Raw genomic sequence first — 922,746 nt, forward strand, 5'->3', positions numbered from 1 at the left:
CTTTTGCGGCTTGCAGGGTTTTGGAACGCCGACGTGTATTGTGCTTGATAATGCCGTTGCCAAGTCCAACGATAGCTGGGCCTGAGCGGTAATTAATATCGAGCGTAATAACCCTTGCTCCCGGATAGAGCTTCTCGAACTCTAGAATGAACTCACTGCGCGCTCCGTTGAAGGAATAAATCGTTTGGTCATCATCACCAACCACCATTAGATTATGCTGTGGGTGAGCGACCATTTTGACAAGTTCGTACTGCAAGGCGTTTGTATCCTGGAACTCATCCACCATCACGTACAGATATCTCATCTGCAACTCTTGCAAAAGCTCCGGACGCTCCTTCAGCATCCGATAAGCAATTAAGAGGACATCGTCGAAATCGATTTTGAAATTGTCTAGCTTCCATTGTTCGTATATTTCCAGAATGGACTTCATTTCTTTTTCGGCGGTGGTGCCTTCTGGTAGATCTTCCACGGTGCCCATGTTCATTTTGCAGGAAGAGAGCAGAGAGAGTACGGTTTCCGGTGGATAAGCATCCTTCGGCAGTCCGAGCTCACGCATGATCTGCTTCAATAGGATGTGCTGGCGCCGTGTCTCACTGAAAATTTCCTGTTGCAATCCTTGTCTGCGCAAGAAAAATAAGAAAAAAGAATGGAACGTACGGGCCTGAAGTCTTGCAACGTCCGCTGTGCTAACTCCCGGGAGCAGGGCGATTCGTTCGCGCATTTCTGCCGCGGCTTTACTCGAAAAAGTCAGCAATAGCAGCTGACTCGGCGAGACGCCGCGCACGGACAACAAATAACCGGTTCTGCAGATCAGAACCGAGGTTTTGCCGGAGCCTGCACCGGCCAGTGTCAGCAGCGGCCCTTTATGATGCCGCACCGCAGCAATCTGCGGGCGGTTGAGCAGGATGCCGCCTTCCTCGAGCCTGCGGAAATAAGCGGAGTCCCCCTCCTCCCGCTTCACTAGCTCTGTGCTGGTCTGTGCTGAAGCTACTGCCGCTTGCGGGATGCGTTCGCCGGTTGCTCCCAGCGGGATATTATGAAATAAGAGCTTATTCAATAGATTCACCTTCATATATTTCTGTATAGAGTGAGCTCAACAAAACTAGTTGGAGAATGGTTGAGTTCATCTTAAAATGTGCCGATTAAAATACGCCGAAAATTTAGCCAATCTACAATATACCATCCCAGCCTTTTTACTGCACAGAAAAAAATGCTGGATATAGTATGGGGGAGTGTGGAGCTTGGTTGTGTGAATGGGGATTGGTGGGCAAGATGTACGGTATAAATCCGTAGAAAAGCGGGAATCGGGCTCGAGTGGCGGGATGTAGGGTATAAATCCCGTAGAAATATGGGAAATGGGCTCGGTGAGTGAAATGTACGGTATAAATCCCGTAGAAAAGCTGGAATTGGGCTCAAGTGGCGGGATGTACGGTATAAATCTCGTAGAAAGGCTGGAATCGGTCTCCGCGGGCGAATAGAACGGTATAAATACCGTAGAAAAGCTGGAATTGGGCTCTGGGGGTGAAATGTGCGGTATAAATCCCGTATAAATGCGGGAATTTGGCTCCGGCGGCGAAAAGAGGGGTATAAATACCCCAGAAGTGAGCGGAATTGGCTTTGTGGGCGAAAAGAAGGGTATAAATCCCCCAGAAGTGAGCGGATTGGGCTCTATGGGCGAAAAGAAGGGTATAAATCCCCCAGAAGTGAGCGAATTTGGCCCTGCGGGCGAAAAGAGGGGTATAAATACCCCAGAAGTGAGCGGATTTGGCTCTGTGAGCGAAAAGAAGGGTATAAATGCCCTAAAAGTGAGCGAATTGGGCTCTATGGGCGAAAAGAAGGGTATAAATCCCCCAGAAAGGAGCGAATTGGGCTTTATGGGCGAAAAGAAGGGTATAAATCCCCCCCTTGTCCTCTCTTAAGTTTACAGTAAAGCCCATTCCCTTTCCTTATTATCCTCATATCCTAAAGCAAAATCATGATATGGAGATGACCGTATGCCCTCGCCTAAAAAGGTCCGCATAAGACATGCCGTTACCATAGATGTACTGATTCCGGCTATCGAGAAAGATTTGGCTACACTCCCCTATGTTATTGACGCTGTCCGAACACATGTTAAGCATCCGATAGGTCGTATATTGATTGTTGCTCCAAAAAAGACACGTATACTGGATTTCTGCCGAAAAAAAGGCTGTACCTTTGTCGATGAGAATACAGTCCTCCCGATTACAAAAAAAGATATCCATTACCGTTCACGGAAATGGGAGAGATCCGGTTGGTTGTTCCAGCAATTGTTGAAGCTGAATGGTGACAAGCTATGTACGGCTGACTATTTTTTAGTCATCGATGCAGATACGGTCTTAATCGCTCCTCATCGATTCCGTGAGAAGGGAAAGACGATTTTTTACAGTCGTAATTGGAGTCAGCCTCAGTACTTTACAACCTATAGGAAGCTAATGGGTAAGAAGGCGGCATCTGCTTCTTCTTTTGTGACGCATTATATGCTGTTTGAACGCAGCCAATTGACTCAGATGAAAAGAGAGATTGAAGCAAAGCATCAGAAGCCTTGGTATTCGGCGATTATACACAGTATGAACCGAACTAAGCAATTTGCTTTTTCTGAATTCGAAACTTATGGGAATTACCTGTATTCGAAGGATCGTGGGGGCATGAAGATCCAAAAAGCACGCAATAAAGGCCTCCATATGAATGCAGGTCAGCTGTCCAAGCAGAAGCTGAATGAGCTGGCGGAAAAGTATAGATCATTGTCTTTTCATAAACGGAAGGGGTATGTGAGAACACCGAGTAGTAAGTCCAGCGCAGGGGGGCGATAGCGTTGCAGATCGTGCTCCTTTCAGGGGGATCGGGGAAGAGGCTGTGGCCGCTGTCGAATGAGATCAGGTCAAAGGCATTTTTAAGACTTCTCCCAACAGAAAATGGCGGCATGGAGTCGATGATCGAGCGAGTATGCAGAGGGCTGGATGAGGCAGGATTGTTAGATTCAAGCTGCATTGTAACCCATCGCAGTCAGGTGGAAATTACCCGCAAATCTGTTGGCAATCAGGTTGCTTTACTGGCGGAGCCACAGAAGCGGGGAACTTTTACTGCAGTTGCATTGGCGGCGAGCTATTTGCATTCCGTGAAGAAAATAGACTTAGAAGAGATCGTTGTGGTCATTCCGGTGGATTCTTATGTGGAGGCTTCTTTTTTCAGTCAGCTTCGGCAGTTTCCCAGCGTGCTGTCCGAATCACAAGCGGATATTGCCCTGATCGGTGTTACGCCTGAATTCCCATCCACACAGTTCGGGTATATATTGCCGAGTGAAGGTTCAGAAGGGACGTCTTTTCTAAATGTGAAGCAATTTGCAGAGAAACCAGACGAACTAGCGGCGGCCGAGTTCATTTCCTGTGGAGGACTATGGAACTGTGGGGTGTTCTCCTGCACATTAGGATACTTGCTCTCAACTATGGTGGAACGGAATCTTTCAGCAGATTACATGGAGCTAGTGGAGCGTTATGACGAATTGCCAGAACGAAGTTTTGACTATGAAGTGCTTGAGCATACGCAGCGAGCGGTAGTTATTCCTTACACCGGAGTTTGGGCGGATATTGGTAGTTGGGATGCGCTTACCCCTCATTTGCAGGAAAAGGTAATTGGCAGGGGGAGCATTTCTGAGGATTCAAAAGGAACCTATTTAGTGAACGAACTCTCTTGTCCCGTACATGTCATCGGTGCCCCAGGCTTGATTGTGGCGGCGGGTGCGGATGGTATTTTAGTTGCTGGGATCGAGCAGGCGAAACGGATTAAGCAGAAGCTGGAGGGTCATGCCGCGAAGCCGATGATTGAAGAAAAGCGGTGGGGGAGCTCACGCATTCTGGATTTCTCACGAACAGCAGCAGGAGTTGAGGTTACGACTTCCAAAATCACGATGTTGGCAGGGAAGCACACCAGCTATCATTTTCACAGGCATACCAAAGAAATATGGTCTTTTCTTTCGGGCAATGGAGAGTACCGTATGAACGGCGTTCTTCATGCAGTTGCAGCCGGAGACACAGTTATAGTACCTGCCGGTGCGAGACATGGTTTGCGGGCGATTACGCCACTCGAATTGATCATTATTGAACTGGTGACATCTTCTGATGTGGGGGATTATGTACGTGTTTCTGCTGAATGGGTGGGGGAGGAAAGCGCTCCTGATCATTTGTAATTCAATAGATTGAAAAAAATCAACCGGGTTTAATCCAGCGTACATGTCCCGGTTGAATTTAATTTTAGAGTGTAACTAGTTAACATCACTGCATTTAAAAGAGTTATAGATTTGAGCCACCTTCGTATCTTTTGGATGGAAATCGAAATGTGACCTCCGTTCCCAGTCCTAGAATACTGGTAATGGACAAGCCGTACTCTGGTCCGTACATTAGCATAGCCCGGTCATTTACATTTTTGAGCCCATAGCCTATAGACTGGGATTTAAGCAGAAGATTGAGTCGTTCTTGTGGGATGCCAACGCCATTATCCTTTACTTTGAAGATGATACACTCCTCCACCATTTCTCCGGATAGAATAATTTTGCTTCCTTCTTCTTCTCTATTCTCAATACCATGAATAATAGCATTCTCAATTAGAGGCTGAAGCATCAGGTTAGGCATGTAATAAGAGAGAATAGCCTCGTCGATCTGATATTCTATCTCAAAGCTATTGCTATGCATGTTAAGCTGAATCTGTATATAAGATTGTACATTCAATAGTTCATCTGAAACCGAAATAATATTATTCCCTTTATTCAGCGTAGTCCGATAGAACGTGGATAGAAGCTGCGCCATTTCACTTATATCTGTTGCATGGATTCGGATGGCTCTCCAATTGATGAGCGAAAGAGCATTATATAGAAAATGAGGATTAATCTGAGCCTGTAGGGCTTTCATTTCATATTCTTTTCGTGAAATTTCCTCAATGTAGACTTTATCGATTAACACTTTTGTTTTGTCAACCATATTGCCAAAGCCTCTAATTAGATCCCCAATTTCATCTTTGGATGTGCTGGTGACGGTGACTTCCAGGGATCCCTCTTCTACGGTGCGCATATTATTGCGCAGACGCTTAATTTGTGAATTGAACTTTCGAGAAAATAGATTGGCGGTTATAGCAACGGCAGCAATACAGGCAACAATAACAAGCCCAACTGTCGAAAGGATTTTCCAAGCAGAATTCGTAATCATCTTCGTAGGTTTGCATAACATCACTGTCCATCCTGATATAGGAACTTCAGATTGCAATACAGTGTACTTTGTATTTTTCCATTGCAGCGTATCTAAGTTGTTTGTGCTATTGGAAGGAATATATCCTTCTATACCAGGCGAGGCATAGATCGACTTTCCATAAGCATCTTTGACGAGAATCTCTGAACCTTGAGAGAGTAGGGAGTCAAAAGGTGTGAATAACGAATCGTAATTCACACGTGCATACAGCACATTTTCTTTTGGATCTTTCTGTTTCGTATTAATAATGCGTCGAACAGCAAAAATCTCCTTATTATCCGTAAACCACAGGACATCGACTGACTTCATCAACGTCGGGTACCAATGTTTCTGTTTAATATCATTTAGGGCTCGGACAGTATTGCCATGTGCCAAAAGATTGGTTCCTGTATACAGAGTGATTTGTTCTACACCTGTATTTAGATACCGTGCCGTATTGAAATTTTGGTCAATCACATGGGTTAACTGATCATACATTTCATACATACTTGTGTAGGTATGATTAGCTGAATTAATAATTTCCTGATTAAAACTCAAGAAATTCATGAGTTTATTGTAGACATCCAGATGACTATTTAAAGCTAAAGCCCCTTGATTTAAGGCTGCTTTCAAATCAGATTTGGATTGCTTAATGAGGGATGATTTGGCTTCTTGATAGCAGAAGCTGCCCAATATAATCACAGGAATCATACTGATTAACATAAATGAAAGCATGATCTTGGTTTGAAACTTCAAGTCGCGAATATTTTGCTTAAGTGTCCGCCAAAGTTGCATGATGCTCCTCCCGATATACAGAGGACTTCTGATTATACTGTCTATATTTTTCTGGTGTGTACCCATAGAAATCCCTGAAATTTTGGCAGAAGTATGAAATATTGCGATAGCCCACTGCGGTGCAAATATTTGATATTTTTTGATGCGTATTTGTTAACAACTCTTTTGCGTTTTGCATGCGGACATTCTTAATATATTTATTAAGCCCACAGCCTGTCTGCTTCTTGAATATGGAGCTAAGATAATGTGGAGACAAATACACTTTAGCAGCAAGCATTTCCAGACTGAGATCATCTGCATAATATTGTTCAATATATTGTTTGACGGCATCGACATCACGGTTCTGAGTAGGCTCATGGTTAGTAGAGTTCTGATCAATCCGAGCGATACCTTCAAATATGATATCTTTGATATCCCGCAAATCTTCAGATCCATATATGATCTCGACGGCAGTCTGCAGCTCCATTTCTGATATAGGTGCAGCTTGTGTCATGATCTCTTGATAGATTGTGGAGAACATATACTTTACATATAAATGTGAATACTGTACTTGATGTACGTATTTTTGATATAAAATCTCAGTATTTGCTCGTAAGCTAAAAATATCTTGATCCTTCAGATTATTTCGAATCTGATCTAGTAGATGGCTATCTGTAAGGTCTGGATACAAGCCCTCAGAGAAATGTAAGTCATTTTGTGTATTAAACACAAAGGTATCTGGGAGAAAAAAACGATATTCCATCAATTCTTCTAATGAAGTCAAAAGTGAACCTAAATCTAGTATTGAGGTTACTTCCTCTTTCATAGCGAGATAACAATTTACTTTATATTTATCAAAGATGCAATTATGCAGGTGCATCGCTGAATTATTATCAAACTGGGAAGAAGGGGACTCTTGCTCGGGAAACAGTAGTAGACTCTGACATCCGTTTAGATTTAAGTAATCAGCAGATGTGTCTACTAAACCAAGAACAAACTCTTCGAACTCCGAATCCACAGATTCAAAAAATGGCTTATCGAATTCTAACAAAAGCATTTTATTGTAATGGCTGGGTAATTCAATAGACAGCTCTTGAAGAGGCGGCGGGCTTCCGATGCCATTGACTAGAGAGAAGAGTAGATGTTTTCTCACATAGCTTAGCTTTCTTTGTGACGCTTCTTCTTTTTGTTGCTGGTTCTTTAATTCCTGAATAACTTTTTCTAAAGTAGTTTGGAATGCTTCAATGTTAACCGGTTTCAAAAGATACTCGGATACGCCCAGGGAAAGGGCTGTTTTGGCATACTCAAATTCAGCGAATCCACTGAACAAAATCACCTTTAATTTGGGGTGCAACTTTAATGCTTCCTTTGTTAGCTGTAATCCATCCATTATAGGCATCCGCACATCGGTAAATAGAATATCGACAGAGTGTGCGCTTACATATTCAAGTGCTTTACGACCGTTTTCTGCAACATGCAATTGGAGGGGGAAGCCAAGCTCCTTAATGAGGAAAGCAATCCCCTCTCGCTCCTCCTTATGATCATCTACCACCAATATGGATAACATTATTTACCACCTTTCGACATGTAGTGACATTGATATTGTAGTATAACATCTTCGACCGTAGCAATTATTCCTCGATATTATCGTTAATGATGAGTATTTATTTGTGTAAAACATAATTTTTTTGCGTTTACGATGGATAGCAATAATCTATAAACTTAAGGAAGTAACAATATAAATTTTTTTGAAGCTGGCCGGCGCTTTGAAATCGTTTTCTAATACGAGTTTTTTTATAGAAAAAGGGAGGCTCTTATAATGAAACATAAATTGAGAAAATCAAGCTCCATAGTATTAGCATCACTATTAGCTGTTGCTATGGTAGGTTGTTCAAGTTCTAATAATTCTTCAGCATCTACCCCAAAGACAGATGCGAGTGATCCTGCATGGAAAGAAGCACAGACGACTCCATTTGGCGCCTATCCTGAAACAGTTACTTATTCTGTTGGACAAGTGGCAACGAGCTATTCAGCACTTGCAGGAACGCCTTATGAGAAAGATAATGCCACAAACAATGTGTGGACAAGATATTTCAAGGATAAGCTGAACATTCAAAATACGACCTCGTTTGAGTCCAATGATGGTACAGACTATAGTCAGAAAGTTTCGATGGCGATTGTAAGCGGTGAAATCCCTGATCTAATGGTGGTTCCTGACTACGCGACATTGCAACAGCTTTATGAGAACGATCTGATTGCAGATCTGACCGAGGTTTATGAAAATACTGCCAGCGATCGAATTAAGGAAATTTATGATTCCTACGGTGGTCGTGTTCTGGATAGCGCAAAGTTCGATGGCAAGCTGATGGCCATACCAACTACTGAAATCTCACATGGTCCTGGTATCCTCTGGCTTCGCAAAGACTGGATGGACAAATTGGGACTTGCTGAGCCGAAATCAATGGCTGATGTCGAGAACATTATTAAGCAATTTGTAGAAAAAGATCCAGGTGGTAACGGAGCGGGTAAAACGCTAGGTCTTGTTGTCGATAATGAAAACGTTGCCGGTGTCTCTGGTGGACAATTCTCATTTAATAATATCTTTTCACTATATGGTGCGTATCCAAAACAGTGGATTGATGATGGAAGTGGAAAGGCTGTATACGGATCTGTTCAACCAGAGATGAAGCCAGCACTGACCAAGTTGTCTGAAATGTACAAGAATAACTTGATAGATCGTCAGTTTGCAGTACGTACTGGTGATGACCGCAAGGCGCTACTTACAAGCGGAAAAAGTGGGTCGTTCATGGATAACTGGTGGGGAAGCTGGACTGTGGCTGACACGCTTAAGCTGAATCCAGAAGCGGAATGGGTATCTTATGTTGCCCCACAATCAGAGGATGGCTCGCTTACAATGTTCACTGGAAATCCTTCCAGCAGTTATTTGGTTGTTCGCAAAGGCTTTGAACATCCTGAACTTGCAGCCAAGCTTGTGAGTGTTCAATATGACTATCAGCGTTACCAAGAAAAAGATGAAAAAGCTTTGAAAGAATTTGAAGATTATAAGAGTATGAATGTTGGCGGATCTCCGCTCGCTATTAATATCGATTATTATGACGCTTTCTATCGTAACGTTGACATCATGAAAGAAGCATTAGAAACAGGCGATACAAGTAAATTAACTAGCAATGAGGATTTAACGGCTTATAACTCCTATAAGAAATTTCTTGATAGTAAGAAGAATGGAGAAACACCAGACTCCAATGCATGGGCTGGATATACTTCCAGTATTACGACAGCTAGTTTGGTGAAAGCCTCTAATATTAAAGAAGTGAATCCATTATTCTTTGGAAGTACATCATCCATGACGTTGAAATGGCCGACACTTACTAAAATGGAACTTGAAATGTACTTGAAGATCATTACAGGTGAGCAAACACCTGACGCATTTGATAAGTTTGTAGAAAGCTGGAATAAAACTGGCGGCGAAGTAATTACTAAGGAAGTTAACGAAGCGATAGCAACCAAATGATGTTGAAAGAGATGATCCGTAAATGAAAAATAAAAAAGATCAGACAGCATTCCATCTCATGATGGCGCCAGGAATGATTTTCCTAATTATCTTTTCGTTTATTCCAATGTTCGGTATTATAATGGCTTTTCAAAATTATGTTCCGGCTAAGGGAATGAGTGGTTCATCCTGGGTAGGTCTTGATAATTTCAAATTTATGCTCCAAATTCCTGACAGCAAACAGATTTTCAGTAATACGATCGTTATCGCGTTATGGAAAATTATCGTGGGTACTTTTACATCCATCGTGTTTGCCCTGTTATTAAATGAAATTCGGGTAAAGTTTGCTAAGCGATTCATACAGACGGTTGTTTATCTGCCGAACTTCTTGTCATGGGCGATCTTAGCTACTGTAGTCATGAATATCTTCTCTTATGAAGGTCCTGTTAATGCCATGTTAAGTTGGTTTGGGATTGACCCGGTCTTGTTTATGGCCAGCAATACTTGGTTTAGACCGATGCTAGTATTAACAGATGTCTGGAAGGGTTTTGGGTACGGTTCAATCATCTACCTAGCTTCCCTGACATCCATTGATCCCGGACTTTATGAGGCGGGCTCCATTGATGGAGCCAACCGGTTTAAGAAACTGTGGCACATCACGTTGCCAGGCTTAATGCCAACTATTTTGCTGGTTACAACCTTGAACTTGCCGAATGTATTGAATGCTGGTTTTGATCAGATCTTCAATCTGTATAATCCTTTGGTGTATGAATCTTCGGATATTATTGATACCTACGTTTATCGGGTGGGTCTGGTAGAAAGACAATACAGCTTAGGTACAGCAGTTGGCCTATTACGGTCGGTCGTTGGTATCGTACTGATTCTTTCTGCGAATAAATTGGCCCAAAAACTTACGGATTATCGTATTTTCTAAAGAAAGGGGGGTTCTCCCATTTACGCATCTAACATCAAGGGTCGTATTGCAGATGTTATTATCTGGGTATTTGTTCTAGCGTTCGCCTTGTCCTGTCTCATACCGTTAGTCAATTTAGTAGCCATCTCTTTCAGTGATAATGCGGCGGCTTCCGCAAATCTAGTAAGTATATTCCCGGTTAATCCGACGTTTAGCTCCTATGAAAAATTATTGTCTGACAGCCAGTTTTGGCGTTCATTCATGATCTCTGTAGAACGGGTAGTGTTAGGTCTGCTTGTGAATATGGTATTGATGATTCTTACAGCCTATCCATTGTCTAAAAGTTCACGAGTATTCACGGGTCAGAAGGTTTATATGAATCTCGTTATCTTCGCGATGTTATTCTCAGGTGGATTGATTCCAACCTTTATGGTAGTCAAAGAGCTTAATCTTTTAGACTCCATCTGGTCATTGATCTTGCCGGGTGCAGTACCGATAGGGAATGTTATCTTGCTGATGAATGCATTCCGGGCTGTACCGAAATCTCTAGAGGAAGCTGCAAATATAGATGGAGCTTCACAGTGGAGAATATTAGGAACAATCTATCTTCCGATAGTATTGCCTACACTTGCCACCGTTACGCTCTTTACTATTGTGGGCCATTGGAATGATTACTTTGGTGCCCTGGTATATATTAATAAAACGGCGAATTATCCATTGCAAACCTATATCCAACAGCTTAGCGTTGAGGTTCAGAACATTACAGATCCTGAAAAATTATTGGAATTAGCAAAAGTTTCGAATAAGACTTTGAACGCTGCTAAAATCGTAGTTTCTACGCTACCATTGTTGTTGATTTATCCGTTTATGCAAAAGTATTTCGTATCAGGGATTGTCGTTGGTTCGGTTAAAGAATAAATATTAGTAGACAGCCGCTATGAAGCTTCATAGCGGCCTACTATTTTCAAGTAGGAGGCTTACAATGAATAGTAATCAAGTTCATACATCAATTCTGGATGACATGAAGACATTTGTCTCTCAAGAAGCCAATCGGAGTATTTCATTTACGAATAAAGAGGCAGCATTTTATTTTACGCAATCCCATCATACGGATCATGTGGAACATGCATTTTTTGAGGGACTTAATATTGCTAAGAATAGAATTTTCGGTGGATACACCTTATTCGTAGGTGAACAGAAGCTAGACAATCGACAATCTGAAGTTTGGGCCTATCCTTATAGAATGGTGCGTAAGCACGCCGATCTTACAGAAGAGCTGTGGTTGTTGGATTATCATAATCTATTGGAAATTAGTCTCGTTAATGCTAAGGAAGACATAGGCATCGTTTTAAGGGGAGAGAATGTTAGCTATATAAACCAACAGGATCATATCGCGTTCTTTAGCGCTATCGAGGGAGATTGGGTGATTGCAGTTAGTGCTATCAACCTTTCACCTTTGCATATGGATAATGAAGTTCTAATTGCCGGTGCAAACGCTGGGGGTTATTATATCGCTGCAGGTAAGACATCCGAAGAAGCAGCAAGCTTAATCCTTAAAGCTAGACAAGATATTAGCACTTTGAAAGATGAACGTGTTAAGCGGATGGAAGATTTCTTACACCATAATGCCCATCTAACCAGCAGTGATGATACATTTACTTTAGCCATGAATTGGTTGAACATCACAATGGATCAGTTGGTTACTAGACAGCAGGGTGATGGTATCTATGCAGGACTGCCATGGTTTAACGAATATTGGGGACGGGATCAATTCATAGCTCTTCCAGGCGCTGTGCTCGTTACAGGGCAATTCGAAACGGCTAGAAATATCTTGCTATCATTCGCAGAGTTTCAGAATACGGACGAAGATTCTAAATACTTTGGTAGAATTCCAAATATCTTGTCTCCTGGAAAAGTGGATTACCATACAACAGATGGTACGCCGCGATTCATTATCCAGTTGCAGGATTACGTTAAGTATTCAGGAGATACAGCGATCATTAAAGAGCTGTATCACAATGTACAATATAGTATTGAAGGTTCCATAAAATATTGGGTAGATGATAAAGGGTACTTAAAGCACGCAGATAATGAAACTTGGATGGATGCCCGGGATGGCAATTTGGAGTCATATTCTCCTCGGGATACCCGTGCCAATGATATTCAAGCACTCTGGTATAACCAATTGCTTGCTGGTGTTTACTTTGCTGAATATATGAATGACAAGGTGAATGCTGATAAATGGAAGGGCATTGCTGAAACCTTGAAGCGCCATTTTGAGGTTGATTTCATTGATCAAGCGCATCCTTATTTAGCAGACAGACTGGATGCAGAAGACAAGCCGGAATTCTCCCTGCGCCCAAACCAGTTATTTGCTTTTGAAATGTTTGATGATAACGATTTTAAGGCTAGAGCGATTCGTACCGCGTGGGAAGAGTTGGTCTATCCATGGGGTGTTGCTTCGCTAGATAGACATCACCCATTGTTTCGTCCGTTTCATTTAACATCTCATTATCCGAAAGACGAGGCTTACCATAACGGTGCGGTTTGGATTTGGCTTAATGGTATTGCGATGCAGCGTATGATTGAAGCAGGGCAGGAAGAAACGGCCTATCAGCTATTCAAGAATATGAACTGGCAGGCCTTGAATTTAGGTGTTGTTGGTGGACTTTGTGAGAATATGGATGCTTATCCTGAGGAAGATGAGAAATGGGCGAAGTTGACGGGTGCATACCTGCAAGCTTGGTCCAATGCTGAGCACCTGCGTGTGTGGTACCAATATTTCTTAGGTATCCGTCCAGACCTGATTAACAATACACTGACAATTGCTCCAAGAATTCCGCAAGAGCTTGAATCCTTGGCTTATAATGTGAACATAGGAAAGGGACAGATCGAAGCCACGTATAACCGTGGACTTGAAATCACTTACGCCTATACATTCAAGAATGTGGGACTGGAAGTTATCATCGATATGTCTCCTTTCGAAACGGTATCGCTTGAAGTTAAGCCCAATATGGAGCTGGTTGTAAGACAAGATGATCATACACTGGCAGTTACCTTATATGACGAGAATCGTCAAATGCTCAAGGAGATTCAGTCAGGGCTATCCGAATCACGTGTTATGCACAATAAGCGGAATAACGAGTTATTAAAAGACGTTGAGTTTGCCAAGCCATTGAGCTTGGACAATCATCCTTGTATAAAGCTGTAGCTATAACTAGTTAAGACAATCTTAAAAAAACCTCTAACCCATCCTCAGGATGATGTTAGAGGTTTTTTTGGCAGTTTATGATTTAAGCCAGGCATGTTGGTTCAGAATTTAGCCATAAGATGCTCAAGTCCTGTCGCCACTCCATCTTCGGCATTACTGACTGTAACAAATTCAGCCATTTCCTTTAGAATCGGTGCTGCGTTAGCCATGGCAATCCGGTAGCCTGCCACCTCGAACATCGGTTGATCATTATAGCTGTCACCCATTACGGCTACATCTGTTAGCGGGATGCCATAGTGGGCGGCGAGCATAGCTACACCGGAGCCTTTGTTGGCGTCCTCATGGTTAATTTCGATATTATTGACATGGGAGGCTGTAATAATAAGGCCAGGGATCGCGGCGAAGCGGGTGGAGGCTTCTTTGAGCAGTTCCCGGTCTAGAGAAAAGGCTAATGTTTTATAAATGACGTTTTCTTCTTTACTCCAGATCTCTTCCATACTTTCGACGTAAGTTACAGCCGCTTGTTGAAACTGCTGATCGATCATTGCTTTTAGCAGCCAGCTGACTTCCTCAGGTACTTCTTCTTCACTTAGTGCAGATAGTTTCTCTAATCTTACCCGTTTATTGAGCTCCACATATACGTTGTCCTCTGTGTATACCTCGTAATACAAATCCGGAATTTCGTTCATCCAGCGTAATGCAGGAATGATGTCTTCCTTCTTCAGCGGTTTACTTGCTGCCAGTGTGTGGTCAGACAATGTAACCACTGCGCCATTCAGACTGACTACAGGGCATTCCAGATCTGCCAGCCGCAGTTGTCGTTCCGCATCCATAAAAGAGCGTCCCGTAGCAATAATTACGATATGACCTAAATTTTGAGCCTTTATAATCGCCTCGCGGTTCTTTGGGCTAATTTGTCCTTCTTCGTTCAGCAATGTTCCATCCATATCTAAAGCAATCAGCATATTGTAAGATCTCCTTATCCAGTCATAGTTGTCCCCTTCGCGGGCTAGTGAGAACGTTAATTGTATCTTATCATTAATATTCTGAAAACCAAAAACACCTTTTCATTCCTAGTCTAATCGTATATTTTTAGAATATAGTTCAGTCGTGGTACAATAGTTGTTAAACTAATCGACTAGCCGAGTCTATCGTCAGTTCATGTTCGTGGGACGTGATCCGTCGGTATTTTTCCTGCGTAAGGACATCGGCAGATGTGTATGTAAGGGGGACTAATCGTGAGATCCAAAAACTTGGCCACCATGTCACTAGCTTTTATGGCATGTGGGTTTCTGATTACACTATTTCTACCTGAAAATCTCGCTGTAATTCTACTAAGAGGTGGCTTTGAGGCTGGGCTGGTTGGGGGGATTGCCGACTGGTTCGCGGTAACCGCGTTATTCCGCCATCCGCTCGGGCTGCGTATTCCACATACCTCACTGCTGCTCAAGAATCGGGATAAGATTATTCAGTCGTTAATTACCGCTATGGAGACTGAGCTGCTGAACAAAGAGAGTATTGAGAACAAGCTGCGCAAGTTTGGCATTATGTCTATGAGTTCCAAGCTGCTGACGAAGTTCTTTAGCAAGAAGAAGGCGAGAGCCCAGATCCTAGAGCAACTTAGCGAATTCGTGTCACGTCTTCCGGTAGAGAAAGCTGTACCTTTTCTTCAAAGGGCAGCCTCTGACTATATTCGTGAAGCGGAGCTTGGAGTTGCGGCTGATAAGATTGTCACTAAATTAATGAACGACGGAAAAGATGTAGCGGCTCTGGATTATGCGCTGGAAGGGGTATCTAACTGGAGCGGTCGTCCTGAAACGAAAGCTATGCTGGGTAAGATCGCCAGCGAGAAACTGGCTGAAGTAAAGCTCGGTGGACTGAAAGGGATGGCTTTTCAGGCTTTCGTTGGATTCATGGATGCGGATATGCTTGGTGAAATGCTGCAAGGCATGCTGCAGTCCGGTATTCGCGATTTTCGTGAAGAGGATAGCCCTTATCGTGAAGAGATCATCCGGGAAATCCGGGTGGCGTTGTTCCAGATTGTTAATGATGAGGCTAGAATGACTTCTGTGAAAGAATGGGCACTACAAGAGCTTGAGGGAGAAGCAGTAACTGCTTTTCTGCATACTCAATTGGAGAACGTACGTAGTAAGGCACTCTCCTTATTAGAAGAGGACCGGGCAGCTGGCGGAAGAAAACTATTTGCACTATACACCCTTCTTATGCGCCGTATTAGTAAGGAACAAGAGTGGATCGGTAGCTGGGAGGAGCGGATTCGCGCTTCATTGATTGCATTTGTAGAGGCTAACCACTTCCGAATCGGTCTTTTGGTGAAGGAGAATCTGGATAGCATGGACGATGCTAGTCTAGTGAATATGCTGGAGGATAAAGTAGGTAAAGATCTTCAGTGGATTCGTGTGAACGGTGCCTTATGCGGTTTTGTTGTAGGGCTTGTACTTACAGTTGTTCAATTTATTTAAATCAAAGTAGTCCGTCTCCAGTGAATGGAGGCGGACTACTTTTTTATGTTTATAGGATCTATTGCTGTACTAAGGCAGCTTGATAAAGCCGTTCCAAATCAGTTGCTGTACGTTGCCAATTGAAGGCTTCAAGCGCATCCGATCGTCCTTGTTTCCCAATGGTTGCTGCTACCTCCGGATTCCGGCCTAGTCGCAGCAAATCTCTAGCAAAGGGCAAGGCCTCGCGATATCGTTCCACCAGATATCCGTTATGGCCGGAGTCGATAATCTCACGGATACCGCCATTGCTAGAAGCGATGACCGGTAGTCCCGAGGCCATGGCCTCTACATTAACAAGCCCAAAGGATTCATGATTCTGAGAAGGACATACGAAGCAGTCGGCTGCTTGATAAATGGTATGGATATCCTCATGAGCTACATTTCCAAGGAAGGAAACGGATACGCCTAGTCGCTGTGCAAGCAGCTTCAGCTGTCGCAAATATGACGGTTTCCCTTTGCCTGCAATTACAAGATGAGCAGGAAGGTGCTTATTTAAATGGTACATAGCACGTATCAATACGGGCACCCCTTTGCGGGGAATGACTCGACCGACGAATAAGACGGTAAAGACCCTCGGGAGTCTGTAAAGTTTGCGAAGATGGTATTTTTCCTGTAGCGCTACAGGAGTGAATCGATCAAGATCTGCTCCGAGTAGGACAATACGGATTTCATTGTTTAATTGAGGGAAGCGACGGGTTAGTCTTCGCTGTAGAGAGTGGCTGTTCGCAATAATCAGATCTGCTCTAGCCAAGGCTCTAGCAGTCTTAACTGTGTCCGGTGTGAATGTAAGAGAATGCAGAAATAGAAATACCGGAAGATGAGGGAGCCGTTTCTTTACAGCAGACATAAGATGGGGGCGATTATCGACCTGAACTATATCAAATGACTCATTCTGAATGTAGTCTAATACCGAAGTACGATAATGAACGGGAGTACTCGCGGGCAACCGAATGATTCTGACCCGCTCCAATATGGAAGCATCGGGCAGTCCCAGCACTTTGCGGCTCACAATGGTAACCTTATGTTTCTCAGCCAGCTTTCTGGCAATGGCCCAAATGCAGATTTCTACTGACCCGTCTCCCGGAACCGGGAGACGTTCCGGCGCAATAATACAAATATGCATGGTTCATGCCTCCTCTGATCCGCTAATGGTTATCCTCTTCCCACCATATGCAGCTTGAGTATCTGGAGATACATCTGAGAGCGGAGAGGGCGTTCAACCCATTCCATTCATATAGTCGGAGCATAAAATACTAAGGTTAAGCAAGGCTGTGATCATTATTTGAGTGACAGGGGAGAGGGCAATTGGGAACAAAGTTAAAGTCTGCGTTGACCAGCAAATGGATTAAAACCAAGGTGCTCATGCAAAGTTCCGAGATTTCACCGCTCATTCCAGAAACAGTGAAGTTTAGTAAAGCAAACTTAAGAACGATGCTCTTGAAATATGGGATGATTTACGTTAAGCCGGAACATGGCACCTATGGTAACGGTGTAATGAAGGTTGAACAGAGTAAGGATTCTCATGGAACAGAATACAAATACCAAAGTGGAACAAAGATAAAAACCTTTGGAGCCTATGACACCTTTTATTCATCCCTTAAGAAAGCAACACGCGGACGCAGTTACTTGATTCAGAGAGGGATTGTTTTACTAAAGCACGGAAAGCATCGTTTTGATATCCGTGTGATGGTCCAGCTCAGTCCGCGTGGCAAATGGGAAACTACCGGATTGATTGGCCGAGTAGCTGAGAAGGGCAAGATTGTTACCAATTATCATAACGGTGGTACGCTAATGTCTATGGAGAAGCTGCTGTCGCCTTATTTGAACGATGCTCAGCAAGCTCAGATGCTTAAGATATTGCGAAAGCTAGGTGAGGATACCGGACGTTTCTACCATAAGAAATATCCTGGCTTTAAACAGATTGGTGTAGATGTAGGATTAGATAAGCACATGACGCCTTGGATTATTGAAGTGAATACGAGTCCAGATCCATATATTTTCAAACATCTTTCTAATAAAAGCATGTACCGCAAAGTGATGGCTTACCGCAGAGCAAATGAGAAGAAGAAGTCCGCTAACTGATTTGCTTCTTCGTATTAACAATAACAAGGGAAACCTTTTGTTCGAGCTCAATTATTTTTTGCTTATGGGTTGCGATCTGACGGTAACCGGAGACCAGTGCAGCTAAGGACTGGTTGGTTAGGGTAAGGTTTTGTTTGCGAATCGCTGCTTTAAAGTCAGTCCAATCTGCTGAGACACGTTTGTTTAACGAGGTGATCACGCTCCTGTTAGATTTGATCGTGATTTGAGGACTTTCAATGCCAGACAAGGTTTTACGCGCTTCGGCTATCTTTTGGGAACGTTTCTTTTTCGCGGCGTTCAGCTGATTCTGCTTGTCACTGATCTCTTGGCGTGCCAACTGAACCAAGATCTTCATAGCATCACCTTGGGCACGCAGTACGGTATTCAAGGTCTTGTCCTTAAGTGACTTGGCGATACTAATTCGCTTGTTAAGTGCACTATACTGGTCAAATAAGGGCTGATAGCGCTGCTTGCTACTCTTAACGGAGGCTTCCAATCGGGTCACTGTTTCAAGATCAATTCCTTTAATTTGTTGACGAACCACAACTAGCGATTGCTCATTATTGTAGTGAAGGATTCGGATTTGCTCCTCGCGCTGATCATACTGCAGCTTTAAGGTGGATAAATCATTGTAAAGAGAAGTCAGCTTAACCCTGGCAGGACCTTCTGCCGTTGCGGCCGTCAGATCAAAAGCTGCTTTTATAGAAGGGGTTAATTCTGTTGTAGATGCAGCAATAGCTCCTGATGATGTGCTTAGCAGTAGCAGGATCGTAAGCAGTAGTAAGGGCACTGGCTTAAATATTTTCATTTATTCTCCTCCTAATTATCGAAACCTAATGGCAACAAAAAAAAGCACCCGTAGCAAAGGCAAAAGCCTTTATTACGGGTGCTTCCAGCGTAATAGGTCACGAACGATATTATTATGTTTAATAATAGTTTGCCCCAGGCCATCCAGTCAATATTTAAAATTAAGCTATTCACAATTCAAAATGATACGGAGGGCATTTCTATACTCACTTCTCTTATCGTATACTGAACTTAGGATGGAATAAAGGATGCAACGTTCGCAACAAAGGAGGTCTGGCGTAGATGGATAACGCGGTAGAATATAGCACAATGTTGGAACATGCATTTATGTGGTCCCCAGAGGGAATAGCCGTACTGTCTTTAAACGATGGTAAGGGCAACTGGCTGAAGGTCAATCCGGCTTTTTGCAATTTACTTGGCTTTACGGAAGCTGAGTTTCTTGCTGGGGCTATTTTTGCAGAAATGGAAAATAGACAGACGTCTTCGAAAGAGCTTTCCTATAGATTGGTGATGGACGAGCTTCAGAATTCTCCAGCAGGGAGCTGGAAGAAGGAAGAATGCTTTCACAAAGGGGATCAACCGGTATGGCTTTCCCTGACATTCTCAGGATTTGGAACAGCAGGACAAGCCCCTTCGTGTATTATTGTGTACGCCGAAGATATTACAGACCGAAAGATTGCAGACCAACAAATGGCAGATCAACGAGATCTAGAGGAACAGATTTATCAAAGTGAACGTAATTATAGATTGATTTCCGAGAATTCGCTGGATTTAATCTCGCGTCATGCAGTTGAAGAGCGCAAACAGTTCGAATTCAAGCTTCAGGAGAATGAACAGCGCTATAAATCCTTATTTGAATATAATCCCTCTGCTGTGTACTCAATGAATTTGCAAGGCGATTATTTAACAGCCAATGCGAATCTGGAGAAGCTGACCGGGTATTCGCTGGAAGAACTGATCGGAATGTACTTTGGTCCCGTTGTGCATGAGAAGGATATGGAGAAGACGCTGTATCATTTTAACTTAGCTGCTAAGGGCTATCCCCAAAGCTATGATCTGACGCTTATTCATAAAGAAGGCCATCTTGTAGAGATTAATACCACTAATATTCCGATCATTGTAGACGATCAAGTGGTTGGTGTATATGGTATTTCCCGTGACATTACGGAACGTATAAGATATACAGAACAAATTGAGAAGCTAAGCAATGAGTACACTCTTATATTAAATGCAGTATCTGAGGGTATTTTTGGACTCGATATGGAGGAGAAGGTGACCTTCATCAACCCTGCAGGTTTGCATATGCTCGGCTATGAACATGATGAGATCATGGGTCATACCTATCTAGATCATATTCAGCAGACAGCGCTTGACGGGATCCATTATCGGCCAGAGGAGTCGCCACTTATCAAAGCCATTAGGTCAGGGGGATCTTACCAGAGCAAGGATGCAGTTTTATGGCGTAAAGATGGTACAAGTTTTCTTGCGGAGTACCAAGTAACCCCTCTTTTTGATAAAGGTGAACCTAAGGGTGTTGTAGTCGTGTTCAGGGATATTACAGATGAGAAGGAGATCATTCGGGCGAAGGAATCTGCGGAAAAAGCGGACCAGGCTAAATCAGAGTTTCTAGCCATTATGAGCCATGAAATACGCACGCCTATGAACGGCATTGTAGGGATGACTGATCTGCTTGCCGAGACGGAACTAGATGAAGAACAACGTGAGTACACAAATATTATTAAGGAGAGCAGTAGCTCTCTTCTATATATTCTGAATGAAATTCTCGATTACAGTAAAATTGAGGCCGGAAAAATGATGATCGTACATGAGCCCGTACATCTTCGAGAGGTACTGGACAGTGTAACGGATCTGTTTATGGCTAAGGCTTTGGAAAAAAATCTTGAGCTGTCTTACAGCATGGCACCAGGAGTTCCTACGTTCATTATGGGAGATGCAGGACGATTACGTCAGGTATTGGTTAATCTGGTCAGCAATGCGATTAAATTTACTGACCGAGGTAAAGTCTGTATTTATGTGGAGCAAAAATTGTCCGTGGTTTCAAAGAAATCTACTTTGAAGTTTAATGTCAGAGACACGGGGATAGGTATTCCTTTAGAAAAGCAGCATCAGCTGTTTCAATCATTCTACCAGCTGCACTCCTCGTTTAATCGTAAGTATGCCGGGACGGGGTTAGGACTAGCCATTTGCAAGAAGCTTGTCGAGCTGATGGGCGGAGCCATTGCGGTGGAGAGTAGCGAAGGAAACGGCTCTAATTTCTATTTCACACTACAGATTAATCCTGAAAACAAATATGAGGGCGAAGAGGAAGATATTGCTCAGGCAGAGCAGAAGCCTGCACAGGAAATGGAATCACGATCTAATTCAGAGGGATCTATGGATGTTGGTGAAAATGTGATTTTACTTCCGGAAGGCCCTGCCCTTTCAGCTTCTAAGCCGAACTCTTCAAAGGGAGAACCATCCTGATGAGACATAGAAACTCCAGTCTTAGTAACAAACTATCGGTAGATCCATACACACAGTGGGAGGCTGGGGTTTCATCCCCGTCTTCTGCATGTGGACCAGCTACGCTGGCAGCTTTAACCGAGTATTGGAATACCCAGCTAGGAATGGACTTTATTCGTGGCAAAGGTCATTTTCACTCTAAAGCAGCTCATATTAATTACATATACAGTCATCACGGAGGTACCCCTTTGGGGATGAGTACACGTAGTTTTGTAAAGGGAATCACAGCTTATATCCACTCTTCAATCTCGCCAAAAGGGGGACATAAGCTTTCTGTCTCTACTTTTAACGATTTTGATGTGTATAAAGTGGAGATTGATGCAGGTCGGCCAGTAGCTGTTAAATTTGATAAATGGTTTAATTTTCGGTGGAGAGGGAATTTTGCTTACGATTACCATTGGGTATTAGGAATAGGATATGAAGTACCTGATAACGGGGATCTTCCAATCCTCATCGTTCAGGATAATGGTGTGAGGTATAAGGATGGAAGGATTGCTCTTTGTAAAGAACGCCGCATCCCATATTATGCAAATAAAGACATCATTACAATGGTGGGAATGAATATCATAGAAACGCCTAGTTAATCGTGATTTAGCTATGCAATTACCCTGGAAAAATGATCTGGTTATTTTGAGTCCAAACGTTTGCACAAATTCGAGGATCATACTATAATCCAGTTAATAACTGGAAAAGGGGATAGGTGCTTTGTCCGTACAAAAGGAAATGAAGGAACCGATTTATTATGGTGATCCTGCGACTACTAGAGGGATTTCCGTATTCGCTCAGGAGTTTGATCAGTTGTTTAGTTATGACGGGGATGATCTCGGACTTACATATTCATCGGCCTGTTCATCATTTTGCTTGTGGGCCCCTACGGCTCAGGAGGCAGAGCTAGTAATTTATGATTCATGGCAGGGAGCTGCGGGGTCTAAATATGCTATGATTCGCGATATTCGGGGAACGTGGAGAGCTACGGTTGACGGTGATCTAGATGGCAAGTTCTATACCTACCGAGTACATCTAGGTGAACAGTGGAATGAAGCAGCAGATCCTTACGCGCGTGCTGTCGGCGTGAATGGGGACAGAGGTGCTATTCTAGATTTGCGCAAGACGGACCCTGAGCGGTGGACGGAAGATAAGCCGTCGTTTGAGGATCCTGTAGACGCTATTATTTATGAGCTTCATTTGCGTGACTTATCCATTCATCCAGCCAGCGGTATGGCTCATAAGGGTCAATATCTCGCTTTGGCGGAAGAAGGAACCCGCGGACCAGAGGGCATTCTCACCGGACTCGATCATATCGCAGATCTCGGTGTAACCCACGTGCAGCTATTGCCTATTTATGATTATTCTACAGAGAGTGTAGATGAGACGAAGCTGGATGAGCCTCATTTTAACTGGGGTTATGATCCAAAGAACTACAATGCTCCTGAAGGCTCCTATGCTACGGATCCTTATGTGCCCGGACTACGTATTCAAGAACTAAAAACAATGATTCAAGCGCTTCATGATCGTGGACTCCGCGTCATTATGGATGTTGTTTACAACCATGTGTACGACGGATATCGCGTGAATTTCACTAAACTGGTTCCTGGCTATTATTTGCGTTATAAACAAGACGGAAGCCTGTCGAATGGCTCGGGCTGTGGGAATGACGTGGCTACAGAACGCTTGATGATGTCCCGCTTCATTGTGGAGTCCGTGGTCTATTGGGCTAAAGAATACCATATCGACGGCTTCCGCTTTGATTTGATGGGCTTGATGGATGTCGATACGATGCGGGAAACCCGGCGGCGTCTGGATGGAATAGATCCGTCTATCATGACTATCGGTGAAGGCTGGATGATGGGGACTGAGCTACCGATGGAACGGCTCGCTCATCAGAAGAATGCCTCCCTTATGCCGGGAATCGGACATTTTAATGATGATTTCAGGGATGCTATTAAAGGAAATATCTTTTTGTACGATCAGCCGGGCTTCATCAGTGGAATGATGGGTCTGGAGCCTGCGATCAAGGCGGGGATTGCGGGAGGGATTGACTTCAGCCCAGGAATTAAGCAATTTGCCGAGGAGCCTCAGCAAAACGTTAATTATGTGGAGTGTCATGATAATCATACCTTATGGGATAAAATCGTATTGTCCACCGAGGGTGAGACGGTTACTCAGCGCCGTTCCATGCACAGACTAGCTTCTGCGATAGTGTTCATGAGTCAGGGGATTCCTTTTATCCATGCAGGACAGGAGTTTATGCGTACGAAGGACGGGGTGGAGAACAGCTATAAATCTTCGGTCGAGATCAATCGTATGGACTGGGAATTGTGCGCCGCGCATCAGGAAGATGTGGCGTATATGAAACAGTTAATCGAACTGCGTAAAGCTCACCCGGCCTTCCGTATGCGAACAGCAGCGGACATTCGGAACCATTTGGTTTTTGAAAAAGCACCGGCAAGTGCAGTAGCTTACACGCTACGTGGCCATGCTGGAGGAGATGCAGCGAAGCATATTTATGTTCTTTTTAATGCGAATGCTGAACAGACCACTGTGGTTCTGCCGCAGCTTGGAGCATGGAAGACCATCTTCGGGGCTGATCTTACGCAGGAGCTGACTGGAAATAAGCTGACTGTAAATGGGATTGGGACAGTAGTCCTGACGGCGAAATAAATAGTCTTTTACAAGATCATTATTTAAAAGCATGCGGAGTAACGTACTTTAATCAGGTACAGTACACTGTGTGCTTTTTTTGTTTTCCATTTTCTTAATTTGATTGTTTCATTTTACATAAAAAGGTGACATTACTCATTTTCGATGATGATATTGGATGTTAATATGAAGGCATTTACTTTGGCGCTTTAGAGTGGCATAGGCTTGGCAGCAGACAAACATAGCGCGTACTTTTCTTTTTTAACGGTTTAGGAAGTATATATCTGTGGGGATATTTAGAGAGGATGAGAGAGATGGGGAAAGCAACCGGATTTTTGGAATTTGAACGGCAGACGCCTTCGGAGTGTGAGGCGCTTGAGCGGATTAAGAATTGGGATGAATTCTCGATTCCTATGGATGAAGAGAATCTGCGCGAGCAAGGCGCGCGTTGTATGGACTGTGGTACGCCATTTTGTCATGTAGGACGTCTGTTGTCTGGTATGGCTTCCGGCTGCCCTCTACACAACTTGATTCCTGAATGGAATGATATGGTTTATCGTGGGAACTGGGAGGTTGCACTGAAACGTCTGCATAAGACCAATAACTTCCCTGAATTTACTGGACGTGTGTGTCCGGCACCTTGTGAAGGTTCTTGTACAGTAGGGATGAACGGCAAGCCCGTAACGATAAAGTCGATTGAAAAGTCGATTGTAGATAGAGGTTTTGAAGAAGGTTGGATTGTTCCTGAGCCCCCGCTTACTCGCACAGGTAAAAAGGTAGCTGTAGTGGGCTCGGGTCCAGCAGGTCTTGCCTGTGCAGCTCAGCTTAACAAGGCAGGGCATTCGGTGACCGTGTATGAACGGGCAGATCGGATTGGTGGTTTGTTGACGTATGGTATTCCGAACATGAAGCTGGATAAGAAGACGGTTCAGCGCCGAGTAGACCTGCTGACGGCTGAAGGCATTACATTCGTAACTCGTACAGAGATTGGGAGAAATATCTCGGCGTCACAACTCAAGGCGGAGCACGATGCTGTTGTCTTGTGTGGCGGGTCTACGCAGGCACGAGAGCTTCCTATAGAGGGTCGTGAGCTGCGGGGCATTCATCAGGCGATGGAGTTTCTGACACTGAATACTAAGAGCTTACTGGACTCAGAGCTTGCTGATGGTGAATACTTGTCTGCGGCAGATAAGGATGTAGTTGTAGTCGGTGGCGGGGATACTGGCACAGACTGTGTAGCTACGTCGATCCGCCACGGCTGTCGTAGTGTAATCCAGCTTGAGATTATGCCACAGGCTCCGCTGACCCGTCAGCCTAGCAATCCGTGGCCAGAATGGCCAAAGGTTCTTAAGGTGGACTATGGCCAAAAAGAAGCGGCTTCACTGTATAAGGAAGATCCACGTCGTTATCTTGTTTCGACGAAACGTTTTGTTGGTGACGATGGTGGACATGTGCAGGAGCTGCATACTGTGCGCATTGAGTGGACTCGCAATGAACAGGGACGGATAGTTCCGGTTGAAGTACCAGGCAGTGAAGAAGTTCTAAAGGCACAGCTGGTACTACTCGCATTAGGATTCACAGGGCCCGAAGAGTCTGTGCTAGGTGAGCTTGGGGTGGAACGTGATGAGCGGGGAAATGCCAAGGCAGAGTTCGGAGCACAAGCGACCAATGTAGAGGCGGTATTCACAGCAGGTGATATGCGCCGCGGACAAAGCCTTGTAGTTTGGGCCATTGATGAGGGGCGTCAGACCGCCCGCGAAGTGGACCGATTCTTGATGGGATCATCGAATTTGCCGTGAGAATAGAGGCATATAGGGCAGGGCGTTCCTTTTGGAGGAACGTCCGCTTTTGCGTTGTTTGCCTATTCAAGGTTAAAATTGAAACCTAAGCACAAGATCTATTTAAGTCGAAAAGGAGAATACATGATGAAGCTAATGTTTATTTCCGATATTCACGGTTCTTTATTCTGGTTAGAACGGGCTTTGGAAAAGGTAGAGGAAGAACAGCCAGACAGTCTTGTAATCGTAGGAGACTTTTTATATCACGGTCCCAGAAATCCACTGCCGAAGGGTTATGACCCGCAGGGAGTTGCTAATAAACTGAATGAATATAACAAAAAGAAGCCTATAACGGCAGTACGTGGTAACTGCGATGCTGAGGTAGACCAGATGCTGCTGCAGTTTCCGATGATGGGCGATTATGTGATGCTCCTGCATGAAGGCAGACGAATCTATGTTACACACGGTCATGGCTTTAGTATTGAGAATTTACCGGCACTATCTGAGAAGGATATCTTTATTCAGGGGCATACCCATCTTCCGGTTGCGGATGTAAAAGAGGGCGTATACGTGCTGAATCCCGGTTCGATATCGCTGCCTAAAGAGAATAACCCGAATTCCTATGGTATCCTTGAGGGTGGAGAATTCATCGTTAAGGATTTTGAGGGCGATGTGGTAAAAAGGATTACACTATAAGCTCAGTCAGATCACATGTGACCCGAATTCCTTCCAACATTATTAGTGTTCTAGGGAATTGAGCACTAGAACATATTATTGTATGATGAGGTAGGAGTTTTAGGGCAGGGCTGGCTCCAAATATAATAGTAAAGGTAGTTAACACATGAATCCTAAAGATTTGAACTATACAATGCCACCGGAATGGGGCAAGCATGAACGTACTTTTATCTCCTGGCCGGTGCAGGAATCTATGTGTTTCCCGGACAACCACGAGTCGGTATGCCAAGGTTATGCTGACATTATTACAGCTATTGCCGAGTTTGAACCGATTACGGTCATCGTTAACCCGGAGGACGTGGAAAAGGTAGAACGTCTGGTCAGCGGACCGAATGTAACGCTACTACCTATAAAGCATAGCGATGCTTGGTTGCGTGATAACGGGCCTACCTTTGTTGTTAATAAAGACGGCGTTCTAGCAGGTGTGAACTGGAAGTTTAATGCCTGGGGCGGTAAATATTCACCTTGGGATCTGGATGATGAGGTAGCTCCACAGATTCTCGAACACACACAAGTGACACGCTTTGATGCGCCGCTTGTGATGGAAGGCGGCTCGATCCATACGGATGGAGAAGGCACCTTGATTACTACAGAAGAATGTCTGCTCAATACGAACCGCAACCCGGATTTGAAGCGCGAGAATATTGAAGAGTACGTGCGCAATTATACAGGTACAGAAACTATTATCTGGCTTAAGCGTGGTCTAAGTGGTGATGAAACCGATGGTCATGTGGATAATATCGCTTGCTTCGCTGCTCCAGGTAAAGTCATTATTCAGGTCTGTGAGGATCCGCAGGACGAGAATTTTGAGATTACACAGGAGAATCTTCGTATTTTGGAGAATGCCATAGATGCCAAAGGGCGTAAGCTGGAGATCATCAAGATTCAGCAACCACCACGGGTGGATCATGACGGCAGCCGTCTGACGCTCAGTTATTTGAACTTCTATTTCGTAAATGGTGGAATTATTTTACCTGTGTTTGGCGGTACAGCGGTGGAAACAGATAAACTTGCCGAGGAAGTACTGGCTGGTTTGTTCCCGGAACGTAAGATTCGTACAGTTAACGGTATGGCGGTCATCACCGAGGGCGGGAACGTTCACTGCACTACGCAGCAAATGCCTGCTCAGCAATAATTGAAGGAAACTAAACGTCCAAAGGGACATTTATATATAAGGAGGACAGATTCTTGAGAAATGTAAAAGTAGCTGCGACGCAAATGAGCTGTTCCAGCAATATTGATGAGAATATCAGTAAAGCCGAAACATTGGTCAGAGAAGCGGCGGCACAGGGAGCACAAATTATTTTGCTGCAGGAGCTGTTCGAGACTCCGTATTTCTGCCAGAAAGAGAAAGCTGATTATTACGCATATGCAACAGAGCTTGAGCATAACAAAGCGATTAATCATTTCACAGCAATAGCCAAGGAACTGCAAGTGGTGCTGCCAATCAGTTTTTATGAGAAAAAGAACTACGCACGTTACAACTCACTAGCTGTAATCGATGCCGATGGAACGATACTGGGCAAATACCGCAAGAGCCATATTCCAGATGGCCCAGGGTATGAAGAGAAATTCTACTTCAATCCGGGAGATACTGGCTTTAAAGTATGGAACACTCGCTATGCCAAGATTGGTGTAGGGATTTGCTGGGATCAGTGGTACCCGGAAGCGGCTAGAGTGATGAGCCTGATGGGAGCAGAAATTCTGTTCTATCCAACCGCTATCGGATCAGAACCACAGGATGGATCGATCGACTCTAAGGATCATTGGCAGACTTGTATGCTTGGGCATGCAGCGGCTAACCTTATTCCAGTCGTTGCCTCCAACCGTATTGGTGAAGAGATTGATGAAGATTCTAGCATTAATTTCTACGGCTCTTCGTTCATTGCGGGACCGCAAGGCAATAAAATTGTTGAAGCAGGCCGAGACGAGCAAGCTGTAATAGTGAGCGAATTTGATCTGGATGCTTTGGAAGTCGGACGGATCGAGTGGGGCGTCTTCCGTGATCGCCGGCCGGAGCTGTACAAAATGATTGGTTCTTATGATGGGGACATCATTCTTTAAAAGAATTCACAGTTAAATGTGCTAAAGGCATTGCTAGAGAGGATAGAATCTCTGGCAGTGCCTTTTTTGGTGTTTCAACGAGAAATACGGGGGTTCTTTGAACAGAGGAGCAATTGTTCGGAAATCCTGTGCAAGATCGGACACAATCTTTTCTATCAAAAGTGCTGTAAAAGTCTGGAAAAGTAGAATATTGATATTTTATCAGGTATATTAGAAGAGTAAACCGTGATTCAGGGATCTACTATGAAAATTCTGTCGGATACGTGGAGAGGAGGCTCTGGGATATCTTTTGTTATCATAATCTTGCAGTGATAGAAGGAGAAAACGATGAGCACATTTAAAAACTGGTTGAACACAACCAAAAACGGACTAACAGAACAAGTAAAGAAATTCAAAAATAAAGATTTCATGAATGCGGTAGTTGCGGGCTGCGCCTTGGTTGCTGCTGCCGACGGTAAAATAGAAGAAGCTGAAAAGAATAAAATGGCTGGTTACATGAATATGAGTAATGAGCTTAAGGTGTTTGACATGAGAGATGTAATTACCCAGTTCAACTTTTATGTAAGTAACTTTGAGTTCTCACCAGAAATCGGTAAGCAGGAAGCACTGAAAGCAATCGGTAAGTTTACCGGTAAACCAGATGTGGGACGTGTAATTGTGGGTGTGTGCTCAGCTATTGGATCAGCTGATGGTGATTTTGATGACAATGAAAAAGCAGTTGTGCGGCATATTTGCGGTGTCTTGGGATTAAACCCTGGTGAATTCAGTTTATAAATGATGTAATACCATATACATGAGTTCGGATGAAACGTATTTAGTTCTTTAGCGTATCACTCATATAACATCCAAAAGCTAGACTAATAGATGGTGATTCTTTTTAGGGAATGGAGGTACGTAAAGTTGGCTGGAATTAATCTGGTAAAAGGTCAGAAGATTGATCTCACAAAAGGTAATGCAGGCTTATCTAACGTAATTGTAGGTTTAGGTTGGGATCCGGCTGAGCCAGCTCGAGGATTCTTCGGTGTGAAGAAACAGGCCAACGTGGACTGTGACGCTTCAGCACTGATGCTGAACGAGAATGGTAAGCTAGTTAAGAAGGGTAACCTGGTGTGCTTCCATAACAAGCAAAGTCCTTGTAACTCTGTCATTCACTCCGGAGACAATCTCACGGGTGATGGTGACGGAGACGATGAGCAAATCATGGTTAACCTGAATGCCATTCCTTCCGATGTACACAAGGTTCTGGTAGTTGTGAATATTTATGATGCCACGAACCGTAAACAGGATTTCGGATTGATTAAGTCAGCTTATATCCGTGTGATAAACGCTGTAGGCAACAATGAGCTAATCCGTTTCAACCTATCTGATAATTACAATGGCTATACGGCGCTTATTTGTGGGGAACTTTACCGTCAAGGTGGAGAGTGGAAGTTCGCCGCAATTGGTGAGGGTAGTCACGCGGCACATATCAATCAACTGGCAGAACGCTACGTATAATCCAAATAAAAGAAAAGAGGAATGTTATCATGGCAATTAATCTATCCAAAGGTCAAAAGATCGATTTAACAAAAACAAATCCAGGTCTATCCAAAATCACAGTAGGTCTTGGTTGGGACACTAATAAATATGACGGCGGTAAAGATTTCGACTTGGACGTTTCCGTATTCTTGACTAATGCGAACAGCAAAGTTGAAAAAGAAACCAACTTCATTTACTTCAATAATAAACAGAACGAGAACGCTTCTGTTGTTCATACAGGTGATAACCGTACGGGTGACGGCGATGGTGATGATGAGCAGATTCAAGTGGATCTTCTGAGTATCCCAGCGGATGTAGAAAAGGTAGCTTTTACTATTACAATTTATGAAGCTGAAACAAGAAGCCAAAACTTCGGTCAAGTTTCTCGTTCTTATGTACGTATCGTAAATGATTTGAACAATGAAGAACTAATCCGTTTTGATTTGGGTGAAGACTTCTCTATTGAAACTGGCGTTGTTGTCGGTGAATTGTACCGTCATGGTGCAGAGTGGAAGTTCAATGCAATCGGTAGCGGCTACAAAGACGGCTTGAGCGGTTTGACTCGCGATTACGGCTTGCAATAAATCTTGAAGTATAAATCTTGTAGTATAAATCTTGTAGTACACAGTGAATTGAATCCACTCACGAAAGAAGGTTATGTCAGTGACGATCAGTCTTTCCAAAGGACAGCGGATTGATCTTACCAAGACTAATCCAGGTCTGACAAAGGTAGTAGTTGGATTGGGCTGGGACACTAATAAGTATAGTGGAGGTCAAGATTTTGACCTCGATGCTTCAGCGTTTCTGCTTCATGAAGACGGCAAAGCTAAAGGTGCAGATGATTTTGTATTCTATAACAACCCAAATGGTGGCGCAGGCTCTGTAGTCTACACGGGAGATAACCGTACGGGAGAAGGCGACGGAGATGACGAGCAAATTATCGTTGATTTCAGCAAAGTCCCTACCCATATTCAGCGTATCGGTATAACCGTAACGATTTATGATTACGAAACTCGTGCACAGAACTTTGGACAAGTCTCCAATGCTTTCGTACGTGTGGTTGATGCTTCCACAGATCGCGAAGTACTCCGTTTCGACCTGGGTGAAGATTTCTCAACAGAGACGGCAGTTGTATTCTGCGAATTCTACCGCAATGGTGCGGATTGGAAATTCCAGGCAATCGGTAGTGGTTTTGGCGGCGGCCTTAGCGCATTGTGTAAAAATTATGGGCTGGACGCGCAATAGCATCTTCCGGGCGGGGTCATCACCGATCCTGCCCTTTTTTTAATTCTTTATGGATTGCCTCACAAAGGAAATGGAATGGGTCTCGAAGTATAAACTCCACTTTGTGGGGTTATTTGAAAATACAAGAAAGCAAAAGTTTCACACGATACTATATGAATTATATTTCTCGCTTAAACGCTTGCCGTCCTTATAAGGACACCGAAGGCGTTATGATTGCTCCATTTATAAAGGTGGTGTAAGAATGGGTATTACAGTTGTCAAAGGACAAAAGGTTGATTTAACTAAAGGGAATCCTGGACTTGATTCTCTTATCGTAGAGATTGGCTGGCAATCGCCATCTTCACTTGAGATTGATACTTCTGCTTTTCTGCTTGGAGCGCAAGGTAAAGTAAGCAAAGATGAGGATTTGATATTTTATAATAATCCGTCTACACCTTATATCAGATATAAGGAAATGCCTACATCAAACAGCCTCAAGCAATTTGACGTGGAACTAAACAAAGTTCCTTCTGATGTGATGAAACTCGCGTTTACACTTACCATTTATGATGGCGAGAAGCGGGGTCAAAGCTTTAGGCAGGTAAATCAGGCCTATTTTCGGATTCTGAATCAAGTAACAGGTGCGGAGCTTCTCCGATGTGATCTTGAAAATCATTTCTCCGTGGAAACGGCTGTTGTGGTAGGAGAATTATATAGATATAACGGTGAATGGAAATTCAGCGCCATAGCCGCGGGTTTTGCTGGTGGTCTACAGGAACTGTGTAGGAACTTTGGGATAGAAGCGAACGATGAACCGGCACCGACACCGACACCAATACCAGTGCCTAAGCCTGCTGCTCCGCCGCAGCCAGAGCTTAAACGTCAATCAGCGCCGGTAGCGGAGCCTAAGATTCAGATTCCACCTCCTCCTGCAGCTGCGCCTTCACCTGTAACACCCCCTCCGGTCAATCTCAACCTGAAGAAGATCGAACTGAAGAAAAAAGGTGATTCGATCAACCTGAAGAAATCAGCTGGTGGTTTGGGCGAATTGCTAATTAACCTCAACTGGAATCAGAAGCAGGGTGGAGGGCTATTTAATCGTAAAAATGGTGTGGATTTAGATCTTGCTTGTCTATATGAGTTGAAGAATGGTAGTAAGGGAGTAGTTCAGGCGCTGGGCAATGCTTTTGGCTCATTGAACCAACCTCCTTATGTCTTGCTTGATGGAGATGACCGGACAGGCTCTGTAACAACCGGTGAGAATCTGCGGATTAATGGCAGCAAAATTGCTGATATTGAACGGATTCTAATTTTTTCTTTTATTTATAAGGGTGTTACCAATTGGTCAGAAGCTGACGGTGTTGTCACGATTACCCAGAGTGGTGGCCCCGATATTATTGTCAATTTGGACGAGCATAACAACCGCAAAGGCATGTGTGCCATCGCGTTATTTCGGAATGTGAATAACGAGACATTCAGTGTTGAACGGCTGGTCCAATATTACAGTGGTCATCGGGAGATTGATGAGGCATATGGTTGGGGACTGCGCTGGGTTGCTGGCAGTAAATAGACGATTTTTTCGGAGGCGCAAGTGTAATGGATTGGTTCGCTGATTTTTTCAGGAATATTAGTGAGAACTACGGTCATTTTTTCTCATGGAGCGATGTGGTAGGTACGCTCTCAGACCCGGTTAGCTGGGGCATTATTGGTAGCTTAGTGCTACTAGAAGGGCTGCTCTCTGCAGATAATGCGCTTGTTCTCGCCGTCATGGTTAAGCATTTACCTAAAGAACAACAGAAGAAGGCGCTCTTTTACGGTATTATAGGAGCTTATGTATTCAGATTTTTGGCTATCGGTCTAGGGACATTTCTTATTAAATTCATGTTGGTTAAGGTTCTTGGTGCAGCCTATCTCTTTTATATCGCTTATGGCGGGTTATTTAAGGGCGGTGGCGATGAGAAGATCGAGAACAAGGGGTTCTCTTTTTGGAAGACGGTTCTCCTTGTTGAATTAATGGATATTGCTTTTAGTATTGATAGTGTTATTGCTGCATTTGGTGTTAGTAACCAGGTTTGGGTGCTCTTTATGGGCGGAATCATAGGCGTTCTGATGATGCGGGGAGTAGCGCAATTATTCTTGAAGCTTATTGATAAAATTCCGGAACTCGAGCGTGCCGCTTTTGCGCTTATTGCCATTATTGCTGGTAAAATGCTCGCGGGCGCTTTTGGGTACGAAATGCCACATGTATTATTCTTTTCAATCATTATTCTTGTATTCGGTGGTACGATCCTTTACAGCGTACTGCGTAAGAAAAAAGAAGCCCATAGAAATGCTTGATTTCAAAGCTAGTTGAACACTGCTGCTTTCAGGTAATCGTATATGTTTATAGCGTAGGCCTTCACTTATATATGAGAGAACCGGATAGGGTATAGCTGGTTCTGCCACTCTCTATAGGAGAGGCCTGCGCTTGTTTTGCTTGGCTTCGCAAAACTATAAGGGGGAACCATCTTGAGATACTTCGATTACCTGACGAAAGAACAAGAAATAGCCTTATTTTATAATCCGCCGATTTCATTTAACCATAATACTACGAGTAAAGATTTGCTGGCTCATGCTGTTGGAGCTGCCCTTTATATGCCAGCAACTCGTGCTAGTGTTCCCGAAGACATTTTGAAGCTTAAAAGTGCAGGACTTGTAACCGTTATTATTGATCTGGAGGATGCGATCGGAGATAACGAGGTTGACCATGCAGAGGAGTCTCTCATTCAGCATCTTATTTTTCTTGCCGCATATGAGGAGAACGAGCCAAGCGGGAGTGATAGTCTTCCGCTTCTCTTCATCCGAGTTCGTAACCCGGAGCAGCTGCGGCAGCTGATTTTTCGGTTAGGATCTTTGGTTACGATGTTAACAGGGTTTGTTTTCCCTAAGTTTTCGGTCGACAACGGAATCCAATATTTCGAGGCGATAGCCGATTACAATAGAACGCGCAGTTACTCAGATCCAGTGCTTTATGGCATGCCAATCCTGGAAAGTGCGCCTATTATTTACCGGGAGAGCCGGGTAGATAGTCTTTTATCTATTCGTAATTTGCTAGGCAACTACCGCGAATATGTGTTGAACGTTAGAATTGGAGCAACAGATTTCTCAAGTTTATTCGGACTGCGCCGTAGTCCTGATATTAGCATTTATGATCTTACCCCTATTCGAGACTGCATATCGGATATTATTAATATTTTTGGCAGAGTGGAAGAAGGGTATGTAATTTCCGGACCAGTCTGGGAATATTTTGCGAATAAAGGGCACCGGGTGCTCAGACCACAGCTACGGCAGACTCCGTTTGAGGACACCTATGGTAAAAACGGCCGCGACATGCGAAATAGTTACATTTCTAGCAGCATGGATGGGCTTATTCGTGAAGTGATTTTAGATAAAGAAAATGGGATCTTGGGCAAGACGATTATACATCCCTCACACCTCAGACCTGTTCAGGCCATGTACACGGTAATGCACGAGGAATATGTTGACGCCTGCAGTATCGTAGAGAGTAACGATGGCAGCCTAGGAGTCTTCAAGAGTCAATATTCTAATAAGATGAACGAGATTAAGCCGCATTTGAACTGGGCAAAACGGATTTTACTACGATCACAAATATACGGGGTGTTACATGAACAACAGCATTTTGTCGGATTATTACCCGAAAACGAATTTACACACGTATAACATAGTCGAGAACCTGCAGGTTACGGTTACCGAAACATCTAATCCCTTTCATTTGCCTGTGGATACTTTATTCTCCATGGCAGCCCGGATTAATAAGAAACGCTCCTTTTTGTTCGTCAGCAAGGTACTTGGTAAACATATCCCTGTTAATCCGTACACCTCTCTGCTAAGTGGTGCTGCATTAGCGCTGCTGTTATATCAGGAGATGAACGGTAATTCTGCGGATAATGATAGGATGGAAGATTTATTAGATAAAGCTGTACACGGACTGATGCACCCTGAGTCTGCCAAGGAAGCCTATGAGCATTTATTAGCGGCAAGATTAGTTCTTCCTAGGTCTGTTGTCTTTATTGGTTTTGCTGAGACTGCAACTGCGCTGGGTCACAGTGTGTACAACATGTTTGCCGATGCAGCATCATATATTCATACTACCCGTGAACATATCATCGATTTGGAGTCCATTGTTAGCTTTGAAGAAGAGCATTCACATGCGGTTGACCATCTATGTTACGCCTTGAATACTAAGCTATTATCAGGGACTGAGCCGATTATTTTGGTGGATGATGAGATTACAACAGGGAATACAGCAATTAATACGATCCGTGATATTCAGTCCAAATTCCCTCGGGAGGAATACGTAGTCGTTTCTATTTTGGATTGGAGGAGCGGTAACAATCTTCATACCTATAGCGAATTAGAACAGGAACTGGGGATTCGGATTAAGTCCTTGTGTTTGCTTCAAGGAAGTATTGAAGTAAAAGGCACGCCTTTGCTAAATGCTAGGAATGACAAAGATTTGTTACCGTCTTCAGTGGAATCCGAAGTAGTGACCACTTATGTAGTGGACGGTTTAGAACGTCTGCAGGCAACATCCGTAGATTCATATGGTGACACCAACTTGTCTCCTTATGTGAAATACAGTGGACGTTTCGGACTGGAGTCGCTGAATAATGATGATCTTGATGTAGGAGTAACCCGGATAGCCGCACAGCTAAGAGAACTACGAGGGGGAGATTCTAAGACTCTAGTGATGGGTGTAGGGGAATTTATGTACCTTCCTATGCGGATAGCGGCTGAGATGGGGGAAGGCATTTCATATCAGTCCTCTACTCGCAGTCCAATCCACCCTGAACGTCGACCAGATTACGGAGTGCATAGTGCTGCCGCATATCCTTCAGCTAGCGATCCGGAAATTACAAACTTTATTTATAATGTGGATTCTGATCAGTATGATGATATATTCGTGCTGATTGAGCGTGATGTACCGCATGAACGAATGAAACCCATGCTTGATATACTGAAGACACTTGCCCGCCATAAAGTGCATCTTATTGTACTGACTCCTGAAGGAAGAAGTGGAGGCCTCCAGTATGAAGGGAACAAGTAATCATAAAGTCATGGACAAAAAAATAGCAGAACCGGTTCCGCTAGGTAGCTATCCACCGTCAGATGTTACGTTTCTGCTCAAGGATCTTAGTGACGTTTCGCTTGAGCTGGCGACAGAGGAAAGGGAGGAAGCTATTCAATCGGGTGTCCATTATTCTGAGATGTTGCCTGTTGAATATCAGCCTACCGAGCAGTATATCGACTTGTTTCATGAGACGCTGCAGCAATCGGCCAAGAAGGTAGCTTTAGCTGTTGCCATTGTTTCTGAGATGATTGTCTCAAGAAGAGGACTAAGTACGGTGCTTGTCTCTTTAGCTAGAGCAGGAACACCCATTGGTATACTGATTAAGCGTTATATAGCTGAGAGATACAAGGTAGACTTGCCGCATTATAGTATTTCTATTATTCGAGGAAAAGGTATAGATGAGAATGCGATACTCTACATTCTGCAGAAGCATGGACTTGATGCTGATTTGCAGTTTGTGGATGGGTGGACAGGAAAAGGGGCTATCCGTGGGGTGCTGATTGATTCTTGCAACACCCTCTATGAGAAGTATGGTATTCGTTTAAATGATGATCTTGCCGTATTGGCTGACCCGGGAAACTGCGCAGGCATGTTTGGGACTAGAGAAGACTATCTCATTCCTAGCGCCTGCTTAAACTCTACCGTTTCAGGGCTGATGAGCCGAACGGTGTTACACGCTGATCTCATTGGTCCTGAGGAATTTCATGGTTCAAAGTTTTATAAGGAGTGGCTGGATGCGGACGAGTCCAATGTATTTATTGATACGATTTGCCCGTATTTTCCATCCGTAGTAGCAGAAGCGAAGAATATTGCTGGACAGATGCTGGAGCATCCGCCAGAAATCACTTGGCAGGGTCTTCGTGATATTCAGAGTATTCAGGAGACTTTCGGTATAGATAACATTAATCTGATAAAGCCGGGAGTCGGCGAAACAACCCGCGTATTACTGCGCAGAGTACCTTGGAAAATTCTTGTCGATACTATGGATAATCCGAATCTAAAGCATATTCTTCTCTTAGCGAAGGACCGGGGCGTTCCTGTTGAGATCTTTCCTGGGATGACGTACTCCTGCTGCGGAATAATTAAACCGCTGAAGGGGGAGACAGAATGATATATGCTAGTGATCTAGATCGTACTTTGATCTATTCTTTAGGTGCCATAGGTGTGCCGGAGAATACTCCAGGTTTAATTCCGGCGGAAATAATAGAGGGAAAGACGAGATCCTATATTTCGCAGCAAGCATTAAATCAGCTGATGGATCTGAACACGCGGATTATTTTCATCCCGGTTACTACGCGTACGATACAACAATATAAGCGCATTAATCTGTTTCAAGAAACGGTCATACCTGACTATGCGGTTACAAGCAATGGGGGAAATATCCTAATCGGTGGAGTTGTCGATAAGGAATGGAGAGAATCAATCGGTAGATTGGTAGCTCGTCACTCTGCTGGGGCTGAAGAGGTTAGATCATATATCAAAGCGGTTGTACGTGAGGATTGGATCATTAGTGAGAATTATTGTGATGATCTATTCTATTCCTTCATGGTTTATCGGGATCAGTTGCCTTTAGATGAAATCACTAATTTATCAGATCGGCTCTATAATCTCGGCTGGAGAGTTTCTTTACAAGGCCGCAAGCTGTACGCTGTGCCGGCTGCCGTGAACAAAAGCGATGCTATACTCCATTTGCGGCGCACCGTTCGCTCTGAACCAATGGTGGCCTCCGGGGACTCACTGCTAGATAAGAGTCTGCTTGAGAGTGCAGACTATGCTATTGCCCCTTGCCATGGTGAAATATTTGCAGAGCAACAGAGTGGTCTTGTAAAATCAAGATATCCATTTACGAAAGAATCAGGTGTATTTGCTGGAGATGAGATTTTGCAGTATGTAAATATGATCTATAATAATCTAACTGCATTGGGAGTGGGGCCACTATGAAAAAGGTAAATATTTATTTCAATCGTTGGTTTTCCGTGGCTTACCATTATATGAATCTCCTCCGCAATAACGAGGATGGTATACCGGTTCAAATCTTTGCGACACACCCGGATATCCGCCATATGTCGCTACAAGGTGCTGACTTTGCTGAAACCGAGCCGGCGCTGAAGGGAATAGAATATGTTCAGTTTTGCGTTGATTTCTGTCGGCGTAATGAGATCGATGTTTTTATTCCACGGTTGCATATGCTTGATATTGCTCTCCATGCGGCAATGTTTGATGCGATTGGTACAAAGGTTCTGGTATGTAGAGATCTTGATTTGCTGGAGTCCATTATGGACAAAGGTAAATTTTACGAGAATGTTAGTGAGCAAGGCATTATGAGTATCCCAGATTATCATGTGGTTAGTACAGCGGAACAGTTTAAAGAGGCTTACGAGGACCTTGTTGCCAAGGGACATCGTGTTTGCTTTAAGCCTACTGAAACAGAAGGCGGGTTAGGATTCCGTATTATCGACAATACCCGCGATCCTCTTCAAGAGCTTTTTGGGTATGTAACTCCATTGATTACGTTTGATGATGCCTATCGTATTCTTGCAAGCAAAGAGACCTTCCCTGATTTGATGGTGATGGAATTACTGGAGGGTTACGAGTATAGTATAGATTGTCTGGCAGATGAGAACGGTAAGCTGTTAGTAGCTGTGCCACGTCGAAAAGTGGGCGGTCGTCTGCGATTGATGGAGCATATCCCTGAACTGGAGGAGATTGCAGCTAGAGTTGCAGAAGTTTATAAGATCCCCTTCAATTTCAATATTCAAATGAAATACAATGGAGATATTCCAAAGCTGTTGGAAATTAACCCACGAATGTCCGGTGGACTGCATATGTCATGTCTGTCAGGGATTAATTTTCCTTATTTAGCCGTCAAAAGCGCACTCGGTGGCGAGGTTCAGCCTATGAATTTTGAAGGTGATGTATTGGCTAGCCATCTGGAGCAACCGATGATTATGAAAATAAACGGCCAATCTGTCATTCCGGATGCCGCGAATTGAGCGTTCATAAAGTCGCTCACAAGAGGTGAGAACAATTCAGTTTAAATCGAAAGTATTGCTTTACGCCGGTATCGGCTACGTTGTTGCTGTATTAACGAGTTCTTTTCTTCCCGAATTCATTTCTCTGCTGTTGCCTTTAGCGGGTGCGGGGATAGGTGCTCTGGTAACGAGAAGTCCAAGAACCAATCTCCCAGCGGAGGTGTTGCCAGCAGGCCCTGTGACGACACCTATTGCTAAGGCACCCGCTGCGAGTGCTCCTCAATTAAGCAACACGACAAATGATACTACATCAGGTAATCACAGCTATGACGGTAGGACTGAGAGCGCGGTGAAGATTGGACCGGAGTTCGCTCCGGTTGTGGAGTATCTTAGCATTCTGGAAGATATGATTATCTCAGAAGGGCAGAAGGATACGCTGGACAATGAAATTGTCGAGAAATCATTGGCGCTCTTCGCGAGGCTTCAACGTGTAATTCCACTGCTGCAGGAGCTGAATAACGGCGAGATTAATCATACGGTCCGCAGATTGATTCTGAAGGATTTGAATGGTGTAATCAACCCGTTCTTACGCCTAGGCGGTGAAGCAAAGACGAAGAATCGGAGAATGCTGCTGAACGGTCTAAGAGATGTCGATTCCAAAATATCGGATATTGCGTCCACGATCGAACATAAAGACCTGATGGAACTTCAGACGAAGGCGGAACTGATTCATCAGCGGTACAGCAGTTCCGAACTATAGGAGGGAATCCCATGTCCACGCAGTTGATCCAATTAAAAAAAGAAGATGAACAAAAGGTAGTCGAGGAAGCGGCACAATTAATTGAGAAGGTATCCCAAACGGATACTGTTACACTGGATTCCTTGATGGATGATATCGGTAAGCTTGGGGTTAAGACGCAGGAAAAAGCAGGACAAACCTTGAAGCTGCTGGATCGCCCGGTGAATGACCTGATGTCTGGTAAACGCGTTGAAGTGCCTAATATGATTATGAAGCTGCGGAATGAGTGTGAGAATCTGCAGCAAAGTAAGAATGTGAGCTTCTTTGGCAAGATGCTACGCAAGAGTCCGATGAAGAACTATGTGTACAAATATCAGTCGGTCCGCACGAACATTGATGCCATTGTTACAGGGCTTCGCGATGGTAGAGATACCCTCGAAGAGAGCATTGTAAATATGCGTCAGCTGAAACGTACTTCCATGGAAGAGATCTATAACCTACAGACCAAAATTGCTTTCGGCACTAAGTTGAAAGAGTTGTTCGAGGTAGAGATCGCGAAGCCTGAGAATGAGTACCGTAAAGCTTATCTGGAGCGCGGTTTGCGTAAAGTGATGGTTCGAATTCAGTCGATGACAGAAATGATTCTGCTGTACAATCAAGCAATTGCTGCTACAGATATTATTAATGACAATAATGACAAGCTGATTGATTCCGTGAATAACGCTATTGATAAGACCTCTAATCTGATCACGGTGTCGGCAATGATTGCGATGTCTTTAGCGGATCAGGAGAACGTCATCAATGCTGTAGAAGCGACGAATAAGACGATTGAAGATCAATTTAAAGAAAATGCACGTCTGCTGCGTACCACTACAGAGAAAACCACCGAGTTGCTGTCTAAGCCTTCTATGTCTATGGAAGCTGTGAATCAAGCGATCGGTGATCTGCTTAGCGCATTAGACACTTCAGAACAGTCCAACCGTCGCATTATTGAGAGCTGCCAGGATTATACGTCTAAAATGACAGCAATCAATACTCAACTGGGCAATCGTTTAGGACTAAATGAGGCGGACAAGCCTCAGGCGCTGAAGCAAGGAGAGGCTGAGAGTCAACTGAGCAGTTTCTTGAACTAAATTGTTTCTGACAATAATAAAAATACAGAGAATAGATTGAGAAGCCTGTTGAATTCATTCAACAGGCTTTTTTAAACGCCAATACTCAATCATAAAGCCCTATCTTCACACATAAGTTGTCACAAGACTACATGTGGAGGAAGTGAGGATAGGCATATGATCTTAGGGTGCTTGATACTCGTGCTTATCATCGTAGCCAGTAGTGAAAGAGCAGAAGCGATTGCAAAAATGAATGAGGACACTTAGGATTTTTACCATGATTTGGTTCAAGTAATTTCCAGCTGGTTATTGGGTATAATAACGCAAGATTGCACGATTAGCCCATAACTAGCTGGAAAACCCAAATTCCTAAGGAGGTCACATGGAGAACGAGGCGCTGCTACAGGTTGAACAATTAGCACTTAAGAAACAAAAGATCTATCGGCAAAGTATATTGCGCTATATTGCCAGAGCCATGCTGGCCAGTATGTTTATCGGGTTCGGCGTAATTGTAGCATTCAAGACAGGCAACTACTTCTATATGGAGCATTCACCATTTGCGTATCCAATGGCTGCGATTACTTTTGGAGCAGCGATCATCCTAATCTCATACGGGGGAGGGGACTTATTTACCGGAGATACTTTCTACTACACGTACACTGCTTTGAGACGCAAAATGAAATGGTCCGAGGTTGTACGCATGTGGATCATGAGTTATATAGGTAACATTCTTGGTGCTGCTGCATTTGCACTGTTGATTTTTTTAACAGGCCTGTTTTACAGTTCTGATGTAAATGGTTTTTTACTATATGTGGTTGAGCATAAAATGGAGGCTCCGGCAGGTCAGCTTTTTTTTCGTGCTATCCTCTGTAACTGGCTCGTTTGTATGGCTTTTTTCATCCCGATGAATATAAAGGGCGATGGGGCCAAAATGTTCGCAATGGTCTTATTCGTATTCTGTTTTTTCATCTCTGGTTATGAGCATAGTATTGCCAATATGTGTACCTTTGCAATTGCATTAGTCCTTGACCATCCCGGAACGGTTTCGTGGGGCGGTGTGGTACATAATCTTGTGCCCGTTACAATCGGAAATCTAATTGGTGGTGGAGTTCTGATGGGGGTTATGTATTATTATGTGAACAAACCTTTTCTGGATGATCCGAAACATTAAGAAGAAATAATGTGAATCCGCAACTTCGCTCTTTAAAAGGGCGGAGTTTTTTTTGTGCTGCAAGAAATTTATTCGCATTGGGATATTTTGATTTTTTAGGGTTCAAAAGGATTAGGGGGAAAGAAGTAGAATACATATTAGTATTACAAAATTGAAGATTCATACAGAATGGGGTAAGGCTTTGGAAAAGACAACAGGGGTACTGACGGATGAGACTATCATTAAGGCTTCCAATCAGCATTGCATTGATCAAGGAATAGACCCTGAGCAGCCTCCTATTTTTCCAAAATGTTATGCTGCAGATGAACTGGGGTCGCAACTCCGTGTATATAGTGAAGTGATTGAGGTTATTGATTTTTTCGTAAACAAGTTTCTTTCTTCAGTAAAAGGCAATCCGATCCTTGTTACCATATCGGATGATGAAGGTTATCTATTGGCGTTCAAAGGGGATCCGACGATTATTGATCTCGTAGGGCAGGTTGGCATCAAAGAAGGTGTGCAACTAAATAAAGAAGTGGGTACAAATTCAATTGCATTGTGTCTCGAACACCATCGGCCTTTTCAGTTGAAGGGACAAGACCATTATCATCAAATTCTTCATCGTTTAGTGTGCTGCACGGCTCCTTTTTATAAAGAGGATGGGCTTGAAATATTGGGGACGATATCATTTATGGCGGATATAGATGTGGCGCATCCCCACTTATTGCCATTGCTCTGTACCATGGCTGACTCCATCGAACGCGAGATTTTGCTGCGTAGAGGGAATGCTGAGCTTCAGCTTTTAAATCGAATCCTATTGGATACCAATTATTTGGGTGTTATTATAACGGATGAACTCGGAACGATCGTCAATATAAATGAGAACTGCTTAAACATGCTTCATTTGGATGGTGAACATCAAGAATCTGTTATCGGTGCCAGTGTCTTCGAAATTCGAAATGTGGGCTCTTATTTTCAGCATGTCATTCTTCAGCAAGAGGCATGTGCTGGGCTGGAAGTGATTCAGGAGAGCAACGGTTTGTTTGAACATTATATGCTGGATGTGCTTCCGGTTTATGATTCGAATGCATGTTTAGCTCGTGTGATTGGGAGTCTTCGTAATATCACAGAGATGAAAAAAACGGAAGAAGTGCTGCGCAATACAGAGAAGCTAGTGGTTGCTGGACAACTAGCCATGAGTATTGCACATGAGATTCGCAATCCGCTAACTACAGTCAAAGGAATGCTTCAACTGGCCAATAAAGATTCGCAACTGCTACATTATGATCTTATTATGTCAGAAGTAGAAAGAATGAACCTCATTGTGAGTGAGTTCCTCATACTAGGTAAACCGCAGGCCGCGCATTATAGGGTAGAACAATGTAGCACGATTCTGCAGGAAGTGCTCAGCATCTTTGCGATTCAAGTGGAGATGAATAATATATCATTGAACACGCAACTCCATTTTGATGCGAATATCTTGTGTGATCGCAATCATATCAAGCAGGTCTTCCTAAACATCCTAAGAAACTCAATGGAAGCCTTGCCCTTTGGCGGAAGCATCACAGTTGCCCTAGATGTGGAGAATGGCTTCCAGAAGATTACCTTCACAGACAACGGAGAGGGTATGAACCAGGAAGTACTGGAGAAATTAGGCCAGCCTTTTCACACGACCAGAGGTGATGGTAATGGACTGGGAATCATGATTGTTAAAAAGATAGTATCTGCACATAGAGGGCGAGTGGCCATAGCGAGTGAAGTGGGCGTAGGTACGGCCGTTACGATTTATCTGCCAATAAAATAAAGGGCTTGTCTTGGTTATTTCTTCGTCATGCAAGCAGTAATTCATAATAAAAGACTCTTCCGCCCAAGCAGGCTGGAAGAGTCTTTTGTTTGGAGATAGTCTACCACTTGGATCCGCCTGATGAATTTCGGCCGGACTTCCCTCCGCCGCCCCAAGAAGATCCGCCGGAGGATCTGCCACCGCTGCCACCGCCACCCCAGGAGGAGCCACCGGAGGAGCGTCCTCCACCGAATCCACCTGATGAAGGTGGGCCAGAGGACATTCGCTTGCGAGCCTGCGCGCGACGTTGCTGTTCTCTCATCATAGCTAATTGAGCTGATCGTTCTTCTTCTTCCTTCTGACGAACGAGTCGGTTCGCTTCATTCACAAAGGAAGTGATCTGTGAATCATAAGAACGGCCAAGGGACTCCAGTTCCTCAAGATTATAAGGCCGGGATGCCAGGCGATGATCCAGTGCACTGTATTCCGGCAGTAAGGATAGCTCGAAGTGAATTCTAGAAGATAACCCTCTGCTATGCAGCATTCGTTGGGTCGTTTCCACCCGGCTTTGCCCTTCGGAAAAGAGGCGAGTGACCTTATCCAGTCTTTCATGAAGTGCATTTAGACTTTCTGAGACACCATCGAACTGCCTTGCAGCTTCATCTAGGAGGGATAGCAACTGTTCTAGCGCATTGTGGGCCTTATCATATTCGCCGCGCTCATCACTGGTCCAATTCTCAATCTGCGCTACTTCACTAGCACCTTCCCGAAGGCGTGTGCTCCACTCTGTAAGGATGTTCTCCACAGTTGATACATGTTGTTCTTCAAAATACATACGTGCTTCGGTAATCCGGCTTTGCAGTCCGTCTCGCCGCTGTTTTAATTGGCTCCATTCGGTGCGAAATGTCTCTAAATCTCTGCGGTTGTTCTGCCGAAGGAGTGCTTGTTGTTCTGTCATAGCAACAGCCTCATCCAGGAGAAGGTCAAGAGTGGCGCCAATCTTGCGCACCTCATCCATATCTCCAACACGCAGCGGCGCTTCAAGCGTCAGCGATTCTGTGCGGGCCTGCTCCAGACGGTCAAATGGTTTTACCTTCATGTTGTGAAGTGAATTCTGCTCGATGATGTTTGTGATTTTGGTACGGGCTGCAGCTAATACCGTAGGGAACTGGTTTAGCTTATCATCGTAGAGATCGACATCCTTCAGGTCTTGTTCAATCTTTTCTTGGCGATCTTGTGCATCCTCGGTAATTTCTTGTGCGGCGATAGGGTCAAAAAGCTCCAATTGATCTGCCTTTGAGGTCTCCTCGGCAAGCTCCTTGAGCTCTTCTACAATTTCTTGAAGTGCATAGCCGGTTTCTTTAACCGCACCTTGTAGCTGCTCTTCAAGCTCTGGTGCATCCTCTTTCAGCTCTGTAATTCGCTGTTTAACATTGCGATCAGCTTCACTGATGACAGCAATGTTCTTCTCTTCCTCCTCAAGCGCTGCGCGGAAGGAGTCCTCTGTCTGCTGTAATTGTTCCACGGCTGCCTTAAGGGCAGTCAAATGATAAAAGGGTGGCTGTACACCTTGCCCATCATTTTGCAGTGAAGAGATTTCAACGAGCTTTGCAGAGAGTCGTTTTGAAATGCCTTCTACAAGTACCTCGGTTTTTCCCTGAACGATCCCTTGAAATGGCTTTAATGACTCCAATGCTCGATTCGCCCGTACTAGCAAATCGGATAACTGCTCTTGTTGTGCGTTTAGCTGTTTGCGTCGACGTAGACCTGTGATCACTATAAATAGCACAAGTAGTATCAGTACGATTCCAATTAGAATGGCGGCAATCATAAACATGGAGCTACTGGAGCTGCTTCCTGTACTGACCGAATTCCCAGGTTTACCGGAGGTTCCGTTCCCTGAACCGCTATTCGTACTGCCAACTGCGCTACCGCTTCCTGCACTTCCTCCAGCATTTCCGGTACTCTCCCCGATGGAATGGACCGCTTTAATTAAAGCCTTTGTCCCTCCAGCGAAGTCTCCTTCTCTGGCATAAGGGATGAAATAAGTATCAAGCAGCGCTGTAATGGCAGCACTTCCTGATTTCCCTCCCTGATTTTGGGACCAGGCATTTAACGAGGTTTGAAAGCCAGGATTGTTAAAATTAAGTTCAATGGACTGATCGCCAGCAGAGATCAGCAAGAGAATATCGCGAGTGGACAGTCCCCATGAGGCGTAAGTATCCTCGGCGTATCTATCGGCCGGAGTACCGTTTAAGGAATCTACGGTGAGTACATGCATAGTAACGAGATCTCCAGTGGCAGCAGCAGAAATGGACGTCGCTTCTGCGGAACTAAACATTCCAGCTTTATCGGTTACTAATCCCTGTTGAGCAGGGATTTCGGCGGCGTATGCAACGGGTATCCATAACACGCTGATCAATAAGAATAAAGCTAAATACTTTTTCAAGCTGACACGCTCCAATCTGAAGGACTTTGTATTCAATATATTATGCTGATAATTATACTATATCATTAACCCTCACGTGACGCGGGGATACTCCTATTCTTACATGGCTGCCAATCATACAAGCAAAAAAAGCCGCATTCCCTAAAGGAATGCGGCGAATATTCAGAAAGATTATCTTGTCGGCAGACAAAGAATGTATTGCAATCTGGATTTAATTTCTTTTTGCCATTTTAAATCTCCAACTTTAACGGCAAGATTGAGCAGATCCAGATAATCGTCAACCTGTAGTGTTGTTCGGGTAGAGGTAACGTTCATGGGTGATCAGTCTCCTTTTAACTTAAATATTGTAAAGTGAAATCAATAACTTATTTAATAATGATAATCATTATCAACTTGTATCATTATTGCTATTATCCACATTTTCCATCTAAAAAGCAATATAAAAATGTAGCATCCGTAATTTTATATAATTTACAAAGGGAAGGGTTCATTGCTGGGATTTGCGTATATTATGTGACGAGGAAAGAAAAAGCAGGGGTATTGCCATATTTTGTCGAATAACATTTAGGATATTACTGTAAATTCAGTAAAAAGGGGGGATGAGCGATGAAGCAGTGCAGACTGTTGCTTCTGATTAGCATTCTATTTATGCTCTTACCTCCTACTGCCATTCACGCCGAAAGAAAGGAGATCGAATATCAAGTAGAGCTGGAATATCCACCTTATAAATATATAAAAGATGGGTACATGACTGGTTTTGATATTGAATTGAGTAATATGATCTTTGAGAAGCAGGATTACGATGTCCACTACAGTACAGGGAGGTGGCCTGATGTATATAATCGGCTCGTTCAGGGAGATATCGAAACAGCGGGTCTAATGGCAGTAACGGAAGGACGAAAACAAGAGTTGTTATTTTCGGAACCTGTTTTCAAAAGCTATATTTCAATCTACGCAAGGCGAGGGCTTAAGGGTGAGATCGATTTAAATAAGCTTGGAGGTTATAAGATAGGTCTAGGAAACGGGCAGTATTCTGAAACAGTACTGAACGGGAAACTGGGAATTAATGATTACGTAGAATTTGCTACGATTCCTGAAGCCTTGGAGGCTTTAGAAAAAGGGGAGATTGACCTTCTATTTGAGAATCAGGAGGTGGTCGATTATCTGCTCGTTGAACAGGGGAAGACGGACAGTATTATTAAGAAAATGAATGATCTTTATCCAAGGGATGTGGCTTTTGCAATCAATAGGTCTACACCGGAGTTAGTTTCTTATGTTAACGAGAGATTGGTGGAATTACAGCATTCGGGTGCTTTTGAAGAATTGTACCAGAACTATTTCTTCGTTCATTCTGATTATTATAAAGGCATGATCCACAAAAGATGGGTTTACGGAGCAATCCTTCTATTCTGTCTTCTTATGCTGGGTGGAGTCCTGCTTAAAATGAATATTAATCGTTTACGGCGTGCTGTTTATTCAGAGCATCAATTTTTTGAGGATGTTATAGAGCATAGTGGTATGGTAGTTTGGGCGGTGCAGGCAGATAAAAAGGTAGTGCGGTTTAACAAGTTTGCTGAGCGGATGACGGGTTTAAGCGAAAAAGAGGTGCTGGGAGTAAATATTGAGGATATCGATGGTCTAAAAGGTAGTACGGCTGCAATCCGTGATCTTTTGATGCGGGCAATACGGAATGAATATGTTAACAACGTAGAAATTAAGCTCCCAGACCAGTCATCTGAAGCGCGATATTTCTCATTCCGGACAGCCTTATTAAAAGGACTTGATAAGCAAGCAGCCGATATCTTTGTACTTGTAGGTGTGGATATCGATAATCGTAAACAAAATGAGCTGAGGCTACAGCTAAGTTATAAGGAATTGGAAGCTACATACGAAGAGCTCTCAGCGACAGAGGTCGATCTACAGGAACAATTTAATAGGCTTCAAATCAGTGAACGACGTTTCCGGCTCACCACAGAAGGTTCTGGTGCATATATGTGGGAGTTGGATTTGGAGGCGAGACGATTTCATTTATCAGACCGATGGTATGACCTCATAGGTTACACGAAGGATGAAATCAACTCGTTTGAAGAGGGAGCTTTTAGTATTGTTCATCCCGATGACATAGCTTCAACCCGTAAGCTTAAACATGATCACCTGGAGGGTGTTACACCTATTTTCGAAACGGAGTTCCGCATGATTACCAAAGACAATCAAATCGTGTGGTTTGAAGTTAGGGGTAAGGCTACCGTTAATCCAAAGGATGAAGTTCTATTATTTATGGGCTCCTTGATTGATATCAGCGAGCGGAAGCAAGCGGAGCTTAATTTGAGCAACAGCTACCAAGAACTTGGGGCGACCTATGAGCAGCTCACGACCACTCAACAGGAGCTTCTGGTACAATATAATATGCTTCTAGACAATCAGAAACATATGCATCGTCTGGCTTATGTGGATGCGCTTAGTAACTTACCTAACCGTTTATGTCTGCTGGAGACCATGGAGAAGTATCTAAAGCATCCGGGAGGGAAATTTGCACTACTGTTTTTAGATTCAGATAATTTCAAATACATCAACGATACCTTAGGTCATAAATCCGGGGATGTACTCATCCGGAAGGCAAGTGAGAGATTGCAGTCACTGATGCGGGAAGGAGATATGCTCTCACGGCTAGGTGGAGATGAATTTGTTATTTTTATTAAGGATACAGAGGACCGTGAGGCTGTATTGAATCTGGCAGAGCGTATAATGAGAGCGTTCAGGCAGTCCTTTTTAATAGGAGAGAGTAATCTATACGTCTCGCTAAGCATCGGGATTTCCTTTTATCCAGAGGATGGAGAGACGGCCGAGCAAATTTTGAGTAATGCGGATGTGGCGATGTACCGTGCTAAAGAGGATGGCAAGGGAACTTATGTAGTCTATAACAAATCGATGCATACAGCGTTTAATGAACGAATGAATATAGAGAAACATTTGCGCAGTGCAATGAACAATAATGAATTTGAACTGAACTATCAGCCCCAGATGGATATCGAATCCGGATTCATCTCAGGCTTTGAAGCATTAATTCGTTGGAACAGCCCATCGCTTGGTTCTGTATCTCCACTTTCGTTTATAAAAATTGCTGAGGATTCCAGACTGATCATCGATATTGGTGAATGGGTGCTTCGTGAATCTTGCATCTTTATGAAAGGTATTCAAGATCGTACAGGTGTTCCTTATAAAATATCGGTCAACATTTCGATTATTCAGCTATTCCAGAACGATTTTATTGAGATGGTACAGGATAGTCTGGCTGTAAGTGGCCTAAATCCAAGCTGTCTTGAGCTGGAAATCACGGAGTCTATTTTTATGAAATCATTTGAGAGTATCCTGGGTAAGCTGCAGTTTCTTAAATCTAAGGGCATTAGCATCGCCTTGGATGATTTCGGAACGGGTTACTCATCACTTAGCTATTTGCAGCAATTGCCGATTTCAACGCTCAAGATGGATAAAACCTTTATTGATTCACTCTCAGAAAAAGCTAACAGCCAGTCTTTTGTGCAGTCCATTATACAGTTGGGGCATAATATGGGACTGAAAGTTGTAGCAGAGGGTGTAGAAGAGGTTATTCAAATGGATTTGCTCAAGCAATTAGGCTGCGACAAGGTTCAAGGCTACCTGATTAGCAGACCTGTGCCAAAGCAGGCAGTCGTAGAGCTTTTGGAAACACAGAGGCGCTATGGGATTTAGCAGTCAGATTCAAGCAGATGAACACAAACAAGCCCGTGAAAAGATCCGTGGGCTTATTTGTTCAAATATAAGAATTTATAAGTCTCACGCTATATATTATCCTTATATTTCTCGCATAAACGCTTACCGTCCATTAGGGGCGTCGAAGGCGTTTTTGCTTGTGTTCGGTCTTTAGCCGATTACGATTTTGTTCTTCCCGGTATTCTTAGCCTCGTAAAGTGCATCGTCTGCTTTCTGAAATGTAGAATTTTTGGAATCTGTACCTATAAAATCGTGCATACCGATACTGACGGTTACGCTTTTGCCGTTCATTTCCGCAAAAGGGGTATCGGAGATGGACGTTAGAATATGCTTCATAATCTCATGAGAATGATCAAGGGTTTTAGAAGTCAGGATGACGACAAATTCTTCCCCGCCAAAGCGAGCCGCGAAATCATCAGGACCGACATGCTCGAGGAGGATCGCTGCAACCTTTTGTAATACGATATCTCCAACGGAATGCCCATAGGAATCATTTACTTTTTTGAAGTTGTCGATGTCCATAACGGCTAGCTGCATGGGAAATGGATTACTCTGCTGATGATCGATCAGCCATCCTAAGTATTCATGAAACGTCTTATGATTATAAAGGTCCGTCAGAGGATCGATCTTGGATAGCCGATCCATGATTATATTCTGAATGCGTAATTCCTGTTCTGACTTTACGGAGTTCTCCAGCGATCGCATCAAATCACGCCCACGACCGATGACTGCAAAGCCTGCTAAAGCAGTAGCAGCAAAAATAAGAAGAATAATGATAGTTTGGGTGATGGGGACATATCCATGATTAGATGCCTTGATGAATAAAATGATCGTGTACAGTAGACAAACAGCAGAAGAGGCTATCATATAACTAGACTTCATATAGATCATGGATACAAGCAGCGGCAGCAGCATAATTAATGACATTACATACAGTTCATCATTGAGATTGATGATAATCAGAAGCGCAAATAAATGGCTCGCTACTGTAATAGCTAGCTCGGACCATAAGGGTTTCCATCTATAGATAAATTCCAGAATAATGATCAAAGTCAATATGATGGAATCAGGAATCAGCGACTGAGTAATAAACTCTCCCATGGTTAGGGTATCCGAATGTTGGCCCCATAGGCATTGAGAAACAAACATATGAATACTTAAATCCACAATCAGGATGATCCAGAATGCATTAAGCAGCACGCGATTCCAATGGGTCTGACGAGGAGTTTGAGATGTAGTATGCATAATGTGTTCCTCTTTTCCAGTGGCAATTTGCTTATATATTCGACAATAATTACGGATTCCCTCTCGACCAATTATCTACAAATATATTCGTATATTACGGTAACGTTGGTGTAGGTCCTCCAGGGATATGGATTTGCGTGTGAAAAGACTGATCGAAAAGGAATAGTATAGAAAGTATTTCCTTTAATTAACTCTGCTGATATAATGTTAGAATACATAACATCAATCGAGTGGAGTGGGAATAATGATGCAGATTCGCCCTAGCCAGATTTTTGTAGTCGTCCTGTTGCTCCTTGTCAGTGTTTACAGTTTGTTGATAGACATGTTCTGGATTCATAAGCTGGTAATCATCCTGCTTATGGCTTCTCTAGGCTGGGTCCTGCTAAATTTGTCCCGCTACGGTTATCGTAAAGAAATGCTGCTGAAAGAAGCTAATAGTAAAGTGGAGCTGCTTGGCAATGAGATTGTAGTTACTTCGGACCGACTGCATGGTGCACTCGAAGAAATCAGTCGTCATACAGAAGAGCTGCAGCAGACAGCAGATTATTCACATGAATACGAGATGGATTTGCGGATTCGCAGTAACGAAGCTAAAGCTAATATTGAAGGTGCTTATCAGACAATGGGCGGAGTAGCATCCGTTACCGCACATATCGAAGAGTTGACGGAGAGACTGGGGTCAAATATGAAATATGCTCGTCAAGGAATGACAACTATGGTTGATTCCTTGAGCATCGCAGATGCTGTGATGAAGGATTTACAGATGCAGAGCGGGGACATGTTAGCTAAGTTTACTATCTTGAGTAATCATATTGCGATGGTAGAAGAGATCAATACGCTTATTAACGGAATTGTGGATGAGACCTCACTGCTAGCGCTTAATGCTTCCATAGAAGCGGCCCGGGCGGGGGAACAGGGCCGTGGATTTGCGGTGGTGGCCAGCCGGATTCGGCAGCTGGCTGATCAAAGCAAGAGCTCGGTAGACCGTTCCTCTGGCATCTTGCTCGACATTAATAACGGAGTACAGCAGGTGCTGGAATCCGTGACGAAAGAGCAAGCTTCAGTGGAACGTGGGGTGAACGAGGTCGGCACTGTGAAGCTTCGACTCGATGATATCGCGTCGAGAGTCGATGAGGTAGGCAGCGCCGTAACAGAAACCATCGATGCTGCCGCGAAGCAGAGCAAGCTGATTGTTGAAGTGACGACGGAGCTGAGTGGGGCAGTGGCTATCGTGAATGAGACGATTGCCAATGTCGATCTTACGCTGGAACAAGTGACACGGCAGCGGAGCCAGATCGGGCAGCTGAACGAAGTCAGCGCTAATCTGTTAGCGGAGTCGCAATCGTTGCAGCAATCGGTTACCAGCATAGCAGCCCGAGAAGAAATCGAGATGAGCCAATATGCAGCCCGGCTTCAAGAAATGCAGAGTCTCTTGGAGACAATTTCAGCTAAGGAAGAACTGTACGACCCGGATACTGAAGTTCATCAAGGTGTTTTGACCTCTTACATTAAAAAAATTCCGGATGTACAAGCCATTTGGTCCAATCGGACGGATGGGACCTTTATCTATTCCGAGCCAGCGGCTGGCCTCTTGAATGCCAAGCGACGTGATTGGTGGAATGGGGCCATAAATGAAGGTCAATATGTCTCGAAGCCATATGTATCAGCGATTACGAAGCGTTCTTGTGTTACATTATCCAGAGCGATTAAGAATCGTCAGGGAGATGTCGTTGGTGTAGTAGGTATCGATTTGGCGGTGTAAAAAAACCAGAAAAGCAAGCCCTGCTATATTGGGGGCTTGCTTTTTGTTATTTTAGGTAGTGCTGATCTGCAACTGTTTCCACGTCGCCTGCCAGTTCTTTTTAATAACGCGTTGTTCATAAATAGGGAGTAAGCTTGGGTTTTCAGTAAAATGTGGGGTAGGTCGTAATACTACATGAATAACATCGGAAATTCCGTGTGGAGCGACTAGGATGATTTTACCTGTTGGATCTAAGGAGAGTCCAAGTGCTGTGGCGGTTTCCGGAAACTTGGATATCGCATCAACAGCTGATGTATAAGGTGGAAGTTGATTGACGGTATGCATTCTTGCTTCATTTTTAACAGACCAGGGAACATTGGGGTTTAAATCTCTTAGCTTCGCCTCCCAATCCTTCTCCACTTCCTCTTGAAGATTGCTGTCGTCATAATAAATAACATCAACATCTGGCAAAGGTGTCCGTTCTTCGAAGCCATGAAGGGTGTCCCAAATTTTTGCACGCACAAAGCCAGCGCAAACCCACCAGTCAGGTAACTGCAGCGATCTAGCATTTTCTAATATATCCATCATCCAGGGATCATTTTGTACAAGCTGTATGATATCTGCCTCGTGTTCTAATTTTTGCAAACCGCCCACCTCCGTATATGTATGCTTTTATTCTGTTCATATCATACAACAAGAGTTTCAATAGAGGTATTAAAGGATAGGCTGAATGGACAGAGGCATGAACTATCTTTATAATAAGTCGACATCTAGTCCTTTGGAGGCGGAGACCGTGCAATATACGTTTACGATTTTACTGCAATTATTCGAAAGAGCTGCACTACTGCTGATGTGTCTGTTCGTGCTGACTCGTCTGCCGCGGTTTAAAGAGATTTTTCAAAAAGGAACATACGCCCCGCAGGAGCTTGCCATAGCGACGACGATATTCAGTTTATTTGCCATCTTCGGTACCTATAGTGGCATTAATGTGGAAGGCTCGCTTGTGAATGTGCGAATTATCGCCATCGTGTCTGGTGGGATTTTGTTCGGGCCATGGGTAGGACTCATAACAGGCATCATCTCAGGGGTTCACCGTTTTTTAATTGATATCGGAGGGGTAACCTCTCTTCCTTGTCTGATTACGAGTATTACCGCAGGGATTGTGTCAGGGGTAATATACCGCCGCACTTCTGGTGAACGTCGCTGGATGGCCGGTATTTTGGCCGGGATGGCCTGTGAAGCCCTGACGATGCTGCTTATTCTAGTGATGGCCGAACCGTCGTCACTGGGTGTGGATATCGTGTCCAAAATTGCTTTTCCGATGATTATGAGCCAGATTAGTGTCGGTCTGATTGTCATGCTAGTGCAGAGTGTGGAAGGTGAAAAGGAACGGATTGCGGCGAAGCAGTCCAAGCTGGCACTGGATATTGCCAATAAGACCTTGCCTTATTTTCGCAATATTAATCCCGAGTCGCTTCGTACCATCTGCCAAATTATCAAAGAAGATATCGGTGCAGACGCTGTAGCTATTTCGGATACAAGACTCATTCTCGCTTACGTTGGTGTGGGAGAAGAGGATTATACTACGACCAATGAAATTATAAGTGAAGAAACTAAGGTGACGTTGTCCAGTGGTGAAATTACGATCCGTAACGACGATAGCGATTATGTGAATCCGGAGATTAAATCGCTGATTATTATTCCATTGAAGGAAAAAGGCGAAGTGACGGGAGCGCTCAAAATCTATTACACCAGAGCCCACAAGATCACTTATTCTCTACAAGCTATGGCTGTAGGTTTGTCGCAAATGATCTCTACGCTAATGGAAGTATCGCGGGTTGAGGGCATTAAAGAAATGGCGAACAAAGCGGAGCTAAAGGCGCTGCAGACAAGCATTAACCCACACTTTCTGTTCAATGCGCTGAACGCGATTGCGTCCTCGATTCGGATTAACCCGGATAAGGCGCGCGAGCTGATCGTGAATCTGTCCGGTTATATGAGATACAATCTGGAGCTGACGGATGAATTCATTGATATTAAGCGCGAGCTGCAACAGGTTCAACAATACGTAGAGATTGAAAAAGCGCGCTTCGGAAGCCGGCTTAATGTCCTCTATGATATTGATGAGGTTCAGGTTCGGATTCCGAGTCTAATCATTCAGCCGCTTGTAGAGAATGCGATCATACATGGCATACTGAAGGTACGAGGGACGGGAACCGTAACGATTTCTGTAAAAGATCAAGGCGATAATGTGCGAGTTGGCATTCGGGATACCGGAGCTGGCATCAGCGAAGAAACCATAGAGAAGGTCTATGCTGGCGATATGCCGGAGAATAAGATCGGTCTGTTCAATGTACATCAACGGGTCAAGCTCATCTATGGAACTGGTCTTACGATTCAGAGGCTCGATAAAGGGACGAACATTTATTTTGATGTCAAAAAGGAGGGCCTATGAGAGCAATTATCGTGGAGGATGAAGAGCTAGCGAGACAGGAACTGGCTTATTTAATAGAGACTCACAGCGGAATCGACATTGCCGCACAATTTGAAGATGGGCTGGATGCACTAAAATTTTTACAGGTTGAGACGGTAGATGTGATTTTTCTGGACATTAACATTCCCTCGATCGACGGAGTACTGCTGGCTCAGAATATTAGCAGATTCTCGGTAAAACCTTATATAGTGTTTATTACTGCGTATAAGGAACATGCCGCCGAGGCGTTTGAGATTGAAGCGTTTGACTATATTCTTAAACCCTACAGCGAGGTTCGCATTAAGGCTATGCTGCACAAGCTAGAGGGGGCGTTCGCTGCTCGCGGAAGACAGGGGGAAGAGGAACGTAATCCAGTAAGTGATAAGGTGAATCTGTGGAAAAATGAGAAGATTATCGTAGTGAATGCTGATGATATTTATTACGCCTCCGCACAAGAGAAAAGTACGAGTGTAATAACTAAAGGTGAGGAATATAGTATGGCGCTAAGCATCAGCGATTTTTATAATCGACTGCCGGAGGATCGTTTTTTTCGCTGCCATCGTTCCTATATAGTTAACCTGTCCAAAATCAAGGAAATCATCCCTTGGTTCAACAATACATACTTGCTGCGCCTGCATGATTTGGAGTTTGAGGTGCCGGTAAGTCGAAGCAAGGTAAAGGAATTCAGGCAGATCATGCGCCTATAAATGCAGTTCATTCTTCATTTTCGTCATCTCATGCCAGATTTCTCTCAACAACCGCTGGTTTAGCTACAATAAAGAGGCAATAGAAGCTCTTGTAGCAGATCACGAGAGGGAAAGAAGGAATAGACCATGACTTCGACGATGGACAACAAAAACGCCAAACGGTGGCTTATCGTATTAGGAACAGTAATTATGCAGATGGGTCTAGGTACCATTTATACATGGAGCTTGTTCAATGCACATCTGGTAACAAAATTCGGCTGGGAGCTTAATTCTGTTTCGATTACGTTTTCGATCACGAGCTTTGCACTCGCTTTTGCGACTTTGTTCGCAGGGAAATTGCAGGATCGTTTTGGTCTTCGCCGGTTAACTGCCGCCGCAGGGATTGTGCTTGGTCTAGGATTGATTCTTAGCTCTCAGGCGAATTCGCTTCTAATGTTCTATGTATTGGCTGGTGTAATCGTTGGTTTTGCAGACGGAACAGCTTATATCACTTCATTATCTAACTTAATTAAATGGTTTCCGAATAATAAAGGCTTAATCTCCGGTGTGTCCGTGGGTGCTTACGGAACGGGGAGCTTGATTTTTAAATATATCAATGGTAGTTTGATCGACTCGGTGGGTGTGTCTAATACGTTTATGTATTGGGGCATGATTGTTATGGTGATGATTGTAATCGGTTCCTTACTCGTCAGAGAAGCTCCAGTACAAGCGGCATCATTGGGTGCAGCAGCAACATCGACTATCGCTAAACCAAAAGACTACACGGTAAAAGAAATGCTACGCACGAAAGAAGCTTATCTGTTGTTCATTATTTTCTTTACCGCTTGTATGTGTGGTCTGTATTTGATCGGTATTGTAAAAGACATCGGTGTGCAGCTGGCTGGACTTGATGTACAGACGGCAGCTAATGCGGTAGCGATGATCGCAATTTTTAATACAGCAGGACGTTTGATCTTGGGTGCCTTGTCTGACAAAATGAGCCGTTTGAAGCTGGTAGGCGCTTCGCTTGCAGTAACGGCAGCCGCTATGTTGACCCTTAGCTATGCGACGCTGAATTTCGGACTGTTCTTCACTTGTGTAGCTGCCATTGCATTCTGCTTCGGGGGTAACATTACAGTGTTCCCGGCAATTGTCAGTGACTTCTTTGGTCTTAAGAATCACAGTAAGAACTATGGAATCGTATATCAAGGTTTCGGTATTGGAGCCCTTTCCGGTTCGTTCATCGCCGTCTTCCTGGGCGGGTTTAAACCTACCTTCGTGATCTTTGGTCTCTTGTGTCTTCTGGCCTGCATCATCGCGATTTCGCTAAAACCGCCGGTGGAGAAAGCAAAAGAGAAGAAAGCGCTTCGGCTCAAAGCTACAGAACGGACGGCTTAACCTTATCAAGTGCACCTCTTAGAATAGACATTGGAACAGCCTCCGGGTAAATCTAATGTCATTCTAAGGGGTGCATTTTTTGAGCTGACTAATAAGATTATCTGAAGTATCTTCCTGTAATAATTTGCTCCACTAGCATTGAAATTTCTGTAGGACTGTCAGAGGCGTTATTTTTGATATAGCGAGCAATCACTTCAACTAGTGCACCTGATATAAAGGCCATAGCATATTCTTGATCTTCGCGCTGTGGTGCATTTATGATGTTTCCAAATTGAATCAGATACTGCTCAAATTTATGGATCATAATATAGTTCAGATTATTTCTTACAAGTAAACTAATAAAATTCTTTTTACTAATAAGATAGGAAATAGCTGAATTACATACTTCGCTGACAGTGCTTTCTTTTGTTTCTTCGAATGGTTGTACATAGTCAGCAAACAGCTTGTCAAAATATAATTCAATAACCTGTTCCTTCGATTTAAACAATGAATAAAAGGTTTGTCTTGAAACAAGTGCCTTATCGCATAGTTCTTTAATATTTATTTTGGAAAATTCTTTATTCTCCATGAGTAAGAGGAGCGCGTCCGTAATCATTTTTTGGGACTGTAAGGCAATCGGATTGTTTCTTGTATACATTGACAAATTCTCCTTTATGTCTAACTTATTCGAATAACATTGACAGGTGTAAAGGCTATCTCTATTATAAATTAACGTTGACACCTGTCAATGCTAATTAGATAAAGGAGGAAGGAATTCTGATGGAATTATTCTTAACGTTATTAAGTGGGATAGGATGGATTATCGTATACGAAGAATGTATACGACTTGGCTTTAAGCATAAATCATATGCTATGCCACTTTTTGCCTTAGGGCTTAACTTTTCATGGGAAGCCATTTATGGATACTCGGATCTATTTTTAGAGGCACATGGCCCTAATCCCGGGATTCAAGCATACGTTAATGCATCATGGGCTTTTCTAGATATTATTATTCTCGTTACCTTTTACAAGTATGGAAAGAAAGAATGGCCACAAGCACTAAGCAAAAAGTTATTTGCACCATGGCTGCTATTAGTTTTAGTGTGTTGCTTTGCGTTACAGTTGGTGTTCATAGAACAATTTGGATTCGTAATGGGAGCTCAGTATTCCGCATTTTTACAAAATCTTTTGATGTCCATTATGTTTATCGGGATGTTCGTTAAACGAGGTAGTATGGAAGGACAGTCATTACTGCTAGCATACGCAAAATGGATTGGTACTCTTGCTCCTACAATTTTAATGGGAGTTATAAACTATAATCCCTTGGTTCTTGTATGTGGTATTTTCTGTACCATATTCGATGTTATATATATTGTATTACTTACACGTACCAGGAAAAATATAGGAGGTTATTACCCTATGCGAGCATCGCGATGAAAAAGTTGTAGCTGAAATCGTAGCATTTCATAGATATACTGAAAAGGCATCTGATCATTATCAGATGCCTTTTCTTTTTTGTATCGCAACGCTAAAAAACTTTGAGCAGGCACTTTTTTCGCTGCCCAAGTGTTATAGAAGATATAAAGGTTAAGGAGGTGCTTACATCGCCACAGGATTCGCTAGACCCAAAGGAGCTGGAAGAGTTAATCATTAGTATTCAAAAGGGGAATATCGAACGGTATGCTTTTATCGTTAGAGCTTTCCAAACGCCAATCTACCGCTATTGCTATCGTTTGTTAGAAAACAAGCAGGATGCGGAGGACGCAGTTCAGGATATTTTGGTAAAAGGCTATCAATCTATCCATCAATACAAGCCGCAGATGCATTTCTCGGCATGGCTCTATCGAATCGCGTATCATCATTGCTTAAACCTGCTGCGCAGACGGCGTTTGCAAAAGCGAGTCATGAGTATCTTCAAGCCTGATTTTATGTCTGCAAGTCCTGAACAAGAGCTGGATGATCGGTTGTTTAATCCCTCATTGTCAGCCGCTTTAGCACAGTTGTCGCTGGAAGAGAGGAATATGCTTATTCTGCGGGTGTTCGAGGAAAAAACTTATGCGGAGATAAGCGAAATTCTTGGGGTCAGTCCCAATGCACTGACGAAGAGAATGAACCGGATCAAGCGGAAGGTGCAGGAAGCTATGAAATTGGAGGAGGAGATCAGATGGAACGAACCACAATCAGCGATGAATACCAAAATATAATTTATGCCTCAGCCGGGAATGAACTTCTGGGTGAGATCGATGTAGAAGAGAAGGTTATGGGACATATCCGTGGCATATCAGATCGAAAGCGATCGTTCTCGCTCTCGCTGAAGACGATGAATAAAACAACGGCAGTTGCCAGTATGTTAGCTTTGTTCCTGATGATCTCAGTGACAGCGTATGCTGCATCGGAATATATACAGATCCGCAATAGTGAAGGCGTAGTAAAGGTTCAGCATGTTGCGCCGAATGAATCTGCAGGAGTAGCTTCCTATGATAAGTATGCACAGAAAGTAGATGCTTTCGCTAAACCGGGAGAATTGATCGCCTATCTTGTGAACAATAATGCAGGCGTAGCAGAATTGTCTTTTAAGTATAAAGAGCAGCGGATAGGCGCATATTCTGATTTCTTGAAGGAAATCAAACGGACAGGGGCGCCGATGCTTCCTGCATTGGCAGCAGGGTATGCTTTTGAATATGGGGTTATAAACCCTAATCATCCGACTACGGATGCGGAGAAGAACAGTTCTCTATATCAGGAGACGTTACAAGATCTTACTGCCCAAGCAAACAAAGATAAGGAAAGTAGTAATTTATTTATGAAGGCTATACCTTGGTCGGAACCAGGCTGGATCAGTGCAATTTATTCGAAGAATAATGCTTTTATAGGTATCTCTGCCACGATCATGCATGGTGGCAAAATGTTTGTGGAGCAAGAACCGGAGAATCAAGCGGATAAGATTATAGTGGCTGGCACAGAAGTGATCTATAACAAAGTAGTGAAGGAAGAGGTCAGCTACGATTATCTGAATTGGTATAACGAGAAGCAGGATGCGTATTATACACTCAGCAGCTACGGAGATAAGATTTTGAGTAAGGAGCAATTTTTACAGTTGGCTGGGGAGCTGTTGAAGTAGATTCTTATAGTCTTGTAGTTGCATGCGCTAAGTTAGTTGTACTATATACAATTAAAGTTAACTAATACCTTTATATAAGCCCTGTAGTTGTATTTAATACAGCTATTACTGGTTAGATTAGTGGAAATAAACGTTTTTACGGATTTTAGTTGTAGAGAATGCAATTAAGGAAGAGGATATGGGAGATCAGAAATAAATAAGTGTATAAAATACAGTTAGATCATATGCAAGGTAGGAAGCATCCCCGACAACGCCGGACTTTCTAACCTAGGGATTCATGATTCACCTTGTACTTATGAAATACTTCATCTCAAAAGTTGATTCAGATATAAAAGAAGGTATCCCTAATGCGAAGCTTTAGGGATACCTTCTTTATATTCTTAAGTCGAAAGATCGATCAGGGTTAGCCTTCCAGCAGCAGGGCTTCTGGATCTTCCAGCAATTCCTTCACTTTGACGAGGAAGCTAACCGCTTCAGAGCCGTCAACGATCCGGTGATCGTAGGAAAGGGCGATATACATCATTGGACGGTTAACGGTTCTTTCTTCGTCCAGCGCAATTGGACGCAATTGAATCTTATGCATCCCTAGAATACCTACTTGAGGGGTATTCAGAATCGGGGTAGATAATAGGGAACCGAATACACCGCCGTTGGTGATAGTGAACGTACCGCCTTGAAGCTCGGAGAGACTAAGTGTATTAGCGCGTGCCTTGGAAGCGAGTTCGCCAATCTGACGTTCGATTTCCGGGAAGCTGAGGCGATCTGCGTCACGGACAACCGGAACCACCAGACCTTCCTTAGCTGCAACGGCAATACCGATATCGTAGAATTTCTTAACGATCAGATCTTCACCGTCAATCTCTGCGTTCAGCAGAGGGTAGGTCTTCAGCGCACCGATCACGGCTTTGGTGAAGAAGGACATGAAGCCTAGTCCTACTTCATGCTTCTCTTTAAAAGCATCCTTGCGACGCTTGCGGATGTCGAGGATCGCTGTCATGTCCACCTCGTTGAAGGTGGTCAGCATGGCCGCGGTCTGCTGCGCTTCTACCAAGCGGCTGGCAATCGTGAGCCGTCTGCGCGACATGCGCTTGCGCTCCACGTTCTTGCCATCCTCCGGCGCGGCTTTGCTCGCTGCCGGCTTCGCTGGCTCCGGCTTGGCTTGTGCCGCCGGAGCTACCGGTGCAGCGGCCTGTGGCGCTGCTGCACCATGACCCGACACATCGGCCTGACCAATCCGGCCGATAGGATCACGGGCGCTAACATCGCCGAGGTCGATGCCGCGCTCCCGTGCCAGCTTGCGTGCGCCCGGCGATGCCAGTGCAGCGGGGCTTTCGCCACCCGCTACAGCGACTTCGGGCGCTGCTACAGGTGCGGCTGCTGCGCTGCCGCTTGCCGGTGCCGCTTCAGGCGCTTTGCTCTCAGCGGCCTGCGGCGTACTGCCGCTAGCGGCTCCAATGATGCCGATGGCTTCGCCAACGGCTACGTTCTCGCCCGCTTGACGTAGGATGGAGGAGATGACACCCTCCACCTCCGCACTAATTTCTAAATTGACTTTATCCGTCTCTAACTCAGCAAGCACATCACCTTGACCTACCGTGTCGCCTTCTTTAACCAGCCATTTGTAGATGGTTCCTTCGGATATAGATTCTCCCAGATCGGGTACTAAGATTTCTGACACAGGCCGTTACCTCCCCAAACATAATGGTTTACGCTATTGTGATACCGTCCTCTTAAGAGGACGGTACAGCTGTTTGTACTTGTGAATTTGCTTTTAGGGCCTCTGAAACAATTCTACGCTGTTCAAAGCTATGAACATCTGCATAACCACTCGCAGGGCTGGAACGTTCAGGACGTCCGATATATCTCACGCTAGTGTTTTGCGGTGCGATGGCCCGTAACCGTGGTTCGGTATAACTCCACCCGCCCATATTCTTCGGCTCTTCTTGCACCCAGACAATTTCCTGAAGGGATGTGAAGGAGCTTAAGTGAGCACTCAGTTCATGTTCTGGGAACGGATAGAGTTGCTCAAGGCGCAGTACATGTAGCCATGACCAATCTTTGTCTGAAGCAGCTTCTAGCTCTGTTTGGATGTCGATAGCTACTTTACCGCTGCAGACTACTAGACGCTTGACCTCACCTGGCTTCTGGCCTAGCAGGGGCTCTGCTAACACAGGCTGGAATTGTCCGGAGGCGAGCTCAGTTCCGGCAGATGTGCTGCGCGGATTACGAATGAGACTCTTCGGTGTCATAATCACCAGTGGTTTAGCGTCTTCCTGTCCACATAAAGCAGCTTGGCGTCGCAAGACATGGAAATATTGAGAAGCAGTGGTCAAGTTAGCAACGGTCCAGTTCTCTTCCGCGGATAACTGTAGGAAGCGTTCCAATCTACCACTGGAATGCTCGGGTCCCTGTCCCTCGTAGCCATGCGGTAACATGACGACGAGATTGCTGCGCTGCGTCCATTTCGCACGTCCAGCGGCAATGAACTGATCAAATATAACCTGACCTGCATTGGCGAAGTCGCCATATTGTGCTTCCCAGATGACGAAGGTTTCTGGTGCGAACACATTATAACCATACTCAAAGCCTAGCACAGAAGCTTCAGATAGCGGACTGTTATATACGCCAAAGGAAGCGCGAGAATTACTTAGCTGATGAAGCGGAGAGAATAATTCTCCTGTCTTGCTGTCGTGCAGCACCAGATGGCGGTGTGCGAAGGTGCCGCGCTGTGCATCCTGACCGCTAAGTCGAATTGGCGTTCCATCCTTCAGGATGGTTGCGAAGGCGAGGGACTCAGCGAGTGCCCAGTCGACCTTTTCACCCTCATTCAGCGCGTCCTTGCGACGCTGCAGAATTCGCTCCAGTTTCGGATAGACTTGGAATCCATCAGGTACGCTCAGTAGCTCACGATTAATCTCTTGCAGACTGGAGATCGGTACGGCTGTAGTGCCTGCCGCTGAGCGATCTGTATGAAGAGGAATGAAGGCTTTTGGTTCTTTTTTCTTGTGATTGCCTTCCTTCATACTATCGTACGCACGTTGCAATACGCCTTCTGTTTCAACGTGCATCTTTTGTACATCTTCAGCTGTAAGAATTTTTTCACGCTGTAGCCGCTCCGCATACACCTTGTAAACGGTTGGATGATTGCGTACCTTACCGTACACGATAGGTTGTGTAGTTTCAGGATCATCCATTTCGTTATGTCCATGACGACGATAGCCGATGAGATCAATAACGAAATCCTTTTTGAATTGATTGCGATATGCACTAGCTAAACGAACGGCTGATATACAGGCCTCAGGATCATCAGCATTGACATGGATAATTGGAATTTCATATCCTTTGGCGATGTCACTCGCATAATGCGTTGAACGGGAGTCTTCACTTTCTGTCGTAAAGCCGATCCGATTATTAACAATGATATGGATCGTCCCGCCATTCTGATAACCTTGAAGTTTGCCAATATTAAGTGTTTCTGCAACAATCCCTTCACCTGGAAAAGCAGCATCGCCATGCATCAGTACCGCCATAGCTTTACTGGTATCAATCTTCGGCAATCCGGCTGTGCTCCGATCTTCTTGAGCAGCACGAGTGAAGCCTTCCACGACAGGATTGACGAATTCCAAGTGACTTGGGTTATTCGCTAGTGTTATTCTTGTGCGTACGGTTTCTCCTTCACGGACAGCGCGATCTGCACCCAGATGGTATTTCACATCACCCGTCCAGCCATAGTTAATGCCTGTAGAGCCTTCGGAAGGGAAAAGCTCCTTGTTCGGAGAATGATGAAACTCTGAAAATATAATGTCATAAGGTTTGCCCAAAATATGTGCAAGAACGTTGAGGCGACCACGATGCGCCATGCCCATCAGAATATGCTCTGCGCCGTCATGCGCAGCAGCGCGTACGATTTCATCCAGCATCGGTACGAGTGCGTCATTGCCTTCCAAGCTGAAACGCTTCTGACCCACAAAGGTTTTGTGAAGGAAGGTTTCAAATTGCTCTACTTGGATCAGGCGGTTTAGCAGCTCTTTACGTTCTGCATTATTTAAAGGCGCTGGTGAGCTTGTGGATTCTGCCTGTCTGTTCAACCATTTCAGTTCTTGTTCTTCATGCACATGCCCGAATTCATAGGCGATTGTCTTGGTGTAAGCCTGACGCATACGCTGAACTGCATCCCATCCGGTATGCACATCATTCGGCGCATTCTCCCAAATGAGCGTGGCAGGTAGTGCGAGCAGATCCTCACGAGTCAGCTCATAGGTTTCGAGTTCAAGATATTTAGCCATGGGATTGTGATCGCGCTCAAGCGGATCAATATCAGCGGCCATATGGCCATATATACGAATATTAGCGATTAGCTTGGAAGCTCTTACTGCCTTTCTAAGCCATTCGGTGTCTCCCGAAATGCGAGGCTGTGGAGCCGGTTCGCTATCCGGTGTTAGGGGTGGGGGACCCGAATTTGTAAAAAGCTCGCGATAATTATTCTCTACGGTGGAAGGATCTTTCACAAACTGTTCATATCTTTCTTGAATGTAGCCTAAATTGGGTCCGTAATACTTACTCCAAATGGATTCGTTATAGGGCTCTTTGGCTGCCATGAATACATCCTCCTTAACGGATGAACTCCATACGTGACATTTTGTGTCAACGCTTACTGGAGCTGTGATGATTGCGGTTTCATTTCTCATCTTATTGTGCTACTTTCCACACGTGTAATCAATTCATTCTTTCGTCCAATACGTTCGCAAAATGGTATGGGTTAGCTTGTTCTAATGAAAAGAACGCTGTTTCTTCTCATTACCCATTCCTAAGGCCCACTAAAATGATTCTAATATCCTTATTTTTAACTAATAGGGAAGGAAGTATCATTATATTGGCTTAATTAATTTTATGAATGGGACGAGTATCGTGTTAATAGGACAAGATATCGCACAAAAGCGCTTCTATTTTTTGTTTTTTAATGGAAAAACTAATCAGAAATCGACACACTTTTCCACTTTAGTATAGTATAATGTTATTGCAGTTAGCGATTTTCATATATTTCAAAGTAGATCCTTTCGTGTAAAGGGTCCAGTAAAAGGTAAACCTGCCGAAAGACAGGGGCACAAAGTCGCGGGTCTAAGGTAGAAATACTATGACAGCCGGATTGCCTGGGGACGTAAAATCTTAGGAGGAGATTTTTTGGACAAGTCCAACCAGGGAAGCAACAGAGAACAGCAGGTCATTGATCTAGACGTTGAGTGGGTACATTTATTATTAGCAGCTAAGAAGGCTGGCATAAAGGCAGATGAAATTCGTCGATTCTTTCATGAGAAGACTGTGCAAGCCGTGCAGTAATACATTTAGTGCGTTATATTTTGAAAAAGGGCCCAGCGATAACTCGCTGGGCCCTTTTTCGGTATATAAGAAAGTATATAAGATAAATAGTCCTTATATTTTACTAGAATATAAAACGCCTTCGCGGTCCATGTTAGGAGGGCGAAGGCGCTTATGTTTAATAGTATGAGTAGAAGAGGATCTTATCAGGTCAGGTGGAATATTAATCCTTCTGATCAAGGCGCCATTTCTGGTAGTCCAGAAACTCCTTGAATTCGCGTTTGCTTATGCCTGAGGCCATAGCTTCCTGCACCAATCGGAACCATTCCGAATCTAAAGGTGACTCCTCAGCATCATTAGGTTCTCCATAGAGCAAAGCGTGGATGGATACCTGAAGCGCATCGGCGATCTTTTCGATAAACTGGATTGAAGGATTGGATTGGATGTTTCTCTCCACATTGCTAAGATACGACTTAGCAACATCCGCTCTGTCCGCAAGCTCAGATAGGGACAATCCCTTTTCTAGGCGGAGATGCTGGATACGTTGGCCCATATTTTGTGACACTATGCTGACGCCCCTCCGTAATTTTTGTTATTAGTATAGCAAATATCATTAAATTCGACAAAGTTTATTGTAAAGAGAAGAGCAGCATCTACTTATCCGCTTTCCGGAATCAGGATCTGCTGCTCTTCGAGTATTATATTAAATTATTCTATTAATCTTAGTAATCTTTTTTAGCACCTTGTTTAGCTACGAAATCCCATGTCAGGGTTATGCTATCGCCTTGGAAAATATTTTGATCTTGGTTATTTTCCACAAATTCGAATTGGACGGAGAAGCTGTCATTGGTGCCGGCTTTAATACCAGATGCTTCGGTGAAGAGTTGATCCCAACCAGTATTTTTTACGAGATCCGGATGTTGAGATTTTAAATCAGCAAGCGTAGTTTGATAGACTACATCTTCTGGAGAAACTACGGTTCCTTTATCGTTATTTCTAAGGAATTTGACCTTAATGAATTGGGCTAAATCCAGGTAGTTGTCACCTTTAGCATCCGTAATTTGAGTGGAAGTGTTCAGAATAATAGATCCGATATCGAGCGAACCATCGTTTTTCAATTTGAAGGATTTGGTTACAGTATCACCTGGTTTTAGGTTTGGAATATTTACGATAACTGAAGGGTCGGAGTTCAAATCGAGTGTACCTGCAGCAAATGTAGCAGTGCTTTGTGCAGTGTCACTAAAGTAAGCGAAGGTTCCTCCACCAATCAATGATAAACCCAGTGCTGCTGATGCTACGCCAAGACCCAATGTTTTTTTGATACCCATAATTAAAATTCCTCCTCGGTTTTTGTGGTTTTTTTTATAAAAGTTATATATTGTAACTTCCGGTTCGTAAGCGGAAGCGGACAATCAACGAATTACTGTATTTCAGTTGGGGGTGGAGAGGCGGGCAGTATAGCAGCATTTTTCTTTTCGAGTGCAGCTACAGCCTTCCATGACGAATACAGAGCATAGAGCAGGAGCATCAAGCCTGGTACGATCATGAGCATGACACTTCCAGCTTTGGAAACTGCGAAATTCATAGCGTAACCTACGTAAGGTACGGTGACCCCGGTATACTCAGCTACAACATTCGTGGAACTGGTAGGGTTCATATCAGGCGCATCATTGTTATCGCCTTTCGTGCGATACATGGATTCACCAGTAGCGTTGTTCATTGTTGCTTCTACAACACGGTGAGTAATGAGCAGGTTTTCTTCATTTCTAAAGGTGATCACATCGCCTTTTTTGAAGCGATTCATATCTCCTCCGGGTTTTAAAGCGACAATCGATCCGGTTTGAATCCCTGGTTCCATCGAACCTGAGAGTACCGATTTGATCTGGTATCCGAAGAAGGCAGGTTCACCGCCGGAGGCCTTTGATAAAACTACGGCTACCACCAGCAGAATGAATATCACAAGCATGATGCTCGATAATGTATTGTTGATCATTTTTTTAATCCGCATATTATTCGCCACCTTTAACTTGTTGAGGGTCCGAAGGGGCTGGTGTTGCTACCGGTGGGGAAGTGGTTGTATCTTCCGCTTTTGGCGCCTCCTGAGGAACCGCTTGCTGTGGTACATCTTTTGGAATCGTTAGCTCTTCACCAATTTCCGGAACGACCGGGTTAGTGGCTGGGGCTTCAGGCTGTTCATTATTTATATTCTCTGGAGTAGCTTCACCTTTCGGTGGAGTCACTTCCGTTTTTGCTTTCTCCTCAGCTTCAGCTTTCGCTTTGTCCTCAGCTTCTTGCTTTTCTTTTTTCTCCAGTGCCAAACGTTCTTCTTCTTTCTTCGTTTGTTCCAGCGCCTCTAGTCGGGCTTTCTCAAGCGCTTCCAACTGTTGTTCACGGGTTTGACTGATCAATTGGAGCTGACTCTGAAGATTGCTGATTCCTGAAGTAGCCGATTCTTTAAGATCATTCATTTCAGTATTGAGATTTTCATAAGTGGAGGTTAGTTCGCTAGAGATATTGCCGGCCGGCTGACTAAAAGGAATCAGGAAAGGTAACGGCTGCTGAAACGCCTCGTTGCGTAACTCGGGTTGTCCATATACATCACTGGTCACTACCGAAGCAAATGGAAGCCCGATGTCGTGTATGGAGTTTAGATATTGGATGACTCCCTTTAAGGAAGCATTCAGGGATTCAGAGATTACACCGCTTTGATTCAGGCTGCTTTGCAGCTCTCTGAAGAATTGTTCATCCTTGATTTCTAGACAGTTTGAATCTAGAGAGGTCATATATCCTCCAATCTGGAATAGGACGGCTGCTGCTGCATTCAGCTCACCATTGATTTCGTTCCAAATTTGGCTGTTGGTGGCCAGTTGCTCATTCACGCCATCGATTTGAGATTGAAGCGCGGAGATTTGTGTGGAAATCTCTTGCGCTGCGACATCAAGCTCATCCAGCGTCATGCCTTCTATTCCCGAAACGTCTGAGAGACTGCCTGAAGGGGTATAGCTTTGCAGCGATCCTTTTAAAGCAGTAGCTCTTTCGATATGATCTTTGAGTTCTGTTAGAAGCCCCTTGATCGAGTTTGGAAATACTTCGCAAAAGCTAATTGTGCTAGTGGTTTGCGTAGTAGCTCCAAAACCACCATAGGTACTACCCACTTGCTGTGAGGTAGTCAGAAACAAGACGGAGACAGCCATTCCTGATTGCAGAACACGTAATCCGATTTGTTTCTTTCGTTTAGGTCTTCTTTTTGCTGATCTGGGTCTCAGAGGAATACCTCCCCTCAATGTCTTGAGTTTCTTTGGTTCGTTATTATCGTTCTTTATTGAGAACAACTTCTGTAATGAATAATACATGGAATAAAATGAAAAGAAAACTGTCAATAAGTCTCGTTTGTGCTCTATAAAGAACAAAAATGTTAATTTATCTCTATTTATCTCAGTTTATCGCTTGATATCTATTTTTATTCGCAATAGAGAACGATGCGTAGGAGGGGGAAGTATTAAAAATAGCCTAATCATGCGAGAGGCACGATTAGGCTATTAAGAATTCTTGCGAGTTTAATTGTGGGCTTAGTTAGGGAAGACGAGTACCACGTGAACTAACATATAGGTCATACCATTCTTTACGAGTAAGCTCCAGCTTGTCCGCATCGGCGCAGGCAGCGATGCGCTGCGGATTCACAGTCCCAATCACAGGCTGAATAGCTGCCGGATGTGTCATTAGCCAGGATAGCACTATGGCTTCGGGTGTTGTTCCTTTTTCATCTGCAAGTTGTTTAACCATGGCAGCTGTCTGGACGATATTCTCTGGTTGATCCTCTAATGAACGTCCGCTAAATAAGCCTTGTGCGAGTGGGCCCCAAGCTTGAAGCTGAATGTTCTCCATTCGACAATGTTCAAGGGTTCCTTCGGGAAAGGTAATATCCTTCCAAGGTTCACGGTTTACACTGATTCCAGCATCGACCCAGCTGAGCTTGGCTAGGCTCATGTGTAGCTGGTTTACGATAAAAGGTTCATCGCAATAGGCTTGCAGCATTTTGATCTGCGCTGCGCTCATATTGGAGACGCCGAAATGACGAACTTTACCTGTTGCCTTTAATTGATGCAAAGCAGAAGCTACTTCCTCTGGATCCATTAGGGGGTCAGGCCGATGGAGCAGCAGAATATCAATATACTCCGTTCCTAGTCGCGACAATATTCCTTCTACACTGCTTAGAATATGCTGGCTTGAGAAGTCAAAGACATTAGAGCTGTCTCCAGGCTCCATTAGCTTAATACCGCACTTCGATTGAATAATGATTTCTTCGCGGAGTCCTGGGCGTTCTTTAAAGATTTGACCGAATACCTTCTCTGCTTTACCACGGGTATAAATATCTGCGTGATCAAACATATTGATACCAATAGATAGTGCTGCGTCGACGGCTGCATGTCCTTGCTTAACATTCTCGGCGGTAATCGGTTCATGATCCCAGCCCCCACCAAATCCCATACAACCTAGAGCAATACGGCTGGCTGGTATACCGCGCTTGTTTAAAGGCAGTGTTCTCAACAATGTGATTCCTCCTAGGAAAATATGATTGCGTACACGTACATATTGTACACGCTTAGATTCTAGTATGGTATTTATTGTCTCTGCAAAAGCGAAAAAAAGAGTAGAGGTCCTAAGGACTCTACTCTGTATTAAGTGGTGTTCCAATGTCATTCAACTTGCGTGCTACAACATCATCATAGAGACGTTGTAGCCATTTTAGTTCAATAAGGGTGTGTTCATAGGTGCCGTACATGAGATGAAGGGCGGAACGAGGAACAATAGGAATATGTTCTTCATATACCTGATAAGCCAGATTCACCTGATGTTCGGTTTCACGAATACGTTCTTCGAGCAGCTTCTCCACCTTGTTTTGATCAACATGACGGGACATGGCTAGAGCCATATACATCGGATGATAGAAGGGCTCGTTCTTTTTAATTTGCTGTAGAATTAACTGCTCGAATAAATTTTTACCTTGCTCAGTAATACCGTAAATGGTTTTGTCTGGGCGATCACTGCTGCTTATCACTTCTAAAGCTTCGATATAACCATCTTGTGCAAGTTTATCGACAGCATAGTAGAGAGACCCAAGCTGGAGCTTTGTAATCCGGTCCATGGAGCGCTCTTTCATGACTAGTGTAATTTCATAGGGGTGCATATTTCGTTCAAGCAATAGTCCGAGAATAGCCAATTTCATCGACATAATCGTTACCTTTTACCCTCGGACGCCTGAGCAGTTTTACTCGGAATGGTGAGGCGGTCTTTTGGCATAAGCAGCACAAAGACTAAACCAAGGACGGCAGGAATCATGGCCCACATAAAGGTATGTGCGATTGAAGAGGACAGTGCACTAGATATTTTCTCTAAAATTTCAGGTGGAATCTTGGCTCTTGCTTCAGGTGTCAGGGCTGCCCGTGGATCGCCGAAGGCTGCTGACTGCTCACTTCCGCCAAAAGCTTCGCTAATGCTGCTAGTGAAGTTGTTACGCTGAATAATACCGAAGATCGTAATCCCCAGCGTCATCCCAAGCGAGCGCATAAAGGTACTTGTTGAAGTTGCCGAACCGCGTTGGCGCATATCGAAATTATGGATAGCTGCCATGCTTAGCACGGAGAAGGAGAAGCCCACGCCGAATCCAGTTAAGGCCATGAATACATTAAGCATGAGACGGGAGGTATCTGGTGATAAAGTGCTTAGACTGTAAACGCCTGCTACAAAACAGACTGCGGATAGGATCATAATGTTGCGGAAACTGGTTTTGGTTGTAAGTAGCCCACCGGTCTGACTGCCCACGACCGTACCGATCATCATCGGCATGAGGATCAGTCCAGAGTTCGTAGCGGAGCCGCCAAATACGCCCTGTACAAAGATAGGAATGTAGATGGTGGCTACGATAAAGGCAGAGCCATAGAACAAGGCTGTCACACTACTTGTTGCAAACAACCGTTTACTGAACATCGCGAACGAGATAACAGGTTCAGCCGCCACTCTCTCAATGAGGATGAATGCCAGCAAGAGTACAGCGAAGCCGGCGAATAAGCCGAGAATGACACTGGAATCCCAAGCGTATTGATTGCCTCCCAGTTCTAGCGCAAACATTAGGCAGATAATGGCGCCGACGAGAGTGAAGGCTCCGCCCCAGTCGATGCGCTGTTTAGCGTGAGAGATCGATTCTTTGTAAGAAGTTGCAATCAGAAAAAGTGCAATAATTCCGAGCGGCAGGTTAATGTAGAATACCCATTGCCAGCCTACATAGTCGGTAATATATGCACCCAATAATGGTCCGAGTACACTGGAGATTCCGAAGACCGCACCGAAAAGGCCGGTCAGCTTTCCTCTTTTTTCAGGAGGGAAAATGTCGAAAACGATGGTGAAGGCGATAGGCATTAGTGCACCGCCGCCGATTCCTTGAATTGCCCGGTAAATACTTAGTTGTGTAATACTGGTTGCAGTACCGCACAGTGCTGAGCCAATCAGGAATACAATCAGTCCGAACATGAAGAAACGTTTACGTCCATACATATCCGAGAGCTTGCCGAAGATAGGGGTTCCAGCCATTACCATGACCATATAGGCCGAAGTGACCCATACGATTTTGTCCAGACCGCCAAGGTCGGAAACAATGGTTCCCATAGCTGAAGCTACAATGGTATTGTCCATCGCGGACATCAGAATACCGAGCAGCAGGCCGATAACTACGAGTTTAAGATTACTTTCTTTAGTATGCATGCTTCGCAGGCTCCTTTTTCTAATAGTGATAAATCCGTTCAATAAATGTTCATAGGTTAGAAGCAAAATTTATTATATTCAAATTTGAATAGGGTAGCAATAGTTTTTTTCAAATATAAGAAGTATAAGTTTCACACAATACTATGTGTCTTATATTTCTCGCTTAAACGCTTACCGTCCTTAAGGACACCGAAGGCGTCTATGCTTGAAAAAATGGGATTTGGGGGATAGGAAATAAAGAACGCCTCTTGACATACCCTACGGGGGTATATTATATTATTGGCAAGGAGGCTGATTCTTATGTCTACTAGTAAGCAAGAACAAACTGAGAAATCCTGTGAAGCTGACTGTCATTCTTCAGCATCTGGAGAACGAATGAGTCATCATTCGACAGATTTCAAAAATGGTTTGAATACTCGCCTCAACCGGATTGAAGGCCAGATCCGCGGGATAAAGGGTATGATAGAGCGGGATACTTATTGTGACGATGTGCTCAACCAGCTCGCAGCGGTTCAAGCGGCACTAAACGGTGTTGGTAAGATGCTGCTGGAAGGGCATATGAAGAGTTGTATTATTGAACGAATCGAAGCCGGTGAACATGAGGTTATCGATGAGCTGCTAATTACGGTTAACAAATTAATGAAATAATAAGCTAATGCTCCTTGAGCATGGCTTCATAACATTTACTGGAGGTAATTATAATGTCGAACGCTACATTAAACGTTGAAGGAATGTCTTGTGGTCACTGTGTCAACTCTGTAGAGAAGGCTGTAGGTAATCTTGGAGCTACTGCTAAAGTTGATCTTGCTGCTAAAAAAGTTTCCGTTGAGTATGATGAGAACAAGGTGAGCCTTGGAGCTATTAAAGAAGCTATTGAAGAGCAAGGGTATGATGTAGTTTAATTTGAAGCAAAGTAATAAGGCTTGGAGCTGTATGGGAATGCCATAAGCTCCAATGCCTTTTCTTTTTATAGAAATTATCATACTCTATAGGGGTATGAGGAGGCTTTGGAATCATGGATAAGTTAAAAATAACAGCTTCACCCAATGAACAGCAAGCGACCGTACAGATTACAGGCATGACCTGTTCTGCTTGTGCAGCTCGAATTGAGAAAGGTTTGTCCCGGATGGAGGGTGTTTCTCGCGCAAATGTAAATTTAGCCTTGGAACAAGCCACTGTCGGATTCGATCCTTCTGTATCAGGGTTACCACAAATTGAAGATAAAATCCGCGCTCTTGGTTATGATACCGTCAAAGAGACCGCGGATTTTGATATATCAGGCATGACCTGCGCTGCATGCTCGGCGCGGATCGAAAAAGTGTTGAGTCGTACGCCGGGGATCGCAGCAGTGAATGTGAATTTAGCGCTGGAAACGGCACATGTAGAATATACTCCCGGTAATATTAGTCCAAGAGAGATCATGGAGAAGGTAAGCAATATCGGATATAAAGCTACTCTTAAAGAAGACCGCAAGGATCATGTGGATCGTCGTGTACAGGAAATTCAGCATAAGAAGTGGAAGTGGATCATTTCTGCTATTCTTTCTTTCCCATTGTTATGGGCGATGGCAGGTCATTTCTCATTCACAAGCTGGATTCCAACACCGGAGTTATTTATGAATCCTTGGTTTCAGCTTGTTCTGGCGACCCCCGTACAGTTTATCATCGGTTGGCAGTTCTACGTAGGCGCGTATAAAGCACTTCGTAACGGAAGTGCCAATATGGATGTGTTGGTCGTACTGGGGACATCAGCAGCGTATTTCTACAGTCTTTATCTGACGATTGATTCATTAAGTATGAAGGGAATGAATCATACCGCCCCAATGTATTATGAGACGAGTGCTGTACTCATCACGCTCATCCTCGTCGGTAAATGGTTCGAGGCGCTAGCCAAAGGACGTTCCTCTGACGCTATTAAGAGCTTAATGGGGCTTCAGGCAAAGACGGCTCTCGTGATCCGCGATGGCAAAGAAATGAATATTTCGACAGATGAAGTGATTCCCGGTGATATTGTATTGGTGAAGCCTGGAACAAAGGTGCCGGTGGATGGCGAGGTAGTAGAGGGTTCCTCTTCTGTGGACGAGTCTATGTTGACCGGAGAAAGTATTCCTGTAGAGAAAAAACCTGGAGATACCGTTATCGGTGCTACATTAAATAAGAATGGGATTTTAAGAATTAAAGCCAACAAAGTAGGAAGAGACACTGCTCTCGCTCAAATCATTAGAGTAGTGGAGGAGGCCCAAGGCTCCAAAGCGCCGATCCAGCGGATCGCGGATGTCATCTCAGGTATTTTTGTACCGATTGTTGTAGGCATTGCGATGATCACTTTCTTGGTCTGGTACTTCTGGGCAGCACCTGGTCAATTTGCCGATGCCCTTGAAAAAGCTATTGCGGTGCTCGTAATCGCTTGTCCATGTGCGTTAGGTCTTGCAACGCCGACCTCCATTATGGCGGGATCGGGCCGCGCTGCGGAGCTTGGTATTCTGTTCAAGGGTGGTGAGCATTTAGAAGGCGCACAAGGGATTAAGATCGTTGTTTTGGATAAGACAGGTACGGTTACAAATGGTAAGCCCGTGCTGACTGATATCGTGACTACCACTGGAATTGCCGCTTATGGTAAAGAAAGTGCAGAGAATCGTCTATTAGCTTTAACTGCGGCAGCCGAGAAATTATCAGAACATCCGCTTGCGGAAGCAATCGTAGCAGGAGCCGCTGACAGAGGTTTGATCTTACCCACCGCTGAACAGTTTGATAATGTACCTGGACGGGGAATTATGGCTGTTGTCTCCGATCAACAAGTTAGGGTGGGTACACGGCGTATGATGGAAGATCATCAATTGGACATCACAGAGTGGACCCCAGTCATGAAGAGACTGGAAGAGGCAGGAAAGACAGCTATGCTTGTAGCGGTGGACGATGATATTGCCGGGATTGTCGCTGTGGCGGATACGATTAAGCCAACCTCTAAAGCAGCTGTAGCTGCGCTTCATGCGATGGGCATAGAGGTCATTATGATTACAGGTGACAATAAAATCACCGCAGAAGCTATTGCGAAGCAAGCAGGTATTCGAAAAGTGTTAGCAGAGGTTCTACCCGAAGGCAAAGCGGAGGAAGTTCGTAAGCTGCAGCGGAATGGGACAAAGGTAGCTATGGTTGGGGATGGCATCAATGATGCTCCTGCACTGGCTACTGCAGATACGGGCATGGCGATTGGTACAGGGACGGATGTAGCAATGGAGGCTGCAGATATTACACTGATGCGGGGAGATCTGAAGAGCATACCCGATGCCATTATGATGAGCCGTAAAACGATGAGTAATATTAAGCAGAATTTGTTCTGGGCACTTGCATACAATACAATAGGTATACCGATTGCTGCACTCGGATTTCTGGCTCCATGGCTAGCTGGAGCTGCGATGGCATTCAGTTCTGTGTCCGTCGTCTTGAATGCACTTCGTTTGCAGCGGGTAAAGCTTTAAGAGAAACCTAACTATGTAAGGAGTGGCCGCTGTGCAAGAAAACAACGAGACAATATCTCTATTAATGAACCATGCATCTGTCCGTAAGTATCAGGATAAGCCAGTAAGTGAAGAGCAGCTTGCAGCTATTATTGAAGCAGGTCAAATGGCTTCGACTTCCAGCAGTGTACAAGCCTATAGTGTTATTGCAGTGACTGACCCGGCTCTAAAAGCAGAGCTTGCCGGATTAGCGGGTAATCAGGCTTATATCGAACAATGCCCAGTCTTTTTGGTCTGGTGCGCGGATTTATATCGACTGCGTGAGGTCACAAAACCTCATTTGCAGGGAGAGACATCGTATGAAGATTCTACGGAGAACCTTATTGTAGCTACCGTTGATGTTGCGCTTGCTGCTCAGAATGCTGCTGTGGCTGCGGAATCACTCGGGCTCGGGATTGTTTATATCGGCGGAATCCGTAACCGGATTGCGGAGGTTTCTGAGCTGCTTGGACTGCCCGAATTGGTTTATCCGATATTTGGAATGTGTGTGGGCTATCCTGATGGAGCCACAAGCCTGCGTCCGCGTCTGCCATTAGAGGCTGTTCTACATCGCAATCGCTACAATGCCGAAACGACAGTGGAGCAGGTCAAGACTTACGATAAAGTCTCTTCAGACTATATGCGTGAGCGGACGCATGGTGCCAAGGATACACCTTGGTCTGTGATTATGGCAGAACGGTTGGCACAGCCAGCGCGAATGCATATGAAGGAATTCCTGCTCGGAAAAGGATTCTTTAAGAGGTAATCAAGTATTTTCGATTAAAGAGGTTGCCCTATTCGTAGTTAAAACTACGGGTAGGGCAACCTCTTTTTCGTACCCTGAGGCATGAAGGTGACAGTTGTCATCTTAAAGAAATGACAGTCCATACTAATGTCAGGTCTCCTTTTTCCATATGATTGAAATAGATCAAACGCATTCGGAATCGGAGGGGTTACGAAATGGACAGTGTTATTGAGATGAATGGAGTTAGCAAATTATATAAGGATAAGAAAGCAGTAGATAATATCAGCTTCAACATTGCCAAAGGTTCGATTACAGCTATTCTTGGACCAAACGGAGCAGGCAAAACAACGGCATTGGGAATGTTATTGGGGCTATTAGAACCCACTGAAGGTACAGTGAAAATATTTGGACAACATCCAAAAGATAAAATGGTACGTGAAAAGACCGGTGCGATGCTGCAAGAGGTAAGTGTGATGGATCGGCTGAAGGTTCGGGAGATCATTGCTCTGATCCGTAGCTATTATCCACAGCCGATGGATATGGAGTTTCTAATTAAAGCTACAGGGCTTGCGCCAGCGGATCTGAATAGATACGCCGAGAAGCTCTCGGGCGGTCAAAAGCGTAGTCTAGGCTTCGCGCTGGCCCTGGCTGGTGATCCAGAGTTGATCTTTTTCGATGAACCTACGGTTGGACTTGATATTACTTCCCGGCGGCGGTTCTGGGATACGGTTCGTGGACTTGCGGAGCAGGGCAAGACGATTGTGTTCACGACACATTACTTACAGGAAGCTGAAGATATTGCGGATCGTATTCTATTGTTTAGCAAAGGCCATTTAGTTGCAGACGGAAGTCCAGATGAGATTAAATCGCGGATTGTGAAGCGTTCGCTGTCCTTTTTGCCAATAGGTGATCGATCAAAATTACGCAGGAGCCTGCTGGAACTAACCGCTATTGAGGGTTGTTATGAAAAAGAGGGCCGAATTCATGTGACGACAGACGATACGGATGAAGCGCTGCGAGCGATTTTTGTTACTGGACTTCCCGTGAAGGATGTTCGTATAGATCAGGGACGTTTGGATGACGCTTTTGAACAATTGACCATGAACCAAGAGGAGGCTATCTAAAGATGAGATTAATTACTGTACAGTGTAAAGCCGAGATGCTGAGGATCATCCGTAATCCTTATTACGTATTCTGGTCATTGCTCATGCCCATTATGTTCTACTTCATCTTCACCCGCGTGGTTAATACAGGTAATGATGACCCGACTTGGCGCGCTCACTACTTAATGTCGATGGCAACCTTTAGTGTAATGGGCTCTGCGATCATGACGCTAGGCATCCGTTTAGTGCAAGAACGAACACAAGGCTGGACTACCTTTATTCGGATTACCCCGCTACCGGGTTCCGTCTATTTCTTCGGAAAAATGTTCGGGCAAACGATGATGCATCTGTTTTCGGTCATTTGTATTTTTGCCGCAGGATATTTAATCAACGGTGTCTCCTTATCTGCGGGTCAATGGGTGCTTAGTGGGCTATGGATTCTGATCGGTTCCCTTCCATTTTTGGCGATTGGTACGCTTGTGGGTGCTATGAAACGGGTGGATACGGCTAGTGGAGTCAGTAACGTGATTTATATGGCGCTTGCTGTAGCGGGGGGCATGTGGATGCCAATTGAGATTTTACCACGTTTAATGCAGAAGATTGGTCATTGGTTACCTTCTTATAACTATGGAAATGGGGCGTGGGAGATTGTACGTGGTTCAGCCCCGCATTGGAGTAATGTCTTGATTTTGCTCGGATATTTGGTAGTTTTTATGTTACTATCGGTTTATATTCGAAAAAAACAGGAAGCGGTGTAAAGTAATGACTGAGCGTGGAAAGTTCCAGTTATTTCCGAGAAGTCAGGGGTTTTTCCCTTATGTATGGGCTGTATATCTGATTTTGCCCATCCTGAATTTGCGCGGGGAGACTGGAGTGAAGCTCATTCTAGGTGGGATTATGATAGCGGTGTTTGCCATCAGCTATCGCCAGCTGTATTGGGTTCGGGGTGGCGTGTTTAATGTTTGGTTAACGACTCAAATGGTGATCATCGTGGTGCTTAGCTTGTTCTATACGCCCTTTAATCTGTATATGGGCTTTTTCACCGTGAATTTTATAGCTTATTATACGGAGAATAAAGGGTTTAAAATTGCATTTACTTCTTTTGTGGTCATGGTACTTTCGGTGCTGGTCTTAGTAGGCCGTGAGTTGGAATGGGTTAGTATTATGTTCTTAGTCCCGTTTATCGTTATTATGCTGATTATGCCATTCGGCGTAAGATCCATGCATCAACATCAGAAGCTGGAGAAAGAGCTAGATCAAGCTAATGAGGTGATTAAAGAGTTGGTGAAGCGTGAGGAACGCATGAGAATCGCTCGTGATTTGCATGATACCCTCGGGCATACGCTGTCCTTAATTACATTAAAAAGCCAACTCGTAGAGAAGCTGGTGACCAAAAATACGGAGCGAGCCCAAGAGGAAGCGCGGGAAATTCAGCGTACTTCGCGGGCTGCGCTCCGACAGGTACGTGAGCTAGTGTCGGAAATGCGTGCGATCTCAGTAGCAGAAGAACTGGCAGAAACCGGGGAGATGCTGCGCACGGCGGAGATTGCCTTGGAAGTGGAAGGGGACATCTCGCTAGAGGGAGTATCCGATCTGACGCAAAATATTCTCAGCCTCTGTATCAAAGAAGCAGTGACTAACATTGTGAAGCATAGTAGAGCGGATAAATGCTTCATCGGGGTGGCAAAGACCGCCGGAGAAGTTCGAGTTACCGTTAAAGATAACGGAATTGGTCTCCAGAACGGTGAGAGATGTAATGGTGGGCTTAGTGATGGAAATGGTATGAAGGGGATGGCGGAACGTCTATCCCTGATTGATGGCTCTCTGTCGTTAAGCTCAGAAGAAGGTCAGGGAACTACGCTGATCGTTATGATCCCTCTAATCGTTAAGGAAGCAACAGGAGGTGAGAGTGCATGATAACCATCGTTATAGCGGAGGATCAACGTCTGCTTCGGGGAGCGATGGCATCCCTGCTGGATCTTGAGGATGATATCGAAGTCGTCGGAGAGGCTTGTGATGGAGCTGAGGCGTTAGCTTTAATCGACAGGCTTCAGCCGGATGTATGTCTCATGGACATTGAAATGCCGTTCAAGAGCGGGCTGGAGGTTGCAGAAATATTGCGGAGTAAAGGTTGTCCGACTCGAATTATCATCTTGACTACCTTTGCCCGTCCGGGCTATTTCGAGCGTGGAGTGAAGGCTGGTATACAAGGATATTTGTTGAAGGACGAGCCTGTAGATAAGCTGGCTGAATCTATTCGCCGTGTCATGGCTGGACATCGGGAGGTATCCCCCGAGTTAGTTTTTGGTAGCCTGCGGGAAGAGAATCCACTAACAGCACGGGAACGAGAGATTTTAAAGCTGGCTGGTGAAGGGCAAACGGCGGCGGAGATCGCTTTTTCGCTACATCTTTCTTATGGAACTGTTCGCAATTATATTTCAGAAATACTCAATAAGCTGGAAGTGAAAAGTCGAATTGAGGCGGTACGACTGGCAGAGGAAAAAGGCTGGATTTGAGGGGAGCAGGGCATTATTATGCAAATATTTCTGATTCGTCATGGTGATCCGGACTATTCCATAGATGGTCTAACAGAATTCGGGCATCAGGAAGCAGCAGCACTAGGAAAACGCATGGCATCTATCGGTCTGGATGAACTATATGCTTCACCACTGGGTAGAGCGCAGACAACAGCCAGTTATGTGGCCAAAGAGACGGGACTTGTAATTCAGACAGAACCTTGGACTTGTGAACTGGATTGGACAGAGATTATGTTAGATGGACAATTGTCGTCTATTTGGGATAGCCCCGGAGAACATATTAGCGAACTATCGAGTGGAAAGAGAGTATGGTCTGATGAAACAGATCATTGGTTGAAGCAAGAGGAATACAGATTGCGGTTCAGCGAATTACAAGCGGCGTCAGATCAATTCTTACTTCGACACCATTATAAAAGAGAAGATGGCCTGTATCGGATCCTTGAGCCTTCTACCAAGAAGATTGGAGTAGTATGCCATGGTGGCTTTGGCCTCGCATGGCTAGCTCATTTATTACAGATTCCTTTAGCTTTGGCTTGGTCCGTATTTTGGTTAGCGCCAAGCTCGGTAACGACGATCTTGTTTGAAGAGCGCAGCGAGAACTTTGCGGTTCCTAGATGTATTGGACTAGGAGATGTTTCCCACCTTTATGCTGGCGGCATGAACTATCGCCCGAGGGGATTAATGGGCAATCATGTTTAAAGTGAATGCTTAAGAGTGAGTAAGAACATTGCCTATGAAGTGAAAGGCCATCCCACAGAGGATGGCCTTTTTACTAGCTCTATATGATCGGAGCGAATAGGCCACTCTTCAACGTGGATTTAATTTCACCTGTGAACCTTTGCCGCCTGTCTGGATGCCAGTGTCCTTCGTTCCAACTTCCTTCAAGTCAGTCACTAGTCGCTCTAATACGGCCTTGGAGGCAGCCGCTTCTTTGGCGCCGGATGCCTTCACGACTAATTGCACCGGCTTGCCGGAGCGGAGATGCTTCTCAGCCTGCCGGAGCTTCGTATCGTAGTCATGCTCTTCAATATGAGCCGTGAAGCGGAGCTCTTTGACCTTCTCCTTGCTGCCGCCCTTTGCTGCTGAGCCACCACTAGCCTTGCGTGCTGAGGCTGCTTCTTTCTGCGCGGCCGCTTTTGCTTTGCCCTTTGCAGTTAGGCTGCAGGGCGGTGGGCTGCTCATTAGTGAGGTGCATACCAGATCAGCACCTGCTGAACGAGCCATGGCCAGCGCCTCTTCTCTGGACACAATCCCCAGCTTCTCACCTCTAAGTCCAGTAAGTACTACTTCGGATGCTCTAATTTGTTCGTTAATTAATACAGCCACTTGGGTGAATCCTCCCTGAGAACAATGATATAGCTATCATATATGGAACTAGCTTGAGGTTCAAATATGGAGCGTAGGATTAGCGTTACTAATCCTCTCAATTTCCTCTTTTATGATTTGTATGAATAGTTTTTTTGATGATGTTGCTAGATATTCTCGGTTGCGCCGCTGCAATATACCAACTTGAATGAACGGCTCGCTTAGTTCAACATCGATTTTTACGATATCTGTCATTAAAGCTGTCGAATCAAGCACTACCCCCACCCCAGGGTTCTTTCTTATAAAATGAGGAATAGCAGAAATTTGACTTATGGTGGATAGAGTGGGCTTTGATTCGAATCTCGAAAATTGCTTAGCTAACCGAAGATAATATAAGCAAGTGTGTCCTCCAGCTATAATTTGATATTCAAGAATTTCTCGAAATGAAATATTGTCTCGTCCGCTTAAAGGATGATTGTGATCTACTATAAAAGCGATTTTCTCGTGATAGAGCGGTTGGAAACAAAAGAAAGACAGGTCGGACGGCTCACCGCAGATGGCGAAATCCAGTTCACTTTGTAGAACAAGTTGTGAGAGCGAATCAGAGTTACCCTGAATGAAGTTACATTCCATTTTGGGTTTTTGCTCATGAAACTTTCCCAAGGCGTTCGGTAGAACGGATTCCATCATGGATTCAATGCCTCCGATATGGAGTGTGCCAATTTCGTCATGCTGTAAAGCCTTGGTGAGTTCTGATACATAGTTCCAATGTTGAATAAGGTTATCGATTTCCGCTGCAAAAACTTGCCCAGCACTTGTCAGTTCTACTTCCCAGCCTCTGTGAAAGAGTTGTATGCCCAGTTCTTTTTCAAGTCGTTGAATTTGGTTGGTAATGGTAGACTGCGCATAATTCAACTTTTCGGCAGCACGTGAGAAAGTGCCTTCTTGAAGGATGGTCTTAAAAGCCATCAGTTCTTTTAGATCCATCGATTGTCACCTCTATCGGTATAATTGATTAAGATTATTATCTTATTCAATTATATAAATCAAAATACTGAGAGTACAATAAAAGAATTCCAAAGAAGGAGTGAATTAAAAAATGCCATTCATTAGAGTCAGTTATTTGGAGCAACAATACGACATTCATCAGCTAGAAGGAATATGCAGAGCGATTATGAGTGCATTAATTCAGCATTTCCATGTACCGGAGGATGATCTGTTTCAGGTTTTTCATGCGCATAAAGCGGGGGAGTTTTTTTATAGTAAAGATTATTTAAATATTGAACGAAGCGACGGACTGATATATATCCAAGTTACGCTAAAATCCGGAAGATCGACGGAGCAGAAAACAAGCTTTTACGCGATGTTAGCCGAGGAATTATCGATGATGCTAAGCATCAGAAAAGAAGATATATTCATTGTGCTCGTCGATACGGAATTCGAAGATTGGTCGTTTGGTAACGGTGTTGCTCAAATGCTACAACCTCCGGTTAGGGAGGTGTAATATGGCACATCGGAAAATCGTCACAAATGTACGGAAATCGTTAGGGGAGTTCGCTCCAGCATTCGTCGACTACTCGGAAAATGTGTTATTTGGGGACTTATGGAGACGGGAGCAATTATCACTTCGGGATCGTAGCATGATTACGATTTCTGCTTTGGTGATGGGGGGCATGACGGAACAACTCCCCTATCATTTGCGCTTGGCTTTAGAAAACGGATTACAACTTGAAGAAATCGTGGAGGCCATTACCCACCTTGCTTATTATGTAGGCTGGCCGCGAGCCTCTTCAGCTTTAGAGATTGCAAAGGATGTAATCGAAAAAAATAAATAACGTCTGACTTTTTTAATCTCATCCGTAACCTTTGGGGACTTCATTGGCACTTGTATATAATACGGAAGAAGGGAGCGGGGGAGAAAATGCTTCAGTATATCGAAGAGGCTAAACAAGGAGATCGACAAGCTTTTGAACAGATTGTTAGGCACTTTACACCGATGGCAAATGCAGTTGCGTTCGAAAAGCTCCACGATTACCAATTAGCGGAAGATGCTGTGCAGGAAGCTTTCACAGAAGCCTTTTTGCATTTGAATAAATTACGAGCAGTAGAGGCATTCCCGGGCTGGTTTAAAGCTATTGTGGTGCGGCAATGTTATCGTATCTTGCGAAGAAAGCAGCATCCTGCATTACCCTACGATGAAGCTGCGCAAGCGACAGAATCTTCATTTAGTGTGGCGGACATTATTGAGAAAAAAGAAGCGCGGCGACTGCTTCACGAGTCTATAGCTGCTCTAACGTCCAATATGCGGATCGCCGTTCAATTATATTATTTTCAGGGATATTCCCTTCAAGAGATTGCTGACTTTCTGGGGACCTCAGTCCCGGTATTGAAGAAACGCCTCTTTGATGCCCGCCGCAAACTGAAAGGTGCATTGCCTGTGGCAGATGTTCTTTCCGTATTCAACCATTTGTACGAAGGGGGAAAAGATGTGCTTCACATTGTAAATGGAGATGTAGTGGGAGAGAAGCTGCGGCAAGGAATCGTGAAAGGTGATGTACTAGTGTGGAGAGAGGTATATTCGCATGGGCCGGTCTTTTTAGAGCCTGCGGAACAGAATAACCGCTTAGTAAGAGCGCATTATTTAGAACAAACGATGGGGATTCCGCAGAAGGAATTTATACAGAGTAGTAAGGAACAGGAAAAGATCTTAGCTGATTTTCATAAATATGATGAAGTTGTATTATGGTTCGAGCATGATCTATTCGATCAGACGATGCTGTGCTATTTGCTCCATTGGTTCTCGAAGCAGAAGAAGGGATCCACGAAGCTAAGTTTATTGTGCATTGGAGAATATCCCGGCATTGAGCTGTTTCGAGGACTTGGACAACTATCTGTAGAGCAAATGGAGACTTTATCAGGAACGTGGAAGTTAATCGGCGACAAGGAGCTAAAGGTAGGCCAAGAACTCTGGGAAGCCTATGTATCACCGAATCCAGAATCATTACAACAGCTACTAACTAAGGATACGTCCGCATTGCCATTTGCATATGACGCCTTCATAGCGCATTTATCTCGGTTCCCATCGACCTCTAATGGACTTGGTATTGTTGAACAGATGACTCTGGAGATGATTCATACTGGAATTAACTCCCCTTACGGGTTGTTCAAAAATGTGGGAGATAAACTTCATATCTTAGGCATGGGTGATCTGCAATATTGGCATATTCTAAGACAGATGGCACAAGATCCATATCCGTTACTGCAAACCTATGGGTTCAATGATTTTCCTGGTTATAACGATCCAGTAATGCCATTCAAAGACTGCGAGCTTGCATTAACCGAGCTAGGCAAAAGTGTATTGGCTGGAAATGAAGACTGGGTTCAGAAAAAAGGAATCGATGAGTGGTATGGCGGGGTTCATCTGCAAGGATCAACTCCGCGCTGGCGATGGAATTCTTCTTCGCAAACGATTCAATAATATAGAGAATGTAATTTAGAGAAGGGGCTGTCTCAAGAGTAGTGAATGCTACTTAGAGGCAGCTTCTTTTCTTCAATCATTATTCATAAACGTCTTATGATAGGCGTTACGATATTGGGTAGGTGTCATGTTTTCGTATTTTCGGAAGAGGCGCATGAAATATTTATCGTCGGTGAACCCCGTCTCTGTCGCGATTTCCCTCACGCTGAGGGCGGTTCTGGTTAGCAGCTCCTTCGCTTTAGTCACACGTACGGAATGAATATACTCCAAAGGCCCCATCGAGGTATGTTGTTTAAATAGCCGGGCTAAATAATCCTTGTTGTAGTTGAATTTCTCCGCGATGATTGCCACCGTAAGAGGTTCGCTTGCATGTATTCTTGTCCACTCGGCTATTTTTACAAAGGTGACATCTTGCTGCGCACGGATTAGCTTACTGGCGAACGGCTGAAGTGCATGCTCAGATAGCTCAATTAAGAGTGAGGTCAACAAATAATTAACACTGGAATAGGTCAAATATCCTGAGTTAGCCACATGGAGGATTTGATTCGCCAGAATATGAATCCGGTCACTGTGCTCGATCTTTATGAACTGTGATAGATATAGATCATGTACGGACCATAAGCGCTGTGTGCGCGAAAAGATTTCTTCCGCCTCAGGCTTCATTTCCTCCTCACTCAGCAATACCCCCTCGCTTTTCAGCTCAAAATGAAACCAATAAAACTTAACCCCGGGTCGTGATTCTCTATAGCCGACGTGCGTGCGATTAGGCATAAGTAAAAGGGCTTCGTCAGGGCCTACTTCGAAGCTTTTGGTCTCCTCATTTAAATAAACCGTTTCATTCACGCCTATGATTAGCTCATAATTGCCCATAGTACGTTCTACATGTTTCCATGGCGTTTCTGAGATGAATTCACCTGCCGCAGTAAAATGAACAGGTATATCTGCATTTATTTTCAAATAGGTCATGCGGTCCTCCTAGCAATTAATAAGTCGGATTTGTCCACCATTTGTATGGCTGATCTACCGACAAATCAACGTTCCGATGTTATCTTATGGATACAAATATACACTTGTCATATCACCCTGACAAGATTGCGAGGGAGCGATTTCATTGAAGACGCAAGCTTTTGATTTGCAGAATGTACGCATTGATTCAGGTCCACTTCTCCATGCGATGGAGTTAAATACGGATTATTTACTCAAGCTTGAGGCAGATCGGCTTCTGTCGCGTTTTCGCCAATATGCTGGCTTAGAGCCTAAGGCTGCTCATTATGAAGGCTGGGAATCTCAAGGCATTAGCGGCCATACGCTAGGCCATTATATCTCTGGATGTGCGTTAATGTATGCCTCTACAGGGAATGAAGAGCTGCTCACCCGCGTGAATTATGTAGTAGACGAATTGGAGCATTGTCAGGATGCGCATGGTAATGGCTTCATTTCCGGTATTCCTCGTGGCAAAGAGCTGTTTGAGGAAGTGAAGGTAGGCGACATTCGCTCACAGGGCTTTGACCTTAACGGTGGCTGGGTACCGCTGTACACGATGCATAAGCTGTTTGCGGGTCTTCGTGATGCTTATCGATTGGCCGGAAATCAGAAGGCGCTCGTTATTGAAACGAAGCTTGGAATGTGGCTTGAAGATATTTTTGCAGGGCTGAATAAAGATCAGATCCAAGAGGTGCTGCGTTGCGAATTCGGCGGTATGAATGAAGTCCTCACAGATTTGGCAGAGGATTCTGGCGATGACCGTTTCCTCACGTTAGCGGAAAGCTTTTATCATGGGGAAGTGCTAAATGATCTTGCTATAGAAAAAGATACCTTAGCTGGAAGACATGCTAATACACAGATTCCAAAAATCATTGGAGCTGCTAGACAATATGAGGTAACAGGGCAGGAGCATTATGCAGGTATTTCCCGCTTCTTCTGGGATCGGGTCGTGAATCATCATTCATACGTGATTGGCGGCAACAGCTATAATGAGCATTTCGGCGAACCGGATAAGCTGAACGACCGATTGGGAGAGGGGTCATGTGAGACGTGTAATACCTACAACATGCTGAAGCTGACCAAGCATATGTTCCAGTGGGATGCTTATGCCGCATATGCGGATTACTACGAACGTGCAATGTATAACCATATCCTAGCTTCTCAGGAGCCGGTTGATGGACGTGTGTGTTATTTTTTATCCCTCGAAATGGGTGGACATAAGTCGTTCAACTCCCAGTTTGAGAGCTTTACATGCTGTGTAGGCTCAGGAATGGAAAGCCATTCTATGTATGGCTCGGCGATTTACTTCCATAGTGAAGATGAGCTGTATGTGAATCAGTACGCACCTTCAACAGTGACTTGGAAAGAGCAAGGCATTAGTTTGAAGCAAGAGACCAAGTTCCCTGAAGAGGGACTAGGCACCCTGCGTATCAGCACGGAGAAACCAACTAAATTCACATTGAAGCTAAGATACCCCTACTGGGCTGAGCAAGGCATGAGCGTTAAAGTAAATGGTGAAGACATTCAAGTGAATGTGGGCAAATCCAGCTACCTAGCTTTGGATAGAGTATGGCAGGATGGGGACGTTGTCGAATATGATATTCCGATGTCGGTAAGAATCGAGTCCATGCCGGATAATCCAAACCGAATTGCATTCCTCTATGGACCGCTTGTGCTTGCAGGTGATTTTGGACCTATAAATGCTGAGCTAGGCAGTGATCGTGCCCTTACTTCTGTATTAATTGGAGATCGCGAGACGCTAACGGATAGCCTGATTCAGTCTAACGTTAGCAAAAATGTGTTCCGGATGAAAGGTTTAGGATATGCAGGAGACCATGAGCTTCGTCCGTTCTACCCTATGCATGATCATCGTTATTCGGTGTATTGGGATTTGTTCACGCCAGAGGAATGGAAGCTGGTAGAGGTTGAATATCGCGAGGCCGTAGAGAAGAATTTGCTGCTTGAGCAGCTAACCGTCGATTCGATACAACCTGCTGAAATGCAGCCCGAACGCGACCATAATTTCGAAGGAGAGTATGTAGGCTTAGGAAAAATCTACAACCGTAAGTATCGCGACAGCTGGATCAATGGCTGGTTCTCCTTCACGATGGAAGTCTTGCCAGAGGAGCAAGTAGATCTGGTAGTAACGTATTTGAAGTCCAACGATACTTCGGTGGCCTTCGATATTACGGCAGATGGGGAGCAACTTGGGCTAGGCGTCCTTGAGTCTGAAGAGATGAACAAGCTGGAGACCATTCGTTACGAGCTTCCGCAGACGATCACGAGGAGCAAATCAGCGGTTACGATCAAGTTCGCTTCGCATGAAGGATATAAGGTGGGCCAAGTGGCAGGACTACGTATCGTCAAACGTAATTCTTGAAATATATGGATTAGAGAATTATAATAGGAACAATTCTTTTAATTGGGGTGAAATGGATGTCTTTCCGTATCGTTCGAAGTAACTAGTTATCGGGCTGGGTCAAACGCGTACCAGCTATCAAGGGGGGAGTCTACCCTTTTGATTACATTAACTAGAGCTTTGAACGGTGCCATAGGCAGCTTTTTGTATAGAGCCAGGCACTTAACCTATTTAACTTTGAGAACCGTTTAATTGTGGATGGTTTTTTACAGTTGGATGGTGGGGTTGCCTGGCTTTTTTGCATTCAATTAAAAGATAGGGGATTAACGATATGTTGAAAAAGAGTCTAGCTCACCTGAAATGGTGGATATGCGGTTATATTTTATTGGGTTTTACTATTCAACTGCTGAGTAGTTTAGGCATTGTAGTGTTTCAAAAAATATTAGACAAGGTCACGGTGATCAACAGCTTTGGTGAGCTATTTAATTTAATCTTGGTGTACGGCCTTTTGCTGGCTGGGGTGGTGATCCTAAATTATGTGGATGAATACCCTAGTGTGTATTTATCGAACAGTATAACGGAGAGGTTAAAGATACTTGCACTATCTAAAATATCCAAAATCGACTATCAAGCCTATCAGGATATGGGCACAGGTCAGATGATTAAAGTGATCGAGAATGGAGCAGCGGCTGGAAACAGCATGATTTTCTCCTTTTTCCTCAAAACATTACATGAGTTATTGCCCACTCTTCTGTTCAGTCTTATCTTTATCAGTTTCTATGATTTAAGGATCATGGTAGTGATTGCTGCTGGCTATGTGGTCGTCTTTTTGATAACGAATCTGCTGTTGAAATTTCTGTATGCGAGGAAGGCGGCCATTCTACAGGAACAAGAAAAGATGTCCAGATTCTCTATCCGTGGATTTATGGAATTAGTCGTCTTCCGAACGAACAAAAGATATGAGAAAGAGATCGATAAATTAAGCCAGACTGCACGCACTATCATTCAAAAAAATGCTCAGTTACAAATGATCCATGAAGCTTTTTTCGCGATATTCGAGTTGTTTGTCACGATTATTAAAGTCGTTGTTTTAATTTACGGTGTGAAAAGCATTGTCGCAGGTGAGACGTCACTTGGTGTTGTGGTCGCTTTGTTTATGTTTATTGATAAGATTTATTCGCCGATTGCTATCTTCAATGTCCTCTTTGTAGATTACAGACTGAATAGAGTGACCTACAAGAGATTTGAAGAGTTTATTCATGCCCCAGAAGATAAGAATCTAGAACGAGGAGAAGTTATCACTGAGATCCACGGTAATATTGAATTTAGGGATGTATCTTTTGATTATGGGCAAGTGAAGATCTTGAATAATCTATTCTTTTCGATTGCACGAGGAACGTCGGTTGCTATTGTCGGATTAAGTGGGGGCGGGAAATCAACTCTGATTAAGTTAATCGTAGGCTTATTAAAAAAGGACAAAGGTGAACTCTTATTGGACGGTAAGGATATCGATCAGATCCATCTGGATAGCTACTATGATCATATCTCTTACTTATCACAAGACACGCCGATTTTTGACGCTACGATTAGGGACAATATTATATTTGATGAGCATTCCTTGTCCGATGAAGAGTTGTATGAGATTTTGGAAAAGGTTCATCTGCAGGAAAAGGTAAGCCAATTACCGGATCGTTTAGATACTTTGGTAGGTGAAAAAGGGGTTAAATTATCAGGCGGGGAGAGACAGCGATTAGCTTTTGCCAGAATCATTGCTCAGAAAAGAAACATTCTAATTCTAGATGAACCTGTTTCTGCACTTGATAATATCACGGAGCAAAGTCTAATGGAGACGATTTTACAGGAATTTAAGGACAAAACCATCATTATTGTTGCCCACCGACTAAATTTTATAAAAGACGTTGATAAGATACTGGTAGTGGACCAAGGCTCGGTCGTGGGTGAAGGAAAGTTTGATGATTTAATAGAGCATTGCGAAGCTTTTAAAGCGTTATGGAATAGAAAAATATCGTTTACAAATGCTGATTAAATTGTTAACCTCTTCTAAAAAGAGGTGCAGTCTATGGCTTGGCCAACACATATTGTAGCTGCAGGTGGATTCGCAGAAAATGAACAAGGAGATGTCCTTTTAGTAAAGACGCATGATGGTGGATGGGTATTTCCTGGTGGACAAGTAGAGGTCGGAGAGAACCTGGTGGATGCATTAATTCGAGAGATTAAAGAGGAAAGTGGAATAGATGTCACGGTATCTCAATTGATTGGTGTGTATTCCAATACAGGCATTCATAAATGGTATGACGGTGTAACCGATGTTCCTACCAAGGTCATGTTTGATTTTATCTGCAAGCCCGTGGGTGGGGAATTATGTACCTCGGAGGAAACCTCTGAAGTGATGTGGGTGGCAAAAGAGAAAGTGCTTGATTGGATTACACAACCGGCTATTCGTACCCGTTATCAAGCTTATTTGGATTATGATGGGAATACGAGGTATATGGATTATGTAACTGGAGACACGTTTGAAGTTAATTTGGATCGAACGGTGTAAATATAAGTGATAGGCCATCCTGCAAAGGATGGCTTTTTAAAATATAAGAAAGTATAAGTTTCGCCAAAGACGTTTATTCTTGTTATGCTTTGATGCCCTCAAAGGCAGAGGTGATCAAATATTTCACAAAAGCTTCGTCTAGCTCATCCCCTGTGATCAGAAGCCGATAAAATATTGGTCCATACAGCAGATCAATCGTGATCCCAATATCCAGATCCGCTTTTAATTGGCCCCGGGTCACCCCACGCTCCAACAACTGTCGTGCCTCTTGGCGACGGGGAGCGAAAAACCTCGCACGATAGGCCTCAGCAAGGCCGGCATCAAATTGACCTTCGCCGATCAACTCGGTAATGATCTTTCCTTCTCGGCTGCGAAGAAAATTAGCCAGGTTTGTGGCATGCATCATAATATCGTCCATGACCGAACCGGTGTCCGGCACTGGCAATCTTGCGGATGCTGCAGAGAGGTAGCCGTCCATGACCACAGCTGCTTTGTTGGGCCACCATTTATAAATGGTCGCTTTGCTTACCTTAGCCCGTTCGGCAATTTTCTCTACGGTCACCGCCCCAAATCCGGTCTCCAGCAATAGATCATACGATGCTGCCAGAATAGAAGCCTCGGCTTCGCTATTGCGCGGCCGTCCTCTTTTTTTATCCATCAGAGATCCCTCCCGATTAATCTATCCTTTATTTAACTTGCGATCTAAAAAGAAACTATACGTTCATTATACAAAAGGTTATGTGAAGTAGCCAATCGCCTATTTACAAAACTGAACGTTCAGTATATATTTAAATTAATTAATGAACGGTACGTTCAGTATTTATAATCGAAGGGTGGAGATCTTATGAATCAAGGAAGACGAATGAATCCTGTAAGTTCAGGAAGTTCAGTGAATTCAGCGATGGAGCATGCGGAAGGAAAGACGATCCCTGGATGGATTACATTTCTTTTAGCGGCCTCCTGCGGACTAATTGTGGCCAATCTGTATTACGCCCAAACCCTGATCGGACAGATCGCCCAAGCTACGCAGCTTTCTTCTGGGGCAGCGGGTCTGATTGTAACTTTGACCCAGGTAGGATACGTTCTTGGACTTTTGTTCGTAGTACCGCTTAGCGATATTATTGAAAATCGCCGTCTGACAGTAGCGTCACTGGCTGTGGTGGTGGTGTCACTGGTAGCAGCCACACTAGCTCCGAATGCAGCGATCTTTCTGGGAGCGTCTCTGTTCATTGGCCTTGGTTCCGTAGCTGCCCAGATTCTTGTGCCGTATGCGTCTTTTCTGGCTGCTGAAGAGCAGCGCGGCCGGGTGGTCGGTAATGTAATGAGTGGGCTGCTGCTCGGTATTATGTTCGCCCGACCTGTAGCTAGCTTTGTCTCTGGATTGTGGGGCTGGCATGCGATTTATGCCATATCGGCAGTAGTGATTGCCTCATTAACACTTCTATTGTCCCGTGTGCTGCCGCAGCGCCAGCCTGTGCCTACAATGAATTATGGCGGATTGATACGTTCTCTAGGTACTTTACTGAAGAATACGCCGGTGCTGCGCCGCCGGGCGATTTATCAGGCTTGCCTGTTTGGAGCTTTCAGCCTGTTCTGGACGACGGTCTCTTTGCATCTGGCCGATACGTATCATTTAAGTCAGCAAGGCATTGCCTTGTTTGCGCTGGCCGGTGTGGCTGGGGCTATCGCTTCTCCCATCGCTGGGAGATTGGCTGACCGGGGCTGGACCCGCCCTTTGACCGGACTTGCGTTTGTGCTGGCAGCTGTGGCTTTTCTTCTTGCTTACTTGTTTCAGAATGATTCAAGAGTGACGCTCGGATTGCTGGTTGCAGCAGCTATTATGCTGGATATGGGGGTATCGGGTAATCTGGTGCTTGGACAAAGGGCAATTTATTCCCTTGGCAACGAGGCGAGAGGACGTTTAAACGGATTATTTATGGCGATATTTTTTGTAGGCGGAGCCGTTGGCTCTTCACTAGGCGGCTGGGCATATGCGTACGGAGGCTGGAGTCTGACCAGCTTGATTGGTCTGGCGCTGCCGATCTTGGCTTTCCTATACTATTTAACGGAGAAGAAGCAAGCGTAAGGCGTTCCAATAAAGCCGGTACTTACAAGGACTGCTCTCCGGGCTGGATATAGTCAGCCTAAAGAGCAGTCTTTTTTAAAAAATGCTACAACGTATAAGGATTTTGGCGAATCATTTGAATAAGGTTTGCCGCCGAGGCGGATAACGGTTCATTTTTTCGCGTACAGATCGCAATGCTGTTCTTCAGATGTATGCCTTCAACATAAACTCGGCATAACTCTCCACGTTCAACATATTCGCGAACAACGAGTGAAGAGACGAAGTTGGCGCCATACCCGGCAATAACGGCTTGAATCGCTTCATGAAGTCCGTTAAATTGCAAAGAGATCGTGGGAGCTGGCGTATTATATGTACGGCATAACGATAATAATCTCTCTCTCGTCGAACTCCCTTCCTCACGCATGACAAAGGGCTCCTTCATCATTTCGGATAAAGAAATTCGCTGATTCGCATAGGGGTGATGGGGTGCGACCACAAACCATAACTCGTCCTGAAATAACTCCTCTGTCTGGATCGTATCTGGATATGCCTCAGTGATTCCCCCGTAAATTGCTATATCCACGTCTACATTTAACAGCTGCTTCAGGGCATCGCTTGAATTGGTGGTGGTAATCACCATTTCCACTTGCTCATATTGTTGCTTGAACTTTGCGATCCAAGTAGGGATGAGATAATGAGCAGGCAAATATGTCGCGGCTAGGCGGATACTTCCATTCGTGCCGTTAACATAATCCTGAGTGAATTGTTCGATCTGCTGTTCAACGGCAAAGAGTCTTTTGGCGAGCAGAGCAAGCTCTTCACCCGCATCCGTTAAAGCAATTCCTCTGCCTTGAGGCTTAAATAGGGCGAAGGATAGTTCCTTTTCGAATTTCTTGATCTGAGCCGTAATCGCAGGCTGACTGATATTTAAAGTTTCTGAGGCGCGTGTCACGCTACCCGTTGATGCGATCACATGGAATAAGCGTAATGCGTGTAGATTCATGGTTAAGCTCCTATCTGCTATCGTTTGATTCATATATTTAATATATAGTTTAGTTTTAAAGATATATTATATTTATGATTATAACTGATTTACAATACAGGTATGAAGTTGAAGTTGAAGTTGAACTTGAATCTTTAGTTAGGGAAAAGGAGTACCGAAGAGGAGGTTTGGAACTGTAGGAGCGTCAGCGACCGCCTTTGTCTACGGATTTCAACCACGAATAGTGGTTTTAATCGAAGAAATCTGGAGACAACAGCGGCCGGAAGTCCAAACACTCCTCGTAGTTACGACCGATCCCTAATTGTGGAAATGAAAATTTTATTTCAAAGGAGAAGTGATAAATATGAATCAACCGACTACATGGGATAAAGTCGATCAGTACATTACAGAGCGTTTAATTACGAAGGACTCCGTGCTGGAGGAAGCGTTGTCCGCGAATCAACAGGCAGGGCTGCCGCCCTTTGATGTCTCACCTAGTCAGGGTAAATTCCTTAACCTATTGGTTCAAATGAAAGGTGCACGCCGGATTCTGGAGATTGGCACTTTGGGTGGATACAGTACAATTTGGATGGCAAGGGCGCTCCCGTCTGACGGACATATCGTTACCTTGGAGCTAGATCCATCGCATGCTCAGGTGGCTGGGGCCAATTTCGCGCTTGCTCAAGTAGATGATCTGATAGAACTTCGTATAGGCGATGCTTTGGGGCAATTGTCTCAGATGAAACAAGAGGGTGTGGAACCCTTTGACTTTATATTCATTGATGCCGATAAACCCAACAACCCTAACTATTTACAGTGGGCGCTTCAATTTTCCCGGCCCGGTACAGTGATTATAGGCGATAATGTGATTCGTGAAGGCGAGATCATTAACAAGAATAGCAAAGATCCTCGTGTAGTAGGCGTACGGGAATTTTATGATCTGTTGGCTGAAGAGCCTAAGATTTCGGCTACTGCCATTCAGACAGTGGGAAGTAAAGGGTATGATGGTTTCGTATTGGGGATTGTGAATAGCTGATATATGTATTGCAATATCCAACAATTGTAATATAATCTATTGAAAATCCAATAGTGAGAGGTACTTTCTATGCAACCTACATTTGAAACACAAAGGTTAATACTAAGACCGTTTCAATCCACAGATGCAAGTAAAGTTCAAGAGCTTGCTGCGGATATAGAAGTAGCTAGAACAACGCTGTCTATTCCTCATCCATACCCTGATGGAGCGGCTGAATCTTGGATTGGTGCCTGTAGGAAAAGCGCAGACGAAGGGGAAGGATTTCCTTTTGCTTTAATTAGTAAAGAGAGTAATACCTTAATAGGCTGTATGAGTCTAAATATAGACAAATCGCATCAAAGAGGTGAGCTTGCTTATTGGGTAGGAAGATCTTTTTGGGGAGATGGCTATGCGACTGAAGCAGCTAAGCGATTAATTGATTTTGGATTTGAAGACCTCGCATTAAATAAAATATGGGCAGCGGCAATGACTAGAAATCCTGCCTCCTCTAACGTTATGAAAAAAGCTGGAATGAGATTTGAAGGGGAATTTAAACGGCATATTTTAAAATGGGATAAATTCGAGGATATAGTCTTCTACGGGTTAACTAGAATTGAATATGAAGATAGGAGATAGAGGTATGATAACAACAAGGGGTTCCTAAGCCATGCTGGCTTGTGGAACCCCTCTTTTTTTAAAGTGACTCTTTAATTACCTTTTTATAATAGAACACGGATAGCACTGCAAAAATCGAATACAAAGCGGTGTATAGCAGCATCACCAGAATCATCGGTGTCATGAGCTCTGTACCGAAGAAGAACCATCCTGATTTTACGGCGAAGTAACTGTGAAGCAATCCAATGACTAATGGAATCCCAAAATTAAATAATTGTTTCGCCTGAATCCCTCTAAGCAGATCCCCTTGCGTGAAACCAAGCTTTCTGAGGATCGTGTAGTTGGGCTTTTCATTCTCACTTTCATCCATTTGTTTAAAGTAAAGAATGCATCCAGAGGTAATCAGGAAGGTTAGCCCCAGAAAGGCCACGATAAACATGATAAGTCCCATAGTTTGCTTTTGATTGTTCTTCGTCTCCAGTTGAGAGTCGGTTATGTGGCCTTTTGCAAATTTCATGTTCTGAAAAAGCTCATTAGCCTGCTCAACGCTTGCCCGTTCTTTCATATCGATGCCGATATTAAGAGAGGACTTTCTTTGAAGGGCTGGATCTAGATCCTTCTTTAAGCGTTCAAAGGTCGTGTCGTCTACAATAGCAAGGGGTAAGCCACCACCTGTGAAATTGTATAAAACGGGGGCTTCCATATCAATTCTTTTATAAAACTGCGGAATGACTTCATGTTGTCCCTTGAATTCAATGCCACCCTGGTCCTTCATAGAAATCAGATTCTCCATTGCACTACTTGTCTTCGTAAAATAGGCCTCATCAGGGGATAGATCAATGCCCTCCAGCGAATTTTCACTGATGACGGGAAGAGTCATATTATTCGACATCATACCGAGCGCCTTGGAATTTTCTGCCAGAAGCTTCTCTATATTTACATCCACTTGAATGACTTCGGTTATTTTTTCCGTAAACAGCAAATTTTCAGTCGTTAATGCCTCTTTAAATTGTTTAGCATCCTGGATATCCGTAAGAATAAAATCTGACGGAACATAGAGCTTCGCACTTTTCTCAGCAGAGTAGAACGAAATATAACTCAAGGATAATAAACCCAGCGCCAGAGCTGATACCGTTGTAATGATGGTTAACAGTACGGCATTTGATTTCATTCGGAACATAATGGAGGAGAGAGACAACACCTCTTTAATATTCAGATACCCGTTTTTCTTTTTACGAATGAGATGAAAGATAAAGCTTACCGAGCCTTTATAAAAAAGATAAGTCCCGATGATAACTGAAGCCAGAATAGTGATCATGGATATAGATAGCTCAGTCATTGATGTTAAGTCTCCACTAAATAATCGAGATGAAATCGAATAGCCAAGCAGAATCAATCCAATCCCAACGATCCCAATAATCATTTCAAAGACGGACAGCTTTTTCACGTTGCCTTCTGTGGTTGAGGTCACCCGGAATAAGGATAGAATGCTTTGTCTTTTAATAAATCCATAATTCATCAGCATGATCAAAAGATAGATTACAAAGAATACGATCAGCGTTTGAACCAGGGCAGGGGTAGAAAAACGAAGGGATGCTATCGCATCGATCCCCATTATTTTAAAAAGAATCATGAGAATTAACTTTGAAACAGAAAAGCCTACGGCGATCCCTAAAACTAAAGAGCCGAAATATAAAATGAAGTTCTCTGCTGAAAGAATTCGAAATATTTTACCTTTGGTCATCCCGATTAACTGGAACAGGCCAATTTCTTTTCCCCGGCGTTTGATGAAGATAGTGTTTGCATATAACAGGAAAATGGATACAATCGCGACCAGTAAGACCGAGGCAGCCTTGATTGCTGCGCCACCTTTGATCGAGCCTTCTACCGCATCCATCGAGGGATCGTATTGCAACGTAACAAAGGCGAAATATAAGGCCACGCTAAAAACGAGAGCAAATACATACAGATAGTAATTTCTGATGTTTTTTCGCAGATTTCGAAGCATCAGTACATTAATGCTCATTCTGCACACCACCTAATACACCTTGTGTTTTTATGATGTCGTTGAAGAAGACTTGTCTTGATTGTTCTCCTTTATTTAATTGCGTATAGATCGTACCATCCTTTATAAAAATAACTCTACTGCAATAGCTAGCTGCCACTGGATCATGTGTAACCATAACGATCGTTGCTTTTCGTCTTTGATTTAGTTCACTTAGCTTATTTAACAAATCAGAAGCAGATTTAGAGTCCAAGGCTCCTGTAGGTTCGTCAGCAAAAATAATGCTTGGATCATGAATGAAGGCCCGAGCTGCAGAGGTGCGTTGTTTTTGACCCCCAGAGATTTCATTCGGGTACTTATTTCTCAACTCTAAAATCCCCAGCTCCCTCGCGACGTTTTCGAATTTCTCATTGGCAATTTTCTTAGGGGTGTTGGTAATGGATAGAGGTAACAGGATGTTTTCCTTCACCGTCAGCGTATCTAAGAGATTGTATTCTTGAAAAATAAATCCTAAATGATTTTTCCGAAATTCAGCTAATTGCTTTTCTTTCATATTAGAAATTTCAGTACCCTCAATGGTAATCGATCCGTTGCTGATCTGATCAATTGACGAGAGAACGTTAAGCAGGGTGGTCTTTCCTGAACCGGAAGAGCCCATAATCCCAACAAATTCGCCTTCTTCTATAGAAATATCCAATCCACTCAACACGGATTGTTTGTTTAATTTATTTCCGTAGCTTTTATGAATTTTAGTGGCTTCAAGAATTGCCATAATGATTCACTCCCTTTTTATACTCGTTCTTTTTGTATAGCTTTATTATAAAAGGCTTTGCCGTTCTTATCCTTCGATTGCCCGAACAAAATAAAAAAGCATGTGACATTGTTGTCACACGCTTGAGAGCTTCACAAATTCATTTTTAAGCGGAAAGGTTAAAGTGAACGTCGTTCCTGATCCGAGCCTCGACTCAACTCCGATGACGATCAACAAGGATTGCGCCGCTTTTTTGGCTAAATATAATCCCATACCTGTGGCGGCATTGTCGCGATGCACGGTGGTGGAAGTAAATCCTCTATCAAATATCCGAGGCAGATCCTTGGGATCTATCCCGCGCCCGCCATCCTTCACCTTAAGAACGATATGCTCAGCTTGCTGATAGCTACTCACTGCAATATCTGAAGCCTCACTATATTTTACGGCGTTGGTTAGTAGTTGTCGGATAATAAAAGCCAGCCATTTGGCATCACTAAGCACTTCAGCTACTTCCAAGTTCAGCTCAAAGCCGATCCCCTTCTGAATACACCAGGATTGCAACGTCTTAATCTCCCCGAATATAAGCGTTTCTAAATCGATATGTTCTATATACAGATCATTTTCGATAAAGGGAATTCGCCTTTGATGTAGCTGTTGATCCAGCAGAAGATGTATGCGCAGCCATTCATAGGTCAGATGTTTCCTCATTACATCATCTTCGATTCGCTCAATCATTAAATGCATCGCTGTCAGAGGGGTCTTCACTTCATGAATCCACGATAATAGTTCATCTTTTTCCTGTTCTAACGTCATTTGATTGTTCGAAGCAGCCTGTTTTAACCATTTAGCTTGATTCATAATGCTCTCTTCAATAATATGCTCAAACGGGCTTTCGGGGGTGGCGATACTCGTTACATCCAGATCATCATCTCGCTCAACCAAGCTTTTATAGAACCTGGTTTCTCTGGGATAGCGAAGGATTAAGAACATCACAAAAAAAAGCATCGACAAGGAGACCAGATAGAGAACTGAAGAGAATGGGATTGATGAATCCATATAGGTGACAAAAAGTATAAAAAGATTGGTAAAGAGGACTAGTAGGATCCAGCTACTTCTTTCCAAGAGATACTTTTTAATCATAGTGCTTCCTCTTCGATGGCCATATACCCTTGTCCTACTTTCGTTTCAATGAAACTACCTAAGCCTATCTCATCCAGCTTTTTTCGCAGCCGGTTTACGTTGACGGTAAGGGTGTTGTCACTTATAAAACGTTTATCATCCCACAAGCTATTGATTAATTCCTCGCGGGTGACGATTTTATTTTTTTTCTCAATAAGCAATTTCAATATAAAGATCTCGTTTTTCGTAAGCTCAATCGATCCCATATCATGCGTCAATACATTTCTCTCATAATCCACGGTTGCTCCACACCATGTCTTGAGCTCAAGGTTATCCGTGTTGTAATTGTAGACGCGCCGAAGAATCGCTTGTACCTTGGCAATGAGTACATCGAAATGGAAGGGCTTTTGAATATAGTCATCGGCTCCAAGCTGCATCGACATTACCATATCCGTAGGATGATCCCGGGATGATAAGAAGATAATCGGAAGGTTAGAGTGGGAACGAATCATTCGGCACCAATGAAACCCATCAAATTTAGGTAATTGGATGTCGATGATGACTAAATCAGGTTTGATCTCTATAAATTCCTGCGTGACATTGCTGAAATCTTGAATGCCATACACATCATAAGACCACTGGGTAAGTCGCTCCTTGATCTCATTAAACAGCGTTGAATCGTCTTCGATTAATAATAGCTTGAACAAATGCTTCACCACACTTTTAGTTAGCTTTACAGCATTTTAGATAATACATCCTGATAATGCTTAAACTCTTTGGCTTCATTTAGATTAGGACATGTTCTTAAGGATAGCAGAGCACTTTCGATTAAGAACTGTCTCGGTTCCTTGTTGTTCATGATTTCTTCCTGGATAAAGTATAACAGCTTTAGATAATTAGTGAGGTTCGCATCACCAGTTGTAAATGATCTCTCTATTACTTTTTTTAAGCTGATGGTCGCAAAGGATAAATCATTATTGAAAAAATCACTGTATTCCGCTGCGGGTAATAATTTGCCCACATGCTCTGGTGAGATGAGTTGAATGCCCATTTGACTTACTTCTTCAACAATGGCTTGGATAAGCGTAGTGCAATAATCAATGATCTGCTTAGAGGTGATGACTTCATTCATAGCACTGTTGATTTGTAGCATATTTTGTAGAATTCCTGTAAAAATGATGGCTCCGTCCAGTAAATAGGGTTTCTTATCCTCAGGGAAAATATGAAGGAAACGTTCATGTACCCAGGTAAGGAGGTTGAACTTTGTTTTTTTGATAAATGTTATTAAGTCTGGGTCATTGGAGACCAAAGCATCTTCTACGAGCTGTAACAATTTATTTTTCTTATTGATTTTCATGACCAGCTGAATCTGCTCGGCAAATATCTTAATGTCAGAAGGATCTTGACCTATGAGCAGGGAATTTCGCCCTTCTTCAAGTCGATCGTGAATGGACGTAAATACAGCCTTAAAGAGATCCCCTTTTGAAGGGAAATAGTTATAAAAAGATCCTTTCGAGATCCGGCTATGATTCAAAATATCCTGAATGGATGTGGCGTGGTAGCCTTTTTCAATAAATAATTCATGCGCTTTATGAACCACTTGCTCTTTTCGTTTATTTATCATCTGAGGTGCCCCTTTAAGCTGAACTCTTTGTTCCAATATAGACTAGCGTATATTTCCACTTAATACAATTTCAATTTTAAGTGATTTTTGTCTTGCCAAGCGAGAAATAAGGGAGTAATATATTCTACACCGGATTATAACACGAGTTCAATTTTGAACCGTTAGTATGATTATAGAATGGAGGATTCCAAAATGAAAGCAAAAGAAAGTAAAGCATCTTACGGGATATTGGCAATCCTCATGATTGGTGCATTTGTTGCTTTACTGAGTAATACCCTACTCAATATAGCTTTACCATCGATTATGAAGGATTTTAATGTCAGTGCCTCAACGGTACAGTGGCTATCAACGGGCTATATGCTGGTGAACGGGATCATGATTCCTTCAACAGCTTTTTTGATTCAAAAGTATACCGCGAGACGGTTGTTCTTAATCGCAATTGGATTATTTGCGATAGGAACCTTTATCGGCGGATTAGCACCAAGCTTCCCTGTGCTGCTGATCGCCAGAATGGTTCAGGCTTCAGGGGCTGCGATCATGATGCCACTATTAATGAATGTATTGTTCACTACCTTTCCACCTGAAAAACGTGGTTCAGCTATGGGGATGTTCGGGTTGGTTATGATTTTTGCACCAGCTATCGGACCTACATTATCTGGATGGATTATTCAGCACTATGAATGGCCTGTACTATTCTTTATGATTGCCCCAATCGCCGTATTGGTGTTCATTCTAGCCTTCTTCAAATTGCATGATCCTAAAAAAGATGTGGCTATTAAGATTGACTTCTTATCTGTAGTTCTATCAGCGATTGGTTTCGGGGGTCTCCTATATGGCTTCAGTTCTGCTGGGAACAAAGGATGGGATGATCCAATGGTCTACTCCGCGCTTATTATCGGAGCGATTGGATTAGTGATCTTCATTATGCGCCAAATGAAGATGAAGGAGCCAATGCTTAACTTCAGAGTGTACAAATATCCGATGTTCGCTTTATCCTCAGCGATTTCGATTACACTGAATATGGCAATGTTCTCAGCGATGATGCTAATGCCGATTTACCTGCAAAATATTAGAGGGATTTCACCACTGGATTCGGGACTTCTAATGTTGCCTGGTGCTTTAATTATGGGTGTTATGTCTCCAATCACAGGTAAATTGTTCGATAAATTCGGCGGTAAGGTATTAGCGCTAATCGGTCTAGCGATTGTAGTGATTAGTACGTATTTCTTTAGTGATCTGACTGAAACGACTAAATATTCGACACTCATGATTCTATATTCTGTGAGAATGTTCGGGATCTCTATGGTGATGATGCCAGTTATGACCAATGGTTTGAATTCTATCCCAGCCAAATATACGCCGCATGGTACAGCCATGAACAGTACGATTCAGCAAGTATCAGGGGCGATTGGTGGGGCACTACTCGTAACCATTATGTCTAACAGTACCACTTCACATGTGAAAGATATGGTCGCTGATGCTGTAAGTAAATTAACGACTAAACCTTCGGCAGACCAATTGCTTGGTATACAAAATCAAGTCATTGCGAAAGCTACTATTGAAGGAATTAACGATGCATTCTTGGTATCTGTAGGCGTAGCGATTATTGCATTTATTCTAGCCTTCTTTATTAAAAGAGGTGTACAGCCTAAGGAAACGGCAGAAGAGAAAGTGACTGCAAAGAAAGTAGCTGCTAAGCAGGTTACAACGCATTAGTCTATATTCAAAAAGGCGCTCACCTTATAGGTGAAGCGCCTTTTTTTGCAAATATAAGAAAGTAAAGATTACTTATAATGATGTGTTAATCTTGGACCATCCTGAATGACTGTGATGGAATTGTCGTTCGCGACATATAACCTGTTCGTTAGTGGATTAAGTGCGATGTTTACGCCTGTTACGGAGGGGAATACCGCGATTTTTTTAAACGTACTGGCGTTATACACGGACATTCTGTTCTTATTGAAATTACTGACAAATAAATGATTTGTAATCGGGTTGATGAATGTGCTGGAGGAGGAAGATAACACTCTAGTTGCAATCACTTTATTGGTATTTCCATTAAGCACAAAAAGCTTCCCTTGTTTAACCTGTTGAGCACTGGACACGTAAACACGGTTTGTAAGCGGATTAAGGATGACCTCGCTTTGTAACCGTCCAAGCTGTACATTCTTGAGGAGCTTGTTGGTGCGGCCATTGATCACGGAAAGAAAGCGGCTTAAGTTGTTCGCTACATAAATACGGTTCGTAATCGGATTTAGCGCAGGTGTGATTACTGGGTTGTTGCCAACCTTGATGGTTGCTATTACAGTTTGTGTACTACCGTTAATGACAGATACGGAATTGTTTATCGTATTCGTTACATAAATGCGATTGGTACGTTTATTAATGACGATAGCGGAAGGGCGGCCGCCGATCTGGATAGTAGTCCGAATGCAGTTCGATCTGCCATCGATGACGGTTACGATGCCAGAGGCACTCGACACATAAATCAGGTTCGTTCGAACATTAACGTTAACACTATCAGGGTTCCTGCCCACTTGGAGGGTCTTGATTACACGGTTTGTCCGTCCGCTAATTACAGATACCGTTCCATCGCGGAAGTTGGTGACGTACACACGGTTTGTTCTTGGGTTGATGGCAAGCTTGAGCGGAAATCTACCTACTTGTATGGTTGCAATGATCCGATTGGTCAGGGTGCTTAATACACCAACAGTTCCGGCTGTAGTGTTAGGGTTTACGAAGTATACCCGATTGGTGATGGGATTTACCTCAATATCTCCGACAGGTACGGATGTAGGAACTGTGGTTATGATGGTGGGTAACGCCATGATATAACCCCCTCTTCAAATGACTAGATGATTCATTATATTTGGGCAAGGGCAAAAGGGTACTACATATATCGTTGCAAGATGTATCTCCAGAGTATAGAATGATATTCCCAAATCCACATTTTAGATTAAATGTAAGCGCTATATTTACAAGGGGATTGAGATTGATTGGAGGCTGATGGATACGATGATGAAATCAGTATTGTCGGATATTTTACTAACACCTGATAAGTTGCTACTTCATCGCGAATTACTAGAGGAGATTGGAAAGTTCATTACGCAAGAGATCCTAAATCATCCGTTATTGCAAGAAGATCGTCAGAGGGTAAGCATTATCCTAGATGGATCGACCGCACTCGGGGTGGTAGATGGGCAGTCGGATGTAGATATAATCATTATTTGTGAGGATGAGTCTTACAACAGTATTAATCATCGGTTCGAGGAAGCGGGGCTAATTCCGGAGCACAGTAGTTTTTTTATGGATTTAAGGCTTCCGAGTGGGAAGACAGGGCATTATACACTCCATAAAATATCTGATATCAAAGAAGCTTTAATGAGCGGGGATATGGAATGGCTGTGGAATGCATCGGTGTCCTATATTTACTACGATCAGCTGGATCTGAAGTCAATTTTTCATTCTTATGTTCCACTCCAACCTGAAGTGCTAATGAAATTTCGTAAGAATTCATACATACAGCTAAGAAGCTATGCCAGAAGTCTAGATAATCCTGTAGTTCGTGGCGACGCCTTTCCCATCTTGTTCTTAGCGGTTTCCCTTTATAAAGAGGCTTTACGCTGTGCAATCACTATTGAAGGTTATCCGTATCCCTATGACAAATGGCTTGTTCCCGTAGCGCAGCAAACCGTCGTAGGTCGAAAGATTTTGGAGTGTGCAGGCGATTTTTGGAGTTATCTTAGAGAGGATGAATCCTTTGCTCCCATGTACCAGGAGGACAATAATTTTGTCAAAATGGAAAAACAATTTCGAAAGATACTTTTGGAGGAATTCCGCCTGCGGGGGATCGATGAACCTTGGTTAATAGAGTGGTGGAAGTTTTTGGAGGAATAAACGGAGTAATGACGCTGACTATCCTTCCTGATTACGGTAAGGTATACTGGAATGAACTTTTCAGTAAGAGGTGATTAAATGGCTGGGACAGTCTCTATATTAGGCGTTCCTTTTTCAAAACTAACACTAAACGAGACAACACTTCATCTAACAAAACATATTCAATCCGGAGAACCGAAGCTATTTCATTTGATTACGGCGAACCCGGAAATTACGATAACAAGCCAATCGGATGAGCTGCTTCGAACCATACTCCATGAGTCAGATTTGATTACTCCTGATGGGATTGGCATTGTGCTGGCATCGAGAAGAAAAGGTGACCCTATAGCTGAACGAGTTACGGGGTATGAACTACTTCTTGAGCTGCTCGCACAAGGGAATAAGCTGGGCTGGAGCTTTTATTTCTTAGGCACGGATGAGCATACCAGCTGTAAAGCGGTCGAAAAGATTACAGAGCTATATCCGAATGTGAAAATTGCCGGAAGACATAATGGTTTTCTTGCTAAAGAAGAGGAACCGGCCATTGTGGCAGAGATTCAGCACGCACAGCCAGATTTCCTGATTGTCGCGATGGGGGCTCCATACTCTGACAAGTGGGTTTATAAGCATAAACAGGCGCTTTCTCAGGTTAAGGTTGTGTTTGGCGTGGGGGGAAGCTTGGATGTTATAGCGGGAAAAGTGACTCCAGCCCCTGCGATATGGAAGAAACTCAATTTGGAGTGGCTGCATCGACTCTTATTCGCACCTGTGGCCAAAGGACAAAAGTCGCGCTGGCGCAGGCAAGCAGTTCTTCCTAAATTCGTGTATCAAGCTATGATTAGGAAATAAGATACAGCAGTAAATATCGTCTTTCACTATTTCTGCAATTTGTAGAAATAGTGAAAGACTTTTTTTGTTATCGCTTTACAGGAAATATGCCCTAAGTATTTAAGAGAGAATATTGGCTGGAACAATTCCAATATATTACTGATTGCTTTTTTAAGAATGTTGTAATAAAATCTTATCAAGATAATAAATTATTATCAAAATAGAAAAGACGTAAAACGAAAGGAGTGAGATACTCACATGTTAGAAGATCGCAGCTGCCTGGAGTCCTATTTTCCAATCGCTTCTTTTATTGCTTCAATTATAGGTTCAAAATGTGAGGTTGTTATTCATGATATAAGCAATCCAGAGCGTTCAATTATTTTTATTGAGAACGGATACATTAGTGGGCGTAAAGTAGGCGATAGTTCAACAGATCTCGTGCTTAAGCTGTTGAAAGATGAGTCCTACCGTGAGCAACCGTTTATTGCTAACTATAAAGCGCGTGGTTCGCAAGGTCAGGTATTTCGCTCCGCTACTTATTATATTAAAAACAGCAGCAGCGAATTGGTCGGTATGATGTGTATTAACATTGATGTCACGCATATGGAGGTTGCAGCTGAGTGGATACAAAACATTTTGCAAGGAGGATCAACACTTCCACCAGTACCGTTAATACCACAACAAGAGGTTGTAGAGAAGCAGACGGAAGAGTATTTACAAGGAAACGTAGATGACCTGCTCCAGCACATGATTGATTCGGTGCTCGGTAAAATTAATGTCCCGGCAGAGCGATTGTCCTCGAAAGAGAAGATTGAACTTGTGAAAGTACTTAACGAGCAGGGCGTGTTTCTACTTAAAGGTGGAGTTTCTCAAGTCGCTAAGACCTTGATGATATCTGAGCCAACAGTTTATCGTTATTTGCAAAAAATCAAGTGAGAATAAACAGAACTCTCAAGAGAGGAAGTGGGCTAGATGACAATTGACTTTGATAAGGTTGTTAGCCGATATGGGACCAATTGCGCTAAATGGGATGGTATGGCGCAAGTTTTGGGCAGAGAAATGATAGCGCTTTCCGTCGCGGATATGGATCTTCAAGCCCCTCCACAGGTGATTGAGCGAGTAACGGAGATGGCGAAGCATGGCATATATGGATATACCGATCTTTTTCCACCTTATTATGAGGCAGTTCAGGGATGGATTAAAAAAGCTTATGATTGGGAGGTTCCGCAAGAATGGATCGTGTTTTGTCCTCGTATTGTGCAAGCGGTTTCTCTGATCATTCAGAACTTCACTCAACCAGGTGATCAAGTGTTAATCCATACGCCAGCCTATCAGCCGGTTGCCAAATCGGTAGAGCTAAATAACCGCGTATTAGTGGAAAGTCCACTTCGTGAAGTGAACGGGCGTTATGAGATCGATTTTGCTGATATGGAGTTGCGCATGCAAGCAGGGGTTAAAATTGTACTGCTCATCTCACCGCATAATCCGGTTGGACGAGTATGGACACGAGCTGAACTAGAACGAATCGTTAGCTTGTGTACGAAGTATGATGTTTATATTGTATCGGATGATATTCATGCCGATTTTATCCATGAAGGCCATGAGCATACGATAATCGGGAAGATATCGACTGAGGCAGAGCAGCGATCCTTTATCTGTACTTCCCCAGGGAAGACCTTCAATCTTGCAAGCCTTGAAATTGCTAACATCGTGATTCCGAATGATCAGCTGCGGGAGAAATTCAGACATTGCTTACAGCAGGCAGGCTGTCATAACCCAACCTTTTTTGCAGTACCTGCATTAGAAGTGGCTTATACGGAATGTGATGAATGGCTGGAACAATTACGAGAGTATATCACAGCCAATATTGCTTGGGTGAAAGCTTATATAGCTGAATATATGCCAGAACTTCGCGTGATCGAGTCAGAAGGAACCTATCTGTTATGGGTGGATTGTAGGGCAATCAGTGCCAACGAAGCAGAGCTAAAGCAGTGGATAGAGTCGGATGCAAAGGTTAGCGTGAGCTTTGGAACAGGTTTTGGGGCATCAGGAGAAGGCTTTATTCGCTTAAATATTGCAACGCCACTGCCCATGTTACAAGAAGCTTTTCACCGGCTGTACCGAGCCTATCCATTAAAAAGTTCATAATAAAAAACTCTTTATTAATGACCTTGAAAGACCTCGTTAGTAGCCTTTCTCAGATCCGTATCAAGGGGGATAATAATCATGTCCAAATCAGAAACACCAAGAGTCAAGAAACAGCCGACGATGTTCTTAGCGCTATTACCGATTATTACGATGATTGTACTACTTAGTTTAGGGTATGTGTTGTTTGAATTACCACCAGAACCACTTATTATTACCTCTGCTGTTGTTGCTGGTATTATCGCGATTATTCTTGGTTATAGCTACAACGACATACTAGAATCTATCGCTGGTAAGATCGCGAAGACGATGCCTGCCATTCTTATTCTGATCATGGTTGGTTTTATGATTGGGGCTTGGATGGTTGGTGGAACGATCCCGATGATGATTTATTATGGATTGAAAATCATTAGTCCACAATTTCTGCTTATAACCGCATTTATTGCGACAGCTGCCGTTTCGCTTTGTACGGGTACATCTTGGGGGTCAGCGGGAACGATCGGGGTTGCCTTTATGGGCGTTGGCGCGGGTATGGATGCAAACCTAGCAGCAGTAGCTGGTGCTGTTGTTGCAGGTGCTTATTTTGGCGATAAATTGTCACCGCTTTCAGATACAACGAATATTGCCGCGTTAGCAACTGGTGTCAATCTATATGAACATATTGGACATTTATTGTATACCACACTTCCTTCTTTTATCGTTGCAAGCGTTGTCTTTATTATCACAGGCCTAAACACAGATGCTGCAGGTGCTGTTGTTCCAGAGAAGGTTGGAACGATTATGGGATCATTGGATACCATTTACGACTTTAATCTGCTGCTTATCGTACCTGTATTAATCATCTTGTATGGTTCAATTACTAAGAAACCGACAATACCGGTCATGCTGATCTCTTCTATGTTCGCTATGGCTAACGCACTTCTATTCCAGGGCTTTACGCTGAATGATGTCGTTTCTTCTGTTGTTAATGGATTCAATATTTCTATGGTTCACGTAGCTGGATTTGATTCTGCCAACATTATTGAAGATGTACCCCGTCTCCTAAATCGTGGCGGAATGAACTCCATGATGGGGACACTTCTCATTTGCTTCTGTGCAATCACGTTCGCTGGAACCATCTCTCTGACGAAGTCCTTGGAACTGATTGTTAATAAGCTTTTGAAGTTTGTCCATTCCACAGGTTCAATGATCGTAGCAACCATTGTTACAGGTCTTACGATGATCGGAGTTACAAGTAATGGTCAGGTGTCCATCTTAATGCCAGGCGAAATGCTGCGTGAAGCATATATCCGTCGGGGCTTGCATCCGAAGAACCTGGGACGTACCATCGAGGATTCAGCAGCCATTACCGAGCCTATTCTGCCTTGGACAGCTGCAGGTGCTTATATGGCGGGAACGCTGGGTGTTGCAACGTTAGACTATTTACCTTGGGCTGTTCTATGTTGGACAGGAATAATCTTTGCGACAATATGGGGCTTTACGGGATTCGGTATCGCGAAGTTAACGCCAGAGCAACAGGCAGAAATGCTAAAGGAATATGACGGTAACACTAATAAACAAGTTGGATAAAGGAGTTTTTTAGAATGACAAATAATCATAAAGAAATCGTAATAACAACGGATGCACCAGGTGCAATTGGACCTTACTCTCAGGCTGTAAAGCTTGGAAACGTCCTATATACTTCAGGACAACTCGGACTAGACCCGGTTAGTGGGGCTTTTCCTGCTACGGTTGAGGAACAGACGGAACGGTCGTTGCTGAATGTCAAAGCTATACTGGAAGCGGCGGGTACAAGCATGGACCAGGTAATTAAGACGACCGTTTTCCTAAAGGATATGAATGATTTTCTTAAGGTGAATGAGATTTATGGAAGGTTTTTTGCTCAGCCATACCCTGCTCGCAGCGCTGTTGAAGTAGCACGTCTGCCTAAGGATGGGCTCGTAGAAATTGAAGTTATAGCTTATATACCATAAGAGAGCAGACAGTAGATACTACCCAAATTTGTGTTTCAAAACGTTGATTAGAAAATAAGTCAGAGAGCCGCCCTGGATAGGGTGGCTTTCTTAATTGTGAGCAGATTCGTAATTGAAATTGAAAATTTTTATGAAAATTTAAAGTGAAAATATTCATGAAAATGTAACAGTAACCATAACTAATTACATAAAAAACTTCCCAAAACAGTATCTTTGCGTTATCATAAATGTGAAAACATTCACAAAAGGGGCGTTATAAAGATGAAGAAGACATCAAGTGCTGCTCTTATTCTCATTCTCTCTGTCATGCTCGTGATCGCAGGCTGCGGTAACAGTAATAGCAACACTACAGCTAGTAGTAATGGCAACGAGAACAAGAGTAAGGTCAATGAGACGGCTAACAATGATAAAGCTGAAGCCGTATCAGGCGCATCAGAGGCTAGCTACACACCAATGGATCAACTAAAAGATAATTATGATATCGTTATTGTTGGTGCTGGTGGTGCGGGTATGTCTGCTGCACTGGAAGCTAAGGCTAAAGGCTTGAACCCGGTTATTTTAGAAAAAATGCCAGTTGCAGGTGGGAATACAAGTAAATCCTCCTCAGGAATGAACGCTTCCCAAACGAAATTTCAAAAAGAGCAAAGCATTGAAGATAGCAATGATAAGTTTTATGAAGAGACCTTAAAGGGCGGGCATGACACGAACGATAAAGAGATGCTTCGCTTCTTCGTGGACAATTCTGCAAGTGCTATCGATTGGTTGGATTCGATCGGAATCAGACTGAACAATATCACAATTACAGGCGGTATGAACGAAAAACGTACCCATCGTCCAGAAGACGGCTCTGCGGTAGGCCAATATCTTGTCAAAGGTTTGGTTAAGAACGTACAAGAAAAAGAAATTCCATTGTTTGTGAATGCAGATGTGAAGGAAATTACCCAAAAAGACGGTAAGGTTGACGGAGTAAAAGTACTCTTTAACCAGGCCGATGAAAAAACCATTACAGCGAAGGCAGTTGTTGTAACAACTGGCGGTTTCGGTGCCGATATGGATATGATCTCTAAAGTCAGACCTGATCTGGAAGGATACGTTACGACTAACCAGATCGGCAGCACCGGAGACGGCATCAAGATGATCGAGGCACTAGGCGGAACAACCGTTGATATGGATCAAATCCAGGTTCACCCGACAGTTCAACAAGAAAAATCTTATCTGATCGGGGAAGCTGTACGCGGCGAAGGTTCTATCCTCGTAAATAGCGAAGGCACACGGTTCGTAAACGAATTGACTACACGTGATAAAGTTACCGAAGCGATCAATGCACTTCCTGAAAAAGCGGCAACGCTTGTCTTTGATTCCGGCGTCAAATCACGCGTGAAAGCAATTGAACAATATGACAAAATGGGCTTCGTAATCCAAGCGGATACCATCGAAGCATTGGCGAAAGAAATCGGTGTTCCAGCCGATAAGCTAAAAGCGACACTTGATACTTGGAACAGCGCGGTAAAGAACAAGAACGATGCTGAATTCGGCAGAACAACAGGGATGGACAACGATTTGTCCGCGGGTCCTTACTACGCTATTAAGATCGCCCCAGGGATTCATTACACCATGGGCGGCGTGAAGATCAATACGAACACAGAAGTATTAAATAAAGACGGCGCTGCTATTCCTGGCCTGTATGCGGCTGGTGAAGTTACAGGTGGATTGCACGGTCAAAACCGGATCGGCGGTAACTCTGTAGCAGAAATCATTATTTTCGGCCGTCAAGCAGGGGTTAAATCTGCTGAGTTTGTACAAGCACAATAAGATTTAACTGTTATTCTGGTTAAAACAAAAGAACCGCTTGGGCTAATTGAAGCCCGGGCGGTTCTTTGTTTAATCTCTCGTTTAAAGTGAGTGGAGTGACCTCTATTCAAAAAGCTACTTCTCGCTTTTAGCTTGTTCTTCTCGCATCCACTGTGACAGCTGGCGTTTGAGTTTAAGGAATTCCGGGGAATCCGTAATCTCATCGCGGCGTGGCCGTGGAAATGGCACATCAACAGTATGTAGAATGGAGCCGGGGCGACCCGAGAATACATAAATACGATTCGAGAGCAGCAACGCTTCTTCGATGTTATGGGTAATGAATAGCACGGAGCGGCGATTCTCCTCCCACAGCTCCAGCAGCCAGCGCTGCATTTCACTGCGAGTTAGTGCATCCAATGCGCTGAAAGGTTCATCGAGCAGCATCAACTCCTGCGGAGCCAGCAATGCTCTGAGAAAAGCAGCACGCTGCTGCATCCCACCAGACAGCATATGCGGATAAGCCTGTTCGAATCCATTCAAGCCAACCTTGGCGAGCCACTGGCGCGCTTCTTCACGAGCTCCATCCTGCAGAGCGCCTTTAATTTCCCCGGCTAGAAGTACATTATCTTCAATCGTTCGCCAAGGAAAAAGCGCAGGCTGCTGCGGCATATAACTGATTTCACCACGTTGACCCGTAACGGCTCTGCCGTTCATGCGGATCGTTCCTGCATCGGGCTTCACTAGTCCGCCGATCATATGGAATAAGGTGCTTTTTCCGCAGCCGGAAGGACCGACGATCGAAACGAACTCTTGCTGCTCTACCTTAATAGAGACGTTGTTAAGCACGTTCGTCTCGCGGCGACGATGGGTGAAGGACTTGGAGATGCCGCTTACTTCAAGAGCAGGTGGTGCAGTATGAGCTTCAGGAGAGCTTGTGTTTTCAGTTGTTCTTTGCTCTATTTGCGTCGCTTGAGACATACAGGCATCTTCCTTTCTATGAGTTACGGCGCGGTTTCCAGCGAACTAACCATTTTTCGAGCAAGGCGATAATCGCAAAAAGCACAAGACTAAGGAGCACAATAATAACAATAGCGACAAACATCCGATCCGTACGGTAAGCCGATTTTTGCAGCAGCATATAATAGCCAATCCCTTTATCCGCGCCAATCCACTCAGCGACCACGGCTCCCATAACCGCATAAGTAGCAGATATTTTCACGCCGGAAAATAGTGCCGGGATAGAAGACGGAAGCTCCAGCTTGGTGAAGACTTGCCACTTGCTTGCGCCAGCCATTTTCATATAATTCATCATGACCTGATCACTTTGAGACAAGCCGCCCATTGCAGCGACAGCTACCGGGAAGAAGCATACCAGTGTAATCAGCACGATTTTGGGCAAAAGACCGAAGCCAAACCAGATGATAAGCAGTGGTCCGAGTGCGATAGAGGGAACATTTTGACTCAGAATAATGAGTGGATAAAAAGCCCGTCTAGCCCAAGGTAAAAGATGCAAAAGTAGCGCGACGATCAAGCCTACACCTGTACCAATAGGAAAACCGATTAATGTGAGTCGGAGCGTAGCCATCGTATGAGCCCAGAGACCTGAGGCATTACTGGTGGATTCGCGAGCAATATCAGCAGGACTCGGCAGAATCCAGGATTCGATATGGAATAGAGAAACAGATAACTGCCATACGGTTAAAAAGAAGACGACCGCCACAAGGGGCGGCCATATTAGCTTCCAGGTCGATCTCACGGCCGATATTTCTCCGTCAATTTATCCATGCTGATTCCGTTAGGGTTATGAGCGATTTTGATTTGGGAGATCACGCTTGGACTACCTGCTTCGATCAGTGCCTCCTGCATTTGACGTACAACCTCCAGGAGCTCGCTCAGTTCACCTTCCATAGTAGTTTCCAGTGGATTCACCTGATGTTTAACGCCGGATTTTTGAATAACTTCAATCGCTTTATCTACGTATGGGATGGAGTCCTCATTGTTTGGAGTCTTAGGAATTACTTGAATGCTTAATAGTGTGTTAGCCACAATAATCAATCCTCTCAATTTATAAGGTAAGTTCAAAAAGCCAACTTTGATAACGAAGTGTTTTCAGGAAGCAGATTCGGCGTCGAATCTTGAACGAACTTGGGAAGTCCGGTACTCACGTAGCAAATCACTACGCTCCGTTCCTCCTTCCTCAAGTAACGTCCAACCTTCTTGGTTCTGAAAGCTGACTTTTTGAACTCTCATTGAAATAGGTAAATTCAAAAAGCCAACTTTGATAACGAAGTGTTTTCAGGAAGCAGATTCGACGTCGAGTCTTGAACGAACTTGGGAAGTCCGGTCTACTCCGCCGGTAAAAAATCATTCGTGAATGCACTAGCTGCATCCAGCGGTTTGTCCAGCAGCTTCAAATCATACATCCAGTCACCGTAATTCTGCCAGACCTCGGTTTTTTGCTCTCCCCAGCGTGGGGCGTCGTCCTTATATTTCGGGCTAAGCCATTTTTGGCTAGCTAGGACAAGCTCGGCATCAAGGTCAGGCACAGCCTTGGATAATGTAGCGGCAGCCTCTTCTGGATGATCAATCGCATATTGATAACCCTTCGATGTGGCTTTCAGGAAAGCCTTCACCAAATCTGGATTCTCAGAAATCTGCTTCTCACTCGTGGTCAGCACAGGGGTGTAATAATCGAGCTGAGGCGCATAATCCTTCAAGTAGAGCATATCCAGAGGCTCACCACGCAGTTCGGCTTCAATGCCGGTCCAAGCGTAGAAGATCCAAGCGAAATCAATGTCACGTTTGACTGCAGTAAAATAGTCAGCTTCACCAATACTGATTAGCTTCACCTTTTTCACATCGCCACCAACAGGGTCCATGATCGCCTTCATGGCTGCTTCCTCAGCGGGAGAGCCCCAACCTCCGTAAGTTGTACCCTCAAAATCTTTTGGCGATTTAATATTGCGATCCACTGGAGCGGCGAATCCCGAAGTATTATGCTGAATAATGGCTGCAATCGAGACAAGGGGAACGCCTTGTAGACGAGCTAGAGTCAATCCTTCCTGAGCGCTGATTCCAAAAGCAGCTTCGCCAGAGGTAACCATCGTATCAGAACCCGCTGCGCCAGGTTGAACGATTTCTACATCCAGACCTTCTTCCGCGTAATAACCAAGATCCTTGGCTACGTATAGACCGGTGTGGTTCGTATTCGGTGTCCAATCCAGTGCAACCTTAACTTTGGTAAGCTCTTTTGGAGCATTTGATCCGGTCGCTGCATTCGATTCCGCAGCATTTCCTTTGTTTCCGGCTGTATTCCCATTGTTGCTGCCGCATCCGGCAATCGCAAGAATGAGCATACAGGTGAGGCTAAGCATAAGTACTTTTTTGACTTGCATGTCTTCTTCTCTCCTTTAAGGTTGCCAGATCCCGTCATCCAACATGAACCATAAAGTGTAGTATGTACATTTCTTCTACATCTTTTGTGATCTACACAAAAAAGCGCCCCGAGTGATCGGGACGCTGGCTTGGCGCAAGGTTAGTAAAGGTCACAGGGACCAAAACCAATTGGCGATTCCTACGCTGGCATTATCCAGATCAGGTATAAGGGTCAGTATCTTGTGGGATACAATCTCAGCCGGCCAATTCCAGCACCCCTGGTTCTATGAAGTTAACGGGTATTTCTCGCTTAAACGCTAATCGTCTTTATAAGGACGCTGAAGGCGTTTATGCTTGCATACGGTGTATTATAGACGGCTGTTCTCGGAATGTCTAGTAGCACGCTCCTAAATTTTTCAAATCTCTCCGTCCGTTTTCATTAATCCAGATCTTTATGTTTCTTGCGATGACGCCGCTTAAGCTCAGTAACCAGAGCACCTAGCGTAAGGACAACACTGATCATTATCCCGCTCATAATCACGAAAAGAGCAAGAAACTCAAAGGGGGAATAGCTAACCATCTTACTCCATTGAATCTTTCCATCCAGATCGTCAATGACTTGATTCATGCCATAAATCCCACTTACCACCGTAAATACAGTGAGGATCATCAGCAGATTATCACGGCGCTTCGATTGGAACTTATCTTGATACTGAAACAGGTCAGTCAAGGTTTCTTTTACTTCCTCGAACAGAGCGTCGTTCCCGTATACTTTACGCAGCTGAAGAAAAATCTCCCGTCCTTGCGACTGTGAAATCAGCTCTAAGAAATAGAACTTTGCCGAGAATTTATTAATCGAGTAGATTAAATTATCGATCTCATCATAATCGTGGTTTATGCGTAGTCGGGAATGCATATTTGCCAGCTTTAGCAGAACGATTTTGTGGAAAATATTGAGTAGAAATCCGTAATAATATTGCCCGTACATCTGGTTGGCCAGGCTAACGGCGATCTTTGGTTCAGCTCGGGTCAGACAGCAAAAGGTCTGCTCATTCATCATATAATACGAGTCTGGGCCCCATCGATTATAGGAATGCTCATGACAGTAGTTCGCAATATACGCTGGATCGCTGGCACTGGCATAGGGCTTCCCGTTCAGATCAATTCCATCAAGCTGAGAGGCGCGATAGCGTATATTTATACTAATTTCATCAGAATCCCCTTCACTCTGAAAGCCATAAAAGGCTTGCACCTGCATTCTTTCATCTACGAAAAAGGGAAGGGTCTCGAAATAAGCCCCATTAATATCCGAGTGATCCAGAAAAGGCTCCAGTCCATCCACCAGATTTCGGAAGACAAAATCCTCTACCATCTCATAGGTCTGTTCTCCGCAATGGATATAGGTGTAGTCATCCTGTACGAAGGTATTCTCAAGCGTCCGGAAGCGGTCCGCGAATTCCAGTGCAATACTAAAGGGAATCGAATCTCCCTCAAGCTGGACACGTATCGTCACAAATCCAAGCTGAAAAGGACATATGAATATATCTGTTGAGAGAATTTTAAAAAATATAGACTGCTGAGGAATCTCTAGAATACAGTCCAGATTATTGACTCTGGAAAAGCGGCGGAAAGAGTCTACATCCTTCTTGCGTGGAAAAAGAATGTGTGCAGCAAACGGTAAATAGGTGCGCTCCATCCGTTCATGGGAAACACAGTGATCTTCTCCGTAATAGGCATTTTCTAACTCTTTATTATCCAGAAAAAAACGTGTGAAGCCATCATCCTGCAATTGTTGGATAAGCTTCTTAGAATCGCCCTTTTTTATTGAAAAGGGAAAAATAAACTGCATAAGCGCAGTATGTAATAAAGGCTCAGTTGAAAGCTTATCCATTCATCGTCCATCCTTGTGCTCAGAATATGCTTATAGATGACATTACCCTAAAAGGATTAGGTTGATACCATTCTAACATTCTAAATACTGGAACTCTTTCTTTGGACTGCTTGCCTGGATTGGAACCTCCATGCGGCAATGCTCAGCAAGAACAAGAAGGCGGCAAAACCGGCAAGTAATCCAGCAGTTTGTGCCACCTTTAGATGGTCCATAGACCAGCCCATGAATAGGGGCAGCAGAGCTCCACCGACACCTCCAGCAGCGATCATTATGCTGGGTGTTGATTCTTCGGCTCCTGGCAGCATCTTGCTGGAGAAGACTAGAGCTATGGAGAAAATACCGGACATAAATAGCCCAAGTAGCATAATTACGATGAATGCAGCTAATCGATTATCTGTGAACGGAAAAAGAGCCAGCAGTAACAGGGTTAGTAAACAGCTACTTAAAATGTATACACGGTAAGAAATTTTCTCTGCAATCACTCCAGCAAACAATCTTCCCGTAGACATAGCTAGCCAAAAGAAAGTGACTGTCAGCGCCGCCGCAGATTCTGTCATCCCTAGCTTGGCGATAAAGATGGCGGGCATAAAGTTGACCAGACTCATCTCCGTACCTACATAAAGAAAGAAGAAAAGAATGAAGATGCCCAGCAGAATCCATTGTTTCCCTTTATACGGAAGCTGTGTGCTGGACTGCGAGGAATGTGCGGATGCTGAGACTTTGCGAGGTGCTCGCTCGTCTAGTATACGCTGCAGATTCCCAAAATGGCCTCTTCCCCAGAGGATGAGAGAAAGTAAAGAGAAGCCAGCGACAATTAGGAATGCTAATCTCCATGCTCCGGTAGCAATGAGCGGACTGGCGATAAGAGGCATTACAAGTGCTCCTATCCCAAATAGGACTTCAAGTCGGCTCATCGCGATCGCGGTTCCTTCTGTCACAGCTCCGATAATGATGGTGCCGATGACGGCTTCGATCATACCGAAACCAAAGCCAGCCGCAACAGCAATGACATACATCCACTCCCAAGGGGGTAGAAAAGCATACGCAATCTCAGCAGTCAGGAGAAGGGCGGTGGCGATAATGATGCCTCCTCGTTTCCCAAAACGGCGATTGAGTAGGGGAGAGACAAGCACACCAGCCAGAAAACCAGCGAATTGACTAAAGATTAATTGCCCGCCGGCACTATAATTTTGGTCATAATGCTGTAGCAGAACGGGAAGAATAGATCCCAGCACTACATGAGCAAGGCCAATGACAAAGTAGGAAAGACAGCCGATCCAGATCAGTTTTTTCACGAAGTAAGCTCCTTATATTGAAAGTAGTTTATGGAGTAAGGTCGGATTCAATGTGAACCGGAAGGGTACATTATAATAAGCACCATTGTTATGATAAATCCAAACGGTGAGCTTGGATATATAAACTTTTGTTTACATGCTTGAAGGGAGAGATTTACGTAATGGATAACAAACAACTGGAGCAACTCATTATTAGAGCATTGGATGACAACAAGTTTGGTTCCTTTGGTACGATCGAAGAAGGAAATAAACCGAAAGTACGTTACATGGCCATTTTCCATGAGGGTTTGAAGATTTATTTAGCTACGAATCGCAAAACTCATAAGGTGGAGGAATTATCGAATAATCCGAATGCTTTTTTGCTGCTTGGATATGAGTCAGGCGGAAGCAAAGATGTGCTGGAGATTGAAGCCACCGCTACGGTTTCTAAGGATGAAGGGCTGCGCACAAAGGTGTGGAACAAAGAGCTGGAGCCATGGTTTACAGGGCCTGATGACCCTAATTATGTGATTCTTGAACTTACTCCAACGCGTATTGAGTATGTTGGCAGTAATAAAGAGCATGGCGTGTGGACTCCCTAAACCAATTTAAATCGATTCCGAAAGCCTTCCTATCCCCCACGGGTTTAGGAGGGCTTTTTTAAAAGATAAGTCCCTGAGTGTCCTGTTAAAACATGTTATAATGACTTCAACTTTTTACGTAGTTTCTCAGGGGAGGACTTAAAATATATGAGCGTTACTCTGTTATATATTGAAGATGATCATGAAATCGGCAGCGTCGTGTCTGCGGATTTAAGTGAGCGTGGTTATAGTGTGCGTTGGCTGCGGAGCGGGGAGGGAGCGACGGAGGAAGCGGCGCCTTGTCAATTAGCTATTCTGGATGTAATGCTTCCGGGTCTGGATGGCTTTACTGTCGGACAACGATTGAAGCGGGCGTACCCTAAGCTTCCGATCTTGATGCTCTCTGCGCGAACCTCTATTGATGATAAACTGCAGGGGCTTGAATTCGCGGATGATTATTTGACGAAGCCATTTCATCCGGATGAATTGGCAGCCAGAATTGAAGTGCTGCTCAGGCGGAATGGGGCATCTGTTCAGGATTCGCTCACGCTTAAACACCTAGTCGTATATGAAGGGGATAACCGAGTAATAAATGCTCAGACACAGGAAGAAGTCATGCTTACGGGTAAGCAATTTCAGATTTTTTCTTATTTGCTGCGTCATCTCGGCCAGATTATGACGAAGGAGCAGATTTATGAAGCCGTCTGGGGAGAAGCCTATCTCGAAGGGGATAAAACTTTGATGGTACATATACGATATTTGCGCGAAAAGTTAGAACTTGATCCAGGCAATCCGGAAATTATAGAAACTGTCCGGGGGATCGGATATCGGGTAAGAGCATGAGGGGGTTAGGGCGTATTCGCAAGCAGCGTAGCTCTTCTTTGCTATCGGGATATTTGCTTATTATCGTTTCTGCACTGCTTTTTATCCCTGTGGTCCTGCCGTTATCTTTTGTTCTCTACAATATGGTTAATGAAGTGACTAAAGGGGCTCCACCTGTAGACACCTCTCTGTATTCGAGTGTTGCAGCGCTGGAGACCATGTGGCATAAAGAGGCGCTTCAAATGGAAAATGCTTCTTCGGAAGGCATAAATGAGCGGCTATATGAACTGAGCGGGAAATACACTGAGGCTACTATGTTTTGGGTAGATGGGCAGGGAATGACCCAGTTGATTCTCACACCTGATGAAGGCAATCCGGATCATGGCAGCGGAGTTCCGGAGCAGTGGACTGCGGCTGAGGCTATTTTTTTTATGAAAGAAAGTACAAAGCGTGATCCTTTAGCCATCGTCGCCTTTATGGGAGATCGAGTGGATGCGGGTAAAGGGTTTATGGTAATGCAAATTCCAAACAAGCTGCTCAACAAAGGGGCTTATGGGGGAGTCGGGGCTTGGGCTTTGTATTACTTTGTGCTCTTTGTACTTTTTGGAGGGTTCGCACTGGTTTCTTTGCTGTTCTTTAGAAAAATACGCAAACGGCTACTACAGCTGCAAACCGCGATGACGATTACGGGGCCGGATAGAATGCCTAAGTCTATTATGACGGGCAAGCTGGATGAGATTGGCAGACTGGAGGAAGCTTTTAACACGATGGTGGCGAAGCTTGACGAAAGTCGAAAGAGGGAAATCGAAGAGGAAGAGCTTCGAAAGCGTCTAGTATCTAACCTATCTCATGATTTGCGTACACCACTAACGGTTATTCGCAGCCACATCCATGTAATGACTAAAGAGAGCTTAACCCCGCAAGGACAACAGTCCTTAGAGCTAATGGATAAGCGAATAGCAGATCTTAGCGTCTTGATCGAGAATCTTTTATCCTACAATCTCCTCAACAGCGGACGGATCACTTTGAAGAAGGAGCGTAAAGATGTCTTGCGCTTGTTGCGGGAAAGTGCTGCTGCTTGGTACCCCGTATGGGAAAAAGAGAACTTCGAGATCGATATTGACCTGGAGGCTGATCCGCTGTTCTGGATGGTGGATGAGGTCTGGTTCCGCCGTATTCTTGATAATCTGTTTCAGAATATTGTACGTCATGCCAGCAGTGGTCTTTATGTAGGGATTTCTACGGAGTCCCGTAATGGGCAACGTGTTATTTTGATTACGGATCACGGCAGAGGTATCCAGAGTCCATCCGATTACAAAGGGGCAGGATTAGGGCTGTCCATCGTGGATCTGTTAATGAAGCATATGGAGTTAGAGTGGGATATGGAGAGTACAGGAGATGGCACCTCTATTGTAATCTTCAATCCACGGGATGAAATTTAAACAAAACTTAAACTTCGTGCCGCCTTGTTCTTAACCTTGGGACGTTATGCTAATTACCGAGGTGAGGAACATGAAAGAAACAGTGATTGAAACGAAAGATTTATTAAAAAAATACCGTGGCCGGGCTGCGGTGGAAAATTTAAATTTGAACATCCGCAAGGGAGAGATCTATGGCTTTCTTGGCCCGAACGGGGCAGGGAAAACAACAACAATTCGTATGCTGCTTGGACTGATCACTCCAACATCAGGAAGGATTGAAGTCTTCGGCCAGGATCTTCGCAAGCATAAACTGCAAATTTTGCGGAAGGTAGGGTCGCTTGTCGAGTCTCCATCCTATTACGGGCACTTAAGCGCTGTGGATAATCTTGAAGCCATCCGGCGTATCCTTGGTGCTCCGAAGTCACGGATTGCTGAGGTGCTAGATATTGTTTCCTTAACAGGGGAAGAGAAGCGTCCAGTTAAAGGGTTCTCCCTTGGGATGAAGCAGAGACTAGGTATTGCTGCTGCCTTGCTCGGGGAACCGGAGCTGCTTATTCTGGATGAGCCGACGAACGGACTTGACCCGTCAGGGATTCAGGAAATTCGCGGACTGATTAAACGATTGCCGCAGGAGCAAGGGATTACTGTCGTAGTATCCAGTCACTTGCTTAGTGAAATTGAGCAAATGGCGGATACCGTAGGGATTATTCGTCAAGGGCAAATGGTGTACCAAGATAGTATAACGAATCTGCAGCGGCAAGCCGGGGGAGAAATGCGGTTAGCAGTCTCGGACCCGGAGGCCGCGCTGCGTCTTGCTGAAGAACGGGGGTACACAGGGATACTTCAAGACCAAAAGCTAGTCTTCTCCCGGATGATCGATGCAAGAGTTGCCTTGCTAGTCAAAGCCTTGGTAGAGAATGGGCATGCTATTTATCGTGTAGAGGAGCGGAGACAATCACTTGAGGACTTCTTCCTGCAGGTTGTAGGAGGAGAGGAATCATGATGTGGCGGGCACTGTCGGCGGATTGGCTCAAAATCCGTGGCAAGGGACTCTGGTTTCTAGTGTTTCTTGGACCGCTTGGACTTGTAGCCATGCAAGGCTTGAATTTCGGCCTTCGTTATGATTATCTTCGCGAGCAGTATAGTGCGGATTTATGGGGTGGGCTTCTGAACAATGTGGCTGCATTTGTGCCCATTGCTCTCTTTCTTGGAGGGACCTTAGTATGCTCGTTGATTGCAAATGTAGAACATCAGATGAGCTCGTGGAAGCAGCTCTTGGCACTACCTATCTCACGTACTTCAGTATTTATGGCTAAGCTGGTGTTATGTTTGGTGCTAGTGGCGGTTTCTTGTTTGTTGCTCTCGGTGGGTACAGTTGGTTTAGGGCTTGTTTTGGGCTTCAAGGTCGAACTGATTCCGTATTTGGATGTGTTACGAATTGGCTTTATGTCCTATATTGCAGCGTTGCCGGTTATCGCTTTGCAGCTGTGGCTTTCTCTGGCTAACCGTAATCAGACATTGCCAGTTGCTCTTGGAATAACCTTATCTCTGGTGTCTATCTTCTCCATGTTACTTTCGGAGTGGGTTCCTTTAACATGGCCATATATGGCTTGGGAATCTTCGCATCGTCTCTTATTTAGCAGCGCAGGGTTGCTACTGGGGCTGCTGATTCTTTTGCCGGGTGCACTGCACTTCGCACGAAAGGATGTGGATTAACGATGAATTCATTTTGGAGAGTGTTGTCGGCAGAACGATTAAAAATGTCTAAATCATATGTCTGGCTTTTAGTTATAGGCAGTCCGATTTTAGCATTACTTCCCGGGGCATTGGCGGATAATCAAGGGGAGAAGATGAGTTGGGAACTGTTGTTAAATGTGATGTCCATGATGCATGCCTTGCTGTTTCTACCTGTGCTTTCGGGTATTTTCGCAGCGCTGATCTGTCGTTATGAGCACCATGACGGGGGCTGGAAGATGTTGCTGTCTCTGCCTGTGACTCGTTTATCAGTGTACCTCTCAAAATATGTGATGATTATCGGATTGCTGGCTGCGGTTCAACTAACGTTCCTGGTGATGGTGCTGGGAATGGGTTTATTCCGAAATATTCCGGATTCAATCCCTTGGTCGCTGCTGCTAAGCTCGGTATTTGGCGGCTTTGTTGCCTGTCTGCCACTCGCTGCACTGCAGCTGGCTATCTCTCAAGGCTGGAGCAGTTTTGGCGCACCGCTGGCGCTGAATGTGAGTCTGACCATTCCCAATATGCTGATCGCCAATTCTTCAACCTATGGCCCCTATTATCCTTGGGTACAACCGATGTTGGCTATGATGCCGTATGGTGATGACACGTTTGGGGCTTTTAATTTACCGTTCGAAACGCTGATGATGGTAGTGGGCGGTAGTTTTATTGTGTTTTTTGCGGCAGGACTACTCTCCTTTTATCGTAAAGCGGTCTGATTTACAGCGATTCTTATAAACGCCTTCTCCATGGACATCCAGAGCTGGTTTTCATATAATTGAGGAAAACAATCAGCAAAGCTGACTAGCTGGTGGAGGAGGCGATAGCATGGAGCCAACGGCATTAGAAGATTGCGATAACACATGCAAGGGTTCGGAGCTTGAACCGGAATCCATTGCATTGATTCTGCCTGACCGAGAAATAACGGATAAAATGGCAGAGATGTTCAAAGCGTTGGGTGATCCCACACGAGTGCGGCTCATTTACGCTTTGTCCCAGAAAGAATTATGTGTACACGATTTGTCCGTGATCCTTGATATGGGACAATCTGCGATATCCCATCAGCTCCGTTATTTACGGAATTTACGAATTGTGAAGCGTCGTAAAGAAGGAAAGACGGTATTCTATTCGCTCAACGATGCGCATGTAGAGCAGATCTTTCTGCAGACGCATGAACATGTCCGTCATGAATAGCTGTATTTTTCAAAAAAGAGCGGTTCTCCGATTGTTGGAGAACCGCTCTTTTGCGTTAACTAGATTGATTTAGGTTGCTCGATAGGGTTGGTTTTCTAAAGGATAGAGCCAGCCAGAGACAATGCACAGCGAGTACGAGAAGGATGAATAGATCGATCCCCATATATTCGCTTGTATTATCATTTCCAACAAACTGAATCAGATTATGTACAAAATGAAACAATATCAGCGGTAGAATATTATTATTTTTCAGCATCAATAAAGAAAGCACAAAACCGATCAGAAGAGAATATACGAGCTGTAGGATGATTTGCGTCGTGTCTGTACCGGATAAAGCATTAAGCAAGTGGGTAATAGAGAAGAGTATGCTTGAAGTAATCACAGCCGTTTTAGTGCCCTTAGTGAGTAAAGTCTTGAAAATCAATCCGCGGTAAATACTTTCTTCCACAAAGGCTACAAGCAGGGTGAAGAAGATAAAGAACAACACCTCAGACGTACTGATCTCACGAAAACCTTTAAAGGATATGGTGATCAGGACGACAGCTAGAGGTGCGTAATAGATCCACTTCCCAGAGGAAATGGTATTCAGAGGACGGAAGCCAAGATCACTCCATTTGTTCTTAACCGTGAAGTAGATGATCAGTACAAGCGCGATTGGAATAAAGGAGATCAGTACAGGGGCGGTATACGAAAGCTCTTTAATTGTAGCGTAAGTCCCGGCGGCAGATACAGCTAGAAGTAACAGCACCTCAATAATAACAACGGTCCAAATAGGGTGTTTCTGTGAAAAAGAAGACGTCTTGGCTAGCTTTGACATGGTCTACATTCATCCTTCCTTCTGTGTAATTTAGTTGCCAATTCATCTCGGGTGCGATCATACATGATTTACCATATTTTCACGAAAAGATCAATTTATTTAATTTTTATGAGAGCGGAGAAAAATGGTGTATATGACGTATTGACCTTCAAAAATAAAGGGAATATAATAGCAATAAGAAAACATATGAACAAGTGCTCATATATGGTTTTTATTTGAGGAGATGTGCCGTATGGATACGATGCAAGGAAAAGTAAAACGTCAGTGGGAACTAGAAGGCTTAGATTGCGCCAATTGCGCAAGGAAAATCGAAGATAAAGTGAAAAAAATTGAGGGCGTATCGTCTTGTTCCGTTAATTTTGTTACGAAGACAATGACGATGGAAACCGCCGCAGGTTATGAGGAATCGGCGATTGTAGAAGCAAAGAAAACGGTGAAGGCACTTGAGCCCCATGTAAATGTAAGAGAGAAGACTCAGGGCAGTCGCAAGCTGCAGAATAACAGTAGTCATACGCATGGAGAGGATCACAAACATGGCCATGAACACGATCATCAGTCTACAGACGGACATAAGCATGATGATGCGGATGGTCACAGCCATGGCCACAGCCACGAGCATGGGGAAGGCGATACGCGTAAGATTCTACTGCGGTTAGGTGGCGGTGGGATACTCGCGCTTGCCGGAATATTCTTACCGGTGGAGGGTGTAGTAGAACTGCTGATTTTCTTAGCAGCCTATCTCATTGTGGGTAGTGAAGTTGTCTGGCAGGCGATTAAGAACATTATCAGGGGTCAGGTATTTGATGAGAATTTCTTGATGGCTCTGGCAACCATCGGTGCTTTTGCGATTGGTGAGTATCCAGAGGGCGTAGCGGTTATGCTCTTTTACCAAATCGGAGAGTTGTTCCAAGGTCTAGCAGTAAACCGTTCACGTCGATCTATCACGGCACTTATGGATATCCGTCCCGAATTTGCTTACCTTAAGCTTGGAAATGATCTAAAACGAGTCTCTCCTGAGGAAGTAGTGATCGGTGATGTGATTGTTGTGAAACCGGGTGAGAAGGTACCTCTGGACGGAACGATCCTTGAGGGAAGCGCCATGATGGATACATCAGCACTTACCGGGGAGTCTGTACCGCGTTCGGCTGGACCGGGAAGCACAGTATTAAGTGGATTTATTAATCGAAACGGCGTTATTACGATGCAAGTCACACAGACCTTTGGTGAATCAGCCGTATCCAAAATTCTGGAGTTGGTACAGAATGCTTCAAGCAACAAAGCCAAAACAGAGAACTTTATTACTAAGTTTGCACGGGCTTACACACCTATAGTAGTGATCACAGCTGTGCTGCTAGCTGTCGTTCCTCCGCTAGTGATTAGCGGGGCAACCTTCTCAGATTGGATTTACCGGGCGCTTGTATTCCTCGTAATCTCCTGTCCATGTGCGCTTGTGGTCTCGATTCCACTTGGTTTCTTCGGAGGGATTGGAGCAGCTTCACGCAGTGGTATTCTGATTAAAGGAAGCAACTATCTTGAAGCGTTAAATGATGTGAAAGTAGTTGTCTTTGATAAGACCGGAACGTTGACTAAGGGGCAATTTAAGGTTACAGGAATTTATCCGTCAGGTGGCAAGTCTAAGGATGAATTGCTGCAGACAGCTGCTTATGCGGAGAGCCATTCGAACCATCCGATTGCCGAATCGATTAGGGCGGCTTATGGAGAACAGATTTCTAAGGAAGCGATCTCGAATTACAACGAAATCTCCGGTCATGGAATCGAGGTTTCGATTGAAGGCAAGACCGTACTTGCAGGTAACGCGCGTCTGATGGAGCGAGAGGGCATAGCTTATGAGGTGCCAGCGCAAAGCGGTACAGTTGTTCACATCGCGGTGGATCATCAGTATGGGGGTTATCTGGTGATTGCTGATGAAGTGAAGGAGGACTCGCAGCAGGCTATTCAGAGCCTCAAGAAGCTTGGCATCCGTAAAACGGTGATGTTAACTGGCGATGCTTCTTCTGTAGCTGAAGATGTTGGGAAGCAGTTAGGTGTAGATGAGGTTCACGCGGAGCTTTTGCCGCAGCATAAGGTAGAGGCCATCGAGAAGCTGGATCGTGAAAAGTCACATCGCGAGAAAATTATTTTTGTCGGTGATGGAATTAACGATACCCCAGTACTAGCTAGAGCAGATGTTGGGATCGCAATGGGCGGACTGGGCTCCGATGCTGCGATTGAAGCGGCAGATATTGTAATTATGACCGATGAGCCTTCGAAGATTCCTGTTGCTATCGGAATTGCCAAGCGTACACGGATGATCGTATGGCAAAATATTATTTTTGCTCTAGGCGTTAAAGCTATATTTCTTATTCTCGGCGCATTTGGGATTGCCACGATGTGGGAGGCTGTATTCTCAGATGTTGGGGTAACCGTGCTGGCTGTACTGAACAGTATCCGAGCATTAAAAGTTAAAGATCAAGGATAAAAAAATCGCTCTTTAGGGTATTGGTGTTATTCACCGATCCCCAAAGAGCGATTTTTTCTGTTTGCAGGAGATTAAATGCTGTCTTCCAAGTGTAAGCTCTCAATGCCTGAGCGAACAATGCTGCAGGAGGCGTTGAATTTCTCCGCTTCTTCGGTGTTTAGGTTAAGCTCCAGTAGCTCTTGAATTCCAGTGTTGCCAATAATGGCAGGTACGCCGGTACATATACCACTTTGCCCGTACTCTCCATCCAGAATTGCGGATACGGCAATGATCTTATGCTCATCATTCAGAATGGAACGAGTAATGTAAGCCAGTGCGCTGCCAATACCGAAATGTGTGGAGCCTTTTTTGGTAAATATCTCCCAGCCCGCATCTTTGGTCTTGCGGGAGATATCCTCCAGATCTAGATGCTGGAACCGCTCACGATGCTGATCCATAATTTGCAGGATGGGCTTACCGCCAATCGTCACATGTGACCAAGCTACAAACTGGGATTCACCATGTTCTCCAAGTGCGTAGCCGTTTACGCTGCGTGGATCGATGGAGAAAACATCAGATAGTAGTGTCTTTAGGCGCGAGGAGTCAATGGAGGTTCCTGTACCAATAATTCTGTGGCGAGGCAGCCCTGATATTTTCCATACCATATAAGTGACAATATCGACTGGATTAGCGGCGACTACGAATATTCCATCGAATCCCCCAGCCATAATGTTGGTAATAATTTCTCTAGTAATGACTGCAGAAGCTTCCAGGACGTCAAGTCTTGTCTGCCCTGCCTTTGGATTAGCGCCGGCTGTTAAGATAACTACATCCATTCCTGCGCAGTCGCTATGGGTTCCGGCATACACCTTGGTGCGTGTGCTTGTGAAATCCATGCAGTGTGAGAGATCAAGTGCTTGTGCCATAGCGCGGTCATAGGTGCGGTCGATCATCATGATCTCGTCGCAAATTGCCTGATTGACCATGGAGTAGGCGCAGCTGGAACCGACCATCCCGGCACCGACGATGGCAACTTTTCTTGATTTACTTTTCAATTGCCTTGACCTCGCTTTCTATTGTTAGGTATGCATATATTTTAACGTATCCCTCCACAAGTTACCTAACATCGGACACAGAAAAATGTTTTTTCCTACAAGGTATTCATCCACGTAAGAAGCCATCTCAATCGTATGAATTGAAATGGCTTCTTAGAATAACAATATATACTTATGACTGTAAGGACTGTGCCTCCGAGGAGGTCATAGCTTTATAACGTTTGTACATAAAGAATCTCCAATGAAGAATCATTCCGAAGGCTAAGATGAAGAATAACCCACCGGACTGAGGGATACTAACATAACTATTAATAAATTCATGAAGTAAGGTGCGAACTAAAAGGAGTCCGAGCAGAATGAAAGCAAAGCTCTTAGAACGCTGAGCATAAATTTGTCCATCCCGTTGTTCGAAGTTTGTGCTGCGTATTAGAGGATACGCGAAGATGAACCAGCCAATCAAAAAGGCGAGTGCTGCCCACCATAAAGGAAACCTAACTTCAGGTACAACGAACATGGCAAAGCCAGTCGACATTCCGAGAGGTGGAATCCATATTTTTCGAATGGTAACCGGACGTGCGCTAGCTTTTAGACGAATAAAAATAACCATTAGCGCCATGAGCAAGGTCCCTATAGTGGAGCCGATATGTAGGAGTGAGGGGTTAATGCTACCCATGATTCACGACCTCTCTATGATTTGAGTCACTTGTATCTTCATTATAACAGAAAAACGATGGCGGAACATTGAAGTGTAGCCGCTGTATGGAGGTAGTAGCTCCGTGAAAAGCACTGCATACTACATTAAGTAGAAAGAGGCCGAAAACACCAAATAGCAGGTCAAGGTAGTTAACCTTGACCTGCTATTTTTTTAATAATATAAGTAGTCCAATAATTATTGGTTCAGCCTAAGCTTATGAACGGCTACGTCCATTTGTTGAGCGAAGAATAAGGCTGACGATAAAGATCAGAACAACGGCCCCGATCAAAGAAGGGAAGAAATAGAAATCACTTACTTTAGGTCCCCAACTTCCCAGAAGCACGCCACCGAGCCATGAACCGATAATACCTGCGATAATGTTACCAATTACCCCGCCTGGAATATCTCTGCCCATAATCAGACCCGCTAACCAACCAATGATCCCACCAACAATTAACATCCATAAAAAACTCATGTTACTTCAACTCCTTCGTTTTGTTGTTTTCGATGTCTACTATTAACCTTGCCAATCATGTTTAAACCACTTGTAAAAACTTACTACTGCCGGAAGAGTTAGGAAATGGCTTCAAAATTGAACTCGATAATGTATTACAACTATAAACATGCTATAGTGAAAAAATATTATAAAATACTGAGTAAGTTGCTATCAGTAAAGGGTAATTAAGAAGTAAATACAATTTATACAAACAAAGGAGTCGCTACTATGGAACGGCCTAATGAGGTATTGTTTTATGTGGGAACGTACAACCCTGAAGGTGAGGAAGCTATTCTACTCTGCTCACTTAGTCCTTCATCAGGGGAAATGAAGATTCTTGAGGGTACTAAGGGCATTGAGAATCCATCGTTTTTAGCAGTAAACAGCACAGGCAGCGTGCTCTATGCGGTTAGTGAGAAGGATGAGGGCGAGGTCTATGCTTTTGCTATTGATCCTGTTACTAAAGCGTTGAGTCCACTTGGAAGTCGTCCTACGGAAGGTGGCGCTCCTTGTTATGTCTCGATCAGTCCTAAGCAAGATTACATATTCGTCTCTAATTATTCCGGTGGCAATGCCAACGTATTTCCTGTAAATGAGGATGGTTCGCTTCAGGTCATGTCTGATCAAGTGAAACATGTAGGTTCAGGAATTCGTGAAGACCGTCAGGAAGCTCCGCATCCACACTCCGTCATTCCGGATGGAAGCGGCAAGCATATACTGGTTTGCGACTTGGGACTGGATCAAATCCTGATTTATCGCCTTGAAGAAGGTAAGCTGTCTAAGCATCGGGAGATTAATCTCCCACCAGGTTCAGGTCCACGCCATCTGGCGGTACACCCTTCAGGACAATGGATTTATCTGGCGAATGAACTAAACTGTACCGTAACGGTATTTGCTAATGATGAGCAGAATGGAAACCTCAGCATTTTACAGCATGTCAGCACGCTTCCAGAGCAATATAATGCGGGTAGTGATGATACAGCTTCCGATATTCATGTATCGCCATGTGGTAAATTCTTGTATGTCTCAAACCGGGGACAAGATAGTATCGCCTTGTTCCATATTGAGGGTTCAACAGGTCATCTTGAAGCGGTAGATTGGCAGGTTACAGGCGGACGTACTCCGCGTAATTTCGCCATTATTGGTGGCAAGCTGCTCGCTGCGAATCAAAATAGTGATATTATTACTTCGTTCTCCATCGATAGTGACAGTGGCAGATTAATTCCTACAGGGAACGAGCTGAAGATAAAGACACCGGTCTGTATTCAAGCCGTGTAGGCTGGGAATAGGTTATTGTATGTTTCAATATTAGGGGCTATTCCCCGAAATTTATCAAAATAAAAGGCCTTCCAATCAGCTGTACATGTGCTGAGGGGAAGGCCTTAAATGGTATAATGGCAAGTTACCTTAAAACATATTTCGAATTCCTAGATCGTAAAAGCCGATGTCATCTAGCATGATTTTATCTCCCTCGTCTTCAAGGTAGAAGGTGATTTCCGTCAGGTTCTCAGGCTCTAGCTCAGGTTCTTCCTCCTGAAACTGTTCGAACGGCATCTCATAGGTCTGAAATACAGCTTCGGACAGATCACCGTACTTCCCATCATTAATCCGTTCTTCAAGCCATGGGAATAACGTGAACTGAGTTTGCGGAAGTGGAAGAATATCCATTACCTCACTTAACGGCAAGCGTGCCGAGGTATCATTTTTGTCGGTTAACTCAACCTCTACATTGGGAGGTAGCGGAATACTTAGTTCATCTTTGATATCACCATTGAGGTTTGCTAAGGAAAATGTAAGGCCATCTGCGTCTGAAAGGGCCATTTCAGTAACAACACTGTCTTTAAGCTTAATGTTGTAATAAGCTTCCTCGTCTTTTTTGGCTGTGCGTTCAAGAACGACACCATATGTGGCTTTGCTCTTCGATTCACGATCCTTCGCGAGCTCTTCCGACCAGGATAATCCGGATGCTTCTGCTGTTCCGAGATTAACGGTATTCTTGTTGCGGTCCTCGTCAAATGTGGCTACTGGCCGATATCCCCCATCCTGGAATCGATTGTAGTAAGTGGTCTCCGGTAGCCATTTCAGTCCGCTGCGGTAATCCCGGAACAAGCTCTGGTATTCGTCTTTTCCATGCAAAGTGGTCTCTAGAAAAGCTGATACATACACTTTAGCGATTTGCCGCTGCTTGTCTGCATCCATAGTTTGCGCTCGATTTAAAAAGAGGCCAGCAGGTAATGTCTGATCATACGCGCCCCAATCACTGTTGAATTGACTGTGATTGGCGTCTGCAATATACAGCGAGCTTTTGAAAGCAGAGGACCCTTGGGAATAGGATGCACGTATATACTGGCGGTCACCATAGAAATCATGTACATCCCCATCACGAGCCCCTTGCAGAGTCAAATAGTTGACATCCTTGAGACGGGCTTGCTGATCGTCTATCGTTTTGTCCGTAGGGGCAAGGGCGACCACAGAGGCTATATTAAAACGATCTACTGCCTTCATAACGGGATCATTTTTAAACCAACGCTCGGCGTCTGCTGCCATAGCAACAGCTTGTCCTCCACGGCTATGGCCGAGCAGGGCGGTTTTTGTGAAATCTATTTTTTGATAAAAAGGATTGTCTGGTTCATCCGAGAAAGCTGCTAGCTGTTCCAGGTGTTTCAGAATGATCCAGGTCCGTACTTTGAAATCATTGTCCGGAATACCGGACCAAGCAGAATAGTTCAGGAAATTCTCATCCAGGGAAATTGCGATAAACCCCCGGCTGGCCAAGAGTTCACCGAGATAAGCGTACCCTCCGTCAGAGTAATCTTCCATCATATGATTTCCGTGCACCATCAGAACTACCGGATAGGGACCATCGCCCTCAGGCATCCATACTCGGCCGTTCAGTGGAAGTGCATTATAATCGAAACCCCAGAATAAAGTGCGGAGCTTTGACCAATCCTTAATATAAGCAGAAGCATCTACTGTAGAAGAGATCACATTGGTATCCTTGCCGTATTCGGTCCGATGCAGATCCTTACCGCTGGCATAAGTGAAGGTCTGATAGGCTTGATTGCCAGGTTGTGACGGACTTGCGGCTGTCAATGGAATCACATCAGAATCACTGATATCAATGGGTTCCAAAGTAGGTATTTCCTGCACTCCGTTTGCCAGAGCAAGTTGGGAAAAAGTTACCGTAATGGTAAGCAGAAGTCCCATGGTTATTCTTTTGCTGCGCAGCAGTCCGATGGCTAATCCACCCAATGCACCTAATACGGATAGTAGAACAGCAATGAGAGCCGCAGCTTCAATCTCAAAATCTGCGTAATATAAGATTAGTAGAATCGCTCCAACATCGCTCAATACACAACCTGCGAATAGTCGTGGGATGCGCAGTCCGGTCAAGGCGATCAGTACAGCAATGATATTGCTGGCAATGGCCAGCAGAATGGTACTCGTACCTGCAGCGAGTGCAATATCTGTTGGCACCCCTAATCCAGTGGGTATACCTAATACGGCAGTGGTGAAGGCTAAAAAGCAAACGATCCAAAGACCAGCGATTGCTGTCCTCCAGACCGTTGTATCATAACGGTAAGTTCCCCTAATCCTTCGACTAATTTCTTGAGTCATTCTCCTATGAAGCCGTGGTCTTATCGGCGCAGGGACGTACTCTAAATCCATACCCATGATTCTCACTCCCGACATTAAGCGGTAATTTCTCTAGACCATAAGCTGTAGCAATAATATTACTTTATAGCATCAATAACAAGTGGATCTTACAGGAACCCACACTATTGCCTGAATAGCGTGGGATTTGAAAGATTCCTTTGTCATTGGCTGGAAAAAAAGGTTTGACACGGTTAAAGGGTTTCAGTATTATATCCATATAAACCAACTAAGTAGATAGGAATAATTGAAGAAAGTTCTTACCGTACAGACGGAGGAACGCCTGCATTAGGCTCGCAGACACGTGTCATAGGACCGGTTTGACCTGCCATACGTGGGCTTTCCTCCGTTCTTTTTGTTATCCACAGGAAAGAAATGAAGGCAAGAAAAACATGGGGGAGTGGAAAAGATGAAGAAAAAGATGAATAAAGGGCTTCTTGTAGGGTTTAGCTTGTTGCTGACGGCAGGGCTTACTGCTGCTTGCGGCAGCAATAACAACAACGGCAATAGTGCTAGTTCGGCAACAGACGCACCAGCAACAACCAATTCAGCGGAGGCCACAAATGCGGCTGAAGCAACAAAAACTCCATCTAAAGATCCAGTAGAGCTACTGAACGTATCTTATGACCCTACTCGCGAATTGTACGAGAATTATAATAAAGCTTTTGCTGCCTATTGGGAGAAAGAAACAGGACAGAAGGTCACCATTAAACAATCCCACGGTGGATCGGGGAAACAAAGCCGTGCTGTACTTGATGGTCTGGAAGCGGATGTTGTGACCTTAGCACTTGGTTATGATATTGATGCCTTGCAGGAAAAGGGACTTATTAATGAAGGCTGGCAAAGTAAATTTGATCATAACAGTTCACCGTACACCTCGACGATCGTATTCTTAGTACGCAAAGGAAATCCAAAAGGAATCAAAGATTGGCCGGATTTGCTTAAGGAAGGCGTAGAAGTGATTACACCAAATCCGAAAACATCAGGTGGCGCACGTTGGAACTACTTGGCGGCGTGGGGTTACGCGCTAGACCACAACAATAACGACGAAGCTAAGGCTGAGGAATTTGTAAAAGAATTGTTCAAACATGTTCCGGTGCTAGATACGGGTGCGCGCGGTTCTACGACCACTTTTGTAGAACGTGGAATTGGCGATGTGCTGATTGCATGGGAGAATGAAGCTTACCTTTCTGTAGAAGAGCTTGGTCCAGATAAATTCGATATCGTAAATCCATCTGAGAGCATTCTGGCTGAACCGCCGGTAGCAATAGTAGATAAGGTTGTGGATAAAAGAAATACGCGTGAAGTGTCCGAGGCTTACTTGAAGTATCTCTATACGGAAGAAGGACAAAAAATCGCGGCTGAGAACTACTACCGTCCAACGCTAGAAAGCGTGAAAGAACAATATAAAGATAAGTTCCCGGAAATAAAGCTCTTCACATTGGCTGATAAATTCGGAACCTGGAAAGAAACGCAAGAGAAGCATTTTAACGATGGCGGGATCTTTGACAAGATCTATGTGCCGGGTGCTAAATAATAGATTAAAAAATGAAAATTATATTTTTCTTTAAGAGATTTGTCCCTAGTAAGGGGCTGATCGGCTAACCTGCCGAAGGCGAGAAAGGATGAATAGGGGATGAATGTCACCGCAACGACTACAGCTGTATCGGCGACAACGCGGCGAAGGATACTACCCGGTTTTGGGATAACGATGGGGTACAGCGTACTTTACCTGAGTCTCGTGGTACTCTTGCCACTTTCAGCATTGTTGTTCAATTCTACTGGGCTGAGCTGGGCGAAATTCTGGGATGTAGCTACCGATCCGCGTGTATTGGCTTCGTATCGTGTCAGCCTGTCTACGGCAGCGGCTGCTGCTTTTGTGGATGCTATTCTAGGTCTCTTGCTGGCGTGGGTACTAGTGCGTTACGAATTTCCAGGCAAAAGAATATTTGATGCGCTGATCGATCTTCCGTTTGCTTTACCGACAGCTGTAGCTGGTGTCTCCTTGACGGCTCTTTATGCCACAAATGGCTGGATCGGGGCGTGGCTTGAGCCACTAGGATTAAAGGTGGCATTTACTCCGCTTGGCATTACCCTTGCCTTAATGTTCATTGGGATACCGTTCGTCGTGCGAACGGTACAGCCGGTGCTGGAGGATTTGGACCGAGATATGGAGGAAGCCTCGGCAACCCTCGGTGCAGGCCGCTGGAGAACCTTTCGTTCAGTAGTACTGCCTGAGCTGTTTCCGCCGTTGTTAACAGGCTTTGCTTTGGCATTTGCCCGTGGTATTGGTGAATTCGGCTCTGTCGTGTTCATCTCCGGTAATATGCCGATGAGAACGGAGATTGCTCCTTTGCTTATTATGTCCAAACTGGAGCAGTATGATTACGCTGGTGCTACTGCCGTTGCGTTGCTCCTGCTTCTCATTTCCTTCTTAATGCTGTTAGTCATTAATACGCTCCAGCGTTGGGTGCGTAAGACTTCTCGGTAAGTCTTTCGGTGTTACTCTCTATATTGCAAGTATTTAATTTGGAAGTTTTGTTTTGCTGAGCGATTCTTAGCGAAGCTATACCCTAACAGGTAAATGACGACTTTATTTTACGAAGCATACTTGCTTCCGTAAAATGTAGAATCTTTAGGCGAATTGAGGAGTCGCAGAGTGAATTTGCTTTTAGAGGAGCGATAGCGATCTCGAAGTTTTGAACTCAGATAACTGGTAAGAAAGGAACGGAGAGGAATATTGGAACTGTAGAAGCGTTAGCGTTCGCCTTTATCCTCGGATTTCTACCGCGGACAGCGGTTCAAATCAGGAAATCTGAGGATAACAGCGATCGGAAGTCCAATATTCCTTGGAGTGACCCATTACCAGTTATCTTGTTTGAACGATTCCAGCCGCCCGATAACTCCCAAATTCACTCGAAGACATTTCATATTTCCCGTTGTTCGGCATTTTTCAGAAGCTAATCATGCTTTCGTAAAACCCTTTAAAGGTAGGAGGAATAACTTGTGGCAGGCACCATCCCACTCCAAGCCCCCCGGCTACAGAAGAATACGTCCTCGCCAGCGACAACGGAAACCAAGGCTGTAAAATGGGTGTTGATCGGAGCTGCTGGACTAGTCCTTTTTTGGCTGATTGCCTTGCCTTTGATTGTCGTGCTGACAGAGGCACTCAAAAAGGGCTGGGACGTATATATAGCTGCTCTGACCGATCCAGATGCCCGTTCCGCTTTGCGGCTGACGTTGCTTGTTGCAGCGATCACTGTACCACTGAATACCTTTTTTGGTGTAGCGGCTGCATGGGCAGTAACCAAGTTTCGTTTTCGCGGTAAAGGGTTTCTCATTACCTTGATAGATCTCCCCTTTGCAGTATCGCCTGTCATCGGCGGTCTGATCTTTGTGCTCGTCTTCGGCGCCAACGGTTGGTTTGGCCCTTGGCTGAGCGCTCATGATATCAAGATCGTATTTGCGCTTCCAGGCATCGTGTTGGCCACGCTGTTTGTGACCTTTCCCTTTGTGGCGCGTGAGTTAATCCCGCTGATGGAGGATCAAGGGACACAGGAGGAAGAGGCAGCGATTACCCTCGGAGCACATGGGTGGCAAATCTTTTTCAGAGTCACGCTTCCTAATATTAAATGGGGTTTATTGTACGGTATTATTTTGTGTAATGCGCGGGCCATGGGCGAGTTCGGCGCAGTTTCTGTGGTGTCCGGGCATATACGTGGGGAGACGAATACACTGCCGCTGCATGTTGAGATTTTGTACAATGAATATCAATTTTCAGCCTCTTTTGCAGTAGCTTCACTGCTCCTGTTGTTGGCTTTGGTGACGATGATTATTAAAAGCTGGTTATCACGAAAAAATGCCCATTGACAGTACTTTTGGTTCCGTGCTAAGTTAATTCATAGTATACGGGTTGGTAATAACGGAATTATGGAATTTAGGCGGATATAATCCTTTGGATGGGGAAAGGGAGGCTAGAGAATGGCTAAACCGCTGAAAGTGGATGATTTATGGCTTACGCGGATTGCAGGGCTTCTGGATGATATGGAATTTGGCTCCTTGCACATCGTAGTGCATGAAGGTCAGATTGTTCAGATGGAGCGTACGGAACGCAAACGTTTTGAGAATGGCAATGGCAACGCAAACGGGCGTTACATTAATGAGAGTGGAACCCGGCGGGCCGATTCCCAATCGGCAGGACGTTGATACAATCTCGGGCAATCATAAAGGTATATATCATATTTAAGAATAAACGCTAATAACCCACTCCTGAATAGGGGCGGGTTATTTTTCTGACGATTTAGGTGCTCTTATTAAGAACGATTTGCCTGACGTGAAGAGGAAATCCCTTCAACGAGCAGTACGAGCGCAGTGATGCCATGCATGATCCAACCTAAGAGTGGAATAAACGCTAAAATCGAGGTGATAATGCCTAGAACATTCCCTACGATGGGTTTCCGCTCTCTTTGCAGGATTACAATGGCTACAGCGTGGAGTAAAAAGGCAACGGCAAGTGGGACCCAACCATTCGCTATAATAAAGAGACCGCCGAGGACAGGCAGAGCCAGAAAAGCCTCATACACACACGTTCCCCATTTAAACAGCTTTGCTACAGGAGACATTATGCCACCAACCTTTTTAGAATATTGTTATAAATACTATTCCACACAGTGAGCAATAGGATTCAAGAATATAATACTTACCACTTTGGCGGATGTGTATGAATTTTGGGAATGGACGGCATTTTCATATTCATATATAGTGTGAGTTAGATATTTCCAAAAGAGTGTAAAGATATATGATCACCCAATAAGGATACGAATTTTACCATTGGGTGATTTTCAATTTATAAAGGAATCATCAAGGGGAGATCACATTGCTTAGAAAATCCTTTTTCACAAAACTACTTATCGCTTATCTGGTTATTATATTCGCTTACACTATGATTGCTGTCTGCCTTTCTTTTTTTAAGGACAGCCAAAACGTGCGATCGGAATTAAGCCAGAAGCAGCAGAATTTTCTCATGCAATCGCGCGACAAAATTGACACGAAACTCGGTGTTTCTTTCAATTTAATTACACAATTGAGATTAGATGATCATGTTGTTAAATTCGCTGAAAAAGATCGCGATTATTATGAGATCACGCAAGCCTCTTATGCACTGAAAAATCATATAGATGCATTCTCTGAATTCGGCTATAGCATCGATTTAATGAAGACTAACGACGATTTGGTTATTACGCCGCAAATTTCGTCGGATAGAAGACGCTATATGGAAGATATGGGAATCACTAATGAGGATTTGGCACAATTAGGTACAGACAGCACGAGTCCAAACATAACGATATCGAGCAGCCAAAATACAACGTCGACGAACAATGAAAGCGCATCCATAAGAATCGTTAATCCGGAACGGGTAGGAATAGGGAACTCATTATTTTTTGTTGTCTCATTCTTTGAACAATTGCTGCTGCCACCCCTATCACCTGATGCGCAAGAAGCTTTTGCCATTATCGAAAATGGCCGATACGTAACGCTTAAATCAAGCTTTGACGATAAACGGGAAAAGCAATTGCTTGCCTATCCACTGGCACAACTGGATGAACAGGCAACCGTGGATTATAAGAAGCTATCCAATGATGAATTCGATTTCCATTTAATCCGCTCGAATACAATGCCGCAATGGTCGTATATGTATGTTACACAGAACTACTCTTTGGTGGACTCCTTTTCCCCCAATTTAAAAGGGACTGTACTTTTATTAGCCATTCTTATCTTTGTGGGACTTGCGTTCGCCTATACAGTTTCCAGGCGCATGTACCGGCCTGTGGGTCATCTCGTCGGATTGTTCAAGAGCTACGGTGAGCCTTCGGGAGCAGACGAATTCGCTTTCTTGAACGAGACAGCGACGAGTATAAGTGAAGCCAATGAACAGATGAAATCCGCGCTACATGAGCACAAGCTTTCGATGAGAGACAAGTTCCTGCGGGATTTGCTCCATGGACTCGTTCCACCTGACAAGGTGGATGACCTGCTAAATGCACATCAACTGCAAAGCCTTTCTAACAACTTGAGCGTTTGTGTGATTTCATTCTCGAACGCTAAGGAATTGGAGGAGCAATATTCGAAAGATGCGATTCTTACGATAAAATCAAAGACTTCCTTGATTATTCATGAGCAGTTGAAGGTTCATTTCCCTTGTGAACTGCTTGATCATGATTTCACCAAATTTGTCTTCATAATCAGTGAATCCGATACGGAATCCATTCAGAAGAAGCTCATGAAAGCGATGGCTCAAATCGAGGACGCGCATGCATACGGATTGACTGCAGCTGTAGGCCAGCCTGTAATTTATGCTGGGGAAATTGACCGCTCCTTTATCCAGGCACTTGATATTCTGAAGAGAAGATCGGCTGTGGACAAGACTTCCGTCATTACTTATAAACAACTCAGTCAAGTTCAGATGGTCAGCTATTATTATCCTATCGATACGGAACGCGAGCTGATCAGCTATGTGATTCGCGGCAAGCGGGAGAATGCTTTAAATACGCTAAACCGTCTGCTATCGGAAAATCTGGAGCAAAGGCAGTTAACCAGGCAGCAGCTCGACCAGTTCAGCCTGCTTGTGTTGGCTACGCTGAGCCGAATTATCCAGCAGTTGAATATGCCTTTTGAAGAGTTCGTTCAAGCTCATAAGGAATCTCTGGACATCGTACAGCACGGCGAATCGAAGGAGCTTATGGTTTCCGCCATTACTTCCTTGTTCGGCGCCATGATGGATACGATTGATCAGCAGAATGAAATGATGGATAACAGTACGGTAAAGCGGATGATTGAATATATTCATGACAACTACAATAGGGATTTATCGCTTAGCATGATAGCGGAGGAGTTTAACTTCTCTCCTGGTTATGTCAGTATCGCTTTCAAAAATCATTCCGGAGAAAATTTTAAAGATTACTTGAATTTTTATCGTGTGCAGCAAGCTAAAGAGATTATGCGTCAGCAGAAAGATATCAAAATTGGAGATTTAGCACTAATGGTCGGGTGCAATAATGCAAACACGTTTATTCGCATGTTCCGCAAGTATGAAGGGTTAGCTCCTGGCCAATACGCAAAGAAGCTTAACGAGAAGGAATGAGGCTTCAAGTAATGAGAACTGTTGATTCAAAACAAAGCCGCCTAGCTTAATTGCCAGGCGGCTATTGTATGTTCGACGGGCGTTTCTCTATATAACGAGAAATTGTTGATACATAAAATAATGCACATTATGAACCCAGACATAAAGAGATGCCGCTAGATGAAATAATGGCGATAGACAGCGCTTACATTCATTCCTATAGTTTAAATTGCAACGCTGACCTTTCAATTGGGAGCGCTCCTGAGGGGATCAGCTAAACATCGTTGCGAGAGGAGAAGAGAGTGCTGCTTAACTTTAAAGAAATAAAAACCAACCTGATCAGGGACCGTTATCTTTATCTACTCCTGATACCGTTTCTGGCTTGGTATATCATCTTTGCGTATAAGCCGATGTACGGCCTGCAAATCGCCTTTAAGGATTTCAGTGTATATAAAGGAATTGAAGCGAGTCCCTGGGTTGGATTTGAACACTTCGAGACCTTTTTTAAAAGTCCATATTTCTGGCGGCTATTAAAAAACACAGTATTGCTCAGTTTGTATCAATTGCTGTTCGCGTTCCCTGTGCCGATTATCCTCGCTTTGTTATTTAACGAATTGAAGAATGGGGTATTCAAAGCAACGGTGCAGACCTTCACGTATTTGCCCCATTTTATTTCGGTCGTTGTCGTAGCTGGGATTGTTACTAACTTTTTGGCTCCTAGCAACGGCATTATCAATATCCTGATCGAAATGATGGGTGGAGAAAAGCAATACTTTCTGACCAATCCCGATTATTTCCGTACGATTTTTATCGGGTCCATGGATATTTGGAAGGAAGCGGGATTTGGTACCATCATCTATATAGCTGCATTGTCCGGTGTCAATCCGGCTTTGTATGAAGCAGCGGTTATCGATGGAGCTAATAAATGGAAGCAAATGTGGCATATCACGCTTCCCGCCATCATTCCGACGATCGCAATCATGCTTGTCATGAAGGTGGGCTCCATGTTGGAAGTAGGCTATGAGGCGATCATTCTTCTGTATCAGCCAGCCACCTATGAGACGGCCGACGTTATTAACACCTACGTGTACCGGTCTGGTTTACAGGATGCACGTTACGACCTGGCGACAGCGGTGGGACTGTTCAATGCCGTCGTTGGATTTATTCTAGTCGTATTTGCCAACAAGATGAGCAAGAAGTTAACAGAGACTGGATTATGGTAGGTGATGGAAGATGAAAAAAACCAGAGGCGAAAAGCTGTTCTATATCTTTAACTGTGTATTTCTTGGAGTAATCGCTTTGCTTGCATTATATCCGTTTGTCTATGTCTTATCCGCATCCATCAGCTCCTCTGATGCGGTCGTTACCGGCAAGGTGATCTTGCTGCCGCGCGATATTAACTTTGACTCCTATGCAAAGGTATTATCGGAAAAGGGGATTTGGATTGCCTATTTTAACACGTTTTATTACACGATATTCGGCGTAATCGTCAATTTAATTCTCACCATTTGCGGCGCCTATGCCCTGTCCAAGAAACGGGTTATGGGGCGTACGGCCATCAGCTTCTTTATCGCGCTGACAATGTGGTTCCAACCGGGCATGATTCCGATGTATCTCAATTTCAGAGATTTGAACATGCTTGACAACAGGTTTACGATCATTATCGGTTTCGCGATTACGACCTTCTATGTCTTCCTCATGAGAACGTTCTTCCAGAGTATTCCGGAGGAACTCGAGGAAGCGGCAAAGGTTGACGGAGCAAATGATCTGACGATTTTATGGAAGGTGTATCTGCCGCTGTCCAAAGCCTCTCTTGTAACGATCGGATTATTTTATGCGGTGCACCGCTGGAACGGCTATTTCTGGACGATGATCCTACTGAGCGACGAGAGTAAGGTACCGCTACAAGTCTTGCTAAAGAAACTCATCGTAGAAATGAACGTGAGCGACGAAATGGGGAATATGGCGGTATATTCTAAGGAAACGATCATTTATGCAACTATTATCGTCTCCATTATACCGATTGTTGCAGCTTATCCCTTCATTCAGAAATATTTCGTCAAAGGCGCCATGATCGGTTCCGTCAAAGGCTAATGGCTACTTCAATCCTTTTACTATGAAATCAAGAAACCAATATTGGGAGGTCATGAATATGGGTAACAAAAAATGGATGAAATCATCTGCAATAATCATGATGTCAGTCGGTATGCTGCTGGCAGGCTGTAGTAACAATAACGCTCCGCAAAATAGTGGAAGTTCAGCGAATGATTCAAAAGGGTCGGATACAGAACAACTATCCGGGAACTTGATCTCTAAAGAGCCGGTTGAACTGACGCTCCATATGCACTACTCAGATAAGTTTATATTCGACGATAACTGGCCTGTCTTCAAAGAAGCGGAAGCCATGACCAATATTAAGCTAAAGGGTACTGCATCTAAGGCCTCGACGAATAGTAAAGAACTGTTCAATACAATGATGGCTTCCGGAAAAATTCCGGATCTGGTCCATCATCAAATTAAGGAGCAGTACGACAGCCTTGGGATTGAAGGGGCCTTTCTTGAGCTAGATGACCTGATTGAAAAATATGCCCCGAACATTAAAAAGTTCTTTTCCGAACATCCAGATGCAGCTAAATATATGAAAGCCTATAACGGCAAAACGTATTTCCTTAACTTTACGCCAGATGGACCGGCTGCAAGGGGCTGGTTTGTACGTCAGGATTGGCTGGATAAATTGGGACTAGAGCAGCCGAAAACTGTAGATGAGCTGTATGCGCTCTTGAAAGCCTTCAAAGAAAAAGATCCGAACGGTAATGGAGTAAACGATGAAATCCCATACTTCAGCCGGTCCAAGCTGGATGGAATTTACGATCTACTGATTCAGTGGGGCGTGCAGGGCGGGGCCGATGCGGCCAAACGCGGATTTTACGCGGATAACGGTGTCGTCAAGTACGGCATGTATGAGCCGGGTTATAAGACTGCCATCGAAAATATTGCGAAGTGGTATAAGGAAGGCTTAATCGATAAAGAAATTTTCACCCGCGGAGAGAAGGCGCGTAACATTTTGCTCGGAGACAATGTCGGCGGCATGACGCACGACTGGTTCGCCAGCACAGCTAACTTCAATGACATTCTTGCGACTGAGATTCCAGGCTTCTCTTTTGTTCCGATGACGCCTCCAGCGAACACTGAAGGCAAAGTAATCGAAGAAAGTTCCCGCAAGGGGACGCATGCAAGCGGATGGGGAATCTCGGCGACTACCAAGCATCCCGTAGAAGCGATCAAATATATGGATTTCTGGTTTTCCGAAGAGGGCCGGAGACTGATGAACTTTGGCATCGAAGGTAAGGACTACGACCTCGTGGACGGCAAACCGAAGTTTAAAGATTCATTATTGAAAAATAAAGAAAAGACAGTCATTCAACAGCTTCAGGAAGAGGGAGCCCAGATCGAGCTCGCCTTCCATCAAGACTACGCTTACGAAGAACAATGGACAAACGCAACTGCGTTGAAAGGCATCAAGGAATACATTGACAATGGCTATATTATGAAGGCTTATCCGCCGATTTCTTATACAGATGATGAACGGAGCAAATTTGAGGAGTTAAATGCGGGCGTACTGACTTATGTGGAAGAAAAGCTGCAGCGTTGGGTGCTCGGCGTGGAACCAGTAAACGATGAGACATTTAGCAAGTATATTAAAGAGCTGGAAAGCTTGGGCATCAAGGATTTGCTTGCTCTGGAGCAAGGTGCATACGACCGTTACATGAAATAGCTGGAATCGCTCCTTCCGGAGTCTTGATGATTTCGGAGGGGGCATTTCGAATTCAAAATAACATAATGGAGATGAATAAATGAATCTGAAATCATTGCTGAAAGAGCCGATGACTACGACGGAGCTGTTAGCTAACTTGCGCTCACGGCTTGAGCCGATGGACGAGAAAGCCGCCTATATCGCAGCACATATGCCTGATCACGTGCGCGAGACGATTGCGAATGCCGAATTCGTCTATCAAGGAATGATCATGCTTCCTGGTACAGGGGGAGTCAGAGAGTTTGTCGGGAATCCGCCTAGCTGGCTAGAGCGCAGACATAATGACAATGAATATTTATGGCAGCTGAATCGCATGACGCATTGGCAGGATTTACTGGAAGCCTACTCGCTCACCAAGGACGCGAAATACGGACTCAAGGTCATCGATGAAATGCTGGACTGGATCGAAACGGTCACTATTCCTGAGGACTTACTGGCTAAGCCGATTGGCTATTTTACGGAATGCCATCCGCTGAGGGTTTTGGAGATTGGTATCCGGGGCTACAAAATTTGGCCGCTTGTTCTGGAGCATCTAGGCCCTTCGGAGTTGTTCACGGAAGAAATTTTGGAGAAGTATTTAACAGTCATTTACAAGCAAGTAAAAGCTTTGCGTAACGTGTCGCCTCAGTTGTGGCCTAAAGCGGATCATAACCATTATTTAATGGAATGTTTGGGCCTTCTGACGACTGCTCTTTACTTTCCCGAGCTGAATGAAGCTGAGGAATGGAAGGCTTTTGCGATCGAGGGCATCGAAAAGTGCAGCATGGCGCAACTGACAGAGGATGGCGGTCAAATTGAAGGCTGTCCATCGTATCATAATGGCTGCATGTTCTGGTTCGGGCTGGCTGTCGTTCTGGCTAAACGTTTCGATTTTGATTTCTCTGCGGAGTACATGGAACGGTTCAGAAAGAATTTGGATTACTCGATCTACTCGTTAAGACCAACCGGGAAATGTGTACCTGTCGGAGACTCTTTTGCAAATCCGCTTGCGGTAATGTCTGGCGTTTATGGGTATTATGCCTTGAATGATAGCTCCTGGCTAGGTCTTGCAACGAATTTGATTGATGTACACGAAGTTGTAAGGGAAGCTAGTAAGCATGTATGGAGAGCGCTCGATGTCCGCCAATTTGTGGAGGAGCTGTATTCCTTGCAGGATAGAGAGTTTGTATTGGATAAGCCCACGACATTCTGGAATCGTACGCTGGATCAAGCGATTATCCGCAGTGGCTGGGATTCGAAGGCTCTTAGTTTTTTGTTTACATGTAAAAGCCCGATTCAGAATGCCCATGCCCATATCGATCTGATGAGCTTTGATTTTACGGCACTCGGAAAAGACATGATTTGCGATCCCGGATTTTTTTGTTATCGGAATGATGAGGACCGTAAGCAGTTTAAGAGCTCGAATTATCACTCTACGCTGCTGATCGATGAGCGAGATCATTTCGAGTATATTAATTCCTTTACATTTGGGCCACAAAAGCCTGGTGGAATCTACAATGTAGAGGATAGAGGCTTCTATCAGCTCGCCAGCGCCAGCCATACAAACTATGATCCGGTTGTCCATCATCGGCATATTTCACTAGTCGATAATCGGTTCATTGTTATTGCAGATCGGGTAGAAGGACTAAATGATCGTAGCGTTCAGCGTTATTTCCATCTGGATTTTGTCGAGGTGAAAGAGAGCCTAGGCGGCGTGATTGGGACTAGCGATATTGCAAATCTGGCGATTGCGACAAGCCATACGGGGAAATTGGATCTTCTGGAGGGAAGGCTGTCCGATGAGACCGATATCTCAAGGCCTTCGACAAGGGTCCGCTTTCAGGATAGCTACAGCGGTACTATGACTTTCTTGACCGTGCTTATTCCTTTTCAAGGGGGGCAACAGCCTGCCGTTCAGATTATTGAAGAAGAGGAAGGTGTATTTAGCTTCGAGCTTGGAGATCAGTACTTGGTTTCGATAAACGAAAGAGATATGCACATAAGCAAACGGGCTTGAAAAGGGGTGACCCTTAGAAAGTTAAAAAATAGGAGTGAGCAGATTGTTGAACCTTCAGGCTGATGATCAAATTTGGGTAGATAATGTCATAGCTAAACTAACGGACAAAATGGACGTCGTATGTGAACGATCAAGAAACAAAATTCCATACACGACAAGAAATGGCACGCACGACAATCAGATCGAAAAAGATATCAACTGGTGGACGAATGGATTTTGGGGCGGTATGATGTGGCTCATGTACCATGAAACCGGCGCTCAGAAGTACAAGGAAATCGCCAATTTTACGGAGGATGCTTTGGATGCCTGCTTCCATCAATTCTACGGTCTGCATCATGATGTCGGATTTATGTGGTTGCCTACGAGCTTGGCCAATTATAAAGTTACCGGAAATCCGGAATCTCGTAAGAGGGCAATACACGCCGCCAACTTACTTGCTGGACGATTTAATCTGGCAGGCGGATTTATCCGCGCTTGGAACGATGATACGGCCAGCGAAGATACAAGAGGGTGGGCGATCGTGGACTGCATGATGAATCTACCGCTTCTCTATTGGGCGAGCGAAGAGACTAAAGATCCGCGATATGCGCAAATCGCAATGAGGCATGCGGACACCGCTCTAGAAGCTTTTATCAGGCCAGACGGTTCCGTGAATCATATCGTGGAGTTCGATCCGTTCCATGGAGGCGTGGTCCGAACTTACGGCGGCCAAGGCTACGAGGATGGCTCGTCCTGGACACGTGGGCAGACCTGGGCTTTATACGGCTTTATGATCAGTTATACGCATACGGGAAAGCCGGAGTATTTGCAGGCAGCCAAACGGGTGGCGCATTATTTTATGGCTAATATTCCGGATAACGGGGTTATTCCAATCGATTTCCGGCAACCGAAGGAGCCCGCTTACGAAGACTCCACGGCAGCGGTGATCGCAGCTTGCGGACTGATCGAGATCGCCCAAGTTGTTGGCGAGCACGAAAAGGAGGTCTACCTGAACGCCTCGCTGAAGCTCGTGAAAACAGTGGACGCTACTCGCTGCGACTGGACGACCGATTCCGATCATCTTTTAATGGGCGGTTCAGCAGCGTATCATCATAAAGACATTCATGTTTCAATCATTTATGGCGATTATTATTTTATGGAAGCTATTTTTAAGTTAAAGGGGAACGACTTGTTCTTGTGGTAGTAAAACGATATACCAGATCAGTTAACCAGATTATTGGGAGTAATCGCCTATTTAATAAGAAGATAATACTTCATAATAATGAAAATCGTTGATAAAAAAAAGCCGCCTAGCCTATGTGCCAGGCGGCTATTGTATATTCGACGGAGGCAAGTCTTGCCTGTGCACCATTGAGTCGTATATAGTTGGAACAGCAATGCTGAACGGCGCTAATTCTATTTTATTGTAGGATGCTAGGAGGAGAAAGGTATGGGGACAACAGGAAAGCTGGATATACGTCATGAATGTCCTTCAGTGGAACAGTATTTAGCACTGAGAAAAGAGGCTGGACTGAGTGCAATGAGCGCAGAAGGGGCTGCGATAGGGCTGCCTCGTTCTATTTTTGCAGTAACCTTGTATGAGGAAGATACCTTGGTCGGGATGGGCAGGGTGATTGGCGATGGGGGATGTTTTTTTCAGGTTACGGATATCGCAGTGAAGCCTTCTTATCAGGGTCGTGGTTTAGGAAAATTGATCATGGGGGAAATCAGGGATTTTCTTCATACTGTACCGGACAAGGCTTATGTCAGTCTAATCGCGGATGGGGAAGCCTCTAAATTGTATGCACAATATGGCTTTGAATCGGTCATGCCACGTTCTCAGGGAATGTTTTTACGTCCTTAATGTGAGGACATGCTACTTAGTAGAGAGTGCCCCTTGTATTGGTGAAGGGGTTTTTCGTTTGGAAGTTAACGGATGCGATTTGATTTCAAATGGACCGCACGGGATAAATAATGATTAAAGGTTGTAAGGGAAAGGCTATTGAGACGAGTATTGAAAAATATAAATAAGCAGGAAGGCCGCACGCTGGCCTTACCCGGAAAAAGTGAGGAAAAAACAGATGGATGTTGTAGTATTGGGTGCATCAGGAACGATTGGAAAGGCGATAGTACAGGAGGCTTTAAAAAGAAAACATGAGGTAACAGCTGCGGTACGGACTCCAGAATCAGTAACCCTTGAACATGAACGGCTGCACATCACGACTGTAGATGTTCTAGACCCTGCTTCAGTCGCAGCTGCAGTCCGTGGTCATGAAGAGGTAATCAGTGCATACGGTCCAGTACTCGGACAAGAGAAGGATTTGCTAACAGCGGCTAAGGCGATTGTTGAGGGGATGCAAGAAGCTGGGCTCAATCGACTGCTAGTTGTGGGTGGTGCAGGGAGTTTGAAGACTGAATCAGGAGAGCTGTTGATGGATACGGCAGATTTCCCTGCTCAGATTAGACCACTGGCAGAGGCACATGCGGAAGCTTATGAAATTTACAAAAACACAGAACTGGATTATACGTATGCCAGTCCTGCTGCGGTAGTTCATTCCGGTCGACGTACAGGTCAATTTCGCATTGGACTCGACCGTCTTGTTTTTGATGAGAATGGCGAAAGTATAATCAGTGTAGAAGATTTTGCTGTAGCTATGGTGGACGAGCTGGAGGAAGGGAATTTTAGCCGGACGAGATTTACTGTAGCTTATTGATATCAAGCTAGTTGTGGATTGAAGTGTAGCGGAAAGGGGCCAAACCATGTATCTGGTAACTGCTGAGCAAATGCGGAGGCTGGACGGAGAAACAATCCAGCGGCTGGGGATTCCAGCTATTGCGCTGATGGAGAATGCGGGAAGAGTGATCGCAGAGGAGATCGTTGCGCTGTGCCGGCGGAGAGGTGGAGAGGGCTGCAGAAATGCAGCCGGATGGGAAGACGCCGGGAAGGATGCATTTCAGGTCAGCGCAGATCATGCGCTGACCTTGGACAATGCCGCCGCCGAGCGATGGTTTATCCTCGTCGGCAAAGGCAACAACGGCGGCGATGGCCTCGCCGCCGCACGGTATCTTCGCGAGACCGGCATCGCCGTCACGCTCGTTTATGCGGTGCCGCCGGAGTCGCTCTCCGGCGAGGCCGCCCTGCAGCGCGATGCGGCTGCAGCCATGGGCCTTCCTGCCGTGGTATACGGCAGGGATCGGCTGGACCTTGCCGAGTGCAGCGGCATCTTGGATGCGCTGCTCGGCACCGGCGCCGCGGGAGCCCCTCGCGGCGCCTATGCGGAGCTGATTGCCGCAGCGAATAGCAGCGGCAAAGTGATCGTGTCCGCGGACATCCCGAGTGGTCTGAACGCGGACACCGGTGAGACGCATGAGCCTTGCATTCATGCGTCGGTGACGGTTTGCCTCGCGTTTCTCAAGCGAGGTCTCCTGCAATACCCCGGTGCAGGCGCAGCGGGGCATGTGAAGGTCCGGGCCATCGGAATTCCGTCTTCTTTGGCCCCTGAAAGCGGTGTGCAGGTTCACCTGCTGACACCGGAAGTGCTGCATGCCCATCTGGGCGTAGATCTGGCCCGCCGGCGTTCGCCTGAAGGCCATAAGGGTACTTATGGGCATGTCCTTCTTGCAGCCGGCACCTTAAGAATGAGCGGCGCCGGACTGCTCTCTGCCCGTGCTGCGCTCCGGGCAGGCTGCGGATTAGTGACATGGGCGCTTCCTCAGAAGCTGCTGCCCTGTATCATCGGTTCTGCCCCTGAGCTCATGTTAGCCGATGTTGGGGGCAATGAAGATGGAACCTGGCAAGCAGGGAGCGTTTCAGAGCTGCTGAGGCTAAGTAAAGAGCGAGATGTTCTTGCCATTGGTCCCGGTCTTGGTCGGTTCGAGGCTGATACAGAATGGCTTCGCAATCTCTGGGAAGAGACGGATTGTCCTCTGGTGATCGATGCGGATGCTTTAAATATATTAGCTGAAGCTGATTACAAGAGCTGGGCAAGTAGACGCCATCCGGTGATTCTGACGCCTCATCCAGGTGAGATGGCCCGTCTTGCTAGTATAACAACAGCTGAGGTGCAACGGGACCGCATCAGTCTGGCTATGGGATATGCGAAAGAGCATGGGGTTACCCTTGTATTAAAAGGAGCGCATACGGTTATAGCAACGCCTGAAGGGCAAGCTTATGTAAACACCACAGGCCATCCCGGCATGGGTACTGGTGGAGCCGGTGATGTGCTAACGGGCATCATTTCCAGCCTGCTGGCTCAGGGACTGAATGAGGCGCAGGCAGCAGCTTTTGGTGTATATCTACACGGATTAGCAGGGGAGAGAGCCGCCCGTCAGCGGAATAATCCAGCGGCTATTATTGCCGGTGATATCATAGAAGCACTCTGAGTGCAGCTTATAACAGCAGCAAGCAGAGCAGCGGTAGAAATAGTGCAAACACAGGCAGTAGTAGAGGGGAACGCTCTACACCCAGTTGCGTCACTCGTAGCAGCAGCAGTCCCAAAATTCCAGCCAGGCCCCATAGCAGTAGCTCTGAACCTTGTTCTGCTGCCAGCCATAGACCTGCACCGAAACCTGCGGCTACGTATACAACAAGGGAAACGATGTGGGATGTGGTACGCAGGAGGCGCAGCAGAACATCGGCTACTAGTGCGGCTGGCAGTCCATAAGCGTAAATCGCATAGGGGATCGAAAGTGGCCAACCCTCTGGTATGCCGTTATGTTGTGGAAACCCAAGCATAAGTAAGGAGATAAGGACGTATGTTAGCCCTGCGCAGGCTAATTTTGTTAAGGCATACATGCCACTTGTTAAACGGACAGAAGGAATATCATAATCGGGCATCTTATTCATAGGTATACATTCCTCTCGTGGTGAGTTGTGTATCAGCTGGTGACCATATCTCCACCGTTGACATGTATACATGTCCCGGTAACATATGAAGAATCAGGGCCCGCTAAAAAGAGATATGCTCCTGCTAGCTCATAAGGCTGTGCAGCACGTTTAAAGGGTGTATCTGTACCAAAGATACTAACTTCCTCTGCAGAGTAGCTTGAGGGAATCAGTGGGGTCCATACCGGACCGGGAGCTACACTGTTGACACGGACGCCAGTGTCTACGAGAGATAAGGCTAAAGAGCGGGTAAAAGAGACCACCGCCCCTTTGGTGGAGGAATAATCTATGAGCTCCTTATTTCCTTGATAGGCAGTAATGGAAGCGGTATTAATGATGGATGCACCTTTTTTAAGATGTGGAAGTGCAGCCTGAGCGAGGTAAAAGAATGGAAAGATATTCGTCTGGAACGTCTGGTACAATTGCTCTTCTGTGATATTCAAAATACTTCTTTGTGGATATTGGACCCCGTGATTATTGACCAGAATGTCCAGCTTGCCGAAGGTGCGAATCGTATGCTCCACAGCCCTGAAGCAATTCTCCTTATGGCGTAAATCAACTTCAATCCTTAGACAGCGTTGCCCTAATTCTTCGATCCGCTTTTGAGTGACTTCCGCATCTGAGGCTTCGTATAAATAAGCTATAGCAATGTCTGCACCTTCTTTTGCAAAAGCAATGGCTGCGGCTTTACCAATTCCGCTGTCGCCTCCGGTGATGAGTGCAACCTTTCCCTTCAGTTTTCCACTGCCGAAAATTTCCGGGTTTTCACTGATGGGACGAGGATTCATCAGACTCTCCAGGCCCGGCTGACGATCTTGATGCTGTGGAGGAAAAGCAATAGGCTGCTCTTTACATACTGTCCGCTCCCCATAATAGGGGTAGATGGGATTCATTTTTTTGAAATAACCTCCTTGCGTTCTACCTTCCGTATATTTCTATGCATGCGCCCAGAAAAGCGTGCGCTGTCATCAATACATACATATGCGTTTATAAACCCGAGTTGGAGGAGGCACTTGTCCAAAATGAATGATTGGCGAAATGTCGATTATTTGATTCATGGAACCGTGGTTCAGAAAGAGGTCTATAACCTTCTTACAGAGCTGGAGATTATGAATTTGCTAACAGACTACACCCCTTTGTTGGTTGGGACAATACCGCTTGGAATTCAAGTGGAGGGCAGCGATTTGGATATCATTTGTGAGGTTTATGATCCTATGAAGTTTAAGGCGCTAGTTGTTCGATATTTTGGAGCCATGGAGGGGTTTGTTAGCGAATCACGAGTGGTTCAAGGGATTCCTCGAACGAAAATTAACTTTATGGTAAAGGGCTGGCCTATCGAACTGTTTGGGCAGCCGAGGCGAACGGAGCTCCAGAATGGTTATTTGCATATGATCGTTGAAGCTGAAATTTTAGCTCAGATGGATGATGATTTTCGCGAACGGATCATTCTTTTAAAATCAAGTGGATGGAAGACAGAGCCTGCCTTTGCGAAAGCTATGGGATTAGAGGGCGATCCTTACGAAGCGCTGCTGGAGCTGGAAAAGCTTCCTCGGAGCGCTCTTCATGCTTTATGCCATTCTGTTCAAGCGAGGGAACAAGTATGATCTTGTCTTGAGAATCTCCGCGCAGCCGGTATTGCCAAGTGCCACCTGATGGTTATTGAAACCAATGAACATGGAAGAGGGTTCTGGGAAGGGATGGGCTGGCAGTATAGAGTTGGAATTATGCTGTGCTCCCAGGATATCTTGTGATACTCAGGACATGAAATAGAAATACTAGCCTTTGAATACGCAAAGTCAGGCATTTGGATATCACAGCAAATGTCACGGTGAACTCCGACTGCTAGTGCAGTATACTATATAGGAGTACGATAATTGCCTATTCTTGCAGGCAGGAGGTCTTTTATGCGTTTTAAGGATGTATTTTCAATTATTGGTCCGGCGATGGTCGGTCCTTCAAGCTCACATACCGCTGGGGCGGCACGGATCGGGAGGGCTGCAAGGCAGGTGTTGGGTGAAGTACCGCGTGTGGCTGAAGTAACGTTTTTCGGTTCTTTTGCAGCAACTTATCAGGGACATGGCACAGATCGGGCGATTGTTGGAGGGTTACTTGATTTCACTACCGACGATCATCGGCTTCCAGATTCCCTAGAACTGGCGGTCGAAGCCGGGATGGAAGTTTCTTTTAAGCAAGGAACAGGTCTGTTCCCACATCCGAACACCGTTAAGCTGCATCTCATCGGACAAGAAACAGGAAGCGAACTGACACTAACAGGGACATCTATTGGTGGCGGAAACATCGAGATTGTTGATATCGACGGTTTTGGAGTGAAGCTTACGGGGATCTATCCGACGGTTCTGATTAATCATATGGATTATTTAGGTGTTCTGGCAAGTGTTACGGAAGTGATGCGTAACGGACAGTTTAATATAGGGCATATGTCTCTCGATCGTAAGAATCGTAGTGGTGCAGCCTTAACGGTGCTGGAGCTGGATGAAGCGGCTACACCGGAGCTTCTTGAAGCGCTTAAAGCGCTCACTGCTGTGAAATCCGTGAAGCTGGTTAATTTAAACGAAGGTAAGCAAGATGAGAAGGGGAAGGAAAGTTTAACATGAATTTTCAAACACTTAGCGAGCTGGCTGTATTGTGTGAGGAACGTGGTCTCACGATTGGAGCACTTATGCTCGAAGAGCAAAGCGCGGAATCTGGACGTTCCAGTGATCATGAATTTTCCACGATGCGTGAATATTATGGCGTGATGAAAGAGGCTGTTCATCGCGGGATGCATGAAGATACAACTTCGCGCAGCGGCCTTACAGGCATGGATGCCCAGCGTGTAGGAGCATACAACGCAGCTGATGAGCCATGCCTAGGTGGACCTGCAGGTCAAGCTATGGCTTACGCGCTGGCTGTATCCGAAGTGAATGCTTCTATGGGCCGGATCATTGCGACGCCTACTGCTGGTTCATGCGGGATTATTCCGGGTGTATTTCTCAGCTGTCAGGAACGGTTTGGCTGGGATGATGACTACATGGTATCCGGATTGTTCGCAGCCGGGGCCATCGGTTATGTCATCGCCAATAACTCCTTTGTATCGGGTGCGGAAGGCGGCTGTCAAGCTGAGGTAGGTTCTGCCATTGGGATGGCAGCAGGCGCGTTAACCGAGCTACGCGGCGGAACGCCTGCACAAGCAGTGCATGCTGTCGGGTTAGCACTTAAGAACACTTTAGGCCTGATTTGTGATCCGGTTGGCGGACTTGTTGAGATTCCTTGTATTGTTAGAAACGGATTCGGTGCAGTTACTGCACTTGCCGCCGCAGATATGGCACTGGCTGGTGTTCGTAGTGTGATTCCTTCTGATGAAGTTATCAAGGTCATGCTCGAGGTAGGCTCAGCTATGCCAGAGAAACACCGCGAGACTGCAGGGGGCGGTTTAGCACAGACACCTACCGGCCGTAAAATCATGCAGGATTTACGCAAAAAGAAGTAATTAATACGTCTCAAATCACAATTTGTATTTAGAGCAGTTTGAAACGTTCCAGCTGATCCCATTGACCTTCTTGTCGAAGGATTTCTGCCTGCCTAGGTCCAATGAGGTCAAAGTGGGGAAACGATGAACGATTATGAATATATTGGGCAGGCAATCCGTTCTCCTCGCACCAGTGTTTCAGTGTGGTAAGATCACTACAGCCCACCTTGGTGACAGTAGTGATGCCGGGAAAGCGTGGATCCAGCCAATAATGAGTCAAGAAGGCGATCTCTCCTGCGGAGACCGCTTTTTTCCACCGGGATAATTCTTCTCTATTGATGCCGAAGGCCATAACGTCTCATCCTTATCTATTGTAGTTGACAACATTATAACCCATGAAAGGGGATTACATCATGAACGGACAAGTAAGAGCGGATATTCGTCCTGGGCTTGAAGTGGATATTGTACTTAAACAGGATCAGCCTACAGGCAAGCTAACACACGGTACGGTGAAAGATATTCTCACGAACTCGCCTCGGCATCCGCATGGCATTAAGGTCAGATTGACTAGCGGACAGGTAGGACGAGTTAAGAATATTACAGGCAACTAAATAAACTACACTTCTCCACATTAAAAAGCGACCCTAATCTCGTAGGTTATTCTGTTCACGGAAACAGAACAACCTACGAGATTAGGGCTTTTTGATTTAAGTTGTTATATTCGGCCCATAAAATCCTCAACAGATTTATCAGCTTTAGTCTGATTACATAACGTGCAAGCGCAGACGCAATTATTTGGGGTTGTATGACCCCCTTTAGCACGAGGTAGTAAATGATCAATGGTGTCCCCATAAGCGCCGCAGAAGTAGCAGGTGTAATTGTCTCTGGCTAGTATATAAGCGCGAAAATCCTTATTACTATACAATCGTCGAATCGTTCGACGGTTTACAACGATAGCGGCATGTTCCCTGACCAGGGTAATTGCAAGCGCTAGATCAATCTCCTGATGCCAACGCCGTCCCTTGTCGCTATGACCGCGCATTAGAATCATCCCTTTGGTAGAAGGAATCAATTGGGTTGGATCTTCGGGATTTAGCTTTGTGCCTTGAGCATGCGGCCTTTTTCTTCGCTGTTCCAAACCTCGTACGCATCGGTTCGGATTAGATTGTCCTGAAGAAGCAGCAGCGGAAGACGGCTTTCCCTCTTTGGGACGCTCCAATAGAGTGTGCTGATGGGTTTGAATCGTATCAAGCTTCACCAGTAAGGGGTTTGCTGTGAGTTTTATATTTAGTGTTTCCCGTTGTTTGCGACATTCACGGCAGGCACCACGGCGTGACTGCCCCTTGGAACGTTTGCCTGTACGTCTGCGAAATTCCGTGAGCGGCTTTAGCTTGTGGCAATAAGCACACTGCTTGGTAGATAGAAGGTCGGTATCGTTCATAGGTATGTTAGGTGCAGCGCATGTGTACGCATGTCCTGTCTCCTTGTTTTTGAAATATAAACTATAAGTTCCACACCATACTTTATGTCTTGGGTTTCTCGCTTATAAGGACGTAGAAATTGTTTATGCTTTGGATTCAATGATGTTCATTTATGAGTTCCGTTAATTGAAATGTTAGCTTCTAAACTTAGTATAACGTAAAGCGCTGCTGTTCACATCGTACGTAAAAAAACCATAAACACAGCCAAATTTGTGATATGCATCTCGGTGATAAACAGGGAAAACTTGTAAAATAGAAAAAAGGGCAGATTCGTTATCTAGATAGGGTTGCTCTAATTCTTATTTGGAAATGGGGAAGTGAAATGGAATTAACGAAGGGAAGGCCGGGTACAGTAACATGGCTGTATATTCTTCTTATTTTTTTGGGGGTTGGAGCGTTAGGAGGGGGCGGTGCTCTTGTAATAGATCCAAGCGGGGATCTAATGAAAATGCCGACTTCTATGCTGGAAAGATCGCCATTCTCTGATTTTTTATTCCCGGGTATTCTGCTATTTATCGTATTTGGATTACTGCCCCTCCTCGTTGTTTATGGTCTGATCAAGAGACCTCAGTGGCACTTGGTGGAACGATTAAATCCGTTCAAGAAATTATATAGCTTCTGGGCTTTGTCTCTGTATATCGGGTTTGGGCAAATCATTTGGATAACGGTGCAGACGTACATGCTGAATAGTGTTGCAATTATACATCTGATCTATATGAGTCTGGGGCTGTTGATTCAGACCGTTACACTACTCCCCTCTGTACAAAGTTACTTTTCGCTGGACGGCGGTACGGAAAGACGTTAAAATTGCAGTGAACAAAAGGCATTTCATTTGTCAGGGCAAGGAGCGAGCCGATTTGACAACGATATACGATATTGCCAAAAGAACCGGTTACTCTCCAACAACGGTTTCTAAGGCGTTTAATAATTATTCCGATGTACGTGAGAAAACTCGTCAGGAAATATTCCGGGTTGCCCAAGAAATGGGGTATTTGCCAAATTCACATGCCCGTACATTGACCACTAAGAAATCGTGGACCATCGGCGTGCTGTTCGTAGAGAATACGGGATTTGGTATTCGCCATCCTTTTTTCAGCGCTGTGATCGAAAGCTTTAAGAAGGTTGCTGTTGAAAAGGGTTATGCCCTCATGTTTATCTCCAAAGATGTCGGTGGTAAGCAAAGCGGTTATTTAGAGAATTGCAGGATTCGTGGCGTAGACGGCGTTGTTGTCTTCTTGTCCGATTATGAGGATCCGTATTTCCGTGAACTGCTTGAGAGTGATATTCCTACCGTTATTATGGATTTCGAGACTTCTGAGACGCATACGGTATGCTCAGATAATACTTCTGGAGCCCAGCTGGCAGTGGAGTATCTAGCCTCTTTGGGGCATCGCAAGATTGCCCATATATCCGGCGGCATGAACACATTTCCAGGTAAAATGCGGGAGTTGGGTTACAAGACCGCTATGAAGCAGCGAGGGTTTAAAGTACCTAAGTCCTATGTGGTAAACGGAGCCTTTTATTCTCGGGAAAGCGGATATAACGCGATGCTGGAGCTTCTTAAGCTCCCTGAACGTCCAACCGCCGTCTTTGCTTCCGGTGACTTACTAGCCTTAGGGGCTATTATGGCCGCTAAAGATAGTGGACTTTCCGTACCGATGGATATTTCAGTTATGGGTTACGATGACATCGATCTTGCCGAGTACGTTACACCTGCATTGACAACGGTGCGTCAGGATACGGAGCTTCTTGGAAGCCAAGCGGCGGACATTCTTTTAACCTCAATTGAAGGTAAAGTATTAGATAAGGAAGCGATTTTAGTTCCGGTGGAAGTGGTTGAACGGGAATCCTGTGCACCTCCGATTAGCGGAAAGTAGTCTGATAAATCTTGACGAACTGAAAAGAGTCCTGCTAAAGTAAAAGACAGTATAGCTTTCAATTGTTCTTATGAGATGAGATAGTGGTATTTGGCACATCTTATGTAGTGAGATGGAGCTATAATAGACCCTTTGTTATAAATGCTCTTTCAATTGATTTGGAAGATCATTTTTTTTCGAAACAAACGAAACCGGTTTCGATTGTTTCGATTTGATGGCTCATTGCTCCGAATCTATAACATCGGAAGATGATCCAGTAAAGACTAGTGCTTTGGTAAGAAAACAATTCAAAGGAGCTGGATGAAATGGCAAAAGTTCAAACTGTGGTAACTGCAAAAGATACAGGGGAACGCTTAACTCCAAAAGATGCAATTGTTTTTAGCGCAAGAGTAGGATCTGGGTCTGCCGATGTGGAGATTAAGCCAGAGCAGGAGTTTCAAAAGATGATTGGATTTGGTGGCGCTTTCACTGAAGCTGCTGCTTATACGTTGTCACGTCTGAGCTCCGAGAAACGAGCAGAGGTTATTCATCGGTACTTCCATCCAGTAGAGGGATTAGGCTATAGCATGGGGCGTGTTCATATACACAGCTGTGATTTTGCCCTCGGTAATTATACTTATGTTGCTGATCATGACACAGAGCTAGCTACTTTTGATATCTCACATGACCATAAGTGGGTACTTCCGCTGATAAAAGATGCCATGGAAGTAAGAGGCGGTGCATTCACGATGCTGGCTTCTCCTTGGAGCCCTCCGGCATGGATGAAAACAAATGGAGAAATGAATAACGGTGGATCACTGAAGCCGGAATACGCAGAAGTTTGGGCGCGCTACTATACGAAATACATTGAAGCTTATGGAAAAGAGGGAGTACCGATTTGGGCAGTTTCCGTGCAAAATGAGCCGGCTGCCGTTCAGGTCTGGGATTCATGTATTTATAGTGCGGAAGAGGAACGGGATTTTGTTAAAAATTATCTTGGACCGGTGATGCATCAGACCGGCCATTCAGATGTGAACATTGTAATCTGGGATCATAACCGCGATATTATGGTCGAGCGTGCTTCGGCAGTATTATCTGATCCTGAAGCTGCAAAGTATGTGTGGGGTACAGGTATTCACTGGTACGGAGGCGAGGAGTTCGACAAAGTAGAAAAGGTACATGATTTATTTCCTGACAAGCATTTGTTGTTCACAGAGGGCTGCCAAGAGGGCGGCGTTAAGCTGGGAGAATGGTTTACAGGCGAACGTTACGGCAGAAACATGATTGGAGATCTCAATGCGTGGACAGAAGGATACCTGGATTGGAACCTGGTACTGGATGAGACTGGAGGTCCTAACCATGTAGGCAATCTCTGCGATGCGCCGATTATTGCAGATACTACAACGGATGAAGTGCACTATAACAGCTCCTATTATTACATTGGGCATTTCAGTAAATTCATTGCGCCAGGTGCAGTACGGATCGGATTTACATCTGAAGCGGAAGGTATCTTAACCACAGCATTCCGTAATCCTGACGGTAGTATAGCTGTCGTACTGATGAATGAAAGTGAAGAAGAGCACAATGTAACGCTAGGTCTAGGCGAAGAGATTGCAAGCTGCGAGCTATCGCCTCATTCCATCGTAACGCATTTGATTTCATAAATAATCTACAACTTAGGAGGACATAAATATGAGCAACTATTATTTCGAATCAGGTACATTTGTAATGGAGCAATTTGATGAAGGAAAGCCTTTTTCCAGTTTCTTACCGGGTCTTGCCGGACTGAAGGGAATTCCGATGTGGACTTTTTATGTGAATCGGGGTCAGGCCATTTGCAGCTTCGGGGTACGCGATAAGAATTCGCCGATCATGGAATTCTCTCCTGCAAATATCTCTTATAAGAACGTAGGGACGACCGGTTTCAGAACCTTTATCAAAATTAAAGGTGAGCAAGAGATTTATGAACCGTTTCAATCTGCACGTCCAGATCCTGCTGCAAAGCGCCTCATGACCATTTTGCCTAATGGGCTTACTATTGAAGAAAGCCATGCCGGACATGGTCTGAAGACGACCGTACACTATTTTAATTTGCCTAATGACGATTATGCAGCATTGGTACGTCGGGTAGAGATTGAGAACATCGGCGGTAAAGAGATCGAGCTGGAGCTGATGGATGGTTTGCCTGAAATCTTGCCTTACGGCGTAGAAAACAGTGGATACAAGGAAATAGGGAATCTGCTGCGCAGCTGGATGGACGTATACAACTTAGAGAATGGTATTCCGTTCTATAAGCTGCGTTCCAGTACCAATGATGATGCACAGGTTAGCGAAATTACCAATGGCCATTTCTACCTGTCGTTCACTGGAGAAGGAGAAAAAGTCTCGCCAATCGTCGATTTCGAGCTAGTCTTTGGTGGCAATACCTCGCTTACGTACCCGGACCGCTTTGCGGGATTAACCCTTGCCGAACTGGGCGAGCTTCCACAATACCCCGTCAACAAGGTTCCGTGCGGTTTTAGCGGAGTGGCAAGACGTTTAGCACCAGGTAGCAATCTGATCCTGAATACACTGGTTGGACATGTAAATGACATCGACAAAATCAATAAGAAGGCGGAGCAGTTATGCCGCGATGAATATATCCTGTCTAAATCTCAAGAGGCCGCAGGTCTGACGGAGGAATTAACGGAAGATATTGCTACTCACACTTCATCGGCTGTGTTTGATGCGTATTGCCGTCAATCCTATCTCGATAACTTCCTGCGTGGAGGCTATCCTTTTGTCTTTGACAATGGTGGTGATGGCTTTGTAGTTCACTTATACTCGCGTAAGCACGGTGACTTGGAGCGTGACTACAATTTCTTCTCACTCGCCCCAGAATATTATTCACAGGGGAACGGAAACTTCCGTGATATGAATCAGAATCGTCGGAATGATGTGTTTTTTAATCCGAAGGTGGGTAGCTTTAACATCAAAATGTTCTATAGCTTGATTCAGGCGGATGGTTACAATCCACTGAGCGTGCAAGGAACAACCTTTGAAGTGAAACCGGATAGTAAGGCACAAGCTGCGGAGTGGATTGGAAAAGCTGCGGCAGATCATCAAGCTGAGCTTGTAAAGCTGTGTAGCACTCGGTTCACACCAGGTAGCTTAGTGAACTATATTGCGGATCATAACGTTGCCTTGAAGGTAAGCGAACAACAATTTTTGTCGGGATTACTTGCCCTGTCACAGCAAAACATTGAGGCAGCCTTTGGCGAAGGCTTCTGGTCGGATCACTGGACATATAATATGGATCTGGTAGTAGGTTACTTGGATATCTTCCCTGACAAAAAGCAGGAGCTTCTATTTGGGGATAACACCTATGCGTTCTATGACAGCCCAGCGTATGTGCTGCCACGTAGTGAGAAATATGTAATCAGTGACGGAAAGGCCCGGCAATATGGTGCACTCCTTGAGGATGAGGAGAAGCTGCACAAGCTGAAATGGAAAGCTGGAGATACCCATTGGCTGCGTACTGAAGGCGGTCACGGCGCCATTTACCACACCAATCTGTTCGTGAAGATGTTGTCTCTTGCCTTGAATAAATTTGCTACGCTTGATCCTTATGGTATGGGTGTAGAAATGGAAGGCAATAAGCCGGGCTGGAACGATGCTATGAATGGACTGCCTGGATTGTTCGGCTCCGGAATGAGTGAGACTTTTGAGCTGAAACGTACCGTAGTCTTTTTGTTAGATGCTCTGAACAGCAAAGAAAGCGTCCAAGGAGCTGTAGACCTGCCAGAAGAAATTGCCCAGTTGCTTGAAGAGGTATATCATGCGGTCACGGCGGTTCTGTCGGGAGATTTGGAACAATTTAATTATTGGGATACTGTAGCTTCGGCGCGTGAGGCTTATAGAGCACGTATCCGTTTCGGTATTACTGGAACTGAGTCTGAAGTAACCTTAGAATACATTCGTGAGGCCCTCTCCAAGTTCTTGGTCAAAATCGACGAGGGAATCAACAAGGCAGTAGAACTTGGTAACGGACTTACCCCAACCTATTTCCGCTTTGAGGCGAAGAAATTCCAGCAGGTAACAGATGCTGAAGGTCAACCAGTACTTAGCGGATACGGCCTGCCAAAAGCTGTGGTAGAGGAGTTTGAGGTCTATGCATTGCCATACTTCCTTGAGGGGCCTACTCGCCTGTTGAAGACGCTGAAAGATCCGGTGCAAGCCAAAGAAATCTATAATTTGATTAAGCAAACAGAGTTATATGATCCGACTACGTCTATGTATCAAACTTCGGTTAGTCTAGAGGGTGAGTCTCATGAGATCGGACGAATGAGAGCCTTTACGCCAGGCTGGTTAGAGCGGGAGTCCAACTTCCTGCATATGTCCTATAAATATTTACTTGAGCTGTTGAAGGGCGGGCTTTATGAGGAGTTCTACGGAGAACTGAAGACCTCGCTAGTTCCGTTCCTAGATCCGGCTGTCTATGGACGCAGCACGCTTGAAAATTCATCCTTTATCGCTACCGGAGGTAATCCTGATCCGAACAATCATGGTAGAGGGTTCGTTGCAAGATTAAGTGGGTCGACTGCTGAATTCTTGAGTATGTGGAGAACGATGATGGCCGGAAGCCATGTTTTCAGAGTAGAAGATGGACAGCTTACATTATCTTTGGATCCGGTTCTACCAGGCTGGCTATTTGATGAACAAGGCAATCTCTCTTTCACATTTCTAGGTGGCACGGAAGTAACTTATTCGAACCCACAATGTGAGAATACATTTGGTGAGAAGAAGGTTGTTATTCAGAGCATGACGCTCGTCTATCACGATGGAACAGTGACCGAAATTTCAGGAGCACTCGTTCGTGGCGATGAGGCAGAGGCTCTGCGGCGTGGAGAGATCAAGCAAATTCGAGCAATAATGGCATAGAAAATAAGGGAGGGCCTAGGCCCTCCCTTTATTTTTTTCTCCAAATATAAGGATAAACGCTTACCGTCCTTAAAGGATGGCGAAAGCGTTTTAGCTTGAACCCGAAAAATGGAACCTATAATCCGAAATTCAATACCTTATGGAGACAGGCAAAAGCAAATACAATGAATACATAGATATTGTAAACGCTTTATACAAGAGCGGATATAGAGATTCTGGAGGTCCATATGATGGAGAAAAAAACAAATGGGGAATTAAGCCCAGCGATGAAGCCTCAATTTTCGGGCAATTTCGAAACCGGTAAAGTAAATCGTACCCCGCTTTGGAAGAAGTTCATTACCCAACGACATTTGCAGACAATGGCACTGCTCGGTGTAGTATGGATGATTATTTTTAACTACATTCCGATGTATGGCATTATTATCGCCTTCAAGGAGTACAACATCGTCAAGCCAATCTCAGAAGCCCCTTGGGTCGGTCTCGCGAATTTCAAAGAGTTCCTGGCGGACGATAATTTTGTGTATGTAATGAAGAATACGCTGGGCATCAGCTTAATCAAACTGTTGATCTTTCCGTTGCCGATCATATTCGCTCTCTTTCTGAATGAAATCCGATCCGTTCGCTTTAAGAAGAGTATTCAGACGATATCGTATCTGCCCCACTTCCTGTCTTGGGTCGTCCTTGGCGGGATTCTTGCCACTTGGCTGGCAGATATAGGAATCATCAACAATATTCTGATGGCGCTGCATGTGATCGACCAGCCAATTTCGTTCCTGGCTGAACCAAAATATTTTTGGACTATTATTATTACCTCGGATTTATGGAAGGAGTTGGGCTGGTCAGCGATCATCTATCTGGCTGCCATTACCAGCATATCTCCCGAAATGTATGAAGCGGCCACCATCGATGGTGCCGGAAGATTCCAGAAAATGTGGTATGTTACCGTACCGACCATTAAAGGAACGATCAGCATCTTGTTTATTCTGGCGGTTAGCGGTGTACTGAACTCCAATTTTGATCAGATTCTGGTACTGCGCAATTCGCTGAATGACAGCGCGAGCAATGTGATTGACTATTATGTTTACTATACCGGTCTGCTTTCGGCCCGCTTCTCGTATTCAACTGCAATTGGGATGTTCAAATCGGTTATCTCGCTCATTCTGCTGCTAATTGCCAACCAAGTATCCAAAAAACTCAACGACACCTCGTTGTTTTAGGCCAAGGAGGGCCTGTACATGATTACACTGAATCGCAGAACCAAGGGCGAAGTCGTCTTTGATATAGTCAACAATATTGGAATGCTTTGTATTTGCTTCGTTACGCTGTATCCGATCTGGTACGTGCTGGTTAATGCTTTTAATGACGGGAAAGATGCTATGCTGGGTGGGATTTACTGGTTTCCGCGCAAGTTTTCATTGGAGAACTTTAGTGCCGTATTCGCTAGCCCGGGTATTATGAGGGCGATGTGGCTTACCGTAGCCAAAACACTTCTTGGCGTAGGTCTGCATGTGTTCTTTACGGCGATGGTTGCTTATGCGTTTTCCCGCAGGGAACTGATTGGGGGCAAATTCTACATCCTGTTAGGCACGATAACCATGATCTTCGCAGGCGGACTTATTCCGACGTACCTACTCATCAGAGATCTTCATCTGCTAGAAAATTTCCTGGTCTATATTATTCCGGTCATGTTCAGCTTCTTCGATCTAATCATCTTCATGACCTTCTTCCGGGATATTCCTGATGGTCTCGAGGAAGCGGCGCGTATTGACGGAGCTAATGACTGGTCCATCTTCCTGCGGGTTGTCCTACCGGTATCCTTGCCCGTACTGGCTACCATTGCGCTGTTCCATGGCGTTTATCAATGGAATGATTATTTTACCGGAATGATTTATATGAACAATGAAAACATGCAACCGATTCAAACCTTCCTGTACCGGGTTGTTGCCCAGTCCAGCTCGAATCTGATGATGACTGCCGTCCAGGGAAGCGCCGTGACTAGGACGGTGACCTCGCAGTCCATCAAGCTGGCTACCATGGTTGTTACAACACTTCCGATCGTCTTTGCTTACCCTTTCCTGCAACGTTATTTCGTCAAAGGGATGATGATTGGCTCCATCAAGGGCTAAGTGCCGGTCGCACTTCACCCGAACTAGTGGTGTCTCCTCCAGACTGCTCCCGCAGTCTTGGAGTTGCAAATTATAATTATTAATCAATCTAAGAAAAGGGGTAAACAAGCATGGACATGAAAAGAAAGCCAAAGAAAATAATGCTGCTGCTTATGGCAACAATCATGGTTCTGTCCGTAGCGGGCTGTTCCGGCAACAATGGCAACGCCGCAAACAAAGGTAATACCGCAAACAAGACTGAAGGCAACACAGCAGAGGCAACAGCTACAACAGCGCCAGAAGCTACAGCACTATCCGCTGATGAGCCGGGTTGGAAATCCGACACATCACCAATTACGTTTGACTGGTACCTGAACTTTGCCTGGTTCCCTAATAAATGGGGTGTGGATCCAACTTCCCAATATATCACTAAAAAAACCGGTGTTGACATTAACTTTATCGTTCCAGCCGGTAATGAAAATGAAAAGCTGAACACACTGATTGCTTCCGGTAAACTGCCGGACTTCATTACACTGGGATGGTATGAAGATGCAGTTAAGAAAATGATTGAAGGTAATCTCGTGCTTCCTCTTAACAAACTGGCAGAAGAATATGATCCTTACTTCTTCAAAGTATCCGACCCTGACAAACTGGGATGGTACACACAAGCTGATGGCAATGTATACGGTTATCCGAATGCTTCTTCCTCACCTAAAGATTACGAGAAATATGGCGACACTTATGTATCCAACCAAACCTTCGTAGTCCGCAAAGATATTTATGAAGCGATTGGCAGTCCTGATATGCGCACACCGGAAGGATTCGTGGCAGCGCTGAAGGCCGCTAAAGAGAAATTCCCTGCAATCGATGGTCAACCGATAATTCCGCTCGGTCTGCACGAATTTACCGCAACTGGTAACGATTCTCTGGAACAATACATTCAGAACTTCTTAGCTATTCCAAGAGAAAAAGACGGCAAGTTATACAATCGTGAGACTGACCCTGAATATATCCGCTGGATGAAAACTTTGCGTCAAGCGAACCAAGACGGCTTGCTTTCTAAAGATATCTTTATTGACAAACGTCCTCAAATGGAAGAAAAAATCGCTCAAGGCCGTTACTTCGCGATGCTGTACCAACGCACTGACTTTGCAGCCCAATTGGGAACTCTGTACCAGCAAGACCCGAACAAAATTTATATCGCTGTTGACGGACCGGCTAATACCAACCTAGATGCACCTACTCTGAACGGCCCTGCCATTTCCGGATGGACAGTAACGCTGATCTCCAAAGATGTTAAAGACAAAGCACGCGCTATTAAATTCCTTAGTTACCTGAACAGTGAAGAAGGTAATAAAGATCTCTATCTTGGAGAAAAAGGCGTCAGCTATGATACCATTGACGGCAAAGACCAATTTAAACCAGAAGTCTTTGATCTGATGAATAAAGACCGTTCGGCATTCGACAAGCAATATGGTTCTTCCTTTACGTTCTGGATGCTGATGAATACCAATATTACAGCGCAATGGACACCTACAGCTGTAGAGCCTTTCAAACAGCTTGAAGACTGGACTCGCGGAAAAACAAAAAGTATCTCCGAGTTTGATCAAATCGATCCGTTGGCAAGCTCCCCTGAGGGCGTCATCTTATCTAAAATTAAAGATTTGCGCAGCAAAACGTTACCGAAGCTTTTGATGGCTCCATCCGATGCTGAATTTGATTCCATCTGGACAGATTACATCAAGAAGCAAGAGGATCTGGGTCTGGCTAAAGTGCAAGCCTTCCAGCAAACAAAATATGAAGAGAATAAGCAAAAACTCGCAAAAAAATAAAATAAACAGGACCCAATCGCCCGCTAATGCGGGCGATTGGGTTATTTTCAATCTATAAATATGGTATAGATATTAAATAGGTTAAGTATTCACTATTTTAGCGAGGTGGACAGAACAGAAGTGTATAGTGTGAACAGGCGTGAGCGAGCTAGAGCATTATGGCATTCTTTTAGTTATTGGTGGGGGAGAAGATCTCTCCAGAGTCGTTTAATTGCAGCCTATGTTTTTATTATTTTAGGCCCGTGCTTGCTGGTATCCGTCTACTTCTATGAGTCTATCAATAATACCTATCTCAGAGATGCCGTCGAGAAAAATGATTATTTGCTGCAAATGGAAAAATTACATATCTATAATCAAATTGAGGCGATGGAACGTGCGGCGCAGATGGCTTATTCTGATACCGATGTAGAAGAATTCCTTGCGAATGAAACTGAACCCCAGCTAGTAGATTTGATTAATTTCAATACAAATGCCTATGTGAATATGACTCGTATTCAATTTAATAATCCGAATATTGAGCATTTGAGGCTGTATTCGAGAAGCGATAAAGTGCATGAAATTTGGCCGATTATCTTTCGGGAAGAGCGGGTTTCTTCCAAGCCATGGTTTCAGAAAGCGCTTCAATTGAAGGGACAGGAATACTGGTCTTTTCAGAAAAGTGATCCTGATCTGATGCAGAGATACTTGGAAGCACCGGCGGAGAGTCTGCCAAAGGTTTCGTTGTTGCGTGAGAAGAGTCGTCCAGCAGACAATCATATCGGTATGGTGCAGGTGGATATGCTGCTGAGTCGTTTTACACCCAAGACGTATACAGACGTCCGGGATAATCAGACCCAGATGTTCCTTGTGGATAGTGAGCTACAGGTTTTCACCAGACCGGATCATTCTTTTTTGCAGGATAATCTGAAGATGGCCGATATGATTGCAGAACGGTATAAGCATTTTCGGGAAACTGGAGAATGGGATAGTGATTACTCGGAGAATGGTCGATCTTTTTTGTTGATTAACACTCCGCTAGAACGTATTGATGCTTATTTGTTAAATGTAGTGTCCATGGAGGGAGTTATGAAGGATATCTCCCGAACGCGCAACTTAATCATTGGAGCCAATGTCGGGTTCATTACCCTGCTAACGCTGATTGCTTATGTGACAAATGCCTTTATTCTAAAAAATCTACGTAGATTGACCGAAACAATGAAAAAAGTGCGCAGAGGTGAAGCCTACAGTGGAATTATGATTCGTGGTGGAGGGGAAGTCGGTGAGCTTGCCCATCATTTCTCCAAACTGATGAACACGATCAATACATTGGTGGCTCAAGCAGTGAGCAAGCAAGCATTGTCAAAAGAGGCTGAGCTACGTACGCTGCATAACCAGATTGACGCACATTTTTTGTATAATACGCTGGAAAATATTAAAATGCTGGCTGAAATTGAGAACCAACGAACGATCTCGGATGCATTAACCTCACTGGGGGGGATGATGCGTTATAATTTCAAATGGTCCGGAGAGTATGTGAAGCTGCGAGATGAAATTCGCCATATTGAGAACTACATTGAAGTGATGAATATTCGTTTTGAATATCCGGTTAAGCTGGTGCTTCATATTGAGCCTCGATATATGGAGCTGGAGGTGCTTAAAATGTCACTGCAGCCTATTGTGGAGAACAGTGTTAAGCATGCTTGGTGTGGGGAGAAAGAAAATTTACAGGACCCGAGCATTAATATTCATATTTCGGAAACGGAAGGTGATATTTCCATAGAGCTTCGTGATAATGGTATCGGTCTTACCCCAGAACGTCTAGTTGCTTTAAACGAGGCGATATATGCTAAGGATGAATGTTGTGATTGTGATAGCTCCTGTGAACAGCGGGAAGTAAGCCAGAGAGCAGGGGGCATAGGACTGCGAAATGTACACCAGCGTCTGCAAATCTTTTATGGCGAAGAATACGGGCTTGTAGTACAGAGCGAGGCAGGGAGTTGGACGATGGTACGTCTAAGCTTGCCGAAAGTTCTTTTGACGGGAGAAAAACAACCATGAAGAAATTACTGATCGTTGATGATGAGAAAAATATTCGTGTAGGTCTGAAGATCATGATTGAAAGGGAATTTCCATCCGCATATTCGATCATAATGGCGAGCAATGGTGCAGAGGCGCTCGAGGTCTTTAAGACAGATGGTGCAGATATTATTATTACGGATATTCGTATGCCGGTAATGGATGGAATTACGTTGTTGGAGCGGTTGTCTTCGGCGACAGGGGGCGAGAAAAGTCCGGCAGTGCTAATTTTAAGTGGGTATGACGATTTCGAATATGCCAAAAGCGCGATCCGTTATCGCGTGAAGGATTATTTACTTAAACCGATTCGTAGAGATGAATTATTCGAAATCTTGAAGTGTATAGACAAGGAGGAGGAGGAGCAGAATCTCAGCGCAAGGCAGCAGGAACAGGAAGCAGAACGTTTTCGCCGAGAGCTGCGTTCTAGCCGTTTACGCGAGCTGCTTATGCAGCAGGAAGTTCAGTTGGAGCGAGAGCAGCAGGAGAGCCTAGATGACTTGGAGGTTCCTTTTACAGTAGGTGTGTTGAATTACTATTGTAATGACGGAACAAGAATGAAGCCTGGGGATGTTCAGGGGCTGGTTGAACGATTGATGGGACCACTTGAAAAATATTTCTCGGAAATCACAACGGACTGGGACGGTAAGCTAGTATTGCTCGGAACCAGAAAACAGGACTTTATTGAGCTGTCCAGACAAGCTGAAGCCAAAGAAATAATGGGATTGTCGATTGGGATAAGTAGCGAAGGAGGAAGTCTTGCAGACCTTCGTTCCTGTTATAAGGAAGCTTGTCGGGCATTACAGTATACTTTTGTATATCCACAAGTGAACTTGTTGAATTACGAGGATGTGAGTCAAGAACGGTCTAATTCCCCCTTACCAAAGGAGGAAATTCGCAAGCTGCTCAATATGCTTGGAACAGAACGCGAGAAGGAGATGAAGCATCTTCTGGCTGTGATTTTTCAGACTGAGCATTTGAAGGCGCTTGACCTGTCTTATTTGGAGTCGGTGGGACAGAATATCAATGAATTGGTGCTGGATGAAGTATTTCGGGTGCATGGCGAGGCCTCGGTAGAGGTGTTGAAGCTGTATCGCACAGTGGGCAATATGTACAATTATCGTCATTTTCATGATTATTATCGTGCGCTTGAGAATTTGCTCCTGAGTGTGAGTAATTACATTGTAGGGGTACGCTCTGCTCATACGGAGCATGCTGACATGGAGGAAGCGCTGCACTATATTGAAGCCAACTATGCTCGTCCACTAAATATGGCTATGGTTAGTAACCATGTTTCTTTGAATTATTCTTATTTTAGCGAAGCCTTCAAAGCATATACTGGTGAGAATTTTGTCATTTATTTAAAAAAGGTACGCATCCGTCATGCTAAAGAACTGCTAGCGAAAGACTGTGGCAAGCTTGCTGAGGTTTCGGAGAAAGTAGGTTTTGAGAACAGTAAGCAATTTGCCCGTGTATTCAAAGAGTTGGAAGGGATCTCTCCAGGGGATTATAGAGCCAAAATGCTGTCTGAAGATCTGTCGTAAAAGGCAGGATAAGTAGCTTTAGTATAAATATCATTGCTGAACTGTACCTTGATGGGCGTTAAGGGTGTCGTTAGAAGTGATCCTCCTATATAATGGCAGTGAGAAGCTTTGCTAGGATTAGCAGCAAGAGAGTTTGGAGGAATGAAGGGTGGAAGAAATTCAAGGCAATTTGATTACAGTTCAGACGTTGGCAGAGGACTTTCGGCGACTGGGTGTACAGGCGGGGATGACGATTATACTGCATTCGTCCTTCAAATCACTAGGCCAATGGGTGGCAGGTGGCCCGGTTGCCGTTATTTTGGCGCTTGAGGAGGTTCTTGGAGAGTCAGGTACACTTGTGATGCCCACGCATTCTAGTGATCTGACGGACCCTGCTGGCTGGAGTAACCCACCGGTACCCGAATCTTGGTGGCAGAGTATCCGTGAGCAGATGCCGGCTTATGATCCAGACCTGACCCCACTGAGAGGAATGGGGGTTATTCCGGATTGCTTCCGTAGACAAAAAGAGGTAAAGCGCAGCGATCACCCCATTCATTCATTTGCGGCTTGGGGCAAGCATAGGGATGAGATTATATATGGTCACTCCCTCGAATACGGTTTGGGGGATGACTCTCCATTAGCTCGTATTTATGATCTGGGGGGAAGTGTGCTGCTGCTAGGCGTTGGTAATCTGAATAATACTTCATTACATCTTGCTGAATGCCGGGCCTTCTATGAAGGAAAGAAGGAAGCCATTGGCGGAGCACCTATACTAGTGGATGGTCATAGACAGTGGGTGGAATTCAAGGAGCTAGATTGGAACTCTGACGATTTCGTTGATCTTGCTGAGCAATTCGGGCAAGAGACAGGGCTCATTACAAATGGTCATATCGCCTCAGCTGCAGCTCAATTGATTCCACAGCGTGAAATTGTAGACTATGCGGTGAACTGGATGGAGCAAAACAGGAAGTAGACTATCTCTGAATTTGGGATTAGGAGGAGAAGCAACGGATGAGTACTACAACGATATATCTAACGCGTCATGGACAGACAGAATGGAATGTGCAGAATCGTATGCAAGGTCATATGGATTCTGCGCTGACGACGCTTGGCGTACAACAGGCGGAATGGTTGAGCCAGGGAATGCAGGCTACAAATCTGGATGTCATTTATGCAAGCTCTAGCCCAAGGGCGCTGCGTACAGCTGAAATTATACGCGGAGAGCGGGATGTTCCGCTGAAGATTTCCGATGCATTTAAAGAAATTGGCATGGGCGTATGGGAAGGTAGAGATTCTGCTGAACTGGCAGCTCAGTATTCAGACCAGCATCGTTATTTCTGGAAGGAACCCGACCGGTTTAAAGTGGAGGGCAGCGAGACCTTCGCAGAGGTGCAGACAAGAGCACTGGAGAAGCTTCAGGAAATTCTCACTGCCCATCAGGGTGAGACGATTCTTATCGTAACGCATACGGTAGTGATCAAGCTCTTGATGGCTTATTTTGAGGGCAGAGAGTTGCCTAAGCTATGGGATCTGCCTTACATATATCCAACCTGCTTATCCAGGATTGATTTTACGGATGGCGTGCCGGAGATCCTGCTGCACGGGGATACAAGTCATTATGAAGAGAATGAGGCTGGGATGGAATCCTAGAGGTTATATGAAAAAGAGGCGGTTCCTCGAGTGCATTATGCACCCTAGGAACCGCCTTTTTGTCCTCAGAGCTGTGGGCCTTTATTAATTGATGAACTGAAGAGATTTCAAGGTCTTCTCCAGCATCGTAACGGCTTCAGCACGAGTTGCCAGCTTTTGTGGAGCAAAGGAACCGTCTTTCGCTCCTTGAATGATGCCCTCAGCAGCGATTTCTGCTACTGCTGCTTGGGACCAAGCAGGAATGCTTGCTGCGTCACTGAATTTAGCTAGTGCTGCAGGATCGGCATTTAAGGTTTTGCCCGTGTACTTGATGGCTTTAGCTAATACAGAGGCCATTTCTTGCCGAGTGATCGGGCTACCTGGCTTAAAGCTGCCATCGGTATAACCAGAAATCAATTCGGCTTCTGCAGCAGTGCGAATAGCATCAGCATACCATGCGTTTGGATTTACATCCTTAAAAGTTGTCTCGCCACCCGTTGTCACAAGTCCAAGAGAACGCGTAATTAATGCTGCGAACTCAGCCCGTGTGATCGACTGTGAAGGAGAGAATGTATCGCTATTGGTTCCACTAACGATCAGTTTGGAAGCTAACAGATCAATGGACGCTTTAGCCCAGTGTCCGCTAATATCTCCGAACGTTTTGGAAGATTTAACAACGGTGTAATAGCTGTTGCTGTTCCGTTTAATCGTAACATCTGTTGTTCCATTAGCCTTAGGGGCAAATATCGCAGGCACGAAGGAAATCTTGCCTGTAGCAGGCACGAAGACGACTGCCGTTGCGTTATTTGAATTTAAGGAAGTAGGTACATTGATCGTCCGATTAACATAAGTACTGCCGAAGTTGTTCAGCGGTACACGCTTAGATCCGGCTACTGCTGAAACACTAAATTCGATTACTGGAGCAGCTAAAGTAGCATTACCTAGCTGTGAAGCGATAGCTTGGTTTGTGCTGCTTAGCGTTTTCGAATCCGCTAATAGAATGGATACTGTAATTGTAAAGTCGCTGGTGCCTAATTGAGCGGCAAGCGATACACTGTTTATAACACTGAGCGGCAAGGAATACGAAGCGCCATCAGTAGTAAGGGTAAGAATGGTGTTAGGCTGTGCAGCAGCTTGTTTTACAAGCACACTGCCTGGGAGTTCTACTTGAGCGCCGCCAGTAGTCGCTTTAACCGGAATAACCAGTTCATGTTTACCAGTTGGCAGTTCAGCAAGTTGTTTGGTCAGATCAGCAGCATCAATTGTTGTTACTTGCGGTGCAGCCGTTGGTGCTGTTGTTGCAGTAGGTGTTGGTGCTACTGTTGCTGTTGATGTTGGAACTGTTGGTGATGTTGGCACTGGTGTCGGCACTGGTGTCGGAGTTGGGGTTATCTCCGGCAATGGTGCACCCTTCAGATCCACAATCCGGCCCTCAACAGCGGAAGTGTTCGCAGTGACATTTCCAATCTTCTGAAGATACTTCGTAAATACATCAAAGTCCGGCAGGTACAGTAGATTCACGCGACCTTCTTTATAGGCCTTTTCAAGTGAAGTATAGAAATCTCCACCTTTAGCTGTGAAAGCATTAGTAGCTACTTCATAAGATGCTTTTAGATCTAGAGGAACGTATTTGTCTCCGTTCTTCACTTCGATACGTAATACACGTTCGTTCACAGGCTTCGTAGAGTCATAGTAGAATTTCAACCCTGCAACGTGTGGGAAACGTCCGTCTGCTGCTGGAGTTTTGGAAACCCCATTCTCCATTGCATCCTTAATTTCTTGTCCGGTCAAAGTGATCGTAACCAGATCGTTGTTGAAAGGAAGTACTCCGAGTACTTCACCTTGTGTAATGGGTCCTTCATTAATGGATTCGCGAATACCGCCACCATTTTGCAGGGCGATTACCGCATTAGTGCCAGCTTTCTTGGCTGCAAAAAGCATACCATCGGCAATCAGGTTACCGAGGTTGGTTTCCTTTGTGCGAACATTATCACGAACGCCGTTTAGAACAACCTCTGAGTTACCTACTACCTCATTGCTCAGTTCTAAAATACCTGGCTTATAGTCGGTATCCAGGATCTTTTTAGCTTCAGGATCTTCTGCGATAACGTAGTTAGCGCCGTTCTTAGCGTCGATGGAGATTAATTGGTCTTTCCAATTTGTCAGTATGCCATCTTTGTTAAATTTAACTTCAAGCTGACCAAGGAAGAGTCCTTTTTCACCAGTTTGTACGATAAGCTTCGGTGCATTAGGATCGCTGTTATCTACAACCGCTTGATCTAATTGCGTGTGGCTGTGACCACCGACAATAATATCAATGCCATTAACCGCTTTGGCTAACTTGAGATCCTCTTCGTAGCCAAGGTGTGAGAGAACAATAATCTTGTTAATCTTTTCTTTTTGCAGCATAGCGACAGTTTCTTTTGCCTTCACCACAGCATTCTCAAAAGTCACTTTACCTGGTGAAGCAATGTTCGCTGTATCTTCTGTCGTCAGACCAATGATACCAACCTGTTCGCCGTCTACTTCTTTAATCAGAGCAGGGTAGATGGTTGCCGCATTACCCGAACGACCGATTTCATTGGTAAACATTTTGCTTAGCGTATCATCTGCAGAGAAATTCACATTGGATGAGACAAAAGGGAACTTAGCGTTGCCGATGAATTTGGAAAGCACTTCAGAACTTTCACCATTTTTATCAAATTCATGGTTCCCGAAAGTCATAGCATCATATTGAACCAGATTCATAAAGGTTAGATCTGCTTGACCCAGATACTTGTTGAAGTAAAGTGTTCCGGAGAACACATCACCCGCATCGAGAAGAATAGGGTTTTCTGTAGTCGCCTTAGCATTTTTGATTGCCGTTACACGGCGTAGAATGTTATTTGGTGAGCTTACAGTATCTAGTCCTGCATGCGTATCGTTGGTGTGTAGAACTGTTAATGGGAAGTCTTCAGTTGTCTCCGGCAGTGGTGCACCTTTCAGATCCACAATCCGGCCCTCAACAGCGGAAGTGTTCGCAGTGACAGTTCCAACTTCTTTAAGATACTTCGTAAATACATCAAAGTCCGGCAGATACAGCAGATTCACACGGCCTTCTTTATAGGCCTTCTCAAGGGAAGTATAGAAATCTCCACCTTTAGCTGTGAAAGCATTAGTAGCTACTTCATAAGATGCTTTTAGATCTAGAGGAACGTATTTGTCTCCGTTCTTCACTTCGATACGTAATACACGTTCGTTCACAGGCTTCGTGGAGTCATAATAGAATTTCAACCCTGCAACATGCGGGAAACGTCCGTCTGCTGCTGGAGTTTTGGAAACCCCATTCTCCATTGCATCCTTAATTTCTTGTCCGGTCAAAGTGATCGTAACCAGATCGTTGTTGAAAGGAAGTACTCCGAGTACTTCACCTTGTGTAATCGGTCCTTCATTGATAGATTCGCGAATACCGCCACCATTTTGCAGGGCAATTACCGCATTAGTGCCAGCTTTCTTAGCTGCAAAAAGCATTCCATCGGCAATCAGGTTACCGAGGTTGGTTTCCTTTGTGCGAACATTATCACGAACGCCGTTTAGAACAACCTCTGAGTTACCTACTACCTCATTGGTTAGCTCTTGAATACCTGGCTTATATTCGGTATCCAGGATCTTTTTAGCTTCAGGATCTTCTGCGATTACGTAGTTAGCGCCGTTCTTAGCGTCGATGGAGATTAATTGGTCTTTCCAATTTGTCAGTATGCCATCTTTGTTAAATTTAACTTCAAGCTGACCAAGGAAAAGTCCTTTTTCACCAGTTTGTACGATAAGCTTCGGTGCATTAGGATCGCTGTTATCTACAACCGCTTGATCTAATTGCGTGTGGCTGTGACCACCGACAATAATATCAATGCCATTAACCGCTTTGGCTAACTTGAGATCCTCTTCGTAGCCAAGGTGTGAGAGAACAATAATCTTGTTAATCTTTTCTTTTTGCAGCATAGCGACAGTTTCTTTTGCCTTCACTACAGCATTCTCAAAAGTCACTTTACCTGGTGAAGCAATGTTCGCTGTATCTTCTGTCGTCAGACCAATGATACCAACCTGTTCGCCGTCTACTTCTTTAATCAGAGCAGGGTAGATGGTTGCCGCATTACCCGATCGACCAATTTCGTTGGTGAACATTTTGCTTAGAATATCATCTGCAGAGAAATTCACATTAGATGAGACAAAAGGGAACTTAGCGTTGCCGATAAATTTGGAAAGCGTATCAGAATCTTTATCAAATTCATGATTACCGAAAGTCATAGCGTCATATTTGACCAGATTCATAAAGGCCAGATCTGCTTGACCCAGATACTTGTTGAAGTAGAGTGTTCCGGAGAACACATCACCCGCATCGAGAAGAATAGGGTTTTCTGTAGTCGCCTTAGCAGTTTTGATTGCTGTTACACGGCGCAAGATGTTGTTTGGTGAGCTTACAGTATCTAATCCTGCATGCGTATCGTTGGTGTGTAGAACTGTTAATGGAAAATCTTCAGCAGTACTAAAATCAATCTGTGCTACAACCGCATCATGATCGGATACCCGACCTTTCGATGGAGAGAAGTCGGCATTTAGATGGACGACATCTACTTTGGAAGAAGCCGTTAGATTTTTACTGACAAGAATATGATCCAGTACTTGAGAGTTTCCGTCATAGGTGTACGTATACTGCTCATTTAAAGGCAATGTGTCGATCAAATTGTCCAGCTCTGTACCTTTTAAAATAGTTGCAGTTTTAGTGAATTGGAAATCATTCAAATCGCCAAGAGCTACGACGTTGGCTTCAGGATTAGCAGTCAGAACCTCTTTGACAAATCCGTTTACGACCGCCGCAATTTTATGACGTTGTGTTTCACTGGACAATACCGGTGGCTGAACGTTCCCGAAAGGACCATTATCGCCGCCTTTTGAATTGAAATGGTTTGCGATCACGATCACTTTTTCGCCGCCGAAAATAAATTGTGCAGCAAGTGGTTTACGTGAACTAGCAAATGCAGCATTCGTTGGATCAATTCGTCCTGGATTGTAAGTCAGCTTGTCTGTCGCTGCATTATAAGCAACGGATTGCGTAGATGTACCTTTTTGACCGTTTACACTATCCGCAAGCTGTACTCTTGCTGGATTGTACAAGAAGCCTACGCGAATGTTTCCGCCTGGAGCTCCGCCATCCTGATTGTTGACTGGAGCGATGTCTGTGTATTTATATACAGGACCGCCTGCAGTTTCAATAGCCTTAATTAGTTCGTCAGCACTTGCTTCAGTGATTCCATTATTGGTTTCACCATTGCTATCCTGCATTTCGACCACGCCGATAATGTCAGGCTTTTTCATATTATTCGTGATGGAGTCGGCAAGTTTCTGGATTTTTGTTGCTCCGACGCCTGGGTAGAAGTTCTCAATGTTGTATGAAGCGATTAATAGCTTGTCCTCATTAACCTCAAGAGTAGTTGTTTCTTGTTTAAAAGTACTTGGGGTAATGGTTGGCAGCTTACCGTTCTCCGGAATTACTTTGAAATTGCCATTGTTGTATCCGATGACTCCTGTAACATCTCCAGCGAACTTATCTCCGGTGATTACTTCTTGACCCGGATTTCCATAAGCAATGATAAGACGCTGAGGATTGAATTGGTTATATTCTTTTAGAACTAGTCCACCAGCTGGTGTGATGACATCAGGAGTATCATTTTCTACTCTTGTAGGGATGTTATAAAGCATGGAATTTCCGCTACCACTTGTCCAGTAAGGACTAATAATCGTAGGGGTAGGGAGTTTTACAAGCATACCTTCTAACGATTCATAAAAATCTATGGCATCTTCACTAGGTTCAAAATCAGCCATGCTGTCATTATCAATGATGGAAGAAGGAATAGCTCTTCCACCTTTGCCAAGTACGATAGGTTCAGGCACAGTATAACTAGAAGAGGAATCTACTGTTAGTGATGTCATATTAATTTGAGTGGAGGTTAGATTGCTCGCACTTCCTTCGTTATACTCGGAAACGGCTCCATTAACGCGCACTAAATCTCCAACTTTAGGTTTAAGGGATGCATTTGTGCTGTAAACGAAAATACCTTCCGATGTGTTCACATTATTGTCCGGCTGAGGGTCCTGCATAAAGAAACCTCTATAAGCGCCAGTTGCGAATGTGTATCCGTATTGGGTAACGATACCTTCTACGTCAGTAACGTTCTGACCTACATACTCAGAGGCATGAGATTCTCCTTGAATATCATGTATACGAGGGAGATCAGAAGCTTTATAAGCAAAGGTATACACCTTACTTGTCTTGCCATCTGCTACGACAATTGAATTAATGGTAAGATCTTTACTAACTGTAATTGGATCTGAATAAAGCTTGCTTGCTGCTGTCGGTTCAGTTCCATCGGTCGTGTAATGAATTTGTGCTCCAAGGGTAGGGCTGGATAGGGTCACAGCACTTCCTTTAATGATGCGACCTGCACCAGGGCTCGCCATTACGGAAAAGGTTTCTTCCACCAAAGCGTTTTCGTTAAGTGGAATGAATTGATAAGTTGTATTATATTGCTCGATAACCCCAGTGATACTATCAAAGGTTGCACCCTTTACTAGTTTAGGCAGGGTTGAGAAAATTGTGAATTGTTGTCCGCCTTGACTTGCAGTCACTGTATTTCCATTTACATTATCTATAGTGACATTATTCATAGTTACCAGCTGAGCTTCATGGTTTTCTCCGTTGGCTGCAGACAAGTCGGTTGCTGTAATCAATTTAGGTGCGGGTACACCTACATCACTCGCAACGACAGAGTATTGAAGTCCGCTTTGGAGTTTGAGCTCTTGCAGGTTGCTGTAGATATCCATCTCGCCACTAACTGCAACACGATCTCCAACGTTTGCGAACTCTGGGAATCCATAAAGTACGATCCCACCGGTTCCATCCTGAATATACATTTTTGCTGCGTTAATGTGAGTTACGATACCTTCTGTTGAAATATTCTGACCTTTATTACCAAGGCGTGCTGTTGCGACGTCTGTTTTGGTCAGAATCGTGTAGTCAAAAGTTGTTATTGCGCTGTTTGGCATATTCGGTTCTGAAGCATACGCCTTAATCGTAGTGTCCTCAGTTAAGGTGATAGGCCCTGTGTAAGGTTGGAAATCAGTTGAACCACCTGATCCATAAACAGCTGAATAGACGGATGCTCCAACTGTCGGAGAGTTCAGAGAAATTTCAGTGCCTACCGGCCAGGCATTAGCGGCTGGTGAAGCTACTACGGAGCTAGCTGTCTCTGGTGCTTTACCATAACTACTATTGCGTGGACTTGCTGCTTGAACAACAAAATCCGCAACGTTGTTATCCGTATCTAGACCACGGCTATCAGCTGGTGCACCAGCTGCGGCTTTACGAATAGCGGCTGTCGCGTTGGTGAGAGCAGGGGTTGGAGTTCCCTCAACACCTGTAGCTGTACCATAGCCAACTAAATCTATCGTATTATTCGATGGGTCAACCAAGTCGACTTTACCGTTTGTCCCACTCATAGCTAGGATACCTGCGGCATCAGGAGTAGGTAGTGCAGCAGTTCCTCCTGTTCCTGCAGCCTCTTGGACGAGGTAGTATCCATTTGCAGGAATAGTTCCTGTTAATTCTGTTCCGCTGCTAAAGGTTCCAGTTGCGGAAGTATACCGAACTTTCCATCCAGTCAAAACTACTGGTTTGTTGGTAGGATTGTATAATTCAATAAAATCATTCTTAAACTCTGCTCCGCTGTTTCCACCACCGCCATAGACTTGTGAGATAACAACATTGCTATTATCCGGTGCTGCCTCGGCAGTCTGAATAGCTGGTAGCACACTGCCGACAAGCATTAACATTGCCAGTCCACTAGCCCACCATTTCCTTACTCTTGAAGAAATAATCATTTGGATAAGTATTCTCCCCTCAAATCTTTTATTAGAAACCTACTAAATCTTATCATTCAAATGTAAAATGAAAGGTTGGTTTGCATTAATATAAATTAAAGGTTCTATAAATTAAAATAAAAAAATAAAAAGTTATTGTTTTCGCATAAGAATAGGGGCTGAAAATAGTGCATAAATACAACAATCCTTAAAATCTAGTGTTTATTGGATGATGAATAGTCCCATATATGAATCAATTTTTATAGTTGAATTATCAAAGGATTACAACAAATGTATTCTATACTTCTGTTAAATTTTACATTTGAATAACAATAGAGAAGGAGCTATTAGACTCGACTATTTGGGAGGTCTTAGAACAGAAAAATGCCCATTCAGCTTCTTGTTGAGAAGTGAATAGGCATTATTTATTTTAAATTTACTTGGATAAAACAGACTACTGTTGTGGGAGCTCTAGCCGCTCTAATCCGTCCATATATTTGCGCAGCGCCTGAGGGATGTAGATAGAACCATCCTCTTGCTGGTGATTCTCCAGCAGCGGGATCAGAATTCTTGGCGTAGCCACTGCGGTGTTATTTAAGGTATGGCAGTATTGTAAGCGACCGTCCGCATCCCGATAACGGATGCCCGAACGGCGAGCTTGGAAATCGAGTAGATTAGAAGCCGAATGGGTCTCACCGTATGCGCTTCTGCTAGGCATCCATGTCTCGATGTCATACTGCTTATGCGTCTTCAGGGACATATCCCCTGTGCAGACAGCCATAACTCGATAGGGGAGCTCTAAGAGCTGGAGAATGTGCTCGGCATTCGCGAGGATCTCGTGAAGCATATGGTCCGAGACCCCCTCGTCATTTCGGCATAAGACGACTTGCTCGATCTTCGAGAACTGATGTACGCGGTACAGCCCGCGCACATCTCGCCCCGCTGATCCAACTTCACGGCGGAAGCAAGTCGACATTCCGGCTAATCGCATGGGTGTGTCGAGCTCTACAATCTCGTCGCTGTAGAGTGAAACTAGCGACACTTCAGATGTGCCTACCAGCCAGCGATTATCTCCGCTGAGCTCGTACGTCTGATCCATCCCACCCGGGAAGAATCCGGTTCGCTCCAACGCTTCAGGGCGGACAATCACAGGAACATCCATCACGGTGAATCCGCGTGCAGTGAGCACATCTAGGGCAAGTCTTTGTACAGCGAGATGTAACATCAGGCCGGCTCCTTTGAGCACATAGCTGCGAGGACCGCCTGCTTTGACGCCACGGGGAATATCAATAATATCGTGGAGTTCACCTAGCTCCACATGATCACGAGGCGCAAAGCCGAATTCCGGCACCGCTCCGTTCAACCGCAGTTCTACATTATCGTTATCATCGTTGCCGATGGGTGTATCCTGCGACACCGGATTCGGTGCGAGCAGCATGAGCTCTCTACAGCGGCGTTCAGCCTCGTTCAGATCAGCTTCCAGCAGGTTCAGCCGATGATTGAGTTCTCGTACCTGTACCTTGACGATCTCTCCAGCAGGGCGGTCACCCTGCCGTAATAATCGTTCAACCTCTTTGGTTAGCCCATTACGTTCGGCTCTCATTTGTTCGGTTTCTTGTCGCAGGCTTCGGCGCTTTTCATCCCATTCCAGCAATTCATCCAGTGGGAAGTCGACTCTTTTCCATGTGGCAGTGTTTCTTACAAGTTCTTGATTATCCTTGATCCAGTTCATTTCCAGCATATCGCTCGCTCCTTTTTGTTTAAAAGATAAGAAAGTGTAAGTTTCACACTTCACTTTATCCCTCTAGTTCTCGCACAAACACTTACCGTCCTTAAAAGGACGCCGAAGGTATTTATGCTTGAAAAAACGCAAAAAACGCCCTCATCCATGGGACGAGGAGCGTCAGCTCGCGGTGCCACCCAGGTTGATCGAATCTCCTTAACAGCAGGAAAGAATTCGACCCTCTTTGGTCTTCGCGGTAACGGGCGAAACCCGGTGAACTTAGGGAGTCATTATAGGCTCCGGTCGCAGACGCCTCACGGTTGGATGCCGGTCATTGGCCTGTTTCTTGGATTTAATATTGTTGCTTAGTATATCGCAAGAGTGGGATGAGCGCAAGCGTTTATGGTTTGACAATAATATCTGATCTGCGATAGGATTAATATTAATTTGAAGTATTCCTGTCGGGATAAATACTTGCAGTGTGAGCTGCTTAATGGGATGAAAGAGGTGGAGAAGTGGCTAAAATTGTTGTGATTAACGGAACACCTTCCTTGGTATCGCGCATCAATGCAGTTATAGAGTATGCGGAGGCAAGCTTAACGGATCAGGGCTTTGAGGTTGAGCGTATTAACGTTGCAGAGCTGCCAGCGGAAGATTTGATTCATACCAAGTTTGAGAGTGATTCTATCGTCAAAGCGAACGGCCTTGTAGCCGAAGCGGATGCGGTAATCGTGGTTAGCCCGGTTTATAAAGCCTCTTATACAGGCGTGCTGAAGACCTTCTTGGATCTAGTTCCACAAAAGGGATTGGCCGGCAAAATCGTACTCCCGCTCTTCATGGGTGGCAGTCTTGCACATCTACTTACGATTGATTATGCTTTGAAACCTGTGTTGTCTGTACTCGGTGCACGTTACATTCTTGGTGGAGTGTATGCCGTGGATTCTCAGGTGGTTCGTAATGATCACGGAGTGGTAGAGCTTGCTGAGGAGCTGAAGCTGCGTCTGAATGATGCGTTAGCTGAGCTTGCAGAAGAAACTACACATCGTGTGGAACGCAAGGCTTAAGACTAAGTAGCAAGCATTCTGTTTCGAATGGATTCATACCAACTATATAAGCGTCTCATTCATACCTGATCCAAGGGGTGAAGAGACGCTTTTTGCTATAGTAAAAAGGCCATCTCACTGTGAAAGTAGAGAATGGCCTTTTTTTTATATAGGGTTCGTTATAATCCGGTCTTACAAATCGTCGAATCCGTTATCGTCGCCAACCTTACCGTAGTTACGGGATTTAGCTTCGAAGAAGTCGGTTTTGGTGGCATTAAGCGCATCATCGGAGAAAGGTTTGATCCAAGGCATACAGTTAACATCAACGCCTTGGTAGGCTTTTTCCATACCCATCAAGGTTAAGCGCTTGTTCGCTGTATATTTGATGTAGTCACTAAGCTCGTTAAGATCAATACCGCGGACATTAGTAAGGGTGTAGTAAGCCCAGTTGGTTTCAAGCTCTACCGCGCGGTCGATCGTACGATACACGTAATCCATGTTCTCTTTAGTGTTCAACTCAGGGAAATCTACAAGCAGCTGCTTAAATACTTCTGCGAAGAAATAGCAGTGCTGATTCTCGTCACGTTGGATATAAGAGATCATTTGGCTGGTCGCCATCATCTTCTGGTCACGGGCCAGATTGTAGAAGAAGGCGAAGGTGCTGTAGAAGAAAATTCCTTCCAAGATGAGATCGGCTACCAGCGCATGGAAAAAGGTTTGTCTCGTAGGGTTATCACGGAACTCTTGATAAATATCAGAGATAAACTGATTGCGTTCCAGCAGGACAGGGTCTTTTTTCCAATATTCAAAAATTTCTTTCTGCTCACTTTCCGACACGATAGAGGAAAGAACATAGGAATAGGATTGGTTATGCACCACTTCTTGTTGTCCGATAATGGCAGAGATAGCTTCTAGAGAAGAGTCAGTAAAATAACGCTTCACGTCGCTTACGAACATCGTCTGCATCGAGTCTAACACGGCGAGCAGGGAGATGTTGATCTTAAATACGCGTTGCTCCTCAGCATCGAGCATAGGGAATTGTTGCGCATCTTTGGACATTGGGATTTCATCCGCGATCCAGTGATTCAGCAGCAGCACCTTGTACAGCTTGTACATATGCGGCATGCGAATATCGTTCCAGTTCAGAATACCTGAGCACTCACCGTCGATGATGCGTGTGGATTGGTTGGGTGCTTCAGTGTTAAAAATCTTTTGTAGTTGCATTTAATTTCCCTCCATTTTTTTGCGCTGGTAATTCGTCTTGTCTGATCTTTAATTAAATTAGGTTGATGAAGTAACGGAGAGAAAGTTTGGAGCTGTAGGAGCGATAGCGTTCGCCCGAAAGCTTTCCGTAGGAAAGCTCGCATCGAAAGCATATGCTATCCTCGGATTTCTACCGCGAAGACGGTATAGATCAAGAAATCTGAGGATAACAGCGACCGGAAGCCCAAACATTTCTCGCAGTTACGATTAAATCACCAAATTTTTTAAAGCAGTAAGACTCTTAGCTAGCGCAAGAATCACACTCTTCTATTGTCAAAGCACGGCTACGCACATAATAAGTTGATTTCAATCCGCCCTTCCAGGCGTTCAGATGCAGCTCAAGGAACTCGGTAGCCTTGATGTCAGGACGAACATACAGGTTAAAGCTTTGGCCTTGATCGACGTGACGCTGACGAGCAGAAGCCATGCGGATCGACCAGTTTTGGTCAATTGTAAACGCAGTTTTATAGTACCAAATCGTCTTGTCGGACAGATCCGGTGCTGGGTTAGCGATCTTGTAAGTTGTTTTCTCTTCATAGGAAAGCAATTCATACAAAGGATCAATGCTGGCTGTGGAGCCGGCAATAATCGATGTGGAGCCGTTCGGTGCAATCGCGAACATCCATGCGTTACGAACACCGTCTTTAGCCACTTCTTCTTGCAGCTCGCGCCATTGTTCAGTGGTTACATATTTACCTTCTTGTTCACCGCTAACGTAGCCACGTGAAGTAAAGTATGCACCTGTCTCCCAATCGGAACCGGCGAACTTCGGATAACGGCCTTTTTCACGGGCAAGCTCCATGCTCGAACGTACCAACAGGTAGTTGATGTGTTCATACAAATGGTTGTTATATTCTACGGCTTCATCAGATTCCCAACGAATGCCCTTGAGTGCCAATAGGTGATGCAAGCCGAATGTGCCGAGACCGACTGCGCGGTATTGGCTGTTCGTGTATTGTGCTTGCAGAACTTCAATATTATTAATGTCGATTACGTTGTCCAGCATACGTACTTGGATAGGTACAAGTCTTTCCAGCACACCAGCTGGAATCGCACGTGCCAAGTGAATCGAATTCAGGTTGCAGACTACGAAATCGCCAGGGATTTTGGAGATAACAATCCGGGTCTTGCCATCTTTGGTTACTAATTCTTCCTGTTCAATAACGGTAGCGGATTGATTCTGCATAATTTCTGTGCACAGGTTGGAAGAGAAGACCATACCTTGGTGACGGTTCGGGTTCGTCCGGTTAACCGTATCACGGTAGAACATATATGGAGTACCTGTTTCAAGCTGTGATTTCATAATCCGTTTCATGATGTCGATCGCAGGAACGGTAATACGGGACAATTCCAAATTGGCTGTAGCTTCAGCATATTTTTCACGGAAAGTGCCTTTACCAAGCTCTTCATCGTAGAAGTCTTCCAGACCAAGCGGACGACCGTTCTCATCCGTCCAGCCCATAACCTTCTTCACTTCATGTGGGCAGAAGAGGTTCCAGTGGCTGCGTGATTCAACGGCTTCCATGAACAAGTCCGGCAGGGTTACACCGTGGAATACGTCATGTGCACGCATACGCTCGTCACCATTATTTAGTTTAAGATCGAGGAAAGCGAGAATATCTTTATGGAATACATCAAGGTAGACAGCGACAGCACCTTTACGTGTTCCAAGTTGATCTACACTGACTGCTGTATTGTTCAATTGGCGAATCCAAGGAATTACGCCGGAGCTAGTGTTCTTATGGCCACGGATATCCGAACCCCGTGCCCGTACTTTACCAAGGTAGACGCCGATACCGCCACCCATTTTGCTAAGGCGCGCTACGTCTGTATTGGAATCAAAGATACCCTCTAGGGAATCGTCTACCGTATCAATGAAGCAGCTGGATAGCTGTCCAGCGACCTTTTTGCCGGCATTGGACATTGTAGGGGTAGCAGCTGTCATGTAGATGTTGCTCATAGCCCAGTAAGCTTCTTTTACAAGCTCAAGACGTTTCTCAGCTGGTTCACGGTGCATCAGGTACATAGCAATAATCATATAACGTTCTTGTGGAAGCTCCATTACACGGCCGTCAAAATCATGCGCCAAATAACGGTCGGATAGCGTAAGCAGACCGATATAGTCAAACAAAAGATCGCGTGTATAATCGATACACCCACCTAGTTCGATAATTTGTTCTTTGGTGTAATGACTTAGAAGCTCTTCACGATAGATTCCTTTTTTTACGAGATCCGTAATTAGCGGGTACAGCTCACCGTAAGGCTCTTCTGGATAAGCTTTATAGCGGCGATGAACGGCTGCTTTTTTATAAAGGGTAGTCAGAAGGGCACGGGCAGCTGCAAACTTCCAAGTAGGCTCTTCTTTCGTTACAAGCTCTAGAGCACTCATGGTGAAGGCATTGCTAATTTCTTCTCCGCTTACGGAGTCACGACGCAGTTTGGAAATTACTCCCCGCAGCAATGTTTCTTTATTTAGTTGATCAAGACCTTCTAAGATACGGTCGGCGTATACGGAAAGGCGCTTCTCATCAAAAGCCAGTTGGCGATTATCTGGTTTTACTACGAATTGTGGCATGGTTATTTCATCCCTTCTTATTTTGGATTAATTTTGAATATCAAAAATTGATATATTATAGCGCAGTAGGCTGCCACAGAAAGACCTCCGAGCCGTTCGTACTGGCCGGAATGTCGATTATGCGTTGGTTAGAGCTTCCTCGGTAAGGAAGTGTAGTATCTTTCAATTCTTCTATAAAACGTCCATCTATTAATACCTGACACTGTGTAAGTAGATTCCACTCCGGCGAACCGGGAAGGGCGGTTAGTTCCTCATACGTATAACCACTGTAAATCCAGATGGGGAAGCCAGGGAGCACGGCGCGAAGCTCATGAATGAACCCAAGTACCTCTTCTGCCGAGAAAAAAGGATCGCCGCCTGCCAGTGTTAGACCATCCAGCAAAGGGTTAGCGGCGATTTCTGCAATGATTTCATGTTGACGTTCTAAGGTGAAGGCTTCTCCATATTTAAAGTTCCATGTCTCGGGATTAAAGCATCCCGGGCAACGATGACGGCAGCCGCTGATGAAGAGGACGGCCCGCATGCCCTCTCCCTCGTTAATCGACTCCGGATAGTATCCGCAAATATTCATAGATGCTTAACGCGATCCCGTACTTCGGCTTGTTTGGCGGCATTGAAGCGGGTCTGATAGTCGCCAGTTAAATAACCTGTAACTCTGCGCAAACGACGGATGTGCACGTCATTCTCATGTGCGTTGCAGGAAGGACAGTTTGTCCCAATTACGCCTTCGTATCCGCAGCTGGAGCAGCGGTCAATCGGATGGTTAATGCTGAAGTAGCTGACCTGTTGTTCTAGTGCATATTTAATGATTTTGATAAAAGCAGATGGATTGCTGCGGGCATTGCCATTTAATTCGACATAAGAAATAGCCCCGGCATTGCAGTATTCATGGAAAGGAGCTTCCAAGCTGATCTTCTGAGCAGCACCTAGATCGTAGTATACAGGGATGTGGAAAGAGTTCGTATAATACTCACGGTCAGTTACGCCCGGAATAGAACCCAGTACCTTGCGATCAATCTTGGTGAATTTGCCGGACAGGCCCTCTGCTGGTGTTGCGAACAAGGTAATGTTGAGATTAAGTTCCTCACTTTTAAGGTCGCAATACTCCCGCATGTGACGCACGATAGCCACAGCCTTGGCATGGACTTCCATATGCTCGCCATGGTGTTTGCCGTACATGGCTTTCATGCATTCCGCCATACCGATGAAGCCAAGCGACAGACTACCATGCTTCAGCAGTTCGCCTACAGAGTCTTCAGGAGCGAGATTTTCGCCGCCTTCCCAGACGCCTTCTCGCATCATGAAATCGGATGCTTTAGCTTTTTGCGCGCTTTGGATGTGGAACCGATGAAGAAGTCCTTCCAGCGCAATATCCATATAGTGGTTTAGATCCTCATAGAAGCCAGCTTCATCTGCGACGGTACGTCGGCCTGTTACTGTGCCGTGTGCCAGACCGAGCCGAACCAGATTCAGTGTATTAAAGGAAAGGTTGCCCTTCCCGGAGCAATGATTACGCCCAAAACGGTCACCGAGCACTCGGGTGCGGCAGCCCATTGTAGCAAATTCCGTATCAGGATCACTTGGATCATAATACTGCAAGTTGAGCGGAGCGTCCAGATTAGCGAAGTTCGGATATAGTCTGCGTGCAGAACATTCCGCCGCTTTTAGGAACAATTCATAGTTAGGATCACCTTGCTGTTGATTGACTCCTTGCTTGCATTTGAAGATTTGAATCGGGAACACAGGTGTTTCTCCGCTGCCAAGTCCGTTCATCGTTGCTGTTAGCAGGGAGCTGATCACAAGCTGACCTTCTGGTGAAGTACAAGTACCATAATTGATGCTGGTAAACGGAATTTGCCCACCGGATCGGCTGGACATGGTGTTGAGATTATGTACCATACTTTCAGCCGCTTGCAGGGTTTCGATTTCGGTTTCCTTTAGTGCAAAACGAAACGCTTTTGGATATAACTCCGCCAGATCGATCCGGCTCATTGTAATCTCGCCCAAAGAATCATTAGCTTGTCCCTCATCAAAATAATCCAGACCCTTGCGGAACAGCTTAGCGAAGGATTTGGTTACATAAGGTGCTAGATCATAGTCGAGTTTATTGGCGGATACGCCGCCATATTGAGCATTTTGCTGGGATTGAAAAATAATTGCTACCAGTGACATAGCTGTCATTATGGAGTTCGGAGGACGAACACTGCCGTTGCCGGTGTTGAAGCCTTCGCGGAGAAGCTTATCGAACGGGATAAAAATGCAGTTAGTCGTTCCGATTGCGTATTGATCCAGATCATGCACATAGACGACATTGTCATCAATGGCTTGCACTAGCTGCGGCGGCATCGTAAAGTTGCGGGCGTACCATTTTGAATATTCACTGCCGAACTTGCTCATTTTACCGGAGAAACTCTCTCCGTTCAAATTGGCATTCTCGCGCAGCAGGTCCAAATCCCGGCTGTCGATAATATCGCGTCCTAAATCAATGAGCTCTTCTAAAAGAACTTCTCGTGCATTTGTTGTACCGTTAAATTGTCTCTCCAACAACGTCATTGTATAGCTCTCCTCTCAGTCTATCGTCCTATCATTAAGAAGTGGGGCCGCATAAGCGGCCGTATATTCATTGTGATCTCATAAAAAAAGCATCCTCTAGCGAGGATGGCAGAAAATGCCCGATGCGTTATGTAAATATCCACACAGATATTTGCAGTGGTCTCTAAGAAGATGACCGCATGCGGACACCGTTCCTGTTCCTCGCAGGCACTCATAGTTGGTGTCGTCGAAACAGGCAGGTCTCCTGGCTTCCGTAGGACCTCTCAGCGCCTTCCCAAGGGGGCTCTTACCCCTCAGTGGCTTCTGCCAGGAGATCTGCCCATCTTAAGCTTAAAAAAGCTTGTAAGGGGCATCCGGTTACAGTGGCGGGACCGCAGCGGATTTTCACCGTACTTCCCTATTAAGCTCTAATTCCGATAAAGGATCAAAGCGCCTGTCTCCACTATATTTTGTTGTCGTTAGATAAAAATAACCCAAGATGTTGTGTTTGTAAATAGTTTTTTAGAAAACCCGCGTGGGGAGCGGGTTCTTCAAAAGTACTCCACAAATGATCCACAGGCTGTCCATAAGTAATCCACAATTGATCCACAGGCATATGAAAAATGATTCATAAATTGTCCGAAAAGATGCCACAAAGAGTCCATAAATGTAGTGCAGATGACCCTAGAATTCATGTTAGAAAAAATACTTGTGGCGAAAGTCATATTTCGGAGAATTTTGGGGAAAGAAGAAGGGGCATAATAAAGCTGAGATCATTTGTGGGAGAGCGGTGGAGTTGTTACAATAGAAGGAGACACATACTTTAAAATTCCGAGGAGGTATTCCCATGCCTATTGCTGAAGTAACCGTTATTCCGATTGGAACAGGTAGTACGAGCCTTAGCAGCTATGTTGCGGATATGCAGCGAGTGCTGAAGACGGTAGAAGGGATTACTTATGAGCTTACATCCATGGGTACAATCATCGAAGGGCCTCTTCAGCGTATTTTTGCTGCAGTCGAAGCGCTGCACGAGTCTCCTTTTTCCGCAGGTGCAGAGCGTGTCTCTACCTCACTTAAAATAGACGACCGCCGCGATAAACCCTCCACTAGCCGTGGAAAGCTGGAGTCTGTGGAGCGTAAACTACAGGTGGAATAGCAGTTCGGGAGAGTAGGGAAATAGGGAGAAATAGGCTTGCGTTTCTGGCTGAAAGTTGTATAATATTTTTTGTTTGACAGAAAAATCGGCTTAAGCTGGTGTAGCTCAGGGGTAGAGCAACGCACTCGTAATGCGTAGGCCGGGGGTTCAATTCCCTTCACCAGCATCCCAAAAAACCATATTTGGCGCGGATTCTTGAAGTTTGGGGAGTCGCGCTTTTTTGTTTCTTCTACCATTCTTCTACCGAAAGAGTGTCTTTTCCGCTTGTAATGGAGTCCCCAACGACCGGGGCCAAAAGGCAAAAAAACTGCATGTGGTGCGTGAGAGCAACATACCTGCAGTACTCACGGAGAATTTATTTTTGGATGTGGCAACCGACGCTGCCAAACTCAAAAAAGATGTGGTTATCCAAGCAATCATTGATAGCCATGTGATCGGGATTGCAAAGTACCTAGGGCTGAAAAAGAAGGAAACAGCGAATCAGGGCAACAATGACAATAAAGTGGTAGTACTCGTAAACGGCAAGAAAGAGCAAGTAAGACAGTTAACCTTACAAAGTGAACTGGAAAGTTAATTTGTCGAGCCGGAAGTTTTGGGCGCTGCTGGCCGTTACCGGCGTAACCTCTCATCATAAAATAAAGTAATACGAGCGAGGGGGAGTTTCCTGATGGATGCTTATTGCAGCTGCTTGCGCTACATGAATAGAAGAGTGCGGATTCTGACTAAAGATGGTAGACAGCACGTAGGCGTAATTACAAATGTGGACAGAAATAATGTTTACTTAAGAACGGAACATAACGGATCTGTGCACACTTCAGCTTTTTTTGGTAATCCTTTTGCTACAAATGACATCTTAACCTTGAGTTTGTTCACTCTGCTGGCTATAGCCCTTATTTAAAAAATCATAAAACCGGGAAAAACCGCCCACTGGCTTCGGCTGGTGGGTATTTTTTTGTTTTTTACGAAATGTCGGATCCCGCAACAGGCCTACTATTTTCGTTTCTTTTTTACCCAAGCACCGATACAAATCCCGCATATCTTAGTTTTGTATCCAATTAAAAAGGAGGAATTGACAAATGGGCGAAGTACGTGGAGAACGTTGTTGCGGCGTTGGTGAACGTGAACGTGAACGTGAACCTGAACGTTTTGTTGGTGGAGCCTTTACATCCACAGGGGCAATCTTAGTGCTCTTTATCCTGCTGGTCATCATTACAAAAGCTTGTATATTTTAAATTGTATTCAATTACAAAGGAGGAGTTAAAATGGGCGAATTCGCAGGAGGATATGGTGGCTTTACTTCTACCGCCGCAATTCTGGTTCTGTTTATCTTGTTGGTAATCATCTCTAAGACTTTGTTTATTTAAGTTTCAAACCTCCCAATATAGCTGCACCTTATTAAATCCGCCAGTACTCATGCTGGTGGATTTTTTTCATACATAATCAAAAACGCACCCTGTCAACCTTAAGTGGTAGGCGAGTATCCCAAATGGATTATGTTGAAATTATGCGGAAGTACCGTACCCTTCCAGTAATGGTGGGGTATTTCTTTGCGTTCAGGCAAATTTTTTTATCAGTGATATAGAGTTCATACACATAACGTTACATCCGTCTAACCTTTACTCAAGTAAAATGGCGGAATGACCCAGTCTCTCTTGTGTGATATTTGGGTGTACACCGAAGACGAGATTCGCCCCGAAGACTATACATCAATCACGTGCAGGCAGGTTGCAGTGCTTACCTTTAGGTAAGTACGTGAACTAAAAGTGCATACTTACGCGATGTCATGGTGGGAGGTATACTCAAGTCCTAAATCTGATTCAAACATGGAGGATACACCAATGAAAACACTTATTGTCGTCACGCACCCAAACATCGAAACATCCGTCGTTAATAAACGCTGGATCGAAGAACTCCGTAAATATCCAGACAAATATACGGTGCACGAGCTGTACAAAGCCTATCCCGATGAAAAAATCAACGTGGAAAAGGAACAACAGCTGATTGAAGCGCATGATAAGCTCGTCTTACAATTCCCTGTCTACTGGTTTAGTAGTCCACCTCTGCTTAAAAAGTGGCTGGACGAAGTATTTACTTACGGATGGGCATATGGCTCGAAGAGTGATAAATTAAGAAATCGAAAAATCGCATTAGCTGTAACTGCCGGAGGAAGTGCAAAAGACTTTAGTGAAGAAGGTAAACTCGGCTACGGGCTTGACCGTATTTTATCTCCCTTTGACACGACTTTTTTGTATTGCAACGCTGATTATCGTTCCTTCTATGCCATTTATGGCACGGAATCTGAGACGGTAGGAAGTACGGATTACTTAAATAAATTGGATATCAGTTCGCAAGGCTATGTTGAATTTATCGAAAATATGTAATTAGATTTGAAGCAAAAAGCAGCATTTTCATTAATGGAAATGCTGCTTTTGTCATAAGTTGTCGTTAAATCGTAAAAGGTATGGTTATCTCTTGCGCGGCTGGAACGAAGTTTTTCTCTCCCCAAGTGCACATCATATCCAGCACCGGAATAAGCGATTGGCCCTTCTCGGTCAAGGAATACTCAACTTTAGGGGGAATCTGGGGGAATTCCTCGCGCCTGACGAGACAGTCGGCTTCCAGTTCTTTCAACATAACGCTTAATGTCTTAAAAGGTATTGTACCGATACCCCGTTGCAGTTCATTGAACCGCACGATCTTGTTTTCAGAGAGATAGTAGAGAATAGTCATTTTATATTTACCACTAATAATAGACAAGGTGTAGCCAAAGCTAGTGTCCTTCTGTTGAATGCCAGGCGGTATACAGATTTCATCACTCATGGGCTATTACCCTCCTTCAGAAAATATTCAACGAAAAGGCAAACGCCTGTTGTCGCTCCGTACTGAGGTCCCGACTTTATTATGTTTTACAACCTGCTATCAAGTCATCCTGTGAGAACGAATTCACTATATCATTTTGAAACAATTTGTTCAAAGCACTCGTGGCTAACTATCAATCGGTCGATTTTCTCTGTCGGCGAAGCGGGCCTCTTTGGTTGGAAATCAAAAGTGCCAAGCGGATAGCCTAAGCGACGAATTGAAGTTTTTAATGTAATTTTCATGTGAGCATCATCTTATTTTCAGGTTCAAGGTATATATTGAAGACACCAAACACCCCCCAGTGTTTTGTGGTATAAATCTCTCAGGTCTTGCCAACTCCCATGGTAAGGCCTATTTTTTTGTTCGCTAATTAAATGAGGGAGGGGGGGCAGCTTCTTCGCTACTTCACTTAATCTGATACTGCTCTTCATAGCTCTTAAAAGATGAAATATCCAGACCGAGATATCTGCGCATATGAATGGCAGCTTGGGCAGCGACGATGTCGTTTAACAGCAGCATTCGTTCATGGTATCCACGACATATAAATTTGGCTTCTATCCCCGTGTTAAGTCTGTTCTGCTCATAAACCTTGATTCCCCGTTTTCTCATCTCTGAACGAACATCTCTTAGATCTGTTGTAGCAACTGCTGCGGCTGTTTCAAGAACCTCCAGATAGGGGGTAGGTGTTCGTAAATGTGCAGATAGAATGGCGGAGTCCCGTTCGAAAGCTGATAAAATCATCGGAAGCAATAAATAAGATTTGACCAGCATGTTGTCCCTGCTTTCAGCTCTATTCATGAATCTCATCACCTCTAATGGGAACGTATATTCGTATTCTACCCCGATATTCCAAAAATAATCAATGGTATTTCTAAACAGCTAGTCCAATGTGATTGAATTCACAACTAAATTAGAAAGAATAAAATATATTAAAATTGTAATAATAAAAAATAATGCTTCAGACTTATATAAAGGGAGAATTAGGATGAAAGAGGAAGGAAGTCTCCACCGTGGAATGGTATTTGGTTTGATTCTAAGTATTTCATTATGGATATCGATATTAGGTTGGATAAAGTTACTTTAAAATTGAAGGAAAACCTTTGTGTGAAGCGCCTTTAGGCGCTTTTTTTGTGCTTGCTTACGCGTATGAATATCAAAAGGAATTGATTGACAATTGTGGGGATGGAGCGCTAAACTATTATTAGTTCAAAAGTATTAAAAGTCATAGACGATTATTTAATAGGATGCTTAAAATGCTAGTTCTAATCCGCAAGTCAATACATATATTATCATGATAATAGCAAACCGCCTGAAAGGGTGGGACGCAAAGTCCAGGAGTCTAAAGTGTCTTAAATGCGCTATGACCGTCCGACTGCCATGAGAAGGGAATTCCACTTCTTTTTTGGCGGTCTTTTTTGTTGTTAGGTCCTTTAGAGTTTCTGGTAATTATTCTGATTAAATATAAATCATAGTTTTAGGAGGTGTGCTTTTTGAAAAGAAGAATGAAACCGCTGCTTGCACTAGTATTAGCGGGGATTTTGACAGTAGGTAGTGGTCTTTCTGGAGGTCATTTGGTAAATGCGGCTGGGGAGGTGCTTCCCTATACTCCTACACCTGTGTTAGGTATTGCAGGGAATTTTAATACTTTTATTTTTGGGGATTTCAAACAATCTAATGATCAGGTTCATGGGCGCCTTGCGGCCAAAGGTAATATTACTTTGCAGAATTACGGCGTATCCAAGGATAATCCAGGTGGAGATGTTCTTATCGCTGGTAATGACATCAGTTTTACTAATGGGACTGTTCATGGAGCATCCGTTTATGGTGGTGTTTTTTCCAGCAACGGTGTAGATCTTAAAGAACCAGCGAGAAAAGGGACTCCTATTGATTTTGATGCTGAAGAGCAATTTCTTATTGGACGTTCTAATGAATTCTCTTCGCTTGCTACAATAGGAACTTTCAAAAAGGAATATGGGAAAATAACGATTGATGCTTCGGAACCATTTAACGTTCTTAATCTTAGTGCTGCCGATTTCGCTGGTGCTAATGGCTTACAGTTTAATATTGCAAATAGCGCCACAGTTATCATTAACGTTAGCGGAAGTTCAGTTAACATTCCAAGCTTTCAAATCTGGGGAGGTAGCCCTAACAAGGTATTATTTAATTTTTATGAAGCTAGCACTGTTGACATTGGAAGTTTAACAATAGAAGGAACTATCCTAGCTCCGCTTGCAAAAGTAACTTATAATTCCGGTGAACTGCATGGGACGCTGATTGCAAAGGGATTTGCTGGTGGAGTGCAGATGCATTGGTATCCATATGGAGGGGAAGAACCACCTCCGACACCAACGCCGACCGTGACGCCAACACCAACGCCGACCGTGACGCCAACACCGACGCCGACCGTGACGCCAACACCAACGCCAACCGTGACACCAACACCGACGCCGACCGTGACACCAACACCAACGCCAACGCCGACCGTGACGCCTACGCCGTGCGTGACACCGACACCGAAGCCAACACCAACGCCGAAGCCAACACACACACCAAAGCCAACACCGACACCGAAGCCGACACACACACCAAAGCCAACACACACACCAAAACCAACACCAACGCCGACCGTGACGCCAACACCAACGCCGACCGTGACGCCAACACCAACGCCGACCGTGACGCCAACACCAACGCCGACCGTGACGCCAACACCAACGCCGACCGTGACACCAACACCAACGCCGACCGTGACGCCAACACCAACGCCGACCGTGACGCCAACACCAACGCCGACCGTGACACCAACACCAACGCCGACCGTGACGCCAACACCAACGCCGACCGTGACGCCAACACCAACGCCGACCGTGACGCCAACACCAACGCCGACCGTGACGCCAACACCAACGCCGACCGTGACGCCAACACCAACGCCGACCGTGACGCCAACACCAACGCCGACCGTGACACCAACACCAACGCCGACCGTGACACCAACACCAACGCCGATCGTGACGCCAACACCAACGCCGACCGTGACGCCAACACCAACGCCGACCGTGACGCCAACACCAACGCCGACCGTGACGCCAACACCAACGCCGACCGTGACACCAACGCCAACACCGTCGCCGGAAGTAACGCCAACACCGACACCGTCGTCGGAAGTGACGCCAACACCGACACCGTCGTCGGAAGTGACGCCAACACCGACATCGTCGTCGGAAGTAACACCAACACCGACACCGTCGTCAGAAGTAACGCCAACACCGACGCCGTCGTCAGAAGTAACGCCAACACCGACGCCAACGCCGGAGCCTCCGGTGTTCCCGACACCAACACCATCATTTGTAATTGGCACTATCATTGTTAATGATGATCCTGTGCCGCTGGGCCCTGTAGCTTCGTCGACTCCAGCACTTGTACCAACACCAACACCGTCGAGCAACACAGAGGTACTTGTTGATGATGAGGAGATTCCATTAGGACCAGTATTGACAGTAACACCAACGCCGTCACCAGAGGATATTGCTGTAGTGGATGATACAATCCCGCTAGGTAATCCACCTGTGGATGAACTTCCAAAAACGGGAGAATCAAGTTCAGTCCCTTATTATGTAACTGGTCTAGGTTTTGCACTTATTGGATTGCTAATGAGAAATAGATTCTCGAGCAAGAAATAATAAACGGTGATTGTAGCTTGAATACAAGTTATGCCGTGAAGAATAGTAAAGCCGCTTTCGGGACATATTCCGAGGGCGGTTTTCTTTTGTTATGATTGTTATATTTTGGCGCATTCTAAGTAGATGTTATACTGATTTACAACGGATATGAGGAAAGGACGGGGAAGATGAATTGGTATGGTTCTTCATTAGCGCTGTCATCGCCATAGGAGCTCTGATCTATGCGGGCTTTTTCTTTTATGGAATTGCTATTAAACGAGCACCGAAGGAATTCCTGAGTAATAATCGTGATTTGAAGGTTGATCCCCCGGTTGCCGGGGCTTCTTGGGGTGAGGGGAAGGATTGGATCTCCAGTCAGAGCTTTGAGAATGTGGAGATTACATCTGAGGACGGGCTACAACTAAGAGGGTACTTGCTCCTTTCGGATCGTGCTGAAGGTCGTACGGCGATTCTAGCTCACGGTTATTCTGGAAAAGGGAAGGATATGGGGGCGTACGCCAAAATTTATTACGAGAGACTGGGCTTTAATATCCTGATTCCCGATGCCAGGGGACATGGGGAAAGCGCTGGGAATTATATTGGTTTTGGATGGCATGAGCGCAAGGATTATTTGCAGTGGATTGATTATATAATTGAAAAGACTGGGCCCAGTGCTCAAGTTGTACTACATGGGGTCTCTATGGGTGGTGCTACAGTGCTAATGACCTCAGGCGAAAATCTCCCGCCGCAGGTCAAAGCTATTGTCTCGGACTGTGCTTACAGCTCAGTTAAAGCACAATTAGCCTACCAACTACGGCGTATGTATCGCTTGCCAAGTTTCCCTTTTATTCAAAGTGCGAGTCTAATTACTCGTTTGAAAGCAGGGTATGGTTTTAGTGAAGCGTCTGCCTTGAAACAGGTGAGGAAGGCGAAGGTGCCGATTCTTTTTATTCATGGGGATGCCGATAATTTTGTACCATATAGTATGATGAATGAATTGTATGAGGCATGTCAGAGTCCCAAAGAGAAATTCGTAGTGCCTCAAGCAGGGCATGGGTTAGCTTATGATATGGATAAGACGGGGTATATAAACGTAGTAACAGTTTTTGTGAATCAGTATGTAAATTAGATGCCCTGAACGTAGACAGCGCCCGATATCCGCTAGGTAGCGGTTATCGGGCGCCTATATTTTTCCACACATGGCATGTGTCCTTATGTAAGGTTCGTACAGCCATGCTTTTTCGTTATATTCATCCCCCGCCGTTCGTGAGTAACGGGTGTCTTAATTCCTTGTTATTTCCAGCAGCCGTGTGGCGAGAATAATCCTTCCAATACGACAAAAGCCCTACCTCTCTTTTGCCCTTGCGGCTCCATTGACCGCGCCAGTGTGAATCGGAATGCTATATTTCGAATTTAGTCTCATAAAAAGGAAAGTTTCTGCAAGAAAACATGAAGCCTCTGTGTCCAAATTGCCGAAGTGTAAAATAGTCGGCCTGACATCTTCTTGATGGGGATATTCAATATATCGAAAAACAAATACGATATAAATATAACACAGTATTGTTTAAAAGGCAAATATAATAATGAATTCCAAGATAAGGGTTGTTTGATTTAGAAGGGGAACAAGCAGAGCAAGAGAAAGCGTTTGATTTGAATATATCGTATGCTGGATTATTTGTGGATTAATTCGGAAAAGCTAGAAAGCCAGAGTAAATGGGGCTGTGGGGGTTATTTTGCGTGCCTATTTTGTGAACTGGTCTCTAAAACTTACATTAAACCCCAACATTGATTGAAGGATTGAGGGTAGACCGTTATAATTAATAAGTCTGGATTTTAATTAAAAAATAAGGGAGATTTTTATGAAACGCGCAGATGTGTGGTTGATTTCCATCGTGTTGATTGCTGCGCTCGCTTTTCTCGCACCGAGATGGTTTTCGGACAATGATGATAAAGGTGGGGCCGGTAAAAATCTCGTAGCCAATGTAACGGTGGACGGCGAGTTATTTAAAACGGTAAAGCTTACAAAAGAAGAACAAACCATTGAGGTTCGTACCGAACGTGGCTATAACCTCTTGAAGGTGCATGATTACGGGATTGAAATGTACGATGCCGACTGCCCGGATCAAGTATGCCTAGGTTTTGGTTTTATTACCCTGCCCAAACAGACGATTGTCTGTCTACCGCATAGAGTATTAGTGGAAATCACAAGTGCGTCGGGGGAGGATGATATAGATGCCTATGTCCAGTAGTGAATCTGCAACAGCTTTAAAAAGAACGGTAATTATTGCGATTTTCGCCGCAGTGGCAGTAGTGCTTAGTCTAATAGAAGCACAGATTCCGTTGTCAGGAATGGGACTGGTGCCGGGCGCTAAACTAGGATTAGCTAACATCATGATTTTGACTTGTATTTACTTTTTACGTGGACGGGACGCATTCCTGCTTGTCATCCTCAAAACGTTGCTTACTGCATTTTTGCTAGGTACTTTTTCAAGCTTACTATTCAGTTTATTCGGTTCGCTGTTTAGCTTTGTTGTAATGTTCGTGTTAATGCTGATTAGTGGCAAAGGCAAGAGTATAAGCTTAATTGGCATTAGTATAGCTGGTGGGATTGCACATAATATCGGTCAGCTGCTGGCAGCTTCTATGGTATTCTCATCCCTTAGTATTTTTTATTATCTTCCCATGCTGCTAATCACTGGAGTAGTAACAGGAATTGCCGTGGGTTATGCAGTCCGTTATTTGGTGGCTTCATTGTCAAAAATATCGTTGTTTGAAGAGTTTTTGGACTGATTAGTCACATCAGCGGAAGGATGACTAACATGAATGAATCATATGAAGGTCAAGAATTAGAGGGAGAAGGACAAGCTATCATCTCTCTGGATGGGGTATCGTTTGGTTATGATCCTGAGCATCCGATTCTTCAAAATATAACGTTATCTATTTCTCAGGGACAATGGGTTAGCTTGGTTGGTCCTAATGGCTGCGGAAAGTCTACGCTAGTTAAGCTACTAAATGCTTTGCTGCCTAAGAGTGCTGGCGAGATTGTGGTTAGTGGTATGCAACTGAGTGAAGAAACGATCGGAAGCATTCGGCAATGCATTGGTATGGTGTTCCAAAATCCAGATAATCAGTTTATTGGAGCCACTGTAGAGGAAGATATCTTATTCGGCCTGGAAGGGCTTTGTTTGTCGTACGAAGAGATGGCCGAACGATTACACTCTTATACGACGAGGCTGGGAATAAATCATCTGCTGTCCAAACACCCAGGTGAGCTGTCTGGAGGCCAAAAGCAGCGTGTCGCTATCGCCTCCATTCTTGCTATGGAACCAGGCATCGTCATTTTTGACGAGGCCTCTTCTATGTTGGATGAAGGAAGCAGAAATGATCTTCTTGGTATTTTGCAAGATATGCGAGCGGAAGGAAAGTATACGATCCTTATGATTACGCATGATGCAGATGAAATTTTGGCATCGGATCGGGTGCTTGCGCTGCATGGAGGTGGTTTAGCTGCTGATGTTACACCGGCGGAGCTGTTCCGGAACGAGGAGCTTCTGCAAAAATGCCATCTGTGTGAGCCGTATCCTTGGCGTCTTGCACGCGAGCTGCAGAATCAGGGCATCCATGTGGATGTTCCCGCCAGTGAAAAGGAGCTTATAGACACGTTATGGCCATAGAATTACAGCAAGTAAGTTATTCCTATGCTGACCGAAGCCTATGGAAGCTGACGGCGCTCCGCGACATTAACCTCAGTGTTCCAACAGGCTCTATGGTTGGTATTGCTGGGGCGACAGGCTCTGGTAAATCGACACTGCTGCAGTTGTTTAACGGGATACTGAAACCAACGGAGGGTACGGTAAAAGTACTCGATGTAACCATCCAGGCGGGGGAGAAATCACCTAAGCTGATGCCGCTGCGCCGTAGAGTCGGATTGGTATTTCAATTTCCAGAGCAGCAAATGTTTGAAGATACGGTCGAAAAGGATCTTATCTTCGGTCCTCTTAACTTCGGCATGAGCCTCGAAGAGGCAAAGGCACGCGCAAGACAGGCCATGCTAGATATGGGGTTGGATCTGGCGCTGCTAGAGCGGAATCCTTTTAAATTGAGCGGTGGGCAAATGCGTAAGGCAGCTATTGCCTCCGTACTAGCTATGGATCCTGAAGTCATCGTTCTGGATGAACCGACGGCTACGCTTGATCCCATCAGCCGTGCAGAACTAATCCACTTGCTGGAGCGTTTATGCCGTGAGCAGGGGAGAACGATCATCGTCGTCACGCATCGGATGGATGAGTTATTACCTTACGCGGACAACTGGCTTGTCCTTAAAGAGGGCAGTACGGCATTTCAAGGCAGCGTAAAAGCGCTGGCAGATGACCCTTCGATTCTGGAACAGTGTGGCTTGACGGTTCCGCAGTCCCTTCGTTACTGGCGTGCAGTAGCTGATCGCTTTGGTCTTACGGATGAAGCTCCTCGCTTAACGGCTGAGAGCTTAGCAGAGCTAATCGCTTCGCTGCCATCTGGATCAGGCAACTCTAGCGAGCAGCACGAAGGAAAGAGGGATGGCCATGAATGAGAAGTTAATCATAGGGCGCAGTATTGAGACCGGTTCATGGGTGCATAAGCTAGATGCTCGTGCCAAAATCACCGGAATGCTATTATACGTAGCTGTTATCCTGCTCTCCCGTTCGTGGATGGCTATGGCGCTGCTGGCTATTTTCTCAATAGCGGTTATGGCTTCCACTCGGATTCCGCTTAAATACTTCCTGAAAGCAGCTAAGCCTTTACGGTATTTAATGCTATTTATCTTTATCGTACAGCTGCTGTCTGTGAAGACGGGTGAGGCGGTGCTGACGCTTGGTTCGTGGTCCATTTATGAGGGAGGGCTAAGATTAGGCGCATTTTCGGTCATCCGCATGTTCTTTCTGATCACTTTCACGGCGTTACTTACATTCACCACAACGCCGGGTAAGCTGAATCAAGGGCTGGAGGGGATTTTGGCTCCATTCAAAAAGTTTGGCTTGAAGCCCGACCGTATCACACTGATGATCAGCATTTCCCTTCGTTTCATACCTACGATTCTAGATGAGTCGCAGATTATCATGAAAGCGCAGGCCTCACGGGGTGCTGATCTGAAGGAGCTACCTTTAAAGGAAAAGGGACGAATGTTAGTGTCCTTGCTGGTTCCGATTATCGCTAGTGCGTTTAGGCGTGCGCAGGATCTGGTATATTCCATGGAAGCTCGTGGCTTTCGTATGGATGCTCCGCGTAGCCAGTATCACCGCCTAAGGTGGGGCATATTCGATACTATTTTTATTACTATGTTTATTGTAATGGGGATTGCAGTAGCTTTGGTGTAAAGTACAACTTGTATGGAGAGTATCAACTTGGGAGGGAACTTGAATGGCACGTTATTTTAATGGTAGAGAGATTGAATTATTAGCACCCGCAGGAACGTTTGAGATTTTCAAGGAAGTGATCCAGGCACGATGTGATGCAGTTTATTTTGGTGGACCTGTATTGAATATGAGAATGATGCGTAAAGGATATAATCTGTCTCATGAGGAGATCGTAGAGGCACTAGATATCGCTCACCGTCTAGACAAAAAAGTGTATATCACAGTGAATAACCTATTTAGTGAAGAAGATGTGGAAGAGGCTAAAGAATATTTGCGTTTCCTTGATGGTGCTCGTCCCGATGCCTTGATTGTTCAGGATATGGCAGTGCTGGAGCTAATTCGCGAGATGGAGCTTAATCTTCCTATTCACTCTTCGGTCATGATGAATGTTCACAATCTGGAAATGATCTACGCATTGCGTGATCTGGGTGTAAGTCGTGTGGTTACTTCGCGGGAAATGGATTTGCAGACAGCTAAGCTGCTAGGTCAGCGGAGTGGGATGGAACTGGAGTATTTTATTCACGGGGATATGTGCTCCGTTCACGGTGCGAATTGTTATTTCAGCTCCCATGTATTCGGTATGAGCAGTAACCGTGGGAAATGTATGAAGCCTTGCCGCTGGGATTATCGGGTTAAAAAAGACGGGTATGTATATCCGGCCGAATACCCCCTAGCTGTAAAAGATATGTTTATGTATGAGCATCTTCCGGAATTGATTGAATCAGGGATCACCTCCTTTAAAATAGAGGGCCGCATGCGGGATAAGGAGTTTATGGTGATGCTGGCGAATAGCTACGGCGAAGCCATTGACCGGTATATCGATGATCCGATTGGCTTTGATCGTACGGTAGATACGAAAGAGCTTCATAACAACCGTAAACGTGACTTTTCGACGGCGTATGCCTTCGGCAAACCAGGACTGACTAACATTAACCGCCGTTATGAAGGAACTGGTAAATTCTATAGCACTGGAAAAGTATTCAGTACACCAACTGCAGAGCGTGAGCTGTCTGAGAAACGAGTTGAGCAGTTGCGGGAAAGATTGGCTGAGGTCGAGCAACCGCAAAAGACAAAAGCCAAGTTAGCTGTACGTGTGAATAATATGGAACAGGCACGGATGGTCTTAGAGCTTGGTGTAGATAGCCTGTACTTGCCAGGGGATGTATTTGAACCAGATAAACCTTTTACAAAGCGTGACATCAAGGAACTGGGTGAGCTAAAGGGCGATAGCAAAATCTACTTGGGTTTACCACGGATGATGACCGAGCTGCATTTTGATCAATATGATCAATTGCTTGGCGGAGAACGCTTGCCGATTGACGGTATTATCGTTACAAATTTAGGAGCTATTCGTCGTTATAACAATACAGGTTATCCGCTAATTGGGGACAGTAACTTAAATGTATACAATCATCTTTCAGCGCAATTATATGCTAACTTAGGTTTAACTCAGCTTTCGGTATCGCCAGAAATGACGCTAGAGCATTTTGCTACCTTTGCCTCTCGTTGCAAAACGCCTTTGGAAGTTGTTGTTCATGGTACACCTGCACTAATGTATATGGAACATGATCTTTATGAGAATACGGAGTTAATGGAGCCTATTGCTGAAGAGGATAATCAATATGTACACAATAATGTATTGGTACTAAAGACAGACCAAGGCGAGAATCCGGTATATCGTGATCAGCACGGCCGTTGCCATCTTTTATTCGCAAAAGAGCTTTGCTATTTACCTTTGTTGAGTGAGATGAGTGGACTAGGGATATCAAGCTTCCGTATTGAAGGAGCAACCTATAGCGTCGAACAGCTACGTGAAATTATTGTTTCTTATCAACAGGCAATCAACGGATCTGATAGCGGGGATGACATGCTGGGCGGCCTTAAGCCGGTCTATGCTGGTTATACTTTGGGCTCGCTACAGTTCAACTAATTGTATTTTAATGGGAACTAAATATCGCCTAGTGATAGGGCGGTGCACAGGACTCTATGAATAAGTTACTATTTTCACAAAAAGGAGAGAACCCTTCATGGAACAACAAGACTTCATCGGAAGAGAAGCAGTAGCAGCCAAACGTAAGCAATATTTCTATCCTTGTACACAGCATTTTTACCGTGATGCACCTCAGCTTGTTCGTGGTTCAATGCAGTTTGTTTATGATGAAAAAGGAAAGTCCTATACGGATTTCTTCGCTGGCGTATCCGTAGTCGCATGTGGTCACTGTAATCCGGCCATAACAGTACGCACGATTGAACAACTGCAGCAGCTGCAGCATACGACAACCATCTATCTAACTCAACCGAGTGTAGATTTGGCAGAGCGTTTGGAAGAGGTTATGCCGGGTGGGCTACGACGGACCTTCTTTGTTAACAGTGGCTCTGAAGCTAATGAGGGAGCTCTGCTGCTCGCTCGGATGTATACGGGACGTAAAGGGTTTATAGCGCTGGAGAGTGGCCTGCATGGCCGTACCAATCTAACTATGAGTGTGACAGGCCTGCCTATGTGGCGTACCGATAAATACTTGGATCATGACGTTGAGTTTATTCCTCGCCCTTATCATCCGGATTTATCGCTGGAGGAAGCGGCATCGTTATCCCTGGAATCGCTAGAGCGGGTGCTTGAAGAGAAGGGGAATACTATCGCTGCCATGATCGTAGAGCCAATCCAAGGCAACGGCGGAATGATTATGCCAACCCGAACCTACTTCCGTGATGTAAAAGCATTGTTAGAGAGATACGGTGTACTCCTAATCGCTGATGAAATCCAAACTGGATTTGGACGTACTGGTAAAATGTTTGCTATGGAGCATTTTGACGTTGTACCCGATATTATAAGTATGGCCAAAGCACTCGGTAACGGAATTCCAGTTGCAGCCTTCGCTACAACCGATGAGATTGCCCTTGCCCTAAACCGTCCTTCAGCTTCCACATTTGGGGGGAATCCGGTATCTGCTGCAACGGCGCTGGCTGTGCTTGATTATATTCGAGATGAACGGCTTCCTGAACGCTCGGTACAGCTCGGAGAACGATTGAAGGCAGGTCTGAAGGCTTTGCAAGCTCGTTATCCTTCGATGATAGTTGATGTGCGGGGAACTGGACTAATGCTGGGTGCGGAGCTAACGGGTGTAGATGCTGAGGGTGCAGCGGCACTTACAGATCAAGTGCTGGAGGCGATGAAGGACCGAGGTTATCTAATCGGTAAAAATGGCATAGGACGCAATGTACTAGCCTTCCAGCCACCGATGATTATTACAGAAGAAGATATCGACGGGATGCTTGACGTCCTGAACGAAGTTCTTGCGGAGCTTAATGACTAATACAATGAATTTCAAGTAGCGAAGAAAGAGGAAAACGAATGGCTATTCTAAACATTTTTAAAACTGCAGGCCTAAAGCTTAAAATGTTCAGCGAACTGGTGATGTTCTCTCATACACTTTTTTCGCTGCCATTTGCCATTATCTCGATGGTGTGGGCCGCTGGGGGCTGGCCATCAGGACATGTGATGATCTGGGGATTGATTGCATTGATAGGCGCCCGTAATGGCGCCAATGCATTCAATCGGCTGGCGGACCGTACGTTCGATGAACAGAATCCTCGTACGGCACATCGACATCTGCCTCAACGCTTACTGGCGGAAAAAGAAGTTGTTGTCTTTGTTATTGTCAACTATGCCATTTTCATTGTGGCTTCAGGCATGCTTAATTTGCTCTGCATGATCTTGTCACCGGTGGCTATCGTATTGATATCAACCTATTCCTACACGAAGCGGTTTACCTTTCTAAGTCATTTATATTTAGGATTTGTTATTGCTTCTGCACCGATTGGCGCATGGTTCGCTGTAACCGGAAATATCGCATTTACACCGTTTGTTATCGGTACTGTTGTTATGCTGTGGATTGCCGGATTTGATATTATTTACGGCACTCAGGATATTGAATTTGATCGGCGGCATGGTCTATGGTCTATTCCTAGCTTTTTCGGTCTAGAGAACGCGCTGCGCATTGCAAAAGGACTACATTTCATCATGATTATGCTGCTATTGTTCTTATATCTATGGCGTGATCTCGGCTGGATGTATCTGGTGGGAATTGGGATTGCGACGCTGCTCCTGATGACCGAGCATAAGATTATAAAACCATCGAATCGTAAGCTGATGAAGGTGGCCTCTTATAATCTGAATCAGGTGATCAGCATAGTGATTTTATTGTGTACGCTGATTGATTTTTTTTATGTTAGCTAGGAGCGTTGAGCGTTGAGTGTGGTTAGGAAGCTGCACTGCGTGGAATGTTGGACTTTCGATCGCTGTTATTCTCGGATTTCTTTGATTTGAACCGGCTGTCTGCGGTAGAAATCCGAGAATAAAGGCGAGCGCTACGCTTCTACAGTTCCAAAATTCCACTCCGTTCCGTCCTAACCAATGGCGCATTGCCTCCAAGCTAACAACAAAAGACAACAGCCTACCCAAAAGAGGGTAGGCAATGGGATCGGAAAGCTGGCTACGCGGCTTTCCTTTTTTGTTTTTGTGGACATCTGCGAGGGGGGCTAGAGCCGTGTGAGAGGGCTGAACTAATCCAAGGTAGACTTATAGGGAAAAACTCCCTATATTTCCGAGCTTAAGTGACTTTCGATCTTGTTATAGGGAAAGTCTCCCTCTAAATTGGCTGATTGGTCTATAAACCATGCGAATTTAGGTTTTTAGAGGGAGGAATTCCCTATAATCGTGGAATTCAAGTGATTATTAGCTAATTAGAGGGAGGAATTCCCTATATAGTAACGTCAAATCCTAAGAGACTATTCTCCAAGAGCTAAACACGCTCACGGGCGCTGCGCTACGTTCGGCTTGTTTAGCAAGCACACAAAAAAACGGATACCAACCCAATTAAATGGGTGGTATCCGTTTTTGATTGTCCTTAGCGATCACGGTCGGCAAAATATTGCAGCAGTGTATCCAGATCGGCATGCGCCGGATAGGAGGAGAGCTGCTGCACAATCGCTCCAGCCTTATCTAGGTAGTTCTGGCTGAACTGTTCTGCGCGAGCTAAGGCATCGCTTCTCTTAATAAGGGCAAGCACATGTGCCACCTCAGCATCGGAAGAATCAGGGCCGATTGAACGAATCACAGGCGAAAGCTTTGGATCCTGTAATGCATAAAGCACTGGCAGGGTAACCTGACCATGACGCAGATCGCTGCCGGCGGGCTTACCCAGCACAGCCTCAGACTGCGTGAAATCCAGCAGGTCATCTTGTATTTGAAAAGACATGCCTAAGGCTTCGCCAAAGGTATACAGAAGGTCGGCCACTTCCTCTGAGCTTTCGGTGGATAATGCACCCACACGTAAGCAGGTGGCCATAAGAAGAGCTGTTTTGTTTAAGGACTTCTCAAGATATTGTTCCATTGTAATCTCATAATCAAAAGCATGTTCCATTTGCTGATACTCACCTAGACAGAGCTGAGCAGTAGCTACAGAAGATAAGTCATGAACATATTTGTTTTTGTCTCCGGTATATTTGCTTAACAGTTCGATAACCCGAGCGGACATATAATTGCCAATATGCACAGCTGATAGTGTGCCCGTCTTAGTATGTAGGGCGGGTTTGCCCCGCCGTAACTCAGAATCGTCAATGATATCATCATGAATTAATGAGGCAACATGAATAAATTCAGCGGCAGCAGCTAATTGAAGCGCTCTTCGACCCGTATCCTTTCGGCCAAAACGGCTGCCAACAATGACCATAAGAGGACGGAGGCGTTTACCTCCAGAATTTATAAGCTCAAGAACACTCTGCCCGAGTTGTGATTTCTTAGGAACATCCTTATCTCGTGCCACAAGATTTACGATTTCACGATTAATTTCATCTATGTCTATGTTTAAGGCCTCATGCAGCTTCATCTTATAGATCCCACCTGTCAAATGGCTTTGCTTGTGCGACTGCGCTGTCTGCACTCTTGAATCAAGAACTGTTCGATTCCAGCCGCCGGATCATGTTCCGCGAAGTCTCCATTTGACCGTCTAATTTGCATTTTTTTGATCGAAGGAGCTAGATAAGCAACTAGGTCGAGCTCACGGCATTTCACCGCAAACTGAAGGTAAAAGCTGTACAAATAATCTCCATCCAAAATGTTGCGTGTAAGGTCGGGATGATGTGGGATACATTCCATATGGCGCTCAGCTGCCAAAGTGAGAATAGTGTAAATACCCAGCAAATTGACTTTGCGGTTGTATTCCAGATCATGGCGTTCTAGTACCGAAATTAGCTGCTCACATGCAGCCGGAGAGGGGTTAAGCTCAATTCCGGCAATAGGTGACATTTCAGTATGCAACAACCGGAGGGTATCTTCTATGAGTTGTTTGTTCACAAGATTCTCTCCTTCTTGTCGGTTTTGCCGGAAGAAACCATACCCCTGATCATCCCTACAAAACCATTCATTAAAGAATAAATTGACCATTTCCTGATATTAGGAAGATTATTTTCTTCTTGTAAATAAGGAGAGTAATGTGTCCTAGGGACACATTACTCTGAAGTACATCCATATTTAGCTTACTGACATGCAATCTACATATTTTCTTTAAAATAAATTACACGAATTCAGGGCTTTATAATCAGTCGGTGTATAGATACCATCGTCTGACGATCGGAACTCTCTTCCAATGTTTCTTAAGCCAAGGAAGTACATAGTAATCTAGGCCAAATGTGCTGCCCGATCCGCCGATGCAGGCGATACCCGCACCAACATACCATAACATTTCTGTAGAAGCCATTTTGGTCGACCAGATCATGACGGACATGGCTATCGTCGCTATAGAAGCAATAGCTGTGAACAGACCAACGATGAGCATAATACCGAACACGATTTCTGCACATACCATACCGATTTGGAACCATTTTGCGAGGAATGTATAACTTCCGTCGTTGTTGTAGAACATCAAATCCATGAACCAGTTTGTAATATTATAAACGAAGCCAGGAACTGGCAATGCTTCAACCGCTTCTTTTGCAGTGGATACTGCTGAAGCTGCAGATTGTGCATCTACTGTTGTTTTAACTGCATCCACCGCTACGCTGGCTGCTGATGAAGCATCCGTTGCAAAAGGAGCGGCTGGAATTAGGAATATCTTATTTGGATCTACCCAAATTTTCCGTAGCTTATCTATACCTTCATATAACCACATTCCACCAAGCAGCATGCGAAGCGGAACGAGCCAGAAGTTAGGTGAACGCTTGGAGAAGTGTCCGCCCAAGAAGCTCTTACGGTTCTCAACATGGAAGAACTCATGCATCATGTAAGTCCAAACTTTATTGAAGCCTACAACCTGAGACAGGTAGAACATATTGATAAAGTGTTTGGATAACATTGCCATAAAACCAGTAAGCATAAAGAACTTGCCTGGCAAACCAACGTTTGCTACACCGTAGCGGCTACCGATGGATACCATAGTACCGTGGAAACCTGGTTTGTATGCTTTTTTAGCAGTGTTCTGAATGTCAGCTGCAATGTTACCAGCAACGATCGGAGCTGCTTGTTCAGCATTCTCAACCATTTGTGGTACAGGACGAGTTTCACCTTCAGGAATGAAGAAAATGTTGTCCCCTACTACATATACGTTCTTATGATCTACACTTTCAAGGTTCTCATTCGTAACAATACGTTTGCGTCCTTGTTGTTGTACTTCAAGTCCACCCACGATTTCAGAACCTTCAACACCTGCAGTCCAAACAATGGTTTGTGAAGCGACAACATTTTTCTCACCAAGGGCAACACTACCTTCGCCTACTTCAGTGATCTTGGCGCCTGTTACAATTTCCACGTTCAGCTTGCGAAGGTGAGCTTCGGCTTTTTGAATCAGCTTATCTGGAAGGATAGGCAGAATCTTCGGAGCCATATCAGCCACAATCAATCTTACTTCGGATGGGTCGATATAGAACTCCTTGCACAATTCCTCGCGTTGCTCAGCCATTTCCCCAACAAGCTCGACACCTGTAAAGCCGGCACCAATGATAACGAAAGTTAACATTGCACGGCGTACAGTTGGATTTTTCTCCATAGCGGCTTTGGTATACATGTCGCGGATTTGACGTTTCAATGCTACCGCATCATCGTAAGACCAGAAGGAGAAGGTATTCTCTTCTGCACCTGGAATGCCGAAGAAGGTTGGTTTGCTACCTGTACCGATTACAAGGTAATCGTACGCATAGGTAGTTTTATTGGATTTGAGTTTCTTACCCTTGAAATCAATATTGCTGATTTCGTCAAGAACAACATTCACTTTAAGTCCAGCAAAGATTTTCTTTAGATCGATCTTGATTGAATCCTCTGGAGCACGGTTCGCGGCAACCTCATGCAGCTCAGTCAATAGAGTGTGATATGGATTCCGGTCGATCAGTGTGATTTCAACATCTTTGTTTTTCTTAAATTTCTTTGCCAGTTTCTTAGCCGTGAGTACGCCGCCGTAGCCGCCGCCCAAAATGACTATTTTTTTCAAAAGAAATTCACCTCATTCGTCTGATTAACTGCAGAAGGTTATGCGAAATTATTTCGCGCCTTCGAGTGCTTTTTCAGCAAGTGTAAAATATTCACCAACATGAATACTCACGCCGGAAATTGCATCAGTTTTACCTTCAGCTGTAAGTTCTGGAGCAGTACCTTTTTCAAGATAGTATTGCTCAACTTTTGCGATCTCTTCATGCCATTCAGCAGAAGCGCCGCCAGCTTTCATACCGTATTTACCATCGACGGAGAATTGTTTCTTGTCGTCGCCAGCAGCATTTACGCCACTGAATTTAACAGCAACAACATTACCGTTAGCAACAGTCAAGTCAACAGTGGATTTCCAACCGGAGTCTTTATCCATTTCGCCTTCAGCATGGTAACCTCCGTCTTTGTATTGACCAGCTTCAACAGGTCCAGCAGCCAGAGCAGCTTGAGCAGCTTTTACAAAGTCAGATACGTGTACAGATACACCGGAGATAGCATCAGTTTTCCCCTCAGCGTCTAAAGTTATAGCTGCTGGATCTTGTTTTTCAATCAAGAAAGCTTCAGCTTTTGCTGCTTGCTCGTGCCATTCAGAAGAAGCACCACCAGCTTTCATGCCATATTTACCATCTTCGGAAACTTTTTTCTTCAGATCGCCAGCAGTGTTTACGTTAAAAGCATCCCAGTCAGCCTTAGTGATCTTTCCACCTTCTACAGTTAGGAGTGCGAAATATTGCCAGCCAGTTTTAGCGTCCACATCAGCAGTAGCGTAATAAGTTCCGTCTTTGTACGTAGCCGCTTCAGTTCCAGTGTTAGTGGAATTAGTTGCTGTACTGTTTTCTGTTGGAGCATTAGTAGCCGCCGGTGTGTTGTCTGTGTTGTTACCGCAACCTGCAAGCAAACTACCTAAGATAAGGGCAGTCGACAAGATTACTGTTGTTTTTTTCATTTGTTATGACCTCCAAAAATATAGTTTAAAATATATATATTAAAATGTAAAACATTTTAATAGTAATGCGAAGTGATAAAAATCACTTTATAAATGATATTTGTCACTTTAATCTTGGGGTGAAGAGCCAAACTCTAACAGTATCATGACATATATCGGCATACGATAGAAAAAAATTTAATGATGTTGTTTCATCTCCGAGGGCATTCTAGCACATAGAGCAAATAACTCATGTGAAAAAAATCACTTAAAAAATTAAATGTTTAATTTATACATTGATTGTATCAAATTTTAAAGGATTTGAATACCTTTTTTTAAACTATTATTTGACAAATTGTGACTTTCTATAGATTAGGTAAGATTCATGGCGAATAGGACAGGGTAATGTAACGATAACACAGGATAGTATTCTACCCTACTTAATTCAGCTAAGGAGATGAGCATATAATGGACAACAATGTGTTTAAAGGAAAATGGAAACAGCTCAAAGGCGAGGCCAAAAAGCAATGGGGCAAGCTTACAGATGACGATCTTGATGTGATTGATGGTGAAAAGGATAAGTTGGTAGGTAAACTACAAGAGCGTTATGGCCATTCGAAAGAAGACGCGGAAAAAGAGTATCAAAGCTGGGGACGTTCCTACCGAGATTAATTCAAAATAGCTTTTACTCTAAGTACCCAAATATAAAATGCATAGGAAGAGCGCAAATCGTATACGATTTGCGCTCTTCCTATGCAACAATTAGGTGTGCGAAGGTTAAGCTATGGTATTATTGTGAGATGAAATCTGTAATTTATCTTGTGCAGGCAGGAGCAAAACTATGGGGTATCTTAAAATATTTTTCGGGAATACCGCAATTCTTATAGCCGTGGCCTATTTGGCTAATCTGATCTATAAACATACCATTTCAAATGCAAGTGTAGGAATAAAAAAGGCGAGCTGGGTGATCCTGGCGATCTTTGCTGGTTGGATCAGTACTCTTTTTGGTTATAATTTGGACGACCATGTGATCTTTGATTTGCGGTTTGTACCCTTAATCATCTCGACGCTGGCGTATCCTAGACCCATCACACTTATTTTGATCGGTATAGGGACGGGGCTTACAAGGTTAACTTTCGGAGTGACAGAGGCAGCAGTTGCAGGAATGCTAAATCTTTTTATTTTGGGAGTTATTTGCGCGGCGCTTAGCTACTGGGTCAGACGCTCAACCCTCAGTATTGTGAATCAAGGTCTGATCGTTATTCTAATCGTTAATCTTATGAATGCCATAAACATTATGGCGTTAGGCGTTATCCCTGTGGAAGAGTACATAAGAGAGATTATGCCAATTACGTTCCCTGCGGGGCTAATTTTAAGTATTTTGTTCTCATTAATTATCCGTGATTTTCAACTCGGTCTTCTAAGGAATGAGCAGATCCAGCATGCTAACGAACAGTTGTCTGCTCAGACTGAAGAATTACATAAGAACAAGCTTGATCTTGAAGAGCGTGCTAATCAGTTAATGATGGCATCTCAATTCAAATCGGAATTTCTCGCCAATATGTCACATGAGCTTAGAACTCCATTGAATAGCATCATTAATCTATCGCAATTAATTGAAGAAAATGATGATTTGCTTACGGAAGCAGAAATAAGAGAGTATGCAGCCATTATCCATCGTTCGGGTGATGAATTATTGATGATCATCAGCGACATTCTGGATTTATCCAAGGTGGAGGCAGGTCGATTAGATATTATAAATGAAGAATTAAATGTTAGCGAGATCCCAGATTTGCTGGCAATGCAGTTCGCTGTGACGGCCAAACAAAAAGGACTGGCTTTTAATATCTCCATGGATGAGAATGTCCCTCCAATGATTCATTCCGATCCACATCGCGTACAGCAGATTTTGCGTAATTTGCTCTCAAATGCTTTTAAATTTACAAAGACAGGTTTCGTATCGCTGCATATCCACGAGCAGGAAGGTGGGGAAGGGGATGCCGTGCAACATTGGCTTGTATTTGATGTGGAGGATAGTGGCATAGGAATCGCACCGGAGAAGCATGCCATGATCTTTGAAGCCTTTCAACAGGCAGACAGAACGACTAGCCGGAAATATGGTGGAACAGGACTAGGACTTTCTATTAGTAATGACTTGGCCAGATTGCTCGGCGGGTTCATTTCTCTGGAGAGTAAGGAAGAGAAGGGGAGTCGATTTTCGCTTTATTTGCCCCTTGAAGTGGATAGTGAGTAAAGCTCCAATATTATTTGGTGATTTGGCGTATTGACAGTAGATTGATGCGGAGTAGAATGAAGCCAATGCCGCATCAAAGGAGTGTTACCGCCTCTATGGACAACATGGAAAATAAGCATAAGGTTACGGTTTCAAAACGTGTTCGTAAACCTTCAGTGCATCGCAGAAATTTGCGTATAGCTACGCTGGAAGGTGTGCCGTCAACTATTTTTCAGGTACTGCTGCAAGGGCAGTTCCTAACAGGATTTCTACTATATTTAGGAGCCTCCTCTAGTCAAATTGGATTTGTGCTAGCGCTTACTACATTAGTTAATGTGGCACAGATTGGGGTAGCTTTTCTGATTCAGAAGCTGCCAAGTCGCAAATGGGCTATGGTTACTTTTATCGGTCTGCATAGGATACTTTGGGGTTCTACGGGACTAATCCCGTTTATTTTTCCTAAAGAATATTGGGTCATCGCATTTATTGCTTTATATACTACTGCTTTTATTGCCAATACTGCTGGTGGTGTGTTGTGGAGCTCTGTGATTAGTGATCTGGTTCCCGCACGGGTACGTGGACGTTATTTTGGGATTCGTAACACGGTCCTGAATGCACTTGGAAGTTTGGTTATGTATGGCGGAGGTATTATTCTGGACCGTTATCCCGGGGGTCATGGTTTTCTGATTCTATATATTGTTGTGTGGATCTTCTCGATATCGAATGTCGTAGTATTCTTTTTTTATCCGGATGTACCGTTCGAGAAATCAGAAGAGCATAAATTTTTGCCCATGTTTAAGAAACCGCTTAAAGATACATTATTTATGAAGTCAACCTTGTTTCTGGCTGCTTGGCTGTTGTTGCAGAACCTAACGGTTCCGCTATACTCTTATGTCATGTTGCAGTTACTTCATATTAATTATGAAACGTTGTCATTGCTTAATGTGTCCCAGACCGTGTTTATGATGGCTAGCTTCTACGTTTGGGGCAATCTAAATGCGAAATACAGCAATAAGCGACTGTTATTCTTTACTTTGCCGATTATTGCACTGTCCTCATTGATGTGGGGACTCTTGTCTGTGATGCCGATGCTGGTGGTCTTATTTGCGGCCCATATCGTTTTTGGTGTTGGTGTAGGCGGTTTCAACCAGCTGGCCTTTAACTTTATTATTGGAGACACGCCGAAAAAAGAACGGCCGATGTATATGGCCACATATGCGGCGCTTACCGGGTTATCATCCTTTTTTGGTCCGCTTATTGGCGGTCAGCTCTATGAAAAAATTGCGCACTGGCCGCAATGGACTCAGGTATACGGTATGCAGCTAGTGGTAGGGACGCTTATGATTGCACTTGCGTTTCTGCTAGGTCGTCGTATTCTAAAGGACGAATAGAAGTAAAAGGGGGTTATTCCTTGTTAAGAATAGCGATGGTATTAGGTGCCACCGGATTGGTAGGCAAAGCGGTTACGGAGGAATTGTTAAATCGTGATAACTGGGAAGAAGTAAGGGTGCTTGTACGGACACCGTTAGCCATGGAACATCCTAAGCTTAAACAAATCGTTGTAGATTGGGAGAACCTAAGAAACTATACAGAGTCGTTCGAAGGGGTACATTCCATCTTCTGTTGTTTAGGAACTACGATAAAAAAGGCGGGTTCACAAGAAAAGTTTGAACGAGTCGATCTACACTATCCGCTTGATGCTGCAGCCATAGCGAGAGAACAGGGTGTTAAACAGTTTTTGGCCGTCTCTTCAATAGGGGCAAATGCGAAGTCGCGTAATTTCTACAGTCGGACTAAGGGAAGAGCGGAAGAAGGTTTAACCGCTATTGGATTTCAAGGTATGCATATATTTCGCCCCTCCTTGCTACTGGGCCAACGTGAAGAATTCAGATTAGGGGAGAGAGTCGGAGCCAGTTTGATGAAAGCGCTGGATTTTGTAATGGTGGGTAAGGCGGCTAAATATCGTGCAATACCTGGTACGACAGTCGCAAGAGCTATGGTTAACATTGCGTCTGCGGATACCCATGGATTACATATTTATACGAATGAAGTGATACATGTGATTGGGAAACGCTAAGCTTTCTGGGTCTCTAATAAATTTGCATTAAGATGAGAACAGGACTTACAATGGACAATAAATGATCAGCGCATAATGGAGAGGGGTAGTAAGATGAGCAAAAAACAAGTAGCTACAACAAAAGCACCCGGAGCAATCGGTCCTTATAGTCAAGCTATAACCACGGGTAGCTGGGTATACACTTCAGGACAACTTGGTCTGAATCCGGAAACGGGTAATTTGGTTGAGGGTGTACAAGAACAAGCGCGTCAAGCGCTTAACAATGTACAAGCGATTCTTGAGGAAGCTGGTGCAACACTAGACCATGTAGTAAAGACAACTGTATTCTTAAAGGATATGAATGATTTCGCGGCCGTTAATGAGGTTTATAGCACCTTCTTTAAAGAACCTTATCCTGCCCGCAGTGCTATTGAGGTTGCGCGTCTGCCTAAAGACGGACTTGTTGAGATTGAAGCGGTAGCTCGTAAGAAATAAGGAGTTATCCTTTGCACTTTTATTATTTTACCAAAAAGGCAGGCTAAGGTGGATAACCCTAGCCTGCCTTTTTTTATATTAGAATTAGTAACTTCTGTATCTCCGATACCTGCTACGGCGGGGTTTGAACAATAACCAGATGCTGTAAAGAAGCAGGAGGCCTGCTGTAATCATTCCGGTTAAATAGACATCGCTGGTCTCTTTGTGTTCCAAGGCAATCGCAATGAAGGCCCACACGAATACGAGTGGATAAATGCTATCTCGGTAAGGATAGCTGACCACAATTGCAAGTAGAGTTCCTACGCAGAGCATGATAACGCCCCAGGTGCTACCGCTAAGACCCCAACCTCCCCAATGATTCTTTTCTAGAACAACGCTGATGTTCACGATAGTAGCCACAGAGATCCAGCCAAGGTATATACTAAAGGGTAGCTTCATCAGCCATTTCTCGCCTGAGGTAGGATTAGCGATCAAACGTGTTTTTCGGTAAATGACAATCAGTGTGATTAACATCAGCACCATAGCAACCAGAGAGAGCTCAATGTATAAGTATTGCCAAAGGAAGAGCCAACTCATATTAAAAATACAGCTCAGAACAAACCAGAACTGAACCGCCCGCACAGAATCTCTAGAGGCTGTATAGGAGCGGAATTGATAAATAATGAAGCCGGCTAACAGTAGATAAATCAATGACCAGATGGAAAACGCGTAACCGGCAGGTGTGATGTAGGTCTGATATTTATCAGAGATTTCTCCAGTGCTGTGCCCGCCTAATGGTAAGGTGACCGAGAGCACATTCACGATAATCACACCTAAAAAGAACAGAAGATTCCACCATTTATAAGGATTATAACGTCTCAAAGAATTCACTCCCTAGCTTTTTAATAGGGTGATGCTTACTTAGAATATACCCGCTTTCGGTACAATTAAGACTATAAACAAGAAAAGAAGTGACTAGCGAGTCATAATGTTCATGGATAGTATGGTAGTGGTGAAGGGTATTTTACGATAGTGGCTAGAACATTTATTAAAAATATGCTGAAATGAATCAAATTCATGAGTGTTTCTACGTACTTCAACTTTATTTGTATAAAAATCTACAGAAAATATGCAGAAACGTTTTTAAATCAGCGCTTTTTCGTATAAGATGAAGAGATGAAGATTCAAGAGCAGATAAGTTTTATCCTAGTTCTTTATCCTTATATTTCTTACAGGAGTGTATCTCATCTCTAAAAGGATGGAGAAACTACTTCTACTTGTATAGCTTCAAAATTTATTTCTCGCGAAAAAGGTTGCAGTTACCACCTGATGGTGGCGGACTGGTTCTTTTTTTGCTTGCTTAAAAGACAGGAGATCACCGATGACTAAGCATCTTTATGCAATATGGTTGGGGGATGTGTTATTTTGCTTCTCTGGCGAAACTTCGGAGCCGAAGGTTGACGCTTGGACCCGAGTGGTGAAGCGGCTGGAGCTGCAGGGAGGAGTTCGCCCTTTTGCGAGTGCTGCTCTGCGACTCGCAGAAGTGAAATATCCGGCTCCTCCTGTAGAGGGGAAGCCAGCACGCCGTGGATTGCCCGGAAGAACATTCGAAGGGCTCGCCTTAGTCCCTAGCGATGCATTTGAACTGCTTCTGGCATGGGATGAGACGTTATGCCGAGATCAGGGAGTAGAGCCTGGAGGCGAATTGCGCTATTGGGCGGCAGCAGCCCGCTTTGCGCTGGAATTGATGGGTACTGGCGGCGTTACGCCAGGAGCCTTGCCCCCACGTCCGGTAGGTTCACGCCGTCGTGGTGGTGAACAAGCAGCAACGGTCTGCTGGTCTCCAGCTTTTCGAAAGCAGGAGGATAAGGAGATCTTTCTGCAGCTGGCGTCGTCCATGCCGGTATTGGCCTTAGGGACGCATATAGCTGAAGCGGGGGATTTATCTTCGAGGGAAGAGGCAGGCGCCTATGTGCTTTACTCCTTTATGCAGGCGGTAATGACTGCAGAGATAAAGAAAGTGATTGCGGGTATTGAAAGTGAACTTACCCCTTACAAAGCCAATTATCGCCGGGGTTACTCCCCTTTAACTGAGCTGTGGTGGAATAGTCTTCTTACAGGCAGCCGGGATATACCCGTGCAGGGAACGCAAGCAGAGGTGACAGATCTTCTGGCTACTGTGAATGAGACAGCTGGTAGCGATGTGCCGCAATCGGAACCTGAAGAAGCGCGGAGTGGACAGCTGGGTCTTGGGCTACGTCTTGAGCCCCCTGGAGATAATGAAGAAATCTGGCGGTTAACCTTCTGGGCGGAGAACAAGGAAGAAGGGGAATTCTGGATTCCGGCAAAATCGATTTGGAGCAGTAAGGAACGAGAGTTTACGTTATGGGGGAAACGCTATCGAAATATACAGCAGCAGCTTCTTATAGCGCTGGGCCGAGCGGCAAGAATCTCTCCAGACATAGAGCGCGCTCTTTCTATGCCTGCACCTACGGGAGCAGATTTGGAACCAGAGCGTCTTTATTTCTTTTTGAAGGAGACGGTGCAGCAGCTGCGTGAGCGTGGAATAACCGTGCAGATGCCATCGCGCTGGAGCCGTGAGGGACGCCGCCGGATTGGCATGAAGATGAAAATGCAGCCGGTAGTGAGTGGGATTGATAGTCCTGCTCCAGTGGCTCTTGGGATGGAAGAGCTGATTTCATTTCGCATTGAAGCCTCACTTGGGGAGAGTACAATCAGTGAAGAAGAACTAAACGCACTAGTGGAGGCAGGCGTACCCTTTGTACGTTTCCGCGGAGAATGGATTGAGGTAGATCCTAAAGAAATTCGCCAGGTTCTTAGATATATGAAACGCCATGAAAATGGGGAAATGACCGCAGCCGATTGGATGCGCCTAGAGGCTGAGGATGGTGAAGAGCGGCTCTGGAAAGGGATGTCGGTCACGGGGATGGAAACATCCGGACTATTGTCATCGCTGATGCGGGGCGACATATTGCGTAATCTTCCAGTGCGTGCCGTACCTGAAGGTCTGCACGGCACCCTGAGACCTTATCAGGAGCGCGGCTATCAATGGCTCTCCATTCTCAGTGGTCTGGGATTTGGGGTGTGTCTGGCCGATGACATGGGTCTCGGTAAGACGGTGCAGGTCATTACCTGCCTACTGGACCGCGCTTTAAGTGCTCCATCTGAAGAGAAGCAGGAGCCTGTGCTGATTCTATGCCCAACCTCACTTTTGGGGAACTGGCAGCGGGAATTGCAGCGCTTTGCGCCTTCGCTTAAAGTTCACATTCATCATGGTGGACGCCGAGTGCGGGGAGATAGCTTTTTAGAACTGGCTGCCAGTCATGATATTGTATTGACGACCTATCATTTAGCAGGTCGTGACAGCGAGGATTTAGCGAATGTTCAGTGGTCCACTGTGGTGCTGGATGAAGCTCAGTATATTAAGAATCATCGGACGAAACAGGCGCAAAGTGTGATGAAGCTATCAGCGCCGCATCGCATAGCTATGACGGGGACACCAGTAGAGAACAGACTAGGTGAGTTATGGTCTATTTTTCACTTTTTAAACCCGGGTTATCTAGGAACCTACCATTCCTTCCGGCAGCGTTATGTATCTGGAGAGGGTGGAGAACGACTAAGGGAATTGCATCGCTTGGTATCTCCATTCTTGTTGCGCCGCTTGAAAAGTGATCCGGATATCTCTAAAGATTTACCGGAGAAGCTGGAGCTGAAGTCTTATTGTCCGCTGACGGAAACACAGGCAGTCCTATATCAGGGTGTCGTGGATGAAATGCTTGGCGTGATTGGAGAGAGTAGCGGGATGGCTCGCAGAGGACTCGTGCTGTCTTCTCTAACGAAATTGAAGCAGATTTGTAATCATCCTCAGCTATTCCGCAAAGAAGAAGGCAGGGGTCCGCGAAGTGAGCATTCCGGTAAAATGGAAGTCATGTTCGAGATTCTGGATAGCATTGCGGAGGTCGGAGAATCTGTGTTGATCTTTACTCAATATGTAGCGATGGGTGAGCTCTTGGTTAGCAAGCTGACTAAGCGTTATGGAACAGCGCCGCTGTTCTTGCACGGCGGAATTCCAAAACGCGAGCGCGACGAGATGGTTCATGATTTTCAAGAGGGAAAAGGCCCATCCTTCTTCGTACTTTCTTTAAAAGCGGGTGGTGTAGGGTTGAACCTTACAAGAGCTAATCATGTCATCCATTATGACCGTTGGTGGAATCCGGCAGTTGAGAATCAGGCGACAGACCGGGCATTCCGAATTGGTCAGGATAAAAATGTTCAAGTGCATAAGTTGATTTGCCAAGGAACGTTGGAAGAACGTATTGATGAATTGATTGAGCGTAAGAAAAATCTTTCCGAGCAGGTTGTTGGCTCTGGCGAAACATGGTTGACTGAGATGTCCAATCATGAGCTGAAGGAACTTATTGAACTGCAGGATCAGGACTGGATGTAAGACAGATATGAGTGTTACGGAGGGATCGAACAATGAGTGAACGGTTAGAGATGCGGCTGGAAGTTGTGCCTGGATTAGTAAAAGCAGCATGGACGGTGCTACCTGGGAAAGTGACGGGAGGGTCTCGGTCGAAGGGTGAATTGAACGCCAGTGCGCCTGCTCAGGAACAACAAGCGGATCGACCTCTCTCTCTGAAGGTTCCGGTATGGCATGCTTCCCGAAGAAAAGAAATATTACGAAGTCTGGCACTAAGTCCCGGGGAAGTATTTTCCCTGCTGCAAGGACGTTTGACGGGTGAACTGGCAGAACTTGAGCTTCTACCTACGGATAGTGAACTGGAGCAAGCCCTTTTTGAGGGTGAGGGTTTGGAGCATAAGGCGGAAACTTTGAAGCTTATTAAAGAACGTCTTGCTGAAGAGCCACTGCTGGCACTTTCGCTGAGAGGATTTACTAAAGGAGAGCTCTTGGACGGAATTTTTGCCCTTTGGGCTGAAGGGGATATTTCTAGCGACGAAGCTGAAACAGAGGAAGAAGAGGTCTCGGTTAGTGAACTTTCTACAGAATTGGCTCGGCTTGAACGCAAGGGTCCGGCCATTTCCTCTGGCGAATGGTTGGCAGAAGCGGCTGCTGAAGGTTCGCTACATCAGCCTGGGCCACAGTTCCATGAGATTGCGGCTAGACCGTTTCCTTCGCCGGTAGTAGTAGCTGAAGTTACAGAAGACTGGGGAACGTTGCTACCGCAGACACCTAAAGCCATTGAGGGATTAACTTTGATTATGCAGCGGGTTGCAGAAGCGTCTGCACGTCGGGCGAATAAGGGTCTGATTAAGCGGTAAGTGAAAATACGAAAGAGGCTGTCTCAAAAGTAGTGAATGCTACTCTTGAAACAGCCTCTTGTTTTGCCTAATTATCTAACAGAGTATCTGGTTAGTTATTCTAATGCTGACCAGCAGGAGGCAATTCTCCTTCTGAAAGCTCTAGAATTTCGCGGCGAAGACGAAGCATTTTTTGATCTAGTTCATCAGCGGCGCGCGCGGCTTCTTTCAGTTCCTCAGCGACATGCGAAGGCAACTGCTTATCGAATTTATAATACAGAATATGTTCCATGCTTGCCCAAAAGTCCATAGCTAGGGTGCGCAGCTGGATCTCAGCCTTGACCCAGCGTGTTCCTTCCAGCAGGACGAGTGGGATACCGACTATAAGATGAAGGCTTTGATATCCGTTTGGTTTAGGATGAGCTATATAATCTTTAATCTCAAGCACGCGGATGTCTTCGCGTGTACTAAGATGATCTACTAAACGGTATATATCTTTAACGAAGGCACATACAATCCGCATTCCGGCAATATCGTGAATGTATTGCTCCATATTTTCCAAGCTGAAGCCGTAGCCTTTGCGCTCCATCTTTTGAAGAATGCTCTTTGGTTCTTTGATCCGGCATTTGACATGTTCGATGGGACTGAAGCCGTCGCGGGATTGCCATTCCGTCTTGATCACATCAATTTTATTCTGAAGATCATTTAACGCGTGGCGATAGAGTGCCGGTAAGGCTTCGAACTCGTTAACCAGTTTGGCGAAATCCTCGTTGCTGTTACCTTGCCACTGTTGCAGATCCTTTACGTGTACCTGTAGCTGACTAAGCGTAAGCTGTGTGCTCTCATGTTCTTCCACTGAAACTCTCCCGATTTCGTTATTTGTGATAATTCTATTTTAACCGATGTAGAACCCCTGACGCAAAATTACATTCAAAATTAGGAAATATAACCCATAAGTGTAAGAGGGAAGTGGCTTAAATCAATTAGTATGGATTTTATAGGAACATTCTCCTCTAAATCGCGTATTAAAGCACATTAATGAATCTACTCGATACATTTGGTATGATAGAAACACGTATCGCTGGAGAGGGAGGAACTGTAATGAGTTTTATCAAAAAAATTAAAGATAGCGCGAGCCGGGTTACCGAAAAAGCCCAAAACTCAGTAGAGATCGGCAAGCTGAACGGACTTATTTCCGACGTTGAACAAGAGATGGAAGTTGAATTTACGAAAATGGGCAGACTTTTTTATGAAGGATATCGTTCAAAGGATATGTCGGTAGCTGAAGGTAAAATGGTGGAGCTGTCCCGTAACTGTTCCAAACTTCAGGAAAAAATCGAAGTCCTGCGGACACGAATTGCTGAGCTGAAAAATGAGCGGTTATGTTCATGTGGTCATATTGTGGCGCTTGATGCAAACTTTTGTCCGAAATGCGGAAGTAAGCTGGAGCCATTGTCCGCTTCGAGAAGGGTGCCTTCTACACCGGTATTTGTTCAATCTGTGAATGAAGATGACGAAGATCAATATTATGGTGCAGATGAGCTTACGGATGAAGAGAAGGAAATTGCAATGAAGCTGCACCCGCAGAGTGTCGTATATGCTGAAGTTCAGCATCCGGATGATGAGCTGCCACTTGAAGAATATAAGGTGAGCGAGCAAGATATTGAGCGGGAACGTAAACAAGCCGAGCAGCTGGAACGGGAAAGAAAAAGACAGCTTGAACTAGACCGTCGCTTCGGCGAATGGCACAAGAATGAGCACCAGGAGGAATCTACGGTCACTGAGGACCATGGTGTACGAGATATGATCCAGTGCCAAATCTGTCGGAACGAATTACCTAAGGGCTCCTTATGGTGCCCGCGATGTGGGTCAGAGCAAATATAGAACGGATTTCAGTCAGCTTAGGGGGACAACAAGATGGAACAGCTGCTGCTGCATCTGCGCAATCTGGGCTTCACAGAGATGGAGTCCAAAATTATGGTAGAGCTTGCGACAAAAGGTCAGGCTTCTGGCTATGAGGTTGCCAAACAGCTCGGAGTTTCAAGATCGAATGTGTATGCGGCGTTACAACGCCTTACGCAGCAGGGATATGTACGATGTGGTGAAGGAGAACCTGCGCGGTACAGTGTTCTCAATCCAGAGGAGCTTGCGACCATGATCTCGGGACGGGTTCAAGCTTCACTGGCTTATATGGAAAGTGAGATGCCTCGCGGTGGACCTGTTAGCCCTTCGTTTTATAATGTGGAAGGTGACCGCAATGTATTGGGCGCTCTTATTCGCCAACTTAATATGGCTGAGCAAGAGATCGTAGTGGATATGTGGCGTGAGGAAGCGTCACTTCTACGGAGTGAACTTGAACAGGCGGAGTTGCGTGGCGTTAGACTCTTGTGGGCGTTTGATGGTGGCAATGCTGCTCCTGCCGCCTATCCGGTATGGCCGCCTCTCGGAAGAGATTCTCAGCGAACAGATGGACGGAAGTTCTCATTCGTAATCGATCGGAGCTGGTGTATGCTCGGGATGCGCTATGAAGATGGATCGGCGCAAGCGGTTGTAACCGAGCACCCGGTGTTAGTAGATCTGCTATTGAATCATTTTGCACAGGAAATGGTGCTGTTCGAGCTGGAGCAGGATATGGGCGCAGAATTAGAAGAACGTTATGGTGAGCGTTACAGCAAAATTCACAGCAAATATGTGATGCATGATCCAGGCGATGATGGGGAAGAACAGGCGCAGTAGCTATTACAGGGAGGTGAAAAGCATGGAATGTATCGTACATTTTGAAGTGGTGCATGAGGATGGTCCTAAAAAATTGCGTGGACTGCTGTTTCTGGATAAAGGAGCAAGTCCCGGAGAAGCAGAGCTAGTTGAAATGTTCAAGGACATGAAATTTAACGTGAGACTGGAAGACCGCGAGAAATTGATCTTTAAACCGGTAAATCCGGGCGATTTCGTGGAGATCCGAATTACGGGTTATGATAATGGGCAAGAAAAGAGCAAGGATGACCATAATTTAAAATCTATCGTTGGAAATTTATTGCCACAAAAACCGACAGGTCTATAAAGTGGGGAGAAAGGATTCATTGATGGGAGAAGGAGGAGCACAATGGAGCTGTTGAGACAAAAGGTGTTAAAAGAAGGTATTGTACTCGGGCAAGGCGTGCTCAAGGTAGATTCTTTTCTGAATCATCAGATGGACCCCTTTCTAATGCGTGAGGTTGGCCGTGAGTTTACCCGCCGTTTTTCCGGCGAAGAGATTACGAAGGTACTGACGATTGAATCTTCGGGAATTGCTCCGGGGATTATGACGGCATTAGAGCTGGAGGTTCCGCTGATTTTTGCCCGTAAGCAGAAATCGTTGACGCTGACAGAGGATATTTATGTAGAAAAGGTTTACTCCTTCACGAAGAAAGAAACGAATGAAATTACCGTTTCCAAGAAGTTCATTGCTCCGGGTGAGCGAGTTCTGATTGTCGATGATTTCTTGGCGAATGGCGAAGCCGCCTTCGGACTTGCTCGTATTGTTGAGCAGGCAGGAGGAAGTGTGGTTGGGATTGGTATCGTGATCGAAAAAGCGTTCCAGCCAGGAAATCGGTTACTGCAGGAAGCTGGTTACCGGGTAGAATCACTCGTGCGAATCGCTTCACTGGAGGACGGAAGAATCTCTTTCGTGGAAGAAGAGGAAGGGCTACTTAGCTAAGACTCTTTGGTGTAGATTCGGATGAAGTTAACACAAAACAGCAAGAGACAGGTTTATAAGCCTGTCTCTTGCTGTTTTTTTTGTGATGCACGGGTATGGATTACCCGTTGCTACCGCATGCCGCTGCAGGATCGGCGTGGCGCTGCGCGCTAACCGCCGCCAGCGGCGAGAGCACCCGCAGCGCCCCTGACTCGCAGCGCACGGCAAGCGGCCCTTTGCCGAAGCTCTCGCCATCGCCGATCGCCGGCCGGGCCTCTGCGAAGTTGACGGCTACGCTACGTCCACGCAGCATCGACACGAAGGGCAACGCTACATGCTTGCCCTTCAGTACTGTTGGGAACAGCCGCAGCAGCTGCCCGCGGCTGCACCCGTGCACGACGCAGACGTCGAGCTGGCCGTCATCGGCCTTCGCCTGCGGGCAGATCAAGAGCCCGCCGCCGTAGCTGGGCAGGTTGCAGACCGAGACCAGCCATGCCTTCTCAAAGACGTGCTCCGTCCCGTCGCACGCAACACTCACCCGGCATGGCTTAAACGTCATCAGCGTATGCAATATGCCGATGATATAAGCCAGTTGGCCTGCGCCAATGGCATTGCACAGCCGTTTGTAACGGCTGGCATTCACATTCTCGGCCACCTGAGCATCAAAGCCGTTGGCAACGGCTGTTAAAGTCAGTCCGTTTGCGCCTGAGATCAGATCGGCTTCGATATACCGTTCGCTAAGTGCAGCTTCCAGCGCGGCTTCAGTCGAAAGCGGAATGCCGAAGCCGCGTGCGGAGTCGTTACCGGAGCCGGCAGGGATGATTGCCATAGGAATATCTTTGCCACGAAGGGCGCCCAAAATGCTGTGCAGCGTGCCATCGCCGCCGATTACAATCGCGGCTTTCCAGTCCTCACGGTGTTTAAGTGTATTTAGAACGAGAGCTTCTGTACCCTCTGCGCTATGCGTAAACAAGGTCATATATGGCAGCATCCGCTCTTTCATGAGCGCCTCTACAGTATGCCAGGTCCGCCCGCCTGCGCCCCCGCCGGAACGCGGGTTTATGATGAATAGATACATTTAAATTCCTCCAGCCTGTAGAATTCCGTTGATGCCCGTCTTTCCATTGTAAGGAGTGGATGGGCAAAAGGGAATACTTTTCAGCGATAAGAGGTGTTAGTTCAGCGGTGTTTATAGATGCCGAATCTGACTTTCTGCGATATCCCCAACCCAAGGGAGCTTATACCATCTGCTGCTTAAAGCTTGATAGATCATAAGCAGCCATATAGCAAAGCTGCAAAGAGAGAGGATTGCACTCAACAGGGAACCTAGAAAAGGGATAAATCCGGTTAGGACATGGAGAATCATCAGCACGCCGAACGTAAGCAGTGATTGCAACGCGTGGAACAGCACGAAGCGGTTGCGTTTCTCCAGAGCGAGAAAGAAAACACCGCCGATAAAAGGGAAAAAATAGCACAGCGCGCCCGCAATATTATCGGGCAATCCGGTGGATGATTTGAAAGGGGACAAAGGGCTCACTCTCCTTCTACTTGGAGAAGAAGGGGGTTAGTTCGCTACTCCTTCTTCCTTAAAAGCCTATGACTTGTCAGGAAAAAGTATGTTTAGCTCATTGTGGGTATAATATACTTTTCCAACAGCTTGCGGGGGTTCTTCCAATTGTTTGTCTTACTCTCTGCTGTAAAGACCACTACCGTATCTAACTTGGGTAGGAGAAGGATTTGCTGTCCGCCATGACCGTGGGCAAGCTTGTAGGGTTGGCCGCTCATCGTACCTACCCAGAACTGATATCCGTAATCTCCAAAAGCCGGGTATCCCGTAGTCTGTGCAGTTAGTGCTTCTTGCAGCCAATGCTTCGGAATGATCTGCTGTTTTGCAAATACGCCGTTATTAAGCAGACATATACCAAATTTAGCCATATCTCTTGAGTTTAAGTACAGACCAATATGTCCCATACTATGTCCTTCGGGACTCGGTAACCAAGCCGTGTGAGTCATTCGGAGAGGGCTAAATAAATGCTCAGCAGCATAGGTGAATGCATCAAGACCTGTGGATTCACTAAGGATCATCGAAATCAGATGGGTGTCGATACTACGGTATTGAAATTGACCGATATGTTCCGGAATTATGTTCATACTAAGAGCAAAGGAACCCCAGCGGCGACTACGATGGAGATTCCGGACGAAAGGCTCCCCCAGCTTCTTGCCCGTGATCCAGCTAAATCCGGAAGTCATGGTAAGCAGATGACGGAGAGTGATTTTTGATAAATGAGGGGAGTGCAGGTATGGAACATGCTTACGAAGTACCTTGGAAACCAAGACATCGATATCAGGGATATCTCCCCGATCGATAGCGATTCCGGTAATTGCGCTGATAAAGCTTTTAGTCGCAGATCGAAGATCATTTAATGCCCCGGCATGATGGTTGCCGTAATAACGTTCAAAGATGAGCTTGCCATGGCGAGCGATAAGCATACTATGCATCTTTGGATATTCTTTCTGAATAGCATAATCAGCTTGTTCAAGACCCTCACGGCGCGTTGCAGTTTCCTCGGGTAGCGCGGTAGTCATCGCGGGAACTACGTTATAAGATGAAGTCAGTAATGGTGTAGGTTGGCCCATAATGATCTCCTTTTCTTGCTGTGGTATGTGCTAGGTGTGGCCTGCTATAGAGCATATTGTATTTTAACCCGACACGAGCAATATGACTTACGAAGAACATTGTAAAAAAATAAAAATTTTCCAATTAGCACATTTTACAAGGAAAGGTGGAAGTTGGACCGGAATATGATACAATATAACGATAAGGCCCGAAAGGGGTGATTCAGTAAGTGGCTCTTCGGGTAATAAAAGTGTCAAGGAGCTTTCGTTCAACAGGCGTCCTTACTCTCAGCCCAAATCACGACGAACCTGCTTCACCGGCGAACCAGTATCTCAAGGCTTTGAAGCTTTGAATTTTACGTTTTGGCGGATAATGCAAGCCACGTATGTGTAATGGTTGCTTCACTTGCATTCGAGGTTACGGCGTACTTTTCATCATGCATTCTCTACAACGGAGCATTCATTTTCAATGTTTTGGGAGGGAACTGATCATGGCAAGTAAAGGTCATAACGAAGTCAAGGAAAGTTTACGGGAAATGACACGTATTTTCCGGCCCAAAGATCCCAAGAAATTCGTAAAGGAGTACGTCCGAAAATATCGGATTACCGGAGGCTATGAAGAAGAACTGACCATGGTCGTGGAGCATGAGCTGGTAAAGATGAATTCATCCGTCTCCTAGCTAACAGATACGAGTGTCACTTACTTTTGACATCATTTTGAGTAATAACATCCACGAGGATTCTTATAAACCGTGCCCGAGCAGCGTTTGTTGCAGGAATCGGTTTTTTTTGTATGTACATTTATGAATAAGAAATATTGTCTCTCATAAAATAGTCAAATGAATTAATAGACACATTTCACAATGAATGCGCTTTAACGATCATTTTTTATTTGATTGCGTTTTCAAAAAATGCGCATAAATGCAGGTGGGACAAGGAATTATTATGTCGAAAATTACAATGTGAACTAGTTGTGAACGATTGACAAAACTTTCCCTTAAACTTATATTAATAGTGATTGTTATAATTGACAGAAAAAAACAGGAACCTACGAAATCGGGAAAAGCGGGGTAGATCAATGATGAAAACGTGGCAGGCTGTAAAGCGACTCCTTCCCATGACCGCTATGTTTGGTCTCTTTCTTGCCGGGTGCGGCCGTGAGGACTTGTCAGTGCTCAGACCACAGGGGCCTCAGGCGGAAATGTCTTATGGATTAATGGAGCTGTCGATCAGTATTATGATCGTCGTGTTGCTGATTGTCTTTACGATTGCAGCTTATGTACTGATCCGTTTCCGTCGAAAGCCGGGTCAGAATGAAATCCCTGAGCAGGTTGAGGGTAGCATCAAGCTTGAGATTCTCTGGACGGTCATTCCGCTTATCCTCGTAGTGGTACTGGCAGTTCCAACGGTGAAAGCAGTGTTCGCCGCAGGAGATGATCATGCCAATGACAAGGATGCGATTAAGGTTAAAGTAACCGGCCACCAATATTGGTGGGAGTTTGAGTATACCGATTACAAGGTGACTACAGCGCAGGATCTGATTATTCCAGTGGGCAAAGATATTGCTTTTGAACTGGAGACTAAAGATGTGCTGCACTCCTTCTGGGTCCCTTCCCTTTCCGGTAAAATCGACACCAACCCAGCCGGGACGATTAACCGCTTCAGCTTCAGTGCACCTAATGAAGGCGTTTACCGTGGCAAATGTGCGGAACTATGCGGGCCGTCTCATGGATTCATGGAATTTAAGGTGAAATCGGTTAGTGAACAAGATTTTCAGAAGTGGATAGATTCGATGAAAGCACCCGTAGCTGTGCTGCCAGAGGATCCTGCTTTAGCTGAGAAGTTCAAAGCGGCGTGTCTGACTTGCCACGCTGTAGGTGATCAAGGGATTAATAATGCGCCGAACTTGACCGGAATTGGTTCGCGGGAGTCGATTGCAGGGATCCTGCTCAACGACGACACGAGGGAGGATGGTGCACCAATTGAGGAGAATCTCAAAACATGGCTGCATGATCCACAATCCGTAAAACCGGGCAATCTGATGCCTAACCCCAAAGATCTAGGCCTAAGTGATGCGGAGATTGATGGCATTGCTGAGTATCTGGCCAACTATAAGCTGGACTAATGCCTTAGCCTAAAGGCGGGCGGAACTTTCGAAAAAGGGGGTACGAACTTTGGCTCAAGCAGCGCATACCTTGAATTCATCCAAGCCTCTGGGGCATGGCCACAATGTGAAGCGCCATACAGGACTTATGGATTGGCTAACAACCGTCGATCATAAAAAAATCGCAATTTTGTACCTATGGGCCGGAGGATTATTTTTTGGTATCGGCGGAATTGAAGCACTTCTGATTCGCTGGCAACTCATCAAACCAATGAATAATTTTTTGGATGCCCAAACGTTTAATGAACTTATTACCATGCATGGTACGACGATGATATTCCTCGGCGTCATGCCAATCATCTTCGCCTTAATGAATGCCGTCATACCGCTACAAATCGGTGCACGTGACGTAGCCTTTCCTTTTCTAAATGCACTTGGCTTCTGGACCTTCCTGTTCGGCGGAATTCTACTGAATCTCAGCTGGATAATGGGTGGCGCTCCTGATGCCGGATGGACCTCCTACACCCCACTATCTACGAGTACATACAGCACTACACACGGTGTAGACTTTTATACGATTGGTCTTCAAATTGCCGGATTAGGTACCCTCATCGGGGGGATTAACTTTCTAGCCACGATCATTACGATGCGCGCGCCGGGAATGACCTACATGCGGATGCCGATGTTTGCTTGGACTACATTTATTACTTCCGCAATTATTCTGTTTGCATTTCCAGCAGTTACAGTAGGTTTAGTACTGCTGACATTCGACCGGATACTTGGAGCCAATTTCTTCGAGGTTGGGGCTGGGGGTAATCCGGTGCTCTGGCAACATATCTTCTGGATATTTGGTCATCCAGAAGTATATATCCTCATTCTGCCTGCCTTCGGAATTATATCGGAGGTTATCCCGACTTTTTCACGGAAGCGATTGTTCGGGTATAGCTCAATGGTGTTCGCTACCATCCTGATTGCCTTCCTGGGCTTCATGGTTTGGGCTCACCATATGTTCACTACCGGACTTGGGCCGGTAGCTAATGCGTTGTTCTCTGTATCGACGATGTTGATTGCGGTTCCGACAGGAATCAAGATTTTTAACTGGTTGTTCACGATGTGGGGCGGGCAAGTACGTTTCACGACACCAAACCTGTTCGCGGCAGGATTCATTCCTACCTTTACGATGGGTGGCGTCACTGGCGTCATGCTGGCTTCTGCGCCTGCTGACTTTCAGTTCCATGATACGTATTTTGTTGTAGCACATTTTCACTACGTTATTGTGGGCGGCTTGGTGCTTGGCCTGTTTGCAGGTCTGCATTACTGGTGGCCGAAGATGTTTGGTCGGATGCTAAGTGAGAAGCTGGGCAAATGGACCTTCTGGACGTTTATCATCGGATTCCATCTGACATTCTTTGTACAGCATTTCCTTGGACTCATGGGGATGCAACGTCGGGTATTCACGTATTTGCCGAATCAGCAATTCGATTTGCTGAATTTAGTCAGTACAATCGGTGCTGGATTGATGAGTGTGGGCATGATTATATTCTTGGTTAACATCTATCTAACTTCAAGAAGACCGGCGGATGCAGCTAATGATCCTTGGGAGGATGGACGTACACTAGAATGGACGATTCCTTCACCACCACCAGAATATAACTTCAAGCAAACCCCACTTATCCGTGGTATTGATGCATTCTGGAAAGAAAAGATGGCAGGAAATAAAGGCATGACTCCGGCAGAACCGGTCGGCTCGATCCATATGCCGTCTGCAACTATATTGCCGTTTACTATGTCTGTTGGAATTTTCATCGCTGGACTTGGCTTCATGTTCAGTCGGGATGACTTCGGCAACGCCTTTATGAGCTTTATGTTTAATAATTATATCGTTACAGCCATCGGTCTTATCATCACGTTTGGATCTATGCTGTTGCGTTCGCTGTATGATGATCATGGATGGCATATTGAACCTGAAGAGCTGGAAGGAAGTGAGCGGACATGACAACGGCACATGCAGAAGCTTCTAAGGAAGAATTTCCTCACGAGCCGGAAAAAGCTACGCTCGAAGGACGAAACAAGGTTCTTGCCTTTTGGTTGTTTCTAGGTGGGGAAGCGGTATTGTTCGGTACGTTGTTCGCTACGTTCCTCGCATTGCGTAATCAGACGAATGAGGGGCCATCGGCGAATGAATTGTTTCACTTGCCGCTTGTAGCTGCTGCAACATTCATTCTTTTGGTAAGCAGTCTGACGAGTGTATTCGCTATCCAAGCGATGCATAGGAACCGTCCGGCTGTGCTTCGTAACTGGCTTTTGGTAACTGTAGCCTTAGGGCTTGGCTTCCTGATTCTGGAGATCTATGAGTTTACTCAATATGTGAGACACGAAGACTTCGGAATGACTACAAGTGCATTTAGTTCGGCATTCTATACATTAGTAGGATTCCACGGTGCGCACGTAGCTTTCGGGATTGCATGGATCGCCATCCTGATTGGGCAACTCATGCGTAAAGGATTAACCGTAGTTACTGCACCAAAAGTGTATGTGTCAGCCATGTACTGGCATTTTATTGATGTGGTATGGGTCTTCATCTTTACGGTTGTATACCTACTTGGAAAGGTGGGCTAGACACTATGACGACAGATCAGCATGTGCCAGAGAATGACGGGTATAAGCATCGTCATCGGCATGAAGGGCCACAGAGGCATATTGTTGTCTTTATACTGTCCATTGTCTTGACCTTAATTGCTTTCGCCGCTGTTGCGGCTGGAGGGGTGAATGCCACCTTTGCGGTTATTCTACTCCTGGTGATGGCAGTCATTCAGGTCATTGTGCAGATGGGCTTCTGGATGCACCTGAAAGATAAAGGACATCTAATACCGATTATCTTCATGCTGGGTGGTTTTTTTACCGCCGGTACCTGTATTATTATGTCGCTGTATTGGGTTTGGTGGAATTAACGGACTATAAAGAAAGAGGCGGGCTGAGATGCCCCCTCTTTTTGGTGTTTAACTAGATCCTGCGCTAGGAGGGGTTAGGGTTATGCTCGGATTACAATATTTTAGCTTTGCAGAACTATGGAGCCCGCTTTTTCTGGCGGTCATGCTGCTGCTGACGGCGGGTTATTTCGTTTGGATTGGTCCGATTGATGGACTTCATGCCGATTCAGTTCCGGTTCCATTCTGGCGAAGAGCACTATTTGTGTGCGGAATGCTTGCGCTTTATCTTGCACAAGGCGGTCCTGTTAGTCTATTAGGACATATGATGTTTTCCTTCCACATGGTTAGTATGGCCTTGTCATACCTAGTGGCGGTGCCGCTGATTATGCTGGGGATTCCAGATTTTATCTGGCGCAGCATATTGAGAGTAAATCCATTTCGCCGGTTGTCTTTTTTAGCTCGACCGGTGGTAGCTGCTCTACTGTTTAATGGACTATTTTCCTTGTACCATATTCCTGTTATCCATGATTATGTGATGCTGCATTTTACCGTTCACCGAATCTACTATATTGTTTTATTCCTAACAGCTGCCTTAATGTGGTGGACATTGATCAATCCGTTACCGGAGCGTCGAATGGCGAGTGGACTGGGCAAGATTGGGTTTATTTTTCTAAACATGGTATTGCTGACACCAGCTTGCGGACTGATTATTTTTGCAGATCAACCGCTCTATGCTACTTACAGTGATCCGGAGACTTGGGCACTTGCCATGGGCTATTGTATATCGGGTGATCCTTCTGCCTTACTTCAGAATTTTGGGGGTCCTGCGTTCTTTTCATTGTTGTCACCAAAAGTGGATCAGCAGGTGGGAGGTATCGCGATGAAGTTCATTCAGGAATTTATTTTTGCCTCTATGCTTGCTTATGTGTTCTATCATTGGTATAAAAAAGAGAACGGACAAGAGGGCGATGAATTATCGACGCCTTCCTCAGCACTCGAGGAGAGCACCTTGACCCGTGCATAACTGGTAGACTGCCAAGGAGGAGAATCATGGATATTTTTACGGTGTTTCCAACTATTAGCACATCGTTCATCGTGCTTAGTGCGGTGCTCGTAGCTATTGGCTGGTGGCTCATCATTAAGGGCAAACGCGAGGCGCACAAGAAGACGATGATTGCTGCCGCAATCGCCGCGCTCCTGTTTTTTATTGTTTACGTATCTAGAACGTTGTTTGTGGGAAACACCTCATGGGGTGGTCCTGATGAACTTCAGACGATTTATCAAGTGTTTCTGATCTTCCATATCGTGCTGGCAACGGTAGCTGCGGTATTCGGACTTACTACGTTAACTCTTGGATTTAAGGCGAAGTACTCCAAGCACCGTAAGTGGGGCAGAGTAACATCTATAATCTGGTTCATTACTGCGATTACTGGCGTTATGGTGTATGTGCTGCTTTATGTTCTGTATCCAGGTGGACACACCAAGCCAGTGTGGGAAGTTATTTTGGGCGCGTAAGATAGTTGCGTGAAAAGAGCTTGTGATTGGCATGTGAAAAGAGCATGTGAATATGCGTGCGAATCGTACGTGAATTTGTGTGAATAGTAATGAAATAAGCCTATGCATCTGCTCGTTCCTAAATAGGGATGATGGATAACGGGCTTATTTTAGTTTATGGAGTTGGGGGAGTGCTGAAGTTGTAAAATTGAACTGTGAAATCACTTGTGATATGAACAGTGGCGTGATGTGAAGCATTCTATTTACTTATTTTTAGGGAAAACCTCCCTGAAAGAGATAAGTTTTGAGCTCGAAAAACGATAATTAGGGAATTTCTCCCTGTATTTTAACCGTTTAAGCTCTAAAACGTAGAAATGGCTGAATTTATAGGGAGGAATTCCCTAAAAACGTTGATTTCAGGCTAAATCCAAGTAATTAGAGGGAGATTTTCCCTAATTGTTAATTCTACTAGCAGTTACACCCACCGAGTGATTCACATCCACTCAGTGGTAGCGCACGCCGAGGAGTCGCATCCATTAGTGGTCACACCCACAGAGGAGTCGCTCCCGCCCTTCAATCACCCCACCGAGCCGCAACAACTGGCCCTACACCTACAACCCATTGGCGAAGCAACAATGAGGCTGTCCTCACTCCGCGTCCTTCGCTCATATTCAACCTCTCCATAAGTTATGTTTAATCCTCTGATTAGTTAATCCTGATAATGATCAGTTTCCCATACGTGCAAAGCCTTCTCCAAAGGGGGGAGCGCATACCTCCTAATCAACTTGAATGTTTTCCATTTACAGGATTGACAATGGTAAATTAAGGACATATACTGTGTATATAGATATATACAGTAAGCACAGGGATATGAACACCTGCTTCTGCTAGACGCTGAAGACATTGTAAAGCGAGGTTAGTTTTAATGAGAACATTAAAAGATTCATGGTTTATGTTGCGCTCTGATTTTCGCGGAGACAAATTAAAGATATTAGGGACCCTCGTAATAACAGTTATTTTTATGTGTTATCTTGGTGGAATGACTAGCCTGGTAGCAAATGACGTACTAGGTGAGCAGGATCGGACGATGATAACGGATTTCTTATTTCTTTCCTTTATACCCTTATTGGGATTAACATTCTCTCGCCGTTCCATGAAATATTGGAGTGAAGACTCTTACACAAAAATGTTGGTTTACTTAAGAACCTTACCAATTCCAGCTGCAGTAATATTATCGCGGAGAAAACTTCAGGGAGTTTGCTCCTTTATTCTAAATGGTACGTTATTCTTCGGTATTGTTTACTTGTTAGGGGAAAATTTCCGGACAGAGCTGGCGGTTCCCTCGTATATAGCTTTTGCCATTACATGGCTCGGCTTCGGATTCATGGTCTCAGGTCTATATATTTTTATTGAGTATCTTTTTAGCGGCAAAGCTTATCTATGGCTAACATTGCTTATCGTAGTGTTATCGTGGGGAATATCATTCCTAGTTACACTTGGGGGAGGTAATTTGTTTTTATACAGTATCTCCTATTCCAAGGAGTGGGGGCTGTTATCTCCGATCATGTGGGGATCACTTCTGCTGGGGACAATATCTGTGCAGTTATTCTCTAAATGGACTATACATCGACTGAAGAGTCGCAATCTCGTATAAAAAATCGGAATGGCAAGGACTGCGCTCTAGCACGCTAGAGTGGAAGGCGAGGTGTAAATAATGTGGATACCGGTACAAATCAACGAAAATAGTGCAGAGCCCCTCTATCATCAGATAGAGACTCAGCTTAGATCATTAATCATTAGCGGAGTCATTACAGAAGGTACGCTACTGCCCTCGATTCGTGAGTTTGCAGGAGATCTGAAATGCAGTGTAATTACAGTGCGGCGCGTATATCAGGATCTGGAGAACGAAGGTTTGCTGCGAACGAGACAAGGAACAGGTACCTTTGTATCCCACATAGGCGACGGAGCAATGGAAGAATACAAACGAGACACGGTAGGCAAAGCACTTGAAAGTGCTGTGGATATCGGCCGATCGGTACATTGCAGCAAGGATGAACTTGAGCAGATTTTTATGGAGATTGTAGAACGCAAGTATAGAGCAAAGGAATGAAAGGGGGGCGCATATTCATATGGTACAGATGGCTATAGAATTGCGGAATGTACTTAAACAGCGGCGAAACAAGACGATAGGACCGCTGACCATGAATCTGCCAAGAGGATATATTACAGCCCTGGTAGGTCAGAATGGATCTGGCAAAAGCACGCTACTGAATCTACTGATGCAGCTGACCAATCCAGAGGAAGGCGAGATATATTGGTTTGAGAACAGGTATGATAGCGGGTTGCCTCTGGAGCTGCGGCAGACCATTGCCTATGTTCCTGAGACGTCGATTACTGAGGAGAACCACTGGAATGCAGAAGAGGCCGCTCAATTTCGACAGCATTGGTATCCGAACTGGGATGAGTCGTATTTTCAGGATCTAATGGATCGCTTTGAGGTTCCATATCATATGAGGCTTTCTAAGATGTCTAAGGGTGAGCGTCGGAAATTCGAAATTGCCGCAGCACTTGCGTCACGCCCAAGTCTGCTGCTACTGGATGAACCTTCATCAGGTCTTGATCCCTTTGCCTGGAAGATTATGATCGAGACGCTGCTTAAATATATGGATGAGAACAACGCTACGATCATCATCTCTACACACATTGTGGAAGAGGTGCGGCGGTTGGCAGATTATATCATGCTTATGCATAGAGGTGAACTGCTGGGTATGGCCGAGAAAGACAGTTTATTCGGTACTTGGACCGAGGTATGGGTACAGGTTGCAGGTGAAGAGGAGCTTGCTGAGTTATCAGCGGAATTACCGGGAGGTATAAACTTTACCATGGATACACCGGGTGTAGCTTCTTTTATCATAGAACAATTTTCTAAGAACGAGAAACGCATTCAGGACTTGGGCGTAAAGGTTATCAAGAGTCGCAGTTTAGAATTGGACGAAATATTGGGTTTATGGACACAGGGACACCGTCCTATCCTGATTGATCACAAGAGAGGGGACTAGAGAAATGGAAGCCTTAAAGCTGGAAAGTGTAATGAAGCAATATGGAGAAAAAACCGCTGTAAACGGAATTAACCTAACGGTAGGCAAGGGGGAAATTTACGGATTACTGGGGGCAAATGGTGCAGGGAAAACAACCACAATGCGCATGGTGCTTGGCCTAATTTACCCTGATGGCGGGAATATTTTGTATAATGGAAAGTCGTATAACAGCGAACTTCAGCAAATCATGGGCTATCTGCCCGAAGAAAGAGGATTATATCCAAAGGTAAAGGTAAGCGATCAAATCGTCTACTTGGCACGTCTGCGCGGGATGTCGGCTAGTGATGCAGATAAGAGCCTTCGCTACTGGCTCGATCGGTTTGAGGTTCCGGATTACTACAATAAGAAGATTGAAGAGCTCTCCAAAGGGAATCAGCAGAAAATGGGCTTTATCGCCGCAGTCGTTCATAAGCCGCAAATTCTCATCCTTGATGAAGCCTTCAGTGGCTTGGACCCTGTTAACGTGGAACTACTGAAAGATACGGTAAAAGAATTGCGTGATCAAGGAACGAGTATCTTATTCTCTACTCACCGGATGGAGCATGTTGAAGAGCTTTGCCGTAATATTACGATTTTGGATCGTTCCAATACTGTCGTGCAGGGCGATATTCGTACGATTAAGAGTGGATATCCTCGTGAACAAGTATTGTTGCGTACGGATAACGAAGTGACCGGTCTAGAATCAATTGCAGGTGTAACAGCAGTACAGCGACAGGAGCGAGGTTATCTGTTGTCAATCAGTGAGATCGGCGCAGCACAACGTATCCTACAGCAGGCGATGGCGCAGGGTGAAGTGGAGCATTTTGAAATTAAGGAACCAACGTTAAATCAAATCTTTATCAGAGCGGTGGGTGAATCTCATGAATAAGATGGGGACAATTATTGGCTTTACCTTTAAAAATAAAGTAAGAACGAAATCATTCATGATTACTACGTTAATTCTAGTGTTGCTGCTCAGCATTGGGATGAATCTTCCGTACATCATCGATCAGTTTAAGGGAGATTCTACAACAAACGCAGAGACTCAAATTGCTGTGATCGCGGAAGATGGAAATCAGGCTGCAGAGTTGTTGAAGGCTTATACTTCACCTGAAGGAATGCCGCAGGCAAAAGTTGTGCAATATACTTCTGCCGACGATGCGGAGCTAAAGAAAGCTTTAGATGAAGGGACTGTAGAAGGGTATGTTACTTTTGCAGAACCGACTGGTGAAGGACTTCCACCCGTTACTTATCATAGTGAGAATGGTGAATTGAAGGGCGATGTACAAATCTATCTCCAAAATGCCCTTCAGCAGGTAAACACCCAGTTCGTCGTTGGCGACAAGCTGACGCAGGAGCAGATTGCTGCTATGTCAACACCGGTACAGATAGCTACTCAGCAGCTCAACCCTGATGGGACTGCGGGAGATAAGGATGCGTCGCAGGAATCCGCTCCACCTATTAATTACGTCATTGTATACGCCATGCTTATGCTGTTCTTCATGTCTATCATGATGACCGGTAATATGATCGCAGCTGAGATTACTTCAGAGAAGAGCTCACGGATCATGGAGATTCTGATTACAAGTGCCTCACCTTTAGCGCAAATGTTCGGTAAAGTTATCGGTGTCTTCTTAGTAGGGTTATTACAAATTGGCGTCATTATTGCAGCGGTAGTTGTCAATCTCAAGCTTCCGCATAATGCAACGATCTTGAAAGATTTAGACCTGGATTTAGGTCAGCTTAATATTAACTTGTTGCTTTATGGGATTGTTCTTTATGTACTAGGTTATTTCCTCTATGCCTTGATGTATGCAGCTGTAGGTTCGATTGTCAGCCGTACAGAGGATCTTGGCCAAGCGGTTATGCCGATTATGATGTTAGGCTTCGTAGCATTCTATGTTCCACTATTCAGTATCTCTAATGCGGATACTCTGCTGGTTAAGGTAGCGAGTTATGTACCGTTCACCTCTCCATTGACCATGCTGCTCCGGATTGGTGTTGGTGAAGTAGCGATCTGGCAAGTTATTGTATCATTAGCCATCCTGCTTGTTACCACATTCATCTTTGGATGGTTGGCTGCCAAGATCTATCGCACAGGCGTATTGATGTACGGCAAACGTCCAAGTATTAAAGAGATCAGAAAAGCGATGAAGGCTTACAAGATCTAAGTGGCTTCTTATAAACTTTTAAGGAGTGGTAATCATGACTAAAAGTGAACAATACAATATGATGCTTTTAATGAGTTCGGTATCTCTGGCTACGGTTAGTAGAATGCTCTCGACCAATGGGTCCACTTTAATGGATTTCACTCAGGGTGTATTGACTGGGATTGCCATGGTGGGGATGATTGCGGGATTGTGGATGTACGGAAAGGCTCGTAAGAGTAAAGCGTAATAGTAGGGAAATAGGGAAAGGAAGCCGCGGCAGATGCCGTGGCTTTTTTATTTTTGTGTATGTATCGTAAAAGTTATTTGGAAGATAGTTGAGGGAGTTAGACAACGGATAGATTACCACTAGGCAGCAAATCCTCTTGAGCAGTCAGTTGCTCCCGCACACGCCTAAGCTGTGCTTTTAGGACAGGAACACTCTTTTGCAGAATGATGCTTATTTGAGGTAAAGATAGCTTTAGGCCATACCACATCGTTTTTATAAGCTGTTCCTCCCAAGGCAATGTCTTGGCAGACAGAAGAGACCGGCGTGCGTAATAATCGGCGCATTGTCGGATACAAGAGCGGTAAGCCTCGATAGAGAATAGCTGGCTGTCGAAGCTTTTTTGACGGAATATTTTATGAAGCTCTTTAAAAGTACGGATAGTAACCTTCTCGGCTTCTACTGATTGTTGTAACAACATGGAACTGAGCGTATAGATATCATTCGTACACTTTTGAACACACTCTGCAAATATAGTTCTACGGGGTGATTCGGAAGGTAAGGGGTCAGGCATGATAAACACGATCCTTTCAGAATGGGTTATGGGATGAACTTATAATAAAGAAAAGTAAGAAATGGATTTGTTGATAAGCTCGGCGGTATCAGGTTCTGGATAACTATGTTTTTGAAGCGCTACACTGGATGGTTTATAATATAGCCGCCCTCCTTTGGAATCTCTCCCACCAGCGACAGCTCTGTACAGACGACCTTGCTCAATGTGCCCTGCCAAGGATTTACCCTGCAGCTTGGCTTTTAAATCCTGTAAAGCACCTTGCACTAGCTCAAACTGAGTCTGATCCCACTCTGAACCATGGGTACGTACTTTATCTATCGCTTCCTCTAGCCGGCAATGGTATATCATTCTGAGAAAAGAACTCCATTTAATAAGGTCGAAGGTTTTGGTATTGGCAGAGATAAGACATGCCCCCCAGCTACTACCTCCTTTACAGGTAAGTTTCAGGATGCCATAACGGCTGTCTTGATCAGCCTCCATTCCATAGTGAATAGGCTCTGGTGAATCAAAGACGAATACTTCTATGCGAGATAGTCTTCGCTGGTCCATGACAGGTTTCTCCTCCTTAGGTTTCCAAAAGCTTAAGATTTACATGGTGAATGACGTTAGCCTTCTCTATACAGGCGAGCATTTCAGCTTCATTCTCACAGACTGCGGCATGCTCCAGCCATAGTCGGAATTTCTGTTTGCGTATAACGGATAAATGTAAGGGAAAGGTGTTGCGGGATCTCATTACGTACCAACCGACTGCAACTTCTTTCCACGGTTCCTTAAAAGCGGTGAGCCACGGAAAACGTTGGTGTGCTGACCAATCCTGCAGCTGTTGCTTTTCTCGGATATTTTTATATATTTCGTATATAATTGTTCGGTCCATACAGTATTCACAGGTAGATGGGCTGCTGAAATGGCGAAGTGATTCAATCTGCTTCTGACCAAAAGCATAGCCGACAATAGTTCTGTGATGATCCTCTTCGAACCACAACGCTCCAAAGCAAACATAATTTAGACTTATCGGCTCAAGTAGCCCTTGCTGAGTTCCCCAATAATAGTGTTTCATTCCTTTCACCCCGTCCAGCATGCTATCACCCTATAGATTCAGGTAACGCAAAAACCGCAGCAAGAGGAGGACCTCTGCTGCGGTTTTGGAATACAGGTATACACACACCTGTGCCAAAGCGTGGCGGATCAAGGGTCTCTCTCTTTACGCTTACGAGGTTAGCTGTCGGATTCGGACGGTGAGAGTCGCCCTACCTATGTGAGACTTGAACAGTCTCCTTCGGATTCACCCCAAGTAGGCCATGTGGCCTGATGGTTCCCCCGTTCCCTGCAAATGCAGGAACTCAGCGTTGAATGTATTTCGTGAAATAGATTCAACCCGAATCATACTCTTTTCAAGGTGTTTCTGTAAAAACAGAAAGTGTTCTTTTGAGCGCAATTTAAACCAAATCCTGCCTACTACGACGAAAAAGGGAACCAAATAGGTATTTATTGCGAGTTATCGGGCTTCTTCCTCGCTTAATCTCGCTTTCTTGTTTCCTTTCTTATATAGGCGATTTTTGGTGATTTCACTAATCGTGGTGAATAAAATCACATGGTATGACCGTTTTTCGCTAATGGATTGAAACTCGAGTAAACAAGAGATATAGAGAGATTGGATATCAAGTAAGCGCTATCCAATGCGAAAATAGTTTTTAATTTGCATTATTTTGGCATCAATCAGGTTTTACAATACTTCCTGCATAAGGGTATGATTACTCCTGTTTCAACAACAATCGAATATTTGATCCGCTTAATTTCCGATAAGGAAAGCGGGGGAACCAACAATCGGCAGACGATGTGAGAGTCGGAAGCCGGTTATGGGGTGAATCCTGTAGAAGATGCCAGTGAGCTCGCATCTATACAGGTAGGGCGACTCTCACCGCCCGAATCCGACAGCTAACCTCGTAAGCGTATGGAGAGAGGATGAGTGCAATGTGACCGCTAGCGAGCCACAGAGGAGAATCCTTTGTGGCTTTTTGCTGTGCTTTTTTAAGCAAAGCATTTATGGAAAACCTCACGAAGAGGTCGTTATATTCATCATTAGCGGTAGCTTTTCTTTCAAGATCAGGGTGATCAAGCTCTGATCTTACAAGCAAAGCATTTGAGGAGAATAAGAGATGACAGATCAGAATGAATATGTACTGGTATGTGCGCCAACGAAGGCAGGCGAACATTTTATTAAGCTTCTAAAATTCAGAGGCATTAAGATGGCCGGATTGACCAACAACTTGCCTGAGAAGGCCCTACTCGAAGAGATGGGGATTGAACAAGTCGTTCTAGTTGATACCCGCCATCAGAATACTTGGTTTCGCCCGCCGTTTCCGGTAGGCCGGGTATATCTGTTCGAGAGCAGCTTTACGTTATGCTGCCGTTACATTCAGATGTGCCGTACCTGGACGACACAGCCGATTTTTGTAATTACAAGCTCAATAAATCCTAGATTGGTCTATAAAAGACTTGGCGCGAGTTATGTAATCTATTCCCACAGCGGTGATGCTGATTTTCTGGTAGATAGATCACCTCATTAAGGATAAAAGAAGGAGTGCGGAAGATATGATGGATCTGTATATGGTGGCTTCGTTAGCTGTAATTTACGGGTTATTTTATGGATTTATGCGCTGGTGTGCAGGTGTAGTTGAGGATACGGGGAGGGATAAGCTGTGATTCTAGTAATCGCTGTTACCCTACTGCTGTTTATATATCTGGTTTATGCATTGATTCATCCGGAGAAATTTTAAGGAGGGGCATTCATGGGCATTTTGCAAATTGTTGCTGTAATCGTAATTCTCATCTTGCTGGTTAAGCCGATGGGCACGTATTTATATTATGTGTTTTCTAATGAACCGAACCGTACGGATCGATGGTTTGGAGGTATGGAAAAAGGAATTTTTAAGCTGATCGGCCTGAAAAAACGGGACGGTATGTCCTGGAAGAAGTATGCGCTCAGCTTTGTTTTAACGAATATCGTACTGGTTACTTTCAGCTATATCTTTCTTCGATTGCAGCGGGGTTTACCGCTAAATCCGAATGGAATTGCGGATATGGAACAGACGCTTTCGTTCAATACGGTGATTAGTTTTATGACTAATACAAACCTGCAGCATTACAGCGGGGAGACGGGACTTTCGTATTTTTCACAAATGGCTGTCATCACGATGATGATGTTCACGTCTGCAGCGAGCGGATTTTCTGTTGCGGTTGCCTTTGTCAGAGGGATCACAGGACGGAAATCAGTCGGGAACTTCTTCGAGGATTTCGTTAAAGCACATATTCGTGTATTCATTCCTCTAGCTCTGCTGGTTTCATTGGTACTGGTAGGACTACATGTGCCGCAAACACTCAAGCCATCGCTTGAAGTCACTACACTAGAGGGGCAAACGCAACAAATTGCTATCGGTCCAGTAGCTTCTCTGGAATCGATCAAGCATTTGGGCACCAATGGTGGCGGCTTCTTCGGAGCCAATTCATCGCATCCTTTTGAGAACCCTAATCCACTTACGAACGTGCTAGAGATTCTCTCTATGTGGATGCTGCCAGCTTCGCTCCCTTATATGTACGGATTGTTTGCCAAGAACAAACGTCAGGGCTGGGTAATTTTTACCGCAATGATGACCTTGTTTGTTCTGCTATTAAGCCTAAACTTCTATGCTGAATCGAAAGGCAATCCGGCGATCAATGCACTAGGAATAGAATCTTCACAAGGTAGTATGGAAGGTAAAGAGGTGCGCTTCGGCATACCGCAGTCTTCCTTGTTTACTTCAGTAACAACCGCAGCTACGACAGGTAGTGTTAACAATATGCATGATACGCTGACGCCGCTGGGAGGCATTACGCCTCTTGCACTGATGATGCTCAACAATGTCTTCGGTGGTAAAGGTGTCGGACTGATCAATATGCTGATGTATGCGATTCTGGGTGTCTTCCTGTGCGGTCTCATGGTCGGCAGGACACCGGAGTTCCTCGGACGGAAAATAGAGGCCAAGGAGATGAAGCTGATTGCCATAGCGATCCTTGTGCATCCGTTCATTATCCTTGTGCCAACCGCAGCTGCGTTCCTGACCGATTTGGGGCAAGGGGCGATTACGAACACTGGATTCCATGGACTCAGCCAAGTGTTATATGAATATGTCTCTTCTGCCGCGAACAATGGTTCAGGATTTGAAGGGCTTGCAGACAATACAACTTTTTGGAATGTCACAACCGGGATTGTCATGCTGCTAGGTCGTTATGTCTCTATCATTGCAATGCTGGCGGTAGCAGGTTCTCTGCTTAAGAAGAAGCCGGTTCCTGAGACGATTGGCACGTTCCGCACAGACAATGGACTGTTTACGGGAATTCTGATTGGTACAGTAGTGATTATCGGTGCGTTGACGTTCCTGCCGGTCATTGTACTCGGCCCCATTGCAGAATATCTAACCTTACGGTAGGAAGAGGGAGAATAAGATGAGTACTGTAAAAAGAAAAAAGCTGCTGACGGGACCCATACTCCTTAGCGCTGTAAAGGATAGTTTTATAAAGCTTAACCCAGTAACGCTAATCAAAAATCCCGTCATGTTCGTGGTAGAGGTCGGTACGATCATTGTCCTCCTCATGGTGCTGGCTCCTGGATATTTTAATGCAGAGCAATCGATAGGCTTCAATATCACAGTGTTGTTCATTCTGCTGTTTACAGTGCTGTTTGCGAACTTCGCTGAAGCACTGGCAGAAGGCCGGGGGAAAGCCCAAGCCGATTCGCTCAAGAAAACAAAACAAGATATCACAGCTAACAAACTGGTTGGAGGAGCGGTGAAGACAGTCTCTTCCTCCGAGCTGCGTAAAGGAGATATCGTCATTGTCAGTCAGGGAGAACTCATCCCTGGTGACGGTGAGGTGATTGAAGGGCTGGCTTCCGTAGATGAATCAGCGATTACAGGTGAATCTGCACCTGTAATCAAGGAGGCTGGTGGGGACTTTGGCTCCGTTACAGGCGGTACACGGGTCGTCAGTGATGAGATTAAAGTCAGAATTACAAGTGATCCTGGTGAGTCGTTTCTAGATCGAATGATCTCTCTTGTTGAAGGGGCGAAACGTCAGAAGACACCTAACGAAATTGCGCTAAATACGCTTTTGATCAGTCTGACGCTGATTTTCTTGATTGTAGTAGTGACCTTGCGGCCGATTGCAACTTATCTAGGTGTTGATCTTGATATTCCGGTTATGATCGCCTTGTTGGTCTGTCTGATCCCGACAACTATCGGGGGACTGCTATCCGCAATCGGAATAGCGGGTATGGACCGGGTGACCCAGTTTAATGTACTCGCGATGTCTGGTAAGGCCGTTGAGGCTGCTGGCGATATTAATACGATGATCCTAGATAAGACCGGTACGATTACCTTTGGGAACCGGATGGCGAGTGAATTTGTACCAGTCGGAAATGAATCCGAAGCGGAGCTTACGGCATGGGCGGCCATCAGTTCCCTAAAGGATGAGACGCCTGAGGGACGTTCTGTAATTGAGCTGGCCAAAAAGCTGGAACGCAGCTATGACAGCAAGCTTGCTGAAGGTGGCGAATTCGTAGAGTTTAAGGCCGAAACTCGGATGAGTGGTATTGACCTGCAAGATGGACGCTGCGTACGCAAAGGTGCGGTAGACTCCGTGAAGAAATGGGTACAGTCGAAAGGCGGTGTCATTCCCGCGAACCTCGACAGTAATTCTGATGCCATCGCCCGGATGGGGGGGACCCCGTTAGCGGTTGCGGTAGACAATCGGATCTATGGACTTATTTACTTGAAGGATACCGTTAAGCCAGGCATGAAAGAGCGGTTTGATGAGCTGCGGAAAATGGGGATCAAGACCATCATGTGTACGGGTGACAATCCGCTGACCGCAGCTACGATTGCCCGTGAAGCGGGGGTAGATGATTTCATCGCTGAAAGTACACCTGAGGATAAAATAGCAGTCATTCGCCGCGAACAGAACGAGGGTAAGCTGGTTGCGATGACCGGGGATGGTACAAATGATGCCCCTGCCCTTGCGCAAGCTGATGTGGGCTTAGCCATGAATAGCGGCACTACAGCTGCTAAGGAAGCAGCAAATATGGTCGATTTGGACTCCGACCCTTCGAAGATTATAGAGGTCGTAGCGATTGGTAAACAGCTGCTGATGACGCGGGGTGCGTTAACAACCTTTAGTATCGCGAATGATATCGCGAAGTATTTCGCTATTATTCCGGCGATGTTCATGCTCGCCATTCCTGAAATGGAAGCCCTGAATGTAATGGGACTAGGCTCGCCAAGCTCGGCTATAATATCCGCCTTAATATTTAATGCGATTATTATTCCGCTGCTCATCCCACTGGCTATGAAGGGTGTGTCGTATAAAGCTATGAGCTCTACGAAGCTGCTTGGACGTAATATATTTATCTATGGGCTAGGCGGAGTGGTTGTTCCATTTGCTGGCATCAAGCTCATTGATATGATCGTAAGTGTATGGATTTAACGACGTGTTGACTAATCATTGAAAGGGTGAGAGCATCGTGAATAACGGAAACGCCATGGAGGACACTGAAGAGCAGTTATCATCATCGAAAGGTGCTTATTTCTTTATTATTGTGCGACTAAGTTTAGTATTTATTGTTCTCTGCGGAGTGATCTATCCTCTGACAACTACAGCGCTTGCCCAGGTTCTAATGCCGTCGCAAGCGAACGGCAGCTTGCTTAAGAATGATGCTGGAGTAGTTGTAGGCTCGGAACTCATTGGGCAGAACTTTACGAACCCAGCACTATTTCATGGTCGTGTGTCTAGTATTGAGTATAAAGCAGAAGCCTCAGGGTCCAATAACTACGCTCCATCCAATCCGGATATGCTGCAGCGGACAAAGGATTTCATTACGCAGTGGAAGCTCGATAATCCGGATGTGCCCGTGAACAAATTGCCAGTTGATTTGGTCACCAACTCGGGTTCGGGGCTTGATCCGCATATCACACCAGCTTCAGCAATGGTGCAGATTCCTCGGATTAGCAATTTAACCGGTATTCCTGCATCGCAGCTGGAAGAGCTCGTAAATAAGCATACCGAGGGTCGTGACTTAGGGTTGTTTGGTGAAGAACGGGTCAATGTGTTGAAGCTGAACATGGATCTACTGAAACTATCGAACAAATAAATATAGTAAATGTCCCTGCCAGATCTCTAGAATCGGGCAGGGATATCTTGCTTTCTTATATTTCTACGAGAAACGGCTGTCATCTTTGAAGGACGACAATGTCGTTTCTTCTTGGAACAGAAGGGTACATGCATGATCGGGGTTAGTAAGGAGTGGTCTTGATGGGAACATACCGGAGGAAGACGCCGGAGGAGCTGCTGCTCTCTATCTATGAGCTGCATCGGGGACGTCTGAAGATCTATATCGGTCCGGTCAGTGGGTCGGGCAAAACGTATCAGATGCTGCGTGAGGGCCAGGCACTAAAAGCGCAGGGAATCGATGTTGTGATCTGTGCGGTTTCGACGAATCAGAGTCCAGAAACTAAGGATCAGCTGGGCGATTTGGAACGGATACCAAGTATTCATTGGTTTCAGAAAGATATAGAGAAGAAGGATCTTGATGTAGAAGCTATTGTGGCACGTAATCCCGAAGTTGTGCTAACCGATGGCTTGGCCCACCAGAATCGCGAGGGTGCGGAGAGATCTGGAAGACTGGACGATATCAAATACTTATTGAGCAATGGGATTAGTGTCATCACAACTGTAAACGTGTACGAACTAGAAGGTGCTGCGGATCTGGCACGGAAATGGACCGGGATTGAGGTAGAGCATTCTCTTCCCGCCGAGGTGCTTACCCTTGCCGATGATATCGTTCTAATTGATGTGACCCCTGAAAAAATACTTCAGCGCTTGTCCGATGGCCATTTAGGTAAACGCCAGCAGAGATCGCTTTTTAATAAGGGTAATTTAAGCAAGCTGCGGGAGCTGGCACTTCGGATGGTCGCTGAGGATGTTAATGACTCGCTGGAGAAACACCGGGAAGAACAAGGGCTGCAGGGAGCTTCGGGGATCGCAGAAAAAGTGTTGGTATCTGCGCAGTATTATTGGAATGGCTCGATCCACATCCGACGTGGACAGCAGATTGCCAAGCGGTTAAATGGGGATCTTTCAGTAGTGTCATTCTGGAAGCAGGGTCTCACCCTTTCTAAGGAAGCAGCTACATTTAAGCGTTCCCTCTGGAAGCTGACCGAGAAGATTGGTGCCTCTATGGAGGAGATCACCTTTCGCTCGAAGCGGGAGATCCCACATCTGTTGGTAAAATACGCGATAGAACATAATATTACCCGGATCGTTATGGGACATTCCAAGCAGACCGCTTGGCAGGAATTATGGAAAGGCTCAATCGCTAATTCGTTACTGAAGCAAATCCGAGGTGTGGATGTGTTCTTCGTAGCGGATCGCGCAGATCGCGAAGGAGAACGTGTACTTCCAACCCGGCAGAGTCGTAATGAACGGAAAGCGGATGCCTATCACAGGTTAAGCAGTCAGGAAGTAAAGGATAAAATCGATGCGATTCGCGGAGGAACCTTTAAGGTATATATTGGGGCTGCTCCCGGTGTGGGCAAGACTTACAAGATGCTGCGTGAAGGGAACGATCTCTTAAAGAGAGGGATCGATGTCGTGATAGGGCTCCTGGAGACACATGGCCGCAAAGAAACCCTTGAACAAATAGGCGATTTGGAGACCCTTCCGCGTCTACGTATGGAGTACCGCGGGACTATCCTTGAGGAGATGGATACGGCAGCAATTATTAAGCGTAATCCAGAAGTCGTGCTAGTGGACGAACTCGCTCATACCAATATGCCAGGCAGCAAACATAAGAAGCGGTATATGGATGTTATGGAGCTGCTGGATGCGGGAATATCTGTGATTTCTACCGTGAATGTGCAGCATTTAGAAAGTCTGAATGACGCTGTAGAGCAAATTACAGGAGTTAGAGTAAGGGAGACTTTTCCGGACAGCATTCTACAGCGGGCAAATGAGGTAGAGCTTATCGATGTATCACCCAAGACGCTTCAAGAGCGAATGAAGGACGGAAAAATATATGCCATGGCCAAGGTGGATCAGGCGCTGGGGGCTTTTTTCAAAATCGGGAATTTGATCGCCCTACGGGAGCTGGCGTTGCGGGAAATTGCTGATGATGTAGATGAAAGGCTAGAATCTTGGGAACGTGTTGGTTCGTTACGGGGACCTTGGCGGCGTCAGGAAGTAATATATGTGTGTATCACCTTGGGGGATCATGCGGAGCGTTTAATTCGGCGTGGTTTTCGGATTGCATATCGTCTAAAAGCTTGCTGGTATGTTACGTATGTGCAGGAATTTAAACAAAATGGACCCGTATATGATAAACGTATAAATGATTTAAAGGAATTGACGGAACGACTGGGTGGAACGTTCAAGATGATTCCTAACGTACTTCCTGCACGAGTGGCGTCCTTGCTGCTTGAAAGATCTCAAGCTTTGCAGAGTACTCAGATTATTATTGGTCAATCACAACGCTCATGGCTGCGAAAAAGTATTCGCGGCGATGTTACCAAGCAGATTCTGCGTTCTGCCAGAAACGTGGATGTGCTGGTCGTGGCAGATCTCATACGTGAGGAAGCATAGACTATGACTAACAAGTAAAAACGCCTTCGGCGTCCCTAAAGGACGGTAAGCGTTTATGCGAGAAATATAAGGATAATGTATAGCGTGAAAATTATAGATTCTTATATTTTGAAAAAGGGTACCTTCAAGCCGATTGGCTATGAGGATACCCTTTTTTGCAGCTATGAATTACATCATGTACTGAATAGTTTAATGGCTTAATTATTGGGCAGCTTCGATGAGTGCTTTGAGCGCAGGAAGATTAAATCCCTTGATCGCTTGATCCCCTGCTACAGTGACAGGAACACCCATGAATCCAAGCTTCTCAACTTCCTCTTGATAGACTGTGCTGGTCATAACATCTCTTACTTCAAAAGGGACACCCTGCTCCGTAAGATAATTTTTAACCAAATTACAGTCACTGCACCCTGCGGTTGAATAGACAATCACTGGCTCACTCATTGGTTCACAGCCTCTTTGATAGCATCTCTTGTAATTTTCCAGTGGGAAGTGTTCCAGCGAACCTCATTGTCCTCAAGCAGGAAGAGTTGTGGAGATTCATGTTTGATGCCAAAATCCTCAGCAATTTGATTGGAAACGGGACGATCCTCGATGACTAAGACCACTGCAGCGGCAGTATCCGCATCCTTCAGATAAGCCTGAAACTCTTCATTAGCTTTAGCACTAATCGGGCAGGTCGTGCTGTGTTTGAACAGCAGCTTCTTGCCAGGCTTAGCTACATATTGCTCAAGATCCTCCAGCGTATGGAGTTGTTGAATAGACATAGATATCACCCTCCTGGGATCGTTATTTTGCTAACAATTGTGTTGTTAACAACCTGTAATCATGATTGTAACATATATCAAAATTAAAACAAAAAGGATTCTGAAAGGCTTGCACAAGAGGCGATATACCTGAAACCAATCGCGTTGAAAAAAAGAGTACAGCATGCTAAGGTGAAAAGAAGCAACATGCCTAACCATATCGCTACGAGATAGGAGTGTTCAGAAGAATGAAGAGAGTTGCATGTGTAACTGGAGCTGATCGGGGGCTTGGACTGTCGCTTGTACGTTCGTTGCTGGCCAAACAGTTCTCAGTATTTGCAGGACAGTTTTTGAAAGAATCGGAAGATTTGAAAGCGCTTAAAGAGCAATATCCTGAACAGTTGGAGCTTATCCCCCTAGATATCAGCAATAAAGATAATGTAAAGCAGGCTGCAAGAGTAATAGCCAGTAAAACTGGATATGTCGATATGATTATTAATAATGCAGGTATTATTCGTTCTGCTGATAATGCTACTGTGCTGGTGGAGCTGGATGATGAAGGCATGGCAGAAATATATAATGTAAATACGCTTGGCGCGTTAAGAGTCAGCAATGCACTGATGGGACTATTACTACAAAGTGAGGATAAATTAATCGTCAATATTTCATCGGAGGCAGGCAGTATTGCCCGAAATAAGCGTATCAACATGTATGGCTATTGTATGTCGAAGGCAGCACTGAATATGCAGTCCTCCTTGATGCATAATCATCTGAAAACGCTTGGCGGTCAAGTAATGGTGTTCCATCCTGGCTGGCTGCAGACTTATATGAATGGTAAGAAGGATGAGCAAGCGGAAATGACTCCTGAACAGTCCGCGGAGCAGATTATCGACCTTGTTCTGGATTATAAAAAATATATGGGCGAGGAACCGGCCTATCTGGATACGGATGGCAGCTCATGGCCGTGGTAGAACGGATATTTCAAAATAGATAAGAAGAAAGGCGCTGATAACATGTCTACACTAAAAGCACTCGCACTCGGAAGCTACTCGGAGGTTAAATATCACCCCTTTGCTGGCGTGGACCGGGAGATCGAACAAATCCTTGCGAATGACTTACAGGTTTTCTCTTCAGAGGATTATGCACTTCTCAATAAAGAAACGTTGTCTGACTATAAGCTGGTAATCTCCTACACTGAATTTTCTGATGACAAAATCCCCGCGGATCAAAGTGGTGCTTTGCTATCTTATGTGGCTGGCGGGGGCGGACTACTAGTGGTACATAACGGAATTTCCTTACAGCGCAATCAGGAGCTTGGCGCTATGCTGGGCGCACATTTCACCCATCATCCAGAGTATACTTCGCTGCAGATGTCCATATCCGCACGAGAGCATCCCATTATGCAGGGAATTGAAGAATTTGTAATTGAGGATGAGCCGTATTATTTTGAGATGCATCCTTATTTCGAAACAACGGTGCTCGCTGAATATTCTCATGAGGGAGCTATGCGCCAAGCGGCTTGGTGTCACGAATTTGGCTTGGGTCGGGTTGTTTATTTAATGCCAGGGCATCATTTACCATCATTCTCAGTAGAACCATTCCGCGAAATGATTCGTAGAGGTGGGCTTTGGGCAGCAGGATTATTGTAGAATATAAGCGGCGGATATACTTGTTGTAAGATTATAAATGAGTCCAACTGTGGGATAACTACGGTTGGATTTTTTTATTGACTCTTACATTGATGTCAGGGTTTATACTGGTGTAGAACAATTCTCATGAACCCCGGGGAGATTGCTATGAAAATAGGTGAGCTTGCTAAAATGACGGGCGTAAGCGTCCGTTCAATTCGTTATTATGAGAGTCAGGGATTAATTTCGCCGATCCGTCAGGCCAACGGATATCGGGAGTACTCTCCGCTCGCTGTGGAGACGGTAGAAACGATAAAATTATATTTGAACCTGGGTCTGTCCACAGAGCAGATCGCGGGCTTTCTACATTGTGTCTTGAAGAACAAAGAAGCTTTCTGCGCAGAAGTGATGCCACTATACCGTAGCAAGCTTGAAGATATTGAACGTCAGCTTGTAGAACTGAATCAGATCAAACGCAATTTGGAAGAAAGAATGGCCTCTATCTTGCAAGAGCAGAACGAGAGTAGTTTAGAGGCATGTACACTGGAGAGTTTGGAGTAGGTACTGCTGGAGTTGAAAACTATGAGGAGGAATGACAAATGGCTATTACAAATGCAGATAGCGCTGATTGGGTACGAGCAGAGATTCGCGGTGGTGGAACGGTATTGGTAGATTACGGTGCGCCATGGTGTCCCCCTTGCAAGGTGCTGCTGCCTCTTTTGGAAGATCTTCATCAGGAATATGGAGACGATGTCTCTATTGTGAAGGTGAATTGTGACGAGTTGCCGGATCTGGCTGGTGAAGCTGGTGTTATGGGGATGCCTACAGTCATTGTATATAAAGATGGGCAGCCAATGGAAAAGTTAGTTGGCTTACGTCCGATAGCAGCCTACCAAGGGATATTGAACAAGGTTATTCTAGCATAGCGAATTGGAATTTAGTTGTATTTTGATGCTATATTAATTTCAAGCTGAGAAGGCATTAAGAAGCCTCATCCGGATATTTCCTGCGTGCACTCGATAGGCTAGACGTGAAGCCCTAGGAGAGCGTCTATATTGTTGATCATCCGCTGATCGATGTAGACGCCGCGGTGAGCCGTGATGGTATGAAAGGCACAGCTTTGGAAGGAGTCTAGCCCGTATGGATTTTCAGGTCGCATATACCAACTATCACTCTCTGCTGAAAGCAATCGCTTACCGTATGACCGGCTCTATAGCAGATGCAGCAGAGGACCTCGTTCAAGACGTATTCATCGAGTACAGCAAGCTACAAACAATAGATATCACCCATCCGAAAGCTTACTTAATCCGTATGACAACAAATCGTTGCATCAACTATATGCAATCCGCCCGTATAAGGAGAGAGCAATATGTCGGCACATGGCTGCCGGAGCCACTCGTCAGCTTTACGAATGGAGGCGGAGATAATCCTGCTGATCTCTTCGATCACGATGAAAATGTATCCTACGCCCTGCTCGTCATGCTGGAACATTTGTCGGCTGTCGAGAGAGCCGTCTTCATCTTGCGCCAATCCTTCGCTTTCGAATATAGCGAACTTGCCGATGTATTAGGAAAATCAGAAGCCAACTGTCGAAAAATATTTAGCCGCGCTAATGATAAGCTGCATCAACAATCGCCAGTTCTGCCAGGCAACACGGCTCAGGCAACACCTCTTGCGACAGCATTCCTCGCAGCTGCGCGAGGCGGCAACGTCGATGCGCTTGTCAGCCTGCTGACCGAGGATGCGCTGCTTACGTCGGACGGCGGCGGTAAAGTTCGCGCAGCGATCTTCACTATTACGGGCAGGGATCGTGTTCAAGCTTTCATTGGAGGCGTCATTACGAAGGGCTTCCTCGGAGATTCGCAAAGGATGGTGCTACTTAACGGCCAGCTGGGCATCGTCATCTATCGGGATGGCCGGCCGCTTAAGGCGATCAGCTTCCAGCTTGATGCGGCCGGGGAGCGGATCGAGCATATTTATATCGTACTCAATCCCGATAAATTACAACGAATGGGGTAACCTGTCACAAACGGAGCTTTTGCATTGTCTTATTAGTGAAACAATCAAAAGATAACCGGTCTACAGCCGGAGAGGAGCTATCCCCATGGAACAAAGAATGGATCTGGCCGGTGAAATTCCAGCCGCATACAAAGCGATGATGGGTCTTGAAGCGTTCGTACAATCGACAGGCGTGGAGAAGTCGTTATTGGAGTTAATCAAAATCAGAGCGTCACAAATTAATGGCTGCGCCTTCTGCATCGATATGCATACGAAGGATGCCCGCAAGGCAGGCGAGTCGGAACAGCGCATCTACATGCTGAACGCATGGCGTGAAGCGCCGTTCTACAGCGACGAGGAGCGTGCAGTGCTTGCGCTGACCGAGTCGGTTACACTCGTGACACAAGGACATGTACCGGACGATGTCTATTCGGAAGCGGAGCGCCATTTCGATACTAAGCGACTTGGCGAGATCATCATGGCAATTGTTACAATCAATGCATGGAATCGCATCGCGATCACCACTCGCATGATGCCGCAATAAACTTTAATTACGTCAGCCGAACGTCCAAGGCTAGCATCCGACACTTTACAGATACAATAGAGGTATAAGAACATATGAAGTTTAACTTAGGGAGACCCCATACTATGGGGTCTTTTTTGTATGCATGAATTATCCATCTTCGGTAAAAAATACGGTCACAGCTATAAAGGAGGTGTTAGGGGTGTGGAATGAGGTAATAGAATTAATTCCAAGTTGGGGTGTGGTTTTCCAAGGGATTATGATTTTCTGTGTCCCTTTCTTCCTGCTTCGTACAATAAGCTGGGCTAAAGCTAAAGAAGACAGGATAACGACTAGAGCGGAAAAAGCTACTGGCAGCAAAGGTGGAGGTGTTTCTTCCGTAGAAAACTCTGGAGAAACAGGCATTTTAGAAGGGCCGGTGAAGCAGTCCAGCTCGAATGTAGTAACTAAGGATAAGGGGAAGAGAATAACTTATAGTGGCCATTTTGAGGATGATTTGCAGAAATTCAGAGAGATCAGCGCCGATATGCATGATGTGAATGTAAGGGAGTTGCGAATCGGAAGCATTAAGACAAGGGCAGCACTTTTGTACGTAGACGGTCTAACGGACAAAGACAAAATGGATCAGAATATTTTAAAACCGTTAATGAATGCATATCAGCCGTTTATGAACATGAATAACAAAGCGGAAGCGAAAGATCTACAAGATATTCTCATCCACGAGATCCTGCTTATCTCGGAAGTTGAGCTTACGGATAATGCATACCTCTCCCTTCAGAAGGTGTTATTTGGATCTGCCGTGCTACTCGTGGAGGGGATATCAGAAGTTTTTGTGCTTAGTAGTCCAAAGGGGGCTACAAGAGGGATTCAAGAGCCAGAATCTGAAGCAGTCTTACGGGGCTCACGGAGCGGATTTAATGAGACTTTAAGCGACAACACGGCAATGCTGCGTAGACACGGGCAGAGTACGGAGCTAGCGATGATTTCTTTTACTCTAGGAAAGAGAATGCAGAAGGAACTCATCTTAACCTATATCAAGGATATTGCGAATGATGAGCTTGTAGAAGAGGTTAAACGAAGAATTAAAACGATAGATATAGATGATGTTCAAGAATCTGGTTATGTCGAACAATTGATTGAAGATAATAGTTATAGTCCCTTCCAGCAGATTCAGAATACAGAAAGACCGGACCGCGTAATGGCAGCACTCCTGGAAGGAAGAGTAGCTATCTTAATTGATGGTACTCCCTTCGCGTTGATTATGCCGGTTACCTTCGGGATGTTACTGCAATCTCCAGAGGATTATAACGATCGCTGGATGGTAGGGTCGCTGCTACGTCTGTTACGTTTTTTTGCGGCAACGATATCACTGTTTGCGCCGGCACTATATATCTCCTTTCTCTCGTTCCAACCCGGATTGATTCCAACGAAGCTGGCCATTTCCATTATTGCCTCCAGGCAAGGCGTTCCCTTCACTGTATTAATCGAAGCATTGATTATGGAAACCTCGATTGAAATTTTACGGGAGGCTGGACTTCGTTTGCCTAAACCTATCGGTCCGGCGATGGGGATTGTCGGCGGTTTGATCATCGGCCAGGCCGCGGTAGAAGCAGGAATCGTGAGTCCAATCCTAGTCATTGTAGTATCAATTACTGCTGTTTCTTCCTTCTCTATGCCAATGTATAGTGCTGGAATGACGCTTCGTATGCTCCGGTTTGCGGCTATGTTTTTTGCAGCAATCTTTGGATTATACGGAGTGGTACTTTTTTTTCTTTTGCTTAGTAGTCATTTAATTAAGCTGAAGAGTTTTGGTGTTCCCTATCTTGGTCTGGCAGTCCCGAATAGAACATTCAATTGGAAAGATTTTATATTCCGTATGCCTTTGCAATTTTTAACCGGGCGGCCTACATTGTTGAAACCCAAGGACCCTTTGCGTAAAGGGTGAAAAGTCTAGGTGAAGGAGGAAGAGAACATGAGCGCCGAGGTAAAGGATCGAATAACTGCTGTTCAAGCGACGATCATTCTAGCCAATTATACGATTGCGGCAGGGGTACTTACGCTTCCTCGGACCATTGTAGAGGCCAGTGGTAGTCCAGATGTATGGATAAGTATTTTTTTAGGGGGATTAATCTCCTTTCTGTTAGGCTTGATCATTGTGAAACTTAGTCAAAGGTTTCCAGGCCAAACTTTTTTTCAATATATCGGGAAGATCATCGGCAAACCACTCGGAGTGGTTCTCTCAATAGGAGTCATTGGGTATTTTCTCAGTATTGCCGGCTTTGAGATACGTTCGGTGCAGGAAGTGACCTCTTTTTTTCTACTGGAAGGAACACCTCCTTGGGCGATAGTGGCTGCTTTTATATGGATCGCCTTCTATTTATGCAGAGGAGGAATTAATGCGATCACTAGCATGTGCAGACTTATTGTTCCGATTACCTGGACAGTGTTTCTGGGGGTTTGTCTGCTAAGTTTCGAAGTTTTTGACCTCAATAATCTACTTCCAGTACTGGGAGAGGGAATGGAACCCGTATGGAAAGGGATCAGGCCAACCATTCTGACCTTTACAGCTGGTGAAGCGATGCTGTTCGTTGTTGCTTTTATGGACAAGCCCCAAAAAGCAGTAAAGGTAATTATAGCCGGAACCTGTATATCGACGATATTTTATGTCCTGGCAGTTGTAGCAACCATAGGTGCCTTTTCTATAGATGGAGTTCTCACAAGAACCTGGCCGTTTCTCGATCTTGTACGTAGCTTTGAGGTGAACTATCTCATCTTTGAAAGGTTTGAGTCGTTGTTGCTGGTGATCTGGATTATGCAGATCTTTTGTACCTTTTGTGTTGCGATTTATGCAGCGGCGTTAGGTTTGTCTCAAATCATTCATAGAAGCTTCAAAAGCTGTTTATTGGCATTACTTCCGGTTGTTTATATAGTTTCTAGGATTCCTCCTAATGTGAATGCTTTGTTTGCTTTAGGATCAGGCATTGGTGATTGTATGCTTATTTTATTCGGAGTGCTTCCTTTACCATTATTAATCATCACATACTTCCGGAGGGCTGCTTCATGAAAAAATGGAGGTTGTGGATCGTACTCACTGTACTATGTTCTCTGTTATCAGGCTGCTGGAGCAGCGTACCGATCGAGGAATTAAACATGCAGATTGGTGTTGCACTGGACAGTGCGGAGGAGTCAGGAGGCGAGGGAGTAGCTAATCCGGAAGGTGGGAGCCATAAGAAGCCTGAAAAAATAATAAGTACCTATCAATTTACGATTCCACAAGGATCGGGAGGCGCCGTCATGAAGTCTTCTGCCAGTTCCTCTTCCTCCTCCTTTAAGAATTACTATAATATGAGTGAAACTAGCGATTCTATCTTTGAAGCGATGCGGCAGCTTTCACTGCGTACTAGACGCACTCCGATTGGTCATCATTTAAAGGTTATTGTGATTAGTGAAAAACTCGCGCGTTCCAATAACCTTACTAAAATCATAGATTTCTTTACGCGGGATAATGATATTCGTCCGAGTGTTATGTTATTTGTCAGCAAGGGAATGGCCAAGGATGTATTGGAAAATGCGCTGCCGGGTCAGACTCCTGCCTTTGTACTTGAAGGGATATTCAATAACAGAGACCGGAATATGGGGATATGGGAGCCGGTATCTCTGGCTAAAGTAGTTGGCCCGTTGCAAGGAAAGAAAAGCTTCTTATTGCAAAATGTTATCCCTATTGATCAGGAGACAAAGCTATCGGGAGCAGGTGTAATCAACGGGGAAACGGGGAAGCTTGTTGGGTTTTTGGATGAGTCGGAGCTGGAAGGGATGGCTTGGTTGACCGGAAAGGGGCTAGGGGGAGTGCTTAAGACGTATAATCCGGATACCAATGACCTCTTAACCTATGAGGTTAAAACCATGCATAGCAAGATCAAAGCCAATGTGAATAATGGTCAGATCTCTTTTAACGTGAAAATAACATCTACAGGTAGATATGCTGAGGTCTTTGCCGAGAAATCGAAGAAATTACACGACGGAATTGTAAAGAAGGATAAAGCCTTGCTGCAGAAGCGTGTCCTAGAAATGGTGCAAACTACTGTTACAAAGATGCAGAAGGAACTGCATACCGAAGCTGCCGGTTTCGGCACCAGTCTACATAATCAGCATCCAGCCGTATGGCGGAGCGTCAAGGATAACTGGGACGAAACCTTCAGCAAAATTCCAATTACTTATGAAATAAACCTGAATATTGAGGAATACGGCGCATCAGATACAACGGCTGAATAGAAAGATTGTAAAAGATTCAGAGTTACTTCTTTTGATGTGTGAGCGGTATGACATCATTTTGGTGCAGCGCATCGAGTACTTCGGTTTTTAATTGTTCAGTAAAGGTATTCCATGTTTTTTTGCTCGTATTCAGCTCTTCCCGCCCAATAGCATTTAGTGTTTCCAGCCAAAGGCGTTTATCGTTTATCAGCCCGAGCTGATCTTGGATCTGCTTATATATTTCCTCATGGGCATGAAATTTTTGATTTAACGCAAAAGAGGCTGCACTAGCGGTATATCGCAGTTCCTTAGCAGCCATCCTCAGCTCATGCAGTGAGTCGAAGGCTGCTTCTGATTCGGCATCTTGTCCACGAAATATAGCCTTGCAAGCTTTTTTCTTCTGCTCGTAAGCTACCTCAAGTTCGCGAATGACAACGTTGGCATCTTTTTTCGCTACCAGGGCCTCAAGCTGTTCACTAAGGAAGGCTTTCCACTTCTCATCCAGATCTTCATTGATTAGCTTAGGCAGCTCATCGGCCAGCTTCTTACGATAAGTTTTGCGCTTGTCCTTTTGATGGTCGATCACTGCCTTCAACAACTCTGCGGTCTTTATATCGCCGTTTTCCTTGGCTTGTTTGCGTTTAGTCTTGAACGATTCAATCAGAACGTCTGCATCTCTGACCTTGCCTAATCTCTTTTGGGCTCTTTCAAATAGAGGGTATAGTCCTAGAGTATGACCAGGGTCGAGAATGGATAGCAGTGTTAACAGCTTGCGGCAGTTCACTCTTGCTTGGTGAATGTCCTCGTCATCGAATTTGCTAAGTGCATCATGGCAGTAATCCCAAAAATCAATATACAGCAGGTTAAGTGCCTGTTCCCATTGTCTTGTCTTGGTTAACTGTCGTTCCTTCATCACTTCCACTGTCATGCGGCATCACTCCTTAACGTTGTGTATAGCATGAACCTAAGGCTACCCCCTATTCGAGCTGGGGTATGTTCGTATACTATAAGGATAGCGTTATCATAACCTCATTTCAATTCTGATTTCGCACTAGCGAGGCAGATTGATTACAATATTACGGATAATACGGGAAAGAGGGGAATCGGTGGATACTCGGGAATACGATGCAATGATCAATGGATCTGTTGATAGAAGTAAAGAAGTCATCGGACTTCCTGCAGAAATGGGACTTTTCCAGCATCTAATCTTAAAGGATGACAGGATAGATGAGAAAGCAGGGGGCATCGGGGAGATGTTGATCCCGTTCGCCTTTGAAGAGACCCTTTGTAGGGATGTCGGAGCGGGACTTGTTCCTCCTAGTCTGCACCTATGGAGTCATTCCGGGGGTGTTGTGCTCGGCCTACGGGACAGCAAGCTTCCGTACGCGGCTCAAGCGATGGCTAAGTTGGAGCAGCGAGGAATTCGTACAGCGGTAAGACATTCCGGTGGTGCTGCGGTGCCTCTGGATGATGGAATTGTTAATGTTTCGCTAGTTCTCCCCAAAGGACGCGGAAAGCTGGACTTTCATGATGACTTTAGGCTTCTGGCTTCTCTGATCACTGAGGCAGTTGCTATGAGTCATCCACAGGCTGCAGCTCAAATTGAGGCTGGTGAAATTGTTGGTTCTTACTGCCCGGGAGACTTCGATTTGGCGATCGGTGGGCGGAAATTTTGCGGCATTGCTCAGCGCAGACAAAATAATGCCTATTTCGTACATGCATTTGTAGTGGTTTCAGGTTCGGGACAGGAACGTGGTGAACTCATTCATAAATTCTATGAGCAAGCCTCTGGAGGAGACTCAGCATTATCTTATCCGCGGGTTCGTCCAGAGACGATCGCTGGGCTTGGCGAACTAGGCGGACCGAATGCGACTGAAGTATTTGCCGAAGGTATTAGACAAGCATTAGCCCACCGTGGAGTGGTGCTTAAATCCTCTGACAGGCTACAGCAGGAGACCGGATATTTCCTAGACTATGAAGATCCGCGTGTTCTGGATGCTGCGCGAGTCCTGCATGAACGTTATGCCCAAGGATAAATGGATATTGCGCATCGTTAAGAAAGGACGAAACAGAAGTCTGGCGAGAGGCCAGCATCTGTTACGTCCTTTTTAATCATATAAGTCCGGACGTCTGTCTGAAAAAATCGGGATTTGTGCTCGAATTTCACGCACCATATGTAAATCGATATCCCCCGTTAGGATTTCTTCCCCTTCAGAAGCTTCACATAAAATATCTCCCCAAGGATCAATTATCATAGAATGCCCAGCAAAGGTATTGTTAGGATCGCTTCCTGCACGGTTACAGGCTACTACATAACATTGGTTCTCGATCGCTCGGCTGATCAGTAGTGCACGCCAATGTGACAGCCTGGATAATGGCCATTCTGCACTGATAAACAAGATTTCTGCACCTTGTGCGGTATGAGCACGAACCCACTCTGGAAATCGGATATCATAACAGATTAATCCGGCACATAACGTGCCCTCCAATGTGAAGAGGCCTTTGTCTTCTCCAGGCTGCAAATATAGATGTTCATCCATTAGCTGAAACAAATGTAGCTTACTGTATTCGCCAACGAGTTCTCCAGTTCGATTAAATACAAACATACGATTAGTTACACCGGAGGCGTTCCTGCTAGCGACTGAACCAGCGACGATATTGATGTTGTATTGTCTGGCTAATCTGGAGATGAATTCCTTGGTAATTTCCCCTTCTGGATCACCAATATCCTCTAGTCGGGTCAGATCATAGCCAGTGGTCCAAAGCTCAGGGAGAATAAGACAGTCGGGGACTGTGGCGGCAGCTACACTAATTTTATTTGCTACAGCAGCATAATTCATATCGGGTTTGCCAAATGCTATATCCAGCTGAATCAGGGAGATTCTCATAGGATTCCTCCTTTTTGTTCAAGACTATAGCACCATAAGAGGATAAGCAATGTTGATTTTTAAAAAATGATTTGATATATTAGTTGACGGGTCAATGATTATCAGTTAGTATTATTTTATACAAAACAATTGTGCACAATTAAATTTATGAAGGAGGTATATTTTGACGGAGCACTATCCTGAGGAAGACCGCATATTTGAACTGCTGCAGGCATTAAACAAGGGAATCTGTCCGAAATTCGAACGATGTGCTGGGATTAGTCCCACACGGCTTCGCCTCCTGCATGAACTATTCCAGGTGGATGAAGTCAGCCAAATTACGCTGCAAAAGGGCATGGATATAGATGCGGCCGCCGTCACTCGGCACTTGAAAGGGATGGAAGAGAGTGGTACGATCACTCGCCGCAACAACCCCGCAGATAACAGGGTTACATTGGTCTCATTAACGGATCAAGGGCGGGAAAGAATGATTCAATATGGCGAAGAGAAGAGACGATTTGTCGCTACTCTGCTTACTGGATTTAACGATCAGGAGCGAAAAGTGCTCATAGATATGCTTAATCGTCTGCAATCTAATATCAATCTGTTGTAACTACAAAAATCACACACTCAAAGGAGAAATACACATATGAACGCTACACAAACACAAACCAATGATTTTAAAGAAATTATTACGGGTCGCCGCTCTATCCGCAAATATGATCCATCCGTTAAGATCAGCAAAGAAGAGATGACTCAGATTCTTACGGAAGCGACTCTTGCACCTTCTTCTGTAAACATGCAGCCTTGGCGGTTTCTTGTCATTGAAAGTGACGAAGCAAAAGCTACTTTAGCTCCTCTTGCTCGCTTTAATGGCGTACAAGTTGAAACCTCTGCAGCTATGATTGCCATTTTCGGTGATTTGAACAATTTCGACTATGCAGAGGAGATTTATGGCACAGCTGTTGAACGTGGACTAATGCCTGCTGAAGTAAAAGAAAACCAATTAACTAGATTATCTGCTCACTTTGCTACCTTGCCACGTGAAGTTAACAAAGATACTGTGCTTATTGATGGTGCTCTTGTTGCAATGCAATTGATGCTGGTTGCCCGTGCACATGGATACGATACAAACCCAATTGGCGGTTATGAAAAAGATCAAATCGCAGAAGCGTTTGGCATGGAAAAAGATCGTTATGTTCCTGTAATGTTGCTTTCCATCGGTAAGGCTGTTGATGCAGGTTACCCATCTGTCCGTTTGCCTATCGATAAAATTGCTGAGTGGAAATAATACTTTATACCTTAGGAGGAAAACACAATGATCATTATCCATGCAGTACTTAAAGTGAATCCAGAACGTCGCGAGCAGTTTTTAGCGGAGTCCAAAACACTTCTCACAGCTACTCACGCTGAAGAAGGAAATCTCTCTTACGAGCTGTATGAGAATGCTGGAGAAGCAAACTCATTTATTATGGTGGAGACTTGGCGCGACGCTGAAGCCGTATCCAGCCACAATACGAGCGCTCATTTTACTGCGTTCTCAGCTAAAGCTGGTGAATTCTTGGCTGCGCCACTAGACGTAAAAGTATTTAGCGCAGAGCAAGTGAAATAAGTTATCTCGATTCTTAGTGAATCCTGGTTGATCTTAAACAGGGATGTTCCATAGCCATAATGGCTGCGGGGCATTCCTGTTTTTTATGTTCCCCGTTTATAAGGAGGAGTTCAAGGGTATCTATCCTTACCTTGATACATGTGCAATCACAATAAAGATAGGGGATCTTACATATGGAAACACAGAAAAATATGATCGATATGGTGAACTATTATTTATCAGGCGGTTCACTTGCCCGCATTATGGGCGAAGCAGGAGAAGAGGCGGAGCACAGGCTGATGGGGATCGACCTGGAGGCGGCTAGAGCATACCGACAGTCCATTGGCGGAGTCATTACGGAGGGTGAGCAGCTATTTCAGGTTCCTGGCTTTAGCCCAAGATTGCTGGGACAACTTACTGAAGTATTAGACAGATTAGATTCAGACAAGCTAAAAGCTCTGGCCCCACAAACCACATGGAATAACCAAGTAGATCCTTACGTGAATGGACCCGAGTGCCTAGGGATGATACTAGAAGAAATAAAGAAGGCACAGCATTATATTCACCTGTCCGTGATGCTCTTCTTTAATGACCGTTCAGGCAATCTGGTTGCAGATGAATTATTTCACGCCCTTAAACGGGGGGTGAAGGTACGGATCATGGTCAATTACGCGCTGACAGCTTTAGGGTATGAGAACAATCTGGCGTTTGGTCAATTTTCCAAGATTTCTGAAAGGCTCGAGAATGCAGGAGCTAAGCTGTTGAATACCTTCAATTCTTATTATACAGCCGTAGAATGGCGTGTGAAGCGGAAGGCGCTGAAGCAACAAGGCGTACCGGAAAGTATCCTGTTCTTACAGGATAAAGTACAAGAGGACGTTGAAATCACTGGGCTGAATGTCATTGATCATCGGAAGTTTATGGTCATTGATGGGGTAACCTCTATTATTGGCAGCCTGAATATTGGAGATCAATACACGTACGTGACGCCTGTTCAGGCATCTTCTTCGATCAGTATAGAAGGACATTTACAGGGGATTCCTAGTAAAAAAGAGGAGTGGCATGATGGCTGCTTCCGCATCCGTGGCGCGGCGGCGCAGCCTTTAAATGCTAAGTTTCATTCCCGTTGGTTACTTCTGGGAGGTGATCATTTTGACGTGGATGATGCCTTCTACCATCCGAATGTAAATTATCATTTTGGGGAGGAAGAATGTACACTGTTTGCAAGCTTTCCGGGTAATCCAGTTAACTTAATTCAGCAATACTATTTGAATTTAATTACCTATGCGAAAGAGGAGACGGTGATTGTAAATCCTTATTTGATTGATCAAGAGTTTTGGGATCGGCTGGGGGAGCTGGGGCCAGACTGTTCCTGTCATCTGAGCATCTGCAATCCGCTGAAGGTTAATGATCATCCTACCAATACTGCGGCGGTACGAGGCAATATGTATAAGCCGTTTCTCAATGGGGTTTCCTTTTATGATTACAGTTTCACAGGTCGTTTTTCACATTGGAAAATAACCTATGACCATAGATCACGGGTGGTATTTCATGGCTCCTACAACATCAATGAGAGAAGCGCCTGCCACGATTTCGAGCTGGGAATGCTGGTGAAAGGGGAGGCCTTCGCAGAGCGGATAAAGTCTATGATCGATTATGATCTGGGTGTCTCACGGAGAATTACGAAGAAAAGTGAGTTCTTTAAGTATCCTTGGCTGCATCCTAGTACGTATCTGAACAAGGTTACTCAGAATTACACTTGATAATATCGGTTCATTGTCATGTATAATGATCGTTATAAATTATCAAGGTGGAATCATAGCTATGAAAATCAAAATTACAAAGAATGGCATGAAAAAGGATGAGGTATTCTTTCGCACAGAGTTTGGCGAGGGTCGGGGGATCTGGTGCGGTGCTCCTGTGGAGCCAGATACGGAAACAGATGTGGAATTCGAGCTTTCGGAGCTGCTGATGAGATGGGTGGATATTCTGCCTGCACCTGCTAGTGAGTTCAATACTAGGTTAGAGGGAGATAAGATTGTTTTTACCGGTGTGCTGGAGAATATTGAAGAGGATGGAACAGGATTTTTGCGAATAGGTGAAAGTTTAGTGATGTTCGAGTGTCTCGGTGAGCCTATGGCGCTTGGTGTGTTTGTAGAAGTACAGGTTCGTAATGTGAGTATCTACCCTTTGAGTATTTGACGCTTATCAGGGACTAAGATAACATACAAAGATAGCATTAGATTTAGAAGTAAGTATGAGGAGTAGAAGTCTATGAACACCGAAATTCAGCAATTTAAGACCGAATTCTTCAAGGCGCTGGCTCATCCGATGCGAATTCGTATACTGGAACTGCTCAGCGAAGGTGAGAAGAATGTAAATGAGCTACAAGCCATTCTAGGATCAGAAGGCTCTGCTGTATCCCAGCAGCTAGCTGTTTTACGCGCCAAGAATGTAGTAGCCAGTGTAAAAGAAGGTACCACTGTGATCTATTCGTTACGTGATCCTCTAATTAAAGATCTTCTGGTCGTAGCCAAACAAATATTTGATAACCATCTGGTGAATACCATTTCATTGCTCGAAGGTATGCGCGGAGAATAAAGGAATAACATTATTTTGGCGTTGACAACAGTAGCGTCCTAGAGTAATGTTCTTCTTATATTCAAATAATCAGATATTTAAAGAAAAGAAGGTTTGATCATGACAGGGTGGGGCCGATATAAAGGCTACAACATGAATGCATTTCGCAAGGATTTGATTTCGGGAACAATCGTTGGTGTTATTGCCATTCCTTTGGGGATGGCATTTGCTATTGCATCTGGTGTAAAACCGGAGTATGGCATTTACACGACAATCGTTGCCGGAATATGTATTTCATTGTTCGGAGGATCAAAATTTCAAATTGGTGGGCCAACAGGTGCTTTTATTCCTATCTTGTTTGCCATTGCGATGGAGTATGGCTATGAGAACTTGCTTATCGCTGGGATGATGGCAGGCGTTATTCTAGTTCTCATGGGATTATTAAAGTTGGGTGTATTGATTAAGTTTATTCCGAGGCCAGTAACGATTGGTTTCACAGCAGGGATAGCGGTCATTATCTTCACCGGGCAGATTGCTAATTTCCTTGGACTAAGGAATATAGAACGGCATGAGAGCTTTGTAAATAATATGAAAGAAATAGGGCTTCATCTATCGACGATGAATGGATACAGTATTCTGACCGCCGTGATTTGTCTTGCCGTCGTTATCCTAGCGATTCGATTCGCTCCGAAGGTGCCTGGATCATTGGTAGGTCTTCTGTGCGCGACTGTGGTTGCTGCGTTATTCTTTAGTGGTAAAGTGACTACGATTGGCTCTGCGTACGGAGATATTCCTAATACCTTACCAAGCTTTCGATTTCCGGACATTACTTGGGAACGAATTACCCTGCTAATTCGTCCGGCATTTATCATTGCAATGCTAGGTGCTATAGAGTCATTGTTATCTGCTGTTGTAGCGGATGGAATGACAGGCAGCCGCCATAATAGTAACCGAGAGCTGATCGGTCAGGGAATCGCAAATATTGCTGCTCCATTGTTCGGGGGCATACCAGCGACAGGAGCAATTGCTAGAACAGCGACGAACATCAAGAGTGGCGCTGTTTCTCCCATCTCGGGGATCGTTCACGGTGTTGTGGTGTTTCTAATTCTCCTGTTGCTCGCACCCTATGCTTCCAGTATTCCTTTAGCTGCGATGGCACCGATCTTAATGGTAGTAGCTTGGAATATGAGTGAGCGCAAAGAGTTCCTTCATCTGCTTAAGATCAAGACCGGCGATTCCTTGGTGTTATTCATCACCTTCTTGTTAACGATATTTGCAGATTTAACGCTGGCTGTAGAGGTGGGATTAATTCTTGCGGTTATTCTGTTTGTGAAACGAATGGGAGAGGTTCATCTGGTAGCCAAAGTGCTGCCTGATCCGAAGTCCGTTAAGGTAGAGGCACATATGGTTACGGAGAGTCATGACTGTCCGCAAATTGGAATTTACACGGTGGAAGGTCCGCTGTTTTTTGGCGCTGCTTATCGATTCGATGACACTATGCCAAGCTATGGTTCAGATCAACCTAGAATTATATTAATGCGGATGGGGAAAGTACCCTTCATGGATACCACTGGAGAATCCAATTTAGCAGAGCTGGTGCGGCATTTACAAGCTGTTGGAGGGAAACTTATGATTTCAGGTATTCAGCCACAGCCGCTTGAGCTACTCAAGAGAACTGGACTGTATAGTACCATAGGTGAGGCTCAGTTTTATCCGCACACCGGGGAAGCCATTAATGACGCACTTAACAGCATCGATTACAACAAGTGTATTGGATGTAGCCATGCCGCTTTTAGGGAGTGTACAGCGTTCTCCTGTCTGGAAGAGGCGGGAAGTGTGCGCGGTCTGAAAGGGCGTAAGAAACCTGTAATTGCACCTGAACTAAATAGTGGTCTTTGAGTGAAATAGATAAGAGTCAGCCCGGACGTTTTTGCGTCCGGGTTTTTCTGTTCAAATATAAGAATTTAAGTTTCACATCATATATTATCCTTATATTTCTCGCTTAAACGCTTATCGTCCTAATAAGGACGACAAAGGCGTTTATGCTTGAGATTGGACTTGGGAATGCCAAATTTGTACAATTGGGTATAAGTTAAATGTAAACTATCTCGATAAGGAGAATATAAGCTCATGAAGGAATTGCGTTATCCGAAGGTGTTTATGCTCTTGGCAGGTCTGTCTGTGGCGACATTGGCCGTATATCGTGTAGTGTCACTACAGACGGATTCGTTTTATGCATTTTTACTCTGGAATTTATTCCTGGCTTGGATTCCGTTCCTGTTCTCTATGGCTGCTTATGAACTGGATAAAAGGAAGATAGGTGGATTGCTGCTTGTTCCGCTAGGCGTCGCTTGGCTGCTGTTCTTTCCGAACGCGCCTTATCTCATGACGGATCTGGTGCATCTGACGATAAGAAAAAGCAGATATATCGTGGATGGCACCATTCAGAATCGGTATTGGTATGATCTGGTTACCCTCTTATTGTTCACTTGGAGCGGATGGTTGACTGGTTTCTTCTCTTTATACCAGTTCCAGACGGTTGTTTATCGCAAGAGCAGCCTGCTGTTCTCTTGGATATTCGTATTCGCAGCATGTGTACTTGGGGGGTATGGTGTCCTGCTTGGCCGAGTCTACAGGCTGAATAGCTGGGATGTACTGACGGACCGGCATCAGTTGTACCAACTGGTTATGGACAGCTTGAATCGACAGTCGGTATTTTTCAGCTTGTTCATTGCGTTTGTATTGCTGGTTATCTACGCTACGATGTACTGTTTGCTGAATGGTCTTGGAACCAGTGAAAGAGGAAGGGGCGCTAAGCGCATACGTGGTTAATCCATAAATTCCGGATCAAATTGGTATTGCTTCAGATCTACCACACCTTTTTCATTAAAAATAATCCCTTCCTCCTGTAAATAAAGCTTCTGGAGGGAGTTGGATTCATCTTCAGTCAAGGCGATCATTCCTTTGGCGTTGATAACCCGATGCCAGGGAAGCTTATATTTTCTACTCATGGAGTGAAGGATACGAACTACCTGCCTTGCGCCTCTTGGGCTTCCTGCCGCACGAGCAACGCCTCCGTAAGTCATTACTTTTCCTTCAGGTATAGATTGTATGATACGAATCACTTGTTCTGTAAATGGTGTCATAGGGAGCTCCTATCTCTTATTTTCATCAAATTATACCAGATGATCACTACAATCATAAACATTCAACATGCCGCTGCTAAAGCGGCTTTTTTATTTTAACAGAAGGATTTTACTTTCCTTTGTGAAGAAGTTGATCCCTTTTAAGTATAATTTTGGCGGATAGTATTTAGTGAGATGGGGGATAATTTCTAGGAAACTATTGTGACAGGAGTGACTACTGTGGAGAAACAGACAGCAGATGGTAACCGCAAAGATTCCCTAAAAAATACGACGTCTGGACAGACTCCGAGTACGTCACTAGATGAAATGATGAAGCTGTTTCGACAAATCTTCAAGGATGATGGAACACTAAGAATAAGGGTGATAAATAATATCCATAGTGACGGCATCCGCTGCGGATTAGTCTATGTAGACGGAATGGTAGACAGGGAAATGATCCAGTACGGGGTGATAAAGCCTCTAATGGATTTTGATTTTACAGCAATGGATAGCGGGAATACAGCTGAAATGATGGAGAAAATTCGGACGCTGGTTATTAACATTAGCGATGTGGTTTGCTCTACGAGTTTGGATGAGATGGTTAGCGCGGTCGTAGCTGGAAAAACATTGTTTCTGATGGATGGCTTTGCGGGTGCGCTTAACATTAGTGCGCAGGGGTGGGAAACGAAGGCTATCGCGGAGCCTGTGACGGAAAAAAGCGTAAAGGGTCCGCGAGAAGGTTTTACAGAGTCGCTGCTTGTAAACTTGACGCTCATTCGCCGAAGAGTGCAAAGTCCGGACTTAAAGATTATTTATGGTCAAGTCGGGACTCGCTCCAAAACACAAACTTGTATTTGTTATATCGAAGGTTTGGCCTCACCGGATGTTGTTAAAGAGCTGCAAAACCGAATTCAACAGGTGGACATAGATGTTGTATTGGATACGTCTATTCTTTCGGAGCTTATTCGAGATGAACCCTTTTCACCCTTTGAAATGACGGGAAGCACAGAACGTCCTGATTCTGTAGTAAGCAAAATTATGGAGGGTAGAGTTGCCTTATTAATGGAAGGCAGTCCTTATGCAATGACAGTGCCCTATTTGTTTGTGGAGAATTTTCAGGCCAGTGCTGATTATTATATTAACTATTACTTTGGTTCGTTTAACCGAATGATAAGGGTACTTGGAGCCTTTTTGTCTATTAGTATTCCTGCTTTGTACGTAGCGTTGGTTACCTATAGTCAGGAAATGCTGCCTACCATGTTGTTACTTAGTATTTCAACGTCGAGAGTAGCCGTTCCTTTTCCAACTGTGGTGGAGGTCTTGTTCATGCTAACGATATTTGAAATTCTGCGAGAGGCAGGAGAACGAATACCGACCTACATTGGTCAGGCGATTAGCATCGTAGGTGCGCTTGTACTGGGTCAGGCGGCTGTGGAAGCGAGAATCGTTAGCGCTCCTATGATTATTGTAGTGGGTTTAACAGGAATTATGGCTTTGCTTAACCCAAGACTGACGGGTCCTCTAATCGTAGTAAGGTCGCTTTTGCTGTTCGTAACCTTTTTTCTGGGATTATATGGGTATTTTTTGGGTGTGATCGGTTTAGTGATTCATTTGATGAGTTTACGTTCCTTTGGGGTTCAGTACATGCTTGGAGTAGGTTCTATTCATCCGCAGGACATTAAGGATACAGCTATAAGGGCGCCATGGTGGCATATGTATTTACGTCCGGCGATGATTGGAGCGCGTAACCGAAAGAGAAAAGCGACCAATAAAGTAAGGAATCGGTCATGAAAAAAATCAAAAAAGGGTTGCTAGCTTGTATATCGCTATTACTTCTGGTAAGTACCTTGGGTTGTTGGGATTACGCCGAAATTGAAGATAGGGCAGTTGTAGCAGGCGTGGGCATCGATAAGGATTCTGACGGGAAGCTACTAGCAACGGTCGAAATTGTGGATACGAAAGAGGGGATGAAATCTAGTCAAGCGGGTTATAAGATGGTTAGTCTTTCAGGAAAAACGATGTTTGATATTGTAAGAAGCATGATTTCAATCACGGGAAAGAAACTATTTTGGAGTCATTCCAAGGCGATCATCCTCAGTGAGGAGATAGCGAAGGAAGGGGTTGTAAAAGTGATTGATTGGTACAACAGAGATACAGAAACTCGATCGGATGTATACGTGTTTGTTTCTAAAGAGAAGACGGCTCAGGAAGTAATTAATTTAAATAGCTCAACAGAAACTATTATGTCTTATGGTCTTGCTCAGCAGATGGCAATTGAACAAAATGTTAGTACGGCCCCGGTTGTGGAGATTTGGGACTTCATTGAAAAGCTGGAGACGCCCGGGGATTGTGCTATAGCTCCTCTTATTTATATCCACGAAAAAAATGGTCAGAAAAATCCGCGTGTTAGTGGAACTGCTATATTCAAAATGGACAAAATGATTGGCAAACTGAGTGGCGAAGAGACCAAGTACATGTTGTTTATTAAAGATGAGATAAAGGGTGGGGTGTTAACCGTGAATAACGAAAAGGGAGCCCCCGACTTCACACTTGAGATTTTTTCCAATAAAACAAAAGTAAAGCCTGTTTGGGTAAACGGTAAGCTTCAATTACAGATAAATATGGTCACACATACCGGGCTTGATGAGGTAATGACTACTGAAGGATTCACTAGTCTGAATAGTAAGAATGTTATAGAGAAGCGTGCCGCTAAGGAATTACAGAAGCATATTCTCTCTGTAATTAAAAAGTTGCAGCAGGAATATCATTCCGATATTTTTGGATTCGGAGAGATTATCTTTGAGAATATGCCTAAGACCTGGACCGAGCTAGATAAAGATTGGGAGCGGGAATTCTCTGATCTAGATGTGGTTGTAAATTCAACAGTAATTATTGAGAGCAGTGCTCAAAACTCAAGATCTATCCAGATCCATCAAGAATAGGTGATAAAATTGGCTGTTATCGTTGTTTTGATCTACTTTTTTGTTGTATTGATGGATCCTTACGGATTGTTAAAGCAAGGGATGAAACGGGATTTTTATGTGTGTTGTACACTATGTCTGTTTTCTTTCTGTATTGCTTTTGCATTGGCCATGAAATGGCAGCTTCCTAGTCCTTCACCTTTAATTGTAAGCTGGATCAGCAAGTTATTTTAGTTACAAGTCCAAGAGGAGATTTAAGCATGAAAAAAGAGATCATACCCACAGGGCATTCTATAAGTATTGTTGTTCTATTTATTATTGGGACTTCACTATTCATGGGTCTGCCGGGGAAATCGGGCAACAGTAGCTGGATTGCTCTACTTTTTGCCATATCTTTAACGGTTCCCCTGCTGTTTATATACGCTAGATTTCATGTGCTTTTTCCGGGTAAGAATCTATTTGATATATTGATCATCGTATTTGGATCTATCTTTGGGAGAGTAGTTTCTTGTATGTATATATGGTACGCGCTGCATATGGGGGCCCTCGTTCTACGGAATTTTGGGGAATTTAGTAAAACGGTTGCCTTGACAGAGACGCCTATGATTGCACCCATGTTATGCGTAGGTCTGTTATGTATTTGGGTGGTTAAGGCAGGAATTGAGGTGATTGGGAGATGTGCTAAGCTATTTCTGCTGCTTCTTTTAGCTGAGGTTCTGTTTATTGAAATTTTAGCCATTCCCAAGCTCAAGTATCACTATTTGAAGCCTTTTCTTGCCAGTGGATGGTCACCAATATTTGCAGATACATTTGGGTCATTTACTTTTCCTTTTGCTGAAATTGTTCTTTTTATGGGAGTGTTCAGTCATTTACCGGCAAAAGACTCAGCCAAAAAGATTCTGCTAAGCGGATTGCTGATTTCTGGTGGGGTGATTTTGCTCGTTTCTCTGCGGAATTTGCTGATTCTCAATCCTGATATTGTTCAAAGTTTATACTTCCCCTCTTATGTAGCGGTTAGTCGGATTAATATAGGGGATTTTTTGACCCGAATGGAGGCATCATCAGCACTTGGATTTGTCATCACGATATTCATAAAGACTAGCTTATGTTTATATGTGGCTAGTGTTGGAGTCGCTAAATTATTCAAACTGAAGAGCTACCGATCCGTTGTGCTTCAGCTGGGATTGATTATGGTTTATTTCTCTCGATTTATCTTCAAGGATATTATGGAGATGCAGCATTTTGCCTATACTATTTATCCAATATATGCGCTTCCTTTTCAGGTGATTATTCCGTTGATATTGTGGATTTGTGCTGAAATTAAGGTTAGTAAAAGTAAAAATAAGCAGGTGGCATCACAGCAATAGACCTACTTTCGAACATTCCTGATCTCTAGTAAAGATTAGGAATTCTTTGATTTTAAAACTAAACATAAGTTAGCTATAATGATAGATATATATAGAATGGTTGTTTTAGAAAAGAGGGAAACAGGTATGAACATCAGCAACATCATTATGTCCTCTTATTGGGGTAGAGAGGTTAGACATAAATATATTACTCAAGGATCTAAGGCATTGGCTGTTATTTTTCCAGGTAAAAATTACTCGGCTGAACGCCCCCTGCTAGATTATGCGGCCAAAGCAGCTCGGGAACATAATTGCGATGTCCTGCTGCTTGAATATGGCTACCAGAGTGCTAGAGTAGGTTTTAAGCGTGATGAAATGATTATTCTCATTCAGGAATGTAAGGCGGCCATTGCATCTCTTCCTGAATACAAAAAGATTCTATTCATTAGCAAAAGCGTGGGTTCGGTCATAGCAGGGAGAATTGCAGAAGAGCTAGAAATACAGAAAAAGACGTCTCATCTATATATAACACCATTACCTGAGGCGATCCCTTTGATACAGCAGAGTCGTGGGACTGTAATTTATGGGGGAAGCGACCCTTTATTTAGCGAACAGCTTTCTGGTGAAATTAGTGGGCTTCATCATTTAAAAGTGTATAGAATCGATGATGCTAATCATAGCCTTGAGGTAGAGCAGGTCAACGAGTCACTAGCCATTCTGCTTGTTATTATTAATTTTTATCATGAATTTTTCCGTGATGCTTTAAATACATAACCTTTGGAGGATGCTGATTATGATTTTGGAAGCTGCGATGCTGCAAGTGAAGCCTGGTTTAACTACTGAATTTGAAAAAAGCTTCAAGGAGGCATCAAGCTTAATTTCTTCGATCGAAGGCTACATAGGGCATGAATTGCAACATTGCTTGGAGGATGATCATAAGTATCTACTGCTTGTGAAGTGGAGAACGCTTGAAGATCATACCATAGGATTCAGAGAATCCAGCCAGTATCAGGAATGGAAGGCGCTACTTCACCATTACTACGACCCATTTCCGGTTGTTGAGCATTTTACCCGCATTAATCTGGACTAAATGGAGGCTGCCGAATGAAGGCGAAGCTTGTTGGGAAAGGCAGAACAGCGGAGATCTGGCAGCATGATGATCAGAGGATTCTTAAATTGTACCTAGAGGATGTTTCAGAACAGAATATTAGCCGAGAATATAAGATCAGCCAGTTTGTGCACTCGCAGGGCGTCCGGACACCACAGCCATTTGAACTCATTTCTGAACAATCAAGACAAGGTATTGTATTTCAACAAATTAAAGGTCCCTCCCTGCTAAAGGTGATGGGTGAGAAGCCTTGGAAAGTTAGTAAGTATGCCAGAATGATGGCTAGGCTTCACTACGATTTGCATAAACTTGAAATTACTGAGGAGATTGGACAGCAGAAGGATATGTTGAAGTGGAATATCATGGGGGCTCCAATGCTTAGTGAAGATGAGAAGTCAGCCATCCTGCGCTATCTGGAGAAGTTACCACAAGGAACCTATTTATGTCATGGAGATTTCCATCCTGACAATGTACTTATGGATGATCAGCTCTGGGTAATCGACTGGATGACAGGTGTGGTGGGAGAACCAGCGGCCGATGCTGCGCGATCTGTAGTAATGTTCAGTATGGGAGCCATGCCCCCTGGAGCCTCTGCCTTATCGAGAATGATGATAGGTTTTATTAGAAAGAAATTAACCAAGGGATATATTCAAGAGTATCTCAGATTATCAGGACATACTTATGAGGACGTAGACCGCTGGATTTTGCCGATCGCTGCCGCGCGTTTGGTGGAGGGGCTTTCGCCTCCAGAGAAGGAGCTGCTGGTAAAAGAAGTTCGTAAACGTCTACAAACCTTAGCCGCAGAGGTAAGCTGATCATGGCACAAAAACGGAGGCGTATTCTATGACTACCTATATTGCGCTGCTGCGTGGAATTAACGTCGGCGGGAACAAAATTATTAAAATGTTGGACCTGAAGGCGATGTTTCAGACTCTTGGATTTGAAAATGTACGAACGTATATTCAGAGCGGAAATGTTGTATTTGAGAGTGATGAAGGTTCGGAGAGTCTGCTTACTGGAGTCATTGAACGCCAGATTCATGAGGTGTTTGGTTTCGAGGTCTCTGTTATGATTCGTACACTGGCTGAGATGGAGAACGTGATCGCTAACGATCCCTTTCAGCTCTCCGAGCCAGAGGAATTCAAAAGATGGTATGTTACTTTTTTACCAGTCGAGCCTTCAGCAGAAGCATTGGATAAACTGCGCACTTATGAGGATGGACCAGATAAAGTGCGTTTTGTCGGCAGAGAGATGTACGTGTTATATGAGGTCAGTGTGAGCCAGTCGCCGCTTTTCAAGGTTCCTTTTGACAGAATATTGGGTATGACGCTTACAGCACGTAATTGGAATACGGTGAATAAGCTCGTTACTATGGGCAGAATGGAATAGTCTATTTTAAAATATTTGCTTGGGTTGGGATTTGAACAGAAAGCCTCCACAGTTGTGGGGCTTTTTTTGCGTTCTGGTGGCCTTGTATATTCAGCAAACATTCAGCTTGGACTCATTGAGAGTTAAGGTAAGGGTGAAATAATACACCTACAGAAAGTTTGAACCGGGGGCACAGAACTGCCGGAATTATAGACGATCAAAGGATAGGAGTGGATGGAGATGAGTAGGTTCAAAAAAATAAGCTCGGATCTTATACTTTGGCTCATTTTATTACTTGCCGCTTTTTTGTATGGTTATGGAGTTTGGAACGACCACTATGTGAATACATACTACACCACCGCGGTGGGAAGTATGCTGCAGAACTTTCATAATTTCTTCTTCGCTTCATTGGATTCCGCGGGTTCAGTAACGGTGGATAAACCACCAGTTACCTTTTGGATTCAGACACTTAGCGCACTTATCTTCGGGCTGCATGGTTGGAGTGTGATTTTGCCACAGGCACTCGGCGGCGTGGGCTCCGTGTTACTTGTATACCTGCTGGTGAAGCCTACCTTTGGCAGAGCGGCAGCACGTATAGCAGCTCTAGTCATGGCGACTACTCCGGTAGCAGCGGCAGTCAGCCGGACGAACAATATTGATGCACTGCTTGTATTCACCCTTCTGCTCGCGGCATGGTTTTTATTTAAAGGGACGAAGAGCAACAAGATGGGTAGCCTTCTTACCGCATTTGCGTTAATCGGTGTTGGGTTTAACGAGAAGATGCTGCAGGCGTACATGGTTCTGCCGGCTTTTTATTTCTTTTATGTCTTAGCTGCCAAAGTGAACTGGAAGCGGAAGACGGGAGTATTGGCAGCCTCCACAGCAATATTGCTTGTAGTCTCCTTATCCTGGGCAGTGATCGTGGATTCGATTCCCGCCAGCAAACGGCCTTATATCGGCAGCAGTGGTACCAATTCAGTGCTGAATCTTGCTTTTGGGTACAATGGCGTTGCCCGATTAACGGGGGATCGTGGGGCAGGTGGTGGTGGCGGTGGAATGCCAGGAATGAATGGCGGTGAGATGCCAAACATGAACGGTGAAATGCCCGCGATGAATGGTGAGATGCCAAACATGAACGGCGAGATGCCAGCTATGAATGGGTCAGGCAGTAATAGTGGCACTGATGGTGGACGTGCAGCATTTTCGGGCCGGCAAGGCACAAATTCGACCTCAAATAGCCAGACTGGTGACGATGATGGAGGTGCACCAGGTCAGCCTCCTAGTGGAACAGACAGTCAAGGCCGGCAATTTGGTGGCGACGACGGCGGGCGAGGAAATCGCGGCGGCATGAATGGCGGTGGAAGCGGAGGCGGAATGTTCAATACAGGAACAGCAGGCCCACTGCGCCTGTTCCAATCAGAACTGTCAGGTCAAGCTAGCTGGATGCTGCCTTTTGTATTGCTAGGCATCATTGGATTATTCGCCAATCTGCGGAGAAAGAACTTTACTCAGGCTCATAAAGAAGCTCTCTTCTGGTTAGCGTGGCTGGTGCCCGTTATGGGGTTCTTCAGTATCGCAGGGTTCTTCCATCAATATTATCTGGTGATGATGGCTCCGCCAGTTGCAGCGTTAGTCGGTGCAGGATGGTCAAAGCTGTGGACGCTATATCGCGAGCACTCTGGTTGGCTGTCTTGGTTATTGCCAGCCGCAACGCTGGTTACAGCAGGTTTCCAGTGGTACATTGTTCATCCTTATAACGATACGATCGGCAGTGGCTGGTCCATTGGGATTTTAGTTGCAGGCATTGTGGTTTCGCTGGTACTGGTAGTTCTTAAAGGCAAGAAGAAATCCTTTATATATACGACAGGCATTGCAGCCGTATTAGTATTGTTAATTGGGCCGCTTTACTGGGCAGCTACCCCCATTACTTATGGCTTGAACAGTCAAACCCCTGAGGCGGGCCCGACTAGTAGTGAGGGTAGAGGGGGAATGGGAGGCAGTCCAAGCAATTTTGGACGTAATAGCGCCGCAAGTGCGAATGAGAGTCTGTTGTCCTATTTGGAGGAGAACAATACTGGGGAGCCCTATCTTTTCGCTACATTGGATTATGGCACAGCAGCTCCTTATATCGTTGACAAGGGTACATCGGTAGTTATTTTGAACGGATTTTCTAACTCAGACACCGTGTATACCCCAGATACCCTAAAGGCGTTTGTAGAGAGTGGAAAGGTGAAGTACTTCCTGATCAATAGCGGTGGTATGGGTGGTGGACGCGGGGGAAGCTCCGAGTTAACGACTTGGATCACAGAGAATGGTACAGAAGTTCCAGCAGCCGATTGGGCAGGAAGCGATGGAGGAAACAGCGGGACATTATACAAAGTTACTGTAAACTAGGCGAATGTTAATCCTATGAGGCGTGTTATGAGATAGATCAGGCACGCTTCATTATTCAAATTTAAGGAGGAGCTGCTCATGAGTACCAACGTGCGCTATTCCATTATTATACCGATGTTTAACGAAGAGGCGGTCATTCAAGAGACGTATCGACGTATCAAAAAAGTAATGGGTTTAACTAATGAAGTGTATGAGCTGATCTTTGTGAATGACGGCAGCACAGATAATTGCGCCCAGATGATTGAGGAATATAGCTACTGGGATGAAAGTGTGAAGCTGATCGACTTGTCTCGTAACTTTGGACATCAGATCGCTATTACTGCCGGAATGGATTACGCCCTAGGGGATGCAGTTGTCATTATTGATGCCGATTTGCAAGATCCGCCAGAACTGATTCTGGACATGATTGCGGAATGGAAGCAGGGGTATGAAGTTGTATATGCCAAAAGGATAAAGCGAAACGGAGAATCCTTATTCAAAAAGTGGACGGCCAGTCTCTTTTATAGAGTACTTCGTTATTCAACCGATATATCTATCCCTGTCGATACAGGAGATTTTCGCCTCATCGATCGTAAAGTCTGTGAGGAGCTCAAACGCCTGCCGGAGAAAAATCGGTTCGTACGCGGGCTAGTCAGCTGGGTCGGTTTTCGGCAAAAAGCCATTGAATATGAACGCGATGAACGTCTGGCTGGAGAAACTAAATATCCGCTGAAACGGATGATCAAGCTCTCTCTGGATGGAATTACTTCCTTCTCTTATAAGCCGCTGAAGCTGGCAGGATACCTTGGCGCACTGCTGTCGGCCTCCGGCTTTCTATATCTGATGTATGTGCTATATCTGGTGATTTTTACGGATTCAGTCGTTAAGGGCTGGGCATCGATGATCGGAATCACACTGACCTTTAATGGCTTTGTGCTCATTATGTTAGGGATTCTGGGTGAGTATGTCGGTCGGATTTATGATGAGACCAAGGGACGTCCGCTCTATATTGTTCAAGAGTTCTATGAAGGTAAGAAACAGCAGGATGTTCGTGAGCAGCAAGTTCTACATCGTCAATAAATGTAAGGGGAGGGATTCGTTGTGAAGATTAGAAAAGCGGTTATTCCCGCCGCGGGTTTAGGCACTCGTTTCCTGCCTGCAACTAAGGCTCAGCCCAAGGAAATGCTGCCCATTGTGGATAAGCCGGCGATTCAATATATCGTAGAAGAAGCTGTTCGATCCGGCATTGAAAGCATCATTATCGTGACGGGTCGCAACAAGAAGTCGATTGAAGATCATTTCGATAAATCAGTGGAACTGGAACAGACGCTTTTGGAAAAAGGAAAAGAGGAGCTGCTTCGTGAAGTCCAAGCGATTAGCGAACTGGCCAGCATTCATTACATTAGGCAAAAAGAGCCGCTAGGACTAGGTCACGCCATCCTTTGTGCGGAACAATTCGTTGGCGATGAGCCCTTCGCTGTTCTGCTCGGTGACGATATCATGGTCTCGGAGGACCCGGCGCTGCTGCAAATGATGCGATTGTATGAACAAAAGGAGAAGACCATCGTCGGTGTTCAGCCGGTACCACGGCAGGAGGTTCATAAATACGGAATTATTTCATCAAGCGGTTCTCTACAAGGCGTCCATGAAGTTAAAGGTTTGGTGGAGAAGCCCTCCCCGGATACGGCACCTTCAGAGCATGCGATTATGGGGCGTTACATTTTGGAGTCTTCGATATTTTCAGTGCTGGCTAACCTTGAACGGGGAGCAGGTGGTGAATATCAACTGACTGATGCATTGCATGAGGTATGCCGTAATGAAGGTCTGCTTGCGCTAGATTTGATCGGCAAACGTTATGACATTGGTGATAAATTCGGCTACATTCAGGCTACGCTGGAGGTCGGATTGATGCGGGAGGAGTTGCGTCCATTACTGGTTCCATATTTGCAAAAGCTGGCTGCTAGTCAGAAGGAAAGTGAAGAAGTGGGGGCGTTACCTTGGGGTACACGCTAGTGATTGAAGGAGACTGTTTCAAACGATCCTAACATCGTCTTCGGCGGCGGTGGGATGATGTTTGGGGCAGTTTTTTTGCGCGTGGGGCGTTTACAGGGCAGTTGGGGATGAACAAATAAGTGTACTTTATACAATTAAAAAGCGCATCAGACTGCTATGTATCGACCTAGTTGCACTTGATACACTTATTTCTTCATAATCCAATGGAAATACTCTTTCCATCTATTTTTAGTTGCATCAACTACACTTAAAAGAGTCATAGAGGGGATGAAGTATGAAATAGCTGCACCAAGTGCAGTTATTTTTTGCGATATAAAAAATCCGGAGGACAGATTCCTAAGAATCGTCTCCGGATCTATATTTTCAGTCATTTATTAAGCCTTTAGTACATCATGATCCACGTAACGCGCACCATTTAACTCGCTAATCACATTAATGGCTACCTTCGCGCCATCGCCTGCCGTAATAATGGCATGTACACTTACTCCGGCAACGGTACCTGCAGCCCAAATGCCTTCAATATTTGTTTTGCCTTCTGGATTAACAGCGACAACTGTTTTGATTCTTGGCTCTGTACCATCCTTAGTTTCCACCCCTGCTTTGGCGGCTAGATCAGTAAGGGCGCCTGTTGCAAGAATAACATGTTTGGCTTCATAAATGATTCCGTCTTCGGTCTCAATGACAAATCCATTGCCGCTGGAAGTGAGGTTAATAGCTTGTTCTGCTACTAGCTCAGCGCCGAATTTGACGGCTTGCTTATGTCCGGTTTCTACGAGATCAGGACCGCCTACTTCGGAAATTCCATAAAAGTTCTCAAACCATCCTCTACGGGTCATGCCTTTATCATTGTCGATCAGCAGCGTTTTTTTGCCCGCCTTGGCGGCGAACAGGGCTGCGCTTGCACCGGCAGGACCGGCTCCAATTACGGCGATTTCGTACATTTTTTTGACCTCCTCAAAGTTTTGTGAAGCAAAACTCGCATCGAAAGCATAGGCTTAAGTTTTGTGAAGCAAAACTGGCATCATAGACATAGGCTTAAGTCTATCATCTATTATAACGGTTGTTACTCTCTCTTGGCTAATCCTTCCTCGCAAGGAAGGGTAACCCTAAACGTTGTTCCCTCACCGAGAGTGCTGCTTACACTAATCTTGCCGTGATGTGCCTCCACGATAGACTTGGTAATAGAAAGGCCGATTCCAGATCCACCATATTTTCGTGTGCGAGAGGAATCGCTGCGGTAGAAGCGATCAAAGATATGTGGGATATGCTCTGGAGAAATCCCGCAGCCGTTGTCTTGCACCGTTAAAATGGCCTCATTTCCTCTAGCATGTAAAGAGAGATGAATGGTGCCAGATTCTGTATCCGTATGCTGAACTGCATTGTGGAACAGATTCAGAATTACCTGTTTGATTTTATTGGGTTCATATTTACCATGGATGCCATACGAGATATCAAAAGTAACTTTGCGCTGATCCGCTAACAAGAGCAGATGCGGCTTCATTTCGGAAATGACCTCACCGAGCAACAGATCCGTCATCCGCAGTTGAGGGGCGCCGTCCATCCGAGCGAGCAGCAGCAAATCCTCCACCAGCTTATTGATCCGTTTCGATTCGCCATGCATGCTTCGCAATGAATTGTATAACTGTTCTTTGTTGTCCGCAGCGCCACGCAGTAAGACCTCCAAAAAACCGTGGATTGAGGTCAGCGGCGTTCGCAGCTCGTGAGAAGCATCGGCAGCGAAGCGGCGCATCTGTTCCTTGGCTTCCCGTTCATTATGAAAGGATATTTCGAGACGCTCGAGCATACCATTGAATGAATGGGCCAGCTTGTCGATCTCAGTCTGGCCTTGGTTAATTGGAAATCGGATATCCAGATTACCGGCATCAATGATCTCGGCGGACTCTCCCATATTTGAAAGAGGGACCAGCGTCTTTCGAAGGGCAGGCAAGTATAGGAAGAAGCCAGCCAATAAAGCAATCACTGACAAACCTGCGTAGATCATCAATTGCTGTAAGATTACATCCGTAAGAGGTCCGGTATTCACGCTCATTTGGAGAAGCAATCGAGTATTTCCAGGTCTATAGAGATTCACGAATATAGCCAGATGTTCAGTGCCGTCATCGGCCTCTATGAGCTTGTAATTTCCTGTTGCTCTATCCGTGGTATGAATGAGCAGATTATTGTATTGCTCATTCGTTAATCTAGGCGCGGCTGAATCAGATAAAGTCATTTGCTGTAAGTCCCTGAAGGTGCCATCTGAGCTATAAATAGCGAGGGTTGTATGGGCATCCAGCAGGAGTGGACGCCTATTCTCACCGGTTCTTTGACCATTTGGGATTTTATTCTCGCCGTTTCTTTCCCCCGGCAAATTGCCGTTATACTCGGTGTTTCCCTCATTCGGAGTTGTGGTGTCCTCGTCATAGGAATTGAAAAAGTTGAAAAACATCTCACGGGGAACTGAACGTATTTGCGCTTCCATAGACTCTGCTCTATTGCTATATATGAAATCCCGCATGAGTATATATTGTAATACTCCGATTAGAAGAAGCAATCCTGATAGAATGAGCAGCGAAATGGCTAGCAGCTGTTTGCGTAGAGAACGTGGTGCGGGCAGCTTACGAAACCATGTAGAGAAGCGCGTACTCATAGATCTACCCGGTAGCCTGCTCCCCGCAGGGTACGGATAATACGGTGCTCCTTATCCCCGAGCTTCTCGCGAAGCGAACGGATATAGACCTCAACGATATTTTCCTCACCACCAAAGTCATAGCCCCACACTTTATCAAGAATCATGGGTTTACTTAGTACAAGGCCCTGATTAATAACGAGATACTGTAATAACTCGTATTCCGTGGGTGAGAGTTCAAGGACTTCTTCCTTGAAGCGAATTTCTTTTCTACGGCTATCAATTCGGAATGGACCGCAGCGTACCTCGCCGAGCAGACCTGGAAACTGATTGCGTAGCCGCGCTTGAATTCGGGCAAGCAATTCGTCGAAGCTGAAGGGCTTGACCATATAATCGTCAGCACCAATAGTGAGACCCTTGACTCGATCGTCCACTTCATCCTTTGCAGTTAGCATAATAACGGCTAGTTCCGTCTCTTCCGAGCGAAGGTAATGACATAACTCGAATCCATCCATGCCAGGCATCATGACATCTAGGATGGCTACATGTGGCTTGAACTCAGCAGCGACCGAGATGGCTGTGATTCCGTCGGGTGCGGTTCTGACTTCAAATCCTTCGTTAAGGAGACCCAACTCTAGAAATTGTAGTATATGAGGCTCATCATCTACGAGCAGTAGTCGAACGCCTTGAGCTGCTTTCATCATAGGTACCTCCAAATCAGTGTTAGATAGCTACATTATGACATATTCGGTTGAATGTTTGCTGAAGATGAGTCCCTTTGCTTTACGATTAAAGGAGCCTTTTCTTATTTCATGATGATTCAAAGCGGTTAATTTAGTTATAAGTAATATTAATGTGTTTAATAACAAACAAGGTTAAAAAATTCGGATTTCCGAAAATGTGATAAAGGGTTTTGACGGCGGATATAGAACACTTTACAATAAGGATAATCTCCTGATTTTGGTGAAAGTTACCCATTTTAGGAAAGATCATTCGACCGTGTTACATTTCCTTCCACGTTTTTCTCATCTTTGTCCATCTTCCTATCAAGGCTCATTTCTTTCAAGTGTATTTCTTGTTCATTCATTTCTTTTTGGAACTTCTGTTCATTCAACCTGTGCTTGCTGAACTTCATATTACCCATAAGTCAAGGGAGGCTTTTCCATGAAGAAAAAGGAAATGGTAGCCATGCTATTGGCTGGAGGCCAAGGCAAAAGATTGAAAGGTTTAACCAAATCGCTTGCCAAGCCCGCTGTTTATTTTGGAGGGACCTATCGGATCATCGACTTCCCTTTAAGTAACTGCTCCAATTCAGGTATTGATACAGTTGGTGTGCTGACTCAATATGAGCCACTCATACTGCATTCTTACATCGGAGTAGGCAGTGATTGGGATTTGAACCGTAAGAACGGTGGGGTATTCGTGTTGCCACCGCATGAACGTGAGAATGGAAGCAGCTGGTATCGGGGAACAGCCGATGCGATTTATCGGAATCTTAAGTTTGTGGATCAGTTTGATCCAGAGCATGTTCTTATTCTGTCCGGTGATCACATTTATAAAATGGATTATCACGCTATGCTTCAATACCACAAGGAAAGAAACGCTGATTGCACAATTTCTGTCATTGACGTTCCGCTGGAGGAAGCAAGCCGATTTGGAATTTTGAATACGGAGGACGATCTAAAAATTTACGAATTTGAGGAAAAGCCCGCTCAGCCAAAAAGCACATTAGCTTCTATGGGTGTGTATATCTTCAAATGGGAGGTTCTCCGCAAGCATTTACTAGAGGATGGGGAGAATGTAGGATCATCCCACGATTTCGGCAAGGATATCATTCCTTTGATGCTGGAGGACGGAAACTCCTTATTTGCGTACCCTTTTGAAGGATACTGGAGAGATGTAGGTACAGTAACTAGCTTATGGGAAGCAAATATGGATTTGCTGAGCGATACTCCGCCACTTAATCTAAATGATCCCAGCTGGCGCATTTTTACACGTAATCCGAATCAACCTGCCCAATATGTTGCCCCTGGGGCGAAAGTGTCAGGCTGCATTATTAATGAAGGCTGCATAGTGCACGGAGAAGTGAATCATTCGGTTCTCTTTTATGGGGTAGAAGTGGGTGAAGGAAGTGTAATTACGGACTCCGTGATTATGCCTAAGGTCAAGATTGGCAAGAACGTACGCATTCATAAAGCGATTATTAGTGAGAATACGGTAATCGACGATTATATGGAAATAGGCATCGAACGGGAGAACGAGAACGAAATTCTGCTGATCGACAATAAAAGCAAGAAGCGAAAATCAGCTGTGGCCAAAACCATATAATCAAGCTAAAACGCCTTCGGCGTCCTTCTAGGGACGGTAAGCGTTTATGCGAGATTTATAAGGATAAAGTATATCGTGAAACTTATACTTTCTTATAAATTATAAGAGGACGGTGGATTCCGATGAAGCAACTCATGGGTGTAATTAATCTGGATCATGAACTCGACAAACTAAATGAACTCACTTATTTCCGCTGTGGTGCAGCCGTACCTTTTGCCAGTCGTTATCGGTTGATTGATTTCGTGCTTTCTAATATGATGCGTGCAGACCTGGAGAGCGTTGGCCTGTTCGTCCGCCGTAAATACCGTTCTCTAATGGACCATTTGGGTGACGGGAAATCGTGGGATATGAACCGCAAGCATGGGGGATTATTCATTTTGCCTCCAGACTGGAACGATCCAACGGATACTTCTCTCGGGGACTTACAGCATTATCATAACAATCTGGATCTTTTTAAACGGGGATCTGCTAAATATATCGTGTTTTCCGGCAGCCAGCATATCAATACGATCGATCTTCAGGATTTGTACAGTTATCATCTGGAGAAGGGTGCCGACGTTACAGTAGTGTATAAAAAGATTGAAGAACTGCAGCCAGAACATGATCTATGCCAGCGTATTGAAGTAGACGAAGAGAATAAGGTGACTAATATCCATCATGAGAAAGACCATCCTAATTTATATCTGGATATCTTCATTATGGAGAAAAAACTGTTCTTGGAGCAGGTGGAGCATTGCATTGCGCATGGAGAGAGTTATTTTTTCCGAGATGTAGTTCAGAAGAACCGACACAAATTTAATATCGCCGCATACGAATATCATGGCTATCATGCCGTAATTAATTCATTAGAGAGTTATTATAAGAACAGTTTGGAACTGCTCCAGCAGGAGAATTACTTCAGTTTGTTCAAAGAAAGCCCGGTACAGACGAAGATTAAATACGAGGCTCCAACCCGGTACTTGGAAAGTGCTAATGTCAGTAATTCGTTGGTGGCTAATGGCTGCATTATAGCTGGAACGGTAGAGAATAGCGTGATCTTTCGGGGGGTTCAGGTACGTAAGGGAGCGAAGATCATCAACTCAGTAATTATGCAAAAGTGCGTCATCGAAGAAAATGCGGTCATTGAGAATGTAATCATGGATAAAGACGTACATTTGAGTAAGAATCGAATTCTTGTTGGAGATAGCAAACGTCCATTCGTCATCGCCAAGAGCAGCAAGATCTAACGACTGGATTAGATGAACAAAGCAGTATTAACCTATCTGATCTAATGGCACAGTCTGCTGCACTTCTAATAAAAGCATTTGTCAGGAGGACCTACTGTTGTTTAACGATAAAGAATCTTTCAAACAGGTATTCCGTGAGACCCTCATTGGTAAATTAGGTAAACCGCTTGAGGAAGCCTCGAATGCCGATGTTTATAAAATACTGGGCAACATGATTCGTGAGAACGCCGGGAAAAATTGGGCGGAAACGAACCAGAAATATAAGCTCGATAAAGATAAGCAGGTTTACTATTTTTCAATGGAGTTCTTGATCGGTAGGCTTCTGGGGAACAATCTATTGAATATGGGTGTACTGGAAGTAGTACGTGAAGGTTTAGCGGACCTTGGCTTTTGTTTGCAGGATATAGAGGAGGAGGAATCGGACGCTGGGTTAGGGAATGGAGGTCTCGGTCGTTTGGCCGCCTGCTTCCTGGACTCACTCGCTTCCCTGCAATATGCGGGACATGGCTGTGGTATACGGTATAAATATGGCCTGTTCGAGCAGAAGATCGTTGATGGGTATCAAGTGGAACTTCCTGATTACTGGCTGCAGAATGATAATGTATGGGAAGTGCGCCGCGAAGACAAGCAGGTTGAAGTTAGGTTCTGGGGGACTATTGAGACCCGCGAAGAGAACGGACGGCTCATATTTGATCATACGCAATATGAGGCTGTTCGAGCAGTGCCTTACGATGTCCCTATCATTGGTGCTGATCGCCGGCATGTGAATACACTGCGTAACTGGAGTGCAGAATCCATCACCCAGCCCTCTAGAACCTTTGGTTCTTTTGCCGGGACGGACTATCATAAGTTTCTGGAGTATAAGCGTTCTGTAGAATCCATTTCGGAGTTCCTTTACCCAGATGACTCTCAATACGAAGGTAAGCTGCTTCGCCTGAAGCAACAGTATTTCCTCTGTAGCGCGGGGCTGCAAAGTATTCTGCGTACCTATGCCAAGCTTGGGATTCCTATAGAATCGCTGCCAGACAAGGTTGCTCTTCATATTAATGATACACATCCAACGTTGGTGATTCCTGAATTGATGAGGATTCTGATGGATGTACATGGTTTAGGATGGGATGAGGCATGGAGTATCACCACGCGTATGGTCTCTTACACTAATCACACTATTCTGAGCGAGGCGCTTGAGAAATGGCCTATTCAAATGGTTAGGGAGCTACTGCCACGTATTTTTCTTATCATTGAAGAGATCAATGCGCGTTTCTGTGGTGAGCTTATGAGTCGTTATCCTGGTGATCAGGACCGAATTGCGCAGATGGCGATTATTCATGATGATCAAGTTCGGATGGCTCATCTGGCGATTGTAGCGAGCCATAGTGTCAATGGAGTAGCGGCGCTGCATACAGAAATATTAATGAAGCGTGAGATGCGACTTTTTAATGAAATGTATCCACACCGTTTCAATAATAAGACGAACGGAATTACCCATCGGCGATGGTTACTGCATGCCAATCCAGATCTGGCTAATTTAATCAATCAATCGATAGGGACCCGTTGGGTGAGCCATCCTCAAGAAATGATTGGCTTGATTAAATATTGTGAGGATGCTTCCTTCCAGGAACAAGTAGCCAGTATTAAGCGCCAGAATAAGCTTCGTCTTGCAGAGTACATCTACAATAAGCATTCAGTACATGTCGATCCTGACTCTATCTTTGATGTACAGGTGAAACGTCTACATGCCTACAAGCGCCAGTTGCTTAATATTTTGCATATTCTGCATTTGTACAATCAAATCAAAGATAATCCTTCGATGGATATGGTTCCACGCACGTTTATATTCGGAGCAAAGGCAGCGCCAAGTTATCATCTGGCGAAGCGGATTATCAAACTGATTAATACAGTTGCGGAGGTAGTCAATAAAGATCCGGATGTTAAAGGGAAGATTCGTATCTTTTTCCTTGAAAATTATTCGGTATCCCTAGCAGAAAAGATCATTCCTGCAGCGGACATCAGTGAGCAGATTTCTACAGCCAGCAAAGAAGCATCCGGTACCGGGAATATGAAGTTTATGATGAACGGTGCATTGACGGTAGGGACGATGGATGGCGCAAATGTAGAAATGCATGAAATGGTGGGAGACAACAATATGTTCCTGTTCGGACTTCGTGCTGAGCAGGTCATGGATTACTACCAGCATGGTGGTTATCATGCGCGTGATATTTACAACGGGGATAGTCGTGTGAAAGAAGTGCTGGATCAGTTAATCAAACCAGGACCTATATGTTGTCACGCTACGGAGTTTGAGAGCATTTTCCACTCTCTTCTGGATAATAACGATGAGTTTTTTGTCCTGAAGGATTTCGCTAGTTACGTTGAGACGCACGTCGAAATTGATCGGGCATATCGCAACCGGCAAGAATGGCTGAAGAAGTCCATTATTAATATTGGTCATTCCGGTAAATTCTCCAGCGATAACACAATTAGTCGCTATGCAGCTGAGATTTGGAACATTAGTCCAGTTCGACTGTAGGATCAACATAAAAAGGCTGTCTTATAAGTAGGTAACCCCTACAAATAAGACAGCCTTTTTTCTTATGGGATATAAAACGAAGAAATTTTTAGATAGCTTCCGATACTAAAGCTGCGAACCGCTCCAGAAACCGGCGTTCTTCATCATCAAAGCGATCCTTGAGCGGACTGTCGATATCAAGTACGCCAAGCAAGCGATCATCCTTTATTAAAGGAACAACAATCTCGCTGTTGGAGGCTGCATCACAGGCGATATGACCTGGGAATGCATGCACATCACCTACTACAAGTGTGCGCCGCTCGGCGGCTGCCGTTCCGCACACCCCGCGAGATAGCGGAATTCGAATGCATGCAGGGAGGCCTTGAAAAGGTCCAAGTACTAGCTCCTTGCCGTCAAATAAATAAAAACCGGCCCAATTCGTATCCGGTAGAGCGTGTTTAAGTAGTGCCGAAGCATTAGCCAGATTGGCTGTAGCACTTGGTTCGTCCTTTATCAATGCTTCGAGTTGGATTAGAACGGCTTCAAACTGCTCGCTGCGCGTTCCATCATATGGCATAGCTTGAAACATGAAGCATCACCTTCCTGTACTTTAAATTCAATATGAAACCATAACTGTAACTAACAACATAGTACAGCTATGAGGGGTACGTCAAGACACAACATTGTTTTGTAATATTTTGGGATTGGCTATGATCCCTCTGTAGCACTGAACCCTTGTGATGATGTTTCCAATGAACTGTCATAGGGTAATGCAAGAGTAAATACCGAAGGCTTTGTTGCCAGAAGGAGTGGAATATGCGCGCTGATGTACAGAACTTGTTCATAGGAATTCACATGCTTTATTGTGCTCATGATAAAGATGTGACGATCTCGGAGATGCTGCTCGGACTGGAAGACATGGGGTATCGTGTAGGAGAACGCGAAGTGAAACAGGAATTGGAAAAGCTGACGCTGGACAACTTTCTGACTGCACATAGTGAAGGGTACAGTGTTACTGGCACGGGTATTGAAGAGTTCAAGGATATTCGAGCCAAACTTCAGGTGCTGTGTAGTGAAGTTATTCAGGGAGCAGAATGAAATCATTTAAAGCAAAGTTCCATAAAAGTGTCTGTATCAAGGGAGAATTACCCTTCTGATGCAGGCGCTTTTTACGTGAGAGGATACAATTTGTTCTTTTCAAAGTTAAAGAAATTAGAACTTTTAGCTTAAGGATATACTCTTGAATGATGTATAATTGATAAGTTGAAGGGGGAGCGGAGAATTGTATCTATGCAATGGAGTGACACCTACACTGATCGGTAGAAGATTAAAATTATGTGCTATGACTACTGAACATGCTTCAGCGTTATTTCAGGTTTGGTCACATCCGGAAGTTTCTCTCTGGCTGGGTGCACCGGCATTATCCTCTATAGAAGAGACGAAGCAGCTTATCGACCTTCTATCACAGATGGCTCAGGAAGAGGAGAGCTTACGTTGGAGTATTATTGGACCTGGGGAGGAAGTCATAGGTAGCTGTGGATATAACCATTGGCAGCTTCAGGGAGCTTACCGTGGTGAAATAGGCTGTGATCTGTCGCCTGCCTTTTGGGGGCTTGGATATATGAAAGAAGCGCTTGGGCTTGTACTCGATTTTGGTTTCAATATTATGGGCTTGAATCGGATTGAAGCGCTCTGTCATCCTGATAATATCCGTGCGGAGAGGCTGGTTCATACGCTTGGATTTCAGAAGGAAGGCGTATTGCGTCAATACAGGCAGATCGCTTCCGGCTTTCAGGATACTGCTCTCCATGCTCTACTGCGCGAGGAGTGGCAATCCACTTAATACATAAAGAGAGGGTTTGGAACATTGAAGTCAACAGGGGATTTAGAACGTAAACTAATACTAACAGGGGTACTGCTGGCCACGTTTCTGGCGGCTATTGAGGGAACTGTAACAGGACCAGCCGGACCGGCGATTGTAGGCGACTTTCAGGGAATGCAGTGGCTGAGCTGGATATTTACTTCATATTTACTGGCAATGGCTATTACTACACCTATTTTCGGCAAAATCAGTGATCTGTTCGGACGCAAGCCTGTATTCATGTGGGGAGCGGCTGTTTTTTTACTAGGCTCATTATTATGCGGCATATCTCAAAGTATGGAACAGCTGATCCTGTTTCGCGCGATACAGGGGATCGGTGCGGGTGCACTTATTCCAATGACCTTTACCATTATCGGTGATATTTACAGCATTGAAGAAAGAGCAAAGACACAAGGGTTGCTAAGCTCTGTATGGGGGATTTCCTCTTTGGTAGGGCCACTGCTTGGTGGCTATGTGGTAGATTACTTAAGCTGGCGCTGGGTATTTGTATTCAATCTGCCATTTGGCGTGTTGGCAATGGTATTTATTGCGCGCTACCTGAAGGAAGAAAAGGTGCGTCGGAAGACACAGATCGATGTGCCAGGCGTCCTTCTGTTCGCGGCAGGTATGGGTGCTCTACTCTTTGGACTCTCCACGGGAGGGCAGAACCTGGCATGGACCTCTCCTTTACTACTCGCAACACTGGGTGCAGCGGTTATCCTGTTAATCCTATTTTTGCTTGTGGAGCGCCGTGCACCAGAGCCTATGCTTCCGCTGAACCTATTCTCAAATCGTAATATCGCAGTATCAACGGGTGCCAACCTGCTTGTAAGCACATTAATTATTGGACTTTCTACGTATATCCCTTTATGGGTTCAGGGCGTTTCTGGAAAAAGCGCTGCGATCTCAGGCTTGCTGCTTGCGCCAATGTCTGTAGGCTGGATGTTTGGGTCAATCGCAGGCGGACGAATGATTCTGCGAGCGGGTTCTCGCCGAACGGCAATGCTTGGATTGATGATGATTGCTGCCGGAGCTATTGGTCTGGTTTTCTTGACTGGAGAGTCTTCACAGGTAATCCTCTTATGCTTGATGCTGGTCTGTGGGGTAGGCTTCGGATACTCCTCTACGGTCTTCACGATTATCGCTCAGTCGTCGGTTGCGTATGATCAACGCGGTGCGTCCACAGCACTTAATGCATTTACAAGGTCCCTAGGTCAGACCATTGGGGTGGCTATTTTCGGTTCCTGGCTGAACTTGAATATTGATCAGCTGTTGCGAAAACAACCGGATTCAAACGTTACAGGTGATGATATTAATAAGCTGCTAGGCTCGCATACAGGCACTAATCTCTCCGGCGAAGTATCAAACAGTTTACGTGGTGCACTAGAAGGGGGACTTCATTCACTATTTATTGTGATGGCAGTTTTCGCAGTCTTGTCACTAGTTATATCTTGGGGGTTGCGCAAGGGTGTACCTTCGGTAGAGGATGCTACGTCGTCTTTGAAAAAGGCATAACTCATTTTCTAAATCACATAAAGAAGCCCGACCGGGTATTTACCGGTCGGGCTTCTTCGTGCAATAACAGCTTGTCTAACACATATGAAGTAAAAAGCAGCCTAACCTCTAGCTCTACTTACGGGGAAGAGGGGAAAGCTTCTCAGCTTGCAGACCCATCTTCTTGAGCAGAGTGATCATTTGTTCCTTCTCTTCATCATTCAGTCCGCTGAAAGCAAGATGAAGACGCTCTGAGTATTTCGGATACATCTCATTCATGAGACGTTCGCCTTCCGCGGTCAACTCTGCGAAAATCACACGACGATCACTTGGACAAGGCTTGCGTTGCAAATAGCCGCGTTCTTCGAGCTTGTCGATAACGTAAGTCACGTTGCCGCTCTGTAGCAGTAGTTTGGCACCAATTTGTTGAATGGGCTGTGGTCCCTTATAGTACAACACTTCCATGACGGCAAAGGCAGTAGGGTTAAAACCTTCAATTTTGCTGCCGGTAACAGCATGCTCATTAATACTCTTGAATGATTTGGCAAATACCCGGTACAAATGTAGTGTTAATTGTGTATCACGTTCATAAGATTGTATCATGCTTCTCCACCCTCTATCGTTAATCATGTGAACTCGTCGCACGTCTGTAATCATATTAATTAGTGCACGGTTTACCTGTGCAACGAACTTTGAGATAACAATAGAATACGTGAAAGATCGAATGAAGAACATGTGATTTGTCACAATGAGCAACTTTTAATTATTAAAAATCAAACAATTTTTTGAAGACGCTGAAATTGAATGTTTTTTACTTCAGTCTCTGAAAGGATATCAATTTCATCCCCCGGTTCAGTGTTATTTACGCCTCCAGACGGATGAATGACAATCCCCAATATTTTACTATTATTTCATTGAGAAATAGTAACGGGGAGTGAAGGAAGGATGGAGGAACATCATATTGATGGTTTAAAAGAAAGTAAGCTAACCGCAAATAAACCATTCATGCTGCTTATTGCGGCACAGCTTGTATCGAATGTAGGAGACTGGTTGCATATACTAGCGCTACTGACAATGGTAGGGTTTAAATGGAATGCCACACCGTGGGAAATTACGGCTATATCTTTATGTATGGCAGTGCCTTTGCTCTTAGGAGGACCGTTTGCAGGTTACTTAAGTGATCGTTTTAACCGCAAGGTACTAATGATTGGTTCGGATATAGCCCGTGCAGCGGTTGTTATTTGCTTGGTATTTGCAGGCTCGCTGTGGCAGGTTTATGTGCTGCTGCTGGCTAAGGGATGTATGGATGTGCTGTTCTCTCCGGCCAAAAGCGGAAAGATTAAGGAACTTGTTCCTGCGGCTCAGATGGATAAAGCAATGGCGCTTAGCTCATCTATAGAGCAGATAACTAAAATTGTGGGTCCAGCGCTTGGTGGATTGCTAGTTGCAGCCTTCGGCATATCTGTTTGTTATATGATCGATTCTGCTACATTCGTTTTATCGGCGATTATTTTGCTTGGATTACCGCGTACAGCTGTGATAAAGAAGGAGGATACGGAAGCAAGCGGTGGGGATACGGAGGTGCGTAAATCCTTCCGCCAAGAAATGTCGGCAGGTCTGCATGTGATTGCAGGAATGCCTGTAGTGCTGTGTGGCATTGTTATGCTAGTACTGGTGCTGCTAATGCTACAGATCGGAGACTCTCAGATTGTAACGTTATTCCGGGAGATTCCAGGTGTGAACGGAGATCTGCTGGGGTGGTGTGTAGCAGCCAGTGGCTTTGGAACCTTGCTATCTGCGCTGCTTGTAAGCCGATTAGGCAGTGGTAAGCATCCGCTTATTTTTATGGGATTAGGGGCTGTAATCATGGGCGTTGTCTTCTCAAGTGCAGGGATCGTAACTGCTCATGGTCAAGCCGGAATCTGGATGAATATTGCTTTGTTTGGGTCCTTCATGTTTGCTGGTGTGGGTGCAGGACTAGCGTTTATCCCCTTCAATTCAATGCTCCAGCAGCGGACACCTGCGGAATACACGGGTCGTGTATTTGGAACCATAGGCAGCCTGACAAGCGCAGCTGTTATTCTAGGACCTGTAGCCGGTGGAGCCTTAGTGACAGCATCGGGGCCGGTATCTGCCTTTATTCTATCTGGTTTGCTTACAGGATTGCTAGGACTAGGGCTGTTAATGCTGCGTGGTAAAATCGAGCGCAGGGATGAAGCGGCGATCAAGAAGCAGGAAGGAATAGCTGCGACGAATAACATGGACCTTGTAGGACAGACCTCCCTTTGATGGGAGGTTTCTTTTATTCGCTATTGCGCAGGGCTTAAGTTATTATTGTGAAAAAAGCAGCTTGATTATTTTCAGGAAAAATATATAGTACGATTAGATAAGTTGCGATTGCCTCTGTTGATCATTTGAATATCATTCATATACGCAATAGGGAATGCAATTTATAATAGTATTTATTAGAAGTACTAGGAGATGGAGAGTATGGAAAAAGAAGAAACTACAGTGGATACCGAGAGCTATGACGACATTGTGCTCGATGTTGAGATCGATGAAGCTGGCTATGAAGCGGGAGATCCTTGCATATTCGATATTTCTTTTCAAGTGAAGCGAGGTCAACTGCTCGGACTGATCGGACCTAATGGTGCTGGGAAAAGTACAACCATTAAGACCCTGCTTGGTTTGTTGAAGAATACCAAGGCTAAAGTGTCTTTTAGTGGAGTTAATAAATCTTACGCTTATGTTCCGGAGCAACCTGTGTTTTATGAGGATTTGACATTGTGGGAGCACTTGGATTTAGCGGCCGCTGCCTATGGACTGAAGTACGAACAGTTCGAAGAAACTGCAGAAAGACTGTTGAAGCAGTTTGGTATGGGCCATGTGCGCAATGATCTTCCAGCTGGATTCTCTAAGGGCATGAAACAAAAAATGATGCTAATGCTTGGCTTCTTGGTACAACCGGATGTTTATATTGTGGACGAGCCATTTATTGGTTTAGACCCCCGCGCCACTAAAGATTTCCTGCGGTTGCTAGAAGCGGAGCGGAAGCGCGGAGCTGGTGTATTAATGTCTACGCATGTACTGGATACAGCAGAGAAGATATGCGATGATTTCGTATTGATCTCCGGGGGAAAGGTTGCCGCCTCAGGAACACTCGAAGATATACGTGATTATGCTGGACTGCCGGAGGCGTCGTTGTTTGATTGCTTCGACGAATTAACATGAGTAAGCAGGGACAGCGGGCGTTTGCTTTTTCTAACGCTAAACAACTATTCAGACGGCGGCTATTCTCTCATTGGCGTGAGCAATCCGCTATTATCCGTACGGCGGCTGATTGGACCGTTCTTTTATATATTCTTATTCCCGGGGGATTATTGGGAGGGCGTTTGTATTATGGGTTCTGGAATGAGGCGCTACCGGCTTGGAGTGTGAATTTGCCGTTTATGCTCATTCCTTCATTATTAGTGCTCTTGATCTGCAACGGGGGCTTGGTGCTATTATTGCAGGAAGGCGATCTATTATTTCTTAGACAACGGCAACGATGGATGAATACGATCCTATTTCGCGGGTTGCTCTACAGCCTGATTGTAACCTCGCTGAAGTTCTGTGTAGCTTTTGCACTGTTACTGCCTTTTCTGATTCGGGGATTTGAGATGACGTCATCGGAGGTATGGGCGCTGTTCGCGCTGACCTTGGCGTGCAGCTGGTGTGTGAAGCTACTGGGACATCTTGTAAAAGTACAGAAGCAAGGCTGGCGCCGCTGGTTATGGCTATTTCTGGCGATCTCCGTCCCGAACGCTATTTATTTCAGAGTAGCTAGCCTTTGGAATGATCGCCCGCTCATCATATTGCTGAGTGCGGTTGTATTCACAGTCGTTGCAATATTTGCTTTCCGGTGGCGCTTATTGATGCGTGGGACATTTATGAACGATGTGCGGGAGGACTACAAGCAGCGAATGAAGATAGCGGCCATACTGCTCCGCCATGTTCTGGATAAACCTCGCCCGACTCGCCATAAGCCATGGATTTTCCGGAAGTCGCAGCCTTTGCTTAAATCAAAGACTGCCGAGAGCCGTTTCTCTGCGGCAGCGATTAAGGCACTCATACGGAATCCGGCCCATTTGAAGCTTTACTTGGCTTTCACTGCCGTGTCCGCGGTAGCGATCCTTATCATTCCATCGGGATTTAAATGGCTAGGATTTGTAGTATTAACATCGCTTATGACTTTTTGGCTGTTTTCGTTCTGGTCTTTGTTTGTTGGGGATGATTACATTGGGATACTTCCATTTACGAAAGAACAAAAGGCTGAAGCGGGTATGCATGCGGTCCCTATTTTATTACTTCCCTTTACAATGATTACCTCCGCACTAATCTGTCTCTCTTTATATGGATGGTGGGGGATCATCTTGTTCGTACCGGTTGGATACATGGTTGGACTCTTTATTAGCAGAATATTTGGTACGTTCCGATTGGGCAAAGATTGATAGATAGATAAAAAAAACAGCGTGACTTGAGAAGCCTCTCAAGTCACGCTGTTTTTAGTTGCAACGCATTAACTAAGGCGAAGGTCAGCGGCATGTTTGCCTGCTGTATATCCAGTAGAGAACGCTGCTGTTATATTGTAGCCACCAGTGTAGCCATGGATATCGAGTACCTCTCCACAGAAGAATAACCCTTGCATAAGCTTAGATTCCATTCTTTTGGGATCGATCTCTTTCAGATTTACGCCGCCACCCGTAACAAAGGCTTCGGACAGGGAGCGGGTACCATGAACATTAACGGGCATCCTTTTCAAGATACCTGCTAGCGCATGCAATCCATTCTTGGATACATGATGACCCGTAATATCTCCATCCAGGTCAGCTTTAGCTAACAAGAGGGGAATGAGACGTTCTGGCAGCAGCCCCTTTAGTGAATTGCGGATCGCTTTCTTCGGCTCCTGGTCCAGCTTGTCCTGCAGCGATGATTCCACTTCTTGCAAGTTCAGATCAGGGAAGAGATCGATGGACATCTCAACCATGTCATTCCCTGATTTACGCTGGACCTGTCTCAGAAATTGGCTGCAGCGCAGCGCAATTGGCCCGGATAATCCAAAATGGGTGAAGATCATATCTCCGCGATGAAAAATGACCTTCTTTCCTTTTGGATTCCATACAGTAAGTGCCACATCGCGTAGCGACAATCCTTGCAGCTCACCGGATTTAATCCACTCTTCCCGTGAAATAATCGGTACCTCTGTCGGAAATAGCTCAGTAATGGTGTGGCCTGCGGCTTCAGCCCATGGGTACCCATCTCCAGTAGAGCCGGTCTGAGGAACGGACTTTCCTCCGGTGGCGATGATTACGGCAGCACTGGAAATCGTTTTGCCCGAGCCCAGCTGAACGCCCTTAACGGCCCCTTCTTCATATATTACATGTGAAACAGGACTATCCGTCATAATCTGCACACCTAGACCCCGTACTTTGTTAATTAAGGCGGAGACGACGCTGGAGGCCTTATCGGAGACGGGAAACATCCGTCCGTTGTCTTCTTCCTTTAATGCAATGCCTAAGCCTTCAAAAAAGGCAATGATATCTTGATTATTAAAATGGTCGAAGGCGCTATACAAAAACCGCCCGTTTCCCGGGATATGGGAGATTAACTCATCTCTCTCCTTGACGTTCGTTACATTGCAGCGTCCGCCACCAGATATCCCGAGCTTTCGTCCTAGCTTAGCTCCCTTATCGATCAGTAGTACGGATGCCCCGTGTTCTGCTGCGGCCACGCTTGCCATTAATCCCGAAGGGCCGCCACCTATGACGATCACATCGAAGTTGCTCATGAAATTTTACTCCTTTACATGTTAAGACACGGGTGTTACTTCGTGTTTTCCTAACGGAATCATACCATTCTGACTGTCATGTAACCAGTCTTGTCCGCTCACTTGGTTATAATCGTTGTCAGGAGAGTAATCCTGTGCTTTAATCTAGTCATGTAGGGCAATTTGTCCATTTTGGGGTGTGATTGTAATTATTGGCGCAATTAAGGATATATTATTGCAAATATCGGCAGCATGCTCCTTTCTTTTTCTGATTCAGTGGTGGGTGGACCGAGGGCTTGTGGCTCGAAAAAAAGGTAGTTTCCCGGATAATCAAACTTTTTTGGTTTTGGCGTGTGCGTTAAGTCTTATGCTATGCTCTCTTCTTTCGACGACTTTATTCGGTATTGCTTATTTGAATTTAGGAATGATTCCTGCTTATATCGGTATTTTATATGGAACTGTACGTTCAGGCATTCTGCTGTCCATCTTTTTGCTTGTCTGTAATATATTCATTGCAGAGCCAGCAGGAATAAGTAATATGATATTAAATTCAGGAATATTATTATATCCGTTGCTGTTTGGGCTGGCTAAGCCTTTTAAGAAAGGCACAGTGGTAGAGAAGATAGGTATGTTATGGATGGTTCTTTGTCCGAATATGTTGTTCATTGCACTTGTGCCTATTATAGGTGGAAAAAATATATATGAGGCTCATTCTGGTGAGTCACTTTTGATTACTTTGTATCTATTTTTCAGCATCGCACTAGGCGGTATTTTTGTTTATTTTGTTGAAATGGTCTGGAGTAGTTGGCGGGCTAAAATACATATGGAAAGTATAAGTGATAATTTCCAGTGGGAGTCTGAGAAGCTGCAGCAGATTACAAATGTAGTACCTCTGAGTATTATGTCCCTGGATGATCACGGAGTTGTGACCGACCTCAATGATTGTATGTTGGGAATGGCACGAATTCATTATCCCAATTTGAAAAGGGAAGATATTATTGGCAAGCCGGTTAGGGAATTTTTTAATGGTTCAGCGGATGTTGATGCATATATGAGGGTACGGGATAACATTCAGCATAAACGGCGTTCCCATGAGCGAATGATTCATGGAACGCGGATCTATCAAATTTATTCAGCACCACTAATGCATAAGAACTCAGGATTAACGAGTGGAGTGGTACTCATTGCACAGGATATTACGGATGAAGTGAAACTCCGCTCAGAGCTGGATCATGTGGAACGATTGAGCTTAGTAGGGCAGATGGCTGCCGGAATTACCCATGAGATTCGTAATCCTATGGCGGTAGTTCGCGGATTTTTACAGCTAATGAGAGAAAAGAGCTCGGATGATTTGGATTCTTATTATCAGATCGTATTGGAGGAGCTGGATCGGGCGAATAGCATTATTAATGATTTCCTATCGCTGGCGCAAAGCCGGATATCCGATAAGGAGAAAGTGCTATTACACCGAGTTATAGAAGAAGTCAGTCCGCTGCTGTGGGCGGATGCTAATCTTCGTGGTCAAAGTGTTGAGCTAAAGCTGAACGCATCCATCCATGAATTGGAGTTAAACGTTCGGGAAATCAAGCAGCTTATCCTTAATTTAGGCCGCAACGGCATGGAGGCTATGGGATCCAAGGGGATTCTGACACTGGAAACACATAGTACTCAGGAACAAGTGGAGCTAATTGTAAGGGATAGAGGAATCGGTATGTCGGACAGTCAACGAGAGAAGCTGTTTTCCCCTTTCTTCACAACAAAAAGGGAGGGAACGGGTCTAGGGTTATCCTTGTGTCTCAGTATTGTGGAACGGCATAACGGTAAAATAACTGTAGATTCTGTAGAAGGAGAGGGTACAGTATTTACCATCTCATTCCCTTTAGTAAAGGATGAATATAGTGAAGCCATGCTTGCGGATTAAATCAGGTTACTGTAGCATCTCTTGCTTTCACAGAGTATGAATGTATAATAAAGTTAGTAAGTACTGCTGTAATGTTATCTGACAAAACAGTAATCAGTGAAGGAGAGTGCAGAGAAATGTCCATGTCTTTTAATCAATATATGAGAGATTCGATTCAGCCTATGCGTGATGACCTTACAAGCATTGGGTTTCAGGAGCTTATGACTCCAGAAGAGGTGGAAGCCACTCTTCCTACCGCAAAAGGTACGGCGCTTGTAGTCGTGAATTCGGTCTGTGGTTGTGCCGCTGGACAATGCCGTCCTGGTGTAGCTCAGGCATTGCAAAATGAGATCGCTCCGGATCACTTGTTCACAGTGTTTGCAGGTCAAGAGAAAGAAGCTACTGCTAAAGCGCGTGAATATTTTGCTCCTTATCCGCCATCTTCCCCTTCCATCGCATTGATGAAGGATGGAGAGCTCGTTCATTTTATTGAACGCCATAGTGTTGAGAATCGTTCGGCTGCTGAAATTGCTGCTGAGTTGAAAGAAGTTTTTGATCGTTTTTGCAAGTAAAAAAGTTATTCCATATAATCTCGCATTAGTCGGTAATTCGGCTGTTGCGGGATTTTTCAAAATATAAGAGCGATAATGGGATAGAATATACTTAGAAGCATAGAGCTTCACTTGGTATGGATATTTTGATGGATATGGAACCATTTCTGATGGAACGGGGTGTGGTTTGTGAGTTTGCAGGAAGAAATTATTGCAGATCTTGGTGTGAAGCCAACGATTGATGTAGAAGCAGAGGTACGCAAACGGGTTGATTTCTTAAAGTCGTACGTGCTGAAGGCAGGTGCCAAAGGATTATTGATCGCCATTAGCGGCGGGGTGGACAGCGCGGTAGCTGCGGGTCTGTGTAAGCAGGCTACGGACGAGCTGTCGGCTCAAGAAGGCACAGAGTATATTACGCTTGGCGTATACCAGCCATATGGTGTTCAAGAGGATATCCAGCACAGCTATGATGTCGCAAAAGCTTTTAATCTGACCCATACCGTGGAGACAAACATTGAGGAAGCTGTAAATGAGATTGCGCTTGAAGTTGAGCATAGCCTGAAGTCCTTGGGCCAACATCGTCATATGACCCATCAAGGCAAGGGGAATGTTAAAGCGAGAACACGTATGGTTATGCAATATGCGCTCTCTTTTGAGAACAATCTGATTGTAGTAGGAACGGATCATGCTTCAGAAGCCATTACGGGTTTCTACACCAAGTGGGGGGATGGCGCTGTAGATATTACACCTCTATCCACACTTAACAAACGTCAGGTTCGTCAATTAGCTGCTCATATTGGTGTGCCTGCGGATATTGTTACTAAAGCACCTACGGCAGGCTTATGGCCGGGGCAGACGGATGAAACCGAGCTGGGCATTACTTATGATGATAATAGCGATTATTTGGAAGGCAAACAGGTTAACCCTGAGGTAGCGGAGAAACTCGAGAATTATTACCGGAGAACAGCGCATAAGCGCAATGTCATTCCTGGAATTTAGAATAGGTAGAAGTAGAAACCGCCACGGGTCTGCGTTGTAGCAGCTCTCGTGGCGGTTTTTTGTAAGATGGATAAGCTACAAGAATCTTAGTTAGCCAGCGTTTGATCGATAAAATTAGTGGTCGAAGCAATCGCAAGCTCCAATTGTGGGGTAGTGCCGGCAAAAGGATGCACAGTACCGAAGGTATGATTACCCTCAGGAATATGAACCCAGTTAATATCGGGTCGGAGCTCAGTGAGCTGCTCAGATCCTTGCCGGAGGTGCGCTCCATCCAGACTGCCTTGAATAAGAACAACTGGGAAGGACGCTGTCTTCATGCGTTCAAGGATATTATAACGTTCTTGTTGGTTCTCCATATCTTCTAAAATAACAGCATCCAGCGGCATTTGTTGGCCTGTGCGTGCATTAAGGACATGGGTTCGTCCTGTTTGCTTCATCTCCTGCTTTTGTTCTTCCGTCAACAAATCCAGCTTCGTAACCCCGTTCCAGGAGATGACCCCGCTAACTTCACTCGGATGATCAAGCGTGTAGACTAGACAAATGCCCCCTCCAAGACTATGTCCTAGAAGGAATAAGGGCAAGCTGCCGAATTTCGGGTGCTGGCTAAGGTAGGACAACAGTATTTCCATGTCCTTCAGCTCGCGACGAAAGGTGTTGCGGGCGAATTTTTCAAGCTCGGTAAAATGCAGCAGATCCTCTCCGATTCCAGCATGAGAGAAGTTGAAGGTGATCACTTCATGATCTTGGCTGAGAGTAGTGGCTATGTAAGGAAACATCCCCCAATCTTTGAAGCCCTTGTAGCCGTGTGCAATAACGATAAGGCTCTTAGGTGCTTCTTGGGCAGGAAAGTGTGAGCAGCGGAGAACAGCGTCTTCACCAGCGGGTATTTCGAAATTACGATGCTGCATAGGGTAATCCCCTCTCTCTATATATAAATGAAGTAAATCAGCTAGTCCATCACGAAAGCGGCTAGATAGACTTCCAAAGCATTTTCTTTTAAGATAGCAGAAAGAATCTTATAGGACTATAATTTAAAATTGAAATGAATGACCTGTATAATGATCATACCATTATTGAAGTAGTATAGGATACACGTCCATAAGGAGCGTGAAATTTTGATTTACGGAATCGGACATGATGTGTTAGAAATTGAGCGAATCTCAGAGGTAATACGCAGGGGACAGGGCAAGAAATTCAACCAGCGCATCCTAACGGAGCAAGAGTACCAGCTTGCTGAGCAACGAGGTGGAAGGTTGGCTGAGTTCGTAGCCGGGCGTTTTGCTGCCAAGGAAGCTGTTGTGAAGGCTTTAGGTTGTGGCATTGGTAATGTGGTTGGTTTTCAGGATATTGAGATATTACCTGGCCGCAAAGGTAAGCCGGAAGTAACCTTATCATGCGAAGCCTGGAGCAGACTAGATCTACCTGAAGGACAGAAGTATACCATTCATCTTACGATAACACATGGCCGTGATTTGGCTTCAGCTTTTGCGGTGGTGGAGGAGCTAGGTTCATGAATTGAACCGTGATTATAGAAGGGCAAGGAGAGTTACAATGAAACAACAAGAACGACAGGATTTGCAGGAACGAGAAGAAGGACGAGAGTTAAAAAAAGGACAAGATCTGCAAGATCAAGATGAACGACCAAAACAGCTGGATTTTAAAGAAGGACAAGATAAACAAGATCAGGAGCTGCGGGAGGTCAAGCAATATTTCAGTTATCATTTGCTGGAGTGGTATCAAGGGCAGAAACGGGATTTGCCATGGCGCAGGCATCGCAATCCTTATTATATTTGGATTTCTGAAATCATGCTGCAGCAGACAAGGGTAGATACGGTAATCCCTTATTTTAATCGTTTTATTGAACGCTTTCCGACGGTGGAGTCACTCGCTGACGCCCCTGAAGAAGACGTGCTTAAGTGTTGGGAAGGCTTAGGATATTATTCCCGCGCACGTAATATACAGCATGCAGCCAAGCAGGTAAAGGAGCTTTATGGTGGACAGGTGCCGAATGACCGTGATGCGGTGTTCAGCTTAAAGGGAGTGGGCCCTTACACAGCAGGGGCTATTCTCAGCATCGCGTTTAATCGGCCAGAGCCAGCGGTAGATGGTAATGTAATGCGGGTGTTGTCCCGATACTTCCTCATCGAGGATGATATCGCTAAGGGACCCACCCGCGTGAAAATGGAGCGCCTGGCGGCTGAGCTGATCCCGGAGGGGGAAGCTGCCTCATTTAATCAGGCGCTTATGGAGCTCGGGGCGCTCGTATGCACCCCGAAATCACCGAGCTGCTTAACCTGCCCGGTGATGGAGCATTGCGCTGCGCGCCTGGCGGGCTGCGAGACTTCGCTGCCCGTCAAGACCAAGGCCAAGCCGCCGCGCCCAGAGGAGCGGCTGGCGGCCTTAATCGAGGGCCGCGGTACCCACGCGGGCCAAGTGCTCATCCGGCAGCGGCCACAAAGCGGGCTGTTAGCCCGCATGTGGGAGCTGCCGCACTGGCAGGCGCCGCCAGCGGAAGGCGGCGCTAAGAACGCGCGGCTGCCGGAGGCCGCGGCGCTGGACCGGCTGCGCCGGTCACTGCGGCAGGCCGGGATCTCCGCCCGGCCTGAGGAGCACTGGATGGCTGCTGAGCATATTTTCAGCCATATTGTGTGGACCCTGCAGGTGTATCGCTGCAGGGAGGAGGATGCCCTTCCGCTGCCAATAGCGGCAGAAGGACGGGCAGCCTACACCGCGGATGCAGGCCTGTTCCCAGAGATGGACAGCAGCGTGCCCGTCGAGAAATTTGAGGACGGTAATGCTAGTCCAGAGGATGGCGGAGCCGTGCGCTGGATCAGTCGTGAGGACATGGCTAATTATGCGTTCCCTAATGTCTTCTTGAAGCTGCTGAACCTTTATTTCGATGAGCAGGAAGAGCTGGCGAAGTCGGGGAAGTAGCAGATTATCCGATGTAGCAGAAGAATGAGTTGTAAGAGAAGCAACTGATACATGAGAAGTGCCTGAAGTAAGTAAAGTACACTGAAGTCGATGAGTAAGAAACGCATCCAAAGTCTCTGGAGTAGGAAATATGTTAAATGCGTCGATTGCTAAGTGAGTTGATTGTCTTGATGCAGTTTGATGTGTTAAATGTGTTGAATATATAAGTTGTGTGTGAAGAGAGAGTGGCGTACGCATCTAAACATGATCACTTACCTCATCCCCGTGGTCAGTTTAAAGGGAATTCCTCCCTATAAACTGGCTGTGGGGATCTGTTTCTGATCTCTTTAGGGAAAAACTCCCTTTAATTTGGGTGAATATCTGAATTATGCTCCAATATGGATGATTTAGAGGGAGGATTTCCCTAATTACTCGTATTTAAGTGTTTATGAGCACAATTAGAGGAAGTTATTCCCTAATTAGAAGCAGAATGCCTCATTTAGGCGTCTTTCCAACAGCGGTACGATAAAGGGTAGTCTCGTTCCACACTCATTGATCTGCATTCAAGCGGGGTAAAAAAGCGATGTCCGAGGAGAAGATCTACCCTATTTGTTTCTAACGAACCCTGTTTCTAACGAACCTTTTTTTTAACAAACTGCTTCTAAACGAAATTAGTCTCAAACAAACTCTCTACACACCCACCCAAATAAACGACCCAAACACAAAAGAAGGTATCCCTTAGCCATAACGGCTCGGAGATACCTTCTTTGTTTATACTTAGTTAAACGGTAAATCCACAGCCTTGAAGGCTATGACTTTATCCGTAATTAATTCCTTATTTCGCGCTTTCGTAACGTTTGCCAACTTCTTCCCAGTTTACTACGTTCCAGAACGCTTTGATGTAATCAGGGCGTTTGTTTTGGTAGTTCAGGTAGTAAGCGTGCTCCCATACATCAAGTCCGAGGATTGGAGTAGCGCCTTCGCTGATTGGGTTGTCTTGGTTAGGTGTGCTTGTTACTGCCAGTTTGCCATCTTTAACAACTAGCCAAGCCCAGCCACTGCCGAAACGAGTAGTTGCTGCTGCTGCGAAATCTTCTTTGAATTTTTCGAATCCGCCCAGTTCGCTGTCAATAGCTGCTGCAAGTGCGCCAGTTGGTGCGCCGCCGCCGTTTGGTCCGATAACTTCCCAGAACAAGGTGTGGTTAGCGTGTCCGCCACCATTGTTACGAACAGCAGTGCGGATAGCTTCTGGTACAGCGTTCAGATCTGTAAGAAGTTCTTCGATGCTTTTGCTTTGCAATTCAGGTGCCTTTTCCAAAGCTGCGTTCAGATTAGTCACATATGTGTTATGGTGTCTATCATGGTGAATTTCCATCGTCAAAGCGTCGATGTGTGGTTCGAGTGCGTTGTTTGCATAAGGAAGTGCTGGTAATTGAAATGCCATGGAAAAATCCCTCCTGAGTATATTAGAATTTGTATAGATAAAGAACTTCGGCGGTTTATCGTCAAAATTCTTTATTGTTGATATGTACTATAGGGTATCTCCCAATAGGATACTTTAATTAAACAGTATCTGGATCAATAATGCAACACTAAACAAACATAAATGTTTATAAAGTATGATGGGAGTGTAAACAGAATCATCAATTGTATTTAAAATGTTAAAATAAAGAGCCGTCACCCCATAGACATAACTCTTTATAATTACCCTTATAATGAAACAATGAATCTTAGTCAAAATGTAAACGCTTGATATTAAGCGCTTTCAAAAGAAAAATGATGATATCACGAGAAAAGTGTGCTTTAATAGATTTAAAAGCAGGTATTCCTCGGTATTTGATGCTTTTTTTTATTTTCTCAATGTTAAGGGAACCCCTTCTTTTTGTTAAATTCATAAGCCATAGACAAGGGAGATTTTAAAGAATGCACGTTCGTTCCTTTCAATTAAGCGACGTTAGCCCTGTGACTGATTTGCTGCAAACCGCATTATCGGAAGAATGTTTCGAGAACACTATCGAGCCTTTCTCCAGGCAGCTTTCATGGGATTCAGATCTCATTGTAGTTGCGGAAGATGAAGAAGAAATTGTTGGAGCACTGATTGGTACGATTGAGAAAAACCACGGTTGTTATTTCCGGATTGCTGTACATCCTGATTATCGCCGCAGAGGAGTCGGTAGAAGTCTGGTATCGGCTATGGAATCCAGGTTTCAAGCTCGTAAGGTTAGTGGTATCTACGTAGCCGTCGATGAGCATAATTCTTTTGCATTGCCATTGTATGAAGCTATGGGATATAGCGAGAATCAAATTTTTAAATCTGTCCGGAAGCTGAGCATTGTTGGGTAATTTTGATCACTCAGATGCGTAAGCGGAAACATTTACTAAATAAAGAACTATAGTTGATGATATAGTCTGTTTCATTCATACTCAAGCGTATTTTCCAGAAGTCCATTACTAATGGCTGGGAGATATGCTTTTTTATTGTTATAATATCTGCAAGTATAGACATCAATAATTGAGAATAAGAGGTGACATATTGAGTCAGGAGTCCCAAGTAGAGTTCATGCGTAATCGGAAGCAAAGACATAGATCGTCCAGATCAAACAAAGGCTTTGGTGGTCGTTTGGCCGCGGAATTGAAGGATTGGTTGCTTACAGCGGTAGTTGTCTTTGCGGTAATGTCGGTTCTTAATATTTTTGTGTTCAATATATCAACGGTTAAAGGTCAGTCTATGCAGCCAACGCTTGTGGAAGGTGAGAGGCTCTTTATTAATAAGCTTTCATTGATGTTTGTAAACCCAAAACACGGGGATGTCGTCATTCTTCATGATCCTAGCACTGGACCAAGTCGGAAGGACTTTTTAGTAAAACGAGTCATTGGCATACCTGGAGATATCATAGAAGTGAAGGATCACCAGTTATATGTGAATGGAAAAATAGTGAATGAGCCGTATATAGATACCGAGATTGAAGACCCGGATTTCGCGGCGTTAACTGTGGAGAGCGGAAACTATTTTGTCATGGGAGATAACCGTCATGCTTCAGCAAGCAAAGATAGTCGTTATTTCGGCTCCATCCCACAGGACATGATTGTAGGCAGGGCGGATTATATCTGGTGGCCGCTGTCTAAACTGAAAGGGTTATAAGAATTTTATCGATAACATGAAAAGGAGAAGGCGGAAATGAACAATACATTTCAGTCACCGTATGCACCCCCGCCTTCCAAGTGGGCACAGCTTAAAGCGGAGATTCAGGAGGCTGCGACGTCACTCGGTATTGATGATATCGGGTTTACTACAGCAGAGCCTTTTTTATATCTGAAAAATATTCTGCAAGACCACCGAGACAAAGGATATGAATCTGGTTTCGAGGAACCGGATCTGGATAAAAGGACAATCCCTGCTCTGAGCTCTGGGGACAAGCCCTTATCTATTATTTCAATTGCTGTGGCCTATCCTTCCAAAATGGAGAATCCTCCGAAATCTGAGCCAGGCGCACGAAGAGGTATTCTCGCCCGAGCATCATGGGGCAGGGATTATCATCATGTGCTGAGGGAGGCCTTAAGTAAGCTAGAGGACTTTATTCATGAACGTGTACCGGAGGCTGTGCTGGAAAGTATGGTCGATACCGGTGTACTGGTAGATAGAGCGGTAGCGGAAAGAGCGGGGATAGGCTTCAGCGGCAAAAACTGTTCTATCATCTCACCCAAATGGGGATCCTGGATTTATCTAGGGGAGATGGTTACGAACATTCCTTTTGCTCCGGATGAGCCTGTTGAGGAAGGCTGCGGGGAGTGTACCAAGTGTATTGATGCTTGTCCAACCGGTGCACTGGTGGGGCCGGGTCAGCTTAACGCGCAGGCTTGTATTTCTTTTCTGACGCAGACTAAAGGATTTCTGAGTGATGAATACATGACCAAGATTGGCAACCGTCTATACGGCTGTGACACCTGCCAGATTGTATGTCCCAAGAATCGAGGGAAGAACTGGAATCATCGCCCTCAGATGCTACCTGATCCTGAGATCGTGAAGCCATTGTTAATGCCAATCCTGGATCTTAGCAACCGTGAATTCAAAGAGAGATTCGGAAATAGCTCTGCTGCCTGGAGAGGCAAAAAGCCGATTCAACGAAATGCGATCATCGCTCTCGGTAATTTCAAGGAAGTAGAAGCGGTGCCAAAGCTAACAGAAATTGTTCTGAAAGAGCCGCGGCCTGAGATGCGAGGCACTGCTGCTTGGGCACTGGGACGCATCGGTGGTGAGGAGGCTCTAGCTGCTGTTGAATCGGCTTTAGAGCGCGAAGAGCATGACACGGTAAAAGAAATGCTGAGCCGGGCACAGGATGTGCTCCTTACTGGGAAGCAAGCACGAGAGGACAACGATGTTTAATGAAGGAAAAAGATCATAGATAGGTTGCATATTCCCAATTGCTGTCCAGTTCTCGAAATGCTATGATAGATTCGCGCGCCATATGGCGATGCAGACAATAGAGTGTAGAGGTGGGCTTTAGATGAATATCGCATTACCTATTATTACATTGGTCGTAGGTCTCATCGGTGGATTTTTTATCGGTGTGTATTATCTGCGCAGACAAATGACAACTATGCAGAATGATCCTGAAATGCTGCAAAAGGTTGCGAAACAAATGGGTTATAACCTGAATGGGAAACAAATGCAACGTGCCCAACAGATGATGAAGAATCAGAACCAGACAGGCGCCCGACCAGGAGCAGCTAAAGGGAATAAACGTAGAAGTAAGTAACCGGGTCCGGATAGAAATTATACGGGTGCGGAAGGGGGAGACATCATGGGGAACATCAATGAATACGTGAACGGTAAAGTATCAGAGAACCGTGAGCAAATCGAGTATCACGTTGAGAAAATATTAGAATTAATCGGTGAAGATACCGGCCGCGAGGGACTGCTTGAAACACCAGCACGTGTTACGCGGATGTACGAGGAGATATTCGGCGGTTATTCGATAGATCCCCGCGAGGCGCTCGGTGTTACTTTTGATGAGTCTCATGAAGAGCTAGTGATCGTGAAGGATATCGTCTATTACAGCCAATGTGAGCATCACATGGCTCCTTTCTTCGGTAAAGTGCATATTGGATACATTCCGAGCGGACGGATTGCTGGACTCAGCAAATTAGCTCGCCTAGTTGAAGCAGTGAGTCGGCGTTTGCAGGTTCAAGAGCGCATTACGACGCAAATTGCGGATATTATGACGGAGGTACTAAGCCCTCACGGCGTTATGGTCGTTGTGGAAGGTGAACATCTTTGTATGTGCGCACGTGGAGTGAAGAAGCCAGGAAGTAAGACGGTAACCATGTCTACTAGAGGGGTCTTCCGGGAGGATGCCGCCGCTCGTGCGGAGTTTCTGAGCTTGATTAAAGAATAGTATATAGAGGTGTCTATACCTCGAAATTAGAAGGACCCATCATTCACTTTTTGTGAACGATGGGTCCTTTTGGGTCAATATAAGCGAATAGAAGTGATGTCTTCTACGAAGTGGTAAGAGATCAGTAAGGCTTCCATGCCAGTTTACTGGCAGCCGCATAACGCTCTGACACATATGGCCAGTTGACGACCTTCCACCAATCGTTAATATAATCCGCACGATTATTCTGATGTTTCAGATAGTAGGCATGTTCCCATACATCCAAGGCCAAGAGCGGAACAACGTCCCATTGCGATAAATTTTGATGTTTTTCCGCAGTGAGAATTTCTAGTCTATGGCTACGTGGACTCCAGACGAGAATGGCCCAGCCGCCACCTTCTACTTTATTCGCAGCTTCGGTGAACTGTTTCTTGAAGCTGTCATAGCTTCCAAAGCTTTGTTCTATAGCTTCTAGTAAAGCACCTGTTGGGCGGCCCCCACCTTGCGGAGACATCACGTTCCAAAAGATCGTGTGAAGATAGTGGCCTGCACCATTAAAGGCTAATTCTCTCTCCCAATGTTTAACGAGATCGAAGTCACCGTTCTTACGGGAATCTGCTAATTTAACTTCAGCCTTGTTTAATCCATCTACATAACTTTGATGGTGCTTATCGTGATGAATTCTCATCGTCTTTTCGTCAATATAAGGTTCTAGTGCATTATAGGCGTAAGGCAAGGGAGGTAGCGTATGGCCGCCAATGGGTACCGCGTCGTTTTTATCGCGGATATCAGGAACAGTGTCAGTAAAAGTAGAAAATCCATCATTCCGCATAGTATCGTCTGTATCGATGTTTACGACATAATCCTCTGTGTAATCACGCATGACTTGTGAAAGCTTTCCGGGCGAGCTGAGTGTCTGCAGTACGGCTAAGAAGTATTCTGATTCGCGAATAATATGCAGAATCACAGTAGTTGCAAGGGGGACGGCTTTGACCGCTGCGCTACTCTCCATGATGGCAAAGAGCTGCCGGACGAACTCTTGGGATTGATTGCAGGAGATATGTAGCAGTTTCTCCGTTTCCGCAGTGAGTTCTGCCTGTGGCGGAGGAGAAGCGGAAAGGGCAGCATTCAATAGCTGCTCTGCCGCCTGCTCAGTTGCACCAAAAACAACGGCCCATTCATCGAGGAGTTTCACATAAGGGTCCTCTAATTTAGGTACGATCGCTTTGATGACTTCGGTATGCTCTTTCTCTTGTGTTTTCCAAAATACGATTTCTTCCAGAATACGTACTGGCAGCATCGGCCCGTATACATATAGCATGCCAAGAAAACCTCCCGTGATATGTCTTTATCAGTCCATTATATGAACGGTCTTGGAAGGTTATGAAGAACATAAACTTAGAGTGCCTCTTTGGCTTCTTTCTTTCCTGGGGATGAAAACAGCCTCTTCCTAGGGCGCGTTCTTTCTGTCCCTGGAAGAGGCTGTTTGTATGGTTATTAACGCTTAGTTAATTACTAGCCATCGCTGGCTGATCGCCATTATTATTTTTGGCCAGATGGACATTCCCTAAAAAAGCGGAGACCCGCCGCAAATACTCACGGGGATGCTCGCGGAACAACAGCTCATGATGACTACCCTCGATGATCCAGGAATCAGAGAACGGATTGTTCTGATTTGCTGCTAGTTCTTCGGCAATAGGATAAGGGGCTTTATCGTCTTTGGTTCCATGCATGAAAAGGATAGGGAAAGGATAATCTTTGGATTTAACCTTTGCATAAGGAATCTGATCTAGTCCCGTACCGTTCAGTACCGGGAACAGCATTTCCATGATCGCCAGGGAAGGCTGGCGTGGCAGATCGATATTCTGCTTAATATTATGATACAGCGTGTCTGGTTCTAGCAAAAAGGTACTGTCCAGAATCATCGCGTCGATGTCCTCAGATACTAATCCTGCCTGCAGTGCTGTGCCAGCCCCCATGGAGAAGCCCCAAACAACGAGCTCTTTAGCCCCACGTTCCTTCGCGAAATCAATGGCGCCTAGAAGCTGCTGGGATTCTTTTTTGCCGCCGGTTGCAATATCCTTATTACCTTGGGCAGCAAATCCGTAATCAAACATTACGACATTGAAATTCAGACTGTGTGCATAGTGAGCGAGATCGTACATAGGTACCCAAGACTCTTCGCGGTTGGCACCATAGCCATGACTGAATACGATAGTCTTAGTGGCATCCTTGGCTGGAATATACCAGCCGTTCATCAGGCGACTGCCATCCTTAGCTGGGAAGGTTACATCCTCGTAGGCGAGGCCTTTGGCCATCATAGGATTGGAGTACAGTGGCGCGACGGTTGGATTGGATAGCACCCAAGCGATGTAGCCATGAAGCGAGACAAAACAAAATGCTAAAAAGAAAAATATAGATAATAGCAATGCAACGATAATATGCTTAACACGGATCATCCGCAGCGATAGTCGTGATGAACTGCCCTGTTTAGGTAGTTTAGGACGACGGGAGACTGACGTGCCGGCTCGGCTGGTTGTCAGATCCATAAGGTCCCCTCCTAAGTATGATGTGAGTACTAGTGCCTAGGATAATTTGTCGAAAATGATACTAAAGCATTAGTATATTTAATATGTTTATCGTAAGTTGAAGCACTTACAAAGTCAATGAATTGGACCGTTTTGTAATGTAACTGTAAAGTGCGGACCAGTCTTTTTCGGCTCAGTGAATATACTGGACTTTCCGTAGAGTTTTGCACTAAGATAGAGTTAGTTATAATGTAACCGCGTTTCATTTGATGAAACACGAAGGGGGATTACTGTGGAGGACCGAAAGCTTACGGTACGCGCGGTAGAACGTGCGCTTGATATATTACTTTGTTTTACGCAGGACAGAGATTTAGGGTTAACGGAGATCGCATCAAAGATTGACTTACATAAGAGTACAGTCCACAGATTGCTGGCAACACTAGAGGAAAAGGGCTTTCTTATTCGCAATCCGGCGACAGAAAAATACAGGCTGGGTATACGAATCTGGGAGTTGTCGACGCATCTGCCTGCTTTTGACGAGTCGGCAGCGGTATTGCTGCCATCTATGGAACGGCTGAGAGATCGACTCGGAGAGACGGTCAGCCTTTACTTACGGGATGGTATTGAACGCGTACGTATTCAGGCGGTACAGAGCCAGCAAGCGATTCGTAGAGTTGCACAGATCGGTGCGAGGCTGCCATTATCCGTAGGGGCGTCGAGTAAGGTGTTAGCAGCGTATGCACCACCTGAGGTGTTGAGAGAGCTGCTGGAGAGTTCGGAGTGGCCGGATTACGTTGAGAAGAGTGTATACAAAGATCAGCTTAATGAGATCATCCGGCTGGGGTATGCTACGAGTTTCGAAGAACGTGAGTCTGGTGCGGCCGCTGTGGCGGTACCAGTCACAGGCCGTAGTGGAAATGTGATTGCGGCGTTATCGCTGTCAGGGCCGGTCAGCCGCCTGTCTAGGGATACGTTAGTAGAGTATGCCGCCATCTTGAAGGAAGCAGCAAGTGAAATGGGCATGATGATTCCATAGCCCAACATGAGAAAAACGGCCAGTCTCCGGATGATCGGAGGCTGGCCGTTTAATATCCAAATATAATAAGACAAGGGAGTGTCTCTAGCCTTAATGGCCAGAGGGCACTCCCTTGTGCGTCTTGCGATAAACCTATTCTACCGATACAGCCGAAGAATCTGTGGCATCCGCCAGCATTTGGCGAAGTACAGTTTGTAGAATACCACCATTGCGATAGTAATCAATATCAACCGTACTGTCGAGGCGTGCTGTGACAGGGAAATCGAACTGAGTACCGTCTTCACGGGTAGCGGTAACAGTTAGATCTTGGCTTGGCGTCACCTCGTTATCGAGACCGGTAATGTTGAAGGTCTCGCGTCCGGTCAGTCCCAAGCTGCTCCAGCCGTGGCCTTCCTGGAATTGCAGAGGAAGCACACCCATACCAACCAGATTGCTGCGGTGAATCCGCTCAAAGCTCTCAGCGATAACAGCTTTAACACCCAACAGAAGCGTGCCCTTGGCAGCCCAGTCACGTGAGCTTCCTGTGCCGTATTCTTTACCGGCGATAACGATGAGATTCTGTCCAGCGTCCTGATACAGCATGGAAGCGTCATAGATGGACATGACTTCATCGCTTGGTAGGAAGGTTGTAACTCCGCCTTCTGTACCTGGAGCTACTGCGTTACGAATCCGAATATTAGCGAATGTACCACGCATCATGACTTCATGATTTCCGCGGCGTGAGCCGTAGGAGTTGAAGTCTGCACGTTCTACACCATGATCGCGTAAATATTCGCCGGCAGGACCAGAGGTAGAGATATTACCTGCAGGTGAGATATGGTCGGTCGTTACGGAATCAGCAAGCAACGCCAGAACGCGTGCATCCTTGATATCCTTGATGTCTCCCAGACCGTCTGCCAGATGCTCAAAGAACGGCGGATTCTGAATATACGTGGAGTTGTCATCCCACTCATACAGCTCGCCTTGTGGAACAGGGATAGAATTCCAACGTTCATTAGCAGTGAATACATTCTCGTATTTACGACGGAACATCTCCGGACTAAGGGAGAGACCGATTGCTTCACGAATTTCAGCAGTAGTTGGCCAAATATCCTTCAGGAATACTGGCTCACCTTGTGGATCAAATCCAAGCGGTTCAGTCTGTAAATCGATATTTACAGTGCCAGCCAGTGCGTAAGCAACTACGAGCGGCGGTGAAGCCAAGTAGTTTGCTTTGACCTGAGCATGTACGCGGCCTTCAAAGTTACGGTTACCGGAGATTACAGCAGCTACGGTCATATCGTTATCAGTGATGGCTTGGCTAACCTCTTCAGGCAATGGACCGGAGTTACCGATACAAGTAGCACAGCCATATCCCGCCAAGTAGAAGCCCAGTGCTTCAAGTGGCTTCAGCAAGTCTGCTTTTTCCAAATATTCAGTAACAACCAATGATCCTGGAGTCAAGCTGCTCTTAACGTATGCTGGTTTGGTCAGACCACGTTCCACAGCTTTTTTCGCCAAAAGACCTGCACCTAGCATAACGCTAGGGTTGGAAGTATTCGTACAGCTTGTAATCGCTGCGATCACGACCGCGCCTGTGCTTAGCTTGCTTTTGGTGCCATTTTTATGTTCTATTTCTACAGCTTGGGCGATTTTCTCATCGCTGAGACCGTAACCGCCTTTGTCTACAGGTGTACGGATAATACCTTCGAAATTTTCTTTCATATGCGTAAGTTCGATCCGGTCTTGCGGACGTTTTGGTCCAGCCAAGCTTGGAACGACAGAAGCTAGGTCAAGTTCAATTACATCGCTGAACTCAGGATCTGGCGTATTCGAAGTGCGGAACATGCCTTGTGCTTTGTAATAAGATTCAACGAGTTCTACCAGATCATCTGGACGACCTGTGCTGCGAAGATAAGCAAGTGTCTCTTCATCTACAGGGAAGAAACCGATCGTTGCTCCGTATTCTGGCGCCATGTTAGCAACCGTTGCCCGGTCAGCAAGACTGATGTTAGCAAGACCAGGACCGTAGAATTCGACGAATTTGCCGACTACGCCCTTTTTACGCAACATTTCAGTCACTGTCAGAGCCAAGTCTGTTGCTGTAGCCCCTTCGATAAGACTGCCTGTAAGCTTGAAGCCCACTACATCTGGTGTAACAAAATAGAGCGGTTGTCCGAGCATACCTGCTTCAGCTTCAATACCGCCTACACCCCAGCCCACAACACCAAGTCCATTGATCATCGTAGTGTGGGAGTCCGTTCCAACAAGGGAATCTGGATAAACGACAGTTTCACCATCGATAGTTTTAGTGGTGGCTACGGAAGCCAAATACTCCAAATTCACCTGATGCACGATACCGGTAGCTGGAGGAACTGCACGGAAGTTATTGAAAGCGGTCTGTGCCCAGCGAAGGAAACGGTAGCGTTCCTCGTTGCGCTCAAACTCCACGTTCATATTGTATTCCAAAGCGTCTGCCGTACCGAAAGCATCAACCATAACAGAGTGGTCAATTACAAGGTCAACGGGAACGAGAGGGTTAATCTGTTTAGGATCTCCGCCGGCTTTCTTTACGGTGTCACGCATAGCTGCCAGATCTACGACTACCGGAACACCGGTAAAGTCCTGAAGTACGATACGAGCAGGGATAAACGGAATTTCTTTATTGCGATCAATGTCGCCTGACCAATCAGCCAATTGTTTCACATGTTCTTCTGTAATCGCCCGTCCGTCAAATTGACGAACAGCCGCCTCAAGTAATACTTTGATCGAGAAAGGAAGGGAAGAGATAGAGCCCAATCCTTGTTCCTCAAGGGAGTTAAGATCATAATAGCGATAAGATTTGCCACCTGATTCCAGGGTGCGGGCCAACGAGAAATGATCCTTGCTTGGCATATGTGCGCCTCCTTGTTTCATCTATTGAAACTCAATTTCACATTGCATGTTATTTAATTATAACGGTTACAAAGAGGGGAGTAAAGTTTTTTTTCCTATATATAAAGCCCGAATATCGCATCTCAGAAACCATTTAGAGTTACCTCTAAAACGTAAGCTATAAGCAAAGCATATGCCCTACCATGTAAATTGAAGCGATCTGTATAGCGGCCTGTTTCCTTTCATATACATAGAGCAGCAGTTAAAAGGGAATGAAGGGGTGCGAGTATAATGGAACAACAGTGGAAGCAGAGTCTATATGTATATGTAGATCAAGTGAATAAGGCCAAGGTGGAACCTAAGTCCTCATCGCAAACAGTTTCCGTATCCGTTAAAGATCCACGTTTTCTGGTGGAGCAAGGGGAACGTTCACGCCGTATCGCTGAATGGTATACCGCTCGTGGGATCACTCCGCTGCGTGGGGAAACAGGTGTAAAGACTTTACGGACCGTCCGGCAGACTCCGACTGAGGTGGTAGCAGAGGTTACGCTGCATAGTGCACTCTATTATGAAAAAGGAGGCGTTAACCACCGCGAGGATAGAGTTGAGCTGGAGCGGCTGACCTTTGTGCGGGACGGAGGGGGTTGGGAAATCGCTGCTATAGAACGAACCATTCCCGAAAGGAATACAGTTCATAGAGCTGAGGTGGAGTTATCAGGCAGGTTGTCCAAATGGGGGGAAGCTTTGCCTGCTCCGCTGCCATCACAGCCCCTTCTAAACCGGAATATTCTTGGTGAGATCTCGGGCTCAAGAGAGGTTCGCTACAACCGTGAAGAAGCGGTGGCTTATGCCGATCGTTGGTGGAAAGACGGGAATCCGGAGTTCGAAACATTTGAGGTAGATTGTACGAATTATGTCTCCCAATGCCTCTTTGCAGGGGGCGCGCCTATCAACTATACTGGTAAAAGAGAAACGGGTTGGTGGTACAAAGGCTACCAAGGAAAACAAGAATGGTGGAGTTATAGCTGGGCTGTATCAGACAGTCTGCAGCGCTATTTGAGCGTTAGCCGGAGCAGTGGCTTGCGTGCGGAAGTCATGGAGCGGCCGGAGCAATTGATGCTGGGCGATATCATTCAATATGACTGGGATGGTAACGGGCAATATCAGCACAGCACGATCGTCACAGCCTTTGATGCTGGTGGCATGCCGCTTGTGAATGCACGTACAGTTAGCAGTCGTCATCGCTTCTGGGACTATCGTGATTCCTACGCATGGACGGATCAAACGAAATACCGTTTTTTTCATATTAACGACTATTTATAAGACAGAAAGAGGTTATAAAGGTATGGGGAACGCAAAACTAACCGTAGGGCTGGTGTACGGGGGCAAATCCGGAGAACATGAGGTATCTTTACAGACGGCTTTTGCCGTGATGAACTCATTTGATTACGATAAATATGAGATTATCCCGTTTTATATTTCAAAACAGGGCTTGTGGAAAGTCGGAGAGACGTTATCGGCACCTTATAGTGAGGTAGAGCAGCTCAAGCTTTCAGAGGCAACGGAAGATATGGGCACAGCCCTGAATGTAGTATTTAGTGGACTATCCGGTGCGGATAAAGCGGTGGACGTTATGTTCCCACTGCTGCACGGCACGTATGGCGAGGACGGAACAATTCAAGGGTTGTTCGAAATGGCGAATATTCCTTACATTGGGGCTGGTGTTCTTGCCTCTTCGGCAGGGATGGATAAGGTTGTTATGAAGAAGCTATTCGCTGATGCAGGTCTGGATCAGTGTGAATATTGTTATTTTAACATCAGCGCTTGGAAAAGAAAAAGCCATGAGTTGATTGTGGGTGTAGAGGATAAACTGGGATATCCAGTATTCGTAAAGCCTGCTAATCTGGGCTCAAGTGTAGGTATTTCTAAGGCTTCTGATAAGGAAAGTCTTGTAAAAGCTATAGATTTCGCCTTCCGTTATGACACCAAAGTCATTATTGAGGAATTCGTGGATGCTCGTGAGGTAGAGGTCGGTGTGCTCGGAAATGATGAGCCAGAGGCCTCTGTTCCGGGTGAAATCGTTTCTTCTGGAGAATATTATGACTACGCAGCTAAATATACGGACGGTAAATCGCAAATGATGATTCCTGCGCCAGTCGATTCTGAAGTTGCTGATCGTTTGCGAGAGTCCGCGATAACCGCTTTTAGAGCGATTGAGGGTAGCGGGATTACCCGGGCGGACTTCTTCCTGCGGAGATCGGATGGTAAAATTCTAATTAACGAAGTGAATACGATGCCTGGCTTCACTCCTTACAGCATGTATCCGCTATTGTGGCGTGAGACAGGTGTATCCTATAGAGCTCTGTTAGACCGTATGATTGAGTTAGCTTTAGAGCGCTATAATTTCAAACAAGGTCTTAAGTATGATAACGAGTAATTGAAGCTACTAGCGGGTTCATCCCGACTGGAAAGGGGCGACAAAATATGGGTTTTCAAACTGAATTCAATTCCGTCTGTAAGTTCAAGAATGAACAAGAGCTGTACGAGCTGCTGGAGTATGGGCGTACCAAAATGGTGAAGCAGGGCTTTCGCGTGTATCCGACGGGTCAGAAGGTGATTGCCTACACACCTGAGAATGTAGCTGTAGCGATCGTCAAAATCTCAGCCTCGATTGCAGAGATTAATTTTCAGGGGCATGAGGTTACAGCGGTCGAAATGGAACTCGTGCGTAAATTGAATGAAGAAGAATCAAAAGTGCAAACTGCACTAGCAGATGAAATGTTTTTTGGAGCGCAGGGATGATTGTCCGATTTGGATATGTAGCGATGTCCACCGTTATCAAAGACTGCTCACCATCCAAGACTATGACGATGGCCTCCTTCAAGAAGCTGGATGACCGTGAAGCGGCACTTCGGCGTTTGGAGAACCTCGCTCGGATGAATCTGCACAATACGCTGCGACTAATGAAGCATAATGTGGGTTCGGACATCTTCGTGTACCGTCTCACTTCCAAGTTGATTCCTTTGGCGACGCATCCTGATTTACAGGATTGGAATCCGTTTGCTGCGCTCGCTGAGGAATTCGCGGAAGTGGGGCAATATGTGAAAAAGCATGGGATGCGGGTGTCTTTTCATCCAGATCACTTTACAGTGCTTAGTACACCCCGTCCTGAGGTGCTAGTAAGTTCCATCCGGGATTTGCAGCACCACACGGACATGCTGAATGCCATGGGACTTCCTGCCATGGCGAAGAACAATATTCATATTGGCGGAGCCTATGGGGACAAGCCGGTGGCAGCCAAGCGGTTTGAGAAGCAGTTCCGCGAGCTACCAGCAGCGCTGCAGGCACGTATTACGCTGGAGAATGATGATAAGACCTTCACAGCCCCGGAGACACTGGCAGTCTGCCAGAACGTAGGCCTGCCGATGGTGCTGGATATTCACCATCAATGGGTGAATAATGAAGGAGAGCTCCCTTGGGAGCTGTGGCCTGATATTCAGCAGACATGGCGGAGCGAGCTTGCACAGAAGGATGTTCCATCTGGAGAGCTTTTCCCGCCTAAGATTCATGTATCTAGTCCGCGCAGTCCGTCTGATCCACGCAGCCATGCAGATGGTGTGGAGCCAGCGCCATTAGTAGCTTTTTTAAAGCGGATAGCTGCAGATACCCCTGCAGTCGATGTTATGATTGAGGCAAAACTAAAAGATGGTGCGTTATTTGGATTGATGGAAGCGATGAAGGAGCTGGCTGATGCCGGTAACGGAATTTCTGTATTAAATGGGGCAAGTGTGAATATCGAACCTTAAACAATGAAAATAAGGCGATAGGTCCCGAATACGGGCCCTATCATGACTTGATATGTAACTTGAAATAGGGTACGTTGAATGAAACTTTATTACGATTAACATTCAAGGGAATATGGAGATGGGTATCCCTTATGGCGGAACTTTGAGAACGTTTTGGCGTAGTGAACGGTATTGTGAATAGGATTGCTTTAAATTTCATGCCAATGGCGATTATGTTCAAGGAAGCGGAGTGAAGATATGAGTCCTTTAAAACCAGAGGGTAAGAAAGAACGTGAACCCTATGTAGTAACAAGCAAGGGACATACGGCGGTAGCCATTAATGCTGCTGCCAAAGCAGGAGAATGGATAAAAAGCAGACAGGGCCTGGTGAAGGAACTTAATACAAAGACATCGGCACAGGATCTGGTCACGGAAGTAGATAAAGGCGTTGAACAGATGATTCGCAGGTTGATCCTGACACATTATCCAGATCATGCGATCCTCGGTGAGGAAGGCGTTTCCCCGGGAGCAGCAGCAGCAACCGCTGCATTGGAAGAAGCTCGTGAGCATGAATATCTGTGGATTGTAGATCCTGTAGATGGTACGACTAATTTTGTACACGGATTTCCTTTTTACTGTGTCTCCATTGCTTTAGTGATTCGTGGAGAATTAACAGTGGGGGTAATTTACGATCCGATTCGTGATGAAATGTTCGTTGCTGAAAAAGGTAAGGGAGCCTACATGCATGGTGTTCCTACCGCAGTCTCTACGGAGGACGTTTTTGGAGACAGCTTGATTGCAATGGGCTTTCCGCCGGACCGTGAATTTGCGCAACCTGTAAATATGGCAGGACTGCAGAGCATTCTTCCGCAGATTCGTGGTATTCGCGCAGGAGGTTCAGCTGCTCTACACTTGGCTTATGTGGCAGCAGGTCGGGTAGATGGATACTGGGAAGTAGGCTTAAGCCCTTGGGATTGCGCAGCAGGAGTACTGCTAGTGCTTGAATCAGGGGGCAGAATTACGGATACGCTTGGGCGTCCATACGATATTGGCACTCGTCATATAGTAGCAAGTAATGGTCATATTCACGAATATTTGGTTTCGTCACTGAAGAATGCTGAAGCAACAGGATATAAGCTTTAGGGAGGACGATGCATCATGAGCGAGAAGGATGATCTGGAACGCAAGCTAAGTGAAATGTTGGTTGATGGTGAGATGGAACAGGGTGACCGTACAGCTAAAGAAATCCGTGAGATCTCTCCGAAGTATGAAATTCGTATCCAGACCACAATGGATCCTATTGTGGAGGAGACGCTGCGGTATCGTAAGATTGGACATGAACTAGACGATCGTTATGATAAATATCTGGAACGTGCCGGGAAACATTTAAATTCACAAGAGGATTCAAATAAAGAATAAGACATTCGTTTCTAGCTGTGATAATAATTGTCATGTTCAGAGCGGTTTCCCGAATATGGGAGGCCGCTCTTTTGCGTTGCTATCAGGGATGGTAGAATGAGAATTAGAACATTTTGGGAGGGATACGATGCTAAGCAAGTGGAGAAGAATTTTAGCAGCTAGCACAAGCAGTATGCTTTTGTTATCTGTGCTGATTGGCGTAGGTGCCGGATCGGCAAATGCAGCTGACACGTCTATAACACAAGATGCAAGTCAGGATGTCTTTCGCATCGTAGCTCTTGGCGATTCGATTACTGCCGGATACGAGCCGGGAATGACGGATGTGAATACCAAGCCTTACGGTTATGCGGAGCGACTACTGGAGCAGGGGTGGTATCATGGCCGGAGCGAGCTTACCAATTATGGTATTCTTGGATTGACCACTGCTGGATTACGTAATTACACTGGAGCCATCAAGGACGGCTCAGCGATTACCGCTGAAGGTATTCAGTCAGGTCTTCCAGATCCGCGGATTGACCAATTCGTAAAGTTAACCCCGCAGATCGCATCAGAGCTGAAGGAAGCCGATCTGATTACGATTACAATTGGCGGGAATGATGTAAGCCGTCTTTTCTTACAGGTGAAGGAGCTGACAGATACAGATTTTGAATCTCAGCTGGAGCAGAAGCTAGCGGATTACAATACGAATGTGAAGGCGAGTCTTGAGAATATTCGTGCGATAAATCCTCAAGCAACAATTATATTGGCTGACCAATACCAGCCTGCTCCTAAGATCGCTCTTGGTGCGATGTACACTAAATTGATGACCGCAGCAGCGAAATTTACGGATTCGGCAGATCGTGTGGCTGCAAGTATGAATCAAGAGGGAGCAAAGGTAGTAGTAGCTCATGTAGCGGCAAAGTTTGCCGGCTCAGAGGGATCACTCACGCATATTATCGGGGCAGGACAAGCGGATTTTCACCCTACGCAGCTTGGATACGAGACCATTGCAAAAGTATTTGCTGAATTACAATGGGGGGAATACCGCATTCCCACTGTAGCGGCGATGGCTACGGATACTGTACCGATGTCGATTGTTGTAAAGGGTGTAGAGTTAAATACGCCGAATAAGCCCATCCTTAAGAATGGTCAGAACTTCTTGGCGCTTAAAGATATTCTAAATGCCGTAGGCGCTAACGGAAAGTGGGATAATAAGACCTCCAGTGCGACTATTGAATACGGTGGACGGACTGTTGTAATCACGATCGGTAGCAAATTTATTAAGGTGAATGGACAGAATGTAGCCATTGATACCCCTGCTTTTCTGCAAAAGGTAGGCAAAGAAGATAAAACTTATCTTCCCCTTGCCGCATTGGCTACCGGACTTGGATTTGATGTTAATTATAGTAGCAAACTGCGAACGGCTTTCATAAATCCATAAATCTGCATAATATATCATAGGTACTTTAAATTAAGCCCGTAAGGCAAAGGTGGATGGAATATTGTCTAGTTCAAAATTTAGTGCTGAATATATCATCACTATGGATGATATTGTACGGGAAGGTCATCCCGTACTTCGTACCGTAGCTCAACCAGTGGAGCTTCCTCTACAGGAGGAGGATCGTGAGACTCTGCAATGTATGCTTCAGTTTCTGAAGAACAGCCAGGACCCGGAGATTTCCGAAGAATACAATTTACGCTCTGGCGTAGGTCTGTCGGCGAATCAAATCGGACTGTTGAAGCGTATGTTCGTGATGTATTCTACGGACGAGAGAGGGAGGATTGTAGAGCATGCTTGGGTTAACCCTAAGATCATCAGTCACTCACTAACCATGGTGTACTTACCGGAGAGCGAGGGGTGTCTGTCCGTTGATCGGCCGGTGCATGGTTTTGTACCTCGTTATGAATCTGTGAAGGTAAAGGGATATGATCTTGAGGGGAAGGAAGTGGTCCTTAAATTTAAGGGCTACCAAGCCATCATTATCCAGCATGAGATTGATCATCTCGATGGGATCATGTTCTACGACCGAATCAACAAGGAAAATCCATTCAAGCTTCCTCAGGGAGTGGAAATCCGTAACTTGTACGAGTAAAAGAAAATCTCTGAATCATAAAGCGTGTGGTCTTGCAGCATAAAGCTGAGGGGTACATGCTTTTTTTTTGCTATCTGCAAGATTGAAAGATTTCGAATATTTTACAAATTAATCCACAGGAGGTACCATATAGCTAATGGGTAGAAAGTAACTTTATTATAAGAAGGAGGTTATTAAATGGGTTGGGGTAGAATGCCAATAAGAGGCGTGGTCAACGAATATAATGATGAGGTTAAGAAGATTGATGAGCAGATTTTGACTCTGATTCAGGAACGTAAAGCTATAACAGGCAAAAAACGGTTCTCCCCCGAAAGTGAGCTCCTTGAGGAATGGTCAACTAGATTCGAGATGGACACTTCTCAGATTGTACAGTATATACACAGTCTGAATGAGGCTGTGCCCAGACGGAAATATTGGGAAGAGCCCGGTTTACTGCTCGGCGTACTTCCAATTGTGAAGCGGACAGTCCTCGAAGATTGCGAGTATACACTTACACATGCTATGCAGTATGAAACGCTCAGTATAGTTACTGTGGAGATTAAGTATTTAAAAGAAACAGTGGAGCAAGTTTATCTTAAACCGGCTCTAACATTGGAGATTTTGAGCGAGGCAGCCTATGAAATCCAGCAGCATGGAGGTCACGGAGGGGGAGCTCATACACAAATGCAGTTCTTGGTCTCGCCACCGCTGCCAGCGGATCTGGATACGGTTCAATTTGCCTTAATACCCGGAGGAGACCAAATGTTTCGACCTGCCATGACAGAGATTATATTGGACAAGCAAATTGATTTCGAATAGTGCCTATGCAAAAAACCTACCACCAGAAGCTTGGTGGTAGGTTTTAGTATGTTTAGTGGCTGTAAATAACGTCTTATTTCTCAGCCGCCATAGCGCGGAATGATTCTTCTGCTGCAATCAGCGTAGCGTCGATATCTGCATCGGTATGTGCTGTCGTTAGGAACCAAGCTTCATATTTCGAAGGGGCGAGGTTAATCCCTCGGTTCAACATGTGCCGGAAGAAGCTACCGAACAATTCGCCATCTGTATCCTGTGCCTCATCGTAATTCGTAACTGGATGCTTACAGAAATGAGTAGAGAATGAACCACGGATGCGGTTGATCGTCAGTGGAATGCCATGACGGTCAGCAGATTCCTGAAGACCGCCGACAAGGCGGATCGCAAGCCGTTCCATCTCATCGTATACGCCTTCTGCGCTCAGCACTTCCAGACAGGCGATCCCTGCGGAAATGGAAGCAGGATTTCCCGCCATTGTTCCCGCTTGGTATGCCGGTCCTAGTGGGGCTACTTGTTCCATCACATGCTTACGTCCGCCGTACGCGCCGATCGGTAGACCGCCACCGATGATTTTGCCGAGTGCTGTAAGGTCAGGAGTAATGTCTTCATGGTTATCCAGTCCTGCATATGTCTGTGTGGAACCATAGTGGAAGCGGAAGGCCGTAATGACTTCGTCATAAATAACGAGTGAGCCGTTAGCATGAGTCAGCTTGCAGAGCCCTTCGAGGAATCCGGGCTTCGGCATCACCATACCGAAATTACCGACGATCGGTTCAACCATTACAGCGGCGACATCTTCGCCCCATTTTTCTAGTGCCTCTTGCAGACTTTCCAGATCATTAAAAGGAACAGTGATTACTTCCTGTGCAATACTGCTAGGAACGCCGGCACTATCTGGAATGCCAAGCGTAGAAGGCCCGGATCCTGCTGCTACGAGCACTAGATCAGAGTGGCCGTGATAACAGCCAGCGAATTTTACGATTTTGCTGCGCTTTGTATAAGCACGAGCGACACGAATGGTAGTCATAACCGCTTCTGTGCCGGAATTGACAAACCGGACTTTATCCATAGACGGAATAGCTTCTTTAAGCATTTTAGCAAGCTTAATTTCGAGCTCTGTTGGGGTTCCGTAAAGAACACCATTCTCAGCTGCAGTGGTAATTGCCTTCGTTATATGTGGGTGAGCATGGCCGGTAATGATCGGTCCATAGGCTTGGAGATAGTCGATATATTCATTGCCATCTACATCCCAGAAGTGAGATCCGCTGGCACGTTTCATAAATACAGGTGCTCCGCCTCCAACGGCTTTAAAAGAGCGGGAAGGGCTATTTACACCTCCAACGATATGTTGAAGGGCTTCGTGATAAAGTTGCTCAGATGTGGAACGATTCATAATGTGATCATCCTTTCGATTGTTGGTGCTCATGGCAACGGGCGAACAACGGTGTTTCCGCTGTCCGCCCGTATTATACCATTGCCTGTAGTGTCTACTTGTGAACGTTGCTTGTCAGATCTTTATTGGGTTCCGCTAGTATTACTATTTGAAGTAGTCTCTGGTGAAGTTGAAGGTGTAGGCGTTGGCTCAGGGCCATTTAAGGTATCCTGAACAAATTCCTTTAATTTTTTCTCACTGCGAATGCCTATAACCTGCGATCCGTCACTTGTAGTTTCCTCTTTGAGCAGATCCATTGGCGGAATTTGCTCACTACCGCCCATGGTACTATCGTACCCAACGGTTGCAAGCTTCCACATATCATTTACTGTCAGATTAGTTTCGATATAAGGCGTAACTTGAGACAGGATATTCGGTAGCTTGATTATGGATGTGGTCTTGATCAGCTTGTCAGCCACAACCTTGAGAAAAGCACGCTGGCGCTCGGTCCGAGTGAAGTCGGAGGTAGCGTCATGTCGAAAACGTACATATTGCAGAGCTTTATTACCGTCGAGATGCTGATATCCTTTTTTAAGATCAATGTCATACTCGGGACCATCTGCAATGGTCTTGTACACCATATCTTTCTCGACTTCATAATCTACACCACCAACGGCATCTACTAGCTTGATGAATCCTTGGAAGTCCGTGTAGACATAATATTGAATCGGGATGCCGAGCAGATCGCTTACAGTCTGCATCGCCGTGTTAGGTCCATAAATGATAGCTGAATTAATACGTTTTTCGCCGTGATCTGGAATCGGAACGTAAGTGTCTCTAAGAATTGAGAATACGCTGATTTTCTTCTTCACGGGATCAAGTGAGGCTACGAGCATTGTATCAGAACGAGGAATTTCTCCCTTCTTGACACCGCGGGCATCTACGCCCATTAGCAGTATATTAACAGGCTCTGTACCTTCCCATTTTGGAGGTTCTGGCGTGTCGACATCAACAGTTTCAGCATTCTTAAATGGTGAATTCTCGGTGTTCGACATGCTGCCAAGCTCAGTGTAGATGGATGTAAAGTAGTAAATGGCTCCACCGATAATAAGGAGGAGTATAATGGCCAGTGTCCAAAGCAGCGGTTTCTTTTTTGACTTACCAGTCTTTGCGTGCCTTTTCTTTCTAGGTGGCATTTCTCGTTCTTCCTTTCGCATTCACATTCTCTACATTATAATTTCTTTTGGGGATACGCGCAATTCATGCTCGATCCTCCAATATCAAGAAGGAGTGGATATAACTTGAACGTAGTAGCTATTGGACAAAAAGTACCGAATTTCACTCTTCCGTCTTCCAACGGGCAAGAGGTTAGTTTAAGTGATTACCTGGGCCGAAAGGTCATTTTATATTTTTATCCTAAAAATATGACACCAGCCTGTACGCAGGAGGCCTGCGAATTCCGGGACGCCCATGATCAGATTACTACGCTTGGTGCGGTTGTTCTAGGCATCAGTCCAGATCCTTTGGCTTCGCATATGAGATTTACGGAGAAGAACAGTCTACCCTTTCCACTGTTGTCTGATGAGGATCATAAGGTCAGTGAAATGTTCGGTGTATGGCAGCTTAAGAAGCTCTATGGTAGAGAATTCATGGGCATTGTACGTTCTACTTTTCTGATCGATGAGCAGGGGATCTTAGTGGAAGAATGGCGGAAAGTACGAGTGAAGGGTCATGTAGCATCTGCCATAGCAGGGATTTCCAAATCATAAAGTTTGTTAATAACTTTTTGTAAAAGTCTGTTACATTTTTAACAGCTTTCATAAGGTGTTGTCATGATATAGTTTCCTCATAATTGCTTCAAATTTGGAGCAAGACGAGGTGGTGTAGTGATAATGCTGCGTATTGGCCTTGATATCGGATCAACTACTGCGAAAGTGGTTGTTATAGAGTGTAACACTATTGTTTATCAGGACTATGTAAGACATTATAGCGATATAAAAAAAGCAGCCCTCTCTCTTCTATCTGATGTACAGAGCAGATTTCCTGAGAGAGGCGCAGCCCTTACTGTAAGCGGTTCCTCGGGCTTATCTTTATCCAAACTGGGAGGCGTACCGTTCGTTCAGGAGGTGATCGCCTGTACAAAGGCGATAGGCGAGCTGATTCCAGAATGCGATACGGCGATTGAACTGGGGGGTGAGGACGCCAAGATCATCTATCTCCGAGGCGGCATTGAGCAGCGTATGAATACGGCTTGCGCGGGAGGAACGGGAGCATTTATTGATCAGATGGCATCACTGCTACAGACCGACCCAGCGGGCTTAAATGCATTGGCAGAGAAGCATGAGCGAATCTATCCTATCGCTTCACGCTGCGGTGTATTCGCCAAAAGCGATGTGCAGCCGCTATTAAACGAGGGGGCCCGCCGGGAGGACGTGGCGGCTTCAATCTTTCAGAGTATTGTTAATCAGACGATCAGCGGTCTCGCTTGCGGACGTCCGATTCGCGGACGGGTGGCTTTCCTTGGCGGACCGCTAACCTTCCTGCCAGCCCTGCGTCAGCGTTTTGCGGAGACGCTTGAACTTGCGGAGTCAGATATTCTTTTCCCCGAGCGGTCGCAGTATTTCGTAGCGATTGGATCAGCACTCTCTGAAGCGGATCCTACTATTTTGCCGCTTTCAGGCTGGATCGCGCGAATAGCGGCTGTGGATTTTACAGCGGATCGGGCAGCGGATGCTGAATTACCACCGCTGTTTGAGAACCCCGAAGAGCTTGCTGCGTTCCGTCAGCGCCATGGTAAAGCTTCTGCTGCCAGATCAGACCTGGCTGTGTATCGTGGCCCTTGTTATCTGGGGATCGATGCGGGGTCAACAACAACCAAACTCGTATTGACCGGCTCTGCTGACGAAATTCTACATACCTTTTATGGCAGCAACAAGGGGAATCCCTTGTATTCTGTCAGTGAGGCACTGAAGGAAATGTATCGGGTTCTACCGGAAGGCTGTTATATTGCAGGTTCTTATGTAACAGGTTATGGAGAGGGGTTAATCAAAGCCGCTTTATGGACGGACGGCGGTGAAGTGGAGACGGTTGCTCACTACAAGGCCGCATCTAAGTTCATGCCGGAGGTAGACTTTATTCTGGATATCGGCGGACAGGACATGAAATGCATCAAGATCCGCGGCGGTGCTATCGACAGTCTAATGCTCAATGAAGCCTGTTCGGCAGGCTGCGGCTCTTTTCTGGAGAGCTTTGCTTCTGCGCTCGGATTAGGTATCGAGGAGTTTGCGAAGTCAGCGCTGGAAGCAGTCAAACCTGTTAATTTGGGTTCCCGCTGTACGGTATTCATGAATTCTAAAGTGAAGCAGGTTCAGAAGGAAGGTGCGTCGCTGGCTGATCTTTCGGCAGGTCTTGCCTATTCCGTAATTAAGAATGCCCTGCAAAAAGTAATTAAAATTCGCAACCCTGAGGATTTAGGGCGGAATATTATTGTTCAGGGCGGCACCTTCTATAACGAAGCCGTATTGCGGGCCTATGAGCGCCTAACGGGGAGAACGGTAGTCAGACCGGATATTGCTGGCGTTATGGGAGCGTACGGTTGTGCACTGATTGCCCGTGAGCAAGCAGGGGCTGACGGAAAAAGTACACTGCTTGGACCGGAGGAAATAGCCAACTTTAAGTACGAGGTATCTTCAGGTCGCTGTGGCCGCTGTGGAAATAACTGTGCGTTAACGATCAGTCGGTTCCCGGACAAGAGCTTCTACGTTACAGGCAATCGCTGTGAACGTGGTGCAGGAGGCAGGAAAGAGAAGAATGTACTGCCAAATTTGATGCAGTATAAGTATGAACGCTTCTTTGACTATGAAGCATTACCTGAGGCAGGTGCAGCACGGGGCACTGTCGGTATTCCACGTACGATGAATATGTTCGAGAATTACCCGTTCTGGCACACTTTTTTCACCAAACTTGGCTACAGGGTAATTCTCTCTCCTAAATCAAGCAAGAAGCTCTATGAAAGTGGGATGGATACGATTCCTTCAGAATCGATCTGCTATCCTGCAAAGATGGCGCACGGACATGTGCAGAGCTTGATCGGTAAAGGCGTCGATTTTATTTTTTATCCTGCCGTAGTGTATGAGAAGAAGGAAGATGAAGCAGCGGATAATCATTTCAATTGTCCGGTGGTCGCCTCTTACCCTGAGGTCATTCGCAACAATATGGATGGCCTAAAGGATAATGGAATCACGCTGGTCAGTCCGTTTCTGACCTTCGACGATAGATCTGCGCTGACTAAGGGACTCGTGAAGACATTTACAGGGATTCCGAGAGAAGAGATTGCGAATGCTGTGCAGGCAGGACTTGCTGAAGCTGACCGCGCCAAAAGTGATGTGCGCACCAAAGGTGAAGAGACGCTTGCGTATCTTGCCAGCACTGGGAACAAGGGAATACTTCTCTGTGGTCACCCTTATCATGCGGATCCTGAAATTAATCACGGCATTGCAGATATGATTACCGGTATGGGACTCGCCGTGCTGACAGAAGATTCTGTCTGCCATCTGGACCGAAGTGAAGGGGATGTGGCGGTAGTTAATCAGTGGACCTATCATGCCCGAATGTACCGCGCAGCCCGTCTTGCCGCAGTCCGAACCGACCTGGAGCTTGTTCAATTGACTTCCTTCGGTTGTGGGATTGATGCGATCACCTGTGATGCCGTACAAGACATTATGGAAAGGCATAACAAGGTATATACGCTGATCAAAATCGATGAGATTAGTAACCTTGGCGCTGCGCGCATTCGGCTGCGTTCACTGCTGGCAGCGATGCGCGAACGGGAAAAAGGAAAGGTGCTGCCACAGAAGCCGCCTAAAATACAGGCTAATGTAGCATTCACGAAGGAAATGAAAGAAACGTACACGATCCTTGCGCCGCAGATGTCGCCCATTCATTTTGAATTGTTTGAACAGGTCTTCCGCGATGCGGGATACCGTCTCAAGATTCTTGAAACCACTGGGCCTGAAGAGACGGAAGAGGGCCTTAGATATGTTAACAATGATGCATGTTATCCCGCTATTGTAACGATAGGGCAGATTCTGTCGGCACTGAAGAGTGGGGACTATGATCCGAATCGTACCGCTGTAATCATGTCACAGACGGGCGGTGGCTGCCGGGCGACGAATTATATTTCTTTGCTCCGCAAAGCCCTAAAGGATTCAGACCTAGAACAGATTCCTGTGATTTCGCTGAATGCTTCTGGAATGGAGAACCAGCCAGGCTTCCGAATCAGTCTTAAGCTGGCAAATCGGCTGATCGCTGCGGCTTGCTATGGTGATCTAATGATGCGGTTGCTAAATCATTTTAGGCCGTATGAGGTCGTTCCAGAGAGTGCTGAGCGTTTATTCCGTAAGGGGATGGAGCGCTGTAAGGTCAGCCTAGTCAACTTCTCGTTCCGAGAATATAAACGTCTGATTCGTGAAATTGTAGCCGATTTTTGTAAGCTGCCCGTTACAGGTGCTACTAAACCAAGAGTAGGCATTGTTGGAGAGATCCTGATTAAATTTCATCCGGACGCCAACAACCGCATCATCGAGATGATTGAGGCGGAGGGTGGAGAAGCGGTAATGCCAGACTTCTTAGATTTCATCTTTTATTGCGTGTATAATCCGATCTACAAAGCCGAGCAATTCGGTAAAAGTAAACGGCTAGGATATATTAATCCGATGTTGATCTCCTATCTGGAGATTTATCGCAAGCCGATAAAGATAGCTCTTGAGGATGCCGGACTGGCTAAAGGACGGGAAAATATTTATGGTCTTGCTGAGAAGGCCAGCCGACTGGTATCCGTAGGAAATCAGATGGGTGAGGGGTGGTTCCTGACTGCAGAAATGATGGATCTGCTGGATAATGGTGTGAATAATATTGCTTGTATTCAACCGTTCGCCTGCTTGCCCAATCATATTACCGGGCGTGGGATGATTAAGGGCCTTAAGGAGTTGTATCCAGGTGCGAATATCGTCGCCATTGATTATGATGCTGGAGTTAGTGTAGTTAACCAAGCGAATCGAATCAAGCTGATGATGTCGATTGCTAGCAGTCATGAAGGGAATGCTGTGTCTGATTTAGAACCATCACTTAAACCGCTGCAGCAGCCCCTACTTGAAGGCTCCTACAGTTTGACCTGAGCTTAAAAAGGTAACATATAAACGAAGTGCCTATAAAAAGCGGACCAAGAATTCACTTGGTCCGCTTTTTTGTGCTGATTATTAGTTTGTTGAAGGAGAGCTGGCTACGCCTCTCCATCGTTTCAGATGAGGCAGCTGTTCGGCGAGTAATTTGCGGGCGACAGCCTCATCCATTCCTTCTTGAACCAAGTAGCCTGTACAAATGTCAGACATTTCTTGCAGCGTAATATCAGGCTGTTTAAATGCTCCATCTTCATAGCAGTATACACAATAATCTTCGATCTTTTGCCCTTCCTTGTTCGTTCCAAGTAAATCTTCCGTAGGCATAGGCATCCCACAGCTTTGACAAAATTTCGGTTCGCCTTGCATTTGCCCTACATGCTCTTGATTCATATACAGCACTCCTTTTAAAAGTATGCGAAGCTTATGAGCACTCGCTTTAAGTACATTATAGAACTATGAATCTGACGACATACCGTCAGGTTTAAAGCGAGGTTGCATATTTTTTGGCAACCCCAAGAGCCAACTCTCCAAGCTTCTGACGAATATGTTCCGGCTCTAGCACTTCTAAAGCCGTTCCGAAGCTGAGCAAGAAACCATAGAGCCATCCGTCCTCGGGATAATGGATGGACACATTATATCCACCATGTCCGTCCGGTTGAAGCTCAGTGGAGTCAAAGCGATCTTCCGCTAGATGTCTGCCTTCAGCTGTGAAGTGCAGAAGGATTGGCGACACTACTGAGGTTGAAGTCACTCGCTGATAATCAGTGCTCCAGGGCAGCTCATGCATGTCCCTATCTTCTCTAATGAACTCCCGTTTTTCTTTAACGAGTCCTTTCATACGATGCAGCTTGAATAATCTGAAATCCTGGCGTTGCAGACAGTAACCATACAAGTACCATGCTTGTCCTTTTAAGACTAAAGTATAGGGCTCGACAGAACGCTGACTGGACTGCCCCTCGGCATTGACATAATCAAAGGCCACAGTTCTGTTTTCTTCCAGCGCCTCTTTTAGAGTTGCAATCTTCTCTTCTAGGATAGGCTGAAGACCCCAAGGAGAGAAATCGATGATAAGCTGGGTCGTTTTGCTTCGGAAAGCGGCGGTCTGTGAGGGCGGGATTACGCTACTGATCTTCTCCATGAGCAGAGTGTGTTCAGTTCCTCCATAAGAGGAGACGCTTTGCAGAGCGGAAAAAATATCAGCCAGCTCGCGGTCGGTCAATACATTGCGGTCTAACCGGTAGCCTTCCATAAGGCCGATACCACCACCCGATCCCTGATAGGTGACGATAGGAATTCCAGCCCCATTAATACTTTCAATATCACGGTAAATGGTACGCACGGACACTTCGAACATGTCGGCGAGCTCCTTCGCCTGAATGAGACGCCGGTTCATTAATAGAATGACGATAGAGAGCAATCGATCAATTTTCAAAAATAGAGCCCTCCTTTTCGGATAATTTCGTTATGTAATGATGTACTACATCTTAGCAAATTCTTGAAAATAAAGCATGGATGGAGCCTCGGGCGCTGGGTTTTGCTGGGGGAGCAGGGTTTTCTGTAATTGCTATACTGTTGGCAGGGTATGCGTTGATACGTAGTAAAAAGAGCGGTGAATTCACCGCTCCTTGGAAGGTTTTTTAATCTGTGCCTGAATCCGAGTGGCAGCTTTGCCAGGGAAGAGGCGGGCACCAATGTTTTTGCGATAACGGTAAATGATCACAAGAGCTGCTATTATTGCACCACCAGAAATAATCCAAAGCGCATATGACTCGAACAAATGGAAGATGCCCATCCACTGTGGACCAAACACCTTTCCGATGCTAAGAAACAGTACTACCCAGAATACGGCTCCACTATAAGCATATAGGGCGAATTTACGGAAGGGAAGCGCGATAATACCAGCAAAATAACCTGTAAAGTGCCGTACCCCTGGAATGAAATAACCGATAAAAATTAGAAAGCTTCCGTATTTCTCAAACCATTTCTGTGTTTTTTCTAGCTTAGTAGGTGAGAATAGAAACCATTTTCCATATCGCTGGATAAAGGGCATACCGGCTTTTAATCCGACAAAATAGGTGAGGGTCATCCCAGCTGTGGTGCCTGCAAAAGCAACTACAATTAGCGTAAAGAAATCAAGTCTCCCAGTATAGGAAAGGAAACCGGCAAACGCCATAGTGGTCTCTCCGGGAAAGGGCAGGGCAACGAACTCGAGAAGTAATCCAAAGAATAATACGCTATATCCATATTTAGTGAATAATTCTTGTATAAAACTCAGCATTTCCATAAGATTGTCACTCTCCAAGAGGCAGTTGCCTTATTCTATTTTACAGCTTGTCTTCATACAATCTACCAGATGGCTTTTAAGCCAATAGAATGCTGGAGGTAGAGAAGATGAAGGGTAATAAAAGCGCACACAGCCGCCGAAAGTTGATAAGCGGATTGCTCGTTATGGTTGTAATATTCATCGTAATGCTCGGATGGAGTATAGGGAAAAACTTGAATTCATGGGAGCTCCGATCCTTGCAGCCCGCTAGCGCGGAGTCTGTATCTGTTAAGAATAAGCTTACCGCAGCGACGATGCAAGATTTGCCATCTGCAGTAGAACCCCTCGCTTCTGCATCTCCGGAAGTTCACTCCTCTTCAAGTGCGGCCCTTACTGTGAATCAACTCCCTCAAGCTAATGGGGTAGAGAAAATATCCAAGGTTTCGACAAAGAGTTCTGCAATCATAGCAGCCAAAAAATCTAAAAAAACAGTCTATATTACATTTGACGACGGACCTAGCGATAACACCTTCAATGTACTTGAAATTTTACATCAGGAAGGTGTGAAGGCAACCTTTTTTGTTCTTGGTAATCAAGCGAAAAGCCATCCTGAGCTCATCGACTCCATATGGGAACAGGGCCATGCGATTGGCAATCATACCTATAATCATAATTACCATGATTTATATAGTGGATTCACGGAATTTTGGAATCAAATTAAACAGACTGAAGAGGTTGTTCAGGGGATTACAGGGGTTCGGCCACAGCTTATCCGCGCCCCAGGTGGAACCTATGATCATTTTGATAATACCTATTTCAATTTATTGAAGCAAGCAGGTTATAAGGTGATGGATTGGACGGTGGATAGCGGCGATTCTAAACGGAAAGGCGTGCCAGCCTCAGAAATTTTGAAGGAATCCACAATGGATATGAAGTCTTCCCAGGTTATTTTGCTGCTACATGATGGTGGCGGTCATCAAGAGAGCGTCAAAGCGCTGCCGGACATTATTGCACGCTATAAGGCGGCTGGATATGACTTTGGCCTATTGGATGAAACGGTAGAACCTGTACAATTTAGAGTCTCTGCAAAAGCCACTAATTTGGGGCGGAAAAAGCCTTCAGAAGCTTGGGTCGCCTCAAATATCACACCGAATGCGGAGCTCTTTGCGCCTGGAAAGCCATTGATTCTGGAGGTAGGAAAGCTGGAGACGAAGCTGAATCCCGGGGAATATTCCGTGCGAAATGGACAGTATATGGTTCCGCTTCGTGCTGTAATTGAACGGCTTGGAGGGCGAGTTAGCTGGGATGTGAATAGCCGAAGTGGAGAAATAGATTGGAACGGGAAAGCGGTCATTGCCGATGTAATGAACAAACAATTGATTCTAAACCATCCTGATAAGGGTCAAAAGACAATCGATGCGAGGGTAGAAATGATTGGTGGATCGATCTGGGTATCGCTACGAGAACTGCTGGAGACAACAGGTCATCCTCCGCTTAATATAAGCGTTAATGAAGTAGAACGCCGGGTAAAAACATTCTGAAAGAAGAGCTGAGGCTGTCTAGTAAAAAGAAAAAACAAATGTCTGGGCACCCTTTTTCATGGGAAGAATAGATAGTAATAAGTTCCTGAGCTGGGAACAAGTCTATGACCAAAGGATGGGTGTCCCATTGTCCTCTTCATCACTAATTGATCAATTGAAGAAAGATGCCGGAAGTGTCAAAAGCTTCTCTTATCCGCGTAGCCGAAGTGCTCTGATGGAATGGTTAAGGATGCTAACTGTGGCTGGAATTATAGGTGCTTTATATGTTTGGCGAGGAGGTCCGTCTTTGCTATTTCTCCTGATCGTTGTTGGAGTTATTATGCTCGGTGGACTTATGCTTCAGCTCTCTGGTCCACGGACGATTAAGCTAGTTCGTACAATTACTCCTGCGAGACCGATGGCTGGTAATACACTTCATGTGAAGGTACAGCTGAGCTTCTCTTCTCGGTTGCCTCTCCCTTGGATGACCATTGCCGATTATTGGGGTGATAGCCATCATCAGAAGCTGCTATTTCCTGGATTCAAACGTTCTTTTTCATACACATACACGATTGAAAATTTATCTCGCGGCAATCATCATCTGCTTGGCTGTAGAGTAACTTGGGGAGATTTTCCGGGTTGGTTCACGGGAAGATCTGAACCGGATGGAGGACAGAGTTTTAAGGTGCTGCCAGCGCCTTTATACTTTGGTGGAACTGTACCAGATAGCGGATTTATGACGGGTGACACCTTGTATTCTAGAAGGGGAAGAAGCATCAGCGATGAGGCTTTGGAATCCAGGGATTATGAGCCAGGAGATCCACTTAGCCGAATTCATTGGAAGAATAGTGCAAGAACGGGAGCACTGCAGAGCAAAGTTCCAGAACGGGAAAAGGCAAGAATGACCTGTATCGTATTGGCTAATGACCCGTTCAGCTACGAGGTTCCTACAGATGCGCTTAAACCTCGTGGGAGCCGAGACGATTCGCCTCCAGCATTTGAGAAAGCGGTGTCGACAGCGATGGGGCTGATGCTCTCCGCTGAGCGTTCAGGTGCTTATGTTCAGTTGTTTAGCGGCGGTTGGCCAGAAGGTATGGCTAGACATGAAGGTCTGGGTAAAATCCCAGGGAGAGTGCTGGATATTCTGACTGAAATTTCTCTGGATGGCACTAGAAACCTGTCGCTGCTGCTTGATGATGCCTCCCGAGGCTGGATTCCGGGGATGACAGTAGCCATTATTACGGGACGACTAGAAGAGGAATCTGCCAAGGTGATTGCCAAGTTCTTGATGCAAGGTGTGAAGGTGGAGCTTTATTATGCTTGGGACCAATCAGCACCGAAGCCAGGGGAGGCTCGCCAGCCTGGAAGGGGAACTGTCGGAGATAGTTTGGCTCGTCTTGGAGCACGAATGTTTTGTCTGGATGATGCATTGCCAGCATTCAGATTCAGGGAGGTAGAGTTCCATGAATCATCCGGAAAACCAACACTACGGTAAGGGAAAATCGGGTGATACAGAACTGGCTATGAATGGCTTTCAGTTCAATTTGGGGCAAATAGAGAACAGACATGCCGGTAAGCAGAGAAAAGTGCCTCTGTACTATCGTTTGCTGTTCTCTTTGGCCATTATGGGGCTATTTATTGAATGGTTACTCCCTTTATATAGGTCTGCTTTATTAGAAGATACCTCCAAGATGCTACAAGTTCTAATGGTATTGGCGGCAGTGTTGCTGTTATGGGGGATATTTCAGATTCCGGGGTGGCTACTGCTAAGTATTCAATTTCTTATTACTGTTTCAGCATGGATTTACTTATGCAGTGGGGGCGAAGGCATAGGGTGGTTAGGGATTTATGCGGACGAAATTCCGAATGATCTTATTCTGCTTCTTTCTGGACATGTTTCTCAGTTAAGCGAGATCAGCAGGCTTTTGATATTGATTGTAGGTTGGGGGCTATTGGTATCCTCAGTACAGCAGCTTGCACTCTTCCGAGGGAGTACAGTGCTATTCACGGCAGTTACAATCATTTACTTGCTGATCTTGGATATGGGCTTTGACGTCAATACCACAATGGATATTGTGATATCCATGGGTCTTATTTTTTGGATGCACGCGATGAGTGGTCTCCTGCGTCTTCAAGAACGTGAGGGAGTTACTACACTGCCTTATGCGCGTTGGGGAGGGTTGACTTTGGCGACAGCCATTGTCGTGATGGCAACAGCATGGTTCGGTGGGCAGCTGCTCGGGGCAAGACCAACCAGCGAGCTTACGTTGCAATCGACATTTCAGAAGCTGCAGACTTGGGCTTCAGGCCATTTGCCAGATGATAAGGCGTCTAATGCTTCTGGAACAACAGGGTATAGTTCGAATGACGGTGAACTCGGTGCCCCGTTATCCCGCAATACTGAACCAGTCTTTACAGCTATAACTAGCGAGCGTACTTACTGGCGAGGTGAGAGCATTGCTTACTATGATGGCCGCCGATGGATCAGGGGGGGCGAAGAGTTTATGCCGCTTAATCTGTCCGGTATTCCACAGAATTCTTCATTGATGCTAAGCGGTGAAACTAGGAAACGAACGCTTCAACAGCGGATACAATTTGCCACCCCTTCTTCCGGGGGAATTCCTTTATTCAATGCGGGAATAATAACTGATGTTGAGTCGGTTGAACTCTTGGGCGGAAGTAAACTGGGATATGTGCTGTCTAACATAGACAGAGAGAGTTTTCGTCTGCCTGATTCAATAGGCTCTGCACGGATCACAGAATATTCAGTGGAGTCCTTACTTCCTGAGAGCGATCCAGTACTGCTTCGTGGTTTAAGCAGTAGCGATCCTCAGGACATTATGGGCAAGTATTTGCAATTGCCAGATTTGTTACCCGTACGAGTGAGAGATCTGGCGGAGATGCTTACAGCTTCTTCAGGTAACCGCTATGACTCTGTAACTGCCATTAAGGATTACTTACAACATGGATATTCCTATACGTTGAGCACAACGGTTCCACCATCCGGATCTGATTTTGTGGATCACTTTTTATTTGAGACAAAACAAGGCTACTGTGTTCATTTTGCAACAGCTATGACCGTACTGCTGCGCAGTGCAGGAATTCCTGCTCGTTATGTCCAAGGCTTTGGGCCTGGGACCTTGCAGGACGATACTATGCCGGCGAAGTATTTAGTCACCCAGGGCGATGCCCATGCTTGGGTGGAGGTCTATTTCGCCGGCGCCGGTTGGGTCCCATTCGACCCAACGCCTGGCCCCGCCCTTGCCGCCGGCTTCGCCGCACCGGCGCTGCCTGCGGCAGCCTCGCTCGCGCCGCAAGCTGCGCGAAGCGCGGGCCTGCCCGCCCTGCCGATGGCGGGCGGGACCTCTGCCGCGCCGCTCGCTGCCGCGGCGCTGTTTCCCGCCGCCGCTTGGCGCTGGCGGCGTAGCCTGGCTCTGCTGCTGGCCGCGCGCAGCGCCAGCAGCATGAGCCGCGAGAGGCAGCTGCGCGCTGCCTCTCTAGCTTGGCACGGGCTGGCGGAGCGGTATGGACCGCCGCCGCCCGGTGTCACTGGCAGGGAGTATGTGGACTCCCTGCAGATCTACGATGCCGGACTAAGCGAAGCCGTCCGGCAGTTCGTACGCCAGTGGGAGACCCTGGCGTACGCGCCCGCGACTTCAGACTTCGTCGCGGCCGATCGCGCGAACGAAATGCCTGCAACGTCTAGAATGTCAGCAAGGTCGATGATATCTGCAATCCCTGTAATGTCTGCGGCGCCAGCATCACCTGCAGAGATCAGCGAGCTTACTACTCATGATGCGTCCGCGTTTATACGCGAATGCCTGATCATCACCTTCCGGTTAACTTAATCGGTCAGAACAGCTGATGCTGCTATACAATTCCTTCCATGGAAAGGAATGTTCTTCATGAAGTTTAACTCTCTCCTATTATGAGAAGTGTGTTCTCCTTTCCTTGACGATGAGAATTAACCATGAGTATAATGAATCCAATAATCAAGGGAGGCTCGTAATGAATAAGCCAAATGAAATTATCGTCGTTCTCGATTTTGGGGGACAATACAACCAACTTATCGCGCGCAGAATTCGGGACTTGGGAGTATACAGCGAACTTTTGCCGTACAATACGCCAGTAGACAAGATCAAAGCACTTGCACCTAAAGGGATTGTCTTCTCTGGTGGCCCTAGCAGTGTATATGCTGAAGATGCTCCACATGTAGATCCAGCGATCTATGATTTAGGAGTACCGATCTTCGGTATTTGCTATGGTATGCAGCTAATGGCTCACCAACTTGACGGTAAAGTGGAACGCTCCGCTAAACGTGAATACGGTAAAGCCGATATTGATTTTGAAGAAGGTACTGCACTCGTTGCTGGGCTAGAGAGCCGTCAGACGGTATGGATGAGCCACGGTGACCATGTAGTTGAACTTCCAACAGGATTCAAGCTGGAGGCAGGAACTGAAAGTGCTCCAATCGCGGCAATGAGCAATGATGAGCGTAAATTGTTCGCGGTTCAATTCCACCCAGAAGTACGTCACTCTGTACATGGTAATGAGATGATCTCGAACTTCTTGTATCAAATTTGCGGTTGCGACGGCAAATGGACGATGGAATCGTTTATTGATGAAGCTATTCAAGATATTCGTAACCAAGTTGGAGACAAAAAAGTACTCTGCGCACTTAGCGGTGGCGTAGATTCTTCCGTAGTTGCAATGCTTATTCACCGTGCAATCGGTGACCAATTAACTTGTATGTTTATTGATCACGGTCTTTTGCGTAAAGGTGAAGCTGAAAGTGTTATGGAGACCTTCGTAGGTAAATTCGATATTCATGTCGTGAAAATCGATGCACGCGAGCGCTTCATGAGCAAGCTTGCAGGTGTTGAAGATCCTGAACAAAAACGTAAAATCATCGGTAACGAGTTTATCTACTGCTTCGACGAAGAGTCGGCTAAGCTCGGAGATTTCGCATTCCTTGCACAAGGTACACTGTATACGGATATCGTTGAGAGCGGAACAGCTACGGCACAAACGATTAAATCTCACCACAATGTGGGCGGTTTGCCGGAAGACATGAAATTCAGCTTGATCGAGCCACTAAATACCTTGTTTAAGGATGAGGTTCGTAAACTGGGTGAAGAGCTGGGAATGCCACGTGCTATCGTTTGGCGTCAACCTTTCCCTGGTCCAGGTCTTGCTATCCGTGTCTTGGGTGAAGTAACAGAGGACAAGCTTACTATCGTTCGCGACTCTGACTACATTCTGCAAGAGGAAATTGCTAAAGCGGGATTAGACCGTGAAATTTGGCAATACTTCACTGCCCTGCCTAACATGAAGAGTGTTGGTGTTATGGGGGATGCTCGTACTTATTCCTACACAGTAGGTGTGCGCGCAGTAACTTCCATCGACGGCATGACGGCTGACTGGGCGCGTATCCCATGGGATATCCTTGAGAAAATCTCCGTACGTATCGTTAACGAAGTTGAGAACGTAAACCGCGTAGTGTATGACATTACTTCGAAACCACCAGCAACAATCGAGTGGGAATAGGATCGGTGCAACTATAGATTTCAAAAAAACTCTCTTTTATTTGCGTTATTTAGCAAATAAAAGAGAGTTTTTTTATTTCTCAAGTAAAGGGTTGTGCTGGAGACGCCGTTTTCACAAATCTTTCATGAACACGTTTTGTTGAAAGGGCTTGCAACCCTCGAAAAGTTATGATAAATTGTACTTGTCTAAAAAATAGACAAGATAAACAAGTACATTTTCTACTAAAGGGGCCAATCAAAATGATGACTATTTCCAAAGAGACACCTCATATTAAACCGAACGGGGTAGAGATCGCTGAATCGATTCTGTTGCCTGGTGATCCTTTAAGAGCTAAGTTCATTGCGGAAACTTTTTTAGAAGATTACCAGTGCTTTAACGAGGTAAGAGGAATGTTAGGATATACCGGTACTTACAAAGGGAAGAAAATCTCTGTTATGGGTACGGGAATGGGTCCAGCGAGCATGGGAATTTATTCTTGGGAATTAATCAATGTATTTGGAGTTAAGAATTTAATCAGAATTGGTACCTGTGGTGCAATGCAAGAAAACATTGAGCTATACGATGTAATTTTTGGTATGGGAGCTGCAACGGATTCCAATTATGGTCATCAATATAATTTACCTGGACAATATCCACTAACGGCTTCTTTTGAGCTTTTGGAGAAAGCTAAGAAAATAGCAGATGATAAAGGACAAAAGGTTCATATTGGTAATATTTTATCCAGTGAAATATTTTATAATGCGGATCAGGCGGCTAATAAAAAGTGGCAGGATGTAGGGATTTTGGGCGTTGAAATGGAATCTGTAGCCCTCTATTGGAACGCTATCCAAGCACGTGTAAAAGCGCTGTGCATTCTAACAGTGAGTGATCATCTTATTACAGGAGCACAGACCACGTCGGAGGAACGCCAAACTGCATTTACTAAAATGATGGAGATCGCATTAGAGTTAGCATAAATGCTTTCCTTCTATGTGAAACTAATGTAAACGATATAAAGTTTATACAGCATGAGATATTGGAAGCCTATTATGTAAAGTCGTTCCGGTTATATTATTTTTAATTACTAGATAAGGGATGAGAGTAGAATGAAGAAATTTAAACGTGTACATTTAATCGTCATGGATTCAGTAGGCATTGGAGAAGGAAAAGACGCGGATCAATTTAACGATGTTGGCTCCCATACCCTATTACACATTGCAGAACATATGAATGGATTAAATCTGCCCAACCTAGCCAAATTGGGTCTATCTAATATTGAAAAAATTTTGGGTGTACCAAAAGCTGAGAAACCACTTGCTTATTATACTAAATTACAGGAAAAATCAGTCGGGAAAGATACAATGACAGGTCATTGGGAGATCATGGGTTTAAATATTGATCAACCTTTTAATGTGTATCCAAATGGATTCCCCGACGAATTAATTAAACAGATCGAGGACATAACTGGCCGAAAAGTAGTAGCGAATAAACCTGCAAGTGGAACGGCTATTCTTGATGAATATGGCGAGCATCAAATGAAAACAGGGGATCTGATCGTTTATACCTCTGCTGACCCGGTTCTGCAAATTGCAGCTCATGAAGAAATCATCCCATTAGAAGAGTTATATGATATTTGTGAAAAGGTTCGGGAAATCACCAAAGACCCTGCCTATTTAATTGGTCGTATTATTGCCAGACCTTATGTAGGCCAACCCGGGAAATTTACGAGAACCTCCAATCGTCATGACTATGCCTTGAAACCATTTCATAAAACGGTTATGAATAGCTTGCAAGACGGAGGTTATGATGTCATCGCCATTGGTAAAATCAATGATATTTTCGATGGTGAAGGCGTTACAGAATCCATTCGTACAAAAGACAATATGGATGGTATGGATAAACTGCTTGATGTAATTAAGAAAGATTTCACTGGAATGAGCTTTTTGAATTTAGTTGATTTTGATGCTTTATACGGTCATCGTCGTGATCCGGAAGGCTATGGAAGAGCATTAGAGGAATTCGATAAACGATTAGATGAGGTATTCGATTCCATCCGAGAAGATGATTTGTTAATCATTACGGCTGACCATGGAAATGACCCAACCTTCCCTGGTACAGACCATACTCGTGAGTTTATTCCTGTCCTAGTCTATTCCAAGCAATTAAAGGACAGTGGGGCATTACCTGAGCATGATACCTTTGCTGATATCGGTGCGACTATAGCAGATAACTTTGATGTTGATATGCCAGACAACGGTGAGTCTTTCCTGCCATTTCTTAAATAATTGATATCACATAAAAACCTCCAAAGTTTCTTTTTGGAGGTTTTTACGTTGCGATTGAAGCAGAGAATGACATTCCTTGTCGCTTGAAAAATGATGTGTCATAATGGGGAGAAAAGGACATCAGATGAATGAACACGCATAAACTAGATAAATTGAAACGGCCGCTTTATATCAATGTATATGATGAGCTTCTTCTTCAGATTAACAAAGGAGAATACCTCGTAGGTAGCCAGCTTCCTTCAGAACCGGATTTAGCCAAAAAACTAGGGGTTAGTCGCGCTACTTTACGGCAAGCTTTAGTTCTTTTGCAAGATGATGGATTAGTAAGAAATGTTCGTGGTAAGGGGAACTTTGTACTTGAATCTTCTTTTAAACAAGAGGATACTCAATTAGAGAAACTGAGCAACCCCATGCATAAATGTCATATAAGCGCATTTGACCAAGTAGATCTACATTATCGGCTGGACCCGCAAACGGAACATACCAAACAAGTATTAAGAAGAGATTCAGCTACAGTTGTAGCTTTGGAACGTTTGTATAGAGCAGGAGGAGAGCTACATGCTTACGCTTTTACTTTTATGTCTATGCAAACAGTAGAGAGGTTATCTTTGGATCTTGATAGTAAAGAGAGAATGCTGGATTTTCTAGAGAATCAGGCTTATGTAGATGCTAACCATGGGAATATTGAAATAAAATATACGCATACCGTTAACTTAGCAGATCGGAAAGATAAATTAATGGGGCAGAACGAGTGCTTTTTGCTACTAGAAACCCTTTACGACAAAACAGAGCCAGATTATCCGTTAATGTATAATAAATTTTATATTCCACAGCAGTTCTCAAATTTAAAATTAAATATGTCTAAAGGTTAACCAATAATAATGGATTAGAAAAACTCCCTTTTATCTGCGACATTTAGCAGACAGAAGGGAGTTTTTTTGACCCGAATCAAAGAGTTTTTCAAGGGGGGATTGCTTAATGCAAAATAAATCCTTCTTCTTCGGCCTCATTGTTTGGCAGGAAAGGCAGCTTCGGGTTCGTTTTCAATAAAGTATCCATCAATGCATGATCAAAATTATGCTTTACTACACAGTTGCGGTCAAAAATCATGGTAGACTCATCTCCCGGTTTACATGCCGGCCACTGGGGGAGGGAAGGGATGTTAGGATTGCCATAGCGTGCAAAGCTTACCCAGGCACCACAGATGCGTTCCTCCATCCGATCGGAAACTCCCGGAATGAGGCACACGGGAACACGTTCCGTATTATGGAACACGAAAGGGATCTCAGCACAGTGCCATGCTGTCTTGCCCCCCTCAAAAGGAAATTCATAAGTAAACAAGTAGGAGTAGGTAGGAGCTTCCTCGTGTCCGGATTTCTTCTCGATAAAGTCCTTGGTTGGAATACGGAAGAAGGTATCTAAGAATAGCAGGTCGGACAAGTGTTTATCCGGATACGCTTCCTTAAATTGTGTGACCAGCTTCTCCGTATGATTGCCATACTTTTGAGTCAGCGTCTCCATGGTGGCATCCTCAGACACGTCCTGCTTGTTAGGAACACCGGGACCAAAAGCGAACTCACCAAATACGCTACCAATCAATACCGGAATGGTCTTCGCATGCTCGGTAAAGCCCACCTCTCTAGGGTCGCCTACATAGAATTCATTAGGCATAGGATTGCCGCCAATGTATTCCCCTTGCATTGCGAGCGCCGGTGCAACTTTATTATAAGCTGCAGCTAACTGAGGATAAGGAACCGCTTCCAATTTTTCTACTTCGTCCGCGCCCATATTAAGCTCTGCTAACAGTGCCTTTACAATGGCGGTGCTATCAGTCTTGCTGGTGTCCAAAAAACCATCAATTAATCCGCTCTGGATAACGCCCTTATGGAACAGGCCGTCTGCTGCCGGAGTATTCATTAGTGTCCATACCTTCATACCGCCACCAGACTGTCCGAAGATGGTCACATTGTCCGGATCGCCGCCGAAAGCTGTAATGTTCTCCTGAATCCATTTTAAAGCTGCTACCATATCGGCATTTCCGGCATTAGCGGAATTGACGTATTTATCTCCAAAAGCAGACAGGTTCATGTATCCCAGAATATTCAATCGGTGATTTAAGGTTACTACGACCACATCACCGAACTCGCTAAGCTTGTCTCCTTCATAAGCTACCTGTTCAATAGAAGAGCCAGCTGCGAAACCGCCCCCGTGCAGCCATACCATAACAGGTTTTTTGGCCTGCGGTTCAAGGCTCTGAGTCCAGATATTCAGATACTGACAATTCTCATCCATAGGCCAGTAACGGTGAGGAACCAGCACTTCCATTTGAGGCTGATCCTGGGTTAACATGGGAGACACATAACCGTAAGCGAGTGCATCCTTAATTCCCTCCCAAGGCGCTACCTCTGTGGGCATCTGGAAGCGCTTGGCATCTGCGTACTTTATCCCGTGAAAGGTATAAGTGCCGTTGACCTGAAAGCCTCTCATTTTTCCAGCTTTGGTCTGTACAATGGGTTCTGCTGAGGAACATACGAAATTTTTTGCTGTCATCATGGAAATCCTCCTTACATCAGATAGCCCCATTATAATAAAAGTAGGTTAGTGAAAAATATAGGAAACTTATCTGCTTTATCCTTATTCTTTGCTTCTTTTCTGGAGGTCAGCAGGTCTGGTCTCAGGATAAGAAAATAATCATGATAAAAAAGTCAAGAATCCCTTATGCAGCAAAATTCATCACCACCCTCTAGCTGATTGCTAAGTACGAAAAAAATGTGGAATAATGTCCATATGAAAACTACCTATGAGGTCATCACAACCAATCGTTATACTCCGTTCCGGTTATTGCTTCATCGCCCGAATCATGTGCAGATGCATTGGCATGAAAATTTAGAGATTATTTTTGTCCTGAAGGGCACGATCGAGTTGTTTCGGCAACAAGAGCGGCATCTTCTGCACGAATCAGCCATTACCGTTATTAATTCGAAGGAGGTTCATTCGATCAGTGGCGATGAGAACAGCTTGATCTTAGCGCTGCAGGTGTCTCATTCTTATATAGAAGAGCAGTTTACAGTAATTAAAGAGCTGCAGTTCCATTGTGATTCTTATCTATACGACCATCAGCATCAGATCGAGTTCGATCCGATCCGGCAGATGTTGGCGTACATGATGCTGACGTATACGAAACAAGCACTGGGTTATGAACTGGAGCTGAAAGGTTTATTGTTCCGGCTCATGGCGTATCTTGTTAAATATTATTCCAAGCCTTTGCAGGGCAAAGATGCATCATCCGATGTGAAGTTCATGGATCGCCTCTTGGCCATTACCGAGTTCATTCAACATAATTATGCGAAGCCGATCTCTTTAACAGAGATTGCTGAGCAAGAATTTTTGTCGGTGCACTATTTGTCTCGATTTTTCCAAAAGTTTTTGGGTACGACCTTCTCTCAATACCTTAACGGTGTGCGTCTGGAGCATGCTTTAGATGAATTGAATTACAGTGATTTAACGATCACCCAAGTGGCGCTGAATAACGGATTTCCCAGTATCAAATCATTTAATAAGGTATTCAAAGAGTTTTACGGAGCAACACCGAGAGAGTATCGCGCGAAGCGCGCGGGAGATATGTCCGCTTATGCGAATGCCAGAGCATCGAAGACTCCTAATTATCTGGAAATGAATCAACAGGATGCCTTCAAGGAACTATTCAAATATTTGCCGAGCGAATCTCAGGAATCCAACTTTATTATGCAAGATAAAATGGTCGTAAAGACAGAGAGCATCCACCTCGATGTAAATAATTCAACGCCGCTTATGCATACTTGGCGAAAATTGACTTCGATTGGCAAAGCGAAAGAGGGTTTATTCGGAGAGGTGCAGCGGCAGCTCATCCAGCTTCAGAAGGATATCGGGTTCTCCTATATCCGGTTTCATGGCATCTTCGACGACGAGATGATGGTGTATCATGAGAACGGACGAGGCGAGCCGTATTATCTGTTTACTTATGTGGATCAGCTATTTGACTTTTTCCTGAGCATAGGCCTGAAGCCGTTCATCGAGCTTGGGTTTATGCCTTCGAAGCTGGCGTCTGGTGATGCGACAATTTTCGTGAAAAAGAGCAATGTCAGCTATCCCAATCAATTAACGCGCTGGATGGGGCTCGTCGAAGCACTGATGGACCACTGTATCGAGCGATACGGTGTTGAAGAGGTGACTACTTGGTATGTTGAAGTATGGAATGAACCTGATGTCATCTCCTTTTGGAGCGGGACTCAAGAGCAGTATTTCACCTTCTATCAGGCAACCCATGAAGTGATCCGGAAGTATCCCAAGCTTAGAATGGGGGGGCCAAGCTTGTTGTCTCCAACGATTCTTAATGATACTTGGTTACAGGATTTTCTGTACTTCTGCATGCAAAACCATTGTTTGCCCGACTTTATATCGTTCCATAGCTACCCGTTCGATCAGATTTTTTACGATGCCATGCAGCTCGATGGGGGGATGTCGGAGGAATTCGTTTGGACGGCAGAGGAAATGTCGAAATATTGGACACTGTCGGCGGCTGAAGATTATTTATCGCAAGTCATCGTCAAAGCGCGTGATATAGTTGTTGAATCCGGAGCAAATATCAAGGAAATTCACTTGACGGAGTGGAATTCGAGCGGCAACCAACGAGACTTGATTCATGATACATGCTATCAATCCGCTTATATCGTGAAGAACGTCATCGATACGATCGACCAAGTGGATAGTCTTTGTTATTGGACGAGTACAGATTTTCTGGAAGAGTTTCTTGTGCCGAATCAAGTGTTTCACGGCGGACTCGGGCTGATGACGAACAACGGGATTGAGAAAGCTGCTTATCACGCTTATCAAATGCTTGCCAAATTAGGTTCTGAGATGATCCAGCGCGGCGAGAACTATTGTATTACGAGACAAGGAAATGAGATTCAGGTGCTCTTATTCCATTATGTACATACAGATGCCTTGTATCGTCGTAATGACGTCTCTCATTTGAATGAATACGATCGCTATCGCATTTTCAAGCATAACGATCCGCTCGAGCTTACCTTGGAATTGTTGGGCCTTGCGCCAGGCAGCTATCAGATTCGCAAAACAGTGTTGAACCGCCAATGGGGCAGCTCCTACGATCATTGGGTGGACATGGGACACCCCGTACATCTTCATTCGGAGGATATTTCCTATCTAAGGAGTGTAAGTCTTCCGAAACGGGAAATTTTCGTTCAACTCATCGATCAGCAATTTAATCTCAAAGCAGAACTTTCACCGCATGAAGTCCAATTGTATGAAATGAAAAGAATCTAATCTATGATAAATCGACCCCTAGCAGGCATGTAGGGGTCTTTTTTGTCCTCTGACAGGTTCATATTTGACCTTACTACAATTCCACAAAGCTTAAGTAGGTTTCAAAGAGGTTAAATTTGCGATGGAACAGGGATAAATAGCGGGAAGTTATTGTTGTTAGCGCTTACTATAATGAAAGCATGATAATGAGCAGGAGGTAAACACATATGTCAACCAAACAAGTACCATGGTTTGAACGAATCAGCTATTCACTTACCGATACTGCATCCAATCTCGTCTTTCAAGTAGTAACAACCTATCTGTTGTTCTACTACACAGATTCGATCGGAATGAGTGCGGCTGCTGTAGGTACATTATTTTTAATCGCCCGGGTTATCGATGCTTTTGACAGCCCTTTCTTCGGGATCATGATCGATAAGACAAATACCAGATGGGGAAAATCGCGTCCATGGTTCCTATGGTTAGCCTTGCCATTTTCCGTTATCGCTGTGCTAACGTTCTCTGTACCGGATATTAGTCCGTCGGGACAAATTGTGTACGCTTACGTGACCTATATCCTGTTAGGGATTCTATATGCAGGTATCAATTTGCCGGTCACTTCTATTCTGCCCAGTCTATCGAGTGATCCGCAAGAGAGAACGGTTATTGGTACGATTCGTGTCCTGTTTGCCATGGTAGGGACGATTGCCGTAACGACCTTTACATTGCCGATTGTTCATAAATTAGGGCAAGGCAATGATGCCAAAGGCTTTACCTGGACGATGATCATTTTTGCATCAATTGCATTTGTGCTGTTCATCAATGCATTCTTCAATACGAAAGAGCGCGTAGTATCCGCTTCTTCTCAGAAATCTTTACCGGTCAAAGAGGGCATGAAGGCGATCAAAGGCAATTGGCCGTGGGCAATCATGTTGTTTATAAACTTTATTTTCTGGGTGGCGAACATCATGAAGACCCAGACGACAACCTATTATTTCACGTATAAAATTGAAAGACCTGACCTGATTCCAATGGTAATGGGCTTGAACCTAGTCATGATCTTGACCTTAGTCATCGTGCCGTCCTTAACCAAAAAATTAGGTAAACGGAATATCATGATATTCGGATTAATCGTTTCAATTATCGGTCAACTAATCATGTTCATGGGAGATCAAGCGAGCAGCATCACATTACTAATAACTGGAAGTGTCGTTGTTAGTCTTGGTGGCGGTTTTGCAGGCGGATTGTTGTTCATTATGATCGTGGATACCGTGGATTACGGCGAGTGGAAAACAGGGGTTCGTGCACAAGGCTTGCTGACAGCTTCCTCAAGCTTCGGTGTAAAGTTCGGTATGGGTATTGGCGGCGCGTTATCCGCCTGGATGCTTGGACTTAGCGGTTATAAAGCGGGAGCAGTGCAGACGGCTTCGGCATTGCGGGCCATCGAACTAAATTTTATTTGGATTCCTATTGTTTGTTACGTCTTAGCCATTATCGCACTATTGTTCTATACCTTAGATAAAGATGAGAGTCAAATGCTAGCAGATTTGAAAGCACGCAATAACATTGCATTATAAATTCAATGATATCGAGAGGAGAAAACAATATGCTACATCAAGTAGATTTGACGAAGAAACCATTTAACCTGAACGAACAAGATATTACATGGGTACAAGAAACATTAGAAGGCTTAACGTTAGAAGAAAAAGTCGGACAGCTCTTTTGCCCGGTAGGGATGGGTGACAACGCGGCTTTAATCGATATGGTGAAAAAATACCAGCCAGGCGGATTAATGTATCGTCCGGGTCCAGCGCAAGAGATCCGCTCAGCGCATAAAGCCATGCAGGAGAACAGTAAGATACCGATGCTTCTCGCAGCGAACTTGGAAAATGGGGGAGATGGGGTTGCAACGGAAGGCACTTACTTCGGGAAGCAGCTTCAAGTGGCGGCTACAAATGATCCGGATATGGCGTATAAGCTAGGGACTGTGGCTTGTAGTGAAGGAAGAGCTGTGGGATTGAACTGGTCCTTTGGACCAATTGTCGACATTAATATGAATTTCCGCAATCCGATTACGAATGTTCGTACCTTCGGCGATCGTCCAGAGACCGTGCTTGATATGGGACTTGCTTACATGAAGGCAGCCCACGAGAACGGTATGGCGGTATCGATTAAGCATTTTCCGGGTGACGGGGTCGATGATCGGGATCAGCACTTACTGACATCTATAAATTCACTCTCCACAGAAGAGTGGGATGCGACTTTTGGACATGTATATCAGACGTTAATTGATGAAGGTGCTAATACGGTCATGGTCGGACACATTATGCAGCCAGCCTATCAACGTCATTTTAATCCACAATTAAAGGATGAGGATTTGCTTCCAAGTTCGTTGTCGTCAGAAATTCTACAAAATTTGCTGCGCGAGAAGCTGAACTTTAACGGTGTTATCGTCAGTGATGCCACGTTAATGGCCGGATTTACAATAGCAGAACGTCGTGAGCTGGCTGTACCAAAAGCGATTGCTGCGGGATGCGATATCTTCCTCTTCAATCGGAACTTCGAGGAAGATCTAGAGTATATGCTAAGCGGCATTCGTAACGGCATTCTGACGGAAGAACGCTTGAACCAAGCTGTAACGCGTATTCTTGGCTTGAAGGCATCTTTAAGATTGCATGAGCAAGCTCGTACGAATACCTTGGTTCCTGATGAGTCAGCTTTAGCGGTCATTGGTTCTGAGCAACATCACCAATGGGCACAGGCTTGCGCCGACCAATCCGTAACATTAGTGAAAGATACGCAGCAATTACTACCGGTTACACCGGAAACGCATAAGAGAATGCTGCTCGTCGTGTTAGGTGATGAGGAAGGAAGCTTCTCCGCGGGAGGAACCCATAAGCCATTCGTAGAGAAGCTGCGGAATGCTGGATTTGAAGTTACCGTCCATGATCCGATGGACATGCAAGCCATGTTCATGTCGGTTCGGGATTATGTGAAACAATATGACTTCGCGCTTTACTTCGCGAACTACGCGACAGCGAGTAATAAGACAGATCTGCGTATTAACTATACACCGCCATATGGTGGGGATATTCCATGGTTTATTAAAGAATTGCCAACTATGTTCGTATCCGTGGCGAACCCTTTCCATTTGCAGGATGTGCCGCGTATTCCGACGTTCATCAATGCATACTCAGGAAATGAATATTCCTTGAATGCGATCGTTGACAAAATCCAAGGCAAATCTGAATTTAAAGGAACCAATCCGGTCGATCCGTTCTGCGGCTATTGGGAAGCCAGACTATGATGCGTGCCGTTATATTTGACCTTGACGGTGTACTGGTATCGACGGATCATTTTCATTATAAGGCTTGGAAGCAAATAGCAGATCGGCTGAACATTCCTTTCGATGAGGATGTCAATAACCGATTGCGCGGTGTGAGTCGCATGGAGAGTCTGGATATTATTTTATCCGGTGCTTCGGACAAACAATTTACAGATGAGCAGAAGCGATCGTTAGCAGAGGAGAAAAATACGATTTATCGTAAGTTTCTGGAGCAGCTTTCACCTGCTGACATCTTACCCGGTGTAACGGAGACCTTGGAAGGATTGAAGGTGAAGGGGGTCGCCGCCGCTGTAGGGTCCTCCAGTAAGAATGCGCGGTTCATTCTTGAACAAGTAGGCTTGTTAGATTGGTTCGCCGTCGTAGTCGACGGTAATCAAATCTTAAGAAGCAAGCCGGACCCGGAAGTATTTTTGCTCGCGGCAAGTCAGCTGGAATGTGATGCATCCGCATGCCTGGTTGTCGAAGATGCGGTAGCCGGAGTGCAAGCAGGCGTCCATGCAGGAATGGAAGTTGCGGCGGTAGGTGACGCGGTGAACAGCAAGGAAGCGACCTTTACGCTTCAACGAATAGATCAACTGCTCAAGCTGATCTAAATACAAAGTAATGATGAAGTGGGAATAGACTTAAAAAGTCGAAAAACCTTGTAGTTTAGGGTTTTCGACTTTTTTTATTATAAATTAAGTTCTACTAGATTATTATGTATTTCCAACTAGCTGGAAAGTCTTAAATACTGGACTTTTGCTAAAAATCTATTGTAAGATCTGTGACAATATAGACTCTAATGTTTTGGCTTGATAGGGCTCGCCAAATTCATATAATACATCGATTGCTGATTGAGCAAGCTTCGTTCCTTCTTCTTTACTGTTTCTTTTAATTTTAATTAGACCGTTATAATACTTATATACAATCTTAAAGAACAGCGTTTGATATTGAGGACTGCTAATATTATTTAAGTTCTCTAGTAAGATCTCTGCATAGCTTATTTGATTGATCATAATTAATTCGTAAATCATATTGGTTAGCATTACACATATGACATCTCGTCCGCGTTCGTGGGCTTCATATTTTTTCATAGACTTAATAAGCGTTTGAAAGAGTATATCTCTTTGATCGTAATCTATGTAATTTAAAGTATTTGTGAACAGCTGCATTTCTTGGAGGGTCCAGGATTGGAGATTGTTGAGATAGTTAGTGATCGTCTCGATATCTTCTGTCAAAATGACATTCTTCTCAAACTGACCCGTCAAGTTAAAGTGCTTCAATAATCTTATACGAGACCTGACTTCTGCCAGATGAATTTTTGAGGTCAGATCCTCCCTCTGATGTAGTTCTTGATAAATCTCAATTAATGCTTCGAGATCGTTATTGTTTCCGGCTTTGGAATATTTGTTGGTAAATGTATCGTGTTTAGATAGTTTATAACCTCTATAAATGTAAAAAAACTCATCAATCCCCATCATAAGTCGATTTAAAATTTGTTCTAACAGCCTTAATGTGATCTCATGGTTTCCTTTTTCAAATTCAATGGCATATGATTTCGAGATAATATCTAAATACACTTCTTTTTGACTTAATCCCTTATTAGTCCGTATATTTCGAACAACCTCACCGTAGGTATTCAATTCGTTCGCCACCCTTTTATTGAAATCGTGAGCTTTTATTATATTTCAGAGAGAATCTAATTTGATTACGAAATTTTGATATTTGAAAGTCTGCTCATTGTGGTTTTTTGAGCTGATTGGAAATATTAGTAAATAAATCGAATCTGTTGGAAATTTCTTCAATTTAAGGTCCTATTTATAAGACCTTTGTCGAAATGGGACATAAAAGCAATTATGATGTAAGTACGTTAGATGGATTAATGGAAGCATAAGTTCTATATTTCCTTGGAAGGATTTGATTTATTATGAATAATAAAAGTGATTTTTTCAGATTTGAGCGTAAAAATGATGATTTCCCGTTCTACAGTGAACTGTCATCGCCTAGTCTAAATTTGAAGAGCAGCCTCATTTTTCTCGTTTCTGTCGCGGTTGGTTTTGCTCTGTTTCTTATTATGTTTGGAGGTCCCAATGTACAGCCCTTTATGAATGTGATTTTTCCTTTAGCAGCAGTAATCTTTGTGGCACGAAGTCAATGGACATCATTATTCAGAAAATTAGTAGCTAAAGATATTCTTTTGATTCTTGGAACTTACGTTGCGAATTTGATTGTGACAGGTATTGTCGGTTTCCTTATTACGAAATTGTTTAGTACGAGCGCTAATCCCGCAACCGATAGTTTCAATGGTAATTTTGCTGATGCTATTCCGTTCTTCTTGAGAACGATCCCGATGCTGTTTGGTGAAGAATTAATCACGATACTTCCATTCTTGGTCGTGCTATCATTTGGAGTTAAGAAACTTAAGATGAGTAGAAAGTCTGCTATAATTTTAGCCTGCATAGTTTCAGCTATTTTATTTGGGGCATACCATTTACCAACGTATAATTGGAATATTGTCCAAGCTATTCTCGGTATTGGTATTGCACGGATCGTTCTGCTATATCCATATCTTAAGACTAAAAATATATGGACATCGTTTATAGTGCACGTGATGAATGACTGGACAATGTTTGCTTTGGCCTTTTGGGCATCCACTCGCTAATTTTTCTCAAAGGATTTTTTGCGATAGAGTCTTAACAAACACCTGCAACTCCTTATTGAAGAAGGGGCTGCAGGTTTTTTTTGTATTCAAAAAAATGTGATAGACGCTATATAGCTGCTCAATATGAATGTGATAAAATGGGAAAAATCTATCATAGGGAGAAATTAACATGGGATTTTCTCTTCTCGGCACACTAATGGCATTAATCCTTCTTGCCCCAAGTTTGCTAATGATTAAGTTTCCACCTGAAAATGTACCTTCGGGTTTGCGAGATGCAGAACCAATCTATACCCTCTTGGAGAGAGCAGGACAATTGGGTTGTATAGGTATTCTTGCGATGTCACAGGATAACTTTCAACAGGTAAAGTTTGGCGTAATTGCTGTCTTTATTGTCTTGTTGATTGCTATTTATTATGGTCTTTGGATTCGATATTTCGTTAAGGGGAGGCAATATAAATTGTTATGGGACCCTTTAGGAATTATTCCGATCCCGATGGCAGTCCTCCCAGTATGTGCATTCGGATTGGCAGCGATTTGGGGCAAATCCATTTGGCTGAGTATTGCAGTAGTTTGTTTAGCGATAGGGCATTTAGCCAACTCTTGGCATAATTATCAGTACACCAGAAATAAATAATTAGAAACATAGTAAAATATACCCATATAAAAAGTGGTTGGATAGTTAATAAGCTGCATTGATAGAACGAGTTTGAAGATAGATAAAAGCATGAAAATGCATGATTTACGAACAATGGAAAAAATAAAGTCGAAAATGTTCGTTTTTTATCATTGACAACTCACGTGCTATCCACCTAAAATGATAGAGCACAACAACATAATTCTTTCGTATATTTCCGGGAATTGGCCTGGAAGTTTCTACGAGGTCACCGTAATGACCTGGCTACGATTAAGAAGAGCAGAGCAACCCGCATTGTCCTGGATTTAGGGCTATGGTCCTGGGTGCTACTCTTTTTTTCGAGCCGGTGTCTAACAGATACCGGCTTTTTGTTGCTGTCAGACACAACATACCTTAGGGGGAGAACAATTTGAATCGGTTTTTCAAGTTGAAAGAGAACGGCACCACAGTTCGTACAGAAATCATGGCGGGCTTGACCACGTTCATGGCAATGGCTTACATCTTGTCGGTTAATCCGAGTACTTTAACAGCATTTGGCCGTATTGATATGGGCTGGTACTCTGTATTTCTAGCGACGGCGCTGGCAGCAGGTATTTTCACCATCGCAATGGGCGTGTTCATAAACTTTCCAGTGGCGTTGGCACCTGGTATGGGACTTAACGCATATTTTGCTTCCGTAATTCTATCTTCCGCCACATCAGAGCATCCATTCACTTGGCAAATGGGTCTGACAGCCGTATTTATTTCCGGTTTGATCTTTATCTTGCTGACTGTAACTCGAGTGCGACAGATCTTACTAACTGCAATTCCTGACAGCTTGAAACATGCGATTACAGTAGGTATCGGGATGTTCATTACGATCCTTGGTCTTAAGAACAGTGGACTCATGACGATTGGTGTTGAAGCCGGTAAAGACATTCCTGCTAACACTTTCACAGATGTCCTTTCCTTTGAAACTATCATTCACATGGGTAGCCTAGAGAATTCCAATGTCCAATTGGTAATTATCGGACTTCTTCTAATCTCTATCCTGATGGTATTGAACGTTAAAGGTGCGATTTTATTCGGTATCTTGGGAACAACTGTCGCTGGTATGTTGATGGGCGTAGTTGATTTCAGCGCATTGTCCAGTCCGGCAACGCCTTGGGTTCCTGATTTCACACAATTGAACTTCTTCCAATTTGACTGGGATGGTATCCTGCACACAGGTATTGTTTCAGCGATTGCAACCTTCACATTTGTAGAGTTGTTTGATACATTTGGTACACTTGTAGGTACGGCTCAACGCGCTGGTATTATGGATAACCCTGAAGAAGGTAATAGACGTGTAGGTAATGCAATGTTTGTCGATGCAGTTGCTGTAGCAGGTGGTGCGGCACTGGGTACTTCGACTACTACTGCTTTTGTAGAAAGCGCGGCAGGTGTTGCTGAAGGTGGACGTACAGGTCTTACAGCTGTAACAACTGGCGTATGTTTCTTGCTTGCATTGTTCCTTGCTCCAGTGGTTGCTCTTATTCCTGGATCTGCTACAGCCGCAGCATTGATCGTCGTAGGTGTGCTGATGGCACAATCGATCCGTCAAATCGATTTTCAAGATATGGTTGTTGCGATTCCAGCCTTCCTAACACTTGTAATCATGCCTTTCACTTATAATATTGCTAACGGTATCTCCTTTGGTATCGTAACTTATGTAATCCTTGCTTCTGTTGCTAACCTTGCAGGTAAGAAGAAATACGATATTCACTGGATGATGTGGGTACTTGCGATCCTGATCGTTCTCCGTTATGTATTCCTTGGTAGCGAGGGCTAACATATATACAGTATTTCTGAAATTCATCTTGGGCTCCTTCATTACTGAAGGGGCCGTTTTTTTTATTTTGGATTATGTATTCTCCTACTTAACTTGTTGGATGTTCTTCCTTTCCATCATCCAATATTTAGATTATATTGTTGAAGAGGTGATGAATGTTGTCCACAAGATTTAGCAATTGGTCTTCTTATTTTAAAAGTAATCCTTGGCCTCTCTTATTGTTTTTGCTGGGGGCTGTGATTCGCATTTTTTACTTTGGTTCGATTCCAGGTGGCTTGAATCAGGATGAGGCATCTATAGGTTATGATGCTTACGCTATTCTTCATTATGGAATAGACCGCAATGGTATTCATTTACCTATTCACCTCATTGCTTGGGGAAGCGGACAGAATGCACTTTATGCTTACTTATCAATGCCTTTCATATTATTGTTCGGACTTACTCCAATGTCTGTACGTGCGGTTAGCTTAATCATGGGTCTACTGGGTATGCTCGTATTCTATCTTCTTTCCAAAGAGCTATTTACTTCCAGAACTGCTGGTATTGTGGCGATGTTTTTTATCGCAATTAATCCTTGGCATATTATGATGTCAAGATGGGCACTGGAATCTAATTTATTCCCCACCCTGATTCTGCTCTCCGTTTATATGTTACTTAAATCATTTCAAATTCCGAAGTGGTCTTATGGCTTTACAATTATGCTTGCCCTTTCACTTTATGCCTATGGAACATCCTATTTTTTTGTGCCGATATTTGCTTTAGGTGCTGGAATTCTTCTATTCTATACAAGAGCACTAAAGCTTCGGACCATTCTATGGAACTGTGCTCTGTTTATATTAATGGCACTCCCAATCTTCCTATTTATTATGATCAATCGATTGTCGCTAGAGGGGATTTTGACCCCATTGTTCTCAATTCCGAGATTGACAACGCCGCGTGTGGAACAGGTAACTTCTATATTCGGAGGGCAACTATTACATACAGCATTAAGCAATTTCCGGGAATTTTTGAAGATATTAATTAGCGGATCTGATGGTTTGCCTTGGAATTCGATTTCACCTTATGGATACGCGTATCCTATTGCGTTACCCTTTGTACTTATAGGACTTATATTTATGTTAACGACAATACGGAACCGTGGTCGTGAGCGGACGGGACTGCTCGTTATTTTACTTTGGTTGTTTGTTTCCGTTTTGATGACCTTTGTTACGAACGTAAACATTAATCGGATGAATGTGATTTTCTATCCAATCATTTTGCTGATTGTTGCAGGGTTTATGTGGTTAAGCAAGAAAGTAAAAGTATTAGGAATTCTGTCGGCTGTAACCTTTAGCTTATTTTTTGTTCTATTCACTACAGTTTATTTCCGTGAATATCCTAAAGAGATAGGACCAGCTTTCTATGAATCTTTCGGTGAGGCTATACAATATGCTTCTGAAGAGAGTGCTGGGAACATCTACGTGACTGATAAAGTTAATATGCCTTATATTTATGTGCTTTTTTATGAGCAGATCAATCCCCATAATTTCTTAGCAAACGTTAATTATTCTAATCCTGGAGGTGCATTTCAGCAGGTGTCTTCCTTTGGGAGATATAGATTTGGACATTCAAGCATAGTTCCGGGAGAGACAGCGACATATATCTTGTGGAATGGTGATCCCATTCCTGCTGAAAGCGATAATTATTCGGTTAAACGGTTTGCCAACTATACTGTTGTGACCGCTAAGACTGGGGGAGTAGAGGGAATCTCGGAATTTACAAATGGAGGATTTGAAGAGGGGATATCAGGCTGGAGCTTCTCATCCGGTACGGGTGTGGCGACCAATAATCCTTATAATGGAAGTTATTTGGCTTATCTTGATCCGGGATTTGACAAAACGATTACACAATCTATCAGAATAGCAGAACCTGGAGAATATAAGCTTGGTATAATGGTTAGTGCTGGTGGAGAAGAAGGAAGGGTTGGCGTCCGAGTTAATGGCGTAGTGCGGGCGGAGGCTGAAATACCTGCTAGTGAGGTTTATCAAGAGCTTACACTTCCAATGGTATCTATCGGTCAGAATGAACAAACTGAAATTTTTATTAAAGGCGGTAAAGGCTGGATTAACATAGACGAGGTGAGGTTGGAACGATGATCAAGAGTACACGTACGGCCGCAGTGACTGTATTGATGCTGTTATTGTTTTTGCTTCCTGTAACAAGCATTTATGCAGATGGAAATCTATTGCAGAACCCTGGATTTGAGGAGGGAGGAGAGGACGCTCCTTCTAACTGGACTAAGGATATGTGGATTTCTGGAGACAACTCTGGCATACTTTCAATCCAATCGGACGAGGTTCACTCCGGTAGTAAAGCGGCAGTCATTGAGAATATCGAGCCCAATCATTTGAAATGGGTGCAGACGATTAAGGCAACGCCGGACAGCTATTATAAAATCTCTGGATGGATCAAAGTAGTAAGTACCGCAGGCGAGGGAATGGGCGCCAATATACTTGCCGTTGGAGTAGGCGGGGGTTATCCCAGCGTAACGGATACGGCAGGAGAGTGGCAGTATCTTGAATACATAGGCCAGACAGGACCTAAGCAGAAAGAATTCGGCATAGGTGCAAGTTTGGGGGGCTACTCCAGCTTGATTCAAGGTAAAGCTTATTTTGATGATTTGTCTGTAGAAAAATTAGACGCTGCTCCCGAAGGGGCCAACGTCATTTCGCTGGATAGTGCAGCAGTTAGTCAGGATGCTGGTGGCAAAAAAGCGGATACCCCACATAAGGTATCTCCAACCAAGATGCTGCTGATCTCAGCGCTTTTCAGTGTATTTTTTGCAGTGCTTTATACCAAGGCATTCCGCAGTGAGAAGCTTATAAAGCAACCTGAGAATGTCTATTCCAAATGGCTGAGCATTGCCATCGGGGTTGCTTTTATCCTAAGGGTCTGGATTGGTCTGACTGCTCAAGGCTATCAGAACGACATGAATACCTTTATAGCTTGGGGTCAGCGTATGGTTGATTTAGGTCCAGGCAAGTTTTATGAAGAAGGGTATTTTGCCGATTATCCTCCTGGTTATTTGTACATTTTGTACATTCTTAGTTTTATTCGCGGTGTATTTGGCTTTGCGCATGGTTCGGGTGGAGAGAATCTGCTATTCAAACTGCCAGCGATTATTTCTGATTTGGTATTGGGTTTCTTCATATATAAAATGTCCCGCAAAAAACTCGGCTCAGGGATCGCTTTTGGCTTAACGCTATTATTTCTGTTTAATCCGGCGGTGCTTGTTAATTCAGCGGCGTGGGGACAAGCGGATTCGTTCTTTCTGATTTTCCTGTTGCTCAGTATCCATGGCGCTGCGAACAAAAAGTTTGTTCAATCCGCGATTTTGTTTGCAATAGCAACTTTAATTAAACCACAAGCGTTAATATTCACACCGGTATTATTGTTTGCTTTCTATCATCACCGTGCTTGGAAGCAGCTTGGATTTGGAGCTTTGTACGGATTAGCGATATTCGGATTGCTCGCGGCACCATTTTTCTGGAATAACGGTGGTTTAGTTGGCCTTATTAATCTGTATAAGAGTACGTTATCTTCCTATCCCTATTCTTCTGTGAATGCATTTAATCTATATGCATTGACTGACCCGATGTGGTCATCTCTTGACCTAACTTGGTTAGGTATTACTTACCGTGTATGGGGCTTCATATTTATTTTAGTGGCAGTAGCCATAGCAACCTTTTATTCTTTCAAAAAAGATCGCTTGGATTTATCCAAATCCTACTTTATCGGTATGGCGCTCATTGTAGTAGTTTTTGTGCTTGGAACCAAAATGCATGAACGTTATATGTTCCCTGCTGTTATTCTATGTATGTTCACTTATATAGCGAGTCGGGATCGTAGGTTTTTATTCCTATTCCTTGGATTCAGCTTAACGCAGTATATCAATGTGGCTTATACGTTGACCCATCTAAATGCAGGTGTAAATCCAGGTACAGATGGAATCGTTTTGGTTACTTCTATTGCTAACCTGTCATTATTGCTATACATGCTCTACATCGGTTACGACGTGTATGTTCGTGGGGGAGTAAAGCCTCTTCCAGCACCACCAACACCTGAAGAAAAATATGAAGAAGACCTTAAAGTCGTCGAGCAAATAAGACCGCACCAGAAGGGAGGGAGACTTAAGCGATGAAGTTTAAGCGTATAGATTGGATATGTATTCTTGCCATTACTGCCGTTTACGCGGCAATTGCTTTATATAATTTAGGTTCTACTAAATCTCCAGAGACCTTGTGGGAGCCAGCTGCCAGCGGTGAAAGCTTCTATGTAGATCTAGGACAGAGCAAACAATTGGAACGAGTGAATATCTTCGGTGGCGTAGGTACCGGGAAGTTTAAGCTCGAATTCAGTGAATTCCCTGAGGTCTGGAGTAGTCCACTGGATGTAAGCGAGGATGTTGGGAATGTCTTCATCTGGAAAAGCCAACCTCTGAACGTTGCAGCAAGATACGTGAAGTTTACAGTTACATCTCCAGGGTTCACTTTAAATGAAATGGCCTTCTATGAGCAGGGAGGCGAAAGAGTACCTCTTTCTATAGCCGGTGTTACACCGGATGCTAATGCAGTCGCTAAAAGAGGAGAGCCTGCCAATCTTTTTGACGAGCAGTCGCTCATCCCTGAATATTCTAACTTTATGAATAGCACTTATTTTGACGAGATCTACCATGCACGGACAGCTTATGAATATACACACGGGATTGTGCCTTATGAGAACACGCATCCACCACTAGGCAAGCTATTGATCGCAGTAGGGATGGAACTGTTCGGAGTCAATCCTTTCGGCTGGCGTATTATCGGAACATTGTTCGGGATTGCCATGCTGCCTCTCATTTATGTAATGGCACTACGTCTCTTTAAAAAGAGTAAATACGCAGCACTTGCAACTGGATTGTTCGCACTGGATTTCATGCATTTCACACAAACAAGAATCTCTACGATCGATGTATACGGAGTATTCTTCATCATGTTAATGTTTTATTTCATGCAGCGATATTACACTATGAATTTCTTCAGGCAGCCCTTAAGAAAAACACTAATTCCGTTATTCTGGTCCGGTTTATTCTTCGGAATTGGTGTCGCCTCCAAGTGGATTGTACTGTACGGAGGAGCTGGGCTGGCCATTATGCTAGCTATCTCGCTCTTCGAGCGCTACAGAGAATATAAAGCATCGGGACGGTTGCTCGCGGAAGGGAAGATCAAAGACAAGGAACTGCTGGGTACCTGTCGCGAAGCCGTAAATTCGTTCTGGAAGAATACCATTATTACGCTAGCTAGTTGTGTTGCATTCTTCGTAATCATACCGGTCATTATTTATAGTTTATCTTTTGTTCCGGGTTTATCTGCATCCGCAGAGGGCTTTACTATAAAAGGCTTGATTGATTCCCAAAAGAACATGTACAACTATCACAGTCAGCTTGTAGCTACACATCCTTTTGCGTCCTCCTGGTGGCAATGGCCGTTTATGAAGAGACCAGTCTGGTTCTTCAGTGGCAGTGAGGGTTTGCCGCAAGGTCAGGTCAGCAGTATAGTGACTATGGGGAATCCGCTTATCTGGTGGACGGGTATTTTCGCAATGCTGGCAACGCTGTGGATTACACTGAAACGCAAAGATAAGACCCTTTATATGATCTGGATCGCCTTTTTCTCACAATATGTTCCGTGGATGCTTGTCCCAAGGGAAACCTTTATCTACCATTATTTTGCTATGGTGCCTTTTATGATTCTTGGTATTGTATATATAATGAAGTTGCTAGATAGTAAATATCCTGAGGCTCGTTATGTTAGTTATGTCTATGTGGCTGTTGCTTTACTGCTCTTTGTCGCGTTCTACCCTGTCCTGTCAGGGATGCAGGTAAGCGGAGATTATGTGAAGAATATGCTGCGTTGGTTCCCATCTTGGGTTTTCTAAGATTTTTTATAATATCTATAATAATAAGTTTATGCTTACAGCGTTATTATGAAGTACAGAAAGATGTAACGCTCCATAAAGCTTTTAGGAGGAATAAAGGTGAAAGCCAGATATAGTGTAATTGTACCCATGTTCAATGAGGAGCAAGTAATTAGCGTTACTTATGAACGTTTGAAAAAAGTAATGGACGAATGCGGCGATACTTATGAGCTAGTCTTCGTAAATGACGGAAGTCGTGATCGTTCGGCCCAGATGATTCGGGAGATCAGTGATCGGGATGAATGCGTCAAGCTAATTGACTTCTCGCGTAATTTCGGACATCAGGTAGCGATTACAGCTGGCATGGACTATGCCGAAGGTCAAGCGGTTGTTGTTATTGACGCTGACCTTCAAGATCCACCGGAGGTCATTTTGCAAATGATCGAGAAGTGGAAAGAGGGTTATGACGTTGTGTATGCGAAGCGGCTGAAGCGCCGTGGAGAAACGATGTTCAAAAAGGTAACGGCCAAGATCTTTTATCGATTGCTCAGCAGCATGACAAGTGTAGACATTCCCACGGACACAGGTGATTTTCGTCTTATTGATCGTAAGGTATGTGATGTCTTGCGAGGTCTCAAGGAAAAAAACCGGTATGTCAGAGGTTTAGTGAGCTGGGTCGGCTTCAAGCAGACGATGGTGGAATATGAGCGAGAAGAACGATTTGCAGGAGAAACTAAGTATCCTCTTAAGAAAATGATTCGTTTTGCGCTGGATGGGATCACTTCCTTTTCGCATAAGCCACTTAAGATTGCTACGTATGTCGGATTCTTTCTTTCCTTCTCGAGCTTTCTCTATTTATTCTTCGTATTGTTTCAAAGAATCTTTTTCACCTCATGGACGGTTCCAGGTTGGGCTTCCATTGTAGGGGTCAATTTGCTCTTTAACGGTATCGTTCTGATGCTGTTAGGTGTAATCGGTGAGTATATTGGACGGATTTATGACGAGTCTAAGGATAGACCGTTGTATATTGTCAGTGAGACCATAGGATATCGTAACGAAGAAGAAGTGGATCGCCGGAAGGATTACAAAGATGTCAGATAAGAACTTTCGGACTGCTTTCATACAGTTTCTCAAATTTAATGCTGTAGGTCTGGTAAATACCCTCATTGATTTCGTAATCTTTACATTACTGAACTCACTTGGGATGGTATATGCGTTGGCACAGGTGATTTCTTATAGTGCTGGGACAGCGAACAGCTTTATTTTGAATAAAAAAGTAACCTTCAAGGATCGTGACCGTGGCAATAAAGAGGGTTTTGATAAGACGCAGTTGCTGAAGTTTATCGTACTGAATCTGGTAGTACTCGGAATATCGCTGTTGCTAATGCATCTGTTGACTGACAAACTAGGCATTCAAGTGTTGATCTCTAAGGTATTAGTAACGTTTGTGACGGTGATTATTAACTTCTTCGGAAGTCGTAAATGGGTATTCTAAAGTTCAGTAGAACCAATCTACGGAGGTGAAAATCATGCGTAAATTCTCGTATGTGCTCATACTGGCGGGGATCCTTATCATGCTCTATCCAAAAGCTAACGAATGGTATAACGACTGGCAGCAGGATAAGCTATTAGAATCGGCTGAACTGAGCACCAGTGAAAGTACTCCACCACCTGATCTGAAGAGCAGATATGCCGAGGTCACTCAGCTACTAGCGGAGGAATCAGCTTTAGATGCACAAGCACAGCCGCAAGAAACAGAAAAGCCGGAACCGGAAATTGAAGTGGGTGGCAAAGTTATCGCATTAATTGAGATTGATAAGATCGATCTGAAGCTGCCTGTATTAGAAGGGGCTACTAAAGCGAATATGAAGCATGCCGCGGCCCATATGAAAGAAACAACTCCAATAGGAGAAATAGGGAACGCCGCAATAGCTGCACATAGAGCTAGAACTACGGGCAGATTGTTTAACAGATTGAATGAGGTTGTGATTGGGGATACGATTACGGTAAAGACTAGCGATCAGACTTATAATTACGAGGTTTATGATATTTCTGTTGTACTTCCTAGTGATGTGTCTGTTCTAGACGGGAATAACAAAGATAAAATTCTTACTCTAATTACGTGTGACCCACTAGTAGATCCTACACATCGTTTGATTGTTCATGCCAAACTTTCCTAATCGTTGACGAGAAATAACAAGAGAATTCAAATACAGAGAAATAACTATAAAATAATAGTAAATCTAGCAATTTTGTTCTTGTTTACGAGGATAAATATGGTAGTATAAGACTATAAAAGCTAAACACGATAAACGGCAAACCTATCGAAAGGTAGGGACGCAAAGCTAAAGGGCCTTCCCGTAAGGATGGCAGCCAGTTACCGAATGAAGAGGCTTTTTTTGTTTTTATAAAATATATAAGAATCTTAGATTCATATTTCTACTTGGACTGATTCTGTTAATTTGTCTAGTGAAATTAGAACAGATAGAGCTTATACGATAACGGCAAACCTATCGAAAGGTAGGGACGCAAAGCTAAAGGGCCTTCCCGAAAGGATGGCAGCCAGCTACCGAAAGGGGTTTTATCCGTGAAAAAGGTTTATTTTATGATGGTGGCGCTGTTCGTACTGATTACTGCGGTTCCGGTAAGCACAGCTCAAGCCGCAAGTGTAGATGCAAGCTGGTTGATTACATCGAAAGTGGCTCAAGGTGTTATTGGAATTAACTATGATATTCCGAAAGATAAAAGAATCAAACTCATGATCACTAAAGACAACAGCAGCTATACATATAACTTATATGCTTCTGGACAAGCTGAGGACTTCCCTTTACAACAAGGTAATGGTACTTATAAGGTTTCTGTTCTTGAGAACACAACCGGCAATAAATACAAAGCGTTATATTCCGAAGTAGTAGACGTAACCATGAGTGACTCGAATTCCGTATATTTGGGCTCCGTACAGAATGTGAAATGGAGTTCTTCTGATAAAGCGATCCTTAAGGCCAAAGAGCTTACAAAAGGCAAAACAACAGATGAAGAGAAAGTTAAGGCAATCTATAACTATGTAGTTGCTAATGTACAATACGATTATTCTCTTGCTAATAACGTAACAACAGATTACATTCCGAACATTAACAACACTTTGAATACTAAAAAAGGAATCTGCTATGACTATGCTTCTCTTTTTGCCGCAATGCTGCGTAGTGTAGATGTGCCTGCTAAATTGGTGATGGGGAATACTAGCTACGTTACGCAATACCATGCATGGAATGAAGTGTTGATGGATGGGAAATGGGTTACTATTGATACAACGGTAGATGCATCGTCAGCGAAGAGTAAGAAGAATACGGATTTTATTAAGGCTTCAAGTAAGTATACTGCAGCAAAATACTATTAATTTGCATCGCTAGATTCATAACTCTATTAAATAAACAACCAGCTTAATTATTAAGCTAGTTGTTTATTTTTCTATTAGGGGTTGCTTTTCTATGAATAGATAGGTTATTATAGTTAAGCGTTGTTAGACAGCGTACAGGCAATATTTGAGAGAGTTATATAAACGGCTTTCGAAAAATAAAGCTTGCATTACTGAGAACAACATGATATATTATAAGAGTTGCTGCTGAGACATTAAACGGCGCCAACGAGAACTTGATCTTTGAAAACTGAACAACGAGTGAGTAGGAAATCACGAAAGTGAAATCCAAAATTAGAGAATTAATTTTCTCGTCAGATGTTTCAAAATGAGCATATCGCTCTTTTCAATACTAATTGGAGAGTTTGATCCTGGCTCAGGACGAACGCTGGCGGCGTGCCTAATACATGCAAGTCGAGCGGAGTTATTTTGAAAGCTTGCTTTCAAAATAACTTAGCGGCGGACGGGTGAGTAACACGTAGGCAACCTGCCCCTTAGACTGGGATAACTACCGGAAACGGTAGCTAATACCGGATAATTTCTTTTTTCTCCTGAAGAAAGAATGAAAGACGGAGCAATCTGTCACTGAGGGATGGGCCTGCGGCGCATTAGCTAGTTGGTGGGGTAACGGCCCACCAAGGCGACGATGCGTAGCCGACCTGAGAGGGTGAACGGCCACACTGGGACTGAGACACGGCCCAGACTCCTACGGGAGGCAGCAGTAGGGAATCTTCCGCAATGGACGAAAGTCTGACGGAGCAACGCCGCGTGAGTGATGAAGGTTTTCGGATCGTAAAGCTCTGTTGCCAGGGAAGAACGTCCGGTAGAGTAACTGCTATCGGAGTGACGGTACCTGAGAAGAAAGCCCCGGCTAACTACGTGCCAGCAGCCGCGGTAATACGTAGGGGGCAAGCGTTGTCCGGAATTATTGGGCGTAAAGCGCGCGCAGGCGGTCATTTAAGTCTGGTGTTTAAACCTTGGGCTCAACCTGAGGTCGCACTGGAAACTGGGTGACTTGAGTACAGAAGAGGAAAGTGGAATTCCACGTGTAGCGGTGAAATGCGTAGATATGTGGAGGAACACCAGTGGCGAAGGCGACTTTCTGGGCTGTAACTGACGCTGAGGCGCGAAAGCGTGGGGAGCAAACAGGATTAGATACCCTGGTAGTCCACGCCGTAAACGATGAGTGCTAGGTGTTAGGGGTTTCGATACCCTTGGTGCCGAAGTTAACACAGTAAGCACTCCGCCTGGGGAGTACGGTCGCAAGACTGAAACTCAAAGGAATTGACGGGGACCCGCACAAGCAGTGGAGTATGTGGTTTAATTCGAAGCAACGCGAAGAACCTTACCAGGTCTTGACATCCCTCTGAATCCACTAGAGATAGTGGCGGCCTTCGGGACAGAGGAGACAGGTGGTGCATGGTTGTCGTCAGCTCGTGTCGTGAGATGTTGGGTTAAGTCCCGCAACGAGCGCAACCCTTAACTTTAGTTGCCAGCAAGTAATGTTGGGCACTCTAGAGTGACTGCCGGTGACAAACCGGAGGAAGGTGGGGATGACGTCAAATCATCATGCCCCTTATGACCTGGGCTACACACGTACTACAATGGCCGGTACAACGGGAAGCGAAACCGCGAGGTGAAGCCAATCCCATCAAAGCCGGTCTCAGTTCGGATTGCAGGCTGCAACTCGCCTGCATGAAGTCGGAATTGCTAGTAATCGCGGATCAGCATGCCGCGGTGAATACGTTCCCGGGTCTTGTACACACCGCCCGTCACACCACGAGAGTTTACAACACCCGAAGTCGGTGGGGTAACCCGCAAGGGAGCCAGCCGCCGAAGGTGGGGTAGATGATTGGGGTGAAGTCGTAACAAGGTAGCCGTATCGGAAGGTGCGGCTGGATCACCTCCTTTCTATGGAGAATCGTCTTCTGCAATGAAGACATTCAAATCGGAAGTTAAACTTCCACAACTCAGGTTTAGGCCTGTTACTCACTCGTTGCTCAGTTTTGAGAGTTTAAGCTCTCAAGTAAGACTTGATCCTTGAAAACTGGATACCGAAACGAATTTGCGTTTTAGAACATCTTTTAGCAACTTGTGCAAACAAGTAAATGTTATTAGTGAGATGATTCCAAAAGAGATGTCATTGTATGATATTTTCCTGCGGAAAAATCAAGGTTAAGCTAATAAGAGCACACGGAGGATGCCTAGGCGCCAGGAGCCGACGAAGGACGTGGCGAACAACGAAACTGCCTCGGGGAGCTGTAAGCAAGCTTTGATCCGGGGGTGTCCGAATGGGGAAACCCAGCTGTGGTAATTCGCAGTTACTCATCTCTGAACACATAGGAGATGTAGAGGCAGACCAGGGGAACTGAAACATCTAAGTACCCTGAGGAAGAGAAAACAATAGTGATTCCGTCAGTAGCGGCGAGCGAACGCGGAACAGCCTAAACCTAAGAGCTTGCTCTTAGGGGTTGTGGGACGTCTCACATGGAGTTACAAAGGAATATGGTAGGTGAAGAGGTCTGGAAAGGCCCGCGATAGAGGTAAAAGCCCTGTAGCCTAAACTGTGTTCTCTCCGAGACGGATCCCGAGTAGTGCGGGGCACGTGAAACCCCGTATGAATCCAGCAGGACCATCTGCTAAGGCTAAATACTACCTGGCGACCGATAGTGAAACAGTACCGTGAGGGAAAGGTGAAAAGCACCCCGGAAGGGGAGTGAAATAGAACCTGAAACCGTGTGCTTACAAAAAGTCAGAGCCCTATTAATGGGTGATGGCGTGCCTTTTGTAGAATGAACCGGCGAGTTACGTTTAACATGCAAGGTTAAGTCGAGAAGACGGAGCCGCAGCGAAAGCGAGTCTGAATAGGGCGATTTAGTATGTGGACGTAGACCCGAAACCGTGTGATCTACCCCTGTCCAGGGTGAAGGTGCGGTAACACGCACTGGAGGCCCGAACCCACGCATGTTGAAAAATGCGGGGATGAGGTGGGGGTAGCGGAGAAATTCCAATCGAACTCGGAGATAGCTGGTTCTCCCCGAAATAGCTTTAGGGCTAGCCTCGGTATAAGAGTAGTGGAGGTAGAGCACTGATTGGGTGCGGGGTCCGCAAGGATTACCAAGCTCAGTCAAACTCCGAATGCCATATACTTATTGCCGGGAGTCAGACAGTGAGTGCTAAGATCCATTGTCAAAAGGGAAACAGCCCAGACCATCAGCTAAGGTCCCCAAGTGTGTGTTAAGTGGGAAAGGATGTGGAGTTGCACAGACAACCAGGATGTTGGCTTAGAAGCAGCCACCATTGAAAGAGTGCGTAATAGCTCACTGGTCGAGTGACTCTGCGCCGAAAATGTAACGGGGCTAAACACACCACCGAAGCTATGGCTAGATACGTATGTATCTGGGGTAGGGGAGCGTTGTATGTGGGTTGAAGGTGTACCGTAAGGAGCGCTGGACAGCATACAAGTGAGAATGCCGGTATGAGTAACGAAAAGATCAGTGAGAATCTGATCCGCCGAAAGCCCAAGGTTTCCTGAGGAAGGCTCGTCCGCTCAGGGTAAGTCGGGACCTAAGGCGAGGCCGAAAGGCGTAGTCGAAGGACAACAGTTTGAAATTACTGTACCACCGTAATCCGCTATGAGCGATGGGGTGACGCAGGAGGGTAGTGACGCGGACTGATGGATATGTCCGTCTAAGCAGTGAGGCTGATGTGTAGGCAAATCCGCACATCGTTAAGGCTGGACTGTGATGGGGAGCGAAAATTGTAGTAGCGAAGGTCATGATCTCACACTGCCAAGAAAAGCCTCTAGCCAGGAGAAGGTGCCCGTACCGCAAACCGACACAGGTAGGCGAGAAGAGAATTCTAAGGCGCGCGGAAGAACTCTCGTTAAGGAACTCGGCAAAATGACCCCGTAACTTCGGGAGAAGGGGTGCCCCGGTAGTGTGAATAGCACGAGGGGGCCGCAGTGAAAAGGCCCAAGCGACTGTTTAGCAAAAACACAGGTCTGTGCGAAGCCGCAAGGCGAAGTATACGGGCTGACGCCTGCCCGGTGCTGGAAGGTTAAGGGGAGTGGTTAGGGGTAACCCGAAGCTATGAACCGAAGCCCCAGTAAACGGCGGCCGTAACTATAACGGTCCTAAGGTAGCGAAATTCCTTGTCAGGTAAATTCTGACCCGCACGAATGGCGTAACGACTTGGGCGCTGTCTCAACGAGAGATCCGGTGAAATTTTAATACCTGTGAAGATGCAGGTTACCCGCGACAAGACGGAAAGACCCCATGGAGCTTTACTGCAGCTTGATATTGAATTTGGGTACGATCTGTACAGGATAGGTGGGAGCCGTAGAAATCGGAGCGCAAGCTTCGGTGGAGGCGCCGTTGGGATACCACCCTGATCGTATCTAGGTTCTAACCTAGTACCCTAATCGGGTACGGGGACCGTGTCAGGCGGGCAGTTTGACTGGGGCGGTCGCCTCCTAAAGAGTAACGGAGGCGTTCCAAGGTTCCCTCAGAATGGTTGGAAATCATTCGAAGAGTGCAAAGGCATAAGGGAGCTTGACTGCGAGACCTACAAGTCGAGCAGGGACGAAAGTCGGACTTAGTGATCCGGTGGTACCGCATGGAAGGGCCATCGCTCAACGGATAAAAGCTACCCTGGGGATAACAGGCTTATCTCCCCCAAGAGTCCACATCGACGGGGAGGTTTGGCACCTCGATGTCGGCTCATCGCATCCTGGGGCTGAAGTAGGTCCCAAGGGTTGGGCTGTTCGCCCATTAAAGCGGTACGCGAGCTGGGTTCAGAACGTCGTGAGACAGTTCGGTCCCTATCTGTCGTGGGCGCAGGAAATTTGAGAGGAGCTGTCCTTAGTACGAGAGGACCGGGATGGACGTACCGCTGGTGCACCAGTTGTTTCGCCAGAAGCATGGCTGGGTAGCTACGTACGGACGGGATAAGCGCTGAAAGCATCTAAGCGTGAAGCCCCCCTCAAGATGAGATTTCCCAATTAGTAAGACCCCTTGAAGACGACGAGGTAGATAGGTTGGAGGTGGAAGTGCAGTAATGCATGGAGCTGACCAATACTAATCGGTCGAGGGCTTATCCTATACTTAAGACGCAAATTCAATTCGGATTCAGTTTTCAGGCGACTCAAGCCTGAGCATTTACGATGTAAATGCCCGTTTGGTGGCGATAGCGGAGGGGTTCCACGCGTACCCATCCCGAACACGACCGTTAAGCCCTCCAGCGCCGATGGTACTTGGACCGAAGGGTCCTGGGAGAGTAGGACGTTGCCAAGCACACGAAGCCATTGTTGATTTATCAACAATGGCTTTTTTGTTCCCTTTATCGCTTAATTTAAATAATGTGGATAAGTCATGGGGAAATAACGAAAAAATAAAAGTTACTAACATGTGGATGGAATAATAAAATATATTCAAAAATGAAAGTAGTCCCCAATTTATGTGGATAGAGCAGTGGTATATGTGGATACTTCAAGTAAATGCAAGGATATTTTGCATGGCAGGAGGATAAACAATGGACAACAGTAGTAATCTTGTGTGGATAGAAGATTTTTCTGTACATGCGAGCGACACGGATTATCGTTCGCAGGGTAAGTTATCCTTTATTTTGGATATCATGCAATGTGCGGCAGACTTCGCAGTGGGTAATTTGGGGATAAGTGTGGAAGAAATTCTGAATGCAGGAATGGGCTGGATGATGATTACGTTAGATCTTGATTTTAAGCGTATTCCTCGCCCAAATGATGTGCTTAGCGTACATACCTGGAGTAAAGGTACTAAAGGGGCTTTATGGCAAAGGGATTATCGTATTTTTGATGCAGATCATATAGAGATTGCCACAGCGCGTTCTATATGGGCTTTAGTAGATATTGAGAAGAGAAAGATACTCAGACCGAACGCTCTTCCAGTTCAGGTTAAGCACTATAATGGCGATTCAGTAGGGGATATGCCTGTTAAGGTAACGATCCCTACTGATATTATTATGGAAGAAGCTTATCGGTATCAGGTAAGATATAGTGGGCTGGATAGCAACGGACATCTGAATAATGCCCGATACGGAGATTTATGTTGTGATGCACTTAATTTAGCGGAATGGGATAATGCAGAGTTCACACGCTTCCGGATTACATATCTACAAGAAGCTAAGTTTGGGGATGAACTGACTATTTTACGCTCAGCTGTAACGGATGATGGTATATATGTCCGTGGCCAGAATAGTGATATTGTATTTTTTGAAGCATGTATTGAGTTGAAAAATATAAATAAGTAAAAAGTTTATAAATATGGAATATTATTATAAAAGCGATTTCTCCGAGCATCAATCGGGGCAGTCGCTTTTTTTATTGAAAAACAGATGATGTTTATAACATATTTGGAAAAAAATTTGAGCCTGTCACAATTAAAGGGATCACATTCGTTATATAGTTGTAGTCAATAACAAGGAGGTGATTCTTTGGAACGTCGCAGCCCCGGGGTCCAAGTGAATCAAACAATAATTGAAGAGGCTATTGATCAGGTTCTTGCGGGTAACCGCGAAGCCTATAGAACTATAATACAAGCCTATGAAAGAAAGATTTATACGTATTGCTATTATATTTTGAGAAGTCATGAAGAAGCAGAGGATGCTGTGCAAGATATATTTGTAAAAGTGTATCAGGAACTCAGACGTTATGAGAAACGAGTCTCTTTTAATTCATGGCTGTATAAAGTGGCCTATCATCATTGTTTGGATCAGGTTCGCAAACGCAAACGAAGAAACCGTCTGTTGTCGCTATATAAAGAGCAGCAGCCGAAAGCCTATTATAATCCTAACGATGAGGAGCCATTGCAGAAGTTATTTATGGATGATCTGACAGCTGAAGAGAGCAATCTTCTGATTCTTAAGGTAGTAGAGCAGTACAGTTTTGAAGAAATGGGTCAGATTATGGATTGTAATTCAGCTACTTTACGCAAGAAATTTGAACGTCTACGCAAAAAGTTAGTCCGGCAAAGAATGAATGAAGGAGGAAGCCCACATGGAGAAATGGCAAGATCCAACTGAAAGTCAGAAGATGGAGCACATTCGTCAAACATTCCAAAATCATGAAATGCCGGTAGACAGTTTCAGCGATTCAATTATGAAGCGAATAGGAGACGAGGGAATGGAAAAGCGAGCGTCAAGAAAAAGTGGGAATAAGTTTCTGAAAAAATCATTGGTGGCTGCCGCGGCAGCAGCAGTGTTGGGTGCGGGAATAATCGGTAGCGGATTTATATCCCCAGTCATGGCTGAAACGTTAAAGCAGATTCCTGTTGTAGGAAGTATTTTTAAGGGGATTGACGATAAAGGTCTAAATGCTGCTAAAGAAAAAGGATTATCTACTGCGCCTAACCAAAGCGTTACCCATGATGGAGTGACCTTGAAGGTTACCGATGCCTATTATGACGGCTCGCGGTTGGCTTTTGCGATTGAACGGGAAGGCATTGATAAGGATAAGATGATGGCAGAAATGATTATTGAACCGATTGAATTCGATCCAGCGGTAAAAGAACAGCAGTATGCGAAAGTGACAATGAACCAGTCCGAAAAAGGGTTGTTGGGTTCAGCAGAAGTGAAATTGCCGAATGGAAAGAATCTGGAGAGCCAAATGTCGTCTTTTGGCGATGTTGAGGGTAAAAAGAATGCTATTTTATACGATTATAGAAATCTAAATAATGTAGAGGCTTTGGGGAATGAATTTGAATTAAGCATCACTGTGCCGGTTACACAAATCGCAGAGCCTTTTGAAATCAAGGTGCCAGTGAAAAAAGTAACGGAAGGAATTATCAAGCTTGATCTGAACCAAACAAAAGAGGCAGAAGAATTCAGTTATACGATTACCAAGCTGGAATTAACTCCAGCCACAAGCAGATTACAGCTCAGCGAAGAAGGTAAAGCGCCAACTGTGAAAGAAAAGGATGGATACACAACCTCTGAAATGTTCTATGAAATTGTTGATGAACTAGGCAATGCATTTTCTTCGAGCGGGTCATTCAACTTGCCGGCTATAGTCTATCCTATGGTAGACAAAGATTTCAGTCCGTTCCCACAAACACCAAAAACAATTACGGTTAAGCCGTTTACTTATTCCATTGATGAGAGCCATAAAGCATTAAGAGATGAAGAAGGAAAACAAGTTAAACATTATTATCCGGAGCTTGAACAAACGATTCAGGTGAAGCAAGAGTAACTATTAATCCCATAAGCAAAAAAAGTCCGTGTCTGCATAGCAGATACGGGCTTTTTGTTAAAAGATAAGAATTTATAAGCTAAACAACTATAATATCTTTATATTTCTAAGAGAAACGGTTGTCATTTATAAAAGACGACAACGTAGTCTCTTCTTGTAAAAATTCTAACGGAATGTAGATTTCACTCACCGAGTTTTCGTTATCTGGTCCAAGGTACAATTCACCATAAAATTCCAACTCGAATGGAATGGACATCCTGTATTCAGTTTTCGGCAGCCAGATTCCGTAGATATATTTATATGTAGAAGGGATATCACAAGAGCGGCCTTTATGGATGAATTTAAGATAACGTATAGGTGGTAAGATCTGAAGGGGGAAGGTCTGATTGTGGTCTGCATTTATAGGATTAAGTTCGCAGGCACACATGATCGAAAAACCGTTACTCTTATAGTCGTCTGGCCAGAAGCCAAGCTGATAATATTTTTCAGGTTGTATCCTATCAGATATAGTATCTACCTTACTGAAAAGCAAAGGCCAAGTATCAGAAATGACGGAGAAATCATGGTCTATTTTAACTACGGGTCCTTGAAGTATAATTTTCCCGAAATCAACGAGGTGGGGGGAAAGATCGCTATAAGAAGGGACTTGAAGTAGATCCTGTTCATATAGTCTAGGCAACAAAGGGAGTTTCGTTTTATTAATTCTTTTTCGAACAAGAGAGGGAGTCGTGTGCAGCATTCTTTTGAAGGCACGAGTAAAGGTCTCATAGTTACTAAAGTCATAGTCTAATGAGATGTCCTGGAGTGAGCGTTCTGGCATTCGGTGAATGTCCAAGGCTGCTTCAGTGATTTTGCGTCTGGCTATATAGTCGCCGGGTGCTATCCCAGTGACTGCTTGAAATAGGCGGGTGAAATGATAAAGTGAGTATCCCATTTCTTTGGAAAGGACAGCTACAGGAAGAAGCGTGTTTAAGCGATCCTCAATGAGATCTAATGCTTGAATGATTAGTTGGCGATTGTTCAAGAGATGCCCTCCCATAACAGTTAGAAATGGTGTCCAACACGATGACTTCAATTATTTGTTGTCCAGTCTCCCCAATTAGCAGCCCAATCGGGAACGGTCACTTCCATTACGCGATCGGCACTAGGAAAATAAGCTTTGATGTCGAGAATTGGTGTACCAGGATAGGCATCAAGTCCAGCCACCTCTACGATGCCAGAAGCTTCATCGACAGACAGGGTTGCTGCTACACTAAGCCCAATTGGATTAGGTCGAATAGGGGAACGGGAAGCGAATACTCCAGTTAATGTTTCGTCATAAGGTGGTTGAATCTGTGTAGTCTGGCGGAATTGATCATCTGCAAACTCGTGCAGCCACCAAAGCACTTGGCAATGACTAAATTGAGATAAACCTTTAAGCGCCGGGCTAAATTCCGGTTTGATTTCCAGTCGTAAATTACGTGGCGTACCTGTAACCCAACCTATAGGTACTATATTATAGCTTTCTTGTTCATTCATTGACTATGACTCCTTTCGGGTATCAGATATTATTTAGTTTATAACGGAGTGACCCGGTAAGGCCTGACGATATTTGCTATCATTCATTTAATGCTATAATGAAATTTGATGTGGAAAGGGGAGCATTATGAAGACATTAGTATTGGCGGAGAAGCCGTCTGTTGCACGCGAGATCGCACGAGTCATGGGATGTAATAATAAACAGAAAAGCTATATTGAAGGACCAAAATATGTGGTTACCTGGGCACTGGGTCATTTAGTCGGCCTGGCAGAGCCTGAAGATTATAATAAAAAGTTTGCAACTTGGGCTTTGGAGGATCTGCCTATTTTGCCGGAGAAGGCAAAGCTGAAGGTGCTGCGTGAGACCAACCAGCAATATAAAGCTGTTCAGCACCTAATGAAGCGTCAGGATATTGAGGAGCTTGTGGTAGCAACGGATGCTGCTCGTGAAGGAGAGCTGTTGGCACGTTGGATTATGAATATGGCGGGGTGGAAAAAGCCATTCCGGCGGCTGTGGATATCCTCGCAGACTGATAAGGCGATTAAAGAGGGATTCGCAAAGCTCCGCCCAGGTCGCGATTTTGATCGTCTGTATGAATCTGCACGTTGCCGCGCAGAGGCGGATTGGATGATTGGACTGAATGTCACGAGAGCTTTGACATGTAAGTTCGGTTCGCCGCTCTCCGCAGGGCGGGTACAAACGCCGACATTAGGGATGATCATGGATCGTGAACAGGAGATTACGGGTTTCCGTTCCGTTGATTTTGAGACGCTGACTGCTGATTTTGGGGATTTCCAAGCGGCATGGCGGGCCAGTAACGGCGATGGTCGGATATTTGAAAAGGATAAGACGGCAAGTCTAAAGAATAAGCTTACTGGACGCAGCGGCCGTATTAATAAGGTACAAAAGAGTGAGAAGAGCGAACCTCATCCACTCGCTTATGATCTGACTGAATTGCAGCGCGATGCGAACCGGAAGTTCGGCTTCTCCGCGAAGCAGACCTCTAGTGTGCTTCAGCGGTTATATGAGCAGCACAAGCTTGTCACTTACCCGCGTACGGACAGTCGTTACTTAACATCAGATATGACGGGCACACTCAAGGAAAGATTAGACAGTGTAGCTGTCGGCCCATATGCAGCTTTGGCACGTCCACTGCTTCGCAAACCGCTGCCGATTACGAAGCGAATCGTGGATGATAGCAAAGTAAGCGATCACCATGCTATTATTCCGACAGAGCAGACCGTATTGTTAAATGGTTTGAGTACTGAAGAACGTAAGCTGTATGATTTGATCGTGCGGCGTTTTATCAGCTTGTTCTACCCACCAGCTCGCTATGATGCGGTAGCTGTCACCGTCAACGTGGAAGGCGAAAGCTTCCATGTCAAAGGGACGACGGTAAAAGATGCCGGTTGGCGTGAAGTGTACGGCGGAGATATGAGTAACGATGATGACGAGGAACCATCGGACGAGCCAGCAGCTGGGAGTGTGAAGCTACCTGAGCTGCGCGAAGGAGCAACTGTCACGATTGGCCGCTGCATGGTTCGTCCTGGACGAACACAGCCACCGAAGCGTTATAATGAAGCTTCGCTGTTGACGCAAATGGAGAAGCATGGCCTTGGAACCCCGGCAACCCGCGCGGATATTATCGAGAAGCTGGTTAGCTCCGACACCATTGAACGCCAAGGGAATCTGCTGCATCCGACTGGTAAAGGCAAGCAGCTTATTGAGTTGGTATCCACACAGCTCCGGACACCAGATCTAACCGCGCGCTGGGAAGCCGAGCTGGAGAAAATAGCGCGTGGTCAAGGCAAGCCGGAGCTCTTCTTGCAAGGCATCCGCAGTATGGCACAGGAGCTGGTAACTGGCGTCAAAACTAGTGGAGCAGAATATAAACCGCATAATGTCTCGAACAGTAACTGTCCGGAATGCGGTACAAGACTGCTGGAGAAAAAGAGCAAACGTGGCAAGCTGCTTGTATGCCCAGCAGATAACTGTGGTTATACCCGTGCCGGAGAGAAAAGACTATCGAATCGCCGCTGTCCACAGTGCCATAAGAAAATGGAGCTTAAAGAGGGTAAAGCAGGCATGTTCGTACAATGTTTGGGCTGTGGAATCACAGAAACCTTGGATAAGGATCATAAGCATGTGAATAAACGCGAACAGCAAAAGCTGGTACAGCAATACAGTAAGCAAGAAAGCATTGGTTCTAACCTTGGGGAACTGCTGAAAGCAGCGCTTGAAGGGCAAAAGAAGGATAAGTAAAAAGGTTCGCATGTATCGTAATAAAAAGGCTGCTGAGTGTACTCAGTAGCCTTTTTTTCTGTCCACGTAAGTTTTTGTGGTCTACAGATAGGCTTTGAATTAGAATGTTAAGCAAATACATAGAGCAGGTGATTAGGGTGGCAGCTGAACAACAAGTGGATCAACTAAAAGCAGCAGATAGCCCACAGGGGCTGGGTGGTAGCAGGTTTTTCTTTCTCGTTATTGTATTTATGTTCTGGTTCTCTTCTTATATTTATGTTCCGGTGCTTTCCCCTTATGTGGAGCATTTGGGAGCATCGTATTTTATGGTGGGCATGGTGCTTGGCGTATATGGGCTAATGCAGATTCTGTTCCGACTGCCGATTGGCATCGGTTCGGATTATTTGAATCGGCGGCGTCCGTTTATCTATCTGGGACTGATTGCGAGCGGAGCCAGCTGCTTTCTTTTTATGTGGGGAGCACAGCCTGGGTGGGCATTGGCAGCACGTGCAGTATCCGGTATAGCGGCTTCCGCATGGGTTGTGTACACTGTGATGTTCGCGGGATATTTCCCGAAAGAGGAAGCTGGAAAAGCGATGGGCATGCTGCAATTCACTACGGTAATCGCCCAATTGACCAGTATGATGATCAGTGGCTATATGGTGGAGCATTGGGGCTGGAATACCCCGTTTCTGATTGGTGGATTTGTAGCGATTGCGGCGCTGTTGCTTGCGCTGCGGCTGCCTGAACAAAAACAGGAGAAACGGCAAAGTGCGATCCAGATCAAGGACTTAGCGGGTGTTATGAAGGAGCCACTTCTTGTAAGAGTTTCTCTGCTGTCAGTGTTGGCACACTGTGTGCTATTCATCACGATGTTCGGATATACGCCAAACCAAGCTCTGAATATCGGAGCAAGTAAAGAAAGCTTGGGCTGGCTGACGCTCGCTTTTATGATTCCGCATGCTGTCGCGACTCTCTATGGCTCACGGACATTTGGTAGGCTGCTAGGAGACCGGGGTACGCTTCTCTTAGGCTTCGCGGGAAGTGCATTGTTTACACTTCTTATTCCTTCAATGCCGACGCTAGCGACGCTCTGTCTGACTCAGGTAGGAAACGGATTTATGCAGGGACTTATTTTTCCATTGTTGCTAGGCAAGTCGGTGTCAGAAGTAGATCCATATAAGCGTGCAACAGCTATGGGCTTCTATCAGGCGGTTTATGCAATAGGTATGTCGGCTGGGCCATTCGTGGCAGGCTGGATGAGCGCTCTTTATGGCTTGACCGGAGGGTTCTGGCTGGGTGGAATTGCGGCGGCGTTGGCTGCGGTGTTGTCATGGATATGGATGAAGGATGCGAAGCAGTGAAAAGAAAGAGGCAGGTAGCGAAGTTATCAGAGCGTGTAAGGATGATTGGTTTTTTGTGAAAAAGAGGAATATAATAGAGATAGATAGGAAGCAAGGAGGAGAGCCCGGGAGAATGGTCAAGGTTATAATGTTGTGGTTTGTGGTAATTAATATTATCGGATATGTAGTGATGTCCGAAGACAAGAACAAAGCCCGTAAACGGCGAGAACGTGTACCTGAGAAGACACTTTTTCTGCTGGCAGCTATGGGCGGGGCACTAGGCGTGCTGATTGCCATGTATCGTAAGCGCCACAAGACGCGACATATGTCCTTTAGGATCGGAATTCCGTTACTTCTGTTGCTGAATATCTTTTTGTACAGCTATTTTTTAAGGTGATAGTCTTAATGATTACAAACTAGAAAAAGAGGTGGCGTACATGTTATTCTCTAAAATTTTACTCGCCTATGATGGATCTAAGGCTTCTAATCAAGCATTGGAGCGCGCAATTGAACTCGCAAAAGTAACTCCGGGCTCTACGATGCATGTCGTACACGCATTTGAATTTCCAAGATTTTTTATCGGAGAAGCTCTGGCACCACTACCGGCTTCAGTAAATAAAGAATATTATGATTTAGCAGTGCAGACTACGGAAGAAGTCAAGGGACGCCTTGAGGCTGAAGGCTTGAATGCTGAGGTTGAGCTATTACAAGGATCACCCGCGGAAGTGATTTTGAAATATGCTAAAGAACATGCTATAGATGTAATTGTTATCGGCAGCCGCGGACTTGGCGGAATACGTGAGTTTGTTCTGGGCAGTGTGAGCCACAATGTAGTACAAAGCGCCCGCATTCCAGTGCTGGTTGTAAAATAATATAAAGTTAAAAGGGACGCTTATGGCGTTCCTTTTTTCAAATATAAGAAAGTATATGTTTCACACTATACTTTATCCTTATATTTCTCGCTTAAACGCTAACCGTCATACAGGGACGCCAAAGGCGTTTATACTTGATTATTAAGAAACGAAATGACTAAAATCATATCCAGCAAAGGAATTATATGTATTTCCATGAAGCCTATTCTACAGTTAATATAACATCTGTTGTTAGAGCTAATAGTGTACGGAAAGAAGTCTTTATCATCAAAATAAGTGGCTATCGAGAAATTAAATACGCCTAAAAGCGAACGATTATTAATCGGAATTTACCAATGTTCGTGTTTGAGTTGACATCCTGTGTAGGGGATTGTTAAACTGATGTCATGAGCAACTCGTATAAAACCGGGGATATGGCCCGGAAGTTTCTACCCGGGAACCGTAAATTACCGGACTACGAGGAAATAGGATGATAGAATGCGGCAATGCGGTCCGGGTAACGGAATGATGCATTATGCCATTTTCCGCGCTTAATAGAGCCTAATGATAGGCACGCGGATTATTTTTTCCTAATTTCTTTACTAGTCCGATCCTCCCGCAGCAAAATGCGTCTGGTCATCGGGCTTTTTTTATTCGAATTTACAAGATAAAGATATCCATACTAGTGACTGGAAGGTAGGTCGAATCATGTCTGTGCAGGTAGCTGTTATCATGGGCAGTAAATCGGATTGGGACACGATGGAGCACGCTTGTGCGGTGCTTGAAGAGCTGGGATTATCTTATGAGAAGAAGGTAGTATCTGCGCACCGGACGCCGGACTTGATGTTCAGCTATGCGGAGGAAGCCGCGGGCCGGGGTATTCGCGTCATTATTGCAGGAGCGGGTGGTGCAGCGCATTTGCCGGGTATGGTGGCAGCAAAGACGATCCTGCCTGTGATTGGAGTGCCAGTGCAGTCGAAGGCGCTTAATGGGCTGGATTCGCTTCTCTCCATCGTGCAGATGCCAGGAGGCATTCCAGTGGCAACGGTAGCCATTGGTAAGGCAGGAGCCATTAATGCAGGCCTCCTGGCCGCACAGATTATCGGAGCATTCGATCCAGAAGTGCAGCAGCGCGCGCAGCTGCGGCGGGATGCGATCCGCGACGAAGTCCTTGAAAGCAGCGACAGCTTATGAGACCGGAGGAGCTGAAGCTGCAGGAGGCTGGCGGCGTTACTTCGCCAGCCGCTATGGATGCGTCCGGCACGGACACCGTCCGGACGCTGCTGCCCGGCGCGACCGTCGGCGTGCTCGGCGGCGGGCAGCTCGGGCGCATGATGGCGCTAGCTGGCAGCGCCATGGGCTACCGCTTCGTGGCGCTGGACCCTGCGCCGGATGCGCCTAGCGGTCAAGTCACGCCGCAGATTACAGCGGCGTATAACGACCGGGACGCGGCTCGGGAGCTAGCCCGCCGCTCGGACGTCATCACGTACGAGTTCGAGAACGTCGACGCGGGCGTTGCCGCGCTGCTGACGGAGGAATCGTACGTGCCGCAGGGCAGCGCGCTGCTGTATACGACGCAGCATCGGCTGCGCGAAAAAGCCGCCATCGAGGCGGCAGGTGTACCCGTCGCCCCGTACCGGAAGGTGGATAGCCTTGCGGAGCTGAAAGTGGCGGCGGCAGAGCTTGGACTACCCTGTGTGCTGAAGACAGCCACAGGCGGTTATGACGGCAAGGGACAAGCCGTGATCCGTCAGGTAGAAGAGCTGGAAGAAGCCTTCCGGCAAGTAGCACCCGGAGCCGTTGTGCCGGAGCTGGTGCTTGAGAAGTTTGTAGCTTTTAAGTGTGAAATATCCGTTGTTGCAGCACGCAGTGCTTCTGGTGAGGTTAAGAGCTTCCCACCGTCGGAAAATATTCATGTGAATAATATTTTACATCTGTCCATTGTGCCTGCAAGAGTGGCAGAGGACATTCAGCGGAGAGCATGCGAATTGGCAGAGACATTAATCGCTGGACTTGATGCGGTTGGACTGCTGGCAGTAGAAATGTTCGTCACAGAGGACGGACAATTGTACGTCAATGAGTTAGCACCAAGGCCGCATAACTCCGGGCATTACACCATGGACGCTTGCGCGACTTCACAGTTCGAGCAGCATGTCCGGGCGATTTGTAATCTGCCGCTAGGCGATACAACGCTTTTGACACCTGTAGTTATGGTAAATGTACTAGGCCAGCATTTGGATGGCGCGATTAAAGCGACCTGTACACAGGACGAAAAAGATAATAAGCTGGGTGTTGTACCTAAGCTTCATATATATGGCAAGACTGAGAGTAAGACCGGCCGCAAGATGGGCCATATCAATCTGCTCTGCAAGGATACCGGAGACGGCTTGTCCTGGGTGGAGCAATCTAAACTTTGGAGGAACTAAAGAATATGATCGAACGTTACAGCAGACCTGAGATGCGAGCTATTTGGACGGAGGAAAATAAATTCAAGGCGTGGCTGGAAGTTGAAATTTGCGCTTGTGAAGCATGGGCTGAGCTCGGAGTCATCCCGCACGAAGACGCAGCTAAACTGCGTAAAGACGCTAAATTCGACATCGCACGCATTGATGAAATAGAACAAGAGACTCGCCATGACGTTATCGCCTTTACTCGTGCGGTTTCCGAGAGTCTTGGCGCAGAGCGCAAATGGGTTCACTACGGTCTTACTTCTACTGACGTGGTAGATACGGCGCTAGGTTACTTGCTGCGTCAAGCGAATGAAATTCTAGAGAAGGATATCATCAACTTTATTGAGATCCTTAAAGATAAAGCTATTGCTTACAAGGATACACCGATGATGGGCCGTACGCATGGTGTTCATGCCGAGCCAACTACCTTTGGTCTGAAAATGGCTCTATGGTACGAAGAAATGAAACGTAACCTGGAGCGTTTCCGCCATGCTGCGAACGGTGTACAGTTCGGAAAAATCTCCGGTGCCGTTGGTACGTACGCTAACATCGATCCTTTCGTAGAAGAATTCGTTTGCCGCAAGCTCGGCACAAGCCCAGCTCCAATCTCTACACAAACGTTACAGCGTGACCGTCATGCTGAATTCATGGCTGCTCTTGCTTTGGTAGCGACATCGTTAGACAAATTCGCTACTGAAATCCGCGCTCTGCAAAAGAGTGAGATTCGTGAAGTGGAAGAAGCCTTTGCCAAAGGTCAAAAGGGTTCATCCGCTATGCCTCACAAACGGAATCCGATCGGCTGCGAGAACATTTCCGGTCTGTCCCGCGTCATTCGCGGACATATGGTTACAGCTTATGAGAACGTGCCACTCTGGCATGAACGCGATATTTCGCACTCCTCTGTGGAACGTATCATCCTTCCGGATGCGACAATGCTGCTCAACTACATGCTGAACCGTTTCGGTAACATCGTGAAGAACCTGACTGTATTCCCAGAGAACATGAAGCGTAACATGAACCGTACGTTCGGTGTTCCTTTCTCCGGTCGGATCTTGACTAAACTGATCGATAAAGGCCTTAGCCGTGAGCAAGCGTACGATACCGTTCAACCGCGTGCTATGCAAGCTTGGGAAGAGCAAAAACAATTCCGCGATATCGTGGAAGCTACACCTGAGATCACTAACGTTCTTACCCCAGAAGAAATTGAAGATGCATTTAACCCTTCTTGGCACCTTAAGCATGTGGACACCATCTTCCGCAAGCTAGAGCTGCTCTAAAAAATAGGTGCGTTAATGGTTGGGTCGATAAGGAACGAATTCCTCGGAATGAGACCTTAGAGATCCTAAAAAGATAAGTTAGTGGTGAACTAAGGAACGCTGCAATAAATGCAAAGCTGGATGGGGGAGCACTGTAGAGGAAGTTTGGAACTGTAGAAGCGTAGCGTTCGCCTTTATCCTCGGATTTCTACCGCGAGAAGCGGTTCAAATCAAGAAATCTGAGGATAACAGCGATCGGAAGTCCGAACATTCCTCGGAAGAGCTTCCTCCTAGACCAGCCCAACTTAGGAAGATCATTAGTTCAAGGGAGGAAAGGTCATGACATCGTCGGCCGTATCCACAGCCGTGGAACTCATCAATGCGCCGCTGCTCTATAAAGGGAAGGTTCGTGAGCTATACGATTTAGGGGAGAATGTACTGATCGTCGTCACGGATCGGATATCTGCTTTTGACTATGTGCTGGACCCAGCGGTACCTGAAAAGGGCAATGTGCTTAACCGTCTGAGTGCGTTCTGGTTCGGAAAGACCAAAGAGCTAATGGAGAATCATGTCGTTCATATCGATGTGGATCTGCTCGGAGATATCGTTAAGGACAAGGAAGCTCTCAGAAACCGTGTTATGGTAGTACACAAAGCAGAGCGCATCGATATCGAATGTGTTGTGCGTGGGTGCATCACCGGTGGGGGCTGGAGACAGTATCAAGAAACTGGCAAAGTGAATGGTATTGAGCTTCCTAAGAACTTGCGCAAAAATGCGCTGCTGGCACAGCCAATCTTTACCCCTGCGGCTAAAAACGATGTAGGTCATGATGAGGATATTCCTTTTGAAAAGATGCAGGAGCTAATCGGTGCTGATCTGGCACTCGAGCTGCAGGAGAAGAGCTTGCAATTGTTCTCTTTTGCCAGAGAGTATTGTGCTGAGCGGGGAATCATTTTAGCAGATTGTAAATTTGAATTCGGCTTGCTGGATGGCAGGGTGATTCTGATTGATGAGATTTTTACGCCGGATGCTTCACGTTTCTGGGCCAAGGACAAATACGTTCTTGATATCGAAATTGATAGTATGGATAAAGAACCTGTTCGTACGTATCTATCTGCATCCTCCTGGGATAAAAATAGCAAACCTGATCCACTTCCACTAGAAGTAGTTGAAGAAACAACGCGCCGTTATCTGGACATTTATCATCGTCTTACTGGCAAGTCTTTATAGCTCAACATTGTGTGTTTACTCATGGGAATAAATGAAGTGTATGTTTTTAAAGCTAGAGTTACTTTTAGTAGAGTTTCAGCTTTCAGAAAGTATATACACATAAAAATTTAGGAGGAACTACAAGCATATGTTAAAAGCGACGGTATATGTCACCATTAAGAAGAGCGTTCTCGATCCACAAGGTGTAGCAGTGCAAGGAGCACTTCATTCGGTAGGTTTTCAAGAAGTTGAAAGTTTGCGTATTGGGAAATATATGGAGCTGACTTTGGACACGGATAACCGTGCTGAAGCAGAAGTGCGTCTCAAGGAAATGTGCGAAAAGCTACTTGCCAACACGGTGATCGAGGATTACCGCTACGAATTGGAGGACTAAACGACATGAAATTTGCTGTACTTGTCTTCCCAGGCTCTAACTGTGATATTGATTGCTACAAGGCGGTAGAGGACAGTCTCGGCGAACCAGTCGATTATGTGTGGCATACAGCGACAGATTTGTCGGCGTATGATTGCATTTTGGTTCCAGGCGGATTCTCATATGGTGATTACCTGCGCTGCGGCGCGATTTCAAGATTTGCTCCTGTAATGGCTGAAGTTGCTAAAGCAGCAGAGCAAGGAAAATTCGTGCTAGGCATTTGCAATGGGTTCCAAATTCTTACTGAGGCTGGTTTGTTGCCAGGCGCGCTGCGTCGTAACATGTCCATGAAGTTCCGTTGTCATGATACAGTGCTTAAGGTTGTTAATAACGAAACCCCATTTACTATTGATTATGCTAAGGATGAAGAAATCATCATCCCAATCGCTCACGGCGAAGGAAACTATTACTGTGATGAAGAGACTTTAGCAGAACTGAAAGCTAACAATCAGATTGTGTTCACATATAGCGATAATCCTAACGGCTCTGTAGCTGATATTGCGGGTGTTAGTAATGTGCAAGGGAATGTAGTCGGCATGATGCCTCACCCTGAGCGTGCAGCTAACAGCTTGCTCGGATCTGAAGATGGCAAACGAATGTTCACATCTATACTGAAGACTTGGAGGGATCGTCATGACGCAGCAAGTATCCGTTAAGGAACCGACCGCAGAACAGATCGCAGAGCAGAAAATTTACAGCCAATTCGGTGTGTCGGACAGCGAATATGAGCTCATCAAGTCTTTTATGGGACGTTTGCCGAACTATACTGAAATCGGCGTATTCAGCGTAATGTGGTCCGAACACTGTGCATACAAGAACTCTAAGCCATTGTTGAAACGTTTCCCAGTTACTGGACCACGTGTCCTGATGGGACCCGGCGAGGGCGCAGGGATTGTAGATATCGGAGACAACCAAGCGGTTGTATTCAAAATCGAAAGTCATAACCACCCCTCTGCGGTAGAACCTTTTCAAGGTGCGGCAACAGGCGTAGGTGGTATCATTCGTGATATTTTTTCCATGGGCTCAAGACCTATCGCACTGCTGAATTCCTTGCGTTTCGGCAAGCTGGAAAGCGATCGCGTGAAATATTTGTTCGAGCATGTCGTGTCTGGTATTGCTGGCTATGGTAACTGTATCGGGATTCCAACCGTGGGCGGCGAAATCATGTTCGATGATAGCTATGACGGTAACCCGCTTGTTAATGCAATGTGTGTCGGTCTGATTGATCATGATAAAATCCAGCGTGGTGTCGCTAAAGGTGTAGGAAACCCAGTCTTCTACGTAGGTCCTCCTACTGGACGTGATGGGATTCATGGGGCTACTTTTGCATCCGTTGAACTAAGTGAAGAGTCCGAAGCAAAACGTACAGCTGTACAAGTAGGCGATCCATTTATGGAGAAGCTCGTTATGGAATCTTGTCTAGAGTTAATCGACAGCGGCATTGTTATTGGGATTCAGGATATGGGTGCGGCTGGACTTACCTGCTCTAGTGCAGAGATGGCAAGTAAAGCTGGTAATGGTTTGGAGCTGTATCTTGATCAGGTGCCACAACGTGAAGACGGCATGACCCCTTATGAAATGATGCTTTCGGAATCGCAAGAACGGATGTTGTTTGTAGTAGAACCGAAGGATGAAGCTCAGGCGCAAGAGATCTTTGATCGCTGGGGTGTAATCTGCTGTAAGGTAGGTAAAGTAACGGATGATGGTCGCTTGAAGCTGTATCATCACGGTGAGGTTGTTGGCGACATGCCTGTAACAGCGCTCGTGGATGAGTGTCCAGTGTATAATAAACCATCTGAGGTTCCTGCTTATTATGTAGAAAATGAATCGGTAGACACGCTTCGTTACGCGGAAGTTACAGATCTGGGTAGCGCACTGCGTACAGTGCTTGGATCACCAACCGTAGCAAGCAAAGCTTGGGTATACAACCAATATGATTACATGGTTCGGACTAGTACGGCTGTTCGACCTGGATCTGATGCGGCTGTAGTTACCATTCATGGTACACGTAAAGGACTTGCGATGACCACGGATTGTAACGGGCGTTATGTTTATCTTGATCCTGAAGTGGGCGGACGGATTGCAGTCAGCGAAGCGGCTCGTAACATCGTTTGTTCGGGTGCTGAACCGCTTGCTATTACCGATAACCTAAACTTCGGAAACCCTGAGAAACCTGATGTGTTCTGGCAAATGGAGCGTGCGGTTGATGGTATGGCTGAAGCTTGTCGTGTGCTGGATACTCCGGTTATCGGCGGGAATGTCAGTCTTTATAACGAAAATACGACGGGATCCATTTACCCAACGCCGGTTGTCGGCATGGTTGGTTTAGTAACGGATACGGATCATATTACGACTCAAGGCTTCAAACAAGAAGGAGATTCCATTCTTCTGCTAGGCGTAACAAAAGCTGAGCTTGGTGGTAGTGAATTTCAATATGCTGTTCATGGTGTAACCGAAGGCCGCCCTCCAGCTTTGGATTTGGCTACTGAGAAAACACTGCTGAGCACAGTGCTTACCTCGATTCGCGGCGGTCTGGTGCGTTCAGCACATGACTTGTCCGAAGGCGGCCTTGCTGTAGCACTTGCAGAGAGCTGTATCAGTGGTGGTATTGGTGCGAACGTTGAACTTTCTGCTAATGGACTTAGATCCGATATAGCATTGTTCAGTGAGAGCCAATCACGTATCGTGCTGACGGCAGCACCTGAACGTGCGGAAGAGCTGAAAGCAGCGATTGCTGCCAGCGGCGTTCCAGTGGAAATCATCGGAACTGTAGGTGGAGACAGACTGCGCGTAAATCTGGACGGTGCATCCGTATTAGATGAAGCTGTAGCAGAATTGAAATTCGTTTGGGAGGATGCTATTCCATGTCTTATGAAATAAAGACCGGGAAAGAGCAGGAGACTCCTATCCTGTGGACTGGTGACTTTTACAATGAAGGAACGGGCTCGGGAGATATTTTTGACACATTAAAAGAAGAATGCGGCGTTTTCGGGGTCTTCGGACACCCGGAAGCGGCGTCCATGTCTTATTACGGCTTGCACGCCTTACAGCACCGTGGGGAAGAAAGTGCGGGCATCTGCGTAGCAGATGGTCGTGATTTCAACTATCACCGCGGGATGGGGTTAGTAAAAGAAGTATTCGACAAGGACAAAATTGCCTCACTGGTTGGAGACATGTCCATCGGGCATGTACGTTATTCCACCAGCGGAGACAGCCGCTTAACCAATGCACAGCCGCTCGTATTCAAATATCGTGACGGTGATTTGGCGATTGCTACGAACGGTAACATAGTAAATGAACCGTTGATTCGTAAACAGCTTGAGCAAAGCGGATCAATCTTCCAAACCACAAGTGATACAGAAGTGCTGGCGCATCTGATTGCGCGTTCGTCTAAGGATTTTGTTGAAGCGGCTAAGGATGCGCTAAAACAACTGGTTGGCGGATTTGCTTTTCTGCTTATGACGAATGACAAATTAATTGTCGCTTCGGATTCCCATGGTTTGCGTCCGCTTGTAATGGGACGGATCGGCGACGCCTATATTTTTGCTTCCGAATCTTGCGCCTTAGAAGTTATCGGAGCACAGTTAGTACGCGATATCGAACCTGGCGAACTGCTCGTGCTTGATAAAAATGGCCTGTTAGAGGACCGTTTTACCGAGCCAAAACGTAAAGCGCTATGCGCGATGGAGTATATTTACTTCTCTCGCCCAGACAGTGATATGAATGGCGCTAACCTGCACACCGCCCGTAAGCGGATGGGTAGCCGAATGGCATTAGAAGCTTTCGTAGATGCTGACCTCGTAACTGGTGTACCGGATTCAAGTATCTCGGCAGCGATTGGATTTGCGGAGCAGACGGGCATTCCTTATGAGCTTGGGCTCATCAAGAATAAGTATACAGGCCGGACCTTCATCCAGCCGAGCCAAGAGCTGCGTGAGCAAGGTGTGAAAATGAAGCTAAGCGCCGTGCGCAGTGTGGTCGATGGCAAACGTGTTGTCATGATCGATGATTCCATCGTGCGTGGAACAACTTCACGGCGGATCGTCAATCTGCTCCGTGAAGCGGGAGCCGCAGAGGTTCACGTGCGGATTACATCGCCGCCCTTCAAGAATCCTTGCTTCTACGGCATTGATACCCCAGACCGCCGCGATCTCATCGCGTCGTACAAGTCCATTGCGGAAATGTGCGAAGAGATTAATGCCGATTCCTTGGCATTCTTGTCACCGGAGGGTTTAATCACTTCCATTGGTGGTCACAACAAAGATGATTACAAAGGCGGGCTATGCCTTTCCTGCTTCGATAATGATTACCCGACGCAGGTTGATTTTGACGGGGCGGAAAAAGATGGCTGCTCATGTTGACATCCCCCTAAGTCCCCCTTGCAAAGGGGGATTCCGAAGGGCTCTGCCCTCCGGCCACCCGAAAGCTCGGCGGTAGGAGTTGGGTTATAACTTGCTAAGAAGACTTGGGTACGAGTGCTCGCTTTGTCCCTGTGTGCTACGCACGGACGGGACACGCTTTACGGCGCTCCGCCCCCCGGCTGCATACCGCCGCCGGGAATGGCTCGCCAAGCTGGTCGCTAGTCTCGCTAAGGTAGGCGCTCGGCTACGCCCAAAGCGCCAAGAGCAGCTCACCAAGCTCGTCCCTGTTTGCTGCGCAAATGCAGGACTCGCTTGTCTCGCTAAGGTAGGCGCTCGACTGCGCCCAAAGCGTCAAGAGCAGCTCGCCAAGCTCGTCCCTGTTTGCTGCGCAAATGCGGAACCCGCTAGTCTCGCTAAGGTAGGCGCTCGGCTGCGCCCAAAGCGCCAAGAGCAGCTCACCAAGCTCGTCCCTGTTTGCTGCGCAAATGCAGGACCCGCTTGTTTCGCTTAAGGAGGTGCATGGCGCAGCTCATGCACCGAGGTCTTGAGGTCCGTGTGCAAGGCGCGCACTGCGGCTTGCAGTAGGGTGAAAGCGGTGGTTGGAGGGAGTTATGGAGAGGAAGTTTGGAACTGTAGAAGCGTAGCGCTCGCCTTTATGTTTGGATTTCTACCGCGAAGAGCGGTTTAAATCAGGAAATCCAAACATAACAGCGATCGGAAGTCCAAACATTCCTTGTAATAGCTCCCCTATAACCACCAAAAAAATCCCGAATGCCCCACAAACGCGCTCTAAATTAAAATAAGATGAGGTGTCCCAAGTGTCGGAAGCTTATAAAAACGCCGGAGTGGATATTGCGGCTGGTAACGAAGCGGTAGAACGCATGAAAAAGCACGTAAAACGTACTTACCGTCCAGAAGTAATGACGGATCTTGGTGGGTTCGGAGCGCTGTTTGGCCTCAATAAAGATAAATATGAAGAGCCAGTGCTCGTATCGGGAACTGATGGTGTAGGCACGAAGCTTAAGATCGCGTTCGCTGCGGATCGCCATGACACGATTGGGATCGACGCTGTAGCTATGTGCGTGAACGACATTGTAGTGCAAGGTGCGGAGCCGCTATTTTTCCTAGATTATCTGGCTTGCGACAAAGTCGTACCGGAGAAAATCGAAGCGATCGTAGCAGGAATCGCAGAGGGCTGTCACCAAGCAGGTTGTGCGCTGATTGGCGGCGAAACGGCTGAAATGCCGGGCATGTATTCAGCGGGTGAGTATGATATCGCTGGATTCACAGTTGGCGTTGCTGACAAAGCGAAGCTGGTAACAGGCGCTAACATCGCTGCTGGAGACACAGTGATTGGTTTAGCTTCTAGCGGCGTGCACAGCAACGGCTTCTCACTTGTGCGTAAGCTTTTGCTTGAGGAAGATGGCTATGGCCTGAATGATGTGCTTCCGGAGCTTGGAGCTCCGCTTGTGGATGTACTTCTTGCACCAACTAAGATTTATGTGAAGCCTTTGCTGGCGCTGCTGGAGCAGCTTCCGGTGAAAGGGATGGCACATATTACGGGTGGCGGATTCATCGAGAATATCCCGCGCGTATTGCCTGACGGTGTAGATGTGGAGATTAATTACGGATCGTGGCCGATTCTGCCGATCTTCGGATTGATGCAGAACAAAGGAAACGTAAGCAACCGTGATATGTTTACTACTTTTAATATGGGAATTGGACTTGTTCTGGTAGTAAGTAGCGCTGATGGAGAACATGCTCTTGAACTGCTCAAAGCGAGCGGAGAAGAGGCTTTTATCATTGGTAAAGTGACAGAAGGGGAACGCAAAGTAACCTTTACTGGAGCTGAAGTGTGATGCAATGGAGTCGAATCGCTGTTTTGGCTTCTGGGCAAGGCAGTAATTTTGCTGCACTGATCGATGCACAGAGAGCAGGCTTGCTTGGTGAGGGCAATATTGAGTTGCTTGTATCCGACAAGCCAGAGGCACCTGTAGCTAAGCGAGCGGAGGATGCGGGCATTCCCACCCTCTTGCTGCGGCCAAAAGACTTCGCCAGCCGTGAACTCTACGAAGCAGAGATTGTAGCAGAGCTTCAGCGGCGGGAAATCGGGCTGGTTGTGCTGGCAGGATACATGCGTCTTATTACGCCAGTGCTTTTAACGCCGTATGCTGGACGAATTATTAACATTCATCCATCGCTGCTGCCTGCTTTTGCAGGAAAAGATGCAATCGGACAAGCGCTGGATTATGGCGTGAAGCTGACGGGTGTTACTGTGCATTTTGTCGATGGAGGTATGGATACCGGGCCTGTTATTGCTCAGCGCAGCGTAGCCCTGCAGGATAACGACACGGCGGATTCATTGGCAGAACGTATTCATAAGGTTGAGTATGAGCTGTATCCCGAAGTGGTTGGCGCTTTTGCCAGCGGGAAAGTGGAACTGAGTGGAAGAAAGACGATTATCCGCGAAAAGTAAGCTGCACCGCAGCCATTCGAAGTTTTGGATCGACATTTGGTGACAGACCGAGATGTTTCAGGGTATTTCTCGGGAAATATTGCATAAGCGGCGTTATGTGTCGCGTTGTGGGTTTTCTTCATATTAAATCGCACGTACAACCTGAAGGAGGACTATTCAAAGTGAGTATCAAAAGAGCGCTAGTCAGCGTATCGGATAAACAAGGTATCGTGGATTTTTGCCGCGAGTTGTCTGCATTAGGCGTAGAAATTATCTCTACAGGTGGAACAAGCACGCTTTTGGCTAAAGAAGGTGTTCCAGTTATCGGGATTTCCGATGTGACAGGATTCCCAGAAATCATGGACGGACGTGTCAAAACCTTGCACCCTGCTGTACACAGTGGATTGCTTGCGGTTCGTGATAACGAGGAACACACGCGTCAAATGAAGGAGCTTGGTCTGGACTACATCGATCTGGTTGTTGTGAATTTGTATCCGTTCGTGGAAACTATCGCAAAACCTGACGTATCCTACGAGGAAGCCATCGAGAATATCGATATCGGCGGACCTACGATGCTGCGTTCTGCGGCGAAGAACCATGCTTTTGTCAGTGTAGTGGTGGATGCTAATGACTACGCTACTGTACTTGAAGAGGTTCGCGCAGGTGGAGATACAACGCTAGAAACACGCAAACGTCTTGCGGCAAAAGTGTTCCGTCATACGGCGGCTTACGATGCCTTGATTTCCGATTATTTGGCTAACGTTACTGGCGAGCCTCTGCCAGAGCGCTACACCGTGACTTATGAGAAAATTCAGGATCTGCGTTATGGCGAGAATCCGCATCAAAAAGCAGCGTTCTATCGCAAGCCATTGGCGGCACTGGATACACTCACTGCGGCTGAACAATTGCACGGCAAAGAGTTGTCTTATAACAATATCAACGATGCTAACGCAGCACTGCAAATCGTGAAAGAATTTGAAGAGCCTGCTGTCGTAGCGGTTAAACATATGAACCCTTGTGGTGTAGGCGTGGGTGAAAGTGTATACGAAGCTTATCAAAAAGCTTACAACGCGGATCCAACTTCTATCTTTGGTGGGATTGTAGCAGCAAACCGCATTATTGATGCAGACACAGCGAACCTGCTGAAAGATATTTTCCTCGAAATCGTGTTGGCACCAGGCTTTACGGAAGAAGCACTGGAAATCCTTACGAAGAAAAAGAATCTCCGTTTGCTCAAAATCGGTAACCTTAGTACGGCTAGTGCGCGTAAGAGCAGCTTTGTAGTTACCTCTATTGATGGAGGAATGGTTGTACAGGAGAGCGATGTGCACTCTGTGAACCCAGATGATCTACAAGTCGTTACGGACCGTAAACCAACCGAGGAAGAATTGAAACAATTGTTGTTCGGATGGAAAGTAGTTAAGCATGTGAAATCTAATGCGATTGTGCTGGCTGCTGATGATATGACCGTTGGCGTAGGTGCAGGACAGATGAACCGCGTTGGTGCAGCTAAAATTGCAATCGAACAAGCTGGTGAAAAATCTAAGGGAGCCGTACTCGCTTCCGACGCGTTCTTCCCAATGGGCGATACGCTTGAAATGGCAGCAAAAGCAGGAATCACTGCAGTGATTCAGCCAGGCGGCTCCATTAAAGACGAAGAGTCAATTAAGGTCGCTAATGAGTATGGTATTGCTATGGTCTTCACAGGCGTCCGTCATTTCAAACACTAGAGCACTGGGAGGATCATATTCGGATGGATATTTTAGTGGTTGGCGGCGGCGGCCGGGAACATGCGATGATTTGGAGTCTATCCCAAAGCCCCAAGGCAGGTAAAATCTATTGCGCACCCGGCAACGCCGGGATTGCGCAGTTAGCCGAATGTGTGCCGATCGGAGTATTTGAGTTCGATCGTCTGACGGCTTTTGCGAAAGAGAAGGAAGTAGGTCTTGTTGTAATCGGCCCAGATGATCCGCTCGCTGCTGGGATTGTGGATGCTTTTGAAGCACAGGATATTCCTGTGTTTGGCCCACGCAAGAATGCGGCAGAGATCGAAGGCAGCAAAACCTTTATGAAGGATCTTTTGCATAAATATAATATTCCGACAGCAGCCTATGAGAAGTTCGACGACTATGAAGCTGCGCTAACTTATTTGCGGGAACAGCCGCTTCCGATCGTAATCAAGGCAGATGGTCTGGCTGCAGGAAAAGGCGTGACGGTTGCTTATTCGTTGGAAGAAGCAGAGCAAGCACTCGCTGATATTATGGTCACTAAGGTATTCGGTGAGGCAGGCGCTCAGGTTGTTATTGAGGAATTTCTAGCTGGACAGGAAATGTCGATTCTGGCTTTTGTCGATGGAGAGACGGTACGTCCTATGGCTGCTGCCCAGGATCATAAGCCCGTATTTGATGGGGATAAAGGTCCTAATACCGGCGGAATGGGTACCTATTCGCCTTTACCACATATTGATGAGGCTATTATCCAAGAAGCGATCGAGACCATCATTAAGCCGACAGCAAAAGCTATGGTGGATGAAGGTCGTCCCTTTAGCGGTGTACTATTTGCGGGACTGATGATTTCTCCAGAGGGTAAACCAAAGACGATTGAGTTTAATGCTCGTTTCGGTGATCCTGAGACTCAGGTCGTGTTGCCTAGACTCAAGAGCGACTTGCTAGAAATCTTTCTGGCGGTCACAGAGGGCAGACTTGCAGATATCGACATTGAATGGAGCGACGAAGCGGCTGTATGCGTAGTTCTCGCTTCGGGAGGATATCCAGGGCCTTATTCAAAGGGTGTACCGATTGAAGGTCTTGAAGACAGCCAAGGAGGGCTGATCTTCCATGCTGGTACGGCGCGTGGTGAAGACGGAAGCTGGGTGACGAATGGTGGTCGGGTGCTAGGCGTGGTAGGCCTAGGTGCTACGATTGCTGAAGCTCGTGTTGCAGCTTACGCTAGAGCCGAAGGAATTTCTTTTTCCGGAAAACAAAGCCGCAGCGACATCGCTATGAAAGCTTTGGTATAAGGATAAAGAACTGTATCTAGCATTTTTTGCGCTTAAAGTCCTAAAAAAGGACTGACAAGTGATAGAAGAAGTGCTATAATACTACACGTACGGGGGAAAATGTGCGGATATATACAGATAAGGGTCTTTCCGATCATGGGAAGGCCCTTTTAAATCGGAGTCCTTCAGACTTTGTGAAGTAACCTTATAAAGGATGCCTCGTGCCTGGAAATGATGATACTTATAGTGCATACTAGCGATACGCTTATGGCGAATGGCTACTCACAGATTTAAGGAGGAATTCGTTTTGAGTAAGATTGGAAGAAATGATATGTGTCCTTGCGGAAGCGGGAAAAAATATAAGAAATGCTGCCTTGGTAAAGAAACTTCTGCAGTAGAGTCCATCATGCAACTTGTAAACAAGGAAGAAGCGGCAGCTAGCGAGACTGTGGCTGAGAAACAGGAAGCCGTAGCACAACCTGAAGTGAAGCTAACTCTTGCTACACTCAGAAAAAAAGTGTCACGTGATCTGAATTGGGAGCATCCAGCACATGAACAATTGGCGCTGCACCTTATTGAGAGCATGAGAGAAAGCTATGATAGAGAGCTTATTTGGGAAGCTCTAGTTCTGTGGAATGGTTATTCCCGTAAGACTAAGCCTGCTGTGAAGAAAATGGGCTCTTTCTGCGCGGCGATCGAATTTATTTTGTCTGAGGAATATGGCTTCTCCCTAACACAAGCGGATCTTGCTACCAAACATGAGGTTACCACGCCTACCATTTCTAGAAAAGTCAAAGAGATGCTCAATTACATTGAGGAATACGGCATGGGTGGTGCGGAAGAAGAATTACTTTTGCTGAATATCTCAGGCAGTCCGAAGGATCAGGAGCAAGCACTATTACAAAAGGCTATGCAAACCAATTCATCCAACCGCCGGATACAGTTAGCTGAAGCCGCATTAGAGGTTTATCCGGACAGTCCGGATGCTTATCTCATTTTGGCTGAGGAAGCAGAGAATGAAGCAGATGCTCGTGCTTTTCTAAAAGCAGGGATGGATGCAGGTGAACGTGAGCTTGGGGAAGCCTTTTTCGCTGAGAACAAGGGACATTTCTGGGACCTCCACGAGACTCGTCCATACATTCGAATTTGCAAAAGCTACGCCGACTCTTGTTGGTTTAGCGGAAATGCAGAAGAAGCACAAAAAGTACTTGAGCACATTTTAGAGCTGAATCCTGAAGATAACACAGGTGCGCGTTACCTTTTAACGGCTGCGTATCTCTACACCAACAAGCTCAAGAAGACAGAAAAGGTGCTGGAAAAGTTCGGCAATGATGCAGCGGCGACAGTAGCTTACGACCGGATGGTCTTAGAATATAAGAAAAATGGGATTACTTCCCAACTGAAAATGTTGTACCGCGTAGCGCGGAATGTGAACAAGCATGTGCCGGATTATTTGTTAGGGATCAAAAGATTGCCGCATAACCTTCCGGATTTTGTGGGAATGGGCGACGCTAATGAAGCTATCGAATATGTTATTGTACACTCGCGTTTGTGGACAAGCCTACCTGATCTGCTGAAGTGGATGCTGAAGCAACAGGATTAGTAGAATTCAGATCTTGGACGGACATGAACTTAAAGAGGCTATGGGAGATTCCTGTAGTCTCTTTTTTAATATAAGAAAGTATAAGATTTGCATCAATAATTGTATTGCATACAGCGGACAATGCTTGAAAAAATGTCTTTGGGAGAGTATGTTTACAAGAAGTAGAATGAATAGATGATAGTGAGGCGAGAGGGTTATGAGAGAAGAGGAAGACCGAATCGTAGGAATGGAAGATATCGTACGGGCTCATCACGTACTGCGGGAGGTCATCATCCGGACTCCACTACAGCGTGACGCCGTACTATCGGCCAAGTATGATTGCGATGTATATTTGAAGCGCGAAGATTTGCAGATTGTCCGTTCTTTTAAAATCCGTGGAGCTTATAATATGATTCGTAGTCTATCCGCAGAAGATAGAGCCAAAGGTATTGTCTGCGCGAGTGCAGGAAATCACGCACAAGGTGTAGCCTATTCCTGTAAGGCACTTGGAATTAAGGGCAAGGTCTATATGCCAAGCACAACACCTAATCAGAAGGTCAAACAAGTACGGCGGTTCGGTGGCGAGTTTGTTGAGGTCATTCTGAAGGGCGATACCTTCGATGATGCTTATGATGAAGCGCTTCAAGCTTGTATAGACCATGGTATGACGTTGATCCACCCGTTTGATGAGCCGAGAATTATTGCAGGCAATGGAACGATAGCGATGGAAGTGATGGAGAACCTGGATCACCCTGCGGATTTTATGTTCGTAACGATTGGTGGGGGCGGTCTGGCAGCAGGAATAGCCACTTATGTGAAGACGGTGAGTCCATCTACTAAGTTGATTGGTGTGGAACCGCTTGGTGCTGCTTCAATGACTGAAGCGATCAAGCTTGGAGAAGTGGTAACGCTAAAAGAAATTAACAAGTTCGTGGACGGAGCGGCTGTAAAGCGCGTTGGCGGACTGACTTATGATATTTGTTCCCGGCATCTGGATGACATCGTGATGGTACCTGAAGGCAAGGCTTGTACCACCATTCTGGAGCTGTATAACGAGAATGCTATAGTGGTTGAGCCAGCGGGATCCTTACCTATCGCAGCACTTGATCAGTACCGTGATCAAATCCGCGGGAAGACGGTCGTCTGTATCATTAGTGGGGGTAACAACGATATTGACCGTATGCAGGAGATCAAAGAGCGGTCACTGATTTACGAAGGCTTAAAGCACTACTTCATGGTGAACTTCCCACAACGGGCAGGTGCCCTGCGTGAATTCTTGGACGAAATCCTCGGTCCAGAGGATGATATTACCCGTTTCGAGTACATCAAGAAGCATGATAAAGAGAATGGTCCCGCGCTTGTAGGCATAGAGCTATTGTCCATTGAAGCTTATGAACCACTTATCGAACGGATGCAGCAGAAGGGTGTAGATTATGTAGAAATCAATAAGGATTCCAATCTCTTTAACATCCTTATTTAATTTCTTTCATCACTTTAATCATTTCGTTAATGAACATAGAAAGGCCCGTCCCGGAATGAATGGGGACGGGCCTTTTGTATATCATACTAGAGAGGTAATTCAGTCTTACGGTATTGTTCGACTTCATCTGTTAATTTATAATCTTTGTCTTTCATCAATTTCATGAAGCCATCTAGTTTCTTCAGGAATGGGCTGTTGTCTTTATTCTTGGTGAGAATGCTAGAGTAGGCTTTCTGCGCCTCCAAGTCCATTTCAAGATTGTCATAATGGAAAAGGGGCGTGTTATTCTGGCCGTAAAACGTATTGTTAACATAGATAGAATATAAGGATTTCACAGCTGAAATTCGGTTCGATTTCGGATGATTTTGAATAAATTGCTCTTGAGATAGTGCTCGCGCAGCTACATCGGTCCAACCAATGACCAGCCCGTTATCCTTGGAGGAGGGCAGATCAGACTCCGTAGCCATAATGGATAGATACGCGCTGATATCGTCAGTGACATAAAGCTTATATTTGCGGTAAGCCTCATAGTCGATCACCGGGAAAAAAGTGCCTTCCGCGGTCTCCAGTTTATATCCATTTTCGCTGGCACTCTTCAGCAGTGTGCGCAGAGTGAGATCTTCTGTGGCATCAGCAAGGGTCTTCATACTTGCGCCAGCTTTATAGATGGCGGTGAGCTTCCGCTGGACATTGCTGGTACTGAATTTGCTCTCCCACGCCGGAAGCGCCGCCTTGTGCAAATTTTCAAGCTTCAGTGTCATTATCGTGGCACGATACGAACCTACCGCATACATATTGGCGTTCAAATATTTAATAGCTTCGGGTAACTTGTTAGAGGAAGACAACAGCGGCAATGCTGCTTTATAGATAGCCTCCGCATGATTATTGTTTGCTGTCAAAGGATTTGCCTTAGTGCCTCCCACAGGAGGGCTGGCAGCGCCTTCAGCTTGAATCGTTCCTATAGGTACCGCGCCTAGTCCCAATGTTACTGCTAGAACAGAATAGAGAATATATTGCTTCTTATTCATGGAAGTTCCCCCTGTCTATTGGATGAAATATGGGTGGAGCATGACTTTTATTTTCTAAAAAATATAAACTTTAGTCCAATTGCCCCAATTAGGGAAACAATTAAGCTTACCCACGGGGATAAAGTAATGACCGGAAACAATCGGTCGAGGTACAAGCCAATGAATACGGCAACTACGGCGATTCCGATATAGACGCCAAGGCCCTTGATATCAAAGGGCTTGGCTTTAGGTGCATCCCCCTCAGACAAGGAGGTTAACCATTTCATAATAAGTTCGATCAAGATAATGGAACCTGCCCCCACAGCGAAGAGGGTGAAGAGGCTAATCTCTCCGAACATCCCAGTTGATCCGTTAGTCCATTGTAAGAAGAGTCCACCTATAGCCAAGATCCCGAACAAACAGGTTAGAGCCGCGCAGGGAATCATCAAGTAATAGTTCCATTTGCTGCGCGCTGGGCGTGTGGGAACGCTGTCTATGATCTCTTTAAAATAATCATCCGGATTCTCGCCAAACACCTGTTTAGCGTTTTTACCTTTTTTTTGTTCTTTCAGAAGCAGCTTGGCTGCATCCAGTAAAAGTTCTTCAGCGCGGAGAGCTTCTACCCTACTGGCGCGCATCGTCAGGATCATATCTTCAAAATAGGATCGATTGAAAGGCGTCATCTGCTCACGCAGGGCGTTATTTTCCTTAATCATATCTTTCACTTTCATAATAGGGATGTAAACCTCCAGTAGTGTTAATCGGTATAGTCTTTAACCTAGAGTATACGTTTGCCTGACAGGTCAGCGCAAGGACAAGCATTTCTATTTTCCTATGCATAATCCTTTTATAAGAGTGAACACTGATAATGTTGTTGCTTGATCAATATAGCTTTGGGAAAGGTTGGGAGCTTTATGGAACATGAGAACAAGAAAGAACAGGACAGTGTCATGGGCAACGGTTTCGAGCCTACGCCCAATCATTCAATGGGGGATTGGGGCGGCTCTGATGGATTCAGCATGTGGAATTCCACAGAAGAACCAGCAACAGAGGGTGCGCTTAAGGATTGGGAAGGTAGTCAAGAAACCCATGAGATGTTTAACGACAGCTATGATTGATTGACGGCCCAGGAAGCTCATCATGCGATTGAAAAACAGCCAGTCTCCATTATATTGGAGACTGGCTGTTTGACGTTCCGGTTTATACTCCGAATTTGCTCTTGCAAATTACTAAGATCTGTCCCGTTTCTGTTGACAATATGAACGAAATCTTTATAATAAGAATATAATTCACACTAAGTTAATCGGAATTCTAATAAATTAAAATAATGATTAAATATAGGAGGTTACGGCAATGGAACGGAATATTGTAATTCGGCATAACGGCGAAGAATTGACAGCGAGCATCCATTATCCGAGTAAAGAGAAGGGAACTTCCACACGTTGCAAGGACAGATTGCCATTAGCTGTAATCTGCCATGGATTTGTGGGTAACCGGATTGGAGTCGATCGGATATTTGTCAAAGCAGCTCGTGAGCTGGCGCAAGACGGGTATATGGTCATTCGATTTGACTATGCGGGCTGCGGCGAGAGCAGCGGTAATTACGGCGAGGAGGATATGGAGTCGATGATCGCTCAGACTAGAGCGGTGCTCGATTACGGAATTAGCTCTGCCGATGTGGATCCACAGCGTGTGACGCTTATTGGCCATAGTCTGGGTGGGGCGGTTGCGCTTCTGACAAGTATTCGTGATCGCCGCGTGAAGAATCTCGTGCTGTGGGCCTCCGTGGGTTACCCCTTCAATGATATTGTGAAGATCGTAGGGCGGGAGGCGTATGACCGTTCGGTGAAGAATGGATCAGCGGATTACGTGGGCTACTCGTTCACACCGGTATATTTCAATTCTTTGGCGGCCTTCCAGCCTTTCCAAGAGGCTAGTAAATTCAGCGGTGATGTGCTCGTCATTCATGGTACGTCTGACGATGTCATCCCCGTGGATTATGCATTCCTTTACCAGAAATTATTCTGGACGCGTCCTGAGGGACGATGCGATAAAGAGATCATTTTTCAAGGTGATCATACCTTTTCTTCTGGGCCAGCACAGCAGCAGCTGCTAAAGCGGACAAGAGAGTGGATGAACGAACAGGAGCATGTGCAGACAGAGTGGCAAAATTGGATGATATAGGTGATGGACTTTACTCGCAATAACTTGAAATTAGCGGTAAAATAAAGATGCACACCATATACTGGGTTATGGAGGTTGGCATCCTATGAAATTACCGTCATTTTTTATCGCGCACGGTTCTCCGCTCCTCGCACTGGAGGATAACGAGTATACCCGTTTTCTGGAGCGGCTTGGTCAAGAACTAGAAGCACCACGGGGTATAGTAGTATTCTCAGCGCACTGGGATAGCCCAGAACAGCTACTCACCATGGATGAGAAGCACGAAACACAACACGACTTCTACGGATTTCCTGAAGAAATGTATACGCTGACCTATCCAGCCCCAGGCGATCCAGCTCTAACCAAGCGGATTTCCGAGCTCTTTAAGGGTAACAATCTTTCACATCAGCCCGTTCTGGGGCGAGGACTCGATCACGGAGTCTGGGTAATACTGAAAAAAATGTTTCCGAAAGCCGATATTCCGGTAGTCGCTTTATCCGTCGATTCACTACGTTCTCCCAAGGAACAGTATAATATCGGGCGGATGTTAGCCCCTCTGCGTGACGAAGGCATACTGCTGATAGGAAGCGGTGGACTTGTTCACAATTTGCGGATGCTTAATGAAAGTGATCAGCCTGAAGAGTGGGCGCTTGAATTCGATGCGTGGATTGCCAAAGGGTTAGAATCTTGGGATTTACCTTCACTGTTTGCTTATGAGAAAAAAGCTCCGCATGTTCGTGATGCGGTTCCATCTTACGGAAGAGAGCATTTCGCACCTCTCTTTTATGCGATGGGAACAGCGGATGGCAGCAGAAAGGCAGAGCGAATATTTCAAGCGTATCAATATGGGACATTAAGCCTCAATTGCTGGAAGCTAGACTAAATGGATAAGATACACGTAGGGTACAGCCGGAGATCGGCTGTGCCCTTTTTTAAAATATAAGAAAGTAAAAGTTTCACGCTATGCATTATCCTTATATTTCTTGCTTAAACGTATATCGTCCTAATAAGGACGCTGAAGTCGATTACACTTGATGCAAGCGGATCAAGACAAATGGGACTGGCTGTGATTAAATGGAAGAAACCAGTTAAGATACATAAAACGTTTAGGAGGAACTACAAGCTTATGAAAGTAAACTGCTCTTCTTCCCGTCTATTATCTGCCCTTGTACTAAGTACCCTATTGCTCTCCGCTTGCGGAACAGAGAGTGCAAATAATGTAATTGCCCCGACACAGCAACCTACAGCAGATCCCGCGCCTATTGAAACGATCCAGCCATCGCCTACTGCAGATCCATCTGCTGAACTCGTTTCCGGATTAACAGGTCTTCCCGTTTCTGAAAACAGTCTCCCGCGTCCCTTAGCTGTTATGATTAATAATGCTCCAGCGGCCCGGCCACAGTCGGGGGTGAGTGAAGCGGATATTTTATATGAGGTCCTTGCTGAAGGTGGCATTACGCGGTTGATTGGTATTTTTCAAAGTCATACCGGAGTGGTCAAAATCGGACCGATTCGCAGTATTCGCCCTTATCTGCTCGATATTGGCGAGAGCTATGGTGGTGTGACAGTGCATGCCGGGGGGAGCCCCGCGGCATATGCTATTTTGCAAAAAGAGAAAAAAGCAGATATGGACGAAATCGGTCGTGCCGGAGCCTATTTCTGGCGGGACAAAGCACGTAAAGCCCCTCATAATCTCTACAGTAATGCAGCGAAGCTGCGGGAAGGTGCCGAGAAGCTGGGTTATGACAAAAGTGTGAAGGTGCCAGGGTATCTTTTTAACAATCCAGATTACATACCGACAGGCGGAGAACAGGCCGCTGAGTTTAGCGTAAACTTCTTGCTTAAAAGTTATAAAATTGACTATAAATACGATACTCAGCTCCAGACCTATCAGCGTTACGTGAATGGTAAACCACATTTGGATCTGAATAACAATAAGCCAGTAGAAGCTGCAAATGTGATGGTGATGGGTTCCGATCATAAAGTACTTGATGATGTTGGAAGACTTCAGGTTGATGTGGAGCTTGGTGGAGAAGCGTTGCTCTTTCAGAGAGGACAGGTCACAAAGGGCAGATGGTCGCGTGAGCCAGGTGATGTGATTCGGTTTGTGAAGGATGGTAAAGAAGAGCTAATGTATCCAGGAATCACCCATATTTTGGTTGTCCCTAATTCACCTTCATTTAGCAGTCATGTGGTATACGGCGGAGCAGATAGTGCAACCTAAGAAAGTCGGAATATCCAGTGTTATACAGATTTGTGTTCGGAATTATGGGTAAGTGTTAATAGAGTGTAAAAAAGTTCATTTCTATAGCTTCTATACCTTCTACGGATATGTTAAGATAACAAGGGTTGTCATTCATTTTCATGCTTTTTACATATGGGTGACTCTGTACTCACGGTAATATTATGTAAAGGGGTTTAAAACAATGAAGTTGAGAAAAAAGGACATATTCTTTGAGACGCTGGAAAATATGGCGGATACCATTGTCCAAGCTGCAGATTATTTTGCTCAGAATATCACTGATCTCCAGAATAATGTCGATAGTTTCGCTGCAGAGATGAAGAAGTACGAATCCCAATGTGATACTTACACGCACACCGTAATTAAGGAACTGAACAAGACGTTCATTACGCCACTTGAGCGTGACGACATTATGGACTTGATTACAAGCATGGATGATGTCATTGATGGCTTGGAGGCATCTGCCTCACGTTTCTATATGTACAACCTTCTTGACCCGGATGAATACATTGTACAATTTGCCGAAATCCTTCGTCAGTGTGCTTATGAAATCCAAAAAGCGGTTCATTTGCTTTCCCAGAAGAAGCTGCTGGCCATTCGTGAATATACGATCCGTTTGAATGACCTTGAGAATCAAGGGGACGAAGTCCTTCGTATTTGTACCAAAGCTCTATTTGAAACCGTTAAGGACCCGATTGAGCTGATTAAGCGCAAGGAATTATATGAGCGACTCGAGACCACTACAGATAAATGTGAAGATGTAGCCAACATGTTGGAATCGATCATCATGCGCAACTCATAAGGGGTACTAGAATATGGAAACATCGATATGGATTCTTGGAATTGTTATATTTCTCGCGCTTGCGTTTGACTTTATTAATGGTTTCCATGATACGGCCAACGCGATTGCTACCTCTGTCTCTACACGTGCGTTAAAACCTCGAACAGCTATTATTATGGCGGCACTGATGAACTTTGTCGGAGCTTTGATGTTTACAGGTGTAGCTAAGAAAATTGGCGGAAGTATCACAGACCCCACGTTGCTGGAAAATGGTCTGGATATCATAATAGCCACGCTGATTGCTGCGATTATTTGGAATTTGATCACCTGGTGGCTCGGAATTCCGTCCTCCTCCTCTCATGCACTGATCGGCGCTTTGGCTGGTGCGGTATATGTGGGTGCAGGTTCGTCGCATATTAACTGGGGCGGATTTGTGGAAATTGTCGAGGGCTTGATCTTCTCGCCAATTATTGCATTTGTTATCGGTTATATCATCATGACAGTCCTGAAATGGATTTTTGCAAAGCGTAGTCCACATACGGTTAATAAGGGCTTCCGCTCCATGCAGGTTGTGACGGCGGCATTACAGTCGTTTACTCATGGTACGAATGATGCGCAGAAGGCGATGGGGATCATTACCTTTGCGCTCGTTACATCAGGACGCCAAGAGACTATGGATGTAATCCCTCTATGGGTTAAGGTTGCTGCGGCTACGGCTATGGCACTCGGTACCTCCATTGGTGGTTGGAAGATTATCAAGACCATGGGTACGAAGATTTTCAAAATCGAGCCGATCAACGGCTTCGCGGCTGATATTTCCGCGGCTTCCGTTATTTTCTCGGCAACACTGCTTCATTTGCCAGTCAGCTCCACACATGCTATCACTTCAGCGATCCTGGGTGTTGGCTCTGCGAAACGCTTCTCTGCCGTGAAATGGGGAGTAGCTGGACGTATTGTAGTTACCTGGTTTATTACGATTCCAATCAGTGCGGTATTAGCCGGTCTGATTTTCAAAATCATTTTTTAAATCCCTTTAATAAAAAGATGTCAGTTAGCCTTTGGCTGCGGACATCTTTTTTTGTTGTTTGGGTGGTGAGGGAGCGGTATAAGTCACGTAGAATTGACGGGATTCGGCGATTGGAGGGGAAAGAGCGGTATAAATCCCGTGGAAATGACGGGATTTGGCAATTGGAGGGGAAAGAGCGGTATAAATCCCGTAGAAATGGTGGAATTCGGTGATTGGAGGGGAAAGAACGGTATAAATCCCGTAGAAATGACGGAATTGGGCGATTGGAGGGGAAAGAGCGGTATAAATCCCGTAGAAATGACGGGATTCGGCGATTGGAGGAGGAAGAGCGGTATAAATCCCGTAGAATTAGCTAATTTACGTCGAAGAAGCATAAAGAGGGGTATAAATACCCCAGAATTGGAAAAATAGCGACGAAGAAGGGAAAAGAGGGACATTTATGCCCCTGAATTGGTGAAATAGCGTCGTATAAGCATGAAGAGGGGTATAAATGCCCCTGAATTGGCGAAATATCGTCGTATAAGCATAAAGAGGGGTATAAATGCCCCAGAATTGGTGAAATAGCGTCGTATAAGCATAAAGAGGGGTATAAATCCCCCAGAATTGGTGAAATAGCGTCGTATAAGCATGAAGAGGGGTATAAATGCCCCAGAATTGGTGAATGACGTCGAAGAAGCATAAAGAAGGGGATAAGTGCCCTAAATTTGCAGAGTCTAGCTCGTACAACCGAGAGTGGTTAAAGCTTGGATAAGGTGCGTATGAGCTTATGTCTGGACGTAGCTATTTGTGCATCTGTCGAATCTAGGCGGCGGTTAGAATTTAAACTAACTAATCCTTAAACAAATCACTTGATACGATTTGATTAAATACGGTGACAACCCAACCCAACCCAACCCAACCCAACCCAACCCAACCCAACCCAACCCAACCCAACCCAACCCAACCCAACCCAACCCAACCCAACCCAACCCAACCCAACCCAACCCAACCCAACCCAACCCAACCCAACCCAACCCAACCCAACCCAACCCAACCCAACCCAACCCAACCCAACCCTATCTACTCTATCCATTCTATCCCCGCCATCTGAGGAGCATCGTTATATACACTATGAGCCGAATGATCAGAGGGAGAAGGGGATGAATGATACTATCTAAAGAGTATTCCATCCTTTCCGGAATGGGACGCTATTGAATAATGGAGCCTCAGAGCTACGGCTTCTCGGCTGAGATTCTTTTTTGTTATTTTTGGAAGACTCCTCTTCTTGCGGTACAATAGATACGTGGAAGAAGATGAAGCGGAGGAACATTTATGATACGTACACTTGCGGTGACGCATACAGGTGAGGTGCTGACAGACATACCTCTGCAGGATATCCGGCGGGAGGATTATGCATGGATATGGGCAGATTTTGCTACACCTACGGCAGAGGAGACATTGCTGCTGGATCACTATTTTCATTTTCACCCTTTGGCGATTGAGGACTGTATGCATGTGCTACAGCGGCCGAAGCTGGATCATTATGAGGAAGTGCAGTTTTTTGTGCTGCATGCGCTGAATGAAGAGACGCTGGATGCTGAAGAGATTGACCTTTTTTTGAGTGCGAATTACCTTGTGTCCTATCATCATCAGGAAAAAACAGAGATGAATGAAGCTTGGGAGCAGGTGAAGCGTGAAATACATAGTCGTAAAGGCTGGTCGGGTGGTCCGATGGCGGCTGCATATACTGTAATGGACAAGCTGGTAGATAAGTATTTTCCATGCCTCTACAGTTTAGAGGACGAGCTTGCGGATCTGGAGAGCAATGGCGGCAGTGAGTCGGTGGAGGATTTGATGAGCCAAGTGTTTAATGTGCGCGGAAGGCTGCTCAAGATGCGGCGGACGATTGTGCCGATGCGCGATTTGATGTACCGGATCGTGAATTCGCAGCATGTCCAGAGCAACGGTGAGGAACGGATTTATTTTGGCGATATCTATGACCATTTGTTAAAACTGTCGGATATGATTGAGGCGGATCGAGAAATGACTGCGGATCTACGTGATAGCTACATTTCTCTTAACTCCAACCGGATGAATTCGATCATGAAAACATTAACAGTAATCACCACCGTATTCATGCCGCTGACGCTGATCGCCGGAATTTATGGGATGAACTTTGTGGTAATGCCTGAACTCGAATGGAAGTATGGGTATTTTGGTGTTCTGCTGTTTATGCTGGTGGTGGGTGTTAGCATGTTCAGATGGTTCCGGCGTAGTGGATGGTTTAAGTAAAAATAAAACGTCACCGCTATTTGCGGCGACGTTTTCCGGTAGAGGCAGTAGAGCGCCGGCGTGTGGTTGTAGTAGATTTACGACGCCCAGAGGTGGAGCGTCTTTTTTTGCGCCGACTCGGACTGAACATTGCGGCATCCTCTTCGGCTGCCAGTGCGCCTGCTGCTCCTTTTCCTTTGCCGAAGCTACCCATGAAGAGCTTAACCATCGGAGCCATCTGCTGGAAGCCGGACATCACCTTCTGCACTTTACCCATGGAGTTTACGATCCCGTCAATACCGCCCATTCGGTCGATGATACCTTTGATTTGCTCCATATTCCCACCGATTCCGCCCCCGCCGCCTAAACCGCCTAAGCCGCTAAGCAATCCGGCAAGCCCGCCGCTTGCCTTTGTTGTAGCTTCAGCAGCAGGAAGCGCTAGAGCTGTTTCAGTGGCAGCTTCTGCTCCTAAAGCGGGAAGGATTCCGCTCTCACCTGGGGGGGATGAAGGCGCATATGGACTGAGCCCGGGGTAAGCAGATGCATTATAAGTATCGGTCAGTGAACGCTGGTTCCGGCGGGAATGATTATAGTAATGATCAGGCATAATATCACATTCCTTTGTTAGTGGTTTGCTATACTGTATGTCATGGGCGAACATACGGTATAGACGAATGCCCGGGTTACCCGTGATAGGAGCGGAAAAGGGCGAATGCCTATAATCGTCTTTAAGAAGTGAAAAAAGCGTGTACATGCTTGATTTTCGGCGCTTATGTAGTACTATAGTGTAGGTGCTATTTCTTATGTAGGAAGAAACAAACGTAGTTTGATACATATTGAGTGTGCGCCACAGGTGGACGTTTGTCCATCGATTTCACTCTTTACAGCGTGAAATCGTTAATGCTTGAAAAATGCGCTCCAGTGCAATATAGTAAAGGCAGGATAGTCGCATGAGGTTTATGTTTCCGGAGCTAGTTTTGTACGGAGCTTAATTAGAGAAACTAATGCTGATAGAACTTTTAGGGGATGAAAAGCTGATGCAACTTAAGAAGTTGAATGATAAAAGTATCGACCAATTATTTGAAGCTATTTTAACGTTAAAAAATATGGAAGAATGTTACGTGTTCTTTGATGATTTGTGCACTGTGAACGAGATTCAATCGCTGTCGCAGCGATTGGAAGTAGCGCGTATGCTCGGCAAAGGCTCCACCTACAACCAGATCGAAGCAGAGACGGGCGCAAGCACAGCTACGATTTCCCGTGTAAAACGTTGCCTGAACTACGGCAATGACGGATATAAATTAACGCTGGAACGTTTGGGACGCTAATTTATGGTACCGGGCGTACTTATTATCAGTCATGGCTCTCGCGATAAGGCTTGGGTGTCAATCGTAGAGGAGGCCGTAAGCGGATTATCGCTAGGTGAAGAGATTCCTGTTGTGGTCTCTTTTTTAGAGCTGGTAGAGGGCCGTCTGATTCAAGATGGAATAAATGAGCTGGAACACGCAGGGATCACAGATATTATTGTGATCCCATTGTTCGTTTCCTCAGGAAGCACACATGTCGATGAGATAGAATATGCACTTGGCGCCAAACCTGAGCCTGAACGTGAGACGGATTTAGCGCTGTTCTCAGTGAACGCTAAAGTTCACTACGGTTATCCTATCGACGATGATCCGGACATCGCTGTAATGATCTGGGACAAGCTACGTGAGCTGTCTACGGAACCGAAGCGAGAGACGATTTTGCTTGTGGGTCATGGCAGTGTATATGATGGCTTCCGGCAGCGCTGGCAGAAAGGTATATCTTCGCTGGCGGGACGTGTACGTGAGGTAAGTGGCGTAGCGGCGGCCGACTATGGTCTGCTGAGTCCGGATAGTATAAGAAGCAAGGTAGAGTATTGGCAGGAGCAGGGTCACGAGGTTCTGGTGGCACCGCTTTTTTTGAGTGAAGGCTATTTTACTAAGCATGTGGTTCCTAACAGACTTAAAGGGTTAACCTATAAGTATTCTGGTCAAACGCTTCTGCCCCATCCCCTTCTTCCGCATTGGATTGAGAGACAGGTAGAGACACTCCTCGAACAGATTCGAATGAAACGATAAAGCACCTACCCTTGAGCACACTTAATCATAAAAAAAGTGCCCACATCTGTGGATAATACGGGATTTGTTGCATACACATATAAATAGTTGTTTTTCTCTAAACTCAGTGTCATTAATTGCTGTATAATGGAATATTTGCATGAAAGGGCCTTTAACATTGATTGTAGTGGTCCGAATTAGGTATAATCAATTAGGTTATTCTATTATAAAAACAGGTGGCGTTCCGGTAATGAAAACTGCGAGATTGATTTATAATCCCACTTCTGGACGGGAAGAAATGAAGAAGCGGCTCGCCGATATTTTGGACCGGCTGGATATTGGTGGCATTGAAGCTACCTGCCATGCAACAACCGGAGAAGGCGATGCTATGCTAGCTGCTGCAGATGCAGTAGAACGCGGTTATGATTTGATCATAGCAGCCGGTGGCGATGGCACTTTAAATGAGGTTATAAATGGTATGGCGGAGAAGCCTAATCTTCCCCCGCTCGGCGTTTTGCCGCTTGGTACTACTAATGATTTTGCACGTGCAATGGGGATCCCGAAGAACTGGGAAGATTCCTGTGATCTGATCATTCGCCAAGAGACACGTCCGATTGATATCGGTAAGGCAAATGACCGTTATTTTATTAATATAGCAGGCGGCGGTAGTCTAACCGAACTGACATATGAAGTTCCTAGTAAGCTGAAGACCATGATTGGGCAGCTTGCGTACTATTTAAAAGGTATTGAAAAAATGGTCAGCCTATCTCCTCAGGAACTAATCATTCGTGCCAATGGGCAGGAAGTTATTCATGATGAGTTTATGCTGTTCCTGATTGCAAATACGAATTCTGTTGGCGGCTTCGAAAAGCTTGCTCCCGGCGCTCGGATCGATGACGGTCTGTTAGACGTTATAGCGGTTAAAAAATGTAACCTGGCAGAGTTTGTCCGTTTGGTCAGATTGGCTCTTCGCGGCGAGCATTTGAATGATAAGAAGGTTATTTATTTCCGTACGGATGCGATGGATGTAATCTCTCCAGGACATGTCCAATTGAACTTGGACGGCGAACTGGGTGGAGAATTGCCAGGGCGATTCCGGATTTTGCCACAGCATTTGCGGATTTTTGCTGAAAATAACTAAGCTAAGAGCGATTGTAGATGATTGTGGGATATATAGTTATGATAATTGGGTTTATACAGCGATGATAATGAAAGAAGTGAACTATAAATAATGAGTAAACACCGCAGTGGACGCAGCACCAGCCGCCCAGTCGGCAAGGCGCCTGTCGCCGGACTGCCTGTGAATAAAAATGATGAGGTTATGCTCGATATTATCGGCATGACCCATGAAGGTGAAGGGGTAGGCCGCGTAGAAGGCTTTACCCTTTTTGTGCAGGGAGCTCTTCCCGGAGAGAAGGTCCGGGCAAAGGTGCTCAAGACCAAGAAGCAGTATGGCTACGCCAAGCTGCTGAATTTAGTAGAAGCGAGCAGCGCCCGCATCGCGGCGCCTTGCGAGATCTATGACCAATGCGGCGGCTGTCAGCTGCAGCATATGGACTATGCGGCACAGCTGGCGTGGAAACGGCAGCTGGTGGTGGACAACCTGGAGCGGATTGGGAAGCTCCGGGTGAGTGGTGGTGGCAGAGACGCTGGAACGGATCAGGCAGCGGGCATTCTCGTCCGCCCAACACTGGGCATGGACGAGCCTTGGCGTTATCGCAACAAGGCTCAGGTGCCGATTGGCGTAACAGAAGGCGGCCTTGTGGGCGGCTTTTACGCGAGAGGAAGCCACCGGATCATCGATATGGAAACATGCCTGATTCAGCATGAAGATAACGATGACGTTGTGCGGAAGGTGAAAGAAATCGGACGGAAGCGCGGCATTACTGCTTACGACGAAGAATCCGGCAAAGGCTTACTGCGTCATGTCGTAGTGAAGAAAGCCTTCCGTACTGGTGAGATGATGCTCGTACTCGTCACTAATGGCGAACGTATCCCACATCTGGACGAATGGATCACTGAGATTCGTCGTGAAATCCCAGCTGTTACAAGCATCTGCCAGAACGTGAATACTAAACAGACGAACGTAATCTTCGGTGATACAACGCGTACCCTTTGGGGGAACGATGTTATTTACGATTATATCGGCGATGTGAAATTCGCGATTTCTGCCCGTTCTTTTTATCAGGTTAACCCGGCTCAAACTGAAGTTCTTTACGGTAAGACGGTGGAATATGCAGGACTTACGGGAAACGAGACTGTTATAGATGCTTATTGCGGTATCGGGACGATTTCATTGTTCCTTGCGCAGCATGCTAAGCAGGTCTACGGTGTAGAAATCGTACGTGAAGCGATTGAGGATGCTCGGGCGAATGCCACTTTGAATGGTATGGATAATGTAGTGTTTGAGGTAGGTGCATCTGAGGATGTGATCCCTAACTGGAAAGAGCAGGGGATTACGGCGGATATTATCGTGGTCGATCCTCCGCGAAAGGGCTGCGATCCACGACTTTTGGAGACGATTCTGGCGATGAAGCCGGAACGTGTGGTGTATGTGTCTTGTAATCCGTCGACACTGGCAAGAGACTTGCGGGTGCTCGAAGATGGAGGGTATAAGACAGTGGAGGTGACTCCGGTGGACATGTTCCCGCATACGGTACATGTGGAAGCTGTTTGTTCCTTGATCTATAAGGGTTTTGAATAAGTACTCAGTGAGTTTGGGGACGAAGTGGGGACGTTCGTTTAGATCTGCATTTAGCAGAGTTGGTGGTCGTTATGAATAATAAAATTTTATCCAAAGGAGTCATTCACCTAGGTGAATGACTCCTTTGGATAATTACCGGGAATCTGTAATTTGGTAAAAACTATTTCGAATTGAACCTTCGTCAAAACTCCAGTCAATTCTATATTCTGAGGGGTCTAAAATACGAAAGTGTCCCGTATTTTTGTTTTGCTGTAGTTTGAATCCCTTTCTTTTATCAAGAGTGTTCCAGAAAATAAGCCCTCCCATTGTAGGTAACCTCCAGTTCGGTAAACTCATATTAATCTCTTCCTTTCTGAACAAGTATTTATATTTTAATTTTATTGACAAAAAATCGATTTTTATACCATTCGAATTAATAGTGGGAGAAATTTTCTGAAGTGCAAGTAGAGTACATATGATTCTATTTAAAAGGATAGCTAGGTTAGGGGAAATTGAAGAACGTGCTTTATGCACGCCCTCGATTTTTGTCTAAAATGGAATCAAATTTCTCAGCTGCGGCTTTGTCGGCTGAACTTAGCGCAAACCCATATGTGTTCATGGTGACTTGGATATTTCCATGGCCAAGTCGCTCAGAGATGATCTTTGCATGAACACCCTGATTGATTAGAAGTGTTGCGCTAGTGTGTCTCAGAGTATGAAACTTGATATACCTTAGTTTATTTTTCTTAAGAAAGGCACGAAACCATAAGTATGGTCGTTCTTGATGAAATGCTTTTCCGTCTGGATGGCAGAAAACAAAATTATACTCTCCACCATTCCAAAGATCACCGATTTTATCACGTTCACCTTGCTTGAATAAGTAGTATTCCTTTAATTCTTCTAACATTGAAGTTGGAAGGGCTACTTTACGTTTTGATGATTTTGTCTTAGGTTCTTTTACGTGGGCAATACCTGCAGGGGACATGGAAACGCTCTGTGTGACGCTAAGTACCCCTGATTCCCAATCGACGTGGTGCCATTCAAGCCCGAGTAGCTCGCCACGGCGAAGTCCAGTAGTTAGAGCAAGAGTTATCATAATTCGCCAATGAATAGGTTCATCTTGTAATAAATGAAGTAATTGCTGAACTTCCAGCTCGTCGTAGGGGATAACTTCCTTGTGATTAACCGTGGGCTTCTTCACACCTGAAACTGGATTCTGTTTGAGTAGTTTCCATTCGACCGCTCTTGAAAATATATTTTTTAATACCCGGTGATTAATTTCAATCGAACCTGTAGATAAATTTCCTTTTCTAAAACCTTTACGTGCACCATCTGCGGTTAATGAGTCTAGAAAACTTACAATGTGGATAGTTTTGATTTGATCTAATTTAAAATGTCCAAAAGTTGGTAATATTCTAGTTTTCAAGTTGGATTGATACATATATAAGGTTTTTTCAGCCAGATGCTTGCGAGCATATTTGGATTCCCATTCCTGAACAAATACTTCGAAGGTCATCTTTTCCGGCGCAATATATTCACCTGCTTCTACTTCGATCTTGAATTTTATTAATTCATCGTTCAAATAGTCCCTCAAGCGTTTTGTCGTCTTTAGTAATGCAGGGTCGTCAATCTTGATCGATTTATATCTCTTCAACCGTTTGCCAGCGGCATCATATCCTGCTTCCACAACTAATCTCCAGGAATTCACTCCGCGTTTCTCAATACTAGCCACAATTCTTAACCTCCAATTCCTTGAATTAAGTTGGTCCCTTGCAGTTTACACAAGAGACCGAGAAATGTTAATTTCATGTTAAGCCGGCTGAACAAGATCAAGATTTGAAGTTTGCTGTTTCTTGCTCACTAATCCAAGCCTCTAAAGTAGCGCGTCTAAAAAGTAGCTTGGAACCGATTTTCATGTGAGGGATGCGTCCAGCTCTGCATTCGGCATACAGCTTATCCTTTGAAATGGCACGTTCAAAAACTTCGTCCCATGCTTCTGCAAATGTCAAGGTGTTACGGTTAGTATGGGAAGCCATGTATTCTGGCGCTGTTGTTGTTTTTATTACTGTATCCATCCGTATATCAATCTCCTTTTAATTAGATTTTTCTGGAACAAAATGTATATTTTATTTTGGTGACTTATCGTGTAGCCTATAGTAGCTTTACTGTGGCTAACCGAATCTACAGTAAATCTTCTATAAACCCTTTAAAATCAGGGTTTAAAGCCGATGTAGCCAACGTAGCCATTAAAACTGACTATGCTTTAAGTAATTTTTGTTCAGTGCCAGTCATGAGCCGTATGCCGCGATACCCTTGTAATGGCGTTGATCCATTAATCCTCAATTTCCCTTGCTTTACATTCATTTTTAAGATCTCAACGAAAAATTCTTGCTTACTGAGTGCTTTGAATCCGTTATCACGACAGTATTGCTTATATGATGGATATATCACTTTGCGATGCACCTTGCATTCTTCATCGACTAGATCGACATAGCAACGATCTTTGACAAATTCTGAGACGTTATTCAACTCATTAATATAGCGTTGCTTAAAGGCATATGCTTCCTCACTCTCTGTGAAGATTAGATTGTCTTCCATCAGTTCGAGCAAGCCTTCTATAGCCCATTCAACGATATACGTTTTCTCATTAATCAGCTTATCCATTAATGACTTATCCCTTTTCTCCTCAGGGATGGTATTGTTGAACATCAAAAATAGGATTCGATCAGTAAAAGCTGAAGTTCCATCGATTTTATTCAGGAAAGGCATGTGGTTACCTGCTGCCACGAGTTTTGTTTTACCATAAAACTGAAAGGGGTCCTTTCCCTTCTTTTCTGCAGTGAGAAGGTCACCTCCGGTTATCGTCTTAATTACGTCAGTAGCCTTTATAGACCCGTTCTCATCCATCTCTGCGCTAATATTTAGTTTTGACTTAAACAACTCAGCTGTCATAAATCGGGTTTCTCCCAGCTGCTTTAGGGACATGGCAGTGGTGTGCTTTGGGCCAATTAATGAACGCCACAATGCTAACCAAACACTTTTTCCTGTATGGGGCAGACCAATAAGCACAAAGAATTTCTTAGCCCGCCATTCATTGCTGATGATATATCCGGTTAATTGTTGTAGCGACTTCTTCTTTAGCGGGTCGCCATCTGTGCAATCATCTAAAAACTTTTTGAAGTAATAACCCTGACTTGCTAATCCGCTATTCGAATACATACGATTGATCCGAATACGGGAAGGAGGTTCCCCGTATTCAGCATCGATATAGCTAGTAAATAAATATGAAGAACAGTGGTGAAGTGTAGTTTTAGTGTTTATGTTATACACGCCGTTCTTGAAATTGATTAAATTATTGTGATTGTCGAACTCGTCGTGATTCACTTGAAGATCAGGACTACTTATTATGCGATGGACAACATCTGAAATCTTGTGCTTGTTTAGTTTCAAATCCATCTCATGACTTAAACTGCCACGAATTGCGACATGAAGACTGGATTCGGTTTGTTCTTCATAGCAGCCAAACTCGTCTTTGTAGAGGAACACACTAGAACCACAGCAACGTACTGTTCTTTTTTCAAGAAAAGCCAATTTTACTTGAACGTCAAAGGGTATCCGTGACACGACGTTATTCTCTTCTGGTTCGATTTCGCTACCAGTCAGTACTAATGGGGTCTTGTTCAACTCAATGACAGAGTCATTAATCGACTCGTTGTGTTTCTCGTAGTATTCTTGATTTAACTGGCTCTGCGTGGGAGCAGGGGCGATATCAATTTCATCAATATTAATGGAATGTGATTCAATATATGATTTGCTGAAAATACCATTTTCAGATTGAGCATAGTCATTGTCGATTAATTCGGTATCCATTGATTCTAGGGTCGCTCTATCTAGTCTTCCAACATTAAGTGTATTGAGTGCTACTACATAAGCATCAACATCATCGGTAATATTTCTTTGTTGATTGACTTTTTTTTATTGGTCCTCATATACTTCACCTTCCAATTGGTGTAGGTACTGAGATAACCCTGGAAATTGCTGGTTCAATATACTGTGTGCAATTGTTTTTATTTTTTCACTCGCTTGACTTGAAGTAGTGAATAAATGACTGATCTTTTGGATTGGTAAACTCCCATCATATAATGAAAACTGAATAAAATCAGGGCAATGAAGAAGAACTATTAGTAATTTGTCGTCATGTTCCTCATTATCATTGGAAAGCTCGTAATACTGACCGCTGCTATTAATATGAAACTTAATGTCATCTTGCTCCCTGCAGTCGATCCATATTCTTGTTAAATCGGAAGAGTTACCTGAAGGGAATAAAAAGCACTTTTTACCATATTGACCTTTGCAAACTTTACCTTGATTACTTGCAAACCCAATAAATAGATTGAACGGGTCAAGTGTCGTATCATCGATGAAAACTCCAGATTCTATCCCATTACTGGCTAAAAGTTGGATATCTTTTTTCTTTTTGATCTGTTGATAAGCTAGCTTACTTTCCTTTTCAGTCATACTACTAAGTAATGTTTTTGTGATCATTCGTGTTTCTCCTTATGACGATTTATTGTGAAGCGCCTCTGTGAATGATCATACTTCAATAGACATCCTTGAAACTTCCGATAACCCAATTAGTTTTTCTAGGAATACGTCTAGTTTTTATTTTTGATTCGTGATAAAATTTATGGTTAAAAAATGGAGTTGTCTCTCATTGAGAGACAACTCCATTTAAAGAAATACTTATTGAAAATAGTTAACTTCAATTACATCCGAAATTGCATTGACTATCTGACAATCACTCAATAACATCAGATCATATTTATCATAGCCATTGTTTTTTAAGTATTGATATGGCTGCATAAAAATATTGCTTAAAGTTGTTTTATGCAGAGCAGAAGCTTTATTGAGAATTTTTAATATGTCGCGAATCTGCTCAAAGGGTAGTTCCGCAAGTTCCCACTCACCATGCATTCTTGCACCAAATATGTTTGAGCGTACACCAGGAATTACCAATGGTTTGACTGGGTCATCGATGAAATTATTACGCCCATACTCCTCCATAACCATTTTCATAGTGTGATCATTGAAAGAGAAAGTTCCCTGCTTCCAGAGGTAATGAAAATAGGCTTCCATCAAAGGAATAGTTATCAGTGCCATGCCTATAAGAGCAGAGCTTAATTTTTTGATTCTTATTAAATGTTCATCAGCGCTCGTTATCACTATATTATGGTTACTTTTAACACAGGGGTCAGGACTTCCAACTAGCATTGAGGTTAAATAATACAATCTACCATTAACGTTTGGAAGTAGCGCCACTTTGCTTAATAATTGATAATAATGATTTTTGGCTTCATTAGCGTAATGCATAGTCATCATTGCTATTTTATTCGCAAGCCCTAATTGATATTCTCGTTCAAATAAAATCCGGTTTAAGGTAGGATGATAACTTAACTGATTTCCCTCAAACAAGCGTTCAATCCTGTCGATGCTCGGGAATTGATCTAATAAATATTTGAAATTATCGTAAAAATGTAGGTGTAAGTTCCCCCCTATTTCCTTATTCTGCTTGAGGTAGTTCCAACTATGCAGACTACTCGTGTAGTTGTTGATGACCTTATGAGAATCTGTATGGACCGCTTGAAATGCAATCAATGGAGATACAAAGGCTGGGATAGCATGGGGGGAATCGTCCGAGAGTGGGAGCATCCAGTGATCAGCAAGTTTTTTGAAGTGCTCTTGTGCAACTCGAGGAATATTCTTATCTCCGAATAGGTTATTAACAGGTTTTTCGTTGGTTAAGGCAACATCAAAAAAATCAAATACCCGCGTAAATAAAGCTCCGTTTCGATTTATATTCCCTTCGGATTTAGTTAGTTGCACCATATATGTATTAACAATTATATGCAGGATTAGCTCTGATTTTAAAATAGAGTTTTCGTTACTGACATTAAAAAATTGTCTTATCTCATAAGGAATTAGATGCAAACAACATTCAAAGGCATATTTGGCTAATGTTGAAATCTCAGAAATTTCTTTAGGGACACGGGCTGGTAAATTATAAGTATCGAGTAATGATTCCATAGTGTCTTGTGAAGTGGCATTAATATATAACATTCTTTAGGATTCTCCTTTAAATCGGTTGCAACTGGTGCTCTTTCTAATAATATAATCCGTTACTGCACTCCGCTGAATTCGATGGACATTATGAACTCGAAACGACTCGATTTCTCCAGAGTTTATCAGCTTATATGCCGTGTTCATACCGATTTGCAAGAGCTCGGCTAATTGTCCGACAGTGATAATTTCATTATAGTCATCATACATTTAATGTCACCACCAATTAGTATCTATTTACATAATTGTTTCATTATTAAACATTATACTTCGTTATCTCACCTTATGTTGCATTACATAGCATCCATGGAGAATAAGGAATGATTCTAATATTCGCAAGAATTCGTAGATTTATGATCCTGAAGGCTATGTTCTGCCCTTCCGAAAACCACTATCTAGCATAGTGTCAGAAGTATAATATATATTTACAATTTTCGATCTTGCAGGTACCTCCTGAAAAAACCTCCCTCAGCCATATATAGGGTGGGGGAGGTTTTGATTTCTCATGCGATTGCAGTTCTGCATTTTTCTGATAGTCGATTCTGTAAGATTTGCAGCATATGTTGCTCGGAGATATTCTGCATTTGCGTTTTCTGGACCCTTTCATCAAAACCGTCTAAGCTTGAATCTTTTGGCTGCCTTAATTGTTTGAGTGTCGATTGTTCGGATGTATTTTTTGCTTCAGCTAGTTGGTTAGAGAAGCTTTTATAGTAGTTGAAGTAAATGTGGAATTGCTAGTAATGATTTCAGATAAAGCCGATTGATTATTGAGCCAGCCCATCTGTTGATAGTAAGAATATAGCTATCTGGGACGACGATCATTTGCTTTTGTTTATCCCATGTGAGCGTTCCTTTATACAGGTCGCTCCCAACACGGATTCGGCTAACACATTTCTTCATACTGTCCGTGATCACGCTTTTAGTAGCCCCTTCTTCGTTTATACCTGATTTAACTTGCTCATTGCCAACATCGATGAAAGTAATCCGAGTTTTGATATGCCACAGATGGCGACGAAGTTAGAACCGCCATCTTCGCTCCGACGATATGTGAGCCACTCATCAATGAGTTAGTTATTCCGTTTCAACAATAATATCTGCATGAAACTTCATTGCCGTTTCCATTGCCTTAATATACCTTCGAATATAAGAATGAGGACAAATGCGATTTACATTAATCCTCGTTCTTTTAAACTGACATATTTATGATGGCCGATGACAATATGATCCAGCACTTCGATTCCAATAATAGTTCCAGCATCTGTCAAACGTTTTGTGATTTCCCCATCCTCCGGGCTTGGATCTGGATTTCCGCTAGGATGGTTGTGAATACATATTATCGATGCACTATTGCGTTTAATAGCTGGACGAAACACTTCTCTTGGATGAACTATACAAGCGTTGAGGCATCCAATAGATATGAGTTCTTTTGCAATAACTCCGTTCTTTGAATCGAGCATTAATATGACAAAGTGCTCTACTTTTAAATATTGCATCTCAGGTTCGGCTAGTATGTAGACATCTTCAGGACTCAGGATCTTACGAATTGGCGGCGTAGATATCGACATCGTTTGTGCAAGCTTTAATGCAGCAATGATCTGACGCGCCTTGATTTTTCCAATTCCTTTAATTGAAATCAGCTCTTGTTCGGTGACATCGATCAATTCCGCTGTAGTAGGAAATTTGGTAAAAATTTCTTCAATAATGTAGCTGCGAGGGTTTTCACGAATAGAATTTGCTAACCAATATTTCAGCTCGTACTGGGTACCCTTCATAAAATTATCTGACTCCTTAATAAATTTTATTTGATAAATTATTGAGCTGCTTGCTGTTTCGGATTGTACACCCTTCACCAAGCGACTCATCTGCGAAGGCAGATGCTTATGGTTTTGGTGAATCTTATATTTGTCCGTAAAGACACCGAGCATCCGATCAACGGATGCTCGTCTATTTGCTATATAGCCTGGGATTTCTGCAAGATCTTTTTTTGGATAGATTTTTGAACGACCGTCCAATCGTTCAGCTGCTTGTAAATAATGCTTGATTAGAATTTAGTCACTCATCGACTCAAACGCCAAGTACGTGCCATGGTTCTTCTCTTACGTAAACATTGATTCGAAATTTGCTGTTATCATATCATCTCCTTGTAATATTTAGGTTCAAGTATAGGTAACAGCCAAACGATGATCTATCTTGGTTATCAAAGATATAATATAGATTTGATTGTTTATAAATTACTTATAGACGCTAGATTAAGGAATTATGATAGGATAAGGGATTGTAAATAGGTCTCTAGGAGGATTAGAGCAGAAGTTGAAGAATATTAAATAATAAACAATCTGTAAATCCTTGTTTATCTAATAGGAAAAACAGGATGAATTTTGCATTAGAGAGTCGGAATACACTTTCGATGACAGCTAATTATCAAAATATAGGGTTATAGTGGAATGAGCATTGTAGTAGGGCAGTTGTAGTATATGTTATAAGAAGGTGGGAAACCGATGAGTAATAAAGTTAAGCGATTACAGGCTGAGATCATGAGCGTACGTAATCAGAGACACAAACTACTCTTCATTAAGTTAGAAAAATCAAATCGAATGAACGATGTTTTAACTGATCTAAAAAGAGAAGACATCTCATCAATAAATATTAGCCGGTATCTCTCTGATCAATTAAGATTTATTTCTTCGGACAAGCGCCCGTTCCAGGTGGTAAAATGGCTGAGGAAGGTTATCGCTGAACAAAATAATGATGTTATCTTTCTACACAATATAGAATACTTATTTGATCACGAATTAAAACAAAATCCCGTCAAGCTAATGGAAGCGCTCAGCGGGAACACAGTACTTCTTATCTTATGGCCAGGTGAAGAAGAGCAAGGAGTGCTTAAGTATGCAACTCCTGAGCATTCAGAGTATTATCAAAATGACGAATATAGTAATAGGATATTTGTTTACTAATTAGAGGAGGCACTTTCCGATGAAGTATAGAGATTTAATTCAATTTGAACCAATAAAGTCCGTCGTTGTTTTGAAGGATACAGCTGAAGATCATTTAGCTCAAAGGCTTGTAGATACGTATGTTATCTCCGATCGGATGGCGGAAGTTATTGATGATGTAATTATAGAACAACTTCAATTTCAAAGACCGATAGATCATAAGGGAATTATGGTTGTAGGTAACTATGGTACCGGTAAATCTCACTTAATGAGCGTAATTGCAGCAATTGCAGAATTCGATGGAACGTCCAATTTCATACACAATGAAATTATTGCTGAAAAAGCGGCAAGAGAAATTGAAGGTAAGTTTAAAGTGTTGCGAGTAGAATTTGATGGAATACAGGTTTCCCTAAGTGAAGTTTTATATCAAGAGATGACAAATTATCTTCAAGAAATTGGCGTTGATTACACGATGCCGAATATATCTACATTAATCAGTAATAAAGATGAAATGAAACGAATGATGGCTGCCTTTCATGAGGTTTATCCTGATCATGGTTTTTTGCTTGTTATTGACGAGCTGCTTGACTATTTGCGTACACGTAAAGAGCAAGAGCTGATACTTGACTTAGGCTTCTTACGTGCAATGGGAGAAATATGCCAAACAACACGCTTCCGTTTTATGACTGGAGTGCAGGAGATGCTTTTCGATAATCCTAAATTCCAATTTGTCGCTGCGGAGCTCCGCCGAGTTAAAGAACGTACTGTTCAGGCGATCATAGTTCGAGAGGACATTGAATTCGTGGTTTCCCAGCGGCTGTTGAGGAAGGATGACCGTCAAAAGGCTCTCATTCGCGAGCATTTGCTTAAATTTGCACCGCTATATGATAAGCTCGGGGAGCAAATTGAAAAGCACGCTGCGTTGTTCCCTATACATCCCGCGTATTTATCGGCGTTTGAAAATGTTAGGGTAGTAGAAAAGCGTGTTGCGCTTACAACTATAAGCGAGGAAATTGAGAAGCTTCTTGATAATGATGTTCCGGACAATAACCCAGGAGTTATCTCTTATGATAACTACTGGCTTTATATTCAGGGGGATCGTACTTTACGTACTGATAGAGATGTGCGTGAAGTTTTAGAAAAGTCAGATGTGTTGATGGACCGTATCGAAAACGGTTTTCCTAAAGCGAAGGCCTCGTACAAGCCAATGGCAAAGCGGATTGTTCGGGCGCTCTCAGTATTTAGATTAACTACGGATGATATCAAGGTGAAAATTGGAGTAACTTCATCTGAGTTAAGGGACCAGTTGTTTTTGTACATCGATTTCCCAGATCTAGATTCTGATTTTTTGAATGCCACAATTGATACGGTATTGAACGAAATAATGAAATCTGTGAGTTATCAATTCATTTCATTAAACCGGGATAATGGGCAATATTATCTTGATCTTGAAAAAGTAACGGATGTAGATTCATTAATTGAGGAAAAAGCAGAATTGCTGGTTGGTAATCAGTTGGATCGGTATTATTTTGAGGTACTTGAGAAACTTACAGATGACGGGTCCCAAAGTTATGTTTCAGGATTTCGCATCTGGCAACATGAACTAAACTGGTATGCTCGAAAGGTTACGAGACCAGGGTATTTATTCTTTGGAGCGCCCAATCAACGTTCTACAGCGCAACCTGAACGAGACTTCTACATTTATATGTTGCAACCGTATGACCTGCCTAAATTTAAAGATGAAAATAAACCTGATGAAGTGTTTTTCAAGCTGGATACGAAGGATGATTTGTTCCATGTTACTTTACGGTTATATGCTGGTGCTCGGGAAATGTTCGCAACAGCTTCCAGCGCTACAAAAAAACTTTATGAGGATAAGGCAGCGGAATATTTGCGGAAGTTAATGAAGTGGCTGGTTGTGAATATGCCATCAGCATACAAAATGACTTATAAAGGTGTGACTAAGAAACTTGCTGATTGGAGTCTGTCAGCTCCTGCAATGCCGACGGTGCGGGAAATTATTGACACGGCAGCAGATGATTGTTTAACGACGTGGTTCGAGGAAAAATACAAAAATTACCCAACATTTCGTCTTAGCAGTGTTAGTATAACGAGAGAGGCTCTATTGAAGACATATATCCCTGAGACATTAAGTCAAATCTCTAACCCAAAGACCAAAACAGCAAAAACAATCTTGGATGGTCTTGTTCTACTGGATGGCGAAAAAATAAATGTAAATAAATCAGGTTATGCAAAATGGGTTATGGAGTTACTGAGTAGTAAAGGACATGGACAGGTTCTTAATGCTTCTGAGCTGCTAGAAGTTCTTCAATCACAGGGGGATTGGGAAGTTAAGAAAACCAAAGAGTTTCAATTAGAACCTGAACTCTTAAGTGTAATCTTAGCTGTGCTTGTCTACACTGGTGATGTAGTAGTTACAATTAATGGTGAGTCGTATGACTCTATGAAATTTTCTCAATTAATTGGACTGAAAGCGGAAGGAATTGCTGAGTTTAGTCATATTAAGAAGCCAAGCGATCTGCCGTTAGCTGAAATGAGAGCGTTGTTTGATTTATTCCATATGAGTCACGGCTTACTTCAACCTGATTCTCAGCCGGTTGGAGTCCAGACACTCCAGACTAAAGTGCAGGAGTTATTGGCTAAAGTTGTTAAGCTTCAACATGATCTCAAGGATAAAATACCCACATGGGAACTGCCATTGCTCTCAGACGAAGATTTGAAGAAACATCAAAATAGCTTGCAAACCATTAATCATTTCTTACAAGGTCTCCAGGTATTCGATACTCCCGCTAAATTGAAAAATTTCAAAAAAGGAATCGATGAAATTAGAAGTCAGCAAGAGTTAATAGAGTTAGTTGATAAACTTATTCAATTAAGGGAATATGCTTCTCAGATCACCAAAAAGGCCAATTATCTTGTGAGTGCAATGAATCATATTCCAATTACAGATGATTGGTATTCGAAAACGGAAGTGGCGCTTGAGGATCTACATCATGCACTCAAGGAAGATGGAGACTGTACAACTGAGCTTAAAGTTATAGAACAGTTGAAGGAACAGTATATCACTGCATATTACGCTCAACACTCTACATCTCGGCTGGGCGCGACTGAAGAAAATAAGTTAAATCAACTCAAGCGTGATGGGCGTATTGATGCTTTACAGACAATATCGTCAATTTCAATTTTGCCTGCACAACAGTTGCATGAATGGAAAACCAAATCAGATGAATTAAAAATATGCTGGAAATTGCAAAAGAGCGAGTTGGAGCATTCTCCTGTTTGTCCACATTGCAAATATCGTCCGAAAGATGAGAAATATGGACAACAAATTACGGCAAAAAAACTAGAAGACGAACTAGAGGAGTTACTTGAGGCGTGGACAAATACATTGTTAGTCAATCTTAATGATAGTGAACTGAAAGATAACATCCAATTGCTATCTTGGGATCAACAGCAAATTATAGAAGGTTTTATAATGGAGAAATCTTTTGGAATGCCTGTTGATTTACGCTTAGTCCAAACGATTAAGGAGGTTTTGGATGGTATTCAGAAAGTCGAACTGCCATTGGCTAGTCTATTAGAGATGGCAGGAGACGGGAATCCATTAACAGTTGAAGAGCTTCGCCTTCGATTCGAGCAATTATTGAAAGATCAGGTTGGTAGCCAAGCTTCGAGTCGGATTCGTATTATGTTGAAGAAGGAGTAGTATATCTATGAGCAATAATTTTATGCAAGGTAATCTTTTTGAGATGAAAAATAAAACCCAAACAGGTCCTGTGACCTGTTTGGGTTTAAACTTTGATAATGATGAGACACGTCGTAAATATTTCACAGAGGAACTACGCAAAAAACTGCCGGATCTGAAGAATATAGCAGGGTACCCTATGGGGGAAGACGAGGCGATTTTAGCGTTATCCGACCCACCTTACTACACTGCCTGTCCAAATCCCTGGATCAATGATTTTATTGTGGAATGGAATAAAGAAAAGCAAGAAAAATATGGAAAAGATAAGCAGGACTATCATCGAGAACCCTTTGCAGCTGATGTCAGTGAAGGCAAAAATGATCCGATCTATTTAGCTCATAGTTATCATACTAAAGTTCCTTTTAAGGCTGTAATGAGATATATTCTGCACTACACTGAACCTGGTGATATTGTATTTGATGGTTTTAGTGGATCAGGTATGACTGGAGTTGCCGGGAATTTATGTGGGGATGCATCGAAGGTAAACGAACTATTAGACAGTAATGGTGAAAATCATTATAAAGTTGGAAAGCGAAATGTTCTTTTGAATGATTTATCCCCTGTTGCGTCACACATCAGTTCCTCATTTAATCATATCACATGGGATGTAGAAGCAATTGAAGAATTAGAATTAGTAATAAATGAAGTAGAGAAGAAGCTTGGTTGGATGTATCAAACTAATCATAATAATTCTCAGGTTCATAAAGGCAAGATAAATTATGTAGTATTCAGTGAGGTTTTTGTTTGCTCTAATTGTAATCAAGAAGTTGTTTTTTGGAATGAAGCTGTTGATATTGAAAATGGTATTGTAAAGGATGCTTTTATTTGCAAGCATTGTGGAAGTGAAATTTCAAAAAGAGTATTAGAAAAGCTGCAGGTGAAAAAATATGACTCAAGATCAAATGAAGTATATTCCCAAAATAAAATGATCCCAGTTCTGATAAGCTATACTTATCAAAATAAACGATTTGAGAAAGAACCTGATGCCGATGATATTAGATTGTTGGATAAAATTGATGAGTATGATGTGGGTTTTAATTATCCTAATAATGATTTGATATATGGTGATGAAATTGGCAGACTAAAAGGCTCTTTTCACACAAAGGTGTCGCATTTACTCTCTAAGAGAAATAATATTGTTCTTTATGAGTTTTTAAAAAGTGTAGATAAATGTGATGGGAAAATTAAGAAAATAGGACGTTTCCTTTTGACAGCAGCACTTAGCAACTTATCGTGGATGTATAGGTGGCGGGCAAACAATAAGGGAGGAACTACTTCCGGGACATACTATATTTGCTCAACTCCCCAAGAGAACAACCCGTTCATTCAATTAGAACGAAAATTAAAAGATTTTAAAAAAATTACCTCAAATGGTACTTATAATAACGTTGTCAGTGTACAATCGTCCACTAAAGTTTGTATCAAGGATGCATCGATCGATTATATTTTTATAGATCCCCCTTTCGGAGCAAATCTAATGTATTCTGAACTTAACTTTTTATGGGAATCGTGGTTAAAAGTCTTTACCAACAACGAAGATGAAGCAATTATTAACAATAATCAGAGAAAACTAATTGACGACTATAAGTCTTTAATGCACGAGTGTTTCAAAGAAAATTATCGGATTCTAAAACCAGGTCGTTGGATAACAGTTGAGTTTAGCAATTCAAAAGCCAGTGTATGGAATGCGATCCGAGAAGCAATTGAAAAAGCGGGATTCGTAATAGCTAATGTTTCATCATTAGATAAAAAGCAAGGGAGCTTCAAGGCAGTAACAACCACCACTGCTGTCAAACAGGATTTAGTTATTTCCGCATATAAACCCCATAGTGCTATCATTGAGCAAATGAAAAATGAACAGAATACTGAGGAGTCTGCTTGGACTTTTATTAAACAACACTTGGAGCAATTACCCGTTTTTATTGGAAAAAAAGGAAACGCGGAAATAATTGTTGAACGAACGCCTAGAATTTTATTTGATAGAATGGTTGCTTATCATGTGCAAAATGGTTATTTGATACCAATTTCATCAGGGGATTTTCAATCAGGAATAGAGCATCGTTTCCCAATGCGCGATGGCATGGCCTTCTTAGAGACTCAGGTTGCAGAATACGATAAAAAGAGAATTGCAAAAGAGTTTACTCAGATGAGTTTATTTGTCGCTGATGAGAACAGTGCTATTGAGTGGTTACGCCAGCAACTTATGAAGAAGCCACAAACTCGACAAGAGCTTCACCCTAACTTTATGAAAGAAATCCAGCATATTGCTAAACATGAAGTGCTACCGGAATTAGATGCACTGCTCGAACAAAATTTCTTGATCTACGATGGCATAGAAGATGTTCCAAGTCAAATTCACACTTACTTAAGTTCGGATTATAAAGAACTAAGAAATCTTGCCAAAAATGATAATAGATTAAAGATAAAAGCTAAAGATCGTTGGTATGTACCTGACCCGAACAAACAATCCGACTTGGAAAAATTAAGGGAAAAATCATTATTGCGAGAATTTGAAGCATATCGTGAAGAGATTATTAACAACCGCAAAAAACTAAAGCAGTTCCGTACAGAAGCTATTCGGGTAGGTTTTAAAAAAGCTTGGGGCGAAAAAGATTACCATACAATAGTTTCTATTGGTGAACGCCTTCCCGAGAGTGTGCTGCAAGAAGATGACAAATTGCTTATGTACTTCGACAACTCTCAAATTAGACTCGGGTTGTAGTTAAGGAAGTGAAATTAATTTGAGTATGAATTGGCGTGAAAAGGTGCTTGGAAATTTTCAAGCACCTTTCTACCACATTACGCTGGTTAGTGATCCCGACTCATTGTTACAAGATGAAGTTATTATTAGTGAATTGCAGAAATTAGGGATAGAAATCGTGGAACTAGATGATCGTGCAATGTTTAGATATTGGTATGAAGCTGAGTATCGACACATGTCAATGAGCAGATATCTATTAATAAAAATAAAATCAAACACAATGTTAGACGTTCCATATGATATATGGATTCAGGGGCATCCAGTTTCATTAAGCAAAAGCGAGTTGTTTCCTAATTTATCTCCTTCACTTGTCAGAGAACTAGATTCGAGGGCATTGGATGCTTTGTCTTTAATTGAAGATACAACAAGCAGGAAATCAGATTCAGAAACTATTGATTTTATTCTGAAACGCATTTACAAATTACCATATGACTCGGTTGATAGTACAGCAGAATGTTTATCACTATGTGTTGCTCAGCACTTGCTTCATTATGCTGTGCCTGAAATGATAATAGACTATCTTGAGGCTGTATTAAGTACTAAAGATTATAATAATCCTCATTTGGATATATCAGAATTTTTGATCTCTTCAGAGTCCCTATTTGCTTTCATTCAGAAGGAATGGAGTTCCTATATTGAAAGTGGAGCTCCAGACAATCATGCATTTAGTGATCCCACTCTTCAAAATACACTTGCTGGGTTATTCCGTCTTGGAAAGTTAACACCTGTCTTTGTTAATAATCGTTATTTACCTGAAACTTTATTGTTTGGTGTGAAGTTAGATGAGAAACAATCGTTAAGTGATTCATTGTATGAGCACATAAATAGAATTGAAGAGTTATTAGAACTAGAAGTTGATCGCCGGGGTTGGGTTGAGCTTTGCCAATTATACGGATCAGCAAAGTCAATTTCGTTTCAAATTCAAATGTCGGATAGCATCATTGACAGATTAAGAAACCTTGAGCAAGTTATAGAAGAGAGATTTATGAAATGGCTAGATTCTCATTATAGTGCACTCATTTCACTGACAGATATGCATGCACCTGTCATGCTTCATAGGGTTGCAGAGTATGTACAACTTCAAGGATCTGTCAAGAAGGCTGTTATTGTGATGGACGGGATGAGCTTTGTACAATGGAGTCAGATTCGATCGGAGCTTCAGCAATTTTTCAACTTTAATGAAAAAGGAACTTATGCTTGGATTCCAACCCTGACTTCAGTATCAAGACAAGCCATTTTTTCAGGTCAAATACCAAGAACCTATTATGATTCAATACACACAACAGCGAATGAAGAAAAAGAGTGGAAAACTTGCTGGAATCGCCTTGGAGTATCCCCGCTTAATATCTCGTACGAGAAATCTCTAGGCCAAGGTGAATATAATAGAACGGAGATAAAGGCACTATCTAAACCGTCAATTAAAGTTGCAGGACTTGTGGTCGATATTATAGACAAGCTGACGCATAACACCATTCAAGGCCAAATAGGCATGCAAAGTCAGATTTCCATTTGGCTAAGAAAGGGTTATTTGCGCTCATTACTTCATGATTTATTAGAAGCTGGATTTGAAGTGTATATAACATCCGATCATGGGAACAAAGAAAGCGTTGGAATCGGGACTATTCGAGAAGGTGTTCTTGCAGATACTAAAGGGGAACGAGTTCGGATATACAATACAGAAGTATTAAGAGATCGAGCTGCTGAAAAATACTCGTCACAAAAGTGGAAAGGAAGTGGATTACCCGATGAATTTCATGTGCTACTGGCGAAATCCGGAGAGGCTTATGTCAAAGAAGGCGAAGTTGTAGTTAGTCATGGCGGCGCAAGCATTGAGGAAGTAATAGTACCTTTCGTACGAGTGAAGAAAAGAATGGAATGAAGGTGTCGATTATGAAGAAGGTTGTCGGGTTCGATCAAAAGTTACAACTACATCAATTGGATTTCATAGCTCGAGAATTAATAAGAGCCGAAAGCAGACAACAAATGTATGATCTGGTCGACCAGTACTTGATGTCAGACATAGCAGGCTCAAAGGCGAGGTTAAATGCACGAACGATCCTGTTTAAAATCTGGGTTTTAGTTAGTGAGGAAAACGAGGAATTAAGAGATCGTGCCATTCAAATGTTCGGAAATGCATCTAAAGATGAAAGGTTGCTCCTTCACTGGGGTTTAATGATACTTGCATACCCATTTCTAAAAGATGTGACTGAGCAAATTGGACGTTTATTTCAACTTCACGGCGAATTCTCGAGCATACAGTTAAGTAGAAAGATCTTTACTCTTTATGGTGAACGAAGACGAGTAAGTGTATCAATAGGAGCTGTACTAGGTACATTAAAACAACTTGAAGTCATTAGTGAAGATAAGAAAATGTATGTAAGCACTGAGAAGAAGCAGATTCAACAGTTGGATTTAAAACTGTGGCTAATTGAGGTTCTTCTGAAAGCTACTGGTAGATCAGCCATTGAATTAAAACAAATTTCAAATGAACCATGCATATTTCCGTTTTCGATAGAAATAGGGGAAAGTGAAATGAGAAATAGTCAGCTACAAGTTATGAGGCAAGGAATTGACATGACTATGGTTAGACTGAAGTGAGGCTATGACAAAATGATTAAAGTTGGTGAGATTGTTCAAGGAGCCCAGTTTCCGGAATCGGTTGAGATAAAAAAAGTAGAAGCCTTCGATGAAGGCTTTTACTCAATTGCAGCACTAGGGCGGGATTCCAATCGATATTATGAGTTAATGTTGGATGAGGTTGAGCTAGCAACCTTGCAAAGATTATTTGAGCGAAGTAATACCAGCCATCAAATGACTTCAAGCGATCTTCAACATTACTTGCGTTATCATGCATTATTAGTGAATGGGAAATATTCTGCTAAGCAGACCCTTGGCAATAAGAATTTAATCCCGTTGCCTCATCAGATTGAGGCAGTATATAGTCGGATGTTACAGATGCCCCAGGTGCGATTTTTACTCGCGGATGATCCAGGCGCTGGTAAAACAATAATGTCAGGAATGCTTATTAAAGAGCTTAAGGCACGTGGAAGTGTGGATAGGATTTTAATTCTGGTTCCGCCATTAGTTCTTAAACAATGGCAGGAAGAGCTTCAAGAGAAATTTAATGAGGATTTCTTCATCATCAATCGATCTGTAATGAAACACTACGGTTCTAAGAATCCATTCATAGAACATGATTTTTGTCTTACATCCATCTATTGGGCAGCTCGCGATGATGTGAAGAGCTTGGTAAATGAAGCGGATTTTGATCTTGTCATAGTGGATGAAGCCCACAAAATGGCAGCGTACACTCATGGTATAACGAAAAAGAAAACATCAAAAACGAGACTATATCATCTAGGTGAAGCAGTACTACGACAAGCCAAGCATTGTGTCTTGTTAACCGCAACTCCTCATAAAGGTGATATGGAAAATTTCAGGCATCTTATGCGTCTAGTAGATGATGATATTTTCTCTAACCTGTCGGCAACGGAGTCGCTTCGTGAAAAGGCGAATCCTTTTATCATTCGTAGGTTAAAGGAGAGCCTCAAAAACTTTGATGGTACACCACTATTCCCCAAGCGAACCACACGAACCATTCAATACACATTGTCAGAAGACGAGCTCGATCTTTACGAGGCTGTCACAGAATATGTTCGACTATACTTTAATCGCGCTATGAACACAGGTAGTAATAGCACAGCATTTGCAATGATGCTACTTCAAAGAAGGTTAAGTTCTTCTGTTAATGCCATTGATCTATCTCTCAAACGGCGCAGAGATCGGTTGATCAAATTATTAGAAGATACGATGGTAAGTAAGAAAAAACAGACAAAAGATAAAGAAGAATTCGATAGGGAAGAGTATGAGGACGAATCTTTAGAAACGCAAGAGTTATTAGAGGATGAACTTGAAAGTGCCACCGATAACCTCGATCCAGAGGAGTTGCGAATTGAGATAAATGAATTAGAGCGACTTGTAAGGAAAACATCATACTTAAAGGGAAATGCAGCAGAACGAAAGTATGACGAGTTGGAACAAACATTGTTTGGTTGGAATGGGTTACTGAATCAAGGAGAGAAGATCTTAATTTTTACAGAATCAGCAGATACGCTTGATTTTTTGGAGAAGCGATTAATAACTCGTGTGCCTCTGATATCTAAGATTGTTGGAAGACTTTCTATGGATGAACGTAGAAGACAGGTCGATCTGTTCCGTAATAATTGTCAGATTATGTTGGCCACAGATGCCGGTGGAGAGTCAATAAATCTTCAATTCTGTAATCAGATGATCAATTATGATATTCCTTGGAACCCCAACAAACTGGAACAAAGAATGGGGCGTATTCATCGGATTGGTCAAAAAAACGAAGTAGCAGTATTTAACCTAGTTGCCTCTAATACTCGAGAAGGCGATGTCATGATTCGTCTGCTTGAAAAAATGGAACGAATGAGAGAAGACTTAGGTGCGGATCTTGTTTATGATTTCATCGGGGAAATAGTTGATGGGGATTTCAATGATTTAGCTTCTTTAATGCAGGCTGCCGTTATTCATCGTGAGAAGTTAGATGATATAATCGCGTCCATGGAACGAAAACTATCGGAAGAACACAAAAAGCTGCTTGAAGAGGTTGAAAAGGAAAGGCTTTCTGATGATATATTTGATTTACCTAAGATGCGAAGAGAACAGCATGATATGACTGTCAAAAAATTACCGGCACGCAATTATGGCCCCTTTACAGAGCATATCCTGAAAAAATGTAATGTTCGTATTCATCAAACTCAGAATGAGAAGGTTAAACGAATTGAGCGATTGCCTAAATATATACGGGATATATCAAAGAACAACCGCCTTCCCTTATATCAATTAGAAGAGGCAATACGATTCACTTCTTTTCAGGACTATGTTAAGGAAGGAATAGATATTATATCTGAAGATCATCCTTTGTGTAAATTAGGGATGATTCTTACGCGTAGAGAAAACGAAAAAATGGCACTAGAACGTTTTATGGTTTATTATCCGGTAAATGAGCCATTATCAGTTGAAGTTTATCTAAACAGTATTACGGACGGTACAGGAAGTGAGTTGGCTGATGAACTAATCTTTCTTGCTAAGCGTCAAGATGAATCATTACTTAGGTTAGATCAATATTGGTTGTTTCAAGAAGGATTCGTCGGAGAACTTACTGCATTAAGTGAGTTAATAGATAGTTCTTTTCGTACCGCCGCGGTGAAAACAGCAATGGAATTAAGGGATGAGGTTCGTAGTAAGCGTGAAGCGCAATTAAATCGAGTAATGAGCTATTTAGACAAAACGTTTAAAAAACAAATTGACGATCTAATTGAGAAGCGTACAAAGTACGAGCAAGAAAACAAAGAAAATAAGAATGGTGCATTAATTAATCAAGTTGATGCCAATTTGATTGATGTTGAGATGCGTAAGGAACGAAGGTTAGCTTTAGTTCAAAGGCAAAAGAATATAGGAATGAAGCCACCCAAAAGGATCGCTCAACTTGAAATTGTCCCTAGGGGAAAACCGCAACGGGTGATCTCTGTTGATTACAGAGATATTATCGAAGAGTATGAACGAAAAAATGGCCGCGGCATCATCAGAGTGTTTCATCCGTTTTCACTTGTGGATTTTTACAGTGAACGATTCAACGGGGAGTCTAGATATATTATTGTTACTAATGATGAGAAGTATTGGCCGTCTGAAGACTACCATGAGGATCTTAAAGAAATTCAAGATAAAACGTACATATATGTAGTGAAATCTGGTAATTGCATAGAGGAAAAGAAGCTTGGATTAATATTTTTGGTATAAAATTATACTAAAGGAGAAGAAGAAATGGAACATGATAATTCAATTGACCCTAGTAAATTTACACCAAGAGATCATCAAAATGTTAAAGGGGAGCATACTGGCGAAAGGACTACTGAATATAGCTTGTGGCATAGAAGCCTCGGCTCAAAGTATCTCACACTCGATATAGACTTTGTCGAGTATAGAAAGGACAGGGGAATCGTCGCTATAGTGGCTGTAACTGGAAGGCTTAATAATGAAAAACATATTATAAATGCAAAAAAATATATCTGGAGAAGAACTTACGTTGAAAGGGAAATAATAATTAAATTAGCTGCAGGAGTAAATTGCCCAGCGTATTATGTTATTCATGACAATGATTTAACGGTATTTCATGTTCATGACCTATCACAGAACCTAGAAGACTATAGGTCCATGAATCAAGAAGAATACGCGACTTTTATAAAGGATTTTTAGAAGGATAGCAGGGCTAAGTCCCAAATACCCCAGAGCCACTTAATAAAATATCAATAGGATTTTCATCGGAAGAACTGGGCACCTGTTTGGTAACATATATCCATTTGGAATGTAATATAGATAGGTGTAAAAATATTTTATTAAAAGTGACTGACTTTCTATTATTGGATTCCATACTATTTTGTTAATTTATGTTATTGGTGTAATATGGTAAATTTAGGGGTGCTGAATTACATCCCAAAAAACCAGTGATGTATCATGTGCGGCATGATGTAAGACGAGCTTTGAAAATGTAGTTTTCCTACATTTTCTCCACGTAAGGTAAGGTGGTTAGAGGTTTCTCATGAGTTCAATGAACTTTTGGGAGGCTTCTTTTTTCATGGATTTAGTTAAAGCTGAAGTATTCGCGTGTTCATCAAATCTTAAGCTTATATTTGTTTAAACAATTGTGGGAAGTCACTCTGAGACAAAGCCATCACCTCCCATTGTTCGAGTGTATGTTAACTCTGATGAGAGGGGATAGCAAGTTGTTTATTTTCTTCGACAATTTCCATTGATATTGCACATTTCTTAGCAAAACACGACGAAAGTGTGGTATTATTTACCTGTTTACAGGGTGGAAAATACATATATTTTAACTTTACTTAAAAATTGGGGTGGCGAAATGAGTCAAAGTTTTTTTATAAGTCAACTGCAAGAATTGTATGTTAATAATAAATTAGTTCCGTTTATCGGTGCAGGTCTTTCAATCCCTTTTGGTCTTCCTAATTGGGGTGAATTAATTTCTGATTATGCAAAATTATTTGAAGTCAAAGGTTTTACGGGTTTTCAAGAAATGATTCAATTGGAATTATCAAAAGACGATTACTGGGAAGCAATAAGAGCAATAAAAAAGTATGCAAATAGGACAGATTCAGATATCCAGGAATATATTTGTAAATCAATTAAAGAAAAAATTAATCTTCAAATTGACGGAGAAAGCCATAATTACTCAGACTTAGCTCGGATGAATTTCGATATTTATTTAACTACAAATTATGATCACGCACTAAATAAATTTCTTACAAGTAGCTACATTCCAACCAATTTGAAAGATTTTAGCGGAAATACTCAAAATACTTTGTTAAATGATGGAGAGAAAAAAATATTCCATCTTCATGGGAATATTTCACAGCAAGAGAGTGTTGTAATTACTGAAGAAACATACAGTAAATTATATAATGATAAAAAATATGATCAATTATTCTCATTATTAACAGGAACAAAGACATTTATATTTCTTGGGTTTTCTTTTAATGATATCTTTATACAAAGGATACTTAAAGATATAAACCAATTTTTTAATACAAAGCATTTTATATTACTTGATAACCCTTCTAAGGAGCAAATCGAATGGTTGAAATGTACATATAATATAGAAACAATCCCTTATAATTCTAAATATTCTTCACATGCTGGAGAAATAAGAAGTATATTAAAAGATATAGCATCGGAAGCCAATCTTGTTGAAGGTGAAAAGGAAATACTTAATGATAAAATAAATATACAGAAACAGCATAATACAAAGCATGGGATTTTAAAGAAAATTGGAACTCTTAAGAAGAGTTTGAACTATGAAAATGATATTATTCAACATGAATCTAATAATCTATCAAAAGCCTTAAAATTGAATTCGTTGTCATATATGATAAGAAGACTTGAAAAAGTTGAGAAAATCTTAAGTGTTGATAAATATGATGTGGTTTTCATAGGCGAAATTGGATGCGGAAAAACAACAGCAATTTGTAATTTATTCAATCTTATAAAAGATATCGATATTGGTGAGAATATTCATGATTTGCCATTGCTTCCTACCTCATCTGGGCGAACAACACTTGGAGAAGTAAGGATACTCGGTAGCCAAAGTTCAAATGTAACAATACGAATTGAGCCTAAAGATTATAAAGATGTAAAACATGATATAGAACAATTTTGCGACTTCTATTGGAATAAGCATAAGAGTAAAAAAAACAATAAGTCTGATAACCAAGCAACTGTACAATTAGATGCAGAATTAGATAGAGTTATTAGGAATATGGCTGGATTCACTAGTGATGAAAAATTCGATGAATTTACTGAGAACTTTATAGGGGAGAAAGATGATTTTAATAAAACCATAGAAGCGAATATTAATTTAAAAGATAGAAATAAGATTGAGATTATATATAATGAGAAAACTACCAAACAGAGTTTAAAGGAATGGTTAAAGGATGTTACTAAGAAATTGAATGATGGTGAATTGGATAGGTTTTCGATACCCCAAAAAACATACATCTATATCGACAAAGAAATATTAGACCTCAATAAATTAAATAGAATCAATTCTATAATAGATACCAAAGGAATGGAAAGTGTGGATAGGGATGATCTTGAAAGCTTTATTAAATCTGATAATACCCTGTGCATATTTCTAGATAGATTCAATCCTGCACCTTCAAAGTTGATTTATGAATTTCTTGTAAATAGTTTTAAAACAACTAACTCAAATTCCTACTTGAGAAGTAAAGTATGCATGATGGTTTTACCTAGAAAACCTGAACAATTAAATATGTCCGGTGCAACAGGCAATGAAGAAAAAGGGACGAAAATAAGAAAAAAACAAATAGAAAACAAATTCATCGAAGGAAATATAAATTTTGATATTGAGAATTTATTGTTCTATGATGCTTATAAACACATTCGCAAAGACGATGAAGGATTGATTTCAACAATTGCTAAACCCAGTATAGAAGATGATAGAAATGAGATATTTGGTAATTTAGATTCAATTATTGAAAAAAGAGAAAATAATCTTATGAATCAAGTTATTTTGATTGAGAATCAACTAGAAGTATTAAAAAGAAATAATTATTTAAGTGATGGTGATAGTGAAAAGATTGAAAAAATACACAATGAAATAAAAATAAAAATGGATATATCTCCATATGAATTAGCGGAAAAAACCACAGAAAGATTTTTAGTGGAATATAAAGCTTTTTTGGAGTCACATTACGCCTCCACATTAAGAGCTATAAATAATAGATTTGGAATATATTACTACAGGGATATCAATATTTATTTAAGAGCAGCAAATCTTATAAGGGGGAACTTAGATTATTTGATTAGCAGCACTAAGAAAAGCATAATTGATACAATGGTCAAAATTGAAGATAACTCTAGTGGTTTGAAGGTTTATTTAGAACATTTTGAAGAGCAAATAAATATTTATTATACTGAGTTATTTGAGGGTATTACTAAAGAGATAACATCTTTTTTGACAAGTTCAGTGTTTGCCCCTCAAAGTTATGAAAGTGACTTTTGGAATTTTGTTATTAATAGATGGGGCAATTTAGAAAATGCGTATAAGTTTGTAAAATATACCGATGATATACTTTACATGTATGATGAAAATTTAAATAAATATAAAGTAAAAGAAGAATTTAATCGGATAATCTCAGAAAAGTGGGAAACCTTTATGAATAATGTACTAAAAGTTTCAGGGGTTGAGCAGGTAATAGAAGTACACTAAGCTGTTATATTCCTTTCTCCGTCTCCACACATGAATTTTATTGACTATTAAATTTCTTGACCTCCGCTCGACCACGAACACTGTGAACGTATCATTTGTAACTGGATTTATAGGAATGATATTTTTGAATAGTGGGACTTAAAACTCAAGAAAAGAGTCAAAAAGCACATAATGTTATGGATGGACTGATGTAAGAAACTTCACTGTACCTGAACGGTTGAACGCAAGAAACTGTCTTTCACGGGGACGAATTGGGGACGAAAGCTATCAATTCCAAGTGTACCGTATCCAAACAGAACTATACTATAATGAAGAAAACCCTTATAGATCAAGGTTGTAGACCACCATGGCGAATGAGAACCAAGTAGCCCATGTTCCCGCATACAGTACACGTAGAATCGGTAGCTTTGTTGGTGAGGAACCCTTGTCAAGTAGACACTAAATAATTGCTATAGTTCTAGTGATAGTACCAGGAAAGAAATGGACAATATTAATTCCACTAACGGAGAACGATAAAAGAGCCGCGAGTTAGACGAGCGTAGCCCCTAGCTCCACCATAAAAAACCGCCCTGTTCGCAATGTTGCTGACAGGGCGGTTTGCTATGTCATAGAGGGCAACTTGAAAGTTATCAGTCAACCTGCACTCTACAAACTATCTTGCACGTTTTTAAGACTAATTTATTAATAGAGCAGTTACATAAAAATAAGATTACTCTGCTACAACTTGTTTGCCTGCAATCCGGCCGAATGTGAAGATATCAGCGATGGCATTACCGCCAAGACGGTTTGCACCATGAATGACCCCTGTTACTTCACCTGCAGCGAACAGCCCAGGGATGACTTCGCCTTTTTCATTCAATACGCGAGTCTTCTCGTCGATCACCAAGCCGCCCATTGTATGGTGAACGGATGGTACAGCTTTTTCGATGTAGTAAGGGCCTTTTTCAAGAGATTTCAATCCACCGCGATGTTTGAAATCAAGGTCTTTACCTGTTTTCGCATAATCATTTACTTTATTAATCGTTTCTTTCAAAGTGTTCACGTCAATTTTGAAGAAATCAGCCGCCTCTTCAATCGTATCGGCTTTAAAGAGCAAGCCTTGTTTAACGAGTTGATCGTATTCGTCCTGATGAACTTCGATCGTTTTACCGATATCCTCAATGCCTTGATTCCATAATTGATACGTATATCCGCCCGTTTGAGCAAGAATTGCTTTAGAAATAACGTCACGACGTTCTAATTCCTCAACGAAGCGCTTGCCTTCTTGGTTAATCAGGATCGCACCATCGAAGCGGGAGTCTGCAACCAGGGAAATAACACCTGTCTCAGGATTACAGATTGGATACGTTTGAATACTCTCCATATTTGTCAGTTTGGCGCCAATCGTTTCTGCCATAACGATACCGTCACCTGTAGATCCTGGTGTATCGGTAGACATATATTTTTCATCCATTTTAGGGTTATACTTTTTACGCATCTCTACATTGGATCCAAAACCACCGGTAGCTATGATGACGCCTTTGTTCGCATGGAATGTGATCTTGTCGCCAGTACCCGAAGTCGCAGTTACACCGGTTACTTTGCCGCTTTCATCCTTCAGCAAGGTTTCGGCTTTCATATTCGTTTTGATCGTGATTTGATCAGCGTCTGTTTTGGCTTTTAACTTGGTAATCAATTCAACCCCTGTATGACCTACAGGAATCAACGCACGTTTTCTGGAATGGCCTCCAAATTGGAACAGATGATCAGGTAAGAACTCTACCTTGATCTCATCGCGCAGCCATTCGGCAGATGTTAGAGCATTGTCGGCAAGAATACGAACCATCTTTGGATCCCCGAGGTTGTCTCCGCCCTTCATCGTATCATTATAGAATAATTCAGCCGTGTCATCTGTGATGCCAAGAGCACGTTCAACCCAGTTGTCAGGCGCATTCATCTCACCACCGGAGATCAATGTGTTGCCGCCAACAGCTGGCATTTTCTCGAGCAGAACTACATTTGCTCCAGCGCTCTTCGCTTCGATAGCCGCACTAAAGCCAGCACCCCCGGCACCGATGACGACAACATCATAGGTTTGCTCGGCTTCTTCTTTGTCTTTGTTTCCACTGACTGCAGCGCCAGCGACAAGGGTAAGTCCAGACTTCGTAATTGCATCTTGAATGGCTTCAAGATATCCTTTGCTTGTAACCGTAGATCCGCTAATGGCATCAACTTTTGCGCTGTTAGTTGCCATGACATCTTGCTTGAGCTGCGTATAAACAGGTTCTGCAAGTACTTCATTTTCCTTATGCTCTGTTACTTTAATGTCAGTGATCTTGTTATCTAATAAGGAAACTTGTACTTTAATATCGCCATGTTTACCTTGCCCAACTCCTTCAAAGACTTGAACTCCGTTTGCATCTGCAGCGGGTGCTGCGTCTTTACCGCCGCAGGCAGCAAGCGTGAACATAAGACTGAGGACTAGTAGAATAGATAACAGCTTTTTCGTGTGAGTTCGCATAATATCTCCTTCATTCTGTTGTGAATTGGTTACATACATTAGGGAGAGGAAGATTTGCTAGGCAAATCCTTTATCTCTAGCCTAGACATGAATGTTATTTCATGTGAAAATATGCACAAGACCTATTATAGATTTAGTACTGCATTATGTATTTGCACAGATTAGCGTTTTTTTGTCTTTTTCGGGCATGTAAGAAACGGATATTGTGAAGGGCTATGATTACAATGAGATCAATTCACTTAAAAATTACGTTAATCGCAGGAAGCTGCTTCTTGCTGCTGTTCATTGCATTGCTTGTAACAATATATTTGGAGATGAACCATACGGTTGTCCCTTTGAATAAGAACTTAACGCAGCAAGTGGTTAATGCACGCAGCGACCAGATCGATTATTGGTTTAATCAGCGCATCGGTGAGATAGACATGCTTGCTTCTCTAGCTTCGGACCATCAGTGGACACGAGATGAATTGCTGCAAGAGATCGATAAGTTTGAGGCGAAGAAGCGAGTAGAGTACGAATCCATACGAGTGGTGGATATTCACGGAAATTCCTGGTCAGCAAAGGACAAGCCTTTTTCGATACTAAACCGACCCTACTATCGAAAACAACTGCTAAATTCAGATTCCAATTATGTGGTGAGTAATCCGATCGTATCCAAAGCGAATGCAGTTGAAATCGTCGTCATTCTCTACCGCGTGAATCCATCGGTGAATGATGAGGTAGCTTATATTGCCGCAGCCGTCTCCGTCAAGAAGATGAAGGAGATTGCTCAAGATGTAATGCTATATGACCAGTCAGGCCAGCTTATCATCGATTGCAGAGAGCTGGGTGAAGGAGATGGAGCGGAGGATGCAGCAGATAAGAAGAACATGAGTGTATTTGAGGCTCCAATTCAAAATGTGGAAGGCTGGAAGCTAGTACTCGAAGTACCGAATTCAAGTCTATCGCTAGCGGTGATCAAAACCCAGCGGACTGCATTGCTGGTAGGCGTTCTTATCGGTAGTGCGTTTATTGTCTTTCTGATGCTGCTTGCTTCTTCCATTATTCGTCCAATTCAGTCGCTTCGCCAGGTAATGGAAAATGTGCAGAACGGCAACCAAACCATACGAGCAGATGTTACGCGCTCGGATGAGATCGGCGATCTTGGGCGAAGCTTCAATGACATGCTTGTTGATTTATACGCTGTGGAGCAGGACCGAAAGGAGATGGAGCTCAGACTGATTCATGAGCAGATCAAGCCGCACTTTTTATATAACACATTGGATACGATCCAGTGGATGGCAATGGAACATGGAGCAGACAATGTGGTGGAGATGGTGGAAGCGCTTAGCGCGTATTTCCGATTAGGGCTTGGCACAGGCAGTCCCTACATTCTGCTTGATCAGGAGTTGTACCATGTCGAGAGTTATCTTCATATTCAAGGCGTGCGATATGAGGAGATTCTGGACTACGAGCTTCGATATGATGAAAAGCTTGCTCAGTGCCAAGTCGTTCGCTTCATGCTGCAGCCGTTGGTGGAAAATGCGATTTATCACGGGATTAAGCCACTTGGGGATCAAAAGTGCAAAATTTCGATTACAGCATATAAACAGGTCGATGATTTGGTCATTAAGGTTGAAAATAATGGGGTTATGATTCCTGAAGAGAAGCTTGAACAGATGAATCAAGCCCTTCTTGATGATAAATATGATCGTTCTGCCACAGGCTTTGGGCTATACAGTGTAAACCATCGCATTCGACTAGCTTACGGGGTGCCATATGGCCTTGCAGTGAAGAGCGAAGATGGCATTACCGTTATGGTCATTCGAATACCTTTGGACGGGGAGTGGAATGAAGATGTGGAAGATTGTCATCGTCGATGATGAAACGATCATTCGCAAAGGCTTGCGACAATACATTGAGGAGAGTTCGTATCTTTTTGAAGTTGCAGGAGAAGCGAAAAGTGCAAACGAAGCATTGAATATGGTGGAGGAAGCCCCACCACATGTATGTCTTGTGGACATCAACATGCCGAATATGAATGGGCTCGATCTTATAAATATATTGCGCGAACGCTGCCCGTCGGTTCTGGTTGTCATCATCAGCGGCTACGATAACTTTGAATATGCGCGTCAAGCCGTGCAACTGCAAGCATTCGATTATGTATTGAAACCTGTGCCGAAGAGTGATCTGAACAAGCTGCTTCATCGGATCGATGAGCATCTTCAGGCAAAATATCCTTTGCATTCACATGAAAGCAGGGTGGATAAGGAGCGGGAGCTTCCCGGGTATACAGGGGATGGAACAGTGCTTATCCAAAAAGTGACCGAGTATATTGACAGTCATTATCAGGATCCGGAGCTGTCTATTACTCGAGTAGCAGCGCTATTTCATATCAACCAAACCTATCTTAGCAAGCGTATGAAGCAAGAAATCGGTGCTTCATTCCTTGACTATGTCACCGAGCTTCGGATATCGAAGGCGAAGGAGATTCTGGATGACGTAATGCCGAATATCAAAATCGGGGATCTGGCCGTGAAGGTAGGGTATAAGAGCCAGTACTATTTTAGTCGTGTGTTCAAAAATAGAGTCGGCTCAAGCCCCTTAGAGTACAAAAAGCATCCGTTCGGTTATGGATAGGGCATCAATTTAGTAGAACGCCGCAGTAATTAGGCGCCACCATATATAAACACGACGCAGCCTCGAGGGGTTGCGTTTTTTATGTGGCGGATTGTTTAGAGGACATTGATAGAAAATAGGTAGGACCTTAGGAGGTAAGCGCTATCTTTATACCTATAAAAACGCGACGTGAAGGCCTTCATGTCAACAAGTGTATACCCGATGTCATTAATTATCTATTTGAAAGAAGGGCCACTTTTCATAATGTTACTATAAGGACATTGACATATGTTATAAGCTTCTATGGCGTGTCGGAATCTCGGAAGGGAGGAAAGAGCATCGAGGTAAGCTGAAATGGAAGCGCATACCATTTAGGAGATTGATGTTTCTTGACTCAAGAATCAGAAGGGAGTTCGTACGATATGAAGAGGAGTAGACAATGGGTAGCTCTCGTCATGGTTGCGATCATGATCGTAACGATGATGCCGATCGCGCAAGCGGAAGAGGCGCTGCCGCCTACACAGACAGAGGAACAGACACCAGCGAACCCGCCGGGCGAAGCCGATCCGGTCGAGGTGACGAATCCATCAGACCTACCGGGAGCGGGTACGGAGGGTGTTATTGCGTCAGTGTATGGGGCGGTATATCACAATCTTGCAGCGGGCTTATCTTATGAGTGGTCGCAAGAGCCGGAAGCTTCAAATCCGGATGAAGGCAACAAACTTACGGATGGTATATATGGGGCAAGCAATAGATCCGACGTAGCATGGGTTGGACATCATTTGGGTAAAACACGCGAAGTTGTGTTTGATTTGGGGGCGAAGAAATCACTCACGGGTATTAAAGCCAATTTCCTCGAAGATTGGCCAACGAACAATGTACTCGTGCCACTCACGGTATCGATGTACGTCTCCGATGACAAGGTGAACTGGGGACTGCTCAAAGACAATGCCACGCAGAAGCTGTGGAATGATGGTAAATACATGGAGACCTATGTGTGGGATGGCAGCAAGGACGGTATTAAAGCGATCGGCCCAGATGCGAAAATCGTGTATGCTCGGTACGTGAAAGTAACATTCACAATGCATACGCGTGCAATGACCTTCGTGGATGAGATTGAAATCCTCGGTGAAGAGGGCAAAGTTGCCGGAGCCGTAACTGTTCCAACGCATACGCCGAAATTCTTGGCGGCAGGCGAAGCAACAGCGGGTATAGAGCATCTTGGACTTTTGTATAACGGGCAATATGCGAATGACTTAGGCATCTGGACAAAAGAACGGATCATTCCGAACATTAGTTATGTCGATAAGGACGGCAAGATTAAGGATCGACTCTTCGACGGCGTCCTGTATCTTGGCATTAACTCTCCAAATCCAGGTCGTGATTTCGGCGGGCGGGCTTATCTGGAAGATTGGCAATGGTATCTGGATAAGACCTTTGCGGTAGGCGGTGATATGGATGCGTTAAACGCAGCGGCTAAGGAAGTATCCGATGCGCTGAACGAGTCTGGCGTGAAGGAAAAGGTTGTCCTCATGATTCCGGATCCAGGTGAATCGATCACTAATTTCGGAGCTATTGAACAAGGTGGAGAATCGCTGAACTTCAATGATTCCGTTGGCAAAGAGAAAGCCCTTGCGAACCGTGAAAAAGCAGTTCAATGGTGGCTGCAGCAAGTCAAATCGAGATGGGAAGCAAAAGGTTACGCTAACCTCGAGCTTGTAGGTATGTACTGGTTCGAAGAGCAAATCAGCACAAGCCAATCCGGACCGGATCTGATCCGTTCGGTGAGCAGGACCCTGCATGACATGCAAATTAGCGGCAAGGACATGAAGTTCTTCTGGATTCCGCACTTCTTCGCTTATAAAGCGTTCATGTGGAAGGATGTCGGCTTCGATGCGGTGACGATCCAACCGAACTACTTCTTCGAGCCGACGGATATCGAACGTTTGGAGGATTCTGCGAATCTGGCGAAGCAGTATGGCATGTCCAATGAACTCGAGTTCGATGATCGGATGCTGACGGACGGCGTGTTCCGCGAGCGGTATATCGATTACTTGAACAGCGGTGCGAAGACAGGGCTCATGAAGGATGGCTTCAAATCGTATTACCAAGGCAACAATGCAGTCTATAACACCGCGGTAAGTAAAGATCCAGCGACACGCGTTCTTTACGACTGGCTGTATCAATTTGTTAAAGGAACGTATCAGGTCAACGAGGCTCCGCCTTCCGAGGTAGACGTGCAGATGAACGACAAGCCGTTCCAGAGCGGGATGAGGCTGCCCGATTCAGAATCCGTAGCCTTTACATGGAAGCTTAGAACGGATGATGGTCTGACGAAAGTGACGGCGACGTATGACGGCAAGCCTTATACAGCAGGTACCGTTATTCCACTTGCAGGCAAGCTTGGCAAGCATGAGCTTAACATTACCGTTACGGCGGGGCGTATGGTGATAAAGTCATATGTTATCGAAGCAACGACGAATGCATCTGGTATGAAAGCGTTAGTCGAGCGCTTCGAACAAGCGAAGCAATTTACGAATTCTGCAACGGTGCGTTCTTTGAACAACTATTTGGAAATGATGAAGCGCTATGAAGGGAAAGATGCAGCGCAAGTCACCAAGTATCTCCAAGGCTTTAACGCAAAGCTGGATGAATTCAAGAAGGCGGGTACGATAAAAGATGAGGCGTACAATATGCTGAAGGAAAGCGTCTATTACCTAATAGGCAATTTGGCGCAGAATAAAACGGTAGAAGCTTCGTCGACCGAAGGCAATAATGTGAATTATGCACCGGCTAAAGCCGTCGATGGATTCCCTGCTTCAAGATGGGCGAGTGAATACGTGGACAATACTTGGTTCCTGGTCGATCTCGATGAAGTGAAGGAAATGGATACGGTTCGAATCGATTGGGAATATGCTCGTGCCGATAAATACAAACTTCTTGTGTCAAACGATAAGCAGAACTGGATCAATGTCATGCCAAATGACGGAATTATTACCGCGCATGATGGCAAAGAAACGATTCAGTTCAACCCGGTCAAGGCAAGATACATGAAGTTACAAGGCATAAAAAGAGCAACCGATTACGGATATTCCATCTACGAGTTTGGTGTCTATAACCTCTCGAGCGCTGTAGACGTGAAGGGCATTGAGGGCATACAAGTAAAGGTTGACGAGGAAGCGAAAAAAGTAACGATTGATGGATTGCTGATGAATGGCGTCCTTACAAATGTGAAGTTGAAGGTGCTTGATTCGAAAGGCAAGGTTCATCTCGAAGATGAGACGAAGAGTACAGTCGCGGGAAGCTTTCAATTCACATTCAAACTTACGGGTAATTTAAAAGGAACCAATGAGGCGTATCTATCGACTGGCTATATGAGCGAGCCTGTAAAAGTGACCTTTGAATACTCAAAAGAAAACCCGGGTAAAGGTCACGATAAGTAATGGAGAAATAATCCATCCAAGCAGTAATACGATCCGCGCTGAAACTTCCTGTACCGGTTATCGAATTATCTGTCCGAGTAAGACTAATAACTGAAGTAAGAACGTTTGAGGCGTAACATAACAAGCCGATTAGGTACCAGACCACGGGGTCTATACCTAATCGGCTTGTTTCTATGTAGACGTGACAAATAGAGGATTAGATTATATCAAGATATTATTCAGGTTTTAGTGGGATTGTATTATGTATTGTATAATAGAACGACTGCCTCAACAGGTATTTATAACATAAAACATAGGAGGATACATGTCCTGGAGCAAATTGAAGCAACAACTGGAGAGTTTTCTCTGTCCTGCGTTATACGGCAGGGTTGAATATCGCGCAAGTAGTTACCGTTATTTACCTGATAAATCAGGGAATTGTTATATTTCGGTAGATAAAAAGAACGTACTTAATATGAATGATAGAACTAGCTCAATTAGATGGTATCAGACGGAGCAGGAGATTAAGAATGATTCAGATCTTCAAATTCCTATCAACCATGAAGACATTGAAGCGGTTAGAAAAGATAGTAAGGGGATCATCCCGGAGGATCGGCTAATAGTCATTGCAAGAAGCAGAAAAATATCAGAAGTTGCAAAGGAGCTTTTGTCAGCACAGACATCATTAAGTAAATCGAACTTTATTGTTATAGCTACTAAGTATTTATCTATTTCCATAGAGGAGAGCTTAGAAAGCGACGATATCTTATTGAATATTCTAGCTTTAGTGGACAGACGAGTTGGGAAAAAGCGAATTTTAAACATGAGCGAGAAGATGAAGTTAAAGCATCCAATTGTGCAATATTTTTATGAACTAAGGCGTAGTACATTATAAAAATAAATAACTTCATTGAATATTCAAGAAACACTCTCTACAAAAATCCCTAATTCTACGCGACTTCTTCCCACCATAACAATAGCCATGATAATGAGAGGGATGTTCGCATATGGTGCATATGGAATCGGAGAGTGTCGCTCTACTGGTAAGGAAGGATACAGTGTTATGAAATCCTTATATTTATTGGACTTTACGGACAAGTATGAGGAAAAATCGTTATTGAAGAGATGGCATCATTGCCGTCTCTTTTTTGTTTCTTTGGTCACTTTTTTAGCATTGCTCTGACTCTGGTTCCCGCTATGGCATCCTACGATCACGAGCATGAAAGACTGCACGAAAATTAACGTTGATGCTTATGTTTAAGCCCTCTCTGCTCAGCTAGGTGACGGGAATCATAGACGTATTTGCGTGAGGTTGCTACGATGTTCCATGGAAATTAAGTGAAAGTGATCACAAGAAATTACAGAAGGAGTTATTTATCGTGAAAAGAATCGTAACACTGAGCACCCGCAAACTGATGGATACCGCAAAACACGGCGGATGCGGCGCATGCCAGACATCTTGCCAGTCCGCTTGTAAAACTTCCTGCGGCGTTGCAAACCAGAAGTGTGAAAATGCAATGAACAGATAGGATTCGGAATTTTACCGCCCATTGCTCTGCTGATGGGCGGCTATTTTTAAGAAATGGATACTATCCCTAAAGGATGGCCAAGCCGTTTCTACTTGTGTGCAAAAGGAGCTTGATTAGTAAGTATGATTCATCAATATAAACTAAACGGATACAATATCGTGCTCGATACCTACAGTGGCTCGGTGCATGTTGTTGATGACCTAGCATATGAAATTATAGCGGATTATGAGAAAGCTTCTGCCGAAAAAATCGTGACAATGCTGTTGGATAAATATAAAGATGATTCCAGCATTTCCGAGAGCGACATTCGAGAAACCATCGCGGATATCGAGGAACTTAAAAATGATGGACAGCTCTTTACAAAAGATGAGTATGAGAACCTCTCGCTCGATTTAAAAAAACGAAAAACTTATGTCAAGGCACTCTGCCTCAATGTTGCGCATACCTGTAATTTGTCATGCGACTATTGCTTCGCTAGCCAGGGGAAATACAACGGAGATAGGGCAATCATGAGCTATGAGGTTGGACAAAAAGCTATCGATTATCTGCTTGAAAATTCGGGTCATCATCGTAACCTGGACATCGACTTTTTTGGTGGAGAACCGCTCTTGGCTTGGAAAGTGGTTAAACAGATCGTAGCTTATGCAAGAAGCAAAGAACAAGAATACAAAAAAAAGTTCCGGTTCACCTTCACGACGAACGGAATGCTGCTGAACGATGAGGTCACTGAGTTTTTAAATCAGGAAATGTACAATGTCGTATTAAGCCTGGATGGAAGAAAAGAGGTTCATGACCGACTTCGCCAAACGGTTAACGGAAAAGGCAGCTACGATCATATTGTTCCGAAGTTCAAGGAATTCGTTCGTAAGCGCGGGGACCAAGAGTACTATGTTCGAGGAACCTACACTCGTAACAATGTCGATTTCACCAACGATATATTTCATATCGCAGACCTTGGTTTTGACAAGATCTCTATGGAACCAGTCATCTGTGATCCAAAGGAGCCCTATGCACTTACCGAGGAAGATCTCCCGGAGATATACAACCAGTACGAAATTCTTGCCAAGGAAATGATCGGTCGCGATGAACAAGGCAAGGGGTTTACCTTTTATCACTACATGCTTGACCTCTCGGAAGGACCTTGCATCCAGAAGAGAATTACTGGCTGTGGTTCAGGAACCGAATATCTTGCTGTCACCCCTTGGGGAGAGCTTTTTCCTTGTCACCAGTTCGTCGGGGATGAAGAATACAGCATGGGAAACCTCTGGGATGGCATCACAAAACCTGAGCTGCAATGTCAATTCCAAGAGAGCAACTGCTACTCGAAGCCGGAATGCAAGGACTGCTGGGCTAAACTCTACTGCAGCGGTGGTTGTCCTGCCAATGCACTGCACGCGACGGGTTCCCTCGTCGGAACCTATGACTTCAGCTGTGACGTCTTCCGCAAAAGAGTCGAATGTTCCATGATGGTAAAGGTTGATGAATCTATTAGAGCGATGGAAGGGCAATCTAGCTAGTTAACGTAACGGATGAAAAAACTCTAACCGAGAAATAGACACTTTTAAATAAAGTGCCTTTCTCGGTTTTTTTTGTATTAACTAGAACTATGATCATAGATCGTTTTTTCCATCGGCAATCAGGATGAGGAATTCAAAACGTGACGGCCTAATCTGTTTAATAGACAGAGAGGGCTTTTTTAATGTGCGAATCTATGATTTTTTCTTTGAACACAAATATATATGACTAAAGTCATATTAAATTCGTGATTTAGCGTATTTTTTGTCGAAAAATAAACTATTTTCTAAGAAATGTCGATATAATAGGATAGAAATCTGCTTTTCTGTATTAACTGCAATTACGGAAGCGTTAACAATTATATGAATAGTCATTCGACAAGGAGGAAAGCAATGTTAAAAAAGTTAGGCAAGATTGGATTGGCTTTTATATTAGTCATTGGACTGCTACCGATGATTTCACTCCGGGCATACGCTGCCATCCCCTCATTCACCAAAACGGTGGACTTTCCCATTCAGCCTCCAGTTACAAACGCCTCGGGTAAGAATGTTTCTGATGTTGATGTTCTTCCTGACGGAAGTACCGCAGTAGTGTTGAACACATTCGCTTATCAAGGCAATTCCTATGTTTATTCTTATTTTTTAAAGATTTTTGACCGCACGGGAGCACTTAGATCAGATGTTGATCTGAGTAGTCTAATGGATACCTATTACAAAATGATTGATGTGAATATGCTTGCGCTACGTGATGGAAGGATTCTGATTACTTACCATAAAAGCGACAGCGGCGATAACAATTTGCAATTGGGAACCGTTAGGGAGAGTACTCCCAATGCCTATTTCATGGTGCTAAACCAGTCAGGACAAAAGGTGGTCGGTCAGACACAGATTAATACATACTCTGCCGCCAGTACCCCGGCACTCACGCGCTTTGTCTCTATAACGGAATTGTCTGACGGCAATATAGCTTTTTCCTGGCAACGGAACGACAATATTAGCACGGCTACGCGTGTGTTCACTGTTGAGGGTAACCCAGTTTCGGGAGAAACACTTCTGGTTTCCCATAATGCGAGCATGTCTAATGTATCCGCTGGAGACGGTGTATATATGGTTGCTTACAATTCAGGAGTAGGACCCCAGACGGATACTGTTTATCTGAAAATATTCAGTAATAGTGGGACTCTGTTAAATACGATTAATAAAGGAATAAGAACGGATGAAAAACAGCTGTTTCTATCCACGTTGAACAACGGGAATTTCATGTTCAGCCAATATAACTATAGAAACGACTCATCAACGGTTTCTTTATATGATAAGAACGGTACGAGTAAGGGTGATTTTACAGTAAGTGGCTCTCTAGGCGAATCTTCGGCTGCTATTTATAGGGATGGTGCAAATCCGGGCTTTGTAACCGTAAGTACGGACCCCACTTCTACCAATGCCATCAATGATGCGTACAACAACTTTAAAGAATGGTCGGGAACGCAGTATGCTTACCTGAATTATTATGACAATGACGGTAACTTAGTCTTTACATCGGATCAGCCGGTGGATTCCGCTCCGGTGGCTATGCAGGGTTTCAATGAAGCCACTTGGATGTACGCTGTGGAATATTATCCAAGCTTCAAATTGTATCCCACCTTTGGTGACAAGCTTGTCTTGGTGACAACCGATAATACGGATGCTGATCATTATAGAATAACCGCTAAAATATTTGAGACGGGAGCTCCGGCACCAGCGGCTATCATTGACTATGCGGCTGAGCAACTGACCGGGCTGACGCCAAACAGCGCCTACTCGGTTAACAACGGTACAGCGGTAACGGTGACAGCGGATGGTAAGCTGGCTATAGACAGCAGCTGGTTGGGAACGTCAGTGAGCATCGTGAAGAAAGGCGATGGCTCGTCGACAACGGATAGCCCGGCACAAACGCTGACTATTCCATTCCGTCCAGGGGCACCGACTGGTGTAACGGCGACGAATGAAACGGCGATAAGTGCTAACGATGGTACATTGACTAACGTAACAACTGCGATGGAGTACAAGAAGGGTGTGGCGGGTACTTGGACGAATATTTCAGGTGCAACCGTAACGAGACTTGATCCGGACATGTACTATGTCCGGACAAAAGCGACGGTGACGGCGTTTGCGTCAGAAGCGAAGAGCGTGACGGTGGCTACGTTTGTGGCAACACCGGAAGTGACACCGGCAGCCATCATTGATTATACGGCAGAGCAGTTAACCGGTCTGGTGCCAAACGGCTCGTATACGGTGAACGGTACGGCAGTAACAGCGACAACAGATGGTAAGCTGGCCATTAACAGTGGTTGGTTGGATACGTCGCTGAGCATCGTGAAAAAAGGCAATGCCTCGACGACACTGGATAGCGCGGCGCAGACGCTAAGCATTCCGCCACGTGCAGAGGCGCCGACTGGTGTGATAGCGACGGATGAAACGGAGATTAGTGCTAACAATGGTACATTGACGAACGTAACAACCGAGATGGAATTCAAGAAAGGTACAGCAGGTGTATGGACGAGTGTAGCAGGTGTAACCGTAACGGGACTTTTTCCGGACACGTATTATGTGCGGACGAAAGCGACGACTACGGCATTTGCTTCAGAAGCGAAGATCGTGACGGTGGCTACGTTTGTGCCAACGCCGGAAGCGGCACCGGTAGCCACCATTGATTATGCGGCTGAGCAGTTAACAGGTTTAACGGCAAGCGGCTCGTACACGGTAAACGGGGCTTCGCTAACAGCGACAGCTGATGGCAAGCTAGCTATTGATAGCAGTTGGTTGGGAACGTCACTGAGCCTTGTGAAGAAGGGCAACAGTTCGACGACTACGGATAGCGCAGCACAGACGCTGAGCATTCCGATCCGTCCAGGGGCGCCGATAGGTATAACGGCGACGGACGAAACGGCAATAAATGCTAACAATGGTACACTGACGAACGTGACAACCGAAATGGAATACAAGAAGGGTGCGGCAGGTGCATGGAAGGAAGTGACGGGTGTAACCGTAACGGGACTAACTCCGGACACGTACCATGTGCGGACGAAAGCGACTGTGGCGGCATTTGCGTCAGCTTCAGTGCAAGTAGCCGTGGTTGCTTTTGTAGCAACACCGGAAGTGGCACCGACAGCTGTTATTGATTATTCGGCTGAACAATTGACAGGTCTCACGTCAAACAGCTCGTACACAGTAAACGGGGATTTGGTAACAGCGACAGCTAATGGACAATTAGCTATTGGTAACAGTTGGTTGGGAACGTCGCTAAGTATTGTGAAGAAAGGCAATGGCTCGACGACAACGGATAGTGCGGCGCAGACGTTAAGCATTCCGTCCCGTTCAGGGGTGCCGACTGGTGTAACGGCGACGGATGAAACGGCGATAAATGCCAACGATGGCAAATTGACGAACGTAACAACCGTGATGGAATACAAGAAGGGCACAGCAGGTGCATGGACGGATGTGTCAGGCACAACCGTGACAGGACTTATTCCGGACACATATTATGTGCGGACGAAAGCGACTTTGACAGCATTTGCGTCAGAAGCGAAGATCGTGACGGTGGCTACGTTCGTGCCAACGCTGGAATTAACACCGACAGCCATCATTGACTATGCGGCAGAGCAGTTGACAGGCTTGACGCCAAGTGGCTTGTACACGGTAAATGGTACATCGGTTACGGCGACAGCAGATGGTAAGCTGGACATTAATAGTAGTTGGATAGGAACATCGCTAAGCATCTTGAAGAAGGGCAACAGCTCGACGACAACGGATAGTGCGGCACAGACGCTAAGCATTCCGTCCCGTTTAGTAGCGCCGACTGGTGTGACAGCAACGGGTGAAACGGGAATGAACACAAACGATGGTACGCTCATCAATGTTACTACTGCAATGGAATACAAGAAAGGTACAGCAGGTGCATGGACAGATGTACCTGGTACAAGCGTGACGGGGCTTACTCCAGACACGTATTATGTGCGGACGAAAGCAACAGCGACAGCATTTACCTCGGCTTCGGTGCAAGTGACGGTATCGGCATTTACGAAAATACCAGAAGCGACGCCAGCGGCCATCATCGACTATGCTACTGAACAGTTGGCAGGCCTGACGCCAAGTGGCTCATACATGGTAAACGATACAGCGATTACGGTGCCAGTAGATGGCAAGCTGGAAATTGATAGCAGCTGGTTGGGAACGTCACTGAGCATCCTTAAGAAAGGTGACGGTTCAACAACTACGGATAGTGCGGTACAGACGTTAAGCATTCCATCTCGTGCAGCGGCTCCGGTAGGTGTGACTGTCACGGATGTGACGTACAATGGGGCTAATAATGGCACCATTCAGAATCTGACAGTCCAAATGGAATACAAAATAGGCAGCACTGGTCTTTGGACAGAAGTTACAGACACAATGATTACTGACCTTGCGCCGGACACGTATTATGTTCGGGAAAAGGCAACGGCAACAGCATTCGCTTCTATTGCTGCTCAGGTTATCGTTCATGACTCGAATGCGGTCATCCCGTCCGCGCCTGAAGTCACGGCTGATGATCAGAACAATACGATTGTTGGTCTGGACACAAGTATGGAATTTTCTGTGGACGATGGACCATATGTACGGTACGACGGAACCAACTTGCCGGATTTGAGTGGTGAGCACATCGTTAAGGTACGTGTGGTAGCTAGCGGGTCCGTTCCGGCGGGACCGGCAACTACGCTGACCTTTACAATTAATATGCTTAACCCTGCGGGTGGCTTGAACGTGATTGCCATCGATCCAAGTGGCTCGGCAAATAACGGCTATACGCAAATCACCGTTACGCCTGCACTGGCTGAAGGACATAAGCTCTTTTATAAGAACTTTGGCGCTGGTAGCATCGTCGTACCAAATGTGGGAGATGTCCTGACTGGATACATGCTTGTAGGCATTGAGGGATTGGTTCCTGCGGCCAATGGGGATACGATTGGGATTGCAGAGCTAGATGCTGACGGCAAAGTGGTGAAATACGGTAGTGCAACAGCAGCTGTGGCGGCTGATACCGTAACACCTGGTACTGATCCGGTCAGCCCAGGAACCGGAAGTAACTCGAATAGCGGAACAACCCCCGGTAATGCGAACACAGTTGTTACCGATGTGATCGTCCTTGTTAACGGTAAGGAAGAGAACGCAGGCAAAGCAACAACAACGGCCTTAGGGAACGTGGCAACAACTATTATCGTCGTCGACCCAGCTAAACTCCAAGCGAAGCTGAACGCGGAAGGGAATGGAGCAGTAGTTACCGTTCCGGTGACCCTGGATTCCAACATCATCGTCGCTGAGTTAAACGGTCAAATCATTAAGAACATGGAGAACGCATCGGCTACCCTTGTTTTTCAGACAAGCAAAGGTACTTATACTTTGCCAGCCGACGAAATCAACATTAGTGCGTTAGCTAAGAAACTTGGAAATGGCTTGAAGCTGGAAGATATCATACTGAAGATTACGATCAGTGAGACCTCACCATCTATGAACCAAGTAGTGACAGGTGCTGCAAGCAGTGGTGGATTCACACTTGTTGCACCGTCACTAGATTTCACTGTTACCGCTACTTACGGTACATCGACAGTGGAAGTGAGTCAGTTCAATGCTTACGTAGAGCGGATAGTGACACTTCCAGGTGGTATTGATCCGAATCGGATTACGACTGGAGTCGTTGTGGAGCCAGATGGCACAGTGCGCCATGTACCGACTAGATTCGTTCTGAAGGAGGGCAAATACTACGCAGTTATTAAAAGTGTGACGAATAGCTCGTATTCGGTGATCTGGCATCCACTGACTTTTGCGGATGTGGAGAATCATTGGGCGAAGGATGCTGTGAACGATATGGGATCTCGTCTAGTAATTAATGGGGTGAACAAAACGACGTTTAACCCGAATGCAGATATTACCCGGGCTGAGTTCGCAGCGATCATCGTGCGCGGTCTGGGACTGAAGCTTGGGGAAGGGAAGACAGCATTTGCGGATCTGCCAGCGAATAGCTGGTATGCAGGAGCGATTGAAACGGCATCCGAGTACGGTCTGATCACTGGTTTTGAGGACGGGACATTCCAGCCGGATGCTCCAATAACTCGCGAGCAAGCCATGAACATTATCGCCAAAGCGATGAAGTTAACTAGCCTTGCGGACCAGACTGGAACAGTGGATGCGACAAGCGTACTTGCTACCTTTACAGATGCAGGCAACATAGGTGTCTGGGCTAAGGATAGTTTGGCGCTTGCAGCCAAAGCTGGTTTGATCAGCGGCCGTGGCGATAATAAGCTGGAGGCAAAGGCGAATGTCACCCGCGCGGAAGTGGCAGTTCTGATTCAGCGGCTGTTGCAGAAGTCGGGGCTTATTGATTAGATCATGATGAAAAATGGAGAGGCGGATTCAGCTTAGGGCTGAATTCGCTTTTTTTGTTGTTTGGTTGATATAGTTTTCAATTTATTTTTTTGGGGTTTTATAACATTTTGTTTTATATTCAAAACAAAATGTTATGTTAACTTTACATTTTGTGTGCTTCGTATTACAATGAATTCGAAGGGGGTTCCTATATATGTATTATTTTGGAATAGTGAAAAACAAGGTATATTTACTACGAGCCGAGAAGAGGTGGTCACAGACCGAGTTAGCTAAAGAACTAGGTGTAACAAGACAAACTATTGCTGCGATTGAAAATAACAAATTCATTCCTTCGCTGGAGCTTGCATTTTCCATAGCATATATATTCCAAAAGGATCTTAATGACGTATTTAATTTTGAGCCTTATGAGGAAGATGAGGGGGGTAACAAAGATGAGTAGCTTGATAGCGGTGATTATTATGTTGGGCATGCTAATAAATCTCATATTTCTTATCAGAGAAGGAAAAGATGAGAGATGGAACATTATTACAAATAGACCGCTTAATTATGCTTTTTCTTTGCTTTTTATAGGCTACACTAGTATCACATTAATTGATACCAGGTATAAGTTTAGCGTATCTACTTTTAAAATGGTCTATGATTACCTTTTTGTTGGTGCACTTGTAGTCTACATTGTTCTTCTGATTATAGAGAGAAGACGGTTATCTTAGGTGAGGTGAATACGTCCCTCCAAAAATGAAATCGACTCATTATCTACTAGTTGATCTACTGGATCGCTCGAATCATTTGAGCCCACTTATTCTTATAAATCAAAGTCACTATTATCACTCATCAAGTATTAATGGTAACTCATCTTCAAGCTGTAACAGTAGTTACGATTCATAAAGTTATGCTAGTGGTTCTTCTTCGTATTGTCAGACACATAAGGAATTAGAAGGAAAGAATACGAAGGTGAACTCTGTGGAACAACCTATGTTTGAGATCGAAATACTTAAAGGTGAAATAGAAAGCTTTACAACACAATTTGATGATTTGGGAAAGTGCTTAAGAAGTTGGTTGCTTGATCGGTAATCCTATCTTTCTATGGTAAGATACCGGATATTTCAGAATGGGTTGTGTCCAAGGGATGACGAAACAAGAGATAACAGGGATTGGATTCGAGAGTTTTGGGATTGGGCAATTTTTTGAATTCCACATGTATTCGAATGGTAAACTTGAATTTGAGGGTGTACATATCAGTCGTGAATTGAATGGGAAATATGAAGGTTTTATTCATCCAAAGAAAGTACTGAAATTGCTTGCTCATATTGAAAGGCAACGGTTTGATGATCTTAATTATGATAGACCAATTTATGGCGTTGATTGTGAAATTGCAACTATTACCGTTCACAGGGGCACGTGGACAAAGAAGGCTAGAGTGGTTATTGGGGTTGAGCCACCTGAGCTGAGGGCTATTACTAGATTAATTTTGTGGCTGTTCGATCAAAGTAAATTGACTAAGGTTTAATGGAATTTATTGCCCGGTATATAGTTTCTCATCTTATCATCCGGAGCGTTCTTCATGAGAACATAAATCTATTGTGAAATATTTGTAAAAAAAGCATCCTCCAAAAAATGAGAGAATGCAATTTTTTTGCGGCTATACGTTTTAGAATTCATAATTATGAAATTGTTCAGTCATTTGGCGGAATTTATTGAACTAGCATACTCTAATTAAAACTCCGAGTTAAATACCCATACAATTTACTCTCCACCGAATGCTCCAATACCAAATCCATATGCACAACCGATATGGAAGTATCATTCTTGTCAACCATAGACGCCTGAACAGCACTTTCTTGATCAGGATGTGCTTTACCCAGATAATAAAACTCCGTTCCGTCCGCATCGTCTTTTTTCACAAATACATGAAGGTCGATGTTTCGTTGGTCTGCCTCAAGTATCGTTCTAACCTCATCGGATTCAAGGGTTCGTCTACTTCTTGTGGACCACTTCAGAATCTCTGGACTCACAAATTCCTCCTGATAGTTCGTACTTGCTTCGACCTCGTCATGCTTGTGATACGTTACAAAGATCGGGCAGGTCTGGTGCTTCGTCTTGTATCCGTACATGGTAGAGCTTTCGTCGCTATGCCAATTCAATAATTTGCAGGTATCTTTGCGGGAGTATTTTTGATACAGAGTCAGTGGCTCGCTGCATACATACTGCTCATTTTTGTGAATTGCGGTTTGAACAATATCTGTGATTATTTCTCTAAAATAAGCGTTGTTCTGTAAGGACTGTGCCATCTTCGGATGAAATGCAAAATTCTGATCTGCAATGAACTCTACGATAGCGGCATTACCATATTTCTTCCTCATCGCTTCAGTGAAAAAAGACAAGTCGAGAATACGTTTTGCTGAATCGATCGTTTCGGAATCTGTTGAGCAACCACTTTCTTGCAGGGCATTTATGTATTCTTCATATGTAACCTGATCATTTACTAATAGTAGCTTTAACAGTAGGATCTCATGTTTGCGTTTTCCATTAAGAATCTCGGCGGACATCATCATTATAATCATTTTCTCTTGTTCGGATAGATGTGGCACGGTTTCATTGATTCTCTGCAAAAAGTGATAATAGCTAAAGTGTTCCTCAGTAAAGATCAGTGGATCGATCGAATCGTTGTCAAGGAAATCGATTAATCGGGGGATTCGATTCAACCTATTTTTGAGTTGGAAATATTCTTCTCTAAGAATTTTAAGCGCTGTTAAATTGCTGTTGCTAATCGAGCGGTAAATTTGTTGCCTTGCAATCTCTTCGAAATTGATTGTTGAGACGCCTTTAATATAACTGGTGTCCTTCATATGACGACGGATATTGTCCTTGTTCTGCGACCTATCTCCGGAGAGGGCTACCGGAATCAAATAGTTGTTCTTGTAGTTACCTATAAAGTCGATGATAGTGACGAACTCTTTATCCGAGTGTTTACGAAGACCGCGTCCTAACTGCTGAACAAATACAATGCTAGATTGGGTTTGACGCAGCATTACGACCTGGTTAATACAAGGAATATCGATACCTTCGTTAAAAATGTCTACCGTTAGAATATAGTCGAGATTTCCCGCTTCAAGATCTGTTACACACTGCATACGGACTTCCTGAGAGTCATCTCCTGTTAATGCTTTTGTGCGATAACCCCTTGCATTTAACATGCGGGATAGCTCTAAGGTTTCTTCTTTACGACTACAAAAGATTAATCCTTTTACCGTTTCGCCGGAGTGTCCGTAATATTCCATTTTCTCGATTAGGTAAGAAACCCTTTCGTTCGTAACCAATTGAGAGAGCATCGTTGTATCGTCGATCATTCGGTCGTTGTATTCAAAGTCAGTGACGCCAAAATAGTGAAATGGACACAGCATATCTTCTTCCAAAGCTTCCTGCAGACGAATCTCGTAGGCAATATTATAGTCGAATAACTCGTAGATATTAAAGTCATCCGTTCGTTCTGGAGTTGCAGTCATGCCAAGCAGGAATTTTGGTTTAAAATGCTCAATAACTTTAAGATAAGAATTGGCTCCAGCTTTGTGGACTTCGTCAATCAATATGTAGTCAAATACCTTAGGATCAAAATTTGCTAAAGTTAATTCTTTAGAAATCGTCTGGATGGTGGCAAAAAGGTATTTCGCATTTGTATCTCTACTGTTACCGGATAAAATACCGTAGTCGCTATCTCTTCCCCCCATAATTCGTTGATAATCAGTCATAGCCTTGTGCAAAATTTGTTCTCGATGTGCAATAAATAGCATTCGACTTGGTGCGAAGTTCTTTGCGTCAAAAGCAGAGAGATAGGTTTTTCCTGTTCCTGTTGCCGAAATAACCAATCCTCGATGTGCTCCGGTGCTGCGAAGAGCTTGCAAATTCTTTAGTGCACTTAGCTGCATTTTATTGGGTGAAATTGTACTAAAGACAGTTTGCGGGATCGCTTCAGGAATCAAGGGTAGCGTCAATTGATGGTTATGGTTTGCTTTTTGAACCCCATCATAGAGAACTTGATAAGCTTCGATCCATCTATCCGTCAGTGGGACAGCAGTTTCCCATACTTTTTCGAATTCATTATGAAACTGCCCCAGTAGACCCCCGTGCTTAAAAGAGGTTAGCTTCACATTCCATTCATAGTTGGCTTTTAATGCAGCAGCGGTCAGGTTGGAGCTTCCCATAATGATAGTGGAATGATCTTCATGCTCAAAAACGTATCCTTTGGCATGAAATCCACTTAGATCCGTCAAGCGCACGCTAACATTTGTGATTTTTAGTAGCTCTTTATAGATTTTGGGTTGATTGAAGTTCAGATAATTTGAGGTTAGGATTTTGCCTGTTATCCCGCGCATTTTTAGATCAGCCAAATGCGACTTCAAGGTGGCTAGTCCACTCTCTGTAATAAAAGCAACGGAAAAAATAAAGGACTGGCAGCGATCCAGTTCTTCGAGCAAAGGAGTAAGAACAAAATCGCTGGTCTCTTTATTATTGACTAGAAGCCTAGGCTTGTATTGATCCAAAGAGTCCTGTTGATGGTCAATAAACGCCCAATTTAATGTGCTTTTTAAATGTTGAATAGGATTGTCCATGTTATATTGTCAGCTTCTTCTGAATATTGTGTACAGCAGGAATATCAGCAGGCGCCCAATCTAGTGACATCAGTTCATGCGCAGATAACCACTGGATTGCAACATGTTCAGTTAAGGTAGGCGTCCCGCTTAGTAGGTGGCAATAGAAAGTAGTCAGATGCACAAAGCCAAAATCATACTCATGCACGGTAGTCTCAATCTCTTCACCAATTTCAATCACGCAGTTCATTTCTTCGTTAATTTCGCGTTTAAGCGCAGCCTGTGGCGTTTCGCCTTCTTCGATTTTGCCACCAGGGAATTCCCACTTGTAAGCTAGTGCTTTAGTAGCCCCGCGCTGTGCACAGAGGATCTTATTATTCTCGATGATGACAGCTCCGACTACGTAGATATGTTTCTTCATAAGTTCCCTCCGGTTATGCAGTTTAGTATTTATGAAATCAATTATGCGTTATAACTCTATTCTATTATAGTTTTGGGGATTTGGGCTACTGAGGGATATTATGAAAGATTTCTGACAGACTATTCATCGAATGAATGATAGCATCTAGTGAATACGAAACCTATTTATCATGTATGGGAGAATCGATAATGAAAACTATGCTACGTCTTTATCATGAAGGAAATACGGATTACCATTCAACCTTTTTTGATTTGTTACATGGGGATACAGAGACGAAGCAGACAAAAGGACTCTCGTACCTATTTTCAAGATATCCTAACTTGATACAGTTATTTTTAAAAGAAGTTACTCGTCTGACTTCAAATAAGTACATGGAATTTAAGCAGGGATTTGATTTTGTTCAAGTAGACGCAGAAATGTTATCAGCTGGAGTAAAGAAAATAAGACGCGATATTACCTTATCTTTGTTTCAAGGGAACACTAAAAAACTAGTTATAATAATTGAAGCTAAGAGCGTAAGTGCTTCTGTACAACAAAAGGATATATCAAGACAACTTGAGTCGTATCTCGATCCAACAAATTTTCCACATGATGCTAATGTGCCTATGCTCGGTGTAACTTTAACAAAGTATAAAGTTCTTCATCCGCCTGAGAATGGATTTGTCAGCCTTACTTGGACAGACATTATAGAATTGATAAACGATGTGATTAGTCTAGAGAAAAGAAAAGGTGAGGATGTAAACATTGCAACAGAATTTATAGATTTTATTAAAGGGGTGAGAAAAGGGATGAAATACTACGAGGTTGAAGTTCTGTCGGTTGCTGCGGGTAAGACGTATGAGTTAACGAAAAATTACTTTGTTCATGCGTGCCCACATACTGCGAAGGGTTTTTCATATAAAACTCCAATATATATAACTTTCAGATCTAGTGGTGGTGGAGAAATGGAGTTTCTTTATAAAATTGATGAGATTGTTGTTCTCGATCCGTTATCACCTTCTCTCAACGTTTTATTAGAAGGTGTACAGATAGATTTTGCTACTAGAATTAAAGAATACATATCAAATCGTATAAACGGTGGGTATGGATTTAATCATCCGGGAGAAGAGTATCGTTTTTATAATCTTTGTAGTAAAGATGTAATTCATTTGAAGCATCTACCCAAACCACTGATTAATAACTCTGGTGCACGATACTATTCTATCGCTGAACTCATAAAGGGTGAGAAGGTAGTGTTTGTGGAGAGTCAAGATCGGTAAATACATCAGGTAAATAAGCTTCCAATGAGTCGCTATCTCGTAAGCGGAAATATATCAAACTTTGTTGGAGATTCATCGTATAAAGCTGTTCAAACCGGACATTCATCCCTTGTGGAGAGTGGCTGTGTTGGTGAGCAATGCTGTGAAAAATGTAGTAGTAGATCGGGTTGAGTCATAATACTGATGGTGCGGAAGAATAAAATACAGATAAAAAAGATTGGAGTAAATGATCAACTAACATCGCTCTTGTCATAAGCGGAGGCAACATTGATGGAGATGTATTAACATCTATATTGAGCAAATATTAATAGGTAATTCAAAAGAGTCATGTAGGCATAGATTGGTAACTACATGACTCTTATTTATCTCAGATTACGAAGATAGTTCTTCATCGGTTGGTATGATTCCATAACGCTCTAAAGCTTTTGACGATGATTCGAGCATCCGCTTTTTCAAATAATCGCCTTCGACCACCCAAACCCGCTTTCCCAGAAAACGTATCTTGGAAAGTAAATACTCGAGCTCATCCCCAAGCAGAGAAACTCTGACTCGATAGGTATCCTTCTCCGTATCATACTCAACATTTTTTTCAAAGCTGGAGAAGGCGTATAGAATACGGGATAGCTCTGCGTTATAAACGCGGACAATTTCAATGATGACTTCGGTTTTACGCGATTCAAGCGTTTCTCCGATCTTCCTTAGAATGTTCTCTGCAGCTGAGGGTTCGATTGGTTCTGATGTGACGGACTGGATCTTCTTTAGCCGGGTACTCATCAAGGAGTGATGCCGAGTGTGATACCAGAGCAAATACCATTCTCTTTTGACCATGGAGTATTCCAGCTTATACGGAAATCCCAAATGATCCTTATTAATACGTTCGCCCTTAATCGCGTAGGTGATAAGAATGCCCGTTTTATTCATGATATGCCGGCGCAAAGATCGCAGAAGAGGGTGGTAGACCTGCTTTTCTAGCGTACGGGCTTTTTCAATCAAATGATTGGAAATATCCATCCCCTGTTCCGACTCAAGGGCAGTACGTAGCTTGTCCATAGTATCCGCAGTGAAAGCATCAGCTGCCGAGGGATGCTCCAGCATCGTCTTCAGCCAGACCCGTTCGTGCGAAGTGATCATGAAAGTACCGGAGTCCTCCAATCGGGAAATGATCTGGTGATTGAATATTTTCTCAAACAGATTCATAGTAAGCTTGGATCTCCTTCCATTCTGCAATGATTTCCCGGCGAAACGAAGCGGGCTCCAGAATCTCGCAGCTGGAACCGAAGCTACGCAGCCATGGCTTAATTTCGGTTACCCCGTTTACGATGATTTCATAAATAAACGAATGTTCATCCTCAAATACAATTTCCCCCCATTGTCCCTGCAAGAGTACCCGTTCCTTGATGAAGTTCGGTTCCGAACCTCCCGGATTAAAAAACCGGACACGTACGGTCACCGGCCGGCCAGTATCTATCAACCAGCTGTACCTAATCTTCTCGGCAAGTTCTTTATTCTTTTCGTCGTACCAGATCTCATCCACAGGTTCAGCTTCTTCGATTTGCGTAATTCCTTCCATCCGGTATTTCCGAATACCCTGTCTATCATATGAGAGCAAATACCATCTTCCATATTGATGATCGTACACAATTTTAAGTGGAACCACCTTTTCAGCTTTGCCCTCTGGTTCACGTTCAAACAGGGGATTGGTGTTTTTGGATGCGTAGCTTTTCTCAGACTTCGGTGAGAAATACAGAAACCTGACTTTGCGGCGATGGCGCATGGCATGAAGAAGTGTAAACAGATGCGCCTCATCTAAAATCCTCGAGTAATAGTGATATTTATATAAAAATGGTTCAACGGCATGCCGCTCAACTTGATTGCGGAGAAGATGTTTTTTTAATCCATCACGCAGTAAATATCCTTGAACGGAAGGGACTTGAGTGTTCGCCATCACATCTACAAAATCATATAAATCCATAAGCTCTTCATCCAATAAGCTTCGAATCAAGTCGTCTTGGATTCGATAACGGTACGGGCGAGATCCCGGCTCTCTTGTAATGACTCCGACCTCCTCCAAGTATTTGAGATCCGAGCGAATGGTCTTTTCGTCAGGTAAAGGTAGATCAGAAGGCAGACTGCTGCAGCACATCTCCAATAAATCCTTCGCAGTCAAGGCTTGTCCATTCATTGCACCTAGAAGCAGCGAGACTCGCTGGCTTTCAGATTCCTTTACGGATTTGGCGCGGAATAGAAATAAGAGTAATGGATCGGTGGAGTCATAATATCTGAGGCGAAAGGTCTCGGAAAATTCCCTGCTCTGTTCATCTGCCAAGTGCTGGTGCGTGGAGCTAGCTACTTGTTTGAGTCGTCGGATCGTTTTATCAAAGGTGTGAACGGAAATCCCCAATCTGTCTGCGAACTGTTGTCTGCTGAATGCCCCGCTCGTAAGCACCAGCATTCGCAGAAACTGTATTTCTTTATCAAAGCTTTCCTTAGCCAAAGGTATCCTCCGTTCAAATGAAGCATCTTCTTCCATTGTAACAGGGGAGGGATTTGGGTGTAATGGAAAAGTTTATATGCAGTCGTAATACTTTCACCATGTTCGTTAAGGCTGAAATGAGCGATTATAGAACCTGTAAGACAGCATTTAGCAAGATGGTAAACGCCAAATGGCGTTTCATCATACATTGGTTCTTATTTGGACGGTCGTAACGAGGCGCGGATATCGATGTATCCCGCAGTGCCGTGCATGCTATGTTACGGTATCCTGTACGATCGGATCGATATGAATCCCTTATTTGGGGTTCAATTCCCCAATCGCCTTGGACGCGATTCTGGTAGAGCACTCGACTTCAAATCGAGCGAAAAATTGAAGAAAAGATCAAAGGCTAGAATCCCTTGCAGCTAGCTTTAGTGCACTGAAGTAAGGCTTTGCAATCCGTGGATACCGCTTGTGCGAAATTTCAGGAAGTTCTCTTAGATTAAAGTGTGAGAATATCCATGAGAACAACAGATAAATCGCTTAGCTAAAACGAGATTCCGCCAGAACTTCAGTGGGATTCTAAGACCAATGGTCGAACTAATTAGGGGGAAACATTATGTTGAACAAAGTAACGATTCAAGCTGACGAACGTGGTTTGCTATTTCATAAAGGAAGTTATGTGAAAAAACTGATGCCGGGGAGCTATCACTTTTCAATGTGGTCAAAATCCACCGTTGTGGTGTTGAATATCGCTAAACCGTTTAATGTGGAAGGAAAAGATATGAAGTTATTCCTTCATGATGAAGATCTCGTGCGTGAGCTCGATATCGTATGTGTACAAGATCACGAGTATGTTCTGTACTATGAGGACGGGCAATTTGTTCAATTACTTAAGCCTGGTGTCTACGCATTCTGGAATATACTTAAAGAACACACCTTTTTCCATGCAGATATCAGACAACCTGAATTGCCTGTCGAGGTAAACCGCGCAATTATAGCGAAGCTAACAGCTAATGTGCAGTCCTACGAAATTGCGAGCTACGAATCTGGATTTCTGTTTTATGATCATGTATTGCAACGAGAACTTCCTCCTGGCAAGTACCACTTCTGGAGAGGTCCAGTTTCGACTGTGGTAAAGACGATTGATTTAAGACAACAACAAATGGATCTCATCGGCCAAGAGATCATGACTGAAGACAAAGTTTCGCTGCGGCTTAACTTCGTTTGTCAGTACAAGATCGTAACGCCATTACGTGCTCTGGAAATGAAGTCATTTGACGAGCAAATCCATATCCAGCTTCAGCTTATGCTGCGGGAATATGTCGGAACGCTCAAATTGGATGATCTTCTGAAACGAAAAGAGGACGTTGCGTCGTTCGTCCTATCCCGTTTACGTGAGAAGGGTGAAGAGTTCGGAGTAGATTTCCTGAGTGCTGGGGTTAAGGATGTCATTTTGCCAGGGGAAATGAGAGATATAATTAACACCGTTCTGCTTGCGGAGAAAAGAGCACAGGCAAATCTAATTACTCGTCGTGAAGAAACGGCCTCGACCCGAAGCTTGCTTAACACCGCAAAGCTAATGGACGAGAATCAGACGCTGTTCCGACTGAAAGAGCTGGAATTCCTCGAGAGAATATGCGAGAAAATCGGATCCATATCTTTTACGGGTGGCGGGGATTTGTTGGAGCAACTAAACTCTTTACTTGGCGAACGAAAAGCGACAGGCAAATAAGGAATATCAAATGGAATAGATAAGTGCCACTCCTAATGGAGATTGGCATTTTTTTGGTTTTTTTTCTGAAAAGTTTCTGTATATTCATCCAGTTCACAATAGGTTCATATAAGTGGTTTAACTTATGGGTATCAAGAGTTTAGTACGATATTTGGAGGAAGAAAACCCATGAAAAAAAGCAAAAGAAAATTTAGATTACCCGTTTTACAATGAATTACCTGTACAAATTCCTGTTATGAAATGGCTCGTTGTAATGGTAGCGATTGTATTGGGATTTATCGCGTTGACCACTCGAATACCGTTTATCCCATTGAAAGTTAACGAATATTTAGCACCTATATTGTTCACGGGAATTCCGCTTGTTGCATTCATTTGGGCATCTAAGGGTCATGCGAATCACCTGTTTCGTAAAATTACAAAGAATGATGTTAAGTGGGGTGTGCTGTTCTTTATCTTTAATATAATTGCTACTCCGATTGTCGGTCTCATTCTAGTCTATGTAGTAAAAGTTAATACTGTAGCTGATGCGGTAGTTAATGTCTTTGCAGAACTTGATTCTCTTGGTAAAGTATTGATGTTTGTCAAAATGGGGATTCAACTTGTTGGTGAAGAATTGTTAACCATTTTACCATTCCTGTTTATATTGCAATTGTGTGTGGTGAATTTCAAGCTTTCTCGCAGAGCGGGAATCTGGATTGCATTTCTTGTTACAGCAGTGATCTTCGGAGCCATTCACCTACCAACCTATCATTGGAATCTCGTACAAGCACTTGTAGGTATTGGCCTTGTACGTCTTGTTCTTACAGGGGCTTATATGAAGACTAAGAATATTTGGGCATCTAGTATCGCGCATATTTTGAACGACTATGCAATTACATTGTTCAGCTTGCTTACAGCTTCGTCAGTAGCACCATTCATCATGCAGCATTTCATTCGTTGAATAAATCTGCCAATACTGGGTTTAATTAAGTAGAGTTGAATTTATTGTTGACAATCCCATCGGATTAAAATATAGTAATCCTATCAGATTAATACAAATTGCGAATATTTAAATTTAAGCGTTCAAATGTTTAAAACGGAATATGCTGACTGGTTCAACCAGAGGCTCAGGGGACAAACGCTAGTCGTTGTCATCTGAGCCTTTTTGGCGAACGATCACTTTCCCGTAATCATAACTAGTTGAGGTGAAGTCAATGGCTGCTGCTGAAAAAATCAGGTTTGACAGTGTCACGAAAACGTTCAGTGTTCGAGATTCCAAGCAAAAGGAGGGAACAGGGCAATTCACAGCGGTACAAGAGCTGGATTTTTCCGTAAGAGAAGGTGAATTTATAACGATAGTGGGTCCAAGTGGCTGCGGGAAATCAACTTTGCTTGATTTGATTAGTGGTTTATCGTCTCCCACACACGGTCGTATTTTAATAGATGGTCACCCCATAACAGGTCCAGGGCTTGATCGGGGTATTGTGTTTCAGCAGTATGCTTTATTTCCATGGAAGACCGCGCGTGGCAATATTGAATTTGGCTTAGAAGCAAAGGGAATCCCAAAGCACGAACGTAGAGAGCAGGTTAGGCATTTTCTTTCATTAGTTGGGCTTAGTGATTTCGGAGATCGTTATCCTCATGAGCTTTCCGGGGGGATGAAGCAGCGTGTAGCCATTGCCAGAAGTCTTGCCTTTAACCCAGACGTCTTGTTAATGGATGAGCCTTTTGCCGCACTGGATGCCCAAACAAGAGAATCACTGCAAAGTGAGCTTTTACGAATTTGGCAGAAGACCCAAAAAACCATCATTTTTATTACGCATGGTATTGATGAGGCCGTTTATCTTGGGGAGCGAGTAGTCGTCCTGACACCAGGACCCGGGACGGTGAGGAAGATTGTAAATATTCCGCTAAAATCACGATTGGAAGATGCGGATATTCGCTCACATCCTGATTTTGTGAAGGCTCGGCATGAAGTGTGGGGTTATTTGCATGAACCTGAATACAAAGGTGCGTATATTTAGTTGATAAAGGAGGGTATTCCCATCGAATCGGTAAAGACTGCTCATTCAACGTTACAGCTTAAGAAACGTAATCCTGTTTCTTTTTCCGGCGTGCTTAAGGTGTTTAAACAGTCTATTGTTTTAGTCTTATTGTTCTTACTATGGGAAATCGCACCACGGGCGGGCTTAGTTGACACAGCATTTTTCCCACCTATTTCTGAGGTAATCACCGCCTTATGGAATTTGATAGCTTCAGGTGAGCTATTCACTCATTTCTTAGCGAGTATCATTCGCTCGTTCAGTGGATTTGCGTTAGCGGTAATAATTGCGATCCCGTTAGGATTACTGATTGGCTGGTATCCATTAGCTAGGGAGTTGTTAAATCCAGTGTTGGAGTTGTTCCGAAATACGGCTGCGCTCGCTTTACTTCCGGTATTTATGCTGCTGCTAGGGATTGGTGAGACATCTAAGATTACTATCGTCCTATTTGCTTGCACATGGCCTATTCTTCTAAATACGATTGCTGCTGTAGGTAACGTTGATCCCTTGCTTATAAAAGCGGCCAAATCCATGAATATTAAGTCGTTTAAGTTATTTCTAAAGGTGATTTTGCCGGCATCTGTGCCAACTATTTTTACAGGTATTCGGATGGCAGGAACAGGAGCGATATTAGTATTGATTGCTGCAGAGATGGTAGGGGCAAAAGAAGGCTTAGGGTATTTAATCACTTATTCTCAATATAACTTTCAAATCCCTCAAATGTACGCCGGTATATTAACCATTGCCTTATTGGGCTTGCTAATCAACCAAGGCTTGACCTTGCTCGAGCGTAAATTTTCTAAATGGAAGCAACCGGTGAATGAATAGAAGGATGATCTTGAATGATATTTTTTTATTATTAATCCCAACTAAACCGCTTGAATTAATTTGTCATATAGAAATATACAATTCATTTGGAAAAGGAGAAGTGAGATGAACAAAACAGTAGCACTGCTTATACTTGTAGGCTTGGTTAGTGGTATTTTATCTGGCTGCTCAGAGGGGAAGTCCTCCGCCAAAAGTGGAGAAGATCAGATCCTCCAATATCAATCTGCACCTGGAAGTGTCTCTTTCCCAGAGCTGGCGGCGGATTTAGGTTACTTAGGAGATTTGAAGCTAGAGTCTATAGGTGACAGCGTGGGTGGTCCGGAAAGCATTCAATTAACCGCGACGAAACAAATTGACTTTGGTGCAGCATTCAATGGAGCCATTATTAAATCTTACGCCAAGAACGTAAAAATAAAGTCGGTCATTGGCTCCTATGGCAGTGATAAAAATACGTATGTAGGTGCATATGCCCTCGAGGGGGGAGCTATAAAGTCGGCTAAAGATTTTATTGGTAAAAAGGTAGGGGTGAATATTCTCGGTGCTCATTCGGAATTCGTCATTAAAGATTATTTACGCCAAGGCAACTTGACCGAAAAAGAAATTGAACAAGTAACCTTGGTTACAGTCCCAAGTTCTAGTGCAGAACAGATTCTGCGAAATCATCAGATCGATGTGGTTATGTTAAGCGGGATTGCCCGGGATCGGGCTTTAACAACAGGAGGGGTCGCAGAAATTTTCAAGGATATTGATGTGTTTGGGACAGAGTTTACTGCGGGTGATTACTTTTTCACAGATCAGTATATCAAGGATAATCCTAATACCGTCAGGCAATTTGTAGATGGAGTGGCTAAGGCGATTGAATGGGCCCGAACGACACCTAGGGAGGAAGTAATTAAACGATTCGAGGAAATTATTAATAAGCGTGAACGCAAGGAAACCACAGATAATCTTAAGTTTTGGAAGAGTACGGGCATCTCTGAAAAAGGCGGTGTGATCACACCATCGGAATACGATGTTTGGATTGATTGGCTTGTGGCAAATGGGGAGCTTAAAGAAGGCCAAGTGAAACCGGAAGAGTTATATACGAACGAATTTAATCCTTTTGCTAAATAATTTTCTATATAAGTTGAACCTAAAACAATCTAAAAAGGAAGAGTGGCGGAGGGGAAGTTTGGAACTGTAGGAGCGATAGCGCCCGCCTTTGTCACCGGATTTCAACTGTGAAACACGTAAATAATCAAGAAATCTGGGGACAACAGCGGCCGGAAGTCCAAACATTCCCCGCAGTCACGCACTTACCTTAATAGAGAAATCTTAAGCTCTACTCTCGGACAAAAATTAAACAATAGGAGTGATTAGCATGACAAAAAAACAAATGAAACTCGGGGCATTCATTAATCTACCTGGTCATCATGTAGCAAGCTGGCGTCATCCTTCTTCAGGGGCAAGTCGGGCATTTGATTTGGAGTATTTAACGGAGATTGCACAAACGGCTGAGCGTGGTAAGTTCGACATGGTGTTTTTTGCAGATGTATTGGGTCAAAAGCTTTCGGGAAATGCACAATCATCATTGAAGCTAGACCCCGTTATTATTATTTCGGCACTCGCAGCGGTAACTAAGAATATTGGGTTAACGGCCACTTTGACGACTACCTATAACGATCCATACCATGTAGCGCGTAAATTTGCAGCTATTGATCATTTATCCAAGGGGCGTGCCGCCTGGAATGTAGTAACATCAGCTAATGAGGGGGAAGCTCTCCTGTTTGGTAAGGATAAACATTTGCAGCATGCATCCCGCTATGAACGTGCAGAGGAATTTGTGGAGGTTGTCAAACAGCTCTGGTTATCCATTGAGTCTGAGGCGCTAGTCATCGATAAGGAACAAGGCCGGTATTTAAATGTAGACAAGGTACATCCTGTTGACCATGAAGGAGCCTGGTTTAAAGTGCAAGGTTCACTTGACTCATCCACAACACCACAAGGACATCCAGTGATAGTTCAAGCCGGGTCGTCTGAATCTGGAAAAGAACTGGCGGCGAAGACCGCGGAAGTTATTTTTACAGCATGGCAAACCCTTGAAGAAGCGCAAACCTTTTATCGGGATGTAAAGGGTCGGTTGGATAAATATGGACGTAAGCCGGAGGACTTGAAGATCATGCCGGGTGTGTTTATTACTGTAGCGAAAACTGAGGAAGAAGCTTTGTTGAAACAGCAGCAATTAAACAGCTACATTTTGCCTGAGGTAGGATTATCGTATTTGTCAGCTTTCACTAACATTGATCTGTCAGGGTATGATGTCGAAGAACCACTTCCGGAATTCAGTTCCATTGAAGATGAGACCAATCCGCGTATCCGCTACAACATTATTCGTGATATTGCCAAACGTGAAAATCTGCAATCCATACGTGCAATTTATGAACGGATCGCTGGAGCACGCGGACACCGGGAAATCGTTGGAACCCCTGAACAAATCGTAGATCAATTAGAAGAATGGTTCTTAAATGAAGGGGCAGATGGATTTAATGTGATGCCTCCCCATTTCCCAGAAGGTTTTAACGATATTGTTGAATTGGTAATTCCTGAACTACAGCGTAGGGGCTTATTCCGCACTGAATATGAGAGTAACACGCTTCGAGGAAATTTAGGACTATCTGTACCTGTTGTACCCACACTTGAAAAAGCACTAACCGTTGCGAGCACAGGAGGGAATGTGTAATGAGCAAAGCAGTCATTATTAATGGAGGAAATACTAGAAAGTCCCGGTTAACTGCTATCCATCAGCAGGTTGGAAGATTTTTAGAACAAGAGGGGATTGGGCATCATTCGATCTATGTCCATGAGCTACCTGCAATTGATTTGCTTACGGCCAATTTTGCCAGCGAGGAGATTCTTGGGGCCAATGCGCTAGTGGAAGAAGCAGATATTGTTGTCATATTAACGCCTATCTATAAAGCTTCCTATACGGGGATTTTAAAAACCTATTTAGATCTCCTTCCGCAAAAAGCGCTGGTTGATAAGCGAATTGTACCTATTGCTATTGGGGGTTCGTTAGGTCATCTTCTAGCTATTGAATATGCATTGAAACCTGTATTATCCGTGCTGGGTGCTACTGAGATTTTTAATACGGTTTATTTCTTAGATCGGCAAATAGAACGGTTAGAAGCAGATGGTTATCGTATTGATGAGGAAGCAGAGCAACGCCTAAATGTAGAATTACTAAAGCTTGCACCTGCAAAAATAATTAATTAAGCTAGGGGAGCAGTAAGTAAGGGATTAACATTAACGCAGCCTTTCGGGGTGGCGTTTTTTTGTGTTGTGATTATTAACCCCATGAACGATCGCTGAAAAAGGTCCTCCGTCTCCATTTGGTGAACTATAAGTTGTATGATGGTTTCTTAATCCCACAATTATCAAAACATTTGTTAATGGTTTGGGCTTTTCTACGTATTAACTTATGTAAGTTTCTTCACAACAAATTGCGCAATTTGTTTAGCTTTTCGATGAAGGTGAGGTGGAAGGAGGGTGAAGATGGAAGTTATCCAGGGTACTGCGGACCGTTACAAGAATATCGAAAGATCACGTGGTGCCATGATGTCAAAAGAGGAATTTACCCGGATGTACGATACGTACTACAAACGTGTTTACAAATATATTAGTTATCGTATTAATAACCACCACGTGTCGGAGGACATTTGTAGTCAGGTGTTTGAGACGGTGATGTGTAAGTATTACAGCTTTTCAGAAGAAAAATCGAATTTTGAGGTTTGGTTGTTTGCCATTGTAAGGAACGCTGTGACGGATTACTTCCGGGGGCAGAAGAAAAGAAGCTACACCTCACTAGATTCTTTGCTGGAGCTCATATTTCCCAAGCCGTCTCCGGAGGAACTGGCGATTCGTGAGGATAATAATCAAGCACTGTTTAAGGCGCTCTCCAAGCTGCGTGAGAAGGAACGTAATATCATTGCAATGAAATATGGGGCTGGGCTGAAAAATTCCGAAGTCGCACAGATCATGGGCGTCAGTGAGTCCAATATTGGTGTCGTATTGCATAGAAGTCTGAAGAAACTGCATATTTCCTTAAAAGCAGGAGGATTCAACCATGAATAAGAAAAATGATGATCTCACAAAATTCAGCAAAACCATAGAACTGCTTGAGAATGTTGAACAGGATAACACTGCCGCCAAAGAAAGAATTTATAACCGTTTAGTATACAAGTTGGACCATGGAGCTCTTGAACTCAAATCAGAGAAAAAGGACGGGATAACGATGAAAAAAAGTAGCTGGAGAAATGCAATAGTGATTGGTAGTGCAGTAATTTGTCTAGGTGGCGCATTCTCTGCAACCTCCTATGCACAGGATATGTTCCAATCGATCATGGCAAAGTTTGAAGTAGGAAATCTCGAAATCACGCAATACGATAAGGAAATCCCTTCGGCTGCACAGTCAATGACTCCATCTGAAGAGGGGAAAGGCGGGGAGAATGTTGCCATTGAATTGCCGGTTGCGGCCAAGTTGACCCTGGATGAAGCACGTGCGGAGCTTGGAATGAACTTCCCGGCACCAACCTGGATGGCAGACTATGAGTTTGTGAATGTTGTTCTTCAGGGGACCAGCATGGTTGAAGTGCAGTATAACTCCGGGGATAAAGCTGTTAATTTCCTAATCTCCAAGGGCGGCGACAATGGGATCAGTACTACGGAAGAAGTGAAGACAGAAGTAATTAACGGGACTAAGGTTTATTTTGCAAATGGAATTGTGATTTGGGAAAAAGATGGCTTTACCGTTGAACTGTATGCCCAAGAAGACTTTGACAAAGCCACACTTGGGAAGATCATCGACAGTTTTAGCATCGGTGCTCCTGTACAGTCCTTAGGGACTGAAGAAGTGAAAGAGAATTTGCAGAAGAATGAAGGGGTAGTTGCAGCTCCAGCTTCGGTTCCGGTTGTAGATTCAAAATAAGATGGTCTACTAAGGGTAGCGATGCCCATAGATACACATAAAGAAGACGCTAGGGGATTCCCCTGAGCGTCTTTTTTTTTACGAGGCTATATACTTCCAACCATTGCTAGCTTCCCAAAACAAAAGTATAATTGAGAATAATTATCAATCAGCGATTTCAATAAAATTCATCCAAGCAGTAAAGAGGTGACAGAATGCAAAAACAATCTCAAAAGACAGATTTAAGTGAGGTTAGAAAATACATAGAAAAGAATTTCACGAAGCCCTTATCTTTGGCTCATTTAGCAGATCTTACTGGTCTTAGTTCCAGTTATTTCTCCTCAGCGTTCAAACAGGAATATATACAAAGTCCAATGGAGTTTGTTACCCAGTTGCGGATTCAAAAGGCTAAACAATTATTGCAAAAGGAAGACGTTCGCTTGAAGTTTATAGCAGAGGCTGTTGGATATAGTGATGAGTTTTATTTTAGCCGAGTGTTCAAAAAGGTCGAAGGGATATCCCCAACCATGTATTCCAGCCAGCAAAAATCTAATATCGGTGTTGTAACTGGGAATATGATGGGGTATTTACATGCGGCAGGAATCATCCCATTTGCTGCACCCTTAAGTGCAAAATGGACACCGTACTACTATAATTTGTGGTCGCAAGAAATCGAGCATAAGGTAACCTTGACCCAGAATAAAAATTATTGCAGCCCAAATGAGCTATTGCATTTGCCAATCGATCTTCTTATTTCTCCAAAAGATTTGTCGTCAGAGCTGGTAAAACAGATAGAGGAGCATTTTCCAATCTATTGGCTGGATGATAAACAAGATTGCTTAATAGCATTAACTGAACTTGCTGCCCGATTAAATAAACAAGAAGAAGCGAAACAATGGATCACACAGTATAGGGCAAGATTGGAAGGCGTTCGTCGGGAGTTAGGCTGGACCACTACACCACCTAAAGTTCTAGTTATACGTATTTATCAGCAGCAAATCTTTGCTTATTGCAATACAGGCATCGAGCATCTTTTGTTTCAGGATTTGGGAGCGGTATCTAGTTATGAGCAGCCTGGTCTATATAATACCGAGATTACTCTTGATGAGCTAGGTAAGTTGGAAGTAGATAAGCTGTTTACGATTATATGCCCTGATGATGAGTCACGCGCAACATGGCATCATTTGCAGAGAGACGCTGGATTCAAACAGTTAGAGGCTATTAAACAGCAACAAATCTATGTTATTCATTCTGATCCTTGGTTCGAATATTCCCCAGTAGCTTTAAAGCGGATGCTAGAAGAAGTTGCAGTGATGATGATACCTTGAAAATGTACATGAGGAATCATAAGATGTTACATGGTCAATGAGCCCTATCTCTTATACACTCAATACTGAGAATGATTATTATTGAGAAAATAGGAAAGAGGGAAGGTCAATCATGAAGGGGTTTAATACAAAGATAATAAGTTATGTTGTAATGGTTGGTTTATTATCCATTCTACTAACAGCTTGCGGCAGTAATAATGCAGCGAATCAGCAAGCAAAAGATACTCCAGCAACAACTAGCGAAGCGAGCGCAACGGAGGAACCAGCTGTAAAAGAAACGGAAGTAGCGGCTAGAGAAGCGTTTGTAGTAACTGACCAAGTAGGCAATACAGTAAACATTCCCGGAACTGTACAAAAGGTGTATGCGCCTGGTCTAGAGGACTACTTAGTAACGCTTGGTGTAACCCCGGTAGCGCAATGGTCCACGGGTGAAAGACCGCAGCAATATCTACAGGATACTTTAAGTGGTGTAGAAGAAATCAGCTTCGCTAATGGTATTCCCTCTCCAGAATCTGTAGTGGATTTGGAGCCGGAATTAATTATATTCCCAACTGCTTTTTATGCACAAAATGGTGTTTATGAAAACTACTCGCAAATTGCTCCAACTTACGTGTTTAAGAATGCACTTGGTAACGTAGTGGAAGCAACAGAAACGATTGCGAAATTGCTAGGTTTAGAGGATAAGGCAACAGAAGCTATTGCTGCTTATAATACAAAGCTAGAAGAGACTAAAGCACAGTTAGCTAGTGTTTCTGCCGGTAAAAAAGCGATTTATATTAATGCGAATGCGCGTAAAATCTTTTTAGTGGGTAACTTCCATTACGGGGGATATGTGCTGAGTGAGCTAGGTTTTGCTCAAAGTACTCTTGTAGAAGGTGAGATGTCTGCGGATATTTCGCTGGAGATGCTGTCTGATTTAGACGCTGATTACATTTTTATTAACGATAATGATGGTCTCGGGGATGCCTTCCTGGCAGACATTAAAGCTAGTCCTTTATGGAAAGCGCTGCCTGCAGTCCAAGCGGGTAAAGTGTTCGAGGTGGATGGCGATCACTGGAGATCCAGCGGATTAATTGCTTATCAAAAGACGATGGACGATATCGTGAAGTTCCTAAAGCCATGATCATCAAACCGTATGTAAAGCCCAACTATGAAACGATGCTGATTACGAGTAAAGCTAATCATAAGGACTATGAAATCTTTATTGCCAAACCTTTAGATGAGCCTGCAAAAGATGGCTACGGCGTCATTTATGTGCTAGATGGTAATGGACTTTTTGAAACCGCTGCTGAAATCACCCGATTGCTGACGCGTAAGCCCAAAGGATATCCACCCGCGATTGTTGTCGGCATCGGCTATCCTGGGGGTGAAGCGTTTGATACAGTGCGTCGAACCTATGATTTAACCATGCCAGCCGAGCTTGCGAATTTACCGAAACGTCCTAACGGGGAGCCTTGGCCTGAATTTGGCGGGGCAGATGAGCTGCTTGCTTTTTTTGAAAAAGAGTTAATGCCAGCCATTGCCCAGCGGTTCGTTATAAATGAGCAGAAGCAAGCATTGTTTGGTCATTCCTTTGGCGGATTATTTGTTCTGCATGCCTTGTTTACACAACCTACCTTGTTTTCGCATTATATTGCAAGTAGTGCTTCCATCTGGTGGAATGATTATTCACTATTAAATGAGTATGAGAATTTTAAAGCTGATTTACACAGCAATACGTTAAGTCATTTACCTAAAACGCTTATGATTGCCGGTGGAGAAGAGCTGGATTATATGGTCAAGGATAGCTTGGATCTATGTAACAGCATGATGTCCTTACACATTCCAAGCTTCGAAGTAAGCTGGGCATTGCTTGCGCAAGAGGAGCATGTGAGCGTAATCTCGGGTGCGATTAGTCGGGCCGTCAAATTTTTGCTTACAACATCCTCTGACTTGCGTTAGAAATTATATTCGTTTGCATCTGAGCTGGCCCTTGGCTGGCTCTTTTTGTAAGTGAAGGGAAAGGGTTGGAAATATTGGTCACAAATGTTCAGAAATCATCTCTAACAGGAGAAAAAAAGCTTTCCTTTTTATTATTGCTAATCTTCATGCTCCTCCTATTAATAGGCGTATTAGTGCTTGCTATGGCCCTTGGCGCGAAAAAAATACCCTTTGCAGATGTATTCATGTCGATCATTGCTTTTGATGATAAGGCTTCTACCCATCAGGTGATCCAATCCATTCGCTTACCCCGGGTACTTGCCGCTATGGCAACGGGCGCTGGATTTGCAGTAAGTGGAGCGATTATTCAAGGGATTAGTCGCAATCCTTTAGCGGATTCGGGAATTCTTGGATTAAATGCTGGAGCAGGTGTCACGCTAGTTATTGCTATGGTTTTCCTGCCTACGCTTACATTTACAGGCACACTTTGGCTCTGTATTCTAGGTGCAGGATTGGGAGCGGGTTTAGTCTTTAGTGTTGGCTTATTAAGTAAACGAGGAATGACACCTATTCGACTTGTATTGGCGGGTGCTGCCATATCTGCTATGCTAACTGCCTTAAGTGAAGGCATAAGCATCTTTTTTTCAGTGGCACAGCAGGTGGCTTTTTGGTATGGAGGAGGTTTAAGTGGCATTAGTATGGCTCATTTACAGCAAATGTTGCCTTGGATGCTCCTTGCTCTATTACTTGCTATCGTAATTTCAAAGTCGATTACAATATTATCAGTAGGGGATGAGACAGCGGAAGGGCTAGGCGTTAATATTAAGCTTATCAAAAATCTCTCGCTTTTATCCGCCTTTATGTTAGCTGGGATTTCATGTGCTTTGGCCGGATCTGTAAGCTTTGTTGGCTTAATTGCTCCGCACTTGGTACGTTACATAGTGGGTGTAGATTATCGTTATATTATTCCATTATCGGCAGTTCTGGGGGCCATCCTTGTTGTGCTTGCTGATTTAGTGGCACGGATCGTAAATTCCCCTTATGAAATACCTGTAGGTGCTGTAATTGCAGTTATTGGAGTTCCGTTCTTTCTGTATTTGGCACGTAAAGAAAGGCGGGAACTATAGTGAAGCTAAAATGGAAATTTTTAATTATAGCTATCATTTTACTGCTAGGCTTTATATATAGTGTATCTACTGGTCAAAGCAGCTTAAGCTTACAAGAGTTATGGCAGACCCTATTAGGAAATGGAACACCGAGACAGGAGCTTGTACTTTTTCAGTTTCGTATTCCTCGTATGATATTGGGGTTTCTAGTGGGTGGCGCGTTGGCGATAGCAGGAATGCTGCTACAAGCCATAAGTCGAAATGCCTTAGCAGACCCAGGCATACTCGGGATAAATGCTGGAGCTGGATTATCCATGATGTTATTTTTGCTGTTACAAAATAGCTCTACTGGCCTACACACTTATGTTCAGCCATTCTATGCCCTATTGGGCGGTTTTATTGTTGTGGCCCTGTTATTTTTGCTTTCCTATGATCGCAATCAAGGCATTATCCCCATTCGATTAATTTATACAGGTATTGCTGTTGCGGCTGCGATTAGCGCATTTATGATTGTGTTAACCTTCGTACTAGATCCTTCGCAATATCAGATGATCAAAGTGTGGCTGGCAGGGAACATAGGGAATAGTAATTGGAGTCACGTGTATGCTATGCTGCCTTGGTTACTTATTATTGTGCCTTTATTAATTCGGAATCATCTTATATTGGATGTGCTAAGGCTTAACGATCCTGTAGTCATTAGTTTAGGGGTATCTTTAAATAAATATCGCGTTTGGTTTTTAGTGTGTAGTGTATTATTAGCGGCACCAGCGGTTGCCGTTAGTGGAAGTATTGGATTCGTAGGTTTAGTAGTTCCACATTTAGTTAGACGACTCTTTCGTGGTCATAAAATAATGATTCCCGCATGCCTATTAATAGGTGGAGGATTAGTTGTTATTGCAGATGCGCTTGGTAAAATGGTAGTAGCCAATACTGAAATACCAGCAGGAGTAATTGTGGCTTTAATCGGTGCCCCATACTTTTTATATTTATTGATTAAAAGTGAATAATTGAAAAAAGCTTTGCGATTGGTGCTGGATATAAAAAAGAATGCCTTGATTATGCTATAATCCAAGGCATTCTTTTTTATATCGTTTTCGTTTTCAGCTTTTCTAAAAGAACTTTCCACCAGTGTATAGATTGCTCAAGTTGAGAAACGTAGTAGCTTTCCATGAAATCTACGACTTCACGAGTGGAGCTAACTACATCTATTTGATGGTAAATTTGATTTAATTGATCTTTTCTTATCAGTGACTGTTCAATTTTCTTCTCGATAATCGGGATCACTTTATTAGTCTCTACAAAACGAAGATTCACAAGAGCGACAATCATCTCTGAAATAGATTCTGCATCTTCTATTACCTTATAAATTTTGAGCGGGAGCTGCTTGCGCCCTTTATCGGTAATGGAAAACACCTGTTTGTCTGGACGATGTTCTTCTTTGATAATCTCTACCTGTTCAACTAAGCCCTGTTTCGAAAGAGATTCAAAGTGATAATACAGTTTGCTTTCAGATAGATTGAGCAATTTATCAAAAGGAATAGGGGTGGATAGTTCTTTTTTTAATTTATAAGGATAATTATTTTCATCCATTAACTTACTTAAGATATAAATTTGAATTGACATCACAGAACCCACTCCTAATTGTTGGCTAAACTCTATCTTACCAAACCTAGGCGGTTATTTCAGCTGTATTTTTAACTTCAACGGGCAGTATAGCTTCTTTAGTCAGAGGTACAGGTTTATGAACAAACCGGACGATTACAATGTTAATCAACATAGCCCCGGCAAATACGCCTGCTAATCCCCATAAGAAGGGTGCTGGACTGATGGAACCAAACATTTGTGCCAAATAAGCTTGTACAGAATAATACATCGGTGTGATGCGGCCGAACCAATCGTATGGTGTATACATCATATCACGAGGCATGGTAGCACCATTGGCGATGGTTTGCATGAGCAGGATTGGAATATTTAAGACCATACCGCCTTCGCCAACTAGGAAGACCATAATCGCACATACGTTAAATGCAGCCATATACATTAGAATTTGCTGAGCAGCAACTGGTAACAGTAAGGATAGGTCTACATCTGCAATAGAGAATGCAATGGCTAAAGCAACGACTGTTGATAATACAGCGATTAATAAAGCTGTTAATTGAACGAACATAAACAGTTTTGTCTTGCTTGCTTTCCCGCGGTTCGCTTTAAAAGAAGCAACTAATTGCATGGAGGCAATCATTGCCCCAACATAACCAGCCATAGTTAAGAACATAGGTAGCATGTTGTTGTGCATGCCGTCCGGAACATCATTGATGACAACATAATTCCCGACATAACTATTCTCAATTTGTGTAGCCATTGCGGTGGCTTGTTCTTCTGGTACGTTAAAGTTCATTAACACACCTTTTGCGGTTTGCTCTGAGAAGTTCGCGCTTAATTGTTTGTTAATTTCTCCTACAACGGAAGACATGGCTGAAGATACCATGGTGGCAGAGGCTTCGTTGACTGTGAAATCAATACTTGCGGATACCTTACCGCTTTGAACGTTGGCGGAAAATTCTTCTGGAATATGGACAACTAGAGCTAACTTATTATGCTCTAATTCATCCATCGCCTTTTTATTCGATACATCGGTTTTTATCGTTTTGAATGGTAAGCTCTCCGAAAACTGACTCGAAATCTGAGCCCCATGTTTACCTGCATCATCGTTGACGATAGCAATTTTTAAATCATCCATGTTCCCTGGAAGTGCTGTATACCCTGGTAAGAAAATACCAAGCATCGCAATGGCATAGAACACACCCATAAAAATAGAACCAATGGCCCCTTTGGACTTCAAAAACTGTGAAAACTTCAACTGTATACCTTCTTTCTTCTGAATGACACTTTTATTTTAGTACTCTAATTAAAGTACTTTTAACTGAGTGAGGTTTATAGTACGATAATTCATTATAAATGTCAAATTTAAGATACAATGGATAAGTAGTGAATGATTAAAAAAATGAATAACTGAAGGGACTTCGGACATGAACAAGGTTATTGTAATTGGTGCAGGGATATTAGGGGCTTCAGCAGCTTATCAGCTAAGTAAGTTAGGTGCTGAGGTCATCATTATAGATCGTAAGGATGTTGGACAAGCAACGGATGCAGCAGCAGGGATTATTTGTCCATGGTTGTCTCAACGCAGAAACAAAGCATGGTATCGTCTTGCTAAAGCGGGAGCAAGCTTTTATCCGGCACTTATTCAAGAGCTTCAAGAGGCTGGAGAAACCGAGACTGGATACGCAAAAGTTGGAGCGATATGTATTCATGATGATCTGAGAAAGTTACTCGCGATGAAAGAAAGAGCGGAGCTTCGCAGAGAGGACGCCCCTGAAATAGGTGAGCTTACGATGCTGACGGATCTTGAAGCACAAGAGAAGTTTCCATTATTATCGGAAGGTTATCATGCGCTGCATGTATCGGGTGCAGCAAGAGTGGATGGACGTGAATTACGTGAATCTTTGCTAAGGGCGGCACAGCGTAACGGTGCGCAAATGATTGAGGGAGATGCTATTCTTGAGTATGATGATCATGAAATTAAAGGGGTTAGCGTAGGAGAACAGATATTCACAGCGGATGAAGTGATTGTGTGTGCAGGGGCCTGGTCTAACGCTTTGCTTCATCCGCTTGGGATCATGCTCCAGGTGCGTTATCAGAAGGCTCAAATTATGCACTTGAAGCTTGCTCAACAAGCGAGTACAGGGCAATGGCCTGTGGTAATGCCGCCTACAGATCAATATATACTCGCATTTGCGGATCAAAATATCGTGGTAGGTGCTACTCACGAAAATGATGTCGTAGGTTATAATACCTCTGTAACCGCAGGTGGAATGCAAGAAATTTTAAATAAAGGACTTCAAACGGCTTCTGGTCTTGCAGATTGTAGCCTAAATGAAATAAGAGTAGGGTTCCGTCCATTTACAGCAGATTTTCTGCCCGTGTTGGGCAGGGTTCAAGGATGGAATAAACTAATTGTTGCTAATGGACTAGGTTCATCGGGATTAACGATGGGACCCTTTCTTGGTGAGCAGCTAGCCAAGCTAGCCATGGATCAACAGGTAGATATTCCGCTTGAAGACTATGCATTGGAGCATGCGATTAATTGATTAGTACGAGCACGTATAAAACCCCTTCTAGCGAAGGTTTTTTTTATCCTTTATACTGAAAAGACCAATTTATCTTCCTAGGAGTTGTCTAACGAATCATGATAAAGAAAGAAGTCGCGCATATACGCAAGCAATTTAAGCTGGATCACGATTTAATGAATATTTACGATATTCTCAACGTGTATATTATGAAGGAAAGCAACGAGATCTATCATTGGGAGCGCCTGCCGTTTGGAATGGTGGACAGAGAGAAGCAGGAGCTGTATATGGGCAATTTCAAAAAGCTTTTGACCGGCGAACTGGATCAGAAATTGTTCGAGTTGAAGTTTCAGGCGGAAGCGGAGGAGCCAGCGCAGGTGATGCTTCACCAAGCTTTGGTGACAGGGGATCCAGATGAATGGCAGGACCTGATGCTGCTGTTGGTGGACAGAATGATGGCGGATACTCATTATGAACGGGATACGGTGATCACTTTTGTTCGCGGACAATATTACCGTCCGACTAAAGATAGAAACGATGAAGCCGAGGAAAGTGAGAAAAACGAACTATTCGCGCATCCGTTTATTCTATGCAGCGTGAATTCCACGGAGAAGCAACGGAAAGCTCTCTTATTTGATTATGTGGAAAGGGAATTTAAGTACAATGTCATTGTAGATCCGATCGTCAAGTTAAGTACGCCGGAGCAGGGCTTCTTTTACCCAAGCGTGACGGACAATTATTCCGATGTGAACCGCATTCTGTATTGTACGGGAAAATCGAATTTTCCAGATCCGCATTTCATCGAGCAGGTCTTGAACGCCGAAAGATCCGTGACGGCACTGGAAGAGAGAGCTATTTTCGAAGACATCGTGAAGGAAGTGGCGGGCGAACAACTTGACGCGACCACCATTGCTCAGCTGTACGAGGAAATCCACCAGGTCATTGAAACCAACCAAGATGAAGAAGAACCTCCTAAACTCGACTATAGAGATGTAGAACGTGTGCTGAAGGTAAGCGGTGTTGAAGACGTGACGATGGAAAAAGTGGAACGTGCGTTTGAAACCATCGTAGACAACAAGCACTATGAGATGAAGGCAAGTAGCGTGATGCCAAAATTCACTACAAAATCGATAAAGATCGAAACAAAGGTAGCTACGATTTCGGTCAGCCCACAGGATTTGAAATATGTGAAGCAAGTGAATTATCAAGGTAGACGCTGCATTTTGATTGAGGTTGACGAAGATGCTGTGATCGAAGGATTTACACTCACTACAGAAACGCTTTAGATTTTTTAATAGCGGGCTATCCTTAAAGTCTTTGATCAAGACTTGGGATAGCCCTTTTTGTATCAAATATGGTACTTAAAGATATAGTGGATATATTCTTTTGCACTAGTATTAATTTCTTCATCGCTCGCTTGAAAAGAAGCTCCAAAAACAGCAAAGTACGGTAGTGCTTCTGCACCTACATGTTTGGCACTGGCTTTAAAGGGTGCAATTACTTCGTCTACGGTAAAAGAAACAGAGCCATCTGGTTGATAATTTTCTTTTTTATCGCCGATGGATATAGCAAGCCCTAACTTTTTCCCGTTAAGCTTGTCACCGTTTGATCCATAAGCCCATCCGTAAGCGAGCACATCGTCAAACCATTTTTTCAGTAGAGGCGGATAACTATACCAATACAAAGGGAATTGAAAGATCACATGGTCATAGGCTTCCATTAGATTTTGCTCTCTAGGAATATCAATGTTCCAGTCAGGATACTCTTTATAAATCTCATGAATGGTAATATCGTTTGGATATTGCAGTAGCTCTTCTTTCCAGCGTTGATTGACCCTCGAATTCTCAAGGTTGGGATGTGCCACAATCACCAGTGTTTTCATAATGAATCTCCATTCCAGGCCTATATTAAGCGTATTTCTTCAAAATGCTGTGCCTTATTTTTATGAATATCATCATTATCTTGCAGGTTTTATTAAAAGAAAATACACACAATAAAGTAAGATGGTTACTTTGAAGTACGTACTAGACTCACGAAAAAATATATGCAAAAATGAAGTTTTGGGTAAGTTTAAATAGATCCGTATGAACGAGGTGTTTTCTATGAAACAATATAATCTAGGGATAGAGGCAACACTAGAAATCATCGGCGGAAAGTGGAAAGCTTTGATCATTTGCTTATTGATGTCCGGTGCCAAAAGAACAAGTGAATTACAGCGTAATATACAGGGCATTTCACAAAAGGTTCTGATTCAGCAGCTTCGTGAACTTGAGAGAGATGGACTTGTCAAAAGATTCGTTTACCAGCAGATGCCGCCAAAAGTCGAATATAGCCTCACGGAATATGGCGTTACAGCCAATAAGATCGTTGACGTTATGTGTTCTTGGGGAAAAGAAAATATTAGAATCAGACAAGAACAAGGAGAAGAGGTCGTCTTGTTGGAGGAGTTCCAAGCGTTGTAGCCTTTGAATAGGTTTGCGCGTCGTTTGAATCAAACTGATTTTACAGAATTGTTATCAAACTATTAAAAAAAAGTAGGGTTGTTCAAATCCCATGGTATAGCCAATGAAAGCGTTTCTATTGATTTTTCGACCGTTATCCCCCAAAGAAATTGGCATTATTTAGTGCTTGAAGTTCCTCTGATTTGGATATTTTATTTAGTTATTGTTTTATTTCAATAGGATAATGTTACCTTACCGTCACTCTGTCCTATGTTTCTAGGAATATAATGAGATTGTATTCGACACCAACCTTTATAAACCATCGGAGGAAACACAATGAAAATTAAGAAAACATTATCCGTTGCATTATGTCTAGCAGCAGTCGCATCTTTCTCATCTCAAGCAATGGCCAATCCTGTCGCAACAACAACCAGTTCAACCGTAGCACCATCCACTAATCAAGTAGGACAAAAGTTTACACTAGCTGGTGTTAAAACGAACGTCAATACAGTATTGATAGCAACAAGAACGGTTGATCTTGATTTGGATGGCGTGAAAGACACTTTATATCTCATTGGCGACAAAAATGAATCTCCTGATTTCGACAACATTAATCTCATCGTTGTAAACGGCAAAACAAACAAAGTGTTAAACGCAGGGATTAAAGACTTTGGTGGTTTGAACGCGAAAATCAGCTATGTAAGTGATTTCAATAATGACCATGCACTTGATGTGATGATTACTGCGTACTCCGGTGGCAACCAAGGTTCTACCAATGCTAGAATCGTAACTTTCAAGAATGATACCCCTTCTATTATTCTGGGCGGGGATTTGAAGGTGAAAGGCGAACGGGCATTATTCAGAACATTAGAAGCAGTCGATGTGGAAAATGATGGCGTGAACGAACTGCTTGGAATCAGAATCCTCCATGGTGAAGCTACTTCAGTGGTAACAGGCTATGAAAAAGTATGGTTTGCGTACAAAAACGGCGAATTCCAAGTTAGCAAAACAGAAACTACTAAAGAAGATCCATTTAAACAACCTGCACTTGGAGAACTGACTGTTGGCCAACCTTTCGCATTGCAAGGTGTTAACACAACAGATAAGACTGTTCTTATCAGAAAACAAGTTAACGATGTTAATAAAGACGGTGTCCAAGATAAAATCTATCTGATCGGTGACAAAGCAGATGAGCTTGGTTATGTAAGCAACATCAACCTGGTTGTTGTCGATGGCAAAACAAATACATTGAAAGATGCAAAAATCAGCGGTTTCGATGGCTTTAAACCAGAAATTCAATGGATTGGTGATTTCAACGGGGACAAAGCAAATGATGTAATGTTTACAGCATTCTCCGGTGGTAACAATGGTACGACAGATGCTTACATATTGTCTTTCACAGGTGATAAGGTACAACCACTTTTGAGTGTAAAGCCTGTTGTGGATGGTAAACCAGCATTTTTCAACACTTTAGAGCAAGTAGATCTTAATAAAGATGGTGTATATGATCTGGTTGGAACTAGAAAAATTCGCGGTGACGCTGAAGCTATAGTTCTAGGTGAGGAAAAAACAACGTTTACTTTTAAAGACGGTGCTTTCAAGGTTGTGGGTACAGAAACCATTAAATCTGATAGCAAGCCAGCGACTACTCCAACAACTACAACAAGTGATTTCACCGTTGGCAAACGTTTTGAGCTTAAGGGAATTCCAACAACAGCAAAAACAATTCTGCTTGCGAAACAACAAGTGGATGTAACTGGTAATGATGTTGCGGATAATGTCTTACTGATTGGTAACAAGGATGCCGCTAATGGTGATCTGGTTACAGATATCAATATCGTCGTTCTAGAAGGTAAGACTAAAAAAGTGATCAACAGTAATATCAAAGACTTCTCGGGTTACCAACCAAAGATCAACTTCGTTGGCGATTTCAATGGTGATAAATCTAAAGATGTCATGATTACTGTATACTCTGGCGGTAACAGCGGTAGCACCAATGCTTACGTAGTATCCTTCAAAGACAGTGGTGTTAAAGTTCTTCTAAACGAATACGTGAAAGTGAATGGCAAACGTTCGCTCTACAATACAATGAAGGCTTCTGATGTAGATAAAAACGGAGTCTATGAGATTGTTGCATCAAAAACGATTCGTGGTGAAGCTACTTCCGTAATTAAAGGCGTAGAAACCTCTGTTCTTGCTTACAAAAACGGAGCATTCCAAGTTCGTTCGACAACTATGAAGAATTCGAAATAACCTTATAGCAAAAACCTAATTGTGAGGGAGTCTCCCAGTAGCCATAAAAAAGTGGCTACCGGGGGACTCTCTTTTTTTTGGAGTTGGATTGACTTGTGCTCTTGGTGAGAACGCCTAAAATTAAACTCTCCCTTGCTCAACGAGCTATCCGGATTCATTATTAAATTACAAAATGACCCGTTGATCTAAAGGAGAGAAAACAATCTTATGGAACTAAAAAAAATAAATGAATCGATTTATTATTTAGAAAATGTTAGAGAAACAGACAGACCTGTTTTGGGATATGTTGTAGGTGAGAACTTTTCAATTATGATTGATTGTGGCAATTCAAAATCGCATTTTGATGCCTTTATAAAGGGTTTGGATGACCACAATCTATCTCGTCCCAAATATGCTTTGATTACGCACTGGCATTGGGATCATACCTTTGGTATGCATGCTTTTGAGGGGGAAACCATAGTATCTTCAGCAACGAATGAGGTACTAAAGCGATTGAAAGCGTGGAAATGGGATGAAGAGTCCGTTGTAAAACGTTTAGAGACAAAAGAAGAAATAGAATTCGCCTATAACTGTATGAACAAAGAATATGATACGTTCGATAAGATTTCGGTCAGCACAGGATCGATTATTTTCGAGGATTCTTTAACATTGGATTTAGGGGGCATCACTTGCCAAATCCTCAAGGTAGGAGGGCCGCATGAAGCAGACTCTTGTGTTGTATATGTTAAAGAAGCGGAGGTTTTATTTGCAGGTGATGCACATAGTGGAGATTATTATCATGGAGAAGGTAAAATTGATCCCATAAAAATGAAGGAATATGTTGAGTTTTTAAAAAAACTTTCATTCACTACGTATATTCCAGGGCACGACGCCCCTATGAGCAAGGAGCAAATCATTCATGTGTTAAGTAGATTTTGTGAAGTGAAGTAAACAGGGACTCCTTTCCCTATACCCACCCCGTAAACTCCAATATAGATGCTTTTGCAGATTGGGCTTCGGAATGTGCGGCTTTACGCCATTGTTTGGGAGATTCGCCCATAAGCTTGGAGAAACATCGGTTGAAGCTGGAAATGGACTGAAAACCGACTTGTTCAGAGATAGAGAGGATGGAAGCATCCGTGCTTTTCAACTGCTTGCAGGCCTCTTCAATACGGGTGCTGTTTAGGAAATCTAGAGGTGCGGTCCCCATGATCTCATGGAATTTTCTGCGAAAATGAGTGGTGCTTAGATGGCACAGATCAGCTAGGTCATTGATGGTAATAGGTATCATATAGTTTTTGGTGATGTATTCCAGAACCGGAGAAATGACAAAATCACCTTTCAGGTTATGCTCTGTTTCTTGCTCTGCTAAGGGTTCATACCGGGAATGTATTCTAAGCAGTTCTATATAAAGGGATAATAATAAGCCGTAGGCGCTTTCCTGATAGTAAGGATTTTTGTGCTTCAATTCCTCTACGACCGATGTCGCAAGGGTATAAACCTTGGGATGTTCCTCCTTGTTCAAAATACAATTCTTTCCCTTGATCGCCCACAAATTTGGCTCGAAGTCACTATAAGCGCTTTTGAATGATTGCTGAAAGAGCTCCTCTGGCGAGAAAAAGATATAAGACCAAAGACTGGCCTCATTTGGCGAACTATATGTTGTATGAGGCAGATACCTAGGGATGAAGGTCACATCTCCGGCTTTAAAGGGTACGGATTCACCTTTGATCTCCATGATGCCGCTATCCGAATGACAAATGCCAATCTCTAAATGGTTATGAAAATGGAGATGTTCACTTTTGATATCGGAAATCTTCCAACGCTCACCGCTTAACAGTAAAATAGGGAAGTTTATCGGCAAGCTGTAGTGGCGGTATTCAATGACGGGTTTCTTTTTTCTGGGCATATTCTCAATACTCCCATTCTTATTACGTAGGTTGAGTAGATTATAGGTTAAAGTGATTTCAAGTTCAACAATATAGATGTACTTTACAACTTGAGGAAAGGGAAAGAAGCGGTGGAGGGGAATTTTGGAACTGTAGGAGCGTTAGCGTCCGCCTTTGTCTGCAGATTTCCACCGCGAAGAGCGGTATAAAATCAAGAAATCTGCAGACAACAGCGGCCGGAAGTCCAAACATTCCCCGGAATTGCGACTGACCCTGTACTCTTAATGGTTGAAATTGCACAATTTAGTTATGAATATGCTTAGAATCAGACCATTTTACTCCTTACAATAGAGTTAGTAAAGCGTTTACATAGGACGGACAGCTCTCAGCGCCAATGGGGGTGTGTGAGAAAGAGAGGAGAATCAAGATGCTTCAATTAACTTATGACAGAGAAGAGATTCTAAGCGTCATCGACAAAGTAGTTAGAAAAACAATGACGATGGATTTAACATGGGACTGGCCTTGTGGTGTGGCTTATTATGGGGTATCCAGAGCTTATAAAACGACAGGTAATACAGAGTATTTGGATATGCTTGTCCAGTGGGCAGATGAATATATCGAGCTGGGCCTGCCGGACTGGACGGTAAACACCTGTGCTATGGGGCATATGCTGATTACCTTGTATGAAGAAACAGGCAATCAGAAATATTGGGATATTGTAATGAGCAAGGTGGATTATCTGCAGAACCATGCGCTCAGATTCGGAGATCATGTGTTGCAGCATACCGTTTCTATTTCGAATGATTTTCCAGAGCAGGCATGGGCAGATACATTGTTTATGGCGGCGTTTTTTCTGCTACGCGTAGGAAGTAAATTAAACGATCAGGAAATGATCCAGGATGCCCTGAATCAATATTACTGGCATATCAAATACCTGCAAGACCCTAGCAGCGGCCTCTGGTACCATGGCTACAATAATGTGAAGCAGGATCATATGTCCGGACTATATTGGGGCAGAGCAAATGCTTGGGGCGCATATACCATGTCGCAAGTCAAAAAGCTTTTGAAAGAATGGTATTTGTATCCGGAGTGTATGGACGTGGAGTGTTCGCTGCGCGATCAATTGGCGGCACTCAAGCTTGTGCAAACGGAGAACGGCCTGTGGCGGACAGTGCTTGATGACGAAGAATCTTATGAAGAAGTATCTGCCTCTTGCGGGATAGCGGCTGCAATGATCAATAACGGCAATCCGCTGCATACCAAATATGTACAAAAGGCCCTGAAGGGTGTACTAAGCAATATCAGCGAGGATGGACGAGTACTGGGAGTATCGGGCGGAACAGCGGTTATGAAGGACCGGGAAGGCTATCGCAATATTCCAAAAGACTGGATTCAAGGCTGGGGCCAAGGCTTAGCACTCTCTTTTCTGTCCGATATGCTTAAATAGGAGGGATCCAAGTTGTCCAAGCAAACAACGGGGGCCTTTACACTACCGGGCGAATCCGGTTATGAGGCACTGACCTTAGAGTTAGCTGAACGGTGGGGTGCCGATGTCATCCGTGACAGTGACGGTACACAGTTGTCCGATGAGATTATCAACGCAGGATACGGCATTTATTCTACAATCTGTATCATCAGAGATCATAATGAATGGGTATCCCAGAACCCTGATAAGCTACAGCAGAGCTTTTTAATTACTAATCCGAAGGTAGCGATCGAAGATTATTTATCCATCTATTTAATGGAAGACTTTTTCACTGAGCAATTCCGAGTAAATGATTCCAAAGAGGCGTTTAAGTACTGGCAGATTTTTGACCGAACGACTGGTGAAGAAGTTCCAAGAGAACAGTGGAATTATGAGCGGGAATCAGGAAATGTAGTCATTACTGGAATTGCGCCTTGGCACAAATATACGGTCAGCTTCATGGTCTACCGGATTTGGGAAGAGATCTCTATGTACAATCACACCACGAATCACTGGGAAAAAGAACATCTAATGCAGATTGATCCCATCTATGTTGAAACGCAAAAGTATTTGCTCCACTTCCTTGAAGATTGGTGCCGTAAGCATAAGGAAACAACGGTGGTTCGGTTTACGTCCCTATTTTATAATTTCGCCTGGATCTGGGGCAGCAATGAGCGCAATCGCCATTTGTTCTCGGACTGGGGTTCATATGATTTTACGGTAAGCGCTAGAGCGCTTGATCTGTTTGCTCAAAAATATGGGTATTCGCTCACGGCCGAGGATTTTGTGAATGGTGGAAAATATCGTGTCAGTCATATCCCGGCGCAGCAGCGCAAGCTGGACTGGATGGCATTTATCAATGATTTTGTCATCGAATTTAGTAAGAAATTAATTGATATTGTGCATGGGTACGACAAGCTGGCATATGTCTTCTATGATGATAGTTGGGTTGGCATGGAGCCTTACAATGATCGTTTCGAGGAGTTTGGCTTCGACGGGATGATTAAATGTGTGTTCTCAGGGTTCGAGGCAAGAATGTGTTCAGGTGTAAAAGTAGATACCCATGAGATTCGGCTGCATCCCTACTTGTTTCCGATTGGTCTAGGTGGACTGCCTACCTTTATGGAGGGAGGGAACCCTACACTAGATGCCAAAAAATATTGGATCAATATCCGGCGTGCTCTACTCAGAGAGCCTATAGATCGAATTGGATTGGGTGGATATTTGCATCTTGTAGAGCCTTATCCGGATTTTTGTGATTATATCGAAAAGATTGCGGGTGAATTCAGAGAAATTAAAGAGCTGCATCATAAAGGCAAACCCTATCATATTAAGACGAAGGTAGCCATTCTGCACGCTTGGGGCAAATGGAGATCGTGGACCTTGTCCGGGCATTTCCATGAAACGTATATGCATGATTTGATTCATATCAACGAGGCTTTATCCGGATTGCCGATTGAAGTACAGTTCATTGATTTTGAGAATATCCGTCAGGGGATTTTAAAAGATTGTGATGTAGTGATCAATGCCGGATCGGCTGGTTCAGCATGGAGTGGTGGAGAACGCTGGAGGGACAACAAGTGTGTGGACTTACTGACAAAGTGGGTGTTTGAAGGTGGTACTTTTATAGGCGTGAATCAGCCTTCAGCGCTTGAAGGGTATGACAGCTTTTTCAGAATGGCACATGTGCTCGGTGTAGATGAGGATACAGGCTCCAGAGTAGCGCATGGGAAATGGACATATGAAGTGAAGGATGGGCTTGGTTTAGTACCTATTGGGGCTAGCATAACACCCAAAAATAACATTTATCTTACTGATGGAGCAGCAGCGGTTGTGACTGAAACGGATGGTCTATTAACACTGTCCACCCATGCTTTCGGTAAAGGAAAGGGGATCTACCTTCCATCTTTCCAATTCAGCTTTGAGAATACAAGATTGCTGCTGAATTTGATTCGTTTTGCTGGCAATGAGTTCACGGAGACCAAGTATATTACGGATAACTTATATACAGAGTGTGCTTATTATCCGGAAAGTAAAATCCTCGTGGTCATTAACAATAGCGATCAGCTTCAAAAAACTACGATTCATACGGAATATGGACAACACACCCTGGAATTAGATCCGTATGACATGATTATTAGAACTATTGGGGATTAATATTTGACTTGAGTAGGGAGATTCCTAAGTATCCTTTACCAGAAGGGGTTCTGGTGAGGCCAACTGCACTGAACAATAGTGGAGCTCAGGAACAATATCGTCAAGCTGAACTCGCTTCCTTTGACGGTGTGGCGTGGAGTCTAAACCATTTGGGATGGATGCAGGGATCTCCCGAAATCGTTAATTTCTGTGCGTTTCATGACGATCAATTGATCGGTAACACCTCAACCTGGAGAACTACAGAGGAGAGAAGTGCAACGGAGAATGTATTCGTTATTCCTGAATGGCAGAAAAAAAGTGTCGCCCGTAACATCATCTGTACTATCTAAAGCAGCAGGGTAAAACAATCGCCACCTTAGGCACGCATGGAGATAATAAGAAAGCTATTCGATTATATACTCAGATTGGTTATGAATTATACGGTTCAAGATTTACAGTTGGCTATGAAATAGTTTAACAAGCATTTACTAGACGACTTTGGTCGTCTTTTTTTTATTGTGCAAGGACTTCTGACCTACTTTGTTGAATTAATACTAATAAGGTAATATTTACATAACTATAGGCATATATTGAAATTTCAAATTCTTTATTTTGTTCAACAGAGGGAGTTTAGAGGAATGATACGAATCTGTATTTGTGATGACGAGCAATTACATAGTTCCAAATTAGAGAAGATTATTATGGATAGTGCAGGCTTGTATCAAAACATAGAGTTCGATATTGACATTTATGAGTCCGGAAAATCATTATTGAAAGCTTTAAATGCCAGAAACGAAGAGTACCAAATATTATTCTTAGATATTGAAATGGGGATTTTAAATGGAATCGAGGTCGCTCGGGAAATTAGAAAAATAGACAAAAACATGATTATCATTTATGTTACCAGCTATGACAATTACACCATGGAAAGCTTTGAAGTTTCGCCTTTTCGATACATACTAAAACCTATTCAAGAAGAGCAAATAAGTAAAGTATTACTTCACGCCATTGATGAGGTTAGAAGGAATAATCAGTATTTATTCTTCAAAACTCAAAATCTTAACTATCAAATCAAAAGTGAGACGATTCTATCCATTTCATCTGAGAAAGGTAGGATTATACACGTTGTAACCGTTGATGATGAATTTTCATTCTATGGCACAATAAAAGAGATTGAAGAAATGCTTGATCCATTATCCTTTATAAAAGTAAATCAAGGCACCATTTTAAATTTAAATTACATACATATTGTTTCGGGAACCGATATTATTCTCACCAATAAAGAAAATTTCGCAATTAGTAGAGGGCAGAGGAAAATAGTTAAAGATGCCTATAACCATTTCATAAAAAGGAGGATCGGCTTTTGAGAAATATTGAGGTTATTAGCATTGCGGTTCTAGCGATTCTCTATACACTTGTGCAGGTAACATCGATTTCTATTTATTTCAATGGATTTCTTAACCTCAGAATTTCAAAGTATAAATTTTATTCCATAACCTTTGTCTCTATGGGAATCATAAAATTATTGTCTAGTGATACAAACTCTATGGTTAAGTTGTTTTTATTTGTTGTTCTTTTGAGTATCTGTATACTGTATTCGTTCTACGGATCAATGGCTCAAAGGATCTACCACATTATCTTTTTTACGCTGATCACTACACTTGCAGACTTGGCGTTGTCTATTATTACATATAATTATGATCAAAAATTTGAAGGCCAGTTATTCATTATGCTAGTCGTATATTTTAGTGCAAACTTTTTATCGTTGTTAATTGTGATGTTGTCGGCAAAGCTGTTACTCTATTTTAGATCTGATAATGAGATCGGATTAAGTAATAAGGAATGTTTGTTATTAAGTATTGTGCCTTGTCTATCTTTAATGAGTATATATTGGGTTTTTCAGTATAAAGATATCAATCAATTCGTTCCATGTGTTTTTTTGTTAATTGTGAATGTGTGCATTATGCTGATTTACAATAGTTTAGAAGGGAAAAATTTTCTTATACATAAGTACTCCATAATGGAGACACAAAATAAATATTACGAAGAGAGCTTAGAGAATCAAAGGGAAATGTCTAAGCTAAAACATGATCTGAAAAATATTTTATTAAATATAGCCTATGGATTGGAGAGGAAAAAAACAGACGAGGTAAAAGAGGAGCTACAGGAGTTATTGAAAACCAATGTATTCTCATATAGATTATTAACCGGGTGTATACCCATCGATGCCATTCTTAATAGTAAGCTAGAACAAACCAAAAAGTATAATATAGAATGCACTTTAGACCTCCAAGTTCCTCATGACTTATTTATAGAACATACCATTGACCTAGCGGCCATTTTAGGGAATCTTTTAGATAATGCCGTTGAAGCAGTACTTAGATTAACAGAAGAAATAAAAAAGGAAATTGAAATCAAAATAAAGTTTAGTGAGGGTAAATTATTCATAATCATTGTAAATTCGTCGAATCATGTGAATGTGGATTTCTCCTATGGGCGATTAATCTCTGAAAAAGGGAAAAATAGGTACGGCATTGGAATCAGCAGTATCAATGAACGAGTCAAAAAGTTAAAAGGATACTCAGACTTTTCGTACGATGAGGGCTATTTTAATTCAATCGTGGTCTTACCAATTCCATAAAATAAAAAAAGGCGACTTTCCATTCAAAAGAATGAGAAATCGCCTTTTTATTTTGCAGATTACAACGAGTATTTTGCGGATTACAACGAGCATCAAAAAACAAAAAAATATTGGTTTATGATTTCAATATAAGTAATGAAAAGTGAAATAGGAGGATGGAAAAATTGTATTTCACGGATAGAGTAATGGATTTCCAGCTTGATGATGAGAGTATCTTATTAATAAATACAATCTCTAGTGCATTTGACATTATTGATTCCGAAACTTATGGACGGATTGAGGAAATAAAGAAGGGATATTCCAATTTTGATGATAAAGATGAGCTGATGCAAACTTTAATTAAAAGGGGTTACGTGTTTGAACAAAAAGAGAAAGAACAAGAATTCATAAGAAAGTATGCTGATATACATCAAAAGTATATTGAGAAAAATTTAGTTCGCAGCTTTACAATTTGTCCCACGATGGGTTGCAATTTAAGATGTACCTACTGCTTTGAGGGAGACGAGAATCTAAGTAATAAAAAAGTAATGACTGAAGAACAATTAACTATAATCCTTAATTATATTGATACTTGCATTAATACACAAACAGAGACTGACACGCCAAAAACATCGATTTCCTTGTTTGGAGGAGAGCCCTTGTTACCTCAAAACATGCCAATTGTACAAAAGACACTTGATTTTGCAAAGGCAAGGGATATCGAAGTAAGAATTGTAACGAATGGAACAACAATAAAATACTACAGTAAACTCTTGAAAATGTATGATAACGTCATCATTCAGATTACTTTGGATGGTTCAAAGCCTATTCATGATGTCAGACGAATTGGAGTGAGTGGGAGAGGAACCTTTGATCTCATCGAATCAAGTGTTGATTTACTGACTGAAATGAAAATAAAAACGCATTTGCGAACAAATATAAATCAAGATAATATCGATTCTTTAAGCGAATTAATTCATTTTATCAAGAAAAAGAAATGGGTGGAATCGGGTTATGTTTATCCTTATGTAGCGCCCGTATTAGATTATTGCGATGGTTCGAATAATTCTATGAAAGAAAGTGAGTTGTACGCTAGAGTTCTTGAAATTGAACCATCTCTAGGATCTGAGGATTCAATTATTAAAATGGTCGTTTCTCCATGTGTGAATTACTTACAGTCTTTCTTTGATTCAAATAATCAAATGAAACCTTGGAAACTAAATTATTGTGAGGCTACTTCTGGTGGTAACTTAGTATTCTCTCCCGATGGGAATATTTCTACTTGCTTAATGTTAGCAGGTAAGGGGCATCATCAAATTGGTTCCTATGACGAGGAAAGTGTAAAGCTTGATCCAAAACTTGAGGGAATGTGGAAAGATCGAACCATACTACGAATTCCACAATGCAAAGAATGCAAATACGGTCTGATTTGTGGTGGTGGTTGCCCTATAGCAGCCATAGACATAAATCAGGATATTGATTGTCCTGTATGCAGTGATATAGAAAATACAATGAAAGCCTTTGTGAATACCAGAAAGCGTGAAATTCTGCAAAAGGTGTGATGAGCATGGAGGGGTTGTTACAAGTAAAGCAATATGAAACTAGACAAGAACTTGATGTAGACGGTAATAGCTTTTATATATTATCGTTTGATCAATCTAGCCATATCAAAGTATCACCTAGAGCAAAGGAAATCATTGATAAGTTAGATGGAACGAACACCAATGATGAGATTATTAATGATCTCAATGCAAAAGGCATTAGCATTACAGATAAGGAATTTGATTATTTTATTAAAAAATTTCTTGTTCCTAAAAATATGATGGCCAATTCCTCTAGTAAATCTGGTGAGAAAAAAAAAAGCTACCTTTGGTTACACCTTCCGATCATTGAGTCTTCGAAGTTTCGTGGACTATATTCAATACTGAAATATCTACTCTATAGTCGATGGGTTGTACTCCCATTGCTTATCATTGTGAGTATTTGTGGAGTATTTTCGGTGATACATCTTTCAAAATATCCAACGGACATTTTCAATACCCTGAACACTATTCTTGTAATTTTTTTAGTGTATCTCTCCATGTTTATTCATGAGCTGGGGCATGCAACAGCAGCTTATAAGTACGATGTTAGCGTTGGGAAAATAGGTATCGGAATTTATTTAACCTATTTTGTGTTCTTCATTGATATGACAAATACTTGGCGGTTAGATAAACACAAAAGAATTATCAATGATGTCAGTGGGATGTACTTTCAAGTCCTCACTACGATTCCAATATTTGTGTGTTATATGATATCACATAATATTTCTTTACTTATCGCCATTGTTCTTATTCTAATGACGTCGGCGATGAACCTTATACCATTTCTAAGAATGGACGGATACTGGTTGTTGTCGGATTATCTAAATGTTCAAAATATTCAGGTTAAGGCATTTAAATCAATCAAAGAGATGGCTGTAGAAATAATAAATGCAAAGAGAGCAAGAAAAATGGATGAACACTATTCGATCAGTAAATCTGTATATGTGTATGGTATTTACAGTAGTGTATATGTACTTACTACATGTTTGATTATCCTGTCACTTCTGTATTCTGTCATAGGGTTAATTCATAATCATGATTTGTTAATTAACAAATTTATATCCTTACAGCAAAATATAATACATGGAAATATATCTAATGTTTTAGTTGATCTAAATAACCTATTTATTCTGTTTATACCGGTGATTTTTGTTGTTAGCCTGTTAGCATCCTTCTTTAAAAGACTGTACCTCACTTTGAAAATTAAAGGAGGCTTGAAGGCATAATGATTGAGTGTGTAAATGTTAAAAAAGATTTTAGCACTGATAAAAATGTGCAGCACGTTCTAAAGGGAATAGATTTAACCATTGAGCAAGGCGACTTCATCACCATAATGGGGAAATCGGGAAGTGGAAAAACGAGTTTTTTAAATTGTATTTCACTGTTAACGGAGGTAACAGAGGGTCAAATAATCGTTGAGGGTAGACCTATTGATACCAAGAATAGAAAAGAGATTGAACAGATCAGACAAGATTACATTGGACTTGTATTTCAAAATTCAAATCTAATTCCCTGTTTGTCACCATTAGAAAATTTGATTATTGCTATTCATGAAAATTTATCATATGCAAACAAAAAGAGTCGTGCAATGGAAATGCTAGAAAGAGTGGGATTAACAAGCAAACATAGTCATAAGACACCAACACTTTCTGGTGGGGAAATGCAAAGAGTCGCCATTGCGAGGGCCTTAATTAATAATCCCAAGATGATTCTATGTGATGAACCAACAGGAGCTTTAGACGCTACCACTGGTAAGAGCATAATGGACTTCCTTCTAGAAATGAGTGCTTCTTATAACAGTGCATTAGTGATAGTTACTCATGATCATTCCATTGGAAGTCTGGGTAAACGACAATATTTAATGAATGAGGGGTTGTTAAATGAAATATAGAGAATTATTCAAACTCTATAATCTTAAAAACCTAAACCAAAATAAATGGTCAATGTTTTTTATAGCCCTTTCAATCGTAATTACAATGACCGTTTCACTTATTTTGCCTCAAATAAGAATGAGTAAGCAGGAATACATTAATCAGGCTATGCAAGAATCTAATCCTGCTGATCTTGTAGTCACACAATCTTTTCCTTCTAAGAGTTTTGATAAAGCTATTAGCGCATATAAACAGGAAGGTATTCAAACCTCCGTTGTTCATTCAGCACCTGTCTATCTTGAAAATGAAAATAACAAAATGATGCTTTATCTTCTATCAGGTTACGAAAATTTATCCGAGGATGAGGTTGTAATCTCTGAAGGATTGGTCAACAAGCAGCATTTAAATGTAGGAGATACAATCCAACTAATAGGAATTAAGGAACAAGACAAAGCTTTAAAGATCACAAGAATAGAATATCTTCCTATTGATGTTGTGGATGATGCCCAGGTTTCTGGTTATATAAAGACTAAAAATTTAGAGTCCTCCTATCATTCTGACGCTGGATTAGTATTTATTTCTGGTAAATCCGGAGAGTTATTGAAAAAAGAACTGCAAACCATGGAGTCTGGTTATAAATACAAAACAATTGAAGATAGAAGAAATGAATTATTCTCAGACTTAGATAAACAGATTATGGCTTTGAATTTGATTAGTACAGTGGGGTACTTATTAGCAATCGCCGTGTTGATTAGTGGGATTACGATGTTGATTGTGAGAAGCCAAAAAGATATTGCTACGTTAATGCTAATTCCTATCAAGATGAAGGACATTATTAAGGCAATGAAATTAGAGATCAATATTTTGATCTTTACCCCATTAATTTTGTCCGTTATTTTCAGTATTCCACTCGCTAAAATGATTTTAGCTGCGGAAGATATTAGTGTTAATTACACAGCCGCTTATATGATAAATATTCTTAAATTTGTAGTCTTTAATATTTTTGTATTCCTTTTGTACAGAAATGTTGCTCTAAAGTATATGGTCAATCTAGATCCTGTTCTTATTGTCAAAGGAGATCATGGTCTCCCTAAAAGGAATAGGCTAAGAAATTTTGGGATTATTCTATCTCTCCCAGTTGTCTTTTCCGTATATGCAGTTTTATTGGGTAGTGGTACATCCATGGCGAGTAACTTTATTTTATTAATTACGTTATGCGCTATTTTTATAGGGATATTACTGCTCATTGAGCTGATTACAAGACTTCCAGTATGGAAATATCATCGTAGTACCTTATATACATTTAAAGAAATCAAAAAAAATAAGCTCGTTTTTGTAATAGGGATTTTAAATTTAACCATGATGCTTTGGTTTATTTTAATAGGCTTTGGACTAGCAAATACCTTAAAGGAATCTGTTGATGTAGGATATGAACAATCCTTACCCTATAACTATTTAATGAAGACAAGTGATGAAGAGGCTCTAAATAAGGTGTTGGTCAACTCCAGTGATATAAAGACATTCACGATAATGCACTATATGGATGCAAAGATAGAAAATGATAAGGTCTCCAACAAACAAGTTCGTATCAATGAAATTGATCAAAAGAATTATACATCAAAGTTTAAAATTACCGAGGGGCAAGATGTCTTTGAAGGAAATCCAAGAGAAATACTCATTTCAAAAGCATATGCAGACGCCTATAAAATCAATATTGGAAATACCCTAGAAATTACGAACGAAAAGAAAACTGAGAATTATAGAGTAAAGGGAACATACGATTCTGCTGGTATCAATAATAATTGGATCTTGAAAGCTTCCGAAAATCAATATAGCGATACAATTTATTTGGTAAGAGCAATAGATGATGGATTCCTTAATGAAGTGAAGGATAGCTATATTGCTAACATGAATGTAGTAGGAGATTACCTGTTATCTAAAATGGATTCATTCTTAACTAGTTTTAAATATATCTGTTTTCTTTTCATCATGGCAGCAGTCATATTTAACGTTAATTTACTTAGTTTAATGAATGATCTCAATAGAAAAGAGTATGCAATCATCCGGTCTTTAGGCATAGGTAAGAAAATTCTTGTGAAGCAATATGTGATCAAAGCCATAATTAGCATAATATGTTCGCTTACGATGTCGTTGGTTCTATTTTCTGTAGTTATATCCGTTGCTGTTTCAGCCATGTCCAATGGGAATGTAGTTATTGATGGAAGTATGTATGTATTTATTATATTAATATCTGTTTTCTTTGTCCTTATAGGAAATATATTCCTTAACAGTAGGGAAAATAATGATTTAGAAGTGATTAGAGAATGAAATTAATTATTCATACGACAAATGCGACAACTATTGTTACTTTTCTATAGTAACCAAAATAAATATGAATGTTGTATGTGAAATCATTTATGCAAATGTTTCAATTGTTTCAGTTAATTCAAATTGAAAGGAGTGGAAGGTAAATGCAATCTTTAAACGCTACAGAATCCCTTTGGACTGATGAATCCGTAGAAAATTTAGAAACGAGAGAAGAGTATGGCTGTTTCTGCTTCTCCATTTGTTTCTCACTGTGCTTCTGCTTCTGTTTCTAATCTAGACTATATATTTCTAACTGGTTAGGTTTTCTTGGTAACAATAGTTGTGATATTCGTTCAAAGCAGTTAACCAGTTAGAAATATGAAAAAAACAGTATGTTAGTACTTTTAAGCAGGAGCAAGGGGAGTAAACTTGAACCTGCTTAATTATTTTTTTGTGAAAAGTAAGGAGGGAGAACGTTATGATTCCATTAGTTGTATTAGTTGTTGTATTTGCTTTATTGACTATAACGCTATCATGTCTATGGCTCTACAACGATTGTTTGTACCGAGGGATAAATCCTTGGATTTGGGTATTCTTAATGATTGCGACCACTCCCATATTGGGATTCATTTTATATTCTCTTATTGGAAAAAGAGGAATATCAATTACGGGTAAGTCTAGAAAGAATAAGTATATAGGATCTGCGGTTTTTATTACTATACTGTTGCTTATCTTTTCAAGTATCGGATTAGCATTTTATTCAGTGACATAGGTAGAAAAGTTAGATTCAAGCTGACAGTGCTCTGTAGAGTTTCTACAGAGCTTTTTATTATTGTTATAATTCATTTCAATATTTTACCGCCTATGCTACTATATCTACGATCATAAAAGGAATAATTTAGAAGAGTAGGTGGGTTTCATGGAAATCGGTGCTATAGAATGGGATGGTGGCATTGAGATCGTAGCTGGCATTCCACAAGAATAATTGGATATATACAATCACCCGAAAGGAAGAATTGCTCTTGAGAACCCCTATAACTAATGTAAACTGGCTTGAACACCATGAAATCATGGATGAGCTACTCTATCATGAAGCCAGCTTAACCACGCATCCGATGGATGATGGCTTTGAAGCTGAGGTTCTAAAGATCAATCTAGATCGGGAAAGCTATGTCTTGAAAACATGGAGTAAGAGCTCCAAACCAGATGTTCAGTTTCAATACCGTTTATTGGAGGTCCTGTCTGAACAAGGGGTAGCCGTCTCTAAACCAGTGGGTTGGGGAATCAATCCGGACGGGAATAAGGTGTTGTTAACAAGCTTTGACGGAACGCCAATTCATAAAGTGAATAATAAGACAATGAAGGAGCTCGCGAGCATTTTAGCCAGAATTCATCAAATAGATATCGCTGAGCTGGAACATATACAACTACCTAAGTACGATTTCATCGACTACTTTTTTCCTGAAGTGAGAGAGCATACAGACCATAATCAAGCTGTGATTTCTCTAGTGGAGCAAACGCCTATGAGACAAGATCGTATCATTCATGGAGATTTTCATTTAGGAAATATAGTAGAGGAACAACAGCGATTTACCGTCATCGATTGGACGAACGGCCAGTTGGGAGATCCTAGATATGATTTTGCATGGTCATTTATTCTGCTGAAAATCCACATCTCTGAGCGTTACGCTGATATGTTCCGTTCTGCTTATCTATTGGACAATTTTATGGAGCAGGAAGAGCTTGAGGTGTTCTAAGCATGGGCTTGTCTAAGATGGATCTTACTGAATAGACGAGGCAGTACACCTAAAGGACCTAATGTATCGAAGAGGGTAAAGAGCATACTAGGAAGTAATCGCTTCCTGAAAGATTTGGATTTCCAAGGGTTTAAATGAACTTCATCTTAAAAAGAATTACAATACAGACCGCAACCCTTTGCGAGGGAGGCGGTCTATTTACGTTTGTTCGCTGCTTTCATTCAATATTCAGTTTGGGTGTTTATAATGCTTTTTATGAATCGGGGGATGTGCTTGTATAGACTTCGACTGTGAAAAGGAGGTTTTCCATGGTAAGGGCAATTCAAAAAACATTGTATCTCATACTGGCATGCTTCATAGGACTGTTTATCGCTTCCTCCTTTTTTATCCGGGCGAAATATAATTATTTCGTATATGGGGACACGCCAGTTTTGGAGAAGCAACAGCTGGGCCTTTTTATTCTAGGGATTGTGGTGGTGCTGGCGTTAAGCGTTATTTTGTATAAAATATGCCTGAAGCTTAATCAGTACAGTTGGAAAATCGTAATTCCAGCCATATTGCTATGTTCCTTTTCCATTCAGATCGTGATCATTTTTCTATTTCCTCGCTTGCCGACGGATGATTCGCAGACGGTGCTTTCACTGGCACTCGATATGCTGTACAGAAATGATTATTCATCTTTTGACACGACAGGTTATCTGCATATGTTCCCGTTTAACTTCTCGATTGTTGTGTACTTAAAGACGTTGCTACAGTTATTTCCGGATAATTACTTGGTGATCAAAGTATTCAATATTCTTTTTACACTGTTAACCTCGTTAATGATTTACCTGCTGTACAAAGAGCTCAAGGGTAAGTCTAGGGATCATGATTATGGCATTCTCGTGTTTGCCGCTACCTATATCCCTTCTTTGTTTATGAGTAATTTAATTTATAACGATGTGATCGCGACTGCCTTTTTGACAAGTGCTTTATATTTTGCTGTAAAATTTATCAAAAGAAAGTCCTTAAAGGATATTGTCTTCGCAGCCATCTTCCTGGCAGTCGGCAACTATTTCCGAAGTATCGGTGTTATTTTTCTGATTGCTGTGGTAGTCAGTCTATTGTTCAACATGCGTGCGATCGGGGTAAAAAAAGCTCTAAGCGCGTTGTTTATTACGGCTTTATTGTTTGATGTTCCAAGCTGGACGCAAAATGCTGTGCTGCAGGCGACGAATGTCGTAGATGAACCGATTAACGAAAATTCCGCACCGGTCTATATGTGGCTGAATATGGGGATCAATCTGGAGACGTTTGGATTCTGGGATAACTGGCAGAGCTATACGATCTATCAGCAGGATGCCAATTATAATAAGGCAGAAAGTACGCAGCTATTTAAAGAGGAAATCAGTCATAAACTCTCCGAGGCGAGCCTAAGGGACGTAGTGAAAATGTATTATAAAAAAATCGTTTGGACCTGGACAGAAGGAACATACCAGATGGAACGATATGGACTTGGGAATGATGGATCATCCAGTAACGGTGGAAGAATAGGCTTTGTCATGGACCGTTATAGCTACACTAATGCTGCTACGGATCTATTTAAGGGGGATTCGAGCTACCGCAGCGGGCTGCTGTGGTTGTTGTATGTCCTGAATTTTCTGATGTATGTTTTTATACTCGTTCGCTTAATCGGTGGAATAAGAGCCAAAAGATTTGAAGAGACCTCTTTGATTCTTGTGGTGTTGGGCTTTATCGGATTTTATCTACTATGGGAGATTAAGTCTCGATATATTTACCCGGTATATCCGCTGCTGATCGTGTTATCCTATATGGGTTTTAAAGATGTATATGATTATATGTTAAAAAGATATTTTCCACGTTGACCATGTTTGCTCGGAAAGAGGGGGTTCAAAGATGCGGATCAAGCGATATCTCGCTTTGCTCATAGTAGTGCTTAGTTGTTCCATGGTGCTCGTCTCCTGTGACGCCATCACCGCTCAGAAGATATCAAGTACAGATTCTGGTTCAAGGGCGAACGGGGGACAGAGCTTTAACGGTGGCCGGGGTAAAGATGGAGGTAGCTCTCCCGGCATGAATGGCGGGACAAGAAGAAACGGCAGCCAAGGTACAGATGGAGGAATTAGCGGGCAAAGTGGGCGACAGTGAACAAATTTCATGAACTTGCCCCAAGCCTACGAAGATTAAGTGTGATAGGATAAGATTACATTTAAATTCCCCGCGGGGGTAAGAAAAGAGAAAAGGGAGCAACATGAGAATCATTATATCGCCTGCTAAGAAGATGAAGATGGATACGGATTTTATGGATTGCCGCCAGATGCCGCAATTCATAAGCGAGTCGCAGACTCTTCTGGCCTTATTACAAAAGTTGAATTATGAAGAAGCCAAATCGCTATGGAAATGCAATGATGCCATCGCCACGCTAAATGTGGAACGGATTCGGGATATGGATGTAACACGGAGTCTTACACCGGCTATCTTTTCTTATGAGGGTATCCAGTACCAGTACATGGCACCTGGGGTACTTCAAATGGAGGAGCTGGAATATCTTCAGCAGCATTTACGGATATTGTCTGGGTTCTATGGAATCGTCCGGCCGTTTGACGGCGTTGTTCCGTACAGGCTGGAGATGCAGGCTAAGCTTAGCGGACCAGGTTTCAAGTCTATCTATGAGTTCTGGAACAGGAAGCTTGCAGATCAGCTATTTTCGGAGACTGACATCATTCTGAATCTGGCCTCCAAGGAATACAGCAAGTGCATCTCCCCGTATGTTGGCGGAAACGTTCGAATGATTAGCTGTGTATTCGGGCAGGAAATCGGCGGTAAGATCGTTGAGAGAGCGACTTTGGTTAAGATGGCCAGAGGTGAAATGGTGCGTTTCATGGCTGAGCGGCAAATCACCTGTGTGGAGGATATCAAAGGCTTCGACGGGTTTGATTTCAGCTTTGCTGAGGAGCTGTCGAATGAGAGTACGTATGTGTTTATACAAAAAAAGAATGAATAGAGTTAGTAGTGCTACGGGTAATCTTGGAGGTGGTTGAACAACCAGCTTCAGGGTTACCTTTATTTTTGATTAGCGAAACTAAATGGGGAATTCTAGTTTTTTAAAGGGGATAGATTGCAGTATAGAGAATAAAGTTCGGATGGAATAAGAACAGGTGAAAGAGGAGGGCTTATGATTTTTAAAAGAGATCCATTGGACAAACAGAGCTTACTTAAAGAATTGGATTCACTAGGCTATTCCGACAGAGTCAAAAAAGTAGCGATATTAGGCCGTGATCATCTTGGATCTGTCCAGTACTCCCAATTACTAGCCTCCTTGCTGGAGGATGGCGTTTATGAAGCACGTCTTGCCTTAATCGGTGCCATTGCAACACATGATGCCCCTATTATTCTGTCAGCCCTGCGGCATCCCATGGCAAGTATCAGAAATACGGCTGCGGGTCTTTTGGCAAAGGTGGCTTCAGATACTGATATTGAACGTGAGCTCCCACATTTATCATATGATTGCCGCCGTAAGCTGCTGCACAGTATTTCACAGATTAACCGTCAGGAATTGGCGGAACGTTTATTGCCTATGGTGTACGCCCGGTGGGGAGCGGAGGAAGCCGCGATTATATTGCAGGCCTGTTATTCGGCAACGGTAAGTAAATGGCTTGCTGATATCGGATATGCCATAAAAGACTGGAAGAAATTATCCAGCCGACATCTTGACGTAGTAGCGGAATACTTTGCAACAACACTGGAAAGCACACCACTCAGGGAAAAAGGCTATGTCTGGTGGAGATTCTCATCAGCTATGGAGATCCTATGCAATCTAAAGGCGGATCTGGTACTTGCGTGTGCGATGAATCATGGACCCGAGGGTATCATACATCCTGCGTTAAAGGAACAACTTGGCACGCTTGTACGCCAAAATCCGAATATAGTGTATCAGCTGCTGACTCGAACGGAGTCGCGGAGCGATCTGATTTCTTATGGTGTGCCTGAAGGTGTTCTAAAAAGAAAAAAATATTTATCCATGGAGCAATGGATTGAGATAGCGAAATTACTCGCAGATCACCCGATGCATTTAGCGAAGTTGCTGCATAATATTGCACCTTCCAACCGCCAAGTGATTTTTGATGCCGTGTATGAAGAAGATAAACGCCAAGACCGTGTTTTTCCGGAAAGATTACTTTATATATTACCGCATGCCTTGCGTGACAAGGAAGCCACCCGGATGCTTGGCCTTCGTGAAATCAATGATGACCGGGAGAGAACAATCAGACTCACCGCTTGCCGTTCTATTCTTCATTCAAGAGCGGGGCTTGAACAAGCAACAAAGGTATCCAGTTCAGAAGAACGTTCCACGGCGCTTATGCAACTGATCAGAAGTACGGTTCTGTCGAGACAGGGTATGCATGAGACTTTGGTATTTTTGGGCCGGATTAGAAATGAGCAAGATCCTGTTCGAGGTTTTGTGTTTAAGGAGCTTTCAGAAAGTCCTGCATCTGTGTTCACCGATGCCCATGTACAAGAACTTACTATGCTTGTTGATAGTGTTATAGATGCCAGAGATACTTCATATGGTACGAAGTTTTCCGTTCAACAACTGGCATTTGCTATTCTCCGGCATAACGCATTAAATCCTCACAGTGAGTTGTTCAAGTTCTCTTTAAATACGATCCGGAAACTGGCCCAGCAGAACGGACAGCTTTCACTTCCATCGTTGGAGAAGAATTTACCCCAAGGAGTAGAAGAGGTCATCTTTGATGAAATCTATACATTAGCTGTACAGGGTAACAAAAGAGAAGACTACAATCTGGTGCTTAGCCTGGCTAGCTCATTTGGTAAAAGAGGTTACGGCATCATAAAACTTCAGAATCTGTTAAAGGAAGCAACGAGGGCAAAGGCAGATTCTACAGCCATACAAGCGGCCAGATACTGGCTTGCGCCTCGTACAACACGTGATGCCAGAGTTAAGGAATTATTAGCTTTAGATAAATCGTATATTACGATCCATGAAGTATTCCAGCATCTGCATCTGAAGCGTCAAGAATGGCTCGATCCTTTTATTTCAGGGGCTGTCATTAAGGGCGAGTTCCTATCAGGCAAAACTATCTATCTTGTGCCGGCCGCGGATGGATTCCACAGATGGCTGCCACGTCAGCAACAAGCATTAAGTGCCTTATTAGAAAAAATTGCATACGATGCCAAACGTAATCTTTGGGAGCGTGCAAGAGTTATTAAGATCATGGCAAGCATGCCTGATCTCGGTTCGGATAGGTTACTTGGGCTTATGCAGGATAAGGAAGTAACTGTAGTAGAAGCTGCACTTCATGCCTTTTCACTTATGGAAGAACCGGAGAAGGCACTTCCCATTCTGCTGGAGAATCTGGATGGGGACCGGGCACGTGTAGCCATGTACTCGATACCTAGATGCATCCGCAGGGTGAATCCGGTGTTACTGGTTACCATGCTGAAAGAGCTTCTGAATCGGGATAAGCTGAAGATCACTGTCAGAAAAGAGGGCATCCGCTTACTGGGTGCTTATAGAAGCGATGACAGCATTCCGCTATTGATGAACGAGTTCGAGAAACCAAATGCACACAAGGATGTAATCATTGCCATAGGGCATGCTGCAAAACAGCTTTTAGATGATGAGCGCGCTTGGGAGATTTTAAGTGCAATGGCTGCTTCATCAGAAAGTGATATCGCAAGAAGCTTGTTATCCCAACAGCCTAATGATCTTCCGCTAGACTATAGACTTCGCTATTTAAAATTAATCATTGAAATCGGAAATCATCCGGATGGGTTTGTCGGCAAGTATGCTTTCAGTTCTATGATGCGGTGGACCAATGGAAATGAAGACATTGTTGCAGCTGCCACCGCTCAGGCTATTATGGATTTGGAAGACAGCAACAGATGGGAATTTGCCATGAACACGCTAATACAAACCTGCCGCGATGGTAAGATCAATGAGGTTGTAATCGGCGTTTGTCAGAAATTAGCTAGTGCGGCGATAAGGGATGAATGGAATGCAACTACCAGTAGAGATTTGCCTCATCGGCAACGTCTCCTGAAACTTATCAACCAGCTGAACGCTTTGCCAACAATCACCCGGGTGCACCTTAAACCTTTGTATACGGGATTGATTGAGTGTCTAACATCGGATGAGACTTTACAGCAAGTTGTGATGAAGCTGTATATAGCAGTAATAGACTGGAATAATGTGCAGGAATCCGCCGCTTATCTGAATCAGATGGTTAACTGTATTTCAAATCAGCCGCAGCTGTTGAGCGACGCCTACAAGCAGGTTGCTTATAATTTAAAAGACAGCACAGGCTACTGGAGTCCGGAGACCTTATTGGAAATTGTAGATGTGCTAGGGTCTGAGGGGAGTTACGAATCTCAGTATATTGGACTTTCGTTGCTTGAGGTTGCCGGAAGTGCTCTACTCTGGAGTCCAGAGCCTGCAGAGCGTTTGAGGGTGTACAGAAATCACACGAATATTGCGGTTCGCTCACTTGCGCTAAATATTTGGACGGTGATAGATTAGTTTTCATAGTTTTAATAAAATATAAACACCAAAAAAGCTCAGGCTACAATTCGGCCTGAGCTTTTTTGGTGTTTATTCAATTAAGCTTCCATCTTCTGCGCCGTATAAAGGCGGTGGTAAAGCCCCTTTTGTGCGATAAGCTCATCATGTGAGCCGCTTTCTGCGATACCTTTGTTAGACACATACATAATGCGGTCGCAGTTTTTTACGGTGGACAGGCGGTGCGCGATAATGAATGAGGTACGTCCTTTAAGGAGCTCATTCAGACCTTTTTGCAGCAAACGCTCAGTCTTCGCATCGATCGATGAAGTGGCTTCATCTAATATGAGAATTCTCGGATCAGCCAAAAGCGTTCTCGCGAACGAGATGAGCTGCCGCTGTCCCTGAGACAGCTTGGAGCCACGCTCGTTGACCTCCGTCATGTAGCCTTGATCGAATTCACGGATGAATTCGTCGGCGCACACGGCTTTCGCCGCAGCAATCACTTCTTCCTCGGTGGCATCGAGTTTACCGTAACGAATATTGTCCAAGATCGTACCGGAGAAGATGAAGCTGTCTTGAAGCATAATCCCCATCTGGCTGCGCAGGGACTTCAGCGTAACCTGCGAGATATCCTGATCGTCGATAAGAATCTTACCGCTAGAAATATTATAGAAGCGCGAGATCAGATTGACGACTGTAGTTTTGCCTGCACCTGTTGGTCCCACTAGAGCGATGCTTTCTCCCGCTTTGATCTTAAAGGAGATATTCTCCAGAATATTGAGTCCTGGGTCATAGGCAAAGGTCACATCGTCGAAAGTGACATGGCCCTCTACAGGCCGCAGTGTCTTCGCATCCGGAATATCACTGACGGTAACGGGCTCATCCAGCGTCTCGAAGATACGCTCGAGATAGGCAACGGCGTTGATGAAGTTATTGTACAGGTTCGAAAGATTCAGAATCGGCTGCCAGAAGCGGGCAGCGTAGCTGCTCATCGCCAGAATGACGCCGAGGGTCATATCTTGTGGACTCAGTGTTAGTAGGCCTACAAGGAAAATCAATGATGTAACGATCGTAGACAAGTTGTCTACGGAGAACGGAATAAGTAAGTTGTAACGTTGAGCCTTCATCCATTCTGTACGGAAATTACCCGCGAGACGTGTGAAGATTCCTTCGTTGCGTTGTTCCCGGGAGAACATTTGCGTCACACCAATACCGCTGATACTTTCTTGCAAATAGGCGTTTAGGTTGGAGCTTTTATTGGATACTGCTTGCCAAGCCCGGCGTTGCCGAGTTTTGATCAGCATCATGATGACAAAGAATACTGGCAGCCCTGCAAGGATGACAAATGATAGACGTACGTCAACAGCGAACATGAAGGCTGCGATAAAGAGCAAATTCACGATTTCTAGAATAAAGTTGATAATACCGTTGGATAACACATCTGAAACGGCGTTAACGTAGTTTACGACCCGGATGAGAATCTTGCCTTGCGGACGGTCGTCATAATACTTGAAGGGCAACTCTTGCAGATGCTTAAACAAATCTGTACGGATGTCAAAAATAATATCCTGCCCAACACTCGTCATGATACGTGAACGTATGGTAGCGAGATAAACGCTGACCACAATGGTCAGAAGCATCAGTCCAGCCCAGCCCAGTAGCGCAAGCTTCGCTTTTGCCGGAATGGTCACGTCGATCACATGCTGCATGATCAGTGGAGCTGATAGTGAAATGGCCGCTGAAAGTGCACTGAGGATAAATGCAACAATCATTGGCGTTTTCTTTCGTTTGATGTATACCATCGCACGCCGGAAGTGTTTTATATTAAACGGCGATTCCAGATTCTCATCGACGTCGAATTTATTCCTTGCCACTTGCGGTCACCTGCCTTCCAATACCCTCGTTCTGCAGTTTAAACACATCGTAGTAGTAGCCCCGTTTCGCTAGCAGTTCGGCGTGGGTGCCTTCCTCAACCAGCTTCCCGTTATCCAGAATGAGAATACGGTCAGCCTGCGCGGTCGTAGATACACGCTGCGCGATAATAATCTTCGTGCAAGGATAATCCAGCTCGCGTAGACTTTTCTGAATATGCTCCTCTGTCTCAAGATCGACAGCAGAGGTCGTATCATCCAGAATGAGGATCGGACGGCGAACTGCCAAAGCACGTGCTAAAGCGATACGCTGTTTTTGACCTCCGGATAAGCCGACTCCTCGTTCTCCGACAACGGTATCATAACCTTCAGGCATTTTGGTAATGAAGTCGTGTGCGGCTGCGAGCTCGGCAAAGCTTATCGCATCTTCTTCCGGAAGATCAGGATCACCATAGGCGATGTTTCCATCGATAGTATCAGAGAACAAGAGCACATCTTGGGTCGCCATGCCGATATTATCACGCAGTTCATCGAGCTCCAGCTTTCGGACATCAACGCCGTCGACGAGTACACGTCCTTCGGCTACGTCATAGAAGCGAGGAATCAGGTTGATGATTGTTGTTTTGCCTGATCCGGTCGAGCCCATGATTGCTATGGTTTCACCAGGTTCTACGGTAAAGCTAACATCGTCAAGTACGATAGCGCTGTCATATTTGAAGCGGACATGATCGAACTCAATACGGCCTTCGTAACGGCGTTTGTCAGTAGACATATGCTCGTTTACGATATTAGGCTTTGCGTAATAGATATCAATGATTTTGGACAAGCTCGCAAAAAAGCGCTGAATGTCGTTGATAATAATACCAATGTTGCGCATAGGGTTGGATATAGCCCAGATCAGTGAAGAGAAAGCTGTAAATTCACCGAAGGTGATCCGGCCGTTCATCAGGAACAAACCACCTGCCAGCATTAGAATGACGTTGAAGCCCTGAGCGAAGGATTCCAGAAAAGGAAAGTAATCAAGCCATACAAGGGCGGCCTTTTTGTTCGCTGTAGAGTAATTGACATTCTTCTCCGTAAATTTTTGAACTTCGAACTCTTCGCGGGCAAAAGCCTTAACCACACGGTTGCCTGAAATATTCTCCTGAGTAGTCGTGTTAAGCTGGGACAGCCGCTCACGCAGGTCAATATACATAGGACGGACGCGTTTAGCGAATATGTAAGCCACGATAAAAATGGGCGGTGACAGGATTAGCATCCACAGCGTTAGCTGAGCATCTATAGTGAAAAAATAGATAACAGCAGCAATGAAGATCGTTAGCGATTCAATGATCGTTTTGAAAATCCATGCCATCGAGTGCCGAACCATGTCCAGATCCCCGGTCATCTTGGTCATGAGATCACCGGTACGGTTACGGTCGTAATATTCTCTGTCCTGTCCTTGGATCTTGTTGTACAAAAAAATACGGATATTGTACATCATGTTTTGCGAGGATCTTTCGTACTGCATAGTTGTAATATAAGCAAGTCCTGTGCGCAGTAGAGAAAATCCAATCATGCCCAGACAGAGCATAATCAATAATTGCCGTTCTTGTGTAAGATTCTGCAGCGCATTGTCACCTGCTATAAACGTATCGACAATGCGCTGACTGATGTAAGGGTTTACAATCGTAAGACTTGAACCCACTACTGAGAGGCAGAGCGCTAGAATGTATCGTGTCCGGTTGCCCTCTAAGTTCTGCCATAGCCATTTCAGTTCGAACATCTGATCACCTGTTTCTGATTGTTCTTGTTCTTTCACTCTTGCCTGAAAAGAGTGAATAAAACAAAGTGATTATAACATTATCAATTGACTAAGTATCGTTTACGGTAAAATTTCCTTGTTACATTATTGTTACAAAAAAATGAACTTATTAATGATGTGAATTTATCCTTGAGTAATGAGGGTTTGCCATTCGGGCTTGGGCGTTCTAATTATGATAAACTGAAACAATGTAAAGTGATTAGGCTTGGTTTGGATAGAGACAGGAGGATGGAGAATGAGCTTTGTTGCTGTCAAAAATGAGTACAAGCGTTACAAAATGGGTGAAAGTGTGATCGTTGCCAACGACGGAATTGATTTTGAGATAAATAAAGGTGAGTTTGCAGTGATTGTCGGCCCCAGCGGTGCGGGCAAATCGACGGTGCTTAATATTCTTGGCGGGATGGATTCTGCTGACGAAGGCCAGGTCATTGTGGACGGTACGGACATTGCCAAGTTCAGTGCCAAGGAGTTGACGGGCTACCGCCGCAATGACGTGGGTTTTGTGTTCCAGTTCTATAACTTAGTGCCGAATCTTACCACACTGGAGAATGTTGAGCTTGCTTCTCAGATTTCCCCGCGTGCACTAGATGCGCGTAAGGTGTTGGAGGATGTGGGATTAGGTGCACGGCTGGATAATTTTCCGGCTCAGCTGTCTGGTGGTGAGCAGCAACGTGTCGCTATCGCCAGAGCGCTAGCTAAACAGCCGAAGCTGCTCCTCTGCGATGAGCCAACTGGTGCGCTAGATTACAATACTGGTAAGCAAGTGCTTAAGCTGCTTCAGGATACCTGCCGTAACACAGGCACTACGGTCATCGTAATCACGCATAATTTGGCGATTGCGCCAATGGCAGACCGGGTTATTGAGATTAATAATGCTAAGGTACGGAAGATGGTAACCAATCCTTCACCAGTATCCGTTGAAGATATCGAATGGTAAGGAGAAGGCATCTATGAAAAAGCGCGCGTTATGGAAAGATATTTTTCGTGAAATTAGGCATACCAAAGCCCGATTTATTTCGATTTTTGCAATTATCATGCTGGGCGTTAGTTTCTTTTCTGGCATCAAGTCAGCCGGTCCAGATATGCTGGATACAGCCGGAACCTTTTATCAAGAGACGAGACTAATGGATCTGAAGGTGCAGACCAACTATGGTTTGACCAAAGATAACATAGATCTGCTGAGCGATGTACCGGGGATCGATGAAGTCCAGCCGGGTTACAGCGCAGATGTGTTCAGCGGCGATAATGCTTTGATACTCAAAGTCCATTCTTACAATTCAGATAAACCTCTTAACCAGTACAGTATGATTGAAGGACGTCTTCCAGAGGATTCCGGAGAAATCGTATTGGATGACAAGCTGGCTGGAAAGTATGCGCTGGGCGACAAAATAACGTTCAGCGGAGCTGGAACAGATGCGGAGTTGTCGAACAACTTTGAGACATTGAATTATACTGTTGTGGGCTTTGTGCGAAGTCCTCAATTTATTGAGAAGAGTACCCGGGGCACCAGCGGAATTGGTAAAGGGACGGCGGATGCATTCGCAGCGATCCCAGAGTCGGATTTTAAGCTCCCGGTCTATACGGAAGCCTATCTATCCTTCAAGGATACAACCGGAGTGAAGGCTTATTCACCAGAGTATGAGGGATTGATCGAACAGCATACCAAGTCAGTAGAGCAGGCGATGTCCAGTGTGCCGGAAGCTCGGCTTGCGGAGATGCGCGCGGAAGGCGAGAAAGAGCTGTCCAGTGGACGAGGCAAGGTGGCCGCCGCCGAGAAGCAGCTCGCCGATTTAAAGCGCCAGCCAGAAGTGGTGCAGCAGGGACAAGCTGCAAACATGAAAGCCATTGCTGATGGGCTGGTCTCTGCCAAGGCGGAACTGGCTGCAGGGGAGCAAAAACTTGCAGAACTAGGGCTCCCGAAGGTCTATGTCACAGACCGAAGTGCCAATCCGGGATATGCCGAATATAAAGACAACGCTGATCGATTGTCGGCAATTGCAAGTGCTTTCCCGGTATTCTTTTTCCTGATTGCTGCGCTGGTCAGCTTGACGACTATGACTCGAATGGTCGAGGAGCATCGTTTGCAGATCGGGACACTTAAAGCGCTTGGGTATGGCAACCGTGACATTATGGCCAAATTCTTGGTTTATGGTACACTTGCCAGCTTGACGGCTTCGGTTGCGGGACTTGCGCTCGGTTTTACCATGTTTCCAACCATTATCTATAATGCGTACAGTTCGCTTTATAATCTGCCGGATCTTATCAAAAGCTTCTATCCGTCGTATTCCATCATTTCCATTATAGTGGCGCTTATCTGCACTACATTGACGGCTTGGATTGCCGCACGTGTAGAGCTGCGTAGCAATTCTTCTGTGTTAATGCGTCCGAAGGCGCCAAAGAGCGGGCAGCGGATTCTACTGGAGAGAGTTACGTTTGTATGGAAACGGCTGAGCTTTGTTCAGAAAGTTACCGCACGGAATTTATTCCGCTACAAGCAGCGGATGTTCATGACTGTGTTCGGTGTGGCCGGCTGTACGGCGCTAATTCTGACCGGGTTTGGTCTTAAAGACTCGATCGGCAGCATTGCCCCTCAGCAGTTCGGCACGATTATGAAATATGATGCACTTGTAGCGCTGCATGAAGATGCGTCTGCTGATGTGCGGGATGCCTACGAGCAATTGATCACTGGCGAGTCCACTATAACTGGATCACTAAGTGTGGCACAGGAAACGATGAAAGCGCATGGCAGTGGTGTAAATGATCAGGATGTGCATATGTTCATCCCTGCATCTGTTGATGCGATATCCGATTATGTGGAGCTGCGGGATCGAGTGAGTGGAGAAAAACGCACGCTTTCGGACGAGGGCGCTATAATCTCGGAGAAGCTGGCTAAATTATACGGGCTTGAACCCGGCGACCAGTTGAATGTGGTGGACAAGGATAACGAGACATTCAAGATTAAGGTCATAGGGATTACAGAGAACTATGTAATGCACTATGTTTATATGACACCTGCGTATTATTCTTCCGTATTTGGACAAGAACCGGTGTTTAACACAGAGCTGCTGAATTATACCACGCACGATAAAGCATGGGAGGACAAGTTCGGCGAGAAGCTAACGGATAATGAGGGAGTGGCCGCGGTCAGCTTTTCCAGCAACGTAGGTACTGCCTTTGATGACACCATGAAGAGTATGGATGTTGTAACCTTGGTACTCATTGTATCGGCTGCTGCTTTAGCTTTTGTCGTCCTCTACAATTTGACCAATATTAATGTCTCTGAGCGGATCAGGGAACTATCAACCATCAAGGTATTGGGATTTTATGATAAGGAAGTAACGTTGTATATTTACCGCGAGAATATGCTGCTAAGCCTACTTGGCATTGTAGCCGGATCGGGTCTTGGCATTATATTGCACAGCTTCGTCTTGAATACAGCTGAGCTGGATGCGACGATGTTCGCGCCGATTATTAAGTGGCCAAGCTATGTGTATGCCGCGCTATTAACACTGCTGTTCTCAGGCATAGTCATGGCTTTCATGCATATTAAGCTCAAACGGATTCATATGATTGAGGCGTTGAAGTCGGTAGAATAAGCGGAGCTTCCACACCAAAAACAAAAGTTGATCCTACTTAAACACAAAGGACCGCTTCGAACAGCCATTGTTATGGCTACTCGAAGCGGTCTCTTTTGCTTTGAGAGGAGATGGAATCTTTTAACGTGAGCCGATCGATAACTTCATATGCAGGATAGGAAAAGGATTCCCCTGTTCATCCAGTGCAGAACGCTCAAAAACTTGAAAACCCATATGCTCATAGAAACCTAAGGCCTGCGGATTTTGTTCATTTACATCAACGTAGCGTACGTTCAGTGTCTGAATAGCATAAGCAACGAGCGATTTACCAATTCCTTTTCCCATTGCAGTAGGTTCTACGAATAGCATTTCAATCTTGTTATCCTGAATCCCTATGAATCCAAGCGATTGGTCATGGTCATCTATAAAAGCAAGCAGATGACTTATATGCTCCATCCCTTGTATAACCAGTGGCCGCAACGCATCAATGTCCTGTTCAGACAGGAATAGATGTGTATGCCGCACAGATAACTCCCAAATATTCAGTAGACGGTATAAACATTCTTCATTTCTAGCGGTGATTGGTTGTATCGAGTCCATGTCTTCCCTCACATTTCCACTTAATTCGAAGAAGATGAAGCTGCAGCCGCAGCCGACGCAGCCGCAGCCCCAGCAAGAGCAGCCTGCTGTGCGATCACAATATTAGTGATGCTGGTGGAAAGCATCGAGGTTACAATGCCGCTTTGCACATCCTCTACATATTTGAAGGCTACCAGCGCAGCTGACAGCAGTAGCAATTCCTGCTTTACAATGGACCAGCTGCCAAAGCCTTTTTTGGTACGCAGTAATTCGAAGGTCTCTGAGACTTCCGTAACCATGTCCTTATTGTTGGAGGAGAGCAAAGTTAGCACGCCCAGCGAAGAAAGGGTATATTCCTTATCTAACCGGATGCCATGTGCACGGAACGCATCTCGTAATGCCAGTACACGATCCGCTGCTTCTGAAGCTTCTTTTCCAAGAACCAGTACCTGTGTCAGAGCTTGCACACTGTTCCCCGACATAAATTCAGGCTTTAGTGTAGTGTAAAGCTGCTCCATCCGGTCGATGCCGCTGTCCACGTCGATATCGGAAAGGCCGAGCATGGCAGAGAAGATATAATCATCATGTCCGGTAAGGAAACGGTGCTTCGCTTTCATGCTATCGTAAAACATCTTTGCGCGTTCTACCGTACGCTGATACTGATCTGTTGTCGTATTAGCGGCGATTTGATAAGCGGCAACGACGAGATAATCAGAGGCTCTAAATTTGACATCCTTCAATAAGTCATACACGGTCAGCGTGTTAGCAAGCTGTTGTTCCTTGTCAGCAGAAAGAGAGAGCATAGTAGCAATACTGATTGCCGAGTTCCCCCTAAACGAAGAAAACATTCCGGTATTTTCTTTAATAAGCTCGTGGCTCGCACGAATCGCATCCTCATCTGCCCTTTTATTCTCTGCTGTGTACAGTAACCCCGCCAAACGGCTAACCATTGCATTATGCCAAGGAAAAGCCTTTTTGATCCTCTGCGCGTTCTCTGCGAACAATTCAACCCTTGCAGCATACTGCTCGTTCATTGGATACACCCCTCTGTTATCTATAATTCATAATATTACGAAAATTTTCTGAGTTGGATTCATTTGTTTGGGGTGTTTATTGTTTTTAGATCATAAACAGCTCTTTAGCATACCGTTTGCCTGACGAAAGAAGGCTGTCGCTCAGTTCAGGGTCATTTACAGTCCTTGCAAGAACTAGAGAGCCAACCATGGTGCTGAACAGTGCGCTACCTTTGGAGGGCTCAATTCCCGCCAGATCGGAGATAAAAGCAATCATCCGCTCTAGTTCCTGGGTGAATACTTGTCGAACTTCTTCGGAAGAATGAGATATTTCGGCAGAAAGGGCAGGGATAATACAGCCCATCTCCGTTTTGTCGCGGTGATACGGACTTAAATAATAGTCAATGACCGCATTGATTTTGGGGTTCTGCTCTTCCTGGTCCGCGACCTTCTGCAAAAGTGCGATGGTATCGCTGATGGCATACCGGCAGGCTTCGGCGACGAGTTGTTCTTTGTTGTCGAAATGTGAATAAAACCCCCCGTGAGTCAATCCGGCTCCCTTCATAATGAATGGAACACTTACATCATGAATGCCATGGGTGCGAAAAGCCTGGGCAGCACTTTCAACAATCGTATTCCGTACTTTTATTTTATGGCCTTTGGGATAGGGCATCATAATCACTCCATAGCTTCATAATTCTACTTTTAAAATATTATATGCATCATAATAAAGCCTGTCAATTTAACGATTCTGAGCACTGTCTGCTTATGAAAGGATAAACACGGTTGTTGACGGTTTTAAAATATGATGGTAATAATATATTACGATCATCATATTTTAAAATAGCAGGTACAGGAGGTATCAGGAGATGGGGAAACTTGAGTTCGTAGAAACGTTGGTCATTGGATCAGGTCCGGGTGGGTATGTGGCGGCGCTGCGATCTTCACAACTTGGAATGAGAACGGCGATTGTTGAACGTAATCAGCTAGGTGGGGTCTGCACTAATGTTGGGTGTATTCCCTCCAAAGCATTAATTGCTGAATCCCATCGTTACGAGTTGCTTAGACCGTTCAGCTCTGCGGATGCGGCAGTGTCATTTAAGAATGCTCAGGATTTCAAGCAAGGAATTGTGAATAAGCAGGCAGGTGGAGTTGGCTATTTATTAAAGACTGCAGGTGTGAGCATTTTGGAAGGGGAGGCCAGATTGGTCGATGAGCATACCGCTATTATCAGTCAGTCCGGACAAGAGCAAAGCATTTCTTTTAAAAATGCCATCTTAGCCACAGGATCACGTCCGATTGAGCTGCAAGCCTTTCCCGTTGGCGGACGTGTTTTGTCTTCGACAGAAGCTCTGTCGCTCCGTGAAGTTCCAACTAGCCTAGTAGTTATTGGCGGTGGATATATAGGCGTTGAGCTGGGGCAAATGTATGCCAAATTTGGAACAACGGTAACGATTCTGGAGGGAGGAGATCAAGTGCTGCCTGGATTTGAGGCGGAGCTTGTGAGCCCTGTTGGAAGGCAGTTGAAAGCTGATGGGATTAAGATGATTACCGGAGCGACAGCTGTGAACGTAGTGCAGAGTGCAGACGCCATTACACTGCATTATTTGAAAAATCAGGAGCAGCTGCATGTGACAGCGGAATATGTGTTAGTCACTGTCGGCAGAAAACCAAATACAGACGGTGATTTAGGGCTGGACCGTATAGGTTTGCCAGTGACGAGCAGGGGTTTCATTGAGACAGATGAACAGTGCAGAACGGCTATCCCGAATATTTTTGCAATTGGGGATATTACGTCGGGTCCAGCCCTTGCTCACAAGGCGTCCTATGAAGCTAAAATTGCGGCAGAAGCCATTGCCGGTCTTTCCTCCGAGGTTGATTATAGAGCCATTCCGCTTGTTGTTTTTTCTGATCCAGAGCTGGCCAGTGTTGGCTTAAGTGAAACAGAAGCAAAGGCAAAAGGCATCCCGCTGGTTATTGGCAAATCTTCTTTTGGGATTAACGGGAGAGCATTGGCCTTGAGGGAAACGGAAGGGTTCGTCAAAATTGTAGCGGACCCGATCTCGGGAATCGTTATGGGTGCCCAAATTGTTGGAGTAGAAGCATCTACACTGGTGTCGGAGCTTGCCCTTGCCATTGAGATGGGAGCAACTGTAGAGGACTTGGCGATGACCATTCACCCTCATCCCACATTGGGAGAAGTGATTATGGAGGCTGCCGAAAATGCGGCTAAAAAAATGGTAAGGGGAGAGAGTGGGAAATGAAGATAAAAGCAGGTTTATATATTGGAATTGCGATTGCGTTAATCGTTGGAGGTTCTCTACTTGCTATAAAAGGAAAGGATGCTGTCAGTCAAGCTGAGAGCAGGAAACAAGGGATTCTTGATGCAGAGCAAAAGACTATATTTTATCAGAACAGTCCAGGGTCAATTGTAGAGGTCCGTGTGGCTGTAGGTGATTCTATAAAACAGGGAGAGGTATTGTTCAAGGTTAAATCCGCTGAAGAAGGAGAAACAGATGTACTCGCGCCGGAGGACGGATCGGTCAACAGGATTGTTGTAAAGCCGGGAGATCAAATACAGCTAGGAATGCCAATGGCGGTTTTGCAAAAAAACAACTTTTATACAGACCTTTACATACAGGAGAGCGAAATCCAAAAGCTAAAGGTGAATCAAAGTATCGACGTTCATTTTCCGTATTTGGACCATAAAGCCGAGGTGACGGGTGTGGTTACTTCCATCGCAGCCGCCCCTCAATTTGCGAGCTTACGCATGTCACGTGAAAAAGGGCAAGCCGATTTAAGCATGTTTCTTGTCCGTATAGCTATGGATGCGAATGCTGATTTGCTTCCGGGGATGACAGCGGAGGTGAAGCTCGATGAAATCACTGATTGACGAGTGGAAGTACGTGGCGGGCAGTAAGTATTTACGCCTGATTTTTATTGGTCCACTTATCGCGGCTATATTTTTTGGCTTGATGTTCTCGAAGAATCAAATCAGCGAATCGCATGTTGTAGTCATTGATGAGGATCACAGCTCGTATTCACGACAGCTGATCTCTAAAATAAATGCTTCTCCATATATGAAGGTAACTAATGTGTATGCCAGCTCCTTAGATCCAGAAACATTATTGGCAAATGAGCAGGCTGTCGCGGTCATCACCCTTCCCAAAGCGTTAGGGCTGCATCAGCAGCAGGGGATATCAACGAATCTCGGCATCTTAATGGATAACACCATGCCATCAGGTCTAACCGGCATCCGAACTGCGATTCAGGAAGTCATCCAGACGGAAAATATGACTCTTTCTATGACCCGTCTCCTCCAAAAGGGGATGGATGCCGAAACCTCTAAAGGACTTGCTTCTCCGTTGTCCCTGCAGCAGCGGATGTTGTTTAATCCGACCACAAGTTATGTGAGCTTTATGGTCATTGGATTTGTGAATATTGTGGTGCTGATGATTACAACAAGCGCAGCAGGTTCAATTGCCCCTCGCTTACGGCAGGAGGGTAAACTTTTTGCAAACGGGAAGTCTCCTTGGCAGATTTGGGTTCGTAGTGTACCTTACGCTGTTTTATCAACGATCTCGCTGCTCCTGTGTTATGGCTTGTTAAAGCAGGTGGGGGAAATGCGCTTTGAAGCAGAGCCTTATCTTTTTATTATTCCGCTGTTTGTGTATGCCTTTGCTCTGTCACTTATGGGCCTGTTGATTGGTTATACTGCCAAAGACGTATCCAAAGTTAATTTACGAACTAATTTCGTATTGTATCCGTCGTTTCTTGCCACTGGAATCCAATTGAGCCCATTAGCGTTTCCGGAGTTTTTTCAAATTTCCGCTTGGGCATTGCCGATGAACTGGCTTAATCGCCTTATACGCGGAATGGCTTTTCGGGATGGGGCGTTAACAGCCTACAGTCAGGAGCTGGGAGCACTGCTGATCATTATTGGTGTTGTATCCTTATTCATCGGATTGCTGGTGCTCAGAGAGGCGAACAAACCCGAGGTTCAGCTCTCGAAATCAGTCCCAGCTTCAGTAATCTAATCTACTCTAGTCGTGCAAAACGTTGTTCTGTTTTATTAAGATGCTTCACCCGTTCTTCTAAGCTGCGATCTGACATCCCGGCATAATTATACCAACGGAGGTTCTTCCGTATTCCCATTTTGCGGAAGGTCCCTCTGAACAGAATTTTGGTGATGGGGTTGCCAAAAATCCAGCGATAAAAGAAGTCGGGCGTGTTCATTACGGTCAGCAGTGACACTCCTTTAAGATTCGTGAGCAAGCATTTGAAGGGCCGTCCAGGTTTAATTTCCTCGTAGACAATACCTTTTGCGAATACCTTATCAAGAAAGCCTTTGGTGAGAGCGGGCATGGCCTCCCACCAAATGGGGAATAGGAAGACGATATGATCTGCTGCCATAAGCCGTTGCTGATAATTGGCGACTAGGGGGTCGGTGGTTTTCTTTTGTCGCCAAGCAGCAAGTTCTTCGCGCGACATGACTGGATTAAATCCATCGGCATGCAGATCGATAAGATCAATCGTATGACCTTTGGTGGTAAGACCTCGCATTACGGAGGCTAATAAGGCTGCGGAATAGCTTCGCTGATGTGGGATATTCTCGGACGCTGATGCTCCGTATGGATGATCAAAAATAACTAAGACATTCATATAAATACCTTCTCTTCGTTTTATTGTTTCCTAGAAATTAAATATTAACTATGGAAACAATAATACGTTTTAAGTTTCCTTATTGTCAATATTATTTCTAGGAAACTTTATTTATGAGCTGTGTCTTGTTAAAATGAGCATAAGATGAATTTACGAGGAGACTTAACAGTGACGCATTCTTTCGAGAACTTACCTAATAAGGATATTATGATAAAAAAATTGATAGATATGATTCCCCAATTACAAAAGCGATTTCAATCGGAGGATGATGAAGAGAAGGCGTGGTTGATTCAGAACTGTAGTAATCCTCTTATCATTGATTTCCTCCAAGACTCCACAGTCATGATGCTGCATGTAATCGATGCAATTGGACAGCTTGAGCCGGTGAATGGCACTACCATTTCGAAGCATTTCGGAATTCCGAAAGGTAGCGTGTCCAAAATCACTAGAAAATTAGTTCTGCAGCAAATTATTCGCACGGAGTTTCTCCCCGATAATAAAAAAGAAGTGCTGTTTCTTACAACACCTCTTGGAAAAGAAATATTCGATTTGCATCAAGCACTACATAAGGAGATGAATAAAGGGATAAATCGGTTTCTACAGAGATATAACACAGATGAATTGTTATTTCTGAACCAAGCGTTCGAGGATACTTTAGAAGCATCATGGGTTCATCCGGAATCGGTTGCTGAAGAAGAACCATTAAATGCTGGAGAATCTTTTGAGGCAATGGAAATCGATGAAATGAGTCAAATCGTAGACATGCTTAACCAACTTGATACACGCAATCTTAAGAAAGCTAAGGCCATTCTTCAAGATGTGTTTTTTACCTCTTTTGAGTAGCTTTATAATTTCTGATAGTGAGTTAAGAGTTGCTCTAGCTTATCCTGAATCATTTGTTTCAAGCCTTCAGGCTTCACCGCTCTAACATATTGACCATAACGCATGAAATAATTAGCTAGAAATTCTTCTTCGCCTGGATTATAGAATCCTTTTATGACTGTTTTCGGGCCAGCTTCTATTTTCATAGAGGGGTAATGCTCTTTATAAAAAATATCTTTGGCTTGCTCCGCAATCTCAATTTCAAAGTGAATACTGTTCTCGGATTGATAAAATTCTAAGGAACGATTAAGAAGTTCTTCTATAGAATAGCGGGCTGAGCTTTCCTCTACTTCAATGAAGGTTATTCGATCACATCTAAAAACTCTATATGTATTCGTATTTAACTCTATTCCAGTAGCATACCATTGACCAAACTTCGCGGAAATTCTGAAGAATTGTACAGGGTAGCTTTTTGTCTGGTTATTTTTTGTGTATTCAATGTTACAGGCACATTCATTTAGAATACTTGCCAGGATTTTATCTAAAAAACGACTGACATGCTTATGCTGATACATTTCGAATTGTAGAACTTTTTTCATTTTATGAATCTGGTTGATTTGTGTACTCGATAGACAGTGCTCGAACTTTTCGTTTAGCTTATTAACACTTAAATGAAAAGGTGTAGATTGATAAGATTCTAGCGTCAGCATAGCAAAGTACAGTGCATAGACTTCATCTATCGTGAAAATAATAGGGGATAATAATCTATTTTTCAAAATACCATAACGTCCGTGTCTTCCATGTTCCGCAAAAATAGGCATACCCAATTGTTCTAATGAAGTAACATCACGTAGCGCTGTGCTTTTCGAAATATTGTATTTCACCATAAGGTCACTTAGATTGAAAAACTCTCGTCCGTTTAAGTATCTCATCATGTCATTTAAGCGTTCTGATTTCTTCATATAAAAAGCTCCTTATTAAGGTGTCATGTTTTGATACCTTTATATATGATAATAAGTTTAAGATCACATATCAAATATACGAAGGAGATTTACACTATGAGTACAACATTAGAAGTAGCTATTTTCTTATCGATGAAGGGAAGAGCCAAGGAAGCTATAGAATTTTACAAAAAGCATTTTAATGCAGAGGAATTGTTACGTGTTACCTATCAACAACTAGCAGAACGTGACAGCTCCATACAGCTTACGGATGAAAATAAGGATTATATTACTCACTCTGTCCTGTTAATCGGAAAAACAAAAATAATGATAGCAGAAGATACAATGAATACGAATGAGAAATATACAGTGGGTAATAACACTTCATTATGTATTCAAAGTGCTGACCTAGAGGAAATTGAACGCTTCTATAGTAGCTTAATCACGGATGAGCGCGTGAAAATTATTGCTCCTTTATCTAGTAATGTGTTTAGTAAAGCCTACGGTATCATTGAAGATGCCTTTGGTATTCAAATTCAACTCATGTTTGATGAAAGATTACATTAACAACTTTGCTTCTAAAGTAAACCCAGTTCACCGTTTAGCTGATCATAATTCAGGGATTATCCTGATGTTGGTCGGCTTTTTTGTATGTATTGATGGCTATTTTTTATGAAAAATATTGAATTATTATGCATAAAGATGTATAGTGTTTTTTAATTAACGTTAATTAAGTAAGTAAGGGATGTGGAATGTCTTGACCAAAAACAAGTTGAAAGAAGTAGCGATGCGACTATTCGGAGAGAAGGGTTACGAGGGTACGGCTCTCTCTGAAATTACGAAGGAAGTTGGCGTGAAGACTCCGGCGATCTATGCCTTTTTTGAGAATAAAGAGGATTTGTTTATGACGGTCTTTCGTGAGGCTATGCAGTCCTATAACACTTATATTCAAGAGCTGTCGGAAGAACAGAAAGTACTGAGTGCCCAGGAAAGTCTACGAGGCATATTGTCTAGACAGTATGAGTTCTATCAGAAGAGTCCTGAAGCAAGCAAAATTGTGCTGAGGTATGTGGTCTTCCCACCGGCATTCTTAAAGGAAACGATTGAGGAAGCATTCCTAGAGTCCGACGCGATGCTGACGAAGATCATTGAACAATTCATCTCAAAAGGGATGGAAGAGGGCGTAATTCGCGATCAATCCGTGCAGCTTCTCACAGATGCTTTTCTCAACTTGATGGATGGATTAAGCATGCAGTATTTCTATTACACTTCTAAAGGAATTTATGAGCGTAAGCTAAACCATGCGTTTGAAATGTATTGGAAGGGTGCGTCCTCATAGCGCTACAGAAGAAGATAACAACAAGGGGATGGGGAGAATGGCAGAAGTAAGTGAAGTAAAGGGGAACGAGCTTAGCTCGGGGGATTTTGAGAGAGAGCCGGTTCCAGCGCATTTGCGTAAAAAATGGCTATCTATGTCGCTCGTCTGGATCGCCATCGGGATTGACCTATCAGCGATGTTCTTGGGTGCTCAGCTTGGCAATGGAATGAATCTGACGGATTCACTCACAGCAACAATAATCGGTTCGTTAATCCTAGGGGTGATCGGAGCGTTATGTGCGTATGTAGGGGCGAAAACAGGGTTATCGACATCGATGATCTCTCGGTTTCTATTCGGAAATGTGGGTGCACGTGTCGTAGCGGTTATCCTCGGTATTTTCTCACTCGGTTGGTTTGGGGTGCAGGTCGGGTTCTTCGCTTCGAATATGCAGACTGCTTTTAGTCAATTATGGGATATTCATCTGTCCTTAGGGGTGCTTTCATTCATAGGTGGGCTTTTGATGATGTCGACAGCTATTTGGGGATATCAATCTATTGAACGACTAAGCACCTGGTCCGTACCATTGCTTATTTTGTTTATCGGAGTGGCTATTTATTCCGCGTTCCACACCAAAGGAGCTTCAGCCGTGTGGGAACCGATTAGCGGAGCAGCGATCCCGATGGGGACAGCGATCTCGCTTGTTATTGGTATCTTTATTGTCGGCACGGTGCTTTCACCGGATATCGCTCGTTGGGCGCGCACACCGAAGCATGCTATAACCGCGGCCTTTATCGGCTTTTTTGTGGGTAACAGCTTTATGACGATTGTAGCTATTTTCCTATCTCGAATTATGGACACAGATGATCTGACGAATATTTTCATTGCGCTAGGACTTGGTCTTCCAGCCATTATCGTCTTAACCCTTGCCCAATGGACGACAAACACGAACAATTTATATTCTGCTTCGCTAGGGTTCTCTGTCGTGTTCCAAAAGGTTCCGAAAAAGCTAATTACTATTGTGGCAGGTATCTTTGCTACGTTGCTTGCGGTATTTGGCATCTATGATAAGTTTTTATCTTTCCTAAATATTATTACGGTGTTTGTCTCTCCAATCGGGGGGATCTACACGTCTGAATTTTTACTTGTGGATCGAAAAAAATTCACTTTTGAGGGTCTGGATCGCAACAAAAACTGGGTGATTCGCTCCTTAGCGGTATGGGTTGCAGCTACGTTGTTCGCTTTTATGACAACCGCAGCGCCAGATGGATTTGGATGGTTCCAAATCACGAGCGTACCGGCATTAGATGCGTTTATGTTCGCCTTTATCGTGCAGTGGATTGTCGGCAAAATCATGACAAAGAAGGGATAACAACATGAGAAATCACAAACTAACAGAATTAAATGAACAAGCGGTGCAATACATTGCTGTTGGTGCAGCCGTTCTTGGAACAGGCGGGGGCGGTGACCCGCATATTGGTAAATTGATGGCGATGGAAGCCATTCGCAAATATGGTCCTGTTCGTTTATTAAGTCCTGAGGATCTGGAGGACGATGCATTGGTTGTTCCTATATCCATGATTGGCGCACCTACGGTTATGAATGAGAAGATTCCTTCGATTCAGCAAATGATCAAGCCTTTGGATATGATTGAGAAAGAGCTTGGACGCAAGGTGAGCGCCATTATGCCGATTGAGGTCGGTGGCGGTAACTCTCTGGTTCCCGTAATTACGGCTGCGGAACGCAATATTCCTATCGTAGATGCGGATGCCATGGGACGGGCTTTTCCAGAATCGCAAATGGTGACATTCTACTTGGACGGTATTGACTGCAGTCCGATTACGATGGCAGATGAACGCGGCAACGGTGTGCTTATGCATGCAATCGACGGTGTTTGGGAAGAGCGGATGGCGCGTGCGGTTACGATTCAAATGGGCGGATCAGCTTCGATTTGTGATTATCCGGTAACTGGAGCGCAGGTAAAGCAAAGTGCAATTCCACATACCTTGACGCTTGCGTATGAAATCGGAAAAACATTGTTCGAGTCCAAGGAATTGAAGCAGAATCCAATTGAAATGCTGCTGAAGCAGCTGAATGGATATGCGTTGTTCCAGGGGAAGGCAGTAGACATTCGCCGTCGTACAGAAGGCGGATTTACACGCGGTGAAGCGATCTTCGAAGGTACAGATGCTAAAAAGGGACGTACGATGACTTTGTTCTTCCAGAATGAGTTCCTTCTTGCCACAGAAGATGGACATTCAATTGCTATTACTCCTGACCTGATCTCTGTGCTTGACCAGGATACCGGTATGCCAATCACGACTGAGAATTTGAAATACGGTGCCCGGGTGAGTGTGGTTGGTTTCCCTTGTGATCCGAAATGGCGTTCACCAAAGGGCCTCGAGACGGTAGGTCCACAATATTTTGGCTATGATGCACCTTATGTTCTAATTGAACAATTGGCAGCAGAGAAAGGGGGAGCAGAGTAATGTCTCATACGAATGTAGACAACATGGAAGAAATATACCGCATTGGGATTGATGTCGGCGGGACAAATACAGATGCAGCCTTGCTCGACTCCAAGTTAAACACCATTCATACGATAAAAGTGCATACCACACGTGATGTGAATGAAGGCATTACTGAATCCATCCGTCGTTTGTTAGCAGAGAGTAGTGTGAATCCGGCGCAGATTCGTTATGCAATGCTCGGAACTACGCACTGTACGAATGCTATTGTAGAGCGCAAGCACTTGGGGAAAGTCGGCTTGATTCGAATCGGGGCACCGGCAACAACTGCGGTTCCTCCACTTGCGGATTGGGACGATACACTTAAGGCAACGGTTTGCCCACATGCTTATGTTGTTCATGGTGGATATGAGTATGATGGCCGCACGATTGTTGAAACGGATGAAGAAGAGATTCTAGACTGCTTTTTGAAAATGAAGGGTGAAGTCGAAGCGGTTGCGATCTGTGGTGTGTTCTCCCCAGTGAATACCTCGCAGGAGAAACGTGTCGAAGAACTAGCAAAGCAAGTACTTGGCGCAGATATGCCTGTGACGTTATCTCATGAGATTGGAAGTATTGGATTGCTCGAGCGTGAGAACGCGTCGTTGCTGAACGGCGCATTACTTAACGTCATTGCTGGAGTCGTAAAGGGCTTCGAAGAGGCGCTTCACACTTATGGAATTGACGCGAGCCTATACATCTGTCAGAACGATGGAACACTGATGTACAGTGAATATGCGCTTCGTTACCCGATTCTGACGATTGCTTGCGGTCCGACGAATTCCATTCGGGGTGCGGCACACTTGTCAGGTCTGAATGATGCACTTGTTGTTGATATCGGTGGCACCACGACAGATATCGGCGTCTTGATGCAAGGCTTCCCGCGTCAATCCTCCGCTGCGGTTGAGATTGGCGGCATTCGCACGAACTTCCGCATGCCGGATATCTTATCGATCGGGATCGGCGGCGGTACAATCGTTCGCTTAGATGAAACGCAGGATCAGGTAACAGTGGGTCCGGATAGCGTGGGGTACGAGCTATTGAAGCGCGGCCTCATCTTTGGTGGTGATACGCTCACAGCAACCGATGTGGCGGTGAAGCTTAATCGATACGAGTGGAAAGATGCGCAGACAGAGGTACTTGATGAATCGATCTGCAAGAGAGCGGATGAGATCATTACGCGGGATATCGAGGAAGCGATTGATAGGATGAAGACAAGCTCAGATCCTGTTGACGTCATTTTGGTCGGTGGCGGAAGTATTCTTGTGGCAGACAAGCTTGAAGGTGTATCACGGATTGTAAGACCGGATCACTATGATGCTGCGAATGCAATTGGCGCTGCGTTAGGTGAGGTGAGCGGGGAGACAGAGCGGATTTATTCCCTGGACGAAATGTCTTATGATGAAGCTAAGGAAGATGCCCGCAGCCATGCAATAGAGCAAGCTGTTCTAGCCGGTGCAGATCGCGATACCGTTCAGATCGTATTGTCTGAGGATATTCCGATTGCCTACTTGCCGGGCAATGCTTTGCTGGTAAAAGTAAAAGCGGCTGGACGTTTATAAGATGATTATGGATCTGCCTTGAGGAGTAAACTCTTCGAGGCGGATCTTTTTTCTTACACAATGGTATGACCAGAAGAAAGGGGATTTAGAATAGCTGTCGAAGTGGGTTATGTACATATTTTAACGATGGGAGAGAGGACAATGAAAGTGATTAGCACATTAGAAATCGTAGATGTACAGACTGGGGAACGTACTGCGCTCCGCTCATTTGATTATTTAATCGAGGCACCCAATTGGACTAGCGATGGTAAGCGTCTTATTTATAATAGTCGAGGTTGTCTCTATTCGTTCGACATCGCAACCTGTGAGCTTGTTCAAATTGACTCGGGGTTTGCTGCGGAATGTAATAACGATCATGTTCTGTCTTTTGACAACACTAAGATTGCAATTAGTCACCATACGAAAGAAGATGGTAAATCTCGTATATATATTCTTCCCATGGAGGGTGGCGAACCGGTTCTAGTTACACCGAATGCTCCAAGTTATTTACATGGTTGGTCTCCAAACGGTGCTGAGTTAGCTTACTGTGCAGAGCGCAAAGGTCAGTATGATATTTATACCATTCCAGTAGACGGGGGAGTAGAGGTACAACTGACGGATTCGCCTGGGCTGGATGATGGGCCTGAATATTCACCAGATGGTGGACATATATGGTTCAACTCGGTGCGTACAGGGCTGATGCAGATATGGCGAATGAATGCCGATGGCACTGAGCAAACACAGATGACTTTTGATGAGAGTAATAACTGGTTCCCGCATGTATCGCCAGATGGTCAGACGATAGCCTACCTGAGTTACCGTAAAGGAGATGTAGATCCTGGCGATCACCCTGCGAATAAGGATGTTGAGATTCGATTGATGGCAAGCACGGGAGGAGATCATCGCACACTAGTACAATTGTTTGGAGGACAAGGTACGATTAACGTGAATTCGTGGTCTCCGGATAGTAAGCGCTTGGCGTTTGTAAGTTATGTGGTGGAGGAATAGGAATAAAATACCGATAGAAATTATAGTATTTTTATTTATATATAAATGGGGGAAAAGTTGGATGAAGAGGATTTTTAGTGTTTTGCTAATTGTATTACTGGTTATACCAGCGCTCGGCACTACAACCTTTGCGAGCAGTACGGTGAAGGCTAAGGTAACCGAGAGCAGTACATATTTTGACGGAGAACAAAGGGATCTGAACGGATTCAATATCTCGAACAACAATTATTTCCGGCTGCGCGATGTAGCGGAGTATTTCTCGGGAACAGCCAGTCAATTTGATATCACTTGGAATAAAGCAAACAATGCGATAGAGATCATAACCGGGCAAGCCTATACTCCCGAAAAGAAAGCTAGCAGCAACTATTATAGTCGCAATAGAAATTATTCAGCTACGCTGTCGACCTCTAAAGTGCTAGTGAACGGACAGCTACAGTCGATTACGGCGTACAATATTGACGAGAATAACTATGTTCAGTTGCGAGATTTGGCGGTGAAAATTCCATTCGATATCGAATATGACGTTCAGTCTGATCGAATATCCTTGTTCTCAAAAGTTCCAGATCATGCTTACCGGGTAAAGACGGCGGTGAAAACCGAAAGTAACGCTGTATCTTCTTATTTTCCCAGATGGAAAAGTACGACCACTTCCTATCTCGTGAATAATAATGATGGGACTGTAAGTGTCCTTGAGGCGAATAAGGAAGTTACGATTGAATCATATAATGAGAAGTTTGAACTAACTGGAAATAAGAGTATCCCTTTTGAGCTTCCGATATTTGGTGGTTTCTATAGTGGGGAGAAGTATAACTATATTGCTTTTGGACAAGAGAATCGCGAGGAGAATGATAGCAAAGAAGTGATTCGTATTGTCCGTTATGATAAAAGCTTCAATAGAGTAGATAGTGTCTCCATTAAGGGTGGCGAGAGTTATACGGTTAGCCCTTTTGATTCTGGCTCTGGTAGTATGGCCGAGGCTGGTGATACGCTTGTATTCCACACTTCACGTACAAGGTACACGACAGAAGATAAACTAAATCATCAATCCCAGCTGACCATTATCGTGAATACCCAAACTATGACAGTGACGAATGATCTGGGAAGATTCCAGAAGAATCATGTCAGCCACTCTTTTGATCAATATGTATTGTTTGATGGTGCTACGCATGTTCTAGTGGATCATGGTGATGCCTATCCTCGTTCGATTGTGCTGAATAAAGGAAATGGAACCAGCTATAACGAGGTAGACCTGTTTAATATCCCCGGCAAAATTGGAGCGAACACCACAGGCGTTTCTATAGGCGGATTTGAGATGTCTTCGGCGAACTATATTGTCGCTATGAATACGATTGACCATTCGCTTGTCAAAGAATATACGTCTTATGAGATGGTGGGACTAGAGAAGGATCAGAGAGATATCGTTCTTAGTGTTCTACCAAAAGCCAACCTGTCTAGCACAGCAGTGAACCACATCACCTTGGCTAAATATGTTGGTACGAACCAGATCGCTTCCATTCCTAAATTGGTGAAAATAACAGACGACAAAATGATGGTGCTGTGGCAGGAGTTTGATAAAGAGAATCATCCGGGTGACCTGAAATATGTTCTTATAAATGGAGAGGGTGCAACCACTGGCGGTATCCAAACGATTAAGAACTTTGTACTATCAGAAAGCAGCCCTATTGTTAGCGGCGACAAAATTGTATGGTATACCAACAACAAAGGATCCCGACTGTTTTATTCGATCCCATTAAGTTAACAGATTCAATTAATAACAAAGTGGGTAAATTAGACTATAAGTTATAAATAGGACCTTCTAAATAGAAGGTCTATTTTTTCACGCAAAAATCACATCATCCCATGGAGGTCGCTATGCATCGCGTAAATCTAAACCAGGAACAATTCAACCAACAGGTGATTAATCACGCCTCCTTTGGAATCGCCCTTTTATCGCCAAATGGTTTGATTCTGACCATAAACCCAGCCTTTGAACAGATTTTTGGTTATTCCATTGAAGAGTTTGAGGATATGCGGTTAGAAGACCTTTCTCACCCCGAGGATTTCGGCAACCTTCATGATTTAAAAGCCCTCTTGGGTGAGGAAACAGAAGTGCAGATGGAAAAGCAGTTTATCACAAAAAATGGAGATTATATTTGGGGACAGCTTACTCTCCACTTATTCAGCGACGAGTCGAACCAGCCAGCATATTTCATTTGCCAGATCGTTAACATTACAAAGCAAAAGGAATCCGAGCAACGCCTTCAGGAGTCTGTTGAACGGTATACGTCGCTTAAAAAATACAACCATGACGCCGTCATTTCCTTTGACCTTGACGGTCGAATCATTAACACCAATAGTATGACGGAAAAGTTAACGGGCTACTCCATCGAGTCCGAGTTGATCGGGATGAAGCTTGCGAGTCTGATTGGAGAAGAGAATGTCCAGCGCATTCTGGAAAGAGCCCTTTACGATAATACGGTTGAGCAGTATATCAATAAGCTTGTCACTAAGGACAGCGAAGTAGTTGAAGTGCTCACCAGTATTGCACCCATTTATGTGAACAATCATAATATCGGATTTTACCTTATATGCAAGGATATTTCCGAGCAAAGGCAATTGTCGCTAGCTAAGGAAGCTGCAGAGTCCACGAATAGAGCTAAAAGTGAGTTCCTGGCTATGATGAGTCATGAAATTCGCACTCCCATGAACGGGGTGATCGGCATGACTGATATTCTGCTTGAAACAGAGCTCAATGAAGAACAACGTGAATATGTAGAAATCATTCGCAAAAGCGGAGGAATCCTGCTCAATATAATTAATGATATCCTTGATCTTTCAAAAATTGAGGCAGGCCGAAGCGAGCTACAAGAGGATACATTCGATCTGCGAACTTGCCTCAAGGACAGCTTTTCTGTTATCGCAATAAAAGCTGAACAAAAACATCTGGAGCTCACCAGCATCATAAATCATGACGTTCCTGAATTTATTTACGGTGACGAGGAACGCTTGAAGCAAGTGTTCTTGAACCTGCTAGGCAATGCTGTGAAATTCACACCGGCGGGCAGCATATCGGTAAAAGTGAGGCTTGTAAAGGAAGATCCCTCCCTGTTGGCCTTTACGGTAACTGATACTGGGATTGGAATTGACCCTGAGCGGCTTACCGACGTTTTTGAACCGTTTGAGCAGGTTGATAGCTTTATGATGCGTAGACACGAAGGCACTGGCCTTGGGCTTGCCATCAGCCGTAGAATTGTCGAAATGATGGGTGGCGAGATCTATGCGGAGAGTGACGGCAAGAACGGCACGTCGGTTACCTTCACCATCAGACCCAAGAAATCAGTCGTAAATCCCATTCAAGAAACTAGCAGTGACAAGCTTCATACCGCACGTGAGGCTAGCATTTTACTTGCTGAAGATAATTCTATCAATGCACTAGTGCTGACCAAAATACTCGAAAAAATGGGTCACAGCGTTACCACCGTCACAAATGGTAAAGACGCTGTTGAAATAGCACGGAAAGAATCATTTGATCTTATTTTATTAGATCTTCACATGCCGATTATGAACGGCATAGATGCTATGAGGATATTAAAAGATGAGCATAGGGAGAACTGTCCGCCTATCATCGCGGTTACGGCCAATGCCTTGAAGGGCGACCGTGAAAATTGTTTGGCTGCTGGGATGGACGAGTATATCAGTAAGCCTATAAGACGTGAAGTCATCGTAAAGATGTTAGATCAGTTTGTGAGCTAATATAAAACAGCATAATATCTCAATGATTTTATCCCCTTTAGGTGAACGTGAAAAGCGCTATTTCATTACTGTTACACTTGGAGGGGATTACTCTATCCATTGAATTACATAGCAATGAACGTTATACTTTGATGAGAAATACGGACCCGCTTATCCTTTAACAGATCCGTCCTTAATAGGGTAGGGATCTTATTTTTCGTAGGTATAATTTCATTCAGATATGGAGGCGTAACCTTGCAGCTAATTAATCAATCCGAAATACAAGAGAGGATCGACCTGCTTAAAGATCAGGATCTATATATCCATCTTGAGATGACGACGGGAGCATACGCTGCCCATTTCGATAGTTCTAAGCACCCAGCGGCTACTTTCATTACTAATGCTGTGATCCGATATTCTCATGGTTCGATTTCCGGTCATGGACCTTATCGCGTAGGCCTAAAAATGTCACAAGGCTGGGTGTACTCGGAAGGACTAACTCACTATGAAGAGAGTGAGACCGAAAGATTAATTCTGGCCGGTCATGACAGCCAAGGCAAACTGGTCGTATCCTTGCAACTAAGCCGGGAGCCGTTCTAATGGTAGAGGAGATGAGGAGTTCAGTGGAAAGACATATTCTAGTTATATTACCGCATCCGGATGACGAGGCCTTCGGTATATCCGGAACGCTTGCCAAGCATGTGCAAAACGGCACCCAAGTCACCTACGCTTGTCTGACACTTGGAGAGATGGGCCGGAATATGGGCGTGCCGCCATTTGCGAATCGGGTAACCCTCCCAGAGATCCGTAAAAAGGAGCTGGAAGAATCCTGCCGAGCGATTGGAATACAGGATTTGAGAATGCTTGGTTTCCACGATAAAACGATTGAATTTGAAGATCAAGCTCTGCTCGAGGGCCATATTGATGCGCTTCTGAAGGAGCTTAACCCCTCACTGGTCATTACATTCTATCCGGGGTACAGCGTTCATCCCGATCATGATGCTACCGGAGCTGCAGTGGTTCGAACGGTTGGAAGAATGCCCAAGGCAGAGAGACCTCCTGTTCACTGTATAGCTTTCGCGAATAATATTGAAGAGATTGGAAAGCCTCAGGTTATCATTGAAGTGAAAGATTTCCTGAAGCAAAAGATGGCATCCATTCAGGCGCATAAATCCCAATTCCAAGCCGCTGAACTGTTAGGTAGCAAAACGCTAGAGGATAAAGAAATCCAAGATCGTTTTGGAACAGAGCATTTCTGGATCTATCCATTTGAATGATATTTTCATGAACAGACCTTTTAAGCGGCGTTCAGTTGTCGGTGTCTTACTGATGACAGATCGTCGTTTCTCTATGGTAAATATTCAACTTTTCAGAGAGGCACGATGGGGATTGTAAGTGAGGTCTTAAGCAGTGGGTAATTTGACCTAAATAATTACTAATGAATATCCGATATAGAAGATATTATCAATTGAAAGGTGATTATATGCGGATAGGTCACAACACCACATCTTTAAATAGTTTGAACAGATTAAATAAAAATAATAAATCTATTACAAGTTCACTAGAGAGACTATCATCTGGACTTCGTATAAATATAGCAGCAGATGATGCTGCGGGATTAGCGATTTCGGAGAAAATGAGGGCACAGATTCGTGGGTTAGCTCAGGCGGAGAGGAATACACAGGATGGTATTTCACTGATTCAGACCATGGAGAGTGGACTAGGAACTATACAAGATCCTAATCTGCTAAGATTGCGGGAGCTTGTATTACAAGCTTCAAATGATACATTAACAAATTTTGATCGAACATTGATTCAAAAAGAAGTTGAGCAGATAAAGCTTGGGATAAATGATATTGCTAATAACACTCAATTTAATGGGATTTATTTATTGAATAATGACCTCGAAGTAAACACGAATATTACCCCAGTACAGGGCAATATAAGTACGAATTGGACAGCTAACATACCTGCCAGAGATTTATCTAAGACTTCGGATGGAGGTTACGTCGGTATAAGAATTCCCGGTAATAATCCTTTCAAATTAGATAGTATGGGTAATCTGATTTGGTCACAAGCAATTTCTAAGATCGATGTGTATAGTATCAAAGAATCTAGTGACGGTGGTTATATTTTATTAGGAAATGATTTCTCAGCAGGGGCACTTTCCGATCAAAAGATAAATATAATTAAATGGGATGGGAATTTGAATGAGCAGTGGAGAGCAGGAGTATCTGGCGTCTACTCCATTATGGGGAATGAAGTAATTGAGACTAGTGACGGTTCCTTTATTGTGGCAGGGACGGGTTCCGGTATTCAAAATTGGGATGGTCTTGTGGCTAAATTTAATAGTAGTGGTGTGCAACAATCCACCTCTATAGTTGGTTCTTCACAATCCAATCCTGTTGGCTATGGAAGCGAAGAATTTAACTCTATTATTGAAACTGCCGACGGCGGTTATTTGGCTATTGGTTCATCAAGTCTCAAACTAAATGGTTCTTATACCGATAAGTCAAGCTGGGTTGTGAAATATGATAGTAACTTAAACCCGTTATGGGACACACGTGTCGGGGCTGCTGGGGATGATGAAGGTTACCGCGCCATCGCAACCAGTGATGGAGGGGCCATAATTGTTGGTTCCTATAACGACTCTACTAAAACTAGTGGATTAATCTATAAACTAGACAGTAGTGGAAACGTATTGTGGGAGAAGAATATCTCAAATGAAACTTCCAACTCCAGTCAACTGACTAGCATTACAGAAATGAAAGATGGGAATTACATCGTTGGAGGAATAGTAGATAATAATTATCGTCTTTCCATTTTTGATCCACAGGGAAATGAATTGGCTAATGTTAATCTAAATGGTGGGGGCTCTACGGATAGATTAAATAACATTATTAGTAATGATGACGGAAGTTATACTTTTTCGACTACAACTGGGATAACAAATTTCAATGTATCTTACGGATCAAACCCTAGTACCACATATGATTACAAAACAGTAAAACTTCAGGTGGGAGCAAACTCTGGGGATAACTTCGCTGTTAAATTAACAGATGCTAGAACTACTGCTCTGGGAATTGCGGATATAGATCTTTCAACTAGACAAGGTGCCGAATTAGCGATTTCGAAAATAGACAAAGCTATAAATACCGTTTCATCCAAGCGTTCAATGTACGGCGCGTATCAAAATGCATTAGAACATATCCATAATAACCTAACCAATTACGAAGTAAACTTAACAGCAGCTGAATCACGAATAAGAGACGGGGATATGGCAAAAGAAATGATGAACCTTACCAAGTACAATATCTTATCTCAAGCATCTCAAGCCATGTTGGCTCAGGCCAATCAACAGCCTCAAGGCGTATTACAGTTGTTAAAGTAAAAATGTTTAATAGAGTCTATGCCATTTAGGGCATGGGCTTTTTTAAAATTTGTTGTTATTTGTTTATCAGTCCTATTAGATAACTCTAGAAAAGGAATAGAAATGATTTACAAAAAAATACACAAAGACTATTATATTTCTATAGGTAATTATATCCTTTTTTTCCTAAACAATTGTTCGGACTAAATAACTGGAGGATCAAATGAAAAAGCACGACAAAATCATTTCCTTCATCTTCATACTTGTTATGATGGTGACGGCTATTTACTGGGCCATTTCGACTCAGAGCTGGACCATGCTGGGCACCCTCGCTTCTGTGGTCTGTTTCGGGCTTTTTGCGCTATTGGGGCTCCGTACTATACCTGTATTGACGGATTTTGTTTTGACGAATCCAGCACCTGAAGTGACTTGGAAGAGTAAGGAGCAGGATAGAAGACAGGCTTGGCTTTATATTATTGGATGGATATTGGCGAGTCGTATCCTGCTTATGCTCATCGGGTATTCATTTTTGATCATACAGAATGGCTATTCAGGTGGTCTGCTTAGCAAAATGGCAGAGACTTGGCATATCTCTGGAATCGATGCTTCTAGTTATTTGGGCATTGCTGAGAATGGATACGTGACCGAGGGTGATGCGAGATTCCATATCGTGTTCTTTCCCTTTTTTCCAAATTTAATAAGAGTGGTTCAGGCATTCGTAGGGAATTATCTCGTTTCTGGATTCATCGTTTCAAATATCACTTCAATTGTCGCAGCCCTGGTCGCTTATGAGCTTGCTGCACTAGACATGCATCGAAAGAATGCCATGCGGGTCGTGAAATACATTTTCATATTCCCTGCCGCGTTCTTTTTCTTCATTCCGATGACCGAGGCTCTATTTCTGGCATTATCTTTGATGTGTTTATATTTTGTGAGAAAAAAGGAATGGCTGATCGGATGCTTATGCGGTGCACTTGCAGCTTATACACGTTCTCCCGGAGTGCTTCTGATTGTACCGGTTGCGATTGAATTTGGACGGGATCTGATGGGCAACTATAAGCTATTAAGTAAAAAAGTCTTTATACATAGAATCATCAGCGCTGTATGTTTTCTCGCTATCATATCAACGGGCTTGCTGGCCTATCTGTTTATTAATTATCACGTGACGGGAAATGCGTTTCAGTTCAGTATTTACCAGAGAGAGCATTGGTCTCAGCGGTTTTATCTCTTTTTTGATACGGTAAGATATCAGATGGAATACGCTGTGGGCACCTTTAAGAGTGGAGATAGCCGTTCTTTTCTCGGCTTATGGCTGCCTAACTTAATCGCTATATTCTCAGCACTAATTATCATGTTCATGGGTGCAAAAAAGATACGACCTTCATACACCGCCTATTTCATCGTGTATTTTGCGTTCGTAGTGGGAGCTACCTGGCTGCTGTCAGCCCCGCGGTATTTGCTTGTTGCATTTCCACTAGCTTTTGCTGCTGTCGCGATCACTGAAGAGAAATCAAAGGATGCTATCATTACTGTAGTTTCTGTTGCGGGGAGTCTTTTGTATTTAGCGATGTTTGTGGCAGGATATCCAGTGTATTGAGGACCCTTTCATTTTTTTATATTTTAAGCTAAAATGATTGAAACTGGTTTCAAAAACTGTCCCTATCTGGAGTGAGTGTAGAAATGGCAAATATTTTAGATGTGGCGCGTTTAGCAGGAGTGTCTAAGACGACCGTATCCCGAGTAATAAATAACTATCCTCATATTTCAGCAGATAAAAGAGAATTGGTATTAAAAGCAATGGAAGAGCTTGAATATACCCCGAATCTCTCGGCAAGAAGATTAAGAGGACAAGTGACAACAACGATAGCTGTCGTAGTTCCTAGAATTGTGAATCCTTTTTTCTCCTATTTAGTTGATTCCATAGAGAAGGTTGGTTACAAAAACGGCTACCAAACCTTGATCTGTCAGACTAATGAGGATAAGGAGAGAGAATTAACCTATTTAAATTTGTTGAAGACCAAACAAGCGGACGGCATCATCATGGCATCCATTGAGAATGATTGGAAAGTCATTGAACCGTATACTGAATTTGGGCCTATTGTGTTATGTAATGAATATGTGAGTAATGCAAAAATTCCGATGATTCGGCTGGATCAATTTAAAGGTACATACTTAGGAATCAAGCACCTCATTGAAAGAGGTCACCGTAAAATTGCTTACTGTACGGGAGGTCTGTTTACCGAGGCCGGGAAAGATAAAGACCGTAACCTAGGTTATCAAAAAGCATTGGAAGAGGCCGGGATTCAAGTGAATCCTAACTGGATTTTGGTCAACCAGCATACCATTGAAGATGGGAAAAAAGTAATGAAACTCTTGCTTGAAATGAAGGATCGTCCAACCGCTGTGTTTACAGGCAGTGATGAAATTGCTGGTGGTTTGATGATGGCTGCGAAAAAGGAAGGGTTAAGTATCCCACGAGATCTGGCGATCATTGGTTTCGATGACCAGCCCCTCGCTGAAATGTTGGATCCCGCATTAACGACTATACGGCAGCCTATAGAGCAGATGGGGCGTAAAGCAGGGGAAGTTCTTATGGAGATGCTGGATGATTTCAATGTAGAGCCAGTTACTTATGAGCTTCCGGTAGAACTGGTAGTTCGAGAATCTACTTAACACTGATAAGCGAATTTGCAATGCAGACTCGCTTTTTTATTTCTCTTTATTGGTATCGATACCACGTCTAAGGGGTAAATAATTAACTGGAATTACCTTGTTTATCAGTAGTTTTTCCGAATAATTTATAAACTTAGCTTTAAATTGTATTGAAACCGATACCAAGTGATGTTACAATACAGGCAAGAAAGCTTTCTAGTATATAAGCCAGTTGAATTTATGAAGAATTTTTTTAACTAATGAAAACGGTATCAATCTGATGTTCAGACTTTTATAGGGGTCTAGCATATAAAAAAGCACAAAATGGAGGGGTTTTGTTTGAAAAAGATATCTGTTTTATTATTTGTTCTTTTGCTTGCTGTTTCATTGACAGCTTGTGGTGGATCCAACGGAGCGGGGTCCAGTCCGGCAGCGAACTCGAAGGATGAGCAAGTCAGCATAATTATTACGAACGGTAAAGGTGAAATCGCTTCCCAATGGGAACAGGCGGCTAAAGATTTCATGGCAGCGAATCCAAATATCAAGGTTGAGGCTGTCTCAGGAGCTGTTGGTGATACCGTTAATTTGCTGGATAAACTTACGGCATCCGGTAAAACGGTAACTATGGCGATGATGTCCCCCGACTCCATTGTGAACAAATATAAAGATTTCGGTATAGATCTTTCAGGTGAGAAGTGGAATGAAGAAACGGTTTACGGCGTTAAAGACGCAGAGGGAAAAATTGCCGGTTTTCCATTTTCAATAGAAGGCTTCGGTCTCGTATACAACAAGAGTGTACTTGATAAGGCTGTTGGCGGTACCTTCGATCCGCACACTATCAATACTCGTGACAAACTAAAAGAATTATTAGATCAAATTAAAGCATCCGGGGTGAAATATCCGGTTGCCTATCAAACTGAAAACTGGTCCGTAGCGAACCATTACAGTACACAGTTTGTGAATCAGGCAGAAGATCCGAACACGATTGTAGAGCAACTAAAAGCCGGAACATTTGATTTAGCTAGTAATGATGTTTGGAATGGTTACTACGATACGATGGATCTGCTGGTATCCAAAGAATACAACAAATACGGTGAACGTCCACTGGGCAAGTACTATGACGATGCGCATGTAAGTGTGGGTAAAGGGGAGTCAGCTATCCTGTTTAACGGGAACTGGGCTTATGATTCATTGCAGGCGGTTAGTGGAGAATCCTTCGGATTTATACCTGTCCCAGTGGATAACAATCCAGACAATCCGCTGAACAATAAGATTGCTGCAGGTCCAACTAATATTCTGGTGATTAATAAAGCGGCAACCCCGGCTGAGCAAGAAGCAGCTAAGAAGTTCCTGAACTGGCTCGTTTATGATGAAAAAGGTCAAGATTTTCTGGTGAACCAGTCGCAAGTCGTCTCGGCCTTTAAGAACAACTCTTTGAAAGTGAACAATCCACTCGGATCAGCGATTGCGGATGCTGTGGTAGCCGGCAATACGATGCCGTTCAGCTCAAACTATGTGAAGGTCGAGGATTGGGGCAACATTCTTGCACCGGATATTCAGAAATATATCGCCCAAAAAGAATCCCGTGCTGATCTTGCCAAAGCTATTGAAACCTATTACAAAAGCCAAAAGTAATTAATCATTTGCTGAATTGCGGGAAACGGGTTGGGGTGACTCTCACCTGTTTCCTCCTTAAAGCAATTAGGGGTGTGCTAAACGTATGATATCAGAAAAACGTCTGATCAAACGAATGGGCAACCAGTTATTTTTCACCGGTCCCACGATCATTTTCTTTACGATTGCCGTGCTGATTCCTTTTGCATATGGATTATATCTGACCTTTACCAATATGACCTCTCCATTAAATCCAATAGAGTTCTCAGGTTTAGCTAACTATAAGACAGCATTTACGGACTCCAAGTTTTGGGATTCTCTTTTGTTGACCGTTAAGTTTGTCGTGACAACTGTTATTATCATCAATATTCTCGGTTTTATATTGGCTTATTTAGTGACTTCCGGAGTGAAGATGCAAAATTTCTTTCGAACCTCCCTGTTCACACCGAATTTGATTGGTGGCTTGATTCTAGGTTACATCTGGCAGTTTATATTCGTACAAACCATGCCTTCTATTGGTGAGAAGTTCGGGATAGAATGGCTGCGTTTAGGGTGGCTAGGGGATGAACATTTAGCTTTCTGGGCCATTGTTATTGTGTCGATCTGGCAATCAGCGGGCTATATGATGATCATTTTTGTCGCTGGCTTAGTCAATGTGCCAAAAGATGTAGTGGAAGCAGCCACGATTGATGGTGCCAATGGATGGCAACGGTTGAGAAAGGTTACTTTGCCGCTGATGGTTCCTTCCTTTGTAGTGACCATCTTTTTAACTCTGAAGAATGCCTTTATGGTTTACGACGTTAACTATTCTCTAACGGCAGGCGGACCATATGATAGTACAACCATGGTATCGATGCATGTGGTAAAAAAGGCCTTTGTCGAAAATAATTATGGCGTTGGCCAAGCGGAAGCCTTTGTATTGTTTGCTATCGTTGCAGTTGTTACCGGCCTGCAGGTTTATTTCAGTAAGAAATTGGAGGTTGCTGCATGATGAGTGCTAGACGAAAAACTTCCGTGATTCTGACGTATTTATTTTTAATTGTGTTTTTCATTATTTTTGTTTTTCCATTCTTCCTTATGATCGTCAATTCCTTCAAGAGTAATGGTCAAATTCTCGAAAGCCCTTTTTCACTGCCGAGCAGCTTAAACTTTGGGCATTTTGCTGAAGTCATTGATAAAATGAATTTTTTTGTCTCGTTTAGAAATACAGTCGTAGTCACCTTTTTCAGTGTCCTATTCATTGGTGTTTTTGCAGCAATGACCGCCTATTACATGGTGAGACATTCGACTAAATTCAATAATGGTTTCTTCGCACTAATGGTGGCTTCCATGATTATTCCGTTTCAGTCCATTATGATTCCTCTGATTTATATCTACGGGGCAAAACTTCACTGGATCGATGCAGCGCCTATTCCATTATTGATTATTCTTTACATCGGCTTCGGAAGTGCGTTATCGGTATTTATGTACCATGGTTTTGTGAAGTCGATTCCTTATGAATTGGAAGAGGCGTCACTGCTCGATGGATGTAATCGTAGACAGACTTTCTTTAAGATTGTACTGCCTATGTTGGCTCCAACATCAGTGACAATTGCGATTCTGAATGTGTTATGGATTTGGAATGATTATCTGCTACCTTCATTGGTGCTGACTCAGGATAACCATTTTACTATGCCTATTAAGATGAAGGTGTTTAACGGAACGTATATGAATAACTGGGAGCTGTTGATACCAGCACTTCTGTTAACGATCCTGCCGATTCTTATTGCTTATTTGTTTGGTCAACGTTACATCATCAGAGGCGTCAGCCAAGGCGCTATTAAATAAGATAAAGAAAGCCCTAAACTCGGGTGCTGGAGGAAGTGTGGAGTTATGGAGACTAGAAACAGCAACTGGTGGAAAGAAAGTGTGGTTTATCAGATTTATCCCCGGAGTTTTCAGGATTCAAATGGAGATGGAGTAGGGGATTTGCGTGGAATCATCAACCGACTCGGGTATTTAAGGGATTTGGGCATCAATGTTATTTGGTTGTGTCCGGTCTACGATTCACCTAATGATGACAATGGGTATGACATTCGGAATTTCTATAAAATTCAGGATGAGTTTGGAAGTATGGAAGATATGCTCGAATTGATCACACAAGCGGAAGCGTACGGAATTCGTATGATCATGGATCTGGTAGCGAATCACACCTCTGATGAACATGCTTGGTTTATGGAGTCCAGAAGTTCTAAGGACAATCCAAAGCGTGACTGGTATATATGGAAGCCTGGGAACGATGGCCAGGAACCAACCAACTGGGAATCGAATTTTGGAGGTTCAGCTTGGGAATATGACGAGACCTCACAGGAATATTATTTACATTGTTTCTCTAAGAAACAACCGGATCTTAATTGGGAGAATCCCGAAGTTCGCCAAAGCATCTTTTCCATGATGGATTGGTGGATTGACAGGGGAATAGCCGGATTTCGCATTGATGCGATCACATTTATTAAAAAAAATCAGCAATTTCCGCACCTTAAGTCTGAAGACGACCGCCGCTATGTGCCTCTGGCAGAAGCTTGTTTGAATCAACCCGGAATTTTGGATTTTCTTCACGAGATGAAACAGGAGGTTCTGGAACCTCGCAATGTGATGACGGTTGCGGAAGCCCCTGGAGTTCCGATAGAGCAAATTCATGAATATGTAGATGAGCAGAACGGCGTCTTTAATATGATATTTCAATTTGATCATGTAGATCTGGATGCCAAGCCAATGGCTAAAGGAATCTATCATCCTTGGAAGCTGACTGAATTTAAGCACGCGTTATCTAAATGGCAGATTGAGACAGCCAATAAGGGCTGGATGGCACTTTTTATGGAGAATCATGATCATGTGCGTTCGGTTTCAAAATTCGGTAACGACGGGATATACCATAAAGACTCAGCTAAAATGCTGGCTGCCTATTATTTCTTAATGCGAGGAACACCGTTTATTTATCAAGGACAAGAGATTGGAATGACCAATTATTTCATGGCTTCAATTGAAGAGTATAGAGATATTGAGAGCTTAAATTATCACCGTAATGAAACTGCACTGGGTAGGTCTGAGGCAGATATTCTGAACTATTTAGCGATCAGAAGCAGGGATCAGGGTCGCACACCGATGCAATGGAGTTCAGAACCTATGGCCGGATTTACGAATGGGCAACCATGGATTAATGTGAATCCGAATTATTCGTCGATTAATGTGGAGGAAGAGCTACAAGACGGTAATTCTATCCTTCATTTTTATCGGGAATTAATCAAGCTGAGACGGGACAATAAAGCGTTAATTTATGGTGATTATCATGAGATTTATGTGGACTCGAATGAGCTAGGTGGATATGTTCGAACTTATGAGAATGAATGTTGGACAGTAATCTGTAATTTTACGGATCAAACCATTCCCTTAACCGACCCTCTTGCAGGCTATGTTGTGCTGTCTAACATTAATAATCATGATAATGGTCTGTTGAGGCCTTATGAGGCTTTAATATGCAAAGGGGAAAAAAGCGCAGATGTAGCCGAAATCTAACGAGGGGGATTTATAATGCAAATTAAGAATGAAGCTATGTTGATTACCTATGCAGATAGCCTCGGGCGTAATTTAAAAGAATTAAACGAAGTATTAGATAAGCATCTGCGAGGCATCGTTGGAGGTGTTCATTTACTACCGTTTTATCCTTCTTCGGGTGACAGAGGATTTGCACCAATGGATTATACCAAAGTGGATCCTGCATTCGGAGATTGGTCGGACGTCGAAGCGATGAGTAAAGATTATTATATGATGTTTGATTTTATGATTAATCATATCTCCAGACAATCTCCTTATTTTCAGGACTTTCTTGAGAAAAAGGATGCATCAGAATATGCCGACTTGTTTATCCGTTACAAGGATTTTTGGCCGAACGGGGAGCCCACTCAGGAAGATGTGGATTTAATCTATAAGCGTAAACCACGCGCTCCATACGTAGAGGTTGCCTTTAAGGATGGTAGCTTGGAGAAAGTATGGTGTACCTTTGATGAACAACAGATTGATCTGGATGTGACCACAGCAACGACGCAGAAATTTATAACAGACAACCTTACTTTTTTGGCGGAAAAAGGTGCTTCAATTATTCGACTAGATGCTTTCGCATATGCCAACAAAAAAATCGGTACGAATTGTTTCTTTGTTGAGCCGGATATTTGGGAGATGCTGAATCAATCTGAGCAGGCCGTTGCCCCTTATGGTGTGACCGTGTTGCCGGAAATTCATGAGCATTATAGCATCCAGTTAAAAATCGCAGAACAGGATTACTATGTATATGATTTTGCGTTACCAATGTTGGTGCTGCATGCTTTATTTAGTGGGAAAGTAAACCGGTTGGTTCATTGGCTGGAGATTTGCCCGAGAAAGCAGTTTACAACACTAGACACGCATGATGGTATTGGTGTGGTGGATGTAAAGGATCTTTTGAGCGATGAAGAAGCAGAAATGACAAGAGAAAGTCTCTATAGCCAAGGAGCTAATGTCAAAAAAATATATAGCACTGAAGCATATAACAACCTTGATATTTACCAAATCAACTGTACCTATTATTCAGCACTTGGGAATGATGATCAGGCTTATTTGCTGGCGAGAGCCATCCAATGTTTTGCGCCAGGCATACCACAGATTTATTATGTGGGACTATTAGCTGGAGTGAATGATATAGAGCTTCTGGAAAAGACCAAAGAAGGACGGAATATTAATCGGCATTATTATACCCAAGATGAGGTTGATGCTGAGGTGAAGCGCCCGGTTGTGCAAAAGCTCTTTAACATTTTGAAATTCAGAAATAGTAATCCAGCCTTTGATGGAGACATTCAGATTGAACAGTTGGATGAGAATAATGTGGTGATAACTTGGAAAAATCTGCTGAACGAAGCGAAACTGGAAGCGAATCTGTTAACCAAGGCATTTACGATTTCGCAAAAAGAAAAGTTAGCGGATTGGGAAATGGTTGCATTGTAAGGGAGTATCCAGTGAGTTGATGAATCATGTTAAAATAGGGGGACGCTAAAATGCGTTCTTCTTTTTTTTTGCGAATAACCTTATAGAAACGATGGTGGGTATGAAGATTGAGTACGACAATCAGGTGATCGAGTTTAATGTTCAATATGGAAATGGCAAGAAAATCTCCATTCATATAGATTCTTCGGGCCGTATAACGCTCAAAGTTCCCAAGAAAACAAGTGAAGAGACGATCAAAAGCGTTGTAGAGCGTAATGGGAAATTAATAGTGGAGAAGCTAAAAAGTATTGAAGCGAACCGAGAAACACCAAAGCTCAAAGAGTATGAAGACGAGGGTAAGTTCCTGTATCTAGGCAAATATTATTCGCTTCAAGAGTTAATAGAGACAGGGGATTTAAATGAGGAAGAGCTTAAACTTAAGCTGAAGAAATTCTATTTCGCTAGCTGTAAGAAGGTTGTAGGTGAACGGATCAATAAATATCAGACACAGCTTAGAGTAAAGCCTAAGACGATTGACATTGTTGAGTCTAGAACCAAGTGGGGAAGCTGTAGCTCGGATAAAAAGCTAACCTTTAACTATCGCCTAGCGATGGCTCCAGTGGAGGTAATCGATTATGTGATTATCCATGAACTGTGTCATTTACTTCATATGAATCATGACCGCTCTTTTTGGCGAAAGGTTGGAAGCCTCATGCCGGATTATAAGGAGAAGGAAGAGTATTTAGCTAGATATGGGCGTGCTATGACGCTGTGATAAATTAGTATTGATTCACGATTTGAAACAACACAAGGATGTCCCTAATGAAGGGATATCCTTGTTTATTGTTAATGAGTTCCTCATGATGTTAAAGGGTACGAACGCTATCTCTTTTTATTAGCTCGCTAGGAAGCATGACATGATGAATAGCTTGTTGTTTCTCTAGTAGATCTATGAGGATCTGAGCAGCGTTGGTTCCTAACTCGTATTTATGTTGATTCACTGTAGTCAAAGCTGGTGTGCAATACGCTGTCAAATCAATATTATCGTAACCTATAATTGAAATATCCCCGGGCACCGCTTTTCCGGCTTCCTTCACACCCTGCATAGCTCCAAGCGCCATCAAATCACTTGCACAAAAAATAGCAGTGACCTCAGGATGGCTGGACATCATCTGCTGAGCAGCTTCTTTTCCTCCTTGTTCGGAAAATAATCCGTTAAAAACGAGGGATTCGTCAAAGGGAATACCGTAATTCTCAAGGGCGAGACGGTAACCTTCTAATCGAAGAAGTGCTACATCTGCTTGGGTATGTCCGTTAATCATAGCAATATGGCGATGTCCTGACTCTAGCAGATGAGTTACTGCGTGAAGCGCCCCTTTTGTATTATCAGAGGTGACATAACCGACATTTGGCCCTTCAAGTGTAATATCAATGAGCACGCAAGGAATATCAGAGGATACGATTTCCTTGAGATAGGGATCATCCAGTCGAATCCCCATAATAATGACACCATCTACACCTCTTTCTTGGCATAATGTCTTATAGGATTTCACTCTTTGCTTTTGCGGGGTTGTGCTGAAGAGTACAAGGTCATAATCCAGCTCTCCTGAACGATCATTGATCCCGCATAATACTTCAAAGGCTATATTGTCTTTGGAGCTATCTCTTGTTACGTTGGAGAGTAGGAGACCCAGCGTTTTTGTTTTTTTAGATATAAGCGATCTGGCAGCCATGTTAGGGCTATAGCCTAATTGGTCTGCAATAGTTCTAATCTTGAGCCGGGTACCTTCGTTAACATCGTCATAACCATTTAAGGCTCGGGAGACGGTTGTTACGGATACGCTGGCGGCTTTGGCAATATCTTTTATAGTAACCATAAGGATACCTCCTTCATATTTAGGGACAATAAGGCCATATGTAGTATTTAAATATTAAAAAAATAAAATATAAAATGCATCTTGTAAATGCTTTCATCATGATTTATAATTCGATTATACCTTATCCGAAACGTTTTGGTAAGTCTGTCGAGCATTCGATTATCTGAAGATATATATTTTTTTGTGCTTTTTCCGAAACGTTTCGGATACACAGCGAAGAAATGAGGGGAAGTTTTGAATTATCGAGTTATCAAAGAAAATGATCTGTTTCTAATGACGGACAAAAGTGGGGACATACCGGACAATGATCAATCGGGTCTAGGTCTCTATACCAGAGATACCCGTTTCTTAAGCCGAATGGAAATCCGAATTAATAATCAGCGACCGATATTGTTATCCTCCGCTGCCGATGAGAATTATATCTCTACCATTCGTCTTACCAATCCTCATATGGAGGAAGACGGTAAATTGATTTTGTGGCGTGAGTCTGTAGAGATTGAACGTACACGCTTTATTTATGAGGGTGCACTATATGAGACCTTCAAGTTAACAAGTTATTATCCAAAAGCAATCCAATTCGATTTCTCTGTGCTGTTAGATGCAGATTTTACAGATATGTTCGTGATTCGTGGGTTTCAGCATGGAAAGCTAGGAAGTAAGACGGGTGAACGAAGTGCTTCAGGTGAAAGAGTGATCAGTTATCTCGGGGCAGATGAGTTACTGAGAGAAACCAAGGTGAAATGGGATACTCAGGAAAGCCGAATAAGCGAGGCAGGTGAGGTACATTTCGATGTCGAGCTTAAGCATCAGGAGAGTGTTGAAATCGCTTTCTTTATTGCTCCGATGATAGATGGCAACGAGCCGCTGCAGCATGAACCTAAGGAAGCAATGAATAAACTCAGAGCATCTTACGCTAGTTGGAATGCTTCATCGACTTCCATCAGCAGTGATATGCCGTTATTTAACAAGCTGTACCATCGAGGTGTTCAAGATTTACGGGTGCTGCTAACAGACCTTGGTTATGGGCAGTTTCCGGTTGCAGGCTTGCCGTGGTACTCCGTTCCCTTTGGACGCGACAGCCTGATTGCAGCGCTGCAGATGTTATCTTTGAATCCTCAAATTGCTAAGGGAACCTTACTTACAATGGCTGCCTACCAAGGACAGAAGGAAGATGAGTGGCGCGACGAGCAGCCAGGCAAAGTGATGCACGAAATCCGGTATGGAGAGTTAGCGGCTACTAACCAGGTTCCGTTCACACCATATTACGGCACAATCGATGCAACACCTCTGTTCCTGCTGCTTACGGCAGAGTATTACCACTGGACAGGAGATCTTGACTTTGTTAGCTCTTTAATGCCGCATCTCAACGCTGCATTGAATTGGATTAAAGAATATGGCGATTATGATAAGGATTCCTTTGTGGAGTATTATCAGAAGTCATCCAAGGGAATTGCCAATCAAGGTTGGAAGGATTCTGCGGATTCCGTCATTCATAGTAATGGTGATTATGCGGAGGCCCCGATCGCGCTAGTAGAGGTTCAAGGTTATGTGTATCAGGCGCTGACTCGACTTGCTCCTATCTTCAAGAGCTTAGGTCACGAAGAACAGGCAGAGGTTATGGAAAAAGATGCAGCTCAGCTGCGAACCCGTTTCGAGGAAGACTTCTGGATGGATGATGAGCAATTTTATGCAATCGCCTTGGATAAGGATAAGAAACGGGTAGACTCCGTTACTTCGAATGCAGGACATATTCTAATGTCAGGAATCGCCTCGCCAGAGCGGGCAAAAGCAGTTGCGGAAAGACTAGTAGCCCCTGATCTCTTCGGAGGATACGGTATTCGGACTATGAGTACTGCGGCTACAGGTTACAATCCGATGAGTTACCATGACGGAAGTGTATGGCCGCATGATAACTCACTCTGTTTGCTTGGCCTAAGTCAGTCCGGGTTCACAGAGGAAGCAATCACTGTTATGCAAGGATTACTGAACGCAGCTGACCAATTTGAATATTACAGATTGCCTGAATTGTATTGTGGTTACAGTGACCAGCTCGGTGCTCCTGTTCCTTATCCGGTAGCCTGTTCTCCACAAGCATGGGCGGCTGGAACACCATTGACCTTCGTGCAAGCGCTCCTTGGTCTTCAACCGAATGCTCTAACCCGGCAGATTACGATCAAGCCTGCACTTCTAAACGGTATGAATGACTTAAAGGTGGAGCAATTACAGATTGGCAATGGCACGCTCAGCCTGCGAGTTAGTCGTGTGGATAACGAGCCAAAGCTGGAGATTTTATCTAACCAAACAGGTTATGAACTGGTGATTCTATAGGCAATACGTAATTTTTTTATATAAAAAGCCTGACAATACTAAGGAGGTTGTATTGAAAATGAGAAAATCGGGGTTAATAATTCTATCTTTGATGCTGGTTGCTGGACTAATGTTGACCGCATGTGGTGGCAACAAAACAAACAGTAACGCAGGAACGGCAGCAACAAACAATAGCACAGATAAAGAAACAGCAGCACCGACAACGGATGAGCCGGTTACGATTACTCTTGCAGGCTGGGGAGCGAGTCCTGAAGAGCAGGATCTGTTAAATCAGACGCTGAAGGAGTTCGAAGCTAAATATCCGAATGTGAAAGTGAATTACGAAGTTATTGCCGATCAATACATGGATGTTATCAAGACTAGACTCATAGGTGGAGAAGGTCCGGACGTCTTCTATCTGGATGCATTTGAGGCGCCTGGTCTCATTGAAGCTAATGTGCTGGAGCCGTTGGACAGTTATGTGACACCTGAGTTTGATGTTGCAGACTTTGAACAGCCAATGGTTGATGCTTTTAAGAAGGATGATGTATCTTACGGATTCCCTAAGGATTTCTCTACACTTGCTATGTTCTACAATAAAAAGGATTTTGCCGAAGCGGGAATTACGACTCCTCCAACAACTTGGGATGAACTGAAAGCAGATGCGATCAAGCTGACTAAAAAAGAAGGAGATAAAATCACTCGTTATGGTTTCGGCGTTGCTCCTGAGCTTGCACGTCAGATGTTCATGATCCAAGCGTTCGGTGGAAAAGTTTCTGACGAAGAAGGCAAAGCAACCTTCGCATCTGCGGAAGCACTACCAGGTCTTCAGCTTGTTGTAGATATGCATAACGTTGACAAATCCTCCGGTGAGCCTAAGGAAGTAGGTGCTGGCTGGGGTGGAGAAATGTTCGGGCAAGGCAAGGCTTCTATCGTATTCGAAGGCAACTGGGCGATTCCATTCCTGGAATCCAACTATAAGGATCTGGATTATGCTACCGCTGAGCTTCCAACGGTGAACGGCACTAAAGGCACAATGGCCTTTACGGTAGCTTATGTAATGAACAAGCAATCGAAGAAGAAAGAAGCGGCTTGGCAGTTAATCTCTTTCTTGACAGGCAAAGACGGAATGAAGACCTGGACCAGCAAAGGGTTCGCACTTCCTACACGGAAATCGGTCGCACAGGAGCTGGGCTACGACAAGGATGAACTGCGTGGAGCAATTGTAGCGGGTGCCTCCTATGCAACGCCTTGGCAAGCCGCATCTACGTTGCCTACCATCACTAATAACTTCAATAACCAATTTGTAGATACATTTATGGGCAACTCTAAGCTTGAGGATGCAATGAAGAAAGCTGAAGATGTAGCGAATAAGGAAATTGAAGCAGCAAAATAAACGGATTGAAGGGGGAGGGTCTTCGGACCACCCCTTCCTTCTTTCATTCTGATACGAAAGGAAAAGTGAAGCATGACTCAAGTCTCAACATTTAGAAAGAAGCTAAGAAATAATGTGACGGCCTATCTGTTCCTGCTTCCTACTATTCTTGTACTGGGCACTTTTTTGTTCCTGCCAGTTTTTTATTCGCTCTATTTATCAGGACATAAGGTAAATTTACTTGGTGATGTCAGTTACAAGTGGGTTGGATTCAATAATTTTACACGTATGGCCGGTGACGAGAGAGCTTGGATTGCACTGAAAAACACGGCATCCTTTGCGCTGTTCGTTGTACCTTTGCAGACTGCATTTGCTATTTTATTAGCCGTTATTTTGAATGCTAAGCTTAGATTTAAAAATTTCTTCCGAATCGTATTTTTTATGCCGACGGTTACTTCCTCGGCGGTATTGTCACTTATTTTTATGTGGATTTACAATTCAAACGGTCTGCTGAACCGTGTGCTTGAGTTCGTAGGTTTGCATGGTTACAACTGGCTTGGAGATCCGGCGGTCGCTCTTAAGGCGATCATGCTTATGAATATATGGTCTACTGCTCCGTTTTTTATGGTAGTCTTCTTAGCTGCACTGCAAGATATCCCTGATGCATTGTACGAGTCGGCCATGCTGGATGGGGCAGGAGGATTTAGACGTTTTATTTCTATTACGCTTCCGATGATTAAGCCAGCGACCTTCTTCACGGTAGTTATGGGAGTCATTGGTACCTTTCAGCTATTCGATCAATCGTATATTTTTTCGGCAGGCTCCGGCGGCCCGAATAACTCTACCTTAACGGTGGCATTGCTTATCTATCAGTATGCGTTTAAAAATCTCGACTTCGGTTACGCTTCTGCGCTCGCTGTCATGCTGGCTGCGGTCATTATGATCGTAACGCTGATCCAGCGGAAGCTATTCTCCGAAGAGAAGCTGAACTAGGAGGACGATCAGGTGGTAATTAACTATTCCAAAGGGGTTAAGGTGGTTCTGTATTTCCTGTTATTCGCATATGGGTGCGTGACGGTCATACCTTTCCTATGGGCACTATCCTCATCGTTTAAACCGTTAAGCGAGATTGTGTCAGGGAGTATCAACTTTATTCCAAAACAGTTCACTTTCCAGAACTATTACGACATCTTCGTGAAGGAGCCGCTGTTCCTCAGATGGATGTTCAACAGTGCACTCATCGCTGTAGTTTCAACGCTATGCAATACCTTGTTCAACTCTATGGCGGGTTATGCGCTTGCACGTATTGATTTTACAGGCAGCAAGGTTGTGTTTTTTCTTATCTTGGCCGTACAGATGATTCCCGGCCAATTGACTATCGTGCCTGCATATCTGATCATGAAACAGCTTGATTTGTTGAATACTTATGCCGCACTGACGCTGCCGATGATGGTAAATGCGACGTTCATCTTTATGATGCGGCAATTCTTCCTGAGCTTTCCGAAAGAGCTGGAGGAGGCTGCCGAGATGGATGGTCTAAATAAGTTCGGCACATTTTTCCGCATTGCTCTGCCACTTGCTATCCCCGCATTGGCGGCTCAGACGATCTTTGTATTCATGGGTGCATGGAATGAATTTCTGAAGCCACTGATGTTCATGTCAGACAAGTCGATGTTCACACTTACACTTGGTCTCAATACTTTTAAGGGCCAGTATATTAGCCACTGGAATTATATTATGGCCGCATCAATGGTGTTTACCCTACCCGCACTACTTATTTATGCATTCTTCAACCGCTTCTTTATAAAAGGAATTACGTTTACCGGCAGTAAATAATTTAATTTACAAGGACCGCCACTGATCTTAAATCAGGGCGGTTTTTTGATATGTTCATGAATTGTTACCATTCTATTGATCTTATATGGGGAAGTTGGGGTATAAAAGGAAGGGAAGAGGTAAAACTATGTTCACAAAATAGAACTGGAAGAAATTTAAATGCGGAGGTAAATGATGACACAGAATAAAGGAAATTCACAACGTCAGATTCGAACTTCAATTCTTTGTTTGATCTGTGCCTGCACCGTCCTATTAAGTGGCTGCTCTAAAGCTGCCAATGAAACCACACAAGTAACTCCAACGCCTACAACAGAAGCCACTGCACCTGCAGCTACGAACAGTGCCACTGAACAACCCAATACCTCGTCCGGTACAAATACAGAGGGACTTCCGGCGGGTGTTAGTGTTAAGAGGGTGATTAAGGAAGTTGCTTTAAAGGATGGCTATCATAAAAAGATTGAGCTGCTGACAGACGGCGGCAAGCGGGTTACCATAACGGATGCGACTCAAAAGATTGTTTTGCAGCAGATTGAATATGATGGGAAGATTACTACGGCTAACGGTAAACAGGTTACCGTTAGAGTCGAAGGTGGGGGAGAGCAAAGCATAACCATTCCCGATCATGTAGTGATCGAAGATGAGGACATGCTTGGATTGATGCCAGGTGTTGATATCGAGTGGACAGTGAATGCCGAGGGGCAAATCGAAAGTGTTGAACTGGAGGATTAAAAGAGATACTGAGGTGGCTGGCTAAATGAAATTTCTAATCGTATTTGGCAGTATAGTGGTTCCCGTCGCCATGCTAATGATACAACGGAAATGGATAAAGTGGCGTATTGTTTTTAATGTAGCTTCTGTGTTGTCTACGCTTATTTTAGGTAATATTTCTGCCCTAGCTATATATGAAATATTAAGAGATAACACGGTATTTATGACCTCGATCCATGCAATTTTTTTGAATCCAATGTTCCTTTTAACGGGAGCTTATCTTGGAGTATATCTGGTCTATCGCTTGATGTTGATGACGTATGAAGAAGTATATGTATGATGTAGTTAAAAAAAGGAGTGTCCCCGTGAAGGGACACTTCTTTTTATGTTATACAGCGAAAGTTAAGAAGATTTTCCTACAACGTTTGTTCCACTCTTCGTGATCTTGTACGTAAGGATATCACCATTCCAGAAGTGGAATTTCAAGATGACCTCTCCATCTTTAACATCTTTAAAGAAGGCTGGAAGCAGCTTGATTTCTTTCGTGTTATAAGAGGGTGAGAACGTATTGCCGAACTCCTTGAATGGTGTCCAGTCTTGCGGGCCTGCATTGCCACCAGGGGTATAGACAGCCTCCATCGTGGCAAGCTGGTTACCATTAAAGGTAGTTGGAATCGCAAACGATTCAGTCGTACCTTTGGCATCACTTAATTTGGCAGTGTCATTCACGATGATCTTTAGTCTCCACGCAACACCTTTGTTGAATTTCAGCGTTAACACGGCATTTTCACCGTATTTTTGGGAAGCTGTGAGTTTTTTGAGTTGGCTGGCTTTGAGTGTGAGCTCCTCGCCATTCAAGGTGTAATCTTTTCCCTTTGTTAGATACTTCCCATTTGCACTAATCATGGTTAGCTTATTGCCGTTTAGGTTCAGCTTCACCTTGGTGTCTTTGATCGCTGCACCTTTTTTTAGATAGACCAGATCGCTTTCAGTGCTGGAGGAACGTTCCTTCAGACCAGACATTAATACACCCTGCAGCTCAGAATCGGACCACTTATACGTTTTGCGGTTGAAATGCTGCCCATTATCCCAGAGCATGGAGGTCATTTTCTTTTCTTTTAAATAATAGGTAAGGTACTCGAAGAATTTCAGCTTCTCGCCTTGTTCAATCACACCTGTATCTTTATCGAATCCTAGCAGTCCAAACTCACCAACGATAACAGGGATTCCTTTGGCTACGAATGTGTTGTAAACGTTATCAAAAGTTTGGATGATATCGTTTTTTGTATCTTTTTCAAACGTGGTGTAACCAGCGATATTCACACTGAACGGCCAGAAGCCATAGTAGTGAACGGTCGCAATTATGTTCGGATCGTTAAGAGCTGTAATCGTCTTGTAGAGCTGATCCATTCTAGGTTGGGTAGGAGAAGTCTCTAATGAAGGTAGCACTAGTGGACGGACATCATTTTTTCCACCTGAGTTTCGAACGATCTGATGGAAGGAATTGTTGAGCTCTGCAAGCATCTGTTCCATCTTCGCTTCATCCGTACTTCCGCCATCTGTGAAACGAGGTTCATTAATGCTTTCGAACATCAGCTTATCGGATTTATCCTTGAAGCGGTCAGCAATTTGAGTCCATGCTGCATTATAACGCGCCAGCGTTTCCTCATGCTTCTCTTCCATATGACTTACCCATAACCAGGAGTCGTGATGGACGTTAATCATTACATATAACTTGGCGTCCAGCGCCCAGCCTACAACTTCTTCGACACGGTCGAGGTAAGCTTTTTCAATAGTGTAGTTCGGTGCTTCGCCTATGTGTGAATCCCAAGTGATAGGAATACGGATACTTTTGTAGCCTTGTGCGGCGATTTTCTTAATCAGTTCTTGGGTCACACGCGGATTGCCCCAGGAGGTTTCATCCTCACCTGTAGCATCTAGAGTATTGCCAAGGTTCCATCCGGGCTGCATATCGTCTACATAGGATTGGATCTTACTCTTTGGTGCTGCCTTAGCTTGTTGCTCGTCCTTAGTGGCAGCGGCGGCAATGGATGAGAACAAAGAGAGCAGAAGAGCGGTGACAAGGGTCAATGATAAGAATGATTTCTGGATTCGAGTAGTCATTGAATTCTCCTTTGTAAGATCATTTTTGAGGATGCTTAAACCTGACCTTCCTTGGTACTTTGGTACTTAGATGAACACGTACACCTCCATGAATTCGTTGTAAACGCTTACCAAATACCCTAACATAGAATAATTTCAACGAGTACCTTACTAATTTGTGGTAAATTCATATATGAATTAGTGATTTGCAGTGATTCCAAAGTTATGGAGGGCAATCCAGTGAGCAGATTTCATTACATAGGCTCGGCTACAGAACTTCCGTTAGGAGAAAGAGGCAGTGTACCGTCAGTAATGACATATAATGAAGTGAAAAATTCCCCGGAGTATAAGAAACAAAGAGAGGCTCTGCGCCTGCAAGGTATAATTCCTTTGGATGACATCGCAGATCTGTCTCATTTAAGAGATGAGGACTGTCTTGTATACGACTCGGAAGAAGATGCAGCGGGTATTTTTATAGAGGAACTTGGGTATTGGAACGATGAGATTCGCAAGCATTTTCGGAGTCCGTATGTGTACCGGATTTCACCGAATTGGGGCGGCTTCTCTGTATCCCCTAAGCTAAAAGATACTCTACCGGGATCGTATAACGCCTCACTCAAGTGTTGTCGGGAGTTATTTAGGCTTATGACAGATTATGGGGTATCTGGTACCGAGTTCGAGCTCTATACATGCTGGGCTGAGGAAGAAGGACTCCCACGTAATAAAAAGTATGATCGAATCTTTGATTTGGCCTCTTTGTCACTGAAGGATGGTTTTGAGCTGAGAGAAAAAGAGTATATTGTGGTTAAAATGATTTGATATTCAATAGGATTATCGCTAACTACTCGTTATACAAAAAACAAATATTGCATGACAAAAGCAACTATATTAGATATGATGAAGCATGGAAAAATTAATATTAGCAATAGGTGCCAATTATGAATGTTTCGGAAATACAATCATAGATTGGTTAAATGGAAAGCGGGTGTGAATCCCGCGCGGTCCCGCCGCTGTGAAAGAGGAGTCCTTGCAAGGTACCACTGGGAAACTGGGAAGGTAGCAAGGGTGATGATACTTGAGCCAGAATATCTGCCTGTTTCTGATACACCGTTAAACTCTACGAGCGATAGAGAGGTGTTTGATATAGTATATGCCTGCTATTGTTGCGGTTCACTATCTTAAACCTCTTGACGTATGTTGAGTGGTTTTTTTGTAGTGCTATGAAAGTTTATTCTGTTTTTTAACATAGGAAGAGAAGGGAAGGGTTATGGAAACATGAAGAAAAATAAGTTTTTAGCTTGGTTACTTATTGTAGCAGTATTTATCACGACGTTCTCTACAAGCGTAATCCCGGCTCATGCGAATGAAGCAATTGCCGATAGTGCAGTTGTAACAACAGAGGTTGATCAAGCTCTAGTAGAGCAGATTAATGCGCTAGTACAAGAGCCAGATACAGAGAAGCCTACGATTTCAATAGAAGGTATACAAGATAAACAGGAAGTATCCAGTAAAGATGTGAGCTTCAAAGTAGTGGTTACAGACAATGTCTATAAAGACATTATTCCAGTAGTAAAGCTGAACCAAGTCGTTCTGTCAGCTACTAATGGTGAGTACAAAGCATCTCTAAACCCAGGTAGTAACGTAATCGCAGTAACAGCTATAGATGGCGCAGGAAACAAAGCAGATAATGTAACCTATCAGGTTACTTATAAAATCACTGCTAAAGAACAGTTAGATAAAAGCTTGGCCTACATCGTTAACACCGTAAAGAATCCTTCATTTGGAACAGGTAGCGGAGAATGGTCGATTCTTTCTCTAGCACGTGCGAACTACAAAGTACCTAACGGTTATTACAATCTCTATTACAACAATGTAGCTACGCGAATAGCAACGATAATTAAGGATGGAAAACTCGACGCTAGTAAAAGCACAGAGAACTCCAGAGCCATTCTAGGACTTACCTCTATCGGAAAAGATATCACGAATGTTGCAGGTCATGATCTAAGAAATGCACTAGCTGATTATCAATATATTCAGAAGCAAGGGAACAACGGTCCCATATTTGCTCTGATTGCACTAGATAGTCATAACTATGAGATTCCAGTATTATTCCCTGATCCTGATGAGAAGGGAGTTATATATCAAAGCACAAGAGAAAACCTGGTTCAGTACATCTTAGATAGAGAAGTTAAAAAAGGTGCAGCAGATGCCGGGGGCTGGGCTTTAGGTGTAACCAAAGCCGACGTCGATATGACCGGGATGGCGATGCAAGCACTTGCGCCTTATTACGCAAAGGATCCTAATGTAAAAGCTGCCGTGGATCGGGCGATTGCATGGTTATCGAGTGTACAAAATGCTCAAGGCGGATTTACAAGCTGGGGAAGCACAAGCAGTGAGAGCATTGCACAGGTTGTTGTTGCCTTAACTGGCGTAGGCGTAGATCCGCACAGTGACCCTAGGTTTATTAAAGAAGGAAATTCACTTATAGATGCTTTACTTAGCTTCTCTGGGCCGGATGGTGGATTCAAGCATATTCTCACCGGTAAAGTAGACGCTATGGCTACGGATCAAGGTACATATGCGCTCGTATCCTATGATCGTCTGATCAATAATAGCAACCGTCTCTATGACATGAATGATGTTCCATTTGAACAACCTACTACTGTTGTAGCCAAACAACAATTAAATAAAAACCTTGCCTATATCCTAAACACTGTAAAAAATCCGTCTTTTGGAACAGGTAGCGGGGAATGGTCGATTCTTTCTCTAGCACGGGCCAACTTCGAGGTTCCAAGTGGCTATTACAATCTTTATTATAATAATGTAGCTGCTGAAGTAGCTAAGCTAATGAAGGATGGAAAACTCGACCCTTCTAAAAGCACAGAGCATTCCAGAGCGATTCTAGGACTTACCTCGATCGGAAAAGATATCACGAATGTTGCAGGGCATGATTTAAGAAATGCACTTGCAGATTTTCAATATGTTCAGAAGCAAGGGCTTAATGGTCCCATATTTGCGCTGATTGCCTTAGATAGTCATAACTATGATATTCCTGTAGTAGAAGGCGTTACAGATCAAACCACAAGAGAAAAACTAGTTCAGTATATTTTAGAAAAAGAAGCACCAACTGGTGGATGGGCGTTATTTGGTACTAAAGCCGATACCGATATCACTGGAATGACGATGCAAGCACTTGCGCCTTACTATGCAAAGGATCCTAATGTAAAAGCTGCTGTGGATCGCGCGATTGCATGGTTATCAAGCACACAGAATGATCAAGGTGGATTTACAAGCTGGGGAAGCACAAGCAGTGAGAGCATCGCGCAGGTCATTGTTGCTTTAACTGGCGTAGGCATAGATCCGCACAGTGACTTAAGGTTTGTTAAAAAGGGAAATTCACTGATTGATGCACTGCTTACCTTTGCTGATCCGGATGGTGGATTTAAGCATATTCTCACCGGAAGAGTAGATGGGATGGCTACGGACCAAGGTACGTATGCACTTGTGTCCTATGATCGTCTGATTAATCACAGTAACCGTCTCTTTGATATGAATGATGTGGTAATTGAACAACCACCTGTACAACCAGAGGGTCCGAAAGAATTTCCGTTACCTTCTGGTGATAAGCCGGAAGTTGTAATCAATGATGATGCTCATGATTATATCGTTCCGATCAGCACAGGAGATAGCAACAAGGAAATAACGGTAGTTATTCCTAAAAGTCAACAATCGAAGGTTAGTGTTAGTTTACCTAATAACAGCGATCTTCCTCAGATTGAGGCTACCAAAGGTGACGTATCTGTAGTCATTCCTAAGGGTGCAAAAGTTACAAGTGGAAATGCCGCAGCGATTGAACTAATGTCACCTTTAACAGGCACAGAAGCTGCACTAAAAGATAGTCTGAATCAGATTATTTCCCAGGATAAGAAGCTGGAGAGCATTATTCAAGCTTTTTCTATGGGTGGCAGCGCAAGAGTAGAATTCAGTCAATTTATCACATTAACCTTTAAGGACCTTAAAGGAAAAGATGTAGCTTATATTCAAAATGGTGCACCTCATGCGATTCAAAAATTTGCAAGTGACGCCTTAGGTTTGGCAAGCGGCAAGTCAGAGTATGCCTACGATAATGGAAATGATTTAATCGTAAAAACCAATCACTTCACTGATTACATTGCGTACACATCCAGTGTAGTTCAGACACCTGGTGGCGACGGTGGTAGTGGCAATGGTGGAGGAACCACTCCATCGAAACCATATGTAACCCTATCCGTGGATAAGCTTACGATTAAGAAGGGATATGTTCTTCCATCTGTACAGGTAGAGCTACAATCTGGTGACACAGTGTGGTCTGTACTAGAGAGAGTGCTAGATAGCCGCGATATCGACTATAGATATTCTTGGAACAGTACATTTGGAAGTGTATATGTTGAATCCATAGCTGGTGATGGAGAATTTGACCATGGTAGCGGTAGTGGATGGATGTATAATGTGAATGGAAAATATCCTAATTATGGTGCATCTTCATATAACCTAAGTGCCGGGGATAGAATTCAGTGGCGTTATACTACGAATTTGGGTGTGGATCTAAATGCACCGATGCCAACTTTGAGCCCAACTCCAACCCCATCTGCTACACCAAAACCAAGTGGTACGCCAGCTCCAGGTGATATCGCTAAACCGGGTGACCCGAATGCGAGTCCATCGCCAACAGCGACTCCTAACGATATCAAGCACGTGTATAAAGATGCCGATAAGATCTCATCCTGGGCGTTCTCAGCGATTGAAACAGCTACAGTAAAAGGGTACATCCAAGGTAACAATGGTCAGGTAAATCCGAAAGATCACATTACAAGAGCAGAATTTACTAAGATCCTAGTATCAGCATTGGAACTTGATATCAAGAGTGACAAAGGAATTACCTACAAGGATGTCGCTCTGGGAGATTGGTTCTATCCATATGTGAATGCTGCTCATAAAGCAGGGTTAATTACAGGCTTTAATAATGAATTTAAGCCAAATGATAAGATTACTCGCGAACAAATGGCAGCCATTATTGTCAGAGCATTATCAATCCCGGCTACGAAGCCTGGGACAGCTATTAAAGATATCAATACTGTGTCTGCGTGGGCAAAAGCAGATGTGGAAACCATTGTTGCCACCGGACTTATGTTAGGTGATAATAATCAGTTTAAGCCTAAAGAGCTTGTAACTAGAGAAATGGCAGCTGTTGTAGCTTCTAGAACCCATGATTATAAGAGTGGCGACAAAGCAGTTAGTCCATATATTCAGAACACAGCAGCCTTTTTGCAAAAAACAGTAACAAACCCGGTCATCTCCTCGGTTGGCGGGGATTGGACAGTGTTCGGGCTGGCACGTTCTGGTGTGAAGGTTCCAGATAGTTATTACGCTAAGTACTATGCGAATGTAGAAGCCACCCTTAAAGAAAAAGCTGGGAAGCTGCATAGCGTAAAATATACGGAATATGATAGAGTTATTTTGGCATTAACTTCAATCGGCAAAAATATTGATAAAGTGGCGGGTTATAACCTACTGGAACCGCTCGCGGATTTTGATACTGTAATCAAGCAAGGCATTAATGGACCTGTGTTTGCCCTGATCGCTCTGGATAGTAATCATTACGACATTCCAGTGGTTAAGGATGTAAAGACGCAGACAACTAGAGAGATGCTCATTGATTACATTTTAGGTAGAGAGATCAACGGCGGGGGATGGGCACTAGGCAGTAATGCTACTGAGGCCGATCCGGATATTACGGGAATGGTTATTCAAGGCTTGACCCCTTATTACAAAACGAATGCCAAAGTAACGGCTGCTGTGGATCGTGGAATTGCTTGGTTATCCAAAACGCAAACAGCAGACGGTGGTTTTGCAAGCTGGGAATCTACGAATTCCGAGAGCATTGCTCAGGTGATCGTAGCTTTAGCTGGACTTGGTATAGATCCACATAAGGATTCCAGATTCATTAAAAATGGCCGTTCAGCGGTAGATGCGTTGCTTGGCTTTGCTGCACCTGAAGGTGGTTTTTATCACGTGAAGCAGGGTGGCGTAGGCAACGGAGGCGCGAAACCCGGAGAAGTAGATCTTATGGCTACGGATCAAGCGATGTATGCACTGGTTGCTTATGATCGGTTCGTTAAGGGTCAGACGAGTCTTTATGACATGACAGACGTTAAATAGAACTTTATTTAAAGAGATAAGCAAGGGTAGCATGTATACCCTTGCTTATTATTTAAGGTGGGGAACTTAAGAAATGAATAAGAAAAAATGGCTAACAGCGATACTAATTATTGGTGTGTTGGCGATTGCCTTCTTTTGGGGCGGGAATTATCAGAAGAGCCCGAACAAGGTTGCGAGTAACAGTGTTGAGTCTCAAGTTGTAGAATCAGCCAATACGGCCTCCAATCAGAATGTTGATGTAGAGCCTACAACCTCAAGTGATGCCGAGACAACGGAGATAGCTCCTACAGCTACACCTGGTGAAACAGCTAAGCCTAAGCCCGTTGAAACGTTAAAACCAACTGAAGAGGTAACGCCAACCGAAACTGCGGTAACAGAGGTTGAAAAGCCGACTGCAACACCTAAATCGGATACACAGGCACAACCGACCGCAACACCGAAAGCGGCTAAAACGTCCGTGCCGGAAACGAAAGCGACGGCAAAACCAGTAATCAAACCGGATTCAAAAGTAGCGACAACAGAAACAAAGCAGGAACCGAAAAAGGATAAATTCCTTACCGATCCAGTGCCGAGCGGGAAACCTAAGCCCGTGGAATGGCAAGATGCAACGGTAGATAAGAAGAAGCAATTAACGGCTACTTTGTCCGTGTCGGCAGCAACGATTTTAGATAATATGGATATTTTCAATAAGGATAAGGTTGAAGTATTGCCGGCAGATGGTATCATTTATAAAGCGCAGAAGGTAACCTTTTATGAAGGTGAGTCTGTGTTTGATGTTTTGCTAAGAGAGATGAAGAAGAATAAAATCCATATGGAATTCAGTATGACTCCGATCTATAACAGTAATTATATTGAAGGCATAAATAATCTTTATGAATTTGATGCTGGAGAGCTTAGTGGATGGATGTACAAAGTAAATGGCTGGTTCCCTAACTACGGCAGTAGTCGTTATGTTCTCAAGGATGGCGATGTCGTTGAATGGGTATACACTTGTGATTTAGGTCGAGATGTAGGTGGTTATGTAGCCACAGGAGGAGCTCAGAAATAATGAAGGATAGCTTTTCTACCTTTCATCCGTTTGTGAATTTTCTATATTTTGTCGTTGTATTGCTGTTTAGCATGGTGTTCATGCATCCCATATTTCAGGTGATTGCCCTTATCAGTGCAGTAGTCTACTCCTTTATGTTAAAAGGAAAGAAAGCCGTTCGGTTTAATCTGCTGTACATGGTTCCTTTTCTACTATTTATGGCGATTATGAACCCTGTTTTTAATCACCAAGGGGTAACGATCTTGTTCTATTTGAACAATGGAAATCCCATTACGGAGGAATCCATTCTTTATGGCGTAGCAGCGGCGTGCATGTTTGTGACGGTAATCATATGGTTCTCCTGTTATAACGTCGTGATGACCTCGGATAAGTTTATTTATATATTCGGAAAAATACTGCCGGCACTGTCGTTGATTTTTTCGATGGTGCTTCGTTTTGTTCCTAGATATTTAGCGCAAATCAAGGTGATTTCGAATGCCCAAAAATGTATAGGCCGGGATGTCACGCAGGGAAATCTCCTCGCAAGGGCGCGGAATGGGATTACGATCCTATCGATAATGACCACCTGGGCTCTGGAAAATGCGATTGAAACGGCAGATTCCATGAAGTCAAGAGGATATGGATTGCCTGGACGTACAAGCTTTTCGATCTTCCGTTTAGATGCCCGGGACAAAGTAGCCCTCTTGATCATGACAGGCTTAATTGCGATGGTAGCTATCGGCGCAGCAATGGGTGAGAACACGATGAGATATTATCCGTCGATTAAAGCGAGCGCAATTACACCTTTTAGTATCCTTGTATATATCGCTTATTTTGCGCTATGTATGATCCCTGTGCTCATCAATATGGTGGAGGCAATGAAATGGAAATCTATCGAATCGAAGAACTAAGCTTTGCTTTTCCTGAACAAGAGCAGATGGCTCTTTCGAATATCAATCTTACGATTGCAAGCGGAGACTTTATTACTGTGTGTGGAAAGTCAGGCTGCGGAAAAAGTACCTTACTAAGACAACTGAAAACAATCCTAACCCCACATGGCAAACGCCAAGGGGCGATTTATTATAAGGGTCAACCTGTAGAAGAGATCGATCAACGGACACAGGCAGCGGAAATCGGTTATGTACTCCAAAGTCCGGACAATCAAATTGTGACAGACAAGGTGTGGCATGAACTGGCCTTTGGCCTTGAAAGCTTAGGTTATGACAATTCTACGATTCGTTTGCGCGTGGCTGAGATGGCGAGCTTTTTCGGAATTCAGACCTGGTTCCATAAAAGTGTGACTGAGCTATCGGGTGGCCAGAAGCAGCTACTCAATTTAGCAGCGATTATGGCTATGCATCCCTCGGTTCTAATCCTTGATGAGCCTACCTCTCAGCTAGATCCCATCGCCGCTTCCGATTTTTTGGAGACGGTCAAAAAGATTAATCGCGAGCTTGGAACAACCGTTATCATGAGCGAGCATCGTCTAGAGGATGTTCTTCCGCTTACAGATCGGCTGATTGTGTTGAATGAGGGCGTCGTGATTGCTGATGATACCCCGCAAAGGGTGGGAAAAGCTCTAAGCAAGCTGAATCATCCGATGTTTCTGTCCATGCCCTCACCGATGCAAATTTACGCAGGCGTAGAGAATGACTTAGCATGGCCTGTTACAGTGAAGGAAGGACGCCAATGGTTGGATGCTTTTCTAGAGGATAAGACACCTGCAGCGATCGCTGAATCTCAGCCAAGCTCGAAAGTGGACGGCCCTGTAGTCATAAAGTTTAAGGATGTATGGTTTAAATATGATAAAAACGGACCGGATATTATTAAAGATTTGTCTTTTGAAGTAAAGCAAGGGCAGTTCTATTGCATTGTTGGTGGGAATGGAACGGGGAAGACATCAACACTCTCCTTGATGAGCGGCATCCTTCAGCCCTATCGAGGGAAGGTTCTAATCAGTGGAAAGAATCCAGCAAAAATGAATGCCAAAGAACTGTTTACTAACAATCTGGGCATCCTCCCGCAAAATCCGCAAACCTTATTTGTGAAAAAAACAGTCGAGCTAGATTTATACGAAATGTTATCTCAGCTTCCTTTGACGAAGGAAGAAAAGGTGGCTAAAGTTGAGGCTGTGGTTAAGTTCGCAGAACTGGAACATCTTCTCTCGATGCATCCGTATGATCTTAGCGGGGGAGAACAGCAGCGTACTGCGCTGGCAAAAGTGCTTTTGTTAGAACCAAAGATTCTGCTGCTGGATGAACCGACGAAGGGACTGGATGGAGCTTTTAAAGAGAAATTAGCTTTATTCTTACAGAAGCTTAATGCTGAAGGTGTTACCATCGTAATGGTTTCGCATGATGTTGAATTCTGTGCCAAATACGCGGAGGTCTGCGCCATGTTCTTTGATGGAAGTATCATCACTACGAATGAAGCCCAGAGGTTTTTTGCTGGAAACAGCTTCTATACGACTGCCGCCAACCGTATGGCGCGTCATGTATGGAGCGAGGGAGTAACGATAGAGGGTGTGATTGATTTATGTCAACGAAGCAGGTGACGGGTCGTCGTTTGAGTCGTCGAACTTTATTAGCGGGACTGCTAATCTTTATAGTTATTCCAGCTACAATTTTGTTAGGTATCTTTGTCCTAGATGATCGCAAATATTACTTTATCAGCCTATTGATCGTCCTCTACACGATGATTCCGTTTGCGTTGGTGTTCGAGAATCGGAAGCCGCAGGCGAGGGAACTCATCGTCATAGCGGTGCTAGCAGCTATTGCCGTTGCTGGACGCGCAGCCTTTTTCATGTTGCCGCAGTTTAAGCCGGTTGTTGCCATTGTCATCATCGCAGGGGTGAGTTTGGGAGCTGAGGCAGGATTTCTGGTCGGTGCTGTTGCGGGCTTCGTCTCCAATTTCTTCTTTGGGCAGGGACCTTGGACGCCTTGGCAAATGTTTTGTTTTGGCATCATTGGCTTCCTGGCGGGCATTTTCTTCAAGAAGGGTCTGCTTAAAAAGACTAAGCTATCGCTGTGTATATTCGGAGGGCTAGCGACATTCTTGGTATATGGTGGCATTATCAATATAGGCTCGCTGATGATGTTCACTTCTGAGTTCTCATTATCGGCGTTGATGACGACTTATGTTTCCGCCTTTTGGTTTGATATGGTGCATGCCATCTCGACGGTGGTGTTCCTCTTTTTCATTGCTAACCCTATGATTGAAAAGTTGGATCGGATAAAAACGAAGTATGGGTTGATTGAGCCTTAGGTTTTGGAATTGGGTGTTTGGCGTTTTAAGTGCTGCGCATTGCGCTGGCGGACGCTCCGAGAACGGACTGTTGTTACAATCGCTGTTGTGTCCAGATTTTTTTGAATTTTTCCCCCTAGGGTAAAATCCGGACACAAAGGCGAACGCTCCGCTTTTCCACAATCAGTCCGTTCTCTCCGCTGCTATCAGCGCGAAACCTAAACTCTACATCGAAGAAAGACTCAAAGAATCCCCCTTCGGTTTTTAGCCGAAGGGGGGCGGTAGTACCTAGTGGCTGGAGGTTTGGCCACTATAAGATATTACAATCGGTATGGAATTCTAGTAGCGATGCTCCTAGATCTAACCTTAAAAAACAGGCGATGCTCCGGTCTACCGGTATCGCCTGTTTTTTGATTATTTTCTTACGATATCCATAGGTGCTGAGTTATCTTCAAAGGGCTTAAGGCTCTTTCGGCTGGGAGCAGACGGGAAAACGGGCAACCTAACGATAATGGTCGTTCCCTCTCCGATAGCACTGTCTACCTCTATCCTTCCCTGATGTAGAGAGACAATTTTTTTAACGATCGCAAGTCCGAGACCGTTGCCATTGTTGTTTCCGTTCCGCGACTTGTCTATTTTATAAAATCTTTGGAATACGGCATTGAACTCTTCCGGGGACATCCCGATTCCATTATCGCTGATGGTGACGGATACTTCTGCTGCACTACTATCTATACTGATGCGGATATTCCCGCCTACCGGTGTGAATTTGATGCTGTTGCTGAGCAAATTCATCCATACTTGCTTCAGCTGATCTTCATCACCCTTAATTTTGACCGCTTCCGGCAGCTCTAGATCGATAACGATGCCTTTGGCTGACCATTGGGGCTCACAGGTCACAACGATGGTTCTAATCTGCTCGTCAAGATTGAAGGGACTTGCGTTGAAGGGATGATGTTCAGAATCCAGGGAAGCGAGCTTCAGTAAATTATCACTTAGCCTCGACAGACGTTCACTCTCCGCAATGATGATATCAAGATATTCGCTGCGTTCCTCTTCCACGATTAAATCATGGTTCTGCAACGCCTTGGCAAAGCCAGAAATGGACGTAAGCGGTGTCTGGATTTCATGAGAAACGTTGGATACGAAATCCTGCCTCATTTGTTCCAACTGCTTCAGCTCCCCTGCCATCTCCACATAGCTTTGTGTCAATTCCCCGATTTCATCTATTCGGTTCACTTTAAGCTCCACCTCGAAATCACCCTTGGCCAGTCTTTTTGTCGCATTCGTCAGTGCTTTGATCGGCTCCACCAAATATCTGGCGGCAATAAGAATGCATACACTACCCAGCAAAAGCACGAGCAAAAGCACAAAGAGCACCATCCGATTGACGATATTTTCGTTCTCAGCAGAATACTGCAAAAACATCGCACGCCACTCCCCGTCCAACAGAAAGGGCATCCCGATAAAAATATCCTTATCTTCCGCGGAGGAACGGTAGAGCTTTCCTTGTAGTACTTGTTTGACAGCTTCGGGGGGGACAGTGACAGCCGGGCTACCCTTGAGCCCATAAAAGGTATGTTCTCCGGCATGATTGTACAAGTGGATAGGGTGTGCAGATACCTTAACCATACTATTCAGGAACTCGTCCGTATCTTTAGGTTTGGCGTCATCATAGCGGTGAATGATCTCTTTTCCCACTACGATCATTTCATTCTGTCCCTCGTAACTTATTTGTTTCTGAAAGACATACAAGCCAATGAAAAAGGAACAGACTAGACTAAAGATAATGATGCCCAGAAACGTGAGAATGACGCGTACATACAATGTCTTGATCATGGCGTAGGGATCAGCCGATATCCCAGGCCGCGGGCCGTTTCGATTTGAAATTGCTCGCCCTTGCCGCTGAATTTCTCCCTCAACCGACTTATATGCACATCTACAGTCCGGCCGTCTCCTTCATAATTTAATCCCCAGATTTGAAGGATCAACTGTTCTCTTGTGAAGATTTGCCCAGGATGGCTGGCCAGCAGAAACAGCAGCTCAAATTCCTTCAAAGGAATTGTGACCGGTTCTTCACCACGCGTGACCTGAAAAGTGCGCCGGTTGAGCGTCACATTGCCCAACTGCACAGACTGGGAAGAGACGACCAACGAGCGTTTAAGCAAAGCTTTTACTCGCATTACCAATTCAAGCGGATCAAATGGTTTCGTTAGATAGTCATCCGTACCAAGTTGAAAGCCTTTCACTTTGTGTGCGGATTCCGCTTTAGCCGTCACCATGAGGAGGGGGATGTTGGCATCCCAGCGCCTGATTTCTCTGCATAGATCCCAACCATCCAATCCTGGCATCATAATATCTAGAATGACGAGATCGACACGCGAGTTCTGTATAATGGACAGAGCTTTGGTACCATCCCTGGCTTCTTTGAGGTCAAAACCTTCTTTTCGCAAAAATAAAGACATTAGCTTTCGGATGTTATCATCATCATCAGCGATAAGTATAGTAGCCACGATTTTCCTCCTCTATTAAGCTTTCATTATATCTGATTTGTACTTGGCAAGTAATGGTGTTATCCGAACTGCCAACCCAACAGGTTCCAATAGTAGAAGAACAGAGTCATCGCCACAGCCGAAAGCGTCACTAACGTATAATGCACACGCTTGAAAGCTGTCCAGTATTTATTCTTCCAAACCAGTATAGCCGAGATTAGTAAAGCTAAAGTCAGACCAACCAAAATGATTGGCATAACTAAACTGAGAGAAAGCGAAAGACTGATCTCGCTGAACTTCTGCATCATGTCCATGGACATAACCACCATAAATATCGTGACGAAAGATAGCAGCGCCCAGCCAGCAGTTCCCGCAGATAGGCGGATGGCCCACTTTTCAGGTGGCGTCATCGCCTTGATCTTGCGTCTGGAGAAGATTAGTCCGAGCAATGAAGTGATGAAAATCAACCCTGAGAACCCTAGTATGATAAGCCAAAATTTATTCTGATCCAAAAGAGGCGTACGCTCCAGCGGCATATCAGGTGCCATCCCTAAGATCATATGTGTAACCTTACCGGACTCATTAGTGCGGAAGGCAATTTGTTCGGTACCTCCCTCGAGTTGGAACATATTCGGACTGACTTCACTATACAATTGTTGTTCACTACCACTTCCCAAGGATAGCTTATTATCCTCAACCGAGACATTCAGCTGAGCGAAAAAATTGAAAAACTTATCAATATCACTGATGTTTCTGCGGGTAAATTGATAGGCTCCTGCAAATTTCTGAATAGATTCATCAGAAGCGATGAATTCAGCCTGACTCGCATCAGGAGCAGGGTAGTAGCGGTTGAAAAAGGCTTGGATGAGGTCTGCTGCGGAATCACCGCCCTCACCGCCGTTGTAGGATACAAAGATGCCTACATGCTTGGCAGGCACAAGATACAATCCCGTATTAAACATGGGGTCAGAACCACCATGAGTGATCAGCGTGAGCCCATTGATTTGTTTCTCTGCGAACCCAAGATCCACCCCCGGCAGACGTTTATCAAATTGAAACGCCGTTGAATGCATTAGTTCTGCCGTCTCGGGTCTCAGAATCTGCTGGTCTCCATATTTCCCGTTCTGCAGATGGGCGATCATGAAATGCGCCATATCTACTGCTGATACTGTACCCGAGCCGGCAGGACGAAAGCCGCCCTCGAAGGTAGGTGTACCTGGAATAAAACTACCGTTCTCGCTGTTGTACCCCACAACTTTGTTGGGCATGAATGACTCCGGCAAAGGTTCTACTACAGTCGAATATTTCATGTCGAGCGGATCAAAAATATATTTCTTTATATAATCATTGTAAGGAATACCGCTAACTTCCTCTACAATTAGACCTGCGAGTGTAGCTCCGTAGTTCGAATAAGAACTTATCTGTCCGGGTGGTCTTACTCGTGCCAACATATGCTTATTGAGTGTTTCCGAGATTGACCCCGGCAATTTGGCAGGGTCTGTAGTGATTTGATAACCAACTCCACCTTCTTCGAACCCTGCTGTATGTGTCATCAAATGGCGCATAGTGATAGGTTCAGGATAAGTAGCAGGGATCTTCACTGATTTCAGGTAGGTGTTAATATCCGTGTCTAGATCAATTTTGCCTTGCTCGACCAGTTGCATCACCGCTGTCCAGGTGAACAGCTTTGTCGTTGAAGCAATTCGAAACATGCTGGTTATCGGGTCAACGGGTGCTGCCTTTTCCAGATTGGAACTTCCATAACCTTTGGCCAAAATAATCTTGTCGTCTTTTACGATGGAGATGACCGCTCCCGGAATTTGCAGCCGATTCATATCTTTTTCCATGATGCTATCAACGAAGGCAGTCAGACTCGCGGTATCATCGAGATTGGCGGGTACTTCAGTCTGAGTTATGGGTAGCACGGTTTGATCCGTTTTGGTCTCGGCCGATGCCTGGTACCCGGGCAACACCAGGCTTGCGCCTAATCCGGCACTAATCACAGCCAATAGGGTTAGACCAACGATTAGTCTTTTTTTAAAAGAAGTTAACATTATTATCCTCCGCATCATCATTTATTGGGTTTGGATGATCATCCACCTAACGCTTATAGACATTATCAGAGTAGTGTGAATGGAACGTTAACAAGACTATAAAAAAACAGACTGCCATCCGCCGCCTTCAACGACAGAGGGTAGTCTATTGTGAAAAAATTGAAATTCCAGTTTCCTTTTTTGCCTGATAAATTAAAATAAACAGCGGTAGTTTAGGACGGGATTTCCTTGTCCTAAACTACCGCTGTTTCTATTAGAATCAGTGAACTCTTCTACATATCCCCACTTATCGTTCAGTTACAACACCTTGTGACGGAACTTCCACAACGGGTCGCCTATGGGTAGCCTCAAGGGTGGAAAGGTCACCATCCAGCGCTTTTAGTCCGGGGAGCAGCAAGGCTGCGCTAGCACAGAGCATTGGAAGCAGTCCGGCGATTACAAAAAGTGCGGGCACCCCATAATGCTGGGCAATCGCGCCACCGGCAAAAGCACCAAAAGGCTGCAAGCCGCCACCGATCAGAAAGCGAATAGAATTGACTCTTCCTTGCAGATGGCTCGGAACTAGACGTCCATGGAGTGAAGAGCTTAAGGAACCGAAAAAGGGACCTAACGTCCCAGTAGCAAATACAGCGGCGAGAGCAAAAGAAAAACTAGGGAATAACCCCCATAAGGTAGTCACTAAACCTATGATCCCCAGACTGCTAAGCATGACAAGCCGTCTTTTTTTAATTTCCCCTATCATGGAAATCACACTTAGCCCGACTAAGGTTCCCAGTGCGAAAACTGTACTTAGCGTGCCCATCGTGGCCGCATCGCGGTGGAGCACTTCACGTACAAAAGGGACCATCATCGTCCAGACGGCAATTGAGCTTAAATTACTGATGGAGGCCATGATCATAATCGTAAGCATTGCAGGAAATTGTTTATAGAAGGTAAAACCCTCGGCTATCTCGCGAACGTAAACGGTGATGGAGAAACTACCTGGGGCTGGAGAAGGTTTCGGTAGCTTTTGTAAGCACAGCAAGGTAGTGATGGCGGCTGCGTAACATATCATGTTGATGCCAAGGGCGGGCAGTGCTCCACTAGCAGCGGTCAACGCACCTGCTAAGGCAGGCCCCAGCAGGACTGCTGCGCTTTTGCTGCCATCAATGATAGCAAAAGCTCGCACCAGCTTCCGGCTGTCGGCAACGCCAGGAATAACAGCCATCGCTGTTGGCATGAACAATGCGGCGCAAGATCCGCTGAGACCCGCGGCGACAAACAGATGCCACAGCTGCAATTGGCCAGCCAGGCCCATGCCGAGTGGCAGTGCTATAGCCAGCAAGCGAATGGCTGCCAAGCAGGCCATAAAACGGATCCGGTGCAGCCGATCGGACAACGGTGAACCGAGCAAGCGCAACAGCAGCTCAGGTATGCCGGAACTGAGCGCGAGTGCTCCCATCGCTAGCTTAGAACCGGTTAGCTCATAGACGAGCCATTCCATAGCCAGTAAGCCAAAAGCATCCCCAAAAGCGCTTAATGTAATGGTCGAGAGTAGACCATAATAGCTGCGTTTTATCATTGCTTGGTAGCTCCTTTCTTAAAATAAGAAAGTATAAGTTTTGCACCTATACTATTTTATATTTCTCGCAAATACGCTTAACTCTCCAGATACGCCCCAATCTGCTGAGGCAGCCCGTTTAACGCTTCTAATCGCAGGCTGTACGATGCGTTTCTAACATTGGTATGGACAATGACCAGCCCAGCTGCACGCAGTGCGATAAGATGGTAGTGGATTGTGCTTTTAGAAAGTCCTACCTCACGCACGATTTCTGTGAAATTGAGCTGCTTGCCTGTGAGCAAACGAAGGATATACAGCCGGGTCTCATCTGACAACGCACGGGTAAGGCGGAGTAATGCAGGCGCAGGCCGTCCAGCTTCCGGAGGGAGAACATCACAAGAGTAGCTGGTGAATACGAATTCATCATACATAGCGGTCGTAACCAGTGGACGAGCATGATATTGCGGATTGATAATGACCTGCTTCAGATGTTCGGTTGGATAAAGGCGCATTCCAGCAGTAGCTGCTTCAAAGACTTCCATATCATTGTTCCCGCTTAGCATCGCGCGTCTTGATTCGGCTTCCTGCTCAAGCCCTTTGATGATATTAGGATCGATTCCACTGAAGTATCCCGCGTTCCATTCGCGTAGGATGTCAGCGGCAGTGTCCCTAAGCTCTGCAAGATTGGAAGGGACCGATTGGCCGAAACGTCCGGATATTTCATACAGTTCGCCCGAAGATAAACCATCGAACCATTCCAAAAACCCCTCTACCGATCGCTCTCCCGGACAGCACCAAATATAGGGAGCCAAACTGAAATCATCAAGTTTCTTAACGACTTCCTGCATTTTACGTAGCAGCATTGGCGCGAATCTGGCTTGAACATCGCGTACCCAGAGCTTACCGGAATCCATGGCAGTATGGTTCTGCTTACTTAGAAAAGCAGTCATACTACTAACACATTCATACATGGGTGCAAAATCGACCTCTACTTTATAATCCAAGAGCTGCTCCATTCTTTCAGTGAAATACTGAACTTGTTATTAGTTCTATAAATATAGAACTGATCGTTGGTTTTATTCTAAACGAACTAATCGTTCTTTTCAATAGCCATTTCGCCGAAAAATCCGAACTCAAAATATTGTTCACATATAATCAATTGATTATATAAGTGTGTGGTTATATAATGGATTTGAAATTAGATGAAGAAGGTGTAATTAGACTTGAAGGACTTGAAGTACACAAACGATTTGACTCAGGGTCCTATTATGCCTACCTTAATGAAATTAACGCTTCCGATTATTGCGACGAATTTCATCTCTACTACTTATGGTCTAGTCGATATGATTTGGGTTGGAAGATTAGGAAGTGGTCCGGTTGCCGCGATTGGTACAGCGAGTTTTTTCATTAATCTAGCGATTGCTTTATCGACTATGGTTACGATCGGCACAGGGATTAAGGTGGCGCATTGTATGGGATCTGGTCAGTTAGAGAAGGCTAAATCTTATATAAAGAACGGATTTATGATGTCTATTTTATTAGGACTTCTCTATATGAGTTTAGTGCTACTAACCAAGAATCAGTTGATTGGTTTTTTTGATCTTGGAAGTGATGAAGTAGAGCGGATGGCTAGACAATTTCTAGTGATTTCGATATTTGGATCGGTATTTTCTATCGTGAATACGTTATTCGCAACTCTCTTAAACGCTATGGGAAATAGTAAACAACCGTTTCAGATCTTCTCCATTGGTCTTATGGTTAATATTGTCCTTGATCCATTTTTGATTTTTGGCTGGGGCAGTTTTGAAGGATGGGGAGTAGCGGGGGCAGCTATTGCAACATTAACGGCGAACATTTTGGTTACGGCTCTTTTTATCGTGAAGACAAGAAAGTCAGAACTCATTTCAAACACATCCGCGTGGGACAGTCGTCAAATGAAAGAAGTCATCCGCATGGGGCTACCGATAACGATCCAACGGGTCACCTTTACGATCATATCGATCATCATTGCCAAGATCATTGTACGATTTGGAGCGGATGCTATTGCGGTTCAAAAAGTAGGAATCCAAATTGAATCCATTTCCTATATGACCATTGGCGGACTACAGGGAGCTATTGCTGCCTTTTTTGGTCAAAATTATGGAGCACGTCGCTTCGATCGTATTAGGCAGGGGTATCGTCAGGCCTTAATTTTAACCTCCATTTTTGGCGTGATCGTGTCGCTTATATTTATTGCGTTCCCGCAGCAGCTATTTTCATTGTTTTTATCAGACCAGACAAGTTTGGAATTGGGCGCAGATTATATGCGGATCATCGGTTACTCACAATTATTCATGTGTATGGAATTGATGACAGTAGGTGCTTTTAACGGCATGGGTCAAACCCACATCCCACCGATCTTTAGTATTTCATTTACTGCACTCCGAATTCCACTAGCCTTACTCTTATCCGAACCTTTTGGTTTGAATGGGGTGTGGATGTCGATTGCGCTAAGCAGTGTGTTTAAGGGTGTTATTCTTGTGTTCTGGTTTAGAAGATCTTTGTTCATGATGAATAAACAGCAGGCAAACTACTAAGCAAAGGATGAGCGTAGGAATGGTTTTATTAAATCGTAAACTCATACAGCTTTTAAAGGATAACCATTTGAATAAGGAGATTTTTCACGGAGAATTTGGACTGGAAAAAGAAAATGTCAGAGTGGATCCAGAGGGAAGACTTGCGCTGACACCACATCCAAAAGCCTTTGGAAACAAGCTGGAGAACCCCTATATTCAAACAGATTTCTCAGAGAGTCAGGTTGAAATGGTGACACCCTCTTTTGATTCTATTGAAGAGACTTATAACTTTCTGGAGGCGCTGCAGGATATTGTGTCGCTAGAGCTTAATGAAGAATATCTGTGGCCGAGTAGTAATCCTCCCATGCTCCCGAATGATAAGGAAATTCCCATTGCCAAAATGGGTAATCCGGTAGAGGACGAGTATAGACATCAGTTAGCCGATAAGTATGGTCGTAAAAGACAATTGCTGAGTGGGATCCATTATAATTTCTCTTTTGATGAACAATTTCTAAAAAAGCTTCATGATATCGCTGATCCACAAGAGAGTTTTAAAGATTTCAAAGATGCTACCTATTTAAAAATAGCCCGCAACCTATTGCGATACCGCTGGCTTCTAATCTATTTAACAGGTGCTAGTCCTGTTTTTGATAAGACTTATATGGAGCAATGTGTGGCACGTGGTGAATCGGATGATGATAAAAGCTTCTATTATCTGAATATGAATTCACTGCGAAATAGCGAATGCGGGTATCGGAATGAAAAGCCTCTCTATGTATCTTTTGACTCGCTTACGGAATATGTACATGATTTACAAGCGTTGATTGAATCGGAAGAATTATTAAGTGTAAAAGAGTTCTATAGCCCGGTTAGAGTGAAGACGGCAAGAGGTAAACATCCGTTAGAGGAGCTGCTGCAGGATGGGATTGCCTATTTGGAGCTTCGTTTTATTGATCTCAATCCACTCTATAAAATAGGAATTAGCAAAGAATCAATGACTTTCATTCATCTGTTTATCCTGTATATGCTATTAAAAGAGGATGAACCGTTCGGAGTAGAGGATCAGAAGATGGCGAATCTTAATCATGATCAATTGATCATGGAGGGGATCAAAGGCTGTTTGCATGATTACGGAGATTCTTGCGGGACAATGGAACAGAAGGCTTTAATTTGTATGCAAGAAATGCAGGATATGATTCAGCTATTGAACCCAGAGGATAAACAGTTCTCGAACGTTCTGAACGGAGCTAAGGATAAGATTCTAAATCCAGATCAGAGCTTTGCAGGGATTGTGAAGTCGGAAGTTCAACAATCCTCTTTTATTAAATATCATCTGAATAAAGCCAAACAATATGCTAAGGAAAGTCTTGCAAATGGATATCGATTTGTAGGATATGAGGATTTGGAGCTATCTACACAGCTTCTACTGAAGGCAGCAGTTAAACGTGGGATTAAGTTACAATTGCTTGATCGGGAAGAGAACTTTGTTGTACTTACGAAAGGCGGTCATAAAGAATACGTTAAGCAGGCTACGAAGACATCCCTGGATTCTTACAGCACGGTACTAATTATGGAGAATAAAATTGTTACGAAGGAAGTTCTCAAACAACATGGCATTCGTGTTCCTTCAGGTGAGGCATTTGGAGATCTGGAAGCGGCAATGAATGCATATGGAACTTATCGTAATAAGCGAATAGTGATCAAACCCAAATCAACCAACTTTGGACTCGGCATTACTATTTTTACAGATGATTTATCCCAAGAAGATTATCAAAAAGCCTTCGAAATCGCCTTCGAGCATGATCGAACAGTGCTGCTTGAGGAATTTATGACGGGGAAAGAATATCGTTTTCTAGTCATGGGTGATGAAGTAGTCGGAGTATTGCACCGGGTTCCCGCGAATGTGGTCGGTGATGGTGTACATACGATTGAAGAGCTGGTCCACGAAAAGAATAAGGATCCTCTAAGAGGTCGTGGCTACAAAACTCCGCTTGAAAAGATTCGGATTGGCGAAGCAGAAGAGATGTTTTTGAAGAATCACACTATGACTTGGAGCGATATCCCTCCATTGAATGAGATCATCTACCTGCGGGAGAATTCGAATATTAGTACCGGTGGAGATAGCTTAGACTTTACTGATGAGATTCCGGACAGCTATAAAGATCTAGCCATTCAATCAGCTAAAGCTGCAGGAGCCACTATTTGTGGAGTAGACATGATGATTGATAATATTAGGGAAGAGGCTACCGATACCAATTACAGCATTATTGAGATCAATTTTAATCCAGCGATTCATATCCACTGTTATCCTTTTAAAGGCAAGAACCGCCAAGCGGATGAACGGATTTTGGATCTGTTGTTTGGAGAATGAACAGAAGCTCAACCAGTACTTTTGGTTGAGCTTCTGTTATTAAACGAATCATTTTCGGCTTGATTTCCACCCCTTGTGACACTCTTGTAACAGAGATTCGCTACGATAGGCTACGAGGTGAGAAAATGAAGAATTCTAAAGCTTTTATCGTGTTGATCTTATTGTTGGTTGTCGGATGCAGTTCGGTACCACCGCAAGCCAATCCAGAACTGAAGAAAGAAGAGAAGAAGGAAGAAACGAAAGAAAGGAATGAGAAGTTAGCCTTCTGGGAGGGCCAGAGAAAAGGAACCAATTTCATGAATTCAAAATCTTTACCGGAAAACTATGATGCTGCGAAAGAGCAGAATATTGAATTCATTCGTTTGGCACCAGATAAATGGGCAAAAGACAGTGACTTTTTATTTAATGACAAACCGGATGCGAACCCGGATAAAGATTTTCTAATAGGGAATGCAGATAAGTATGAAGGGATTGTTGAGGAGGATTTTGCCGAGTTAAAAGCGGACTTAGATGCAGCCGAGGCTCGGGGCCCCAAAGTGGTGCTGACCGTCCTCAGTCTCCCCGGAGATCGCTGGAGGCAGTTCAATAATTACAAAAATGATGATCGGATATGGAAAGATTTCAGTTATCATGAACAAGCGGCAGTGTTTTGGAGGGATCTAGCAAGCCGGTTGAAAGATCATCCTGCGGTAATCGGTTATAACCTGATAAATGAGCCGCATCCAGAGACCGCCACGGGATTTAATGACTTCTGGACACAGGATTACAGCGAATGGTATAGCTCAGTAGAGAACACCCCTGCGGATTTGAATCTTTTATATGAGACGATAGTGACCGCTATTCGTACCGTAGATACCAAGACGCCAATTATCGTAAATTCTGGGCTGTATGCTACACCTTGGGCCTTTAAATATTTAAAACCGATCGATGATGAAAATGTGTTGTATGCTTTTCATATGTACGAGCCTTACGAGCTAACCAGTCAAAATAAGAAAAAAGGGTTAACCTATGAATATCCTGGAACGATAAAAGTAGGAGAAGATAAAACGGAAAAAGTTTTTAACAAGGAAGCCTTAAAGGAATTTCTGGAACCTGTTGCACAGTGGGCAAAGGAAAATAACATCCCCGCAAACCGGATTGTTGCAGAAGAATTTGGAACGAATCGATTAGTAAAAGGTGCAGATCAATACATGGCTGATTTAATTTCGATTTTTGATGATTTCGGCTGGCACTGGGCGTTTTATGCTTTCCGCGAGGATACTTGGGACGGTATGGATTATGAATTGGGAAGTAAGCCCCCAACCTGGGAATATTGGCAAGCGATAGAGAATGGCGAACAGCCTCCTCGAAAAGTAGTCGATAGCCCAATATGGGAAGTATTGAAGAAAGGACTTGAAGGAAAGGAGTAAATGATGCTACTTGAACATTCTAATTGCCGATGATGAGAAACACATGACCACTATATTGAAGACTTATTTTGAAAAAGAGGGCTATAACGTTTGGGTAGCAGCGGATGGGGAGGAGGCGCTGGAGCTCTTTTTTTCGAATAAGATCGACCTTGTGGTACTGGATTGGATGATGCCTAAGCGAAGCGGGATTGAGGTATGCAATGAAATCAAGCAGGTTAGTTTAGCTAAGGTGGTCATGTTGACCGCTCGATCTTCCCACGACGATGAATTTAGCGCATTAGATATCGGTGCAGATGAATATATAAGAAAACCATTCGATCCACGGATCTTAATGCTGAGAATCAAAAAAATGCTGGGTACCGAAAAGGTAGCTGCTATACGGGATTTAGAAATTGATTTTGAGCGAAAAAAAGTGTTCAAGAATGGGGAGGAGCTGTCCCTATATAAAAAAGAGTTTGAACTGCTAACCTTCCTATATGAGAATAAAGGCCGGATTTTGTCCAGAGATTCTTTGTTATCTTCCGTTTGGGGGATGGATTATCTTGGTGAAGAGAGAACCGTGGATACTCATATCAAAAGATTACGCGATAAGATTGGGGCTGACCACGTAATCACACATAGGGGAATGGGGTACAGCTTCCATGATAAAAATCAATAAAATAAGCACGAAGTTATTGATTATGGTAAGTATTATTCTACTGATTGTGTTTGGGACGTCCTATTCATTGCACAATTTTTTCTCGTCCGATTATTACCTTTACAAAATGAAAACCAAAATTAACGACATATATGACGAAGTAAAGGATCTCAGTCTGGATCAGCTCATGGAGAAAGAAACAGCGATCGAGAACAATAACAATGTAACGATAGTTAGGGTTGAGAACAACGGAAGCGCAACAATAATCAACGAGAACATTCAATTTGCGTTGTACAAAGATAAAGTGGCACTTAATAAGTTCTGGATTACGGAAGAAGTTTTGCAAAAGGTAAATGAAGGAAAAACGGTGAATCTATTATTTAATCAGGGGAAATTGAAGTCCAGCCTGTTAACGAAAATATATGAGCAGGATGGTAGCTTAATCCTCATCGGCACAGTGGTTGTGCACAATACAGATGCTTTAAACATCGTAAACCAATTCAGCTTCTATTCCATTCTTTTGGGGATTATTATCAGTTTGCTGTTAGTGGCTTATTTTTCGAGGAAAATCATTACTCCGTTAGAGCAATTGCAGGATGTGGCGAAGGATATCTCCAATCTTGATTTTAAACAAGTGACGATTAAATCGGGGGATGAAATCGAAGAATTATCAAAGAGCATTAACCAGATGAGTCAGCGCCTGAAAAGTGCCCATGCAGAGCTGGAAAAGAAAAATCAAAGCTTAAACACACTGATCTCAAGCATTTCACACGAGGTAAAAACACCGTTATCCTTAATCCAAGCGTATACCATTGGTATTCAAGACGATCTGGATGATGGCACCTATACGGATATCATTTTGGAACAGGTGAAGTATACGTCTGATATGGTGGATTACTTAATTAAGCTGTCCAAGATCCAAAAGACCGTAGTGCATAAAGAAAAATTCGATCTTAAAGAGCTTCTGCTCAAAGTGATCTCACAATATAATATTACGTTCAAAAATAAAAACCTGATCTTACAGACCGACTTCCATTCGGTTGAAAGATCCATCGTTGAGGAGGATAGCAGCCAGATAGAAATTGTATTCAACAACTTAATTAGTAATGCCATTAAATATGGGGAAGAGAATGTCTTTAGCATCTCAGTAGAGAATGATATCCACGGCACTTTGAAATTCACCATTACTAATAAAACCACGCGCCTAAAAGAGAAGCATCTAGCGTATATCTGGGACCCGTTCTATGTCATCGAGGAGTCTCGGAATAAAGAAATCTCCGGTACTGGACTTGGCCTGTCTATTGTCGCGGAGATTCTAGCTAAGAATGATCTAAAATATGAAGCCACATTAGAGGACTCGTATATTAGTTTTAGTGTTTGGTTTGATGTAGAGGTTACAGAAAATAATTGTTAGTGGGAGGAAAATGTCCCTTAAGAAATCTTCAGTTACTGTGGCAACACTTTCACTCTTAATCAACCTCATAATGAATATATATCAGGCACTATCAATGATTAAATGTTTAGATTAGGGAAAACCTCCCTGATTATGTGAGATTAATCGTGCTCCAAGCGATAATTAGGGAAAATCTCCCCAATTATCAGGGTGTTTCATTCATAAAGAGGGTATTCTCGTATTTATTAGGGAGGATTTCCTTGAAAGTCACAAATTGAGCCGATAATTGACTAATTTTAGGGATGATTTCCCTAATCCGCAAAGTGGTGTGATGTGAAGCTTAATGCAATGCTAGTGGAATTGAATTGCAGCTCATAATAAATGAAGCACTCCTTCAAGGAGGATTCATTCGCTTTAAAGCTATCGGCAGAGACACGATTCTACACATAATCGTGAATGGTTTTCAGATTTAACCCATAAATATGGTGGAAAGTAACGGAGGGAATTTTGGAACTGTAGGAGCGGAGCGTTCGCCTTTGTCTCCGGATGTTATCCGCTGTTAGCGGTGAAATCAAAAACATCTGGAGACAACAGCGACCGAAAGTCCAAACTTCCCGCAGTTACGCCCCATCACCATATTCATCGCCCTACCATCAATTTAGCTTCAAGATCGAAGCATTATCAACAAAAGTTGCTGTATTAAACAGCATCAATACATCCTTGATATCATTCTGAGCCATATAATCACTGATACTCCCGTTATAATAACGGATGTCGATCACGTGGATCTCAGGCACATGCTGAGCCAGAAAAGGGATGACACTATGCGCATAGGAGTCCTTGATGACGAGCAGCTTCTCCTGTTTGACCACTTTAGGATCAAGCTGGCTTGTGATTTTCATGAGGGCATGAACGCCGCCTAGGAAATAAGAGTATTTATCTTTTTTCTCCAGATAGCTTGGATCGTACATACTTGTTAAAGTCTCACCCGTATCTACAATATGCATCTTGGTGGATACATCATGAACAGGCTTATACACTTGAATGGAATCTGGTGCCACTCCAATGAATTGACTCCGCGTATGGTAGCTTCCAAGGAACGAATCGCTTACCGTCTCAATCTCGAATTCGCTCTGGGATAGAGGCAGCCATCCCATACTTTTAGCATAAGTTACGTAAGCCAAATAAGCGCCGTAGGTTGTCCAGTGATGATCGGTCCGATAATAAATGTCCTCTGCGGCATGAGGAGCAAGAACATTAAATCCATTTATAAAAGTAAGGCTATTCCCTACATCCTCAGCAATCGTTTGATTCACCTCGGCTTGCGAATATACGGGTGCTAACCAGGGCAGACGCTCGTTGTACAAGCCTACCGATGTCGGCGCAAGCAGAAAGGTCGTTTTGGCTTCAGCATTTTTATCGGCAAAACGCTTCACAGCCGCTGTATATTGCTGAAACTTATTGTGATCAGGTGCCTCGAATTTTTCGAATAAGTAGCCGTCTTTCCCCTTATATATTCCGTTATTTTCTTGCTGCAACCTCATTTGCTCCATCGCCGATTTCACCCATACCCATTTGGCGCGAAAAGGGAAGTGATCGGTTACGAAGCTTTCCGCCTCTTCCGCATAGGTGTGGGATAATAAATTGTCCCATGTCAGATGGGGAGCGCTTTGTAAATATCGGTTCTCTAGCTCAGAGAAACGTTGAACAGGCAGTAAGAAAAAGGTTATACCCACCAGAAACAGCGTCGCGACAAATCCTACCACTAGTATTCGATCCGTTCTCTGCTTCATAAACAATCACCCCCTAGAATCGGAAATATAAGAATGGGTTAAAGGTAGCATCCACTAAGTAAGCGACAGATAGGAAGAATAGCACGCCATACCAAATTAGAGAAGGAATCGTTCTATCATCCATTCGCTTGGAAGCTTTTAAAGGTGCAGAGGCTAAAGTTAGTACGACGAGTAGAATCGCGTTTGTGTAAGTGAAGTATAAAGTAGTGGTATCCCACAATGGCTGACCGTTAAAGCCGAGCATCGCTTGCAAGTAACTAAGCACCAATGGAAGTTCTTCAAAGGCGAACAAGACCCATCCGATGAGAATAAGTACAATGGCATATAGATGCCTAACCCAGCGCGGTAGGCGGCTCAGTAGCTTTAATCCCCACCATTTTTCAAAGATAAGAATAACCCCAAAGTATAATCCCCAGAGTAGAAAATTCCAGCTTGCTCCGTGCCAGATTCCCGTCAACAGCCAGACGATGAGGATATTGCGCACTTGAATGCCTAAACCCCGGCGGTTGCCTCCAAGCGGGATATATACGTAGTCACGAAACCAACTGCTAAGGGAAATATGCCATCTCCGCCAGAAGTCGGTAATGCTCTGTGAAATATAAGGTTTGTTGAAGTTCTCGTTAAAGCGGAAGCCGAACATAAGTCCGAGGCCAATCGCCATATCCGAATATCCACTGAAATCAAAATAGATCTGAAAAGCAAATGCAATAATGCCAATCCAGGCGGTTAAAGCAGGCATGGAATCTAGATTGGAGCTGGAGATGGTGTGCCAGAGCAAACCGATGTTATTGGCAAGCAGCACTTTTTTGGCTAGTCCGATAATGAATCTTCGTACACCCTCTGCGAACATGGGGATATCCACCGAACGCGCTCGTAATTGCTCTGCAATGGTGTTGTATTGAACGATAGGACCGGCTACTAATTGCGGGAACAAGGCTACAAACGTACCGAAATCAATCCAATTTCGCTGTGCTTTAGCAGTTCCTCTGTATACGTCAATGATGTACGACATGGATTGAAAGGTATAGAACGAAATCCCAATAGGTAGTGGTAAATCAGTTAATGGGATATGAGTACCGAGGAGTTTATTTACATTTTGGATGAGAAAATCTGCATATTTGAAATACGACAATAAGCCCAGGTTAATAACCATAGAGCTAACCACAATCCACTTGCGCTGTACCTTAGTTAGCTTCGGTCTACTAAGAAGTAGACCAAAGCCGTAATCCGTAATGGTGGACAGCAACATAATTACAATGTAGACGGGTTCGCCCCAAGCATAAAACACCAGACTGCTTAAGAACAATATGAGGTTTTTGATTCGCCAAGGCGAAACATAGTAGAGTGCAAGGACAGCCGGCAGGAACAGGAATAGGAATAGTAGGCTGCTGAATACCATCGCTAATTATTTTTTAGTAAACAAGGTATCAAATTCAGTCACCAGCTGATCAGCACTCTCCGAAATCACGAATAAGATGTAATTGCCTTTTGTGACCAGCTTATAATTTTGGGCGTTCTCATACTGATCCGGAAGGTATTGTTCGAATTGCTTTTGAATATCAGTCGCACGCTCTTTGACGGCGGTTTCGACAGTAGAGATATCTTTTGCATCTTTAACTTTTAAAATGGCAATTTCGTTACTTTTCACATTCATCATTGGCATTCTAATGCTATAATCTTCAAGTAATGATGGAGCTAGATGGTACAGCTGAGCCACCATATCTTCTTCAACTTCCATTAATGAAGGCTGTTCCACTTTTGCGAGCATCTCGTCGATCATTTCTTTCGGCGTCAGATTGGTTTCGACAACGGCTTCATTGTTACTACTGGAACAGGCGCTAAGCATTACACTTAATACAATAGTTAACGCTAGAATGAAGGTATGTTTTTTCAATTAGGTCACTCTCCTTGGTGTGTTTGATCTACGTTTCTCTAGTTAACTAACGTAAAGAGTCTATAGAATGTTGCGGGACACTTTCTTTCGAATACTTTACCCCAATTTTGTGGAAATATGTTTGAAGGAAAAGGTCATGCAAAGATCTTCCTCTCTTAGCTTGCGCAATGGTTGGTTATACTGTTAATGTTAGATAGATAGTTTTGAATAGAAGGGGATTGAACGGAATGATCGAAGAACTGAACAATAATGGACTACCGGAGAATTACGAGGAATTAAAGAAAGCTGCCAACCGCTCTGCGGATTGGAGAGCCCGTCTAGAAGCTGTTGAAGAACTGGGACAGACTAACCACAAACAAATTATCGATATCCTGACGCGTTTAATGGAGAGCGATCCTGTATATACAGTTCAAGAAGCGGCTTACCTTAAACTGAAGGCATTCGGCGAAGATGTTAAAGCACCGTCCAAGAATAAACCAGAGCTAGTAAAAGGCGTATCCAAAATACTCCTGAGAATCAAGAAGAGCTTGCCAAGAGATCATTCGTACGAAGATTTCAAAGAGAAACTGAAGAAGATGAGAATCGACGTGTACGATATTTACGAAGGCGAAAAGGGCGCTGACTTTGATGCTTGGCTGATGAAGATGTGGAATTCCTCGAACAAGTAAAGGATGACAACATGCAAACTAACAAATTGACAGAACAATTTCAAGAATATCTTAAGCTTTCCGCTGACTTACGTCCTGACTACATTGCCAGCTTAGGTAAGGGTGATAATGAAGCGAAGATTACGGCGATTTTTCCGGAAGCCCCTGAACTGCTGAAGGCCATTTATAACACAGTTTCTGGTACAAGCAGTGAGGAAGAAGAACCAAGTCTGATCGAATTTATTCCAGGGTATCGTCTAATTCATATTAATGAATATGAAGCAGAGATGAAGATTTTAGCTGGAATATTGGAGGAAAAAGGCCATCAAGCGGATGGCGTTATCTTGCCGATCTTAACGAACTACGGTAGCGACTTCATTTGTTACTATAAATCTGCAGATGGTGTGGAACGTGTATGTGACCTGCTGCATGATTTTGGGGATCTGATTGTCATGTATGAATCACCTGAAAAGTTCCTGGAGACTTTATGTGAGTTCTACAAGCAGGAGGTTTATTTCCTGGATGAAGAGGGTTACCTCGATTGCGATTTAGTAAAAGAGGGCGAAGTAGGTGCGGCTCTAAACCCGGATGCGAAATATTGGTCCGAGTAACAAGCTGATACCCTATAAAGAAGAGCAGCAGTCCTATTACGGACTAGCTGCTCTTTGTTTATTAAATATCTTCTGTTATGTTACTCCTGCGTAGCACGTTTCTCCTGCTCGCGAAGCTCTACTCTCCGTATTTTTCCGGAGGTCGTCTTAGGAAGATCTTGAATGAACTCGATTTTGCGTGGATATTTATAAGGAGCGGTCCACTCTTTAACATGGGATTGCAGCTCCTTCACAAGCTCTGGAGAAGCGGCGGTCTCATCTTTTAGTACAATAAAAGCTTTAACGATATGTCCGCGGATTTCATCCGGACTTGCAACGACCGCGCATTCCTTAACCGCAGCATGTTTCATAAGGGCTTCTTCTACTTCGAAAGGACCTATGGTGTAGCCCGAACTAATGATAATGTCATCTCCACGGCCCTCGAACCAGAAATAACCCTCTTCATCTTTCCGTGCCCGGTCACCAGTTATGAAGAACTCGCCGTGAGTAGAGCTTTCTTTTCTGCCAGGGTCTTTGTAATAGGTATGGAATAACGCTGGCATGCTTAGGTGCACTGCGATATCTCCAACAACTCCAGCAGGTAACGGAATGCCGTCCTCATCTACCACTTCAATTAGACCTGGAGCAATAGACTTACCCATAGAACCTATTCGGATAGGTGTATCTTTGAGAGTACCGATAATTAGCGTACTTTCTGTTTGACCGTAACCATCACGAATCGTGATATTGAATTCACGCTGGAAGGTGTTGATAACCTCTTGATTCAAAGGCTCTCCAGCGGAAACCGCGCAGCGAAGGTGGGACAAGTCATACTGATTGAGATTTTCTAATTTGGCCATCAAGCGATATTCGGTTGGCGTACAGCATAATACCTCGATGTTGTGATCTTGTAACAGCTGCAAATATTTTTTGGGATGAAAAGATCCACTATATACAAAGCCGGTCGCCCCGTTGCCAAGGACGGTTAGGAATGGGCTCCAGATCCACTTCTGCCAGCCCGGTGCTGCTGTTGCCCAAACGGTGTCGGTTTCTTTGATATCGAGCCATTGAGGCGATGTGATACGTAAGTGAGCATAACCCCAGCCATGACTGTGAACGACTGCTTTAGGGTTGCCAGTTGTTCCAGAGGTATATGCCAAGATCGCCATATCGTCGCGGTGGCTTTCGACTGCTGTGAATTTATCTGGCTGATCAATCATTAGGCCTTCCAGATCTAGCCATCCATGACCGAGCTCGTCAGGGTCGCCGGATACGGAAAGACGGTAATCCAGAGCAGGCAGATCGTCTGAGATTTTATTAACTTCATCAGTGACCTCGGACCAGGCAATAACAGCTCTGGCTTCGGAATGCCGCAGACGATAAGATAAATCCTTTGCGCGAAGCATTTCTGATGAAGGGATAATGGCAAGTCCTAGCTTCAGACATGCTAAATAGATGACATAAGCGATGATTCGACGGGGAACCATTACAAGAACACGATCCCCTTGCTGAAGGCCGAGTGCTGCGAGCCCTCCGGCAAGCTGGTTAGCTTGCTTGCGAAGATCTCCGTAAGTGATCTCCTCGTAGTCTCCTTGTTCATTCAACCACTTAAGCGCAATCTTTTCCGGAGCATGACGTTCCATTTCCGAAGTGAGATTGTAGTACTCAGGTGCGATCCACTGCTGATTATCCAATATGAACCTCTCCTATATAAAACAAGATGTGTATAACTGTTATGCTTAGTATAGCACGTTATCCTAGTACCAGGTACTAGTACCTTGAGGCTTAAATTTGATATCATAGGGTTTAGAAGGTTAAGATAACTTGTGTAAATATAAATCCAGAAAGTGAGAACTATGTTATGAATCACACAACTTTTGATGAAATATTCGCCATTATGGAAGCCTCTTTTCCTAACTCCGAGATCAGAACCTATGAGGGACAACAGGAGTTATTGGATGTTTCACATTACCGATTGATTACCGAAGTGAATGCTGAGGGGAAAATCATTGCTTTTATAGCTTGCTGGGAGTTTCCAGGATTTCGATTTGTAGAACATATTGCCGTGGACCCAAGTATAAGAGGTGGGGGCATTGGTAAAAAGCTGATGGAAGAATATATCCGTCAGTCGGGCAAGCCTGTGCTTCTTGAAGTAGAGCCGCCACTGGGTGAAATGGAACAACGGAGAATTGGCTTTTATGAGCGACTGGGCTTCCATTTGAATCCTTATGCGTATGTGCAGCCCCCTCTGCGTGAGGGAAATGCGGATTTACCGCTTCAAATTATGACTTACCCTAACCCTGTCGATGTAGAAGAATTCAATCTTTATAGAGAAATTTTATATACAGAAGTGTATAAGGTTACAACGCCGTATCAAAGTTAATCTAACAGCAATCCGTACGATCCTTTTTAGGACAAGCGGGTTGCTGTTTTTATTTTTTTTGAATTAATGATATTTTGATTTTTTTAATTACAAAATGGGTACAAGTAAGAAACAACTTAGAGACATAATCTTATTTTGTTTGAGCTAAAGTAAGAACAAAGATTGAACTTTCGAGGAGGGCTTACTTATGAAAAACAAAAAAATAATTATAGCAACAATGGTGTTTGGGATGGTAGCCACAGGATCAGCCGGTGTGTACGCAGGAACTAAACTTCAGAAAATTACGGCATATCTCAATCACAGCATTGGATTTAAGGTGAATGGCACGGCTTATACGCCAGTTGATAATAAAGAAAATGCACTGGCACCAATTACGTATAACAATACAACCTATCTTCCTGTGCGTGCGATTGCTGATGTAATGAAGGTGCCTGTGACCTTTGATGCGGTGAACAATCAGGTTATTCTTGGCACAGGAGGCTCGGTGACTGACACTATTTCTCTGACTCCAGTACAATACAGCAACACTCAGAAAGAAGAGATTGTTAAAGCCTTCGCCAATTTCCAAGGTTTTGAAACAGCCTATGCACCTACTCAAATGGTGAGTGGAGACGCATTTCAAAAAGTAGTGGGTTCAGATGATGGTGTGAACTTTCTGTTTAAGCAGATGAAGGTGAACATTTCTCCTCGTGATTACGCTTACGAATATAAAGGTGAAACCGTAAAGCTCTCTAACGGAACCGAAGCTAAATGGTATAGTCCATCTACCGATTCGTTGTTCTTGACCTATAAACTGGATGATCGTTTTGTTACTATTAGTTCCCCGAATAAAACACTGAGTAAGACGCAATTAGAAAAAGTAGCAGTGAATGTAGTGAAATGGACGAAATAAGCCCTCATTAGCACTTATCTTTGTGCCTTAAAAAGTAAAGCAGCAAGTCTCCCATAGTTGGAGAGGCTTGCTGCTTCTTTGTCGTGTTTGGGAGCCAATGATTTAAACGCTTTTACTTACTGTGCTGTTTATTTGGCAGCTTTTGACTTGGTGTACTTTTACCGTGATTTTCTTTATTCTTTTCAGCTTTCTTTTGGGTATCGTGTACTTTTTCTACAAAAGCATGAGTATCGTCCATGTTTATCCTCCTTGATTGGCAACCTTGCCGTTACTGTAACCACTTTTGTAAGAATACATACACGATGTACTTTACAAACTTCTATGTTTATAAAGACATTGCGAAAATATTTAATAGTTACTATAAATGGATGCAAGCATTTCATAGAACAGTAAGGGAGACTGATTATGAACAGGTTATTTAAACAAGCTGTATCCATGACCTTAGCTTTCGTTATGGTACTGGGAATTACATTCACAGGAATACCAGCTTATGCTGAAGACAGCAATGGGGATGCTGGACTACTGCAATTACAATCGTTAGAGCCTGTTACATTATTGGCAGGGAATTCTACGTGGAAGTATCTAGATCACGGAACAGATCAAGGGACGGTATGGCGGTCCGTGTACGATGATTCAACATGGGCGTCTGGCCAAGCACCGCTTGGTTATAAAGATAGTGGATCCGGAGTCAGCAGTAAGCAATTTGGTGCTCTGAACACAAATATAAGCTACGGTTCTAATAAGAGTATGAAATATCGTACTTCTTACTTCCGTACAAACGTAACGGTGAATAAGGAAGAGATTGCGAAATCCGATAAAATCTTGGGTAACTTCGCATTTGATGACGGAGCTGTACTATATTTGAACGGTAAAGAAATTTACCGTGAGGCTATGCCAGCGGGCGAAATTAATTTTCAAACAAAAAGTTCAACTAACTTAAGTGATCCAAACGAATATACCAAGGTAGACCTTACCGAAGTAGTAAAGGCTAACTTGAAGGACGGAAGTAATGAGCTTTCAGCTGAGGTGCATCAGTCGAGTGATGGTAGCTCTGACCTCTATTGGGATATGAACCTGATTGCTTATCCGGTAGTAGAGCCTGTAGACCCTGGAGTTGGGAAGCCTGAGTCTATCGCACTTACTTTTAACGGAAACCCTCAGACTAGTATGGGATTCAACTGGTATGCACCTGAGAGTGTGACGGGTACCAAGCTTGAAGTAGTAGAAGCTTCTAAATTAGTGGATGGTCAGTTTCCGGTAGGTGCTCAAACTTACGAAGGAACATCGGTTACAACAAGCGTGTATATGACCAAAGCGGATAAGTCAGCCAAGAAACCAGTAGTACTGACTAGTCATAAGGTCATTGCTGATCACCTGCAGCCGGGAACGGAGTATGCTTACCGTGCTGGGGATGGACAAGCTGATAATTGGAGTGACATCGGAACGTTTACAACAGAAAGCTCCAGTAATCAGGCATTTAAGTTCTTATATACAACGGACTCTCAAGGAACAACTGAAGGTGATTTTGATATTTGGAATCATACCCTTCAAGAGGGATTGGCTAAATTCCCGACAAGTGAATTCATTCTGAATTCCGGTGATTTGGTAGACAACGGTGATATTGAGGAGCAATGGGGATGGTTCTTCAATAAACCAAAGGATATTCTAGCAAATATTCCATTGGTTCCACTGGTAGGTAATCATGAAAGTAAGAGTTATAGCAATTACACAACTCATTTTAATTTACCTAATGTCTCGAATACGGGCGCAAAACCAGATGGCTCTGTATATTCTTTTGACTACGGTTCAGCACACTTTATGGTTATTAATACAGAATATTATGGTGCTAGCTCGAGTCTTGAGAATAACGAAATTTACAAAAAACAAGTAGAGTGGCTGCGCAGTGAAGCCGCGAAAAGCGATCAGAAGTGGAAGGTTGTGCTTTTGCATAAATCACCTTATTCAGTTGCCAGTCACACAAATGATACAGATGTACTCTATTACAGAGCTAATTTGACAAAGGTATTTGATGAGCTTGGTATTGACATGGTTATCGGAGGACATGACCACACCTATACTAGAAGCTATCAAATGTACAACAATCAGCCGTTGACGGATATTAAGCCGGACAAAAACGGAGTGGTAACTGATCCTAAGGGTACGTTATACCTGATTACAAATGCAGCGGGCAATAAAAAATATAATGTAGCAGCAGGTCCATTTCCTTTTGCAGCTAAATACGAGCAGCCTGGTAAGGAAATGTTCACAGGAATGACTGTAACAAATAATGAATTTTCATACGAAGCCTATACCACGACAACTGGTGGATCTACTGACTTGTATGATAAATACAGCATTCATAAGTCTGATGTAGCTGTTAAACCTGTGCAAAATGCAAAAGCTACTGTAGCAGATGGCGGTAAAATCACGTTAACTTGGGATGCGCCTGCATCCGGTGCACCGGTATCAGGATATCGCATTTATGAGCAAAATGATCTGGTATCTGCAAACTGGACGGTCAGTGTTCCTAATACGGAAGGTCAAACTTCTTATAGTTACACTGTAGAAAATACTAATCCGAACCAAACCTATCAATTTGTTATCAAAGCTGTAAGTGACAGAACCAATTCAGAAGCTAAAATTGCTTCTAGCGATTCTATCAAAAAAGTTACCGTTACCTTTAACGGCGATCCAGTGAGTGCAAAAGGATTCACTTGGTACACAGCGTTGAAATCTGCAGGAAGCGACCTGCAGGTTGTAGAGAATACGGGCGTTACTCCAGACTTTACAAAAGCTGCTGAGTTTACAGGCCGTTCAGCTGTTTCCAGAAATTCAAAGGATGAATTAGTTCATAAAGCTGAAGCTTCTGGCCTTAAGGCTGATACGAAATACTACTTCCGTGTAGGTGATAAAGCACTGGGATTGTGGAGTGCAGTGGGAACTTTCGAAACAGCTGCTAAGACAGGTGCATTTACTTTCATCGATCTGGCGGACACACAAGCTAAGACCGAAGATGAGGCTATTCTTTCTGGAGAAACGATGGCAAAAGCACTTACGACATTCCCGAATGCTGAGTTTGTGGCGATTAACGGAGATATCGTAGATACTGGAACCAATGAATCACAATGGAATTGGTTGCTTGGCCATTCACAGGAAACCTTGCTCAATACCACTATTGTTCCAGTTGCGGGGAACCATGAGGATAAAGCGAATGCCTTCTATGAGCACTACAATATTAAGGAAGCCGCAGGCTCACCAACAGAAACAGGAGCATACTATTCCTATGATTACAGCAATGCGCACTTTGTAGTCTTGAACACGAATGAGAATTCGGATGAATATGCTAACTTCAGCAAGGCACAGTTGGATTGGATGAAGGCCGATGTAAAAGCAGCGAAGGCTGCTGGAGCGAAGTGGATTATCGTCGCTATGCATAAAGGACCATACACAACCTCTAACCACGCTACTGACAAAGATATTATGGGCGCTAATGGAGAAAGAGCGAAAGTCGCTCCAATGATGGCTGAACTGGGTATTGACCTGGTGCTTCAAGGTCACGATCATATCTATGCACGAACCAAGCCAATCAAGGCTGACGGAACTGCAGCAGACACAGTGAAAATCAAGGAAAGCTTCAATGGTCAAACGGTAGAGTACACAGTAAACCCAGATGGAACAATCTATCTGATTCCAGCTACGGCAGGAGCGAAGGTTTACTATAAGAACATGAAGAAAGAATTGGGAAATGCTTACTATAATCTCTTTGAAGTAGCCAATGAGAATACAGCAGCTAAATACGGAGCGGACCCAAGTGATGCTACGCGTCCAATGCGCGGTCAAGTTCAGACCTTTGTTGGTATCACTGTAGATGCAGGGAAGCTGACAGCTGTATCTTATGAGATTGATCAGAATGTTAATGAGGCTAAACCATATGTTCTTGAAGAGTTCGGTATTGTTAAGGGCGATGAGAATGGTGGAGTTACACCAACACCAACGCCAACACCAACGCCAACACCAACGCCAACAACAGAGCCGACAACAGCACCAACAACAGCGCCAACAACTGCACCAACAACTGCACCAACAACTGCACCAACAACTGCACCAACAACAAAACCGACAGCAACACCAACACCAACAGTAGCGCCAACAGCTACACCAGCACCGACAACGGCGCCTTCACCAACTGCGACGCCAGTTAGTAAGCCATCTTTAACGGATACTAGCAATCACTGGGCGGCTGCTGTTATCGAGAAAGCAGTAGCAGCTGGCTTCGTTAGTGGTTATCCGGATGATACTTTCCGTCCGAATCAGAAAGTAAATCGGGTTGAATTTATCACATTGCTGGCACGTGCATTACAATTACCGGAGAATGGTGACACTTCAAGCTTTAAGGATTCTGCGAAGATTCCAGCATGGGCTAAGTCTTTTGTGGCACAGGCTGTATCTCTGCAAATTATCAGTGGCTATGATGATGGAACATTCCGTCCTACACAGGAGCTAACACGTACAGAATTAGCAGTTATGGTTGTTCGCGCTCTTGGTATTACGGTAGATCCTAAAGCGACATTAACCTTCAATGATGCTAAGGATGTACCAGCATGGGCAGTGCCGTATATTGCAGCGGCAGCGAAATCAGGCCTTGTGAATGGTATAGGGCAGAATAAATTTGCACCTAACCAGAAGGCAACAAGAGCAGAGGCGGTTACCATAATCCTTGCATTATTAGAAAAAGGGCAGAAGTAATCTATTATCTGCGTGAAATGAACTCAAGCTTAGCTTGTATCGAACAAAGGGGTCTCAGCTTATCTGCTGGGGCTCTTTTGTGTTTAATGCTTTTTGTATAAGAGACCATCACTTTGCCGGAAAACATCACTAAGGAAGTGGACTATTATGATGAAGAAGTAAAAGAATGCAAAATAATATGAATTTTAAAATAATGCTTGCAATGAATCTCTATACATGATATATTCTATTTCTGGCCGAGAAACACACATGCCGAGCTCGAAAAAGAAGTAAAAAAAGAGCTTGACATTAAACGGCTGAACATGATATAGTATAAGAGTTGCTGCTGAGACATTAAACGGCGCCAACGAGAACTTGATCTTTGAAAACTGAACAACGAGTGAGTAGGAAATCACGAAAGTGATATCCAAAATTAGAGAATTAATTTTCTCGTCAGATGTTTCAAAATGAGCATATCGCTCTTTTCAATACTAATTGGAGAGTTTGATCCTGGCTCAGGACGAACGCTGGCGGCGTGCCTAATACATGCAAGTCGAGCGGAGTCATTTTGAAAGCTTGCTTTCAAAATGACTTAGCGGCGGACGGGTGAGTAACACGTAGGCAACCTGCCCCTTAGACTGGGATAACTACCGGAAACGGTAGCTAATACCGGATAATTTCTTTTTTCTCCTGAAGAAAGAATGAAAGACGGAGCAATCTGTCACTGAGGGATGGGCCTGCGGCGCATTAGCTAGTTGGTGGGGTAACGGCCCACCAAGGCGACGATGCGTAGCCGACCTGAGAGGGTGAACGGCCACACTGGGACTGAGACACGGCCCAGACTCCTACGGGAGGCAGCAGTAGGGAATCTTCCGCAATGGGCGAAAGCCTGACGGAGCAACGCCGCGTGAGTGATGAAGGTTTTCGGATCGTAAAGCTCTGTTGCCAGGGAAGAACGTCCGGTAGAGTAACTGCTATCGGAGTGACGGTACCTGAGAAGAAAGCCCCGGCTAACTACGTGCCAGCAGCCGCGGTAATACGTAGGGGGCAAGCGTTGTCCGGAATTATTGGGCGTAAAGCGCGCGCAGGCGGTCATTTAAGTCTGGTGTTTAAACCTTGGGCTCAACCTGAGGTCGCACTGGAAACTGGGTGACTTGAGTACAGAAGAGGAAAGTGGAATTCCACGTGTAGCGGTGAAATGCGTAGATATGTGGAGGAACACCAGTGGCGAAGGCGACTTTCTGGGCTGTAACTGACGCTGAGGCGCGAAAGCGTGGGGAGCAAACAGGATTAGATACCCTGGTAGTCCACGCCGTAAACGATGAGTGCTAGGTGTTAGGGGTTTCGATACCCTTGGTGCCGAAGTTAACACAGTAAGCACTCCGCCTGGGGAGTACGGTCGCAAGACTGAAACTCAAAGGAATTGACGGGGACCCGCACAAGCAGTGGAGTATGTGGTTTAATTCGAAGCAACGCGAAGAACCTTACCAGGTCTTGACATCCCTCTGAATCCACTAGAGATAGTGGCGGCCTTCGGGACAGAGGAGACAGGTGGTGCATGGTTGTCGTCAGCTCGTGTCGTGAGATGTTGGGTTAAGTCCCGCAACGAGCGCAACCCTTAACTTTAGTTGCCAGCAAGTAATGTTGGGCACTCTAGAGTGACTGCCGGTGACAAACCGGAGGAAGGTGGGGATGACGTCAAATCATCATGCCCCTTATGACCTGGGCTACACACGTACTACAATGGCCGGTACAACGGGAAGCGAAGCCGCGAGGTGAAGCCAATCCCATCAAAGCCGGTCTCAGTTCGGATTGCAGGCTGCAACTCGCCTGCATGAAGTCGGAATTGCTAGTAATCGCGGATCAGCATGCCGCGGTGAATACGTTCCCGGGTCTTGTACACACCGCCCGTCACACCACGAGAGTTTACAACACCCGAAGTCGGTGGGGTAACCCGCAAGGGAGCCAGCCGCCGAAGGTGGGGTAGATGATTGGGGTGAAGTCGTAACAAGGTAGCCGTATCGGAAGGTGCGGCTGGATCACCTCCTTTCTATGGAGAATCGTCTTCTGCGATGAAGACATTCAAATCGGAAGTTAAACTTCCAAATCTCAGGTTTAGGCCTGTTACTCACTCGTTGCTCAGTTTTGAGAGTTTAAGCTCTCATCTTTAAACTTGATCCTTGAAAACTGGATACCGAAACGAATTTGCGTTTTAGAACATCTTTTAGCAACTTGTGTAAACAAGTAAATGTTATTAGTGAGATGATTCCAAAGAGAATGTCATTGTATGATATTTTCCTGCGGAAAAATCAAGGTTAAGCTAATAAGAGCACACGGAGGATGCCTAGGCGCCAGGAGCCGACGAAGGACGTGGCGAACAACGAAACTGCCTCGGGGAGCTGTAAGCAAGCTTTGATCCGGGGGTGTCCGAATGGGGAAACCCAGCTGTGGTAATTCGCAGTTACTCATCTCTGAACACATAGGAGATGTAGAGGCAGACCAGGGGAACTGAAACATCTAAGTACCCTGAGGAAGAGAAAACAATAGTGATTCCGTCAGTAGCGGCGAGCGAACGCGGAACAGCCTAAACCTAAGAGCTTGCTCTTAGGGGTTGTGGGACGTCTCACATGGAGTTACAAAGGAATATGGTAGGCGAAGAGGTCTGGAAAGGCCCGCGATAGAGGTAAAAGCCCTGTAACCTAAACTGTGTTCTCTCCGAGACGGATCCCGAGTAGTGCGGGGCACGTGAAACCCCGTATGAATCCAGCAGGACCATCTGCTAAGGCTAAATACTACCTGGCGACCGATAGTGAAACAGTACCGTGAGGGAAAGGTGAAAAGCACCCCGGAAGGGGAGTGAAATAGAACCTGAAACCGTGTGCTTACAAAAAGTCAGAGCCCTATCTATGGGTGATGGCGTGCCTTTTGTAGAATGAACCGGCGAGTTACGTTTAACATGCAAGGTTAAGTCGAGAAGACGGAGCCGCAGCGAAAGCGAGTCTGAATAGGGCGATTGAGTATGTGGACGTAGACCCGAAACCGTGTGATCTACCCCTGTCCAGGGTGAAGGTGCGGTAACACGCACTGGAGGCCCGAACCCACGCATGTTGAAAAATGCGGGGATGAGGTGGGGGTAGCGGAGAAATTCCAATCGAACTCGGAGATAGCTGGTTCTCCCCGAAATAGCTTTAGGGCTAGCCTCGGTATAAGAGTAGTGGAGGTAGAGCACTGATTGGGTGCGGGGTCCGCAAGGATTACCAAGCTCAGTCAAACTCCGAATGCCATATACTTATTGCCGGGAGTCAGACAGTGAGTGCTAAGATCCATTGTCAAAAGGGAAACAGCCCAGACCATCAGCTAAGGTCCCCAAGTGTGTGTTAAGTGGGAAAGGATGTGGAGTTGCACAGACAACCAGGATGTTGGCTTAGAAGCAGCCACCATTGAAAGAGTGCGTAATAGCTCACTGGTCGAGTGACTCTGCGCCGAAAATGTAACGGGGCTAAACACACCACCGAAGCTATGGCTAGATACTATGTATCTGGGGTAGGGGAGCGTTGTATGTGGGTTGAAGGTGTACCGTAAGGAGCGCTGGACAGCATACAAGTGAGAATGCCGGTATGAGTAACGAAAAGATCAGTGAGAATCTGATCCGCCGAAAGCCCAAGGTTTCCTGAGGAAGGCTCGTCCGCTCAGGGTAAGTCGGGACCTAAGGCGAGGCCGAAAGGCGTAGTCGAAGGACAACAGTTTGAAATTACTGTACCACCGTAATCCGCTATGAGCGATGGGGTGACGCAGGAGGGTAGTGACGCGGACTGATGGATATGTCCGTCTAAGCAGTGAGGCTGATGTGTAGGCAAATCCGCACATCATTAAGGCTGGGCTGTGATGGGGAGCGAAAATTGTAGTAGCGAAGGTCATGATCTCACACTGCCAAGAAAAGCCTCTAGCCAGGAGAAGGTGCCCGTACCGCAAACCGACACAGGTAGGCGAGAAGAGAATTCTAAGGCGCGCGGAAGAACTCTCGTTAAGGAACTCGGCAAAATGACCCCGTAACTTCGGGAGAAGGGGTGCCCCGGTAGTGTGAATAGCACGAGGGGGCCGCAGTGAAAAGGCCCAAGCGACTGTTTAGCAAAAACACAGGTCTGTGCGAAGCCGCAAGGCGAAGTATACGGGCTGACGCCTGCCCGGTGCTGGAAGGTTAAGGGGAGTGGTTAGGGGTAACCCGAAGCTATGAACCGAAGCCCCAGTAAACGGCGGCCGTAACTATAACGGTCCTAAGGTAGCGAAATTCCTTGTCAGGTAAATTCTGACCCGCACGAATGGCGTAACGACTTGGGCGCTGTCTCAACGAGAGATCCGGTGAAATTTTAATACCTGTGAAGATGCAGGTTACCCGCGACAAGACGGAAAGACCCCATGGAGCTTTACTGCAGCTTGATATTGAATTTGGGTACGATCTGTACAGGATAGGTGGGAGCCGTAGAAATCGGAGCGCAAGCTTCGGTGGAGGCGCCGTTGGGATACCACCCTGATCGTATCTAGGTTCTAACCTAGTACCCTAATCGGGTACGGGGACCGTGTCAGGCGGGCAGTTTGACTGGGGCGGTCGCCTCCTAAAGAGTAACGGAGGCGTTCCAAGGTTCCCTCAGAATGGTTGGAAATCATTCGAAGAGTGCAAAGGCATAAGGGAGCTTGACTGCGAGACCTACAAGTCGAGCAGGGACGAAAGTCGGACTTAGTGATCCGGTGGTACCGCATGGAAGGGCCATCGCTCAACGGATAAAAGCTACCCTGGGGATAACAGGCTTATCTCCCCCAAGAGTCCACATCGACGGGGAGGTTTGGCACCTCGATGTCGGCTCATCGCATCCTGGGGCTGAAGTAGGTCCCAAGGGTTGGGCTGTTCGCCCATTAAAGCGGTACGCGAGCTGGGTTCAGAACGTCGTGAGACAGTTCGGTCCCTATCTGTCGTGGGCGCAGGAAATTTGAGAGGAGCTGTCCTTAGTACGAGAGGACCGGGATGGACGTACCGCTGGTGCACCAGTTGTTTCGCCAGAAGCATGGCTGGGTAGCTACGTACGGACGGGATAAGCGCTGAAAGCATCTAAGCGTGAAGCCCCCCTCAAGATGAGATTTCCCAATTAGTAAGACCCCTTGAAGACGACGAGGTAGATAGGTTGGAGGTGGAAGTGCAGTAATGCATGGAGCTGACCAATACTAATCGGTCGAGGGCTTATCCTATACTTAAGACGCAAATTCAATTCGGATTCAGTTTTCAGGCGACTCAAGCCTGAGCATTTACGATGTAAATGCCCGTTTGGTGGCGATAGCGGAGGGGTTCCACACGTACCCATCCCGAACACGACCGTTAAGCCCTCCAGCGCCGATGGTACTTGGACCGAAGGGTCCTGGGAGAGTAGGACGTCGCCAAGCGGACAACCACATTACCCGTGGTATTTTTTTTGCCCTTAATATTGATGTGTCTTAAAAAGGGCCTTTAGCTCAGCTGGTTAGAGCGCACCCCTGATAAGGGTGAGGTCGGTGGTTCGAGTCCACTAAGGCCCACCATATTCCCTGATAGCTCAGTTGGTAGAGCACTCGACTGTTAATCGAGTTGTCACAGGTTCGAGTCCTGTTCGGGGAGCCATTTATGGAGAGGTGTCCGAGTTTGGCCGAAGGAGCACGATTGGAAATCGTGTAGGCGCCACAAGCGTCTCGAGGGTTCGAATCCCTCTCTCTCCGCCATAAAGTTTATTAGCATGGCCCGTTGGTCAAGGGGTTAAGACACCTCCCTTTCACGGAGGTAACATGGGTTCGAATCCCATACGGGTCATAACATGGAGGCTTAGCTCAGCTGGGAGAGCATCTGCCTTACAAGCAGAGGGTCGGGGGTTCGATCCCCTCAGCCTCCACCATATTCATTTAAGAACGACGCGGGGTGGAGCAGCCCGGTAGCTCGTCGGGCTCATAACCCGAAGGCCGCAGGTTCAAATCCTGCCCCCGCAACCAAATTTTCCTTAAGCATGATGTTTTGGGACTAGCTGGCGTAGTGTAAATGAATAGTATATAATTATTAAATGACGCGGGGTGGAGCAGCCCGGTAGCTCGTCGGGCTCATAACCCGAAGGCCGCAGGTTCAAATCCTGCCCCCGCAACCAATTTACTCTTATGCATTATGTCTATGGAACCGTGGTGTAGTTGGCCTAACATGCCTGCCTGTCACGCAGGAGATCGCGAGTTCGAATCTCGTCGGTTCCGCCATTTAGTTAATTATTGTTGGGGATTAGCCAAGCGGTAAGGCAACGGACTTTGACTCCGTCATGCATAGGTTCAAATCCTATATCCCCAGCCATTTATGAGAGCCATTAGCTCAGTTGGTAGAGCACCTGACTTTTAATCAGGGTGTCGAAGGTTCGAGTCCTTCATGGCTCACCATTATTTTCAAAGTGTGCGCGTGTGGCGGAATGGCAGACGCACCAGACTTAGGATCTGGCGTTTCACGACGTGGGGGTTCAAGTCCCTTCACGCGCACCATATTTTGCGGAAGTGGCTCAGCGGTAGAGCATCGCCTTGCCAAGGCGAGGGTCGCGGGTTCGATTCCCGTCTTCCGCTCCATAATTTTTGCGCCCTTAGCTCAGCTGGATAGAGCGTTTGACTACGAATCAAAAGGCCGGGAGTTCGAATCTCTCAGGGCGCGCCATTTTTATTACTAAGTAATTACATATTTTGACGGGATGTAGCTCAGCTTGGTAGAGCACCTGGTTTGGGACCAGGGGGTCGCATGTTCAAATCGTGTCATCCCGATTTTATACCTTTGCGGGTGTAGTTCAATGGTAGAACTTCAGCCTTCCAAGCTGATAGCGTGGGTTCGATTCCCATCACCCGCTTATAATTAAGAAACATCTGTCTATTATAGGCAGGTGTTTTTTTTGTGTAGTTACATTCATATGGATACAATAGAACTTAGGGCTTTTAGTTGAGGAGGTAGCAATGTTTGAATTTGAAGCTAAATTAGTGCGACCTGATGCAAGTGGGAGCTGGACTTATCTTAACGTCCCTTTTGATGCCGAACAAATATTTGAAACAAAGTCCAGAATACAGGTAAAAGGAAGTGTAAATGGAATCCCCTATAGAGGAACGCTTATGCCCCATGGAAACGGAAAGCATTTTATGGTGGTAAAGAAAGAACTACGGGATCTAGCCAAAGCTCAACCTGGTGATATTGTGCATGTGACGATGGAGCAAGATCATCAATTACGGGAGGTAGAAGCCCCTAAGGATTTCCTTGATGCGTTGAGTAGCCATGAGCAGGCAGAAGCTTATTATAACGGTCTGGCTTATTCTTATCAGAAGGAATATGTATCTTGGATCGAAGCGGCGAAAAGACCTGAAACCAGAGCATCTCGTATCGAAAAATCAGTCAGTAAACTGGGTGAAGGCTTGAGGCTCAAATAAAAGTATGAAGAGTGCTTAGCAGGCTGAATAGATGAACAGCGTCCTCTTCCATAAGATTGGAAAGGGACGCTGTTAATGTTGGTGATATGTGCAAGTGGGCTTAAATAAGAACGGCCACCTCACCACAATTCACAAACTTAATACTTTCGATTTTTACTGATAACTCACCTGAAGGAATAGCTAGCTGACATGTACTGCCGATCTGAGCTAACAGCAGCTGCATGCCAATAGGCGAGAACATTGAAATCTTGTTATCATTGGGTTCTGCCTGGTTTGGAAATACGATGGTGTAGGTATCTGTAGTATTGTCGTCTAAGTAGCGGAGCTGAAGCTGACTTCCAATCAATACGAGTGAATTCAATTCTTCACCACTAAAACGGGAAAGTAATTGTTCCAGCTCGGAGCAATAACGGGACAACAGCGTTTCAGCATTACTTCTTTGTTTGCTTCGTTCCGGGAAATACTGATTTAGAAATGCGATTTTTTCCTCATCAAAATAAATAAGCTGCTGGACCAGTTGTGTCCTTGAGCCTTCATAAATTAGACTATGGTTCATAGTAGATTTCACCCCCTCTAAGTAGCACATTCTTTGCAAATTTGTTATGACGCGTTGCCATATTAAAATCCCTCCTATACAAATAGAGGTCCCCTAGAGGGAACCTTCTGATCAGTATAACAGCTTCTATATGTAAATCCAATCCATTTTGCAAAGGCATTAAATTCTTACTAAATATTGTATTTAAAACGTTTGACTATTGTATAGTTGGGTGCTATGATAGGCTGATGTTATAGGCATTTCGTAGAAAACTGCGGAATGCCTATACTATATTTCGAAGATAATTTTACATTAAATGTTACCAGGGGAGTGATACGCCATGTACATTTCGTTGAGTTCACCTATAGAATCTAGACATAAAAAGTAACTATAATTTATTAAAGGAGAGATCAGGATGATTCAAGTAAAAGAGTTTGTAGATGCTGATAATTCGTATGCTGAGAATAAGGCTAATGAGTTCTTGGCAGGGCTGCGTGAGGAACAGGTTGTGAATATCTGCTACGGTTCGGTAGTTAAATCTTCACGTGATGGGGCAGAGCATCAAAGAAGCAGTATACTGGTCGTGTATAAGACAAATGAAGGGCAATAACTGGAATACTTTTTTTTCGTGCTTATCTGTTGTCTCCACGCTATGCATCGTGATCGTTCTTATATATTATATGTTTTAGCTTTTCTTATGAACAAAGAGGACCTTTCCCATTTACGGGTAAAGGTCCTCTTTGATTGTATAAGTGCAATTACAGTCTTATATTCCGTCTGGGACGGATAATCCTAAACCGGATGCAACACGCTGTCCCAGTTCTGGATCAGCTTTATAGAAATGAACAATTTGACGAAGTTTAATATCGTTACTTTCAACTGGTGTCATAGCACCTACGATATTTTGAACAAGACGTGTACGTTCTTCTTCACTCATCAGGCGATACAAGTCACCAGGTTGTGTATAATAGTCATCACTATTATAGGAGACACTGTCGGCATTTCCAGATACTTCGAAAGGTGATGTTTTGTACTGTGGTGCTTCTTTAGGTCCGCCTAAGCTGTTAGGCTCATAATAGGCACCGGATCCGCCATTGTTGCCGAGTGCCATGCCACCGTCACGTTGATAGTTCTTCACTTCTACTTTTGGACGGTTGATAGGCAGGCTGTTATGGTTAGGACCTACCCGGTGACGATGAGCATCGCCGTAAGCAAACAGTCGACCCTGTAGCAATTTATCAGGAGAAGCTTCAATACCAGGGACGAAAGAGCCAGGAGAGAACGTAACTTGCTCTACTTCCGCGAAGTAATTCTCTGGATTGCGATCCAGTACCATGCGGCCAACCTCAATTAATGGATAATCTTTTTGCGACCATACTTTGGTTACATCGAATGGATCAAAGCGATAAGTGTTCGCATCTTCGATCGGCATAATCTGCACGTAGAGCTTCCACGCTGGGAATTCTCCTTTATCAATAGCATTGAACAAGTCTTCTGTATGATAATCTGGGTTCTCCCCAGCTATTTTGGCGGCAAGATCTGGAGCAAGGTTCTTAATGCCTTGTTCTGTTTTGAAATGATATTTCACCCAGACGGTATTGCCTTCGGCATTTACCCATTTGAAGGTGTGGCTTCCGAACCCGTGCATATGTCTCAACGTAGCTGGGATTCCGCGATCTGACATCAAAATCGTAACCTGATGTAGAGATTCCGGCGATAAAGACCAGAAGTCCCAAACCGCATTAGGGTTCTTTAAGTGTGTCTGTGGATCACGCTTCTGTGTATGAATAAAGTCGGGGAACTTGATTGCATCACGAACGAAGAATACAGGTGTATTGTTACCTACGAGATCATAGTTTCCTTCTTCGGTATAGAACTTCACAGCAAAACCACGTGGGTCTCTTACAGTATCAGCAGAACCTAGCTCCCCAGCTACCGTTGAGAAACGGATGAACATTGGGGTACGCTTGCCTACCTCAGATAAAAAATTAGCTTTTGTATATTGAGTTAAATCCTGAGTGACCTCAAAATACCCATGAGCGCCAGCACCCTTAGCATGAACGACACGTTCAGGAACACGTTCTCTGTTAAAGTGGGCTAATTTTTCAAGCAGATGGACATCTTGCAGCAAAGTAGGACCACGATCACCGGCTGTCATTGAATTTTGATTGTCGCCTACTGGAGCACCCCAGCTGGTCGTAAGATTATTATTATTGGAGCTCATTAATAGAATCACCTCGTAAGATTTGATTTTAGATTTAGTATAAGTTCTATATTAATGTTTTTTGGGGAAAATGCAACACTTTTTGAATAATTGACACATTACAGTATGTGGTAATCGTCGTCCCATTCAGATATATATGATAGATAGAGTGATTAATTACTAAGCAGAGTTAAAAAAGAAACAGCGCACCTCTACCATCACTGGAGGGTGCGCTGTTCTATTTTGATATAGGAATATCCGTTTTCTGTACTTAGTTTTTAATGTACATTCTGTTATAGTATTCATCCAGCATTCTTTTGGTGGCAAATTCGGTGCGAGTGGTTTTGATACTCTTCTTCATCATTTGTACCCACTGTTCACGATTCTCATAATAGGTTGGGAGTACTCGATTCAATAGGGTGTCGTATAGCGCATCACTATCATGCTTATCCAGAACCTCGAAGTCAGTAGTCTCGAAGCCGTCTCCGATCTGCCAGCCATTCTCGCCATCTATACAGGCTTCCGGCCACCAGCCATCTAGAATAGAGCAGTTCAATACGCCGTTCATGGCTGCCTTCATCCCGGAGGTACCACTTGCTTCCAGTGGTCTACGCGGATTGTTGAGCCAAATATCAGAACCGCGTGTCAGCTGTGCGCCGATAGTCATATCGTAATTCTCCAAGAAGACAACACTCTTCGGATATTTTTTCATCATCGCCACTAAATTGCTGACGATTTTTTTGCCGTTATCATCGAGTGGATGGGCTTTGCCAGAGAAGACGATTTGTATTTTGCCGGACTCCAGATAAGGCTCAATAATTTCCGGCTGCGAGAAGATCAGGTCACTGCGTTTATAAGGAGCAGCTCTGCGTGAGAAGCCAATGAGTAGATTGTCAGCATTTAGACTAATGCCGGACCGTTCTTTGATGAAATCAATCAGTTCACCCTTAATTTCTTTATGCACTGCCCATAAATCGCCATTTTGTTCATAGGCTTGTGTCATTCTTTCATCTACCCAGGTAGGGGTATGAATGGCATTAGTAATGCCAATGATGTCCGATCTTCCGGCAACCTCTTTCCACATCTTATTGGCTGTATCCGCATGAAGCTGAGCCACTGCATTAGAAATACGTGAGAGTCGTAGACCGGCAACCGTCATGTTGAACGGCTCGCCACCGATACGCTCCATCTGGTCGCGGGTTAAGCTATTGAATGCACTCATATACTCTAGGCGGTCGAGTGGATGGGTTTCGTTGCCTTCTTTTATCGGTGTATGTGTAGTGAACACAACCTCTTCCCGAGTAGCTTTCCAAGCTTCCTCAAAGGTGCTGCCTCCGGACATCTTCTCACGAATGAGCTCGATGGCTGCTAAGGCTGCATGGCCTTCATTGAAATGATAGACATCAATCGGAATGCCCAGAGCACGCATAGCTTTTACTCCGCCGATCCCGAGTACGATCTCTTGAGCGATCCGTTCCTCACCGAACCAGCCGTACAATTGTCCAGTAATCCATGCATCATTATTCTCGGGGATATCCGTATCCAGTAAATACAACGTGCTGTTGCCAAAATAATCAGTCTTCCATATTTTGCACACCACATCGGTCTTTCTGACTTTTACAGTTACCTTCACCCCTGTATCTTCAAGAAAATCATAAACATAATTGTGATAGGAGTCGTATGGATTACCGTTTGCATCAATTTTTTGATCCGTATAACCTTGTTTCCACTTCAGCCCGATAGGGATGATAGGAGCATTGATGTCTTTAGCTCCCTTAATGTAGTCACCGGCGAGAATTCCAAGCCCTCCGGCATACATTTTAAAATCGGAATGTAACCCGTACTCCATACTGAAATAAGCTACTGATGGTAATTTTTTTTCGTTCACTTGATAAGCCTCCTAATCGCGGATTAGATTGAATTGCAGTAAAGCTGCTGGCATTATCTACGATGCAAACGTTTGCTCAAAAAACAGTCAACAATCGTTGTGGAAGCGATTGCACCATCATTCTAGCACACTTTATCTACAAAAGCATAACGTCAATTTGGTGAAAATAGCCAATTAGGGGCAAAATCAACGGAAGTGATTGATAAAGTGAAGGGAAGACCCTAAGATAAAGAGATTGAAGAAATAATTATTGGTGGTGTATAAGTTGGGTATAGTTGTGATTGGAAGCTTAAATATGGATATGGTAGTACGTACGAACCGGGCACCGAATGCAGGAGAAACGCTTATGGGACAAGTATTTGCTCTATCTCCCGGTGGAAAAGGAGCGAATCAAGCCGTTGCCGCAGCACGTCTGGGTGCTGAGGTTAGTATGATCGGCAGCGTCGGAAAAGATACCTTTGGAAGCGAAATGCTGGAGATTATTAAGCAGGAAGGTATTCATATAGAACATATCTCAGTGAGTGAAACGGAGGCAACAGGTGTAGCTTCAATCGTTATTGAAGAAGATGGAGAGAATCGGATTATCGTTGTACCCGGAGCGAATATTGATCTCTTTGCAGAGGATATACAGGCGTTAGAGACTGTAATCAGCCAGGCTGAGATGATTGTGATGCAGCTTGAAATGGAACTGGCGATGAGTGAGCATGCTATTGCCATTGCACATCGTCATGGAATTCCGGTCATTCTGAATCCAGCACCAGCTAGAGTGCTTAAAGACGAGATGCTGGGTCAAGTATCATATCTGACACCTAATGAGACAGAAGCGGGAATTTTGACTGGAATGACTGTAGATAGTTTAGAGACTGCTGAGCAGGCAGCCCGTATTTTGCTGCAAAAAGGTGTTAAAAATGTGATCGTAACCTTGGGATCTAAAGGCGCGCTGATCGTTAATGCTGAAGGCGCTAAGTCAGTTCCTGGATTCCCGGTCAAGGCGATAGACACGGTTGCTGCCGGAGACTCATTCAATGGGGCATTAGCCCAGCAATTGGTCTTAGGCAAAACGTTGGAGGAGGCAGTGAGCTTCGCTAATGCTGTTGGAGCACTGGCTGTAGGGAAAGAAGGCGCGATCCCATCGCTGCCGCAGTTATCAGAGGTTGAACAGTTTCTAAAACATGTATCGGCATTAAAATAAACAATACAGAATCTATAGCAGACGACTGGATAAGGGGCTGAAATAATGAGCAGGACAGTAATCGTTAAAAATGTGATCATTGGCGAAGGAATCCCTAAAATATGTGTTCCGTTGATTGGAGCTACCTTGTCTGAACTGAAACAGGAAGCCGAATCATTAAAAGAGCTTGGTCCCGATTTAGTGGAGTGGCGGACGGATTTTTTTGACGAAGTTGAAGACGTAGAGGCGGTCAATTTAGCACTAAAAGAAATCCATTCTGTAATTCCTGAGTTACCGCTGATTTTTACTTTTCGGAGTGCCAAAGAAGGCGGCGAGAAGCAGGTTAGCACAGAATATTACATAGCACTGAATATAGCTGCAGCTGAAAGTGGTCTAGTAGATATAATTGATGTTGAATTATTCAATGAGGAACAGGATGTAAAGCTACTAGTCGAGACTGCTCATACTCATAACGTGTCTGTCATTATCTCGAATCATGATTTTCATGGAACACCTTCTCAAGAGGAGATCATCTCGCGATTACGCAAGGCACAGGAGCTTGGCGGGGACTTGCCTAAAATTGCGGTGATGCCTCAGGATGCGGGGGACGTACTGACTTTACTAGAAGCTACCTATATGATGAAAGAACAATATGCAGATCGCCCGATTATTACAATGTCCATGGCGGGAGCTGGGGTCATTAGCCGTCTAGCCGGTGAAATATTCGGTTCAGCGCTTACCTTTGGAGCGGCGCATAAGCCCTCTGCGCCTGGACAGGTAGCTGTGGTTGAGCTGCGAAATGTACTGTCACTGCTGCATCGCAGTCTATAGGAGCTATCAGTGAGGTTCAGATAATAGAAATAGAGCGGCGACCGGATTTCCGGTGCCGCTCTATTTCTATTTTATTATTTTGTTCCCGTGTATACGTGAACGGCATCTCTTAGGAACGCTGCAAGTCCAGGGCGATGCTTGTCGTAGTACTTGGTAAAACGTTCATCATCCACATACATTTGCGCGACACCGGCATGTGCCTCTTTGGAATAGGAATCCCAGTAGAAGGAGAGCCACTGGCGGTGTAGATCAGCACTTTTTTGCGCCAATACACTGGCAGGATCTCCATGCTCCATCGCTTGCAAGAGCGTCTCGAACATTTCCTCCTCAAGCTGCTGTATAGCCGCATATTGTTCTTCTGTCATACCTTTAAGCTTCTTGTTGGATTGTTCTACGGTGCTGTCCCCATATTTCTCCCGTATTTCTTGACCGTATTTCTTCTCGTTATCCTCTACCAGTTTTTGCTTGAATCCTTCGAATTTTTCAGCGTCACTCATAGTCATTCTCCCTTCTTGGTGAGCCAGCGTCTGTTCGACGTTAGCGATTAATAGATCTAATTGATGTCTCTTTTCAAGCAGCTTGTCATGATGCTCCCGTAGCGCTTTGGCTCCGTCGAATGACGGTTCAGTCATAATAGCTTTGATACGTTCCAGACTTAAGCCAAGCTCTCGATAAAATAAAATTTGCTGTAGTAGATCTACTTCGGTGCGGCCATAGATACGATACCCCGAGGAGTTGATTCTCGCCGGCTTAAGAATGCCAAACTCGTCGTAGTAGCGCAGGGTTCGCGTACTGATTCCAGCGAGCTCAGCGAGCTTCTGTACTGTGTATTCCGTAGTATCACCTCCCACAAATTCAATGTACACCTTTACGTAGCGTGAAGGTCAAATGTTTTTTTAGCGTATCCCAAACAGCGGCAGTTACCCGCTGAAGATCATTGGGAAGACTGCCGCTACTATGATTTGCTGATGTTTGAAGTTATTTTTGACCCATCTGCGCCGCAAAATAATTTTGTAATTCCTCTAATTTCCGAGGATCAGCTAGGGTTGTTTTGTCTGAGAAGTAATGTTCGAGAACAAGGTCCCAGGTAGGTACTATTTTTTGTGAGTTCATCGCTTTAATGGCGACTTTGACCGTCTTGCGTTCTTTGGCATTAGAAAAAGTATCTACGTAATGCTGTGAGCGCTCAAAATCCAGATCCTTAAACACAGCGCGGAAGATTTCCGAAGTCATCTTTGCATCATCCAACGCACGGTGAGCAGATCCAGACGGTTCAAGTTCAAACAAAGCCATCGCGCCTTCGACACTGATATCATTGCTTAGGCCGCGAGCCCGCAGCACACCCTTCAGTAAATCTAAATACGTTGCAGACATCCAGTAGGAGTCGTCCATCTTGTGCATACGTACATCCTGAATGATTCGCTTCATGTCTTCGCCACCCCAAGTAAGGAGCAACACTCCATCTGTACTTAGATCAAGCCACTCTCTAAAAGCAGTGATGACTTTCGGGAAGCGGGGTGCGATATCGATTTCCTCTTGGGGAATACCGGTTTTTTTCTTAATAAAAGAATTAAGGGTGGAGAAATATATGGGTTTGATCAAGGAAGAAAATTCATCCTTATACTGCAATGAAGAGTCTAACCGGACAGCTCCAATCTCAATGACCTCCATAGGGTGCTCGCTGGCAAACTTACGGCCGTTGAATTCGATGTCCAGAATAATATAATCCACAGGTACTTGCCTCCGTTCCATGACTGACGCTGTAGTACTTAATACGTCGACTACTCTATTTTAACAAAAAAAGCGATGTAATGGGGAGTATGGGAACAAGCTAATATTGGAACATAAAAAAGAACCAGCACTATGCGGGTTCTTTTTATAACTATTAATGAGCAAAAAGATTGCAGACAATAAAGTAAGACGATTAATGTTCTGAACCGGCAGCAGGTTCAGGCTGATGAATTGGCTGTTCCAGCAGGACAGATCCGTCTTCAAGACGAAGCCAGGTATCGAAGTCTTGGGTGCCTTGGGTCAGTCTGATGACGCGTGCGCCCCGCATAAAGCCTTCTTTTCCATAAGTATTGTAGCCGGTAGCACGGCCATAGGAAAGACGTATGCCATACAGGCTGCCCGTAAAATCATTGATATGGTCATGTCCGCAGAAGGTGCCAAGCACATCACCCATTTCAAGCAAAGCCGAGAATAATCCCGAGTTAACCTCAGGTGAGCATACACGCTCATACTTATACCCATGACAGACTTGTGTAGACCAGACCTCACGATATTCCGGAATCGGGATATGGAAGAAAGCCAATGCAGGCAGCCTGTTCTCAGCAGTTTTAGGATTCAACCGAGCGGATTCAGCAGTTAGCCAGTTGATCTGATTCCGGTTAATCCAATTGTAGCCTGGGATATGCTCCATCTCGGAGTAACTGCCCGAGTCAACAAAATAAAGGACAGCGGCTGCTTGGCCATCCTGATCTTTTATTTCAAGCGTGTAATTGCCTGAACCTTCAAGATCCTCTGGACCGGCTTCGGCCAGACAGTGGGGATGTTCTAATGCTATCTGCATCAATTCACTGCGGGAAATCAGGGTTTCTGTATCATGGTTACCAAATACGAAGGCCCAAGGGGTACCTGTTTTTTCTACAGCAGCGACAGCATCCCGAAATGCTTGGGCAGGGTCTTCACATGCCTTTTCGCCAGGAGAGACAGGGGCAGTGTAAATTAGATCTCCCGTGAAGACCACAAGATCAGGTTGTTCTGCTTCTAGAACACGTTCCATCAGTTCCCGGGTACGCTGATCTTCGGCTCTTCCATCCATCCAGTGAAGATCAGTGAACTGTACAATTTTCAAGGTTCCATCTTGCTGAAATGATAAGCTGTGTCTCATTGGGGTTATCTCCCTTACTGTCTAATATAGTTAGCCGATCCAGATCCGCTGGGTGAAATGGTCTCCGGAGCTTCTACCAATCATAATATCAAATTCCCCGGGTTCGAAGACCATTTGATCATCTTTTCCGTAGAACATCAGCATTTCTCTAGTGATCTCGAAAGAAACCACTTGTTTCTCATGCGCTGCGAGTGTAATTTGTCGGAAGGCTTTCAGTTCCTTGACCGGGCGTACGACACTTGCGCTAACATCATGGATATAGAGTTGAACGGTTTCCTTGCCGGTGATGTCTGAAGTATTCTCCACCTCAATGGAGGCAACAATCCGACCCTTAGCATCAACATTGAAGTTGCTGTAATCAAAACTGGAATAGCTCAGACCATAGCCAAAACAGAAAAGAGGGTCATTAGGGCAATCCAGATATCGGGTTACATAACGCACATTCGGATATAGGGGATCATAGGGACGTCCCGTCTGATAGGCATTGTAATAAACAGGAATTTGACCAACCGAGTAAGGGAAGCTCATAGATAAACGAGCGGACGGATTATAATCTCCGAACAGCACATCAGCTAATGAATTTCCGGATTCTGTTCCCAGAAACCAGGCTTGCAGTAGAGCATCGCTGGCCTCAAGAACAGGCTTTAGTTCCAGTGGTCGGCCGCTAAATACAATGGTAACAATCTTTTTGCCGGTATCTTTCAGACGCCAGATCAGCTTCTCCTGATTGGTCGACAAGCGCAGATTGGTTTTGCTTCCGCCTTCCCCGGTATCCTGCTGATTCTCACCGACAGCAGCGAGAATTACATCGCAATCTTTTAGGCGCTGAAAGGCTTCTTCGATTTCATCCTCCACATCAAAAACACCCTCTAGCATGCTTCCCAGCTCACCAGTCATGGCCGTAATAATATCCGCGGCAGATGTTTTTTGAGAAATGCCGTTGTAGAGTGATACGGCCGGGTCTTTTTCCGTTCCAGACCAGCCGCCCAGCACATGAATAGAGGTAGCGAAGGGACCAGCCAATCCAATCTTCATACCGTGTTTAAGGGGCAGAGCGTTATTGTCATTTTTCAGCAGCACCACTGAGCTTGCACCCAGCTCTCTCGCAGCTTGTAAATTCTCCGCGCTCGGCGTGGGCGCCTCATCTACTAGTGGATCTGCATCCTTGAATGGATTGTCAAACAAGCCGAGAGCGTCCTTGAGTTCTAGCACCCGGATAACGGCTTCATCAATCAAGGAGATATCAAGCTTGCCTTCCTCGACGAGAGCAGCGCCGTGGTTTAGATAATGGGTGGACATCATTTCAATATCTAGTCCGGCAGCCAGACTTTTCTCAGCTGCTTCACGACCATCTTCGGCAGCGCCATGAGGGATTAGTTCATTTACGGAATTGAAATCGGCGATGGTAACGCCATCGAAGCCCCATTCCTCACGCAGAATCCCGCGGAGAAGTTTGGAATTACCGCTTGCAGGTATACGATCAATCGTATTGAATGCGGCCATCACCATGGCTACACCAGCATCTACAGCAGCTTTATAGGCTGGTAGATAGAACTCACGTAATACGCCGAGGGACATATCCACCGTATTGTATTCTCGACCGCCTTCGGGAGCGCCATAACCGGCGAAGTGCTTCACACAGGCAGCGATACGACCTTTTTCTTTTAGGTCTTTGCCCTGATAGCCCCGTACCATGCTCTCAGTTACACGAGCATTCAGATAAGGGTCCTCACCGGATGTCTCCATCACTCGTCCCCAGCGCGGATCGCGTACAAGATCCGTCATAGGCGAGAAAGTGAGGTGAATACCGGCAGCTGCGCTCTCCTTGGCTGCAATTTCAGCGAACCTTTCACAGGCCTCCATGTCAAAGCTACAACCTATCGCAAGCGGGATCGGTAGGATCGTTCTGTAACCATGAATCACATCCGCCATGAAGAGTAAGGGGATTTTCTGACGGCTGGCTTGCAAATGCCGGGTCTGTAGATCAATCACATTCCTGGCTCCAATGCCGTTCAGAACGCTTCCGATGTTCTGCATTACCTGCGGCTTAATGTTCAGTTCCTTGAATGGACCGGTTAAATCTACGGTATCATCCAAACCCCAATAGTGAGGGCCTAGCTGGGTTAATTGGGCCAGTTTTTCTTCTAGAGTCATATCGTTCACAAGATCTTGGATAAACAGTTTAGTCATGGTTAACACCTTCCTCGTGAGCGCATTGAAAGTTATTGTGACAAATAGATGTGCTATACCAATAAGAAAGCGCTTGCTATTTGAGTTCGCCGCAGTGCACACGCAGATAAATATAATTGGATGAGACATGCAATAGATAAGAACGGGGAGTTCATTGTCAGACATCATATATAAGACTGACATGTCTATGAAAGAACAGATAGAAACGTTTCCATTAACGATACATATCGATCTTAGTCCGAAGACCATAAAAAGTCAATTATCTTCGCGAAATCGGCCGATTCATTATATTTAGGTTGTAAAATGTGATTTTTATTACTAGAAAAACAAAAATAAAATGAATTGACAGCGCATACATCTAGGGAGTATGATTTTCGTACAGGGAGTTTCAAAGAAATTATGGAAACGTTTCTATATCATCCGATACGCTTTATCATAAAGGATGAGCAATCAGTTTCAAGCTGGTTGCGGGACAAGAAAGGAAGCTAAGTTATGCATGTGATGAAATGCATCTTTCAAATTGGAGGTGGGCTCATTGGCAAGAATTAAGCTTGCGGGTGGAAATATTGTCCGGGAAGTCATTAAGAACAAAGTGCTTTTTCTAATGTTGCTGCCTGTAATCCTATACTTCATTATTTTTCACTATGCGGTAATGCCTGGCGCTTACGTCGCATTCGTAGATTACAAGCTCAATAAGGGTATTTTCGGAAGTAACTTTATCGGTCTGAAAAACTTCGAATTTCTGGTTCAGAATGGCGATCTGTGGAATATTACCAAGAATACACTGCTCTACAACATCGTCTTCCTAGCTCTGGGTAACATTATTCAAATTGTGTTTGCCATTATGCTTTCGGAGATCTCGGGCAAGTGGTTCAAGAAAGTGTCTCAATCCGTTATTCTCCTACCTTACTTTATCTCTATGGTTATCGTCGGTGTTTTTGCCTACAATATATTCAATTTCAATTCCGGGTTCATCAATACGATGCTAACCGGAATGGGGCTAGACCGTTACGAGTTTTATTCTGATCCAGGCATATGGAAATATATCATTGTAGCCTTCAAGATCTGGGCCGCTACCGGATATGGAATGATTGTCTATCTGGCAACGATCACAGGGATTAATCATGATCTGTACGAGGCTGCTTATATGGACGGAGCCACTACCTGGCAGCGGATCCGTTATATGACCTTACCGATTCTGAAGCCAACCTTTATTCTGCTTTTACTGTTTGGTATGGGTGGAATTCTCAAGGGCTCCTTTGACCTTTTCTATAATCTGATCGGTACGAACTCGGTGCTGTATCCGCAGACGGATATTATCGATACCTATGTCTTCCGTTCACTGGTGGGACAATTCAACTTCTCTATGGGCGCCGCTGTGGGCTTCTACCAATCCATGTTTGGCCTGATTCTGGTGCTAGTAGTTAACTTTATTGTACGCAAGGTCGAGCCAGACAGCGCATTGTTCTAAAACCAGACACGAAACAGGGGTGATGAATATGGAAACTCAAAAAATCAAACAGGATTCGGGAAGTATTATCATAAAAGTGATTAGCTATATCTGCATTAGTATCTTTGCACTGTTCTGTGTATTTCCCTTCGCACTAATGATCTCCTCATCGTTCATGAACGAGCAGGAAATTGTCCGTGAAGGCTACAAGCTGCTGCCTAAGGAATTTTCATTTAAGGCTTACGAATTGTTATTTAACAACTCTACGCAATTGGTAAATGCTTATAAGATCACTATTTTTATAACCGTAGTGGGTACGGTCCTTGGACTGTTCATGATGTCGATGGCTGGCTTCGTGCTTAACCGCAAGGATTTCAAGTATCGCAACTTCTTTTCCTTTCTAATTTACTTTACGACACTCTTCAGCGGTGGCTTGATTCCAACGTATATCCTGATGGTCAAGCACTTGCATATGAAAGATAACTTATTTGCCATGATTCTACCGGCTGTAGTTGGCGCTTGGTCGATCTTCCTGATGCGTAATTTCATGAAGGCGATTCCGGATTCCTTATATGAATCTGCTACCATTGACGGTGCTGGCGACTTCCATATCTATTGGCGGATATTTATTCCGCTGGCGGTTCCTTCCTTAGCTACCATCGGGCTTTTCTCGGCGATAGGCTTTTGGAATGAGTGGTACAACGGGATGTTATATATGGACTCCCCGACGAAATATCCACTCCAATACTTTTTGCAGCGAATGGTCAATCAGACGAATCTCGGTACACTAATCAATTCGGGGGCAGTTATCAATACGGCTGATCTTCCAACGCAATCCATCAAGATGGCTACAGCTGTGCTGGCCACCGGGCCAATTATTCTCCTCTATCCATTTGTACAGCGTTATTTCGTAACAGGCCTCACTGTTGGGGCTGTAAAGGGTTAATGGACGTCTCCTTTTCGAAGGCGCGTTTATTATAAATGCAATTCATAAATAGAAAAGAAAAGGGAGGCTTACCTAATGAAAGGTAAAAAAATTGCGTCTTCTTTAATTGCTGTACTCATGCTTACTGGGGCATTGACAGCCTGTTCATCGAAGAACAACGAGGCAAGTAATGATCCGGCAGCTACGAAGGCACCAGAAGCTTCAACGAATGCAGGAGGAGTAGATACTTCTAAAGAAGCTAAGTTGGTTTACTACCTGTGGGGCAGTGAAGGCGTTCAAAATAAGGCGATTCTTGCTGAGATTAACAAAAAGCTTAAGGCTGATCTTAACGCTACAATTGAAGTGAAGTATATTGACTGGCCGGATATCAATACCAAATATCCGTTGCTATTTGCTTCTGGTGAGCAGTTTGATATGTCTCATGCATCTCCTGGAGCACCAGTATCCTATTTCACATTGGCTAGTGAAGGCGCTCTAGTAGACCTTACCGATATGCTCGATAAAGTTGCTCCTAAGCTGAAGGCAGAAATTCCTGCTAGTGTATGGGAAAATACTAAATACAAAGGTAAAATCTATGGTGTTCCGAGTCTTTATAGCGAATATACACCGAATGGTTATGCCTATCGTGTAGACTTGCTGAAAAAATATGGCATGGAAAAAATCACCACACTCGACGATATGGTTAAATACATGGATAATGTTGTTGCCAATGAGTCCTTCCCACCAATTAACGGTAAGTCTGAAGATGCGGCCAATATGTTCAGAATGCTCGTTGATACTACAGGAATGTGGCTTAACGCACCTGGTATATCTTTGAATGAACTGAATCTTGTGACGAAAAGTCCAGAGGACTACAAGACCGTCTTCCATCCAGCATACACTCAAGAATTCGAAGATTGGGCTGTGAAGATGCGTGAATGGGCAGATAAAGGGTACTGGGGCAAAGATGTGCTGTCTGCAACTCTTGGAAGTAAAGATAACTTCAGAGCAGCAAACTCCGCAGGTTATTTGACTCATGCTCAGGACTGGATCGGCCAATACGGTGCAGATTTGAAGGCACAACCAGAGGCAGAAACTGCATTCTTTACTTTTGCGGAAGCCAACAAGAAGATCAAACGTAAGATGGGCGTTGACAACTCGACTGTAATCAGCACGAGCTCCGAGAATCCAGAGCGCTCTCTGATGGTAATCGAGAAGTTCATGACTGACGAAAGCTACTACAACCTTATCCAAAACGGTATTGAAGGCAAACAATATGTTATGGAAAATGGTGTTAAAAAGCAGCCTCCAGGCTTCAACGAAAAAACGGACGGCGGAGGTTTCGCTGCTTGGTCACTTCGTAACGACAAATTCGTAGTTCCTACGGATACAGAAAACCCAATTCGGAACTCCTTGTTTGCAGAGTGGGATAAAGTCGCTATCGATGATCCATACAATGGCTTTAGCTTTGATCCATCGAATGTAACTACAGAAATTGCTTCCATCTCCAACGTAAATTCCCAGCTTGGTATTCAATTGATGCTTGGTAAAACAAGCAAAGATCCTAAAGCTGCTGTAGCGGATTACCGTGAGCAACTGAAAAAAGCAGGAATTGACAAGGTTATTGCCGAAGTAGAAAAGCAATTGGCTGAATTTGTTCCAGTGAACTAAAGAACGTTAAAAGGTGTAAGGGAGCTATAGTAGCATATAGCTCCCTTACTTATAAGTGGGGGAGTATAGTGGACGTAAATATCAAGGATATCGCGCGGATTTCCGGTGTGGGCATCTCGACGGTTTCCAGGGTCATCAACAATAAGGGGCTGGTGAGCAAGGCTACACGGGAAAAGGTTCTGAATGTTGTTAAGGAATACAATTACATTCCCAATTCCAATGCGAGAAATCTAAAAACTACGGAGTCTAAGAACATTGCACTTATGGTTAAGGGGATTACGAATCCGTTCTTCTCTAATATGATCAAAGAAATCGAGCGGCAGGCTAATCTGCGAGGGTACCCTTTCCTCATTCATCAGGTAGAGGATGGAACGGATGAAATTAATGCGGCGATTCAGCTGACCAAAGAAAAGAATCTATGCGGGATCATCTTCATGGGCGGAACCTACAATCATTCCGAAGAGAAATTCAAGCAGCTGACGGTTCCTTTTGTACTGACGACGATCACCTCCACACAAGAGGTGGACCCTGATATTTTTTCCAGTGTCACCATTAATGAATTGAAGGAAGCTTATAAGGCCACCAATTACTTGATATCACTAGGGCATGAGAATATTGGTTTTCTAGCCAAGTCCCCATTACTGGATGAAACGACAGGCAACCGGCGTTATTTGGGCTACAAAAAAGCACTGGAAGAACATAATCTGCCTTATGATCCACAGCTGGTAGAGGATTGTGAATACAGTCCTAGCTCGGGATTTGATGCAGCACGAAGACTGCTTAAAAGGAATAAGGGAGTAACCGCAATATTTGCGGCTTCTGACACGATTGCTATCGGTGCTGCCAAAGCTGTACTTACCGCGGGGTTGTCTATCCCGGATGATATTTCAATCATTGGCTTTGACGGAATTGAGATGGCTGAATATTTTCATCCTTCACTCGATACGATTAGCCAACCGGGTACAGAAATGGCCTTATCTAGCGTGGGCGTCCTGTTTGATCTTATTTCTGGACGATCAGGCCATCAGCATATTGTCTACGATGCGGTATTGCTCAAACGAGGCTCTTGCAAGATGCTCAAAACACTTAAGGTATAATACTGACTATAAACGCTATCATTGGAGTGGTAACCCAAATGCAAGACACATTAAGAATAGGTACTCTAGTTCGTGGCGGGGAGGCCGTCGCCGTTATTCCGCAAATTGTTCAGCATGGGTTTGAGTCCTTTAACTTGAACTTTTGGCAGACCACCGGTGAAACCAATCTTGTAGAAACAGCTGCACGACTTAGGGAACTGGCTGCTGAACATGATTTTATCATCTCTTCTGTTGGGATTTATGGCAATCCACTTTCAGGAGATGGAGACAATGCTGACACACTCGCCAGTTGGGAGCGATTGATTGATCATGCCCATTTATTCGGCACAGATATTATCGGTGGATTCACCGGACGTCTTCCAGGTTCTTCGATTGACGAGTCGATTCCGAGATTTGCAGAGGTGTTTAGTGAATTGTCCAAAAGGGCAGCCGATCGTGGCTTAAGAATTGCTTTTGAAAATTGCTCTATGGGTGGAAACTGGCAGGCCGGAGAGTGGAATATCGCTCACAATCCTTCAGCCTGGGAGAAAATGTTCAATGCTGTACCAGCAGACAATCTGGGTCTGGAATGGGAACCGTGCCACCAGCTGATAGGTCTCATTGATCCGATTCCGCAGCTACGCAAATGGGTGAACAAGGTGTTCCATGTGCATGGTAAAGATGCCACTATTGCCTGGGATATCGTCAAGGAATACGGAATTCATGGACCTAAGCCTTATGTGTGGGACCGGACGCCTGGCTTCGGAGATACGAACTGGGTGGATATCATATCGATTCTGCGCCAAGCCGGCTATAAGGGAACTATTGATATTGAAGGCTGGCATGATCCTGTCTACCAGGGTGAACTAGAAATGACTGGACAAGTACATGCACTAAATTATTTGAAGTATTGCCGAGGTGGCAGTTTTGTCCCTAATCCGGTGTAAAGGATATCAGATAGTAACAACCCAAAAATGACCTCAAAACCCACAGTGAAGTGGAGGATGAGGTCATTTTTATATGCATAGCTTAATCCCGAATAAGATATCCTTGCCCAAGTTGGATTTCTTTAAAGCCTGCCATGTGGCGAGCTTGAAAGTGGATCGGCTTAAATCCACCTATAATAATGATGTTTTTGATATCCGCAGCCCCATCTGAAGGCAGTGAAAAGGATTTGATATAGGTGAATTCTTCCGCGAGCGTGGTGTGAATCGCGTTAATATGTGGGTCATTTTCACCTTTTCCCATTAGATTCATTAGGAGATACCCTTTGGCATTCAGTTTTGAATACACGATGCTGAAAAATTCACTGGAGATTAAGTGCCTCGGCGTGCCCGCGGCGGTGAAAGCATCCAAGATGATGTAATCATATTTCTGTGGTTCTTCACCTTCAAGGATCTGACGTCCGTCACCGATCACTACGTTATCTTGGATGTATCCAAAATAGCGGCGGCTTAATTCGACTACTTCACTGTCTAGCTCAGCTACTTTAAATCTTTTGTCTAGAAAATGCCCAGCAATCGTTCCAATCCCATGACCAATAAGAAAGGCATCCTCGAAAGAGGGAGCATTGCATTCCATCAAGTGAATGATGGCTCGCGGATATTCAAACACAACTCGTTCTGGGTGATTGAGATCCATCGCACCTTGAATGGCCTGATTGGAAAACTGCATGACGCGGAACGCACCTTGTTCACCGTATAGTTCTGTGGTGTCATAGACGGTGATTTCATGATTATCGCTGCTCGTGTGAATCTGTGATTGCAAGTGATCAAACTCCTTATACGATAGAAATTCGTTTATATTCATTGGGTGTAACGCCGACTACACGTTTAAAAAGCTTATTGAAATAGGCAGGATCGCCATATCCAACTTCTGCTCCAATCTCGTGAATCTTTAGGTCAGGGGCATTCTTGAGCAGATGCTTGGCTTTACGTAGCCGGATTTCCGTGATGTAGTCCGTTAATGTAAGTCCAGTCTCTTGTTTGAACAGCTTACTTAGATAGCTTGGTGTCAAAAAAACCATATTCGCTAAGGTGTTCAGATCCGCATGCTGATTATAGTTGGCTGATATCCAGCGCTTTATGGTTTCTACAGCTGTACCGGACATCTCTAGGCGATGGGCTCTGATCTCAAATAGAATGCTTGAGAAATGGTTGGTAAAACTACGCTCGATTTCACTGAAGCTCATACTGGACGCAATGCTTTCATCCAGCCCAAGATAGGGTGCACCTTTGTAGAGGGCCTCAAATTCTTGCAATTCTTTCTGCGCAGATTCAATAACCCATCGACAGACACGGAGAATTTGATCGGGCACAGCTTGTTGTGATTTCAGCACTGAGAATAAGTTATGCACGCGTTCTAAAGCACCCTCCATATTCAGGATCTGCAGATCATGGATTAATGGTTCCTTGATCGCATTAAAAGGCTCAAGGATATTTATCTCAGACTGCTGAATGTTCTGAATATTTGCATAGTGCAGTCGGTCAGGATTATAGATGCCGACGCTGCAGGCTAACTTAGCATCTAGATATGCTTGTCTAAGCTTGGCGGTATCATTATAGGAACTGCTAGTACCTACATGCAGTATCATACCATTGGCAGAGATACGGATTCTGTCGCCGATTTCATTCCTATCGCTGTCTGAGAGTTGCTTTGTAGAATACAGGATACAGACATGCAGTCCATTTTGAATCTCTAAGCTGTCGATACTAAATGCCATCACTTGCCGCAGACTGTCTACACAAAAACAGACGGGTTCTCTTGATCTTCCTTTGAACACAAAGACTGAGAAATAAGGCTGGGGCAAAGTAAGGCTCGACAAAAGCAAGGGTGAAGGGGGTTCGTCGCCTTGAAGAAGGGTCAGTAAGAGACCAGAACGGTGACGTACCTCCTTGTCACGAGAGAACTGCTGCTCTTCCTCTAATTGATAAAGCAGCTCGAATAATTGCTCCTTATCGATTGGCTTTAATAAATAGTCTACTGCAGAGCTGCGTATGGCTTCTCTGGCATAATTAAATTCAACAAATCCACTCATTAGAATGGAGCGGATTTGTGGGTGACTGGCTTTTAATTGTTTAATTAATTCCAAGCCGTTAATTTGCGGCATACGAATATCAGTAATCACAACATCAAGTTGAAGTGAAGGTAACTCGTCAAGTAGATGTTTCCCATCGGAGTAGGTGCCGATGACCAGAAATTCAGTGTTTTCTTTGCTGATCATTCGGGCCAGACCTTCGCGGATCAGGATTTCATCGTCAACAATTGCAATATGCAGCAATCAGAGCATCTCCTCTCCGTAATTCATATCATCTTCACTATGAGTAGTGAAGGTAATGTCCTCAATGCGCAGCGTAACACGAGTACCCACTCCGAGCTTACTCTCTACAAGGAGCCCGAATGAGCTGCCGTAATGCAGACGGATTCTCTCATTCACATTTCGTAGGCCAATACCAAACATTTCACTTTCAGTCCCATTTTGCAGACTATTATTTAAGGAACGAAGGGTAGCTGCATCCATACCGATGCCATCATCTTCTACACAGAATACGACATTTCCATGCTCACTCCATGCGGTGATGCTTAAGGTGCCGAGACCTACTTTTTGATCTAAGCCATGAAAAACTGCGTTCTCCACAATGGGTTGGAAGACAAGCTTGATTACAGGAAGATGTAGAAATTTCTCTGGCACATCAATGTGTAGATTGAACTTATCTGGAAACCGGATTTGAAGCAGATGATAATAATTTCGTACATGATCCAGCTCTTGTCTGATCGTAACGGCTTCTTCGCTTCGGACAATACTGTAACGCATCTGAAGTCCAAGCAAATAGGTGAGTTTCGCTACACGGGGGTCATCGTTGCTCTCTGCCAGCATACGGATAGACTCCAGCGTATTATAAATAAAATGGGGATTGATCTGATTCTGAAGTGCCCTCATATCAGCCTTCTGCTTTCGCTTCTCGGTGAGGGATACTTCCTGCAGCAGATCCTTGACCCTTATGATCATCCGATTAAAATGACTGCCAAGCATTCCAATCTCATCATTATATTTGGAGTGCTGCCAGACATCTAGATTACCGTGCTGTACCCGTTTCATTAGACGGACTAAAGATTTAAGGGGTTTGGTCAGCGCATGTGAGATGAACGTCGCAACACAAAGTGCAAACGCGATAATGATCAGTGTAGTTAATATAAGAGCATTGCGATTCTTCTGTACAGGTGACAGGATACGGGCCAAAGGAATCGTAACCATAGTCGTCCAACCTGTCTGTTTCGAGACAGTATACACTGCAAGATAAGACTGACCATTCATTTCTACTTGAAAATGATCCTGTTGCTGATTCACATGCTGCAGCAAAAGCTGCGTGTTCAGACTTTGCCCCTCGCCAGTTTGCATCGAGTCTGAGGCGTTTTCGCCGTCATAGATCAGTTCTCCGGTATTATCTACAATTAGTGTGTTGCCTTGTGTAACTGCGTTTACGGGATCAATGATCCCCTTAAACAAGTTGATGTCTACATCAAATACGAGAATTCCTATATTGTCTAGCGTGCTTACAGAATTAATGGTGCGAAGTACACTGAAAACCTCTCTATGGACATTGGAGTTTATACGAATCGTATGTCTGCCTTGAATGACAGGAGCGGCCCCAGCTTCTTCACTTAAGGTTCTCCATTCGGCTAGTCGTTCTTCAGGATACAGCTCGTGGATCCCGGGGACTCTATCATAAAAAACAGAACCGTACTGATCCACCATGTACACGGCGATGATCTCTTCCTTCGTATGCTTCAAGTAGCTCAGGAACATCGCCATGCCAGTACTTTTATCCCAGTCGGTATTTTGCTGAGTTAGGTAGAATTGTACATCGGTGTTATATAGCGGTAGCGCTGTGTATCTTTTTAGATCGGCGACATAACGGTCAATGGTATCAGAGGCATTCGATGTCATTTGGTTCGCGCCTTCCGTTGCATTAATAAGAACAGAATTGAACATGGAGCGGGAGGACAAATAACTAACATAAGTGATTGGAAGCGAGATCAGAAAGACAAATACGACGATCAGTTTTCGCTCCATCGGAAGATTGGCAAGGAACAACCACATTTTTCGTAAGGCTAGCCGGATGAATGATACCATTTGCGTTATCCTTTCATAAAGTGAACTGCCTTATTTAACTGCGCCGCTGGTTACGCCTTCAAAGATATAACGTTGTAGGAAGAAATATAGAATTATTGTGGGGAGCAGGATAAGCAGAATGGCCGCACAGATCAAATTCCATTCGCCCGAATTGACCCCTTGAAAACGCATCAGGATCGTCGTAACTACGCCCAGGCTTTGTTTTGGCATATATAGATAAGGGATATACATGTCATTATAGATACTAATCGTCTTCAAGATAATCAAAGTAGCCGTAGCCGGCGTCAATAATGGAAAAATAATTGAGCGATAGATTTTAAAAAGAGATGCACCTTCTACCATCGCGTTCTCATCTAGATCCACGGGAATGTTACGGATAAATTGCAAATAAAGAATAATTTGAATCACATCTGCTCCGATATATAGCACGATAGGGGCGCCGAGTGTATTATAAAGCCCCATGCTTTTGATGATACCAAAAGTGGCTACTTGCGTCGTGATGCTAGGAATGATAGTGGCTATTAGATAAGCACCAAAGACAACAGGTTTTAATTTAAAAGAGAAGCGTCCCAGTACAAATGCTACCATAGTTCCAAATAGAATGTTCAGAATTAAAGTAATAGCTATAATAATTAATACGTTACCAAATCCGTTAAGTAAACCTCCACGCTGGAACACCGCAATGAAATTATCGAAATTAAAAAAGCTTTTTGGCAGTGCCATGGAGCTACTACTGTTAAATTCATCAGTCGATTTGAAGGCATTTACGATAACTACATAAGGAGGGAAAAGCACGACAAATACGCCGATGATTAGCGAGAAGTATTTAATAACATCTGTAAAGCGGAATTTGGAGTTTGTCATGTCTATTTGTCTCCTCCCCGGCTAAGAACTAGTTGCTGTACTAATAGTACGATGACGACAAAGAAGAGCAAGATAATACTCATGGCAGAAGCGAGACCATAGTTGTTGTAAGCAAATGCAGTGTCTACAACTTTCTGTACATAAGTTTCGCTGGCGCCTGCAGGACCACCCTTGGTCAATACGAAAGGGAGATCAAAGACTTCCAGTGCTCCTGTGACGGTAAGAAATAAGTTAAGCTGAATGACTGGCTTCATATTCGGTAAAGTAATTCTCCAAAGGGTTTGGAAAGGTCCAGCACCATCAATCTTTGAAGCCTCATAGATATCGTTTGGTATGGCCTGCAAGGAGGCGATGTAGATGACCATGTTATAACCCATGAAACGCCAAAATCCTGTGGATGCCAGAGAATAGTTGACCAGTCCTTCTGTTCCAAGCCAGCTGGTCTGTCCTAGTCCGGTTAGACCGATGCTATTCAGGAACATATTCAGAGATCCGTTAGTAGTATCAAAGACATAACCAAACATAAAAGCAACAGCAACTCCGTTCATGATGTAAGGAAGGAAAAGTAAGATTCGGAATGCGTTTTTCCCTTTGAGCTTACTATTCAGAACAACCGCAAAATAAATGGCGACTATGTTCTGAACAATTCCCATAGCGAAGTAAGCAAAGTTATGTGTAAATACTTTGAAAATATCAGGATTAGAGAAGACCTCGCGGTAATTAGCAAGTCCGACCCATGGTTTCTCTGGGCTATAGCCATCCCAATTGGTGAAACTGTAATAGATCAGCTTAAGCGCTGGATAATACGTGAATGTCGCAAGGAGCAACAATGGGATCGTAAGGAATGATACAATGATTATCATTTTTTGTTTGTTATAGGAAAGTGTTCCGAACATCGCTAGCCCTTCTTTCATAAAAGCTTGGTATGGAAAGGCAAAATGGACTATCCGTAAGGGCGATAATCCATTTTGCACCGTGTTGTACTTCTGGTCAAAAGTTTGTATTAATAGCCGAGATCTTTCTTAGCTTTAGCCCAGGCTTTATTCCATTTGTCTAATACAGTTTGCGGATCTTTGGCAAGCACAAATTCCTGTACAACAGCAGGGAGATCTAATTGTGCCTTGTTGCCGATTTCTGTAACCTTCGCATCGTCAACAGTTCCTTCTACTAACTCTACTCCGGTAGCTTGGAATTCTTTTAGCTGAGCCAGATTAGATTCTTTTCCTTTTAGTGGGGAGATAAAGCCCGCGAAGTCCTCATAGCCGGAATCCTCAATCATCCATTTTACGAAAGCTTTGGCAGCTTCTAAATTTTTGCTGTTTTTAGCAACAGCATAGAAGAAGTCAGGGCTAAGAGTAGCGGATGGTTTACCTGAATTGTCATAAGGGAACGGGAAGAAGCCAACATTGTCTGAAGGAGCTCCTACTCCAATAACTTGGTTAATGACCCAGTTGCCGAGATAGTACATGGCGAACTTACCAGAAGCGATGTCTTTTTTCGATTGCTCCCAGTTGGTGGAGTTGATGTCTTTTTCCAGATACCCTTTTTCGTTGAGCTCCTTGAGCAGGCTAAAGGCTTTACCATAGCCGTTGTCCATGGTAAATGGTGTTTCAGAGTTCAGCTTCTCATTAGGGAAGTCGGGGTTGCCTGCAATTAGGCGCGGAGTATCATAAGCCCATGTACCCAGTGGCCATTTATCTTTGAAGTTAGAGGACAGTGGAATGACACCTTTTGCTTTCAGCTTTTCGCAGGCAGCCAGGAATTCATCCCAAGTCTTAGGGGTTTCTGTGATGCCAGCATCTGTAAATGCTTTTTTGTTATAAACAATCCCGGATGTAGAGTTCCCTGTGGTAATTCCGTACAGCTTGCCATCAAAGGATTTGAAGTCTTTAAAGGTGATTTGATCGTTCAGGCCGAGATCATCCAGTGAAGCGAAGTATTTCGGTAGGTCGGAGTTAGGAATGGTAGGAATGAACATAACGTCAGGAAGCTCGCCGCTGGCCATTCTGACTTTAGCCTGTTGATTATAGTCGGTCTGGGAAGCCTCGAATTCGACTTTAACGTTCGGGTATTTTTCATTAAAGCGCTTTAAATATTCATCGTATTCTTTGCCAATCATGTCTGTTCTGTTAGTCAGGAAGGTGATTTTGCCGCTAATGTCAGCTCCTGCTGCAGGTTCGGCTGTTGCGTTGCTTGTTGTGTCACCGCCGGTAGTCTCTGTGTTAGTCGCTGCGGGCTTATCGGTTGCAGAAGCCCCGTTATTGGTGCTGTTGCCATTGTTCGAGCCGCAGCCAGCCAGCGTTGATGATAAAATCATAACCATAACAAAAGATAACGAAAATAACTTATTTCTCATAACTTAATCCCCTTTTCATTATTTTGTTAGCGTTTACATGAACATTATAGCTTTAAATAAAGCGTTTAGAAATGTATTGTATTATTATTTATTGTCTTTATTTGTTTTGTTTGAACGATTATAATTAGTGTATACCTAACGAATGGATAACAAAATACCAAGAATAACAAGTGGATTCAATGAAATGCTAGAAGAGGTATGTTATTTTGAAAGATGAATAGGCTTACAAAACTTAAGCAGACGCTTTCGAAGTGAGTTTTGTACGAAGTCACTTGGAGAAGCATATGCTCTACAAAACTTTTAGCAATTAGGAGGATATTATGAAACATCTAGAGATGAATCTTGCGAAGTGGGAATTTAGAAGCTGTGGTGACGAGGAGTGGCTTCCGGCTACTGTGCCAGGCACGGTCCATACGGATTTACTGAAGAACGGAAAGATTGAAGATCCCTTCTATGGAACAAATGAACATAACCTACAATGGATTGATAAGAAGGATTGGGAATATCAAACCACTTTGCAGCTTGGTGAAGAGTGGTTGGAGCTTACTTGCACAGAACTGATTTTTGAAGGTCTTGATACATATGCTGACGTGTATGTGAATAATGTACATGTGCTCGCTGCAGACAATATGTTTTTGGCGTGGAGAGTGGATGTTAAAGATCAGTTGAAGATTGGTGAAAACCATATACTAGTGAGATTCCGCTCTGTAGTTAAAGAGGATCTACCTAAGCTAGAGAAGCTGGGGTATGCGTTACCTGCACCGAATGATCAATCCGAGCTTGGGGGACTAGAGGAACAGCGGATTAGTGTTTTTGCCCGCAAAGCACCTTATCATTACGGCTGGGATTGGGGTCCGCGTTTCTTGACTAGTGGAATATGGCGTAAAGCGGCCCTTAAGGGACGTGATTCAGTTCAAATCATAGATCTCTATATCCGCCAAAATGTGATCACAAAGGAAGAGGCTCAATTAACCGCAATTATTGAAGTAGATGCTCCTGCGGCATGGGAGGGAATGCTGCGAATGAGTGCTGATGCTTTAGAGTCGATGCAAGCGGTTTCCTTAAAGAGTGGCAAGCAACAAATAGAGATGGATATCGTGGTAGATCAGCCGCAGCTCTGGTGGTGTAGAGGGCTGGGCGAGCCACATTTATATACATTCCAAGCGGATTTGGTGAAAGGTAAGGAAGTTGAAGTTAGCAAAAGTGTAAGAACCGGTCTCCGCAGCATTCAATTGATTCGGGAGCGTGATGCGAAAGGGACTTCATTTTCTTTTGTACTGAATGGTGTGTCGGTCTTCGCCAAAGGTGCCAATCATATTCCGAATGATAGCTTCATCACAGAAGTAACTGAGGAACGGTATCGGCATGAAATTGCCACGGCCGCAGAATCAAACATGAATATGCTGCGAGTGTGGGGTGGCGGTTTTTATGAAGAGGAGATATTTTACAAGCTCTGTGATGAATACGGGCTGTTGGTCTGGCAGGACTTCATGTTCGCTTGCAGCATGTATCCGGGAGATGATGCGTTTCTTGCGAATGTGAAGAAAGAAGCTGAGTATAACGTCAAAAGATTGCGCAATCATCCCTGCATCGCCCTATGGTGTGGCAATAACGAGATTGATTCGGCCTGGTCACAGTTCGAGGAAAATATGGGCTGGGGCTGGAAAGAAAAACTCAGCGCGGAGCAAAGAGCTACAATGTGGGCTGATTATGAGGAAATATTCCACCGGATTCTACCGGAGGCTGTAGCCGCGTTCCATCCAGGTGTGGACTATTGGCCGTCTTCACCGATGCGGAATTTGACTGGAGATATGAATCAACACACGACGCGGATTGTGGGCGATGGGGATGTGCATTACTGGGGCGTGTGGCACGGGATTGAGCCTTTTGAGAATTATAATACCAAGGTTGGCCGCTTTATGAGTGAATACGGATTCCAGTCGTTCCCGGAACTAAAGACCGTAATGAGCTATGCTGAAGAGCAGGATTTGGAGCTTACCTCAGAGGTGATGCTGGCGCATCAGAAGAATGGACGCGGAAATCTGCTGATCAAGGAATACATGGATATGTATCTGCCGCAGCCGAAGGATTTTAAAGCATTTCTGTATATGAGTCAAATTCTGCAGGCCGAAGCGATTCGAATCGCGATTGAAAGTCACAGAAGAAATAAACCTTACTGTATGGGCACTTTATACTGGCAAATGAATGATTGCTGGCCGGTCGCCTCTTGGGCGGGGATGGATTACAACGGACGCTGGAAAGCATTGCAATATACCGTGCGCTCAAGCTTTCAAGATGTTCTGTTGTCTATTGACGGTACAGACCGTGAGCGGATTGACGTTCATGTCGTATCTGATTTAAGAACAGCAGTCACCGCTGATTTGGGGTTTAAATTGTATCAGTTTAACGGTTCGGTACTGCGAGAGTGGACACATCCCGTTGAGCTGGGAGCTGATTCTGCGGCTATCGTATTCTCGTCTCCAGTGACGGAACTGTTAGAAGGTCATGGATCGAACGATGTATTGCTTGAGATCAGCTTGCAGGCTAATGGCGAGATGATAGATCGTAAGGTGCACTATTTTATCCCGGAAAAAGAAATTCGGTTGCAGCGTTCAGTAATTAACATAATGGAAATTCCAGATAGCGGAGGTCTAAGCTTCACTGTGACAAGCGATGTATTAGCTAGAGGCGTATACCTGACCTCAGAAGATGAAGGAATATTCTCTGACAATTACTTTGATCTTCTCCCAGGCCAGCCCAAGACGATAACGTTCTCGGAACGCGGGAACGATGGAAGGGACTGGATTCCAGGCGCTCCTAAGGGATTGAAGGTTCAATCGATGGTTGATTTTGTGAGCGAAGATTTACTGTAAATCTTAAGAAGAGATAATTTATTTCTAAAGGAAACAAGCCATGAGCTCGGCTCTTGGCTTGTTTTTTGTGTGCTGGTATAAATGTTGTTTTTCCTATTCATACCCCGTTCATGTTAACGTCATGGGGAGTACATCTTCATTGGTTATTCTTACCTTAGTAGTCGGATAGGGCAGTCCAATACACAGAGGATGACAGGAGAAGATACGAGTGAAAATAAAAGAGGGAATAACAACAAAGGTGGGCACGAGAACAAGTAAAATACTAAACATACTACTTAAAGTAGTAGGAGCAATAATCATCGCAATCGTGCTTTTTCTCGCCATCGTATATACAGTTAATTTGATCAGCAATAAATCGGAACAAAATAAAATAGAACCCTATGGTCAGTTAGTACCCGTAGATGGGAAAAACATGAATGTTTATATTCAAGGAAAAGGTGAAGAAACAGTCGTGCTACTACCGGGTTATGGCACAGCAGCGCCAGCTCTTGATTTTAAAGCATTAATAGATGAACTGTCGCCGTTTTACAAAGTTGTCATGATTGAGCCTTTTGGGTATGGATTAAGTGATCTGACCAAAAAGGAGCGCAGCACGGAGAATATTGTAAGTGAAATTCATGAAGCTTTACAGGCTCTTAATATTGACCGTTATATTCTAATGGGCCACTCTATTTCAGGCATATATGGACTAGATTATGTTAACAAGTATGAAAATGAAGTGAGTGCATTTGTCGGGCTTGATAGTAGTGTTCCATCGATAAGCGAGAGGAAGATCGAAGCTTCGGAATTAAGAACTATAAATCTGCTCAAAAAATCAGGTTTAATCAGATTGCAAATGAAATTTAGTGCTGACCCAATTGCTGAACTACCATTTGATGATAAAACAAAAGAACAAATGAGACTGATCAATCGCAAAAACATATTTAATCCAACCCAATTAAATGAAGCCGGAAGTATGTATTCTAATTTTAAAACAGCTGAAAGTTTAACCTTCCCCAAAAATCTTCCTGTAATTTTCTTTGTGCAAGCGAATCAACCAGCAACGGATAGATGGATACCAGAGCATGAAAAGCAAGTAAAAGACTCTGTACATGGAAAAGTGCTGACATTTGAAGAAGGACATTATTTATATCGTACTAAAGCAAAAGAGATCGTAGAAAACTTCAGAGTATTTATGGAAGAAGCTAAGTAAATGACTGTTTGAGCCGAATGAACTTCAGGGTTTTCTCTGATTGTCGTTCGGTTTTTTCTCGTTTAAGGAATTATGATCCAAAAGCCTGACGGTACTTTACGGGAGACATCCCCTCGAACGATCTGAATACTTTAATGAAATAGCTGGACTGGGCAAAACCGGACTGAGTCGCAACCTGAGCAATGGAGAGTCCAGTAGAAACCAGTAGAAGCTTGGCTCTGGCCAGTCGACAATCCGTTAAATAACGGTTTGGTGTTTTGCCCATAACCATTCGGAACAGCCGTAGAAAATGATAGCTGCTATACCCGGTTAGTCTTGCCATCGACTCCAGTGACCAAGGTCGTGCACATTCGACATGAATGATATCTGCGGCACTGCGGATAGACTGCCTGACCTCGTGCGGTACTGAGCCGTGAAGCGGTTCGGAATTCTGTAGCAATTTCACTAGAAGCTCATACAGAAGCGCGGATAGCCTTGGCTCACTGCGTGTTACATAGGAAGCGCTCAGCAAGTACATTTCCTCGAACAGCTCGTCCAGCTTGGCCTCTAAGTCAAAAGTGAACAGGTATGCACGAGACTGGTCCACTTCTTCTAATAAGGGGAGTACAATTTCAGTGCTAAAATGAACCCAACGAACATCCCAAGGCTCCCCAGGGTCTGAGCCGTACTGCTGATAAGCCCCTTTAGGGTAAAGAAACCCTCGTCCTCTGCTCATCGGAATACGTTCGCCCTCATGGAATACATAACCCTCCCCACCGAAGATTAAATGCAGGTTATAGCTTCCCAGAAACCCTTCACTTCTTCTCTCAGTATGCTGTGGAAAGTGACTGTAATGTCCAAGAAATTCAGGATAACAGACATATTTTGAAAAAGCTGGTGTCGGCAAATACCATTGTTTCTTCATGTGATACGGCACCCATTTCTGTCGCGCAACAGAGCGCTAGTTGGATTAAGGTAATTAACGCAAGATAATTATATGATCGCAATATTTTATTATATAAGCCTTATTAACACTGATACTACAATAGAATTATAAAATACTGAAAGCATATTTTTAATACTTTGGAGGTAATCATGAAGAAACCTGTCGCAACAGAAAAATTCGAGCTTGGCGTCTGTTATTATCCGGAACACTGGCCGGAAAGCATGTGGGAGGACGATTATCGCCGGATGAGGGAACTAGGCTTTACAATCATTCGGATTGGGGAGTTTGCTTGGTCTATTTTTGAACCTACTGAGGGTGAGTTTCAGTTCGGGCTCTTTGATCGGGCGATTGATTTAGCTCATAAACATGGTCTTCAGGTTGTGCTCGGTACGCCGACGGCAACACCTCCAGCTTGGCTGACCCATAAGTATCCAGAAGTATTAAACGTGACGTATGAAGGTGTTACCCTACAGCATGGCATGCGCCGTCATTATAATTACAGTAGCCCCAAATACCGTGAGCTGTGTGCTCGGATTACGGAACAGATGGCTGAACATTATGGCAATCATCCAGGTGTGGTCGGTTGGCAAATTGATAATGAGCTCAACTGCGAGATCAGTGAATTTTATTCAGAGAGTGACCATAAGGCTTTCCGGGAATGGCTGCAGCAGAAATATGTCACGCTTGAGCGGCTAAACGAGGCTTGGGGGGCTGTTTTTTGGAATCAGAGTTATAGTGATTGGTCTCAGGTGTATCTTCCGCGTCCTACCCCGTCACCCAAGCAGCCCAATCCCCATCAGGCTTTGGATGAAAAGCGGTTTATATCGGACAATACGATTTCTTTTGCCAAAAACCAAGCGGACATCATCCGTAAACTTGCCCCTAAGCAGTGGGTAACAACGAACGGTCTGTTCGGGCATCTCGACAGCCATGAATTGACGGATGAATTACTGGATTTCTTCAGCTATGATTCCTATCCGCAGTTCTCGACTATTTTTTATGATCCGAATGAGCGGAATCCGCTGAATGACAGAGGCTGGGGACTTTCATTATCTGTTGTCCGTTCTATTTCCCCTAATTTCTGTATTATGGAGCAGCAGTCGGGACCGGGTGGCTGGGTGAACCGGATGGATATGCCATCTCCGAAGCCGGGACAGATGCGGTTATGGACCTATCAATCGATCGCTCATGGCGCAGATATGGTGCTGTATTTCCGCTGGCGGACAGCCACGATGGGCAATGAAATTTATTGGCATGGCATTAACGACTACCATAACCAGCCGAACCGAAGAGTACGGGAAGCGGGACAGATCGGTCAAGAGCTGGCGGGGGCAGGGCAAGCACTTATCGGCACCCGTAATCAGGCTAACGTTGCTATTGTTCGTGATTATGCTAATGAGTGGGATGGAGAGTATGATGTGTGGCATGGTCCATTTATGTGGAAGAGCAATAAGGAGTGGTACAAGGCACTCCAGCGGAAGCATATCCCGAATGACGTAATCTATTTACGCAAAAAAACAACGCTGGATGAGCTCGCACGGTATGACGTGCTTATCTATCCTCACCCGGCAATTATGACAGATGAGACAGCGTCGCTTCTGGATGAATACGTTCAGCAAGGTGGAAAACTGATCTTCGGATGCAGAACCGGCTATAAGGATGAACGCGGCCAATGTTATATGCGTCCTTTCCCAGGTGCTGCTAGAGATCTATGCGGGATCACAGTCGAAGAATTCACAATGGTTAAAGGTAGTCGTCAGCCAACGACGATTAGCTGGTCGGGTGCGGCAGAAGGGGTTACTGGGGCAGATGATTTTAATGATATTCTCCGGATTGAGGATGATTCGGTCGAAGTCATGGCGGTCTATGCCTCGGACTATTATGCGGGAAAACCGGCGGTTACAAGAAATCGTCGCGGCAAAGGCGAGGTTTGGTATTACGGAGCAGTCTTTAATGAACAAGCAGCGTCCATAATCATAGATCAAGTCAGCCTGAAGTCGCCAGTAGATTGGCTGGTGCTCCCTGAAGATGTAGAGCTGCAAGTTCGTAACGGGACTTCTTCCAGTTATACTTTTTTGCTTAATTATAGTGAAGCTCCTGTCGCGATCCATCTTCATGAGACCAAAATGGATTTACTGAGCGGGACAACGTTATCGGGTGAGGTTACTATGGAAGGCTTTGGTGTATTGATATTACATTAACGCTATGAATAAATAATGATATTAATGGAGTTGCGTATTAGAGAACTAATATGTAACTCTATTTTTTTATAGAAGATATTCAAAAGGATACTTTTTAAATATAGTTATTAATTCCAACAAAATACAACGAGCAACAGGTACAATATAAAGAATATTCTAGATTTGAAGGAGGGAAGTCTTATGATCATTGAAGCTGAGAAAGTATTGCTGCATTATTCGTTCATCGATCCCATCATTGAATTCATTAGACATAATGAGAATATTACATTTAAAGTGACCGACAAAACGGATAACAAGAATTATTTGTTACGTATACATAAACCAATATCTGAAGGGTTCTCAGGCTTACAACATACCCGAGATGGATTACAGGCAGAAATGTTTTTTCTGCGAGAAATCGATCAGAAGAACATACTAAAAGTTCAAAGACCTGTTCTAAATCAAAAAGGGGAACTGGTTACTGAATATAGTTCGGAGCAATTTGGTACTAGTTTGGCCACTCTTTTAGAATGGATCGAAGGCTCGACGCTAACCCAAGATGAAGATAACATTGAACAGATTGTTTATAGATTAGGTAGAAATCTTGCTAGTTTACATGAATTCTCACGAACGCTAATGCCCTTGGAGTTACATAGACCTGTATACAATGTCACAAAGATTGATGAAACTTTAATAGAACTTGGAGAGGGAACAGACAAAGGAGCCCTTAATCAGGAGGATTACGAAGTTATTAGTAGCGTTCTACTCGTAGTAAAAGAACAATTAGCAGAGCTAGACGCTAGGGACAACTCATGGGGATTCATTCATGCTGATTTTCAACTGGGCAATGTCGTTGTGTCAGAACAAAATCCTATCTTAATAGATTATTGTTTATTTGGTTATGGTTACTACCTGTTTGATTTGGGCTCTGCATCTTCCATGTTGAAAAGTGAGCTGCGCAAAACGCTTTTGGAGGGTTATGCTTCTAAATCAAGCTTTTCGCTTGATGAGATTCGGTACATTGAAGGACAAATATTTATGGATATTTTTATTAGTTACGTATTTTTTATTCATGACCCTGAGAGGAACGGTTGGATAAAATTGCACGCCTCCAAAATATGCAGTACGTTATGTCGGGATTTTCTTGAGGGGAAAGAGGTATATTATTCGTTTTAACGATGGTGTGATATTCTAATGGGGAATGAAAAATGAAGGGACTGAACTATGCGCAGAGATCATTATTTTTAAACCAACTATTAAAATTTAATGGAGGTAAAAATAATGTTAACTACAGAGTTACACACAGAACGATTACATTTAAGAAAAATGAAGGTATCGGATTCGCCAAGTTTGTTTAAAATTTGGTCTGATCCAGAGGTTACCAAGTTCATGAATATTGATAGTTTTACTGATGAAAATCAGGCAAAAGATATGATAAAACTTCTTGATGAATTTTCTCTAGATAACAAAGCTATTCGTTTCTCTATCATTGAAATGGAATCCAATGAAATCATAGGTTCTTGTGGTTTTAATTCCTTAGACTTTGAAAATGAGAAAGCGGAGATTGGATATGACATTGCTAGAGCATTTTGGGGAAGAGGCTATGCTTCAGAAGCTATAAGTGCTTTGTTAGATTACGCATTCTCAACTTTGAAGCTGAATCGAATCGAAGGAAAAGTGGAACCCGAAAACGTGAATTCAGTAAAAGTCTTGCAAAAGCTGAACTTTATGTTTGAGGGAACCTTAAGAAGGTATGAAAGAGTAAACGGAAAGTTTATAGATCTCAATATGTATTCAAAATTAATAACAGATTGATTATTTAATCCCAGAGGTTATATAGGTCTCCATAAGGAATAAAAACTTATTCACTATAAATATAGGAGTTGACCAGATGGAGACAATATTAACAGAGGAAATGATCTTGGATGACCTACTAAAAACATTTCATCGTTTATTCGGTTTGAATGTAATTGAAACTACTTCGATAAAACGAGGCTGGTTAAACTTAAAGTGGAAAGTTACGACGGATGCAGGGGAATTGTTACTTAAACAATACAACAAAGAAAGATATAAATTATATAAGTCAGAGGAGATATTGTTAGCACTCTCTCAACAGATTAGATTGTATGACCAAGATCTAGCGTGCCCCAAAGTGTTATCACAGAATGAAAGTATTTTGCTTGAATCTGATAATGGAGAACGCTTCCTGGTGATGGAGTATTGCCAGGGAAAACTAATTTCACCAGGTAAAATCAATGTCCATCAAATATATGATTTAGGTCGAGCAACAGGAAAAATGCATCGATTGTTAAATGACGGGACACTTGGCATTAAAAATAGTCCGCAATTTATTCCTCCAAGTCGTGAGGAGCGTTTAGCACATTGGAACTCCGTTTGGGAAAAGACTAAGGGACTTGGTAAACCTCAGCTGCTTGCTGATATAGAAACTCAACTTAAAGCAACTGAAGAAATGAATATAGAACTACTCGGATTACTTCAAACAGGATGGGCACATCGTGACCTTTGGGTAGATAATCTTTTATTTAATGATAACGGATTATCTGCAATTCTAGATTTTGATCGACTAAAATATGACTATCCGCAGCTTGATGTAGCTCGTGCTGTGATGTCATGTGCCTTAGATGATAATTTAGATGTCTCCCTGGCTTCGGCGTTTATGGAAGGGTACAGTGAGGAACGCGACGTGGTAGAGGGCTATTTAACACATTCATTACAGTTGTTGTGGTATATGGAAAGCACATGGTGGATTAATGCTAACATGGATCAACATAGTGTACCGCCAGCTCGCTTTGCGAAGGAAATGATTTGGCTTGCAGAAAATCAAAAAAATATGTCCGCTTTGTTAGGAAATCTTTAGACAGCGTAAAATTAACCACTATTCGTTAAGCTGACGGGTAACTATTGCTCAACTAAACAGCGACAGTCTAGGGCTTTGTCTCCACGTCCATGACTGCCGCTGTTTCTATTATTGAGGTAATTCGATAAGAACAAGACTTTTTTCCCCATAATCTACATTGACTTGGGTTTGTCTCACCCCTATGATGATTATTAATATAAAATAAATGGCACGAAGAGGAGCGAAACATCATGGCTTTGGAGATCGAACGCAAGTTTCTGCTGCCGGAATTTCCGGAGCAACTTATTCAAGAAGGCGAATTGAAGATTGTGACCCGGCATAATATCGATCAGACCTATCTGGCGATAGACGGCGGACAAGAGCTGCGTGTGCGTAAAATTACGGATCTGGACTCAGGTGAGGTAACGTATACACACACGTTTAAGGATGGCAAAGGGATCAAGCGCGAAGAGATCGAATATTTTATCTCAGAGGGTTTATATAATCAGATGATTGAGGCGGTTAATGTGGTAGCCTTGGTCAAAGAGCGGATTACGGCGGTGTGGAATGGCACAACGGTTGAGATCGACGTCTATTCTCAGTTGAAATTGTCCGTTCTGGAGGTTGAATTTGAATCTTTGGAGGAAGCGGAAAGCTTCAAGGCGCCGGAATGGTTCGGCAAGGATGTCAGCACGGAACGGCAGTACAGCAACAAAACCGTCTGGAAAGAGCTGCAAAATAAGACAAAGAATTAACGGACTTTAGCGCGTAAACGTGGTAGTATATAGGGAAAACAGGCAACGATTAAGTGAAACTTATATTTATATATAGTATATGAGGGGTTCAGGAGGATGAGCATGAAGTATATAAGCACAAGAGGCAATGTGGAACCTAAAGGCTTTATCGATACGGTGTTGATGGGACTTGCCGATGACGGCGGATTGATGGTTCCTTCCGAGATTCCTGTCGTTTCAGCAGCTACTTTAGAAGAGTGGAGAAGTCTTAGCTACCAGGAATTGTTCCTGAAGATTTTCGCCTATTACACTAATGATGAGATTCCTTTAGAAGATTTGCAGGAAATGGTCAATACTAGTTATGGCAATTTCCGCACGCCGGAAGTAACGCCTATTCACCAAGTGAATGATTCCCTGTATGTACTGGAATTGTTCCATGGCCCTACTTTTGCCTTCAAAGATGTAGCACTGCAGTTTATGGGTGAGCTGTACTCGTATATTTCCAAAAAGCAGAACAAGATCATCCACATCCTCGGAGCAACCTCGGGGGATACTGGGGCGGCTGCGATTCAGGGTGTCCGCGGTAAAGAAGGAATCAAGATCTGTATTCTTCATCCGCATGGTAAGGTTAGTAAAGTGCAGGAGCTGCAGATGACTACGGTTGATGACAGCAATGTACTGAACCTGTCTGTTCATGGTAACTTTGATGATTGCCAAAAGGTGATTAAGGATCTGTTCGCAGATCTCGACTTTAAGAGTCGCTATCATCTGCGTGCGATCAACTCCATTAACTTTGTACGTATTCTGGCGCAGACTGTCTATTATTTCTATGCGTATCTGCATGTCGATGGCAGCAGCGAGAAGAAGATTAACATCAGCGTGCCTTCCGGCAACTTCGGTAATATTTTCTCCGGATATTTGGCGAAGCAAATGGGATTACCAATTAACAAACTGATTATTGCTACGAATGAAAATAACATCTTGGAGCGTTTCGTGAACACGGGTGAATACAAACCGGGCAGCTTCACAAGCACATACAGTCCTTCGATGGATATCCAAGTGGCGAGCAATTTTGAGCGTTATCTATATTATTTGGTAGGCGAGGATTCCGAGAAACTATCCGCGTATATGTCCAAGCTGCAAACCGAGGGCAAGATTACGGTTGAAGGCGAGGCGCTTCAGCAGGTGCAGAAGGATTTTGCAGCGCTTGGCGTGAAGAATGATCAATGCTTGAATACGATTGCTAAGTATCAAAAAGAATATAGCTACCTACTTGATCCGCATACTGCATGTGGAATCGCAGCTTACGAAGCTTTTAATGGCTCGGATGAGATTGGGATTACCTTCGCGACCGCACATCCAGCTAAGTTTGATGAGGCGATTACTCTGATTGACATTAAGCAGGAATTCCCGGCACAAATTAAAGCGTTGTTTGAAATGCCACAACACCAAACCGTAGTGGATCATGACAAGGATGAAATTGTGCGTCAATTGCAGGCTTTTTATAAATAAGTTGTAAATCCATATGGCTCAGCAGGCTCCTGTTCTTAAGTTAAGAATGGGAGCCTCTTTACTGCATCTTTTGACAAATAATGTCGCTGTTTACTATGAATAGTTTGATATCGACAAAAGATGAAGGAGTGGTGCTTTTTTTCACAAAGTGGATCTATCGGAATTTGTCGGAAATTTGTCCTGAAAAGTAGACATGACTACCCTGAGAGTGAGAAAATAGCATATAGAGCTTTAGTAAGAACTAAAAAGGACGGGATTATCATGACAATTCGTTTCGGGGTCATTGGAACAAACTTTATTACAGACCGCTTCGTGCAAGCCGGCTTGGAGAATGAGGAGTTTATCCTGACAGCCGTGTACTCCCGCACAATGGAGAAAGGTCAGGCCTTTGCTGCAAAATATGCTGGAGCTACAATTTATACGAATTTGGAAGATATGGTTTCCAGTAAAGATGTCGATGCTATTTACATTGCAAGCCCGAACTCCATGCATGCTGAGCAGGCGATTATGTGCTTAAATCATGGCAAACATGTGCTCTGTGAGAAACCAGCTGCCTCAAACAGTGCTGAGCTTAGAGCAATGATTGAAGCCGCTCAGAACAATGATGTGTTGTTGGTAGAAGCAATGAAATCGACCTTCATGCCGAATTTCGGAGTGATCAGAGACAATTTGTATAAGATTGGTCAAGTACGTCGTTATTTTGCGAGCTATTGTCAATACTCATCGAGATATGACGCCTATAGACAGGGAACGGTATTAAATGCTTTTAACCCAGCCTTCTCTAATGGCTCGTTGATGGATCTTGGCGTTTACTGTCTGTATCCTATGGTAGTGTTGTTCGGGAAACCGAAGTCTGTAAAGGCCGTGGGTCTAATGCTCTCTTCTGGAGTGGATGGAGAAGGAAGTATTGTCATGCAATATGATGATATGGATGCAGTTGTGATGCATTCCAAGATCGCTGATTCCTATTTGCCAGCCGAGATTCAAGGGGAAAGTGGTACAATGGTGATCGATAAGATCAACCAACCTTACCAAGTGAAGATTCATTATCGCGACGGAACCGTTGAGGAACTTACGCAGCCTCAGGTATTCGAGTCTATGTATTATGAGGTTGAGGAATTTATCAACTTAATTAAGAATGGTGAACGGGAAAGCAGAGTTAATACACATGCGAATTCCTTGGCAGTAGCAGAAGTTATGGAGGAAGCCAGAGCACAGATCGGCCTCCGCTATGCCGCAGATCTTTAAATAGAATGGGGAGCAGCACTTGAAGACTTTTAAAAAGGTATACATTGAAATAACAAGCGTCTGCAACCTGGCCTGCAGCTTTTGTCCACCAACCGCCCGAACGAAGAACTTTATGAAGCTCGATACTTTTAATACGATATTAGATGAAATTAAGCCACATAGTAATCATATTTACCTTCACGTAAAAGGTGAGCCATTGCTGCATCCCAAGATTGGTGAGCTGCTGGATGCGGCACATGCCAAAGGGTTCAAGGTCAATATTACTACCAATGGTACGTTAATTCATAAGGCTGGCCCTAAGATTCTCGGCAAACCTGCACTACGACAGATGAACTTCTCTCTGCATAGCTTTGATGGGCATGAAGGATCTGAGAACCGCGAAGGGTATTTGTCGGAGATTATTTCTTTTGTAAGGGAAGCCTCCGCGCAAGGGGTGATTATTTCCTTCCGGCTGTGGAATTTGACGGAGGATAATCTGACCAATCTGGAGAAGAATCGGAACCGTGAGACCCTTGCTGTGCTGGAGGAAGCCTTTAACCTTGATTTCAAGATCGAAGAAAAGGTTGTACCTGGCAGCGGCGTCAAGGTTGCCCCACGGGTATATCTCAATCAGGACCATGAGTTCCGATGGCCTGCACTGAATGAGCCGGAAGATGATGGAAAAGGGTTCTGTCATGCACTACGCAGCCAAGCGGCAATCCTTGTGGATGGTACCGTTGTACCGTGCTGTCTGGATGGTGAAGGAGTCATTAACCTCGGAAACATTCATGAGACTCCTTTCTCAGAAATCGTAGAGGGTGAGCGAGCGAACAATCTGTTTTACGGGTTCTCTCGTAGAGAGGCAGTAGAAGAGCTGTGCCGCAAGTGCGGATATCGGCAACGGTTCGGAACTTGAGGATTGGAATATAAACAGAACCGGGACATGGCAATTTCATGAATCCTGGTTCTGTTTTTTAATTAACGGGAGTGTATATATAATAATAAGTCTTTATAGTCTCCACTTTGGAGCGAAGGAGGAGTAAATGCTGAAATCGTTGGAAGCCATCACCTTATACCGTGAAGGAATACAAGATCATTTGGAGGATAACCACTGGCTGAAGCTTATTGTCCAAGCCGAGGAGCAGATTGTAAATTTGGAGCGAGTGGAATCTCTGGAGGAGTTGGACCGCAGGAATCCCGTGCTGGATTATGTGGAACGCAGTTTGCAGCTGCTAGACCAGCTTCCCCGTTCGATTTGGATCAAAGAGCTTGTGGAAGAAACATTAATCTGGTCAGAAACAGCTAAGGGTGGCACATTGAAGGAGCGGTTACTTTGGCAGGAGGAAGGCATTAACTGTTTTGTACATAACATTGGCTCCGCACAGTTATACAGGAAACATTTGAGCGGTACGGTCTCTGACAAAAGTGCACTGGTTCATCGGCTTATTGAAACCCATGGACTGATAGGACAGCAAATCCGTGGGGAGGTGCCTCCGGAAGTAAATAAGCCGCTTCGTGATCTTGTGGAGGAACAATTACTGACTGCCGAGGAACTTGAACGCTTGCTAACCGTACTCAATCATTGCATCATCGGAGCTGTATCTCCCGAGCTATGGCTGAATGTAGAGCATGAAGTGAAACAGCTTATCACTCTGATTGCATCCGGTGAACTTGCTAGTCCAATGCCGATGAAAGAAAGACTGCGCAGAATGCGGCTAGGTCCGATCTCTAGAGGAGAGGATTTCACTACAGAATGGGCAAAGCTGACACAGGAAGGCTTCCATGCGGAACGGTTGGAGTCTTTAAGTAACACTATCTTCTGGTATGTGGAATCTGCAATGCAGACCTTCTCGTTGGAGCAATTTCTGAAGGTGATGTTGCTTGCAGCTCAAAGGGCTCAGAATGAACCCCTACGCCATATCAGCTTCGAGCAGGTTATGAACAGCATTTACTATGACTACAAGGGTGTTAAGAAGATCAATGTTTATAAGAAGCGGATTATAGAAAAATATTTATCGGAGCTTACATGGGAGGATATCGAAAAAGGGACTTTACCTGATGAGAATCCTCATCTAATGCTTCGTCCATACGCTAAGGAACATCTGCCAGACACGGTGTTTTTTCAGTTCCAATTCTCGGCAGCGGCAGAGAAGCTGATCGAATTCTGTATGGAAGCTGAAAAATCGCCCTTGTATGAACGTGCTGTGTTGCTGTTATTCGACTTGTTCGAGCTACGCAGAGACGCCTTCGACCGTTTTCATAATGAAGATACCTACTTAAGTCAAATGAATAATACCGCAGATTATAAGGCTGTGATTCTGGAGCATGTCATTGGGAAAAAAGTGCTGGATATCGGCCCGGGCGGCGGTGTGCTGCTGGATTTGCTGGAAGAGCGGATGCCAGAGGTTACCCCTATCGGCATTGATATATCGAGCAATGTAGTGGAAGCTCTGCGGCAGCGCAAGCAACGGGAAGGTCGTCAGTGGGAGGTCCTGCAGGGAGATGCGTTGAACCTTGAAGATTTCGTAGAGGCTGGAACGGTGGGTACGGTAATTTTTTCTTCGATTTTGCATGAGCTATATTCTTATGTGCCGCTTAATGGTAAAAAGTTCAATCATGACACCGTCTCGGCCGCCCTGCGAAGTGCTTTTGATGTATTGTCAGTGGGCGGGGTTATCATTATCCGCGATGGGATAATGACCGAACCCACAGCATTGCTGCGGAAAGTTCGTTTTCTGGAGGAGGACGGTATGGCGTGGCTGGAGCGTTATGCGAAGGATTTTGCCGGACGTCAGCTTCAGTATCAGAGATTAGGGGAAGAAGAAGTGCTCATGCCTGTTAATGATGCCATGGAGTTTTTATATACGTATACCTGGGGCGAAGAGGCTTACATTCATGAAGTACAGGAACAGTTTGGTTATTTTACCCCTACGGAGTTTGCCTCATTTATTGAACAGACTTTAGGAAAGCAGGCGAAGATTGAAGTCTTCCGGCATTATTTGCAAGAAGGTTATACCGAAGCGCTGCGCGATAGAGTAAGGTTCATGGATGAGAGCGGACAGGAAGTGGCCTTGCCAGACAGCACCTGCTTTATCGTGATTCGGAAGGAATAGTTGAAAGATAACATCATCTGCATATAAAAAAGCAATCGGCAACCCCTTTGATGTGGTAGAGGTCCGATTGCTTTTTCTATATAGAGAATTTTGTCTTTGTTAGATTAGTATTTCTAGCTGCGACTTATCAGGATCTTCGGCTAAACGCTGAATTTCTTGGTAGGTGGCTAATTTCTCAGTCCGTTCTTGATCTTTAATTTTATCTCCGGTGTCTTTTATGGTATCGCCTAACGTTTCATTCATTTCCGATATTCTATCTTCGATTTTGGATAACTGCTCACGTTTGGCTGTTGCAGAATGAGTAGAACGAGCTTCATCCGATTCGATTTCCTTGGTCAGAACTCTTGCCTCGCCATGCATCTTAGAATGGGTAGAAGAAACTACCTCCATTTGTGAAACATTTTGGCTTATAGCAACAATCGTATTCAATCTTTCGTTTTGTATCTCTTGCTCGGTTTTAGGTTCATCCGATAGATCTTCTTTTTGAGCTTTTTCTAAGTTCTTTTGTTGCTCTTCAAAGGTGTACTTCGCAATTTGTTGGTCAATCGTTTGGAGCTGTTTATCGAATTCCTTAAGTTGATCTTGAATAGAATCAAGGTTATGTGAGTTTTTGGTGGTTCTTTCAATTAGGCTGTTCTTGCTATCGATGATACTTTGTTTTTGTTTAAGCAGGGAGTCAACCATTCCACCCATCTTGGATTGACTTTGAAAAGCCGCCGTTGCGGATTTACTTATTGATAAGTTGTCTCCACTGCTACTTGTCTTGATGTTTGAATTTATGGTTTTATCGTTGGTTTGGTGACTAACAGCTACATTAAACCTCGTTCCCATAGCTGAGGTCATATTCGTTATATGCATGGCTCATTATCCTCCTACGACGATAAGATCTATCTATAATATATCGGTAGCTCAAGAGGAAGAATTAATAAAGAGAGCCGTAGCTTCAGAATGACCGATGAATAGAAGTCGAACAATAAGATGTCAACGGGACCCCTTCCTAAACTCCGAAGGCGAGCATTTCATCGCTCTGCGAAACACTTTAATAAAATAGCTCACATTATCAAATCCGACCTCGAATGCGATGTCGGATATTTTTCTGTTGCTTTGTTGCAGTAGATCGGCGGCTTGGCGAATTCGGTAAGAGTTAATGTAATCTACTGGAGTCTTACGGGTCATTTCTTTGAAAAAGCGGCAGAACTGTCCTTCACTCATGGGGATAAGGTCGGAGAGGTCCCGAGTTCGAATCGGCTCCTGATAGTTATCCTGAATATAGAGAATAATCTTCTTAAGTCGATTGATCTTAGTAGTATCAGCGTCATCCAGCTGGCTGCGGTTTACAAAACGATCCTCTGGAGCAATCAGCGAGAGCATGATGAGTAACGTGCCTTTAATAAAAGCTTCAAACCCGGGAGATTGCGCAGCGTAGGCGTCCATCATGCGTTCTAAGTGCCCGAGAAGTTCATGCTGCCATTTTACAGCCGGTGTTAGGTGGCGAGGAAAGCTTTGTCTTTTCTCCTGAAGGGGTAAGATGGTGTTCTGCTGGATCGTATCATATTGGGCACTAGCGAGAAGATCAGGAAGAAACACGAGCGCACAAAATTTGCAAGGCGTATCTTCGTTCAGTACATAGGCAGCGTGAATATCACCGGACTCGATAAATACAGCCTCACCGGCTTTAAGTGGGAAATATTCGGTATCCACCTGAAACAGAATTTCTCCTTCGAGCAGCATAAAAAACTCCGCTTCTTCATGCCAATGGGTATCGAGGACATGTGTTCCAGCTGGTAATTCTATCCAATAAGCTGCAAGCGGAAACATGCTATCGCCATGCACTCTGTCTTCTTTTAGCAAACTCTGGGTTGTACGGTCCATAAATGCCACTCCTTTCGGATAAAACATCAAAATAGTGTTATAAATGAGCTATATAGTATTAGTTTTGTTTATTTTTTATCGGTATAATGCAACTATAAACACCAAATTGAAAGGTGGCAAGTACACAATGAAATTTACTGATGGTCTCTGGCTGGTGCGTGATGGTATCACGATTAACGGTGCAGTTCAAAATTATGTTGTAGAAAAGACTCCAGATGGATTAACAGCAATTACTCAAACAACTCCAATCACAGGGCGTTCAGCGACGCTGAATTCAACCCTGCTTACTGTAAAATTTCATTCCCCGCTTCCAGGTGTGGTAGGGGTTAAGATTATTCATCATGATGGCGTACAAGAACGCGGTCCAGTCTTCGAACTCACGAAAGGTACTGGAGATCACGTTAAGATTGAAGAAAACGATTCCGAAACTGTGCTGATCAGCGGCGGACTTCGTGTAGTGATTCGCAAAGGCCAACAATGGGCTGTGGATTTCTATCGTGGAGACGAGAGAATTACAGGCAGCGGTTTCAAGTCCATGGCTTATATCACGGATCAAGACGGCAACACGTATATGCGTGAAGAGCTGGATCTCGGTGTAGGTGAATTCGTTTACGGTTTGGGCGAGCGTTTTACCGCTTTTGTAAAGAATGGACAGACCGTAGATCTTTGGAACAAAGACGGTGGTACTAGCTCCGAGCAAGCTTATAAGAATGTTCCTTTCTATGTAAGCAGCAAAGGCTATGGCGTATTTGTTAACCACCCTGAGTTGGTTTCTTATGAGATCGCTTCGGAAAAAGTGAAAAAAGCGCAATTCAGCGTAGCTGGAGAAAGCTTAGAATACTTCGTGATTGATGGTCCTACCATCAAAGAAGTTATCAGCAACTACACATCACTTACTGGCAAACCTGCACTTCCTCCAGCTTGGACATTCGGCCTGTGGCTGACGACCTCTTTCACTACCGACTACGATGAAGCAACCGTAAACTCCTTCGTAGATGGTATGGCAGAGCGCGATCTGCCGCTGAGCGTATTCCACTTCGATTGTTTCTGGATGCGTGAATATCAATGGACCGATTTCCAGTGGGATGAGCGCGTATTCCCTGACCCAGTAGGCATGCTGAAACGACTGAAAGATAAAGGGCTGAAGATCTGCGTATGGATCAACTCTTATATCGGGCAACGTTCCCGCTTGTTTGAAGAAGGCAAGAAAAATGGTTATCTGCTCAAAAAACCTAACGGTGACGTTTATCAATGTGATTTGTGGCAAGCAGGTATGGCACTGGTGGACTTCACCAACCCTGCGGCTTGTGAATGGTATGCCGGCTATCTGCGTGATTTGGTAGATATGGGCGTAGATAGCTTCAAGACAGACTTCGGCGAGCGTATTCCTACAGATGTAGTTTACTTCGATGGATCTGATCCGATGAAAATGCACAACTACTACACTCAATTGTACAACAAGGTTGTATTTGAAGTGCTAGAAGAGAAGCTTGGTAAAAATGAAGCGGCATTGTTCGCACGTTCTGCAACTGCCGGTGGCCAACAGTTCCCAGTTCACTGGGGCGGTGACTGCTACGCAGATTATGAATCCATGGCAGAGAGCCTTCGCGGTGGATTGTCTCTAGGATTGTCTGGTTTCGGTTTCTGGAGTCATGATATCGGTGGCTTTGAGAACACGGCTCCGGCACATGTATTTAAACGCTGGTTGGCGTTTGGACTATTGTCCAGTCACAGCCGTCTGCATGGTAGCACTTCGTACCGTGTGCCTTGGGCTTATGATGATGAAGCTTGTGATGTTACCCGTTTCTTCACCAAACTCAAATGTAGCTTGATGCCTTATCTGTATGATGTAGCAGGACAGGCTCATGAACATGGCTGGGCTTCTATGCGGGCTATGGTTATGGAATTCCCGGAAGATCCTACTTGCGAAGTGTTGGATCGTCAATACATGCTAGGTGAATCCTTGCTTGTAGCCCCAATCTTCCAAGAAAACGGCGAAGCGAAGTACTACTTGCCGGCTGGGCGCTGGACTCACTTGCTTACTGGTGAAACCGTACAAGGTGGATCATGGCGCAAAGAGAAATATGATTTCTTTAGCCTGCCACTATTCGTTCGCCAGAATTCCTTGCTGGCAATCGGCAGTGTGGATAACAAACCGGATTACGACTATGCGAATGGCGTTAAATTCGGCTTATATTCACTTGAAGATGGCACTACGACTTCTGCAACCGTTCGTGATCTCAAAGGTGCTCCTGAATTGACTGTGAAGGCTGACCGTAAAGGCAGTACGGTAACAGTTACTGCGGAAGGTAGCGGTAAAGAATTCTCGCTTTCACTTAAAGATCTGGGAGCTATCGCTTCTGTAGAAGGTGCAGAGCAAGTAGATGAAACTACAGTAAAAGTAAACGCAGGTGCAAAAACCGTATCGTTTACGATTACATTGAAATAAGATTGTTTCTTAAAGCATATTGATATAGCCATAACCTCTCTTGTAAACTGGGTGGACGATCTGTTCTCTTGGTTTATTAGAGAGGTTTTAGTGTTACAATCTTACTGAATAACGGGGGAACGTTATGGATACTAATTTAACAAAGGGAAGTGGAGTATTGAACCAGACGGAATATACCTCAGCAACGGTTCTTTCAACTGCAGCGAATTTTATAATGAATAGGCAAGAACCATTTACGCATACCTTCCGGACTTATATTCGTTTAAGGGAAAATGGTACGTTGAAGTTGAAGTTCTGGCATAGCAACGCGGTGGATTCTACATGGGATCAAGGGCAAGAAGCTGTAGGCAGTGAACCTGGAGGCGACTGGGTTATCGAGACAGCTTATATCGCTGACGGAGGAACAGAACCAGACGGAACAATAGCTGAGAATACACAGCATGCACTTACCTTTGAGGGCAAAGCCTCAAAAACCGTTGCGGCTGGCGAATGTTTCTGGAGTGATGAGACAAGCATTGTTCTGCCGGAGGGTCATTACTTGGCGTTTACGTGGACGATTAAGACACTCACTGCAGGTAAATCGATTCCTTTCAATGTTGAAGGGATGCTGGTTTCAGCTTATGACGCGTCCGGAAATCTTGCCGCACAACAATCAGCGGATGGTTTTACAGCGTCTGATAATCTTTTGGTACTGCCAAGCTTCATTGGGTATAAGAAATCTGTTACCAAGAAACTAGTATTCTTGGGGGATTCGATTACTCAAGGTGTGCGGACATTAAAGGATGAGTACGAATATTGGGTCGCGAGAATTGCGGATGGTCTTGGCACGGATATTGGTGTATGGAATCTCGGCTCTGGCTGGGCTAGAGCTTATGATGTCGCTGCAGATGGTCCATGGCTAAACAAAACTAAGCAAAGTGATGAAGTGATGATCGTACTCGGAGTAAATGATATTGATATTGGCTGCCGTTCGGCGGACGAGCTTCTTGGTGACTTGCAGACCATTATTTCTAAGATCAAGGGGGCAAATGCTGAAGCTAATATTATTCTAAGTACGGTGCCACCGTTCAATTTTCAGGGTGAAAGAGAAGAAACTTGGCGCAAGGTGAATCGTGAGATTTTGTCTAATCCGCCTATAGGTGTGAGCCGGGTGTTTGATATAGCAAGCCTATTGTCATTGCCTGCACCAGACGATCACCGGATCAGACCAGAGTTTATGAGTGGAACAGACGACCCGCATCCGAACGGCATAGCCGGTAAGACGGTCGCGGACGCCTTTTTAAAAATATAAGAAAATATAAGTTTCACGCTATACATTATCTTTATATTTCTGCGAGAAAACGGTTGTCTTCCATAAAGGAGACAACCGTTTTCTCGTAGCGTGGTATTAATTAAATTTTAAACTGGTTTCGATAGTCCTTGGGTGATACACCAACCTGTTTCTTGAATACCTTGCTAAAATACTTCACATCATGAAACCCCACCATTTCGGAAATTTGCGACAGCTTTAGACGAGGGTTCTGCATAAGCAATTTAGCTTTATCTATCCGGACGTTAACGATGAAATCGGAGAAATTAATGCCGTATTCCTGTTTGAATCGGCGTGAAATATATTCGCGGCTAACAAAGAACTTTCCGGCAATCTCCTGCAAGGATAGATCAGAGGCATAATTAAGTTCGATATATTTCACGATATCATGCATAGGATTGCTTTCTTTAGCTTGTTTAGCGGCTATCACTTCTGATATTCGCTCCATCAGATCAAATGACCAGTCACGCCAAGCAAATAAGGAGAACGAGTAACCATTCGTATAAGGAGCTGGGTGAAGCTGATCGGCCTGTTCTAACTCGACTAGTGCGCTATCGGCATCAGGGCCTAACGTTTCCCGTACCAACTGGGAACGAAATAAGAGTGCATCATTCTTCCACGAGTTTAGAATCTCTGGTGTAACAATTCCGCATCGGCTAAGCTCGTCCACCCAGTGCTGTGCTGCCGCGGACAATACATCAGTGCTTCCGCTGATGACCGCCATTTTCCAATCTTCCTTCACATGTGCGAAGATCGTCGGCGATGCATGTCCTTGAATTTCTGTCTTTGCGGTTTCATTGCGCTCTTTAAACTCTTCGGAGGAAGTAGAAAAATGGCAGTAATCCTCATGAATTAATAAATTTCTACGCTGTAAGGCCTCAGCCACCTCTGCACGCTGATAAGATAATTGCTTAGGTAGGTTACCGATGCAGCTAATTCCGAAATGCATTCGGACCTGCAAAGTAGAGTAGATCCCCTGATTAATTCTCCCTATAAGCTCGACAACAGACGTTTGGATATCCCATAGAATGATGGCAATCTCCGAAGGACCTCCCCAGTAACGAAAAGCCACACCCTTACGCTGACCTTGCAAAAATTCATTACAAATATTGACGATAGCGTAGTTCAGGAGACCGGTGTCTCCTCCAAAACGGTTAAGTAGGAGATTATTTCCTGTATCTGTCTGCACCAGTATTAGGCGCGAAGAGAGGACGTTTTCCGGGATAATGCCATCGCTTCGCAACCTTCGAAGAGATAATTCCGAGTTGATCGGATCATCGATTAGTGCGGACAGCAGCTTTTCTCCATAGATGGGCTTGAACTCATTAAGCTGGATGCTCTGCTTCTGGCGTTCGCTACGGTCAGCTTCCTCTGAACGCCAGGCAGCCACTGCCTTAGCGACTGCTACATTGATTGCCTCCGCTTCAATGGGCTTAAGGATATAGTCAATTCCACCATGACGTACAGTCTGGCGCACGAACTCGAAATCATTATGTCCGCTAACCACAATGAATTTGATGTTGCCGGCAAATTCGTTAACCCATGTCATTAATTCTACGCCATTACCGGATTCCATCATCATGTCCATAATGACCAAGGCTGGTTTCGCTTGCCGAATGATCTCAATAGCTTCATTTCCGTTTCCGGCTTCCAGAATTTCATTGATTTGATGTGCGTCCCAGTCGACAAGAAGTCTAACAGCTTTTCTGACTCTCGCCTCGTCATCAACAATTAACGCCTTCATATCGTCTCACGCTCCGCTATAATGTCTATTTCCAGTCTTACAACTACTCCACCTGCTCTGAGGTTGTCCACCGTCAAGATGGCGCTATCTCCGCATACGAGCTTGAGCCGAGCCAGAACGTTCGGCAGACCAATACCAGAGCCTGTAGCTTCCTTGTCTTGCTCTGTATTTCTTAATAAATCTATATCTGTTCTAGTGGAATGTTGAAGCTTCTGCCGCAAAAGATCCAGTTTCGCTGAAGGGATAGCATTTCCATTGTTTTGAATACAGATTTCCATTCGCTTGTCGCCCAATTTGGCCGCGGTGATCTCAACAAATCCGTCTGAGCGGGAATGGTTAAAACCGTGTTTGAAATAGTTTTCTACAATAGGCTGCAGAATCATCTTAGGCATAAATGTCTCTAAAAGAGCTTCCTCCATATCGTAACGGAAACTGAATTTATTTTCAAAACGTTCCTTCTGTAGTTCGACGTAAGCTTTGACATGATCCAGTTCCTCCTTAACCGTGACAATCTTCTCCTCATTGTACATGCTGTAGCGCATCATTTTCGCTAGCGCCGAAAGAAGAGAGTAGATTTGGGGTACTTTAAGCTCCAAGGCAAGCGTACCGATGATCTGCAAGGTGTTGTTAAGGAAATGCGGATTGATTTGCGCTTGCAAAGCCCGCAATTCATTCGTTTTATTAGTTAATTCCAGCTTGTATTCTCTTAGGATCAGATTGTTGATCGTATCCATCATACTGCGGAACCGTTCTGTAACGACACCGATCTCGTCTTTGCCCATGGGACGGATATCGATATCAAGCTTCCCGGTCTGGACCTGATTCATGTAGCGGGTCAATTGCTTGATCGGGGCAGTGATTCGAAAAGAGATTAGGATCGTTAGCGTTGTAATTGTAATCAGCAGCAGGACCATTAGTGCTATATTGATCGTTGCCGCCTCATTGGCTTCTCGAAAAAGATAAGATACGGGAATCTGCTTCACCAACGTCCAATTTAACCCTGGACCTTCGATATTCTGGTAAATAAACATAGCTTTGTCCTCTTCAAAGTATCCTTGTGAGCTTTGCTTGTCCCTGATATTCGTATCGTACCAAGCTGCATTCAGTTTCTTGCCGTATTCTTCACTATTGTCCCCATAGACAATGTTTCCGTTGCCATCCAGCAGCCAGATGTTCTCCTGCTTCTGATCATATAACTGACTGATGATGTCGGTTAGAGCCGTTAGCTTGACATCAATCGACAGGTAACCAAGCGCTTTTGTGGTAGGGACTCTTTCGATTCTTCTGTGTAAGGTAAACACTGGCTCCGGTATAAATTGCGGGATCGGTGCCGTTAGGCCGTAGCTATGACTTAAATGCGTACTCTGTAAGGATACCGCAGAATCGGTATTGATCTTGGAATCAGGATAAGGTGGAACACCCTGCCAACGTTTCGGTGTATTTTGGGTGAGCAGAGTGGCTTTGCTGTCCTTGACACCGTATAAATAGACCTGAGATATGTCAGGCATAGATGATGAAATGTAATTCAGAGAAGAATAAATTCGTGCATTTGCTAGCATATCCTCGTATCCAGCTTCGAGAGATCTGTAGAATTCTGAATCTGAATAGACGATAAGGGAGAGTCGATTGATTTCCTGAATCAAACTTTCAATGTTTCTAGTACCTTGAAAGAGAAGGTTCGTATTCTCATCTACTGCTCTTGTTCTTAAGGATTGAGTACTAAAGTGGTAGCTTATAAACATCGTGGCCATAATACAAATTAGTGTTGGAAGTAGGATGAAAACGATCATTTTTGTGCGAATCGTGTTCCATTTCATCGAAATTTGTCACATCCGATCAATATTTTACACCTGAAAGATCACTTCCGTAGGTGTGAGGTGCGCTCAAAAAAACAGATAATATGTGTATAAAGCATAAACAAGTAAGTGAGCAAAAGAAAGGGGGGGACAATAAATGCGCGGCACTAAGTTGTCCCAGTTAGGTCAACAGGTATTCTTCGTTGGTCCTGCAGTTTTGTTTTTTACCTTAATAACGATTATCCCATTTATCATGGGGATGTATTACTCCTTCACAGACTGGAACGGTGTATCCGGTAATGTAAGTTGGGTAGGATTTCAAAACTTCACCACTATATTTACGAATGACCCCGACTTCTGGTCTTCCTTTTGGTTTACCGTAAGATTTACTGTGTTAGGTGTAATTTTGACTAATGTGGTAGGGTTTTTCCTAGCTTATCTGTTAACGAAACCATTAAAGACACGTAACATGCTTCGGACGATCTTCTTTATGCCGAACGTTATTGGGGGATTGTTGCTCGGGTTCATCTGGCAATTTATCTTCATCAAAGGGTTCGCAACAATGGGAGAACTCACAGGCTGGTCGTTCTTTAATCTTCCTTGGCTGGGTGATGCAACAACCGGCTTCTGGGCGATTGTAATGGTTTTTGTTTGGCAGTCTTCCGGTTATCTAATGGTTATCTACATCGCTTCTCTCAGTAACGTATCGAAAGAAGTCCTGGAAGCGGCTGATATTGATGGTGCCTCCCGTTGGCAGGTACTACGCAGCATTGTAGTTCCGTTGATTATGCCGGCTGTAACCATTGGTTTGTTCTTGGCCATTTCTTGGTCCTTCAAAATGTTTGACCTTAACCTTTCCTTGACGAAAGGCGGACCGTTCAAATCTACAGAATCAGTTGCTATGAATATTTACAATGAAGCCTTCCTGAACAATCGTTACGGTCTGGGTACTGCTAAAGCGCTGCTGTTCTTCGTTATCGTGGCGATTATCACTCTGATTCAAGTCCGTATTACGAAGAGCAAGGAGGTAGAAGCTTAATGAACGCCAAGACAAAAAGCAGATGGAATATCGGCGTGGAAGTGTTGATGATTCTTCTGGCCCTGCTCTTCCTGTCTCCATTTTATTTCTTGCTAGCAAACTCAGTGAAATCGTTCGGTGAAATTCTGAGTGATGCTGCAAGCTGGCCACAGACATTTATGTGGTCGAACTATACAAGTGCTTGGAAATTGGCACGTTTCGGTGAAGCTTTCCGAAATTCGGTTATCATAACTGTTATCAGTGTTATTCTAATCTCTCTGTTTAGTGCGATGGCTTCTTATCGTATGGTTCGGGCGAATACGAAATTTAATCAGTTTTTGTTACTGTTGTTCGTAGCCGCAATGGTTGTTCCGTTTCAAACGATCATGATTCCAATCTTGAAAGTTGTAAATGTAATGGGAGTAAACAACTCCTTCCTGGGTTTGATTATCACGAATCTAGGGATCAGTGTTCCAATGGCAATCTTTCTATTCCACGGCTTTATCAAGTCCGTTCCGCTTGAAATTGAAGAGGCGGCTACAGTTGATGGATGTAATCCAATTACCGTATTCTTCCGCATAGTACTTCCTTTGCTGAAGCCAATGGTAATGACAACGATCGTGCTTAATGCACTTGGGATATGGAATGACTATCTGCTGCCTTCCTTGATTCTTCAGGCACCAGAACTTCGGACCATTCCGCTGGCGACCTTCTCCTTCTTTGGTCAATACACCAAACAATGGGATATGGCGCTTCCGGCTCTCGTAATCGGGATTGCTCCAATTATCATTTTCTATCTGTTCATGCAGCGTTACATTGTTGAGGGAATAGCGGCTGGCTCGGTGAAAGGTTAACACCGAGCCCTCCGTTCCAAATATTTCATAAGTAGTCCACTATCTTAAGGGGGAAAATATAATGAATAAGAAACGCTCGGCAGTTGCACTTTCGGCAGTAATGGCGATGAGTTTAGCATTAACAGCATGCGGTGGAGGCAATAACGCTTCTAGTAACTCACAAAATGGAAGCGCTGGCACAGATAAAGGTGAAGTAAAGACGGTTAAGATCTTTCAATTCAAAACTGAAATCGTTGAAGGTCTTAATGAGCTTAAGGTTGAATTTGAAAAAGAACACCCTAACATCAAGCTGGATATTCAAACCGTTGGTGGTGGTGCCGATTACGCTGCAGCACTGAAGACTAAGTTTGCTTCCGGCGACGCGCCTGACATTTTCTCAAATGGCGGATATGCTGAAATGGAGCTTTGGGGAGATAAGATGGAAGATCTGTCCGATCAACCTTGGGTGAAAGATCTGATTCCTATGGCAGCAGAGCCAATGACTAAAGACGGTAAAGTGTACGGTATGCCAATGAACCTTGAAGGAATTGGTTTTGTATATAACAAAGACCTGTTCGAAAAAGCAGGCATCACTGAAACTCCTAAAACATTGTCACAACTAGAAGATGCGGCTAAGAAATTGCAAGCGATTGGCGTAACTCCTTTTGGTAATGCGTATCAAGAATGGTGGCTCCTTGGTAACCAAGGGATCAGCGTAGCATTTGCTCAACAAGATGATGTAAATGGCTTCATTAAGAGCTTGAATGATGGTACGGGTACAATCGTAGGTAACAAAGTGTTTGAAGATTGGAGCAACTTGCTCAACTTGACTTTGAAATACGGACAAAAAAATCCGTTGACTACAGATGCTAACACTCACTTGGCTATGTTTGCTAAAGGTGAAACTGCAATGATGCAAGAAGGTAACTGGGCACAAACCCTTGTTGATAACATTACACCTGACATGAACATCGGTATGTTCCCTATGCCAATCAATGAAGATGCTGCAAAGAATGACAAAATGACTGTAGGTATTCCTGCAAACCTTGTTATCAACAAAGATTCCGGATCTAAAGAAGAAGCTAAAACATTCTTGAACTGGTTGGTAACTTCAGATATGGGTAAAGAGTACATCGTTAAAAAATGGAAATTCATCCCTGCGTTGTCCACCATCGAAGCAACTCCTGAAGATATCGGTAAGCTTGGATCTGACGTATGGAACTATGTAAAAGAAGACAAAGTGTATGGTTTGCAATCCTCTAAATTCCCTGACGGTGTAACTCAAGAATTTGCTAGTGTGATTCAACAGATGATCGCTGGCAAGGTTGATGTGAATGGCTGGATGACAGGCATGCAAGCAGCTTGGGACAAGCTTAAGAAATAAGTGAAGCTCGTTCATAAGATTAAAATGGACTAGTGGTTAACAAAGGCGTTCTCCGTATACCTCATCATTATGAGACGGGGAGCGCCTTTTATTTTGGTGATAACAAGATAGGGGGAGAGGACGCCGGTGAAACGATATGATCTTATTCAGATAGGTGTGGACTATTACCCGGAGCATTGGGAAGAATCCATGTGGGAACCAGATATCAAATTAATGAAGGAAACAGGTGTCAAGGTAGTTCGAGTCGCCGAGTTTGCATGGAGCCGGTTAGAGATAGCGGAGGGCAATTACCAGTTCGGTTGGCTGGACCGCGCGCTGGATCTTTTTCATAAGTATGGATTACAGGTTGTGATTGGTACGCCCACAGCTACACCTCCTAGATGGTTAACTACGAAATTTCCGGACGTTTTGCCGCTATTTGCGAAGGGAGAGACCTTTCATCCGGGGGTACGCGGACACCGCTGCTATAATAGTACATCTTTGCGCGAATACGGAAGTCGTATCACGCAGCGACTTGCGGAGCACTATAGTAAACACCCGGCCGTTATTGGTTGGCAGACTGATAATGAATTCGGGATGTTAGATTGTCATTGTGATGCTTGTAATATAGCGTTTCGCAATTGGGTGAAAGCCAAATATGGCAGCCTTGATCGGGTGAATGCAGAGTGGGGAACGGTTGTGTGGAGTGGAGAATATAGCGATTGGAATGAGCTTACTGTTCCACTGGGTGGATCACCACATCAGAATCCATCATTCCTGCTAGATTATCAGCGGTTTCAGTGGGATTCGGTGGTAGCATTCCAGAAGACCCAAATTGATATTTTGCGGTCTGTTTGTCCGCAGCATTTTATCACTCATAACTTTCATAGCTATCCGCAGCGTCTGGATATGTACGCAGTCGGTGCTGATCTGGATGTCGCTGCATTTGACTATTATCCGAATACTTCGCCAACCAAGCAAGCGACAACACCATATAGCGGAGCACTTTCACTAGATGTAACCCGTGGTATTAAACGTCAAAACTTCTGGATCATGGAGCAGCTAAGTGGTTCACCAGGTTGTTGGATGCCGATGTGGAGAACGCCGTATCCTGGGATGATTCGTGCTTATGCGTGGCAGACGATAGCCAGAGGTGCGGATACCGTCGTTCATTTCCGCTGGCGTAGTGCAGTCGCGGGAGCAGAGCAATTCTGGCACGGACTGATTGATCACAGCAATGTCCCAGGACGCAGGTTTGCGGAGTTCACTCAGCTATGCCATGAGGTTAATACACTCGGGGAGAAGCTGACTGGAACGACGCTAAAGAATGAAGTAGCTATACTCCATTCTCATGAAGAAAAAGCAGCGCTGGATATTCAGCCTCAGGCTGAAGGATTCGATTATTATGAGAATATTAAACAGATACACCGTGCGGTGACGAAGCTCGGTATGGGTTGCGATGTTATCGATTTTAGACAATCGCTGGATGGTTATAAAGTAGTGATTGCTCCGAATTTATATTTGCTGGATGAGGAGATTGTACGTAGTTTGGAGGATTTTGCACTAGCTGGCGGAACTTTGCTTATTACCAATCGAAGTGGCGTGAAAACTACAAATAACATCGCAGTCATGCAGCCACTACCGGGGCTACTGAGCTATTGCACAGGGGTTGAAGTGCTGGAGTATGATCCAATAGGTGCTGAAACCCATAAGGTCGTTGATGCTGAGGGGAACCAATATGAATGCACGCAGTGGTGCGACATCCTGAGACCTGTTGTGGCATGGCCGATTGCGTGGTATGGCGATGATTTCTATAGTGGAACTCCGGCTGTAACCGTCAATGCTTTTGGAAAAGGTCAGGTTTATTACTTTGGGACTCATATGGAAGAGAGATTCTGGTCAGTTTTATTGGAGCGCCTTTCCAAACAGCAGGGGCTGTTTAGATTTGAGGGTTTGCCGGATGGAGTACAGGCCTCTGTGCGCTCGGGAGATCAAGGAAGCTTCTTATTCTTGCTTAATTTGAACCGGGAGTCTGTGACGATCCCGTTGCCGCAGGAGTATAACAGTCTGCTGAACCACTCGATTTGTTCAGGAGAGCTGCAGCTTGAGCCATATGGTGTGGAAATTCTGGAAATGTAAAAGATTCTAAGTAATTGTTGATGGGGAGAGGGCTTTATCTCCTTGAGGGTTAACCCTTGTGATTGAGATTGAGATTGAGATTTGTGATTGTATAATGTGCAATTAAATGTACTCCTTGGGTCGGGAGAGCTGTCGAGACAAGCCAGTTAGTGGAGTGAAGAATGCTGCGTTTGTACGGTGCGGAATAGCTGCACTTTCTACACTTATTTTATGCTCTCGGCCTATGAAATGGATTTAGTTGTATTTAGTGCAGCTATAATGCGAAGTATCGCGGTTCACAGCCAAATGCTGAGAATATAACTGCACAGAATACACTTATATGGATATTTTCTGCTGAACAGGCTGATTTAAGTGTACAAAATGCAGTTACTCTGACACAGATGCCATACTAATGAGATCCACACAGCGATGAGCTCTGTCATAAGCAACCTTATGTAGCATTTCACTACGCAGGAGGCGATTAAGCTGTACACCTTAGAGTATTAGTGAAGTCGTCTAAACTGCTCCGGTGTAGTCCCTGACTGCTTGCGAAAGGTGGCAACATAATGGCTAACATCACGGAAGCCTACTCTCTGCGAGATGATTTTTACAGTAAGATCCGGCTGGCTTACGAGCATTTCTTTGCTTTTACGGATACGTAGCCGTACGAAATAGGCATAAGGAGATAGCCCAAAGGTTTGTATGAATAGATTGTTGAGATATCGCCCTGAGACGCCAAGCTGACCGGCTAGATCGTTAAGTCCGAGATCAGGATCACCATAATGGCTGTCCATCCATTTCAGTAGCGGCTGCAGCTTATCGACATTACGGGATATCGTTGTGTTGTTATGCAGTTGCCCATATTTGCTTAAAGTAAGCAGAAAGCGATAAGCATCAGTGGAGGCAGTCAGACCAAACATGTCCTGTGAGGCATCATACTGATCAAGTATTTCTCTTAGCAGCTTGGAGAGAGGCGCCTCTTTTTCCCAGCGGTAAAAAGAATTCATATTCATCCCCAGCGTCTCCAAAATAGACCCTGCAGAGCTGCCTCCGAACGTTAAATAAGAGGTGCTCCAGTTAGCAGCCGAAGCTTCATAGCGATGTGGAGTATAGGGGAGAAGTAATACACCACTGCCTGCGGGAAGGGAGAAGCTTTTATTCTCAAAATGAATCACCCCTTCACCAGACGCCGTTTGAAGCCAATGATAGGTTTCGTAGCCATCTAAGCGGGATACTTTTTCCTGTTGATGATTGTGACCGATACTGTCTAATGTGATAGGTAGATCCTGTCCACCCTCATGGGGGAACACTATTCTACGATGCACGATTCCCTTCAATGATTCCATCTCCTCTTAGTTCCATATTCTTATATGCTGGGAAGATTATTTTATATTTATAGCGTCAGGTTAACCGATTACAATATATATATAATTATACTATAAAGGATGTGCGAAGTGTGATTAACGATAAATTACCTAAGATTTGGTACGGTGGAGATTACAATCCAGAGCAATGGGATGCGCCTGTATGGGCAGAGGATGAGCGTATGTTTAAGCTGGCAGGAATTGATGTTGCCACAATTAATGTGTTTTCCTGGGCGCTGATCCAACCTTCCGAAGACACTTATGATTTCTCATCACTAGATGAATTAATGGATAGACTATATAAAAATGGTACTTACGTATGTCTGGCAACAGGTACAGGAGCGCACCCAGCTTGGATGGCTCATCGTTATCCTGAAGTTACTCGTGTTGATGTGAAGGGCAGAAAACGCAAGTTCGGTGGACGTCATAACTCGAATCCAAACAGTCCGGTTTACCGCAAGTTTGCAGCGAAGCTGGCAGGAAAACTGGCTGAACGTTATAAGGATCATCCGGGGCTTGTAGCTTGGCACGTTTCGAATGAGTTCAGTAACTATGATTATTCTGATTTATCTGAAGCGGCGTTCCGTGTCTGGTTGAAGGAACGTTATGGTTCTCTGGATGCATTAAACAAAGCGTGGAATACACGTTTTTGGGGACATACGTTTTATGATTGGGAAGAAATTGTACTGCCTAGTGAGCTGAGTGAAGAATGGGACGGCAACCGCACCAACTTCCAAGGCATTTCATTAGACTTCCGTAGATTTATGTCTCATAGCTTGCTTGAATGTTACAAAATTGAGAGCGATGCGATTAAGGAGCACAGTCCTAACGTACCTGTTACCACTAACTTGATGGGCTTTTATGATGAATTGGACTATTTTGAGTGGGCTAAACATATGGACGTCATTTCTTGGGACAACTATCCTTCACTCGATACTCCGGTCAGCTTCACAGCCATGGCGCATGATCTCATGCGTGGATTGAAGAATGGACAACCTTTCATGCTGATGGAGCAAACGCCAAGCCAGCAGAACTGGCAGCCATATAACTCTTTGAAACGTCCAGGGGTTATGCGCTTGTGGAGTTATCAGGCTGTTGCGCGTGGTGCAGACACTGTTCTGTTCTTCCAACTGCGTCGTTCAATTGGTGCATGTGAGAAGTATCATGGAGCTGTTATTGAGCATGTCGGACATGAGCATACGCGTGTATTCCGTGAATGCGCTGAGCTAGGTAAAGAGCTGGGACAGCTTGGAGATCAGCTATTGGATGCGCGTAGTGCAGCTAAAGTAGGGATTATTTATGACTGGGAAAACCGCTGGGCTATCAACCTTTCAAGCGGACCATCCATAGCTTTGGATTATGTGAATGAGATTCATAAATATTATGATGCACTCTACCAACAAAATATCGAAGCCGATATGATCGGTGTAGAAGAGAATCTGTTCAAATATGAGATTGTAATCGCACCTGTGATGTATATGGTTAAGCCGGGTTTTGCTGAGAAGGTTGAAGCTTTTGTAAAAGCAGGCGGTACATTCATTACGACTTATTTCAGCGGAATTGTTAATGAGAACGACCTAGTAACCGTAGGTGGCTACCCTGGGGAACTGCGCAACGTACTCGGGATTTGGGCAGAGGAAATTGATGCACTGCTGCCAGGGATGAGCAATGAGATTGTGATGGACAAAGCGTGGGGCAATTTGAGTGGTTCTTACAAATGTGATCTGCTCTGCGATCTGATTCATGCCGAAGGTGCTGAGGTTTTGGCAGAGTACGGATCTGATTTCTATAAAGGAATGCCAGCCTTGACGGTGAATAACTTTGGTGAAGGTAAAGCGTATTACGTGGCTACCAGCCCAGAAGCGGGATTCTTAAAAGGATTCTTAGCCAATCTGTGTGCCGACAAGAACATTCAGCCGCTAGTAACTGCACCGGAAGGTATCGAATCTGTGCAACGTGTGAAGGAAGGCGTATCCTACCTATTCTTGCTGAACCACACCACTGGTGATTTGAGTGCGGATATTGGTGCTACTGAGCGTACGGATCTTCTGACTGGTAATAAGGTTAGCGGTTCTTGTGTTGTGCCAGCCCGTGGAGTATTGATTTTGTCGGATAAGAACTAATTCGTAGTATATATAAAAAGATCTCCGGGGAACCAGCTTGTCCCCGGAGATCTTTTTTTGTGGTGCAGCATTTCATTAGCTGCTGCTGCTCGCGCTGTCATCTGGAGTAGCTCCACCCGGATTGCCATTACTTAATATAATGCTCTCCGCCACGGTGGAATCTGATTTAAGTGTGTATTGGATAATATCATCAGCCTTCAGTTCTGCTAAGGTGATCGCATTTTCTTGACGCGTGCCATTGTCGAAGGTAACCGCTACGATTTTAGTATCCGCATCAATCGTAATGTCTGTGGTTTCATCGGAGAAGCTTTGCTGCATTCTACCTCCCTGTGGCTCACCGCCTTGTCCTCCGCCACCTTCCGGCATTTCCCCTTGTGGCATCCCACCCTCGGGCGCAGCGCCATTTCCTGTACTTTGATCGCCATCAGGTCTTTCCGGCGGGGTACCGCCTTGACTGTTCTGCCCGTCACCTTCTCCAGCACCTTGTCGGGGCATAGACATGTCCGATTTATATATGGTAAGGGTAGTATCGCTTACACTCTTAATCTTACCGAAATTCATGGACATATTAGATCCGCCATTCTGTTGATCGCCGTTTGCTTGTGGTTGTTTGACTGCTGAACCCCTGTCTGCTTGGTTATTTGCAGCAGTTGTTCCTTCGGCCTCTGAATTCGCGCTGCAGCCAGCCAATAATAGAGAAGCGAGTAGGCCTCCAGATATTAGAATAGGAACGAACTTTCTCATTTTTTATTCCTCCTTAGTAGGTTAAAGATAGATTAGGAGAAATATAACAAACAGTTCTGAAAGTTTGCTTAATTTCCGCTGAGAGTTTGCCTAAAGAAATGAAATATGCAAATGTTATATAATGAACAAATATGTGGACTTAAAGAATAAGCCAACGTTCAGGAAAGAGGCAGCACATGAAGACTTTACTAGTAACGGGGTATCGTGCGCACGAGCTCGGTATTTTTGACAATAAGCATCTAGGGATTCCTTATATTAAAAAGGCACTAGCTAACCGATTAAAACCTTTGATTGAAGAAGGCGTGGAATGGGTGATTACGCCCGGCCAGTATGGTGTGGATCTGTGGGCATGCGAAGTGGTGAGCGAACTTAAGCTGCAATATCCGGACTTAAAGCTTGGGATCATTACAGCGCATACCGGACAAGAAGAGAAATGGAAAGAAGAAAAGCAGAACGAGTATCGGCGTATTATTGCGGGTGCGGATTTCTTCGGGGCGGTCAGTAATGCTCCTTATGACGGTAGCTGGCAGTTTCGGGCTAGAGACGATTTGTTGTTCCGCAAAAGTGACGGAATATTGCTCTTTTATGATGAGGATGCGGCGGAGGGGAGTCCGAAGTTTTTTAAAGAGCGGGCGCTGAAGCTGCATGCTGAAGGAGAGTATGAGTTGTTTCTAATTCACTCTGATGAAATTCAGAATATTGCCGATGAAGAGAATCAACGTGACTATGAGTAATTATATGTAGATTTTGGAAAAGTAAAGGCCCGTAAACAGTGAATGAGACCATCACCGTTTACGGGCTTTTTGATATAAGAAGTGATCAGATAAAACTCTTTAGTGATGGTGCTTTTCGCACCTTGTAGTTTTGTTCATAAGCATAGGCGAGCTTGATGAGTGTAGGCTCCTGATAAGCTTTCGCTGAGAACGTTACACCGAAGGGGGCGCCGGCTGATGTATAACCGGAAGGCACAACGATGGACGGATATCCTGCTCTGGAGGTAATTCTGGCGCCGAAATCGGCGGGGAACAGCAGGGCATCCAGATTGTGCTCCTTCATAGTGGCGTCGATGCCTTCTTCCTTACATAGTTTTAGGTCAGTCGCACGGTGCAGCAAATACTTTGGTTCGGTTTGTGTGCCGGAAGAGGTATATTCCGCATCTATTAACGTAGCTTGACCATATCTTAAAGTCTCCACAGGATGTGCATGGTTAAAATCTATAATATCCTTTAAGGTTCGCATCGGTGCCCCAGGGCCCAAGCGAGATAAATAAGCGTTCAAGGCTGTTTTGAATTCATTCAATACCACCGAAGAATAACTAATTTCCCGGGCGGTCTTAATATCCGCAGGATCAATAATAGTAGCTCCAAGCTCTCTCATTCTATCTACGGAAGCATTGAACAGTGCAAGTTGTTCTTCTGTCAGCTCCTCGAAATAATAATCACGCGGGATACCTATACGCGCGCCTTGCAAGCCATTCTCGTCTAGAAATACAGTGTAATCTTCGTGGATTCTACCTATATTCGTTCCCATTGCTGCATCTTGAGGATCATTGCCAAGCATTGCGTTTAGCAGCAGAACAGCATCACGAACGGTTCTGGCCATAGGGCCAGCAGTATCTTGTGTATTGGATAGCGGAAGGATTCCCGAACGGCTGAGCAGTCCAACGGTTGGCTTAATGCCAATAATGGAGCCTAAGTTACCGGGGTTAAGGATCGATCCCGAGGTTTCTGTGCCAACAGAGACTGTACAAAAGTTACAAGCGACAGCTACCGCAGAACCAGCACTGGAGCCACCTGTTGGTGTAGATATATTGTAGGGATTAAGGACTTGCCCGCCGCGGGAGCTGTAGCCGGAGGGCATGCCGGTTGTCATAAAATTGGCGAATTCGGTCATATTGGCTTTACCCATAATGATTGCTCCGGCTTCACGCAGTTTTGTAACTATAAACGCATCTTCTCCGGCAAAAGAATTCGCCAAAGCCAGCGAGCCTGCGCTAGTATGCATTTTATCCCCTGTATTGATGTTATCCTTCAATAACACAGGTATGCCGTGCAGGGGTCCCCGGGAGCCGTTGATCGTACGTTCAACATCTAGAGATTCTGCGATAAATAATGCATCAGGATTGATCTCCAGCACAGAGTTAATCGTCAGGCCATTTTTGTCATGATCAGCTATGCGTTCATAATACATGAGAACTAGTTGTTTTGACGTAAGTTCTCCGGCTTCTAATGCAGCTTGGATCTCCGGTATAGTGGCTTCTACGATTTCAAAACTCATGTGCGTTCACGCTTCTTTCCCTTTAGGATATAGCTTCCCCTTCATCTAACCATAATTTGGGTATTAGTGGTAGTATTCTTTTAATACTACAAATTATTGAATGATGGTCTCGGTAGTTAAAGGGGATATTAATGTTTTTTATTAGCGAAGTTTTGGGTAGAGCTTGCAAGCGCGCAACTGAAAAAAGGTGTCCAAATGGCCAAAATAAATGGCTGTTAGGACACCTCTTTTTATTTTTTTCTGATAGGAGTTATTATTACCCCTGCTTACTCCTGCGCTGTAAATCCCTCTTCCGCTAAATATTCTTTAGCTTCCTCAAGGGTCTCAAAGGCCATTTCTAGATTAAGGTCGGCATAGACATACCATAAATCATCCTCAAGCTTTAGTGTCAGTGTATGGCCCTCATCATTAGTCCAGAGTGAGTCGGCGGCTGCCGCAGCCTTTTTCTTTCTTTTGCTGGCTACAGGGGCGTCTGGAATGTAGATAGACAGTGAGGTGATGGAGGCATCCAGCAGACTCCGCAGCTCGGCTTCCGAGTAGTCGCGAATGTTCACAAAGCCCTTATCATCTGCCTCATAGCCCCGCAATAAGCCTGCGAACACATAACCATTCCCATTAGGATGCAGATGGTAAGCAACGGTTTTCTTATCATGCTGGCTTTCCTCGTAGTGATAGTTCACGCGCCCAAGGGATACGTTTTTACGTTCCAGTTGGGGGTAAGAGTCGAGAATCGCTAATTTTTGTTCAAAAGTAAGCATATACAGCCTCCGGTTTTCGGTGTGATTGTGCACATGATTATACCATGACGATGGCCCGCAGACTATTTTTTAGTGATCAAGCGGCAGAGACAGCACGAAGGTACAGCCTTCCTGGGAGTGCTTCTCAAGCACGAGGCTTCCGTTCATAGATTCGGCCAAAAGACGGCTGAAGGTGAGACCGAGTCCCAGACCACGTAGTGTGCTCTGTTTGTCGCTACCTCGGAAAAAAGCCTCGAAGACGTGTTCACTATGATTCGATGAGATGCCCAGCCCATTATCCTGAACACGAATCTCCGCCATGCCATGACCTTGCTGTTCAAGCAACTCTACTGTAAGCTGCACCATTCGGTCTGGGGCTTTGGCTTGTACACTGTTATTAAGTAAATTGACGATGATTTGTTGGATACGTAGCGGGTCCCCACACAAAAATAAGGGAGTTCTTGGCATATGGAGCATAGGCTCTGCAACTTCATCCGCTTGTGTCAGCTTCCATTGATACACGATTTCAGATAACAGTGGCACGGCATCCAGTCGATCGTGACGGACAGAGACGATTCCTGCAGTCAGAGCGTTGTAATCCAGAAGATCGGCAACCATCCGTTGCAATCGTCCAGCTTCCTGCAAAGCAATATCTAGAAATTCCACAGCTTCATCGTCTTCGACAACCCCTTCACGAACGGCATGGATTAGGCCTTTAATAGAGGTTACTGGTGTCTTTAGTTCATGGGATACACCTGCTAACATAACCGCACGGGACTGCTCAAATTGTTGTAACTTGCCTGCCATCTCTTCAAAAGACAACATCAGTTCATGGATTTCTCGTTCTTTGGCGTCCTTATCCAGAACGATATCATAACGGCCATGACTGATTTGAGCGGCTGCTTTGGCTACTTTCTGGATCGGTTTTGCCAGTTTACGGGACAAGAGGTAAATGGTTAGCCAACTTAATATGATTAGAAATAGCAACAGAATGGAGAAAAAAATGATCTCCTCCTGCGGAATATGCCGCAGCGATTTCTTGGATTGAAGGACAATCACCTGTCCCAGCGTTTCCCCATCCGATTTTATGGACGCTACTGCAGCTTTGAACTCCGGACTGCGAGAGTCGTTAAGACTATCATTAAGTTTATGCCTCATCTCATCTTCAGTTAGTGGTGGCATAGAGAACAGCATCTGATCTTGCTGATCCGTAATGATTACACACATTTCTACGGTTAACTTGAAGAATCGTTTTCGGTCTTCAATGAGCATTCCAAGATTCTGGCTGATCTCTATTGAACCTTCATGATTTACGCTCCGGTCGGCAATCTCCTGTGCTAATAATCCAGTAGTCTGCATCCGATTACTCATAGCTTCTTGTTGGATCCACCAGAACGTCGTTAGTGCAGTTAGCAGGAGGCCAACACTAATGATGAGCAGGTAACGAATCGTCCAATAGGAGAGAATCGAAGTACGTTTGGGGCTGCTTTTCTTTAGGTTGTCCATAATTGATATCCTGTTCCTCTCAGGGTACGGATTTCCCCCTCATCTACTGGCCAATGCGACAGCGCTTGGCGAAGTCTTTTGATAGACAAGTCCACGGCCCGGTCACTTCCTTCGTAATCCATCTCCCAGACATGTTCTATTAATTGCTCGCGAGTACATATTTGATTAGGTCTTTCAGCCAGAAATAACATGACCGACATATCGCGTGGACTAAGACTCAGCTCAACCCCGTTTAAAAAGACAGCTCGTGCAGTAAAGTCGATAAACAAACTGCCATAATGCCGTTTGCGGCTGCCATCGGACCACTGCGAAGGACGGCGTAATACAGCATTCACCCGTGCCACCACTTCCTCAGGAATAAAGGGCTTAGACATATAATCATCCGCACCGCCGTCGAGTCCGGCTAGTCGGTCATTGATCCCGTCCCTTGCGGTGAGCATGATTACGGGACAGCTGCTTTTTTCACGGATCAGCTTTAGCAGTTCAAAGCCGTCCATGTTTGGCAGCATGATGTCGAGTAATACTAATGAGGGAGGTGTTATAGCAAAAGACTCCAGCGCAGCACGTCCGTCGGCTACACGGGTGACATGGAAGCCTGCTTTTTTCAGATAGGCACTGAGGACCCTGGAGATAGCTTCCTCATCTTCAACAATTAGAATGGATCTCATCATGTGGTGGTCCTCCAATCTATAAAATTACGACAAGTTTAACACATCATAGCTCGCTCTGCTCTGACTTCTTCCCGACTTATTGCTTTGTTAGAATGAGGGACGAGCTTGAAAATATACAGAATATTTTGAATATTGGAGGGAACAGGATGAAGAGAAAAAGAATAGCCTTGATCGCTGCCGGAGTCATTATCGTAGGAGTAGTCACAGGTTATACATTGCTGGATAAATCGCTGGGCAATAATGTACAGATCGAGTCCGTGATTCCAGGGCAAGCCACAACAGCCGGTAATGGAGAAAGCACGACTAACACTGGAGCACCAGTAGGTATGGCGGTCACAGCCGATCAATTAAACGGTGATTGGACGGTTACGGATGCTTCTAAAGTATATTGGTCAGTAACCACCTCTAAAGAAACAGTAAACTTCGTGGATAACAAAGTTCAAGGTACCTGGAAAGTTAATATAGAAGATTCTACTTCGATGGTTGGAGAAGGGACAGTAGATATGAGCGCTCTGGACTCTGGCAATGGCCAAAGAGATGAACATGTAAAAGGGGAAGACTTCCTAGCCGTTACGGAATTTCCGCAATCTACGTTTGTAGTTAAATCATTCTCGGAGCTGCCAACGGAATGGACCGAAGGAGCCACTGTGCCGGTTGAAATGCAAGGAACGCTCACAGTGAAGGGTGTAGAAAAGGACGTTACCTTCCAGTCTCAAGCAGCGTACAGTGGTGGACAGCTGATGCTGTCGGGTACAACAACAGTGGCTTTTTCTGATTTTGGCTTAAGCAATCCGCACACCGTTGTGCTGGATACGGAGAACAATCTTGAGGTTCGATTAGAGCTTGTGCTGAAGAAATAGCAGCAGTCTTTCCTTAAGGAAGATGTTGCTGTGAATTTATAGAGAAACTGTACGGAAGAGACTTTCCCGGGCCTAATAGCTTTTGGGAGAGTCTCTTTGGTTTGGAATGAAATGTATGTTTTAATAGAAGTATCTGTCTAATAAATAGCAATAAAGGAGGTGTTCCTTGTGATCCAGGTGGCGGCAGCGATTATATATAATGAAGAAGGACAGATTCTTATTGCTCGGCGTAGGCAAGGTAAATCTCAGGCAGGTCTGTGGGAATTTCCTGGCGGCAAAATAGAGCAGGATGAAAGCATCGCAGATTGTCTGCAAAGAGAGCTTCAGGAGGAGATGGGGATAACAATCCTTCCCTATGAAAGCTTTGGCGTGAACGAGCACCACTATGGAAGTGTCGAGATCAGACTGTTTGCTTGGAAAGCCCGATATTTGGGAGGTGTAATTGAACTTGTCGATCACGATGAATATAGGTGGGTGTTTCCAACTACACTCGGTCAGTTCACTTTTGCTCCTGCAGATATTCCTTTTGTAGTACGGCTAATGGTGGGGTCAGATCAAGTCTGAAGGCAGTCCGAACATCAAGTAGAAGGGAAGAACTTAAGTGCCCATATATGAAAAGCTAGTGCGTGACGGAATTCCCAACCTGATAGCTTCTCAAGGTAAAGACTTTAAAACAAGAATATTAGAGTCCAAAGAATACATAACTGAACTACGTAAAAAATTGAAAGAAGAGTCGGAGGAGTATTTTCGGGCAGTGAGTAATGAAGAAGCTCTAGAGGAGCTTGCCGACATGCTGGAAGTAATTCAAGCGTTGGCGGAGACCCATGGAAGTAATAGCACAGAGCTGGAGGAGCTTCGTGCGGAGAAAGCTGAACGTCGTGGTGGATTTAAGGAGCGGATTTTTTTGATTGAAGTGGAAGGAGAATAACTAGAGATTATTGTTCTGTATAAGGAGGTTATTAATGTTGTCCAAAACCAAACTGATGATGATCTTAAGCGGCGTGGTAGCCTTGATTCCTGTAGCTATTTATTTATTCCTATATTCCAAAATGCCTGATAGGGTCCCGATCCATTACGATGGGAACATGGCTGATAGATTTGTAAGTAAGTCTAGTCTGGAGGTTATTTTGCAAAGCGGGCTTGGATGTTTGGGATTAATAATCATGAAATTCCTGCAGTTCCTTTTGCAAAAAGCGTTTATTCAGAGTTCTAACGAGCATTCAGCGGCTTTGAGCAGGATCTGGAATATTGCTATTTTGGTGGTGACGGTGGTGTTTGCTGGCATCAGTTCCTATACATTTATTAGAATGGTCTGATAGAATTAAAAGAGACTTAGCAGAAGGATTAGGAGGAACATGCATATGAAAATGGATAACGCTTACAAGGTAAGATGGGGAATTCTCAGTACAGGCTGGATTGCCCATCAGTTTGTTACTGATTTAGCTCACGCCAGCAATGGCGTGGCATATGCCGTGGGTTCGCGTTCACAGGAAAGTGCAGATAAATTCGCGAGGGATCATGAAGTACCACATGCTTATGCTACTTATGATGAATTGGTAAATGACCCGAATGTAGACGCGGTATATATTGGAACGCCACATCCTTTTCACAAAGAAAATGCATTATTGGCGCTGCGTGCAGGCAAAGCTGTCCTATGTGAGAAGCCTTTTACCGTGAATAGCGGAGAATTGGAAGAAGTGGTGGCCTACGCTAGAGATCATAAGCTGTTCCTGATGGAGGCCATGTGGAGTCGTTACATCCCGGCGATTGTGAAGGTTAGAGAATGGATCGCCGAGGGTAGAATCGGTGAAGTTCGCTTGGTGAAGGCAGACTTAGGATTTCGCACCGACTGGAATCCGGAAAGCAGATTGCTGAATCCGAAGCTGGGCGGAGGCGCGCTGCTGGATGTTGGGATTTATCCGGTTTCTTTTGCCTCGATGGTGTTTGGACCTCATCCTGAATCTATCTCCAGTACGGTGCATATTGGTGAGACTGGAGTGGACGAGCATTTCTCCATGCTGCTGAATTATGGCAATGGAAAAACCGCTTCGTTGAACGGCGGCATTCGTCTTAATATGCTGGAGGAAGCGCATGTGTTTGGAACAGAGGGTCGTATAATTGTTGAAGGGACGTTAGTGAACCCGAAATCTGCTTCGCTTTATATAGGGGATGAGAAGGTAGAGAGCTTTGTGGATGATCGAGCTTCTATTGGATATTGTTTTGAAGCAGAGGAAGTAGGCCGTTGTCTACAAGCAGGGCTAACAGAAAGCCCAGTCATGTCACTGGATGAATCGTTAGCGATTCTGAAACTGCTGGATCAAATACGTGCGCAGTGGGGTCTTAAGTATCCTGGAGAGTAAATAAAATAAACAACACCCCTCGGTTTACACGCTACAAGGTAGCTCCGAGGGGTGTTTGCTATATCGAACGATAGGTGGAAGTCTAGTTCTGACTATTGGCGTTTTTACTTTTGCCTGCTTGGACCCAGCCGGCGACTTCAACGGTGCGCTTCGCTTGATGAAAAACAGCATCACGGATCCGATCCTGCTCTTCGATCATTTTACCGTCTCCATCTACACTGACGCTTGTTCCGTACGGGTTGCCTCCCGCTCCAAATGTGACGGGATCTGTGTAACCTGGTGCTGCGACAATCGCTCCCCAGTGATACATCGATGTGTAGAGTGCCAAGATCGTTGCTTCCTGTCCGCCATGTGGATTCTGTGCTGAACTCATGGCGCTGACGACTTTGTTTACGGTGAGTCCTTTGCCCCAAATCCCTCCGGTTGTATCAATGAACTGCTTCATTTGAGAAGCAATGTTACCGTAACGGGTTGGAGAACTGAAAATAATCGCATCGGCCTCCACAATATCTTCAGGTGTTGCGACTGGGATATCTTTTGTCTTCTCAGCCAGGGCCTTCATCGCCGGATTGGCCGCGATTTTATCCTCGGGAACCAGCTCCTGCACCTTCAGCAGTTTTACCTCAGCTCCCGCTTTCTCGGCGCTTTCCGCGGCCCATTGTGCTAGCTGGTAGTTAGTTCCTGTGGCACTGTAGTAGATGACGGCTAATTTAATTTTTGACATGCTGGAGTCATTCCCTTCGAGTGTAGTTCCATACTATTAATTACCCCATTGATGCTTTTATAACCCAAATCGATAATTCTGCTCTAACTGGACAGACAGATGTCCACTTCCCTTGTGTATACTGAACTCAATTACAGGAAATGAGGGAGAATAATGAATACTTATTTTGTACAAAAACCGAAAATGACCTTGGCTGGGGTTAGCATACGTACGACAAATGAAGTGGAAATGGGTCCCGATGGCGGCTTATCGCGGCTGTGGGAAACGTATTTCCAAAGTAATATTGCGGGGCAGATGGATACGGTTAAGCCTGAGTATATCTATGCCTTGTATACAGATTATGAGAGTGATGCGTCAGGAGCTTATACCGTTGTGATTGGGCATGAAGTGGCTGGGGAGAGACATTTAGCGGATAGCGGTATTGTGAGTGCGGCTGTTCCGGAGAGCAAGTATATGGTTTTTACGACGAAAAAAGGTCCGGTATTTGAAGTAGTCTCGCAAGCATGGGGGGAGATTTGGGCTTATTTTAAGGCATCTACAGAGGTAAGAACTTATACGGGCGATTTTGAAATTTACGATTCGAGGAATTTTGATCCTGCTAACACGCAGGTTGAGATTTATATTGCGATTGAGTAGATCGGGTGAAAGATATTTTAGCTAAAAGAAATGTTTCGTGGGGATATGGGGGCTGCCGAGAGGCAGTTCCTTTTTTCGGTGATGAGTTTAATACCTTGGGTGAGGGTGAAGGGTTACTCAACGATTAAAACGAATATATATCAATAGAAGGAATGAGTAAATACGCTTCATATTTAATTGCGGATGTGTTGTTAACCAGAAAAAACGGTAAAAATTTCGTACCATTCGCTGTGTTAGGCCGAAGTGGTGCAACAGAACGGTAAAAATCTCCCACATTAGCTGCGTCTAGCTGAAGTAGCAATCTTCAAGGGCAGAAATGCCCTACATTTACCGCAAAGAGCCCAAAAAGCAAGAAAGAGGGGCAAAAGTACCCTACATTTACCGCAAAGAGCCCAAATAGCAAAAAAAGAGGGGCAAAAATACCCTACATTTACTGCAAAGAGCCCAAAAAGCAAGAAAGAGGGGTAAAAATACCCTACATTTGCCGCAAAGAGCCCAAAAAGCAAATAAGAGGGGTAAAAGTAATCTACATTTGCCTCAAAGAGCCCAAAAAGCAAGAAAGAGGGGCAAAAATACCCTACATTTACCCTAATGATGCTCCAAACCGTTTGGAAGTAGATGGAGCAAGTGGAGTGTAAATGAAATAACTTGTTGAGTGAAGTGGATGGATTTTGATGGAGTTGAACTAAGGAAGTGTAGCTGAAGTAGCTGGTTTAGTTTATATGTTCGATGGAGCATGACAGTCCCACCCAACAAATCACACACAAACCAAAACGAAACGGAGAACACCAAATGGGAAAACAATTCACGGCTATATTACCTGCACATCAGGAGTTTATTCTTCGGCAGCATCTTTTTTTCGTAGGGTCAGCGCCGCTATCTGAAGAGGGGCATGTTAATCTTTCACCTAAGGGTCATGATTGTTTGCGGATTTTGTCTCCTAATCAAGTGGCTTATCTCGATATGACCGGTAGTGGTAATGAGACGAGCGCACATCTGCTGGAAAATGGAAGAGTGACGGTTATGTTTTGTGCGTTTGAAGGACCGCCGAATATTCTGAGACTGTATGGAACAGGGACAGTAATCCTGCCTGGTTCATCAGAATGGGAAGCACTGTACCCTATTTTTACACCTCTGCCTGGAGCTAGACAGATCATTTTAATTGATGTTCATAAGGTACAGACTTCCTGCGGATTTTCGGTCCCATTCATGAGTTATGATGGTGAGCGAGAGACGTTACAACGTTGGTCTATCCAAAAGGGCGAAGCAGGTCTGAAAGAATATAGACAAGAGAAGAACACCACAAGTATAGACGGGCTACCGACACCCCTTGGACAAAAAAACTAAGCGGACATGGTGATCCTAGGTTCATGTATATAAAGTTTCACATTCGTCACGATGAGCGATCTCTCAATTCGACTAAGCAGTTATCTCATATATTCTACTGTCCAAAACTCATACTACCCACGGATTCTACCACAAACACAGGCACATATTGCTCTCCCATTTCCGTTCCAACAAGCTGATAACCGTTCTGATATTGACCACTAACTAACGCGTTACCTGTAACGGAACCCAAGTCTCCTTGAAGCAAAATATAAACCCCATTCGAGTAAGCCAGCATATTACCGAAGTTATCTGCGACGATTTCACAGTGAAAAGATACCTTTTCAAAAGGATGAAGCGCTACATCGGAAGCTGAAATTACCGCATACTCCTGAACAATCTCAGCAAATTGATAGCTGCCATCTACTTTACGATAACGTGCCGTCTGTCCAACGACACCGTCTCCGAGATCCGCGTTAGATACGAGTAAGGAATCATCGGACTGCAGTTCATAGCTATCTCCAGACACTGAAAACAACTGCGAAATACTATCCGATTTCATTTCATATGCTGTAAAAAGGGTACGTCCACCTTCGACCTCAGATTCAGCCAGAACCACGGGGGCACCAGAACCTGAAGAAGCAGCAAGCTGGTCATTAAAAGTTAGACTGCGCAGACTCTCGAATTTTGGTAAAATATTTCCAGTTAAAGTTATGACACTTTCGTCGCTATTCATTGCTGCATAATAGAGGACACCATTGCTATCCGTTCCAGCCACAATGACCTTCTTATCGTGTAGTCCCTTGCTGGAGATGACGTTCCCATATCTGCCTTGCTCTTCACCGCCCGGGAGAAGGCGCACAGGCTCGGCAATATTCCAAGCCAATCTTGTAGCGGCTATGATTGAAGAAGTATCCTCTAACGGAGCAAGATCACTGTATAGCTGAATAGCTTCAGCATATTGACCTTTACTGGTCATGCGCTTGGCATTTTTAAGTAGTTTAGCTTTACTAGTATCTACTAAGGTTAGTACTTTGGATGAAGTAATCCCTGCCGATCCTGCAAAATTACGATAAGCAACAGCATGCCCAGCAAAGGCGGTGATGTTATCGCTCTCTAGATCTTTGTTCAGGATGATCTTTCCGCTACTTTCTGCCTGCCCAAGTACCCATGGCGCTTCGTAACTATGCTGGCTGTAAGCATTCATCATGGAGAGGGTGCTCTCCAGCATGCCTGTAAAGTTTCCTGTGCCTGCTAAGGCTTTTAGTTTAGCTGTATCATGACTTTTGAACTTGGAGGCTAGCAACTCCTCCTTGGATGCAGCGCTTCCGTAATAGGCATCGGGAATCTGCAACAGATTCCATTTAAAAGTGTCTTCTTCACTCTTGTTTCCATCTTGGCTCTGAGCAAGTTCGGTAAGAAACTGCTCCTTAAATTCTCGGAAGTAGGTTGTGAACTGGTCAGAAATGCCTGAATCGGTCGATAACTGGCGATAATAGGATTCATAAGGACCACCGGGCTTCATATATGTAGCTTTTAAGCTGAGGAGAGTATCATAACTTTTCATAAATCCGGTGAAATCTTTAGTCGCAGCTTGTGCTTTAGCGGAAGATACCAAGGCCTTCAAACCTTGGCGGATGGCCGTGATTGGTGACAGCTCATCAAGTCGCTTCGCAACCTTTTCTTCCATATAAAGAATGGAATGGTTTGCCGCCGCTAGGCGATACTGATTCTCTGCACTTATCAGATCGCCAGCAGCATAGAGACGGTCGGCTTCCTTGGTTATTTGTATTTTGTCGGCGATGAGATAAACCTTCTGTCCAAGCATCACAAACATACTTATACACAAAATGATCATAAAGTTTCGCAGGGTTATTAATTGTTTGAACGTCATATAGAGTAGCCTCTTTTTTCAAAATATAAGAAAGCATAGTTTCACATCATTCTTTATTCTATTGAACTTCGGGGTCCCAGCGGTATTTGGCTTCACGAATGTCCGCTACTCTTTGGTCCAAGCCATTCCACGGTTCATGGGGATTAGCAGCAATGAGTTTGGATAACCGCATAAAGCGGTCTTTAGGTAGATCTTGCACGTATCGGCCGATCATACTGGAGTAGAGCAGGGCATAACGCTTCATTCTTACTGCAGCTCCGGCAACTCCCGTAAGGATGGTCATACCATTATTCATATGACGAATTTCTACTTCATAGTTCTTTACGTATCGTAGTGTACGATCTTTGATCAGATCAGGACGGACTTTAGCGATCTCGCCGATATATTCGGCTAGCAGCGGCTCGAAATCCTTAAGAAGAAGCTGCTCCAGTTCTAAATCCATATCCTTGCGAAGCAAAAATCCATGCAGCAAGGCGATACGCTGCCGTGCGATCCGGTCACCACGAAGCAGGATGGAGAGTTCGCGCAGCTTCTCGTAGGCAAGCACATCATCCTCACGGAGTACGGAGACAGCCTCCTGACGGTTGATCTCCAGTCCCTCTTTGATGATGCCAATCCCTCGGCCAAGCAGCTCGTTAAGAGAACGAAGATTCTCGTTCTGCCGTGCTTTTCGCTGCGTATAGTACAATAGTCCAGCGAGGAGAATCCCTCCGGCACCGCATAACATCATCTGCTCTATGCTATTCCCAAAATAGACGGAAGCTAGTGTAAGCAGTAAGATGAGTAGGAGGCGCGTATGCATTTTTCTTCCTGCAATGGATGCAGCTTGCTTCTCTACCGTAATAAGCGAGTCTTTACCGCATTTGGTGCATCGATCTTCACCGAGAGCAGTGTATTGTCCGCAGTGGCGACAAATACGAAGCTTGTCATAAGCGTAACGAGGAGCCTTGAAAGGGCGAAAGGTAACAGGTCTTTTCTTATTCACGGCCTTTATCGCCTCCGTTCAAAGCGGCCAGCAGGCGGTCGTTAATATCATCTCGAGTTAGTGGTTTACGTTGGCGTGCAGCATAGATGGAAATCTGAATTACGACAATTAGGAACGTAATCCCAAGAATGACGTATGAAATCATGGAACAGTCCTTTCTCATAGACGCCTCGCAGTCTGGATGGCTCATAGAATGATAACTCTATGCATCATTGCTACTTTGGTCCGGCGGTCCTAAAGTTGAAGTTTACAAGGTTTAATTATATCATAATGGCATACTATTTACAGATTTTAGCGACAGTGCTGAAGCTGTCATATGTGCCTAATATAACACAAGAGGAGCCCTATTTATGCTTCGTAAATATCAAAGTAACAGAACAACTAAGACACTTTTTCAACGTATCTTCCCGGCATTACTGCTGGCGCTATGTCTTGCTGCCTCACCTTTTGCAGCGGTTCAGGCCTATGCGGCAACGTCGGCGCAATCTCACATTGATGCGGTGCTTCTTATCGATGTCAGCAACTCCATGAAGACTAGTGACAAGAACAAAGTCGCGAACGAAGCGATGAAAATGTTCATAGATATGCTATCCACCCAAGGTGATAAAGTAGGTATTGTTGCCTATACCGACAAGGTACAGCGGGAGAAGGCCCTGCTGGAAATTAACTCAGAGACAGATAAACAGGATTTGAAGGATTTTATTGATGGACTGGACCGTGGAGCTTATACCGACATTGCTGTCGGTGTGGAAGAAGCTGTGAAGGTGCTCCAGAATGGTAGCGATCCGAAACATGAGCCAATCATCGTAATGCTAGCTGACGGCAATAACGATTTCAACAAATCAACAGGCCGGACGCAAAGCGAATCGGATAAAGAATTGAATGCAGCCGTGGAAATCGCTAAGAAGAATGGCTATCCCATTTATACGATTGGTCTTAACGCAGACGGCAAGCTGAATAAACAGAAACTCGCTGATCTGTCCACTGAGACAGGTGGTAAAGCATTTTCGACGGACTCCGCAGATGATCTTCCGCAAATACTTAGTGAAATTTTTGCTAGTCATCTGAAGTTAAAGGTAGTACCTGTGCAGTCGATCACTGCAAATGGGGATTATCAGGATGTGACTGTCAACGTGCCTAACGGCAGTGTTTTGGAAGCCAATATCTCAATTATGTCGTCACAGCCTGTGACCGCGAAGCTAACTGATCCTTCAGGAAATGCTGTCGCCATCCCGTCCAAGGATGTTGTGCTGTCGAAGTCTTCTACTTATAGCTTGATCAAGCTGTTGTCACCGCAAGAAGGAGATTGGAAGCTTCAGGTCAAAGGTGTGCCAAAGGATAAAATTGATATTAATCTAGTTTTTAACTATGATTTGGAGCTTAAGATCGATGCGTTGCCATCAGCAACCTATAAAAAAGGTGATAAAATTGATATTACCTCTCACCTGTTCAGCAATGGTACTCAGGTAACGCTCAGTAATTTGTATCAAGATATGAAGGCGGTACTGCTTGCTACAGATATCGATACAGGTGATGTACAGGAAATCGAACTGGATAACTCCGGGGATGTTTTTAAGGGCACCTTCGAGGTAAAAGAAAGCCATGACTATGAGCTGAAGGTTCGTGCAGAGGAAAGCAGTTTCTATCGTGAAAGTGCTCCTGTAAAAATCAGCGCGAAGGCAGGTGGCGCTGCAACTACCAGTCCTTCGACAGGAACGGGCAAAGAAGAACCTCTGAAAGAAGCTTCATCCAATACCTTGTATTACATTATTGGTGGTATTCTTCTGGTGTTGGCAGCCGCTGCCGCATGGTATGTGCTGAATAAGAAATCGGCACGTGGTTTTGTTGGACAGCTGGTAATTGAGGTTAAAGACGGCAATACGGGTGAAAAGACCTACCCACAATATAAGAAACTTGCTGGATTCAGAGGCAAGTTCACCCTTCATCAGCTGCTGCAATTAGCGCCTGAGCTCAAGGAAAGCGAGAGCATTATTTTCACACCAGCTAAGAATGACCGATTGCTGTTACGCAGTGGAGAAGGTATTACTGTAGAGAGATCCGGACGTGCTGCGGATGCCTCGCGTGGTCTTGAGCTGAAGAGTGGTGACCGCGTTTCAGTGTCCCTGCACACGGTAGATAAGACGATTTATCTCGAATATTTAGTATAGAAGTGGTTTTGCAAGAAATCTGAAGTACAGCTTCCGCAAAACTTTTAGGAGGATAAAGCATATGAAACCAGTAGTAAGAGAGCATATACAGCAATTGGATGTATCACTAGGCGGCGGGATTGTCAGCGATAAGATCAGGGTGGATACGATTGATAATCCGATCCTGATTATTGGACTAGGCGGCACGGGCATTGATGCCCTGCTGCGTCTTAAGTATCAGATTAACCGCCGCTTTAAGCTGCCAGAAGATCCGATATCCAAGAAGAAGCGGGACAAGCCGGATAATGTAGAGTTTCTAGCTTTTGAAACGAATGAACAGGATCGCGGAAAGAAATACAAAGGGATCGGACTCGATCCACAGAATGAATTTGTATTGCTGGCGAATGCTGAAATCGGCGGATTGCTGCAGAACCGCAGTATCCTTGATTCGTACATCACGGATTGGCTGTCACCCGAGCTGAGTATCACAGATGGTATGAACGGTGCCGCTGGTGTGCGGCAGGCTGGACGTCTGCTCTTGTTCACCAAGATTAATCAGGTTGTAGGAGCGATTGATAAGAAGATCAAGACCTTATCTGTAGGCACGAACAAAAAGCTGATGGTCTTCCTTTTGACAGGTCTGTCAGGGGGTACAGGTAGTGGAGCGTTCCTTGATATTGCCTATATCGTACGCGGTATTATTGAACGTGATTATGGATCAGCCGGTATTGACCGTGTGAACACACTGGGTTATCTCTTTACACCGGACGTGAACCTGTCTAATAAAAGTCTAAGTGAGCATACGCGTGAATATATTCGCAAGAACGGTTATGCGGCGCTAAAAGAGCTGGATTACTGGATGAATGTAGATAGTCGTGGGGAGCGATTCCAGCAGCAATACGGGAATATTTTGACGGTAAACTCTCCACTGCCTCCGTTTAATTTATGCCATTTGATCTCTGCAACGAATACCGAAGGTAAGCTGTTAGAGAATGCGTATGATTACTGTATGAACGTAACGGCTGAGAACATCACGAACTTTATGGCAAGTGAAGAAAAGCAGTCTGGTGAAGAATTCGCCATCCATGACTATATCAGTAATATCCGCACCAATATTGCGCAGATGAATAAGACTTATCCAGCTAACTATGAGTACAACATTATCGGCGCCTCGTCTGCCGTGCTTCCGATTGAGGAAATGACGACTTATCTGGCCTTCCGCTTGTTTGATAAAATGGAAAAAATGTTCCAGCAGGCGCCTGGTCAAGAGGATGTTGAGAAATTCGCACGTAAGCTTGGGATTGATCTCGACAGTATGATTAAAACCTTTGAATCCCGTGTGCCTGAGCCATTGCCAGGATACGAGAACAGCGAACGCTTGAGTCATGCCAATGTAGTCAAGAATCAAGTGGTAAGTATGGATACAGAGCTGGAGCAGAACTTCCTGGCTCGTGCCCGTGAGGAATATATTAAATCGAAAAAGCAGCTGCCTGGCGAAATTGTTGGACGTTTCAGTGAAGAGCTGGAGCGCATCTTCCTGCACCCAGAGCAAGGGCCGTTCTACGTTTCCCGCCTGCTGTACACAGAGAAGGGCTTCTGTATTTTGAAACTGATTCAGTCTTATATTGAGGCTTTACGTGAAAGCTTGCTGCGTCTGCCACGCGATATTGAGACGGCGCAGGACAGTGCGGATGAGAAGCTGAGCGATGCACGCAGTGCTTTTGTATCCAAAGAGAAGAAGAAAAATGCCTATATTGACGCTAAAATCAATGAGTATTGGCTGCATGCCGATGTAGAACGTACTGAGCAAATGATTCAATTTTATGAGGACTTATACGAGCTCTTAAACGATGAAAACAGCCGGATTTATGGTGTATTTACGGAGATTCTTAGTGCGCTTAGCTCGATTTTTGCCAAGAATGGGGACATCCTTATCAATGGTGAAGAGCAAGCGGATTATAAAGGAAACAAAACTTATTATTGGAACATTGTTAACGTGCCGGATATTTCGGCGACGATCTCCAAAATCATGGATCAGAAGGACGGCGACGACCTGATTCGCGACTTCACCCGTGAAATGCTGAAGCATTCCGGACGTTGGGTTAAGGAACAGGAGATTGATATCGTTCGCTCGATTTCAGAGTTCCTTAGTGATAAGTTCGGGGATCTGATCACCCGTTCGATGGAAGATTTCCTTGTGATGAAATTCGGCCATGAAGAGCCGCTGGATAAGTTCGTAGAGCGGATCATTGCCGGTAAATTGGACGAAGAGGCTGTGCCTACCTTCCACCTTAGCAACAGCTCGGGCAGCTTGCATTTCCCATCATGGGGCTTCGTTTCCGTACCTGTTAAAGCACCTGGCATCCTGAAAGGGATTCGTAATTATCAGAATAATGCGCTTGGCAAATCACAATTTACAATCAAAGAAAGCCAAGTCAAAAACCGTATTTTCTGGCTTAACACCCGCAACGGTGTGCCACTCTTCGTATACACGCCACTGCGGGTGTTTGAAGAGAACTATGAGCGGACCATTCTAGATAAGGAAGGGATCGGCCGCCATCTGGTGATGACGGATAAGAACAACTGGACGTATCTGCCTTCTCCGATTCCGGAAAAATCATGGGGTGACACCTACGTCAATTCTCGTGTACGTGATTATAACGCACGTGTACGTGCAGACTTTGCAAAGGCGTTGGCAAGCGGAGTGATCATCGAAAAAGGTGTAGACGAGAATACAAGCAACAGATACTCTGTTGTGTTCACGAAACCATTTGATATGGATGCTCTATTGAGTGGATTTGATATGCAGTTAAATTCTTCACGTCCGAATCTCGGAGAAGTGAAGAAGGCGGCTGATGAACTTAAGAATCTGCGCGAGAAGGGCTTGGAACGCGAAGGCATTAAAGATATTTTTGGCAGCATTAACAAAGAAATGGCACAGGAGAATTTAATTCGTTCACCGCAGCTGATTTCTCGTGTTCGTGTTGAGCTAGCTAAATATGCTGAGCTGACTGCAAAAGCAACGGAGCTTGAAGGGCTGCTCCATCAATATCTGGACGAAGACAAGTGGATGGACCAATTCATCGAGGCGTTGTACACGGACAGCATTATCAAGAAAGGCGCACTCTACGTTTATGATCGTGATGAAGAAGAGGACGCTTGGGAGCCGTTTGCCAACTTGATGAAAGAACGTAGCTACGTGGAATATGCCGTGTACCGTCATTTCCGGGAGCTGGATGAGAAGAGCCGCAGCGTTCTACTGCGTAAGGCAGCTCGTCGTGCGAGTGAAATGACTGCCGCTGAAGACGTAACCCCATTGCTCTATAAGCTGGAAGGGCTGTATGTATCCTTCCTTGAAGCACGCGACAGCTTGGAGTATGAACGGGTAGAGTATGAGAGCGGCGATGAGATGTATAGTTTCTACAAGAGTATGACTAGCAAACTCGGCAGCATCCGCAGAAAGTTGAAATAGGCCTATGATCAAAACACTGGCATTATCTTATGGTGAACAATATGCGGTACAGGAAGAGGCACAGCGCAGTAAAGGGGATGGACGCAGCAGCATCCATTACCCTGCCCTGTTTCTGTTCGTAGGCGACAAGGTTGCTCCGGCCATCGGTCCGGTGCTGGATAGCTGCGAACGAAAATGGGATAACGCCGGCGGTGTTATGGCATTACATGCTGTGTCAGGCACGAAGAGTGAGGACACAGACAGAAGTAAGAGGGGCTCTGATGCAGGAGGAAAAGACCGGGTGCTGGCCATGGCCTTGCCGGATATGGCAGGGTCAGATCCACGCACTGTGCGTCATGAACTTTACCGCAAGTTTCATGAGGATACACGTTATCTTGCTGAAATGAATAAAGTTATTCGGCGGCTGAGCAACAGTATAGCGGATTATGGACGGCTATATTCATCTTTTGACGTGATCCATCTCTCTATCATTACGCGGGTCGATGACCCGCTTAATGTATTGTTGCCAGAAATTACACTGCTGGCTCGAGCAATACTCAGCCAGTCCTTCAAGTCGGTACAGACGGATCTCTACGCTTTAATCAATGAGCGGGAGCAAGGGGATAATTTTGGATATTCCAGCTCAGTAGGGCTGGCTTTTCTGCGTGAATTGGACAGAATGCAAGCTACGGACTATACGTTTAATGCACCGCTACTTGTAACCGAGGATGGTCTGTCGATTCCAGTGAGTCATGGTCCTTCCGCTTTATTTGACCTTGTGTATCTGCTCTCCGATAAGAATGAGCGCGGCATGATGTCGGCTCACGGCATGGATGATAACTATGAGATCATCTCCCATATTAGTCTACTTAAGAACCGTGTCCGCCCGACCTCTGATCAGGCAACCGGACACGGTGGCTATAACAATATGACCTTCAAAAGCGGTATCAGAGGTAGCACAGGAAGACAGGGCTACGCCTCCGCAGGCTTTTCTGGCGTGAGAAGACCTAATGTCCAAATTGCCTTGGCCGTGCTGTATCACGCCTTCCGGCGCCTTGCAGCGGATATGCGTGAGGGTAGTCCATGGACTATGCGCGAGCGTCAATCTCTATTAGGGCTGGATCCTGATAGTTTGCGGGAGCATAGGGCGCAGCTAGTCCCGGAGAAAGACGGCCTTAGTGAAATGACGGGGCTAATGAGCCATGGACGTCCGTCCTACAATGAGCTGAAGCAGTTGTCACTTCGTGAAGCTGAACAGCAGCTGTTCGGTGATGGGGGCGAAGCTTATTTCCGTAATAATTTTGTCGCAGAGTCTAACCGGAGAGTAAAAGGTATTCATCCTCTTCGTGGATGGCGCACCCTATTGACGGCACAGGAAACAGCTACGCCAGCAGTAACATTCTATCAGCTTGCGGACTGGACAGCTGATCGTGATGAGGGTGGCAGTGTGCTGCATGCTTTGCGTCAGCATATGACAGGATTGCGTTCAGCACTTGTCTCCGCGCAGGATGAGCTTGAGGATCTTTATGCGGAAAGTGTGGAGCGCCAACCGTTCCAGCGTGTGCCGCTTTTTGACAAACGAACGGTACGCAACTTCATTCATTACTTATTCTCTGCGGTATATGGCAAAAAATATGAGCTATTATGCATGGAAAGTGAGCTTGCGCTGTGCAGTCGTTTGGAATCTGCGCTTGAGCAGCTTCACGTGGAATGTGTGGCCCGTGTGAAAGCTATGGAGACGCTCGAAGAAGAGTTACGTATTACTGTGATGGACAGCATTGGGCGAACGAACGAAACCACTGGCCAGAACGTGATGGAATACTATCGAGTTGTCACAGAAGAAGTAATGAAAGAGATCGAGACCCGGCGTGGGCCAGGAATATTCTTTAGTGACAAGTACATGGGTAGCGTTTCTAAGCTTTTAGAGCAAGGCAAAGAAGCAGTAGCGGAGCGTTTGATTGGCATTTGTCAGCGGGAAATATTAACGGCTGATCCGTTTGCTCTTTCTTTCGAAGAAGAATTGCTGCGGCGTGCAAATGTTGCGGCTGCTTATGAGAACCGTCAGGTTCTATCCAAGGAAGAGTTGTTCAAGCGTCTGTACCATAATCTGGAGGATAGCGCGACGATCAATGTTCGTCTGTTCGAATACACGCAAGAGCATCGTCATGAGGAAAAATATTTCTTCGGAGACAGCGCATCTGAATTCCTGCGCTATGCATTTGGTGTGGATGAGACGACCCGCATCTATCGCTTAGGCTTCGTGCATGAACAGCGCAGGAGCGGAGTGGAGAAGTTAAATCTGATGGGTGGTTTCCATTTAGAAGACCTGCTCTACTACCGTAATGGTAAGGTTTATTATGAAACCTATGCTCAGAATGGCTATCAGCTTCATGGGGTGAGTGAAGAGCAGCTTCCCGAGATGCGCTGATGGCGTAATAGATGGGTACCCTCACTTTGAGTCTCTTTATTGCATTTTGTGCAATAGATTCATCGGATATAACCTTTAATTAGAGTTCTGTTGTATTTGATACAATAGATTTAAGTAGATTTCTGGAATAGGGACATTTCTCCTTATTTCCAATGCACATTATGCAATAGAATAGAAATAGATGTTTCTTTTATTCCATTCTATTGCACAAAGTGCAATCTGGGGGATGATTACACATCCGGGCAGCCCGTTAATCGGGCTACATAACCCCCGAACAATGTTAAGGCCATAAGAGTACAATTCAGGTTTCTCCCGGAAAGGAAGTATAACGATGCAGAGAAAAATCAATCTGCTCCTGCTCTTCTTCAGTCTGATCGGCGGCGGGGTCGCCTTTCTTTTTGGCGAGTGGCTGCTAAGCTGGTACAACGATCTGCCTTCCATCTTGCTCGTTGGCATTTATTTTGCCATAGTAGCACTCGGTATCGGCATCGGTTGTCTGCTTGCAGAAATGATCTCGCCACGGCTGAACGGAGCCTCGTGGAAGCAGCGCTACCTAGGTTTATCCTGGAAGCTCCTGCCTCTGATGATTGTCCTTGCACTTGGAGTTGGAGCATTAACAGAATTTGTTTATGAGCTGAATTTTGGCGGTGCTAAACCGGTTAAAAATGTTGTAATGGCTATCGATGACTCTGGCAGTATGGCGCAGAGTGATCCTGATAACAGCCGTTATTCAGCCGCTAAGGCGTTAATTGCGAGAATGGACAATGACAATCAGGTAGCGGTGGTGACATTTAACCACGAAGCTGTAGTCGTCCAGCCGTTAACACCACTCTCGGATTCGCAGAATCGTGAGAAGGTGTTGACTGCCATTGATAACTTGAAACCAACTGAGGGTGGCACGAACATAAGTGGTGCGATCTCGGAAGCACTTAAGGAGATAGACAGTGACGGCAGAAAAAATCAAGGCGCTATGGTCATCTTGCTGTCGGACGGAGTCAGTAATTTCGACACCTCACGAGAATTACAGACCTATATAGATCGTGGCATTGCCGTAAATACCATTGGTCTGGGGATGCAGGATCCTGCCGGTACCCAGTTGCTGCAGGATATTGCGAAAATAACGGGCGGTCACTATTATGATGTGACAGATACGGCTCTTTTGGGTGATGTATTCCAGCAAATCTATGATCGTTTGGGAGATCGGACATTGCTTACGGTGCGTAGTGATGCTACGGCAGATAGTCCATACTATGCTGCAGTTCGTATTTTGTCGCTGATGCTAATCGGTGCTGCACTTGGACTCGGTCTTGGTATTATGTTTGATAACCGTCATTTAGCAAAAAGCTTCGGGATTGGCGGCGTTATCTCAGGGTTGTTCGCAGGGCTTATTCTGGAATTTGGACTTAGCGGGCACAATTTCACTGACGGCCTAATTCGCCTCCTTGCTGTTCTTATATTGGCTGCAATCATCTCATTATTTACAGGCGTCATTCCAGTAGGTGAAGGACGTATTTACCGTAATAGAAGAAATAATGCAGCTCCTAATCCACCGTCAGAAAGCTTTCCTGATCGACGGAGAAATCGGAATAGCAAAGGATTCTAGTAGTTGAAAGGGGTTTACAGTAATGAGGTACGCCGAGGATAATGCTTCCGCTCTGGTAATAACGGATGTGACATCTCAAGTGGATGAACGGTTCTGTACGCTGAGATGGCGCTGGCCGGACGGCGTGCAGGCGGTGTACATCCATAAGACCTCCGCAGAAGAGGCTTCTATTGGCACCGGGGATATTCCTCCGGTCGGAATGAAGCTCTACACTCGTGAGGAATACAAATCTAACAATGGATACCGTGATCGATTGGATGAGATCGGCCTAGTCTCCTATACCATATACGCTCGCCTTGCTGAGAACGGAGAGACACTGCTGGTGAGGCAAAGTGACGGTGCGAACCGTGTGGTGGTCAGTGCAGGCAAAGCCAGAATCTATTATTCCGTTCAACAAAAAAGAGGATTATTCGGAAAACAAAAGACCGTACATATGGCGATTACGGCAGAAGTTCCAGTGGCTCGAGATGTCCTCTGTTATGTTAAGAAACGGGGAGGACATCCGGCAGGGAAAGAGGATGGTATTCTCTTTCCCTTTGTACAGGATTTCGCCCCTGGACGCAATGTACTCCCGCCGATTGAGATCGGTAAGGATGATTTTGTACGCATCTTTTTCACCGACGGTCCTAAGTATGGGCTTTATTACGAGCTGGTGCCGGAGTAAGATCAGTCTATGCGTACAAGCGAGTGTTGGACAATGCCTGTCCATAGCAAGATACGCAGATACAACTTTTGGGAGGATGAGTAGATGTCTTTTTTTAGCCGTTTTATGAAAAAGAATCAGCCGGAGCCAAGGCCACTTTTTTACGATATTGTGTGTCCGTATTGCTTCACCAAGTTCTCTCCGGAGGATGTGGTCTTTCGGGCTATGCATAGCCGAGAGGACGATGAGAATTACGCGCTGGGCGAGGATGATGCCTTGAATAAATACCGTGAGCGCTTTGGGCTCGATACGGTGGATGACATAGAAGCAATCATTAATCCGGCGGATATTCCGGAAGAATACCATCATTATACCGATCATGTGTTAACAGGGCTTACGGATCGCTATGGAGTGCTTACACGCAGACGGCTATGTCCATCCTGCCATAACGAGCTGCCTGTGACTGCAGGTAAGGTTCCAAGTAACATTATCTCGATTATCGGAGCTTCCCAAGTCGGGAAGTCGGTATATATGACCGCGCTGATTCATACCTTGCAGCATACGACAGCAGGACATTTCGATGCCGCTTGTATGCCGCTCAACGCGGAGATTAGCCGTAAGTTCCGTACGCTCTATGAAGAACCGCTGTTTGAACGCGGGGATCTGCTAGCTTCCACACAGAAGGAGAAAATGCAGGAGCCGTTTATCTTTCAATTTGTTTTTAAGGATGAAGAAAAGCCGCCGCTGACACTTGTGTTCTTTGATGTAGCGGGTGAGGGCATGGTGGATCAGGATTATCTCGGACTACACGGTCAACATATTAAGAACTCTGCCGGTATTCTGTTTATGGTCGATCCGCTGCAAATCCGTTCGATCCGTGAGAAGATTCATATTAACATCGGTGATCGCCCGGGCGAATGGGTCTCGCAATATGACGAGCCGCGTGATGTTGTGCTGACGATGTTCGGTGATTTTATCGCTTATCAGGAAAAGAGCAAAACTGACATTCCAACAGCAGTCGTTCTTGCGAAAAGTGATATGCTGCATTCGCTGAAGGATGAGGATGGGGATTACATCAAGTCCAACAGTAATGTGTTCAATAACTATGTCCATCGCAAAACATTGAATATGGATGAATTCCATAACATCGACGGAGAAATCCGCAGATTTATTGGTAAGGTGGACAGACCTTTTAAAGATACGATGGATGTGTACTTCTCGAATACGGGCTATTTTGCGGTATCTGCGTTGGGCAGTAATCCTGTGAATCAGAAGATTGAGGGTGTAGTAAGCCCGATTCGCGTAGACGAGCCGTTTATTTGGCTGCTGCATAAGCTGAAGTATATTGAGGGGAGCGACGGCCCGTGAATGTTTTCTCAGGGTCTAAGATCGCCCAACAAATGTATACCCGCGAACGCCGCGGATTATTTCGTTCCACTGAAGGTTTTGATACAGTAGCGAAATCGGACAGTCTGGACAATAATTTTATCAAAAAAACACTGCATCCCTTCTGTCTCTACGATGCTCCAGCAGAGCTGGCCGCGCGTGGGGAGAAGGATGAGACTCTATATCCTAGTGCGCTGCACCTGTTCCATGCAGAGAATGGCGACACTGTTCTTGGGACGAGTCGTTATCAAGCGACGGATTTTACGGGCCAGCGGAGCGCCTTTTTTGCACATAACTTTGTAGTTCCAGCCTCACGTTCAGAGGAGATTATTCAGAGCTACGGGGACTTTCTGCATGCTGATTTCGCAAAAAGTTATGAAGGAGAGCTGGGCGGAACCTTGCCGGAGCTGTCTGCTATTCCAGTTATACGTACGGATCGCCGACCTGATCCTATAGCGGGATTACGCTTGCTAGGGATTGATGAAGGGATATTTAAGGCATTGCTGCAAGCGGTGATGCTCTCTGTGGCAGGTAAGAAAAAAATCTATATCGCTCTAAATGTACCTATCACGGAGCTGTCCGCACGTGCGGTGGAGCTTACAGAGATTTTATATAGCGTGCTGCCGTATGAATTCCGCCGTAGATTAGGCGTGATTACGTATGCGAATGAACCGCAAAGCCGTAAATATATTCATCTTAGCTTTGTGGAAAAAGGCTCGCTCCGTCCCGGTGATCGCAGCATCGAGAAGGACTTCACATTCGATTTGGTTTCGGGTCGGATGGGGAATGTAGATTTTGGCGAGTCCCGTCAGCCGTATGCTGATCTGGTTTGGAAGCTTTTACTTCTGAATCCAGGGGATCTCGACGATTTCGTAAGTTTTGCCGATCAGATCCTTCGCGGAGAAAGTCCTGAGCATAAACTATCGCTCGCTCTCTATAATGAGTTAGCCGTATTTTATGAGATTGAGCAGGGGAATGAGCACTTATATACAGAGAACAAGAGCGCAGTGCTGAGTGGTTTACTCTCTTATCTTAAAGCGGATGGGGCGATTCATTCCAGAATCCGACTGAATGATATTTTCTTGGAGCGGTTCGACCGAGAATTTGATTTAGTCCGGCAAAGGAATGTCCCGGATCCTGCAATTATGGAGTGCTTTAAGGATTATTTTGTGCTCAAGGATCATAATTACAAAGTCAGAATTGTTGATTATTTCATTAATGGTATGCTTCATAGCGTGGAAGCGGGACGCAAAGATGTTCTCAATGCAGCTTACGGTATCATTGAGAGAAATGATGAGCTAAGCGCTGCTTTTTTTCAACGGGTAATGTCTGAAGCGTATTTCCGCAAGCAGTTATTAGAACCTTATATGGAATCAAGACTAGTTGCTGCATCTAAATCTGTGGACATTCTGAATTTTGTACTCCATTGGGGCCGTTTTCTACCAGCTGCGTTAGAGCAACCTTTTGCTCAGGATGCAGTAAGGGATTATTTGCTAGAAAAGCTACAACTGGAGACTGATCCGGTTGCTGCGGTGGCGGAAATTCATGGCACTGTAGATAAAGCGGAGAAAGATCGACGTAGAGGGACAGGCGTATCTTCTAAAGTACTCTCACTCATGCAGGATCTGGCAGCATCTGCAGACAGATTCTTGCTGAACCGGCTATCCCTCACTGAAATGACGCAGGAGGACTTACTGGAGGTTGTTTTCTTACGTTATGGCAATGTCGTGGATTGGCAGCCGCCACTAGATAGAATTAGCAAGCAGAAAGAAAATGCACTCCGCGCTGCTTATCGCTGGTTTGGTGAAGAGAAGCCGAATGAAGAGATTTTTGCAGGCTTATCTCCAAAGGAGCTGGACGATGTACAACTGCTCGGTCGCCGTTTACTGAAGGAAGCCCGAGTGTTAGAGCCTTTTGAACGTCTGCCTCTAGCTTTCTACTACACCAGTCAGCGCGAGGGTGGTCCACTGGATTATGACGCACTCTTGGAATTAGTAAAGCATAAAGCCGGTACCGATAAGGATGTTATCTATCGATTCTTTGCATGGTCTCAAGGAAATTCTTTATTTACGATATCGAATAAAAAGCTTTATCCGGGTTACCGCCGGGCGATTCTGAAGTATTTCCAGAGCAGTGACCGCGAAGCCTTCAAGAATCGTGAGTTCCGTAAAAGCTATGTTGCTACAGCACGGCCTGCTCTTCAAAATGTGTACAATGAAGCTCGCTCCCAGCTCGCTTCCCCGCTGGCGCGCTGGATCAGCCGCAGTCGATTTCGACTCCTGATCTCCGGTTCCATCACGGGCATTCTGGTGATTATCGCAATTATCGTATTCAGTATGCTGCGTCCGGATGATCCAAAGACGGCTCTGCCGGGGACAAGCCCTGAGCCGACACCCGTTCAGAGTGCAGGCAATGAGCTGCCTCCGGCTTCAGTATACTTGAAGGATCAGAGCGTCGAAGGAGATAAGGGGAGCAGCATATTGGTGTTCACGTTTGCCAAAGCTGATGATTGTGTGCAATTTAATCCGCCGGAGATTAGTCTGATGACTTCATCCAATGTGGTGGATAAGAGCTTTAAAGTCGCTGCTAGCCATGGAACTTGTCCAGTTCCGTCAGCGGATGCCACAGGCACTACTTCTGAAACGGCTGAAGGTGCGGACGCTGCTAACGCAGGAGCCGATGCCACACCGTCTCCAACGCCTTCATCTGATGCGGAGAATAACACAGTTGATCCATCCGCGACAGCTGTCACAGAAGGGGTACAGCTATCCTATCAGGTGGAGGTTACCTTAGAACCGGGAGCGACCATTGTAGAGAAAAGTATGATCAAGGCGGGAAGATTTACATTGATTGTAGATCCCGCTCCAAAGGATACACTGGGTGTTAACTCAAGTGCTGAACCTTCTCCAACTGCAAGTCCGGAAGGAACAGCTGAATAAAGGAATTTCTGATCAGCAGGACGATGCCGAAAGGTTTGGTTCTGCTGTTCTTTTTTTGTTACTCATACAAAGCTTTTCTATAGACATGCTATGTATTAATAGATATGATTATGAAAATAAGGTTATACCGCCCTTTATAGGGGCGGTCTTTATGTTGTGCGCTCTTATTTTATGTAGTATCCATTCCTTTATAGAAAGAGGTTGAACAATGAAGAAAATAGTCACCTCCAAGTTTTTTGTACTTGGACTGGCCATATTCATGGTCATTTCAATTTTAGGAACATCCCTTGCTCCGGCAGGAACCATCTTCGCAGAGGCAGGTGTTAGCACCGGACTAGATGAATCTAGCGATGCAGCTGCTCAGGCGGAGCGAATTAATGTTGCGGATGCGACCTATACAGCTGCAGAATTTATTCTAAAGGGTGGCGTGCAGTCGGATTGGCAAGCGATTGGGCTGGCTCAAGCGGGATACAAACTGCCAGCAGGTTACCGTCTAGCTCTTGAGAAAAAGGTGAAGGATGCAGAGGGGAATTTCGCGAGCGTAACGGATTATGCGAGAATTGTACTCGCAGTAAGAGCGGTAGGTGCTGATCCTACCAACTTTGCTGGAAGCGGAACAACACCTGGCTATAACTTAATAGAGAAGATCTATAATCATGACAAAATCAGTGGACAGACACTTAATAATCCAGTATATGCTTTGCTCGCACTGGACTCTGGTAAATATAACATTCCATATAACGCGAAATGGACAGCGGATAAGCTCATTGCTGAGATTCTCTCCAAGCAAAATCAAGATGGCGGCTTTGCCTTAACGACAGGCGCTAGTGAGCCAGATATGACAGCGATAGCTTTGACCGCTCTAGCGGCACATAAGCGTAATCCAGAAGCTTACACAGCAGGACTACAAGCCGTATCTTGGCTCTCTAGTGCTCAGGATAGTCATGGAGGTTACGGAGATAGTGCTGAGAGCGCTGCACAAGCTATTCTAGGTCTCACATCCTTCGGTGTAGATCCAAGTGGATTAGAATATACCAAGAATAAAGTGAATCTGATCGGTAACCTGCTGAGCTACCGTCTAGCTGACGGAAGCTTCGCTCATAGCCGTGGCGGAAGCAGTAATATTCTAGCTACTGAGCAAGGCCTTCAGGCGCTTGTAGCCTACAATCTACTCTATAAAGGCAGTAACAGTAAGTTATACGATTTTTCTAAGTCATCTGTTCAGAATGCCTTAATCTATGCACCTGTTACTGTAGAGGGTCCTAAGAGTACTTTAGCACAGGGATATGGATATGCTAGCAACGTACTTGGTGCACTAGAGAAGCTGGCTCTTCAGACGAACTTGCCGATCACGAATCCTTCCGGTGCATATGTCACAGGAATTGGAAACATTCCCGCCGGAAGCTACGGCGGCTATGACGGATGGATGTATGCCGTATCCCGTAACGGTCAATGGATCAACCCTGATGTTGGAATGAGTGATTTTGCGCTTAAAGATTCAGATCAGGTCTTGGTATATTATGCTGGAGATGATACTAAACTTGTAGATTCGGTAACGGTGTCCAAAGCAAGCCTAAAAGAGGGCGATTCTTTTACTGTAGTAGTGACTAGTAAGACATGGAAATGGGATGCTGTAACGAATACATCCTCCCCGGTAGCTGCCAAAGCATCTGGCGTTCAGGTCCAAATTGGAAATCGCATCGTAACAACAAATGCTAAAGGCGAGGCGCTATTCTCAGGGAATGTTCCAGCAGGTGATTACAAGCTGACTGTAACAGGCTATCGTGAAGGAAAAGCGCCATCGATAGCTAAATATACTCAAGATCTAAAGGTAATTCCTAAGCATGTAACGGCTTCACTTACCGTTGAGGGTCCGCAAGGACTGATCGGTGAGGGGACTTTAAAGGCTTCCAATGCACTTGAAGCTTTGCAGCAATTGGGATTATCCAATGATTTTAAAGTAGATATCACGAAATCGTCGTATGGTAATTTTGTATCGGGCATTCATGGAGTTACTCAAGGCCTTTATGATGGCTGGTGGAGCTTCGTAGTATGGCGTAGCGGTGAATGGATCTATCCAAGTGTAGGTATGGACGCTTTTGAATTACAGGAATCCGACCGTGTTCTTGTATATTATGCCGGAGAAACCACACAGGTTGTTAATACTGCGGTTGTATCCTCTGCACAGCCGAAGCCGGGTGAAGCTTTCACAGTAACAGTTTCTCAGAAAAAATGGGTGTGGAATAAGGATACCTTTACTTCCGATCCAGTGACTTCTCCAGCCGCTGGCGTGCAGGTCTTGATCGGTGATCAGAAGGCGATCACAAATGCTAAGGGTGTAGCTGCATTTGACCAAGGTCTACCAGCGAATACCTATACGATCATTGTTACGGGATATGCTAAAGATAGTGTGCCTAGTGTGGCGCGTTATACTCAGTCACTAAACATTGCTTCAGATGTTATTGCTCCTGTTAAAGCTACGGCTACCCTTTCAGTCGTTGGGGATAACAAGAAGGGTACGATTCTGAACAGTACAACAGTATCGCTAAAAGAAGGTGAAACGGCTTATAGCTTATTGATTAGTCAATTGGGCGATAAGGTAGTATCATCCGGAAACGCTGGAAGTAAATACGTGAAATCTATAGATGGTTTGTCCGAATTTGATGGCGGACCTAGCAGTGGATGGAAGTATAAGACGAATAGAGATGCTGATCCAAGTATCAGCGCGGACAGCTACATTTTAGAGAACGGTGATATATTATATTGGTACTATTCATCGGGTGAATAAGTACGATTGATTATTGTTAGGCGGACACTACGATTCGGAGTATTAGCGGATCGAGTGTCCGTTTTTTTGTTTTCGTTCGTTGCATTATTTGACAACAGAAACTTTTTTTCGACATTTTATTCATGATTTTATTTAAAAATCATCACACTATTCGCCTTTCTTACCGATAAAAATAGATAGTTAGTAAGATCATGTGAAGGCGGAGTGCAGATGAAGAATATGAAAGTGAAATTCAAAATTGGGATTCTATTGGTATTTTCTGTAGTCATGTTGAACATTGTGGGGGTAACTGGCTTTATCACCATGGACAAAATGGCTCAAAAAACAACAGAGACGTATAATGAAAACTTGTTGCCTGTTTCTTACGTGGGACAAATGCGTACAAACAATCGGGCCATTGAAGCTTTTCTCTTGGAGCGCTTGATGAGCGTTGATGTAAACAAGAACAAACAACTGAAAGAGAGCATTACGGAGAAAGTTCAGGAAAATAATAATCTTTTGAACAAGTTGAAGACCGTCCAGTACAATGATAGTGCGGTAGTGAATAAAATAAAGGAATATGAGTCCTCCTTAACAGACTATCGTGCACAAAGAGATAATATTATTCAGGTTGCGGATAGCAAAGGTAGTCAAGAGGCCTTTCAAGTATTCACAGGTGAGTTTAGTAATTCTCGTGAGAAAATGATCAATATGCTTAAAGGAATAAGCGATTCGCTGCTAAAGGGAGCTGGAGATCATAATTCAGAGTCTACGGCTACCGCTAAGAGCATGAAGACTAAAAGTATAGTGTTGATATCGTTCTCTTGGATCATTTGTATCGTGCTTAGTGTTGCAATCATTCGACTGATTACGAAACCTCTTAAGGAACTGCAAGGTTTAATGAAGCGGGCGGAAAATGGGGATTTAACCGTCACAGCAACATATACCGCTAAGGATGAAATCGGCCAAATTAATAGCTCATTTAACAATATGCTGGAGAGCTTACGGAAGATGATGCAAGGCATTGCGGAGAGTGCAGAATTGTTATCAGCCTCATCGCAAGAGATGAGCGCTAGTGCTGAGCAGACCTCGTTGGCTTCGCAAATGATCGCCGAAGCTTCTGGAGAGATTGCAGCGGGGTTTGATGAACAGACGGAAAGCATTAATCGTACTTCTCAGTCTATACAAGCTATGACCAATAATATTTCGGCCGTAGAAAGTAGCAGTTTTGAAATGTCCGATCTTATGGGAGTCGCTTCTGGTTCAACAGATCAAGGGGTAATCGCCGTAGATAACATCATTGAACAGATGAAGGAAATCGACTCCGGCGTAACTCAGAGCCAAGAGATTATTAGTAACCTTGGGCAGCTGTCTCAGGATATAAATACAATTATTACTACGATTAACGGAATCGCAACACAGACGAACCTGCTGGCGCTTAATGCTTCTATCGAAGCAGCGAGGGCTGGAGAACATGGACGTGGCTTTGCTGTAGTTGCCGGAGAAATTCGGGGTCTTGCAGAAGCGACGCGAAACAGTTCACTGAAAGTAACGGATATTATTACGCATATTCAAAAGCAAACTGAAAGAGCAGTAGAATCAATGGCTTTCGGCTCCGAGCTAGTCTCTCACGGCGTAGCTCAAAGTCAGCTCGTATCTCAAGCGTTTCATGAGATTCAAAGTTCTATTAAAGAAGCTACGCTGCAGACGGAAGAGATTAGAGAGGCGGTTGCACATGTCTCCTTAGAGTCACAAGGTGTAGCGGCAGCAATGGAACAGGTCAATGCAATATCCAATAAAGGGGCAGTGGGTGTTCAGGACACCAGCGCAGCTAGTCAGCAGCAACTGTCTGCTATGGAGGAAATGTCCGCATCAGCTCAGTATTTAGCGGTGCTGGCGGAAGATCTGCAGAAGACTTTAGCGCGATTTAAATTATAACGCGAAATGAAAAAAAAGGACGTCCCAGAGCCATTTAGGCTTTGGAGACGTCCTTTTGTGTGTTATTGAATGGAGTTAAGCATACCAGCCCCATACGAAGATGAAGAGCGTACCAAAGATCGTAACTAAGCCAACGAATAAGGCATAGGCGATATTGATGTAGAGTTCTTTCTTGGTATCAGCTGATTCTCCAATATGCATGAACAGGAAGAGCTGCAGGGAAGCCTGAATGAGCGCTGTAATAAGCAGGATAGCCATGTTCGCACTATTAGATAGATCAAGGTAGATTACAGCAAGTGCAGCCACAGAAAGGACAAGAGAGGCTAAGAAACCCATCACATGGCGAATTGGAAACAGTTGCTTCATCATGCTACATCAGTCCTTTCAGATAGATGAAACTGAAAATAAAGATCCAGACAACGTCCAAGAAATGCCAGTACAGCGAGAAGATAAAGGATTTATTGGCCGTAGCCGGAGTAATACCTTGACGCTTCAACTGGATTAAGATAGCCGCACCCCACAGGAACCCGAACGATACGTGAGCTCCGTGTGTTCCCAGCAGTACAAAGAGACTGGATAGGAATCCGCTGGTTTGAAGTGTAGCCCCTTCGTGAACATAAGTGACAAACTCCATGATTTCAATACCAAGGAAGCCGAGACCCATTAGTAGGGTTAGTCCGAAAAAGACCATCATAGCTTTCTGGTAACCATGCCGCATAGCATGAACTGCAAGACCGATCGTAAATGAGCTTGTCAACAGCAGTAATGTTTCGATCATCACGGGACCAATTTCAAAAAGGTCCGGCCCGCTAGGGCCGCTGGCAAAACGGTCTACCATTACAAAGTAAACAGTGAACAACGTAGCGAACAGTGCAATCTCTGCTCCTAGAAAGACCCAGAAGCCAAAGATTTTATTACTATTCTCTTCTGTTGAGTATTCAAGCGGCTTAGACGCATCTATTTTCATATTGTCTCACCCCGCAATTTCTTTTCAGTAGCAATAACTTCTTCTGCAGGGATGTAGAATCCATGATCCCGATCGAAGGACATAGCAGCTAGAACGATGAGGATACCTACTCCAGAGAGAATGGCTGGAATCCAGAGACTGAATACCAGAGAGAATCCTGCAATGAAGAAGATAACACCCAGAATAAATGGTTTGCCTGAATTGCTAGGCATATGAATCTTAGTAATCTTATCTTCGTATAGAGGTACGTTGTCTTGTTTAGAGAACCAGTAGGCATCGCGTGTTTTTACGGTTGGAACCACTGCGAAGTTGTAAGCTGGAATCGGACTTTTCGTTGCCCACTCCAGTGTACGTGCATCCCATGGATCTCCATTTGTATCTCTTGGTTCATAACGTGTACTCCAGTAGATGTTATACACCAGAATTACAAATCCGACTGTAAGACCTATCGCCCCTATGAACGAGACCATACTGAGCGGACCAAATCCGGTATCCGCAGAATAAGTGTATTGTCGACGTGTCATTCCCTTAAGTCCGAGAAGGAACAGTGGGAAGAACGATACGTTAAAGGAAATAATAATCCACCAGAAGGCATGTTTACCAAGGCGTTCGTTCAAACGGAAGCCGAATACTTTAGGGAACCAGTAGTGGAAACCTGCGATAACGGCGAATACAGCACCTGGAATGAGAACGTAGTGGAAATGCGCTACCAGGAACATTGTATTATGGTACTGATAATCGGCGCTGGCCATGGCCAGCATGACACCTGTTACCCCACCAATCGTAAAGATCGGGATAAAGGCTAGCGAATATAGCATCGGCGTCGTAAATGATATTCGCCCTTTTCGTAAGGTGAATAGCCAGTTAAATATTTTCACACCTGTTGGAACAGCAATGGCCATGGTAGTAATCGAGAAGAAACTGTTAACCATAGCGCCTTGACCCATTGTATAGAAATGGTGAGCCCATACTAAGAAGGACAAGAGGGAGATGATCAACATACTAAAGACCATGGATGTATATCCATACAGGTTCTTTTTGGAGAAGGTGGCGATAATTTCACTATAAATACCGAAGGCGGGTAGTACAACGATATATACTTCTGGATGTCCCCATACCCAGAAAAGGTTGGCCCATAACATATCCATACCGCCGTTGGCCATCGTGAAGAATTGAGAGCCGAATAACCGGTCGAACATCATCAAAGCGAGCGCAACCGTAAGCACTGGGAAAGCGAATACGATAATTACGTTCGTGATTAGCACGGACCATGTAAACATTGGCATTTTCATCAGCTTCATACCAGGAGCACGCATCTTCAGAATCGTTACAATAAAGTTAACGCCTGTGAGGAGTGTACCGATACCTGAAATTTGTAGCGCGAGCGAGTAGTAGTTGTTACCCACCGTTGGGCTGAACTCTATACTTGCTAGTGGGAAGTATGCAGACCAACCAGCATCTGGTGATCCCCCGATAACAAACGAAATGTTAAGCAGCATTGCTCCGAAGAAGAAGAGCCAGAAGCTGACAGCGTTAAGACGTGGGAAGGCAACGTCTCTGGCACCGATTTGTAGCGGTACGATAACGTTCATCAGACCGATAATAAACGGCATGGCCATAAAGAGGATCATGATCAAGCCGTGTGTTGTAAATACCTCGTTGTAATGCTGTGCGTCAAGAAATTTCATATCTGGGGCTGCAGTTTGCAGCTTCATCATAATAGCGTCAACGCCGCCGCGGAAAAGCATTAGTAGCGCAGCAAGGATATACATAACCCCGATACGTTTGTGGTCAACGGTAGTTAACCATTCGCGCCATAAATATCCCCATTTTTTAAAATAGGTTAGGCCGACGATAATCCCGATTGTAGCTAAAACAATACTTGCCATAGCCCCGTAAATCAGGGGTTCGCCATGGACCTTAAATTTATCCCAATCCATTAGGAATCGCTCCTTTCAAGTTGCTCAATTAACATGGACTAATGTCCTTCATGTGTAGTGCTCTGTTCATCCAGTTCTGGATTAGGTTCACTGTTAAATTCTGTCTCGCTAGATGGTGCAGGAGACGGATGAATTTCTTTATTATCCTGATGTTCCATAGTTCCATTATCCATATCCATTTCTTTACCATTATTACTCATATGGTCGCCATGGTCTCCTGGAGGAGGGCTAAAGGATAAGTGAGTGTTGGTGTATGTTTTGCGTCCGACATATTCCATTTTCAAAAGATTTTTGAATTCGTCTTCGGTTAATGGAGCTGCTGTTTCTTTAACGTCTTTTACCCATTCTTGATAGTCCTTATCAGTCATCGCAAGGGCTTCGAACTCCATGTGGGCAAAACCCTTACCATTAAAGTTCGCATTTCTTCCGGTATAGGAACCTACAGTATCCGCTGAAAGATGCAGAGTGGTAAGCATGTCACTCATCGCATATTTCTGTCCTCCCAATTGAGGGATCCAGAGACTTGAGATCGTACCGAAAGAGTACAATCTGAACTCAACAGCGCGGTGAACTGGAATGTTCACGTAGTTTACGGTTTCAATACCTTCCTCAGGATAGCTGAAATGCCATTTCCAGTTGGAGGAGGAAGCGTAGATTACAAGCGGTTTCTGATCTTTATAATCCGCTGCAACGTTTTCTACATCTACTGTCGTTTTGACAGTGACCACGGAGAGGAATGCCACGATAATAATCGGGATTGTAATCCAGATGGCCTCCAACCATTTGTTTCCTTCCTCGTGAGGAGGAATATAATCTTCGTTACTTTTCTTAGCGCGGTACTTCAAAAGTACAAAGACATATAAGATGTAGACAACTGCTAGAACACCGAGCATCACAACAATGGAGAGGATGATCGTGTCAGACAGAGTTCTCGCAGCCGGCCCCTTCGGATTCAGAACAGCGATTGAACTGCATCCTGGCAAGAGTAAAATTAGGCTGAGAAATAAAGCGTATAACGGTCCCTTTTTGTTCATGCTTAAGCTCCTTCCTTCAATACTTCTATTAATTAACCCTCATCATTACCTTCATATATAGTAAGAACTAATGAGAAAGAAAGCAAAAGACTTATTTTTCCATCTAAGCCATAATAGACCTTAATAATGGCGATCAAGTTAAATATGTGTGATCAATTTGTTACAAGTTCCTAATGATATGATAAAGATCACTGTAGCCACGCTGTTTAATGGTTATTTATTTCTGTTCAAACTTTGTTCAATAATTTACTAAAGTTGCTAATTTGGACACATCTATTTTGTGCAAAAGGATTGGAATTTAACCATTTATTGTTGGTGTGACAGGATTTGGCCGAAATCCGTATTTGATGATTTTTGTCGAAATATCTGCAAGCCTTAAAAAGGGTAACAAATTATTCTGTATTAAGTTACAATCTCTCAAATTTCTATCTATTAATCTATGATAATGTTATAGGTAAATATACGAGATGGGAGATTTTTTGAGATGTTTAAAAAGAAAGTGTGGCTATTATTTATAGTATTATTCGTATGTACGGGCTTGGTACGAGAGATAGATACAGTGAATGCTGCGGGTGCAGGATCCCTGAAATTAGGGGTGAACGATAAATTAACTAAAATTGATGCAGTGTCGATAAAGGATACATATTATGTTTCGCTGCGTGACTTGTCACTAGCACTGAATCTGAATCTTACCCTTGAGGGTGTTGGTATTCATGTTCAAGGGAACAACGGTTCCATTGAACTGCTGAATGATCACGCAACAGCTCTTCTCCCTAATGGAAAGACTATCCCGCTGAAAACATTTGTGGAAAATGGTAGAACGATGGTTCCTGTGAAGATGACCTCTCATCTTGGATTTTCAATTTCGTTTAAGCCAGCTCAATCTTTATTAAGAGTGTATAATTCCGGGGCTAAATTAGACGATGCTGCATTCGTGAATCAACATAAAAAGGATTTGCAACAAAATGTAACTACAGGGACGACAGGCACAAAGGGGAAAGTTGTATATCTTAGCTTTGATGATGGCCCATCCGCTACAACCTCCCAACTACTTGATATCTTGGCGAAGTATGATGCGAAGGCAACCTTCTTCATGTTAGGAAATAACATGAACGCACACGCGTCTCAAGTGAAACGCTTAGTGAAAGATGGACATGCACCTGCTTTGCACGGCATGACACATGTGAAAGATAAATTTTATGCTTCTCCAGCTTCTGCGTTGAAAGAGATGAATGACGATAATGCAATTCTGAAGAAGATTACAGGTCAAAGTACAACGCTGATTCGTACACCTTATGGTAGTAAGCCTTATTTAACAAAAGCTTATAGAGATAAGATACTAACTCAAGGGTACCACCTGTGGGATTGGAACGTTGACTCTGAGGATTGGAGATATAAGAACGATAGTAATTCCATCTATAATACAGTTATGAGAGAAGTTCATAGTCTGAAGAAGAGCAGCCCAGTGATTCTAATGCATGATCAAAAGGCTACACTTAAAGTTCTTCCACGCATCCTAGAGGCGCTGAAGAAAGAAGGCTATGCGTTTCATATTATTACTTCAGATATGGAGCCTAACAATTTTTGGAACGATAAGCGCTAAATCTGATAGTGAAATTAAATCATTCATATTGTTGAGGCGGCAGATTTGATCTGTCGTCTTTTTTTTGTTGTCTGAAATCTTTGTAGATTTGACACATGTAGACTTCTCTAATCTATCGACGTAGTTAATTTGTCATGTTATCATGATACTCTGATAACGTATTAGCGAACTAAAGCACACAGCACTGTGTCAACGATGGGGGATAAAAGAGATGAAGAAAAATGCACTTTTAGTTTTATTTATGATCATGGTTATTGCAGCTTTATCAGGCTGTTCGTCTTCTGGGAGCAAGGATGGAAAGCTGGTGATTGGGATTGATGATAAGTTCGCTCCGATGGGCTTTAGAGATGAGAATAATGAAATTGTTGGGTTTGATATCGACTATGCAAGAGCTGCAGCTGAGAAAATGGGCAAAGAAATCACTTTTCAGCCTATTGACTGGTCAGCTAAGGAGTCGGAACTGAATAGTGGGCGCATTGATATGATTTGGAATGGTTATACCATCACAGATGAACGTAAGGAAAAGGTGTTATTCACTAAGCCTTATCTTGAGAATAGTCAGGTAGTAGTCGTATTAGCGGATTCCACTATTTCAAAGCTTGAGGATTTGGCGGGTAAAGAGGTAGGACTTCAAAGTCTATCCTCCGCTGCCGATGCTTTAAATGCTAATCCGATTAAAGACCAAATTGCTAATCTGTCGGAATTTCCTGATAATGTGCTAGCGCTCACAGATTTGAAGACTAAGCGCCTGGACGGTGTAGTCATTGATGAAGTGGTAGCCAGATATTATATGTCAAAAGAGCCTAATACCTTTAAGCTACTAGATGAATCGCTTGCTCCTGAGCAGTACGGTATTGGAATTAAGAAAGGCAATGAGGCACTACTGGAAGAACTTCAAAAGGCTTTGGATGAAATGAACAACGACGGAACGGCTGAGAAGATCTCCACGAAGTGGTTTGGTGAGAATAAGGTATTGAAATAGAAGGTCAATATACAGAGTTTATTGGAGAAATGAAAATGGATTATATAATACAAATTTCCGGGCCGATGTTAGAAGGCGCGCGTACAACTATTTTATTGTTTCTTATTGTTATTTTGGTGTCGATTCCGCTCGGGTTCCTAGTCACTTTGATGGCGAAGAGTGTGATCAAGCCCGTGGCTTGGATTGCACATACCTATATCTATGTCATGCGGGGAACACCACTTTTACTGCAATTGTTATTTTTTTGCTTTGGTTTACCACAGATTCCGGTGATCGGGGAATATCTGGTCATGGACCGCTTCGTTGCGGCGAGTCTTGGGTTTATTCTTAACTATGGGGCTTATTTCGCGGAGATCTTCCGTGGGGGTATGCTCTCCATTGATAAAGGGCAGCATGAAGCAGCCAAAGTACTCGGACTGAGTAAATGGCAAACGCTGCGCAAGGTAATTCTAGCTCAAATGTTTAGGGTAGCTTTGCCAGCCGTGGCAAACGAATCGATTTCCTTGGTCAAAGATACGGCTCTACTGTATGCCGTTGCTGTACCTGAGCTACTGAACTATGCCAAAACAGCAGTGAATCGAGACTTTACTGTAACCCCCTTTGTAGTGGCGGGAGTGATTTACTTACTGATGACGCTGGTGCTCACTTTATTCTTCAAAGCACTGGAGAAACGTTTTAAATTCGAGTAGAGGGACTGTCTGAATATGAGTAACATGATAGAAGTAAGTGATTTACAGAAATCCTTCGGCAAATTGGATGTGTTGAAGAAGGTTAGTTTCAATATCCAGGCGGGAGAAGCCGTCGCTATTATCGGGCCTTCAGGTTCAGGTAAGAGTACGATGCTGCGTAGTCTAGTACATCTAGAGGAAATTACGGGTGGAAGCATCTTCATCCAAGGTAAGCCGCTTGTGGAGAATGGAAAATACGCTAGTGGAGCAAGTATTCGTGAGATCACAGCGTCCATGGGAATGGTATTTCAACACTTTAACCTATTTCCACATTTAACGGTGCGAGGCAATCTAGAGCTAGCTCCAAGGATGTTGAAACGGGAGAGCGTGAAGGAGATTACGGCTAGAAGTGAGAACTTACTTTCTAAGGTAGGACTTGCTGAAAAAGCGGATGTGTATCCTGCAAAGCTGTCGGGTGGACAAAAGCAACGGGTTGCTATTGCGAGAGCATTAATGCTCAACCCTGATATTCTATTGTTCGATGAACCCACTTCCGCGCTTGATCCTGAACTCACGGGCGAGGTACTACGCGTCATCCGTCAACTTGCTGAGGAGAATATGACGATGATTGTTGTCACTCATGAGATGAACTTTGCTCGTGATGTGGCTGATCGTGTGATTTTCATGGACAACGGTGAGATTACGGAGTCTGGAACACCAGAGCAGATTTTTGATCATCCACAGCAGGAGCGCACTCGAATTTTTCTGAATCAAGAGACGAGAGTATGAATACCGCCTCAGGCTAATAAAGTGTCTATTTATGAGAAAAAGTCCCCACAGTTTTTTATAACTGTGGGGGTTTTTGCGTTGACATAAAGATTAAACTGTATTAATAATAGTAGTACAGTTAATACACATCATCATGAACTAAGGGAAGACAGTGAAAGGAGGATGGTTATGTTCGAATTGGACGTTCGCAGTCGCAAGCCGATTTATGAGCAGCTGACCGATAAGGTCAAGGAGATGATTTTACATGGCATTTTGCAGACTGATGAACAACTGCCTTCGGTAAGGACATTATCCCAGCAGCTAACCGTGAATCCTAATACGATTCAGAAGGCTTACCGTGAATTGGAACGTGAGGGGTATATCTATTCACTGCAGGGGAAAGGGAGTTTTATAGCCCCAATGAAAAAAGAACAGAATGAGATAAAAAAAGCCGAAGTACGTACTGAGTTGCTTAGACTGATGGCGGAAGCGGTATACCTTGGGTTCACCGCAGCTGAGATTAGTTCATTGTATGAGCAAGTGGAGAAGCAGAGAGAAGGAGGGGAAAGTGATGATTGAGATTCGAGGCGTCAGTAAGTTATTTCAAGGGGAGAAGGCAGTAGACGATATCTCTTTAACAGTACGTAAAGGGACGATTTATGGGCTGCTCGGCTCTAATGGCGCGGGTAAAACTACGCTGCTGAAGACCTTGGCAGGCATTTACTCTCCAGATAAGGGAACCGTGAAGGTGGAGGGTGAAGCGGTATTCGAACACCCGACGACTAAGCAACGGGTTATTTTTATGCCGGATTCTCCTTACTTTTTCCCGCAATCCACCATGCTGCAAATGGCAGCCTTCTATCGCTCGATCTATCCGAGTTGGAATCAGAAGCGTTTTGAAGATTTGGGGACCGTCTTTCAGCTCGATAAGAAGCGGAAGCTTAGTCGTTTCTCCAAAGGGATGCAGCGGCAAGCGTCATTCTGGTTATGTTTAAGCTGTATGCCAGATGTACTTATTATGGATGAGCCGATTGACGGGTTAGATCCGGTAATGCGACGCCAGATCAAAAACCTGCTATTTCAGGAGGTTGCTGAACGCGAGCTGACGGTAATCATTTCTTCACATAATCTTCGTGAGATCGAAGATCTGTGTGATCATGTTGGGATTATGCATGGTGGGAAGATGCTGATTGAGAAAGATCTGGATGATCTTAAGGCGGATACACATAAGATTCAAGTGGCCTTCCGAGATGAACGGCATGAAATTCCGTTAGCAGCGAAGCTGCAAATATTACATCAAGAACGCCGGGGGAGCGTGAACCTGTACATAGTAAAAGGGGATCGTGAGCGAATTAAAGCGGCTTTTCAAGTGTACGAGCCATACGTATTCGATTTGCTTCCATTAACGCTAGAAGAGATCTTTATTTATGAAATGGGGGATGTCGGATATGACGCGCAGCCGATACTACTTTAATAGCAGTATTATTCGCCAGAACTTCCGCCAGCATGGCTGGATAGGGATTATATATGCACTTGGCCTAATGTTCGCACTTCCATTGCAGCTGTTCATGAGTATCGATCCAAATGCAAAACCGCAGGAAATCGATCATTTATTCCGCATCTCTGGTAATGTGCAAGCATTGTTTATTATTACGATCCCTGTTGCTGCTGGACTCTTTTTATTCCGATACCTTCAGGCAAAATCTCCATCAGATCTATGGCATAGCCTGCCTTTACGCAGAGAGCATTTATTTACGGCTCATCTGACAAGTGGACTTACCTTACTGTTGGTGCCGGTTTGGTTAACTGCAGGGGTGGTTGCGGTTGTTAAGCGATGGAGTGGTAATTTTTATATTTTTCAGGGCGCAGATATTTGGCAATGGTGTATCACAGTTAGTATTCTGACTTTATTCCTCTTCTGCTTTAGTGTTTTTGTGGGAATATGCACGGGCCAATCTATTCTTCAGGGAATTATCATTTATATTTTGCTTATTCTTCCTGTTGTACTGATTTCATTAATCAATAGCCATTTAGTCATGTATCTTTATGGTTATGCAAATGCAAATGTAAACTTCCGAGATTCTAGTTTGCAGATGTGGTCTCCGTTTGTTCATATCGTGTATTATTTTACCGGCAAACCATTCACCAATACAGAATTATGGATTTATGGGGTATTGGCACTTCTATTTATTGGGTTGTCCTATCTATTATACCGTAAACGTAATACGGAAAAAGCGGGTCAGGCTATTGCTTTTGGATATTTCAACCCGCTGTTTAAAGCAGGGGTTATGTTATGTACTATGCTTATTTCCGGGAATTATTTTGCACAAATGAAGCAACAGCAAATGGGCTGGGTAATTAGTGGATATGCCATTGGAGCCATTATCGGCTATGTTGCTGCGGAAATGATTATTCGGAAAACATGGCAGATTATGACGCGTAAAGTGTTAGCAGAGTTTGCGGTTTATGCAGTAATGCTGGGGTTACTTCTGTATATCCCGATATCTAGTGTTACCGGGTATGAAGCTAGAGTACCTTCCGGTGATAAGATTAGTGGTGTGTATATGGGATCTAACTACCGTTGGTATACCCCCACGGATGATTTGTACACTACTACACCCTATATGGGGCAGGACCCTTTTTCCGATGATAAAGATTATATAGAAGCTGTCCGTAAACTTCATCAAGCGGTAATTGCGGTACGTCCAGAACATACCTCACAACAATACGCTTATGAATATTTTACCATCGCCTATCAATTGGAGAACGGTCACAAGCTAGTGAGGGAATACTGGATCCCTAATAAGGGGTTTGAATCAGAGCTCAAGGCGGTTAAGGATACCGAAGCTTACAAGTATGAAAAGTATAATTTAGCTCTCTTAGACAAAGACCTGGATTATATGTGGGTTACTAACAGGAATAAAAAAGTAGCCATCTCTGATCCTCAGGAAATTTCAGAGCTAAAAGAGATTATCAAACGCGAAATTTCGAATATGTCCTACGAAGTACAGATAGATAAGGACGGGAAACCTGATGTGGCTGGTATCCAAACAGAGGTAAAGGCAAAAGAGGACAGCAACCAAGTTTCTTCGAGTTATGGTTATTATTATCCGTGGAAGTCTTCTTTCCATGAGCTTGAAAAGTGGATGAACGAAAAAGGCTATGCCGATAAAATACGAACAACCGCTGAAGATATACAATCGGCAGAGATTGTAAAAGATGGTTTTATGGATAAGCAAACACCTAAGAATCCTACGAGTCCTGAACAAAGAGTAGTGCTTGCACGTGAAAAGAATCGTACAGTTGTTACGAAGGATAAGGCACTATTAACGGATATTTTAGATCATCGTTTCAATTATGGAGTCGAGAATGGCAACTACATTGTGAAGCTGCTGTATAAGGAGGGTTATAGTGATTTCGTTATGTTAAAAGCGTCCGATATGACGGCTGAATTGAAGGTATTGCTGAAATAAGCTAAGAATAAGGTAAGTAAAAGATTACAGAAAAAGACTACTGGTTGACAGAAACTGGATAGTTGGATTATGCTTTTGGAGATATGTTAAGGATGAAATGGTACTGAATAAAATATAATTTGACTTGGGGGTAAGGACAGATGAATAACAATATGAATAATCAGCCATCGTATAATTCTTATCCATATTTGCGTCCATCTGTTACCTTGGCTTACAGGTCAGCCTTAGAATCAGTGTATTCATTTCCGGTGAATCAACAACGCTATATTAACCGGTAAGGAGTTCTGTATTTAGGTGAAGCCCGGCCATGGACGATGGAGTCCATGGTCTTTTTTGCATATTTAGAAGGTTTAAGGGAGGGGTTAATATGTCGGAAATACATCAATCGATCATTCAGCAGCTTCGGACCATTGAATCTGAAGAACAAGTCCGCATTTTGTATGCGTGTGAATCGGGGAGCCGGGCTTGGGGATTTCCATCCAAAGATAGTGATTATGATGTTAGATTCCTATACATACGGAGACCTGAGGCGTATTTATCTATTTTTGAGCACAGGGATGTAATAGAACGGCCGATCAGTGACATGCTTGATATTAACGGTTGGGACTTGAAGAAGGGGCTTAATCTATTTCGGAAATCTAATCCGCCTCTGCTGGAATGGTTAGAATCACCGATTCGCTATGAAGAAAAATACGCTGTAGCCGAAAGTATCCGTGAACTCTCGCCACAAAGCTTTTCGCCAAAATCATGCATTTACCACTATTTGAACATGGCGCGAGGAAATTACCGGGATTATCTGCAAGGCAGTGAGGTTAAAATCAAGAAATATTTTTACGTATTAAGACCACTCTTAGCATGCGCTTGGATTGAAAAATACAACGAAGTGCCGCCGCTCGATTTTAATGTGCTTGTACAGGATTTGATTCCACAAGGTTCAGAATTACAGGAAGCTGTGCAGAACCTGTTATCTCGTAAAATGTCCGGTGATGAACTAAATCTGGAGCCGCGCTTGGATGTTATCAATATTTATTTGGAGGAGAGAATTGCTCATTACGAGGCGGTTGCTTCTGCTTTTGAACAGAGTGTTGGTGTTATGGATGAAGCGTTAGATGTCTTGTTCCGATCAGCACTGATAGAGGTCTGGGGAGAAACGGGGCAATGGAACTGGTAAGTTCACAATTCAATAATTGTTAATTAAGGAGAGATAAAGCTTATGCATTTGATTATCAAGGCGACGGGGTCAGGAGCAGGGATGTTGTCCCATCTGCTGGCTAAAAACCAGCCGGGAATCGGTGGAACGTTTTATTCGTAAAGAGCCGATAGAACGCGTACATGAATGTGTGCTTGCTGCGCTGTCTTTGGAGTCTGATCCTGTAGATCCACGGCTGTAGAGAATAGAATAGAAATGAGTTATGAATTGAGGTAGAAATATAATGTTAAGCAATGCTACAGAAGTGTCGTTAAGCAAATTTATGACTAAATTGCTCCGGCATACTCCAGAGCAGTATGGCCTTATTTTGGACCCTGAGGATGGTTCCTGTACGTTGGACGATTTGTTGTCCGTGCTTGTGAAAGCTCCTAGATGGTCTGAGGTGACTGTGGGAGATATTCAGCAAGTGGTTGCCAGCTGCGAGAAGCAACGATTTGAAATCAATGGAGATCGAATCAAAGCTCGGTACGGGCATAGTCATACCAAAATAACCTATGATCCGGGAACTCCGCCATCTACGCTTTATCACGGAACTCATACTGGCGTTCTTTCAGTTATTTTGGAAGAGGGACTCCAATCAATGGGACGCCAATATGTTCATTTATCCGAAGGGACACATTTTGCCAGTCTGGCCGGAAGCCGCAGAGGGAAATTGATTCTACTGACTGTTGATACGATTAGCGCTGGTCAAATGGGTGTAACTTTTTATTGTGCGGGTAATGAGGTATGGCTGGCGGACCCAATTCCGGCTTCCTGTCTTAATGTGTATACCCCATTATAGAATTAGAACAACGTTTGGTTAGGAGGCATACTCACATGGATGGAATTTCAGATCACCTAGATCACGGATTACAGATTGTATTTATTGGTTTTAACCCGAGTATTCGTTCAGGTGAAGTGGGGCACCATTACGCGAATCCACGAAATAATTTCTGGAGAATCTTGCACAATTCAGGACTTACTCCTCGGCTATACGACGCGTCTGAGGACGGGGAACTACTTAAGCTGGGTTATGGTTTTACGAATATTGTTTCCAGGCCTACACGCGGAATCGACGATATTACCCGTGAGGAATATAATGAGGGCCGCGAATTGCTTCGCTCCAAGCTGGAATTGTATCGCCCACAGGTCGCCTGTTTTGTAGGAAAAGGTGTATATACAGAGTTTAGTCGTAGGACTAAAGCAAACTGGGGATTTCAAGGGGATGTACCTCCGAAGGTAGACGGTGTACGTGAATTTGTAGCTCCCTCTTCCAGTGGATTAGTGAGGATGCCTATGGAGGAGATCATAGGGATTTACCGTAGGTTAGCCGAGTTTACGCAAGAAAGCGACAGATGAGATGATGTGTTTGGCTGCAGAGTTATGGGCTTGAAGAAGTATGAACTTCAAACAAGAAACGAGCAAGTTTCCAGATTGGAAACTTGCTCGTTTTTATTACTTCAATGGACTAGCTGATGCGATTGTTCCTGTACGATACTAATCCGCAAATAATACATCAAGTCTCGATCAACAACAGAATGATAGAGGATAAGGATAGACAAACGCTGATCAAGCATAACACGGCAACGACTTGTTTCTGGCTCAAACCTGCACGAAGCAGGCGGTAATGAGCCTGGGTAGCGTCGGCCTGATAAATGGACTTGCCTTGGATAAAGCGTTTGACGACGACAAAAATATTGTCGAAGATCGGAACGCCCAGCGCCAGAATCGGGATGAACAGCGACAGGGCCGTAGCTTGCTTAAACGCACCGTCGAGTGCGATTACCGCAAGGATGAAACCTAGAAAGGTAGCCCCGGCGTCGCCCATAAAGATTTTGGCAGGCGGTTTGTTATAGCGTAGATAAGCAATGGTGACACCGACGAGTGCAATCGCCATAATCGCAGAAGAGGATTGCCCCTTAGTTAATGCGACAATAAATAGTGTTATGGCCGAAATAGCAGTTAAGGCGCCAGCCAAACCATCCATACCATCCGAGAAATTAATGACAGTGGTTACGCCGAAGATCCAGATAATCGTCAATAGAAACTGTAATACAACGGGTAGAACGATATAATCCCCTGAGAAGGGGTTGTAGAAGCCTGTAAATGCGTTGCCGGAAAGATAAACAAGAACAGCCGCACTAACCTGCACAATCATTTTGGGCAGTGCCGGGAAATCCTTACCTTTTGTTTTGTACCAATCATCTATGGTGCCTATGGTCAGCAGCAGTACGCCCCCTGCAAACAGCGCGACGGTTTCCATGGAGAATTCACGGGCAAATACCAGATAGGTAATGAAGAATCCAATGAATATGGCGTAACTGGCCGTAAGCGGTATAGGCTCTCTATGAATTTTACGCTCAACGTCCTGACGAGGCTTGTCCACAAAATCGAGTCGGAAAGCTAGTCTGCCGAGCGGCGGAATTAGAAAGTAGACGATAGAAAAAGACATTAGAAACGATAAAACGTATAATATGACGCTCACCACCGTTTTCTTTTTAAAATAACACAATTCGCTTAAAACTACCTTAAAAAAGTAAATTTTTGTCGTCTGACTGATAAGTTGACTTGATTGTATCACTGTAGTACCTTTTTGAGAAAAGAGTTTTGGGGGATATTTATGAAATACGACGTTATTTTATTCGATGCTGACGATACACTGTTTGATTACGGAATGGCAGAAAGTCACGCGTTATCTAACGCATTTCTACATGTTGGGATGCCCACAGGTGCTGAGGATTATGCTGCCAGTTATCAGGAGATTAATCATGCGCTGTGGCGTGATTTGGAGCAGGGGAAGATTAGTTCTGCTGCATTACGCGTGGAACGGTTTAATCGGTTATTCGCTGCGAATGCGCTGGAGCTAGATCCTGAGGCGTTTAGTGAAGCGTATCTACGTTTCTTAGGCGAGGGAACCTTTCTGATCCAGGGAGCGATCGAGCTGTGCGAGGAGCTTGCCGGCTGTCGATTAGCAATTATTACGAACGGAATTAAAGAAGTGCAAACTTCCAGAATTCAAGGATCACCGCTTAGTGAAACATTTGAGCAGATCATTATTTCAGAGGAGGCTGGTTGTCAGAAGCCGGAGACAGGGATTTTTGATTATGCTTTTGCTAAATTGGGAATTTCGGATAAGGAAAAAGTACTGATTGTAGGGGACTCCTTAACCTCTGATATTCAAGGCGGAATCAATTATGGGATCGATACTTGCTGGTTTAACCCGCTCGGTAAAGAGAATACGTCGGGTGTTCAACCGAAATATGAAATTCGAGTTCTGTCGGAGCTCTTAGACATTGTAGGCAAGACAACGGATCTTCAATAAAAAATAAGGTGTGAGCGCATCAGCGACTCACACCTTTTATTAAGTGAGCTGAAGAATCTTATTGCCGAGTATCCAGCGGCTTCAGATAAGCTTCGATTTGCTGGCGTTTCGATTCCAGAAATGGTGGCAGTGCAAGAGATTCGCCCAAACTTTCCATTGGCTCATCTGTTGCAAAGCCTGGCCCGTCTGTAGCTAGCTCAAAAAGAATGCCGTTAGGCTCACGGAAGTAAAGGGAGCGGAAGTAGAAACGATCCACGAATCCGGAGTTAGGAAGCTGAGCTGTGCGTATATGCTCGACCCATTGCTTCAATTCCTCCTCGTTATCCACGCGGAATGCGACATGGTGCACACCACCTCGTCCCAAATGTTCCTGCTCTAGATCATTGCGTTCCTCTAGGTGAACCTCTGCACCTGATCCGCCTTCTCCAGTCTCAAATACAATCACATCTGGCTGGCCCGCAATGGTTGAAGGATAAGTGCCTTTGCGGCGGAAGCCAAGCAATTGCTCCAGTACAACCGCCGTATGCTCTGCACTTTCTACTGTAAGATGTGCGGGACCTAGACCAACAATCCCATTTTCAGCAGGTACCGGGCTTTTAGCCCAAGGGATGCCACCGGCAACACCATTATCATTTTCGTCGGATACTAGAATGAAACGTTGCCCTTCGTGATCACGGAAGGCTAAAGTCTGGCGGCCACCGATTGTTTGAATCGTTTCATGCTCTACGTTAAGCTCGGTGAAACGCTGCTCCCAATAGGTAAGTGAAGCATCATTTGGCACTCGAAGGGAGAGCGCGGAGATGCTGTTATTGCCTGCACGGTTGCGGCCCGCCATTGGGAGTTCGAAGAAAGTTAATTCGGTTCCGGGATTACCCTTCTCATCACCATAGAATAAATGATACACTGAAATATCATCCTGGTTTACTGTCTTTTTAATGAGACGCAGTCCAAGTACTTCGGTATAGAACCTAAAGTTTTCTTGCGCTTTACCTGTAATTGCGGATACGTGATGTAGTCCTTTTAATGTTAATGTCATGTGTAATTACCTCCGTGTAAATGCTAAATGTGAGTAAGTTATATTGTGATCTTTAAAAGATTTAGTGAGTATTATTAAGTTACTATAATTTTAATAGTAAAATGCGATTTTTGCAAGTAGATGTTTATGCATCATAAAATCCAGTTCATATATAAGGAGAGTGTACAATGCACACAACAACTAGCTTGATGAAACAATTGCAGGAGCTAAAGCTTGATCCACACGGGACTATTCTGGTCCATTCCTCTTTAAAAAGCATTGGGGAAGTAGATGGAGGCGCGAACACAGTACTGGATGTACTCAGTGAATATATGAAGGACGGACTGCTCGTATTGCCAACTCATACTTGGGCTTATATTAATGCAGACAATCCAAGGTTCTCTGTTCAAGATTCCCCATCTTGTGTAGGGATATTACCGGAGTTATTCCGTAAACGTCCAGGTGTTGTTCGCTCTTGGCACCCGACGCATTCTGTGGCGGCTTTAGGTGCAGATGCTGAGGAGTTCACTACGGGGGATGAACGCTGGGATACGCCGTGCGCCCGTGGTTCAGCATGGGGCAAGCTACTTGATCGAAAGGCGGAAATTGTACTGCTGGGAGTCGATCTTCGGCGGAATACGTTCATCCATGGCATTGAAGAGTGGGTCGATATTCCAGGCAGAATGACGGATACCCATGAGGAGCTATATACGGTGACGCCGGGTGGAGATGAAATCATGGTGCCTTCTCGCAGACATTGTGGCCTCTCTTGGTCGGAGCATTTTTGGAAGGTGGAGCGTGAGCTTGAAGAGGGCGGTGCCATGCGCAAGGGTAACTTTGGAGACGCGTTAGTCAGGGTATGTGGGACGGTAGAAACGACGGATATTCTAAGCCAGATGCTGACAGTGAATCCGGACCTTTTCTCGGATAATGAGCCACTGCATGGGGAGGACAAGCCGGTACCACTTCCAAAGACTAGGGCGTGAGCAACCTTAGAAGAGGCTAATTGAATGACGATAAAGCATTTTTCAAACCACACAATCTGGAAGCCGCTATCAATGTATGGTATATTAATCTCACTAAAACATAGTAAGGAGATTGGAAATGGAAAAAACTTTGGTTTTTGGACACAAAAATCCGGATACGGATACCATTTGTTCTGCAATTGCTTATGCTGCACTCAAAAAGGAATTGGGCTGGGATGCTGAGGCCGTTCGTCTGGGCGAGGTTAGTGGTGAAACGCAATTTGCGCTTGATCGTTTCGGAGTCGCTGCTCCTCGTCTGGTAGAGAACGTAGCTGGTGAAGCAAATCAGGTTATTCTTGTTGACCATAACGAACGCCAACAAAGTGCGAATGACATTGATCAAGTGCGCGTGGTTGAAGTTATCGACCATCACCGGATCGCAAACTTTGAGACTGCACATCCGTTATACTATCGTGCTGAGCCAGTAGGCTGTACAGCTACTATTCTTAACAAGTTGTATAAAGAAAACGGAGTTGCTATTCCTAAAGAAATCGCCGGATTGATGCTGTCTGCGATCATTTCTGATTCCTTGCTGTTTAAATCACCAACTTGCACTGCGGAAGATGTAGCTGCAGCACGTGAGCTTGCTGAAATCGCTGGTGTAGATGCTGAAAGCTACGGTCTCGACATGCTGAAAGCTGGAGCTGATCTTAGCGACAAGAGTATCGCTCAACTGATTTCCTTGGATGCAAAGGAATTCAAAATGGGTGAATACAAAGTTGAAATCGCTCAAGTGAACGCGGTAGATGTTAATGATGTTCTCTCCAAACAAGCTGAACTGGAAACTGCACTTACTTCCATTATTGCTGAAAAAGAATTGGATCTGTTTTTGTTTGTAGTTACAGATATCCTTAATAATGATTCCGTAGGTCTGGCTCTGGGTCGAGTTGCAGGTGCAGTAGAAACGGCGTACAATGTTAAGCTTGATGACAATAAAGCACTTCTCAGAGGTGTAGTATCCCGTAAATCGCAAATCGTTCCTGTTCTTACAGAAACAATTGCTAAGCTGTAACACATTTTGATAATTGCACTCTATTCGGTGCAGTAGCATTCATATAAGAGCCACGTCATCCATTGAAAGTTATAAGGGTGACGTGGTTCTTTTTGTTTTACGACACATTCTGCTACAATACTTTGAGAGGTAAGAGTAACAACCAACATCTGGAATATAACAAAGAGATAGGGGATATTAAGAATGGAATTGTTTGCAACACTCGAGCAGGACGATTACGAGGAACTGTTATTTTGTCAGGATAAAGCATCAGGATTAAAGGCAATCATCGCCATTCATGACACGACATTAGGGCCCGCACTGGGTGGAACACGGATGTGGACCTATGCTACAGAAGAGGAAGCGATTGTTGACGCACTTCGATTAGCGAAAGGGATGACGTACAAAAATGCAGTATCCGGCCTAAATTTAGGCGGTGGGAAAACGGTAATTATAGGGGATCCCAAGAAGGATAAGAATGAAGCGATGTTCCGTGCTTTTGGAAGATACATACAGGGCTTGAATGGACGTTACATAACAGCCGAGGATGTTGGCACTACAGAAGAAGATATGAACATTATTTATCAGGAGACAGATTATGTTACAGGTACATCTCCTACTTATGGTTCATCGGGCAATCCGTCACCAGCGACGGCTTACGGCGTATACCAAGGGATGAAGGCAGCGGCCAAAGCAGCGTTTGGCAGTGATTCGCTCGAAGGAAAGACTGTAGCCGTTCAAGGCGTTGGGAATGTGGCTTTTTCGCTGTGTAAGCATCTTCATGAAGAGGGCGCTCAGCTTATCGTAACCGATATTCATAAAGAAGCTGTGGGGCGTGCAGTAGAGGCTTACGGCGCCAAAGCAGTCGATCCCGCAGATATTATCAGTACAGACTGTGATATCTATGCTCCATGCGCACTCGGAGCAACGATCAATGATGAGTCCCTCCGGGTAATTAAGGCGAAGGTGATCGCAGGCGCAGCCAACAATCAGTTAAAAGAGGCCTATCATGGCGATACTCTGCACGAAATGGGCATTGTGTATGCTCCTGATTATGTGATTAATGCTGGTGGCGTTATTAATATTGCGGATGAACTGAATGGTTATAATAAGGAACGTGCATTTAAGCAGGTTTCAAAAATTTACGATAACATCACCCGCGTGCTGGAAATCTCACGTCTAAATGGAATTCCTACTTCTGTTGCGGCAAATCAGCTTGCAGAGGAGCGGATTTCCTTATTAAGAAATACTCGTAGTACTTTCTTGCGTAACGGTCAACATGCTCTTAGCAGAAGATCACTACGGGGATAAGGTGCATAGGTACTTAAATTAGTCTTTCACAAGCAAAAACGCCGTTGGTGTCCTTAAAGGACGTCAACGGCGTTTTTGCTTGTTATTGTACCTTTTGTGGTTCTGGGTAAGTGACACCCAGTGTGTCGACGGTTACTTTCTTCATCACTGGTGGCTCTTCTGGACGATCTGAACTGTCTGTTTTCAAGCCAACAATGGATTTAACCACGTCCATGCCTTCGGTAACTTTACCAAAAGCGGCATAGCTTCCATCTAGACTAGGATAAGCTGCATCCATAATAAAGAACTGGGAACCGGCAGAATCTGGAGCCTGCGATCTTGCCATGGACAGAACACCTTCCGTATGCAACAGGTTATTAGTAAACCCGTTTCCGGAGAATTCTCCAGCGATGCTATATCCTGGACCACCCATACCGGTACCATCAGGGTCACCGCCCTGAATCATGAAGTCAGGCATCACTCTATGGAATATGGTGCCGTCATAAAATCCTTTTTGAATCAGTGAGATGAAGTTGTTCACAGTGTTAGGGGCAACTTCAGGATAAAGCTCGGCTTTGATGATGCCTCCGTTATCCATCTCAATAGTCACAATGGGGTGGCTTGCTGTAGCTGAAGGGAGTCCTTCGTTAGCGCCAGCATTTGTCTCGCTGCTTGCGTTATTTCCTGCTGCCCCACTGCTGCTTCCATTATTACTGCTGGCATTGTTATTGGTAGGCTTATTACCGCAACCTGCTGCAATAACCATCACCAGGCATAACATGACCATTAGGATAGCAGATCTTGCTCGTGTAGACTTCACTAATCAATCTCTCCTTTTTCTTGAATAATCTCGTAGGTACTTCTCATAATAACCTCTTTGTCCCTTTACATGCAAAGGTCAGTTGTGACATGTGGGATTGGCACATTCTCAAAAGAGGTTTACAATAATAGGAATGTTTCCGCGAGAACATCAAGAAAGGATGTGTAGATCATGCGCTTTTCATGGAAACGGAACTTGATCGTGCTTTGGGTGGGTGTCTTTTTTTGTAGTACGGCGTATTCGATCTCTATTCCGTTCCTCTCTATTTTTTTGAGTGACGAGCTTGGGGTTACGAATCATTTGGAAATTTGGTCTGGGGTTAGTTTTGGGATAACCTTTCTAGCCAGCGCTTTAATTTCTCCCTACTGGGGTTCCCTCGCCGACAAATATGGTCGGAAGCCGATGCTTATTCGCTCGGGCTTCAGTTTGGCAGCCTTATATCTGATTAATTACTTCGTGCATGATCCTTACGTCTTTCTGATCGTGCGCGTACTACAAGGATTGCTTGCTGGATTTGTTCCGGCTGCGATAGCCATGGTGGCTACGAACACACCTGAGGATAAGACCGGTTATGCGCTGAGTATTATGTCTACAGCCGGAGCAACGGGCAGTATCATTGGTCCATTGATCGGCGGTGTAGTGAGCTTTTACACAAGCAATCGGGTTGCTTTTTTATTCTCAGCAGGTATTGTACTCGTTTCGGCACTTATTGCTACTTTTTTTGCTAAAGAAGAGAATTTTGACCGATCTGCTCCGAGGTCTCATGTAAGTGATGATATCAAGGAAGCGCGAAGCAATCGCGCATTTATGACTTTGCTATCGCTGGCGGGGATAAGCACCTTTTCTGTTATGATTCTGGAGCCGCTTATTCCGATACATCTGCTAGATATGGGAATCGCCAAAAGCAGCGCCTCGCTAAGCTCAGGAATTGTATTCTCCGCTGTGGGTATTGCTACTGTGCTAATGGCTCCGCAGTGGGGGAGAATCGGAAGCCGGAAGGGCTTCGGGATGATCTTGTTCATTGGATTAATCGGTGGAGGTATCGGTAATATTCTGCAATTCTTTGTTACAGGGTATGTGGAATTCGCCGTTCTTCGTTTTGCCTACGGCTTGTTCTATGCAGGTGTGCTTCCATCTGTAAATGCAATGATTGTACAAGTTATTGAGCCCGGGTTTCGCGGACGTGCTTTTGGTCTCAACCAAGCGGCATCTCAACTCGCGACAATGGCCGGGCCTATTATAGGCGGTTTACTTGGGGCTTTTATCCAGATCCGCTGGGTGTTTGTGATCAATGGGGTGATGCTGCTTGTAGCAGCGGTATTGGTTAAGACCCGTAAGCTGGATTCCCAAATTGCAGCAGCGCGTTCAGTAGAATAACCGGCAGCTCAAGAGTAACCCTTACTGAGGAAAGTACTCATATTGAAAAACAAATAAAGCCGCCGGATCCTAGCCCGGCGGCTTTATATAGTCTAATCTCCCTGTGATCCGTTTAAGACGTCCGTTCCAGGCATGCCATCAACTGGTGGTGAAGCAGGGTCGATGATGGATCCTGGATACACCTCATCTGCGTCAGGAATATCTTCCAATGGAGGATCCTCCTCTTCCATCTCTAGCAGCTCCTCGTCCTCAGCATTATCGCTGCTTGTTAGTCCTGCCGTTTCAGCAGCCAGGAATGCATCGGATTCCAGCAAGTCATTTCTTTCGAGTGTTTCCTCAGGTTGGTTTAAACCAATATCAGCCGCCAAATATTTATCGCCAACCAACACGGGGTCGGCATCTTCATTGACAACATCCTCTACATCAATATCAGCTTGAATATAACGCTCATATGCAAAATCGGCTTCAGTTTTATTAGGTGAATCTTCCATAGCCGTTCACTCCCTTGGTAGGTTAAGATTTGGACTTCTCATATGTATCTTTACCCGATTGCCTATGATCGAATCGTTTTATAAATAATCAGGGAATAACGCCGATAAATAACGTCTTTTTTCGAGAAAATTTACAAGAATAGGCAGGAATAGTGCGAAGGTTGTCGAAATTAAGAATCATATATGATCATTTAAACAACTAATGAATTACTGAGGTGCTACGATGAAGTTGCCAAAACCAAAGATAGCGGCTACTTTGCTATTATTTCTATTGCTAACAGCAATAGTGCCTTACGGTGCGGCGATAGTGAGTGCTGGATCATCAGACTCTGCGCTGCCAAGTTGGGAGATTAGATTTGGAAATACAGAAGCAGAGACTGTCGAAGAAGCTGTAGCAGCTTCAGATGATGAATGGATTCGCGTAACGCCTCATAATCACAAACCAGAGATGCCAAAAGGTACATCCTCAGCGTGGCTCCGGTTTTCTTTGCCGCAAATGAGCGAGAAATCCGCGTTGTTCATTAATAAGGTATATGGAAATAGCGTCAAAGCTTATGTGAATAACGCGTTAGTATATGATTCTGAGAATAAATACAATTTCAACGGCAGCAAAATTCTAATTCCTTTATCCACAGAAGATGGAGGGAAGGAACTATACATATGGACACACGGAGGAAGCAAAGATTTAGGAATAGAAGGCGAAATAAGAGTAGATCGCTACAGTGAGCTGTTGTCCATTTATGTGAAGCAGGGCTTAATGGATATCATCATTGGGATGACGTTTATCTTTATAGCTATTGTCCTGTTTATTTGTTCATTATTCTTGAGAAAAGGATTTTTTACGGCCGGATTTTTGTTGGTGTTAATTCTCTTATCCATTGGAGTCATAGTGGTTACGTATTCTTCGTTTTTGCCGATCATTCTCGGGGATTATGGGAAAATCGTGCTTGTATTCTTTGATTTAGCATTGTACACCTTGTTGCCATCAGTAACCTTTTATTTTGAGAAAATATTCGGTTCAGGGAAAAAACAAATCGTCACCCGATTCCGTAAGTTTCAATTGGTTTATTCTATATTCAGTCTTTCACTAATGGTTATTAATATCCTTCTGTCGTATCAGCTGGAAGACTTTTATAGATTCATGACTGCTGATATTCTAGGCATCATTATGATTGTGCAATTTATATTATTGGTAAGCTTAGCGTTTATTCATACTTATCGCGGCAATGGGGATGCAATTGTTTTTACTACAGGATTTACAATCTTTGCATTTATATCTCTTGTCGAATTGATCGTATACTACATATCCAGAGAATCCTATCAATTATATTGGTGGAAGTGGGGGATGATGGTTTTCGTATTATCCTTAATCGTCATTCTGGGGAGAAGGTTTACGAGAAACCATGAACAACTCGTTGAATATTCTCGTAAGCTTGAGACGTTTAATAATGATTTACAGCGTTCCGAGAAAATGGAGATTATAAGTGAATTGGCAGCTTCTGTAGCGCATGAGGTACGGAATCCTTTACAGGTAACCCGTGGTTTCCTTCAGATCCTAGGAGAACGCTCAGATTATAAGGAGAGGGAATATATGCAGATGGCTATCGCAGAACTGGATAGAGCTACGGTTATTATCTCAGACTTCCTTACCTTTGCTAAGCCAGGGCTAGAGACCATTGAGAGGCTTGATGTATCCGAGGAGTTACGGCATGTGTCGGGTATTCTCGCTCCGCTTGCGAATTTGCAAGGGGGAGTCATTGAACTCAACCTGCAGTCGGAACTCTGCGTGATTGGATCATCTGCCAAATTTAAACAAGCGTTTATTAATATTATAAAAAATAGCATCGAAGCTTTGCAGGATAATGGACTTATTAGAGTTATGGCCTGGAAATCCGAAGCCCATGTAATGATTAGTGTACGTGATAATGGAGAAGGGATGAATGGTAGTGAACTGGCCCGATTGGGTGAGCCCTATTACTCTAATAAAACAAAAGGAACAGGACTTGGACTTATGGTAACCTTCCGAATAATTGAGGCGATGGAAGGGACAACGGAGTTTCATAGTGAGAAGGGGGAAGGAACGGAGATTATCATTAAATTGCCAACGGCTAGAAAAAATTAGGAGAATTTAATGATTATTCCGTTTTTTAGAAGGAAAGGGTAGCATAGTGAGCGAAGTAGTAACACACAGAATATTGTTTCTGAAACTTCCTTCTGAGGTGCCTATATGCGCTTGATGGTTAGAATACTCCACATTACAATCACCCTTTCACTCCTCCTGATAGGTTGTGGCTCTATTATTGTATCGGCAGCGAACCCAAATCCATCCCATGAAATTACAAAGTGGCAAATGAAATGGGAGGATGAAACAGGAAATACAGGACAAGAGATTCCGTGGAGTGAAGGCCAGCAAAGCTGGATGAACGTAGATTCTAAGAAGGAACTCCCAGAGTTACCTTCAGGAGTATCCTCTTCTTGGACCCGTATTTCCTTACCCGATTTAAGTTATGTGTCTCCTTCGGTGTATATCGATACTTTATATGCTCTTCATGTGAGAGTGTATGTGGAGGATCGTTTGATCTTCGAGGAAAATCGTAAATATATCAAGGATAACTATTCTTTGCTGTTGCCTTTAAGTAAAGAAGATAACGGGAAAACACTATATATCTGGACAGAAACCATGCAAGACAGAATTGGAATTAAAAAAAGTGTAATGATCGGTGAACATAGTCAATTAATTAATGAATATATTGAGAATGGACTAAGTGATGTGATTTTGGGCTGCGCTTTTTTTCTGGTGGCTATCGTTCTATTTATAAGTGCTCTATACATAAACAGAGATTATTTCTCCAGTGTTGCTTCACTAGCAGTGGTTATAGCGGCTACCGGAATCCTTTCTATAACCTACTCCCCCTTCATCTATACCTTTTACAATAAATTGGGGCCAATTAGTAACGTTTGCCTAGACTTAGCCCTTTTTTCACTTCTCCCAGCGCTTACCTTTTTATTTGAGAAATTATTCGGTAGTGGTAAATTCAGTATCATTCGAAAATTTCGTCAATTTCAAGTGCTTTACTCTTCTTTTTGTTTGTTATGTCTTTTAATCAATCTCCTATCAAATAATCGCTATATTGAGTTCTATTATTTTATTTCTACCACCATTATAGGGGTTATCCTTATCCTCCAATTCATCCTGCTGATCGCATGTGTGGTTATGTTCTCTCTTAAAGGAAATAAAGATGCTATTGTGTTTGCCATTGGATTTGGAACCGCTGCGTTTACTGTAGTTGCAGAGCTATTATGGTATTACATCCAAAAAGGGAATTATGATTTGTTCTTGTGGAAGTGGGGGCTGGTTGCTTTCATTATTTCCTTGATCGTAATTCTGGAACGAAGATTAGCCTATAACCATCAACAGGTTGTTAATTACTCTAGAGAACTAGAGCGTTTCAACAATGAATTGGAGCGTTCGGAAAAAATGGAGATCATTAGCGAGCTTGCTGCATCGGTAGCTCATGAAGTAAGAAACCCACTACAAGTCACTCGGGGCTTTCTTCAGCTGCTTAGCGAGAAATCCGTTAACGAAGAGCAAATTTATATGTCAATGGCCCTAAGTGAACTAGATCGTGCATCCAATATTATTACAGATTTCTTAACCTTTGCTAAACCAGAATTTGAGACGATCTCTAGTCTGAATTTATATGATGAATTCAAGCATATTGAGAGTATTATGCAGCCCCTGTGTCACATCAATGGAGGGAAAATGATTCTGGATGTATCCGGCCAATTATGGGTAAAAGGAAATTCCTCGAAATTTAAGCAGGCGTTCATTAACATTATCAAGAACAGCATTGAATCATTCAGTGAAGAAGGGTTCATTTATATGTCGGTGTACGGTGAAGATAATAAAGTGATTATTCACATCAAAGATAACGGGGAAGGAATGGACCCTGATGTTCTGCACCGACTCGGAGAACCATATTTCACGAAGAAAAATAAAGGAACAGGTTTAGGATTGATGGTCACCTTCCGCATCATTGAAACTATGCAAGGTGAAGTAAGATTTACAAGCAAAAAAGGAGTAGGAACCGAATCCATTACCATACTGCCATTGGCAGAAGCTCCGGATGATTCCTACTCCCTATGAGGTTAATCCTGCTGTCTTACCAAGAACCGCGTGGTGCTGCGGTTGCTTTCAATACATCTGATGATGGACTTGGTGGGATTACAAGATAGAATTCATTTGAACCTTCTTCAACGGCTTTCAAGGTAACGCTGTCGGGAATGATTACGCCTAGCGCTTCTTGGAGAGCTGCTTTTGGATCTGCGAGTAGTCTTTGCTTAAAACTTGGATCTTCCCATGCCTTTTGAATGACTTGATTTCTAAGAACTGCTTCTGACATAATAATCACCCTTTCCAAAATGTATATATTTACCTTTAATAATATAACATAGCAATTGTGCTAAATCTATTCTTTTTATTACAAAATAATAGATTTATTGTATATTTTTTGACAAATAATAAAACAAGCCTCCACCTTGTAAAAGCTGTTTTTCTGCTTCGATAGAATCTGAGATCTGTTGTAAGTTCGTCACCAACATGGAGTGGAATGCTAGGAGATGAGGTATATCTAAGCTGGATGCCATTACTTTGCGATGCGTATCCTGCGCTAGCTCAGCATAGGTACGTAGTCCGTTTGCTGTAAACAGGAAGAATTCGACCTCTTTTGATGTGAGTGTGGTTGCTTTATCAGTGGATAGATAGCTTCGTGTGAGTGAGAGGAGACAATTATAGCTGCCTTCTGATAAATCTTCGTTCCAGTCTTCATAGTCGTCAAGCATTTGCAGTGTAAGTAGAACAGAGTCGATCACTTCCTCAGACTGCGGTACAAGAGAATCCTTACCAGATAGCAGAAGGGCAGCGGTGCTGGATAGTTTGAGCGGACTGGCTTTATAAGGGATCTTGATCCGATCATTAAGAAAATAATCACTGGTGGTTTCATTACTAACACTGTCTGCCCATTGAGCGATATAACGATTGAATGATGTCCAGAAAGAGGAGTCATTCGTAAATAAAAGTCTGTAGATATTCAAAAATTCAACATAGAGTAGGTTCGCTAAAGGTAATCTTTCGTATGTAGAGGATTCTTTGCTGTCCATCAGGTCATCCTGTATGAAAAAATATAGCATGAAGAAGACATTGCCCATCGACATTTGACGTGTAATTTCTGCTGAGAGCCCACAGCTTTTCTGAAGCCAAAAGGGCAATAGATAACATATGTAATTTTTGTGGCTTTCCGCATTGAATACGTTAAAATGTTCAAGATAGGACATGCCTTGTGAATTTAGAGGCTCAGGAAATTCGGAGATAATCTTTCTACTTTCTTGAAATACTAAGCGGAGTTCTTCTTCGTAATCATTTAGCCAATCCATTGCATCCCTCCTACAATAAAATTGCAAAAAACTGGTTCTTTCGCCCTGATTATATCCTTCTCTTTATTCCATTACAACTAAAATTTAGGAGGTTTAAGGACGAATGGACTGTTATACTTTTGGACAAATGCTTATGACTATTCGAATGGGGCAAAAGGCTGAAACGCCAGACGGCCGCATTGTGATGCGTACCTCTGCGGGACTTATTTGGACCAATGGGATATTGAATGGAAAAACAGTAGAAATCAAAGATTATTTGTTCTCTGATCTGTGGCAAATCTATGAGGATGAGGAAAGCATGAAAGAGGGAATCGGCAGAGAAAAGCATGAAAAGCGGGAGCGGGAAATGCTTGAAAATCAATATGAAGAGCTGCGCCTAGCGAGCCGGAAACATTAAATTCAACGTTCGACTCGCCAATTGCAGCTAGGATGAGGAAATTACTTCGATTTCAATGCTTCGTATTGACCTCTAAGACGTAGAAGTCTCCAAATACTTTGATCTAAGCCACCGAGTCGGTTGCGCTCGGTCCACAATAGACGATATTGATGAAGTAGAATATTCAAATCATTGATTTGCTCCGTAATCAGATTAGGGTCAATCGAATCTGGCGCGGATGCCAGCTGCAGTTTAATTCTTCCAAGCTGCACAGCGTGCTTCACAAAATGGATTCCGTTACTCAGTTCCTTAAGAACAAGATCAGCATCAGCACATTGAAGATCAAGCCCCGAGAGACGTGCCTCGATAGAGAGCATGTATTCTTCAAGATTGTTGAAATGCTCTTCGGTAAGTTTCTCTACAATTAACAAATTGTCGAGATTAGTACGAAGAAGCAGAGACATTTCCGTATCATTTGAACGAATGATCTCGGATTCAAGCTGATAGTAATTGCCGAGATCAAGGAGTAGTTGACCAATACCCTCGGAACGATCCGCGAAGATGAATGTATTTAAATATTTAGCAGTGTCTACATCTAGATTGTTATCTACATTCCAGGAAAGCGCAGCACCATAAACATATCCAGTGTAGCTGATTGGGAGATGCTGCCAATGCCCATGATCACCCCAATCGGTAATGAGATAGCCGATAGAACCATTATTTTTGCCATGAATAGCTGCACTACGCAGATTGGCAAACATATTGTCGCTACGCCCTGTAATGGAGTTCCATGAGCTGGTACCTGGGCAGACATAGAAAGGAATGCCTGCTTCACGGAATTTGAGGGTATCCGACTCAAAAGGATGTTCCGCACTGTAACCCCATTCCATAGCAATAATATCTTTAGGCAGGTGAGGGATCAGTTCGGGATGTTGGATAATAATATCACCCCAGAATTGCATCGTCTTGCCGCGTTTCGTAACAAGCTCATAAATCTTCTGAAGAAAAGATAAATAGATCTGACCTTTGCCTTGTGATTCAGCCAGCGCCTTGCTTTTGCCAAGACCAAGCTCATACGTCTCATCACAGCCTACATTAAATTGATTAGAGGAGAAGTATGGAAGCAGATCGTCGAACATTTTTTCTAGCAGAGGGAGCACGGCAGGATCTTCGGTATCAAACGTACCGGGATGCATAAATAGTCCTTCTGGATATACATCCCCCATGTACAATTCCTTGGGAAGCATAAATCCCTCTGGAATTTCGGCTAAAGCATTGAATTCAGGACGGGAAAGCCAGCCTTCCATATGTCCAAAGCTGTTCTGGTTTGGAACAAGCTCAATATAACGCGCCTTACAGTAGGCATCTAGAAGCAGGATTTCCTCTCCTGTGATTGGAGTCTCAAGCTCCCACACTTGAGGGAAAGATTCGTACGCGAACGGCGTACCTTCTATATATAGCTGAAGCTGGTTCATCTTCAGATCGGCCATAAGGTCAATGATTCGGTACAAGGTTTCTTGCTTTGGAATTTTATTGCGGCTGATATCAACGGTTATCCCTCTAGCTCCAAAATCAGGTTCATCGCGAATATGCAGATGAGGAATAGATCTGCCGCTTTGTTCAATGATTTGTTTCAGAGTGGCTGCTGCGTAGAAGGCACCGACAGGTGAGCTATAGGAGACAACGATACCGCTCTGATCAACAACTATTTCGTATGCCTGCTCAGATAATGACGGCACATAGCTAAAGATACAAGCGGATACAACCGTTGGACGAGTGCCAATAGATAAGGTCAAATGAAGATTTAAGGCTTGTTTAATCACAGCTTGCAGCTTTTGTGCAGCAGGCATTGAACTTTGCTCTCCCGTACTAGGAAGTACAATGCTTCCGCTTATTGGGAAACGGTATGAGTCCTGTGACAATGTGATTTCACGCGGATTAGGCAGAAGCAGTAGTGTAGAATGATTAAGCATAGCGTGGACACCTCTTATTCATGTAGAATATGATCAACTTCACAATAACCTTATCACTACTAAACAGAGGGGGGAATGTCTATAATGTCCAAGCGCATGGATTATATGATCAGTCCATATCCAATACGAATTATTGATCCGAAGGTTGAGTCCTCTAAGCTGAAGCTTAAAAATATTAGAGTAGGACAAGCCGGCCATTTGCCTGGAAGAACGTTATTCCGTTCAGGCGTAGTTTTTGAACACTGGGCTATTGTTTACATAGTATCTGGTGGTGGCACCTATATGGAGACTTCGGGGAAAGAACAGCAGGTGCGTGAAGGCAGCTTATTCTTTTTTCGCCCAGGATACAGTTACAATTTCGGCCCACCACCTGGAGGGAGCTGGGATGAGTATTATATTAATTTTAATGGGACACGTGTATCGGAATGGCTAGAGTCGGGTCTAATCGCTGGCGGGAATGTGTTCCAAGCGAATTCGATCATGGGTCTTTCGACCTTATTTGAAGAGGTACTACAACGAATGGAGAGTGGAGAACCTGCAGATGCGGATCGGGCCGCACTACTCGTTGAAAGGATGCTATTGGAGTGTTCTTTTATAATAGAAGAAAAAAGTTGGAATGCTCAGGCAGATTATATGCGTCAGATTCGGGAGGACCTGAATTTATGCATTTATGGTGAAATGGACCTAGAGCAAATTGCGGCAAAACATCATATCTCGATGTCTACCCTTCGTCGTCTTGTTCGGCGTAGTAGCGGGTATCCGCTTCATGAATATATTCACCGTCTTAAAATGGCTGAGGCCAAAAAGCTGCTTCTAAATACCTCATTACAAGTAAAAGAAATATCGGGCATGCTTCATTATAATGATCCATTCTATTTTTCACGTTTATTTAAAAAATATATGGGGATTGCGCCACAGCTTTGTCGTAGTAACATTTAAATCGATATCATACTACTAGAGTCCCAATGTGAATTGTTATAATTATATAATTGTTGTCGTTTTATAAGATATGTTGAAAATTATGGATTAATATTACATAAATACGTTAGTTCTTTATAACTATAGTGGATAAAATGACAAATTTTAGGTATAAAACCTTCTAAAAAAATAATAAATTTTTTGTAACTATTTTTCAAATGGAAGCGCAAACATGGGAAATGTCAGCTTGTTATTGTGATTTTTCTCATGTATGATGCTTTTATCGAGCACAGTACAATCTCGCATTTTCCAAAAAACTGGAGAATAGGGTGGTGGGATGAAAATCAAACCAACTGCAGAAGACAAACTGATTGAGTATTACAGGTACTTCTCTTTGTCCCTCACATCGCTCATGTATCTTCTAGATAAAACGGGACCTTCCGTAATTTATAAATCCCTTGTTATTGCCATACTCTTTCTGTTTGCACAAACGTTCTCATTTTTTTATCGGAGGTTACGAAGCAGGCCAAAGACTCTCGTCCTGGCTGTTAGTATAGAGATGGTGGGAATTATTGCATTGACTTTGTTTACCGGTGGGTACGAGAGTTCCTTTAGGCTCTATGTGCTAAACCCTGTATTGATTGCTGCAGGCTCATTGTCCATTTATTTTGGATGGTCGCTGCTTTTAAGTTACATCAGTATTTTTGCGGTGCTCTGTTATTTTTTTATCAATTCTGCGAACAAAACTTTTTTGGAAATTGTATTTGTAAATGGGAATCTGTTTCTAACACTGGTACTTACGGTTATAATAATGCAGATCGTTAATCGGATGAAGCGGCAACGTGAAGAATCGAATGCTCGCACGAAAGAGACGATGGAGCATATCAAATCGCTGTACCATATCGTGGAAACCTCAAGCCAACATGATTTCATGAATATCGGTCAAGTGATCACCGATTATGTTGTTAAGCTAACGAAGCTAGATAAGGCTTTGTTTTGGTTCGCCAAGAAAAGCGGAGAACCAGCACCGCAGAGCAGGCAGACCGGCTGGCAGCAGGAAGAGGAACAGTTCTTATTCTCAGAACTGGGCAAACATGAACATGAATGGAGATTGCAGCGAGAGCCTATTTTTAGAAATCTTCCGGGATTAGGAGATTTCCTGCTGATGCCTGTACGGATGAGCACCCGATTTGTAGGGATGATTGGACTCAAGCTGGAGTCTACAGAGGGGCTGGAAGGCCGCAGATGGTATATTCAACAATTGATATTCTTATCTGAGCTAAGTGCGAATATTCTTGAAAGGCATGAGCTTGGTGTGATTGAGAACCGGTTGATCATCACGAACGAACAGAACCGGATTGCGGATGAAATGCACGACAGTGTATCCCAAAGCCTTTTTGGTATTGTGTATGCGACGCATTCGCTGAAGGAATCGTGGAAGAGAATGTCAGATCATGAGCTAGAAGAACAAATTGAGCTTATTCATGACTCTGCTACAAAGGTTGCTAAAGAACTGCGGATCACGATCTACAGTCTTAGCTCCAAGAAGAGTGGCGGGCCTACATGGCTCGGTATGGTAAGATCACATTTAAAGAGCTTATCTAGATTAAATGATGTTGATATTGAATTAAAAATAACGGGAGATGATTTCAGTCTCCCTTATCCTTACCACAAAGCGCTTTTTCGGATTATCTCCGAAGCCACTGGTAATGCCATCAGGCATGGTGCTGCCAGTCGAGTGGATGTAGAACTGTCTCTGAAGCCGACTTGGATTCGATTATTGATTTGTGATAATGGTGTTGGTTTTGATACTGATTTGTTATGGATTGAATCTGAAGATAGTGCGAGTGGGCTTGGCATGAAGAATATGCAATATTTGACGCAGTCGCTAGGTGGCGACTTCCAGCTGTCCAGTAATGAAAATATGGGAACGAGAATCTTGATTTCCATTCCTGTGGGTGTAGCTGAATTAAAGAATGCATAAACTTTAGGGCGGGAGGTCGTTTCTAATGAAAATCGTCATTGTAGATGATCATCCTCTAGTTAGAAGAGGGCTGGCATCCGTTATTTCGATGCAACCGAATGTGAAGTTTGCTGGAGAGGCGACGAACGGCCAAGAAGCGCTTCTTGTGATTGAGGAGACGCAGCCTGACCTGGTACTCATTGATCTTAAGCTAGCGGATGAATCAGGACTTGATGTCATCAAGAAAGCGCGTGCTCGTGGAATCGTTAGTAAGTTTATTCTGCTGACATCATCTGCAAGCAGAGAGGATTTTCTGAAAGCTGAGGAAGTGCTGGTAGACGGATATGTACTGAAAGAGGCATTGCCAGAAGAGTTACTATTTGCTATCCAGTTGGTCCATAAAGGAAGAAAGTATTATGATCCTGGTCTGATGGAAGATAAGATGCGAATGAGTGAAAGCAGTCCGACAGATGAATTGACCCCGAAAGAGAAGGAAGTCTTAATCGAACTAGGACAGGGCGCTTGCAACAGAGAAATTGCCTCACGTCTTTTTATTAGTGAATTTACAGTGAAAAAGCATGTCAGTCAGATTTTAGCGAAATTACAGGTGGCAGATCGTACACAGGCAGCGCTTTACGCAAATGCTGTCGGATTGACCAAATATGAAATGTCTTATGAGTGAAAGTTGAACTAATTTATAAGCATTGTACATAAACACGGACTCGATGTCCGTGTTTTTTTGTGCGTCAAAACTTAAATTATCCCTAAATATGGCGCTAAAGTATACCTCACCCCCCTCTTAAGGAGTACAACGTCTTACTCCAAAGTGAAGAGGAAAGTGATGATATGAGCCATGTGGCGAATGGTGTGGATTGATAGAATTAAAGCAACAACTGAAACTTTCATGAATGCTTTCAGAATGTAATTTTAGCGGAAGGAGGGTTACTGTGGAAAAGACGATTCTGGATTACATTAACCTGATTAAAAAAAGGTTTTGGCTCATCATGGTGTTCGTTTTGATCTCCTGTGCTACGACTTACTACGTTAGTAAAAACTTCGTTGAACCCGTCTATTCCGCTTCCGGACAGCTGCTTGTCAACAATATTGCCAAGGCTCCCGAGAGCAACAATCTTAACGATTTGAGCTTTAGCCTGAATTTAATTGAGAGTTACAAGGAAATTATGAAATCACCGACCATCATGAAAAGCGTAATAGAAAATCACCCGGAGTTTGGTCTGACGGCTGATGAACTAAGTCAGAAGCTTGAGATTAAAACTTCAGAGAAGAGCCAGGTGATCAACCTCAATGTTCATGATGAAAACTACACCAAAGCTGCCGGGATCGTAAATGCGGTTTCGCAGACATTCATTCGTGAATTGCCATCGCTGATGAGGGTAGACAATGTGACCTTGCTGACACCGGCCGATCCGACTGATGTTCCAGGGCCCTCGAACGGCGGGTTTGCGATGAATCTCATCATCAGCTTTGTTGTATCGCTTATGGCAGCCCTAGGAATTATTTTGCTGATGGAAACTCTTAACGGCACATTAAGGTCTGAAAAGGAAGCGGAATATGACCTTGGTCTTCCGGTAATTGCTTCGATCGCAACCATTCGTAAACGCGATTTGGGTAAGGCAGCAGGCGGCAACACAAGAGTGAAGGAGGGTGCTTATGTTGCGGCTAAATAAGAGTCTGGTTACGGATGTTAATCCATCCTCGCATATCTCGGAATCGTTCCGATCGCTACGCACATATATACGCCAGCTTGGAATAGCGCAGGGTAGCGGAGGAAAAGTGCTACTCTTTACGTCAGCAGAAGCTGGAGCAGGCAAGACGACGATTTTGTCAAATCTAGCGGTGTCTTTCGTCCAGGATGGCAAGAAGGTAGCGGTGGTGGACTGCAATCTGCGACATCCCGGTCTTCATACAGTGTTTGAAGTAGAGGGTAGTGACGGGCTTGCGGCTTATTTAAGTGGGCAAGAGGAAGCAGATAACATCGCTGTCCTCGGAAATTTGGCCAATCTTTCGGTCATCCCGGCGGGTAAAACGCATGTTAGTCCGCCGGATTTGCTGGGCAACCCCAAAATGACCGCTTTGCTTGAGGAACTAAAAGAAAACTACGATCTGATCCTGCTGGATTCTCCTTCGGCAGTCGATTTCAGTGATGCTCGTATATTGGCACCTCAAGCGGACGGCGTGATCCTGGTGGCCAGATACGGAAAGTCCAAACGGGAATCGATCCGCAAAGCGAAGACGCTGCTTGAACAGACCGGCTCTAATCTAATCGGAATTGCCATGAACCAGGCGAAGTAAATGTTTATGCTTTCGAAGTAAGCTTTGCTCGAAGTCAAATCATTGAAGCTAATGCTCACAAAACTTAAGTTTATGCTTTCGAAGTGAGTTTTGTACGAAGTCAAATCATTGAAGCTAATGCTCACAAAACTTTTAGGAGGTAAAGTGCGATGAAAAAGGTAAAAAAAGTAATCATACCCGCGGCAGGACTAGGTACGCGCTTTCTTCCTGCAACGAAAGCCATGCCTAAAGAAATGCTTCCGATTATCAATAAACCAACCATTCAATACATTGTGGAGGAAGCTATTGCTTCCGGTATTGAAGATATCATCATTGTTACTGGTAAAGGTAAAAGGGCCATTGAGGATCATTTTGACAATGCATTTGAGCTGGAGTCTAGGCTTCTGGAAGATGGAAAGCTGGATCTGCTTAAAGAGGTTCAGCGTTCAGCCAAGGTAGAAATTCACTATATCCGCCAGAAAGAACCGAAGGGTCTGGGGCATGCCGTATGGTGTGCAAGACGGTTTATCGGAGATGAGCCATTCGGTGTCATGTTAGGCGATGATATCGTCACAGGAGCCGTACCTTGCCTTAAGCAGCTGATCGATCAATATGAAGAAACACAAAACTCGGTTATCGGAGTTCAAGAGATTCCTGATGAATTCACGAATCGTTACGGTATTATTGAACCGGATTTGCAGGACGGTAAATTGTATCGGGTTAACAATTTTGTAGAGAAGCCGCCACTAGGTACGGCACCTTCCAATCTTGCGATCATGGGCCGGTATGTGTTTACGCCGAAGATCTTTAAGTATCTCGATTTGATGGAAGAAGGCGCTGGCGGAGAGATCCAGTTGACAGATGCCATTCAGAAGCTGAATCAGAGCGAACGGGTATATGCCTATAATTTTGACGGAACAAGATATGATGTCGGCGAGCGGCTTGGATATATTTTGACAACACTTGAATTTGCACTGCAAAGTGAAGATTTGCGCTATCCGGTGATGGATGCAATGGCGGAATGGCTGAATAAAATGGGACAAACCAGCTTGAGTAGTTAAGTTGAGTTCGCAAAATTTTAGATGAGGAGGATGAGCATGCAAAAACTGCCGGAAGACTACGAGGCGGTCCTGCCGAAACTTTACATGCTGCATACCGATGAGAGAAGGAAAGAAGCGGAGTCCTATTTAATAATGAAACGGATGATCGATATCTTTTTTTCCGCTCTTGGTCTTCTCGTGTTAATGCCATTATTTGTTGTCGTGGCGATTCTGATCAAGCTGGAGGATCCGAAAGGAAAGGTGTTCTTTCGGCAAAACCGGGTTGGGAAGAATGAAAAGCAGTTCCCGATGTATAAGTTCAGATCCATGGTTAGTAACGCTGAGGAGTTAAAAGAAAACCTGATGGCCTATAACGAAGTGAGCGGTGCCATGTTCAAGATTAAGAACGATCCGCGGATCACACAGATAGGGAGATTCCTGCGCAAGACGAGCATCGATGAGCTACCTCAGCTGTGGAATGTGCTGATAGGTCAAATGAGTCTGGTCGGTCCTCGTCCTCCGCTGCCTGAAGAGGTGGCTCAGTATACGGAATATGACAAACAGCGTTTGACGGTTACACCAGGCTGTACCGGATATTGGCAAGTAAATGCCCGAAATAGTGTCGGCTTCGACGAAATGGTACAGCTGGACTTAACCTACATCCATATTCGGAGCACCATGCTGGATCTAAAAATCATTGCTAAAACCGGACTGATGTTACTCGGTTCAAAAGATGCTTATTAATAATGTGGAAATTAGGTGAATGCCGATGCGTGAATACGGAGACGTTCCTAAGCTTTCCATTATCATCTGTACCTACAACAGAGCACCTTTATTGATCAAGACGCTTCAGTCACTTTTAAAGCTAGATCACTTAGAGCAGGCGGAGATCATTGTTGTGGATAACTGTTCCAAGGATGATACTGAAGCTTGCGTCAAAAAGTTTATAGGAAAGCATGGAGCTGATATGGATATCCGCTACATGATGGAGCCGATGCAGGGGCTTTCAGCGGCTAGAAATACAGGGATTCTGGCTTCCAAATCGCCGCTGATTGCCTTTCTCGATGATGATGCGATACCTTGCCAGCGATGGATAACAACAATTGTCAGTACTTTCGAGAGTAAACCGGAGGTCATGGCTATGGGAGGTAAAATCGCTCCGATATTTGAAAGTAAACGTCCGGACTGGTTGATTAAACCCTTTGAGCTTCCGTACACGATTGTTGATTTAGGTAGCCGGATTAAGGAATATCCCAAGCAACTTCATCCTTGTGGGGCCAATATGGCGATGCGGAAGCTCGTATTCGACATCAGTCTTTTTCCCCTAGATCTCGGAAGAAAGGGTGATTCTCTGCTCTCCGGTGAAGAGACCTGGTTATTCGGACAGATTCAAAAAGAAGGGCATTCCATCCTCTACCATCCGGAAATGGCGGTTGACCATTTCGTTCCGGCGGCCCGTTTGACAGAAGACTGGATTATGAGGCGCTATTATAGCCAAGGCATCTCTAACGCTATGAAAAGCGAAGGACTAAAAGGCAAGCTGCTTCTAGTGGGAAAGACAGCCGCTAAGCTCGTGTATATCCTGGCTGATTCTATCCTCTCAAGAAGTAAAGGAAGAAGGCTTTTGAACAAATGCAGGCTGGAGAGTATTCGTGGAACGCTTCATATGATTCTCAATCGGGAGAGGCATTCCGCAGCGGGGTGAGGGATTAATATGACAAATTTTGAGTGGGGCTCCAAATTAAATGTTTTGCCATACGGGATGCTCTATCTCATGTCGGCCCTGTTCTTTGGAACGGCGGTCATCTACCAGCCGATGATTGCGATAGCTGCCGTGCTTCTGATTATTTTGCTGGGAATCTCAATTTCACGGCCTGAACTGATCAGTTATTTCGTTCTAATCACGACGGCAATATCGATTAACTTTTTATATGATGGCAGCATGTTCGGAATGGAGATACTGTCCCTTTATAAATTGGTTATCGTGATGCTGCTTGTTCCTTGTATTCTGGTCAATGGCTTGCGGTTTCGTCTGAGTCACCCCTTGTGGGCAATGGTAGCGCTGCTGGTGATTACCTTTGGGTCTTCGATCTGGCTGCCGGAAATGACCTCATCCATTGCAGTTAAAGCTTTTATCGGTCTATCCATTCCATTCGTATTTTTATTAATCAACTGGAAAAAGAATGTAGCTGAGCTGCAAATCAAAATTATCTGTATGCTTCCCCTTGTTAGTGTAGTGGTTGGTTTGTTGCTGCAGCTTGCGCATGTTCATAATTTTCTCAACATCGAGTATACAGGCGCTGTACGGATTCAGGGGGCTAATATTCCTGCGCATCTAGCGATGCTGGCCTTTATGGGAGTAGCGATTCCATTTATAGAGGTGAAGCGGAATCCGCAGCAAGCACGCTTTTTCTATATCATGTTAGTTCTAAATTTCTTTATCTTGATTGGAACAGGAACAAGAGGGCCTATATTGGCACTTGGACTTACCGTTCTCTATTACTTCTATGATATTCTCCGCCAATATTTGAAGGGCAGAACCTATCTGCTAATTCCGTTGATGGGTGCATTTTTCCTGATTATGGTCGCCGTTTTCTGGCAGCTCGATAATTTTGAGAAACGTTCCTTTGAGAGACAGACAGATACGGCTGTTGATTTATCAGGAAGGTCAGAGGCATGGGAGTATTTCTTAAACAAGGCTGCGGACTCTCCTTGGTCTGGTAGAGGGCTTGGAGCAGTGACGGTAGCAAATGATGGAACATTGTATAAGGGTTTTGTAGTTCCGCACAACGAGTATATCCGCTTTTACTTCGATGGGGGATATATTGGCGCTATTCTGTTGATGTTCTCTTTATTGGCTGTATTTATTCTGGTGTACAGAGCATTGGCTCCGCCGATCAAACCTTATTATCTGTTATTTATTGCAGCGTTTTTAATCTACTCATTCTCCGATAACACGCTGTCGACGGTCCAATTTATTATTCCGTTCTGTTGGTACCTGAACTGCCTGTATCGATCTTCACAGCCAACCGATTCCCCACAAAAAGAAGTGATACGATGAGTCAAGTGAACATGTTCGATGTCAATTTTGATAACTATGATTTCATGGATTTGCTTGATTACATTGATAAAACCATTCAGGAGAGGAATCAGTCTTATATCCTCACTTGCAATGTAGATCATGTGATCAAGCTTCGTAAGGATAAAGAATTTCAAACGGTATATTCGAAGGCAGGCGCAGTTGTTGCTGACGGAATGCCACTGATCTGGGCATCCAAAATGCTAGGCAAGCCGCTTAAGCAGAAGGTATCCGGCGCGGATCTATTTAATCGATTGGGCAACGCCTTTGAGCAAAGGAAGTACCGGCTGTTCTTCTTAGGCTCAGCTGAAGGCGTGGCGGAACGGGCAGCGATGAATTTGAAAACAGCGCATCCCGGGATAAATGTGGTTGGCTGTTATTCTCCATCCTATGGATTCGAGCACAATGAGGAGGAGAATGAACGCATTATAGAAATGCTGACAGAGTGCCAGCCAGATATCGTGTTTGTTGGTGTAGGAGCGCCTAAGCAGGAAAAGTGGATTTACCGCCACTATACCTCTTATCAAGCTCCGATATCGATCGGAGTGGGAGCGACCTTTGATTTTCTGTCAGGCTCAGTGAAACGAGCGCCTAGCTTTATGCAAAAAACAGGGTTCGAATGGTTCTGGCGGCTAAGCCAGGAGCCGGGCCGGCTCTGGAAAAGATATCTTGTGGATGATGCACAATTTCTACTTTTATTACTTAAGGAACTGCGTAAGCGGGATAAGGTGAAGGAAGGAGGCTTGGAATGAGTGTATTTACGCCCCCATCACTTAGGTTCATCAAGACAGCTGGATTAATAGGGGGGACTGCAGCTGCAGGTGTCTCTCTTCCGCTGATCATCGGCTTCTCCAGTGCGATGCTGAGTTCATCGAACAGTCTGCAGGGAGCCATTCTCTCAGCCATCCTATTCCCGGCTTTCTTGCTAGCCATACTTAGACCGAAAATGCTGGTTACTTATACCTTGCTAATCTGGGCCGTAGCTCCAGAGCTGCGCCGCATTGCTGACTGGTCAGAAGGAGTGTATCACTCTGTATCCTTGCTGAGCTTAGCTCCCTTGTTAACCGGTGTAACCTTGATCATTCCGCTGCTGAAGGAGATTCATAATATTCAAAAGGCCTCCACGCGGATCATGTTAATGTTCGCAGTTGCGCTGGGTTATGGTGCTTTAATCGGTTTGGCTAAGAATGGCATGGGTTCAGTTTATGACTTAGCGAATTATATTGTGCCACTGCTGTTATTGCCGTACTTTGCCGTCACGAAGTTCAAGCCGAAGGATATCGATCGATTGCTTACGGCTTTTGCTAATATTGCTGTCCTAGTTGCCATTTACGGGATTGTTCAGTATTTGACGGTGCCACCTTGGGATGTGTTCTGGATGAAACATGCGGATATGATGTCCATCGGAAATCCATATCCATTGGAAATCCGAGTGTTCTCTACGCTGAATTCACCGGGACCGGCTGCAACCTTCTTAGCGTTTGCTTTAGTTCCGATGATACTGGAGAAAAAATGGCGGGGAACATTGCGCTGGATCGGCGTGCTGCTGGTTGTAATCTGCCTGCTGACTACTTTAGTACGCGCGGCATGGCTGATTCTTCTGGTGATGCTGCTCATGTACATTGGAACCTCTCCTTCTAAGGGAAAGTGGAAAACCTTGATCCAATTAGTTTTTGTGGCTGCTGCGTTGTTCTGGGTTGTGCCAAAATTGCCTGGCGCCGAAGGACTGGTTGCTCGGGTAGAGACACTTTCTTCTGTTCAGGAAGATCACTCTTATAATGAACGGCTAAGCTTATGGCAAAACATGCTGCCTATGGTCGCCGCCAATCCAGTAGGTCAGGGAATCGGTAGTGTAGGTCAAGGGACTAAGCTTGGTAATGACGGCGAGCTTGGAGAGTACGGAATTATGGATAACGGAGTTATCGCCTTACTGCTTACCTTTGGTATTCTGGGTGCTGTTTTCTTCTTCGGAGCTTTAGGCGCAGTTGTCAAACAAATATTCGCTAGAGTAATCAGCAGGGACCAATTGCAGCCATACGCCCGACTTGCTCTTGCTACTTGGACCGGTGCGATAGTCAGTTTGGTATCAGATAATGGGTTTCCCGGACTCAAGGGATACTTAATCTGGATGCTGATCGGTCTTGGCCTCAGCGCAAGGGAGATTACTCAAAGTAGAAGGAAGGGAACACCGTATGCAGCAGTTGAATGCAAAATCTCTCCCCGCTAAAACAATCTGGTCATCTTTTAGACTGTTCGCCAAGAGCAAGGACAACAGCTCGGCAGCCGTAAAAACTATGTTTGTCAGTGTCATGATCCTATTGATTAACATGTTAACTGGTGTACTGACCGCCCGTTATCTTGGACCGACAGGTCGTGGGGAACAGACGGCAATGATTAACTGGTCACAGTTTCTGGCCTTTAGCATGAGCTTTGGCATTCCTTCAGCTCTCATCTATAACGCTAAGAAAAACCCGGAGGATGCCGGAGTACTTTATCGTATGGCATTGCTGCTCGGTACCATTTTTGGGGTCATAGCGATGATTATAGGTATCGTGGTCTTGCCTTATTGGCTGAAATCCTTCAGTCCGGAGGTCGTGACCTTTGCTCAGTGGTCTATGATTCTGTGTCCGATTATAGTGATCTCTCAAATTAACAATGCAGCTTTTCAATTCAGAGGTGAATACAAGAGGTTTAATTGGATTCGCTATCTAGTGCCGTTGCTTACACTGACGATGATCGGGATATTGATCGCGCTGGATCGGATGAATCCATTTACAACTGCAGTTGCCTATCTTCTTCCTGGAGCGCCGCTGTTTATCGGAATGACGATTTCCTTGCTTCGTACCTATAAGGTGAAGATGAGAGGGGCCTATCAGAATTTAAAAAGATTGTTTACTTACGGGCTTGGTTCCTACGGCAATGACTTGCTTGGCAATTTCTCTTATTATATCGATCAGATCGTAATTGCCGGTTTGTTAAGACCTGCTGATCTGGGGCTGTATGTAGTGGCTGTGAGTCTATCGCGAATGGTCAATTTTTTCTCAAGCTCGATTACTATCGTACTGTTTCCCAAGGCCTCTGAGCTGTCAAAAGAACAGGCAGTTGAGTTAACATTCAAAGCCTTTCGCATAAGTACGACTTTCACCATGCTTGGCGGAGTAGTCCTGATGCTCTTAGCCCCTTTAGTAATTCCGTTGATGTACGGCAAAGACTTCAATGCGGCATTAACCGTGTTTCGCTTGTTGCTCCTTGAAGTGACTATTAGCGGGGGGACGATCATTCTGGCGCAGGCCTTTATGGCGCTAGGCAAGCCGAAAATTGTTTCGATGCTTCAAGGTTTTGGCTTACTCTTGGTTATCCCAATGTTGTTCCTGCTCATCCCTAAGTTTGGCTTACTCGGAGCAGGGATAGCGATGTTGTCATCAGCAATCCTGCGATTCTTCTTCATTGTTCTCAATATAAAGTACACCTTAAAAGTTAAACTACCCCGGCTGCTCATTACCCGGGAGGACATCCAGTGGATGAAGACGACGATGAATTCTTACATTCGCAAGAAACCGATGGATATGAATGGATAATGCGAAAGACAAAGGAGGGAACCTTCATGGATTCAGTAAAAAGCGTGGTAGGCGGCCAAGGCAATTATCCAATATCGGCTGTCATCATCGCTCAGGATGACGAAGTTCGAATATCTAAGGCCATACAATCCTGCAGGTTATTCGCCGACGAGGTGATTGTGATTGACGGAGGCAGCAAAGACGGGACAGTTCAGCTTTCCGAAAGCTTGAATTGTCGTGTATACGTCAACCCATGGCCCGGATATGCGAAACAGAGGGAGTTCGGAGTAGAACGCGCGGTTCATGATTGGGTCTTCCTTATTGATACTGACGAAGTGGTCAGCGACGAGTTGGCCGCAAGTATTCTTGAACTGAAACCGGGGCTTAAGGATCAATCGGTTGCCTATTCTATCTACCGGATCGGTGATTTTATGGGCAGATGGCTGGATCGTGGCGAATATCTAGTGCGCCTTTACAACCGCAAAGCGTATGGAATTCGAAACAGCTTGGTGCACGAGATGCCCGAGGTTTCTGAAGAACGAACTATACGTTTGACAGGAACTCTCTGGCATTATGGTTACCGCAGTATTAACGATCATGTGGCACGTTTCAATAAGTATACTGACTTGGAAGCTGAAAGTGCGTATGCCAAGGGCAAACGATTTCGGGTCAGTCATCTGCTGTTAAGACCGCCAGCCCGTTTCCTGCAAAAGTATTTCTTACACGGTTTGTTCAAGAAGGGAATGTCAGGTTTCGGTGTATCCGTATTCTGGGTCATGTATGAATTCATGGTCGGCTTCAAGCATTACGAATTAATTAGATCGGGAAAGCTGACTCAGCACAATGCGAAGACGAGTCAGACCGAGAAGGAGAATAAAGGAGAGAGAAGCTATGCCGTACAGTGACGGATTGAACATTATGACGACTGGCCTTAGCTGGCCGTCGCTACAGCCGGGTGGGCTTAACACGTATTTCAAATCCGTTTGCGAGCAACTCTCCTCACGTAATCGGGTGCATGCGCTGATTTGCAGTCAAGAAACGCCTGCTACCCCTGAGGAATTGATTATTCACAATGCCGGAGATCCAAAAGATGGGATCTGGAAACGTAAGGATGCTTTCCAGCGTAAGGCGGCCGATCTGATGGGAGAGGGCAGTGGCCGTATAGATATTTTATACACTCACTTTGCTCCTTATGGTATTGGTCCAGCCTTGGAAGCAAAGAAACGTGGGATTCCTGTAGTGATGACTTTTCATGGCCCATGGAATGAAGAAATGAAAATCGAAGGTCAAGGCATTAAGCACCGGGTCAAAACAACCATCGCCAAATCCATCGAACATAGAGCCTATAAACTAGCGGATAAGTTCATCGTGCTTAGTGAGACGTTCCGGGACATTCTCCATAAGCTGCACGGAGTGCCTCTACACAAAATTATAGTGATTCCAGGCGCAGCTAATGTGGAACGTTTTATTCCCGCTACGAATCGATTGGCGATTCGACGAAGCTTGAATTTACCTGAGGGAGCAACAACCGTGCTGACTGTTCGGCGGTTGGTCAATCGGATGGGACTACTCCAGCTGCTTGAAGCCTGGAAGCAAGTTGCGGAGCGTTTCCCGAATGCAATTCTGCTGATTGGTGGTAAAGGGCCGTTGCGGGGGGAACTGGAAGAAAAGATCGCCGACTATGGCTTAAGCAATAAGGTAAGACTGCTAGGCTACATTCCTGATCATGAGCTAGCCTCTTATTATCAGGCAGCGGATATGTTCGTGGTTCCCTCACAGGCATTGGAGGGCTTTGGTTTAATTACCGTTGAAGCTTTATCTTCAGGATTGCCAGTGATGGCTACACCGATTGGCGGCAATAAGGAAATTTTGCAAGGCTTCCGGCCGGAATTACTATTTAAGAGTTCAAGTAGTGACCACATGGCTGAAGGTATGATCCATATGCTTAGCAATCGAAAGCTGCTTCCGAGCCGGGATGAATGTAGAGAGCATGTACTGGAGAGATATACCTGGGAGCATGTTACGGATCAAGTAGAATCCGTGTTCCTACAAGCCTTAGGAGAGGAGGTGACCACGTAATGCTTAGAGTAGCCTATATAGATCACACTGCTAAATGGAGTGGTGGAGAAGTTGCCCTGTTTAACATCCTTACCCATATTGGAGAACAGATTGATCCGCTGGTAATCCTGGCTGAGGATGGTGCGCTGGCTGAACGGCTACGTGAAAATGGGATGGATGTCCGTATTATTCCGCTGGATGAGAGCATCAGAAGTCGGGGGAGAAATGCTGTCAACTTGGGAGCACCTGCTGCAGCCTTCAAGCTGTTGGCTTATGGCCGCAAGCTTGCGCCGCTCTTAAAAGCGGAGAAGGTAGATTGCGTGCACACCAATTCCCTAAAATCTGCATTATACGGAGCCATCGCTGCAAAAATAGCGGGCGTTCCATTGATCTGGCACATCCGGGATCATATTGGAGCTCCTTATTTAAAGCCAATCGTTGCCAAAGGCATTCGTTTGCTGTCGCGTCTGCTCCCCAATGGAGTCATCGCAAATTCACATTCTACGCTGAATGCTTTAGAGCTGCCGCGTTCGAAAAAAACGTTGGTCGTATACTCCGCTTTCGCTAAAGCGATTGGTAATGGGATCGGTATGCGGGACCAGAAGGATTTTAACGTACTGCTAGTTGGTCGATTGGCGCATTGGAAAGGTCAGCATATTGTGCTGGAAGCCGCAAAAAGCTTTAAGAACGAACCTCGTGTGAAATTCTGGCTGGCTGGAGACGCTCTGTTTGGAGAAGAGGCTTATAAGCAGGAATTGCTGCAAAAGATAAAAAACGACGAGCTTACTAATGTAAGCATGCTAGGGCATGTAGATGATATTCAAGGTCTTATGAATACTGCTGATTTACTGATTCACACTTCGGTAACTCCTGAGCCTTTTGGCCAAGTGATCGTTGAAGGAATGGCAGCGGGATTGCCGGTGATCGCCTCCAATGAAGGCGGGCCGGTAGAAATTGTAGTTCAAGGTGAGACAGGGCTACTGATAGAGCCTGGTGACGCGGCGATACTGGCAGATTCCATTAAATGGATGCTGGATCACCCAGAGGAAAGACGGCGGATGGCGGACAATGGGATGAAACGAGTGAAAGAGCATTTTGTTATCGAGAATACGGTCAAGGACATCGTTGACTACTATAAAGGTTTGTTGGCGGGCACCTGACAGATGCTATGACGCGGTAATTCTGAAGATGATGCTCCATAAAACTTTGAGGATGATTCACATGAAAATTGCGATAGCGCACGATTACTTAATCCAAATGGGCGGCGCGGAAAGAGTGGTGGAAGTCTTTCATCACATGTATCCCGAGGCTCCAATCTACACAACGGTTTTTAACGGAAGCCGCCTTACTGACAATCTCAAAGATGCGGATATCCGTGCCTCCTGGCTGCAAAAGATTCCGGGGGTAAAGACCAATTTCAAAGGGGTGCTGCCACTTTATCCAATGGCCATCCGTGATTTGGACTTTCGCGGTTTCGATATCGTCCTGAGTTCCAGCAGTGCTTTTATGAAAAGTATTCAAGTTCCTAAACATACGTTTCATCTTTGTTACTGCCATACGCCTATGCGTTTCGCATGGGATTATGACACCTACATGGAACGTCAGTCGAATTCCGGGTTGTTCAAAAAAATGCTTAAGGTATACATGCAGCAGCTCAAAACGTGGGACCAGCGAACTTCCAAAAATGTGAATCAGTTCGTAGCCAATTCATCAGTAGTGAAGACGAGGATTCAGAACTATTATCACCGGGATGCAGATGTCATATTTCCACCGATTAATACAGCCCGGTTTACAAGCTCTTCAACCATTGGTGACTATTATTTAATTGTATCTCGGCTTGTTTCCTACAAGCGGATTGATCTAGCCGTAGAGGCTTTTAACCGTAACGGACTTAAGCTTTATATCGTAGGGGATGGACCAGATCGCAAGCGTCTCGAAGGCATGGCTAAGGATAATGTATCGTTTCTGGGCCGGCTAGAAGATGAGCAAGTGACTGGAATGATGGCACAGTGTAGAGCGTTCATTTTTCCAGGAGAAGAGGACTTTGGAATTACACCGCTGGAAGCGAACGCTGCAGGAAGACCGGTAATTGCTTATCAAGCAGGTGGGGCACTGGATACTATTATTCCTTATGTAAATGGTGTGTTCTTTCAGCATCAAGAAGTGGAGGATCTGCTTAAGGCTATTAATGAGGTAGAGTCCTACGCTTGGGATATCGATCAAATCATGGAGCATGCACGTAAATTCGATGAGCAGGCGTTTATGGTTAAGTTCAAGCAGTATGTTGAGCAGGCCTACGTCAATTTTCTAAAAGGAGGATGATTGTATGAAGCTGACAGTAATCGGTACTGGGTATGTGGGTCTTGTATCTGGCGTGTGCTTTGCACTGGGCGGACATCATGTCATCTGTGTGGATAAGGACGAGGAAAAGATTAAGAAGCTGAAACAGATGGAATCGCCCATCTATGAGCCGGGAATCGAGGAACTGATTGAACTGAATCTTCGTGAGGAACGGTTATCTTTTTCTGCAGATCTTCAAGAGTCGGTGCGCCGTTCAGATATTATCATTCTTGCTGTAGGTACTCCATCATTGCCTAACGGTGAAGCAGACTTAACCTACATTGAGGGTGCAGCTGCTGAAATCGCTAAAGCGATGGAAGGGCACAAAATTATAATGACTAAATCTACAGTTCCCGTAGGGACAAATGAGAAAATCTCCAAAATGCTCTCTAAGTTTACCCATCATTCTTTTGATATCGTGTCTGCTCCCGAGTTTTTACGTGAAGGGTCAGCGATTCGCGATACCCTCCATCCCGACAGAATTGTCATTGGTCTTGATAATCCAGAGCTGGAACCAACCATGCGCGAGCTTCATAAGGGTTTCACTGAAAATGTATTTGTAACAGATATACGCAGTGCTGAAATGATCAAATATGCTTCAAATGCATTTTTGGCCACGAAGATCTCCTTTATTAACGAGATCGCCAATATTTGTGAAAAAGTGGGAGCTGATGTAACCGAGGTAGCACAAGGAATGGGTATGGACCAAAGAATCGGGTCATCCTTCCTGCAGGCTGGCATCGGTTATGGAGGCTCCTGTTTCCCGAAAGACACTAATGCACTCATTCAAATTGCGGGCAACGTCGATTACGAATTCAAATTATTGAAATCTGTAGTCGAAGTGAACAAGGGACAACGGTTTATGATCATCTCCAAGCTGCATGAATCACTTGGCAGCCTGCGCGGTTCGACGATTGGGATATGGGGGCTTGCTTTCAAGCCTAATACTGATGATGTCCGCGAAGCTCCAGCCAGAGAGATTGTTGAGGCACTGGTTGCTGAAGGGGCAACAGTCAAACTATATGATCCAATCGCAGCTACAAATTTCAGGCAGCAATATGATCATCCGCAGCTTCGCTGGTGCAATCTGCCAGAGGAAGCGGCTGAGGGCAGCGATGCCGTATGCCTCTTGACGGATTGGAGCCTACTTAAGGAGATTGATCTGCATCAGCTGGCGAAAAGCATGCGTAATGGGGTATTGATCGATGGACGCAACGTGTATTCCAAGGAGCAAATCGAGGGTACCGGCCTCGTTTATCATTCTGTCGGCCGCCCGCAGATGGGTGGATTGAGCGGTTATTCTGCTAGTGTGGCTGGAGCGGTTTAATCTAAGTTATATTGATTGAACTTGTGTTTTTTCTATTTAGGGATGAGCCGTGACTCCAGAGAATGTTTGGACTTCCAGCCGCTGTTGTCTGCAGATTTCCTGATTTTAACCGCTGATAGCGGTAGAAATCCGCAGACAAAGGCGGACGCTATCGCTCTTACAGTTCCAAAATTCCCCTCCGCCACTTCGTTCCCTTATTTTAAGGTTCTAAGCAATTTATAAAGTTAGGTACTCTGATTATATACCGCAGTAGCAGTAGCAGTAGCAGTAGCAGTAGCATTTGTAGTTGTCATTGTCATTGTCTCTGTCTCTGTCTCTGTGGTGGCTACTAGTCTTGCTCTTGTAGTTGCAGTTGTTCTTGCAGTTGCTGCTGCCTCCCCCAGAGCAGAAGCAAATCTTTAGAAAAACGTGCTTGCTTCCGGCTGGTACAGCCCGGTACGCACGGATCAAGTATTAAGAAGAAGTTGGTTAGGTTAAGAACGGAAAGGGAATTTGGAACTGTAGAAACGGAGTGTTCGCCTTTATCCTCGGATTTCTACCGCGAGAAGCGGTTCAATCAGGAAATCTGAGGATAACAGCGATCGGAAGTCCAAAATCCCTTGGAGTGGTTTCTACCTAACAAAGATATAGCTTTTAATACAATCCATTCTAGCTACCACCAAACGGAAGCCAGACGTTTTGATAACAATTCAAATATGCTCGATTTCCATAATTCAAGGAGGGTTCATTCTATGAAAATGGTACTTCTATCAGGCGGTTCAGGTAAACGGTTATGGCCGTTGTCCAACGACTCACGTTCAAAGCAATTTCTAAAGGTACTTGAAAGCCCTCAAGGTGAACCAGAATCCATGGTACAACGTGTCTGGAGACAGCTGGAGGAAGCAGGGATGGCAGAATCATCTTATCTGGCCACCGGCCGCGGCCAAGTAGAAATGATACAAAGCCAACTGGGAAGTCATGTGCCGATTATCGTTGAACCGGAGCGTCGGGATACTTTTCCGGCTATCGCCTTAACAGCTACCTATCTTTATTCAGTGGCAGGTGTTTCTCCAGCGGAGACGGTAGCAATATTGCCTGTTGACCCTTATGTAGAAGCATCCTTTTTCGATACCATAGCTATGCTTGAGGGGACCATGCTGGAAAGTGGAGCAAATCTGGCACTAATGGGTGTTGTTCCTGAACATGCCTCAGAGAAATACGGATATATTATTCCTACCACCGAAGAGGCGGGGGGAAATGGTTTTATGAAGGTGAGTCACTTTCAAGAGAAACCAGACCGTATACAAGCAGAACAGCTCATCGAGCAAAATGCATTGTGGAATTGTGGAGTGTTTGCCTTCCGCTTAGGGTACTTGTTAGATATTTTGCAGCGTAAAGGGTTGCCTTTAGGATATGAAGAATTGCAGAAGCAGTATAAGCTATTGTCTTCCATCAGCTTTGATTATGAAGTGGTGGAGAAAGAAGAACATATTGTAGTACAGCCGTATGATGGATTCTGGAAGGATCTTGGAACGTGGAATACGCTGACAGAGGAAATGAGCAGCAAGCATGTAGGAAAAGGTTTTGTGACGGCGGATTCTGAGGGGACTTGCTTGATTAATGAGCTGGATATTCCGATTACGGTAATTGGTGCGAAGGATCTGATCATTGCGGCTAGCCCGGATGGAATTCTAGTTACCCATAAAGCTGAGAGTCCACGGATTAAAGAAGTGCTGAAGACCTTTGAACAAAGACCGATGTACGAGGAACGCCGCTGGGGCCATTACAAAGTTATTGATTATGTGAAATATGATGAAGGCAATGAAGTGCTGACCAAACGGATTTTTATATCCGAGGGGAATAATATCAGCTATCAATTACATCGCAAGCGTAGTGAAATTTGGACAATCGTCAGCGGCGAAGCAAGTATTGTGCTGAATGAGAAAAAACATAATGTGAAGGCTGGGGACGTGGTACGTATACCGGAAGGAACGAAGCACGCGATCCTTGCTTTGACGGATGTCGAGTTTATAGAGGTACAGACGGGTTCTGAATTAGTAGAAGAAGATAACATTCGTATTACTTTAGACTGGAATGATATAGAACTACAACAATTCATTTCATAGGTCTAACCTATCTATTTAACCAATCCAAAATTTCTTGAAACAGGTAAATTGACTCAATTATCAAAAAAAAGTCATAAAAACACTAAATATATCATTAATTGTCGTCGATACTTACGGTAAGAGAGATTATTTCTCTTAAATTGAAAAGGCAAACCTATCGAAAGGTAGGGACGCAAAGCTATAGGGCCTTCGAAAGAGTGGCAGCCTGGCTACCGAAAGGGAGATTATTTTGAAAGCTTACCGTACGTATCGATTATTTGGCGCATTTCTGTCACTCGTCTTGTTTCTGACTGCACTTCCGCTTACTGTTGGAATTTCGCCGTCTGTTGTCATAGCTGCTTCAAATTCTGGAACGCCAGTTACCCCAGGAGCCTCACCTGAAGCCGTAAAGCTGCTTAACTATTTTTACTCGATCTCAGGAAAAGGTATTATTGCTGGTCAACATGACTATTTAGAAAGTCCAGATGAAATTAACAATATGCTGAAGGGAAGCAGCGGACAATATGCCGCTCTTCACGGTTATGAACTGGGCGCGATCAGCGGTCAGTCAGAAGGAACGATGGCCTGGCAGCGTCAAAATGTGGTGAACAGCGCGATCAACTGGAATAAAGCGGGCGGGATCGTAGCTATGACTTTTCATGCTAACCTGCCGGGCACCTCTTATGACTGGGATAATGTGAAAAAAACACTTAGTCAGAATGAGTTCGATAGTTACGTTACACCGGGTACCAAGCAATATAACAATCTGATCGCTGAGCTTGATAAGGTGGCAGTCTCCCTAAAAAGCTTGCGCGATGCCAATGTTCCGGTGCTTTGGAGACCCTATCATGAAATGAACGGGAACTGGTTCTGGTGGGGGAAGAAAAATAACTTTTCTAAACTTTGGAATATTATGTATGACCGTTTTGTTAACGTTCATAAATTAAATAATTTGTTATGGGTATGGAGTCCGAATGCTCCCAATGTTTGGTCAGATCCTTATGCGCTAACCTATCCAGGTGCTGATAAAGTAGATATTCTGGCAGCAGATATATACGAAAATGATTACCAGCAAAAATACTATGACAGCTTGTTGAGTCTAGCCGCAGGCAAACCGATTGCGATCGGGGAGAATGGTGAAATGCCTAATCTGGAGAAGCTTCAGCAATCACAAAGTAAATGGACGTATATGATGAGCTGGGGAAAAATGCTTTACGAGAATAACAGTGCAGATACAATTAAAACATTTATGAATAGCAACTATACCCTAACTAGAGATAAATTAAATACTAGTCTGGTACCGACACCTAGCGCTGCACCAGCGCCGGTACCTCCCGAAGAAGAGGGTGAGGCAGCAATTCCTCTTGTGAAGGGGCTTGCAGGAGAATATTACAACAACATACAGCTATCGGGAACAGCAGCTCTTACTAGAACTGATGCAATTATCGATTTCAATTGGCGGCAAGGCTCGCCGGATGCCGCCCTCGGGATTGATCGTTTCTCCATACGTTGGAGCGGTAAAATTAAGCCATTATATGATGAGCAATATACATTTTACACTACCTCAGATGATGGCATCCGTGTGTGGGTGAATGGGCAATCCGTGATTGATAGTTGGACTAAGCAAAGTGGTACTGAGCGTAAGGGTAATATAACGCTGAAGGCTGGCCAGCTATACGATATCAAGGTGGAGTATTACGAAAATGAAGGCGATGCGAGAGTCCGCTTGATGTGGGAAAGTGCTAGTCAAGCTAAAGAGACAGTTCCAGCAAGTGCACTTTATCTTCCGGATGTCTCCTGATTGATGAAAATTAAAGGTCGATCCTTAGTAGCTCTGCGTTATTGCAGAGCTACTAAGCTATAGTCCTCATTAGGTCAGAAGACGATTGTCCGATAACAGGTATGTTTATTTAGCACCTGTGGAGGCAGTACAGCTACCGAAAGGAGGATTTATTTGCGTAAATATTATAAGCAAAACAGATTGTTGTTTACTATATTACCGGTGTTTATTATTTTTTCCTTGCTGCCTTGGGGAGAGGTTAAGGGTCTTCCGAAGGCTATGAGTGTTTCTTCCGCTCTTCCTCCGGCTATACCAAGCAATCCATCAGCTTCTGAAGAAGCCAAGCAACTGCTGAGTAATTTGGTGAATCTACGTGGCAAAGGAATCCTGTCTGGCCAGCATGATTATCTAGAAAGTCCAGATGAACTGGTTCATAAGCTGAAGAATACATCGGGACAAAATGCCGTTCTACATGGTTATGAATTGGGGGCAATTAATAATCAACCCGAAGGGACGATCGCAGAACAGCGACAAGCTGTTATAGACAGTGCAATGGAGTGGCATCAAGAGGGTGGCATTGTAGCCATGACATTCCATCAGAGTTTGCCGGGGACTTCTCCGGAATGGTCCAATGTAAACAGAAGTCTCAGTCAAGAGAAGTTTAATGCTTATGTTACGCCTGGGACGGCTCAGTATAAGAGTCTAATCTCTGATCTAGACGAGATCGCTGGCTATTTGGGACAGCTGCGTGATGCCGGAGTTCCAGTCTTATGGCGACCTTACCATGAAATGAACGGCGGTTGGTTTTGGTGGGGGAAAAAGGACAATTTTTCAGCGCTTTGGAATATTGTCTATGATCGTTTTGTAAACACACATCAACTGAATAATCTACTGTGGGTGTGGAATCCAAATGCGCCGAATGAATGGGCAGATCCTTATGCTGCATATTATCCGGGTGCGGATAAACTCGATGTTCTGGCTGCGGATATCTACAATAACGATTATAAGCAGTCCTACTATGAGGATCTGCTCGCACTTGCTGAAGGTAAACCTATCGGAATCGGGGAGAGCGGACAGCTGCCGAACCCGGAAGTATTAACCGAGAAACAAAATAAATGGGTCTATATGATGACCTGGGGAAAATTACTGACAGAAAATAATACGCTACAGTCAATTAAAAGCTTTATGAATGACTCGTTTATAGTATCGAGAGAGGATTACGTTCTCACAACAGGAGGCCCTTCGATAGCACCGGTAATCCCGGTAACCCTAGCGGGTTTAAATGGAGAATACTATAACAATACTGATTTAGAGGGAGAAGCGGTACTTATCCGCGATGATCGTAAGATTGATTTTAATTGGCATGGCGGGTCACCTGCACAGGAGATAGATGAAGATCATTTTTCTGTTCGCTGGAAAGGGAAGCTCAAACCTAAATTCAGTGAAAAATATACGATTTCGGCATCCTCTGATGATGGAGTCCGTGTCTGGATTGACGGAAAGCTGATCATCGATAATTGGAAGAATCAAAGTGCAACCCTTCATAAAGGAAGTATCCCGCTCACAGCCGGAACACTTTATGATATCCAAATTGAATATTATGAGAATGAAGGAGATGCTAATCTTCGCTTGCTGTGGGAGAGTTCCAGCCAGAAGCAGCAGGTGATTCCACAAGGGGCATTGTTCCTTCCTTAATCTAATGAAATGATAGGGTTAGACATTCCGGAAGAAAGAGAGGACCTATGGATGGGAATAACGAGGAGAATATCTAATAGAAAAAATAGGATAACTGCAAACAAACCATTACTGTTATTACTGAAATTCACCGCATTAACCGTCTTGTTTCTGTTGTCTGTCTCTGTTTTCGGAACGAATAAGACGAACGATTATAAGGTAGGTGCCAATATACCAAGATTAGCTACAGGAAGTGATGTTGCAGCAGAAATACCGGATGGTACTGTGATCTGGAATCTGGGACAACATGATGGCTCAGCAGCTGAGTTCGCTGCGAGTGGCACTTCTGGCAGTAAGAAGATATTTAATGTTCCTTCTTCAGCGCTCAAATCATCGGCTCTTCAGAGCTTGCCTGCAGGCTTGAATGGAAAGACCCAGCCGGAATTAACGATCACCTATCAGCTAAATAAGATCCCGGAGAATGGGGTCTTATTTAGCGTAGGAATTCTGGATGCTTATAAATCCGTGCCGCAAATGAGTGTGTTTTCCAATCGTCAATTGTCAGGGATCATTCAAATTGCGGGCGTATCGGGCACAGAAAGTGAATATAGCTTTCAAAAATCCTATGAATTATACATTCCCAAGGAGCAATTGAAGCTGGGAACGAACGAATTGAAGCTGCAAACGGTTCGCTGTTTATATTGCAGTGACAAAGAAGACGAATATTCCTGGTGGACTTGGGATAATCTCCGTTTAGAATCTCTTAACGCTCCAATTTCCGAGCCTATTCATGGCAGCTATACACTGACCGGAACAGTAGTGAATAATAAGCAGTTTTACTTTGATGAAGGTGCGGTTACGCACTTGCCTTATGTTATCAAATGGCTAGGGATGGCTTATAGCGGCAATGTGATGCGTACCAGTTGTGCCAGTGATGTCGGGAGATCCTGCTCAGATATGCTGGAATATTACAAGGTATTGAAGGATTACAACATGCAGGCGGTTGCTCTGTATTTGCATACTGGTGATATTAAGCTTAAGGCAGATGGATCGTTGCCTGCTGATGCGGAGAAAAAGCTGACAGATTATTTTGAACAATATAGCCCTTATTTTCAATATTATGAGGTAGATAATGAGCCAGGGTTATTTAATCGTTCTAAGGCAGTGAACCTGGCGATTGCGGACTGGTTGAATAAAAAGGGGAAGCAAATCGCGCCCCATTTACAAACTGTTGCTCCGGGCTGGGCGTATTGGCCGAGCTACAGTGAAGATTCCTGTGGTAATCAGAAGGGAACCGGGAAGGAATGTGGAGATCCGGATGGCTGGGAACGTGATCCAGAGCAACGTATGGAGCTGGAGAAGGTTACGGATTTGACCAATGGACACTCCTACGGTGACTCTTATATTTTTAGTAATGGAGGAAGCTTTACTGAGAATTTGAAGACCTTCACTGGCGCAGACAATGGACTTGGCAAAAAAATGCTGACCACTGAATTTGGTACCTCGGACAGTCATGTGGATGCCTATCAATACGGGGCAACGGAGCGGACAGCGGCTGTATTCGACCGGATCATGCGTGCGCATATTGGTTATGCGGATATGTTTGTGCAGCATGCTGCTTTTTTTAAGGATTTCAGTTTATTCAAATACGGGTTTAATTTAGAAGAGCATGATCCGGCGACCACAGAAATTTATTATACAAAAGAAAATGAGGATTCACGTGTCAGCATCATGAGAAGGCTCAGTCTTGCCTATGCTACACATGGAGCCCCGCTAACTTATCAAATTGCCAACAAAGATGTGTTAGCCGACAAGCTGGTATATGTTCGGGCCGTGGATACTTCTACATTGAAGCCTCTTGCGGGAAGCGGGGCGACTTCAAATAAGGTACTGGTTAATTTCGTTAACTTTGAGTCTACTCCACAGACCGTGAGTGTAAATGTGACTATGCCGAAAAACGGGGTGTATGAAGGGGAGCGTTTTGGAAACGGGGATACGTATGAAAAAGCAAGAAGTTATGTAACAGGTAAAAAGGCTACTCCCACGTTAACCTTTACGGAGACACTTGCTCCGGGAGAGGCTGTGCAGTATATTTTGCAGCCTTCCACTGAAGTAAAGCCGTCGGCACCTAAAGGATTCAAAGCCGCAGCAACAAAAGGTTTAGCTGTAAAATTAAATTGGTTGGAGGCACCGGGAGCAAGCTATGAGCTGCTTCGCGCTGAAGGTAGCGGCGGGGAAATGAAGGTGGTAGCCACCGATGTGAAGCTTACAGAATATACGGATCATAATTTACGTGAAGGGACGTTATATACCTACGCGGTAAGGGTATCCGGCTCTAATTTACTGTCCGATAAAGTTCAGATTACAGCCACCGGATTGGTTCCTCTGGATCGTACTAAATGGAAGGTATCCTCAAATGTGAATACGGCAGCATCAGCTCCTAGTCTGGCTATCGATGGGGATCGGCGCACGCGCTGGGATACGGGGAAACATCAGGCCTCCGGAGAGTATTTTCAGATTGATCTGGGTGAAGCACATGAAATTGAAAGAATAGATTTGGACAGCACGCTTTCACCTTTTGATTATCCAAGAGACTATGTAGTTTATATTTCTGACGATGCTCAAAACTGGAACAAACTCACGTCTGGAAAAGGTACGAAAGAGCTTACTAAGATATCCTTTTCTAAAGTAAAGACGAGGTATATCAAAATTGTACAGACCGGATCCGGCGGGAATTATTGGTCCATTCAAGAGCTGCAGGTGTATTCCAGAGAATAAGGGTATCATTTGAATTTATATAATCATTTATAGCGCATACTAAATTACTGTGAGATAGATCTACAATGGAATAGGGAATTCTTCCCTATAAATTTTGTGTTTTAGGGTTGAACAGGTGGAATATAGGGAATTTCTCCCTGTATTCCAGCGGATATCGCCGTTTTTTAGAAAATCCTCCGTATTATAGGGAGAAATTCCGCATAACTGGGCAATTGTGAGGAAATCATCCTAAATAGAGGGAGTTTTTCCCCATAAAACTCCTTCCCCAACGCCCCATCACAATTTCTTAGACTGAGTGCAGAAGGTGGGGGAGTTTGGGATATCCCATAGATCAGAATGTATATGTTCCACGGCATATATTATCTTTCTCTTTCTCGCAGAAACGGAAGCCGTCCTTAAAAGGACGGCTTCCGTTTATTCTTGTTTAAATCCGTTAAATGAAACGAAGTCCAGACATATACGGCAAAGCAATAGCATCGGAATCCGCTGATCTCGCTGGCTCAAAGAGCAGCGAGATCAGCTCCTTGTCGTCCTGCACGGACGACAAGTCGAGGCCCTTGCGGCAGCCTTCGGTCTGCCGCAATAGCGCTTCCCGGTCTGCGATGCAGACCGTCCCGCTGTTCGCGCCGCCGCTTAAGCTGGCGCCGGCGTCCCGCAGAAGCGCGAGCAAGCCGCGCTCCTGCCACGGCACAGGCACTTGCAGCGTGCCAACGCCGCCGCACAAGGCCGCCTTGGCCAGCAATGCCGCTACCGCACTCGGCTGGCCGGCCCATTCCACCGCCGTCGCCGCGTTCGGCGCGGGCACGTCTGCCGCCGCGGGCACAGCCACCGCGGCGAACCCCTCGATGCTGCCGTCCCGAACGGCTACGAGTGTGCGCTGGGCTAAGCCCATCACACCCGCGTAAGCCTCGGTCCCCAGCAGCAGCGCCAGCTCACCCGGACTATATACATGTCCGGCTTCGCGTTCATTGAGCAGCCGGTAGACTCCGAAGAAGTCGCCCGGCTGCATTGGCCGCAGCGTCCATTCTTCTCCTGCTGCGGCTGCAAGAGCCTGAGCTGAGCTTGCGTTCAGCTCGGCAAATTGCGTACCTCCGAACGGTACGCACCCAGCTCGGGTGTATAACGAACGATCACCCGAGACAAAAATCAGCGATGCCTCGGCCTCGGCAGCATGACTCTGGCATAGCTGTAGAAGTTGGCCCGCCAGTCCTTGGCCCCGAAAAGCGGGATCAGTGCAGACAGCACCTATGGAGAATACATTCAGGAAAGCATCTCCAGTCTTGATCGTGGAGGGTACGAGCCCCATGAAAGCAGCAACCGTTCCGTCATCGGCAATAGCCGCGTAGGAATGACTGAGTCCAGGGCGGAAAATAAGTGGAAACAGTTCTTTCATTGAAGTGGCACCCGGTTCACGAAAGACAGAATCTGCAAGCAGAGCCGCTTGATCTAGCTCCGCAGGTTTAATTAATCTCAATTGCATAACATTCAACCTCCTATATGTACACACGATGGGGAGAAAGCATTTACATAAAGTATAAGGCCCGGGGAATGAAATCTCCAATCTTGTTTATATTATTCAATGTCTCAAAAGGATATCGAAAAGGGTAATAAAGTACATAAATAAGGAAGCTTCTTATATTTTAAAGCTAGAAGAGAAAGGGAAGTGAATAATCGGTGTCCCAACTTGCAGATAATATTATATTATTACTGGCAGCACTCCTGCTTGTAGGCGTATTTTCCACCAAGTTCTCCACTAAATTTGGAATGCCAGCTTTAGTGCTGTTTCTTGCTGCGGGGATGGTGCTAAGCCAATTTGTTTTTTTTAACAATGCTTCCTTAACGCAAATGGCCGGGATCTTCGCATTGGTTGTCATATTATTCGAAGGTGGCATGCAGACGAATATTAAGGATATTAAACCTGTTATTCGGCCGGCATTATCCTTATCAACGGTAGGCGTAATCATGACGACAGCCATTGTAGGGGTATTCGCTAAGCTGATCCTTGATGTGACATGGCCAGAAAGCTTTCTGTTTGGAGCGATCGTTGGATCGACAGATGCGGCTGCAGTTTTCTCGGTACTCGGCGGTAAGAACATTGATAAACGTCTGACCTCGACGTTAGAAGCAGAATCAGGAAGTAACGATCCAATGGCGGTGTTCTTGACAGTCTCGCTAATCGAATGGATACAGCATCCGGATATGGCGATATGGGGGCTGCTGTTGTCTTTTATATGGGAGATGGGCATTGGCTTAGTACTGGGTTTTGTGCTGGGGAAGATCGCAGTTTTCTGTATCAATCGAATTAACCTGGATTCCACAGGTCTTTATCCAGTAATGGCGATTGGCTTTGCTGTTCTGACCTATGGTTTATCAGCATGGGTACATAGCAGCGGGCTGCTGGCTGTTTATGTCATGGGCCTTACGCTTGGGAATTCCGAGCTAATGTATCACCGTACCATTATGAATTTTAGTCATGGTTTTGCTTGGATGATGCAAATATTTATGTTCATACTGCTTGGTTTGTTAGTATTTCCACAGGAGCTGGCGGAAGTGGCATGGCAAGGTATCTTGTTATCCGTCATTCTGATGGTTGTAGCTAGACCAATCGGTGTATTTATAAGCCTGCACTTTTCCAAATTTACGATCCGCGAGAAGACTTTGATTTCTTGGGCCGGACTTCGTGGAGCCGTTCCGATTGTGTTAGCGACTTATCCGCTGCTGGCTGATCTGTCTCACGGACGACTATTCTTTAATGTTGTGTTCTTTGTCGTACTGACCTCGGCGGTGATTCAGGGAACTAGTATTTCCCCGCTAGCATCCCGATTGAAGCTTGTGGGGCAAGAAGATTCAGATCAGCCTTCCCTGATGGAGCTGGTTGCTCTTGGCAAGACAGACTCGGAGTTTAACCATATTGGAATTAACCCTTATATGCCCATTGCTGGACAGAAGATTTCAGAAATAGGTCTGCCAGATGATATCTTATTTACGGCAATTATCCGCAATAAAAAGATTGTCACTCCGCATGGAAGTACTGTTATTGAGCCTGGGGATACTGTGTATGTCCTAAGTCCGAAAAGTAAGCGTGATGAGATGAGGGCTTTCTTCCGCAGCAGGAAAGGAAAGACCGCGGAGGAGGATGTTTCTTTAATCTAGAGAAGAGACTCTTTTACCAAAGTGTGACACACATAATAGGCTTTATAACATAAGCTGTGCTAGAATCGGCACAACATATAATCTCCAGAATAGTTGCAAAACACGAAAGAGTGTGTTAAATTGTATATAGATTTAGAACGAGTCTAAATACAATTATAATAAATGAACCATAGGAGGTTTTATTAATGACAACACAATTAAAGAACCATACTGAACTGCAAGCTGCTTTGAACCGCCAAACTGCGAACTGGTTCCTGCTCGGGGTAAAGCTTCATCATTATCACTGGTATGTTAGCGGATCTCAATTCTTCACACTGCATGAGAAGTTTGAAGAGCTATACAATGAAGCTGCGGGTTATGCAGATGATTTGGCTGAGCGTTTGCTTTCTATTGGTGGACAACCAGCCTCCACAATGAAGCAATATCTTGAATTGTCCGACTTACAAGAAGCTCGCGGCGGCGAAGATGCTAAAGGTATGGTACTTGAGCTCGTGAGAGACTTTAAGACTGTTGCTAAAGAACTGCAAGATGCAATTGCTACTGCTGAAGAATTGAGCGATCAACCAACTGCGGATCTGCTGATTGGCATCAGAAGCAGCATTGAGAAACATGCTTGGATGCTGAATGCCTTTATCGGCTAAGACAACATCCTTATAGGGATAGAATACACAAAGAGCGCCTGCGTATGGTTAACGCATGGCGCTCTTTTTTTTGAAGCATTCTATTTAATAAATACTCCACCAAATGGCACGGCTTCGCGCAGAAATCGTTTAATAATTCCATCATCGTTATTATCTCTTTCAAATCGGCGATTCTGGCGTCCGGCTTGAAACAACACAGGGCCGTGGCCCGTCATCTTCCAATGATAACTCATATGCTGGCTAGCTAAATGGTTGCCGTAAACGGTAAGCTCCAGCTTCGCATTCTCAGGATAGGCAATAATGCTGCCTGCATCCACATAGAGCGGATTGTAAGGATGAAGCTCAGCTTCACATACCGTACCTTCAGTCAATATACCAATGATGCCGTTACCCGTAAATTTCACTTTCACAATATCTCGTGTAACGAGCACATTCTTCATACTTAGCACTCGTGTATCCATCGTAACTCCCTTGCTGTAGAAGAAGAGATGTTTAAAGTCGTACAATAAATCGCTCTTTCCATCAAGCTGCAGAATCTTTACCCGATAACCTGGTGGAAGGGCGGCGACAAAATGGCAAGGGCCAGACATATCCGAACGAATCAGTTTTCGCTTGCGATAGATGCCCTTTACATCCATAAATCTGTCTGCCCGTCCAGTGGCAGGCCCTTGATAAGCGATAATTTGTTGTGGGTGCAGCACATGAACCTCTTCCTTCTCCCCAAGGGTGAAGGCTACGGCTTGTCCGCTCCCGCTGTCGCTTTCATCTTGGACATCGATGTTCATATTTCATCTCCCTCATGCTGTAGACGTGATCTTTACTGAATGTTCAAGATTAGCGCAGGCGGTCTCCTTTTCTAGAACGGTGAAGCATGCTGAAACGAACAATACGGATGAGTATAAAATACCCCAGAATTAGACCAATCCCCGTAAAAATAGTCACTTTGATTTTATGATAATATTCTTCGCGTGCCGTCCGGTCATTTTGCAACTCATCAACCATCTGCGTTAGTTGGCGATTCTGCTCCTGAAGGGCTTCGTTCTGTGTCCGGTAGGCCTCCATCTCCTGCATGGTATTCGTAAGCTTATCCTTCGCCTGTTGTAGCTCTTCAGCTGTCTGCTGAAATCCTTCTTTCAATTCATTGACTTCATTTGGAAGCTCAGAGAAGCTTTTGAATCCATTATAGATATCACTGAATATATTGGCTTGTGCTACTGGGGCCGGAAGAGATATGGAAAGAGTCAGCAGAAGCAGGAGCGAACATAACAGCTGTAGATATTTACGGTATTTACGTTGTTTCATCTATATAATCACCACCCAATTTAGGCTTATATTTCTTTTATTTTAACACAGCTTGACAGCTTCTGACAGCGTACGCTAAACGTGAATAGGGCTTCTTGGGTCAGTAATATTTGCCTGTTTGAAGTGAGGTAACACTTCCTTGTAAAGAACGATTTGGCTGTGCTCAACATGATTGAGAAGAGGGACTATTTATCGTATACTTTGGACGGAAAGGGGCTGCTGCGGAATGGATAAATGGCTTAAGACAATGTTATTTTTGGCCGGATCTGCTTTTTTGACGAGGTTGATTCCATTCTCATCTTTGTTTCGGAATTTGGACACGATGATTCATGAATTTGGTCATGCGCTGGTGACTTTACTGCTGTCTGGCAGTGTGCTGCGGATTGAGCTATACGCGAATCATAGTGGGGTCACCTATTCAGCCATTCAAGATGGAGGAAGAGCGATACTGGTGTCGCTATCCGGGTATGTGCTTGCTTCCTTATTCGCATTGCTGCTCTTCTATCTCTACAGTAAAGGACGGCATGATTGGGGACTTATCTTAGCTACTACAGTAGCATTGATTATGCTGGTAATGTACGTGCGGGGAAGCTTCGGAATGATGTGGTTAGGCGGGTTTATTGCGCTGAATGTTTTAATGCTGGTGGTGTGGAAAAAGGCCAGCAAATATTATTATTTGTTATTAGCTTTTTTGACCTTGGAAGAGTCTGTAATGGGAAGTTTATTTCTCGTATATGCGGCCGTTGTATCCCCATCTCGTGCGGGAGATGCCAGTAACCTGGCAAGGATGACATCGGTGCCGGCCATATTTTGGGCAGTCCTATTTTTTATATTTTCTCTGCTTTGCGCCAAATGGGCGCTGGGACTATTTTTTAAGCGGGAGCGAGTGCAGCCTAAACTTCAGAGTCGTTAAAGTTAAAAACATAAAATTTTCGTCATAAACAGACAAAAGGGGCTGTTTTTGCGAGAGTCAGTCTACTTAGTATGTAGAATGGCTCTTTTTTTGTCGATAATATAGAACCGAACATACATTCCATGACATGGAGTTGTCCGCCATTATTGGTACATTAATAGAAGACCCAAAAAAAGAAAGAGGTGGAAAATATGATGGAAAGTATTACTCCTATATTTACGTGGGGTCAAGATCGTATTTTTGCAGGTGGAAATCGGGATGTTGTTTTACTTGTCGAATGGAAAGGAAATTTGCCTTCAGAAAATAGCCGACCAAGCAGCCACAAAGTGGTTGCACGTGATATTGAACTACGAGTTTGGCTTGAGCCACATGTAACTTTTAAGCGCTGTTATGGATGTGAAATGGAGGCTGGAGAAGGGAATTCACTCTTGCTTAAGCTTGGAAAAATAAAAACAGGACAACGCAAATTCATAGGATTGGAGTTCACTACTTCTAGTTCTGTAGCAGGTAAATATGAAGCATTATCCCTACAGTGGAAGTATAAAAAACCAACTGTAGAGCGTGTTCGTGAACTTCCCGTGAAGGTACTTGAGCTGGAGTACGCGCATCATACGCGCATTCTGAGCGATACTTGCTGCTTTTATGTTGAGAAGCATCTGGAATTGTTGAAGACGGCTGAAACGGTTGAAGCAGCAGAGGCACTACGAAGTAAAGGCCAGCATAGTGAAGCTCACGAAATGCTCAATCGACATGCGGATAAGATGTTGCTACTCGCAGTACGCTCTGGAGATCCTTTGCTGCTTAAAGAGGCTGAAATGCTGTATAAACAGATCGGGTTCGAGCATCAGCAACGAAGTAAAGCCGTTGGTGGAATTTAATATAGGACTCACTGCACGAGGATGCACATAAGCGAAAAAAGACCTATACATAAATTGGATTTTTCAGCGGATTCGGCGGAAAATTATAAGAAGAATTGTAATATAAAATGTGGTAACATAGTAAAAAAGTTCTATCACAATTTTACTTTTTTTCATAAAATAATGGGTCTATTTAACCATAAATCAAGGGGAACTGAATATGACAGACCGATTAATCCGACTGATGCGCATTATTACACTTGTTCAAGCCAAGCCAGGGATATTAGCCCGCGAATTGGCGGAACGCTGCGGCAACAGCGAGAGAACGATTTACCGGGATATGGACGCGCTTAGCGCCATGCATATTCCCATAACCCACCTGGGGCATGGAAAAGGTTATGCTTTTATTGGGAATTTTGCACTCTATCCCTTGGATTGGTCGGAAGAAGAAGCAAACGCATTTTCGCAATTACGCTATATTATGGAAGATATAAAACCAGCATTACCCATAGATTTTGAAAGCGCGTATGAAAAAGTAGTCGCAGCTGAATATAAACGTAAGGCGGAGAGAGAAGAGACAATAGAACGTGCAAGAAGAGAAGTAGGGGTGGGGTGGGCAGAAAGAAGCAGTTCGCATATGGAACAACACTCATTTCTTACTCCGATCCTGGAGGCTTTATTAAAGCAAAAGAGTATTCAAGCGAATTATAGTGAGAATGCATTAGAAGAGAAAGGGATCACCATTGATCCTTATTGTCTGGTCCCGCTGGAAAGTCGTTTTCATCTCATTGGATTTTGTCATCGTCAGGGTGTTATTCGTACATATCATATCAACGATTTTTCTAATGTGAAGCCATTAAATCGTTTTTTTTCGAAGGAAGCGTTTGATGTGCAAGCCTTTATGAAGCAGAAATGGTCACTCGATAGGGATAGTTTACAGGTAGAATTCAAAGTGAAATTCTCGGAACGGGTAATGGAAGGAATTAAGAAGGACGAATTGCCTTTTAAGCCAAGTAAAGTGGATCGTCAATCTAGATGTTTTCACTTTAAGGTTGCCGTGGAACAAGATATAGGATTTGTCCGCTGGATTAAGAGATTCGAAGAGGAAGCGGAAATCATTGAACCGTACTATTACCGTGAAGTAATCAGGCAGCAGTTGGAAAAATGGAGTTCGCACTATAAATAGTGATACGCTCATTTGACCTTCGTTCAATTCGAAAGATGGGGTGCTTGAGCAACCATTTAAATGGTTGCCGGTGGCATCCTTTTTTTGCGAGTAAGTCCAAGATACTCATTTCTAACTATCTAATTATAACAATATATAACTAAACATATCCAAACACAACTCAATCTATAGAAAATCGAAAAAACGTATGCTAGAATAGCATCTACATATATACATGTGAAAATGGGAGGAATGGAAATGTTTAAGAAATGGTCAGTCAGGATCTTTGGTGTATTAGCAATTTTTTTGGTTGTGAATTTATCTGCGGGCGCAGGGTTGGAGGTAGAGGCAGCCGCCAAGAAGACAGAGATTATAGTATCCGCTGCAGCCAGCTTGCAGGATAGCTTAGATAAAATGGCGCTTCTCTATGAGAAGAAGCATCCCGATATTGATTTGGTCTTTAATTATGCTGCATCTGGCACATTACAGAAGCAGATTGAGCAGGGTGCTCCGGCGGATCTGTTCTTCTCTGCAGGGGATAAACAGATGAATGCGTTAGTGGATGCTGGACTGATCTCTGACCATAAGGTTCTGCTTAAGAATCAGTTGGTTCTAGTCGTACCTTCGAATTCAAAAGCTTCATTAAATACAATCACTCAACTTACGGATAAATCCTTTAAGAAGGTAGCGGTAGGGCAGCCTGAATCTGTGCCCGCTGGCCAATATGCTCAGCAATCGTTAACTGCGAAGAAGGTATGGGATACGCTGCAAAACAAACTTGTATTTGCGAAGGATGTACGTCAGGTTCTGTCTTACGTCGAAACGGGGAATGTCGATGCAGGCTTTGTATATAAGACAGATGCATTGACTTCAAAAAAGACAAAGATCGCCCTTACTGTAGGCCCGCATGTTCACAAAGCTATTAATTATCCGGCGGGTATCGTGAAGGATTCAAAGAATCAAAAGGAAGCTAAAGAATTTTACAATTATCTTCAAAGCAAAGAGGCTAGTGATATTTTTGCAAGCTATGGCTTCTTGCTTCCTTAAATAAGAAATCATGAGTAGAAGCGGGGTGAATAAGGATGGAAATAAATTGGACTGATTTCTTCGCCCCGGTATGGCTTTCCGTTAAAATTTCAGTAATTACCAGCATCATTGTATTTATTCTTGCAACGGCCGCGGCTAAGGCTATGGCAGGTCGCAAGTTCCCTGGTTATAGCTTGGTTGAGACTGTAATGCTTCTTCCTCTCGTATTGCCGCCGACAGTTGTCGGATTTGTGCTGTTGGTCGTCTTAGGTCGTCGCAGCTGGATTGGCAGATGGTATGAACAAATGACGGAGCATACGATCCTTTTTACATGGGGGGCTGCGGTTATCGCTGCGGTTGTCGTAGCTTTTCCTCTCGTTTACCGTACGGTGAAGGCGGGCTTTGAAGGCGTGGAAGCGGATCTTGAGGATGCGGCGCGTGCGCAGGGAGCGAGCGAACTGCAGGTACTGCGTTATGTCACATTGCCCCTTGCAGGTCGGTCACTCGCTGCTGGGTATGTTCTAGGTTTTGCCCGCGGTTTAGGAGAATTTGGCGCAACGATCATGGTAGCTGGAAATATTCCTGGCCGCACGCAGACTGTACCTACAGCGATCTATGTCGCGGTGGATGGCGGCAACATGACCCTTGCTTGGATGTGGGTGTGCTCCATTATTGTTATGTCTGCTGTGATGTTGATGTTTGTGAACCGGCGTACTTAATTATGCTCGACAGAGATCGCTCCGCTGACCTCAGTGGGAATGTCGATTGGAAATCTTGATAAATTTAAAAAAACCTAGCCCATCCAGGAGTAACCTGGGATGGACTAGGTTTTTTTTCTTTAGAAACGCACCGTTAAAACAAAACCTCTTTAATAAGAAGCAAGCTTGTGACTATCAGGTTTCGTAAATAATCGTCCCGGTTTCCGTGAGATCATATCCGTGAATGGACCCAAGCTCACTTTGAAAGGCTGGCGAGCGTAAAATATCAATCACGGTGGTGATCCAGTGCTCATTTCCCGGTTTCTTGAGCATCACTAGATCATAACACTCCTGAATCAAGGGAATGAAATCAACGCCGTCGACAATCTGAGCAGCCTTCTCGGTACCGATGGCCACATCGGCTTCTCCTCGTGACACTTTTCCAGCGACTGCCAAATGACTATTCTCCTCCTGCGCATATCCAGATAGGCTTGCGGCAGGAATGCCGTGCAATCGGAGTTGCTCATCCAATAACACACGTGCACCAGCGCCTCGTTCTCTATTAATCAGTGTAAGTCCATCCTGTTGCAGATGAGACCATTCATGAAGACCTCTAGGATTTCCCTTTTGAACATACAATCCTGCACTTCGGGTCAACAGACGCACTACAACATAAGAGAAGCCTACAAGGATTTTACGAATATAGGGAAGGTTATATTCTCCAGTATCCCCGTCGAGCAGATGCGTACTGACGATGTCCGACTCGCCCTGATACATGGCAATCAGACTATCTAGACTGCCAGCGTAAGAACGAAGAGGGCGCTCAGTGGGCAGGCAACGCTCCAAATAGGTGGCTAGAATATCGAGTGACATATCCTGACCCGTAATCACGAGGCTGTGTCCTGTAGCTTTACTATTAAATTGGCCAGAATGTGTGGCAACTTGTGTTAGATTTGCTCCAGCAAAAGTCAGCGGCGATGTCGATAGGGTCATGCCACTTCGAGCATTCTGTTTGTAGGCTTCTAAATCGGATTGATCCACACGCATCTGTTTTCCTACACGGTAGGAGGGAAGCTCCCCTTTTTTAATCAGATCATATACTTTTAATTTCGAGATCTTCAGTAAACGGGCAATTTCCTCAGTCGTATAGGATGTGTTATCAGACATGACAAAAGCCTCCAGAACTTCATAATAGGACAAGACTACCTTATTTTGAAGTCCTGTGCAATTAGGCTATTGTGCTTTACCTGCCTGCTGTGTATTGGATAATTTGATTAATTCTGAAACGGTGACAAATCGGAAACCTTGCTTTTCTAATTCCGGCAAAATAATTTTGAGCGCTTCTCTGGTTTGAGATTGTCCATGCACATGATCATGAAACAGGACGATATCACCATTATGTGCGTTTCGAATAACCTTGTTCGCGATACTCTGCACGCCAGGGCGATTCCAGTCACGTGTATCTTGATGCCAGGACCATAAAATAGGCTTTAGGCCCATGTTGTTTGAAGTATCAACTAGTGTCTCGTCATACATGCCACCCGGGGGTCTGAACAAAGCACTATGCTTTCCAGAAACCTTTATGATTTCTTCTTCGGTTAAATTAAGCTCCCGCTCAAACTGGGCTTTATTAATAGGTTTTCTAAAATAGACGTGATTGTAGGTATGGTTAGCTAATTCATGTCCTTCGGAAATGACTCGTTTCGCCACATCTGGATACGCTGCAATTCTTTTTCCTATGGCAAAGAAGGTGCATTTCGCATGATATTGACTCAATACCTTTAATATTTGATCGGTTTCAGAAGGGTCAGGACCGTCATCAAACGTTAATGCAATCACTTTTTGGTTAGTATGTACTTCCCAAATCATGTCTCCTCTTTTTTCGTAGTAGTCGCGGTTCTTGCTCGGGCTACCTAGAGCGGAGTTCGTGAAGCATAACAAGAGAGAGAGGGTAGTCATCATAATTTTGCTGCTAGTTTTCATGAATTCACCTGTTTTTTTTATTTTAGAATGCTCCTTTGGAGGGTCAAAATATTCATAGTTTCAGTTTTGTAAAGACAATCAGCCTTTTTTCATGTTCTTTCTTCTTTCTGCTATATCTCCCTGTACAAGTAATAAGATTCATTCTGGCTTCAGTAGACTTTCCAAAAATTCGTTCCAAGGGTGCTTCAGCAGTGGTGAAGATTTCTACAGACTCTACAATATAAGTTAGTTTTCGCCCGTCCGCATTGGATACCGTTATTTCATCACCGTGCTTAAGCTTTTTGAGGTTGAAAAAAATAGCTGGACCAATATAACTATCCACATGCCCGTCTAAAATTACATTTCCCTTAGCACCTGGTAATATTCCTGGGTACAGAATTCCTGCAATATTGCTATCCTTAGGGACGTCCATTTGTCCATCTGGAAGCAATGTAACGGTCTCTATTTTGGCGCTTACTTTAATAGCTGGAATGCTAAGCTGAGTAGGCAGGATAGGTTTGGGTAATGATGGTTTAATATCGATCTTTTGAATAGCTTTAGTAGGAGTTATCGTTTCTTGCTGCTGTGTTTGTAGTGACTTCGTGTCTGGTCTGCTTTCCTGCGAATGTGAGTCAGTACAACTGGCAGTGGTTAAAGTGATGAAGGTTAATATAAATGAAGATATCCATTTTTTCATGTGTAAGAAAAGAAAGAGGGGATTCCCCCTCTTTCATCCTCCCTATTCAGTTTGTTCGCTAGCACCGCCATGGCCTGTTTTTGGCATTTTTGTTGCTTTCATGTGAATGCTCTTAGTGTTAATGCTTTTAGCCTTCATGCTCTTTGCATGAATTCCTTTAGTGGAGTGGCTCTTCATATGCATTTTCTTTTCATGCATTTTATGTTCTTTTTCTTTCTTCATTTTTTCAGCATGTACTTTTTTCTCATGTTTCGTTTCGGTTGGTGCAGCAGAAGCAGAAGCCGCAGAAGCAACGGATAGCATCAAGCAAGTGGATAAAAGAGCTACGGACAATTTCTTCATAATCATTTAGTGGATTCCTCCTAGATGTTTTTTGCCTACGAAGATTAATATCTCCATTTCAATTGCTTTTAGATTGGTGGATTGCTTCCATTGCAGTTTGGGATTGGGATAACGTTGTATTTTGATGTGAAAATTGTTATGAAAATGCCTTATAATGAAGTTCAATATATAGACATTTGGTTAGGGGTGGGAATATGACACTTATTGAAAAAAGAGAACACCGGCAATATCCGGAAATTACCCGCCTAGAAACGTCGAGAGCTGCTTATGAGCGTGATTATTCACGCTTGATTCATTCGCCTACTTTTCGTAGGCTGCAAGGCAAATCTCAAGTGTTCGGGGCTGGCACGGGTGATTATTACCGGACGCGTCTAACTCATTCGCTTGAAGTCGCTCAGATTGCTCGTGAGGCAGCGAAAAGTCTGCTTAGATCTTATCCAGAGGTGGAGACAAGTAAAGCTGAGAACCCAGGACTTGTAATAGATCCAGAGGTTGTGGAATGCGCGGCCATTGCTCATGATTTTGGTCATCCTCCTTTCGGGCATAAAGGGGAAGAGGTACTGGATAACATTCTGGACCAGCTTATTGAAAAGAAGACGAATGAGGCTGCCCTGCAATCAGGAGTAACGGGAGCAGATAGGCTGCTCATTCATGAGCAGATGAAGCAGCGCTATGAGCATTTTGAAGGCAATGCCCATAATTATCGGCTGATTATGTTTCTGGAGAAGCGGGAGAACATTGATGGATTAAATCTGTCGGATGCAGTGCTTCTCGGAATTAATAAATATCCGTTTCCTGGCACCTCACTGAAGAAGGGGATGTACCTTCACGAATGGGCATATATTTCGGAGATTCGCAAAGAGTGGGGAATTCCAGCAGGTAAGAAAACGTTGGAAGCTCAGCTGATGGACCTTTGCGACGATATCGCTTATTCTGCACATGATTTGGAGGATGGAATTAAGGCTGGAAAGATTGAAGTGCATGAACACTTTATGCATGATTCCTATATTCAGCGGCTGATCGTAGAGAAAATTTCAACGTTAGAGGATTTCTTCTGGAAGGGCTGGGAGGAGGAAGGTATCCGCGCTAAGGTCGAAGAGGTGCTTAGTTCATTTCTTCGAGTATGGATGGAAAAGATGCCAACCTGCGAGAATGACTATTCCAGAACTCGGCGTGAAGTTAAGGCTTATTGGGTTAGCACCTTTGTCGCAAGTCTTGGGGTGATTCCTGATGGAGACTGGAAGAAGGTCACCTTTATAAAGGAAGGAAAAGAAGATGAGGATATGCTACGGACCGTAAGTGTGCTGAAAAGCTTCGCTTGGGTCACGATGATTCGTGATTTACGAGTACAGCGGCTTCAGAAACGTAGTGAATGGATTCTGCGCCGTCTATGGGGAGCTTTTCTTGATCCGCAGACATCCAAAGCCATTATTCCATCGGACTGGCTGCAACGCTTTGAGAAGGATCAGAAACAAGCGAATCCTATTTGGACGTGGGAACATATGGTGATTGATTATATCGCAGGGATGACGGATGCCTTTGCTGAGAAGATATACAATGAGCTATACGGGTTGAAAGTCGGATCGATTTATGACTTGGATTAGATAAAAGAGAAGATTAAGTTAAGGCCAGCCTCCAATCCATTGGAGACTGGCCTTTTGTTTGTTTTTTATAGAACGGGGAATATTTTGTTAGTGTTTTGTTATTATTAATCTGACTATATTTATGCTTGTTAACCCTAATATTCAGTGTTTTTTATAACAAAATAGCTATTTATAAAAATAAGTTATTGTTTGTTTGCTACTTTGGTGCTAATATAATAACTAAATTGTTATTGGTAATAAATGGGGAGGTTGATAAAGGAGTCGAATCTTCTGCTTGAGTAATAATGAAAACCTTTACAAAACGGGAGGGTAAAACGAATGAAGAGGTTCAAAAAAAGCTTTGCTCTATTTCTTACAGCAGTAATGCTCGTTACAATGGCTGTGCCTGCGCTAGCTAACGGAAAAACAAATGAAAACCTCAAGGCGCACTGGGCTGGAGAAAGTGTAGAGAAATGGCAGGGTAATGGTGTTATTCAAGGTTATCCGGACGGCTCTTTTAAGCCGGATCATAAAGTAACGCGTGCTGAGCTTGTAAGTATTATTAATAAGCTATTTGGATTTAGTACTCTTTCGGAAATGTCATTCTCGGATGTACCTGCTAAAGCTTGGTATGCAAGCGCTTTATCTATAGCGAAGCAAGCTGGCTATTACAAAGGTTTTCCTGATAATAAAGCGAAAGCGGATACTGAAGTAACTCGTCAAGATGCTGCAACATTAATTGCTTCTGTTTTTTCATTGGAGCCAGGCACTAAAGCGAGTGCCTTTACAGACCAAGCATCCATCAGCGCTTACGCTAAAGAGGCTACCCTAGCATTGAGTGGAGTTCTATCCGGATATCCAGATGGTACATTTCGTCCGAACGACCCAATTACAAGGGCGGAGGTAGTCACTATCGTTGACAGATTGATTAGCGGCTACTACAACACAGCCGGTACATTCACTGGGGGAGATATCCATGGGAATATTGTCATTAACCAAAGTGGGGTTGAACTAAAGAATGTAGCTGCATCAGGCAACCTTTATTTTACCTCCGGTATTGGTGATGGTGAGGGTGTCTTGGAGAATGCAACAGTAAAAGGTAATGTACTTATATCTGGTGGTGGCGAGCATTCGATTCATTTAAAAAATTCTAAATTCGCTGTTGTAAAAGTGAATCGTCCTGAAGGAAAAGTTCGGGTCGTTATAGAGGATCGTACGGTCATCACTCAACTGACTATTGATAGTGCTTCTATTATAGAAGTAGGCTCAGGTTCTACAATCGATCAGCTTGTGATTGGTAACGGTGCAACGGGAACGTTGATTACAACAAAGGGTACCATTAGCAAGCTTGTAGTAAGTGCTTCCTCTGTAGTCTTAAATGGAGTGACTATAGTAGAAGGAACATACACTGTGAAGGATGGAGTTCTTGTAGGACAGGGAACAAGTGCACCGGCGCCTGGGGGCTCAGGTGGTACTAGTGTAGAGCCTACAGCAACGCCAGTACCGACGGCTACTCCGGAACCTACAGCAACGGCTGCTCCAACGGCAACACCAGAAGCTGGGGTTCATATCGTTGACGTAGATGCATCGGCTGCTACCAAATCGTTATTTGCTTATCTGGATAGCATGAGCGGCAAACAAGTTATGTTCGGTCATCAGCATGATACTACCGTCTCTTTTGCCGGAAAGGATAAGAACGGAAATGTTATTTCTGACGTATACAGCTCCACTGGTGATTATCCTGGGGTTTTTGGTTGGGACACCCTTAGTTTAGATGGATATGAGAATCCTCCTGGAGTTAGCGGAGATTATGAAGCGAGTAGATTAGGATTATCCGCTGCCATGAAGCAGGCTCATGATTTGGGTGGTATTGTAACGCTAAGTACACATCCGTACAATTTTGTTACGGGTGGAAGCTTTAACGATACAGGGAATTCCAAAGGAGCAACGCGCTCGGTAGTATCACGTATTTTGCCGGGCGGAGATAAGAATGGAGAGTTTAATAAATATCTAGATCGCATCTCTGATTTTGCGAACAATCTTAAGGATGACGATGGCAACCTGATTCCAGTTCTGTTCCGTCCTTTCCACGAACAAAATGGAGGTTGGTTCTGGTGGGGTGCGGCTACAACGACAAAGAGTGAATACGCGGAACTGTACAGATATACAGTTGAATACCTACGTGATGTTAAAGGCGTTCATAACTTCCTTTATGTATTCTCACCAAACGGATCTTTTAATGGAAATGAAAGTGAATATTTAACGACTTATCCAGGTGATCAATTTGTTGATATTCTTGGAATGGATCAGTATGACAACAAGGAGAATGCGGGTTCGGAGGCTTTCCTGGGTGGTCTTGTTAAAGACCTTAAGATGATTTCTCAGCTTGCTCAAGACAAAGGTAAGATTGTTACCCTATCTGAGTATGGTTATAGTGCTGCTGGTATGAAAACAACAGGCAATAATGAGCTGGAATGGTTCACTAAAGTATTGAATGCGATCAAGGCTGACCCTGATGCAGCAAAAATATCTTATATGCTGACTTGGGCGAACTTTGGTGAAGGTAATAATTTGTATGTTCCTTATAAGAATGTTCCTAATAAAGCAGATCATGAGTTGCTTCCTGATTTTGTGAATTTTTATAAAGATGATTTCACGGCTTTTGCGAGTGATGTGAAAGAAGATAATAAGTACAATCTCGAGGTTGAAGTGGCAGGAAAGAAACCTTTCCTCCACATTGTAACTCCGAATAATATCAGTACAGTAACAGATGCCGTGACCATCATTCGGGCCAAGGTACTCAATGCAGTGCCTAGCAAAGTGACTTATACTGTGGGTGATTCTGGAGTAGAGGTGGAAATGACGCTCGGTGCAGACGGTTACTATAGCGCTTCATGGCAGCCAGACGCTAGTCTGAATGGCAGTTCAGCAGAGATTACAGTGAGGGCATATGGAACTGGAGATGCTACACTTGCACAGACAAATTCTGTATTCTTAAAAATCAATGAAGCGCCAATAAAGGTACTTACTTTTGATACTGACAAGGATTTGGAGCAAATCCAAAACAATGGTACTTGGTCAGGGCTCGCCAATAACGCAGAGACGATCAAGACGGTCTTGCAGCATGTGTCACTAGATGCTGACGGTAAGCTAGTTATTAACATTACTGAAGGACTGTCTGCTGAGGATACTTGGCAGGAACTGAAGCTGCAATTGAATGATCTTGCACTGGATGGAGTGGACCTGTCTCAAGTTACACGTGTGAAGTTCTCCGTGTTAATTCCGGAGGCTGCTCAGAATGAGGCAAACAATGCTGCGGTACGCAGTGTGATTCAGTTGCCACCAGATTGGGATACAAAGTATGGCATGGACTCATCCTATAAATCTTTGTCCGATCTTGAGAAAGTTAACGTGAGTGGATCACAGTATTATAAATTTGATGTTTCGATTGATCTGGATAATGCCGCTAAATCAACCGAAGCCACTGGTCTAGCGATATCTCTGGTTGGCAGTGGTTTGGAAGTGAAAGGTGAATTGCCAATCTATGTAGATAATATCGGTCTTTATAATACGTATACTGCACCTGTTGCTGACAAAGCACTGGTAGATAATTTTGAATCTTATGGCTCAAGTGATGAAGCACTGATAGCCAAATATCCTAAGGCTGGCGGAGATGATGTGAGCGTATCTTTAAGCTCCGAACATAAGGCATCCGGGGATTACGGAATGAAACTGCACTATACGATTAATAATGCAGGTTATACTGGAGTAGGTAAAAGTCTGGGTTCGCTGGACTGGTCCGACTATAATGCACTCAGTATGTGGGTAGCTTCCGATGGAGACAACGCTTATGCTGAGAAAGGTGAGCCACTTAAGCTGGTGGTGCAGCTTGTCATTGATGGAGGATATTTCGAAGCCTATCCGGTCATTAATCCAGACAAGAACGGTAAAATAGTATTAAGTTTGAAGAATTTGACGGAGATGAGCTGGGGAAAAGCCGGGGAGCTTACACAGGAAAGATTGAAGCAAGTTCAGAGCTTTAATTTGTATGTGAATGCGATGGACGGACAGAGCCACGAAGGTTCGCTCTACTTTGACGATATTCAAGCGGTCTATGACGAGACACTTCCGGATATGTCGGAAGAAGGAAATGGAGGTCCCCAGGGACATGAGCCTGGCGTGTTGTACTCCTTCGCTACAGAAGCTGATATTGCAGGATGGGCTACAACCAACGGTTCGTCTGCCAACGCTCAACCTCCAGTATTTGATGCCAATGAAGAAGCGGCAAGTGTACAATTTGATTTGATTAATACTGGCAATGATACAAATGGCAGCTCCAAAGAATCCTTCGAACTTGCTATTAATCCTGAGAAGCTGAATATTACAGGGCTGGATACGATCAGCGCTAAGGTTAAGCTCTCGAGTGGTGCAGCTAAAGCACGTCTATTCATCAAGACAGGTGCGGACTGGAAATGGAGCGACAGCGGTGATCCTGTGCCTGTAGATTCTAACGGTTATACGACCTTATCTATTTCCCTGCCTACTGCAGCAGCAGGGGTGGGCGTAGATTTGGCTGCTGTAAAGACGATTGGCATTAAAATTGAGGATGCTTCCAATGATGGAGGAACTGCGAAGCTTTATTTGAAGGAAGTATCTCTGGAGAAAGCTGTCCCGGATGTTCGCTATGGCTTCGAGACGGGGAATGACGGTTGGGCTATCAATTCTGGTACAGCCACAGTATCTTCTGATGTATATGCTGAAGGTAATCAATCTTTGAAGCTTGATTTCGCATGGAATGGAGAGGATAAAGATCCTTTTATAGCAGCATCAAAAGTAGCTGCACTTGATCTGAGCTCATTCTCCAAGCTTACTGCTAAAGTTAGAATCGTCTCTGACCAGCCTGATGTTCAAGCGAAGCTGTTTCTTCAATTAGGTGGCTATGCAGTATGGGTAGATTCGGGTGCGAAGATAGCTGCTCAGGATGGATTCACGGAGTTCACGATTGATCTTAGCAACAATTCCATTCTATCGCCTGAGAATTTGAAGAAAGTAGATGCCATTGGCATTCAGTTTGTTACACCTTCTACGGCTGGAACCGCTACAGCTTATATTGACGAGATCATAGCTTCTAATTAAGCGCGCTGCGATCCAGGTGTGAAATAAGGGTCCCTGCATGTCCATTAGGATTGCCTAATAGATATGCAGGGACTATTTTGTATGATCAGTTTATAGTTAAAGATTTGAATAGTATTCAAGCGCTGTTCTTTCTAGTTCGGTGACAAATGCTTCTTTCCCATCCATATAAGCTTCAATGTCCTTCGGAAATTGATTCGCAAGATCCTCTTTTAGATTACCGTATTGTTCTGCTGCCTCGCCACTCATACCGAACTCGACCATACATTCGTAACCGAGCTCTGTCATTTGCGCGTTGAAGTCATCAATGACTTCGATATTTCGTACAACAGACATCATATCAATGATTGGTTTAGCTTTTAGCCCAGGAACAGAAGTGCTGCCAATATGGTGAATATCAATAAGTGCATCAGCGAAGATCTCTTTAATCTTACGAGATCCTTCTTGGAAGATAAGATTCCATTCCTCATTATATTGTGTACAGTAACATCTATTTCGCTAACCTCTCTTTATGCTTGATTTCTGGATTTTTTTATTATAGAACAAGTGTTCTTAATAATCAAATACTAAATTTAATATTGGCGGGCATAATCAACGAGATTTAGGGATGGAGTGCCAGTAGATAAATAGGAATTTATATTTTCGGTAAAAATATTTACGATTCGATTAGCGTATTGATCGGTTATGCCAGCAGAATGAGGAGTGATGACTACCTGTTCCATAGTCCAAAGTGGATGATCCTGCGGGAGGGGTTCGGTTTCGAATACATCCAATCCCGCACCACGAAGCTGACCGCGATTCAGTGCGTGGATTAGAGCCTCAGTATCAGTAGTTGCTCCACGTCCAACGTTAATGTAATAGGAGCCTTGTTTAAAGGCAGAGAAGATTGCAGTATTAAATAATTGCTTAGTTTCATCGGTGATAGGGAGAATATTGATGATGAAGTCGCCTTGGCTCACAGCTTCTGGCAGATGGTCAGTGGTATATACTTGATCAAAATCAGCGAGTGGCTTGCCTGAGCGACTTACTCCGATCGTCTTCATCCGGAAAGCTTTAGCGATTCTGGCAGTTTCGCTGCCGATGGCTCCAGTTCCAACAATAACGGCTGTCTTTCCGAACAATTCACTCTCACTTCCGTCAGAATTCCAGTAGCGGTTCATCTGATTGCGAACGGCTGTATGCAAATTACGTGTGAAGAGAAGCATGAAGCCAAAGATTACCGCAGAAATAGGCTCGGCATGCACTCCGCTCCCACTAGTCAATAGGATTCCACGTTCCTTAAAACGCTCTAACGGGAGCTTCTCAATTCCAGCAGACCAGGATTGGACCCAGCGAAGGGGCGAATCTGGACGAAGAAGCGTATCGGCGATGCCTTTAGCCCAGCCGATTACGATTTCAGCATCAGCTAGCAGCTGTAAATCCGGATTTTTGCCGTCACCTTGTATGAATGTATAACCGGGGGCTGCTGCTTTGATTCTTTCTTGTTGCTCGGCTGTCAGTGGTTGTAGACATACTATGGACTTAGTCATGATGTATTCCTCCTGCTCTAAGGTTTGATGAAAATGGATAATGTTATAGGATAAGGATACCAAATCTATAGGAGAAGGTGAAATTGATATGGATGCTAACGTGTCGGATAAAGATTCAGAACGATTATTTATTGCTGTGAAATTACCCGCAGAACTTGGGCAAGTTGTGGCGGAAGAGTGCTCTAACCTATCTCAAAAGTTTCATTTTGCAAAATGGACTCATCCAGAGGATTATCATATTACCCTGCAATTTTTAGGAGACACCCCAAAGACGAAAATCCCGGATTTAATCATGTCGTTGAAGCAGATGTCAGAGCAATGCCGCCCCTTCAAACTATCCTTAGACAAATGGAATACATTTGGTCTGCCAAAGGCTCCAAAAGTTTTATGGGTAGGGGTTTCTGGCGAACTAGAAGAGCTGAATTTACTGGCTGCGAGAGTACACACTGCTACACTTCCTTTAGGTTTTTCGGCCGAATCCAGGGAGTACAAACCACATCTCACAGTGGCTCGAAAGTACCTTGGAAAAATTTCATTTGATGATAAATTGCTGGAAAATTTACTGAAATTGGATGATGAAAAAAGATCAAAAATCTTTCATAGAGACTGGACGATTGATAGTTTTGTGTTGTATGCTACCAGAATGTATGCCATTCCTATGTATGAAATGATTGAAAATATTACATTTTAAAATCGGTATTTAAGTTTTCAAAGCTTCCGTTTTCGGTTACATACAATAGGAATGTGCCGTGAAATAGGAGGAATATCATGTTAATCTTTAAACAAAACCGCTGTATCGCGTTGCTTGTTGGCGTTATACTAGTGTGTTTCTCTGCCATAAGCTTAATGCAGCCTAATCAGGTTGCCGAGGGGAAAATAGATAATCTGCAGATGGATAAGCTGCAATCCACCAGCCGAGCATCAGTAATTAATTATTTGCAAGAAGAATCAAAATCTAGTAAGACGAGGGGCTCTACAAAAGTTTCACAAATGAATAAGCTTTACAGCACAGTTAACCTGTTCAGTTCCACTTGGAAACCAGAGCAGAGTGTGGAATGGCTTAGTAAGAATAAAATAAAGCCACAAAATACATCGCAGGCTTCCATAGTTCGGGTAAAGGCTGATGTGGCACAATCTAATTCAGCTGCGCAGAAAGCGACAGCGAAAAAGAGCGCTCAGACTGTAGTTAAGACAGTCTCGGCATCTCAGAAAAATCCCCTCACAACATTATACTTCTCTCGGACCGAGCTATTAAGCCAGGAGCAGCAAAGTAAAGCAACCCGGCGCTACGCAGTATCCGAAGAAGAACTGCTTCTGCTACAAAAAATTGTAATGGCAGAGGCGGAAGGTGAACCGTACCAGGGCAAGGTGGCAGTTGCCAACGTTGTTCTGAATAGGCTACGGTCAGCCAATTTCCCCGACACGATATATAAGGTCATTTATCAAAAGCATCAATTCAGTCCTGTAGCTAACGGGCGTCTTAAACGTGTCAAGCCTAATGATGATAGTATTAAAGCGGTGAACGCAGCGCTCTCTGGGGTGAAGGAAGTTCCCGATAGTACTTATTTTTTCCTATCACTTAAGCTTGCGCAGGATCTTACCGTACATCATTCGCAGGAGTATGTGAAGACCATTGGTAATCATACGTTTTATAAATAATTGACCTTATCTGTGAACCTCAGCTATTTATAGGGTAAACTAGACTATATAACCCTGGAGGTGGAAGAATTGTCATGAAGATCACTTATTACGGACACTCAGCGCTGCTGGTAGAAACAGAGCAAGCGAAAGTTATTATTGACCCTTTTTTGTCAGGAAATCCGAACTCCGGTATTTCACCTGATGACATTACTGTAGATGCTGTCCTGCTGACTCACGGTCACTCGGATCATTTAGGTGATGCTGTGCAAATTGCCAAACAGAATGATTGTCCGATCTTTGCTGTTTTTGAGCTTGCAGAATACTGCCGAATGAAGGGTGCCAAGGTTAAACATATGAATATAGGCGGCAGTCATATTTATGATGCCATTACCGTTAAATATACTCAGGCGTTTCATTCCTCATCGATTCAGGAAGGCGACGTTTGGATTTATGCTGGACAGCCCGCAGGTATTTTATTGACGATTGAGGGGAAGACGTTATTTCATGCAGGCGATACCGCACTATTCAGCGATCTGCGTCTGATTGGTGAAAGAACTGCGATTGATTTGGCGGCTCTGCCAATTGGTGATATGCTGACCATGGGACCGGATGATGCGCTCCTTGCTGCGCGCTGGCTTCAAGCGGACAAGGTCATACCACTTCATTACAATACATTTCCGGATATTGCTCAGGATGCTATGGATTTCTGTGATCGTCTGCGACAAGAGGGGATAGAGGGATTCCCGCTTAAAGCTGGTGAAAGTATAGAAATTTAATAAATCCTGATTACATGTCTATACAAAAAAAGCAGATAGCCGGGAATTTCCCTGGCTACCTGCTTTTTTTTATGGTGTAATGCACACAGGCTCTTCGCCTCGGGCTTGAGATCTTGCTCCTCTGATATCAGCTGTTTTGTCTGCGGGGTTGCCTAACATCTGCAGAACGGTAGTCGCGCAACTTTGCGGTTGATGTTTATCAGGGGCTAGACGGCGTTTACGCTGCTCTTCGAGAACAGAATACTCACGAAGCATCATAGAGAACCATTTGTTCACTACCTCACAGTCAAGTACCTCTGCTAGTCCTAGCTCTACGAAATATTGGCAGTTTTTCTCTTCCTGACCTGGAATAGCTTTATAGAAGAGCATTGGAATTCCCTTAGCCTGACCTTCGGTACAGGTCATACCGCCAGGCTTTGTGATTAGAAGGTCGGAAGCATCCATAAGTTTATTGATTTCACTGGTATATCCAAGAATCCTGACGTTAGGATGATTAAGCCTTGGATTGGACTTCATTTTGGTTATAAGCTTCTCGTTACTGCCCATACAGAAGATGAGTTGGATGTTATCCATTCTGGCTGTGAGTGAATTCATAATCTCTTTGCCGAACATCAGTCCCCAGCCTCCACCCATGATGAGTACAGTAGGGATATCGGCTAGACCTAGTTCCTTGCGGAGCAGCGTCTTGTTGGACCGTTCCCAGAACTTCGGATGGACAGGTATGCCGGTGACCGTTACAAGCTCAGGAGCAATCCCTCGGCCTGTTAGAATAGATTTGACACGTGGGGTAGAGACGAGATATCGGTTGACCTCGGAATTTACCCAGCTACCATGTGCATCATAATCTGTAATTAACGTATACAGCGGGACCTCCAATCCACGACGCTTTAGTCTGGAAATGACAGCGGCCGGAATGGGGTGTGTGCAAATAATCAAATCAGGCTTTAGCTGCTCGATTACTTGAGAGGCATGTGTATAAAAAATCCGGTGAAGTGCCATCTTAGTCAACGGGTTCAATGATTTATGATATTGTGTCTTATACATCATGCCGACCAGCTTAGGCTGGCTGCTAACTGTTTTTCGGTAAGCGGAAAGAATCCATGGGGCGACCATCGGGTTAAGAAATTTACCTAGCTCGATGACTCGGCACTGGACATCCGGATTCAGCAGCTTTATTCCTTCGGCCAGAGCATAGGCTGCTCCTGTGTGGCCCGTACCGAAGCCTTCCGAAAACAGCAGTACTCTTTTCTTTCGCATAAGTTCACCTGCTACTTTCCTTTTCAATAGAAATGCGGAATTTCTTCTTAAATAGATGAGGGAAAACTGTTCTCTACTCACATTATACAAATAAGACGTAAATAGAAAGTTAAAACCCTGCAATAAATAAAAAAATAAAAGATTTTCTAAAGTATTGCAAACTGCAAAGCTACATGTTAAAGTAATGAATGACCAATTGACCGGATTAGTAAAGTGGTCAGATAGTCAGCGGTAATGATATTTTCTGGAGAAAGGAAGTGGGCACAGGTGGCAGTGGTGGATCGAAGACAGCAGGTGCTTCAGGCCGCAGCAAAATCATTTTCATTATTCGGCTATAAGGCGACTACCATGGATCAGGTTGCTAAGATCGCAAATGTCGGGAAAGGAACCATCTACACCTTTTTTACAAACAAAGAGCAATTGTTTGATGAGATCCTGCGCGATATGATGGTAGAAATGAAGATGATTGCTGATCGCGAGATCAGGCGAGACAGACCTTTCTTTGATAACCTGCATCGTGTGCTGGATGCCCTGCTGGAATTTCGAAGTGAGCAGGAGCTATTCATCAAGCTTTCCCAGGAGAGTCGCGAATTCGGAACGCCGCAGGCAGGAGAAGGGCTCGAGAAGATCGAGAACTTAGTTTTAGAATATTTAGAACGGGAGGTGCAACAAGCCCTTGAAAAGGGAGAAATCAAACCTTGCGATCCTAAAATCGTATCTGTAGTCATGTTCAGGCTATATATTGTATTGACTGCTGAACTGAATAAAACACATACTCCCTTGGACAAGGAACAGATCAAGATGTACTTTCATTTGTTTCTCGCCGAAGGACTGGCACAGTAAGCGTTGATTCAGGATAGGGATGGCGTGATCAGATTGCTTTCCCTTAACAATTTCCAAGCTGTTTTAGGCATTGAAGAAGAGCCGAAAGGCGTTTTTTTATCCCCTAAATTGACCAGATGGGGAAAACGGTCATCTAGTGTTACGTAATATTTCGCAAACAAAGCATTTTAAAGAGAGCATAAGCTCATAAGGAGAGAACCAGAATGAAATCATTATCCGTATTTACCAAGGATCTTGGCGCAGCACTGAGAAATCCAAAGGTGCTGATTCCGATGATTGCCATCCTATTTATTCCGGTGATGTATAGCGGATTCTTCCTAAAGGCATTCTGGGATCCGTATGGCAAGATGAATGAGTTACCGGTTGCTGTTGTCAACCAAGACGTCGGTGCTAATTATGAAGGAAAACAACTTCAGGCCGGAGATGATCTGGTTGAAGAGCTTAAGGTAACCGATGGCTTTCAATGGAACTTTGTTTCACTAGAAGAAGCGCAAGCAGGAATGAAGGACAATACCTATTATATGGCGATTATTGTTCCAGAAGACTTCTCTGCTAAAGCAACAACGCTTTTGGATGATGAACCACAACCGGCAAAAATTATTTATGAGCCAAATGAAGGCTACAACTTCCTGGCCGGACAGATCGGTGGAACGGCTGTATCAGAAATTAAATCTAAAGTATCCGCTAAGGTAACAGAGGCTTATGTGGAGTCTGTATTCAATCAGATTACAGAAGTTTCTGATGGATTGGGCGAGGCGGGAGATGGAGCTTCCAAGATCGCAGATGGCGCTGGTAAGCTAGATGACGGAGCCTTGAAGCTGAAAGATAATCTTCTTGTACTGACAGATGGTACAGGTAAACTTCAAAATGGTGTAGAACCACTTACTAAAGGTGTGTCTGATTTAAATTCAGGTGCTACTGCAATTCAAACGGGTTCTAGCACTTTGGCAGGCGGTTTGCAACAATTGTCGGCTGCTCATACACAGCTTCAAGATGGCGTTGCACAAAGCGCTGCCGGCAGTAAACAGCTTAGTGACGGCTTGAAGCAAGCTGTAACAGGTGCCACACAGCTTCAAGCAGGTACGAAGTCTGCTGTAGATGGTACTACTAAATTACAAGCAGGAACACAATCTTTAGTTGACGGCAGCGCGAAGCTGGAAGCAGGTCTAACCTCTTCCGTAGATGGCAGCGCGAAGCTGGAGGCAGGCTTGCAGGCTTCCGCAGAAGGTAGCACAAAGGTTACTGAGGGCGCTAAAGCGGTCGCTCAAGGCTTGCAGCAATTGGCACAGGCTAGTCCTGAGTTGGCACAGAATCCGGCCGTACAGAAGCTCCTAGCAGCTAGTGCAGCTGTTGCACAAGGTAGTGAGCAACTGCAACAAAGTCAAGAGCAGCTGGCACAGGGTGCTACTGCACTCCACAGTGGGCAAGAGCAACTGGCACAAGGTGCAACTCAACTGCACTCAGGTTCACAGCAGGTAGCTGCTGGTGTAACTCAGTTGCATGATGGAGCACAGCAATTAAATGCTGGTAGCACACAGCTTTTGACAGGACAGCAAAAACTGGCACAAGGCGCATCTGCACTTGTAACAGGTGGCAATAAGCTGAATGCAGGGATGCAACAATTTGGTGCGAAGCTTAAAGAAGCTGCAGCTGGAGGCAGCAAGCTGGCTGAAGGCGGTAAAGCGCTTGGCGATGGTACCTCAAAACTGCTAAGTGGTGTAGGCGAACTAGGTTCCGGTATCAGTGCTGTAGCAGATGGTTCGAAAAAACTGGCTGACGGTGCAGGCGAGCTGAAAGATGGTATGGATGATCTGAAATCTGGATCAACAGAACTGGCAACTAAGCTTAGCGATGCTGCTGAAAAAACAGGCAGCGTGAATAAGTCAGATAAAATGATGGAAATGTTCGCACAACCGGTTGTGATTGAGGATCAAGTTGTAAATCATGTACCAAACTACGGAACAGGGTTTGCTCCTTACTTCTTATCTCTTGGTTTGTTCGTAGGTGCACTGATTTCTACAATTGTTATTCCAATGCGTGAATCAGCTGTAATAGGCGCAAGCCGTATGAATCGTTTTATCAGCCGTACGCTTACGTTCTCAATCATGAGCTTTATCCAGTCTATGCTGGCTGCTGTGGTTGTATTGTACGGACTTGGACTAGAAGTACAAAGTGTACCGCTATTCTTCCTATTTACATTCTTGACTAGTCTAGTTTACACATGGGTAGTTCAATCCATTGTTACTTGGTTGGATCAACCGGGACGTTTTGTTGTTATCGTTATTCTTATTTTCCAATTAACAACTAGTGCCGGAACATTCCCACTTGAATTGATCCCGAACTGGATGAAATTCTTTAACCCACTGCTTCCTATGACTTACACAGTTAGTGGTCTTAAATCAGTAATTTCTACAGGGGACTTCAGTGCAATGTGGAGTGACGTAGGTGTTCTTGCAATCTTCGGTCTTGGGTTCCTTGCTCTTACTTTCGCTTACTTCATGACCCGCAGTCGGGACAATGAAGCTGGAATGAACAGTGAACAAGCTATGACTGTATAATTTGAAAAAAAGTAATTAAAAAGCGTCTCCTCCGGGAGGCGCTTTTTTTTGAGTTTAAATCATAGAACCCTTTTTCTTGCAAACATTCAAGGGTGATGAAAATTCTTGAAACGCTTTCATTGCATAAGTTCTTATGCGTCATTTATGCATAATTATACATAGATGAGTTTTTTTAAACTTTTGTCCACTAAAGCTGTGTCGCAAAAAGAAATGTTAATCAGCATCATAAAAAAGTTTAAATTGCGCTGTTGTCACCCTGGTGATAAAATAATAGCACTAATCTGGCTTGAATAATTATTAAAATTTTAATCTGAAAAATTTTCCAAAGATTACGCCATACTTTATAATAGAAAGGTTGCGTTCGATGAGACACACTGAACTGCCCGGAAAACAGGGCCTGTATGATCCCCAGTTCGAAAAAGATGCTTGCGGCATGGGATTTGTAGCCCATATTAAAGGCAAACCGTCCCATGATATTGTTAGTAACGCTTTAACAATGCTCTTTAATATGGAGCATCGTGGCGGACAAGGTAGCGAACCCAACTCTGGTGACGGAGCAGGTATCATGCTTCAAATTCCGCACCGTTTCTTTGTTAGTGAAGCCCAGAAGCTTGGCTTTGCTTTGCCGGAACAAGGCCATTATGGCGTAGGTATGATTTTTCTATCTCATAACGAGAAAGTTCGGGCTCAACATGAGGCTCTCTTAAGCAAAATTATTGCTGAAGAAGGTCAGGAAGTACTCGGCTATCGTGATGTACCTACCTATGATGAAATGCTTGGCAAAACTGCGAAGGCTGCAAAGCCTTTTGTGCGCCAAGTGTTTATCGGTCGCTCGGCCTCGGTTACGAACGAATTGTCTTTTGAGCGTAAGCTTTATGTCATCCGCAAACGTGCAGAGCTTGCGATTCGCTACGGTGGTGTAGAAGAGGCTGAAGCCTTCTATATCCCAAGCTTGTCATGTCGTAAGATCGTGTACAAAGGCATGCTGACTACAGAACAAGTCGGACAATTCTACCTGGATTTGCAGAACGAAGAGCTGGAATCAGCAATCGCGTTAGTTCACTCCCGTTTCAGTACGAATACCTTCCCAAGCTGGGAACGTGCGCATCCCTACCGCTTTATGATCCACAATGGTGAGATCAATACCTTGCGCGGAAATGTGAACTGGATGCATGCTCGCCAGTCGCTGTTCAAGAGTGAAGTGTTCGGCGAAGATCTGAGTAAGATCAAACCTGTTATAAACCCGGATGGATCGGACACTGCAATGTTCGATAATACCTTTGAGTTTCTTTATTTGAGCGGACGCTCCTTGACACAAGTAGCCATGATGATGGTTCCTGAACCATGGAGCAATCATGACAGTATGGACGCCGACAAGAAAGCTTTTTACGAATACCACAGCACTTTGATGGAACCATGGGACGGACCTGCTGCAATGGGCTTTACAGATGGTGTGCAAATCGGCGCTATTCTGGATCGTAACGGCTTGCGCCCTGCTCGTTATTATGTAACAAAGGACGACATGATTATTCTATCCTCCGAAGCGGGTGTACTGGACATTCCAGCAGAGGACATCTTATATAAAGACCGCCTGAAGCCTGGACGCATGCTGCTCGTGGATACGAAGGAAGGCCGTATTATCTCCGATGAGGAAGTCAAATCGGCTATCGCCACTGAGAAGCCTTACCGCCAGTGGCTGGATGAGCATTTGATCAGTCTCGAAGAGCTTCCAGATGCGCCTGAGCTACCAAATCCTAAGCATGACAATGTGCAGCAGCTGCAGCAAGCGTTCGGCTATACTTTTGAGGACTTGCGCAAGGTGCTTGAACCAATGGCATCTACTGGCGCTGAAGCTGTAGGTTCCATGGGTTATGATGCGCCGCTCGCTGTGCTTTCAGACCGTCCGCAGCGTCTATATAACTATTTCAAACAAATGTTTGCTCAGGTAACGAATCCACCAATCGATGCTATTCGCGAAGAGCTGGTTACCTCTACTACGACTACAATTGGACCAGAGCGTAACTTGCTTAAACCAGAACCAGAAAGCTGTCGCCAAATCTCGCTGCACACACCGATTCTTTCGAATGAAGACTTTGCTAAAATTCGTCATGTTCGTCGTGCAGGCTTCAAGTCGATGTCTATTCCGATTCTTTTCCCAGCTGAGCTCGGAGCAGAAGGAATGCGTATCGCACTTGAGCGTATGAACGAGGCTGCTGATCGCGTTATGGCTAAAGGTCATAACATTCTGATTCTGACGGACCGCGGTGTGGACCGTGAGAATGCTGCGATTCCTGCTCTACTTGCGGTATCGAGCTTGCATCACCATCTGATCCGGCAAGGAACACGGACAAAAGTTAGTATTTTGCTTGAATCCGGTGAACCTCGTGAAGTCCATCATTATGCACTTCTGCTTGGTTATGGTGTGAGTGCAGTCAATCCGTATCTGGCCTTTGAAAGCTTGGATGATATGATCGGCCAAGGCTTACTGCGGGGAATCTCGCATGAGAAGGCTGTGAAGAACTATATTAAAGCTGCGACTAAGAGCGTAGTTAAGATTCTTTCCAAAATGGGGATTTCGACTATTCAATCCTACCGGGGCGCGCAGATCTTTGAAGCTGTGGGTCTGAACTCGGAATTCGTGGATCGTTACTTTACTTGGACACCTTCCCGCATTGGCGGTATTGGTCTGGAGGAAGTAGCAACCGAGGCACTTATCCATCATAACCGTGCTTTCACGGAAAAAGACGGAAATGATAAAGTGCTTGATTCCGGTGGTGATTATCAATGGCGAAACGATGGGGAAGATCATTTGTTCAACCCACAGACCATTCATCTGCTTCAGCACTCCGTGCGTAGTGGGGATTATAAGTTGTATAAGAAATATGCTGCACTTGTTCAAGGTGAAAGTGAGAAGCATCTGACAATTCGTTCCTTGTTGCAGTTCAAGTCAGCTTATGAACCGATTTCATTAGAAGAAGTAGAGCCAGTGGAGTCCATTATGAAACGGTTCAAGACGGGTGCGATGTCCTTTGGTTCCATTAGTAAGGAAGCGCATGAGACCCTCGCTATTGCAATGAACCGGATCGGTGGTAAGAGTAATACTGGTGAGGGCGGAGAAGATCCAGCCCGCTATATCCCGGACAGCAACGGCGATTCCCGTCGCAGTGCGATTAAACAAGTAGCTTCCGGACGTTTTGGAGTTACATCTAACTACCTTGTTAACGCTGATGAGATCCAGATTAAGATGGCTCAGGGTGCTAAACCAGGGGAAGGCGGACAGCTTCCAGGACGTAAAGTTTATCCATGGGTGGCTGAAGTGCGCGGTTCAACAGCTGGTGTGGGCTTGATTTCACCTCCACCGCATCATGATATTTATTCGATTGAGGATTTGGCAGAGCTGATCTACGATCTGAAGAATGCCAATCCACGTGCAAATATTAATGTTAAGCTCGTCTCTGAGGTCGGAGTAGGTACGATTGCTGCTGGCGTAGCCAAAGGGCGCGCTGATATTATCCTGGTAAGTGGCTATGACGGGGGTACAGGTGCATCTCCGATGAACTCCATTCGTCATGCAGGTCTTCCATGGGAACTTGGTTTGGCCGAAACGCATCAGACGTTGATGCTGAACAATCTGCGTGACCGCGTTGTACTGGAAACAGACGGAAAAATGCTTAGCGGTCGCGATCTAGCCGTAGCTGTATTACTAGGTGCTGAAGAGTATGGCTTCGCTACTGCTCCGTTAGTAGCTGTGGGTTGTATCATGATGCGTGTCTGCCAAATGGATACTTGTCCGGTTGGTGTAGCGACACAAAATCCAGATCTTCGTAAGAACTTTACGGGTGATCCACAGCATGTAGTTAACTTTATGACCTTTGTGGCACAGGATTTACGCGAAATTATGGCGAGTCTTGGCTTCCGTACGATTGAAGAGATGGTTGGCCGTACAGATTGCTTAGACGCTGCTCAAGCTTCGCAGCATTGGAAGAAGAAGGGCGTAGATTTGAGTAGTCTGCTGCATGTACCGGAAATGCCAGAGGGAAGCACACGCTTCTGCAGTAAACGTCAGAATCATGGTCTGGAAGAGACGCTTGATGTCTCTAAACTGCTGGATCTGGCTGCACCTGCACTGGAATCAGGAACGGCTGTAGAAGCATCGTTACCGATTACGAACGTTAATCGTGCCGTTGGAACCATCCTTGGTAGCGAGCTGACACGTAAATACGGGGCAGCCGGCTTGCCTGATGATACGATTCGTCTTCATTTCACCGGTTCTGCTGGTCAAAGCTTAGGTGCATTCGTGCCTAAGGGGATCACACTTACGGTGGAAGGCGATTCCAATGACTACGTTGGTAAGGGACTGTCGGGTGGTAAGATTATTATCAAACCATCTCCAAAAGCTACCTTTGCAGCTGAGGACAATATCATTATCGGAAATACTGCATTTTACGGAGCAACAGCTGGAGAAGCTTATATCAACGGTATCGCCGGTGAACGTTTTGCCGTTCGTAATTCTGGAGCGAAGGTTGTTGTAGAAGGTGTGGGTGACCACGGTTGTGAATACATGACTGGAGGCCGTGTGGTTGTTCTTGGTGAAACAGGCCGTAACTTTGCGGCAGGGATGTCCGGTGGTATCGCTTATGTTTACGATCCAGAGAGATCCTTCATCGGCCGCTGCAATCTCGAGATGGTACTTCTCGAGAGAGTGGAAGAGCCAGAAGAGATCGAAGAGCTGCGCGAGCTGATTAGCCGTCATGTAGAGCTTACAGGCAGTAAGGCGGGAGCGCGGGTATTGGATCAGTGGGCAGATAGCTTGCCGAAGTTTGTTCGTGTTATTCCGAAGGATTACAAACGGATGATGGAGCAGATTCGCAAAGTAGAGCAAACCGGATTGACCGGCGAGGCTGCTTTGATGGCTGCATTTGAAGCGAATATGCGCGAGCTTGCACGTGTAGGTGGCTAAATAACTGCATTCTGAATAAACAGGTAATATTGAATGAAGTGATATAAGGGACTTGGACTCTTTCGTTTGCGGGAGGCCAGGTCCCTTTTTTGTTCAAATCGAATCGAATCCTCGGTCTAAACAACGTTAGACTGTTTCTTTTTTGTAATTTTCTGAAAAAAACTGTATGGTAAACTTGTTTGTAAATGAAAGGAAGTGATACTGTGTCAAATACAGAAATGCTGTCTGAACCTGTTGCCCGTCTGCAGGGAGTTACCAAGAAAATAGGCTCTAAGACGCTGGTGAGCAATTTAACGCTGGATATCCCACCGGGTCAAATATTCGGGTTTTTGGGACCAAACGGAGCAGGGAAGACGACAACAATACGAATGATGGTGGGATTAATTTCCATTAGCAGTGGGGATGTCCTGATTAGTGGTCATAGTATTAAAAATAATTATAAAGAGGCTATTGCAAGTGTTGGGGCTATTGTAGAAAATCCTGAAATGTACAAGTTTCTGTCTGGGTATCAGAATCTTAGACAATTTGCACGGATGGTACCGGGAGTCAGTAAGCAACGGATTGATGAGGTTGTGGAGCTGGTCGGGCTTGGTCAAAGAATTCATGATAAAGTGAAGACTTATTCCCTAGGTATGCGTCAGAGACTTGGAGTAGCTCAGGCGCTACTAAACCGACCAAAGCTACTGGTTCTAGATGAGCCAACCAATGGGCTTGATCCACAAGGCATACGTGAGCTTCGTGACTATCTGCGCCTACTCTGTCGTGAAGAAGGAACAACCGTATTTGTCTCCAGCCATTTACTTTCCGAAATGGAGCTCATGTGTGACAGTGTAGCCATTATTCAGAATGGGCAACTGCTTGAGGTAAAACAGCTAAAAGAGGTAGGCAATGTTACAATGCCTATCGGAGAAACCTTGTTTGAGGTTGACGATGCCGAAGCTGCACTTGCTCTCATTGGACAAGGAACTATAAAGAGCGGTGGGCTTGTAGTTGAGGCGGCACGTGAAGAAATTGCTGAGTTTAATGCCAGACTAGTGGCTGGTGGGATTAAAGTGTACAGTATCAAATCACTTGCCCGTACGCTAGAGGATCAATTCTTAGAGGTTACAGGAGGTGAAGGAATTGAGTAATTTTACAGCGTTGATACATAATGAGAATATCAAGATATATAGTCGTGCTCGCACATGGATTATGCTGATTATTCTAGCAGTGTTTAGTGCGTTTCTTCCGGCTCTTATGTATTTCACAACGGATAACCCTGCATCACGCTTAGGCGTTTGGGACAGTTTCCAAATGATAGTGAGTGTTGTATTCTTCCTGAATACGATCTTCGTTGTTGTTATAGCCGCTGACTCCGTAGCGGGCGAATTTACCTGGGGAACCATCAAAATGCTGCTGATTCGCCCGTGGAGCCGTTCCCAGATCTTGCTCTCGAAATACATTAGCATTGTGTTGTTTAGCTTGCTTTGTACTGCAGTATTGATTGTTTTTGGTTTAGCTTCATCGTTTATTTTCGCCTCACCAACTGGAGATACACTGTCTTCGATTACAGCTTGGAGTCCTGCTGAGTATTCCTTTATAGATCTCCTATGTCGCTATGTCACTCTTTTCTTGACGGTTACGCTTGCTTTTATGATCTCTTCCGTATTCCGTGCAAGTGGATTGGCGATAGGGTTATCTATGTTTATCATGTTTGCCCAAGGTATTTTCGCTGCTTTGCTTAATCCGGATGTGTTCGAATGGGCCAGATATTTAATTTTCACTCATATGGATCTAAGGGTCTACATGGGATCTGATATTGGTCCAGGTGGTGCTACACTAGGCTTCTCCATTGCTGTGCTGGCAGTGTATTATGTTATATTCTTAGCAGTTTCCTGGTTTGTCTTCCGTAAACGGGACGTTGCTGGATAAAAATAGGATTAACCGGCTTCAAGCGTTTCTTCTGCTTTGGAGGAACGTTTTGCTGTCTTGTCCTTTTTCGTATTACTTTTGAGCTCACCTGCTTGTTCAGAGGTGGGCTGTTCTTGCATGGCGATGGACCCATTAAGCAGGCTGCCTTCCATAATACTGAGTGCTCCTGCAGAAATATTACCGTGCAGCTCGCCAGTACCGGTCATAATGAGCCTACGGTCTGCGGTAACATCTCCATATACTTTACCAGCGATAACGATCTCTTCTGCTCTAATACTGGAGCGCACCGTGCCTTCCTCACCTACAGTGACAACACCACTGCATATAATTTCTCCGCTAAAGGTACCTTCAATCCTCAGGTTCGTATCGCAATGTACTTTACCCTCGAGCGTACCCCCATGCCCAATCAGAGAGTCAGTAGACTTGATAGTGGCACGCTGCTGCCGCTTATTCCACATGTATAAATTCCTCCTATTTCATATATTTTTACATTAACGTTTAGGGTTTAACATAATCCAATGGATCCACAGTTTTATTCTGCTTCACTACCTGGAAATGAAGATGAGGTCCTGTGCTTCGACCAGTGTTTCCAAGCAAGCCGATCTTCTGCCCCTTATTAACCTTGTCTCCCGCAGATACATTCATTGCCTGCAGATGCATATACCAGGTTTCAAGCCCGTTCGAATGCTTGATCACGACATACTTGCCTCTCGCACCCATCTGCTCGGAGGTAACGACCTCCCCGTCTAAGGCGGCATATACAGGATCGCCTAAGTTCCCGGCAATATCGACACCTGAATGGAACGCGGATAAGCCTTTGAAAGGATCTGTTCGGTAGCCGAAGCTTGAGGAGATGACCCTAGAATCGGTAGGCCAGAGTACCGCTGCATTTAGTCTGGCTTTTTCAGCTTGAGCTTTTTTTGCCTGTTGATTTGCTTGAACGTTATTCGCATGCTCCGCCAGAGTGATAGTTTGAGTAATACTTTCCACCATTTCATCGAGCATACCGTGGATCTCTTCGAAATCGTCTTTTGTTTCCTCCACTAGATTCAGCGATTCGTTCTGATAAGACGCGATATATTCTCCGCCTACCTGTGATGTGATTGTAGCTTTAGAAGATGTCTCATTTGGGATTGGCACAGCGTTACGGCTCGATAAGCCTAAGGTTGAGTTTGAAGCGGTTGATCCCGTTTTTGATTCTTTTGTTTCAGCGGCGGAGCCTTTGCTTTTGTTAATCAAAGACTGCAACTCCTGTTCCAGCGCATTTACACTCTTCAGCTTGTCTTTAATATTATCTGCCTCTTCTGATAGCTCGCTGACTTGAGTACGAAGCTGCATTAGATCCTTATCCTTGTCAGCGACCTTCATTTCCATGCGGAGATTGGTTAGTGATAGTGCGGCTGCCTCAGCTTCCAGTTGTGAGATCGACTGCGAGGCATGGAAATGCATAGAGGTGACCAGACTGGAGAGGGACAGGGCTGCTGCTGCCGGCAGGGCGAACGCAAGTGGCTTGGAGATCTGGAGTTGTTTGACTGGGCGTCCGGCATCCCTTACGACGAGCAGCGTAATCCGGTTATGATCTGGCTGACTCTTCATGGCTTCTCCTTTCTGCGGCATATGGCAGCCGCCTTACGATACACGAAGCTAACGACCTTACTTGCATTAGGCTCATCCCGAATTGTCTTACTACTCTATGTATTCCATATCTTTCAGGAACATGACAACGGTTTGTTTGAATAAAGAAAGAGAGTTACGGCAAAACCAGTAATAGAATCGTCGCAGCGAGTCTATTGGTAACTGTTTTATTAATGAAGGGGGTAGGGAATTGAAGATTTTTGCGATAATTCTAAGTCTTTTTATTATTCAGGTCGCAGTAATTGTATTTATGGAGTTTCGTCGCCCGCAAAGGGCTTTGGCGTGGTTGTTCATTTCATTCTGTTGTCCGCCGCTGGGTCTGGCATTCTATTATTTTCTGGGCCGTGATTATAGACAGAATCGAAAATTAAACAAAAGATGTACTACACTATTTCGTGAAATTCGTTCGCATGTCTCTGGCAATATTAAGGTAGTAAAGGATGTTACTGAGAGTGGGAACGCTCAGTTTGAGAATAATAAGGGTCTATTGGGTTTGCTTTCTAAGATCGCAGAAGGACCAATTACTGGTCATAACAAGAGCAGGGTATTATCATCTGCGAGAGAAGCGTATGATGCTATGCTGGAAGCTATGGAAGAAGCGAAAGAACATATACATATGGAATTTTATATTTATCGTGATGATGAGATCGGTGAGCAATTTCAAGATGTTATGATTCGGAAGGCGCGACAGGGCGTTAAGGTACGCTTGCTTTGTGATGGTCTGGGCAGTCATAAATTAAGTCGTAGGTTTATTCGAACGATGAGAAATGCTGGGGTGGAGTTCCACTTTTTTTTACCTCCGATTAGTTCTCTGTTAGACCGTCGTTTTAATTTCCGTAATCATCGGAAGATCCTGGTGGTAGATGGCCTCGTTGGCTTCACGGGTGGAATGAATATAGGGGATGATTATTTGGGGAAGGATCTCAAAATGGGATACTGGCGTGATACCCATCTGCGTCTCGAAGGAGACTCAGTATATTATATTCAGTATGTCTTCTTAAAGGATTGGAGATTGGCCTCTGGCGAAAGCACAAGCCATCCGCGTCTGTTCCCAAAACATAATTGTGAGTCACAAGAAGCCGTGCAGATTGTAGGGAGTGGTCCGGATGCTGCAATGGACGCCTCTCAAGAGATGTATTTTGCCGCCTTATGTGCAGCTAAACAGCGGATTTGGATTACTTCACCGTATTTTATTCCTGATCCTGCCATCTGCCGGGCCTTGAAAAGTGCAGTACTTCGTGGAGTGGATGTAAGAATTATCATTCCTGCGAAGCCTGATAATGTGCTTGTCTATCATGCTTCTTTGTCTTATTTAGAAAATTTACAAGACGCTGGAGTGAAATTCTACCGCTATACTAAAGGATTTATGCATGCCAAAATCATGATTATCGATAATCTGCTCGCTACAGTGGGGAGTGCAAATCTGGATATGCGCAGCTTTTATTCTAACTTTGAATTGACTGCTGTGCTGCTACATCCTGATGCTATAACCCCTCTAGTCACAGGGTTTGAGAAGGATCAAAAGCACAGTGAATTTATTGATCCTGTAAAGTTTAAGGAGAGAGGGCGAATTGTCAAACTCGGTGAAGGGCTGTGTCAGTTGTTATCTCCGCTATTATGAGCGGAAAGAGGACTAAATCTGAATTTTTCGAAGGATATAACGTGTTCCATTCATTATTAGGGCTTATTTTGTGATATAATAATTGTATAAGAAGAAATGTAAGAAAGTATAGATTATAATTATACTTCCGAATGTTTCAACACTATATTGTTAAATTGTAGGGGGAGTTCTATGAATGTGAGTCCACAAATGATTGCCAAAGAGGAAAAGAACAAGCTGCAGAAGACCGGAACACATAAAATGGCTAAGTTCGCGCAGCGAATGATCATGTTATCCATTGGGGCAGCAATGATGGCTGTTGCACTTGAGATATTCCTCGTACCGAATCAAATGATTGATGGTGGGATTACCGGTATCTCCATTATTTTATCACATCTATTCGACATTCCTCTGGGGATTTTATTGACGCTGTTAAACCTTCCGTTCTTGTTAATCGGTTATAAGCAAATCGGTAAGACCTTTGCCTTATCTACCTTATATGCAATTGTGCTTATGTCTATTGGTACTTCAATGTTGCATCATGTGAATGCTTTTACGGTTGAGCCAATGCTTGCTGCCGTTTTTGGGGGGATCATTCTTGGTGTAGGTGTAGGGCTAGTTGTACGTTTTGGCGGATCTCTAGATGGTACAGAAATTGTTGCGATTCTAGTAGCCAAGAAGCTTCCCTTCTCTGTAGGTGAAGTTGTTATGTTCTTCAACCTGTTCATCTTATCCGGAGCTGGATTTGTGTTCGGTTGGAATAATGCGATGTTCTCACTAATTGCTTATTACATTGCATTTAAGGTGATTGACATTACACTTGAGGGTCTGGATCAGTCAAAATCGGTATGGATTATTAGTGATAAATTCCGTGATATCGGTGAAGCCTTGACGGAACGTCTTGGACGTGGTGTTACTTATTTAGATGGAGAAGGCGGATTTTCCGGGGAGAATAAGAAAGTGATCTTCGTGGTTATTACCCGTTTGGAAGAAGCTAAGCTTAAATCCATTGTTGAGGATTGGGATACTGGTGCATTCATCGCAATAGGTAACATTCATGATGTTAAAGGTGGCCGTTTCAAGAAGAAAGCAATTCATTAGCTTACCATCCTAAAAGGACGCCGCAGGCGTTTTAGCTTGGCACTTTAGTACTATTAACTGAAAGAAGGTATTTTTACGAATAATGGAGCAATAAATACGGTGAACAAGACTCGATATGCCGTATTCTTATACAATATACCTTCTGTCCTTGAGTGGGACGCCTGATAAGCCCGTAGCATGAAATGATGCTGCGGGCTTATTGCTGTTTTTAGGCTCATTATTCGTGGCATTCCATCCCTATGGAAGCTTAGCAATGAGTTGTTTGACGGGCTGCGGTGGCACTTTTTCCAAAAGATCTCCCATCTGTTGCAGGCGTTCCTCAATATTGAGCAGATGAAAATCAGTAGGAGATACGTTTTGCTGAACCTCTTTCCAGAGCAATGGTGTGGATACTGTAGCAAGCGGTCTGGCACGTGGTGTGTAAGGTGCAGCTAAGGTTTTGCCACTGTAATGCTGGAGGTAGTCAAAATAGATTTTATCTCCCCGATTCTTCTTCAGACGCTCCAAGGTGAATAAATCGGGGTGCTTTTCAGTGACATAACGACCCACAAAGTGTCCGATTTTTCGCAATCCATCAAAAGTAACGCCAGTCTCGATAGGCACGATGATCTGCACCCCGGTAGCCCCGGAGGTTTTGGGCACAGAGGATAAACCAAGGGAGGTTAGGACCGACCCTACGATTGCAGTTGCTTCCATGATACGGGGCTCGACCTCACGTGACGGGTCTAGATCAATCATCCATTCACAAGGCAGCTCGCTACCTACATAATGCAAAGAAGGATGGAACTCCAAAGCAGCCAGATTACCCAGCCAGATCAGCTCAGGTAAACCTTGCAGCTTGATATAGTTAATATTCTCGTGAACAGCGGTCTGGACAAAAGCTGGAAGAGGATCAGGTGCATTTTTCTGATAAAAGGACATTCCAGAGATACCATGCGGATAACGTATTACGGTTAGCAGCCGATCTCGACAATAACGCAGCAGATAGGGAGAGAGGGCGGCGAGCTTTTCCAGATAGATCCGCTTCGTAATCCCGCAATCCGGCCATAGCAGCTTCTCTGGGTTGGTGATGGTTATCTCTTGGCCGTCTACAGTAATTGTGCCTTTGATGGCTGCTGGCATCCTGAACCTCCTCTCTGTTATAGGAATGAGGGTATTATGTGCCAGTCTGTTCCTTTTCATGAAAAAAATATTTCCAAAGTGTCCCTTTTGGATGATCATAAGAGTTATAAGGTTATACGGTTATGTGAAAGGGGAGTTTGCTGATTTTGGACGGGATCGAACACACCGTCGTTCGGGTACAGGCAGGCGAGGTAGAGTCCTATGCCCTTATCGTCGAAGCTTTTCAAAAGCCGATTTACCGCTATTGCTGCCGGCTACTTGGGAGTCGAACAGAAGCGGAGGATGCGGTACAGGATATTCTAGTGAAGGCATATCAGCATATAGGCACATATCGCCCTATCGCGAGCTTTTCTTCCTGGCTATATAAAATTGCCTATCATCATTGCCTCAGTCTGATCCGCAAACGCCAAAGACATTTGAAGATTATGGCGCTTTTTCAACCGGATCCTCCTGCAGAAAGCCCGGAACAGTTGATGGACCGTTACATATTTAACGAACATCTCACCTTTGCCCTCTTGAAATTGAAATTAGATGAACGAAATCTGTTAGTTCTGCGAATCTTTGAGGAACAGAGCTTCCCGGAGATTGCGGAGATCCTCGATAAGAATACTGATGCTGTGAAGAAGAAATACAGGCGTACGATTACGAAGCTTGGCAAAATGATGAATGCTCAAAAAGGGGGGACGGAATGGTGGGGCAACGAAGCTGTGTTGAAGAGAAAATGATAAAGAAAATGGACGCATTGGGGAACTGCGACGAACTAGATGTAAGAGCAGCAGTTATGAAGCGGGTAAGGGCAATTTATGATCAACAGAAAACGATGGACGGAGAAATGACGAACCTCAGAGGCGAGCTGGAGTCATTCGGAGAACCGGGAGATCCCGTTATGCAGATGCAAGAGAAGACTATCCCGCTTCCATCTAAATTTAGGAAAAGAATTTTCTCAGGGGTCTCCGCAGCTATATTGCTGGGGATGATCGGATTTGGTGCCCTTCAGCTGTCTGGACTTGGAGGTTTAACGGAGCATGGTAGCCAGTCTACAATTGATATCATCAAACCTTCGGATGGTTCCATTACCCTAGTGAATAGCCGAGGAAGGGTGGTTGTCCAGACGGTGCATACTAATAATAGTAAGCCTGTTGCCACGGCCTCTCCTGCGATTGAGAAGTATCAGACTTTATTAGCGACTTATAATGAGCAGGTGCTTGCCCGCTTGAACCCCGGAGAAATGGCTGCCTATTACGTGATTGATACTGAATTTACTAAGTTGGTCAAAGGATTAGGCTATGGGAATCAATTGCAGTTCGCTTTCAATCCTCCTGTGTATTCGAAATATCAGGACTTCGTAAACGAATTAAAAGTAGCTGGCGATTTCTGGCCCGAGCTGCCTTCCATACTCGACGATGGTTACGAATTCGAGCAAGCAACTTTTAAAGCCGCTTCTCCTTACGGGTCGATAGACACGGAATACAAAGAAGTTCTTGAACAATTTCAAAAGAAAGCTAAGGACGATAAAACAGGCCAAAAGCTGTTTATGGAGAAGATCGCTGTGAATGCCATAGAGAGCGCTGAGGTTTCCTACCATAAGGAGGATCAAACAATTGAACTATCCTTAAGTCAGAGCGTCTATATGGGTGGTATAACGCAAGTGTCTATCTTGGAAGGGCAGACTGCTGAAAAATGGTCTATGACAGGTAATGGTAAAGAAGCAGTTTTTATCGCAGCGAGTACAGAGCAGGGGGCGCAGGCTTGGACTTCTCAGAATCGTTTGTATTGGTATGATGAAGCCAGCCAGACGATTCGTAGTCTAAATGATGGATTGAATAACATTTTAACCCGTGAACAATGGCAAGCGATTGCCAATAGTTTTATTCGCTAGCTACTGTTGTTCTATCCGTACATTATGAGAAGCTGTCTCTAAAGTAGTGAAATCTACTTGGGAGGCAGCTTTTTTTATGGAATAGGAAAAGTAATGGATTTTACTGTGCCATGTGACGATATGCCACGCGTAGTGTTCTATGCTACTGGTTGGGGCGGTGGGCGATGTGCTATGTGCTATGTGTGATCTACTTGTTTTAAACTAATTAGGGAAAAACTCCCTAAAAATAACCGATATTCGCTCTAAATGAACGAAATCAGGGAATTCCTCCCTAATAATCATAGGAATTTCTTTATTCGTTGCCGAATAGGCCAAATTTCAGGGAAGTTTTCCCTAATTATAAGTCCGATGAACAGAAATCTCTGAATTTTAGGGAGAAATTCCCCAATTACTCTATAGGTGCTTCACATATTGCATCACTTGGTGCGTCACTTGTAATGTTAAGAACAAAAAAAGAGGCTGTCCCAAAAGCCATGATGGTTGCTTGGGACAGCTTCTTTTTTTGTGAGAAAATGTCCCCTTTACCCATGCTCAGGTGTTATAGAAGTGTAATTGAAAAACAGGATGAGATTACATTTACCATTTTAGAAGGAGATGATTAGAACTTGAAGCTCAATGATACATTTAGAAAAACACTGATCGCACTCTCGGCAGCAACCTTGTTAGGAACAGGAGTAGTTGTAAGTGGGGTTGCGCCTGGCTTGTTTCTTTCGGTCGCGGCGGCAGCAGAACAGCAGACTTCAGCATCAACCAATCAGAATCCACAAAAGGAATTACAGGCGATCGTAGCAAGCTTGAAGGAAGGTACGCTTTTGGCCTACTACGTACGTGATAAAGTCTCCAATCCACAGGATACGATCAGCTTCTCCGGCAAAGGATTTGTTTTTAAAGACTACAAATCCTTTGCTGCTAAATTCAAAGCGTTGAAGGGTCCAGCTACTCCACAGCCTGGAAACCTTCCTAAGGGCTTTGCTCTGGCGACAGCCATCATTTATCCACCGTCTGTAGCAAATGATTCAGAGCTGTATTTGCAATTAGAGCAGGAACTAAAGGCAGCAGCGGCGGCAGGTGATCCCAACAAACAGTTGTTTAGCAAGATCATCAGCTGGAGCCAGACGAACTTGTCTATGCAGCTGTATGCCAAAGGAAAAGCCAATTTTAGTATTGTAACTGGAGTGCCGCCCGCCAAACTTCCCGAAGGAGCTGTGCCTTTTGTACGAGCTTCGGAAACTAAGAAAGAACTGACGGTCAACGGTAGGAAAGTAATTCTTACAACTGATTCGGCTAAAGAAGCGAGTTTCAACACTAAGCTAGTGTGGCTGGATAAATCAGGCGCGATACAATATACCCTTTCAGACAATCGGGTCAGTAAACTGACGACAAATGAAATGTTGGCTGTAGCTAAAAGCATGATCAAATAACCAAGGGGTTAAAGGAGGATATTATAAAGATGATTAAAAAAAGTGCGGCCATCACGGTTTTGAGCCTGCTACTGTTAATGAGCGCGGTAAGTGGAACAGCAGGCGCAGTGCCTGCAAGGAGCAATAATAAAAGCAAAGGTACGGTTCCGGTTGAGCAGAAATCACCACCGGTATCGCCAACGATTAAGGATTTGATTGCCAAAGAATATGCTGTTCCCCTACAAACGGGAGAAATTAAGGCTCTCTATGTTAATGACAAAAAATCTAATCCAGAGGAAGATTTGAGTGTAAGCTATATGCCATACAGATTCAGCTCTATAAACGAAGCAGCACAGAAGCTATCTTCATTAACTGGGAATTCACTCCTGATACCCGTTGCTCTACCAGACGAATATAAGCTGCAGGATGTCGTTTTAAATCCAGTGCTTCCGAAGTTTTTCAGTACAGAGTATAAAACCCTCAGAGATCAGGTGAAAGCTAAAGCACAAGCTGCTGGTAAAAAAGTGATTTCACAAAGCTTAAAGTGGAGCGATACAGAAACCTCTATCACTTATCTGCGAAATGGGGAGAGATTGAATCTAAAATCAGCTCCAGCATATACACTTCCGGAAGGAGTTACTTTAGCGCAGCTGCCTGGTGACCAGGATGAAAATTTGACCATCAACGGGGTTGAAGCAGTTTACACGGTGTTTGGTCCTCACCATGGAGATCTAAAAGTCCAGCTTGTATGGTCCAGTGCGGATGGAAGTATTGATTATACGCTTACGAATACGAAAAATACTGCGCAGACAAAAGCAGAGCTGGAGACCATTGTAACGAGTCTTACAGCGCAATAAGAAATGTCCTCTCGATAAATTCGGGAGGACGTTTTTTTGGAAAGGGTTTATCCTTTTTGCTCCATAGTGCATGATTCCGGGGGAAGATCTACCCTAGCTTGAGTAACAGGCTGGCGCAGAGTGCCTGAGGTATTCCATTCCAAAAAATGAACTTTGAAGACAAGCTTCGGTTTTATCCAAAAAGCACCCTTCCCTCGCTGGGGATCAGTTGTAAAGGGCATTTGATCTATTTTTAAATGCTGTACCTCTGCAGTTAAGTCGCGTTTATCCTGTACAGTCAATTTTCCTGGCCCGGCATGTCCGATATAATGCAAATTCCCTTTATCATCATACAGCCCAAGAAGAAGCGCATTGACGATGCCGTCACGGAAGGTTACACCTCCGGCTACTGCCGTAATATCCGAAATGATTTTGCGTTTCTGCCAGCGTTTATCTTTTCCACCGGGAGCATAAGTACTGTTGATATCCTTACAGACGATTCCCTCTAAGCTCTGACTCTGAGCGGCGGCGAATAATTCTGTGGGATCGGTATAACTGGGTACGGCCTGTACGTGGGGATGCGGCAGCAGAATATCGTTTAGCAGCTGCTGCCGTGAGAATAAAGGCTGATCCATCGTCGATTGGCCATTATAAAACAGAATATCAAAAATCATATAAATGACAGGAACCTGATACCTAACGACGGAAATGGTGGAGCCATTCTTTAAGCTATCCCTCCGCATAACTTCGTGAAATGAGGGCTTGCCGTCCTTGAGTGCAATGATTTCACCATCAAGAATAACGGAATCAGCCTTGCAATAAGTATTTACATCAGTAAGCTCAGGGTATTGCGCTGTACGGTAATTTCCACGTCTGTTAATAAGCTGAGTAGTGCTTCCGTCGTAATAGGACAACATGCGAACGCCATCCCATTTAATCTGTGCGATCCACTGGTTGCCTGCTGGAAGCTGTCCAGCCAGTATGGGTTCAAAAGGAATAATAGGCTGAAGCTTCATCACCAGAGCCTCCTAAGATACGGTTGTTTTACTTTTTGGGCTGCGGCGTTTCGGTTTTGGTGCGATGACTGGAATCGGCCCGGAAGCCTCGTTTTGCTGATCGGCAGGCTCAGCTGCTGCTTTAGACTTGGCTATTTTTCTTTTGGCAGCCGGAGCCGCTTTAGTTTTTGTTTTCTTAGTATCTGTTAATGAAGGACCCGGATCTGTAGGGATATGCTGTACAGCCTGAATACTGGCCTGCAATGCTGCCATTAGATCAATTACATTGCTTTCCTGTTTGGCAGGAGCGATATGAAATTCCTCGCCTGCGATTTTATGTGAGATTAGATCAAGCATACGCTGGCGATAATCATCGGTATATTTTGCCGGATCAAAAGGCGTGGATAGCTGTGAAATGAGCAGCTTGGCCATATCCAGCTCTTTATCATTCACTGTCCCTGCTTCGGGCAGGCCAGGCACTTGCGAGACCGGTCGCACTTCATCAGGATAAAAAATAGTCTCGATGGCGAGGCAATCCTCCAGCACACGAATAGCAGCAAGACTGCTTTTGGAACGAATCGATATTTTGGCGATGCCAATTTTACCAGTTTGACGCATGGCCTCCATAAGAAGCCGATATGCATTTGTCCCAGCCTGATCCGGAGATAAGTAATAGGTTTTTTGAAAATAAATTGGGTCGATCTCCGTCAGATCAACAAAGTCGAGTATGGTAATGCTTTTGCTGCTTTCGTCGGTCAATTGATCCAGTTCCTCTTTGTCGAATAGAACAAACTTCCCTTTTTCATATTCATAACCCTTGCCGATTTCTTCCCAAGCCACCTCTTTGTCACACACCGGACATTTACGTACATACGACAGTGGGCTGCCGCATTCCTTATGGATATAACGCAGAGAAATGTCCTTGTCTTCCGTAGCGGAGAACATTTTAACCGGAACATGCACTAGCCCGAAGCTGATGGCCCCTTTCCAAACGGTATGCATGAGAAACGCCTCCTGATCTAAGTTATTTGCTTTGGGTTAGTATGAGGCAGGACAGGCTTTTCTAGCCGGGTGCATTTTTTGTGAAGCATGGGAAAATATAAAATCAGGCTAATAAAGCTGAGGAGGAGAATACTAAGTCATGGAACCGCGTGGAAACGAGTGGATCGATGCGCTGAGCGAACAGGATATTCCAGCGACAGTTGTGGATTGGGACAGCATTATAGCTCCACCGGAAGCAAGTCAGGTCTCGGACTCGGAGAAGCTTGATGCGGAATCAACCCTCGAAGAAACTTCGCCATTAGAATCGTGAGATTTAGAAAAAATAAAGGAGGAGAACAGTGGTGGATGTCAAACGAGCACAGGATATTTATGCTTCTAAAGAGACGGTAAGTGTACATTTGGACGGAGAACCTGTTTGGATTGAGCATGTGGATGCACAGAACGGAATGGCTACGGTTCAAGTGGGCTCTCGACCAACGAATACGCATACGGTAGGCGTTGAACGGTTAGAGGAGCAAGATCATTAACAAGGTTTGTTCAAAGAGCTGAGATAAGCTAAATTACACTTTTATAAAAGAGACTCTTTATGCTTATTTTTGCGTAGAGGTCTCTTTTTCTATTGTGGACATACTGGCATGGAAGATTGAATTGGGACAGTTGTTGCGATGGATGGAGCATACCGATATAATTAATAGTAATGGTTTTTGGCAGGTATATTTTAAAAGGTGGTAGTTGTAGTTGGACAATACAGACGAAACGGTGTTCACTTACCGTTCTTACAGCCTCCAGGATACGGAGTTGCTTGCAGCTGCTCTAGCTACTGCTTCAACGCCAGGGATGATTATCGGCTTGGACGGGGATCTGGGCGCAGGAAAAACAGCATTCTCGCAAGGGTACGCTCGGCATCTCGGCGTAAAGGGGATCGTAAACAGTCCTACTTTTACAATTATTAAAGAGTACGAGGGCCGTCTGCCCCTATATCATATGGATGTATATCGGATTTCGCTTCAGGAAGCGGACGAGCTTGGACTTGATGAGTATTTCTACGGGCAAGGGGTCTGCTTGGTGGAATGGAGCAGTATTATTACGGATTTAATGCCGCCGCGGCATATGCATATATACATGGAAACAGTGGGGCCAGATGAAAGAATGATTACGGTGACCGGAATCGGGGAGCCGTATGGTGAGCTTTGCCGGCAGCTGATCCAGAAGTGGGGTTAAGGAATATGACGAATCAGAATACAGAGCCGCGCAAGCGGCTTTTAGCGCTGGATACATCAACTGCAGTATTAGGCGTGGCAGTTACAGAGAATGGGGAACTACTGCATGAAATAAATGCTTCCGGAGAACGGAATCATTCGGTGCATTTACTCCCGATCATTGAGCAGGCGCTGCAAGCAACAGGAACTACTGCTGCAATGCTGGACGGGATTTCTGTTGGTGTGGGTCCTGGATCGTATACGGGGACGCGTATCGCAGTTACCGCTGCCAAAACGCTGGCATGGGCATGGGATGTCCCAGTGGTTGGTATTTCGAGTCTACATGCAGTAGCATGGGGCGGATATCAAACAGCCCTCAAGAATAACGTGATGACCAAAGCGTCGGAACAAACTACCGAGAATAACAGCTACGGGCCTGATTGGATCATTCCACTAATGGATGCGCGCCGAGGACAGGTGTATTCAGGATTATTCGCAGCTGAGGGAAATAATGCTCCTAGCCGTCTTGAACCTGATGCCATCCGGCTGATGGCAGATTGGGTGGAGTACTTAGCAGAACGTTTAGGACAGGCTTCAGTCGAAGGCAATAAGCCCGCTGTTCTTTGGTTTGTTGGGGAGACTGCAGTTCATGGCAGTGAGGATTCGCTTCGTCCATTGAAGGATCTTGGTGTTCCTATTGCAGTTCCTTATGAAATGGAAGGCCGCTGGACAGGATTTCTCGGAGAAGCGCGGCTTCAGGTAGAGAAAGATGATATCCATAGCTTGATCCCTAACTATACTCAGATCTCAGAAGCGGAAGCCAATCTGCGGTTAAGCAGAGAAGGGGGCTTAAAGAAACCATGACGGAAGCGGAATCAATGATAGCTCAAGAGGCTGAACTTGTTTTTCGTTTGATGAAGCTTACGGATATTCCTGACATTCTTATCATTGAACGGGAAGCCTTCACGATGCCTTGGACAGAGGAAGCTTTTCGCAACGAGCTGACGCATAATCATTTTGCAAAATATATGGTTATGGAGCTGGCTGGTCATATTATCGGTTATGCCGGTATGTGGGCCATCGTGGATGAGGCGCATGTGACGAATATAGCCCTGCTTGAAGCCTATCGTGGACGTAAATGGGGCGAGCGTTTGCTCGAAGAGCTGATGAAGACGGCATCTTATGTGGGGATGAAGTCTATTACACTTGAGGTACGGGTATCGAACGAGGTAGCACAGAATTTATATCGTAAAAAAGGCTTTCGATCTGCTGGCACACGCAAAGGATATTATTCCGATAATCGCGAGGATGCGCTCATTATGTGGGCGGATCTGCCAGAGTACGAGGAGCATGGGAATATGGAAGGAAGCGTGGACTTGAAATGAAGACAGAAACGGGCGCAGCTCAGCCTGTACTAATACTTGCTATTGAGACGAGTTGTGATGAAACGTCAGTGGCTGTGGTCAAAGATGGCTCTGAAGTGTTATCCAATATCATCTCAAGTCAGATTGAGACGCATCGCGCCTTCGGTGGCGTGGTACCAGAGGTAGCTTCCCGTAAGCATGTGGAAGTAATTACACTGGTGATAGAAGAAGCACTCACTACAGCAGGGGTTACACCAGATCAGTTGTCGGCGGTGGCGGTTACACAAGGCCCAGGTTTGGTGGGGGCTTTACTTGTCGGGGTAGTAGCTGCCAAGAGCCTTGCCCTCGCATGGGGTAAGCCGCTAATTGGCACACATCATATTGCAGGACATATTTATGCTAACCGTTTAGTGGCAGAGTTACAGTATCCATGCATGACACTAGTGGTGTCCGGCGGACATACTGAACTGGTTCATATGGAGCGGGAGGGTGAGTTTCGAATTATCGGACGCACCCGTGATGATGCCGTAGGCGAAGCATATGATAAAGTGGCACGAGCACTAGGATTCCCTTATCCCGGTGGACCTCATGTGGATCGTCTGGCCCGCGAGGCGACTGAGGTTGTACCGTTACCAAGGGTATGGCTGGAGCCGGGTTCTTATGATTTTAGCTTCAGTGGCTTAAAGTCGGCTGTGCTGAACGTTGTGAATCAGAGCAAGATGAAGGGTCTCACGCCAGATGTCGCAGGCATTGCCCGCGGGTTCCAAGAATCTGTGGTTGAGGTGCTGGTGGAAAAAGCGGTACGCGCTGTTAAAGCTAATAGCTCCAAGCAGTTATTGTTGTGTGGAGGTGTTGCTGCTAATGCTGGCCTGCGCTCGGCTTTGATCTCACGCTGTGAAGCGGAGGGCATTGAGCTTATTATTCCACCTCCGGTTTACTGCACGGATAATGCAGCTATGATTGGAGCTGCTGCATACGTGAAGTGGCAGCATGATGGCGGTACTCCGCTGGATATGGTTGCAGACCCTGGATTCTCATTGGAACAATGGTCTGTATCCGCCTATTGACATCATTTGGAGCTAACGAGTATAATCAGTTCAATTATACAAGGAAACGCGATGAGCGGAAGTAGTAAGGATACTCTGGGATAAGAGAGCTGCGGGTAGGTGCGACGCAGTCGAAGGGGACCTGAACTCGTCTGGGAGCGGAACGGTGGAAGCATTACCGGCAATTGTCGCCGGAACGTTCGTACACCGTCTACGGGTAACCTCCGTGAAAGGGTGGTCGAGTATCTAACATACTTGACCGTAGAGTGGATGTTCAATTGGAATCGGCAGTAACTTAACCGGTACAGAGCATCAACAAGAGTGGTACCGCGAAGGTTAACAGCCTGTCGTCTCTTGAATGAGATGGCAGGCTTTTTTGTATGGATTTTGAGTAGTGAGAATGTATATAATACACGCTAAGAACGGGAGTAGTAGGGAATGACGGTGAACAGAGAGCTGCGGGGTGGTGCGACGCAGTCACCGAAAGTCTTGAATCTCGCCCGGGAGCGGAGCGGCGGAAATAAGAGTACGCTGCCTACGGCTGTCCCCGTTATCGGACCTTTCCAGATATCCTGACTCCCTCAGGATGGACCGGGAAGAAGAGCTGGACGCAGCTTAATGGCTTGATTATATGAATAGCCTATGCGTCAAAAAGAGTGGTACCGCGGAGGGGTAACCCGCCGTCTCTTTATTAGAGACGGCGGGTTTTTGCGTTCTTATTGAAGCGACTCAGGTTATGGACTCAGGCGCTATATAAGACGCCAAGAGTGAACCTTCAGCACATTCCAAATTGTGCAGAGGATTCATTCGTATCAGCTGCCGGCAGCAGTGGGTGGGGAATTTAGCAGGGCCACAAGTCGACGTGTGGATCTGCGCTGAAGCATAGGTTAGGGTAAGGAATCCAATAAGAGGAAAACAGGAGGAATTCAGATGATTATTCCAGTAAAGAAACGTATACAAATTTTCGATACGACTCTGCGAGATGGTGAACAGGCTCCGGGTGCAAGTCTAACCCCAGAGCAAAAAATACTGCTGGCCTATAAGCTTGCGGATCTGGGTGTTGACGTGATGGAGCCTGGATTTCCGATATCGAGCCCTGGTGATTTTGCGGCAGTACAGACGATTTCTCGTAAGGTGCGAAATGTGGAAATTTGCGGTTTTGCACGGGCGGTTAAAGGAGATATTGACGCGGCAGTCCGGGCAACCCAAGATGCTGAACGCCGGCGGATCCACCTGTTCATCTCCTCTTCTGATATTCATTTGCAGCATCAATTGCGTATGAGCAGAGCTGAAGTCGTAGCCAAAGCCCGCGAGATGACGGCTTATGCGCGTCAATTCTCTGATGTCGTTGAATTCACGGCCATGGATGCTGCGCGAACAGGAATCGATGATCTGATTGAAATGATTGAAGCTGTTATTGAGGAAGGCGCTTCTATTATCAATCTGCCCGATACGGTCGGTTACGCATTGCCACATGAATATGGGGAAATGTTCCGTCGTGTGCGGCTAGGAGCAAGAGGTGGAGAAACGGTAAGCTACAGTGCCCACTGTCACAATGATTTGGGGCTGGCTGTAGCCAACAGTCTGGCAGCAATTGATGGAGGTGCGACGCAGATCGAAGTCACTGTGAACGGAGTCGGCGAGCGTACCGGGAACTGCGCACTGGAAGAGCTTGTGATGGCGCTCGAAACCCGCGGAGATGCGATTGGAGCAGAAACAGGCATTGTGCTTGATAAGCTGTATGATACTTCGCGGCTGATCAGCGGAGCGATGCATTTTCCAATCGCCTATAACAAACCAGTCGTCGGAAGAAATGCCTTCCAGCATGAGTCAGGGATTCATCAGGATGGTTTGCTGAAGGATCGTAGCACCTATGAGATTATGGACCCAGAGCGGCTGGGTATCCCGCGTAGCATGATCATTCTGGGCAAGCATTCTGGCAGACATGCGCTGAAGGACCGGGCGGCGAAGTACGGTATTACGCTGGAGCCTGCGGAGCTGGATGCACTTTATGAATCGTTTAAAGAGACCGCTGACCGCCAAAAGGTAGTCAGTGATGACCAGTTGCTGCAAATGGTGAGCAGTACAACTGGACAGCAAGCTCAGGTCTATGAACTGGGTGAGGTTCAGGTATTGGCAGGCAGTGCCCAGCGCCGGGTGGCCGCGGTTACGGTTCGCCATTTGAAGTCTGGACAGGAAACTTCTCATACTAGTACTGGAGATGGTCCGCTTGAAGCTATTATCGCTGCTATTGGGCAAGGCATTTCAGAGGATATCGATTTTGCGGGACTTGAGCTGCATTCACTTGGAAGTGGAGAGAACGCCCAGGCGGAAGCGGCTGTGATGGTAGAGTGGGAAGGTCTTAAATTTAGAGGCACAGCTACGCATCAAGATATTATCATGGCAGCAGGGATTGCCTATATTGCAGCCTGTAACGCTGCCTTGCTCTCTACACAAATCGTTTAATATACATCGACCCGCTGTCTGATTTAGAGATAGCGGGTTCTTTTTTAGCTTTTGATGACAGGTTTTAGGTGGGGTTATGTCTTTTGTCAAGTTGTGGACAACGTTATCCACATATTCTCTACGAATTGTGTAAAAAGTGCGTAAAATCAGCAATGTCAGCTCTTTTTAAAATGGCCTTATAACCATTTTTGTTAGCAATGAAACCTTGTGAGAATTGTGGATAATGTGGATAATTCGGTGGATAATAATTCCTGTAATTCGAAAATACCGATTTAACGCATAAAAAAAGCCCCTAAGGGGCTTTTTTAGTAGGGAGTTATACACGAAACCTGTGCATAGAGCTGTGGATAACTCTTTATGAACAAAATAAGAAATATGAAAAAATATTTATGAAGCGGATTTTACATTATTCGTCAGCAAGGATTTCCCATTCGTTAAATAAATCGGTAAGCTGAGTTTTTTTGTTCTTCAGATCCTCTTCATGACCTTGAAGTGCTAAATAATCCTGATAAACTTCAGGTTTAGTCATTTCATTCTCTATAAAAGCGATCGAATCTTCTAGTGAGGCAATGCCTTCCTCTAGCTCAGCAATACGCCGCTTCCGGTTACGCTCTTCACGCTTGGCTTGCTTGTCCGCTTCGAAGGAGGAAACAGCGTTTTTTTCAGGAACTGCAGCATCCTTGTTGACGTTTTTGGCGGCTAATTCGGCGGCATCTTTCGCAATCTCTTCTAATTCTCGTTTTTTCTCGATATAGTCATCGTAGTTGCCAAGGTATTGATCGATCCCCTCGGGATGAAGCTCAAGCACCCGTTCAGCCATTTTATTGAGGAAATAACGGTCATGAGAAATGAAGAGCAATGTGCCCTCGAAATCAATTAAAGCTGATTCTAAAACCTCACGACTGACTAAATCCAAATGGTTGGTTGGCTCATCTAGGATGAGCATATTTGCGCCGCGCAGCATGAGCTTTGATAATGCAACGCGTGCTTTTTCGCCGCCGCTCAGCGCGGATATCTTCTTAAGAACATCTTCACCGCTGAAGAGGAAGTTGCCAAGGATCGTACGGATTCTGGCTTCCTCAATCATTGGATATTCACTCCATAGCTCTTCCATTACTGTGTTCTTTGGATTGAGGCGGGTCTGTTCCTGATCATAATAAGCGACCTTTACCTTAGTCCCCCAATTCACAGTTCCAGTTGAAGGCTCGCGGGTTCCGGTCATACACTGCAGCAGTGTAGATTTGCCAATACCATTGGGACCGATGAGTGCAGCAGTTTCTCCCCGGCGCAGTTCGAAAGAAGCGTCCTTGAACAAAGGTGGACCATCATTAAAGGCAACTGCAACATTACGTACTTGCAGCACTTCTTTACCAGACATGAAGTCAGGCTCGAAGGAGAAGCTGGCTTTCTTCAGATCGCCCATCGGTCGATCAATACGGTCCATCTTCTCAAGCGCTTTGCGTCTGCTCTGCGCACGTTTCGTGGTAGATGCTCGCACAATATTTTTCTGAACGAAATCTTCCATTCTTGAGATTTCATCTTGCTGTTTCTCATACTGCTTCATCCGTGTTTCATATTCGGCAGCCTTCAAATCTACATATCGGCTGTAATTGCCTGTATAACGCCGAGATTGATGACGCTCGATCTCTACAATAGTAGTTACAAGCCGATCAAGGAAATAACGGTCATGAGATACGACCAGAATTCCGCCAGCATAACTGCGAAGATAATCCTCAAGCCATGTTAATGTTTCGATATCCAGATGGTTCGTCGGCTCATCCAGCATTAAAAGATCGGGAGCCTGAAGCAAAATGCGGGCTAATGCGAGTCTAGTCTTCTGGCCACCACTAAGTGTGGAGATAGGTGTATCCGGTGGGAACTCGCCGAAGCCCATGCCGTGCAGTACACTGCGGATTCGTGTATTCATTTCATAACCGCCGTGATCCTTGAACCAATCTGATCGGCGGGCATATCTTTCGAGCAGTTCTTCGTACCGTTTTGAGTCCTCTGCCAGCTTAGGATCGGCAATGCTTACTTCCATCTCTCTTAGCTCAGCCTCGGCTTCGATCAGCGGTGCGAAAACTGCCATCATTTCTTCATGGATGGTTTTGTCAGATTGAAGTCCGCTATTTTGGGCTAAATACCCGATAGTAGTTTCTTTTGATTTATGAATTTGACCGCTGTCATAGGACATTTCACCAGCCAGAATTTGCAGAAAAGTTGATTTGCCGGCACCATTAACACCCACGAGTCCGACACGTTCCTTTTCATTTACCTGAAGGCTTATGCCGTCTAGTACGTTCTGTATACCATATGATTTTGTAATTCCTGTCGCTTGAAGAAGCATAACGATGAAACCTCCACCCTTGCATATTTCGCCTTGGCATTTATACCTCAGCCGTATGAACAACATATTCTATAGTTTACATGAAAAGCGTTTCCCAAGCGAGAGCTCGATATATCGGAAGCAGAGAATAACGACCTGGCCCAGAAACACAGTCCTATCCACCTTGGCGAACCGGGGAGAAGAGTGGTAAACTGGATTTACAAACAAGGATAAGCTTGGGATAAATATATGGGGGTGGCCGACGATGTCAAGCAAGGAGTCGGTGATCTCCAAAGCAAAGCAACAACTAAGAACTGAGAAGACCATCGCCCGAAACGAGCTCTCCTCGGACCAGAGAAGGGAATTGTCTTTTCTGGTCTGCAAGCATGCATCAGAGTGGCTGAAGACGAAAGACATAGCCTCACTGATGGCCTATGTATCTTTCCGTTCTGAACTCGATACCAACGCGCTTCTTACACAGGCGTGGAAGGACCAGCGCAGGGTACTGCTGCCGCGTGTCATTCCGGCAAGTGGTGCAATGAGTGTTCATATGGTAAACGCTTGGAGTGAGCTTGAGCCGGGGGCGTATGGTATCCATGAACCTATTGTATCCGGCAAAGATTCACAAGAGATTGAAGTTGTTACACTACCGGATGTTGTGTTTGTTCCGGGGCTGGCTTTTGATCTTCAGGGAGGCAGGCTTGGTTACGGCCGAGGATACTATGATCGATTGCGTGCGTCATGGGAGACGGAAGAGTATGCCGCTGCGAAGCCCCCTGTCTGGATCGGGCTAGCCTTTGGTATGCAACTGGTTCCGAAAGTGCCCATGGATGAGCATGATGCCTTTATGGACATGCTGATTACTGAAAATGGCATAGTGCACTGCCGAAAAGGAGAGTGAGTCGTGGAATTGACCCATTTTAACGAGCAGGGAAGAGCTCGTATGGTGGATGTGAGCGAAAAGGAGATTACGAAGCGGACAGCTGTCGCGCGGAGTAAGATCAAGATGGCAACTGAGACGCTTAGTGCCATCAAGGAAGGCAAGATCAGTAAAGGAGACGTACTTGCCGTTGCGCAGATCGCTGGAATTATGGCGGCCAAGAAGACGTCTGACTGGATTCCGATGTGCCATCCGCTCCCACTTACCGGTATTGACATCCGCTTCTCCGATAACAGCGAAGATGAACTTTATATAGAAGCAACAGTCCATACTACCGGAAAGACCGGAGTTGAAATGGAGGCATTGACCGCTGTTTCTGCCTCAGCGCTAACGGTGTACGACATGTGCAAGGCTCTTCAGAAGGACATGATTATCGGACCAACGCTCTTAGTATCTAAAAGTGGGGGCAAGAATGGAGATTACGCGCTTGAACCATGATCAGAGCTGACGTTCGATGCGCTGAAGCAAGTGGGCTGCACTGTACAGCCAATTATACATAGAGAGGGAGGACAAACCTATGGCGTGGAAAACAGCAATCCTAACGGCCAGCGATAAAGGGGCCAGGGGCGAACGGGAAGACACGAGCGCCCAGGTTATTCGGGAGCTGGTTGAAGAGGAACTTGGAGGCGAGATCGTTGAATATCGGATCGTGCCCGATGAACAAGATGAGATTATCGCAGCTTTGATAGAACTCACAGATTATTTTCAAGCAGATCTGGTATTGACTACCGGAGGTACGGATTTAGCGATACGTGATGTGACTCCAGAGGCAACCCGGCGTGTAATCGAACGGGAAGTGCCTGGACTTTCTGAGGCGATGCGAAGTACGGTGATGCAAAAAAACCGTGCGGTGATGCTGTTCCGCGGGATATGCGGCATTCGTGGACGCACGTTGATTGTCAACTTACCGGGCACACCGAAGGGTGTTCATGAGAATTTAGCAGCCATTATGGATCAACTACCTGAAGCGTTACTCATGGTAACTGGCCAATACCGCCAATAACATTGTCATATTCTTGTCACGTCACAAGGATAAACTATTTATAGAAGATAGTGGATGTAACTGTGACATAAGTTATGGTATTATTAGATTATCGTAATCGATACCATGATCGGATAGACGGACAAGGAGGAATAATAATGTTTAGTGGAATTGGTACTCCGGGTATTATCTTGTTGGTTATACTGGCACTGCTCCTCTTTGGACCGAATAAACTGCCAGAGTTAGGCCGCGCAGTTGGACGAACCTTCCGTGAATTTAAGGAAGGCGCACGTGAAATCATTGGTGATGGTGATCCGGTGAAGAAGAGCGAAGCTCCTGTGCCGACGGCCCCGCAGACGGTCGCTGCAGATATTCCTCAGGACAAACGCCTGCCGGAATAATAAAAGATTTAACAATGGGGCAATCTCTCAAGTCTAATAGACTTAGGAGATGTCCCTTTTTCAATTTGGTTGCTGCTTTCTGCAGAAACGGGCACAGCTATACATAAAGTCGGTGTGGCGTTTCTATTCTTGTCATGGGATGGTGTCAGGATGTCTCTCGAATCGGAAGAAATGTCGGTGGTGGATCATCTCACCGAGCTGCGTAAACGGATTATTTATGTGCTGATTGTATTTGTTTTGGGATTGGTAGGGGGGCTGTTCTGTGCCAAGCCAATCTACGATTATTTAATTAGTACAGATCTAGCGCAAGGGTTTGTTCTGCATGCGTTCTCATTCTGGGATGGTATCGGAATGTATATGAAGATCGCAATGGCGGTTTCATTAGTCATTTCAGTTCCTTTTATTGCTTACCAGCTGTGGGCGTTTATTAGTCCGGGCTTACGACCGGAAGAGCGTAGTGCAACACTACGTTATGTACCCTATGTTTTTGTTCTTTTTCTAATCGGTCTTTCTTTTGCTTATTATGTTGTATTTCCAATGGCGCTTTCGTTCACAATCTCTATCACCCGCAGTATGGGACTGGAAGAGACCTACGGAATTGCGCAATATTTCAACTTCATGTTCAGTCTGGTGCTACCTTTAGCGCTGCTGTTTGAGCTACCACTGCTGGTGATGTTTCTGACCAAACTGAGGGTTCTTAACCCGATACGCTTGCGTAAAATGCGTCGATACGCATATTTCACGCTTGTCTTTATTGCTGTAGTCATCACTCCTCCGGACTTCATCTCAGACTTTCTGGTGACGATCCCACTGCTTGTGTTGTATGAGTTTAGCGTATTCCTGTCCGCCTTCGTCTATCGCAAACAGCTTGCTGCGGATGCGGCAAGGGAAGCTCAGTACACCAAGAGTGAGGAATGATGATAAGAGGGCTGTCACTAAGTAGATTTTTCTACGAAAGAGACAGTTCTTTTGTTTTAAACCCCCGTTTTTTGAAATGTTCGGGCGTAGGTGGTACAGTTGAGACTACTGAAATCATACGCATATTTTCACACCCTGTGGATAGAATGTATAGAGTGTGTGCCTAGGACAACCAGTGAAACGTTATTTTTTACGAAAACAAATGCGAATTTGTGTAAAAGGACTTGAAATCCGGGCTCAAGTTGAGTATCATAAAAATTGTTGTTAGCACTACAAGCTGTCGAGTGCTAATGCTTATGGAAAATATGAGATGGACCAGATATTCATAGCGTCCAATTGATATTTTTCATAAACACCAGAGATTCTGAAGTAAGACAGGTAAGTTCTAAACTATGTTTTGAAGCAAAATAACATAATTTTAAAGGAGGCTATTTTTTCATGATCAAACCTTTAGGTGAACGCGTATTGGTGCTACCGAGCGAGCAGGAGGAAACCACTTCATTCGGGATTGTGCTTCCGGACTCCTCGAAAGAAAAGCCACAAGAAGGAACTATTATTGCAGTAGGTAGCGGAGCTTTGAAGGATGGAGTACGTGTAGCACTCGAAGTAAAAGAAGGCGACCGTGTTCTTTTCTCTAAATATGCAGGAACAGAAATCAAATACGAAGGTAAAGAATATTTGATTATGAAAGAAAGCGACATTCACGCGATTCTTGACTAAGCGAGAGTCGATTATAAGCTAAATCTAAACTACTTAAAGTAACGTGATATACAAAAAATTCTAGGAGGTAATTACACAATGGCTAAAGAAATTAAATTTAGTGAAGAAGCACGCCGCTCTATGTTGCGCGGTGTAGATGCTTTGGCAAATGCGGTAAAAGTTACACTTGGACCAAAAGGTCGCAACGTGGTACTTGAGAAGAAATTTGGTAGCCCGCTTATCACTAACGATGGTGTAACTATCGCTAAAGAAATCGAACTTGAAGATGCATTCGAGAACATGGGTGCTCAATTGGTTAAAGAAGTTGCTACTAAGACTAACGATGTAGCCGGTGACGGTACTACAACTGCAACGGTTCTGGCACAAGCTATGATCCGTGAAGGTCTGAAGAACGTAACTGCAGGCGCTAACCCAATGGTTATTCGCAAAGGGATCGACAAAGCAGTTCGTGCAGCAGTTGAAGAATTGCAAAAAATCGCTAAGCCAATCGAAGATTCCCAAGCTATCGCTCAAGTAGCTGCTATCTCTGCTGCTGACGAAGAAGTGGGCCAATTGATTGCTGAAGCTATGGAAAAAGTAGGTAAAGACGGTGTTATCACTGTTGAAGAATCCCGTGGATTCGCTACTGAACTTGAAGTCGTAGAAGGTATGCAGTTCGACCGCGGTTACATTTCCCCGTACATGATTACTGATACGGACAAAATGGAAGCTGTTCTGGAGAACCCATACATCTTGATCACTGATAAGAAAATCAGCAGCACTCAAGAAATCCTTCCATTGCTTGAAAAAATCGTTCAACAAGCTAGACCGCTTGTTATTATCGCTGAAGATATCGAAGGCGAAGCACAAGCCATGTTGATCGTGAACAAACTGCGTGGAACATTCAACGCTGTTGCTGTTAAAGCTCCTGGCTTTGGCGACCGTCGCGAAGCTATGCTGCAAGATATCGCTGCCCTGACTGGTGGTCAAGTGATCACTGAGAAGCTCGGTCTTGATCTGAAGAGCACTTCCATTGAACAACTGGGTAACGCACGTCAAGTACGCGTAACTAAAGAAAACACAACAATCGTAGACGGAAGCGGCGACAAAGCGGACATCAATGCTCGCGTAAGCCAAATTCGTGCTCAACTGGAAGAAACAACTTCCGAGTTCGACAAAGAAAAATTGCAAGAGCGTTTGGCTAAATTGGCTGGCGGCGTAGCCGTTGTCAAAGTTGGCGCTGCAACTGAAACTGAATTGAAAGAGCGTAAACTTCGCATCGAAGACGCCCTGAACGCAACTCGCGCTGCGGTTGAAGAAGGTATCGTTTCTGGTGGTGGTACAGCTCTTGTGAACGTATATAATGCTGTTGCTGCTGTAGATGTAACTGGCGACGAGAAAACAGGCGTTAACATCGTGCTTCGCGCGCTCGAAGAGCCAGTTCGTACCATTGCAGCTAACGCTGGTCAAGAAGGTTCCGTTATCGTGGATCGCTTGAAAAAAGAAGCTATCGGCATCGGCTACAACGCTGCTACTGGCGAGTGGGTGAACATGTTCGAAGCGGGTATCGTTGACCCTGCTAAAGTAACTCGTTCCGCGCTTCAAAATGCTGCATCCGTAGCTGCTATGTTCTTGACTACTGAAGCAGTAATTGCTGACAAGCCAGAACCAGAAAAACCAGGTATGCCTGATATGGGCGGCATGGGTGGAATGGGCGGCATGATGTAATTAAGGCTGATAAAGCCTTGAAATAGGTTGGATTAGAAGCCTCTCGTGAGTTCATTGAACTCATGAGAGGCTTCTTTTTGTGGCGTACCAGATGCACGCCTAGTTGGTGATAATAAGATAGAGAACAGATAAATTTAAGGAAGTTAAATAAATACACTTGAACGTTCACTACAGTGAATATATAATAAATTCAAGAGGTCAGTGCTGACCTGATTTTTTTGATTAATTATTTAACTTCATTTATAAATTATATTAATAATATAACGAGGAGGACATATGAAATCATTTTTGCCCAATGATATTAAAGATGAGAATAGAAAAATAGTCTTCGATATTTTGCTTCAATATCCTGAACTGGCGAAAGTCGAGATCACAGAAAAAACGGCAATGAGTTTTGTTACTGTAAGCAAGATTGTTACCTTTTTTGAACAGATTGGTTTATTGACCGTCACTGGTGAAAGTCGAGAAGGATCTGGCGGCTTGGGAAGAAAGCGTACGGTTTACAGATTTAATGAAAACAGCTATACGACAATCGGAATACAGATTATTGGCAACACGATTACAGCGGTACTTATTAATCTGCACGGCAAGATCATAGATTCGTATTCGATTGAAACAGATATTCCGTTCTATAGCCAGCAGTTCACTTCGATATTTATAGAGATTGTAGAACATTTAAAGAGTAAAGCGAAGGAAACGGATAGTTTTGTATTGGGGATTGGTATTGGCGTTGATGGTGCGATCAATACAAGAAAGAAAACGATCCGGATGAGAACGCATCACAATAAAGAAAACGACTTTAAGTATGAAACGATTATTGAAACTCTCAAGAACGAAGTGAACTTGCCCATTCTTCTGGAGAATGATGTGAACGCAGCGACTGTGGCGGAATTTCGGAATCTTGAAAACTCAGATCAAGCATTGACGAGTCTCGTTCATGTTGCTACAGGTGATGGGGTCGGGGGCGGCTTGATTATTAACAAAGAGCTTCACCGCGGCGTTAATGCAAGTGCGGGTGAGCTGGAGTATATGTGCTTTGATTCAGAATATAAACGGACTCCATCTTCAGTCGGTTGGCTGGAAAGCAAATTAGCTATTAAGTATTTGTTAAGCACATATGATTTGAATTCAACGAATGACGTAGAAGCTTGCATTGATTATGTTTCGAAGAATCTGGCATTAACGATTACCAATATGATCAGCATCTTGGATATCGACCAGGTCATTATTAGCGGTAAAACGGTAGCGCTGTTTCCGGAACGTATATTGGACCGCACGAAAAGCTATGTCGAGCAATATACGGAGTGGACTCCTCAAATTTCGGTGAGTAAGTTACATCAATCAACAGCAATCGGAGCAGCTATACTTATTCTCCAGCAAGAGATGATAAATGTCATTTCGGAGTAAACAAGAAGGAAGTGAGCAACATGATCAAAATCTTTGAGAATGAAGAGGAAGTAGCAAAAGAAATTGCCAGAGAGATGAAAGATCATTTATTTACTGATCAGCATCCCGTGTTCTGCCTGGCTTCAGGGAGTACTCCACAAAAAAGCTATCAGAAATTTTCCAATGATGCGGACCTCCAATTGAAAATCAAGAGGCTTAACATCGTTAGCTTGGATGAGTGGGTTGGCATTGACAAAAGCTCTGAAGGAAGCTGCTATCAGATGTTGAATCAAGATCTGTTCTCGCAGATTTCACTGGATAGCAGACAGATTGTGTTTTTTGATGGAACATCGCCGGATATGAAGCACGAATGCTTGCGAATTGATCACTTTATCGAGCAACACCCAATTACATTCAGCTTGATGGGCGTAGGTATGAATGGGCATATCGGATTAAATGAACCGGGTAGCCCAGTAATAAATTACAGCAGTGTTGTGGAGCTGTCGGAAACAACAAAGACTGTCGCTCAAAAATATTTTCATGAGCAGACTGAATTAAAACAAGGCATTACATTAGGTTTGGAACAGATTGCAAGTAGTAAAAGAGTGGTTGTCGTCATAACTGGAGAGCGCAAAGCTGAAATCGTGAAGGAGATTTTCACAAACTCTGACGCACGGCTGCCTGCTCAGCAATTGCTCGGCTATGATCATATAGATTTCTTTTTAGATGCTGCAGCCGCCAAATATATGGATCAGTCATCATAGTTGAGGAGCGTAATATGGGTAACTTCGTTATTGGTGTTGATATTGGAGGTACAAATATAAGGGTTGGATTAGTGAATGAGCACCTTGAACTTGTTCGGAAGGAGTCGGCATTAACAAGAGATTTCCAAAATGCTGACGAAATTTTCAAAACCGTCAAGGAAATGACAGCGAAAGTCGATCATGAACAGCTAGCAAGCAAGATAGGTATTGTATTGCCGATTCCTTGGAATGATCAAACACAGTTTATTCGAGATATAACCAATATCCCTTGCCTAGAGAATGTTAGTATCGAAACTATCAGGGCGTTCTTTCCGAATTATGAAGTGTTTTTTGAGAATGATGTAAACGTGATCACAGTGCTTGAATCGGATCATGGAGCTGCCAAGCCGTATAATCAATCCATTTATATAACGGTTAGTTCAGGAATTGGATGCGGTATCATACTTGATAAGAAAATTATTCAAGGAGCTCATGGATATGCGGGCGAGATCGGAAGCATGATTATTTCCGACAGCAAAAGAAACCATTCAACGTTGTATAACGGCACTTTGGAATCCCTATGCAGCGGCATTGCTCTTGAAGCGGAAAGTAAGTTTTTATATGGCATTGATGCCACGTCGAGTTTGTTATTTGAAAGATATCATATGGGAGATCGGCAAGCGATTGAAGTGATCGACAGGTGGGTTGAGTACTTTTCCAACGCAATTGTTTCTTTGATGCAAACAATTGATCCAAATATTTTTGTTATCGGAGGAGCGGTCATTCATCACAACCAGTGGTTGATTGATAGAGTGATAGAAAGCGCTAAAAAGAAAGTCCTTCCACATTTAAAAGAGAACATTAAAATCGTGTTGACTGAATTTGGACCTGACGCCGGAATTATTGGTGCTGGCTATAACGTATATAAAAAGGAAAAAGGAGCTTGAAGACAATGAAAAAGTTGAAGGTTGCGTTAATCGGAGCAGGAAGTGTTTCCTTTGGGCTAGGAGCACTTCAAGATATGGTGTTGTCAGAACGTTTAAAAAATCAAGTAGAGCTCGAAATCGCGCTTATGGACATTGTAGAAGAAAATGTGAATAGAACATACAAGTATGCAACCGAAATGTTCACGGCATTTTCTCATCCTGCGAAGATTTGGCAAACGACGAATTTGGAAGATGCATTAAGAGATGCTGACTTCTCCATCGTTGCGATTGAGGTAGAGAGATATCACTACTGGTCACAAGACTTCCATATCCCACGGCGTTACGGCAGCAAGCAGCTATATGGTGAGAACGGCGGTCCAGGATCAATGTTCCACACTTTGAGAAATCTAGGTCCGATGTTGGAAATTGCAAAGACAATGGAGAAGGTGTGTCCGAATGCTTGGCTAATCAATTACACGAATCCGGAAGCAAAGCTAGTGGAAGCCATTTCCAAATTAACTTCAATCAAAGTGGTGGGCTTGTGCCATGGTTTAGACATGGGTATTCATCAGCTAGCTGAATTTCTGGAGATGGATAGTAAAGATATTGCGATTGAAGGCGGCGGATTGAACCACTTTGGCTTCTTCACGAAGATATGGAACAAGAACACGGGAGAAGATTTATATCCTCTATTCCACGAGAAAGAAAAGCTAGCTAACCGTTTGGCACATTTCGATCATATTGGATTATCCAGAACGTTGTACCATACGTACGGATACTATCCTTACCCAGGTACTAACCATTGCGGTGAGTATATTTCTTGGGCAGAAGATTTCTATGCTGGACTACCCCTGCAGTTCCGTTACGATCCAATAAGTGAGCAGCTGTGGAAGAAAGATTCTAGAACACCTGAATTTGTATACTGTGCAAGTGGCAGTACTTTAGATAAAGGCTTGTTCGAGAAAACAATGAACCAAGAGCTCTGGATAGAGCAAGCTTATACGTTCGATAAAGAAAAGGTTCAAATTAGTAATGAATATGCAGTGCCAATTATTGAAGCGATCTTCTTCGAAGATGAAATCGAGTTGAATGCTGTTAATATGCAAAACAATGGCGCTATTAAAGGACTTCCAGATGATATGGTCGTTGAAACACAAGCGATCGTTAACAAAAATGGTATCGAATTTAAGTCAATGACGGTTGAACTGCCAACTGCCATTATCGGAACGATCCATATCCAAGGTACAATCCATAAGCTGTTACTTGAGGCGTTTGTTGAAGAGTCGAGAACAAAATTGCTGCAAGCGATTCTGCTTGATCCGCAAGCTCCAACCTATTATCAAGCTTGTGCGATGATCGATGAGATGTGTGAGCTGCAAAAAGAATTGCTGCCAAAGCTTGAGTGGAATTAGGTTATCTTTAATAAAAAAGGCCTCCGTCTGATGAAATTCAGAACTGAGGCCATTATTTTTTATTACGAATTACTCTAATTCTTTATCTAAGAAAGGTTGCACCAATCGCCGCACCTCATCGGTTGAATTCGTCTCCATCAATTGATTTCTTAGTTCGTCGGCACCATCAAATCCACGAATATAGATTTTGAAGAAGCTCCGAAGTGGATTAAATAGACGTGGTTCATGTTCTTTTGAATATTTATCGTGAAGATCTAAATGAAAAAGTAGTAAATGAAGAAGTTCCTCCACACTATGTTCTTTAGATTCTAGTTCAAACGCGTATGGATTCTTGAAAATACCTCGGCCAATCATGACACCATCCACGCCGTATTGTTCGACTAATTTCAAGCCTGTTGCACGGTCAGGAATATCTCCGTTAATCGTTAACAACGTATTTGGAGCAATTTCATCGCGTAATTGTTTGATTTCAGGGATAAGCTCCCAGTGTGCATCTACTTTACTCATCTCTTTTTTTGTACGAAGGTGAATGGAAAGATTCGCAATATCTTGTTTGAATATATGTGTTAGCCACTCGCGCCACTCATCAATTTCACTATAACCCAATCTTGTTTTGACACTAACTGGTAAGCCACCTGCTTTAGTCGCTTTAATAATTTCTGCTGCCACTTCAGGATGTCGAATTAATCCAGCACCTTTTCCATTGGTTGCGACGTTTTTTACTGGGCATCCCATGTTTATATCGATACCACGAAAACCAAGCTTTTTCATATCCATGCTCATTCGTTCAAAATACTCTGGGTTATTGCCCCAAATATGAGCGACCATCGGTTGTTCATCTTCCGTGAACTTTAATCGAGTAAGCACACTTTCTTTTACTTTTACTTTAGGGTGACAGTAATATTCTGTATTTGCGAATTCCGTGAAAAACACATCCGGTTTTGCAGCTGCACTAACCACGTGACGAAATACAACATCTGTGACATCTTCCATAGGTGCCAATATAAAAAACGGCTTTGGTAAATCAAGCCAAAAATTTTGTTCGTTACTCATTAAGTTCTCCTTCTTTTACAACATTTTGCCCATCATACATAGTATCATTTTTTTTCGCTTGCTGCACAAAATTGTAGAGGGTCTCTTTTTTTTCTATAATCGCTCGGGGTTATACCAGTACTATTCTTAAATAAACGATAAAAATACGAACTACTAGTAAATCCAGTTTTTTCTGCGATATCAACAATGGTACATTCAGAGGTCTTCAGTAGCTCTTTGGCTTTATTCAACCGCATTTCACTAATTATATCGGGTAGTGCTTTTGTAGTTAATTGTTTATATAACCGGCTCAAATAGATTGGAGACATCGAGAGCTCGTCTGCAATTGAATTTATGCACAGGTTGGAATTGCTATAATCTCGCTCAATAATTTGATGTACTTTTCTAATGAGATCTTCTTGTTTTGTACTTCTTTTCTCTTCGAGTTTTTCACTTATTTCTTCAAATATCTTGAAATATGGAGTGTTGATTTCTTCCATGGTTTCAACATGATTTGGTAGTAAGAACGTTGTATCGAATTCGGGTAATGTTAAAATCGCATTGTTCTTTTTTAATGTTCGCAAGACGTTATTAACAGTAAGTGCTAAATGCGATACGACAAGTTGAACAACGGTAAAAGAATATTCTGATATTTCTCCTACGATATCAATATAGATGCTCCGTGCCTTTTCCGCATTTCCTGACATCAAGGATTCAATGAACTGTTTTTCTTTGTGAACTGGAAACATATATTCTTTGGTTTTTAAGTTCATAATGTCAACCGAAAAGAGGATGCTACCGTATCCTTTGAATAATCGATGGTAAGAAGCCTCAAGTACTTGCTTGTAGACTAAGATGCATTGCTCAATGGATTCCTTCACAGGACTAAAGGTAATCGTGATGGATAATTTTAAATGTTTGGCGATTGACAATTGCATAAGCTCTGCCATTTCAATCAACGAATCCCATTCCGTTATATAAAGCGGATCATGAAAGTTTAGCAAAAGTAAAAGACTATCATCCCCCATATCAATGGCTTCGACTTGAAAGATCGGTGAAGAAATTTCTGTACAAATGTTCATTATGGCATATTTGAGCAATTTTATATCTTCTTTGTATTTCTCGAGGACTGTGGGGAATTGATCGATCCTTATCAAAACAATCAGTGATTTATTATTAACCATAAGCTCTGAATTGAAGTAATGTAATTTCTGTTGTAACACCTCAGCATTATTCGTTTCTCTACCTAAAATCGTATTTCTAAGGAAATCCTGCTTGAGAATATGTTGATGGTTACGTCTTTCTGTTTCCAGGGTTTTGAACTTGCGTATGACTTTGTCAATCGGGCGATATACGCTATGGGATAAAGTTAACGAAATCAACAATCCTAAGAGAAGAATGCCAATACAGATAAATAATATTCGATACCTCATTTCATTTATTTCTTGAGTGATATTGCTATAAGGGGTAATCCGAACATATTTCCAGCCTAATGAATCGGGTGTAGTAAACGTTATTAAAGATTTAACTCCATCCACAGTGTCTACAAAATATGTAGATTCTGAAGTATCCTGAATAATTTTCTGTATATAGGTTTTATCAGATATATCAGTTAGCATCTCTTGCTTATCACTACTGGAATATAATATTCCATCCTGATTAATGATAAACGTGTTATTCTCCGAGATCTCTTTCTCCGACTGATCCATTCGCAGGCCTAACCATGATGCCGAGATATTGACAACAACAGCTGTATTTAAATCTTTATTATCATCAATGACGCTATAACATAAGTAAGTGTAGCTTGATACTGGAGTGGTCTGAACCGAACCGATGTTATAGGTTCTGGGAATCGGTTGAAAGGGGCGATGTTCTTTGAATTTCATAAAAAGGTCTAGAATTCCATCATCATCCAGTTCGGACTTCGGTTGAATTCCGCTTCGTGAATTATTGGAACTAATATAGAACTGATTGGATTTCGCATTATATACATAAATGGATTCAATGAATGGTAAGGATGCGCGATAGTTATCAAGTTGTTGCTGTGCAAAAATGACATCATAGATATTCAAGTCCGCATAATACAACAACTTAGATACCGCAGAATCATAGTAAATCTGGGAGGACAGTGAGGTAACAGTCTCTGTCATAGTAGATAATTGCGTTTTAATTTGATTTAGACTATTTGAATCGGAACGATAAACTTGTTTAAGTGCGATGCTTGTAAAGTTCATATAAAGAATAGTTGAAGTTATCAAAAGGGTAATAACAACACATCCAATAGAGCCAAGGAGTATTCGGCTGTAAACTTTTTTATGCTCTTTAGACCAATGTTTTATCATTTGTTGAAACCCCTTTCATCGCTGGTCTGAGTATAAATCATCAGTCTGGTGCTTTCAATCAAATTTATAAATCCAGCAGCCGAAATTAGGTTAAATGTAGTGAATATTCACAAAAGTACAGAAATTTCATACTTCACAAATACCGAGATTACAGCAATGTGTATCATTGTACAGTATATTATCGAATCCGCTTCTTCTATGATTTGGAAGTAAGATTCACGAGCAATTCTATTCAGGAGGAGGTCAGTCATGTTTAAGAAGAAAGGTTTTTTTTATGAATTAAATAAGAATAAAATCATGTTTTTGATGATAGCACCGACACTGCTTTTTTTCTTAATAAATTCTTATGCTCCAATGGTCGGCATCTATTATGCATTCACAAGTTATGATTTTGCAGGTGGTTTATTTGGAAGTCCGTTTGTAGGATTAGACAATTTTAAATTTTTAACGCAATCTGGAATTCTGTTGAAGTTGACAATCAATACGCTTGGATACAACGTGGTTTTTATCATATTAGGTAACGCGGTATCTATAGGGGCAGCAATCCTATTAAGTGAAGTCCGAGGGAAGCTATTTAAAAAGTTATCACAATCCATTATGTTTCTACCCTACTTCGTTTCGTTTGTTCTGATTAGTGTTTTAGCGTTTAACATGTTTAATGCTGATTCTGGTTTTGTTAATCAGTTACTCAAATCGTTCGGATTGGATCCAGTAGACATATACAATACACCATGGCTCTGGCCATTTCTGATTACAGCATTTTATTTATGGAAGAACCTGGGTTATTCCATGGTCATTTATCTTGCATCCATCATGGGAATTAGCGATGAGTATTACGAAGCTGCCAAAATTGATGGTGCAAATATTTTTCAGCGAATCTGGTATATTACCATACCTATGCTGAAGTCAACATTTATCATTCTGCTCTTATTTGCACTCGGAAGCATTATGAAAGGTCAATTCGATCTGTTCTATCAGCTTGTCGGGAACAACGGAGTGCTCTTCAACGTTACGGATATTGTAGATACTTACGTTTATCGATCTTTGAAAGTTAATTTTGATATTGGTATGGCAACTGCTGCTGGTTTGTATCAGTCTATCTTCGGATTTGTAATGATTATGACAGTGAATTATATCATCAAGAAAATTAATGATGACTACGCATTGTTCTAAAGTAGGGAGGAGGGATTACATTGGATGACAACATTCTAAGTTCTAGAGTTTTCCGCATGATGGCTTACCTGATTATTATGATTTTTTCTTTGCTCTGTCTCTTTCCTTTCCTTCTGATCATTTCAGGCTCATTGACAGCCAATGAATCCATTATTCGCGACGGTTTTCACTTGATTCCTAAAGTGTTCTCGCTGGAAGGTTATGAAATGGTATTTATCTTTCCAACTCAGCTAATCAAGGCTTATGGTGTAACGATTTTTGTAACTGTGATTGGAACGTTGGTGGGATTGTTTCTTATTACGATGGCGGGTTACGTTCTGCAGAGGAAAGATTTCAAGTATCGCAATCATTTGTCCTTCTTCATTTATTTCACAACGCTGTTTGGAGGGGGGCTTGTGCCCTGGTACATCATGCTGACTACATACTTTGGGCTGGCAGACACCTATGCCGTACTGATATTACCTGGTCTTATGACACCTTTTCTCATTATTTTAATGAAAAACTTTATCAAATCTGCGATTCCGGAAGAATTATTCGAATCGGCCAAAATCGATGGCGCGAACGACTTTAGGATCTACTACAGTATCGTGCTGAAGCTTGCTATGCCTGGCATAGCGACTGTCGGTCTGTTCCTTGCTCTGACGTACTGGAACGACTGGTTCATGTCTTCTTTGTTCATTAATGACGTTAGCATGTATCAGCTTCAATACTACTTGTATAACACGATCAATACCATGATGTTCGTTTCTCAAATGGCCACTGGAACCGGTGTAACCCTAGGGCGTGACATTCCGACAGAGTCGACCAAGATGGCAATGGCGATCGTCGTTACTGGACCCATTATTTTCTTATATCCGTTTGTGCAGCGATATTTTGTGAAGGGATTAACGATTGGTGCAGTGAAGGGTTAGTACCGAAAGCAAACGAAGGGAACTCGTATGCGATCGGCTGACATAGATCATTTAATTAAGGGGAGGGTTAGTATGAGAAAAGGAAAAAAGAAATTGTTAACGATCGGCACTTCTTTATTCTTAACTGCAAGTTTGTTTGCTGGCTGCAGTAGTAATAGCACGAATACTAAGGAGGCATCGTCAGAATCAACAACGAATTCGAATTCGAATTCGAATACCAGTACTCCAGCACCAGAAGCATCAGAAGCGACTGGAATCGACACATCCAAGAAAGTAGAGCTTCAGTTCTATATGCTGGGCGATGCCCCAAAGGATTTAAAGCTCATTCAGGATGAAGTTAACAAAATGGCATTAGAAGATTTGAATGCAACCGTCAAATTCAACTTCACAACCTGGACAGACTGGGAGTCGAAGTATAAGCTTCTGTTGTCCTCAGGGCAGCCGATTGACCTGATCTTTACGGCAGAATGGACAAATTACCAGTCATATGCGGTGAAAGGGGCTTTCCTTCCGCTAGATGATCTCCTACCGAAGGCTGCACCTAAGCTACAAGCATATGTACCACAGGATTTCTGGGAAGCAGTCAAGGTTGACAAGAAAATTTACACCGTTCCAGCTATCTGGAAGGAGTATGTAAATGATGGTATTGCCTATCGGGAAGATTTGCGTAAAAAGTATAATTTGCCAAAGCCGGAATCACTCGAAACGCTAGAGCAGTATTTGGATGGCATACGCAAAAATGAACCGGATATGCTACCTCTGGCGGATACTGAGGTTAGTCATGTAGATTCCATCCGTCAAATGACTACTAAAACTGTGAATACCAACGATAAAGTTCCATATGGACTTAGCATCATGTATGACACTCCAAGAGACGTAACCAGCTATTGGGGCTCTCCGCAGCATTTGGAAGATTTAAAAATGTTCAGGAGTTGGCAAGAAAAAGGGTACTTTATGAAGAATATGCTGAACATTAAAGATAGTGGTAGTGATATATTTGCTGCCGGTAAAGCCGCAGCAATTTTGGGAAGTGAGAATCCTAACCGCTTTGGTGATGCTGTTGTCAAAGTGAAATCACTGCATCCGGATTGGGAGCTAGGCTATTCCCCGTATCCGAACATGAAAGGATTCTCTTCACCCGTTCACCCGATTCATAATGGCTTTGCAGTTCCACGCAGCAGCAAAAACCCAGAGAGAGCTCTTGCTTTCTATGAGAAATTGGTAACGGATAAACGCTACAATTGGCTGACGCAATACGGTATTGAAGGCAAGCATTTTGAAATTGAAGATGGGAAATATTATAAAATGCTTGGTGATGCCCAATCAAATGGATTCACAAGAGAAGGTATGAATGGATGGGCATGGAGAAATCCGGAGTTCATGTTGTTTGATAAGAGCTATCAAGCTGTGTTAGACATGTTCGATGAAATGGATAAGATAGCAAAACCGAATATTTTCCAAGGTTTCGGAGAGGATTGGACGTCTTATCAAGCAGAGAAGGCGGCCCTTCTACAAGTTGAAAAGCAATACTTATATCCTTTGAATGATGGTATGGTTAAGGATGTTGAAGCCGGCTTGAAGTTATTTATGGAAAAGGCGAAAAAAGCTGGTCTCGATAAAATTCAAGCGGAATACACGAAGCAATGGTTGCAGTATTTGGATGATGCAAATATTAAGTGAGTGAGCCAGTTTAGAGTGTTACTCGTAGAGAACAACAGGATTAACCTCCTGTTGTTCTCTACTACAAGGGTGGTATATTTATGAAGGTTCTTTTTCATGGAACGGCTGCATTTGAAGGGATTCCCTCGTTATTCTGTCATTGCGAGACTTGCAAGCATGCCAAAGTACGTGGTGGAAAAAATATTCGTACACGCACTTCGGTCTTGATTGATGAAATACTTAAGATTGATTTTCCGGCGGACACCTTACTTCATTCCATTCGTGATTCTGTAGATATGGATAAGGTTCGCGATTTATTGTTTACACATTCACATTCCGATCATTTGTATCCTGAAGATTTACTGATTCGTGCGCTTGGTTATGCTCAATTTAATGAAGAGGAAGAACTTCATCTATACGGTCATGATTTGCCTATTAAGCACTGTAGTCAATTGCTTGCCACGGAAAGGCATCGCTTCCAACTTCACAACTTGAAGCCCTTTGAAACCGTACAAACACAAACAGCTACGATTACGCCATTGCTTGCCAATCATGATTCTAAAGAAACTTGTTTATTGTATTACATAGAAAAGGATGAAAAAGCCATTTTCTATGGTCACGACAGCGGTTGGTTTCCCAAACAGACTTGGGACTGGTTGAAAGGGAAAAAACTGGATCTTGCTATTCTAGAATGTACGACTGGGAATGCCCCAAATTGTGAAGTTCACATGAATGTTGAAGATACTCTAAAAACACGGGAATGGTTAATCGAGAATTTTGTTATGAAAGCAGAAGGGCGAATCGTAGTCACTCATTTCTCTCATAATGCTCATCTGTTGCATGAAGATTTGGTTCATATTTTTGAGCCGAATGGGATTACAGTAGCATTTGATGGGATGCAACTGGACATATGAGTTAGCGCATAAGTGAAATGAGGATATTTCTATGATTTCAATGGCATTCTTTTTAGTTTTATTTTCAGGTATTACCCATGCGGTATGGAACCTATTTACAAAGAGAAGTCTGAATAAATACGTATTTCTCTGGTCGATTCATATTGTTGGTACACTTGCTCTATTACCTTATTTTATTATTGAGCTGCTTCAAGTTGAGCTTCATGCGGAGACACTTGGCTATATGGCGATATCTGCTTTATTTCAAGGGTCGTACTTCATTTTCCTCTCTAAATCGTATTCCTATGGTGATTTATCGCAGACCTATCCAATCATGCGAGGGACTGGTGTCATGCTAGTGACCTTGTTAAGTGTTGTGTTATTCGGGGATTCCTTAACTCTAGTAGGCTGGATAGGCTTTTGTTGTATCATAGTAGGGCTCTTTATTATTAGTGGAATCGTTAATCGTCATGCAAATCAAGGGAAAACGACTCATTCTATATCCATTTTTTATGCAATTGTAGTAGGGATGTGTGTTGCAGGCTATACATTAATGGACAAACTAATTGTCCAGCAATTATCTCCACTATCAACGCTTGAATTATCCAATATTAATTATGTAATCGTCGCTTTCTTCATGGTCATAAGAGCCGGTCGTGCACAAATTATAAGAGAATGGCAACAAAACTGGAAAATGATCTTGATTGGTTGTATTTGCTCGCCAGCTTCTTATTTTATGTTTCTGATGGCAATGAAGCTTGCTCCACTAGCTTCAATTGCGCCAATACGAGAAATTGGAACGGTTGTAGGTACGATTCTTGGCATACTTGTACTAAAAGAGAAGCAAGGAGTGCGAAGAATTATCATGTCGGCTGTGATTACCTGTGGGATCATCTCCATTGCCATATGGGGATAAGTTGATTTTACTAGAATTGAGGACTACGTTCTGACCGTATAGGGTAAAAATGAAAGGCCTCTCGTAGGAATACGAGAGGCCTTTCATTCTGTTAAGCATTAGATAGTTTTATACTGTCTAATTGACGGGGCAATTCACAGGTGAATATGCCTCATTCTAATTCTTGTTCTAAAACAGTTTTTACTAAACGACGTACTTCATCTGTTGATCTTGTATCCATTAATTGGTTTCTTAATTCGCTTGCGCCTCTAAATCCACGAACATAGATTTTGAAAAAGCGAAGAAGTGGTTTAAATGAACGTGGCTCGAGTTCATTTGAATATTTATCGTGAAGATCCAACTGTAATAGAAGCAAATTGAGAAAATCCTTTGGACTATGTTCTTTAGGTTCTTTTTCAAAAGCAAATGGATTGGTGAAGATGCCGCGGCCAATCATGACACCATCAACGCCGTATTGCTCAACTAACTTTAATCCTGTTGCGCGGTCAGGAATATCTCCATTAATAGTTAATAACGTATTTGGAGCAATTTCATCGCGTAATTTTTTTATTTCAGGGATTAACTCCCAGTGTGCATCTACTTTACTCATTTCTTCTTTTGTACGAAGGTGAATGGAAAGATTCGCAATATCTTGCTTCAATATATGTGTTAACCAATCCCGCCACTCATCAATCTCAGAGTAACCCAATCTTGTTTTAACACTAACCGGCAATCCACCGGCTTTTGTTGCTTGAATAATTTCTGCTGCAACCTCAGGATGTAGTATTAATCCAGCACCTTTACCATTGGATGCGACGTTTTGTGCGGGGCATCCCATGTTTAAATCGATACCGCGAAAACCAAGTTTTTTCATATCAATACTCATCTGTTCAAAAAATACAGGTTTATCACCCCAAATATGAGCGACAATTGGTTGCTCATCTTCTGTGAACGTTAATCGACCACGTACACTGTCTTTTCCTACAGGATGACAATAGCTTTCTGTATTAGTGAATTCTGTGAAAAATACGTCGGGTTTGGCAGCTTCACTAATGACGTGACGAAATACAACATCTGTGACATCTTCCATTGGTGCTAATATAAAAAACGGCTTCGGTAAATCAAGCCAAAAGTTTTGTTCGTTACTCATATTATCTCCTCTTGTTGCGATATATAAAAACATATAAGTTATAGCAAAGACCTTTTACCCAAGATACATATTATCATTTTTTTCGTTTGATGCACAGAATCAATGATGTGAGCGACAGCTATGTTTGTGGTGGTAGTATCCACCAGCATATAAGGCCATGGCTTATTTGTTTATAATCTGTTTATTGATCCTTGTTATAATCCTGTAGACAAACGACATAACGCATCCAATGAACAGGGGGACAAGCAAGTGAACAAAAAGCAATGGATAAGCTCTATATTGGCTGCTGCTGTATTATCAAGCCCTATCCTTATGCCGACCAAAGGATCGGCTGCAGCTTCCTTTATTGATATTGATGGCTCATATGCAAAGAAAGCGATTGTTGAGCTATTCGATCAGGGGATAGTGACCGGTGTTGAAGAGAGTAAGTTCTATCCTACGTCGAATATTACACGGCAGGATTTTGCAATTATTTTAGCAAAAACATTGAAGCTGGATGTTTCGAACCCTCCTGCGCTGCCAACCTTTCTGGACGTTCCCGCAAGCAACTACGCATACAGCTATGTAGAGGCAGCTGTCAAAGCCGGATTGATCAAGGGTACAGGCAGTAATCTTTTCGGTACGGGGCAAAATTTATCACGTCAGGATATGGTCGTCATGTTCGTGAGAGCATTGGGGGTCAATCCTACGGGTAAAGCTGGAACTTTGCAATTTGCTGATAGTAGCCAAATTGCTGATTATTCCAAAGATTTTATAGCTGCCGCTGTAGAATATGGATTGATTACTGGATATAATAATTTTTTTAATCCTGATGCCAAAGTAGATCGTCAGGCTGTAGCTCTAGTAGCCTCCAAGTTTTTGAAGTTTAAGGAGAACGGGAATACTGAGCAGCCAAGCTCCACACCAACTCCTCAGCCGGGTAAAGAAGTGGTAACAGTACCTACTCCTGTTGTTGGAGGGTCCTCCTCTTCACAAAGTGGGCATAGCAGCAATTCAGATATCAATGCACCTATGGTTGATAGCACCAAGTTCGAGGCGATCGATAACTACAACGGGACTCAAGATCAGCTTCGCGGTTTAGCGGGAGCCATTGGCGAGCAAGGAGCAGCAGTACAAGCCTACCAGTGGACGGATGCGAATGAGAACGGTGAAGTAGATGCCGATGAATTAGGAACAGCCATCGCATTAGGCACCAGCGAATCAGACGGATCTGTGAGTGCGGCCAATATTGGTGATCTGAACGCAGGAACGTATCGTTTTGTGATTACCGCTAAGGATTCATCAAATAATGAATCGGCGAAGGATGGTGCACATGCCGTTACGGTGACCTTGAGCAAGAACGAAGTTCCGGATACGACTGCACCGGTAGTGGACGCAGCCAAGTTCGAGGCGATCGATAACTATAACGGGACACATGATCAGCTTCGCGGGTTAGCGGGAGCAATCGGCGAGCAAGGAGCAGCAGTACAAGCCTACCTGTGGACGGATGCGAATGAGAACGGTGAAGTAGATGCCGATGAATTAGGAACAGCCATCGCATTAGGCACCAGCGAATCAGACGGATCTGTGAGTGCGGCCAATATTGGTGATCTGAACGCAGGAACGTATCGTTTTGTGATTACCGCTAAGGATTCATCAAATAATGAATCGGCGAAGGATGGTGCACATACCGTTACGGTGACCTTGAGTAAGAACGAAGTTCCGGATACGACTGCACCGGTAGTGGACGCAGCCAAGTTCGAGGCGATCGATAACTATAACGGGACACAAGATCAGCTTCGCGGGTTAGCGGGAGCAATCGGCGAGCAAGGAGCAGCAGTACAAGCCTACCTGTGGACGGATGCGAATGAGAACGGTGAAGTAGATGCCGATGAATTAGGAACAGCCATCGCATTAGGCACCAGTGAAGCAGACGGATCTGTGAGTGCGGCCAATATTGGTGATCTGAACGCAGGAACGTATCATTTCGTGATCACCGCTAAGGATTCAGCCAATAATGAATCGGCGAAGGACGCTGCACATGCCGTTACGATTGAGCTTATTAATGGTGTTCTGATCACACCTACGGTTACTAGCTCGATATATGGCTTTGACGGAGGTATTTCAAAAACAAAACAGCTGGTAACTGGTTCTACGCAACGGACCATTCGCTTTGACTTTTTTTCCGGAGAAACCTTTACGAATGCTGAAGTTCAGGTAACGATAGAAGGCATGACCTTTACCACAAATGACTACTATAACATTAGTGGGTGGTTAAATCTTACGAGTGATCAAATTAGCAATGATGGGCATACGCTGACTTTCACAGGAAGCAACAGAGGTGTTTCGGATATCGCGTTTCAACTTGAAAATAAAAAGATGCCGGCCCCTGGGACCTACCTCATTAAGTTCAAAGCAGATGCGGATGGACCCGGAACAGCCAGATCTTATTCCGAAGAACAAGTCATTACCTTAATTATTTTGCCTCCGGCCTAAACTAGAAGCTTCTCATGAGTTCATTGAACTTAAGGGAAGCTTCTTTTTATGAAAAATAGGATTGATCAATATAGTCTAAATGAGTATTATGAGTAGGTATGTTCTTATGAAAATAGAGATAAATAGGATGGAGAGCACGATGACAACATCACGACAGAACGCATTGATTTTCTCGTTTACTTTTATGGCGTTTATTCTGGGTACGACGGAGTATATTATCGTTGGTTTACTCTCGGAAATATCCTCGAGCCTCGGAGTAACGTTAGCGACAGCCGGGGGCTTGGTATCTGGTTTCGCGATCGCTTATGCCATTGGCACACCCATTATGATGTCTTTGTTCAGCCGTATCCCGAAACGGATTACGATTCTTGTATCGCTTGTATTGATTCTGCTGCTGAATTTGTGGAGTGCTATAACTGGAACCTACAGTATGCTGCTAGTGACTAGAATAGTTACTGCTGTACTATGTGGTTTTGTTCTTTCTGTAGCCATTACGGTAGCGAATGAAGCGGTGGACCCGGAGAAAAGAGGCAAAGCGATCGCTACAATTTTGAGCGGTTTCGCTGTTGCGAATGTATTTGGTGTACCGATCGGCACTTTTGTAGGGCAGTATTTCAACTGGCCTGCAGCATTTGTACTAAATGGGGTATTAGCCGGAATTGCCATCGCGCTAAATTATGCCTATATTCCACGCAAACTACCGAAGCCTGTACCTAGCTCACTTAAGGATCAGATCGAACTGCTCACGAATGGACGCATTATTCTTGCGTTTCTCATTCCAGTTACGGCAGTGGGAGCGGTGTTTGTGATGTACACGTACATTACACCATTGCTGGAGCAAGTGATGAATATTCCTAAGAGCTCGGTTAGTGGCGTACTGTTTGTATACGGGATTGCCACGATTGTCAGCAACTGGATTGGAGGCAAGGTTGCAACCGGAAATGCGGTAAGTAAGCTTAGATTCGTATTTCTTATCCAAGCTGTGGTCTATATCATCTTTAGTTTGACCGCATCGATCTCGATTCTAGGAATGATCGTACTAATGATGCTAGCCGTAATGTCGAGTATTGTTAGCGCACCAGCCCAGCTCTATTTGATAGATTTGGCCAAGCAGTATTCACCAAGATCGAAGGACCTAGCTGCATCGTTGAATCCAGTAGCGTCTAACCTGGGAATCGCAGGAGGATCCGCAATTGGTGGAGTGGTTGCCCAGCATGGAGGATTAATCTCCCTTCCTATAGCTGCTTCCATCCTGGCGATATCAGCATGTGTGATTGCTTTGATATGTTATAAGTTGGATCAGCAAACTCAAGAAGGGGTTATTGCTCAGCATCATAACTTAACCTGAAGAGAAGTTATAGAGGTCGTCGGAAATCATCCGGCGGCCTTTTCGTATATCAACTAGTAATCTAGTAAAACAACACAAAAAATCCGTCGGAAGGAAAAATTCCATAGACGGATCGTGAGTTATTATATGCAAATCCAACCAAGGCCGGGGATTTCTTTCCAACTGCAGTTACCAGGGCCGCTGCCAGAACCACTACCAGAACCACTACCGGAACCACTACCAGGAGTAGCTGGCATTGTGGGAAACGGTCCTTCAGCCATGGATATCATTTTTACGTCAATGACAGCACTTTTGCCATCTGCAAATAGCACACTAATTGAATCAGCATTAACTGTATTGACATAGGCTACAACCTTTTGACCACTACTTAAGGTGAAAATGCCCCATTTTCCGAGGAAAGGTTGAATATCAGTGATGGTTAGATATGCAAATACCGGGCCACCACTAGAATGCGTCTGCATTCCTGGTTGTTGGGTGCCGCTTCCAGGATATATGGGCATGGGTCCGCCTGATTGCAAGCCACCTGGAGTCATTGGTTGGAATGGGGGGAAACTACGACCTGGGCACACATAGTACGGATTTCTGAAGTAAAAATATCCCACTTATTAACCTCCTTAGATACCTCTAATTAACAGATACCTAAAGTCTATGCTCCTGCCTATGTATTGGTGTATGACACGAATAAGGGCTTCAACTTTACTATAATTGACTATATTTATAATTGTGTTATAATTCAAACATATGTTATTAATATAACAATATATATTGGTAATGTAACAAATGAAATATCCTGGAGTTATTAGAAGGAGGAGTGTGATTCAGAACAGTAGTTGTTCCTGTGAGTTATTGGGGGAAAACCTGATTTGTAGCGGAAACTGAGGAATTACAACTTAAACCGATACATATTAGGAGCACTTATTAGTTGCAATTGCACGCACCCAGAGCTCGGTTCTTCACCTTCAATGGCTATGGAAAAACTAGTTACATGTAGTGCAATAACAATTGTTAGAATATTAACATTTTAAACGTTTTAAAATTAATTATTAAGGGAGAAGTGAACAGAATGGATGTTAAAGATATATTAGGAAAAGTAGATCATACCCTCCTTGATGTTACTGCTACATGGGATGATATAAAGAATTTGTGTGATGATGCGATGAAATACCAGACGGCCAGTGTTTGCATCCCAAGTGCTTATGTTAGAGAAGCTGCAAATTATGTTGAAGGAAAAATAGCAATATGTACAGTTATCGGATTTCCGAATGGTTATAGTACACAAGCCGTTAAAGTATTTGAAGCAACGGATGCAATTACAAATGGAGCATCGGAAATTGATATGGTGATCAATGTGGGCTTCTTAAAAAGTGGACGTTATGAGGAAGTTTGCGACGAAATACGTGCCATTAAAAATGCATGTGGAAGTAGAGTATTAAAGGTTATTGTTGAAACCTGTTTGCTCACCCAAGAGGAAAAAGTGAAAGTATGTGAGCTTGTTACAAAAGCTGGTGCTGATTATATCAAAACATCCACTGGATTTTCAAAAGCTGGAGCAACTAAAGAGGATGTCAGCCTGTTTGCACAGAACATAGGTGAGAACGTGAAGATTAAAGCAGCTGGAGGCATTCGCTCTTTGGATGATGCTAAAGCATTTATCGATTTGGGTGCAGACCGTTTAGGAACTAGTGCCATAGTTAAAATTGTAAAAGGGCAGGAAGTATTGGGGTATTAGATATGGTATAATTCTGATAATTATACTTTATTATTAGTAGTTAGGATGAACCGGCATGGATAAGCAAGAGAGAGTAAATACAATTGTATCAATCCTAAAAAATAAAAGCGGCGCATCCATCAAAGAACTTTCACATCAACTTGATGTCACAGAAATGACTGTTCGCCGAGATATTAAATATCTAAAAGAAAATAAAATCGTTCAAGTTGTTTCAGGTGCGGTTATTTATAATGGTTCTGACCCTAATGAGAATAAACAAGATGAATATGATTTGACAACTCAAAAAAATAATCGAGCATCAGAAAAATATAATATAGGTAAGTTAGCAGCTTCACTAATCGAGCCTAACGATATTATTTTTATTGATATTGGTACAACAACTGCTCAAATCATCGAACATATTCCGTCAAATCATTCTGTGGAAATTGTTTGCTGTACTATGAACGCATTAATTGAGATTCATAAAAAAGGATTTAAGGATTTTATTCTTATTGGTGGTCATTACCGTCCAGAACTTCAAATGTTTGAAAGCAGAGAAGGGTTGGATTTAATAAGTAGAACACGAACAACAAAAGCATTTATTTCTGCGGCTGGAGTTAATGCTAAATTAGGCATTACTTGCACGAACAGTTGTGAAGTGGACACAAAGAATGCGGCAATTAATTGTGCCCTTGAGAAAATTTTAGTGATTGATTCCTCTAAGTTTGATATGGTTAAATCCACTTACTTTGCTTCGTTAAATGATTTTGATGCGATTGTAACCGATAGAGGTTTATCAGAAGAGTGGATTGAGAAAATCAAACAATTAAATATTTCTCTTTATCTAGCTTAGAAATTCAGCGCGTGCCGATACTCAATCGGTGCGCGCTGTTTGTTTTTATACTTTTAAACTACTTTCTTATATGTTATAACTAATGCTACATTCTGAAGATCATTTGGCATTTGATTAGTTGAGGGGAGATTTAGTTTTTGCATTCACCACAGACACAAGACAACAAGAATTCGTTATATATCATTTTACTCATTTCGGGGATTGTTCTGGTAGCCTTTAATTTACGCCCTGCGATTACATCGGTAGGTCCATTAGTGGGCATTATTCAAGAAGATGTGGGGCTTGCACACTGGAGTGCAGGTTTATTAATGAGTATACCTTTGATATCCTTCGCTGTTATGTCGTCTCTCGTTCCTAGAATCGCTGCTCGTTTATCCAACGAGAAGACGCTATTGTTAGGTTTGGTTATTCTTTTGGTCGGAATTTGCATTCGTTCCATTTCAATGACACTCTTTATTTTCGTTGGTACGCTATTGATTGGAATAGGGATAGCCATCGGAAATGTTCTATTGCCGGTAGTTGTGAAGGAGAAATTCCCACAAAAGTTCGGTCTAATGACAAGTATCTATTCCACTTCAATGGGATTGTTCGCATCGTTAGCATCAGGTATTAGTATTCCTCTAGCCCAAGGTCTAAAGCTTGGGTGGGACGGAGCCTTAATCGTATGGGGAATTCCGACAATCATAGCGATCGTGGTATGGATCCTTCTAATTAGATTAAATCCAGCCAAAGATAATGCAGTAAAAAGTGTAAGGATCAGTGCTAAGCAAATCTGGCGTTCACCACTCGCTTGGAAAATAGCGCTATTCATGGGATTTCAGTCTTCATTATTTTATATAACGATGTCTTGGTTGCCTGAAATCTTATATAACTATGGCATAAGTAGGGGTACAGCAGGCTGGTTATTATCCTTCACACAAATTGTTGGCGTACCTGTTAGTTTTCTTGTTCCTATTCTTGCAGGACGACTACGCTCTCAAGTATGGATTGCATTCGCATTAGGCATGTGCTCCATTGTTGGTTATGGTGGCCTATGGATGGGCTCATCTTACCCCATAATGATCCTAAGTATTATCTTAATTGGTATCGCTTTGGGAGGGAATTTCCCATTGGCGCTAAGTTATATCGGAATTCGTGCCCGAAACGGAAATCAAGCTGCAGAATTATCTGGAATGGCTCAATCCACGGGATATATGCTTGCAGCCATAGGGCCTATATTGATCGGTTATTTATACGATATGACCCAAGTGTGGACGATTCCACTGATCACACTGATCGTTATCTCTGGAGTAGTTACGACGTTTGGAATGTTGTCTGGCCGAGATAAGTATGTATAAAAAGACTCCCCATGTAGTAGACAGGTGTAATAATGAACCCTGCTGCTGTATGGGGAGTTTTTTAAATCGTTTTATTTAAAATACTAAATATCTTTAGCGCTATTTGAATTCGTAGTAATTCTTCTGAATGCTTTAAGTCCAGATTTAGGATTTCCTTTATTTTCTCAATGCGATAGATAAGTGTGTTTCTGTGTAAAAACATAGCCTTTGAAGTTTCGGTGACATTCAGATTGTTAATAAAGTAATTTTCTAAAGTTAACATATAGCTTGTACCATGTAATTGATCATGATCATACACTTTACCTAGACACTTCCGAAAAAATTCTTCTAAGGCAACGACTTTGATATTAGCTTCCAACAGATGGTAAACCGAATAATCTTCGAAATGTGAGACCTTGTTTTGAAGGTTTTTTTGTTGCATCAATTTAATCATTTCGTTCGCCTCAGAAAAGCTATTATGCAGCGAGCTGATTGTACTGTATTGCTGACCAATGCCTATTAAGAGTGTTTCCTTCGTTCTTTCAATAAGTACCTCAAGCAGTTCATTTGCATATAACTTGGCATCACTAATCGCAACAGGAGGTCTTTCTTCATTTTGCCCTACTAGAATGATGACTCTATTATTTCTATAAAAGCACTTTATTTCTCCAATCGCTTTATGCGACAAGTCATAAATGATGTCCACACATTTTTTTGCAATAGACTCCATTTTGTACTTTCCGATAATCATATCTTCAAACTTGTCTGCTTCATTCATTTCAATATTTATCACCATACTGTAATACATATAGCTCGGATTTAATCCATGTAAATAACATAAGGTTTGCAGCGCTTCATGGGATGATATTTTCCCCGAAAGTAAATCATCAATGGAGTCCTGCTTAATTCTTATTTCAAGTTCGCTAATTTCCTTTGCTTTGATCAGCTCGAGTGCCATGATGGTGGAGGCTTGCTGCAAAATAATGTAATCAAATTCTGATAGCTCTTGCACTGTCTGCCAAATCACAATATAGCCATAAATATAGTTTGAAGCAGCGACAGGAATCACTCGACATTTTATTTCTGCACCTTCTGAATGATAGGTCCTCTTAATAGACTTTTTCATTTCATTTAGATTGGTAGGAATAGTATCGATGAACGCTTTATTAAAAACAGGCTGTCGATTTGAAAAATCAAGATAATACTCAAGAGGACTGTTGTTCTTCGCATGTTCAGTGTGATGCAATAATCGCCAATCCTTGTCTACGACAATAATAGGATTACTAATCGTTTCGGATAACATGGAAGTTATTTTGGCAATACCACCGCCTTCGAGGGTGATTTTGAAGAACAAGTTATGTATATCTAAAGTCTTTCTATTGAGCAAATCATATCTTCCGGAAACCTTCTCATTAATGATCGAGATCATGTTAGAGAGTGTGTATTCAAAGGGCAGTTCTAAAAGGGGCAACCCATACTTATTGGCTTCATCAATCATGTTCTGAGGAAGCTTGTCAAAGTACCGTTTCATTTTTACAACCAATCCTGAACAGTTCAGCTCCGCAAGTTCCTTAATAATTCGATTTTGTAGTTCTGCATTATTTTTAAAGATGTAGCCTGTTGATAAGAGTAGTTCGTTCGGTGAAAGCCAGTCAAAGGCGTCAGGATTCTCAATAATGTTAACGATGGATATGGATTTATCAATACCTTGTTCTCCAGCAACAATTTTTATTCCCTCTATAGCCTTGATCTTCATTAAGTCTTTAACGGTTAGCAATTTTTGGCACGCTCCTCAGACACACTTTTAACACATTCGCTTGTATAACATGCACAAATAGGATGCACTCTTTTTGGTTCGCTTAAACGATGACGATCCCTACCAGTATATTATATATTAAGTGCGTAAGGTAGTTACGCTCGTCGTTGCCTTTGTACGATGTAACCAAATCATATTATTCAATGCATTCATCCATCTGTTGAAGTGAAAAGGAGGTCAATCACCTTTTTGAAAATATAAGGAATTAAAACAGAGGTGACTCTAGTGAGATTTGCGAAATCCGGTGATGGAGATTTTATTCAACGAATCATTCATCATAAGTTTCATGGTTTTGTTCATAGCACGTTTAATCGCACAATCAATATTCAATGTTTGGATCGTGGAGATTTGTATACTATTGCGTGTAAGGGAATCGATAATGCTCCTAATACACTTATTATTGACTTAGAACACTTTGAAGAAGCAGATATCAGGGTGAATGACATTGTAAGTTCGGGTCATTCCGTTTTATCAATTGCTAATAAGATGTCTATCACAATGAATGGTGTTAAGAGATGGAATTGTAAACTGCCTAAATATCCTTCAGAAGCTGATGTCTTAATAATGAATGTATCCACCATGAAGCAATATATCAAACTTCACGGAAATAACAGCAGAATTGAAAGGGCTTTCAAGAGTAGCAATCCTTTTGACGATGAAATGTCTAGAATGCTTCATGAACGGACGCAGTTACTTGTATCGGAATTGCAAAACAAGCGAATCTCTACTGCAATCACACATGCAACTTCGCTCATAGGCCTTGGGCCAGGCTTAACGCCAGCTGGCGATGATTTCTTGGTTGGATTTTTTACTGTCTTGAACATCGAAAATAATCGATACTTTTTATACAAATCGTTTTGTGAAGAAGTCGTATTACAAGCGAAGACTTTAACCAATGACATCAGCTATATGGCATTAGCTAAAGCAGCAGTTGGCCAGGTAAGAGAGTCTATAAGTGACTTAATGGAAGCTTTATTTAGAGGTAGCGAAGAGGAATTGCTATTGGCTTTAGATAGGGTACTGGCTGTAGGGTCCACTTCGGGTACTGATATAGCTCTAGGAATTGTTGCAGGGCTGGAAATGAACAAGTAAATGGGAGGTACAAGTATGACTGTTCAAGTTTTAGTAAAACCAAACACTTATATCGATTCCGTATCTTTGATGTCACTCTCAACAAAAGCGAATCAGATCGAAATCGTAGAACAAGCCATTATTGCAATGGGTACTGAAATGAATAAAGAGGTCATTAGAAATGTGGGCTTGATGACACCTGAAGTAGAAAGTGCCAAAACAAGTGACTTAGTGATTATTGTGAAGGCTGCCTCTGAAGAACTATGTGAGGGTGCTTTCGATAGCATCAATGATTTGTTAACGAAAAAGAAAGATTCCTCTAAAGGAAAGAGTGAGGTTAAATACTCAACCATTACCTCAGCTGTAAACGGTACTCCTGAAGCTAACTTGGCGATTATTGCCGTAAATGGGAGCTATGCTCCTAGAGAAGCAAGAAAAGCTCTTGAAAATAATCTTCACGTCATGCTGTTTAGCGACAATGTAAGTATTGAAGATGAGATTGAATTAAAGACTTTAGCCCAAGAAAAAGGCTTGCTAATGATGGGGCCAGACTGTGGAACTGCGATTATTGGTAATGTCGCTTTGTGCTTTGCGAATGCCGTGAGAAAAGGCAATATCGGGATCGTTGGCGCATCAGGAACAGGTAGCCAAGAGGTAACGGTTCGTATTCATGAATTTGGCGGTGGAATCACACAGTTGATAGGTACAGGCGGTAGAGATCTAAGTGAAGAGGTTGGCGGCATTATGATGCTGGCCGGAATTAAAGCGTTAGAAGAGGACGATGCAACAAAGGTTATTGTTCTCGTATCTAAACCACCAGCACCAAGTGTAGAAGAGAAAGTACTTGCACAAATTAAACAATGTAAGAAACCAGTCGTGGTTTGGTTTGTGGGTGGGAATGAAGAAAAGGTCACCCAAGCAGGCGGTCATTTTGCAAAAATGTCAAAAGAAGCGGCACTTAAAGCGGTACTTTTAGCTGGAGCAGACGAATCGAAGCTTAACAAACGTGCGTTAAATCTTCCGCTTATTGAAGAAGTGCGTGCGAAGTTAAATCCTCAGCAAAAATATATCCGTGGACTATTCAGTGGCGGTACGCTCTGTGATGAAGCGATGCACATTGCTATGGAGAAATTCGATAATGTCTACAGTAACATTCAGAGAGATCCTGAATATCGCTTAAAAGATGTTAGAGTAAGCCAAGATCATACCTTTATTGACTTCGGAGACGACCAATTTACACAAGGCAAACCACATCCAATGATAGATCCATCCACTCGAATTGAAAGATTTATTCAAGAAGCAAAAGATCCTTCTGTCGGTGTTATTGTGATGGACTTTGTTCTAGGCTTCGGGGCACACGAAGATCCTGTAGGCGCAATGCTTCCAGCGATTATCGAAGCGAAGCAAGCCGCTGAAGATGAAGGAAGACATCTAGAGATAATTGGATACATTCTTGGAACCGAGCTAGATAGTCAAAATATTGAAGGTCAAATTAATAAATTGTTAGCTTCTGGTGCTACACATGCAAGCAGCAGTCAGAACGCAGGTCTACTAGCAAGAGAATTCGTTGTGAAAGGAGAATAGTCATGAGTAAAATCAATGAACTTTTTACGAATAAACTAAATGTCATAAATGTAGGCATTGCGAACTTTAGAGATGATTTATTAAAACAAAACGCGAATGTAACTCACTTGGAGTGGACGCCGCCAGGCAGAGGGAATCCAGAATTAATTGCTGCGCTGGATAAGCTTGAAGACCCAAGTGTTACAGATAAGATTGCAGCTGCTAACAAAGAGGCTGTTGAGCGAATTATTAACTCGCAACCGGTACTGATTGGCTTTGACCAAGCGATCAATGTGGTTCCTGGTATGACGAAAAATACGATTTTACATGCTGGCCCGCCAATCACTTGGGAACGAATGAATGGTCCGATGAAAGGTGCGGTAACAGGAGCCATTGTATTTGAAGGACTTGCCCCAAATATTGACGAAGCAGCTGTACTAGCCGCGTCCGGAGAGATTATTTTCTCGCCATGTCATGAACATAACTGTGTTGGTTCCATGGCTGGTGTAACATCGGCTTCCATGTTTATGCATATTGTTGAGAATAAAACTTATGGAAATATTGCCTATACAAATTTAAGTGAACAAATGTCCAAAATCCTTCGTATGGGTGCCAATGACGAGAGTGTTATCCAGCGTTTGATTTGGATGCGAGATGTATTGGGTCCTATTTTAAGAGATGCGATGAAACTTAATCCAAATGGGATTGACTTGCGCCTAATGCTCTCACAAGCCCTTCATATGGGGGACGAGTGTCATAACCGAAATGTAGCTGGAACAACCCTGCTCATTCAAGCACTAACGCCTTATATTATCCAAACCGATTTCACTGTTGAACAGAAAAAAGAAGTGTTTGAATTCGTTAGCAGCAGCGACTATTTCTCGGGTCCGACATGGATGGCGCTTTGTAAATGTGCCCTTGATGCTGCGCATGGTATTGAGAATAGTACCATTGTTACCACAATGGCTCGCAACGGAGTGGAATTCGGTATTCGCGTGAGTGGAATCGCTGGAAACGTGTGGTTTACAGGTCCTGCACAACAAGTAATTGGACCTATGTTTGCTGGTTATAAACCAGAAGATTCTGGTCTTGATATTGGTGACAGTGCGATTACGGAGACCTATGGAATTGGCGGATTTGCTATGGCAACTGCACCGGCTATTGTTTCGCTTGTGGGGGGTACCGTTGATGATGCAATCAGTTACACCACAAAAATGGCAGAAATCACAACCACTGAAAATCCTAACGTGACGATTCCAATGCTTGACTTTATAGGGATTCCAACAGGTATTGATATTCAAAAAGTCATCCAAACAGGAATTATGCCGATTATCAATACAGCCATTGCACATAAAGATGCGGGGATTGGAATGATTGGTGCAGGTATCGTTAACCCTCCAATCGAAGCATTTGAACAAGCATTGCTTGCATTAAGTGAAAATATTAAATAAGAAGAGGGCTAACTTGCTTAGCCCACCATTCTTATTTCGAACTAGACGAACATCTTCGTGCTAGGCTGTGAAGGAGTGAACAATTTTGGATAGTCTATCCTTGAATACAAAACTTATTAAGGCGAGTGAACAGGGAGAACTGGCTTCTGTTGAGAAACTATTAGGCGAAGGTGCCAGTGTTGATTATAAAGATGCTTCAGGGCGAACAGCATTAATGGCGGCAACCCAAAACAATCAAATCGCGATTGCTAAAAGGTTAATAGAAGCAGGAAGTGACGTGAACACTAGAGATATTACACAACTCTCACCGTTTATTTGCTCAGCAGCAAATGGCTTTTATGAAATCCTGCGTCTCATGATTGCTGGTGGAGCTGATTTGAAGAGCGTGAATCGATTTGGAGGAACAGCGCTGTTACCATCGAGCGAAAAGGGCTATTTAAAAACAGTAGAGGTGTGTATTGATGCTGGGGTTCCAGTGAATCATGTCAACGACTTAGGCTGGTCAGCCCTACTTGAAGCAGTCATATTGGGGAATGGCGGACGACTATATTCTGACATTATTGAAGCGCTTGTTCATGCAGGGGCAGATATGCATTTGCCTGATCGAGATGGGCTCTCATCCCTACAACGTGCCGAAGAGAACGGTCAGCATAAAGTCGTGAAGATTCTAGAACAGAGCTTCCAAGAAAATAATGAATATGTGAAGCAGGCAAAGGCTCTCGCTAACAACGATCAATATGAAGAAGCTATATCCATCATCAATAGAGCGCTAAAAATGGATGCTGACAACCTGGATTTCATCTATTATAAAGGGTATTTCTTGCAAGAACTAAAGAGATATGAAGAGGCACTTCGATGCTATGAAAGCGCTATCTCTATTGATTCAGCTAATTTAGAATTTTATTTCTACACAGCGAATTGTTTGAGACTGTGGAAAAAACCGGAGGAAGCTTTTCAGGAATATGATAAAGCCTGTGAGCTGGCACCTAATGAAACGTTCTATCGCTACCACAAATCTAATTATTTAAGAGAACTTGGGCGACACGAAGAAGCAGTTATCGAGATGGATAAGCTGCTAGCGCTTCAGCCGAATAGATATGACTTCTCCTTCCATAAGGCGAACAGTCTAAGATCGCTTGGTAAGCATAAAGAAGCTATTGAGGCTATCGAGAACGCAATTAAGAATGATCCAACAAATCCGTTATACCACTCACACAAAAAGCAATCTCTTGAGTTACTCGGTTAGCGCATAAGAATTGCAACATAGGAGGCATCAGATGAAAGAGACTGTAATCGTTGCTATTGGCGGGAACTCATTGGTCAAGGAAAATGGCCTGGATTCAATTCATGACCAATCTGAAGCAGTAAAAGAAGTTGTCGTTAATATTGTTGATATGGTGCAAGAGGGCTACAATGTCGTCGTTACACACGGTAATGGACCACAGGTAGGATTTGGGCTAAGAAGATCTGAGATTGCACATGAAATTGCCGGCATGTCTCCTGTTCCACTAGTGAATTGTGGAGCCGATACACAAGGTGGAATCGGTTATTTAATTCAACAAGCTTTAATTAACGAATTTGCAGTTAGAGGGATCCACAAGAATGTGGCTACGGTGATTACACAAGTCGAAGTAAGCTCAGAAGACCCTAATTTCAAGAATCCGACGAAACCAGTAGGATCCTTCTTTTCCAAAGAGCAAGCGGAAGAAATGAAAAGAGAACATCCGGAATGGAGCTTTGTAGAAGACTCTGGCAGAGGATACCGTAGAGTAGTTCCATCCCCAAGACCTATAGATATTGTGGAGAAAGACGCGATTAAATCATTAATCGATGGGGGCTTTGTCGTTGTCGCTGCAGGCGGTGGAGGTATCGCAGTCGTGAAGTCTGATGATAACACGTACAAAGGTGTTGATGCAGTCATCGATAAGGATTTTGCTACGAGTCTTTTAGCAGAACAGATTCATGCGGAGACCTTAATTATTACAACGGGAGTGTCTAGAGTATGCATCAACTATGGTAAGCCGAATCAAAAAGAGCTTTCCAAAATGACGGTTGATGAGACTAAACAATATGTACTAGAAAATCACTTCCCAGCAGGAAGTATGCTGCCTAAAATCGAGGCGAGTTTAAGCTTCTTAGAGAACAGCGGAACGCGAGTTATTATTACGAATCCGGAAAGCTTAAAAGATGCGATCAATGAACAGGCAGGCACTCATATCGTGAAGTAATTTAAGCGAGGGGAAGTGTAGATATGGATCAAGCAAAATTGGAACAAAATTATGATAGGTACAAATCATACGGTTACGGTGAGGAATTACTGCCCAAGAAGCCTGAGCAAAGAGACTGGGGAATGTCCAACTATATAACCCTTTGGATGGGTGCTGTTCATAATATTATGTCGTATATGACAGTCGCAGGTTTCTTCGTCTTAGGGTTGGATACAACACAGGTACTCTTTGCCGTTATGCTCTCGGCCATTATTGTCTCCGCATTTTATGCTTTAAACGGATATTCTGCCTCCAAATATGGGCTGCCATTCGCGATGTTGCTTCGTGATTCATTTGGGGTAAAAGGAGCAATTATACCGGCATTGATACGAGGACTTGTTGCCGGATTAGTATTCTTTGGAACCACTACCGTTGTTGGTGCAGAATCATTAAATGTTATATTTGCTAGATTTATTCCGAATTATATGGATTTAGGCGGTGGCTTCACACTCTTCGGGTTAGCATTCCCGACAATGATCTCCTATGCGATTCTTTGGACAGCAACGGTTCTGTTGTTCTTAGGTGGAATGAAAACATTAGGTAAGTTCGGTAACTGGTCTTCCCCAGTAGTGTATGTGTTTATTATTGGTGCTGCTGTTTGGGCGATCAAGATTGCTGGAGGGTTTGGACCGATTTTAGAGTATGTACCAGCGAACCCAAGCTCAAGTCCATTAGTCTTTATTGCTTGCGTGAGTGCATTGGTATCTAACTGGGCGGGTCCTGTTGTGAATATGTCGGACTTCACACATCGTGCGAAATCACCAAAAGCGGCTATGATTGGGTTGCCAGTAGGGTTTATCTTATCTTATATTCTTTTTGCCATCACTTGTGTGGCTTTAATCGCGGGTACTGAAATTGCGTTTGGTGAGCCGATTTTCAATATCGTTCATGCCATTGATAAAATTGAAAACACTTTCGCTGTTGTTGTATTGATTCTAGCGCTAAACGTAGGAGCAATCGCCTTCGTAGTGTTTGCAAACCTATTGCCAGCTGGCTTGCAAATGTCATCTCTTTTCCCGAAAAAATTCACTGTAAAAACTGCAGGTGTCTTAACAGCCGTTGTTGGAACTTTGATTTTGCCATGGAAGCTGGTAGAAAGTACAACGACTTTATTCTACTTTTATAGCTTTATTGGGTCCATCTTTGGTCCAATTGCGGGTATTATGCTTTCAAGCTTCTTTATTCATCGGAAAAGAGTATTAAATCTTGATAATATCTATGTCCCAGCAGGTAGCAATGGTGAATATAAGAATGGTTACAATCCTGTTGCGATGGCTGTTCTAGCAGTCAGCTTCATCCTTCCTATGTCAGGTGCATTTCTTAAGGGTATCCCCTTCCTAGTTAGAATGAATGATTTTGCTTTCTTTAGTGGCTTAATTGTTTCGTTTGTTCTATACACCATCTTTAGCAAAACACTAAAATCATCCCAATTAAACTAGAGGAGGAATTTGAAATGGATTACATGAAATTGGCTGTAGACGCAACGATTGAGGGTATGAACAAGAAATTTGGGGGCCCGTTTGGTGCAACGATTGTCCGAGGCGATGAGGTAATTGCAGCGGTTAGCAATACAATGATGAGAGACACGGATCCTTCCGCACATGCGGAAATGGTAGCTATCCGAGAAGCTTGCAAAAAGCTAGACACGATGGACTTATCGGATTGTGTAATTTATGCCACCTGTGAACCGTGTCCGATGTGTATGGGCGCTATTATTTGGTCAGGTGTTAAGGAAGTTCATTATTGCAGCACAAGAGATGATGCGAAAGAGCATGGCTTCTCTGACATTCACCTTCGCGAATATTTTGTGGGTCATGATGAGAGTGTTGTTAATATGATTAAAGTGGAAGCTAGAGAAGATTGCGATCATTTATGGACGCATTTCCACGAATTAAACAAGAAATAATTCATGCGGTCTCCTATATTTTCCGGCACTATTTTAGTGCCGGATTTTCCTGTTCTTCTACAGACCTACTCAGCAAGATGAAGCTGAAGGAAATCAATCACCTGATGAAGAGCTTTTTGCACAACAGGGTTATCGAAATCTTTTTCAAATACATGCTCTCCGTTTGGAATAGTAATAAGCTTTGCCGGTACTCCTTCTTTCACTAGCGCAGCTCTCATGAATACCGATTGTTCATACGGCACATCTACATCGTTCGTTCCGTGCAGTAACAATGTAGGGGGGAATTCCTTAGTTACATGATGAATAGGACAGAATTTGAGGATTTCTTCCTTATGTAGAGAAGGATTCAAGCCCGTCACTTCTTCGATCCAACGACCGGATTGTCTTGCATATAAATAGAGAAGAAAACGCTCGTCAACGCTTGCGCTCGTAATGATTTGATCGGACACTGTACCTTTTGCAATCTCCATGGAGACGATATCCTTTTCACAATAGAATCTACTAGGTTCGAGTGCCCATGGAGCGCTAATATCGCCATATCCATAGAAGGAGACAATCGCACGTGGCTTATGGGTAAACATTCCTGTGCTTAGTGCAAGGAAACCACCTGCTGAGCTTCCCACTACAGCGATCCTCGAGGGGTCAATGGAGAATTGTTTTGGTCCTTCCTTTTCTAACCAAAGAAGGCTATCTTGGACATCTTCAAGGATGTCAGATAGGGTTGACCTAGGGGCTAATCTATAGTCAATCGAAAATAGCGCAAAGCCATTATTAGTGTAAAGTTGTATCATTTCCTCGGATAGATCTTCTCGATCACCCCAAAGTAGGCCGCCTCCGTGAATGTACACAATAGCAGGGGCTTGGGGACGTTTTGTTTCATAAAAATCAGCTTTAATTGTAAATGAGTCATTTTCTTTAAAAATAATGGTCTTCTTCATAGCTATCCATTACACCTCATCAAGTAAGTAATTTTTAAAGACTAGCACTACCTCTATTGTATATCATTCACGAATTTTGATGAAACCATAATCATGAATACCCAGGATTGGAGATATTAGCATGGATAGAAAGAGAAGATATCAGGCTTTATTTGATAATATTAATCAATATAACTCGGGTGAGAAGGGCATCACTAGAATTGCCTATACAAATGAAGAGCAGACATGTACGAGTGCTTTTATGCGGATGTGTAAGGCTGAAAATTTAGATATTCGGATGGATCATTGCGGAAATGTGATCGCTAGAAGGAATGGGAAGATAGAAGGGCTCCCACCCGTTGTAATGGGCTCTCACTTGGATACGGTATACCAAGGTGGGAAGTACGATGGGGTAGTAGGTGTAACGGCTGCTTTGGAAGTGATCAAACGTCTAAACGAAAAAGGGATTGAAACGGATCATCCGATCGAAATCATCTCATTTGCCTGTGAAGAATCCTCGCGTTTTGGGATTTCAACAGTAGGCAGCAAAGTAATGTCAGGGTTATTTCAGAAGGAGAAATATAGATCTTTGAAGGACAAAGACGGTATTACCATGGAAAAGGCATTTTCGCTATGTGCACTGGATTATAACAGTATTGATCAGGCGAGTAGAGAGAATGAAGAATTAAAAGCGTTTTTTGAATTACATATTGAGCAAGGTCCTGTCTTAATAAACAATAATAAAAGAATTGGAATTGTGACTGGAATTGCTGCACCCGTGAGGCTTCATATTCAAATATCAGGGAAGGCATCCCACTCTGGAACGACACCTATGAATATGAGAAAAGATGCTTTTCTGGGTGCCTCAGAAATAGCACTTGAGCTTGAGAAAGCAGCCAAACTCGAACAAGAATTTGGAACGGTTGCGACGCTAGGGGTGATAGATATCTTGAATGGCGCTATGAACGTGGTTCCGGGAGAAGTGGAAATTAAAATTGATATCAGATCTACTTCAGTGGCATCCAGGCAACGTGTGTTAGACCATTTGTATCAAACAATATCCTTAGTACAAGAAAATAGACAACTTGTAATTGAGAGTACGGAAATTATTTCGGAGGAACCCGTCCTATTATCTGATGAGATCAGTCAGGTTCTAGAATCGATTTGTGAAGAGAAAGGGATATCGAGTCAACGGATGATCAGTGGTGCAGGGCATGATGCCATGAACATGAACAAACTTTGCCCAGTAGGGCTTATCTTTGTTCCTTCTGTAGATGGACTTAGTCATCATCCCAATGAGTATACGGATTTAGATGATATCATTATGGGGATTGATATTTTAGAAGAAGCTGTTGTTCGTTATGCGTTTGTAAGACAAACATAATTCGTGTTGAGAAGTAAGTCCCAATGTGACATATATAAATGTTACATTGGGCTTTAGTATCTAATTATATAATTGTTCGCAGAATTGTTGCTTTACATTAATAAATATTATATTAAAGTTAACATTGACGTTTGTGAAAAAATTCCCATTCAAAAAAATTAAATCACAGCGGAGATAGGTCTTTTGGTGGTAGCCTATTTTTAATAGAGTATTTAGGACTAAAAATAGTAAAACAGAATATTGGTAAACCTATTGAAAAATAGGGACACAAAGCCATAGGGTCTAAATCTATTTATAGATATGACAGCCGGTTGCATGTAGTGGGAGTTTCATGCTCTTATTTTTTGACGCATTTGCAGCCGTTATCATTCTGATAGCGGCTTTTTTTTGCTCGTTTTCTAATAAAAAAACGTAATAAATCGGAAAAAGGATGATAGTACATGGATCAGACACAACCACTGAGAGTATGGAGAATGATAGGCCTCGTCATAATGGCAACGTTGATATTTTGGGGGTGCTCTTACTATTTCATAAAATGGACTGCTAACTCTTATGAGCAAGAAGCGGTTGCTGCTACATCAGAAGCTACGATACATGCGAGTAGATCGATTGGAAATATGATACAGGGTGGATTAGATTCATTAGATGGAATTGCTGATTCTATTTCGGAAATCAATTATATGGATTGGGATAAGACCAAAAAATATCTGCATCACTTTGATAAAAAATATAATTTTATTCGAATTAGCATCAACAGCCCAGATGGTAAAGCTTACGCATCAGATGGGACAATGTTTGATGTATCAGATGAAGTAGGGTTCCAAAAGGCTCTGCAGGGTATTAGCAGTATTTCTGATCCATTCTTAGATAAGATCTCCAATAAAGAAATTATCACGATCAATAGTCCACTTAAGTTTAAAGGTGAAGTGAAGGGTGCTTTATCTGCCAGCAAATATACACAAGATCTTTATGATGCTCTTGCAGTTTCCTTCTTTAAAGGTCATGGTTATTCTCAAATCATTGATCAAAAGGGACAAGTCATTATCAAATCGAAGAATCTTGAAGAGGATAAGACAATTGATAACATATTCGAAAGTATAAGTATTGATTCTAGAAATAAGAAACAACTGCAAATCTTTAAAGAGAACATAACCGCAAAAAAATCTGGAGTAGGAATATTTTGGATTAACGGAGATAGCAAAATGGTAGGTTATTCTGGCATCCAGGGGGTTGAGGACTGGTATATTCTCTCCGTGATACCGAAAGATTTGATCATGGCCAAAGCGTCTCAAATGAGTCAGGCGACTTTTCTATTATGTGTAATCATGTTTGTCTTATTATTGATCATATTTGTTAACATTCTATTAAATAAGAGCAAAATTAGGAAACAGATGGAGAGGATTGCCTTTGAGGATGAGTTAACACATCTTCCTAGAACGAATAAATTTGTTATAGATGCTCAGTATTTACTTAAAGAGAAACAGAATACAAAGTTTGCTGTGTTGCAATTTGATATTGAACAATTTAAATACATAAATGAAATTGTCGGTTTTCATGAAGGAAATAGCATTTTGATTCAAGTGGCTAATAGCTTAACAGCAAACACATTAGACGAGGATGTCATTGGACGCTTAGGGGGTGATCGTTTTATTCTTTTCACTTCGTATGACAATAAGGCGGAATTATTCATCCGTATACAAGTACTTACTGAACAAATGAGCGACTATACGTTTGGAAATGAAGAAGGTTTTAGGCTAGTGATTAATTGTGGAATTTACTGTATAGATGATCGTCAGAGCGATATCCTCACATGTATTGACCGAGCAGGAATCGCTTGTAAGTCCATTAAAGGTGGATACAAGAGTTCATGCACTTTCTTTGACGAACAATTGCTATTGCAGATACACGAAGAGCAAGACATCGTAAGAAAGATGGATGCTGCCATGACAAATGGTGAATTTATAGTATATTTACAACCGAAAATGGATCTGCGAGTGAACAGTTTTCATGGCGCTGAGGCATTGGTTCGATGGAATGATCCTCAGAAGGGACTTATATCTCCTGCAGTATTTATCCCCATATTTGAGAGGAATCGCTTTATTGTGAAATTAGATTTAATGGTGTTTAAATCAGTATGTATCATGTTGAGTAAATGGATCCAGGAAGGAATCCAGCCACTTCCGATTTCAGTGAATATATCGCTTATAACCCTATACCATAATGATTTCCTGCTCCATTTGACGAATATTATTAACAGGTACCAGGTACCTGCTAGATTGATAGAGTTAGAGCTAACCGAGTCTATTGTATTCCAAAATTTAGAGTTTGTTAGAGATATTTTGTTGGAGTTGAAACGTAAAGGATTTTCCATAGCTATCGATGATTTTGGGACAGGTTATAGTTCCTTAAATGTATTGCAATATTTCCCTGCTGATGTCATTAAGTTAGACAGGGCTTTTCTGATGAGTAAGTCAAATGATGAGACAGGGAAGATAGTAATTGCCAGTATGGTCAAGCTAGCTAGGGATTTAAATATGAAAGTTGTGGCAGAGGGAGTTGAGACAGAGGCGCAAATTGATTTTTTGAAACAAATAGATTGTGAAATCGCTCAAGGTTATTATTTCGCGAAACCAATGCCAGTAGCAGAATATGAAAGCTTAATTAAAAGTACATAGGGAGTGCAAAGCATGAGGAAGATGAGAAATTGGACTATCGTAGGCAAAATTACTGTTACAAATTCAATATTACTGTTAGGTGCTCTGATCATTGCGATCGTTGGTAGTGTGTATTTCAGCAATATGTATGCGAACTCTAGAAGTATGTATAAGAACGATCTTACGTCAGTTTATGCACTTGGGAAATTCGAATCTAATAATCATGAAATAGTAACCTTAACGAATAAGATGATCGCTAGTCATGATCCAAGCGAACTTCAAGAGAGTTATCAGAAAGTTGTTGAGCTTCAAGCTGAAAACAATGGAATCTTGAATAAGTATGAAGAAACACGTTCCCTCCCAAACGAAAAGGAGATTTATGCTGAAGTTTTATCATTAACGAAACAGTATCGGCAAATTCAGCTTCCGATGTTTGAGAAGATGCTAAATACCCCTACATATGATCCTGCTGAAGATATCATCTCTGATCTTGAAGCGTTAAATATGAAACGAAATGAAGACCTTGGAAAATTAGTTGAAATGAACTTAGGAAGTGCCCAATATGCAGATGTTCAGAATAAGAAGCTATTTCAAAAAGGACTTACGGTCAATATCATTGTTGCTTTTCTCGTTATCCTGATTTCAATCGGTTCATATTTGTCCTTGAGAAGATATTTCTCACGAGCAGTAACCATTATCCTGAACTTTTCAGAGGCGTTTGGTCGAGGAGATCTGACTCAAAGAGCTAAGTTTGATGCTGAAGATGAATTTGGTCGAATCGTGAAGTCGCTTAATCATTCGGCAGAGCAAGTACAAACCATCGTAACTAGTGCTTCTTCCTCAGCACAAGAGTTAGGTGCACTTAGCGAAGAATTATCTGCAACAGTTGAGGAAGTAAATGCTACAATGGATCAAATTTATAATTCCTCGCAAGAGGTTGCTTCTGGAAGTGAATCTTTAAGTGCTACAACAGAAGAAGTAAATGCAACAGTACAAGAGATTATCTCCAATGCAGATCTGCTAAGTGATAAGGCGGGAGTCGCACTAAATACCTCCGAAGGAATTCTGGTACAGGCAGCTTCCGCGAAGGAAAAGGCTGTAGCATCGATTCAATATGCGACAAGTTTGTATGCTGAGAAACAGAATTCCATTATGCACGCGATCGAGGCAGGGAAAGTTGTTAATGAAGTAAGAGAGATAGCTGGGTACATTTCAGAGATTGCAGCCCAAACGAATCTATTGTCCTTGAATGCTTCCATTGAAGCAGCAAGAGCTGGGGATGAGGGAAGAGGATTCGCTGTAGTTGCTAATGAAGTACGCAAACTTGCTCTACAGTCGGAGGAGTCGGTGGGGAAGATTCAGAAAATGACACTGCTAGTGGAAGATGCTTTTGAGAATGTGTCCTTTCAATCACAAGCGCTGCTGGATTTTATCGATTCGACGGTGATAAGTGATTATGAGAGTTTCGAGCAAGTAAGTATGCAATATAAAAATGATGCCGATATGTTTCATGAGATTACAGGTGAAATGGTATCTTCAATGCACGGACTGAAGCTATCAATGGCAGAGGTAGATCAAGCGATGACGAATGTTGCCGCAGTATCTCAACAGTCTGCGGACAATGTAAGTGGCATTCGAAATCACATTTCAGATACATTACAAGCGTTTGAAGATGTGGCTGCTTCTTCTGAGCACCAGGCGAATATTGCGGAAATGATGAATGAGACGGTTGGTAAATTTGTGATCGAGTAAGAACCAAAACAAAACAGCCTTGTTCAGGATATCTATTTACATACTGAACAAGGCTGTTATCTTTTATAGTGTTTTGTTGACAACAACAAAGGAGTGTGCTAAATTTATCTTAAGTTAAAGATAATTAATGTAAAGATAATTTGTGAGATACATGTAATCGAATGTTGGAAAGATATTTTTTTTGGTGGATATCTTAACATTAAGATAATTCAATTAATCTTTCTTAAACTAGGGAATTATATTACAAAATCAAACTAAACTTTAGGAGTGTATAATCATGAGAAATTTAAAAGGGATTCACCACGTAACAGCCATCACAAGCAGCGCAGAGAAAAACTACGAGTTTTTTACTTACGTATTGGGAATGCGTCTAGTGAAGAAAACCGTCAATCAAGACGATATTCAAACGTATCACTTGTTTTTTGCAGATGATAAGGGCAGTGCCGGAACGGATATGACGTTCTTTGACTTTCCTAACATTCCTAAAGGTGTTCACGGAACCAATGAGATCGCCAAGACATCCTTCCGAGTACCAACTGATGCTGCATTAGACTACTGGGTTAAACGTTTTGATCGCCTGGATGTGAAGCATACCGGAATTAAAGAGCAGTTTGGCAAAAAGACTTTATCCTTCGTAGATTTTGATGACCAGCAATATCAACTTATCTCCGATGAATTTAATGAAGGGGTCGCATCAGGTACACCATGGCAAAAAGGACCGATTCCTTTAGAGTTTGCGATCACTGGTTTGGGACCGATCTTTGTACGTATAGCTGACTTCAGCTATTTTAAAGAAATGTTGGAAAGAGTCATGCTGTTTAAAGAAATCGGACAGGAAGAGGCTTATCATTTGTTTGAAGTCGGCGAAGGCGGAAACGGGGCGCAAATTATTGTTGAGCATAACGAGGACTTACCGAATTCGCGTCAAGGCTTTGGTACGGTTCACCATGCGGCTTTCCGAGTAGAAGACCGTGCGATGCTGGATGAGTGGACTAAGCATTTTGAAGACTTTGGATTCCGTACTTCAGGTTATGTGGATCGTCATTTCTTCGAGTCGCTGTATACACGTGTTGCTCCACAAATCCTGTTTGAGCTTGCGACAGATGGACCTGGATTTATGGGAGACGAGGAATACGAAACGGTTGGAGAAAAGCTTTCATTGCCACCATTCTTAGAACCTAAACGTGAGCAAATTGAGAAGTTAGTACGCCCTATTGATACCGTTAGAAGCACGATTGATTTCGTGAAAGAGTGAAGAAGGAGCTGGGGAGATTGATTTCGATTGATCCGAAGCAAAATAGTGAGCGGGAAAATTATAAGTTATTAATTGGTACTGTTATTCCTAGGCCCATTGCTTTTGTCACTACACAATCAGAAGATGGCATTTTGAACGGTGCGCCGTTTAGCTATTTTAATATCGTCTCGTCTAACCCTCCGATGGTTTCACTGTCTATTCAAAGACCAGCGGGGCGATTAAAAGATACAGCCCGTAATATCTATAACAATCATCAGTTTGTTGTGCATATTGTAGATGATGAGAATGTTGGGAAAATCAATCAAACCGCTGCTTCATTGCCAAGAGCAGAAAGTGAAATTGAACTTGCCAATCTTACACCGGTCCCAAGTAAAAATATAGCTGTACCTGGTGTATTGGAAGCAAAGGTTCGAATGGAATGTAAGCTTGTACAAGCGATACCTCTAGGGGAAGAAGAACCTGGAAGTGATCTATTCATTGGCGAGATTGTTCAGTTTCATATCGATGAATCGATTTATCAGGAGGGGCGGATTGACCCTAGAGCCTTAAATGCAGTGAGTCGTTTGGCGGGATCAAATTACGCTACGATTGGTGAGATTTTTGAGATTGAAAGACCGAAATAATAAACTAAGACCTGTTCGTAAGCGATGAAGCCTACCGAGCAGGCCTTTTTGTGTGCAAATTATAGTTCATCAGCTATGCCAAGCAAACCGTAAGGTTTTCTCTCGAAGTTTATCTGGACTGATCGTTCCAGATATGTTATATTGCCATTACGGGAGGTGTTACTCATGGCAAGGACAAGAGAGTTTAACGAGGATCAAGCACTACATCAAGCGATGCTGTTGTTTTGGAAAAAGGGTTATGAGGCAACAAGCATACCGGACTTGCTGCAGGTTATGGGCATTAGCCGATCTAGTCTTTACGATACTTTTTCTGACAAGCAAAAATTGTACATTGCCGCACTGGAACATTACAAAAAGGTAAGCTTCAATAGACAGGTCATTCTTGAACAGGCGTCAAGCGTTAGAGCAGGGATTCAACAATTTTTTGAGCAACATATTACTTCAGCGTACGATACGAGCCTACCCGGCGGGTGTTTTGTAACGAATGCAGCTACAACACTAGAGTCGCGGGATGAAAAAATAAATGAATTGATAAAGACTAGTTTTTTGAATTTAGAACAGGCTTTTTGCGAGCTTTTGGAAAAAGGCCGACAATCAGGCGAACTTGATAAAACCACTGATGTCAAAGCGTGGTCTTATTTATTGCTGAATTTACATCAAAGCATAAATATTATGGCAAAAGCAGATCAGGATCAGCAACGTGCCAAAGAGATGATAAGCTTTGTAATTGCAGGAATATAAATTTTTTTTGGTTATTCTGGAACGATCGTTCCGTTATTGTAAATCATCCTTAATGCGGAGAAGAGACTTATGAAAATATCATTTATCGGGCTTGGGAAAATGGGCTTTCCAATGGCCCAAAATTTGTTGAAAGCTGGTAATGAATTAATCGTTTTTAATCGTACTCGTGAAAAAGCGCAACCCCTAATAGATCAAGGAGCGCATTATGCCGAGACACCATTGGAGGCAGCACAAAAGAGCGATATGGTCATAACCATGCTTTCTGACGATGCCGCTTTGGAGGAGATTGTTGAGGGTCCGAATGGAATTTTGAATGGATTATCAGAAAAAGGAATTCACATATCTGCCAGTACGATCAGTGTAGATCTGGCTCGGAAATTATCCGCGGCGCATGCGGAGAGAAAGCAATACTTTGTGTCTGCCACAGTGCTGGGGCGTCCGGATGCCGCTAAAGCAGCTAAATTGCGCATCATTTTGGCAGGTCCGGAGCAAGCCAGACGACAGTTAATTCCTGTTTTAGAACAATTAGGTCAGGAAATATTCGAGATTGGGGATTATAGCGAAGCAGGAAATGTTGTGAAAATAGGCGTAAACTTTTTAATTGCTTCTATGCTGGAAGCTTTATCAGAAACGCAGCTGATGGTAGAAAAGTATGGCATAGAGCCAGCCCGTTTTATGGATGTGGTGAATGCTCTTTTTCAATCTCCCTTATATCAGAACTATGGGGCGATAATGACAGAGCAGCGGTTTGAACCAGCTGGTTTTAAAATGAAGCTAGGGCTGAAGGATGTTGCACTGGCTATAGAGGCAGCGCAGTCCGTCCAAGCTCCTCTACCTTTGGGCCAACTTATCCATCATCATTTATCTGAAGGAATAGCCCATGGTTATGGTGAGATGGATTGGACCGCTTTAATCCGTTGTCTAGAGCATTCTTCTTAAAAAAAATAGGGTTGCCCCAAATATCTGTTGGTTGTAGTGCAGGAGAAAAATTAAAAGAGGTGTGATAAATCATGGAAATAGGTGTTACTTCGTTCGTAGAAACAAAGCCTGATATTGAGACTGGAATTGTAATGAGTCATGCACAGCGATTACGAGAAGTAGTCGAAGAAATCGTCCTTGCGGATCAGGTGGGACTTGATGTTTTTGGTATCGGTGAGCATCATCGTGAAGATTATGCAGCTTCTTCACCAGCAATCGTGTTGTCCGCTGCTGCGTCCTTAACTAAACGGATTCGCCTGACTAGTGCTGTGACGGTCCTTTCATCTGCTGATCCTGTACGTGTGTTTCAGGATTTCGCTATGCTTGATGGCATCTCCAATGGACGAGCCGAGATTATAGCGGGCCGGGGTTCATTCGTTGAATCCTTTCCGTTGTTTGGTTATGGCTTACATGACTATGATGAGCTATTTAATGAAAATATCGAACTGCTTATGAAAATACGGGAATCCGAGAAAGTAACATGGAAGGGAGGCCATCGGCCAGCAATTCATAATTTGGGCGTATACCCCCGGCCCGTCCAGAACTCTTTACCTATATGGATTGGCAGCGGAGGTACGCAAAGCTCCGCCGTTCGTGCAGGACTTTTGGGTCTGCCATTGATGTTGGCGATCATTGGCGGGAATCCAATGAATTTTGCTCCGCTTGTAGAGCTGTACAAGAAGGCGGCGGCCCGCGCTGGACATGATGTATCGCAGCTTCAGGTGGGATCTCATTCGATTGGATTCGTCGCAGAAGATACGGAACGGGCAGCAGATATCTTTTTTCCATCTACCCAGTACGGCATGAACAAGCTCGGCAAAGAGCGAGGATGGTCGTATTACGACCGCTCCAGCTATGATGCCGCCCGAAGCTTTGAGGGTGCATTGTACGTTGGAGATCCGGAAACAGTTGCTCAGAAGATCATTCATCTACGGAAGCATGTAGGAATAACACGCTTTATGATGTATGTTCCACTAAGCACGATGCCGCATGAACTTGTGTTGCGGGCTATAGAACTGCTCGGAACGGAGGTTGCTCCACGAGTACGAGAGGAAATTGCCAAGTGGGAGGCTGAGAAGGAATAAGGATTATACAAGCAATCATTATTGTATTGGAGGGATTTTCTTGAGTATCGATAAACGTATACTACCAGAATTAAGAGAGGCATATTCACAATTTCCAGGGTTTCAATTGGAAGAGAATTTAGAGTGGAGCAGAAGTTTAGTGTCGGCTCCGTCACTGAAGAGGTCAGAGCATGTAAACACAACCAGTCGAAAAATTCCGGGTGTTGCAGGGGAGATAATGGTAAAAATTTATGAACCTGCTGGGCGAAATGCTGACAAGCTTCCAGCTATGTTGTGGATTCACGGTGGCGGATACGTGTTGGGACATCCTGATATGGATGATGAGTTGTGTGAACGCTTTGTTCAGACGGCTAGATGTGTTGTCGTGTCGGTTGATTATAGGCTGGCACCCGAGCACCCCTATCCAGCTGCAATCGAAGATTGTTATGCTGGCTTAGTATGGATGACGGAGGAGGCGGAATCGCTTGGCATTGATGAGAATCGGGTTGCGATTGCTGGTGCAAGCGGTGGCGGCGGGCTGACAGCAGCACTTGCGCTGATGGCACGAGACAAAGGTGGACCATCCATTATCTTTCAGATGCCGTTGTACCCGATGCTCGACAACCGTAACACTACGCCATCAAGCCATGAGATTACGGAAGAAGGTGCAATCTGGAACCGGACGGACAACTTAACGGCTTGGAACATGTACCTGGGCGAGGAGAACGATGCCAGTAGGATAACTTCCTATGCGGTACCAACGAGAGCGGAGAATTTAGCTGGACTGCCACCAACCTATACATGTGTAGGTCAGCTTGATTTATTCCGAGATGAGACTATCGAATATGTAACACGACTTGCGCATGCAGGTGTAGATATCGAATTTCACCTGTATCCCGGATGTTTTCATCTTTTCGAAATATTCGTTCCAGAAGCGGAAGTGAGTCAGCGCGCCGTTCAGAGCTATATGGATGCTATGGCCCGGGCACTTCACCCCAAACACTCGCCCTCCCCAAGCGAGAGCTGTTAATAATGCAAGCGCAAACCATATGATCATTGCTCCTTGTTGTAGATTGAAATCCTCGCCGATTATGCGAGAAAAGATTCTATACAAGGTGGTCATTTCATCACACACAAAAAATACACCCTTAGAATCGACCGGACAAACCATAGGTTTATCAATGTCTATTCTAAGAGGTGTATTTCATAATATTAAAGCGGGTGATCTTAACGAAGCGTCTTGAGCGCACCGCTCCAAGCCAATACTTGATCAAGCATGCCGTTTACATTGGTCAGGTGAAGATCCGCTGGTTTGAACACAGAACCGTTCTCGAAATCAGTGAACAGTGACAGGGCCGGATGTACACGAACGTCTGCTACTGACAGTTCTCCCAAAATTCCACGTAAATGCTCAGCTGCACGAGCGCCGCCTACAGAACCATAACTTACGATACCCGCTGCTTTGTTGTTCCAAGCTTCACGTGCGTAATCGAGTGCATTTTTCAGTGATGCGGAAATACTGTGGTTGTACTCTTGAACGATAAATACGAAACCGTCTAATGTAGCAAGCTTTGTATTCCAAGCGGTTGCTTGTTCAGTGGCATCAACTTCTCCCATTAGTGGAAGTTTGAAGTCCGCGATATCTACGATCTCATAATTAGCATCTCCACGTGCATCTGCTACCTTTTTAACCCATTCCCCTACTTGTGGGCTTAAACGACCTTGACGAGTACTTCCCAGAATGATTCCGATGTTTAATTTAGACATTGTTTGTTCCTCCTCGATTTTTGTTCTACCAAATAGTTTGTCTAGAAATCCCATGAATTACACAACCTTTAAATAAATAATATTAAGCGGGTTACGCTCTAGTTGTCTTTAAATTAAGTATCTTTAACATGAGATAATAATACCGTGTTTAGTTTACTTTGTCAAGCAACTTAATAATAGTTAGTTTATAATTTTGTCTCACCTTTACAAATTTAGTTGTCTAGAATATAATTGTTTAAGCAACTATTAAAAAGAAGATGAAATGAGAAGAGGTCTGATCATGACGACAAAGCATAACCAATCCGAACTTACGTTAGGATTTATGATGGGAACGACCTATCGTAAATTAAGCGCGTTATTCCAAAATGGGCTAAAGGAATATGATATAACACCTGAGCAATGGTCAGTGCTTTTTCAAGTCGACAGAACGGAAGGGCTGATTCAGAAGGATATCGCGAAGCGTTCGGGTAAGGATAAACCAACTACGACGCGAATTCTGGATCACTTGGAGGGAAAAGGACTGGTCTATAAAAGAACCGGGGAGAATGATCGGCGTTCTTTTAAGGTTTATATTACGGAAAAAGGAAGAGCTCTGATTAAGGAGACCTTTCCTATTGAGGATCAAGTCACAGATGAGATTATGAACTGTATTTCCAGTGATGAATATGAGCTACTCATGGGGTTGCTGCTAAGAATAAACAATCATATTGATCAAATAAATGATGGAGAGTAGGAACGTAAGTTATGCCAGAACAACAAGAACTACGTACGAAACTATGGACCAAGTCTTTTATTGCTTTAACGTTTAGTGCTTTATTTTTATTTATGAATTTACAGATGCTGCTATCTTCATTTCCGTCTTATGTTAAAAGTGAATTTCAAGCCGGAGATATTATGGTCAGCTTGGTTACAAGTGTATTTGCGCTAACTGCGATTGCTTCACGTTTTATGACTGCTTTTCTGATGCGGAGGGTTAGCCGCAATGTACTACTATATATTGGTTTAGCCATCGCGGCCGCCATAACCGGTCTTTATGTGGTAGCAGACTCAATCGGGTCACTATTGCTGATGCGGGTAGGCTATGGGATTGGGTTCGGGATTGCCAGCACGATTATTCCCACGATTGTTTCACAGATTATTCCTAGCAAAAAAATGGGCGAAGGGATCGGCTATTTCGGCTTATCAACCAGTCTTGCAATGTCCATTGGCCCTATGATTGGTTTGAACGTAATGAAGCAATCGGGGTTTGGAACACTGGCGATGATCGGAACATTCACCTTGCTTCTTGCCTTTCCAGTCTTATTGTTCTCACGTTCACTTCCAGCTGTACCGAAAAAACAGCCTATTGAGCGATCCATTGCACCATCCAAACCACTCAAGGTTCCTTTTAATACAAAGTTAGTATTGCCTGCAATACTGAATGTCTTACTCGCGATCACTTATGGTGGATTGCTTAGCTTTATCGCTTTGTTCGGCGAATCGGTGCATTTAGAGCAAGTGGGTTTGTTCTTCTTATTTAACGCGATTACGATCATCATTATTAGACCTATTTCCGGCAGATTATTTGATAAAAGAGGTCCGGCTGCTGTTCTGATTCCCGCAGCGGTTTGTGTCGTCGCGAGCTTAACAGTGCTCTCGTATACAACATCCATGCCAATGCTCATTATATCCGCATTGCTGTATGGACTCGGCTTTGGAGCTATCCAGCCTACTATACAGGCTTGGATGCTTCGGACATCTACACCTGCACAGTATGGTATGGCGAACAGTATGTTTTATAACTCAACAGATTTAGGGGTAGCCAGTGGGGCCATTATTCTTGGGGCAATCTCGGCGGCATCCGATTATGGGATGATGTATCGTTATTCTGCTGGGTTCATGGTGCTGTTTCTAATTATTTATATTGGGATTCAGATTACTAAGGCCAGAAATAACCCTTCAGCTTTAAGCCAATAAGGGATGATTTCAGATTAAGCTAATCTTTAGGTACTATTCATATCGTTTTAAGCTAAGGGGGTTATAGTAATCACATAACCCCCTTAAATATAGACCTTGACCCTGCCGGACGTTGGCAGGGTCCTTTTTTTGTTGATGAAGAGGACAGAGATCTGTAGATTAAGCCAATCTTTATCTACTATTCATATTCTTTTAAGCTAAGAGGGTTATAGTAATCACATAACCCCCTTATAATATAGACCTTGACCCTGCCATACGTTGGCAGGGTCCTTTTTTTTTGTTCTTGCGCCATCCCGAAAACATAGGTAGTATACAGATTTTACCCACTAAGGACGGTATAATGAAGAAATCAGAGATGGCCAAAGAAGTAGAGGAGAGGTTCACAAATGAATATGACATGGAATCTGGATAGCTTATATCCTTCCTTTGAGTCAGAGAAGTTAAAAGGCGATCGTGAGCTACTCGGTCAACTTATTATAGATTTGAAAGCCTGGGCTGAGGGCAATCTAAAGCTTGAGGGTGTTTCCGTCGCAGGGATCGAGGACTTTCTAAGACTCTACAACGATTATAAAAGCGTATATGTATGTTTATTAGCCTATGCAGAGTTAACCCTTAGCGCAGACAGCAGTTCTGAGGAAGCCATGAATCTTGCTGATGATATTGAACATATGAGCTCAGAGATTGCTGGGGTAGTTGCGGGTTTTAAACGATGGATTAGCACTTGTGAACACATAGATGAGCTTATCGTTAGCTCAACTTATCTTTTGAAACATCAATTTTATTTAAAGGAGCTTCTTCTGCAATCCCGTTATGTGTTAAATGAGGAAGTAGAAGTTGCGATTGCCAGAATGCAGAGCACGGGTTCCAAAGCGTGGGGAAGGCTCTACATGGAGAGCGTATCGAGTACACTTGCAGATGTGGTAATACAAGGGGAAACTAAGAAAGTAACGCTTGCGGAACTAAGGAGTATGGCCTATGAGAATAACGCTACATTAAGAAAAGCGGCTTATGAAGCCGAGGCTGAAGCTTGCAGTCGTATTGCTGGGGTTTGTGCAGCTTGCATGAATGGAATAAGTGGTGAGGCGCTAACGATTTATGGCATGCGTGGATATCAATCTTCTCTGGAAAAGGTGTTAGTGGCATCGCGAATGGACAGTGAAACTTTATCGGCAATGCTCGCCGCTCTTCAGGAGAGTTTGCCAGCTTTTCATACCTATTATCAAAAGAAAGCCGAACGGCTGGGACATTCCACAAAGCTGCCTTTTTACGATATTTTTGCACCGATTGGCGAAGAAAGTGTAAAAATCTCTTACGAAGATGCTCAAAAAACAATTGTCTCTAGCTTCGGAACCTTTAGCGAGGAATTGGCCAATTTAGCTCAAAAGGCTTTTGATCAGCAATGGATTGATGCAGAACCTAGAGCGGGTAAGGGTGGATATGGGCTCTGCATTGATATTTTTCCGATAGGCGAGAGCAGAATCATGACACAGTTCACTGGAAATGCTATAGATATTAGTATTCTTGCCCATGAGCTCGGCCATGCATATCATAGCTCCTGTCTGGGAGAAGAAACGATGCTGAACACAGATTATCCGATACCGATTGCCGAAACGGCTTCGATCTTTTGCGAGACGATCGTAAATCAGGCACTACTCACTAGTTCGACCAAGAAGGAAACGCAGCTTCTATTGGAGAGAAGTATTTCCGATGCTGGGTATTATCTTGTAGACTTCTATGCCCGTTATTTATTTGAGCTTAAACTATATGAGAGAAGAACCTCGGGTCCGCTTCCTGTTCAAGAGCTGAACGAACTGATGATTGCTTGTATGGTGGAAGCTTACGGTGAGAGCATTGATCCTGATACGATCCATCCTTACATGTGGATGAACAAGGCCGGATATTTTATGGCTGGTTATGAATTTATGAACTTCCCGTATTCTTTCGGACTGTTATTCGCTAAAGGACTCTACGCAGAATATTTAAAAAAGGGCGAGGAGTTTGTCGCCCGGTATCGTCAGTTCCTTAGTGCTACCAGCAAGCATAATATTGCAGATGTAGCAAAGTTTATGGATATTGATGTACACTCCATTGATTTTTGGAGAGGTGCTTTAATGCTGATTGAAACCGATATTGAGGCATTCATCAGTACGACCTAAACAACTCTCCAGTTGTGATCACAGGTAGCTTCAATTTGGCCGCGTTTTTCAATGTAATTCGTGACAATTTCAGACATGTCGATCAGTACTTCTTTGATAATCGGCTTGCCCTTATACATCTCATAATCTCCACCGCCGCTTGCTCTATAGTTGTTCATAACAACATCATATTCCTTAGAGTCCTCTACAGGCTGCCCACGATGCAGCAGATGGAGGACTCTTTTGCCTACAGGTTTATTGATATGAAGCTCGTAGTGGATGCCTTCCCACATATCATAATTGTAATGTTGCGATTTAGGTTCTACATAAGCAGGGTTAACAATTACATTTCCCTCTAGATCCTTTTGAAAATAGTTGGCGGTTTGTTCCAGTGCCTCTTTTATATCTTGTCCGGTCAGTCTTAGCACAGTTAGCGTGTTAGGATAAATGAAGTTGGAAAGAATATCTCTCCGGGTAATGGTGTTACTGAAGCCCTTGCAATCGTTGCTGAGTAAAGCTGCTGTCGAGATCTCTACACCTGTAGCCTCCATTTGTACCTTATTCATAAATTCTATAAAGGGATGGTCAGCCAATCGGCATTCATCTGCACTAGAAATAGAAAGGTCACCGATAACTGTACCTATTCTCTCATCCAACCAGGCTTCTGTTTCTGATTCAAGCGTGCTGCTAAGCTCTAGAATTGTATCATCTACAGCGGTCTTGTCGTCTACAGCAAGGAGTTCGGCTTGTTTACTCTTAATCTTCCAACGTTCGTTTTCTTTTTGAAAGACTACTGAAATCTTACCGAGGGAATGTCCATTACAACCAGGCTGTATGATCGTCACACCATTTAGCTCACTAGCTATGAAGCGATGCTGATGTCCGGTAATTAATACATCTAAGCCTTCAACCTCTGTGCACATTGCATAGGCTTGATTCTCTCCAGTTAGTCTCTCTACAGGTTCACCACTAAGGAGGTCGCGCTCGAACCCGCCATGATAAGCTACAACGAGTAAATCGGGCTGTTCTTCTTCTCTAATAGTGGCACACCAAATCTTTACAGTCTCTAACGAATCCTTGAATTGAAGTCCTTCTATATGGACAGGATTCTCCCAGTGGGGAATGTAATGTGTGGTAACTCCTAGAATGGCTACTTTGATTTTTTTGTCTATCCATTTGATGATATAGGGTCTACCAAATGCAGGTTTACATGTCGCGCGATCTATAATTCCAGCAGATAACCAAGGGAATTTGGAATCCTGAATGGCTTTATTAAGCAGTGGCTTACCAAAATTGAATTCATGGTTGCCAATAATTGCAGCGTCATATTTCAATTCATTCAATGCAGCTATGCCTGGATTTAGTTCGTCACTGTACTGTGTGGCTGCATAATAAGCTAGCGGTGTACCTTGAATAAGATCACCGTTATCGAGAAGTATTAGCTCTGGACAATGGGATCTTTCTTGTTTAATAAGGCTAGCAATGGTTGCTAAGCCTTTTTGTTGTTTCTCACCCGTGCGGTAATCAATGGGCCCTAAATGCCCATGTAGATCACTTGTTATGAGGATTTCGCAGGTTAAGGTGTTGTCTTTATTCATGGGTAGCCTCCTACGGATAATAAGTTCAGACCTCATTCTATCAGATAATTTGGAAATTTTAAGAGATTGAAATAAATTTTACATATATTTAATAGTTAGAGGCCTTAGATTTAATACAAAATATTTATAGTCTAGAAGTACTAAAAAAAAGAGAACAGTGGAGGTCTTTCGTTTGAGAAAAATAAGTAAATTCGTATTGCCGCTAATGATGTCTATTACTTTGCTTAGTGGTTGTGGTGCTAATAACACTGCTAATACTGCAAACCAAGGATCGACGGATGGAGCAAATGCACCGAAGGAAACGGCAGCTCCTGTAGCAGAGGGTTATGTTCCAGAGAAGCTCACAGTACAATTTGTCCCTTCCCAAAATGCGGATACGCTCGAAGCTAAGGCGAAACCTCTTGAAAAATTACTGGGTGATAAACTCGGTATTCCTGTAGAAGTAAGTGTCTCTACTGATTACAACACTGTTATCGAAGCTATGGCTTCCAAAAAAGTAGATTTAGGTTTCCTTCCTCCAACAGCTTACGTATTGGCAAAAGAAAAAGGAGCTGCTGAAGTTATTCTTCAAGCTCAACGTTTTGGTGTAAATGATGAAACGGGTGCTCCGACAGATGAATTGGCTGACTTCTATAAATCTATGATTATCGTTAAGAAAGATTCTGCGATCCAATCCGTTGCCGATTTGAAAGGCAAAAAAATCGCTTATCAAAACGTTACATCCTCAGCAGGTTTTGTGTGGCCGGCTGCAACACTAATGGATGCAGGACTTGATCCGTTGAAGGATGTACAAGCTATCACGGTTAAGGGACATGACCAAGGCGTTCTTGCTGTACTGAACGGTGATGTAGATGCCGCAGCTATTTTCCAGGATGCTCGTAATATAGTCGTTAAGGATTATCCGAAAGTATTTGAAGATACTCGTGTTCTCGCTTTTACTGATAAAATCCCTAACGACACGATTTCGGTCCGTTCAGATATGAATAAGGAATGGATTGAGAAGATTCAGCAGGCGTTTATTGATATCGCTGCTGACAAAGAAGGACATGAGATTATCAAAGATATTTACTCGCATGAAGGTTATGTGAAGTCACAAGATAGCAACTTTGACATTGTTCGTGAATACAACAATAAAGTAAAAACAGAGTAGTTCAGGCCGTTCAAGGATACAACGATGTTGGTGTATAACAGGAACTAAGGATAGCCAGCTCCGGATTCCCCCCCGGACCTGGCTATCTCTTTTATACGAATATACGAAAACACAAAAAGGAATGATTTTCATGATAGAGCTTCGTAATGTGTCCAAGACGTATCTAAACGGAACCAAAGGATTAAACAACATTAACCTGACTATTCCAGCTGGAGAATTTGTAGCTATTGTTGGTCTTTCGGGTGCGGGAAAGTCAACCCTGCTACGTTCCATTAACCGGCTTCATGATATTTCAGCAGGCGATATTCTTATAAATGGGCAATCCATCACGAAGGCAAAGGGAAGCCAGCTCCGAATGATCCGTAGAAATATCGGAATGATCTTCCAAAGCTTCAACTTGGTGAAACGTACGACTGTGCTTCGTAATGTATTGGCAGGGCGGGTCGGCTATCATTCCACAATACGGACGATAATTGGCAAATTCCCACAGAAGGATATTGATTTAGCCTTTGAGTCTCTCGATCGGGTCAATATTGCTGAGAAGGCCTACACACGTGCAGATCAACTATCTGGAGGTCAGCAGCAGCGTGTGGCTATTGCTCGTGTTCTTGCGCAGGAGGCACAAATTATCCTTGCAGATGAACCTGTCGCTTCACTGGATCCACTGACGACCAAGCAGGTTATGGATGATTTGAAAAAGATTAATAAGGAGCTTGGGATTACGACCATCGTGAATTTGCATTTTATCGACCTCGCTAGAGAATATGCCACCCGGATTATTGGGCTCAGGGCAGGAGAAGTGGTCTTCGATGGTCCTGTATCCGAGGCCACCGATGAGAAATTTGCTGAGATTTACGGCAGACCGATTCATCAGGATGAGTTGTTAGGTGAGCCTGTAAGCGGAGGCATGTGATATGAGTGTGAATGCAGAGAAGCTACATCCCAAACCACCAAGGAAGATAAAGCATTATTTTACAGCCATTATATTAGTAGTATTACTGTGGAGAAGTGCGGTCTTGACCGATTCATCCATTGGAGAGCTGATCTCCGGTCTGCCAAATATGCTGGATCTGCTTAAGGAAATGTTCCCTCCAAACTGGGGGTATTTTGACAATATTATAGATGCGATGCTGGAGACGATCCGGATGGCATTGGTCGGTACAACGTTTGGTGCCATTCTGGCGGTTCCCATTGCCTTGCTGTGTGCAAGCAATATTACGCAAAGCCGATGGCTTCATTATCCGGTACGTATGCTGCTGAATTTGATCCGCACAATTCCCGATCTACTGCTGGCTTCTATTTTTGTCGCCATTTTTGGCCTCGGTGCGCTTCCGGGAATATTTGCTTTGACGGTATTTTCGCTAGGGCTGATCGCCAAGCTTACCTATGAATCGTTGGAGACGATTGAACAGGGACCTTTGGAAGCAATGACTTCAGTCGGAGCGAATAAGACTCAACGAATTATGTTCGGCGTCATTCCGCAGGTACAGGCTCATTTCATGTCTTATGTGTTGTATGCCTTTGAGATTAATGTCCGTGCTGCAGCAGTTTTAGGTTTGGTAGGCGCGGGTGGAATCGGCCATTACTATGAAGTGACATTAGGCTTTTTAGAATACGATAAGACTTGCACCATCATCTTGTTCACATTAGCAGTAGTCTTGATTATTGATTATGTAAGCACTAAGCTGCGGGAGAAATTAATATGAGTAAATCATGGAATACCCTAGTACCCAAACCTCGTAAAAATCGTTTCCGATGGCTGATTTATGTAGCATTAGCGGCAGTGTACATCTGGGCTTTTTCGGGAGTGCCGTTTAATGGATTTAAAGAAACCGCTGGGATCATTACTAAGGCCATCTTTGCCGGGATATTCTCTCCTGACTGGGCCTTCGTTTATTTACCAGATGGGGAGGATCTGCTTCGAGGATTACTTGAGACGTTAGCTATTTCAATTTTAGGGACTTTTATCTCGACCTTCATATGTATCCCCTTTGCTTTTTGGGCTGCGGTCAACATGAGCAAGGGAAAGGCGATTTCGGGCTCCGGCAAGCTAATATTAAGCTTTATACGGACATTCCCTGAGATCATTATGGCTTTGCTGTTCATCAAGGCTGTTGGACCGGGTTCATTTGCGGGTGTACTGGCTCTAGGACTGCATTCCGTCGGCATGCTCGGCAAATTGTTCGCGGATGAGATTGAGAATATTGATAACGGTCCGCTCGAAGCCTTAATCTCTTCTGGTGCCAGCCGCATGCAGGTGTTATGGTTTGCTGTTGTGCCGCAGGTATTGCCAGGCTTTCTATCCTACACTTTATACAGATTCGAAATTAACGTTCGCTCAGCTACGATTCTGGGTGTGATTGGAGCAGGCGGGATTGGCACACCGTTAATCTTCGCCCTCAGTTCACGGAATTGGGACCGTGTCGGAATTATCCTGCTAGGTATCATTGCGATGATTACGATTATTGATCTGATTTCCGGCATGATTCGGAAGAAGCTAGTGTAACAGAATCGCATAATTACATGTTAGACAAAGACCTCCTTAGGGTATGAATCGAGCCTATGGGGGTCTTTTTATGATTAGCGTACTATTCGGAAAAGCTATATAGAAGTAATAATACTTTTTGTGTTAACATATGTTGGTCTATCAGAATTGTAATGAAGGAGTTGAAGGTTTGGAATCTGCGCTTATTGGCAGCTTTGTATCAGCAATGGCTACGGTTCTTGGAGCGTTTCCGATCCTGTTCGTGAAGAGGTTATCTGAGAAATGGAAGGACGTTCTAGTTGCTTTTACTGCAGGTATAATGGTATCGGCTTCTACATTTGGACTCATGCCGCAAGCGATTAAAGAATCGGGAATTATCGCATTAACCTTGGGCCTGATTACAGGAGTTCTACTGCTTGATTTAATTGAAAAGAACATCCCGCATATCGACGTGGAGAATAAACCCGGATATACCAATATGGATTCCAAGGCGTTGCTCGTTTTGATTGCATTGTTCATTCACAATATACCAGAAGGTCTTAGTACGGGATTCAGTTATGCCAGTGAGCAGGCGAGTCTGGGTCCCACCGTGGCCATAGCGATTGGTGCGCAAAATATGCCTGAAGGATTGATTCTCGCAGTCTTTCTGATGAATTCTAGAACAACTAAGTTAAAAGCATTGGGAATCGTTACGCTTACCGGACTTATGGAAATGGTATCTGCGGTTATTGGGTATTTTACGGCGAGTTACCTACAGAATGTAGTGGGCTATGGTCTTGCTTTTGCAGCCGGGGCTATGCTATTCATCGTCTACAAGGAACTTATTCCAGAGAGTCATGGTCATGGTTACGAACGGCCTTCGACGTATTCGTTTATCTTTGGATTATTAATTATGGTGTATATCACGCAGATATTTGGGTGAGTAGGGAAAAAACGGCCAATGAAGTGCCAGAGCAGCTTAAGCTACCTGACCTCATTGGCCGTCTTTATGGTTTAATCTATAATTATCCTCGCAAAATCGTCTCAATTTGCTCCAGCTCTTCTGCACTTAGCTCTGGTGCATTCAAGGAGGCGACTGCATCTTCAATCTGGCTCACCTTACTTGCACCGATCAAAGCTGAAGTGACTTTACCTCCGCGGAGTACCCAAGATAACGCTAGCTGAGACATTTTTTGTCCACGTGCAGCAGCAATCTCGTTCAGTTTGCGAACTTTAGCGATCTTCTCTTCCGTAATGGCATCTTCGGACAGGAATACACTTGGTCCAGCAGCGCGAGAATCAGGAGCAATTCCGTTAAGATAGCGGTCGGTCAGAATGCCTCCTTGTAGTGGAGAGAACACAATCGATCCGATACCCTCCTCAGTTAATACATCCTGCAAGCCATCTTCAATCCAGCGGGACATCATGGAGTAGTTAGGTTGATGAATCAGGCATGGCGTTCCAAGTCGACGCAGAATTTGTGCCGCTTCACGTGTCTGTTCAGGGTTGTAATTCGAAATCCCAACATACAGCGCTTTACCTTGACGTACAATAAGATCCAGCGCAGCCATAGTTTCTTCCAGTGGTGTATTCGGATCTGGACGGTGATGGTAGAAAATATCTACATAATCAAGGCCCATACGTTTCAAGCTTTGGTCTAGACTGGAGACGAGATATTTCTTGGAGCCCCATTCGCCATAAGGACCGGCCCACATATAATATCCGGCTTTAGTCGAGATGACCATTTCATCACGATAAGGAGCAAGATCCTTCTTAAGGATTTGACCAAAGCTTTCTTCTGCGGAGCCAGCTGGAGGACCGTAGTTATTAGCGAGATCAAAATGAGTGATTCCAAGATCGAAAGCTCTTCTTGCCATGGCGCGGCCATTCTCGAATAAGTCGTTTCCGCCAAAGTTATGCCAAAGTCCTAGCGAGATCGCCGGAAGGAGTAGACCGCTTTTTCCAGTGCGGTTATATTTCATATTGTCATATCTGGTAGCGCTTGCGTTATACATCATTATTTCCTCCTAAAAAGACTTTTTTTCTGATTACGTTACGTCCTTATTGTAGCGAAAGATCCCGGACAAACGTATGTCAGCAAGGAAGAAGTTTATAGCACAATGTCATTTTCGAGATGACGGACACGGTATTCTTTTGGAGAACAACCTTTCACCTTCTTGAACATTCGCGAAAAGAGTAAGGGGTCCTGATAGCCGACGGAACGCGAGATCTCACCGATAGTACAGAGGGTTTCTGTCAGAAGCTCGCATGCTTTAGCGACACGGTAATTCAATAAATACTGCTGTGGTGGCATACCAATGGTCCGTTTGAACAAGGAAGATAAATATTTGCGATCCAGCTTGAGAGAAGAAGACAGCATTTCCACCGAAATGTTCTCACAATAATGTGTATGCAAAAAGTGGAGACTTTGCTCGACATAAATACTCTTTTGACGCGGTAAAGGTAGTACATCCGGAACAGCTGGCACCGCTTGTAGCAAGAGGGAGAAAAACTCATACATGATCGCTTTTAGCGGCAGGTCAAGACAATCCGAATTGTCGGCTGCTTCTGTCAGGCGTTCGTAGAGATTAGGCATAAGCTGTTTATCCATCGGGAAGATTGGCTGCTCAGGGGTCAAGGAGGTTTTGGATAAAATATATGATACCTGTTCTCCGGTAAAGGCTACCCAGGAATAGATCCAAGGATTGGTCAGGTCCGCTGCATAAGAAGTAACGATATGAGGGTAGGTAAGAAAAGCTTGTCCCGCTTGCAGGATATGGGTTTGTTCACCTACAGATACCTTTCCAGTTCCCTCATGAATGAAATGTATTTTGTACACGTCACGAACTCCGGGTCCGAAAAAATGCCCAGGTAGACACTGCTCCCGCCCCCAGTAATGGAGATGCAGATCGGGATTACCTCTGAAGGGACGCTCAGAATTATAATTAAATATCGCCATGAATGCTTCAGTCTCTTTCTTTTATAGAGTTAACCAAGGGCCAATTTGCCCGTCTTCTTTTATTATACAGTATATTTTAGCAGGGACATTACTTGGAATACTTTATGAATTCTGAGATAGAAGTTTATCCCTGCCCAGTTTGGTTAAGTAAGCTATGAAGCTGAACGTATGAGCTAACTTCGATCACTAGGAGGTAATGGAGATGAATAAGAGAATAGTGGGTGTCTTTGCTGCCGAATACGAAGCTTCGAGGGCTATTGAAGAGTTGAAACGTCAAGGCTGCAGAACAGAGGACATATCGATTATCGCGAGAAATTCAGAGAGTGCGGATACGCTTAGAGATGAATCAGGGACCCAAGCGCCGGAAGGAATAGCTACTGGTGCAGCTACGGGTGGTCTGCTGGGTGGATTAACTGGGCTCTTGATGGGGATAGGCGCTCTGGCTATTCCAGGCATCGGACCGATCATTGCAGCCGGACCGCTTGCGGCAACACTTGCTGGAGCGGCAATAGGTGCAGGCAGCGGTGGATTAGTTGGCGGTCTTATTGGACTTGGCATTCCTGAAGAGGAAGCCAAGCGGTACGATAACTATGTAGATGAAGGCCATATTCTTGTAATGGTGGATGTGGAGGGCGAGCAGAAAGAGGAAGAAGTGAAGCGGATCTTCGTACAGCATAATAGTCTGAACACAGACCGTTTTGAGGAAATTGCGAATATGAATACAGCTGAAAATCGAAATTATGATGGTAGTGTAAAGGAAAGCGATGCGCTCAGAGCCGCTGATCAACAAGAGGCGAGAAATTTGGCTCAAGCTACCGGAACCATGGATGCCATGGATACCTTAGCGAGTGAGCGCATTAGAAATAAATAAGAGATGATTATCTATTTAGTAATAAAAACAGACTATTTCACTAGCCAAGGGTGAGCTGGTGAGATAGCCTGTTTTTTTGTGTAATGCTATAGAGAGGCAACATTCTGTCTAACGGTTAGTCCATCCGGTATTTCTTTGCCAGGCAGGAAATGAATGCTACGGATGTAGCGGATTGTTCGACTCTGTGCCCGCATGATGACCGAATGCGTCTCAGCGCGCTCTTTGCCGATAAAACGGACACCATTCAGAAATTCACCTGAGGTGACGCCAGTGGCGGCAAAGAGTACGTCGCCTGTGCCAACCATGTCCTCCATGTATAACACTCGCGTAGGATTAGAAATTCCCATACGGACACAGCGCTGCTGCTCAAGAGGTCCATCAGGAAGCAAACGGCCCTGCATTTCTCCACCAAGACATTTCAGTGCGGCAGCGGCAAGGACGCCTTCAGGTGCTCCGCCCGAGCCCATGTACAAATCGACATCGCTATCCGGTAGGGCTGCCGCAATAGCGCCAGCCACATCGCCGTGACCGAGTAGCTTAATCCGTACACCCGCTTCTCGAAGACTATGAATGAGCTCTTCATGCCGTTTGCGGTCAAGTACCATTACTGTGAGCTCGGAGAGGGACTTGCCACTGAAGAGGCATGCTTTCTGGAGAGTGACCTCCACAGGGTCTTCAAGACTAAGCTTCCCGGCAAGCTCAGGACCGCAAGCGAGTTTCTCCATATAAATGTCTGGAGCATGCAGCAGACTGCCCTTATCTGCTATGGCAATCACGGATTGGGCATTGTGAAGACCACAGGCCACCACTTCAGTGCCTTCCAGAGGATCGACGGCTACATCGACAGACGGACCCTTTTGATTCCCGACTTTCTCGCCAATATAGAGCATTGGAGCATCATCCATCTCTCCTTCACCAATGACGACCGTTCCGTCGATGGAGACAGAATCAAACATGGAGCGGATGGCAGTCGTGGCTGCATCATCTGCCGCATTTTTATCTCCCCGCCCGATCCAGCGAGCTGAGGATAATGCACCTAGTTCAGTTACCCGTACAATCTCAAGAGCCAGTTCGCGATCCATTCTAATTCCCTCCAGTACATCCCATAAATTTTAACTGAATGTTAGATATAACCCATTATAATACCGGCGGTTTCTTCTATAGCTTTGTCGGTAATATCGATAACAGGACAGCCTAGCTTATTGAACAGAGAAGTGGCATATTCCATCTCCTCTGTAATCCGCTCCAGACTTGCATATTGGGAGCCAGTCGGTAACCCAAGCACCTTCAGCCGCTCGGAGCGAATCTTCAGCATATACTCCGGCTTCATGGTTAGTCCGATCAGTCGGTTCGACGGCAAGCTTAGCAGCTCTTGCGGAGGAGCAATTTCTGGAATAATCGGATAGTTAACGACCTTTTTCCCCCGATGGGCCAAAAAGATACTAAGTGGTGTTTTTGAAGTACGGGACATCCCTAGTAGAACGATATCGGCCTTCAGCATAGCGCCGAGATCGCGACCATCATCACAGGCAACTGTGAATTCGATAGCCTCCATACGGCGGAAGTAGTTCTCATCAAGCTGGTGTAATAAACCCGGTCGCTGCTGAGGAGCGTCGTCAAACGTATCAATGAAAGCTTGCATCATTGGGCCCATGATATCGACGATACGAAGGTCAAGCCGTACAGCCTCTTCTTTAATCATCTCTCTTAGCTCCGGCTGCACCAGCGTATAGACGACAAAACCTTTATGCTGCGCGGCTTCTTCCATAAGCTTCCGGAGCTCATCTTCATGTCTAATGTTCCCGTATCTTTTGATGGTGATCTGCTGATTCTGGAATTGATGAATGACGGCCTGCACGACAGCTTCCGCCGTATCTCCTATAGAATCTGAGCAGATCGTTATTAGGTTGGAAGATTGCTCGATGCTCATGAATTCCTCCTGTTATCCTTTGGCTTCTAGTTCGAGGAGAAGTTTTACAATAGCAGTTTTCGTCAAGCGTCCTATGACATCCAGTTTCGTACCATTGTCTTCTGTGGCGCTGGGAACAACTACCGGTAAACTATCTACCTCGTGAAAAATCATTTTATGTGCGGCATCAAGCACCGTCTCATCTGGTGAAGTTGTGACTACTTTGGGCTGGCGTGTCATGACCATGCTTACGGGCATGGAGACAGCACCCGGATTGCCAAGAGTTACCTTCAGGAAATCCTTACGTGAAGCAACACCGGTGAGCTTGCCCTCTTCGTCACAAATAATAAGGGTGCCAACATCCTGTAGAAATAGCGTAACTACGGCATCTTGAACCGTAGTAGTCTCACGGATAATAATAGGTACACTTTGAATCTCTTTTACCTTTGTCTCCTGCAACAAATAATTGCTTCCCAGACGATTAGATGATTTGAGTCCCGGGAAGTAACCGACTTTAGGTTTAGCATCGATATATTTGAGCATAACCAGAACAGAGAGATCGGAGCGAATCGTTGGCCGTGTTAAATTCAGACATTCGGCAATCTGTTCGCCGGTAATCGGAGCTCTTTTGTTCACAATATCAATGATTTCTAGTTGACGTGATGTCAGTTCGATCGCAATTCCCTCCACTTCAGATAAAAAGGCATTCCTCTTTAGAAAAGAAGCGCCGTTAAGCGAATCCTCCTTTCATATATGAGTCATATATAGATGTTTTTAATTTAACTTGGTTATATAATACGCAATAGTGGTCATAATTGCAATATATAGTACGTCATATATTCATTTTTTTTGACGCAGATGTTCGGACCCTACGCTTTAACATTAATTGTTTCAAGGCATCAGCATTGACCAGGATGGTCCCAGCAATGATAGTGAATACACCGAGGATCGTAACCCAATTCACGGCTTCATGATAAAAGAAAAAGCCAACCCCTACGGCAATCGGTGGAGAGATATAGAGCCAGGTAGAGGGAAACACAGGATTTGTCTTAGCGACGAGCCAGTAGAACAACGAATGACCGACCATCGAGCCGATTACGATTAGATAGAGCAGTGAACCTGCGATTTCGTAAGAGAGCAGAAACTCAGGATGTACATTTTCGGTGGCTAAGGAAAGAATGAATAACAGCACTCCACCATACATCATTTGGGCTGCATTTAGTGCGATTGGAGAGACCTCAGGCATACTGTTGATTACTTTTTTAGAATAAATCGCACCTACTGCGTAACAGCATTCCCCAATGAGGACAGCTGCGCAGCCGATGAGCCATAACGGTGAAATATCTACGACAAGATTAGGAAGAACGAGCAGCAGTACGCCGGTCAACCCGATGATACAACCATATAGGGAGATGGCAGGTGCTTTTTGACGAAGAATAGAAGTTTGGAGCAACAGAATCATAATCGGACCTGTGGCAGAGAGTACAGCTGCTAACCCGGAAGATACATATTGTTCAGCCCAGTAGAGACCTGCAAAGGTGCCAAAGGTTAACGCAGATCCGGTGAAGAGCATTTCTTTACGCAGGAGCAGGGAGAAGCTAGCTTTTCGTTTCCAGACCATCCATAGAAATAGAACAGCGCCTGCAACAAAAAATCGCAAGCCTGCTGAAAAGAAGGGCGGCGCACCGGCATCCACACCGATTTTGATAGCTAGAAAGGTCGTGCCGAAGATCAGACATACAAGTGCATAAGCGAATAAGATCATTTTGAAAGTCCCCTTTAGTGTGTGTATATAACGATCCTTGAACCAGTTCGTTAATCATATAGGGGAGAACACAGAACAGATGATGTTGAATAGAACAGATGACTTCGAAAATCGTGTACAATACTGTAAATAGGAGTTGTTCGGAGAGGAGTTGCAGTGAGGTGAAAAAGTCAGCGAGCGTGGAGAATAATCATCCCTTGTTTCGGCAGGTATATGAATTTCTAGTGAATCGCATGGAGCGAGGGGAGTGGGGGGCACATGATAAGCTTCCTTCTATACGGCTGCTGGCGGAGGAATTACAGGTACATCGACTGACAGTATTCAAAGCGTATAGAATGCTGACAGAGGATGGAAAAGTTTATGTAAAAGATAAATCAGGTTATTACGTATCGCCTGTTAGCTTGGTTCCTATTGTAGAAAAAGGAGCAGCAGTGACTGCCTATGCGCTCACTAATCCTCTTTCGGATATACAGAGAATGCCTGCTAAGTATCAGTTCTCACAGGCGCTGATTGATCCAGGTCTTTTGCCAAATCTTTTTCTATCCGACTATGTCAAAAAAGTGTTCGATTTATATCCCAAGGTCATGGGGACGTACTCTTCGGTTCAGGGAGATGAGGAGTTACGGGAGACGCTAAGTCGTCATTTTCGGAAGAAGCATTGGCTACAGTTATCTTCGGAAGAGCTGCTTATTACTTCAGGTGCGCAGCAGGCGATCAATCTGATTGCGCGAATTGTGCTCGGGCCTATGGACACGGTGCTTGTGGAGCGACCAACCTACAGTGTGGCCATGGATATTTTTCGCCGGGAGGGGGCAAGGCTGGTTCCGGTGGAGATCACTCCGATGGGCTACGACTTGGAGGAAGTTGAAGCGCTGATGAAAAAGCATAGACCGCGCATGTTCTATATCAATCCGACTCATCATAACCCAACTGGATATACGGTGCCAGCGCAGCAACGTAAACTGTTGGTCGAGCTTGCCGAGCGTTATCGCTGTTTGTTAGTCGAAGATGATCCGTTCCGCGATATGTATTTTGAAGAGGAGCCCCCGCCGCCCTTTTTTGCTTACGATACCGAAGGTTGGGTGATCTATATTAGCAGCTTCAGTAAATATGTAGCCCCAGGCTTACGGATCTGTGCGGTGGCTTGTCGCTATCCGTTTATGGAGCGCTTGATCACGGCCAAATCACTCGCGGACAATGGTACTCCGCTGCTTAACCAGAAGATATTCCTACATTACTACACGTCATCACGTTTGCAACAGCATCTCGGTAAGCTACGCATTGCACTTCAGGTGCATAAGGAGATTGTAGAGGAGGAGCTGGCTGGGACTGGGTGGGAGTGGACGCCTCCGCAAGGGGGCTTGAATTTATGGGTGAAGCTGCCGGACCATCTTTCGGCGGATCGACTGTTTGTCTCAAGTATGGCCCAGTCTATTGCTTTTGTGCCAGGAGAGTTGTTTGATCCGCTTGGTGAGATGAGGTCGAGGATTCGAATAAGTTACTCCTTTGCAAGCGAAGGGGTGCTACGTGAGGGGATTCAGCGGATGATTGCAATTGCGCGGGGGTTATGAGTAGGTACAGTAGACATGAGGAACTAATGAAGACTATTTAGGATGGAATAGATTAGACTTGTATAACTTGTTTGGAAATTGTTGTAACACTTTCTTCTTCTGTTCCGTCTGTAGAGTAAAGAAGGAGGTTATTATGATGGTTAAGGCTAAGTTACGCAGTCCACTTATGATGTTCCTAAGTATAACGTTAATATTTATGGCCTTGCTGACGGTGCGTCCCTCCGTTACTTATGCGTGTTCCTGTGTTGTACCTGCGGAGCCACTTGAGGCGCTGGAGTCAAGTTCAGCCGTCTTTACTGGGAAAGTAGTGGACAAAAAGGAGCCAAAGGGGACTATAATCTCATCTGCGGATTCAGTAAAAGTAACCTTTGAAGTCGATTCCAGCTGGAAAGGGGTTAAGGGGAATAAAGTTACCTTGAGTACTGCTTTATCGTCTGCCAGCTGTGGGTTTGAATTCGTGGAAGGGGAAAGTTATATCGTCTATGCGTATGCTAATGACGAAGATGACTCTGGTAAATTAGAGGCCAGTTTATGCAGCCGAACGAAGCTGCTTGCCTCGGCATCAGAGGATCTGAAGGAGCTTGGACCTAGTATATCGGCAGGTACTCCTACAGCTTCTCCGGAGGTAACATCAAATGATTCGCCGAAATCCGAAACTGGGAATAATGGGGCGACTGAAGTTGAGGGGAAACCAGCTGCGGAGAGTGACTCTTTTCCACTTGTGAATGTAGGGATCAGTGGAGTCATTATCGTTTTGATAGCGATAGCTGGCGCTGTACTCTACCGTCGTAGAGATGGTGGAACGCGTAAGAAATAACGCTTTAACTGTAGGTTCACGTTATGTCGTGATGAAATAAGCGGTCGCCCGGGAGTTGTTCGGGCGACCGCTTATTTGTTTGAGCTGACCTTAAGTAGGTGGTGGGCGGTGTGGGTACTGGTGCTTAAGTATAGCTCGGGTCATCAAAACTCGAAGTAAGTGAAATCCTTCTTAAAATTGTCGTGGTTTACTCGATATTATCGATAATTAGGGAAAATCTCCCTGATTTAATCGTATTTTACTCTATATGATCGATAATTGGGGAATTCCTCCCTGAAATTCTGCGGAAATGCCCTATTTTTCCTATAATCGACTAATTATTAGGGAGAATTTCCGCAAAAAGTTTAATTTGCGCTTATAAAGTTCGAATTTGGGGGAGAATTTCCTTAATTATGAGTTCAAGGAGAGCAGAATTTTGTGAAATACGGTGAACATTAGATGTTGTAAGGTGAGACAAAGTAAATTTAGCTAATGTAAGTTGAAATCAGTTAAAGTTCGCTGCTGTAAGATGAATTCATGCTACAGGCTTACGTCACACCCAGCCAAACAACCGAGCAAGCTGAGCGACAGCAAAGGTTACTCCAATGGCGATGCCGAGTGGGATGACAGCTGAGAGTACAGCCCACTTCATACTTTTCGTTTCCTTGTAGATGTTCACGAGTGTAGTGCCGCAAGGATAGTGGAGCAGGGAGAACAACATCATGTTAAGTGCGGTCAGCCAAGTCCAGCCATGTGATAAAAAGACATCTTTGATGCTGCCCAAGCTATCGATATCGACCATAGCACCTGAGGACATATAGCCCATAAGCAGAATGGGCAGTACGATTTCATTCGCAGGAAGTCCTAGAATAAAGGCCATGATGATAAAGCCATCCATGCCGAGCATGTGTGCAAAAGGATCGAAGAATGCAGCCATATGATTCAGAACAGAATCTCCACCAACAAACAGGTTGCCAAGAATCCAAGTGATAATACCGGCAGGGGCAGCAACGACGATGGCACGAGTAAGTACGTTAAGGGACTTATCTTTAGAGGAAATAAGTATGGTTTTCCAAATTTGTGGACGACGATAGGGCGGGAGCTCTAGTGTATAATGCGTTGGAACACCGCGTAGCGCAGTTTTGGACATGACCCAGGAAACCGTCAGAGTAACGATGATGCCGATCAGCACCATCCCCATAAGTACGGAGGCGGTGGTGAGGGTACGGAGTGCGCCTGTCGTAGCCGCTCCTGCCATGAATAAGGAAGATAATAGAATCAATGTCGGCCAGCGGCCGTTACATGGAACGAAATTGTTGGTCAAAATCGCGAGCATCCGTTCACGCGGCGATTCGATGATTCGTGTGGAGAGGATCGCGGCGGCATTACAGCCGAAACCCATAGACATGGTCAAAGCTTGCTTGCCGTGACCACCTGATTTTTTGAACAACCGATCCATGTTAAAAGCAACCCTCGGCAGATATCCGAAATTCTCAAGCAGCGCAAACACTGGAAAAAATATCATCATTGGTGGCAGCATGACGCTGATGACCCAAGAGGTTCCTCGATATAATCCCAGAACAAGTACACCGTGTAGCCAAGCGGGGGCATGGATCGCCTCAAATCCGGCAGTGAGATAGCCTTCGATGAAGCCGAAGAAGGAAGCAAGCCAGCTTGAAGGATAGTTGGCGCCGGCAATCGTAATCCAGAACACGATACCGAGGATGGCGAGCATAATGGGGAATCCCCATATTTTTGAAGTTACGATATTATCTAGCTTATAAGTGCTGTTCAGCTTCTTCTTATCCCTATAGGTGACTGCATCCCCGCAGATGCCTGCGGATACGCCATAGATACCACTGACAATCTCATCCCGTATCGCTCCGCCGTCAGCGAGCTTTTTCGCGGTGGACAGCAAGGAATCTAGAGGATCTAATCCCTTAGTGATATGCGGTGACTCCATGACCGATGACCTCCTTTGCTTCAGGTAATTCTTTATTCTTCATATTCTCTTTAAGTGAGGTAAGAAGGCTGTCATCACCATCTAACAGGCGCAATGCAATCCAGCGGGCCGGGTATTTGCTGCCAATGGTTTGTTCTACCAGCGGTGTAAGCTCTGCAATTCCTCGTTCAATCTCCTCGTTGTACGTAATACGCAGTGGCTGTGCAGTGAATGCGCCTGTAGCCACTCGCTCCACCTGATCCAATAACGCCTCAATACCGATTTTATTGCGAGCCGATATCGCTACAACAGGCACGCCGAGACGTTTGGAAATACGTTTTAGATTGATGTCGATACCGAGTTTACGGGCTTCATCGATGAGGTTGATGCAGACTACAGCCCGCCCGGTAATCTCCAGCACTTGTAAGGCAAGGTTGAGATTTCGTTCTAGCGAGGTAGCGTCAAGAACAACTAGTGTCACATCGGGCTGTTCAAAAATAATATAATCTCTAGCCGCTTCTTCATCAGCAGAATTCGAGTACAGCGAATACGTACCAGGAAGATCTACTGCGAGGTACGTATGGTCCTTATGCTTAAACTCGCCTTCAGCAGTAATGACGGTTTTACCTGCCCAGTTTCCTGTATGCTGGCGCATGCCGGTCAGCAGATTGAAAAGCGTGCTTTTGCCAGTGTTAGGATTGCCTGCAAAAGCGACTGTGAAATGACTCATGCTTCTACACCTCCGATGACTTCTCCAAATATTAAAGAGCTTTCTTCTCTACGTAATGCAATGGTCGTGTTGCTTACCCGAAAAGCTATAGGATCTCCTAAGGGACTACGCCGTAACACCTCAACGGCATTACCGACTACAAACCCGAGATCCAGTAATCTTCTTCTAAGCACACCCTGAACTTCAATGCCGCTGATACGCAGTGTGCTTCCTTTAGCCGCTTCTGATAAAGGAATACTAGCTCCAGACATTAGATCCCCTTCTTTCATTTATTATTATTTGTATTTTTATGGTTATTATTTTGTGCATTGGAATTTTTCTTGTGGTCTGACACAATATTAGTATATGTGAACAACTTTGTCCCTGCAACAAGAATGTTTCCCTAAGGCAAAATTAATTTAGGCGCAAAAAAGCCCCTAACGGAAAGAAGGCTTGCGCTCTCCAGCCGAGGGGCTAAGGTTGAGTCTACTTATAGGCTTGTCTTTAATTGGAATAGTCTAATCCAAGTTTTTATTAGTCGTGAAGTTATGTCCAGCTTCCAAAATCAAGCGTGCGTCCAGTCTCTACTAAAGTCTTGGTATTACTTAGAACCTGCCACCAAGCGCTGATGCTGCCTGCATACGAAGGATCTTCAGGATGCCATTCATCATGGATAAGCGTGAGCTTAGTAGTTCCGCCCACTGGTTCAAGCAGCCAAGAAATACGCGATTCATATCTTTCATATCCTTTATGATAGGAGGGGCCGACCTTATGTGTGAAACGCAGTGCTTTTTGTGGGGTAAACTCCAGCAGAGTCCCATAGACATGCAGCGTTTCATCTCCATCTGCACCCGGTCCGATGTATTCCAGTAATTCTCCTTCTTTGAAGGTTGAACGAATAACGCTGCCGTAATAAATCTGCTTCGTACCTTCCGGAGAGATTAAGGTTTCCCATACCTGCTCAGGTGTTCCGCCAATATAAAATTCATAGTGTAGTTCCTTCATTCGTTATTCCTCCTTGATTTATAGGTTCATTTATTCCCTCAGACTCATTTACACTATACAAAAGGATCACTGACAACTACGGTCAGTGATCCTAAAGTAATTTATGTCTTATAATGAGCTGCTAAATTGGAGGCTATGGAGGCTAGTCTTTCTCTTAGTGAGGAAGGCTCAATGATGCGTAATGTGGTTCCATAAGGCAACAAGAAATAGGGTGCATAAGTCAGTAAAGAAGTTTCGTCCACTTGAAAGCGGGCTTGTCCTTCCATGCGCTGTACCAGCGTATGTCCGAACAACCAATGGCTGCATAGATCATTCAAGACTCCCTCGTCGGATGCGATGACTACTGTAACTAGTTTCTCTTCAGTATTGCGTGCAGGCAGTAAGCTCTTTAACAAAAAATCACGTGCAGAGAAGTCAGCAGGACGAGTGAACACAGCTTCTGTACGATGTAGTTCAATGATTCTATCCACCCTGAAACTACGAATTTCATGTCGCTCGTGGCAGTAAGCTACGGTGTACCATTGGCCCTTCCAGAGTACAAGTCCGTAAGGATCAATGGCACGGGATGATTTGGTTTCTCCATTACCCTTACGATATTCCATTTGCAGGGTGGATCCGTTCGCTGCCCCCAATTCCAATTCTTGAATCAGATGGCTAAGCGACGGGGAAGGAGAATGGATCGTCTCAATGCCATTCTCATGGCGCTCCATTTGTTCTAATTGCTGGGCATTGCTATATCTTTTTAGCTTGGATAGGGCTCGGTCCAGAGCTTCAACATAAGGATATCCGGTGCCCCTGGCAAAAGAAGAAGCTTGTAGAAGGGCCCGCTGCTCTTCGGAGTCAAAGAATAATGGCGCCTCAATAAAATGCTCCGGTAAGCTGTAACCGCCACCAGGCCCGCTATCCGCAATAACGGGTACACCACTGATGCATAACGCATCGATGTATCTGTACACAGACCGAACACTGATCTCTAACGCTTCCGCTAGTTCTCCGGCGGTTCTTCCCCGCTGCTTGAGCATCCAAAGAATGGATAACATATGATCAGCCTTGGACATAAATTCGGAACCTCCTTGCTAGGTTTATTGAATAATATAACAAGTGTAACGTGAGAGTCACTGTTCCGCCAACTGAAGAGAAGTCTTTTATACCATTATTTTTTTGAGACTATGAATGTAACGAGATCGAGCAATAATGAAATAGAGGGTCTGCACAGCAAGGAATGTACCGGATGTAATTAGTACGGGAAGAGTTACATCGGTGATATTCATTTGTTTCAGTATGGGACGAATCACGACAAGGGTCTGAATGGTGGCAATCACAATCGGAATATAAAAGAGCACAGAAATTTGTTTGGTAGCAGAAGCTGACATTTCTTTTGTACTTAAACCGATTTTGGATAAAGCATTGTACATTTGTTTGTCCGTGTTCAGCTCGGTATGAAGCTTAAAAAAGAGAAAGCTGGCCGATGAAAGCGAGAAAATCAGCGCGATAAAAATGCCAATAAAACTAAATATGGCTGTTCCCTGTTTGGTTGATAAATAGCTGTCTGCTCGTGCTGTAAGTAAGGCGTTGTATTGATGGTTAGCACTGTTGGATGCTTTACTCCACTGGATAAGTTCTCTGGTGATCACAGCTTCAGGGGAGTTATCCTCAGGAGTAGGGCCGTCCCATGCTGGGATTTTATATAGGTATCTCACATATGGCCTGGTGTATTTCCCTGCTGAAGAAAACTTCTCATAGAAGCCGTCATCTACGATTAAGAGTGAGCTTGCCATGGGGTCCATTGGATGTATCTTGGGAGTTCGCAGTTCTTTTAGCAGCAGCTCTTCATCTTTCTGATTTTTCAAAAGAACCGTTTGATTAGCAGCATAATTCTGTGTCTGGATATGAGGGCTCAGCAGTAATACAGCTTCTTTCTCAGATAAGGGTCCCACTTCGGGCACATTCATTTGAGGAGCCAATTGATTGAACTCTGACCGTGAAATGATATCAATGTTAAGTATGGTTTTTTTATCGATTCCTTGAATGGAAGCGGAAATTAGATCAACTTTATTCTCTGTATACTCGACTTTGGCATTCTGTAATTTATTATGGATGTGTCCTAAATCAGGCATCTCTCCCTTTGGATTATAATTTGAATAATTCATTGCGAAGGAGGTTTTTTTATAGTGCTCCGTGTTCGCTTGATTGATGGACAAAAGAAATCCTGAAGCCATACAAGCAATCGAGGTAACTACCGTAACAAGAAATAACATTCTTGCATTGTCTTTGATCTTGTAGCTCATCTCGGAAATCCACAGCAGATTGGTTCCACGCCAAAGCCGTTTTCTGCTTAGCTTAAGCAATCGTATTCCTAGTACGGACAGCTGAGAGTAGAAAAAATAGGTTCCCGCAATACCTGTAACAGCAGCGACTAGGAGTGAACTGGGAGACAATTGCTTCCGTATAGCGAGAGCGCCGATGGTCAACAGTAGAAATCCGAAAAGCGAGAACAAGAAGGAGACACGAGGCTCTTTTTTAGGCTTAACATTTCCCTTAAGCAGTTCAAGGACTTGATGCCTGCGAATGAACAATAATGTGAAGATGGAAATGACCAGAAATAATGAAATGAAAGAGATAGAAGTAATTATTAACGCCTTCATTGGCCAATAAAATGGCAGTGGCTCCATGCCCATAATTGTCGTGCTTAGCAGTAAGAACAGCTTGGATAAAAGCATGCCAAAAGACGTACCTGTTACTATAGAGAGCATCCCGATCAGCATATTTTCTATAAGAATCAGCTTGTTGATCTGGCCGGGGCGTGCGCCTAAAATCATCAGTATGCCGAACTCCAGATTACGCATTTTCAGAAACGCACTAATCGAGTATAGAACGAAAAAGAACGCAAAGATAAACACGATATAAGAAGCAATTTGCATGCCGGAGGCTGAATTGGCACCCAGCGCGATGTTCGTAATACTAGGGTGGTAAATAAAGACTGAATAAGAGAAAAAGATCATGACCATAAAAGCACTGCTTAAGAAAAAGGCAAAATAAGCCCGTGAATTGCGCCGCACATTGTTAAACGCGAATTGAGGAAAGTTCATGACTATTCCCTCCCCAGAATGAAAGTGTATCGATAATTTTTTGGAAGAAGGCCTGACGGTTATCTCCCCGGTGAATTTCCGCCGCCAGTTTGCCATCTTTTATAAAGACGATTCGATTACAGTAGCTCGCTGCCAGTGGATCATGCGTTACAAGCATTAGCGTCGTGCCCTCTATGTGGTTAATATTCTCCAGCGATTCCATTACCGTCCGTGAAGAGTTGGAGTCAAGCGCACCTGTAGGCTCATCGGCCAATATAATCGAAGGCGAAGTAATAATCGCACGGGCAATAGCTGTTCGCTGCCGTTGTCCGCCGGATATTTCATAGGTGCGTTTACTAAGAATATCGGTAATGTTTAAGCGTTCTGCGACGCTTTGAAGCAAGATCTCCATCTGCGAGAGTCTACGGTTATCCAGAGTTAGGGGCAGCACAATATTCTCAGCAACGGTTAATGTCTCAAGCAGGTTAAAGTCCTGAAACACAAAGCCTAGTTGTTTGCGGCGAAAATGGGCGAGCTCTTTTTTATTCAAAAGATATGGGTTGCTGCCATTGATATTCACCTCGCCAGAGGAGGGCTTGTCGATCGTGGAAACCATGTTAAGCAGTGTTGTCTTGCCGCTACCGGAGGGGCCCATGATGCCTACAAATTCACCTTTTTCAATATTAAGATGGATATCGGTGAGGGCTTGGGTCGCTATTTTGCCGGGGTATACCTTATGAAGTCCTTTGACCTCTAATACATTCATATCATACATTCCTTCCGTTACAAAAGTGATTTCATCCCTCACGAAGCGGGGACGGTTTATGTATATAATTTATAAGATCGAGTGATAAGCTGCTATGGATTTACCTTAACGTTATCTTACAACGTGGTTAAGGTTATGTTCGTATCCTAACAAGAGTGGGGTATTTGCAAAAAAAAGGGACTACATAGCCATAAGTATGACTAGAAGTACCCTCTGGGCTTATTTCTGTAGATGATCACTGTTGCTGAATATTAGTCGCACGCGGGTTCCTTCTCCGAGCCGGGACTGAATAACCACTTTATGTTCGAGCCTGCTGCAAATCTCCCGAACGAGGTACAGTCCCATACCTGTCGATTCATGATAATGTCGTCCACGATCACCCGTAAAGTAGGGATTAAAAACCCGCTTCAAATCCTCAGGAGAAATGCCGATGCCTTGGTCGGTAATATCCAGAATCGTGTCGGTGCCTGCACGCTGAGCTGAGAGGGTAACAGTTTTAGCGGTACCGGAGGTGGAGGTATAATTTACGGCATTGGTTAAGATTTGGGTCAGCATAAACATCAACCATTTGGCATCACTATATACAGCGAGATTGGCATCCACCTGTACATCTACTTTTATGCCTCGGCGTATGAAGAGTCTGCGATTCTCGGCTACCGCTTCACTAACTGTTTTGCGTAGAAGTAACGGTTCAACTTGAAAATCATCTTCAAATCGGTCAAGCCTTGCCGTATAAATAACCATCTCCAGCCCACCGCGTAGACGTTCTAATTCCTCCTGAATACTTGTAGCGGCTTCCTCTTCAAGATCCTTTAACGTGAGCTGAATTACAGAGAGTGGAGTTTTCATCTGATGAACCCAGCGGTTCATGAATACGATATGCTGATCCATTTGGCGGACATGCCCATTTACCTGCTCCTGATACTGGCGGTCAATAAGCTGTAATAACTCATGGATCGCTTCGGCAAGTGGAGTGTCCCCTAAGGATACGAGATGCTTTTGGAGCATGTCCATAGGATCACTTAATGCTGCATACAATCTCCGGTGCTGAACATATCGGTAGCCTAAAAATAGTAAAAGAACTACGGTGCTCAGAGCGATTCCATAGAGCATGATAGAGATCGGTCTGTTCTCTCCAGACAGCCAATATAGCAAAGGAATAAGTAGCATTTGAAACAGATAGAAAAGGATTAGCGAAATCTGGTCTCTCCAAAATAGCTTCATGGCATATCCTTAGTGACAATAAGCCGATAGCCAGCGCCTCTTACGGTTTCCACAATATCGCCAAGACCGAGATCCTTGAGCTTTTTGCGGACACGGGTTATGTACACATTTAAAGTATTATCGTCTATAAAATGCTGATCCTTCCACATGAGATCTAGCAGACGCTCTCGGTTAACAACTCGTCCTTCTTTTAGCAATAAGGCTTCCAGTAGAACCGCTTCTTTCTGTGTCAGCTCGCTAGTATGTCCGCCATATTGAATCACATACCGCTCAGGATAAAGAATTAGTTCTCCGGCTTGGAGCGTCCGTTCCTCTTGAATTTGTGAGTAAGAGCCGTAAGCTCTGCGTAAATGGCTGCGGATTTTGGCAAGTACGACTTCATAATGAAAAGGCTTGGTGATGTAATCATCCCCGCCATTTTCTAGCGCCATCACCTGATCCATTCCACTATCCCGAGCGGATATGAAAAGAATAGGGCAGAGTGAGGTAGTGCGAATCTGGCGACACCAATAAAACCCGTCGTATTTAGGCAGGTTAACGTCCAGCAGAACAAGGTCAGGATGGTTGTCATTAAAAATCTCCAGTACCCTGTTGAAATCCTCTACTATCACCGTACGAAATTCATATTTAGATAGATACGTGCTTAGTAGGCTTGCGAGCTTAGCATCGTCCTCTATGATTAGAATAGTCTCCACAGTTGTGCTCCTTTGATCAAATATAAGAATGCAATGGTTCACACGGTTATACAGTAACACGGACTAGGAAAATTATGCAAAAAGGACGTCTAGCTGCCGAAAAATAATATGAGGAATAGTTGCACTTTGTACAATAGATTCTATCAAAAAGACATTGGAATTTGATTCTATTGCACATTCTGCAACCAATTGGTTACCAAAACGTCTTATTATTACAAATGGGTCGAATTCTAATGTACAAAGTACAACAGAATCCTATTTTCCTATAAAAAAGAATGCATCTATTGCACAAACTGCAATAGATGCATCAAAAAAAGTATTCTTAGAAGTAGAAGCCGAACCTAGCACAACGCTCGTTCGTGCCGCTGGCTAGATCATTCTATTGATATTTAACCACAATCGCGTTGCTAATCTGACGCCCAGGGGTCGTGAGATATTTGCCATTGTAGTATAATCCGCTTGATGCGCCGCCATCCAGATTCATGGCTTGATACGCTCCAGCCTGCTTCATCATTTCTGCGAGCTGTGGGATAGTAGCTCCACCAGTAGTTAGCAGAATTAGCTTGTGGTCGCGAGTGAGGCCGAGTGCGCTGCGGGCTCCGCCGCCTGTTAAGATTTTGGCATCTTTGAAGCCTTCTGCCGCAACATTAAGAGATACCTTACCATTCACAAGCAGACGTGGTCCGGCTTGGAGAGCCCCTTCCATAGATCCGGAAGCGAAATGGTTCGTAAACTCTAGTCCGGGAATAAGTGAGGCCAGGTGATTGCTGTCATAGGTGAAAATCGTGCGGCGATCTCCAGAGCTGTTTTTGAGCATTTTTCCACCACTGACCATGTAACCGTAAGGAGCTTTGTAGGCCCCTTTAGTATAGGCATCAAAGAACGTACCATTAATAGCCACTACGGCATTATTGCGCTTGGCTAGACTGCTCAGGTCTTCCACTTTTCCCACCGTATTTCCTGCTAGTACAACGTCGAGCTTCACTTTAGGATGCAGTAGGGATACCGTAACCGTTTGGGCTTTGAAGGATCTGCCGCCCACCTTGAAAGTTTTACTAGCACTGACAACGGGGGAAGAATCTGCTTTGATAAGTGCGCCAGTCAGTACAGGTACCGTTGATGAAATCCCGTTATTAGTAAGGGTTACAGAAGAGGCTTCCTGATTCCACTCTAATTGAAAGCCCAGCGTTTTGCTGATAAAGGACAAAGGGATATATACCGTACCGTTATCACTAAAAGCGGAATCGGTTAGTGTGACTGGCTTGTCGTTGACTAGCGCAGCTGCTTGTCCTACAGTAAGTGTAATCTTAGTGTCTGCGTTCGTAATGGTTATACGTTTGTCACTAGCATTCATTTCAGCATGTATACCAGTGAAATTATTTAAGAGACGCAGCGGGATGTACGAGTGATTATTCTTGGTCACATACACGGTGTTTTTCGGAACCGGAGCAGCACCAGCAGTGGAGGAACAAACTGTATAAACCGGAACCAAACATAGTAGAAATGCGAGAAAGAACGGAAACAATAACTTTTTCATATTAACCAAAATCTCCTTATCCTGTAGCTGATGTAAAAAGCGGTAAGGTTTATTATACCTCAAGTTCTAAAACATGGATAACCTCATTTTTCAAATATCCATGGAAAGATTCTGATAGAATGTAGATACCATTAAAAGAATAGTACTAGAACTCAACAACTAAAGGGAGATCTTTATGACTACAATAGGTTTAATTCGCCATGGAAGTACCGCGTGGAATAAAGAAGGCAGAGCGCAAGGGCATACGGATAATCCATTGGATGCTGAGGGTGTGCAGCAGGCGGTTCTTCTTGCTGAACGGCTCAGCACTGAACAATGGGACTATTTATATTCGAGTGATCTGCTTAGAGCGCGACAAACAGCAGAGGTAATTGCAACAAGGCTTGGCATGGAGATCGCCGGTTTAGTACCAGGGATCCGTGAGATGAACGCAGGGCAGATTGAAGGTACTACGGAACAAGATCGCGTTGAACGATGGGGAAGTGAGTGGAAGAAGCTAGATTTGGGACTGGAAAGTCCGGAGGCCAGTGAGATCAGAGGCAGTCAGGCCATCGAAGATATCGCGGAGAAACATCCGGGCAGTCGTATATTGGTCGTTAGCCATGGTGCGATTTTACGGAGTAGCCTTAGAAGACTTTTTCCAGAACTGAATGTAACTGTTTTGCTGAGTAATACATCTATCACCCGGATTATTAAATCCGATTCGACATGGAATTGCGAACTATACAATTGTGCACGGCATTTGAAGATATAATTAGTGTTCAGATAATGTTCAGAGCATTTTAATATAGTAATTGCTCAGATAGTTAATCATTTTTGTAGTCAGAAGGATGTGCGAATTTAAGGTGGCAGAGGTCCAGATTTACTTACAAACGTTATTCTCCATTCTCATCGCAGCAGCGGCCGGTTATTTAGTGCTAAGACTTTACCGGGATATTTCATCTAAAACGCCTCAAAAAAGAGCGATTCATACCGGTCTTTCCGTGATCATTATCGTCGCCTCCCTATGGATCATGCACCAGCTAGGTGTAGAAACCTTACTGGGAAATGAAGTGGACGATGATGGGGTTATTATACCGCTGGTGGTCTATAGTCTTACGATAGCCCTATGCATGTTTTTACTTACACGCATGAATCTAGTATTGGCTGAAAGAGAGCAATTGAAAGAACTGGCGTATAAGGATGCTTTAACGGGGTTATTGAATAAGAATGGAATGGATCATTTTTGGGATCGATGCAAAGTAAATGAGCAGCTTGCTGTTTTGTTTCTGGATCTGAATCGTTTCAAATCGATCAATGACAGCTTGGGGCATCATGTGGGGGACTTACTGCTGCAAGAAGTGGGTAAAAATCTAATTCAATTCTCCAGCAAAAGAAAACGTCATATTTTCCGCGTCGGCGGGGATGAATTTGTGATTGTCGCCAAAGGTAGCACTCAGAAGGAAGCGGAGCAGCTTGCTGTGCGGATTCTGGAGAAGACGACTAAGAGTTACCAGCTTGGCGAGCATAACTTGTTCGTATCCATGAGTATAGGGATCAGCATAAGTCATGGTAAGGTGGATCATTTTAGGCTGCTAAATGAAGCAGATACAGCGATGTACGCTGCCAAACAGCTTGGTACGGGGCGTTACTCCGTTTATAAGAATTAGAATGAGTTGGTATAAAATACAAGCGGCAGCCATTGACCTTTACAATAGGTCCACGACTGCCGCTATTTTTATTGGACTAACTATTCCCTTTGAAATGAAATTATGCGCCAGGCGAATGAATGCTGTTAGTCACATCCTTGCGGCCTTTCATGAGGAACAAGCAGACAAGAGCAACTGCCATACTAATCGCCGCCACGTAGAACAGGATCGAGTAATCAAAGATATCAATCATAAGTCCCAATAGTGGAGGCGAACTGATGGCCGCAAGGGAAGAGACGAGATAATACATCCCTGTTCGTGTACCAATGCTCTCTTCTGTCCCTGTTGCCACAACATAAGGATAGGAATTGATATTAATACAAGCCCAGAAGACTCCACCTAGCAACAGTAACCCTCGAAGGAGCAATAAGTCCTTTGCAAAACCGACGAGAGCAAAAATGGTCATTAGTCCGCATACGCCGATGATGATCATTTTTTTCTTCCCGAATCTTCCGCCCAGCCAACCGCTCGGAATGGCGAACAGCACAAAGGCCAAAGAGAAGAAAGTGAGCGAGAAGGAGGCCGCCTGTTCGCTTAGGCCGAGATGATGTTTACCATATAAGGTAAACAGTGTCTCAACGCCTTGATATGCTACGAACCAGAAGAAAATCGCCGCTAGCAAAAATATTGTGGTACGGTCAAGCTGACTTCGAAAGGAAATACGAGAGGGCTTGGTGGCAGTAGCTGCTTCTGAAGGAAGCTTCATTTGCACGTTTACGCCGTCCCGATTTTCTTTAATGAAGCGTGATACGATAAACATACATAATAAGGTAATCAGTCCAGCTACGATAAACGGAAGTGCTGGATTGGATTTATACAGGATCGAACCTACGCCAAAAGCGAGAATAGAACCGAACCCACCCATGAAATTAATCAGCCCGTTGGCCTTTGTACGCTGCTCTTCTGGCGTAATGTCCGGCATAAGGGCGACGGTTGGTGAACGGTATAAGCTCATGGCCAGATTCATTAGCATCATAAACAACAGAAGTGTAAATAGTCCGGTATGAAACGGAATCAGCATGGTTAGCACGGCAGCGAAAGGCATACCGATCATAAGATAAGGCATTCTGCGTCCAAAACGCGAGGTAGTGCGGTCACTACGGTTGCCAATCCAAGGCTGCAGGAATAAGGCAAAGTAATTATCAATCGTCATCAAGAAGCTGATAAGTGCCACACTATGTACGTATTTTTCTAGAAAAAAGGGTACAAATGCGTTATACAGACTCCACGTAATGCTGATGCTGAAAAAGCCGAATCCGAGCAACCAGACTTTTTTCACACAGTCACACTCCCTTATTATTTAGCTAGAAGCCCAGCCAGCACATCTGGATGATCTGTAATAATACCTGACACTCCAGCTTCGATTAAAGCCTTCATCCGCTCTGGATCATTAACAGTCCAAGGATGATAAGCGATGCCATGCTTAGCGGCTTCTTCGACGAATTCAGGAAGCACTGCTTGATGATAAGCATGTAGTGCGTTTGCGCCAAGCGTAGCTGCATAATCCCAAGGACGATACAGACCTTCCCCGTATAGAATTCCTGTCTTGATCTCAGGTGCGATCGTTTTACTGTGAGCTAGTGAATAATGGTTGAAGCTCGAAAAAATCACGCGATCGCTCATCTTGAACTCCCGTACAGCCGCGATAACCTTTTCCTCCATACCCGGGTAAAAGAAAGTACCATTTTTAAACTCGATGTTCAGTACTGTATCTCGACCTTGCAGCAGATCTAACAAATCTTCTAGCAAGGGGAGTTTCTCGCCTTTGAACTCGGGACTGAACCAAGAGCCCGCGTCCACTTCCAGAATTTCTGCAAGGGTTTTATCCTTCACATAGCCAATTCCGCTTGTCGTACGGTTTAGGGTTTCATCATGAATAAGAACAAGCCCGCCATCCTTTGTCATTTGTACATCGGTTTCAATCCCGGTTGCACCTAACTCAAGACCTTTGCGGAACGCTGCCATAGTATTTTCCGGACACACTGCCGATGCGCCGCGATGCGCAAAATTAATAATGTTTTTCATCAGCTATTCATCCCTCCAACTTAGTGTTTGCTGTCGCCCTGTAGACGAGGGCTACTTTTCATATTCCACATGAAGACAAGAAACCCTGTCTAGAAATACTGACAGGGCTCTATTTCTTGAAATTTAACATGCAGTTAATCTTACTGCAAATTCTCGCCTCAATGATTCATAGCGCCATAAGGAATCCGTTCCAGCAGACCTGATCCATAGATGTTTTGCAGCTTCAGCTCTGGCATATGAATATAACCGATATAACAGTCGCATACCTTCATTCGGCAGGCTCTTACAGCGGATAGGCCTTCCAAGCCATCGCGGTAGAGATTGCCAATGACACCTCTGTCCTTATAGCAGCGTTTCACCAGTCCGGCGCCTTGTACATAAAAGACTTCATTTCCAGCATTGCAGGTTTGACCAAGGCTCTCGTAATCCATAGCATTCACAGCAAAATGCGGATCAATTTTGCTAAGAATGGAAAGATCCTCGGCAGTATAGTAATCCGGTTTATCTTTATAAGCATTGACCCATAGATATACACTCTCCGGTAATGCTGCGCGAAGCGAGGCTATAGCAGGAAAGGCGCTGCGGATCCCAACGCTCCCTACACTGAAAGGCACATTATTCTCATACAAAGTCATGCATTGCGTTAGAAACTTATCCTCGCTCACCTGTCCGGGGTGGTAAGTAGCCCAAAAGGCAGCCTTGTTTCGATTCAGCTTATGAATGAAGTCAAGATTTGCTGAAAGGTTCGTCTGAATCGCTACCTTCTCCACATGCTCCATATTGGAGAGCGAGATCATCGCTTCTTTGTACCAGCGATGAATCAGCCCTTCGCCATAGGGATTGAAAAAGATAGACAACCGATGGCCCGCTGTACCTTGCAGAGAGGCCCACTCGACAAAGGTCTCCAGTCCTTGTCGATCCTTCGCGAGAGTGGCTGCGCTGTCTCTTGTTTTGCCGAAAGGACAGTAGGGGCAGTCATAGTTGCAGGAGGTGAGAGACCCACGGTAGTAGAGGACCGCATTCATGGTAATACGAACCTTTCCATCTGCTCTCGTATCTCCCCTGAAATAAACCAATCACCGATGGAATCGGAGTAGCCCATGCCTTCAGTAGTGAGGCGTAAAACTCCATCTTCTTCTTTCCCTAAGCCGGTATGAAGCAGGTTAGACAGTTCAGGATAATCACTCCAGAGTGAATTTCCGAAGCGCAGACTATAATCTCCAAGCCTCAGACCTTCACTATGTAAAATCGCCTTTAGAATAAAGCGGCGCTTCTGTTCTTCCAGACTTAGCACAATTCCGTAATCTGCAGTATCGTAACGATCTGCACTGACGTAATCGGCAATAATGCTCTCGGTTGCTTTACGGCTCACCCCATAACGGGAAGCGTAATGCACATTGCGGGTATAGGACCTAGCCCCGCAGCCTAGCCCGACCATTCCTTCTTCCTGACAGCTGTAGTCAAGAATGCGTTTATCTGTTCCTGCGGTTTCCTTGGCGAAACGACGCATGGAATATTGGCGATAACCTCTGGCTTTAAGCAGCTGCTCAGCGGCCTTGTAGCAGTCTAGGCGAATATCCTCCTGACGCTGGATATCATCAGGCTTTACGATGGTATGCTCACGGGTATAGAGCGGATAAATAAAGATTTCCTCAGGATCATAGCTAAGCGTCTGATTTAGCGAATACAGCCAAGAGTCGACGGTCTGCCCTGGAAGACCATAGATCAGATCCAAATTTAGAATGGGAAAATCATATTTTCCCAGCAGCTCCAATGCGCGATACACCTCATCCGGATTCTGCGGGCGATAGATGGCCGCCGATTCAGCTGCGACAAAGCTTTGAATGCCCATACTGACCCGATCCACCGTATATTCTTTTAGAATATTCAGCTTCTCTTCGGTGATCGTCTCCGGTGAAGTTTCCACTGAGATGGAGGCTGAGCTCGTATCCAGTCCCATCGTATCAACGGCAATGTGGAACAAACGACGCAGTTGATTTGCCGCCAATAATGTAGGTGTTCCACCACCAATCGCGAAACGGGCATACGGCTTATGTTTGGTGAACGCTGCCCACTGCTTGGCTTGGCGTTCTAGCGCGTCTACGTATGTAGCGTGAACATTCGCGCGTTTATCAGGCAAGGTGAACAGGTTGCAGAATCCACAGCGAGCACCGCAAAACGGGATATGCATATATAGAAAAAAGGATTCTGCAGGTTCATCTCGCCATAAGGTTTCTAGCGGCATCGGAGGCTGCAAATCCCTGTAAGCTGTTTTGTGTGGATAGGAATACAGATAAGATCGGTAAGGGTTAGCAGTAATATTGTCTTTCCACCCGTGAAGCTCTTCTAAAGAGAAGGACGATAACGTCATAACAGTTCTCCATCCTTTCCTTTTATAAAATAAATTCCCGATAAGGGACGTTCCATACGGTCTCGTGAGCCAAGCGATGCCCCTGATAGCCATCTTCGCCAAAAGCGGTTCCATGATCAGAAAACGCCAGACAGAAGGTAGGATTACCGCGTTCCCGGAAGGCATCGAATAATCGGCCCAGTTCACCATCCACATAGCGGAGTGCAGCGCGCTGGCTGTCTACGGAGTCCTTTTTAGCACCGGGTATAAAATAATGGTTTGGCCCGTGAATGGCTGAGACATTGAGGAACATGAACAATCTTTGTTCGCCCGGAGTATCCTTCAACAGCTTCAAGGCATGATTCACCTGATGCTCTGTGGAACGCGGATTGGTGACCCCGAACGTCATCCGCCAGTAGCTTTGCTGGAAATAGCTTGGTAACACACGAGCGAGTGGATTTTTTTTGGTGAAAAAAATAACGCCCCCAATACAAACCGTACGGTAGCCCTCGGCAGCAAGCCCGGATACGATATCGGGTGTATCGAACAGCCAGGTATGGGGATGCGTCTTCATTCCGGTGTTTCGAGAATGGAACATTCGGATATGTTCCGTCTTATCCGTTGTGGCTGGAGTAGGCAAAAAACCGCCGAAGAAGGCGTGATGAGCCGCATAGGTAAAGCTGCCTGGGGTATGTCTTTTCTCCCATGATCCGGTTCCGCACAAGTTCGGGCAGTTTGATTCTTCCATAACAGCAGCATCATAACGAAGAGTATCGAGTGTGATCATAAGAATGTCATGAGTGCCGACGATGGTGTTCATATCCATTAAGATAATCCTTCCTTTATAAGCGGTGTGGAGGGAGGTGTGATATAGTCTCTAGCCGACAATACCTTCATTTCCCATTCGTAGGTGCTGCAGCCGCGGTATTTTACATCGTACAGCAAGTCGCCAAATGGATTGACATCCGCGACAAAACATTGCTGTGAACCCCCGGAGACGAGTACATCGATTCCGGCTACCCCGGAACGGGGAAAAGCAGCCAGTGCTTGCACAGCGGTATTCCGCACCTGCTCCTGTACGGATTCAGACAGACCGGCTTCCGAAAGAGACATCCGCTGGTTGCGTAAATGCAGATTCGTAATTGGTGTAGGGCTGACCCGAGCAACCGCGTGGCAGGCCTCGCGGAGAACGACTAGCTGGCGAATATCGAATGCTTTACCCTTAAGCCCCGCTTTAGGGATCCATTGCTCAGCATAAGCACCGTGCTGGTAGATCCAGTTCATAATTCCCGAGATTGTGGCGGTATCCGTGTACCGTCGCAGTTTACCGGAATTATAGTAAATGGGTGGTCGAGTGATGTAATCCTCGACCCCCACTGTTGTTAAGGCAATTTCGGCCCCCGTCACAGGATGGATTTGATAGGCGATCACTCCAGAAGCGGCAGAACCAAAGGCTAGCTTAATGAATACCCGGTGCATGCGCCGGGATAACATCATCTCCCGGAGAGAGTCGTAATCCGTAGGCTGCTGATCTTCGCCTACTGGGCGAGGGATTGGAATCCCTGCCTCGCTCAGAATCTGTTGTGTCTGGCGTTTATCGGTCATGGCCGCAATGTCAGTAGGGTCATTTAACCACAGCGAACCTGGACACGCGGTGTTGGCCTCTCGCTGTAGTCTAGCCAGCATTCGGCAGTAGCCACGGAACCATTGTGATGGATGATGCAGGACACCTTGTATTTCCTTCAATTGTCGGGCTACCTTCACGCGGAGTGGTCGCGGATCAGGCCTATCGGCGAAGGGATGAAGGGAATCGTCCATATCATCCGAATCCGGTGCACCCAGAGCGATAATGGCTCGTTCTATCTCGAAGCTGCTGCCAGGCGATTCCAGTCTCAGTAGCGGGGGAGCTGCACTGAGATCTACTCCGTTATAAACGGAGGACTGACGGGGTATCTGTTTCTTCTGCTCTTCCATAAGATCGCCTAACGATCTTCCTTGTAGAAACTCAGCGTACGATAAAATAATGGCAGGGGGCATTCCAAGATCGGAACGCGCTTGCTGGATGCCGCTAGTCCGTTTATCACCGGGAATACCGATAACGATCATCGGCCTCATGAGAGGCTCACTCTGTGATGGAAGGATAACGCCAGTCTTCCTCATCATCGCTTTCCTGCTTGTCGCTAACATCAACAGGCAATCCACTTTGTTTCCAGCGGGTAATCATCTCGTCAGACATATAATGATGGCTTAGGTTTAATGCTTTTAATTTTTTGATTCTGTCGCTGGCTAGAAGCAATTCTGCCCCCTCATCGCTTAGGGTACCGAGTGATAGATCGAGCGTATCTAGCTGATCCAGAATAGGAGCATTTGCTAATGCACTTGCGATCTCATCTTGGATCTGGCTATTTTTTAAACCTAGATAAGTAAGCTTAGGGAACTTTCCTACTTCTATAAGAGGGAGAAGATCTGCTAGGCTGCCGTCAAATCCGTAGTTATCTACGCCGAGATATAGCTCCAGCTTGCGCAAATTCGGCAATTGGCTAGTTGCAATCTGTTCAAGAACGGCTTTACCTAAGCCTCCACTTATAATAATCAGTTCTTCTAGCTTGTCGTGTTTGAGTTCTGAGAGGCTCAGCTCATTCCCACCTTGAATCGTGAGTGACTGTAGCTCTGGAAAAGCAGGGAGCAACGGCGATAGATCACTTTGGGTAATCCAAGAAATCTCGCATTCCTCATAGCCCATCTCGCCTATGAAAAGCTTGCGCAAAGCAGGGAAACTAGCACTATGCGTAACCAGTGACTCTACAACTTCTTCTGAACTATTTTCGTAGGCTTGCCCCCAATCACCGATAATTAGACTTGTCAGCGAAGAACTTTCAGGGCTGCTACTAAGTTTCTCAATTTCAGTGCCAATTCTTTGGCCTTCTTCGAATTCGTCGTATCCGATACTAAGCTTTACTTCCGTCATGGGCATTCCCTCCCGGAAAAATTTAACTTCGAAAATACCCTATCATCTGTAGCCGAGGGAGTCAAATCACAGGTTTAAATAATTATAGTCAAATTCGTCATGTCCTTGAGCTAATCATTTATGGTAGGTTTATGCTAGGGAGAATTACATTATTTTGAAATATAAGAAAGTATACGTTTCACACTATATTTTATCCTTATATTTCTCGCTAAACGCTTACCGTCCTTATAAGGACGCCGAAGGCGATTATACTTGAAGGAGCTGTTCTGATGAAGATCAAAATTCAGGAATGGATAATAGAAGCGGATATTGCAAAGCTGCAAGCGGCTATGGAAGCAGGCGTAGTCAGCTCAGAAGATTTGGTAGCAGCCTATTTGGAACGGATTCATAAGTACGATATAGACATAAACGCAATCTTAGAAATCAATCCAGAGGCTAAAGACATCGCTAGAGCACTGGATATTGAACGTAGGGAACAAGGAAGTCGGGGAAGTCTACACGGTATTCCTATATTGTTGAAGGATAATATAGATACCGCGGATAAAATGCATACGAGTGCTGGGTCAATAGCTTTAGCAGGATCATTCGCGGCAAAAGATTCCTTCGTAGCTGCGAAACTTCGGTCGGCAGGAGCTGTTTTGCTTGGAAAGGCGAATATGTCGGAGTGGTCTAACTTCATGTCTAGTTCAATGCCAGCTGGGTATAGTTCCCGGGGAGGGCTAGTGCTGAATCCTTATGGACCTGGGAGCGTATTTGTCAGCGGATCTAGTTCTGGACCTGCAGCAGCTATTGCGGCGAATTTGGCAGCAGCATCGATCGGAACGGAAACCGCGGGATCAATTGTTGGGCCAGCCTGTCAGCATGCTCTCGTCGGGATCAAACCAACGGTCGGATTAGTCAGTCGTACTGGAGTGATTCCTATTTCAGTTAGCCAAGACACTCCTGGACCTATTGCTAAAACGGTTATGGATGCGGCGATTATTTTGGGGGCATTAACGGGAGTGGATGACAAGGATGAAGCAACATTATCGAGCGAGAAGCATGCTTTTACGGACTATACTCCATTTCTAGATAAAAGCTTTATACGGCAAGCAAGAATAGGTGTCCCACGGCATTATTATAACCATTTAGATGCAGAGCGACTTTCAATTATGGAAGCAGCTATCCAGACTTTGAAGAATGAAGGGGCTACGATTATAGATCCGGTTACGCTTTACGTTGAACAACAAAACTGGAATAATGATGTAATCTGTTATGAATTTAAAAAGGGGCTCAACGCGTATTTATCTGGGGTAGATGATTCCGTTCCGATTCACTCTTTGCAAGAACTGATAGCGTATAATGAGCTCCATGCTGAAATCGCATTACAATATGGGCAAGACACATTAACTAGGTCAGAGGAAGTAACTTTAACAGAAGAAGAATATCAGCAAAAGAAACAAGAATACAGAAAGCTAGCGCTCGAGCAAGGAATAGATTACGTGTTGGAACAATATAGTTTGGATGCGCTATTACTGCCAGGTGATGTAGATGGTATGTATATTGCGGCACGCTTAGGGTATCCGTTAATTACCGTTCCGGCAGGGTATGTAGAACAGGGCATTATTGATGCTGATGGTGATCCTACTCGGGGTCCCTTTGGTGTAGTTTTTTCCGGAAAAGCCTATAGTGAGCCTACGCTCCTATCCATAGCCTATGGGTTTGAACAAGCTACGCAGCATCGTGTTCCACCGCAACTGGAATAGGTATTGACTACTTTATTATAGAAGGAAGAGATCAGCTTGAAATATTGTCTAGAGTGTGGAACAGCGTTAGTAATGAAAGAAAGCGATGGGGAAGGGCAGGTACCTTATTGTAATGCATGCGAAACGTTCAGATTCCCTATTTTTAGCACGGCGATCAGTACGTCAGTATTAAATCGGGATATGAATAAGATTCTATTGATTCAGCAGTATAACCGACCAGATTATATATTGCTTGCAGGGTACGTGAATAAAGGTGAAGATGCGGAAACCACACTTATTCGTGAGGTAAAAGAAGAGGTAGGAATTGATATTGTAGCTTATGAATATATGCGCAGCTTGTATTTCGCACCTTCTAATACGCTGATGCTGAATTTTATAGGTGTTGCAGATACGGAGGACTTAAGTCAGGTGAGTGCTGAGGTAGATCATGCAGAATGGTTTACTTTGGAAGAGGCCGCCATTGCTATTAAAAAGAATAGTCTAGCCGAAACCTTCCTATTGGCGATTATTGAAAAATTGCATGCAGATCAGGTACAGGTAAATCCAGTGTCGGTAGGAGGAACAATGTAAGATGATAGTATATAGCTTTGCCAAAGAAGCTGGTAAATCTATTGATGCTTTCGGAAGCCAGCAGCTTTATATGTCGAGAATACTGACAGAGGCGGTTTCTCCGCAAGTAGGTTGTATGCACTTGGGCGTGAATGGACTTATTGGCTGGCATCAGGCTCCGATTCCACAGCTGTTTCTGGTTGTTAGCGGAGAAGGCTGGGTCAGAGCAGGGGAAGAAGCGGAAATTTCAGTTAGCGCTAGCTCTGCTGTATATTGGGACAAGGGCGAGTGGCATGAGACACGCACAGAGAAGGGACTAACAGCGATAGTAATCGAAGCGGAGAATATGGGTTTGACGATGCCAATTGTGCAGGAGATTCTTGAGCGGAGGTAAAACAATGTTTAATCAAGAGAAAAGAACAATTACGACCGAAAGATTGATACTGAGACCCTTTGAATTATCTGATGCAAAACGTGTCTCTGAACTCTGTAATAATTATAATATCTACAAAAGTACGTTGACTCTACCTTATCCGTACACTATCGAATGTGCAATATCATGGATTGAAGCTCATGAAGAGAATTTTATCAATAATATGTATTATGAGTTTGCGATTACTGATAAAAGTACAAACGAGCTTTATGGAGCTATAGGACTGACAAATAAGCAATCACACAGAAATGGTGAAGTTGGATATTGGATCGGTGAGGAATATTGGGGTAAAGGATACGCGACTGAAGCAACAAAAGCGATCATTGCGTTTGCTTTTTCAGAAAAGCATTATCATAAAATATTTGCAAGACACTTTGCTTCAAATCCCGGCTCTGGGAAGGTAATGCAAAAATGTGGAATGGTGGAGGAAGGCATATTCATGCAACATATCTATAAAGAAAATAAATATGATGACCTTATTCATTATGGAATTATTAACTCTGAGGATTAAGCTACATAAAGTGAATTTTAAAGTTTTTACAAGCATATAAAACAAAAAGGAGCCGAAGGGCTCCTTTTTATAGTTCTACCATTGACCTTTGCTGACAGATCGGATGGATTTTATTATTTAAGCTTATATACACGAGCTTCATAAGGACGAAGCTGAATTGTGTTTAGTTCTTCTTCTGGATTTACTTCGTAGTTGGCAATAAGCAATTCCTTCGCTTGGAATTTCACAGTAGAAGGAAGTTCGAAAGTCGTAGGCTCTCCGAAGAAATTCAATACAACCAGTAGCTGTTCTTCTCCAAGAGTACGTAGATAAGCGTATACCTGCTCATTCTCCTCGGCCAAGATTGTATAGTTTCCGTATACGATAATCTCATGCTGCTTACGCAGTTCAATTAGCTTCTTATAGTAGTGGAAAATAGAATCGGGATCAGCCAGTGCCTTCTCTACGTTGATATCTTTGTAGTTAGGGTTCACAGCCAACCACGGATTGCCGGTAGTGAAGCCTGCCTGCGGTTCCGAGTTCCATTGCATCGGCGTACGGCCATTGTCCCGACCTTTGATGTAAATGGAATTCATGATTTTTTCTTCCGAGTGTCCGGCAGCCAAGTATTCCTTATACATATTTACAATTTCAATATCCTTGTAGTCATCGATGGAAGCAAATTGTACATTTGTCATGCCGATTTCTTCACCTTGATAGATGTAAGGTGTACCTTGGAGCGTATGAAGCAGTGTTGCTAGCATTTTGCCAGACTCTTTCGGGAACAGCTTATCATCACCAAAGCGGGATAGCATACGCGGCTGATCATGGTTGTTCATATACAAGCTGTTCCAACCCTTACCGCCGAGTGCGACTTGCCACTTGGAAATAATGGACTTAATGTCCGCCAGCTTCCAAGGCTGTACATTCCATTTACCTCCAGGACCGGAATCGACGTCCATGAGCTCGAAATGGAATACCATGTTCAGCTCGTTACGATCCTCGGAAACATACAGTGAAGCTTCTTCTGGAGTAACATTAACAGCTTCGCCCACTGTCATGATATCGTACTTGGATAGCACCTCACGGTTCATTTCCTGCATATACTCATGTACGCGTGGACCGTTAACGAAATAGTCTCCACCGAAGTGGTACGTAGGCTGTTCTCCGTTACTTTCCCCAGAAACGCTAGGCAATTCCGGTACTTTGGAGATCAGGTTGATCACGTCCATGCGGAATCCGTCAATTCCTTTATCTAGCCACCAGGTCATCATATCGTAGATTTCCTTGCGGAGCTTTGGATTGTCCCAATTTAGATCGGGTTGTTTACGGGAGAATAGATGGAGGTAATATTCCTCCGATTTCTCATCGTATTCCCAAGCTGATCCACTGAAGAAGGAGCCCCAGTCGTTCGGCGGCTGTCCGTCTTTACCCGGACGCCAGATATAATAATCACGATAAGGATTATCCTGCGATTTGCGGGACTCTACGAACCAAGCATGCTCATCTGAGGAATGGTTGACCACAAGGTCCATAATCAGCTTCATGCCACGGCTGTGAAGACCAGCAAGCAGTTCCTCCCAATCGGAGAGCGTTCCGAAATCATCCATGATACTTTGATAATTACTGATATCATAACCGTTATCGTCATTAGGCGACTGGTACACTGGGCACAGCCACACCACGTCGACACCAAGCTGGTTTAAATAATCAAGTTTCGAAATAATCCCTTGCAGATCACCAATACCATCCCCGTTACTGTCTTTAAAGCTGCGGGGGTAAATTTGATACACTACGCTTTCTTTCCACCATTTTTTATCCAAGGTTGTAATCTCCTATCTCTATATAGATCTTACTATTTTATTTAATGGATCCTGATGTAAGTCCGCTGATAATCCATTTTTGAGCGAACAAATAGACGATGAGCATCGGGGTTAATGCGAGCAAATATGAAGCGAAAGCTAAGTTAAAATCTGTACTGAACTGCCCCTGGAATACATATTGTACCAGCGGAAGTGTGTAGGAATCCTGATCGCCGAGCAGAACCAGCGGTAGCATAAAGTCATTCCAAGTGGATAGACAAGACAGGATACCGATCGTTGCACTAACAGGAGCAAGAAGTGGAAAAATAATCTTCCAGAACGTTCCGAAGGTCGATGCACCGTCTACAGTAGCCGCTTCTTCCAGTTCATACGGAATGGAACGGATATAACCGGTGTAAACAAACACGTTAAAAGCCAGACCATATACGACGTATAGAATAATAATCCCTACAATGTTGTTCATGTGCAGATCCGTAGTCACTTTGACCACAGGCAGCATGATAATCTGGAAAGGGATAAACATTGCGCTGATAAAATAGAAGTACAGCACTTTGAAAAATCTTCGCTTCATATTACGTGCAATAGCATAGGCTACCATGGAGTTGGTAAGCAATATGAACACGACTGTTGTAATGGTAATCACGGTACTATTTCCTAATGCATTGAAGAAATTCGTTGCTTTAATCGCATTGGAGAAGTTCTCAAAATGCAGGCCAGTTGGCAGCGAGAAGATTGATTGAGCCATTTCCTCGGGATTCTTGAGTGCGATGGCAATGGTCATGTACAGCGGAAACAGGATCAGTATTGAGCCTAGGGCGATAAGAATCGTTACAGGCCAGTTGGTTGATTTTTTGATCATAAGTCCATCTCCCGTTTCTGCAGAAATTTAAGCTGAAGGGCGGAGATAACGACAATCACGATAAAATAAATCACGGCGTTCGCCGATTGATAGGCAAATTCTCCGCCTTGGAAGCCGCCTGTGTAGATTAAGTGGGCAATGGATTGCGTTGAACGACCTGGACCCCCGCCTGTCAAGGCAACGATTTGGTCGAATACCATTAGACCGCCCTTCATCGCGAGCACCATATTGATGGTGAAGAAGGAAGCAAGCATTGGAAACGTAATGCTCCAGAATTCTCTCCAGCGACTAGCGCCGTCCAGATTGGAAGCTTCGTAAAGATCATGAGGAATGGTTTGAAGACCCGCCAGATAGAGAATCGTGTTATAAGCAATCCCCTGCCAAACGGCTACAATGACGATACCGATCCAAGCCCAGTCGGAGTTACCGAGAATGTTCTGTGATAGGAATTCGCTGCCGATTTTCGCACCCCAAATAGGGAATACATTAGCGAACAAGTAGTTAAAAATAAAACCAACAATCAATACGCTGAGGATATTCGGCAAGAAATATACGCCACGGAAAAAGTTTTTAGCTTTAATTTTGGCGTTAAGTCCAAGCGCAATCAACAAGCTGATGATATTGATAAGAATAGTGGTTAGAATGGCATATTTAAAAGTGAACACATATGAATTCAACACATTTTCATCTTGAAAAATGTTAATGAAGTTCTTAAATCCTACGTAATCAAAGCTGTCACTAAAGCCGTCCCAGTTCGTGAACGAATAATATATACCCTGGATTGCAGGAAAGGTATGGAAGGCAAAGAAAAGAAGTAATGCCGGTATAGTCATCAGATAAAAGGCGACTCGGCGTTTGGCCATCATGTAATCCTCCTCATTGTAAAAGCGAAAGAGAAGAGGGGAAGCCCCGTTCTCTTTCGCGGTTCATGTTTGTCTGATCAGTTTATTTCCGGTTAGCTACTTTATCCCATTCCTTATCAAGCTGTTCTAGGTAAGCTTTAATGTCTTTCTTTTGCAAGAAGGATTGGTTGATGGTATCCACTTTCATCGCACTTGGAATGTAGTGGTCAGCAAAGTCAGCCAAGTTGCCAGCGCTAAACGCTTCTTTGAAGCCATCCATCGTTGGATCATCTTGTGTTACACCTTTTACAGCTGGGAATGCTTTTTGCTCATTGATGTATAGGCTAACATTCTCAGGTTGAAGCAGGAAGTCTACGAATTTCTTTGCTTCTTCTTTATGTTTAGTGTTCTTGGAAATCGTCAGCAACGTATCTACGCCAGAAATGACTTTGTTATCGGCAGCATCATTTGTTGCTGGGAATGGGAATACGCCAAGTTCAATGGATGGATTGGCTTTCACGATTTCTGGGATCGCCCATACGCCTTGCAGGTACATTGCGGATTCACCTTTAGCGAATGCTGTGTTTCCGTCATTGTAACCTTTACCAAAAATATCTTTTTGTCCGTATTCCGTCAGCTTAAGCAGCTTTTCAGCAACCTCGTTAAAGCTGTCTGCGAAGGTTACAGTGCCTGCCGCACGCTCCTTGAAGAAATCATTCCCTTTAATGATCGTGGAGAGGGAGTTGAACGGCGTAAGTGTTGTCCATGAATCCTTAAGTGTCAGGTAAAAAGCATTTTTACCGCTGTCCTTGAACTTTTGAGCGACAGCCATGAACTCATCCCAAGTAGTTGGAACAGTAACACCGGCTTCAGCGAACATCGCTTTATTGTAAATGACACCACTTGCGTTTGAAGAGAATGGAAGACCATTCAGTTCGTCCGAACCCGTCAGGTCTTTCAGCATTTGAAGATATGCTGGCTGGATATTCTCAGCGAGTGGATCGCCTGTGAAATCTTCAAAAAGACCGCTGCCAGATAACGTCTTGTAGGTGTCAGTTGCTCCGATCCCTACCACGTCAGGAATATCTTTCTTCGCTGCACGAGTTTTCAATACCGTTTCAGCATCTGGCGGGTTAACCTGTGTGACAACAATATTTGGATTGGCTTCATTGAATTTCGCAACCAGCTTGTCGAAGGTGGCTTTGGCTTCGGTTTTATTTTGGAAAAACTCGACTTTTACCTTTTCACCGGAGGAGGCATTTCCACCACTATTTGCGCTGTTGTCAGCCGCATTGCTACCACAGGCACTAAGTACGGACATAGCCAGTACGCTAACCACTACGGGTTTGATTGTTTTTTTCATGATTAAATCCTCCTAATAATTTGTTGGTATTATGAACATGTAAGAGATTAAACATGTACGTAAATGAAAACTAATTGATATTCTGCTACTTATAGGCGGCAGATATGCATCACCAATAGAGAGAGTAAACGTTTACGTAAAAGGGGTAAAAAGACTCAGGTAAGTGATCTTACCGTTTGTCTTTCCACGATTAAGTGATCGACAATTTTACTATCCACAGTCTCGCCTGTTTCAATCATCTGAATAAGCTTCTCTACGGCGATCTTACCAATATCGTACAGTGGTTGACGCACTGTAGTTAACGGAGGAATAATCATTTTCGCCATTCCAAGATCGTCATAACCCATAATGGATATATCGTCGGGAACACTTAAACCATATTTGATGACCGTGGAAAGAGCACCAATCGCCATTTCATCACTAGCGGCAAAGACGGCAGTGACATCAGGGGCTTGCTCCAAGAGAGCTTCCATTGCAATGCTCCCGCTTTCATACAGAAAGTCTCCAAAGGTGAGATAGCGGCTGTCGAAAGGAATCCCACTCGCTTCAAGCGCTTTACGATATCCTTCGGCTCTGGGTGCACCAGCGATAGCATCGCTTGGATTTCCGCTGATCATGGCTATTTTGCTATGACCTTTGGAAATTAAGTAGAGGGTAGCATCATAAGCAGCCTGGTAATCGTCTACTTTCACGTAAGGTACACTGGCAAATTCCGTTTGAGAAGAAACCAACACAACTGGGATCTTCATGGTTTCTAGCACATCGTAATACTCTTTCTTCAAGACCTCACTAGAGTAAATAATGCCATCGACCTGCTTCTCCCTTAAGAGTTGTAAGTACTTTAACGTTCGTTTACCATCCTGGTCGGTATTACAGACCATTACACTGTAATTGCGGTCATTGGCCAATTCCTCAATGCCTTTAAGCAGATCGGAGGAGAACGCTCCAGAAACACTTGGAAACATTACACCAATCGTCTGCGTACGCTTATTGATTAGGCCACGAGCAATCGCGTTAGGTTGATAGCCGAGATCTTTGATAGCTTCATTTACCTTTTGTTTCGTCTTGTCGGAGTACCCACTTAAATTGTTTAGCACGCGAGAGACTGTTGCAATGGAAACGTTCGCTTTTTGTGCAACATCTTTAATTGTTGGGTTCATTCATACGACTCCTTAGATTACGGTTAGCCTTAGATTAAACGTTTACGCTTCGAAAATCAAATTACTTAAAAAGTATTACGTAAACGCTTACCCTGAATATAAATCCTGGCAGGTATGCTTGTCAACTCCACTTAAAAAATATGTGAATGATAGGAACCATGAAAGGTAATTATTTTTTAATAGAATGAAACCGATTAAATTACCAGAAAATCTCTGTTAAAGTGGTGTATAAGAGGGAGAAATGTAGTTGGAGCAGGATATTAAGAATACAGAGACCCAGAATTGACAAAAGAATATTAGAGGACTAACATTTAGACAGTAAACGCTTACGTCAAATCGGATTGACATGTTTATCGTTGGTTTAGTGTTTAACCGGATAAGGAGCTGCGCTTATGAATATTTATCTCGAAATTCCAGATGTGGATAAGCATTTTCCTTTTAGAAGTTTACTATGTGGAGGAGATACGCTGTGCTATCCGCATTGGCATAAAGAAATTGAAATTATATATGTAACTAAAGGAAGTCTAAATCTGGGAATAAACGATACCCCTATTCACATGGAGCAGGGTGAGGTTCAATTTATCAACGGTGGGGATGTCCATTATTTTCTCGCCTCACCTGAAAGCGAACGGGTAGTAATTCAATTCGATCTTAACCTGTTTCAGGAAGTCGCAGCTTTGAGCGGAAGTGATTATTCGCTTCGTGAGGTTTTTACGCTTATGGAGCATTCTAGTTCAAAATGGCCCGAAGCAACCGCCGTGAAGATCAAAGGGCTGATTGAGAGTATTTATGAGGAAGACGTGCAGCGAAGAGATGGGTACGCTTACTTAATCAAAGCTAGATTGTTTGAACTATTGACCGTTATTTTACGGGAAGTGCCGAAGAGTGCACTCAATAAACAGCCTAAGTTCTCGGAAGATACGCTGAACCAGTCCAGAGAAACACTGGAAAGATTAGAGCGAATTTTTATCTATGTAGAGCAGCATTACCAGGAAGCCATTACGCTAAATGAGGTAGCTAGCTATATGGGCTTTAGTCCGTATTATTTTACCAAGCTATTCAAGAAGAATACTGGTATGACCTTTATAGCTTTCTTAAACGAATATCGGCTTAACAAAGCTAAATGGATCTTAATCAATGAAGATTTGCCGATGTCTGCGGTGGCGGAAGCCGCCGGGTTTGGCAGCGTGAAGACATTCCATCATTTTTTCAAAGATGCCACGGGGATATCCCCCCTAAAATACCATAAGACAATATTCGGGAATAATACAGCAAGAATGCAGGAAGAAAGACGCCCCCGGGCTTTGTATGATAGAGATATCAAAACAGGAACAAGTGGAGGTTAGAATAAAAATGACATTAACAGTAGGAATTATCGGCTGCGGAGGCATTGCAAACGGCAAACATATGCCAGCGCTATCAAAAGTGGAAGGTGCTCGAATGGTTGCTTTTTGCGATATCGTTCCAGAGCGTGCTGAGAAGGCAAAAGCGGAGTTTGGGGATGAGGGCTCCGTGGTTTACACAGATTATAAAGAGCTTCTTAAAGATGCAAGTATAGATGTAATTCATGTATGTACACCAAACATTTCCCATGCAGAGATTTCCATTGCGGCAATGGAGGCAGGCAAGCATGTAATGTGTGAAAAGCCGATGGCTAAGACCACAGCAGAAGCGCAAGCAATGATCGATGCTTCAAAACGAACTGGGAAGAAGCTGACCATCGGTTACCAAAACCGTTTCAGACCAGATTCAGCTTATCTGCATACGGTATGCGAGAATGATGGTCTTGGAGAGATTTATTATGCTAAAGCTAAGGCGATCCGTCGTCGTGCCGTTCCAACGTGGGGCGTGTTTCTGGACGAGGAAGCGCAAGGCGGAGGTCCATTGATTGATATCGGTACTCATGCCCTTGATTTGACTCTTTGGATGATGGATAACTACAAACCAAAATATGTTGTCGGTAACGCTTATCATAAGCTGTCCGGTCGTAAAAACGCTGCGAACGCTTGGGGCCCGTGGGATCCTGAGAAATTTACAGTTGAGGATTCCGCCATTGGATTCATTACTATGGAGAATGGAGCTAGCATCGTTCTCGAAGCAAGCTGGGCGCTGAATACCCTTGATGTTGGTGAAGCTAAAACTGTGCTTTGCGGTACTGAAGGTGGAGCGGATATGGAAAATGGTCTGCGCATTAACGGAGAAGAATACGGCAAGACATTCGAGAAGCATATCAGCCTGGAAGCCGGTGGCGTTGACTTTTATGATGGCGCGGGAGATGATCCTGCATTGACCGAGGCTACTCAGTGGATCGAAAGCATCGTCAATGACACCGAGCCTGTAGTGAAGCCAGAGCAGGCGCTCGTTGTTACCCGCATCTTGGAGGCTATTTATAAATCCTCTGAAACTGGCATGCCTGTATTTTTTGAAAAGTAAGAAAGTATAAGTTCCACGTTATACTTAATCCTTACTTTTCTACGAGAAACGGTTGTCATCTTCTAAGGATGACAACGGCGTTTCTTCTTGAATAAACAGTCAAGTTTAACGACATAGATAACTATGAACTAGGAGTGTGTCCAAAGTGACCAGAGTAACGGTATGGAATGAATTCCGCCATGAACGGCAGGAAGAGAGAATTCTCAAGGTCTATCCGCAAGGGATTCACGGACAATTGGCCAGCTTCCTTCAGGAAGCTGGACTGGACGCTCAGACAGCTACGCTGGATGAACCGGAGCATGGACTGACACAAGAAGTGCTGGATAACACAGATGTACTGATTTGGTGGGGACATGTTGCCCATCAAGAAGTTAGTGATGAGATTGTAAATCGTGTTCACCAAAGAGTACTTCAAGGCATGGGGCTAGTAGTGCTTCATTCGGGTCATATGTCCAAAATATTCATGAAGCTGATGGGCACCAGCTGTGATCTAAAGTGGCGTGAAGCAGGGGAGAAGGAGCGACTTTGGGTTATGGACCCAAGTCACCCGATTGCTGAGGGCATTGGCGAATATATCGATTTGGAGCAAGAGGAAATGTACGGAGCACACTTTGATGTGCCAGCACCAGAGAGTCTAATTTTTGTCGGCTGGTTTGAAGGCGGCAATGTGTTCCCAAGCGGATCGACCTATCGTCGTGGGAACGGGAAGATCTTTTATTTCCAACCTGGTCATGAATCTTATCCAACCTACTACAACAAAGAAATCCAAAGAGTGATCATCAATGGTGTGAACTGGTGTGCACCAACGAAGCGTGATTATCCAGTTTACGGACATTCTGAAGCTTTGGAGCCAATCAAAGAAAAGGTGGTATTATAAATGAAATTAGGCGTATTTGATCCTGTATTTGGAAGTTTGACTCTCGATGAGATGCTTGATAAAATCGCTGCTGCTGGTTTGAATGCGGTAGAGATCGGTTCAGGAGGCAATCCCGGAAATGCCCACTGTCCAACAGATGAGCTGCTTGCCAGCGAATCAGCACGTAAGGAATATCTGGAGAAGTTCACGAAACGTGGCATTATGATCAGTGCATTCAGTTGCCATAATAACCCGATTTCGCCGGATAAAGAAGAAGCTCGTGAAGGCGACGAAATTCTGCGTAAGTCGATCAAGCTAGCTTCGCTAATGGGCGTTAAGGTAGTGAACACTTTCTCGGGAACCGCGGGAGACAGCGACGATGCAAAAGCACCGAACTGGCCAGTTACACCTTGGCCTACCGTGTACAGCGACATCAAAACCTGGCAGTGGGAGCATAAACTGATCCCTTACTGGAAGGAAATTGGTAAGCTGGCTGAGGAGCATGGCGTTAAGATCGGTATCGAGCTTCATGGCGGATTCCTCTGCCATACTCCTTACACGATTCTGAAGCTTAGAGAAGCAACCTGTGATGCGATTGGCGCGAATCTAGACCCGAGCCATCTGTGGTGGCAAGGCATCGATCCTGTAGGCGCGATCAAGATTCTTGGTAAAGCTGGTGCGATCCATCACTTCCATGCCAAGGATACGTACCTGGATCAGGACAATATTAATATGTATGGTCTAACGGATATGCAGCCTTACGGCGATGTACAGACCCGCGCGTGGACCTTCCGCTCCGTTGGCTGTGGACACAGCATATCTGAATGGTCGGATATCATGAGTGCGCTGCGTACTTACGGTTATGATTATGTGGTCAGCATCGAGCATGAAGACCCTCTTATGACGGTAGACGAAGGCTTCCAACGTGCAGTAACCAATTTGCAATCCATTCTTATTCGCGATCAACCACAAGGTATGTGGTGGGCGTAAGAATAGTTTAAGAACGAAAGGTCTTGATTCTCTAGTGTTTGTAGAGGATCAAGACCTTTTTTTGCGTGTTTATGTGGATGTGGGTTAGGATAATGTGCGGATGAAGAAAATAGCAGAAAGCAAGGTTCTAAGATGAATAAAGGAGAGACAACAATGTTACTAGAAGTTATTGCTACAACATTAAGTGATGCAGTAATGGCCGAGCGTTATGGAGCTGATCGAATTGAATTGATCACTGGGATCAGTGAAGGGGGATTGACGCCCAGTCTGGGACTTATTGAAAAAGTGCGCAATGCTGTCTCTATCCCGGTCAGGGTAATGGTTAGACCCCATGCCAGATCCTTTTCTTATGATAAGGATGACATAGAAACCATGGAGCAGGATATTCAGCATATCGTATCTATCGGCGGGTTATCTGTCGTAATGGGTATGTTACGCCCTGATGGAACAATTGACGAAGAGTCACTTCAAAGGCTGCTTCATACTGCAAAAGGTTTGGAGGTGACATTCCATCGTGCTTTTGATGAAGTGAGGGATCAATTTGAGGCGTTAGAAATATTGATGCGTTATCCTCAAATTACTGACATTCTAACATCAGGAGCCGAGAATACAGCCCCTAAAGGTGCGGAACGTCTTGCTGCACTGGAGCAGCTTACCTCGGAGCAATCTATATCTATTCTTGCTGGCAGTGGGTTAACGGCAGACGGGTTAAGTGATTTTATAAAACAAACGGGTGTGCGACGAGTGCATTTCGGTTCAGCCGTTAGAGAAGATGGAGATGCGCTAAAGCCGATAGATCCTCTTCGCTTGCAGGCTGTTCGAAACCTTCTGAATAAAAGGAAAGATCACTAGCTTACCGTCATTATTGATTCCATTCTTCGATAAACTTGTCAGCAGATTTCGATTTAATTTCCGTATATTGGATGATATTATAAAATTGGAATATTAAATTTGCAAATGTTGATCAAGTCAAATATGACAATCGGAGGATGATCCACAGTGAGTAAGGTACAGTTTTCGGTTCAAGTAAGGCTGGTATCCAATCTGGAGCGGTCCAAGGAATTTTACGCTACAGTGTTAAGCTGTGAAGTGAATGATTGGTGGGCGGTACGCGATGAATTTGCACTGGGATTTAAGCTAATTCAAGCAGCTCGTATTGAAGATGTACTACCCAATTCAGCAGGACAAGGTCAGATCATTCCGTGGGATACCTATGCTTATGTGGAGACTCATTCTGAGCTTGACGAGCTATATGAAGAGCTAAAGGGTAAAGGAGCAGAATTTGTTCAAGAGCCTGATCTTCAGGAAGCAGACTGGGGGAGCTGGAAGGATTTTGCGATTAAAGATCCGGATGGATACGTGATTGCATTTGGTTCAGGTAAGAAACATTAGTTGTCTAATCATGAAATACTGAGCATATAAAATATAGAGCTGATCTTTGGTTATCCAAAGGTCGGCTTTTTTAATGTGCGTTCACTTGGTTACAGTATTGCAATCTCTGCGTCAAATGTGGGGGACGAGTTGAAAAGAATAGGTACAGGTTGGTATGCAACAAAATTGAAATGATTTCGTCTTTATATATGGAGGTGGAGAAAATTGGGATTTTTCGTTTCGGGTGGCCGGTTTGAATCATTATTACAGCGGAACATGAAGCTGATGCTTGTATTTGGGCTTCTGTTCGCTGCATGTTTTACAGGTGTGGGAAAGGCGGAAGCTGCTGCTGGATCAGATCTGATTATCGTGAACAAAAAAACAAACAAACTCGCGTATTTCAGTGATGGTAAGCTTGTGAAGACTTTTCCAGTCGCAACAGGAAAATCAAAGGAACTGACGCCTGAAGGCAGCTTCAAAATGGTAGTTAAAGTAAAGAACAGACCCTATTACAAAGAGAAAATACCCGGGGGTGATCCGGCCAATCCACTTGGCGACCGCTGGCTAGGGCTAGAAGTGAACGGAACTTATGGTACCACATATGCGATTCACGGCAATAATAATGAGTCCTCCATAGGAAAGTATGTCAGCGCCGGATGTATTCGAATGCATAATGATGACATCCACTGGCTGTACCCAAAAATAGCTAAAAATACAAGGGTCATTATTACAACAAGCACACTGGCTATGGAGAGTATTGCGACTAAAAATGGGTATTCCGTAGGAAGTAAGATGTTTGCTGGAGCTTTTGAGCTGGATGGAGTCACGACAAAGCTAAAAGATCCTTTTTTAATGGATAACTCCCGTGTATTTGTTCCGCTGAGAGAATCTGTAGCCTTGTTAGGTGGAACTTTACAGAGCAAAGCTGGAACAGGTGCACTGCTAATTACGATAGGAAATCGTACGGTGGCACATCAGCCTTTATCCGATCAGGCTGTTGTAAATGGAAAGACGTTTACGATACCAGCGTCCCGTAATGAAAATGGTCGATTGATGATTCCGCTGAGCATCTTGCCCGAATTATTTGGTATTCAGGTGCAATGGAGTTCACAGTCTCAGTCGGTAAAGATTATTTTATAACTATTCTTGAACTTTTAATTCTGGCTTAAATGGGTATATACTATATTCATTCAAACCAATTCGGACAATGACGGAGGACCACCGACTAATGAATAACTAACACGTTTCCTAGAAGAAGACCATAGAGCTTGTGAAGTGCATATGCACAAGTCACGGATCACCCGTTCAGGGTGATAACGGTCAGGGATACGTGTGTCGGTCGGGGGTCTTACGTTGCTTTTATATGAATAGATCTATCTATTGTTTGGTTTACTCTGCATACAGCAGGTGATCACGGCCGTAGTCTATTCATGTTATGGCATATTTCCCCCCCCATCATACGCTATTTGACCGCAGACCGCTGGCTGCGGTTTTTTATTTGCAATATAATCGGAGGAATGAAATATGACCCTAATAAAAGCAAAAAATATACGTAAAGAATGGAACGGGACCCTGTTGTTCGAGAAGGTGTCCTTTGAGATATCAGAAGGAGAGCGTGTGCTCTTGTTCGGTCGTAATGGAATCGGCAAAACCACATTGCTTAAGGGGCTGATCGGTCGCCTCCTCTTTGAGGAGGGAAGTATCTATCATGGTTTGCCACGTGAGGAATGGGGTGTGCTGGATCAGCAGCTAGAAGTGTCCGAAGAAGTGACCGCCTTGGATTACGTAATCGCCGGATCGCCAGAGCTCCCCCAATTGAAGCGCAGGCTTGAAATTCTCAGTCAGAGGTTGCAGGAGCAGAACGACGAGAGTGAAGCGGGACTTACTGAATACGCCGAAGTGTACGATCAATACTTGCAGCTTGGTGGTTATGACTGGGAGGCAAAAGCGGAAAAATGCTTGAAGCAGCTCAAACTTGAGCGTTCGGTTTGGAATGTGCCGTACCCATCGCTAAGCGGTGGGCAAAAGACACGCGTTCAATTGGCCGCATTGTTAGCTCAGCAGCCGAAGCTGTTGATTCTAGATGAGCCGACGAATCACTTAGATGGAGAAACGATGGAGTGGTTGGAACAATGGGTCCATACCTATCCCGGAACTGTGCTTTATGTTTCGCATGATCGTACGTTCATCGATCGAACGGCGACGGCGTTGCTGGAGCTTAGTCCAGAGGGGTGTCGCCGGTATTCGGGTGGATATACGCAGTATCGGGAGCAGAAGGAGGTAGAGGCGCGAACGCTAGAGGGACAATATAAGAAGCAGGAACAGGAAAAGGAGAAGCTGCTGGAGAGCATCAGAAGGTATTCCGAATGGTTCCAACAGGCACACCGTGCTGCCGGACAGCATGATTTCCTGCGTGCGAAATCAAAGAAGAACGTATCTCGTCTTCATGCGAAGGAAGCTGCACTCGAACGCTTAAATAAGAACCGTGTGGAATTACCACGCGAGACAAGTAAGCTGAAGATGAAGCTGGAAAGTGAAGCGTTTATGGCGGACACTTTGCTGTCACTCCGTGAGATTGATTTTGCATATAAGGGTAGTGCGCCTGTACTGAAAAATTTCAGTTTGTCATTGAATCGAGGCGATCGTCTCGCTATTCTGGGTCCTAATGGTGTCGGTAAGTCTTCTTTGCTGAAGCTGATTGCTGGTATTCATCAACCTAGCAAAGGTGAAGTGCGGCTGCATCCGCGTACGAAGGTTGGTTATTTTGCGCAAGAGCTCGATAATCTAGCGGTGTCGTCCACCATTCTGGATAGTTTGCTTGAACTGCCAGGTATGACCCAAACGGAGGCACGAACGATTCTGGGCTGCTTTTTATTTTCGCGGGATGATGTCTTTAAACGAATTGGTGATTTAAGTCTGGGGGAGAAATGTCGTGTAGCTTTCCTTAAACTGTACTTTGGAAAAGCTAACCTATTAGTACTGGATGAACCCACCAATTATCTGGACATTGACACTAGGGAACGAGTAGAAGAAGCGCTAAGGGTATATCCGGGAGGAATTGTGATGGTCTCACATGACCGGTACCTTCACACTAAAGTAGCTAATCGTTTGGTAATACTAGCACCGACTCAGGCACCGAAGTTTTTTCAAGGCTCCTATGAGGAATACATCTCAAAAGACAGGAGTCGCGTGCTTACCCGTAAAGAACAGGCCCTTGAGGACGACCTCGTTCTTCTGCAGCTGCGTCTGAATCAACTGATCCAGAGCGGAACTAGGAATACAGAGGAGGAGAATGAAGCGTTAATGGCGGAAATCGTTAATCTGAGGGCGCAGATTCAGGAAATAGAGGGTAAGGAAAAAACTATACACTCATAGGGAAGAACCGACACAACCTAGCTCAGGATAGAAGGTATCTTGGGCTGGGTTGTTTTTTTATTCCGTTAGAAGTCATCACAGTCAAAGTGTATAATTGGGTGAATATGGATGTTTTGCGTACAGAAAATTTTGAAGGGGAGGCTCTAGAAATGAGAAAACTAGGTTCTTTTATATTGGAATTACTTCGAATGTGTGTATTGCTTGTGTTGACCTTGTTTATTTTAGGCGGGGTAGAGAGATTTATATATCAATCTATATTTGGTCAGCCTATGTATAACTGGAGTATGGCGCTCGGGAATTTATTGATATTTTTTATGCTGTATCGGAATCATTTTCAGTTTAAAGGTTGGTACAAATCGCACAAAAATCAAAAGCTAACGATCCTCACTACGAGAATCACAATGGTTGTATCGCTAGGACTTATCATCCTGCCGATCGGGCTCGGCTAAGCCTATGAGGATTAGAATCATCGGGGGCTGTGATGATTTTTGAATGGAATCGGGGATATGATCAGGAAGCGATACATAGAATAGTTGAATTAACGAATAATTTTTCTGATAGACGGGTGATTCTAAAGCATAATAAGGAACTGGAAACCATTATTGAAGAGCGGATAATCAGGATGAATGAATAAAGTAAGCATAGAGAGTGAGGCCCTAATATGGATAATTATAAGGTTGAACGTTTGGAACAGGAGGATTTCATAGGCTTTTGGAAAAGAGTTCTCGCTACTATTCTTGATCTCCTTATCATTCTGATACCTGCGGTTATTGTATACTGGATATTCAATTCATTAGCTGTATCCTTGCATTCGGAGATTCCCATCATCCTTGAGTATATTTTCTTCGTCGTGTTTGATGTTTTTATGATCGTTAGATTTGGAGGAACGCCTGGGAAGCTGGTTTTAAAGATGAAAATTGTCAATCAGCAAGGGAATATCCCAACGTTGAAGGAAGCTCTAATTCGAAATATTTTCCGAATCATTAGTACGATTTTTTCAATGATTGTTGGCGTAAGCCTCTACGATCTCACTGTGATTTCCACCACTCTTAATTTATGGGCACCTTTAGCTACTGACCTCAGTAAAATACTTGGCCTCATCATGCTTGTGGATTATCTATTTGTCGCATTTACTCCCCGTAAACGGGCGCTTCACGATATGATGGCTGGTACTTATGTTGTTGATAAATCCGCAATCTAAAGGATGCTTTTATAAGCATCCTTTTTTTAATATTAAGTATTTTACTATTAAATAATTTACTATTAAATAATTTACTATTAAATATTTTAGTGTTAAAATATATGTCGAAGCAGCTAATAATTATGAATATCTAAGGAGGATGTCTTGGAAAACCCAGATATTTTTAGACTCATACATGCAGTTGAATTATTCACGAATGAAATTATTGTTCGATGGATGAATGCTTTTGACCACAATATTGGGATATCTCCTGTTCTCGTCTTGGGAGAATTGAATAAAAAGGGTCCCCAGAAGCAAACTACTTTGGCTAAGAAGCTAGGTTATACGCCGGGGGCGATGACGAATATTGCCAATCGCTTAATTAAGCAGGAAATGGCCGAGCGCAAATATAACGAGGATGATCGCCGAAATGTACTGCTGTCTATCACGGACAAAGGCAGAGATGTACTGAAGGAAGCACAGCTAAAAGGGCAGGAGCTCCGAGCTGAAATGTTTCAGAAGCTCGATGAAGAAGAACTGCAGCAATTCTTGAAAATCTATGAAAAGTTGTTAACGAGCTTTGATAGCTCTGAAACATAAATGAAGTCATCTAAGAATCTTAATCACATTATAAAGGGGTATGAATATGGGAAGAGTTCAAGGTAAGGTTGCATTAGTAACTGGAGGCGCTTCAGGTATTGGCTTATCAGCCGCTACTTTAATGGCTAGAGAAGGAGCCAAAGTTGTCATCGCCGATTTTAATGTAGAGGCTGCCAAAGAAGCAGCGGCTAAGATTAAAAGTGAAGGTGGAGAGGCGGAAGGTCTTTTCCTGGATGCATCCCAAGCGGATTCGATCAAGGAAGCTGTTGATTTCACAGTCGCTCAGTATGGCACAATTACAGTCTTATTTAACAATGTAGGTCTAACTAATCTGCAAAAAGACCTAGATGTCGTCAACATAGATTTGGAAGAATGGGATCGCTTGATGAATGTGAACACCAAAAGTGTTCTGTTAGGCAGCCGGTTTGCCATTCCACATATGATTAAAGCGGGCGGGGGTTCGATCATTAACACAGCTTCCATGTCAGCATTTGCTGGAGATTCATTGCGCACGGCTTATGGCTCCTCTAAGGCAGCTGTTGTGAACCTAACTCGTTACATCGCCACACAATATGGTAAAGATAAGATTCGTTGCAACGGAGTGGCTCCGGGCCTGATCTTAACACCTGCGGCTGCAAGAAATATGCCGCCAGCTGTGCTGGATATTTTTCAGAAGTTCAACGCTCTGCCTTACCATGGAGAAGCGGATGATATCGGAAACACAGTGTTGTTCCTGGCATCGGATGAATCTAAATTCATTACTGGTCAAACGATTGAAGTAGAGGGTGGTCACTATATGTCCAACCCGAGCATTACGGACTTCCAGAATTACATGATGGAAGCTAAAGGTAAATAAAATCATGCGTAATTAAAAAATCCGGTCCATGCTCGTGTTAATCGAGAGGGACCGGATTTTTGTTTGTATAAGTGAGTTAGGCTAAGTTAGCTTACCTTTTCAACAGCTTGCATAAAGGTCTTCAATGCGGAAGACTTTGCCCCTTCGATCCATTGCTTCAAAACATCTGTCTGACCATTTACATACCATCCGAGTTTTTCCTTCAGCTCTTGGTCAAAGTTGTTAGGCTGTTTTGTTCGTTCAGCTATGAGCTGTTTAATCATTTGTGGCCAACGATACCCATTAAGACCAAAGCTGTGTTCGGGGTAATGCTCAGCCAGTGTCAATACAGAAGAAAGCGACTCACCAGCGTATAATTCTGCCGCCAAATAGCTGCCAATAAAACGATGGCTGTTATCATGCTCTAAGGCGATAGCAAATTGCTCCCGAGCTTCTGTAAGCTTGCCTTGATGCATGAGAGCTACGGCGTTTATAGAGCGTACATAACTGTTTAATTCGATTGGGTTTAACTCGTTGTAGCGGGAAT

Annotated in this window: 764 protein-coding genes, 16 tRNA genes, 6 rRNA genes, 2 pseudogenes, 13 riboswitches and 1 other annotated feature (2 of these 802 running past the window's edge); of the genes and pseudogenes, 566 read left to right on the plus strand and 222 right to left on the minus strand. The window is 44.1% G+C overall.

Features of this window, described 5'->3' with window-relative positions:
- On the minus strand, positions 1–1,057 hold the 5' portion of the coding sequence (locus tag H70737_RS01585) for a UvrD-helicase domain-containing protein (RefSeq protein WP_042184223.1). It extends 1,241 nt beyond the left edge of the window; 1,057 of the gene's 2,298 nt are visible here — the first part of the coding sequence; its start codon is at positions 1,055–1,057; its stop codon lies beyond the left edge, outside the window.
- Between the two features lie 493 nt (positions 1,058–1,550).
- On the opposite strand from H70737_RS01585, the gene H70737_RS01590 reads away from it, so the two are divergent.
- The 3 genes from H70737_RS01590 (at position 1,551) to H70737_RS01600 (ending at position 4,204) form a co-directional block, all read left to right on the plus strand.
- Positions 1,551–1,919 (plus strand): hypothetical protein, encoded by a 369-nt coding sequence (locus H70737_RS01590; RefSeq protein ID WP_042184225.1) that lies wholly within the window; start codon positions 1,551–1,553, stop codon positions 1,917–1,919.
- Positions 1,920–1,994: 75 nt separating this feature from the next.
- Complete coding sequence (locus H70737_RS01595) at positions 1,995–2,831, plus strand: DUF6492 family protein (RefSeq protein ID WP_042184227.1); 837 nt, start codon at positions 1,995–1,997, stop codon at positions 2,829–2,831.
- Positions 2,832–2,842: 11 nt separating this feature from the next.
- Positions 2,843–4,204 carry a sugar phosphate nucleotidyltransferase gene (locus H70737_RS01600; protein ID WP_231573461.1) on the plus strand — a complete coding sequence of 454 codons (1,362 nt, stop codon included), beginning with the start codon at positions 2,843–2,845 and terminating at the stop codon, positions 4,202–4,204.
- Positions 4,205–4,307: 103 nt separating this feature from the next.
- Here the strand turns inward: H70737_RS01600 and H70737_RS01605 are convergent, their stop codons facing one another.
- Positions 4,308–6,029, minus strand: coding sequence for a sensor histidine kinase (locus H70737_RS01605; protein ID WP_042184231.1), 1,722 nt, complete (start codon positions 6,027–6,029; stop codon positions 4,308–4,310).
- A complete protein-coding gene (locus tag H70737_RS01610; RefSeq protein WP_042184233.1) occupies positions 6,007–7,575 on the minus strand; it encodes a response regulator in 1,569 nt (522 codons plus the stop codon). The genes H70737_RS01605 and H70737_RS01610 overlap by 23 nt, the downstream gene beginning before the upstream one ends.
- Positions 7,576–7,827: 252 nt before the next feature.
- Here H70737_RS01610 and H70737_RS01615 point away from each other — a divergent pair, with 252 nt between their 5' ends.
- From H70737_RS01615 to H70737_RS29590, 4 genes are all read left to right on the plus strand, one after another.
- Positions 7,828–9,540, plus strand: coding sequence for a type 2 periplasmic-binding domain-containing protein (locus H70737_RS01615; RefSeq protein WP_052404119.1), 1,713 nt, complete (start codon positions 7,828–7,830; stop codon positions 9,538–9,540).
- A 22-nt stretch (positions 9,541–9,562) separates the two neighbouring features.
- Positions 9,563–10,453 (plus strand): ABC transporter permease, encoded by an 891-nt coding sequence (locus H70737_RS01620; protein WP_042184236.1) that lies wholly within the window; start codon positions 9,563–9,565, stop codon positions 10,451–10,453.
- Between the two features lie 18 nt (positions 10,454–10,471).
- Positions 10,472–11,350: a carbohydrate ABC transporter permease gene (locus tag H70737_RS01625; protein WP_042184238.1), complete on the plus strand. Its 879-nt coding sequence runs from the start codon at positions 10,472–10,474 to the stop codon at positions 11,348–11,350.
- A 64-nt stretch (positions 11,351–11,414) separates the two neighbouring features.
- Positions 11,415–13,643: an amylo-alpha-1,6-glucosidase gene (locus H70737_RS29590; RefSeq protein WP_052404120.1), complete on the plus strand. Its 2,229-nt coding sequence runs from the start codon at positions 11,415–11,417 to the stop codon at positions 13,641–13,643.
- Positions 13,644–13,744: 101 nt separating this feature from the next.
- Here the strand turns inward: H70737_RS29590 and H70737_RS01635 are convergent, their stop codons facing one another.
- Complete coding sequence (locus H70737_RS01635; RefSeq protein ID WP_042184240.1) at positions 13,745–14,608, minus strand: Cof-type HAD-IIB family hydrolase; 864 nt, start codon at positions 14,606–14,608, stop codon at positions 13,745–13,747.
- 273 nt (positions 14,609–14,881) lie between these two features.
- Here H70737_RS01635 and H70737_RS01640 point away from each other — a divergent pair, with 273 nt between their 5' ends.
- A complete protein-coding gene (locus H70737_RS01640; protein WP_042184242.1) occupies positions 14,882–16,123 on the plus strand; it encodes a DUF445 domain-containing protein in 1,242 nt (413 codons plus the stop codon).
- A 58-nt stretch (positions 16,124–16,181) separates the two neighbouring features.
- Here the strand turns inward: H70737_RS01640 and H70737_RS01645 are convergent, their stop codons facing one another.
- Positions 16,182–17,285, minus strand: coding sequence for a glycosyltransferase family 4 protein (locus H70737_RS01645; RefSeq protein WP_042184244.1), 1,104 nt, complete (start codon positions 17,283–17,285; stop codon positions 16,182–16,184).
- A 182-nt stretch (positions 17,286–17,467) separates the two neighbouring features.
- Between H70737_RS01645 and H70737_RS01650 the strand changes: the two genes are divergently transcribed.
- Entirely contained in the window at positions 17,468–18,244 is a 777-nt protein-coding gene (locus tag H70737_RS01650; protein ID WP_231573370.1) for a YheC/YheD family protein, read from the plus strand.
- On the opposite strand, the gene H70737_RS01655 is transcribed toward H70737_RS01650, so the two are convergent.
- Complete coding sequence (locus H70737_RS01655; RefSeq protein ID WP_042184246.1) at positions 18,237–19,052, minus strand: hypothetical protein; 816 nt, start codon at positions 19,050–19,052, stop codon at positions 18,237–18,239. The genes H70737_RS01650 and H70737_RS01655 overlap by 8 nt on opposite strands.
- Positions 19,053–19,333: 281 nt before the next feature.
- On the opposite strand from H70737_RS01655, the gene H70737_RS01660 reads away from it, so the two are divergent.
- The 22 genes from H70737_RS01660 (at position 19,334) to H70737_RS01765 (ending at position 44,441) form a co-directional block, all read left to right on the plus strand.
- Positions 19,334–21,535: a PAS domain-containing hybrid sensor histidine kinase/response regulator gene (locus H70737_RS01660; RefSeq protein ID WP_052404121.1), complete on the plus strand. Its 2,202-nt coding sequence runs from the start codon at positions 19,334–19,336 to the stop codon at positions 21,533–21,535.
- On the plus strand, positions 21,535–22,158 hold the full coding sequence (locus H70737_RS01665) for a C39 family peptidase (protein ID WP_052404122.1): 624 nt from the start codon (positions 21,535–21,537) through the stop codon (positions 22,156–22,158). Before H70737_RS01660 ends, H70737_RS01665 begins: the two co-directional genes overlap by 1 nt.
- 121 nt (positions 22,159–22,279) lie before the next feature.
- Positions 22,280–24,235: a type I pullulanase gene (pulA, locus tag H70737_RS01670; protein WP_042184248.1), complete on the plus strand. Its 1,956-nt coding sequence runs from the start codon at positions 22,280–22,282 to the stop codon at positions 24,233–24,235.
- A 293-nt stretch (positions 24,236–24,528) separates the two neighbouring features.
- Positions 24,529–26,013 carry a glutamate synthase subunit beta gene (locus H70737_RS01675; protein ID WP_042184250.1) on the plus strand — a complete coding sequence of 495 codons (1,485 nt, stop codon included), beginning with the start codon at positions 24,529–24,531 and terminating at the stop codon, positions 26,011–26,013.
- Between the two features lie 126 nt (positions 26,014–26,139).
- A complete protein-coding gene (gene yfcE, locus H70737_RS01680; RefSeq protein ID WP_042184252.1) occupies positions 26,140–26,688 on the plus strand; it encodes a phosphodiesterase in 549 nt (182 codons plus the stop codon).
- Positions 26,689–26,833: 145 nt separating this feature from the next.
- Entirely contained in the window at positions 26,834–27,862 is a 1,029-nt protein-coding gene (locus H70737_RS01685) for an agmatine deiminase family protein (protein ID WP_042184254.1), read from the plus strand.
- A 53-nt stretch (positions 27,863–27,915) separates the two neighbouring features.
- Entirely contained in the window at positions 27,916–28,791 is an 876-nt protein-coding gene (aguB, locus tag H70737_RS01690) for an N-carbamoylputrescine amidase (RefSeq protein ID WP_042184256.1), read from the plus strand.
- A gap of 327 nt (positions 28,792–29,118) precedes the next feature.
- The gene (locus tag H70737_RS01695; protein ID WP_042184258.1) at positions 29,119–29,565 is read left to right on the plus strand and encodes a tellurite resistance TerB family protein; all 447 of its coding nucleotides are present in this window, start codon (positions 29,119–29,121) and stop codon (positions 29,563–29,565) included.
- 126 nt (positions 29,566–29,691) lie between these two features.
- Positions 29,692–30,288 (plus strand): TerD family protein, encoded by a 597-nt coding sequence (locus H70737_RS01700; RefSeq protein WP_042184259.1) that lies wholly within the window; start codon positions 29,692–29,694, stop codon positions 30,286–30,288.
- Positions 30,289–30,317: 29 nt separating this feature from the next.
- Entirely contained in the window at positions 30,318–30,893 is a 576-nt protein-coding gene (locus tag H70737_RS01705) for a TerD family protein (RefSeq protein WP_042184261.1), read from the plus strand.
- Positions 30,894–30,972: 79 nt separating this feature from the next.
- Complete coding sequence (locus tag H70737_RS01710; RefSeq protein ID WP_042184263.1) at positions 30,973–31,554, plus strand: TerD family protein; 582 nt, start codon at positions 30,973–30,975, stop codon at positions 31,552–31,554.
- A 241-nt stretch (positions 31,555–31,795) separates the two neighbouring features.
- Positions 31,796–33,103, plus strand: coding sequence for a TerD family protein (locus H70737_RS01715; protein WP_042184264.1), 1,308 nt, complete (start codon positions 31,796–31,798; stop codon positions 33,101–33,103).
- Positions 33,104–33,129: 26 nt separating this feature from the next.
- Positions 33,130–33,870 (plus strand): TerC family protein, encoded by a 741-nt coding sequence (locus tag H70737_RS01720; RefSeq protein WP_042123539.1) that lies wholly within the window; start codon positions 33,130–33,132, stop codon positions 33,868–33,870.
- 171 nt (positions 33,871–34,041) lie between these two features.
- Positions 34,042–35,253 carry an HpcH/HpaI aldolase/citrate lyase family protein gene (locus H70737_RS01725; RefSeq protein ID WP_231573371.1) on the plus strand — a complete coding sequence of 404 codons (1,212 nt, stop codon included), beginning with the start codon at positions 34,042–34,044 and terminating at the stop codon, positions 35,251–35,253.
- A complete protein-coding gene (locus H70737_RS01730; protein WP_081951008.1) occupies positions 35,198–36,640 on the plus strand; it encodes a phosphoribosyltransferase family protein in 1,443 nt (480 codons plus the stop codon). Before H70737_RS01725 ends, H70737_RS01730 begins: the two co-directional genes overlap by 56 nt.
- Positions 36,624–37,775 (plus strand): cysteine protease StiP family protein, encoded by a 1,152-nt coding sequence (locus H70737_RS01735; RefSeq protein ID WP_042184266.1) that lies wholly within the window; start codon positions 36,624–36,626, stop codon positions 37,773–37,775. The genes H70737_RS01730 and H70737_RS01735 overlap by 17 nt, the downstream gene beginning before the upstream one ends.
- Positions 37,772–38,605, plus strand: a complete 834-nt coding sequence (locus tag H70737_RS01740; protein WP_042184268.1) for an HAD family hydrolase — start codon at positions 37,772–37,774, stop codon at positions 38,603–38,605. Before H70737_RS01735 ends, H70737_RS01740 begins: the two co-directional genes overlap by 4 nt.
- Positions 38,602–39,657 (plus strand): ATP-grasp domain-containing protein, encoded by a 1,056-nt coding sequence (locus H70737_RS01745; protein WP_042184269.1) that lies wholly within the window; start codon positions 38,602–38,604, stop codon positions 39,655–39,657. Before H70737_RS01740 ends, H70737_RS01745 begins: the two co-directional genes overlap by 4 nt.
- A gap of 34 nt (positions 39,658–39,691) precedes the next feature.
- Positions 39,692–40,396, plus strand: coding sequence for a hypothetical protein (locus H70737_RS01750; RefSeq protein ID WP_042193161.1), 705 nt, complete (start codon positions 39,692–39,694; stop codon positions 40,394–40,396).
- An 11-nt stretch (positions 40,397–40,407) separates the two neighbouring features.
- On the plus strand, positions 40,408–41,508 hold the full coding sequence (locus H70737_RS01755; RefSeq protein WP_042184271.1) for a toxic anion resistance protein: 1,101 nt from the start codon (positions 40,408–40,410) through the stop codon (positions 41,506–41,508).
- A gap of 361 nt (positions 41,509–41,869) precedes the next feature.
- Entirely contained in the window at positions 41,870–42,658 is a 789-nt protein-coding gene (locus H70737_RS01760; RefSeq protein WP_042184273.1) for a formate/nitrite transporter family protein, read from the plus strand.
- Positions 42,659–42,839: 181 nt separating this feature from the next.
- Entirely contained in the window at positions 42,840–44,441 is a 1,602-nt protein-coding gene (locus H70737_RS01765) for an ATP-binding protein (protein ID WP_042193162.1), read from the plus strand.
- A 100-nt stretch (positions 44,442–44,541) separates the two neighbouring features.
- On the opposite strand, the gene H70737_RS01770 is transcribed toward H70737_RS01765, so the two are convergent.
- Entirely contained in the window at positions 44,542–46,869 is a 2,328-nt protein-coding gene (locus H70737_RS01770) for a TPM domain-containing protein (RefSeq protein WP_042184275.1), read from the minus strand.
- Positions 46,870–47,040: 171 nt separating this feature from the next.
- Positions 47,041–47,184 carry a hypothetical protein gene (locus tag H70737_RS30935; protein ID WP_167348483.1) on the minus strand — a complete coding sequence of 48 codons (144 nt, stop codon included), beginning with the start codon at positions 47,182–47,184 and terminating at the stop codon, positions 47,041–47,043.
- A gap of 291 nt (positions 47,185–47,475) precedes the next feature.
- Between H70737_RS30935 and H70737_RS29595 the strand changes: the two genes are divergently transcribed.
- Positions 47,476–50,598 (plus strand): EAL domain-containing protein, encoded by a 3,123-nt coding sequence (locus H70737_RS29595; protein WP_052404123.1) that lies wholly within the window; start codon positions 47,476–47,478, stop codon positions 50,596–50,598.
- Between the two features lie 171 nt (positions 50,599–50,769).
- Here the strand turns inward: H70737_RS29595 and H70737_RS01780 are convergent, their stop codons facing one another.
- Positions 50,770–51,864, minus strand: coding sequence for a GGDEF domain-containing protein (locus H70737_RS01780; protein WP_052404124.1), 1,095 nt, complete (start codon positions 51,862–51,864; stop codon positions 50,770–50,772).
- Between the two features lie 244 nt (positions 51,865–52,108).
- Here H70737_RS01780 and H70737_RS01785 point away from each other — a divergent pair, with 244 nt between their 5' ends.
- The gene (locus H70737_RS01785) at positions 52,109–53,626 is read left to right on the plus strand and encodes a methyl-accepting chemotaxis protein (RefSeq protein ID WP_052404125.1); all 1,518 of its coding nucleotides are present in this window, start codon (positions 52,109–52,111) and stop codon (positions 53,624–53,626) included.
- Positions 53,627–53,677: 51 nt separating this feature from the next.
- On the opposite strand, the gene H70737_RS01790 is transcribed toward H70737_RS01785, so the two are convergent.
- Positions 53,678–54,193 carry a nucleotidyltransferase family protein gene (locus H70737_RS01790; protein ID WP_042193171.1) on the minus strand — a complete coding sequence of 172 codons (516 nt, stop codon included), beginning with the start codon at positions 54,191–54,193 and terminating at the stop codon, positions 53,678–53,680.
- A 262-nt stretch (positions 54,194–54,455) separates the two neighbouring features.
- Between H70737_RS01790 and H70737_RS01795 the strand changes: the two genes are divergently transcribed.
- The 3 genes from H70737_RS01795 (at position 54,456) to H70737_RS01805 (ending at position 58,162) form a co-directional block, all read left to right on the plus strand.
- The gene (locus H70737_RS01795; RefSeq protein WP_269321837.1) at positions 54,456–56,060 is read left to right on the plus strand and encodes a sensor histidine kinase; all 1,605 of its coding nucleotides are present in this window, start codon (positions 54,456–54,458) and stop codon (positions 56,058–56,060) included.
- A complete protein-coding gene (locus tag H70737_RS01800; protein WP_042184277.1) occupies positions 56,057–56,785 on the plus strand; it encodes a LytR/AlgR family response regulator transcription factor in 729 nt (242 codons plus the stop codon). The genes H70737_RS01795 and H70737_RS01800 overlap by 4 nt, the downstream gene beginning before the upstream one ends.
- 138 nt (positions 56,786–56,923) lie before the next feature.
- The gene (locus H70737_RS01805; protein WP_042193175.1) at positions 56,924–58,162 is read left to right on the plus strand and encodes an L-lactate MFS transporter; all 1,239 of its coding nucleotides are present in this window, start codon (positions 56,924–56,926) and stop codon (positions 58,160–58,162) included.
- 97 nt (positions 58,163–58,259) lie between these two features.
- Here the strand turns inward: H70737_RS01805 and H70737_RS29600 are convergent, their stop codons facing one another.
- The gene (locus tag H70737_RS29600) at positions 58,260–58,799 is read right to left on the minus strand and encodes a TetR/AcrR family transcriptional regulator (RefSeq protein ID WP_052404126.1); all 540 of its coding nucleotides are present in this window, start codon (positions 58,797–58,799) and stop codon (positions 58,260–58,262) included.
- Between the two features lie 122 nt (positions 58,800–58,921).
- On the opposite strand from H70737_RS29600, the gene H70737_RS01815 reads away from it, so the two are divergent.
- The 3 genes from H70737_RS01815 (at position 58,922) to H70737_RS01825 (ending at position 61,262) form a co-directional block, all read left to right on the plus strand.
- The gene (locus tag H70737_RS01815; RefSeq protein ID WP_042184279.1) at positions 58,922–59,578 is read left to right on the plus strand and encodes a transmembrane-type terpene cyclase; all 657 of its coding nucleotides are present in this window, start codon (positions 58,922–58,924) and stop codon (positions 59,576–59,578) included.
- A 158-nt stretch (positions 59,579–59,736) separates the two neighbouring features.
- Complete coding sequence (locus H70737_RS01820; RefSeq protein WP_052404127.1) at positions 59,737–60,345, plus strand: RNA polymerase sigma factor; 609 nt, start codon at positions 59,737–59,739, stop codon at positions 60,343–60,345.
- A complete protein-coding gene (locus H70737_RS01825; RefSeq protein WP_042184281.1) occupies positions 60,306–61,262 on the plus strand; it encodes a hypothetical protein in 957 nt (318 codons plus the stop codon). The genes H70737_RS01820 and H70737_RS01825 overlap by 40 nt, the downstream gene beginning before the upstream one ends.
- Before the next feature lie 403 nt (positions 61,263–61,665).
- On the opposite strand, the gene odhB is transcribed toward H70737_RS01825, so the two are convergent.
- Both odhB and H70737_RS01835 read right to left on the minus strand, forming a co-directional pair.
- Positions 61,666–62,940, minus strand: a complete 1,275-nt coding sequence (gene odhB / locus H70737_RS01830; RefSeq protein WP_042184283.1) for a 2-oxoglutarate dehydrogenase complex dihydrolipoyllysine-residue succinyltransferase — start codon at positions 62,938–62,940, stop codon at positions 61,666–61,668.
- A 52-nt stretch (positions 62,941–62,992) separates the two neighbouring features.
- Entirely contained in the window at positions 62,993–65,860 is a 2,868-nt protein-coding gene (locus H70737_RS01835; RefSeq protein WP_042184285.1) for a 2-oxoglutarate dehydrogenase E1 component, read from the minus strand.
- A gap of 471 nt (positions 65,861–66,331) precedes the next feature.
- Positions 66,332–66,416, plus strand: a riboswitch (cyclic di-GMP riboswitch).
- Between the two features lie 27 nt (positions 66,417–66,443).
- Here H70737_RS01835 and H70737_RS30560 point away from each other — a divergent pair.
- The gene (locus H70737_RS30560) at positions 66,444–66,599 is read left to right on the plus strand and encodes an anti-repressor SinI family protein (RefSeq protein WP_231573373.1); all 156 of its coding nucleotides are present in this window, start codon (positions 66,444–66,446) and stop codon (positions 66,597–66,599) included.
- A gap of 202 nt (positions 66,600–66,801) precedes the next feature.
- Here H70737_RS30560 and H70737_RS01840 read toward each other — a convergent pair whose 3' ends face one another.
- The 7 genes from H70737_RS01840 to H70737_RS01870 all read right to left on the minus strand — a co-directional run bounded on the left by H70737_RS01840 (position 66,802) and on the right by H70737_RS01870 (position 73,337).
- Positions 66,802–67,131 (minus strand): helix-turn-helix domain-containing protein, encoded by a 330-nt coding sequence (locus H70737_RS01840; RefSeq protein ID WP_042131791.1) that lies wholly within the window; start codon positions 67,129–67,131, stop codon positions 66,802–66,804.
- Between the two features lie 169 nt (positions 67,132–67,300).
- Positions 67,301–67,906: a TasA family protein gene (locus H70737_RS01845; RefSeq protein ID WP_042184288.1), complete on the minus strand. Its 606-nt coding sequence runs from the start codon at positions 67,904–67,906 to the stop codon at positions 67,301–67,303.
- A gap of 92 nt (positions 67,907–67,998) precedes the next feature.
- Entirely contained in the window at positions 67,999–68,586 is a 588-nt protein-coding gene (gene sipW, locus H70737_RS01850) for a signal peptidase I SipW (RefSeq protein ID WP_042184290.1), read from the minus strand.
- Position 68,587: 1 nt separating this feature from the next.
- Positions 68,588–69,862, minus strand: a complete 1,275-nt coding sequence (locus tag H70737_RS01855; protein ID WP_197071256.1) for a hypothetical protein — start codon at positions 69,860–69,862, stop codon at positions 68,588–68,590.
- Positions 69,863–70,151: 289 nt separating this feature from the next.
- On the minus strand, positions 70,152–71,129 hold the full coding sequence (locus tag H70737_RS01860; protein WP_042184293.1) for an aldo/keto reductase: 978 nt from the start codon (positions 71,127–71,129) through the stop codon (positions 70,152–70,154).
- 118 nt (positions 71,130–71,247) lie between these two features.
- Positions 71,248–71,811: a PadR family transcriptional regulator gene (locus H70737_RS01865; RefSeq protein WP_042184294.1), complete on the minus strand. Its 564-nt coding sequence runs from the start codon at positions 71,809–71,811 to the stop codon at positions 71,248–71,250.
- Positions 71,812–71,816: 5 nt separating this feature from the next.
- Entirely contained in the window at positions 71,817–73,337 is a 1,521-nt protein-coding gene (locus tag H70737_RS01870) for an MDR family MFS transporter (RefSeq protein ID WP_042184296.1), read from the minus strand.
- A gap of 375 nt (positions 73,338–73,712) precedes the next feature.
- Here H70737_RS01870 and H70737_RS01875 point away from each other — a divergent pair, with 375 nt between their 5' ends.
- The 9 genes from H70737_RS01875 to H70737_RS01915 all read left to right on the plus strand — a co-directional run bounded on the left by H70737_RS01875 (position 73,713) and on the right by H70737_RS01915 (position 81,917).
- A complete protein-coding gene (locus tag H70737_RS01875; RefSeq protein ID WP_231573462.1) occupies positions 73,713–73,985 on the plus strand; it encodes a metal-sensitive transcriptional regulator in 273 nt (90 codons plus the stop codon).
- Between the two features lie 53 nt (positions 73,986–74,038).
- Positions 74,039–74,239 (plus strand): copper chaperone CopZ, encoded by a 201-nt coding sequence (gene copZ, locus H70737_RS01880; RefSeq protein ID WP_042184300.1) that lies wholly within the window; start codon positions 74,039–74,041, stop codon positions 74,237–74,239.
- 113 nt (positions 74,240–74,352) lie between these two features.
- Positions 74,353–76,815, plus strand: a complete 2,463-nt coding sequence (locus tag H70737_RS01885; protein ID WP_042184302.1) for a heavy metal translocating P-type ATPase — start codon at positions 74,353–74,355, stop codon at positions 76,813–76,815.
- Between the two features lie 31 nt (positions 76,816–76,846).
- Positions 76,847–77,599 carry an oxygen-insensitive NADPH nitroreductase gene (gene nfsA / locus H70737_RS01890; RefSeq protein ID WP_081951009.1) on the plus strand — a complete coding sequence of 251 codons (753 nt, stop codon included), beginning with the start codon at positions 76,847–76,849 and terminating at the stop codon, positions 77,597–77,599.
- A gap of 194 nt (positions 77,600–77,793) precedes the next feature.
- Complete coding sequence (locus tag H70737_RS01895; RefSeq protein ID WP_042184304.1) at positions 77,794–78,702, plus strand: ABC transporter ATP-binding protein; 909 nt, start codon at positions 77,794–77,796, stop codon at positions 78,700–78,702.
- 2 nt (positions 78,703–78,704) lie between these two features.
- Positions 78,705–79,439, plus strand: coding sequence for an ABC transporter permease (locus H70737_RS01900; protein ID WP_042184306.1), 735 nt, complete (start codon positions 78,705–78,707; stop codon positions 79,437–79,439).
- Positions 79,440–79,443: 4 nt separating this feature from the next.
- A complete protein-coding gene (locus tag H70737_RS01905; protein WP_042184308.1) occupies positions 79,444–80,598 on the plus strand; it encodes a sensor histidine kinase in 1,155 nt (384 codons plus the stop codon).
- Complete coding sequence (locus H70737_RS01910) at positions 80,595–81,197, plus strand: response regulator transcription factor (protein ID WP_042184310.1); 603 nt, start codon at positions 80,595–80,597, stop codon at positions 81,195–81,197. The genes H70737_RS01905 and H70737_RS01910 overlap by 4 nt, the downstream gene beginning before the upstream one ends.
- Positions 81,198–81,215: 18 nt before the next feature.
- Positions 81,216–81,917 carry a histidine phosphatase family protein gene (locus tag H70737_RS01915; RefSeq protein WP_042184312.1) on the plus strand — a complete coding sequence of 234 codons (702 nt, stop codon included), beginning with the start codon at positions 81,216–81,218 and terminating at the stop codon, positions 81,915–81,917.
- 108 nt (positions 81,918–82,025) lie between these two features.
- Here the strand turns inward: H70737_RS01915 and infC are convergent, their stop codons facing one another.
- Positions 82,026–82,544: a translation initiation factor IF-3 gene (gene infC, locus H70737_RS01920; protein ID WP_042184315.1), complete on the minus strand. Its 519-nt coding sequence runs from the start codon at positions 82,542–82,544 to the stop codon at positions 82,026–82,028.
- Positions 82,545–82,604: 60 nt separating this feature from the next.
- Complete coding sequence (locus tag H70737_RS01925; RefSeq protein WP_042184317.1) at positions 82,605–83,510, minus strand: LysR family transcriptional regulator; 906 nt, start codon at positions 83,508–83,510, stop codon at positions 82,605–82,607.
- 112 nt (positions 83,511–83,622) lie between these two features.
- Here H70737_RS01925 and H70737_RS01930 point away from each other — a divergent pair, with 112 nt between their 5' ends.
- The 3 genes from H70737_RS01930 (at position 83,623) to H70737_RS01940 (ending at position 86,001) form a co-directional block, all read left to right on the plus strand.
- Complete coding sequence (locus tag H70737_RS01930; protein WP_042184319.1) at positions 83,623–84,027, plus strand: tautomerase family protein; 405 nt, start codon at positions 83,623–83,625, stop codon at positions 84,025–84,027.
- Between the two features lies 1 nt (position 84,028).
- Complete coding sequence (locus tag H70737_RS01935) at positions 84,029–84,358, plus strand: carboxymuconolactone decarboxylase family protein (protein ID WP_042184321.1); 330 nt, start codon at positions 84,029–84,031, stop codon at positions 84,356–84,358.
- A gap of 86 nt (positions 84,359–84,444) precedes the next feature.
- A complete protein-coding gene (locus H70737_RS01940; protein ID WP_042184323.1) occupies positions 84,445–86,001 on the plus strand; it encodes a sigma-70 family RNA polymerase sigma factor in 1,557 nt (518 codons plus the stop codon).
- 72 nt (positions 86,002–86,073) lie between these two features.
- On the opposite strand, the gene H70737_RS01945 is transcribed toward H70737_RS01940, so the two are convergent.
- Positions 86,074–86,967 (minus strand): helix-turn-helix transcriptional regulator, encoded by an 894-nt coding sequence (locus H70737_RS01945; protein WP_042184325.1) that lies wholly within the window; start codon positions 86,965–86,967, stop codon positions 86,074–86,076.
- Positions 86,968–87,112: 145 nt separating this feature from the next.
- On the opposite strand from H70737_RS01945, the gene H70737_RS01950 reads away from it, so the two are divergent.
- The 3 genes from H70737_RS01950 (at position 87,113) to H70737_RS01960 (ending at position 91,907) form a co-directional block, all read left to right on the plus strand.
- Positions 87,113–89,365, plus strand: a complete 2,253-nt coding sequence (locus H70737_RS01950) for a glycoside hydrolase family 127 protein (RefSeq protein WP_042184328.1) — start codon at positions 87,113–87,115, stop codon at positions 89,363–89,365.
- Positions 89,366–89,675: 310 nt separating this feature from the next.
- Complete coding sequence (locus H70737_RS01955; RefSeq protein WP_042184329.1) at positions 89,676–91,391, plus strand: ABC transporter ATP-binding protein; 1,716 nt, start codon at positions 89,676–89,678, stop codon at positions 91,389–91,391.
- 33 nt (positions 91,392–91,424) lie between these two features.
- Positions 91,425–91,907 (plus strand): NUDIX hydrolase, encoded by a 483-nt coding sequence (locus H70737_RS01960; RefSeq protein ID WP_042184331.1) that lies wholly within the window; start codon positions 91,425–91,427, stop codon positions 91,905–91,907.
- A gap of 82 nt (positions 91,908–91,989) precedes the next feature.
- On the opposite strand, the gene H70737_RS01965 is transcribed toward H70737_RS01960, so the two are convergent.
- Positions 91,990–92,565: a TetR/AcrR family transcriptional regulator gene (locus tag H70737_RS01965; RefSeq protein ID WP_042184333.1), complete on the minus strand. Its 576-nt coding sequence runs from the start codon at positions 92,563–92,565 to the stop codon at positions 91,990–91,992.
- A 243-nt stretch (positions 92,566–92,808) separates the two neighbouring features.
- On the opposite strand from H70737_RS01965, the gene H70737_RS01970 reads away from it, so the two are divergent.
- Positions 92,809–93,993, plus strand: coding sequence for an MFS transporter (locus tag H70737_RS01970; RefSeq protein ID WP_042193181.1), 1,185 nt, complete (start codon positions 92,809–92,811; stop codon positions 93,991–93,993).
- An 85-nt stretch (positions 93,994–94,078) separates the two neighbouring features.
- Here H70737_RS01970 and H70737_RS01975 read toward each other — a convergent pair whose 3' ends face one another.
- Entirely contained in the window at positions 94,079–94,975 is an 897-nt protein-coding gene (locus H70737_RS01975) for a LysR family transcriptional regulator (protein ID WP_042184335.1), read from the minus strand.
- Between the two features lie 343 nt (positions 94,976–95,318).
- Here H70737_RS01975 and H70737_RS01980 point away from each other — a divergent pair, with 343 nt between their 5' ends.
- Together H70737_RS01980 and H70737_RS01985 are read left to right on the plus strand one after the other, a co-directional pair.
- Positions 95,319–95,990 carry an O-methyltransferase gene (locus tag H70737_RS01980; protein ID WP_042184337.1) on the plus strand — a complete coding sequence of 224 codons (672 nt, stop codon included), beginning with the start codon at positions 95,319–95,321 and terminating at the stop codon, positions 95,988–95,990.
- A gap of 69 nt (positions 95,991–96,059) precedes the next feature.
- Positions 96,060–96,605: a GNAT family N-acetyltransferase gene (locus H70737_RS01985; RefSeq protein ID WP_042184339.1), complete on the plus strand. Its 546-nt coding sequence runs from the start codon at positions 96,060–96,062 to the stop codon at positions 96,603–96,605.
- Positions 96,606–96,663: 58 nt separating this feature from the next.
- Here H70737_RS01985 and H70737_RS01990 read toward each other — a convergent pair whose 3' ends face one another.
- From H70737_RS01990 to H70737_RS02010, 5 genes are all read right to left on the minus strand, one after another.
- Positions 96,664–98,610, minus strand: coding sequence for an FtsX-like permease family protein (locus H70737_RS01990; protein WP_042184341.1), 1,947 nt, complete (start codon positions 98,608–98,610; stop codon positions 96,664–96,666).
- On the minus strand, positions 98,600–99,361 hold the full coding sequence (locus H70737_RS01995; protein WP_042184344.1) for an ABC transporter ATP-binding protein: 762 nt from the start codon (positions 99,359–99,361) through the stop codon (positions 98,600–98,602). The genes H70737_RS01990 and H70737_RS01995 overlap by 11 nt, the downstream gene beginning before the upstream one ends.
- 114 nt (positions 99,362–99,475) lie before the next feature.
- The gene (locus H70737_RS02000) at positions 99,476–100,480 is read right to left on the minus strand and encodes a sensor histidine kinase (protein ID WP_042184346.1); all 1,005 of its coding nucleotides are present in this window, start codon (positions 100,478–100,480) and stop codon (positions 99,476–99,478) included.
- A complete protein-coding gene (locus H70737_RS02005) occupies positions 100,477–101,166 on the minus strand; it encodes a response regulator transcription factor (RefSeq protein ID WP_042193184.1) in 690 nt (229 codons plus the stop codon). Before H70737_RS02005 ends, H70737_RS02000 begins: the two co-directional genes overlap by 4 nt.
- A 26-nt stretch (positions 101,167–101,192) precedes the next feature.
- The gene (locus tag H70737_RS02010; protein ID WP_231573374.1) at positions 101,193–102,083 is read right to left on the minus strand and encodes a TetR/AcrR family transcriptional regulator; all 891 of its coding nucleotides are present in this window, start codon (positions 102,081–102,083) and stop codon (positions 101,193–101,195) included.
- Between the two features lie 192 nt (positions 102,084–102,275).
- Here H70737_RS02010 and H70737_RS02015 point away from each other — a divergent pair, with 192 nt between their 5' ends.
- Entirely contained in the window at positions 102,276–103,799 is a 1,524-nt protein-coding gene (locus H70737_RS02015) for a DHA2 family efflux MFS transporter permease subunit (protein WP_042184348.1), read from the plus strand.
- 68 nt (positions 103,800–103,867) lie between these two features.
- Here H70737_RS02015 and H70737_RS02020 read toward each other — a convergent pair whose 3' ends face one another.
- A complete protein-coding gene (locus tag H70737_RS02020; RefSeq protein ID WP_052404128.1) occupies positions 103,868–104,911 on the minus strand; it encodes a YncE family protein in 1,044 nt (347 codons plus the stop codon).
- Positions 104,912–105,098: 187 nt separating this feature from the next.
- On the opposite strand from H70737_RS02020, the gene H70737_RS02025 reads away from it, so the two are divergent.
- From H70737_RS02025 to H70737_RS02055, 7 genes are all read left to right on the plus strand, one after another.
- The gene (locus tag H70737_RS02025) at positions 105,099–105,980 is read left to right on the plus strand and encodes a nucleotidyltransferase domain-containing protein (protein ID WP_042184350.1); all 882 of its coding nucleotides are present in this window, start codon (positions 105,099–105,101) and stop codon (positions 105,978–105,980) included.
- 78 nt (positions 105,981–106,058) lie between these two features.
- A complete protein-coding gene (locus H70737_RS02030) occupies positions 106,059–106,808 on the plus strand; it encodes a WecB/TagA/CpsF family glycosyltransferase (RefSeq protein WP_042184352.1) in 750 nt (249 codons plus the stop codon).
- Between the two features lie 237 nt (positions 106,809–107,045).
- Positions 107,046–107,723 (plus strand): helix-turn-helix transcriptional regulator, encoded by a 678-nt coding sequence (locus tag H70737_RS02035; RefSeq protein WP_042184354.1) that lies wholly within the window; start codon positions 107,046–107,048, stop codon positions 107,721–107,723.
- Between the two features lie 36 nt (positions 107,724–107,759).
- Positions 107,760–108,935, plus strand: a complete 1,176-nt coding sequence (locus H70737_RS02040; protein ID WP_042184356.1) for a MalY/PatB family protein — start codon at positions 107,760–107,762, stop codon at positions 108,933–108,935.
- Positions 108,936–109,013: 78 nt separating this feature from the next.
- Positions 109,014–110,501 (plus strand): Na+/H+ antiporter NhaC, encoded by a 1,488-nt coding sequence (gene nhaC, locus H70737_RS02045; protein ID WP_042184358.1) that lies wholly within the window; start codon positions 109,014–109,016, stop codon positions 110,499–110,501.
- Between the two features lie 14 nt (positions 110,502–110,515).
- Positions 110,516–110,905, plus strand: a complete 390-nt coding sequence (locus tag H70737_RS02050; RefSeq protein WP_042184360.1) for a RidA family protein — start codon at positions 110,516–110,518, stop codon at positions 110,903–110,905.
- Between the two features lie 261 nt (positions 110,906–111,166).
- The gene (locus tag H70737_RS02055; protein WP_042184362.1) at positions 111,167–112,717 is read left to right on the plus strand and encodes a flavocytochrome c; all 1,551 of its coding nucleotides are present in this window, start codon (positions 111,167–111,169) and stop codon (positions 112,715–112,717) included.
- Between the two features lie 114 nt (positions 112,718–112,831).
- Here the strand turns inward: H70737_RS02055 and H70737_RS02060 are convergent, their stop codons facing one another.
- From H70737_RS02060 to H70737_RS02085, 6 genes are all read right to left on the minus strand, one after another.
- Positions 112,832–113,674 carry an ABC transporter ATP-binding protein gene (locus tag H70737_RS02060; RefSeq protein WP_052404129.1) on the minus strand — a complete coding sequence of 281 codons (843 nt, stop codon included), beginning with the start codon at positions 113,672–113,674 and terminating at the stop codon, positions 112,832–112,834.
- A gap of 16 nt (positions 113,675–113,690) precedes the next feature.
- Complete coding sequence (locus H70737_RS02065) at positions 113,691–114,452, minus strand: ABC transporter permease (protein ID WP_042184364.1); 762 nt, start codon at positions 114,450–114,452, stop codon at positions 113,691–113,693.
- Entirely contained in the window at positions 114,449–114,742 is a 294-nt protein-coding gene (locus H70737_RS02070; RefSeq protein WP_036682688.1) for a thiamine-binding protein, read from the minus strand. Before H70737_RS02070 ends, H70737_RS02065 begins: the two co-directional genes overlap by 4 nt.
- A gap of 299 nt (positions 114,743–115,041) precedes the next feature.
- Complete coding sequence (locus H70737_RS02075; RefSeq protein ID WP_042184366.1) at positions 115,042–116,091, minus strand: ABC transporter substrate-binding protein; 1,050 nt, start codon at positions 116,089–116,091, stop codon at positions 115,042–115,044.
- A gap of 159 nt (positions 116,092–116,250) precedes the next feature.
- Positions 116,251–116,361, minus strand: a riboswitch (TPP riboswitch).
- Positions 116,362–116,510: 149 nt separating this feature from the next.
- Positions 116,511–117,962 carry a hypothetical protein gene (locus tag H70737_RS02080; protein ID WP_042184368.1) on the minus strand — a complete coding sequence of 484 codons (1,452 nt, stop codon included), beginning with the start codon at positions 117,960–117,962 and terminating at the stop codon, positions 116,511–116,513.
- Between the two features lie 80 nt (positions 117,963–118,042).
- Entirely contained in the window at positions 118,043–119,257 is a 1,215-nt protein-coding gene (locus H70737_RS02085; RefSeq protein WP_042184370.1) for an MFS transporter, read from the minus strand.
- Between the two features lie 161 nt (positions 119,258–119,418).
- Between H70737_RS02085 and H70737_RS02090 the strand changes: the two genes are divergently transcribed.
- The 7 genes from H70737_RS02090 to H70737_RS02120 all read left to right on the plus strand — a co-directional run bounded on the left by H70737_RS02090 (position 119,419) and on the right by H70737_RS02120 (position 124,988).
- The gene (locus tag H70737_RS02090) at positions 119,419–119,838 is read left to right on the plus strand and encodes a pyridoxamine 5'-phosphate oxidase family protein (RefSeq protein ID WP_042184372.1); all 420 of its coding nucleotides are present in this window, start codon (positions 119,419–119,421) and stop codon (positions 119,836–119,838) included.
- A 147-nt stretch (positions 119,839–119,985) separates the two neighbouring features.
- Complete coding sequence (locus tag H70737_RS02095) at positions 119,986–120,660, plus strand: response regulator transcription factor (protein ID WP_042184374.1); 675 nt, start codon at positions 119,986–119,988, stop codon at positions 120,658–120,660.
- Entirely contained in the window at positions 120,657–122,081 is a 1,425-nt protein-coding gene (locus H70737_RS02100; protein ID WP_042184376.1) for a HAMP domain-containing sensor histidine kinase, read from the plus strand. The genes H70737_RS02095 and H70737_RS02100 overlap by 4 nt, the downstream gene beginning before the upstream one ends.
- 70 nt (positions 122,082–122,151) lie before the next feature.
- On the plus strand, positions 122,152–123,063 hold the full coding sequence (locus H70737_RS02105; protein ID WP_042184378.1) for an ABC transporter ATP-binding protein: 912 nt from the start codon (positions 122,152–122,154) through the stop codon (positions 123,061–123,063).
- The gene (locus tag H70737_RS02110) at positions 123,060–123,776 is read left to right on the plus strand and encodes an ABC transporter permease (protein ID WP_042184380.1); all 717 of its coding nucleotides are present in this window, start codon (positions 123,060–123,062) and stop codon (positions 123,774–123,776) included. Before H70737_RS02105 ends, H70737_RS02110 begins: the two co-directional genes overlap by 4 nt.
- Positions 123,777–123,778: 2 nt before the next feature.
- The gene (locus H70737_RS02115; RefSeq protein WP_042184382.1) at positions 123,779–124,513 is read left to right on the plus strand and encodes an ABC transporter permease; all 735 of its coding nucleotides are present in this window, start codon (positions 123,779–123,781) and stop codon (positions 124,511–124,513) included.
- 109 nt (positions 124,514–124,622) lie between these two features.
- Positions 124,623–124,988, plus strand: a complete 366-nt coding sequence (locus H70737_RS02120) for an ArsR/SmtB family transcription factor (RefSeq protein WP_042184384.1) — start codon at positions 124,623–124,625, stop codon at positions 124,986–124,988.
- A gap of 55 nt (positions 124,989–125,043) precedes the next feature.
- On the opposite strand, the gene H70737_RS02125 is transcribed toward H70737_RS02120, so the two are convergent.
- Positions 125,044–125,805 (minus strand): CPBP family intramembrane glutamic endopeptidase, encoded by a 762-nt coding sequence (locus H70737_RS02125; RefSeq protein ID WP_042184386.1) that lies wholly within the window; start codon positions 125,803–125,805, stop codon positions 125,044–125,046.
- Positions 125,806–126,037: 232 nt separating this feature from the next.
- Between H70737_RS02125 and H70737_RS02130 the strand changes: the two genes are divergently transcribed.
- On the plus strand, positions 126,038–128,284 hold the full coding sequence (locus tag H70737_RS02130) for a heavy metal translocating P-type ATPase (RefSeq protein ID WP_042184388.1): 2,247 nt from the start codon (positions 126,038–126,040) through the stop codon (positions 128,282–128,284).
- Positions 128,285–128,355: 71 nt separating this feature from the next.
- Here H70737_RS02130 and H70737_RS02135 read toward each other — a convergent pair whose 3' ends face one another.
- From H70737_RS02135 to H70737_RS02145, 3 genes are all read right to left on the minus strand, one after another.
- On the minus strand, positions 128,356–129,318 hold the full coding sequence (locus tag H70737_RS02135) for an L-lactate dehydrogenase (RefSeq protein ID WP_042184390.1): 963 nt from the start codon (positions 129,316–129,318) through the stop codon (positions 128,356–128,358).
- A gap of 172 nt (positions 129,319–129,490) precedes the next feature.
- Positions 129,491–129,991, minus strand: a complete 501-nt coding sequence (locus H70737_RS02140) for a CcdC family protein (RefSeq protein WP_042184392.1) — start codon at positions 129,989–129,991, stop codon at positions 129,491–129,493.
- 235 nt (positions 129,992–130,226) lie between these two features.
- Positions 130,227–130,487: a GlsB/YeaQ/YmgE family stress response membrane protein gene (locus H70737_RS02145; protein WP_042184394.1), complete on the minus strand. Its 261-nt coding sequence runs from the start codon at positions 130,485–130,487 to the stop codon at positions 130,227–130,229.
- 249 nt (positions 130,488–130,736) lie between these two features.
- Here H70737_RS02145 and H70737_RS02150 point away from each other — a divergent pair, with 249 nt between their 5' ends.
- A complete protein-coding gene (locus H70737_RS02150) occupies positions 130,737–131,786 on the plus strand; it encodes a lactonase family protein (RefSeq protein WP_042184396.1) in 1,050 nt (349 codons plus the stop codon).
- Between the two features lie 129 nt (positions 131,787–131,915).
- Here the strand turns inward: H70737_RS02150 and H70737_RS02155 are convergent, their stop codons facing one another.
- Positions 131,916–134,183, minus strand: coding sequence for an alpha/beta hydrolase family protein (locus H70737_RS02155; protein WP_042184398.1), 2,268 nt, complete (start codon positions 134,181–134,183; stop codon positions 131,916–131,918).
- Between the two features lie 388 nt (positions 134,184–134,571).
- Here H70737_RS02155 and H70737_RS02160 point away from each other — a divergent pair, with 388 nt between their 5' ends.
- The 4 genes from H70737_RS02160 to H70737_RS02175 all read left to right on the plus strand — a co-directional run bounded on the left by H70737_RS02160 (position 134,572) and on the right by H70737_RS02175 (position 138,368).
- Positions 134,572–135,699, plus strand: coding sequence for a sulfate ABC transporter substrate-binding protein (locus tag H70737_RS02160; protein WP_042184400.1), 1,128 nt, complete (start codon positions 134,572–134,574; stop codon positions 135,697–135,699).
- 99 nt (positions 135,700–135,798) lie between these two features.
- Positions 135,799–136,653 (plus strand): sulfate ABC transporter permease subunit CysT, encoded by an 855-nt coding sequence (gene cysT, locus H70737_RS02165; RefSeq protein ID WP_042184402.1) that lies wholly within the window; start codon positions 135,799–135,801, stop codon positions 136,651–136,653.
- Between the two features lie 515 nt (positions 136,654–137,168).
- On the plus strand, positions 137,169–138,032 hold the full coding sequence (gene cysW / locus H70737_RS02170; protein WP_042184404.1) for a sulfate ABC transporter permease subunit CysW: 864 nt from the start codon (positions 137,169–137,171) through the stop codon (positions 138,030–138,032).
- Positions 138,033–138,143: 111 nt separating this feature from the next.
- On the plus strand, positions 138,144–138,368 hold the full coding sequence (locus tag H70737_RS02175; RefSeq protein ID WP_042184406.1) for a YezD family protein: 225 nt from the start codon (positions 138,144–138,146) through the stop codon (positions 138,366–138,368).
- Positions 138,369–138,475: 107 nt separating this feature from the next.
- On the opposite strand, the gene H70737_RS02180 is transcribed toward H70737_RS02175, so the two are convergent.
- A complete protein-coding gene (locus tag H70737_RS02180; protein WP_042184408.1) occupies positions 138,476–138,784 on the minus strand; it encodes a hypothetical protein in 309 nt (102 codons plus the stop codon).
- 254 nt (positions 138,785–139,038) lie between these two features.
- Between H70737_RS02180 and H70737_RS02185 the strand changes: the two genes are divergently transcribed.
- The 9 genes from H70737_RS02185 (at position 139,039) to H70737_RS02225 (ending at position 151,454) form a co-directional block, all read left to right on the plus strand.
- Complete coding sequence (locus H70737_RS02185; RefSeq protein ID WP_042184410.1) at positions 139,039–141,303, plus strand: helix-turn-helix domain-containing protein; 2,265 nt, start codon at positions 139,039–139,041, stop codon at positions 141,301–141,303.
- Between the two features lie 281 nt (positions 141,304–141,584).
- Complete coding sequence (locus H70737_RS02190; RefSeq protein ID WP_231573375.1) at positions 141,585–142,505, plus strand: ABC transporter permease; 921 nt, start codon at positions 141,585–141,587, stop codon at positions 142,503–142,505.
- 10 nt (positions 142,506–142,515) lie between these two features.
- The gene (locus tag H70737_RS02195; RefSeq protein ID WP_042184413.1) at positions 142,516–143,376 is read left to right on the plus strand and encodes a carbohydrate ABC transporter permease; all 861 of its coding nucleotides are present in this window, start codon (positions 142,516–142,518) and stop codon (positions 143,374–143,376) included.
- A 58-nt stretch (positions 143,377–143,434) separates the two neighbouring features.
- Positions 143,435–145,057: an extracellular solute-binding protein gene (locus tag H70737_RS02200; RefSeq protein ID WP_052404131.1), complete on the plus strand. Its 1,623-nt coding sequence runs from the start codon at positions 143,435–143,437 to the stop codon at positions 145,055–145,057.
- A 79-nt stretch (positions 145,058–145,136) separates the two neighbouring features.
- Entirely contained in the window at positions 145,137–147,092 is a 1,956-nt protein-coding gene (locus H70737_RS02205) for an alginate lyase family protein (protein WP_042184415.1), read from the plus strand.
- 43 nt (positions 147,093–147,135) lie between these two features.
- Entirely contained in the window at positions 147,136–148,275 is a 1,140-nt protein-coding gene (locus H70737_RS02210) for a glycoside hydrolase family 88 protein (RefSeq protein ID WP_042184418.1), read from the plus strand.
- 246 nt (positions 148,276–148,521) lie between these two features.
- Positions 148,522–148,935: a GNAT family N-acetyltransferase gene (locus H70737_RS02215; RefSeq protein WP_042184421.1), complete on the plus strand. Its 414-nt coding sequence runs from the start codon at positions 148,522–148,524 to the stop codon at positions 148,933–148,935.
- 217 nt (positions 148,936–149,152) lie between these two features.
- On the plus strand, positions 149,153–149,785 hold the full coding sequence (locus H70737_RS02220) for an NAD(P)-dependent oxidoreductase (protein ID WP_042184423.1): 633 nt from the start codon (positions 149,153–149,155) through the stop codon (positions 149,783–149,785).
- A 46-nt stretch (positions 149,786–149,831) separates the two neighbouring features.
- Positions 149,832–151,454, plus strand: a complete 1,623-nt coding sequence (locus H70737_RS02225) for a bifunctional ADP-dependent NAD(P)H-hydrate dehydratase/NAD(P)H-hydrate epimerase (protein WP_042184424.1) — start codon at positions 149,832–149,834, stop codon at positions 151,452–151,454.
- Positions 151,455–151,461: 7 nt separating this feature from the next.
- On the opposite strand, the gene H70737_RS29605 is transcribed toward H70737_RS02225, so the two are convergent.
- Positions 151,462–151,917, minus strand: coding sequence for a hypothetical protein (locus H70737_RS29605; protein WP_052404132.1), 456 nt, complete (start codon positions 151,915–151,917; stop codon positions 151,462–151,464).
- Positions 151,918–151,949: 32 nt separating this feature from the next.
- A complete protein-coding gene (locus H70737_RS02235) occupies positions 151,950–152,849 on the minus strand; it encodes an SDR family oxidoreductase (RefSeq protein WP_042184427.1) in 900 nt (299 codons plus the stop codon).
- Positions 152,850–152,978: 129 nt separating this feature from the next.
- Between H70737_RS02235 and H70737_RS02240 the strand changes: the two genes are divergently transcribed.
- From H70737_RS02240 to sdaAA, 3 genes are all read left to right on the plus strand, one after another.
- Positions 152,979–153,560 carry a DUF4269 domain-containing protein gene (locus H70737_RS02240; protein WP_042184430.1) on the plus strand — a complete coding sequence of 194 codons (582 nt, stop codon included), beginning with the start codon at positions 152,979–152,981 and terminating at the stop codon, positions 153,558–153,560.
- A gap of 300 nt (positions 153,561–153,860) precedes the next feature.
- Positions 153,861–154,571 carry an L-serine ammonia-lyase, iron-sulfur-dependent subunit beta gene (gene sdaAB, locus H70737_RS02245; protein ID WP_042184432.1) on the plus strand — a complete coding sequence of 237 codons (711 nt, stop codon included), beginning with the start codon at positions 153,861–153,863 and terminating at the stop codon, positions 154,569–154,571.
- The gene (gene sdaAA / locus H70737_RS02250; RefSeq protein WP_042184434.1) at positions 154,568–155,446 is read left to right on the plus strand and encodes an L-serine ammonia-lyase, iron-sulfur-dependent, subunit alpha; all 879 of its coding nucleotides are present in this window, start codon (positions 154,568–154,570) and stop codon (positions 155,444–155,446) included. The genes sdaAB and sdaAA overlap by 4 nt, the downstream gene beginning before the upstream one ends.
- Before the next feature lie 28 nt (positions 155,447–155,474).
- Here sdaAA and H70737_RS02255 read toward each other — a convergent pair whose 3' ends face one another.
- Positions 155,475–155,777, minus strand: coding sequence for a hypothetical protein (locus H70737_RS02255; protein ID WP_042184436.1), 303 nt, complete (start codon positions 155,775–155,777; stop codon positions 155,475–155,477).
- A gap of 61 nt (positions 155,778–155,838) precedes the next feature.
- Between H70737_RS02255 and H70737_RS02260 the strand changes: the two genes are divergently transcribed.
- Positions 155,839–156,036, plus strand: coding sequence for a YwbE family protein (locus H70737_RS02260; protein ID WP_042184438.1), 198 nt, complete (start codon positions 155,839–155,841; stop codon positions 156,034–156,036).
- Between the two features lie 104 nt (positions 156,037–156,140).
- Here the strand turns inward: H70737_RS02260 and H70737_RS30110 are convergent, their stop codons facing one another.
- Positions 156,141–156,866 (minus strand): HNH endonuclease, encoded by a 726-nt coding sequence (locus tag H70737_RS30110; protein ID WP_042184440.1) that lies wholly within the window; start codon positions 156,864–156,866, stop codon positions 156,141–156,143.
- 362 nt (positions 156,867–157,228) lie between these two features.
- Here H70737_RS30110 and H70737_RS02270 point away from each other — a divergent pair, with 362 nt between their 5' ends.
- The 11 genes from H70737_RS02270 to H70737_RS02320 all read left to right on the plus strand — a co-directional run bounded on the left by H70737_RS02270 (position 157,229) and on the right by H70737_RS02320 (position 172,844).
- Entirely contained in the window at positions 157,229–157,711 is a 483-nt protein-coding gene (locus H70737_RS02270) for a hypothetical protein (protein WP_042184442.1), read from the plus strand.
- Between the two features lie 52 nt (positions 157,712–157,763).
- Entirely contained in the window at positions 157,764–158,783 is a 1,020-nt protein-coding gene (locus tag H70737_RS02275; protein WP_042184444.1) for a LacI family DNA-binding transcriptional regulator, read from the plus strand.
- A gap of 305 nt (positions 158,784–159,088) precedes the next feature.
- Positions 159,089–160,426 carry a glycoside hydrolase family 30 protein gene (locus H70737_RS02280; protein ID WP_042184446.1) on the plus strand — a complete coding sequence of 446 codons (1,338 nt, stop codon included), beginning with the start codon at positions 159,089–159,091 and terminating at the stop codon, positions 160,424–160,426.
- A gap of 28 nt (positions 160,427–160,454) precedes the next feature.
- Positions 160,455–163,682, plus strand: a complete 3,228-nt coding sequence (locus H70737_RS02285) for a hypothetical protein (RefSeq protein WP_042184448.1) — start codon at positions 160,455–160,457, stop codon at positions 163,680–163,682.
- A 230-nt stretch (positions 163,683–163,912) separates the two neighbouring features.
- Entirely contained in the window at positions 163,913–164,899 is a 987-nt protein-coding gene (locus tag H70737_RS02290; RefSeq protein ID WP_081382970.1) for an ABC transporter permease, read from the plus strand.
- Between the two features lie 18 nt (positions 164,900–164,917).
- Positions 164,918–165,808 (plus strand): carbohydrate ABC transporter permease, encoded by an 891-nt coding sequence (locus H70737_RS02295; RefSeq protein WP_042184450.1) that lies wholly within the window; start codon positions 164,918–164,920, stop codon positions 165,806–165,808.
- Positions 165,809–165,918: 110 nt separating this feature from the next.
- Complete coding sequence (locus H70737_RS02300; RefSeq protein ID WP_042184452.1) at positions 165,919–167,619, plus strand: type 2 periplasmic-binding domain-containing protein; 1,701 nt, start codon at positions 165,919–165,921, stop codon at positions 167,617–167,619.
- A gap of 129 nt (positions 167,620–167,748) precedes the next feature.
- A complete protein-coding gene (locus H70737_RS02305) occupies positions 167,749–169,656 on the plus strand; it encodes a cache domain-containing sensor histidine kinase (RefSeq protein ID WP_231573376.1) in 1,908 nt (635 codons plus the stop codon).
- The gene (locus tag H70737_RS02310) at positions 169,653–171,215 is read left to right on the plus strand and encodes a response regulator (protein ID WP_042184456.1); all 1,563 of its coding nucleotides are present in this window, start codon (positions 169,653–169,655) and stop codon (positions 171,213–171,215) included. Before H70737_RS02305 ends, H70737_RS02310 begins: the two co-directional genes overlap by 4 nt.
- Before the next feature lie 148 nt (positions 171,216–171,363).
- Positions 171,364–172,167 (plus strand): AAC(3) family N-acetyltransferase, encoded by an 804-nt coding sequence (locus H70737_RS02315; protein ID WP_042184458.1) that lies wholly within the window; start codon positions 171,364–171,366, stop codon positions 172,165–172,167.
- Between the two features lie 38 nt (positions 172,168–172,205).
- A complete protein-coding gene (locus H70737_RS02320) occupies positions 172,206–172,844 on the plus strand; it encodes a histidine phosphatase family protein (protein WP_042184460.1) in 639 nt (212 codons plus the stop codon).
- Positions 172,845–172,928: 84 nt separating this feature from the next.
- Here H70737_RS02320 and H70737_RS29615 read toward each other — a convergent pair whose 3' ends face one another.
- Complete coding sequence (locus H70737_RS29615) at positions 172,929–180,737, minus strand: 5'-nucleotidase C-terminal domain-containing protein (RefSeq protein ID WP_052404134.1); 7,809 nt, start codon at positions 180,735–180,737, stop codon at positions 172,929–172,931.
- A 433-nt stretch (positions 180,738–181,170) separates the two neighbouring features.
- Positions 181,171–182,457, minus strand: coding sequence for a serine--tRNA ligase (serS, locus tag H70737_RS02335; protein WP_042184462.1), 1,287 nt, complete (start codon positions 182,455–182,457; stop codon positions 181,171–181,173).
- A 497-nt stretch (positions 182,458–182,954) separates the two neighbouring features.
- Between serS and ssuE (H70737_RS02340) the strand changes: the two genes are divergently transcribed.
- Positions 182,955–183,503 (plus strand): NADPH-dependent FMN reductase, encoded by a 549-nt coding sequence (gene ssuE, locus H70737_RS02340; protein ID WP_042184465.1) that lies wholly within the window; start codon positions 182,955–182,957, stop codon positions 183,501–183,503.
- A 171-nt stretch (positions 183,504–183,674) separates the two neighbouring features.
- On the opposite strand, the gene H70737_RS02345 is transcribed toward ssuE (H70737_RS02340), so the two are convergent.
- The 4 genes from H70737_RS02345 to H70737_RS02360 form a co-directional block, all read right to left on the minus strand.
- Positions 183,675–184,706, minus strand: coding sequence for a ribonucleotide-diphosphate reductase subunit beta (locus tag H70737_RS02345; protein ID WP_036682584.1), 1,032 nt, complete (start codon positions 184,704–184,706; stop codon positions 183,675–183,677).
- A gap of 280 nt (positions 184,707–184,986) precedes the next feature.
- Complete coding sequence (locus H70737_RS02350) at positions 184,987–187,320, minus strand: ribonucleoside-diphosphate reductase subunit alpha (protein WP_042184468.1); 2,334 nt, start codon at positions 187,318–187,320, stop codon at positions 184,987–184,989.
- Positions 187,321–187,375: 55 nt separating this feature from the next.
- Complete coding sequence (gene nrdG, locus H70737_RS02355) at positions 187,376–187,891, minus strand: anaerobic ribonucleoside-triphosphate reductase activating protein (RefSeq protein ID WP_042184469.1); 516 nt, start codon at positions 187,889–187,891, stop codon at positions 187,376–187,378.
- Positions 187,888–189,873 carry an anaerobic ribonucleoside triphosphate reductase gene (locus H70737_RS02360; protein WP_042184472.1) on the minus strand — a complete coding sequence of 662 codons (1,986 nt, stop codon included), beginning with the start codon at positions 189,871–189,873 and terminating at the stop codon, positions 187,888–187,890. The genes nrdG and H70737_RS02360 overlap by 4 nt, the downstream gene beginning before the upstream one ends.
- A gap of 217 nt (positions 189,874–190,090) precedes the next feature.
- Positions 190,091–190,325: riboswitch (cobalamin riboswitch) on the minus strand.
- Positions 190,326–190,699: 374 nt separating this feature from the next.
- Here H70737_RS02360 and H70737_RS02365 point away from each other — a divergent pair.
- From H70737_RS02365 to H70737_RS02385, 7 genes are all read left to right on the plus strand, one after another.
- On the plus strand, positions 190,700–191,008 hold the full coding sequence (locus H70737_RS02365) for an MTH1187 family thiamine-binding protein (protein WP_042184474.1): 309 nt from the start codon (positions 190,700–190,702) through the stop codon (positions 191,006–191,008).
- 94 nt (positions 191,009–191,102) lie between these two features.
- Positions 191,103–191,174 (plus strand) — tRNA-Thr (locus H70737_RS02370).
- A 150-nt stretch (positions 191,175–191,324) separates the two neighbouring features.
- Positions 191,325–191,582 (plus strand): N-acetylmuramoyl-L-alanine amidase, encoded by a 258-nt coding sequence (locus tag H70737_RS02375; protein WP_231573463.1) that lies wholly within the window; start codon positions 191,325–191,327, stop codon positions 191,580–191,582.
- Positions 191,583–191,675: 93 nt separating this feature from the next.
- Positions 191,676–191,906, plus strand: a complete 231-nt coding sequence (locus H70737_RS30940; RefSeq protein ID WP_042184478.1) for a hypothetical protein — start codon at positions 191,676–191,678, stop codon at positions 191,904–191,906.
- Positions 191,907–192,084: 178 nt separating this feature from the next.
- Positions 192,085–192,240 (plus strand): hypothetical protein, encoded by a 156-nt coding sequence (locus H70737_RS30945; protein WP_197071257.1) that lies wholly within the window; start codon positions 192,085–192,087, stop codon positions 192,238–192,240.
- Between the two features lie 30 nt (positions 192,241–192,270).
- Positions 192,271–192,372, plus strand: a complete 102-nt coding sequence (locus H70737_RS30950; protein WP_197071258.1) for a sporulation protein YjcZ — start codon at positions 192,271–192,273, stop codon at positions 192,370–192,372.
- A 474-nt stretch (positions 192,373–192,846) separates the two neighbouring features.
- On the plus strand, positions 192,847–193,389 hold the full coding sequence (locus H70737_RS02385; protein WP_042184480.1) for an NAD(P)H-dependent oxidoreductase: 543 nt from the start codon (positions 192,847–192,849) through the stop codon (positions 193,387–193,389).
- A 64-nt stretch (positions 193,390–193,453) separates the two neighbouring features.
- Here H70737_RS02385 and H70737_RS02390 read toward each other — a convergent pair whose 3' ends face one another.
- Together H70737_RS02390 and H70737_RS02395 are read right to left on the minus strand one after the other, a co-directional pair.
- A complete protein-coding gene (locus H70737_RS02390; protein ID WP_042184482.1) occupies positions 193,454–193,828 on the minus strand; it encodes a winged helix-turn-helix transcriptional regulator in 375 nt (124 codons plus the stop codon).
- A gap of 444 nt (positions 193,829–194,272) precedes the next feature.
- Entirely contained in the window at positions 194,273–194,665 is a 393-nt protein-coding gene (locus H70737_RS02395; RefSeq protein WP_042184484.1) for a YhjD family protein, read from the minus strand.
- Positions 194,666–195,156: 491 nt separating this feature from the next.
- A riboswitch (cyclic di-GMP riboswitch) is annotated at positions 195,157–195,247 on the plus strand.
- 110 nt (positions 195,248–195,357) lie between these two features.
- On the opposite strand from H70737_RS02395, the gene H70737_RS30115 reads away from it, so the two are divergent.
- The 10 genes from H70737_RS30115 (at position 195,358) to H70737_RS02465 (ending at position 207,159) form a co-directional block, all read left to right on the plus strand.
- Positions 195,358–197,550 (plus strand): choice-of-anchor A family protein, encoded by a 2,193-nt coding sequence (locus tag H70737_RS30115; protein WP_081951013.1) that lies wholly within the window; start codon positions 195,358–195,360, stop codon positions 197,548–197,550.
- Positions 197,551–197,722: 172 nt separating this feature from the next.
- Positions 197,723–198,658 (plus strand): alpha/beta hydrolase, encoded by a 936-nt coding sequence (locus H70737_RS02425; protein ID WP_042184491.1) that lies wholly within the window; start codon positions 197,723–197,725, stop codon positions 198,656–198,658.
- A gap of 730 nt (positions 198,659–199,388) precedes the next feature.
- Positions 199,389–199,778 (plus strand): NusG domain II-containing protein, encoded by a 390-nt coding sequence (locus tag H70737_RS02430; protein ID WP_042184493.1) that lies wholly within the window; start codon positions 199,389–199,391, stop codon positions 199,776–199,778.
- On the plus strand, positions 199,762–200,319 hold the full coding sequence (locus H70737_RS02435; RefSeq protein ID WP_042123757.1) for a Gx transporter family protein: 558 nt from the start codon (positions 199,762–199,764) through the stop codon (positions 200,317–200,319). Before H70737_RS02430 ends, H70737_RS02435 begins: the two co-directional genes overlap by 17 nt.
- 29 nt (positions 200,320–200,348) lie before the next feature.
- Positions 200,349–201,203, plus strand: coding sequence for an ATP-binding cassette domain-containing protein (locus H70737_RS02440; protein ID WP_052404135.1), 855 nt, complete (start codon positions 200,349–200,351; stop codon positions 201,201–201,203).
- The gene (locus tag H70737_RS02445) at positions 201,194–202,099 is read left to right on the plus strand and encodes an ATP-binding cassette domain-containing protein (protein ID WP_042184495.1); all 906 of its coding nucleotides are present in this window, start codon (positions 201,194–201,196) and stop codon (positions 202,097–202,099) included. The genes H70737_RS02440 and H70737_RS02445 overlap by 10 nt, the downstream gene beginning before the upstream one ends.
- Positions 202,092–202,883, plus strand: coding sequence for an energy-coupling factor transporter transmembrane component T family protein (locus H70737_RS02450; protein WP_042184497.1), 792 nt, complete (start codon positions 202,092–202,094; stop codon positions 202,881–202,883). The genes H70737_RS02445 and H70737_RS02450 overlap by 8 nt, the downstream gene beginning before the upstream one ends.
- Before the next feature lie 43 nt (positions 202,884–202,926).
- On the plus strand, positions 202,927–204,852 hold the full coding sequence (locus H70737_RS02455; RefSeq protein WP_042184499.1) for a peptidase U32 family protein: 1,926 nt from the start codon (positions 202,927–202,929) through the stop codon (positions 204,850–204,852).
- Positions 204,853–204,949: 97 nt separating this feature from the next.
- Positions 204,950–206,236: an aspartate aminotransferase family protein gene (locus H70737_RS02460; protein WP_042184501.1), complete on the plus strand. Its 1,287-nt coding sequence runs from the start codon at positions 204,950–204,952 to the stop codon at positions 206,234–206,236.
- A 38-nt stretch (positions 206,237–206,274) separates the two neighbouring features.
- Positions 206,275–207,159: a UbiA-like polyprenyltransferase gene (locus H70737_RS02465; RefSeq protein WP_042184503.1), complete on the plus strand. Its 885-nt coding sequence runs from the start codon at positions 206,275–206,277 to the stop codon at positions 207,157–207,159.
- 670 nt (positions 207,160–207,829) lie between these two features.
- Here the strand turns inward: H70737_RS02465 and H70737_RS02470 are convergent.
- The 4 genes from H70737_RS02470 to H70737_RS02485 all read right to left on the minus strand — a co-directional run bounded on the left by H70737_RS02470 (position 207,830) and on the right by H70737_RS02485 (position 212,341).
- Positions 207,830–208,810 carry a polyprenyl synthetase family protein gene (locus H70737_RS02470; RefSeq protein WP_042184505.1) on the minus strand — a complete coding sequence of 327 codons (981 nt, stop codon included), beginning with the start codon at positions 208,808–208,810 and terminating at the stop codon, positions 207,830–207,832.
- 17 nt (positions 208,811–208,827) lie between these two features.
- Complete coding sequence (locus H70737_RS02475; RefSeq protein WP_042184507.1) at positions 208,828–209,277, minus strand: hypothetical protein; 450 nt, start codon at positions 209,275–209,277, stop codon at positions 208,828–208,830.
- A 244-nt stretch (positions 209,278–209,521) separates the two neighbouring features.
- Positions 209,522–211,402, minus strand: coding sequence for an FAD-dependent oxidoreductase (locus H70737_RS02480; protein WP_042184509.1), 1,881 nt, complete (start codon positions 211,400–211,402; stop codon positions 209,522–209,524).
- A gap of 48 nt (positions 211,403–211,450) precedes the next feature.
- On the minus strand, positions 211,451–212,341 hold the full coding sequence (locus H70737_RS02485; RefSeq protein ID WP_042184511.1) for a hypothetical protein: 891 nt from the start codon (positions 212,339–212,341) through the stop codon (positions 211,451–211,453).
- 447 nt (positions 212,342–212,788) lie between these two features.
- On the opposite strand from H70737_RS02485, the gene H70737_RS02490 reads away from it, so the two are divergent.
- From H70737_RS02490 to H70737_RS02510, 5 genes are all read left to right on the plus strand, one after another.
- Positions 212,789–212,992: a CsbD family protein gene (locus tag H70737_RS02490; protein WP_042184513.1), complete on the plus strand. Its 204-nt coding sequence runs from the start codon at positions 212,789–212,791 to the stop codon at positions 212,990–212,992.
- A gap of 169 nt (positions 212,993–213,161) precedes the next feature.
- Positions 213,162–214,574 carry an ATP-binding protein gene (locus H70737_RS02495; protein WP_042184515.1) on the plus strand — a complete coding sequence of 471 codons (1,413 nt, stop codon included), beginning with the start codon at positions 213,162–213,164 and terminating at the stop codon, positions 214,572–214,574.
- Between the two features lie 95 nt (positions 214,575–214,669).
- Positions 214,670–215,944 carry an MFS transporter gene (locus tag H70737_RS02500; RefSeq protein WP_081382976.1) on the plus strand — a complete coding sequence of 425 codons (1,275 nt, stop codon included), beginning with the start codon at positions 214,670–214,672 and terminating at the stop codon, positions 215,942–215,944.
- Between the two features lie 20 nt (positions 215,945–215,964).
- Positions 215,965–216,630, plus strand: a complete 666-nt coding sequence (locus H70737_RS02505; RefSeq protein WP_156113044.1) for an oxidoreductase — start codon at positions 215,965–215,967, stop codon at positions 216,628–216,630.
- A gap of 93 nt (positions 216,631–216,723) precedes the next feature.
- Positions 216,724–217,104, plus strand: a complete 381-nt coding sequence (locus tag H70737_RS02510) for a RidA family protein (RefSeq protein ID WP_042184517.1) — start codon at positions 216,724–216,726, stop codon at positions 217,102–217,104.
- A gap of 84 nt (positions 217,105–217,188) precedes the next feature.
- On the opposite strand, the gene H70737_RS02515 is transcribed toward H70737_RS02510, so the two are convergent.
- Positions 217,189–217,965 carry a TspO/MBR family protein gene (locus tag H70737_RS02515; RefSeq protein WP_042184519.1) on the minus strand — a complete coding sequence of 259 codons (777 nt, stop codon included), beginning with the start codon at positions 217,963–217,965 and terminating at the stop codon, positions 217,189–217,191.
- 499 nt (positions 217,966–218,464) lie between these two features.
- Between H70737_RS02515 and H70737_RS02520 the strand changes: the two genes are divergently transcribed.
- Together H70737_RS02520 and H70737_RS29620 are read left to right on the plus strand one after the other, a co-directional pair.
- Positions 218,465–221,551 (plus strand): DEAD/DEAH box helicase, encoded by a 3,087-nt coding sequence (locus tag H70737_RS02520; protein WP_042184521.1) that lies wholly within the window; start codon positions 218,465–218,467, stop codon positions 221,549–221,551.
- Between the two features lie 32 nt (positions 221,552–221,583).
- Positions 221,584–222,387 carry a hypothetical protein gene (locus H70737_RS29620; RefSeq protein ID WP_052404136.1) on the plus strand — a complete coding sequence of 268 codons (804 nt, stop codon included), beginning with the start codon at positions 221,584–221,586 and terminating at the stop codon, positions 222,385–222,387.
- A 100-nt stretch (positions 222,388–222,487) separates the two neighbouring features.
- Here the strand turns inward: H70737_RS29620 and H70737_RS02530 are convergent, their stop codons facing one another.
- On the minus strand, positions 222,488–223,162 hold the full coding sequence (locus tag H70737_RS02530; protein WP_042193221.1) for a GTP pyrophosphokinase: 675 nt from the start codon (positions 223,160–223,162) through the stop codon (positions 222,488–222,490).
- A 305-nt stretch (positions 223,163–223,467) separates the two neighbouring features.
- Between H70737_RS02530 and H70737_RS02535 the strand changes: the two genes are divergently transcribed.
- From H70737_RS02535 to H70737_RS02550, 4 genes are read left to right on the plus strand one after another with little or no spacing between them, the layout of a single operon-like run.
- The gene (locus H70737_RS02535; protein ID WP_042184523.1) at positions 223,468–224,250 is read left to right on the plus strand and encodes a zinc ribbon domain-containing protein; all 783 of its coding nucleotides are present in this window, start codon (positions 223,468–223,470) and stop codon (positions 224,248–224,250) included.
- A 33-nt stretch (positions 224,251–224,283) separates the two neighbouring features.
- Entirely contained in the window at positions 224,284–225,102 is an 819-nt protein-coding gene (locus tag H70737_RS02540; RefSeq protein ID WP_042184525.1) for a TrmB family transcriptional regulator, read from the plus strand.
- Between the two features lie 22 nt (positions 225,103–225,124).
- Positions 225,125–225,427, plus strand: a complete 303-nt coding sequence (locus tag H70737_RS02545; RefSeq protein WP_042184527.1) for a hypothetical protein — start codon at positions 225,125–225,127, stop codon at positions 225,425–225,427.
- A gap of 42 nt (positions 225,428–225,469) precedes the next feature.
- A complete protein-coding gene (locus tag H70737_RS02550) occupies positions 225,470–226,063 on the plus strand; it encodes a xanthine phosphoribosyltransferase (RefSeq protein WP_042123794.1) in 594 nt (197 codons plus the stop codon).
- A 100-nt stretch (positions 226,064–226,163) separates the two neighbouring features.
- Here H70737_RS02550 and H70737_RS02555 read toward each other — a convergent pair whose 3' ends face one another.
- The 3 genes from H70737_RS02555 to H70737_RS02565 form a co-directional block, all read right to left on the minus strand.
- Entirely contained in the window at positions 226,164–227,120 is a 957-nt protein-coding gene (locus H70737_RS02555; protein WP_042184529.1) for a diacylglycerol/lipid kinase family protein, read from the minus strand.
- A gap of 111 nt (positions 227,121–227,231) precedes the next feature.
- Positions 227,232–227,570, minus strand: coding sequence for a DUF4870 domain-containing protein (locus H70737_RS02560; RefSeq protein ID WP_042184531.1), 339 nt, complete (start codon positions 227,568–227,570; stop codon positions 227,232–227,234).
- Between the two features lie 92 nt (positions 227,571–227,662).
- A complete protein-coding gene (locus H70737_RS02565) occupies positions 227,663–228,679 on the minus strand; it encodes a serine hydrolase domain-containing protein (protein WP_042184532.1) in 1,017 nt (338 codons plus the stop codon).
- 470 nt (positions 228,680–229,149) lie between these two features.
- Between H70737_RS02565 and H70737_RS02570 the strand changes: the two genes are divergently transcribed.
- The 13 genes from H70737_RS02570 to H70737_RS02630 all read left to right on the plus strand — a co-directional run bounded on the left by H70737_RS02570 (position 229,150) and on the right by H70737_RS02630 (position 240,660).
- Positions 229,150–229,338, plus strand: a complete 189-nt coding sequence (locus H70737_RS02570; protein WP_042123803.1) for a hypothetical protein — start codon at positions 229,150–229,152, stop codon at positions 229,336–229,338.
- A 398-nt stretch (positions 229,339–229,736) separates the two neighbouring features.
- Positions 229,737–230,783: a cytochrome c oxidase subunit II gene (gene coxB, locus H70737_RS02575; protein WP_042123804.1), complete on the plus strand. Its 1,047-nt coding sequence runs from the start codon at positions 229,737–229,739 to the stop codon at positions 230,781–230,783.
- A 127-nt stretch (positions 230,784–230,910) separates the two neighbouring features.
- Positions 230,911–232,758 carry a cytochrome c oxidase subunit I gene (gene ctaD, locus H70737_RS02580; RefSeq protein ID WP_042193223.1) on the plus strand — a complete coding sequence of 616 codons (1,848 nt, stop codon included), beginning with the start codon at positions 230,911–230,913 and terminating at the stop codon, positions 232,756–232,758.
- Positions 232,755–233,381 (plus strand): cytochrome (ubi)quinol oxidase subunit III, encoded by a 627-nt coding sequence (locus H70737_RS02585; RefSeq protein WP_042184533.1) that lies wholly within the window; start codon positions 232,755–232,757, stop codon positions 233,379–233,381. Before ctaD ends, H70737_RS02585 begins: the two co-directional genes overlap by 4 nt.
- A gap of 5 nt (positions 233,382–233,386) precedes the next feature.
- The gene (locus tag H70737_RS02590; RefSeq protein ID WP_042184535.1) at positions 233,387–233,713 is read left to right on the plus strand and encodes a cytochrome C oxidase subunit IV family protein; all 327 of its coding nucleotides are present in this window, start codon (positions 233,387–233,389) and stop codon (positions 233,711–233,713) included.
- 82 nt (positions 233,714–233,795) lie between these two features.
- Complete coding sequence (gene ctaG / locus H70737_RS02595; protein WP_042184537.1) at positions 233,796–234,716, plus strand: cytochrome c oxidase assembly factor CtaG; 921 nt, start codon at positions 233,796–233,798, stop codon at positions 234,714–234,716.
- Positions 234,717–234,742: 26 nt separating this feature from the next.
- Positions 234,743–235,207 carry a DUF420 domain-containing protein gene (locus H70737_RS02600; protein WP_042123812.1) on the plus strand — a complete coding sequence of 155 codons (465 nt, stop codon included), beginning with the start codon at positions 234,743–234,745 and terminating at the stop codon, positions 235,205–235,207.
- 904 nt (positions 235,208–236,111) lie between these two features.
- A complete protein-coding gene (locus tag H70737_RS02605) occupies positions 236,112–236,840 on the plus strand; it encodes a hypothetical protein (RefSeq protein ID WP_042184538.1) in 729 nt (242 codons plus the stop codon).
- A 60-nt stretch (positions 236,841–236,900) separates the two neighbouring features.
- On the plus strand, positions 236,901–237,296 hold the full coding sequence (locus tag H70737_RS02610) for a GntR family transcriptional regulator (protein WP_042184543.1): 396 nt from the start codon (positions 236,901–236,903) through the stop codon (positions 237,294–237,296).
- Between the two features lie 91 nt (positions 237,297–237,387).
- The gene (locus H70737_RS02615; RefSeq protein WP_427470683.1) at positions 237,388–238,245 is read left to right on the plus strand and encodes an ATP-binding cassette domain-containing protein; all 858 of its coding nucleotides are present in this window, start codon (positions 237,388–237,390) and stop codon (positions 238,243–238,245) included.
- 4 nt (positions 238,246–238,249) lie between these two features.
- Positions 238,250–239,152 (plus strand): ABC transporter ATP-binding protein, encoded by a 903-nt coding sequence (locus H70737_RS02620; RefSeq protein ID WP_042184547.1) that lies wholly within the window; start codon positions 238,250–238,252, stop codon positions 239,150–239,152.
- Entirely contained in the window at positions 239,145–240,434 is a 1,290-nt protein-coding gene (locus H70737_RS02625) for an ABC transporter permease (protein ID WP_042184549.1), read from the plus strand. Before H70737_RS02620 ends, H70737_RS02625 begins: the two co-directional genes overlap by 8 nt.
- A gap of 34 nt (positions 240,435–240,468) precedes the next feature.
- Entirely contained in the window at positions 240,469–240,660 is a 192-nt protein-coding gene (locus tag H70737_RS02630) for a hypothetical protein (RefSeq protein WP_042184550.1), read from the plus strand.
- Between the two features lie 97 nt (positions 240,661–240,757).
- On the opposite strand, the gene H70737_RS02635 is transcribed toward H70737_RS02630, so the two are convergent.
- Genes H70737_RS02635 through H70737_RS02645 form a run of 3 tightly spaced genes read right to left on the minus strand, consistent with a single transcriptional unit; the run spans position 240,758 to position 242,267 of the window.
- On the minus strand, positions 240,758–241,210 hold the full coding sequence (locus H70737_RS02635) for a hypothetical protein (RefSeq protein WP_042184551.1): 453 nt from the start codon (positions 241,208–241,210) through the stop codon (positions 240,758–240,760).
- Between the two features lie 39 nt (positions 241,211–241,249).
- Positions 241,250–241,759, minus strand: a complete 510-nt coding sequence (locus H70737_RS29625; protein WP_052404137.1) for a hypothetical protein — start codon at positions 241,757–241,759, stop codon at positions 241,250–241,252.
- Between the two features lie 16 nt (positions 241,760–241,775).
- Complete coding sequence (locus H70737_RS02645) at positions 241,776–242,267, minus strand: hypothetical protein (RefSeq protein ID WP_156113046.1); 492 nt, start codon at positions 242,265–242,267, stop codon at positions 241,776–241,778.
- Positions 242,268–242,400: 133 nt separating this feature from the next.
- A riboswitch (cyclic di-AMP (ydaO/yuaA leader) is annotated at positions 242,401–242,566 on the minus strand.
- A gap of 420 nt (positions 242,567–242,986) precedes the next feature.
- A riboswitch (cyclic di-AMP (ydaO/yuaA leader) is annotated at positions 242,987–243,176 on the plus strand.
- 190 nt (positions 243,177–243,366) lie between these two features.
- On the opposite strand from H70737_RS02645, the gene H70737_RS02650 reads away from it, so the two are divergent.
- From H70737_RS02650 to H70737_RS02670, 6 genes are all read left to right on the plus strand, one after another.
- Positions 243,367–243,777 carry a hypothetical protein gene (locus H70737_RS02650; protein ID WP_042184555.1) on the plus strand — a complete coding sequence of 137 codons (411 nt, stop codon included), beginning with the start codon at positions 243,367–243,369 and terminating at the stop codon, positions 243,775–243,777.
- A gap of 132 nt (positions 243,778–243,909) precedes the next feature.
- Entirely contained in the window at positions 243,910–243,987 is a 78-nt protein-coding gene (gene kdpF, locus H70737_RS31625; RefSeq protein WP_076101420.1) for a K(+)-transporting ATPase subunit F, read from the plus strand.
- Between the two features lie 12 nt (positions 243,988–243,999).
- Positions 244,000–245,676 (plus strand): potassium-transporting ATPase subunit KdpA, encoded by a 1,677-nt coding sequence (gene kdpA / locus H70737_RS02655; RefSeq protein WP_042184557.1) that lies wholly within the window; start codon positions 244,000–244,002, stop codon positions 245,674–245,676.
- A gap of 16 nt (positions 245,677–245,692) precedes the next feature.
- Complete coding sequence (gene kdpB / locus H70737_RS02660) at positions 245,693–247,726, plus strand: potassium-transporting ATPase subunit KdpB (RefSeq protein ID WP_042184559.1); 2,034 nt, start codon at positions 245,693–245,695, stop codon at positions 247,724–247,726.
- Positions 247,727–247,781: 55 nt separating this feature from the next.
- Complete coding sequence (gene kdpC, locus H70737_RS02665) at positions 247,782–248,390, plus strand: potassium-transporting ATPase subunit KdpC (protein ID WP_042193229.1); 609 nt, start codon at positions 247,782–247,784, stop codon at positions 248,388–248,390.
- Positions 248,391–248,551: 161 nt separating this feature from the next.
- Positions 248,552–250,876, plus strand: a complete 2,325-nt coding sequence (locus H70737_RS02670) for a histidine kinase (protein WP_042184560.1) — start codon at positions 248,552–248,554, stop codon at positions 250,874–250,876.
- A gap of 201 nt (positions 250,877–251,077) precedes the next feature.
- Here H70737_RS02670 and H70737_RS02675 read toward each other — a convergent pair whose 3' ends face one another.
- Complete coding sequence (locus H70737_RS02675) at positions 251,078–251,317, minus strand: glutaredoxin family protein (protein WP_042184561.1); 240 nt, start codon at positions 251,315–251,317, stop codon at positions 251,078–251,080.
- Positions 251,314–251,640, minus strand: coding sequence for a bacillithiol system redox-active protein YtxJ (gene ytxJ / locus H70737_RS02680; protein ID WP_042123836.1), 327 nt, complete (start codon positions 251,638–251,640; stop codon positions 251,314–251,316). Before ytxJ ends, H70737_RS02675 begins: the two co-directional genes overlap by 4 nt.
- A 227-nt stretch (positions 251,641–251,867) precedes the next feature.
- On the opposite strand from ytxJ, the gene H70737_RS02685 reads away from it, so the two are divergent.
- From H70737_RS02685 to H70737_RS02725, 9 genes are all read left to right on the plus strand, one after another.
- Entirely contained in the window at positions 251,868–252,590 is a 723-nt protein-coding gene (locus tag H70737_RS02685) for an SDR family NAD(P)-dependent oxidoreductase (RefSeq protein ID WP_042184562.1), read from the plus strand.
- A 42-nt stretch (positions 252,591–252,632) separates the two neighbouring features.
- Entirely contained in the window at positions 252,633–253,268 is a 636-nt protein-coding gene (locus tag H70737_RS02690) for a ThuA domain-containing protein (RefSeq protein ID WP_042184563.1), read from the plus strand.
- Between the two features lie 147 nt (positions 253,269–253,415).
- The gene (locus H70737_RS02695) at positions 253,416–253,808 is read left to right on the plus strand and encodes a MerR family transcriptional regulator (protein ID WP_042184564.1); all 393 of its coding nucleotides are present in this window, start codon (positions 253,416–253,418) and stop codon (positions 253,806–253,808) included.
- Positions 253,809–253,846: 38 nt separating this feature from the next.
- Positions 253,847–254,173 (plus strand): thioredoxin family protein, encoded by a 327-nt coding sequence (locus H70737_RS02700; RefSeq protein ID WP_042184566.1) that lies wholly within the window; start codon positions 253,847–253,849, stop codon positions 254,171–254,173.
- A 214-nt stretch (positions 254,174–254,387) separates the two neighbouring features.
- Positions 254,388–255,266 carry an RNA polymerase sigma factor SigJ gene (gene sigJ, locus H70737_RS02705; protein WP_042184567.1) on the plus strand — a complete coding sequence of 293 codons (879 nt, stop codon included), beginning with the start codon at positions 254,388–254,390 and terminating at the stop codon, positions 255,264–255,266.
- 85 nt (positions 255,267–255,351) lie between these two features.
- Positions 255,352–255,789, plus strand: coding sequence for a carboxymuconolactone decarboxylase family protein (locus tag H70737_RS02710; RefSeq protein WP_042184569.1), 438 nt, complete (start codon positions 255,352–255,354; stop codon positions 255,787–255,789).
- 181 nt (positions 255,790–255,970) lie between these two features.
- Positions 255,971–257,713: a spore germination protein gene (locus H70737_RS02715; RefSeq protein ID WP_042184572.1), complete on the plus strand. Its 1,743-nt coding sequence runs from the start codon at positions 255,971–255,973 to the stop codon at positions 257,711–257,713.
- A 27-nt stretch (positions 257,714–257,740) separates the two neighbouring features.
- Complete coding sequence (locus tag H70737_RS02720) at positions 257,741–258,832, plus strand: GerAB/ArcD/ProY family transporter (protein ID WP_042184574.1); 1,092 nt, start codon at positions 257,741–257,743, stop codon at positions 258,830–258,832.
- Positions 258,829–260,040, plus strand: coding sequence for a Ger(x)C family spore germination protein (locus H70737_RS02725; protein WP_042184576.1), 1,212 nt, complete (start codon positions 258,829–258,831; stop codon positions 260,038–260,040). Before H70737_RS02720 ends, H70737_RS02725 begins: the two co-directional genes overlap by 4 nt.
- Before the next feature lie 22 nt (positions 260,041–260,062).
- Here H70737_RS02725 and H70737_RS02730 read toward each other — a convergent pair whose 3' ends face one another.
- Positions 260,063–260,947: a CHAD domain-containing protein gene (locus H70737_RS02730; RefSeq protein ID WP_042184578.1), complete on the minus strand. Its 885-nt coding sequence runs from the start codon at positions 260,945–260,947 to the stop codon at positions 260,063–260,065.
- A 178-nt stretch (positions 260,948–261,125) separates the two neighbouring features.
- Between H70737_RS02730 and H70737_RS02735 the strand changes: the two genes are divergently transcribed.
- Positions 261,126–262,055 (plus strand): lipoate--protein ligase family protein, encoded by a 930-nt coding sequence (locus H70737_RS02735; protein WP_052404138.1) that lies wholly within the window; start codon positions 261,126–261,128, stop codon positions 262,053–262,055.
- Positions 262,056–262,127: 72 nt separating this feature from the next.
- Here the strand turns inward: H70737_RS02735 and H70737_RS02740 are convergent, their stop codons facing one another.
- Positions 262,128–262,907: a carbon-nitrogen family hydrolase gene (locus H70737_RS02740; RefSeq protein WP_042184580.1), complete on the minus strand. Its 780-nt coding sequence runs from the start codon at positions 262,905–262,907 to the stop codon at positions 262,128–262,130.
- A gap of 163 nt (positions 262,908–263,070) precedes the next feature.
- Between H70737_RS02740 and H70737_RS02745 the strand changes: the two genes are divergently transcribed.
- The 8 genes from H70737_RS02745 (at position 263,071) to H70737_RS02780 (ending at position 269,889) form a co-directional block, all read left to right on the plus strand.
- On the plus strand, positions 263,071–263,499 hold the full coding sequence (locus H70737_RS02745) for a MarR family winged helix-turn-helix transcriptional regulator (RefSeq protein ID WP_042184581.1): 429 nt from the start codon (positions 263,071–263,073) through the stop codon (positions 263,497–263,499).
- A gap of 36 nt (positions 263,500–263,535) precedes the next feature.
- Positions 263,536–264,177, plus strand: coding sequence for a nitroreductase family protein (locus H70737_RS02750; RefSeq protein ID WP_042184583.1), 642 nt, complete (start codon positions 263,536–263,538; stop codon positions 264,175–264,177).
- Between the two features lie 27 nt (positions 264,178–264,204).
- Positions 264,205–264,498 (plus strand): putative quinol monooxygenase, encoded by a 294-nt coding sequence (locus tag H70737_RS02755; protein ID WP_042184585.1) that lies wholly within the window; start codon positions 264,205–264,207, stop codon positions 264,496–264,498.
- A 173-nt stretch (positions 264,499–264,671) separates the two neighbouring features.
- On the plus strand, positions 264,672–266,240 hold the full coding sequence (locus tag H70737_RS02760) for a phospholipase D-like domain-containing protein (RefSeq protein ID WP_052404139.1): 1,569 nt from the start codon (positions 264,672–264,674) through the stop codon (positions 266,238–266,240).
- Between the two features lie 61 nt (positions 266,241–266,301).
- Positions 266,302–266,679, plus strand: coding sequence for a hypothetical protein (locus H70737_RS02765; RefSeq protein ID WP_042184588.1), 378 nt, complete (start codon positions 266,302–266,304; stop codon positions 266,677–266,679).
- A 72-nt stretch (positions 266,680–266,751) separates the two neighbouring features.
- Entirely contained in the window at positions 266,752–267,078 is a 327-nt protein-coding gene (locus H70737_RS02770) for an ArsR/SmtB family transcription factor (RefSeq protein WP_042123860.1), read from the plus strand.
- Positions 267,079–267,177: 99 nt separating this feature from the next.
- Entirely contained in the window at positions 267,178–268,956 is a 1,779-nt protein-coding gene (locus H70737_RS02775) for a SulP family inorganic anion transporter (RefSeq protein ID WP_042184590.1), read from the plus strand.
- A gap of 231 nt (positions 268,957–269,187) precedes the next feature.
- Positions 269,188–269,889, plus strand: a complete 702-nt coding sequence (locus H70737_RS02780) for a DUF1361 domain-containing protein (RefSeq protein ID WP_042184591.1) — start codon at positions 269,188–269,190, stop codon at positions 269,887–269,889.
- On the opposite strand, the gene H70737_RS02785 is transcribed toward H70737_RS02780, so the two are convergent.
- Complete coding sequence (locus H70737_RS02785) at positions 269,886–270,203, minus strand: MGMT family protein (RefSeq protein WP_042184593.1); 318 nt, start codon at positions 270,201–270,203, stop codon at positions 269,886–269,888. The genes H70737_RS02780 and H70737_RS02785 overlap by 4 nt on opposite strands.
- Positions 270,204–270,422: 219 nt before the next feature.
- Here H70737_RS02785 and H70737_RS02790 point away from each other — a divergent pair, with 219 nt between their 5' ends.
- From H70737_RS02790 to galU (H70737_RS02840), 10 genes are all read left to right on the plus strand, one after another.
- Positions 270,423–271,973, plus strand: coding sequence for a spore germination protein (locus H70737_RS02790; protein WP_042184595.1), 1,551 nt, complete (start codon positions 270,423–270,425; stop codon positions 271,971–271,973).
- Entirely contained in the window at positions 271,970–273,124 is a 1,155-nt protein-coding gene (locus H70737_RS02795) for a Ger(x)C family spore germination protein (protein WP_042184597.1), read from the plus strand. Before H70737_RS02790 ends, H70737_RS02795 begins: the two co-directional genes overlap by 4 nt.
- Before the next feature lie 239 nt (positions 273,125–273,363).
- The gene (locus tag H70737_RS02805; RefSeq protein ID WP_042184601.1) at positions 273,364–274,470 is read left to right on the plus strand and encodes a GerAB/ArcD/ProY family transporter; all 1,107 of its coding nucleotides are present in this window, start codon (positions 273,364–273,366) and stop codon (positions 274,468–274,470) included.
- A 126-nt stretch (positions 274,471–274,596) separates the two neighbouring features.
- Complete coding sequence (locus H70737_RS02810) at positions 274,597–275,223, plus strand: hypothetical protein (RefSeq protein WP_042184603.1); 627 nt, start codon at positions 274,597–274,599, stop codon at positions 275,221–275,223.
- Positions 275,224–275,242: 19 nt separating this feature from the next.
- Positions 275,243–275,539 (plus strand): antibiotic biosynthesis monooxygenase family protein, encoded by a 297-nt coding sequence (locus tag H70737_RS02815; RefSeq protein ID WP_042184604.1) that lies wholly within the window; start codon positions 275,243–275,245, stop codon positions 275,537–275,539.
- Between the two features lie 14 nt (positions 275,540–275,553).
- On the plus strand, positions 275,554–276,372 hold the full coding sequence (locus H70737_RS02820; RefSeq protein WP_042184606.1) for a phosphotransferase family protein: 819 nt from the start codon (positions 275,554–275,556) through the stop codon (positions 276,370–276,372).
- 28 nt (positions 276,373–276,400) lie between these two features.
- Positions 276,401–276,946: a DUF1697 domain-containing protein gene (locus H70737_RS02825; protein WP_042184608.1), complete on the plus strand. Its 546-nt coding sequence runs from the start codon at positions 276,401–276,403 to the stop codon at positions 276,944–276,946.
- 219 nt (positions 276,947–277,165) lie between these two features.
- Positions 277,166–279,319 carry an ArnT family glycosyltransferase gene (locus H70737_RS02830; RefSeq protein ID WP_042184610.1) on the plus strand — a complete coding sequence of 718 codons (2,154 nt, stop codon included), beginning with the start codon at positions 277,166–277,168 and terminating at the stop codon, positions 279,317–279,319.
- A gap of 78 nt (positions 279,320–279,397) precedes the next feature.
- Positions 279,398–280,378: a glycosyltransferase family 2 protein gene (locus H70737_RS02835; RefSeq protein ID WP_042184612.1), complete on the plus strand. Its 981-nt coding sequence runs from the start codon at positions 279,398–279,400 to the stop codon at positions 280,376–280,378.
- A 21-nt stretch (positions 280,379–280,399) separates the two neighbouring features.
- Entirely contained in the window at positions 280,400–281,311 is a 912-nt protein-coding gene (gene galU / locus H70737_RS02840) for a UTP--glucose-1-phosphate uridylyltransferase GalU (RefSeq protein ID WP_042184614.1), read from the plus strand.
- Between the two features lie 374 nt (positions 281,312–281,685).
- Here the strand turns inward: galU (H70737_RS02840) and H70737_RS02850 are convergent, their stop codons facing one another.
- The 3 genes from H70737_RS02850 to H70737_RS02860 all read right to left on the minus strand — a co-directional run bounded on the left by H70737_RS02850 (position 281,686) and on the right by H70737_RS02860 (position 284,638).
- Positions 281,686–282,252, minus strand: a complete 567-nt coding sequence (locus H70737_RS02850) for an FAD-dependent oxidoreductase (protein ID WP_042184618.1) — start codon at positions 282,250–282,252, stop codon at positions 281,686–281,688.
- Between the two features lie 122 nt (positions 282,253–282,374).
- The gene (locus H70737_RS02855; protein WP_042184620.1) at positions 282,375–283,958 is read right to left on the minus strand and encodes a sensor histidine kinase; all 1,584 of its coding nucleotides are present in this window, start codon (positions 283,956–283,958) and stop codon (positions 282,375–282,377) included.
- Positions 283,955–284,638, minus strand: a complete 684-nt coding sequence (locus H70737_RS02860) for a response regulator transcription factor (protein ID WP_042184622.1) — start codon at positions 284,636–284,638, stop codon at positions 283,955–283,957. Before H70737_RS02860 ends, H70737_RS02855 begins: the two co-directional genes overlap by 4 nt.
- A 463-nt stretch (positions 284,639–285,101) precedes the next feature.
- On the opposite strand from H70737_RS02860, the gene H70737_RS02865 reads away from it, so the two are divergent.
- From H70737_RS02865 to H70737_RS02875, 3 genes are all read left to right on the plus strand, one after another.
- The gene (locus H70737_RS02865; RefSeq protein WP_042184623.1) at positions 285,102–286,265 is read left to right on the plus strand and encodes a glucose-1-phosphate adenylyltransferase; all 1,164 of its coding nucleotides are present in this window, start codon (positions 285,102–285,104) and stop codon (positions 286,263–286,265) included.
- 122 nt (positions 286,266–286,387) lie between these two features.
- Positions 286,388–287,491, plus strand: coding sequence for a glucose-1-phosphate adenylyltransferase subunit GlgD (gene glgD / locus H70737_RS02870; protein WP_042184625.1), 1,104 nt, complete (start codon positions 286,388–286,390; stop codon positions 287,489–287,491).
- Positions 287,492–287,588: 97 nt separating this feature from the next.
- Positions 287,589–290,021: a glycogen/starch/alpha-glucan phosphorylase gene (locus tag H70737_RS02875; protein ID WP_042184628.1), complete on the plus strand. Its 2,433-nt coding sequence runs from the start codon at positions 287,589–287,591 to the stop codon at positions 290,019–290,021.
- 88 nt (positions 290,022–290,109) lie between these two features.
- Here the strand turns inward: H70737_RS02875 and H70737_RS02880 are convergent, their stop codons facing one another.
- Entirely contained in the window at positions 290,110–290,589 is a 480-nt protein-coding gene (locus H70737_RS02880; protein ID WP_042184630.1) for a GAF domain-containing protein, read from the minus strand.
- Positions 290,590–290,816: 227 nt separating this feature from the next.
- Here H70737_RS02880 and H70737_RS02885 point away from each other — a divergent pair, with 227 nt between their 5' ends.
- The 3 genes from H70737_RS02885 to H70737_RS02895 all read left to right on the plus strand — a co-directional run bounded on the left by H70737_RS02885 (position 290,817) and on the right by H70737_RS02895 (position 293,376).
- Entirely contained in the window at positions 290,817–291,098 is a 282-nt protein-coding gene (locus H70737_RS02885; RefSeq protein ID WP_042184631.1) for a hypothetical protein, read from the plus strand.
- A 184-nt stretch (positions 291,099–291,282) separates the two neighbouring features.
- Positions 291,283–291,843, plus strand: a complete 561-nt coding sequence (locus H70737_RS02890; protein WP_042184632.1) for a GNAT family N-acetyltransferase — start codon at positions 291,283–291,285, stop codon at positions 291,841–291,843.
- 24 nt (positions 291,844–291,867) lie between these two features.
- Complete coding sequence (locus H70737_RS02895; protein WP_042184634.1) at positions 291,868–293,376, plus strand: MDR family MFS transporter; 1,509 nt, start codon at positions 291,868–291,870, stop codon at positions 293,374–293,376.
- A gap of 114 nt (positions 293,377–293,490) precedes the next feature.
- Here the strand turns inward: H70737_RS02895 and H70737_RS02900 are convergent, their stop codons facing one another.
- Complete coding sequence (locus H70737_RS02900; RefSeq protein WP_042123913.1) at positions 293,491–293,958, minus strand: MarR family winged helix-turn-helix transcriptional regulator; 468 nt, start codon at positions 293,956–293,958, stop codon at positions 293,491–293,493.
- Positions 293,959–294,300: 342 nt separating this feature from the next.
- Here H70737_RS02900 and H70737_RS02905 point away from each other — a divergent pair, with 342 nt between their 5' ends.
- The 3 genes from H70737_RS02905 (at position 294,301) to H70737_RS02915 (ending at position 297,845) form a co-directional block, all read left to right on the plus strand.
- A complete protein-coding gene (locus H70737_RS02905; protein ID WP_042184636.1) occupies positions 294,301–295,644 on the plus strand; it encodes an MFS transporter in 1,344 nt (447 codons plus the stop codon).
- Positions 295,645–295,845: 201 nt separating this feature from the next.
- On the plus strand, positions 295,846–296,586 hold the full coding sequence (locus H70737_RS02910; RefSeq protein ID WP_042184638.1) for an ABC transporter ATP-binding protein: 741 nt from the start codon (positions 295,846–295,848) through the stop codon (positions 296,584–296,586).
- Positions 296,565–297,845, plus strand: coding sequence for an ABC transporter permease (locus tag H70737_RS02915; RefSeq protein ID WP_197071259.1), 1,281 nt, complete (start codon positions 296,565–296,567; stop codon positions 297,843–297,845). The genes H70737_RS02910 and H70737_RS02915 overlap by 22 nt, the downstream gene beginning before the upstream one ends.
- 68 nt (positions 297,846–297,913) lie before the next feature.
- Here H70737_RS02915 and H70737_RS02920 read toward each other — a convergent pair whose 3' ends face one another.
- On the minus strand, positions 297,914–299,182 hold the full coding sequence (locus H70737_RS02920; RefSeq protein WP_042184641.1) for a BaiN/RdsA family NAD(P)/FAD-dependent oxidoreductase: 1,269 nt from the start codon (positions 299,180–299,182) through the stop codon (positions 297,914–297,916).
- A 277-nt stretch (positions 299,183–299,459) separates the two neighbouring features.
- Between H70737_RS02920 and H70737_RS02925 the strand changes: the two genes are divergently transcribed.
- The 3 genes from H70737_RS02925 to nadE all read left to right on the plus strand — a co-directional run bounded on the left by H70737_RS02925 (position 299,460) and on the right by nadE (position 302,611).
- Positions 299,460–301,082 (plus strand): two-component system sensor histidine kinase NtrB, encoded by a 1,623-nt coding sequence (locus tag H70737_RS02925; RefSeq protein ID WP_156113047.1) that lies wholly within the window; start codon positions 299,460–299,462, stop codon positions 301,080–301,082.
- Between the two features lie 116 nt (positions 301,083–301,198).
- Complete coding sequence (locus tag H70737_RS02930) at positions 301,199–301,633, plus strand: BrxA/BrxB family bacilliredoxin (RefSeq protein WP_042184644.1); 435 nt, start codon at positions 301,199–301,201, stop codon at positions 301,631–301,633.
- Between the two features lie 168 nt (positions 301,634–301,801).
- A complete protein-coding gene (gene nadE / locus H70737_RS02935; RefSeq protein WP_042184646.1) occupies positions 301,802–302,611 on the plus strand; it encodes an NAD(+) synthase in 810 nt (269 codons plus the stop codon).
- An 86-nt stretch (positions 302,612–302,697) separates the two neighbouring features.
- Here nadE and H70737_RS02940 read toward each other — a convergent pair whose 3' ends face one another.
- The gene (locus H70737_RS02940) at positions 302,698–303,519 is read right to left on the minus strand and encodes an alpha/beta hydrolase (RefSeq protein WP_042184648.1); all 822 of its coding nucleotides are present in this window, start codon (positions 303,517–303,519) and stop codon (positions 302,698–302,700) included.
- 207 nt (positions 303,520–303,726) lie between these two features.
- Between H70737_RS02940 and acpS the strand changes: the two genes are divergently transcribed.
- Both acpS and mutY read left to right on the plus strand, forming a co-directional pair.
- Positions 303,727–304,125, plus strand: a complete 399-nt coding sequence (gene acpS / locus H70737_RS02945) for a holo-ACP synthase (protein ID WP_042184650.1) — start codon at positions 303,727–303,729, stop codon at positions 304,123–304,125.
- Positions 304,126–304,162: 37 nt separating this feature from the next.
- Positions 304,163–305,545, plus strand: coding sequence for an A/G-specific adenine glycosylase (mutY, locus tag H70737_RS02950; RefSeq protein WP_081951016.1), 1,383 nt, complete (start codon positions 304,163–304,165; stop codon positions 305,543–305,545).
- Between the two features lie 814 nt (positions 305,546–306,359).
- Here the strand turns inward: mutY and H70737_RS02955 are convergent.
- Positions 306,360–306,968 carry a superoxide dismutase gene (locus tag H70737_RS02955; RefSeq protein WP_042184652.1) on the minus strand — a complete coding sequence of 203 codons (609 nt, stop codon included), beginning with the start codon at positions 306,966–306,968 and terminating at the stop codon, positions 306,360–306,362.
- Positions 306,969–307,447: 479 nt separating this feature from the next.
- Here H70737_RS02955 and H70737_RS02960 point away from each other — a divergent pair, with 479 nt between their 5' ends.
- The 5 genes and pseudogenes from H70737_RS02960 (at position 307,448) to folE (ending at position 310,920) form a co-directional block, all read left to right on the plus strand.
- The gene (locus H70737_RS02960; protein ID WP_036676822.1) at positions 307,448–307,867 is read left to right on the plus strand and encodes a GNAT family N-acetyltransferase; all 420 of its coding nucleotides are present in this window, start codon (positions 307,448–307,450) and stop codon (positions 307,865–307,867) included.
- Positions 307,868–308,057: 190 nt separating this feature from the next.
- Entirely contained in the window at positions 308,058–308,666 is a 609-nt protein-coding gene (gene lepB / locus H70737_RS02965; RefSeq protein ID WP_042184655.1) for a signal peptidase I, read from the plus strand.
- A gap of 36 nt (positions 308,667–308,702) precedes the next feature.
- Positions 308,703–309,893, plus strand: a pseudogene (gene queG / locus H70737_RS02970) (tRNA epoxyqueuosine(34) reductase QueG); the annotation flags it as partial.
- Positions 309,894–310,029: 136 nt separating this feature from the next.
- Positions 310,030–310,281, plus strand: coding sequence for a YneF family protein (locus H70737_RS02975; RefSeq protein WP_042123938.1), 252 nt, complete (start codon positions 310,030–310,032; stop codon positions 310,279–310,281).
- Between the two features lie 45 nt (positions 310,282–310,326).
- On the plus strand, positions 310,327–310,920 hold the full coding sequence (gene folE / locus H70737_RS02980; protein WP_042123940.1) for a GTP cyclohydrolase I FolE: 594 nt from the start codon (positions 310,327–310,329) through the stop codon (positions 310,918–310,920).
- Between the two features lie 121 nt (positions 310,921–311,041).
- Here folE and H70737_RS02985 read toward each other — a convergent pair whose 3' ends face one another.
- Positions 311,042–312,220 (minus strand): Fe-Mn family superoxide dismutase, encoded by a 1,179-nt coding sequence (locus H70737_RS02985; protein ID WP_042184658.1) that lies wholly within the window; start codon positions 312,218–312,220, stop codon positions 311,042–311,044.
- Between the two features lie 187 nt (positions 312,221–312,407).
- The gene (locus tag H70737_RS02990; RefSeq protein ID WP_042184661.1) at positions 312,408–313,448 is read right to left on the minus strand and encodes an alpha/beta hydrolase; all 1,041 of its coding nucleotides are present in this window, start codon (positions 313,446–313,448) and stop codon (positions 312,408–312,410) included.
- Between the two features lie 271 nt (positions 313,449–313,719).
- On the opposite strand from H70737_RS02990, the gene H70737_RS02995 reads away from it, so the two are divergent.
- Positions 313,720–314,463 (plus strand): IclR family transcriptional regulator, encoded by a 744-nt coding sequence (locus tag H70737_RS02995; RefSeq protein WP_042184662.1) that lies wholly within the window; start codon positions 313,720–313,722, stop codon positions 314,461–314,463.
- Between the two features lie 132 nt (positions 314,464–314,595).
- On the opposite strand, the gene acnA is transcribed toward H70737_RS02995, so the two are convergent.
- Entirely contained in the window at positions 314,596–317,337 is a 2,742-nt protein-coding gene (acnA, locus tag H70737_RS03000) for an aconitate hydratase AcnA (protein WP_042184665.1), read from the minus strand.
- A 270-nt stretch (positions 317,338–317,607) separates the two neighbouring features.
- Here acnA and H70737_RS03005 point away from each other — a divergent pair, with 270 nt between their 5' ends.
- The 9 genes from H70737_RS03005 to H70737_RS03045 all read left to right on the plus strand — a co-directional run bounded on the left by H70737_RS03005 (position 317,608) and on the right by H70737_RS03045 (position 325,390).
- The gene (locus H70737_RS03005; RefSeq protein ID WP_081951017.1) at positions 317,608–318,639 is read left to right on the plus strand and encodes an amidase domain-containing protein; all 1,032 of its coding nucleotides are present in this window, start codon (positions 317,608–317,610) and stop codon (positions 318,637–318,639) included.
- 22 nt (positions 318,640–318,661) lie between these two features.
- Entirely contained in the window at positions 318,662–319,753 is a 1,092-nt protein-coding gene (locus H70737_RS03010) for a D-alanine--D-alanine ligase (protein ID WP_042184669.1), read from the plus strand.
- A 47-nt stretch (positions 319,754–319,800) separates the two neighbouring features.
- Positions 319,801–320,118, plus strand: coding sequence for a hypothetical protein (locus tag H70737_RS03015; RefSeq protein WP_042123954.1), 318 nt, complete (start codon positions 319,801–319,803; stop codon positions 320,116–320,118).
- Positions 320,115–321,122: a UV DNA damage repair endonuclease UvsE gene (gene uvsE, locus H70737_RS03020; protein WP_042184670.1), complete on the plus strand. Its 1,008-nt coding sequence runs from the start codon at positions 320,115–320,117 to the stop codon at positions 321,120–321,122. Before H70737_RS03015 ends, uvsE begins: the two co-directional genes overlap by 4 nt.
- A 237-nt stretch (positions 321,123–321,359) precedes the next feature.
- Positions 321,360–322,244 carry an inositol monophosphatase family protein gene (locus H70737_RS03025; protein WP_042184672.1) on the plus strand — a complete coding sequence of 295 codons (885 nt, stop codon included), beginning with the start codon at positions 321,360–321,362 and terminating at the stop codon, positions 322,242–322,244.
- A 15-nt stretch (positions 322,245–322,259) separates the two neighbouring features.
- Positions 322,260–322,520, plus strand: a complete 261-nt coding sequence (locus H70737_RS03030; RefSeq protein WP_042184674.1) for a hypothetical protein — start codon at positions 322,260–322,262, stop codon at positions 322,518–322,520.
- Between the two features lie 127 nt (positions 322,521–322,647).
- Positions 322,648–323,940 (plus strand): stalk domain-containing protein, encoded by a 1,293-nt coding sequence (locus tag H70737_RS03035; RefSeq protein WP_042184676.1) that lies wholly within the window; start codon positions 322,648–322,650, stop codon positions 323,938–323,940.
- Between the two features lie 100 nt (positions 323,941–324,040).
- On the plus strand, positions 324,041–324,592 hold the full coding sequence (gene def / locus H70737_RS03040) for a peptide deformylase (RefSeq protein ID WP_042193240.1): 552 nt from the start codon (positions 324,041–324,043) through the stop codon (positions 324,590–324,592).
- A gap of 177 nt (positions 324,593–324,769) precedes the next feature.
- Positions 324,770–325,390: a hypothetical protein gene (locus H70737_RS03045; RefSeq protein ID WP_042184679.1), complete on the plus strand. Its 621-nt coding sequence runs from the start codon at positions 324,770–324,772 to the stop codon at positions 325,388–325,390.
- 73 nt (positions 325,391–325,463) lie between these two features.
- Here the strand turns inward: H70737_RS03045 and H70737_RS03050 are convergent, their stop codons facing one another.
- The gene (locus tag H70737_RS03050; protein ID WP_042184681.1) at positions 325,464–326,780 is read right to left on the minus strand and encodes a glutamate-1-semialdehyde 2,1-aminomutase; all 1,317 of its coding nucleotides are present in this window, start codon (positions 326,778–326,780) and stop codon (positions 325,464–325,466) included.
- A gap of 122 nt (positions 326,781–326,902) precedes the next feature.
- The gene (locus H70737_RS03055) at positions 326,903–327,955 is read right to left on the minus strand and encodes an LCP family protein (RefSeq protein WP_042184683.1); all 1,053 of its coding nucleotides are present in this window, start codon (positions 327,953–327,955) and stop codon (positions 326,903–326,905) included.
- Positions 327,956–328,060: 105 nt separating this feature from the next.
- On the opposite strand from H70737_RS03055, the gene bcp reads away from it, so the two are divergent.
- Both bcp and H70737_RS03065 read left to right on the plus strand, forming a co-directional pair.
- On the plus strand, positions 328,061–328,528 hold the full coding sequence (bcp, locus tag H70737_RS03060; protein ID WP_042184684.1) for a thioredoxin-dependent thiol peroxidase: 468 nt from the start codon (positions 328,061–328,063) through the stop codon (positions 328,526–328,528).
- A 123-nt stretch (positions 328,529–328,651) separates the two neighbouring features.
- Entirely contained in the window at positions 328,652–332,935 is a 4,284-nt protein-coding gene (locus H70737_RS03065) for a 2-hydroxyacyl-CoA dehydratase (RefSeq protein WP_081951018.1), read from the plus strand.
- Between the two features lie 81 nt (positions 332,936–333,016).
- On the opposite strand, the gene H70737_RS03070 is transcribed toward H70737_RS03065, so the two are convergent.
- The 3 genes from H70737_RS03070 to H70737_RS03080 all read right to left on the minus strand — a co-directional run bounded on the left by H70737_RS03070 (position 333,017) and on the right by H70737_RS03080 (position 335,222).
- Complete coding sequence (locus tag H70737_RS03070) at positions 333,017–333,328, minus strand: zinc ribbon domain-containing protein (RefSeq protein WP_231573377.1); 312 nt, start codon at positions 333,326–333,328, stop codon at positions 333,017–333,019.
- A gap of 91 nt (positions 333,329–333,419) precedes the next feature.
- Positions 333,420–334,370, minus strand: coding sequence for a helix-turn-helix transcriptional regulator (locus H70737_RS03075; protein ID WP_042184686.1), 951 nt, complete (start codon positions 334,368–334,370; stop codon positions 333,420–333,422).
- Between the two features lie 183 nt (positions 334,371–334,553).
- Entirely contained in the window at positions 334,554–335,222 is a 669-nt protein-coding gene (locus H70737_RS03080) for a DedA family protein (RefSeq protein WP_042184687.1), read from the minus strand.
- Positions 335,223–335,329: 107 nt separating this feature from the next.
- Between H70737_RS03080 and H70737_RS03085 the strand changes: the two genes are divergently transcribed.
- The 7 genes from H70737_RS03085 to H70737_RS03115 all read left to right on the plus strand — a co-directional run bounded on the left by H70737_RS03085 (position 335,330) and on the right by H70737_RS03115 (position 345,404).
- Complete coding sequence (locus H70737_RS03085; RefSeq protein WP_042184689.1) at positions 335,330–336,742, plus strand: polysaccharide deacetylase family protein; 1,413 nt, start codon at positions 335,330–335,332, stop codon at positions 336,740–336,742.
- 127 nt (positions 336,743–336,869) lie between these two features.
- Positions 336,870–338,216 (plus strand): DUF58 domain-containing protein, encoded by a 1,347-nt coding sequence (locus tag H70737_RS03090; RefSeq protein ID WP_042184691.1) that lies wholly within the window; start codon positions 336,870–336,872, stop codon positions 338,214–338,216.
- A complete protein-coding gene (locus H70737_RS03095) occupies positions 338,185–340,569 on the plus strand; it encodes a DUF4129 domain-containing transglutaminase family protein (RefSeq protein WP_042184693.1) in 2,385 nt (794 codons plus the stop codon). Before H70737_RS03090 ends, H70737_RS03095 begins: the two co-directional genes overlap by 32 nt.
- Positions 340,570–340,729: 160 nt before the next feature.
- On the plus strand, positions 340,730–342,268 hold the full coding sequence (guaA, locus tag H70737_RS03100) for a glutamine-hydrolyzing GMP synthase (protein ID WP_042184695.1): 1,539 nt from the start codon (positions 340,730–340,732) through the stop codon (positions 342,266–342,268).
- Between the two features lie 242 nt (positions 342,269–342,510).
- A complete protein-coding gene (gene deoD, locus H70737_RS03105; RefSeq protein WP_379426044.1) occupies positions 342,511–343,224 on the plus strand; it encodes a purine-nucleoside phosphorylase in 714 nt (237 codons plus the stop codon).
- 129 nt (positions 343,225–343,353) lie between these two features.
- Complete coding sequence (gene deoB / locus H70737_RS03110; protein ID WP_042184699.1) at positions 343,354–344,532, plus strand: phosphopentomutase; 1,179 nt, start codon at positions 343,354–343,356, stop codon at positions 344,530–344,532.
- 128 nt (positions 344,533–344,660) lie between these two features.
- Positions 344,661–345,404, plus strand: coding sequence for a GntR family transcriptional regulator (locus tag H70737_RS03115; protein WP_042184701.1), 744 nt, complete (start codon positions 344,661–344,663; stop codon positions 345,402–345,404).
- Between the two features lie 103 nt (positions 345,405–345,507).
- Here H70737_RS03115 and H70737_RS03120 read toward each other — a convergent pair whose 3' ends face one another.
- Positions 345,508–347,085: a carboxylesterase/lipase family protein gene (locus tag H70737_RS03120; protein WP_197071260.1), complete on the minus strand. Its 1,578-nt coding sequence runs from the start codon at positions 347,083–347,085 to the stop codon at positions 345,508–345,510.
- Positions 347,086–347,319: 234 nt separating this feature from the next.
- On the opposite strand from H70737_RS03120, the gene H70737_RS03125 reads away from it, so the two are divergent.
- The 4 genes from H70737_RS03125 (at position 347,320) to pgmB (ending at position 353,772) form a co-directional block, all read left to right on the plus strand.
- Positions 347,320–349,854, plus strand: coding sequence for a GH39 family glycosyl hydrolase (locus H70737_RS03125; RefSeq protein ID WP_042184703.1), 2,535 nt, complete (start codon positions 347,320–347,322; stop codon positions 349,852–349,854).
- 206 nt (positions 349,855–350,060) lie between these two features.
- The gene (locus H70737_RS03130) at positions 350,061–351,410 is read left to right on the plus strand and encodes a glycoside-pentoside-hexuronide (GPH):cation symporter (RefSeq protein ID WP_042184704.1); all 1,350 of its coding nucleotides are present in this window, start codon (positions 350,061–350,063) and stop codon (positions 351,408–351,410) included.
- Positions 351,411–351,439: 29 nt separating this feature from the next.
- Positions 351,440–353,140 (plus strand): glycoside hydrolase family 3 protein, encoded by a 1,701-nt coding sequence (locus tag H70737_RS03135; protein ID WP_042184706.1) that lies wholly within the window; start codon positions 351,440–351,442, stop codon positions 353,138–353,140.
- On the plus strand, positions 353,137–353,772 hold the full coding sequence (gene pgmB, locus H70737_RS03140; protein WP_042184707.1) for a beta-phosphoglucomutase: 636 nt from the start codon (positions 353,137–353,139) through the stop codon (positions 353,770–353,772). The genes H70737_RS03135 and pgmB overlap by 4 nt, the downstream gene beginning before the upstream one ends.
- Before the next feature lie 156 nt (positions 353,773–353,928).
- On the opposite strand, the gene H70737_RS03145 is transcribed toward pgmB, so the two are convergent.
- Positions 353,929–354,801, minus strand: coding sequence for a helix-turn-helix domain-containing protein (locus H70737_RS03145; protein ID WP_042184710.1), 873 nt, complete (start codon positions 354,799–354,801; stop codon positions 353,929–353,931).
- A 284-nt stretch (positions 354,802–355,085) separates the two neighbouring features.
- Between H70737_RS03145 and H70737_RS03150 the strand changes: the two genes are divergently transcribed.
- The 16 genes from H70737_RS03150 to H70737_RS03225 all read left to right on the plus strand — a co-directional run bounded on the left by H70737_RS03150 (position 355,086) and on the right by H70737_RS03225 (position 375,837).
- Positions 355,086–355,820 carry a CPBP family intramembrane glutamic endopeptidase gene (locus H70737_RS03150; protein WP_042184712.1) on the plus strand — a complete coding sequence of 245 codons (735 nt, stop codon included), beginning with the start codon at positions 355,086–355,088 and terminating at the stop codon, positions 355,818–355,820.
- 169 nt (positions 355,821–355,989) lie between these two features.
- On the plus strand, positions 355,990–356,454 hold the full coding sequence (locus H70737_RS03155) for a hypothetical protein (protein ID WP_042184714.1): 465 nt from the start codon (positions 355,990–355,992) through the stop codon (positions 356,452–356,454).
- Positions 356,455–356,641: 187 nt separating this feature from the next.
- Positions 356,642–356,741, plus strand: a riboswitch (purine riboswitch).
- 122 nt (positions 356,742–356,863) lie between these two features.
- Entirely contained in the window at positions 356,864–358,264 is a 1,401-nt protein-coding gene (locus H70737_RS03160; RefSeq protein ID WP_042184716.1) for an NCS2 family permease, read from the plus strand.
- Positions 358,265–358,419: 155 nt separating this feature from the next.
- Positions 358,420–360,399, plus strand: a complete 1,980-nt coding sequence (locus H70737_RS03165; protein WP_042184718.1) for a glycosyltransferase family 39 protein — start codon at positions 358,420–358,422, stop codon at positions 360,397–360,399.
- The gene (locus H70737_RS31135) at positions 360,396–362,444 is read left to right on the plus strand and encodes a glycosyltransferase 87 family protein (protein WP_042184720.1); all 2,049 of its coding nucleotides are present in this window, start codon (positions 360,396–360,398) and stop codon (positions 362,442–362,444) included. Before H70737_RS03165 ends, H70737_RS31135 begins: the two co-directional genes overlap by 4 nt.
- Positions 362,441–364,219 carry a phospholipid carrier-dependent glycosyltransferase gene (locus H70737_RS31140; protein WP_052404140.1) on the plus strand — a complete coding sequence of 593 codons (1,779 nt, stop codon included), beginning with the start codon at positions 362,441–362,443 and terminating at the stop codon, positions 364,217–364,219. The genes H70737_RS31135 and H70737_RS31140 overlap by 4 nt, the downstream gene beginning before the upstream one ends.
- Before the next feature lie 99 nt (positions 364,220–364,318).
- Positions 364,319–365,299 carry a glycosyltransferase family 2 protein gene (locus tag H70737_RS03180; protein ID WP_076285851.1) on the plus strand — a complete coding sequence of 327 codons (981 nt, stop codon included), beginning with the start codon at positions 364,319–364,321 and terminating at the stop codon, positions 365,297–365,299.
- Positions 365,289–365,693, plus strand: a complete 405-nt coding sequence (locus H70737_RS03185; protein ID WP_042184722.1) for a GtrA family protein — start codon at positions 365,289–365,291, stop codon at positions 365,691–365,693. The genes H70737_RS03180 and H70737_RS03185 overlap by 11 nt, the downstream gene beginning before the upstream one ends.
- 34 nt (positions 365,694–365,727) lie before the next feature.
- Entirely contained in the window at positions 365,728–366,378 is a 651-nt protein-coding gene (locus tag H70737_RS03190; protein WP_042184724.1) for a class D sortase, read from the plus strand.
- 124 nt (positions 366,379–366,502) lie between these two features.
- Positions 366,503–366,583: riboswitch (cyclic di-GMP riboswitch) on the plus strand.
- Positions 366,584–366,691: 108 nt separating this feature from the next.
- Positions 366,692–366,772, plus strand: a riboswitch (cyclic di-GMP riboswitch).
- Positions 366,773–366,785: 13 nt separating this feature from the next.
- Positions 366,786–367,595, plus strand: a complete 810-nt coding sequence (locus tag H70737_RS03195) for a transglutaminase-like domain-containing protein (RefSeq protein WP_081383096.1) — start codon at positions 366,786–366,788, stop codon at positions 367,593–367,595.
- 371 nt (positions 367,596–367,966) lie between these two features.
- A 16S ribosomal RNA gene (locus H70737_RS03200) occupies positions 367,967–369,524 on the plus strand.
- Between the two features lie 262 nt (positions 369,525–369,786).
- A 23S ribosomal RNA gene (locus H70737_RS03205) occupies positions 369,787–372,715 on the plus strand.
- 75 nt (positions 372,716–372,790) lie between these two features.
- A 5S ribosomal RNA gene (rrf, locus tag H70737_RS03210) occupies positions 372,791–372,907 on the plus strand.
- The 16S, 23S and 5S rRNA genes sit together here, the layout of an rRNA operon.
- Positions 372,908–373,145: 238 nt before the next feature.
- Positions 373,146–373,901 carry an acyl-[acyl-carrier-protein] thioesterase gene (locus H70737_RS03215; RefSeq protein WP_042184726.1) on the plus strand — a complete coding sequence of 252 codons (756 nt, stop codon included), beginning with the start codon at positions 373,146–373,148 and terminating at the stop codon, positions 373,899–373,901.
- Positions 373,902–374,084: 183 nt separating this feature from the next.
- Positions 374,085–374,672 carry an RNA polymerase sigma factor gene (locus H70737_RS03220; RefSeq protein ID WP_042184728.1) on the plus strand — a complete coding sequence of 196 codons (588 nt, stop codon included), beginning with the start codon at positions 374,085–374,087 and terminating at the stop codon, positions 374,670–374,672.
- Positions 374,647–375,837, plus strand: coding sequence for a DUF4179 domain-containing protein (locus tag H70737_RS03225; RefSeq protein ID WP_042184730.1), 1,191 nt, complete (start codon positions 374,647–374,649; stop codon positions 375,835–375,837). Before H70737_RS03220 ends, H70737_RS03225 begins: the two co-directional genes overlap by 26 nt.
- Positions 375,838–375,943: 106 nt before the next feature.
- Here the strand turns inward: H70737_RS03225 and H70737_RS03230 are convergent, their stop codons facing one another.
- Positions 375,944–376,861 carry an AraC family transcriptional regulator gene (locus H70737_RS03230; RefSeq protein WP_042184732.1) on the minus strand — a complete coding sequence of 306 codons (918 nt, stop codon included), beginning with the start codon at positions 376,859–376,861 and terminating at the stop codon, positions 375,944–375,946.
- 47 nt (positions 376,862–376,908) lie between these two features.
- Positions 376,909–377,355, minus strand: a complete 447-nt coding sequence (tsaA, locus tag H70737_RS03235) for a tRNA (N6-threonylcarbamoyladenosine(37)-N6)-methyltransferase TrmO (RefSeq protein WP_042184734.1) — start codon at positions 377,353–377,355, stop codon at positions 376,909–376,911.
- A gap of 127 nt (positions 377,356–377,482) precedes the next feature.
- Here tsaA and H70737_RS03240 point away from each other — a divergent pair, with 127 nt between their 5' ends.
- From H70737_RS03240 to ilvA, 20 genes are all read left to right on the plus strand, one after another.
- Positions 377,483–379,618 carry a DNA topoisomerase III gene (locus tag H70737_RS03240; RefSeq protein ID WP_042184736.1) on the plus strand — a complete coding sequence of 712 codons (2,136 nt, stop codon included), beginning with the start codon at positions 377,483–377,485 and terminating at the stop codon, positions 379,616–379,618.
- Between the two features lie 137 nt (positions 379,619–379,755).
- A complete protein-coding gene (locus H70737_RS03245) occupies positions 379,756–380,961 on the plus strand; it encodes an MFS transporter (RefSeq protein WP_231573378.1) in 1,206 nt (401 codons plus the stop codon).
- A gap of 112 nt (positions 380,962–381,073) precedes the next feature.
- Entirely contained in the window at positions 381,074–381,337 is a 264-nt protein-coding gene (locus H70737_RS03250; RefSeq protein ID WP_042193264.1) for a DUF1294 domain-containing protein, read from the plus strand.
- A 40-nt stretch (positions 381,338–381,377) separates the two neighbouring features.
- Positions 381,378–381,812, plus strand: a complete 435-nt coding sequence (locus H70737_RS03255) for a universal stress protein (RefSeq protein WP_042184737.1) — start codon at positions 381,378–381,380, stop codon at positions 381,810–381,812.
- A gap of 375 nt (positions 381,813–382,187) precedes the next feature.
- Positions 382,188–382,289, plus strand: a riboswitch (purine riboswitch).
- Between the two features lie 210 nt (positions 382,290–382,499).
- Positions 382,500–382,985, plus strand: a complete 486-nt coding sequence (purE, locus tag H70737_RS03260) for a 5-(carboxyamino)imidazole ribonucleotide mutase (RefSeq protein ID WP_042184739.1) — start codon at positions 382,500–382,502, stop codon at positions 382,983–382,985.
- A complete protein-coding gene (locus H70737_RS31145) occupies positions 382,963–383,193 on the plus strand; it encodes a hypothetical protein (RefSeq protein ID WP_231573523.1) in 231 nt (76 codons plus the stop codon). The genes purE and H70737_RS31145 overlap by 23 nt, the downstream gene beginning before the upstream one ends.
- Positions 383,096–384,217 carry a 5-(carboxyamino)imidazole ribonucleotide synthase gene (gene purK / locus H70737_RS03265; RefSeq protein ID WP_231573379.1) on the plus strand — a complete coding sequence of 374 codons (1,122 nt, stop codon included), beginning with the start codon at positions 383,096–383,098 and terminating at the stop codon, positions 384,215–384,217. Before H70737_RS31145 ends, purK begins: the two co-directional genes overlap by 98 nt.
- A gap of 5 nt (positions 384,218–384,222) precedes the next feature.
- Complete coding sequence (purB, locus tag H70737_RS03270; protein WP_042184741.1) at positions 384,223–385,518, plus strand: adenylosuccinate lyase; 1,296 nt, start codon at positions 384,223–384,225, stop codon at positions 385,516–385,518.
- Between the two features lie 318 nt (positions 385,519–385,836).
- Positions 385,837–386,727, plus strand: coding sequence for a phosphoribosylaminoimidazolesuccinocarboxamide synthase (locus H70737_RS03275; RefSeq protein WP_042184743.1), 891 nt, complete (start codon positions 385,837–385,839; stop codon positions 386,725–386,727).
- A gap of 127 nt (positions 386,728–386,854) precedes the next feature.
- Positions 386,855–387,100 carry a phosphoribosylformylglycinamidine synthase subunit PurS gene (gene purS / locus H70737_RS03280; protein ID WP_036680912.1) on the plus strand — a complete coding sequence of 82 codons (246 nt, stop codon included), beginning with the start codon at positions 386,855–386,857 and terminating at the stop codon, positions 387,098–387,100.
- A gap of 5 nt (positions 387,101–387,105) precedes the next feature.
- Positions 387,106–387,795, plus strand: coding sequence for a phosphoribosylformylglycinamidine synthase subunit PurQ (gene purQ / locus H70737_RS03285; protein WP_042124034.1), 690 nt, complete (start codon positions 387,106–387,108; stop codon positions 387,793–387,795).
- A complete protein-coding gene (purL, locus tag H70737_RS03290) occupies positions 387,773–390,019 on the plus strand; it encodes a phosphoribosylformylglycinamidine synthase subunit PurL (protein ID WP_042184745.1) in 2,247 nt (748 codons plus the stop codon). Before purQ ends, purL begins: the two co-directional genes overlap by 23 nt.
- Positions 390,004–391,500: an amidophosphoribosyltransferase gene (gene purF / locus H70737_RS03295; RefSeq protein WP_042184747.1), complete on the plus strand. Its 1,497-nt coding sequence runs from the start codon at positions 390,004–390,006 to the stop codon at positions 391,498–391,500. Before purL ends, purF begins: the two co-directional genes overlap by 16 nt.
- A gap of 91 nt (positions 391,501–391,591) precedes the next feature.
- Complete coding sequence (locus tag H70737_RS03300) at positions 391,592–392,011, plus strand: hypothetical protein (protein WP_042184749.1); 420 nt, start codon at positions 391,592–391,594, stop codon at positions 392,009–392,011.
- 307 nt (positions 392,012–392,318) lie between these two features.
- Positions 392,319–393,359, plus strand: a complete 1,041-nt coding sequence (gene purM / locus H70737_RS03305) for a phosphoribosylformylglycinamidine cyclo-ligase (RefSeq protein WP_042184751.1) — start codon at positions 392,319–392,321, stop codon at positions 393,357–393,359.
- Positions 393,359–393,976, plus strand: a complete 618-nt coding sequence (purN, locus tag H70737_RS03310) for a phosphoribosylglycinamide formyltransferase (RefSeq protein WP_042184753.1) — start codon at positions 393,359–393,361, stop codon at positions 393,974–393,976. Before purM ends, purN begins: the two co-directional genes overlap by 1 nt.
- Before the next feature lie 161 nt (positions 393,977–394,137).
- A complete protein-coding gene (gene purH, locus H70737_RS03315; protein WP_042184755.1) occupies positions 394,138–395,685 on the plus strand; it encodes a bifunctional phosphoribosylaminoimidazolecarboxamide formyltransferase/IMP cyclohydrolase in 1,548 nt (515 codons plus the stop codon).
- A gap of 23 nt (positions 395,686–395,708) precedes the next feature.
- On the plus strand, positions 395,709–396,974 hold the full coding sequence (purD, locus tag H70737_RS03320; RefSeq protein WP_042184757.1) for a phosphoribosylamine--glycine ligase: 1,266 nt from the start codon (positions 395,709–395,711) through the stop codon (positions 396,972–396,974).
- A 286-nt stretch (positions 396,975–397,260) separates the two neighbouring features.
- Complete coding sequence (locus H70737_RS03325; RefSeq protein WP_042184759.1) at positions 397,261–398,556, plus strand: SEC-C metal-binding domain-containing protein; 1,296 nt, start codon at positions 397,261–397,263, stop codon at positions 398,554–398,556.
- 196 nt (positions 398,557–398,752) lie between these two features.
- The gene (gene ilvA, locus H70737_RS03330; RefSeq protein ID WP_042184762.1) at positions 398,753–400,015 is read left to right on the plus strand and encodes a threonine ammonia-lyase IlvA; all 1,263 of its coding nucleotides are present in this window, start codon (positions 398,753–398,755) and stop codon (positions 400,013–400,015) included.
- An 86-nt stretch (positions 400,016–400,101) separates the two neighbouring features.
- On the opposite strand, the gene H70737_RS29630 is transcribed toward ilvA, so the two are convergent.
- A complete protein-coding gene (locus H70737_RS29630) occupies positions 400,102–401,043 on the minus strand; it encodes a hypothetical protein (protein WP_052404141.1) in 942 nt (313 codons plus the stop codon).
- A 47-nt stretch (positions 401,044–401,090) separates the two neighbouring features.
- On the minus strand, positions 401,091–401,753 hold the full coding sequence (locus tag H70737_RS03340) for a DUF1129 family protein (RefSeq protein ID WP_042184764.1): 663 nt from the start codon (positions 401,751–401,753) through the stop codon (positions 401,091–401,093).
- A gap of 183 nt (positions 401,754–401,936) precedes the next feature.
- Here H70737_RS03340 and H70737_RS03345 point away from each other — a divergent pair, with 183 nt between their 5' ends.
- The 8 genes from H70737_RS03345 to corA all read left to right on the plus strand — a co-directional run bounded on the left by H70737_RS03345 (position 401,937) and on the right by corA (position 409,506).
- Positions 401,937–402,140, plus strand: a complete 204-nt coding sequence (locus H70737_RS03345; RefSeq protein WP_042184766.1) for a hypothetical protein — start codon at positions 401,937–401,939, stop codon at positions 402,138–402,140.
- A gap of 235 nt (positions 402,141–402,375) precedes the next feature.
- The gene (locus tag H70737_RS03350; RefSeq protein WP_042184768.1) at positions 402,376–403,206 is read left to right on the plus strand and encodes an alpha/beta hydrolase family protein; all 831 of its coding nucleotides are present in this window, start codon (positions 402,376–402,378) and stop codon (positions 403,204–403,206) included.
- Positions 403,207–403,291: 85 nt separating this feature from the next.
- Positions 403,292–404,068, plus strand: coding sequence for a DODA-type extradiol aromatic ring-opening family dioxygenase (locus tag H70737_RS03355; protein ID WP_042184770.1), 777 nt, complete (start codon positions 403,292–403,294; stop codon positions 404,066–404,068).
- A gap of 243 nt (positions 404,069–404,311) precedes the next feature.
- A complete protein-coding gene (locus H70737_RS03360; protein WP_042184772.1) occupies positions 404,312–405,409 on the plus strand; it encodes a DUF3048 domain-containing protein in 1,098 nt (365 codons plus the stop codon).
- A gap of 202 nt (positions 405,410–405,611) precedes the next feature.
- Complete coding sequence (locus tag H70737_RS03365) at positions 405,612–406,229, plus strand: DUF47 domain-containing protein (RefSeq protein WP_042184774.1); 618 nt, start codon at positions 405,612–405,614, stop codon at positions 406,227–406,229.
- 13 nt (positions 406,230–406,242) lie between these two features.
- Complete coding sequence (locus H70737_RS03370; RefSeq protein WP_042184776.1) at positions 406,243–407,235, plus strand: inorganic phosphate transporter; 993 nt, start codon at positions 406,243–406,245, stop codon at positions 407,233–407,235.
- Positions 407,236–407,328: 93 nt separating this feature from the next.
- Positions 407,329–407,646, plus strand: a complete 318-nt coding sequence (locus H70737_RS03375) for a hypothetical protein (protein WP_156113049.1) — start codon at positions 407,329–407,331, stop codon at positions 407,644–407,646.
- A 900-nt stretch (positions 407,647–408,546) separates the two neighbouring features.
- Positions 408,547–409,506, plus strand: a complete 960-nt coding sequence (gene corA / locus H70737_RS03385) for a magnesium/cobalt transporter CorA (RefSeq protein ID WP_042184779.1) — start codon at positions 408,547–408,549, stop codon at positions 409,504–409,506.
- Positions 409,507–409,522: 16 nt separating this feature from the next.
- Here the strand turns inward: corA and H70737_RS03390 are convergent, their stop codons facing one another.
- Positions 409,523–410,092: a hypothetical protein gene (locus H70737_RS03390; protein WP_042184780.1), complete on the minus strand. Its 570-nt coding sequence runs from the start codon at positions 410,090–410,092 to the stop codon at positions 409,523–409,525.
- A gap of 430 nt (positions 410,093–410,522) precedes the next feature.
- On the opposite strand from H70737_RS03390, the gene H70737_RS03395 reads away from it, so the two are divergent.
- From H70737_RS03395 to rlmD, 4 genes are all read left to right on the plus strand, one after another.
- Positions 410,523–410,813 (plus strand): YerC/YecD family TrpR-related protein, encoded by a 291-nt coding sequence (locus tag H70737_RS03395; RefSeq protein ID WP_019913624.1) that lies wholly within the window; start codon positions 410,523–410,525, stop codon positions 410,811–410,813.
- Positions 410,814–410,816: 3 nt separating this feature from the next.
- A complete protein-coding gene (locus H70737_RS03400) occupies positions 410,817–411,587 on the plus strand; it encodes a sirohydrochlorin chelatase (protein WP_042184781.1) in 771 nt (256 codons plus the stop codon).
- A 229-nt stretch (positions 411,588–411,816) separates the two neighbouring features.
- Complete coding sequence (locus H70737_RS03405) at positions 411,817–412,707, plus strand: diacylglycerol kinase (RefSeq protein ID WP_042184783.1); 891 nt, start codon at positions 411,817–411,819, stop codon at positions 412,705–412,707.
- A 90-nt stretch (positions 412,708–412,797) separates the two neighbouring features.
- The gene (gene rlmD / locus H70737_RS03410; protein ID WP_042184785.1) at positions 412,798–414,270 is read left to right on the plus strand and encodes a 23S rRNA (uracil(1939)-C(5))-methyltransferase RlmD; all 1,473 of its coding nucleotides are present in this window, start codon (positions 412,798–412,800) and stop codon (positions 414,268–414,270) included.
- A gap of 505 nt (positions 414,271–414,775) precedes the next feature.
- Here rlmD and H70737_RS03420 read toward each other — a convergent pair.
- From H70737_RS03420 to radC, 7 genes are all read right to left on the minus strand, one after another.
- A complete protein-coding gene (locus H70737_RS03420; RefSeq protein ID WP_042184789.1) occupies positions 414,776–415,981 on the minus strand; it encodes a site-specific integrase in 1,206 nt (401 codons plus the stop codon).
- Between the two features lie 97 nt (positions 415,982–416,078).
- On the minus strand, positions 416,079–416,324 hold the full coding sequence (locus H70737_RS03425; RefSeq protein ID WP_042184791.1) for a helix-turn-helix domain-containing protein: 246 nt from the start codon (positions 416,322–416,324) through the stop codon (positions 416,079–416,081).
- A gap of 181 nt (positions 416,325–416,505) precedes the next feature.
- Positions 416,506–418,119 carry a DNA primase family protein gene (locus tag H70737_RS03430; RefSeq protein WP_052404142.1) on the minus strand — a complete coding sequence of 538 codons (1,614 nt, stop codon included), beginning with the start codon at positions 418,117–418,119 and terminating at the stop codon, positions 416,506–416,508.
- Between the two features lie 105 nt (positions 418,120–418,224).
- Positions 418,225–418,794, minus strand: a complete 570-nt coding sequence (locus H70737_RS03435) for a hypothetical protein (protein ID WP_042184792.1) — start codon at positions 418,792–418,794, stop codon at positions 418,225–418,227.
- A 198-nt stretch (positions 418,795–418,992) separates the two neighbouring features.
- On the minus strand, positions 418,993–420,366 hold the full coding sequence (locus tag H70737_RS03440) for a hypothetical protein (protein WP_042184794.1): 1,374 nt from the start codon (positions 420,364–420,366) through the stop codon (positions 418,993–418,995).
- Between the two features lie 3 nt (positions 420,367–420,369).
- The gene (locus H70737_RS03445; RefSeq protein ID WP_042184796.1) at positions 420,370–420,576 is read right to left on the minus strand and encodes a helix-turn-helix domain-containing protein; all 207 of its coding nucleotides are present in this window, start codon (positions 420,574–420,576) and stop codon (positions 420,370–420,372) included.
- Between the two features lie 956 nt (positions 420,577–421,532).
- A complete protein-coding gene (gene radC / locus H70737_RS03450; protein ID WP_231573380.1) occupies positions 421,533–422,378 on the minus strand; it encodes a RadC family protein in 846 nt (281 codons plus the stop codon).
- A 486-nt stretch (positions 422,379–422,864) separates the two neighbouring features.
- On the opposite strand from radC, the gene brxF reads away from it, so the two are divergent.
- From brxF to H70737_RS30135, 8 genes are all read left to right on the plus strand, one after another.
- Positions 422,865–423,323 (plus strand): BREX-3 system P-loop-containing protein BrxF, encoded by a 459-nt coding sequence (brxF, locus tag H70737_RS03455; protein WP_042184798.1) that lies wholly within the window; start codon positions 422,865–422,867, stop codon positions 423,321–423,323.
- Positions 423,324–423,342: 19 nt separating this feature from the next.
- Positions 423,343–427,029: a DUF6079 family protein gene (locus H70737_RS03460; RefSeq protein ID WP_042184800.1), complete on the plus strand. Its 3,687-nt coding sequence runs from the start codon at positions 423,343–423,345 to the stop codon at positions 427,027–427,029.
- A gap of 7 nt (positions 427,030–427,036) precedes the next feature.
- A complete protein-coding gene (locus tag H70737_RS03465; protein ID WP_042184802.1) occupies positions 427,037–429,790 on the plus strand; it encodes a DNA methyltransferase in 2,754 nt (917 codons plus the stop codon).
- A 25-nt stretch (positions 429,791–429,815) separates the two neighbouring features.
- Positions 429,816–431,708 (plus strand): BREX-3 system phosphatase PglZ, encoded by a 1,893-nt coding sequence (gene pglZ, locus H70737_RS03470; RefSeq protein WP_231573464.1) that lies wholly within the window; start codon positions 429,816–429,818, stop codon positions 431,706–431,708.
- 11 nt (positions 431,709–431,719) lie between these two features.
- On the plus strand, positions 431,720–432,427 hold the full coding sequence (locus tag H70737_RS03475; RefSeq protein WP_042193274.1) for a hypothetical protein: 708 nt from the start codon (positions 431,720–431,722) through the stop codon (positions 432,425–432,427).
- A gap of 12 nt (positions 432,428–432,439) precedes the next feature.
- Positions 432,440–435,652, plus strand: a complete 3,213-nt coding sequence (locus tag H70737_RS03480; protein ID WP_042184805.1) for a DEAD/DEAH box helicase — start codon at positions 432,440–432,442, stop codon at positions 435,650–435,652.
- Positions 435,653–435,676: 24 nt separating this feature from the next.
- Positions 435,677–436,108 carry a hypothetical protein gene (locus tag H70737_RS03485; RefSeq protein WP_042184807.1) on the plus strand — a complete coding sequence of 144 codons (432 nt, stop codon included), beginning with the start codon at positions 435,677–435,679 and terminating at the stop codon, positions 436,106–436,108.
- A gap of 664 nt (positions 436,109–436,772) precedes the next feature.
- Positions 436,773–439,655 carry an SIR2 family NAD-dependent protein deacylase gene (locus H70737_RS30135; RefSeq protein ID WP_081951024.1) on the plus strand — a complete coding sequence of 961 codons (2,883 nt, stop codon included), beginning with the start codon at positions 436,773–436,775 and terminating at the stop codon, positions 439,653–439,655.
- Between the two features lie 709 nt (positions 439,656–440,364).
- Here H70737_RS30135 and H70737_RS03495 read toward each other — a convergent pair.
- A complete protein-coding gene (locus tag H70737_RS03495; RefSeq protein WP_042184809.1) occupies positions 440,365–442,155 on the minus strand; it encodes a flavocytochrome c in 1,791 nt (596 codons plus the stop codon).
- Between the two features lie 224 nt (positions 442,156–442,379).
- On the opposite strand from H70737_RS03495, the gene H70737_RS29635 reads away from it, so the two are divergent.
- The 9 genes from H70737_RS29635 (at position 442,380) to H70737_RS03540 (ending at position 459,121) form a co-directional block, all read left to right on the plus strand.
- Complete coding sequence (locus H70737_RS29635; RefSeq protein WP_197071261.1) at positions 442,380–444,017, plus strand: sensor histidine kinase; 1,638 nt, start codon at positions 442,380–442,382, stop codon at positions 444,015–444,017.
- Entirely contained in the window at positions 443,992–444,774 is a 783-nt protein-coding gene (locus H70737_RS03505; protein ID WP_042184811.1) for a response regulator transcription factor, read from the plus strand. The genes H70737_RS29635 and H70737_RS03505 overlap by 26 nt, the downstream gene beginning before the upstream one ends.
- A gap of 401 nt (positions 444,775–445,175) precedes the next feature.
- Entirely contained in the window at positions 445,176–448,196 is a 3,021-nt protein-coding gene (locus tag H70737_RS29640) for a DUF4855 domain-containing protein (protein ID WP_156113050.1), read from the plus strand.
- Positions 448,197–448,500: 304 nt separating this feature from the next.
- Positions 448,501–449,070, plus strand: coding sequence for an SF0329 family protein (locus H70737_RS03515; protein WP_042184812.1), 570 nt, complete (start codon positions 448,501–448,503; stop codon positions 449,068–449,070).
- A 484-nt stretch (positions 449,071–449,554) separates the two neighbouring features.
- On the plus strand, positions 449,555–449,704 hold the full coding sequence (gene scfA / locus H70737_RS30140) for a six-cysteine ranthipeptide SCIFF (RefSeq protein ID WP_076098734.1): 150 nt from the start codon (positions 449,555–449,557) through the stop codon (positions 449,702–449,704).
- 122 nt (positions 449,705–449,826) lie between these two features.
- Entirely contained in the window at positions 449,827–451,221 is a 1,395-nt protein-coding gene (gene scfB, locus H70737_RS03520) for a thioether cross-link-forming SCIFF peptide maturase (protein ID WP_042184814.1), read from the plus strand.
- A gap of 390 nt (positions 451,222–451,611) precedes the next feature.
- A complete protein-coding gene (locus tag H70737_RS03525) occupies positions 451,612–457,614 on the plus strand; it encodes an S-layer homology domain-containing protein (protein ID WP_042184816.1) in 6,003 nt (2,000 codons plus the stop codon).
- A 193-nt stretch (positions 457,615–457,807) separates the two neighbouring features.
- Positions 457,808–458,053 (plus strand): helix-turn-helix transcriptional regulator, encoded by a 246-nt coding sequence (locus H70737_RS03530; protein ID WP_042184818.1) that lies wholly within the window; start codon positions 457,808–457,810, stop codon positions 458,051–458,053.
- Positions 458,054–458,740: 687 nt separating this feature from the next.
- Entirely contained in the window at positions 458,741–459,121 is a 381-nt protein-coding gene (locus tag H70737_RS03540) for a DUF6438 domain-containing protein (protein ID WP_156113051.1), read from the plus strand.
- A gap of 202 nt (positions 459,122–459,323) precedes the next feature.
- Here H70737_RS03540 and H70737_RS03545 read toward each other — a convergent pair whose 3' ends face one another.
- Together H70737_RS03545 and H70737_RS03550 are read right to left on the minus strand one after the other, a co-directional pair.
- Entirely contained in the window at positions 459,324–462,221 is a 2,898-nt protein-coding gene (locus H70737_RS03545) for a DEAD/DEAH box helicase (RefSeq protein WP_042184824.1), read from the minus strand.
- A 1-nt stretch (position 462,222) separates the two neighbouring features.
- Positions 462,223–462,621 (minus strand): (deoxy)nucleoside triphosphate pyrophosphohydrolase, encoded by a 399-nt coding sequence (locus H70737_RS03550; RefSeq protein WP_042184825.1) that lies wholly within the window; start codon positions 462,619–462,621, stop codon positions 462,223–462,225.
- Positions 462,622–462,809: 188 nt separating this feature from the next.
- Between H70737_RS03550 and H70737_RS03555 the strand changes: the two genes are divergently transcribed.
- Positions 462,810–463,880, plus strand: a complete 1,071-nt coding sequence (locus tag H70737_RS03555; protein WP_042184827.1) for a hypothetical protein — start codon at positions 462,810–462,812, stop codon at positions 463,878–463,880.
- Positions 463,881–464,252: 372 nt separating this feature from the next.
- Here H70737_RS03555 and H70737_RS03560 read toward each other — a convergent pair whose 3' ends face one another.
- Together H70737_RS03560 and H70737_RS03565 are read right to left on the minus strand one after the other, a co-directional pair.
- Positions 464,253–465,077 carry a WYL domain-containing protein gene (locus H70737_RS03560; RefSeq protein ID WP_042184829.1) on the minus strand — a complete coding sequence of 275 codons (825 nt, stop codon included), beginning with the start codon at positions 465,075–465,077 and terminating at the stop codon, positions 464,253–464,255.
- Entirely contained in the window at positions 465,064–466,374 is a 1,311-nt protein-coding gene (locus H70737_RS03565; protein ID WP_042184831.1) for a helix-turn-helix transcriptional regulator, read from the minus strand. Before H70737_RS03565 ends, H70737_RS03560 begins: the two co-directional genes overlap by 14 nt.
- A gap of 62 nt (positions 466,375–466,436) precedes the next feature.
- Here H70737_RS03565 and H70737_RS30575 point away from each other — a divergent pair, with 62 nt between their 5' ends.
- From H70737_RS30575 to H70737_RS03635, 15 genes are all read left to right on the plus strand, one after another.
- Complete coding sequence (locus H70737_RS30575; RefSeq protein WP_156113052.1) at positions 466,437–466,586, plus strand: hypothetical protein; 150 nt, start codon at positions 466,437–466,439, stop codon at positions 466,584–466,586.
- 386 nt (positions 466,587–466,972) lie between these two features.
- Positions 466,973–468,088 (plus strand): slipin family protein, encoded by a 1,116-nt coding sequence (locus H70737_RS03570; RefSeq protein WP_042184832.1) that lies wholly within the window; start codon positions 466,973–466,975, stop codon positions 468,086–468,088.
- Positions 468,089–468,323: 235 nt separating this feature from the next.
- Positions 468,324–469,028 carry a CPBP family intramembrane glutamic endopeptidase gene (locus tag H70737_RS03575; RefSeq protein ID WP_081951028.1) on the plus strand — a complete coding sequence of 235 codons (705 nt, stop codon included), beginning with the start codon at positions 468,324–468,326 and terminating at the stop codon, positions 469,026–469,028.
- 253 nt (positions 469,029–469,281) lie between these two features.
- The gene (locus tag H70737_RS03580) at positions 469,282–470,091 is read left to right on the plus strand and encodes an ABC transporter ATP-binding protein (protein WP_042184834.1); all 810 of its coding nucleotides are present in this window, start codon (positions 469,282–469,284) and stop codon (positions 470,089–470,091) included.
- Positions 470,092–470,937, plus strand: coding sequence for an ABC transporter permease (locus H70737_RS03585; protein ID WP_442950247.1), 846 nt, complete (start codon positions 470,092–470,094; stop codon positions 470,935–470,937).
- A gap of 105 nt (positions 470,938–471,042) precedes the next feature.
- Positions 471,043–472,050: an ABC transporter substrate-binding protein gene (locus H70737_RS03590; protein ID WP_042184836.1), complete on the plus strand. Its 1,008-nt coding sequence runs from the start codon at positions 471,043–471,045 to the stop codon at positions 472,048–472,050.
- A gap of 247 nt (positions 472,051–472,297) precedes the next feature.
- On the plus strand, positions 472,298–473,656 hold the full coding sequence (locus H70737_RS03595) for an LLM class flavin-dependent oxidoreductase (RefSeq protein WP_042184838.1): 1,359 nt from the start codon (positions 472,298–472,300) through the stop codon (positions 473,654–473,656).
- Positions 473,656–474,189 carry an NADPH-dependent FMN reductase gene (gene ssuE / locus H70737_RS03600; RefSeq protein ID WP_042184840.1) on the plus strand — a complete coding sequence of 178 codons (534 nt, stop codon included), beginning with the start codon at positions 473,656–473,658 and terminating at the stop codon, positions 474,187–474,189. Before H70737_RS03595 ends, ssuE (H70737_RS03600) begins: the two co-directional genes overlap by 1 nt.
- Positions 474,190–474,468: 279 nt before the next feature.
- Positions 474,469–475,047, plus strand: coding sequence for a sigma-70 family RNA polymerase sigma factor (locus H70737_RS03605; RefSeq protein WP_052404147.1), 579 nt, complete (start codon positions 474,469–474,471; stop codon positions 475,045–475,047).
- Positions 475,040–475,900 carry a hypothetical protein gene (locus H70737_RS03610; RefSeq protein ID WP_197071262.1) on the plus strand — a complete coding sequence of 287 codons (861 nt, stop codon included), beginning with the start codon at positions 475,040–475,042 and terminating at the stop codon, positions 475,898–475,900. The genes H70737_RS03605 and H70737_RS03610 overlap by 8 nt, the downstream gene beginning before the upstream one ends.
- 194 nt (positions 475,901–476,094) lie before the next feature.
- Positions 476,095–477,207, plus strand: a complete 1,113-nt coding sequence (locus H70737_RS03615) for a helix-turn-helix domain-containing protein (RefSeq protein WP_042184841.1) — start codon at positions 476,095–476,097, stop codon at positions 477,205–477,207.
- Between the two features lie 112 nt (positions 477,208–477,319).
- Positions 477,320–478,330: an ABC transporter substrate-binding protein gene (locus H70737_RS03620; protein WP_042184843.1), complete on the plus strand. Its 1,011-nt coding sequence runs from the start codon at positions 477,320–477,322 to the stop codon at positions 478,328–478,330.
- Positions 478,327–479,148 (plus strand): alpha/beta hydrolase, encoded by an 822-nt coding sequence (locus H70737_RS03625; RefSeq protein ID WP_052404148.1) that lies wholly within the window; start codon positions 478,327–478,329, stop codon positions 479,146–479,148. The genes H70737_RS03620 and H70737_RS03625 overlap by 4 nt, the downstream gene beginning before the upstream one ends.
- Before the next feature lie 65 nt (positions 479,149–479,213).
- Positions 479,214–480,254 carry a FecCD family ABC transporter permease gene (locus H70737_RS03630; protein ID WP_052404149.1) on the plus strand — a complete coding sequence of 347 codons (1,041 nt, stop codon included), beginning with the start codon at positions 479,214–479,216 and terminating at the stop codon, positions 480,252–480,254.
- Complete coding sequence (locus H70737_RS03635; RefSeq protein ID WP_197071263.1) at positions 480,254–481,240, plus strand: FecCD family ABC transporter permease; 987 nt, start codon at positions 480,254–480,256, stop codon at positions 481,238–481,240. The genes H70737_RS03630 and H70737_RS03635 overlap by 1 nt, the downstream gene beginning before the upstream one ends.
- A 76-nt stretch (positions 481,241–481,316) precedes the next feature.
- On the opposite strand, the gene H70737_RS03640 is transcribed toward H70737_RS03635, so the two are convergent.
- Together H70737_RS03640 and H70737_RS03645 are read right to left on the minus strand one after the other, a co-directional pair.
- Positions 481,317–481,856 (minus strand): PadR family transcriptional regulator, encoded by a 540-nt coding sequence (locus H70737_RS03640; RefSeq protein ID WP_042184848.1) that lies wholly within the window; start codon positions 481,854–481,856, stop codon positions 481,317–481,319.
- A gap of 46 nt (positions 481,857–481,902) precedes the next feature.
- The gene (locus H70737_RS03645; protein ID WP_042184850.1) at positions 481,903–483,090 is read right to left on the minus strand and encodes a YhgE/Pip domain-containing protein; all 1,188 of its coding nucleotides are present in this window, start codon (positions 483,088–483,090) and stop codon (positions 481,903–481,905) included.
- Between the two features lie 169 nt (positions 483,091–483,259).
- Between H70737_RS03645 and H70737_RS03650 the strand changes: the two genes are divergently transcribed.
- The gene (locus H70737_RS03650; RefSeq protein ID WP_042184852.1) at positions 483,260–484,381 is read left to right on the plus strand and encodes an NAD(P)/FAD-dependent oxidoreductase; all 1,122 of its coding nucleotides are present in this window, start codon (positions 483,260–483,262) and stop codon (positions 484,379–484,381) included.
- A 98-nt stretch (positions 484,382–484,479) separates the two neighbouring features.
- The gene (locus tag H70737_RS03655; protein ID WP_042184853.1) at positions 484,480–485,646 is read left to right on the plus strand and encodes a DUF4317 domain-containing protein; all 1,167 of its coding nucleotides are present in this window, start codon (positions 484,480–484,482) and stop codon (positions 485,644–485,646) included.
- Between the two features lie 62 nt (positions 485,647–485,708).
- Here the strand turns inward: H70737_RS03655 and H70737_RS03660 are convergent, their stop codons facing one another.
- Positions 485,709–486,242, minus strand: coding sequence for an NAD(P)H-dependent oxidoreductase (locus tag H70737_RS03660; protein WP_042184856.1), 534 nt, complete (start codon positions 486,240–486,242; stop codon positions 485,709–485,711).
- A gap of 220 nt (positions 486,243–486,462) precedes the next feature.
- Between H70737_RS03660 and H70737_RS03665 the strand changes: the two genes are divergently transcribed.
- From H70737_RS03665 to H70737_RS03675, 3 genes are all read left to right on the plus strand, one after another.
- Positions 486,463–486,822 (plus strand): winged helix-turn-helix transcriptional regulator, encoded by a 360-nt coding sequence (locus H70737_RS03665; protein ID WP_042184858.1) that lies wholly within the window; start codon positions 486,463–486,465, stop codon positions 486,820–486,822.
- Positions 486,823–487,137: 315 nt separating this feature from the next.
- Positions 487,138–489,054, plus strand: coding sequence for a hypothetical protein (locus H70737_RS03670; protein ID WP_042184860.1), 1,917 nt, complete (start codon positions 487,138–487,140; stop codon positions 489,052–489,054).
- A 207-nt stretch (positions 489,055–489,261) separates the two neighbouring features.
- Positions 489,262–489,984: an MBL fold metallo-hydrolase gene (locus tag H70737_RS03675; RefSeq protein WP_042184861.1), complete on the plus strand. Its 723-nt coding sequence runs from the start codon at positions 489,262–489,264 to the stop codon at positions 489,982–489,984.
- A 16-nt stretch (positions 489,985–490,000) separates the two neighbouring features.
- On the opposite strand, the gene H70737_RS03680 is transcribed toward H70737_RS03675, so the two are convergent.
- Entirely contained in the window at positions 490,001–490,942 is a 942-nt protein-coding gene (locus H70737_RS03680) for an AraC family transcriptional regulator (protein ID WP_042184863.1), read from the minus strand.
- 407 nt (positions 490,943–491,349) lie between these two features.
- Between H70737_RS03680 and H70737_RS03685 the strand changes: the two genes are divergently transcribed.
- The 14 genes from H70737_RS03685 to H70737_RS03755 all read left to right on the plus strand — a co-directional run bounded on the left by H70737_RS03685 (position 491,350) and on the right by H70737_RS03755 (position 511,202).
- Complete coding sequence (locus H70737_RS03685) at positions 491,350–492,369, plus strand: glycoside hydrolase family 88/105 protein (protein WP_042184864.1); 1,020 nt, start codon at positions 491,350–491,352, stop codon at positions 492,367–492,369.
- A 12-nt stretch (positions 492,370–492,381) separates the two neighbouring features.
- Positions 492,382–494,544 (plus strand): 1,3-beta-galactosyl-N-acetylhexosamine phosphorylase, encoded by a 2,163-nt coding sequence (gene gnpA / locus H70737_RS03690; protein WP_042184866.1) that lies wholly within the window; start codon positions 492,382–492,384, stop codon positions 494,542–494,544.
- Positions 494,545–494,597: 53 nt separating this feature from the next.
- On the plus strand, positions 494,598–494,873 hold the full coding sequence (locus tag H70737_RS03695; RefSeq protein WP_042184868.1) for a GNAT family N-acetyltransferase: 276 nt from the start codon (positions 494,598–494,600) through the stop codon (positions 494,871–494,873).
- Positions 494,874–495,161: 288 nt separating this feature from the next.
- Positions 495,162–495,890, plus strand: coding sequence for a LytR/AlgR family response regulator transcription factor (locus H70737_RS03700; protein ID WP_042184870.1), 729 nt, complete (start codon positions 495,162–495,164; stop codon positions 495,888–495,890).
- Positions 495,887–497,164: a GHKL domain-containing protein gene (locus tag H70737_RS03705; RefSeq protein WP_042184871.1), complete on the plus strand. Its 1,278-nt coding sequence runs from the start codon at positions 495,887–495,889 to the stop codon at positions 497,162–497,164. Before H70737_RS03700 ends, H70737_RS03705 begins: the two co-directional genes overlap by 4 nt.
- A 155-nt stretch (positions 497,165–497,319) precedes the next feature.
- Positions 497,320–498,705 carry a radical SAM/SPASM domain-containing protein gene (locus tag H70737_RS03710; RefSeq protein ID WP_081951029.1) on the plus strand — a complete coding sequence of 462 codons (1,386 nt, stop codon included), beginning with the start codon at positions 497,320–497,322 and terminating at the stop codon, positions 498,703–498,705.
- Positions 498,706–498,710: 5 nt separating this feature from the next.
- A complete protein-coding gene (locus H70737_RS03715) occupies positions 498,711–499,952 on the plus strand; it encodes a zinc metalloprotease (RefSeq protein WP_042184875.1) in 1,242 nt (413 codons plus the stop codon).
- Positions 499,952–500,617 carry an ABC transporter ATP-binding protein gene (locus tag H70737_RS03720; RefSeq protein WP_042184877.1) on the plus strand — a complete coding sequence of 222 codons (666 nt, stop codon included), beginning with the start codon at positions 499,952–499,954 and terminating at the stop codon, positions 500,615–500,617. The genes H70737_RS03715 and H70737_RS03720 overlap by 1 nt, the downstream gene beginning before the upstream one ends.
- Positions 500,607–502,925 carry an ABC transporter permease gene (locus H70737_RS03725; RefSeq protein WP_042184879.1) on the plus strand — a complete coding sequence of 773 codons (2,319 nt, stop codon included), beginning with the start codon at positions 500,607–500,609 and terminating at the stop codon, positions 502,923–502,925. Before H70737_RS03720 ends, H70737_RS03725 begins: the two co-directional genes overlap by 11 nt.
- Positions 502,926–503,926: 1,001 nt before the next feature.
- The gene (locus tag H70737_RS03735) at positions 503,927–504,661 is read left to right on the plus strand and encodes an aminoglycoside phosphotransferase family protein (RefSeq protein ID WP_081951030.1); all 735 of its coding nucleotides are present in this window, start codon (positions 503,927–503,929) and stop codon (positions 504,659–504,661) included.
- A gap of 308 nt (positions 504,662–504,969) precedes the next feature.
- Complete coding sequence (locus H70737_RS03740; RefSeq protein ID WP_042184883.1) at positions 504,970–506,526, plus strand: glycosyltransferase family 39 protein; 1,557 nt, start codon at positions 504,970–504,972, stop codon at positions 506,524–506,526.
- A 31-nt stretch (positions 506,527–506,557) separates the two neighbouring features.
- On the plus strand, positions 506,558–506,809 hold the full coding sequence (locus H70737_RS03745; RefSeq protein WP_042184885.1) for a hypothetical protein: 252 nt from the start codon (positions 506,558–506,560) through the stop codon (positions 506,807–506,809).
- Positions 506,810–506,912: 103 nt separating this feature from the next.
- Complete coding sequence (gene yaaA / locus H70737_RS03750; protein ID WP_042184887.1) at positions 506,913–507,665, plus strand: peroxide stress protein YaaA; 753 nt, start codon at positions 506,913–506,915, stop codon at positions 507,663–507,665.
- Between the two features lie 171 nt (positions 507,666–507,836).
- Positions 507,837–511,202 carry a hypothetical protein gene (locus H70737_RS03755; RefSeq protein ID WP_042184889.1) on the plus strand — a complete coding sequence of 1,122 codons (3,366 nt, stop codon included), beginning with the start codon at positions 507,837–507,839 and terminating at the stop codon, positions 511,200–511,202.
- An 80-nt stretch (positions 511,203–511,282) separates the two neighbouring features.
- On the opposite strand, the gene H70737_RS03760 is transcribed toward H70737_RS03755, so the two are convergent.
- Positions 511,283–513,058 carry an ABC transporter ATP-binding protein gene (locus H70737_RS03760; protein WP_042184891.1) on the minus strand — a complete coding sequence of 592 codons (1,776 nt, stop codon included), beginning with the start codon at positions 513,056–513,058 and terminating at the stop codon, positions 511,283–511,285.
- Positions 513,045–514,820, minus strand: a complete 1,776-nt coding sequence (locus H70737_RS03765; RefSeq protein ID WP_042184893.1) for an ABC transporter ATP-binding protein — start codon at positions 514,818–514,820, stop codon at positions 513,045–513,047. The genes H70737_RS03760 and H70737_RS03765 overlap by 14 nt, the downstream gene beginning before the upstream one ends.
- Before the next feature lie 274 nt (positions 514,821–515,094).
- Between H70737_RS03765 and H70737_RS03770 the strand changes: the two genes are divergently transcribed.
- Together H70737_RS03770 and H70737_RS03775 are read left to right on the plus strand one after the other, a co-directional pair.
- A complete protein-coding gene (locus tag H70737_RS03770; RefSeq protein WP_042184895.1) occupies positions 515,095–515,796 on the plus strand; it encodes an ABC transporter ATP-binding protein in 702 nt (233 codons plus the stop codon).
- A 13-nt stretch (positions 515,797–515,809) separates the two neighbouring features.
- A complete protein-coding gene (locus tag H70737_RS03775) occupies positions 515,810–518,455 on the plus strand; it encodes an FtsX-like permease family protein (RefSeq protein ID WP_042184897.1) in 2,646 nt (881 codons plus the stop codon).
- 120 nt (positions 518,456–518,575) lie between these two features.
- Here H70737_RS03775 and H70737_RS03780 read toward each other — a convergent pair whose 3' ends face one another.
- The 3 genes from H70737_RS03780 to H70737_RS03790 all read right to left on the minus strand — a co-directional run bounded on the left by H70737_RS03780 (position 518,576) and on the right by H70737_RS03790 (position 520,699).
- Complete coding sequence (locus H70737_RS03780) at positions 518,576–519,034, minus strand: GNAT family N-acetyltransferase (protein WP_042184899.1); 459 nt, start codon at positions 519,032–519,034, stop codon at positions 518,576–518,578.
- Positions 519,035–519,054: 20 nt separating this feature from the next.
- Complete coding sequence (locus H70737_RS03785; RefSeq protein ID WP_042184901.1) at positions 519,055–520,047, minus strand: DUF4003 family protein; 993 nt, start codon at positions 520,045–520,047, stop codon at positions 519,055–519,057.
- An 85-nt stretch (positions 520,048–520,132) separates the two neighbouring features.
- Positions 520,133–520,699, minus strand: a complete 567-nt coding sequence (locus H70737_RS03790; protein ID WP_042184903.1) for a TetR/AcrR family transcriptional regulator — start codon at positions 520,697–520,699, stop codon at positions 520,133–520,135.
- Positions 520,700–520,895: 196 nt separating this feature from the next.
- On the opposite strand from H70737_RS03790, the gene lpdA reads away from it, so the two are divergent.
- The 3 genes from lpdA to H70737_RS03805 are packed head-to-tail and all read left to right on the plus strand — an operon-like array spanning position 520,896 to position 524,063.
- On the plus strand, positions 520,896–522,290 hold the full coding sequence (gene lpdA / locus H70737_RS03795) for a dihydrolipoyl dehydrogenase (protein ID WP_042184906.1): 1,395 nt from the start codon (positions 520,896–520,898) through the stop codon (positions 522,288–522,290).
- Entirely contained in the window at positions 522,287–522,919 is a 633-nt protein-coding gene (locus H70737_RS03800; RefSeq protein ID WP_042184908.1) for a biotin/lipoyl-containing protein, read from the plus strand. Before lpdA ends, H70737_RS03800 begins: the two co-directional genes overlap by 4 nt.
- Positions 522,903–524,063 (plus strand): ABC transporter permease, encoded by a 1,161-nt coding sequence (locus tag H70737_RS03805; RefSeq protein WP_042184909.1) that lies wholly within the window; start codon positions 522,903–522,905, stop codon positions 524,061–524,063. The genes H70737_RS03800 and H70737_RS03805 overlap by 17 nt, the downstream gene beginning before the upstream one ends.
- A gap of 1 nt (position 524,064) precedes the next feature.
- Here the strand turns inward: H70737_RS03805 and H70737_RS03810 are convergent, their stop codons facing one another.
- Positions 524,065–524,688, minus strand: a complete 624-nt coding sequence (locus tag H70737_RS03810; RefSeq protein WP_042184911.1) for an NAD(P)H-dependent oxidoreductase — start codon at positions 524,686–524,688, stop codon at positions 524,065–524,067.
- Positions 524,689–524,856: 168 nt separating this feature from the next.
- Here H70737_RS03810 and H70737_RS03815 point away from each other — a divergent pair, with 168 nt between their 5' ends.
- Entirely contained in the window at positions 524,857–525,531 is a 675-nt protein-coding gene (locus H70737_RS03815; protein ID WP_231573382.1) for a helix-turn-helix domain-containing protein, read from the plus strand.
- 2 nt (positions 525,532–525,533) lie between these two features.
- On the opposite strand, the gene H70737_RS03820 is transcribed toward H70737_RS03815, so the two are convergent.
- Complete coding sequence (locus tag H70737_RS03820; protein ID WP_042184913.1) at positions 525,534–526,472, minus strand: helix-turn-helix transcriptional regulator; 939 nt, start codon at positions 526,470–526,472, stop codon at positions 525,534–525,536.
- 96 nt (positions 526,473–526,568) lie between these two features.
- Between H70737_RS03820 and H70737_RS03825 the strand changes: the two genes are divergently transcribed.
- The 19 genes from H70737_RS03825 to H70737_RS03915 all read left to right on the plus strand — a co-directional run bounded on the left by H70737_RS03825 (position 526,569) and on the right by H70737_RS03915 (position 549,960).
- Positions 526,569–527,018 (plus strand): VOC family protein, encoded by a 450-nt coding sequence (locus H70737_RS03825; RefSeq protein ID WP_042184915.1) that lies wholly within the window; start codon positions 526,569–526,571, stop codon positions 527,016–527,018.
- Between the two features lie 190 nt (positions 527,019–527,208).
- The gene (locus tag H70737_RS03830; protein WP_042184917.1) at positions 527,209–527,790 is read left to right on the plus strand and encodes a TetR/AcrR family transcriptional regulator; all 582 of its coding nucleotides are present in this window, start codon (positions 527,209–527,211) and stop codon (positions 527,788–527,790) included.
- A 37-nt stretch (positions 527,791–527,827) separates the two neighbouring features.
- A complete protein-coding gene (locus tag H70737_RS03835; RefSeq protein ID WP_042184919.1) occupies positions 527,828–529,138 on the plus strand; it encodes a cytosine permease in 1,311 nt (436 codons plus the stop codon).
- 4 nt (positions 529,139–529,142) lie between these two features.
- Positions 529,143–530,255 carry an S-methyl thiohydantoin desulfurase family protein gene (locus H70737_RS03840; RefSeq protein ID WP_042184920.1) on the plus strand — a complete coding sequence of 371 codons (1,113 nt, stop codon included), beginning with the start codon at positions 529,143–529,145 and terminating at the stop codon, positions 530,253–530,255.
- Positions 530,255–531,835, plus strand: coding sequence for a hydantoinase/oxoprolinase N-terminal domain-containing protein (locus H70737_RS03845; protein ID WP_042184922.1), 1,581 nt, complete (start codon positions 530,255–530,257; stop codon positions 531,833–531,835). Before H70737_RS03840 ends, H70737_RS03845 begins: the two co-directional genes overlap by 1 nt.
- Positions 531,836–531,976: 141 nt before the next feature.
- Complete coding sequence (locus tag H70737_RS03850; protein ID WP_231573383.1) at positions 531,977–532,822, plus strand: TolB family protein; 846 nt, start codon at positions 531,977–531,979, stop codon at positions 532,820–532,822.
- Positions 532,823–532,883: 61 nt separating this feature from the next.
- Positions 532,884–534,581, plus strand: a complete 1,698-nt coding sequence (locus H70737_RS29645) for a hypothetical protein (protein ID WP_052404150.1) — start codon at positions 532,884–532,886, stop codon at positions 534,579–534,581.
- A 113-nt stretch (positions 534,582–534,694) separates the two neighbouring features.
- Positions 534,695–536,575: a PAS domain S-box protein gene (locus tag H70737_RS03860; protein ID WP_042184924.1), complete on the plus strand. Its 1,881-nt coding sequence runs from the start codon at positions 534,695–534,697 to the stop codon at positions 536,573–536,575.
- A gap of 234 nt (positions 536,576–536,809) precedes the next feature.
- Positions 536,810–537,154 (plus strand): YojF family protein, encoded by a 345-nt coding sequence (locus tag H70737_RS03865; RefSeq protein ID WP_042184926.1) that lies wholly within the window; start codon positions 536,810–536,812, stop codon positions 537,152–537,154.
- Positions 537,155–537,177: 23 nt separating this feature from the next.
- Complete coding sequence (bshB2, locus tag H70737_RS03870) at positions 537,178–537,831, plus strand: bacillithiol biosynthesis deacetylase BshB2 (protein WP_042193301.1); 654 nt, start codon at positions 537,178–537,180, stop codon at positions 537,829–537,831.
- A gap of 191 nt (positions 537,832–538,022) precedes the next feature.
- Entirely contained in the window at positions 538,023–539,945 is a 1,923-nt protein-coding gene (locus tag H70737_RS31445; RefSeq protein WP_042184928.1) for a flagellin N-terminal helical domain-containing protein, read from the plus strand.
- Between the two features lie 202 nt (positions 539,946–540,147).
- The gene (locus H70737_RS03880) at positions 540,148–541,521 is read left to right on the plus strand and encodes a hypothetical protein (RefSeq protein WP_042184932.1); all 1,374 of its coding nucleotides are present in this window, start codon (positions 540,148–540,150) and stop codon (positions 541,519–541,521) included.
- Positions 541,522–541,604: 83 nt separating this feature from the next.
- Positions 541,605–542,597: a LacI family DNA-binding transcriptional regulator gene (locus tag H70737_RS03885; RefSeq protein WP_042184934.1), complete on the plus strand. Its 993-nt coding sequence runs from the start codon at positions 541,605–541,607 to the stop codon at positions 542,595–542,597.
- 318 nt (positions 542,598–542,915) lie between these two features.
- Complete coding sequence (locus H70737_RS03890) at positions 542,916–544,211, plus strand: ABC transporter substrate-binding protein (RefSeq protein WP_052404151.1); 1,296 nt, start codon at positions 542,916–542,918, stop codon at positions 544,209–544,211.
- An 85-nt stretch (positions 544,212–544,296) separates the two neighbouring features.
- Complete coding sequence (locus tag H70737_RS03895; protein ID WP_042184938.1) at positions 544,297–545,181, plus strand: carbohydrate ABC transporter permease; 885 nt, start codon at positions 544,297–544,299, stop codon at positions 545,179–545,181.
- Positions 545,181–546,017: a carbohydrate ABC transporter permease gene (locus H70737_RS03900; protein WP_156113201.1), complete on the plus strand. Its 837-nt coding sequence runs from the start codon at positions 545,181–545,183 to the stop codon at positions 546,015–546,017. The genes H70737_RS03895 and H70737_RS03900 overlap by 1 nt, the downstream gene beginning before the upstream one ends.
- A 45-nt stretch (positions 546,018–546,062) precedes the next feature.
- Complete coding sequence (locus H70737_RS03905) at positions 546,063–547,745, plus strand: glycoside hydrolase family 13 protein (RefSeq protein ID WP_042184942.1); 1,683 nt, start codon at positions 546,063–546,065, stop codon at positions 547,743–547,745.
- A gap of 15 nt (positions 547,746–547,760) precedes the next feature.
- Entirely contained in the window at positions 547,761–549,206 is a 1,446-nt protein-coding gene (gene gtfA / locus H70737_RS03910; RefSeq protein ID WP_042184943.1) for a sucrose phosphorylase, read from the plus strand.
- 100 nt (positions 549,207–549,306) lie between these two features.
- Positions 549,307–549,960, plus strand: coding sequence for a M48 family metallopeptidase (locus H70737_RS03915; protein ID WP_042184945.1), 654 nt, complete (start codon positions 549,307–549,309; stop codon positions 549,958–549,960).
- Positions 549,961–550,051: 91 nt separating this feature from the next.
- On the opposite strand, the gene H70737_RS03920 is transcribed toward H70737_RS03915, so the two are convergent.
- Positions 550,052–551,062 (minus strand): LacI family DNA-binding transcriptional regulator, encoded by a 1,011-nt coding sequence (locus H70737_RS03920; protein ID WP_042184946.1) that lies wholly within the window; start codon positions 551,060–551,062, stop codon positions 550,052–550,054.
- Positions 551,063–551,296: 234 nt separating this feature from the next.
- On the opposite strand from H70737_RS03920, the gene H70737_RS03925 reads away from it, so the two are divergent.
- The 6 genes from H70737_RS03925 (at position 551,297) to H70737_RS03950 (ending at position 557,628) form a co-directional block, all read left to right on the plus strand.
- On the plus strand, positions 551,297–553,390 hold the full coding sequence (locus tag H70737_RS03925; RefSeq protein ID WP_042184947.1) for an amylo-alpha-1,6-glucosidase: 2,094 nt from the start codon (positions 551,297–551,299) through the stop codon (positions 553,388–553,390).
- 58 nt (positions 553,391–553,448) lie between these two features.
- Positions 553,449–554,765: an ABC transporter substrate-binding protein gene (locus H70737_RS03930; RefSeq protein ID WP_042184948.1), complete on the plus strand. Its 1,317-nt coding sequence runs from the start codon at positions 553,449–553,451 to the stop codon at positions 554,763–554,765.
- Positions 554,766–554,837: 72 nt separating this feature from the next.
- Positions 554,838–555,737: a carbohydrate ABC transporter permease gene (locus H70737_RS03935; RefSeq protein WP_042184949.1), complete on the plus strand. Its 900-nt coding sequence runs from the start codon at positions 554,838–554,840 to the stop codon at positions 555,735–555,737.
- A gap of 18 nt (positions 555,738–555,755) precedes the next feature.
- Positions 555,756–556,580: a carbohydrate ABC transporter permease gene (locus H70737_RS03940; protein ID WP_042193304.1), complete on the plus strand. Its 825-nt coding sequence runs from the start codon at positions 555,756–555,758 to the stop codon at positions 556,578–556,580.
- 171 nt (positions 556,581–556,751) lie between these two features.
- On the plus strand, positions 556,752–557,309 hold the full coding sequence (locus tag H70737_RS03945) for a hypothetical protein (RefSeq protein ID WP_156113053.1): 558 nt from the start codon (positions 556,752–556,754) through the stop codon (positions 557,307–557,309).
- A 25-nt stretch (positions 557,310–557,334) separates the two neighbouring features.
- Entirely contained in the window at positions 557,335–557,628 is a 294-nt protein-coding gene (locus H70737_RS03950) for a hypothetical protein (RefSeq protein ID WP_042184951.1), read from the plus strand.
- A gap of 62 nt (positions 557,629–557,690) precedes the next feature.
- Here the strand turns inward: H70737_RS03950 and H70737_RS03955 are convergent, their stop codons facing one another.
- Positions 557,691–559,412, minus strand: coding sequence for a cellulase family glycosylhydrolase (locus H70737_RS03955; RefSeq protein ID WP_042184952.1), 1,722 nt, complete (start codon positions 559,410–559,412; stop codon positions 557,691–557,693).
- 219 nt (positions 559,413–559,631) lie between these two features.
- Here H70737_RS03955 and H70737_RS03960 point away from each other — a divergent pair, with 219 nt between their 5' ends.
- The 6 genes from H70737_RS03960 (at position 559,632) to H70737_RS03985 (ending at position 569,880) form a co-directional block, all read left to right on the plus strand.
- Positions 559,632–560,210 (plus strand): hypothetical protein, encoded by a 579-nt coding sequence (locus tag H70737_RS03960; RefSeq protein ID WP_042184953.1) that lies wholly within the window; start codon positions 559,632–559,634, stop codon positions 560,208–560,210.
- A 91-nt stretch (positions 560,211–560,301) separates the two neighbouring features.
- A riboswitch (cobalamin riboswitch) is annotated at positions 560,302–560,502 on the plus strand.
- Between the two features lie 164 nt (positions 560,503–560,666).
- Complete coding sequence (locus H70737_RS29650) at positions 560,667–565,589, plus strand: S-layer homology domain-containing protein (RefSeq protein WP_052404152.1); 4,923 nt, start codon at positions 560,667–560,669, stop codon at positions 565,587–565,589.
- 73 nt (positions 565,590–565,662) lie between these two features.
- Positions 565,663–566,637: a DUF4430 domain-containing protein gene (locus H70737_RS03970; RefSeq protein WP_042184954.1), complete on the plus strand. Its 975-nt coding sequence runs from the start codon at positions 565,663–565,665 to the stop codon at positions 566,635–566,637.
- A complete protein-coding gene (locus H70737_RS03975) occupies positions 566,637–567,527 on the plus strand; it encodes an energy-coupling factor transporter transmembrane component T (protein ID WP_042184955.1) in 891 nt (296 codons plus the stop codon). The genes H70737_RS03970 and H70737_RS03975 overlap by 1 nt, the downstream gene beginning before the upstream one ends.
- Positions 567,500–569,170 (plus strand): ABC transporter ATP-binding protein, encoded by a 1,671-nt coding sequence (locus H70737_RS03980; RefSeq protein ID WP_042184956.1) that lies wholly within the window; start codon positions 567,500–567,502, stop codon positions 569,168–569,170. The genes H70737_RS03975 and H70737_RS03980 overlap by 28 nt, the downstream gene beginning before the upstream one ends.
- On the plus strand, positions 569,152–569,880 hold the full coding sequence (locus H70737_RS03985; protein WP_042184957.1) for an ECF transporter S component: 729 nt from the start codon (positions 569,152–569,154) through the stop codon (positions 569,878–569,880). The genes H70737_RS03980 and H70737_RS03985 overlap by 19 nt, the downstream gene beginning before the upstream one ends.
- Positions 569,881–570,273: 393 nt before the next feature.
- Here H70737_RS03985 and H70737_RS03990 read toward each other — a convergent pair whose 3' ends face one another.
- The 5 genes from H70737_RS03990 to H70737_RS04010 form a co-directional block, all read right to left on the minus strand.
- On the minus strand, positions 570,274–571,698 hold the full coding sequence (locus H70737_RS03990; RefSeq protein WP_081951032.1) for a HAMP domain-containing sensor histidine kinase: 1,425 nt from the start codon (positions 571,696–571,698) through the stop codon (positions 570,274–570,276).
- Positions 571,695–572,372 carry a response regulator transcription factor gene (locus tag H70737_RS03995; protein WP_042184959.1) on the minus strand — a complete coding sequence of 226 codons (678 nt, stop codon included), beginning with the start codon at positions 572,370–572,372 and terminating at the stop codon, positions 571,695–571,697. Before H70737_RS03995 ends, H70737_RS03990 begins: the two co-directional genes overlap by 4 nt.
- A gap of 59 nt (positions 572,373–572,431) precedes the next feature.
- On the minus strand, positions 572,432–574,405 hold the full coding sequence (locus tag H70737_RS04000) for a serine hydrolase domain-containing protein (RefSeq protein ID WP_081951033.1): 1,974 nt from the start codon (positions 574,403–574,405) through the stop codon (positions 572,432–572,434).
- 286 nt (positions 574,406–574,691) lie between these two features.
- Complete coding sequence (locus H70737_RS04005) at positions 574,692–575,966, minus strand: MFS transporter (RefSeq protein WP_042184961.1); 1,275 nt, start codon at positions 575,964–575,966, stop codon at positions 574,692–574,694.
- A 77-nt stretch (positions 575,967–576,043) separates the two neighbouring features.
- Positions 576,044–576,949, minus strand: coding sequence for an ArsR/SmtB family transcription factor (locus tag H70737_RS04010; RefSeq protein ID WP_042184963.1), 906 nt, complete (start codon positions 576,947–576,949; stop codon positions 576,044–576,046).
- A gap of 219 nt (positions 576,950–577,168) precedes the next feature.
- Here H70737_RS04010 and H70737_RS04015 point away from each other — a divergent pair, with 219 nt between their 5' ends.
- The 5 genes from H70737_RS04015 to H70737_RS04035 all read left to right on the plus strand — a co-directional run bounded on the left by H70737_RS04015 (position 577,169) and on the right by H70737_RS04035 (position 584,331).
- Positions 577,169–578,521: an MATE family efflux transporter gene (locus H70737_RS04015; RefSeq protein WP_231573384.1), complete on the plus strand. Its 1,353-nt coding sequence runs from the start codon at positions 577,169–577,171 to the stop codon at positions 578,519–578,521.
- 19 nt (positions 578,522–578,540) lie between these two features.
- Positions 578,541–580,871 carry a bifunctional glutamate--cysteine ligase GshA/glutathione synthetase GshB gene (gene gshAB, locus H70737_RS04020; RefSeq protein WP_042184965.1) on the plus strand — a complete coding sequence of 777 codons (2,331 nt, stop codon included), beginning with the start codon at positions 578,541–578,543 and terminating at the stop codon, positions 580,869–580,871.
- Between the two features lie 125 nt (positions 580,872–580,996).
- Positions 580,997–582,280 carry a glycoside hydrolase family 5 protein gene (locus H70737_RS04025; protein ID WP_081951035.1) on the plus strand — a complete coding sequence of 428 codons (1,284 nt, stop codon included), beginning with the start codon at positions 580,997–580,999 and terminating at the stop codon, positions 582,278–582,280.
- Between the two features lie 10 nt (positions 582,281–582,290).
- A complete protein-coding gene (locus H70737_RS04030) occupies positions 582,291–582,938 on the plus strand; it encodes a response regulator transcription factor (RefSeq protein WP_042184967.1) in 648 nt (215 codons plus the stop codon).
- Positions 582,922–584,331, plus strand: a complete 1,410-nt coding sequence (locus H70737_RS04035) for a sensor histidine kinase (RefSeq protein ID WP_042184969.1) — start codon at positions 582,922–582,924, stop codon at positions 584,329–584,331. Before H70737_RS04030 ends, H70737_RS04035 begins: the two co-directional genes overlap by 17 nt.
- A 632-nt stretch (positions 584,332–584,963) precedes the next feature.
- On the opposite strand, the gene H70737_RS04040 is transcribed toward H70737_RS04035, so the two are convergent.
- The 3 genes from H70737_RS04040 to H70737_RS04050 are packed head-to-tail and all read right to left on the minus strand — an operon-like array spanning position 584,964 to position 587,997.
- Complete coding sequence (locus tag H70737_RS04040; protein WP_042184971.1) at positions 584,964–586,103, minus strand: DHHW family protein; 1,140 nt, start codon at positions 586,101–586,103, stop codon at positions 584,964–584,966.
- A 13-nt stretch (positions 586,104–586,116) separates the two neighbouring features.
- Positions 586,117–587,502 carry an MBOAT family O-acyltransferase gene (locus H70737_RS04045; protein ID WP_042184973.1) on the minus strand — a complete coding sequence of 462 codons (1,386 nt, stop codon included), beginning with the start codon at positions 587,500–587,502 and terminating at the stop codon, positions 586,117–586,119.
- A 6-nt stretch (positions 587,503–587,508) separates the two neighbouring features.
- Complete coding sequence (locus H70737_RS04050; protein ID WP_042184975.1) at positions 587,509–587,997, minus strand: DUF4358 domain-containing protein; 489 nt, start codon at positions 587,995–587,997, stop codon at positions 587,509–587,511.
- A 227-nt stretch (positions 587,998–588,224) separates the two neighbouring features.
- Between H70737_RS04050 and H70737_RS04055 the strand changes: the two genes are divergently transcribed.
- Both H70737_RS04055 and H70737_RS04060 read left to right on the plus strand, forming a co-directional pair.
- Positions 588,225–588,665, plus strand: a complete 441-nt coding sequence (locus tag H70737_RS04055; RefSeq protein ID WP_042184977.1) for a HEAT repeat domain-containing protein — start codon at positions 588,225–588,227, stop codon at positions 588,663–588,665.
- A gap of 11 nt (positions 588,666–588,676) precedes the next feature.
- Positions 588,677–589,255, plus strand: a complete 579-nt coding sequence (locus H70737_RS04060; RefSeq protein WP_042184979.1) for an SMI1/KNR4 family protein — start codon at positions 588,677–588,679, stop codon at positions 589,253–589,255.
- An 80-nt stretch (positions 589,256–589,335) separates the two neighbouring features.
- Here H70737_RS04060 and mbcS read toward each other — a convergent pair whose 3' ends face one another.
- Positions 589,336–590,931: an acyl-CoA synthetase MbcS gene (gene mbcS / locus H70737_RS04065; protein ID WP_042184981.1), complete on the minus strand. Its 1,596-nt coding sequence runs from the start codon at positions 590,929–590,931 to the stop codon at positions 589,336–589,338.
- 164 nt (positions 590,932–591,095) lie between these two features.
- On the opposite strand from mbcS, the gene H70737_RS04070 reads away from it, so the two are divergent.
- Both H70737_RS04070 and H70737_RS04075 read left to right on the plus strand, forming a co-directional pair.
- Positions 591,096–591,617, plus strand: coding sequence for a GNAT family N-acetyltransferase (locus tag H70737_RS04070; RefSeq protein ID WP_042184983.1), 522 nt, complete (start codon positions 591,096–591,098; stop codon positions 591,615–591,617).
- Between the two features lie 187 nt (positions 591,618–591,804).
- Positions 591,805–592,509, plus strand: a complete 705-nt coding sequence (locus H70737_RS04075) for a stalk domain-containing protein (RefSeq protein WP_042184985.1) — start codon at positions 591,805–591,807, stop codon at positions 592,507–592,509.
- A 112-nt stretch (positions 592,510–592,621) separates the two neighbouring features.
- Here H70737_RS04075 and H70737_RS29655 read toward each other — a convergent pair whose 3' ends face one another.
- Positions 592,622–592,747 carry a DUF4023 domain-containing protein gene (locus H70737_RS29655; protein WP_052404154.1) on the minus strand — a complete coding sequence of 42 codons (126 nt, stop codon included), beginning with the start codon at positions 592,745–592,747 and terminating at the stop codon, positions 592,622–592,624.
- Positions 592,748–592,914: 167 nt separating this feature from the next.
- Between H70737_RS29655 and H70737_RS31155 the strand changes: the two genes are divergently transcribed.
- The 20 genes from H70737_RS31155 (at position 592,915) to H70737_RS04175 (ending at position 604,689) form a co-directional block, all read left to right on the plus strand.
- Entirely contained in the window at positions 592,915–597,255 is a 4,341-nt protein-coding gene (locus H70737_RS31155; protein WP_052404155.1) for an S-layer homology domain-containing protein, read from the plus strand.
- A gap of 471 nt (positions 597,256–597,726) precedes the next feature.
- Positions 597,727–599,284: ribosomal RNA gene (locus tag H70737_RS04085) — 16S ribosomal RNA — on the plus strand.
- Positions 599,285–599,547: 263 nt separating this feature from the next.
- Positions 599,548–602,475: ribosomal RNA gene (locus H70737_RS04090) — 23S ribosomal RNA — on the plus strand.
- Between the two features lie 75 nt (positions 602,476–602,550).
- Positions 602,551–602,667 (plus strand): 5S ribosomal RNA (gene rrf, locus H70737_RS04095).
- Between the two features lie 58 nt (positions 602,668–602,725).
- A tRNA-Ile gene (locus H70737_RS04100) sits at positions 602,726–602,802 on the plus strand.
- Between the two features lie 3 nt (positions 602,803–602,805).
- A tRNA-Asn gene (locus tag H70737_RS04105) sits at positions 602,806–602,881 on the plus strand.
- A 5-nt stretch (positions 602,882–602,886) separates the two neighbouring features.
- Positions 602,887–602,979 (plus strand) — tRNA-Ser (locus H70737_RS04110).
- A 16-nt stretch (positions 602,980–602,995) separates the two neighbouring features.
- Positions 602,996–603,067: transfer RNA gene (locus H70737_RS04115), tRNA-Glu, on the plus strand.
- 6 nt (positions 603,068–603,073) lie between these two features.
- Positions 603,074–603,149 (plus strand) — tRNA-Val (locus H70737_RS04120).
- 17 nt (positions 603,150–603,166) lie between these two features.
- Positions 603,167–603,243: transfer RNA gene (locus H70737_RS04125), tRNA-Met, on the plus strand.
- Between the two features lie 72 nt (positions 603,244–603,315).
- Positions 603,316–603,392 (plus strand) — tRNA-Met (locus H70737_RS04130).
- Between the two features lie 25 nt (positions 603,393–603,417).
- A tRNA-Asp gene (locus H70737_RS04135) sits at positions 603,418–603,495 on the plus strand.
- A 16-nt stretch (positions 603,496–603,511) separates the two neighbouring features.
- Positions 603,512–603,586, plus strand: a tRNA-Gln gene (locus H70737_RS04140).
- 7 nt (positions 603,587–603,593) lie between these two features.
- A tRNA-Lys gene (locus H70737_RS04145) sits at positions 603,594–603,669 on the plus strand.
- 15 nt (positions 603,670–603,684) lie between these two features.
- Positions 603,685–603,768, plus strand: a tRNA-Leu gene (locus H70737_RS04150).
- A gap of 6 nt (positions 603,769–603,774) precedes the next feature.
- Positions 603,775–603,849 (plus strand) — tRNA-Gly (locus tag H70737_RS04155).
- An 8-nt stretch (positions 603,850–603,857) separates the two neighbouring features.
- Positions 603,858–603,934 (plus strand) — tRNA-Arg (locus tag H70737_RS04160).
- Positions 603,935–603,964: 30 nt separating this feature from the next.
- A tRNA-Pro gene (locus tag H70737_RS04165) sits at positions 603,965–604,038 on the plus strand.
- A gap of 12 nt (positions 604,039–604,050) precedes the next feature.
- Positions 604,051–604,121, plus strand: a tRNA-Gly gene (locus H70737_RS04170).
- Between the two features lie 103 nt (positions 604,122–604,224).
- Positions 604,225–604,689, plus strand: a complete 465-nt coding sequence (locus H70737_RS04175; protein WP_042184989.1) for a YdeI/OmpD-associated family protein — start codon at positions 604,225–604,227, stop codon at positions 604,687–604,689.
- 100 nt (positions 604,690–604,789) lie between these two features.
- Here the strand turns inward: H70737_RS04175 and H70737_RS04180 are convergent, their stop codons facing one another.
- Positions 604,790–605,245 carry a GreA/GreB family elongation factor gene (locus H70737_RS04180; RefSeq protein ID WP_042184991.1) on the minus strand — a complete coding sequence of 152 codons (456 nt, stop codon included), beginning with the start codon at positions 605,243–605,245 and terminating at the stop codon, positions 604,790–604,792.
- 394 nt (positions 605,246–605,639) lie between these two features.
- Here H70737_RS04180 and H70737_RS04185 point away from each other — a divergent pair, with 394 nt between their 5' ends.
- Positions 605,640–605,834: a sporulation protein Cse60 gene (locus H70737_RS04185; protein ID WP_042184993.1), complete on the plus strand. Its 195-nt coding sequence runs from the start codon at positions 605,640–605,642 to the stop codon at positions 605,832–605,834.
- Positions 605,835–605,990: 156 nt separating this feature from the next.
- Here the strand turns inward: H70737_RS04185 and katA are convergent, their stop codons facing one another.
- A complete protein-coding gene (gene katA, locus H70737_RS04190) occupies positions 605,991–607,448 on the minus strand; it encodes a catalase KatA (protein WP_042184995.1) in 1,458 nt (485 codons plus the stop codon).
- Between the two features lie 250 nt (positions 607,449–607,698).
- Positions 607,699–609,315: an alpha-glucan family phosphorylase gene (gene glgP / locus H70737_RS04195; protein ID WP_042184997.1), complete on the minus strand. Its 1,617-nt coding sequence runs from the start codon at positions 609,313–609,315 to the stop codon at positions 607,699–607,701.
- Between the two features lie 277 nt (positions 609,316–609,592).
- On the opposite strand from glgP, the gene rbsK reads away from it, so the two are divergent.
- Together rbsK and aroD are read left to right on the plus strand one after the other, a co-directional pair.
- Positions 609,593–610,507 carry a ribokinase gene (gene rbsK / locus H70737_RS04200; RefSeq protein ID WP_269321840.1) on the plus strand — a complete coding sequence of 305 codons (915 nt, stop codon included), beginning with the start codon at positions 609,593–609,595 and terminating at the stop codon, positions 610,505–610,507.
- Between the two features lie 45 nt (positions 610,508–610,552).
- The gene (gene aroD, locus H70737_RS04205; RefSeq protein ID WP_042184999.1) at positions 610,553–611,317 is read left to right on the plus strand and encodes a type I 3-dehydroquinate dehydratase; all 765 of its coding nucleotides are present in this window, start codon (positions 610,553–610,555) and stop codon (positions 611,315–611,317) included.
- A gap of 74 nt (positions 611,318–611,391) precedes the next feature.
- Here the strand turns inward: aroD and H70737_RS04210 are convergent, their stop codons facing one another.
- From H70737_RS04210 to bglX, 4 genes are all read right to left on the minus strand, one after another.
- Entirely contained in the window at positions 611,392–612,168 is a 777-nt protein-coding gene (locus H70737_RS04210) for a MerR family transcriptional regulator (RefSeq protein ID WP_042185001.1), read from the minus strand.
- A 127-nt stretch (positions 612,169–612,295) separates the two neighbouring features.
- Complete coding sequence (locus H70737_RS04215; RefSeq protein ID WP_042185002.1) at positions 612,296–613,048, minus strand: 3'-5' exonuclease; 753 nt, start codon at positions 613,046–613,048, stop codon at positions 612,296–612,298.
- Between the two features lie 193 nt (positions 613,049–613,241).
- Positions 613,242–614,210 carry a metallophosphoesterase family protein gene (locus H70737_RS04220; RefSeq protein ID WP_042185003.1) on the minus strand — a complete coding sequence of 323 codons (969 nt, stop codon included), beginning with the start codon at positions 614,208–614,210 and terminating at the stop codon, positions 613,242–613,244.
- 30 nt (positions 614,211–614,240) lie between these two features.
- Positions 614,241–616,400, minus strand: coding sequence for a beta-glucosidase BglX (bglX, locus tag H70737_RS04225; RefSeq protein ID WP_042185005.1), 2,160 nt, complete (start codon positions 616,398–616,400; stop codon positions 614,241–614,243).
- Between the two features lie 535 nt (positions 616,401–616,935).
- Here bglX and H70737_RS04230 point away from each other — a divergent pair.
- The 5 genes from H70737_RS04230 to H70737_RS04250 all read left to right on the plus strand — a co-directional run bounded on the left by H70737_RS04230 (position 616,936) and on the right by H70737_RS04250 (position 622,469).
- The gene (locus tag H70737_RS04230; RefSeq protein WP_231573385.1) at positions 616,936–617,871 is read left to right on the plus strand and encodes an ABC transporter permease; all 936 of its coding nucleotides are present in this window, start codon (positions 616,936–616,938) and stop codon (positions 617,869–617,871) included.
- Positions 617,872–617,899: 28 nt separating this feature from the next.
- Positions 617,900–618,796 carry a carbohydrate ABC transporter permease gene (locus H70737_RS04235; RefSeq protein ID WP_197071264.1) on the plus strand — a complete coding sequence of 299 codons (897 nt, stop codon included), beginning with the start codon at positions 617,900–617,902 and terminating at the stop codon, positions 618,794–618,796.
- Positions 618,797–618,871: 75 nt separating this feature from the next.
- Positions 618,872–620,446: a DUF3502 domain-containing protein gene (locus H70737_RS04240; protein WP_042185012.1), complete on the plus strand. Its 1,575-nt coding sequence runs from the start codon at positions 618,872–618,874 to the stop codon at positions 620,444–620,446.
- A 68-nt stretch (positions 620,447–620,514) separates the two neighbouring features.
- Positions 620,515–621,543: a LacI family DNA-binding transcriptional regulator gene (locus H70737_RS04245; RefSeq protein WP_197071265.1), complete on the plus strand. Its 1,029-nt coding sequence runs from the start codon at positions 620,515–620,517 to the stop codon at positions 621,541–621,543.
- A gap of 38 nt (positions 621,544–621,581) precedes the next feature.
- Complete coding sequence (locus H70737_RS04250; RefSeq protein ID WP_042185016.1) at positions 621,582–622,469, plus strand: sugar phosphate isomerase/epimerase family protein; 888 nt, start codon at positions 621,582–621,584, stop codon at positions 622,467–622,469.
- A gap of 82 nt (positions 622,470–622,551) precedes the next feature.
- On the opposite strand, the gene H70737_RS04255 is transcribed toward H70737_RS04250, so the two are convergent.
- The 6 genes from H70737_RS04255 to H70737_RS04280 form a co-directional block, all read right to left on the minus strand.
- Positions 622,552–623,331 (minus strand): spermidine synthase, encoded by a 780-nt coding sequence (locus tag H70737_RS04255; protein WP_081951037.1) that lies wholly within the window; start codon positions 623,329–623,331, stop codon positions 622,552–622,554.
- Positions 623,303–624,802: a response regulator transcription factor gene (locus H70737_RS04260; protein WP_042185020.1), complete on the minus strand. Its 1,500-nt coding sequence runs from the start codon at positions 624,800–624,802 to the stop codon at positions 623,303–623,305. The genes H70737_RS04255 and H70737_RS04260 overlap by 29 nt, the downstream gene beginning before the upstream one ends.
- Positions 624,803–626,656 (minus strand): sensor histidine kinase, encoded by a 1,854-nt coding sequence (locus H70737_RS04265; protein ID WP_042185021.1) that lies wholly within the window; start codon positions 626,654–626,656, stop codon positions 624,803–624,805.
- A gap of 30 nt (positions 626,657–626,686) precedes the next feature.
- On the minus strand, positions 626,687–627,520 hold the full coding sequence (locus tag H70737_RS04270) for a carbohydrate ABC transporter permease (RefSeq protein WP_042185023.1): 834 nt from the start codon (positions 627,518–627,520) through the stop codon (positions 626,687–626,689).
- Between the two features lie 2 nt (positions 627,521–627,522).
- The gene (locus tag H70737_RS04275) at positions 627,523–628,416 is read right to left on the minus strand and encodes a carbohydrate ABC transporter permease (protein WP_042185025.1); all 894 of its coding nucleotides are present in this window, start codon (positions 628,414–628,416) and stop codon (positions 627,523–627,525) included.
- A 107-nt stretch (positions 628,417–628,523) separates the two neighbouring features.
- The gene (locus H70737_RS04280) at positions 628,524–629,876 is read right to left on the minus strand and encodes an ABC transporter substrate-binding protein (RefSeq protein WP_042185027.1); all 1,353 of its coding nucleotides are present in this window, start codon (positions 629,874–629,876) and stop codon (positions 628,524–628,526) included.
- A 320-nt stretch (positions 629,877–630,196) separates the two neighbouring features.
- On the opposite strand from H70737_RS04280, the gene H70737_RS04285 reads away from it, so the two are divergent.
- On the plus strand, positions 630,197–632,749 hold the full coding sequence (locus H70737_RS04285) for a beta-mannosidase (protein ID WP_042185029.1): 2,553 nt from the start codon (positions 630,197–630,199) through the stop codon (positions 632,747–632,749).
- 202 nt (positions 632,750–632,951) lie between these two features.
- Complete coding sequence (locus tag H70737_RS04290) at positions 632,952–633,941, plus strand: alpha/beta fold hydrolase (RefSeq protein WP_042185031.1); 990 nt, start codon at positions 632,952–632,954, stop codon at positions 633,939–633,941.
- A gap of 70 nt (positions 633,942–634,011) precedes the next feature.
- On the opposite strand, the gene H70737_RS29660 is transcribed toward H70737_RS04290, so the two are convergent.
- A complete protein-coding gene (locus H70737_RS29660) occupies positions 634,012–634,845 on the minus strand; it encodes a helix-turn-helix transcriptional regulator (RefSeq protein ID WP_052404156.1) in 834 nt (277 codons plus the stop codon).
- Positions 634,846–635,015: 170 nt separating this feature from the next.
- Here H70737_RS29660 and H70737_RS04300 point away from each other — a divergent pair, with 170 nt between their 5' ends.
- From H70737_RS04300 to H70737_RS04340, 9 genes are all read left to right on the plus strand, one after another.
- Positions 635,016–637,067, plus strand: coding sequence for a beta-galactosidase (locus H70737_RS04300; RefSeq protein WP_042185033.1), 2,052 nt, complete (start codon positions 635,016–635,018; stop codon positions 637,065–637,067).
- Positions 637,068–637,247: 180 nt separating this feature from the next.
- Positions 637,248–638,222: a phosphotransferase enzyme family protein gene (locus H70737_RS04305; RefSeq protein WP_042185036.1), complete on the plus strand. Its 975-nt coding sequence runs from the start codon at positions 637,248–637,250 to the stop codon at positions 638,220–638,222.
- A gap of 90 nt (positions 638,223–638,312) precedes the next feature.
- Positions 638,313–638,861, plus strand: coding sequence for a GNAT family N-acetyltransferase (locus H70737_RS04310; protein ID WP_042185038.1), 549 nt, complete (start codon positions 638,313–638,315; stop codon positions 638,859–638,861).
- A gap of 76 nt (positions 638,862–638,937) precedes the next feature.
- The gene (locus H70737_RS04315; protein ID WP_042185039.1) at positions 638,938–639,924 is read left to right on the plus strand and encodes a phosphotransferase; all 987 of its coding nucleotides are present in this window, start codon (positions 638,938–638,940) and stop codon (positions 639,922–639,924) included.
- A 230-nt stretch (positions 639,925–640,154) separates the two neighbouring features.
- The gene (locus H70737_RS04320; protein WP_042185042.1) at positions 640,155–640,658 is read left to right on the plus strand and encodes a CYTH domain-containing protein; all 504 of its coding nucleotides are present in this window, start codon (positions 640,155–640,157) and stop codon (positions 640,656–640,658) included.
- A gap of 102 nt (positions 640,659–640,760) precedes the next feature.
- Positions 640,761–642,149, plus strand: coding sequence for a threonine synthase (thrC, locus tag H70737_RS04325; RefSeq protein WP_042185043.1), 1,389 nt, complete (start codon positions 640,761–640,763; stop codon positions 642,147–642,149).
- A 261-nt stretch (positions 642,150–642,410) separates the two neighbouring features.
- On the plus strand, positions 642,411–643,397 hold the full coding sequence (locus H70737_RS04330; RefSeq protein ID WP_042185046.1) for a Gfo/Idh/MocA family protein: 987 nt from the start codon (positions 642,411–642,413) through the stop codon (positions 643,395–643,397).
- A 19-nt stretch (positions 643,398–643,416) separates the two neighbouring features.
- Complete coding sequence (locus H70737_RS04335; RefSeq protein WP_042124302.1) at positions 643,417–644,292, plus strand: radical SAM/SPASM domain-containing protein; 876 nt, start codon at positions 643,417–643,419, stop codon at positions 644,290–644,292.
- Positions 644,293–644,419: 127 nt separating this feature from the next.
- Positions 644,420–646,489, plus strand: a complete 2,070-nt coding sequence (locus H70737_RS04340) for a class I SAM-dependent methyltransferase (RefSeq protein ID WP_042185048.1) — start codon at positions 644,420–644,422, stop codon at positions 646,487–646,489.
- A 99-nt stretch (positions 646,490–646,588) separates the two neighbouring features.
- Here H70737_RS04340 and H70737_RS04345 read toward each other — a convergent pair whose 3' ends face one another.
- Both H70737_RS04345 and H70737_RS04350 read right to left on the minus strand, forming a co-directional pair.
- A complete protein-coding gene (locus tag H70737_RS04345) occupies positions 646,589–647,347 on the minus strand; it encodes a phage tail tape measure protein (RefSeq protein ID WP_042185050.1) in 759 nt (252 codons plus the stop codon).
- A 123-nt stretch (positions 647,348–647,470) separates the two neighbouring features.
- Positions 647,471–648,361 carry an AraC family transcriptional regulator gene (locus H70737_RS04350; protein WP_042185052.1) on the minus strand — a complete coding sequence of 297 codons (891 nt, stop codon included), beginning with the start codon at positions 648,359–648,361 and terminating at the stop codon, positions 647,471–647,473.
- A 127-nt stretch (positions 648,362–648,488) separates the two neighbouring features.
- On the opposite strand from H70737_RS04350, the gene yicI reads away from it, so the two are divergent.
- Both yicI and H70737_RS04360 read left to right on the plus strand, forming a co-directional pair.
- Complete coding sequence (gene yicI, locus H70737_RS04355; RefSeq protein WP_042185054.1) at positions 648,489–650,810, plus strand: alpha-xylosidase; 2,322 nt, start codon at positions 648,489–648,491, stop codon at positions 650,808–650,810.
- A gap of 124 nt (positions 650,811–650,934) precedes the next feature.
- The gene (locus H70737_RS04360; RefSeq protein WP_042185056.1) at positions 650,935–652,101 is read left to right on the plus strand and encodes an SGNH/GDSL hydrolase family protein; all 1,167 of its coding nucleotides are present in this window, start codon (positions 650,935–650,937) and stop codon (positions 652,099–652,101) included.
- Between the two features lie 100 nt (positions 652,102–652,201).
- Here the strand turns inward: H70737_RS04360 and H70737_RS04365 are convergent, their stop codons facing one another.
- The gene (locus H70737_RS04365) at positions 652,202–653,863 is read right to left on the minus strand and encodes a helix-turn-helix domain-containing protein (protein ID WP_042185057.1); all 1,662 of its coding nucleotides are present in this window, start codon (positions 653,861–653,863) and stop codon (positions 652,202–652,204) included.
- Positions 653,860–655,680 (minus strand): cache domain-containing sensor histidine kinase, encoded by a 1,821-nt coding sequence (locus tag H70737_RS04370; protein WP_042185059.1) that lies wholly within the window; start codon positions 655,678–655,680, stop codon positions 653,860–653,862. Before H70737_RS04370 ends, H70737_RS04365 begins: the two co-directional genes overlap by 4 nt.
- A gap of 136 nt (positions 655,681–655,816) precedes the next feature.
- Between H70737_RS04370 and H70737_RS04375 the strand changes: the two genes are divergently transcribed.
- The 4 genes from H70737_RS04375 (at position 655,817) to H70737_RS04390 (ending at position 661,012) form a co-directional block, all read left to right on the plus strand.
- Entirely contained in the window at positions 655,817–656,698 is an 882-nt protein-coding gene (locus H70737_RS04375) for a carbohydrate ABC transporter permease (protein WP_042185061.1), read from the plus strand.
- Positions 656,698–657,531 (plus strand): carbohydrate ABC transporter permease, encoded by an 834-nt coding sequence (locus H70737_RS04380; protein WP_042185063.1) that lies wholly within the window; start codon positions 656,698–656,700, stop codon positions 657,529–657,531. Before H70737_RS04375 ends, H70737_RS04380 begins: the two co-directional genes overlap by 1 nt.
- Before the next feature lie 61 nt (positions 657,532–657,592).
- Complete coding sequence (locus tag H70737_RS04385; protein WP_042185065.1) at positions 657,593–658,894, plus strand: ABC transporter substrate-binding protein; 1,302 nt, start codon at positions 657,593–657,595, stop codon at positions 658,892–658,894.
- Positions 658,895–659,020: 126 nt separating this feature from the next.
- Entirely contained in the window at positions 659,021–661,012 is a 1,992-nt protein-coding gene (locus H70737_RS04390; protein WP_231573386.1) for a beta-galactosidase, read from the plus strand.
- A gap of 482 nt (positions 661,013–661,494) precedes the next feature.
- Here H70737_RS04390 and H70737_RS04395 read toward each other — a convergent pair whose 3' ends face one another.
- On the minus strand, positions 661,495–662,328 hold the full coding sequence (locus H70737_RS04395; protein WP_042185067.1) for an AraC family transcriptional regulator: 834 nt from the start codon (positions 662,326–662,328) through the stop codon (positions 661,495–661,497).
- A gap of 119 nt (positions 662,329–662,447) precedes the next feature.
- On the opposite strand from H70737_RS04395, the gene H70737_RS04400 reads away from it, so the two are divergent.
- A complete protein-coding gene (locus H70737_RS04400; protein ID WP_042185069.1) occupies positions 662,448–664,478 on the plus strand; it encodes a beta-galactosidase in 2,031 nt (676 codons plus the stop codon).
- A gap of 75 nt (positions 664,479–664,553) precedes the next feature.
- Here H70737_RS04400 and H70737_RS04405 read toward each other — a convergent pair whose 3' ends face one another.
- Positions 664,554–665,222: a hypothetical protein gene (locus H70737_RS04405; protein WP_042185072.1), complete on the minus strand. Its 669-nt coding sequence runs from the start codon at positions 665,220–665,222 to the stop codon at positions 664,554–664,556.
- Positions 665,223–665,398: 176 nt separating this feature from the next.
- Here H70737_RS04405 and H70737_RS04410 point away from each other — a divergent pair, with 176 nt between their 5' ends.
- Entirely contained in the window at positions 665,399–665,956 is a 558-nt protein-coding gene (locus H70737_RS04410) for an SLOG family protein (RefSeq protein ID WP_042185074.1), read from the plus strand.
- An 85-nt stretch (positions 665,957–666,041) separates the two neighbouring features.
- On the opposite strand, the gene H70737_RS04415 is transcribed toward H70737_RS04410, so the two are convergent.
- The 4 genes from H70737_RS04415 to H70737_RS04430 form a co-directional block, all read right to left on the minus strand.
- Entirely contained in the window at positions 666,042–667,499 is a 1,458-nt protein-coding gene (locus H70737_RS04415) for an amidase family protein (protein ID WP_042185076.1), read from the minus strand.
- A gap of 266 nt (positions 667,500–667,765) precedes the next feature.
- Positions 667,766–668,257: a hypothetical protein gene (locus H70737_RS04420; protein WP_042185078.1), complete on the minus strand. Its 492-nt coding sequence runs from the start codon at positions 668,255–668,257 to the stop codon at positions 667,766–667,768.
- Positions 668,258–668,326: 69 nt separating this feature from the next.
- Positions 668,327–669,742 (minus strand): HAMP domain-containing sensor histidine kinase, encoded by a 1,416-nt coding sequence (locus tag H70737_RS04425; RefSeq protein WP_042185080.1) that lies wholly within the window; start codon positions 669,740–669,742, stop codon positions 668,327–668,329.
- Entirely contained in the window at positions 669,730–670,410 is a 681-nt protein-coding gene (locus H70737_RS04430) for a response regulator transcription factor (protein WP_042193322.1), read from the minus strand. The genes H70737_RS04425 and H70737_RS04430 overlap by 13 nt, the downstream gene beginning before the upstream one ends.
- Positions 670,411–670,559: 149 nt before the next feature.
- Between H70737_RS04430 and H70737_RS04435 the strand changes: the two genes are divergently transcribed.
- From H70737_RS04435 to H70737_RS04455, 5 genes are all read left to right on the plus strand, one after another.
- Positions 670,560–671,273, plus strand: a complete 714-nt coding sequence (locus H70737_RS04435; RefSeq protein ID WP_042185081.1) for a YceI family protein — start codon at positions 670,560–670,562, stop codon at positions 671,271–671,273.
- Positions 671,274–671,441: 168 nt separating this feature from the next.
- The gene (mutT, locus tag H70737_RS04440; RefSeq protein WP_042185083.1) at positions 671,442–671,837 is read left to right on the plus strand and encodes an 8-oxo-dGTP diphosphatase MutT; all 396 of its coding nucleotides are present in this window, start codon (positions 671,442–671,444) and stop codon (positions 671,835–671,837) included.
- Between the two features lie 37 nt (positions 671,838–671,874).
- The gene (locus H70737_RS04445; protein WP_042185085.1) at positions 671,875–672,201 is read left to right on the plus strand and encodes a nucleoside triphosphate pyrophosphohydrolase; all 327 of its coding nucleotides are present in this window, start codon (positions 671,875–671,877) and stop codon (positions 672,199–672,201) included.
- 34 nt (positions 672,202–672,235) lie between these two features.
- Positions 672,236–672,589, plus strand: a complete 354-nt coding sequence (locus tag H70737_RS04450; RefSeq protein WP_042185087.1) for a DUF1648 domain-containing protein — start codon at positions 672,236–672,238, stop codon at positions 672,587–672,589.
- A 45-nt stretch (positions 672,590–672,634) separates the two neighbouring features.
- On the plus strand, positions 672,635–673,633 hold the full coding sequence (locus tag H70737_RS04455) for a Gfo/Idh/MocA family protein (RefSeq protein WP_081951038.1): 999 nt from the start codon (positions 672,635–672,637) through the stop codon (positions 673,631–673,633).
- An 82-nt stretch (positions 673,634–673,715) separates the two neighbouring features.
- On the opposite strand, the gene wrbA is transcribed toward H70737_RS04455, so the two are convergent.
- Entirely contained in the window at positions 673,716–674,357 is a 642-nt protein-coding gene (gene wrbA / locus H70737_RS04460; RefSeq protein WP_042185089.1) for an NAD(P)H:quinone oxidoreductase type IV, read from the minus strand.
- Between the two features lie 153 nt (positions 674,358–674,510).
- Between wrbA and H70737_RS04465 the strand changes: the two genes are divergently transcribed.
- Both H70737_RS04465 and H70737_RS04470 read left to right on the plus strand, forming a co-directional pair.
- Complete coding sequence (locus tag H70737_RS04465) at positions 674,511–674,993, plus strand: GyrI-like domain-containing protein (protein WP_042185091.1); 483 nt, start codon at positions 674,511–674,513, stop codon at positions 674,991–674,993.
- Between the two features lie 792 nt (positions 674,994–675,785).
- The gene (locus H70737_RS04470) at positions 675,786–676,340 is read left to right on the plus strand and encodes a pyridoxamine 5'-phosphate oxidase family protein (RefSeq protein ID WP_042185093.1); all 555 of its coding nucleotides are present in this window, start codon (positions 675,786–675,788) and stop codon (positions 676,338–676,340) included.
- Positions 676,341–676,434: 94 nt separating this feature from the next.
- On the opposite strand, the gene H70737_RS04475 is transcribed toward H70737_RS04470, so the two are convergent.
- From H70737_RS04475 to H70737_RS30585, 3 genes are read right to left on the minus strand one after another with little or no spacing between them, the layout of a single operon-like run.
- On the minus strand, positions 676,435–678,213 hold the full coding sequence (locus H70737_RS04475) for a hypothetical protein (RefSeq protein ID WP_042185095.1): 1,779 nt from the start codon (positions 678,211–678,213) through the stop codon (positions 676,435–676,437).
- Between the two features lie 58 nt (positions 678,214–678,271).
- Positions 678,272–679,198 (minus strand): hypothetical protein, encoded by a 927-nt coding sequence (locus H70737_RS04480; protein ID WP_042185097.1) that lies wholly within the window; start codon positions 679,196–679,198, stop codon positions 678,272–678,274.
- Entirely contained in the window at positions 679,191–679,361 is a 171-nt protein-coding gene (locus tag H70737_RS30585) for a hypothetical protein (protein WP_156113055.1), read from the minus strand. The genes H70737_RS04480 and H70737_RS30585 overlap by 8 nt, the downstream gene beginning before the upstream one ends.
- Before the next feature lie 187 nt (positions 679,362–679,548).
- On the opposite strand from H70737_RS30585, the gene H70737_RS04485 reads away from it, so the two are divergent.
- The 9 genes from H70737_RS04485 (at position 679,549) to H70737_RS04525 (ending at position 698,500) form a co-directional block, all read left to right on the plus strand.
- Positions 679,549–681,366 carry a vWA domain-containing protein gene (locus H70737_RS04485; RefSeq protein WP_052404158.1) on the plus strand — a complete coding sequence of 606 codons (1,818 nt, stop codon included), beginning with the start codon at positions 679,549–679,551 and terminating at the stop codon, positions 681,364–681,366.
- A 61-nt stretch (positions 681,367–681,427) separates the two neighbouring features.
- Entirely contained in the window at positions 681,428–684,817 is a 3,390-nt protein-coding gene (locus H70737_RS04490; RefSeq protein ID WP_042185099.1) for a tubulin-like doman-containing protein, read from the plus strand.
- 4 nt (positions 684,818–684,821) lie between these two features.
- Positions 684,822–687,224: a hypothetical protein gene (locus tag H70737_RS04495; protein WP_052404159.1), complete on the plus strand. Its 2,403-nt coding sequence runs from the start codon at positions 684,822–684,824 to the stop codon at positions 687,222–687,224.
- Between the two features lie 331 nt (positions 687,225–687,555).
- Positions 687,556–688,827 carry a vWA domain-containing protein gene (locus tag H70737_RS04500; RefSeq protein WP_042185102.1) on the plus strand — a complete coding sequence of 424 codons (1,272 nt, stop codon included), beginning with the start codon at positions 687,556–687,558 and terminating at the stop codon, positions 688,825–688,827.
- Positions 688,828–688,849: 22 nt separating this feature from the next.
- Positions 688,850–689,491 carry a hypothetical protein gene (locus tag H70737_RS04505; RefSeq protein WP_042185104.1) on the plus strand — a complete coding sequence of 214 codons (642 nt, stop codon included), beginning with the start codon at positions 688,850–688,852 and terminating at the stop codon, positions 689,489–689,491.
- Positions 689,492–689,575: 84 nt separating this feature from the next.
- Entirely contained in the window at positions 689,576–690,838 is a 1,263-nt protein-coding gene (locus H70737_RS04510) for a TRAFAC clade GTPase domain-containing protein (protein WP_042124368.1), read from the plus strand.
- Entirely contained in the window at positions 690,835–693,795 is a 2,961-nt protein-coding gene (locus H70737_RS04515; RefSeq protein ID WP_052404160.1) for a GAP1-N2 domain-containing protein, read from the plus strand. The genes H70737_RS04510 and H70737_RS04515 overlap by 4 nt, the downstream gene beginning before the upstream one ends.
- A gap of 208 nt (positions 693,796–694,003) precedes the next feature.
- Positions 694,004–696,583, plus strand: a complete 2,580-nt coding sequence (locus H70737_RS29665; protein ID WP_052404161.1) for a DUF4430 domain-containing protein — start codon at positions 694,004–694,006, stop codon at positions 696,581–696,583.
- Between the two features lie 210 nt (positions 696,584–696,793).
- A complete protein-coding gene (locus H70737_RS04525) occupies positions 696,794–698,500 on the plus strand; it encodes a methyl-accepting chemotaxis protein (protein ID WP_042185106.1) in 1,707 nt (568 codons plus the stop codon).
- Positions 698,501–698,575: 75 nt separating this feature from the next.
- Here the strand turns inward: H70737_RS04525 and qoxD are convergent, their stop codons facing one another.
- From qoxD to qoxA, 4 genes are read right to left on the minus strand one after another with little or no spacing between them, the layout of a single operon-like run.
- On the minus strand, positions 698,576–698,869 hold the full coding sequence (gene qoxD / locus H70737_RS04530; protein ID WP_179281646.1) for a cytochrome aa3 quinol oxidase subunit IV: 294 nt from the start codon (positions 698,867–698,869) through the stop codon (positions 698,576–698,578).
- Position 698,870: 1 nt separating this feature from the next.
- A complete protein-coding gene (gene qoxC, locus H70737_RS04535; RefSeq protein ID WP_042185108.1) occupies positions 698,871–699,467 on the minus strand; it encodes a cytochrome aa3 quinol oxidase subunit III in 597 nt (198 codons plus the stop codon).
- On the minus strand, positions 699,464–701,407 hold the full coding sequence (gene qoxB, locus H70737_RS04540; RefSeq protein WP_042185110.1) for a cytochrome aa3 quinol oxidase subunit I: 1,944 nt from the start codon (positions 701,405–701,407) through the stop codon (positions 699,464–699,466). Before qoxB ends, qoxC begins: the two co-directional genes overlap by 4 nt.
- A gap of 38 nt (positions 701,408–701,445) precedes the next feature.
- Positions 701,446–702,441: a cytochrome aa3 quinol oxidase subunit II gene (gene qoxA, locus H70737_RS04545; protein ID WP_042185112.1), complete on the minus strand. Its 996-nt coding sequence runs from the start codon at positions 702,439–702,441 to the stop codon at positions 701,446–701,448.
- Positions 702,442–702,925: 484 nt separating this feature from the next.
- Between qoxA and H70737_RS04550 the strand changes: the two genes are divergently transcribed.
- The 11 genes from H70737_RS04550 to H70737_RS04595 all read left to right on the plus strand — a co-directional run bounded on the left by H70737_RS04550 (position 702,926) and on the right by H70737_RS04595 (position 712,483).
- A complete protein-coding gene (locus H70737_RS04550) occupies positions 702,926–704,044 on the plus strand; it encodes a polysaccharide deacetylase family protein (protein WP_052404162.1) in 1,119 nt (372 codons plus the stop codon).
- A 211-nt stretch (positions 704,045–704,255) separates the two neighbouring features.
- On the plus strand, positions 704,256–705,026 hold the full coding sequence (locus tag H70737_RS04555; protein WP_042185114.1) for an amino acid ABC transporter substrate-binding protein: 771 nt from the start codon (positions 704,256–704,258) through the stop codon (positions 705,024–705,026).
- 29 nt (positions 705,027–705,055) lie between these two features.
- Entirely contained in the window at positions 705,056–705,715 is a 660-nt protein-coding gene (locus tag H70737_RS04560; RefSeq protein ID WP_042185116.1) for an amino acid ABC transporter permease, read from the plus strand.
- A gap of 15 nt (positions 705,716–705,730) precedes the next feature.
- Positions 705,731–706,483 carry an amino acid ABC transporter ATP-binding protein gene (locus tag H70737_RS04565; protein WP_442950248.1) on the plus strand — a complete coding sequence of 251 codons (753 nt, stop codon included), beginning with the start codon at positions 705,731–705,733 and terminating at the stop codon, positions 706,481–706,483.
- A 168-nt stretch (positions 706,484–706,651) separates the two neighbouring features.
- On the plus strand, positions 706,652–707,041 hold the full coding sequence (locus H70737_RS04570; RefSeq protein ID WP_042185120.1) for a GntR family transcriptional regulator: 390 nt from the start codon (positions 706,652–706,654) through the stop codon (positions 707,039–707,041).
- Positions 707,034–707,936, plus strand: a complete 903-nt coding sequence (locus tag H70737_RS04575) for an ABC transporter ATP-binding protein (RefSeq protein ID WP_042185122.1) — start codon at positions 707,034–707,036, stop codon at positions 707,934–707,936. Before H70737_RS04570 ends, H70737_RS04575 begins: the two co-directional genes overlap by 8 nt.
- Positions 707,911–709,935, plus strand: a complete 2,025-nt coding sequence (locus H70737_RS04580; RefSeq protein WP_042185124.1) for a hypothetical protein — start codon at positions 707,911–707,913, stop codon at positions 709,933–709,935. The genes H70737_RS04575 and H70737_RS04580 overlap by 26 nt, the downstream gene beginning before the upstream one ends.
- A gap of 367 nt (positions 709,936–710,302) precedes the next feature.
- A complete protein-coding gene (locus H70737_RS04585; RefSeq protein WP_042185126.1) occupies positions 710,303–711,106 on the plus strand; it encodes a nucleotidyltransferase domain-containing protein in 804 nt (267 codons plus the stop codon).
- A 121-nt stretch (positions 711,107–711,227) separates the two neighbouring features.
- Positions 711,228–711,326: a hypothetical protein gene (locus H70737_RS30590; protein WP_231573387.1), complete on the plus strand. Its 99-nt coding sequence runs from the start codon at positions 711,228–711,230 to the stop codon at positions 711,324–711,326.
- Positions 711,327–711,368: 42 nt separating this feature from the next.
- Positions 711,369–711,926 (plus strand): RNA 2'-phosphotransferase, encoded by a 558-nt coding sequence (locus tag H70737_RS04590; protein WP_042185128.1) that lies wholly within the window; start codon positions 711,369–711,371, stop codon positions 711,924–711,926.
- Positions 711,927–711,961: 35 nt separating this feature from the next.
- The gene (locus H70737_RS04595; protein WP_042185130.1) at positions 711,962–712,483 is read left to right on the plus strand and encodes a mismatch-specific DNA-glycosylase; all 522 of its coding nucleotides are present in this window, start codon (positions 711,962–711,964) and stop codon (positions 712,481–712,483) included.
- 157 nt (positions 712,484–712,640) lie between these two features.
- On the opposite strand, the gene H70737_RS04600 is transcribed toward H70737_RS04595, so the two are convergent.
- Positions 712,641–713,576 carry an MraY family glycosyltransferase gene (locus tag H70737_RS04600; RefSeq protein WP_042124401.1) on the minus strand — a complete coding sequence of 312 codons (936 nt, stop codon included), beginning with the start codon at positions 713,574–713,576 and terminating at the stop codon, positions 712,641–712,643.
- Between the two features lie 168 nt (positions 713,577–713,744).
- Here H70737_RS04600 and H70737_RS04605 point away from each other — a divergent pair, with 168 nt between their 5' ends.
- A complete protein-coding gene (locus tag H70737_RS04605; RefSeq protein ID WP_042185133.1) occupies positions 713,745–714,446 on the plus strand; it encodes a YjjG family noncanonical pyrimidine nucleotidase in 702 nt (233 codons plus the stop codon).
- Positions 714,447–714,504: 58 nt separating this feature from the next.
- Here H70737_RS04605 and H70737_RS04610 read toward each other — a convergent pair whose 3' ends face one another.
- A complete protein-coding gene (locus tag H70737_RS04610; protein ID WP_042185135.1) occupies positions 714,505–715,482 on the minus strand; it encodes a ring-cleaving dioxygenase in 978 nt (325 codons plus the stop codon).
- Positions 715,483–715,649: 167 nt separating this feature from the next.
- Between H70737_RS04610 and H70737_RS04615 the strand changes: the two genes are divergently transcribed.
- From H70737_RS04615 to H70737_RS04625, 3 genes are all read left to right on the plus strand, one after another.
- Complete coding sequence (locus tag H70737_RS04615; RefSeq protein ID WP_042185136.1) at positions 715,650–716,447, plus strand: AAC(3) family N-acetyltransferase; 798 nt, start codon at positions 715,650–715,652, stop codon at positions 716,445–716,447.
- Positions 716,448–716,565: 118 nt separating this feature from the next.
- Positions 716,566–717,498: a manganese-dependent inorganic pyrophosphatase gene (locus H70737_RS04620; protein WP_042185139.1), complete on the plus strand. Its 933-nt coding sequence runs from the start codon at positions 716,566–716,568 to the stop codon at positions 717,496–717,498.
- Between the two features lie 183 nt (positions 717,499–717,681).
- Positions 717,682–718,788 (plus strand): Glu/Leu/Phe/Val family dehydrogenase, encoded by a 1,107-nt coding sequence (locus tag H70737_RS04625; RefSeq protein ID WP_042185141.1) that lies wholly within the window; start codon positions 717,682–717,684, stop codon positions 718,786–718,788.
- A gap of 82 nt (positions 718,789–718,870) precedes the next feature.
- On the opposite strand, the gene H70737_RS04630 is transcribed toward H70737_RS04625, so the two are convergent.
- A complete protein-coding gene (locus tag H70737_RS04630) occupies positions 718,871–719,554 on the minus strand; it encodes a peptidylprolyl isomerase (RefSeq protein WP_042193340.1) in 684 nt (227 codons plus the stop codon).
- A gap of 204 nt (positions 719,555–719,758) precedes the next feature.
- Between H70737_RS04630 and H70737_RS04635 the strand changes: the two genes are divergently transcribed.
- Positions 719,759–720,964, plus strand: a complete 1,206-nt coding sequence (locus tag H70737_RS04635; RefSeq protein WP_042185144.1) for an MFS transporter — start codon at positions 719,759–719,761, stop codon at positions 720,962–720,964.
- Positions 720,965–721,056: 92 nt separating this feature from the next.
- Here the strand turns inward: H70737_RS04635 and H70737_RS04640 are convergent, their stop codons facing one another.
- Positions 721,057–721,455: a hypothetical protein gene (locus tag H70737_RS04640; RefSeq protein ID WP_042185146.1), complete on the minus strand. Its 399-nt coding sequence runs from the start codon at positions 721,453–721,455 to the stop codon at positions 721,057–721,059.
- A gap of 223 nt (positions 721,456–721,678) precedes the next feature.
- Between H70737_RS04640 and H70737_RS04645 the strand changes: the two genes are divergently transcribed.
- Complete coding sequence (locus H70737_RS04645) at positions 721,679–723,577, plus strand: sensor histidine kinase (RefSeq protein ID WP_052404163.1); 1,899 nt, start codon at positions 721,679–721,681, stop codon at positions 723,575–723,577.
- 114 nt (positions 723,578–723,691) lie between these two features.
- Positions 723,692–725,602: a sensor histidine kinase gene (locus tag H70737_RS04650; protein ID WP_231573467.1), complete on the plus strand. Its 1,911-nt coding sequence runs from the start codon at positions 723,692–723,694 to the stop codon at positions 725,600–725,602.
- A gap of 16 nt (positions 725,603–725,618) precedes the next feature.
- Here H70737_RS04650 and H70737_RS04655 read toward each other — a convergent pair whose 3' ends face one another.
- Both H70737_RS04655 and H70737_RS04660 read right to left on the minus strand, forming a co-directional pair.
- Complete coding sequence (locus H70737_RS04655; protein ID WP_170880314.1) at positions 725,619–725,858, minus strand: NHLP leader peptide family RiPP precursor; 240 nt, start codon at positions 725,856–725,858, stop codon at positions 725,619–725,621.
- A gap of 94 nt (positions 725,859–725,952) precedes the next feature.
- On the minus strand, positions 725,953–726,888 hold the full coding sequence (locus H70737_RS04660; RefSeq protein WP_042185151.1) for a hypothetical protein: 936 nt from the start codon (positions 726,886–726,888) through the stop codon (positions 725,953–725,955).
- 103 nt (positions 726,889–726,991) lie between these two features.
- Between H70737_RS04660 and H70737_RS04665 the strand changes: the two genes are divergently transcribed.
- Positions 726,992–727,285, plus strand: a complete 294-nt coding sequence (locus H70737_RS04665; RefSeq protein ID WP_042185152.1) for a hypothetical protein — start codon at positions 726,992–726,994, stop codon at positions 727,283–727,285.
- Between the two features lie 41 nt (positions 727,286–727,326).
- On the opposite strand, the gene H70737_RS04670 is transcribed toward H70737_RS04665, so the two are convergent.
- Positions 727,327–729,237, minus strand: a complete 1,911-nt coding sequence (locus H70737_RS04670) for a beta-N-acetylhexosaminidase (RefSeq protein ID WP_042185153.1) — start codon at positions 729,235–729,237, stop codon at positions 727,327–727,329.
- An 84-nt stretch (positions 729,238–729,321) separates the two neighbouring features.
- Here H70737_RS04670 and H70737_RS04675 point away from each other — a divergent pair, with 84 nt between their 5' ends.
- The 21 genes from H70737_RS04675 to H70737_RS04775 all read left to right on the plus strand — a co-directional run bounded on the left by H70737_RS04675 (position 729,322) and on the right by H70737_RS04775 (position 756,127).
- A complete protein-coding gene (locus tag H70737_RS04675) occupies positions 729,322–730,176 on the plus strand; it encodes an AraC family transcriptional regulator (RefSeq protein WP_042185156.1) in 855 nt (284 codons plus the stop codon).
- Between the two features lie 316 nt (positions 730,177–730,492).
- Positions 730,493–732,139 carry a sensor histidine kinase gene (locus H70737_RS04680; protein WP_042185158.1) on the plus strand — a complete coding sequence of 549 codons (1,647 nt, stop codon included), beginning with the start codon at positions 730,493–730,495 and terminating at the stop codon, positions 732,137–732,139.
- Positions 732,140–732,164: 25 nt separating this feature from the next.
- Entirely contained in the window at positions 732,165–732,800 is a 636-nt protein-coding gene (locus H70737_RS04685; RefSeq protein WP_042185164.1) for a response regulator, read from the plus strand.
- Between the two features lie 265 nt (positions 732,801–733,065).
- Positions 733,066–733,806 carry a YveK family protein gene (locus H70737_RS04690; RefSeq protein WP_042185166.1) on the plus strand — a complete coding sequence of 247 codons (741 nt, stop codon included), beginning with the start codon at positions 733,066–733,068 and terminating at the stop codon, positions 733,804–733,806.
- The gene (locus H70737_RS04695; RefSeq protein WP_042185169.1) at positions 733,790–734,431 is read left to right on the plus strand and encodes a CpsD/CapB family tyrosine-protein kinase; all 642 of its coding nucleotides are present in this window, start codon (positions 733,790–733,792) and stop codon (positions 734,429–734,431) included. Before H70737_RS04690 ends, H70737_RS04695 begins: the two co-directional genes overlap by 17 nt.
- 149 nt (positions 734,432–734,580) lie before the next feature.
- Positions 734,581–735,471 (plus strand): UTP--glucose-1-phosphate uridylyltransferase GalU, encoded by an 891-nt coding sequence (gene galU, locus H70737_RS04700; RefSeq protein WP_042185171.1) that lies wholly within the window; start codon positions 734,581–734,583, stop codon positions 735,469–735,471.
- A 30-nt stretch (positions 735,472–735,501) separates the two neighbouring features.
- Positions 735,502–736,194, plus strand: coding sequence for a sugar transferase (locus H70737_RS04705; protein WP_042124430.1), 693 nt, complete (start codon positions 735,502–735,504; stop codon positions 736,192–736,194).
- Positions 736,195–736,219: 25 nt separating this feature from the next.
- Positions 736,220–737,155: a glycosyltransferase gene (locus tag H70737_RS04710; RefSeq protein ID WP_042185173.1), complete on the plus strand. Its 936-nt coding sequence runs from the start codon at positions 736,220–736,222 to the stop codon at positions 737,153–737,155.
- 9 nt (positions 737,156–737,164) lie between these two features.
- Complete coding sequence (locus tag H70737_RS04715) at positions 737,165–738,511, plus strand: O-antigen ligase family protein (RefSeq protein WP_036676609.1); 1,347 nt, start codon at positions 737,165–737,167, stop codon at positions 738,509–738,511.
- A complete protein-coding gene (locus H70737_RS04720) occupies positions 738,508–739,281 on the plus strand; it encodes a WecB/TagA/CpsF family glycosyltransferase (RefSeq protein ID WP_036676606.1) in 774 nt (257 codons plus the stop codon). The genes H70737_RS04715 and H70737_RS04720 overlap by 4 nt, the downstream gene beginning before the upstream one ends.
- Complete coding sequence (locus tag H70737_RS04725) at positions 739,278–740,756, plus strand: O-antigen ligase family protein (protein ID WP_052404164.1); 1,479 nt, start codon at positions 739,278–739,280, stop codon at positions 740,754–740,756. The genes H70737_RS04720 and H70737_RS04725 overlap by 4 nt, the downstream gene beginning before the upstream one ends.
- Positions 740,722–742,107, plus strand: a complete 1,386-nt coding sequence (locus H70737_RS04730; protein WP_042185176.1) for an oligosaccharide flippase family protein — start codon at positions 740,722–740,724, stop codon at positions 742,105–742,107. Before H70737_RS04725 ends, H70737_RS04730 begins: the two co-directional genes overlap by 35 nt.
- 26 nt (positions 742,108–742,133) lie before the next feature.
- Positions 742,134–742,991, plus strand: a complete 858-nt coding sequence (locus H70737_RS04735; protein WP_042185179.1) for a glycosyltransferase family 2 protein — start codon at positions 742,134–742,136, stop codon at positions 742,989–742,991.
- Complete coding sequence (locus H70737_RS04740) at positions 742,978–744,165, plus strand: glycosyltransferase family 4 protein (RefSeq protein ID WP_042185181.1); 1,188 nt, start codon at positions 742,978–742,980, stop codon at positions 744,163–744,165. Before H70737_RS04735 ends, H70737_RS04740 begins: the two co-directional genes overlap by 14 nt.
- Positions 744,165–745,304: a glycosyltransferase family 4 protein gene (locus H70737_RS04745; protein WP_042185183.1), complete on the plus strand. Its 1,140-nt coding sequence runs from the start codon at positions 744,165–744,167 to the stop codon at positions 745,302–745,304. The genes H70737_RS04740 and H70737_RS04745 overlap by 1 nt, the downstream gene beginning before the upstream one ends.
- A 61-nt stretch (positions 745,305–745,365) precedes the next feature.
- Positions 745,366–746,466 (plus strand): glycosyltransferase, encoded by a 1,101-nt coding sequence (locus tag H70737_RS04750; RefSeq protein ID WP_042185185.1) that lies wholly within the window; start codon positions 745,366–745,368, stop codon positions 746,464–746,466.
- Between the two features lie 4 nt (positions 746,467–746,470).
- Complete coding sequence (locus tag H70737_RS04755) at positions 746,471–747,811, plus strand: UDP-glucose dehydrogenase family protein (RefSeq protein WP_042185187.1); 1,341 nt, start codon at positions 746,471–746,473, stop codon at positions 747,809–747,811.
- Between the two features lie 731 nt (positions 747,812–748,542).
- Positions 748,543–749,916, plus strand: coding sequence for a sugar phosphate nucleotidyltransferase (locus H70737_RS04760; protein WP_036676586.1), 1,374 nt, complete (start codon positions 748,543–748,545; stop codon positions 749,914–749,916).
- Between the two features lie 137 nt (positions 749,917–750,053).
- Positions 750,054–750,133, plus strand: a riboswitch (cyclic di-GMP riboswitch).
- 12 nt (positions 750,134–750,145) lie between these two features.
- Positions 750,146–751,696 (plus strand): glycosyl hydrolase, encoded by a 1,551-nt coding sequence (locus H70737_RS04765; protein WP_042185189.1) that lies wholly within the window; start codon positions 750,146–750,148, stop codon positions 751,694–751,696.
- 153 nt (positions 751,697–751,849) lie between these two features.
- Positions 751,850–753,370, plus strand: coding sequence for a glycosyl hydrolase (locus tag H70737_RS04770; RefSeq protein WP_042185191.1), 1,521 nt, complete (start codon positions 751,850–751,852; stop codon positions 753,368–753,370).
- Positions 753,371–753,421: 51 nt separating this feature from the next.
- The gene (locus H70737_RS04775) at positions 753,422–756,127 is read left to right on the plus strand and encodes a discoidin domain-containing protein (protein ID WP_081951040.1); all 2,706 of its coding nucleotides are present in this window, start codon (positions 753,422–753,424) and stop codon (positions 756,125–756,127) included.
- A gap of 433 nt (positions 756,128–756,560) precedes the next feature.
- On the opposite strand, the gene H70737_RS04780 is transcribed toward H70737_RS04775, so the two are convergent.
- Positions 756,561–757,607 carry a GNAT family N-acetyltransferase gene (locus tag H70737_RS04780; RefSeq protein WP_042185193.1) on the minus strand — a complete coding sequence of 349 codons (1,047 nt, stop codon included), beginning with the start codon at positions 757,605–757,607 and terminating at the stop codon, positions 756,561–756,563.
- A 194-nt stretch (positions 757,608–757,801) separates the two neighbouring features.
- Between H70737_RS04780 and H70737_RS04785 the strand changes: the two genes are divergently transcribed.
- Positions 757,802–759,280 (plus strand): potassium/proton antiporter, encoded by a 1,479-nt coding sequence (locus H70737_RS04785; RefSeq protein ID WP_042185195.1) that lies wholly within the window; start codon positions 757,802–757,804, stop codon positions 759,278–759,280.
- Between the two features lie 185 nt (positions 759,281–759,465).
- Positions 759,466–759,921, plus strand: coding sequence for a Dps family protein (locus H70737_RS04790; protein WP_042185198.1), 456 nt, complete (start codon positions 759,466–759,468; stop codon positions 759,919–759,921).
- An 80-nt stretch (positions 759,922–760,001) separates the two neighbouring features.
- On the opposite strand, the gene H70737_RS04795 is transcribed toward H70737_RS04790, so the two are convergent.
- Both H70737_RS04795 and H70737_RS04800 read right to left on the minus strand, forming a co-directional pair.
- Positions 760,002–760,706: an AIM24 family protein gene (locus H70737_RS04795; protein WP_042185200.1), complete on the minus strand. Its 705-nt coding sequence runs from the start codon at positions 760,704–760,706 to the stop codon at positions 760,002–760,004.
- A gap of 49 nt (positions 760,707–760,755) precedes the next feature.
- Positions 760,756–761,223 (minus strand): DUF3450 domain-containing protein, encoded by a 468-nt coding sequence (locus H70737_RS04800; protein WP_042185202.1) that lies wholly within the window; start codon positions 761,221–761,223, stop codon positions 760,756–760,758.
- A 226-nt stretch (positions 761,224–761,449) separates the two neighbouring features.
- On the opposite strand from H70737_RS04800, the gene H70737_RS04805 reads away from it, so the two are divergent.
- The 5 genes from H70737_RS04805 (at position 761,450) to modB (ending at position 765,903) form a co-directional block, all read left to right on the plus strand.
- Positions 761,450–762,136: a M50 family metallopeptidase gene (locus tag H70737_RS04805; RefSeq protein ID WP_042185204.1), complete on the plus strand. Its 687-nt coding sequence runs from the start codon at positions 761,450–761,452 to the stop codon at positions 762,134–762,136.
- A 191-nt stretch (positions 762,137–762,327) separates the two neighbouring features.
- Positions 762,328–763,014 carry a hypothetical protein gene (locus tag H70737_RS04810; RefSeq protein WP_042185207.1) on the plus strand — a complete coding sequence of 229 codons (687 nt, stop codon included), beginning with the start codon at positions 762,328–762,330 and terminating at the stop codon, positions 763,012–763,014.
- A 199-nt stretch (positions 763,015–763,213) separates the two neighbouring features.
- Positions 763,214–764,179, plus strand: coding sequence for a helix-turn-helix transcriptional regulator (locus H70737_RS04815; RefSeq protein ID WP_042185208.1), 966 nt, complete (start codon positions 763,214–763,216; stop codon positions 764,177–764,179).
- 237 nt (positions 764,180–764,416) lie between these two features.
- Entirely contained in the window at positions 764,417–765,205 is a 789-nt protein-coding gene (gene modA, locus H70737_RS04820; RefSeq protein WP_042185209.1) for a molybdate ABC transporter substrate-binding protein, read from the plus strand.
- A gap of 35 nt (positions 765,206–765,240) precedes the next feature.
- Positions 765,241–765,903, plus strand: a complete 663-nt coding sequence (gene modB / locus H70737_RS04825) for a molybdate ABC transporter permease subunit (RefSeq protein ID WP_042185211.1) — start codon at positions 765,241–765,243, stop codon at positions 765,901–765,903.
- A gap of 174 nt (positions 765,904–766,077) precedes the next feature.
- Here modB and H70737_RS04830 read toward each other — a convergent pair whose 3' ends face one another.
- The 4 genes from H70737_RS04830 to H70737_RS04845 form a co-directional block, all read right to left on the minus strand.
- On the minus strand, positions 766,078–767,049 hold the full coding sequence (locus H70737_RS04830) for a helix-turn-helix transcriptional regulator (RefSeq protein ID WP_042185213.1): 972 nt from the start codon (positions 767,047–767,049) through the stop codon (positions 766,078–766,080).
- A gap of 66 nt (positions 767,050–767,115) precedes the next feature.
- Positions 767,116–767,751, minus strand: coding sequence for a polysaccharide deacetylase family protein (locus H70737_RS04835; protein ID WP_231573388.1), 636 nt, complete (start codon positions 767,749–767,751; stop codon positions 767,116–767,118).
- A 166-nt stretch (positions 767,752–767,917) separates the two neighbouring features.
- Positions 767,918–768,541: a class F sortase gene (locus H70737_RS04840; protein ID WP_042185215.1), complete on the minus strand. Its 624-nt coding sequence runs from the start codon at positions 768,539–768,541 to the stop codon at positions 767,918–767,920.
- A gap of 42 nt (positions 768,542–768,583) precedes the next feature.
- Positions 768,584–768,889, minus strand: coding sequence for a hypothetical protein (locus tag H70737_RS04845; protein ID WP_052404166.1), 306 nt, complete (start codon positions 768,887–768,889; stop codon positions 768,584–768,586).
- Between the two features lie 188 nt (positions 768,890–769,077).
- On the opposite strand from H70737_RS04845, the gene H70737_RS04850 reads away from it, so the two are divergent.
- Positions 769,078–770,487, plus strand: coding sequence for a deoxyguanosinetriphosphate triphosphohydrolase family protein (locus H70737_RS04850; protein WP_042185220.1), 1,410 nt, complete (start codon positions 769,078–769,080; stop codon positions 770,485–770,487).
- Positions 770,488–770,805: 318 nt separating this feature from the next.
- Positions 770,806–775,602: a glycosyl hydrolase gene (locus tag H70737_RS04855; protein ID WP_052404167.1), complete on the plus strand. Its 4,797-nt coding sequence runs from the start codon at positions 770,806–770,808 to the stop codon at positions 775,600–775,602.
- Positions 775,603–775,698: 96 nt separating this feature from the next.
- Here H70737_RS04855 and H70737_RS04860 read toward each other — a convergent pair.
- Both H70737_RS04860 and H70737_RS04865 read right to left on the minus strand, forming a co-directional pair.
- Positions 775,699–776,067 (minus strand): annotated as a pseudogene (locus H70737_RS04860) (GrpB family protein); the annotation flags it as partial.
- A gap of 104 nt (positions 776,068–776,171) precedes the next feature.
- On the minus strand, positions 776,172–777,128 hold the full coding sequence (locus H70737_RS04865; RefSeq protein WP_042185224.1) for a D-2-hydroxyacid dehydrogenase: 957 nt from the start codon (positions 777,126–777,128) through the stop codon (positions 776,172–776,174).
- Positions 777,129–777,216: 88 nt separating this feature from the next.
- Between H70737_RS04865 and thpR the strand changes: the two genes are divergently transcribed.
- The 3 genes from thpR to H70737_RS04880 all read left to right on the plus strand — a co-directional run bounded on the left by thpR (position 777,217) and on the right by H70737_RS04880 (position 779,545).
- Positions 777,217–777,819: an RNA 2',3'-cyclic phosphodiesterase gene (thpR, locus tag H70737_RS04870; protein WP_042185226.1), complete on the plus strand. Its 603-nt coding sequence runs from the start codon at positions 777,217–777,219 to the stop codon at positions 777,817–777,819.
- Between the two features lie 77 nt (positions 777,820–777,896).
- On the plus strand, positions 777,897–778,787 hold the full coding sequence (locus H70737_RS04875; RefSeq protein WP_042185228.1) for a cell wall hydrolase: 891 nt from the start codon (positions 777,897–777,899) through the stop codon (positions 778,785–778,787).
- 74 nt (positions 778,788–778,861) lie between these two features.
- Complete coding sequence (locus H70737_RS04880; RefSeq protein WP_042185230.1) at positions 778,862–779,545, plus strand: metal-dependent hydrolase; 684 nt, start codon at positions 778,862–778,864, stop codon at positions 779,543–779,545.
- Between the two features lie 69 nt (positions 779,546–779,614).
- Here the strand turns inward: H70737_RS04880 and H70737_RS04885 are convergent, their stop codons facing one another.
- Entirely contained in the window at positions 779,615–780,802 is a 1,188-nt protein-coding gene (locus H70737_RS04885; protein WP_042185232.1) for a UDP-N-acetylglucosamine--LPS N-acetylglucosamine transferase, read from the minus strand.
- A 267-nt stretch (positions 780,803–781,069) separates the two neighbouring features.
- On the opposite strand from H70737_RS04885, the gene H70737_RS04890 reads away from it, so the two are divergent.
- From H70737_RS04890 to H70737_RS04910, 5 genes are all read left to right on the plus strand, one after another.
- Positions 781,070–781,645, plus strand: a complete 576-nt coding sequence (locus tag H70737_RS04890; protein ID WP_179085738.1) for a TetR/AcrR family transcriptional regulator — start codon at positions 781,070–781,072, stop codon at positions 781,643–781,645.
- Positions 781,646–781,848: 203 nt separating this feature from the next.
- Complete coding sequence (locus tag H70737_RS04895) at positions 781,849–784,203, plus strand: YhgE/Pip domain-containing protein (RefSeq protein ID WP_042185237.1); 2,355 nt, start codon at positions 781,849–781,851, stop codon at positions 784,201–784,203.
- 364 nt (positions 784,204–784,567) lie between these two features.
- Positions 784,568–789,163 (plus strand): glutamate synthase large subunit, encoded by a 4,596-nt coding sequence (gltB, locus tag H70737_RS04900; RefSeq protein ID WP_042185239.1) that lies wholly within the window; start codon positions 784,568–784,570, stop codon positions 789,161–789,163.
- A 218-nt stretch (positions 789,164–789,381) separates the two neighbouring features.
- Positions 789,382–790,293, plus strand: a complete 912-nt coding sequence (locus tag H70737_RS04905; protein WP_042193356.1) for an ABC transporter ATP-binding protein — start codon at positions 789,382–789,384, stop codon at positions 790,291–790,293.
- The gene (locus tag H70737_RS04910; protein WP_042185240.1) at positions 790,286–791,074 is read left to right on the plus strand and encodes an ABC transporter permease; all 789 of its coding nucleotides are present in this window, start codon (positions 790,286–790,288) and stop codon (positions 791,072–791,074) included. The genes H70737_RS04905 and H70737_RS04910 overlap by 8 nt, the downstream gene beginning before the upstream one ends.
- A gap of 8 nt (positions 791,075–791,082) precedes the next feature.
- Here H70737_RS04910 and H70737_RS04915 read toward each other — a convergent pair whose 3' ends face one another.
- The gene (locus H70737_RS04915) at positions 791,083–791,532 is read right to left on the minus strand and encodes a bactofilin family protein (protein ID WP_042185241.1); all 450 of its coding nucleotides are present in this window, start codon (positions 791,530–791,532) and stop codon (positions 791,083–791,085) included.
- 40 nt (positions 791,533–791,572) lie between these two features.
- Positions 791,573–792,691: a M23 family metallopeptidase gene (locus tag H70737_RS04920; protein WP_052404168.1), complete on the minus strand. Its 1,119-nt coding sequence runs from the start codon at positions 792,689–792,691 to the stop codon at positions 791,573–791,575.
- A 208-nt stretch (positions 792,692–792,899) separates the two neighbouring features.
- Between H70737_RS04920 and cls the strand changes: the two genes are divergently transcribed.
- Together cls and H70737_RS04930 are read left to right on the plus strand one after the other, a co-directional pair.
- Positions 792,900–794,330 carry a cardiolipin synthase gene (cls, locus tag H70737_RS04925; protein WP_081951041.1) on the plus strand — a complete coding sequence of 477 codons (1,431 nt, stop codon included), beginning with the start codon at positions 792,900–792,902 and terminating at the stop codon, positions 794,328–794,330.
- A 240-nt stretch (positions 794,331–794,570) separates the two neighbouring features.
- Positions 794,571–795,410 carry a YitT family protein gene (locus tag H70737_RS04930; RefSeq protein WP_231573468.1) on the plus strand — a complete coding sequence of 280 codons (840 nt, stop codon included), beginning with the start codon at positions 794,571–794,573 and terminating at the stop codon, positions 795,408–795,410.
- Positions 795,411–795,647: 237 nt separating this feature from the next.
- On the opposite strand, the gene ligD is transcribed toward H70737_RS04930, so the two are convergent.
- A complete protein-coding gene (ligD, locus tag H70737_RS04935) occupies positions 795,648–796,532 on the minus strand; it encodes a non-homologous end-joining DNA ligase (RefSeq protein ID WP_042185245.1) in 885 nt (294 codons plus the stop codon).
- A 143-nt stretch (positions 796,533–796,675) separates the two neighbouring features.
- Here ligD and H70737_RS04940 point away from each other — a divergent pair, with 143 nt between their 5' ends.
- The 4 genes from H70737_RS04940 (at position 796,676) to H70737_RS04960 (ending at position 800,668) form a co-directional block, all read left to right on the plus strand.
- On the plus strand, positions 796,676–797,257 hold the full coding sequence (locus tag H70737_RS04940) for an RNA polymerase sigma factor (RefSeq protein ID WP_042193362.1): 582 nt from the start codon (positions 796,676–796,678) through the stop codon (positions 797,255–797,257).
- On the plus strand, positions 797,221–798,411 hold the full coding sequence (locus H70737_RS04945; protein WP_042185247.1) for a hypothetical protein: 1,191 nt from the start codon (positions 797,221–797,223) through the stop codon (positions 798,409–798,411). Before H70737_RS04940 ends, H70737_RS04945 begins: the two co-directional genes overlap by 37 nt.
- Positions 798,412–799,016: 605 nt before the next feature.
- Entirely contained in the window at positions 799,017–799,832 is an 816-nt protein-coding gene (locus tag H70737_RS04955; protein WP_042185251.1) for a hypothetical protein, read from the plus strand.
- A gap of 29 nt (positions 799,833–799,861) precedes the next feature.
- Complete coding sequence (locus H70737_RS04960) at positions 799,862–800,668, plus strand: hypothetical protein (protein ID WP_042185253.1); 807 nt, start codon at positions 799,862–799,864, stop codon at positions 800,666–800,668.
- A gap of 47 nt (positions 800,669–800,715) precedes the next feature.
- On the opposite strand, the gene H70737_RS04965 is transcribed toward H70737_RS04960, so the two are convergent.
- A complete protein-coding gene (locus H70737_RS04965) occupies positions 800,716–801,663 on the minus strand; it encodes an ATP-dependent DNA ligase (protein WP_042185255.1) in 948 nt (315 codons plus the stop codon).
- A 12-nt stretch (positions 801,664–801,675) separates the two neighbouring features.
- Complete coding sequence (gene ku, locus H70737_RS04970) at positions 801,676–802,644, minus strand: non-homologous end joining protein Ku (protein ID WP_042185257.1); 969 nt, start codon at positions 802,642–802,644, stop codon at positions 801,676–801,678.
- Positions 802,645–802,783: 139 nt separating this feature from the next.
- Here ku and H70737_RS30595 point away from each other — a divergent pair, with 139 nt between their 5' ends.
- The 7 genes from H70737_RS30595 to H70737_RS05000 all read left to right on the plus strand — a co-directional run bounded on the left by H70737_RS30595 (position 802,784) and on the right by H70737_RS05000 (position 808,719).
- Positions 802,784–802,954: a hypothetical protein gene (locus tag H70737_RS30595; RefSeq protein WP_156113056.1), complete on the plus strand. Its 171-nt coding sequence runs from the start codon at positions 802,784–802,786 to the stop codon at positions 802,952–802,954.
- Between the two features lie 31 nt (positions 802,955–802,985).
- Positions 802,986–803,171 carry an H-type small acid-soluble spore protein gene (locus H70737_RS04975; RefSeq protein ID WP_042193364.1) on the plus strand — a complete coding sequence of 62 codons (186 nt, stop codon included), beginning with the start codon at positions 802,986–802,988 and terminating at the stop codon, positions 803,169–803,171.
- Between the two features lie 211 nt (positions 803,172–803,382).
- Entirely contained in the window at positions 803,383–803,865 is a 483-nt protein-coding gene (tsaE, locus tag H70737_RS04980) for a tRNA (adenosine(37)-N6)-threonylcarbamoyltransferase complex ATPase subunit type 1 TsaE (RefSeq protein WP_042185258.1), read from the plus strand.
- Between the two features lie 5 nt (positions 803,866–803,870).
- Positions 803,871–804,707 carry a tRNA (adenosine(37)-N6)-threonylcarbamoyltransferase complex dimerization subunit type 1 TsaB gene (gene tsaB / locus H70737_RS04985; protein WP_042185261.1) on the plus strand — a complete coding sequence of 279 codons (837 nt, stop codon included), beginning with the start codon at positions 803,871–803,873 and terminating at the stop codon, positions 804,705–804,707.
- Complete coding sequence (gene rimI, locus H70737_RS04990) at positions 804,704–805,228, plus strand: ribosomal protein S18-alanine N-acetyltransferase (RefSeq protein WP_042185263.1); 525 nt, start codon at positions 804,704–804,706, stop codon at positions 805,226–805,228. The genes tsaB and rimI overlap by 4 nt, the downstream gene beginning before the upstream one ends.
- Entirely contained in the window at positions 805,225–806,274 is a 1,050-nt protein-coding gene (gene tsaD / locus H70737_RS04995; protein ID WP_042185265.1) for a tRNA (adenosine(37)-N6)-threonylcarbamoyltransferase complex transferase subunit TsaD, read from the plus strand. Before rimI ends, tsaD begins: the two co-directional genes overlap by 4 nt.
- Before the next feature lie 388 nt (positions 806,275–806,662).
- Positions 806,663–806,944: a binding site (T-box leader), on the plus strand.
- Positions 806,945–807,183: 239 nt separating this feature from the next.
- Positions 807,184–808,719, plus strand: coding sequence for a 2-isopropylmalate synthase (locus tag H70737_RS05000; RefSeq protein ID WP_042185267.1), 1,536 nt, complete (start codon positions 807,184–807,186; stop codon positions 808,717–808,719).
- Between the two features lie 406 nt (positions 808,720–809,125).
- On the opposite strand, the gene H70737_RS05005 is transcribed toward H70737_RS05000, so the two are convergent.
- The gene (locus H70737_RS05005; protein ID WP_042185269.1) at positions 809,126–811,066 is read right to left on the minus strand and encodes an ABC-F family ATP-binding cassette domain-containing protein; all 1,941 of its coding nucleotides are present in this window, start codon (positions 811,064–811,066) and stop codon (positions 809,126–809,128) included.
- Positions 811,067–811,310: 244 nt separating this feature from the next.
- Between H70737_RS05005 and H70737_RS05010 the strand changes: the two genes are divergently transcribed.
- The 11 genes from H70737_RS05010 (at position 811,311) to H70737_RS05060 (ending at position 821,180) form a co-directional block, all read left to right on the plus strand.
- Positions 811,311–811,946, plus strand: a complete 636-nt coding sequence (locus H70737_RS05010) for a 5-formyltetrahydrofolate cyclo-ligase (protein WP_042185271.1) — start codon at positions 811,311–811,313, stop codon at positions 811,944–811,946.
- 3 nt (positions 811,947–811,949) lie between these two features.
- The gene (gene moaC, locus H70737_RS05015; protein WP_042185273.1) at positions 811,950–812,423 is read left to right on the plus strand and encodes a cyclic pyranopterin monophosphate synthase MoaC; all 474 of its coding nucleotides are present in this window, start codon (positions 811,950–811,952) and stop codon (positions 812,421–812,423) included.
- A gap of 79 nt (positions 812,424–812,502) precedes the next feature.
- Positions 812,503–812,988 carry a MogA/MoaB family molybdenum cofactor biosynthesis protein gene (locus tag H70737_RS05020; protein WP_020429419.1) on the plus strand — a complete coding sequence of 162 codons (486 nt, stop codon included), beginning with the start codon at positions 812,503–812,505 and terminating at the stop codon, positions 812,986–812,988.
- A 137-nt stretch (positions 812,989–813,125) separates the two neighbouring features.
- Complete coding sequence (locus H70737_RS05025) at positions 813,126–813,368, plus strand: twin-arginine translocase TatA/TatE family subunit (RefSeq protein WP_042185275.1); 243 nt, start codon at positions 813,126–813,128, stop codon at positions 813,366–813,368.
- Between the two features lie 150 nt (positions 813,369–813,518).
- Positions 813,519–814,286 (plus strand): twin-arginine translocase subunit TatC, encoded by a 768-nt coding sequence (gene tatC / locus H70737_RS05030; RefSeq protein WP_042193366.1) that lies wholly within the window; start codon positions 813,519–813,521, stop codon positions 814,284–814,286.
- Between the two features lie 438 nt (positions 814,287–814,724).
- On the plus strand, positions 814,725–815,006 hold the full coding sequence (groES, locus tag H70737_RS05035) for a co-chaperone GroES (protein WP_036676506.1): 282 nt from the start codon (positions 814,725–814,727) through the stop codon (positions 815,004–815,006).
- Positions 815,007–815,084: 78 nt separating this feature from the next.
- Positions 815,085–816,713: a chaperonin GroEL gene (gene groL / locus H70737_RS05040; RefSeq protein WP_042185277.1), complete on the plus strand. Its 1,629-nt coding sequence runs from the start codon at positions 815,085–815,087 to the stop codon at positions 816,711–816,713.
- Positions 816,714–816,989: 276 nt separating this feature from the next.
- Positions 816,990–818,120 (plus strand): ROK family protein, encoded by a 1,131-nt coding sequence (locus H70737_RS05045; RefSeq protein ID WP_042185279.1) that lies wholly within the window; start codon positions 816,990–816,992, stop codon positions 818,118–818,120.
- A 20-nt stretch (positions 818,121–818,140) separates the two neighbouring features.
- Positions 818,141–818,863 carry a 6-phosphogluconolactonase gene (locus tag H70737_RS05050; protein ID WP_042185282.1) on the plus strand — a complete coding sequence of 241 codons (723 nt, stop codon included), beginning with the start codon at positions 818,141–818,143 and terminating at the stop codon, positions 818,861–818,863.
- A 14-nt stretch (positions 818,864–818,877) separates the two neighbouring features.
- A complete protein-coding gene (locus H70737_RS05055) occupies positions 818,878–819,789 on the plus strand; it encodes an ROK family protein (protein WP_042185284.1) in 912 nt (303 codons plus the stop codon).
- A 5-nt stretch (positions 819,790–819,794) separates the two neighbouring features.
- The gene (locus tag H70737_RS05060) at positions 819,795–821,180 is read left to right on the plus strand and encodes a family 4 glycosyl hydrolase (RefSeq protein ID WP_042185286.1); all 1,386 of its coding nucleotides are present in this window, start codon (positions 819,795–819,797) and stop codon (positions 821,178–821,180) included.
- Between the two features lie 69 nt (positions 821,181–821,249).
- Here the strand turns inward: H70737_RS05060 and H70737_RS05065 are convergent, their stop codons facing one another.
- Complete coding sequence (locus H70737_RS05065) at positions 821,250–822,233, minus strand: tRNA dihydrouridine synthase (protein ID WP_042185288.1); 984 nt, start codon at positions 822,231–822,233, stop codon at positions 821,250–821,252.
- A gap of 44 nt (positions 822,234–822,277) precedes the next feature.
- On the minus strand, positions 822,278–824,554 hold the full coding sequence (locus H70737_RS05070; protein WP_042185290.1) for an AraC family transcriptional regulator: 2,277 nt from the start codon (positions 824,552–824,554) through the stop codon (positions 822,278–822,280).
- Positions 824,555–824,803: 249 nt separating this feature from the next.
- Between H70737_RS05070 and H70737_RS05075 the strand changes: the two genes are divergently transcribed.
- The 5 genes from H70737_RS05075 to H70737_RS05095 all read left to right on the plus strand — a co-directional run bounded on the left by H70737_RS05075 (position 824,804) and on the right by H70737_RS05095 (position 830,106).
- On the plus strand, positions 824,804–825,727 hold the full coding sequence (locus tag H70737_RS05075; protein ID WP_081951042.1) for an ABC transporter permease: 924 nt from the start codon (positions 824,804–824,806) through the stop codon (positions 825,725–825,727).
- A gap of 56 nt (positions 825,728–825,783) precedes the next feature.
- Positions 825,784–826,638 (plus strand): carbohydrate ABC transporter permease, encoded by an 855-nt coding sequence (locus H70737_RS05080; protein ID WP_371915721.1) that lies wholly within the window; start codon positions 825,784–825,786, stop codon positions 826,636–826,638.
- A gap of 72 nt (positions 826,639–826,710) precedes the next feature.
- Entirely contained in the window at positions 826,711–828,318 is a 1,608-nt protein-coding gene (locus H70737_RS05085) for an extracellular solute-binding protein (RefSeq protein ID WP_042185296.1), read from the plus strand.
- Between the two features lie 80 nt (positions 828,319–828,398).
- On the plus strand, positions 828,399–829,211 hold the full coding sequence (locus tag H70737_RS05090; protein WP_042185298.1) for an MBL fold metallo-hydrolase: 813 nt from the start codon (positions 828,399–828,401) through the stop codon (positions 829,209–829,211).
- A gap of 31 nt (positions 829,212–829,242) precedes the next feature.
- Complete coding sequence (locus H70737_RS05095) at positions 829,243–830,106, plus strand: DMT family transporter (protein ID WP_042185300.1); 864 nt, start codon at positions 829,243–829,245, stop codon at positions 830,104–830,106.
- Between the two features lie 151 nt (positions 830,107–830,257).
- Here the strand turns inward: H70737_RS05095 and H70737_RS05100 are convergent, their stop codons facing one another.
- Positions 830,258–831,235: a tRNA dihydrouridine synthase gene (locus H70737_RS05100; RefSeq protein WP_042185302.1), complete on the minus strand. Its 978-nt coding sequence runs from the start codon at positions 831,233–831,235 to the stop codon at positions 830,258–830,260.
- Between the two features lie 249 nt (positions 831,236–831,484).
- Here H70737_RS05100 and H70737_RS29670 point away from each other — a divergent pair, with 249 nt between their 5' ends.
- On the plus strand, positions 831,485–833,710 hold the full coding sequence (locus tag H70737_RS29670; protein ID WP_052404170.1) for an S-layer homology domain-containing protein: 2,226 nt from the start codon (positions 831,485–831,487) through the stop codon (positions 833,708–833,710).
- A 139-nt stretch (positions 833,711–833,849) separates the two neighbouring features.
- Positions 833,850–835,058, plus strand: coding sequence for an MFS transporter (locus H70737_RS05110; protein WP_042185304.1), 1,209 nt, complete (start codon positions 833,850–833,852; stop codon positions 835,056–835,058).
- 122 nt (positions 835,059–835,180) lie between these two features.
- Here H70737_RS05110 and H70737_RS05115 read toward each other — a convergent pair whose 3' ends face one another.
- Positions 835,181–835,558, minus strand: a complete 378-nt coding sequence (locus tag H70737_RS05115; protein ID WP_197071266.1) for a hypothetical protein — start codon at positions 835,556–835,558, stop codon at positions 835,181–835,183.
- A 563-nt stretch (positions 835,559–836,121) separates the two neighbouring features.
- Between H70737_RS05115 and deoC the strand changes: the two genes are divergently transcribed.
- The 3 genes from deoC (at position 836,122) to H70737_RS05130 (ending at position 838,956) form a co-directional block, all read left to right on the plus strand.
- Entirely contained in the window at positions 836,122–836,787 is a 666-nt protein-coding gene (gene deoC / locus H70737_RS05120) for a deoxyribose-phosphate aldolase (RefSeq protein ID WP_042185308.1), read from the plus strand.
- A gap of 55 nt (positions 836,788–836,842) precedes the next feature.
- Positions 836,843–837,619 (plus strand): DeoR/GlpR family DNA-binding transcription regulator, encoded by a 777-nt coding sequence (locus H70737_RS05125; protein ID WP_042185310.1) that lies wholly within the window; start codon positions 836,843–836,845, stop codon positions 837,617–837,619.
- A 137-nt stretch (positions 837,620–837,756) separates the two neighbouring features.
- The gene (locus H70737_RS05130) at positions 837,757–838,956 is read left to right on the plus strand and encodes a CynX/NimT family MFS transporter (RefSeq protein ID WP_042185312.1); all 1,200 of its coding nucleotides are present in this window, start codon (positions 837,757–837,759) and stop codon (positions 838,954–838,956) included.
- 61 nt (positions 838,957–839,017) lie between these two features.
- Here H70737_RS05130 and H70737_RS05135 read toward each other — a convergent pair whose 3' ends face one another.
- Positions 839,018–840,712, minus strand: a complete 1,695-nt coding sequence (locus H70737_RS05135) for a PucR family transcriptional regulator (protein ID WP_042185314.1) — start codon at positions 840,710–840,712, stop codon at positions 839,018–839,020.
- Positions 840,713–840,976: 264 nt separating this feature from the next.
- Here H70737_RS05135 and H70737_RS05140 point away from each other — a divergent pair, with 264 nt between their 5' ends.
- The 7 genes from H70737_RS05140 (at position 840,977) to H70737_RS05170 (ending at position 849,009) form a co-directional block, all read left to right on the plus strand.
- Complete coding sequence (locus H70737_RS05140; protein WP_042185316.1) at positions 840,977–841,843, plus strand: oxamate carbamoyltransferase subunit AllH family protein; 867 nt, start codon at positions 840,977–840,979, stop codon at positions 841,841–841,843.
- Positions 841,844–841,858: 15 nt separating this feature from the next.
- The gene (gene fdrA, locus H70737_RS05145; protein ID WP_042185317.1) at positions 841,859–843,406 is read left to right on the plus strand and encodes an acyl-CoA synthetase FdrA; all 1,548 of its coding nucleotides are present in this window, start codon (positions 841,859–841,861) and stop codon (positions 843,404–843,406) included.
- 2 nt (positions 843,407–843,408) lie between these two features.
- A complete protein-coding gene (locus tag H70737_RS05150) occupies positions 843,409–844,836 on the plus strand; it encodes a YlbE family protein (RefSeq protein WP_042185319.1) in 1,428 nt (475 codons plus the stop codon).
- An 85-nt stretch (positions 844,837–844,921) separates the two neighbouring features.
- The gene (locus H70737_RS05155; protein WP_042185321.1) at positions 844,922–846,082 is read left to right on the plus strand and encodes an ankyrin repeat domain-containing protein; all 1,161 of its coding nucleotides are present in this window, start codon (positions 844,922–844,924) and stop codon (positions 846,080–846,082) included.
- A 31-nt stretch (positions 846,083–846,113) separates the two neighbouring features.
- On the plus strand, positions 846,114–847,064 hold the full coding sequence (gene arcC, locus H70737_RS05160; protein WP_042185324.1) for a carbamate kinase: 951 nt from the start codon (positions 846,114–846,116) through the stop codon (positions 847,062–847,064).
- Between the two features lie 23 nt (positions 847,065–847,087).
- Positions 847,088–848,542 (plus strand): cytosine permease, encoded by a 1,455-nt coding sequence (locus H70737_RS05165; RefSeq protein WP_042185326.1) that lies wholly within the window; start codon positions 847,088–847,090, stop codon positions 848,540–848,542.
- A gap of 14 nt (positions 848,543–848,556) precedes the next feature.
- Complete coding sequence (locus H70737_RS05170; RefSeq protein ID WP_042124600.1) at positions 848,557–849,009, plus strand: nucleoside deaminase; 453 nt, start codon at positions 848,557–848,559, stop codon at positions 849,007–849,009.
- Between the two features lie 65 nt (positions 849,010–849,074).
- Here the strand turns inward: H70737_RS05170 and H70737_RS05175 are convergent, their stop codons facing one another.
- Positions 849,075–849,947, minus strand: coding sequence for an alpha/beta hydrolase (locus tag H70737_RS05175; RefSeq protein ID WP_042185328.1), 873 nt, complete (start codon positions 849,945–849,947; stop codon positions 849,075–849,077).
- 121 nt (positions 849,948–850,068) lie between these two features.
- Here H70737_RS05175 and H70737_RS05180 point away from each other — a divergent pair, with 121 nt between their 5' ends.
- The 9 genes from H70737_RS05180 (at position 850,069) to H70737_RS05220 (ending at position 861,407) form a co-directional block, all read left to right on the plus strand.
- On the plus strand, positions 850,069–851,310 hold the full coding sequence (locus tag H70737_RS05180) for a Zn-dependent hydrolase (protein ID WP_052404171.1): 1,242 nt from the start codon (positions 850,069–850,071) through the stop codon (positions 851,308–851,310).
- 232 nt (positions 851,311–851,542) lie between these two features.
- A riboswitch (cyclic di-GMP riboswitch) is annotated at positions 851,543–851,629 on the plus strand.
- Positions 851,630–851,750: 121 nt separating this feature from the next.
- On the plus strand, positions 851,751–853,985 hold the full coding sequence (locus tag H70737_RS30145; protein ID WP_081951044.1) for a bifunctional diguanylate cyclase/phosphodiesterase: 2,235 nt from the start codon (positions 851,751–851,753) through the stop codon (positions 853,983–853,985).
- Positions 853,986–853,997: 12 nt separating this feature from the next.
- On the plus strand, positions 853,998–855,716 hold the full coding sequence (locus H70737_RS05190; protein WP_042185332.1) for a methyl-accepting chemotaxis protein: 1,719 nt from the start codon (positions 853,998–854,000) through the stop codon (positions 855,714–855,716).
- A gap of 277 nt (positions 855,717–855,993) precedes the next feature.
- Positions 855,994–856,971: a ring-cleaving dioxygenase gene (locus H70737_RS05195; protein ID WP_042185334.1), complete on the plus strand. Its 978-nt coding sequence runs from the start codon at positions 855,994–855,996 to the stop codon at positions 856,969–856,971.
- 17 nt (positions 856,972–856,988) lie between these two features.
- Positions 856,989–857,594, plus strand: coding sequence for a flavin reductase family protein (locus H70737_RS05200; protein WP_042185336.1), 606 nt, complete (start codon positions 856,989–856,991; stop codon positions 857,592–857,594).
- A gap of 165 nt (positions 857,595–857,759) precedes the next feature.
- Positions 857,760–858,335: a TetR/AcrR family transcriptional regulator gene (locus H70737_RS05205; RefSeq protein WP_042185338.1), complete on the plus strand. Its 576-nt coding sequence runs from the start codon at positions 857,760–857,762 to the stop codon at positions 858,333–858,335.
- A 69-nt stretch (positions 858,336–858,404) separates the two neighbouring features.
- Entirely contained in the window at positions 858,405–859,274 is an 870-nt protein-coding gene (locus tag H70737_RS05210; protein WP_042185340.1) for an NAD(P)-dependent oxidoreductase, read from the plus strand.
- Positions 859,275–859,345: 71 nt separating this feature from the next.
- A complete protein-coding gene (locus tag H70737_RS05215) occupies positions 859,346–860,398 on the plus strand; it encodes an LLM class flavin-dependent oxidoreductase (RefSeq protein WP_042185341.1) in 1,053 nt (350 codons plus the stop codon).
- Positions 860,399–860,438: 40 nt separating this feature from the next.
- Positions 860,439–861,407 carry an alpha/beta hydrolase gene (locus tag H70737_RS05220; protein WP_042185343.1) on the plus strand — a complete coding sequence of 323 codons (969 nt, stop codon included), beginning with the start codon at positions 860,439–860,441 and terminating at the stop codon, positions 861,405–861,407.
- 197 nt (positions 861,408–861,604) lie between these two features.
- Here H70737_RS05220 and H70737_RS05225 read toward each other — a convergent pair whose 3' ends face one another.
- The gene (locus tag H70737_RS05225; RefSeq protein WP_042124617.1) at positions 861,605–862,144 is read right to left on the minus strand and encodes an NADPH-dependent FMN reductase; all 540 of its coding nucleotides are present in this window, start codon (positions 862,142–862,144) and stop codon (positions 861,605–861,607) included.
- A gap of 280 nt (positions 862,145–862,424) precedes the next feature.
- Here H70737_RS05225 and H70737_RS05230 point away from each other — a divergent pair, with 280 nt between their 5' ends.
- The 3 genes from H70737_RS05230 (at position 862,425) to H70737_RS05240 (ending at position 866,256) form a co-directional block, all read left to right on the plus strand.
- Positions 862,425–862,877, plus strand: coding sequence for a MarR family winged helix-turn-helix transcriptional regulator (locus H70737_RS05230; RefSeq protein ID WP_042185346.1), 453 nt, complete (start codon positions 862,425–862,427; stop codon positions 862,875–862,877).
- A gap of 11 nt (positions 862,878–862,888) precedes the next feature.
- Positions 862,889–864,100 (plus strand): MFS transporter, encoded by a 1,212-nt coding sequence (locus H70737_RS05235; protein ID WP_042185348.1) that lies wholly within the window; start codon positions 862,889–862,891, stop codon positions 864,098–864,100.
- Positions 864,101–864,486: 386 nt separating this feature from the next.
- Positions 864,487–866,256, plus strand: a complete 1,770-nt coding sequence (locus tag H70737_RS05240) for a M3 family oligoendopeptidase (protein ID WP_042185350.1) — start codon at positions 864,487–864,489, stop codon at positions 866,254–866,256.
- Here H70737_RS05240 and H70737_RS05245 read toward each other — a convergent pair.
- Positions 866,253–867,833, minus strand: a complete 1,581-nt coding sequence (locus tag H70737_RS05245; RefSeq protein ID WP_042185352.1) for a bifunctional metallophosphatase/5'-nucleotidase — start codon at positions 867,831–867,833, stop codon at positions 866,253–866,255. The genes H70737_RS05240 and H70737_RS05245 overlap by 4 nt on opposite strands.
- Positions 867,834–868,005: 172 nt before the next feature.
- Here H70737_RS05245 and H70737_RS05250 point away from each other — a divergent pair, with 172 nt between their 5' ends.
- The 5 genes from H70737_RS05250 (at position 868,006) to H70737_RS05270 (ending at position 872,390) form a co-directional block, all read left to right on the plus strand.
- A complete protein-coding gene (locus tag H70737_RS05250; protein ID WP_042185354.1) occupies positions 868,006–868,983 on the plus strand; it encodes a phosphate/phosphite/phosphonate ABC transporter substrate-binding protein in 978 nt (325 codons plus the stop codon).
- Positions 868,984–869,113: 130 nt separating this feature from the next.
- Entirely contained in the window at positions 869,114–869,896 is a 783-nt protein-coding gene (gene phnC / locus H70737_RS05255; protein ID WP_042185356.1) for a phosphonate ABC transporter ATP-binding protein, read from the plus strand.
- Between the two features lies 1 nt (position 869,897).
- Positions 869,898–870,689, plus strand: coding sequence for a phosphonate ABC transporter, permease protein PhnE (gene phnE / locus H70737_RS05260; protein ID WP_042185358.1), 792 nt, complete (start codon positions 869,898–869,900; stop codon positions 870,687–870,689).
- The gene (gene phnE, locus H70737_RS05265; protein WP_042185360.1) at positions 870,686–871,489 is read left to right on the plus strand and encodes a phosphonate ABC transporter, permease protein PhnE; all 804 of its coding nucleotides are present in this window, start codon (positions 870,686–870,688) and stop codon (positions 871,487–871,489) included. The genes phnE (H70737_RS05260) and phnE (H70737_RS05265) overlap by 4 nt, the downstream gene beginning before the upstream one ends.
- A 169-nt stretch (positions 871,490–871,658) precedes the next feature.
- The gene (locus H70737_RS05270) at positions 871,659–872,390 is read left to right on the plus strand and encodes a ZIP family metal transporter (protein ID WP_042185362.1); all 732 of its coding nucleotides are present in this window, start codon (positions 871,659–871,661) and stop codon (positions 872,388–872,390) included.
- A gap of 82 nt (positions 872,391–872,472) precedes the next feature.
- On the opposite strand, the gene H70737_RS05275 is transcribed toward H70737_RS05270, so the two are convergent.
- Both H70737_RS05275 and H70737_RS05280 read right to left on the minus strand, forming a co-directional pair.
- The gene (locus H70737_RS05275; protein ID WP_371915722.1) at positions 872,473–873,462 is read right to left on the minus strand and encodes an aldo/keto reductase; all 990 of its coding nucleotides are present in this window, start codon (positions 873,460–873,462) and stop codon (positions 872,473–872,475) included.
- Between the two features lie 95 nt (positions 873,463–873,557).
- Entirely contained in the window at positions 873,558–874,406 is an 849-nt protein-coding gene (locus H70737_RS05280; protein WP_042185366.1) for an AraC family transcriptional regulator, read from the minus strand.
- Positions 874,407–874,608: 202 nt separating this feature from the next.
- On the opposite strand from H70737_RS05280, the gene H70737_RS05285 reads away from it, so the two are divergent.
- Positions 874,609–875,277 (plus strand): general stress protein, encoded by a 669-nt coding sequence (locus H70737_RS05285; protein WP_076283978.1) that lies wholly within the window; start codon positions 874,609–874,611, stop codon positions 875,275–875,277.
- 86 nt (positions 875,278–875,363) lie between these two features.
- On the opposite strand, the gene glpX is transcribed toward H70737_RS05285, so the two are convergent.
- The 4 genes from glpX to H70737_RS05305 form a co-directional block, all read right to left on the minus strand.
- A complete protein-coding gene (gene glpX / locus H70737_RS05290; RefSeq protein ID WP_042185368.1) occupies positions 875,364–876,359 on the minus strand; it encodes a class II fructose-bisphosphatase in 996 nt (331 codons plus the stop codon).
- Between the two features lie 41 nt (positions 876,360–876,400).
- On the minus strand, positions 876,401–877,207 hold the full coding sequence (locus tag H70737_RS05295) for a pyruvate, water dikinase regulatory protein (protein ID WP_042185370.1): 807 nt from the start codon (positions 877,205–877,207) through the stop codon (positions 876,401–876,403).
- 12 nt (positions 877,208–877,219) lie between these two features.
- On the minus strand, positions 877,220–877,876 hold the full coding sequence (locus H70737_RS05300) for a helix-turn-helix transcriptional regulator (RefSeq protein ID WP_042185371.1): 657 nt from the start codon (positions 877,874–877,876) through the stop codon (positions 877,220–877,222).
- A 142-nt stretch (positions 877,877–878,018) separates the two neighbouring features.
- Positions 878,019–878,951, minus strand: a complete 933-nt coding sequence (locus H70737_RS05305) for a DMT family transporter (protein ID WP_042185373.1) — start codon at positions 878,949–878,951, stop codon at positions 878,019–878,021.
- A gap of 161 nt (positions 878,952–879,112) precedes the next feature.
- Here H70737_RS05305 and H70737_RS05310 point away from each other — a divergent pair, with 161 nt between their 5' ends.
- On the plus strand, positions 879,113–880,522 hold the full coding sequence (locus tag H70737_RS05310) for an aminotransferase-like domain-containing protein (protein WP_042185381.1): 1,410 nt from the start codon (positions 879,113–879,115) through the stop codon (positions 880,520–880,522).
- Positions 880,523–880,655: 133 nt separating this feature from the next.
- On the plus strand, positions 880,656–881,339 hold the full coding sequence (locus H70737_RS05315) for a hypothetical protein (RefSeq protein WP_156113058.1): 684 nt from the start codon (positions 880,656–880,658) through the stop codon (positions 881,337–881,339).
- A gap of 532 nt (positions 881,340–881,871) precedes the next feature.
- Here the strand turns inward: H70737_RS05315 and H70737_RS05320 are convergent.
- The 10 genes from H70737_RS05320 to H70737_RS05365 all read right to left on the minus strand — a co-directional run bounded on the left by H70737_RS05320 (position 881,872) and on the right by H70737_RS05365 (position 892,264).
- On the minus strand, positions 881,872–883,281 hold the full coding sequence (locus tag H70737_RS05320; protein WP_042185383.1) for a nucleoside recognition domain-containing protein: 1,410 nt from the start codon (positions 883,279–883,281) through the stop codon (positions 881,872–881,874).
- A complete protein-coding gene (locus H70737_RS05325; RefSeq protein ID WP_042185385.1) occupies positions 883,259–883,990 on the minus strand; it encodes a FeoB small GTPase domain-containing protein in 732 nt (243 codons plus the stop codon). The genes H70737_RS05320 and H70737_RS05325 overlap by 23 nt, the downstream gene beginning before the upstream one ends.
- Complete coding sequence (locus H70737_RS05330) at positions 883,987–884,241, minus strand: FeoA family protein (RefSeq protein ID WP_042185387.1); 255 nt, start codon at positions 884,239–884,241, stop codon at positions 883,987–883,989. Before H70737_RS05330 ends, H70737_RS05325 begins: the two co-directional genes overlap by 4 nt.
- 274 nt (positions 884,242–884,515) lie before the next feature.
- Positions 884,516–884,974, minus strand: coding sequence for an SRPBCC domain-containing protein (locus H70737_RS05335; protein WP_042185389.1), 459 nt, complete (start codon positions 884,972–884,974; stop codon positions 884,516–884,518).
- A 101-nt stretch (positions 884,975–885,075) separates the two neighbouring features.
- The gene (locus H70737_RS05340; protein ID WP_042185391.1) at positions 885,076–886,032 is read right to left on the minus strand and encodes a helix-turn-helix transcriptional regulator; all 957 of its coding nucleotides are present in this window, start codon (positions 886,030–886,032) and stop codon (positions 885,076–885,078) included.
- Between the two features lie 87 nt (positions 886,033–886,119).
- Complete coding sequence (locus H70737_RS05345; RefSeq protein ID WP_042185393.1) at positions 886,120–888,063, minus strand: FtsX-like permease family protein; 1,944 nt, start codon at positions 888,061–888,063, stop codon at positions 886,120–886,122.
- Entirely contained in the window at positions 888,038–888,808 is a 771-nt protein-coding gene (locus H70737_RS05350) for an ABC transporter ATP-binding protein (protein ID WP_042185395.1), read from the minus strand. The genes H70737_RS05345 and H70737_RS05350 overlap by 26 nt, the downstream gene beginning before the upstream one ends.
- A 219-nt stretch (positions 888,809–889,027) precedes the next feature.
- Entirely contained in the window at positions 889,028–890,032 is a 1,005-nt protein-coding gene (locus H70737_RS05355; RefSeq protein WP_042185397.1) for a sensor histidine kinase, read from the minus strand.
- Positions 890,029–890,727, minus strand: coding sequence for a response regulator transcription factor (locus H70737_RS05360; RefSeq protein ID WP_042185399.1), 699 nt, complete (start codon positions 890,725–890,727; stop codon positions 890,029–890,031). The genes H70737_RS05355 and H70737_RS05360 overlap by 4 nt, the downstream gene beginning before the upstream one ends.
- 379 nt (positions 890,728–891,106) lie before the next feature.
- Positions 891,107–892,264 carry a phosphodiester glycosidase family protein gene (locus H70737_RS05365; protein ID WP_042185401.1) on the minus strand — a complete coding sequence of 386 codons (1,158 nt, stop codon included), beginning with the start codon at positions 892,262–892,264 and terminating at the stop codon, positions 891,107–891,109.
- Positions 892,265–892,439: 175 nt separating this feature from the next.
- Between H70737_RS05365 and H70737_RS05370 the strand changes: the two genes are divergently transcribed.
- A complete protein-coding gene (locus H70737_RS05370; protein ID WP_042185403.1) occupies positions 892,440–893,018 on the plus strand; it encodes a histidine phosphatase family protein in 579 nt (192 codons plus the stop codon).
- A gap of 76 nt (positions 893,019–893,094) precedes the next feature.
- Complete coding sequence (locus H70737_RS05375) at positions 893,095–893,913, plus strand: GGDEF domain-containing protein (RefSeq protein ID WP_081951045.1); 819 nt, start codon at positions 893,095–893,097, stop codon at positions 893,911–893,913.
- Positions 893,914–894,013: 100 nt separating this feature from the next.
- Here H70737_RS05375 and H70737_RS05380 read toward each other — a convergent pair whose 3' ends face one another.
- The 7 genes from H70737_RS05380 to H70737_RS05410 all read right to left on the minus strand — a co-directional run bounded on the left by H70737_RS05380 (position 894,014) and on the right by H70737_RS05410 (position 901,295).
- Complete coding sequence (locus tag H70737_RS05380; RefSeq protein ID WP_042185405.1) at positions 894,014–895,231, minus strand: SLC45 family MFS transporter; 1,218 nt, start codon at positions 895,229–895,231, stop codon at positions 894,014–894,016.
- 17 nt (positions 895,232–895,248) lie between these two features.
- Positions 895,249–895,977 (minus strand): glycerophosphodiester phosphodiesterase, encoded by a 729-nt coding sequence (locus H70737_RS05385; protein ID WP_042185406.1) that lies wholly within the window; start codon positions 895,975–895,977, stop codon positions 895,249–895,251.
- Between the two features lie 158 nt (positions 895,978–896,135).
- Positions 896,136–897,002 carry an STM4011 family radical SAM protein gene (locus H70737_RS05390; protein ID WP_042185408.1) on the minus strand — a complete coding sequence of 289 codons (867 nt, stop codon included), beginning with the start codon at positions 897,000–897,002 and terminating at the stop codon, positions 896,136–896,138.
- Positions 896,999–898,348 carry an STM4012 family radical SAM protein gene (locus tag H70737_RS05395; protein WP_042185410.1) on the minus strand — a complete coding sequence of 450 codons (1,350 nt, stop codon included), beginning with the start codon at positions 898,346–898,348 and terminating at the stop codon, positions 896,999–897,001. Before H70737_RS05395 ends, H70737_RS05390 begins: the two co-directional genes overlap by 4 nt.
- Positions 898,349–898,370: 22 nt before the next feature.
- Positions 898,371–899,153 carry an STM4013/SEN3800 family hydrolase gene (locus H70737_RS05400; RefSeq protein ID WP_042185413.1) on the minus strand — a complete coding sequence of 261 codons (783 nt, stop codon included), beginning with the start codon at positions 899,151–899,153 and terminating at the stop codon, positions 898,371–898,373.
- Entirely contained in the window at positions 899,153–900,490 is a 1,338-nt protein-coding gene (locus H70737_RS05405; protein ID WP_231573389.1) for an STM4014 family protein, read from the minus strand. Before H70737_RS05405 ends, H70737_RS05400 begins: the two co-directional genes overlap by 1 nt.
- Positions 900,450–901,295 carry an STM4015 family protein gene (locus tag H70737_RS05410; protein WP_042185417.1) on the minus strand — a complete coding sequence of 282 codons (846 nt, stop codon included), beginning with the start codon at positions 901,293–901,295 and terminating at the stop codon, positions 900,450–900,452. The genes H70737_RS05405 and H70737_RS05410 overlap by 41 nt, the downstream gene beginning before the upstream one ends.
- Positions 901,296–901,564: 269 nt before the next feature.
- Between H70737_RS05410 and H70737_RS05415 the strand changes: the two genes are divergently transcribed.
- The 4 genes from H70737_RS05415 to H70737_RS05430 are packed head-to-tail and all read left to right on the plus strand — an operon-like array spanning position 901,565 to position 904,533.
- Positions 901,565–903,040, plus strand: coding sequence for an amidase family protein (locus H70737_RS05415; RefSeq protein ID WP_042185419.1), 1,476 nt, complete (start codon positions 901,565–901,567; stop codon positions 903,038–903,040).
- 36 nt (positions 903,041–903,076) lie between these two features.
- Positions 903,077–903,610, plus strand: a complete 534-nt coding sequence (locus H70737_RS05420; RefSeq protein ID WP_042185421.1) for an NAD(+) diphosphatase — start codon at positions 903,077–903,079, stop codon at positions 903,608–903,610.
- Position 903,611: 1 nt separating this feature from the next.
- A complete protein-coding gene (locus tag H70737_RS05425) occupies positions 903,612–903,983 on the plus strand; it encodes a cupin domain-containing protein (RefSeq protein ID WP_042185423.1) in 372 nt (123 codons plus the stop codon).
- 4 nt (positions 903,984–903,987) lie between these two features.
- Positions 903,988–904,533 carry a GNAT family N-acetyltransferase gene (locus H70737_RS05430; protein WP_042185425.1) on the plus strand — a complete coding sequence of 182 codons (546 nt, stop codon included), beginning with the start codon at positions 903,988–903,990 and terminating at the stop codon, positions 904,531–904,533.
- A gap of 113 nt (positions 904,534–904,646) precedes the next feature.
- Here the strand turns inward: H70737_RS05430 and H70737_RS05435 are convergent, their stop codons facing one another.
- The 5 genes from H70737_RS05435 to H70737_RS05455 form a co-directional block, all read right to left on the minus strand.
- Complete coding sequence (locus H70737_RS05435; protein WP_042185427.1) at positions 904,647–906,335, minus strand: glycoside hydrolase family 13 protein; 1,689 nt, start codon at positions 906,333–906,335, stop codon at positions 904,647–904,649.
- Positions 906,336–906,372: 37 nt separating this feature from the next.
- Positions 906,373–907,194 (minus strand): carbohydrate ABC transporter permease, encoded by an 822-nt coding sequence (locus tag H70737_RS05440; RefSeq protein WP_179085741.1) that lies wholly within the window; start codon positions 907,192–907,194, stop codon positions 906,373–906,375.
- Positions 907,191–908,057: a carbohydrate ABC transporter permease gene (locus H70737_RS05445; RefSeq protein WP_042185429.1), complete on the minus strand. Its 867-nt coding sequence runs from the start codon at positions 908,055–908,057 to the stop codon at positions 907,191–907,193. Before H70737_RS05445 ends, H70737_RS05440 begins: the two co-directional genes overlap by 4 nt.
- Positions 908,058–908,139: 82 nt before the next feature.
- On the minus strand, positions 908,140–909,399 hold the full coding sequence (locus H70737_RS05450) for an ABC transporter substrate-binding protein (protein WP_052404174.1): 1,260 nt from the start codon (positions 909,397–909,399) through the stop codon (positions 908,140–908,142).
- A 155-nt stretch (positions 909,400–909,554) separates the two neighbouring features.
- Positions 909,555–910,559 carry a LacI family DNA-binding transcriptional regulator gene (locus H70737_RS05455; protein WP_042185431.1) on the minus strand — a complete coding sequence of 335 codons (1,005 nt, stop codon included), beginning with the start codon at positions 910,557–910,559 and terminating at the stop codon, positions 909,555–909,557.
- Between the two features lie 392 nt (positions 910,560–910,951).
- Between H70737_RS05455 and H70737_RS05460 the strand changes: the two genes are divergently transcribed.
- From H70737_RS05460 to H70737_RS05515, 12 genes are all read left to right on the plus strand, one after another.
- A complete protein-coding gene (locus H70737_RS05460) occupies positions 910,952–911,905 on the plus strand; it encodes an AraC family transcriptional regulator (protein WP_042185433.1) in 954 nt (317 codons plus the stop codon).
- Positions 911,906–911,912: 7 nt separating this feature from the next.
- Positions 911,913–912,992, plus strand: coding sequence for a Gfo/Idh/MocA family protein (locus H70737_RS05465; RefSeq protein WP_042185435.1), 1,080 nt, complete (start codon positions 911,913–911,915; stop codon positions 912,990–912,992).
- Positions 912,993–913,137: 145 nt separating this feature from the next.
- Entirely contained in the window at positions 913,138–913,869 is a 732-nt protein-coding gene (locus H70737_RS05470) for a ThuA domain-containing protein (protein ID WP_042124690.1), read from the plus strand.
- Positions 913,870–914,838, plus strand: a complete 969-nt coding sequence (locus tag H70737_RS05475; RefSeq protein WP_042185436.1) for a sugar phosphate isomerase/epimerase family protein — start codon at positions 913,870–913,872, stop codon at positions 914,836–914,838.
- Positions 914,839–914,991: 153 nt separating this feature from the next.
- Positions 914,992–915,690: a copper homeostasis protein CutC gene (locus H70737_RS05480; RefSeq protein ID WP_042185438.1), complete on the plus strand. Its 699-nt coding sequence runs from the start codon at positions 914,992–914,994 to the stop codon at positions 915,688–915,690.
- Positions 915,691–915,837: 147 nt separating this feature from the next.
- A complete protein-coding gene (locus H70737_RS05485) occupies positions 915,838–916,230 on the plus strand; it encodes a VOC family protein (RefSeq protein WP_042185440.1) in 393 nt (130 codons plus the stop codon).
- 204 nt (positions 916,231–916,434) lie between these two features.
- The gene (locus tag H70737_RS05490; RefSeq protein WP_231573390.1) at positions 916,435–917,349 is read left to right on the plus strand and encodes a L,D-transpeptidase family protein; all 915 of its coding nucleotides are present in this window, start codon (positions 916,435–916,437) and stop codon (positions 917,347–917,349) included.
- A gap of 384 nt (positions 917,350–917,733) precedes the next feature.
- Positions 917,734–919,584 carry a ribosomal protection-like ABC-F family protein gene (gene abc-f / locus H70737_RS05495; protein ID WP_042185442.1) on the plus strand — a complete coding sequence of 617 codons (1,851 nt, stop codon included), beginning with the start codon at positions 917,734–917,736 and terminating at the stop codon, positions 919,582–919,584.
- Positions 919,585–919,733: 149 nt separating this feature from the next.
- A complete protein-coding gene (locus H70737_RS05500) occupies positions 919,734–920,033 on the plus strand; it encodes a hypothetical protein (RefSeq protein ID WP_042185444.1) in 300 nt (99 codons plus the stop codon).
- Positions 920,034–920,245: 212 nt separating this feature from the next.
- Positions 920,246–920,785, plus strand: coding sequence for an RDD family protein (locus tag H70737_RS29675; protein WP_052404175.1), 540 nt, complete (start codon positions 920,246–920,248; stop codon positions 920,783–920,785).
- Between the two features lie 144 nt (positions 920,786–920,929).
- A complete protein-coding gene (locus H70737_RS05510) occupies positions 920,930–921,364 on the plus strand; it encodes a MarR family winged helix-turn-helix transcriptional regulator (protein WP_042185446.1) in 435 nt (144 codons plus the stop codon).
- A 46-nt stretch (positions 921,365–921,410) separates the two neighbouring features.
- Positions 921,411–922,220, plus strand: coding sequence for an SDR family NAD(P)-dependent oxidoreductase (locus H70737_RS05515; RefSeq protein ID WP_042185448.1), 810 nt, complete (start codon positions 921,411–921,413; stop codon positions 922,218–922,220).
- Positions 922,221–922,306: 86 nt separating this feature from the next.
- On the opposite strand, the gene H70737_RS30965 is transcribed toward H70737_RS05515, so the two are convergent.
- Positions 922,307–922,746, minus strand: partial view of a carboxypeptidase-like regulatory domain-containing protein gene (locus H70737_RS30965; RefSeq protein WP_042185450.1) — the end only. Its footprint extends 1,873 nt past the window's final position; 440 of the gene's 2,313 nt are visible here — the last part of the coding sequence; its start codon lies off the right edge, out of view — the gene reads right to left on this strand; it ends in the stop codon at positions 922,307–922,309.

Origin of the sequence: Paenibacillus sp. FSL H7-0737 (assembly GCF_000758545.1) — a bacterium.
In the GTDB taxonomy this organism is placed as follows: Bacteria; Bacillota; Bacilli; order Paenibacillales; family Paenibacillaceae; genus Paenibacillus_AQ.

Bases quoted from the DNA above. Each gene is read 5' to 3' on its own strand.
- H70737_RS01590 (WP_042184225.1), top strand. From the start codon at position 1,551: ATGCGGGAATTTGGCTCCGGCGGCGAAAAGAGGGGTATAAATACCCCA.
- H70737_RS01595 (WP_042184227.1), top strand. From the start codon at position 1,995: ATGCCCTCGCCTAAAAAGGTCCGCATAAGACATGCCGTTACCATAGAT.
- H70737_RS01605 (WP_042184231.1), bottom strand. From the start codon at position 6,029: ATGCAACTTTGGCGGACACTTAAGCAAAATATTCGCGACTTGAAGTTT.
- H70737_RS01610 (WP_042184233.1), bottom strand. From the start codon at position 7,575: ATGTTATCCATATTGGTGGTAGATGATCATAAGGAGGAGCGAGAGGGG.
- H70737_RS01615 (WP_052404119.1), top strand. From the start codon at position 7,828: ATGAAACATAAATTGAGAAAATCAAGCTCCATAGTATTAGCATCACTA.
- H70737_RS01620 (WP_042184236.1), top strand. From the start codon at position 9,563: ATGAAAAATAAAAAAGATCAGACAGCATTCCATCTCATGATGGCGCCA.
- H70737_RS29590 (WP_052404120.1), top strand. From the start codon at position 11,415: ATGAATAGTAATCAAGTTCATACATCAATTCTGGATGACATGAAGACA.
- H70737_RS01635 (WP_042184240.1), bottom strand. From the start codon at position 14,608: ATGCTGATTGCTTTAGATATGGATGGAACATTGCTGAACGAAGAAGGA.
- H70737_RS01645 (WP_042184244.1), bottom strand. From the start codon at position 17,285: ATGCATATTTGTATTATTGCGCCGGAACGTCTCCCGGTTCCGGGAGAC.
- H70737_RS01655 (WP_042184246.1), bottom strand. From the start codon at position 19,052: ATGAAAATATTTAAGCCAGTGCCCTTACTACTGCTTACGATCCTGCTA.
- H70737_RS01660 (WP_052404121.1), top strand. From the start codon at position 19,334: ATGGATAACGCGGTAGAATATAGCACAATGTTGGAACATGCATTTATG.
- H70737_RS01665 (WP_052404122.1), top strand. From the start codon at position 21,535: ATGAGACATAGAAACTCCAGTCTTAGTAACAAACTATCGGTAGATCCA.
- H70737_RS01675 (WP_042184250.1), top strand. From the start codon at position 24,529: ATGGGGAAAGCAACCGGATTTTTGGAATTTGAACGGCAGACGCCTTCG.
- yfcE (WP_042184252.1), top strand. From the start codon at position 26,140: ATGAAGCTAATGTTTATTTCCGATATTCACGGTTCTTTATTCTGGTTA.
- H70737_RS01685 (WP_042184254.1), top strand. From the start codon at position 26,834: ATGAATCCTAAAGATTTGAACTATACAATGCCACCGGAATGGGGCAAG.
- H70737_RS01695 (WP_042184258.1), top strand. From the start codon at position 29,119: ATGAGCACATTTAAAAACTGGTTGAACACAACCAAAAACGGACTAACA.
- H70737_RS01705 (WP_042184261.1), top strand. From the start codon at position 30,318: ATGGCAATTAATCTATCCAAAGGTCAAAAGATCGATTTAACAAAAACA.
- H70737_RS01715 (WP_042184264.1), top strand. From the start codon at position 31,796: ATGGGTATTACAGTTGTCAAAGGACAAAAGGTTGATTTAACTAAAGGG.
- H70737_RS01720 (WP_042123539.1), top strand. From the start codon at position 33,130: ATGGATTGGTTCGCTGATTTTTTCAGGAATATTAGTGAGAACTACGGT.
- H70737_RS01730 (WP_081951008.1), top strand. From the start codon at position 35,198: ATGAACAACAGCATTTTGTCGGATTATTACCCGAAAACGAATTTACAC.
- H70737_RS01735 (WP_042184266.1), top strand. From the start codon at position 36,624: ATGAAGGGAACAAGTAATCATAAAGTCATGGACAAAAAAATAGCAGAA.
- H70737_RS01740 (WP_042184268.1), top strand. From the start codon at position 37,772: ATGATATATGCTAGTGATCTAGATCGTACTTTGATCTATTCTTTAGGT.
- H70737_RS01745 (WP_042184269.1), top strand. From the start codon at position 38,602: ATGAAAAAGGTAAATATTTATTTCAATCGTTGGTTTTCCGTGGCTTAC.
- H70737_RS01755 (WP_042184271.1), top strand. From the start codon at position 40,408: ATGTCCACGCAGTTGATCCAATTAAAAAAAGAAGATGAACAAAAGGTA.
- H70737_RS01760 (WP_042184273.1), top strand. From the start codon at position 41,870: ATGGAGAACGAGGCGCTGCTACAGGTTGAACAATTAGCACTTAAGAAA.
- H70737_RS30935 (WP_167348483.1), bottom strand. From the start codon at position 47,184: ATGAACGTTACCTCTACCCGAACAACACTACAGGTTGACGATTATCTG.
- H70737_RS29595 (WP_052404123.1), top strand. From the start codon at position 47,476: ATGAAGCAGTGCAGACTGTTGCTTCTGATTAGCATTCTATTTATGCTC.
- H70737_RS01780 (WP_052404124.1), bottom strand. From the start codon at position 51,864: ATGCATACTACATCTCAAACTCCTCGTCAGACCCATTGGAATCGCGTG.
- H70737_RS01785 (WP_052404125.1), top strand. From the start codon at position 52,109: ATGATGCAGATTCGCCCTAGCCAGATTTTTGTAGTCGTCCTGTTGCTC.
- H70737_RS01790 (WP_042193171.1), bottom strand. From the start codon at position 54,193: ATGATGGATATATTAGAAAATGCTAGATCGCTGCAGTTACCTGACTGG.
- H70737_RS01795 (WP_269321837.1), top strand. From the start codon at position 54,456: ATGTGTCTGTTCGTGCTGACTCGTCTGCCGCGGTTTAAAGAGATTTTT.
- H70737_RS01800 (WP_042184277.1), top strand. From the start codon at position 56,057: ATGAGAGCAATTATCGTGGAGGATGAAGAGCTAGCGAGACAGGAACTG.
- H70737_RS01805 (WP_042193175.1), top strand. From the start codon at position 56,924: ATGGACAACAAAAACGCCAAACGGTGGCTTATCGTATTAGGAACAGTA.
- H70737_RS29600 (WP_052404126.1), bottom strand. From the start codon at position 58,799: ATGTATACAAGAAACAATCCGATTGCCTTACAGTCCCAAAAAATGATT.
- H70737_RS01815 (WP_042184279.1), top strand. From the start codon at position 58,922: ATGGAATTATTCTTAACGTTATTAAGTGGGATAGGATGGATTATCGTA.
- H70737_RS01825 (WP_042184281.1), top strand. From the start codon at position 60,306: ATGGAACGAACCACAATCAGCGATGAATACCAAAATATAATTTATGCC.
- H70737_RS01835 (WP_042184285.1), bottom strand. From the start codon at position 65,860: ATGGCAGCCAAAGAGCCCTATAACGAATCCATTTGGAGTAAGTATTAC.
- H70737_RS01840 (WP_042131791.1), bottom strand. From the start codon at position 67,131: ATGGGCCAACGTATCCAGCATCTCCGCCTAGAAAAGGGATTGTCCCTA.
- H70737_RS01845 (WP_042184288.1), bottom strand. From the start codon at position 67,906: ATGGGTATCAAAAAAACATTGGGTCTTGGCGTAGCATCAGCAGCACTG.
- sipW (WP_042184290.1), bottom strand. From the start codon at position 68,586: ATGCGGATTAAAAAAATGATCAACAATACATTATCGAGCATCATGCTT.
- H70737_RS01865 (WP_042184294.1), bottom strand. From the start codon at position 71,811: ATGTCGATGAAATTGGCTATTCTCGGACTATTGCTTGAACGAAATATG.
- H70737_RS01870 (WP_042184296.1), bottom strand. From the start codon at position 73,337: ATGCATACTAAAGAAAGTAATCTTAAACTCGTAGTTATCGGCCTGCTG.
- H70737_RS01875 (WP_231573462.1), top strand. From the start codon at position 73,713: ATGAGTCATCATTCGACAGATTTCAAAAATGGTTTGAATACTCGCCTC.
- copZ (WP_042184300.1), top strand. From the start codon at position 74,039: ATGTCGAACGCTACATTAAACGTTGAAGGAATGTCTTGTGGTCACTGT.
- H70737_RS01885 (WP_042184302.1), top strand. From the start codon at position 74,353: ATGGATAAGTTAAAAATAACAGCTTCACCCAATGAACAGCAAGCGACC.
- H70737_RS01895 (WP_042184304.1), top strand. From the start codon at position 77,794: ATGGACAGTGTTATTGAGATGAATGGAGTTAGCAAATTATATAAGGAT.
- H70737_RS01900 (WP_042184306.1), top strand. From the start codon at position 78,705: ATGAGATTAATTACTGTACAGTGTAAAGCCGAGATGCTGAGGATCATC.
- H70737_RS01905 (WP_042184308.1), top strand. From the start codon at position 79,444: ATGACTGAGCGTGGAAAGTTCCAGTTATTTCCGAGAAGTCAGGGGTTT.
- H70737_RS01910 (WP_042184310.1), top strand. From the start codon at position 80,595: ATGATAACCATCGTTATAGCGGAGGATCAACGTCTGCTTCGGGGAGCG.
- H70737_RS01915 (WP_042184312.1), top strand. From the start codon at position 81,216: ATGCAAATATTTCTGATTCGTCATGGTGATCCGGACTATTCCATAGAT.
- H70737_RS01925 (WP_042184317.1), bottom strand. From the start codon at position 83,510: ATGGATCTAAAAGAACTGATGGCTTTTAAGACCATCCTTCAAGAAGGC.
- H70737_RS01930 (WP_042184319.1), top strand. From the start codon at position 83,623: ATGCCATTCATTAGAGTCAGTTATTTGGAGCAACAATACGACATTCAT.
- H70737_RS01935 (WP_042184321.1), top strand. From the start codon at position 84,029: ATGGCACATCGGAAAATCGTCACAAATGTACGGAAATCGTTAGGGGAG.
- H70737_RS01940 (WP_042184323.1), top strand. From the start codon at position 84,445: ATGCTTCAGTATATCGAAGAGGCTAAACAAGGAGATCGACAAGCTTTT.
- H70737_RS01945 (WP_042184325.1), bottom strand. From the start codon at position 86,967: ATGACCTATTTGAAAATAAATGCAGATATACCTGTTCATTTTACTGCG.
- H70737_RS01955 (WP_042184329.1), top strand. From the start codon at position 89,676: ATGTTGAAAAAGAGTCTAGCTCACCTGAAATGGTGGATATGCGGTTAT.
- H70737_RS01960 (WP_042184331.1), top strand. From the start codon at position 91,425: ATGGCTTGGCCAACACATATTGTAGCTGCAGGTGGATTCGCAGAAAAT.
- H70737_RS01965 (WP_042184333.1), bottom strand. From the start codon at position 92,565: ATGGATAAAAAAAGAGGACGGCCGCGCAATAGCGAAGCCGAGGCTTCT.
- H70737_RS01970 (WP_042193181.1), top strand. From the start codon at position 92,809: ATGGAGCATGCGGAAGGAAAGACGATCCCTGGATGGATTACATTTCTT.
- H70737_RS01975 (WP_042184335.1), bottom strand. From the start codon at position 94,975: ATGAATCTACACGCATTACGCTTATTCCATGTGATCGCATCAACGGGT.
- H70737_RS01980 (WP_042184337.1), top strand. From the start codon at position 95,319: ATGAATCAACCGACTACATGGGATAAAGTCGATCAGTACATTACAGAG.
- H70737_RS01985 (WP_042184339.1), top strand. From the start codon at position 96,060: ATGCAACCTACATTTGAAACACAAAGGTTAATACTAAGACCGTTTCAA.
- H70737_RS01990 (WP_042184341.1), bottom strand. From the start codon at position 98,610: ATGAGCATTAATGTACTGATGCTTCGAAATCTGCGAAAAAACATCAGA.
- H70737_RS01995 (WP_042184344.1), bottom strand. From the start codon at position 99,361: ATGGCAATTCTTGAAGCCACTAAAATTCATAAAAGCTACGGAAATAAA.
- H70737_RS02000 (WP_042184346.1), bottom strand. From the start codon at position 100,480: ATGATTAAAAAGTATCTCTTGGAAAGAAGTAGCTGGATCCTACTAGTC.
- H70737_RS02010 (WP_231573374.1), bottom strand. From the start codon at position 102,083: ATGATAAATAAACGAAAAGAGCAAGTGGTTCATAAAGCGCATGAATTA.
- H70737_RS02015 (WP_042184348.1), top strand. From the start codon at position 102,276: ATGAAAGCAAAAGAAAGTAAAGCATCTTACGGGATATTGGCAATCCTC.
- H70737_RS02020 (WP_052404128.1), bottom strand. From the start codon at position 104,911: ATGGCGTTACCCACCATCATAACCACAGTTCCTACATCCGTACCTGTC.
- H70737_RS02025 (WP_042184350.1), top strand. From the start codon at position 105,099: ATGATGAAATCAGTATTGTCGGATATTTTACTAACACCTGATAAGTTG.
- H70737_RS02030 (WP_042184352.1), top strand. From the start codon at position 106,059: ATGGCTGGGACAGTCTCTATATTAGGCGTTCCTTTTTCAAAACTAACA.
- H70737_RS02035 (WP_042184354.1), top strand. From the start codon at position 107,046: ATGTTAGAAGATCGCAGCTGCCTGGAGTCCTATTTTCCAATCGCTTCT.
- H70737_RS02040 (WP_042184356.1), top strand. From the start codon at position 107,760: ATGACAATTGACTTTGATAAGGTTGTTAGCCGATATGGGACCAATTGC.
- nhaC (WP_042184358.1), top strand. From the start codon at position 109,014: ATGTCCAAATCAGAAACACCAAGAGTCAAGAAACAGCCGACGATGTTC.
- H70737_RS02050 (WP_042184360.1), top strand. From the start codon at position 110,516: ATGACAAATAATCATAAAGAAATCGTAATAACAACGGATGCACCAGGT.
- H70737_RS02055 (WP_042184362.1), top strand. From the start codon at position 111,167: ATGAAGAAGACATCAAGTGCTGCTCTTATTCTCATTCTCTCTGTCATG.
- H70737_RS02060 (WP_052404129.1), bottom strand. From the start codon at position 113,674: ATGTCTCAAGCGACGCAAATAGAGCAAAGAACAACTGAAAACACAAGC.
- H70737_RS02075 (WP_042184366.1), bottom strand. From the start codon at position 116,091: ATGCAAGTCAAAAAAGTACTTATGCTTAGCCTCACCTGTATGCTCATT.
- H70737_RS02080 (WP_042184368.1), bottom strand. From the start codon at position 117,962: ATGGATAAGCTTTCAACTGAGCCTTTATTACATACTGCGCTTATGCAG.
- H70737_RS02090 (WP_042184372.1), top strand. From the start codon at position 119,419: ATGGATAACAAACAACTGGAGCAACTCATTATTAGAGCATTGGATGAC.
- H70737_RS02095 (WP_042184374.1), top strand. From the start codon at position 119,986: ATGAGCGTTACTCTGTTATATATTGAAGATGATCATGAAATCGGCAGC.
- H70737_RS02100 (WP_042184376.1), top strand. From the start codon at position 120,657: ATGAGGGGGTTAGGGCGTATTCGCAAGCAGCGTAGCTCTTCTTTGCTA.
- H70737_RS02105 (WP_042184378.1), top strand. From the start codon at position 122,152: ATGAAAGAAACAGTGATTGAAACGAAAGATTTATTAAAAAAATACCGT.
- H70737_RS02110 (WP_042184380.1), top strand. From the start codon at position 123,060: ATGATGTGGCGGGCACTGTCGGCGGATTGGCTCAAAATCCGTGGCAAG.
- H70737_RS02115 (WP_042184382.1), top strand. From the start codon at position 123,779: ATGAATTCATTTTGGAGAGTGTTGTCGGCAGAACGATTAAAAATGTCT.
- H70737_RS02120 (WP_042184384.1), top strand. From the start codon at position 124,623: ATGGAGCCAACGGCATTAGAAGATTGCGATAACACATGCAAGGGTTCG.
- H70737_RS02125 (WP_042184386.1), bottom strand. From the start codon at position 125,805: ATGTCAAAGCTAGCCAAGACGTCTTCTTTTTCACAGAAACACCCTATT.
- H70737_RS02130 (WP_042184388.1), top strand. From the start codon at position 126,038: ATGGATACGATGCAAGGAAAAGTAAAACGTCAGTGGGAACTAGAAGGC.
- H70737_RS02140 (WP_042184392.1), bottom strand. From the start codon at position 129,991: ATGGGTAGCATTAACCCCTCACTCCTACATATCGGCTCCACTATAGGG.
- H70737_RS02145 (WP_042184394.1), bottom strand. From the start codon at position 130,487: ATGAGTTTTTTATGGATGTTAATTGTTGGTGGGATCATTGGTTGGTTA.
- H70737_RS02150 (WP_042184396.1), top strand. From the start codon at position 130,737: ATGGAACGGCCTAATGAGGTATTGTTTTATGTGGGAACGTACAACCCT.
- H70737_RS02155 (WP_042184398.1), bottom strand. From the start codon at position 134,183: ATGGGTATGGATTTAGAGTACGTCCCTGCGCCGATAAGACCACGGCTT.
- H70737_RS02160 (WP_042184400.1), top strand. From the start codon at position 134,572: ATGAAGAAAAAGATGAATAAAGGGCTTCTTGTAGGGTTTAGCTTGTTG.
- cysT (WP_042184402.1), top strand. From the start codon at position 135,799: ATGAATGTCACCGCAACGACTACAGCTGTATCGGCGACAACGCGGCGA.
- H70737_RS02175 (WP_042184406.1), top strand. From the start codon at position 138,144: ATGGCTAAACCGCTGAAAGTGGATGATTTATGGCTTACGCGGATTGCA.
- H70737_RS02180 (WP_042184408.1), bottom strand. From the start codon at position 138,784: ATGTCTCCTGTAGCAAAGCTGTTTAAATGGGGAACGTGTGTGTATGAG.
- H70737_RS02195 (WP_042184413.1), top strand. From the start codon at position 142,516: ATGAAAAAAACCAGAGGCGAAAAGCTGTTCTATATCTTTAACTGTGTA.
- H70737_RS02200 (WP_052404131.1), top strand. From the start codon at position 143,435: ATGGGTAACAAAAAATGGATGAAATCATCTGCAATAATCATGATGTCA.
- H70737_RS02205 (WP_042184415.1), top strand. From the start codon at position 145,137: ATGAATCTGAAATCATTGCTGAAAGAGCCGATGACTACGACGGAGCTG.
- H70737_RS02215 (WP_042184421.1), top strand. From the start codon at position 148,522: ATGGGGACAACAGGAAAGCTGGATATACGTCATGAATGTCCTTCAGTG.
- H70737_RS02220 (WP_042184423.1), top strand. From the start codon at position 149,153: ATGGATGTTGTAGTATTGGGTGCATCAGGAACGATTGGAAAGGCGATA.
- H70737_RS02225 (WP_042184424.1), top strand. From the start codon at position 149,832: ATGTATCTGGTAACTGCTGAGCAAATGCGGAGGCTGGACGGAGAAACA.
- H70737_RS29605 (WP_052404132.1), bottom strand. From the start codon at position 151,917: ATGAATAAGATGCCCGATTATGATATTCCTTCTGTCCGTTTAACAAGT.
- H70737_RS02235 (WP_042184427.1), bottom strand. From the start codon at position 152,849: ATGAATCCCATCTACCCCTATTATGGGGAGCGGACAGTATGTAAAGAG.
- H70737_RS02240 (WP_042184430.1), top strand. From the start codon at position 152,979: ATGAATGATTGGCGAAATGTCGATTATTTGATTCATGGAACCGTGGTT.
- sdaAB (WP_042184432.1), top strand. From the start codon at position 153,861: ATGCGTTTTAAGGATGTATTTTCAATTATTGGTCCGGCGATGGTCGGT.
- sdaAA (WP_042184434.1), top strand. From the start codon at position 154,568: ATGAATTTTCAAACACTTAGCGAGCTGGCTGTATTGTGTGAGGAACGT.
- H70737_RS02255 (WP_042184436.1), bottom strand. From the start codon at position 155,777: ATGGCCTTCGGCATCAATAGAGAAGAATTATCCCGGTGGAAAAAAGCG.
- H70737_RS02260 (WP_042184438.1), top strand. From the start codon at position 155,839: ATGAACGGACAAGTAAGAGCGGATATTCGTCCTGGGCTTGAAGTGGAT.
- H70737_RS30110 (WP_042184440.1), bottom strand. From the start codon at position 156,866: ATGAACGATACCGACCTTCTATCTACCAAGCAGTGTGCTTATTGCCAC.
- H70737_RS02270 (WP_042184442.1), top strand. From the start codon at position 157,229: ATGGAATTAACGAAGGGAAGGCCGGGTACAGTAACATGGCTGTATATT.
- H70737_RS02280 (WP_042184446.1), top strand. From the start codon at position 159,089: ATGGCAAAAGTTCAAACTGTGGTAACTGCAAAAGATACAGGGGAACGC.
- H70737_RS02285 (WP_042184448.1), top strand. From the start codon at position 160,455: ATGAGCAACTATTATTTCGAATCAGGTACATTTGTAATGGAGCAATTT.
- H70737_RS02290 (WP_081382970.1), top strand. From the start codon at position 163,913: ATGGAGAAAAAAACAAATGGGGAATTAAGCCCAGCGATGAAGCCTCAA.
- H70737_RS02295 (WP_042184450.1), top strand. From the start codon at position 164,918: ATGATTACACTGAATCGCAGAACCAAGGGCGAAGTCGTCTTTGATATA.
- H70737_RS02300 (WP_042184452.1), top strand. From the start codon at position 165,919: ATGGACATGAAAAGAAAGCCAAAGAAAATAATGCTGCTGCTTATGGCA.
- H70737_RS02310 (WP_042184456.1), top strand. From the start codon at position 169,653: ATGAAGAAATTACTGATCGTTGATGATGAGAAAAATATTCGTGTAGGT.
- H70737_RS02320 (WP_042184460.1), top strand. From the start codon at position 172,206: ATGAGTACTACAACGATATATCTAACGCGTCATGGACAGACAGAATGG.
- H70737_RS29615 (WP_052404134.1), bottom strand. From the start codon at position 180,737: ATGATTATTTCTTCAAGAGTAAGGAAATGGTGGGCTAGTGGACTGGCA.
- serS (WP_042184462.1), bottom strand. From the start codon at position 182,457: ATGCTGGAAATGAACTGGATCAAGGATAATCAAGAACTTGTAAGAAAC.
- H70737_RS02345 (WP_036682584.1), bottom strand. From the start codon at position 184,706: ATGCAACTACAAAAGATTTTTAACACTGAAGCACCCAACCAATCCACA.
- H70737_RS02350 (WP_042184468.1), bottom strand. From the start codon at position 187,320: ATGCCACAATTCGTAGTAAAACCAGATAATCGCCAACTGGCTTTTGAT.
- nrdG (WP_042184469.1), bottom strand. From the start codon at position 187,891: ATGAATATTTGCGGATACTATCCGGAGTCGATTAACGAGGGAGAGGGC.
- H70737_RS02360 (WP_042184472.1), bottom strand. From the start codon at position 189,873: ATGACGTTGTTGGAGAGACAATTTAACGGTACAACAAATGCACGAGAA.
- H70737_RS02365 (WP_042184474.1), top strand. From the start codon at position 190,700: ATGCCTATTGCTGAAGTAACCGTTATTCCGATTGGAACAGGTAGTACG.
- H70737_RS30940 (WP_042184478.1), top strand. From the start codon at position 191,676: ATGGATGCTTATTGCAGCTGCTTGCGCTACATGAATAGAAGAGTGCGG.
- H70737_RS30945 (WP_197071257.1), top strand. From the start codon at position 192,085: ATGGGCGAAGTACGTGGAGAACGTTGTTGCGGCGTTGGTGAACGTGAA.
- H70737_RS30950 (WP_197071258.1), top strand. From the start codon at position 192,271: ATGGGCGAATTCGCAGGAGGATATGGTGGCTTTACTTCTACCGCCGCA.
- H70737_RS02385 (WP_042184480.1), top strand. From the start codon at position 192,847: ATGAAAACACTTATTGTCGTCACGCACCCAAACATCGAAACATCCGTC.
- H70737_RS02390 (WP_042184482.1), bottom strand. From the start codon at position 193,828: ATGAGTGATGAAATCTGTATACCGCCTGGCATTCAACAGAAGGACACT.
- H70737_RS02395 (WP_042184484.1), bottom strand. From the start codon at position 194,665: ATGAATAGAGCTGAAAGCAGGGACAACATGCTGGTCAAATCTTATTTA.
- H70737_RS02430 (WP_042184493.1), top strand. From the start codon at position 199,389: ATGAAACGCGCAGATGTGTGGTTGATTTCCATCGTGTTGATTGCTGCG.
- H70737_RS02435 (WP_042123757.1), top strand. From the start codon at position 199,762: ATGCCTATGTCCAGTAGTGAATCTGCAACAGCTTTAAAAAGAACGGTA.
- H70737_RS02440 (WP_052404135.1), top strand. From the start codon at position 200,349: ATGAATGAATCATATGAAGGTCAAGAATTAGAGGGAGAAGGACAAGCT.
- H70737_RS02445 (WP_042184495.1), top strand. From the start codon at position 201,194: ATGGCCATAGAATTACAGCAAGTAAGTTATTCCTATGCTGACCGAAGC.
- H70737_RS02450 (WP_042184497.1), top strand. From the start codon at position 202,092: ATGAATGAGAAGTTAATCATAGGGCGCAGTATTGAGACCGGTTCATGG.
- H70737_RS02455 (WP_042184499.1), top strand. From the start codon at position 202,927: ATGGCACGTTATTTTAATGGTAGAGAGATTGAATTATTAGCACCCGCA.
- H70737_RS02460 (WP_042184501.1), top strand. From the start codon at position 204,950: ATGGAACAACAAGACTTCATCGGAAGAGAAGCAGTAGCAGCCAAACGT.
- H70737_RS02465 (WP_042184503.1), top strand. From the start codon at position 206,275: ATGGCTATTCTAAACATTTTTAAAACTGCAGGCCTAAAGCTTAAAATG.
- H70737_RS02470 (WP_042184505.1), bottom strand. From the start codon at position 208,810: ATGAAGCTGCATGAGGCCTTAAACATAGACATAGATGAAATTAATCGT.
- H70737_RS02485 (WP_042184511.1), bottom strand. From the start codon at position 212,341: ATGAAAAAAACAACAGTAATCTTGTCGACTGCCCTTATCTTAGGTAGT.
- H70737_RS02490 (WP_042184513.1), top strand. From the start codon at position 212,789: ATGGACAACAATGTGTTTAAAGGAAAATGGAAACAGCTCAAAGGCGAG.
- H70737_RS02495 (WP_042184515.1), top strand. From the start codon at position 213,162: ATGGGGTATCTTAAAATATTTTTCGGGAATACCGCAATTCTTATAGCC.
- H70737_RS02500 (WP_081382976.1), top strand. From the start codon at position 214,670: ATGGACAACATGGAAAATAAGCATAAGGTTACGGTTTCAAAACGTGTT.
- H70737_RS02510 (WP_042184517.1), top strand. From the start codon at position 216,724: ATGAGCAAAAAACAAGTAGCTACAACAAAAGCACCCGGAGCAATCGGT.
- H70737_RS02520 (WP_042184521.1), top strand. From the start codon at position 218,465: ATGACTAAGCATCTTTATGCAATATGGTTGGGGGATGTGTTATTTTGC.
- H70737_RS29620 (WP_052404136.1), top strand. From the start codon at position 221,584: ATGAGTGAACGGTTAGAGATGCGGCTGGAAGTTGTGCCTGGATTAGTA.
- H70737_RS02535 (WP_042184523.1), top strand. From the start codon at position 223,468: ATGAGTTTTATCAAAAAAATTAAAGATAGCGCGAGCCGGGTTACCGAA.
- H70737_RS02540 (WP_042184525.1), top strand. From the start codon at position 224,284: ATGGAACAGCTGCTGCTGCATCTGCGCAATCTGGGCTTCACAGAGATG.
- H70737_RS02545 (WP_042184527.1), top strand. From the start codon at position 225,125: ATGGAATGTATCGTACATTTTGAAGTGGTGCATGAGGATGGTCCTAAA.
- H70737_RS02550 (WP_042123794.1), top strand. From the start codon at position 225,470: ATGGAGCTGTTGAGACAAAAGGTGTTAAAAGAAGGTATTGTACTCGGG.
- H70737_RS02555 (WP_042184529.1), bottom strand. From the start codon at position 227,120: ATGTATCTATTCATCATAAACCCGCGTTCCGGCGGGGGCGCAGGCGGG.
- H70737_RS02565 (WP_042184532.1), bottom strand. From the start codon at position 228,679: ATGGGCCAACCTACACCATTACTGACTTCATCTTATAACGTAGTTCCC.
- H70737_RS02570 (WP_042123803.1), top strand. From the start codon at position 229,150: ATGGCAAGTAAAGGTCATAACGAAGTCAAGGAAAGTTTACGGGAAATG.
- coxB (WP_042123804.1), top strand. From the start codon at position 229,737: ATGATGAAAACGTGGCAGGCTGTAAAGCGACTCCTTCCCATGACCGCT.
- ctaD (WP_042193223.1), top strand. From the start codon at position 230,911: ATGGATTGGCTAACAACCGTCGATCATAAAAAAATCGCAATTTTGTAC.
- H70737_RS02585 (WP_042184533.1), top strand. From the start codon at position 232,755: ATGACAACGGCACATGCAGAAGCTTCTAAGGAAGAATTTCCTCACGAG.
- H70737_RS02590 (WP_042184535.1), top strand. From the start codon at position 233,387: ATGACGACAGATCAGCATGTGCCAGAGAATGACGGGTATAAGCATCGT.
- ctaG (WP_042184537.1), top strand. From the start codon at position 233,796: ATGCTCGGATTACAATATTTTAGCTTTGCAGAACTATGGAGCCCGCTT.
- H70737_RS02600 (WP_042123812.1), top strand. From the start codon at position 234,743: ATGGATATTTTTACGGTGTTTCCAACTATTAGCACATCGTTCATCGTG.
- H70737_RS02605 (WP_042184538.1), top strand. From the start codon at position 236,112: ATGAGAACATTAAAAGATTCATGGTTTATGTTGCGCTCTGATTTTCGC.
- H70737_RS02610 (WP_042184543.1), top strand. From the start codon at position 236,901: ATGTGGATACCGGTACAAATCAACGAAAATAGTGCAGAGCCCCTCTAT.
- H70737_RS02615 (WP_427470683.1), top strand. From the start codon at position 237,388: ATGAATCTGCCAAGAGGATATATTACAGCCCTGGTAGGTCAGAATGGA.
- H70737_RS02620 (WP_042184547.1), top strand. From the start codon at position 238,250: ATGGAAGCCTTAAAGCTGGAAAGTGTAATGAAGCAATATGGAGAAAAA.
- H70737_RS02625 (WP_042184549.1), top strand. From the start codon at position 239,145: ATGAATAAGATGGGGACAATTATTGGCTTTACCTTTAAAAATAAAGTA.
- H70737_RS02630 (WP_042184550.1), top strand. From the start codon at position 240,469: ATGACTAAAAGTGAACAATACAATATGATGCTTTTAATGAGTTCGGTA.
- H70737_RS02635 (WP_042184551.1), bottom strand. From the start codon at position 241,210: ATGCCTGACCCCTTACCTTCCGAATCACCCCGTAGAACTATATTTGCA.
- H70737_RS29625 (WP_052404137.1), bottom strand. From the start codon at position 241,759: ATGGACCAGCGAAGACTATCTCGCATAGAAGTATTCGTCTTTGATTCA.
- H70737_RS02645 (WP_156113046.1), bottom strand. From the start codon at position 242,267: ATGAAACACTATTATTGGGGAACTCAGCAAGGGCTACTTGAGCCGATA.
- H70737_RS02650 (WP_042184555.1), top strand. From the start codon at position 243,367: ATGACAGATCAGAATGAATATGTACTGGTATGTGCGCCAACGAAGGCA.
- kdpA (WP_042184557.1), top strand. From the start codon at position 244,000: ATGGGCATTTTGCAAATTGTTGCTGTAATCGTAATTCTCATCTTGCTG.
- kdpB (WP_042184559.1), top strand. From the start codon at position 245,693: ATGAGTACTGTAAAAAGAAAAAAGCTGCTGACGGGACCCATACTCCTT.
- kdpC (WP_042193229.1), top strand. From the start codon at position 247,782: ATGGAGGACACTGAAGAGCAGTTATCATCATCGAAAGGTGCTTATTTC.
- H70737_RS02670 (WP_042184560.1), top strand. From the start codon at position 248,552: ATGGGAACATACCGGAGGAAGACGCCGGAGGAGCTGCTGCTCTCTATC.
- H70737_RS02675 (WP_042184561.1), bottom strand. From the start codon at position 251,317: ATGAGTGAGCCAGTGATTGTCTATTCAACCGCAGGGTGCAGTGACTGT.
- ytxJ (WP_042123836.1), bottom strand. From the start codon at position 251,640: ATGTCTATTCAACAACTCCATACGCTGGAGGATCTTGAGCAATATGTA.
- H70737_RS02685 (WP_042184562.1), top strand. From the start codon at position 251,868: ATGAAGAGAGTTGCATGTGTAACTGGAGCTGATCGGGGGCTTGGACTG.
- H70737_RS02690 (WP_042184563.1), top strand. From the start codon at position 252,633: ATGTCTACACTAAAAGCACTCGCACTCGGAAGCTACTCGGAGGTTAAA.
- H70737_RS02695 (WP_042184564.1), top strand. From the start codon at position 253,416: ATGAAAATAGGTGAGCTTGCTAAAATGACGGGCGTAAGCGTCCGTTCA.
- H70737_RS02700 (WP_042184566.1), top strand. From the start codon at position 253,847: ATGGCTATTACAAATGCAGATAGCGCTGATTGGGTACGAGCAGAGATT.
- sigJ (WP_042184567.1), top strand. From the start codon at position 254,388: ATGGATTTTCAGGTCGCATATACCAACTATCACTCTCTGCTGAAAGCA.
- H70737_RS02710 (WP_042184569.1), top strand. From the start codon at position 255,352: ATGGAACAAAGAATGGATCTGGCCGGTGAAATTCCAGCCGCATACAAA.
- H70737_RS02720 (WP_042184574.1), top strand. From the start codon at position 257,741: ATGAGCGCCGAGGTAAAGGATCGAATAACTGCTGTTCAAGCGACGATC.
- H70737_RS02725 (WP_042184576.1), top strand. From the start codon at position 258,829: ATGAAAAAATGGAGGTTGTGGATCGTACTCACTGTACTATGTTCTCTG.
- H70737_RS02730 (WP_042184578.1), bottom strand. From the start codon at position 260,947: ATGACAGTGGAAGTGATGAAGGAACGACAGTTAACCAAGACAAGACAA.
- H70737_RS02740 (WP_042184580.1), bottom strand. From the start codon at position 262,907: ATGAGAATCTCCCTGATTCAGCTGGATATAGCATTTGGCAAACCCGAT.
- H70737_RS02750 (WP_042184583.1), top strand. From the start codon at position 263,536: ATGAACGCTACACAAACACAAACCAATGATTTTAAAGAAATTATTACG.
- H70737_RS02755 (WP_042184585.1), top strand. From the start codon at position 264,205: ATGATCATTATCCATGCAGTACTTAAAGTGAATCCAGAACGTCGCGAG.
- H70737_RS02760 (WP_052404139.1), top strand. From the start codon at position 264,672: ATGGAAACACAGAAAAATATGATCGATATGGTGAACTATTATTTATCA.
- H70737_RS02765 (WP_042184588.1), top strand. From the start codon at position 266,302: ATGAAAATCAAAATTACAAAGAATGGCATGAAAAAGGATGAGGTATTC.
- H70737_RS02770 (WP_042123860.1), top strand. From the start codon at position 266,752: ATGAACACCGAAATTCAGCAATTTAAGACCGAATTCTTCAAGGCGCTG.
- H70737_RS02775 (WP_042184590.1), top strand. From the start codon at position 267,178: ATGACAGGGTGGGGCCGATATAAAGGCTACAACATGAATGCATTTCGC.
- H70737_RS02780 (WP_042184591.1), top strand. From the start codon at position 269,188: ATGAAGGAATTGCGTTATCCGAAGGTGTTTATGCTCTTGGCAGGTCTG.
- H70737_RS02785 (WP_042184593.1), bottom strand. From the start codon at position 270,203: ATGACACCATTTACAGAACAAGTGATTCGTATCATACAATCTATACCT.
- H70737_RS02795 (WP_042184597.1), top strand. From the start codon at position 271,970: ATGAAAAAAATCAAAAAAGGGTTGCTAGCTTGTATATCGCTATTACTT.
- H70737_RS02805 (WP_042184601.1), top strand. From the start codon at position 273,364: ATGAAAAAAGAGATCATACCCACAGGGCATTCTATAAGTATTGTTGTT.
- H70737_RS02810 (WP_042184603.1), top strand. From the start codon at position 274,597: ATGAACATCAGCAACATCATTATGTCCTCTTATTGGGGTAGAGAGGTT.
- H70737_RS02815 (WP_042184604.1), top strand. From the start codon at position 275,243: ATGATTTTGGAAGCTGCGATGCTGCAAGTGAAGCCTGGTTTAACTACT.
- H70737_RS02820 (WP_042184606.1), top strand. From the start codon at position 275,554: ATGAAGGCGAAGCTTGTTGGGAAAGGCAGAACAGCGGAGATCTGGCAG.
- H70737_RS02825 (WP_042184608.1), top strand. From the start codon at position 276,401: ATGACTACCTATATTGCGCTGCTGCGTGGAATTAACGTCGGCGGGAAC.
- H70737_RS02830 (WP_042184610.1), top strand. From the start codon at position 277,166: ATGAGTAGGTTCAAAAAAATAAGCTCGGATCTTATACTTTGGCTCATT.
- H70737_RS02835 (WP_042184612.1), top strand. From the start codon at position 279,398: ATGAGTACCAACGTGCGCTATTCCATTATTATACCGATGTTTAACGAA.
- H70737_RS02850 (WP_042184618.1), bottom strand. From the start codon at position 282,252: ATGTACGAAATCGCCGTAATTGGAGCCGGTCCTGCCGGTGCAAGCGCA.
- H70737_RS02855 (WP_042184620.1), bottom strand. From the start codon at position 283,958: ATGAGTACGCGCTTCTCTACATGGTTTCGTAAGCTGCCCGCACCACGT.
- H70737_RS02860 (WP_042184622.1), bottom strand. From the start codon at position 284,638: ATGAAAGCAGCTCAAGGCGTTCGACTACTGCTCGTAGATGATGAGCCT.
- H70737_RS02865 (WP_042184623.1), top strand. From the start codon at position 285,102: ATGAAGAAAAAGGAAATGGTAGCCATGCTATTGGCTGGAGGCCAAGGC.
- glgD (WP_042184625.1), top strand. From the start codon at position 286,388: ATGAAGCAACTCATGGGTGTAATTAATCTGGATCATGAACTCGACAAA.
- H70737_RS02880 (WP_042184630.1), bottom strand. From the start codon at position 290,589: ATGTTTCAAGCTATGCCATATGATGGAACGCGCAGCGAGCAGTTTGAA.
- H70737_RS02885 (WP_042184631.1), top strand. From the start codon at position 290,817: ATGCGCGCTGATGTACAGAACTTGTTCATAGGAATTCACATGCTTTAT.
- H70737_RS02900 (WP_042123913.1), bottom strand. From the start codon at position 293,958: ATGATACAATCTTATGAACGTGATACACAATTAACACTACATTTGTAC.
- H70737_RS02905 (WP_042184636.1), top strand. From the start codon at position 294,301: ATGGAGGAACATCATATTGATGGTTTAAAAGAAAGTAAGCTAACCGCA.
- H70737_RS02910 (WP_042184638.1), top strand. From the start codon at position 295,846: ATGGAAAAAGAAGAAACTACAGTGGATACCGAGAGCTATGACGACATT.
- H70737_RS02920 (WP_042184641.1), bottom strand. From the start codon at position 299,182: ATGAGCAACTTCGATGTGATCGTCATAGGTGGCGGCCCTTCGGGATTA.
- H70737_RS02930 (WP_042184644.1), top strand. From the start codon at position 301,199: ATGTCCATGTCTTTTAATCAATATATGAGAGATTCGATTCAGCCTATG.
- H70737_RS02940 (WP_042184648.1), bottom strand. From the start codon at position 303,519: ATGCAGCATCGTAATTTCGAAATACCCGCTGGTGAAGACGCTGTTCTC.
- mutY (WP_081951016.1), top strand. From the start codon at position 304,163: ATGAAACAACAAGAACGACAGGATTTGCAGGAACGAGAAGAAGGACGA.
- H70737_RS02955 (WP_042184652.1), bottom strand. From the start codon at position 306,968: ATGGCATTTCAATTACCAGCACTTCCTTATGCAAACAACGCACTCGAA.
- H70737_RS02960 (WP_036676822.1), top strand. From the start codon at position 307,448: ATGCACGTTCGTTCCTTTCAATTAAGCGACGTTAGCCCTGTGACTGAT.
- H70737_RS02975 (WP_042123938.1), top strand. From the start codon at position 310,030: ATGAATATCGCATTACCTATTATTACATTGGTCGTAGGTCTCATCGGT.
- folE (WP_042123940.1), top strand. From the start codon at position 310,327: ATGGGGAACATCAATGAATACGTGAACGGTAAAGTATCAGAGAACCGT.
- H70737_RS02985 (WP_042184658.1), bottom strand. From the start codon at position 312,220: ATGCTATATGTATACGGGCCGATGCTGCCAGTACGTATTCTGGAAGAA.
- H70737_RS02990 (WP_042184661.1), bottom strand. From the start codon at position 313,448: ATGGATCTGACAACCAGCCGAGCCGGCACGTCAGTCTCCCGTCGTCCT.
- acnA (WP_042184665.1), bottom strand. From the start codon at position 317,337: ATGCCAAGCAAGGATCATTTCTCGTTGGCCCGCACCCTGGAATCAGGT.
- H70737_RS03005 (WP_081951017.1), top strand. From the start codon at position 317,608: ATGGAACAACAGTGGAAGCAGAGTCTATATGTATATGTAGATCAAGTG.
- H70737_RS03010 (WP_042184669.1), top strand. From the start codon at position 318,662: ATGGGGAACGCAAAACTAACCGTAGGGCTGGTGTACGGGGGCAAATCC.
- H70737_RS03015 (WP_042123954.1), top strand. From the start codon at position 319,801: ATGGGTTTTCAAACTGAATTCAATTCCGTCTGTAAGTTCAAGAATGAA.
- uvsE (WP_042184670.1), top strand. From the start codon at position 320,115: ATGATTGTCCGATTTGGATATGTAGCGATGTCCACCGTTATCAAAGAC.
- H70737_RS03025 (WP_042184672.1), top strand. From the start codon at position 321,360: ATGAGTCCTTTAAAACCAGAGGGTAAGAAAGAACGTGAACCCTATGTA.
- H70737_RS03030 (WP_042184674.1), top strand. From the start codon at position 322,260: ATGAGCGAGAAGGATGATCTGGAACGCAAGCTAAGTGAAATGTTGGTT.
- H70737_RS03035 (WP_042184676.1), top strand. From the start codon at position 322,648: ATGCTAAGCAAGTGGAGAAGAATTTTAGCAGCTAGCACAAGCAGTATG.
- def (WP_042193240.1), top strand. From the start codon at position 324,041: ATGGATGATATTGTACGGGAAGGTCATCCCGTACTTCGTACCGTAGCT.
- H70737_RS03045 (WP_042184679.1), top strand. From the start codon at position 324,770: ATGGGTTGGGGTAGAATGCCAATAAGAGGCGTGGTCAACGAATATAAT.
- H70737_RS03050 (WP_042184681.1), bottom strand. From the start codon at position 326,780: ATGAATCGTTCCACATCTGAGCAACTTTATCACGAAGCCCTTCAACAT.
- H70737_RS03055 (WP_042184683.1), bottom strand. From the start codon at position 327,955: ATGCCACCTAGAAAGAAAAGGCACGCAAAGACTGGTAAGTCAAAAAAG.
- H70737_RS03065 (WP_081951018.1), top strand. From the start codon at position 328,652: ATGCTGCGTATTGGCCTTGATATCGGATCAACTACTGCGAAAGTGGTT.
- H70737_RS03070 (WP_231573377.1), bottom strand. From the start codon at position 333,328: ATGAATCAAGAGCATGTAGGGCAAATGCAAGGCGAACCGAAATTTTGT.
- H70737_RS03080 (WP_042184687.1), bottom strand. From the start codon at position 335,222: ATGGAAATGCTGAGTTTTATACAAGAATTATTCACTAAATATGGATAT.
- H70737_RS03085 (WP_042184689.1), top strand. From the start codon at position 335,330: ATGAAGGGTAATAAAAGCGCACACAGCCGCCGAAAGTTGATAAGCGGA.
- H70737_RS03095 (WP_042184693.1), top strand. From the start codon at position 338,185: ATGAATCATCCGGAAAACCAACACTACGGTAAGGGAAAATCGGGTGAT.
- guaA (WP_042184695.1), top strand. From the start codon at position 340,730: ATGAATAAGCCAAATGAAATTATCGTCGTTCTCGATTTTGGGGGACAA.
- deoD (WP_379426044.1), top strand. From the start codon at position 342,511: ATGACTATTTCCAAAGAGACACCTCATATTAAACCGAACGGGGTAGAG.
- deoB (WP_042184699.1), top strand. From the start codon at position 343,354: ATGAAGAAATTTAAACGTGTACATTTAATCGTCATGGATTCAGTAGGC.
- H70737_RS03115 (WP_042184701.1), top strand. From the start codon at position 344,661: ATGAACACGCATAAACTAGATAAATTGAAACGGCCGCTTTATATCAAT.
- H70737_RS03120 (WP_197071260.1), bottom strand. From the start codon at position 347,085: ATGATGACAGCAAAAAATTTCGTATGTTCCTCAGCAGAACCCATTGTA.
- H70737_RS03125 (WP_042184703.1), top strand. From the start codon at position 347,320: ATGAAAACTACCTATGAGGTCATCACAACCAATCGTTATACTCCGTTC.
- H70737_RS03130 (WP_042184704.1), top strand. From the start codon at position 350,061: ATGTCAACCAAACAAGTACCATGGTTTGAACGAATCAGCTATTCACTT.
- H70737_RS03135 (WP_042184706.1), top strand. From the start codon at position 351,440: ATGCTACATCAAGTAGATTTGACGAAGAAACCATTTAACCTGAACGAA.
- pgmB (WP_042184707.1), top strand. From the start codon at position 353,137: ATGATGCGTGCCGTTATATTTGACCTTGACGGTGTACTGGTATCGACG.
- H70737_RS03150 (WP_042184712.1), top strand. From the start codon at position 355,086: ATGAATAATAAAAGTGATTTTTTCAGATTTGAGCGTAAAAATGATGAT.
- H70737_RS03155 (WP_042184714.1), top strand. From the start codon at position 355,990: ATGGGATTTTCTCTTCTCGGCACACTAATGGCATTAATCCTTCTTGCC.
- H70737_RS03165 (WP_042184718.1), top strand. From the start codon at position 358,420: ATGTTGTCCACAAGATTTAGCAATTGGTCTTCTTATTTTAAAAGTAAT.
- H70737_RS31135 (WP_042184720.1), top strand. From the start codon at position 360,396: ATGATCAAGAGTACACGTACGGCCGCAGTGACTGTATTGATGCTGTTA.
- H70737_RS31140 (WP_052404140.1), top strand. From the start codon at position 362,441: ATGAAGTTTAAGCGTATAGATTGGATATGTATTCTTGCCATTACTGCC.
- H70737_RS03185 (WP_042184722.1), top strand. From the start codon at position 365,289: ATGTCAGATAAGAACTTTCGGACTGCTTTCATACAGTTTCTCAAATTT.
- H70737_RS03190 (WP_042184724.1), top strand. From the start codon at position 365,728: ATGCGTAAATTCTCGTATGTGCTCATACTGGCGGGGATCCTTATCATG.
- H70737_RS03215 (WP_042184726.1), top strand. From the start codon at position 373,146: ATGGACAACAGTAGTAATCTTGTGTGGATAGAAGATTTTTCTGTACAT.
- H70737_RS03225 (WP_042184730.1), top strand. From the start codon at position 374,647: ATGGAGAAATGGCAAGATCCAACTGAAAGTCAGAAGATGGAGCACATT.
- tsaA (WP_042184734.1), bottom strand. From the start codon at position 377,355: ATGAATGAACAAGAAAGCTATAATATAGTACCTATAGGTTGGGTTACA.
- H70737_RS03240 (WP_042184736.1), top strand. From the start codon at position 377,483: ATGAAGACATTAGTATTGGCGGAGAAGCCGTCTGTTGCACGCGAGATC.
- H70737_RS03250 (WP_042193264.1), top strand. From the start codon at position 381,074: ATGGTCAAGGTTATAATGTTGTGGTTTGTGGTAATTAATATTATCGGA.
- H70737_RS03255 (WP_042184737.1), top strand. From the start codon at position 381,378: ATGTTATTCTCTAAAATTTTACTCGCCTATGATGGATCTAAGGCTTCT.
- purE (WP_042184739.1), top strand. From the start codon at position 382,500: ATGTCTGTGCAGGTAGCTGTTATCATGGGCAGTAAATCGGATTGGGAC.
- purB (WP_042184741.1), top strand. From the start codon at position 384,223: ATGATCGAACGTTACAGCAGACCTGAGATGCGAGCTATTTGGACGGAG.
- H70737_RS03275 (WP_042184743.1), top strand. From the start codon at position 385,837: ATGACATCGTCGGCCGTATCCACAGCCGTGGAACTCATCAATGCGCCG.
- purS (WP_036680912.1), top strand. From the start codon at position 386,855: ATGTTAAAAGCGACGGTATATGTCACCATTAAGAAGAGCGTTCTCGAT.
- purQ (WP_042124034.1), top strand. From the start codon at position 387,106: ATGAAATTTGCTGTACTTGTCTTCCCAGGCTCTAACTGTGATATTGAT.
- purL (WP_042184745.1), top strand. From the start codon at position 387,773: ATGACGCAGCAAGTATCCGTTAAGGAACCGACCGCAGAACAGATCGCA.
- purF (WP_042184747.1), top strand. From the start codon at position 390,004: ATGTCTTATGAAATAAAGACCGGGAAAGAGCAGGAGACTCCTATCCTG.
- purN (WP_042184753.1), top strand. From the start codon at position 393,359: ATGCAATGGAGTCGAATCGCTGTTTTGGCTTCTGGGCAAGGCAGTAAT.
- purD (WP_042184757.1), top strand. From the start codon at position 395,709: ATGGATATTTTAGTGGTTGGCGGCGGCGGCCGGGAACATGCGATGATT.
- ilvA (WP_042184762.1), top strand. From the start codon at position 398,753: ATGAGAGAAGAGGAAGACCGAATCGTAGGAATGGAAGATATCGTACGG.
- H70737_RS29630 (WP_052404141.1), bottom strand. From the start codon at position 401,043: ATGAATAAGAAGCAATATATTCTCTATTCTGTTCTAGCAGTAACATTG.
- H70737_RS03340 (WP_042184764.1), bottom strand. From the start codon at position 401,753: ATGAAAGTGAAAGATATGATTAAGGAAAATAACGCCCTGCGTGAGCAG.
- H70737_RS03345 (WP_042184766.1), top strand. From the start codon at position 401,937: ATGGAACATGAGAACAAGAAAGAACAGGACAGTGTCATGGGCAACGGT.
- H70737_RS03350 (WP_042184768.1), top strand. From the start codon at position 402,376: ATGGAACGGAATATTGTAATTCGGCATAACGGCGAAGAATTGACAGCG.
- H70737_RS03355 (WP_042184770.1), top strand. From the start codon at position 403,292: ATGAAATTACCGTCATTTTTTATCGCGCACGGTTCTCCGCTCCTCGCA.
- H70737_RS03360 (WP_042184772.1), top strand. From the start codon at position 404,312: ATGAAAGTAAACTGCTCTTCTTCCCGTCTATTATCTGCCCTTGTACTA.
- H70737_RS03365 (WP_042184774.1), top strand. From the start codon at position 405,612: ATGAAGTTGAGAAAAAAGGACATATTCTTTGAGACGCTGGAAAATATG.
- H70737_RS03370 (WP_042184776.1), top strand. From the start codon at position 406,243: ATGGAAACATCGATATGGATTCTTGGAATTGTTATATTTCTCGCGCTT.
- corA (WP_042184779.1), top strand. From the start codon at position 408,547: ATGATACGTACACTTGCGGTGACGCATACAGGTGAGGTGCTGACAGAC.
- H70737_RS03390 (WP_042184780.1), bottom strand. From the start codon at position 410,092: ATGCCTGATCATTACTATAATCATTCCCGCCGGAACCAGCGTTCACTG.
- H70737_RS03395 (WP_019913624.1), top strand. From the start codon at position 410,523: ATGCAACTTAAGAAGTTGAATGATAAAAGTATCGACCAATTATTTGAA.
- H70737_RS03400 (WP_042184781.1), top strand. From the start codon at position 410,817: ATGGTACCGGGCGTACTTATTATCAGTCATGGCTCTCGCGATAAGGCT.
- H70737_RS03405 (WP_042184783.1), top strand. From the start codon at position 411,817: ATGAAAACTGCGAGATTGATTTATAATCCCACTTCTGGACGGGAAGAA.
- rlmD (WP_042184785.1), top strand. From the start codon at position 412,798: ATGAGTAAACACCGCAGTGGACGCAGCACCAGCCGCCCAGTCGGCAAG.
- H70737_RS03425 (WP_042184791.1), bottom strand. From the start codon at position 416,324: ATGGATACAGTAATAAAAACAACAACAGCGCCAGAATACATGGCTTCC.
- H70737_RS03430 (WP_052404142.1), bottom strand. From the start codon at position 418,119: ATGGATACCGAATTAATCGACAATGACTATGCTCAATCTGAAAATGGT.
- H70737_RS03435 (WP_042184792.1), bottom strand. From the start codon at position 418,794: ATGATCACAAAAACATTACTTAGTAGTATGACTGAAAAGGAAAGTAAG.
- H70737_RS03440 (WP_042184794.1), bottom strand. From the start codon at position 420,366: ATGTTATATATTAATGCCACTTCACAAGACACTATGGAATCATTACTC.
- H70737_RS03445 (WP_042184796.1), bottom strand. From the start codon at position 420,576: ATGTATGATGACTATAATGAAATTATCACTGTCGGACAATTAGCCGAG.
- brxF (WP_042184798.1), top strand. From the start codon at position 422,865: ATGAGTAATAAAGTTAAGCGATTACAGGCTGAGATCATGAGCGTACGT.
- H70737_RS03460 (WP_042184800.1), top strand. From the start codon at position 423,343: ATGAAGTATAGAGATTTAATTCAATTTGAACCAATAAAGTCCGTCGTT.
- H70737_RS03465 (WP_042184802.1), top strand. From the start codon at position 427,037: ATGAGCAATAATTTTATGCAAGGTAATCTTTTTGAGATGAAAAATAAA.
- pglZ (WP_231573464.1), top strand. From the start codon at position 429,816: ATGAATTGGCGTGAAAAGGTGCTTGGAAATTTTCAAGCACCTTTCTAC.
- H70737_RS03475 (WP_042193274.1), top strand. From the start codon at position 431,720: ATGAAGAAGGTTGTCGGGTTCGATCAAAAGTTACAACTACATCAATTG.
- H70737_RS03480 (WP_042184805.1), top strand. From the start codon at position 432,440: ATGATTAAAGTTGGTGAGATTGTTCAAGGAGCCCAGTTTCCGGAATCG.
- H70737_RS03485 (WP_042184807.1), top strand. From the start codon at position 435,677: ATGGAACATGATAATTCAATTGACCCTAGTAAATTTACACCAAGAGAT.
- H70737_RS30135 (WP_081951024.1), top strand. From the start codon at position 436,773: ATGAGTCAAAGTTTTTTTATAAGTCAACTGCAAGAATTGTATGTTAAT.
- H70737_RS03495 (WP_042184809.1), bottom strand. From the start codon at position 442,155: ATGCGAACTCACACGAAAAAGCTGTTATCTATTCTACTAGTCCTCAGT.
- H70737_RS29635 (WP_197071261.1), top strand. From the start codon at position 442,380: ATGAGATCAATTCACTTAAAAATTACGTTAATCGCAGGAAGCTGCTTC.
- H70737_RS03505 (WP_042184811.1), top strand. From the start codon at position 443,992: ATGTGGAAGATTGTCATCGTCGATGATGAAACGATCATTCGCAAAGGC.
- H70737_RS29640 (WP_156113050.1), top strand. From the start codon at position 445,176: ATGAAGAGGAGTAGACAATGGGTAGCTCTCGTCATGGTTGCGATCATG.
- H70737_RS03515 (WP_042184812.1), top strand. From the start codon at position 448,501: ATGTCCTGGAGCAAATTGAAGCAACAACTGGAGAGTTTTCTCTGTCCT.
- scfB (WP_042184814.1), top strand. From the start codon at position 449,827: ATGATTCATCAATATAAACTAAACGGATACAATATCGTGCTCGATACC.
- H70737_RS03525 (WP_042184816.1), top strand. From the start codon at position 451,612: ATGTTAAAAAAGTTAGGCAAGATTGGATTGGCTTTTATATTAGTCATT.
- H70737_RS03530 (WP_042184818.1), top strand. From the start codon at position 457,808: ATGTATTATTTTGGAATAGTGAAAAACAAGGTATATTTACTACGAGCC.
- H70737_RS03540 (WP_156113051.1), top strand. From the start codon at position 458,741: ATGACGAAACAAGAGATAACAGGGATTGGATTCGAGAGTTTTGGGATT.
- H70737_RS03545 (WP_042184824.1), bottom strand. From the start codon at position 462,221: ATGGACAATCCTATTCAACATTTAAAAAGCACATTAAATTGGGCGTTT.
- H70737_RS03550 (WP_042184825.1), bottom strand. From the start codon at position 462,621: ATGAAGAAACATATCTACGTAGTCGGAGCTGTCATCATCGAGAATAAT.
- H70737_RS03555 (WP_042184827.1), top strand. From the start codon at position 462,810: ATGAAAACTATGCTACGTCTTTATCATGAAGGAAATACGGATTACCAT.
- H70737_RS03560 (WP_042184829.1), bottom strand. From the start codon at position 465,077: ATGAATCTGTTTGAGAAAATATTCAATCACCAGATCATTTCCCGATTG.
- H70737_RS30575 (WP_156113052.1), top strand. From the start codon at position 466,437: ATGGAAAAGTTTATATGCAGTCGTAATACTTTCACCATGTTCGTTAAG.
- H70737_RS03570 (WP_042184832.1), top strand. From the start codon at position 466,973: ATGTTGAACAAAGTAACGATTCAAGCTGACGAACGTGGTTTGCTATTT.
- H70737_RS03575 (WP_081951028.1), top strand. From the start codon at position 468,324: ATGAAATGGCTCGTTGTAATGGTAGCGATTGTATTGGGATTTATCGCG.
- H70737_RS03580 (WP_042184834.1), top strand. From the start codon at position 469,282: ATGGCTGCTGCTGAAAAAATCAGGTTTGACAGTGTCACGAAAACGTTC.
- H70737_RS03590 (WP_042184836.1), top strand. From the start codon at position 471,043: ATGAACAAAACAGTAGCACTGCTTATACTTGTAGGCTTGGTTAGTGGT.
- H70737_RS03595 (WP_042184838.1), top strand. From the start codon at position 472,298: ATGACAAAAAAACAAATGAAACTCGGGGCATTCATTAATCTACCTGGT.
- ssuE (WP_042184840.1), top strand. From the start codon at position 473,656: ATGAGCAAAGCAGTCATTATTAATGGAGGAAATACTAGAAAGTCCCGG.
- H70737_RS03605 (WP_052404147.1), top strand. From the start codon at position 474,469: ATGGAAGTTATCCAGGGTACTGCGGACCGTTACAAGAATATCGAAAGA.
- H70737_RS03610 (WP_197071262.1), top strand. From the start codon at position 475,040: ATGAATAAGAAAAATGATGATCTCACAAAATTCAGCAAAACCATAGAA.
- H70737_RS03615 (WP_042184841.1), top strand. From the start codon at position 476,095: ATGCAAAAACAATCTCAAAAGACAGATTTAAGTGAGGTTAGAAAATAC.
- H70737_RS03620 (WP_042184843.1), top strand. From the start codon at position 477,320: ATGAAGGGGTTTAATACAAAGATAATAAGTTATGTTGTAATGGTTGGT.
- H70737_RS03625 (WP_052404148.1), top strand. From the start codon at position 478,327: ATGATCATCAAACCGTATGTAAAGCCCAACTATGAAACGATGCTGATT.
- H70737_RS03640 (WP_042184848.1), bottom strand. From the start codon at position 481,856: ATGTCAATTCAAATTTATATCTTAAGTAAGTTAATGGATGAAAATAAT.
- H70737_RS03650 (WP_042184852.1), top strand. From the start codon at position 483,260: ATGAACAAGGTTATTGTAATTGGTGCAGGGATATTAGGGGCTTCAGCA.
- H70737_RS03655 (WP_042184853.1), top strand. From the start codon at position 484,480: ATGATAAAGAAAGAAGTCGCGCATATACGCAAGCAATTTAAGCTGGAT.
- H70737_RS03660 (WP_042184856.1), bottom strand. From the start codon at position 486,242: ATGAAAACACTGGTGATTGTGGCACATCCCAACCTTGAGAATTCGAGG.
- H70737_RS03665 (WP_042184858.1), top strand. From the start codon at position 486,463: ATGAAACAATATAATCTAGGGATAGAGGCAACACTAGAAATCATCGGC.
- H70737_RS03670 (WP_042184860.1), top strand. From the start codon at position 487,138: ATGAAAATTAAGAAAACATTATCCGTTGCATTATGTCTAGCAGCAGTC.
- H70737_RS03675 (WP_042184861.1), top strand. From the start codon at position 489,262: ATGGAACTAAAAAAAATAAATGAATCGATTTATTATTTAGAAAATGTT.
- H70737_RS03680 (WP_042184863.1), bottom strand. From the start codon at position 490,942: ATGCCCAGAAAAAAGAAACCCGTCATTGAATACCGCCACTACAGCTTG.
- H70737_RS03685 (WP_042184864.1), top strand. From the start codon at position 491,350: ATGCTTCAATTAACTTATGACAGAGAAGAGATTCTAAGCGTCATCGAC.
- H70737_RS03700 (WP_042184870.1), top strand. From the start codon at position 495,162: ATGATACGAATCTGTATTTGTGATGACGAGCAATTACATAGTTCCAAA.
- H70737_RS03710 (WP_081951029.1), top strand. From the start codon at position 497,320: ATGGAAAAATTGTATTTCACGGATAGAGTAATGGATTTCCAGCTTGAT.
- H70737_RS03715 (WP_042184875.1), top strand. From the start codon at position 498,711: ATGGAGGGGTTGTTACAAGTAAAGCAATATGAAACTAGACAAGAACTT.
- H70737_RS03720 (WP_042184877.1), top strand. From the start codon at position 499,952: ATGATTGAGTGTGTAAATGTTAAAAAAGATTTTAGCACTGATAAAAAT.
- H70737_RS03725 (WP_042184879.1), top strand. From the start codon at position 500,607: ATGAAATATAGAGAATTATTCAAACTCTATAATCTTAAAAACCTAAAC.
- H70737_RS03740 (WP_042184883.1), top strand. From the start codon at position 504,970: ATGGTAAGGGCAATTCAAAAAACATTGTATCTCATACTGGCATGCTTC.
- H70737_RS03745 (WP_042184885.1), top strand. From the start codon at position 506,558: ATGCGGATCAAGCGATATCTCGCTTTGCTCATAGTAGTGCTTAGTTGT.
- yaaA (WP_042184887.1), top strand. From the start codon at position 506,913: ATGAGAATCATTATATCGCCTGCTAAGAAGATGAAGATGGATACGGAT.
- H70737_RS03755 (WP_042184889.1), top strand. From the start codon at position 507,837: ATGATTTTTAAAAGAGATCCATTGGACAAACAGAGCTTACTTAAAGAA.
- H70737_RS03765 (WP_042184893.1), bottom strand. From the start codon at position 514,820: ATGTTCGAACTGAAATGGCTATGGCAGAACTTAGAGGGCAACCGGACA.
- H70737_RS03770 (WP_042184895.1), top strand. From the start codon at position 515,095: ATGAGCTTTGTTGCTGTCAAAAATGAGTACAAGCGTTACAAAATGGGT.
- H70737_RS03775 (WP_042184897.1), top strand. From the start codon at position 515,810: ATGAAAAAGCGCGCGTTATGGAAAGATATTTTTCGTGAAATTAGGCAT.
- H70737_RS03780 (WP_042184899.1), bottom strand. From the start codon at position 519,034: ATGGACTCGATACAACCAATCACCGCTAGAAATGAAGAATGTTTATAC.
- H70737_RS03785 (WP_042184901.1), bottom strand. From the start codon at position 520,047: ATGAACGAGCAGTATGCTGCAAGGGTTGAATTGTTCGCAGAGAACGCG.
- H70737_RS03790 (WP_042184903.1), bottom strand. From the start codon at position 520,699: ATGCCCTATCCCAAAGGCCATAAAATAAAAGTACGGAATACGATTGTT.
- lpdA (WP_042184906.1), top strand. From the start codon at position 520,896: ATGGGGAAACTTGAGTTCGTAGAAACGTTGGTCATTGGATCAGGTCCG.
- H70737_RS03800 (WP_042184908.1), top strand. From the start codon at position 522,287: ATGAAGATAAAAGCAGGTTTATATATTGGAATTGCGATTGCGTTAATC.
- H70737_RS03805 (WP_042184909.1), top strand. From the start codon at position 522,903: ATGAAATCACTGATTGACGAGTGGAAGTACGTGGCGGGCAGTAAGTAT.
- H70737_RS03810 (WP_042184911.1), bottom strand. From the start codon at position 524,688: ATGAATGTCTTAGTTATTTTTGATCATCCATACGGAGCATCAGCGTCC.
- H70737_RS03820 (WP_042184913.1), bottom strand. From the start codon at position 526,472: ATGAAGAAATCAGAACGCTTAAATGACATGATGAGATACTTAAACGGA.
- H70737_RS03825 (WP_042184915.1), top strand. From the start codon at position 526,569: ATGAGTACAACATTAGAAGTAGCTATTTTCTTATCGATGAAGGGAAGA.
- H70737_RS03835 (WP_042184919.1), top strand. From the start codon at position 527,828: ATGGCAGAAGTAAGTGAAGTAAAGGGGAACGAGCTTAGCTCGGGGGAT.
- H70737_RS03840 (WP_042184920.1), top strand. From the start codon at position 529,143: ATGAGAAATCACAAACTAACAGAATTAAATGAACAAGCGGTGCAATAC.
- H70737_RS03845 (WP_042184922.1), top strand. From the start codon at position 530,255: ATGTCTCATACGAATGTAGACAACATGGAAGAAATATACCGCATTGGG.
- H70737_RS03850 (WP_231573383.1), top strand. From the start codon at position 531,977: ATGAAAGTGATTAGCACATTAGAAATCGTAGATGTACAGACTGGGGAA.
- H70737_RS29645 (WP_052404150.1), top strand. From the start codon at position 532,884: ATGAAGAGGATTTTTAGTGTTTTGCTAATTGTATTACTGGTTATACCA.
- H70737_RS03860 (WP_042184924.1), top strand. From the start codon at position 534,695: ATGCATCGCGTAAATCTAAACCAGGAACAATTCAACCAACAGGTGATT.
- H70737_RS03880 (WP_042184932.1), top strand. From the start codon at position 540,148: ATGAAAAAGCACGACAAAATCATTTCCTTCATCTTCATACTTGTTATG.
- H70737_RS03885 (WP_042184934.1), top strand. From the start codon at position 541,605: ATGGCAAATATTTTAGATGTGGCGCGTTTAGCAGGAGTGTCTAAGACG.
- H70737_RS03895 (WP_042184938.1), top strand. From the start codon at position 544,297: ATGATATCAGAAAAACGTCTGATCAAACGAATGGGCAACCAGTTATTT.
- H70737_RS03900 (WP_156113201.1), top strand. From the start codon at position 545,181: ATGAGTGCTAGACGAAAAACTTCCGTGATTCTGACGTATTTATTTTTA.
- H70737_RS03905 (WP_042184942.1), top strand. From the start codon at position 546,063: ATGGAGACTAGAAACAGCAACTGGTGGAAAGAAAGTGTGGTTTATCAG.
- gtfA (WP_042184943.1), top strand. From the start codon at position 547,761: ATGCAAATTAAGAATGAAGCTATGTTGATTACCTATGCAGATAGCCTC.
- H70737_RS03915 (WP_042184945.1), top strand. From the start codon at position 549,307: ATGAAGATTGAGTACGACAATCAGGTGATCGAGTTTAATGTTCAATAT.
- H70737_RS03920 (WP_042184946.1), bottom strand. From the start codon at position 551,062: ATGGTTACTATAAAAGATATTGCCAAAGCCGCCAGCGTATCCGTAACA.
- H70737_RS03930 (WP_042184948.1), top strand. From the start codon at position 553,449: ATGAGAAAATCGGGGTTAATAATTCTATCTTTGATGCTGGTTGCTGGA.
- H70737_RS03935 (WP_042184949.1), top strand. From the start codon at position 554,838: ATGACTCAAGTCTCAACATTTAGAAAGAAGCTAAGAAATAATGTGACG.
- H70737_RS03945 (WP_156113053.1), top strand. From the start codon at position 556,752: ATGATGACACAGAATAAAGGAAATTCACAACGTCAGATTCGAACTTCA.
- H70737_RS03950 (WP_042184951.1), top strand. From the start codon at position 557,335: ATGAAATTTCTAATCGTATTTGGCAGTATAGTGGTTCCCGTCGCCATG.
- H70737_RS03955 (WP_042184952.1), bottom strand. From the start codon at position 559,412: ATGACTACTCGAATCCAGAAATCATTCTTATCATTGACCCTTGTCACC.
- H70737_RS29650 (WP_052404152.1), top strand. From the start codon at position 560,667: ATGAAGAAAAATAAGTTTTTAGCTTGGTTACTTATTGTAGCAGTATTT.
- H70737_RS03970 (WP_042184954.1), top strand. From the start codon at position 565,663: ATGAATAAGAAAAAATGGCTAACAGCGATACTAATTATTGGTGTGTTG.
- H70737_RS03975 (WP_042184955.1), top strand. From the start codon at position 566,637: ATGAAGGATAGCTTTTCTACCTTTCATCCGTTTGTGAATTTTCTATAT.
- H70737_RS03980 (WP_042184956.1), top strand. From the start codon at position 567,500: ATGGAAATCTATCGAATCGAAGAACTAAGCTTTGCTTTTCCTGAACAA.
- H70737_RS03985 (WP_042184957.1), top strand. From the start codon at position 569,152: ATGTCAACGAAGCAGGTGACGGGTCGTCGTTTGAGTCGTCGAACTTTA.
- H70737_RS03990 (WP_081951032.1), bottom strand. From the start codon at position 571,698: ATGATCAAGACATTGTATGTACGCGTCATTCTCACGTTTCTGGGCATC.
- H70737_RS04000 (WP_081951033.1), bottom strand. From the start codon at position 574,405: ATGTTAACTTCTTTTAAAAAAAGACTAATCGTTGGTCTAACCCTATTG.
- H70737_RS04005 (WP_042184961.1), bottom strand. From the start codon at position 575,966: ATGATAAAACGCAGCTATTATGGTCTACTCTCGACCATTACATTAAGC.
- gshAB (WP_042184965.1), top strand. From the start codon at position 578,541: ATGGTTTTATTAAATCGTAAACTCATACAGCTTTTAAAGGATAACCAT.
- H70737_RS04025 (WP_081951035.1), top strand. From the start codon at position 580,997: ATGAAGAATTCTAAAGCTTTTATCGTGTTGATCTTATTGTTGGTTGTC.
- H70737_RS04035 (WP_042184969.1), top strand. From the start codon at position 582,922: ATGATAAAAATCAATAAAATAAGCACGAAGTTATTGATTATGGTAAGT.
- H70737_RS04040 (WP_042184971.1), bottom strand. From the start codon at position 586,103: ATGAAGCAGAGAACGGATCGAATACTAGTGGTAGGATTTGTCGCGACG.
- H70737_RS04045 (WP_042184973.1), bottom strand. From the start codon at position 587,502: ATGGTATTCAGCAGCCTACTATTCCTATTCCTGTTCCTGCCGGCTGTC.
- H70737_RS04055 (WP_042184977.1), top strand. From the start codon at position 588,225: ATGATCGAAGAACTGAACAATAATGGACTACCGGAGAATTACGAGGAA.
- H70737_RS04060 (WP_042184979.1), top strand. From the start codon at position 588,677: ATGCAAACTAACAAATTGACAGAACAATTTCAAGAATATCTTAAGCTT.
- H70737_RS04070 (WP_042184983.1), top strand. From the start codon at position 591,096: ATGAATCACACAACTTTTGATGAAATATTCGCCATTATGGAAGCCTCT.
- H70737_RS04075 (WP_042184985.1), top strand. From the start codon at position 591,805: ATGAAAAACAAAAAAATAATTATAGCAACAATGGTGTTTGGGATGGTA.
- H70737_RS29655 (WP_052404154.1), bottom strand. From the start codon at position 592,747: ATGGACGATACTCATGCTTTTGTAGAAAAAGTACACGATACCCAAAAG.
- H70737_RS31155 (WP_052404155.1), top strand. From the start codon at position 592,915: ATGAACAGGTTATTTAAACAAGCTGTATCCATGACCTTAGCTTTCGTT.
- H70737_RS04175 (WP_042184989.1), top strand. From the start codon at position 604,225: ATGTTTGAATTTGAAGCTAAATTAGTGCGACCTGATGCAAGTGGGAGC.
- H70737_RS04180 (WP_042184991.1), bottom strand. From the start codon at position 605,245: ATGAACCATAGTCTAATTTATGAAGGCTCAAGGACACAACTGGTCCAG.
- H70737_RS04185 (WP_042184993.1), top strand. From the start codon at position 605,640: ATGATTCAAGTAAAAGAGTTTGTAGATGCTGATAATTCGTATGCTGAG.
- katA (WP_042184995.1), bottom strand. From the start codon at position 607,448: ATGAGCTCCAATAATAATAATCTTACGACCAGCTGGGGTGCTCCAGTA.
- aroD (WP_042184999.1), top strand. From the start codon at position 610,553: ATGAGCAGGACAGTAATCGTTAAAAATGTGATCATTGGCGAAGGAATC.
- H70737_RS04220 (WP_042185003.1), bottom strand. From the start codon at position 614,210: ATGAGACACAGCTTATCATTTCAGCAAGATGGAACCTTGAAAATTGTA.
- bglX (WP_042185005.1), bottom strand. From the start codon at position 616,400: ATGACTAAACTGTTTATCCAAGATCTTGTGAACGATATGACTCTAGAA.
- H70737_RS04235 (WP_197071264.1), top strand. From the start codon at position 617,900: ATGGAAACTCAAAAAATCAAACAGGATTCGGGAAGTATTATCATAAAA.
- H70737_RS04240 (WP_042185012.1), top strand. From the start codon at position 618,872: ATGAAAGGTAAAAAAATTGCGTCTTCTTTAATTGCTGTACTCATGCTT.
- H70737_RS04250 (WP_042185016.1), top strand. From the start codon at position 621,582: ATGCAAGACACATTAAGAATAGGTACTCTAGTTCGTGGCGGGGAGGCC.
- H70737_RS04255 (WP_081951037.1), bottom strand. From the start codon at position 623,331: ATGAATATAAACGAATTTCTATCGTATAAGGAGTTTGATCACTTGCAA.
- H70737_RS04265 (WP_042185021.1), bottom strand. From the start codon at position 626,656: ATGGTATCATTCATCCGGCTAGCCTTACGAAAAATGTGGTTGTTCCTT.
- H70737_RS04270 (WP_042185023.1), bottom strand. From the start codon at position 627,520: ATGACAAACTCCAAATTCCGCTTTACAGATGTTATTAAATACTTCTCG.
- H70737_RS04275 (WP_042185025.1), bottom strand. From the start codon at position 628,416: ATGTTCGGAACACTTTCCTATAACAAACAAAAAATGATAATCATTGTA.
- H70737_RS04280 (WP_042185027.1), bottom strand. From the start codon at position 629,876: ATGAGAAATAAGTTATTTTCGTTATCTTTTGTTATGGTTATGATTTTA.
- H70737_RS04285 (WP_042185029.1), top strand. From the start codon at position 630,197: ATGAAACATCTAGAGATGAATCTTGCGAAGTGGGAATTTAGAAGCTGT.
- H70737_RS29660 (WP_052404156.1), bottom strand. From the start codon at position 634,845: ATGAAGAAACAATGGTATTTGCCGACACCAGCTTTTTCAAAATATGTC.
- H70737_RS04300 (WP_042185033.1), top strand. From the start codon at position 635,016: ATGAAGAAACCTGTCGCAACAGAAAAATTCGAGCTTGGCGTCTGTTAT.
- H70737_RS04305 (WP_042185036.1), top strand. From the start codon at position 637,248: ATGATCATTGAAGCTGAGAAAGTATTGCTGCATTATTCGTTCATCGAT.
- H70737_RS04310 (WP_042185038.1), top strand. From the start codon at position 638,313: ATGGAGGTAAAAATAATGTTAACTACAGAGTTACACACAGAACGATTA.
- H70737_RS04315 (WP_042185039.1), top strand. From the start codon at position 638,938: ATGGAGACAATATTAACAGAGGAAATGATCTTGGATGACCTACTAAAA.
- H70737_RS04320 (WP_042185042.1), top strand. From the start codon at position 640,155: ATGGCTTTGGAGATCGAACGCAAGTTTCTGCTGCCGGAATTTCCGGAG.
- thrC (WP_042185043.1), top strand. From the start codon at position 640,761: ATGAAGTATATAAGCACAAGAGGCAATGTGGAACCTAAAGGCTTTATC.
- H70737_RS04330 (WP_042185046.1), top strand. From the start codon at position 642,411: ATGACAATTCGTTTCGGGGTCATTGGAACAAACTTTATTACAGACCGC.
- H70737_RS04340 (WP_042185048.1), top strand. From the start codon at position 644,420: ATGCTGAAATCGTTGGAAGCCATCACCTTATACCGTGAAGGAATACAA.
- H70737_RS04345 (WP_042185050.1), bottom strand. From the start codon at position 647,347: ATGCATATAACGAATATGACCTCAGCTATGGGAACGAGGTTTAATGTA.
- H70737_RS04350 (WP_042185052.1), bottom strand. From the start codon at position 648,361: ATGGACCGTACAACCCAGAGTTTGCTAAAAGAAGACAGAGTGCATGGC.
- yicI (WP_042185054.1), top strand. From the start codon at position 648,489: ATGAAATTTACTGATGGTCTCTGGCTGGTGCGTGATGGTATCACGATT.
- H70737_RS04360 (WP_042185056.1), top strand. From the start codon at position 650,935: ATGGATACTAATTTAACAAAGGGAAGTGGAGTATTGAACCAGACGGAA.
- H70737_RS04365 (WP_042185057.1), bottom strand. From the start codon at position 653,863: ATGAAGGCGTTAATTGTTGATGACGAGGCGAGAGTCAGAAAAGCTGTT.
- H70737_RS04370 (WP_042185059.1), bottom strand. From the start codon at position 655,680: ATGAAATGGAACACGATTCGCACAAAAATGATCGTTTTCATCCTACTT.
- H70737_RS04375 (WP_042185061.1), top strand. From the start codon at position 655,817: ATGCGCGGCACTAAGTTGTCCCAGTTAGGTCAACAGGTATTCTTCGTT.
- H70737_RS04380 (WP_042185063.1), top strand. From the start codon at position 656,698: ATGAACGCCAAGACAAAAAGCAGATGGAATATCGGCGTGGAAGTGTTG.
- H70737_RS04385 (WP_042185065.1), top strand. From the start codon at position 657,593: ATGAATAAGAAACGCTCGGCAGTTGCACTTTCGGCAGTAATGGCGATG.
- H70737_RS04405 (WP_042185072.1), bottom strand. From the start codon at position 665,222: ATGAGAAAGTTCGTTCCTATTCTAATATCTGGAGGCCTACTCGCTTCT.
- H70737_RS04410 (WP_042185074.1), top strand. From the start codon at position 665,399: ATGAAGACTTTACTAGTAACGGGGTATCGTGCGCACGAGCTCGGTATT.
- H70737_RS04415 (WP_042185076.1), bottom strand. From the start codon at position 667,499: ATGAGTTTTGAAATCGTAGAAGCCACTATACCGGAGATCCAAGCTGCA.
- H70737_RS04420 (WP_042185078.1), bottom strand. From the start codon at position 668,257: ATGCTTACTTTTGAACAAAAATTAGCGATTCTCGACTCTTACCCCCAA.
- H70737_RS04425 (WP_042185080.1), bottom strand. From the start codon at position 669,742: ATGGACAACCTAAAGAAAAGCAGCCCCAAACGTACTTCGATTCTCTCC.
- H70737_RS04430 (WP_042193322.1), bottom strand. From the start codon at position 670,410: ATGAGATCCATTCTAATTGTTGAAGATGAGGAAGCTATCTCCAGGGTC.
- H70737_RS04435 (WP_042185081.1), top strand. From the start codon at position 670,560: ATGAAGAGAAAAAGAATAGCCTTGATCGCTGCCGGAGTCATTATCGTA.
- H70737_RS04450 (WP_042185087.1), top strand. From the start codon at position 672,236: ATGTTGTCCAAAACCAAACTGATGATGATCTTAAGCGGCGTGGTAGCC.
- H70737_RS04455 (WP_081951038.1), top strand. From the start codon at position 672,635: ATGAAAATGGATAACGCTTACAAGGTAAGATGGGGAATTCTCAGTACA.
- wrbA (WP_042185089.1), bottom strand. From the start codon at position 674,357: ATGTCAAAAATTAAATTAGCCGTCATCTACTACAGTGCCACAGGAACT.
- H70737_RS04465 (WP_042185091.1), top strand. From the start codon at position 674,511: ATGAATACTTATTTTGTACAAAAACCGAAAATGACCTTGGCTGGGGTT.
- H70737_RS04470 (WP_042185093.1), top strand. From the start codon at position 675,786: ATGGGAAAACAATTCACGGCTATATTACCTGCACATCAGGAGTTTATT.
- H70737_RS04475 (WP_042185095.1), bottom strand. From the start codon at position 678,213: ATGACGTTCAAACAATTAATAACCCTGCGAAACTTTATGATCATTTTG.
- H70737_RS30585 (WP_156113055.1), bottom strand. From the start codon at position 679,361: ATGAGAAAGGACTGTTCCATGATTTCATACGTCATTCTTGGGATTACG.
- H70737_RS04485 (WP_052404158.1), top strand. From the start codon at position 679,549: ATGCTTCGTAAATATCAAAGTAACAGAACAACTAAGACACTTTTTCAA.
- H70737_RS04490 (WP_042185099.1), top strand. From the start codon at position 681,428: ATGAAACCAGTAGTAAGAGAGCATATACAGCAATTGGATGTATCACTA.
- H70737_RS04495 (WP_052404159.1), top strand. From the start codon at position 684,822: ATGATCAAAACACTGGCATTATCTTATGGTGAACAATATGCGGTACAG.
- H70737_RS04500 (WP_042185102.1), top strand. From the start codon at position 687,556: ATGCAGAGAAAAATCAATCTGCTCCTGCTCTTCTTCAGTCTGATCGGC.
- H70737_RS04505 (WP_042185104.1), top strand. From the start codon at position 688,850: ATGAGGTACGCCGAGGATAATGCTTCCGCTCTGGTAATAACGGATGTG.
- H70737_RS04510 (WP_042124368.1), top strand. From the start codon at position 689,576: ATGTCTTTTTTTAGCCGTTTTATGAAAAAGAATCAGCCGGAGCCAAGG.
- H70737_RS29665 (WP_052404161.1), top strand. From the start codon at position 694,004: ATGAAGAAAATAGTCACCTCCAAGTTTTTTGTACTTGGACTGGCCATA.
- H70737_RS04525 (WP_042185106.1), top strand. From the start codon at position 696,794: ATGAAGAATATGAAAGTGAAATTCAAAATTGGGATTCTATTGGTATTT.
- qoxD (WP_179281646.1), bottom strand. From the start codon at position 698,869: ATGATGAAGCAACTGTTTCCAATTCGCCATGTGATGGGTTTCTTAGCC.
- qoxC (WP_042185108.1), bottom strand. From the start codon at position 699,467: ATGAAAATAGATGCGTCTAAGCCGCTTGAATACTCAACAGAAGAGAAT.
- qoxB (WP_042185110.1), bottom strand. From the start codon at position 701,407: ATGGATTGGGATAAATTTAAGGTCCATGGCGAACCCCTGATTTACGGG.
- qoxA (WP_042185112.1), bottom strand. From the start codon at position 702,441: ATGAACAAAAAGGGACCGTTATACGCTTTATTTCTCAGCCTAATTTTA.
- H70737_RS04550 (WP_052404162.1), top strand. From the start codon at position 702,926: ATGTTTAAAAAGAAAGTGTGGCTATTATTTATAGTATTATTCGTATGT.
- H70737_RS04555 (WP_042185114.1), top strand. From the start codon at position 704,256: ATGAAGAAAAATGCACTTTTAGTTTTATTTATGATCATGGTTATTGCA.
- H70737_RS04560 (WP_042185116.1), top strand. From the start codon at position 705,056: ATGAAAATGGATTATATAATACAAATTTCCGGGCCGATGTTAGAAGGC.
- H70737_RS04565 (WP_442950248.1), top strand. From the start codon at position 705,731: ATGAGTAACATGATAGAAGTAAGTGATTTACAGAAATCCTTCGGCAAA.
- H70737_RS04570 (WP_042185120.1), top strand. From the start codon at position 706,652: ATGTTCGAATTGGACGTTCGCAGTCGCAAGCCGATTTATGAGCAGCTG.
- H70737_RS04575 (WP_042185122.1), top strand. From the start codon at position 707,034: ATGATTGAGATTCGAGGCGTCAGTAAGTTATTTCAAGGGGAGAAGGCA.
- H70737_RS04580 (WP_042185124.1), top strand. From the start codon at position 707,911: ATGACGCGCAGCCGATACTACTTTAATAGCAGTATTATTCGCCAGAAC.
- H70737_RS04585 (WP_042185126.1), top strand. From the start codon at position 710,303: ATGTCGGAAATACATCAATCGATCATTCAGCAGCTTCGGACCATTGAA.
- H70737_RS04590 (WP_042185128.1), top strand. From the start codon at position 711,369: ATGTTAAGCAATGCTACAGAAGTGTCGTTAAGCAAATTTATGACTAAA.
- H70737_RS04595 (WP_042185130.1), top strand. From the start codon at position 711,962: ATGGATGGAATTTCAGATCACCTAGATCACGGATTACAGATTGTATTT.
- H70737_RS04600 (WP_042124401.1), bottom strand. From the start codon at position 713,576: ATGTCTTTTTCTATCGTCTACTTTCTAATTCCGCCGCTCGGCAGACTA.
- H70737_RS04605 (WP_042185133.1), top strand. From the start codon at position 713,745: ATGAAATACGACGTTATTTTATTCGATGCTGACGATACACTGTTTGAT.
- H70737_RS04610 (WP_042185135.1), bottom strand. From the start codon at position 715,482: ATGACATTAACATTAAAAGGACTACATCACGTATCCGCAATTACAGGT.
- H70737_RS04615 (WP_042185136.1), top strand. From the start codon at position 715,650: ATGCACACAACAACTAGCTTGATGAAACAATTGCAGGAGCTAAAGCTT.
- H70737_RS04620 (WP_042185139.1), top strand. From the start codon at position 716,566: ATGGAAAAAACTTTGGTTTTTGGACACAAAAATCCGGATACGGATACC.
- H70737_RS04625 (WP_042185141.1), top strand. From the start codon at position 717,682: ATGGAATTGTTTGCAACACTCGAGCAGGACGATTACGAGGAACTGTTA.
- H70737_RS04630 (WP_042193340.1), bottom strand. From the start codon at position 719,554: ATGGTCATGTTATGCCTGGTGATGGTTATTGCAGCAGGTTGCGGTAAT.
- H70737_RS04635 (WP_042185144.1), top strand. From the start codon at position 719,759: ATGCGCTTTTCATGGAAACGGAACTTGATCGTGCTTTGGGTGGGTGTC.
- H70737_RS04640 (WP_042185146.1), bottom strand. From the start codon at position 721,455: ATGGAAGATTCACCTAATAAAACTGAAGCCGATTTTGCATATGAGCGT.
- H70737_RS04645 (WP_052404163.1), top strand. From the start codon at position 721,679: ATGAAGTTGCCAAAACCAAAGATAGCGGCTACTTTGCTATTATTTCTA.
- H70737_RS04650 (WP_231573467.1), top strand. From the start codon at position 723,692: ATGGTTAGAATACTCCACATTACAATCACCCTTTCACTCCTCCTGATA.
- H70737_RS04655 (WP_170880314.1), bottom strand. From the start codon at position 725,858: ATGTCAGAAGCAGTTCTTAGAAATCAAGTCATTCAAAAGGCATGGGAA.
- H70737_RS04660 (WP_042185151.1), bottom strand. From the start codon at position 726,888: ATGGATTGGCTAAATGATTACGAAGAAGAACTCCGCTTAGTATTTCAA.
- H70737_RS04665 (WP_042185152.1), top strand. From the start codon at position 726,992: ATGGACTGTTATACTTTTGGACAAATGCTTATGACTATTCGAATGGGG.
- H70737_RS04670 (WP_042185153.1), bottom strand. From the start codon at position 729,237: ATGCTTAATCATTCTACACTACTGCTTCTGCCTAATCCGCGTGAAATC.
- H70737_RS04675 (WP_042185156.1), top strand. From the start codon at position 729,322: ATGTCCAAGCGCATGGATTATATGATCAGTCCATATCCAATACGAATT.
- H70737_RS04680 (WP_042185158.1), top strand. From the start codon at position 730,493: ATGAAAATCAAACCAACTGCAGAAGACAAACTGATTGAGTATTACAGG.
- H70737_RS04685 (WP_042185164.1), top strand. From the start codon at position 732,165: ATGAAAATCGTCATTGTAGATGATCATCCTCTAGTTAGAAGAGGGCTG.
- H70737_RS04695 (WP_042185169.1), top strand. From the start codon at position 733,790: ATGTTGCGGCTAAATAAGAGTCTGGTTACGGATGTTAATCCATCCTCG.
- galU (WP_042185171.1), top strand. From the start codon at position 734,581: ATGAAAAAGGTAAAAAAAGTAATCATACCCGCGGCAGGACTAGGTACG.
- H70737_RS04705 (WP_042124430.1), top strand. From the start codon at position 735,502: ATGAGCATGCAAAAACTGCCGGAAGACTACGAGGCGGTCCTGCCGAAA.
- H70737_RS04710 (WP_042185173.1), top strand. From the start codon at position 736,220: ATGCGTGAATACGGAGACGTTCCTAAGCTTTCCATTATCATCTGTACC.
- H70737_RS04715 (WP_036676609.1), top strand. From the start codon at position 737,165: ATGACAAATTTTGAGTGGGGCTCCAAATTAAATGTTTTGCCATACGGG.
- H70737_RS04720 (WP_036676606.1), top strand. From the start codon at position 738,508: ATGAGTCAAGTGAACATGTTCGATGTCAATTTTGATAACTATGATTTC.
- H70737_RS04725 (WP_052404164.1), top strand. From the start codon at position 739,278: ATGAGTGTATTTACGCCCCCATCACTTAGGTTCATCAAGACAGCTGGA.
- H70737_RS04730 (WP_042185176.1), top strand. From the start codon at position 740,722: ATGCAGCAGTTGAATGCAAAATCTCTCCCCGCTAAAACAATCTGGTCA.
- H70737_RS04735 (WP_042185179.1), top strand. From the start codon at position 742,134: ATGGATTCAGTAAAAAGCGTGGTAGGCGGCCAAGGCAATTATCCAATA.
- H70737_RS04740 (WP_042185181.1), top strand. From the start codon at position 742,978: ATGCCGTACAGTGACGGATTGAACATTATGACGACTGGCCTTAGCTGG.
- H70737_RS04745 (WP_042185183.1), top strand. From the start codon at position 744,165: ATGCTTAGAGTAGCCTATATAGATCACACTGCTAAATGGAGTGGTGGA.
- H70737_RS04750 (WP_042185185.1), top strand. From the start codon at position 745,366: ATGAAAATTGCGATAGCGCACGATTACTTAATCCAAATGGGCGGCGCG.
- H70737_RS04755 (WP_042185187.1), top strand. From the start codon at position 746,471: ATGAAGCTGACAGTAATCGGTACTGGGTATGTGGGTCTTGTATCTGGC.
- H70737_RS04760 (WP_036676586.1), top strand. From the start codon at position 748,543: ATGAAAATGGTACTTCTATCAGGCGGTTCAGGTAAACGGTTATGGCCG.
- H70737_RS04775 (WP_081951040.1), top strand. From the start codon at position 753,422: ATGGGAATAACGAGGAGAATATCTAATAGAAAAAATAGGATAACTGCA.
- H70737_RS04780 (WP_042185193.1), bottom strand. From the start codon at position 757,607: ATGCAATTGAGATTAATTAAACCTGCGGAGCTAGATCAAGCGGCTCTG.
- H70737_RS04790 (WP_042185198.1), top strand. From the start codon at position 759,466: ATGACAACACAATTAAAGAACCATACTGAACTGCAAGCTGCTTTGAAC.
- H70737_RS04795 (WP_042185200.1), bottom strand. From the start codon at position 760,706: ATGAACATCGATGTCCAAGATGAAAGCGACAGCGGGAGCGGACAAGCC.
- H70737_RS04800 (WP_042185202.1), bottom strand. From the start codon at position 761,223: ATGAAACAACGTAAATACCGTAAATATCTACAGCTGTTATGTTCGCTC.
- H70737_RS04805 (WP_042185204.1), top strand. From the start codon at position 761,450: ATGGATAAATGGCTTAAGACAATGTTATTTTTGGCCGGATCTGCTTTT.
- H70737_RS04810 (WP_042185207.1), top strand. From the start codon at position 762,328: ATGATGGAAAGTATTACTCCTATATTTACGTGGGGTCAAGATCGTATT.
- H70737_RS04815 (WP_042185208.1), top strand. From the start codon at position 763,214: ATGACAGACCGATTAATCCGACTGATGCGCATTATTACACTTGTTCAA.
- modA (WP_042185209.1), top strand. From the start codon at position 764,417: ATGTTTAAGAAATGGTCAGTCAGGATCTTTGGTGTATTAGCAATTTTT.
- modB (WP_042185211.1), top strand. From the start codon at position 765,241: ATGGAAATAAATTGGACTGATTTCTTCGCCCCGGTATGGCTTTCCGTT.
- H70737_RS04830 (WP_042185213.1), bottom strand. From the start codon at position 767,049: ATGTCTGATAACACATCCTATACGACTGAGGAAATTGCCCGTTTACTG.
- H70737_RS04835 (WP_231573388.1), bottom strand. From the start codon at position 767,751: ATGATTTGGGAAGTACATACTAACCAAAAAGTGATTGCATTAACGTTT.
- H70737_RS04840 (WP_042185215.1), bottom strand. From the start codon at position 768,541: ATGAAAAAATGGATATCTTCATTTATATTAACCTTCATCACTTTAACC.
- H70737_RS04845 (WP_052404166.1), bottom strand. From the start codon at position 768,889: ATGATTATGAAGAAATTGTCCGTAGCTCTTTTATCCACTTGCTTGATG.
- H70737_RS04850 (WP_042185220.1), top strand. From the start codon at position 769,078: ATGACACTTATTGAAAAAAGAGAACACCGGCAATATCCGGAAATTACC.
- H70737_RS04855 (WP_052404167.1), top strand. From the start codon at position 770,806: ATGAAGAGGTTCAAAAAAAGCTTTGCTCTATTTCTTACAGCAGTAATG.
- H70737_RS04865 (WP_042185224.1), bottom strand. From the start codon at position 777,128: ATGACTAAGTCCATAGTATGTCTACAACCACTGACAGCCGAGCAACAA.
- thpR (WP_042185226.1), top strand. From the start codon at position 777,217: ATGGATGCTAACGTGTCGGATAAAGATTCAGAACGATTATTTATTGCT.
- H70737_RS04875 (WP_042185228.1), top strand. From the start codon at position 777,897: ATGTTAATCTTTAAACAAAACCGCTGTATCGCGTTGCTTGTTGGCGTT.
- H70737_RS04880 (WP_042185230.1), top strand. From the start codon at position 778,862: ATGAAGATCACTTATTACGGACACTCAGCGCTGCTGGTAGAAACAGAG.
- H70737_RS04885 (WP_042185232.1), bottom strand. From the start codon at position 780,802: ATGCGAAAGAAAAGAGTACTGCTGTTTTCGGAAGGCTTCGGTACGGGC.
- H70737_RS04895 (WP_042185237.1), top strand. From the start codon at position 781,849: ATGAAATCATTATCCGTATTTACCAAGGATCTTGGCGCAGCACTGAGA.
- gltB (WP_042185239.1), top strand. From the start codon at position 784,568: ATGAGACACACTGAACTGCCCGGAAAACAGGGCCTGTATGATCCCCAG.
- H70737_RS04905 (WP_042193356.1), top strand. From the start codon at position 789,382: ATGCTGTCTGAACCTGTTGCCCGTCTGCAGGGAGTTACCAAGAAAATA.
- H70737_RS04915 (WP_042185241.1), bottom strand. From the start codon at position 791,532: ATGTGGAATAAGCGGCAGCAGCGTGCCACTATCAAGTCTACTGACTCT.
- H70737_RS04920 (WP_052404168.1), bottom strand. From the start codon at position 792,691: ATGCCGCAGAAAGGAGAAGCCATGAAGAGTCAGCCAGATCATAACCGG.
- H70737_RS04930 (WP_231573468.1), top strand. From the start codon at position 794,571: ATGGCTAAGTTCGCGCAGCGAATGATCATGTTATCCATTGGGGCAGCA.
- ligD (WP_042185245.1), bottom strand. From the start codon at position 796,532: ATGCCAGCAGCCATCAAAGGCACAATTACTGTAGACGGCCAAGAGATA.
- H70737_RS04945 (WP_042185247.1), top strand. From the start codon at position 797,221: ATGGTGGGGCAACGAAGCTGTGTTGAAGAGAAAATGATAAAGAAAATG.
- H70737_RS04960 (WP_042185253.1), top strand. From the start codon at position 799,862: ATGATTAAAAAAAGTGCGGCCATCACGGTTTTGAGCCTGCTACTGTTA.
- H70737_RS04965 (WP_042185255.1), bottom strand. From the start codon at position 801,663: ATGAAGCTTCAGCCTATTATTCCTTTTGAACCCATACTGGCTGGACAG.
- ku (WP_042185257.1), bottom strand. From the start codon at position 802,644: ATGCATACCGTTTGGAAAGGGGCCATCAGCTTCGGGCTAGTGCATGTT.
- H70737_RS30595 (WP_156113056.1), top strand. From the start codon at position 802,784: ATGGAACCGCGTGGAAACGAGTGGATCGATGCGCTGAGCGAACAGGAT.
- tsaB (WP_042185261.1), top strand. From the start codon at position 803,871: ATGACGAATCAGAATACAGAGCCGCGCAAGCGGCTTTTAGCGCTGGAT.
- rimI (WP_042185263.1), top strand. From the start codon at position 804,704: ATGACGGAAGCGGAATCAATGATAGCTCAAGAGGCTGAACTTGTTTTT.
- tsaD (WP_042185265.1), top strand. From the start codon at position 805,225: ATGAAGACAGAAACGGGCGCAGCTCAGCCTGTACTAATACTTGCTATT.
- H70737_RS05000 (WP_042185267.1), top strand. From the start codon at position 807,184: ATGATTATTCCAGTAAAGAAACGTATACAAATTTTCGATACGACTCTG.
- H70737_RS05005 (WP_042185269.1), bottom strand. From the start codon at position 811,066: ATGCTTCTTCAAGCGACAGGAATTACAAAATCATATGGTATACAGAAC.
- H70737_RS05010 (WP_042185271.1), top strand. From the start codon at position 811,311: ATGTCAAGCAAGGAGTCGGTGATCTCCAAAGCAAAGCAACAACTAAGA.
- H70737_RS05020 (WP_020429419.1), top strand. From the start codon at position 812,503: ATGGCGTGGAAAACAGCAATCCTAACGGCCAGCGATAAAGGGGCCAGG.
- H70737_RS05025 (WP_042185275.1), top strand. From the start codon at position 813,126: ATGTTTAGTGGAATTGGTACTCCGGGTATTATCTTGTTGGTTATACTG.
- tatC (WP_042193366.1), top strand. From the start codon at position 813,519: ATGTCTCTCGAATCGGAAGAAATGTCGGTGGTGGATCATCTCACCGAG.
- groES (WP_036676506.1), top strand. From the start codon at position 814,725: ATGATCAAACCTTTAGGTGAACGCGTATTGGTGCTACCGAGCGAGCAG.
- groL (WP_042185277.1), top strand. From the start codon at position 815,085: ATGGCTAAAGAAATTAAATTTAGTGAAGAAGCACGCCGCTCTATGTTG.
- H70737_RS05045 (WP_042185279.1), top strand. From the start codon at position 816,990: ATGAAATCATTTTTGCCCAATGATATTAAAGATGAGAATAGAAAAATA.
- H70737_RS05050 (WP_042185282.1), top strand. From the start codon at position 818,141: ATGATCAAAATCTTTGAGAATGAAGAGGAAGTAGCAAAAGAAATTGCC.
- H70737_RS05055 (WP_042185284.1), top strand. From the start codon at position 818,878: ATGGGTAACTTCGTTATTGGTGTTGATATTGGAGGTACAAATATAAGG.
- H70737_RS05060 (WP_042185286.1), top strand. From the start codon at position 819,795: ATGAAAAAGTTGAAGGTTGCGTTAATCGGAGCAGGAAGTGTTTCCTTT.
- H70737_RS05065 (WP_042185288.1), bottom strand. From the start codon at position 822,233: ATGAGTAACGAACAAAATTTTTGGCTTGATTTACCAAAGCCGTTTTTT.
- H70737_RS05070 (WP_042185290.1), bottom strand. From the start codon at position 824,554: ATGATAAAACATTGGTCTAAAGAGCATAAAAAAGTTTACAGCCGAATA.
- H70737_RS05075 (WP_081951042.1), top strand. From the start codon at position 824,804: ATGTTTAAGAAGAAAGGTTTTTTTTATGAATTAAATAAGAATAAAATC.
- H70737_RS05080 (WP_371915721.1), top strand. From the start codon at position 825,784: ATGATGGCTTACCTGATTATTATGATTTTTTCTTTGCTCTGTCTCTTT.
- H70737_RS05085 (WP_042185296.1), top strand. From the start codon at position 826,711: ATGAGAAAAGGAAAAAAGAAATTGTTAACGATCGGCACTTCTTTATTC.
- H70737_RS05090 (WP_042185298.1), top strand. From the start codon at position 828,399: ATGAAGGTTCTTTTTCATGGAACGGCTGCATTTGAAGGGATTCCCTCG.
- H70737_RS05095 (WP_042185300.1), top strand. From the start codon at position 829,243: ATGATTTCAATGGCATTCTTTTTAGTTTTATTTTCAGGTATTACCCAT.
- H70737_RS05100 (WP_042185302.1), bottom strand. From the start codon at position 831,235: ATGAGTAACGAACAAAACTTTTGGCTTGATTTACCGAAGCCGTTTTTT.
- H70737_RS05110 (WP_042185304.1), top strand. From the start codon at position 833,850: ATGACAACATCACGACAGAACGCATTGATTTTCTCGTTTACTTTTATG.
- H70737_RS05115 (WP_197071266.1), bottom strand. From the start codon at position 835,558: ATGCCCATATATCCTGGAAGCGGCACCCAACAACCAGGAATGCAGACG.
- deoC (WP_042185308.1), top strand. From the start codon at position 836,122: ATGGATGTTAAAGATATATTAGGAAAAGTAGATCATACCCTCCTTGAT.
- H70737_RS05125 (WP_042185310.1), top strand. From the start codon at position 836,843: ATGGATAAGCAAGAGAGAGTAAATACAATTGTATCAATCCTAAAAAAT.
- fdrA (WP_042185317.1), top strand. From the start codon at position 841,859: ATGACTGTTCAAGTTTTAGTAAAACCAAACACTTATATCGATTCCGTA.
- H70737_RS05150 (WP_042185319.1), top strand. From the start codon at position 843,409: ATGAGTAAAATCAATGAACTTTTTACGAATAAACTAAATGTCATAAAT.
- arcC (WP_042185324.1), top strand. From the start codon at position 846,114: ATGAAAGAGACTGTAATCGTTGCTATTGGCGGGAACTCATTGGTCAAG.
- H70737_RS05165 (WP_042185326.1), top strand. From the start codon at position 847,088: ATGGATCAAGCAAAATTGGAACAAAATTATGATAGGTACAAATCATAC.
- H70737_RS05170 (WP_042124600.1), top strand. From the start codon at position 848,557: ATGGATTACATGAAATTGGCTGTAGACGCAACGATTGAGGGTATGAAC.
- H70737_RS05175 (WP_042185328.1), bottom strand. From the start codon at position 849,947: ATGAAGAAGACCATTATTTTTAAAGAAAATGACTCATTTACAATTAAA.
- H70737_RS05180 (WP_052404171.1), top strand. From the start codon at position 850,069: ATGGATAGAAAGAGAAGATATCAGGCTTTATTTGATAATATTAATCAA.
- H70737_RS30145 (WP_081951044.1), top strand. From the start codon at position 851,751: ATGGATCAGACACAACCACTGAGAGTATGGAGAATGATAGGCCTCGTC.
- H70737_RS05190 (WP_042185332.1), top strand. From the start codon at position 853,998: ATGAGGAAGATGAGAAATTGGACTATCGTAGGCAAAATTACTGTTACA.
- H70737_RS05195 (WP_042185334.1), top strand. From the start codon at position 855,994: ATGAGAAATTTAAAAGGGATTCACCACGTAACAGCCATCACAAGCAGC.
- H70737_RS05205 (WP_042185338.1), top strand. From the start codon at position 857,760: ATGGCAAGGACAAGAGAGTTTAACGAGGATCAAGCACTACATCAAGCG.
- H70737_RS05210 (WP_042185340.1), top strand. From the start codon at position 858,405: ATGAAAATATCATTTATCGGGCTTGGGAAAATGGGCTTTCCAATGGCC.
- H70737_RS05215 (WP_042185341.1), top strand. From the start codon at position 859,346: ATGGAAATAGGTGTTACTTCGTTCGTAGAAACAAAGCCTGATATTGAG.
- H70737_RS05225 (WP_042124617.1), bottom strand. From the start codon at position 862,144: ATGTCTAAATTAAACATCGGAATCATTCTGGGAAGTACTCGTCAAGGT.
- H70737_RS05230 (WP_042185346.1), top strand. From the start codon at position 862,425: ATGACGACAAAGCATAACCAATCCGAACTTACGTTAGGATTTATGATG.
- H70737_RS05235 (WP_042185348.1), top strand. From the start codon at position 862,889: ATGCCAGAACAACAAGAACTACGTACGAAACTATGGACCAAGTCTTTT.
- H70737_RS05240 (WP_042185350.1), top strand. From the start codon at position 864,487: ATGAATATGACATGGAATCTGGATAGCTTATATCCTTCCTTTGAGTCA.
- H70737_RS05245 (WP_042185352.1), bottom strand. From the start codon at position 867,833: ATGAATAAAGACAACACCTTAACCTGCGAAATCCTCATAACAAGTGAT.
- phnC (WP_042185356.1), top strand. From the start codon at position 869,114: ATGATAGAGCTTCGTAATGTGTCCAAGACGTATCTAAACGGAACCAAA.
- phnE (WP_042185358.1), top strand. From the start codon at position 869,898: ATGAGTGTGAATGCAGAGAAGCTACATCCCAAACCACCAAGGAAGATA.
- phnE (WP_042185360.1), top strand. From the start codon at position 870,686: ATGAGTAAATCATGGAATACCCTAGTACCCAAACCTCGTAAAAATCGT.
- H70737_RS05275 (WP_371915722.1), bottom strand. From the start codon at position 873,462: ATGTATAACGCAAGCGCTACCAGATATGACAATATGAAATATAACCGC.
- H70737_RS05280 (WP_042185366.1), bottom strand. From the start codon at position 874,406: ATGGCGATATTTAATTATAATTCTGAGCGTCCCTTCAGAGGTAATCCC.
- H70737_RS05285 (WP_076283978.1), top strand. From the start codon at position 874,609: ATGAATAAGAGAATAGTGGGTGTCTTTGCTGCCGAATACGAAGCTTCG.
- glpX (WP_042185368.1), bottom strand. From the start codon at position 876,359: ATGGATCGCGAACTGGCTCTTGAGATTGTACGGGTAACTGAACTAGGT.
- H70737_RS05295 (WP_042185370.1), bottom strand. From the start codon at position 877,207: ATGAGCATCGAGCAATCTTCCAACCTAATAACGATCTGCTCAGATTCT.
- H70737_RS05305 (WP_042185373.1), bottom strand. From the start codon at position 878,951: ATGATCTTATTCGCTTATGCACTTGTATGTCTGATCTTCGGCACGACC.
- H70737_RS05315 (WP_156113058.1), top strand. From the start codon at position 880,656: ATGATGGTTAAGGCTAAGTTACGCAGTCCACTTATGATGTTCCTAAGT.
- H70737_RS05320 (WP_042185383.1), bottom strand. From the start codon at position 883,281: ATGGAGTCACCGCATATCACTAAGGGATTAGATCCTCTAGATTCCTTG.
- H70737_RS05325 (WP_042185385.1), bottom strand. From the start codon at position 883,990: ATGAGTCATTTCACAGTCGCTTTTGCAGGCAATCCTAACACTGGCAAA.
- H70737_RS05330 (WP_042185387.1), bottom strand. From the start codon at position 884,241: ATGTCTGGAGCTAGTATTCCTTTATCAGAAGCGGCTAAAGGAAGCACA.
- H70737_RS05335 (WP_042185389.1), bottom strand. From the start codon at position 884,974: ATGAAGGAACTACACTATGAATTTTATATTGGCGGAACACCTGAGCAG.
- H70737_RS05340 (WP_042185391.1), bottom strand. From the start codon at position 886,032: ATGTCCAAGGCTGATCATATGTTATCCATTCTTTGGATGCTCAAGCAG.
- H70737_RS05345 (WP_042185393.1), bottom strand. From the start codon at position 888,063: ATGAACTTTCCTCAATTCGCGTTTAACAATGTGCGGCGCAATTCACGG.
- H70737_RS05350 (WP_042185395.1), bottom strand. From the start codon at position 888,808: ATGAATGTATTAGAGGTCAAAGGACTTCATAAGGTATACCCCGGCAAA.
- H70737_RS05355 (WP_042185397.1), bottom strand. From the start codon at position 890,032: ATGAAGCTATTTTGGAGAGACCAGATTTCGCTAATCCTTTTCTATCTG.
- H70737_RS05365 (WP_042185401.1), bottom strand. From the start codon at position 892,264: ATGAAAAAGTTATTGTTTCCGTTCTTTCTCGCATTTCTACTATGTTTG.
- H70737_RS05370 (WP_042185403.1), top strand. From the start codon at position 892,440: ATGACTACAATAGGTTTAATTCGCCATGGAAGTACCGCGTGGAATAAA.
- H70737_RS05375 (WP_081951045.1), top strand. From the start codon at position 893,095: ATGTGCGAATTTAAGGTGGCAGAGGTCCAGATTTACTTACAAACGTTA.
- H70737_RS05385 (WP_042185406.1), bottom strand. From the start codon at position 895,977: ATGAAAAACATTATTAATTTTGCGCATCGCGGCGCATCGGCAGTGTGT.
- H70737_RS05390 (WP_042185408.1), bottom strand. From the start codon at position 897,002: ATGAATGCGGTCCTCTACTACCGTGGGTCTCTCACCTCCTGCAACTAT.
- H70737_RS05395 (WP_042185410.1), bottom strand. From the start codon at position 898,348: ATGACGTTATCGTCCTTCTCTTTAGAAGAGCTTCACGGGTGGAAAGAC.
- H70737_RS05400 (WP_042185413.1), bottom strand. From the start codon at position 899,153: ATGGATATGAACACCATCGTCGGCACTCATGACATTCTTATGATCACA.
- H70737_RS05405 (WP_231573389.1), bottom strand. From the start codon at position 900,490: ATGATGAGGAAGACTGGCGTTATCCTTCCATCACAGAGTGAGCCTCTC.
- H70737_RS05410 (WP_042185417.1), bottom strand. From the start codon at position 901,295: ATGACGGAAGTAAAGCTTAGTATCGGATACGACGAATTCGAAGAAGGC.
- H70737_RS05415 (WP_042185419.1), top strand. From the start codon at position 901,565: ATGAAGATCAAAATTCAGGAATGGATAATAGAAGCGGATATTGCAAAG.
- H70737_RS05425 (WP_042185423.1), top strand. From the start codon at position 903,612: ATGATAGTATATAGCTTTGCCAAAGAAGCTGGTAAATCTATTGATGCT.
- H70737_RS05430 (WP_042185425.1), top strand. From the start codon at position 903,988: ATGTTTAATCAAGAGAAAAGAACAATTACGACCGAAAGATTGATACTG.
- H70737_RS05440 (WP_179085741.1), bottom strand. From the start codon at position 907,194: ATGATCAAAAAATCAACCAACTGGCCTGTAACGATTCTTATCGCCCTA.
- H70737_RS05445 (WP_042185429.1), bottom strand. From the start codon at position 908,057: ATGGCCAAACGCCGAGTCGCCTTTTATCTGATGACTATACCGGCATTA.
- H70737_RS05450 (WP_052404174.1), bottom strand. From the start codon at position 909,399: ATGAAAAAAACAATCAAACCCGTAGTGGTTAGCGTACTGGCTATGTCC.
- H70737_RS05455 (WP_042185431.1), bottom strand. From the start codon at position 910,559: ATGAACCCAACAATTAAAGATGTTGCACAAAAAGCGAACGTTTCCATT.
- H70737_RS05460 (WP_042185433.1), top strand. From the start codon at position 910,952: ATGAATATTTATCTCGAAATTCCAGATGTGGATAAGCATTTTCCTTTT.
- H70737_RS05465 (WP_042185435.1), top strand. From the start codon at position 911,913: ATGACATTAACAGTAGGAATTATCGGCTGCGGAGGCATTGCAAACGGC.
- H70737_RS05475 (WP_042185436.1), top strand. From the start codon at position 913,870: ATGAAATTAGGCGTATTTGATCCTGTATTTGGAAGTTTGACTCTCGAT.
- H70737_RS05480 (WP_042185438.1), top strand. From the start codon at position 914,992: ATGTTACTAGAAGTTATTGCTACAACATTAAGTGATGCAGTAATGGCC.
- abc-f (WP_042185442.1), top strand. From the start codon at position 917,734: ATGACCCTAATAAAAGCAAAAAATATACGTAAAGAATGGAACGGGACC.
- H70737_RS05500 (WP_042185444.1), top strand. From the start codon at position 919,734: ATGAGAAAACTAGGTTCTTTTATATTGGAATTACTTCGAATGTGTGTA.
- H70737_RS29675 (WP_052404175.1), top strand. From the start codon at position 920,246: ATGGATAATTATAAGGTTGAACGTTTGGAACAGGAGGATTTCATAGGC.
- H70737_RS05515 (WP_042185448.1), top strand. From the start codon at position 921,411: ATGGGAAGAGTTCAAGGTAAGGTTGCATTAGTAACTGGAGGCGCTTCA.